The 922,746-nt window shown below is 35.7% G+C and carries 767 protein-coding genes, 4 tRNA genes, 1 other RNA gene and 8 pseudogenes (2 of these 780 only partly in view); 404 read left to right on the top strand and 376 right to left on the bottom strand.

All coding sequences use genetic code 11. The features are described 5' to 3' along the window. Window positions 1–387: the 5' end (the start) of an aldo/keto reductase gene (locus tag ZPR_RS10095; protein WP_013071554.1), read on the bottom strand. The gene continues 582 nt to the left of window position 1, outside the view; only the first 387 of its 969 coding nucleotides appear in the window; it begins with the start codon at window positions 385–387; its stop codon lies beyond the left edge, outside the window. 246 nt (window positions 388–633) lie between these two features. Here ZPR_RS10095 and ZPR_RS10100 point away from each other — a divergent pair, with 246 nt between their 5' ends. Further along, on the top strand, window positions 634–1,080 hold the full coding sequence (locus ZPR_RS10100) for a BRCT domain-containing protein (protein ID WP_013071555.1): 447 nt from the start codon (window positions 634–636) through the stop codon (window positions 1,078–1,080). Window positions 1,081–1,110: 30 nt separating this feature from the next. Next, window positions 1,111–1,680: a DUF481 domain-containing protein gene (locus ZPR_RS10105; protein WP_013071556.1), complete on the top strand. Its 570-nt coding sequence runs from the start codon at window positions 1,111–1,113 to the stop codon at window positions 1,678–1,680. Between the two features lie 509 nt (window positions 1,681–2,189). On the opposite strand, the gene ZPR_RS10110 is transcribed toward ZPR_RS10105, so the two are convergent. The 8 genes from ZPR_RS10110 to ZPR_RS10145 form a co-directional block, all read right to left on the bottom strand. Then, window positions 2,190–4,487: a TonB-dependent receptor gene (locus ZPR_RS10110; RefSeq protein ID WP_041578830.1), complete on the bottom strand. Its 2,298-nt coding sequence runs from the start codon at window positions 4,485–4,487 to the stop codon at window positions 2,190–2,192. A 216-nt stretch (window positions 4,488–4,703) separates the two neighbouring features. After that, entirely contained in the window at window positions 4,704–5,027 is a 324-nt protein-coding gene (locus ZPR_RS22520; RefSeq protein ID WP_013071558.1) for a hypothetical protein, read from the bottom strand. Then, window positions 5,028–5,330 (bottom strand): DUF6787 family protein, encoded by a 303-nt coding sequence (locus ZPR_RS10120; RefSeq protein ID WP_013071559.1) that lies wholly within the window; start codon window positions 5,328–5,330, stop codon window positions 5,028–5,030. A 45-nt stretch (window positions 5,331–5,375) separates the two neighbouring features. Further along, on the bottom strand, window positions 5,376–5,801 hold the full coding sequence (locus ZPR_RS10125) for a DUF6146 family protein (protein ID WP_013071560.1): 426 nt from the start codon (window positions 5,799–5,801) through the stop codon (window positions 5,376–5,378). Window positions 5,802–5,983: 182 nt separating this feature from the next. Beyond that, on the bottom strand, window positions 5,984–6,598 hold the full coding sequence (locus ZPR_RS10130) for a DUF937 domain-containing protein (RefSeq protein ID WP_013071561.1): 615 nt from the start codon (window positions 6,596–6,598) through the stop codon (window positions 5,984–5,986). 273 nt (window positions 6,599–6,871) lie between these two features. Continuing rightward, on the bottom strand, window positions 6,872–7,843 hold the full coding sequence (locus ZPR_RS10135) for an NAD(P)-dependent oxidoreductase (RefSeq protein ID WP_013071562.1): 972 nt from the start codon (window positions 7,841–7,843) through the stop codon (window positions 6,872–6,874). A gap of 19 nt (window positions 7,844–7,862) precedes the next feature. Then, window positions 7,863–8,927, bottom strand: a complete 1,065-nt coding sequence (serC, locus tag ZPR_RS10140) for a 3-phosphoserine/phosphohydroxythreonine transaminase (protein ID WP_013071563.1) — start codon at window positions 8,925–8,927, stop codon at window positions 7,863–7,865. Between the two features lie 100 nt (window positions 8,928–9,027). Continuing rightward, window positions 9,028–10,095, bottom strand: a complete 1,068-nt coding sequence (locus ZPR_RS10145) for an acyl-CoA reductase (RefSeq protein WP_013071564.1) — start codon at window positions 10,093–10,095, stop codon at window positions 9,028–9,030. 142 nt (window positions 10,096–10,237) lie between these two features. On the opposite strand from ZPR_RS10145, the gene ZPR_RS10150 reads away from it, so the two are divergent. Continuing rightward, window positions 10,238–10,585, top strand: a complete 348-nt coding sequence (locus ZPR_RS10150; protein WP_013071565.1) for a 4Fe-4S dicluster domain-containing protein — start codon at window positions 10,238–10,240, stop codon at window positions 10,583–10,585. Between the two features lie 84 nt (window positions 10,586–10,669). Here ZPR_RS10150 and ZPR_RS10155 read toward each other — a convergent pair whose 3' ends face one another. After that, window positions 10,670–11,548, bottom strand: coding sequence for an AraC family transcriptional regulator (locus tag ZPR_RS10155; protein ID WP_013071566.1), 879 nt, complete (start codon window positions 11,546–11,548; stop codon window positions 10,670–10,672). Between the two features lie 218 nt (window positions 11,549–11,766). Between ZPR_RS10155 and ZPR_RS10160 the strand changes: the two genes are divergently transcribed. Next, the gene (locus ZPR_RS10160) at window positions 11,767–12,342 is read left to right on the top strand and encodes a T9SS type A sorting domain-containing protein (RefSeq protein WP_013071567.1); all 576 of its coding nucleotides are present in this window, start codon (window positions 11,767–11,769) and stop codon (window positions 12,340–12,342) included. Between the two features lie 71 nt (window positions 12,343–12,413). Here the strand turns inward: ZPR_RS10160 and ZPR_RS10165 are convergent, their stop codons facing one another. Then, window positions 12,414–13,103 (bottom strand): NUDIX hydrolase, encoded by a 690-nt coding sequence (locus ZPR_RS10165; protein WP_013071568.1) that lies wholly within the window; start codon window positions 13,101–13,103, stop codon window positions 12,414–12,416. 389 nt (window positions 13,104–13,492) lie between these two features. Here ZPR_RS10165 and ZPR_RS10170 point away from each other — a divergent pair, with 389 nt between their 5' ends. From ZPR_RS10170 to ZPR_RS10305, 29 genes are all read left to right on the top strand, one after another. Beyond that, on the top strand, window positions 13,493–15,040 hold the full coding sequence (locus ZPR_RS10170; RefSeq protein ID WP_013071569.1) for an alpha-N-arabinofuranosidase: 1,548 nt from the start codon (window positions 13,493–13,495) through the stop codon (window positions 15,038–15,040). 249 nt (window positions 15,041–15,289) lie between these two features. Then, window positions 15,290–17,674 carry a glycoside hydrolase family 127 protein gene (locus ZPR_RS10175; RefSeq protein WP_013071570.1) on the top strand — a complete coding sequence of 795 codons (2,385 nt, stop codon included), beginning with the start codon at window positions 15,290–15,292 and terminating at the stop codon, window positions 17,672–17,674. Continuing rightward, on the top strand, window positions 17,671–18,633 hold the full coding sequence (locus tag ZPR_RS10180) for a glycoside hydrolase family 43 protein (RefSeq protein ID WP_013071571.1): 963 nt from the start codon (window positions 17,671–17,673) through the stop codon (window positions 18,631–18,633). Before ZPR_RS10175 ends, ZPR_RS10180 begins: the two co-directional genes overlap by 4 nt. Beyond that, entirely contained in the window at window positions 18,633–19,634 is a 1,002-nt protein-coding gene (locus ZPR_RS10185; protein ID WP_013071572.1) for an arabinan endo-1,5-alpha-L-arabinosidase, read from the top strand. The genes ZPR_RS10180 and ZPR_RS10185 overlap by 1 nt, the downstream gene beginning before the upstream one ends. 12 nt (window positions 19,635–19,646) lie before the next feature. Next, on the top strand, window positions 19,647–21,623 hold the full coding sequence (locus ZPR_RS10190) for an alpha-L-arabinofuranosidase C-terminal domain-containing protein (protein ID WP_013071573.1): 1,977 nt from the start codon (window positions 19,647–19,649) through the stop codon (window positions 21,621–21,623). Window positions 21,624–21,695: 72 nt separating this feature from the next. Then, window positions 21,696–23,372 (top strand): ribulokinase, encoded by a 1,677-nt coding sequence (locus ZPR_RS10195; RefSeq protein WP_041578831.1) that lies wholly within the window; start codon window positions 21,696–21,698, stop codon window positions 23,370–23,372. 4 nt (window positions 23,373–23,376) lie between these two features. Then, a complete protein-coding gene (locus ZPR_RS10200; protein WP_013071575.1) occupies window positions 23,377–24,081 on the top strand; it encodes an L-ribulose-5-phosphate 4-epimerase in 705 nt (234 codons plus the stop codon). A 20-nt stretch (window positions 24,082–24,101) separates the two neighbouring features. Then, window positions 24,102–25,610, top strand: coding sequence for an L-arabinose isomerase (gene araA / locus ZPR_RS10205; RefSeq protein ID WP_013071576.1), 1,509 nt, complete (start codon window positions 24,102–24,104; stop codon window positions 25,608–25,610). A 13-nt stretch (window positions 25,611–25,623) separates the two neighbouring features. After that, on the top strand, window positions 25,624–26,808 hold the full coding sequence (locus ZPR_RS10210; protein ID WP_013071577.1) for an aldose epimerase family protein: 1,185 nt from the start codon (window positions 25,624–25,626) through the stop codon (window positions 26,806–26,808). A gap of 4 nt (window positions 26,809–26,812) precedes the next feature. Beyond that, entirely contained in the window at window positions 26,813–28,516 is a 1,704-nt protein-coding gene (locus tag ZPR_RS10215; protein ID WP_013071578.1) for a sodium:solute symporter, read from the top strand. A 484-nt stretch (window positions 28,517–29,000) separates the two neighbouring features. Then, window positions 29,001–30,017: a LacI family DNA-binding transcriptional regulator gene (locus ZPR_RS10220; protein ID WP_013071579.1), complete on the top strand. Its 1,017-nt coding sequence runs from the start codon at window positions 29,001–29,003 to the stop codon at window positions 30,015–30,017. Window positions 30,018–30,053: 36 nt separating this feature from the next. Then, complete coding sequence (locus ZPR_RS10225) at window positions 30,054–31,085, top strand: LacI family DNA-binding transcriptional regulator (RefSeq protein ID WP_013071580.1); 1,032 nt, start codon at window positions 30,054–30,056, stop codon at window positions 31,083–31,085. Window positions 31,086–31,233: 148 nt separating this feature from the next. Further along, complete coding sequence (locus ZPR_RS10230; RefSeq protein ID WP_013071581.1) at window positions 31,234–34,314, top strand: SusC/RagA family TonB-linked outer membrane protein; 3,081 nt, start codon at window positions 31,234–31,236, stop codon at window positions 34,312–34,314. A 7-nt stretch (window positions 34,315–34,321) separates the two neighbouring features. Further along, entirely contained in the window at window positions 34,322–35,953 is a 1,632-nt protein-coding gene (locus tag ZPR_RS10235; protein WP_233421390.1) for a RagB/SusD family nutrient uptake outer membrane protein, read from the top strand. Window positions 35,954–35,963: 10 nt separating this feature from the next. After that, window positions 35,964–36,770: a discoidin domain-containing protein gene (locus tag ZPR_RS10240; RefSeq protein ID WP_148211705.1), complete on the top strand. Its 807-nt coding sequence runs from the start codon at window positions 35,964–35,966 to the stop codon at window positions 36,768–36,770. Between the two features lie 209 nt (window positions 36,771–36,979). Further along, entirely contained in the window at window positions 36,980–39,265 is a 2,286-nt protein-coding gene (locus ZPR_RS10245; RefSeq protein ID WP_013071584.1) for a GH92 family glycosyl hydrolase, read from the top strand. 20 nt (window positions 39,266–39,285) lie between these two features. Then, a complete protein-coding gene (locus ZPR_RS10250; protein WP_013071585.1) occupies window positions 39,286–39,951 on the top strand; it encodes a basic secretory protein-like protein in 666 nt (221 codons plus the stop codon). Window positions 39,952–39,957: 6 nt separating this feature from the next. After that, window positions 39,958–41,379 carry a glycoside hydrolase family 125 protein gene (locus ZPR_RS10255; protein ID WP_013071586.1) on the top strand — a complete coding sequence of 474 codons (1,422 nt, stop codon included), beginning with the start codon at window positions 39,958–39,960 and terminating at the stop codon, window positions 41,377–41,379. 18 nt (window positions 41,380–41,397) lie between these two features. Further along, window positions 41,398–43,590, top strand: a complete 2,193-nt coding sequence (locus ZPR_RS10260; protein WP_041578833.1) for a GH92 family glycosyl hydrolase — start codon at window positions 41,398–41,400, stop codon at window positions 43,588–43,590. A 377-nt stretch (window positions 43,591–43,967) separates the two neighbouring features. After that, entirely contained in the window at window positions 43,968–44,468 is a 501-nt protein-coding gene (locus ZPR_RS10265) for a hypothetical protein (RefSeq protein WP_233421392.1), read from the top strand. Then, the gene (locus ZPR_RS10270; RefSeq protein ID WP_013071589.1) at window positions 44,465–45,325 is read left to right on the top strand and encodes an ABC transporter ATP-binding protein; all 861 of its coding nucleotides are present in this window, start codon (window positions 44,465–44,467) and stop codon (window positions 45,323–45,325) included. The genes ZPR_RS10265 and ZPR_RS10270 overlap by 4 nt, the downstream gene beginning before the upstream one ends. After that, window positions 45,315–46,142: an ABC transporter permease gene (locus ZPR_RS10275; RefSeq protein ID WP_148211706.1), complete on the top strand. Its 828-nt coding sequence runs from the start codon at window positions 45,315–45,317 to the stop codon at window positions 46,140–46,142. The genes ZPR_RS10270 and ZPR_RS10275 overlap by 11 nt, the downstream gene beginning before the upstream one ends. After that, window positions 46,139–46,798 carry a hypothetical protein gene (locus ZPR_RS10280; RefSeq protein WP_148211707.1) on the top strand — a complete coding sequence of 220 codons (660 nt, stop codon included), beginning with the start codon at window positions 46,139–46,141 and terminating at the stop codon, window positions 46,796–46,798. Before ZPR_RS10275 ends, ZPR_RS10280 begins: the two co-directional genes overlap by 4 nt. 19 nt (window positions 46,799–46,817) lie before the next feature. After that, complete coding sequence (locus ZPR_RS10285) at window positions 46,818–47,150, top strand: hypothetical protein (RefSeq protein WP_013071592.1); 333 nt, start codon at window positions 46,818–46,820, stop codon at window positions 47,148–47,150. Between the two features lie 4 nt (window positions 47,151–47,154). Next, a complete protein-coding gene (locus ZPR_RS10290) occupies window positions 47,155–47,553 on the top strand; it encodes a DUF6896 domain-containing protein (RefSeq protein WP_013071593.1) in 399 nt (132 codons plus the stop codon). 37 nt (window positions 47,554–47,590) lie between these two features. Then, entirely contained in the window at window positions 47,591–47,806 is a 216-nt protein-coding gene (locus ZPR_RS22955) for an RHS repeat-associated core domain-containing protein (protein WP_262507689.1), read from the top strand. Window positions 47,807–47,997: 191 nt separating this feature from the next. Beyond that, complete coding sequence (locus ZPR_RS10295; RefSeq protein ID WP_148211708.1) at window positions 47,998–48,429, top strand: hypothetical protein; 432 nt, start codon at window positions 47,998–48,000, stop codon at window positions 48,427–48,429. 117 nt (window positions 48,430–48,546) lie between these two features. Continuing rightward, complete coding sequence (locus ZPR_RS10300; protein WP_083759758.1) at window positions 48,547–49,437, top strand: RHS repeat-associated core domain-containing protein; 891 nt, start codon at window positions 48,547–48,549, stop codon at window positions 49,435–49,437. A gap of 1 nt (window position 49,438) precedes the next feature. Then, a complete protein-coding gene (locus tag ZPR_RS10305) occupies window positions 49,439–50,152 on the top strand; it encodes a hypothetical protein (RefSeq protein ID WP_013071597.1) in 714 nt (237 codons plus the stop codon). A gap of 151 nt (window positions 50,153–50,303) precedes the next feature. Here ZPR_RS10305 and ZPR_RS24025 read toward each other — a convergent pair whose 3' ends face one another. Then, entirely contained in the window at window positions 50,304–50,423 is a 120-nt protein-coding gene (locus ZPR_RS24025; protein ID WP_394329739.1) for a transposase, read from the bottom strand. Between the two features lie 393 nt (window positions 50,424–50,816). Between ZPR_RS24025 and ZPR_RS10315 the strand changes: the two genes are divergently transcribed. The 14 genes from ZPR_RS10315 to ZPR_RS10375 all read left to right on the top strand — a co-directional run bounded on the left by ZPR_RS10315 (window position 50,817) and on the right by ZPR_RS10375 (window position 59,593). Then, window positions 50,817–51,197 carry a hypothetical protein gene (locus tag ZPR_RS10315; RefSeq protein WP_013071599.1) on the top strand — a complete coding sequence of 127 codons (381 nt, stop codon included), beginning with the start codon at window positions 50,817–50,819 and terminating at the stop codon, window positions 51,195–51,197. Between the two features lie 111 nt (window positions 51,198–51,308). Then, entirely contained in the window at window positions 51,309–51,737 is a 429-nt protein-coding gene (locus ZPR_RS10320) for an RHS repeat-associated core domain-containing protein (RefSeq protein WP_013071600.1), read from the top strand. 297 nt (window positions 51,738–52,034) lie between these two features. Next, the gene (locus tag ZPR_RS10325) at window positions 52,035–52,751 is read left to right on the top strand and encodes a hypothetical protein (protein ID WP_013071602.1); all 717 of its coding nucleotides are present in this window, start codon (window positions 52,035–52,037) and stop codon (window positions 52,749–52,751) included. Window positions 52,752–52,957: 206 nt separating this feature from the next. Beyond that, window positions 52,958–53,194, top strand: coding sequence for a ParB N-terminal domain-containing protein (locus ZPR_RS10330; protein WP_041578836.1), 237 nt, complete (start codon window positions 52,958–52,960; stop codon window positions 53,192–53,194). 4 nt (window positions 53,195–53,198) lie between these two features. Further along, on the top strand, window positions 53,199–53,597 hold the full coding sequence (locus ZPR_RS10335) for a DUF6896 domain-containing protein (RefSeq protein ID WP_013071603.1): 399 nt from the start codon (window positions 53,199–53,201) through the stop codon (window positions 53,595–53,597). Beyond that, the gene (locus ZPR_RS23865) at window positions 53,597–53,725 is read left to right on the top strand and encodes a hypothetical protein (protein ID WP_013071604.1); all 129 of its coding nucleotides are present in this window, start codon (window positions 53,597–53,599) and stop codon (window positions 53,723–53,725) included. Before ZPR_RS10335 ends, ZPR_RS23865 begins: the two co-directional genes overlap by 1 nt. Window positions 53,726–54,149: 424 nt before the next feature. After that, window positions 54,150–54,734 carry a hypothetical protein gene (locus ZPR_RS10345; protein WP_187288275.1) on the top strand — a complete coding sequence of 195 codons (585 nt, stop codon included), beginning with the start codon at window positions 54,150–54,152 and terminating at the stop codon, window positions 54,732–54,734. A gap of 472 nt (window positions 54,735–55,206) precedes the next feature. After that, the gene (locus ZPR_RS10350; protein ID WP_013071608.1) at window positions 55,207–55,716 is read left to right on the top strand and encodes a hypothetical protein; all 510 of its coding nucleotides are present in this window, start codon (window positions 55,207–55,209) and stop codon (window positions 55,714–55,716) included. Between the two features lie 520 nt (window positions 55,717–56,236). Then, window positions 56,237–56,407 carry a hypothetical protein gene (locus tag ZPR_RS23390; RefSeq protein ID WP_013071609.1) on the top strand — a complete coding sequence of 57 codons (171 nt, stop codon included), beginning with the start codon at window positions 56,237–56,239 and terminating at the stop codon, window positions 56,405–56,407. 124 nt (window positions 56,408–56,531) lie between these two features. Then, the gene (locus ZPR_RS10355; protein ID WP_013071610.1) at window positions 56,532–56,963 is read left to right on the top strand and encodes a hypothetical protein; all 432 of its coding nucleotides are present in this window, start codon (window positions 56,532–56,534) and stop codon (window positions 56,961–56,963) included. Window positions 56,964–57,108: 145 nt separating this feature from the next. After that, window positions 57,109–57,408: an RHS repeat domain-containing protein gene (locus ZPR_RS10360; protein WP_013071611.1), complete on the top strand. Its 300-nt coding sequence runs from the start codon at window positions 57,109–57,111 to the stop codon at window positions 57,406–57,408. A 72-nt stretch (window positions 57,409–57,480) separates the two neighbouring features. Beyond that, the gene (locus ZPR_RS10365) at window positions 57,481–57,933 is read left to right on the top strand and encodes a DUF4844 domain-containing protein (protein WP_041578838.1); all 453 of its coding nucleotides are present in this window, start codon (window positions 57,481–57,483) and stop codon (window positions 57,931–57,933) included. A gap of 240 nt (window positions 57,934–58,173) precedes the next feature. Then, window positions 58,174–58,923 carry a phytanoyl-CoA dioxygenase family protein gene (locus ZPR_RS10370; RefSeq protein WP_013071613.1) on the top strand — a complete coding sequence of 250 codons (750 nt, stop codon included), beginning with the start codon at window positions 58,174–58,176 and terminating at the stop codon, window positions 58,921–58,923. A gap of 112 nt (window positions 58,924–59,035) precedes the next feature. After that, the gene (locus tag ZPR_RS10375; protein ID WP_041579953.1) at window positions 59,036–59,593 is read left to right on the top strand and encodes a hypothetical protein; all 558 of its coding nucleotides are present in this window, start codon (window positions 59,036–59,038) and stop codon (window positions 59,591–59,593) included. 195 nt (window positions 59,594–59,788) lie between these two features. Here ZPR_RS10375 and ZPR_RS10380 read toward each other — a convergent pair whose 3' ends face one another. Further along, window positions 59,789–60,589 carry a type 1 glutamine amidotransferase domain-containing protein gene (locus tag ZPR_RS10380; RefSeq protein WP_013071615.1) on the bottom strand — a complete coding sequence of 267 codons (801 nt, stop codon included), beginning with the start codon at window positions 60,587–60,589 and terminating at the stop codon, window positions 59,789–59,791. Window positions 60,590–60,664: 75 nt separating this feature from the next. Further along, entirely contained in the window at window positions 60,665–61,207 is a 543-nt protein-coding gene (locus tag ZPR_RS10385; protein ID WP_316928320.1) for a Crp/Fnr family transcriptional regulator, read from the bottom strand. Window positions 61,208–61,576: 369 nt separating this feature from the next. On the opposite strand from ZPR_RS10385, the gene sbnA reads away from it, so the two are divergent. The 3 genes from sbnA to ZPR_RS10400 are packed head-to-tail and all read left to right on the top strand — an operon-like array spanning window position 61,577 to window position 66,239. Then, window positions 61,577–64,387 (top strand): 2,3-diaminopropionate biosynthesis protein SbnA, encoded by a 2,811-nt coding sequence (gene sbnA / locus ZPR_RS23395; protein WP_013071617.1) that lies wholly within the window; start codon window positions 61,577–61,579, stop codon window positions 64,385–64,387. Window positions 64,388–64,393: 6 nt separating this feature from the next. Beyond that, a complete protein-coding gene (locus ZPR_RS10395; protein WP_013071618.1) occupies window positions 64,394–65,857 on the top strand; it encodes a type III PLP-dependent enzyme domain-containing protein in 1,464 nt (487 codons plus the stop codon). 31 nt (window positions 65,858–65,888) lie between these two features. Further along, window positions 65,889–66,239 carry a DUF1622 domain-containing protein gene (locus ZPR_RS10400; RefSeq protein ID WP_041578840.1) on the top strand — a complete coding sequence of 117 codons (351 nt, stop codon included), beginning with the start codon at window positions 65,889–65,891 and terminating at the stop codon, window positions 66,237–66,239. A 165-nt stretch (window positions 66,240–66,404) separates the two neighbouring features. Here the strand turns inward: ZPR_RS10400 and ZPR_RS10405 are convergent, their stop codons facing one another. The 8 genes from ZPR_RS10405 to ZPR_RS10440 form a co-directional block, all read right to left on the bottom strand. Next, window positions 66,405–67,358 (bottom strand): hypothetical protein, encoded by a 954-nt coding sequence (locus ZPR_RS10405; protein WP_148211710.1) that lies wholly within the window; start codon window positions 67,356–67,358, stop codon window positions 66,405–66,407. Window positions 67,359–67,444: 86 nt separating this feature from the next. Beyond that, complete coding sequence (locus tag ZPR_RS10410) at window positions 67,445–68,488, bottom strand: serine hydrolase domain-containing protein (RefSeq protein ID WP_013071621.1); 1,044 nt, start codon at window positions 68,486–68,488, stop codon at window positions 67,445–67,447. Window positions 68,489–68,806: 318 nt separating this feature from the next. Next, window positions 68,807–69,598, bottom strand: a complete 792-nt coding sequence (locus ZPR_RS10415) for an SDR family NAD(P)-dependent oxidoreductase (RefSeq protein ID WP_013071622.1) — start codon at window positions 69,596–69,598, stop codon at window positions 68,807–68,809. Window positions 69,599–69,752: 154 nt separating this feature from the next. After that, window positions 69,753–70,334, bottom strand: coding sequence for a TetR/AcrR family transcriptional regulator (locus tag ZPR_RS10420; RefSeq protein ID WP_013071624.1), 582 nt, complete (start codon window positions 70,332–70,334; stop codon window positions 69,753–69,755). A gap of 225 nt (window positions 70,335–70,559) precedes the next feature. Continuing rightward, window positions 70,560–71,420 carry an alpha/beta fold hydrolase gene (locus tag ZPR_RS10425; RefSeq protein ID WP_013071625.1) on the bottom strand — a complete coding sequence of 287 codons (861 nt, stop codon included), beginning with the start codon at window positions 71,418–71,420 and terminating at the stop codon, window positions 70,560–70,562. 94 nt (window positions 71,421–71,514) lie between these two features. Beyond that, entirely contained in the window at window positions 71,515–72,096 is a 582-nt protein-coding gene (locus tag ZPR_RS10430) for a TetR/AcrR family transcriptional regulator (RefSeq protein WP_013071626.1), read from the bottom strand. Between the two features lie 463 nt (window positions 72,097–72,559). Continuing rightward, on the bottom strand, window positions 72,560–73,465 hold the full coding sequence (locus ZPR_RS10435) for an NAD(P)/FAD-dependent oxidoreductase (RefSeq protein ID WP_013071628.1): 906 nt from the start codon (window positions 73,463–73,465) through the stop codon (window positions 72,560–72,562). Between the two features lie 49 nt (window positions 73,466–73,514). Beyond that, a complete protein-coding gene (locus ZPR_RS10440) occupies window positions 73,515–74,069 on the bottom strand; it encodes a TetR/AcrR family transcriptional regulator (RefSeq protein ID WP_013071629.1) in 555 nt (184 codons plus the stop codon). A gap of 273 nt (window positions 74,070–74,342) precedes the next feature. On the opposite strand from ZPR_RS10440, the gene ZPR_RS10445 reads away from it, so the two are divergent. Continuing rightward, entirely contained in the window at window positions 74,343–75,521 is a 1,179-nt protein-coding gene (locus ZPR_RS10445) for a BamA/TamA family outer membrane protein (protein ID WP_013071630.1), read from the top strand. 305 nt (window positions 75,522–75,826) lie between these two features. On the opposite strand, the gene ZPR_RS10455 is transcribed toward ZPR_RS10445, so the two are convergent. The 8 genes from ZPR_RS10455 to ZPR_RS10490 form a co-directional block, all read right to left on the bottom strand. Continuing rightward, window positions 75,827–76,210, bottom strand: a complete 384-nt coding sequence (locus tag ZPR_RS10455) for a DUF805 domain-containing protein (RefSeq protein ID WP_013071631.1) — start codon at window positions 76,208–76,210, stop codon at window positions 75,827–75,829. 19 nt (window positions 76,211–76,229) lie between these two features. After that, window positions 76,230–76,652 carry a hypothetical protein gene (locus ZPR_RS10460; protein ID WP_013071632.1) on the bottom strand — a complete coding sequence of 141 codons (423 nt, stop codon included), beginning with the start codon at window positions 76,650–76,652 and terminating at the stop codon, window positions 76,230–76,232. Between the two features lie 99 nt (window positions 76,653–76,751). Next, a complete protein-coding gene (locus tag ZPR_RS10465; protein ID WP_013071633.1) occupies window positions 76,752–77,396 on the bottom strand; it encodes a response regulator transcription factor in 645 nt (214 codons plus the stop codon). 124 nt (window positions 77,397–77,520) lie between these two features. Continuing rightward, the gene (locus ZPR_RS10470) at window positions 77,521–79,431 is read right to left on the bottom strand and encodes a sensor histidine kinase (RefSeq protein ID WP_013071634.1); all 1,911 of its coding nucleotides are present in this window, start codon (window positions 79,429–79,431) and stop codon (window positions 77,521–77,523) included. Between the two features lie 400 nt (window positions 79,432–79,831). After that, entirely contained in the window at window positions 79,832–80,272 is a 441-nt protein-coding gene (locus ZPR_RS10475; protein ID WP_148211711.1) for a hypothetical protein, read from the bottom strand. Between the two features lie 120 nt (window positions 80,273–80,392). Continuing rightward, window positions 80,393–81,670 (bottom strand): Glu/Leu/Phe/Val family dehydrogenase, encoded by a 1,278-nt coding sequence (locus tag ZPR_RS10480; RefSeq protein WP_013071636.1) that lies wholly within the window; start codon window positions 81,668–81,670, stop codon window positions 80,393–80,395. A gap of 334 nt (window positions 81,671–82,004) precedes the next feature. After that, entirely contained in the window at window positions 82,005–83,321 is a 1,317-nt protein-coding gene (locus tag ZPR_RS10485) for a sigma-54-dependent transcriptional regulator (protein WP_013071637.1), read from the bottom strand. An 8-nt stretch (window positions 83,322–83,329) separates the two neighbouring features. After that, window positions 83,330–84,421 carry a sensor histidine kinase gene (locus tag ZPR_RS10490; RefSeq protein WP_013071638.1) on the bottom strand — a complete coding sequence of 364 codons (1,092 nt, stop codon included), beginning with the start codon at window positions 84,419–84,421 and terminating at the stop codon, window positions 83,330–83,332. Window positions 84,422–84,714: 293 nt separating this feature from the next. Between ZPR_RS10490 and ZPR_RS10495 the strand changes: the two genes are divergently transcribed. Continuing rightward, window positions 84,715–85,101, top strand: coding sequence for a hypothetical protein (locus tag ZPR_RS10495; RefSeq protein ID WP_013071639.1), 387 nt, complete (start codon window positions 84,715–84,717; stop codon window positions 85,099–85,101). Between the two features lie 146 nt (window positions 85,102–85,247). On the opposite strand, the gene ZPR_RS10500 is transcribed toward ZPR_RS10495, so the two are convergent. Further along, window positions 85,248–85,574, bottom strand: a complete 327-nt coding sequence (locus ZPR_RS10500) for a DMT family transporter (RefSeq protein WP_041579957.1) — start codon at window positions 85,572–85,574, stop codon at window positions 85,248–85,250. A gap of 237 nt (window positions 85,575–85,811) precedes the next feature. Between ZPR_RS10500 and ZPR_RS10505 the strand changes: the two genes are divergently transcribed. The 3 genes from ZPR_RS10505 to ZPR_RS10515 all read left to right on the top strand — a co-directional run bounded on the left by ZPR_RS10505 (window position 85,812) and on the right by ZPR_RS10515 (window position 89,128). Further along, complete coding sequence (locus tag ZPR_RS10505; protein WP_013071641.1) at window positions 85,812–87,434, top strand: tetratricopeptide repeat-containing sensor histidine kinase; 1,623 nt, start codon at window positions 85,812–85,814, stop codon at window positions 87,432–87,434. Window positions 87,435–87,445: 11 nt separating this feature from the next. Continuing rightward, window positions 87,446–88,207, top strand: a complete 762-nt coding sequence (locus tag ZPR_RS10510) for a LytR/AlgR family response regulator transcription factor (RefSeq protein ID WP_013071642.1) — start codon at window positions 87,446–87,448, stop codon at window positions 88,205–88,207. 120 nt (window positions 88,208–88,327) lie between these two features. Further along, on the top strand, window positions 88,328–89,128 hold the full coding sequence (locus ZPR_RS10515; RefSeq protein ID WP_041578843.1) for a hypothetical protein: 801 nt from the start codon (window positions 88,328–88,330) through the stop codon (window positions 89,126–89,128). A 313-nt stretch (window positions 89,129–89,441) separates the two neighbouring features. Here the strand turns inward: ZPR_RS10515 and ZPR_RS10520 are convergent, their stop codons facing one another. After that, window positions 89,442–90,416 (bottom strand): type I phosphomannose isomerase catalytic subunit, encoded by a 975-nt coding sequence (locus ZPR_RS10520; protein ID WP_041578844.1) that lies wholly within the window; start codon window positions 90,414–90,416, stop codon window positions 89,442–89,444. Window positions 90,417–90,633: 217 nt separating this feature from the next. Here ZPR_RS10520 and ZPR_RS10525 point away from each other — a divergent pair. From ZPR_RS10525 to ZPR_RS10535, 3 genes are all read left to right on the top strand, one after another. After that, window positions 90,634–90,707, top strand: a tRNA-Arg gene (locus ZPR_RS10525). Window positions 90,708–90,939: 232 nt separating this feature from the next. Next, the gene (locus ZPR_RS10530) at window positions 90,940–92,172 is read left to right on the top strand and encodes a site-specific integrase (RefSeq protein WP_013071645.1); all 1,233 of its coding nucleotides are present in this window, start codon (window positions 90,940–90,942) and stop codon (window positions 92,170–92,172) included. A gap of 199 nt (window positions 92,173–92,371) precedes the next feature. Further along, on the top strand, window positions 92,372–92,590 hold the full coding sequence (locus ZPR_RS10535) for a hypothetical protein (protein WP_013071646.1): 219 nt from the start codon (window positions 92,372–92,374) through the stop codon (window positions 92,588–92,590). Window positions 92,591–92,832: 242 nt separating this feature from the next. Here ZPR_RS10535 and ZPR_RS24030 read toward each other — a convergent pair. From ZPR_RS24030 to ZPR_RS24100, 3 genes and pseudogenes are all read right to left on the bottom strand, one after another. Further along, window positions 92,833–92,904 (bottom strand): annotated as a pseudogene (locus ZPR_RS24030) (hypothetical protein); the annotation flags it as partial. Window positions 92,905–93,188: 284 nt separating this feature from the next. Further along, window positions 93,189–93,746, bottom strand: a complete 558-nt coding sequence (locus tag ZPR_RS10540; RefSeq protein WP_148211712.1) for a hypothetical protein — start codon at window positions 93,744–93,746, stop codon at window positions 93,189–93,191. 1,141 nt (window positions 93,747–94,887) lie between these two features. Further along, window positions 94,888–95,225: pseudogene (locus ZPR_RS24100) on the bottom strand (DUF4138 domain-containing protein); the annotation flags it as partial. A gap of 87 nt (window positions 95,226–95,312) precedes the next feature. Between ZPR_RS24100 and ZPR_RS10555 the strand changes: the two are divergent. Further along, window positions 95,313–96,593 (top strand): adenylosuccinate synthase, encoded by a 1,281-nt coding sequence (locus tag ZPR_RS10555; RefSeq protein ID WP_013071650.1) that lies wholly within the window; start codon window positions 95,313–95,315, stop codon window positions 96,591–96,593. A gap of 25 nt (window positions 96,594–96,618) precedes the next feature. Continuing rightward, window positions 96,619–97,185 carry a Crp/Fnr family transcriptional regulator gene (locus ZPR_RS10560; RefSeq protein ID WP_013071651.1) on the top strand — a complete coding sequence of 189 codons (567 nt, stop codon included), beginning with the start codon at window positions 96,619–96,621 and terminating at the stop codon, window positions 97,183–97,185. 514 nt (window positions 97,186–97,699) lie between these two features. On the opposite strand, the gene ZPR_RS10565 is transcribed toward ZPR_RS10560, so the two are convergent. The 9 genes from ZPR_RS10565 to ZPR_RS10605 all read right to left on the bottom strand — a co-directional run bounded on the left by ZPR_RS10565 (window position 97,700) and on the right by ZPR_RS10605 (window position 107,033). Next, entirely contained in the window at window positions 97,700–98,224 is a 525-nt protein-coding gene (locus ZPR_RS10565) for a DsrE family protein (protein WP_013071652.1), read from the bottom strand. Between the two features lie 44 nt (window positions 98,225–98,268). Further along, window positions 98,269–99,372, bottom strand: a complete 1,104-nt coding sequence (locus tag ZPR_RS10570; RefSeq protein ID WP_013071653.1) for an efflux RND transporter periplasmic adaptor subunit — start codon at window positions 99,370–99,372, stop codon at window positions 98,269–98,271. 3 nt (window positions 99,373–99,375) lie between these two features. Further along, on the bottom strand, window positions 99,376–99,750 hold the full coding sequence (locus ZPR_RS23700) for an efflux RND transporter permease subunit (RefSeq protein WP_394329740.1): 375 nt from the start codon (window positions 99,748–99,750) through the stop codon (window positions 99,376–99,378). Then, window positions 99,689–102,538: an efflux RND transporter permease subunit gene (locus tag ZPR_RS10575; protein ID WP_233421400.1), complete on the bottom strand. Its 2,850-nt coding sequence runs from the start codon at window positions 102,536–102,538 to the stop codon at window positions 99,689–99,691. The genes ZPR_RS23700 and ZPR_RS10575 overlap by 62 nt, the downstream gene beginning before the upstream one ends. Window positions 102,539–102,553: 15 nt before the next feature. Then, window positions 102,554–103,900, bottom strand: coding sequence for a TolC family protein (locus ZPR_RS10580; RefSeq protein ID WP_041578846.1), 1,347 nt, complete (start codon window positions 103,898–103,900; stop codon window positions 102,554–102,556). Window positions 103,901–104,450: 550 nt separating this feature from the next. Continuing rightward, complete coding sequence (locus ZPR_RS10590) at window positions 104,451–105,119, bottom strand: ATPase (RefSeq protein ID WP_013071658.1); 669 nt, start codon at window positions 105,117–105,119, stop codon at window positions 104,451–104,453. Then, the gene (locus ZPR_RS23935; protein WP_316928314.1) at window positions 105,116–105,448 is read right to left on the bottom strand and encodes a hypothetical protein; all 333 of its coding nucleotides are present in this window, start codon (window positions 105,446–105,448) and stop codon (window positions 105,116–105,118) included. The genes ZPR_RS10590 and ZPR_RS23935 overlap by 4 nt, the downstream gene beginning before the upstream one ends. A gap of 205 nt (window positions 105,449–105,653) precedes the next feature. Then, window positions 105,654–105,932, bottom strand: coding sequence for a helix-turn-helix domain-containing protein (locus ZPR_RS10600; protein ID WP_013071660.1), 279 nt, complete (start codon window positions 105,930–105,932; stop codon window positions 105,654–105,656). Between the two features lie 267 nt (window positions 105,933–106,199). Next, window positions 106,200–107,033 carry an RteC domain-containing protein gene (locus tag ZPR_RS10605; RefSeq protein WP_013071661.1) on the bottom strand — a complete coding sequence of 278 codons (834 nt, stop codon included), beginning with the start codon at window positions 107,031–107,033 and terminating at the stop codon, window positions 106,200–106,202. Between the two features lie 288 nt (window positions 107,034–107,321). Here ZPR_RS10605 and ZPR_RS10610 point away from each other — a divergent pair, with 288 nt between their 5' ends. The 3 genes from ZPR_RS10610 to ZPR_RS10620 all read left to right on the top strand — a co-directional run bounded on the left by ZPR_RS10610 (window position 107,322) and on the right by ZPR_RS10620 (window position 109,167). After that, window positions 107,322–107,690 carry a DUF7793 family protein gene (locus ZPR_RS10610; RefSeq protein ID WP_013071662.1) on the top strand — a complete coding sequence of 123 codons (369 nt, stop codon included), beginning with the start codon at window positions 107,322–107,324 and terminating at the stop codon, window positions 107,688–107,690. Window positions 107,691–107,713: 23 nt separating this feature from the next. Beyond that, window positions 107,714–108,622: a helix-turn-helix domain-containing protein gene (locus ZPR_RS10615; RefSeq protein WP_013071663.1), complete on the top strand. Its 909-nt coding sequence runs from the start codon at window positions 107,714–107,716 to the stop codon at window positions 108,620–108,622. A gap of 260 nt (window positions 108,623–108,882) precedes the next feature. Continuing rightward, window positions 108,883–109,167 (top strand): DUF6520 family protein, encoded by a 285-nt coding sequence (locus tag ZPR_RS10620; protein ID WP_013071664.1) that lies wholly within the window; start codon window positions 108,883–108,885, stop codon window positions 109,165–109,167. Window positions 109,168–109,249: 82 nt separating this feature from the next. Here ZPR_RS10620 and ZPR_RS10625 read toward each other — a convergent pair whose 3' ends face one another. Genes ZPR_RS10625 through ZPR_RS10635 form a run of 3 tightly spaced genes read right to left on the bottom strand, consistent with a single transcriptional unit; the run spans window position 109,250 to window position 116,479 of the window. Continuing rightward, complete coding sequence (locus tag ZPR_RS10625; protein ID WP_041578848.1) at window positions 109,250–112,093, bottom strand: M16 family metallopeptidase; 2,844 nt, start codon at window positions 112,091–112,093, stop codon at window positions 109,250–109,252. Then, window positions 112,080–113,480 carry a RagB/SusD family nutrient uptake outer membrane protein gene (locus ZPR_RS10630; protein WP_041578849.1) on the bottom strand — a complete coding sequence of 467 codons (1,401 nt, stop codon included), beginning with the start codon at window positions 113,478–113,480 and terminating at the stop codon, window positions 112,080–112,082. Before ZPR_RS10630 ends, ZPR_RS10625 begins: the two co-directional genes overlap by 14 nt. A gap of 11 nt (window positions 113,481–113,491) precedes the next feature. After that, the gene (locus tag ZPR_RS10635) at window positions 113,492–116,479 is read right to left on the bottom strand and encodes a SusC/RagA family TonB-linked outer membrane protein (protein WP_041578850.1); all 2,988 of its coding nucleotides are present in this window, start codon (window positions 116,477–116,479) and stop codon (window positions 113,492–113,494) included. A gap of 1,030 nt (window positions 116,480–117,509) precedes the next feature. Here ZPR_RS10635 and ZPR_RS10645 point away from each other — a divergent pair. From ZPR_RS10645 to ZPR_RS10670, 6 genes are all read left to right on the top strand, one after another. Further along, window positions 117,510–117,791, top strand: a complete 282-nt coding sequence (locus tag ZPR_RS10645) for a hypothetical protein (RefSeq protein ID WP_013071668.1) — start codon at window positions 117,510–117,512, stop codon at window positions 117,789–117,791. A gap of 195 nt (window positions 117,792–117,986) precedes the next feature. Next, window positions 117,987–119,255, top strand: coding sequence for an SIR2 family protein (locus tag ZPR_RS10650; RefSeq protein WP_013071669.1), 1,269 nt, complete (start codon window positions 117,987–117,989; stop codon window positions 119,253–119,255). Continuing rightward, window positions 119,248–120,963 carry an ATP-binding protein gene (locus ZPR_RS10655; RefSeq protein ID WP_013071670.1) on the top strand — a complete coding sequence of 572 codons (1,716 nt, stop codon included), beginning with the start codon at window positions 119,248–119,250 and terminating at the stop codon, window positions 120,961–120,963. Before ZPR_RS10650 ends, ZPR_RS10655 begins: the two co-directional genes overlap by 8 nt. Window positions 120,964–121,197: 234 nt before the next feature. Beyond that, complete coding sequence (locus tag ZPR_RS10660; protein WP_013071671.1) at window positions 121,198–121,752, top strand: hypothetical protein; 555 nt, start codon at window positions 121,198–121,200, stop codon at window positions 121,750–121,752. Between the two features lie 345 nt (window positions 121,753–122,097). Further along, window positions 122,098–123,141, top strand: coding sequence for a coiled-coil domain-containing protein (locus ZPR_RS10665; RefSeq protein ID WP_041578852.1), 1,044 nt, complete (start codon window positions 122,098–122,100; stop codon window positions 123,139–123,141). Window positions 123,142–123,529: 388 nt separating this feature from the next. Further along, window positions 123,530–123,814, top strand: a complete 285-nt coding sequence (locus tag ZPR_RS10670) for a hypothetical protein (protein ID WP_013071673.1) — start codon at window positions 123,530–123,532, stop codon at window positions 123,812–123,814. Window positions 123,815–123,818: 4 nt separating this feature from the next. Here the strand turns inward: ZPR_RS10670 and ZPR_RS10675 are convergent. Next, window positions 123,819–125,023 (bottom strand): IS3 family transposase gene (locus ZPR_RS10675; RefSeq protein WP_086026153.1). Its coding sequence is split into 2 segments (ribosomal slippage): window positions 123,819–124,744 and window positions 124,744–125,023, totalling 1,206 coding nucleotides; the frame shifts between segments, so codons are not numbered across the junction. A gap of 58 nt (window positions 125,024–125,081) precedes the next feature. Here ZPR_RS10675 and ZPR_RS10685 point away from each other — a divergent pair. Together ZPR_RS10685 and ZPR_RS10690 are read left to right on the top strand one after the other, a co-directional pair. Next, window positions 125,082–126,503, top strand: a complete 1,422-nt coding sequence (locus ZPR_RS10685) for an outer membrane beta-barrel protein (RefSeq protein WP_262507692.1) — start codon at window positions 125,082–125,084, stop codon at window positions 126,501–126,503. A gap of 123 nt (window positions 126,504–126,626) precedes the next feature. Further along, on the top strand, window positions 126,627–129,401 hold the full coding sequence (locus ZPR_RS10690) for an outer membrane beta-barrel protein (RefSeq protein ID WP_013071675.1): 2,775 nt from the start codon (window positions 126,627–126,629) through the stop codon (window positions 129,399–129,401). Between the two features lie 83 nt (window positions 129,402–129,484). Here the strand turns inward: ZPR_RS10690 and ZPR_RS10695 are convergent, their stop codons facing one another. The 4 genes from ZPR_RS10695 to ZPR_RS23870 form a co-directional block, all read right to left on the bottom strand. Next, a complete protein-coding gene (locus ZPR_RS10695) occupies window positions 129,485–130,381 on the bottom strand; it encodes a mechanosensitive ion channel family protein (protein WP_013071676.1) in 897 nt (298 codons plus the stop codon). A 14-nt stretch (window positions 130,382–130,395) separates the two neighbouring features. Continuing rightward, window positions 130,396–130,896, bottom strand: a complete 501-nt coding sequence (locus ZPR_RS10700) for a Dps family protein (RefSeq protein ID WP_013071677.1) — start codon at window positions 130,894–130,896, stop codon at window positions 130,396–130,398. Between the two features lie 100 nt (window positions 130,897–130,996). Next, window positions 130,997–131,317 carry a hypothetical protein gene (locus tag ZPR_RS10705; RefSeq protein WP_013071678.1) on the bottom strand — a complete coding sequence of 107 codons (321 nt, stop codon included), beginning with the start codon at window positions 131,315–131,317 and terminating at the stop codon, window positions 130,997–130,999. 123 nt (window positions 131,318–131,440) lie between these two features. After that, window positions 131,441–131,575, bottom strand: a complete 135-nt coding sequence (locus ZPR_RS23870) for a hypothetical protein (RefSeq protein ID WP_013071679.1) — start codon at window positions 131,573–131,575, stop codon at window positions 131,441–131,443. Between the two features lie 431 nt (window positions 131,576–132,006). Between ZPR_RS23870 and ZPR_RS10710 the strand changes: the two genes are divergently transcribed. The 6 genes from ZPR_RS10710 to ZPR_RS22525 are packed head-to-tail and all read left to right on the top strand — an operon-like array spanning window position 132,007 to window position 138,447. Further along, window positions 132,007–133,026, top strand: a complete 1,020-nt coding sequence (locus tag ZPR_RS10710; protein WP_013071680.1) for a LacI family DNA-binding transcriptional regulator — start codon at window positions 132,007–132,009, stop codon at window positions 133,024–133,026. 11 nt (window positions 133,027–133,037) lie between these two features. Next, window positions 133,038–134,039, top strand: a complete 1,002-nt coding sequence (locus tag ZPR_RS10715; RefSeq protein ID WP_013071681.1) for an SDR family oxidoreductase — start codon at window positions 133,038–133,040, stop codon at window positions 134,037–134,039. Then, entirely contained in the window at window positions 134,040–135,320 is a 1,281-nt protein-coding gene (locus tag ZPR_RS10720) for a nucleotide sugar dehydrogenase (RefSeq protein WP_013071682.1), read from the top strand. A gap of 54 nt (window positions 135,321–135,374) precedes the next feature. Further along, complete coding sequence (locus ZPR_RS10725; RefSeq protein ID WP_148211713.1) at window positions 135,375–135,971, top strand: sugar transferase; 597 nt, start codon at window positions 135,375–135,377, stop codon at window positions 135,969–135,971. A gap of 27 nt (window positions 135,972–135,998) precedes the next feature. After that, entirely contained in the window at window positions 135,999–137,138 is a 1,140-nt protein-coding gene (locus tag ZPR_RS10730; RefSeq protein WP_013071684.1) for a DegT/DnrJ/EryC1/StrS family aminotransferase, read from the top strand. Continuing rightward, window positions 137,131–138,447 (top strand): polysaccharide biosynthesis protein, encoded by a 1,317-nt coding sequence (locus ZPR_RS22525; RefSeq protein ID WP_013071685.1) that lies wholly within the window; start codon window positions 137,131–137,133, stop codon window positions 138,445–138,447. Before ZPR_RS10730 ends, ZPR_RS22525 begins: the two co-directional genes overlap by 8 nt. On the opposite strand, the gene ZPR_RS10740 is transcribed toward ZPR_RS22525, so the two are convergent. Beyond that, window positions 138,444–139,175 carry a tyrosine-protein phosphatase gene (locus ZPR_RS10740; protein WP_013071686.1) on the bottom strand — a complete coding sequence of 244 codons (732 nt, stop codon included), beginning with the start codon at window positions 139,173–139,175 and terminating at the stop codon, window positions 138,444–138,446. The genes ZPR_RS22525 and ZPR_RS10740 overlap by 4 nt on opposite strands. Window positions 139,176–139,381: 206 nt before the next feature. Between ZPR_RS10740 and ZPR_RS10745 the strand changes: the two genes are divergently transcribed. Next, window positions 139,382–141,133, top strand: coding sequence for a PAS domain S-box protein (locus ZPR_RS10745; protein WP_013071687.1), 1,752 nt, complete (start codon window positions 139,382–139,384; stop codon window positions 141,131–141,133). Between the two features lie 48 nt (window positions 141,134–141,181). Continuing rightward, a complete protein-coding gene (locus ZPR_RS10750; protein ID WP_013071688.1) occupies window positions 141,182–141,586 on the top strand; it encodes a response regulator in 405 nt (134 codons plus the stop codon). Here ZPR_RS10750 and ZPR_RS10755 read toward each other — a convergent pair. After that, the gene (locus ZPR_RS10755) at window positions 141,570–142,667 is read right to left on the bottom strand and encodes an endonuclease/exonuclease/phosphatase family protein (protein ID WP_013071689.1); all 1,098 of its coding nucleotides are present in this window, start codon (window positions 142,665–142,667) and stop codon (window positions 141,570–141,572) included. The genes ZPR_RS10750 and ZPR_RS10755 overlap by 17 nt on opposite strands. 201 nt (window positions 142,668–142,868) lie before the next feature. Here ZPR_RS10755 and ZPR_RS10760 point away from each other — a divergent pair, with 201 nt between their 5' ends. The 5 genes from ZPR_RS10760 to thrC all read left to right on the top strand — a co-directional run bounded on the left by ZPR_RS10760 (window position 142,869) and on the right by thrC (window position 150,526). After that, a complete protein-coding gene (locus ZPR_RS10760; protein ID WP_013071690.1) occupies window positions 142,869–144,017 on the top strand; it encodes a vWA domain-containing protein in 1,149 nt (382 codons plus the stop codon). Window positions 144,018–144,031: 14 nt separating this feature from the next. Then, window positions 144,032–145,495 (top strand): magnesium chelatase, encoded by a 1,464-nt coding sequence (locus ZPR_RS10765; RefSeq protein WP_013071691.1) that lies wholly within the window; start codon window positions 144,032–144,034, stop codon window positions 145,493–145,495. Window positions 145,496–145,842: 347 nt separating this feature from the next. Then, on the top strand, window positions 145,843–148,290 hold the full coding sequence (gene thrA, locus ZPR_RS10770; RefSeq protein WP_013071692.1) for a bifunctional aspartate kinase/homoserine dehydrogenase I: 2,448 nt from the start codon (window positions 145,843–145,845) through the stop codon (window positions 148,288–148,290). Between the two features lie 2 nt (window positions 148,291–148,292). Next, entirely contained in the window at window positions 148,293–149,213 is a 921-nt protein-coding gene (locus ZPR_RS10775; RefSeq protein WP_013071693.1) for a homoserine kinase, read from the top strand. 5 nt (window positions 149,214–149,218) lie between these two features. Further along, window positions 149,219–150,526 carry a threonine synthase gene (thrC, locus tag ZPR_RS10780; protein WP_013071694.1) on the top strand — a complete coding sequence of 436 codons (1,308 nt, stop codon included), beginning with the start codon at window positions 149,219–149,221 and terminating at the stop codon, window positions 150,524–150,526. 74 nt (window positions 150,527–150,600) lie between these two features. Here thrC and ZPR_RS10785 read toward each other — a convergent pair whose 3' ends face one another. The 9 genes from ZPR_RS10785 to proC (ZPR_RS10825) all read right to left on the bottom strand — a co-directional run bounded on the left by ZPR_RS10785 (window position 150,601) and on the right by proC (ZPR_RS10825) (window position 162,773). Continuing rightward, a complete protein-coding gene (locus ZPR_RS10785; RefSeq protein WP_013071695.1) occupies window positions 150,601–152,082 on the bottom strand; it encodes a S10 family peptidase in 1,482 nt (493 codons plus the stop codon). A 255-nt stretch (window positions 152,083–152,337) separates the two neighbouring features. Then, window positions 152,338–153,150 (bottom strand): HAEPLYID family protein, encoded by an 813-nt coding sequence (locus ZPR_RS10790; protein WP_013071697.1) that lies wholly within the window; start codon window positions 153,148–153,150, stop codon window positions 152,338–152,340. A gap of 223 nt (window positions 153,151–153,373) precedes the next feature. Then, window positions 153,374–153,748: a hypothetical protein gene (locus tag ZPR_RS22530; RefSeq protein ID WP_013071698.1), complete on the bottom strand. Its 375-nt coding sequence runs from the start codon at window positions 153,746–153,748 to the stop codon at window positions 153,374–153,376. Between the two features lie 96 nt (window positions 153,749–153,844). Further along, the gene (locus ZPR_RS10800; RefSeq protein ID WP_013071699.1) at window positions 153,845–155,515 is read right to left on the bottom strand and encodes an ABC1 kinase family protein; all 1,671 of its coding nucleotides are present in this window, start codon (window positions 155,513–155,515) and stop codon (window positions 153,845–153,847) included. A gap of 205 nt (window positions 155,516–155,720) precedes the next feature. Continuing rightward, window positions 155,721–157,724 (bottom strand): monovalent cation:proton antiporter family protein, encoded by a 2,004-nt coding sequence (locus tag ZPR_RS10805; protein WP_013071700.1) that lies wholly within the window; start codon window positions 157,722–157,724, stop codon window positions 155,721–155,723. A gap of 156 nt (window positions 157,725–157,880) precedes the next feature. After that, entirely contained in the window at window positions 157,881–159,752 is a 1,872-nt protein-coding gene (locus ZPR_RS10810) for a M61 family metallopeptidase (RefSeq protein ID WP_013071701.1), read from the bottom strand. Between the two features lie 133 nt (window positions 159,753–159,885). After that, the gene (locus tag ZPR_RS10815) at window positions 159,886–161,085 is read right to left on the bottom strand and encodes a glutamate-5-semialdehyde dehydrogenase (protein WP_013071702.1); all 1,200 of its coding nucleotides are present in this window, start codon (window positions 161,083–161,085) and stop codon (window positions 159,886–159,888) included. 75 nt (window positions 161,086–161,160) lie between these two features. Next, window positions 161,161–161,937 (bottom strand): glutamate 5-kinase, encoded by a 777-nt coding sequence (gene proB, locus ZPR_RS10820; protein ID WP_013071703.1) that lies wholly within the window; start codon window positions 161,935–161,937, stop codon window positions 161,161–161,163. A gap of 29 nt (window positions 161,938–161,966) precedes the next feature. Further along, a complete protein-coding gene (proC, locus tag ZPR_RS10825) occupies window positions 161,967–162,773 on the bottom strand; it encodes a pyrroline-5-carboxylate reductase (RefSeq protein ID WP_013071704.1) in 807 nt (268 codons plus the stop codon). A gap of 535 nt (window positions 162,774–163,308) precedes the next feature. On the opposite strand from proC (ZPR_RS10825), the gene ZPR_RS10830 reads away from it, so the two are divergent. The 6 genes from ZPR_RS10830 to ZPR_RS23405 all read left to right on the top strand — a co-directional run bounded on the left by ZPR_RS10830 (window position 163,309) and on the right by ZPR_RS23405 (window position 172,609). After that, window positions 163,309–166,965 carry a CheR family methyltransferase gene (locus ZPR_RS10830; protein WP_013071705.1) on the top strand — a complete coding sequence of 1,219 codons (3,657 nt, stop codon included), beginning with the start codon at window positions 163,309–163,311 and terminating at the stop codon, window positions 166,963–166,965. Further along, entirely contained in the window at window positions 166,966–169,191 is a 2,226-nt protein-coding gene (locus tag ZPR_RS10835) for an ATP-binding protein (protein ID WP_013071706.1), read from the top strand. Window positions 169,192–169,246: 55 nt separating this feature from the next. After that, window positions 169,247–169,813 carry a response regulator gene (locus ZPR_RS10840; protein ID WP_013071707.1) on the top strand — a complete coding sequence of 189 codons (567 nt, stop codon included), beginning with the start codon at window positions 169,247–169,249 and terminating at the stop codon, window positions 169,811–169,813. Beyond that, window positions 169,794–170,360 carry a biliverdin-producing heme oxygenase gene (locus ZPR_RS10845; RefSeq protein ID WP_148211715.1) on the top strand — a complete coding sequence of 189 codons (567 nt, stop codon included), beginning with the start codon at window positions 169,794–169,796 and terminating at the stop codon, window positions 170,358–170,360. The genes ZPR_RS10840 and ZPR_RS10845 overlap by 20 nt, the downstream gene beginning before the upstream one ends. A gap of 179 nt (window positions 170,361–170,539) precedes the next feature. After that, window positions 170,540–172,261, top strand: coding sequence for a gamma-glutamyltransferase (gene ggt / locus ZPR_RS10850; RefSeq protein WP_013071709.1), 1,722 nt, complete (start codon window positions 170,540–170,542; stop codon window positions 172,259–172,261). A 195-nt stretch (window positions 172,262–172,456) separates the two neighbouring features. Continuing rightward, window positions 172,457–172,609 (top strand): hypothetical protein, encoded by a 153-nt coding sequence (locus ZPR_RS23405; protein WP_187288277.1) that lies wholly within the window; start codon window positions 172,457–172,459, stop codon window positions 172,607–172,609. 248 nt (window positions 172,610–172,857) lie between these two features. Here ZPR_RS23405 and ZPR_RS10855 read toward each other — a convergent pair whose 3' ends face one another. The 4 genes from ZPR_RS10855 to ZPR_RS10870 all read right to left on the bottom strand — a co-directional run bounded on the left by ZPR_RS10855 (window position 172,858) and on the right by ZPR_RS10870 (window position 177,160). Then, entirely contained in the window at window positions 172,858–173,430 is a 573-nt protein-coding gene (locus ZPR_RS10855; protein WP_013071710.1) for a pseudouridine synthase, read from the bottom strand. A gap of 83 nt (window positions 173,431–173,513) precedes the next feature. Then, window positions 173,514–173,999, bottom strand: coding sequence for a MarR family winged helix-turn-helix transcriptional regulator (locus tag ZPR_RS10860; RefSeq protein ID WP_013071711.1), 486 nt, complete (start codon window positions 173,997–173,999; stop codon window positions 173,514–173,516). Window positions 174,000–174,195: 196 nt separating this feature from the next. Beyond that, window positions 174,196–174,738, bottom strand: a complete 543-nt coding sequence (locus ZPR_RS10865; RefSeq protein ID WP_013071712.1) for a hypothetical protein — start codon at window positions 174,736–174,738, stop codon at window positions 174,196–174,198. 274 nt (window positions 174,739–175,012) lie between these two features. After that, entirely contained in the window at window positions 175,013–177,160 is a 2,148-nt protein-coding gene (locus ZPR_RS10870) for a M3 family metallopeptidase (RefSeq protein WP_013071713.1), read from the bottom strand. A 141-nt stretch (window positions 177,161–177,301) separates the two neighbouring features. Between ZPR_RS10870 and ZPR_RS10875 the strand changes: the two genes are divergently transcribed. Further along, the gene (locus ZPR_RS10875; protein ID WP_041578854.1) at window positions 177,302–177,958 is read left to right on the top strand and encodes a porin family protein; all 657 of its coding nucleotides are present in this window, start codon (window positions 177,302–177,304) and stop codon (window positions 177,956–177,958) included. A 3-nt stretch (window positions 177,959–177,961) separates the two neighbouring features. Here ZPR_RS10875 and ZPR_RS10880 read toward each other — a convergent pair whose 3' ends face one another. The 3 genes from ZPR_RS10880 to ZPR_RS10890 form a co-directional block, all read right to left on the bottom strand. Continuing rightward, window positions 177,962–178,870 (bottom strand): cation diffusion facilitator family transporter, encoded by a 909-nt coding sequence (locus ZPR_RS10880; protein WP_013071715.1) that lies wholly within the window; start codon window positions 178,868–178,870, stop codon window positions 177,962–177,964. 119 nt (window positions 178,871–178,989) lie between these two features. Beyond that, window positions 178,990–179,850, bottom strand: a complete 861-nt coding sequence (locus ZPR_RS10885; protein ID WP_013071716.1) for an NAD(P)-dependent oxidoreductase — start codon at window positions 179,848–179,850, stop codon at window positions 178,990–178,992. Window positions 179,851–179,864: 14 nt separating this feature from the next. Then, complete coding sequence (locus tag ZPR_RS10890) at window positions 179,865–180,749, bottom strand: formate/nitrite transporter family protein (RefSeq protein WP_013071717.1); 885 nt, start codon at window positions 180,747–180,749, stop codon at window positions 179,865–179,867. Between the two features lie 416 nt (window positions 180,750–181,165). On the opposite strand from ZPR_RS10890, the gene ZPR_RS22535 reads away from it, so the two are divergent. Genes ZPR_RS22535 through ZPR_RS10915 form a run of 5 tightly spaced genes read left to right on the top strand, consistent with a single transcriptional unit; the run spans window position 181,166 to window position 189,606 of the window. Further along, on the top strand, window positions 181,166–185,869 hold the full coding sequence (locus ZPR_RS22535; RefSeq protein ID WP_013071718.1) for a PAS domain S-box protein: 4,704 nt from the start codon (window positions 181,166–181,168) through the stop codon (window positions 185,867–185,869). 56 nt (window positions 185,870–185,925) lie between these two features. Beyond that, the gene (locus ZPR_RS10900; protein WP_013071719.1) at window positions 185,926–186,675 is read left to right on the top strand and encodes an Hpt domain-containing protein; all 750 of its coding nucleotides are present in this window, start codon (window positions 185,926–185,928) and stop codon (window positions 186,673–186,675) included. 2 nt (window positions 186,676–186,677) lie between these two features. After that, a complete protein-coding gene (locus ZPR_RS10905; protein ID WP_013071720.1) occupies window positions 186,678–187,034 on the top strand; it encodes a response regulator transcription factor in 357 nt (118 codons plus the stop codon). Window positions 187,035–187,092: 58 nt separating this feature from the next. Beyond that, the gene (locus ZPR_RS10910) at window positions 187,093–188,178 is read left to right on the top strand and encodes a HEAT repeat domain-containing protein (protein WP_013071721.1); all 1,086 of its coding nucleotides are present in this window, start codon (window positions 187,093–187,095) and stop codon (window positions 188,176–188,178) included. After that, window positions 188,179–189,606 carry a glycosyltransferase family 2 protein gene (locus ZPR_RS10915; RefSeq protein ID WP_013071722.1) on the top strand — a complete coding sequence of 476 codons (1,428 nt, stop codon included), beginning with the start codon at window positions 188,179–188,181 and terminating at the stop codon, window positions 189,604–189,606. A gap of 456 nt (window positions 189,607–190,062) precedes the next feature. On the opposite strand, the gene ZPR_RS10920 is transcribed toward ZPR_RS10915, so the two are convergent. Further along, the gene (locus ZPR_RS10920) at window positions 190,063–190,764 is read right to left on the bottom strand and encodes a Crp/Fnr family transcriptional regulator (protein WP_013071723.1); all 702 of its coding nucleotides are present in this window, start codon (window positions 190,762–190,764) and stop codon (window positions 190,063–190,065) included. Between the two features lie 128 nt (window positions 190,765–190,892). Here ZPR_RS10920 and ZPR_RS10925 point away from each other — a divergent pair, with 128 nt between their 5' ends. From ZPR_RS10925 to rnpB, 9 genes are all read left to right on the top strand, one after another. Then, on the top strand, window positions 190,893–193,319 hold the full coding sequence (locus tag ZPR_RS10925; protein WP_041578856.1) for a heavy metal translocating P-type ATPase: 2,427 nt from the start codon (window positions 190,893–190,895) through the stop codon (window positions 193,317–193,319). Window positions 193,320–193,373: 54 nt separating this feature from the next. Next, window positions 193,374–193,553 carry a cbb3-type cytochrome oxidase assembly protein CcoS gene (ccoS, locus tag ZPR_RS10930; protein WP_041578857.1) on the top strand — a complete coding sequence of 60 codons (180 nt, stop codon included), beginning with the start codon at window positions 193,374–193,376 and terminating at the stop codon, window positions 193,551–193,553. A gap of 15 nt (window positions 193,554–193,568) precedes the next feature. Continuing rightward, on the top strand, window positions 193,569–195,806 hold the full coding sequence (ccoN, locus tag ZPR_RS10935; protein ID WP_013071726.1) for a cytochrome-c oxidase, cbb3-type subunit I: 2,238 nt from the start codon (window positions 193,569–193,571) through the stop codon (window positions 195,804–195,806). 36 nt (window positions 195,807–195,842) lie between these two features. Further along, entirely contained in the window at window positions 195,843–196,028 is a 186-nt protein-coding gene (locus ZPR_RS10940) for a CcoQ/FixQ family Cbb3-type cytochrome c oxidase assembly chaperone (RefSeq protein ID WP_013071727.1), read from the top strand. Further along, window positions 196,025–197,002 (top strand): cbb3-type cytochrome c oxidase N-terminal domain-containing protein, encoded by a 978-nt coding sequence (locus ZPR_RS10945; protein ID WP_013071728.1) that lies wholly within the window; start codon window positions 196,025–196,027, stop codon window positions 197,000–197,002. The genes ZPR_RS10940 and ZPR_RS10945 overlap by 4 nt, the downstream gene beginning before the upstream one ends. A 65-nt stretch (window positions 197,003–197,067) precedes the next feature. Continuing rightward, window positions 197,068–198,489, top strand: coding sequence for a cytochrome c oxidase accessory protein CcoG (gene ccoG / locus ZPR_RS10950; RefSeq protein ID WP_013071729.1), 1,422 nt, complete (start codon window positions 197,068–197,070; stop codon window positions 198,487–198,489). Between the two features lie 11 nt (window positions 198,490–198,500). Further along, a complete protein-coding gene (locus ZPR_RS10955; RefSeq protein WP_013071730.1) occupies window positions 198,501–198,941 on the top strand; it encodes a FixH family protein in 441 nt (146 codons plus the stop codon). Window positions 198,942–198,943: 2 nt separating this feature from the next. After that, window positions 198,944–199,684: a sulfite exporter TauE/SafE family protein gene (locus ZPR_RS10960; protein WP_013071731.1), complete on the top strand. Its 741-nt coding sequence runs from the start codon at window positions 198,944–198,946 to the stop codon at window positions 199,682–199,684. Window positions 199,685–199,829: 145 nt separating this feature from the next. Continuing rightward, window positions 199,830–200,151, top strand: an RNA gene (gene rnpB, locus ZPR_RS22770) — RNase P RNA component class A. A 23-nt stretch (window positions 200,152–200,174) separates the two neighbouring features. On the opposite strand, the pseudogene ZPR_RS10965 reads toward rnpB, so the two are convergent. From ZPR_RS10965 to ZPR_RS10980, 4 genes and pseudogenes are all read right to left on the bottom strand, one after another. Next, window positions 200,175–201,020 (bottom strand): annotated as a pseudogene (locus tag ZPR_RS10965) (glycoside hydrolase family 16 protein); the annotation flags it as partial. After that, complete coding sequence (locus tag ZPR_RS10970) at window positions 200,971–201,522, bottom strand: RsmD family RNA methyltransferase (protein ID WP_013071733.1); 552 nt, start codon at window positions 201,520–201,522, stop codon at window positions 200,971–200,973. The gene ZPR_RS10970 and the pseudogene ZPR_RS10965, both read right to left, overlap by 50 nt. Further along, window positions 201,523–202,335 (bottom strand): DUF3822 family protein, encoded by an 813-nt coding sequence (locus ZPR_RS10975; protein WP_041578858.1) that lies wholly within the window; start codon window positions 202,333–202,335, stop codon window positions 201,523–201,525. Then, window positions 202,322–202,972, bottom strand: a complete 651-nt coding sequence (locus tag ZPR_RS10980) for a hypothetical protein (protein WP_041578859.1) — start codon at window positions 202,970–202,972, stop codon at window positions 202,322–202,324. The genes ZPR_RS10975 and ZPR_RS10980 overlap by 14 nt, the downstream gene beginning before the upstream one ends. A gap of 120 nt (window positions 202,973–203,092) precedes the next feature. On the opposite strand from ZPR_RS10980, the gene ZPR_RS10985 reads away from it, so the two are divergent. Both ZPR_RS10985 and kdsB read left to right on the top strand, forming a co-directional pair. Next, window positions 203,093–204,532, top strand: a complete 1,440-nt coding sequence (locus ZPR_RS10985) for an ATP-dependent DNA helicase (RefSeq protein WP_013071736.1) — start codon at window positions 203,093–203,095, stop codon at window positions 204,530–204,532. A 65-nt stretch (window positions 204,533–204,597) separates the two neighbouring features. Beyond that, complete coding sequence (kdsB, locus tag ZPR_RS10990) at window positions 204,598–205,350, top strand: 3-deoxy-manno-octulosonate cytidylyltransferase (protein ID WP_013071737.1); 753 nt, start codon at window positions 204,598–204,600, stop codon at window positions 205,348–205,350. A 102-nt stretch (window positions 205,351–205,452) separates the two neighbouring features. On the opposite strand, the gene ZPR_RS10995 is transcribed toward kdsB, so the two are convergent. From ZPR_RS10995 to ZPR_RS11005, 3 genes are read right to left on the bottom strand one after another with little or no spacing between them, the layout of a single operon-like run. Next, window positions 205,453–206,766 carry a cryptochrome/photolyase family protein gene (locus ZPR_RS10995; protein WP_013071738.1) on the bottom strand — a complete coding sequence of 438 codons (1,314 nt, stop codon included), beginning with the start codon at window positions 206,764–206,766 and terminating at the stop codon, window positions 205,453–205,455. Further along, window positions 206,767–207,465: an SDR family NAD(P)-dependent oxidoreductase gene (locus tag ZPR_RS11000; protein WP_013071739.1), complete on the bottom strand. Its 699-nt coding sequence runs from the start codon at window positions 207,463–207,465 to the stop codon at window positions 206,767–206,769. A gap of 2 nt (window positions 207,466–207,467) precedes the next feature. After that, complete coding sequence (locus ZPR_RS11005; protein WP_013071740.1) at window positions 207,468–207,974, bottom strand: SRPBCC family protein; 507 nt, start codon at window positions 207,972–207,974, stop codon at window positions 207,468–207,470. Between the two features lie 191 nt (window positions 207,975–208,165). Between ZPR_RS11005 and ZPR_RS11010 the strand changes: the two genes are divergently transcribed. Further along, window positions 208,166–209,005, top strand: a complete 840-nt coding sequence (locus tag ZPR_RS11010) for a DUF2911 domain-containing protein (protein WP_013071741.1) — start codon at window positions 208,166–208,168, stop codon at window positions 209,003–209,005. A 78-nt stretch (window positions 209,006–209,083) separates the two neighbouring features. On the opposite strand, the gene ZPR_RS11015 is transcribed toward ZPR_RS11010, so the two are convergent. The 9 genes from ZPR_RS11015 to ZPR_RS11055 form a co-directional block, all read right to left on the bottom strand. Then, window positions 209,084–210,055, bottom strand: a complete 972-nt coding sequence (locus ZPR_RS11015; RefSeq protein WP_013071742.1) for a Gfo/Idh/MocA family protein — start codon at window positions 210,053–210,055, stop codon at window positions 209,084–209,086. Next, a complete protein-coding gene (locus tag ZPR_RS11020) occupies window positions 210,055–211,749 on the bottom strand; it encodes a sodium:solute symporter family protein (RefSeq protein ID WP_013071743.1) in 1,695 nt (564 codons plus the stop codon). The genes ZPR_RS11015 and ZPR_RS11020 overlap by 1 nt, the downstream gene beginning before the upstream one ends. 111 nt (window positions 211,750–211,860) lie before the next feature. After that, a complete protein-coding gene (locus ZPR_RS11025; RefSeq protein WP_013071745.1) occupies window positions 211,861–214,353 on the bottom strand; it encodes a PIG-L family deacetylase in 2,493 nt (830 codons plus the stop codon). 188 nt (window positions 214,354–214,541) lie between these two features. Beyond that, complete coding sequence (locus ZPR_RS11030) at window positions 214,542–215,081, bottom strand: mechanosensitive ion channel domain-containing protein (protein ID WP_013071746.1); 540 nt, start codon at window positions 215,079–215,081, stop codon at window positions 214,542–214,544. A 1-nt stretch (window position 215,082) separates the two neighbouring features. Continuing rightward, window positions 215,083–215,970: a hypothetical protein gene (locus tag ZPR_RS11035; protein ID WP_013071747.1), complete on the bottom strand. Its 888-nt coding sequence runs from the start codon at window positions 215,968–215,970 to the stop codon at window positions 215,083–215,085. A 109-nt stretch (window positions 215,971–216,079) separates the two neighbouring features. Next, window positions 216,080–216,664, bottom strand: coding sequence for a Maf-like protein (locus tag ZPR_RS11040; protein ID WP_013071748.1), 585 nt, complete (start codon window positions 216,662–216,664; stop codon window positions 216,080–216,082). A gap of 6 nt (window positions 216,665–216,670) precedes the next feature. Further along, window positions 216,671–217,582, bottom strand: a complete 912-nt coding sequence (locus ZPR_RS11045) for a geranylgeranylglycerol-phosphate geranylgeranyltransferase (RefSeq protein WP_013071749.1) — start codon at window positions 217,580–217,582, stop codon at window positions 216,671–216,673. 25 nt (window positions 217,583–217,607) lie between these two features. Continuing rightward, the gene (locus ZPR_RS11050; protein WP_013071750.1) at window positions 217,608–218,117 is read right to left on the bottom strand and encodes a KdsC family phosphatase; all 510 of its coding nucleotides are present in this window, start codon (window positions 218,115–218,117) and stop codon (window positions 217,608–217,610) included. Next, complete coding sequence (locus ZPR_RS11055; protein ID WP_013071751.1) at window positions 218,101–218,862, bottom strand: Rossmann-like and DUF2520 domain-containing protein; 762 nt, start codon at window positions 218,860–218,862, stop codon at window positions 218,101–218,103. The genes ZPR_RS11050 and ZPR_RS11055 overlap by 17 nt, the downstream gene beginning before the upstream one ends. Before the next feature lie 127 nt (window positions 218,863–218,989). Here ZPR_RS11055 and ccsA point away from each other — a divergent pair, with 127 nt between their 5' ends. After that, the gene (gene ccsA / locus ZPR_RS11060; protein ID WP_041578860.1) at window positions 218,990–222,187 is read left to right on the top strand and encodes a cytochrome c biogenesis protein CcsA; all 3,198 of its coding nucleotides are present in this window, start codon (window positions 218,990–218,992) and stop codon (window positions 222,185–222,187) included. Between the two features lie 104 nt (window positions 222,188–222,291). Here ccsA and fumC read toward each other — a convergent pair whose 3' ends face one another. Further along, complete coding sequence (gene fumC, locus ZPR_RS11065; protein WP_013071753.1) at window positions 222,292–223,689, bottom strand: class II fumarate hydratase; 1,398 nt, start codon at window positions 223,687–223,689, stop codon at window positions 222,292–222,294. Between the two features lie 186 nt (window positions 223,690–223,875). Between fumC and ZPR_RS11070 the strand changes: the two genes are divergently transcribed. After that, window positions 223,876–224,055 carry a hypothetical protein gene (locus tag ZPR_RS11070; protein WP_041579968.1) on the top strand — a complete coding sequence of 60 codons (180 nt, stop codon included), beginning with the start codon at window positions 223,876–223,878 and terminating at the stop codon, window positions 224,053–224,055. Between the two features lie 62 nt (window positions 224,056–224,117). Here ZPR_RS11070 and ZPR_RS11075 read toward each other — a convergent pair whose 3' ends face one another. The 7 genes from ZPR_RS11075 to ZPR_RS11105 form a co-directional block, all read right to left on the bottom strand. Beyond that, window positions 224,118–226,640, bottom strand: a complete 2,523-nt coding sequence (locus ZPR_RS11075) for a TonB-dependent receptor (protein WP_013071755.1) — start codon at window positions 226,638–226,640, stop codon at window positions 224,118–224,120. 121 nt (window positions 226,641–226,761) lie between these two features. Further along, entirely contained in the window at window positions 226,762–227,136 is a 375-nt protein-coding gene (locus ZPR_RS11080) for a hypothetical protein (RefSeq protein ID WP_013071756.1), read from the bottom strand. Between the two features lie 31 nt (window positions 227,137–227,167). Continuing rightward, the gene (gene arsC, locus ZPR_RS11085; protein WP_013071757.1) at window positions 227,168–227,509 is read right to left on the bottom strand and encodes an arsenate reductase (glutaredoxin); all 342 of its coding nucleotides are present in this window, start codon (window positions 227,507–227,509) and stop codon (window positions 227,168–227,170) included. Window positions 227,510–227,610: 101 nt separating this feature from the next. Continuing rightward, on the bottom strand, window positions 227,611–228,708 hold the full coding sequence (prfB, locus tag ZPR_RS11090) for a peptide chain release factor 2 (protein WP_013071758.1): 1,098 nt from the start codon (window positions 228,706–228,708) through the stop codon (window positions 227,611–227,613). Between the two features lie 63 nt (window positions 228,709–228,771). Continuing rightward, window positions 228,772–229,623: a transglutaminase-like domain-containing protein gene (locus ZPR_RS11095; RefSeq protein WP_013071759.1), complete on the bottom strand. Its 852-nt coding sequence runs from the start codon at window positions 229,621–229,623 to the stop codon at window positions 228,772–228,774. A gap of 44 nt (window positions 229,624–229,667) precedes the next feature. Continuing rightward, the gene (locus ZPR_RS11100) at window positions 229,668–230,612 is read right to left on the bottom strand and encodes an alpha-E domain-containing protein (RefSeq protein WP_013071760.1); all 945 of its coding nucleotides are present in this window, start codon (window positions 230,610–230,612) and stop codon (window positions 229,668–229,670) included. Between the two features lie 10 nt (window positions 230,613–230,622). Next, a complete protein-coding gene (locus tag ZPR_RS11105; RefSeq protein WP_013071761.1) occupies window positions 230,623–232,089 on the bottom strand; it encodes a circularly permuted type 2 ATP-grasp protein in 1,467 nt (488 codons plus the stop codon). A gap of 200 nt (window positions 232,090–232,289) precedes the next feature. On the opposite strand from ZPR_RS11105, the gene ZPR_RS11110 reads away from it, so the two are divergent. From ZPR_RS11110 to ZPR_RS11120, 3 genes are all read left to right on the top strand, one after another. Beyond that, a complete protein-coding gene (locus tag ZPR_RS11110; protein WP_013071762.1) occupies window positions 232,290–234,689 on the top strand; it encodes a zinc-dependent metalloprotease in 2,400 nt (799 codons plus the stop codon). 19 nt (window positions 234,690–234,708) lie between these two features. After that, window positions 234,709–235,737 carry a threonine aldolase family protein gene (locus tag ZPR_RS11115; protein ID WP_013071763.1) on the top strand — a complete coding sequence of 343 codons (1,029 nt, stop codon included), beginning with the start codon at window positions 234,709–234,711 and terminating at the stop codon, window positions 235,735–235,737. Window positions 235,738–235,829: 92 nt separating this feature from the next. Next, window positions 235,830–236,345 carry a peroxiredoxin-like family protein gene (locus ZPR_RS11120; RefSeq protein ID WP_013071764.1) on the top strand — a complete coding sequence of 172 codons (516 nt, stop codon included), beginning with the start codon at window positions 235,830–235,832 and terminating at the stop codon, window positions 236,343–236,345. 57 nt (window positions 236,346–236,402) lie between these two features. Here the strand turns inward: ZPR_RS11120 and ZPR_RS11125 are convergent, their stop codons facing one another. Then, complete coding sequence (locus tag ZPR_RS11125) at window positions 236,403–237,641, bottom strand: cation:proton antiporter (RefSeq protein ID WP_228249828.1); 1,239 nt, start codon at window positions 237,639–237,641, stop codon at window positions 236,403–236,405. A gap of 174 nt (window positions 237,642–237,815) precedes the next feature. Then, complete coding sequence (locus tag ZPR_RS11130) at window positions 237,816–238,142, bottom strand: YbaB/EbfC family nucleoid-associated protein (RefSeq protein ID WP_013071766.1); 327 nt, start codon at window positions 238,140–238,142, stop codon at window positions 237,816–237,818. A 137-nt stretch (window positions 238,143–238,279) separates the two neighbouring features. Between ZPR_RS11130 and ZPR_RS11135 the strand changes: the two genes are divergently transcribed. From ZPR_RS11135 to ZPR_RS11145, 3 genes are all read left to right on the top strand, one after another. After that, window positions 238,280–240,340: a S9 family peptidase gene (locus tag ZPR_RS11135; RefSeq protein ID WP_013071767.1), complete on the top strand. Its 2,061-nt coding sequence runs from the start codon at window positions 238,280–238,282 to the stop codon at window positions 240,338–240,340. An 89-nt stretch (window positions 240,341–240,429) separates the two neighbouring features. Then, window positions 240,430–241,470 carry a cysteate synthase gene (locus tag ZPR_RS11140; RefSeq protein WP_013071768.1) on the top strand — a complete coding sequence of 347 codons (1,041 nt, stop codon included), beginning with the start codon at window positions 240,430–240,432 and terminating at the stop codon, window positions 241,468–241,470. A 143-nt stretch (window positions 241,471–241,613) separates the two neighbouring features. Beyond that, a complete protein-coding gene (locus ZPR_RS11145) occupies window positions 241,614–242,879 on the top strand; it encodes a cysteate-C-fatty acyltransferase (RefSeq protein WP_013071769.1) in 1,266 nt (421 codons plus the stop codon). Window positions 242,880–242,958: 79 nt separating this feature from the next. On the opposite strand, the gene ZPR_RS11150 is transcribed toward ZPR_RS11145, so the two are convergent. Continuing rightward, entirely contained in the window at window positions 242,959–243,900 is a 942-nt protein-coding gene (locus ZPR_RS11150; protein ID WP_013071770.1) for a transporter, read from the bottom strand. Between the two features lie 202 nt (window positions 243,901–244,102). Between ZPR_RS11150 and ZPR_RS11155 the strand changes: the two genes are divergently transcribed. The 4 genes from ZPR_RS11155 to ZPR_RS11170 all read left to right on the top strand — a co-directional run bounded on the left by ZPR_RS11155 (window position 244,103) and on the right by ZPR_RS11170 (window position 249,776). Beyond that, window positions 244,103–244,399 (top strand): DUF4834 family protein, encoded by a 297-nt coding sequence (locus tag ZPR_RS11155; RefSeq protein ID WP_041578861.1) that lies wholly within the window; start codon window positions 244,103–244,105, stop codon window positions 244,397–244,399. A gap of 58 nt (window positions 244,400–244,457) precedes the next feature. Further along, window positions 244,458–246,872, top strand: a complete 2,415-nt coding sequence (locus tag ZPR_RS11160; RefSeq protein WP_041578862.1) for a membrane protein — start codon at window positions 244,458–244,460, stop codon at window positions 246,870–246,872. A gap of 159 nt (window positions 246,873–247,031) precedes the next feature. Further along, window positions 247,032–248,312, top strand: coding sequence for a glycosyltransferase (locus ZPR_RS11165; protein WP_013071773.1), 1,281 nt, complete (start codon window positions 247,032–247,034; stop codon window positions 248,310–248,312). Between the two features lie 3 nt (window positions 248,313–248,315). Next, window positions 248,316–249,776: an oligosaccharide flippase family protein gene (locus ZPR_RS11170; protein ID WP_013071774.1), complete on the top strand. Its 1,461-nt coding sequence runs from the start codon at window positions 248,316–248,318 to the stop codon at window positions 249,774–249,776. A gap of 195 nt (window positions 249,777–249,971) precedes the next feature. Here the strand turns inward: ZPR_RS11170 and ZPR_RS11175 are convergent, their stop codons facing one another. Together ZPR_RS11175 and uvrA are read right to left on the bottom strand one after the other, a co-directional pair. Further along, on the bottom strand, window positions 249,972–251,213 hold the full coding sequence (locus tag ZPR_RS11175) for a hypothetical protein (RefSeq protein WP_013071775.1): 1,242 nt from the start codon (window positions 251,211–251,213) through the stop codon (window positions 249,972–249,974). Between the two features lie 172 nt (window positions 251,214–251,385). Continuing rightward, entirely contained in the window at window positions 251,386–254,175 is a 2,790-nt protein-coding gene (gene uvrA, locus ZPR_RS11180; protein WP_013071776.1) for an excinuclease ABC subunit UvrA, read from the bottom strand. A 228-nt stretch (window positions 254,176–254,403) separates the two neighbouring features. On the opposite strand from uvrA, the gene ZPR_RS11185 reads away from it, so the two are divergent. The 3 genes from ZPR_RS11185 (at window position 254,404) to wrbA (ending at window position 256,021) form a co-directional block, all read left to right on the top strand. Continuing rightward, on the top strand, window positions 254,404–254,988 hold the full coding sequence (locus ZPR_RS11185; RefSeq protein ID WP_013071777.1) for an RNA polymerase sigma factor: 585 nt from the start codon (window positions 254,404–254,406) through the stop codon (window positions 254,986–254,988). A gap of 60 nt (window positions 254,989–255,048) precedes the next feature. Beyond that, complete coding sequence (locus ZPR_RS23410) at window positions 255,049–255,201, top strand: hypothetical protein (RefSeq protein WP_013071778.1); 153 nt, start codon at window positions 255,049–255,051, stop codon at window positions 255,199–255,201. 220 nt (window positions 255,202–255,421) lie between these two features. Beyond that, window positions 255,422–256,021: an NAD(P)H:quinone oxidoreductase gene (wrbA, locus tag ZPR_RS11190; protein WP_013071779.1), complete on the top strand. Its 600-nt coding sequence runs from the start codon at window positions 255,422–255,424 to the stop codon at window positions 256,019–256,021. Window positions 256,022–256,190: 169 nt separating this feature from the next. Here wrbA and ZPR_RS11195 read toward each other — a convergent pair whose 3' ends face one another. After that, on the bottom strand, window positions 256,191–256,859 hold the full coding sequence (locus ZPR_RS11195; RefSeq protein WP_013071780.1) for an endonuclease III domain-containing protein: 669 nt from the start codon (window positions 256,857–256,859) through the stop codon (window positions 256,191–256,193). A gap of 31 nt (window positions 256,860–256,890) precedes the next feature. Here ZPR_RS11195 and bcp point away from each other — a divergent pair, with 31 nt between their 5' ends. Next, window positions 256,891–257,340: a thioredoxin-dependent thiol peroxidase gene (bcp, locus tag ZPR_RS11200; protein WP_013071781.1), complete on the top strand. Its 450-nt coding sequence runs from the start codon at window positions 256,891–256,893 to the stop codon at window positions 257,338–257,340. Window positions 257,341–257,423: 83 nt separating this feature from the next. On the opposite strand, the gene ZPR_RS11205 is transcribed toward bcp, so the two are convergent. The 6 genes from ZPR_RS11205 to porX form a co-directional block, all read right to left on the bottom strand. After that, window positions 257,424–257,804: a DUF4258 domain-containing protein gene (locus ZPR_RS11205; RefSeq protein ID WP_013071782.1), complete on the bottom strand. Its 381-nt coding sequence runs from the start codon at window positions 257,802–257,804 to the stop codon at window positions 257,424–257,426. Window positions 257,805–257,832: 28 nt separating this feature from the next. After that, a complete protein-coding gene (locus ZPR_RS11210; protein ID WP_013071783.1) occupies window positions 257,833–259,032 on the bottom strand; it encodes an alanine dehydrogenase in 1,200 nt (399 codons plus the stop codon). Window positions 259,033–259,100: 68 nt separating this feature from the next. Next, window positions 259,101–259,490, bottom strand: coding sequence for a hypothetical protein (locus ZPR_RS11215; RefSeq protein ID WP_013071784.1), 390 nt, complete (start codon window positions 259,488–259,490; stop codon window positions 259,101–259,103). A 130-nt stretch (window positions 259,491–259,620) separates the two neighbouring features. After that, window positions 259,621–259,767, bottom strand: a complete 147-nt coding sequence (locus ZPR_RS23415) for a hypothetical protein (protein WP_013071785.1) — start codon at window positions 259,765–259,767, stop codon at window positions 259,621–259,623. Between the two features lie 296 nt (window positions 259,768–260,063). Next, entirely contained in the window at window positions 260,064–260,468 is a 405-nt protein-coding gene (gene tsaE, locus ZPR_RS11220; protein ID WP_013071786.1) for a tRNA (adenosine(37)-N6)-threonylcarbamoyltransferase complex ATPase subunit type 1 TsaE, read from the bottom strand. 113 nt (window positions 260,469–260,581) lie between these two features. After that, a complete protein-coding gene (gene porX / locus ZPR_RS11225; protein ID WP_013071787.1) occupies window positions 260,582–262,132 on the bottom strand; it encodes a T9SS response regulator signal transducer PorX in 1,551 nt (516 codons plus the stop codon). A gap of 124 nt (window positions 262,133–262,256) precedes the next feature. On the opposite strand from porX, the gene ZPR_RS11230 reads away from it, so the two are divergent. The 11 genes and pseudogenes from ZPR_RS11230 (at window position 262,257) to ZPR_RS23705 (ending at window position 270,195) form a co-directional block, all read left to right on the top strand. Further along, window positions 262,257–263,486, top strand: coding sequence for an HD domain-containing protein (locus ZPR_RS11230; protein ID WP_041578864.1), 1,230 nt, complete (start codon window positions 262,257–262,259; stop codon window positions 263,484–263,486). Window positions 263,487–263,510: 24 nt separating this feature from the next. Further along, the gene (gene lpxD / locus ZPR_RS11235) at window positions 263,511–264,539 is read left to right on the top strand and encodes a UDP-3-O-(3-hydroxymyristoyl)glucosamine N-acyltransferase (protein WP_013071789.1); all 1,029 of its coding nucleotides are present in this window, start codon (window positions 263,511–263,513) and stop codon (window positions 264,537–264,539) included. Continuing rightward, window positions 264,532–265,932, top strand: a complete 1,401-nt coding sequence (locus ZPR_RS11240) for a bifunctional UDP-3-O-[3-hydroxymyristoyl] N-acetylglucosamine deacetylase/3-hydroxyacyl-ACP dehydratase (protein WP_013071790.1) — start codon at window positions 264,532–264,534, stop codon at window positions 265,930–265,932. Before lpxD ends, ZPR_RS11240 begins: the two co-directional genes overlap by 8 nt. A 6-nt stretch (window positions 265,933–265,938) precedes the next feature. Then, a complete protein-coding gene (gene lpxA / locus ZPR_RS11245; protein WP_013071791.1) occupies window positions 265,939–266,724 on the top strand; it encodes an acyl-ACP--UDP-N-acetylglucosamine O-acyltransferase in 786 nt (261 codons plus the stop codon). Between the two features lie 12 nt (window positions 266,725–266,736). Next, on the top strand, window positions 266,737–267,303 hold the full coding sequence (efp, locus tag ZPR_RS11250) for an elongation factor P (RefSeq protein ID WP_013071792.1): 567 nt from the start codon (window positions 266,737–266,739) through the stop codon (window positions 267,301–267,303). A 68-nt stretch (window positions 267,304–267,371) separates the two neighbouring features. After that, on the top strand, window positions 267,372–268,307 hold the full coding sequence (locus tag ZPR_RS11255) for a UDP-3-O-(3-hydroxymyristoyl)glucosamine N-acyltransferase (protein WP_013071793.1): 936 nt from the start codon (window positions 267,372–267,374) through the stop codon (window positions 268,305–268,307). Window positions 268,308–268,312: 5 nt separating this feature from the next. After that, window positions 268,313–268,681, top strand: a complete 369-nt coding sequence (locus ZPR_RS11260; protein WP_013071794.1) for a hypothetical protein — start codon at window positions 268,313–268,315, stop codon at window positions 268,679–268,681. Window positions 268,682–268,792: 111 nt separating this feature from the next. Continuing rightward, window positions 268,793–269,158 carry a BlaI/MecI/CopY family transcriptional regulator gene (locus ZPR_RS11265; protein ID WP_013071795.1) on the top strand — a complete coding sequence of 122 codons (366 nt, stop codon included), beginning with the start codon at window positions 268,793–268,795 and terminating at the stop codon, window positions 269,156–269,158. Window positions 269,159–269,161: 3 nt separating this feature from the next. Further along, window positions 269,162–269,644: a hypothetical protein gene (locus tag ZPR_RS11270; RefSeq protein ID WP_148211717.1), complete on the top strand. Its 483-nt coding sequence runs from the start codon at window positions 269,162–269,164 to the stop codon at window positions 269,642–269,644. Between the two features lie 50 nt (window positions 269,645–269,694). After that, window positions 269,695–269,859, top strand: a pseudogene (locus tag ZPR_RS24035) (M56 family metallopeptidase); the annotation flags it as partial. Window positions 269,860–269,913: 54 nt separating this feature from the next. Continuing rightward, the gene (locus ZPR_RS23705) at window positions 269,914–270,195 is read left to right on the top strand and encodes a hypothetical protein (protein WP_013071797.1); all 282 of its coding nucleotides are present in this window, start codon (window positions 269,914–269,916) and stop codon (window positions 270,193–270,195) included. Here the strand turns inward: ZPR_RS23705 and ZPR_RS11280 are convergent. After that, a protein-coding gene (locus ZPR_RS11280; RefSeq protein WP_086026153.1) for an IS3 family transposase occupies window positions 270,196–271,400 on the bottom strand; the annotation gives its coding sequence in 2 pieces (ribosomal slippage) (window positions 270,196–271,121 and window positions 271,121–271,400; 1,206 coding nt in all). It lies immediately after the preceding gene. 67 nt (window positions 271,401–271,467) lie between these two features. Here ZPR_RS11280 and ZPR_RS11290 point away from each other — a divergent pair. The 20 genes and pseudogenes from ZPR_RS11290 (at window position 271,468) to ZPR_RS11385 (ending at window position 292,152) form a co-directional block, all read left to right on the top strand. Then, window positions 271,468–272,112 carry a hypothetical protein gene (locus ZPR_RS11290; RefSeq protein ID WP_013071798.1) on the top strand — a complete coding sequence of 215 codons (645 nt, stop codon included), beginning with the start codon at window positions 271,468–271,470 and terminating at the stop codon, window positions 272,110–272,112. Window positions 272,113–272,252: 140 nt separating this feature from the next. After that, window positions 272,253–273,125, top strand: coding sequence for a succinate--CoA ligase subunit alpha (gene sucD, locus ZPR_RS11295; RefSeq protein ID WP_013071799.1), 873 nt, complete (start codon window positions 272,253–272,255; stop codon window positions 273,123–273,125). Between the two features lie 102 nt (window positions 273,126–273,227). Then, window positions 273,228–276,191, top strand: a complete 2,964-nt coding sequence (locus ZPR_RS11300; protein WP_049771441.1) for a M16 family metallopeptidase — start codon at window positions 273,228–273,230, stop codon at window positions 276,189–276,191. 108 nt (window positions 276,192–276,299) lie between these two features. Further along, on the top strand, window positions 276,300–277,046 hold the full coding sequence (gene fabG, locus ZPR_RS11305) for a 3-oxoacyl-[acyl-carrier-protein] reductase (RefSeq protein WP_013071801.1): 747 nt from the start codon (window positions 276,300–276,302) through the stop codon (window positions 277,044–277,046). Window positions 277,047–277,222: 176 nt separating this feature from the next. Further along, window positions 277,223–279,256: a hypothetical protein gene (locus tag ZPR_RS11310; protein ID WP_013071802.1), complete on the top strand. Its 2,034-nt coding sequence runs from the start codon at window positions 277,223–277,225 to the stop codon at window positions 279,254–279,256. Between the two features lie 10 nt (window positions 279,257–279,266). Next, window positions 279,267–280,082, top strand: coding sequence for a prohibitin family protein (locus ZPR_RS11315; RefSeq protein ID WP_013071803.1), 816 nt, complete (start codon window positions 279,267–279,269; stop codon window positions 280,080–280,082). 247 nt (window positions 280,083–280,329) lie between these two features. Next, on the top strand, window positions 280,330–281,193 hold the full coding sequence (gene hisG, locus ZPR_RS11320) for an ATP phosphoribosyltransferase (RefSeq protein WP_013071804.1): 864 nt from the start codon (window positions 280,330–280,332) through the stop codon (window positions 281,191–281,193). Window positions 281,194–281,771: 578 nt separating this feature from the next. Further along, on the top strand, window positions 281,772–282,017 hold the full coding sequence (locus ZPR_RS11325) for a hypothetical protein (RefSeq protein WP_013071806.1): 246 nt from the start codon (window positions 281,772–281,774) through the stop codon (window positions 282,015–282,017). A 372-nt stretch (window positions 282,018–282,389) separates the two neighbouring features. Then, complete coding sequence (locus ZPR_RS11335; protein WP_013071808.1) at window positions 282,390–282,746, top strand: transposase; 357 nt, start codon at window positions 282,390–282,392, stop codon at window positions 282,744–282,746. An 11-nt stretch (window positions 282,747–282,757) separates the two neighbouring features. Continuing rightward, window positions 282,758–283,627, top strand: a complete 870-nt coding sequence (locus ZPR_RS11340) for an IS3 family transposase (protein ID WP_013073789.1) — start codon at window positions 282,758–282,760, stop codon at window positions 283,625–283,627. A 66-nt stretch (window positions 283,628–283,693) separates the two neighbouring features. Beyond that, window positions 283,694–284,977, top strand: a complete 1,284-nt coding sequence (gene hisD / locus ZPR_RS11345; RefSeq protein ID WP_013071810.1) for a histidinol dehydrogenase — start codon at window positions 283,694–283,696, stop codon at window positions 284,975–284,977. A 217-nt stretch (window positions 284,978–285,194) separates the two neighbouring features. Continuing rightward, window positions 285,195–286,244 carry a histidinol-phosphate transaminase gene (gene hisC, locus ZPR_RS11350; protein WP_013071811.1) on the top strand — a complete coding sequence of 350 codons (1,050 nt, stop codon included), beginning with the start codon at window positions 285,195–285,197 and terminating at the stop codon, window positions 286,242–286,244. 5 nt (window positions 286,245–286,249) lie between these two features. After that, entirely contained in the window at window positions 286,250–287,389 is a 1,140-nt protein-coding gene (hisB, locus tag ZPR_RS11355) for a bifunctional histidinol-phosphatase/imidazoleglycerol-phosphate dehydratase HisB (RefSeq protein WP_013071812.1), read from the top strand. 88 nt (window positions 287,390–287,477) lie between these two features. Further along, complete coding sequence (gene hisH / locus ZPR_RS11360) at window positions 287,478–288,071, top strand: imidazole glycerol phosphate synthase subunit HisH (protein ID WP_013071813.1); 594 nt, start codon at window positions 287,478–287,480, stop codon at window positions 288,069–288,071. Window positions 288,072–288,435: 364 nt separating this feature from the next. Continuing rightward, window positions 288,436–289,167 (top strand): 1-(5-phosphoribosyl)-5-[(5-phosphoribosylamino)methylideneamino]imidazole-4-carboxamide isomerase, encoded by a 732-nt coding sequence (gene hisA / locus ZPR_RS11365; RefSeq protein ID WP_013071815.1) that lies wholly within the window; start codon window positions 288,436–288,438, stop codon window positions 289,165–289,167. A gap of 365 nt (window positions 289,168–289,532) precedes the next feature. Beyond that, window positions 289,533–289,679 (top strand): annotated as a pseudogene (locus ZPR_RS24040) (helix-turn-helix domain-containing protein); the annotation flags it as partial. Continuing rightward, a complete protein-coding gene (locus tag ZPR_RS24045) occupies window positions 289,680–290,087 on the top strand; it encodes a DUF4870 domain-containing protein (protein ID WP_394329744.1) in 408 nt (135 codons plus the stop codon). It begins immediately after the preceding pseudogene. 125 nt (window positions 290,088–290,212) lie between these two features. Then, window positions 290,213–291,115, top strand: a complete 903-nt coding sequence (locus ZPR_RS11375) for a D-isomer specific 2-hydroxyacid dehydrogenase family protein (protein WP_013071817.1) — start codon at window positions 290,213–290,215, stop codon at window positions 291,113–291,115. Window positions 291,116–291,174: 59 nt separating this feature from the next. Then, window positions 291,175–291,735, top strand: coding sequence for a YeeE/YedE family protein (locus ZPR_RS11380; RefSeq protein ID WP_041578869.1), 561 nt, complete (start codon window positions 291,175–291,177; stop codon window positions 291,733–291,735). Between the two features lie 3 nt (window positions 291,736–291,738). Further along, window positions 291,739–292,152 (top strand): YeeE/YedE family protein, encoded by a 414-nt coding sequence (locus tag ZPR_RS11385; RefSeq protein WP_013071819.1) that lies wholly within the window; start codon window positions 291,739–291,741, stop codon window positions 292,150–292,152. A gap of 198 nt (window positions 292,153–292,350) precedes the next feature. On the opposite strand, the gene ZPR_RS11390 is transcribed toward ZPR_RS11385, so the two are convergent. Next, window positions 292,351–292,980 (bottom strand): trimeric intracellular cation channel family protein, encoded by a 630-nt coding sequence (locus ZPR_RS11390; protein ID WP_013071820.1) that lies wholly within the window; start codon window positions 292,978–292,980, stop codon window positions 292,351–292,353. Between the two features lie 184 nt (window positions 292,981–293,164). Here ZPR_RS11390 and trxB point away from each other — a divergent pair, with 184 nt between their 5' ends. Further along, window positions 293,165–294,145: a thioredoxin-disulfide reductase gene (gene trxB / locus ZPR_RS11395; protein WP_013071821.1), complete on the top strand. Its 981-nt coding sequence runs from the start codon at window positions 293,165–293,167 to the stop codon at window positions 294,143–294,145. A 79-nt stretch (window positions 294,146–294,224) separates the two neighbouring features. Here the strand turns inward: trxB and ZPR_RS11400 are convergent, their stop codons facing one another. From ZPR_RS11400 to ZPR_RS11425, 6 genes are all read right to left on the bottom strand, one after another. After that, on the bottom strand, window positions 294,225–295,043 hold the full coding sequence (locus tag ZPR_RS11400; RefSeq protein WP_013071822.1) for a GIN domain-containing protein: 819 nt from the start codon (window positions 295,041–295,043) through the stop codon (window positions 294,225–294,227). Window positions 295,044–295,361: 318 nt separating this feature from the next. Continuing rightward, window positions 295,362–297,125, bottom strand: a complete 1,764-nt coding sequence (locus ZPR_RS11405; RefSeq protein WP_041578870.1) for a PspC domain-containing protein — start codon at window positions 297,123–297,125, stop codon at window positions 295,362–295,364. Then, complete coding sequence (locus ZPR_RS11410) at window positions 297,118–297,462, bottom strand: PadR family transcriptional regulator (protein ID WP_013071826.1); 345 nt, start codon at window positions 297,460–297,462, stop codon at window positions 297,118–297,120. Before ZPR_RS11410 ends, ZPR_RS11405 begins: the two co-directional genes overlap by 8 nt. A 70-nt stretch (window positions 297,463–297,532) precedes the next feature. After that, a complete protein-coding gene (locus ZPR_RS11415; RefSeq protein ID WP_013071827.1) occupies window positions 297,533–298,405 on the bottom strand; it encodes a DUF5694 domain-containing protein in 873 nt (290 codons plus the stop codon). Window positions 298,406–298,422: 17 nt separating this feature from the next. Next, window positions 298,423–298,818: a hypothetical protein gene (locus ZPR_RS11420; protein ID WP_013071828.1), complete on the bottom strand. Its 396-nt coding sequence runs from the start codon at window positions 298,816–298,818 to the stop codon at window positions 298,423–298,425. A 7-nt stretch (window positions 298,819–298,825) separates the two neighbouring features. Next, window positions 298,826–299,320, bottom strand: coding sequence for a DUF4870 domain-containing protein (locus ZPR_RS11425; RefSeq protein ID WP_013071829.1), 495 nt, complete (start codon window positions 299,318–299,320; stop codon window positions 298,826–298,828). A 280-nt stretch (window positions 299,321–299,600) separates the two neighbouring features. Here ZPR_RS11425 and ZPR_RS11430 point away from each other — a divergent pair, with 280 nt between their 5' ends. The 4 genes from ZPR_RS11430 to ZPR_RS11445 all read left to right on the top strand — a co-directional run bounded on the left by ZPR_RS11430 (window position 299,601) and on the right by ZPR_RS11445 (window position 302,680). After that, window positions 299,601–300,062 (top strand): DUF4442 domain-containing protein, encoded by a 462-nt coding sequence (locus ZPR_RS11430; protein ID WP_013071830.1) that lies wholly within the window; start codon window positions 299,601–299,603, stop codon window positions 300,060–300,062. A gap of 69 nt (window positions 300,063–300,131) precedes the next feature. After that, window positions 300,132–300,932, top strand: a complete 801-nt coding sequence (locus ZPR_RS11435; RefSeq protein ID WP_013071831.1) for a TIGR00266 family protein — start codon at window positions 300,132–300,134, stop codon at window positions 300,930–300,932. A 133-nt stretch (window positions 300,933–301,065) separates the two neighbouring features. Further along, window positions 301,066–301,263: a hypothetical protein gene (locus tag ZPR_RS11440; RefSeq protein WP_013071832.1), complete on the top strand. Its 198-nt coding sequence runs from the start codon at window positions 301,066–301,068 to the stop codon at window positions 301,261–301,263. Window positions 301,264–301,456: 193 nt separating this feature from the next. Next, window positions 301,457–302,680: an IS4 family transposase gene (locus tag ZPR_RS11445; protein ID WP_013071833.1), complete on the top strand. Its 1,224-nt coding sequence runs from the start codon at window positions 301,457–301,459 to the stop codon at window positions 302,678–302,680. A gap of 60 nt (window positions 302,681–302,740) precedes the next feature. Here ZPR_RS11445 and ZPR_RS11450 read toward each other — a convergent pair whose 3' ends face one another. The 8 genes from ZPR_RS11450 to ZPR_RS11485 form a co-directional block, all read right to left on the bottom strand. Then, window positions 302,741–303,703: a LysR substrate-binding domain-containing protein gene (locus ZPR_RS11450; protein ID WP_013071834.1), complete on the bottom strand. Its 963-nt coding sequence runs from the start codon at window positions 303,701–303,703 to the stop codon at window positions 302,741–302,743. Between the two features lie 168 nt (window positions 303,704–303,871). Then, on the bottom strand, window positions 303,872–304,300 hold the full coding sequence (locus tag ZPR_RS11455) for a DUF2141 domain-containing protein (RefSeq protein WP_013071835.1): 429 nt from the start codon (window positions 304,298–304,300) through the stop codon (window positions 303,872–303,874). Window positions 304,301–304,578: 278 nt separating this feature from the next. Beyond that, window positions 304,579–305,907, bottom strand: coding sequence for a DUF58 domain-containing protein (locus tag ZPR_RS11460; RefSeq protein ID WP_041579974.1), 1,329 nt, complete (start codon window positions 305,905–305,907; stop codon window positions 304,579–304,581). A gap of 2 nt (window positions 305,908–305,909) precedes the next feature. After that, window positions 305,910–306,923 (bottom strand): AAA family ATPase, encoded by a 1,014-nt coding sequence (locus ZPR_RS11465; protein ID WP_013071837.1) that lies wholly within the window; start codon window positions 306,921–306,923, stop codon window positions 305,910–305,912. Window positions 306,924–306,982: 59 nt separating this feature from the next. Further along, complete coding sequence (locus tag ZPR_RS11470; protein WP_013071838.1) at window positions 306,983–308,215, bottom strand: DUF4350 domain-containing protein; 1,233 nt, start codon at window positions 308,213–308,215, stop codon at window positions 306,983–306,985. Then, window positions 308,208–309,020 carry a hypothetical protein gene (locus ZPR_RS11475; protein WP_013071839.1) on the bottom strand — a complete coding sequence of 271 codons (813 nt, stop codon included), beginning with the start codon at window positions 309,018–309,020 and terminating at the stop codon, window positions 308,208–308,210. Before ZPR_RS11475 ends, ZPR_RS11470 begins: the two co-directional genes overlap by 8 nt. Next, window positions 309,017–309,880, bottom strand: a complete 864-nt coding sequence (locus tag ZPR_RS11480; protein ID WP_013071840.1) for a glycerophosphoryl diester phosphodiesterase membrane domain-containing protein — start codon at window positions 309,878–309,880, stop codon at window positions 309,017–309,019. Before ZPR_RS11480 ends, ZPR_RS11475 begins: the two co-directional genes overlap by 4 nt. Then, complete coding sequence (locus ZPR_RS11485; RefSeq protein WP_013071841.1) at window positions 309,870–310,835, bottom strand: stage II sporulation protein M; 966 nt, start codon at window positions 310,833–310,835, stop codon at window positions 309,870–309,872. Before ZPR_RS11485 ends, ZPR_RS11480 begins: the two co-directional genes overlap by 11 nt. 38 nt (window positions 310,836–310,873) lie before the next feature. Between ZPR_RS11485 and ZPR_RS11490 the strand changes: the two genes are divergently transcribed. Next, entirely contained in the window at window positions 310,874–311,587 is a 714-nt protein-coding gene (locus ZPR_RS11490; RefSeq protein WP_013071842.1) for an RDD family protein, read from the top strand. 181 nt (window positions 311,588–311,768) lie between these two features. On the opposite strand, the gene ZPR_RS11495 is transcribed toward ZPR_RS11490, so the two are convergent. Both ZPR_RS11495 and ZPR_RS11500 read right to left on the bottom strand, forming a co-directional pair. Next, the gene (locus tag ZPR_RS11495; RefSeq protein ID WP_013071843.1) at window positions 311,769–312,050 is read right to left on the bottom strand and encodes a hypothetical protein; all 282 of its coding nucleotides are present in this window, start codon (window positions 312,048–312,050) and stop codon (window positions 311,769–311,771) included. A gap of 111 nt (window positions 312,051–312,161) precedes the next feature. Beyond that, entirely contained in the window at window positions 312,162–312,920 is a 759-nt protein-coding gene (locus tag ZPR_RS11500; RefSeq protein ID WP_013071844.1) for a peptidylprolyl isomerase, read from the bottom strand. Between ZPR_RS11500 and ZPR_RS11505 the strand changes: the two genes are divergently transcribed. Together ZPR_RS11505 and ZPR_RS11510 are read left to right on the top strand one after the other, a co-directional pair. Further along, complete coding sequence (locus ZPR_RS11505; protein ID WP_013071845.1) at window positions 312,919–313,557, top strand: NUDIX hydrolase; 639 nt, start codon at window positions 312,919–312,921, stop codon at window positions 313,555–313,557. The genes ZPR_RS11500 and ZPR_RS11505 overlap by 2 nt on opposite strands. A gap of 187 nt (window positions 313,558–313,744) precedes the next feature. Next, entirely contained in the window at window positions 313,745–314,557 is an 813-nt protein-coding gene (locus ZPR_RS11510) for a lysophospholipid acyltransferase family protein (RefSeq protein ID WP_013071846.1), read from the top strand. 33 nt (window positions 314,558–314,590) lie between these two features. Here ZPR_RS11510 and ZPR_RS11515 read toward each other — a convergent pair whose 3' ends face one another. Continuing rightward, window positions 314,591–315,232: a hypothetical protein gene (locus ZPR_RS11515; protein ID WP_013071847.1), complete on the bottom strand. Its 642-nt coding sequence runs from the start codon at window positions 315,230–315,232 to the stop codon at window positions 314,591–314,593. A 2-nt stretch (window positions 315,233–315,234) separates the two neighbouring features. Then, window positions 315,235–315,729: an RNA polymerase sigma factor gene (locus ZPR_RS11520; protein ID WP_013071848.1), complete on the bottom strand. Its 495-nt coding sequence runs from the start codon at window positions 315,727–315,729 to the stop codon at window positions 315,235–315,237. Window positions 315,730–315,855: 126 nt separating this feature from the next. On the opposite strand from ZPR_RS11520, the gene ZPR_RS11525 reads away from it, so the two are divergent. From ZPR_RS11525 to ZPR_RS11555, 7 genes are all read left to right on the top strand, one after another. Beyond that, window positions 315,856–317,163, top strand: coding sequence for an NAD(P)/FAD-dependent oxidoreductase (locus tag ZPR_RS11525; RefSeq protein WP_013071849.1), 1,308 nt, complete (start codon window positions 315,856–315,858; stop codon window positions 317,161–317,163). A 156-nt stretch (window positions 317,164–317,319) separates the two neighbouring features. Continuing rightward, window positions 317,320–319,482, top strand: coding sequence for a TonB-dependent receptor (locus tag ZPR_RS11530; RefSeq protein ID WP_013071850.1), 2,163 nt, complete (start codon window positions 317,320–317,322; stop codon window positions 319,480–319,482). Between the two features lie 101 nt (window positions 319,483–319,583). Next, entirely contained in the window at window positions 319,584–320,204 is a 621-nt protein-coding gene (locus ZPR_RS11535; RefSeq protein WP_013071851.1) for a hypothetical protein, read from the top strand. Between the two features lie 55 nt (window positions 320,205–320,259). Further along, on the top strand, window positions 320,260–321,591 hold the full coding sequence (locus ZPR_RS11540) for a 2TM domain-containing protein (RefSeq protein ID WP_013071852.1): 1,332 nt from the start codon (window positions 320,260–320,262) through the stop codon (window positions 321,589–321,591). 11 nt (window positions 321,592–321,602) lie between these two features. Further along, window positions 321,603–321,875: a 2TM domain-containing protein gene (locus ZPR_RS11545; protein ID WP_013071853.1), complete on the top strand. Its 273-nt coding sequence runs from the start codon at window positions 321,603–321,605 to the stop codon at window positions 321,873–321,875. 16 nt (window positions 321,876–321,891) lie between these two features. Beyond that, entirely contained in the window at window positions 321,892–322,188 is a 297-nt protein-coding gene (locus ZPR_RS11550; RefSeq protein WP_013071854.1) for a 2TM domain-containing protein, read from the top strand. Between the two features lie 8 nt (window positions 322,189–322,196). After that, a complete protein-coding gene (locus ZPR_RS11555; protein WP_013071855.1) occupies window positions 322,197–322,949 on the top strand; it encodes a LytR/AlgR family response regulator transcription factor in 753 nt (250 codons plus the stop codon). A gap of 310 nt (window positions 322,950–323,259) precedes the next feature. Here ZPR_RS11555 and ZPR_RS11560 read toward each other — a convergent pair whose 3' ends face one another. From ZPR_RS11560 to ZPR_RS11595, 8 genes are all read right to left on the bottom strand, one after another. After that, window positions 323,260–324,066, bottom strand: coding sequence for an anti-sigma factor (locus ZPR_RS11560; protein WP_013071857.1), 807 nt, complete (start codon window positions 324,064–324,066; stop codon window positions 323,260–323,262). After that, window positions 324,066–324,596, bottom strand: coding sequence for an RNA polymerase sigma factor (locus tag ZPR_RS11565; protein WP_013071858.1), 531 nt, complete (start codon window positions 324,594–324,596; stop codon window positions 324,066–324,068). The genes ZPR_RS11560 and ZPR_RS11565 overlap by 1 nt, the downstream gene beginning before the upstream one ends. A gap of 98 nt (window positions 324,597–324,694) precedes the next feature. Next, entirely contained in the window at window positions 324,695–325,303 is a 609-nt protein-coding gene (locus ZPR_RS11570; RefSeq protein ID WP_041579975.1) for a superoxide dismutase family protein, read from the bottom strand. A gap of 267 nt (window positions 325,304–325,570) precedes the next feature. Continuing rightward, complete coding sequence (locus ZPR_RS11575; RefSeq protein ID WP_013071860.1) at window positions 325,571–326,326, bottom strand: 3-keto-disaccharide hydrolase; 756 nt, start codon at window positions 326,324–326,326, stop codon at window positions 325,571–325,573. A 65-nt stretch (window positions 326,327–326,391) separates the two neighbouring features. Next, a complete protein-coding gene (locus tag ZPR_RS11580; RefSeq protein ID WP_013071861.1) occupies window positions 326,392–327,447 on the bottom strand; it encodes a sugar phosphate isomerase/epimerase family protein in 1,056 nt (351 codons plus the stop codon). Between the two features lie 18 nt (window positions 327,448–327,465). Beyond that, complete coding sequence (locus ZPR_RS11585) at window positions 327,466–328,605, bottom strand: Gfo/Idh/MocA family protein (RefSeq protein WP_013071862.1); 1,140 nt, start codon at window positions 328,603–328,605, stop codon at window positions 327,466–327,468. A 14-nt stretch (window positions 328,606–328,619) separates the two neighbouring features. Next, window positions 328,620–329,846, bottom strand: a complete 1,227-nt coding sequence (locus tag ZPR_RS11590; protein ID WP_013071863.1) for a nucleoside permease — start codon at window positions 329,844–329,846, stop codon at window positions 328,620–328,622. Between the two features lie 13 nt (window positions 329,847–329,859). Then, window positions 329,860–330,861, bottom strand: coding sequence for a sugar phosphate isomerase/epimerase family protein (locus ZPR_RS11595; protein ID WP_013071864.1), 1,002 nt, complete (start codon window positions 330,859–330,861; stop codon window positions 329,860–329,862). Window positions 330,862–330,980: 119 nt separating this feature from the next. Between ZPR_RS11595 and ZPR_RS11600 the strand changes: the two genes are divergently transcribed. Both ZPR_RS11600 and ZPR_RS11605 read left to right on the top strand, forming a co-directional pair. After that, a complete protein-coding gene (locus ZPR_RS11600) occupies window positions 330,981–332,717 on the top strand; it encodes a GMC oxidoreductase (RefSeq protein ID WP_013071865.1) in 1,737 nt (578 codons plus the stop codon). A 9-nt stretch (window positions 332,718–332,726) separates the two neighbouring features. Next, on the top strand, window positions 332,727–333,389 hold the full coding sequence (locus ZPR_RS11605) for a gluconate 2-dehydrogenase subunit 3 family protein (RefSeq protein WP_013071866.1): 663 nt from the start codon (window positions 332,727–332,729) through the stop codon (window positions 333,387–333,389). A gap of 586 nt (window positions 333,390–333,975) precedes the next feature. Here the strand turns inward: ZPR_RS11605 and ZPR_RS11610 are convergent. From ZPR_RS11610 to ZPR_RS11640, 8 genes and pseudogenes are all read right to left on the bottom strand, one after another. Next, window positions 333,976–334,875 (bottom strand): GyrI-like domain-containing protein, encoded by a 900-nt coding sequence (locus ZPR_RS11610; RefSeq protein ID WP_013071867.1) that lies wholly within the window; start codon window positions 334,873–334,875, stop codon window positions 333,976–333,978. Between the two features lie 4 nt (window positions 334,876–334,879). Continuing rightward, window positions 334,880–336,220: a vanadium-dependent haloperoxidase gene (locus ZPR_RS11615; protein WP_013071868.1), complete on the bottom strand. Its 1,341-nt coding sequence runs from the start codon at window positions 336,218–336,220 to the stop codon at window positions 334,880–334,882. 2 nt (window positions 336,221–336,222) lie between these two features. Then, window positions 336,223–339,489, bottom strand: coding sequence for a VCBS repeat-containing protein (locus ZPR_RS11620; RefSeq protein ID WP_013071869.1), 3,267 nt, complete (start codon window positions 339,487–339,489; stop codon window positions 336,223–336,225). Further along, window positions 339,489–342,839, bottom strand: a complete 3,351-nt coding sequence (locus ZPR_RS11625; protein WP_013071870.1) for a VCBS repeat-containing protein — start codon at window positions 342,837–342,839, stop codon at window positions 339,489–339,491. Before ZPR_RS11625 ends, ZPR_RS11620 begins: the two co-directional genes overlap by 1 nt. A gap of 107 nt (window positions 342,840–342,946) precedes the next feature. Continuing rightward, a complete protein-coding gene (locus tag ZPR_RS24050) occupies window positions 342,947–343,852 on the bottom strand; it encodes a RagB/SusD family nutrient uptake outer membrane protein (RefSeq protein WP_394329745.1) in 906 nt (301 codons plus the stop codon). After that, a pseudogene (locus tag ZPR_RS24055) lies at window positions 343,847–344,494 on the bottom strand (RagB/SusD family nutrient uptake outer membrane protein); the annotation flags it as partial. The gene ZPR_RS24050 and the pseudogene ZPR_RS24055, both read right to left, overlap by 6 nt. A 9-nt stretch (window positions 344,495–344,503) precedes the next feature. Beyond that, window positions 344,504–347,587, bottom strand: coding sequence for a SusC/RagA family TonB-linked outer membrane protein (locus ZPR_RS11635; RefSeq protein ID WP_013071872.1), 3,084 nt, complete (start codon window positions 347,585–347,587; stop codon window positions 344,504–344,506). A 287-nt stretch (window positions 347,588–347,874) separates the two neighbouring features. Continuing rightward, on the bottom strand, window positions 347,875–348,750 hold the full coding sequence (locus ZPR_RS11640) for a diacylglycerol/lipid kinase family protein (protein ID WP_013071873.1): 876 nt from the start codon (window positions 348,748–348,750) through the stop codon (window positions 347,875–347,877). Window positions 348,751–348,818: 68 nt separating this feature from the next. Between ZPR_RS11640 and ZPR_RS11645 the strand changes: the two genes are divergently transcribed. Then, the gene (locus ZPR_RS11645) at window positions 348,819–349,787 is read left to right on the top strand and encodes an App1 family protein (RefSeq protein WP_013071874.1); all 969 of its coding nucleotides are present in this window, start codon (window positions 348,819–348,821) and stop codon (window positions 349,785–349,787) included. 159 nt (window positions 349,788–349,946) lie between these two features. After that, a complete protein-coding gene (locus tag ZPR_RS11650; protein ID WP_013071875.1) occupies window positions 349,947–352,073 on the top strand; it encodes a Tex family protein in 2,127 nt (708 codons plus the stop codon). Window positions 352,074–352,120: 47 nt separating this feature from the next. Here ZPR_RS11650 and ZPR_RS22545 read toward each other — a convergent pair whose 3' ends face one another. The 6 genes from ZPR_RS22545 to ZPR_RS11680 form a co-directional block, all read right to left on the bottom strand. Next, on the bottom strand, window positions 352,121–352,969 hold the full coding sequence (locus tag ZPR_RS22545) for a PRC-barrel domain-containing protein (protein ID WP_013071876.1): 849 nt from the start codon (window positions 352,967–352,969) through the stop codon (window positions 352,121–352,123). Between the two features lie 29 nt (window positions 352,970–352,998). Further along, entirely contained in the window at window positions 352,999–353,193 is a 195-nt protein-coding gene (locus tag ZPR_RS11660; protein WP_013071877.1) for a hypothetical protein, read from the bottom strand. Between the two features lie 177 nt (window positions 353,194–353,370). Then, complete coding sequence (locus ZPR_RS11665; RefSeq protein WP_013071878.1) at window positions 353,371–354,720, bottom strand: M28 family metallopeptidase; 1,350 nt, start codon at window positions 354,718–354,720, stop codon at window positions 353,371–353,373. 124 nt (window positions 354,721–354,844) lie between these two features. Beyond that, window positions 354,845–355,399 (bottom strand): fasciclin domain-containing protein, encoded by a 555-nt coding sequence (locus ZPR_RS11670; RefSeq protein WP_013071879.1) that lies wholly within the window; start codon window positions 355,397–355,399, stop codon window positions 354,845–354,847. Between the two features lie 323 nt (window positions 355,400–355,722). Then, entirely contained in the window at window positions 355,723–356,013 is a 291-nt protein-coding gene (locus ZPR_RS11675) for a YtxH domain-containing protein (protein WP_013071881.1), read from the bottom strand. Between the two features lie 143 nt (window positions 356,014–356,156). Then, window positions 356,157–358,367: a bifunctional alpha,alpha-trehalose-phosphate synthase (UDP-forming)/trehalose-phosphatase gene (locus ZPR_RS11680; protein WP_013071882.1), complete on the bottom strand. Its 2,211-nt coding sequence runs from the start codon at window positions 358,365–358,367 to the stop codon at window positions 356,157–356,159. Window positions 358,368–358,462: 95 nt separating this feature from the next. Between ZPR_RS11680 and ZPR_RS11685 the strand changes: the two are divergent. After that, window positions 358,463–360,263 (top strand): annotated as a pseudogene (locus ZPR_RS11685) (glycoside hydrolase family 15 protein). A 148-nt stretch (window positions 360,264–360,411) separates the two neighbouring features. On the opposite strand, the gene ZPR_RS11690 reads toward ZPR_RS11685, so the two are convergent. Both ZPR_RS11690 and ZPR_RS11695 read right to left on the bottom strand, forming a co-directional pair. Further along, window positions 360,412–361,518, bottom strand: coding sequence for a mechanosensitive ion channel family protein (locus tag ZPR_RS11690; RefSeq protein WP_013071885.1), 1,107 nt, complete (start codon window positions 361,516–361,518; stop codon window positions 360,412–360,414). A 105-nt stretch (window positions 361,519–361,623) separates the two neighbouring features. Continuing rightward, entirely contained in the window at window positions 361,624–363,390 is a 1,767-nt protein-coding gene (locus tag ZPR_RS11695) for a mechanosensitive ion channel family protein (protein ID WP_049771444.1), read from the bottom strand. A gap of 143 nt (window positions 363,391–363,533) precedes the next feature. Between ZPR_RS11695 and ZPR_RS11700 the strand changes: the two genes are divergently transcribed. The 3 genes from ZPR_RS11700 to ZPR_RS11710 all read left to right on the top strand — a co-directional run bounded on the left by ZPR_RS11700 (window position 363,534) and on the right by ZPR_RS11710 (window position 365,762). Next, complete coding sequence (locus ZPR_RS11700; RefSeq protein ID WP_041579979.1) at window positions 363,534–364,037, top strand: hypothetical protein; 504 nt, start codon at window positions 363,534–363,536, stop codon at window positions 364,035–364,037. 3 nt (window positions 364,038–364,040) lie between these two features. After that, entirely contained in the window at window positions 364,041–364,775 is a 735-nt protein-coding gene (locus tag ZPR_RS11705; protein ID WP_013071888.1) for an LVIVD repeat-containing protein, read from the top strand. Between the two features lie 81 nt (window positions 364,776–364,856). Continuing rightward, window positions 364,857–365,762, top strand: a complete 906-nt coding sequence (locus ZPR_RS11710) for an SMP-30/gluconolactonase/LRE family protein (RefSeq protein ID WP_148211718.1) — start codon at window positions 364,857–364,859, stop codon at window positions 365,760–365,762. A 71-nt stretch (window positions 365,763–365,833) separates the two neighbouring features. On the opposite strand, the gene ZPR_RS11715 is transcribed toward ZPR_RS11710, so the two are convergent. The 5 genes from ZPR_RS11715 to ZPR_RS11735 form a co-directional block, all read right to left on the bottom strand. Continuing rightward, complete coding sequence (locus ZPR_RS11715) at window positions 365,834–367,642, bottom strand: acyl-CoA dehydrogenase family protein (protein ID WP_013071890.1); 1,809 nt, start codon at window positions 367,640–367,642, stop codon at window positions 365,834–365,836. Between the two features lie 121 nt (window positions 367,643–367,763). Further along, the gene (locus ZPR_RS11720) at window positions 367,764–368,951 is read right to left on the bottom strand and encodes an acetyl-CoA C-acyltransferase (RefSeq protein ID WP_013071891.1); all 1,188 of its coding nucleotides are present in this window, start codon (window positions 368,949–368,951) and stop codon (window positions 367,764–367,766) included. Between the two features lie 106 nt (window positions 368,952–369,057). Continuing rightward, window positions 369,058–371,463 (bottom strand): 3-hydroxyacyl-CoA dehydrogenase/enoyl-CoA hydratase family protein, encoded by a 2,406-nt coding sequence (locus ZPR_RS11725; protein WP_041578875.1) that lies wholly within the window; start codon window positions 371,461–371,463, stop codon window positions 369,058–369,060. Window positions 371,464–371,465: 2 nt separating this feature from the next. Then, window positions 371,466–371,918, bottom strand: coding sequence for a MarR family winged helix-turn-helix transcriptional regulator (locus ZPR_RS11730; protein ID WP_013071893.1), 453 nt, complete (start codon window positions 371,916–371,918; stop codon window positions 371,466–371,468). A gap of 217 nt (window positions 371,919–372,135) precedes the next feature. Further along, window positions 372,136–373,917 carry an AMP-dependent synthetase/ligase gene (locus ZPR_RS11735; protein ID WP_013071894.1) on the bottom strand — a complete coding sequence of 594 codons (1,782 nt, stop codon included), beginning with the start codon at window positions 373,915–373,917 and terminating at the stop codon, window positions 372,136–372,138. 227 nt (window positions 373,918–374,144) lie between these two features. On the opposite strand from ZPR_RS11735, the gene ZPR_RS11740 reads away from it, so the two are divergent. Beyond that, window positions 374,145–374,747: a DUF4136 domain-containing protein gene (locus tag ZPR_RS11740; protein WP_013071895.1), complete on the top strand. Its 603-nt coding sequence runs from the start codon at window positions 374,145–374,147 to the stop codon at window positions 374,745–374,747. 112 nt (window positions 374,748–374,859) lie between these two features. Here ZPR_RS11740 and purL read toward each other — a convergent pair whose 3' ends face one another. The 5 genes from purL to ZPR_RS11765 form a co-directional block, all read right to left on the bottom strand. Continuing rightward, window positions 374,860–378,525 carry a phosphoribosylformylglycinamidine synthase gene (gene purL / locus ZPR_RS11745; RefSeq protein ID WP_013071896.1) on the bottom strand — a complete coding sequence of 1,222 codons (3,666 nt, stop codon included), beginning with the start codon at window positions 378,523–378,525 and terminating at the stop codon, window positions 374,860–374,862. A 305-nt stretch (window positions 378,526–378,830) separates the two neighbouring features. Continuing rightward, a complete protein-coding gene (locus ZPR_RS22550) occupies window positions 378,831–380,246 on the bottom strand; it encodes an endonuclease (protein ID WP_013071897.1) in 1,416 nt (471 codons plus the stop codon). Window positions 380,247–380,696: 450 nt separating this feature from the next. Beyond that, window positions 380,697–381,536 carry an SDR family oxidoreductase gene (locus ZPR_RS11755; protein WP_013071898.1) on the bottom strand — a complete coding sequence of 280 codons (840 nt, stop codon included), beginning with the start codon at window positions 381,534–381,536 and terminating at the stop codon, window positions 380,697–380,699. A gap of 76 nt (window positions 381,537–381,612) precedes the next feature. Beyond that, complete coding sequence (locus tag ZPR_RS11760) at window positions 381,613–382,506, bottom strand: AraC family transcriptional regulator (protein WP_013071899.1); 894 nt, start codon at window positions 382,504–382,506, stop codon at window positions 381,613–381,615. A gap of 489 nt (window positions 382,507–382,995) precedes the next feature. After that, on the bottom strand, window positions 382,996–384,093 hold the full coding sequence (locus ZPR_RS11765) for a sensor histidine kinase (protein ID WP_013071900.1): 1,098 nt from the start codon (window positions 384,091–384,093) through the stop codon (window positions 382,996–382,998). 215 nt (window positions 384,094–384,308) lie between these two features. On the opposite strand from ZPR_RS11765, the gene ZPR_RS11770 reads away from it, so the two are divergent. The 13 genes from ZPR_RS11770 (at window position 384,309) to ZPR_RS11840 (ending at window position 407,264) form a co-directional block, all read left to right on the top strand. Continuing rightward, window positions 384,309–386,024: a PAS domain-containing protein gene (locus ZPR_RS11770; protein WP_013071901.1), complete on the top strand. Its 1,716-nt coding sequence runs from the start codon at window positions 384,309–384,311 to the stop codon at window positions 386,022–386,024. After that, the gene (locus ZPR_RS11775) at window positions 386,002–386,382 is read left to right on the top strand and encodes a response regulator (RefSeq protein ID WP_013071902.1); all 381 of its coding nucleotides are present in this window, start codon (window positions 386,002–386,004) and stop codon (window positions 386,380–386,382) included. The genes ZPR_RS11770 and ZPR_RS11775 overlap by 23 nt, the downstream gene beginning before the upstream one ends. 316 nt (window positions 386,383–386,698) lie before the next feature. Then, window positions 386,699–386,941 carry a hypothetical protein gene (locus ZPR_RS11780; RefSeq protein ID WP_013071904.1) on the top strand — a complete coding sequence of 81 codons (243 nt, stop codon included), beginning with the start codon at window positions 386,699–386,701 and terminating at the stop codon, window positions 386,939–386,941. After that, on the top strand, window positions 386,901–387,743 hold the full coding sequence (locus ZPR_RS11785; RefSeq protein ID WP_233421297.1) for a DUF3667 domain-containing protein: 843 nt from the start codon (window positions 386,901–386,903) through the stop codon (window positions 387,741–387,743). Before ZPR_RS11780 ends, ZPR_RS11785 begins: the two co-directional genes overlap by 41 nt. A gap of 956 nt (window positions 387,744–388,699) precedes the next feature. Next, a complete protein-coding gene (locus ZPR_RS11795) occupies window positions 388,700–389,455 on the top strand; it encodes a ligand-binding sensor domain-containing protein (RefSeq protein WP_041578879.1) in 756 nt (251 codons plus the stop codon). Window positions 389,456–389,465: 10 nt separating this feature from the next. Further along, window positions 389,466–390,670 (top strand): IS3 family transposase gene (locus ZPR_RS11805; RefSeq protein ID WP_086026153.1). Its coding sequence is split into 2 segments (ribosomal slippage): window positions 389,466–389,745 and window positions 389,745–390,670, totalling 1,206 coding nucleotides; the frame shifts between segments, so codons are not numbered across the junction. A gap of 24 nt (window positions 390,671–390,694) precedes the next feature. After that, window positions 390,695–394,120 carry a hybrid sensor histidine kinase/response regulator transcription factor gene (locus tag ZPR_RS11810; RefSeq protein ID WP_187288234.1) on the top strand — a complete coding sequence of 1,142 codons (3,426 nt, stop codon included), beginning with the start codon at window positions 390,695–390,697 and terminating at the stop codon, window positions 394,118–394,120. 311 nt (window positions 394,121–394,431) lie between these two features. Further along, on the top strand, window positions 394,432–397,536 hold the full coding sequence (locus ZPR_RS11815) for a SusC/RagA family TonB-linked outer membrane protein (RefSeq protein WP_013071909.1): 3,105 nt from the start codon (window positions 394,432–394,434) through the stop codon (window positions 397,534–397,536). A 10-nt stretch (window positions 397,537–397,546) separates the two neighbouring features. Further along, entirely contained in the window at window positions 397,547–399,124 is a 1,578-nt protein-coding gene (locus tag ZPR_RS11820; RefSeq protein ID WP_013071910.1) for a RagB/SusD family nutrient uptake outer membrane protein, read from the top strand. Window positions 399,125–399,147: 23 nt separating this feature from the next. Then, the gene (locus ZPR_RS11825) at window positions 399,148–399,990 is read left to right on the top strand and encodes a hypothetical protein (RefSeq protein ID WP_013071911.1); all 843 of its coding nucleotides are present in this window, start codon (window positions 399,148–399,150) and stop codon (window positions 399,988–399,990) included. Window positions 399,991–400,038: 48 nt separating this feature from the next. Further along, window positions 400,039–402,540 (top strand): glycoside hydrolase family 2 TIM barrel-domain containing protein, encoded by a 2,502-nt coding sequence (locus ZPR_RS11830; RefSeq protein WP_013071912.1) that lies wholly within the window; start codon window positions 400,039–400,041, stop codon window positions 402,538–402,540. Window positions 402,541–402,776: 236 nt separating this feature from the next. Further along, window positions 402,777–405,176 carry a glycoside hydrolase family 31 protein gene (locus ZPR_RS11835; protein WP_148211719.1) on the top strand — a complete coding sequence of 800 codons (2,400 nt, stop codon included), beginning with the start codon at window positions 402,777–402,779 and terminating at the stop codon, window positions 405,174–405,176. 81 nt (window positions 405,177–405,257) lie between these two features. Further along, window positions 405,258–407,264 (top strand): glycoside hydrolase family 97 protein, encoded by a 2,007-nt coding sequence (locus ZPR_RS11840; protein ID WP_013071914.1) that lies wholly within the window; start codon window positions 405,258–405,260, stop codon window positions 407,262–407,264. A gap of 833 nt (window positions 407,265–408,097) precedes the next feature. Here ZPR_RS11840 and ZPR_RS11850 read toward each other — a convergent pair. The 7 genes from ZPR_RS11850 to ZPR_RS11880 are packed head-to-tail and all read right to left on the bottom strand — an operon-like array spanning window position 408,098 to window position 416,019. Beyond that, complete coding sequence (locus tag ZPR_RS11850; protein ID WP_013071915.1) at window positions 408,098–409,063, bottom strand: ROK family protein; 966 nt, start codon at window positions 409,061–409,063, stop codon at window positions 408,098–408,100. Window positions 409,064–409,067: 4 nt separating this feature from the next. After that, a complete protein-coding gene (locus ZPR_RS11855) occupies window positions 409,068–410,072 on the bottom strand; it encodes a Gfo/Idh/MocA family protein (RefSeq protein WP_013071916.1) in 1,005 nt (334 codons plus the stop codon). A gap of 37 nt (window positions 410,073–410,109) precedes the next feature. Then, window positions 410,110–411,447, bottom strand: a complete 1,338-nt coding sequence (locus ZPR_RS11860) for a DegT/DnrJ/EryC1/StrS family aminotransferase (RefSeq protein ID WP_013071917.1) — start codon at window positions 411,445–411,447, stop codon at window positions 410,110–410,112. Then, window positions 411,428–414,025 carry a glycoside hydrolase family 2 protein gene (locus ZPR_RS11865; RefSeq protein WP_013071918.1) on the bottom strand — a complete coding sequence of 866 codons (2,598 nt, stop codon included), beginning with the start codon at window positions 414,023–414,025 and terminating at the stop codon, window positions 411,428–411,430. Before ZPR_RS11865 ends, ZPR_RS11860 begins: the two co-directional genes overlap by 20 nt. A 7-nt stretch (window positions 414,026–414,032) precedes the next feature. Further along, window positions 414,033–414,275, bottom strand: a complete 243-nt coding sequence (locus tag ZPR_RS11870) for a hypothetical protein (protein ID WP_013071919.1) — start codon at window positions 414,273–414,275, stop codon at window positions 414,033–414,035. An 18-nt stretch (window positions 414,276–414,293) separates the two neighbouring features. Further along, complete coding sequence (locus ZPR_RS11875) at window positions 414,294–414,509, bottom strand: hypothetical protein (RefSeq protein WP_013071920.1); 216 nt, start codon at window positions 414,507–414,509, stop codon at window positions 414,294–414,296. A 1-nt stretch (window position 414,510) separates the two neighbouring features. After that, complete coding sequence (locus ZPR_RS11880; RefSeq protein ID WP_013071921.1) at window positions 414,511–416,019, bottom strand: sodium:solute symporter family protein; 1,509 nt, start codon at window positions 416,017–416,019, stop codon at window positions 414,511–414,513. A 729-nt stretch (window positions 416,020–416,748) separates the two neighbouring features. Between ZPR_RS11880 and ZPR_RS11885 the strand changes: the two genes are divergently transcribed. Together ZPR_RS11885 and ZPR_RS11890 are read left to right on the top strand one after the other, a co-directional pair. After that, the gene (locus ZPR_RS11885; RefSeq protein ID WP_013071923.1) at window positions 416,749–420,108 is read left to right on the top strand and encodes a SusC/RagA family TonB-linked outer membrane protein; all 3,360 of its coding nucleotides are present in this window, start codon (window positions 416,749–416,751) and stop codon (window positions 420,106–420,108) included. 15 nt (window positions 420,109–420,123) lie between these two features. Beyond that, on the top strand, window positions 420,124–421,812 hold the full coding sequence (locus ZPR_RS11890; RefSeq protein WP_013071924.1) for a SusD/RagB family nutrient-binding outer membrane lipoprotein: 1,689 nt from the start codon (window positions 420,124–420,126) through the stop codon (window positions 421,810–421,812). Window positions 421,813–422,681: 869 nt separating this feature from the next. Here the strand turns inward: ZPR_RS11890 and ZPR_RS23590 are convergent. The 3 genes from ZPR_RS23590 to ZPR_RS11900 form a co-directional block, all read right to left on the bottom strand. Further along, on the bottom strand, window positions 422,682–423,215 hold the full coding sequence (locus tag ZPR_RS23590; protein WP_013071926.1) for a hypothetical protein: 534 nt from the start codon (window positions 423,213–423,215) through the stop codon (window positions 422,682–422,684). Then, complete coding sequence (locus ZPR_RS11895; protein WP_013071927.1) at window positions 423,208–424,911, bottom strand: ligand-binding sensor domain-containing protein; 1,704 nt, start codon at window positions 424,909–424,911, stop codon at window positions 423,208–423,210. Before ZPR_RS11895 ends, ZPR_RS23590 begins: the two co-directional genes overlap by 8 nt. A 291-nt stretch (window positions 424,912–425,202) precedes the next feature. Then, a complete protein-coding gene (locus ZPR_RS11900) occupies window positions 425,203–426,051 on the bottom strand; it encodes an AraC family transcriptional regulator (protein ID WP_013071928.1) in 849 nt (282 codons plus the stop codon). A 449-nt stretch (window positions 426,052–426,500) separates the two neighbouring features. Between ZPR_RS11900 and ZPR_RS11905 the strand changes: the two genes are divergently transcribed. Further along, window positions 426,501–427,892: a purple acid phosphatase family protein gene (locus ZPR_RS11905; protein WP_041579984.1), complete on the top strand. Its 1,392-nt coding sequence runs from the start codon at window positions 426,501–426,503 to the stop codon at window positions 427,890–427,892. A gap of 114 nt (window positions 427,893–428,006) precedes the next feature. Continuing rightward, the gene (locus ZPR_RS11910) at window positions 428,007–428,867 is read left to right on the top strand and encodes a glycerophosphodiester phosphodiesterase family protein (RefSeq protein ID WP_013071930.1); all 861 of its coding nucleotides are present in this window, start codon (window positions 428,007–428,009) and stop codon (window positions 428,865–428,867) included. Between the two features lie 858 nt (window positions 428,868–429,725). Here ZPR_RS11910 and ZPR_RS22555 read toward each other — a convergent pair. Both ZPR_RS22555 and ZPR_RS11920 read right to left on the bottom strand, forming a co-directional pair. Beyond that, a complete protein-coding gene (locus ZPR_RS22555) occupies window positions 429,726–430,556 on the bottom strand; it encodes a glycerophosphodiester phosphodiesterase (RefSeq protein WP_013071932.1) in 831 nt (276 codons plus the stop codon). Between the two features lie 50 nt (window positions 430,557–430,606). Further along, window positions 430,607–430,861: a hypothetical protein gene (locus tag ZPR_RS11920; RefSeq protein ID WP_041578883.1), complete on the bottom strand. Its 255-nt coding sequence runs from the start codon at window positions 430,859–430,861 to the stop codon at window positions 430,607–430,609. A 390-nt stretch (window positions 430,862–431,251) separates the two neighbouring features. On the opposite strand from ZPR_RS11920, the gene ZPR_RS11925 reads away from it, so the two are divergent. Beyond that, window positions 431,252–433,075, top strand: a complete 1,824-nt coding sequence (locus ZPR_RS11925; RefSeq protein ID WP_013071934.1) for an FN3 associated domain-containing protein — start codon at window positions 431,252–431,254, stop codon at window positions 433,073–433,075. A 347-nt stretch (window positions 433,076–433,422) separates the two neighbouring features. Here ZPR_RS11925 and ZPR_RS11930 read toward each other — a convergent pair whose 3' ends face one another. The 7 genes from ZPR_RS11930 to ZPR_RS11960 all read right to left on the bottom strand — a co-directional run bounded on the left by ZPR_RS11930 (window position 433,423) and on the right by ZPR_RS11960 (window position 441,832). After that, window positions 433,423–433,809 (bottom strand): hypothetical protein, encoded by a 387-nt coding sequence (locus tag ZPR_RS11930; RefSeq protein WP_013071935.1) that lies wholly within the window; start codon window positions 433,807–433,809, stop codon window positions 433,423–433,425. A gap of 2 nt (window positions 433,810–433,811) precedes the next feature. After that, window positions 433,812–434,873, bottom strand: a complete 1,062-nt coding sequence (locus tag ZPR_RS11935; RefSeq protein ID WP_013071936.1) for an adenylate/guanylate cyclase domain-containing protein — start codon at window positions 434,871–434,873, stop codon at window positions 433,812–433,814. A gap of 59 nt (window positions 434,874–434,932) precedes the next feature. Further along, window positions 434,933–438,064 (bottom strand): efflux RND transporter permease subunit, encoded by a 3,132-nt coding sequence (locus ZPR_RS11940; RefSeq protein WP_013071937.1) that lies wholly within the window; start codon window positions 438,062–438,064, stop codon window positions 434,933–434,935. Between the two features lie 8 nt (window positions 438,065–438,072). Continuing rightward, a complete protein-coding gene (locus ZPR_RS11945; RefSeq protein WP_013071938.1) occupies window positions 438,073–439,137 on the bottom strand; it encodes an efflux RND transporter periplasmic adaptor subunit in 1,065 nt (354 codons plus the stop codon). Between the two features lie 7 nt (window positions 439,138–439,144). Continuing rightward, window positions 439,145–440,494 carry a TolC family protein gene (locus ZPR_RS11950; RefSeq protein ID WP_013071939.1) on the bottom strand — a complete coding sequence of 450 codons (1,350 nt, stop codon included), beginning with the start codon at window positions 440,492–440,494 and terminating at the stop codon, window positions 439,145–439,147. A gap of 119 nt (window positions 440,495–440,613) precedes the next feature. Further along, window positions 440,614–441,219, bottom strand: a complete 606-nt coding sequence (locus tag ZPR_RS11955) for a TetR/AcrR family transcriptional regulator (protein ID WP_013071940.1) — start codon at window positions 441,217–441,219, stop codon at window positions 440,614–440,616. 539 nt (window positions 441,220–441,758) lie between these two features. Next, window positions 441,759–441,832: transfer RNA gene (locus ZPR_RS11960), tRNA-Met, on the bottom strand. A gap of 172 nt (window positions 441,833–442,004) precedes the next feature. On the opposite strand from ZPR_RS11960, the gene ZPR_RS11965 reads away from it, so the two are divergent. Beyond that, entirely contained in the window at window positions 442,005–442,394 is a 390-nt protein-coding gene (locus ZPR_RS11965) for an START-like domain-containing protein (RefSeq protein WP_013071941.1), read from the top strand. 52 nt (window positions 442,395–442,446) lie between these two features. Beyond that, entirely contained in the window at window positions 442,447–443,292 is an 846-nt protein-coding gene (locus tag ZPR_RS11970) for an aminotransferase class IV (RefSeq protein WP_013071942.1), read from the top strand. Window positions 443,293–443,335: 43 nt separating this feature from the next. Here ZPR_RS11970 and ZPR_RS11975 read toward each other — a convergent pair whose 3' ends face one another. The 5 genes from ZPR_RS11975 to ZPR_RS11995 all read right to left on the bottom strand — a co-directional run bounded on the left by ZPR_RS11975 (window position 443,336) and on the right by ZPR_RS11995 (window position 447,871). After that, window positions 443,336–443,896: a YqgE/AlgH family protein gene (locus tag ZPR_RS11975; protein WP_013071943.1), complete on the bottom strand. Its 561-nt coding sequence runs from the start codon at window positions 443,894–443,896 to the stop codon at window positions 443,336–443,338. 125 nt (window positions 443,897–444,021) lie between these two features. After that, complete coding sequence (locus tag ZPR_RS11980; RefSeq protein ID WP_013071944.1) at window positions 444,022–444,294, bottom strand: HU family DNA-binding protein; 273 nt, start codon at window positions 444,292–444,294, stop codon at window positions 444,022–444,024. Window positions 444,295–444,478: 184 nt separating this feature from the next. Next, window positions 444,479–445,423 (bottom strand): methionyl-tRNA formyltransferase, encoded by a 945-nt coding sequence (gene fmt, locus ZPR_RS11985; protein ID WP_041578884.1) that lies wholly within the window; start codon window positions 445,421–445,423, stop codon window positions 444,479–444,481. A gap of 1 nt (window position 445,424) precedes the next feature. Beyond that, on the bottom strand, window positions 445,425–447,326 hold the full coding sequence (locus ZPR_RS11990) for a RecQ family ATP-dependent DNA helicase (protein WP_013071946.1): 1,902 nt from the start codon (window positions 447,324–447,326) through the stop codon (window positions 445,425–445,427). Window positions 447,327–447,328: 2 nt separating this feature from the next. Beyond that, window positions 447,329–447,871 (bottom strand): AAA family ATPase, encoded by a 543-nt coding sequence (locus ZPR_RS11995; protein WP_013071947.1) that lies wholly within the window; start codon window positions 447,869–447,871, stop codon window positions 447,329–447,331. Between the two features lie 87 nt (window positions 447,872–447,958). Between ZPR_RS11995 and ZPR_RS12000 the strand changes: the two genes are divergently transcribed. The 3 genes from ZPR_RS12000 (at window position 447,959) to murA (ending at window position 450,465) form a co-directional block, all read left to right on the top strand. Then, a complete protein-coding gene (locus tag ZPR_RS12000; RefSeq protein WP_013071948.1) occupies window positions 447,959–448,252 on the top strand; it encodes a DUF493 family protein in 294 nt (97 codons plus the stop codon). Window positions 448,253–448,500: 248 nt separating this feature from the next. Next, entirely contained in the window at window positions 448,501–449,136 is a 636-nt protein-coding gene (locus ZPR_RS12005) for a DUF4290 domain-containing protein (protein WP_041579987.1), read from the top strand. A 15-nt stretch (window positions 449,137–449,151) separates the two neighbouring features. Next, window positions 449,152–450,465, top strand: coding sequence for a UDP-N-acetylglucosamine 1-carboxyvinyltransferase (gene murA / locus ZPR_RS12010; RefSeq protein ID WP_013071950.1), 1,314 nt, complete (start codon window positions 449,152–449,154; stop codon window positions 450,463–450,465). A gap of 466 nt (window positions 450,466–450,931) precedes the next feature. Here the strand turns inward: murA and ZPR_RS12015 are convergent, their stop codons facing one another. The 3 genes from ZPR_RS12015 to ZPR_RS12025 form a co-directional block, all read right to left on the bottom strand. After that, complete coding sequence (locus ZPR_RS12015) at window positions 450,932–451,648, bottom strand: DUF4198 domain-containing protein (RefSeq protein WP_013071951.1); 717 nt, start codon at window positions 451,646–451,648, stop codon at window positions 450,932–450,934. A 135-nt stretch (window positions 451,649–451,783) separates the two neighbouring features. Further along, on the bottom strand, window positions 451,784–454,105 hold the full coding sequence (locus ZPR_RS12020; protein WP_013071952.1) for a TonB-dependent receptor: 2,322 nt from the start codon (window positions 454,103–454,105) through the stop codon (window positions 451,784–451,786). 346 nt (window positions 454,106–454,451) lie between these two features. Then, window positions 454,452–455,909, bottom strand: coding sequence for a hypothetical protein (locus ZPR_RS12025; RefSeq protein ID WP_013071953.1), 1,458 nt, complete (start codon window positions 455,907–455,909; stop codon window positions 454,452–454,454). A gap of 103 nt (window positions 455,910–456,012) precedes the next feature. Here ZPR_RS12025 and ZPR_RS12030 point away from each other — a divergent pair, with 103 nt between their 5' ends. Both ZPR_RS12030 and ZPR_RS12035 read left to right on the top strand, forming a co-directional pair. After that, window positions 456,013–456,783 (top strand): MBL fold metallo-hydrolase, encoded by a 771-nt coding sequence (locus ZPR_RS12030; RefSeq protein WP_013071954.1) that lies wholly within the window; start codon window positions 456,013–456,015, stop codon window positions 456,781–456,783. Next, window positions 456,773–457,273, top strand: a complete 501-nt coding sequence (locus tag ZPR_RS12035) for a hypothetical protein (protein WP_041578885.1) — start codon at window positions 456,773–456,775, stop codon at window positions 457,271–457,273. Before ZPR_RS12030 ends, ZPR_RS12035 begins: the two co-directional genes overlap by 11 nt. Before the next feature lie 680 nt (window positions 457,274–457,953). Here the strand turns inward: ZPR_RS12035 and ZPR_RS12040 are convergent. The 9 genes from ZPR_RS12040 to ZPR_RS12080 form a co-directional block, all read right to left on the bottom strand. After that, entirely contained in the window at window positions 457,954–459,147 is a 1,194-nt protein-coding gene (locus tag ZPR_RS12040) for an acetate/propionate family kinase (protein WP_013071957.1), read from the bottom strand. A gap of 1 nt (window position 459,148) precedes the next feature. After that, window positions 459,149–461,242 carry a phosphate acetyltransferase gene (pta, locus tag ZPR_RS12045; protein ID WP_013071958.1) on the bottom strand — a complete coding sequence of 698 codons (2,094 nt, stop codon included), beginning with the start codon at window positions 461,240–461,242 and terminating at the stop codon, window positions 459,149–459,151. 210 nt (window positions 461,243–461,452) lie between these two features. Next, the gene (locus ZPR_RS12050; RefSeq protein WP_041578886.1) at window positions 461,453–462,112 is read right to left on the bottom strand and encodes an alpha/beta hydrolase; all 660 of its coding nucleotides are present in this window, start codon (window positions 462,110–462,112) and stop codon (window positions 461,453–461,455) included. Beyond that, a complete protein-coding gene (locus ZPR_RS12055; RefSeq protein ID WP_013071960.1) occupies window positions 462,112–462,450 on the bottom strand; it encodes a membrane protein in 339 nt (112 codons plus the stop codon). The genes ZPR_RS12050 and ZPR_RS12055 overlap by 1 nt, the downstream gene beginning before the upstream one ends. Window positions 462,451–462,464: 14 nt before the next feature. Further along, window positions 462,465–463,718 carry a dihydroorotase gene (locus ZPR_RS12060; protein WP_013071961.1) on the bottom strand — a complete coding sequence of 418 codons (1,254 nt, stop codon included), beginning with the start codon at window positions 463,716–463,718 and terminating at the stop codon, window positions 462,465–462,467. Continuing rightward, window positions 463,715–465,640 carry a BatA domain-containing protein gene (locus ZPR_RS12065; protein ID WP_013071962.1) on the bottom strand — a complete coding sequence of 642 codons (1,926 nt, stop codon included), beginning with the start codon at window positions 465,638–465,640 and terminating at the stop codon, window positions 463,715–463,717. Before ZPR_RS12065 ends, ZPR_RS12060 begins: the two co-directional genes overlap by 4 nt. A 202-nt stretch (window positions 465,641–465,842) precedes the next feature. Then, entirely contained in the window at window positions 465,843–467,054 is a 1,212-nt protein-coding gene (locus ZPR_RS12070; protein ID WP_013071963.1) for a GAF domain-containing sensor histidine kinase, read from the bottom strand. Between the two features lie 94 nt (window positions 467,055–467,148). After that, window positions 467,149–467,913 (bottom strand): TIGR02757 family protein, encoded by a 765-nt coding sequence (locus ZPR_RS12075; protein ID WP_013071964.1) that lies wholly within the window; start codon window positions 467,911–467,913, stop codon window positions 467,149–467,151. Window positions 467,914–467,962: 49 nt separating this feature from the next. After that, window positions 467,963–468,622, bottom strand: coding sequence for an ABC transporter ATP-binding protein (locus ZPR_RS12080; protein ID WP_013071965.1), 660 nt, complete (start codon window positions 468,620–468,622; stop codon window positions 467,963–467,965). A gap of 178 nt (window positions 468,623–468,800) precedes the next feature. Here ZPR_RS12080 and msrA point away from each other — a divergent pair, with 178 nt between their 5' ends. The 6 genes from msrA (at window position 468,801) to ZPR_RS12110 (ending at window position 476,172) form a co-directional block, all read left to right on the top strand. Next, on the top strand, window positions 468,801–469,340 hold the full coding sequence (gene msrA, locus ZPR_RS12085; protein ID WP_013071966.1) for a peptide-methionine (S)-S-oxide reductase MsrA: 540 nt from the start codon (window positions 468,801–468,803) through the stop codon (window positions 469,338–469,340). Window positions 469,341–469,349: 9 nt separating this feature from the next. Then, window positions 469,350–469,946, top strand: a complete 597-nt coding sequence (folE, locus tag ZPR_RS12090; protein WP_013071967.1) for a GTP cyclohydrolase I FolE — start codon at window positions 469,350–469,352, stop codon at window positions 469,944–469,946. Between the two features lie 48 nt (window positions 469,947–469,994). Then, window positions 469,995–470,294 (top strand): hypothetical protein, encoded by a 300-nt coding sequence (locus ZPR_RS12095; RefSeq protein ID WP_013071968.1) that lies wholly within the window; start codon window positions 469,995–469,997, stop codon window positions 470,292–470,294. A 231-nt stretch (window positions 470,295–470,525) separates the two neighbouring features. Then, window positions 470,526–471,005, top strand: coding sequence for an RNA polymerase sigma factor (locus ZPR_RS12100; protein ID WP_013071969.1), 480 nt, complete (start codon window positions 470,526–470,528; stop codon window positions 471,003–471,005). After that, on the top strand, window positions 470,995–471,588 hold the full coding sequence (locus ZPR_RS12105; RefSeq protein WP_013071970.1) for a hypothetical protein: 594 nt from the start codon (window positions 470,995–470,997) through the stop codon (window positions 471,586–471,588). The genes ZPR_RS12100 and ZPR_RS12105 overlap by 11 nt, the downstream gene beginning before the upstream one ends. Before the next feature lie 93 nt (window positions 471,589–471,681). Next, window positions 471,682–476,172: an excinuclease ABC subunit UvrA gene (locus ZPR_RS12110; RefSeq protein ID WP_013071971.1), complete on the top strand. Its 4,491-nt coding sequence runs from the start codon at window positions 471,682–471,684 to the stop codon at window positions 476,170–476,172. 27 nt (window positions 476,173–476,199) lie between these two features. On the opposite strand, the gene ZPR_RS12115 is transcribed toward ZPR_RS12110, so the two are convergent. From ZPR_RS12115 to ZPR_RS12135, 5 genes are all read right to left on the bottom strand, one after another. Beyond that, window positions 476,200–476,928, bottom strand: coding sequence for a carbon-nitrogen hydrolase family protein (locus ZPR_RS12115; protein ID WP_013071972.1), 729 nt, complete (start codon window positions 476,926–476,928; stop codon window positions 476,200–476,202). Further along, complete coding sequence (locus ZPR_RS12120) at window positions 476,925–477,530, bottom strand: DapH/DapD/GlmU-related protein (RefSeq protein ID WP_013071973.1); 606 nt, start codon at window positions 477,528–477,530, stop codon at window positions 476,925–476,927. The genes ZPR_RS12115 and ZPR_RS12120 overlap by 4 nt, the downstream gene beginning before the upstream one ends. Before the next feature lie 259 nt (window positions 477,531–477,789). Then, window positions 477,790–478,626, bottom strand: coding sequence for a hypothetical protein (locus ZPR_RS12125; protein WP_013071974.1), 837 nt, complete (start codon window positions 478,624–478,626; stop codon window positions 477,790–477,792). 180 nt (window positions 478,627–478,806) lie between these two features. After that, window positions 478,807–480,291: a TlpA family protein disulfide reductase gene (locus tag ZPR_RS12130; protein WP_148211720.1), complete on the bottom strand. Its 1,485-nt coding sequence runs from the start codon at window positions 480,289–480,291 to the stop codon at window positions 478,807–478,809. 561 nt (window positions 480,292–480,852) lie between these two features. Beyond that, on the bottom strand, window positions 480,853–483,174 hold the full coding sequence (locus ZPR_RS12135) for a penicillin-binding protein 1A (RefSeq protein WP_013071976.1): 2,322 nt from the start codon (window positions 483,172–483,174) through the stop codon (window positions 480,853–480,855). A gap of 326 nt (window positions 483,175–483,500) precedes the next feature. Here ZPR_RS12135 and ZPR_RS12140 point away from each other — a divergent pair, with 326 nt between their 5' ends. The 6 genes from ZPR_RS12140 to ZPR_RS12165 all read left to right on the top strand — a co-directional run bounded on the left by ZPR_RS12140 (window position 483,501) and on the right by ZPR_RS12165 (window position 488,278). Continuing rightward, window positions 483,501–484,178, top strand: coding sequence for a response regulator transcription factor (locus ZPR_RS12140; protein ID WP_013071977.1), 678 nt, complete (start codon window positions 483,501–483,503; stop codon window positions 484,176–484,178). Further along, the gene (locus ZPR_RS12145; protein ID WP_013071978.1) at window positions 484,175–485,458 is read left to right on the top strand and encodes a sensor histidine kinase; all 1,284 of its coding nucleotides are present in this window, start codon (window positions 484,175–484,177) and stop codon (window positions 485,456–485,458) included. Before ZPR_RS12140 ends, ZPR_RS12145 begins: the two co-directional genes overlap by 4 nt. Window positions 485,459–485,508: 50 nt before the next feature. Then, complete coding sequence (locus ZPR_RS12150; RefSeq protein WP_013071979.1) at window positions 485,509–486,153, top strand: hypothetical protein; 645 nt, start codon at window positions 485,509–485,511, stop codon at window positions 486,151–486,153. A gap of 75 nt (window positions 486,154–486,228) precedes the next feature. Next, the gene (locus ZPR_RS12155; protein ID WP_041578888.1) at window positions 486,229–486,681 is read left to right on the top strand and encodes a PepSY-like domain-containing protein; all 453 of its coding nucleotides are present in this window, start codon (window positions 486,229–486,231) and stop codon (window positions 486,679–486,681) included. 28 nt (window positions 486,682–486,709) lie between these two features. Next, on the top strand, window positions 486,710–487,564 hold the full coding sequence (locus ZPR_RS12160) for an SdiA-regulated domain-containing protein (RefSeq protein WP_013071981.1): 855 nt from the start codon (window positions 486,710–486,712) through the stop codon (window positions 487,562–487,564). A 3-nt stretch (window positions 487,565–487,567) separates the two neighbouring features. Then, window positions 487,568–488,278, top strand: coding sequence for a TVP38/TMEM64 family protein (locus ZPR_RS12165; protein ID WP_013071982.1), 711 nt, complete (start codon window positions 487,568–487,570; stop codon window positions 488,276–488,278). Window positions 488,279–488,492: 214 nt separating this feature from the next. On the opposite strand, the gene ZPR_RS12170 is transcribed toward ZPR_RS12165, so the two are convergent. Then, window positions 488,493–489,779, bottom strand: coding sequence for a dipeptidase (locus tag ZPR_RS12170; protein ID WP_013071983.1), 1,287 nt, complete (start codon window positions 489,777–489,779; stop codon window positions 488,493–488,495). Window positions 489,780–490,151: 372 nt separating this feature from the next. Between ZPR_RS12170 and ZPR_RS23245 the strand changes: the two genes are divergently transcribed. The 5 genes from ZPR_RS23245 to ZPR_RS12195 all read left to right on the top strand — a co-directional run bounded on the left by ZPR_RS23245 (window position 490,152) and on the right by ZPR_RS12195 (window position 495,003). Beyond that, window positions 490,152–490,364 carry a hypothetical protein gene (locus tag ZPR_RS23245; protein WP_148211721.1) on the top strand — a complete coding sequence of 71 codons (213 nt, stop codon included), beginning with the start codon at window positions 490,152–490,154 and terminating at the stop codon, window positions 490,362–490,364. A 110-nt stretch (window positions 490,365–490,474) separates the two neighbouring features. Continuing rightward, window positions 490,475–491,494, top strand: a complete 1,020-nt coding sequence (locus ZPR_RS12180; protein WP_013071985.1) for a transporter family protein — start codon at window positions 490,475–490,477, stop codon at window positions 491,492–491,494. 134 nt (window positions 491,495–491,628) lie between these two features. Then, window positions 491,629–493,080, top strand: a complete 1,452-nt coding sequence (locus ZPR_RS12185; protein ID WP_013071986.1) for a RimK family alpha-L-glutamate ligase — start codon at window positions 491,629–491,631, stop codon at window positions 493,078–493,080. A gap of 1 nt (window position 493,081) precedes the next feature. Continuing rightward, on the top strand, window positions 493,082–494,299 hold the full coding sequence (locus tag ZPR_RS12190; protein ID WP_013071987.1) for a glutamate-cysteine ligase family protein: 1,218 nt from the start codon (window positions 493,082–493,084) through the stop codon (window positions 494,297–494,299). Next, window positions 494,296–495,003: an N-formylglutamate amidohydrolase gene (locus ZPR_RS12195; protein ID WP_013071988.1), complete on the top strand. Its 708-nt coding sequence runs from the start codon at window positions 494,296–494,298 to the stop codon at window positions 495,001–495,003. Before ZPR_RS12190 ends, ZPR_RS12195 begins: the two co-directional genes overlap by 4 nt. A gap of 143 nt (window positions 495,004–495,146) precedes the next feature. On the opposite strand, the gene ZPR_RS12200 is transcribed toward ZPR_RS12195, so the two are convergent. Together ZPR_RS12200 and ZPR_RS12205 are read right to left on the bottom strand one after the other, a co-directional pair. Further along, a complete protein-coding gene (locus ZPR_RS12200; RefSeq protein ID WP_013071989.1) occupies window positions 495,147–495,560 on the bottom strand; it encodes an OsmC family protein in 414 nt (137 codons plus the stop codon). Window positions 495,561–495,884: 324 nt separating this feature from the next. Further along, window positions 495,885–496,316 (bottom strand): FKBP-type peptidyl-prolyl cis-trans isomerase, encoded by a 432-nt coding sequence (locus tag ZPR_RS12205; RefSeq protein ID WP_013071991.1) that lies wholly within the window; start codon window positions 496,314–496,316, stop codon window positions 495,885–495,887. Window positions 496,317–496,700: 384 nt separating this feature from the next. Here ZPR_RS12205 and ZPR_RS12210 point away from each other — a divergent pair, with 384 nt between their 5' ends. The 4 genes from ZPR_RS12210 to ZPR_RS23420 all read left to right on the top strand — a co-directional run bounded on the left by ZPR_RS12210 (window position 496,701) and on the right by ZPR_RS23420 (window position 500,297). Further along, window positions 496,701–498,173: a Gfo/Idh/MocA family protein gene (locus tag ZPR_RS12210; protein WP_013071992.1), complete on the top strand. Its 1,473-nt coding sequence runs from the start codon at window positions 496,701–496,703 to the stop codon at window positions 498,171–498,173. Window positions 498,174–498,313: 140 nt separating this feature from the next. After that, window positions 498,314–498,745, top strand: coding sequence for a 3D domain-containing protein (locus ZPR_RS12215; protein ID WP_013071993.1), 432 nt, complete (start codon window positions 498,314–498,316; stop codon window positions 498,743–498,745). Between the two features lie 78 nt (window positions 498,746–498,823). After that, window positions 498,824–499,888, top strand: a complete 1,065-nt coding sequence (locus tag ZPR_RS12220) for a transporter substrate-binding domain-containing protein (protein ID WP_013071994.1) — start codon at window positions 498,824–498,826, stop codon at window positions 499,886–499,888. A 256-nt stretch (window positions 499,889–500,144) separates the two neighbouring features. Further along, complete coding sequence (locus tag ZPR_RS23420; protein WP_013071995.1) at window positions 500,145–500,297, top strand: hypothetical protein; 153 nt, start codon at window positions 500,145–500,147, stop codon at window positions 500,295–500,297. 7 nt (window positions 500,298–500,304) lie between these two features. Here ZPR_RS23420 and ZPR_RS12225 read toward each other — a convergent pair whose 3' ends face one another. Then, entirely contained in the window at window positions 500,305–500,952 is a 648-nt protein-coding gene (locus ZPR_RS12225) for a hypothetical protein (RefSeq protein WP_013071996.1), read from the bottom strand. A 100-nt stretch (window positions 500,953–501,052) separates the two neighbouring features. Between ZPR_RS12225 and ZPR_RS12230 the strand changes: the two genes are divergently transcribed. Next, entirely contained in the window at window positions 501,053–502,384 is a 1,332-nt protein-coding gene (locus tag ZPR_RS12230; RefSeq protein WP_013071997.1) for an aspartate kinase, read from the top strand. A 223-nt stretch (window positions 502,385–502,607) separates the two neighbouring features. On the opposite strand, the gene ZPR_RS12235 is transcribed toward ZPR_RS12230, so the two are convergent. Together ZPR_RS12235 and ZPR_RS12240 are read right to left on the bottom strand one after the other, a co-directional pair. After that, window positions 502,608–502,967 (bottom strand): DUF2200 domain-containing protein, encoded by a 360-nt coding sequence (locus tag ZPR_RS12235; RefSeq protein ID WP_013071998.1) that lies wholly within the window; start codon window positions 502,965–502,967, stop codon window positions 502,608–502,610. Beyond that, entirely contained in the window at window positions 502,951–504,204 is a 1,254-nt protein-coding gene (locus ZPR_RS12240) for a glycosyltransferase family 4 protein (RefSeq protein WP_013071999.1), read from the bottom strand. The genes ZPR_RS12235 and ZPR_RS12240 overlap by 17 nt, the downstream gene beginning before the upstream one ends. A 121-nt stretch (window positions 504,205–504,325) precedes the next feature. Here ZPR_RS12240 and ZPR_RS12245 point away from each other — a divergent pair, with 121 nt between their 5' ends. From ZPR_RS12245 to ZPR_RS12260, 4 genes are all read left to right on the top strand, one after another. Then, the gene (locus tag ZPR_RS12245; RefSeq protein ID WP_013072001.1) at window positions 504,326–504,826 is read left to right on the top strand and encodes a GreA/GreB family elongation factor; all 501 of its coding nucleotides are present in this window, start codon (window positions 504,326–504,328) and stop codon (window positions 504,824–504,826) included. A gap of 42 nt (window positions 504,827–504,868) precedes the next feature. After that, complete coding sequence (locus tag ZPR_RS12250; protein WP_013072002.1) at window positions 504,869–505,360, top strand: gluconokinase; 492 nt, start codon at window positions 504,869–504,871, stop codon at window positions 505,358–505,360. Next, window positions 505,361–506,704, top strand: coding sequence for a GntP family permease (locus ZPR_RS12255; protein ID WP_013072003.1), 1,344 nt, complete (start codon window positions 505,361–505,363; stop codon window positions 506,702–506,704). It abuts the gene before it with no gap. A 66-nt stretch (window positions 506,705–506,770) separates the two neighbouring features. Next, window positions 506,771–507,208 (top strand): DoxX family protein, encoded by a 438-nt coding sequence (locus ZPR_RS12260; protein ID WP_013072004.1) that lies wholly within the window; start codon window positions 506,771–506,773, stop codon window positions 507,206–507,208. A 167-nt stretch (window positions 507,209–507,375) separates the two neighbouring features. Here the strand turns inward: ZPR_RS12260 and ZPR_RS12265 are convergent, their stop codons facing one another. The 4 genes from ZPR_RS12265 to gcvT all read right to left on the bottom strand — a co-directional run bounded on the left by ZPR_RS12265 (window position 507,376) and on the right by gcvT (window position 510,480). After that, window positions 507,376–508,101, bottom strand: coding sequence for a YebC/PmpR family DNA-binding transcriptional regulator (locus ZPR_RS12265; RefSeq protein ID WP_013072005.1), 726 nt, complete (start codon window positions 508,099–508,101; stop codon window positions 507,376–507,378). A 102-nt stretch (window positions 508,102–508,203) separates the two neighbouring features. Next, window positions 508,204–508,491, bottom strand: a complete 288-nt coding sequence (locus tag ZPR_RS12270; protein WP_013072006.1) for a 4a-hydroxytetrahydrobiopterin dehydratase — start codon at window positions 508,489–508,491, stop codon at window positions 508,204–508,206. An 85-nt stretch (window positions 508,492–508,576) separates the two neighbouring features. Continuing rightward, complete coding sequence (locus tag ZPR_RS12275; RefSeq protein ID WP_013072007.1) at window positions 508,577–509,392, bottom strand: sugar nucleotide-binding protein; 816 nt, start codon at window positions 509,390–509,392, stop codon at window positions 508,577–508,579. Window positions 509,393–509,397: 5 nt separating this feature from the next. Then, on the bottom strand, window positions 509,398–510,480 hold the full coding sequence (gcvT, locus tag ZPR_RS12280) for a glycine cleavage system aminomethyltransferase GcvT (RefSeq protein WP_013072008.1): 1,083 nt from the start codon (window positions 510,478–510,480) through the stop codon (window positions 509,398–509,400). Between the two features lie 143 nt (window positions 510,481–510,623). On the opposite strand from gcvT, the gene ZPR_RS12285 reads away from it, so the two are divergent. Both ZPR_RS12285 and hutH read left to right on the top strand, forming a co-directional pair. Then, on the top strand, window positions 510,624–512,135 hold the full coding sequence (locus ZPR_RS12285; RefSeq protein WP_013072009.1) for an NAD(P)H-hydrate dehydratase: 1,512 nt from the start codon (window positions 510,624–510,626) through the stop codon (window positions 512,133–512,135). A 208-nt stretch (window positions 512,136–512,343) separates the two neighbouring features. Then, window positions 512,344–513,852 (top strand): histidine ammonia-lyase, encoded by a 1,509-nt coding sequence (hutH, locus tag ZPR_RS12290; RefSeq protein ID WP_013072010.1) that lies wholly within the window; start codon window positions 512,344–512,346, stop codon window positions 513,850–513,852. Here the strand turns inward: hutH and ZPR_RS12295 are convergent. Both ZPR_RS12295 and ZPR_RS12300 read right to left on the bottom strand, forming a co-directional pair. After that, the gene (locus ZPR_RS12295; protein WP_041578890.1) at window positions 513,827–514,084 is read right to left on the bottom strand and encodes a hypothetical protein; all 258 of its coding nucleotides are present in this window, start codon (window positions 514,082–514,084) and stop codon (window positions 513,827–513,829) included. The genes hutH and ZPR_RS12295 overlap by 26 nt on opposite strands. Before the next feature lie 218 nt (window positions 514,085–514,302). Beyond that, window positions 514,303–516,891 (bottom strand): ATP-dependent Clp protease ATP-binding subunit, encoded by a 2,589-nt coding sequence (locus ZPR_RS12300; protein WP_013072012.1) that lies wholly within the window; start codon window positions 516,889–516,891, stop codon window positions 514,303–514,305. A gap of 248 nt (window positions 516,892–517,139) precedes the next feature. Here ZPR_RS12300 and gyrA point away from each other — a divergent pair, with 248 nt between their 5' ends. Next, window positions 517,140–519,680: a DNA gyrase subunit A gene (gene gyrA / locus ZPR_RS12305; RefSeq protein ID WP_013072013.1), complete on the top strand. Its 2,541-nt coding sequence runs from the start codon at window positions 517,140–517,142 to the stop codon at window positions 519,678–519,680. 22 nt (window positions 519,681–519,702) lie between these two features. Beyond that, window positions 519,703–520,944 (top strand): tetratricopeptide repeat protein, encoded by a 1,242-nt coding sequence (locus ZPR_RS12310; protein WP_013072014.1) that lies wholly within the window; start codon window positions 519,703–519,705, stop codon window positions 520,942–520,944. Between the two features lie 89 nt (window positions 520,945–521,033). Here ZPR_RS12310 and ZPR_RS12315 read toward each other — a convergent pair whose 3' ends face one another. Together ZPR_RS12315 and ZPR_RS12320 are read right to left on the bottom strand one after the other, a co-directional pair. Next, window positions 521,034–521,783: a C40 family peptidase gene (locus tag ZPR_RS12315; RefSeq protein WP_013072015.1), complete on the bottom strand. Its 750-nt coding sequence runs from the start codon at window positions 521,781–521,783 to the stop codon at window positions 521,034–521,036. A gap of 27 nt (window positions 521,784–521,810) precedes the next feature. Continuing rightward, window positions 521,811–522,989: an acetyl-CoA C-acyltransferase gene (locus ZPR_RS12320; protein ID WP_013072016.1), complete on the bottom strand. Its 1,179-nt coding sequence runs from the start codon at window positions 522,987–522,989 to the stop codon at window positions 521,811–521,813. Window positions 522,990–523,104: 115 nt separating this feature from the next. Between ZPR_RS12320 and ZPR_RS12325 the strand changes: the two genes are divergently transcribed. Next, window positions 523,105–525,150 carry an HD family phosphohydrolase gene (locus tag ZPR_RS12325; protein ID WP_013072017.1) on the top strand — a complete coding sequence of 682 codons (2,046 nt, stop codon included), beginning with the start codon at window positions 523,105–523,107 and terminating at the stop codon, window positions 525,148–525,150. 4 nt (window positions 525,151–525,154) lie between these two features. On the opposite strand, the gene ZPR_RS12330 is transcribed toward ZPR_RS12325, so the two are convergent. Next, window positions 525,155–525,604: a transcription elongation factor gene (locus ZPR_RS12330; protein WP_013072018.1), complete on the bottom strand. Its 450-nt coding sequence runs from the start codon at window positions 525,602–525,604 to the stop codon at window positions 525,155–525,157. Between the two features lie 194 nt (window positions 525,605–525,798). On the opposite strand from ZPR_RS12330, the gene ZPR_RS12335 reads away from it, so the two are divergent. Both ZPR_RS12335 and ZPR_RS12340 read left to right on the top strand, forming a co-directional pair. Further along, the gene (locus ZPR_RS12335) at window positions 525,799–526,461 is read left to right on the top strand and encodes a SatD family protein (RefSeq protein ID WP_013072019.1); all 663 of its coding nucleotides are present in this window, start codon (window positions 525,799–525,801) and stop codon (window positions 526,459–526,461) included. Beyond that, window positions 526,458–527,177 (top strand): DUF3307 domain-containing protein, encoded by a 720-nt coding sequence (locus tag ZPR_RS12340; protein ID WP_013072020.1) that lies wholly within the window; start codon window positions 526,458–526,460, stop codon window positions 527,175–527,177. Before ZPR_RS12335 ends, ZPR_RS12340 begins: the two co-directional genes overlap by 4 nt. Here ZPR_RS12340 and ZPR_RS12345 read toward each other — a convergent pair. Further along, a complete protein-coding gene (locus tag ZPR_RS12345) occupies window positions 527,154–527,561 on the bottom strand; it encodes a hypothetical protein (protein ID WP_013072021.1) in 408 nt (135 codons plus the stop codon). The genes ZPR_RS12340 and ZPR_RS12345 overlap by 24 nt on opposite strands. A gap of 250 nt (window positions 527,562–527,811) precedes the next feature. Here ZPR_RS12345 and ZPR_RS12350 point away from each other — a divergent pair, with 250 nt between their 5' ends. From ZPR_RS12350 to ZPR_RS12365, 4 genes are all read left to right on the top strand, one after another. Next, entirely contained in the window at window positions 527,812–529,170 is a 1,359-nt protein-coding gene (locus tag ZPR_RS12350; RefSeq protein WP_013072022.1) for an NAD-dependent succinate-semialdehyde dehydrogenase, read from the top strand. A gap of 15 nt (window positions 529,171–529,185) precedes the next feature. After that, entirely contained in the window at window positions 529,186–530,070 is an 885-nt protein-coding gene (locus tag ZPR_RS12355) for a DUF72 domain-containing protein (RefSeq protein WP_013072023.1), read from the top strand. Window position 530,071: 1 nt separating this feature from the next. Then, window positions 530,072–530,482, top strand: coding sequence for an NUDIX domain-containing protein (locus tag ZPR_RS12360; protein ID WP_041578892.1), 411 nt, complete (start codon window positions 530,072–530,074; stop codon window positions 530,480–530,482). Between the two features lie 107 nt (window positions 530,483–530,589). Continuing rightward, entirely contained in the window at window positions 530,590–530,982 is a 393-nt protein-coding gene (locus ZPR_RS12365) for an acyl-CoA thioesterase (protein WP_013072025.1), read from the top strand. 2 nt (window positions 530,983–530,984) lie between these two features. Here ZPR_RS12365 and ZPR_RS12370 read toward each other — a convergent pair whose 3' ends face one another. The 4 genes from ZPR_RS12370 to ZPR_RS12385 are packed head-to-tail and all read right to left on the bottom strand — an operon-like array spanning window position 530,985 to window position 534,600. After that, the gene (locus ZPR_RS12370) at window positions 530,985–531,893 is read right to left on the bottom strand and encodes a mechanosensitive ion channel family protein (protein ID WP_013072026.1); all 909 of its coding nucleotides are present in this window, start codon (window positions 531,891–531,893) and stop codon (window positions 530,985–530,987) included. A 3-nt stretch (window positions 531,894–531,896) separates the two neighbouring features. Then, window positions 531,897–532,979 (bottom strand): endonuclease/exonuclease/phosphatase family protein, encoded by a 1,083-nt coding sequence (locus ZPR_RS12375; RefSeq protein ID WP_041578893.1) that lies wholly within the window; start codon window positions 532,977–532,979, stop codon window positions 531,897–531,899. 47 nt (window positions 532,980–533,026) lie between these two features. Next, complete coding sequence (locus ZPR_RS12380; protein ID WP_013072028.1) at window positions 533,027–534,316, bottom strand: mechanosensitive ion channel family protein; 1,290 nt, start codon at window positions 534,314–534,316, stop codon at window positions 533,027–533,029. Further along, the gene (locus ZPR_RS12385) at window positions 534,316–534,600 is read right to left on the bottom strand and encodes a DUF3817 domain-containing protein (RefSeq protein ID WP_013072029.1); all 285 of its coding nucleotides are present in this window, start codon (window positions 534,598–534,600) and stop codon (window positions 534,316–534,318) included. Before ZPR_RS12385 ends, ZPR_RS12380 begins: the two co-directional genes overlap by 1 nt. Window positions 534,601–534,753: 153 nt before the next feature. On the opposite strand from ZPR_RS12385, the gene galE reads away from it, so the two are divergent. Next, a complete protein-coding gene (gene galE, locus ZPR_RS12390; protein WP_013072030.1) occupies window positions 534,754–535,791 on the top strand; it encodes a UDP-glucose 4-epimerase GalE in 1,038 nt (345 codons plus the stop codon). A gap of 76 nt (window positions 535,792–535,867) precedes the next feature. Here galE and ZPR_RS22970 read toward each other — a convergent pair whose 3' ends face one another. The 4 genes from ZPR_RS22970 to ZPR_RS12405 form a co-directional block, all read right to left on the bottom strand. Beyond that, window positions 535,868–536,026, bottom strand: coding sequence for a YqaE/Pmp3 family membrane protein (locus ZPR_RS22970; protein ID WP_083759765.1), 159 nt, complete (start codon window positions 536,024–536,026; stop codon window positions 535,868–535,870). Between the two features lie 95 nt (window positions 536,027–536,121). Further along, window positions 536,122–536,904 (bottom strand): DUF1206 domain-containing protein, encoded by a 783-nt coding sequence (locus tag ZPR_RS12395; RefSeq protein ID WP_013072032.1) that lies wholly within the window; start codon window positions 536,902–536,904, stop codon window positions 536,122–536,124. 107 nt (window positions 536,905–537,011) lie between these two features. Continuing rightward, window positions 537,012–537,629, bottom strand: a complete 618-nt coding sequence (locus ZPR_RS12400) for a YqaA family protein (protein ID WP_041578895.1) — start codon at window positions 537,627–537,629, stop codon at window positions 537,012–537,014. Window positions 537,630–537,688: 59 nt separating this feature from the next. Continuing rightward, window positions 537,689–538,081: a hypothetical protein gene (locus ZPR_RS12405; RefSeq protein WP_013072034.1), complete on the bottom strand. Its 393-nt coding sequence runs from the start codon at window positions 538,079–538,081 to the stop codon at window positions 537,689–537,691. A gap of 211 nt (window positions 538,082–538,292) precedes the next feature. Between ZPR_RS12405 and ZPR_RS12410 the strand changes: the two genes are divergently transcribed. The 4 genes from ZPR_RS12410 (at window position 538,293) to ZPR_RS12425 (ending at window position 541,490) form a co-directional block, all read left to right on the top strand. Then, window positions 538,293–539,006: an SDR family oxidoreductase gene (locus ZPR_RS12410; RefSeq protein WP_013072036.1), complete on the top strand. Its 714-nt coding sequence runs from the start codon at window positions 538,293–538,295 to the stop codon at window positions 539,004–539,006. Between the two features lie 200 nt (window positions 539,007–539,206). Beyond that, a complete protein-coding gene (locus ZPR_RS12415; RefSeq protein ID WP_013072037.1) occupies window positions 539,207–539,536 on the top strand; it encodes an ArsR/SmtB family transcription factor in 330 nt (109 codons plus the stop codon). Beyond that, window positions 539,537–540,592 carry an ArsO family NAD(P)H-dependent flavin-containing monooxygenase gene (locus ZPR_RS12420; RefSeq protein WP_013072038.1) on the top strand — a complete coding sequence of 352 codons (1,056 nt, stop codon included), beginning with the start codon at window positions 539,537–539,539 and terminating at the stop codon, window positions 540,590–540,592. A gap of 151 nt (window positions 540,593–540,743) precedes the next feature. Then, window positions 540,744–541,490: an SDR family oxidoreductase gene (locus ZPR_RS12425; RefSeq protein ID WP_013072039.1), complete on the top strand. Its 747-nt coding sequence runs from the start codon at window positions 540,744–540,746 to the stop codon at window positions 541,488–541,490. A 148-nt stretch (window positions 541,491–541,638) separates the two neighbouring features. Here ZPR_RS12425 and ZPR_RS12430 read toward each other — a convergent pair whose 3' ends face one another. Continuing rightward, window positions 541,639–542,634 (bottom strand): NADP-dependent oxidoreductase, encoded by a 996-nt coding sequence (locus ZPR_RS12430; protein WP_013072040.1) that lies wholly within the window; start codon window positions 542,632–542,634, stop codon window positions 541,639–541,641. A gap of 201 nt (window positions 542,635–542,835) precedes the next feature. Between ZPR_RS12430 and ZPR_RS12435 the strand changes: the two genes are divergently transcribed. From ZPR_RS12435 to ZPR_RS12445, 3 genes are read left to right on the top strand one after another with little or no spacing between them, the layout of a single operon-like run. Continuing rightward, window positions 542,836–545,082 (top strand): FUSC family protein, encoded by a 2,247-nt coding sequence (locus ZPR_RS12435; protein WP_233421298.1) that lies wholly within the window; start codon window positions 542,836–542,838, stop codon window positions 545,080–545,082. A gap of 3 nt (window positions 545,083–545,085) precedes the next feature. After that, window positions 545,086–545,601, top strand: a complete 516-nt coding sequence (locus tag ZPR_RS12440; protein ID WP_013072043.1) for a DUF6155 family protein — start codon at window positions 545,086–545,088, stop codon at window positions 545,599–545,601. Between the two features lie 41 nt (window positions 545,602–545,642). Further along, window positions 545,643–547,502 (top strand): T9SS type B sorting domain-containing protein, encoded by a 1,860-nt coding sequence (locus ZPR_RS12445; protein ID WP_013072044.1) that lies wholly within the window; start codon window positions 545,643–545,645, stop codon window positions 547,500–547,502. A gap of 255 nt (window positions 547,503–547,757) precedes the next feature. Here the strand turns inward: ZPR_RS12445 and ZPR_RS12450 are convergent, their stop codons facing one another. Beyond that, entirely contained in the window at window positions 547,758–548,888 is a 1,131-nt protein-coding gene (locus tag ZPR_RS12450) for an AEC family transporter (protein WP_013072045.1), read from the bottom strand. A gap of 3 nt (window positions 548,889–548,891) precedes the next feature. Next, a complete protein-coding gene (locus tag ZPR_RS12455) occupies window positions 548,892–550,076 on the bottom strand; it encodes a pyridoxal phosphate-dependent aminotransferase (protein ID WP_013072046.1) in 1,185 nt (394 codons plus the stop codon). Window positions 550,077–550,428: 352 nt separating this feature from the next. On the opposite strand from ZPR_RS12455, the gene ZPR_RS12460 reads away from it, so the two are divergent. The 3 genes from ZPR_RS12460 to ZPR_RS12475 all read left to right on the top strand — a co-directional run bounded on the left by ZPR_RS12460 (window position 550,429) and on the right by ZPR_RS12475 (window position 554,596). After that, on the top strand, window positions 550,429–551,844 hold the full coding sequence (locus ZPR_RS12460; protein WP_013072047.1) for a glycoside hydrolase family 30 protein: 1,416 nt from the start codon (window positions 550,429–550,431) through the stop codon (window positions 551,842–551,844). A 910-nt stretch (window positions 551,845–552,754) separates the two neighbouring features. Beyond that, entirely contained in the window at window positions 552,755–553,327 is a 573-nt protein-coding gene (locus ZPR_RS12470; protein WP_013072048.1) for a Crp/Fnr family transcriptional regulator, read from the top strand. Window positions 553,328–553,495: 168 nt separating this feature from the next. Then, window positions 553,496–554,596: an alkene reductase gene (locus ZPR_RS12475; protein ID WP_013072049.1), complete on the top strand. Its 1,101-nt coding sequence runs from the start codon at window positions 553,496–553,498 to the stop codon at window positions 554,594–554,596. Between the two features lie 76 nt (window positions 554,597–554,672). Here the strand turns inward: ZPR_RS12475 and ZPR_RS12480 are convergent, their stop codons facing one another. The 4 genes from ZPR_RS12480 to ZPR_RS12495 all read right to left on the bottom strand — a co-directional run bounded on the left by ZPR_RS12480 (window position 554,673) and on the right by ZPR_RS12495 (window position 558,851). Further along, a complete protein-coding gene (locus ZPR_RS12480; RefSeq protein WP_013072050.1) occupies window positions 554,673–555,098 on the bottom strand; it encodes a BRCT domain-containing protein in 426 nt (141 codons plus the stop codon). 189 nt (window positions 555,099–555,287) lie between these two features. Then, entirely contained in the window at window positions 555,288–556,307 is a 1,020-nt protein-coding gene (locus ZPR_RS12485) for a zinc-binding alcohol dehydrogenase family protein (RefSeq protein WP_013072051.1), read from the bottom strand. 125 nt (window positions 556,308–556,432) lie between these two features. After that, entirely contained in the window at window positions 556,433–557,347 is a 915-nt protein-coding gene (locus ZPR_RS12490) for an AEC family transporter (RefSeq protein ID WP_013072052.1), read from the bottom strand. Then, complete coding sequence (locus ZPR_RS12495; RefSeq protein WP_013072053.1) at window positions 557,334–558,851, bottom strand: FAD/NAD(P)-binding protein; 1,518 nt, start codon at window positions 558,849–558,851, stop codon at window positions 557,334–557,336. Before ZPR_RS12495 ends, ZPR_RS12490 begins: the two co-directional genes overlap by 14 nt. Before the next feature lie 273 nt (window positions 558,852–559,124). On the opposite strand from ZPR_RS12495, the gene ZPR_RS12500 reads away from it, so the two are divergent. The 17 genes from ZPR_RS12500 to ZPR_RS12580 all read left to right on the top strand — a co-directional run bounded on the left by ZPR_RS12500 (window position 559,125) and on the right by ZPR_RS12580 (window position 578,692). Continuing rightward, window positions 559,125–560,021, top strand: coding sequence for a helix-turn-helix domain-containing protein (locus ZPR_RS12500; protein ID WP_041579992.1), 897 nt, complete (start codon window positions 559,125–559,127; stop codon window positions 560,019–560,021). 65 nt (window positions 560,022–560,086) lie between these two features. Further along, window positions 560,087–560,827 carry an SDR family oxidoreductase gene (locus tag ZPR_RS12505; RefSeq protein ID WP_013072055.1) on the top strand — a complete coding sequence of 247 codons (741 nt, stop codon included), beginning with the start codon at window positions 560,087–560,089 and terminating at the stop codon, window positions 560,825–560,827. Window positions 560,828–560,975: 148 nt separating this feature from the next. Beyond that, a complete protein-coding gene (locus ZPR_RS12510) occupies window positions 560,976–562,850 on the top strand; it encodes a M1 family metallopeptidase (protein WP_013072056.1) in 1,875 nt (624 codons plus the stop codon). A gap of 229 nt (window positions 562,851–563,079) precedes the next feature. Next, a complete protein-coding gene (locus ZPR_RS12515; protein WP_041578899.1) occupies window positions 563,080–564,360 on the top strand; it encodes an MFS transporter in 1,281 nt (426 codons plus the stop codon). Between the two features lie 75 nt (window positions 564,361–564,435). Beyond that, the gene (locus tag ZPR_RS12520) at window positions 564,436–565,329 is read left to right on the top strand and encodes a LysR family transcriptional regulator (protein WP_013072058.1); all 894 of its coding nucleotides are present in this window, start codon (window positions 564,436–564,438) and stop codon (window positions 565,327–565,329) included. Window positions 565,330–565,401: 72 nt separating this feature from the next. Further along, on the top strand, window positions 565,402–566,331 hold the full coding sequence (locus tag ZPR_RS12525) for a YeiH family protein (RefSeq protein WP_041579993.1): 930 nt from the start codon (window positions 565,402–565,404) through the stop codon (window positions 566,329–566,331). 171 nt (window positions 566,332–566,502) lie between these two features. Beyond that, window positions 566,503–566,958 (top strand): RpiB/LacA/LacB family sugar-phosphate isomerase, encoded by a 456-nt coding sequence (locus tag ZPR_RS12530; RefSeq protein ID WP_013072060.1) that lies wholly within the window; start codon window positions 566,503–566,505, stop codon window positions 566,956–566,958. Window positions 566,959–566,988: 30 nt separating this feature from the next. Continuing rightward, complete coding sequence (gene gndA, locus ZPR_RS12535; RefSeq protein ID WP_013072061.1) at window positions 566,989–568,395, top strand: NADP-dependent phosphogluconate dehydrogenase; 1,407 nt, start codon at window positions 566,989–566,991, stop codon at window positions 568,393–568,395. Window positions 568,396–568,418: 23 nt separating this feature from the next. Further along, window positions 568,419–569,945, top strand: a complete 1,527-nt coding sequence (gene zwf / locus ZPR_RS12540) for a glucose-6-phosphate dehydrogenase (protein WP_013072062.1) — start codon at window positions 568,419–568,421, stop codon at window positions 569,943–569,945. Further along, window positions 569,939–570,649, top strand: coding sequence for a 6-phosphogluconolactonase (gene pgl, locus ZPR_RS12545; RefSeq protein ID WP_013072063.1), 711 nt, complete (start codon window positions 569,939–569,941; stop codon window positions 570,647–570,649). The genes zwf and pgl overlap by 7 nt, the downstream gene beginning before the upstream one ends. Window positions 570,650–570,873: 224 nt before the next feature. Beyond that, window positions 570,874–573,204 (top strand): T9SS type B sorting domain-containing protein, encoded by a 2,331-nt coding sequence (locus ZPR_RS12550; protein ID WP_013072064.1) that lies wholly within the window; start codon window positions 570,874–570,876, stop codon window positions 573,202–573,204. Window positions 573,205–573,439: 235 nt separating this feature from the next. Continuing rightward, complete coding sequence (locus ZPR_RS12555) at window positions 573,440–573,982, top strand: helix-turn-helix domain-containing protein (RefSeq protein WP_041578901.1); 543 nt, start codon at window positions 573,440–573,442, stop codon at window positions 573,980–573,982. Between the two features lie 227 nt (window positions 573,983–574,209). Then, window positions 574,210–574,812 carry an FMN-dependent NADH-azoreductase gene (locus ZPR_RS12560; RefSeq protein WP_013072067.1) on the top strand — a complete coding sequence of 201 codons (603 nt, stop codon included), beginning with the start codon at window positions 574,210–574,212 and terminating at the stop codon, window positions 574,810–574,812. Between the two features lie 118 nt (window positions 574,813–574,930). After that, on the top strand, window positions 574,931–575,758 hold the full coding sequence (gene ygiD / locus ZPR_RS12565; RefSeq protein ID WP_013072068.1) for a 4,5-DOPA-extradiol-dioxygenase: 828 nt from the start codon (window positions 574,931–574,933) through the stop codon (window positions 575,756–575,758). A gap of 129 nt (window positions 575,759–575,887) precedes the next feature. Next, window positions 575,888–576,070, top strand: coding sequence for a hypothetical protein (locus tag ZPR_RS12570; RefSeq protein ID WP_013072069.1), 183 nt, complete (start codon window positions 575,888–575,890; stop codon window positions 576,068–576,070). Next, entirely contained in the window at window positions 576,070–577,095 is a 1,026-nt protein-coding gene (locus ZPR_RS12575) for a glycosyltransferase family protein (protein WP_013072070.1), read from the top strand. Before ZPR_RS12570 ends, ZPR_RS12575 begins: the two co-directional genes overlap by 1 nt. A gap of 178 nt (window positions 577,096–577,273) precedes the next feature. Next, window positions 577,274–578,692, top strand: a complete 1,419-nt coding sequence (locus tag ZPR_RS12580) for a GH1 family beta-glucosidase (RefSeq protein WP_013072071.1) — start codon at window positions 577,274–577,276, stop codon at window positions 578,690–578,692. A gap of 121 nt (window positions 578,693–578,813) precedes the next feature. Here ZPR_RS12580 and ZPR_RS12585 read toward each other — a convergent pair whose 3' ends face one another. After that, on the bottom strand, window positions 578,814–580,289 hold the full coding sequence (locus tag ZPR_RS12585; RefSeq protein WP_013072072.1) for a sulfatase family protein: 1,476 nt from the start codon (window positions 580,287–580,289) through the stop codon (window positions 578,814–578,816). A 1,252-nt stretch (window positions 580,290–581,541) separates the two neighbouring features. On the opposite strand from ZPR_RS12585, the gene ZPR_RS12595 reads away from it, so the two are divergent. The 23 genes from ZPR_RS12595 to ZPR_RS12715 all read left to right on the top strand — a co-directional run bounded on the left by ZPR_RS12595 (window position 581,542) and on the right by ZPR_RS12715 (window position 599,293). Then, window positions 581,542–581,733 carry a cold-shock protein gene (locus tag ZPR_RS12595; protein ID WP_013072074.1) on the top strand — a complete coding sequence of 64 codons (192 nt, stop codon included), beginning with the start codon at window positions 581,542–581,544 and terminating at the stop codon, window positions 581,731–581,733. A gap of 126 nt (window positions 581,734–581,859) precedes the next feature. Then, the gene (locus ZPR_RS22565; RefSeq protein WP_049771446.1) at window positions 581,860–582,114 is read left to right on the top strand and encodes a hypothetical protein; all 255 of its coding nucleotides are present in this window, start codon (window positions 581,860–581,862) and stop codon (window positions 582,112–582,114) included. Between the two features lie 349 nt (window positions 582,115–582,463). Then, window positions 582,464–582,868 carry a helix-turn-helix domain-containing protein gene (locus ZPR_RS12605; protein ID WP_013072077.1) on the top strand — a complete coding sequence of 135 codons (405 nt, stop codon included), beginning with the start codon at window positions 582,464–582,466 and terminating at the stop codon, window positions 582,866–582,868. Between the two features lie 392 nt (window positions 582,869–583,260). After that, the gene (locus ZPR_RS12615) at window positions 583,261–584,973 is read left to right on the top strand and encodes a patatin-like phospholipase family protein (protein WP_013072078.1); all 1,713 of its coding nucleotides are present in this window, start codon (window positions 583,261–583,263) and stop codon (window positions 584,971–584,973) included. A gap of 1,155 nt (window positions 584,974–586,128) precedes the next feature. Beyond that, on the top strand, window positions 586,129–588,858 hold the full coding sequence (locus ZPR_RS12625; protein WP_013072079.1) for a hypothetical protein: 2,730 nt from the start codon (window positions 586,129–586,131) through the stop codon (window positions 588,856–588,858). A gap of 382 nt (window positions 588,859–589,240) precedes the next feature. Next, window positions 589,241–589,801, top strand: coding sequence for a hypothetical protein (locus ZPR_RS12630; RefSeq protein WP_013072081.1), 561 nt, complete (start codon window positions 589,241–589,243; stop codon window positions 589,799–589,801). Further along, window positions 589,791–590,135, top strand: coding sequence for an ASCH domain-containing protein (locus tag ZPR_RS12635; protein WP_148211722.1), 345 nt, complete (start codon window positions 589,791–589,793; stop codon window positions 590,133–590,135). Before ZPR_RS12630 ends, ZPR_RS12635 begins: the two co-directional genes overlap by 11 nt. Before the next feature lie 223 nt (window positions 590,136–590,358). Further along, complete coding sequence (locus ZPR_RS12645; RefSeq protein WP_041578908.1) at window positions 590,359–592,392, top strand: hypothetical protein; 2,034 nt, start codon at window positions 590,359–590,361, stop codon at window positions 592,390–592,392. Continuing rightward, entirely contained in the window at window positions 592,346–592,543 is a 198-nt protein-coding gene (locus ZPR_RS23250; RefSeq protein WP_148211723.1) for a hypothetical protein, read from the top strand. The genes ZPR_RS12645 and ZPR_RS23250 overlap by 47 nt, the downstream gene beginning before the upstream one ends. Continuing rightward, complete coding sequence (locus ZPR_RS12650) at window positions 592,540–592,794, top strand: hypothetical protein (protein WP_041578909.1); 255 nt, start codon at window positions 592,540–592,542, stop codon at window positions 592,792–592,794. The genes ZPR_RS23250 and ZPR_RS12650 overlap by 4 nt, the downstream gene beginning before the upstream one ends. Continuing rightward, a complete protein-coding gene (locus tag ZPR_RS12655; protein WP_013072087.1) occupies window positions 592,791–593,102 on the top strand; it encodes a hypothetical protein in 312 nt (103 codons plus the stop codon). The genes ZPR_RS12650 and ZPR_RS12655 overlap by 4 nt, the downstream gene beginning before the upstream one ends. 92 nt (window positions 593,103–593,194) lie before the next feature. After that, window positions 593,195–593,338, top strand: a complete 144-nt coding sequence (locus tag ZPR_RS23425; RefSeq protein WP_013072088.1) for a hypothetical protein — start codon at window positions 593,195–593,197, stop codon at window positions 593,336–593,338. Between the two features lie 11 nt (window positions 593,339–593,349). Continuing rightward, complete coding sequence (locus tag ZPR_RS12660; RefSeq protein ID WP_013072089.1) at window positions 593,350–594,153, top strand: hypothetical protein; 804 nt, start codon at window positions 593,350–593,352, stop codon at window positions 594,151–594,153. 86 nt (window positions 594,154–594,239) lie between these two features. Then, entirely contained in the window at window positions 594,240–594,509 is a 270-nt protein-coding gene (locus ZPR_RS12665; RefSeq protein WP_013072090.1) for a hypothetical protein, read from the top strand. Window positions 594,510–594,521: 12 nt separating this feature from the next. Further along, entirely contained in the window at window positions 594,522–595,334 is an 813-nt protein-coding gene (locus ZPR_RS12670) for a hypothetical protein (protein ID WP_013072091.1), read from the top strand. A gap of 37 nt (window positions 595,335–595,371) precedes the next feature. Beyond that, complete coding sequence (locus ZPR_RS12675; RefSeq protein WP_013072092.1) at window positions 595,372–595,614, top strand: hypothetical protein; 243 nt, start codon at window positions 595,372–595,374, stop codon at window positions 595,612–595,614. A gap of 6 nt (window positions 595,615–595,620) precedes the next feature. After that, window positions 595,621–595,944: a hypothetical protein gene (locus tag ZPR_RS12680; RefSeq protein ID WP_013072093.1), complete on the top strand. Its 324-nt coding sequence runs from the start codon at window positions 595,621–595,623 to the stop codon at window positions 595,942–595,944. Then, window positions 595,928–596,362, top strand: coding sequence for a hypothetical protein (locus ZPR_RS12685; protein ID WP_013072094.1), 435 nt, complete (start codon window positions 595,928–595,930; stop codon window positions 596,360–596,362). Before ZPR_RS12680 ends, ZPR_RS12685 begins: the two co-directional genes overlap by 17 nt. 224 nt (window positions 596,363–596,586) lie before the next feature. Then, complete coding sequence (locus ZPR_RS12695; RefSeq protein ID WP_013072095.1) at window positions 596,587–597,021, top strand: M23 family metallopeptidase; 435 nt, start codon at window positions 596,587–596,589, stop codon at window positions 597,019–597,021. A 185-nt stretch (window positions 597,022–597,206) separates the two neighbouring features. After that, window positions 597,207–597,641 (top strand): hypothetical protein, encoded by a 435-nt coding sequence (locus tag ZPR_RS12700; protein WP_013072096.1) that lies wholly within the window; start codon window positions 597,207–597,209, stop codon window positions 597,639–597,641. Between the two features lie 121 nt (window positions 597,642–597,762). After that, window positions 597,763–598,446 (top strand): hypothetical protein, encoded by a 684-nt coding sequence (locus tag ZPR_RS12705; RefSeq protein WP_013072098.1) that lies wholly within the window; start codon window positions 597,763–597,765, stop codon window positions 598,444–598,446. 9 nt (window positions 598,447–598,455) lie between these two features. After that, window positions 598,456–598,788: a hypothetical protein gene (locus tag ZPR_RS12710; protein ID WP_013072099.1), complete on the top strand. Its 333-nt coding sequence runs from the start codon at window positions 598,456–598,458 to the stop codon at window positions 598,786–598,788. 10 nt (window positions 598,789–598,798) lie between these two features. Continuing rightward, a complete protein-coding gene (locus ZPR_RS12715) occupies window positions 598,799–599,293 on the top strand; it encodes a hypothetical protein (RefSeq protein ID WP_013072100.1) in 495 nt (164 codons plus the stop codon). A 381-nt stretch (window positions 599,294–599,674) separates the two neighbouring features. Here ZPR_RS12715 and ZPR_RS12720 read toward each other — a convergent pair whose 3' ends face one another. From ZPR_RS12720 to ZPR_RS12735, 4 genes are read right to left on the bottom strand one after another with little or no spacing between them, the layout of a single operon-like run. Then, window positions 599,675–599,938, bottom strand: coding sequence for a hypothetical protein (locus ZPR_RS12720; RefSeq protein ID WP_013072101.1), 264 nt, complete (start codon window positions 599,936–599,938; stop codon window positions 599,675–599,677). Between the two features lie 2 nt (window positions 599,939–599,940). Then, a complete protein-coding gene (locus tag ZPR_RS12725; protein WP_148211724.1) occupies window positions 599,941–600,300 on the bottom strand; it encodes a hypothetical protein in 360 nt (119 codons plus the stop codon). A 32-nt stretch (window positions 600,301–600,332) separates the two neighbouring features. After that, window positions 600,333–600,515 carry a hypothetical protein gene (locus ZPR_RS12730; protein ID WP_013072103.1) on the bottom strand — a complete coding sequence of 61 codons (183 nt, stop codon included), beginning with the start codon at window positions 600,513–600,515 and terminating at the stop codon, window positions 600,333–600,335. A gap of 3 nt (window positions 600,516–600,518) precedes the next feature. Next, complete coding sequence (locus tag ZPR_RS12735) at window positions 600,519–600,794, bottom strand: hypothetical protein (RefSeq protein ID WP_013072104.1); 276 nt, start codon at window positions 600,792–600,794, stop codon at window positions 600,519–600,521. An 851-nt stretch (window positions 600,795–601,645) separates the two neighbouring features. Here ZPR_RS12735 and ZPR_RS22570 point away from each other — a divergent pair. Together ZPR_RS22570 and ZPR_RS12745 are read left to right on the top strand one after the other, a co-directional pair. After that, entirely contained in the window at window positions 601,646–602,332 is a 687-nt protein-coding gene (locus ZPR_RS22570) for a phospholipase D family protein (protein WP_013072105.1), read from the top strand. Between the two features lie 127 nt (window positions 602,333–602,459). Continuing rightward, entirely contained in the window at window positions 602,460–602,849 is a 390-nt protein-coding gene (locus ZPR_RS12745; protein ID WP_013072106.1) for a single-stranded DNA-binding protein, read from the top strand. A 386-nt stretch (window positions 602,850–603,235) separates the two neighbouring features. Here the strand turns inward: ZPR_RS12745 and ZPR_RS12750 are convergent, their stop codons facing one another. Continuing rightward, window positions 603,236–603,820 carry a DUF4251 domain-containing protein gene (locus ZPR_RS12750; RefSeq protein WP_041578911.1) on the bottom strand — a complete coding sequence of 195 codons (585 nt, stop codon included), beginning with the start codon at window positions 603,818–603,820 and terminating at the stop codon, window positions 603,236–603,238. A gap of 1,120 nt (window positions 603,821–604,940) precedes the next feature. Here ZPR_RS12750 and hpf point away from each other — a divergent pair. Continuing rightward, window positions 604,941–605,240, top strand: coding sequence for a ribosome hibernation-promoting factor, HPF/YfiA family (hpf, locus tag ZPR_RS12755; protein ID WP_013072109.1), 300 nt, complete (start codon window positions 604,941–604,943; stop codon window positions 605,238–605,240). An 89-nt stretch (window positions 605,241–605,329) separates the two neighbouring features. On the opposite strand, the gene ZPR_RS12760 is transcribed toward hpf, so the two are convergent. The 6 genes from ZPR_RS12760 to ZPR_RS12780 form a co-directional block, all read right to left on the bottom strand. Beyond that, entirely contained in the window at window positions 605,330–607,324 is a 1,995-nt protein-coding gene (locus ZPR_RS12760; RefSeq protein ID WP_013072110.1) for an aconitate hydratase, read from the bottom strand. Window positions 607,325–607,610: 286 nt separating this feature from the next. Continuing rightward, the gene (locus ZPR_RS12765) at window positions 607,611–608,330 is read right to left on the bottom strand and encodes an MBL fold metallo-hydrolase (protein ID WP_013072111.1); all 720 of its coding nucleotides are present in this window, start codon (window positions 608,328–608,330) and stop codon (window positions 607,611–607,613) included. A gap of 281 nt (window positions 608,331–608,611) precedes the next feature. After that, a complete protein-coding gene (locus tag ZPR_RS12770; RefSeq protein ID WP_041579997.1) occupies window positions 608,612–609,307 on the bottom strand; it encodes a YiaD family glycine zipper/OmpA-like lipoprotein in 696 nt (231 codons plus the stop codon). A gap of 36 nt (window positions 609,308–609,343) precedes the next feature. Beyond that, window positions 609,344–609,823, bottom strand: coding sequence for a lipocalin family protein (locus ZPR_RS12775; RefSeq protein WP_013072113.1), 480 nt, complete (start codon window positions 609,821–609,823; stop codon window positions 609,344–609,346). 86 nt (window positions 609,824–609,909) lie between these two features. Then, a complete protein-coding gene (locus tag ZPR_RS22975; protein WP_013072114.1) occupies window positions 609,910–610,071 on the bottom strand; it encodes a DUF1328 domain-containing protein in 162 nt (53 codons plus the stop codon). Between the two features lie 127 nt (window positions 610,072–610,198). Next, window positions 610,199–612,196, bottom strand: coding sequence for an alpha-ketoacid dehydrogenase subunit alpha/beta (locus tag ZPR_RS12780; RefSeq protein WP_013072115.1), 1,998 nt, complete (start codon window positions 612,194–612,196; stop codon window positions 610,199–610,201). Window positions 612,197–612,421: 225 nt separating this feature from the next. Here ZPR_RS12780 and ZPR_RS12785 point away from each other — a divergent pair, with 225 nt between their 5' ends. From ZPR_RS12785 to ZPR_RS12810, 6 genes are all read left to right on the top strand, one after another. Next, complete coding sequence (locus ZPR_RS12785; RefSeq protein ID WP_041579998.1) at window positions 612,422–613,372, top strand: isopenicillin N synthase family dioxygenase; 951 nt, start codon at window positions 612,422–612,424, stop codon at window positions 613,370–613,372. A 3-nt stretch (window positions 613,373–613,375) separates the two neighbouring features. Then, the gene (locus ZPR_RS12790; protein WP_013072117.1) at window positions 613,376–613,732 is read left to right on the top strand and encodes a translation initiation factor; all 357 of its coding nucleotides are present in this window, start codon (window positions 613,376–613,378) and stop codon (window positions 613,730–613,732) included. A gap of 2 nt (window positions 613,733–613,734) precedes the next feature. Next, the gene (locus tag ZPR_RS12795; protein ID WP_013072118.1) at window positions 613,735–614,667 is read left to right on the top strand and encodes a DUF1835 domain-containing protein; all 933 of its coding nucleotides are present in this window, start codon (window positions 613,735–613,737) and stop codon (window positions 614,665–614,667) included. A gap of 1 nt (window position 614,668) precedes the next feature. Beyond that, complete coding sequence (locus ZPR_RS12800) at window positions 614,669–615,538, top strand: nucleoside phosphorylase (protein WP_013072119.1); 870 nt, start codon at window positions 614,669–614,671, stop codon at window positions 615,536–615,538. A gap of 75 nt (window positions 615,539–615,613) precedes the next feature. Continuing rightward, window positions 615,614–617,662 carry a polyphosphate kinase 1 gene (gene ppk1 / locus ZPR_RS12805; RefSeq protein WP_041578912.1) on the top strand — a complete coding sequence of 683 codons (2,049 nt, stop codon included), beginning with the start codon at window positions 615,614–615,616 and terminating at the stop codon, window positions 617,660–617,662. After that, the gene (locus ZPR_RS12810; protein ID WP_013072121.1) at window positions 617,659–618,510 is read left to right on the top strand and encodes a substrate-binding domain-containing protein; all 852 of its coding nucleotides are present in this window, start codon (window positions 617,659–617,661) and stop codon (window positions 618,508–618,510) included. The genes ppk1 and ZPR_RS12810 overlap by 4 nt, the downstream gene beginning before the upstream one ends. A 238-nt stretch (window positions 618,511–618,748) precedes the next feature. Here ZPR_RS12810 and ZPR_RS12815 read toward each other — a convergent pair whose 3' ends face one another. Both ZPR_RS12815 and ZPR_RS12820 read right to left on the bottom strand, forming a co-directional pair. Next, the gene (locus ZPR_RS12815; RefSeq protein ID WP_013072122.1) at window positions 618,749–619,255 is read right to left on the bottom strand and encodes a DDE-type integrase/transposase/recombinase; all 507 of its coding nucleotides are present in this window, start codon (window positions 619,253–619,255) and stop codon (window positions 618,749–618,751) included. Between the two features lie 555 nt (window positions 619,256–619,810). Then, the gene (locus ZPR_RS12820; protein ID WP_013072123.1) at window positions 619,811–620,476 is read right to left on the bottom strand and encodes a uracil-DNA glycosylase; all 666 of its coding nucleotides are present in this window, start codon (window positions 620,474–620,476) and stop codon (window positions 619,811–619,813) included. Between the two features lie 172 nt (window positions 620,477–620,648). On the opposite strand from ZPR_RS12820, the gene ZPR_RS12825 reads away from it, so the two are divergent. Both ZPR_RS12825 and ZPR_RS12830 read left to right on the top strand, forming a co-directional pair. Continuing rightward, window positions 620,649–622,835, top strand: a complete 2,187-nt coding sequence (locus tag ZPR_RS12825) for an endonuclease MutS2 (RefSeq protein ID WP_013072124.1) — start codon at window positions 620,649–620,651, stop codon at window positions 622,833–622,835. After that, on the top strand, window positions 622,835–623,248 hold the full coding sequence (locus ZPR_RS12830) for a thiol-disulfide oxidoreductase DCC family protein (RefSeq protein WP_013072125.1): 414 nt from the start codon (window positions 622,835–622,837) through the stop codon (window positions 623,246–623,248). The genes ZPR_RS12825 and ZPR_RS12830 overlap by 1 nt, the downstream gene beginning before the upstream one ends. 1,109 nt (window positions 623,249–624,357) lie before the next feature. Here the strand turns inward: ZPR_RS12830 and ZPR_RS12845 are convergent. Together ZPR_RS12845 and aroC are read right to left on the bottom strand one after the other, a co-directional pair. Beyond that, a complete protein-coding gene (locus ZPR_RS12845) occupies window positions 624,358–625,668 on the bottom strand; it encodes a dicarboxylate/amino acid:cation symporter (protein ID WP_013072128.1) in 1,311 nt (436 codons plus the stop codon). A 24-nt stretch (window positions 625,669–625,692) separates the two neighbouring features. Then, window positions 625,693–626,757 carry a chorismate synthase gene (gene aroC, locus ZPR_RS12850; protein WP_013072129.1) on the bottom strand — a complete coding sequence of 355 codons (1,065 nt, stop codon included), beginning with the start codon at window positions 626,755–626,757 and terminating at the stop codon, window positions 625,693–625,695. 256 nt (window positions 626,758–627,013) lie between these two features. Between aroC and ZPR_RS12855 the strand changes: the two genes are divergently transcribed. After that, entirely contained in the window at window positions 627,014–627,829 is an 816-nt protein-coding gene (locus ZPR_RS12855) for a UDP-2,3-diacylglucosamine diphosphatase (protein WP_013072130.1), read from the top strand. A gap of 76 nt (window positions 627,830–627,905) precedes the next feature. Here the strand turns inward: ZPR_RS12855 and ZPR_RS12860 are convergent, their stop codons facing one another. Continuing rightward, entirely contained in the window at window positions 627,906–629,117 is a 1,212-nt protein-coding gene (locus tag ZPR_RS12860) for a proline dehydrogenase family protein (protein ID WP_013072131.1), read from the bottom strand. A 96-nt stretch (window positions 629,118–629,213) separates the two neighbouring features. Here ZPR_RS12860 and aroB point away from each other — a divergent pair, with 96 nt between their 5' ends. Next, on the top strand, window positions 629,214–630,278 hold the full coding sequence (gene aroB, locus ZPR_RS12865; RefSeq protein WP_013072132.1) for a 3-dehydroquinate synthase: 1,065 nt from the start codon (window positions 629,214–629,216) through the stop codon (window positions 630,276–630,278). Between the two features lie 93 nt (window positions 630,279–630,371). After that, the gene (locus tag ZPR_RS12870; RefSeq protein WP_041578913.1) at window positions 630,372–630,668 is read left to right on the top strand and encodes a hypothetical protein; all 297 of its coding nucleotides are present in this window, start codon (window positions 630,372–630,374) and stop codon (window positions 630,666–630,668) included. Window positions 630,669–630,829: 161 nt separating this feature from the next. Here ZPR_RS12870 and ZPR_RS12875 read toward each other — a convergent pair whose 3' ends face one another. The 6 genes from ZPR_RS12875 to ZPR_RS12900 all read right to left on the bottom strand — a co-directional run bounded on the left by ZPR_RS12875 (window position 630,830) and on the right by ZPR_RS12900 (window position 637,540). Continuing rightward, window positions 630,830–631,378, bottom strand: coding sequence for a type 1 glutamine amidotransferase domain-containing protein (locus tag ZPR_RS12875; protein WP_041580000.1), 549 nt, complete (start codon window positions 631,376–631,378; stop codon window positions 630,830–630,832). Window positions 631,379–631,601: 223 nt separating this feature from the next. Next, window positions 631,602–632,618 carry a YihY/virulence factor BrkB family protein gene (locus ZPR_RS12880; RefSeq protein WP_013072135.1) on the bottom strand — a complete coding sequence of 339 codons (1,017 nt, stop codon included), beginning with the start codon at window positions 632,616–632,618 and terminating at the stop codon, window positions 631,602–631,604. Continuing rightward, window positions 632,615–633,136, bottom strand: coding sequence for a DinB family protein (locus ZPR_RS12885; protein WP_013072136.1), 522 nt, complete (start codon window positions 633,134–633,136; stop codon window positions 632,615–632,617). The genes ZPR_RS12880 and ZPR_RS12885 overlap by 4 nt, the downstream gene beginning before the upstream one ends. A gap of 11 nt (window positions 633,137–633,147) precedes the next feature. After that, window positions 633,148–635,730 (bottom strand): phosphoenolpyruvate carboxylase, encoded by a 2,583-nt coding sequence (locus tag ZPR_RS12890; RefSeq protein ID WP_013072137.1) that lies wholly within the window; start codon window positions 635,728–635,730, stop codon window positions 633,148–633,150. Between the two features lie 93 nt (window positions 635,731–635,823). After that, a complete protein-coding gene (locus ZPR_RS12895; RefSeq protein ID WP_013072138.1) occupies window positions 635,824–636,303 on the bottom strand; it encodes an Lrp/AsnC family transcriptional regulator in 480 nt (159 codons plus the stop codon). Window positions 636,304–636,379: 76 nt separating this feature from the next. Next, window positions 636,380–637,540: a M14 family zinc carboxypeptidase gene (locus tag ZPR_RS12900; protein WP_013072139.1), complete on the bottom strand. Its 1,161-nt coding sequence runs from the start codon at window positions 637,538–637,540 to the stop codon at window positions 636,380–636,382. Between the two features lie 277 nt (window positions 637,541–637,817). On the opposite strand from ZPR_RS12900, the gene ZPR_RS12905 reads away from it, so the two are divergent. Both ZPR_RS12905 and ZPR_RS12910 read left to right on the top strand, forming a co-directional pair. Then, a complete protein-coding gene (locus tag ZPR_RS12905; RefSeq protein ID WP_013072140.1) occupies window positions 637,818–638,258 on the top strand; it encodes a helix-turn-helix transcriptional regulator in 441 nt (146 codons plus the stop codon). Window positions 638,259–638,289: 31 nt separating this feature from the next. Further along, window positions 638,290–638,664: a hypothetical protein gene (locus ZPR_RS12910; RefSeq protein WP_013072141.1), complete on the top strand. Its 375-nt coding sequence runs from the start codon at window positions 638,290–638,292 to the stop codon at window positions 638,662–638,664. 138 nt (window positions 638,665–638,802) lie between these two features. On the opposite strand, the gene mscL is transcribed toward ZPR_RS12910, so the two are convergent. The 7 genes from mscL to ZPR_RS12945 all read right to left on the bottom strand — a co-directional run bounded on the left by mscL (window position 638,803) and on the right by ZPR_RS12945 (window position 648,107). After that, window positions 638,803–639,258, bottom strand: coding sequence for a large conductance mechanosensitive channel protein MscL (gene mscL, locus ZPR_RS12915; protein ID WP_013072142.1), 456 nt, complete (start codon window positions 639,256–639,258; stop codon window positions 638,803–638,805). Beyond that, on the bottom strand, window positions 639,258–641,879 hold the full coding sequence (locus ZPR_RS12920) for a DNA gyrase/topoisomerase IV subunit A (protein WP_013072143.1): 2,622 nt from the start codon (window positions 641,877–641,879) through the stop codon (window positions 639,258–639,260). Before ZPR_RS12920 ends, mscL begins: the two co-directional genes overlap by 1 nt. A gap of 3 nt (window positions 641,880–641,882) precedes the next feature. Then, window positions 641,883–642,365 carry a hypothetical protein gene (locus ZPR_RS12925; RefSeq protein ID WP_013072144.1) on the bottom strand — a complete coding sequence of 161 codons (483 nt, stop codon included), beginning with the start codon at window positions 642,363–642,365 and terminating at the stop codon, window positions 641,883–641,885. Next, complete coding sequence (locus tag ZPR_RS12930; RefSeq protein WP_013072145.1) at window positions 642,362–644,224, bottom strand: DNA topoisomerase IV subunit B; 1,863 nt, start codon at window positions 644,222–644,224, stop codon at window positions 642,362–642,364. The genes ZPR_RS12925 and ZPR_RS12930 overlap by 4 nt, the downstream gene beginning before the upstream one ends. Window positions 644,225–644,647: 423 nt before the next feature. Continuing rightward, a complete protein-coding gene (ychF, locus tag ZPR_RS12935; protein ID WP_013072146.1) occupies window positions 644,648–645,742 on the bottom strand; it encodes a redox-regulated ATPase YchF in 1,095 nt (364 codons plus the stop codon). Between the two features lie 315 nt (window positions 645,743–646,057). Continuing rightward, window positions 646,058–647,260, bottom strand: coding sequence for a hypothetical protein (locus ZPR_RS12940; RefSeq protein WP_013072147.1), 1,203 nt, complete (start codon window positions 647,258–647,260; stop codon window positions 646,058–646,060). A gap of 115 nt (window positions 647,261–647,375) precedes the next feature. Beyond that, complete coding sequence (locus ZPR_RS12945) at window positions 647,376–648,107, bottom strand: class I SAM-dependent methyltransferase (RefSeq protein ID WP_013072148.1); 732 nt, start codon at window positions 648,105–648,107, stop codon at window positions 647,376–647,378. 311 nt (window positions 648,108–648,418) lie between these two features. Here ZPR_RS12945 and ZPR_RS12950 point away from each other — a divergent pair, with 311 nt between their 5' ends. Genes ZPR_RS12950 through ZPR_RS12960 form a run of 3 tightly spaced genes read left to right on the top strand, consistent with a single transcriptional unit; the run spans window position 648,419 to window position 654,112 of the window. Continuing rightward, on the top strand, window positions 648,419–649,378 hold the full coding sequence (locus ZPR_RS12950) for a glycoside hydrolase family 43 protein (protein WP_013072149.1): 960 nt from the start codon (window positions 648,419–648,421) through the stop codon (window positions 649,376–649,378). A 33-nt stretch (window positions 649,379–649,411) separates the two neighbouring features. Continuing rightward, window positions 649,412–651,706: a GH92 family glycosyl hydrolase gene (locus ZPR_RS12955; protein WP_013072150.1), complete on the top strand. Its 2,295-nt coding sequence runs from the start codon at window positions 649,412–649,414 to the stop codon at window positions 651,704–651,706. Between the two features lie 9 nt (window positions 651,707–651,715). Beyond that, window positions 651,716–654,112 (top strand): GH92 family glycosyl hydrolase, encoded by a 2,397-nt coding sequence (locus ZPR_RS12960; protein WP_013072151.1) that lies wholly within the window; start codon window positions 651,716–651,718, stop codon window positions 654,110–654,112. A gap of 288 nt (window positions 654,113–654,400) precedes the next feature. On the opposite strand, the gene ZPR_RS12965 is transcribed toward ZPR_RS12960, so the two are convergent. After that, window positions 654,401–656,272, bottom strand: coding sequence for a hypothetical protein (locus ZPR_RS12965; RefSeq protein ID WP_013072152.1), 1,872 nt, complete (start codon window positions 656,270–656,272; stop codon window positions 654,401–654,403). A gap of 446 nt (window positions 656,273–656,718) precedes the next feature. Continuing rightward, entirely contained in the window at window positions 656,719–659,646 is a 2,928-nt protein-coding gene (locus ZPR_RS12970; protein WP_013072153.1) for an FAD-binding and (Fe-S)-binding domain-containing protein, read from the bottom strand. 137 nt (window positions 659,647–659,783) lie between these two features. Here ZPR_RS12970 and ZPR_RS12975 point away from each other — a divergent pair, with 137 nt between their 5' ends. After that, window positions 659,784–660,284 carry a hypothetical protein gene (locus tag ZPR_RS12975; RefSeq protein WP_013072154.1) on the top strand — a complete coding sequence of 167 codons (501 nt, stop codon included), beginning with the start codon at window positions 659,784–659,786 and terminating at the stop codon, window positions 660,282–660,284. A 32-nt stretch (window positions 660,285–660,316) separates the two neighbouring features. On the opposite strand, the gene bshA is transcribed toward ZPR_RS12975, so the two are convergent. The 7 genes from bshA to ZPR_RS13010 all read right to left on the bottom strand — a co-directional run bounded on the left by bshA (window position 660,317) and on the right by ZPR_RS13010 (window position 669,361). Further along, a complete protein-coding gene (bshA, locus tag ZPR_RS12980) occupies window positions 660,317–661,465 on the bottom strand; it encodes an N-acetyl-alpha-D-glucosaminyl L-malate synthase BshA (protein ID WP_013072155.1) in 1,149 nt (382 codons plus the stop codon). 60 nt (window positions 661,466–661,525) lie between these two features. Then, the gene (locus ZPR_RS12985; RefSeq protein ID WP_013072156.1) at window positions 661,526–664,462 is read right to left on the bottom strand and encodes a serine hydrolase domain-containing protein; all 2,937 of its coding nucleotides are present in this window, start codon (window positions 664,460–664,462) and stop codon (window positions 661,526–661,528) included. A 2-nt stretch (window positions 664,463–664,464) separates the two neighbouring features. Continuing rightward, window positions 664,465–664,950 carry a hypothetical protein gene (locus ZPR_RS12990; RefSeq protein WP_013072157.1) on the bottom strand — a complete coding sequence of 162 codons (486 nt, stop codon included), beginning with the start codon at window positions 664,948–664,950 and terminating at the stop codon, window positions 664,465–664,467. A 110-nt stretch (window positions 664,951–665,060) separates the two neighbouring features. Further along, window positions 665,061–665,852, bottom strand: a complete 792-nt coding sequence (locus ZPR_RS12995; RefSeq protein WP_013072158.1) for a (Fe-S)-binding protein — start codon at window positions 665,850–665,852, stop codon at window positions 665,061–665,063. A gap of 24 nt (window positions 665,853–665,876) precedes the next feature. Further along, a complete protein-coding gene (locus ZPR_RS13000) occupies window positions 665,877–667,217 on the bottom strand; it encodes a 4Fe-4S dicluster domain-containing protein (protein ID WP_013072159.1) in 1,341 nt (446 codons plus the stop codon). Window positions 667,218–667,224: 7 nt separating this feature from the next. Next, on the bottom strand, window positions 667,225–668,175 hold the full coding sequence (locus ZPR_RS13005) for an MlaD family protein (RefSeq protein ID WP_013072160.1): 951 nt from the start codon (window positions 668,173–668,175) through the stop codon (window positions 667,225–667,227). A 55-nt stretch (window positions 668,176–668,230) separates the two neighbouring features. After that, complete coding sequence (locus ZPR_RS13010; protein ID WP_013072161.1) at window positions 668,231–669,361, bottom strand: N-acetylmuramoyl-L-alanine amidase family protein; 1,131 nt, start codon at window positions 669,359–669,361, stop codon at window positions 668,231–668,233. A gap of 193 nt (window positions 669,362–669,554) precedes the next feature. Here ZPR_RS13010 and ZPR_RS13015 point away from each other — a divergent pair, with 193 nt between their 5' ends. Beyond that, window positions 669,555–672,221 carry a putative LPS assembly protein LptD gene (locus ZPR_RS13015; RefSeq protein ID WP_013072163.1) on the top strand — a complete coding sequence of 889 codons (2,667 nt, stop codon included), beginning with the start codon at window positions 669,555–669,557 and terminating at the stop codon, window positions 672,219–672,221. Between the two features lie 17 nt (window positions 672,222–672,238). After that, the gene (locus ZPR_RS13020; protein ID WP_013072164.1) at window positions 672,239–672,625 is read left to right on the top strand and encodes a RidA family protein; all 387 of its coding nucleotides are present in this window, start codon (window positions 672,239–672,241) and stop codon (window positions 672,623–672,625) included. 217 nt (window positions 672,626–672,842) lie between these two features. Here ZPR_RS13020 and mgrA read toward each other — a convergent pair whose 3' ends face one another. Beyond that, window positions 672,843–673,841 carry an L-glyceraldehyde 3-phosphate reductase gene (gene mgrA, locus ZPR_RS13025; RefSeq protein ID WP_041578915.1) on the bottom strand — a complete coding sequence of 333 codons (999 nt, stop codon included), beginning with the start codon at window positions 673,839–673,841 and terminating at the stop codon, window positions 672,843–672,845. A gap of 192 nt (window positions 673,842–674,033) precedes the next feature. Between mgrA and ZPR_RS13030 the strand changes: the two genes are divergently transcribed. Further along, window positions 674,034–674,921 (top strand): phosphatase PAP2 family protein, encoded by an 888-nt coding sequence (locus ZPR_RS13030; RefSeq protein ID WP_013072166.1) that lies wholly within the window; start codon window positions 674,034–674,036, stop codon window positions 674,919–674,921. Between the two features lie 27 nt (window positions 674,922–674,948). Continuing rightward, window positions 674,949–675,482, top strand: a complete 534-nt coding sequence (locus ZPR_RS13035) for a 5' nucleotidase, NT5C type (protein ID WP_013072167.1) — start codon at window positions 674,949–674,951, stop codon at window positions 675,480–675,482. A 50-nt stretch (window positions 675,483–675,532) separates the two neighbouring features. On the opposite strand, the gene ZPR_RS13040 is transcribed toward ZPR_RS13035, so the two are convergent. From ZPR_RS13040 to ZPR_RS13055, 4 genes are all read right to left on the bottom strand, one after another. Then, window positions 675,533–676,177, bottom strand: coding sequence for an acyloxyacyl hydrolase (locus tag ZPR_RS13040; RefSeq protein WP_013072168.1), 645 nt, complete (start codon window positions 676,175–676,177; stop codon window positions 675,533–675,535). Between the two features lie 18 nt (window positions 676,178–676,195). Continuing rightward, window positions 676,196–676,561, bottom strand: coding sequence for a methylglyoxal synthase (locus ZPR_RS13045; RefSeq protein WP_013072169.1), 366 nt, complete (start codon window positions 676,559–676,561; stop codon window positions 676,196–676,198). After that, on the bottom strand, window positions 676,561–677,547 hold the full coding sequence (pfkA, locus tag ZPR_RS13050) for a 6-phosphofructokinase (RefSeq protein ID WP_013072170.1): 987 nt from the start codon (window positions 677,545–677,547) through the stop codon (window positions 676,561–676,563). The genes ZPR_RS13045 and pfkA (ZPR_RS13050) overlap by 1 nt, the downstream gene beginning before the upstream one ends. Window positions 677,548–677,645: 98 nt before the next feature. Next, a complete protein-coding gene (locus ZPR_RS13055) occupies window positions 677,646–682,064 on the bottom strand; it encodes a translocation/assembly module TamB domain-containing protein (RefSeq protein ID WP_013072171.1) in 4,419 nt (1,472 codons plus the stop codon). A gap of 92 nt (window positions 682,065–682,156) precedes the next feature. Between ZPR_RS13055 and tsaD the strand changes: the two genes are divergently transcribed. The 7 genes from tsaD to ZPR_RS13090 all read left to right on the top strand — a co-directional run bounded on the left by tsaD (window position 682,157) and on the right by ZPR_RS13090 (window position 688,048). Further along, entirely contained in the window at window positions 682,157–683,176 is a 1,020-nt protein-coding gene (gene tsaD / locus ZPR_RS13060) for a tRNA (adenosine(37)-N6)-threonylcarbamoyltransferase complex transferase subunit TsaD (RefSeq protein WP_148211726.1), read from the top strand. Between the two features lie 2 nt (window positions 683,177–683,178). Then, window positions 683,179–683,892, top strand: a complete 714-nt coding sequence (locus ZPR_RS13065) for a 16S rRNA (uracil(1498)-N(3))-methyltransferase (protein ID WP_013072173.1) — start codon at window positions 683,179–683,181, stop codon at window positions 683,890–683,892. A 4-nt stretch (window positions 683,893–683,896) separates the two neighbouring features. Beyond that, a complete protein-coding gene (locus ZPR_RS13070; protein ID WP_013072174.1) occupies window positions 683,897–684,544 on the top strand; it encodes a DUF4159 domain-containing protein in 648 nt (215 codons plus the stop codon). After that, entirely contained in the window at window positions 684,534–685,052 is a 519-nt protein-coding gene (locus ZPR_RS13075) for a TrmH family RNA methyltransferase (protein WP_233421300.1), read from the top strand. The genes ZPR_RS13070 and ZPR_RS13075 overlap by 11 nt, the downstream gene beginning before the upstream one ends. 24 nt (window positions 685,053–685,076) lie before the next feature. Next, the gene (locus ZPR_RS13080; RefSeq protein ID WP_013072176.1) at window positions 685,077–686,165 is read left to right on the top strand and encodes an AI-2E family transporter; all 1,089 of its coding nucleotides are present in this window, start codon (window positions 685,077–685,079) and stop codon (window positions 686,163–686,165) included. Window positions 686,166–686,175: 10 nt separating this feature from the next. After that, entirely contained in the window at window positions 686,176–687,351 is a 1,176-nt protein-coding gene (locus ZPR_RS13085; protein WP_013072177.1) for a THUMP-like domain-containing protein, read from the top strand. Window positions 687,352–687,415: 64 nt separating this feature from the next. Then, on the top strand, window positions 687,416–688,048 hold the full coding sequence (locus ZPR_RS13090; protein ID WP_013072178.1) for a hypothetical protein: 633 nt from the start codon (window positions 687,416–687,418) through the stop codon (window positions 688,046–688,048). On the opposite strand, the gene ZPR_RS13095 is transcribed toward ZPR_RS13090, so the two are convergent. The 17 genes from ZPR_RS13095 to ZPR_RS13175 form a co-directional block, all read right to left on the bottom strand. Further along, window positions 688,045–689,319: a flexirubin biosynthesis putative acyl-CoA ligase FlxY gene (locus tag ZPR_RS13095; protein ID WP_013072179.1), complete on the bottom strand. Its 1,275-nt coding sequence runs from the start codon at window positions 689,317–689,319 to the stop codon at window positions 688,045–688,047. The genes ZPR_RS13090 and ZPR_RS13095 overlap by 4 nt on opposite strands. Then, window positions 689,320–690,975 (bottom strand): acyl-CoA--6-aminopenicillanic acid acyl-transferase, encoded by a 1,656-nt coding sequence (locus ZPR_RS13100; RefSeq protein WP_041578918.1) that lies wholly within the window; start codon window positions 690,973–690,975, stop codon window positions 689,320–689,322. Window position 690,976: 1 nt separating this feature from the next. Further along, the gene (locus ZPR_RS13105) at window positions 690,977–693,958 is read right to left on the bottom strand and encodes an MMPL family transporter (RefSeq protein ID WP_013072181.1); all 2,982 of its coding nucleotides are present in this window, start codon (window positions 693,956–693,958) and stop codon (window positions 690,977–690,979) included. Next, entirely contained in the window at window positions 693,959–695,170 is a 1,212-nt protein-coding gene (locus tag ZPR_RS13110) for a DUF2062 domain-containing protein (protein ID WP_041578919.1), read from the bottom strand. It lies immediately after the preceding gene. Between the two features lie 309 nt (window positions 695,171–695,479). After that, window positions 695,480–695,845, bottom strand: a complete 366-nt coding sequence (locus tag ZPR_RS13115) for an ApeI family dehydratase (RefSeq protein WP_013072183.1) — start codon at window positions 695,843–695,845, stop codon at window positions 695,480–695,482. A gap of 176 nt (window positions 695,846–696,021) precedes the next feature. Then, a complete protein-coding gene (locus ZPR_RS13120; RefSeq protein ID WP_013072184.1) occupies window positions 696,022–696,645 on the bottom strand; it encodes a flexirubin biosynthesis/transport protein LolA2 in 624 nt (207 codons plus the stop codon). Continuing rightward, window positions 696,632–697,402 carry a polysaccharide deacetylase family protein gene (locus tag ZPR_RS13125; RefSeq protein WP_041578920.1) on the bottom strand — a complete coding sequence of 257 codons (771 nt, stop codon included), beginning with the start codon at window positions 697,400–697,402 and terminating at the stop codon, window positions 696,632–696,634. Before ZPR_RS13125 ends, ZPR_RS13120 begins: the two co-directional genes overlap by 14 nt. Next, complete coding sequence (locus ZPR_RS13130; RefSeq protein ID WP_148211727.1) at window positions 697,399–698,463, bottom strand: beta-ketoacyl synthase N-terminal-like domain-containing protein; 1,065 nt, start codon at window positions 698,461–698,463, stop codon at window positions 697,399–697,401. The genes ZPR_RS13125 and ZPR_RS13130 overlap by 4 nt, the downstream gene beginning before the upstream one ends. Beyond that, window positions 698,456–699,637 (bottom strand): beta-ketoacyl-[acyl-carrier-protein] synthase family protein, encoded by a 1,182-nt coding sequence (locus tag ZPR_RS13135; RefSeq protein ID WP_013072187.1) that lies wholly within the window; start codon window positions 699,635–699,637, stop codon window positions 698,456–698,458. Before ZPR_RS13135 ends, ZPR_RS13130 begins: the two co-directional genes overlap by 8 nt. 3 nt (window positions 699,638–699,640) lie before the next feature. Beyond that, window positions 699,641–699,898, bottom strand: a complete 258-nt coding sequence (locus tag ZPR_RS13140) for a phosphopantetheine-binding protein (protein ID WP_013072188.1) — start codon at window positions 699,896–699,898, stop codon at window positions 699,641–699,643. Continuing rightward, entirely contained in the window at window positions 699,891–700,490 is a 600-nt protein-coding gene (locus ZPR_RS13145; RefSeq protein ID WP_013072189.1) for a hypothetical protein, read from the bottom strand. Before ZPR_RS13145 ends, ZPR_RS13140 begins: the two co-directional genes overlap by 8 nt. Further along, window positions 700,483–701,637 (bottom strand): beta-ketoacyl-[acyl-carrier-protein] synthase family protein, encoded by a 1,155-nt coding sequence (locus ZPR_RS13150; RefSeq protein WP_013072190.1) that lies wholly within the window; start codon window positions 701,635–701,637, stop codon window positions 700,483–700,485. The genes ZPR_RS13145 and ZPR_RS13150 overlap by 8 nt, the downstream gene beginning before the upstream one ends. Continuing rightward, on the bottom strand, window positions 701,637–702,053 hold the full coding sequence (locus tag ZPR_RS13155; protein ID WP_013072191.1) for an acyl-CoA thioesterase: 417 nt from the start codon (window positions 702,051–702,053) through the stop codon (window positions 701,637–701,639). Before ZPR_RS13155 ends, ZPR_RS13150 begins: the two co-directional genes overlap by 1 nt. Before the next feature lie 140 nt (window positions 702,054–702,193). Next, entirely contained in the window at window positions 702,194–702,643 is a 450-nt protein-coding gene (locus tag ZPR_RS13160) for a hotdog family protein (protein WP_013072192.1), read from the bottom strand. Window positions 702,644–702,652: 9 nt separating this feature from the next. Further along, window positions 702,653–703,531 (bottom strand): LpxL/LpxP family acyltransferase, encoded by an 879-nt coding sequence (locus ZPR_RS13165; RefSeq protein WP_013072193.1) that lies wholly within the window; start codon window positions 703,529–703,531, stop codon window positions 702,653–702,655. Between the two features lie 3 nt (window positions 703,532–703,534). Further along, on the bottom strand, window positions 703,535–704,266 hold the full coding sequence (gene fabG, locus ZPR_RS13170; RefSeq protein WP_013072194.1) for a flexirubin biosynthesis SDR family reductase FlxB: 732 nt from the start codon (window positions 704,264–704,266) through the stop codon (window positions 703,535–703,537). After that, window positions 704,263–705,801 (bottom strand): flexirubin biosynthesis tyrosine ammonia-lyase FlxA, encoded by a 1,539-nt coding sequence (locus ZPR_RS13175; protein ID WP_013072195.1) that lies wholly within the window; start codon window positions 705,799–705,801, stop codon window positions 704,263–704,265. The genes fabG (ZPR_RS13170) and ZPR_RS13175 overlap by 4 nt, the downstream gene beginning before the upstream one ends. Window positions 705,802–705,983: 182 nt before the next feature. Here ZPR_RS13175 and ZPR_RS13180 point away from each other — a divergent pair, with 182 nt between their 5' ends. The 8 genes from ZPR_RS13180 to ZPR_RS13215 all read left to right on the top strand — a co-directional run bounded on the left by ZPR_RS13180 (window position 705,984) and on the right by ZPR_RS13215 (window position 715,726). Then, a complete protein-coding gene (locus tag ZPR_RS13180) occupies window positions 705,984–707,213 on the top strand; it encodes an NAD(P)/FAD-dependent oxidoreductase (protein WP_041580003.1) in 1,230 nt (409 codons plus the stop codon). A 170-nt stretch (window positions 707,214–707,383) separates the two neighbouring features. Continuing rightward, window positions 707,384–707,466 (top strand) — tRNA-Ser (locus ZPR_RS13185). Between the two features lie 35 nt (window positions 707,467–707,501). Then, a tRNA-Pro gene (locus ZPR_RS13190) sits at window positions 707,502–707,576 on the top strand. 249 nt (window positions 707,577–707,825) lie between these two features. Beyond that, window positions 707,826–709,025 (top strand): site-specific integrase, encoded by a 1,200-nt coding sequence (locus tag ZPR_RS13195; protein WP_041578921.1) that lies wholly within the window; start codon window positions 707,826–707,828, stop codon window positions 709,023–709,025. A 625-nt stretch (window positions 709,026–709,650) separates the two neighbouring features. Next, entirely contained in the window at window positions 709,651–710,712 is a 1,062-nt protein-coding gene (locus ZPR_RS13200) for a ComEC/Rec2 family competence protein (protein ID WP_013072198.1), read from the top strand. Then, window positions 710,709–712,046: an ABC-three component system protein gene (locus tag ZPR_RS13205; RefSeq protein WP_013072199.1), complete on the top strand. Its 1,338-nt coding sequence runs from the start codon at window positions 710,709–710,711 to the stop codon at window positions 712,044–712,046. Before ZPR_RS13200 ends, ZPR_RS13205 begins: the two co-directional genes overlap by 4 nt. Then, window positions 712,024–712,587, top strand: a complete 564-nt coding sequence (locus ZPR_RS22575) for an ABC-three component system middle component 1 (protein ID WP_013072200.1) — start codon at window positions 712,024–712,026, stop codon at window positions 712,585–712,587. The genes ZPR_RS13205 and ZPR_RS22575 overlap by 23 nt, the downstream gene beginning before the upstream one ends. Further along, a complete protein-coding gene (locus ZPR_RS13215) occupies window positions 712,568–715,726 on the top strand; it encodes an AAA family ATPase (RefSeq protein WP_013072201.1) in 3,159 nt (1,052 codons plus the stop codon). Before ZPR_RS22575 ends, ZPR_RS13215 begins: the two co-directional genes overlap by 20 nt. A gap of 1,129 nt (window positions 715,727–716,855) precedes the next feature. Here the strand turns inward: ZPR_RS13215 and ZPR_RS13220 are convergent. Genes ZPR_RS13220 through ZPR_RS13230 form a run of 3 tightly spaced genes read right to left on the bottom strand, consistent with a single transcriptional unit; the run spans window position 716,856 to window position 718,453 of the window. Further along, window positions 716,856–717,209, bottom strand: coding sequence for a hypothetical protein (locus ZPR_RS13220; protein ID WP_041578922.1), 354 nt, complete (start codon window positions 717,207–717,209; stop codon window positions 716,856–716,858). Next, window positions 717,184–717,603, bottom strand: coding sequence for a hypothetical protein (locus ZPR_RS13225; RefSeq protein ID WP_013072204.1), 420 nt, complete (start codon window positions 717,601–717,603; stop codon window positions 717,184–717,186). The genes ZPR_RS13220 and ZPR_RS13225 overlap by 26 nt, the downstream gene beginning before the upstream one ends. Then, window positions 717,584–718,453, bottom strand: a complete 870-nt coding sequence (locus ZPR_RS13230; RefSeq protein WP_013072205.1) for a hypothetical protein — start codon at window positions 718,451–718,453, stop codon at window positions 717,584–717,586. The genes ZPR_RS13225 and ZPR_RS13230 overlap by 20 nt, the downstream gene beginning before the upstream one ends. Window positions 718,454–718,606: 153 nt before the next feature. Between ZPR_RS13230 and ZPR_RS13235 the strand changes: the two genes are divergently transcribed. Continuing rightward, complete coding sequence (locus ZPR_RS13235; protein ID WP_013072206.1) at window positions 718,607–719,041, top strand: helix-turn-helix domain-containing protein; 435 nt, start codon at window positions 718,607–718,609, stop codon at window positions 719,039–719,041. A 122-nt stretch (window positions 719,042–719,163) separates the two neighbouring features. After that, window positions 719,164–720,411: a hypothetical protein gene (locus ZPR_RS13240; protein ID WP_013072207.1), complete on the top strand. Its 1,248-nt coding sequence runs from the start codon at window positions 719,164–719,166 to the stop codon at window positions 720,409–720,411. Window positions 720,412–720,453: 42 nt separating this feature from the next. On the opposite strand, the pseudogene ZPR_RS22980 reads toward ZPR_RS13240, so the two are convergent. The 30 genes and pseudogenes from ZPR_RS22980 to ZPR_RS13395 all read right to left on the bottom strand — a co-directional run. Continuing rightward, window positions 720,454–720,786 (bottom strand): annotated as a pseudogene (locus ZPR_RS22980) (transposase); the annotation flags it as partial. A gap of 1,726 nt (window positions 720,787–722,512) precedes the next feature. After that, window positions 722,513–723,460: an N-acetylornithine carbamoyltransferase gene (locus ZPR_RS13255; RefSeq protein ID WP_013072210.1), complete on the bottom strand. Its 948-nt coding sequence runs from the start codon at window positions 723,458–723,460 to the stop codon at window positions 722,513–722,515. 22 nt (window positions 723,461–723,482) lie between these two features. After that, window positions 723,483–724,619 carry an aspartate aminotransferase family protein gene (locus ZPR_RS13260; protein WP_013072211.1) on the bottom strand — a complete coding sequence of 379 codons (1,137 nt, stop codon included), beginning with the start codon at window positions 724,617–724,619 and terminating at the stop codon, window positions 723,483–723,485. 2 nt (window positions 724,620–724,621) lie between these two features. Then, window positions 724,622–725,416, bottom strand: coding sequence for a pyrroline-5-carboxylate reductase (gene proC, locus ZPR_RS13265; protein WP_013072212.1), 795 nt, complete (start codon window positions 725,414–725,416; stop codon window positions 724,622–724,624). Window positions 725,417–725,440: 24 nt separating this feature from the next. Beyond that, a complete protein-coding gene (argC, locus tag ZPR_RS13270) occupies window positions 725,441–726,403 on the bottom strand; it encodes an N-acetyl-gamma-glutamyl-phosphate reductase (protein ID WP_013072213.1) in 963 nt (320 codons plus the stop codon). A gap of 14 nt (window positions 726,404–726,417) precedes the next feature. Continuing rightward, window positions 726,418–727,599: an argininosuccinate synthase gene (locus ZPR_RS13275; RefSeq protein WP_013072214.1), complete on the bottom strand. Its 1,182-nt coding sequence runs from the start codon at window positions 727,597–727,599 to the stop codon at window positions 726,418–726,420. 15 nt (window positions 727,600–727,614) lie between these two features. Further along, on the bottom strand, window positions 727,615–728,244 hold the full coding sequence (locus tag ZPR_RS13280; RefSeq protein ID WP_013072215.1) for a GNAT family N-acetyltransferase: 630 nt from the start codon (window positions 728,242–728,244) through the stop codon (window positions 727,615–727,617). A 389-nt stretch (window positions 728,245–728,633) separates the two neighbouring features. Continuing rightward, entirely contained in the window at window positions 728,634–729,902 is a 1,269-nt protein-coding gene (gene ilvA, locus ZPR_RS13285; protein WP_013072216.1) for a threonine ammonia-lyase IlvA, read from the bottom strand. A gap of 3 nt (window positions 729,903–729,905) precedes the next feature. Then, a complete protein-coding gene (gene ilvC / locus ZPR_RS13290; RefSeq protein WP_041578924.1) occupies window positions 729,906–731,381 on the bottom strand; it encodes a ketol-acid reductoisomerase in 1,476 nt (491 codons plus the stop codon). Beyond that, window positions 731,378–731,917, bottom strand: coding sequence for an acetolactate synthase small subunit (ilvN, locus tag ZPR_RS13295; RefSeq protein WP_013072218.1), 540 nt, complete (start codon window positions 731,915–731,917; stop codon window positions 731,378–731,380). Before ilvN ends, ilvC begins: the two co-directional genes overlap by 4 nt. After that, the gene (gene ilvB, locus ZPR_RS13300) at window positions 731,917–733,650 is read right to left on the bottom strand and encodes a biosynthetic-type acetolactate synthase large subunit (protein WP_013072219.1); all 1,734 of its coding nucleotides are present in this window, start codon (window positions 733,648–733,650) and stop codon (window positions 731,917–731,919) included. Before ilvB ends, ilvN begins: the two co-directional genes overlap by 1 nt. 11 nt (window positions 733,651–733,661) lie before the next feature. Next, window positions 733,662–735,335 carry a dihydroxy-acid dehydratase gene (ilvD, locus tag ZPR_RS13305; protein ID WP_041578925.1) on the bottom strand — a complete coding sequence of 558 codons (1,674 nt, stop codon included), beginning with the start codon at window positions 735,333–735,335 and terminating at the stop codon, window positions 733,662–733,664. Between the two features lie 535 nt (window positions 735,336–735,870). Beyond that, on the bottom strand, window positions 735,871–737,391 hold the full coding sequence (locus ZPR_RS13310) for a bifunctional GNAT family N-acetyltransferase/carbon-nitrogen hydrolase family protein (protein ID WP_013072221.1): 1,521 nt from the start codon (window positions 737,389–737,391) through the stop codon (window positions 735,871–735,873). An 86-nt stretch (window positions 737,392–737,477) separates the two neighbouring features. Further along, window positions 737,478–738,104: a response regulator transcription factor gene (locus ZPR_RS13315; RefSeq protein WP_013072222.1), complete on the bottom strand. Its 627-nt coding sequence runs from the start codon at window positions 738,102–738,104 to the stop codon at window positions 737,478–737,480. A gap of 970 nt (window positions 738,105–739,074) precedes the next feature. Next, complete coding sequence (locus tag ZPR_RS13320; protein ID WP_013072223.1) at window positions 739,075–739,935, bottom strand: 5-oxoprolinase subunit C family protein; 861 nt, start codon at window positions 739,933–739,935, stop codon at window positions 739,075–739,077. Continuing rightward, window positions 739,928–740,662, bottom strand: a complete 735-nt coding sequence (gene pxpB / locus ZPR_RS13325) for a 5-oxoprolinase subunit PxpB (protein ID WP_013072224.1) — start codon at window positions 740,660–740,662, stop codon at window positions 739,928–739,930. Before pxpB ends, ZPR_RS13320 begins: the two co-directional genes overlap by 8 nt. After that, on the bottom strand, window positions 740,659–741,396 hold the full coding sequence (gene pxpA / locus ZPR_RS13330) for a 5-oxoprolinase subunit PxpA (protein ID WP_013072225.1): 738 nt from the start codon (window positions 741,394–741,396) through the stop codon (window positions 740,659–740,661). The genes pxpB and pxpA overlap by 4 nt, the downstream gene beginning before the upstream one ends. A gap of 106 nt (window positions 741,397–741,502) precedes the next feature. Further along, window positions 741,503–742,714, bottom strand: coding sequence for an Nramp family divalent metal transporter (locus tag ZPR_RS13335; protein ID WP_013072226.1), 1,212 nt, complete (start codon window positions 742,712–742,714; stop codon window positions 741,503–741,505). A 1-nt stretch (window position 742,715) separates the two neighbouring features. After that, window positions 742,716–743,870, bottom strand: a complete 1,155-nt coding sequence (locus ZPR_RS13340) for a DUF2891 domain-containing protein (RefSeq protein WP_013072227.1) — start codon at window positions 743,868–743,870, stop codon at window positions 742,716–742,718. Between the two features lie 85 nt (window positions 743,871–743,955). Further along, window positions 743,956–745,491: a YifB family Mg chelatase-like AAA ATPase gene (locus ZPR_RS13345; protein ID WP_013072228.1), complete on the bottom strand. Its 1,536-nt coding sequence runs from the start codon at window positions 745,489–745,491 to the stop codon at window positions 743,956–743,958. 49 nt (window positions 745,492–745,540) lie between these two features. Further along, entirely contained in the window at window positions 745,541–746,398 is an 858-nt protein-coding gene (locus ZPR_RS13350; RefSeq protein ID WP_041578926.1) for an N-acetylglucosamine kinase, read from the bottom strand. Window positions 746,399–746,493: 95 nt separating this feature from the next. After that, window positions 746,494–747,492 carry a type I glyceraldehyde-3-phosphate dehydrogenase gene (gene gap / locus ZPR_RS13355; protein ID WP_013072230.1) on the bottom strand — a complete coding sequence of 333 codons (999 nt, stop codon included), beginning with the start codon at window positions 747,490–747,492 and terminating at the stop codon, window positions 746,494–746,496. A gap of 17 nt (window positions 747,493–747,509) precedes the next feature. After that, a complete protein-coding gene (pfkA, locus tag ZPR_RS13360; protein WP_041578927.1) occupies window positions 747,510–748,496 on the bottom strand; it encodes a 6-phosphofructokinase in 987 nt (328 codons plus the stop codon). A gap of 123 nt (window positions 748,497–748,619) precedes the next feature. Continuing rightward, entirely contained in the window at window positions 748,620–750,065 is a 1,446-nt protein-coding gene (locus ZPR_RS13365; protein WP_013072232.1) for an alpha-amylase family glycosyl hydrolase, read from the bottom strand. A gap of 4 nt (window positions 750,066–750,069) precedes the next feature. Continuing rightward, on the bottom strand, window positions 750,070–751,917 hold the full coding sequence (locus tag ZPR_RS13370) for a glycoside hydrolase family 13 protein (protein ID WP_013072233.1): 1,848 nt from the start codon (window positions 751,915–751,917) through the stop codon (window positions 750,070–750,072). Window positions 751,918–752,891: 974 nt separating this feature from the next. Beyond that, entirely contained in the window at window positions 752,892–755,003 is a 2,112-nt protein-coding gene (locus ZPR_RS13375; protein ID WP_013072234.1) for a glycoside hydrolase family 97 protein, read from the bottom strand. A 10-nt stretch (window positions 755,004–755,013) separates the two neighbouring features. After that, window positions 755,014–757,314, bottom strand: a complete 2,301-nt coding sequence (locus tag ZPR_RS13380; protein WP_013072235.1) for a glycoside hydrolase family 65 protein — start codon at window positions 757,312–757,314, stop codon at window positions 755,014–755,016. A gap of 12 nt (window positions 757,315–757,326) precedes the next feature. Next, window positions 757,327–757,983 (bottom strand): beta-phosphoglucomutase, encoded by a 657-nt coding sequence (gene pgmB, locus ZPR_RS13385; protein ID WP_013072236.1) that lies wholly within the window; start codon window positions 757,981–757,983, stop codon window positions 757,327–757,329. A 34-nt stretch (window positions 757,984–758,017) separates the two neighbouring features. Beyond that, window positions 758,018–759,373 carry an MFS transporter gene (locus ZPR_RS13390; protein ID WP_041578928.1) on the bottom strand — a complete coding sequence of 452 codons (1,356 nt, stop codon included), beginning with the start codon at window positions 759,371–759,373 and terminating at the stop codon, window positions 758,018–758,020. A gap of 141 nt (window positions 759,374–759,514) precedes the next feature. Next, window positions 759,515–760,534 (bottom strand): LacI family DNA-binding transcriptional regulator, encoded by a 1,020-nt coding sequence (locus tag ZPR_RS13395; protein WP_013072238.1) that lies wholly within the window; start codon window positions 760,532–760,534, stop codon window positions 759,515–759,517. A gap of 239 nt (window positions 760,535–760,773) precedes the next feature. Between ZPR_RS13395 and ZPR_RS13400 the strand changes: the two genes are divergently transcribed. From ZPR_RS13400 to ZPR_RS13435, 8 genes are all read left to right on the top strand, one after another. Beyond that, window positions 760,774–763,701 (top strand): SusC/RagA family TonB-linked outer membrane protein, encoded by a 2,928-nt coding sequence (locus ZPR_RS13400; RefSeq protein WP_041578929.1) that lies wholly within the window; start codon window positions 760,774–760,776, stop codon window positions 763,699–763,701. A gap of 10 nt (window positions 763,702–763,711) precedes the next feature. Continuing rightward, window positions 763,712–765,334, top strand: a complete 1,623-nt coding sequence (locus ZPR_RS13405) for a RagB/SusD family nutrient uptake outer membrane protein (protein ID WP_013072240.1) — start codon at window positions 763,712–763,714, stop codon at window positions 765,332–765,334. 18 nt (window positions 765,335–765,352) lie between these two features. Continuing rightward, the gene (locus tag ZPR_RS13410; RefSeq protein WP_013072241.1) at window positions 765,353–766,498 is read left to right on the top strand and encodes a SusE domain-containing protein; all 1,146 of its coding nucleotides are present in this window, start codon (window positions 765,353–765,355) and stop codon (window positions 766,496–766,498) included. A gap of 52 nt (window positions 766,499–766,550) precedes the next feature. After that, entirely contained in the window at window positions 766,551–767,996 is a 1,446-nt protein-coding gene (locus ZPR_RS13415; RefSeq protein WP_013072242.1) for an alpha-amylase, read from the top strand. A gap of 381 nt (window positions 767,997–768,377) precedes the next feature. Beyond that, window positions 768,378–770,930 carry an adenosylcobalamin-dependent ribonucleoside-diphosphate reductase gene (locus ZPR_RS13420; protein WP_013072243.1) on the top strand — a complete coding sequence of 851 codons (2,553 nt, stop codon included), beginning with the start codon at window positions 768,378–768,380 and terminating at the stop codon, window positions 770,928–770,930. Between the two features lie 347 nt (window positions 770,931–771,277). After that, window positions 771,278–771,667, top strand: a complete 390-nt coding sequence (locus ZPR_RS13425; protein WP_041578930.1) for a hypothetical protein — start codon at window positions 771,278–771,280, stop codon at window positions 771,665–771,667. A 56-nt stretch (window positions 771,668–771,723) separates the two neighbouring features. After that, entirely contained in the window at window positions 771,724–771,933 is a 210-nt protein-coding gene (locus ZPR_RS13430; RefSeq protein WP_041578931.1) for a hypothetical protein, read from the top strand. Between the two features lie 405 nt (window positions 771,934–772,338). After that, entirely contained in the window at window positions 772,339–773,211 is an 873-nt protein-coding gene (locus ZPR_RS13435; protein WP_013072247.1) for a sterol desaturase family protein, read from the top strand. A gap of 56 nt (window positions 773,212–773,267) precedes the next feature. Here ZPR_RS13435 and ZPR_RS13440 read toward each other — a convergent pair whose 3' ends face one another. Together ZPR_RS13440 and ZPR_RS13445 are read right to left on the bottom strand one after the other, a co-directional pair. Continuing rightward, window positions 773,268–774,155 carry a hydroxypyruvate isomerase family protein gene (locus ZPR_RS13440; RefSeq protein ID WP_041578932.1) on the bottom strand — a complete coding sequence of 296 codons (888 nt, stop codon included), beginning with the start codon at window positions 774,153–774,155 and terminating at the stop codon, window positions 773,268–773,270. Between the two features lie 102 nt (window positions 774,156–774,257). Next, window positions 774,258–774,962, bottom strand: coding sequence for an NUDIX hydrolase (locus ZPR_RS13445; protein WP_013072249.1), 705 nt, complete (start codon window positions 774,960–774,962; stop codon window positions 774,258–774,260). A gap of 124 nt (window positions 774,963–775,086) precedes the next feature. Between ZPR_RS13445 and galK the strand changes: the two genes are divergently transcribed. After that, window positions 775,087–776,250 (top strand): galactokinase, encoded by a 1,164-nt coding sequence (gene galK, locus ZPR_RS13450; protein ID WP_013072250.1) that lies wholly within the window; start codon window positions 775,087–775,089, stop codon window positions 776,248–776,250. Window positions 776,251–776,273: 23 nt separating this feature from the next. Beyond that, on the top strand, window positions 776,274–777,314 hold the full coding sequence (locus tag ZPR_RS13455) for a UDP-glucose--hexose-1-phosphate uridylyltransferase (RefSeq protein WP_013072251.1): 1,041 nt from the start codon (window positions 776,274–776,276) through the stop codon (window positions 777,312–777,314). 99 nt (window positions 777,315–777,413) lie between these two features. Here the strand turns inward: ZPR_RS13455 and ZPR_RS13460 are convergent, their stop codons facing one another. The 8 genes from ZPR_RS13460 to ZPR_RS13495 all read right to left on the bottom strand — a co-directional run bounded on the left by ZPR_RS13460 (window position 777,414) and on the right by ZPR_RS13495 (window position 789,281). Then, window positions 777,414–779,078: a sodium:solute symporter family transporter gene (locus ZPR_RS13460; protein WP_013072252.1), complete on the bottom strand. Its 1,665-nt coding sequence runs from the start codon at window positions 779,076–779,078 to the stop codon at window positions 777,414–777,416. Between the two features lie 180 nt (window positions 779,079–779,258). Further along, window positions 779,259–780,245: an aldose epimerase family protein gene (locus ZPR_RS13465; protein ID WP_013072253.1), complete on the bottom strand. Its 987-nt coding sequence runs from the start codon at window positions 780,243–780,245 to the stop codon at window positions 779,259–779,261. A 55-nt stretch (window positions 780,246–780,300) separates the two neighbouring features. Next, the gene (locus ZPR_RS13470) at window positions 780,301–782,121 is read right to left on the bottom strand and encodes a DUF885 domain-containing protein (RefSeq protein WP_013072254.1); all 1,821 of its coding nucleotides are present in this window, start codon (window positions 782,119–782,121) and stop codon (window positions 780,301–780,303) included. A gap of 6 nt (window positions 782,122–782,127) precedes the next feature. Continuing rightward, on the bottom strand, window positions 782,128–783,981 hold the full coding sequence (locus ZPR_RS13475) for a CocE/NonD family hydrolase (RefSeq protein WP_013072255.1): 1,854 nt from the start codon (window positions 783,979–783,981) through the stop codon (window positions 782,128–782,130). Between the two features lie 63 nt (window positions 783,982–784,044). Further along, window positions 784,045–786,066, bottom strand: a complete 2,022-nt coding sequence (locus ZPR_RS13480; RefSeq protein WP_013072256.1) for a protein-disulfide reductase DsbD family protein — start codon at window positions 786,064–786,066, stop codon at window positions 784,045–784,047. Next, a complete protein-coding gene (tilS, locus tag ZPR_RS13485; RefSeq protein ID WP_013072257.1) occupies window positions 786,063–787,376 on the bottom strand; it encodes a tRNA lysidine(34) synthetase TilS in 1,314 nt (437 codons plus the stop codon). The genes ZPR_RS13480 and tilS overlap by 4 nt, the downstream gene beginning before the upstream one ends. Window positions 787,377–787,434: 58 nt before the next feature. Beyond that, a complete protein-coding gene (locus ZPR_RS13490) occupies window positions 787,435–788,742 on the bottom strand; it encodes an anthranilate synthase component I family protein (protein ID WP_013072258.1) in 1,308 nt (435 codons plus the stop codon). 5 nt (window positions 788,743–788,747) lie between these two features. Further along, window positions 788,748–789,281, bottom strand: a complete 534-nt coding sequence (locus tag ZPR_RS13495; protein WP_013072259.1) for an NADPH-dependent FMN reductase — start codon at window positions 789,279–789,281, stop codon at window positions 788,748–788,750. Window positions 789,282–789,561: 280 nt separating this feature from the next. Between ZPR_RS13495 and ZPR_RS13500 the strand changes: the two genes are divergently transcribed. Together ZPR_RS13500 and ZPR_RS13505 are read left to right on the top strand one after the other, a co-directional pair. Then, the gene (locus ZPR_RS13500) at window positions 789,562–790,434 is read left to right on the top strand and encodes an aldose 1-epimerase family protein (RefSeq protein ID WP_013072260.1); all 873 of its coding nucleotides are present in this window, start codon (window positions 789,562–789,564) and stop codon (window positions 790,432–790,434) included. 107 nt (window positions 790,435–790,541) lie between these two features. Further along, complete coding sequence (locus ZPR_RS13505) at window positions 790,542–791,885, top strand: DEAD/DEAH box helicase (protein WP_013072261.1); 1,344 nt, start codon at window positions 790,542–790,544, stop codon at window positions 791,883–791,885. A 241-nt stretch (window positions 791,886–792,126) separates the two neighbouring features. Here ZPR_RS13505 and ZPR_RS13510 read toward each other — a convergent pair whose 3' ends face one another. After that, on the bottom strand, window positions 792,127–793,188 hold the full coding sequence (locus tag ZPR_RS13510; RefSeq protein WP_041578933.1) for a sensor histidine kinase: 1,062 nt from the start codon (window positions 793,186–793,188) through the stop codon (window positions 792,127–792,129). Window positions 793,189–793,400: 212 nt separating this feature from the next. On the opposite strand from ZPR_RS13510, the gene ZPR_RS13515 reads away from it, so the two are divergent. Together ZPR_RS13515 and ZPR_RS13520 are read left to right on the top strand one after the other, a co-directional pair. Beyond that, window positions 793,401–793,799, top strand: coding sequence for a hypothetical protein (locus tag ZPR_RS13515; RefSeq protein ID WP_013072264.1), 399 nt, complete (start codon window positions 793,401–793,403; stop codon window positions 793,797–793,799). 49 nt (window positions 793,800–793,848) lie between these two features. Beyond that, window positions 793,849–794,559: a LytR/AlgR family response regulator transcription factor gene (locus tag ZPR_RS13520; protein ID WP_013072265.1), complete on the top strand. Its 711-nt coding sequence runs from the start codon at window positions 793,849–793,851 to the stop codon at window positions 794,557–794,559. Window positions 794,560–794,787: 228 nt separating this feature from the next. On the opposite strand, the gene ZPR_RS13525 is transcribed toward ZPR_RS13520, so the two are convergent. From ZPR_RS13525 to lpdA, 3 genes are all read right to left on the bottom strand, one after another. Continuing rightward, window positions 794,788–796,095, bottom strand: a complete 1,308-nt coding sequence (locus tag ZPR_RS13525; RefSeq protein ID WP_148211729.1) for a hypothetical protein — start codon at window positions 796,093–796,095, stop codon at window positions 794,788–794,790. A gap of 12 nt (window positions 796,096–796,107) precedes the next feature. Next, the gene (locus ZPR_RS22580; RefSeq protein WP_013072267.1) at window positions 796,108–797,424 is read right to left on the bottom strand and encodes a Hep_Hag family protein; all 1,317 of its coding nucleotides are present in this window, start codon (window positions 797,422–797,424) and stop codon (window positions 796,108–796,110) included. 187 nt (window positions 797,425–797,611) lie between these two features. After that, window positions 797,612–799,018, bottom strand: coding sequence for a dihydrolipoyl dehydrogenase (gene lpdA / locus ZPR_RS13535; protein ID WP_013072268.1), 1,407 nt, complete (start codon window positions 799,016–799,018; stop codon window positions 797,612–797,614). Window positions 799,019–799,342: 324 nt separating this feature from the next. Between lpdA and nhaC the strand changes: the two genes are divergently transcribed. The 10 genes from nhaC to ribB all read left to right on the top strand — a co-directional run bounded on the left by nhaC (window position 799,343) and on the right by ribB (window position 809,262). Then, complete coding sequence (gene nhaC, locus ZPR_RS13540) at window positions 799,343–800,827, top strand: Na+/H+ antiporter NhaC (protein WP_013072270.1); 1,485 nt, start codon at window positions 799,343–799,345, stop codon at window positions 800,825–800,827. A 165-nt stretch (window positions 800,828–800,992) separates the two neighbouring features. Further along, window positions 800,993–801,631 (top strand): peroxiredoxin, encoded by a 639-nt coding sequence (locus ZPR_RS13545; RefSeq protein WP_013072271.1) that lies wholly within the window; start codon window positions 800,993–800,995, stop codon window positions 801,629–801,631. 104 nt (window positions 801,632–801,735) lie between these two features. Continuing rightward, on the top strand, window positions 801,736–802,050 hold the full coding sequence (locus ZPR_RS13550; protein ID WP_013072272.1) for a thioredoxin family protein: 315 nt from the start codon (window positions 801,736–801,738) through the stop codon (window positions 802,048–802,050). Further along, window positions 802,031–802,282, top strand: a complete 252-nt coding sequence (locus ZPR_RS13555) for a DUF6952 family protein (RefSeq protein ID WP_013072273.1) — start codon at window positions 802,031–802,033, stop codon at window positions 802,280–802,282. Before ZPR_RS13550 ends, ZPR_RS13555 begins: the two co-directional genes overlap by 20 nt. Before the next feature lie 139 nt (window positions 802,283–802,421). Further along, entirely contained in the window at window positions 802,422–802,922 is a 501-nt protein-coding gene (gene tpx / locus ZPR_RS13560; protein WP_013072274.1) for a thiol peroxidase, read from the top strand. Window position 802,923: 1 nt separating this feature from the next. Next, window positions 802,924–803,292, top strand: a complete 369-nt coding sequence (locus ZPR_RS13565) for a diacylglycerol kinase family protein (protein ID WP_013072275.1) — start codon at window positions 802,924–802,926, stop codon at window positions 803,290–803,292. A gap of 255 nt (window positions 803,293–803,547) precedes the next feature. Continuing rightward, window positions 803,548–805,965 (top strand): DNA translocase FtsK, encoded by a 2,418-nt coding sequence (locus ZPR_RS13570; RefSeq protein WP_013072277.1) that lies wholly within the window; start codon window positions 803,548–803,550, stop codon window positions 805,963–805,965. Between the two features lie 15 nt (window positions 805,966–805,980). Then, the gene (locus ZPR_RS13575; protein ID WP_013072278.1) at window positions 805,981–806,622 is read left to right on the top strand and encodes an outer membrane lipoprotein periplasmic chaperone LolA1; all 642 of its coding nucleotides are present in this window, start codon (window positions 805,981–805,983) and stop codon (window positions 806,620–806,622) included. Window positions 806,623–806,632: 10 nt separating this feature from the next. After that, a complete protein-coding gene (locus ZPR_RS13580) occupies window positions 806,633–808,078 on the top strand; it encodes an LptF/LptG family permease (RefSeq protein WP_049771449.1) in 1,446 nt (481 codons plus the stop codon). Window positions 808,079–808,113: 35 nt separating this feature from the next. Beyond that, the gene (gene ribB, locus ZPR_RS13585; protein ID WP_013072281.1) at window positions 808,114–809,262 is read left to right on the top strand and encodes a 3,4-dihydroxy-2-butanone-4-phosphate synthase; all 1,149 of its coding nucleotides are present in this window, start codon (window positions 808,114–808,116) and stop codon (window positions 809,260–809,262) included. Window positions 809,263–809,709: 447 nt separating this feature from the next. On the opposite strand, the gene ZPR_RS13590 is transcribed toward ribB, so the two are convergent. Continuing rightward, window positions 809,710–810,342, bottom strand: a complete 633-nt coding sequence (locus ZPR_RS13590) for an NAD(P)H-dependent oxidoreductase (protein WP_013072282.1) — start codon at window positions 810,340–810,342, stop codon at window positions 809,710–809,712. A gap of 126 nt (window positions 810,343–810,468) precedes the next feature. Between ZPR_RS13590 and ZPR_RS13595 the strand changes: the two genes are divergently transcribed. Together ZPR_RS13595 and ZPR_RS13600 are read left to right on the top strand one after the other, a co-directional pair. Further along, window positions 810,469–811,098, top strand: coding sequence for a SanA/YdcF family protein (locus ZPR_RS13595; protein WP_013072283.1), 630 nt, complete (start codon window positions 810,469–810,471; stop codon window positions 811,096–811,098). Between the two features lie 74 nt (window positions 811,099–811,172). After that, the gene (locus ZPR_RS13600; protein WP_013072284.1) at window positions 811,173–811,529 is read left to right on the top strand and encodes a phage holin family protein; all 357 of its coding nucleotides are present in this window, start codon (window positions 811,173–811,175) and stop codon (window positions 811,527–811,529) included. On the opposite strand, the gene ZPR_RS13605 is transcribed toward ZPR_RS13600, so the two are convergent. After that, entirely contained in the window at window positions 811,516–812,655 is a 1,140-nt protein-coding gene (locus tag ZPR_RS13605) for a PepSY-associated TM helix domain-containing protein (RefSeq protein ID WP_013072285.1), read from the bottom strand. The genes ZPR_RS13600 and ZPR_RS13605 overlap by 14 nt on opposite strands. Before the next feature lie 201 nt (window positions 812,656–812,856). Continuing rightward, complete coding sequence (locus ZPR_RS13610) at window positions 812,857–815,319, bottom strand: TonB-dependent receptor (protein ID WP_013072286.1); 2,463 nt, start codon at window positions 815,317–815,319, stop codon at window positions 812,857–812,859. 208 nt (window positions 815,320–815,527) lie between these two features. Here ZPR_RS13610 and ZPR_RS13615 point away from each other — a divergent pair, with 208 nt between their 5' ends. Next, window positions 815,528–816,319, top strand: coding sequence for a Cof-type HAD-IIB family hydrolase (locus ZPR_RS13615; protein ID WP_041578936.1), 792 nt, complete (start codon window positions 815,528–815,530; stop codon window positions 816,317–816,319). A gap of 206 nt (window positions 816,320–816,525) precedes the next feature. Here the strand turns inward: ZPR_RS13615 and ZPR_RS13620 are convergent, their stop codons facing one another. Beyond that, on the bottom strand, window positions 816,526–817,272 hold the full coding sequence (locus tag ZPR_RS13620) for a hypothetical protein (RefSeq protein ID WP_013072289.1): 747 nt from the start codon (window positions 817,270–817,272) through the stop codon (window positions 816,526–816,528). 68 nt (window positions 817,273–817,340) lie between these two features. Beyond that, the gene (locus tag ZPR_RS13625) at window positions 817,341–818,342 is read right to left on the bottom strand and encodes a L,D-transpeptidase (protein WP_013072290.1); all 1,002 of its coding nucleotides are present in this window, start codon (window positions 818,340–818,342) and stop codon (window positions 817,341–817,343) included. Between the two features lie 466 nt (window positions 818,343–818,808). Between ZPR_RS13625 and ZPR_RS13630 the strand changes: the two genes are divergently transcribed. Then, window positions 818,809–819,753, top strand: coding sequence for an oxidoreductase (locus tag ZPR_RS13630; protein ID WP_013072291.1), 945 nt, complete (start codon window positions 818,809–818,811; stop codon window positions 819,751–819,753). Window positions 819,754–819,797: 44 nt separating this feature from the next. Here ZPR_RS13630 and ZPR_RS13635 read toward each other — a convergent pair whose 3' ends face one another. Together ZPR_RS13635 and serA are read right to left on the bottom strand one after the other, a co-directional pair. Continuing rightward, entirely contained in the window at window positions 819,798–821,756 is a 1,959-nt protein-coding gene (locus tag ZPR_RS13635; protein ID WP_013072292.1) for a glycoside hydrolase family 97 protein, read from the bottom strand. 119 nt (window positions 821,757–821,875) lie between these two features. Next, on the bottom strand, window positions 821,876–823,768 hold the full coding sequence (gene serA, locus ZPR_RS13640) for a phosphoglycerate dehydrogenase (RefSeq protein WP_013072293.1): 1,893 nt from the start codon (window positions 823,766–823,768) through the stop codon (window positions 821,876–821,878). A gap of 327 nt (window positions 823,769–824,095) precedes the next feature. Between serA and sbcD the strand changes: the two genes are divergently transcribed. From sbcD to ZPR_RS13655, 3 genes are all read left to right on the top strand, one after another. Continuing rightward, window positions 824,096–825,325, top strand: coding sequence for an exonuclease SbcCD subunit D C-terminal domain-containing protein (gene sbcD, locus ZPR_RS13645; protein ID WP_041578937.1), 1,230 nt, complete (start codon window positions 824,096–824,098; stop codon window positions 825,323–825,325). Next, window positions 825,322–828,342 carry an SbcC/MukB-like Walker B domain-containing protein gene (locus ZPR_RS13650; RefSeq protein WP_013072295.1) on the top strand — a complete coding sequence of 1,007 codons (3,021 nt, stop codon included), beginning with the start codon at window positions 825,322–825,324 and terminating at the stop codon, window positions 828,340–828,342. The genes sbcD and ZPR_RS13650 overlap by 4 nt, the downstream gene beginning before the upstream one ends. A gap of 123 nt (window positions 828,343–828,465) precedes the next feature. After that, window positions 828,466–829,746, top strand: coding sequence for a carboxypeptidase-like regulatory domain-containing protein (locus tag ZPR_RS13655; RefSeq protein ID WP_041578938.1), 1,281 nt, complete (start codon window positions 828,466–828,468; stop codon window positions 829,744–829,746). Between the two features lie 155 nt (window positions 829,747–829,901). Here the strand turns inward: ZPR_RS13655 and trhA are convergent, their stop codons facing one another. After that, window positions 829,902–830,558 (bottom strand): PAQR family membrane homeostasis protein TrhA, encoded by a 657-nt coding sequence (gene trhA / locus ZPR_RS13660; protein WP_013072297.1) that lies wholly within the window; start codon window positions 830,556–830,558, stop codon window positions 829,902–829,904. Between the two features lie 497 nt (window positions 830,559–831,055). Between trhA and ZPR_RS13670 the strand changes: the two genes are divergently transcribed. Then, a complete protein-coding gene (locus ZPR_RS13670) occupies window positions 831,056–831,268 on the top strand; it encodes a hypothetical protein (RefSeq protein WP_013072298.1) in 213 nt (70 codons plus the stop codon). Between the two features lie 90 nt (window positions 831,269–831,358). On the opposite strand, the gene ZPR_RS13675 is transcribed toward ZPR_RS13670, so the two are convergent. Then, window positions 831,359–832,213 carry a CHRD domain-containing protein gene (locus tag ZPR_RS13675; protein ID WP_041578940.1) on the bottom strand — a complete coding sequence of 285 codons (855 nt, stop codon included), beginning with the start codon at window positions 832,211–832,213 and terminating at the stop codon, window positions 831,359–831,361. Window positions 832,214–832,659: 446 nt separating this feature from the next. On the opposite strand from ZPR_RS13675, the gene ZPR_RS13685 reads away from it, so the two are divergent. From ZPR_RS13685 to ZPR_RS13730, 10 genes are all read left to right on the top strand, one after another. Further along, complete coding sequence (locus ZPR_RS13685; protein WP_013072301.1) at window positions 832,660–833,367, top strand: putative quinol monooxygenase; 708 nt, start codon at window positions 832,660–832,662, stop codon at window positions 833,365–833,367. A 295-nt stretch (window positions 833,368–833,662) separates the two neighbouring features. Then, window positions 833,663–834,172 (top strand): hypothetical protein, encoded by a 510-nt coding sequence (locus tag ZPR_RS13690; protein WP_013072302.1) that lies wholly within the window; start codon window positions 833,663–833,665, stop codon window positions 834,170–834,172. Window positions 834,173–834,239: 67 nt separating this feature from the next. Next, the gene (locus ZPR_RS13695; protein ID WP_013072303.1) at window positions 834,240–834,791 is read left to right on the top strand and encodes a hypothetical protein; all 552 of its coding nucleotides are present in this window, start codon (window positions 834,240–834,242) and stop codon (window positions 834,789–834,791) included. Continuing rightward, entirely contained in the window at window positions 834,791–835,960 is a 1,170-nt protein-coding gene (locus ZPR_RS23430; RefSeq protein WP_013072304.1) for a spermidine synthase, read from the top strand. Before ZPR_RS13695 ends, ZPR_RS23430 begins: the two co-directional genes overlap by 1 nt. Before the next feature lie 75 nt (window positions 835,961–836,035). Beyond that, window positions 836,036–836,977: a hypothetical protein gene (locus ZPR_RS13705; RefSeq protein WP_013072305.1), complete on the top strand. Its 942-nt coding sequence runs from the start codon at window positions 836,036–836,038 to the stop codon at window positions 836,975–836,977. A gap of 29 nt (window positions 836,978–837,006) precedes the next feature. Continuing rightward, window positions 837,007–837,552 (top strand): STM3941 family protein, encoded by a 546-nt coding sequence (locus ZPR_RS22590; RefSeq protein WP_013072306.1) that lies wholly within the window; start codon window positions 837,007–837,009, stop codon window positions 837,550–837,552. Between the two features lie 37 nt (window positions 837,553–837,589). Next, window positions 837,590–838,042, top strand: coding sequence for a hypothetical protein (locus tag ZPR_RS13715; RefSeq protein ID WP_013072307.1), 453 nt, complete (start codon window positions 837,590–837,592; stop codon window positions 838,040–838,042). Window positions 838,043–838,860: 818 nt separating this feature from the next. Next, window positions 838,861–839,511, top strand: a complete 651-nt coding sequence (locus ZPR_RS13720; RefSeq protein WP_013072309.1) for a DUF1349 domain-containing protein — start codon at window positions 838,861–838,863, stop codon at window positions 839,509–839,511. Between the two features lie 294 nt (window positions 839,512–839,805). Continuing rightward, on the top strand, window positions 839,806–840,024 hold the full coding sequence (locus ZPR_RS13725) for an SRPBCC family protein (protein ID WP_013072310.1): 219 nt from the start codon (window positions 839,806–839,808) through the stop codon (window positions 840,022–840,024). Window positions 840,025–840,346: 322 nt separating this feature from the next. After that, window positions 840,347–841,375 (top strand): alpha/beta fold hydrolase, encoded by a 1,029-nt coding sequence (locus ZPR_RS13730; protein ID WP_013072311.1) that lies wholly within the window; start codon window positions 840,347–840,349, stop codon window positions 841,373–841,375. Between the two features lie 291 nt (window positions 841,376–841,666). Here the strand turns inward: ZPR_RS13730 and ZPR_RS13735 are convergent, their stop codons facing one another. From ZPR_RS13735 to ZPR_RS13760, 7 genes are all read right to left on the bottom strand, one after another. Beyond that, a complete protein-coding gene (locus ZPR_RS13735; RefSeq protein WP_013072312.1) occupies window positions 841,667–843,031 on the bottom strand; it encodes a Gfo/Idh/MocA family protein in 1,365 nt (454 codons plus the stop codon). 27 nt (window positions 843,032–843,058) lie between these two features. Continuing rightward, complete coding sequence (locus tag ZPR_RS13740) at window positions 843,059–844,348, bottom strand: DUF3472 domain-containing protein (protein WP_013072313.1); 1,290 nt, start codon at window positions 844,346–844,348, stop codon at window positions 843,059–843,061. A 64-nt stretch (window positions 844,349–844,412) separates the two neighbouring features. Continuing rightward, window positions 844,413–846,062, bottom strand: coding sequence for a RagB/SusD family nutrient uptake outer membrane protein (locus ZPR_RS13745; RefSeq protein ID WP_041578943.1), 1,650 nt, complete (start codon window positions 846,060–846,062; stop codon window positions 844,413–844,415). A 17-nt stretch (window positions 846,063–846,079) separates the two neighbouring features. Further along, a complete protein-coding gene (locus tag ZPR_RS13750; RefSeq protein ID WP_013072315.1) occupies window positions 846,080–849,007 on the bottom strand; it encodes a SusC/RagA family TonB-linked outer membrane protein in 2,928 nt (975 codons plus the stop codon). 658 nt (window positions 849,008–849,665) lie between these two features. Beyond that, complete coding sequence (locus ZPR_RS13755; protein ID WP_013072316.1) at window positions 849,666–850,781, bottom strand: phosphotransferase enzyme family protein; 1,116 nt, start codon at window positions 850,779–850,781, stop codon at window positions 849,666–849,668. Then, complete coding sequence (locus ZPR_RS23715; protein WP_013072317.1) at window positions 850,772–850,939, bottom strand: hypothetical protein; 168 nt, start codon at window positions 850,937–850,939, stop codon at window positions 850,772–850,774. Before ZPR_RS23715 ends, ZPR_RS13755 begins: the two co-directional genes overlap by 10 nt. An 8-nt stretch (window positions 850,940–850,947) precedes the next feature. After that, window positions 850,948–851,715 (bottom strand): sugar phosphate nucleotidyltransferase, encoded by a 768-nt coding sequence (locus tag ZPR_RS13760; protein ID WP_013072318.1) that lies wholly within the window; start codon window positions 851,713–851,715, stop codon window positions 850,948–850,950. A 299-nt stretch (window positions 851,716–852,014) separates the two neighbouring features. Here ZPR_RS13760 and ZPR_RS13765 point away from each other — a divergent pair, with 299 nt between their 5' ends. Next, on the top strand, window positions 852,015–853,061 hold the full coding sequence (locus ZPR_RS13765; protein ID WP_041578944.1) for a substrate-binding domain-containing protein: 1,047 nt from the start codon (window positions 852,015–852,017) through the stop codon (window positions 853,059–853,061). A 105-nt stretch (window positions 853,062–853,166) separates the two neighbouring features. Here ZPR_RS13765 and ZPR_RS13770 read toward each other — a convergent pair whose 3' ends face one another. Further along, the gene (locus ZPR_RS13770; RefSeq protein ID WP_013072320.1) at window positions 853,167–854,147 is read right to left on the bottom strand and encodes a DUF6807 domain-containing protein; all 981 of its coding nucleotides are present in this window, start codon (window positions 854,145–854,147) and stop codon (window positions 853,167–853,169) included. 259 nt (window positions 854,148–854,406) lie between these two features. Here ZPR_RS13770 and ZPR_RS13775 point away from each other — a divergent pair, with 259 nt between their 5' ends. From ZPR_RS13775 to yidC, 6 genes are all read left to right on the top strand, one after another. Beyond that, window positions 854,407–854,991: a carboxymuconolactone decarboxylase family protein gene (locus ZPR_RS13775; RefSeq protein ID WP_041578945.1), complete on the top strand. Its 585-nt coding sequence runs from the start codon at window positions 854,407–854,409 to the stop codon at window positions 854,989–854,991. Window positions 854,992–855,010: 19 nt separating this feature from the next. Next, the gene (locus tag ZPR_RS13780) at window positions 855,011–855,901 is read left to right on the top strand and encodes a histidine kinase dimerization/phospho-acceptor domain-containing protein (protein ID WP_013072322.1); all 891 of its coding nucleotides are present in this window, start codon (window positions 855,011–855,013) and stop codon (window positions 855,899–855,901) included. Next, entirely contained in the window at window positions 855,876–856,244 is a 369-nt protein-coding gene (locus tag ZPR_RS13785; RefSeq protein ID WP_013072323.1) for a response regulator, read from the top strand. Before ZPR_RS13780 ends, ZPR_RS13785 begins: the two co-directional genes overlap by 26 nt. A gap of 49 nt (window positions 856,245–856,293) precedes the next feature. After that, window positions 856,294–856,545 carry a DUF3820 family protein gene (locus tag ZPR_RS13790; protein ID WP_013072324.1) on the top strand — a complete coding sequence of 84 codons (252 nt, stop codon included), beginning with the start codon at window positions 856,294–856,296 and terminating at the stop codon, window positions 856,543–856,545. 154 nt (window positions 856,546–856,699) lie between these two features. Continuing rightward, the gene (locus ZPR_RS13795; RefSeq protein WP_013072325.1) at window positions 856,700–858,319 is read left to right on the top strand and encodes a CTP synthase; all 1,620 of its coding nucleotides are present in this window, start codon (window positions 856,700–856,702) and stop codon (window positions 858,317–858,319) included. A gap of 104 nt (window positions 858,320–858,423) precedes the next feature. Beyond that, the gene (gene yidC / locus ZPR_RS13800) at window positions 858,424–860,289 is read left to right on the top strand and encodes a membrane protein insertase YidC (RefSeq protein WP_013072326.1); all 1,866 of its coding nucleotides are present in this window, start codon (window positions 858,424–858,426) and stop codon (window positions 860,287–860,289) included. Between the two features lie 650 nt (window positions 860,290–860,939). Here the strand turns inward: yidC and ZPR_RS13805 are convergent. Further along, window positions 860,940–861,665, bottom strand: a complete 726-nt coding sequence (locus ZPR_RS13805; protein WP_013072327.1) for an SIMPL domain-containing protein — start codon at window positions 861,663–861,665, stop codon at window positions 860,940–860,942. 49 nt (window positions 861,666–861,714) lie between these two features. Then, on the bottom strand, window positions 861,715–861,846 hold the full coding sequence (locus tag ZPR_RS23875) for a hypothetical protein (RefSeq protein ID WP_013072328.1): 132 nt from the start codon (window positions 861,844–861,846) through the stop codon (window positions 861,715–861,717). Between the two features lie 246 nt (window positions 861,847–862,092). On the opposite strand from ZPR_RS23875, the gene guaA reads away from it, so the two are divergent. The 6 genes from guaA to ZPR_RS13835 all read left to right on the top strand — a co-directional run bounded on the left by guaA (window position 862,093) and on the right by ZPR_RS13835 (window position 870,366). Further along, complete coding sequence (gene guaA, locus ZPR_RS13810; RefSeq protein ID WP_013072330.1) at window positions 862,093–863,622, top strand: glutamine-hydrolyzing GMP synthase; 1,530 nt, start codon at window positions 862,093–862,095, stop codon at window positions 863,620–863,622. Window positions 863,623–863,659: 37 nt separating this feature from the next. Continuing rightward, the gene (locus ZPR_RS13815) at window positions 863,660–865,684 is read left to right on the top strand and encodes a LysM peptidoglycan-binding domain-containing protein (RefSeq protein ID WP_049771451.1); all 2,025 of its coding nucleotides are present in this window, start codon (window positions 863,660–863,662) and stop codon (window positions 865,682–865,684) included. Then, entirely contained in the window at window positions 865,644–866,042 is a 399-nt protein-coding gene (locus ZPR_RS13820) for an OsmC family protein (protein ID WP_041578947.1), read from the top strand. Before ZPR_RS13815 ends, ZPR_RS13820 begins: the two co-directional genes overlap by 41 nt. A gap of 262 nt (window positions 866,043–866,304) precedes the next feature. Further along, window positions 866,305–866,850 (top strand): cysteine hydrolase family protein, encoded by a 546-nt coding sequence (locus tag ZPR_RS13825; RefSeq protein ID WP_013072334.1) that lies wholly within the window; start codon window positions 866,305–866,307, stop codon window positions 866,848–866,850. Window positions 866,851–866,946: 96 nt separating this feature from the next. Continuing rightward, window positions 866,947–867,210 carry a hypothetical protein gene (locus ZPR_RS13830; RefSeq protein WP_013072335.1) on the top strand — a complete coding sequence of 88 codons (264 nt, stop codon included), beginning with the start codon at window positions 866,947–866,949 and terminating at the stop codon, window positions 867,208–867,210. A 435-nt stretch (window positions 867,211–867,645) separates the two neighbouring features. Continuing rightward, the gene (locus ZPR_RS13835; RefSeq protein ID WP_148211731.1) at window positions 867,646–870,366 is read left to right on the top strand and encodes a hypothetical protein; all 2,721 of its coding nucleotides are present in this window, start codon (window positions 867,646–867,648) and stop codon (window positions 870,364–870,366) included. Here the strand turns inward: ZPR_RS13835 and ZPR_RS13840 are convergent. From ZPR_RS13840 to ZPR_RS13850, 3 genes are all read right to left on the bottom strand, one after another. Then, window positions 870,363–871,307, bottom strand: a complete 945-nt coding sequence (locus tag ZPR_RS13840) for an NAD(P)H-dependent flavin oxidoreductase (protein WP_013072337.1) — start codon at window positions 871,305–871,307, stop codon at window positions 870,363–870,365. The two genes, ZPR_RS13835 and ZPR_RS13840, sit on opposite strands and share 4 nt — an antisense overlap. A gap of 21 nt (window positions 871,308–871,328) precedes the next feature. Continuing rightward, window positions 871,329–872,516, bottom strand: coding sequence for a tRNA 2-thiouridine(34) synthase MnmA (mnmA, locus tag ZPR_RS13845; RefSeq protein WP_013072338.1), 1,188 nt, complete (start codon window positions 872,514–872,516; stop codon window positions 871,329–871,331). Between the two features lie 170 nt (window positions 872,517–872,686). After that, window positions 872,687–873,304, bottom strand: a complete 618-nt coding sequence (locus ZPR_RS13850; RefSeq protein WP_233421302.1) for a toxin-antitoxin system YwqK family antitoxin — start codon at window positions 873,302–873,304, stop codon at window positions 872,687–872,689. A gap of 274 nt (window positions 873,305–873,578) precedes the next feature. On the opposite strand from ZPR_RS13850, the gene ZPR_RS13855 reads away from it, so the two are divergent. Then, window positions 873,579–874,553, top strand: a complete 975-nt coding sequence (locus ZPR_RS13855; protein ID WP_013072341.1) for a fasciclin domain-containing protein — start codon at window positions 873,579–873,581, stop codon at window positions 874,551–874,553. 177 nt (window positions 874,554–874,730) lie between these two features. Here ZPR_RS13855 and ZPR_RS13860 read toward each other — a convergent pair whose 3' ends face one another. After that, the gene (locus tag ZPR_RS13860) at window positions 874,731–875,024 is read right to left on the bottom strand and encodes a hypothetical protein (RefSeq protein WP_013072342.1); all 294 of its coding nucleotides are present in this window, start codon (window positions 875,022–875,024) and stop codon (window positions 874,731–874,733) included. An 83-nt stretch (window positions 875,025–875,107) separates the two neighbouring features. Here ZPR_RS13860 and ZPR_RS13865 point away from each other — a divergent pair, with 83 nt between their 5' ends. Further along, window positions 875,108–876,031 (top strand): LysR substrate-binding domain-containing protein, encoded by a 924-nt coding sequence (locus tag ZPR_RS13865; protein ID WP_013072343.1) that lies wholly within the window; start codon window positions 875,108–875,110, stop codon window positions 876,029–876,031. 141 nt (window positions 876,032–876,172) lie between these two features. Here the strand turns inward: ZPR_RS13865 and ZPR_RS13870 are convergent, their stop codons facing one another. The 4 genes from ZPR_RS13870 to bshC form a co-directional block, all read right to left on the bottom strand. Beyond that, the gene (locus ZPR_RS13870) at window positions 876,173–878,503 is read right to left on the bottom strand and encodes a DUF2309 domain-containing protein (RefSeq protein WP_013072344.1); all 2,331 of its coding nucleotides are present in this window, start codon (window positions 878,501–878,503) and stop codon (window positions 876,173–876,175) included. Window positions 878,504–878,623: 120 nt separating this feature from the next. Next, window positions 878,624–880,054: a proton-conducting transporter transmembrane domain-containing protein gene (locus ZPR_RS13875; protein WP_233421303.1), complete on the bottom strand. Its 1,431-nt coding sequence runs from the start codon at window positions 880,052–880,054 to the stop codon at window positions 878,624–878,626. Between the two features lie 737 nt (window positions 880,055–880,791). Continuing rightward, window positions 880,792–882,156: a pyridoxal phosphate-dependent decarboxylase family protein gene (locus tag ZPR_RS13880; protein ID WP_041578948.1), complete on the bottom strand. Its 1,365-nt coding sequence runs from the start codon at window positions 882,154–882,156 to the stop codon at window positions 880,792–880,794. A 1-nt stretch (window position 882,157) separates the two neighbouring features. Further along, on the bottom strand, window positions 882,158–883,774 hold the full coding sequence (gene bshC / locus ZPR_RS13885; RefSeq protein ID WP_013072347.1) for a bacillithiol biosynthesis cysteine-adding enzyme BshC: 1,617 nt from the start codon (window positions 883,772–883,774) through the stop codon (window positions 882,158–882,160). 116 nt (window positions 883,775–883,890) lie between these two features. Between bshC and ZPR_RS13890 the strand changes: the two genes are divergently transcribed. The 7 genes from ZPR_RS13890 to ZPR_RS13920 all read left to right on the top strand — a co-directional run bounded on the left by ZPR_RS13890 (window position 883,891) and on the right by ZPR_RS13920 (window position 901,104). Beyond that, the gene (locus tag ZPR_RS13890) at window positions 883,891–886,362 is read left to right on the top strand and encodes a M14 family metallopeptidase (RefSeq protein WP_013072348.1); all 2,472 of its coding nucleotides are present in this window, start codon (window positions 883,891–883,893) and stop codon (window positions 886,360–886,362) included. A gap of 122 nt (window positions 886,363–886,484) precedes the next feature. After that, complete coding sequence (locus ZPR_RS13895) at window positions 886,485–889,301, top strand: M16 family metallopeptidase (protein ID WP_013072349.1); 2,817 nt, start codon at window positions 886,485–886,487, stop codon at window positions 889,299–889,301. Between the two features lie 526 nt (window positions 889,302–889,827). Then, on the top strand, window positions 889,828–891,324 hold the full coding sequence (locus tag ZPR_RS13900; RefSeq protein ID WP_148211734.1) for a ligand-binding sensor domain-containing protein: 1,497 nt from the start codon (window positions 889,828–889,830) through the stop codon (window positions 891,322–891,324). Further along, window positions 891,273–893,609, top strand: a complete 2,337-nt coding sequence (locus tag ZPR_RS13905; protein ID WP_049771452.1) for a hybrid sensor histidine kinase/response regulator transcription factor — start codon at window positions 891,273–891,275, stop codon at window positions 893,607–893,609. Before ZPR_RS13900 ends, ZPR_RS13905 begins: the two co-directional genes overlap by 52 nt. A gap of 101 nt (window positions 893,610–893,710) precedes the next feature. Next, window positions 893,711–896,101 carry a glycoside hydrolase family 31 protein gene (locus ZPR_RS13910; RefSeq protein WP_148211735.1) on the top strand — a complete coding sequence of 797 codons (2,391 nt, stop codon included), beginning with the start codon at window positions 893,711–893,713 and terminating at the stop codon, window positions 896,099–896,101. A gap of 398 nt (window positions 896,102–896,499) precedes the next feature. Further along, a complete protein-coding gene (locus tag ZPR_RS13915) occupies window positions 896,500–899,490 on the top strand; it encodes a SusC/RagA family TonB-linked outer membrane protein (RefSeq protein ID WP_201765792.1) in 2,991 nt (996 codons plus the stop codon). Window positions 899,491–899,508: 18 nt separating this feature from the next. Next, complete coding sequence (locus ZPR_RS13920) at window positions 899,509–901,104, top strand: RagB/SusD family nutrient uptake outer membrane protein (RefSeq protein ID WP_013072354.1); 1,596 nt, start codon at window positions 899,509–899,511, stop codon at window positions 901,102–901,104. Between the two features lie 321 nt (window positions 901,105–901,425). Here the strand turns inward: ZPR_RS13920 and ZPR_RS13925 are convergent, their stop codons facing one another. Both ZPR_RS13925 and ZPR_RS13930 read right to left on the bottom strand, forming a co-directional pair. Next, entirely contained in the window at window positions 901,426–903,279 is a 1,854-nt protein-coding gene (locus ZPR_RS13925; RefSeq protein WP_013072355.1) for a glycoside hydrolase family 2 protein, read from the bottom strand. 367 nt (window positions 903,280–903,646) lie between these two features. After that, window positions 903,647–904,309, bottom strand: coding sequence for an SDR family oxidoreductase (locus ZPR_RS13930; protein ID WP_013072356.1), 663 nt, complete (start codon window positions 904,307–904,309; stop codon window positions 903,647–903,649). 213 nt (window positions 904,310–904,522) lie between these two features. Here ZPR_RS13930 and ZPR_RS13935 point away from each other — a divergent pair, with 213 nt between their 5' ends. Beyond that, window positions 904,523–904,942 carry a hypothetical protein gene (locus ZPR_RS13935; protein ID WP_013072358.1) on the top strand — a complete coding sequence of 140 codons (420 nt, stop codon included), beginning with the start codon at window positions 904,523–904,525 and terminating at the stop codon, window positions 904,940–904,942. A 147-nt stretch (window positions 904,943–905,089) separates the two neighbouring features. Then, window positions 905,090–905,503, top strand: coding sequence for a hypothetical protein (locus ZPR_RS13940; RefSeq protein WP_013072359.1), 414 nt, complete (start codon window positions 905,090–905,092; stop codon window positions 905,501–905,503). A 96-nt stretch (window positions 905,504–905,599) separates the two neighbouring features. On the opposite strand, the gene ZPR_RS13945 is transcribed toward ZPR_RS13940, so the two are convergent. Beyond that, window positions 905,600–907,294: a ribonucleoside-diphosphate reductase subunit alpha gene (locus tag ZPR_RS13945; RefSeq protein ID WP_013072360.1), complete on the bottom strand. Its 1,695-nt coding sequence runs from the start codon at window positions 907,292–907,294 to the stop codon at window positions 905,600–905,602. Window positions 907,295–907,328: 34 nt separating this feature from the next. Then, window positions 907,329–908,303: a ribonucleotide-diphosphate reductase subunit beta gene (locus tag ZPR_RS13950; RefSeq protein ID WP_013072361.1), complete on the bottom strand. Its 975-nt coding sequence runs from the start codon at window positions 908,301–908,303 to the stop codon at window positions 907,329–907,331. A gap of 641 nt (window positions 908,304–908,944) precedes the next feature. Between ZPR_RS13950 and ZPR_RS23435 the strand changes: the two genes are divergently transcribed. The 4 genes from ZPR_RS23435 to ZPR_RS13965 all read left to right on the top strand — a co-directional run bounded on the left by ZPR_RS23435 (window position 908,945) and on the right by ZPR_RS13965 (window position 913,870). Beyond that, window positions 908,945–909,118 carry a hypothetical protein gene (locus tag ZPR_RS23435; RefSeq protein WP_187288235.1) on the top strand — a complete coding sequence of 58 codons (174 nt, stop codon included), beginning with the start codon at window positions 908,945–908,947 and terminating at the stop codon, window positions 909,116–909,118. 344 nt (window positions 909,119–909,462) lie between these two features. Continuing rightward, window positions 909,463–911,067, top strand: a complete 1,605-nt coding sequence (locus ZPR_RS13955; protein WP_013072363.1) for an ABC transporter transmembrane domain-containing protein — start codon at window positions 909,463–909,465, stop codon at window positions 911,065–911,067. A 15-nt stretch (window positions 911,068–911,082) separates the two neighbouring features. Then, window positions 911,083–912,465 (top strand): HlyD family secretion protein, encoded by a 1,383-nt coding sequence (locus tag ZPR_RS13960; RefSeq protein WP_013072364.1) that lies wholly within the window; start codon window positions 911,083–911,085, stop codon window positions 912,463–912,465. 1 nt (window position 912,466) lies between these two features. Next, entirely contained in the window at window positions 912,467–913,870 is a 1,404-nt protein-coding gene (locus ZPR_RS13965) for a TolC family protein (protein ID WP_013072365.1), read from the top strand. Between the two features lie 233 nt (window positions 913,871–914,103). Here ZPR_RS13965 and ZPR_RS13970 read toward each other — a convergent pair whose 3' ends face one another. Together ZPR_RS13970 and ZPR_RS13975 are read right to left on the bottom strand one after the other, a co-directional pair. After that, window positions 914,104–917,499, bottom strand: coding sequence for a VCBS repeat-containing protein (locus ZPR_RS13970; RefSeq protein ID WP_013072366.1), 3,396 nt, complete (start codon window positions 917,497–917,499; stop codon window positions 914,104–914,106). A gap of 530 nt (window positions 917,500–918,029) precedes the next feature. After that, window positions 918,030–918,431 (bottom strand): carboxypeptidase-like regulatory domain-containing protein, encoded by a 402-nt coding sequence (locus ZPR_RS13975; RefSeq protein ID WP_013072367.1) that lies wholly within the window; start codon window positions 918,429–918,431, stop codon window positions 918,030–918,032. Window positions 918,432–918,834: 403 nt separating this feature from the next. Here ZPR_RS13975 and ZPR_RS13980 point away from each other — a divergent pair, with 403 nt between their 5' ends. After that, window positions 918,835–919,854: a LacI family DNA-binding transcriptional regulator gene (locus ZPR_RS13980; protein WP_013072368.1), complete on the top strand. Its 1,020-nt coding sequence runs from the start codon at window positions 918,835–918,837 to the stop codon at window positions 919,852–919,854. On the opposite strand, the gene ZPR_RS13985 is transcribed toward ZPR_RS13980, so the two are convergent. Together ZPR_RS13985 and ZPR_RS13990 are read right to left on the bottom strand one after the other, a co-directional pair. Continuing rightward, window positions 919,849–921,465 carry a UxaA family hydrolase gene (locus ZPR_RS13985; RefSeq protein ID WP_013072369.1) on the bottom strand — a complete coding sequence of 539 codons (1,617 nt, stop codon included), beginning with the start codon at window positions 921,463–921,465 and terminating at the stop codon, window positions 919,849–919,851. The two genes, ZPR_RS13980 and ZPR_RS13985, sit on opposite strands and share 6 nt — an antisense overlap. A gap of 113 nt (window positions 921,466–921,578) precedes the next feature. Continuing rightward, on the bottom strand, window positions 921,579–922,746 hold the 3' portion of the coding sequence (locus tag ZPR_RS13990; RefSeq protein WP_013072370.1) for a tagaturonate reductase. 275 nt of this gene lie beyond the right edge of the window; 1,168 of the gene's 1,443 nt are visible here — the last part of the coding sequence; its start codon lies beyond the right edge, outside the window; the stop codon is at window positions 921,579–921,581.

Below are 922,746 nucleotides of genomic sequence, written 5' to 3' on the forward strand. Positions count from 1 at the left end.
ATCATCCCAATGGGTGTAATATAAATCAATATAATCGGTCTGTAATCTTTTTAAGGATTCCTGGGCTGCTTTCAGGATATAATTTTTAGAAATATTTTTTTGTCCCTGCCCCATATCAGAACCTACCTTAGTGGCAAGGGTTATTTTATCCCTTACTTGGCGCTCTTTCATCCATTTTCCGATAATTTTTTCAGATTCGCCTCCTTCATTACCGTCTGCCCACCGGGAATATACATCTGCAGTATCGATACACGTATAGCCTTTTTCCAGTAGTTCATCGAGTATTTTAAAAGATTCTTTTTCATCTAAAGTCCATCCGAAAACATTACCACCAAAAATAATTGGAGGTGTTTGTAAATCTGTATTACCTAAATTTTTGAAATCCATAGTTTTTTTTAGAAAAATAGAAACTTAATTTGAGTATGAAAAAAATAAAAAAGCTTTTAAGCTTTGATTAACGCTATTTAAAAGGTATCTGGCTTAATAGGATTAACTTATCTTATTTATTTATTAAAAGCGTTAAAACCTGCGAAAAATGAAGAATAGTGAAAAAAAAACTTTTAAGTTTGCTTAAAATTTAATCAAATAAATATTTAGTTATACATTTGATTTCTAACTAACTGCACGCTAACCATGACTTTACAAATTATCATAACCGCCTATATCCTGGTTTTTCTCGGGATTATTTATCTTACCTGGAATCATTTTTTTAATTCTCCTGAAGATATTAGCCATACTATGGAGAAAGACACCAAAGCTGATAGTGAGATTGAGAATGGTTTTGAGGGGAAAAAAGTTGTTTTTGATGGTGAATTAGATGCTTATATAGAAGAGAATATCAAGAATGAACTAAGAAATAAGCATGCTATAGTTGAGGATAAAATGGCAGAAGACACGAATTTTCTTATTACCGGTAAAAATCCCGATTGGTTGGTAGTAGAAGAAGCTAAAGATCTTGGAGTGACCATTTTTAATGAAATGGATTGGCAGAATACAGTCCATAAGATTGAAACTAATTTATCTGCGGAAACTAAACTATTAAGGGAGGGTAATGAAGTAGATTCTGCCGAAATTGTTTAAGTTCCAAATTAAAAATAAATACTTCTAAAATTGAAAATTAAATTTTTACTAATCGTTCTCCTTTTTAGCTTTCAAGCTTTTGCGCAATGTTATGATTTAGGTTCAAAAAGAAAGAATTATGATTCTTACTTCTTTGTTTCTGCCGGGGCAGATCCTATTCCAACTGAAAAATGGATAAATAATGAAGTTGCTGACTTTACAACAAATGGATTAGATTTATTGCTTAAAGCAGGTTATGGTAGTGATGAACTTTTATTTGTTCCTATAGAGTTTTATGCGTATTATGAGCGATTTAATGATGTAGGTTATCAACAGTATGGAGTTGGTGGATATATTTATACTCTATTTTTAAACGATAAAATTCAGGCACTTGCCGGAGGGGATCTTGGTATGGTAAATAGAGAATATAGCAGTGGTACTATTGAATCAGACCAATTTTTAAATTTAGCCATGAATCTGGAACTACGTTATATATTTTTAGAAAAATTTAGACTAGGGCTGCAATTTAATTTTGAAAAAAGAGATGACATTGCACCTGAGATAGAAAATGCAAATTATTACGTAGCAAGTTCATATCTGTCATTATATTATACGTTCTAAATTATATCATTTTATACCAATTTCTTTATCCTTAATACAATACCGAAAAGAAATCAAAGAGATAAATCCAAAGAATATCAATAATTAGATAGTTTTTTGGGTCTTTTTGATATAGTATCTACATTCAGTTTTTGGAATCAAAAGCCATTGATTATCGGAAATGACATTCATAAGAAATCGTCAAACCTTAAGAGCATTTCTTGATTCTATAACTAAAACTATTGATAGGTGGAATCCTAACAATTATTAGATGTAAATTATAGTAATGATTGATTAGTTTTTCAATCTATTTTTCTAAAGAATATTTTTATATGTTATCGGGATATTGATACTATTATAACATCAATATCCCAATAGCCTAAGGTAACAGTAAAATTTATTATTTGTCCTTAAATCAAGGATAGCTGTATATTGTTTCGTAAGACAATTACCAAAAATTATTTACTATTTAAATAGTAAAGATGATATAATAAAATTTCTTTATTGGATGCAACTCAAAAATTCAATGTTTACAAAAACCACTGTAAGGAAACCATGAAGTTTTGGCCAATATTAGCAATTCCATCGGTCTTTAATCTTGATAAATGAGCAATATAATTTTTGTTTAAAAGATTATTTCCGTTTACAGAAATCTGTACTTCAGATTCTGCTAATTGAACGCGACCACCAAATCCTGCGCCAAGGAGAGAGTACCCGCCAGTTCTGGTTTCAAATGCACTGGTATTTTCTTTATCAAAAACATTTTTAAGTCTGATAAAAGCATACTTGTTTTGGATAAATTTTCCTTGATTAAATTCAATTCTAAAAGTGTTGGTGATGCTGTTAGCAGGTATTAATGGCAGATAGGTGTCATCATCTCTTTTTCCAGTAACGGTTTCAAAACTACTTTCAATATGCATCCAATCCCATGGATGTGGGTGAATATGCATTCCGATTTCACCGCCATATAGCTTGGCATCGTCCTGGATATAATCGTAAACAGGATTTTCGTTGATAGTTTCTCCAGTAGGTGTTAAATAAATATAATCATTAATGGTATTATGAAAAGCATTTGCAAAAGCTTCAAAATGCTCATTTCTCCACTCTAATGAGAAATCCACCTGGAAGTTTTGTTCATTATCAAGTTCGGGATTTCCAACTTCGTACCGATTGGCACCATGGTGAGCACCATTACTGGTAAGTTCTGCCAAATTAGGAGCCCTAAATCCACTCGCTAAATTTAACCTGACATTCAAATTCTTAGAAAATTGATATTTAGCCCCAAAAGCTCCATTTATGCTATTAAAAGAACGATCTACGGCTTGCATGTATCCAGATTCTCCTTCTTGACCATGCATTTCGCTATCAATAGTACGGGTGTCGTAACGTAAACCTGCCTGAAAATCCCAAAGGCTTAAGTGCAGATGTGTGGTTGCAAAAACTCCAAAATCCACTGTTTTAGCATCAGGAATCAAAATCTCTTCTCCTGTATTGCGGTTATCCTGCCACATACCTTGTATACCAGCAATAGTTTCAAATTTACCTAATTTTGGTAGATTATACTTGATATTGTAATTGAAGGTTTCCAACTCCATATCTAAAGCAGGATGCAAGTCTTCTCCTTCTTCACTATGTTCACCTTCATGCCCGTGATCATCTTCTTCATCATGATCATGTTCCTCGCCATCTTCTTCCTCATGGTGGTGATGATCTTCAAATTCTTTTCGGTTATTAAACTGATATCCAAATTTGGCATTCAAGCTAGAGTTCGCAAAATAAACCGTATTATCAGCACTTAAAATATGATTATCAATTTGCTGGTAGGGTAAGACCAGTGTCTTAGAAGTGGTTTGAGTACCAATTTCTTCAGGTATACCAAGTTCGCTCCGGTTAAAATTATAACGAAGATCAGATTTAAACTTTTCGTTTTGATAAGCAATTCCTGTTTTTAGATCTTTTTCATTAAATCTTGTGTTTGTTACTCTTTGCCCGTCGCCCGTCTTGTAATCTGAATGTTCAGCCAAACTTCCGCGTGCGATAAATTTTAATTTTTCTCCTGAAGTTTTTGCCATCGCACTGGCCTGATACCCCAAAGTATTACTGAAATAATCTCCATTAAATTCAGCCTTGGTTTCGCCGGCTGAAGCATATTGCTCAGGATTCAGATAAAGAACACCACCAATAGCGTCGCTACCATAGAGTAGGGAAGCGGGACCTTTAATAACTTCTACACTTCCAATTCCTTTAGAGCTGATACCCAATCCATGTTCACCACCAAACTGCTGGTTTTCCATTCGAACGCCCTGGGTATAAGTAAGCACTCGGTTAGAACTTAATCCACGAATTACAGGTTTTCCAATCCCAACACCGGTACTTAAATTTTCTACTCCTGCAATTTGTGAAATTCCATCAGCTAATGTAACAGCTCCTTTTTTGTTTAATTCGGAAACACTTTCCCGTTCCACACGCATTACATTTTCGCTTTGCAACTGGTGAAAAGGAGTTGAAACAATAACTTCTTCCATTTCTACTGCTGAAGGTTTTAATACCAGCTGAATCTCTGATGCGGGAATGCTTACGTCTTTTGAGTATGAGGTAAAGCCTATAGAAGAAACTATTAATTTGTAATTCCCAGCAGGTAAATTTTTGATAGTGAAATGACCATCTATATCTGTTGTACTGCCCTTTTCTAGTTTTGGAAAATAAACACTTGCACTAAAAACAGCTTCTCCGGTTTCCTGATTTTTTACAGTTCCACTAAATTGATTTTGTGCAAATATCACATTGGATACTGCTAGAAGGAGTATGGTAATGAGTATTTTTCTCATTTTTTGGGATTTTAAACGATTAAATGAAATATGGAATATCCGTAAGCACTACTAATATATAGTCGCATTCTATTTTAACTGTTATTTACGGCTATTAAATCCTTAGCCATAAATAGCTCTAAAAGTAGAAAGATTATAAATTTTAAGATATAATACGGACGATCATAAATGAAACTTTCCTTTGCTCTTATCTACAGGAAAGGGGAATTGTATTGATTATGCTACCATTGAGGGGGGACCTCTAAGTTCGAATAACCGAGATTGATAATCACTTAAAAATTCGTAAAAGCTGAAAAGATGTTTAGCCTGTGTATTAAGAACAATAGGCTCAAAATTTAAAATTTCGAGATTTAATGCAGGGCTTTGATGAAATTTATGAAGGTTACAATCTAAATCCGGATGGTGAATATGCTGCTTGGCATAATTATCACAAAGTCCGTGATGGTGACCACTAAAGACATGTGCAAAATTAGCAATTGCAGGAAATACGATGATAAACGCCGCGAAAACAAATAATATATTTTTAAGCGTTTTTTTCATTTAATCTCTAAAGAATTTGCCCAATCCCAGTCGAGTAAGCATTTTTTTTTCAAATGTCCAGAAAAATTGAAATTGCCCAAAAATCCAGCCAATTAATATTAACAATATCTGATATATAGGAAATAAAAATAAAATTCTGGCAGGCCAATAAATATACCATTCATGTTGCGGGGTTATTCCTAGAAAAGTGGTTACCGGAGCTGCTAATTTTGCAGCTGTGGACCCCGTAATAGCGAAAACAAGTAGGATTACAACTAACTGACGATTAGTGGTTAATCCCCAACGTTCTTTTAATTTCTCCATGTTGCAAAGATATTAAAAGGAATGAAGTTTTAAAGCTATAATGCTTTAAATACGTGTTGGTACCGTAAACCGTTGATTATACTGCCTGCTTAGATAGACAAAATAATAATATAATAAATAATTTACTTCGTAGCCATAATCTATCTGTGGATCATAATTTATCTCCTGTACATAAAGATTATTATTATAGCGCATTGGCTGGCGAACGCGGTTATTATAATCATTAACTAAAATACGATTTTTGTTTTCAAGATAGGTTTGGGAATAATACCCTTGAGGTCTCGCTATACTATTAATAAACAAGTTAAAACCTGGTTCAATGATAATGATTTCGTATTCCAGGCTATCATTTGCGATTCTAACCGTATCGTTTTCAGCGCTGGTATTTCTATCACCTCTACCACTATTTTTAGTTAATCCACAGCTGTAAACAAACAGCAACATCAGCAGGATGTAAAGTATATTTTTCACACAAATGAGTTTAGGTTGAAATTTGATTTTTAAATGTTTAAATCCCTGAAAAAATCCTTGGACAGAAAGTTTTTGATGTTCTCATTGTTTCCTGATAGTTATTGGTATTTGGAGGCATTTTCATTTGCAGTCTCAAATTCCTTAATAAGGTATTTATTTTGGCAAATTAAGTAAAAAGTAAATTATTTACCACCGGTATAACCTTTTAAAATACTGTCTTTCTTATTCTTTTTACCAATTACCATTTCTGAAGCTTCGGGAATAAAGTTCGGATCATTTTTTATGTTGAAAATAGTATCAAAAAACGAATTGTTATATTTTGAGGAACTGCCTAAAGCACTATCAATAAGATCTTCTATATCTTTATCTTTATTAATATTTTCTTTTTTCTTTTGGATGCTTAAAATGGCGATAACTAGAGGAATCGAAATGGTTGTTATTTCCTGTACTGCTTCTTTATCTACATTTAAAGAATCACTTATAGTGTTAATTACGCTGCTGAAGTTTTCTCCCAGAATCATTTCACTATAGTCATGACCGCATTGTATAAGCTCTTTGGTTTCCTTTTGAGAAAATACCGTCATGAATTTAAAAGGATTTGGAGCTTCTTCCAACATTTCATTAAGGGCTTCACTATATCCTTCCTGAATTTTATTTTTAAAGTTACCCAAAATTAAAGGAAGTACCATTCCTAAAACCGAAGACACATTATTTGATGAAACCCCTGTTTTATTAGAGGCTTTATTGATAAGTTCTTTGCCTAAATTGGTATTTAGAATGTCTAATATTGATGCCATAATACTAATTTTTTGTAACTAACTATAGATTTAGCATAGTTAGTTTAATGAGAATTTTGTAAAAATCTTTTTGAAGCGATTGGTACAGTATACCGAAGTTAATCAATAAAAGTCGGGCGTATTGTTAAAGCTTTATTATAATCCAAAATAGGACAGGAAGTAAAGTATAGCCTGCAACGAAAGCTTATATTCTTTCTAATCCCAACCCTGACTTATAAAAATAGCTGGGATTGGGATTAGAAAGAAATTTAGGAGTATTAAGGTTTACGGGAATTATTTAAAGAAATCCATACCAGATTTGCCGTGAAATCTAGCTATTATTTCTTTGGCAATGACTTCTCCTGATCGGTCTGTAGCGGCGCCAGTTAGACCACCAATATGTGGAGTTAAAGATATGCGCTCGTTCATCAATAATTTAATAGCCGGTGTAGGCTCATTATCGTATGTATCTAAGCCAGCAAATTTTATTTTTGCATCTTCCAGAGCTTCAATCAGCGCTTCTTCATCGATCGCATTCCCATTAGAGATATTAACGATCCCGGCGTTTGGCTTCATTAAAGCGATCTCTTTAGTATTTATGATCGGTTTTTTCTGTTGCGTAACACTTAAACAAATAATATCAGAATTTTCTAAAACCTCTTCTAAGGATATTGTTTTAAGACCAATTTCTACATTTTGATCCTGAATACTCATCTGAAGATTTGCTCCGGCTACCTTAGGATCTGTGGCAATAACTTTCATACCAAAACCAAGGGCAATTTTTGCTACTTCCTGGCCAATTTTACCAAAACCAATAATACCAAGGGTTTTGCCGTGAAGTTCGATGCCTCCTGAATAGAAGTTTCTTAGATCTTTAAAGTTCATATCACCTTCTAGCGGCATATTTCGGTTGGAATGGTGTAGGAAACGACTACCACCAAGAATATGAGCGAAAACAAGTTCGGCTACAGAACGTGTAGCGGCTAAAGGAGCTGTGATGAATTGAATGCCATTTTTCTCGGCATTGGAAACCGAATTGATTACTTTTTGATCACCGATTATGCCAATGAATTTTAATTGAGGAGCATTCGTAATTACTTCATCTTCGATAAAGGTATTACGGGAAATGATTCCTTCAATGTTTTTGGCGTTGATATATTCTTTTAGCTGAGATTGGGCAACCTTCACAGATAAAACATTAAAGCCGGCCTCGGTTAATTGGGAAACTGCGGCTTGTGAAAGGCCATCGGTAACTAAAATATTCATTGATTTTTATTTTTCTGAATTATGAAATTTTTTCGAAATGTTGCATGACATCCACTAATACCTGTACACTTTCTATAGGCATCGCATTATACATGGAAGCGCGATAACCTCCTACACTTCTATGGCCGTTGATTCCGTTGATATTCGCTTCTTTCCAAAGTTTATCGAAAGTAGTTTTATCAGCTCCTTCAGCAAGATTAAAAGTGGGGTTCATGATCGATCGGTCTTCTTTTTCAGCAAAGCCTTTAAATAGAGGATTGCGATCTATTTCATCATAAAGTAATGCTGCTTTTTTAGTATTCTTGTCTTCGATCCCTGCAATTCCACCTAACTTTTTAAGCCATTGCAAGTTTAGCAAAGAAGTGTAGACAGCAAAAACAGATGGGGTATTAAACATACTATCTTTCTCGATATGCACCTGGTAATTCATCATCGATGGAATTTGTCGTGCTACTTTGCCTAAAATCTCTTCTTTTACCACGACCAGGGTTACCCCTGCAGGCCCCATGTTTTTTTGTGCGCCTGCGTAGATCAAATCAAACTGACTAAAATCCAGGGTTCTTGATAAAATGTCACTACTCATATCACATACCAACGGTACCTGAGTTTTAGGGAAAGATTTCATTTGTGTCCCATAAATGGTATTGTTACTGGTACAATGAAAATAATCAGTATCCGTCGGGATTATATAATCTTTGGGAATATAATTAAAGTTTTTATCTTTAGAAGAAGCAACTTCAACTACTTCGCCAAACAATTTTGCTTCTTTAATCGCTTTACTACTCCATGTACCGGTATTGGTATATGCCGCTTTTTTCTCAAGTAAATTGTAGGCAACCATTAAAAATTGCATACTGGCGCCGCCATGTAAAAATAAGGCCTGATAACCTTTATCCTGAAGACCTAGAAGTTCCAAAACCAGAGCGCGAGCCTCTTCGATTACCGAAACAAAAGCTTCACTACGATGAGAAATCTCAAGAATTGAAAGGCCAGTGTTATTAAAGTCCATTATTGCTGCAGAAGCTTTTTCGAAAACTTCCTGTGGCAAAATACATGGTCCTGCACTAAAATTATGTTTTTTCATATTGTATTTAGGATTGCGCTCTTAAATGGAGCTTTTCTTTGCTGTAGGTCGTAAATTCTGAACTTACATGTCAAAATTTGTTGAAACAGCGAAGAATTTATTAGTTTAAATTGATCAAAAATTCCATCGTATCTACACCATCGGCATAGTCCCAAAGTTTTGGATGCTGAGTTTCGCCAAATTTCACTTCATTTTTTGCCGAAATTTCTTTTCGTACCACACATTGTAATTGCCCTGCTTTTTCTTCTAATTGTTGTTGAAGTTGATCTTTATTTTCATAGAACTCATAGAATAATACAGAAATTGGTGAGCCATAACCTTCATCCTCTTTAAGCATTAAAAAACCGTTATCCAGAATATTGAATTCACTCATAAGATACACGGCTTTGTTGTAATCATAGTTATTGGCGTATTTATTTTGGTTAATAATATCGTTCCAGTGATAAATTCCTTTATAAAAATGATCAAAATCGTAATTTTTAGGTAGAAATAACTTGGATACATTGCGGCAACCAAGTCCGTAATATCTAAAAATATCCTCTGCCAAAGCCTTCAATTCGCTTTCGGTTTCATCTCCACGAATAATAGCCACCGAGTTTCGGTTTTTGCGAATAATATTCGGTTTATTTTTAAAATAATATTCAAAATAACGCGCAGTATTATTGCTTCCCGTAGCAATGACGGCATCAAAATTCTCTAATCTTTCCTGAGTAAAAGAAATTTTAGATTCGAATTCACTATTTAATTCCGCTAAATAATTACATAAAACAGGTAAAAGCTGCTTGTCGTTATCTGAAGGCTTAATTAAAACATTATGCCCAGAGATTAAAACACTCAAAAAATCATGAAAACCTACTAAAGGAATATTTCCAGCCATGATGATGGCAACGGTTTTTGGAGTGATGTCCTCTTTAATCGTGTAGGTTTTTAGCCAGGTTTCCAGATTTTCTTCGGTTAAGGCTTCGCTCCATTGTTTTAAAGCAAATAAGATATTGTTTCTGGTAAACCAACCATTATAATGTACGGCCGAATTGATTTTGTATTCCAATTCGTCGAAATATTTTTTATCGATTTCAGAAAGATTTAGCGCTACATCATTTTCAGTATTAAAATTCTTAAGAAAATCGCCTAATTTTGAAAAATATGAAATACGTTCTTTTATTGTCATTCCTAATTTGGTTATGAAAAGCCTTCACGTTAAATTTGTAACAGCGAAATTAAAACTTCCTGACTGGAAAAACTATAAAATTTCCTAAAACTGGAAGTAAAAGAGAAGAATCGCCTTATTTTTATAAATTAAAAAAACAGCTATGGCAATCATTATAACAGATGAATGTATAAACTGCGGCGCTTGTGAACCAGAATGCCCAAATACAGCAATTTATGAGGGAGCTGATGACTGGCGATATGCAGATGGTACAGAACTTTCTGGCGATATCGTATTACCATCGGGTACAGAGGCTAATGCTGAAGAAGCCCAAGAGCCGGTAAGTGATGAGTATTACTATATTGTACCAGATAAATGTACAGAATGTAAAGGTTTTCATGAAGAACCACAATGTGCGGCAGTATGCCCGGTAGATTGTTGTGTTCCTGATGAAGATCATGTTGAAACTGAAGAAGAGTTACTCGCAAAACAAAAGTTTATGCACGAGTAATCAAAAAGTCAATATCTCATTCTAGGTTTCAACTATACTGAACTTTCAAAAATATATAAGTCCGTTTGCAAAAACGGACTTTTTTTATGAGATATTCACTCGAAGCTCATTGCGGTATTTAGAAGGTGATTTGCCAGTAAACTTTTTAAACTGCTTATTAAAATGACTAAAATTATTAAAGCCGCATTCAAAGCAAATATCGGTAATGCTTATTTGTGCTTCGTGTAAAAGCTTTGCGGCGTGTGTAAGTCGATATTCATTTACAAATTGTGTAAATGTTTTCCCTGTAATTTTTTTAAAGAATCTGCAAAAAGCAGGAACCGTCATGCTGGTAAGTTCAGCAACTTCTTCCAAAGCAATCGATCGTTTAAATTCTTCTTTTACAAAATTAAAGATCTGGTTAATACGATTGTTATCCTGCAACTCGGTTTCCAGGACAAAGCCATGGGCATTAAGTATGGTATAATTCCTGGCCTCTTCCAAATGTTTAAAAATCTCGAGTAGTGCAATTAAACGTCCAAATGGAGATCGGTGTTTAATTTCTTCAATCTTTTCACCAATATATCTTTTATCCTCACCATGAAAAACAATTCCTTTTTTGGCTGTTTCCAAGAGAGTGACAATATTTTTAGTTTCTGGAATATTAAAAAAGGTCTTACCTAAAAAGTCGGGATGAATCTGTATAACAGTTTCTCTTTCGTATCTATTTAATGTACTGGTAAAACCGCAATGGGGTAAATTAGAACCAATAAGTATAAGATCACCCTGGCGATAATAAGAAACATGGCTTCCAATTTGTCTTTTTCCCGAGCCACTACTGATATAAACCAATTCTATTTCTGGGTGATAATGCCAAAAATTGTTGTTTTTATTTGGGGTTGAATGATCAAAAGTCTGATATCTGAACGAACTACCAAATTGAGGTTCAACCTTTTCAAAAACTGCTTTTTGTGATTTTATCATATCGATAACGTTTTAGCCGAAATGGGGTAGCAAATTATGAATGTTTTATTATGTTTAAAATTACCCCAAAAATTTATACAGTACAAAATTAACCTTTTACGATAATATTTTCGGTTAAAATAACACATATTTTAGTTCATTATCTATTAATCTGCGCTTAGGTTTTGCTTTATATTTGTTGACGGATAATCAGTAATTTAACAAAAACACCGAAAATCATGAAAAATCTATTGAAAGTAACAGTTTTGGTTTTGGCATTAGTATTAGGAAATACTGTGAATGCTAAGGATATAGAAGTTAAAGTTAAAAAAGAGCAGTTAGTTGTAAGTTTAGAAAATACTCAGGAAGGATCTAGTTTAATTTTAACTGATATGAGTGGAGAGGTGCTATTTAAAGATACACTTATGGAATCTTCTTATAAAAAAGCTTTAGATCTTCATAGTATTCCAAAAGGAACATATTTCTTAAACTTTGAGAAAGATGATAGTATTGTTACTACGGTAATTAGTAAAGATAATAATGGAGTTACGGTTAATAAGGCCTCTTCAAAAATATTCTTTAAGCCTTTTTATAAGACTTTAGAAGATAAGGTTATGGTTTCTTTTACTAACCCAGGTTACGAGAACGCTACTTTTAGAGTTTATGATGTAGATGGTAATTTAATGACTACTTCTACAAATAATGATCTTGTAGTAAAGAAAACATTCGATTTCTCTGAAGTACCGGCTGGAAAATACATGATCGCTTTAACAGTAGGAGACCGTACGATTACTAAAACAATTACATTAGGATAATAAAAAGATTAATTTTATTAAACGTTTTATAATTAAAAAGCCGACTAAATTTAATTTAGTCGGCTTTTTAATTATAATTTAAACGAAAAGCCATCATCTATTTTACGTTTATATTTTTGCTGATCGAATTTGTAAAGAAAACTTCCTTTGCGGGAAGAACTCATATCTTTTTCATCCAATTTCACTAAAATATCTAAGGAGTTGATCTTATTTATAAAATTACGTTTATCCAGTTTTTCACCTAAAATAGCTTCGTACAACTTTTGTAGTTGTCTCATAGTAAATTTCTCTGGAAGCAATTCAAATCCTATAGGTCCGTTAGATGCGCGGTAACGTAATCTACTAATAGCATGTTTTACCATTTTGCCATGGTCAAAAATTAAGGAAGGTGCTTCAGATAACGTAAACCATTTGGCAGAATAATTTTCGGTTAATTCGGTATTATGTTCTGCACTATTAATTAAAGCAAAATAAGATACCGATAGCGTACGCTCTACAGGATCCCGGTCTACTTTACTAAAATTATAAAGTTGCTCTAAATATACATTGTTGATTCCGGTTAGGTGATGTAAAATTCTATTAGCAGCCTGGTCCAGATTCTCATCCTTTTTTAAAAAACCTCCCATTAGCGACCACTTACCACGTTCTGGTTTAAAGTCTCTTTTAATCAGTAAAATTTTAAGTTCTTCTTCATCGAAACCAAAAATGATACAGTCTACGGCAAGTAGTACTTTATCTTCAGAACTATAACTATGAATCATTGATAAAATTTAAAATGGGCAATTTAGGATAATTTAAAAGTAAATCATAATCGATACGCATGTCGAAAGTAATGGAAAAATTCATAAAAATACTAGGAAACCTACTTAGAGCTCATTTAGACTACTATAGAATTATGAAATTCATTTATTTGATTGTATTTCGTTAAAAATATCTAAAATAATATTTGGTTTTTTCATCAAACTTTAATTAAATTTGGAAATGTGATATTTACACTTATAATGATTAGGGTTTAATTTTAGTAGAGGATTCAAAATTTTGGTAGTAATTCGAAATGGTTTTCGGATGGTGGGAAAAATTGAATGCTATCCCAATAAAACTTTAAGTCTGGTAAATTTCAAATTCAAATAAACAACTTGATTTAGATAATATGAAAAAAATCAACCTATTCCGTTTTCCATTACTTTTTTTAGTGCTCTCTTTTTCTACTTTGCAGGCGCAGACTTCAGTAGTTATTAGTAATGATGTAGATGCTCCTGTAATCAACCGGAACATCTATGGTCATTTTGCTGAGCATTTAGGACGTTGTATTTATGGTGGATTGTACGTTGGTGAAGATAGTGAGATTCCCAATACAGATGGTGTGCGTAACGATTTGATTGAGGCTTTGAAAAACCTTCAAATCCCTATACTTAGGTGGCCTGGCGGTTGCTTTGCAGATACCTATCACTGGAAAGACGGTATAGGGCCTCAAGAAGACCGCCCAACGATTGTAAATCAATGGTGGGGAGGAGTTACAGAAGATAACAGTTTTGGTACACATAATTTCCTAAACCTGTGTGAGGTTCTTGGTGCAGAGCCCTACCTGGCGGCTAATATAGGCAGCGGAACGGTTCAAGAATTTGCAGACTGGATTCAGTATGTAAATCATAGTGGTGAAAGCCCAATGGCCAATCTTCGTAGAGAATATGGAAGAGAAAAGCCATGGGGCGTTAAATATTGGGGTGTTGGTAATGAAATGTGGGGTTGTGGGGGTAATATGACACCGGAATATTATGCAAATCTTTATCGCCAATACGCAACATTTATGACCAATTGGGATAATGAAACCGGATTATACCGAATTGCATCTGGCGCTAATGTAGATGATTACCATTGGACAGAAGTTATAATGCGCGATGTGCCTCATCATTTAATTGAAGGCGTGGCGCTACATTCCTATTCTTTTGTAGAGTGGGGAGACAAAGGAGATGCTGTAGATTTTAATGAAGCGCAATATTTTTCAACGATGCAAACAGCTTTAAAGATGGAAGAGTTGGTGACAAAGCATAGTGAAATTATGGATAAATATGACCCTAAAGGAGAAATCGAACTTATCGTAGACGAGTGGGGTGGATGGTACGATGTTCAGGAAGGTACAAATCCCGGATTTTTATATCAGCAAAATACCATGCGCGATGCTATGATCGCCGGTGTTTCCTTAAATATTTTTAATAATCACAGTAAGCGTGTTAAAATGGCGAATTTGGCTCAGACGGTAAATGTATTACAGGCAGTAGCTTTAACCGATGGAGCTAAGATGATCCTTACACCAACATATCACGTAATGGAAATGTATAAAGTTCATCAGGATGCACAATTATTGCCAGTAGAATTTGATGCTCCAGAGTATACTTTTGAAGGAGAATCTTTACCCGCAGTTTCTATATCAGCCTCTAAAGACAGTATAGGTGTACTACATATTTCAGCTGTAAATATTGATGCTGAAAATGAAAACGAAGTGGAGTTTGATCTTTCAGGATTTGATCTTGATGGTTTTAATGCAGAAATTTTAGTTTCAGAAACACTTCAGGATCATAATACTTTTGATGACCCTGAAAAAATTACGCCATCAGAATTTAAAGATTTTAAATTCAAAAAAGGAAGATTAAAGATGACCTTACCTCCTTTTTCTGTAGTGGTGTTGGAAAGTAAGTAAACAACTTTGGGACAAGCTTGTTATTATTTAATATCATTAAAATATAATGTTTGTCGTGATACAATGTTAATTATCCAGAAAAAGAGTTGAAAAGAAGACATTTTTAATTAGCCCAATTTTATTCATCATTATAGCAAAAATGCCCTAGTGATGATATTTTTTAAAAGATTTTATTGAGCAAATTTTTATCATTCTTCCATATGGTACCTGGGTGATCAAATAAAAAATTAGTCTATTAACTGTTATGATATGAATATTAGAATTCCAAGTTTCAAAAAAACAGTATTAGTTACAGGAATCGCAATTCTTAGTATCCCTTCCTTTGCGCAACAAAATCAATTATCTCTCTTTAATCTTAAGGATGTTAAGCTTCATACAGGTTTATTTGAAGAAGCCATGTATACCGATTTGGATTATATCTTGCAAATGGAACCCGATCGTTTACTTGCCCCTTTTTTAAGAGAAGCTGGTTTACAACCAAAAGCAGAAAGTTACCCTAATTGGGAAAATACAGGCTTAGACGGTCATATTGGAGGGCACTATCTAACGGCGCTTGCCCAAATGTATGCTTCAGCAGGCAGTGATGAGGCTTTACAGCGATTAAATTATATGATTGGCGAACTAAAAAAAGCGCAGGATGCCAATGGAAATGGATATGTAGGCGGAATTCCTGATAGTGAACGAATATGGAAAGAAATTTCAGAAGGGAAAATAAACGCGGGCGGATTTAGCCTTAACGGCGGTTGGGTACCGCTTTATAATATTCATAAAACTTATGCGGGTTTACGGGATGCTTATCTTATTGCTGGTAATGAGGAGGCAAAGCAAATGCTTATCGATTTAACCGATTGGATGATCGATATTACCGCCAACCTTTCTGAAGCGCAAATTCAGGAAATGCTGAAATCAGAACATGGCGGATTAAACGAAACTTTTGCTGATGTTTATAAAATGACCGGTGATAAAAAGTATTTAGATTTAGCCTATGCCTTTACTCAAAAACAAGTCCTTGATCCCTTAGAACATGAAAAAGATATTTTAAACGGGATGCATGCCAATACGCAAATTCCAAAAGTGATTGGTTATGAAACCATTGCCGCTTTAGATCAAAATAAAGACTACCATAATGCAGCTACTTACTTCTGGGAAAATGTAGTGAATAATAGAACCGTTTCTATCGGGGGAAATAGTGTTAGAGAACATTTTCATCCCGCCGATGATTTTTCGAGTATGATAAATAGTGTGCAGGGACCAGAAACCTGTAATACGTATAATATGCTAAAGCTAAGTGAAAAGTTGTTTTTGGCGAATCCAGAAGAAAAATATATAGATTTTTACGAACAGGGCTTATATAATCACATCCTTTCTTCTCAGCATCCTGAAGGCGGATTTGTTTATTTCACACCTATGCGGCCAGGCCATTACCGTGTATATTCACAGCCAGAAACCAGCATGTGGTGTTGTGTAGGCTCTGGTTTAGAAAATCACGGCAAGTACAACGAAATGATCTACGCGCATAGTGATGATGCGTTATATGTAAATCTTTTTATTCCTTCAGAAGTGAACTGGGAGGATAAAAACTTTAAACTAATCCAGGAAACTGATTTTCCGAATGCTGAAACAGCTTCTTTTAAAATTGAAACCCAGAAACCACAAAAATTAACTATAAATTTTCGTTACCCCTCGTGGGCAGGAGAAGGTTTTGATGTTCAGGTAAATGATAAAAAGGTGAAATTCGATAAAAAACCGGGTTCTTATATTTCTATTACTAGAAAATGGGAAGATGATGATCAAATTTCAATGCGATTACCCATGAATATCACTTCGGAGAGATTACCCGATGGATCAGACTATGAATCTTTGAAATATGGACCACTTGTGCTGGCAGCCAAAACTGGAAAAGAGGACTTAAAAGGTTTATTTGCAGATACCAGTAGGGGAGGTCATATTGCCGAGGGTAAAAAGATTCCGCTTTCAGAAACTCCAATTTTTCTTTTAGAGAATCTGGATGATCTGGCTTCTAAGGTTCAGATAGACTCTAAAAAAGACCTTCGTTTTTCAGCAAAATCGGTTTTATACCCTTCAGAATTTAAGGATTTAGAGTTCGAACCTTTTTATAAGGTTCACGATTCCAGATATGTCATTTACCTGCCGGTAGAATCACCGGAAAGTCTTGCAGCTATTCAGCAAAAAAGAAAAGAACAAGAAGTTGCTGAACGTAAGTTGGAAGCAGTAACTATCGATTATGTAAGTCCGGGGGAGCAGCAACCGGAATCTGATCATTTTATCAAGACTGAAAATTCGAATGCTGGCGTAAACCAGGATCGTCATTGGAGAGATGCTACCGGCTGGTTTAGTTATGAGCTGAACAATGAAGAAAACAAAGCTGCCCGTATAAGAATAACGTATTTTGGTTTAGATGGCAACCGTAAATTTAAAATTATGGTAAATGAGATGACGATTGCAAATGAAGAGTTAAAGGGAGATCGCAGCCCTGAATTTTTTACCAAAGACTATGAATTGCCAAAGAAAATAGTAGAACAAAAAAATGAAACTCTAAGCATACGTTTTGAAGCCGAACCAGATTCCAGAACTGCCGGAATCTATGGCGTTAGATTAATGAAAAAGCAATGATAAAAATTATAAAAGTAGTATGTTTTGGCGCTTTATTGGCTATTTCGGGAGTGATAAGAGCACAAGAGGGGCGCTTTAACAATCCGATTATAACCGATAAATATACCGCAGATCCCGCAGCGTTGGTGTATCAGGACTCGGTTTATATCTATGCAGGTCACGATCAGGCTCCAAATGATAGAGATCAATACGAAATGCACGAGTGGCTGGTATACAGCTCTGCCGATATGGTGAATTGGAAAGAACATCCGGTTCCGCTAAAGCCAACCGATTTTGAATGGGCTAAAGGGGCTGCCTGGGCAGCTCAGGTTATTGAAAAAGACGGGAAATTCTATTGGTATGTTACTGTAGAACACGATGATAGTCATCCGGGAAAAGCAATTGGCGTGGCAGTATCTGATTCGCCAACTGGTCCTTTTAAAGATGCGCGTGGTAGTGCGATTATTACTAACGATATGACTACAGAATATACAGATATTTGGTGGGATGACATAGATCCAACTGTTTGGATTACCAAAGATGGGCAGGCTTATTTATATTGGGGAAATACCCAGCTGTATTGGGTGAAATTAAAGGATAATATGGTCGAATTTGAAGGTGAAATTCAAACGATAGATCTACCACATTTTACTGAAGCGCCCTGGATTCATAAAAAAGGCGATTGGTATTACCTTTCATTTGCATATAAATTTCCAGAAAAAATTGCTTATGCCATGAGTAAATCAATCGAAGGCCCATGGGAATATAAAGGAATTTTAAATGAAGTCGCCGGAAATTCTAATACCAATCATCAGTCAATTATCGAATTTAAAGATAAATGGTACTTTATTTATCATAATGGAAGCATTCCAACTCATGGTGGTAGCTATAGAAGATCGGTATGTATCGATCGTTTGTACTATAATGATGATCATACATTAAAGCGCGTGATTATGACTTCAGAAGGAATTCAGGAATAATGAAAGCTTTTAAATATTTAATGGTATTTATTTTTCTGAATGCTTCTATTATCTGTTTAGCACAACAAGAATCAACACCTACCGATGAGGTTATTGTTCATGATCCGGTTGCTATTAAGTCCAATGGAAAATATTATTTATTCTGTACAGGTAGAGGAATAGCGATGTTTTCCTCGGAAGATTTAGAAGAATGGAAGCGTGAGGCGCCCGTTTTTTCTAAAAAACCGGAATGGACAGATAGCGTTGTACCCAATTTCGGAAATCATATATGGGCACCTGATATTACTGAATTTGAAGGTTCATTTTATTTGTACTACTCGGTTTCCGCGTTTGCTAAAAATACCTCGGCGATTGGTCTTGCAATAAATAAAACTTTAGATGTAGATAGTCCTGATTATAAATGGGAAGATCAGGGGATTGTTATTGAATCTATCCCTAACCGTGATTTATGGAATGCTATCGATCCTAATCTTATTTTTGATGAAGAAGGAACACCCTGGTTAAGTTTTGGTTCGTTTTGGGAGGGATTGAAATTGGTGAAATTAAGTTCCGATTTAAAATCTATTGCAGTACCGCAGGAATGGGAAACAATTGCCAGAAGAGAGCGCTCATTCAAAATTCCGGATAAAAATCCCGGAGATGCAGCTTTAGAAGCTCCCTTTATTTTTCGAAAACAGGATTGGTACTACCTGTTCATTTCTTGGGATTTATGTTGTCGCGGAGAAAACAGCACCTATAAAGTTGTGGTTGGTCGCTCTAAATCGGTAAAAGGACCTTTTCTAGATAAAACAGGAAAATCTTTAGTTAATGGCGGTGGAACACTGGTGCTTGAAGGGAATGAAAAATGGTACGGTGCCGGTCATAATAGTGTTTATACTTTTGATGGAAAAGACTATATGTTTTTCCATGCCTATGATGCCGAAGATGGCGCCAAACCTAAACTTAAGATCAAAGAGTTGCATTGGAAAGATAATTGGCCAATAGAATTAATATTAGAATAGAACTCAAACAAAATGAAAAATATGAATAGAATGAAAAATTTAGGTATAGCAGCAGCTTTGGCTCTTGGAGCTAGTGCCTTTGCACAAACGCCTATTAATGTAGATGCTTCTAAGAGTATAGCCGAAATTCAACCCACTATGTACGGGATATTTTTTGAGGATATTAATTTTGCTGCCGATGGCGGATTATATGCCGAGCTTGTAAAAAACCGTTCTTTTGAGTTTGACTCTCCTAAAATGGGATGGCAGGAACCTAATAGTAACCGTCATTCTCTAAATAAAAATTCTGGCATAGCAAAAATCATAAATTATACGGATAGTTCTGGGAATGAAAATTATGCCAGGTTTGAGATTAATGATGCTTCCGGTTACGAAATCATCAATGAAGGCTTTCGAGGAATGGGAATAAAAAAAGGCGAAAATTATCGAATTTCAGTAATGACAGGAAATGTCAACGGAATTTCAGCGATAAAATTTGAGCTTTTAGATGAAAACGGAGCTGTTTTTGGAGAAGCTTCTATTGCTCCCAAAGGAAATGACTGGACCACCTTTGAAACTATAATCTCCCCTTCAAAATCAGCAGAAAAAGCGACATTAAGAATAACTTTTTCTGGTAAAGGAAGTATAGATATGGATATGATTTCTATGTTTCCTGAAGATACCTGGAAAGGCCGAAAAAACGGTTTACGTAAAGATTTAGTACAATTATTAGCCGATCTACAACCAGGATTCTTACGATTTCCAGGAGGATGTATCGTAGAGGGAAGAACATTGGAAAAGCGCTACCAATGGAAAAAAACGGTAGGAGCAGTAGAAGATCGTGAAATGCTGGTAAACCGTTGGAATACCGAATTTTCGCATAAACTTACACCAGATTATTTTCAGAGTTTCGGACTTGGTTTTTTTGAATATTTTCAACTTTCAGAAGATTTAGGAGCCGAACCATTACCTATTCTAAGTTGTGGTATTGCCTGCCAGTATAATACAGGAGAGTTAGCTCCTATGGAAAGCTTAGATCCTTATGTGCAGGATGCTTTAGATTTAATAGAATTTGCGAATGGTGACACTTCTTCTAAATGGGGAAAAGTACGTACAGATATGGGACATCCAGAACCTTTTAATTTAAAATTTATAGGTGTAGGAAACGAGCAATGGGGGCAGGAATATATCGATAGGTATAAAGTCTTCGCTAAGGCGATTAAAGAAAAATATCCAGATATGATCATCGTTTCAGGAAGTGGTCCTTCTCCAGATGGAGAATATTTTGACTATGGATGGGAAGAACTTAAAAAATTAGATGCCGAACTGGTAGATGAGCATTATTATAAATCACCACAGTGGTTTAAAGAAAATGCCGATCGCTATGACGATTACGATCGTAATGGGCCCAAAGTTTTTGCAGGTGAATATGCGGCACATCCAAAAGCTGAAGATGGTCCTAAAGAAAATAATCTGGAAGCCGCAGTTGCTGAAGCCGCGTTTATGACGGGATTAGAACGTAATGCAGATGTAGTTTATCTCACTTCTTATGCGCCACTTATGGCTCATAAAGATGCCTGGCAATGGGCTCCCGATTTAATTTGGTTTGATAACTTGTCGTCACATGGTACGGTAAATTATTACGTGCAAAAGTTATTTGCCAATAACAGAGGAACTGATGTATTGAAGGTAAGTAGTAATGGAAATAAACTTATCGGTCAGGAAGAAATATATGCTACCGCTGCTATAGATTCAGGTAAAGGAGAAATTATTTTAAAATTGGTGAATACCAGTGCGGAAAACAAACAAGTACAACTTAATATCTCTGGAAGTAAATTTAAAAGTAAGGCAGATTGGATTAGCCTTTCTGGTGATGATATCAAAGCTTATAATTCTTTTGAAAATCCGAAAACAATTGTTCCGGTAGAAAATGAAGTAAAAATTAAAAACCATAGAACTGTTGAATTGGCCCCAAATTCAGTAAACATTATAAAATTAAAGAAATCTTAAAATCATAAGTGTTTTCGTTACACTTAATAAAAACTAATTTATATATTTGTTTCATACCAAAAGTGAAAATACATGGAAACATATGTAATAGGACTTGATTATGGGACCGATTCAGTAAGAGCTGTGCTGGTAGATACCAATAATGGAAAGGAGCTTGCTTCAGATACATTTTGGTATCCTCGCTGGAAAAAACAGCTTTACTGTGATGCTACCCTAAATCGATTTCGACAACATCCTCTTGATCATATTGAAGGTTTAGAGAAAACGATAAAAGGAGTCATCGCAAAAAGCGGGGTTAAGGGAGAGGCTGTAAAAGGTATTTGTATAGATACTACCGGTTCTTCACCCGTACCGGTTACCAAAGATGGAACCCCTTTAGCACTGGTAGATGGATTTACCGATAACCCAAATGCCATGATGGTATTATGGAAAGATCATACCGCAATAAAAGAAGCTAACGAAATTAACGAATTAGCTGAAACATGGGGCGGTGAAAATTACACAAAATACGAAGGAGGAATATACTCTTCCGAGTGGTTTTGGGCAAAAATAACTCATATCGTGCGTGAGGATGAAGCGGTGAAAAATGCCGCTTACTCCTGGATGGAACATTGCGATATGATGACCTATCTTCTTATTGAAAATACCGATTTAGCTTCTTTTAAAAGAAGTCGGTGCGGTGCAGGTCATAAAGCTATGTGGCACGAAAGCTGGGGCGGTTTACCCTCAGAAGAATTTCTAGGGAAATTACATCCTTATTGTGCTGATTTGCGATCCAAATTATATACTGAAACCCACACTTCAGATGAAGTTGCCGGTAACATCAGTAAAGAATGGGCTAAAAAATTAGGTCTTTCTGAAGATACAGTTATTGCCGTAGGAACTTTCGATGCGCATTCAGGAGCCGTTGGTGCTAAAGTTGAAGAGCATGCTTTGGTTCGTGTAATGGGAACCTCAACCTGTGATATCATTGTTTCACCTTACAAGGTAGTAGGCGATAAGACGGTTCGAGGAATTTGCGGCCAGGTAGATGGATCGGTTATTCCGGGTATGATTGGTTTAGAAGCAGGACAATCGGCTTTTGGAGATGTATTGGCCTGGTTTAAAAATGTACTTTCCTGGCCATTAAATCACTTGGTTTATAATTCAGAAGTTCTTTCAGTAGATCAAATTGAAGCGCTAAAAGCAGAAGTAGATAAAAAGTTTATTGCTGAATTATCTGCTGAAGCTGAAGCATTAGAGCTTAATGAAAGTATACCTGTGGCTTTGGATTGGATCAACGGGCGACGTACGCCAGATGCTAACCAGGAATTAAAAAGTGCGATAAGTAATCTTTCTTTAGGAAGTAAAGCTCCGCATATTTTTAAAGCCTTGGTGAATGCTATATGTTTTGGTGCTAAAGAAATTGTAGATCGTTTTAAGGAAGAAGGAGTAGAGATTAAAACGATAATAGGTATAGGAGGAGTGGCAAGAAAATCTGCTTATATCATGCAAACCCTGGCCAACACCTTAAATATGCCGATAAAAATTGCGGCATCAGATGAGGCACCCGCTTTAGGTTCAGCGGTATATGCGGCTGTGGCAGCAGGTCTTTACGATGATGTAATTACGGCCAGCAAAACTTTAGGTAGTGATTTTGAGGCTGAATATAATCCACAACCAGAGATGGTAGGCGAATTTGAGAAACAAATGGCAGCTTATAAAGAGTTAAGCCAGTTTGTTGAAGAAAGCATAACTAAAAAATCATAAATAAATGAGCTCTAAATATAAATCTTTAAAACAAGAGTGTTACGAAGCGAATATGCAGCTGGATGCTTTAGATCTTGTTATTTATACCTTCGGGAATGTTAGTGCAGTAGACCGTACAAATAAGGTTTTTGCCATAAAACCAAGCGGAGTTCCTTATGCCGATTTAAAACCTGAAGATATTGTGATTCTGGACTTCGAAAACAATGTGATTGAAGGAGAAATGCGACCATCTTCAGATACAAAAACACATGCTTACTTATATAAAAACTGGGAAAATATTGGGGGAATTGCTCACACCCACGCCACATACTCTGTAGCGTGGGCCCAGTCCCAGTTGGATATTCCGATTTTTGGTACCACCCATGCCGATCATTTAACGGCAGACATTCCTTGTGCACCCCCAATGAAAGATGAGCTTATTGCCGGTAATTACGAGCAAAATACAGGTATCCAGATTTTGGACTGCTTTAAAGATAAGGGATTATCTTACGAAGAGGTGCAAATGGTGTTGTTAGGTAATCATGGGCCTTTTACCTGGGGACCAACAGCAGCTAAAGCGGTTTATAACAGTAAAGTTTTAGAAGAAGTAGCCAGAATGGCTTACCTGACTTTACAAATAAATCCGAATGCACCAAGATTAAAAGATTCTTTAATTAAAAAACATTATGAACGTAAGCATGGTAAAAATGCCTATTACGGTCAGAATTAATAACCTAAACAAAACATTCAATGATTGCCATAGAGAGTAAAGAAATTTGGTTTATAACAGGAAGCCAGCATCTATACGGACCTGAAACTTTAGAACAGGTTGCTAAAAATTCAAAAGAAATTGTAGAAGGATTAGATGCTTCTACAGAAATTCCGGTTAAAGTTGTTTATAAAGACACCGTAAAAACTGAAGATGAAATCGTTGCTGTAATGCGCGACGCCAACAATTCAGAAAAGTGTATTGGTTTAGTGGCCTGGATGCATACCTTTTCACCGGCGAAAATGTGGATTAAAGGTTTAACACTTTTAAGTAAACCTCTTTGTCATTTACACACACAGTTTAATGCTGAGGTGCCATGGAGCGATATCGATATGGATTTTATGAATCTAAATCAATCGGCTCACGGAGATCGTGAATTTGGTTTCATAATGTCCAGAATGCGTAAAAAACGTAAGGTCATCGTAGGCCACTGGAAAACGGAGCGCGTTCAGAAAAAACTTGGTATCTGGTCTCGCGTAGCTTTAGGCTGGAACGAAATGCAAAACCTTAAAGTTGCTCGTATTGGTGACAATATGCGTAATGTGGCCGTAACCGAAGGTGATAAAGTAGAAGCTCAAATGAAATTTGGAGTAGCAGTAAATGCTTTTGATTCTTCAGATATCGTGACGAAGATTAATGAGGTTACTGACGATGAGCTAAACAAATTACTGGATACTTACGCGACGGATTATAATCTAACCGATAGTTTAAAAGAAGGTGGAGAAAAAAGGCAATCTTTAATTGATGCTGCTAAAATTGAATTAGGCCTGCGTAAATTCTTAGAAGAAGGCGGGTTTAAAGCTTTTACAGATACCTTCGAAAATCTGGGAGAATTAAAGCAATTACCAGGTCTTGCCGTACAGCGATTAATGGCCGATGGTTATGGCTTTGGAGGTGAAGGTGACTGGAAAACGGCAGCTTTAACCAGAGTAATGAAGGTAATGGCATATGGATTGGAAGGGGGAACCTCTTTTATGGAAGATTATACGTATCACTTTACACCAGAGAAATCGTTGGTAATGGGATCACATATGCTAGAAATATGTCCAAGTATAGCTGATGCTAAACCGTCTTGTGAAGTTCATCCATTAGGTATAGGAGGAAAGGAAGATCCTGTACGATTAGTGTTTAATTCCCCTGCCGGAGCAGCAATTAATGCTACCTGGGTTGATATGGGTAACCGATTTAGACTTATCGTAAATGAGGTAGAAGCTGTTGCACCAGAGCAGGAGTTGCCTAAATTACCGGTGGCAAGAGTGCTTTGGGATTGTAAACCAGATCTTGAAGTTGCTGCTACCGCTTGGATTTTAGCAGGCGGAGCGCATCATACTGTTTATACGCAAGCGTTAACCACAGAATATATGGAAGATTTTGCCGATATTGCAGGGGTAGAGCTTTTAGTTATCGATGAAGATACCAAATTAAGGGACTTTAAAGATACCATTAATGCCAACGAAGCTTACTATCATCTCTTTCAACATAAAATGTAATAGTATTTAAATTATGAAAAAAATAAAGCATACAGTTTATTTTTTATGTCTTTTCAGTTTTCTGTTTTCCCTTACTAATTGTAAGGGAGACGGAAAGTCTGAAAAAACTAAAGAAAATGTAACTACAAGGGAATCCGAAATCGATTTCTTGACTAAAGAAGATTACGGAACGACTCCTGAAGGTGAAAAGGTAGAACAGTATACCTTAACTAACAAAGCAGGAATGGAAGTAAAAATTATCACCTACGGTGGTCGTATTACTTCACTTAAAGTTCCCGATAAAAATGGCGAATTTGAAAATGTCATTTTAGGTTTCGACTCCATAAGTCAGTACACTTCAGATAATCCTTATTTTGGAGCTCTAATAGGTCGGTACGGAAATAGGATCGCCGGCGGTAAATTCAGTTTGGATGGGGAAGAATATCAACTTCCGCAAAACGATGGTCAAAATTCTTTACATGGTGGTGATAAAGGTTTTGATAAAGTGGTTTGGACTGCTGAAGTGCCTGCTGATAGTACTTCTTTGGTTTTAACTTATAAGAGTAAAGATGGAGAAATGGGATACCCTGGAAATCTTGATGTACAAGTAACCTATACTTTAAATGAAGATAATTCTCTGGACGTTGATTACGAGGCTGAAACAGATAAAAAGACAGTCGTTAACCTTACACAGCATTCCTATTTTAATTTAACCGGAGATTTTGATAATACCATTTTAGATCATGAAGTGGTTATTAATGCCGATCGGTTTTTACCGGTAGATGAAACTTTAATTCCTACGGGGGAAATAAGAGACGTTGAAGGAACTCCTTTTGATTTTACTGAAGCTAAAATAGTAGGTAAAGAAATTGAAGCTGAAAATGAGCAATTAAAGCTTGGATTAGGTTATGATCATTGTTGGGTGCTAGATGATCAATCCGAAGATATGCATTTTGCAGCTTCGGCTTATGATCCTGAAAGTGGCCGATTTATGGAAGTTTCAACTACAGAACCCGGGATTCAATTTTATACAGGAAACTTTCTAGATGGTACTTTACCACAGCAAGGTGGGGATGGAACCTATGCTAAAAGATCTGGTTTCTGTTTAGAAACACAACACTATCCGGATTCTCCTAATCAGGAAAAATTTCCAGCGGTGGTTTTAAACCCGGGAGAGCAATACAGCTCCAAAACAACCTTTAAATTCTCTGTAAAATAATACTATGCAAACATTCGACATTTTAGACTGGATTGTTATAGGGGTATTTTGTCTTTTGCTTATTGGAGTCATTCTTTATGTAGTAAGACAAAAGTCTAACGATTCGGCAGATTATTTTTTAGGAGGTAAAGATGCAGGTTGGATTGCCATTGGAACATCTATATTTGCTTCAAACATTGGGTCTGAACATTTAATAGGTCTTGCTGGTGCCGGTGCTTCTAGCGGTATGGCCATGGCGCACTGGGAAATTCAAGGCTGGATGATCTTAATTTTGGGTTGGGTTTTTGTTCCTTTTTATAGCAGAAGTATGGTATATACCATGCCGGAATTTTTGGAAAGAAGATATAATAAAGAGTCCCGGACAATACTTTCTGTAATTTCCTTAATTAGTTATGTTCTTACCAAGGTAGCTGTTACGGTATATGCCGGTGGACTCGTTTTTCAGGAAGTATTTGGAATCGAGAAACTATGGGGAATTGATTTCTTTTGGATTGCTGCAATAGGATTGGTTTTAATTACGGCCTTATATACCATTTTTGGTGGTATGAAATCAGTTTTATATACCTCTATTTTACAAACGCCAATATTACTTTTAGGTTCGGCTATCATTGTGGTTTTGGGGCTTAAAGAAGTAGGGGGATGGGATCAAATGATGGCCATCACCAGCTCTATAGAAGTGAATGATTATGGGGATTCTATGGCGAATCTTATAAGAAGTAATAAAGATCCAGATTTTCCATGGTTAGGTGCTTTAATTGGATCTTCAATCATTGGTTTTTGGTATTGGTGTACAGATCAATACATCGTTCAGCGTGTCCTTTCTGGGAAGAATTTAAAAGAATCTCGTCGTGGAACTATTTTTGGTGCTTACTTAAAGTTGTTGCCGGTATTTTTATTCTTAATTCCCGGAATGATCGCTTTTTCAATTCATTATCAGAGCATACAATCTGGAGGAGAAGGATTCTTACCATTTTTGGATAATGGTGTAGCCAATGCCGATGCTGCATTTCCTACTTTGGTAGCTAAGCTGTTACCAGCAGGAGTAAAAGGTTTAGTAGTTTGTGGTATTTTAGCAGCATTGATGAGTTCTTTAGCTTCTTTATTTAACTCGTCTGCGATGCTATTTACTATCGATTTTTATAAACGTTTAAAACCAGAGACACCAGAAAAGAAATTGGTGAAAATCGGTCAGTTTGCAACCCTTGTAATTGTGGTATTAGGAATATTATGGATTCCAATTATGAGAAGTGTGGGCGACGTATTATATACCTATCTGCAAGATGTACAGTCCGTATTAGCACCAGGAATTGCTTCGGCCTTTTTATTAGGAATTACCTGGAAGCGAACCAGTGCCAAAGGCGGTATGTGGGGATTAATTTCTGGATTGGTGATAGGTTTAACACGTTTAGGAGCTAAAGTATATTACAGTAATTTGACTGATGCACCAGATTCGCTATTTAAATATCTATTTTATGATCTTAACTGGTTATATTTCTGTGGTTGGATGTTCTTATTCTGTATTCTGGTAGTCATCGGTGTAAGTTTAGCTACAAAAGCACCGGAACCACAGAAAATTAAAGGTTTGGTTTTTGGAACTACCACTAAAGAAGATAATGAAGAGGATCGTAAAAGCTGGAATAAATGGGATGTTGTACATTCAGCTGTTATTTTAGCTTTAACAGGTGCTTTTTACTGGTATTTTTGGTAATATAACATCAGTATAGTATTTAAACTAAAGCCGATAACTTCGTTTTGTCGGCTTTTTTATTTCAATTGTAAGAATGATAAAAGTCTTCATTATATTATGCCACTTTGCATTTGCGATAAACCAATAATGAGCATACTAAAAATAGATCTTATCTAAGATTGCCTTTATCAATTTTAGAGACTCAATTGATAAAATCAAGTGAATTAAAAATGACTATATTGCAGCACGTCTGCAACGAGGTATAAAACAGGGGTTGATATCTTTAAATTAATCTGCTAGCTGTTTTATGTTTTAAACGGACTAAATTTTAGATCTATAATCATATAGCAGTTATATAGTGTATATTTTCAATAAAGGATAGAATGTTTATGGGCTATCTGGTCTAAAGTAGAATTTTGTGTAATGGCTTAAGAATATGTATTTTTAAATGATATGCAGGTATTCTTAAGATCACTGGCGGGGTGAATAATATTTAAAGTATTAAATGAAAAAAAAGCGTTATTCTTTAAAAGATATAGCCAAAGAATTTGGTGTTTCTTCAACAACTATTTCCTTCATCTTAAATGGAAAAGCAAAAGAGAAAAGAATCTCAGAAGAATTAACTAACAAGGTTTTAGCCTTTACCACTAAAATAAATTATCGTCCAAATCAATTAGCGCAAAGCTTAAGAACGGGGAGAAGTAAGATCTTAGTCGTAATGGTTGAAGATATTTATTCCCGGGTAGCCAGGGTTATTGAAGATATAGCCTATAAAAAAGGATATAGGGTATTATTTTGTAGTAATGATAATGAGGATAAGAAATCCAGGGAATTGATTAATCTTTTTAGGAACAGGCAGGTAGATGGCTATATTATAGTGCCCTCTCCCGGTATAGAAAATGATGTAAGAGTGCTGATTAACGATGGAATCCCCGTGGTTTTATTCGACCGTTATTTTCCGGGACTAAACGCAAGTCACGTAGTGGCGGCCAACAAACAGGCAACGTATACGGCTGTAAATAATTTAATCCAGAATGGATTTAAAAAAATTCTATTTGTAACCACAGATATGAAGCAAACCCAGATGCTGGATAGGCGTTTAGGTTATACCAACGCTGTTGAAGAATACGGTTTAACGCCAAATATTCTTGAAATTTCCTTTGCACAGAAAGATCTGGAAAAACGTAAAGGCTTGTTTCGGGAGAAAATAAAAAATACAGATGATTTTGATGCCATATTCTTTGCTACAAATTATCTCGCGGTTAATGCTTTAGAATTCTTACAGGAGGAGTATCCGGATTATCTGCAAACCAAAGGTTTTTTCTCTTTTGATGATGTTATTTTATTCAAACTTTTTAATCCTTCCATTTCTGCAATTTCGCAACCATTACAAAAGATAGGGGAACAACTAATGGAATTGATGTTAAATAAGTTGAAGAAAAAGGATGATGAAGATATCATTAAGAAGATCGAGTTAGACTGTGATATCCAATACAGAAACAGTTCTTTGCCAAGAACCTAAATCATCCTGCTACACTAACTAAATAACCAAATTAACATGAAAAACAAAAGACATTCTATAAAGGACATTGCGGCAGCCCTAAATGTCTCGGTAACTACGGTATCCTTCGTATTAAATGGAAAAGCGAAGGAAAAAAGAATTTCCGAAGAAGTAACAAAGAAAGTTTTGGAATATGCTAAATCCATTAATTATAAACCTAATCAACTTGCCCAGAGTCTCAGAACGGGAAGAAGTAAGATTATCGTGGTAATGGTAGAGGATATTTCCAATTATTTTTTTTCTAAGCTGGCAAGAATAATAGAAGATATTGCTTATGATAAAGGCTATAAAGTATTGTTTTGTAGCAACGAAAATAAAGACGATCGTTCCAGAGAGTTGATTAATCTGTTTAGGGAACGACAGGTAGACGGTTATATTATAGTGCCTTCTCCAGGTATTCAGGAAGATATATCTGATTTAGTTTTAGATGATATCCCTGTAGTATTATTTGACCGATATTTTCCTGAAATCGACACGAACTACGTGATCATAGATAATTCGGAAGCTGTGCATGATGCTAGTCAGCATCTTATTGATAATTCTTATAAAAGAATTGGTTTTATTACTATTGCTTCAAATCAAACCCAGATGGAAGCAAGACAGCGAGGTTATCGCGATGCAATGAAAGAAAATGATTTGGATGAATTTGTTTTGGAAGTTCCTTTTTACGAAAAGAAAACAGGCAGAGTAAAAGAGCTTATAGCAGATTATTTAGCAAATAATGATCTGGATGCAATTTTCTTTGCTACCAACTATCTCACTCAGATGGGTTTAGAAGTAATAAGAGAATCCTTTCCAGAAAAGATTAATGAACTGGGTATTATCACCTTTGATGATAACGATCTTTTCAAAATTTATTTTCCACCAATTACTGCTGTTTCACAGCCTCTGGAAGAAATAGGAAAAGAATTGATGAATACTATACTTAAAATGTTAAAAAGCACTCCGGAAAAACCTTATAGAAATCAAAAAATACTTCCTGCCTCATTAATTAAAAGGAATTCATCTTTTCCAAATAAAAAGTTGTAAGACCATGTAAATCCTGAGTTTTCATTCTGAAATAATGTCTATTTAATAATTATTTCAGAATAAAATAATATTTTTATTTTTTAGCTAAATCGTTTTATTTATATTCGCCTTATAATAAAGTGTGAATTCTAACTAAAAATTAGCATTAATGAAAAAACAAAAACTACATTGTGCTAAATCGATTAACTACAATCGATTTGGTAAATTATCCTTTGTTTTCCAATCTTTACAATTGCTTCTTTTCGTTGTTCTTTTTTCAGCTTTTAGTACAAAAGCTGTGGCTCAGACAACGGTAGAAGGAAATGTAAAGGACAGCGAGGGACTGCCTTTGCCCGGAGTGACCGTGAGGGTTGAAGGTACCGGTATTGGTACACAAACAGATTTCGATGGAAATTACGCCATTGATGTACCTGGAGATGACTCCGTTTTAGTGTTCTCCTTTGTGGGAATGACAACGGTTAAAAAAAACATTAATGGTAATGCAACCATTAATGTAATATTAGAAAACGACCAACAGGCCTTAGATGAAGTTGTGGTAGTTGGATATGGTACACAATCCAGAAAATCGGTTACTACGGCTGTGACGAAAGTATCGGAAGAAGATTTTAATCAGGGAGTAGTGACTTCTCCTTTAGATCTTGTTCAAGGTAAAATTGCCGGGCTTTCTATTACCAGGGTAGGTGGTAATGATCCCAATAGAAGTGCTTCAATCCAACTACGAGGGGTTACTTCTATTACCGGTAATAGAGAACCACTGATTGTGATTGATGGAATACCCGGCGGTAATCTCGATTTAATCCAACAAAATGATATTGAATCTTTCGATGTTTTAAAAGATGGAGCTGCATCTGCAATTTACGGAACTCGTGGTAATAATGGTGTTATTTTGATTACTACCAAGAAAGGTAAAAAAGGGGCGTCCCAGTTTGAATATTCTTCTTATGTTTCTAGAGATTATGTTCGAAATAAGCCTGATTTTCTATCTGCGGCCCAATATAGAGATATTATAGGTCAGGGCATCATTGGGGAAGTCAATGACTATGGATTTACTACGGATATCTACGATGAATTAGTGGATAAAGAAAATTTAAGTCAATATCATAATTTTGTAGCTTCTGGTGGTGGTGAAAGTAGTAATTATCGAGCTTCCTTATATTATCAGAAATTGGATGGTATCGCTTTGGAAAATGAAAGAGAAGAGTATGGTTTTAGAATTAATTTTAATCAATCTGCATTCCAAGATAAATTTAATTTTCAATCGAGTGTTGCGACTAATTTTAATAATGCTAATTTATTGGGAAGTCGTTTAGATAGTAATGGTAATCCGGTTAATCAATTTGGAATAGTTGCCGATTGGAACCCAACGACTCCAATTTATGCCCCACCGGGAGGGGATTTAAACAACCCGGGTGAATATGGTTATTACCAGCCCTCTAATTTATATAATCCGTTTTCTCAATATGCAAATAGATTTGATCTAAGGAAGCAATATACGTTTTCTGGGGATGCCAAAGCTACCTTTGAAATTATTGAAGGGTTAAAGATTGCTGCCTTTGGGTCGTATCAAAGAAATGTATGGAATGACCGATATTTTGAATCCATAAAAGATTGGTCGAATATAAATGGAGATTATAGAGGAACTGGTTATGCTCGTAAAGGCAATCATGTAGATTATACTAAAACTTTTGAACCAACCATTACATTTGAACGTGACTTAGGCGATCATACCTTTGATTTATTAGGAGGTTATAGTTATCAGTATACTACAAAAGAGGAGTATTCGATGAGTAACAGTGGTTTTAATACGGATGCTTTTTTAGACTGGAATATGGGATGGGGTAATGCAATTATAGATACCGATCTTCCAAGACCGGGATTAAGTAGTTTTAAAGAAGATAATACGTTAATCGCATTTTTCTCTAGAATTAACTACTCTTATTTAGATCGCTATTTCCTAACAGCTTCCATAAGACATGAAGGTAGTTCTAAGTTTGGAGCTAATCATAAGTGGGGAGATTTTCCAGCTATATCTGGTGCGTGGGTAATTTCGGACGAAGCATTTATGGATAAGCAAAATGTATTCTCTAATTTGAAATTAAGGGTGGGTTATGGTATAACCGGTAACCAAGGAATACCAAATTACCAATCTTTAGTGACTTTAAGTACGGGTGGAAAATATCCAATTTTTCTGGATGGCGCGACTGATCCAACTTATTACCAAACCTTAGGACCTGCTAAGAACCCAAATGCCGATTTAAGATGGGAGCGTAAAAAGGAATTAAACTTTGGTTTAGATTTTGGTTTCTTATCTAATAGAATAACAGGGAGTATAGATGTTTACGATCGTACTACAGAAGATTTATTATACAACTATGCCGTTCCACAACCACCTTATGTTCGTAGTAATATTTATACTAATGTTGGTACAATAAAAAATAGTGGGGTAGAACTCGCATTAAGTGCTAGTGTTGTTAATACAGGGGATTTTAAATGGAATATAGACCTAACAGGGAATTATCAAAAAAACACTTTAGAAAAACTTTCAAATGATCAATTTATTGTTGCACAAATTGATGGAGGAAATATAGGGAACCCTGGTAATTTAGGCAATGCCATTAGAAATACTGAAGGTGGTCCAATTGGTAATTTTTATGGGAAAAGATTTGCTGGATTTACTCGTGATGGAAAATGGTTATTCTATAAAGCGGATGGATCTATCGGTAATTCTGATGAAATGACTGATGGAGATAAAGCGATAATAGGTAATGGTATGCCAAAATATTATGCATCTTTTACCAATACCTTTAAATATAAAAACTTTGATTTAACCGTGTTCTTTAGAGGAAAGTTTGATTATGATATATTGAATACTGTAGATATGTTTTATGGAACTCAAAATTTATTGCCTGCCAATGTTTTAACATCCGCATTTGGTCAATATAGCCATATAAATGATGCTGCTCAGTATTCAGATTATTACTTAGAGAGTGGAGATTTTATTAAGCTTGATAACCTAACATTAGGGTATAATTTTGAACTTCCCAAAGAGGGGAACTTTAAGCGATTGAGGTTATATGCAAGTGCCAGAAATTTAGCGACCATTACCGGTTATAATGATGGAAACAGGGATCCCGAAGTGCAGGATACGGGATTAAATCCTGGTATAGACGACAGGAATTTTTATCCTAGAACGACCACTGTCTCCTTAGGTTTAAATGTAAACTTTTAAAAAAAATATGATGAAAAGATTAAAATATAATAAATTCTTTTTTTGTCTTTTATGCTTTTTCGGTATAGTTGGTTGTACTGATTTAGATGAAAGTCTATATTCAGAAGTTTCTAAATCAAATTTTTACAATAGTAAATTAGAGATTATCCAAGCAACATTACGTCCCTTTACCCATATGCAGGCGTGGTTGGCTTTTACAGGACAAAATGGTTATTATTATCACAATGAGCTTTCTGCAGATCAGGTTGCATGGCCACAGAAAGGTCGTCATGCCTACGATAATGGAGATCATATAAGGCAACATTATCATACATGGACTACAGAGGAAAGCCGTTTGCTTGAAGCCTGGTCCTTGATGTGGACGGGTTTAGGTTATGTAAATGCAGCGATAGAGGATATTGAACAGGTCGATCCAGAAGCAGCAAATATTACCCAGGAAGAATTGGAGTCATTCATTGCAGAATCTAAAGTACTTAGAGCATATCATTATATGAAAATTATGGATATGTGGGGCAATGTTCCTATCGTTACCGAAATTGCTAAACCAGGTTCCGATCTTAATCCTGCAACTCAAAGTAGAGAAGAGGTTTTTGCTTTTATAGAGCAAGAATTGCTAGATAATGTTGAAAAGCTTCAGCCTTTATCGCCACAATTATTGGGACGTGTTTCAAAAGCGGTTGGCTATGCAATGTTATCTGAATTCTATTTAAATGCTGAAGTGTGGTCCGGAGAAGCCAGATGGGCAGATTGTATTAAATATTCAGATAAAGTAATTAATGGAGAAGGAGGTTCTTTAACTGGTACGATGATGCTAGACCAGGATCCTCTTGGACCATATAATAATACCAATGAAGATTCTCCGGAAAATATTTTTCAATTTCCATTTAGCAGACAAAATGATTTTGGATATAATTGGACGGCTTTTTATGCAGGGTTTGATAATATGAAGGATGCTTTAGATGTGACATATGCTGGATGGAATGCTTTTGTAGTAATACCTAGTGCATTTGATGCTTATAAGGAGAATGATATCCGTAAACAAGAATGGTTCTTATTTGGACCTCAATATGAATATGGAACGACAGAACCAATTCTTGGAACTGAAGAATATAGAAATCAACCATTGATATATGTAAATAATATCCGAAGAAATACAGAGGGTCAAACTGGTCAAGGAAGTATGACTGATGGGGAAGAAAACAGTGGTGCTCGTTTCCATAAATACCGTTCAGGTGTTCAGAAAGATGAAAATTATCTTGAAAATGACTTCGTGATCTATCGTTTAACTGAAATGTACTTTAACAAAGCAGAAGCTTTAATGAGACAAAATGGAGGCGGAGCAACTTCTGAAGCTGTATCACTTATTAACGAAAGTAAAAGCAGGTATTTTACTAAAGAAGATTGGCCAAATGAAATGTATACCACTGCTAATTTTACGTTGAATGAATTATTAGTTGAAAGAGGCCGTGAATTTATTTTTGAAGGAAAACGTAGAACAGATTTGATAAGGTTTGATAGGTTTACAACTGGTTCCTGGTGGGATAAAACCCCGGATGGGGACGATCATACTGAACTTTATCCTATCCCCTACAGGCAGGTACAAACCAATCCTAACATAGAACAAAATCCTGGATATTAATATGAATATTATGGAAATTAGAAAATTTTTAAATATAAAAGCGTTGGTACTGGCCGTAGTGATCATTTCACTAGTGGCTTGTGAGGGGCGTAGAGATTTCGCACCACTTACTGAAAGTGGAGTAGCTATAGATAATGATGTTATACTATTAGTTTCAGGAGAAACCATAGAGGTATCAGCCAGGTTCATTCCAAATATTTATCCAGTGCGGGATTATCTTTGGGAAGTAGAAGATCCAAGTGTTGCAGATTTACAAATGAATGACGATAAATCTGTATCGGTAACAGCAACAGGATCGGGAGAGACTGTTTTAAAAATCACTTCACAGGACTCTGATGAAATTACTGCACAATCAAGATTGAAAGTAATATCTGCGGCGCCTATTGATATAACTAGTCAAGCGGCTATCGCGGTCAACAGAGAGAATAGTAATGGACGAGAGGGGGCAGAAGGATCTCCTAAGCTTATAGACGGAGATTTGAGTACCAAATATTTATCACCTTATCTCCAGCCGTTTTATGTGACATTACAATTCAATGAAGCTAAAATAATCAACATATATCAATTTACTTCGGGGAATGATGCACCTGGTAGAGATCCTTTAAATTGGCAAATTTTAGGATCTAATGATGGAGAAAACTGGGATGTGCTCGACGAGAGATCTGGAGAAACTTTTAGTTCCAGAGGACAAACAAGAGAATTTTATTTTGATAATGATGCTTCTTATACTTATTATAGATTAGACGTTATCAATAATAATGGTGATGGTTTATTTCAAATGAGTGAATGGAGCGTGTATACATTCCCTGAAGATTAGTATATATTTAAAATCTGATCCTAACTAAACCTGTAGTTACAGGTAATTTCTAAAAGGCCCATTTTCCGAAAAAATGGGCCTTTTTTAAAATTAATTTGCTAAAACGATTTAACTTTATTATTTTCATTGAAATTATAACAATTTTAACAAATTGGCAGTCTTAGGCTATTTAAAGCGATAACGATTGCATTTTATTCTTATCCGAAAATATGAATATTAAAAAATTAAGTCTAATCGTTTTATTTTTTACAGGAGTATTAAATGCCACCACAGATCCTGTAAAAGATCTTGTAGAATATGTAAATACTTTACAGGGAACAAATTCGAAATTCGAATTAACCAGAGGGAACACCTATCCTACAATAGCATTACCTTTTGGAATGAACACCTGGTCTCCACAAACCGCCAGAAATGGCGATGGCTGGAAATACCAATATTTTAAAGATACCATAAGGGGTTTTCAGCAGGCGCATCAATGCAGCTCCTGGACCAATGATTACGCGGTATTCTCACTAATGCCAGTTAGCGGACAGTTGAAACTCTCGGATTTAGAACGCGGAGCGAAGTTTAATCACGATAATGAAATAGCTAAACCACATTATTATAAAGTGGATTTTGATAATGGAATCACTACAGAGGTTTCTCCTAGCCTAAGAGGCTCCCATATGCGCTTTAGCTTTCCTAAGAATGAAAAAGCATATATCGTTATTGATGGATATACCGGTGCAAGCGGAATAAAAATTGATAGAAAGAACCGTCAGATTACTGGTTTTGTAAGAAATGGTAGAGGGATGGATCGCGTAAAAGGTTTTAAAAACTATTTTGTGATTCAGTTTGATAAATCTTTTCAGGAGGCTGGAATATGGGAAAATAGAAATGGAAAAACCTGGGAGAACCAGACCTCAAAAGAAGGTGAAGGCATCGGTGCTTATATTCAATTTAAGGATGGCCAAAAAGTTCAGGCAAAAATCGCATCATCATACGTAAGTTTAGACCAGGCTCAACTTAATTTAAAGCGAGAACTGGGAAAAGATCGCAATTTGGAGCAAACAAAGGCCAATGCAAAAGCGGTCTGGAATAAACAACTGAGTAAAATTTTGGTTGAAGGCGGAACTGAAGCGCAAATGAAGACTTTTTATTCCTGTTTTTTTAGAGCTAGTCTTTTTTCGAGAAAGTTCTATGAAATTAACGAAAATGGAGATCCGTTTTATTACAGTCCGTATGATGGAAAAGTTCATAATGGCTATATGTACACCGATACCGGTTTCTGGGATACCTTTAGAGGACAGTTTCCTTTAAATGCAATTTTATATCCAGAGATGCATGGCAATTATGTGTCTGCTTTGGTAGATGCTTATCATCAAAGAGGTTGGTTACCTTCATGGTCTTTCCCTAGTGAATCTGGCGGAATGATTGGTAATCATGCCATATCACTGTTGGCAGACGCCTATGTAAAAGGTTTAAAAACTTTTAATCCCGAAGAAGCATTAGAGGCTTATTACCATGAAGCTACTAACGAAAGTCCAATAGGACCTTCCAGCGGAAGACAAGGCTGGAAAGAATATTTTACTTTAGGATACATAGCTTACCCCGAAGTGCGTGAGGCTACTGCAAAAACTTTAGAATACGCCTATGATGATTTTTGTGGTTATCAGTTAGCCAAAGCATCAGGAAACAAATACTATGAAGAAATTTTTGGTCGCCAGATTTACAATTATAAAAATGTATATGACCCGGAAGTAGGCTTTATGCGTGGCCGAAAGAAAAACGGCGAATGGGTAGAAAACTTTGATCCGTTCGAGTGGGGCGGTCCTTTTACAGAAGGCAATGCATGGCATTATCTATGGTCTGTATTTCAGGATCCTCAAGGCTTAATTAATTTAATAGGAGGTAATGATAATTTTATTTCAAAATTAGATGAAGTTTTTACTTCGCCAAATACCGTGCATGTTGGAACTTATGGCGGTAAAATACATGAAATGACAGAGATGCAAATGGCAAATATGGGACAATATGCCCATGGTAATCAGCCAATCCAACATATGATTTATCTTTATAATTATGCAAAACAACCCTGGAAAGCCCAATATCACGCCAGAAACGTAATGGATAAATTATATGATTATACCGAAAACGGATATCCCGGAGATGAAGATCAGGGACAAACCTCCTCCTGGTATGTTTTAAGCGCGCTAGGATTTTATAGTGTATGCCCGGGAACAGATCAATATGTTTTAGGAAGTCCAGTTTTTAAGAAAACAACCATAACGCTGGAAAACGGAAACAAATTTGTGATTAACGCCCCAAAGAATGATAAGGATCATGTATATATCGAAGCAGCAAGCTTAAATGGACAAAATTATACCAAAAATTTTATCACTTATGATGATATACTAACCGGAGGAACATTTGATTTAAAGATGAGTACCTCTCCTAATAAAGAAAGAGGAACTGGTGAAAGAGATAAACCTTTTTCTCTTTCAGCAAAAAAATAATCTAAACCCCAATAATTAAAATGAAAAAAATTGTAATCGCTGCAGGTTTATTAGTGAGCTCTTTAGCCTTCTGCCAGCAACAAGAAACCTTTGAAAAAAAAGGAAAAGTATTAATTTTTACCAATCATGATCCTAATTTAAATAAAGATACGAAGAAGGGACTGGTAAAAACTTTTTTTAAAGTATATCCAAAATTAGTTAAGGATTTTAATCCCGAATCTATGGATACTATTAGAGTGAAAATTGATACGGAATATGATGGAGTGGCTTATGCGCATAATGGGCGTATAACGATTAGTTCAGACTGGTTAGCCAAAAAACCGGGAGATTTGGATGTGATTACTCATGAGGTAATGCATATCGTTCAGTCCTATCCGCCAAACAGTGGCCCGGGATGGTTAACTGAAGGCATCGCCGATTATGTTCGCTTTAAATACGGAGTAGATAATAAGGGTGCAGGATGGAGCCTCCCTGATTATAAACCAGAAAATTCGTATAAAAATAGTTATAGAATTACCGCAAGATTCCTGTATTGGTTAACTAAAAAATACGATAAAAACATTGTTCAGAAACTAGATAAGAATATGCGCAATAAAACTTATTCTGAAGATTTATGGAATCAATATACCGGTAAGTCTTTAGATGCGCTTTGGGCAGAATATAGTGAATCACCTCAAATAAGTTAATAAACTATGCAAAGAAGAAAATTTATCCAGAATTCGGCTTTATTTGGGTCGTTGGCAATGATCAATCCAAAAGTATCATTAGCATCCAGTCTTGAAAAATATCCGGTGGTTAGAACCCCAAAGGGAGAGCGAAATTTTGAAAGTAAGGCAATAGAAAAAGCCATAAAAGAATTTGGAAAAAAGGTTAATGACGAAGAACTGGCCTGGTTGTTTAATAACTGTTTTCCAAATACGTTAGATACTACCGTAACTTATACAAGCAAAAACGGAAGACCGGATACTTATGTAATTACCGGAGATATCGATGCCATGTGGTTAAGGGATAGTTCTGCACAGGTATGGCCTTATATGGCATTTGCCGATGAGGATAAAGATCTTCAGCATTTAATCGCTGGAGTGATCAATCGCCAAACTCAATACATTTTAAAAGATCCTTACGCCAACGCGTTTTATGATGATCCTAATAAAAAAGGAGAGTGGACTACAGATTTGACAGATATGAAACCTGGCGTACACGAACGCAAGTGGGAAATAGATTCCTTGTGTTATCCAATTCGATTAGGCTATAATTACTGGAAAACAACTGGAGATACAGCACCTTTCGACGAAGACTGGCAAAAAGCGATAAAAGCTATTTTGGGCGTTTTTAAAGATCAGCAAAAAAAGAATGATCGCGGTCCGTATCACTTTCAAAGGGAAACGGCAAAAGCTACAGATACCAGAGCTTTACATGGTTATGGATACCCGGTAAATCCCGTAGGCTTAATCTGCTCGGCTTTTAGACCTTCAGATGATGCCACAGTATTTTCATTTTTAATTCCTTCCAACTTTTTTGCTGTGGTGAGTTTAAAACAAGCCGCTGAGATGATGAAAACCTTAGCCAATGATAGCAACACCGCATCAGAATTATTAAGCCTGGCAAAAGAAGTAGATAATGCCTTAAAGAAACATGCTATCGTACAGCATCCAAAATATGGGAAAATCTATGCCTTCGAGATTGATGGTTTTGGTAATCATTTATTAATGGACGATGCTAATGTACCAAGTTTATTATCCCTTCCTTATTTAGATGCGTTGCCGGTAGACGATGAAATTTATCAAAATACCAGAGCATTTATCTGGTCTACAGATAATCCATTTTTCTTTAAAGGAACTGCGGCTGAGGGTGTAGGAGGACCACACGTTGGTATGGATATGGTTTGGCCAATGTCGATCACCATGAGAGGTTTAACAAGTACCAGCGATGCAGAAATTAAGGAATGTGTCAAAATGCTTAAAAGCACACATGGAGATACAGGTTTTATGCATGAAACTTTTCATAAAGATGATCCAACTAATTTTTCCAGATCATGGTTTGCCTGGGCGAATACGCTTTTTGGTGAATTTATTTGGAAAACGTATAAGGAAAGTCCAGAACTTTTAGGATAATCGTTAAAATAAAATGGAATGAGAGCCTCCCAAAACATATCAGTAAGAATAATAAATTATAGCCTGATAGTATCGATTTTAATCGTGCAATTTGGTTGTAAATCCAGATCAGGCAAAACTGAAGAGAAAGCTAATCTTACCAGTTATGTAAATCCCTTTCTGGGTACAGCGCCCTTAACCGATCCGAGTATTATTGGTTATAATCCACCAGAGGGTTGGCGTGTTTGGGCAGGCTTAACTTATCCCGGTTCTTCTTTACCTAATGCCATGGTGCAGTTAAGTCCGATTACGGAGTTTGGTAGTGGGGCCGGTTATGAGTATGAAGATGATGAAATTTATGGATTTACCCATACTAATAAAGGGCACTGGAATCTTTGCAATTTACCTATTTTACCTGTTTCGGCAGAAGCACAAGTTCCGTTTAAGTCGAAATTTACTCACGATAATGAAGAGGCTTCACCGGGTTTTTATCAGGTATATTTAGATGATTACGGAGTAAATGTAAGGTTAACTTCAACGTTGAGAGGAGCAATTCATGAATATACGTTTAGCAACAAGAATCGAAGTATTGTTTTTAAACTTGGAAAAGCGAATAACGGTGTTTCAGATTGGGATATTAGCACCAGCAACCGAAACGAAATTTCAGGATATCAACGCGTAGGCGGAGACAAAATTCATTTTTTTGCGAAGCTGAGTCATGATATTAAAAATGTACATATTGAGAATCAGGGAAAGCAGGAGGGATACGCAAAAATCGAACTCGAAAACGGCAAAGCTGAAGAGGTAATCCTAAAAGTTGGTATTTCTTATGTGAGTATAGAAAACGCTAAAAACAATCTTGAAAAAGAAATAGGAAATCGAAGCTTTGATGAAGTTCACGAACAGGCTATTGAAACCTGGGAAGCTTTGCTTGGCGCTATAAAGGTAAAAGGGGGAACTAAAAAACAGAAGCAAATTTTTTATTCTTCTTTATATCGTGCATTTCTTTGGCCGGCTTTACGGAGCGATCTTAATGGTGAGTTTAGTGATGTTGAAGGCAAGATTAAGAAAGCTGATTTTCGTTATTATACATTGCCCTCCTTTTGGGATACTTATCGTAATAAACTGGTATTGCTAAACATGCTCCAACCTGATGTGGCAAAAGATGTGATACGTTCGGTAATTGATAGAGGTGAAAATAACGGATTTATACCTACCTTTTTTCACGGAGATCACGCTACTTCATTTATTTCGGCAGCTTATAATATGGGGATTACGGATTTTGAGGTGCAAAAAGCCTACGATTTATTGCTTAATAATGCTTACAAAGAAGGTGGAACACGTCCTTATATTTCAGAATATATTGAAAAAGGATACATCGCTACTCCAAAAATTGAAAATCCACATGTAGAGAGTAAAGCGAAAGCTGGAGTATCCAAGACTTTGGAATATGCGCACGACGATTATTCTTTGGCTTTACTGGCAAAAGCACTTGGTGATTCAGCTCATTACGAAGACCTGATGAAGCGATCTAAAAATTACCGCAATGTGTTTGATAAGAATACTCATTTTATGCGTGGAAAACTGGAAGATGGTACTTGGGTAAGCCCGTTTGATGCAGAATATCCTTACTACGAATATATGTATCGTGAGGCTAATGCATGGCAATTATCGTTTTACGTTCCTCATGATATGCCTGGACTGGTTCATCTTTACGGGAAAGAAAAATTTGAGGAAAAACTGGATTCGCTTTTCTCCACCCCCTGGAATCCTAAACATATCGCCAGAAATGTTTCTGGTTTTATGGGATTGTATAGCCAGGGAAATCAACCTGATCATGAAACACCATTTGCCTATTATTTTATCGATAAGCCCGAAAAATCTCAGGCAGTTTTAGATAAGTTGATGCAAAATTATTTTGGAATTGAAGAAAGTGAAAATGCACTATCTGGTATGGATGATGCCGGAGAAATGTCCTCATGGTATGTTTTTGCAGCCAGTGGTGTTTATCCTTTATCCCCAGCCGATGCCGAATTTTTAGTCAGCGTACCTGTTTTTGATGAAGTAACCTGGACGATGCCTAACGGAAGCATACTAAGTTTTACACATAAGGGTAAAGGACGAAAACTAAAGGAAATTAAAGTGAATTCTGAAAGCGTAGATGGATATTTTATTCCATTTCAGCTATTTAAATCTGGAGGAAAAGTAATTGTCGAAACTGGTAAAGATTAATTTCGAAGAAAATTAGCCTAACCAACCAATCTTCGAAGTAGCAGGGAATGTATTTACATTCCCTGTTTTTTTTAGTACCTCTGAAAGGATATCGTATTCCGATTTTGGAGATTATGGCATGCTTTGCGAGAGTAAAAAGTTTTTACGCTTCATATTCAGTGAGCTTTACAGGTTTCTTGATTTTTTAGAAAATTACCGGGGTGTTTCAATTATTAATTTGCTTTGGTTTTTCATTATTTTTTGTTTTTTGGCAATCAAAATTAAGTTAAAGCCGCCTATTTAAAAGTAATGAAGCAAAGCAATGATTTATATTTGTAACTAAGCCTAGCCATTTTTAAATGAACTTTCATGATTTGCCAAAACAGCCTAGCATTTTTTTGTCTTACTGGAATGTAGGCAAACTTTTGTATGGCGCTTTGCTTTTGTTTATCATAGAAACCTTGTTTTATTATGTGAAGTTTAATGAATCCTTGATAGATGGCAATTGGTATATCATTTTGTTTTGGCTGTGGTGTTTACTGTTTTCTTTTATTCATATGTTTCTGGTGATGGCAGACATATGGTCAAGGTTTCAGAATTATAAAAGGGCAAAAGATCAAATATTTCAGCATGGTTTTAAAACGAAGATAGCGATTAATTATACAGGGAGTAAATGCCAGCGCATGGCTCTAATGGCTGCAGCAAAAGAGTTGGGGATGGATAAAGAAGTACAGCGATTTTATGAAAAACTAGGCATTGGCTGGTATCATTTTATTCCTAAGTTTATGCTTAAAGATCCGTTGTTTTTCTTCCGCAGCTATTTTTGGTCGCGTACCTTTTTAGAACGCTATTATGCACCCAAATTTGATTTTAGAAATCAGCAAAAAGCTCTCTCTTGATTTTAGAAGCCACAAATTTAACCAAAACCTATAAATCGGGTAAAGCCGTAGATGCCATTTCGCTTAAACTTAAAATCGGCCAGATTTATGGTGTACTGGGAAGAAATGGCGCGGGGAAAACTACTTTATTTAAGATATTGTGCAATCTCGTTACTGCAGATCATGGAAGTTTAAAAATTCATTCGACCAAATTAAAACCTATAGGGGCCATTATAGAGAATCCAGGTTTATATACTTATTTAAATGCATACGAGAATCTTAAGGTTTTTGCTGAAATTCAAAATGCTCCACGGGATAAAACAAGGCTTGAACAATATTTAAAAACCGTCGGTCTTCCGTTAGATAGAAAGGATGCAGTGCGCCATTTTTCGATGGGAATGAAACAGCGCCTGGCCATCGCCATTGCTTTATTAAATGATCCTGAAATTGTTATTCTGGATGAGCCATTTTCGGGTCTTGATCCTATGGGGGTTTCAGATTTAATTCGGCTCATAAAATCACTTGCCGCTAAAAATAAATCGGTTTTAATTTCATCACATATGTTGGCCGAATTGCAGAATTGCTGTGATTATTTATACGTAATCGATAGGGGAAAACTGGTTAATCAAGGGGAAACCACAAGGCTATTTAATCATAGCATTTCCCGATACAAGATTAAAGGAAATGGTGTAGAGCAGGTAAAAAACAAACTATTCAAAATTATTTTTGCTGAAAAGAACAGTATCGATATTGAATGTAAAGCTACTGAGATTTCTAAAATCTTAGAAAACCTGATTCAGCAAGGTTATCAGATCACTGCATGCATACCACAGGTTACCTTAAACGAACTTTTAAGTCAGCAACCCAATGATGTATAGGATTTTAAAGGTAGAGCTATTTAAGCTGTTTAGAGAAGCCAAAACCTGGTACGCCATTGTGGCCGTTTTAATTATTGAGTTTATCATCTTTTTTGCGGCTTATTATCAGGGAAAAACCATTTTAGAGCTCTTATTAGATAATTTAAGGCAGTCTTTTTATTTTGAAGGAAACCTACTTAATGGCAATTTACTATTATATATTGTCCTAAATTCCCTTTGGTTTAATCTACCTTTAATTTTAATGATTGTAAGCTCAGCTTTAATTACCGAAGAGTATAAAACGGGAACCCTAAAAACGCTAATGCTGCAAGCGGTGAGTAAAAAGAAACTGATCCTCGCAAAATATATAACCTCCCTGATTTTTACAATATCGATCTTAGCGCTTTTAATGCTTAGTAGTTTTGTACTGGCCTACAGTATTTTTGGAGATGGTGATCTGGTGGTGTATTTGGGAACTTTAAATTTTTTCCCTGCAGAAGATGCCTTTTCCAGAATTTTATTAGCATTTTTTTCAGGAACACTAAGTATGATTTTTTTTACCAGCGTAAGCATTACTTTAGGAATTATACTGAAAGAACCTACCAAAACCTGGATTGCTTCAGCCTTGTTTTTAATTTTAAGTTCGTTATTTATAAAAGCTGATTTTGGAGAAATAGGAGATTATTTTTTTCCGAAATTAACCAATTCCTGGCAGCGCTTTTTTGCTTATGATCTGGATATTTATGGAATCCTTCAGGATAATCTTTTACTAGTAGGATACACTATTTTATTTGCTGTTATAGGGATTTATAAATTCAATAAAACCGATATTGGATGAATTTAAAGATTATTTTTTTGTTGTTGCTGTTAATGTTTATGGGCACACTACAAGCGCAGGATATCGATAAGGATTTATTGCGTATTAAACAGCACATGGATGATGTTTCGTATTTCACCGCAGATATCATAGTAGATGTTACAGCTCCATTTATCAATATGCCCACAAAGACCGCTTCCATAGCATATAATCGTGGTGAGAAAATAAAATTTAAAACCGAAGACTTTTTAATTTTCCCAAAACGCGGATTGGATTTTACTTTTTCTGAGCTTTTTGAGCATCCTTTTATTAGCGTAGATCGGGGTTTTGAATTGATCGATGATAAAAATTTGAAAGTTCTAAGTATCATTCCAAAAGATGATAAAGCTGATATGGCTATGGCTACACTTTATTTGGATATTGAAAATGATCATATAGTGGTATCCAAAATTACTACTAAAAACCAGGGAAGTTATACTTTGAAAATGCAGTATAATGCAGCAGAAATCTTACCATATCATATGGAAGTTTCTTTTGCTATCGAAAATCTAAAAATTCCGCTTAATTTTATGGGAAACGATACCAAAATTGATCGTAAAGCCATAAAAAATACCCAAACCAATACAGGTATTGTAAAAATCCAGATAAAAAATTACGATATAACCATTACAAGGTAAGGCTAATAAAAATTTAACTATGAGGATATTGGCTCTTTTACTACTTTTAATTTTTTCAGTTTCCAAAAATTATGCTCAAAAACCTATAAATTCAACGATTACAAAAGCTGACTTGATCAAATTTATTGAGCAGGCAAAAGAAGAAGGCAAAGTAAATGAAGATCTGATAATTGTCTTAGACGAACAGAGGTTTGTTGGTATTGATTCGATTAAAGCGGATGAAAAATTTTTCGCAGAAATCAGAATAATCAAAAAAGGCAATAAAGAAATGAATCAGATATATGGGGATAAAGCTGAAAATGGAATTATAATGATCCAATCTCCTCCAAGAACTCCTGAAGAGAGGAAATAGAAATATGAATAAGGAAATTATTACATATATAGAATTTATTAAAAAATTTGAAGGAAAACTAAATTCTAAATTTGAGATTTCAGGAAATATATGGGAAAGATCAGGAAAAGATTTTCCCAAATCAGGAAAGGTCGGAGATTACAAATATAGTTTCCACGGGGCTGGTTGTAGAATTGAAAATAATGGAATTATTTGTGAATATGATATTGCGCCGTTAAATGGAAAAAGCATAAAATTTTCTTTATGGAAGTTGGCGAATTTTATAAAAACACATCCTACATTAGAGGAGAAAGAATTTTCTGATTTAGATAAAGAATTATCTTTCTTAGTAAAAGAAAGATTTTTATCAAAATTGAAGATAGACGATATTGAAACATCTACATACCAGGTAGAGCTATGTTGATGACTTTTTATAATCTTAAGCTCATTATTATTTTTGGATATCGAAATCCTTTAGAGAAAAGGATGCTGAAACGGGGATGGAAGCCTTTGAACTTCGATTATGGGATGCAAGAATTGGGCGATGGTTAACTACAGATCCTAAAAAAGAGTTTCCATCTCCTTATCTTGGACTAAGCAATAATCCTTTACGTTTAACTGATTCTGATGGAGGAAGTACTGATGATGTAATATTTAGAGATAGTAATGGAAAATAATTTTTCAAAATAATTACTGGAGATGATAATCATAGATATATAGATGTTGGTTTTGAAGTTGATAATGATCTAGGCTCAATAAATGTTAATTTTAACTAATAATATAAATGAAAATCAGGTTTATAATTTTTACACTAGTTCTATTACTTATAATAATAGCTTATTTTTTTATAAAGTTTATTGCTCCAAAATTGACAGAGCAAGACCGAATGGAATCTGAATTATATTTTAATAGTTGTCACTATAACTTTAAAGCGAGAATTTTAGATCATCACCCACTTAATGCCTATACAGCGGGTGTTTTAAAATTAAAATTAATCAAAGGCGAGATCAATACTTATAATGAATACAGTAAAAATATTACAACAGGTAACTTCAATACTAGGGATAGTGTTATGTATGCTTTTGCCACTTTTTATCCAGAAATAGTAAGAAAAATAGATGAAGGAATTCATCCTGTTATGATTGAAATGAATTGTAAATCAAGAGTAGCTAAAATATTTATTAATCAAGAAGATTTTTTTAAAACCACAATTTACTACTCTGGAGATGACAGCTTTAAAAAAAGAGCTTTTATAGATTTTTTAGACGAAAATAATATTAAAAATGATTTATTTTGGTAAACTAGTTTTCTGCTAACGATCGACTTTGTCGAGTGCTGTAATAGCTTTGGTAATCAGAAGCTATGTTATAAAAGTTTATCTTTTTTTTAGTAGTAGAAAGTATAAGTTTAATAATAAATTTGCGTACTTCAGCACAATGATGCGAACCAATCTAAATACCGATATAAATATCAGGGTAAGGAAAAGGATGCTGAAAAAGGTATGGGAGCATTTGAACTTCGACTATGGGATGCTAGAATTGGGCGATGGTTAACTACAGATCCAGCTGGTCAATATAGTTCTCCATATCTAGGAATGGGAAATAATCCTGTAATAAGAGTTGATCCAGATGGCGGTAGCGATTGTCCCTATCCTCCTTGTAATGGCGGTGCATTTTATGGAGGTTCTTTGGGTGAGGTTTCAATTATTGTGACTAAATCTAAGCCAGCTGATATGCCAAGATGGATTTGGGATACTGATTTTGGGTTTTACTCAACGGATTTCAAAGGAAGTTTGAGTGACTATAATAAAGAGTATGGAACAAACTATATTCAAGGGAAACAGTATAATGAATATTATTATGATAATTTTTATAAACCAGAATATGATGAATTAATAAGTGGTATGCATGCAGCTACTTCTGAAGCTGCTGGCTACTTATTAGGGTTTGGAGGATATTTTGTTCCGGTTGGATGGGTATTTAAAGGTGGTAGGTGGGTATACGGTGGGCTAAAATATATTCGATATGGAGGGAAAACATTTACCCAATATAAAGCTATTTACTGGGCAACAAGAACCAAACCTACACTTAGTGCAATTGAAGGTCCTGCAGGACAGGTTTGGAAGCAATATACAGAATTACATCATAGGTTTATTCCTCAAAGATGGAATTGGGCACCAAATTGGCTGAAAAATAATTCATATAATTTGCAGCCCTTAAGTAGTTATGAATATGCATTGAGAGATCCGTACCGAGCTAGATTTGCTCCACAATGGGCTAAAGAATTGTTCAATTTAAAATGGAAATAGAATGTTTGAATTTTTTAAGAGAAATAAGAGTGAAATTCCAAAACACTCATCTTTGACCGCTCAGGATTTTAATTTTTTGAAAAACCTATTATCTATTCTGCCTGATGATTACGAGTATTTGCGCCATCAAGTCAGTTCGGATTTTCTGATTAAAAAATCACCCATGTTATTGAAAAAAAAGGGTAACATTGGTTTTTCTATGGATGAGAATTTGTTTAATAAATTGAAGAGAACTGATATTGCAGAATCTGCAAAATTAAGTAATATTCTTATTAAGAGTAGAAAGGGCGGATATACAGCAATAACCATTCATCTATTAAACGGAAATCTATGGGGGTATTATCTCGATCCTCATCTTTCTTTTGAAGATTTAGATTTTAGATTTTATGATATGAGCAAATTGCAGCTCAGACAATTTAATTCAAGTGACAAAGAGGAATTAAAAAACATTTTAGGAGATGTACCTAATGAAATACTTAAAAATTTGGATGTTGAATCAACCTTCAAGATCGAATTGAGAGAAGGTGAATTTTACGTTATCAAAGAATTTGGTAATGGAGATTACTTAGCTGTTGATAAGTTTGGTCAAGTATATGGTCTGTTCCATGACCCTTACTTAATAGAGAAAATCTATGATAATAAGGATTCTTTTTATAAAGCGCTTCAAAAAGATGAATTCGATATGAATAAGTACTATGAGTCTAAGTTTGATTAATATACTATTTCAATCCACTATTTCATTAAAATTGGGAGATTTTTAAAATTTAATAAACTCTGCCAATTACGATTAATAAGTTCTTTGTCATACTGAAATTTAGTTTTGCTAAAGAGTTCTTTAAGATTCGTTTTATCGGTTAAGGAGATGCTTAATATTTGGTGCATTTCATATGGTGCTGTTTCAATCCCTTGAAAAATAGTTCTACCTGCCAGCGGTTTTTATAAATTTCGACAACCTGTAGGGCTGAAATATGGGTAACATTATTCAAGAAAAAAACTCAAGTTCTTGCTCCTGATCCCAGTATTTGACCAAGCGAAGCGGTTCGGGATAGTACTGTTTCGGATACAAGACAGTCAATTCAATCATCTTTAATCGTTTCACTCAATGGTTAAAAAGTGATCCTTATGAACAATTTGTCGGGTCTTAACTGAAATAAAGTTGGTAACAGGAGTCGATGTCGTTCAAATTCAATATACTTTAATAAACCAAACACACGCAAAATCATTTACCTACGGATTAGGAACAAGTTGGGACAATAGACCAATGGGTACAATCACACAGGAAATAAAGTTTACGGAGGATATAAATTATAATAAATTATCCCCACAAGGAAAGGGGTAATTAATTTTTATAGGACTAATAATTTTATGAAACCTATTAGATGAAATTAATATCAAGATTTATTATTTGCATTTCAACAATTATTTTTACCTCTTGTAGTCTTAATATTGAAAGAAAGATCTACGGATCTTACTATTTAATTTCTACAGATGTAGATAATGATACTAACATTTCTGTAAGACTATATGATGGAAATTATCTAGGTAAAATCCCAAATCAAGTAGTTGAATATTCATTAACCTCAGATTTTATATTTGCAAAACAGCAAAACTATAGGTACAGAACTTCAAAGTTGGAAAACGAAGTCAATTATTATATTTTAGAATTAAGCACGGGAAATGTTATTAAATATGGTTTTGAAGAGTTTGAAAATTTTGTAAAAGATGAAAATATTAAAAATCTGGAATGGGAACATCCTTAATAGCTATAATACTGATTTATATAAAATCAAAAATATAATGAATAATGTAAATGGTAGCTTTTTAATAAGTAAATTTTTTTCGGTTTTATAACCCTTTTATTCTTGTGCCGGGTGGGAAACCAATCTGAATACCGGTATAAATATCAGGGGCGGGAAAAGGATGCTGAAACGGGGATGGAAGCCTTTGAACTGAGGATTTATGATAATCGTATAGGACGATGGATTAGTACAGACCCTGAAGGAGAGTTTTATGATATAATTGAATATGAAGGAGGATCATTAGATGGAACTACGGATTTTGTTGTAAATCCTTATATAAAAGAGAGTTTTAATTTTTTCGAAGACAATGATTTATTATTAGAAGCTACTATAAAAAGAGTAGGTATAGGAGAATGGAAATACAGTTCAGAAGCAATAATACCAGGTCATTATGAAGAATTATTACCTATTCCTCCTCTATGGAAAGCTTCTAAATACTTTAATTGGGGGGAATATTTGGTAGAGCTCAATCTACTGGTACTAGGGGACATCAATTCGTAAGTAAAGTAATAGGATATAGATATGCACTAGACCCAAGAGTTTCAAAAGTTACTTTTGACTTGGGGTATAAAAGGCTATTAGGAGTTGGAGGTTTTAAATATTGACCTAGACCCGATGTAGGTGTATTATTTAAAAATGGGACTGTTAGAATCTATGAAGTGGCTTCGAAGACAGATATTACAAAAATTTCACTTAAAATAAATAATGATTTTATGCTAAAAAATGGCATTCAAGGAACTACAAAAGTATCAAACATAGCTAAATTTTGGAATAGCATTCGGCCTAAATAAAAAATATATGAAATTATTTTCTAAAAAAGATCAGAAACAATACGATGTTTTGAAATTATTCAAAATTGTTAATAAGGAATTATCTAATTCATTTTTGTTTAAAGAGTGTATGCAAATATGTTTAGATTTTTGTAATCAAAATATATCTGCTTATCCCGATTATTTTGATGTTAATTATGGAGATAAAATTTGGAACAGTTTCGATAAATATAAATCCGAAATTCAGAAAATGAACTTACAGAATATTATAGTTATTACAGCAATGCATAGAGCTTCTGAATCTATAATATCAATCTCCAATAATTTTTTTAATGATTATGATGATAAAAAGGAAATTTCTTTTATAGAATTGTCATTAGCTATAAATATATCTTTTTTAAGTTCAGATAAACTTAATAAATTAATTGAGGAGATTTATACAATTTTTAATTTTGATTATGGTTATGGATTAAATATGTCTAATGACTATGATTTTGAAACTGAGAAAAAACTAAAAAAATCTTTTTTTGGAACTACTGTATCTAGTTCTATAGATCATGAAGATATTAATTGGCAAAAAAAAATTACTCAAATTAATAATGGTTATTTGAAAAAAATATATCCATATAATTTTCTAAATTTTTCACAACTTGATTCGCCAGAAGTTAAAAGTATTATTCATGATAAGAAAGGACTTTTATCAGAAATTAATGAGAAAATATACCTTCTTGAATGTAATTGTTGAATGTGAAATAATAAAGTCTTATTTCATATTTATTGCAAGGAGTTTAGGATGAATTTTCGGATAATACATTAAAAGATCCATATCTATCAATAGCAATAATTGATGATTTTGGATTGCTTTAAGCAGGATCTGGCGCAGCTAAAAATGTCAAATACGCTCCTAAGTTTTTAAGGGGGTTAAAAAGTACTGAAATTGGTGCACAAGCAATGGATAAGGTTGCAGATATATCTAGTCGTATGAAAAATAATGATATCTGGTTAATGAATGAACCAATTCATACATATGTTCATAATGGTAAAACATATATTTTAGATGGACATCATAGAATAGAAGCTGCTAAGCTAATTAACAAATCAATAGACGCTATAGAGATAACTTTTAAGAGAGCTAAGGAACTTTATGGAGATTTAATAAACCAAATACATAGAGGATTTTTTGATTAGAATTATGAATAAGGAAATTATTACATATATAGAATTTATTAAAAAATTTGAAGGAAAACTAAATTCTAAATTTAAGATTTCAGGAAATATATGGGAAAGATCAGGAAAAGATTTTCCCAAATCAGGAAAGGTCGGAGATTACAAATATAGTTTCCACGGGGCTGGTTGTAGAATTGAAAATAATGGAATTATTTGTGAATATGATATTGCGCCGTTAAATGGAAAAAGCATAAAATTTTCTTTATGGAAGTTGGCGAATTTTATAAAAATACATCCTAAATTAGAGGAGAAAGAATTTTCTGATTTAGATAAAGAATTATCTTTCTTAGTACAAGAAAGATTTTTATCAAAATTAAAGATAGACGATATTGAAACATCTACATACCAGGTAGAGCTATGTTGATGACTTTTTATATTCTTAAACTTATTATTCTTTTTGGATATCGAAATCCTTTAGAGAAAAAGATGCTGAAACAGGGATGGAAGCCTTTGAACTTCGACTATGGGATGCAAGAATTGGGCGGTGATTAACTACAGATCCAGCTGTTTAATATAGTTCTCCATATTTAGGAATGGGGAATAATCCTATAAAGTTAGTAGATCTTGATGGTGGAAAGGCAGACGATTACTTTGAAAAAAAACTAGAGAGTACTTAGGTCGTGGAATAGCAGACGATATAAGTTACATATCTAAAGAAGATTGGGATGCCGGAAACTTGGATAATTTTACTACAAATGTGTCTCCTGAAATAGAAGTGAAAGTATTGGAAAATTATGCAATCCTTCAGGTGGCTGGAGTACAGGACCGCCAGTCGAAAGAAATGAAAGGCAAGTACTGGTTATAAAATTTAACAAAGGAGATATAGGAAATCTTGTAAAGAACAGATGGGGTGTTTGTGCAATTATGCGCCACGAAGTGGTTGGCCATGGAAACGATTGGTTAGCTGGAATACCGTATGATTACCATGATTCTAAAACTTTTTGGGCTTGGGGAAAAAGAGCGACTCATAAAGAAATTCATTCAAAATTTTGGCCAAAAATTTCCTCAGGATTTAAGCAATGGCTATATGACGTATACGGTAGCGTTCCTTATGTTTTACCTATTAATCAAAGAATGCAATATTTTGGAAAATATGATGGTTTTAAAATTGACTAGATCAACTTATCTTTTATTAATTGCAACTATACTACTTTTTATTAGTTGTACGAAGGAAATAAATCATTATAAATTAGAAAAAGTCAAGGTTTTAATGAATAGGGAACTTCCCACCCCTGACCAGTTAATTTATTTTGTTAATCCTTATATAGGTAAGATAGATGAAGTAGAATATATCGAAGTAATAGATCATGAGGGTAATGTTCTTGAAAAAAGACGTTCTTTTAAGCCTTATTATGAAGATACTACTGCTATTAAGTTTACTACAACAAAATTTATAGATAGTTACAATAATTCACTCATGCTTGAAAATTTATTAAGTAAAGGAAAACTAAGGGTTGTTTATAAAGATGGGAATGTCCGTCTCTATGAGAGTGAAGAATAATCGGCATATTTTATGGAATGGAAAAGCTTAAGAATCTTAATAGGCTTCTTTTTTAGAATACATATCATGCACCTTTGAATCTCGAATGAGTGCATTTAGGATGGTTAAGAAAGATATTAGCTAATGTTTAATTGTGGGGATAGGTTATAATTTTCACCGTATCGGGGTTAAGTATCATATTGAAAGAAACTAGCCCATTAGCCAATTTTTCAGACATAAATAGTAGGCTTAAGTTCATAAAGCTCATACTACTAAACTCGGGTGCCAATACCGGGTAGAGAGAATGATGCTGAAACAGGGATGGAAGCCTTTGATATTCGCCTATGGGATGCAAGAAATGGGCGATGATTAACTACAGATCCAGCTGTTCAATATAATTCTCTATATTTAGGAATGGGTAATAATCCTGTAATCAGAGTTGATCTAGTTATATGAAGAAAAGTTTATTTGTTTTAGTCTTAGTATTTATTTCATGTCAAAAAAAAATCATCAAAAAAATAGTTGTGATTTCAGAGTTGAAATTTTATTATCCGATGAATTTAAAGATGATTATAAAATTGTATTAACATTTAAGGGTGAGATGAATCTTGTATTTGACTCTGCAAACTTTAATTTTGAAGATAAGCTTGATAAAAGAGTTGTTTTTTCAAGTCTTAAAGAGTTGACAGAGGGTTTAAAAGAAGATGCAATTATAATTGAAAATGAAGCTATGGAATTTAGAAAATTTTCTCAAATGCCTATAGGTGTTGATTTTTTCTCAACCTATCTATTTCAAGATGATGATAGTATATATAATATAAGAATAGAGGAAAATGGAGAGAAGAAAATTTTGCTCAACAAGATATTTTCAAAGGAACATTTTTACATGAGTAAAAATACATTGCCAAAAAAATTAAGGTTGCACTATATTTATTTTGTAAATAATAAAGCAAAACATTTAGCATCAAATTGGTTTCAACTACCCAAGAACTCAGAATTCTAGTACATAGAGAAATGTCGCGTCCGGAATAAGAAATAATATAGTCGGTTCTTCAGAATCGAATCTCAATCTTGTTTCAATAATTTTGGTATCAGCATGCGGTATTCAAACAAAGTTAGAAATGATGAGTCCTAATTAACTCTCAAAATGTTTATGTATCAATTGGAACTATAAAGCAAGATTTAAGGCCTAATGTTAATTGAACCACCCATGTAAATTAGTTGAGGTAGATATCAAAAATTGATAAGATTATGTTTTTTAATATAATTAAGCTTTGGATAGTTTAGAAACTTTGGAAACTTTATTATTAGCATGAATTGAAGAATTAAGTCTATATCTAATTAAACAGAATAAGGATAACCAATGACTTAATAAAAGAATACAAGTATTGGAGGTGCAATAGAAACTGGTAAAACTTTTTTTGTAGCTTATAATTTTAAAAACACCCCTAACTATGATCACTTACTATTTAGAGGAGATTATTATTTTTCTTCATTTGGTGTGGATGCTAATTTAGCTATTTTTGGAGCAGGTTTTGGAATCCATGGCGCTATTGGAGATTGGGCTGTTTTTAGGAGGAAGAGGTTCTGGAGGTTGGGGAATTAGATTTAGTATTATTGAAGGATATTTGGGAGCTGGTTATGCTGTTCATTATTCTCAGTTTTGGAAAAAACCTCTTTCAATATTTGATTAGGAACTCCCAAACTCCCAATTTTAATTTTTTACTAATATAAATGAAAGTCAGGTTTGTAATCTTTACACTATTTCTCTTACTTATAATAATAGCTTATTTTTTTATAAAGTTTATTGCTCCAAAAATGACAGAGCAAGACCGAATGGAACCTGAATTATATTTTAATAGTTGTAATTATAACTTTAAAGCGAGAATTTTAGATCATCACCCACTTAATGCCTATACAGCAGGTGTTTTAAAATTAAAATTAATCAAAGGCGAGATCAATACTCATAATGAGTATATTAAAAATATTACAACTGGTACCTTCAATACTAGGGATAGTATTATGTATGCTTTTGCCACTTTTTATCCAGAAATAGTAAAAAAAATAGATGAAGGAATTCATCCCGTTATGATTGAAATGAATTGTAAATCAAGAGTAGCTAAAATATTTATTAATCAAGAAGATTTTTTTAAAACCACAATTTACTACTATGGAGATCACAGCTTTAAAAAAAGAGCTTTTATAGATTTTTTAGAAGAAAATAATATTAAAAATGATTTATTTTGGTAAACTAGTTTTCTGCTAACGATTGACTTTGTCGAGTGCCGTAATAGCTATAGTAATCATAAGCTATGCTATAAAAGTTTAGCTTTTAGCTTTTTGAAGTAGTAAAGTATAAGTTTAATAATAAATAGGGTTACTTTAATACAATAATGTGAATCAATCTGAATACCGATATAAGTACCAGGGCCAGGAGAAGGATGCTGAAAAAGGTATGGGAGCATTTGAACTTCGACTATGTGATGCAAGAATTGGGCGATGGTTAACTACAGATCCAGCTGGTCAATATAGTTCTCCATATCTAGGAATGGGAAATAGTCCTATTAGCAGTAGGGTTAATCCTAATGGAGGTAAAGCTGACCACATTGAAGTCATAAAAAATAGAGATAAGATCGGCAAAATTACAGATAAACAATGCGACGGAATAGTGATCATTCATTTAAAGGAGGAATGATTTTAATGAGTTGTTGTTTCTCTATATTATAACTGATCTGTTATTGTGGATGATCCGAAACAGGTGAACATTATGACGAAATACTTTAAAATATTAGCTCTTTTTTTAAGCTTAGCTGTTTGTGCTCAAAATGTAACTGAAATGAAAACACCTAAGGAAGCAAGTAAAAAAATTATAGAATTTCTTGAAAAGAAAAAATTTGTTCAACAGGCAAATCCAAATTTCTATCCAGGGATAGCAGATGAAAAAATGCGACCAATTTTAGTTAAAAAAATAAATCTAATCGCTACTGATTTTTTAAACGTTGCAGAATCTAAAAATCCTACTGATATAAAGTATCAAAAGAAAATTGAAGTTGGACTTTCTAGGTTTACAGAAGTTTATATGGAGTTGGATACAGAAGACCGCGAAAAAATTTGTAATTACATCGAAGAATTAATGGATATTGTCCATCTGGAAAGTTCTAATGGTCAATTAAATAAATTCATGTATGGTTTTGATCCTAAAAGCAAAATGATAGATTAAGATAATTACTATTTTTCCTAATTATTGGTATAATATAATTTATATGCGGGTATAATCAAATCTCAAATTGAGGCCCTCATGTACTTACCCTCATTCAGTTAGCCTTTTCCAGACTTTTTTGCACAACTGTTACTTAACTAAGATCCAGATTTCTTTGGCAATCGAAAATTGAAAAATTCCGATATTAGTCGATAGTTAGTGTAAAAACAAATTTAAACATAATATGGTCCATACTATAAAATGAGATACACCAAGGAAAAAATAGAACTTGAAGAAAATGGATATTCCGTTTTATCAAATCTCTATTCAGAAAAAGAAATAAGTAAGATGTTGTCTTGCATAGAAAATGCAGAGCAAGACGAAAGCTCGTTTATGAAAACAAAAGATTTGTTTGCCATTCGACAGTTAATTAAGAATGTTCCTCTATTACCCGATTTGTTGTTTAATGAAAAAATGACCAAATTGATTTCAGAGCTTTATCAATCTCAATGTTTCTTAACAAAAGCCATTTACTTTGATAAACCAAGCAAATCGAATTGGTTTGTTGCGTATCATCAGGATTTGAGTATTTCAGTGGATAAAAAAGCCGATTTGGAACAGTATGTAAATTGGACATTTAAAAAGGGACAGTTTGGGGTGCAACCACCAATAGCGATTTTGCAAGATACAATAACCATAAGAATCCATTTAGATAGAACTGACAGAAATAATGGAGCCTTAAAGGTAATACCAAAATCTCATTTAAATGGAGTAGTTCGCACAGAATCAAAAGACTGGAATATTGATAACGAATTTCTATGTGACGTGGAAAGAGGCGGAGCAATGTTAATGAAACCTTTAACTCTACATGCTTCTAACCGAACAACAAATGGAAAGCAGCGAAGGGTTATTCATTTAGAATTTAATAAGCATAATCTAAAAGAACCTTTAGATTGGTTGGAGTATTATAGAATAGAAAAAATAGTTGATAAAAGTAGGCAAATTAGCTAACTAAAGATAAATATTTTGCGATGCTGGTTAATTTCTAACGTATTTTGTGGTCAATATAATATAGTCTTCCGGGCTAATTTAAATGGTCATATTTCTGAAAAAATTATCGAATATGAGAGGCATCTATAAAAAAATGCTTATTCTTACTGTAATCATTGTTTTAGCTCCTATAATTGGTGGAATCTACGGAATTCTAAATGACCAATTAACTTATTCAATTTCTGCCGAATATTATACAAAATTTAAATTTCATCAATTTGGTCTCGCAGATTCTGGAAAAGAAGCGATTTTTTCCAATCCTAGATTTGAAGTATCAATCGTTGGCATCATGGCGACGTGTTGGATGGGCTTATTGATTGGAGGGATTCTAGGGTTCGTTGGATTAATTCATAAAGGACACAAAAGAATGTTTAGAATTACGATGAAAGCAATACTAATTACCATTGCAGTAACCTTTTTTATTGGATTAATAGGCTTCTTCTATGGGAAATTTTATTTAAACCATGCGAATGTGGATTGGTGGTTACCCAAGAATCTAATTGAAACAGAAGATTTCATTGCGGTGGGTTCAATGCATAATTTTAGTTATATAGGAGGATTTATAGGACTAATTTTTGGAATATTATATAGCATCAATCAAAAGATGATTAGTGAAAAAAGAAAAATGTAATAAAGGATCGAAAAAGGTTGTGCTTTTCTGTAAATACGAGTCTTACTTGTGTAATCTTTTGCCTTTGAAGATTCATCGTATTAGATGTTATTCATTCAGTTTTCTTATTTAAAGATGAAGAATCTTATTATAAAATAAAACAGCAACCCAGATGCTATCCAGGTCGCTATTTTAGTAAATTAGTACTGAAATGTACTAGTTCAATTTTTTAACTAAAAGTTCCGCCACAAGTTCAGAAGATGCCGGATTTTGCCCTGTGATTAGCAAACCATCTTCAACCGCATAAGGAGTCCAATTTTCTTTTTTAGAATATATAGCCCCATTCTTCTTAAGCATATCTTCCACTAAAAAAGGAACAACGTTCATAAGCTGAACTGCTTCTTCCTCTTCATTCGTGAAGCCGGTAACTTTTTTTCCTTTCACTAAATAATTCCCTTCATTATTTTTAGTGTGTTTAAAAACACCGGGAGCGTGACAAACAGCAGCAACAGGTTTGTTATGGTTATAAAAATCTTCAATAAGTGCAATAGAATGTTTATCTTCAGCTAAATCCCATAACGGTCCGTGACCACCAGGGTAAAATATCGCATCAAAATCTTCTTGCTTAACATTTTCCAACTTTACAGTATTAGCCAAAACTTTTTGAGTTTCTTTGTCATTTTCAAAACGTTCTGTCGCCGGAGTTTGAGCATCCTCGGTTTTACTATTAGGGTCTATAGGGGGCTGGCCGCCTTTTGGAGAGGCCAAAGTGATCTCAAAACCTTTATCTTTTAAAAGATAATAAGGAGCTGCAAACTCTTCAATCCAAAAACCTGTTTTTTCTCCGGTTTCGCCTAGATCTTCATGACTTGTTAATACAAATAATACTTTTTTCATTTCAATGTTTTTTTGAGGATTTTCACTATTTGTTGGTTCCGATTGCGCTTCTTTTTTAGCGTTTTGTGCGCAAGAAGAAAATAAAACCACAGTGAAAATCGCTGTTAATACTCTTTTCATTTAAGCAATTTCATTAATTTAGAAATACAAATGTAGCGTGAGAGCAGTGCTTAAAAATTGATGTATGATAAGAAATCACTTTTTGGCATTATCTTTTCTTATTCGGCTTAAACTCTCGGTTGTGATTCCCAGGTAAGAGGCAATATGATAGTTCTTAACACTTTGTTCGATATTTGGATATGTAGTTATAAACGCTAAATGTCTTTCTTTAGCGGGTTGCGCCAGGCCTGCTAAAATCCTTTTCTGAAAACTGGCAAAGGCCCTTTCCATTTTTTTTCTGAAAAAAGTTTCCAATTGTGGTATTTTTAGAAATAACTCCTCCATCCCTTTTTTAGAAATCTTATAAAGACTGGCATCTTGAATACATTCAATATTCATGATCGCCCGGGTACTGCTAAAAAATGCGGTGTAATCGCTAATCCACCAATCATTAATCGCAAATTGTAAAGTATGTTCTTTACCCGATTGATCTATAAAATATGTGCGCATGCACCCCTGGGTTACATAATATTGGTAAAGCACTGTTTCATTAGCTTCTAATAAATTTTCGCCTTTTTTTAATGCTATTTTTTCGAGGTAAGGGGCAATTAAAAGAACTTCTTCAGAAGAAAGCGATATTCCTTTAAAAATTTCAGTGACTATATGATTTTCGATAGGGTATAAGTTTAAAATAGTGAAGAATCTGGTGTATTTATAATTTAAAACTGAAATATGATAAATGTTTGTAAATATAAGGATAAGTAATTTTGTAAATATACCCTATTATCCTAATTGTGTTGGTAGGATAAAGAAAACATAAAGTAGTCTTTCATTATCACATTTACTCAGAAAATGTTCTTTTTTAAGAGTGAAATTTTTTTAATCAGTCTTAAAAAAAGTACTAAAAAGTTATAATTAAACTAAATATGTTATTATTTAATTAATATGGATTTTGTTATGATTAAATGTGCCTACATTTAATCCTTAATCAACCCAATCCTATTGAAGATGAATGTGAGCTTTAGAGATAAACTTCAGGTTTCTAGTTCTATATTAGAAACAATTGGAGATACTCCATTAGTACAATTAAAGCAAATTCCTGGTAATTCTAAAATTGAAGTTTTTGCCAAATTAGAGAGTTTTAATCCCTCTGGAAGTGTAAAAGCCAGAACATCTTACAATATTCTCCAAAAAGCAATAGAATCAGGAGAATTGAAAAAAGGAGATACCGTTATAGAATCTAGTTCAGGCAATATGGCTATTGGCCTTGCTCAGGCTTGTTTGGTATTTGGGTTAAAACTGATTGTTGTTGTAGACCCCAAAATAAATAAAATTACTTCTCAATTATTAGAAACTTATGGAGCCACTATCGAGATGGTTACTGAACCTCTTAAAGAAGGCGGATTTTTAGGTGCGCGTTTGGCAAAAGTGAAGGAGTTACTTAAAATTACTAAAAACAGTTTTTGGAGTAATCAATATGGGAATATAAATAATCCTAAAACACACTATCAAACTACAAAAGAAATTTATGAGGCTCTAGACGGAAGGTTGGATTATTTATTTGTGGCAACAAGTACCTGTGGGACTTTAATGGGATGTGCCGAATATATAAAAGCTAATCACCCTAATACCAAAATAATAGCAGTAGATGCCGTAGGAAGCGTACTTTTTGGGGGTGAACCAGGAACCCGAAAAATTCCCGGTCATGGTGCCGGGGTAGATTCCCAATTTTTAGATGAAGACTATATCCACGACTTTATTAAGGTAAATGATTTAGAATGTGCTCAAGGATGCTGGGAATTGCTTCAAAAAGAAAGCATTCTTGTTGGTGGCTCTTCTGGAGCGATTATAATGGCATATCATAAATTCGAGCATCAAATTGAAGAAGGTTCACGTTGTGCTTTTTTATTGAGTGATGGCGGAAGCCGATATTTAGACACCATTTATAATCAGGAATGGTTACTAAAAAATATACCGGGAGTTTATGATGCTTTAACGCCAATTGGCGGATGGAAAATAAAACCTTCTTTTGAATATAGCCTTGCCATTATTGGTCTTGGGCCTAAAGGTTTGTACGGTTTGGAGCGTTTACTTGCGCAACTGAAAAATGAGAATGTTGAAGAAACAGTTCATATTCATCTTTACAATAAAAACAAATATTTTGGGGCTGGCGATGTTTATAGGACCGATCAGCCAGATTATTTGAAAATGAATTTCACGAATGAAAAAATAGATATTCGTCCTAAAGAAAAGCCTGATTCCATAGTTAAGTTGGAAAATTACACCAAATGGCTTAGTGAATCTATAGGCATAGAAGAAAGCCGGTTAAGCGATAAATTTTCATCCCGTAAAATGGTAGGGAAATATCTTAGTTCCTGTTTTAAAAGTATAATTGCTGGAGCACCCGAAAATATTAAAATTTACTACCATAATGAGGAGGTGGTGAATATTACTCAAAAAGAGGGATTACTACATCTTAAACCCCAGCAAACAGCAAAACCACAAGAGTCTGTTAAGGTGCATAATTTACTTTTAACTACAGGCCATGCCGGAAATCGAACTGAGCTTTTAAATAGTAAAAAAGTGGATTCTTCGATCATTGATTTTGTATATCCGGTGGAAAAAACTTTAGTGTCTATTAATGCTCAGGCTAGTGTAGCGATAAAAGGAATGGGATTAACCTTTATAGATGCTACTTTATCGCTAACAGAAGGAAGGGGAGGTTATTTTGTTGGCGAATGTGAAACGATGCAATACATCCCTTCAGGAAACGAACCTGCGATCATTTATCCATATTCCAGATCTGGTGCTTTGATGATTCCAAGAGTAGGAGAGATGCCTAATGTACCTGTATTACGATTTTTTACTTCAGAAAAGTTACAGGAGATTAGAAAGGATTCTTCTCAAAAGTTTGATTTTTTAGAAGAACTTCTACCCTTAATTAAGAAAGAATTTATTTATCGATACTATAGCTTAGCATTTAAAAATTGTGGTAAAAAATTAAATGGCTCCTTAGAGTTTGCTGAAATGCTAGAAGAAATTAAATCTTTTCATAGCAAATATCCATCTGAAAAGCAGTTTTCATTTGAAGAATTACAGGAACCTTTTATAAATCATGAAGCTTATAATACTTCTATCGTAAAACAATCTTTAGAAGAGATGATAGAACAAGTCTCTTTAAGAACTAAAAGTCCGTTATTGGCGGCGATTAGTGCCTGGCACGACATTAGCCCTATATTTAACGAACTATACAGTTTTGGTGGATTAACAGCCAGGTCACATCAACTTTTTGATAATCACTATGCTCCATTTTTTAACCGAATTAGCTACGGGCCACCACTAGAAAATATGTACAAAATTTTGGCTTTATTTAAAGTCGGTATTTTCGATTTTACCTTTGGTCAATCTCCTACAATACAAAAAGTTCAAAATGGTAAGTGGCAAATGGAAAACATTTCAGTCGAATTAGACAATAGGATAGTTTTGGATTATCATATCGATGCTCGTATTCCTAGAATGAACATCCCTTCACAGTCTTCTATACTTTATAAAAACCTTTTTGAAGAAGGTAAAATAAGAGCTTTCCAAAATACAGATGATACCGGAAGGTATGAAACAGGTGGGATGGATTTAACAAGGGAAGCACACCCAATAGACAAAGCGGGAAACGTGATAAAAAACATGACGGTATATGGAACACCCACTGAAGGTGTTACCTTCGATAATGATACCCTATCCAGAAGCCGAAACGATTTTTCATCCATCTGGGCAAAGCAGGCCGTCAAATCTCTAAAAAATTTTATTTCAACAACTAAGTAGTATTTAATGAATAATAGTCAATATAGTAAAGGAAATCAGGAAAAAGGACTTACGCCAATTACATCACCGTGGATGCATGATATTATGAATCATCCAAAAGTGGTTGATGAACTTTTTAAAAGGTTTGGTTCTCCGCTAAATATTCTTCATCCTGCTTCTTTTGCTAAAAATTGTACAAGGTTTAAAGAAGTTTTTCAAAACCATGACATAAAATTTGGGATATTCTATGCCAGAAAAGCAAATAAAGCAAAGGCGTTTGTGAAACAGGCTTTTATAGAAAATATAGGTGTAGATACAGCAAGTGAGCGAGAACTTTTACAATCACTTCAACTTGGGGGAGACGGTGATCATTTAGTATTAACTTCTGCTATTAAAACTAAAGAGCAAGTTAAAACCGCACTTCAGAATAATGTGCCTATCGTGTTAGATAATGATGATGAATGTGTTCTCGTAAATGATTTAGCAGAAAAAAATAATTGTAAAGCCCGTGTTGCCTTTCGTCTGAGTGGTTTTTATGTAAACAAAAAGAAACTCTATAGCCGTTTTGGTTTTGATATCGATGATATTGAAGAATACTTAATGAAGCATGTAGGTAAAGATAAAAAGTACAACAATTTTAAGGTAGAAGGATTGCATTTTCATTTAGACGGCTATTCTACCCGGCAAAGAAGTGAAGCCTTATTGCATTGTATAAGCTTAATACAAAAGCTTAGAGAAAATGATTTTTCATTTCGATTTATAGATATGGGGGGAGGAATTTTAATCAACTACCTTAAGCATAAAGAAGAATGGTTAAATTTTGATGTAAGGTTAAAAGAAAGTCTAAAAGGCAAAATCTCACCCATTACGTTTAATAATAACGGACTAGGTTACAGGTTTGAAGACGGAATCATAAAAGGGGATAGAAAAACCTATCCTTACTTTAACGAAATTAATTCAGATAAATTTTTAGAGGAGATTTTAAAGTATTCAGATCAAAATGGGAGTTCAGTGGCATCTTTACTTCAAAAGGAAAATATAGAAATACGAATTGAGCCGGGTAGATCTTTAGTAAACCAGTCGGGAATTACCATGGCAAGAGTTGTACATCGAAAAAAAGATGCGAAAGGGCAGTGGTTAATTGGTTTAGAAATGAATATGAGCCAGATGATGAGTTCTAGTGCCGATTTTATGCTCGATCCATTTGTAATGTATGCAAATCTCGATCAAGATAAGACAGAAGAAAAATTAGTAGATGTTTATTTTACTGGAGCCTATTGTTTAGAAAGAGATGTATTACTAAAACGAAAAGTAACATTACCAAAGCTTCCTGAGATTGGTGATGTCGTGGTATTTGTAAATACCGCGGGTTATATGATGCATTTTTTCGAAACGCAGGCGCATCTTTTTGAGCTTGCACCTAATTTGGTTTATACAGAAACTTCAAAACCCTTAAAATTTGCTGATTTTAAGTTGGACACTGATAATTAGAAATAGCATTTGTGTGTAATTAAAAGCAAAAATGGAAAATATCAAAACGTACATAGATTATACTGCAACCATTGTTGAGGCAATAGGAGTTTTAACCATATTTATAGGAACTTTAATGGCATTGTTTAAGTTTATCATAAATCAAAATAATGGCATCTCCAGCACTTATTCTATCCTACGTCAGTCTGTTGGAAAATCAATACTATTAGGTCTAGAAATCCTGATTGCAGCAGATATTATGGCTACCGTTGTAACCGATCCTACTTTAAAATCTGTTTCTATACTAGGTCTAATTGTGTTGATAAGAACATTTTTAAGTTTATCGTTACAAGTTGAGTTAGAGGGAAAGTTTCCTTGGCAAAAAGCTAGAATCGATAAATAGTAAAATAGTTCAATTTAGTTAAGATTTAAAAAAATCAAAGACTGAGTGAAATCTATACAGGACTTTTGTGCAGAAGCTACTATCTCGGCAATATTTCGACATAGATATCTTTTGATAATTCATTGAGATTTCAAATACTTTATAGAATCAAATTCAAAATTTAATTTACTTAATCCCAAATCGATTGTTTACCAAATCAATCATAATCGTATTATTCATAAAAAGATCACTTCCAATAACGCCTTTTATATTTTCAGTTTTTAGCACTTCGCTTACTTTTTTAGCATCGGTAAAAAAAGCTTTTTTATTATTGATGGGTAGGTTAACATTGGCGATGCGAATTTTGGTGGTAATATCGCTTCCGGCAAAGCTAATTTCTTCTCCCCAGGATTTCAGTTGCTTTGTTTCACTATTTTTTGCTTCGGTAATATTTTTAAATAAGTTAGCATCTATGGTAGCTAATGGGAACAAACTCGCCTGAGTACTGTAAACAAACGCATGTTTATTTCCGGCAGCAATAAGGTCTAAGTAAAGCTGATTGTTTTTAAAACTGAGTGGCGTAAAACTAAAAGTGTCTTCCTCCCAATCTTCCAATTTGTTGGTAATGACTAATTGTTGCGATCTAAAGTCTATAAGTAGAATTTTGTTTTTAATTTCATTAGCCCCCAAAGTGCCTATAATATCGAAATCTTTAAGGTTTTCAGATTTACCAAAGTTTTCCCGAACCAGCAAACTATCTTCCTTAGCCAATTGATGGTTACTGAATTGTATTCTATTGTAAAAAACCTCGTAGCCATCGCGATGCTGAATGTTATTTTGTAATTCAGGATAAGCTGAAGTAATTGCCGCCAGCGTATCGCCGTAAATCACATTATGATTAATACCAAGATCCAGCTGCATTTTAAAAGTCTTATCGATTCCTTCTAATGTTACCGGAATAAGGATTGCCCCGTGATTGATGGTAATGCCTCCTTGTTTTAATTTTTGCCACTGAAAATTAATCGTATCAGCCCCTATTTCGTATTTATTTTCGACAATTTTCGTATCATTTTTACAGGCAAAAACCAACGAAATAAGGATACTGTAAACAAAAAATTTAAATGGCACGTGTTTAATCATAACATTAAAGGTTTGATTGATGAGTTTGTCTTTCACGAAATATAAAGCTTTTATAGAAACTAACATTCTTTAAAAAAGGATGAAAATTAAGAATCCATTCTTTTTCGCAAGATTTTAATGATTCGGTTATAGATGATTTCGTGCAAACTCCAATTATAGCCTTCAAAATCTACGGTATTGGTAAACTGAATGACTACCGTATCTATATCTTTGTGATATTTGGCAATCGTTTGATATCCAGGGATTAAACCGGTATGGTCATAACGATAAATTGAAGAATAGATATCCTGTTCTTTTTGGTCTTTAAAAACAGAGCCGTCGTTTAGTGCTCTTATAAATTTACCTAAATCCTCGGCTGTAGCCAACATCACACCAATATTATCGGTTTTTAAATCCCCTTCATAACCCACATAATAACCACTCATTACATCATCTAAATCCACATCATCAATAGAACCATAGGTATTTTTTAGGTCAAGCCTGTCTAAAATAGCTTCCTGGATGTATGTAAAGGTTTTATATCCTAAAACGCGCTTTATAATTTTATCAATTAACAAGTAATTGGTGTTAGAATATTCGTAATCATCGCCAGGTTCAAAATTAGCAGGTAGATCTAAGACTAAAGCAAGATTTTCTTCAGCAGTTTCTTTTGGTGCTGCCCAATACATATAAGTATCGGTATAATTAGGAATTCCGCTTCGATGCTGTACCATCATTCGTAGTGTGATCTCATCCGCATTTTCGATTCTACCTTTTAATTCAGGTAAATAATCTGCAAGGGTTTTATCTAAAGATAGTTGCTCGTCCCTTACTAATTTGGCGATAGCCACAGCATGATATAATTTGGTCACACTGGCTATTTTAAATAGGGAATGTGGATTTGCCGGAATTTTTTGCTCTCGATTTTTATAACCGGCCGCATGGAACTCGGGTGCATTTCCCTTTTTATCTACATAAACAATAATACCATCAAAGCCTAATTTTGTTGCGTAATTTACCTGTTCCTGTATTGTATCGGGTAAGGGCATAAGCCAGGCTTTTAGTATAATCCAGGGAACAAAAAAAAGAGATGCTATTGTTCCAATCGCCAATACTATACGAATAATTGTTTTTGATTTTTTAGAACTCATAATTTCATCCCGAATAAGGGCTTTATTCTTTGATATGGGAAGTATCAAATAGTGTTTAAATAGTAAGATTTTTATGATTCATACCAAGCCGACTTCCTGTGAGGTTAATTATCTGTGTAAAGAGTTTTAGGGGCGGTTAAAGCTTAAAATTCATTATTTTTGCAAAGCTAATTTAGTTAAAAAATGTTTTAGTCGATGATCGAGATGAAATGCTCTTGTCATCTGGATTGCTATGGGGAATTGCATGAGTATATTTTTTAGAATAAGTTAGATATAAGTCTTATAAATTAGCGTACCATCTGCTTTTCTGAATTTTATTTATACCGTCTTCAGGACTCCTGAATCTGCTCTTAAAGATGCGCCATTGGTGGCAATGGCTAAAGGACTGGCCAGATAGGTTACTAAATTGGCGATTTCTTTAGGAGTGATAAAGCGCTGTAATAGAATATGCGGATTAGACTGCTGTAAAATGATTTTCTTCATCTCTTCAATTTCGATATGTTGACTTGCCGCTATATGTTGCACAGCTTCTGCAACTCCATCAGAATAAGTTGGTCCGCCTATAATGGTATTGATAGTAATTTCTGTCCCTTTGGTAAGTTTGGATAGCCCGTTAGCAACTGCTGAAAGTGCCGCTTTGCTCATTCCATAATGAATCATGTTTTCAGGGATATTAATCCCAGATTCACTGCTTATAAATAGCATGCGCCCCCAGTTTTTCTGTTTCATTTTCGCAAATAATTTTCGGGATAATCGCACAGCACTCATAACGTTAATTTCAAAATAATGATACCATTGCTCATCGGTTATATTTTCAAATTCTACCAAATCGAATATTCCTAAATTGTTTATCAATATATCTATGTTCTCAAGTTGATCGAGTAAAGAATACACTTCTTCTTTATTGGAAAAATCTGCGGCTATGCCTGATATTTGAGCATTTGGATATTGTTTTTTTAATTGATTGGTTATTTTTTGAGTCTTTTCCATAGTTCTTCCGTTGATAACTACCGAAGCGCCTTCCTGTGCTAGTTGCTGCGCAATAGCGTAGCCTATTCCCTGCGTTGAACCACTGATAAATGCTTTCTTTCCTTTTAGTTGTAAATCCATTATACTATTATTTATTTTTGTAATGATCGTTAAAAAAATTATTATAAAAGATGTCAAAAATTGCCCGACATTTCCATCAGAAAATCTTTTTTTATTTCGATAGCTCCCAACGACGATTGGGTTTATAAAATTAAACCTGCTATGGGATTAAAAATTAGTTGATTATTTGCAGTTGCAATTCAATCTGCTGTTCAAGAATTTTGCGATTAGGATATATTCTTCTTAAAGAGTTGATGCCACACCAAACACTAATTAGATGCTTTGCCAATACATCAGCTGGTATTTTAGATTGTAAATTTCCGTTTTCCTGCGCTTCTAGGATGGTTGATTTATATAAGTTTTCCGTTTCCCTCAATATTGCGATGGCTTCTTTTTCGAGTTCTTCATCAACAAATGACATTTCGACTAGGGTATTGGCGACAATGCATCCTTTGGAGTGTGATTTTTTAGGTTCTGTAGCAAGACTTAGGAAAAAGTTTTTAATTAGCTGTATGGGGACTTCGCTATTTTCCAGTTTTATTTTGAATGCCTTAAAGTCTTCTCTTCGTTGTGCTAATGCTTTTTTAAAGAGTTCTTTCTTTCCTCCTTTAAAGGTGTTGTATAAACTACCTGCACCGGCTCCCGTAGCTTTACTCAGGTCAGATAGGGAAGTGGCACTATAACCTTTCTCCCAGAATACGTTCTGAGCTTTTAAGATCAAATCCTTATTTTTATAAATATGAGGTCGCCCTTTCATTTTTTTTTGTAATGTTTGTTACAAAAATAGTTTTTTTAATGGAATTTAAAGTAAACATGAAATAAAACTATAGCAAATTTGTAAAGAGCTTTTACCAAACCGGTTAGCTGCTTGCTATTTAAAATATTGCATTTATAATCCATAACGCAAATCTTATATGTGAAAAAGAATACAGGACCTATAGCGATAGCTCCTGTATTTTTGAATGTGTAAATAGCTTAAATTTTAAGCTATTTTGGTCATAAATTTTTCAATTTCATCGATGATTTTATCACCGTATTCCTCCATTGCGAAGTGTCCCGTATCGTAAATATAATATTCGATATTTTTTGAGTCTTTTTTGAAGGCTGCTGCACCGCTTTCTGGGAAGTACTCGTCATTTTTCCCCCATACTACAAGTACCGGCGGTTGGTGTTCTCTTAGGTACGCCTGCCATTGGGGGTATTGTTTTAAATTGTTTTGATAGTCATACCATAAATCAATATTTACTTTTTTAGCGTAAGGCCGTTGCATTCTTAGATAATCTAAATGCCAGCAATCTGGATTAACTGATTCGACATCCTGAGTACCGTGTGTGTAATTCCATTTTAATCCTTCTAAGCTAAACGCATCTAAAAGCGCTTCTTCATTCTCTTTAATACGGTTAGCCCATAGCTTCTTAATAGGTTTCCAGGCCTCACCAATACCTTCTTCATAAGCATTTCCGTTTTGGGTTATAATAGCTGTTACCCTCTCTGGATGCGCAAGCGCAATTCTAAATCCTACAGGCGCACCATAATCTTGTATAACAATAGCATAGTTATCAATTTCCAGTTTTTCTAAGAAGCTATTGATAGTTTTAGAAATGTTATCAAAAGTATAGTCATATTGATCAGGAGCTGGAAAATCGCTATGCCCAAAACCCGGGTAATCTGGAGCGATAAGATGATATTTATCGGCCAGCCGATTAAACACTTTTCGATATTGATGCGAAGAAGAAGGGTAGCCGTGTAAAAGTAGTAAGCTTGGCTTCTTATTATCCCCGGCTTCCCGATAGGCTATATTTATTCCGTCTACATGTTCTGTTTTAAATTTAGTCTTTTCCATTGTTATTATTTTAAGTTTTTTAATTACCGAACGTTCGGTAAAATTTACATATAAAATTTTTTATTTTAGTGTATTGCGATAAGTGCTATCATTATCATTGCATTTCCTGTCGATTATCGTTTAAATATCGATTGGTAATTCTTTTTAATGCATCTTCAAAAATTTCAGGATCATCTAAGGTTGAGGTTAAGATGAGGCTTCCCTGTATATCTATCATCGATTGATACGCATAGTCTTTTGCGGTTTTTGAATCTAACTTAAGTTCTTCTCCAATAGCTTCAAAAGCTTTTAACCACTCATTCATTCCTTTTTCTATTTGGAGGCGAAATAAATTTATACCGGTCTCCATCGAAAGAGCCCGAAAAATACAGGTATTCTTCCCGTTATCGTATAAGACTTTTATTTGATCTATCGCTTTTTGCAATCTGATTTGAGGAGATTCTGCCGTATGATGAAGTACCCGGAAAACATGTTCTTCGACCCACTCCGCCAGATGTCCTAAAACAGCTTCTGCCATTTGTTTTTTTCCACCAGGAAAACGATGGTACAAACTAGCTTTTTTTAGCCCTGTAGCTCTAGCCAGATCCTGCAGACTTGCAGCTTCATATCCTTTGGACTGAAAAACTTCGGTAAGTCCTGCCAGGACATCTTCGTCTAATGTTTTTTGTGGTCTCATAGTACAAATCTATAAAAATTACAGTTTTTTACCAAACGTTCGGAAACTAATATCGCTTAGTACTTATAAAAAGAGGCTTACACAGAATATATTCAGTTTTTTAGGAGCGTTTCTCTCTTGTAGATGATTTAAGATATAAAAAGGTACTTCTTGTTATCGTTTATAGGCATCTGTAAGACAGGTTTTGGCGGAATGAATGGCTGTTCTTGAAATTTCTGTACTTACCTTTAAGTCTGTTTTTCAATAAAGATTTTGATATTTATGGCATAGCCGAAACCGGGCATCAGAATTTTTTCAAGTTTTTCCTGCAACACTTTTTTTGCTTCAAAAGTGATATCAGCAGGATTTTCCACTTAAATCGACTATTTTTTCTAAAAAATAGACTTTTAAAATTCTCCCATAGGCTGATTATCGTTAGCGTTGGAGTATTTTAACTTCGATCATTCATTCAATACTATTAATTTTAAAAAAGTTCTTTGGTTAATGCTGCGTTAGTCATCGCACCGGCCAGGTTACCACTGGCTACGGCGGCAGCGACCGAGCGCATCCTACTTGTATTATCACCACAGGCATACACCCCGTCGATAGTAGTTTGCTGAAATTCATTAACTCTAATATATCCCTGTTCCGTTAGTTCACAGCCTAAGAATAGTGGAATGTCAGAATGCTGTTTAAAAGGAAAACCTGCATATAAGGCATCAAATATTTCTCGATCTCCATTAGTAAATACGATGTTTTTTACTTGGCCTTCCTGATGTTCGAGCGCTGCGATTTCTGTTTCAATAATAGGTATACGATGTGCTTCCAGTTTAGCAAATTGCTCAGGTTTAAAATCGGCTTTACCAGTAGTTAGGATAATTAAGTCGTTGGTAAGGTTACTTACTAGTGAAGCTAAATGAAAAGCACGCTCTCCATTGGCCAGGATTCCTGTTTTTTTGGTTCGGAACTCAAAACCGTGACAATAGGGGCAATGAATTAAAGAGATTCCCCAACATTCTTTAAACCCCGGAACAGGTGGTACTAAATCCTTTATTCCCGTAGCAAAAATGATTTTGCTGGTCACCAGTTTTTCTCCGGATTGTGTATCGACGTTGAATCCATTTTCAGTTTTTTCAGCCTTTATGGCAAGGTCATTTATGAATGCTACACTTTTATACTGAAGCACCTGATTTTTCGCTTTTTCTGAAATTTTAGCAGGCGGCACTCCATCCTGGGTAATAAAATTATGGGAATGTGGTGTTTGCCGGTTACAGGCTGAACCACTATCTATAATTAATACTTTGCGCAAGGATCTTCCCAGTGCCATTGCTGCGGATAGGCCGGCGTAGCTTCCACCGATGATGATAACTTCAAATTTTTTGTTTTCCATTTTTTTAGATTTTAATGTCTCAAAATTGAGACATGTATGTGTAAATTTTTTAAGGGCTTATAGCTTTAAAGTACGACGTCCAGGCCAGTTGTTTTATATCTTCTATATTCTGCTGCGTCTCTCTAGCATTAACGGTACTTTCGATAATTCCGGAGTGTAAAACCTGAATCCATTCCGGAGACATTTTCGGGTTTAATTTCCCGGTTTTCTGTAATTTAAGAATGATCTGTTGAAATGTTGAATAGATGTAATCATAATCAGCACAATTTTTATTTTGCCGGGTATGGATATGATCTGGATTTCGATGCATGCTATAAAACGTTGCATATTTTGCACCACAATCAATGCCGGCGTAAAGCATCTTTTCTAACTGGATAAGCGGCTCATCACTGCTTTGTATCGCCGCAATCATTGCTTTTTTACAGCTTATTTCTATAGCTTGTCTACAAATCTCTACCAGGTCACTACGATCTTTAAAATACCGGTGTAAAGTTCGGCGTGTTACCGCTGCATTATCTGCTACTTTCTGCAAAGGAGCAGATAAGTCTTCATTGAAAACTTGAATAGCAGATTCTATGATTCGTTTTTTGGTAGCCGTCATCATAAGCAAAGATATCTATATTTCTCAAATATGTGACATTTTTATAATTAATTTTACTGGCTAGTCCTGGTGAGCCACTTTGATCATATCCAGATTTCTAAGCTGATTGCTACTATAATTTGAAGTTTATATAGTTTAATTTTGAGTTGGGTAGTGATATTTTCAAAGTTTTGGCGATTGATAATTTTTTAGATTTCTTCCCAATTTATTGTTAGCTAAAAGTGAAATAGGAAGACTTAGTAACTGAAAAGTTTATTTTTGTGATCAAACCCAACTATGATTAGAAATAACTATCTTACTTTATTTATTTTCTGCTTCGTATTTATTTTACAATCGTTCGTTTACGCTCAGCAAACAAAAGATAATAAAGCCAGTAAAAGTTTTATATCCAGGTATATCAATACTGTTTTAAAGGATACGGTTTCTAAGGAACGCTCGCAATTTTTTGTTTTTCCTACCGTTGGCTATCGTCCTGAAACAGGTGTAGAATTCGGTTTAACTCCCTTATACATTTATTACGCTAATGAAGATGTAAACAATCGGCTTAGCGAAATGAAAGCCTATAGTTTTTTTACGCTTAATGGGCAGTATGGTATTAGAATTAGTCATGCCTTATATTCAGATAAAGATACCTGGTTTTTTCTTGGAGATATAGATTTTGAACAGTTTCCGCTTAAATATTATGGTATCGGGAGCGACGTTCCTACAAGTAATATCGCACTGGTGGATGCCACTCAAATTAGAATTAAAGAACGGGTTTTACGTAAGGTACTGGATAATTTTTACATAGGTCTTGAAACCGATTTTAGAAGTTTAAGTAATGTTTCTTTTGAGCCTTCCGAAGATAATGAAGAAATCAATTTTGAATTGCCTTTTGGAGCTGAAGGAACCACCAATTTTGGAGTTGGAGTAGGCTTTGTATATGATGAACGGCATAATGTATTAAATGAAAGAGATGCTTTTTTTAGTGAGTTTGCCTATCTTAATTATAATCCTTTTTGGAAAAGCAATGTAGAATATCAATTGATCACCCTAGATAACCGTCTTTTTAAAAAAGTAGGTGATAATGATGTTTTGGCAGCACAGGTTTATGGGGAGTTTAATTTTGGCGGTGAAGTCCCCTTTAATCAATTATCTTATATGGGAGGAGAAAGTCTTATGCGTGGTTATTTTAAAGGTCGATATCGGGACCGTAACCAGATTGCTGCGCAGGTAGAATATCGATTTTTACCTTTAAAATTAGGCTTTACAGATCGTTTAGGGGCTACCATTTTTACGGGAATAGGAGAGGTGTTTAACCAATGGGATGAATTACAGTTGAATAATGTAAAATGGTCTGCCGGGGCAGGGGCACGATTTTTAATTTTTCAACAAAAAGATGTGTATCTGCGTTTTGATTATGCTTTTACCAGGGATGATAGCAACTTCTATATCAGTATTGGAGAAGCTTTTTAGAAATTATAAGCTGCTATTTTTTATATCATACTATAAATAAACACACCCAGAACGATCCATATTATGCCCCATATGCTTAGGGGCATAAAAAATAGATCATTTTTATTGTTACTTTTTTTCTGGAAGATAACTCCGATTACAGCAGTGAGGATTCCAGAAATTACGAATCCAAACGCAAGTATTGGTTTTGTGGTATTCCCATCAGGACTAAAAAAATAAATTCCTAAAAGTACTACGGCGATGGGCAACAATAGGCCCAACAAGCCCCAACCTCTCGATATAATCATAACTATACTCTACAACTTTTAAATATCTTCTAACAGGAATTCTTCCTTTGGGTTTGGTCCATATTCATTGTTTTGCGCATCACTGTCTGTAATTAATAAAACTAACATCCATATTGGTCCCACCAATGGGATACAGCCTACCAATAACATCCATCCGCTTTTACCAATATCATGCATACGCCTTACCGATACTGCAAGTGATGGGAGTAAAGAAACCAACATATACAAAACGTAAATACTAATAAAGGCCGGAGCTTCTAACCAGTTGCTCAATCCAAAACTTAAGAGCATACAACCAATGGAAAATAGTGCATTGATCACCCCAAACATAAAATACTCTTTTCTTCTTGCTCTACCTTTAAAATCTGAATACTGACGGAAGGCTTTTAAATACCATTTCATAACTTATATTTTATTTTAATTATACTGTAAAAAGAAAGGAAGCTGTAATGATCCATATTCCTGAAATCACTCCTAGAATTCCAAGTTTTCCCTGAAGAGGAACAAGTTTTTCTCTTATTTTTAAACTTTTTTGTTGGTAATCTGGAGCATTTTTAGAAAGTATTTTACTGATCACCGGGAAGCCCAAAAGAAAACCAAGTGTGGCTTCGACGATGCTTCCAGCAAATAATGTAATCCACCAAATGGGAGCGCTACTTAATACTTCTAAGCTAAGCAAACTTGAAATTATTCCCCATATCCCAAAAATTGAAAAAACCAGTCCTATCCATCCCTGGTAAGGTGCTACCTTATCCAGTAATTCCTGGGCATTGGGTTTCTTGGAAAGAATTAAGGATGGCACAGCAATAATGCTGAGTAGAATTAATGAAATTCCATAAATCATAACATGAATATTTAAAGATTAACTGGGAACAAATATCTAATGTAAGCTGCGCCTATATTAGCCTGAAAGCAGTGAAATCTTTATCCCTGAAAACAGGGGTTAAACCATATTATGTTCTATAGCATAGCGTGTTAACCCTGCTAAATTTCGTACTTCTAGTTTGTTAATTAGGTTTTTACGATAACTTTCAATGGTATGTTTACTTAAAAATAGCATATCTGCTATTTCCTGGGTAGTATGTTCTTTAGCGATTAACTGTAACACTTCCTTTTCTCGCTGGGTTAATCTAATTTCAGAAGCTTTTCGGCTATTGGTTAAGGATTGGATTAAAATGGATTGAATATGGGTAGAAAAGTAATTTTCTCCTAAAAGGATTTGCCTGATGGCCTTTAGCAGTTCTTTTTGCTCAGCATTTTTAGAAAGATAGCCATTAACTTCATCTTCGGTTAAGGATTTAATCTTGGCCCCGTCTTCAAGCATACTGATCACCAGGGTTTTAATTCCCGGAAAATCTTTTTTGATATTTTTATTTAGTGCAATACCGTCCATTCCGGGCATATTAAGATCTGTTATAAGCAAATCGATTTGCTCATTTTGATTGATTTTTAGATACTTTAAAACTTCTTCCCCGGTAGATGTTGTATGTAAAATATGTAAATCATCTTCCTGTTCTAAAATGCTCCGTAGCCCGTCCACAAACATTTTATGGTCGTCGGCAATAATGATGTTATAGACTGTTTTCATTTTTTTAGTCGATAATCGAGGTTTAATACTCCAATGCTATACCCATAGCTAGCTGGGATCGGGAGGCCTCGAATTAAAAATTATTTTCTAAAATTACCTCAAAGCCTTGTGTTAAGGTTTTTTATTACTCACTGCGAATAGGAATATGAATGCTAATCACCGTTCCCTTACCAGGATCGCTATCAATGGCTAAATTCCCCTGAAGTTCATCTATTCTCCTTTTTAGGTTTTTTAATCCTATACCTTCTGAATGATTTGGTACAAAACCTATCCCGTCATCTTCGTACATTAGGGAAAGGCTTTTCTCTTCGGGGATATCATTTAATTGAATCATCACCTGATTGGCTTTGGCGTGTTTGTATGCATTGGTGGTTAATTCTTTAATCATATTAAATAAAGCTACCTGAAGTTTTTTAGGCAGTTGATTAATAGCCTCTTCAGGATAGGCATTAAAAAAATAACTTTGATTTTCAGGCTCGTTAAATTGGTCCATATAATTTTGGACGATAGGCGCAAAAGACTGCTCTTTAAATTCTTTGGGTAATAAACTATGGGAAATTTCCCTTACCTGACGATAAGTACTGTCTAGTTGTTTTTTTACATTAAAGGCGTTTTCTGTTGTTAGATCGAGCTTATTCATTTGAAGTTTGATCGCTGCAAGATTTCCGCCAATACTGTCGTGAAGTTCCTGAGCAATACGTTCACGCTCTCTGGTTTGTATTTTCATGGAAGTTCTGGCCATTTTTAATTCCTGTTCCTGTTGCAGGCTTTGCATTTCTTTACGATTTAAATCTTCTTGTTGCCTGTTTAGTTCACTTTGGGCCTGCAATTTTTGGTAGTAAACTACCAGCAATAAGATAATAGGGATTAGAATGATCAAAAAACCAATTAATACTGCGTTTTTAATCGTACGTTGTTTATCAATTTCTATTTGATCTTTTAGCTTGGATTCCTGAAGCTTCATTATTTCTCGCTCCTTCTCTAAACTTTTATATTTTTCTTCTAACTCTCTAACCTGACGTGCATTTTGCTGTGATGCTATTGTTTTATTGACCGCTTCATATTGCGTCATTAAATTAAAAGCATTTTTATAATCTTCTTTAGTCACATAAAGATCCACAAGTGAGCGATTAACTTTCTTTTGCAATTCCAGCCGATTCCAGGATACCGTATTTATATAGGCGGTGCTTAGGGCGATTTCTGCCGCTTCATAATTTTGCTGTTTTAAATAAATATAACCTTCATTTAAAACCGCCTGAATGTAATAGCCATAGTAACCTTTTGCCAGGCATTCTTTTTTTATGTGCTGAAATTGCTCTAGAGACTGTAATGAGGTATAGTTTTTTGATTGAAGTTTAGCAAGGTTTAATCGTATGCGATACGAAAGTTTATCCAGTTTTTTAATGGCCGGTAATTCTAATACTTTAGTGTACGTAGCTATTGCGTGTTCCCATTCTTTATTCCTGTACTGAAAATCGGCAAGAGCAGTAAGTACTAATGCATTTAAATTTTCATTATTATGTGCTAACTTCAAAAGCTCTTCTATTATTTCTTTCGCTTTCTGTAATTCTTCCTTTTGTAAATAAGTTTCAGCTAAGCCTAATCTTAAATATATAGTGATAGGTTTGTATTTAGCTGCGTGTAAACTTTCCAGTCCATTTATATAACTGGCAATAGCTTCATCCAATAACCCCAACTTTCTTTTGGCCAGGGCTTCGTAATAAATTCCGCGGTATTTATAATATTCGTAGTCCGCACTGGTATGAGGTAATGCTGTAATCGTTTTTTGAATACGCTCACCATATACCAGTATCGAGTCGGCTAAATCTGTTTTATCAAAAACCTGAGCGATGGTATCCAGATAGGCCAGGCGTTCTTTTGTGCTTATTGCCTTATCTAAATTTTTATAAAGATAAGTATCTACCTCATTGGGAATTTTAGGAAAGGCTTTAAAATGGGAATACTTATCCTGTGCATGTGCCTGAATGAGTATGAAGAAGAAAAATAAAAAATATACCAGCCTTTGGAAGGACATACAATAGACCTTTTTAGAGCGTTCAAAAATACGACTTATAGAAAATTCAGTATTGTTATTTATTATAAATAATCCTTAAAAAACCTGTAATCATTGAGTTTTTGGAAAGCCTGAAATTGTTTTACAGCAAATTATATCAGTACTGTTTAAATTCAAAATATCAAATAACGTAGATGTCTAAAATCGAAGCCAAAAGGATCGTTTAAGGCGTTATTCCTTTTGCGAGATCTACGATAAGCCTAAAAAATAGCCGAACACCTTGCATTGAAAGTATAAATCCTAAAATCTATAATTTCAGCAGGCGTCCGGCCTCGGAAAAAACATCCAAACAAACAGTTCAGCGTCATTCTTAAAATTCGGTTTCTTCCTGAGAATTCTTGTTCAAGTCTCCGAAAATTGTTTAATCAATTTTTAGTTCGGAATACACTAAAGTTTTAGAAATAATTTGATGCTTCAGCCGCTTTATTTTAATAAAATGATCCTGAAGTCTTTTTTTAAATAGGGAGTGTGCTTCCATATAAATTTGTTCGCATTCCATATCATCACACTCCCTGATCTTCGAGATCCTGTTTTTATAATACAAACAGGTACGAAGATGAAACTTGTTTTGTTCTATATGCCGACAGATATATGATAATAATGAATTTATGGTGCTTTTTTCACATCGCATTTTTCCAGAATAATAATCCTGTAAATATGATTTATAGAGTAAAAGTTCAAAATCGATGATCTCAAGCTTTTGAAACCAATCATGAGCATTCCCTTCAATTACCGATATTGTATTTTTACCAGTATTTGTTTGTTCATATTCCATGAGAAAATTTTGAGTACCGTTTTTCATTAGTTCATTTTTCAGCATTATTATTTTTTCCTGGATAATCGGGATTAAATGCTATCAGGCTCGCCTAGAAATAAAAAATAACTTTCTAAGAAATACCTTATGCGCTTTCCTTCAGTGCGTTTATGGAAAAATACCTCTTTGTTGGTATGCCGTTTCAATTCGGGATATAGCCAGCATATATGCCGCGGTTCTCCAATCGATATTTTTTTCTTCGACTTCACGCTGAATACGTTTAAAGTTTTCAGTAAGTTTTTTCTGAAGTTTTCCCATACTTTCTTCCAAATCCCATAACTCTCCGTTACGGTTTTGTAACCATTCAAAATAACTTGAAATCACTCCGCCTGAATTGCAAAAAATATCTGGAATAATAGTCGCATTGTTTCTTAATAAAATGTCTTCCCCTTCTTTATCCGTTGGACCATTGGCACCTTCTAATATAAGTGGTGCTTTTATTTTTTCAGCGACCACGGCCGTAATTTGATTTCCCAGTGCTGCGGGAATAATGATATCACATTCTAAACCAAAGAAATCTTCAGGAGGAATAGTAACCGCATCCGGATAATCTGCAATCGATCCTTTTCTGGGATTAGAATGTACCGCTAATCCTTCTACATCTATACCTTCTTTTTTGTACAATGTAGCGTGAGCATCCTGAACCGCCAGCAAACGAGCTCCTTCTTTTACCAGAAAGTGAGAAGCCCAATAGCCAACATTTCCAAATCCCTGAACAATAAATGTTTTATCCTCTAAACGTTCTCCTTTATTTTCTAAATAAAGTTTTGCTGATAGAAATACACCATAGCCGGTAGCACGATCCCGACCTTCCAGTCCGCCTACGCCCAATGGTTTACCTGTAACGATATGCCGGTTATGCGAACGCTCTGAAGTTGGGATAGTAGACATATAAGTGTCTGCAATCCATGCCATCGTTTGAGCATTGGTATTAATATCTGGAGCAGGAATATCATGTTCTGGCCCTATATTTTCTCCCAGTGCATAGGTGAATCTACGGGTTATTCGCTCTAGTTCTCCAATAGAATATTTTCTGGGATCTATTTCTATCCCGCCTTTAGCGCCCCCAAATGGCAGTCCTGCAAGAGAAGTTTTCCAGGTCATCCACATCGCCAAAGCTCTGGCAGCATCAATATCTACCGTGTCATGATAACGCAAACCACCTTTGTATGGCCCCAGGGCATTGTTATGCTGTACACGATAACCGGTAAAGACTTCTACACTTCCGTCGTCCATCTTAACCGGAAAGTGAACGATAATTTCACTGTTTGAAATTGAAAGGATCTTTCTTATATTAACATTTAGATCCATACGGTCTGCCGTTTTATTAAACTGGCTCATTACCGTAGCATGCATTGATTGTTTTTTTGTTTTTTCCTTTTTCATGAGTATTATTTAAAATGTTCACAAAACAACTTTCGGTGGTCCTTCCACGTACAGTTTTTTTGATGATCACAATTAAAGCAAAGTCCCTTAAGCATCTCCTGGGGTAAGAGACTGCCTAAAGAACTTTTTAAAGCTGACTTTTTATTGATATGATTTGTTTTCATAATAATGATGTTCGTCTATATCTTAAAAGTCAAAGGCTATACCCAAAAAAGAACGATTTATTTTATTTTGTGTAGTATTATGAAAATCAGATTATTATGTTTTTTAAAATTTTTATTTTATTTCTTTTAAGCGGGCATTATAACCCGGGTGAGGAATAATGTACCACTTGTTAGTTTAGTTTATTACGCAGGGTTTTGCGATCTATTTTGAGAATCTCGGCAGCCTGCGTTTTGTTTTGATCGGTATAGGCCAGAACTTTAAGAATATATTCTTTTTCAATTTCAGCTAAAGATTTAAACGCGGCATCACTAGTATTAATATTGTATTTAAAATGATCTGGAAGCTGAGCAATGCTTATGTCATCATCGCTTAAAATTAATGCACGCTGAATAATATTCTCAAGTTCTCTAACATTTCCTGGCCAGTCGTAATTCTGTAATAATTCTAATGCTTTTTCGCTAAGCTTTGCCCGTTTTCCATATTCCGATCCGTATTTTCTTAAAAAATTATTTGCTAGAAAAGGAATATCACTTTTATGCGAACGCAGGGGAGGAGTACTTATATTCACCACATTTAAACGATAATAAAGATCTTCACGAAATTTACCGTTTTGCACCATTTTAAAAAGATCACTATTGGTAGCCGCAATGATACGAATGTCAATTTTCTTAGCTTCCTGCTCTCCAATACGTTGTATTTCTTTTTCCTGAAGGACTCTTAGCAGTCTGGTTTGTACCTTCATGGGGGCATTTCCTATCTCGTCTAAAAATATAGTGCCTTTATCTGCGGCCTGAAAAAATCCCTGGCGGTTCTCTAAAGCCCCGGTAAATGCACCTTTAGTATATCCAAATAATTCGGCTTCAAGCAGCTCCTCAGGTATTCCACCGCAATTTACAGCAATAAAAGGTTGAGCGGCAAATCTTCCTTTATAATGAATAGCTCTTGCAATAAGTTCTTTTCCGGTGCCACTTTCTCCCTGGATTAGAACCGTTGCTTTGTTGTCTTTAACTCTTTCGATAAGATCGATAAGCTTTTGCATAGGATCAGAGTTTCCAATAATACCAGCATAAGAAATGCTGTTATTAGCGGCAGATTGCTGAGGCGTTTCCTGTAGATTTTGAGGCAAAGCTTTGACTACCGCATTTTTTAATTCCTCTTTGGTAAATGGCTTAATAAGATAATCTATTGCTCCAGATCTCATAGCTTCCAAAGCACCATCGATAGACGGAAATCCTGTGATGACCAGCGTAGGAAGAGCAGGATAATGATCGGAGGCGTATTTTATTAATTCCCTTCCATCGACTTGAGGCATTTGCAAATCTGTAACCAGTAAATCGATACGACTATATTTTAGAATATTTATGGCTTCCAGAACACTGGAAGCTTTATAGGCATGAAAGTTCTGATCTTGTAGTTGTCGCTGAAGCAATTCCAACATATCAAAATCATCATCTACTATTAATATATTTGCTTTTTTATAGGTCATAATTAAAGTTATAGCGGTAATAGAATCTGAAAGTTACTTCCGTTAGGTATATTCTCTTTTATTTTAATTTCTCCCTGATGTGCTTTTACAATGCCGTGCACCACGCTTAATCCTAATCCTGAACCTTCTCCAAGGGGTTTTGTACTATAAAATGGATGGAAGACTTTTTTCCGAAGCGCCTTTGGAACTCCGGGCCCCTGGTCTTTAATTTCCATAAGGAGATGATTTTTAGAATGGCTGACCGAAATTTGAATCTTACTTTTGGGAGGAGATACATAAATAGCATTGATAACCAGGTTAAAAATGATTTGCGTAAATTGTATCATATCCAGCGGAAAAACCAAATTATCTTCATCAATTTCAAAACTACAGGTAACCCCTGCTTTTTTAAGATTGGGTCCCAACAGAGATAAAGCTTGTTCTATAATAGGTTTTATTTGTTGTGGTTGCTTTTGATGTGGCATTTCACAGGCAAAAAACATTAGTTTTTTTACAATTTCTCTGGAATATATACTGGCTTTAATTATTTTATCCAGATCATTTTTAGTCTGCTCATCCTTATTATTTTCCTGTATAAGTTCAGCAAATCCCAGAATGTTCCCTAAAGGAGTATTTAATTCGTGTGCGATACCAGCGGTTATTTCACCTAAAATAGCCAAACGGTCGTTATGTTCAGCTTTTCGGCGTACTAATTCTTCTCGTTCTTTAATGCTTTCTCTTTGAAAAAAGTCACTGATTTCTATCGCTATTTGATTTAATAATTGTTGTTCTTCTTCTAAGAAATCAGTTTTGTCATAGTTTTCAGCATCATAATATACCCTTATTTTTCCAGAATTTTCCTGATGGTCTGATAGTTTACTTTCCTGAAACACATGCTTATTTGGAATAGGGGCGGTGTTAATTTGAAAATCAGTATACTGTAATTCTACAATAGTAGCTTTAGGGTGTCGCCAGGCGTTTTTGGTGATTTCACAAACTTCTTTTAAGGTTTCCTGAATATTGTTGGAATGCTTTCTTAAAACACTCGAGATACTATAAAGGCATGTTAATTCCTTTACCCTTTCTTTTAGACGATCTTCTAATGTAAATTCTTTGTTCATTTTTACAATTTCTCTACAACACAACTACCATAATCGGGCAATACCTGGATTAAAATTCCGAATAAAAACGTAAGGTGTTGATAATCAATGTTATAATTTTTATGGTGTTGTTATTTAAGTGGGGTTTTTTGACCCGGTGATACATTATTACCCAAAAGTATTATTTTTTTCTAAAATATGTTTCTAATTAAACAGCTGTTAATCAGTGATATGTGAAATGCTCGAGAAATATTTGTATAGATCGGTACAGGCTTTGTCTTTATGAATGCGTGTTTAATCTTTGAAAATAGCAATTGGAGATCAATTTTTTTAAACAGGTGTATTCATATCGAGAGCTCTGTATTAAAAAGGATTTAAGAGAAGTAGCGATGTGGGAACTTTTTCTTGAGGATATAAATGAAGATTTAGGGAGCCTTTTAAAACTAGAAAAATTAATGATAAATGATGCCAGGTTAGCTGGTACTTTACATGGAATGCGTAGAGAGGTTATCTTGTGTACGGCAGGATTATGCAAGTTTGAGCAGGAACTAAAGAAAGAGCTAGAATACGGAAAAAGTGAATATGGAGACCAGCATATTAATTTATATGAAAGGCATCGCATGCGCTATCTAAGGATTGTTGAAAAACATCATTTATTAAAAAAGAGCATATATAAGCGATTATCAGAGCGAAAAAATTAAGTATTAAAAATGTATATTTTGTCACGATTAAAATTTCTTTTTATTCTTGCGCTAATTGCCATTTTAAGTATTCTGTTACTGTCCTGGTTAGTTCCGGCACCAATATTTCAGGGTTCATAAATTAGCGATTAGCTTAAAGCTGTTCCTCAATGGGACACTAATTTTAGACCAATGATAGAGCCGATAAGGGTGGTGATAAAAAACAATCTCCAAAAAGTGGCCGGTTCTTTAAAAACAATAATTCCCAATAATACGGTTCCTGCTGCGCCTATACCCGTCCATACTGCATAAGCAGTTCCAATAGGCAAAGCCTTGGTTACTTTTATCAGTAAGCTCATACTAAACACAAGGCATAGTAAAAACCCACCAAACCAAAGTTTTGACGCGATACCTTCAGTTTGATTTGCTTTACCCAGACATATGGCAAAAAGCATTTCAAACAAGCCTGCGATTATTAGGAGAAACCAATTCATAGATTCAAAATTTTCAGTAAAAATAGAAAGAATAATAAATATGCAGACCCCCAATATCAATAATATAATCGGTAGGGTTTTATCCATTTTCTAAAGGTTTGGACTAAAATTTTAATAATTTTGTAAACCGCTTAAAAAATTAGCATGCCAATATATTTAAGGAAGATAGTAGTGCTTTTAAGCATTTTTTTTTCGCTTAATTTTTTCTGTCAGACTCAACATTCAGAAGAATTTTCGATGATAGATTCTTTAATGGCTGTCAAAAAATATGCACAGGCTAAAAGTAAAGCAGCTTGGCTTACCGAAGAGCAAATTCCCGATAGTATAAGTGCAAAAGCTCATTTATACCTTGGGAAAATAGAGTTATTAACTGGAAATCTGGATCTTGCACTTTCTGAATATTTTGAAGCTCGGGAATTTTTAAAATACCTTGATGCTGAAGATAAAGCTAATTTGTTTTCAGGAATAGGAGTAGTATATTCTAAGTCTCAGAATTTTGACGATGCGATTTCTAATTTTAAGCATGCTTTACAATACGCTCAGCAAGATATAAATCGTTTAAAGATTCTTGTGAACCTTGGCGGGGTATCAATGGAAGCCGGTAAGGAACAGGTGCCTTTTATTTATGCTGAAGCACTGGAAATAGCTAAAAAACTAAAAGAAGCTGGCGTCGAAGCAATAATTTATACCAATCTTAGTAATTATTATCTAAAAAAGCATTCCTGGCAAAGCGCAATAGAGAGTGCGAATAGAAGCTTATCTATCAGAGATTCTTTAAAAATGCCGGTTTCTGTAATAACGCTTAATAATCTTGGTTATGCATTAGTCAATAGCGGGACTATTAATGAAGGAATCAAGAATTATAAAAAGGCACTGGAGTATGCTAATCTATCCGAAAAGATCCAGATTTTATACAATTTACGAAGCGCGAATATAGCAGCGGGAGAGTATCAAAAAGCAATACAATATTATGATCGATATGATAGTGTAAAGGATATAGCCGCCAGTAAGAATTATGAACAAAAAATAGCAGATATTCGGACGGCTTACGAGACTGCCGAGAAAGAGAAAAAAATAATCTTACTGGAAGCAGAGAATAAAATTCGGAAAAGAGAGTTATTCTGGGTTGTAGCTGCGGGTGTTTTTCTATTGCTATTGTTAGGGATTGGAGGTTATTTTAGAATGAAGCACTTAAAAGTGCGTCAAAAACTAGAGCAATCCCGATTAAGAAGCAAATTTTTACGATTACAGCTTAATCCACATTTTTTATTTAATGCTTTACAACAAGTCCAGTTTTATATTTATCGCAATGAGCGTGAAACATCTATGCAATATCTGGATCAGTTTGGGAAGCTTATACGATCGGTTTTGGAATATTCAGATAGCGATTTTATTAAACTTAGTGATGAGGTTGCCATGCTAGCACATTATTTAAGTTTACAGGAGAATGCTATTGCAGCCGATTTTTCATTTTCGATTAACTGCGACCCTTTGATTTCGCCAGAGGAAATTAGTATTCCAGTTATGTTATTACAGCCTTTTGTGGAGAATGCGGTGATCCACGGAGCCGGATCAAGACCAGAAAAAGCCCGTGTAGAAGTTGTATTCCAAAGAACTAAGCTTAAGGATAAAATACGTGTTGAAATTATTGATAACGGAACCGGTATTCAACATAAAAAAACAAGATCGCAGCACAATAAATTACATCGCTCTATGGGACAGGATATTTTGCAAGAACGAATGAAGGAATTAAATCGTCTCACTCAGACGCAAATAGATATACATATTGAGAACGCAACAAAAGAGGAGAAGTATCCGGGTACTCGTGTTAGTCTTATTATTCCTTGTATTCCTATATAAATTTAACGTCCATGAATTTTAGAAGTGAACCAACAGATCTACGGGTATTGCTTGTTGAAGATGATTTTGCCTCAGTAAGCATGTTTACTGATATTCTTAAAATGCATTTTGGATTTGAAATATGTAGTGTGAATACCTTAGAAGAAGCCTCTAATAAATTAGAGTCTTTTTCGCCCGAATTATTGATATTAGATATTAATTTACCCGACGGAAATTCGATAAATTTTTTGAAAGAGTTGTATCAAAAAGGATTTCCTGAGTTTAAAGTGATTTTTACAACGGCTTATGCCAATTATGCCGTAGAAGCTTTTCGATTGAGCGCTTTAGATTTCTTACTGAAACCAATAGCACCCCAAAACCTGATAGCATCTGTAAAAAAGGTTTTAAAAAATATATCGTCTGAAAATTATAAAAAACAATTAGAAACCTTATTTCTTAACGATCGCCAACCAAAGGATAAAAAGATTGTTCTAAAAACTCAGGATGATATTCATGTTGTTGCTTTACAAGATATCATTCATGCCCAGGCAGATAATAATTATACCATATTTTATCTTACAAACCTAAAAAAGGTTTTAGTCTCTAAGCCTTTAAAGAAATTCGAAAATGACTTATCAAAATATGGATTTTTAAGAACTCATCAATCCCATTTGATTAATAGCGCTCATATTCTTTCTTATCATCGCAAAAAGCAGTGCGTTGTACTGCATGGGGACATAGAAGTGCCCGTTGCCCAAAATAGAAAGCAGATATTACTTAATTTTTTTAATTAATTCTAGATAAACATGGTTAAATTCTCAATGAAAACAGGTGTACACTAATCCTCTTTAAATAGCAAATATCAGGTATTTTTTCAGAAGTATATTTGAAAGAAAATATAGAACTAATATCTTATGAAAACGAAAGCTTATTTTTTCCTGACCGTCTTTTTTATGATTTCCAATGTACTTCAGGCACAACTATTTGATAAGATAAAAAACAAAATTGAAGATAAAGCAAGTGAGGTAGTAGAAGAGGGGTTAAATTCTGGTAAGAAAGACCGAAAGCAGAAGTCGAAATCGGGCCGAATTCAGTTAGAAAATACCATAAATTTTTATCCTGGTGATTCTATTATTTATGTCTCTAATTTTTCAAGAGGTGAAGTAGGTTCAATGCCCGGAGACTGGAAGACAACAGGCTCTGGATCTGTCGTTCCCGTAAATCAGATAGGAGGAAACTGGTTAAAAATGTCTGAGCGTACTACCTATAAATTAAATCATTCTATTTACTATCCAGATGATTTTACGATAGAGTTTGATCTTTTGGTAGCCGCAGATAAAGTTGATGATCTATCTTCACTATATTTTGGTTTTACCAAGGATAATAGCCTTACAAGGTGGATTTCTTCCAATACTATATGGTCTGCCCAATTACAGTATATGAATAATAATGATATTGTAGTGAGTAGTTCTTCAGCAGATATTTATCAGGCTTCAAATTTCGATTTAGAGACTTATGCCAATCAGGTTATGCATGTTGCGATTGAGGTTCATAAAGATCAGGTGAAAATATTTTTAGATGATGATAAAATAGCAGATACTAAACTATTTAATGGAGAGAAAGCCAAGCATTTCTTTATCAGCAGTCCGCTTCGCCAGGAGCATAAGGCATCAACCTTGTTCAGTAATTTTAATATTAGGGTTTATAAAGACTAAACTCTAATTTGTTTACTGCCCGGGAGATTTTACTGTTTGTTCTTATGGCATATTAATCAATTATAAGCAGTAAAAGCATATACAAATTTAAAGAACCCACCAGGTGTCATAAATCTTGAAATTCAATATTGGAACGGTAGTAGAAGTAGATAAATTCCTTTATTGGCAACGCCAAGAGGATAGCAATTAGATTATGATGGTTATCGAGATGTTTAGAAGTTGTAAATGTTTTTTCTATATAAGAAGATCATAAGAATTTCAATTTTTACCAAAAAAGCCGATTAAATCGGCTTTTTTTGGTCATAAAATTATTTTATCTGCTTACAGAAACTTCCAATAATTCGCAGTTATCTGCACTTATCTGGACTTCTTTATTTTCCGCAGGAATTAATAAAGTTTGTCCCTGTTCTATTTCCTCAGTATTTCCCGCTACACTTATGCTAGCTTTACCACTAACAGCCATATAAATGATAAAACTATCTACAGCTGAATAGTCTTTCGTGATACTACCTTTTACGGGTAAATAATTAGTCGTAAAGTATTGGCAATCTGCAATATTTGAAGATTGGTTAGGAGTTTTATCATACTCCATTTTAAAATCATCTTTCTTTTCAAAGTCGATAGCATCTATGGCTAAAGCCGTATGTAGCTCTCTGGCATTTCCCTGATCATCTACACGATCCCAATCGTAAATTCTATAGGTTATATCTGAAGTTTGTTGAATTTCAGCTAATAATACACCAGCTCCAATAGCATGTACTTTACCGGTATTTATAAAGAAGCTATCTCCTTTTTTAACCGGTTCGAAATTAAGAACCTCTGTGATTTTACCTTCTTCAAGATGTTTAATATAATCTTCCTTGGTAATCGTCTCTTTAAAACCTACATTGATATCTGCATTCTTGTCGGCTTGCATGATAAACCACATTTCGGTTTTTCCAAAACTATTATGGCGTTCTTTAGCAAGATCATCATGAGGATGCAATTGTACAGAAAGTGCGGTTTTCGCGTCGATATACTTTATAAGCAGTGGAAATTCAGCTCCAAAGTCAGCATATATCTTTTCGCCTAAAATTCTTCCTTTATATTCTTCTAAAAGTTCGTTTAAAGTTTTGCCTTTAAGAGCTCCATTTTCTACCACAGAGATATCACCTTTAACACCAGAGATTTCCCAGCTTTCGCCTAAATTTTTTGCGTTTGATTCTTTGTTTAATATGGTCGCTAATTTCTCACCTCCCCAAATTTTTTCTTTTAGGATAGGTGTAAATTTGATTGGATAATTAAGCATTCTTATTTGTGTTAGGATTAAATCGAGTATAAAAATAAGTAAAAACTTTAAGACCATTGTAATCCTATACCCATGGCTTATATAATGATAATTTTTTTTAGACTACTAAAGTGTTGCTTATCAATATTTAAAAGAATGAGTTGAAACAAAAACTAATTTTTATTAAAAAAAGCCTTGCTTTAAAATAAAAAGAGATTATATTTGCAACCGCAAAAATGGTCGCGTAGCTCAGTTGGATAGAGCATCTGCCTTCTAAGCAGACGGTCACAGGTTCGAATCCTGTCGCGATCACTTTTCAAGTATATAATTGACACCAAAACCCTGAAAATCGTATGATTTTCAGGGTTTTATGTTTTTATTGATTATCTTTAAAACCAATGAAAATCATTAAAAACGTTCACAATTCGGTTGACAGTTTTAGTAAGAACAAAAGTGTTAACCGAATAGGTGTTTAAAATACTGATATTGAACCTATTGAATTTGACTTTCGTCTTTAAAAAATGTGTAATTAAAGACGATAAAAATGAAAAATCGGTCAACATTTAGTTTAATTTTCTGGGTTTGCTCTTCTCGAATCAAGAATAATCAAGTTCCTGTTTATGCAAGAATAACGGTAAATGGTAAGAGAGCAAACATTAGTATTCAGAGACGTGTTAATTCTACTGATTGGGATGCAGCTAGAGGTATAATGAGAGGGACACGACAAGAATCTAAACTTTTAAATAAGTATTTAGATCAAGTGCGTTCAAAAATTTATACCGCCTACGAAGATTTGCTAAGCGAAAATAAAATGGTCACTGCTCAGGCGATCAAGAACAGATATTTAGGAGCGGATAAATTTTACCGTTCATTGCAGGAATTATTTGAATACCACAATGAGATTTCTCGTCATTCAATTTCCGCTCATACCTTACGACATTACAAAGTCACGCAAGGGTACTTGCAAAAGTTTTTAAGGGCTAAATTTAATTTAGAAGATTTTAGGTTAATATATTTAAATTTTTCCTTTATTAAGGATTTTGAATTTTTTATAAAATCCTACCAGCCTACTGATCACCAACGAAAAATGGGACACAATACCGCAATGAAGCATCTTCAGCGATTGCGTAAAATGGTTACAATGGCCTATCATCACGAGTGGATACCTAAAGATCCTTTTGTGCGATTTAAATCATCTTATGTAAAAAAGAGAAGGGAGTTTTTAACTAGGGAGGAGTTACAATCCATTGAGGATTTCCAATCGTCCATAAATAGACTTAACATTGTAAAGGATATTTTTCTCTTTAGCTGCTATACGGGACTTTCTTACATTGATATCACTAAACTAACTATGGATAATATTGGGATGGATTTTGATGGGAATCAATGGATAGAAACAGAACGGCAAAAGACAAAAACTGCTTTAAAGATTCCTTTACTTAATCAGGCAAGAGATATTTTAAAACGTTACCAGGATCACCCAAAAACGGTACATTCTAAAACCTTATTACCTCGTTATTCGAACCAAAAATTGAACAGTTATTTAAAAGAAATAGCTGATTTCTGTGGCATCAAAAAACATCTAACCTTTCATATTGCCAGGCATACCTTTGCAACAACCATCACGTTGACCAATGGAGTACCAATAGAGACTGTTTCAAAGCTATTAGGACACACGAAACTAGCTACTACACAAATTTATGCCCGGGTAGTTGATAAAAAGGTGAAAGATGATATGGCGATGCTCAATGCAAAGCTTAATAATAGTTCCGATTAGGTAATTAATACCTATTTATTATAATAGTAAATAATTCTATAAAGTAGCGATTATGATTAATACAGAAAACAATTTGAAGAGTGAAAACCGATACTCTCAGAATTTCATTCCTGTAGGAATAGTCGCATTTTCGAAAAATTGTGAGGCCGTCCATGGATAAATATTAACGAGATATTATTTTCGAGAGAAGGTTTTAATTATGGAAAATCAAATCTCAATCATTACCCATGCTTTAGAAGAGGCTTTTAATTTTCGTTTAACTAATATTTCTAAGACGTATACTGAACTCGGAATTAAACTTGAATTAAAGATAGATAAGGTAGTTGGTGTAATAGAAACAATTTTAAGCTTGACAAATATGTATTTATTACTGGTAGTATGTTTTGGAGAAAATTACTCTGAATTTTGGGGTCTGTAAAATATGCCCAAAATACGCTTTAACTTTTTGAAAATTTTGATTGATAATCTGCTTTAATCATTTTTATATACTGGATACAAGGATACAAAGACAATCATCATACTTTATTTTTATATAATTAATTCATCATAACTCATCTTTATCGATGAACAATCACAAAGTATGATAGAACCTATTTTACATTCAAAAAAGGGTTTGGCATCTTGGGCGATACTTCTTTTCGTGTTTATTAACAATTTTTATTATCCATAAATTTTAGAAACTTCTGTTGAAGCCGTAACCATCGATTTTAATGGCTTTTCTGTTTCTTCCCAATTGCGTGTTTTTAAACCACAATCAGGATCAACCCAAAGTTATTTGGCTGGTAAAAGCTTAAACATCTCTTTCAGGGTACTCTGGGGGAATATATATCATAGAGCCCTGGCGGCAGCTCCGGATTTTCACACGATTCCCTATTAATTTAGCTTAGGTAAAACCCTGTCTGTTAGATGAAGGATGTAAAAGAACTGAGAATATAAAACTATGAATATATTTTATTTATATCGCTCTTTATAATTATACAACGGCAATTAAATAATAGTTATCACTTTTTTTAAAGCTAAGTTCTTGTGTGATTTGCATAAGGAAAGCCAAAAGTTCTGAAATGAATAATGATACCAATAAGAACTAAAATAAATCCCGCAATATTAGTAACTGTTGTAAAGTAGCCTAAAAAAAGTACCAGCATACCTGATAACAACATTTTTTCGGAATAGTGTACCAGTTCCATGGCGGCTAAGCTATCAATATCCCGTGAATACTTATAGAGCTCACGATCGATTTGTAATTGGGCAATAACGATCCAAATGATCGATATTTTAAGAATCATGAGTCCTAGTTCATTGACTAACGGATGGTCAAAATAGGCAACAGGCATAAATATAAAATCATAATCAGGCAGTAACGAATAAATTATAGTCATGAGGATAAATAAGGAAAATATAATCCAGTAATATCCCCCTACACGTTTTAAACGATGATATTTAGTTATTTTTTCAATGTTTGGTCTGGCTTCAACAACCGGTATAATTTGTCTGAAGTTTTTCCATAAAATAATGACCCAACTAGCAATAAGCATTAAAGCGGGTAGGATCATACGTAAATTAGATGATTCCATAGTTTGATAAGTTAATAGTTCAGAAGAATTTTAAAGGTGAATGCGGAAAAATTGAATACGCCTACCAAAAACTATGGAAAGGAAATAACCGTAATAAATTACCAGATCTATAAAAAAGATATTGAGAGTAAATTATTGTAAAATATACAGGTAATAATAACTGGCCGAAAGGAATAGCATTAACCAATCCTTTATTATAGGGAAAATTTTCTTTTGAATCTCTTTTTGCATGTAGGACCAATATGTCGCCATGAGAATAATGATCCGAATTTGAAGATGGAGCCGAAATTTCCCTGTTATGGTCATTTTTTTCAGATAATATTAACCCAGATTTTAAAGAATTAGCAGAGCATTCTGTGTAATGACCAAATACCAGATAAATGGCAAGAAATACAAAGCAACACTTATTTAGGGGAAATTCCATAGGGTAAAACTACATAAATCTAAGCTTTTCAAAAACTTTTAAAGCACTATTTAAACACAAAAATTAGAATATTGCTATCGACTGATTTTTATATTTGAAAATAAAAAATAATAGGTAAAAGGAATGGTTTTGACGATAAAACAAATTGTACAAACAAAGTTTTGTTAATATTCAACCAGCCAAAAATTAAATTTTATAAACTTAATCCAATGGAAGTATATCTTTTATGAAATTGCCTAAAATAAACCGTACTGTTTTATATGCTATTATTGGCTTTTTTATTTTAGTTTATTTATTCTATAAATACTTAGAATATTATATTTAGAATGCAATTCTACATACGTCATTAATATAACATACTACTTTTAATAATTTAATTAATTTAGGTTTTAAAATATTTAGTTGTTTTAAGTCCTATTTAAATACTACAGCTTTCATTATATAAACTTTCCTATTTGTGATTATATCACACCCCTAAACTCCATGGATAGTGTAAATTTTAAGAATATTTTTTTAACTAAAAATTTCTCTAGTCGATAATCAAGATTATATGTTTCGATGTTTAGAAGGTTACACTGAGATAGTTAATTTTATACGTAGCTAGAGAAACTGAGAACTTTTAGCTCCTACTAATTATTTTAGAAATAAGAAGCTCTCGATTAGTAGCTTAAAAGTAGGAATGGAAAAAAAAGCTGTAAATGAATCAATGTTAGAAATCTAAAGTCTCTTTTTCAGCAATACCTTTCTACTTCCATTTAACTCTTGCAATTCCAATTGCAATTTCTCCTTACTTCCCAGTACAAACTTAGGAAGCACATATACTAAGCGTAACGATTGGCTGTTATAGATTTTCGAAGGCATATGGCAAGTATAGATCGGTTTTATTTCCAGTTTTTGAAAGATTTTCTTTTTTTGTTGCCATTAACGCGGTATACTTTCAGAAAATCTATTTCGAAAGTAATTCCCGAAGTATTGGTAAGTTGTATTACCAAATAGCTTTCTGAAGCATTGTAGGCGATTCGTCGTAACTGAAGCTTGATGCCTCTCTTACGTTTGGTCTTGGAATGTTTATTATTTGTCAAATGACAATTTTCTCCTGGAATTGAAAAATTACTTTTGGGCTTTAATCAAATTCTTATCAAATGGATATATTAATAGGTCTTCAATGGGGAGATGAAGGAAAAGGCAAAATTATTGATTTAATCTGCCAGAACTATGATATTGTAGCAAGATTTAATGGTGGAGCAAATGCTGGACATACAATTTATTATAAAGAGAAAAAAGTCACTTTAAACCTAATATCTTCCGGAATATTTTTTCCAGAAACTACAAATATTCTTGGAACCGGAGTTGCTTTAGATCCTATTATTTTGAATGAGGAAATTCTAAAATTAAAGTCGATAGATTCTAAATTGAAACCAGAAGAAAAGATAATAATCTCAGAAAAAGCCCATTTGGTTCTTCCCACTTATAAATACTTTGATCAATATTATGAAGAATCTTCGCACTATCCCACTATTGACACTACTAAAATGGGAATTGCGCATACATATTCTAATAAAATGTTGAGGAGTAATCCTCGCGTGGCAGATATCTTTTCCCCTGATTTTAAAAACGATATAGAGAAAACTTTATTCAGGCAACATAATGAATTATCCAGCTTCGGAAAAGAAATACCTGAATTTAAAGGGATGTTGGAAGAATATTTTAAGGCTCTTGATTTCTTAAAAAAACTAAACATACAAAACACTGAGTTTATAATTAATAAAGCGATAAAGGAAGGAAAAAAAGTTTTAGCAGAAGGGGCACAAGCAACAATGCTTGACATTGATTATGGTACTTATCCATACGTGACTTCTAGTAGTACAATAGCGGCTGGAGCCTGTACTGGTCTAGGGGTCTCACCACGAAATATTAATAAGATTTTTGGTGTAACTAAAGCTTACTGCACCCGTGTAGGTAAAGGTGTTTTTCCGACAGAAATTAATGGTGAAATAGCTGATGAGTTGAGGGAAAAGGGAAATGAATATGGTTCTAATACTAATCGTCCAAGAAGGATAGGATGGTTAGATATACCTGCATTAAAATATGCAATTATGATAAATGGAATTACTAATATAGCGATAACCAAAATGGATATTCTTAACGGAATGGATATGATTCAAGTATGCACAGGCTATGAAATAGATGGTGAAATTAGAGATATTGCATCCTTAGATTTACAGCGTGTAAATAGTAAGCCTGTATTCAAAGATTTTAATGGATGGAATAAAAATTTTTCAGATATTTTAGATGAGACTTCGTTTCCTTTAGAACTAAAACAATTCATTGATTTTTTAGAGAGTCAATTGGGAGTTCCGGTTAAATACATTTCGACGGGACCTAAACGGGAACAAGTAGTTATTTGTTATGACCAACAGTAGAATATTCAGAGTATAGCTGCATTAAATGGACGAACTAATTTTATATATCAAGAAATTCGGAAATCTAACGATTGAAGAAGAAATCTTTATTCAGCGATTATTCAAAAAACTTGAAATAACCAGCGGTCAATATTTTATTGAAAGTGGAAAACCCTGTACGAAAATTGCATTTGTAGAGAAGGGCGTATTTCGTTCCCTTTATTATAATAAAGTTGGGGATGATTTTACCCGTTATTTTATTTATGAAGGGCGTTTTATCGGTGATTTTCAGAATTTTCAAATTAGGGCTCCTTCCAATGATTATATAGAAGCTATAACCGATGCGAGTATCTGGTATATAGATTACAGAGATTTTGAAATTTTGAAGGAGCAGATTTCTATCTGGCCCTTATTAATTAATAAACTTTATGCATTTGTGACTGAAAGTAAACTCAAGACTGCTAACATTATGATGAACCTGGAAGCAAAGGACAGATATTTACTTTTTCTTAACCATTATCCCGGCTTAGCTAATCGAGTCCCATTACATATGTTATCTTCCTATTTAGGAATTACTCCGTCATCCCTGAGCCGAATAAGAAGAAATATTTGATATTATCCACTTATTAAATATAATTTGTCTTTGCATAGTTAGAACAAGCTTGATCAATCATCTACTGCTTATTTATGACTAATATTTACCTATAAAGTTTCCCTATTTGGTTTGAAAATCCATCAAAAGAGGAAATGGAAAGAGTAGCTGAAAACGTCAGATTTGTGGTTTTATTCAGGTAAAATCAATCAATTATATCACATATCACAATACCGTAGGAAACTAAATACTCTTATCTTTTTAATAAGATTATTCTATTTGATCTAACTATTTTTTGATAGCCCATATTAGAGATTTGAAGAAATCTCAAGACAATTTATATAATTCTAATCTGATTGGTTAATACTAAAGAGTTAAAGGTCAGTAAATAATAATTCGGAAGAAAATAATGCATGAATTAGTTTCTATTAATAATTTGAAGAGTTGGACTGTTTTAATTTGCATAGATATCAGTTCCATAAAATGTATATTCCTTCAAATTCTTAATAAGTATATTTACTGACCTCTAAATGAATTAAGGCACCATAAAATAACCCTCACTTTCCAAAATTGGTAGCGTTAGGAGGGCCGATAAGGTTACTTCCCAAGATGGATTTAATTCACTTTCTTCAAAGTTCATTCCTGCCAAAGTTTGTTCGCAGAGGTATAATTTTACCCCAGCGTTATTAAGTGCTTTTACCAAATCTGTATTAGGATTTTTCTTATGATAACGTTTTTTGTAGGCTTTATCCGTCAAACTTATGGCAATGGCTTTTCCGTGAACCACGGCCGCTATTTCTATGTTCTGATCGGGAACCCCTGCGGCTTTTAATAGATTCAGTTCCCGGGCAATTTTCCATAGTCTCATATTTACTCCTTCCTTTTGAGCATCATTGTCTATATTAAAAACTAATTTATAGGTCTTATTTATATCGGGCTGGAAACTTAAATTTTTATCAAAATGAATTTTTCCATAGCTTTCGATTCTGGGAGTACTCCATTTTTGTGCTGTAATTGTTTGTGTTAAAAGGAGTGCGATACCCCAAAAAATATGTTTCATACTATTGATTTTTAAATATGATTATTTTATTAAATATTACTTTTCTAATTTAATTGATTTTGTTCTGTTATAGCGTTTATGGACATTCCGTTTTTAAGGGTGGAATTTCCTTTCAAAATAACCTGGTCCCTACTATCAAGATTTCCGAATATTTCTATCATTTTTCCTTGGGTAATTCCAGTAGTTATGGGAACCAATTGAATTTCTCCAGATTCCACTTTTGCGATCAACGTGCTTGTTGTAGTGGTAATAATACTACTTGCAGGAACTCTGAGAGTAGGCTCGTTCCGCTTTAATTTTAATGTTACTTCTGCATAAGCACCTGCACTTAAAACATCCGATGAATTATCAAAATCAAATTCCACCATCATCGAGCGTAACTTGGGATCAAGTACTTTACTACTACGCGAAAAGTTTACATCAAATTTTTTTCCGGGAGCGGAATTCAGGGTAAAACTAGCTTTACTATTTGGAGAAAGTGCATTTGCGTGTTTGTAAGGAATAGCCACTAGCAGACGCAGTTTATCTTCTCGAGCCAATTTTAAAAGTGGTTCCTTTCCACTTCCTACCAGGGCACCGGGAGAAACCATTCGGCTAGTGATCACTCCGTCAAATGGAGATTTTATATTACGATATCCCGCCAACTGCGCAGCGGCCGCTACTTCTGCTTTTACAGCACTCAAAGCAGCACTGTCACCCATAAAACGCGTTTTGGTCTGTTCAAGTTCTATTGATGATATTGCACCTTCAACTTCAGAAGCTCGGTTCATCCGTTGGTAGTTTTGTGCACTAAAACTTAGCTTTTCAGCTATTTCACGCTGCTTTGCCCGGGCGGCCAATAATTTTTGTTGAATTTCCGGAGCTTCAATATTTAATAAAATTTCTCCTTTTTTTACTAAATCTCCTCGATCTACATTTAGCTTTTCAACAAAACCTTCAATTTTGGCATATAAAGTCACCTCTTCATAGGGTTTTAGTTCACCGGGAAGGGAAAGTTTATATTTTAACGTATCACTTTTTACGTTGGTAACCTGATAGGTAGGTTTTAAAGGTTTATCTTCCTTCTTTGCTTTGTTTTCAGCATTACCACACGCCATTAAAAGAAGGGTAAGTAAGGAAAAAGAAATAGATTTTATGTAAAATTTCATTTGTTATGATTTTAAGTTTTTTTGATAGTATTTACTGTGTAGGTCGTCTGGATCTAACGAAACTTTTTTAGGCTGGGTATTGGCATAAGCAATACTATACATAAATGGCAAAACCAGTAGGGAGGTAAAAGTTGAAAATACCAAACCGCCAATTACGGCCTGTCCCAGCGGGGCGACCTGCGATCCGCCATCACCAAGTCCCAGTGCCATTGGGATCATCCCGGCAATCATTGCCAGGGCGGTCATTAAAATAGGTCGAAAACGGGAGGCTACCGCCAATAGGGAAGATTCGGCCGCATTTTCCAGTTTCTCTTTTCTAAAAAGTTCGCTCTGGTTGATAATAAGTACCGCATTGGATACCGAAACCCCTACGGCCATAATCATACCCATATACGATTGCAGGTTGAGTGTACTCCCCAAAAGTGATAAACTTAAAAGGACTTCCTGCCACCACAGCAGGTATAATCCCCAAAATAACCAAAGAGGTTTTAAAAGATTGATAGTAAGCGGTCAGCATTAAGAAAATTACCACAATGGCGACCAGCAATCCAGATTGCAAGCCCGATAAAGTCTCGCTAAGCACATTTACCTCTCCGGCCATTCTAACGCTATAGCCTCTTGGCGGGGCGTCCAATTCGCTAAGAATTTTACGAACTTTCCGGGAGGCACTTCCCAAATCGGAGTGATTGGTGTTGGCGGTAACGGTTACAAAACGGTTAGGGCCTTTTCGGTTTACCTGTCCCGGTTCGGTCGCCAAACTCAGATCTGCCACATCATCAAGGACGGGGCTCATTGCCCCCGGCTTTAGCGGAAGGTTTTGAAGATCATTCAATGAATTAACCTGATTTTCCGGTAATTGAACCTGAACCTGAAAAACCAGACCGGATTTTGGATCTACCCATACATTTTTACTTACAAAACGGGAAGAAGACGTCGCCGTGGTAAGGGCTGTACTCACCTCACGCATTGTTAGTCCCAGTTGCGCCACACGTTCACGATCTACGTTTATCGAAATACTGGGATAATCAACGGGTTCATTCAAATGCACATCGGTCAGGTAATTTTCATCTTTTAAGGCATCCGTGATCTTATGGGCATACAAAGTAACCTGATCCAGGTTTTTTCCTAATACTTCAATAGCAATAGGTGTGTTGTAGCCTTGACCCATAATTTTTTCCACAAGTTCCATCGGTTCGAAGGTGAATTGAAGTTCAGGAAACTTATTTTTAAGACTGCTACGCAAATTGTCTTTGAGCTCATCTACGGACCCTTCAAAAGATTCCGCTAACGAGAACTGTAAAATCGCCTCCTGAGACCCACTTGTAAATAAAAAGATCGGGTTAATTGGCGTGTTTGGCGAATGCATTCCTACAAATCCTGAAGTAACTTCCAGGTCTTCGGGTGTAATTTGTTTTCGAATGTGGTTTTCTACAGCCAATACGTAATCTTCCGTTTGATCTAAAGCAGAACCCACCGGGGCTTTTATCCGCAACTGTAAATCCTTAGAACCGCTCGGCGGCAGGATATCAGTTCCAATGAAAACGAACAAAATTCCTGATAAAGTGATTACAACAAGTAAATACCCAAAGAAAATAGGTGTTTTAATGCGTTCATTGTGAAGAATAAATTTTAGGTATCGCCCCTTAAACCTATCAAACCGGGATTTCTTTGTATCGGAATGTTTTTGGGGATGCTTTTTCATTATCCAATTGGCCACCACAGGAATAAAAGTCTGTGAGGCCAAAAAAGAAGCAATCATTGCCGAGCCTACCGCAATGGATAAAGGCATAAACATATCCCGGGGAATTCCTACCATCATAAATGACGGAATTAAGACAGCAAGAATACATAGCAAAATTAGAAGTTTTGGTATCGAAATCTCCAATAAAGCATCTAAAATCGCTCGTTGTTTGGTTTTTTCCATTTCAAAATGCTGATGAATATTCTCAATGGTGACTGTAGCCTCATCTACCAAAATACCTATGGACAATGCCAGACCACTTAAGGTCATAATATTGATCGTCTGCCCCAGCAGGTATAACATAATTATAGCGGTGAGTACCGCAATCGGGATGGTGAGCACCACAATTAGAGCCCCTCGTTTATCTCCAAGAAACAGCAGTACCATTAGGCCGGTAAGGACTGCTCCCAAAATTCCTTCGTGCAATAAATTGGAAAGGGCATTTTCAATATAGGTAGACTGGTCGAACACGAATTTGATCGATACGTCCTCCGGCAAGGCGTCCGATAACATCGGCATAGCATCCTTTAGGTTATTTATGGCGGCCAGGGTAGAGGCATCTGCTTTTTTAATGATGGGCAGATAAACGGTACGCTTTCCATTAGCGAGGGCATACGCGGTGGTTTTATCGGCTCCATCGATAACAGTGGCTACATCCCGAACAAATACCGTAGGTCCCGAACCGGTTTTGATGGGGGTATTCATAAAGTCTTCCCTACTAAGTTCCAAAGTATTGACCGGGGCCATATAATTAGTATTCCCTATCTGCACATTCCCGGCAGGGGAGGGGAAATTATTTTTAGCTACCGCCTCTAATATGTTATCAGCGGTAAGCCCATATGCCTGCATTTCTTCAGGCTTTACATTAATCACCATCGTGCGCACATTTCCGCCAAATGGTGCCGGTGCACTAATTCCCGGAATATTTACAAAAGAAGGTCGAATACGGGTAATGGCCAGGTTTTGCAGCTCTCCGGTAGACCGCTGGTCACTCTCAAAAACTATTTGGCCAACCGGTTGTGCACCGGCATCAAAACGCACTACTTGAGGGGGGACTGCTCCAGGAGGTAAAAAAGCCATGGCGCGGGATACCTGGGTGGCCACCTCGGCCTGTGCCTGTGCCATATCGGTACCGGGATAAAAACTTAACTTCATCAAGGTTAATCCTTGCACACTTTTAAATTCCATATTTTTAACACCACCTACAAACACGAGTACCTTTTGAAACTCATTGGACATAAATCCATCCATGTAGGCAGGGGAAAGCCCTCCGTAAGGCATCGCGATATAAATTGCCGGTGCTTCTACTTCCGGAAAAATATCTACTTTAATTTTTTGAATGGCCATTACCGAAAAATAGAGCAGCGCAAGAACTGTCACGATGATGGCTATCGGTTTTCGTAAAGCGAATCTGATTATATTCATTCGTTTTTCTATTTGTTAATTGAATATTGTGGTAAGCATTGAAAAATCGGCTTGTGTATAGGCATAATTGTTCCAATATTGCCAGTAATCGTAGTAAGCCTGAATTCGTGCTTTTTCGGTAAACTGAAGACTTTGCTGGATTTGCAATAAGGTGGTAAGGTTTATCAGTCCGCTTTCATAACGCACCTTAAATAAGCGGTACGATTCGGAAGCTGAACGATAGGCACCTTCCGCTTCCTGAATTTCTTCTTTTGATTTTTCAATATGAAACTGTAGTGAATTTTGCTGTTCAGTTATGAAGCGTTTTACAGCTTCCTTTTCCAGAGAAACTCGTTTTTGTTCCTGTTGTACTTTTCGTGTTTTTAATCCTTTGGAATACCATTGGCTTAAATTCCATGTTAGTCCTACACCCACCAGGTAATTACTGATGGGTAATTCGTAACTGTCCTGAAATGCCCGGCTATTGTCACCATAACCTATTCCTCTTAAAAGTCCACCCGCAAGCAGAAAAATATCGGGTAACACCTGATGGTCCACTATCTTTTCACGCACTTTGAGTGCTTCATCTTGATATTTTTTTTCTGTCAGTAAGGGATGATTACGGGCTGAATCGTTTATTTCAACTTCCCTGATTGAAAAGAAAGATTTTGGTATATTTTCAATATTTACTGCTTTTCCAGTATATTCCAATAGCTGATTTTTAAAACGGTTATTTTGTCCTTCCCATTTTTTCTGTTGCGCTATGGCCTGCTTAAGTCTTGTTGATGCAATTAAGGAATCGGCAGCAGCGGCCAGTCCAGATTGCACCAGGCTGGAAGATAATTTAACTAAGCTTTTATTGCGTTCGGCTTCCCGTTTGGCCCAGTCTTGCATAGCTTTACCATGAATCCAACCAAAATACGCTTTAGTAATCTGATGTCTTAGTTCGAGAACTTTAATATCAAATCCTGTTTGTGCCTGTTCCTGGTTTATCTGGGCTAGATCAATCTGGTCTCTGTATTTGCCAAACCGGAGAAAGTCCCATTTTAAAGTAGCCGAGGCCATAGTGTTTACCGCGGTATTTCCATTAATACCTTCGCCACTGACGTTAAAAAAGCCAGGTAATGGGACAAAAGCTCCGGCGGCGCCTTCAAAAGTTCCAAATGTATGTTGTGCCTGAAGATTGAGCTCTGGTAAGATTTCTTGTTTGGCAAGTCTATAATCGTAATCGGCAGATTTAATGCTTGAGACTTCTGCTTGTAACCCGGGATAGGTCGCAGCCTCCTGATAAAGTTTTGATAACGGAATATTTTCTGAAGTTTGTGCACAAGTAAGTGAATACGAGAGCAGGAAACATCCCATTATCAGCATTCCATATTTCATAATGCTATATTTTTTAAAATGATAAATAAAAATCAAAGGGAGTTCATACCGAAAAACCCGGTATCAACGAAATAAAAAAGAAAAGAATGGAATGCTTAAGCGTAGTACTGTAGACGCTGGAGTTGGATGTAGAGAGGCTCCTTAAAACAGGAACGTATAGCTAATGTGAAATTTCGTTTAAAACGAAATGAAATATGGATTAATCCAATTAAAAAAGCTCCATAAAGTGAAAATAATAAAATTGGAGCATCTTTTAGAACTTTCAGTAAATAGGAAAAGTTATCCGAAAGGGTTTTAATCGCATTTTTAAAACCAATTTTACAGGACGATAAAGTATTAAATGAAAGCTTGGGAAGTGATTTTTCTGAATGCTGGTAAAAATTTTCTACGTGACCGTTGGTTACCAAATTGAGTGCACCCTTTTTTAGGACACACGAATTGGTGAGGATCATCCAGAAGGAAAATAATATGAGAATATATTTATTCATAAAAATCGTAACACAAATTTAAGCGAAAAAATCAATTAAAAAAGTGAATTAGTCTTGTTTTGCTATTTCCTCTTATCCCTACTTTCCTTATCAAAAGCAATTAAGTTAAATAGCTCCCGCATACGGCTACGAACCCGATTACCATAGCGTTCTTCCAGTTCCTGTGCATTAAGATTAGTGGTGGCGTGGGTTTTTATTTTACGTTGGGTATCTAAATAAAGCTCGTAGCGCGATAATAGGACTTCACCCATTACATTGCAATCTTTTCCATAAAAGCGGCCAGGAGGTTCCACGCCCAGATCATCAAAACAGAAAAAACAGGAATTGCCATAATCTTCAATGGTTTTATAGCCTAAATGATTAAAACCGAACACTACATTTCGGCAGGGAATCATTTCATAGGGGCGTTGGTGTGGCACCATATGCCTAAGCAATTTCATCAGGCTTGTTTTTCCGCAGCCCACCGGGCCTGAAATCAGAAGACCTTTTTCAATATCAATTCCAAATTTCTCACAACTATCACGGTCTTTGATGAAATAGGAGCATAGCTTGTATAAAATCCTTTGGTCTTCAGAGTGAATTTTAAACTTTTTCCCAAATAGTAACTTCCCTTTGGCATCCAGATAGATTAGCATTTTTTTAAAATCATACTGAATCTCCTGGTTGCGTAGTTTTCCAAGTTGGTAGGCGACGCCACCTTCGGTAATGATATGTGGAGCTTTATATTTCATAGGGGGTCATCATAATTTTTATCGGTACTGGTCTTAAGGTTGTCCTGATATGGGACACTAAGCTTTTGTTTGTATCCATTTGCACTTTGAAAATTTGAATTTTTAAAATCCCCTTGTTTGTTATTGCTTTTAGTGTTTTGCATAGTTTGTATATGTTTATTTATAGATACCACTGCTTGTCCATTACTTGTCCCGTTATTGGTACTGCTTTGGTTCACTACTTGTCCGGTACTTGTCCCAAAATCGAACATCTTGATTTTACTCCCTTTAAAAGGATTATGTGAGGGATATACAAAATATAGTTCCAATGGCTCAACTCTTTGATGCACCGATGGTAGGTAGATTTAGAACCAATCTTTGCATACTGCATTACTTCTTCGCGGTTGATATAGAATTCCTGCCTAAAAAAATTACTGCTCCATAGTTGAAATAGAGCAATATAAAGGCTGATATGCGTAGGGTTCAATCGGTTGTCTTTAGAAAAGTGTTCAAACACGCCATTGAGATGCTTGATGTAATTGATTTCTTCCAAGATCAGAATTTATGATGTACGCGGTTATTTTCCAGTACTTCCATGATGTCGCCATAGTCATAGTAAAGTACACCTCCCATTTTCGTATACGGAATAGTGCCATTAATACGAAGGTTCTGTAGTGTTCCCGGGGAGATCTTGAGCAGTTCGAGAACATCGGTGGATTTTAGCCATTTCTTGGTTGGCTGTCCATTTTGGCTTTGTAGTAATTCTTTAATGTCTTCCAGTAATTCCATTTTAAATTCCCGAAGATCGTCGGTGGTAACAATAGATGTTGGCATAACAAAATGTGTTTAAAAGAAAGGGCCATCAAGGTTCATAGATTTTAAATGACAGCCCTTTCCATGATTTGACTTTCGTTTTGTAAAATTGCGTGGCTTTGATGGATTTTTTTCGGTAGATGGTTCGTAGTACGAAAAACTTTAACCTTTGGTGATATTTAAATTAATTTGATCGTATTTGGATGGCGGAGGGCGATCATTTGGAGCGGAATGGAAACAGAAATTCTAAGAAAAGAACTTTTCGAAGTAACGATTGACTACGAAAAACTATGTGTGATTTTCTTCATTCATTTTAGCCTCAAGTTTTGCGGCAATAGTGTGGAGGTATTTGGTACGCGGATCTTTACGGGATTTCATTTCTCCGTAGGTTTTATAGAAGTTATCGATCTCGATATTAAAGAAATCTTCGAAGGCAGCGACGATGGTTTTTAAATCTACGGTACCGTGATTGCTATCCCCTTTAAAGTAAAGGGCATAGATAATTTCCACCAGGCTTGTTTTAGTACCCGACCATACCAAAAGGTTGGGTTGTCGCTCCCTGAAGTCTCCACTGCTTCCGGGTTGTATTAATTCTAACTTCTCCCGAATATAATGGATGTAACGGCAAAGAGCTTGAACCTTTGACCAAAGCATATCGTGACTGGTTGAGAATTCTGGATTTTGATAATAGTTAATGGTGGGACTAAACGAAAAATCCCTTCTGCCTTTCCTACTAAAGAATTCGTAGTCCAGGTAGTTATGGTTTTGCTCCATATAATTCACAAAACTATTATTAGCCGAAAAGAACTTATTGATTTTCTTGATCTCTTTCTCTAAGAATCGGATTTTATGAGATTTCCCCGCCTTTGGCAGCATCAATTCACAAGACCTTACCTCGGTGAAATAAATAAGATAGCTCATTGGGAGCGGCTTAATATTTCTGAAAAATTCGATCTCCGATTGTATGTTGTCGAAATCCTTCTGATCGACTTGCTTTTGCAGTTTTGATAAAGTTTTAATGCATAAGCTAATGCCATTCTCCGCCTTAGTCAAATCGGTTTTTCCTGATTGAATTAAGCTATCGACTCTTTCGCTGAATGTAGACATCGCCTTTTGGAACATGCTGGTAGTAAATGAAAATATATAAAATCGTTGTTGGGCTCTTTTCAAGTTTGGTTTTGTTTAAGAAAATTATACCAGGGACTCTTATTTGGAAATAAATTAGCTTAAATTCTATGATTTTAGATCTTATAAGCATTAAAAACGCTAAAAATTAATAAAATTCACAAGTTTACCTCTTGAATGTATAAGTGTTTAGTGAATTTTATCTTTTATATTTGAGATATGATAAACTGGTTCTGCCAGATATTCCTTAAAAAAATACCTACTTAACAAAAATATCCCCAAATTATGTTTGAAGGTAAGTACGGCACATATTGGATTAGTGATGGTATTCTTTTTGTAGATTATAAGCCTGATCTTATAGTCACCCTAAAAGTTGCTAAAAGAATTGCTCGGGACCGGATGGAATTTCAGCAGGACAAGGAATATCCGATTTTCAGTAATTTAGATGGTATTATTGGGTCGCATTCAGAAGCCCGGCACTACCTTGTTCATGAAGGTTCGCTGCTCATAAAAGCCCTCGCACTTTATTCTACATCTCCCATTGCTATTCGGCTTACCGAGTTCTATCTTAGAACTCTTACTCACAAAATACCAACTCAGCTATTTCAATATAAAAACAATGCTTTACGCTTTTTAGAACCCTACACCCAGTAAAATATTAATTAAAACCTACTATTATGGAACGTGAATTTAATAGGGTAAATTTACGTGGAATATACCGTATACTTACCGAAATCGCTAAAGGTAATTTTTCCTTTCAAATTAAACGCACTGATCACAAAGATGAGCTGGAAGGTCTCCATGCTTATGCCAATCAAACTTCAGAAGAACTTTATAGAAAGCGGCATCAATTTTTATGGCTAAATAGAAATACGGAAGCTATGCTTATTCGCACGGCGAACTTTCTACTGGATAAAAGTTTAAAGGTGATTGATTTTAGCTATGAACATCTTGATCATATTGAAGTAGATCCATATACTATTTTAGGTAACACATTTTCTAAGCTACTTGTTAGGAAATTTCAGCCAACCTGGCAGAAAAATATGAAGAAGTTCATGGCCTCCAAAAAACAATCTTTTCACATGCTTCTGGAGTATGATTTTGATGAACTATTACAAATAAATTTGTATACGGTTGTCTCGAGGTTAACCGGGGTAAAGGAGGGAAAATATATCGTAACATCTTATCTTATGGATGCCTCGAAGGATTTCTCAGAATTACCAAGAGATTTCGAAATCAAAACATTTTCAAAATGGGACCAAAAGTTATTTCACGAAATCCATATCTATATTGTACAGCATTTGGATGAACCCCCTAAAACTCTAGATCAATTAGCTATGCTTTTTAATACCAATGAATATAAAATTAAAACCGGTTTTAAAGAGATTTTTGGATGTACACCAATGCAATATTATAATCGGCAGCGCATCCGACAATGCAAAATACTCATTGAAAATACAAGTCTCTCCCTTAAGGAAATTTCGATTAAGATGGGCTTTAGTTCTTACCCCCATTTTTCGAAGAGTTTTAAAAAGGAAACTCATGTAACTCCCAGGTTTTATAAAAAAATCACACGCAATTCATAAAATTTGGATGAATTTATACTGATTTGACATGTTTATCTCCATTTTGACTATGTATTTTTTGTGATATTTACACTGTTGATGATCAATGAATTAAAATATTTTTTAATGGAGTTTTGAAGAATGAAGTTGAGAAACAAAAAGGTATATGTTTTTCTTCATTCCCGGTAACACTCCCAAAATATTATTGCGCGATAATCCAGGTTTGAAGCCGATTACCTGGTTAAACGGCACTATTTATTAACCTAATAAATTATAAAATCATGAAAAAGTTAAAAGTAATTTTACCGCTGTTGGCAATCATTTTTGCCATAGGGGTAGCTTTTGCTACCGTAGGTGATAATTCTAAAACTGAATTGCAAGCCAATGATTATGTACAGTTAAATGGCACGTGGCAAGCCATTCCGGAGCAAAGTTGTGAGAACGGAGAATTTACCTGCCAGGTACAGTTGGGTCAAAACGGACCTGTGCTAGATGTCTATGACGAGCGTGGAGATAATCAGCCCAAAGCTAGTGCCAGTGATATGCCTACCGTAATTATCCCATAAGGGGTAATGGTGACATTGTAGTCCCCGTTGAAATACATTTCGAAGGGGACTATTTTTATATAAATCCAGCGATACAGTTGATCTAATAGTTTTCAGGGAATCCTAAAAATTGCTGATAATGAGAAATTGACATATATTTTTGTGCGGCGGCATTCAACTCCTCTAAAGTGATAAAATATTCGAGAAGCGTTCCATATTCCAGTGCTTCCTGAGCCATATTTTCCTGATGAATTACTTTACGCTCTAAATAGGTGGTCCAGAAATTGAAATAACCAAAATGAGTAAACCCACTTTCATAAGAGGTTAATTGATGCTTTATAGCCGTGTCTAGCCATTCCTGTGTTACTCCATTCTTTTTAAGATCTTGAAATTCTTCAAGGGCTAATTGTACCAAATGTTCTTGATTCCCGAGAGCACTATCAAATTCAATTTCAAAAGCATAAATATTGTTTTTAAAATCCATCCATTTTCCACGAGCAGCAGGAGCATAACAGCCTTCCCTTAGCCGTTTAAATATACGTTCATTAAGTGCCAATGCCAGTAATTCTAGTTGTATATGTGTTTTGAGGTCTTTTTCGGCCTTTACCGGAAAAAAGAGTCGGCCATAAACCTGATTTATATTTTTATAGGTAAGATGGCTATTGATCTTTTTAATCGGAAAGTTAAATTCATTGTTAGGGATGGTTTCATTACTCGTAGGAAAAACGGTAAGTTTCCTGCTTAATGAACAGGCTATTGCAGCGGTATCAAAATCTCCGGTGAGGATAAAGGTGAATCCATCGATGGTAGAAAAGCTTTTTTCCAGTCCTAGAAACAGCTGTTCCATCGTTAGACGAGCAAGATCTTCTCGTTGAATCACCGGTAATTGAGGATACCAAATAGCTTCAACTTTTTTCATTACAAAAGCGGATGATCCTCTTATGCCTTTACCATCCATTTTATCTATCAGTGTATTTTTCCAGGCAGCAAAAGCCGCTTTATCTTTCCGAGGATTGTTCAAATAAAGGTATAGCAGGTCTATAAGCTTCGTGAAATCATTCTTATTGGATTGTCCAGTTATTTTCTGAAACTTTTCATCTGAAGTTAAATTAAGCTGTAAATGATGTTCCTGTTTAAATAGATCAAGAACAAACTTATTGTAAGATCCCGCTCCTAAATATTGAATCACCTCTGGGGCAAGCTGGCCAATGATATAATCCGTTTTGTTTTGTATGGGTACCGGGATGGGACGAAAAGCATTGATAGAAATCCTGTTTTTAAACTGGGCTGTTTTGGGAGCACTTGGTTTAAAAATAAGGGTAACATTATGGGGAAGTTTTACCGTGGAAATTTCAAGGTCATTCTCTTCCATTACCAACGTATCTAAAGCTTTAGTGGTTGGTATACTGATTTCCTGTTTTAAACTGGGAATGGGCGTTTGGGTTAAGGTGAAGGTTTCTGTAGGATCTATCTTTACTTCCTGAATCCATTGTTCTAAACAATCCAAATAAGGAATCCTTGCATCTTTCCCTTTGTACAAGATAAAATGGGTATTCTTTGTGAGGTTGGTATATTCCTTTATAAAATGAAAGAGATCATTCAATTCAATTTCATTAAGGATGTTAGCCACTAACTCACCTTCGGTTTTTTGGTCTGGGGCTGCCTTGCCATTAATAAAATGATCCTGTAAACGTTGGCTGATTACCCCTGAAGTTAATGGTTGAGCTCCACTGAATGCTTCCAAAACCTGTTGTTTGGCTTTTGTCAGATCTTCTGGCTGAATACTTTGATGTAATTGTTTCCAAGCTACAATCCCTTGTTGAATACTCTTTTTTAAGGAGTTGGTATCTATTGGAATACTCATATAGGATGAGTGGATATACAGACTCATTTCACCCGATAAATAATAGTCAGGGTCAAAAGATTCGAAGGGCGGATGATAATCCCGTTTTAATAGTTGTTTTTTGAAACTCAGGATTTTTTTATAAAGCCTTTCTAAAATCTTGTTTTTATAATCGCTAGGGGAGTTCGCCCTAATTTTAAAATTTGGGCGTTTTCGAATGATTTCCAATCTTAACGTATGATCGATGCTATCCATAACCACATCATAATAACTGCTATCGATGGTTTTTGGTTTTACAAAATCGGTTTTTTTAAAGACCGGTTTTGTGGTTGCGACCGGCTTTTTAAGTTTAGAGAATAATTGTTGTATTCGTTTTTCTAGGCTATCCAAATCAATGGCCCCCACAATGATCACCGCTTGCTGCTCCGGTTGATACCATTTTTCGTAGTAATTCATTAATGCGTTATGGTTATAGTGCCGTAAGCTCTTCAAATGATCCTCTTCATTATAAACCCGTATACCCATAGGCTGCGCTAATTTTTTAGCTCTTATTCTTCTAAGCCAAAGCCGGTATGGATCGGTGGTACGCATTTCTCCTTGAACCGCCGCCCGTTCTACTACGATAGATTCCGGAGACCACGTATTTCCCTGCGCCCATTCAAATAGGATTTGAGTAACTTTCTCAATGTTGTTTTTAGAATTTGCGGGAACTGTAGCCTGATAAAGTGTCGCATTAGATCGCGTTTGCGCTTTACTAAAACCTCCTATTTTTCTAAAATAGCCTTTTACATCTGGGAAATTCCGCGTTTGTTTGGCGACCAGATGTTCTAACAAATGGGCATATTCCAGTTGATCTGTAGTTTCATTGGAAGCCCCGGCTTTGACCACCAGGTTAAAACTGATCGTATTTTCCGGGGTATGATTTTCCTTTAAATAATAGGTAAACCCATTTTTCAACTCGCCATAACGAACTGATGGATCTAAGGATAATAGTGTTGATAAACCTACGTCTTCACTTTGAGAAAAACTACTGAATCCCACTAGTAAACCTATAATGATCAGGTTGGTTTTTAGCATTGTACCTATCAATTTAATACCCTTCATTTTGACTCAAATTGGGATTTCTCATTCGTTCTTCAGAAGGGATAGGGTACCAAATAGCAGTAGGCTTCCAAAAGGGATCCTCTGCAAATACCTCATTGGTCGTACCGGTGCGTTTTACATCTAACCATCGATGTCCCCACTCGGTAAATAGCTCGCGTTGGCGTTCTTCAGCAATAGATTGTAGTATTGCAGCTTGATCCAGATTAGGAGTGGTTTGGGAGAGTAGGGGAAGTCCCGCTCGCTCCCGAATTTGATCTAGATCCTCGAGGGCATTCGAAAGATTGCCTAAGTGTGCTTGGGCTTCAGATCGTATTAAATACTGCTCGGCTAAGCGCATTACCATTGAATACTCTTCAATAGGGAATTCGCTGCTACTCCTAATTTTATATTTGTAGGAATAGAAGGCTTCTAAATCAGTATTATAACCTATCCAATGTGTTTTTCGTTGATCTTCTTCGGCGAATAAGTTGGGAAATGTTTCCTGTAATTCCAGTCCCGCTAAAAATGAAAATACAGGATCGATGATCAGTAAGTTTCCTTCATTGGTATGCGAGGTAAAACTGCCTCCTCCACTAGGGGAAATTTGCCAGATGGCTTCATTACTATTCACCAAAAATACCTGGTCAAGATCTTCCAGTAGGCTGTAAATGGGGGCTTCAATCAATTTACTGCTATAATGTGCAGCATTTTGCCAATCTTCCAAATATAAATACACCCTTGCCAATAAAGCACTGGCAACGAAACTGTTTACCTGTGTACGTTCTCCTTCGGTGTAACCTGTTTCAAGGAATTCTTCTGCCAGGGTCAAATCTTCAATAATTTGCTCATAGATATCCGCCATTGGCGTTCTTTCAGCGACTTGGTTTTTATTATAGTCGGTGCTAAGCAGTAAAGGTACCTCTTCGTACAAGTTCACCAGATAGAAATACGTAAATGCCCGAATAAAACTAGCTTCGCCCTGAAGTCGGTGACTTAATTCCGGTGTTAGTCCATTGGAATTTTCTAAACCTTCTAAGAGCGAATTAGCCATATAGATTATATTATAGGCACTAGACCATATATTTAAATTGCCACTGTTGTCGGGTTGGAGGTCGTGCTGTTCAAATTGCAAACGCTCGATGTTGGAGTCGTAAATATTGTGGAGGAGCCCACCCGATAATCCTCCCAGTATGGTCACACTGTTTCGCTGACCATTGGCGAAGGCCGATAGGAATAATTGGTTATAGATTCCCGTCATAGCGCTTTGCGCTGTCTCATCCTTTTCAAAGACAACCTCGCGAACCATTTTATTATTGGGAGCATCTACTGCTACAAAATCTTCGCAGGAGTAACAGATTGCCGTGATCATTACTAGGGATACGACGGATTTTATATGATATCTTTTCATAATGCTATTTTTTAAAGGTTAATTTCTATTCCGCCGGTGATGGTTCTTAAATTACCAAGTCCCAAGCCCGGGCGTTCTGGGTCTAATCCATCATAATCGGTGATGGTGATGAGGTTCTGGCCGTGTAGAAAAAGTTGCATTTGTTTGAGGCCTAGTTTTGTCACCAAGTTTTTAGGGAATTTAAAGGCAAGCGATAAGGTCTTTAAACGGAAGTACGAAGCATCCCTAATAGGAAAGCTGGTATTTAAAACGCGATTATAAGCAGTACTCGCCGCAACGGTTTGGGAGATTTGTTGATAGGGGCTATCATTACCTTCCAGACGTGATAATATCATCCGGTTAGCATTTCTAATAGCCCCTGCACTAAAAGAAGTGATGCGTCCTTCCTGCTTTACAAATTCCCATAAAAATTGCAGGGAAAAACCTTTATATGTGAGTTGATTACTTAATCCCCCGTAAAACGACCGGTTGTTATCTTGAATGCTATTTCGGTCTTGATAATCATAAGAACCGTCCCCATTGCTATCTTCCACGGTATAGAATCCGGTTTCCGGGTCTATACCGGTATAGTTATACAATAGGGAAATATTGAGGGGATGGCCTACCCGATATGTATTGGCGTAGGGAGATTGCTCGATGTCCGGATAGCTAAGCAGTTCATTCTTGGGAAGGCTGATATTAAATGACGTCTGCCAACGGAAATCCCTACCATTAAAATTTTGGCTGGTCCATTCTATTTCCCAACCTCGGTTTTCTACGGTAGCCGGTAAATTGGCCTGAACCGAGGTAAAACCTGTTAGATAAGGTAGAGGATAGCCCACCAACTGATTAGAAGAGCGGTTACGGTAGTAACTTATTCCTAACCGCAGGCGGTCTTTTAAAAAACCTAGCTCCATCCCGCCTTCCAGTTTTTTGTTAATCTCCCAAGAGTAGTTAGGGTTAGCTAGTCCGGTGGGATATAATCCACCGGCAGCAATGGTAGCTTCATAAGCATCCAGATACCCATAATCGCCAATTTGGTCATTTCCCGTTGTTCCATAACTGGCTCTTAATTTTCCGAAACTTAGAAAAGGGAGGGCATTTTCAATTAACTTTTCATCGCTAAAAATCCAGGCGGCACCAATAGCGCCAAAATTGGTAAAGCGGTTATTTGGCCCAAAGCGTGAAGAGCCATCCCGTCTACCGGTAAAATTTAAATAATACTTGCGATCCCAATTCAAGCCTATCCTAGAAAATATAGCCGCATAACGATAGGTGGTATTTTCGCCGCTTGCATTCACGATACTTTCGGCAGCTCCTAAATTTCCGATAAGAGCTTCAGAAGCATAACCAGTTCCCTGAAAGCGTTCTAGCGAGCTGGTATTTTCCTGAAAGGTTCCGCCAAGAATGGCGTTAACTGCTAATTTTTCAACCTTTAAGCTATAATGTAGCTGTGGTTCTATAATCCAGGAATCTCGGTAAGAATTGATATGGGAAGAGCGATGGTTAAGGGCATCGGCTGGATTATAAGAACGTAAGGGGCGTTTAAGGATTTCCCGTGAATTAAGGTGGGTATATCCCAAACTGGTTTTTAGTTCAAGCCCTTCAAATAACTGGTAGGATAGTCCAAGGTTAGTAATAAGGGTATTGGTATTGGTTTCACTGGTATTAAAAAAGCCCGCTAATGGATTATCCAACCCGGCATCGCCCCAATCCTGCCAGTTCAACTGGCCATTGTCCTGAAAGATAGCGGGGGCGTTAGGCGGGAGAAATACATTGGATAAGTTGTAGGAAACCCCGCCGGTAAGCGTATTCACATCGACCCCGTAATTGGTAGATAAATTCAAATTGAACTTTTTGTTTTTAGAATGGTGATTAAGACGAAAGCTTCCTGTGATTTTGTGATAGTTATAATCCCCGGGATATACGGTACCCTGTGAAAAATAACCTCCGCTCAGCCTAAAAGACGTTTGTTCGCTGCCCCCAGAATAATCTAGTTTAGCGTTGGTGGTGCGGGAAGTGCCTCCGTAAATAAAATCCTGCCAGTCGGTATAACGTTTCTGATCCCATAATAGTAGATCGTAAGCATTACGGGCTGTCTTTTCTACACCATCATTTTCAAAAGCCCTATTTCTAACGGCCAAGTATTGCCGAGTGTTTAGAAGATCTAAACGCTCTGAAACTGTAGCTACTCCCGTATAGTAACGGGCAGTTACTCCTGAAGTAGCAGCAGTTCCCTTTTTTGTGGTGATTAAAACTACTCCGTTTGCTCCGCGTGAGCCGTAGATAGCCGTAGCATCGGCATCTTTTAAGATCTCTATACTTTTAATATTGGAAACATCAAGACTGTTTAAAGGATCGATACCGGCGGCAGCCATTAAACTATTACTCTCGATAGGCGTGGAGTTAATCGGTACGCCATCAATAATGTATAGTGGATAATTTCCTTCTTCCCGAAGGCTATTGGTACCGCGAATCTTGATCGTGGAGGCCATCCCAGGATGGCTACCGCCAGAGGTAACTTCTACCCCCGCCATTCTACCTTGCAAGGCCTGTAGGGGGCTTACCACTGGTTGTAGTTCGATTTCCTCGGCCGTGACTCTCGCAATATTCCCGGTGCGTTCCCGTTCGGTCGTGTTGTAATACCCGGCATTGATCACTACTTCAGATAGTGCATCAGCGTTTTGTTGTAATTGGATATCACCCTTAAAATCATTAGTGACCACCAGTATTTTGGTGGTATAACCCATAAAAGAGTAGGAGAGCGTATCGCCAATTGCGGCGGTAATACTATAGCTCCCATCCAGGTTGGTCATTGCTCCCTGGCGGCTGCTTTTAATAAGAATATTCACTCCGGGCAAGGGGAGGCCTTGTTGATCGCTTACCGTACCACTGATAAGTTGTTGAAAGACCTTGTGATTTGTTGTTGTGGTACGGGCTTGTACCTGGAATTGTCCCAAAAAATAGAACAATAGGTATAGGGGCACTGCCCAATGGCAGCACGAATAATTATTTTTCATAATTTTGCTGTGGTTTGTGGTTACTTAATAGTTTAGCAAGCCATAGCCTTCCCCAACGGACTCCAATCGCGCGGGGAAGGTTTTTGACTTTTTAGCCTTAGGCTAACTCAAATGTGTGGTTTTGTTTCTTCTTATAGCTATTGGTTTTAAGGGTTATATTAATAGTTTACATTTTCTAGTTGCGTTGAGGTCACTGAGTGATTTCGTAGAAATCTTATCGAAGTGCCCGGTATTTTGATGCTGTAACTTGTTCGTCATTCCGGGCCCCGACCCGGAATCTCATCCAGCTTGGTGCTTTTCAGTATTCTTTTTTTAATTTACCACTATGGCTTCGATTCATTTTTCTCTTGAAAAATCACTCAGCCGCCGTTATCATTGTAGGTCACTGAGTGATTTCGTAGAAATCGTATCGAAGTGCCGGATTTTTAGCCGTTAGCTTTTCTCGCTTCTAACAGCGTAGTGGTCTATCATCTATTTTCAAATTTCTAACGTTCCTTCATTGGCATTTAATTTTAAAAGTTTCTATACGGCATTTTATTACTACCCAATAGAATTCCCCCTTTTGGGGTTAGGGGGAAATTCCCACCCCTCACCACAGCAAAACGTAGGGTTGGCTGTGGTTTCCCGGACTAGCCGAATGGCATATCCTAACAATTTTTTATTAAAACTTTTCACGGTATTATAACTGTGAAAAATTGCGATTCTAGTTTTAAATAGGAAGCTTGCTAAGAATTTAAGGATAGAGTCTAACAAAAAAGAGACGTGAAGACTCAACTTATTGCCCTCAAGGTACTGGTATACCATACACGCAAATAAGTGAACCCACGTCTCCATAGACGTGAGCATTTGCACTTATCATCTCGCGTGTAAAAATTACCAGTTTTTGAGGACGAGATTCAAAGCGAATGCTTCTAATATTTTATATTAAGAAGTAATCGCAAATATAACAATACGAACCAAATATAATAAAATTTTATAAAGTAGTCCAAATGGCTTACTTATTTTTTGTGACCTTTTTGGAAATTGTGGTATGGCAGAACTTTCACAAGAAAATATAATCCTTGCAAATAAGATAGCGACTAGAATGAAAAATCTTCGCGAGCAGAAAACTGGTCCCAAAAAAATGGATTTTGTAAGAAAATATAATGTAGAAAAACAAACAATTAATCGGTGGGAAAGTCATATAAAGCTAAATGTAAAAACAGGAGAAAAAAAGGGTAGGGGAATAACTATTTATTCAATAGAGGATTTCTGTAAACTAGTGGGAATAACTCTTACAGAATTCTTCGATGACGACTTATTTAGAGAGTAATTAATTGCTTATTTTATGGGAAACCGTAAATGGTTTAGATGGTTTTTTTGTGGTTCAATATTTAAGATATTATACTTCTCTTGTATTTTATACGAGAAAGGATGATTTTTCAAATAATGAATCTGGTTTCTCCCTGACAAGGAAGGTACCAAGGTACTTTTGTTAATATTCTAAACTACAAACAAATAGTCAAAAATGGAAGAAGAAATATGGAAATACATTCTCTTGAATGGAAAAACAAATCAGCTTAAAGTAAAAAATCCAGTTTACGAAAAAGGAGAATTAAAATCCATTGATGACTTAAAGCCTTTCAATAAAAAAGATGATGAAGGTAATCCAGTTAAGCCAACTTTAGCAGATGCCAACAGCGAGAAAAGAAATATTTATAAAGAATTTTTCAAAAAGCCATTTAAAAATTTACTTGTTTTGTCGGGAGCTGGTTCTTCTATGGATGTAGGCGGACTTTCAATGTGGCAACTTTGGAAAGAAACGGAAAAGAAATATAAAATCGATAAAAAGGAAAATAAACCAGAAATTGACGGTTTTAAAATTATAAGAGAAGCTGTAAAGTTTGATTCAGAAGAAAAAAACCTAGAATCATTGCTTTCCCATATTGAAGGCTATAGTAAATTCGTTAAGGACGTAGAAATAGAAATTGGAGGTGTTAAGAAACAACTAACTGTCATTAAAGGTGAAATTTTTAAGTTAATACAAGATAAATGCACTATTCCTGCACCTTCAGATAATTTTCCCCATAAAACATTTTTAGAAAAATTATTACAGCGCAAACAAACTAATCCAAGAATTAAAATATTCACACTTAACTATGACTTATTATTCGAATATGCTGCTACAGAAGTCAATGCTATAGTTGTTGACGGGTTCTCTTTTACATTTCCAAGAACATTTAGTGGCAGATATTTCGACTATGATATTGTTCAAAGAGAAGGAAGTAAATTAAAGGAAGAGGATAACTTTATTCAACGGGTTTTTCACCTTCATAAATTGCACGGTTCATTAAACTGGGAACGTGTTGATTCGGATCAAAAGGTTATAATAAATAATAATGCAAGCAAACCATTAATGGTTTATCCACGAGAAGCGAAATATGAGGATTCTTATGGTCAGCCATTTTTTGAAATGATGGCTAGATTCCAAAAAAATTTAAGAAAGAATAATGACACTTTATTAATATGCATAGGTTATAGTTTTAATGATAAACATATCAATGCAGCTATTGAAGAAGCGTTAAATCAAAACCCAGGATTTAGACTTGCTTCAATTGACCCAGGTTTTGAATCTGATAATATTTCTCCATCATTGAATGAGATTAAAAAAGTAGCTAAAGAATCTGAAAGGATTCTATTAACCTCGGAATCTTTTACTGAATTTGCTAAACACTATCCAGAAATAAAAACCTATGAGAATTTTAATCAACAAGCGATAAATTTAAATAATGGATAGTAAAAAAATTAATCCATTTAGACACGAGTACTTTCTTGGTTACGTAAATCAAGTTCTTCCTCAATATGTAAAAGTTCATTTTCCTTCATCTGTTTTATTAAATGGGTTTACTCATTATGGAAAAGAATTTAATGGTGGTTTAGTTGGTAGTTTTGTTGTAATAGAAGGAAGTAAATATGGATTTTTAGGAAGAATAACTGAATTATTACTTCCGGAATCAGAAAGACTTTCATTAAGTGAAAAAGCATTTCAAACTAGTGATTTTCACCCTTCAGGTAAAATAGAAATACTTTTATCCTTTGATTTATACGAACCATTAACAGTAAAAAAGGGATTAACAACTTATCCAAATATTGGAGCTAAAGTTTTTGTGAGTTCGGGGGATTTAGTTCAAGAATATATGTCGAGATTTGGTCTTAAAAATGGAGAGAAGAATACTCAAACAATCAATTTGGGTCATTTAGTTTCAAGTCCAAGTATTGATGTAAAAGTTAATTTGCAATCAATTTTTGGTAGACATTGCGCTGTTGTAGGAACAACAGGAGGAGGAAAAAGTTTTACTGTAAGTAAACTTATTGAGGCTTTAATTGAAACTGATAATAAAGCAATTTTAATAGATGCAACAGGAGAATATAATGGAAAATATTGTAGTATTAAGAATGTAAATATTGGAGAGGGAGAAAGTGTTTTTCATTATTCTCAGCTAACAATCGACGATTTATTCTTTATGCTAAAACCTTCACCTAGAACTCAGACACCTAAGCTAATGGAGGCAATTAGGTCATTGAAAATCTCAGCATTAAATAAAGGAAAAAAACTAAAGCATTATAATGATGAGATCGTGATCGATGAAGGCATTATAAAAAAAGTTAATTCTCCTAAAAAGCCTTATGAAGTTTTTTACTATCGTAATATTTCTGAAATAGAAAATGGCCTTGCAGATTTTGATTTCACAAAGCTTGCTAAACAAATAACAGAAGAATGCGTTTTTGACAATGGAAATGTTTGGGGGCCAGTTTCAACGAACGATGTTTCATATTGTGTAAGCTTAATTTCAAGAGTTACAAACTTAGGTAATACACCAGAACTTAATCAAGTGTTTGGATTTCAAGAGGATAAAAAGGATAATGATATAACTGATTTAATTGATGAATTTATATCTGATGGTAATAAAGATTGTAAACTTTTAAGATTAAACTTAAAAGACGTTAAGTATGATTTTCAGGTAAGAGAAACATTAGTTAATGCCGTTGGAAAATATTTATTAAATAAAGCAAGAAATAGAGAATTTGAAAATTCACCAGTTGTTGTTTTAATAGACGAAGCACATCAATTTTTGAATAAATCTATCAAAGATGAATACTTTGAATCCAAACCATTAGATGCATTTGATTCTATAGCGAAAGAATGTAGAAAATATGGCTTGTTTTTATGCATTGCCACTCAAATGCCAAGAGATATTCCTAAGGGTACTTTAAGTCAAATGGGAACTTTTATAGTCCATAGATTAATAAATTTTAATGATAAAGAAGCTATTAGTAATGCTTGTAGTACTGCTAATAAGAATACATTGGATTTCTTGCCAATTCTCGGAGAAGGAGAAGCAGTTGTAACTGGTGTAGATTTTCCAATGCCTATCATTATGAAATTTGAAAAACCAATAGAAGAACCAAATTCAGAAACACCAAAATTGAAATTAAATGGATAGTACTACAATTGTATGAATCCAAGTTTGAGTCAAAATTGCTAATAATTTTTAAAAAATATGAGCAAGAGTAGTATACTTTAAAAAAGTGAAGAAATCCAGATCTAAATATACAACTTTGATAGTTTTTACGGAAAACCGTAATGAGGGTGGAGGGTTTTTAGGTAGATTTATAAAATAAATATAACACAACTTGTTGTGTTATCCGTACGTTGTAGGTAATTTAAGCTGACCATTATGAAAAAAGAAATAACAATCTTATTAATGCTATTATCCTTTTTTGGATTTTCTCAAGAAAATCAGAAAGTCGATAGCTTAAAAGCGGAAATAGCAAAGCTGTATGAAAATATTGATGAACTAAAATCGGAAATACAAACGGAAATTCTGACAAATGGCTATTACCTAACTGCCGAAAAAAATTATAGCTTTTCAGTATTAAAACTCAAAGACAAAAAGTATGGAAAAGTACTGGACACAATTCAAGAAGGCGACACAATAAAAATAATTGACAGAGAAATTGGACTTTATAAAGTTGAATACAATGGAATAACTGGAGTAGTCGATGAATCTGACTTAAAAGTTGATTACTCGTCTTCATTAAAGCTTTTGGAATATGAATATGCACGAAAAAAATATAAAAAGTCATCTTATTCAAGTTCATATAATTCCAGCTCAAAGAAAAAGCCACTTGATTATTCAAAACCTATTAAAGTCAAAGGACATTATCGAACAACAAAATCAGGAAAAAGAGTTTATGTTAGACCACATACAAGAAAAAGAAGGAAAAATTAAAAATTAATAACTAAGTCTTCGTGTGGTCGGTACGACCTAACATGAAGATCCTTTTTACTGCCGGTTATGTGGTTTTTAATTTTTGTGGAGCATTTTAATAGTAGCCGTTAGGCTAGGGGAGTGTTGAGAGTAATCCAGGTTGAGTGTTTACGAGCAAACTAATCCCTAAAAATCTACTAGAATTAATGCGTGTGGCAGTATAAATATTTTTAAGACAATTAAGAATACTGTAGATTATTACTTTAATTAAAATTGGGCTAACACAATTTGCTGTGTTATCTGTATTTTATCGCCAATTTAAAGAAAGACCTACAACAATAAATACACAATATATATTCAAAAACAATGAGGAAAATTTATGCTCCCCTATTGACATTAGCTGTTCTAATTACTTCTTGTACATCAGTACTTGACAACAAAATTGAATCATCAACAATTGAGTCTAATGTCCAACAGATAAAGGAAAAAAATCCAGAATTGGATACACTAAAATTAGAGATTTTGGAAAGTTTAGTAACTTTCAACCAAGGAAGAGAGGCTTACATCGCTGAACTTGAAGAAAAAATGGACGACTCAGATTATTCTTTGGAAAAAATGATTGTTTCCGAAGAAACATTTAACGAACAAATAGATAACCTATTTAATTATTTAAAGGCTCAAGAAATATCATTTAATAAACTGTTTTCTGAAATTGACACAGTAAATGCAATAAATAATAGATTTGATATTGAAGCTCAAGATATTCATAAGGAAATTGATGATTTCTGTAATGAAAAACAAAAAGAAATTGATGGAAGAGAGGAAAAAGCCAAAGAAATAAAGGCTGAACTTAACTCAATGGTGGATTTGAAAATCATTAGTATCAGGGAAACGGAACGCGATTATCGAGATATTGTGGAAGTTAAAATAAAGATGACAAACAAAATATCTGAACCTATAGAAGCTATAAGTTTTAATATTGAAATTACAGATAAGCTTGGGAATAAATTGGCAACTTTACGTTGTCGCTCAAATGACAGATTCGTCAAATCTGATATTGGATATTGGACTTATGGAAGATGGGACCAGTCAGACACTTATAAAGCTTTAAAAAACACAAAGCTTTCTCACATCTCAACTAAACAAGAAATAACAAAAATTAACCATGGTGGCAAATTGATTTCTGCATATGATAATATGGACGATTTATTGGTGATAAATTATGAATACAACTCTCCTGAAAAATTATATGGTTATTGTCCTTATTTGGAAGATACAGATGATTTGAAAATTGAACTTGAAAAACTAAAAAAGAAAAAAGAAAAAGAAATTGAGAGATCCACTCCAATAATCAATAAATACCAAACGATTACATCTAAGTTAATTGACTTTTCAAAGATGTTTAATTAAAAAATTTCGATAATAACTAAGTCTTCGTGTGGTCGGTACGACTTTACATGAAGATCCTGTTTACTGCCAGTTATGTGGTAGTTTATTTTTAGCGAGCATTTTAATAGTAGCCGTTAGGGGAGGGGAGATTTGAGAGTAATCCGGAGTGAGTTTTTATTAGCTTACTAATCCTTAAAAATTGCTATAATTTATACGTATATAGCCCGGGTACAGCTTGGAAAAAAGTGTTCTTTAATTGTTTACGGATTTGAAAACCGGAGATTTTTTTCCCTACCAAGCACTCCCAAAACCAATGTTGGAAAAAAACGTTCCCTAACAGGCTATAAAAATAATGTTCTAAAAAAACACTATTTTTATAGCTATCGTTGTGCCCAATTAAAACAAAACAATGCTGATAGATGACCTTTTAAAAAAACTTGAAGTTGGAAGTCCTCGAAGCTACTACACTTTTGAAACTTTTATTCTAAACCTCTTGAAAGTCAACCAAAAGAAAGAAGGGAAGCCATTTATCTCCCAACCAAGACGTTTGGGGTTCGATGCTTTTGCTCCTGAAGGAATTGAAGAAATTGAGGGACCGACCCAAATCGAGATTAAATTCAATTTGGAACGTTATCCTTCAAGCAGGTTTCTTGACAAAGTTGGACTTGCAACAAAAAACTGGACAAATAGTTGAATGACTACGCTGCTAGTTTAAGGTTATACATGTCTAATTCAAATTCTCTTATAGTTCTATTTCCTAAAAAGGAATGTCTTCTTCTATTATTATACCAAGTTTCTATCCATCCAAAGATGGATAACTCCGCTTCAGATCTCAACTTATAATTGTGCCTATAAACCCATTCTACCTTTAATGATTTAAAGAACGATTCAGCAATGGCATTATCCCAGCAATTACCTTTTCTGCTCATAGATTGGTTTACTAAGCCATTGTAACTTTTAATTAATGAGGTAAACTTATGGCTGGCATATTGTATACCTCGGTCGGAATGAAAAATTAAAGACTGGGTTAAAGTAGTTTTCTTTATAGCCATATGCCAAGCCTTAATAATAGTGTCTTCTGTACTTAGATTATCGCTTAGAGCCCATCCAACAACTTTGCGGTTAAACAAATCAATAATGACAGTAAGGTATAACCAGCCCTGTTTGGTTTTGATATAGGTTATATCGCTTACCCAAACTTGATCCTGTCGGCTTACTTCAAAGTTTTGGTTTAATAAATTAGGAGCTATGGGGTAATTATGTTGACTATATGTGGTTGCTTTAAACTTACGTTTTCGTTTTGCAAACAAATAATTAGCACTCATAATACGTGCAACTCTAGGCTTTGATATTTTATAGCCTAATGTCTCTAGTTCTGTTTTTATTCTAGGTGAACCATAGCTTTGAAAGCTATCTTTAAATATAGATTTAATAAGCCCAGTTACCTTTTGATTTTCTAACCATAATTTACTTGGTCCCGATTGTAACCAATGGTAATAGCCACTTTTGCTTACTTTCAATATTTTACACATCGTCTCGACAGGAAATCTCATAAGGTGTTGTTTTATAAACCTGTATTTTTCTTGTCGCTCGCGGAGAAGATGCTGATGGCCTTTTTTAAGATGTCTCGTTCTAACTCGGCTTCTTTTAATGCCTTTTTTAATCGGGCTATCTCTTTTTCTTCATCGGTCATTTTAGGATTACCACGGCCAGGGAAACTGTTGTTACCGTAATCTTTTAACTCTCTACGCCAACGGTAAAGTACAGATGGAAATATATCCAAGTCTTCACATACTTGTTTTACATTGCCTTTAGCATAACTTAACTCGACTGCTTTTTGTTTAAATTCTAAGGTGTAATGTTTAGATTTTCTTCTCATAATTGCTAAGGTAATAACTAGCAAAAATATTCTCTCAACTTAGTGTCCGGTCTAATGTAGTAATTCCAATACTAATTTAAATATTAATAAAAGATTTAAGCAATCATTCATTATGCTGGGAATCAATACTAATATCGATAATTCAGATTTTGAAAGAAGGAATGAATCAGAATATATTTTTTATGATTCAGATCAGGAAGATATCTATCGAAATCAGATAATAAGAGGAGGGGCTAAAAATAATAATTCCAGCGCTTTCGTAAACTTTAGATCTCCAATTATTGAAAAGCTGCTTTTCTACGGAATTTCATACAATTATGCTATCAATTTAGATGACTCAGAGAATCTGGCTTATGATTATGATGAAGAATCCGACCAGTTCCAGAAGCTTAATGAAGACCAGAGTACAAGTTTCGATAATCACACAGCGACCCATAAACCCGCTTTAAATATTAGTTACCAGACTGAAAGCTTTAACTTTTCTATCGATGCCGGTTATTCTTTAGCAGATCTGAAAAGTACAGACAGAATTAGAGATTTTAGTTTTGATAATAACTTTAATGCTTTTGAGGGGAGTGCGAGACTGAATTACTATTTGAGTAAAACTTCAAATTTAGGACTAAACTATAACCTGTCTAATCAAATTCCCTCAATTTATACTTTAACACCTTATAGAAATATTTCGAATCCCCTGTATATTGTAGAAGGAAATCCAAATCTGGACTTAACAAAACGTCACAATCTAAACTTAAGTTACAACACCAATAATATGGATAAGCAGCTTTATTTTAATGGCAGCTTAAGCGGTGATTATACCGTAGATCCTGTGCAATCGCAAACCACGATTAGCAATGATTTGGTGCGATTTACAACTTATAGTAATATGAAGGACGAGTATAGAGTTTCAGCAAACGCATCAATGAATAAGAGTTTTAAATTGGATTCTATTAGTCAGCTTGGCGTGAACTTTTACCTTAATGCAGGCCACAACAAGAATTACAGATTTACTGATGGAACCTTATACAAAGCTACCAGTCAAAATTATAATTTAGGTCCGTCAGTTAATATTTCCAACCAATCTTTAAGATTGAGATTAAGCTACAGTATGAATCTACAAGTCGCCAAATACGATTTAGAAACTATAAAAGATCAGCGTATCTACCGAAATTCTGTGAACTTAAGTGGTTTTGTTAAATTCTTTAAAGACTTTGAATGGAATAATGATTTTAGGTATTCTACCAATCCACAGGTAGATCAGGATCGTTTTGATGCCCATATTTTCTTCTGGAATTCTTCGGTATCTTATAAATTTCTTAAAAATGATTTTGGATTGATCACGCTTAAAGCTTACGATATTTTAAACGAAAACACCAATGTATTTCAGTATTCTGGAGCAGATGCTATTACGTCATCAGAGTCTACCACACTTACCCAATACTTTATGCTGAGTTTTAGCTACAGATTCGATTCTTTTCATAAAAATGGCAAGAGTCATCCCCGCTAGAAAAACCGTTATGCGGGAATATGCGCTTTTAAAAGTTAAATAAATCTTAAAATGTAATGAAGTGTTAAATATTCAACGAGTTTTTTAGTTATTAGTAGATGTCAATCAATAAATCATCATTTTATGTTCAAAAAATTACTGGTACTGGCCACAGTATTCTTTAGTATTTCATTATCTGCACAGAAATTTGAAATTTCCGGAAAATTAATTGATAAAGAAAGTAAGGCGCCTCTGGAAGCAGCCACGGTTTTTGCGGAATCGATTAGGGATAGTACTCTTGTAACCTATACCATTACCGATAAGGATGGAGAATATAGCCTAATAGGCAGAACCTCGCTGGAAGAAGTAAATGTGTTTGTTTCTTTTGTAGGATACATTCCATACGAGCAAAGAGTAAGTTTAAAAAATGACAGGATCATAAAGCTTAATCCTATAGAACTCGAATTTCAGATAGAATCCCTTGGTGATGTTTTGGTGAAAGCCAGGCGAGCTCCGGTTACTATCAAAAAAGATACCTTAGAATTTAATGCCGAATCTTTTGCCACCAAAAAAGATGCAACGGTAGAAGATTTATTAAAAGAACTTCCCGGGGTAGAAGTCGATGCTGAAGGAAATATTACCGTTAACGGAAAGCCGGTAAATAAAATACTGGTAAACGGCAAGTCGTTTTTTGGCGGTGACGATCCTACTATCGCTACCCGAAACCTAACCAAGGAAATGATTAGTAAAATTCAGGTTTCCGATACAAAATCAGATTCTGATGCCTTTACCGGAGAAGCTAGTAGCGGAGAAAATAAAACCATAAACATCACTATAGACGAAGATAAGAATAAGGGTGTTTTTGGTCGGTTATCTGGTGGAGGCGGAACAGATGATCGTTTTGAATATGCTGGCCTGGTAAATTATTTTGATAACGATTTGCAAATAAGTGCACTTGGCGGGGGAAATAATATTAATTCTCCCGGTTTTAGCTTTGGAGAGATCGAAAAAATGTTTGGAGGTGCCAGAAGTATAAGTGTATCGAGCACGGGAGCATTTAGCGTTAACGGGCGTAGTTTTGGATTTGGCAGCGGAATTATAAATTCTAGAACCGGCGGACTTAATTTCGCGGATTCCTGGGGTAAGACTTCAGAAATTTCAGCAGATTATTTTTATTCGGGGTCCAATAATTATGAAGAAACCCAGAGGGAAAGGGAAAATATCTTTCCTGATAGTCGATATTTTACCGAAAGTTACTCTAAAACCGAAGGAAATACAGATCGCCATCAGGCTAATATGAAGTTTACCACCAAGCCGGATACTACCTGGTTTATAGATGCTATGCCCTCTTTTAGCTATACGAAGGCCGAAAATAGTTATGAAAGTAACTCGCAGTCTTTTAATGAAAATGGGGACTTAATTAACCAATCTGAAAGTGATAACCAAACATTTAGAGATGGGAAGACTTTTGGGGGGAATTTTAATGTTAATAAAAAATGGAACAACGGCTCTTCACTTTCATTGCGGGTTAATGGTAATTTAGAAAATAATGACTCAGAGTCTTTTATACTAACTTCCGCAGAAACCTTTGGAGATGATGGGGAATTGACTGATAGAAATCAATATACCGATGGAAAACAGGAAAACAATAACGTAAATTCTACCTTACGCTATAGGTTACCTGTTATAAAAGATAAGTTTTTTCTGAATTCTCAAATGGGATATGGAAATGATTCCAGAGATGATAAGCAATATGTTTATGATCTAAATAACGCTTCTGGAGATTTTGAAGATTTTAATGTCGAGCAAAGCACAGATTTCGAAAATGTAAATGAATTTTACCGTCCCGAGCTTGGAATGGATTGGAATACAGAGAAGATAAATGTAGGCCTTGGAGTAGGGTATGTGCATAGAGAGTTAACCAGTAGCGATAACCTTAGGGACTTCAATTTCTCACAGGATTTTGACGCTCTAGAATATGATTTCAATTTCAGTTATAGGATCAATCAAAAAATGAGTATATATTCCTATGTTTCCAGAAGAAATGATGCACCGGGAGTACGACAACTATCCCCATACATTGATATTTCAGATCCATTAAATATCGTTCAGGGAAATCCCGATCTTAAACCTTCTAATGAAACAAATTTTTATATAAACTTCAATAATTATGATTTTCAAACCCGTAGTGGTCTTTACGCGTATATAAGTTTTTCTAAATTTGATGATCAGGTCGTTTCAAGATCTGAGGTAGATAACAATTTTGTGCGCTATACTACCTATGATAATGTAGACGGAAGTTACAGGGCTTACGGAAATATTAGTTATAGTAAGGATATTGAGCTTGATACTTTATCCAGTTTAAAAGTAGGTTTAGGCCTTTACAGTAATTTACAACGAAGCGTAAATTACAATAACGATCAAATGTACAATCGTGATTCCAGGTTAGTAGGTCCTACTTTAAATTTGACTTATAAGTTGGGGGACTTTTTGGAACTGCGTCCCGGATATAATATGAGGTTCAATACGGTAGAATTTGATATTAATTCTTTCGAAGATTACCGGTTTACCAGACATGAATTTCGTCTTCGAACAATTACCAACTGGCCGGAAAATCTGGAGTGGCAAAACGATCTTACGTATTTTAATAATCCAAACGTAGGGCAGGCTTTTCAACAATCTACAGTACTCTGGAACAGTACACTTACCTATTCCATACTGGATAATAAAGGAAATATAAGTTTAAAAGCTTTTGATTTATTGAATCAAAACACCAATACTCAGCGTCAATCAGAATTGAATTATGTTGAAGATGTTCAAAGTACGGTACTCCAGCAATATTTTATGCTGGGCTTTAGTTATAAGTTTAATACTCTGGGTAAAAAAGGAGAGATTAGAGATAGAAATTTCTTTTTTTAAGCATTTGTTCGTCTGCTAATTTTATAAAAAAAAGGCTTTTGGTATTTTAATTCCAAAAGCCTTTTTTGTTTATAGAAATAATTTTAATCCTTATCAGTTTCTTTGCTTTGATCTAAACTTAAATTATTCGAAAAATCAATAGTTCTTATTGGGAAAGGTATATTAATATCATTGTTATCAAAAGCTTTTTTAATAGCGATAATAGCCCTGCTTTGTGCTGCAAGAATGTCGAAATTTTTCCTGGCATCGGTCCAGAATCGTACCGTGAAATTAATCGAGCTGTCGGCAAATTCATTATAAAGAAATTCCACTTCTTCTTCACCGTTCTGTGGGAATAATTCTGCAATCGTATCTGTGGTTAACTTTTTCACCATTTCCAGATCTGAACTATAGTGTACACCACAGTTTACAAAAATCCGAGAACGTTCCGTCCTGCTGTAATTTTTAAAAGCATCATTTACAATTTTTGAATTTGGGATCACCACAAAGTTGTTATCAGACTGTCTAACTTTTATACTTCTTAAGTTAATTTCAACTACGGTACCGGCATAACCGTTTGTTTCTACCCAATCTCCTATTTGTAATTCGGGTAAAAAACTTAAAATAACGCCAGAAAAACTATTGTTTAGTGGTCCCTGCAATGCTAAACCAACCGCCAGTCCAATCACTCCCGCTCCCGCAAGTATGGAAGTAAGTAACTTATTGAGATTAAGAAGCCCTAATGCGACAAAAAAACCAGTTAGGATAATAATCGCTTTCAGGACCTTAATAGTAATTTCCCGGATAGAGTCTTGCTTAACTTTTCTGATTAAAAGTCGGTTTACAAACTTTCCAATCCATTTTGCGGTAAATATGAAAAGTATAAAAACGAGAACTGCCAAAATAATATTTGGCAGGTTCACGATAAGGCTATTAAGCCATCCACTTAGTTTATCAACCAGGGACTCTAATGATTTTTCAATATCAAAGCTTTTTGCCATGTATGTAAAATAGATTATTTAGCAGGAATAGCTTTATGCGTTTCGGTAGTTTTCATTTTCCATGCATCCAACATCCAGCTGGTTTTTTCAAGTTCCCTGATGTAAGCACCTACCAAATCTATGGTCCCCTCGTCACCGGCAGCATCAGCCGCTTTTATTACTTTTCGCATTTGTGATAAGATAACTCCATGATCTTTTATAAGTTGCTCAATCATTTCGTAGTCGGTAAGTTCAGAAATGGATTCTTCTAAATTCGACATTTTTAAATACTCACTAAAATTACTTGTAGGTTGAAAACGTAAAGTTAACACACGCTCTGCAATCTCATCTACTTTCAGTTTAGCATCATCGTACATTTCTTCAAATTTTTCATGTAAATCGAAGAAATTTTTGCCGATTACATTCCAGTGAAAGTTTCTTAACTTTTGATAGTATAAATGATAATCAGCCAGTAAAATGTTTAACTCATCTACAGTTAAAGCTATCTTTTCCTTGTCTAATCCTAAATAATTCATAGTATTTATTTATAGTTTTTTTATTTTCAATACAAAAATACAATACTTAAATAGTGTAATACAGCGTTTAATAGAAGTTTAACGCTATACCATAATCAACCTATTCTATAGGTCTGTTTTGTTTCATATCAAGTTTCTTGCTCATCTCTTCAGAGACCTGCCCACTGGAAACTCCATATCCATCAACTAAGGTTCCTTTTTTTCCATTTTCTGTAGTAATGGCATATAGGATAGCGTTATCATCAGGATTGCTCATCCCTTCAAAACGTAGTACTTTATCTACATCAAATTCATGAATACCATATTTTTCGTTTTCCGATTTTATTTCCAGGTGCTCGTCCAATAAATTAAAATCATGTTCATAACCTTCTTCTAATTTTAATTTATTTATTGCCTGGGATAGGGTTCCGTAATCTTTCATTCTGTTATAATTTTTCAATTGGTTTCAAATGTTAAATTACGTTGAGATGGCCTTAAATCCAAGTGATTTGAGTGGTTTAGTATAAGTTTAACTCCCTTTGGCTATTCCTTAATATTTGGGTTTTTAACGATCTTTTTTGCTGCTAAAAAGACCTATAGGCAACACCAGTAAAAAGAAAAAATACCAGCCTGTTACCAGTCCGATAATGGTGATTATTGCAGCGATAATATAAAACCAGTAGGAACTAAAAAACTTCATAAAAAATATAGATAATAGCTATTATAAAAAGAATATAGAGTAATTAATATTTGGAATCATGACCTTAAACAATCCACCTAAGGAATTGATATGCAGAGTGCACCTAATTTTTTTCATCTTTAATAATCAGATCCCCGGCTTTTTTGAATTCATTTTTATAAAAAACAATAAAACAGGGGGGTGTTTCTATAAAAAGATGGTATTAATCGGGTGACCCGCTTTATTTTTAAGATTTATTTTTAAAATCCAGATCGTCTATGGGGAATATCCCATGTTATGACAGGGGTATAGGCTTTGTGAGTTGTAAAATTTATCTTTGTAAACATGAAAATAGGTTTGTTCGATTACATATTCGTCGAATTTATTTTTTAGCAACGTCAAAAATGCTTTTCTTTGGCGTAAAAACCACATTTAAACTTTAGGTTGAAGGTATGAAAAATAAAATCACCTTAAAAGAGCTTTCTAAATTGCTTAATGTTTCAGTTTCTACTGTTTCTAAAGCCTTAAACGACAGCCCGGAAATTAGTCAGAAGACTGTAGAGCGAGTTAAAGAATTAGCAACTTTACACAACTATCGTCCTAATCCTGTGGCCGTTAATTTAAAAAGTAGTAGAAGTGGGACTATTGGTGTAATTATACCAAACATAGCCAATGTCTTTTTTGCCAAAGTGTTATCGGGAATAGAAGCGAGGGCACAAGAAGAAGGATTGCAGGTAATTACGTATATTTCTAACGAGTCCTATGATCGTGAAGTTCAGATCATAGATCATTTAACCTCTGGTTTTGTAGATGGTGTTTTATTATCTATTGCTGAAGAAACACAGCGTAAACGCGCTTTTGAACATATCTATAACTTAATCGATTATGATATCCCTGTGGTACTTTATGACCGTATTAATTATGATATGCCGGTAGATAAAGTAGGGGTAGATGATGCTGAAAGTTTTAAAAAGGTGACCACTAAGCTCATCAAAAAAGGAATTAAGAAAATTGGAGTAGTCTCTACCATTCTTCACCTGGTTAACGGTAAAGAAAGAATTAGGGGATATCAGGAAGCTTTGTTGCCTAGTATGAAAGAGCATATTGCAGCTTCAACCAGAAGGGAATTTCTTGAAGAAAAAATTCATGAGATTTTAATTGATGATAAAGTAGAAGCGGTGTTATGCTGTGATACCGAAAGCACCATGAGAGTATACCGCTATGCGTATGAAAATAATATTCGAATTCCGGAAGATTTAAAAGTAGTTGGCTTTTTAAACGAAGAAATTACTTCTTATTTAACGCCTTCAATCAGTTACATAGAGCAAAATCCTCGTAAAATAGGAAAAGGGGCTATGAAGCTTCTTGGAAAACGATTAAAAGGAGAGGCCGAATTAAATAAAACAACAGAAAAGATTATCAAAACCAAATTGGTAAATTTAGAATCGACTACGTTTGATTCTGAACTTTAATAATCCATATTTTGATAGATGCAAATAAACGGGCAAAACTAACCGGCAGTACAGTACTTGTTACCGGAGGAGCCGGTTTTATTGGTTCTAATCTTTGTAAAAGCCTTCTTGATCTTAATGCAAGGGTGATTTGCCTGGATAATTTTTCTACCGGGAAAAAAGCAAATTTAAATTTATTTAAGGATCACCAAAATTTTGCTTTAATCGAAGCCGATATCCGCGATGCTGATGCTTGTCTAAGAGCCTGTAAAAATGTAGATTATATTTTACATCAGGCTGCATTAGGATCGGTACCACGTTCGATTAAGGATCCGCAAACTACAAATGCAGTAAATATAAACGGCTTTTTAAATATGCTGGTTGCCGCGAAGGAAAACCAGGTAAAAAGATTTATATATGCTGCGAGCTCTTCAACTTATGGAGATGCCGCAGCATTGCCTAAAGTAGAAGATCATATAGGGAAACCATTGTCTCCTTATGCTATCACAAAATATGTAAATGAACTTTACGCCGATGTTTTTCAGAAAACCTACGGCTTAAATAGCATAGGCTTACGCTATTTTAATGTATTTGGGCGCCATCAGGATCCCGATGGCGCTTATGCAGCGGTCATCCCAAAGTTTGTTAAAAAACTAATGAATCATCGATCGCCGGTTATTAATGGCGATGGTAGTTTTTCACGAGACTTTACCTATATCGATAATGTGATTCAGGCAAATTTACTGGCCATGCTCACCGAAACCCCGGAAGCCGTAAATCAAATTTATAATATAGCTTGCGGCGAAAGAACAGATCTTAACCAACTTGTTGAAATATTAAAGGCTGAATTATATAAATTTGATCCTGAAATTTTAGATATTTCGGCTAAATACGGTCCTGCACGCCAGGGTGATGTGCCCCATTCCCAGGCATCGATCGAAAAAGCTAAGAAATTACTTGAGTATCAGCCGGAATTTTCAGTTAAAGCAGGTTTAGCTGAAGCCGTGTCCTGGTATTGGAATAATTTAAAGTAAATGATACAAAAGAAAATAGCAGTTATAGGTCTTGGGTACGTAGGTTTACCTTTAGCACGTCTTTTCGCTACTAAATATACAGTGGTTGGATTTGATATTAACAATTCGCGTATAGAGGAATTACAACAGGGCAAAGACAAAACTTTAGAGGTAGCGGATCATGAATTAAAAGCGGTTTTAAAGAAAAGTAATTCCGAAGAAACCGGTCTCTTCTGTACGTCTAATTCTAAAGATTTAGAACAATGTGATTTTTATATTATTACCGTTCCAACCCCGGTAGATAGAAACAATAAACCAGATCTTACACCACTATATAAAAGCAGTGAAACCGTAGGTAAAGTCATAAAACACGGAGATATAGTGGTTTATGAAAGCACTGTTTTTCCCGGCGCTACCGAAGAAGAATGTGTGCCCGTTTTAGAAAAATTTAGCGGACTTCGTTTTAACAACGACTTTTTTGTGGGCTATTCCCCAGAGCGTATAAATCCTGGCGATAAAAAGCATACTGTAGACAAAATTTTAAAAGTCACCTCGGGCTCTACCAAACAAATTGCTGAAGACATAAACGCTGTATACGCCTCGGTGATTACTGCCGGAACCCATCTGGCACCCTCAATAAAAGTAGCCGAAGCGGCTAAAGTAATCGAAAATTCGCAGCGTGATATCAATATTGCTTTTGTAAACGAACTGGCCAAAATCTTTAATATTTTGGATATTGATACCAAAGCGGTACTGCAAGCTGCCGGTACAAAATGGAATTTCATTCCGTTTACTCCCGGTCTTGTTGGCGGACATTGTATTGGTGTAGATCCTTATTATTTAGCCCAAAAAGCGCAGGCGGTAGGCTATCACCCGGAAATTATCCTTGCCGGAAGACGAATGAACGATAGTATGGGGCAATATGTAGCTGCAGAAGTGGTGAAATTAATGCTTCATAAAGATCTTAAGGTTAAAGAATCTAATATTCTTATTTTAGGTTTTACCTTCAAGGAGAATTGCCCGGACGTTCGCAATACCAGAGTAATCGATGTTTATCGAAATTTAAAAGATTACGGGGTGCATGTAACAGTGTATGATCCTTTAGCAAACCCAGAGGAGGTATTGCACGAATACGGCATAAAGACCCTTAATAAAAAGCCAAACGCCACTTTTGATGCTTTAATTTTAGCGGTGGCACATCAGGAATTTCTGGAGATGGATTTGTCTGAACTTAAAAGCAAAGATGCGGTAGTTTATGATGTAAAAGGTGTTTTAGGAGAAAAAGCCGATAAAAAACTGTAAATTTTCGTTAGATTTTAGTCAGATTCCGTACTTAATTTTAAAAAGTATCTCAATATGTACCGCAAGTACGTTAAACGTATGTTCGACTTTGTTTTTGCGCTTTTTACACTATTGTTATTTCTACCGTTTTTTGTACTTATCATTTTACTTATCCTTATTTTCGATGGTTTTTATCCCCTTTTTATTCAGGAGCGGGTAGGGAAAGATGCCGTAAGTTTTAGGATTTATAAGTTTAAAACAATGAATGATAAGAAAGATGCTGAAGGAAGACTTTTAAAGGAAGAACTGCGTGTTACCAGATTTGGCCGAATTCTTAGAAAATCGGGTTTAGATGAAATTCCGCAACTTTTTAATGTTCTTAAGTTCGAAATGAGTTTTATTGGTCCACGGCCGCTACCGGTGTATTATATCAATCTCGAGGATAAATTACAGCGAGATAGGCATCGCGTACTACCGGGAATTACCGGGCTGGCACAAATTACCGGTAGAAATTCGCTAAAATGGCCGCAGAAATTCCGTTTGGATAATTATTATATCGAACATCAGAGTTTTGTTTTTGATCTTAAAATTTTGCTGAAGACTATATACAGCGCTAATGGGTATGATGCCGTAAATTTTGATCATGTAATTCCTAAAAAGAATGCAGAATAACCTATATTTCCTGAAATTCATTAGTTGATGAAGAAAATCTGGCTTTCACCGCCGCACATAAGCGGTAACGAACTACAAAAAATTCAGCAGGTTTTTCAGGAAAACTGGATTGCTCCCGTTGGTCCTCAGATTGGTGAATTTGAAGCTAAAATTTCTTCATTTTTAGGAGGCCAAAATCGGCATGTGGTTGCTTTAAATTCAGGAACTTCAGCTTTACATTTAGCTTTAAAGTTATTGAATATTGGTAGTGGAGATGTGGTGATTTGCCAGAGCTTAAGTTTTGCCGCTTCGGTAAATCCGGTTCTGTACGAAGGTGCAACACCTGTTTTTGTAGATAGCGAAAAAGAAACCTATAATTTATCGCCGGTTTATTTAGAGGAAGCCATCACCTCTCAAATTAAGAAAGGAAAGAAACCTAAAGCAATAATCGCCGTGCATATTTACGGGATGCCTTATAAGGTGGATGAAATTCATCGAATTTCTGCGAAATATGAAATTCCAATTATTGAGGATGCAGCTGAGGCTATGGGAAGTAGATATAGTAACAGAGCTTGCGGTAGTTTTGGCGATTTGGCGTTATTTTCTTTTAACGGAAACAAAATTATTACTACTTCGGCAGGGGGAGCACTAGTTTGCCAGGATGATATTCAGAAAAATAAAGCGATTTTTTGGGCCACACAGTCTAAGGAAAACGAAGATTTTTATTTGCATAAAGAGATAGGCTATAATTATCGAATGAGCAATGTTTTAGCGGCTATTGGACTTTCGCAAATCGATGTTTTGGAAGAGCGAACCAAAAAGAAACGTGATATTCAACAATTTTATGCTTCTTTTTTGAATGATATAGACGGTTTTCAGATGTTTGACGAATGCTCTTCAGAATATAAAAGTAATCACTGGTTGAGTATTGTAGAAATGGATAAGGAAAAATTGCAAATATCAGCACTGGATTTGATGAGGCTATTAGCAAAAAAGAATATCGAAAGTCGGCGTATTTGGAAACCTTTACATACACAACCTGTTTTTGCCGAATTTGATTTCTATGGAAATACTGTTGCCGAAACGATTTTTGAAAATGGCTTATGTTTACCATCGGGAACGGCGATGACTTCAGCAGACCTTAATTTTATTAAAACCGAAATATTAGCGGCAATAAAAAATGATTAAACCAAATTTTAAAGAACAGCTTATCTTATTTGGAGAAGCATCAAAGCTTATAGAAGTTTCAGATTTTCTTCGACAAAATTGGGTGAGGTCAAACGTTCTTATTTTCGATAAAAAAACTATCAACTCTCTAGAATTAGAAAACCTGGAACTGTTAGAAAATCAATCTTCAGTAATTTATATTGAAGAAGAATATAAATCTGATTTTGGGATCAAAGCCGCTTTTTTAGAGAAAATAATAAGTGCAAAAGCTGACGTATTTACTCTTGCGCTTCAGGATTGGAAAAAAAATGATTTCAATTTTAAAGAATTTCAGCTTCAGGATTTATATAAAACGGAACGAATAGCACCGGGTAAATTTCAGCAGAAAAATAAAAAATTACTGATTACCGGCGGTGCAGGATTTATAGGTGCTGCTTTGGTAAAATATTATTCAGATTCCTTTTCAGAAATCATTATTGTAGATCAGGCAGAAACTGCTTTGTTTTATCTAAAAGAAGAACTGGAGGCTTTGTATCCCAATGCAAAAATGCAATGCTTACTTGCCGATGTGACTAACCGGGAAAGGATGACCGCTATTTTTGAGGAATTTAAGCCAGAAATTGTGATTCATGCTGCGGCATATAAGCATGTTGCGTTACTGGAAAATGAGCTTGAGGAAGTGATAAAGAATAATATCGCAGGAACGTATATTATTTTTTATTTAGCGGAAACCTATAAAGTAGAACAGTGTATTTTATTATCTACCGATAAAGCGGTGGAGCCTAAATCGGTGATGGGAAAGAGTAAGCGTTGGGCAGAAAAACTGTGTTTTTGGTTTTCAAATCTTGGCGGCATGACCGATTTTAAAACCATTAGGTTTGGTAATGTTTTAGGAAGTACGGGTTCGGTATTACCAATTTGGAAAAGGCAATTACGATGGAAAAATGCGATTATGATGACTAAGCCCGAAGCTTATCGCTATTTTTTTACACTTCAGGAAGTTTTTGGTCTTACCGATTTTATATTAGCCAATAGAAAATCGGGTAGTGTTTTTACGATATTTAATGAATATCCTGTGGCGTTAAAAACATTGGCGAATTTGTTTTTGTACCATCAATCGGGCAAAATTATGCTCACCGGTTTAAAAGGAGGGGAAAAAGAGTGGGAGCAATTAATTGCTAAAGACGAAACGCCAATCCACCAACAAACATTTTTGATTGTGAATAGCACTAAAATCAAAGATGATTTTCCTGAGCAGTTACATCTATTACTTAGTGATAAAATGCTGATTCAGGATAAACAAAGTATCTTTGATAATTATAAGGTTTAAGCAAAAAGCCCTTTACTTTTTTCTACAACGGGCTTTAACATTTCCATTTCTTTAGATTTCAGTTTGATGTTCTGTAATTTTTCAAGGTGTTCCAACCGGTGGGTATCACTACTTATATAATCAATCATTTGATTTTCCAGTAATTTAAAAGCCATTTTCTGGATTCCTCTACCGTAGTGTTCACTAAGAGAGAGCATGTTTAACTGAAAATAACAGCCACGATTTTTTAGATCGGTATATTTTCTTAGGCTGGGCTCATGGAAAAATCCGTAACGTTCTGGATGCGCCAATATTAAGACATGACCTTTATTTTGAAGGGTAAAAATAATTTCTTTAAGGTTAATTGGCGGTTGTAAAAAAGACATTTCTACCAGACTAAAATTGCCTGAAATTTTTAGCAATTTTTCTTCAGAGAGTTTATCCATTAGGGATTGATCCATCATATATTCTGCCGCGGCCGAATTTTTAATATGGGCTGGTTGTACAGCCTGTAACTCTGCAAGTGCAGCATTAATTGTCTTTGGAGTATTGGGATAATAATCGTTCATGACATGAGGGCTATGCACAAAGTTGGTTACGCCAAACTCTCCAAATTTTTGTATAAGCTGAAGACTGGTCTCCACATCGGGTGCCCCATCATCGATACCGGGTAGGATATGATTATGAAAATCAGTAAACCCTTCTAATAGATCTACAAAAAAATACTTCTTTGAGAAGAATGAAAACATCTAATTTACTTTTTTTGAAAAGTAGTATGTTTTGCTTAAAAGGGCAAAAAATTATCAGTCATTATTCTTAAATATTCAGTCTTGCTAAATAATTTTTCTAAAATTAAATATTTTAATTCTTAAGTTTGGTTTTAAAACCTTAAATTTAAAACGCCCTTTTTTAATTTATACGTAGAACTCAGGGTTTTAACTCTCCATTTTTAATTATGCATAAATCCCTTCCTGTACATATCCTACTTTTTGGTTTTATAGAAGAAAGTGAAACTATTCTACGTGCTTTAAAACAATATCCAAACAATTATATTTCCCAGTGTAGTGGTCTTAACTCCCTTAAGCGAATTCTTTTTGAAAACTGTGATTTTGATATACTAATACTCCAGCTAAGCTATTTAGAAACTGATATTACAGAGATTTTGAATTTTGTTGTGCAACAGCAAGATTTTGCGGTCCTAATTATATCTAACAGCAAAATCAGGGAACATGCTTATGAATCTTTTGCTCTGGGGATCGAGGATTACATTCATGTTTCTGAAATAAACCCTCCATCCTTAAAAAGAAGTATATATTTTGCGATTAAGCGTAAAGAATATAAGCAGCAGATAAGTAAATCTGAAGATAATTATAAAACATTATTTCACTCCTCACCATTACCTATGTGGGTTATTGATCGCTATACTTTAAAATATTTAAGTGTAAATAAGGCGGCAATAGATCATTATGGATATTCTGAACAAGAGTTTCTAAACATGAAAGCCAGTGATTTGTGGGCGCGGGAAGAAAAAGAAAAATTAAAATTATTGATCAAGCAATTTACGGATGATTTTTTGCACGACACGGCCTGTTATGTAAAGAAAGACGGTACTGAAATCAAGGTGAATTTTTATAGTTCACCAATTAACTATGATCAAAAGGAAGCTCGTTTGACCATTGCTGAAGACATTACCGAAAATATTAAAATAAGACAGGCATTAAAAGACAGTGAAGAGCGTTTTAAATCGTTAGTGCAGGAGGGGAGTGATTTGATAGCGATTCTAGATCGTGATTTTAATTATAGTTATATTAGCCCAAGCGTAGAAAATATCTTAAAATTAAAGCCAGAGAAATTAAAAAAACGAAACTTCTTTGATGATATACATCCGGAAGACCAGCAATTTTTAAAGACGGTAGTAAAGTCGATAAAACATGGGGATAATAGCAAAATAGGCCTTCCATTTTACCGGGTGAAAGATGGGATGGGATACTGGCGTTATTTAGAAACAAAGTTATCCAACTTAATAAATTATACGCCCATTGAAGGAATAGTTATCAATAGCCGGGATGTAACAGATTTGGTAGAGCAGAGAAATCGTTTGTCAGAAAGTTTATCCAGGTATGAAATTATTTCTGAAGCGACCAGTGATATTATAACCGATTTTGATGTACTTAATAATTCGGTTCAAATTTCTAAAGGCTTTTATAAAGTTTGTGGTTATGATCCCAGGAAAATAGAAAAACAGGATTTTACAAAATGGTGGTATAAGATGGTTCATGAGAGCGATCGAAAATTTATCAAAAATAAGGTCGAAAAAACCCTGCGCGCAAAGGAAAGATTTTTTAGTTTAGAGTACCGGTTTTTATGTGCTGATGGAAGCTATAAAACTTTTTTAGATCGCAGTTATGTGCTTTATGATAAACAGGATATACCACAAAGAATTATTGGATCTAAACAAGATATTACACAGCAGAAAGAGTATATTAAACAAATCGAACATAGAAACCGCAAGCTAGAGGAAATTGCCTGGGAGCAGTCCCATACGGTTAGAGCGCCTTTGGCAAAAATCATGGGTTTAATTGATTTATTGAAGTATAATGAAAATAGTACTCCAGAAACTAAGGATTTATTAGAAAATATATTAAATTCCGCCGAGGATTTAGATGCTGTGATACGAAACATAGCACAAAAAACATATTATAAATAGATTTATATTGCCCTAAATCTATGTAGAACATTAATATTAACCTACATTATGTTGGAAGTCATATTGGTAGATGATGATGATATTGTTTTAATGATGCAACGAAAAATGATTTCTAGATGCAAAATTTCATCTAAACCAATCATTTTTAAAAGTGCTCTTGAAACTTTAGAATATTTAAATAAGCCAGAAAATCTGGAAAATAAGGAAAAGGTTTATCTTATTTTTCTGGATATTAATATGCCTTTAATGTCGGGGTGGGAATTTTTAGATAAGATTAAAAAACATGTATTGTATGATCAGATTCATGTAATTATGGTCACCTCATCCATAGACCAAAAAGATCGAAGTAGGGCAGAAACCTATCAAAGGGTAATTGATTATATTGAAAAACCCGTAACCGTAAAACATTGTGAAGTTGTAAAACAACTGAAATCTATTAACGAATTTTTTTAGGGATTCTTATGCTTTTTTCTAGAGGATGCGCCTCTTCAATTTTTTCATGAGCCCATAATTCGTCCTCGCGTTCCAATTCTAACTCTTCCTGCACCGCCGCAGCTCTGGGATCATAATTTAATTTTATATACATAGGAAAGTGGTCGCTACCAATACTTTTTTCCCTGGCAATCTCTATTAAGGTAAAGTCTTTAGAATGAAAAACATGATCTAACGGCCAACGAAACAAACGATATCCGGTATGGAAAGTATTAAAAAATCCTCTTCCTATACGTGGATCCATCAATCCGCTCATTTGTTGAAAAAGCTTCGTAGTTCTGGACCACGCTACATCATTAAGGTCGCCAAACACCAAAACCTTACGGTCTTCCGGAGAAAGATCTCTTCCCAGCATTAAAATTTCAGCATCTCGGTTGGTAGAGGTATAACTTTCAGTAGGGCTTGGAGGCATAGGATGTAAACAATGGATCTTTAATTTGGTACCATTTCTAAGTTTTACATAGCCATGAATGGATGGAATGTCTTCCTGTACAAGATAATGAACATCTGCATCTATCAACTCTAGCTTCGAGTATAAGTGCATTCCATAAAGATTATCCAGCGGAACTTTTATAGTATATTTATAATCATCTTCAATCTCTTCTAAAACATTTTCCCAGCGTTTATCTGTTTCTAAAGTTAAAAGGATATCCGGTTGTCTTTTTTTAACCAGTGCAACTAATTTTTCTGGATGCTTATTAGGGGTAAGAACATTGCTTACCAGGATAGAAATAGTGGCGTTATCTTCTTTTCCTTTATATTTAATAACCTGTTTTTTCGCAAGTATGGTATATGGGAATATTTTGACGCACTGATAAATCAAACTTAAGAAAAGTAAAATTGTTCCAACATAATGCCATGTTTTGGAAAAATCATAGACTATAAAGCACAAGATCAGCGTAATTATAATACAAACTGAAATTTGTATTCTGGGAAAATCAAATCCTCTAATCCACCATTGATCAAACCGGGTAATAGAGGCTAAAGTCGGAATTAAAAAAATAAAATTTAGGAAAAGTATGATAATTTCAGCGGTGTCCATGCTGATGTTCGTTTTATGTTGGAAATTTTTCGGTCAATTTCAACTTCAAATCTCTGATTATTCAGGAAATTTTAAAAGTATTTAAGAAAAGAATAACTTAATAAAGCTGATTTCTCACAGGATTGGTGATGAATTGATCCATTTTTTAAACTTATGAAATATTGAATTTTAATTCTATCGAAAAAAGCGTAATTTTAAAGTATGAAGAAGAAAGATAAAATGAAGGAAAAGGGTTTTGTTTTTAAGAAGTACGAGGAACCTAATATCACCCCTTTTGAAAAGCTCTTCGAAATCTTTAAAGAATTGATCACCCATACTTCTGGTGATTTAGATGAAGCGCTAGACTGGTTACGCCAGTTGGACGAAGAATACCAACTTACGACCAGCGAATATACCATTGACGATTTTATTGAAGACCTGAAACAGAAGGGGTATATTAAAGAAGAATTGGATCCTGATGGTGGTGAAGATGGTGATGGATCGGGAAATTTAAAGATTACCGCCAAAACCGAAAGAGCCATACGGCAACAGGCATTAGATCAGATTTTCGGAAAGATGAGAAAAGGAAACTCCGGGAATCACCGTACCAGTCATGTTGGGCGTGGAGATGAGCATACCGGCGATTTTAGGGATTATCAGTTTGGCGATTCTTTAGACCGGATCTCGATGACTGAAAGTTTACGGAATGCCCAGATTAATCATGGTATTGGTGATTTTAATATGACGCATGATGATTTGGTGGTGGAAGAAACGCATTACAAATCTCAAATGAGTACCGTGTTAATGATCGATCTTAGTCATAGTATGATCCTGTATGGTGAAGATCGTATCACTCCGGCAAAAAAAGTTGCGATGGCTTTGGCCGAATTAATTACTACACGTTACCCAAAAGATACGTTGGATATTATTGTTTTTGGAAATGATGCCTGGCCGGTTTCTATTGCAGATTTACCCTATTTAAAAGTAGGGCCGTATCATACCAATACGGTGGATGGGTTAAAGCTCGCTATGGATATTTTGCGTAGAAAGCGAAATACCAATAAGCAAATTTTTATGATTACAGATGGTAAACCAAGCTGTATTAGAGAACGCGATGGCAGTTATTATAAAAACAGTATGGGGTTAGATCCATATATTGTTGATAAATGCTATAACATGGCGCAACAGGCACGTAAACTTCAAATCCCTATTACTACATTTATGATTGCACAAGATCCTTATTTAATGCAGTTTATAAGGGAATTTACACAGGCAAATCAGGGAAAAGCATTTTATACCGGACTTCAAGGACTTGGAGAAATGATTTTTGAAGATTACGAAACCAATAGAAAAAAAAGAATTAGAGGCTAAAAGAAAAAGAAGATATGAATATGGAGAAAGTAAAAACCCTGGGAGAACTCAAATCTTCAGGATATAAAAGTAAAAACATCAAAGATGAGCTTCGTGATAATTTAATTGCAAAAATTAAAAAGAAAGAAGCTTCATTCACCGGAATTCATGGGTACGACGATACTGTCATTCCCGAGTTAGAACGTGCGATATTATCTAAACATAACATTAATTTATTAGGATTACGCGGGCAGGCTAAAACAAGATTAGCGCGTTTAATGCTCAATCTTTTGGACGAATACATCCCGGCGGTTAAAGGTTCAGAAATTAGTGACGATCCTTTAAACCCTATTTCGCGATATGCCAAAGAACTCATCGCAGAAAAAGGAGACCAAACACCTATTATCTGGATCCACAGGAGTGAGCGATTTTTTGAAAAGTTGGCCACCCCAGATGTTACGGTAGCCGATTTAATTGGCGATGTAGATCCGATTAAAGCAGCCAATTTAAAATTGAGTTATGCAGATGATCGTGTGATTCATTTTGGAATGATACCACGTGCTAATCGTAGTATTTTTGTAATTAACGAGCTACCCGATTTACAGGCCAGAATTCAGGTGGCATTGTTCAATATTCTTCAGGAGGGCGATATCCAGATTCGCGGCTTTAAGTTAAGGCTGCCTTTAGATATGCAATTTGTATTTACTGCAAACCCTGAAGATTATACCAATCGCGGTAGTATTGTAACACCACTTAAAGACAGGATTGGCTCGCAGATTTTAACACACTATCCTGAAACTATAGAGATCGCCAAGACCATTACTCAGCAAGAAGCTAAGTTAGATTCCAGACAAACCGATATGGTTTATGTGCCAGAACTGGCGAAAGACCTGCTGGAGCAAATTGGTTTTGAAGCTCGAGAGAGTGAATTTATAGATGAGAAGAGCGGAATTAGTGCCAGAATGAGTATCACAGCGTACGAAAATCTTTTGAGTACGGCAGAGCGCAGAACTTTAAAAAATGGGGAAGATAAAACATTGTTGCGATTCGGTGATTTTATGGGCGTAATTCCTTCAGTAACCGGTAAAGTAGAATTGGTTTACGAAGGGGAGCAGGAAGGAGCTGCCGCCGTGGCGACACAATTACTTGGAGATGCGGTAAAAACCTTATTCCCTAATTATTTCCCTAAGATAGAAAAATTGCAACGACCAGATGAGAAAACACCATATGATGACCTGATAGAATGGTTTTTTGAACAAACCGGCTTTGAGCTGCCAGATGATCTTACGGATGAAGAATATAAGAAAAGGCTAGATGAGGTAGGCCCGTTAAATGAATTGATCAAAAAATATCAGCCAGAAATGGAGAAGACCGATACATATTTTCTAAAGGAATTTTTGCTTTGGGGATTAGTGGAATTTAAAAAACTAAGCAAGCAACGATATACAAAAGGGATTCAGTTTAATGATCTCTATGGAAGTTATATTAGCGGATTGTAATATTTCCATTGAAATAAAAGGAACAAAAGCCCGATTTTGGTAAAAATCGGGCTTTTGTTTTTATGAAATTATGATAATCTCATATTTTTTCGGCAAATGTGTGTTTTTAGTTTTTTATATCTCCTTATTTCTATACTTTTATAACATCTTTTAAGGAAAACAATGAAGAGTATTAAATTAAATAGCAATTCAAACATTACTTCTACAACAGGAGTTGCTATTTCTATTATTATTACTCGTACAATTATTACCCCTTTGGGGTAGTATGTATATAATTTTCCGTCCGCACTCACACACGTTTTACAACGAACTCAAAACTATTTATTTCAAACTATTAAATTATTCTTATGAATATTCTAAAATTCGGAGGATCTTCTTTGGCCTCTCCGGAGCGAATCAAACTTGTAGCCGAAACTGTAAAAAAGCATGTGCAACAAGATAAAACCATTGCTGTGTTTTCAGCCTTTGGTGGGGTAACCAACGATCTATTAAAAATGGCAGAATTAGCGGCTAAAGAAGATTTAGCCTATAAAGAAATTCTGGCTCAGAACGAGAAAAGACACTTGGATGCGGTAAAAGAATTAATTCCCGTTCAAAATCAAAGCGGAGTTTTAAGCAAGGTGAAAACCGAGTTTAATCAACTGGAAACCTTATACGAAGGTGTTTATTTGCTTAATGAGCTATCCAATAAAACCAAACATGTGGTTTCGAGTTTTGGAGAAATTTTATCCTCTTTAATTATAGCTGAATATTTTAAAAGCCTGGCGACAGATGCGCTTTTAATCGATTCCAGGGAATTAATTGTTTGTAAGAATAATAATGAAAAGATTCAGCTTAATTACGAGCAGACCAATAAAAGCATCGTACAGTATTTCAAAGAAAATGATGCTAGTTTATTTGTAGTTCCAGGTTTTGTCGCTAAAAACGAACAGGGCGTTCCCAGTACCTTGGGAAGAGGCGGTAGTGATTTTACCGCAGCCATCTTTGGTGGTGCTTTAGATGTGGCAAAAGTGATTATTTATACCGATGTGAACGGTATGTACACTGCCAATCCAAATGTGGTACACCAGGCTTATCCACTTCAAAATATATCGTATCAGGAAGCGATGGAATTATCACATTTTGGAGCAAAAGTTCTATATCCGCCAACGCTACAGCCATTGTTAGACAAAGGCATTCAAATTCATATAAAAAATACGTTTTCCCCAGAAGATGAGGGGACGCTAATTTCAAAATCCAGTAAAGAAAATTTTAGATGGGTTACCGGCATTACGCATATAGATGATATTAAACTGCTGAATATCGAGGGTAGTGGTATGGTTGGTATTCCTGGTTTTTCAAAACGATTTTTTGAAACTCTATATCAGGAAAATATCAATGTAGTATTGATCACCCAGGCCTCTTCAGAGCATAGTATTTGTGTTGCCGTAAAGGGTGATGAAGCTCAGGCAGCAAAAGAAGCTTTAGATGAAGCTTTTGCCGTAGAGATCGATTATCAGAAAATAAAACCCGTAGAAATAGAAGGAAATGTAGCGATTATCGCTTTAGTGGGCGATCGTATGAAGAGTCACCACGGCTTAAGCGGTAAAATGTTTAGTGCTCTTGGAAATAACAATATTAACATCAGGGCGATTGCCCAGGGATCTTCAGAGCGTAATATATCGGCGGTGATTGCGAAAAAAGATATTAATAAGGCACTAAATACGTTACATGAGCAGTTTTTTGAAGTGCCGTCTAAAGAACTAAACCTGTTCATTACCGGAGTTGGAAATGTGGGGAGTAAACTTTTGTCGCAATTAGAAAAGCAGGAAAAATACCTTCTTGAAAAATTAAGGCTTAAAGTTCGTGTACTGGGATTATCAAATTCCAGAACGATGGTTTTTGATGAAAACGGACTGGATTTAAGCAAATGGCAAGAATTACTTGATGCCGGTGAAAAAGCCAGTAAGCATAATTTCTTTAATAAGGTAAAAGAATTCAATTTGCGTAACAGTATTTTTGTCGATAACACGGCGAGTGCTGAAATTTCCAAGTGGTATAAAGAATATCTTTCAAATTCTATTGCCGTGGTCACCTGTAACAAAATTGCAGCTGCAGATGATTTAGTGAATTATCAACATTTACAGGAACTTTCGAGGGAATACGGAGCGTCTTTCCTTTACGAAACCAATGTTGGTGCAGGATTACCAATTATAGATACCCTTAAAAACTTAATTGCTTCTGGAGATAGAATTCATAAAATTCAGGCAGTACTTTCAGGGAGTTTAAATTTTGTATTTAATACCTATGATGGAACTGCACCATTCTATAAAACGGTAGAACAGGCTATGGAAGAAGGCTATACTGAACCCGATCCTAAGATCGATTTAAGCGGAGTAGACGTAGCACGTAAGATATTGATCCTTGCTCGCGAAAGCGGACTAAAAATGGAGCTTAGCGATATCGAAAATGAAAGCTTCCTTTCTGAAGAAAGCCTGAATACAGAGAATAATGAAGATTTCTTCAGTTTACTTCAGGAAGACGAAAGTAAGTTTAAAGCAATATACGAAGATGCTGCTAAAGATGGAGCTCAGTTAAAATATGTCGCCCAGTTGGAAGATGGAAAAGCTTCTGTAGGCTTACAAAAAGTGGATGCAGCGCATCCTTTTTACAATCTTAGTGGTAGCGATAATATTGTATTGTTTTTTACAGATCGCTACAGTGTGCAACCATTAATCGTAAAAGGAGCAGGTGCCGGAGCGGATGTTACGGCCTCTGGAATCTTTGCCGATGTTATACGAATAGGTAAAAAATAACGATGGAAGAAATTAAAGTTTTTGCTCCGGCTACGGTAGCTAATCTTTCCTGTGGTTTCGATGTATTGGGCTGTTGCCTGGATAACGTTGGGGACGAGATGATCATTAAAAAAAATGATCTCCATAAACTTAGAATCACTAAGCTGGAAGGGCAGGATCTTCCTTTGGAAGTTGATCAAAACGTAGCGGGTGTAGCGGTTAAAGCCATGCTTGAAAAGCTACAATCGAACGAAGGTTTTGATATCGAAATTTATAAAAAAATAAAAGCAGGAAGCGGAATTGGCAGTAGTGCTGCCAGTTCTGCCGGTGCTGTTTTTGCCGTAAATAAGCTTTTAGGTGCTCCATTGAAAAATATTGAATTGTTACCTTTTGCAATGGAAGGCGAACGATTGGCCAGCGGAAATGCCCATGCCGATAATGTAGCCCCCGCTTTACTTGGTGGGTTTACACTGGTAAAAAGTTATGAGCCGTTAGAAGTGTTATCTTTGCCGTCTCCTGAAGAATTGAATGTGGTGATTCTTCACCCTCAAATAGAGGTGAAAACCAAAGACTCCCGTGCCATTATCAAACGTAATATTAGTTTGGATAAGGCCGTGAGCCAATGGGGAAATTTGGGAGCTTTGGTAAGTGCTTTATATACGAACGATTACGAATTATTAGGTAGAAGCCTTAAAGATGAAATTGTAGAACCTATTCGTTCAATTTTAATCCCGTATTTTGATGAAATTAAAACTATTTCTTTAGAAAGCGGAGCACTGGGCTTTGGGATTTCGGGTTCCGGGCCATCGGTTTATGCCATGTGCCGTGGTGAAGAAAATGCTGAAAAGGTAAAATCCAGTATTGCTCAATTTATGGAAAAACAAAGTATCACTTACGATCTTCATTTATCAAAAATTAACCCTGAAGGAGTTAAAATCTTATAGAAAACATGAAATATTTTAGTCTGAATAATCGAACTCATTCTTCTAGTTTCGAGAATGCCGTAATTAGAGGTCTTGCTCCAGATAAAGGATTATATTTTCCAGAACATATCCAAAAATTACCAGATTCTTTTTTTGCGGCACTGCCTAATATGTCACAAACTGAAGTCGCTTATCATGCAATTAAACAATTTGTAGGCGATGAAATTCCAGAAAAGGACCTAAAAGAAATTATCGCTACAACTTTAGATTTTGAATTTCCGGTAGTACATGTGAAGGACAATGTATATACTTTAGAACTTTTTCATGGCCCTACTTTAGCCTTTAAAGATGTAGGCGCTCGTTTTATGGCAGGTAGTTTAGGATATTTTATCACCAAAAACGAGGTAGGAAAAGTAACGGTACTTGTTGCAACTTCGGGAGATACCGGTGGAGCAGTTGCCAATGGATTTTTAGGAGTAGAAGGTATTGATGTAGTCATCCTGTATCCTAAAGGTAAAGTGAGTAAAATTCAGGAGAAACAATTAACCACCCTTGGTGAAAATGTTACGGCTTTAGAAATTGATGGTGCTTTCGACCAGTGTCAGGATATGGTAAAACAGGCCTTTCTAGATGAAGAAATTCAATCCAAGCGACAGTTAACTTCCGCAAACTCGATAAATGTAGCACGTTGGCTTCCGCAGATGTTCTATTATTTTTTAGCTTATCGGCAGTTAGCTTCCGAAGGGAAAGATATTGTGTTTTCTGTGCCGAGTGGTAATTTCGGGAATATTTGTGCGGGGATGGTTGCTAAAGAATTAGGACTTTCCATAAAGCACTTTATTGCTTCTAATAATGCAAACAGAACAGTAACCGATTATTTGGAAACCGGAAATTACGAGCCAAAACCAAGTGTTTCAACCATTTCGAATGCGATGGATATTGGGAATCCCAGCAATTTTGTAAGAATTTTGGAACTTTTTCAAAACGAGTATGGAAATGTAAAAGAAAACCTTACCAGTTTTAGTTACAATGACGAGGAAACTAAACAAGCCATGCAATCGGTTTATAAAGAAACGGGATATGTTATGGATCCTCATGGAGCGGTAGGGTATCTTGGTCTGCAAGAGCATTTTAAGACACATCCAGATGAAGTAGGTGCTTTTTTAGAGACGGCGCATCCCTGTAAATTTAGAGAAACTGTTCAGGAAGCGATTGGTAAAGAAATCGAAATTCCGGATGCTATAAAAGAAGTTTTAAAGAAAGAAAAGAAAGCAATTTCGATTAAGGATTATGCTGATTTAAAATCCTTTCTGTTAAGTGAACAGGGGATTTAATTTATTTCACATTGTGAAATATTAAAAAAGCCTTTCCTAAATCAGGAAAGGCTTTTTTAATGAATAATAGGTATTTAGTACTTTGCTGAAGCACCTGCAGCAGGTAAACTATTTTTAATGAACTCGCGAATATCTTCGTTTGCTGTTTCGAGATCAGCTTTTCTCAGGTACATCATATGCCCGCTTTCATAACCTTTAAAAGAAAGTCGGTCTTTCATTTTTCCGCTAGGGTCTAATTGCCACATAGAGTATTTGGCATTAAAATAAGTACAGGCGCCATCAAAATATCCAGATTGGATCATCACATCCAGATTAGGATTTTGAGCCATGGCCTGTCTTAAATTTTCACCGGAATTATCGCGACTTCGATCCCATGGATGTACCGGTCCAAACATAAAGTATTTAAGATCAGTTTTAAAGTTAAGATCTTCCCGTAAATAGTAATTGATGGCAGGGGTAAAGGAATGTAGCCAGGAGGTTAATTCGGCATTATAATCAGGGTTTTCACCAGCATCCTTACGATCGATTCCTAAGTATCGGGAATCTAAACGCCCCACGGTAAAGCCATCTTCACGTTTCAGTTCTTTCCAGAAAGTTCTTATAGGCAATTCTAAATTATTCTGAAGATATACTTTTTTATCGATACTGGAATAGTATGCCATTTTTTCGGCAACGGTATTTTGAATAGCTTCAGAGGCGTATCCGCCTTTTACCAGTACCGGAAGTAATTCGTTAATACTGTAGGCTTCAACTTCATCCAAAAGATCGGTTAAAGATTTACTTTGTAATTCTTGCGGAAGTAATTGATGATACCATGCGGTAGCTGCGAAATAAGGTAAGCGGTTTGCGATTTCAACAGGACCTTCACGGTCGATTCCCAATTCGGTTGGAGAAACCAAAATAACACCGTTTAAATACATCCACTGGCTGTTCTGAAGTTCTAAAGCCAAACCACTAACTCTGGTCGTTCCATAACTTTCCCCAATTAAATATTTAGGTGAGAGCCATCGATTTTCACGGGTAACAAAAGTATTTAGCCATTCAGCCAAGTAGCTAATGTCTTGATTTACTCCAAAGAATTTGCTTTTATCAACCTTACCATCAGCATCAGGAATTGGTCTGGAATAACCGGTATTTACTGGATTTACATAGACAATATCGGCAACATCTAAAATCGAATATGGATTTTCTTTAATTCCGTAGGGCTGTACAGGATAACCTTCATCATCGATTTTTAAAATTCTTGGTCCGGTGTACGCAATATGCATCCATACTGATGCAGAACCGGGACCTCCATTAAAAGAAATCACCAAAGGCCGGTTTTCGGTATTTTTGATATCACTTCTTTTATAATACGTGTAATACAGGCTGGCTATAGGATTGCCCTGATCGTCCCATACGGGTTGCATCCCGGTCTGAGCCGAATAATTGATGTTTTTTCCTTTGATGGTTACCGAATGATTGGTTACTACGGTAGTATCTACAGGAACTTTTACCTGCTGGGCAAAAGAAGAGAAAGTTATAAGTGCGCAAATGAGGGTAAAAATTTTCTTCATTAGTGATTATGTTGTTTAGGGTTAAAACTGAAAAATACTGCTATTTCTTATTTTCTACAAAAACAGCAGATAAATTATACAAAATTGACTCGATAATCGAGATTAAAAGTTCCGTTTCCATTGGGGATCAGGATGCCTGGAAATAAAAAATAATTTTCTAATAAATGCCTCTTTGATTTGGCCTGAGGTATTTTCTTTAAAATATAAGGAGCCTTTTTTAAGACTCCTTATTATTAAATCTGTGTGTTTAATATATTAAGGTTCGTAAATAAGCCTTAAGAATGAACTAAACCGTTCATTATTTTTATCTATCGGGATTCCGGTCACAATCCCCACTAGTAAATTGTCGCTTAGGTCTACGCGCATTTGTGGCCTAATCGTCATATCGAAGGTGTTATTGTAGATTTCTTTATTAAATTCCACACCAATAAAGTTACGAGTACCCGGAATCATGTAATGAATATTTGAATTGATTTGCCAGATCGTGGCAATATTGTCGTTATTAAAATGATGGTCGAACACTGGCCCGGTATAAATAAGCGAGTGAAAATTACTACCAAGACGTTTTGCAGCGATTAAAAACGGATTATAGACCAAACCTGTAAAAAGTTTTCCACGCCCATAATTATTAAATTGTGTCATGGTAAATTCCTGAATATATCCAATAGCCATAGAGGCCTGATGCTTTTCTGAAACCAGAAAGCTGTATTGCCCGGCCATTTTTATACTGTTTAGATTGCTCCCGGGTGCCGAGTTGTTTCTGCCCGGATAATAAAAGGAGAATGGTAGTTCGATTTCTAATCCTAATCGATCCATAGGAGCCCATTCATACTCTACCAATGCCGTATATTCATCATATTTTTCGTTATCGGTTAGTCCTACACCAATATTCCATTCTTTTTCTCCTTTCCTGGCTCCCAGATCCCGAATTAAATCGATATACAAAGGTTCAGCATGTAAAACTTTAGCAGGAAGACTATCGGTTGGATGCTCTTTATGATGTTGAGCGGTGATCCCTGTACTTACCAGTAAAACAGGAAGTATAAGCTTACTTATAATATTGTTCATTATATGTTTAGATTTTATTCAAATAGGTAATCACTAATCTTTGCTAAGTGCACGATCAGTGTAATTCAATTGTTTAGTAAAAAATTTGTTGGGACTTAAATGCAAGAAGCTTAGCATGCCCTACAGACTATTACTCGGAAAAACTTTTAAAATTTAGGGTATTGATCTACCGATACCGGCATTGGCTGGATCGCCAATGAAACCCTTAATGAAGAATTAAAATCTAAATTTCGGGAGGAGGTGAGGTAGTTTCGGGATAGAAGTCGTAATATTTAAACTTATATTCTGAATTTATTAATTTCTGAAGAGCGACGTCAAAAACAAATTCTGATTTTTTATCTAATACATAAAGATCCACCGAAAAGTGTTTTTTGATGAGATGGCTTTCATTATCACTGTCCTCGTATTCGGGAATAGCATTTTCAAAACCCATAATCTTTTCCAGAACAATTTCTACGATACTTTCCTGGTCGTTTAAGCTAAGATTTTCAGGCCATTTCTTATTGATATCTGGTGAATCAACACTGATATTTAGGATCACCAGGCCTATAAATAAGCTGAAATAATGTAGTATTTTATTATTCCTTACACTATACATTCCTAAAGGTTTGATCGCTAATGGCTAGTACAGATTATTATATAATTCTAAATTTCCGAAAAATACTATTTCAAATTGAACTGGAAAAATGGAGTTTTATTTTTTATTGTTAAGATTATTATCTCTAAAAATAATCACATAGGTTAACCAAATTCCCATAAAAGCGGCAAGGATAAAGAATAAAATGGCGAAGCCAGGATATCCGAAAATCACAAAATCTGTAGGGATTTGCATAAGCATTGACGCGCCAATAATCATTGCGGCAATGATAATCCCTAAAGTGATCCTGTTGGCTATTTTTTGAAACCCATCGGTTAGCCGCTCTTCATCTAATGCCTCTATATTTACTTTAAATTTATTCTCTGCAAGATTATCGGTAATTTTGTTTAGGCGTTCGGGAATATGCTCTATCAGTTTTTTGGACTCCAGAAGCATGGAAAAGAAATTTTCTGGTTTTAGCTCCTCATACATTTTCTTTTGCATGATTTCCTGAGCATGTTTTTTTATTGCGACCCTAAGATCGAATTCCGGATCTAAAACAGCAATGATCTGATCCATATTCAACAATATTTTACCCAGAATATTTACTTCAACAGGCATATGGATTCCGGTTTCTGCAGCCAAACGATTTAACTGAATAAGCAATCTTCCCGTTTGTAATTCTTTTGCCGGGCTATTCTCACTTTCCATAATGATGTCACTAATCATTTTATTGAAGGTGGCCAGATCACTGTCTTCATCGGTCTCACTCATGTTAATGATAATATGAGCTGTCTCCGGGCCATTATTATTACTAATGGCGATTAAAAGCTGAAGCAGGCATTCTTGCATGTGGCTGGTAAAGTTAGCCACCATGCCAAGATCGATAAGCGCAATTTTACTATCTTTTGTAAACTGTATATTCCCGGGATGAGGATCTGCATGTACAAAACCATCGTTAATGATCTGTTGTAAATAAGCTTCTACAAGTTGATCGACCATTGGAGCATAATCTACTTCTAGTTGCTTAAGCGGGGAAAGAGAGGTTATTTTCTTTCCGTCGATAAAATCCATGGTTAACACCCTACTGCCACAATAATCGGGAACCGGTGCCGGTACGATAAGGTAGTTGTATGGGAGTAAGTTTTCTTTAAGCGTAATAAGGTTTTGCTGCTCTTTTGAATAGTCAAGTTCATTTAATAAGATACGTCGTAATTCAGCTAAAACGGTATCTATCGCATATTTTTTAGCGATTTTGGAGTGTTTAACCGCAAGTTCTGCCATTTCCTGGAGCGTATCCATATCATCCAGAAACTTACGTTTAATTCCGGGACGCTGAATTTTAACGGCTACCGGTTTGCCGCTTCTTAAAGTAGCATAATGCACCTGACCAATAGAGGCGCTGGCGATTGGTTTTTCTTCAAAAGTATCAAAGGCTTTAGAAATACGGGTGCCCAGGTCTTCTTCTACAATCTTATGTACCTCTTCATAAGGAATTGGTGTAACATCATCCTGTAAGGTTGCCAGTTTTTTAAGATAAGCATCAGGTAATAAATCTGGTCTTGTAGAAAGTAATTGCCCTAATTTAATATAGGTAGGTCCCATATTTTTTAAATCTTCTACCAATTCTTCGGGAGAACGATCAAAGTTATCCTGATTTTTGTTTTCACTGGTAGCATCATCAAACGCATTCGCTGTAGTTTTCTTAAAAAGATCACTATTAGCATATTTCAGCATAAAACTGAAAAATTTACGATAGCGTGTAAAATTCTCGGGTAGTATAGACATTAACTGCTAGCTTATTTTGCACAGCAAATTACAATTCTTTAGTCTTTTAGCCGTGCATCTTAGCTTAGTTTTAGCACTTTAAATGTAAATTCATAGTTTTCTTTTACACAGCCCTGACTTTCTAAAAAATAAAGCCTAAAATTTGATAAAGTTAAGAATACTTGGCTTTTATAAGTTGGTCTTTTTCAATAAAGCTCATATTGTTTTAAACCGTAAGCAAACTATTTAAATGATTAATATTTGAAGGATTGCCAAATACATATATAAGGTCGCCACGTTTAATCTTGGTTTGTGGTGTGATCTCTGTTAAATATTGGGTATCTCTTTTTATGGCGAGAACCGTAACCCCGTAATTCTTAGCTATACCAGATTCTTCCAGACTCTTCCCTACAATATTTTTGTTTTTGTACTGAACGCTAAGCGTTGCAATTTCTTTGTTTGGGATATTTAAATGATGGAGTGCCGGGTTATGGGGCTTATCTTTTAGGCGTGTAAGCATTTCGTAATCTGCAGATCGAATACTACTGGTAAATTCAACAATTTCGTCATAAGGTACCAGGTATTTTTTAAGCACCCGGGTAAAAATTTCGATAGAAGTTTCAAAGTCGGCCGGAATCACTTCATCAGCACCCACGCGTAAATTTTCTTCAATTTCCTTCACCTGGCGTGTTCTAACAATGATAAATGCCGTTTGTGTAAATAACCGAATGGTACTTATAATTTTTTTAGTCGCTGCAGCATCAGAAATAGCGATAACTACTACACGAGCTTCCTGAATATGAATATGTTTTAGAATTAACGAATTGGTTGCATCTCCAAAAACAACAGGTTCTTTGTTTTTCTTGGCATTCTCAAAAGAATCCGGATCTATATCTACGACTACATAAGGAATATCGGCACTACGGGCGGCTTTAGCGATGTTTTCTCCGTTAGTTCCATAACCAATAATCACGATATGATCACTTAAATTCTCTTCAGAATACTGCTCGTCTGTATTTGTAGTTTTTTTTATATTTGATAAACGATGCCTTACTGCAGAAGGGATAGGAGCTTTAAGAATAGCGTAGGTAAGTTTTGAAGAATTCATTATTAGAAATGGCGTAAGCGCCATACTTAAGATCGATATAGCAAGAAAATACTGGTAAATATTTTCTGGTAATAAACCATTATCCAGGCCTACGCCCGATAGTAATAAGGAAAATTCCCCTACCTGAAATAAACTAAATAGGGTTATAAAAACCGTTCTTGGTTTATATTTTAGGATTAAAACGGTAATTCCTATCACCAGCATTTTAAGTAAGACAACTCCCAGCACCAGTAAAAGTATATAGCCTACATTATCGAAAAAGAAGCCTAAATCTAAAAGTGTACCTACAGAGATAAAAAAGAAACTGATAAAGATCTCACGGAAAGGCAGCACATTTGCGGTGGCCTGATGACTGTAATCAGACTCAGAGATAATAAGACCGGCGAAAAAAGCACCTAATGCTAAAGAAAGGCCAACAGAACTGGTGAGCCAGGCAATAGCAAAGCAAAAAACCACAACTGTAAGAATAAAAAGTTCTTGATTTTTGGTTTTTACGACCCACCCCAACACTTTAGGCACTACATAGCGGGCAAGGAGCAAAATAACAACCAACACCAGGGCAATTTTACCTATCAAGATTCCAATAGTCATTAAAATATTATCGGCTTTTCCTGCTAATATGGGGGTTAGTAGCATCATAGGTACTACAACAATATCCTGAAATATCAGGATCCCAATGCTTATCCTCCCATGCGGCGAGGTAAGTTCACCACGCTGTTGAAAAAGTTTTAGCACAATTGCGGTACTACTTAAAGAAAACAGAAATCCCAGAAATATAGAAGTATTTAGGGGCAAACCTAAAAGTTGTGAAGCCAAAGTAGTAAATAATATGGTTCCTCCCACCTGCAAACCTCCACCAATAAAAATAGTGTTTTTAATAGCTGCGAGGCCTTTTAATGACAGTTCAATCCCAATCACAAAAAGTAGGAAAATGATCCCAATTTCACTTAACAGTTCAACCTCATGACTATTGCTTATAAGGTTAAATGCGTGTGGGCCGGCAATAATCCCCGCTAATAAAAAGCCTAAAATACTCGGGATTTTTATCTTTTGGATAACAAGGATAATTAATACCGACAATCCCAGAATAACCACAATATCCTGTAAGATCGGGATTTCCATAGCATTTTGATTTTGGTTAGTTGGTTGGTAATTTAGTTGAATTATATGGAATAAAAAAGCTGCTTAAATACTTCTTTAAATTATCTCATCGGGATAATTAGGAAGCATTTAAGCAGCTTTTTTTAAAACCTAATTGAGGTTTTTGATTTTGAATGCCTAATTTTTAAGCCATGCTTCTCTTAATTTCACTTTTGGGCTATCAGCGGGTAGCTCCATCTCGGTAATCGAAGTTTCTTCAACTTTGGGTTGTGAAGCTTTAGCGGTTAATGTTATTTCTTCACCGTCACGATCTACTACAATTTCGATATCAGATCCTTCTTCCCATGATTGTGAACTTGTAATTAAGCCATATACATTTTTGATCGTATACTCGGTACCATTAACTGTTTTTATAATGTCGCCACCTTCAACGCCAAGTTTTTCAAGAAATGTATTAAATCCAATTCCTTTTCTAAAGAAAAGTTCTCCTGAAGCAGGATCACCATCAATATAAGGAACCTGGCCGTTTAAGAAATAGCCGGTGTTGATCATACTTGATTTTTCCTCTAAGCCAACCTTCGCGAAAAACTCATTATAAGGGATTGGAGTTTCTCCAGTCACGTACTGGTCGAAAAATGACTGAATTTCAGGATAGGTTAATGCTACGATTTCACCTATAAGATCTTCATCATTAAAGGGTTTATCTTTTCCGTACTTCTTGCTTAATTTTTTCATAAGATCAAGAATTCCCATTTTTCCATCACTTAATTCCCTTAGACGAATATCCAAGGCCATACCGATTAGGGCCCCTTTCTGGTATACATTGTAATAACTGTCTTTATATTCATCTGTAAGTATATTTTCACTCATTACAGTAAATGGAACCGTATCATCAAAATTCATTGAAGATGCGATCTTTTCAGACATACGATCATAGAAGTCCTGATTGGAAATTAATCCCTGATTAATCTGGAAGAGATTCGCAAAGTATTCGGTAACCCCTTCATACATCCAAAGATGTTGAGACATTTTAGGATCGTTATAATCAAAATAATGGATTTCATTAGAATGAACACTAAGTGGTGTTACAATGTGAAAAAATTCATGAGAAACCACATCTTTCATGCTTTCATCCAATTGCGCTTTTTGCATGGTTTCTGGGAGCACAACCGTAGTACTGGTATGATGTTCCAGGGCCCCGAAACCACGTGCATCTTTTTTCTGAAGATCTGATAAATACAATAAGATTGCATACTTTTCGGTATCATTTATATCTCCCAAAAATTTTTTCTGAGCAGAAATCATTTTCTCGATACCCGGTTTGATATCCTGAGCAGAAAATTTTCCGGTTGGCGAATAGACATCTAAAAGCACCTTCATTCCCTGAACGTCAAAACTTGTAGTATCTGGTTTTGCGTACATGATAGGATGGTCGGTCACTTCAAAATAACGACCTACAGTGTAGGTATCTGTGCTAAAGTTATCATCTGGATTTTCATCTTTTGTAGTAGGAGTTAAAGAAGTTCCCGCAATAAGATTATCTGGACGAAGGATTTCTATACGATAGGGCTCTTCCTGAAGTTTGCTAAAATATCCTACGAAACCATGCAAATTCAGCATAAAATTCTTATCAGCATCGATATTGGTTCCTGCAGGTGAGAATACATCATTTTCACCTTCAATATCATAACTGTCATTAACTTCATAACTCACCTTATCCAAAGCTTTGGCATTGCTGATGGTCCAGGTATTATCATCCTGATGTGTAAACGTTAACTCATTACCATCGTAATCGTAGGCTTTAAAGTTTTCAATAAACCTTCCATAATTGTCGGTAGAGTAGGTGCCGGGAACGGTTTTAGGAATAAAAAAGCTAATTTCTTCCGTAGTAATTTTAGCGGGGTCCACACTTACCTTTACTTTGTCATCGGTAACATTAACCAGATCAATCGTGGTGATAATAGGCTGATCTTTAGAGCTTAGGTTTTGTGTTGTTTTACAAGAGTACAAGCTTGCCAGTAAGGCAGCGGCATACACTATTTTCTTCATATTGTTTTTATCTTTCTTATTGGACTATTAAAAACTAAAATAGTTACATTTTAGTTTTTATTTTATCAAATTTAAACATTAAAAAAGGGTGACGATCAAGTCACCCTTTTTTAGTTTTAATATCAATTGAAAATTATGCTCTTATATGCCCGTCTCCCAGCACATAATATTTATTTGTAGTAAGCTGTTTTAAGCCCAGCGGCCCTCTATGGTGTAGCTTATCTGTACTTATGGCAAGCTCGGCGCCTACCCCCATTTGTCCACCATCTGTAAATCTGGTAGAAGCATTATGGTATACGGCTGCACTATCTACTTGCTCCATAAATTGGATAGCTTCATCTTTATCTTTAGTAATTATAGAAGCCGAATGTCCGCCAGAATATTTGTTGATCTTTTCGATAGCCGCATCTAAACCGTCGATACTACCAATAACAATTTTCATAGCTAAGAACTCTTCGTACCAGGTAGATTCAGATGGAACTTCTTCTTCGTCACTAAGTACTTTTTTAACCTCTTCATCTACTAATATGTTCACTTTATTTTCTTTGAACATTTCCTGTAGCTCTTTTAATTTAGTTTCGTAATCTGGTAGATTAACATCTACAAGAACTTTATCTAATGCATTACAACCGGAAATCTTATCAATTTTGGCATTTAGCATTACTTTTTTAGCAGTTTCAAAATCTGCATTTTTTGAAACATAAAGGAAGTTATTTCCTCTACCGCTTACAAGAACGGCGCCTGTGGCATGTTCTTTTACAAAGCCAATAAGCCGTTCCCCACCTCTAGGTACAATTAGATCTAACTGCACTGGTGGATTTTTTAGAAATTCTTGAGTTTCTGGGCGGCTTAAGTGTAATAGTTCGATCCAGTCTGAACTTAGATCATTCTCTTTAAGCGCTTCGTGCCAGCACTCTACCAGAATTTTGTTACTGTTTATCGCTTCTTTACCACCTTTAAGGTATATTTTATTATTTGCTTTAAAAGCAAGTACAGCAGCTTCTATGGTAACATCCGGTCTGGATTCGTAAATAATCATGATATTTCCGAAAGGAGCGGTTTTATTAGTGATGTCCAGCCCGGTATCAAGTTTTCTATGCTCAATAGTCTTACCTACAGGATCTTCCTGCTCCATCACCTCTTTTACAGAATTGATCATACCATCTACTTTTTTATCGTCACAAACAAGACGGTCGTACATGGCCTGATCTCCTTCTCCAAAAGCTTCAAGATCTTTTTTGTTTTCGGTAATAATGGCTTCGCGTTTTTCGTCCAGAATTCGCATCATGGATTTCAAAACATTATTTTTTTTATCTGAATTTAAAAGTATCATTCTTTCTTCTTTAAGTTTTTAATTAGTTAATTTCCCGTTATCGGGTTTAAGTTCTTTGGTTTATTTTAAATGGGATTAGGATGTAAATTTGGTTCCTACAGGTTTACCATTCATAATATCCAGAATCACATTTTGTCGCTTTCCGTTAGCGATGTAAGTGGTGATATTTTTAGCAGCGGTTTCTTTTGCTATTTTAATTTTAGATTCCATGCCGCCACGGCCTTCACCTTCTCCTTTATCAGATTGTTGGACATATTTTTCTACATTCTGATCAACCTGAACTTTATTTAATTTTTCTGAATCGTCATCATCTGGGTGCCCGGTGTATAGTCCGTCAGTATCACTAAGGATAATTAATGAATCTGCACCAATTAATTCGGCCACAAGACTTGCTAATTCGTCATTATCAGAGAACATAGACATGGTTACTGAAACAGCATCATCTTCATTCGCGATTGGAATGATTCCTTCAGAAAGTAAAGACTCATAGCAATTAATCATATTTTCTCTATGAATTCCGGGGCTAAAGTCTCTTTTGGTGGCAAGCACCTGTGCACAACGCATCCCATAATCATGAAAAATGCTGTAATAATGCCTCATCATTCTTGGTTGTCCTACTGAACTATACACCTGTCTTCTTTTAGAAGCATCTGTGATGTTAATTTCACCAAGAATTTCTTTACCGGCGATTGCAGATCCAGAAGAGACCAAAACGGTCATTACATCTTCTTCGTAAAGCTCTGCTATTTGTTCTACTAAATGTTTCAGTACTGGACCTAAAATTCTATTGTCTTTGTTGGTCATTACATTAGTTCCAACTTTTACAACGATTCTCTTTTTCTTATTTTCCATTATTAATTTTGATAGTGTTAGTTCGTAGATTATTTACCTTCTCCAAGTTCTACTGCACGGTCAAATGCGGCGTATGCAGCTTCTTTAATAAGTTCTTTAACGTTATTATCGTCCATAGAATCTAAAGCTGCACGAGTTGTTCCTCCTTTAGAAGCAACACGTTCCATCCAGGTGTCTGGTGATAGATCGTGTTGATTAAATAGTTCAACTGCGCCTTCAAAAGTCTGACTTACCAGTACTCTACTATCATTTTCAGAAAATCCCATTTTTAGTGCAGCCTCCAGCATGGATCCCATAAAATAGAATACATAGGCCGGTCCACTACCACTAATTCCTGTAGAGGCATCTATAAAATTCTCATTTTCTACTTTAATTGACTCACCGGTTGTGTCCAGAAGATTTCTAACCATTAGTAGTTCTACTCTGGAAACTTCTTTTGCAGCGGTATAAGATGTTACCCCTTTTCCTACCTGGGCAGGAAGGTTAGGCATTGAACGAACAACTTTTTTAACTCCTAAACCATCCTGAATTGTTTTTATGGTTACTCCCGCCATTAGGGAAACAAAAATTTGTTCATCGTTCACCATTGGCTTTATTTCTTCAAATAAGCTATCTATATGATAAGGCTTTACAGCTAGAAAAACTATATCTGCCTGAGGCAGGCAATGATCTACTTTATCGAAAACATCAAAATGGTCTACTTTACTTAAGTCGGTAATAACTTCAGCAGATTTATCGAAGATCATAAGATTCCTTCGATTTAAAAGACTGCTTTTTGCCATTCCTTCGGCATAAGTAAGTCCCATATTTCCTGCTCCAATAACTAATACTTTCATTTCTGTGTTTTTCAATTTTGTTGTCGTGGATTCCCACAATTATTTAGTTAAACTTTCTACTTAGTGTTCAAAGACCATGCGAGCCAAAAAAAATATTACTCTTATGATTTTTAAACGCATTTAATATAAGCTGAATTTATTTTAACAAAATCTCAATTACGGTTAAAGAATTGTAAAAATATAGGCTAAGATTAGCTGTCAGCTGGAATGGTATAGGGGCATATAAGTAGGATTATATAGCTATATAGCATGGTTTCCCCCTAAAGTACGAAGAATATCAGTGTGTTAATGTTTCTTAATAAAATAAATAATAATATCGCATTAAAGTTAGGTATTGAATATTCTTATGAGGTATAGTTATTTTCTATACCTGCCTAACTGACAAAAATAAACTGTTAAGCTGGCAGAATTTCATTGGAGTGCTTACTTAAAATCTTGTGGATACCGTGCATTTTAAAAGCATTTGTAGTATTAAATATGTAATTTATCCGATATATTTGGCCTTTACACGTGTTAACTACTTCCCAAAGAATAAATGACTAGAAACAATAAACTAACACCAAAGGAGAAAACTAGAAAACATGAAAATGCACAATCCAGGATTATTGCTGTGGGGGCAAGTGCTGGAGGTTTGGAAGCTTTAAAAGCATTTTTTACTGGTATTCCTGAAGAAGATAATAATACTTATGTGGTGATTCAACACCTTTCTCCAGATTATAAAAGTATGATGGGAGAATTGTTGGCAAAATCAACCAAATTTCCTATCAAACAGATTAAGGAGGGAATGCAAATGGAAGAAAAAACCATTTATCTTATTCCGCCTAAATGCAATCTTCTGGTAGAAGATGGCTGCCTAAAGCTTGTTGAGAAACCAGAGCGGGCACATCTTAATTTACCTATAGATATGTTTTTAGAGTCCCTTTCCAGTTACAAGAAGGAAAAAGCAATTGCAGTAATACTAAGCGGAACTGGTAGTGATGGTACTCGCGGCATAAGAGCCATAAAGGATAGAGACGGTATGGTGATGGTTCAGGATCCTGAACAGGCCAAGTTTGATGGAATGCCAAAAAGCGCTATCCAGACCGGTTTGGTAGACTATATTTTACCCGTTGAGGAAATGGGGGAGGAACTGCGTAAATTTATTAATGCACCAATGGTTTTTGATATCGAAAACCACGATGTGGAATTCGACCAGAAAACGCTATCTAAAATCCTTCATCTTATTGATGAAAAAACAGGTCTTGATTTTAGGGAGTATAAATATTCTACTTTAGCCCGCCGACTGGCAAGAAGGGTAAACGTAGGAGGCTGTAGTAGTTTGGAAGAATATTACGACATGCTGGTACACAATGATGATGAAATCCCTATGCTGTATCGGGAGTTTTTAATTGGGGTAACTAATTTTTTTAGAGATCAAAGAGTTTGGGAAATTATCGCAGATGATATTATCCCAGAACTTATAGAGTCTAAAAAAGATAATGATATTCTTAAAATTTGGGATGTAGCTTGTAGTACGGGAGAAGAAGCGTATTCTCTGGCCATGTTACTGCATGAGGAAATGCAACGACAGGATAAGATGCTCGAAATAAAAATTTTTGCTACAGATATTTCACAAGAGCATTTGGATATAGGTAGTGCTGGTATCTATTCTGAAAGTGTGGTCGCTAACGTAGAAGATAAATTTCTGAAGAAGTTTTTTATCAAAAAACCGGAAGGCTACCAGATTGTAGAGAAAATTAGGCGTATGGTCATTTTCTCTAAACATAATATTATTAAAAATCCGCCTTTTAGTAATATGGATATGGTATTATGCCGTAATCTTCTTATCTATTTTCAATCTACTATCCAGAAGAAAACCATGGACGTTTTACATTACGCCCTTAAAGAATATGGCTTTTTGGTATTAGGAACCAGTGAAACCATAACCTCGCACAGGGATTCTTTTGAAGATATTAGCAGAAAATGGAAAATCTTTAGAAACGTACATCCAAGAGCTAGAATCAGAACCAAAAATTTAAGACCTACAGCCGGCAGGATCAATGATCATGATGAAAAACATCATAAGCCTAGAAATAGCGATAATCGCACCTATAATAGCAGTAAGCAAAAGTTTGTAAATGAGCTTAACGAGGCTATTATGGAGCAGTTTGGTGCTGCAAGTGTATATGTAGATTCAGAATTTAATATCATGGAAGCAGTTGGTGAATTTAGAAAGTACGCTAACCTTCCTGTCTCTGGATTCACTACTAATTTAATAGAAATGCTTAATAAAGATCTTAAGCATGTAGTGCAATCGACCACCAAAAAATCGGCAAAGGAAAAGAAAAGGGTAGTTTATCATGACGCTATTGTTAAAGAAGCTAATGGAGTCGTGATGAAATTAGATATTGTAGTTAAGCCTTTTAAGCCGAAAAACCTGGATAATGAAAGTAATTTTGTACTTACTTTTATTGAAAAAGAAGTAAAGGAAGAAGATACTATAGAGGTTGAACAGATAACAATAAGTGGTAGAACTCAGGAATATATAGTCGAGCTTGAAGAGGAACTGAAAAAAACCAAAGAAGAACTGCAAACTTCTTTGGAAGAGATCGAAACCAGCAATGAAGAACTGCAGGCAGCTAATGAAGAACTCCTGGCTTCTAATGAAGAATTACAAAGTACCAATGAAGAACTGCAAAGCGTCAACGAAGAAATCAATACGGTAAATGCCGAGAATATCCAGAAGATGGATGATTTGGCACAACTTAATGCCGATATGAATAATCTTCTGGAAAGTACAAATATTGGTACGATCTTTTTGGATAGTGACCTGAGAATCCGAAAATTTACTCCAGCTATTAAAAAGCATTTTAGTTTAATAAATAGTGATATTGGTCGACCTATCGATAATTTCACAACTAATTTTGGAGTAAATAGAGGGAAAGGTCTGGTAGATCGCTGCAATAAAGTGATGGAAACCGGTAAAATTTTAGAGCGCAATATTCTTTCTAAAGAAGGAAGAAATTACTTACAGCGAATTTCTCCTTTTAGAAATGGAGAAGATAATACGGAAGGTATTGTAATTACCTTTGTGGATATCGAATCCCTGCAGAAGGCAAAAAATAAATTGTTGGCCAGTGAACGTCGTTTTAAATCTTTTTATGAAGAGGACCCGGTATTGCATTTTAGTGTAGATCCAAAAACTTCAGAAATTGTACAGTGTAACCAGGAAGCGGTAGAAAAATTGGAATATGATTCTAAAGAGGATATTATAGGGAAACCGATATTCGAACTTTACGAAGATGAATCTAAACTAAAAGCTTTACGACTTAATAAGTTATTCCAGGAAAAAGGGGAGCTTAAAAATGTAGAGCAGGAGATGGTGACCAAAAATGGAAAAATTGTTCCGGTAATCATGAACTCTACCGTAGAGCTTGATGAAAATGGTAATGGAATAACCAACAGGTTTACCTGTGTCGATATTTCAGAATTGAAACAGGTACAGGAAGAATTAGAAAGCCAAAAAAAGGATCTGGAAAGAGCGAATCATGATTTAGAACAGTTTGTTTCTATTTGTTCTCATGACCTTCAGGAACCTTTAAGTACCATTAAGTTTGGTAGTGATATCCTGGGTAAAATTTATTCAGATAAGTTAGATCAAAAAGGCAAAGACTATATCCAGTATATCGATGAAGCTTCAGATCGATTATCAGCTCAGATAAAAGCGCTGTTAGAGCATTCCAGAATTGGTAGAAATACCAAGAAGAAAATGGTGGATACGCGCGAGCTTGTAGAAGTTGTAAGATACGACCTTACCAAGCGAATAAAAGATACCAATGCAAAAGTGCATATTGGAAGTCTGCCTAAATTAATGGTCTATGAAGTCGAAATGCGACTTTTATTTCAAAACCTTTTAAGTAATGCCTTAAAATACTGTGCAAAAGATAAGACTCCTGAAGTTCGGATCTCTGCTTATCAGGAAGATGAATACTGGGTGTTTTCTGTAATGGATAACGGTATAGGAATTTCAGAGGAAGATCAGAAAAATATATTTACCATTTTTAACCGGGTACCAACAGAAGAAAAGTATGAAGGAACCGGTGTTGGGTTGGCGCATGTGCATAAGATTGTGATCTTACATGGCGGTTCTATTTGGGTAGATTCGCAACCAGGAGTGGGCAGTACTTTCTATTTTAAAATCAAGGCAAAGTAAATGAGTAAAACTGCTTATAGCGCACAACAGGTAAATATCACAAATTGTGACAGGGAACCTATACATATTATAGGTAAAGCGCAGGAACATGGTGTTATAGTTGTTTGTGATTTAAATTCTTTCCATGTTTCGCAATGCAGTGAAAATATTGAAGACATTCTGGGAATTCCACATGCCAATGTTTTAGGGTTGCCTTTAAAACAGGCTTTATCCAAAAAAGTGGCAAAGTCTTTTAAAAAGAAGTTTAGAAATGATGAATCTCTTTTGCCCGAAAAACTGAAAATAGGAGAGCAAAAATTTTTATGTATTCCGTCTATTTCCGGTGATCATCTTATTATAGATGTGGAACCTTCAGGTAAATCCATAGATCCTATTCGTTTTCAGGAACAGCTTACTAAAATCTTAACTGAATTAGACGAATCTGAATCAGTAAACGAGATGTGCCAACAGGCTGCTTTGCTGGTAAAACATTTGTTCGATTACGATCGGATAATGATCTATAAGTTTGATGAAGAATGGAATGGCGAAGTTGTTGCTGAAGTAAAAGAACCTGAACTGGAAAGCTGGCTTGGATTGCATTATCCCGCAACCGATATTCCTAAACCTGCCAGGGAAATTTTTATGAAACAGGGAGTAAGAATTATTAGTGATGTGCATTATAAAGCATCACCAATAACTCCTGAAATTTCTCCGCTAACCGGACAGCCATTGGATATTTCGAATTCAGAGTTAAGAGCGGTATCCCCGATTCATATTGAATATTTGCAGAATATGAAGGTGGGAGCTTCACTTACGGCCGCGATTGTTTTGAATGGTGAATTGTGGGGACTGGTAGCCTGCCACCATTACTCTCCTAAATTTATTAATTATCATCAGCGGCAATCCTGTTTGTTTTTAACACAGGTTTTTTCTAATAAACTGGCCTTAAAGACCACCAAAACCTTTTTAGAAAACACCGCTAAGTCAGATGAGGTTAGAAAGAAATTGGTGTTGCAAATGACATCAATTAAGAATATCGCAGATGCGCTATATCGTTTTGACCCTAAATTTACTGATATTATCGAATGTAGCGGTGGAGCTTTGGTGATGGATGGTGAGATTTATCTGGCTGGAGTTACACCCACAAGAACTGAAATAAAGCAATTATGCGATGAAATTTTAGCAGAAAAAGAGGTATATTTTTCAACAAAATCACTGTTATCTATATACCCAAAAGCTAAAGATTATAAAAATAAGGCTTCTGGGATTCTTAGTGTACAAATAGGGGAACAGGATGGGAATTACATCATGTGGTTTAGACCTGAAGCTAAAGAGACTGTAAGCTGGGGAGGAAATCCAGAGAAAAAAGCTTACGTAAAAGATGGAGTGGAATATTTAACCCCAAGGAAATCTTTTGAGCGTTGGACAGAAAAAGTAGCAGGGGTTGCTAAAGCCTGGGAGGAATATGATTTTGAGGCAGTAGGCACTTTAAGAGAAAGTATTGTTCATGTTTTAGTCAAGCAACAAAAAGATAAAATAGATAGTCTTAATGAGCAACTATTAGAAGCCAACAAAGAACTTGAAACTTTTAGTTATAGTGTTTCTCATGATCTTCGGGCACCCTTGCGGGGAATCGATGGTTATGCCAGGATTCTTAGGGATCATTATATGGACAGGCTGGATGGTTACAGCCAAAAGGCCGTAAATACCATCGTAAAATCTGCGTCTGAAATGGATACGCTTATTGATGATATTCTATCCTATTCCAGGGTAGGGCAAACACAGCTTTCTAAACAGGTATTATCGATGAAGCAAATTGTGGAAAATGCACTCGATGCTCAAAATGCTGAACGTAATTACCCAAGAACCACTATAAAAATCGCTGAAAAATTACCCAAGATTATGGGCGATCGCAGGATGATTTCACAATTAGTAAACAATCTTATTTCCAATGCTTTAAAGTATAGCGGAAAAAAAGAAAATCCGGTAGTTGAAATAGGCTTTGATCAGCAAGAAGACGAAGTTATTTATTTTATCAAAGATAACGGCGTAGGATTTGATCCCAAACATAAGGACAAAATTTTTGAAGTCTTTTCACGGGTCGCTACCGACGATTTTACAGGCTCTGGAATAGGACTTTCGATTGCTAAAAAAGTGGTAGATAAACATAAGGGGGCGTTATGGGTAGAAACAATTCCTGGCGAAGGCTCTACTTTTTATTTTAGCCTGCCGGACATTGAAGATTAGAGAGAATTAAAAATATATTTTGTATTTTTCGCCGCTAAAAAACCAAAAATTTTAAATGATAAAGACCGCACTGAAAATATTGCTGGTAGAAGATTATGAGGTAGATGCCGATCTTATCACGATGCAGATTCATAAAATTGTAGAAAATCCTGAAATTAAACTTGTAGATAATGTAGAGGATTGTAAGAATAAACTACACAATTTCGTTCCGGATGTTGTATTATCAGATTATAATTTGCCCACCTGTACGGGATTGGATATTCTAAAGCTGGTTAAAGAGTTTGACAGCAGCCTTCCGTTTATATTTGTTACGGGAACCATAGATGACGACGAACTTGCCGCAAATACTATTTTATCTGGTGCCTCTGGTTTTATATTGAAAAAGCATATGAATAACCTGGGAGAAAAATTAAAGCCATTACTTAAAAAAGTAGTGTTTAATATGCTCGAACAGGAAGAACTTCGTGAAAAAATACGTCGTAATAAGATCGCGGTAAATCAAATTTATCAATATCTGGATGAGATTAATGCCGAAAATGAAGAGCAACGCTTAAGCCTTAATAAAATTAGAGCCAATATAGAAAGCATAACCCTCGAGAAAAATGATGCTGCAGACGCTTAGAGATCAAACATCGGTTTTACATAAAGAAATCGAAAAAGATAATACTGCAGGCTTGATCATGGATCACAGTATTACGTTGGAAGAATATAAATTATTATTACTCCAAAACTATTTGGCCTACAAGGTAGTGGAAGACGAAATAAAACGATTTGAGCCTGAATTTAGTACGGATAAAAGCCAGCGTTTGGCGGAAGACTTAAGGATACTTGATATTGATTTTAAATCGCCATTAGCTTATTTTAAGGATGATTTTTATTGCAATGATAGTATTGAAGCTTTAGGAGCTGCTTATGTTTTAGAAGGTTCTGCCATGGGCGGAATGTTGATAGCTAAAGAACTTCAACATTGTAAAAATTTAGCTTCCATTGGTACGCATCACTTCTTTAACGGCGAGCGTAAAAATGTACAGGGCTGGAAAGAGTTTATGAAAAAAGTGAATTCCAGGGAATTTTCAGAAGAAGAAACTCAAAAAGCAACACTAAAAGCAAAGGAAACTTTCCGGTTTTTTGGGAAAACATTTGATTATAGACCGCAATTTACACTTTGATTGAAAGATTTTGAATATCCAGCCATTATGGATTATATAATGAAATGGCGTCACCTGGCTATCGGAGTGGAATAAAGAAAGTAAGCATTGTTACAAATTACTGATATTCAGTAAAAAAAATTCTTTTTAATAATATACAATTTGACTAGGTTTAGGTTTTTAATGATATTCCTAAACCTATGAATAAAATCTTTACTCCATTATTTCTTGTCATTCTATATTTTGCGCCATTGTGTTCAGCTTTTGCACAAAGCGGGCGTATTCCTGTTTCTACAGATAAAGGTATTGTAACCAGCAGTCATAAATTAGCTTCGCAAGCCGGAGCAAAAATACTAAGCAATGGCGGTAATGCAATAGATGCATCTATAGCTACTGCTTTTGCTCTTGCTGTAACTTTACCTTCTGCTGGTAATATTGGTGGTGGCGGATTTCTTGTATATCGGGGAGAAGATGGGACAGAAACCACCTTTAATTTTAGGGAAAAAGCGCCTTTAGCCGCTACAGAAACCATGTACCTTGGTGACGATGGTAAGATAAAAGATAATGCCAATCATGATGGATTACTTGCCGTAGGTGTTCCGGGAACCGTAGCCGGACTTTACCAAGCCCACCAAAAACTTGGACGCTTAGACTGGAAACAGCTACTAAAAACTGCTTTAAAATTAGCGAAATACGGTTATCCTGTTAGTGAGGATATGCAATGGTTTTTCGAGTGGGTGCAAGCGCATAAAGAAGAATATCCAAGTACGGCCAGCATTTTTTTAAAAGAAGACGGGAGTCTTTATAAAAATGGCGAAATTCTGGTTCAGAAAGATTTATTTAAAACTTTAAAAAGAATCCAAAAGAAGGGACCAGATGGTTTTTATAAAGGTAAAACCGCTCAATTACTGGCCGATTTTATGGCTAATAATGGCGGAATAATTACCGAAGAAGATCTTACCAAATATGAGGCCGAAGAAATGCAACCTGTTAAGGGTACATATCGAGGTTATGATATTATAGGAATGCCACCACCAAGTTCGGGTGGGGTAGCCGTTGTAGAAATGCTGAATATTCTTGAAGGCTTTAATATGACCGAATTTGGCCAAAATTCAGCGACTTCCTTACATTTAATGACTGAAGCGATGCGACGTGCTTTTTCAGATCGAGCCATGTATTTAGGTGATTCCAACTTTAATCCTAATATGCCTTTAAAAGAACTTACTTCTAAAAAATATGCAGAAAAACTTCGACAATCGATAAGCATAGATGCTGCATCAGAGAGTGATTCAGCTAATTTCAATAAAGCACATTTAAAATACGAAAGTAAAGAAACCACTCATATATCTGTTGTAGATAAGGACGGAAATGCAGTCTCGCTTACCTATACCTTAGAGCAAAGCTATGGTTCTAAATATATAGTAGAAGGTGCCGGCTTTTTACTAAACAATGAAATGGGTGACTTTAACCCGATTCCCGGGTATACCAATTCCCAAGGATTAATAGGTACGGATCCTAATTTAATTGCACCAGAGAAACGTATGCTTTCCAGTATGAGCCCCGTGATTGTAGCCAAAGACGGGAAAACAGTTTTAGCTATTGGGAGCCCCGGTGGTAGAACGATTATCAATACCGTACTTCAGGTTATTCTTAATACCATCGATTATCATCTCGATATTGCTAAAGCGATAGAATCCCCAAGAATTCATCATCAATGGTTACCCGATATCACGTATTTTGAAGAATGGGGATTTTCACCAGATACCAAAAGAATTTACCAGGAAATGGGACACGAAATAAATACAAGAAGCAGTCAGGGAAGGGCTATGGGAATTTATATTGATCCTGAAACCGGCATGCGTTATGGTGCGGCAGATTCCAGAAGTTATAGCGGGGGAGCAGTAGCAGAAATGGAAGATTAAGCTTTATTGAAAGCAAAATTTACCCGATAATAGAGGTGACCTGCAATTAGTTTATTTGGGAAACAACCATTTTTAGAATTGCGCATCTATAAAGAAACAACTACAATGAAAAATTATTTATTTTCTCTTCTTTCCGTTTTATCCATTTTAGCTTGTTCAACCAATGATACCCTGTAAACCCAGAAACTCAAAAGAGTGACAAAGTTATATTTGGAGGAATATATGGAATGTGCGGAGGAGACTGATCTATATATGATAAATAAAAATGGGGTATATAAAGATTCGGATAGTGAAGCCGATGAATACGGAGAATGGTCAAGTAGGACATTTAGTGAAAAATACTATTGATGAGTTTAATTAATCCTTTGTCGACATAGATCAATTATCACTATAATAAGGAAAGGTAATAAGGATTATTCGCAAATAGCAATTTTTAGATAAAAAAGTGTAATTTTAGAAATCAGGTAATAGGTGATTAAAGCGATAAATCAGTAGCCTTATTTCAGCTATTTATGATAATCAAAATCTTGATTATTTCTGTTTTTTTCTTCGATATGGAAAATAGTTTCTAAAAACAATTTGCAATATTGGTGATGTTAGGCATCAAATTTTTCAAGCTCAATTACCTCGCCGCTATTCATATGCTCTAATTTTTCATTACCTATGCGAACACGAACTAAACGCAATGTAGGAAAACCTACTACAGCAGTCATTTTCTTTACCTGGCGGAATTTGCCTTCAGTAAGTGTAATGGAAATCCAGCTGGTCGGACCATGACGTTCGTCCCTAATTTTTTTGGCTCGTTCTGGAAAAACAGGTCTGGTGTATAGTTTAAAAGCTTTACAGGGCAGGCTTCTATATTTTGTACCATTAATGCTAATTTCTACTCCGTTTTTTAATAATGCGATAGCTTCTTCAGTAATCTCCCCATCTACCTGAACGTAATACTCTTTTTCTACACTGCTTCCGGTAATTCTGGCACTTTCTTTTCCATTGGTAGTTAAAAGTAAAAGTCCTTCAGAGTCCTGATCCAACCTGCCCACGGCCATGGTTTCTTCAGGAAAATTACCAAGCTCTCCCAATAATTTTTTCTTCTTTCTGGGTTTTTCGTTGGTGATAAACTGACTAAGATAGCCGTAAGGTTTGTAGATTTTAAAATAGCGATGCATAGCAAAAATTGTTCAGCAAAAATAAAAAAATGAGAATAGAGGATTGTCGTAAAATCCGTTGTAGAAAAAATACTTCCTCCTTGTTAAAATTTCTTCAGGTTTTTTTCTGAGCGCTCCCTAAAGTCGGCTTCATCCATATTGTTTTCAAGGATAGCAAGATGGTCCAGGATAGCTTTGCTGTGATTCATTATTTCTTTTACCGCTTCGTCGCCTGCTTTCCAGTGACGTTCAATTTCAGGTAATTTATCCTTTGCTTTTTTAGAAAGTCGGAGTAGGTGTTTACGTTTGTCTTTTTGGTCTTTAACCGAATTGATATAGCCCTTTTTCTTCATTTTATCAACCAGTTGTACGATAGCAGGGTGGGAGAGGTGCAGTTTTTCCGCAATTTGCATCACGGTTAACTTTTCATGTTTTTGCAATAACAGAAAAATCATATGCCAGTTGGGTTCAATTTCCAGGCCGTGATCCCTGTAAAATTGCCGGGTAGAATATACAAAGGCATCGCTTAATCTTTTTAATCTTCCTGTTAAGCCTGCATATCCCATTTCCACCAAAAAGTCATTCTCCATAAATTTTATTTAAGAACTAGCAGTAAAAGTAAACACTTAGGCAGTTTTAATAAAGAAAAATTTACTTGATTATCGGAGTTTTTAATTATTCTATAAACTTTAATTGCCCAATCCCGACAAGTTATAGGGATTGAGCAATTATATTTTTATAAGAACAGTCTTTTTGGGCAGCCCTTAAGTGGTTAGTGCCTAAAATTTATAAGATGTAAAATGACTGACTTGCAGTATTTTTTTCTTCACGTAAAATCACATATTCTTTTACAGGATTTTCCAAATGAACCATACCAATAGGATAGTATTCATAAAGTCTTAAAAGATCTTTTTCTGGTTGATTTTCTTTTTTAGTATCGATACTGATAATCGCTCTCTTTAGATCGAATTTTTCGAAAATCTTATCTACTGAAGAAATAATACTATTTTCACTTTCCTCCCTACTTAAATTAGCATGATCAAACACCGTAAATTTGATCCTGGCTTCTTTTCCTTTTCTTATAGCAGTGACACTGGCAAAACCAATTGTTTCCTGTTCACGTGACCACAACAAATGATAGTTTTTGGCCTGGTGATTATCCAGGTTTAGTTCTGCTTTTAAAAAGGTAAGGAATTTACCAATATATGGATCGGTTTTATCGTTACCAATAGTTGTTTTTGGTAAAAAAGTTGATGCAATGTGTTCTAAATTCATCGCATTGAGTTCTCTAATGTCTAATGCTAAATTGTTTGTTCTTTCTAAGATCATAACTCATTTGTTTAGAAAATTGTTTTTCAATTTCAGGTCATATTTAAATTCTATTTAAACTACGTAAGTGCTTACGCAAATGTAGTCAAATAAAAAGGTAAGTGCTTACATTGTTTTTTGAATTTAACATTTATTTAATCTCCTTCTTGGGTATTGATTTCCAGAAATCGTTTTAATTTTCTATACTAATAGAAAAAGCCATTCTGTAACAGAATGGCTTTTATTTTATAATTAAAGTCTCTAAAACTAAGAGCTAAGATGTAGTAAATACATTTTAATTTTTGGGCACTGGGAATCCACGATCACGCATTAAGGCGTCGATATTAGCATTTCTACCTCTAAATTTTTTGTAGGCCTTAGCGGGATCCATAGCATTTCTTGGTGCAAATAAATATTTAACCAGTTTATGCGCTGTTTCCTTATCATAGAAACCATCTGGAGCTTCGGCAAAAGCTTCAGCAGCATCGGCAGTTAAAACATCTGCCCATAAATAACCATAATATCCGGCTGCATAGCCCTCGCCAGAAAAAATATGGCTAAATTGTGTAGACCTGTGACGCATTGGGATTTCTTCAGGTAATCCAAGTTCATCGAGTTGCTGCTTTTCAAACTCCTGTACATCATTAATTTTAGAAGGATCGGTGGTGTGATATTTCATATCCATTAAAGCCGAAGCTAAAAATTCGGTGGTGCCAAATCCCTGATTGAAAGTAGCCGCTTTTTTGATCTTTTTTACTAATGCTTCAGGCATTGGTTCACCGGTTTCATAATGTCTTAAAAATTGATCGATCACTGCATCTGTAGATAACCAACGTTCTAATAATTGTGACTGAAATTCAGTATAATCCCTAACACCGCTATTCAATTTTGGATACTTAATCTTTGCAGAGAGAAAATGCAATGCGTGTCCAAATTCATGGAAAAAAGTTTCAGCATCGTCCCAGCTCACCAGTGTAGGTTCTCCTTTTGCCGGTTTTACAAAATTTGAATTATTAGAAGCCAATACGGGTTTGTTACCACTTAATTCATCTTTACTTCGATATGTAGTAGCCCAGGCTCCAGAACGTTTGCCTGGACGTGCATAAGGATCTAAATACCAAAGCCCAACGACTTCTCCATTTGTTTTATCGTTAACTTCGTAAACACTCACATCTGGATGAAAAACCGGTACAAGGCTGGTATCTACCGGAGTAAAATCGAAATTAAAAAGTTCTCCTGCTACGTAAAATATAGCCTTTTTAAGATTGTCTAATTGTAGGTATTGTTTTATTTCTTCGCTATCCAGGTCGTATTTTTCTTTTCTCACCTTTTCCATATAATAGCGATAATCCCAGGCTTGTATTTTTATATCTTTTCCTTCTTTATTTGCAAGTTCCTGCATGTCTTTAATTTCTTCTTCAACACGGCCAAGGGCCGCAGGCCAAACTGCTTCCATAAGCTCCATGGCTTGTTTTGGTGTTTTTGCCATTCGATCTTGCAAACGCCATTGCGCATAGTTATCATAGCCTAAAAGCGCAACCCGTTCGTCACGAAGTTCTAAGATCTTTTTGATCACCTGGTTGTTATCATGATTATCTCCGTTATTTCCGCGAGAATAGTAAGTTCTCCACACTTTTTCCCGAAGTTCGCGTTCATCAGAATAGGTTAAAAACGGATCCATTGAAGAGCGTGTATTGGTGATTGCAAATTCTCCCTGATGATCTCTTTCGCTTGCGGCACTGGCTGCAGATTTAATATAACTTTCCGGCAAACCGCTAAGTTGAGTGCTATCGATATAGGTCACATAACCTTCTTCATCTGCCAAGACATTATTAGAAAATTGCGTATATAATTCAGATAATTCCTTATTAATTTCAGCATAACGTTTTTTGTCTTCTTCGGAAAGATTAGCACCATCCATTTCAAAATCTTTGTAAATTAAATCGATGGTGCGCTGTTCAGCCGAGTCTAAGGCTTTTTCCTGAGATTGCTCGTAGACTGCTTTGATTCGTTGAAAAAGCTGTTCGTTTTGTGAAATCTTAGAACTATATTCGGATATTTTAGGGGATAATTCTTTTTGAATTTCCCTAAATTCTGGAGAAGAAAGATTGCTGCTAAAAATCCCGTAGTATGTAAAAGCACGGTCTAGTGCCGCCCCAGTTTTTTCAAACGGAATGATCGTATTTTCAAAAGTAGGCGCTTCAGCATTACCTGCAATACTGTCTATTTCTTTTAGGTGCTGCTCCATACCCTTCATAATTGCGGGTTTTAGCATTTCAACTTTCATTTTGTTAAAAGCGGGTACCCCCTGATAAGGGCCGGTCCATTCTGCAAGAATAATATTGTTTTCCATAGCGTCATCTTTATTTTGGGCATCTTTTTTACAGGCAGCAAATAATATAAGGGCTGCCATTCCCAAACTTTTTGTGAATTTCTTTTTCATAGGTAAAGTTGAGTTTTTAAGGCCTGAATATACAAAGACTGTAGATTCTGAAGAATGAAGTCCCCAAAAAGCTCAAAAAATTATCGATTTTGAATTTAAATAAATTTTATATTTAACCGTAAAATAATAGTCGGTCTAAATATGAAAATTAGAAATTTTGTATCAATCGTTTTAATGTTAATAAATTTTATTGCTTCTGGACAAGAGCATCATATTGGTATAAAAGCAGGAGGGAATTTAGCTAAATTCACCGATGCTTCTGGTAATGATTACCGATATAGGAATAGGGGAGACTTTAAATTTAAGCCTGGTTTTTCTGCCGGGGCGTTTTATAATTTAGGATCTGGAAATTACCAATTACAGGCTGAAGCTTTGTTTTCCTTACAAGGTACGCAAGTAAATAAAGACGATCTTTCGTATCCTATTTTTAACAACAATGGAGATCAGGTTTCTTCTTCTAACTATGATTATAAATATGAGGTTCACGAATGGAGTATTTTAGTTCCCTTAATGTCCAGAATATTTGTGACTAAAGGACTGTTTTTGGAAGCGGGACCACAGGCTACTTTTATCTTAGAACGTAATTTAACATCAGATTATCAGGTGCTGGAAGGTGAAAATGATCGTTTTATAATGCGTGATGGAGATTCGTTTGATTTTGGTATTAATTTGGGAATGGGTCATCATATTACACCATCTTTATTAGTAGATTTTAGAGCATACGCAGGATTTTTAAAAAGAGAAAATGAAATAAAATCGATAATTTTAAATTTAAGTTTAGAATATCGAATTTGGTAATATTTAATGCACATGCTTATGCTTTTCATCCAATAATAAATCACAGGTTTCAGAATCTAATTCGGTTTCAATGGTGTAATGATCAAAATGATAGTCTTTTAAAACCGATTTAACCTGTTTTTTTATATTTATTAATTCTTCAAAATCACTGATGTTTTTCAGCTTGATATGAGCACTAAAAACGTGATTTTCACCTTCTAAAGACCATATATGTGTGTGATGAAGCGAAGCCACATTGTTGATTTTTAGAATATCCTTTTTTATTTTTTCTGTTTTTATTTCTTTTGGTACACCCTGTAGAAAAATATAAAGTGTCTCCTTTAATCTTAATACAACATTGTATAAAATATAAAGCGTAATAAGTATAGAAAGCGCAGGATCTAAATATTGATTATCAGTAAAGTTTAATACGATCGCAACGATTAGGACAGCCACCCATCCCAGGACGTCTTCCATTAAATGCCAGGAAACCGTTTTCTCATTAAGACTATTCCCACTACTTAATTTCCAGGCTGCATAACCGTTCACCAAAACACCAATGATGGCAAATACAATCATTCCTTGTGCATCTGAAGGCTGTGGTTCAAAAAGTCTTCCAATAGCTTCTGAAATGACATAAATAGATCCACCAATCAATACTATACTATTAATTAAAGCTCCTAATAATGAAAATCGTTTATAACCAAAACTATATTTATCGTCTGCTTCTTTATGGGATTTTTTGTCGAGATACCAGGCTGTTCCTAAAGAGAGGCTGTCTCCCAGATCGTGAACCGCATCAGACATTATGGCCACACTATTTACATAGATGCCTCCAAAAAATTCTAAAATGGTAAATCCTAGATTTAGAAAAAAAGCAATTTTCAGGTTTTTACCCGACTGGTTATGGTGGTGATGGTGGTGATGTGACATAATGTAAAAGTACACTGGGATTTATGCAATCCCAGTGCATTTTTTGGTATCGGCATAGGTATATAATACCGATTAGAGGTTCTAAATAGTAAATATATCTTTTGCTTCTTACACGGCTACTATGCCCCAAGTTTTTTGATAATAGCGATTACATCTTCTGCACCAAGTTCTTTTTCAGCACTACTAAAACTTTTATAAGTGGCATTTCCTACAGGATGATTAAATCCGCTATTTTGAGCCAGACGCAAATCCTTGGTGAGATGCTCCAAGGTAAAAGCAGCATTATAGTTTTCTTTGATTGCGGCTTCTCCCTTGATTTTACCAAAAGTACTGCCTAGTGCACTATTATTTAGGATTTCCATTAAATCTTCGGTTTCCACATTTTTAGTGCGTGAAAACTGAATGATCTCGGCAAGCCCTTGCGTTAAGATTCCCAAATAGGTGTTAACTGCAAGTTTAGCGGAATTTCCAACGCCGTTTTTGCCCACCAATATGGCTTTTTTAGAATAGGCTTCTAAAAGGGATTCCACTTTTTCGAAAATCTCCTTTTCCCCTCCAACAATGCTTACCAGTGTAGCTTCTTCAGCCTGTTTTACACTTCCCGATACAGGTGCATCCAGATAGTAACTATTTTTCTTTTTTAATTCTTCAGAAAGTTGAATGCTCAAATCGGGAGAAATTGTACTGGCATTAATAAAAATTTTATCCTTTACTTCTGCGGTAAAAATTCCGTTCTCCTGATTGAAAATTTCGGTAACAGCCTCATCATTGGAGATCATTATAAAAATTACATCGGTCTTCTCGACCAATTCCTTAATAGTTTTTGCAGAGGTAGCCCCTTCGGTCTCCAAGGCTTTTATTTTGTTTGAAGAACGATTATAAACCCGTAAGGGAAATCCCGCTTTTAAAATTTGTTTAGACATGGGATTTCCCATTTTTCCTAAACCAATCCAACCTGTTTTAAATTTTTCTGAAGTCATTTTATATATTTCAACTAATAATTTCTACGTTCCATATCGATATTGTACACAAAAGCCCTGTATTTTAATAGCGCTACAAAAACACCACCACCAATAGAGTTTCCTAATAATCCAAAACTTTGAAATTTAAGATAATCCAGAATTTCGATATTTGGCGATACAATCATACCGGCAAAAACTTCTATACTACCTATAATACTGTGGTGAAGCCCGGTAAAGGCCATTGTTGCAGTAATTATAAAAATGATAAAAATACGGCTCATGGTATCACGAGAGGAGGTTATAAGCCATGAAAGTAAGCCCATAAGCCATCCTGCTAAAATGGCGCTTACAAAGATCACAAAACCATTATAATCGGTAACGTGATGCGCAATTTTTTCTATTGTATTATGCTCAAAAAGATTAAGTTTTGGGCCAATCCAAATTAGGATAAACGCAATAATGTAGCCACCAAGAAGATTACCTGCGATTACCGTCCCCCAGATTTTCAACAAACTTTTAATACTTCTTTTGTTGTTTAATACAGGTAGGGTAAGTAGTGAAGTTTGTTCTGTAAATAAAATAGATTGACCAAGTATCACCATAATAAATCCAATAGGATAGACAAAAGCCATGATTTTAAATAGGCTTTCCTCTTGAAGGCTGTCACTAAAAAAATAAAAGACAGAACATAAAAGCAGATAACTGAAGCCAATTTCCAGGCCAGCAGTAATTGAACTTAATAAAATACTTTGCGGTGTACGATCATAGGTTTCCTGCCCTTCAACGATTTGTTGTTTCAGGATCTCTCCATGAGATTTGGTACTGTCTCCAGATAATGAAGTAGAATCTTTAAGTTCTTTATCTATATTTTCCTGTTTTTTCTCCTGTTCCTTTGCTTCGATTTCTTCTTCTTTCATTGCAATGTTATATATGCTAGTCTAATGCAGCCTAAAACTAATTAGGATTTTATCGACTAAATTAAGACTTTCAAACTATAGGATAACATCTTAAAAGGTACTTAAGCATTTATTTAACATACCTCCTCCCAGATTCGTAGAAAATGATTTATAAAGCTAATTTATGTCGCATAGGCTGCAGTAAGGGAAATGTCTTGTATTTTAAATGATTTAAATCTGGGGTAATAAACTGTAAGTAATTACTTAATCCTTTATTAGCAAAGAATTTTTAAAAAACTAGATGATTTTTGCAATATTTGGTATTTTGCAACCTAGTTTAATTTTTGGTATACAAGAAATAGTAATTTTTTAAATTAGATGGTATACAAATTCTACTTTTAAGTTAGGAGTAGAACTATTAGTTACCAAAATTATATATGGTCCTACACTTTAAAGATTTACATACTTCGTTTAATAATCTACTAGCAGAAAATCCGAATCTTATCGATTGGTTTGGAGAACATCTTTTTGAATGCATCTGGTTTGTTGATGTGAAGAAGAAAGCAATTTGGGGAAATTTTCAATCTGTACCAAATCGTAAAAAAACACTTGACTTTAAAAAACTTTGTGAATTAACTAATAAAGAAATTAGTTTTCCGGAGGTTATAAGGAATTTTATAGAATCTGAAAAAAGTGATGAAACTTACGACTGCTATAAGCCTGAAATGGATACCAGTAAATGGCGGTTTTATTTCAAAAAAGTAAAGGTGGAATTAGCAGCGGGAACAGAATATATATTTATCCTACAACGACATATTCCTTTTAAAGAGGAATATTTACATCTTCATGATGAGAATAGTTATCTAAAAAAGCTAAATGAAATATTTGAAAAGACCAATGAAGTTGCCAGAGTAGGTGGCTGGATGGTTGATCTGGTAAATAATCAAATTCATTGGACCAAAGTCACTAAAGACATTCATGAAGTGGATGAGGATTTTGTACCCAGTATGCAAACTGGATTAGACTTTTATTTGGAAGGAGAGAATAGAGACCGAATAACCAGAATTTTTACGGAAGTCGCTGAGAATGGTGGTTCTTATATTGATAATTTTCAAATCTTAACGGCGAAAGGTCATATAAAATGGGTAAAGGTTTTTGGTAATGCCGAACAAGAAGCCGGAAGAACGATTAGGGTATATGGTGCATTTCAGGACATTACCGAGCAAAAATTAAAGGAAAACGAACTTAAATTAACCCAGTCTAGATTTCGAGATATTTTTGATAATTCTCCATTAGGAATTATTCTTATAGATCCTAAGACTAATGAAGTTTACCATGCTAACGAATCGGCTAAAAAAATCTTTGGATTGGAGAGCTTATCAAGCCAAGAAATACAAAAATTTTCTTTTCAAAATCAAATTTTTGAGGAAGATTTTGAGCTAATTTCTGAAAAAAGGAAAAAGTTGCTGCAAGGGAAGTTTGATAATTATAGAATCGAATACCGATTTTATAAGGATCACGGCAGAATAATTTGGTTACAATCGTTTACGTCTTTGCTTAGAGCAGAGGACGGTTCACCAAGATTAATCATCGCTCAGGTAGAGGATATCACCTTAAGAAAGCTGCTTGAGGCCGAGTCGTTTAAAAATGCAAGCCAGTTTAAAAGTGCATTTGATTATTCTCCAAACGGGATGGCATTGGTTTCTTTAGATGGCAAGTGGGTTAATGTAAATAGAAATCTTAGTAAGATGATTGGTTACACCCAGGAAGAGTTACTAGAAATGTCTTTTATGGATGTTACCTATCATGAAGATTTAGATAAAGACCTTAAGCTATTATCTAAATTGATGGCCGGTGAAATCGATACTTATAATATGGAGAAACGCTATATTCATAAGGAAGGACATTTATTATGGGGATTATTAACCGTGTCTTTACAAAAAGACGAAAATGGCAAGCCTTTATATTTTATTTCTCAGATCAACGATATTACCGCGGCAAAAGAAGCTCAGGAAAATATTAATAAAAGTTATCGGGAACTTCAAAATATGATGGATGCCACCACGCAGGTATCGATTATAGAAAGTGACTTGGATGGTGTAATAAAGAAATTTAATAAGGGAGCAGAAAATTTCTTTGGCTATAAAGCTGAAGAAATGATCGAGAAAGAAAAATTTTTTATTTTCCATGATAAGCAGGAAATAAAAGAACGTGAAATAGAGCTATCTAAAAAGTACGGAGAAGAAATAAAAGGTTTTGATGTTTTTACTGCAGGGCCAAAGATAAAAGATTATGAATCGCTGGAATGGACATATATTCGTAAAAACGGAGAACGTTTCCCGGTTCAACTTGTAATTACAGCTATTAAGAATAGCGAAGGTGTAATCACCGGTTATGTAGGTGTAGCGACAGATATAAGCCAGTTAAAAGCAATACAGGAAGAGCTGAAGAAAAGCGAGCAACGTTGGCAATTTGCTTTAGAAGGATCTGGAGATGGTATTTGGGATTGGTTTGTAGATAGCAATACCCAGTTTTTATCGTTAAGAGCAAAAGAAATGCTTGGTTTTGAAGAAACCGATGATCTTACCAGTGTAGAAGAATGGGATAAAAGAATCCACCCGAAAGATCTGGAAAAATCTGAAAAAGCTTTACAGGATTATTTTACGGGAAAGCTACCTATATATCATGTAGAAAAAAGAATTAAGTGTAAAGATGGGGAATACAAATGGATTTTAGACCGTGGTAAAGTTGTAGAGTGGACAGAAGATAAAAAGCCACTGCGTATGATTGGCACTCAAAGTGATATTACCGACCGAAAAATAGCCGAAAGAAAAATTAAAGAAAATGAGGTGAGGTTTAGGTCTTTATATGAGCTTTCTCCAATAGGTATTGGCCTAATTGATGTGGAAAACGGAACTTTTATAGAAGCCAATCAATCACTTATAACTTCCTCGGGATATACTAAAGAAGAATTTACCGGGATTTCCTACCGAAAAATTGTTCCAAAAGAATTTATTCCACTGGTAAGCGATAAGTTTAAAAAAGTGGTTTTAAATGAAAAAGTAGAAGCTTTTGAGAAAAGTTTTATAAAAAAGGACGGGACAACTTTTCCCGCCTTGGTGAATGGAGCTAAAATAAAAGATACGAATGGGAAGGATATCATTTTGGCAACAATACAAGATATCACCAGGCGTAAAGAAATGGAAAATTCTCTAGTAGAAGCCAAATTAAAAGCGGAGGCCGCCAGTAAATCTAAGTCTGAGTTCCTGGCGAATATGAGTCATGAAATTAGAACCCCCTTAAATGGAGTGATAGGTTTTACCGATCTTTTAATGAAGACGGAATTAAATACCAGCCAGAAACAATACATGGAGACGGTATATAATTCGGCAAATACACTATTAGATTTAATAAACGATATTCTTGATTTTTCCAAGATTGAGGCGGGGAAATTAGAACTTAGTGTAGAAAAAATAAATATTATTGAACTATGTGGCCAAACCATAGATGTTGTTAAACATAAAGCGCATGAAAAGGGTTTAGAAGTGTTACTAAATATTAGCCAGAAAGTAGATCGGTATATTTATGGTGATTCCGTTAGAATTCGTCAAATCTTAACCAATTTACTGGGGAATGCAGTTAAATTCACCAACAAGGGAGAAATAGAGCTTAGGATTGAGGCAGGAAATAAGAATACAGAACATCAACGGGAATATACTTTTATAGTAAGAGACACGGGTATAGGCATAGCCCCACAAAATCTGGAACGGATTTTTAAAGCCTTCGATCAGGAAGATTCCAGTACCACCAGAAAATACGGCGGAACCGGTTTAGGGCTTACTATTTCTAACAAGCTGTTATATTTAATGAATAGCAAGCTTGATGTACAAAGTGAACCCGGTATAGGGTCTAGCTTTTCATTTAAGGTGTATTTTGAGTCTGAAGAAGGTGCTTCTTTTTTAGATGAGAATTCTAGCAAGATTACTAATGTGCTTATTATAGACGATAATTATAATAACCAGGTTATCTTGAAAGAAATGTTAGCGATAGAGGATATACAATGCCATGCAGCCTCCAATGCTATCGAGGCCTTAAACCTTTTAGAAAAAGAGAATACATATCAATTGGCTATTGTTGATTATAATATGCCTTATATGACAGGAATCGATTTTATTGCTCACTTAAGAAATGACTTAAAATTAGATGCAGAACAATTACCCTTAATTCTTTTACACAGTTCTGCACAGGAAGAAAAATTAGCGAAAGCCTGCGAAGATCTGGATGTACAGTTTAATATTAATAAACCCATTAAGATCGACCAATTATATAGGATGTTAAATCAAATCCAGGCCCCTTTTAAAGGTGTAGAGGAAAAACCTGTGGATGAATTTAAAGAAAAAACCTTTGATGATAACTTCAGAGTTTTAATTGCAGAGGATAATCCGGTAAATAAATTTCTTGCAAAAACCATTTTAACGAAAGCAGTGCCTAATGCAGAAATAGTTGAAGTTGAAAACGGACAGGATGCCGTTTCTTTTTACAAGGAGCATCCGTTGGATATTATTTTTATGGATATTCAAATGCCCATTATGAGTGGTTTTGAAGCATCAGAAGAAATTAGAAAATATGAGTCTGATCAAAATGAGCAGCAACATGTACCAATTATCGCATTAACGGCTAGAACGGTAAAAGGAGAAAAAGAGCGATGTCTCGATGCAGGAATGGACGATTATATTACTAAGCCAGTTGTTTTTGAGACAATTAAAGCTGTTATTCAGGAATATTTGTTAAATGAAAAAGAAGATTTTGAGGATATAAATATTCTTGAACATTTTGACAAGCAAAAATTGTTGGAAAAATTTGATCATGATCAAAAAACTTACGATCAATTAATGCAAATTGTAAAACAAAGTCTGGATGAATATCCCAAGCAGCTAAGAAGGCGTATAGAGCATAGGGATTTGGAAGGTATAAACAAGTTAGGGCATAAAATAAAAGGCTCAGCACAGAATTGTTGTTTCTATAATTTGGAGTATCTTGCAGTAAGATTAGAAGAATTTAGCCTATTTAAAGAATCAATATTATTAGATTTAGAACAGAAGATCGAAGCAGAAATAAATTTATTGAAAGACAGCATTTAAGACACGCTATTTTTTCATAGAAGTTTTGCAGGTATTAGCCCTAAGTCGCCTACAAAATGCATAAGAAATTTAAAGAATTGGCAACCCGTCATGCTATTTTAATCGTACATAAAGATTACGATAAGGTAGCTAAACTTTCTCTTTTTTTAGAAGAGCATGGCTTTCTTTGCCTTTACGCAAAATCTGGTTTGGAAGCATTTAAAAACTTTGAATCAGCAAAGGATGGCATTAAAACATTGATGATGCAAGAGGATAATCTTCCCATAGATGCCTATAAAACCATTGATTATATTAAAACGGAACTGAATCAAACTCCATATTGTGTGATTTTAAAGGAATTTGCAGGAACTGCAACTAATAATGCTCAACAATTAGAGCTTATAGATCGTTCCTTTATTTTAGGAGAAGAGCTGAGTGATTTACTGCGGGATATTGTTCAACAGGAAAAAACCTTTGATAAACAGGGTAGTTGTGTTTATTCTTTGGATTATCTAAAGGAAATATCAGATAACAGTACAGAATTTATAGAAGAATCCCTTCAACTTTTCTCTTCATCTGTTGCAAAAGAAATAGGAGATTTGTATCTTAAAATACAAAATAATAATTATGAAGAGATTCGTAAAATAGCGCATAAGATTAAACCTTCTTTTGCTATGGTACAAAATCATAAAGGAGTAGAAATTTGTGATCAGATCACCTATAAAGCTAAAGATGGAGAACTTAAAAATATAATAGACGATTTATATGCTGAATTTACTAATATTCAGCATGCTTTAAAAACAGATTACCCCAATCTAAACCTATAAAAATGAAGAAGATTTTAGTGATAGAGGATAACCCAATGGTTATAAAATCTCTTCAATTCAAGCTTACAAAAGATGGCTATGATGTGATTATCGCGCCAGATGGGAGAGAAGCCATGAAGTTATTAAAAGATGCTACCTACGATCTTATTTTAACCGACTTAAATCTGCCTTTTGTAACAGGAAATGAACTTATTGCCTATGTAAAAGAAAATTTACAGGCAATTCCTATTATTGTGTTGTCTACATCCACACAAGAAAGTATCATAATGGATGCTTTTAATATGGGGGTGGAAGATTTTATCACAAAACCATTTAGCCCTAATGAATTATCACTTAGGGTTAAAAGACTGTTATCATAGTTTATTTTAAAGATAGGTTTTTTGTAAGGTAATTGCTCGATGATCCGAAAAGGCATTTATGGCAGTTATTCATTCTATAGATTCGAATTGGTTATTGGGATATATTCCCGATGATCTTCCTTTTGTGATAAAGACCAATATTCTCATGACCATTATCTTTTTTGGTTTTGCCTTTTTCTTTGTAAGCTTTATTATTTTATTAAGGCTCTATAAAATTTTTAGAAATAGGAAAAAAGAAGAACAGCGTTTACTACTGGAAAATATTTTAAACTCTTATCTATTTGATGAAGACTTTGATAAAGAGAAAGAACTCCAGCGTTTTAAGGATGAGTATTTAAATAAAGCTTTAGAAATTAAGATAGCTATTAAAGAAATATTACTTTTTCATAGTAATATAAAAGGAGAGTCGGCTATACAATTAAGAGAACTTTTTCTTCGCTGGGAATTAGATAAATTCTGTAAAAAACAACTCGAGAATAGTGCATGGTATAGTAAATCCAGAGCCTTATTTAGTTTGTCTGAAATGCTTATAAAAGTTGACCTTGATATTATAAAACCACTTTTAAATCATAAGAAGGATGAGGTTAGACAGCAGGCACAATTATACTTTATAAAATTAGCTGAAAATGAGCCCTTGGCATTTTTAGATCATATGGATAAACCTTTAACCTTATGGGAAGAAATTTTTATAGAAGATGCGCTTAAAAATGAATATCATGGTCCTATGCCAGATTACTCTAATTGGCTACACTCTTCACAACATAGTGTGGTAGATTTTGCCATAAGAATGATTGCAAAATTTAACCAATTTGAGAATATATCAGAACTTTTACCTTTGCTAGAACATTCTTCTGAAGAAGTGCGGCGTGAAACTATAAGATCACTATGTGCTTTAGAGCACTTTGAAATTATAGATACACTTATTTCTCAATTTGGAGAGGAAACAACTCTTGTAAAAAAGACTATCTTAGATGCTATAGAACATTTGGGTAGCTATAATGATTTGATGATGCTTAAAGATAAGATTCAGGATGATGAATGGGATCTTAAGATAAAATACTATGGTATCGCTCAACGTTTTTTACCAGAAAAAAAACAAAGTATTTATATTCAGTACGAAAAAGAAAAAGCACTTTTGCTGTAAATGAGCATTACCTTAGACGACATCGCAAATATTGCCAGTTGGCTTTTCTTAGTATATGGGATTCTAATTTGTTTGGGCTATTTATTTTCGGCAATCTTTTCTATTTTCGAAATTAGAGACTACAAACGATCCAATAATTACAAAGACGAAATTGCTTTATTACAGGCTTCAGAGTTACCTCCGGTTTCCATACTAGCTCCTGCGTATAACGAAGGTCTTAATATTGTAGAAAATGTAAGATCGCTTCTAACTATAAATTACCCAAGTTTTGAGATTGTGATTATTAATGATGGGAGTAAGGACGATACCATGCAACGCCTTATTGAGGAATATGATCTGGAGAAGCAGGATTATCTATTTCACTATTTTATAAAGACCAAAACTATTCGCGGTGTTTACAAATCTAAAAATACTGCTTTTAAGAACTTGTTGGTAATTGATAAAGAAAATGGAGGGAAGGCCGATGCATTAAATACTGGAATTAATGTTTGCAGTCACGATATTATTTGCTGTATCGACGTAGATTGTATCTTGGAATACGATGCAATGTTGAAGCTTATAAAACCATTTCTAAATGATAGAAAGAAAGTAATTGCCTCTGGAGGAGTAATTCGGGTAGCTAATAGTTGCGTAATTGAAGATGGTAGAATTATAGAAGTGAGATTACCTGAAAAATTTGTCGCCAGGGTACAGGTTATAGAATATTTCAGGGCATTTTTAATGGGAAGAATGGCATGGTCTCGTATAGATGGTTTACTACTTATTTCTGGAGCCTTTGGGATGTTTGACAAGCAAATAGCCATCGAAGCTGGTGGCTATAACCATAATACCGTGGGTGAGGATATGGAACTGTTGGTACGTATGCGTCGAATGATGCGCGAAAAGAACATCCCTTATAAAGTTGGGTTTGTTCCCGATCCTTTATGTTGGACAGAAGTACCGCAAAGTTGGGAGATTTTAAAACGCCAGCGTAACCGGTGGACAAGGGGCACTGCGGAAACACTTTTACTTCATAAAAAAATGATTTTTAATCCCAAATACGGGGTTTTAGGTGTGCTCTCAACACCATTCTGGCTGTTTTTCGAATGGATGGCACCTCTAATTGAATTTTCAGGTACTATTTTCTTTATTTTTCTACTTTGGTTTGGTCTAATTAGTTGGAAATTCTTTCTTACTTTCCTGTTAGTGGTCTATGCGTTTGCAGTTTTATTTTCAATTACCGCTTTATTTTTTGAGGAGTATAGCTTTCAGCAATATAAAAAGCCCAAGTATATTTTCACGCTGATTGGAACAGCCTTTTTAGAACCTATTGTATATCACCCTTTTGTGATGTGGGCAGCGGTTCGTGGAAACTGGGATTTGATTATAGGAAAAAAAAGCTGGGGAGAAATGACAAGGACAGGATTATCCAAATCAACAAAAAAATGATTCGTTTTCGGCATTACGCATTTTTTCAGTATACCACTTTACTTAATTTCGATTTAGTAAAAAACAAATAGTGATAAATAAAAGTTCGATCTTGCTTTTTACTATTCCATTAATCCTAAAATTCTTAAAATGAATTGATTGCATTTAGGAGAATTCTTTGAATTAAATATAGGGAGAAGCATATAGATAGGCAAATCTCAAATTATTTGTTGATGGTCCTGAATACGAGAAGAATCCCTTATAAATGGAAATTATACGCAAGTCCTTGGCATAGTAGACAGTAGTGTGCAGATAGAATTTGCTAACGACTAAAAAAGAATACTAAGAATTCTATCTGGTCATCACAGGAGGTAAATTTCTTATAGAAATAATTTATAATGCTCCAACCTAAATAGCATTCCATAGGCAAAGTTTTGGAACAAACATGGCAGGTATTTTAGGTTTTAGCGATTAAACTTAAAAACCATTAATCATATCCTCAAGTGCTCTTTTATCCAGAATTTTGGTCTTTTTACCTTTAGCTGAAATAAAACCTTCTTTCTTTAGTTCAGCAATTAATCGAATACAGCTTTCAGTTGCGGTACCAACGACATTGGCAAGGTCTTCCCTGGAAAGATTTACCGCTAAAAAACCTTCATCATCAGTACCAAAATTGGTGTCAAGATATAGTAAGGCCTCGGCAATTCGTTGTTTTACGTTATGCTGAGACATATTCACGATAAAATTGTCTGATTCCCTAAGATCTGATGCCATGATCTTTAAAAGATTTCTGGTAAATTCAGGATTCTCGTTGATTTTATCAATGATAAGCTGTTTTGGAATATAGCACATCGAAGTATCATTAAGTGCAGTTGCACTAAGATTTGTTTGCTCGTCTGCCACTACAGATCTTTGCCCTAAAATCTCTCCCTTTTTAGCGATTTTTACGATTTGATGTTTTCCGTTTTCGCTAAGTTTAGAAAGTTTAGAGGCGCCGTCACGAACACAAAATACCCCATTTAGTTTTTCCCCTTCTTTAAAAATCTGCTCTCCTTTTTTATAGCTTTTGGTAATCTTGTTATCCGATATAACCTTTAATTCTTCCTTACTAAAAGCCTTTAATGCATTAAACTGTCTTATGATACAACTTTCACATCTTGTTTTTTCAGGGGTTTTCATACTAGAGATTCGGGTTCTTGGTTACAATTTTTGTTTCACAAAGGTAAACATTTAACCCAACTGATATTTATCATATTTTATTTTCTATAAGTAGCGAATCTTTGTATAGCGGTTAAGTTGTGCAAAATATGAAATCATGTTACCACTGTGGCGAAGCTTGTAAAAGCGATGCCCTTATGTACGATCAGAAAGATTTTTGTTGTCATGGATGTAAAACAGTTTACGAAATTTTAAGTAGTAATGATCTCGATTATTATTATGCTCTTGATGAGCGTCCTGGAATTTCTCCTAAAACACAATTAGGAAAATTCGATTTTCTAAATAGCGCAGAGATTGTAGAAAAACTACTTGAATTTAAAAGTGCAGAGGTTTGTATCGTAAATCTGCTTATTCCAGAAATTCATTGTAGTTCGTGTATCTGGGTGTTAGAAAACCTTTCTAAACTTCATCCTGGGATTAAAAACTCACAGGTTAATTTTCCTGAAAAAACATTAAGAATCCATTTTTCCGCAGAAAAAATTACATTTCTGCAGTTGGTAGAGCTACTATGCAAATTAGGTTATGAGCCTTACATTTCACTTTCAGATAGCGATAAAAAAGAACGCAATATCGACCGAAGTTTAATCTATAAACTTGGTGTCGCCGGTTTTGCTTTTGGGAATATCATGTTTTTATCGTTTCCAGAATATTTTGAGGTTAAAGAATTTTGGCTGGATCAATTTAAATATGTGTTTCGCTGGTTGATGTTTGCCTTTAGTTTGCCGGTAGTATTTTATTCAGCAAGCACCTATTTTATTTCAGCATTTAAAGGTCTAAAATCAGGAATCTTAAATATCGATGTTCCCATAGCTTTAGGAATTACCGTGTTGTTTTTAAGAAGTAGTTTTGAAGTCGTTTTCGATTTAGGGACTGGATTTTTTGATAGTCTTTCTGGTTTGGTGTTTTTCTTATTGTTGGGAAGGTTCTTTCAGCAAAAAACCTATTCTTACCTGTCTTTTGAACGGGATTATAAATCCTATTTCCCGATTGGAGTGACAAGAATTAATCATCAAAACACCCAAAATCAAAATGAAGAGCAGGTAGAAGTTTATAAGCTTAGAAAAGGTGATAAGATACTCATTAGAAACAACGAATTAATTCCTGTAGATGCAAGATTAATGGAAGGCGAAGCTTTAATAGATTATAGCTTCGTGACCGGAGAAGCTGTGCCGGTTTCGATCCAAAAAGGCGATAAAATCTATGCAGGTGGTAAGCAAACCGCAGGTTTGCTTCAGGTAGAAGTGCTAAAACCCGTAGAGCAATCCTATTTAACGCAGTTATGGAACAACGAGGTTTTCGATAAAAACTTTAAAGGAAGTTTTCAGGATCTTACCAATAAAATAAGCGGGTATTTTACAAAAGCGATTTTAAGCATATCGATTTTAGCAACTATAGTTTGGTATTTTATTGATCCATCGATGATCCCGCAGGTATTTACGGCAGTTCTTATTATTGCCTGTCCTTGTGCACTGGCTTTAGCGGCTCCCTTCACTTTAGGTAATTTACTTAGGATTTTTGGTCAGCATAAATTCTATTTAAAAGAAGCGAACATTATCGAGAAAATGGCCAATATCGATGCAGTGGTTTTTGATAAAACCGGGACACTTACTTCAACCAAAAAAAATAAAATCACTTACGAGGGGGATTTGCTTACGGAAGAAGAAAAATCATTGTTAAACAGTACGTTAAGAGCTTCTAATCATCCATTAAGTCGATCTCTTTATGAAATTTTAGAGCAAAATGATATCAGAACACTTGATTCTTTTACAGAAGAGGTAGGGAAAGGAATGGAAGCTTTTGCAAATCAAAATTCGATAAAAATAGGGGCTTTTACATATGTCACTAAACTTAATAAATGGAAGCAGGCACAATTAAACCAAACCGCGGTTCATATTAGTACCAATGATCACTACAAAGGCCGATATATTTTAAAAAATGAATATAGGGATAATATTGGCCACTTATTTAAAACCTTAGAGAAAAACAAACAATTGTTTGTACTTTCTGGAGATAATGATGGTGAGCGTAAAAGCCTCGAAAAGTTGTTACCATTAACCACCAAAATGAGCTTTAACCAAAAGCCCCAGGATAAACTGCAGTTTATTAAAAAACTTCAGGAAGAAGGTCGATCTGTAATGATGATTGGGGATGGCTTAAACGATGCAGGAGCATTAAAACAAAGTGATGTTGGCGTAGTAATTTCAGAAAATATTAATGTTTTCTCCCCGGCTTGTGATGCCATTTTAGACGCCTCGGTATTCAGCAAAATAAGTCAGTTTTTTAGCCTTGCCAATAGCGGTCACCGTATTATAAAATTCAGTTTTTTGCTATCGCTTTTCTATAATCTTATAGGGCTTGGATTTGCAGTTACAGGACATCTTTCGCCCATCGTAGCTGCTATTTTAATGCCTCTAAGTTCGATAAGTATTGTGGCTTTTACAACCATAAGTTCCCAGTTTTCAGCAAAAAGAATTATGCGACAAACGTCTAAAAGCCAGAATAAATACAAAACCTGATAAATGTCATTTTATGCCTTCTCGATGGGCAATATTTTTACAAAAAATTAAGAAATGAATATCATCTACGTGTTGCTGAGTATTAGTGTGGTCGTAGCGCTTGTCTTTTTTATTGCCTTTATTATATCGGTAAAAAGAGGTCAATACGACGATACCTACACCCCGTCTGTAAGAATACTGTTTGAAGATGAAATTATTGATAGTAAAGAAAAATCTAAAATCACCGATAAATAATTTGTTTATAATCTTATGGAAAAAGAGCAGTTTTATTACGACAACAAGATCGTAAGGAAATTTATCAATGCCACTGTATTTTGGGGTATTGTGGGAATGAGTGTAGGGCTTCTACTTGCTTTTATGTTTTTGTTTCCTAATCTAACCGATGGAATTTCATGGCTTAGTTTTGGGCGTTTACGACCCTTGCATACCAATGCCGTGATTTTTGCCTTCGTAGGAAACGCAATTTTTGCTGGAGTGTATTATTCTACTCAGCGTCTTTTAAAAGCAAGAATGTGGAGTGATGCGCTTAGTAACTTTAACTTTTGGGGCTGGCAGGCGATCATTGTTGCAGCAGCCATAACCTTACCTTTAGGCTATACCACATCTAAAGAATATGCTGAACTTGAATGGCCAATTGATATTAGTATCGCCTTAGTTTGGGTAGCTTTTGGAGCCAACCTAATTGGAACTATCTTAAAACGTAGACAGCGGCATTTATATGTAGCGATTTGGTTTTATCTGGCCACTTTTGTAACCGTAGCTGTATTGCATATTGTTAACAGTATAGAATTGCCGGTAAGTGCTTTAAAAAGTTACTCGGTTTATGCCGGGGTACAGGATGCTTTGGTACAGTGGTGGTACGGGCATAATGCCGTTGCCTTTTTCCTAACGACGCCGTTTCTTGGATTAATGTATTATTTTGTTCCGAAAGCGGCTAACAGACCAGTCTATTCTTACCGATTATCTATTGTTCACTTTTGGTCACTGATTTTTATTTATATCTGGGCTGGGCCGCACCACTTATTATATTCTGCATTACCAGATTGGGCACAAAATTTAGGGGTAGCTTTTTCTGTAATGTTAATTGCTCCATCATGGGGAGGAATGATAAACGGTTTATTAACCCTTCGTGGCGCCTGGGATAAGGTAAGAACAGATCCTGTCCTTAAATTTATGGTAGTGGCTATTACCGGTTATGGTATGGCTACTTTCGAAGGACCAATGCTTTCTCTTAAAAACGTAAATGCGATTGCACACTTTAGTGACTGGATTATTGCACACGTGCATGTGGGAGCTTTAGCATGGAATGGTTTCTTAACCTTTGGTATGATCTACTGGTTGGTACCAAGGTTATTTAAGACTAAACTATGGTCTGTAAAATTAGCAAATGCTCATTTTTGGATTGGAACTCTTGGTATTATAATGTACGCGCTACCAATGTATGTAGCTGGATTTGTACAGGCTTCTATGTGGAAACAATTTAATCCTGATGGTACATTAACTTATGGTAACTTCTTAGAAACACTTACTGAAATTATCCCAATGTACTGGATGAGAGCGATTGGTGGTAGTTTGTATATCGTAGGGGCTTTTATTGCACTTTATAATGTATATAGAACTGCAAAACAAGGGAGTAAAGTTACAGATGAGTTGGCAGAAGCTGCCCCGCTTGCTAAGATTACCAGTAAGAGAACTTCAAAAGAAGGCTATCATACCTGGTTAGAACGAAGACCGGTAAAACTAACCATTTTTGCAACTATCGCAATTTTGATTGGTGGTATGGTTCAGATTATCCCTTCTTTGATGGTAGACGAATATGTTCCGGTAATTTCAAGTGTAAAACCATATACCCCGCTAGAACTAGAAGGTCGTGATTTATATATACGTGAGGGCTGTGTTGGATGTCACTCCCAAATGATTCGTCCTTTCCGTAGTGAAGTAGAGCGTTATGGTGAATACTCTAAATCTGGAGAATATGTGTATGACCATCCATTTTTATGGGGTAGTAAGCGTACTGGTCCCGATTTATTCAGGGTTGGTGGTAAATACTCAGATAACTGGCATTTAAATCACCTTTACGATCCACAAAGTACTTCTTCGGGTTCTATTATGCCATCTTATAAATGGTTGCTAAATAGAGAATTAGACAAGTCGTCTACCGAAGATAAAATGGAAGCTATGGTAAGTCTGGGCGTACCTTATACTCAGGCCGAGATCGACAGAGCGCAACAGTGGATGATCGAGCAGGGAACACAAATTGAGAAAAACCTTTATAGTGATCCAGATTTTGCCAAAACCTACGAGGCAGATAAGATTTATGCTAAGGAAAATGGTGAAGAATTTGTAGAAATGCGTAATCGAGAGATTGTTGCTTTAATCGCTTACCTACAACGCTTAGGTACAGATATTAAGGTGAAGAATGTAGATGAAGCTCAGGAAGCCGATATCCTTGGGGAATCGAGAGGTGGCTTAGGAGTTATCCAATAATGTTCAGCTAAAGTTATAAATAAAATAAACTAAATCATGCTAAAATTTATAAAAGGAAATCTGGAAAGTATCGATGGGGTAGCGGTTTACCCCATGATCTCTCTGCTGATATTCTTCATTTTTTTCGTAGCTCTTTTTGGATGGGTAATCACCGCAAAGAAAGAGCATATAAAACAAGTGAGTAACATTCCTCTAGAGGATGATAATCAGGAGATATTATGAGAAATACGGCATCATATTTAAGAGTTATCACAATTACTGTTCTGGCATTTGTTTTTCTGGAACTTACTATAGAATCTTCAGAAGAATGGGCGTTTATGGAATATCCTATCATCTGGGCCGTTCTGGGGATCTTACTTGTTTTTGGAATCGCAATGGAAGTTGTTTTGGCTAGTATTACTTCGGTTTTATTCAGAAGTTTAACTCCAGAAGCTCAGGAGCGTTACCTTCAGCAACAATCATTAAGAAAAAAGAATCGATTTGCTAAGCTAAAAGCGTTCTGGAAAAAAATGAACGATAGCAAACCTGTTGAAGAAGAAGAAGAAATTATTCTTGATCACAATTATGATGGTATTCAGGAGTTGGATAATAACCTTCCGCCATGGTGGATATATGGTTTTTACGCAACTATGGTATTTGCTGCGGTATATCTGGTAAGACATCACATTTTTAATGCTCCAGATCAAAAAGAAGAATATATCGCAGAGGTCGCATCAGCAAAAAAAGCGATCGAAGAATATAAAAAGACAGCCAAAGATTTAATAGATGTAAACACAGTAGAACTGTTAACTGGTGAGGAAGACATCAAAGCAGGTTCCGCCATTTTTGCAGGTAATTGTGTTGCATGTCATAAGGAAGATGCCGGTGGTGGTATTGGCCCAAACTTAACCGATGACTACTGGATACTGGGTGGTGGTATTAAAAATGTTTTCAATACTATTTCTGAAGGGGGGCGTCCTGGGAAGGGAATGGTATCCTGGAAAACAGATTTAAAACCGGGGGAAATCGCTCAGGTAGCCAGTTATGTCCTTAGCTTGCATGGTACCACACCGGCAGATCCTAAAGAACCCCAGGGCGATCTTTACGTAGATGAAAATGCTCCTATAAAGGAAGCAGATGTTGAAGTTTCAGCTGATTCAACTTCTATCGAAGTAATGATGGAAGATCAAGCGGTAGAGAAGGAATTTGAAAAATAAACAAATCCAGAGTCGAGCTTCTAAAGTCGACTCTGGTTAATCACTCACATTAGTGAGAATATGTTATGAGCACGATCCCCGAAAATAATTTTAGAGATTCTATTGGAACTATAAACCAGGAAGGTAAAAGGGCGTGGATATTTCCTAAAAAGCCTTCTGGTAAATTTTACAAATATCGAAAGCTGGTAAGTTATCTACTGCTGGCTATATTATTTGCTGCTCCATTTATAAAAATTAACGGCAATCAGTTTCTGTTATTCAACGTATTAGAGCGTCGTTTCAATTTTTTTGGATATCCTTTCTGGCCACAGGATTTTTATCTGGTGGTGATCATGATGATTATAGGGGTAGTCTTCGTGATTTTATTTACTGTGGCCTTTGGAAGGATATTTTGTGGTTGGATTTGCCCGCAAACCATCTTTATGGAAATGGTTTTTCGCCGAATCGAATATTGGATAGAGGGTGATCGCGGTAAACAACTACGTTTGGCAAAACAATCCTGGGATGCCGAAAAGATTAGGAAAAAAGGCCTAAAATGGATTATTTTCTTCATTATTTCGTTTTTAATAGCAAACATCTTTCTGGCTTATATCATTAGTAGTGATCAGCTTTTGGAATACATCACTGAAGGGCCTGCAGAAAACATAAGCACTTTTATTTCTCTGCTAATTTTCACGGGGGTTTTCTACTTTATTTTTACATGGTTTAGAGAACAGGTTTGCATCATTGCCTGTCCTTATGGTAGGCTTCAGGGAGTATTGCTAGATAACCGATCGATTATTGTAGCCTACGATCATAAACGTGGAGAAAAAGAAAAGGGAAGAGCTAAGTTCAGAAAAAATGAAGATCGTCAGGCTACCGGGAAAGGTGATTGTATCGACTGTTTACAGTGCGTACAGGTTTGCCCAACGGGGATTGATATTAGAAACGGAACACAACTGGAATGTGTAAATTGTACAGCATGCATCGATGCTTGCGATTCGATGATGGAGGCGGTAAACCTTCCTATAGGTCTTATTCGTTATGCAAGTGAAGAGAACATTGAGAAGAAAGCCAAATTCAAATTTACACCCAGGTTAAAAGGCTACACTACGGTTTTAGTGATTTTAATAGGCGTTTTAACAGGGATGTTATTTCTAAGAAATGATGTTGAAGCCAGGATTTTACGCTTACCGGGACAACTCTACGAGCATCAGCAGGATAACAGGATCAGCAATGTATTTACCTTTAAACTGGTGAATAAAACTACCGAAGATATCGAAAATGTTCAGTTAAAATTAATCTCTCATAAAGGTGAAGTACGATTGGTAAAAAGTGATAGCCTTATTGTACCAAAACAGGGATTTGCTGAAGGAACTTTATTTATCGAGATCCCGGCGGCTTCTTTAAAAGGAGAGAAAGAAAAACTAAAAATAGGGGTATACAGTAATAACAAATTAATAGAAACTACCACAACCAATTTCCTTGGTCCACGTAGTTATCGATAAAATATAGTATTATGAAATTTAATTGGGGAACCGGACTCGCAATTGGCATGTTTTGCTTTATTGGATTTATCATGTTTATGGTGATAAAAATGAGTACCGACGATAAATACGAATACGATCTTGTAGTTGAAGATTACTACGGAAAAGAATTGCGCTTTCAGCAGGAAATAGATGCAGAAAAGAATTTGAAGCTTTTTTCCGAAGAAATTACAGGAAAGAAAACAACAGAAGGTTATGAACTTAGTTTTCCTAAAACCGAAGGTGAAATAAAAGGAACAGTAAACTTATATCGACCTTCCAATAAGAAACTTGATTTTATTATTCCGTTAGAATTATCTGAAGATAAAATTGTCATTCCTGAAGCACAATTAATCGATGGACGCTGGGATATTTCCGTAGAAATGACCTACCAGGGAAAAGACATTTTGTTTAAAAAATCCATTACGTATTAGATATGCTTATCAGCGGGTTTATATTCGGACTTTTAGGTAGTTTTCATTGTATTGGGATGTGCGGTCCCATAGCCTTTCTATTACCTTTAAGCAGGGATAAAAAGCCCTTGATGTTCCTTCAATTATTCCTCTATAATTTTGGACGGATCTTATCGTATGCCATAATCGGATTATTATTTGGTTTGCTTGGAAAAGGATTAAACCTATTTGCGGCACAACAAAAACTGTCGATAGCCGTAGGAGTTTTGATGATTTTGACTGCTGTTTTTTCATTCAGAAGTATGAAATTTAATAAAATGGTAACTCCTTTTTTTAGCATGATTAGTAGGTTAAAATCCAAAATAGGAGCAGGTTTAAAGAAAAAATCTCCAGATACTTTTCTCTCTATAGGCATGCTAAATGGCTTTTTACCATGTGGACTCGTTTATATGGCAATGCTTGGTGCCATTGCTGAGGCAAATGCTGGTTTTGGGGCTTTATATATGGTATTTTTTGGTTTAGGTACCATTCCGCTCATGACAGCAGTAGTGTTTCTAAGCAATACACTTTCAAGCGGTTTAAAAACCAGAGAAAGAATACGAAAACTAATACCAGTATTTATTGTTTTAACGGGTTTTTTATTTATTCTGCGTGGTTCAGGCCTTAATATTCCTTATCTATCTCCGGCAATGGCCAAAGGCAAAGTAGATGCCAAAATCGAATGCCATGAACCAGTAAAAGTTTCGTTTGAGAAAAACACTTAGGAAGTAGACAGCGGGCTATTTGAAAATTTACTAATGAACTGATTTTTCAAGAACCTTTAACTTTCAAACTTTCAAACTTTCGAACTTTCAAACTTTAAAGCTAATAACTCACTAAACATTCAACTTAAATAAATACATTTGCAGCCAAGCAGGTCGGCCCTATCGCTAAGTTCATATTTGTGGCTTAGAGGAAAGTCCGGACACCATAGAGCAGCATAGTGGGTAACGCCCACCGGTCGTGAGGCCAGGACAAGTGCAACAGAAAGAATGTACAGGTAATGCTGTAGTGAAATCAGGTAAACTCTATGCGGTGCAATGCCATGTAAACCAACATTATCAAATTGCTCGTTTGTCGTTGGAGGGTAGGCAGCTAAAGGACTTTGGTAACAAAGTTCTAAGATAAATGACAAGGGCATCCTGATGAATTTCAGGGTGAACAGAATCCGGCTTACAGACCTGCTTTTTTATATATTCTTACATAATCGATCACATATTCCTGCGGGAAAATAGAATCATCGATCTCACCTGCCCATTTACCGCCAAGTGCAAAATTAAGAATTAAGAAAAAAGGTTTTTTAAAAGGATTATTCTCGGTATCGGCTTCATCTATTTTAAAGGTGTAATATACATGATTATCAAAGGAGAACTCAATTTTTTCTGAATCCCAGTTCATTCCATAAATATGAAAAGCCTTGGTAGGAGAGGTCTCTAGCTCTAACTGGCCACCTTCACTTTTAATATTAGCACTTTTTCCTCTTGGATAGTGAACGGTAGCATGGATAGTATAGGGATCTTTACCTACAAATTCCAAGATATCAATTTCACCACTATAAGGCCATTCAATATCATGAAAGTTTGAACCTAACATCCAAATGGCCGGCCATACGCCTTTTCCCTGGGGAAGTTTAGCGCGGACTTCAATTTTACCAAAATTTAGATCAAATTTTTTATGCGTGTGTAAACTAGCGGAAGTATAGTAAGCCTTTTTTGTATTATACCGATAGTTTTGAATATCGGGATCGAATTTACGGTTTCGATATTCTTCTTTTCTGGCAATAATTTTCAGCACATTATCTTTAACAATGGCGTTCTTTTTTCGTTTGGTATAATACTGTTCCTCAAGATTACGAATAAAGCCCGTTTCGTGTGTCCATTTCTCTTTATCGGGCTTGCCTCGATAATCAAACTCGTCGTTCCAAATTAGTTCGTATTCCTGTGCATTTATGGCCATAGGTAAGAAAGCTAAAATTGTAAGGAAAGAATATCGAATATTAGTTTTGGAAAATTTAATTTTCCTCAACATTCTCGTAAAAAAATGAAAAAACAGAACCTCCATAGCCTCGTTTCTCAACAAAATTTGGGCCACTGGATAAATCGGTATGTTTTCCGGATTCTATAATAAGCATTCCACCTTCCTTAAGCAGATTATTTGTAAAAACTAATTCAGCTATTTTTAAAAAATCCTCGGTAGAAAAATCATAAGGTGGATCGGCAAATATGATATCTGCCGCTATGGGAGCTTTTTCCAAATATTTGAAAACATCACTTTTTATGGCGATGATTGCATAATTTAGTTCGGCTGCCGTTTTCTTTATGAATTTTATACATTCAAAATTGCCATCTATTGCCGTAATTTTTTCAGCACCACGTGACGCAAATTCATAGGAGATATTACCTGTTCCAGAGAATAGGTCTAAAACTTGTAAAGCACTAAAATGATAGTGGTTGTTTAAAATATTAAACAAACCTTCTTTTGCCATATCAGTGGTTGGTCTTACGGGTAATTTTTTAGGGGCGATAATTCTTTTTCCCTTGTTACTTCCTGAAATAATGCGCATTTAAAGCGTGTTTAAAAGTATGTATTCTTCAGATTTATTAATATTCCATCCTTCTTCAATTTCATGTTCTGTTTCTGAAGATAAGAAATAGATATTTCGAATATAATCCTGAAGCAATTTATAGATATCGTCTTCTTTATGAATGTCTCCACTTAAGTGAAGTTTAAATTTTTTAGGATCTAAATCTAATTGCTCTGCAACAAAAAGCAGGTAATATAAATAATCTTCTTTACTCGAATAAGTAAAGCTGTTGCATAACAATAGCCTGCCATCTTCTATGATAAACAAATCTAGCCGTTTATGGGTATTATGCGCATAAACTTTAATTCCTTTATGATCATCAAAAGAAAGAAACCTGTATAATAATACTGATAGATGGTGAACATATTCAAATTCACCATATTTTTCAAAAAAGTAGTTGATGATATTGGTGTAAGGAATATATACATTTACCATTTCCTTATTCTCAATTTCGTCTACTGCCACAAAATCGGTTTTAAGGATTTTCGTATTGAATTTTAAATAAGATGCAGCCGCATCTTCTTTAAACCATTTTTTAGGAACCAACGTAAAAAGGCTATTACAAAAGCATAATTTTACTTCGTTGACTGCTGTTTTAAGCCGTGGTTGTGTATTATACTCTTCTTCGATTTTCTGAAGAAGGTTTACCGGGTCCAGTTCTTTTTCAAATGATTTTTTGTGATAATAAACAATAGTATTGTTTGTTGTATTTAAGATACAAAAAGAAAGTCCATTCAGGCTAACCTGAATGGACAGTTTACAAAAAGTATTTTCTTGATTATTGGTCACCATAGGTTTGTGGCCAATTTCCTGTAGTTTTAATTTCCTCCATAGAACCTACACTAATGTAGCGACCATTAACTTCCTCTACAGATTGCGCTTCGTTCTCCTGAAGAATTAATTGTTTGTCCTGATCGTATAGGATTACGCTTTTTGCAACTTTTGCTTCAAAAACAGGAATTTTGCTATCTCCTTTTTTGATGTTACCAGCTTCTAATTCGATTTTAGCATCTGTTCCTTTAATTGGCACATTGATCATATTGGTATAACGATCACGATTCCCTTTGAACAAAGAATCTTTTACCGGTACGAAGTCTAGGGTGTCGATAAGAACTTTTTCGATATATTCGTCTACACCGTAGTTCTTTTTGTATTCTTCATCCAATACTGTAGTATCTCTACGTTGGGTAATAGCAAATTCAGCAGTATCGATAAATTGTACAAGTTTATTAAAATCACCTTCAAAATTACCAACAATCTCCTTATGAGCAAGCTCGGCTGCTCTTATGTCTTTAAGGTTTTCAATTACTTTAGGGTAACGTTGTTCTTTAACCTTGTTAAATTGAATTGGTCGGTATACGGCATCAAAAGTTAACCAAGCCAGGAAAGCTATAACCGCCCACAATAGTAATTGAATTACAAGTCTCATGCTTCTAAGAAATTAATTTAAGTTATTAGAGTTATATGACAAATCTACAATTTTTTTTTATTCGTAAAAGTTTCTTGCCTAAAAATCCATCATTATCTTTGGTTTTTTGAAGATTCAGCTATGGAAAAACCGAATGTTTCAGCATTCTATAAAATTTTGATTCAGGATTTGGGTTTTCAACCCCGTGAAAAACAGGATATTGCCTTGCAGCAACTTGCGAAATTTGCTGTAGAAGGTACAAACGATGATCTTTTTTTGCTTAAAGGCTTTGCCGGTACAGGAAAAACAACAATTATCAGCTCATTTGTTAAAAACTTATGGAAAATTAAGAAATCGGGTGTATTAATGGCGCCAACAGGGCGTGCTGCCAAAGTAATTGCTAATTATTCTAAAAGAGAAGCTTTTACCATTCATAAGAAAATTTATTTTCCGAAGAAGTCGGGGGGAAGCGGAATTCAATTTGTTTTACAGCCCAATAAGCATAAAAATACAATTTTTATAGTAGATGAGGCCTCGATGATCGCAGATCACCCGGGAGATTCTAAAAATTTTGATAATGGCTCTTTGCTAGATGATTTAATGGAATTTGTTTACAGCGGGCATAAATGTCAGTTGATTTTTATAGGAGACACCGCACAGCTTCCACCGGTAAAAATGGATATGAGTCCGGCACTGGATCAGGATAAATTACGAACCGGATTTTTTAAGGAGGTTGGACATATAGAGTTGGATGAAGTAGTGCGGCAGAGTGAAGAAAGCGATATTCTGCACAACGCAACTTTAATTAGGGAAGCTATAAGAGAGGAATTTTATGAGAGTTTTAAATTTGAACTGGGACCTAAAGCAGATGTAGTACGACTGGTAGATGGGTATGAAATTATGGAAGCTATTCAGGACGCTTATCATTCTTTAGGCAACGAGGAAACCAGTATTATCGTTAGGTCTAATAAAAGAGCTAATCAATACAATCAGCAAATAAGATCACGGATTTTATTTCAGGAAGAAGAAATTTCAGCAGGGGATTATCTCATGGTGGTGAAAAATAATTATTTCTGGGTGAAACCCTCTTCAGAGGCCGGTTTTATTGCGAATGGGGATATCGTAAAAGTTTTAGAGATTTTTGCAATAAAAGAACTTTACGGATTCCGTTTTGCAGAAGTTTCTGTCCAAATGGTGGATTATCCAAAAATGAGTCCTTTTGAGACGGTAGTGATGTTAGATACCTTAACAAGCAATTCGCCTTCGCTTACTTTTGAAGAGTCTAATCTTCTTTATCAGGAAGTGATGAAGGATTATGAAGACGAAACAGCCAAGTATAAGAAATTTTTGAAAGTTAAAAACAATAAATATTTTAATGCATTACAGGTTAAATTCTCTTATGCCATCACCTGTCATAAAAGTCAGGGTGGACAGTGGAATACGGTTTTTATAGAACAACCTTATTTACCAAATGGTATTGGTAAAGAATATCTTCGATGGTTGTATACAGCGGTAACAAGGGCTACAGATAAATTATATCTTATAGGATTTAAGGATGATTTTTTTGTTATACAGGATTAACTAAATTTAAACAGCCTGGCAGGGTATAAAAGCTTATTTTAGAAAAAAACTAATCAATATTTTTGATGAAAGAAAAACTTAAGATTGTCGCGATGATTCCGGCCAGATACGAAGCTTCCCGTTTTCCTGGGAAATTGATGCAGGATTTGAATGGAAAACCGGTAATTCAGCGAACCTATGAAGCCGCTAATAATACCGGACTTTTCGACCAGGTTTATATTGTGACCGATAGTGATAAAATTTTTCAGGCCGCAACTGAATTTGGCGGAAAAGTGATACGAAGTAAAGAAGAGCATGATTGCGGAAGTGATCGTCTTGCCGAGGCCGTTCATGATATGGATGTAGATATTGTGGTTAATGTACAGGGAGACGAGCCATTTATAGATAAACCAAGTTTAGAGCGGCTACTAAATGTTTTTCAGGATGATGATGCTTCAAGTATCGATCTGGCTTCGTTAAAAGTGGCTATACAGGATAGCGAAGAAATTACTAATCCTAATAATGTAAAGGTAATTACAGATAATAATGATTATGCCTTATATTTTTCCAGATTCCCGTTGCCTTATCCAAGAAATACAGACATTAAGGTGATTTATTATAAGCATATTGGGATTTATGCTTTTAGAAAACAGGCCCTTTTGGATTTTTATAATTTGCCGATGCTTCAACTGGAAAGTGCTGAAAAAATTGAGTGTATTCGATATTTGGAATACGGTAAAAATATCAAAATGGTAGAAACCGAGATGCAAACTATTGGGATCGATACTCCTGAGGATTTGGAACGTGCAAAGAAATACCTACAATCTTCTGAAATGTAAATTGAAATCAAAAAATATAGAATTCGATATTCAACTAAAACGGCCGGTATTTTAAAGTACCGGCCGTTTTCATCTAGCAATACAGAATCTACTAACTAACAATTAACCATTGCTTACTGCTTCTTTATAGGTTGAAAGTGCACGTTCTCTTGCTTCTTTGTGATCTACCATTTTATCAGGATAATCATCGCTGCCAAATTCTTCAACCCATTCTTTTATATATTTTTTGTCTTTATCGAATTTATCTATTTGAGTAGTTGGATTAAATATCCTAAAATAAGGAACGGCATCTACTCCACTTCCAGCAACCCACTGCCAGTTTCCTACATTCGAAGACATTTCGTAATCCAGTAATTTTTCAGCAAAATAAGCTTCTCCCCAGCGCCAATCGATTAGTAGGTGTTTGCATAAAAAACTTCCTACTAACATTCTAACCCTATTATGCATAAAACCAGATTTATTTAACTGGCGCATACCGGCATCAACAAGAGGGAAGCCTGTTTTACCGTTTTTCCATTTTTCAAACTCCTCTTTATTATTACGCCATTGTATATTATCGTATTTCTTTTTAAAAGCATCAGTTACTGTAGAAGGGTTATGATATAAAACCTGCATAAAAAACTCGCGCCAAACCAGTTCCTGTAAAAAGGTTTTATTTTTTTCGTTATTCGCTTTCTTTACCATTTTCCTAACGCTTACCGTCCCAAACCTAAGATGTGGTCCTAAACGACTGGTGCCTTCTTTGGAAGGTATATTTCTGGTATCCTCGTAGCGCTGAATAAGACTTGGTGTGGTATCAAAATCAGGCACTTTTAAAGATGATTTTTTAAAACCAATATCGCTTAAACTTAAGTTTGGTAACCTGGTATTTTGGACGAGATTATCTAGAAATTGACTGGTATAATGAATCTTTAGATCACTATTTTTAAAATGCTCCATCCAGGTTTTCATGTATGGTGTATAAACCACATAAGGATCACCATCACCTTTTACGACTTCATCTTTTTCAAAGATAACCTGGTCTTTAAAAGTCTCAAATTTAACATTATTTTCATCTAACAATTTCTGAATTTTTTCATCACGATCTTTAGCGTAAGGCTCATAATCTCGATTGGTAAATACTTTACCAAGGCTATAATTCTTTAAGAGTTCTTTAAAAACTTCTTCAGGTTTACCATGATACATGCCGATAGAAGAATGATGATTTTCCTGAAGTTCATTTCTCATATCCTGAAGGGTTTCAAAAATAAAAGTTACACGAGCATCATCCTCTGGTAAATTATCTAAAATTTCAGGATCAAAAATAAAGATAGGCATTACGGGATGCTCTTCTTTTAATGAAGCTAAAAAACCTACATTATCATCTAATCTTAAATCCCTTCGAAACCAAAAGATATTTATTTTGTCTCTACTCATTTATGAAATATTTAGTGTTGAAAGCCCTCCATCTACACCAAGAATTTGTCCTGTAATCCAACTACTTTCTTCACTTAATAAAAATGCGGTCATATTTGCAATATCAGCGGTAGTTCCTACTCTTTTTAATGGGTGCCGTTGATCCATTTTTTCTTTTTTCTTATCATTATTTAAAAGTTTTTCTGCAAGCGGAGTATCGGTTAGTGAAGGGGATACTACGTTAACTCTTAAGCTAGGAGCATATTCTGCGGCCAAAGATTTGGCAAAACCTTCAATAGCACCTTTGGCAGCAGCTACACTTGTGTGAAATGGCATCCCTACTTTAACGGCAACACTACTAAAAAACACTAGACTTGCCTGATTAGATTCTTTTAATTTGGGCATTAATCCATTTACTACCTTAATCAAACCAAAGAAATTAAGTTGCATTTCCTGTTCAAAATCTTTTGGTTTTAGCATTTTAAAAGGTTTCAGATTGATGCTTCCCGGGCAGTAAACCAGTCCGTCTAATTGTTCAGGTAGATCAAGAGAAGAAATATCATTCTTTAATACGTCAAATTCTAAATGAGTCACCTCTAGATTATCATGATCAACCTTGTTTCTTGAAGCGATATAAATATTATGGTTCTTGTATAGTTTTTTAGCGATTTCTAATCCTATACCGGTAGAACCACCAATGAGTAAAATATTCTTTTTCATATTTAGTTTAGTATATCTTGTTTTAGCGTAGCTTCAGTATTTTCTTCAGATGCTTTATACTCACCAAAGAGCTCTACAAGCTTTTTTTTGCGATATTCAAAGATTTCATTTAATTTAGGTTTTACCATGAACGGGTGTACCAGATTACCCAATTTTCCCATGGGTAGCTTATAATCTACAATATCTTCCATTTCTACTCCGCCTTCAATCTCTTTAATAAAATGCTTATGGTGCCATAAGGCGTAAGGACCAAAGCGTTGTTCATCTACGAAATATTCTCCATCTTTAACATGAGTAATTTCAGTTACCCATTTTGTTTTTATACCGGCAATTGGTGTTACGATATACTGAATAATCTGACCTTCGAACATGGGACGATCTCCACCAGACGTGATATCAAAACCCATATAATCTGGAGTAATGATTTTTAGGTTTTTAGGATCAGATAAAAAATCCCATGCCTGTTTTTTAGAAATAGGAAGTTTTTGGAAGGTATGAATCTGGTACATTTCTTAGCAATTTAATATTTTAATAAAATTACAATTAGAAATGTTTAATGAAAAATAATATTAGTTAAACAAAGTTTAAATCGTTATATTTTAGAGTAAATATTAATATTAAGGCAATCATTAAATATTATTTTTTGAATTTAATTAAAAAGGAATATTTATATATTTAACAAAACAAATCGTATGCAATCATGAAAAAACTACTACAACTATTTATTCTTTTTTTAGGGGCGTCAGTATCTGCACAAATACAGGCTCCACAACCAAGCCCTTCTGCTAAAGTAGAGCAGATGGTAGGTTTAACGACAGTAACATTAGATTATTCCAGACCTGCTATGCGAGGCAGAACGATTTTTGGAGACCTTGTGCCTTACGGAGAAATTTGGAGAACCGGGGCCAATGAGAATACAGTGATTAGTTTTTCTGATGATGTAGAAATACAGGGACAAACTTTAAAAGCGGGCAAATACGCGATCTATACGATCCCAAATAAAGATAGTTGGGAGGTGATTTTTTATAAATCTACCAATAACTGGGGAAATCCTCAAAATTGGAATGACAGTATGGTTGCTTTAAAAGCAAAAGCAGAGGTGGTTAAATTGCATATGGAAATGCAAAGCTTCACTATTCTTATCGATGAACTTACAAATGATGGCGCTACTCTAAATTTCTTATGGGAAAATACGGTAGCTTTTTTATCTTTTTCAGTTCCAACAGATAAGAAAACAATGGCAAGTATCGATAGCGTAATGAATGGTCCCGGAGCTGGTGACTATTATGCGGCAGCGGCCTATTACCATGATGCCGGAAAAGATTTAAATAAAGCATGGGATTGGATCAATAAGGCAACTGAAGCTAATCCAAATGCTTACTGGATGCTAAGAAAAAAATCCTTGATCGCTGCTGATTTAGGTAAAAAAGACGAGGCAATTGAAGCTGCTAAAAAGTCTTTGGCTGCTGCTAAAAAAGCGGGTAACCAGGATTATGTGAAAATGAATGAAGATTCTTTAAAAGAATGGGGAGCAAAATAATTGGTCTTTAAAAAGATTTCTAATATTAAAAAAGCTGTTCAATAGAACAGCTTTTTCTTTTTTATAACGTTAATCTTATCAATACTCCAAACCAATTTTTTCCCGAACCTTATCCAGCATTTCTATAAGTTCTAAACTTTTGTCAAAACTCATTTCAGTACTTTCTTTTTTACCTTCTAATAGCATTTGGCCTACATGTTCGGCTTCAAAATTATATCCATTAGCTTTTACTCCAAATTCTTTAGTGAAGCTATCATTTTCAGTAGTGATCACCACCGAGCTTGGTTGATGAAATCGTGGTTTTATATAAATTTCGGCCTTTTCTAATTTTATGGTGGCAGCAACATCAGTATGTTTATCTACAAAACTGTAAAGCTCTGCTTTTACGTTTTCAGGATAAAAAAATGTAGCGTGACACCTGGCATCTACCTCGGTTTTGGTCATTTTAGCGGTTGCTTCTATTTTTTCTGGTTTACCCAGAAAGCTCAAGGCCGCAAAAATTGGATAGATACCAATATCCAGTAAACTCCCGCCACCTAATGCTTTATTGTAGATCCTGCTGTTGGCATTAAAAGGAGCATCAAAACCAAAATCGGCTTCCATCGCTAAAACTTTTCCGTATTTGCCAGATTTTATAACTTCCTTAGTATATTTAAAATGCGGCAGAAAATGCGTCCACATGGCTTCCATTAAAAATGTATCCTGTTTTTGTGCAAAATCGATCATTTCCTTTACCTGATTTTTATTCATGGCAAAAGGCTTTTCACACAAAACAGGCTTTTTATGTTTTAGGCAAAGTAAGGTATGCTCATAGTGAAATACGTGAGGAGTAGCAATGTAAACAGCATCTACCTTAGGATCATTTAACATTTCAGTATAACTGCCATAGGCTTTATCGGCTCCCATTTCTGCAGAAAAATCTTTAGCTTTTTCTAAAGACCGGCTTGCAGCCGCATACAAATTGGCATTGGGAACATAGGATAAACCTAACGCAAATTTTTTAGCAATTTTGCCTGGTCCTAAGATTCCCCAGTTTATTATTTTACTCATTATGATGCATTTTTAGGTTGGGTTGTTGTTTGGAGAAATAAAGCAATACTCATCACTAAAAGGCAGCCAAGAACGTTTAACCATAAGTACGGTAAAATATCTAAAAAATAAACCAAGATTACAATTAATTGGGTGATTATGGCTGCAATAAAAACGGCATTACTTTTAACGAATCTGATAAAAAATGCCAGTAAAAATATGCCTAGTACATTACCATAAAATATCGAACCTATAATATTTACAAGCTGAATAAGGTTATCAAAAAGATCGGCTACACTGGCAAAAATGATGGCTAAAACACCCCACATAAAGGTAAACCATTTTGAAGCATTTAAATAATGTTCTTCACTTTTCTCTTCTTTCAGATTTCTTCGATAAATATCAATCGTGGTCGTGGATGCCAGCGCATTTAGTTCTGAAGCGGTAGAAGACATCGCGGCACACAAAATAACTGCGAGTAAAAGGCCAATAGCTCCCCGTGGTAAATTATTTAGGATAAAATGAATAAATACGTAGTCTTTATCATTACTCTCTGCGTTGGTTTTTGCCGCATCTATAAACATCTTTGCTTTTTCCCGATTTTCGAATTCCTGAGTGTTTAAAGCGGAAAGCTGGGCCTTAAATTGCTGATTTTCGGTTTCAGAAATCTGATCGATTTTCTGGGCGTAATCTAAAGTAAGTTTTTGTTTTTGTTTCTGAAGCTCGCGATGGGTCACCATTAAATCCTCGTACTGCCCGGCATAATCTGAGTTTAAAACCGCTTCGGTTGCTGCTGGATTAAAATTAAGTGGTGTGCTGTTAAACTGATAGAATACAAAAACCATGACGCCCACTAATAATATAAAAAATTGTAAAGGTACTTTTAGAAATCCGTTAAATACCATACCTAACTGACTTTCCCTTACGCTTCTACCAGAGAGATAACGCTGTACCTGGCTTTGGTCGGTTCCAAAGTATGAAAGCGATAGGAAGGTTCCTCCTATAATACCACTCCAAAACGTATATCGGTTATTAAAGTCGAAAGAAAAATCCAACACATCCATTTTTCCTTCGCTTCCGGCAATTTCCAGTGCTTTGGTAAATGTGATATTTTCCGGGAGGTAATATAAAATGATAAAAAATGTTGCGATCATTCCGGTTAGAATTACCGCCATTTGCTGTTTATGAGTTACACTCACCGCTTTAGTACCACCAGAAACGGTATAAATAATTACCAATATCCCGATTAGTAATGTAAGCGTGGTAAGATCCCAGCCCAAAACAGCAGAAAGGATGATAGCAGGTGCAAATATAGTTAGTCCGGCGGCCAACCCACGCTGGATCAAAAACAATAAAGCGGTTAGCACTCTTGTTTTCTGGTCGAATCTGGTTTCTAAATATTCGTAAGCGGTATAAACTTTTAATCGGTGATAAATAGGAATAAAAACGATACAGATAATGACAATAGCGATAGGCAGTCCAAAATAAAACTGCACAAAGCCCATCCCATCGTTAAATGCCTGTCCCGGGGTAGATAAAAAAGTGATCGCACTGGCCTGAGTAGCCATCACTGATAGACCAATCGTCCACCATTGGGCATCGTTACCACCCTTTATAAAGTCCTGAACGTTCTTACTACCACGAGATTTGTAAACGCCATACCAAACAATCGAACTTATGGTAACTATTAAAATTATCCAGTCAATTAATTGCATGTTACGCGAAGGATTTCATTATAATATAAAAGGCAATAATATAGATGGCGTTGGCGACCAGTACAGCGGTGTATCGCATTTTCCATTGATATTTTTCAGGCTTTTCTTCCATTATTTTCCTAGAGAAAGCAAGTTAGCAAAAAGGCGGTACGATCCCGCAACTCCGGCAGGAAATTGTCTAAAGAAGCTTAACCCGGTATAAACATAATAACCTTTACCGTATTTGGCAATTAAGAGGCTGCCTTGCATGGCTTCTTCATTTTTATCATGCATGGATAATACCGTATCGTAATTTTCATCCCAGGTGTTTGGGAAATATAGTCCGCGTTCCTGTACCCAACCATCAAAATCTTTTTTGGTGATTTTGTTAGGTGTATTTAAAACGGGGGAATCGGGATCTATAAAATTAATTTCAGCATCTTCTTCAGTTACACGATCGTATGATAATTTAAACGGAAAAGGGCCAATTTGGTCTACCGTAATGCCACGATCTTTATTGTATTGAGACACCAGTGTGCCACCGTTTTCAACATACTTCATTAATTCCTTATTCTTGTAACGAAGTTCTTCCAAAACATTATATGCTCTAACTCCGGTAACCACCGCATCGTATTTAGCTAAAGCATCTGCGTTTATTGTGGCAGGAGATAGCACGCTTACATGATAACCAATTTGGCGTAAACTTTCAGGCACTACATCACCGGCACCGGCGATATATGCGATATTTTCTCCTCTTTTCTGAATATCGATTTTAGCCAGTTTTAGTTTTGCAGGAACAACAAGCGTTTGTTTTGGGATGTGCGGGTAATTTATGGTAATCACCTCGTCCTTATAGGTTTCTTCTGAAGTTTCAAATTCAGGCTGAATCCAAATTTCATTTTGTGATGAGGGGGGAATAACTTTAAACGTATAGGTGATACTGCTTCCTTTCTGCGGCAGGTTAACCGCTTCAGATTTTGGTGAGATCTGCCATTCCGAGGGGGCATCTAATTTTAATATTCCTCGCGTATTGTCTTTTTCTGCCGTAACCTTTATCCTGATATTTTTACTTTCCTGGTTAGGGAAAAGAATAACATCATCTGCAAAACCGATTGATACTGGTGGGATAATCTCAAAATTCTCGTAATTTTCGCCGCTTACATTGTCGTTGTATTTATAAACAATTTCTTTTTTAAAGGAAATGGAAGTGCCGTTTATATCGATATTAAAAGTTACCGTGCTGGTATGTGGAGTTTCTGGTTTTCCAATAAGCTTGGGATCATCTACACGATACATACCTACCGTTCCTTCTTTATTTAACCAGTAAGGAGAAGTATAAGCCGCGTTTAGAGGAATTTTATAGTCAAAAAATTTTTTCCAGTCTTCGTTATTGGGTAGTAAAGTAGCGGTTTCTTCAACTCTATTTTGTGGATTAAGGACAATAGATTTTAATGTTACGTTGGCTGTACTACGGTTAATAGCTTCAAGATGAAGCCTGATATTATCGCCAGGCGAAGCAAATTCTGAATTTGATACTGCTTCAAGATAAAGTCCCGCACACGCCTGTATAATTCCTTTTATTTCTTCAGTTTTTATGGTTTTCCAGTGTTCGTCTTTTAAATTCTGAATTAAGGAGTAGGCCTTTAAAAGCTTAGGTAAACTGGCTGAAGGATTGGTGAAATCAAAATTTTTCTGAACATCACCCAAAATTTCACCAATTTGAGCGCCACCTTCAACACGTGTCCAACTGGTATTTATTCCCGAGAAAACATCTTCCCTGGAAGTTGGTTGTGAACCTTTAATAAGCTCTAAATATTCCATTTCGCTACCACGGGAACCTGTACTTCCAAAACCTTGCGACTGATGCTGGCTGCGGCTTAGCGAAGCGATTTCTGGATTAGAAAGTCCTTTTAAAGGAAAATAGACCCCCGTATCAAAAGTTAGGTATTTCTCATCTTTTGTGGCTTCTCTAAACGCTTCCTGACTGCCAAAAAACCAGGAGGAGGTATTAAAAAATAAGCGTTCTGGCTGCCATGTTGTGGTATATTCCAACTGTTGTGGGAATATAGACTGGTCTTTGGTGATCTCAAAAGCTTCTACACTTAAAATAGCCGAAGCGGTATGGTGACCGTGGGTTGTTCCTGGCGTACGGTGATCAAAACGGTTAATGATTACGTCGGGTTTAAAATTTCTAATTACCCAAACTACATCACTTAAAACCTCGTTTTTATTCCAGGTTTTTAAAGTTTCTTCTGGATTTTTAGAATAACCAAAATCATTAGCACGACTAAAAAATTGCCGTCCACCATCAATTTTGCGTGCTGCTAACAACTCCTGAGTTCTAATTAAACCCAATTGTTCCCGGATTTGGGGACCAATCAGATTTTGCCCTCCATCGCCACGGGTTAAAGAAAGGTAAGCCGTTCTAGCATGTTTTTCATTTGAGAAATACGAAATTAATCGGGTATTTTCATCATCCGGATGAGCTGCAAGATATAAAACTGAACCTAAAAAATTCAGTTTTTCAATTTTTTCATAAATCGCTGATGCACTTAGCTTTTGGGGAGACTGAGCATCTAATTCAAAAGATAGTATTAAAAATAAAAAGGGTAGGAATTTACGCATTTTTATGCTTGGTTTTAAACAAAATCAAATATAAAGTTTTTACTCGATAATCGAGATTAAATGCTAAAAGGCTTGCCCCGATATAAAAAATAATTTTCTAGCAGAGGCCTCATGGACGTACCTCAGGTAGTTTACTGCCTTAATGTTAGTATTTATATTTAATTAATGCAAAAAATCTTGTTTAAAAATTAAAGCGCATTTTTTCCTTCATCTAAGAAAACATCTTTCTGTATTAAAGAAACCGCTTTTTGCAGGATAAGGTTATTGGGATAGGTTATAAGCTCGCCTTCGTCTGTTCTTAAGTGAAGATGAAAAGCTTTAATGTCTTCTATTAAAGCTTCGATAGGCATGTCTTTGTCATGGATTTTTATTTTATCACCAATTTTATAGGGAAAATTAAAAAACATAATAATTCCTGAAGTGATATTGCTAAGTATAGACCAAATTGCAAACAAGGCCACACCAATAACCGCGAAAACAGAAGAGAATATTAAAGCAAGATCGCGAAGGTTCATCCCCCAAACCACGGCCATTAAAAAAAGCGCAAGAATGACAATTAAAATATTAATGTATCTGAACATTAATCGGATTCTTGTGATATGAATTTCCCCTTTTTCACCAATACGCTGCGCTGTTTTTTTAAGCACAAAATTGATGACTAAAAGGATCACCATCATCAGTACTGTATAAAAAAGCTCGGTAGAATAGGTCAACTCAGGAATGTTCATATTATAATCCTAATTTTTCGCGCAAAGATACATTATTCCCAGCATTTTTATTCCAGTAGTCTATTTTTAAGCGTTTGTTTTTTAACGCCTTTGTCGTGAGCATTTTTGAATTTTCATTATTGTCAGAAGGCATTATTTCCTCCCATTTTTCGATTTCAAAAGGAAATTCACTCTGGTAATAAATCTTTAGCTTCCGTTTAAGGCTGGGATAATTTAATGTATACAATGAAAGGGAGTCCGCTATGGATTTTTTAGCCGAAACTTTATAGGCTTTAATCTCCTTATGTTGTAATTGTAAAGATTCGAAAGAGGGGATCATTTCTAATTCACCTTCAGGTAATTCACTTGGATTAATACGTATTAAATTCCAGATTTCGTTTTCTAAATGGGTTTTTGGAAGATTAAATTGTTTATCAGCTTCACCTTCAAAATACGAATGTGAGTTTATCTCAAAATTCATACGATTATTTAACTGAAGAAATTGTTGTCCACACCATTCCTGTATCGAAGCTGAAATTTTAGTAGCATGACCTTCTTTATGTAGCGGAAAAAAACAACTCTCCATGATAGAATAAGGATAGATACCGGTCATAAATTTTTTGGTGCTGTTCAGCTTTAATATCGGAAATGTTCTTTCTGAAACTTCATTCGCTTTTACCTGTTCTTCTGGAAGAAAATCTTCTTTTACAAAGATCTTTATCGCCGTACCTTCACGCATTTCGCCATATCTGGCCTGGGTTAATGTATACGAGGTAATTTCAGCAGTACCATCAAACCAATATTCTTTAAATTCTGCGGATAATTTTCTGTCTTTTGGCGGATCGGGTATTTTATCGCAGCTTATGCATAAGAGGCAAAATAGCAATGCGATTTTCGATATTTGGTACATCTTTTTTTCTTTTAATAGTCAACTACTTTTAGTAAACTCAACAAGTATTCTAAAAACAAATCGAGGTAGGCTTTGGTAGGATCTCAATAGCCATAATATGTTAAGCAATTTATGTAATCAGCGCTGTCAACGTATTATATACCAAATGTGTAGGAAGACCTACTACATTAAAATAACTACCTTCGATATGGGTGATACCAATAAAACCGATCCATTCCTGAATAGCGTAACCACCCGCTTTATCGAAAGGTTTATAATGGGTTACATAAAAATCGATTTCTTCTTCGGAAAGTTTTTTAAAAGTCACTTTTGTTGAAGAATGAACAACTTTTTGATCTTTAGCAGTAGTAAAACAAACTGATGTTTCCACACTATGGGTCTTTCCGGAAAGCGAGGCTATCATTTGTTTAGCTTCGGAAGTGTTTTTCGGTTTTCCCATCGCAATCCCGTCATTACTAACAATAGTATCGCTGGTAATCAAGATCTGATCATTGGTAAGATCCTTAAAAGCATCCGCTTTAAGTTTAGCCAAATAATCCGTAATTTCTGTACCTTTTAAATGTTTAGGGTACACTTCGGTAACCGGCCTAACATCTATAACAAAAGGAATATGTAAATCTTTAAAAAATTCCTGTCTTCGAGGCGAACCCGAAGCTAAAATGATCTGTTTGTTTTTTAAAATTTCATTCAGCATAAAAACTCAGGATATTAGATATTCTGGAAATCCTAAAGATAGCAGGCCAAAGAATAGCATACATTTTAAAATAAAGCTAAATTTTGAATAATCCTTTTTAGAATTTGCTTTTAAAATTCCGGCAACTAAGGCAAGTAGGGGAGCAATAATAAAGACAAGGGCGTAAACAACGGCTTTAGTGCTATGATAAAGATCTTCTCCTAAAAAAATGATGCTAAAAACTAGTAAAATAAGACAAAAAATAAAAACAAACACATTTGTCCTTTTTTGTCCAATTAACAAAGGTAGCGTATTACTTTGTGTTTTGTAATCTCCATTAATATCTTCCTGGTCTTTAATGACTTCCCGTACAAAATTCAATAAAATCGCATATAGTGAATAATATACCAAGGTATTAAAAAGCATGCGTTGATTTTCAATATTTTCAGAAGTAAGTTCTGGATAGAGGTCAAAAATCACTGGCAATAACACAACCAATCCAACCAGCATACTTATGACGAGATTTCCTGCAATAGCAATATGTTTTAAATAGGTGGCATAAAGGTAAAGTAGGGCAGAGGTAAGGATAAAAATGGCTGAAAATACCGGAGCATCGATCTTGTTGGCGATATAGAATCCTATTCCTACACCAATAATATTAAGAGCAAAGAACAAGTTATAGGCCGATTTTTCACTTATTTTTTCCCTAATTACGAGTCGATTAGGGGCATTAATCCTATCGGCTTCGTAATCTAAAATGTTATTTATGACATAGCCTGATGCTGCAATACAAACCACAGCGATAATCAACAAAAAAAACTGGATGTTGTTAAGCGCGGTGCTAGCATCGAATTGCCTAAAAAAGCCAAACCGAATTAATAGCAAACACAAAGCTATAAATAGCAGATTGCCATATCTAACTAATTTTAAGTATGGCATATAGTTTTTAGTTTTTTAGGTCTTATTACTTTTCTATCCATTTAGCCTGTACTTTCATTACCTGCTCTATAACATCACGAACACAGCCTTCTCCACCATTTTTGTGAGAAATGTACTTAGAAACTCCTTTAACTTCAGGCACAGCATCTTGCGGGCAGGTAGGTAAACCAATTAATTGCATGGGATACATATCTGGAATATCATCACCCATATAAAGCACATTTTCTGCCTTGATATCATAAATATCAAAAAATTCATCTAATTGTTCTACCTTATCATCTATCCCTAAATAGATGTCTGTAATTCCCAAATCTCTTAACCGGGTACGAACCCCCTCGTTTTTACCACCAGATATTATACAAACGGTATATCCTGCCTTAACAGCCTGTTTTAATGCATAACCATCTTTAACACTCATACTTCTTAATAAATCACCATCTGCGGTGACCTGTACAGATCCGTTGGTTAAAACGCCATCAACATCAAAAATAAAAGTTGAGATGTTGTTTAGATATTCTTTATAACTCTTTTCCATAGCTTTTTAGTATTGCTTCAGATATTGTTTTATATAATTTTTGTTGGTCTTGATCTAAATATGCTAAATGTGCTGCCATCGTTTTTTTATCATTACGGCGGGCAGGCCCTGTTTGTGCTTCTTTAGGAGCAACCTTTTTGATTTTCTCAAAGGTTTCCTCGATTAAAGGTTTTAAAATGTCAAACGGAATTTGGTGCTTCTCACAAATTTCAGAAGCTTTTGAGAGCATAAAATTACTGAAGTTATTTGCAAAGACCGCAGCTACATGGGATATTCTGCGTTGTTCAGATGAAATTTCGTAAACCGAAGCTGAAATTTGTAAAGCCAATTCCCTAATCTTTTTTAAATTTTCTTCAGAATTTGCCTCAATACAAATAGGGATTTGCTCAAAATTGACTTCTTTTTCTTTGGAAAAACTCTGTAAAGGGTAAAAAACACCAATGTTAGAATGTCTGGCTAAAATATCCATGCTTACTGCCCCTGAAGTATGTAAAACAATACTGTTATTCGCTTGTAATTGCGAAGAAACTTCAATAATGGCATCATCTTTTACTGAGATTAGATAGAAATCAGCTTCTTTAATTTCAGAAAGTAGGGTAGTGGTAGCAACTTCATTATTAAAACCTGCTAATTTTTCTTTACGATGGTTAAAAATCTGAATGATCTCAACATCTTTACTGGCTTTAAAAACCCTAAAAAGGTGATAAGCAAGGTTTCCGGCGCCAAGAAGTACCACTTTTATCATTGCGCTAAATTATTAAAAAAATAACTGAGGCAAAATTAACATTTGAAACCAGATATTGCTTGGATTTAAGACTTATTAACTAATACAAAATCCTTAAATTTGCAGCCATTTCAAAGATTATCTTTTCATGCAAAATAAAATTGCTTCTGTCATATTTTCCACGCGTATAATGGCAGTATTATTCGTTGTTTTTGCCATTGCGATGGCGCTAGGAACATTCATCGAAAACTGGTATAGTATAGAAACTGCACGTTTAATGATTTATAATACCTGGTGGTTTGAAGCCATAATGGTATTTTTTCTTATCAATTTCTTCGGAAACATTAAACGTTACAATCTCCATAAACGAGAAAAATGGTCTTCACTATTAATTCACCTTTCTTTCATTTTAATTCTAATTGGAGCTTTTGTGACGCGTTATATTAGTTATGAAGGTATCATGCCTATCCGCGAAGGTGAAACCACAAATAAATTTCTTTCAGAAAAAACATTCTTTACCTTTTTTATTGATGGAGAAATTAACGGTGAGCCGCGACGACGAGTGCTCCAGGAGCCGGTTCTTTTTGGTCCGGGGTATGATAATAAATATGTACTGGATACCGATTATAACGGCCAGCCGGTAAAATTTGAACTGACTAACTTTATTTACGGCGCTGAGGAGAAACTGATTGAAAATCCTAAGGGCGATAATTACCTAAAAATAGTTGAAGCGGGTGGAGGTTCACGACACGACCATTACCTTAAAGAAGGAGAAGTTAGTAACATCCATAATGTATTGTTTTCCTTAAATAAACCTACTGAAGGAGCTATAAACATACAGCTTACCCAGGATGGAGAATATTTGATCGAGTCGCCTTTTGAAGCAGATTATATGCGAATGGCCGATCAAAAGAAAGGAAGTTTGGTGGCCGATTCTATTCAGCCATTAATGCTCAGGTCGCTGTATTCCATGGGAAATATGCAATTTGTAATCCCAGATCCCGTCGTGAAAGGAAGTTACGATGTTGTTGCTACTGCGCAGAAGGAAAAAAGTCAACCAGACGCAGTGGGTCTTAAAATAAGCAGTAACGGGGAAACCGAAAATGTGACCTTAATGGGGGCCAAAGGTATTGCAAGTGAACCTCAAAAAATTACAATAGGAGGACTTGATATTTACCTTAACTATGGTTCTAAAGAAATGGAGCTTCCTTTTTCTTTGAAATTGGATGATTTTGTTGCTGAAAAATACCCGGGAACAAAAAATAGCTATTCTTCATTTAAAAGTAAGATCCAAATTATTGAAGATGGCAAGGAGCCAAGACCTTACGAAATCTATATGAATCATGTGTTAGATTTACATGGCTATCGTTTTTTTCAGTCCAGTTTTATGCCGGATGAAAGCGGAACAATATTATCTGTAAACCACGATTTTTGGGGAACCTGGATTACTTACATCGGTTACTTCTTGTTGTACACCGGTTTAATGTGGATCATGTTTGCTAAAGGCTCCCGTTTTGGAAAAGTAAAAGTGATGCTCGATAAAGTAAAAGCAAAACAAAAATCTTTAACAGTAATATTAGCGATTTTTGCGACTGCTTTTGGCAGTTTTGCCCAGGAAACGGCAGATGATCATGCACATATCCAAACCACCGAGCAGCAGCTGGATTCAGTGATTATGGCTAATGCCGTAAGTAAAGAACATGCGGCCAAGTTTGGACGATTAATTATACAGGATGCTGGCGGAAGAATGAAACCGGCCAATACTTTTTCATCGGAATTATTAAGGAAGCTTAGTAAGAAAGACGATTACAATGGACTTAATTCAGATCAGGTATTTTTATCGATGACTGAAAGTCCTTTTTACTGGTACGATATTCCCTTGATTTATGTTAAAAAACATAATGATAGTATTCGTCACATTGCCGGGGTGCCTGAGAGCAAGGAATATTTGAGTCTGCTTGATTTTATGGATGATGAAGGCAATTATAAACTTTCGCCATTTTTAGAGAAAGCTTATAGAGCCCCCGTGCCTAACCAGTTTCAAAAAGATTTTATTGAAGCAGACAAACGTGTAAATCTTTTATGGCAGGCGTTAGATGGTAATATTCTTAGGGTTTTTCCTATACCGGGAGATGAAAATAATAAATGGGTTTCTCATAAAGAAGCTCAGGATGCCGATTTAAAAGGAATGGATTCTGTGTATACTAAGCAAATTATTCCGTTGTACATGAATGCCTTAAAACTGGCTAGACAAACTGGCGATTACGAGCAGGCGAACAAGTATTTGCAAAGTATAAAGGATTATCAGCACAAGTTTGGTGCAGAAGTAATGCCTACAGACAAAAAAGTAGAAGCCGAAATTCTATATAATAGGTATGATATCTTTAGAAACCTGTTTTGGATGTATATGCTAGCAGGTTTAGTAATGCTAGTTCTTGTTATTGTACAAATTTTAAAAGATCGAAAAGCTATTAGAATGGTTATTAATGTTTGTACAGCAATAATTATCGTTTTATTTGTGCTGCATACCGCAGGATTAGGTTTTAGGTGGTATATATCTGGACATGCACCCTGGAGTGATGCTTATGAGTCGATGATTTATGTAGGTTGGGCGACCATGTTCTTTGGATTGGCATTTGGTAGAAAAAGTAACTTAACCATAGCTTCGACAGCATTTGTAGCCTCTATGATCCTTATGGTGGCACACTGGAACTGGATGGATCCAGCAATAGCGAATCTTCAGCCGGTATTGAATTCTTATTGGTTAATGATTCATGTATCGGTTATTGTAGGAAGTTATGGGCCATTTACTTTGGGAATGATTTTGGGAGTGGTCTCGCTACTTTTAATGATTATGACCACCGAAAAAAACAAAAGACGTATAGAATTAAGTATTCGTGAAATTACTATAGTAACCGAAATGGCGCTTACTGTAGGATTAGTGATGCTTACCATTGGAAACTTTTTAGGTGGCCAGTGGGCCAATGAAAGTTGGGGACGCTACTGGGGATGGGATCCCAAAGAGACCTGGGCTTTGATTAGTATCATGATATATGCATTTGTAATTCATATGCGTTTAGTGCCTGGCTTAAGAGGGAGATGGACATTCAATTTTATGGCTGTGGTTGCTTATGCATCGATTATGATGACCTACTTTGGAGTGAATTTTTATCTCACAGGGCTGCATTCTTATGCTAGTGGTGACAAAGTGATTACACCAACATTCGTATATTATTCGGTAGCGGTTGTAGCTATTTTAGGAGGAGTTTCTTATTGGCGATATAGTATTCATTATAAGAAAAAAGGCAAAAAAGAGATTGCGAAGAAAAAAGAAAAGCGAATTTAATGTATTATGAAATTCATTTAGTTTTTCTTTAGTGTGGAATATAAAAAAGGCTGTCTTATTTAGACAGCCTTTTGATTTTGTATGAAACTACTGGAAGCTTCATTTTATTTTAAACTTCCTACCATATCTTTTGGTTGTACCCATTCGTCAAATTCCTCTTCAGTAAGGTATCCAAGGCTTACGGCTTCTTCTTTAAGTGTAGTTCCATTTTTGTGAGCAGTATTCGCAATTTCAGCAGCTTTATAATATCCAATCTTGGTATTTAAAGCAGTTACGAGCATTAAAGAATTATTTAAATGCTCCTGGATTCTTTCATGGTTTGGTTCGATTCCCTGGGCACAATGTTCATCGAAAGAAACACAGGCATCACCAATTAATTCGGCACTCTGTAAGAGGTTTGCCGCCATTACCGGCTTAAAAACGTTAAGCTCAAACTGTCCCTGCATGCCGCCTGCACTAACAGCCAAATCGTTACCAATTACCTGTGCGCAAACCATTGTTAAAGCTTCACATTGCGTAGGATTTACTTTCCCTGGCATAATGGAAGAACCAGGTTCGTTGGCCGGAATATTAATTTCTCCAATTCCACAACGAGGACCACTGGCGATCATTCTAATATCATTACCAATTTTATTTAATGAAACCGCTAACTGTTTTAATGCTCCATGTGTTTCTACTAAAGCATCGTGAGCAGCAAGTGCTTCAAATTTGTTGGCTGCCGTAGTAAATGGTAAGCCTGTAAACTCCGCAATTTTTTCAGCAACTTTTTCAGCATAACCTTCAGGAGTGTTAAGTCCGGTTCCAACCGCAGTTCCTCCTAAGGCCAATTCGCCAAGATGCGGAAGTGTGTTTTCCAACGCTTTAATGCCATAATCTAATTGGGCCGCATAGCCACTAAATTCCTGTCCTAAGGTTAATGGAGTAGCATCCATAAAATGCGTACGTCCAATTTTTACTACTTCTCTAAAATCTTCCGATTTTTTCTTTAAGGTATCCCGAAGCTGTTTAACGCCTGGCAGGGTAACTTCGATCACTTTTTTATAAGCAGCGATGTGCATTCCGGTGGGGAAAGTATCATTAGAGGATTGCGATTTGTTAACATCGTCGTTGGGTTGAAGAGTTTTATCTCCTTCACCAATGGTTTTGCCTGCAATCTGGTGTGCCCGGTTTGCAATAACCTCATTAACATTCATATTTGATTGAGTACCACTACCGGTTTGCCAAATCACCAATGGGAATTGATCGTCGTGCTTACCTTCTAAAATTTCGTCACATACTTTAGCTATTAAATCCCTTTTTTCTTCAGCAAGAACACCTAACTCGCAGTTGGTATAGGCAGCTGCTTTTTTTAGATAAGCAAAACCATAGACAATTTCTAATGGCATACTTCCGGCCGGTCCTATTTTAAAATTATTACGGGAACGCTCGGTTTGTGCGCCCCAAAGTTTGTCTGAAGGAACTTTAACTTCCCCCATGGTATCTTTTTCTATTCTAAATTCCATAATGATAATATTGATTGTTTCACAAATTTAAGGTTTCAGCCACTTTTTAGGTATAAAAAAGCTTTAAAATTGAACCAAATACCTTGATATTCTGGATTGTTAATAGGATTGTTCAAAAATTCGAAATTAAATTGTGATAAGCTTTGTAATGTTTTTATCTTTGTTTTCCAAATACTGTAAATTATGATGTTCGAATTCGATCAATTTCTGGGTTTTTTGGCATTTCTAACAATCCTTACTATGGGATTCTGGCTAATGATTTTCCTTACAGCGGTGATCGTTCCTTATTGGTTAGGAGGTTCTATTATGGATCTTTTAAAAGAGAAGAAAGCTAAAAGGAAAGCTGCCAAAGAACAAAAAGCATAAAAAAAGGGACTTGAAATAGTCCCTTTTTTTATGCTTTATTTTTCCAGGAAAGGAAGAGTTAATTAAAACTCTCCTTCCATATCTTCTTCATTTCTATTTTGTTTTCTTTGCTGATTCTTTTGCTGATTAAATCTATAAATCAAAGAAACATTAATTTGGCGTTGTCTCCACTGGAATTCGCTATACTGTCTAAAGTTATCTGTAATTGTAGTTCCCTGCCTTTTTCTGGAATTAAGTAAGTCACTGGCGTTTAAAGAAAGGGTTGCGTTTTCATTAAAGATATCTTTACTAAGTGCTAAATCTATAGAAAGCATTCCTTTTCTTTCTCCCTGAATTTCATCTGTTGGCCCCATGTAAAAAGCATTTGTTTGCCAATCTATACCTAGCGGCAAACTAACTTTAGAGCTAAATCTACCAAACCAGCTATTATTTTTCTGACTATAATCCCTACCTTCAAACTCTCCTTCAATATTAAACTGGAAGAAGTTAAAACTACCGTTAAGTCTTAGCCAGTCTGTAGGATTATATAACAAACCAAGCTCTCCTCCTAAACGATCGTTAGTACCCAGGTTAATAGGTAATGTTCGGTTTACCTGAACCTGAGATCCATTTGGTCCTGAAATGGTAATTTGATCCTGAACGCGTTGAAAAGCATCGGTTTCTCTTTGAAAGTATACAGAAGAGGTAAAGGTTAGTTTCTCCCATCTTTTTAAGTATCCAAGATCAAAAGCATTTGAAAATGCCGGTTGTAAGTTTGGATTCCCCTGAAAGATATTTGTTCTACTGCTTCTTGAAGGAAATGGATTAATAAACCATCCACGAGGACGATTAATCCTACGGTTATATCCTAAAGTAATATTTTCTTCTTTACCCAATTCGTAAATAATATTTACAGTAGGAAATAACCCAAGGTAATTATTATCAAAATCGGTATTAATTTGGAAACCGAATTCTTCGCGTAATTCCGCTTCTGTTAATTCTGAATCGATACGTCCTTTAAGATTAGTGTTTTCTAATCGTAGACCTAACAGGAAGCTGAAATCTCCAAATTTAGAGCCATACTGTGTATAAAGTGCCTGTACATTTTCAGTATAATCAAAAATGTTGGTTTGATTTTGGTTAATGGCCAGCTCTCCATTTTCATTTTCCTGTCGCAATTCGTAATCTGTAATCGTGTTTTCAAAGTTTCCACGGTATCCTGCTTCAAACTGAGATTCCTCGCCAATAGGTAATACATAATCGGCCTGCACCAAATATTCTTTTTGCTTTTCTAAAGTATTGGTTTCTTCACGGGGAATATTTATATTGTTTTTATCGGTATTATTATAATCCGTAATTTCATTAATAAAAGCTGCTTGCTCTTCTTTGTCTGTATCAAATTGAAAATCGGCCGTTAACTGGTGACCATTATCATCAAATTTATTGATGTAATTTACCGCAAACTGATAACTTTCATCTTCCTCGGTTTCTAGTTCAGTTCTTGTAGTTCCTAATTGTGGTGTACCGTCAAGTAAGTATTCATTCCTATTGGTAGTAAGGTCTTCATCGTCGCCATTTCTATAAAAAATAGAACCGGTAATAGAAGATTGATCGTTAATGTAATATTCCAGTCCTATATTTGTATTAAAGCCTTTATTTTCACGATCCATGTCGCGATCTTCGATATTTCTGTTATAAGGAACACTATCCAGTAATGCGTCCTGTCTTGTCTGGAAATATTCAGTGTCATTATATCCGTAACCAGGGCTTTTTCTATAACGATAGCCGGTGGTATTAAAAAGATTATATTTTTCGGTACGATAATTAATATTTGCTGAAGCTCCTGCATTTGCAGGATCTCCGCCGGTTAAGGTAAGGGACCCATTAAAACCTAAAGTTTTATCTTTTCTAAGAATAATATTAAGGATACCAGCCGTACCCTCAGCATCATATCTTGCAGAAGGAGAGGTGATCACCTCTACACGCTCTATAGCATCTGCAGGAAGTTGACTTAAAACATCAGTAGAACCAAATCCCGCCATAGCAGAAGGTTTACCGTTAATCAGGATTCGTACATTTTCGTTACCTCTTAAGCTAATTCCGCCTTCCACATCTACAGAAACCGATGGTACGTTATTTAAAGCGTCACTAACAGTACCTCCGGCAGTGGTAAGATCTTTACCGATATTGTATATTTTTTTATCCAGTCTTACATCAACCTGAGTAGTTTCAGCTCTTACAACGACCTCATCAAGGCTGGCGGAACTTATTCCCAGCGCAATAGTGCCCAGGTTAAGATCTGCATTTACTGTTCTATTTTTAAAGACTTTGCTTTCGTACGAAATGAATTCTATTTTGATGTTATATGTTCCTTTTGCAACTTCAATAGCAAAGTTACCGTCAATATCGGTAACACCTCCGGTTACTTTGCTGGGATCATTGACATTAGTAATACTTACCGTAGCGTATTCTAACGGAACTTTTAAATCATTATCTATGACTTTACCCGTTACGGTATAATCTGCACCCTGTGCGAAAAGAGAAATGTTTAGGCTTAAAAAAAACAAAAGCACTAAACTGTGTCTAAAATTAAATTTGGCGGTCATTAAAACTTTTTCTTTTATGACCGCCTTTTATCGAAAAGGTTTAAATCCTATTGGTTAAACTTGCGTTAAAGAAGCCCGTAATTGCTGTTAAAAGGGAGCTTTATAGGCTGAACTTCAATTCTTAAGATTTTTTTCGAATTTCTTTATTTATGTTAAGATATTTTTCGAATTGACCTTTGGAAAGCACTTTTCCCAAATTGCGGTGCTCGGCTTTTTGAATACCTTTAAGCTTTCTTACCTGAGCGATAGGATTCATACTACTATTAATAATTTCGTTTTTCTTCAGGGTATATTCGATGATAAGATCTTCCATTTTACTGGTTTGCTCTTCATCTAATAATAATCGCTCTTTCCATAATAAAGCGAGTTCCTGTGCAATTTCTTTTATTTCTTCCCGGCTTTTTTTATTCATGTAAATTTGTGAGACCACAAATCCTGCGACAAGCATTCCTGCCAGGCTTATTAATGATATTCTTTGGTTAAGCGTAAGTTTCATGTTTTTAGTTTTTAGGAAGGAAGCGCTCTTGTTAAACTAGGTTATTTATTTCTTCAGGAGGTCTTCCTACAACAGCTTTGGTTTCATTTTCTACAATTGGTCGTTCTATTAGCTTAGGGTTTTCTACCATAATTCGTACCAATTCGTTTTCACTAAGATCTTTGTCTTTAAAATTCTCTTTCCATATCTTCTCATTTTTTCTAACTAACTGAATAGCCGTCATATTTAGTTTTGTTAGTAAAGCTTTTAGTTCTTTCTCAGATAAGGGCTCTTTTAGATATTCCCTTACGTGAAATTCTTTGCCCGAATTTTCTACAAGTTGTAATCCCTCTCTGGATTTTTTACATCGGGTATTGTGATAAATGGTAATCATTTTTTCTTTTTCTTTAAAATAAACAATTTTAGCTTTTAAGTCTTCTAAGTTCTAAAAAGCTAACATATTTTTATATAAAATACTGTTATTTTCTATAAATATCAATCTTCATTTTTTTGTCCCATCATCATTAGATAGGCTTTTAAAAACTGATCGATATGCCCGTCCATTACGCTGTCTACATTTCCGGTTTCTTCTGCGGTTCTAACATCTTTTACCAGTTTATAAGGGTGCATAACATAATTCCTGATTTGCGATCCCCATTCAATTTTCTTTTTGCTCGCTTCGATATCCTCCCGTTGCTCCCGCTGTTTTTCCAGTTCAATTTCGTACAACTGGGATTTAAGCATTTGCATGGCACGATTCCGGTTGTCGTGTTGCGAACGTGTCTCGGAACATGAAATTTGAATTCCGGTAGGATGGTGAACTAACTGTACTTTTGTTTCTACTTTATTTACATTTTGCCCACCGGCACCACTAGACCTTGCAGTGGTAATTTCGATATCAGCAGGATTGATCTCGATCTCTATCGTATCATCTACTAAAGGATAAACATAAACCGATGCAAAAGAGGTATGCCTTTTGGCATTACTGTCAAATGGCGAAATTCTAACCAATCGATGTACACCATTTTCTCCTTTAAGCCATCCAAAAGCATAATCCCCTTCAATTTCTAAGGTTACCGTTTTTATGCCTGCAACATCTCCTTCCTGATAGTTGAGTTCTTTTATCTTAAAACCTTGCTTTTCTGCCCACATCAGATACATACGCATTAACATTTGGGCCCAATCACAACTCTCAGTTCCACCCGCGCCGGCGGTAATTTGTAACACCGCACTTAAATCATCACCTTCTTCAGAAAGCATATTTTTGAATTCCAGTTCTTCTACGACATCCAGTATTTTTTGATACTGTTTTATAACATCGCTTTCTTCAGCTTCCCCTTCATTATAAAACTCGAGTAACACCTGTAATTCCTCCAAACCACTTTTAGCTACGTTATAATCATTCACCCATTTTTTCTTTCCTTTTAGGGTTTTCATGAATTCTTCGGCTTCTGAAGGATTATCCCAAAAACTGGGATCGAAGGTTTTTTCCTCTTCGTTCTGAATTTCAATTTGTTTCTGCTCAATATTTAAATGAACTTGTAAATTATCTATTCTTGTTGTTATATCTTTTACCTGATCGGTAGTTATCATAAAACTTAATTTAATGCAGTATACTTCTTTTTGGGTAATTAAAATTTGAAGAATTTGTTAATTCTATTGTTGGGCGTTTACTTCTACACTATACTTGGTGTGGTTTGCACCAGATGTGTAAACGATTCCTTTAATTGGTGGGCAATCTGAATAATCTTTGCCGTGTGCTACTTTGATATGATTTTCTGCAGCAATTAAATTATTTGTAGGATCAAAGCCAATCCATCCACATGCAGGGATAAACACTTCTGCCCAGGCGTGCATTTGTGAATCACCAAAATAACCATTTCCCTGGTGTAAATATCCTGAAACATAACGCGCCGGAATGTTATGGGAACGGGCAATGGCACAAAATAAATGGGTGAAATCCTGGCAAACTCCCTGTTTTTCCTCTAAAATGATATCCAGATCGGTATCGACGTCAGTTACATCTGTCTTAAAACTGAAACCATCAAAAATCCAGCTATTAAGATTTTTCATGTTTTCGAAAATGGATATTTGTTCGGAATAAAGAAAATCTATTTCGTGTCTTTTAGGAAGTTTGGTAAGTGTTGTTGATTTTAAATATATAGAATGCTCTACGATGAAGTTTAGTGAGTTAATTTGAGATAACTCATTATCTAAGCTTAGAGCAATCGTTTTTTCAAATGGATTAATATGATCTTTTATTAAATGAAACTCAGCTTCAAAATCAATCGATGTAAAGCTTTTTTTAGGATGGATCCTAAAGGTTTCAAACCCATATCCGTTAATGGATTTTTCTATGGGAATCTGTAGGGAATTCCGAAATTCTGAACTTATTATTTGTTGGGAACCTGAGTTTAATGGCGCAATTAAAAATTGCCATAGTGCTTCACCTACAAGATTTTCGTAGACGTTTGTTGCTGCATATTTTATGACGTAGTGTAGTGCCATGTTATAAAATAAATGCGAATTTAAAGATTCTGAGTTTTAAACATTCATAAAAAATACTCAATTTCTATTTTTTTTGCAATGTCATTTAGAGTCTTTAGAATTTTTTCGATAAAGCCCTGAACATCCTCTTCTATTTCTTCTATCGATTTAAATTCATATTCGGCTCGTACTTTTCCCACCAAAAATTCCGCCGAATTTTTATCGGGATGTTTTGAACGAGAGAGATCGGTAATGTGTCTACTCACCTGGTTTAGACTATTCATGATTGATCTTGGACAATCTGGATTGAGAATTAAAAATTCCAGGGTAGTTAAACTACGTGGTGTTTTTTTGTAATATCGCCGCATCATATCGTAAGATTCAGCACATTTTAGAAGCGTAGTCCATTCATAACTATTTTTTAGCTGATCGCCATAGCTGCCTCCGGCTAAATTTGCATCATTGTATTTTGCATTGATAATCCTTATAATCTGTGTCGCGCGCTCGATATTTATTCCTAACATGATAATGCTATACACATCGTCATGCAGTAAGGTGCCTCTTACTTTCGCTCTTAAAATCGAAGTAGACTCGGCTACATGCACAGTAAATTCATATAAGCCGCTTTTCATGAATTTTTCAGGTGAGTAATTAAGGGTGTAATGATAAAATTTGTTTAGGGATTCATATAATTCCGTAGAAATTAAATCCCTGGCGCTATTTGCATTTTCCCTGGCGTTTTGCAGATAATTAATAATAGAATCCGGCTTTTCCTTATTAAGAGCAATATCAAACAGCACCTGTCCTTCATCTAGTTGCACGTTAGGATCTGTAACGGCATCGCTAGCCATAAACAGCATGGATCTAAGAACAAATTGCCTGGATTGCGAAAGCTCGTTGGGTGCATCCAGTGAGGAAAAGTAGTTTACATTTAAATATCGCGCCACATGTTCAGATCTTTCTATATAGCGCCCCATCCAGAAGAGGTTATTGGCAACTCTTGCTAACATAAATTTTAAATTATTTTTTTAATACCCAGGTATCTTTAGAACCACCTCCTTGTGAGGAATTTACTATAAGATTCCCTTTTTTGAGTGCCACGCGGGTTAGACCGCCTTTTAGCACAAAGCTTTTATCTTTTCCCAGCAGGCAGAAAGTTCTTAGATCTACGTGTCTTGGTTCAAAGCTTTTGCTATCTTCTATGTAGGTTGCATGCACAGAAAGTGACATGATAGGTTGGGCAATGTATTTTCTGGGGTTTTCTTTTATAACCTTTTTTACATTTTCGATTTCTTCTTTGGTAAGTTTATTTCCAATAGAAATTCCATAACCTCCAGCTTCATCTACAGGTTTTATAACCAGATTTTCAATGTTATCCAAAACATATTTAAGTTCATCGGGACGATGGCAATGGTAGGTATGAACATTGCTTAAAATGGGTTCTTCTCCCAGGTAATATTTAATGATTTGCGGCATATAGGTGTAAATGGCCTTATCGTCTGCAACCCCGGTCCCGGGGGCATTTACAAGGCAAACATTTCCTAGTTTATAGGCGGCTAGCAGGCCGGGAACGCCTAGAGTAGAGTCTGGTCTAAATTCCAGCGGATCCATAAAAGTATCGTCGATTCTCCTATAGATCACATCTACTTTTTGCGCACCGTTTATGGTACGCATATAAACAAAATCATTTTCTACAAACAAATCCCGTCCTTCAACAAGTTCAACGCCCATAGCTTTTGCTAAATAAGAATGCTCGTAATAAGCAGAATTATAAATCCCAGGAGTAATGACCACGCAGGTTGGAGCGTCTACACCATGTGGTTTTACCGACTCCATAATTTCTAGAAGATTTTCAGCATAATCGGTCACCGTATGCGTCTGGTAATGATTAAAAACACCAAATAAGGCTCTCTTAAGAGCCGTGCGGTTACAAATAACATAACTTACTCCAGAGGGGCAGCGTATATTATCTTCAAGAACATAATACTTGCCATCAGAATGTTTGATGAGATCGGTGCCGCTTATATGATTATAGATTCCTCCGGGAGGATTTAAGCCCTGCATTTGATCTAAATAATTAGCAGAAGAATTTATAAGGTCTATAGGAACTATTCCTTGTTTTAAGATCTTTTTGTCATGATAAATATCCCAAAGGAAGTGATTCAATGCTTTGCTGCGTTGTAAAACGCCCTTTTCTATATGGCTCCATTCTTTATGATCGATAATTCTAGGAAATAAATCAAACGGAAAAATTTTCTCCTTGGTTTCATGCTCTCCATAAACCTGAAAGGTAATTCCCTGGTTAAAAAATGAGGCTTTCGCTTTTTCATTTAATCTCGCGAAATCCTGAACGGTATGCTCACTATAAAGATTCAACAGCGTTTTATAAACCTCTTTAACTTCGTTGTTTTCTGAAAAAATTTCGTCGTAAAAATGAGTATCCCTTTGGTAAGACGAAAAGCTTGGTTGGCTAGTATTTAGTTTCATTAGCACTTATTTTCTCTTAAAATACAGAAAATCTTTATGTTACCCTATGAATTATCCATATTAATAAGTGTTGAGCTCTACTATTTTCGTAAAAAATCAGCTTTTTTTAAACCGAATTATTAGAAATTAACCTATGGAGCTGAAAATCCTTTTTTATCGATTTGAAAAAATTAAATTTGAAGAACATCTAAACTACCTTTATGAAAAAAATACTACTACTTATCGTACTGTTTTCACAGTATACATTTAGCCAGTTTCTGGAAAAAAAAGAAGATTTGAAGAAATATGAAGGTTACTTCGATTTCTATTACAATCCAAAAGCTGATGAAATTTACCTTGAAGTTGATAAAATAGATAGTCTCTTTTTATATAATCATGCGTTGAGAAGCGGAGTAGGGAGTAACGATATAGGATTAGATCGTGGCCAGTTAGGAGGAGCTTCGGTAGTTAAATTTCAGCGTGCCGGTGATAAGTTATTGCTGGTAGAGCCTAACCAGCGTTATCGTGCAGTGACCGATAATGAACTGGAAAAGCAAAGCATTGAAGAAGCCTTTGCAAAATCGGTAATTTATGGTTTCGAAATAAAGGAGGAGAAGGATGGTAAGTTGATTATCGATCTTACCCCTTTTATTATGGAAGATGCTCATGGCGTGGCTCAGCGTTTAAAACGCGGAAACTACGGAAGTTATAAGGTTAGTCAAAATAAAAGTGCTTTGCAGTTAGATCGAACTAAAGCTTTTCCTAAAAATGTAGAGTTTGAAAGCCTGCTTACTTTTGAAGGATCACCACAGGGAGGTACAGTTAGAAGTGTGGTACCCGATGCGGCTAATATTAGCGTAATTCAGCATTATTCTTTTGTAGAATTGCCAGACGATCATTATAAAAAAAGGATTTTTGATCCTAGAAGCGGCGTAAATTCAATTTCATACTACGATTATGCGACACCAATTTATGAACCCATTTTAAAGCGATACATTGTTCGTCACCGATTGGAAAAGAAAAATCCGGAAGCTGAAGTTAGCGAAGCGGTAGCACCTATTATCTATTATTTGGATCCCGGTACGCCAGAGCCGGTTCGTTCAGCATTATTAGAAGGTGCAAGCTGGTGGAATCAGGCTTATGAAAGTATTGGCTACAAAGATGCATTTCAGGTAAAAATGTTACCAGAAGGTGCAGACCCTTTAGATGTTAGATACAACGTGATCCAGTGGGTACATCGTTCTACGCGCGGTTGGAGTTATGGTGCGAGTGTGGTCGATCCAAGAACCGGTGAAATTATTAAAGGACATGTAAGTTTGGGAAGTTTAAGAATACGCCAGGATTTTATGATCGCCCAGGCATTATTAAATAAACCTTTTGCTCAAAGTGATGAAAATAATGAGAAAATGATGGAAATGGCAATTGCCAGAATTCGTCAACTTTCCGCTCACGAAGTTGGACATACTTTAGGGTTTGCTCATAACTTTGCGGCCAGTGTTAGCGATAGAGCTTCGGTAATGGATTATCCTCATCCGCAATTCAGTATAGAGAATGGAGAAATTACCGCAGCGAATGCCTACGATACCAATATAGGCGAATGGGATAAACTAATTGTGAAATATGCCTATGCAGATATTCCTAAGGATACTTCAGAAAGAAAGTACTTGAATGCCGTAATTCAGGAAGCTTATGATCAGGGTATTCAGTTTATCAGTGATAGTGATGCCCGTGCGCAAGATGGCGCTCATGTAAATGCACATTTATGGGATAATGGTAATGATGTTACTGAAGAATTAGAAAATGTACTCAAAATTCGTGAAAAAGCAATAGAGAATTTTTCTGAGGATAATTTTAGGACCAACGAGCCTTATTCGGTTTTAGAGGATGTTTTTGTTCCTTTATATTTCTTCCACCGGTATCAAACAGAAGCGGTAAGTAAGCTAGTGGGGGGGCTAGATTATAATTTTGCCGTTAAAGGCGGAGCAGAGAAAGTTGTAGAAACGCTCTCGCCAAAACGTCAAAAATCAGCTTTGGATGTATTATTGCAAACTTTAAAAGCGGAGACAATTGCTATTCCAAAGGAAAAATTAGCACTTTTCCCGCCAAGAGCTTTTGGTTATGGCAGATCAAGAGAATCTTTTAAAAGTAATACTGGTGTTGCTTTCGATGCATTAGGAGGACCGGCTACGGCCAGTGATATGACCTTAGGTTTATTATTAAATCCTGAGCGAATGGCACGACTGGCTCAACAAAAATCATTGGATAAAAAGCAATTAGGATTAGGGGATATGCTGGAAAAATTAATTGCTGAGACTATCCAATATCAACCTAAGGATTCTTATTTGCTTGCGGTACAGCAAACTATAAATTATAATGTACTGCAGCATTTATTTAACTTAGCAGCAAGTAAAAAAAGTACGCCATTGGTAAAAGCTGAAGTTTATAAACAGCTAGCCGAATTAGAAGATTGGTTGGAAGAACAGGACGGAGCAATTTATGAGCAAATGCTTGAAGAAATCGAACTGTTTATGGATAAGCCGGAAGAATTTGAACCAATGCTAGCGGCGCCTAAAATTCCGGATGGTTCACCAATTGGAAGTTTTATGTGTACAGGATTTTAGAAAAATTACATTCATTTTTATGAGCGAAATAGATTTAAGAAGTGATACCGTTACCAAACCTACAAAAGGAATGCTAAAGGCCATGATGAATGCCGAAGTGGGTGACGATGTATATAAAGAAGACCCTTCGGTTAATGCTTTAGAAGAAAAATTGGCCAAACTTTTTGGAAAAGATGAAGCTTTATTTTTTCCTACCGGAAGTATGGCCAACCAGGCCGCCATAAAACTCCATACGCAACCTGCAGACCAGTTAATCTGTGATAAATGGGCACATGTTTATAATTATGAGGGTGGTGGCGCAAGTTTTAATAGTGGCGTAAGCTGTAAACTTGTAGATGGTCATCGGGGTATGATCACTGCCAAACAGGTAGAAGAAAATATAAATCCACCAGATTTTTATCATAGTCCGCTTACGACTTTGGTATGCCTGGAAAACACCACAAACAAAGGCGGCGGAGCTTGTTATGACCTGGAAGAAATTAAAAAGATCAGAAAAGTTTGTAATACCCACAATCTTGGACTGCATTTAGATGGCGCCAGGTTATTTAATGCCCTGGTTGCAAAAGGAGAATCACCTAAAGAATACGGAAAGCTTTTCGATACCATTTCGGTATGTCTTTCTAAAGGATTGGGAATACCAATGGGATCTGTTCTTATAGGAAATAAGGAATTAATGAAAGGCGCTATGCGTATTCGTAAAGTTTTAGGAGGTGGCATGCGCCAGGTTGGTTTTATGGCTGCTGCAGGAATTTATGCTTTAGATAATCATATAGAACGTCTAGATGAAGACCATAAAAGAGCCGCAGAAATTGCTGAAACCTTAAGTATGCAGGCTTATATTGGAGCAGTAGAGCCGGTGGAAACCAATATTATTATTTTTAATCTCAAAGATGCTTCTGCCGAAGCCGAATTCAATAAAATTCTTCAGAAAAATAGCATCAGGATTAGTGCTCTGGGGAAAGGGAAATTAAGGATCGTAACCCATTTGGACTATACTGAAGGTATGCACCAAAAATTTCTTTCTGTTTTAAAGAATATAGAACTTTAACTGATTTTGGAAATCTTAACGCAAGCTTACAAGGATATTAATACATTTTTTGTGACCTAATTTTTAAATTTCAAAAAATAAAAGTTATAGAAATGAAAAATGTATTGCCAAGAAAGGATGCGCCACAACTAAGCGTACAAACGACTAAAGGGGTGCGGTGGAATCTTGAAGACGAAAAGCCTGAAAATTTTACAATGCTAGTTTTTTATCGCGGCATCCACTGCCCGGTATGTAAGAAATATTTAACCGAATTAAATTCAAAAATATCTGAATTTGATGAAAGGGGAATAGAAGTGGTTTGCATTAGTGCAAATACAGAAGAATTGGCGAAAAAAACTGTAGAATCCTGGGATATCGATAAGCTAAATATAGCGTATGGTTTGTTAACTGAGGATGCCAGAAAATGGGATTTATATATTTCTGAAGGAATAAACGATAAGGAGCCTGAAGCATTTTTTGAACCGGGTTTGTTCTTAATCAAACCCGATAATACTGTTTACGCGGCAAGTATACAATCCATGCCTTTTGCCAGACCTAATTTTGATGAGGTGTTAAAAGCTATCGATTTTGTTTTAGATAAAAATTATCCGGCACGAGGAGAAGCCTAATATCAAAAAAGAAGCAGTCTGAAAAAGGATTTGACTTTGATTTTTAGACTGTTTTTTTTAGTTATCGCTTAGTTTCTTTCTAAAGAAAAATGGCGCTGAAATTCCGTGTATAATAATCGAACAAAATACTATTAAAGTAACAATAGTGTAAAGTTCGTTGCTACCAGATGTATCGTTTAAATAGACGAATGCCCAGGAGAGGTAAAAAAGTGAACCTATCCCTCTAACACCAAAAAAGCTAATCGTAAATCGTTCTTTTCTGCTCATTCTAGTACCTGTAAGAGCTATTAATCCACACAAGGGACGTAAAATAATTACAATACCAATAGCGATAGCGATCGTTTGCCAGCTTAATCCGGATAAAAAACCACTCATGATCGTCCCGGCAAAAAGTACTACCCATAATACCAGTAATAAGCGTTCGATTTCATCTATAAAACTATGTAGCTTTTTCTTATACTGGTTATCGATACGATAGGAGTTTCTAAGTGTTAGACTGGTGATAAAAACCGCTAAAAATCCGTAACCGTGTATAAGTTCGGTAAGGCTATACGTAGCGATTGCAAGGGAAAATGCCAACAAACCATCCCAGGTCTTTATACCAAAAAGTTCTTTTAAATATTTCTGAAGTTTGATAATAATCCATCCCATTAAAAAACCGGCAACTATTCCTATTACGATTTTTAATAGAAATTTATCGAGAAACCAGTTTAGCCAGTCAAAATTCTCGATACCGTTGTTTTTAATAAGCAGCGCACCAAGATAGGTAAAAGGAAATGCTAAGCCGTCGTTGATCCCGGCTTCAGATGTTAAGGTGAATTCCGGTAAATTTCTGCGGTCTTTATCTTTATCCAGGTAGGTTTCCTTTAGCTGCACTTCAGAGGCCAGCACAGGATCTGTAGGTGCCATTACCGCAGCCAGTAATACTGCAAGAGGTATGGAGAGGGAAAGCAGATTTATTCCTATAAAGAATATACTAATCATCGTTAAAGGCATGGCAATAGCTATAAGCCTAAACGGTACTTTCCAGTTCTTTCTGGCGTAGGAAATATCGATTTTAAGCCCGGCGGTCATTAGAGAAACGACCACTATAATTTCTGATAATAGCATGATTTCGCTATTATGCGAATTATGATCAGGCCATGTGATAGGAATTTCAAGCCAATATAGACCAAACCCCATCAATAGTAAAAAAATAGGATAACTAATCTTAACTTTTTTGGAGATCGAAGGAAGCCAAGCCATGCTTAGGACACAGGTACTTATGGCTGCCAGTATAAGTAATTGTTCTTTCAAAAGGAATTTTTTAGCAATACTAATTTAACCTATCTTTTTAAAAGAGCATGGGCATTAACATTTTTATAAAAAAACTGCAATCTTAAGATTGCAGTTTTCCTGTTACTTTAATAGAAAATGAAAAGTGCTTTACTTTTATCACTTTTCACTTTCTCAGCCTTTCAACTTTCTCAACTACTTAAACATATCACCCAGCCCAGGAATATCAGGCATACCGTCTTTTGCAGCAGCACCAAGCTCTTTTTCGTTAATATCAGAGGCTTTGGAAATGGCTTTATTGAGGGTAAGTACTAAATAATCTTCCAATTGCTCTTTATCCTCTAAAAGTTCGTCGGCAATATCGATACTTTTTACTTCTCGAGCAGCAGTTACAGTTACTTTTAGGAGTCCGTCACTGGACTGCTCATCGATAAGAACGGTTTTAAGGCGTTCTTTTGTTTTTTCTACATTATCCTGGGCTTCTTTGATTTTATTCATCATACCCATCATATCTCCAAACATAGTCTGTTTCTTTTTTAGTTAGAAGTACAAAATTAGTAAAATCTAAGCTGAAGTTGTTCTAAGAAATTGTGAATCTGTGATTACGATTTTAGATTTGAAGCCTTACCTTTGCGCAGGTTAAAAAATTTGATTTGATTTTGAATAAAGAAGTGCAGCCACCAAAGGCAAAAAAGATACCCGCAGAATTAGAAATTCATGGTGATATTAGAATTGACAATTATTACTGGATGAATGATCGTGAAGATCCTGAAGTAATTGCCTATCTAAATGCCGAAAATGATTATAAAGACAAACAAACGGCCCATACCAAAGAATTTCAGATACGTTTATTCGAGGAAATGAAGGCCAGGATCAAGGAAGACGACCAGTCGGTTCCTTATCGTCTAAATGGTTACTGGTACATTACACGTTTCGAAAAAGGAGGAGATTATCCTATTTATTCCAGAAAAAAGGGGACCCAGGAGGCCCCCGAAGAAGTGATGTTTAATGTAAACATTATGGCTGAAGGTTATGATTATTATCGTTTAGGCGGTTTAAATGTTAGCCCCGATAATAAAATGGTCGCTTTTGGAACAGATACCGTAAGTCGTAGAAAATATACCATCCAGGTAAAGAATTTGGAGACCGGAGAATTATATCCTGAAAAAATTGAAAATACTACCGGCGGTTCTACCTGGGCAAACGATAATAAAACCTTGTATTATACAAAGAAGGATGAACAAACTTTGCGAAGCTTTCAGATCTATAAACATATTTTAGGTACAGATCCGGCAGAAGATCAATTGGTTTATCAGGAAGATGATGAAACCTTTAATACCTATGTTTATAAATCGAAATCTAAAAGGTATATCGTTATTGGGTCGCATAGTACCTTAACTACAGAGTATCGTGTCTTAGAAGCAGATAAACCTGAAGGTGATTTTAAGATAATTCAGCCACGGGTACGCGGATTAGAATACAGTATTTCTCATTTTGGTGAGCATTTTTATATTCTTACTAATAAAGATGAAGCCCGTAATTTTAAGCTTATGAAAACCCCGGTTTCAGCAACTGAAAAAGAAAATTGGGAAGATGTGATTGCGCACCGTGAAGATGTACTTATAGAGGATATCGACATTTTTAAAGACTTTCTGGTGATTGGGGAGCGTAAAAACGGACTTAATGAAATAAGGATTATTCGTTGGGACGAAAGTGATGATTATCTTATTCCGTTTGACAATGAAACTTATACGGCGTTTACTTCTATAAACCCTGATTTTGATACCCAAGTGCTTCGATACACTTATAATTCGATGACCACACCAACATCTGTAGTTGATTTTAATATGGTTACCAAAGAAAAAACGGTATTAAAAGAGCAGGAAGTTTTAGGTGGTAAATTCAGAAAGGAGAATTATACTTCAGAGCGTATTTGGGCAACCGCCGAGGATGGCACAAAAGTTCCGGTTTCTTTGGTGTATAGAAAAGGAATTAAGAAGAATGGAAATAATCCTTTGCTGCAGTACGCCTATGGCTCCTATGGTTCAACAATCGATCCTTATTTTTCAACCGTAAGACTAAGTTTACTGGATCGCGGATTTGTATATGCCATTGCACATATACGTGGAGGAGAATATTTAGGCAGAAACTGGTATGAAGATGGCAAGTTGTTTACCAAACGAAATACATTTACCGATTTCATAGATGTTTCGAAGCACCTTATTGCCGAAAAATATACTTCTGAAGAAAAATTATTCCCTATGGGAGGTTCTGCCGGTGGTTTATTGATGGGAGCGGTAATAAATATGGCTCCACATTTATATAAGGGTGTTATTGCAGCGGTTCCATTTGTAGATGTGGTAACAACCATGTTAGATGATAGTATCCCGTTAACAACAGGGGAGTATGATGAATGGGGAAATCCTAATGAAAAAGATTATTATGAGTATATGTTATCGTATTCTCCGTATGATAATGTAGTAGCTCAGGATTATCCTAATATGTTAGTAACTACCGGTTTGCATGATTCACAAGTACAATATTGGGAACCAGCAAAATGGGTCGCTAAACTAAGAGAGTTAAAAACCGATACTAATCTTTTGATATTACACACAAACATGGATGCCGGCCATGGCGGGGCTTCAGGAAGGTTTGAAGCACTTAGGGAAGTTGCCGAAGAATATGCATTTTTGTTCGATTTAGTTGGAATTAAGGAATAATTAAAAAAATTTGCCTTAACTTTGAACGGTTTTGAAACATTTTTCCCGGCTTTAAAAAAGCCAACCTTAAAACGTAAAGAACTTCATTTATGAAAGAAGATTTGCAGGTGTACGATAATGTTCTACAGCTTATAGGAAAGACACCGCTAGTACAGCTTAATAAGATCACTGAAGGTTTCAAAGGAGATTTCTACGCTAAAGTAGAAGCTTTTAATCCGGGGCACTCCTCTAAAGATCGAATTGCTTTATATATTATTGAAGAAGCAGAGCGCAAAGGAATATTAAAGCCCGGAGATACCATTATTGAGACCACTTCTGGTAATACAGGATTCAGTATCGCAATGGTGAGCCAGGTTAAAGGTTATGATTGTATTTTGGCTGTGAGCTCTAAAGCCTCGAAAGACAAAATCGATATGCTAAGAACTATGGGAGCTAAGGTGTATGTTTGCCCGGCACATGTGGCAGCAGACGATCCGCGCTCTTATTACGAAGTGGCTAAAAGGCTTCATCGAGAAATTAAAGGATCTGTGTATATCAATCAATACTTCAACGATTTAAATACCGAAGCGCATTATAAGTCTACCGGTCCAGAAATATGGAGCCAGACGGAAGGTAAAATAACACACCTTATTGCATGTAGTGGTACTGGAGGAACCATTTCTGGAACTGCCAGATATCTTAAAGAGCAAAATCCAAACGTAAATATTATAGGGATCGATGCTTATGGTTCAGTATTAAAAAAATACCATGAAACCAGAGAATTTGATGCTGAAGAAATTTATCCATATAGAATTGAAGGTTTGGGTAAAAACTTAATTCCTACCGCTACGGATTTTGATGCTATTGATCGTTTTGTGAAAGTGACTGATGAAGAAAGTGCCCATACTGCCAGAGAACTTGCAAAAACCGAAGGGATGTTTGTAGGTTATACCAGCGGTGCGGCAACACAGGGTGTAAAGCAATTGGCAGAGGAAGGCGAATTTGATGAAAATTCTAAAGTAGTTATTATGTTCCCAGATCACGGAAGCCGATACATGAGTAAAATTTATAGTGATGACTGGATGGAAGAACAGGGATTTTTTGATACCAAAAATGAAGCTGAGGTTAGAGCTATAGAATTTATCAAGTAATATTTTGCATTTACTATTAAATATATAAAAAAACAAGGCATCCTCTACCTAGAGGATGCTTTGTTTTTTTAAAAGCTATACAAAATACTTTGTAGAATTGAACCGAATTTCAGTATTTTTGCGGTTCGTATAAAAAATATTCAATGAGAGATCTGTTTGACAAAATATACAAGGATAAAGGGCCTTTAGGAAAATGGGCAGAGCAGGCAGAAGGATACTTCGTGTTCCCAAAGCTGGAAGGACCTATTTCTAATAGAATGAAGTTTAGAGGGAGAGATGTGATCACATGGAGTGTAAATGACTATCTAGGTCTTGCCAATCATCCAGAGGTTAGAAAAGTAGATGCCGAGGCTGCGGCCGAGTGGGGTTCTGCTTATCCTATGGGAGCAAGGATGATGAGTGGTCATACAAGTTTGCATGAAAAACTTCAGGACGAGTTGGCTTCTTTTGTACACAAGCAGGCTGCTTATCTTTTAAACTTTGGATACCAGGGAATGGTATCTACTATTGATGCGCTGGTATCTAAACAAGATGTTATTGTTTACGATGTAGATGCTCATGCTTGTATTATAGACGGTGTTCGCCTTCATTTAGGACAACGCTTTACCTACAAGCACAACGATATGGAAAGTATCGAAAAAAATCTGCAGAGAGCTACTAAAATAGCAGAACAAACAGGAGGAGGAATCCTTTTAATTTCTGAAGGTGTTTTTGGTATGCGTGGTGAGCAGGGAAAACTTAAAGAAATTGTAGAGCTTAAGAAAAAATATAAATTCCGTCTTTTTGTAGATGATGCACATGGTTTTGGAACTTTAGGAAAAACCGGAGCAGGAGCAGGAGAAGAGCAGGGAGTGCAGGATGATATCGATGTATATTTTGCCACTTTCGCTAAATCTATGGCAAGTACGGGCGCTTTTATTGCCGGTGATAAGGAAATTATCGATTATTTAAAATATAATCTTAGATCCCAGATGTTTGCTAAATCACTGCAAATGCAATTAGTGGTTGGAGCGCTTAAACGCCTTGAAATGCTTAGAACAAGACCAGAGCTTAAAAATAAGTTATGGGAAAATGTAAATGCACTGCAAAACGGATTAAAAGATCGTGGTTTTGATATTGGTACTACACAAAGTTGTGTGACCCCGGTATACCTGAAAGGAAGTATTCCTGAAGCTATGGCTTTGGTAAAAGACCTTCGTGAAAATTACGGAGTTTTCTGTTCTATTGTAGTTTATCCGGTAATTCCAAAAGGATTAATTTTATTACGAATGATCCCAACCGCTACTCATACATTACAGGATGTAGAAGAAACTTTAGAGGCTTTTTCTTCTATTAGAGAGCGCCTTGAGAACGGAACATATAAAAGATTATCAGCATCTGTAGCTGCGGCAATGGCTAATAAAGCTTAATAAAACAGATCATCACAATAGTATAAAAAAACCGCTAAATTTTCTTTAGCGGTTTTTTTATGCCTATTTTTAATGAATTCTAGAAATCATATTGGTTTTGGGTTCTGGCTTTTCTCTTGTCTCCCTCCTTAGATAGCGATTTAAATTCGGTATCCTTATGGAAATTTAAACGCACCGATAAGCCTGCCTGTATTTGCCATCTGGAAGGTGTATCCTTGGCATTGGTAAGTCCTGCAACATCTAATTGTAAATAATCGGTAATCAGGTACGCACCACCGGCTCTAAAAATATCATCGGCATATATATCACCAATAATCGCCTGGTACTCCCCAAAAACAGCAAATTTCGGACTAAAGGCGTGGGTTAGTGTACCTATAAATTCATAATTGGCGTAGGTCTCAGTAAATTTTTCAGCAGTAAAATTCATGACCCAAACCCAAGGTCCCCAGTTATGTTGCGTAATTAAGGTAACTTTAGGTGTATATTTACTTTCTCCTACAAATCTATAAGGATTTTCATCCTGTAGGGTTACATTAGCGCCACCGTATAAAGAAACAGCCGGGATTAATCTTCTCCAGTCAAGCTTTTGATTGGCATCCCAACTTCTAATATTTATTTCTCTGCGGTTATCACCATTCTTATAAGGATCGTAAAGCAATAATTTTGCTCCTATGGTATTAAATGGAAAATTATTCCTTTCGTAAGTTCGATTTTGTCCTCCCTGAAAAATCCTTGTTTCTTCTACCTGGTACCTTCCCTGAATGTTTAATTCTAAAATATCGGTAAGAAGTCCTGCCCTAAGCATATAGTTAGCGCCGTACAGATCGGTATCTGTTTTTCTAAGTTCGTGGGTATCGTTTCCGTAAAAACCGCCTGCCTCCAGTTGGTAAACTCCTGTCCCGACCGCAAAAGCGCCCTGGGACTGTCCTGGTCGGTTTGAATTAATGGTTTCGGTAAATTGGGCGTTACAAATAGCTGAACTAGCTAGTAGTAATAGTACAAAAGCCTTTAGTTTTTGCATGTTTAGTAGGTTTTACTCGATAATCGAGGTTAAATGTTCAGAGGCTTGCTTCGAGATTGTAAAAACGGTTTTTTGATTCATATCTTGTGGGCTTGCCTGGAGTTTCATGATGTTCAAATATAATTGAATTTATTTTTTATTTAAGACACATAGATTCCGATTCTGAACCTTAATTTTTATTTTTGCTAAAATTTAGAGTTTTATGTTTCAGGCAGATTTTTCCGGAGTTATAAAAACGATACTTATTATTTTGTTAGTATACTTCGGTTTCAAAATAATACTTCGATATTTTGGTCCCATGTTGCTAAAATATGCGATGAAAAAGATGGGTAGGAAGTTTGAGCAGCAGTTCAATCAACAATTTAATGGTAGACAGCAAAATGCACAACAAAGAAATACTACCGGGGAGGGTAATGTGAGTATCAATAAAAAACCAAGAAATCGTAGAAAATCAAACAAAGAGGTTGGTGAGTATATCGATTACGAAGAAATTGATTAATTTCGGGATTCTTAAATATGTGCGTTTCCTTTTTCAGGAAGCAAAAAATAATCTGTAAATGGCTAAGTTAAAACAGTTTCTTCCTCATCTTCTGGTTTTTATGGGATTTGTGGCAATCGCTCTTTTTTATTTTAATCCTGTTTTAAAAGGAAAGGAAATTTTCCAAAGTGATATTGTCCAGTACATAGGAATGGCTAAAGAACAATCAGACTTTAGAGCAGAAACTGGCGAAGAACCCTATTGGACGGATGCTGCCTTTGGCGGAATGCCAACCTATCAGCTTGGTGCTTATTATCCACATAATTACATTAAAAAGTTAGATTCAGTTTTACGATTTTTACCCAGACCTGCAGATTATTTATTTCTATATTTTATTGGGTTTTATATCTTGCTCTTATGCTTAAAATTAGATTATAGGCTCGCATTTTTAGGAGCCATTGCCTTTGGTTTTTCCACTTATTTTATCATTATTCTTGGGGTAGGCCATAATGCTAAGGCCCACGCTATTGCTTATATGCCAATGGTTTTAGGAGGAATTATACTCACCTTTAGACAAAAACTGATAGGGGGATTTAGTTTGCTGGCTATTGCTATGGCTTTAGAGATCCAGGCGAATCACTTCCAAATGACGTATTACTTACTTCTCTTAGTCATTATTTTAGGAATCGTTTATCTGATTGATGCCTTTAAAAAGAAAAAGATCCCGCAATATTTTAAAGCCCTGGGAGTGATGATTGTTGCGGTTATTCTAGCTATAGGAACTAATGCAACAAACCTTATAGCAACACAAGAATATACCAGCCATAGTACTAGAGGTGATACCGGTCTAACAATTACACCAAATGGTGACGATAAACCTGAGGCCGGCTTAACCTATGATTATATTACAACGTACAGCTACGGAATTGCAGAAACTCTAGATCTTTTTGTCCCTGGTTTTATGGGAGGTAGCGGTGCAGAGGATGTTGGTGAAGATTCGGCATTATATTCAGAATTACAAAAAATGGGAGTATCTCCCATTCAGGCCAAGAACTTTACTGAAAACGCCCCAACATATTGGGGACAACAGCCTATCGTTGCAGGCCCCGCATATATTGGTGCTACGGTTTTATTTTTATTTATTTTTGCACTATTCTTAATTCGAGGACGATTAAAATGGTGGGTAGTAGGCGGAACTGTACTTACTCTTTTACTTTCCTGGGGAAAGAATTTTGCATTTTTTACTGAATTCTTTATCGATTACGTACCGTTATACAATAAATTTAGAGCGGTTTCTTCTATTCAGGTGATTGTAGAGCTTTGTGTTCCTTTATTGGCGATTGTAGGATTATCCTGCTTGTTTGCTAACAAACATACTAAGGAAGAGAAAATCGAAGCTTTAAAATGGAGTTCGATTATTACTGCGGGATTAGCCCTTGTTTTAATTCTTTTTAATTCGATTTTATTTGATTTTAGTGGATTACGGGACGCACAATTGCGACAACAATTGGGGATGGATCTAATGAATGCTCTTAAAGAAGATCGCCAGTCGATGTTAGTCGCTGATGCTATTCGTAGTTTTATCTTTGTGGCATTAAGTGTATTTTTAATCTGGTTTTATCTTCAGGAAAAAATCTCTAAAAAACTAATCCTTGTTGGTTTTGCAATATTGTTTTTAGCCGATTTGGTTCCAATAGCGAGACGTTATGTAAACGGAGACGATTTTGTAAATGCTCGTAAAATGGAACAGCCCTATCAACCAAATACGGCCGATCAGCAAATTATGCAAGATAGTTCCAGATATCGCGTATTCGATTTTAGCGCTGATCCATTAACAAGTTCCCGAGCCTCATATTTTCATCATAGTATAGGTGGTTATCACGCTGCAAAACCAGGAAGATTACAGGATTTATATGATTTTTATATTTCACAAAATAACATGAAGATTTTAAATATGTTAAATGTGAAATACTTTATTGTGCCTACAGAAAACGGAGTGCAGGCGCAACAAAATCCTGGTGTATACGGCAATGCATGGTTTGTTCGTGATGTTGACTGGGTAGCGGATGCCAATGCCGAAATTTTAAGCTTGAAGGAGGTAGACCTTAAAGATACTGCTGTGATTGATAATCGATTTAAAGACGATATCAAAATGGATTTTGTTTATGACGAAGTTGGTACTATAGAATTGGTAAGTGAACAACCTAATGAATTGGTTTATAAAACCAAAGCTTCCATTAGGCAGCTGGCCGTTTTTTCCGAAATGTACTATCAACCGGGTTGGCAAGCGTATATCGACGGAGAGAAAGCAGCGCATGTGCGTGCAGATTACGTGCTTAGAGCAATGAACATACCACAGGGAGAGCATACGGTGACTTTTAAATTCGAACCTGAAGTAATTCAAACCGGCGGCACAATAGCTTTAGCCAGTACGCTTATTTTGGTGATTTTAATACTTGGGGGATTGGTATTTGCATATCGCAAAGGCATGTAGTATAATAAAGTATCATTATGGCTCTTTTAAACGATCTACTTAATTCCTATGTATGAAATTATGTATGGAATATGATAGTAGACAGAAGCTATAAATCTAAGAGATCTTTTTTGCGTTTTATTGCATGTTAAATTTAGGTTCCATTATAAAAATATTAGAGTGAAAAAAGTGCTGATTATTACGTATTACTGGCCCCCGGCTGGTGGTCCCGGTGTTCAGCGCTGGTTGAAATTCGTTAAATATCTTAGGGATTTTGAGGTAGAGCCGGTGGTTTATATTCCTGAAAATCCCAATTATCCGTTAATCGATAAATCTTTTATAAACGAAGTTCCTAAAGATATCGAGGTCATTCGTCAGCCGATTTTTGAACCCTATAAACTTGCTGCTGTTTTATCTAAAAAGAATACGAAAACTATAAGTTCTGGAATCATCAAGCAAAAGGAAAAGCAGAATTTTATACAGAAACTTATGCTGTTTATTCGTGGCAACTTTTTTATTCCCGATGCTCGTAAGTTTTGGATACAACCTTCCGTAAAATTTCTAAAATCTTATCTGGAAAAGACCAATATCGATACGATAATTACCACCGGACCACCACATAGTTTGCACCTAATAGGCTTAGGGTTAAAAAGGCAACTTCATTTAAGGTGGATTGCCGATTTTCGAGATCCATGGACGCAAATTGGTTATCAAAAGCAATTAAAACTCACTAAATATTCCGCAAAGAAACACCAAAGTTTAGAAAAGCAGGTCTTAAATACAGCAGATCAAATTATTACTACGAGTTTTACCACTAAAAAAGAATTTGCTTTAAAAACAACAAAACCTATAGAAGTTATTACCAATGGTTTTGATTCTGAACTGAATACCGAGTCGAAATTAGACGAGATCTTTAGTATTTCGCATATAGGCTCATTGCTTTCAGGAAGAAATCCTGAATTGCTTTGGAAGGTTTTAGCTGAAATTTCTAAAGAGAATGAAAATTTCCGTAGGGACTTTAAATTGAAATTATACGGGGCGGTAAGTGACGACGTGGTGCAGAGCATCAAAAATGCTGGTTTGGAAAATGAACTGATTTTTGGAGGCTATATCAGTCACAAGGAAGCCATAGCCGTTCAAAAAAAGAGTCAATTGCTATTGTTAATTGAAATTGATTCCGAAGAAACCAAAGGGATCATCGCCGGGAAATTATTTGAATATCTGGCCTCAAAGCGCCCGATCTTAGCCATTGGTCCCAGAGCGTGGGATGTGGCGAAAATTATTGAAGAAACCCATTCTGGAAAAAGTTTTTTATATAATCAGGAAGTAGCTTTAAAGGAATATATTTTAAATTCTTATCAAAGATATCGCGAAAACAAACTACTTCCGGATAGCAAAAATATTGAGGATTATCATCGTAAAAACCTTACAAAACAATTAGCAAAACTAATCGAAAAGTAGTGTATGGGCGTAATTATTAACCAGTCGGTCAAAAACATGCTGACGACCTATGTAGGTTTTGGACTTGGTGCGTTAAACACGCTTTTCTTATATACCTATTTTTTAGATCAGGAGCATTACGGGTTGGTAAGCTTCTTGCTTTCAGCAGCAAATTTAATGTGGCCTTTTATGGCTTTTGGTGTGCATAGTACGATTGTAAAGTTTTTTACCAGTTATAAAACGAAAGAAGAGAAGGATAAGTTATTGAATCTGGCCTTATATCTTCCCTTGGCTATTTCGCTTATTTTAGGGGGTATTGGACATTTTACCTATGAATTTTTACTGAATTATTTTTCTGACGGAAACGAATTGGTAAAACCCTATGTATGGCTCATTTATTTATTAGCGATTGCCACTGCGTACTTTGAAATATTTTTTGCCTGGGCAAAGATCTATTACAAAAGTACTTTCGGCAATTTTATGAAAGAGGTAGTACATCGATTAGGCACGACCATTCTTTTATTCCTGGTCTACTTTGATCTGTTGGAGGTTAATCATTTTATGTATGGAGTAGGTCTGGTATTTCTTATACGGCTTTTGGTAATGGGCGCTTATGCCTTTAAATTGCACAGTCCTACCTTAAAATTCAGTTTTCCATCCAATTTAATTCGGGTATTAAAATATACCGCACTAATTTTAATTGCTGCCTCTGTGGCTACTGCCTTATTGGATTTAGATAAGGTGATGATCGAGTCGTATTTACCTATAGAAAATGTTGCGATATACGGAATTGGCGTTTATATCGCTACCGTAATATCGGTACCCCAAAAAGCGATGCATCAAATTACAAACCCCATAACTGCGGAATATCTAAATACGCGCAATTTTAAAAAGCTAGAGGATCTGTATAAAAAAAGTTCAATCAATTTATCCATTGTTAGTGCTTTAATTTTTATTTTGATCATAACGAATGTCCATATGCTGTATGAACTTATTCCCAAAGAATATTCATTAAGTATATTAATAGTGCTTTTAATTTCACTTGTTAAGCTTTACGATAATATATTAGCGATTAATAATAGCATTCTTTTTAACTCTGATTATTATAGAATTGTTTTAGCGATAGGAGTGCTTCTGGTGATATTAGCTTTTTTATTGAATTTATTTTTTATTCCGCGTTTTGGAATTGAGGGTGCTGCAATAGCCTCTTTTTTGGCATTTTTTATCTATAATACTTCCAAACTTATTTTGGTAGAGCAAAAATTTAAAATGAATCCTTTTACCAAACAAAGCTGGATGCTTTTTGGACTCACTTCAATCTTTTCTATAGTATTTTATTATTGGGAATTTCCTTTCTATCCTATAGTGAGTATTGCACTAAAGGGAGGGATTACTGCAATTTTATATATTTCTACTGTTTATTTTCTAAATCTTTCTGAAGAGATCAATGTAATGATTAGGTCCATTTTAGCTAAAATCAAATAATATTTCAATAAGTAAGGGTAAGAAAATGAAATAGGTTTGGTGAGCTGTAAGCAAGGCTTTTATGATATTCGATTCCTCGTTAAAATATATAGCGTTAATCCTACAGCTGCATGAACTTATAATTAAAAGAAAACCCCCGGGCTTGCGCCGCTGGGGGTTTTCCAACTAACCAACCAAAAAATTAAATTATGAACTCTAATCTCTACTTCTCACATTTCGTGCCGAAGTTTGTGAACGAGTAGATTTTTTGACATTATTATTTGATCTAGAGCTTCTTGCAGAAGTATTTTGACTTCTACCTGGTGCAGTTCTTTTTATCTGCTTACTTTGCTCCGGGCGCGGAGTGTTTATTGTTCTCTGCGTTCTGGTACTATTTTGAGCTCTAGAAGCTCGTTCTCTTTCTATTACCGCTGATTTTTTTTGATTTGCTGTAGTATTTCTAGAGCCGGCCGATGGTCTGTAGGTACTTGTTCTTTGTGTCCTGTTATTTTCGGTGGCCCGAGCATCACTATGGCGTTCAATTGCATTTCTATTCGAAATTCCAGTATTATTTGAAGAACGGCTATTTCTATTTCTAATAACACCACTGTTATTAGAACTTCTTTCGTTTCTTGCCCCAATAATCACATGATCTCTTTTGCTAGAACTAGTTGATCTATCAACAGATCTTCTGCTATTAGCGTGATTAGCATTTCTTGTTCTGGTTGCAACATTGCTTCTACTGGCACTGTTCCTGTTAGAACGTATCTCTCGTTTTTGAGCAACTCTACTGCCACGATTATAACTTCTCACTTTTTGACCCGGTCTGTAAAAATTTTTATAGGTCTTTTGGTGATGGTGTGTATTATAATAGTTAACGTGGTTTACATAAGTTACTCTTGTTGGTTGATAATACGCTCTGTAAGGTCTGTTATAAACAATGCTGAAACTGGCTCTGGGTCTTCTATAATACCTATGCCATGGGCGGTAAACATATCTGCGATTGTAAGCGTTTATATAACCTCTATACCCGGCAATCCTGTGGTAAGGATCATATTGAACAAATAGGTTTCCCACGTTTACCACATATCCATAACGATCGTAATTAATAACAATGTTTCCGGCCTGGGTGATTCTACCGTAGTAATCATAATAAATGGGTACATCCTCAATCTGAATAACTGCACCATAATCATCGTATTGAATGTATGGATCGTAATTATAACCAGAGTTAAAACTGATGTTTACGTTAGGTACAGATATATTAATACTAGATCTTCTAAATGCGGGGTTATAATAAAAATCGAACTCTCCATTTGGATAAACCGAAAATTCAACGCCTCCTTCAATAAAAATAAAGGAATCATCATAGCCATATCTGCTACTTGTTTCATCGGCTTTGGCAATATTTACCAGGCCTAAAAACAATATTGAAAATATTAAGGAAATTTTTTTCATGGCTTTAGTTTTTAAATTGATACTGAAGTAGTAGCTACCTACACCATAGAAGAAACAAAGCGCATGCCAAAAACGAAAAAGGAGCCATTCATAGGCTCCTTAAGGGATTATTTTAAAGTTTGCTAAAACGAGTTAATATGTTGAATTTTAGGTATTTAAAATTTTAATGATTTTATTTTAATTTTGGAGCTAAATATTTAGCAGTATAGGAATCTTTACTCTTTATGATTTGCTCTGGGGTTCCCTGGGTAACAAGATAACCGCCGTTTTCTCCACCTTCAGCTCCCAGGTCTATAACATAATCTGCACATTTAACCAAATCCATATTATGCTCGATTACGATTACGGTATGCCCCTTGTCGATTAATGCATTAAATGATTTTAATAATTTCTGAATATCATGAAAATGAAGCCCTGTGGTAGGTTCATCAAAAATAAATAACGCCTTATCCCTTGTATTTCCCTTTACTAAAAAGGAAGCCAGTTTAATACGCTGGGCTTCTCCTCCAGAAAGTGTGGAAGAACTTTGTCCTAACTGCACATAACCTAAACCAACATCCTGAAGCGGTTGAAGCTTATTGGCAATTTTATCCTCATTATGTTTATCAAAAAAATCGATAGCATCATCGATAGTCATGTTAAGGATGTTATCTATATTTTTGTCTTTGAATTGTACTTCTAGAATTTCTTTTTTAAACCGTTTACCATCGCAAGCTTCACATTGTAAATGAACATCAGCCATAAACTGCATTTCTATGGTCACTTCTCCTTCACCTTTGCACACCTCGCACCGTCCACCATCAACATTAAATGAGAAGTGTTTAGGCTTATAACCTCTTATTTTGGATAATTTTTGAGAAGAAAATAAATTTCTTATATCGTCGTATGCCTTAATATAGGTAACGGGGTTTGATCTTGAAGAGCGACCAATTGGATTCTGGTCAATAAATTCAACCGAACCTAAATTTTTAAAATCGCCTTTAATATCGCTAAACTGTCCAACTTTTTCTCCGTAGCCCCCTAATTGTTTCTGTACTGCCGGGTAAAGTAGTTTTTTAACAAGCGTACTTTTGCCACTACCAGAAACCCCGGTTATGGCCGTGAATATTCCCAGTGGGAACATGACGTCTATGTTTTTAAGATTATTTTCCCGGGCACCAAGAAGGTTAATTTCCCGTGTCCATTTTCTTCGCTTTTTAGGAACTTCTATGCGTTTTTTATTATTTAGATACTGCGAAGTAAGCGAGTCAGATTTTAAGATTTCTTTTAGAGTTCCCGTTGCCACTACATGACCACCATTGGTGCCTGCTTCTGGTCCTATATCTATAATCTCATCGGCTTCTTTCATAATTTCTTCGTCGTGTTCCACGACAATTACAGTATTGCCCAGGTCACGAAGGTTCTTGAGCACACCAATTAGGCGTTCGCCATCCCTGGGATGCAACCCAATAGAAGGTTCGTCTAGAATATACATGGATCCTACAAGGCTACTGCCTAATGAGGTCGCCAGGTTAATACGCTGGGATTCTCCACCAGAAAGGCTATTAGATTTTCTATTTAGGGTAAGATAATCCAGGCCAACTTCAGATAAAAACTGTAAACGGTTATTAATTTCAGTAAGTAAACGTTTCGCGATTTTAGCTTCGTATTCATCTAATTTTAACTCAGCAAAAAAAGCTCTTACTTTATCCAGAGGCTTAACTACAAGCTCTGTAATACTTGATCCGTTAATTTTTACATATTCAGCTTCTTGGCGAAGTCTTTTTCCCTGACATGCCGAACATTTTGTTTTACCACGATAACGAGAAAGCATAACACGATTCTGAATTTTATAGGCTTTACTTTCTAAAAATTCAAAAAACTGATTTAACCCTTCAAAATATTCATTTCCATTCCAAACCAGTTCTTTTTGCTTTGGAGTCAATTCAAAATAAGGCTTGTGCACCGGGAAATCGAATTTATGTGAATTATTTACAAGTTGATCCCGATACCAGCTCATGCTTTCACCCCGCCAGGGATAAATAGCATTGTCGTAGATAGAAAGGCCGGTGTTAGGAATGACTAAATCTTCATCAATACCAATTACATCGCCGTAGCCTTCACATTTAGGACAGGCGCCGTAAGGATTATTAAAACTGAATAGGTGAACGTTAGGCTCCAGAAAATTCATCCCGTCCAATTCAAATTTATTGCTGAAGTGATGTAACTTATTATCAGCGAGTGTTTCGATATAGAGTTCTCCTTTTCCTTCAAAAAAAGCAGCTTCAATAGCATCGGCTAAGCGATTAAAGAAATCTTCATCATCTTTTTTAATCACACGATCTACGACCAAAGAGGTGTTTTCAGGTTTCACTTTACTTAGGTCGGCTTCATCGATCCTTAAAACTTCATCTTTAACTTTTATTCGGCTATATCCCTGTTGTGCCAGAATTTTAATTTTTTCATCTAAATCTCTTCCTTCTTCAACATAAATAGGGGCGAGTAGGAGGAGTTTGGTACGATCTGGAAATTGTTTCACAAAATGAACCACATCGGTCACAGAATCCTTTTTAACTTCTCTCCCTGAAATTGGAGAAAAAGTCCGCCCAATTCTGGCATATAGTAATTTTAGATAGTCATAAATTTCAGTAGAGGTTCCTACGGTAGATCTTGGATTGGTAGAATTTACCTTTTGTTCTATAGCGATTGCCGGGGCAATACCTTTAATATAGTCTACCTTTGGTTTATTAAGCCTTCCCAAGAATTGTCTGGCGTAAGAGGATAAGCTCTCTACATATCTTCGCTGTCCTTCAGCATAAAGTGTATCAAAAGCTAAACTGGATTTTCCAGAGCCGGAAAGACCTGTAATTACCACCAGTTTATTACGTGGAATAACAACATTAATATCTTTAAGATTGTGCAATTTTGCACCTTTAATGATAATATTTTCTTTGGGGTTTACCTTTTCTAAATCTGTATTCATGTTCACTTTCTAGCAATAAGTATGCAAAGGTACTTAATCTAGACCAGTGCAAAAAGCCATTAAAATCCTATAGTATTGTTAAAATTTTAAGCTTTTATTTGTATATCTCAAATTTAGTTTGCTATATTTGGAACCGAACTCAAAAATAAATCTGCCTATAGTACACAGTTACTTTTATATCTAAATAACCTAATCTAAGACAGGGCCTGGCCCTTTAAAAGTAACTGTATGGAAAAAACTAAGGTAACAGATGCCGTTTTGGTTAAAGACTACATTAACGGAAACGAGCTTGCTCTCTCAGAACTTATTCGTCGTCATCAACACAGAATTTACAGTTTCATTTATTCCAAGGTATTTGACAAAGATATTGCTGAAGACATCTTTCAGGACACATTCATCAAAGTCATCAATACATTAAAACGAGGGAAGTATAACGAAGAAGGGAAATTTTTACCCTGGGTAATGCGTATTGCCCACAACCTGGTGATCGATCATTTTAGAAGAAACAAAAGAATGCCCAAATTTGATAATAGTGGCGATTTTAATATTTTTTCTGTATTAAGTGATTCTGGATTAAATGCCGAAAAACAAATTATCAAAGATCAAATTGAAAGCGATTTGCGCGAAGTTATAAGAGAGCTTCCCGAAGATCAGTTAGAGGTTTTAACAATGCGTATTTATAAAGAGATGAGTTTTAAGGAGATTTCGGAACGCACAGGAGTGAGTATCAATACTGCCTTGGGCCGCATGAGATATGCACTTATAAATCTTAGAAAAATAATAGAGAAACATAATTTAGTTTTAACGAATTAAGTTTACAATATTCTAAATTAAGCTACGTTATGTAATCATAACCATCAAATAGTTTAATTAATGAGGAATATTTACTTTGAAAAACCTTCGAAAGAAGAAAAATTACAAGATTTGAAACCTAAAGAAGAAACCATAAAGTTTCTATTAAATTATTCGAAAGCATTAAAAGTTTTGCCTGGTGAGAACGAGGATTTTGAAATGCTTTTAAACTAAAAATTCTGGCCTGCTACTTAGCAGGCCTTTTTATTTTTCTTAAACTCATTTAAAATTAAGGCTATGATATCTTAGTCTAGCTTCGAAATCATAAAAACGTATCCGGTTCATACCTGTGGTCTTGCCCTGAGACTCTAAATTTAGATAGAATTATAAAAATTTTAAAATTTGTTTTTCTATAGTTTTCTTTTATAATCTTAAATTGAGGAAAAAATAAATTATGAAGGATGTAAAACTTGCTATTATTTATTATAGCTCAACCGGTACCAATTATAAACTTTCCAAAGCGGCAGAAGAAGCAGCAAAAGACCTTGGAGTTAAAGAAATTAAATTTCTAAGGGTAGAAGAGACGGTGCCAGAGGAAATCATGAAAACTAATGAAGACTGGATAAAACATTTTAATGATACAAAAGATGTTCCGGTAGCCTCCATAGACGATTTGGAATGGGCAGATGCCATTATTTTTTCAGCGCCTACAAGATACGGAAATTTGCCATCACAATTTAGTAGTTTAATGGATTCTACTGGTCCGTTATGGCAAAAAGGAAAACTTGTGGATAAAGTAGTAAGCGGGATGACCAGTGCAGGAAACCCTCATGGAGGACAAGAGGGTACTTTACTCGCTTTATACAAATCTATGATGCATTGGGGGGCTGTGATTGCTAACCCTGGTTATAGCGATCCCGTGATTTTTGAAACCGGAGGTAATCCTTATGGCTTTAGTACCGTTGGAGGAAGTGATTTATCAGATAAAGATAAACAGGCTATAAAAGCTCAGGTGAAGCGTACAGTGGGCATCGCTGCCAAAATAAAAGCTTAGAACAGCTGATTTAATATAAATAGTAGATAAAAGCTCCAGGATCGGAGCTTTTATCATTTTACTCAATAATCGCGATTTAATGTTTAGATCCCGATCACTACTGAGATGTTTATACCTGGAAATAAAAAGAATTTTCTAATCAAGCTGCATGCGCTTGCCCTAAGATAGTTTACTTCTTCTTTTTAGATAATTTTGTCTCATATTCTTTAATCACCGATTTGCGGCCAATTGTTTTAGTGATAATATCTTTTTCAAGATTCCATCCTCTGGCCGGAGAGTACTGCCTACCGTACCAGATAATTTGTAAATGAAGCTCATTCCAAAGATCTTTAGGAAACAATCGCTTCGCGTCTTTTTCGGTTTGCGCTACGCTTTTTCCATTAGAGAGATTCCAGCGATACATTAAACGATGAATATGTGTATCTACCGGGAAAGCCGGTACATTAAAAGCCTGTGACATCACAACACTCGCAGTTTTATGACCAACAGCGGGTAAGCTTTCTAAAGCTTCAAAATCTGCAGGTACCTGTCCGTTATATTTTTCTAATAAAATTTCAGAAAGACCATGGATCCCTTTCGATTTCATGGGGGATAACCCACAGGGTTTTATAATTTCTCTGATTTCTTCAATAGTTAATTTCACCATTTTTTGTGGAGTATCGGCAACTTCAAATAAAAGCGGTGTAATTTGATTTACCTTAACATCTGTACTTTGGGCAGAAAGCAAAACAGCAATTAAAAGGGTATAAGGATCTTTATGATCTAATGGAATAGGAATTTCAGGATAAATATGTTGTAAAGTGTCAATTACAAATTGCACTTTTTGTTGTTTGTCCATAAAGCTTTAATTTTAAACAAAAATAAGAATTATGACAACATTAAAAACAGGAGATAAAGCCCCAGATTTTGCCGTAGAAGATCAAGACGGAAATTTGATAAAACTTTCAGATTTTAAAGGAAAGAAACTGGTGCTATTTTTCTATCCAAAAGCCAGCACTCCTGGTTGTACAGCAGAAGCCTGTAACCTTCGTGATAACTGGGAAGTTTTTAAAGAAAAAGGCTACGCTATTTTAGGGGTAAGTGCGGATTCTAAACGTAGGCAAACCAATTTTAAAGCTAAAAATGAACTTCCGTTTCCGTTGTTAGCGGACGAAGAAAAAAAAGTGATTAATGCTTATGGCGTTTGGGGTCCTAAAAAATTTATGGGAAAAGAATATGATGGGATTCATCGCACAACTTTTGTGATCGACGAAGAAGGAAAAATAGAAGAGGTAATAGGAAAGGTAAAAACCAAAGACCACGCTGCCCAGATTTTATAATTTTTGGATAAGAATTTTTATTCTAATTATATCAGTCATTTTAAATAAATGCCTGCTGAGATGTAGAATCTTGGCGGGCATTTTTACTTTTCAGAATAAAAGCCCGCTTCCTGAATGGTCGCGATACTGTCGCAATTCTCAACTTTAAATTGAATTGGTTCTTTATGAGTTTCCCCGGAAATAAGGTAAATATTACAAGAGTCTTTATCTGTTATACTTTGGCTAAAATGAACCTCACCGTTTTCGAGAATAGAAGAAATACTACTGGTATCGATATTATTTTCAGTAAAGAATTTCATCGCGTTTTTATCAAAATGTCGTTCTTTAGTACGAATACTTTTCAAAGTTCGTGCATTTGGAAAATAGGAACAACTGGTTTTTTTTCCGCTTAAAAAAAAGATGAGAATGATTATTCCCATAAAAAGTCCTACTGAAAAATATCCAAGACGCTGAAAAATATTCATAAAAAGTAGCTAAAATCGATAGTTATTGTCAGAAAATCAAGAGGTTAATGTCTCGATAGGTGAGATCAAACCAATCTGCAATAGATTTGTTGGTTAAAACTCCGTGGTAAAAATACAAACCATTTCTTAATCCACGGTCAAAACGAAGCGTGTTTTCTAATCCGCCTTCTTCACCAATATGTAACAGATACGGAGTAAAGATATTACTTAACGAAAGTGAGCTTGATCTGGCATAGCGTGAAGGAATATTAGGTACGCAGTAATGGATTACATTATGTTTTGTGAAAATTGGTTTTTCATGACTGGTAATTTCGCTGGTTTCGATGCAACCGCCAACATCAATGCTTACATCGATTGCAACCGCACCACGTTTCATAGATGTAACCATTTCTTCAGTCACTAAAACTGGCGAACGATTATTGCCTCGAACCGCCCCAATAAGTACATCACAACGTTTTAAAGCCTTACTTAAATTTTTTGGCTGGATAGTACTGGTATAAAAAGTTCGACCTAAAGCCGATTGAAGCTTACGTAATTTGGTAATAGAACTATCAAAAACCTTAATATTAGCGCCAAGACCAATAGCAGATCTGGCGGCAAAATGGCCTACCGTACCTGCTCCCAGAATAACGACTTCTACCGGAGGTACGCCACTAATATTGCCAAATAATAGTCCGTTTCCATCACCGTTATTACTCATGATTTCTGATGCGATAAGTACAGAGGCCGTTCCGGTGATTTCACTTAAAGCCCGAACAATAGGGTAACTACCATCATCATCTTTAATAAATTCAAATCCAAGCGCAGTAATTCTTTTGGAAGCCAGTTTTTGAAAATAAGATTTGCTTTGTGTTTTAATCTGCAGGGCAGAGATCAAAATTGTTTGTGGGTTCATCATCTCCAATTCTGAGATGGATGGTGGTTCTACCTTTAAAATCGTGGGACAGGAAAATACTTTTTGGGTGTCTTTAGTCACCTCTGCACCGGCATCTGAATAATCCTTATCACTAAAATTAGCATAGTTTCCTGCACCCGACTCGATCATTACACGATGACCATGGGCGGTAATGGCTCCTACAGCATCAGGACTTAAACAAATTCGTTTTTCCTGATAAGATGTTTCTTTAGGAATACCTATAAAAAGTTCTCCTTTATTTTTATAAATCTCAAGTTTTTCTTCCTGAGGAATAAGCTCTTCTTTGGTAAAAGGAGAAACCTGTTTGGTCATAATGATCTTTTCAGCTGATTAGAAAAGTTAAATTACAATTATTTTTTGGAAAGGGGTAAAGAGATTTTCTAAAGTTTAGCGTAATAATCTTCTTCGGTGCTTTCAGATTTTTTAAGCTCTTCCATTTCTTCAAGATCTTTTTCAGAAACCGGCGAGAATACCGAAATTTTGGTCTCTTCAATTTCACTTAAATCGATTCCGTAAATTTTATCGAAAATTTTAATTCTAACCAGATAAACAATCGATATTATGATAATAAAAAATGGTGCTAAATATATAAGCTGATTGGTATCCATTGGATCGATGTTTAGATACATATCCTGATAGATCGCAGTAATTAACTGGTAGGCGTACATGATCGTAGGAACTAAAATCACATGATACCACCAATGTTTACAGGTAAAAAACCAGATCAATAGAAGAATTAATGGTGTAATTTTACCAAAGTAAGTCCACATAGCAGTCATAACATTTTCATAGTAGTTACTTTTGTATGTAAACAACGAATTTTCCCAAACAGGTCCGTCTGGGAAAATTTCGTATATATAAAATAAATATGGTGAAAATGCTATAATAATAGCTATTATACTACCCGTTAACAGGAATTTTGATCGTTGATCTATCAACCGCTTGTTTTTTGATTGGGTCTTTTGCATGATCGTTATCTGTTGTTGAAGTTACGAAAAAAGATGCTCCAAAAATTGCTGCTCCGAATAATAATGCTTTTAGTTTCATAATTGTAGGTTTTTTGTTCTTATTATTTTTTAAATCGTATTTCGTTTTGTTTTCTGATACAAACCTACTACGAGATAACCTACTAATGGTAAATACATTAATTGTACTTTTGCAGCTTCTTAGAAAATCTTCTTAATTTTCGTAAATTTTTTACTATTGCTTATTGTTTTAACTCTTATGCTTAAAAAAAATAAATTATTAATTACATAAAGCTTGAAATTATTAGCAAAATTACAAAAAATTAAGGCTCATAAAATCATTTTTATTCCTCAAAATTTAATGATCTTCACATTTTTTTAACTAAAATTTAACAATCTGGTTTCTGCATCTTTTTTCTTTACTTCTAATTTTTGATGATCTGCAGGAATTAAATTTTGAATTTTCTGAGGCCATTCTATAAATTTCCATCCAGATTGTTCTAAATAATCTTCAAAGCCTATATCATAAGCTTCATTTTCATCCTCAATCCGATAAAAATCAAAATGAAAAATCTTATCATCGTCAGTTTCATATTCATTGACTAAAGAAAATGTAGGGCTTACTACCTGATCTTGACTATTCAATTTTTTAACGAGGTTTTTTATAAGGGTTGTTTTTCCGGCACCCATTTCTCCGTAGAAAAGAATTGTTTTACTTTGCGCATGTTCTAAAATGAATGAAATGGCATCATCGATATTCGATAAACGGTACTCAAACTCCATGATTGGCAAAAATTTTAGATTGTAAAGATACCAAAAAAAACCTAATATCTCTATTAGGTTTATTTACAGTGCTTTATATTGTTTTTAATGAAAGAAAATTCTTTCATATATTTTTATTTCGGAGACAGGACGCTAAAAGGAATGATCATTTCTTCTAAGGACACCCCTCCATGTTGGTAGGTGTTTCTATAATAACTAACATAATGGTTATAGTTATTAGGATAAGCAAAGAAAAGATCACCTTTAGCAAATATAAACGAGCTGCTCATATTTATAGTAGGTAGATGCAGTGATTTAGGCTTTGTGGCGGCCAGTACATCTTTCTTTTCGTAGGTTAGGCTTTTTCCCGTTTTATAGCGAAGGTTTAAACTGGTATTTTTATCCCCTATTACTTTACTCGGGTTTTTTACATTTATAGTACCATGATCTGTGGTGATAATCAATTTAAATCCTAATTGCTGCGCCTGTTGAATTATTTCTAATAGCGGCGAGTTTTTAAACCAGCTTTCTGTAAGGGAGCGATATGATTTATCACTAGATGCTAATTCTTTAATCACCTCCATTTCTGTTTTGGAGTGCGAAAGCATATCTACAAAGTTATATACTACGACTGTTAGATCATTATTCTTTTGAGTTTTGAAGTTTTCTACCAGTTTTTTTCCAGCCTTTAGGTTGCTTATCTTATGATATTCGTGTTTAATTTCTTTACCTAATCTTTTTAGTTGTTCCGCTAAAAATTCAGCTTCAAAGTTGTTTTTTCCACCTTCATCCGTATCATTTTTCCAGTATTGTGGATAAAGTTTTTCCATCTCACTTGGCATTAGTCCAGAAAAAATCGCATTACGCGCATATTGCGTGGCTGTTGGCAAAATACTACAAAATGGCTCTTCCTTTTCTTTTTTATAATAATTAGATACAATAGGCTCGAATGCTTTCCACTGATCATAGCGTAAATTGTCTATAACCACTAATAAAGTAGGCTGCTCTTTGCTGATTTCAGGTAAAATTTTTCTTTTAAACAGGGTATGGGACATGGTTGGAGCAGTGGCACCATCCTCAAACCACTCTGGATAGTTTTTATCGATAAACTTACAAAACTGGCTATTGGCCTCTTGCTTTTGGGTTTCCAATATTTCAAACATACTACTGTCCTCTATATTTTCCAGTTGCAGCTCCCAATAGATGAGCCGCTGGTACATTTCGGTCCAGTCTTCATAGGTGCTAACATTCATCAAATCCATAGCGATTTTTCGAAATTCCTGCTGATAATTTGATGTTGTTTTTTCAGAAATCAACCTGGAGTGATCTAAATTCTTTTTAATCGATAGCAGGATCTGATTTGGATTTACAGGTTTAATAAGGTAGTCTGCAATCTTAGAGCCTATGGCTTCTTCCATAATATACTCCTCTTCACTTTTAGTGATCATCACTATAGGAATATTGGCCTGTTTTTCTTTAATTTCAGAAAGGGTTTCCAAACCGGTCAAACCAGGCATATTTTCATCTAAGAAAACAATGTCGAATCGTTCTTCATCTATTTTTTCGATCGCCTCTGTTCCACTTTGGCAGGTAGAGACCTCGTAGTTTTTAGATTCAAGGAATAGAATATGTGGTTTTAAAAGGTCGATCTCATCGTCTACCCATAATATTTTGATTGTATTCATGTTCGGTTAAATTTATAAGCCGGTTAAAAATTTATATTTTTAGTGAAAATTGATTCTTTTGAATAATACATGATTCAAAAGCCAATCAATGTTTACATTTGTTCTATCATTAATTTAATAAAGCTTGGCTTCAAAAAACAAACTCAAGATATTAAACGACCCAATTTACGGATTTATTACCATACCTAGTCAGCGTATCTTTAACATAATCGAACATCCGTACTTTCAAAGATTACGAAGAATTTCACAAATGGGATTATCGTATTTAGTTTATCCGGGTGCTCATCATACAAGATTTCAACATGCCATTGGCTGCGTTCATTTAATGCAAAAAGCAGTGCGAGTACTTCGGTTTAAGGGAGTTGAGATTAGTACAGATGAAGAAGAAGCCCTGCAAATAGCTATATTATTACATGATATAGGGCATGGTCCTTTTTCCCATGCTATGGAACATAGCATTGTAGAAGGCGTGGATCATGAGTCTATTTCACTTCTTTTTATGAAGGAATTGAATGCTGTTTTTAACCAAAGTTTAACGCTGGCTATCCAGATATTTACCGGTGAATATCCTCGAAGGTTCATGCACCAGCTTATCACAAGCCAGCTAGACATGGATAGGCTAGATTATTTAAAGCGAGATAGTTTTTATACCGGTACAACCGAGGGGAATATCAATAGCGATCGATTAATTATCATGCTGAATGTAGTAAATAATGAGCTGGTTATTGAAGAAAAAGCCATTTATTCAGTAGAAAAATTTCTGGTAGCCAGAAGATTAATGTACTGGCAGGTATATTTGCATAAAACCAGTATGGTTGCAGAGCAGCTTTTAATTCGGGTTTTAAAAAGAGCAAAAGAGTTGATTGCTAGTGGTACTAACTTAAATGCAAGTAAGGCTTTAAGTTATTTTCTATATAATAAGGTAACAGAAGAAAGTTTTGATACAAGAACCCTAAGTGTTTTTTCCTGTCTTGATGATTATGATATAGTTTTGGCGATGAAAGAATGGGCTAATCACGACGATTATGTATTAAGCAACTTGTGCAAGATGGTAATTAACCGTGACCTGTTAAAGGTGAAGATAAAAAAGAAAAAACCCGCAAAAGCTAAGATCGAAAAACATATTGAGCAGCTAAAACAAAAACATGGTTTAAGCGATAAAGAAGCCTCATATTTTGTTTTTACAGGAGAAATAGCTAATCTCGCCTATACCCGTGAAAAGAATAATATTAATATTCTTCATAAAAACGGGAAGATAAACGATGTGATAAAGGTTTCAGACCAGTTAAATTTAAAAGCATTATCTAAAACGGTGACTAAATATTATATCTGTTATCCCAAGTCTAAACATTAACGCATTTTTTTTACTTTTGCCAGAATGAAATTTAAAGCATCACAAATAGCCGAAATTCTCGAAGGGACAATCGTAGGTAATCCCGATGCAGAGGTTTCAGAATTGGCTAAGATTGAAGAAGGAAAAGATGGATCGCTTACCTTTTTAAGCAATCCAAAATATACTTCCTATATATATAGTACCAAAGCATCAATCACTATAGTAAACGATAGTTTTGAAGCAGATCAAACTGTAAGTACTACCTTGATTAAAGTAAAAGACGCTTATAAAGCATTTTCTACGTTATTAGAATATTATAATCAGGTAAAACTTCGTAAAAGTGGGATAGAGCAACCAAGCTATATTTCTGCAACAGCAAAGTATGGGGAAGATGTTTATCTTGGCGCTTTTACTTATTTAGGAGAAAATGTAAAAATTGGTAAAAACGTAAAGATTTATCCCTATGCCTACGTTGGTGATAATACGGTAATTGGAGATAACTCTACGCTTTTTGCTGGTGTAAAGGTATATTCTGAAACTGTTATCGGTAAAAATGTGACGCTACATGGAGGTGCTATTGTTGGAGCCGATGGTTTTGGCTTTAGTCCTAACGAAAAAGGAGAATACACAAAAGTACCACAAATAGGAAATGTGATTATTGAAGATGATGTAGATGTAGGAGCAGGTACCACAATAGATAGAGCGACTCTAGGGTCTACCATTATTAGAAAAGGTGTGAAATTAGACAATCATATCCAGATCGCTCATAATGTAGAAATTGGTGATAATACGGTAATAGCTGCTCAAACAGGAGTTGCAGGTTCTACAAAGATTGGAAAAAACTGTATTATAGGTGGCCAGGTAGGGATTGTTGGTCATATTACGATAGGTGACCGGGTAAAAATTCAGGCACAAAGTGGCATCGGAAGAAATGTAAAGGATGATGAAGTATTGCAGGGATCACCCGCTATAGGATATTCAGATTATAATAAATCTTTTATTCATTTTAAGAACTTACCAAAAACTGTTGATTTATTGCATCAGTTAGATAAAAAAGTAAATAAGAATGGCTGAAAAAGTATTGAAGCAGCAAACTATTCAGAATGAAGTTTCCTTAGACGGAGTAGGACTTCATACGGGGAAACAAGTAAAACTTACCTTTAAACCAGCTCCAGAAAATACGGGTTATGTTTTTAAACGTGTAGATCTTGAAGGGGCACCTATTATCGAAGCCGACGTTAGCTATGTTACCGATACCAAAAGAGGTACTAACCTTGAGAAAAACGGAGTTAAGATTCAAACTTCAGAGCACGTTTTAGCCGCATGCGTAGGTTTAGAAATCGATAATATTATTATTGAATTAAATGCATCAGAACCACCAATTATGGATGGTTCTTCAAAGTATTTTGTTGAGGCATTAGAAGAAGCTGGGATTAAGGAGCAGGAAGCAGACAAAGAAGAATATGTGATCAACGAAGTAATTTGCTATCGGGACGAGGATTCTGGTAGCGAGATCGTTGTCATGCCGGCAGATACGTATAAGGTGACCACTATGGTTGATTTTGGCACCAAGGTTTTAGGAACTCAAAATGCTTCCATAGAACATGTTTCAGAATTTAAAGATAATATTGCCAACTCCAGAACGTTTAGTTTTTTACATGAAATAGAAGCACTTTTAGAACACGGACTTATAAAAGGTGGTGATCTAAACAATGCTATTGTTTATGTAGATAAAGAGATTGGGGAGGAAACTTTAAAAAAGTTAAGGGTAGCTTTTAACCGGGATGAGATTTCTGTAAAACCAAACGGAATTTTAGATAACCTTACTTTACATTATCCCAACGAAGCTGCAAGACATAAATTATTAGATGTTTTAGGTGATCTTGCTCTTATAGGAACCCGAATTAGAGGAAAGGTAATTGCCACTAAACCGGGCCACTATGTAAATACTGAATTTGCTAAAAAATTAGCTAAATTCATTAAGGAAGAAAAGCGTAATAAAGTGCCAAAAATCGATTTGAGCGCAAAACCTATAATGGATGTAAATGCTATTATGGAAACACTTCCTCACCGTTCTCCTTTCTTACTGGTAGATAAAATTTATGAGCTTACAGATTCTACCGTCGTAGGAGTTAAGAATGTAACTATGAATGAGCCATTTTTTGTAGGACATTTTCCAGGTAAACCTGTGATGCCTGGGGTACTACAGGTAGAGGCAATGGCGCAAACCGGCGGGATTTTGGCCTTAAAATCTGTACCAGATCCAGAAAACTATCTTACCTATTTTATGAAAATAGATAATGTACGGTTTAAACAACAAGTGGTACCAGGGGATACCTTAATATTTAAATTAGAACTTTTAGCGCCTATTAGAAGGGGGATATGCCAAATGCAGGCTTATGCTTATGTAAACGGAAAATTGGCAACAGAAGCAGTGCTTATGGCACAAATTGTAAAATCAAAATAACAACGAATGAATCAACCTTTAGCATATGTGCATCCAGGAGCGAAAATCGCTAAAAATGTCGTAATCGAGCCGTTTGCAACGATTCATAACAATGTAGTAATTGGTGAAGGCAGCTGGATAGGATCTAATGTGACCATTATGGAAGGTGCACGTATAGGTAAAAATTGTAGTATTTTCCCGGGAGCAGTGATCTCTGCCATTCCACAGGATAAAAAATTTGATGATGAAGATACGGTAACTATTATTGGGGATAATACGACTATTAGAGAGTGCGTAACCATAAATCGAGGAACCACAGATCGTATGAAAACCGTCATCGGCCAAAACTGTTGGATCATGGCCTATTGCCATATTGCACACGATTGTATTGTAGGTGATAATTGTATTTTTTCTAATAACAGTACACTGGCAGGACATATAAATGTGGGGGATCACGTGGTCTTAGCAGGTATGGCAGCAATACAACAATTTTGCAGTATTGGTAAACATGCTTTTGTAACCGGGGGATCATTGGTTAGAAAAGATGTGCCGCCATTTGTAAAAGCGGGACGTGAACCATTATCTTATGTAGGTATCAATTCTATAGGATTGCGTCGTAGAGGATTTACAACCGATAAAATAAGGGAGATCCAGGATATTTACAGGATATTATACCAAAAAAATTATAATAACTCGCAGGCCGTTGCTATTATAGAAGCAGAAATGCAGGCTACGGCCGAGCGTGACGAAATATTGGAATTTATTAAAAACTCTCAAAGAGGTATCATGAAAGGATACTTCAGTTCAAATTAAATAATTAAGCGAATGGCAAATACAAGTGATATTAGAAACGGACTTTGTATACGATACAACCACGATATTTTTAAGATTATTGAATTTCTTCATGTAAAACCAGGAAAAGGACCTGCTTTTGTAAGAACAAAACTTAAAAGTGTTACAACCGGTAAAGTAATTGATAATACATTTTCTGCCGGGCATAAAATTGAAGATGTTCGTGTAGAAACCCATAAATACCAGTTTTTGTATCAGGATGGTGAGTTTTATCACTTTATGCATGTAGAAGATTACACACAGATTCGTCTTTTGGAAAGTGCTTTAGATATGCCACAGTTGCTAAAAGAAGGAGAGGTGCTTACGGTAATTATCAATACAGAAGATAATATGCCGCTTTCTACAGAGATGCCTGCGAGTGTAGTATTAGAAGTGACACATACCGAGCCCGGTGTAAAAGGGAATACGGCAACTAACGCAACAAAACCAGCGACTGTGGAAACTGGAGCTGAAGTTAATGTTCCTCTTTTTATAAATGAAGGTGATAAAATTCGTATCGAAACCGAAAAAGGGACCTATAAAGAACGAATTAAAGAATAAGATTTTTAGAGAATAATTGAAAAAGGAAAGGTAAATTTATCTTTCCTTTTTTTATATTTAATATTGAAATGAAATTTCCACAAATTCATACATTAGAACAAATTGCGACGATTATTACCTGCGGTTTTGTAGGAGATAAAGATTTTCCGGTTAAAGGAATGAATGAAATTCATGTAGTGACCCCGGGAGATATTGTATTTGTAGACCACCCAAAATATTACGATAAGGCATTAAAATCTGCAGCTACCATTATCCTGATCAATAAAGAAGTTGAATGTCCTGAAGGTAAAGCCCTTTTAATTTCAGACGATCCGTTTAGGGATTTTAATAAGCTTTCTAAATATTTTAAACCTTTTCTAAAAGCTGAGAAATCGATATCAGAGTCTGCTCTTATAGGAAAAGGAAGTCATATACAACCAACTGCTTTTATCGGCAATCATGTAAGTATTGGTGAACATTGTATTATTGGTGCGAATGTTACGATTAACGATCATACATTGATTGGTGACCATGTAATTATTCAGGCCGGTACTGTTATTGGAGGAGATGCATTCTATTATAAAAAGAGACCCGAAGGCTTCGATAGATTACTTTCTAGCGGCCGAGTAGTAATAGAAGATTATGTAGAAGTAGGTTGTAACTGTACGATAGATCGTGGAGTGACCGGAGATACTTTAATAAAAAAGGGAACTAAGATCGATAATCTTGTGCAGATAGGTCATGATACCGTGATTGGAGAAAAATGTCTTATAGCCTCCCAGGTTGGTATTGCCGGTTGCGTTATAGTAGAAGATGAAGTGACCCTTTGGGGTCAGGCTGGTGTTAGAAGTGATGTCACTCTGGGGAAAGCGGGAGTGATTATGGCACAAACAGGAGTAAGTAAAAGCACACAACCCGGAATTACCTATTGGGGAACGCCGTTTAAAGAAGTTCGAACTTTTCTTAAAGAACAGGCGAGCCTAAAACATTTGCCAGATTTAATTAAAAATTCCCAAAAGAAATAAGAAAGATGAGTTTACGCGGTAAAAAATTAGTTGAAGAATTTTATAGATTATTCTCTAATGAACCCAAAGAGGCTACAGCCCTATTGCATCCAGAAGTTACACTCGATTGGTATAGCAGTACCGGTTACCGCAAGCTGAATAAGACTAATCTAACAGATCTGATAAAAGAGATGAATGTTTCTTACGAGAGCTTAAGGTTAGAAACTTATAAGACGATAAAGGAAGATCAAAATGTGGTGATTTACTTTTCTTATTATGTGAAAACCATTGAAAATCCGGAAGAGGAATTACCTTTTGGCGATTTTATGGTGATTTGGGAATTAAAAGAAAATCTACTTTATAAGGGCTCACAAATAAGTCAGTTACCCCACTAAGCCATAACCGTTATAGAAATATAGCGGTTTTTTTGTTAAATATTAGTTCTATGTTTGTAGAATTAAAATTAAATTCTACATTTGTAGAGATAATTCTAATAAAGTAGAATAATGAAACTTTCCAATGCTGAAGAAGAGCTAATGCAAATTTTATGGAAGCAGAAAAAAGCTTTTATGAAAGATTTAATTGATGCTTATCCAGAACCTAAACCAGCAAATACCACCGTTGCCACCTTATTAAAAAGAATGCGTGATAAAAAATTTGTTGATTTTGTACAATACGGCCGTTCCAGAGAATATTTTCCTTTGGTGAAAAAGACAGATTATTTCTCTAAACAAATGAACGGACTTATAAAGAATTTCTTCAATAATTCTGCCGCACAGTTCGCTTCTTTCTTTACTGAGGAAACCGATTTATCTGAAGAGGAATTAAAAGAGCTACGAAAAATAATTGACGAAAGAATCAAAAATCAATAGTCTATGATTCTTTATATCCTAAAATTTACCGGTTGTCTTTTGGTGTTGTATCTGTTTTATAGGTTGGTTCTAGAAAACGAAAAGAATCATAGGTTTAAGCGATTTTATTTATTGTTCACTTTGTTCGCCGCTATGACTATTCCCTTAGTTACGATAACTTATCACGTAGAAGCACCAATATCACAGGCAACAATCCTAATGCCAGATACTATGACTAATGTAGAAGAAGTAAACACAACTTCCTGGAAAGAGGTGCTTCCGGTACTCTTATGGGCGATTTATGCTCTTGGTTTTAGTGTTTTTTTGATACGGTTCTTGAAAAATCTTTGGTATTTAAAGAATCTTATCCGTACATATGAAAATGTAAGGGAATCGCTTAGTGTAAAGGTATTACTACCTTTTCAGCAAATACCGTATTCCTATTTCAGGTATATTTTTGTTGAAAGACAGGCCTTTGAAAATAAAACCATTCCGTATGAAATTTAAAACACGAAGAAGCCCATGTACAGCAAAAACACACATTGGATTTATTGGTATTGGAAATTCTACAGATTGTATTTTGGTTTAATCCGCTGTTTATTTTTATCAAAAAGTCAATACGCTTAAATCATGAGTTTCTTGCAGATGAGGCCGTATTGAACCAGAATATAAGTGCCTTGTCATATTCAAAATTATTACTTCATAGCTCGTTCGGCTCACATCAGGCCCCAATGACGAGTTCATTTAAACATTCATTAATCAAAAAACGAATCGTTATGATTTCAAATTCATTTTCAAAAAAGAGAGTAGGGCTAAAAATGGGATTTTTAGTGCCGGTAGTATGTTGTTGTATTTATTTTTTCAACAATAATATTGTGGCTGAAACTATACAGCAGGAACCGCCAATTGTTACTGAAATATTGGAAGCTTTTACCATGAAAATTCATGGAGAACAGATTGAGCTAAACGGAGAGAAAATTAGACTAAACGAATTTGTTTCGAAATTGGATAAAATCACCGTGGACTTGCAACAAAAAACTGGACAAATAGTTGAATGACTACGCTGCTAGTTTAAGGTTATACATGTCTAATTCAAATTCTCTTATAGTTCTATTTCCTAAAAAGGAATGTCTTCTTCTATTATTATACCAAGTTTCTATCCATCCAAAGATGGATAACTCCGCTTCAGATCTCAACTTATAATTGTGCCTATAAACCCATTCTACCTTTAATGATTTAAAGAACGATTCAGCAATGGCATTATCCCAGCAATTACCTTTTCTGCTCATAGATTGGTTTACTAAGCCATTGTAACTTTTAATTAATGAGGTAAACTTATGGCTGGCATATTGTATACCTCGGTCGGAATGAAAAATTAAAGACTGGGTTAAAGTAGTTTTCTTTATAGCCATATGCCAAGCCTTAATAATAGTGTCTTCTGTACTTAGATTATCGCTTAGAGCCCATCCAACAACTTTGCGGTTAAACAAATCAATAATGACAGTAAGGTATAACCAGCCCTGTTTGGTTTTGATATAGGTTATATCGCTTACCCAAACTTGATCCTGTCGGCTTACTTCAAAGTTTTGGTTTAATAAATTAGGAGCTATGGGGTAATTATGTTGACTATATGTGGTTGCTTTAAACTTACGTTTTCGTTTTGCAAACAAATAATTAGCACTCATAATACGTGCAACTCTAGGCTTTGATATTTTATAGCCTAATGTCTCTAGTTCTGTTTTTATTCTAGGTGAACCATAGCTTTGAAAGCTATCTTTAAATATAGATTTAATAAGCCCAGTTACCTTTTGATTTTCTAACCATAATTTACTTGGTCCCGATTGTAACCAATGGTAATAGCCACTTTTGCTTACTTTCAATATTTTACACATCGTCTCGACAGGAAATCTCATAAGGTGTTGTTTTATAAACCTGTATTTTTCTTGTCGCTCGCGGAGAAGATGCTGATGGCCTTTTTTAAGATGTCTCGTTCTAACTCGGCTTCTTTTAATGCCTTTTTTAATCGGGCTATCTCTTTTTCTTCATCGGTCATTTTAGGATTACCACGGCCAGGGAAACTGTTGTTACCGTAATCTTTTAACTCTCTACGCCAACGGTAAAGTACAGATGGAAATATATCCAAGTCTTCACATACTTGTTTTACATTGCCTTTAGCATAACTTAACTCGACTGCTTTTTGTTTAAATTCTAAGGTGTAATGTTTAGATTTTCTTCTCATAATTGCTAAGGTAATAACTAGCAAAAATATTCTCTCAACTTAGTGTCCGGTCTAATGTAGTAATTCCACCGATCAATATTCTGACGAAGATTTGCTAAAAAATAATATACGTTTAGAATTAACGAACGTTTCTGAAGATTTTAAAAAGAAAGTAGAAAAGGAATTTTTAAAAACACATTATTACAAAGTGATGAAGCAACATGCTAAAAAAGTGACCTTATTTCCTGCTTTACCTGCGCCACCACCGCCGCCAATGCAATTTAAAAACAAAGAAAAGAAACCGGTTGCTCCACCTGTTCCCCCAAAAGCACCAAATAAAGATAGTATAGTTGAAGTTATTGAGGTAGTTGAAGATGTGCCTGAGCCACCAAAACCGATGATAATTGAAGTGGTAGAAGACATTCCCGAACCTTCTAAAGTAGAGGAAATTATTGCTGTGGAAGCAATTGATATTCAAAACCCGCAAAGACCAACACACCAGATTTATATAAATAATGAAAAATCTATTAAAGAATTGATCAAAGATTATAATGATCAGCTTAAAAAAGTGAATGCGCTTTTACCTGAAGGATACCCAATGGCTTATCTTAATTTGAAAGAAGAGGAGCAGGATGAAATTAATAATAATATAGGAAAACTTTATAAAATCCATCTTGCTCTTTCCAAAAGAGGAGCGCAAGACAAAGTAAGTTTAATGCCACCGCCACCACCGGCTAGAAATGATAATAAACGTTAATAACTAAATATTTGAAAAGGAGGGTTAAAACAACTTTCCTTTTTTATAATTATACTTTAAAAGCCACAATAATCTTTAAAAAAGCTTTATGTTTTATCTTTAAAAACCTACTTTTGTGTAGCTAATTACAATAAATACTTATGAGCGTTTTAGTAAATAAAGATTCAAAAATAATCGTGCAGGGATTTACCGGTAGCGAAGGTACTTTTCATGCAGAGCAAATGATAGAATATGGTTCCAATGTTGTTGGAGGTGTAACTCCTGGTAAAGGAGGACAAAAGCATTTGGACAGACCGGTATTCAATACAGTTTCAGATGCTGTTAAAGAAACCGGTGCCGATGTTACCATTATTTTTGTGCCGCCAGCATTTGCTGCCGATGCCATTATGGAAGCTGCCGATGCAGGTATTAAAGTAATCATTACTATTACCGAGGGTATTCCTGTTGCAGATATGGTTAAGGCTTCTAATTATATTAAAAACAAAGACTGCCGTCTAATTGGCCCTAACTGCCCTGGTGTTATCACTCCGGGTGAAGCTAAAGTAGGGATCATGCCAGGTTTCGTTTTCAAAAAGGGAACTGTAGGTATTGTTTCTAAATCTGGTACTTTAACTTACGAAGCTGCCGATCAGGTTGTAAAAGAAGGTTTAGGAATTACTACGGCAATTGGTATTGGTGGAGATCCAATTATTGGAACGACTACTAAAGAAGCAGTAGAGCTTTTAATGAATGATGATGAAACCAAGGCTATCGTTATGATCGGTGAAATTGGAGGACAGTTGGAAGCTGATGCTGCTAAATGGATCAAAGAAAACGGTAATAAGAAACCGGTTATCGGGTTTATCGCTGGTGAAACTGCTCCTGCAGGAAGAACTATGGGACATGCTGGTGCAATTGTAGGTGGTAGCGAAGATACCGCACAAGCTAAAAAAGCAATCTTAAAGGAAAACGGAGTTCATGTGGTGGATTCTCCAGCAGAAATTGGTAAAAAAGTTGCCGAAGTTCTGGGATAAAAGTTAAAATTTAAGATAATTTTAAATAATTTTAGTCCGTAAGCGTTATTTGCTTACGGACTTTTTTATTTTTATAAATATTTATCAATCAAAATTTTAACTATGAGGAAATATTATATGCCTCTAATGGCAATGCTTTTTCTTGCTTTTTCATCCTGCAAAAAAGAAAAGGAAGAAAAATCGAACATTCAGACTGACGCCAACGGCTTTTCTTATGAAACTTTTGAAGACGATCCTACCGGTTTGCGTCTGTATACCTTAGACAACGGTTTAAAGGTTTATTTAAGTCAAAATAATGAAGAACCTAAGATTCAAACTTTAATTGCCGTACGTGCCGGGTCTACTTATGATCCTGCAGATAATACCGGTTTAGCCCATTATCTGGAGCATATGGTATTTAAAGGAACCAGTAAAATAGGAACGCAGGATTGGGCGACTGAAAAAGTACTTCTAGATTCGATTTCTGATCTTTACGAAAAGCATAAAGCTACGACCGATCCTGACGAGAAAAAAGAAATCTATCGCCAGATCGATTTGGTATCACAGGAAGCTTCCAAGTATTCCATAGCTAACGAATATGATAAAATGGTAAGTTCTTTGGGAGCTGAGGGTACCAACGCTTTTACCTCTAACGAACAAACGGTTTATGTAAATAAAATTCCTTCTAACGAGTTGGATAAGTGGTTAATGGTAGAGAGCGAAAGGTTTAACGAACTCGTTTTACGTTTGTTTCATACCGAGTTAGAAGCCGTTTACGAAGAGTTTAACCGTGGACAGGACAGTGATTCCAGAAAGCAGTATTATGCCGTTTTAGAAGGTCTTTATCCTACCCATCCTTATGGTACACAATCTACGATAGGAAAATCAGAGCATTTAAAGAATCCTTCAATGCAAGCGATTCATAATTATTATGATCAATATTACGTGCCAAATAATATGGCCGTAATTCTTTCAGGCGATTTAGAATTTGATAGTACCATTCAAAAAGTAAATGAAGCTTTTGGAGGCTACGAATCTAAAGAAGTAACTCACCCTACCTTTCCAGAGGAACAACCTATCACAGCGCCTATCGAGAAAGAAGTATTTGGACCAACTTCAGAATCTGTTTATGTAGCTTTTCGTACCGATGGTGTTGGCAGTAAAGATCAAAAGATCGTTTACTTAATCGATTATATTTTGGCAAATTCTCAGGCCGGTTTAATAGATTTGGACCTTAACCAAAAACAAAAGGTACAACAGGCCTCTTCATATACCAATTTTGATAATGACTATGGTTTCCATTTGTTATACGGGATGCCAAAAGCCGATCAAACTTTGGAAGAAGTGAAAGATTTATTACTCGCGGAAGTTGAGAAGATCAAGAAAGGAGAATTTGATGATTGGTTAATCGATGCGGTGATAAATGATTTAAAACTATCTGAAATTCGGCAGTATGAAGATGCATCTTCGGTAGCTTATGCCCACATGGATGCCTTTATTCATTTCCAGGACTGGCAGGATGTAGTTGATTTTACAAACGATTTAAAATCGATTACCAAAGAAGAACTTGTGAATTACGCTAATGAGCATTATAAAGATAATTATGTTACGGTTTATAAACGAATAGGGGAAGACCCTAATATCGCCAAAGTAGAAAATCCCGGAATTACTCCGGTTCAGTTAAATCGTGACAAGCAATCAGATTTTCTAATTGAATTCAACAAATCTGAGGCTCCGGTATTAACTCCGCAATATGTAGACTACGAGGAGGCGATCAAAGAATCCAAAACTGAAAATGGATTACCGGTTTCTTATATCCTAAATGAAAATAACGATCTTTTTAACCTGTATTTTATTTTTGATATGGGGCAGGATAATGATAAAGAAATCTCTTTAGCTACGGGATACCTTGATTATTTAGGTACCGATAAATACACTCCTGAGGAATTAAAGCAGGAATTTTACAAACTTGGTATTAGTTATTTTGTAAGCGCCGGTTCCGACCAGATTTATGTTGGTATTAGCGGCTTAAAAGAAAATTTACCTAAAGGATTAGAATTACTTGAGCATCTTTGGAAAAATGCAAAACCAGATCAGGAAACTTATGAGAAATATGTGGCTTCTATTATGAAAGGTCGTGATGATGCCAAAACCCAAAAGGGAAATATTTTGTTTAATGGTTTAATGAATTATGGAAAATACGGCGAAGATTCCCGTCTTCGTAATATTTATACCGAAGCCGAATTAAACGCTTTGGATCCGGCAGAGCTGGTAGATAAAGTAAAAGATCTGCGTAATTACAAACAACGAATTCTTTATTATGGAAAAGATCCTGAAGCAGCGGTAACCGCAGTGAGCGAAAAACACGATGTAGCATCAGAACTTAATGAGTATCCAGAGGCACGTAAATATAACGAAAAGGAGACCGGTGGTAATGTGTACTTTGTAGATTACGATATGGTACAAAGCGAAATGATTTTCCTTGCAAAAGGAGATGATTTTGATGCCGAAGAAATGGCAGCCACTCAATTATTCAATACCTATTTTGGTAGTGGGTTATCGTCTATTGTATTTCAGGAAATAAGGGAATCCAAGTCGTTAGCCTACTCTGCATTCTCGAGTTATCAAATGGCTGCAGAAGTTGATAAACCAAATTATACGATGGCCTATATTGGTACTCAGGCCAATAAAATGCCACAGGCGGTGGATGCGATGATGGAATTAATGACTAATATGCCAGAAGCGAAAGAGCAGTTTGAAGCGGCTAAAGAAGCTACATTAAAGAAAATCGCGGCAGATCGTATCACCAAAACCAATATCTTTTGGAGCTACGAGCGATTAAAAGACCGTGGTTTAGATCACGACATGCGCAAAGAAATGTACGAAGCAATTCAAGGGATGAGCTTCGAAGATTTACAAACATTTTTTGATAACAATATTAAAGGACAGGATTACAATGTTTTGGTGATAGGAAATAAAAAAGATGTAGACATGCAAGCACTAAATAAATTAGGTGATGTACAAGAACTCGATATCGATTACCTGTTCAATTACGAGAAAAAGGAAGAGAAAGACTTAAAAATGTAATTCAGCGTCAATAAAAAACAAAGACCTCCTTGAAAAAGGAGGTTTTTTTATACCTAAACAATGCATATTCTTATATTTGGCGAAGATAAATCTAACTTACTATAATATATGAAATTATTAGAAGGTAAAAATGCTATCGTAACCGGTGGAAGCCGTGGTATTGGTAGAGGTATAGCAAAAGTGTTTGCAGCCCATGGTGCAAATGTGGCATTTACGTATAATTCCTCTGAAGAAGCAGCTAAAGAACTGGAACAAGAGCTTTCTGAAAGTGGAGTAAAAGCAAAAGGTTACAAATCGAATGCTGCTGATTTTGAACAGGCGCAGGAACTAATTAAAAATGTAGCAGAAGACTTTGGAGCTATCGATATTCTTGTCAACAATGCCGGTATCACAAAAGATAACCTGCTAATGCGTATGAGTGAGGAGGATTTTGATCGCGTGATCGAAGTAAACCTTAAATCGATTTTTAATATGACCAAAGCGGTACAGCGTACCATGCTTAAACAACGTAAAGGAAGCATTATTAATATGAGCTCTGTTGTTGGAGTAAAAGGAAATGCCGGTCAGGCAAATTATGCCGCCTCTAAAGCCGGGATCATAGGTTTTAGTAAGTCTATGGCTTTAGAGCTAGGTTCACGTAATATACGTACCAATGTAATAGCTCCTGGTTTTATCGAAACTGAAATGACCGAGAAGTTAGACGAAAAAGTGGTACAGGGATGGCGAGATAATATTCCGCTAAAACGTGGCGGCACACCTGAAGATATTGCCAATGCCTGTGTATATTTAGGTAGCGATCTAAGTGCTTATGTTACCGGGCAGGTACTTAACGTAGATGGTGGAATGCTAACTTAATTTCTATCGCAGTGTTAATTTTCCATAGGATCTACCTGAAATTTTAATAGGTTTCGTATCTATAGGGCGCTGGCTTTTTTTGCGATTATTGATCGCTAAAATTATTTATTTCTGTTTTTGGGTTTTAGGTTGGTAAAGCCTTAATATTCTCTTAAATTACAACCCAAAACCGATAAATGGAGATACTCAACATAATATATATAACCCTGGCTGCATGCGTTGCGCTGGGGTTTTCTTATTTTCAATATTATGTAAAATCCAAGCGAAGTGGTAATCAGCGATTAATTCTTTTTATTTTAAGAGCTTTAAGCGTTTTTACACTACTTTTTTTATTAATCAATCCAAAGATTAAATCGGTTGTAATTGAAAGGGAGAAGCCAGATTTAGTCCTCGCTTTAGATAATACTGAATCTATTGCGCATCTTCATCAGGAAAATAATTTAAAAGAAATAGCTTCGTTTTTTAATAAAGATGAAGAGATTAATGAACGCTTTAATGTCCAAAATATTTATTTTGGTAGTGAAATTTCGACAGAAGATTCGGCCAATTTCGGCGCAAAACAAACCGATATTTTTAAAGTTTTAGATGATATTAAATCAAGTTTTAAAAAGAATCAAAATGCGACCATTTTAATAACTGATGGCAACCAGACTTTAGGTAGGGATTTTCAATATTTTAATGCTTCCAAAAACCAAAAAATCTTTCCAATTATCATTGGAGATACTACAAAATTTCCAGATCTAAGTATCGCTAAATTGAATGTAAACCGTTATGCTTTTCTGGATAATAAATTTCCGGTTGAGATTTTTATAAATTATTCAGGGTCAAAAAATGTCGCGTCAAGGTTTTTAATTTCAAAAGGCGGAAACACCGTTTTTTCTAAAGAGCTCAATTTTTCCGCAGAAAATAGGTCGGTAAGATTAGAGGCAAATTTGCAAGCGGTTCAGTTAGGACCCCAAACTTATTCCGCAGCAATCCTACCGATGGAAGACGAAAAAAATACAATCAATAACAAAAATGATTTTGCAGTAGATGTGATTGATGAGCGCACTTCGGTTTTAATTTTAAGCAGTATAGCACATCCAGATTTAGGGATGCTTAAAAAATCCATAGAAGCCAATAAGCAGCGAAAAGCAACTATAAAATATGCTAACGAAAATAATATTAATTTTAATGAATATCAGTTAGTTATATTTTATCAGCCAAACAATAACTTTAACGAATGGTTTGAAGCCATTAATGCCGTCAATTTAAATTATGTAGTCATTACCGGAACCCAAACCAATTGGAACGCTATTCATAAATCGATCCCGTATTTATCAAAAAACACCAGTAATGAGAAGCAGGATTTTTATGCAGCGATAAATCCCAGTTTTAACCAATTTCAGTTTGAAGATATAGGATTTTCAGATTTTCCTCCACTTCAGGCTACGTTTGGGGATTTAAAAATCAATACTGATTTTGATGCACTACTTTACCAAAAAATCGAAGGGGTTAATATCGAAGAACCTTTGTTGATGATGGTAAAAAATAACGATAGAAGTTCAGTGTATTTATTTGGAGAAAACATTTGGCGTTGGCGAACTAAAGTTTTTATAGATCATCAAAGTTTTGAAAAGTTCGATAATTTTATAGGTGCTCTTGTACAAAACCTATCTTCTAAAAAGAAAAAAGAGCGCTTAACGATCGACTATAAATCTTTCTATTATTCCAACGAAATTGTAAAATTTAATGCGCAATTTTTTGATGAAAATTACCAGTTTGATCCTAATGCAAATCTTCAAATTGAACTGGAAAATGATCATCGAAATACAGATTTAAATTCAAGGTTTTTATTACGGAATAATTTTTATGAAGTTAGTTTTAATACGCTTCAACCGGGGGATTATAATTTTACCGTGACTGAAGATGATTCAGAAATAAAAAAGTCAGGTAAATTTTCCGTAATTTCGTTCAATGTAGAAGAGCAATTTTCTTCAGCAAATTTTTCAAAATTAAATAGTCTGGCCCTTAAAAATGATAGTCAGGTTTATTTCCCCAATCAGCTTCAGGATTTAAAAAAACAACTTTTAAAGGATAGTCGTTTTTCTATCATCATAGAAGAAAGTACGAAGTTTCGCCCCATCATTGATTGGTATGTTTTATTATTTGTATTGATCGGATTATTGACAGGAGAATGGTTTTACAGAAAATATAAAGGTTTAATTTAATAGATTATTTATGGATAGATTACCCAAGATTGCAATACCAATTTTTATAGGATTGGTTGTTTTAATAATTTTTGTTTCGAAATCTACAATTACAATCGGTTCTGGTGAAGCGGGTGTGCTGTATAAGACTTTTGGAAACGGGGTGGTTACCGATGAACCACCTTTAAGTGAAGGTTTTCATTTAGTAGCGCCCTGGAACAGAGTTTTTGTATATGAAGTACGACAACAGTCCTTAGACGAAAAGATGACGGTGTTATCTTCAAATGGATTAGAGATTAAACTAGATGCTTCTGTTTGGTTTCAGCCGTCTTATCAAGATTTAGGAAAATTGCATAAAGAGAAAAGTGAAGCTTATATTGAACGTTTGCTAAAGCCTGCCTTACGCTCGGCTACGCGTGCGGTAGTAGGTAGATATAATCCTGAACAATTATATTCCAGCAAGCGTGAAGCCATTCAGGAAGAAATTTTAGAAGAAACACAGATTCTTTTAAGAGAACAATACGTTCAGGTAAACGAAGTTTTAGTAAGAGATGTATCGTTGCCATCAACCATTAAAGATGCCATAGAGCGTAAATTAAGACAGGAACAGGAGTCTTTAGAATATGAATACAGATTAACCAAAGCCGAACAGGAAGCAGAACGTCAGCGAATCGATGCGGAAGGTAAAGCACGAGCAAACCGAATTTTGAGTGAATCTTTAACCGATAAAGTTTTACAGGAAAAAGGGATACAGGCCACTTTAGAACTGGCAAAATCTGGTAATGCTAAAACCGTAATTATTGGCTCGGGTGAGAATGGATTACCATTAATTTTAGGAAATAACTAAAATTTATATTAGAAATTTTAAATTCTGATTTTGAATTTTAAAATTAATACTTAGATTTGCTGTTATAATGAGAACGATACAATTACATCACCATCATCATATTTACTACTGCGCTCAGGCGAGGTAAATTTGATATGTGGTAATGTTAAGCATATTTAGAAACCCGTTTGAGCTAATCAAACGGGTTTTTTATTTGTTCAAATTTTAAAACTTAAATAACTAAGCACTAAAATAAAATGCTTTTTTGATGAAAAAAGAAAAATTAAGAATCGCAATTCAGAAATCTGGTCGTCTAAATGAAGATTCGCTAAAGATCTTAAAAGATGCGGGGGTTTCAATAGATAACGGGAAGGAGCAGTTAAAAGCTTCGGCCCGCAATTTTCCTGTAGATGTATTATACCTAAGGAATGGTGATATCCCCCAGTATTTAAGAGACGGGGTGGTAGATGTTGCTATACTAGGGGAGAATGTTTTGGTAGAAAAAGGGAAAGATATTATTCGCGGGGAGAAACTTGGCTTCTCAAAATGCCGTGTTTCCCTTGCGGTTCCAAAATCGATGAAATATAATGGAATCCAGGATCTGGAAGGAAAGAAAATCGCTACCAGTTACCCAAATACCGTAAAAGAATATTTAACGAAAAAAGGAATCACGGCAGATCTGCATATTATTAACGGTTCTGTTGAAATCGCTCCTAATATAGGTTTAGCTGATGCCATTTGTGATATCGTTTCGAGTGGAAGTACCTTGTTTAAAAACAATTTGAAAGAAGCTGAAGTAATGCTGAAGAGCGAGGCAATATTGGCTATTTCACCAAAGATATCTGAAGAGCGTCAGCAGATCTTGGATCAGTTGCAATTCAGGATTAAATCGGTTTTAAATGCGAGAACATCAAAATATATATTACTAAATGCACCCAATGACAAGCTGGATGATATTATAAGATTGTTACCGGGTATGCGTTCTCCTACCGTATTACCGTTAGCAGAAGAAGGATGGAGTTCTATTCATACGGTGATTAATGAAGAGCGCTTTTGGGAAGTGATCGACGAACTAAAACAACAAGGAGCAGAAGGTTTACTTGTAGTACCTATTGAAAAAATGGTGCTGTAATTAATTTGATGATGTGTTAATGTGGCAATTTGAAAATTAATTTTCATTACTGATTTTGAATTTTAAATGAAAGCTTAGATGCCCCGGCGGCTGAGTGATTGCGAGGAAGGAGTAATCTTATCGAAGCCAGAGGAAGTTAGAAATAAGAAGAGATAAAATAGAAAAGAGATATGGAGAATGATTTATGATCAGATTTTTCGACTTCGTTTTTCTAGGCTCGAAATTACAAATTAAAGCGTAGTGCAGAATTTGAAAGTATTGATTTATAAATTGATAATGGCTGTCACTTCGAGTGATGCTGACGATAGGCAGAATTGTATCGAGAAGTATATTTAAGTCAGAATTTAGATCGTTTTTTTAGAAATTCAAAAATTGAAATTGAATCAATAAAGCTTACAGCTGAAAGCTAAAAGTGAAAAATTGACTAAGACTGAAATAATTTGCCCTTTTTCTTAAACTTTTAAACAATGGAAAAAGGTAAACAACGCCGGGTTTTTAGTGTTGACCTAAAACTTGATTTAGTGAAAAAAATCGAACAGGGTGACCTCCGGGTTTTGGATGTCACCAATGTTTACTGAGTGAGTCGTACCGCCGTTTACAAATGGCTCATAAAATATTCCGATCTTTACCGCAGCGAAACCAGGGTTATAGTGGAACAAAAAAGTATGAGCAAAAAGAACAAAGAACTGCAATATCAGATCAAGAAACTTGAGCAAGCCCTTGGTCAAAAACAGATGCGAATTGATTACCTGGAGAAGGTCGTTGAATTTGCTTCGGAACGTTCTGGGGAGGATATCGAAAAAAAGAACAAACGGCTGTCCTAGAATATTTCCGAATGAACAAGTCAAGTTTTAATGGTTCCATGACAGCATTATATAACATGCTAGGGATAACCAAGCAGGCTCACTATAAGCGGGTTAAACAACAGGCTCACTTGTCAGGGATTGCTCAGGAAGTAATTGCATCTGCTCAAGAAATCCGTAAGAAACATAGGAATATGGGGTGTCGCAAGCTTTATGATCAGATCAAGCCCGAGAGGATAGGCCCAAGTGTACTGCGAGAATACCTCAGGCAACTATCGTTTTTTTAGAAATTCAAAAATTGAAATTGAATCAATAACGCTTACACCTGAAAGCTAAAAGTGAAAAATTGACTAAGACTGAAATAATTCGCCCTTTTTCTTAAACTTTTAAACAATGGAAAAAGGTAAACAACGCCGGGTTTTTAGTGTTGACCTAAAACTTGATTTACTGAAAAAAATCGAACAGGGTGACCTCCGGGTTTTGGATGTCACCAATGTTTACGGAGTGAGTCGTACCGCCGTTTACAAATGGCTCACAAAATATTCCGATCTTTACCGCAGCGAAACCAGGGTTATAGTGGAACAAAAAAGTATGAGCAAAAAGAACAAAGAACTGCAAGATCAGATCAAGAAACTTGAGCAAGCCCTTGGTCAGAAACAGATGCGAATTGATTACCTGGAGAAGGTCGTTGAATATGCTTCGGAACGTTCTGGGGAGGATATCGAAAAAAAGAACAAACGGCTGTCCTAGAATATTTCCGAATGAACAAGTCAAGTTTCAATGGTTCCATGACAGCATTATATAACATGCTAGGGATAACCAAGCAGGCTCACTATAAGCGGGTTAAACAACAGGCTCACTTGTCAGGGATTGCTCAGGAAGTAATTGCATCTGCTCAAGAAATCCGTAAGAAACATAGGAATATGGGGTGTCGCAAGCTTTATGATCAGATCAAGCCCGAGAGGATAGGCAGGGATAGGTTTGAAGCAATCCTTCTCGCCAATGGATTTAGGGTAGCACGTATAAAAAGCCATCACCGTACGACCTATGCAGGTAAGCGGTGGTATCCAAACCTGATAAGTGGCACTACAATAAAGAAAGAAAACAGGCTCTTGGTGAGTGACATAACTTATATATCGGTTTATATAGGATGCCATTACTATCTTACCCTGGTGCTAGATGTTTATAGCCGAATGATTACAGGATGGAGCTTATCGGCCAACATGACCACAGAGGACACCGTTGTTCCAGCCTTTAAGATGGCTGTAGCAGGTCTAGACAATCAAGAACGCAAAAAACTTATTTTTCATTCAGACAGGGGCAGCCAGTATGGTTCAGACAAAATGGAACAACTCCATAAGCACTATTCAACCACCCCTAGCATGGGAGGGAAAGCCTGGGAGAATGCCCATGCAGAGTCTATAAATGGGATACTTAAGAATGAGTATATCAATTTCGAAAATATGAATATATCACTTAAACAAGCTCAAAAGTTGGTAGAAGAGGCCATTTATTTATATAATTTTGAGCGGCCACATGGTTCACTGAAAAATAGGAAACCACAAGAATTTTTAAACTTTGTTCAGCGCTTAGCTACTGAACAAAGACCAGTATTTAAAATAAATTATTAACTTGAAAAAAGGCAACCTTATTCAGGCAAGGTCAAATTGTAAACCGTAAACTGTGAACAATAAATTATGAACAAAATATATAATCCTTCACAATCAGAATGGGAGGTTGTTTTAAAACGGCCAACCAAAACCGTAGATGATATTGAAGATACGGTAAACCAAATTTTTGCCGAAGTAAAAGCCAAAGGAGACACCGCGGTGGCAAAATATACCGATATGTTTGATGGTATTAAGCTTGAAAATACTTTAGTAACATCAGAAGAAATTGCAACTGCTGAGGCTGAAATATCAGAAGAATTAAAATCAGCCATTCTTTTAGCTAAAAAGAATATTGAAAAATTCCATGCTGCTCAAAAAACAACGAAAGTTGAAATAGAAACAACAAGCGGTGTAAAATGCTGGCAGGAAAAGAGACCCATTCAGAAAATCGGATTATATATTCCCGGAGGAAGCGCACCCTTATTTTCGACAATCTTAATGTTAGCAGTACCAGCGGCAATTGCAGGTTGTAAAGAAATCGTGCTTTGTACGCCTCCTAACAAAGAAGGGAAAGTTCATCCTGCAATTTTATACACGGCTAATTTATGCGGAGTCACTAAAATCAATAAGATTGGAGGGATTCAGGCGATTGCTGCATTAACTTTCGGAACCGAGACAGTCCCCAAGGTATATAAAATTTTTGGCCCCGGAAATCAATTTGTAACCGTAGCCAAGCAGTTAGCTACTCGTCATAATGTCTCTATCGATATGCCAGCGGGTCCTTCAGAATTACTGGTAGTGGCAGACGATTCGGCTAATCCGGCTTATGTAGCATCAGATTTACTGAGTCAGGCTGAACATGGTGCCGATAGTCAGGTAATTTTAGTATCTACTTCAAAAACATTCTTGGATGCAGTAGAAGTAGAAGTAGAAAATCAGTTGTCAGCATTGCCAAGAAAAGCCATTGCAGAAAAGGCAATCGAAAATTCGAAATTGATCTATGTAGAGAACGATGAGATCGCCCTGGATTTAATCAATGAATACGGCCCGGAGCATTTTATCATTTCTACGGAAAATAACGATTTTTATACGGAAGGTATTATCAATGCAGGTTCGGTATTCATTGGTAATTATACACCTGAAAGTGCCGGAGATTACGCTTCAGGAACTAATCATACGTTACCGACTAATGGTTATGCCAAACAATATAGTGGTGTAAATCTGGATAGTTTTATGAAGAGTATGACGTTTCAGCAAATTTCAGAAGAAGGAATAAAAAGTATAGGCCCTGCTATCGAATTGATGGCTGAAGCAGAAGGCTTACAAGCGCATAAAAATGCAGTGACCCTGCGATTGAAAGATTTGAATTAATCTGTAATTGGATTAGAGATCGCTACGCTGTTAGAATATAGAATAAAGAAACAAGAATCAGAATTTATTTTGAATGCTAAATGTTGAATTTTGAATGATGCGGATTAAGAATTCTTGATTTCATTTCTCGCTATAGCAATCGGGACGCTCTAAATGACAAAAAAATAAAAAAATAGCTGTAGCCATAAGACTGACAGCTGAAAGCTAAAAGAACAAAATGCCCACCAAGACAAACATACAGACCCTTGTTCGTGAGAACGTAAAGAAATTAAAACCTTATTCTTCAGCTCGCGATGAATACAAATCGATGGGAACCGATATGGTTTTTCTGGATGCGAATGAAAATCCTTATCAAACCGATGTAAATCGCTATCCCGATCCGCATCAACGTAACGTAAAGGATGAACTCGCAAAAATTAAAGGCATTAGACCGGAAGAAATTCTTTTAGGAAATGGCAGTGATGAGGTTTTGGATTTATTGTTTAGGGCGTTTTGTGAGCCCGGGAAAGATAACGTGATTACCCTTCCTCCAACTTATGGAATGTATAAAGTACTTTCAGAAATCAATAATATCGAGAATAGGGAAGTACTCCTTTCTAAGGATTTCGAACCACAGGTTTCTTCGATATTGGATAACGCAGATGCTCATTCTAAATTGCTTTTTCTTTGTTCACCAAACAATCCTACTGGAAATACTTTTTCAGAAGAAAAAGTAGAAGAATTGCTTCAAGAATTTAATGGATTGGTAATTATCGACGAGGCTTATATTGATTTTTCAGGAAAAGAAAGCTGGTTAAGTAGGCTTCAACAATATCCAAATTTGGTCATTACACAAACACTTTCTAAAGCCTACGGCATGGCCGGAATCCGTTTGGGAATTTGTTGTGCTTCCAGGGATATTATCGATATTTTAAAGAAAATCAAACCCCCTTACAATGTCAATCAATTAACGCAACAACGGGCTTTAAACCGAATTCTGGATGTTGAAAATGTAAAGGCTGAAGTTGCTGATATTCTAAAAGGCAGAGATCAATTGTTTAAAGTGTTGATGGAAGTTTCTTATGTTGAGAAAATTTACCCTTCAGATGCTAATTTTATATTATTGCAAGTGGATGATGCTACGGCCAGATACAATCAATTAATCGAAAAAGGAATTGTCATTAGAAATAGAAGCACACAGCCGCTTTGCGAAAATACCCTGCGCTTCACCGTAGGGACCACTCAAGAAAATGAAAAATTAATTGCTGCTTTAAAAAGCTTAACCTAACTAAAATGCAAAAAGTTTTATTTATAGATCGTGATGGAACGATTATCCTGGAGCCTGAGGATTATCAGGTAGATAAATTAGAAAAACTGGAATTTTACCCTGAAGCTTTGTTCTATCTATCGAAGATCGCCAAAGAATTGGATTACGAATTGGTAATGGTGACCAATCAGGATGGTTTGGGAACTGAAGTTTATCCTGAAGATGAATTTTGGCCCATCCAGAACTTTGTGGTGAAAACTTTTGAAAATGAAGGCGTAAAATTTAGCGATATCTTGATCGATCGAACTTTTGCTAAAGATAATCATCCTACACGAAAGCCAAACACAGGACTTTTGGAAAGAAAATACCTGAATTCTCCAGCTTATGATATGGCCGGTTCGATTATGATTGGGGATCGGATGACAGATATCGAATTTGCCTATAATTTTGGCGGAAAAGGGATTTTTATCGATACCCATGAAGATTTAGCGACTGACGAATTAAAAAATGATATTTCCAAACTGAAAGAAACTATTGCACTTAAAACATCGAGCTGGAAAGATATTTATGAGTTTTTAAAACTAAAAGATCGTACCGCTGAGATTGCAAGAAAAACCAACGAAACTGATATTAAGATTAAACTAAATCTTGACGGAACTGGAAAAGCTGAAATTTCTACCGGTATTGCATTTTTCGATCATATGTTAGATCAGATCGCGCGTCACGGACAAATGGATCTTGAAGTAAACGTAGATGGGGATCTTGAGGTAGACGAACATCATACCATAGAAGATACGGCCATTGCTTTAGGCGAAGTCTACGCAAAAGCTTTAGGTAATAAGTTAGGAATTGAAAGATATGGTTTTTGCCTGCCAATGGACGATTGCCTGGCTCAGGTAGCGATCGATTTTGGTGGCCGAAACTGGTTAGTTTGGGAAGCCGATTTTAAGCGTGAAATGGTTGGAAAAATGCCAACAGAAATGTTTTATCATTTCTTCAAGTCTTTTACAGATGGTGCAAAAGCTAATCTGAACGTAAGAGCGGAAGGCACTAACGAGCATCATAAAATCGAAGCAATCTTTAAAGCCTTTGCTAAAGCGATAAAAATGGCTGTAAAAAGAGATACCGAGAAAATGATTTTACCGTCAACTAAAGGAATTCTTTAATAGTATTGAGAATTGAGTATAGAGTTGTTAGTACTAAACTTATTATTCTTTACTCAATACTAACTATTAATTACCAATTACTAAAAAGATGAAAATAGCAATTATAGATTACGGCGCAGGAAACATTCAAAGTATCAAATTTGCCATTAAACGTTTAGGTTACGATGCCGTTTTAACTGATGATGCAGCGGAAATTAAAGCAGCCGATAAAGTAATTTTTCCAGGAGTGGGAGAGGCGAGTAGTGCCATGAAAATGCTAAAGTCAACCGGACTCGACACAGTGATTCCAAAGCTCACACAACCGGTTTTAGGAATTTGCCTTGGAATGCAACTGATGTGCGAGTACTGTGAAGAAGGAGACACCACAGGATTGTCGATTTTTGATGCTAAAGTGGTTAGGTTCGATAATTCGGTGAAAGTGCCACAAATTGGCTGGAATCAGATTTACGATTTGCAATCAGATTTGTTTGAAGGCGTGAACGAAAAAGAATATGTATACCTGGTACATAGTTTTTACGTAAAAGAATGCGAAGAAACAATATGTTCTACGGAATACGGAGTAGAATATACATCAGCTATTAAAAAGAATAACTTTTATGGAGTCCAATTTCACCCGGAAAAAAGTAGCAAGGCTGGGGAAAAGATTTTGGAAAACTTTTTGAAGTTAGAATTACCAAGTTAGAAACAGATCGTTGCTGTTAGAATTTAGACTAGTGAAAATAGAGAATAGAGAATTGAAAATGTGTTAATTTCATGATTTGCTAAGGCGACGATGAGTGTCACTTCGAGTGATTCTGACGTAAGGAAGAATTTTATCGAGAAGTGAATATGACTTAGAATGTAGGACTATTTTTAATTTTAAAATTGCATTCAATATGTTATTATTCTAAAATCTTAATTTTGAATAAATAAAGATTTCTCGACTTCGTTGTACTTCGCTCCAAATGATGAAATAAGCGAAACTGAATGTCAAATAAAAAAGCTGTTAGCTATAAAAGCTCAAAAAAAGGCAAAAACTGTAAACCCTAAACCGTAAATTGAAATAAATGCGTTTAATACCAGCTATAGACATAATAGACGGAAAGTGTGTAAGACTTTCTAAAGGTGATTATAACACCAAAAAAATATACAATGAAAATCCGCTTGAAGTAGCTAAATCATTTGAAGTTCACGGGATCGAATACTTACATCTGGTAGATCTTGATGGTGCAAAATCAAAGCATATCGTAAATCATAAAATCTTAGAAACTATTGCTTCTAAAACTAATCTAAAAATCGATTTCGGTGGCGGACTAAAAACCGATAAAGATTTGGAGATTGCTTTTGAATGCGGAGCAAAACAAATTACCGGGGGCAGTATTGCGGTAAAAGACCCCGAAACTTTTAAAAGCTGGCTGGAAAAATTTGGTGCAGAAAAGATAATCTTGGGCGCCGATGCCAATAACGAGAAGGTTGCCGTAAGTGGCTGGCAGGAAGAATCAGAGAAGGAGTTAATTCCATTTATAGCTGAGTATAAAAAAGAAGGTGTGGTGTATGTAATCTGCACAGATATTTCTAAAGACGGAATGTTGCAGGGGCCAGCTTTCGATTTGTATGATCGTATCTTAGCTGAAAACCCTGAAATTAAATTGATTGCTTCTGGGGGAATATCTAAATTCGATGAATTACTAGAACTTTCTGAATCAGGATGCGAAGGGACTATAATTGGTAAAGCCATTTATGAAGGGCGAATCAGTTTAAAGCAATTAGAGAATTATATTTTGAATGATGGACAGTGATGAGTAATTAGGATTTAGACCGTTTCGTGGTTAGAAATTAGAAACGAAAGAAGAGGTTCGAAGAAGTATGATTCAAAGTATATTATGCTGAATGCTTAAATTTGAATTATCAACTCGGGAAATAAGAGGTAGAAATTAAGAATCAGGATGGAGGTTTAATTTATTTTTTGATTTGTAAACCGTAAATTCTTCAATGATAATTACTTCTAAACTACTAATTTTAGTGGCTTTGACAGATATGACGTAAACATGTCGTATGCATGACGCAAGCATTTTTAACCACTCAATATAGATTTGCTGAAACATTTAAATTTGTAATTATGAAAAACAGCAAACTCTCAGAATGAGTAACCGAGTTACGCAACCGAAAAGGGTTTTCACAGGAAGTTTTAGCCGAAGATTCAGGATTAAGTCTGCGAACAATCCAGCGTATCGAAAACGGTGAAACGACGCCGCGAGGCGATACCTTACAGCGAATAGCAAAAGGACTGGGAGTTACTTCTGAAGAACTTATCGATTGGAAACTTGAAAAAAATGACAGCTATTTAGCACTCCTAAATATCTCTGCTTTAAGTTTTATAATTTTTCCTCTTCTTGGAATTTTAATTCCACTGATGATGTGGATTTCTCAGAAAAATAAAATTGATGGAATTGATAGGAACAGCAGGGAAATTTTGAATTTTCAAATCACCTGGAGCTTATTTTTATTCCTTTCTATAATTGGATATATCGGAGGTAATTTTTATCGAGTGTATCAATCTAGTGTGATTTCTCCTTCTTTATTAATTAACCCCTTATTTTTGTGGATAAGCGTTTTGATACTTTATTTTCTTAATCTATTCTTGGTAATTATGAATTCTGTAAGGTTAAAATCGGGAAAAAATGTAGCTTATTTTTTAGGAATTCCTTTTCTACGATAGTTAACCATTTTAAAAAAAGTGAAACCTAAGAACTCTAAAATTACTTCTTTTCTATTTTTTACTAAAAGCTAACTGCTTATTGCTAAAAATCTCCCACTTTTTCTTATGTTCCCAAAAAATATTAGATGAAATTCAACAAAATAGCCTGTGTCGATTATACTAAAATGAATAAAGAAGCTATTACAGAGCTTCAGGAATATTCTGAAGAAGAAATAATTCATCCTGATGATTTCCCGGAAACCGATGAAGAGATTCTTGAGCGAATTGGTGATGCTGAGGTAATTTTTGTTTCCTGGAAAACTCAAATTACAAAAGAAATAATCCAAAAATGTCCTAATCTTAAGTATATCGGGATGTGTTGTAGCTTGTTTGACGATGCTTCTGCAAATGTAGCCGTTGATTATGCTCGCGAAAATGGAATTACTGTAACCGGAATTTTTGATTACGGGGATCCCGGGGTGGCAGAATTCGTAATTTCAGAATTGATTATGCTTATTCACGGCTATGCCGAAAAACAATGGAAAGATATCCCTCAAGAACTTACCGATCTTAAAATTGGTATTATTGGTCTGGGAGTTACCGGGCAGCTTTTAGCGGATTGTTTACTGCCTTTTGGCGCCGATTTGTATTATTATAGTAAAAGTAGAAAACCCAACTACGAGAAAAAAGGCGTGAAATATCTAAAGCTTAACGAATTGCTGGAAACAGTAGCTGTTATTTCTATTCATCTACCTAAAAACCTTGAGATTCTGCAACAGGAACACTTTGAAAAATTTGGTGTAGGTAAAATTTTGATTAATACTTCTCTAGGAGTTCCATTCGACTTGGATGCTTTTCGAAACTGGATAAAATCGACATCAAATTTTGCAATTTTTGATGGGGATGCAAAAAAAGATGTGCCACAGGAAATGCAGGAAAGAAAAAATGTGGTTATCGGAAAGAAAAGTGCAGGCTGGACAGAGAAAACTCAACAGCGACTTTCAAAAAAGGTTCTGAACAACTTCAAAGAATATCTTCAGGAAAAATAATGTAACTATTGTTACAGGCAGTTTTCTTAATTTCTGGTTTATTTGTACAAAATAAGAATATGAACTGGATTTTAGAACCCTGGCCATGGTATGTTTCGGGGCCATTGATTGCACTTACCATGTTTCTACTCATTTTTATGGGGCGACAGTTTGGGATGTCTTCCAACCTTCGAACCATGTGCAGTATGTGTGGTGCCGATAGGAAGGCAGATTTTTTTGATTTTGATTGGAAAGCCCAACAGTGGAATTTATTAGTAGTACTTGGGGCCGTAATAGGTGGTTTTATCGCTCATTTTTATTTAAGTGATGCTCCTACAACAGTAGCGATTTCTTCAGAAACTATTCAGGATTTAAACAATCTTGGGTTTGAAAGTGCGGGAAATGCTTATCTACCAACCGAATTATTTTCGACTTCTGTTTTTTCAGAACCGCTTACAATAGTATTGCTTTTAATTGGTGGAGTTTTAATTGGTTTTGGAGCGAGATATGCCGGAGGTTGTACTTCAGGACACGCCATTTCAGGATTAAGTAACTTGCAAATACCGTCTTTAATTGCCGTGATCGGTTTCTTTATTGGTGGTTTAGTAATGATACACTTTTTATATCCATTAATATTTTAAAAGATGAGACAGATAGGATTTTTAGTGATAGGAATAGTTTTTGGAATCGTAATGTTTAAATCTGAAGCTGCATCCTGGTTCAGAATTTATGAGATGTTTAAATTCCAGTCATTCCATATGTATGGGATTATAGGGTCGGCGTTATTCTTGGGTGTTATCGGTGTTCAGGTTATCAAAAAAAAGAATTTAAAGTCTTTTTTTGGTCAACCGATAAATTTTGTTCCTAAAGATAAAAGTTTTAGCCGCTATATGTTTGGTGGCATTATTTTTGGCCTTGGTTGGGCATTAGCCGGTGCATGTCCAGGACCAATTTATGTGTTAGCCGGAGCAGGGTACTGGCCAATATTGGTGGTTTTTGCTGGTGCAATGCTGGGAACATTTTTGTACGGATTACTTCGCAATAAATTACCGCATTAAGATTAAATATGAATGTGGTTTTACAGCAATTAGTTCCCTACGGCTAATTGCTGTTTTTATTTAGTGGAAATTTAAAGTTTAATATTACAGCGCTTTGTGGTTGAAACCCTCAACCAAATTCAGGTTTAAAACATTAGTTACAAGTTGTTTAGAATACTAAAGATATTCAGATTTAAATGTTTAAAAATTCAAATAAGCTCATTTTTGCTCCTTTTCGGGATAAAAGTCGGGCAAAGTGATATGATATTTTACCGCAAGTAATCTTAAGATAATTACGGTGAGTGAAGTGACCAGATAAGTAACATCGGTATTAATATCTTGATCGTGCATAATCACGAAAATGAGTCCGCCTACCAGGCATGCCGTTGCATAGATTTCTTCTTTTCTAAAAATCACCGGAATTTCGTTACATAAAATATCCCTAATTACTCCGCCAAAAGCACCGGTCATTCCTCCTAAGGCAATAGAAATTATGGGATCCAGTTCGTTCCTAATTCCAATTTCTACACCGGTGATTGTAAATACACCAAGCCCAATAGTATCGAACAGAAACAGGGATTTCTTAAGATGGTTTAGGTAATTTCTAAATAAAATAGCTAACATGGTAACTACGCTAATCAAATAAATATAAAGCGTATTTTCCATCCAGGTAACCGGAGTGTTTCCAATTAAAACATCGCGTAAAGTTCCACCACCAATGGCAGTCACAAAGGCAATGATAAAAATGCCAAAAAGATCCAGCCTGCGGTTCATCGCAGATAATGCTCCGGAAATTGCGAAAGCTGCTGTACCAAGAATATCAAGTATGTTAAACAGGCTAAATTCCATTATTGGCAAAGGTAAATTTATTGTTTTAAATTTGTCGACATGCCATAAGTAATTCTTTGTGTTTTTAAAGGCTAATATGCTGCAACTATTGGCATATAGTAAATCTATATACGATTTACTGTAAGTTTTTAATTGAAGTTACTATTTTTACAGTTGGAAATTAAGAATAAGATTTAGACAATATATGAGCGAGACTATCGAAAAAATTAAGTGTTTGATTATAGGATCTGGTCCTGCCGGATATACCGCAGCCATTTATGCTGCCAGAGCAGATTTAAAACCCATTATGTATACTGGTATGGAACCTGGCGGGCAGTTAACAACGACTACCGAAGTTGATAACTTTCCTGGCTACCCAGAGGGTATTGATGGTCCGGCTATGATGATGGATTTGCAAAAACAAGCAGAGCGTTTTGGTACTGAAGTTCGTATGGGAATGGTTACCGAAGTTCAATTTAGCAAAGAGGTTGGTGGTATCCATAAAGCGTGTATTGATAATTCTAAATGGGTAGAAGCAGAAACTGTAATTATTTCTACTGGTGCTACCGCTAAATATTTAGGATTGCCGAGTGAACAAAAATTAAGAGGAGGCGGAGTTTCGGCTTGCGCGGTTTGCGACGGATTTTTTTATAAAAACCAGGATGTAGCCATTGTTGGTGGTGGAGATACTGCTGCAGAAGAAGCAACTTATTTAGCCAATATTTGTAAGAAAGTGACTATGTTGGTTAGAAAAGATGAGATGAGAGCGTCTAAAGCGATGCAACACCGTGTAAATAATACCAAAAATCTTGAAGTTAGGTATAATACGGAAGTAGATGAAGTTATTGGCGATCAGGTGGTAGATGGATTAAGAATGGTGAACAACAAAACCGGAGAAAAAGAAGAAATCGCTATTACCGGGCTATTTATCGCTATTGGTCATAAACCGAATACCGATATTTTTAAAGGCCATTTGGATATGGATGATACCGGTTATTTAATTACTAAAGGAAAATCAACAAAAACAAATATCCCAGGAGTATTTGCTTCAGGAGATGTGCAGGATAAAGAATATCGCCAGGCCATTACTGCAGCAGGAACAGGTTGTATGGCTGCTATGGATGCTGAACGTTATTTAGCTGAGATCGAAACCAGTGAAGAAGAAGAAAAAGAAGTTACTGCCTAAGTGTAGTAAGCTTACTCATAATTATCAGAAAGGCCGGATAAAAATCCGGCCTTTCTATTTATATGTTTCAAACTAAATATTAAAATTCAGCTTTCTTTAAAATTGCTTCTCCTGTAAATTTCTCAATTTCAATTTTAGGAGTATTAAATATGGTAGTTTCACTTCGATCTTCTGCAATTATACTAAGATTGTCAGTGACTGAAATTTCGTTTTTAGAACGACCTTCAGCGATTAGCTTAGCATTAGTTGTTGTTAGGTTTTTACCTTTAAAAGTGCTGGTGTGTTCTGTTCTTAATTGAAAATCCGCTACCGTTCCTTCAATTTCAGCATCAGAACGTTCATAGTTGTCTAACTGGAAAACAGGAGCATTAACAAGTGCCTTTATTTTACTACTTCCATTTAACTGAAAATATGCATTTTTGGCTTCAAGGTTCAGTTCAACCTTAGCATCCTCATTATTACGAAGTTTAAAATTAGACACGTTAAGCGTTAAAAAAAGTTTGGATTTACCAGATGTTTCTATCTCAAGATCAGATAAATTAAGACCTTTTGAAGCATCTAATTCGGCATTTTCTCCAAGTTTGATTTTTGTAACGGTTTCAGGAAATTCAATTTTCATTTCCTGTCTTTTAGAGCGTTTAATCTCTTTAGCTGCTTTGATAAATAGTACGCCATCTACAACATCCGTACGGATGAGATCGTGAAGATTTTCATCGGCTTCAACTTCAGCGAAAGCTGAATTTCCCCGGGTTAAGCTTACTTTAAAATCTCCTGTAATATTGATTTCCGTAAAATTATCAAGATTTCTTTTCTTGTTAATTACATTTCGGTTTCCTACGACCTGTGCTTGTGTTACAAATGCGACTAAAAGGAGTAAAAGACTAATACTTTTTTTCATAATTCTTTATTTGATTCAATTTAGCAATATCAAAAAGAACGCCATAAAATTGAATGTATTGGAAACTAAAATACGAAATAATAAGCTGAAAAAAATAAAAGCTCATAAAGCGGCCTAGGGTCATCTATATTTTGTTTAAAAACTCACTTTGTTGATAATTACATTCTATTTTATTGGAAATGTCAATGATTTTTTCTTTTTGTCGTGCAATCTCCAATTGTGGAGAAAGCACGAGCATAAGAAAACTGATGATTACATTTAAAAGACTAATCATGATTGGTTAGTTTTGATTGATGGTTGAGCTTAGTTAATTGTTATTTAAACACCGTTATTGGTCTTAGAAACCGGCGCATCAAAATCGTCTGATGCGTCGGTTGGTTCTTCGGTGGATGTAGTATCTTTTTCTATCCTGTTTTTTTGATCCTCTAAATACTTTTCTTCTTGCGCAGTAGTATTAAAAGTATCTTCATTTGAATCGAAAACATCTTCATCCTCTTCTATGACTTCTATTGGACAGTCCTGACAAACTGCTCGATTTTCTTCAACTTTTAGTAGATGTCCTTCTTGTCCATTTTGTAAGATATCATCTGAAGAGTAACTATTTCTATGATAATAGTAGGTATTTTCATTAGCAATAAAGAAGCTTCCTTCTGGTAGCCATAAGGTCATATCTATTTCCTGATCTCTAGCCAAAAGCTCATCTCTAATCAGAAAATAAGAGTCTAAATAAAGCGTGTTTCCATCTGTTTTAAACTGATAATCTATATTTTCAGCTCTTTTTTTAGCATCCAATACACTTTTACCTTCGGCTGATTTTATAATTTCTAATCTGGCCACAGAATCTTGAGTGGAACGTATGATTAATCCAATATCCTCATTGTACAGAACTTTGTTATCATTTTCGTCGTATTTTAATTTCATATTATAATGTCTGGAGACGTAAGGAGAATAAATACCGTTGTTTCTCATCTCTATATGCAACGTATCCTGTTGTTTTATAGGAATGGAATACGTCTGCATAATTTCTTCGTCGAACGCACGGCTTGTCGCTTCCTTTATTCCAATCACTGCCAATCCTATAACTGATAAAATCCATAAGCCTAATAAAACCAGCTTAGCGGTTGTCCCAATTGATTTAAGATTTTTAACGAGTATTTTTAGTCCCAGTACAAAAAGAAAGAATAGGGGCACTCCTATAGCAAAAAATGAAAATATGGCTCCAATCCAAACAGAGGTACCAGAGATATGCATCATTAAATAATCATTCCATGGCGCATCGATGATTCCAAAGGTTCCAAAGGTGAACAGACTTATAAATAATCCAATTAAACCACTTCCTGCTGTTAACAGGATAACTATACCTACAAAGGCTACAATTATGCGTAAGATTACATTAACGATTCTGCCAAAAGCACTGGCCGCAGATCCTGCACCAGCTTTAGCACGATTGCCATATTTTTGATAATCTACATTTTTTACTTTTTCTGAAACATTATCGAAACCTTCTCTTATTTTTTTTTCGATATTCGAGATGGTCACTTCTTCACCGCGCATCGATAGTTTCTCGGCAGTTGTTTTTGCCTCGGGAGTAAAAATCCAGAAAGCAATATAGATCAACAAAAAGATCCCACTTGAAGCTAGAGTTAATACGACCCATAGTAACCTCACCCAAATAGCATCGATCTCTAAATAATGACCTAAACCACTACTTACACCACCAACATACGAATTTTCTGTATCGCGATATAAGCGCTTAATAGATGCTTTTTTAGCTTTTTTAGTTGAAGCAGCTTCAGGCTCGTCTTCAAAGATATCTTCATCTACCATATAATCCTCAGGTTGGCCCATAATGGCAATGACTTCATCGACATCTTTCATGCTGATTACCTGACTTTTATCAGCTCTTTTTTCCGAAAAAAGCTCAGCAATACGCGCTTCGATATCCAGTATAATTTCGTCACGGCCCTGTTTATCGGTAAATGAACGTTTTATGGCATCCAGGTAGTGCTGTAATTTTTTATAGGCATCCTCGTCTATATGAAAGAACATGCCCGCAAGATTTATATTTATTGTCTTATTCATGATTTTTCTTTTTTTGAGTGGTTACAATGTTTACTGCAGTTTGCAGCTCATCCCAGGTCGAGGAAAGTTCGGTTAAGAACAATCTACCAGTTTCGGTTAATCCATAATATTTTCTTGGTGGTCCACTGGTAGATTCTTCCCATCGGTAGGAGAGGAGTCCGGCATTTTTAAGTCGGGTTAATAAAGGATATATCGTTCCTTCAACTACCAGTAATTTGGCATCTTTAAGGGTGTCTAAGATCTCTGCTACGTAAGCATCTTCATCTTTTAAAACCGAAAGTATACAATACTCCAGTACACCTTTACGCATTTGTGCTTTGGTGTTCTCTATCTTCATAGCGTTTGGTTTTGAATGTTTTTAAAATGTTCATTTTTTGATTGATGATTATTTTGGATGAATTTAATGACTAATCTAAATATGTTAGGGCATCTACAATTTTATAATTTGGGTTATCTTCTAGTAAGTCTTTTAAAATCCCAATATGAGCCTGTCCCATCATTACGTAGATTTTTTTACTTCCTGTTTTTAATTGTGTATTTAAAATGTTTGAATAAATTTTTATATTTCTGTCAAAAAATAAGCTAATATATTCGGCTCCTACGTATTTTTTTTCTTCAGAATTTAAATCTCTATAATCATTTCCTTCTTTATCAAAATCTCCATTTTGAACGTAAGCCGGAAAATTGAAAATTGCTCGATAAGAAAGATCTAGCATTTCGGGTTCATTAATCTTTTTCGTAAAATCATAAAGTGATAATCTATCTTCCATCACCTCTTTTCCCATAGGTCTTGCTTTTGTCTGAAGCTTTTTTAACTGGTCTTGGAAAAATTCAAAATGATCTCCTTCTTTTAGTAAATTTTGAGATGTAGAATTGTAGAAATCAATTCCGTAAATGTGATTTAAATTTAAGTGTTTTGCTAGTCTAAAACCTATCTGATAAATTTCACTGGCACCATATTCGAAATTTTTAAGATCGAATTGATCGTTTTGATAAAGCTTGTATAGACTGTCCGCCCAATGTTGCTCTTCAGGAGTTAATTCAACCATAATAGCATCAGGTTGAAACTTTGCAATTTTTGATGCAATTTTTTCGAGCTCTTTTTGCTTTTTAGGATTGAACATACTGGCTATCTCTGTACCGTTTTGCATCTGGTTAAGATGTGCAAAACCAATAAGCATTATTTCTATTTTTTCATTTGGCTGCGCAATACTAAAATTTGACTGTAAAGCAACTAAAATTGCAATGATGATTTTTGATATTTTGACTGATGGATTCATATTCGCTAAATTGATGTTTATTTTATTTTTTGATACACGATATCTTTTAGTGTGATGAAAGACTCATCGTTTATATTTTCGTAAACGATAGGAACTGCAACTTTTTTACCGTTTTTAAAATATTCGATGGTAGGAATACTTTTGGTAATCGTTTTTGTATAAATAATTACATCTACGGAAGATGAGCTTGTTGTCGTTAAGGTTAATTTCCCATGAATTGTTTTATTTTCTGTTTTTAGGCTTACTTTGTTGTTATCGAAAATGATCTTTTTAATTTTGTTTTCTCCTTCGTATAATTCCCACGTGCCTTCTAATTCGTAAGTTTCTATGTCAGAAAATTCATTCTTAATTTTTACACAAGAAATATTAAGTAAAAAGATAACTATTAGGCTGGTATTTAGTAGTTTTTTCATGATGGATTTATTGAATAGGTTCGTTTTCAGTGCTATCTTTCTTAATAAAACTGATACATAATGGGAATTTAAATTCCTTTCCTTCACTTGCGTTTTTAGCAGCGCTGATCACTGCATAGAGTTCAAAAACAATAAGTCCAAGAAAAAATAGGGCTCCAGTAACAAGAATGACTAAAAACTGTAGAAAATTACGGTCTTCGCCGGGATAAATTTTAATGGAATATTGATCATATTCAAAAAACTCATTAGGAATTCTAGCCCCTAAAATTATGATTGTAGCAATGAGGAAACAGGCAATGATAATGTAATAAAGTAATAAACTTAACTGAAAATTTACAGCATTCCGGCCGTGATGATTTATAAATTCTTTTTCCTTACCAACCAGCCAGATAATTACTGGGAAGATAAAATTTCCAAATGGGATAAATAGTTTAGAGAAGACCGAAAGATGGATGATAGTGGCTAAGGTTTGGTCTTGCTTTTTAATTGCTGATGATTCCATTGTGTTTTCTTTTTAATAAACCGGACTTAAAATGATGGTTTTTGATGTTTTTAAGTCCGGTTTTAATACCCTGATGAAGGATGATTTTGATTGATAAACCCTTTAATTCTTAACTCATTAAATTTAGAAATTACTATACCAGTTAATTTCTAATACAAATATATGGTTAAAAGAAGGTATTTTGCAAAGCATAGTACTTAAATTTAACATTTAATTAAGATTTTTGTTTCTCAAGGGATTTAAAATAAAATAAATATCTTTAAAGGAAATAACTAAAAGAATGGGAATAAGTGCGAAGAAGCTCAATCACTTTGTAATGTTCAAATTACCAAGCGCATGGCTATGCGGTGTAAGAGTCAAAGCGATTTCAAAAACAGATTGTAGTGTAGGAGTAAAACATAAATGGATTAATCAAAATCCATTTAAAAGTATGTATTTTGCGGTACAGGCTATGGCAGCCGAGTTGAGTACCGGAGCCTTGGTGATTTCAAAAATTAGATCCCAAAAACAACCAATATCAATGTTGGTGGCTCAAAATAAATCTGTTTTTTCAAAAAAGGCAACCGGTAAGATTCTTTTTAAATGTACAGATGGGGCCCTAATAGATAAAGCCATTGCAGCAACTTTGGAAACTGGTGAAGGACAAACCTTTTGGATGAAATCTTTAGGAACTAACGAAGAGGGAGTGGAGGTTTCATCATTCGAATTTGAATGGACTGTGAAAGTTAAAGCAAAGAAATAAACTTATAAATCCACTGTAACAATTTAAAGATTTCTACTTCTAATACGTACAATCATTAAAACTGAACTTATGAATTCACACGAGATAGATTACGAAATTTTTGGAGAAGAAATGCAGTATGTTGAGTTAGAGCTCGATCCGCAGGAAGCGGCCATTGCCGAAGCCGGAAATTTTATGATGATGGACAACGGTATTAAAATGGATACTATTTTTGGTGATGGAAGTAAGCAAAATGAAGGTTTTTTAGGCAAAGTACTGGGAGCGGGTAAACGTTTACTTACGGGAGAAAGTCTTTTTATGACCATTTTCTCTAATATAGGACAGGGTAAAAAGAAAATTAGTTTTGCTTCACCATATCCAGGAAAAATAATTCCTGTTGATCTTACCCAGTTTGGCGGGAAATTTATTTGCCAGAAAGATGCGTTTTTATGTGCTGCTAAAGGAGTCTCTATAGGAATTGAATTCAGCCGAAAACTGGGACGCGGATTTTTTGGAGGAGAAGGGTTTATAATGCAAAGTTTAGAAGGCGATGGGATGGCTTTTGTGCATGCTGGTGGTACAATGGCGAAAAAAGAATTAGCGGTTGGCGAAGTCCTAAAAGTAGATACTGGTTGCATTATAGGTTTTACACAAACTGTTAATTATGATATCGAGTTTATAGGCGGAATTCGTAACACGTTTTTTGGTGGCGAAGGACTTTTCTTTGCAACTTTAACTGGACCGGGCGTGGTTTATGTGCAATCACTTCCATTTAGTCGATTAGCGAACAGGGTTTTACAGGCAGCACCGCAAGCAGGAGGAAAAGATAAGGGAGAAGGAAGTATCTTGGGAGGATTAGGAGATATATTAGGCGGTGATAACCGGTTTTAAAATGTTAAACATTTGTTTATATGTAGTTTAAGTGTGAATTTTTTTTATATTTAGGGAACTAAATTCGCACGTTATAGAGAAATTTTTACATTTTTTAACTTAACCCAACTAATAATTAAATAAGTGTCAAATTATGGCGAGAGCGATGTTTGAATACACCAAAATGATCCTTGATAAGGTGAGTTTTGATGCAAATTTATTCTGTAAAGAGGTTAAAAAAGCGATATCCAGGTTACTGCCTCATGAAATTGAGGAACTTAAGATTTGGATTGAGGCTCTTACCAAACAGAATCCGGAACTAAACCAATGCTTAATTTATTTAAATCCTTAACATGATAAGAAATTAAAAAAGCGGCTTAAGCCAGTCATGGTCGGAAGATTATTCTTCCGACTTTTTTGTTATAAAGACTTTTTTCTTAATTATAATACCGAAGGAAATATATGAATAACCTACTGGTTATCAGGTAAATAACTTGCTTTTATTCTTTGTTTTTTGTATCTTTAATATTGATAATCAGTCTTATATGTCAGTTTTTAAAGATCATAAGGTAACTGTAAATGAGTTACTTCAAGTTATACCTGAAGCCCTGTTATCCCAACTAGCTACCCAGACGAAAGTCGATCATTATTCAAAGGTCCTTCATGGTAAAAAAATGTTTTATCTTTTATTGTTCGGGATCCTGGATAATGAAAAATTGAGCCAACGTACGCTAGAGGATACCTTCAATGATTCTGTATTCAAGCAGCTTTTTGATCTGGACGAATCTGAGACCGTACGTAGAAGCTCCATCTCTGAAAGATTATCTAAAATAGACTCGAATTACTTCCGACAAATATTTGAGTGCATTTATGAGCAATTTGCCTCTCATTATGGGCATACCGAAAGCAAAAAATATAACCTGATCCGGGTAGATAGCACTGTTGTGAGCGATACGGCGGGAAAACTCGGGGAAGCAATTGATCAGAACAATGGTAAAAAGCTGATCAAATTCAGTATGTCTTTCGATGGATTGCTTCCTTCATCTGTTGATATTTTCAATGAGCAAAAGTATTCGGCAGAAGATAATGCTTTACCCGTGGGGATTTTAAGACATGTGAAAAAGGAAAAAGGCACATCCAATATCTACATTATAGACAGAGGGGTACAGTCTACCCGAACCATGCATAAGTTCAGTAAAGAAAACATCCCTTTTGTAATACGTTCCAAAGAAAACAGAAAGTATGTAGAGGTTAAATCCTTATTGAGAGATCAAGATACAACTAAAGATATGGGGGGATTTGAACTGGTCAAGGATAGTATAGTCCATCTTTATACCGGAATCCCTATACATAACAAAAAAGGGAACATACATCACAAAGAAACCTTGGTAGAATCGCCTTTCAGGCTTATTATCATCAAAGATAAAACCAGTCCCAATAAAGAATTTTGGTTTATTTCTAATGAATTTGATCTTCCTGCCCAAGAAATAACACGGTTTTACAGGAGAAGATGGGATATTGAAGTGTTTTTCCGGTTCATTAAGCAAGAACTCCATGTAAGCCATTTGGTTTCCATGAATAAAAATGGTATCGAAGTAATGATTTACATGACATTGATTGTCGCCATGCTTATCCTTATCTATAAAAAAGCAAACAATATCGGTTATAAAACAGCCAAGAGAAGATTTAAAATGGAAGTAAGGAATTTAATTATTGCAATGATAGTGACCTTTTCCGGAGGAGATCCCAACAAATTATTTAAAACTTAAAGTGGCCGGAATTTCTTCCGACCACTAGTGGGCTTAAGCCGCTTTTTTAATTATAAGTATTTAAAACTGAAGTTCTTTCTTATTTTTTTGTTGTGTGGGACTTATAATTTCTACATTTTGGAATGCTATAGCTCCCTTTACAACCGATGCTATCACTTTGCGCATTGCATCGATGATTTGCATTTTTAATTCGCTGCGATTATAGATTAAACTCACCTCTCTTGCCGGTACGGGATCTTTAAACATTTTTAAGTTGCTCTTATCGTTTTCAAAAAGATCTAAAGTATGGAGGTATGGTAGTAGCGTCATTCCCAAACCTTCGTTAGAAAGTTTAATCAGGGTTTCAAAACTACCACTTTGTAATCTAAAATGTTCGGCTTCACTAGATTTTACTGTTTTACATAAATTAATGATTCCGTCTTTAAAACAATGACCGTCCTGTAGTAATAAGATATCATCAATATCCAAATCTTTTACATCTATTTTGTATTCATGATGTAAACGATGGCTTGGCGGGATATAGCCCACAAAAGGTTCGTAGTATAGTGCGTTTTCTTTTATGCCTTCAATATTTAAAGGGGTAGCAGCAATAGCAGCATCTAAATGACCCTCTTTTAGTTTTTCGATAATTGCTTCGGTATGCAATTCCTCGATCTGAAGTTTTACCTTTGGATATTTTTTAATGAAATTATTAATAAACATAGGCAGCAGTGTAGGCATTACGGTAGGAATAATCCCAAGTCGAAATGCACCACCAATATATCCTTTTTGTTGATCTACAATATCCTGAATTCGATCGCTTTCATTCACAATATTCCTGGCCTGAGTGACAATTTTTTTCCCTGTTTCAGTAAGCTCGATGGGCTTTTTACCACGGTCAAAAATTAGAACATCTAGTTCTTCTTCTAATTTTTGTATTTGCATACTTAAAGTAGGTTGGGTAACAAATACTTTTTGTGCGGCTCTTGTAAAGTTTTTATGCTCGGCAACAGCTAAAACATAATGCAACTGAGTTATGGTCATAGTCTACTATAATATTTCCTTTATCATCTGGATTTATATTTTTAAAATCCTTACTTACAAATATATTAGTTTTTTCTATTGCAAACGAAAAAATACTAAAGTTTATCTATACTATAAACCCGCAATTAGTTGGTTATAAAAGCGGGTTTCAATCTAAATTGTTAATTGTTAGAGCCGAATGGTAATTACTTTTTCATGACCATCAAAAGTAAATTTTCCATCGTTCCAAACCGGTGGACCAAAAGGATTTAACTTATTGTTTGAAACTCCATAATCTTCTTGTGGCATTCCATTGGTTTCAAAATCCATTTTGTCATTATCATTTTTATCGTGAAAGCATATTACAGCATACTCCCCTTTAGGAACATCAGTAAAAGTGACTACAGATTTCCCATTTTCTATTTTAGCATTCTTTGAAAAAACAGGTTTTTTCATAAAGCTTTCTTGGGTATAAATTCCGTAAACCATCTTTCCATTATCACTGGTCACATTTAAAATTTCTACAGAAATCGTTCCGGTAGTATCTTTTGCAGTTTCCTGTGCGTTAGAAGTAAATCCTGTGATAAAAAGGGCGAAAATAATAGCTAAAGTTCTCATGTTTAATTGGTTTTATTTAGTTTATAATGTAAAAGTAGGAAAGAAGTTGTATTGAATCACAAGTAACTTACTGAACTGTAAATTTTTACTTCTGAATTGTTATTTACAAAATCCAATAAAACTATAAGGTAGGAATTCAATGAATACTTAATTTAGCCTAACCTTAAATGTATTTAGATTTGAGAGAAGAAGAAGGAATTAAGATTTGCAAAGAGAAGACGCTCTAAAAATCAACTACCGAATACTCCAAAATACCAACCGTCGAACAATTACACTCCCTAAATCAATCCCCTGGCTTTAATTTCCAGATATTTATTAATGGTATTAACGCTCAAATCTTTTGGTTTGGTAAGTACGACTTGGATGCCGTTACGTTGTAGCTCTTTGGCCATTTTTACCTTATTCTGGCTAAACTCTTCAGCAACTCCCTGGTGGGCGCTTTCGCTTAAGTTTTCAGGTTGAGTGTGCAGGAGCCTTGTAATTTCAGTATTTTCAAAAAAGATCACGACCAACACGTGTCGTTTATTAATCGCTTTAAAATAGGGGAGTTGTCGTTCTAAAGCCGATGGATGCTCAAAATTGGTATAGAGCATCAATAAACTACGATGCGTAATAAACCGGTTAATACCGGCATATAAACTACCAAAATCAGATTCTTTAAAATCGGTATTAATATTATACAAGCTTTCCATGATACGTTGTAACTGACTCATCCGGGAAGAATCTTTTAGTATTTTTTCGATTTTAGCAGAAAAACTAATCATTCCTGTTTTGTCTTTCTTACGCAGGGCGATATTCGAAAAAGCAAGACTACTATTTATGGCGTAATCCAGCAAACTAAGTCCCTCAAAAGGCATTTTCATCACACGCCCGGTATCGATAACTGAGTATACTGGTTGTGCTTTTTCATCCTGAAATTGATTTACCATCAGGTTTCGGTGTTTTGCGGTCGCCTTCCAGTTAATAGTGCGCACATCGTCACCGGTCACATATTCCTTTATTTGCTCGAATTCCATGGTATGGCCGAGTCGGCGTATTTTTTTAAGTCCGGCTTGTGAAATTCGGTTATCAATAGCCAGGAAATCCAGTTTTTTCATCTGGATAAATGAAGGATATACCTTTACCATTTGCTCAGCATTAAAAACCTTTCTGATTTTGGCCAGCTTTAGGATGCTTTGTGCGTATACATTCAGTTTTCCGAAGATATACTCACCACGTTGCAAGGGAGTAACTTCATATTCAAATTCATAGTTTTCGGAAGAGGTTATTTCCGCAGTATATAAAAAATCCCTTTTTTGAAACTGAATGGGAAGTTCGTCGATAACTTCAGCAAAAACTTTAAAAGAATAGGCATTTTTAATTTGAATTTTAACCGTATTGGAATCTGAATTACTAAACTTTTCAGGTAAAATACGTTGAGCGCTTAAACCTTTACTTTGATATAGCGCAATAATATCGATCACTAAAAGGATGCTTAGTAATACCAATATCACCCAAAGTATGGGATAGATGATTGGAATCCAAAACGAGAATAGGAAAAGCATCGCAATCCCAGCGATAATATAAAAAAAACGCTTGGTTAAATATAAAGACTTAAGAAATGTAATCACTATCGCGGTATTTCTACAGATTGGCTAATCATTTGAATAACGTCCCGAGTTTTCATACCTTCCATTTCGCGGTCTGGGGAAAGGATAATTCTATGGCGTAAAACCGGATTTAGCGATTTTTTAATATCCTCCGGAATTACAAAATCACGCCCATCGATAGCCGCAAAAGCTTTAGCAGCATTCATAATAGCAATGGATGCTCTTGGGGAAGCTCCTAAATAAAGATGCGCGTGTTGGCGGGTTTTACTTACCAGTTCGGCTATATAGTGCAGGAGCTTTTCTTCAATTTTAATATCAAAAATCTGTGTTTTTAATTCCTTTAATTTTTCAGGAGAAAGTATAGGAACTATATTGGCTTCAGGTTGAGCTCCTTTTCTCTCGTTATGACCTTTAAGAATATCAATTTCTTCCTCTAATTTTGGGTAATCTACTTCAATCTTAAATAGAAAACGATCTAATTGTGCTTCAGGTAAGGCATAAGTGCCTTCCTGTTCTACCGGGTTTTGAGTAGCCAAAACCATAAAAGGATCCTGTAATTGATGGCGCTTCCCATCGATAGTAACCTGGCGTTCTTCCATTACTTCAAAAAGAGCAGCCTGAGTTTTTGCGGGTGCACGATTAATTTCGTCTATAAGTACGATGTTGGAGAAAACAGGCCCTGGTTTAAACTCAAAATCTGATGTTTTTATGTTTAAAACCGAAGTTCCCAAAACATCACTCGGCATTAAATCTGGTGTAAACTGAATTCGGCTAAAATCGGTTTTAAGGCATTTGGCAAAAAGCTTTGCTGTTACGGTTTTTGCTACCCCGGGAACACCTTCGATAAGTACATGGCCGTTAGAAAGTAAGCCTACAATCAATAGCTCTACAAAGTCGGTTTGCCCAACGATAATTTTAGATAGCTGAGATTTAAGATCTTCTACTGAAGTTTTTAATGCTTCCAGGGGAATACGGGCATCAAAATTAAGTTCTTTATGCTCTTCGTTTTTGGGGTGTATATTTTGTTCTTCCATTAGTGTTGGTTTTAGCTTCTCATGAAACGATATTTTACGCCGATTTTATCGAACACCGTCTATATTTTTTCTTTTGGGGCATTGGCATATTTAAATTTATATATGCCCCTACTTATATTTTCAAAATCCTGAGCAGTAGCTTTTTTAGTACTCAGTATCTCCATGTTTTTGAATAATTCTTCTACAAATTCAATCGTGTTACCCGTTTTATCTGCCAATATGGTATAAAATTGATCTTGTTTTTTATCAGGTTCAAGTTTAATCTCAGTCCTGATATATTCTTTAAAATACTGAATTCTTTTTTGGGTTAATTCGTCGATCTTTTTTTGTTCCAGATAAAGATCGGCGATAGTTTGGGTGTATTCGTATGACTGATTTTTTAATGGTTCTACGATTGGGATCGCTCGTTGCTTTCGTTTTCCTTCAAAAATAATAAATAACAAAGAGGCCAGAATCATTAAATAATAGGCCCATTTTAAAGGCTTGTTTTGCATGATCACATACAGCAAATTTGTAGGCTGTGCTTTACCGGTCTTATAATAATTATCCCAGTAAATGGGCTGATTCTGGTCGATATATGCCAAAATATTTTCTACATATTTAAAATTATTGTGCTTAAGCATAAAATAATTACCAAAAGCTTCAGGCGTACTATGCATAAAGATCTTCCCTTTACCAAACGGTGTTTCAATAAAATTAATTTGGGGTTCACTTAAGGTATCATCATTGTATTTTACCGTTCCTAAAATAGTTGTTTTGAGAGTATCTATTTTGTTGAAATAAATAGAACTGAATTCATGCGGAACTTCAAACGGTCCTTCCTGCTTGAAATTTTGATTTACCAGATCTAACTCCGTTTTAGGGATAAATGTCACCTTATCCTGAATTTTTTTACTGTAAGGTTTGGTTTCTAAATGCAGGGTATCTAAAAATTGTTCTCCAAAAACATCTGAAGCTATAAAAGCGGTATTCCCTTTTTCTACCCAGGCGAGTAATTTATTCAATTCGTCTTCGTCAAAAATGACGTGATTATTCAGGAAAAAATAAGATCCGTCTTTAATTTTGGAGCTGTCGCTTAAAAACTCGAACGGCGGAACATTAATTTCCTCGAAATATTCTGGATTACTATCCTTCCAATTTTCGTAGAAAACATAGGTGCCAAGCGGAATCTTGTCTTCTTTGGCATAGCTGGGATACCAGTTGATTGGAGTTGGTTCAATCGCTTCCAGATAGGTTAGAAATGCGACCAAAAGGAATAAAACACCAAGCGAAACTTTATAAAATCTACTCATTTTTGGTGTTTTTAATGGTTGAATTTAATTCTGAAAAACCTTTTTCAGCAAGTAAAAAATCTTCTTTAGAAACCTGAAAATCACCATACCAGATAAAATTGTACACTCGAGTGCCCTTTCTGAAAAGTCTGTTTAGCTGTTCATTAGTAATTTCTGAGATATAATCGTTGTTGGTTTTTTGCGCTTCAAATTCAATAAAATTTTTAAGATCTAGTTCCTTTAAAGCCTGAAGATAATAATAACGAACCGCCATGCGATATTGGCCATTTTCTATAGCCGTGTTTATTAAGCTAGGTATGTCGGCATTTTGGATAATTTCTTCTTCATCATCTAAATGTACTTTAGCTGTTTGTGGTTGCTGAAGTATATTTTTACCTGGATTCATGCGGGTAAATAACCAGATGATTAAACAAATCACACCTATTAACAGGATATAGGGTACTAATTTTATAATAAAACCAAAGATGCTTCCAGCGTCGTAATCGCCAAATAACCAACGTAGAAATTGTTGGTATTTCTGGTTAATCCATTCTTTAAACTCCTGCCACCAGGTTTTTTGCTGCTTCTCTTCCAGATAATTAAAATCTTTATCCTGCTTATGTTCTTCAATTCTATGCTCTTTAAATTCTACAGGCGTAAGATTATTGGTCGTATCATAGCGGATTTTATCATGAGGGGATACCGTAGCAGTTTCTTCTGCTTTTCGCTTCATTTCTGTATTAGCGCCGGACTGGACAATAGTATCCTGCTGCGCTAATGCCAGATTAAAATTAATTAATAAAAGAAGGGAAATTAAGATTTTCATTCGCGGTCTTCGCCTAACCTATCGATATTTTCAAAAGTACCGGTAAAGTTTTTTTCTTCGTGTAAATTAAAATAGATAAGACTTATAAAGATTGGAGTAATGATATAAAGTAAGTACTGAGCGATAGAAGCCACAATGGTTAGGATCATCAATATAGGATCTTTACTTTGCATAGATTCTGCCATGGATTCTACACCGGCATCTAACCCGGAAATCATTCCAACAATCATATAAATGATCATGGGCATTTGAAAAACAACATTGATCAAGTACATAATGATACCAAAAACGATAAGTGCACCAAAGGTAAACCACCAGTTATCTTTAATTAACTGGAAGCAAGATGAAATTGTATCACCAACTCCTTTTTGTTCAAAAACCAAAATGGGTAAAGCTAAGGTGAGCACTACACCAAGATAAATACCTGGAATTAATATAAACAAAAGTCCGGTAAAAATTAAAATACCAACAATTAAATTAACGGCTAAGCCGCTTCCCAGATCTTTTTTAAGCCCGTTTTTTATATCATCTTCGCTTACTACACCATTATTGGCGATGTACGATTTTATATAGTTAAAAACACTTAAATATAGAGCTGTGATATAAACAAACACAGCAATTAAATTTATGAATGCAGGGATTAAGAAACCGGTGAAGTTTCCATAACTTTCAAATCCCATTCCTAGTGTTACATATGTATAATAGGCATTAGTTAAAATTAGCGCAATAAAGAAAGGGGCGCAAATTTTAAAATTGATACTAAGAAAGCTTTTCCCGTTTTCTCGTAAAAACTTAAAGGTATCACTTAGTAGTTCTCCAAAATCTCGGGTTTTTCTGAACCTGAATATGTTATTTTCCATCAACAAATTTTTTATGTAAACGATGTGGTAAAAGCACGTAGTACCACAAGATTAGAATTAATGACAAAGTTATAATTAAAATAGCCAGTATATCTGGCATTTCCGTATGCCTGGTGACAAATCCTTCTAAAAATCCGGCAATTATAAAAAACGGAACGGTAGAAATTACGATTTTTAGTCCGTCTTTAATTCCGGTGACAAAGGATTGGAGTCGGCTGTAAGTTTTAGGGAATAATATACTGCGTCCTACAACCAGACCTGCACAGGCTGCAATAATAATCACCGAAATTTCTATCGTACCATGAATCCAGATGGTTCGTGCCGATGCCCACAAAAGTCCTTTGTCATAAAAGAAATACTGAAAAGACCCCAGCATAATCGCATTTTGCATAATTACCACAAGTGTTCCCAGACCTGCCAGTACACCAAATGTAAATGCCATTAAACCTACCCGAATATTATTAATGGTAATCCCCAAAAACATATCGGTTTCCGAGGCCTGTTTATAGACGGCCATCGGATCGTTATTTTCAATATTATTTAAAGTTGAATTCACATAAGCATCCCCAAGAACGGCTCTTACAAAACTATCGTCATTAGCAGCCGAATAGGCTCCAATAATCGCAAATAACGCAAAGACTATAAAACTGAATAATAATTGTTTTTGATACTGGTAGAAGAACAGTGGAAACTCTTTAGTATAAAATAGAATAAATTTATTTTTCGATTCTTTTTTGTTTTTGTAAATCTTACGATGGGCCTGTGATGCCAGGTCATTTAAATATTTCGCCGTATTACTGCCGCGATAAAAAGTGTTGGCATAGCTTAAATGATCTGTGATTTCTACATAAGAAGCAGAAAGCTCATCTGGAGAAATATGAGTATTATTTTTCAGGAGACTTTCAAATTTTAGCCATTTATCTTTATTTTGCTTCACAAAAGCAGCCTCGCGCATATTCAGGATTAAATTAGATCCTCAAAGAAACATATTTAATGGATAATTTTCAAATCGAAACCGCTCAAAATATCGGAATTCAACAAAATTCAGCCTCTATTGGAGATCGAATTTTAGCATTTCTGGTGGATCTCTTTATTATCATCATCTATACCATCTTATCTATGCTTCTATTGGCCGGTCTGGAAGCCGATCGTTTTGGTGAAATGGTATACTATGTGGTGATTGGGCTGCCCGTTTTTTTGTACTATTTATTATTCGAAACGTTTTGGGGAGGAAAAACACCGGGGAAAGCTGCGTTAAAAATTAGAGTGGTAAAATTAGATGGATCCCGTCCTGCTTTTTCAAATTATTTAATACGATGGTTATTGCGAATAATTGATATAAGTATAGGGAGCGGTAGTATTGCAGTGGTAACTATTTTACTAAATGGTAAGGGACAGCGCTTAGGAGATATGGCTGCAAAAACCACGGTAATTTCAGAAAAAAGAAAAGTAAGTTTGGCCAATACACTGGCTGTAGAAATTCCTGAAGGTTATGTCCCTAAATATCCGCAAGTAACGGTTTTAAAAGATCGTGATGTACAGGATATAAAAGAAATTTATAGAACTGCGAGAGTAAAGGGAAGGCACGATGTCGTCATTGCCCTGGCTGAAAAAACAGCTAGTGTCCTAGGAGTAAAATTTGAAGAAAAACCTATGGCGTTTATAAAACAGGTTATAGAAGATTATAATTATTTTACCCAGCAGTAGGGTGGAAGTAAGAAGTAAGAAGTTAAAAGTAAGCAAGATTTTTACTGTTGAGTGGATGTAAGTATCTTAGTAATCGCTTTAAAAGATATAATCATGACATTCTTAAAATATTGCAGCGTAAATATGAATCGAATCTAAATTTTTTTTTCACATTCTAATCCAAAGACATTATTATTTTTGATTATCCGAACCATACATATAATAAGGTGATTACGCTCAGAATCAATTCAAAAATAGAAAGTTTAAGAGGATTTATCCGATTTACCAAAATTCTATCAATAATTAAAAATGGAAGAAAAATAGCAACTCCTAATAGAACTAAAACTCCCCCTAAACTTCCTCCACCATTCAATGTCAATGCATATAAACCAAAAGGAATTCCGATAATTAAAATAATGATGCCAACTATCAGAAATAATGTTGGTTTATACTTCAAATTATAATTAAAATTATTTAATTTCATAACACGTGTAGATTTTTCGCTTATCTTAAATTGCTAACTGTTTGATGCAAGCGCTAATTGATACTGCGCACTGAGACTGCTCACTGCCAACTGAGACTGCCTACTGAAAGACTAATCAATAATCTCAACTTCCATTTCGATATTATCAATAGGCCATTCAGATTGGCCGGTTTTTACTTTAGAAATTTTATCTACAACATCCATTCCTTTAGAAACGTAACCATAAACGGTATGTTCGTCGTCTAAATGATGGGCACCATTAGGATTTAACACCACGAAAAATTCAAACGGACTGGAAGCTTTGCTGGTATTCTGTTCAGCATATTTGGCAGCTGAAAAGGCTCCACGTACGTGGGTGTGCCCAGCATCTAATTCATTTGGAATTAAGTAATCTCCAATGGCATAGCGTTTTTCGTTGGTAGAAGCGTTATCAGAATTACCACCCTGAATAACAAAATTTGGCGCTACACGGTGAAAGTAAGTGTGATCAAAATAATGATTTTTTACCAGCATGATAAAATTAGCGCGGTGTAAAGGCGTATCTTTATATAAGGTTACTTCAAAAGAACCAAAAGAGGTGGTGATACGCACTTTATTTTCAGGGTTTTGTTTTCCATATTCGATTAAAAACGGAATTAATTTTTCCTGAGGGATCGGAAATGCCGTATCTTTTTCGGTTAAGGCTTTTTCTTTCTCTTTTTTAATTTTAGCTGAATCTATTTGAGATTTTGCAGAATCCTCATCGTTTGGACTATTTTTAACTGCTTTTGATGTGTTTTCTGAATTATTTTCATTGGAAGTTTTCTTATCTTCACAACTTGCAAAAATACTAACAACTAAAATTACGAGTACTGATATACGTTTAAACATGGATTTTTTCGAGTTTAAAAATAGAATTTCAAATTTAAAAAAAATAGAACTTCCCGGCGAGGCTGCTCATAATAAATTAGCTCCTTCCATTAGAATTCAGGAGCTTAAAAAGATAGATTTTTCAGAAAAAAGAACAAATCAAGCCGGAGTAATGGCTGTTTTTTATCCTAAGTACGATGAAACTTATTTCGTGTTAATTCTACGTAAAACCTATAAGGGTGTACATTCTAACCAAATTGGCTTTCCCGGTGGAAGGGTAGAAAAAGAGGATCGAGATTTAGCGGAAACAGCACTTAGGGAAACTGAAGAGGAAGTAGGGATCCCAATGGAAAAAATAGAAGTAATTCGCGGATTGTCGAAATTATATATTCCACCCAGTAATTTTTGGGTACATCCTTTTGTAGGTATTTTAGAAGAAACACCAACCCTGGTTCCCCAGGAATCTGAAGTTGAAGATATCTTAGAGGTAAAACTGGAAGATTTTTTAGATGACAATAATTTCGTAACCAGAAACTTAAGTACTTCTTATATGAAAAACATTGATGTTCCTGCGTTTTTACTAAACGATAAGGTAGTTTGGGGAGCAACAGGAATGATGCTAGGGGAGCTTAGAGAAATGTTGCAGGAAATATTATAAAATAAGAATCCCTATATTTGTGAGTTTTCAGAAAATTTTAAACTTAACGTGAGAATTTAGAAATCAAGAATCTAGAGTGAATTTACGAATTATGAACACGGGCATCCTAATATATAGAGGGAATGGGGGAGTAAAGCTTTAGTATTACAACAAAAGGATTGGTGACGATAAATAGAGTAATGAAATTATGGGATTATTTAAAAAGAATCCATTTGGACATATATTATTTTTAAAAAAGTGGCTCATTCGTTTATTCGGTTTGATGACGCACAGGCGCTATCGAGGTTTTAATGAATTAAGTATTGAAGGTTCAGAAATTATAAAAAACCTCCCCGATACCGGAGTGTTATTTGTATCTAACCATCAAACTTATTTTGCTGATGTAGTAGCGATGTTTCATGTTTTTAATGCGAGTCTTAGCGGTAGGGTAGATAGTATAAAAAATATAGGTTATATCTGGCAGCCTAAAATGAATATTTATTATGTGGCGGCCAAAGAAACCATGAGGGCCGGCTTACTGGAAAGAATTATGGCTTATGCCGGTGCTATTAAGGTAGAAAGAACCTGGCGCTCTAAAGGTCAGGATGTAAAACGAAAAGTAAATCCCGACGATTCTAAAAATGTTGGAATTGCTTTAGATGATGGTTGGGTAATTACTTTCCCTCAGGGAACCACAACGCCATTTAAGCCTATCAGAAAAGGAACTGCTTATATAATTAAGCAATACAAACCAATTGTGGTACCTATAGTTATTGATGGTTTTAGACGTTCTTTTGATAAAAAGGGATTGCGAATTAAAAAACGCGGAATTTTACAATCTTTTCAGGTTAAAGAGCCTTTGGAGATTGATTATGACAATGATAGTGTAGAGGAAATTGTAGGAAAAATCGAATATGCCATCGAGCAGCATTCTTCATTCTTAAAAGTAATACCTGCAGAGGAATTAGAGGAAATAGAACATTTAAATGAAAAACGCCGCTATTCTTACAAAGAAGAATAAACGGCGTTTATAAGACAGAATTATTGTAGGTGTTTAATCACAGTCTAAATTCTCTAACTGCGTATAATTTTTCTTTAATCTTCTTAGTAGGATTCCGTATAAGAGTTGGTAAAAAAACCATATTACAGCCAAAAATATACCTATAGCAATGACGGTTATTCCAGTAAATTTTAGCCAGTCTAAGGCATCAAAAACATAAGGAGTGTTATCAGTAACCTGGGTATCTTGAATATGGTGGTAAATTATGATATAAACATAGGCTAATGTTACTATAGCGAGTGAGATTAAAACATACAGAATGTATGATTTAACAGTTTTTCGGGTTCTTATAATATCCCTCATTAATTTTTTGGCTGAACTGGTAGCGTTTATTCTTCTATAGTTCATATAAAACCTAAATACAAAGAATAATGTAATTAAATAATTTATCCCATAAATCCATATGGTTACTTCTTTTAGATCCAGTTGTTCTAAAGAATTCCAGTATTCTTTGTCAGCTAAGCCAACATTCAATAACACACCAATTACAAATTCGAATATACTTATAATAAAGATCCACTTCACAATAGAAGAAGATCGTTTCCAGATCATTTTGTAGATCTCGTCATAGGAAACTTTAGGAAGTGTGGCTTCCTGTTTTTTCCAGTTCTTTTTTAATAATTCTAATCCATCCATAGTTAAGGATTTAAAACACTTTTAAGTTTGGTTTTTATTCTATTCATCTTCACTCTGGCGTTCACCTCACTTATCCCTAAAGTTTCAGATATTTCTTTATAATTCTTGTCTTCCAGATATAGAAAAACAAGTGCTTTTTCGATATCGTTTAATTCTTTTATGGCATTATACATTAGGCCTAATTGTTGCTCGGTCTCATCATCGTACTCTTCAGTTTTAATTTTAAAATGAACAGTATCGAAATCCTGGGTTCTAATTCCTCTTTTCTTTTTTCGGTATAAAGTAATTGCGGTATTTAAAGCTACGCGGTACATCCAGGTACTAAATTTAGCATCTCCCCTGAACTTTGGATAGGCTTTCCAAAGCTGGATGGTAATTTCCTGAAATAGATCGTTATGCGACTCCCTGTCGTGCGTATACAATCTACAGATTTTATGCGCAATATTCTGGTGTCGCTCTAACTTCGAAACAAACTGATGCTCTAATTCTTTATCCACAATTACTGGTTAGCTACTGGTAAGTAGTTATAAAATGTAAAATGTTACAAATTATTTTAAATTCAAGTTAATGCATTCGCTATTTGTACTATATGCCGTAACTTTACGGGAAACCAATCAATAGTTATGAATATACCCAGGACAGATTTACCCAGGGTGGTTATCATTGGTGGAGGTTTTGCCGGGATGTCCCTTGCAAGAAAGTTGTTACACGAAGATGTACAAATGGTCTTATTGGACCGTAACAACTACCACACTTTTCAACCCCTTTTATATCAGGTATCTACTTCAGGTTTAGAGCCAGATTCGATAGCTTACCCATTGCGTAAAATTACCCGAAATTCCGAAAAATGTTTTTTTAGAAATGCAGAAGTAAAGTCTGTAGATGCAGAGAATAATACCGTACACACCAGTATTGGTGAGATAATTTATGATTATCTGGTTATTGCTACAGGTTCTAAAACAAATTTCTTTGGAAATAAAACTGTAGAAGAACATGCCATGTGGATGAAAACAGTCCCGCAGGCATTAAATATTCGAAGTCTTATTCTGGAAAATCTGGAGCAAGCGGTAATTGAAAACGATCCAGAGAAGCGCAAAGCTTTACTGAATTTTGTATTAGTAGGAGCAGGGCCTACCGGGGTAGAGCTTAGTGGTGCAATAGCCGAATTACGGAATAATATTGTTCCCAAAGATTATCCAGATCTTAATCCCGCTGAAATGAATATTCACTTACTAGAAGGTTTGGGCAGAGTATTACCGCCCATGAGTGAAAAATCCTCTAAGAAAGCACAAAAATTTTTAGAAGATCTTGGAGTGAAAATTCATTTAAACACCATGGTACAAAGTTATGATGGGCATTTGGTGACCACAAATACCGATCTCGCTTTAAAAACAGAAACACTAATATGGTCTGCAGGAGTAACTGGAGCCCCTCTAAAAGGTTTAAATGCATCAGCATTGATCGAAAAGGCCAATCGCTATGAAGTGAATGCATTTAATCAGGTAAATGGTTATGAAAATATTTTCGCAATAGGGGATATAGCCATAATGAAAACAGAGGATTATCCTAAAGGTCATCCTATGGTGGCCCAACCGGCTATTCAACAGGGAAAACATCTGGCTAAAAACTTAAAACGAATTTTGAATGATCAGAAATTAGAGCCGTTTGATTATTTTGATAAAGGAAGTATGGCGACCGTAGGTAGAAATAAAGCGGTGGTTGATATCGGTAAATCTGCTTTTGGTGGCTTTTTTGCCTGGTTTATCTGGATGTTTGTGCACCTTTGGTTTTTGATAGGCTTTAGAAACAGATTGGTGACGTTTTGTAATTGGGTATACAATTATATAAATTATGATCGTGCAGCAAGACTTATTATCCGCCCTTTTAAATCGAATAGGGAAAATCTGGAAGCCGATCAGAAAAAGATTTAACATGATATAAAGACAGAAAGAAGAAATTTTTAAAACCCGAATCCTAGGATTCGGGTTTTATTTTTTCAACTGGTCATTAAAAAATCACAGTTCAGTTTTCTTTTTTATAAGTAATTGAATTCCTAAAGCATTTTTGGAGTATAAAATCAATCAAAAATGAACTTCAATTACTTTCTTTTTCTTTTAGCTACAATTTTTAGTGCGCAATCATTGCTTGCGCAACACGAAATTTCTGGGATTATTATAGATAAAAAACAGCAGCCCATAGTAGGAGCCAATATTTATATTAAAGGCACTTATGACGGTGCTGTTTCAGATAAAAATGGACAGTTTGTTTTTACTTCTGAAAAAACCGGAACACAAATCCTTGTAATTTCATTTTTGTCTTTTGAAACTAAAGAAATTTCAGGAGAAATAAATGATTTCAACAATCTACAAATTCAGCTTGTAGAAAAATTTGATGCTTTAAATGCAGTGATTATCAATGCAGGAAATTTTGAAGCAGGAACTGCCTCCGAAGCTTCGGTTTTAAAACCTTTGGATATTGTAACTACAGCCGGAAGTGTTGGGAATATTATCGCGGCATTAGAAACACTGCCTGGTACGCAAAGTGTTGGCGAAGACGGGCGTTTATTTGTAAGGGGTGGTGATGCCAGCGAAACACAAACTTTTATAGACGGATTAAGAGTTGCGCAGCCCTATAATGCTTCTGTAAGAAATATTCCTTCCAGAGGGCGATTTTCTCCCTATTTATTTAAAGGAATGTCTTTCTCTACCGGTGGTTACAGTGCCGAATATGGTAATGCCTTGTCGAGTGTGTTAGTGATGGATACTCAGGAAAAAGCCGAAGAAGATAATACAGAACTTAGCTTTATGAGTTTAGGTTTAGGGATTGGTAAAACTAAAAACTGGGAAAAAAGTTCAATCACGCTAAATGCTAGTTATGTGAATCTTGGACCTTATCAATCTTTAATCGATCAAAATATAAAATTTGATAAACCTTTCCAGTCCATTGCCGGTGAAGCTGTTTTTAGAAATCAGTTTGAAAACGGACTTTTAAAAGTCTACACCGCTTATGATTATTCTTCCTTTACAGTAGAGCAGCCTATCGATGGAGCTTCCCAAACGGTTGATTTAAAAAACAATAATTTTTATATGAATTCTTCTTATCAGCATTCGTTAGGTAACAAATGGCACTTATTTGGCGGAATTAGTTACGGAAATAGCCAAAATGATATCAATTTAGAAAATGAAGAAAATGCTGAAATAGTTGATGATACCGAAAATAGTTTTCATCTAAAAACGAAGCTTAGTAAAAGATTTACAGATAAAATAAAATTGAATTTTGGAGCGGAATATTTTAATACCAATTTTAATCAATATTACCAAACTGACACTGGTGATTTTGAGCCGAATTATACTTCAGGATTATTTTCAGTATTTACTGAAACCGATGTTTATTTTACGCAGAATCTGGCAGCGAAAGTGGGAGTAAGAACCACCCGGGACGCACTGTTGGAAAAAGTTTATGTGAGTCCGCGTTTATCTTTAGCTTATAAATTAGATGAGAGTCAACAAATTTCAACAGCGTATGGAAACTTTAGGCAACAGGTAGGGCAGGATTATTTAAAATTTAATCAGGATTTATTTCAGCAACAAGCAGCACATTATATCCTTAATTATCAATTTTCAAAAGCTTCAACTACATTAAGAGCAGAGGCTTATTTTAAAAAATATCGCGATTTATTAACCTACACAGGAGATGAAATTACGTATGATTCTAATTTTGGCAACAATGGTTCTGGTTATGCCAAAGGGATCGATATTTTTTGGCGTGACGGGCATTTAAAAAATCTTGATTATTGGGTGTCATATTCTTTTATCGATTCTAAAAGGAAATACCAAAATTATCCAGAGCAGGTAACACCAAATTATGTAGCCAATCATAATGTTTCTATTGTCAGTAAATATTGGGTTCAATCTTTACGTAGTCAGGTTGGATTTACCTATAATTTTAATTCAGGTAGGCCTTATAACGATCCTAATACGTTAGATTTTATGAGTGAGAAAACTTCATCTTACCATAGTTTGAATTTCAACTGGGCATATTTACTTAATAAACAGCAAATTCTTTATGTCTCGGTTTCCAATATTCTAGGGACTAAAAATATATTTGGATATGATTATGCTAACACCCCAAATGCTTCAGGAAAATACACTGCAAAGGCAGTTAGACCCACGGCCGACAGGTTTTTCTTTGTGGGGTTCTTTTGGACGATAAGTGATAATAAAAACCGAAATCAGTTGGATCAACTTTAAAATTACAATTCGGCATTGAAATTCGACGATTCAGTAAGCTATTATTTAAAAGCAGCCTTTATTTATCCAATTTTACAATAAGAAATAAAATCAATCAAAAAATGAAAACACTTATTATTCTATTTTTACTTACAATTTCTGAAGCGATATCTGCACAGAGTTACGAAGAAGCCATGCAAAAAGCCATGCAAAACTGGCAGGAAGGTAAAGTTGAAACCGCTAGTGCTATTTTTGAGCGTATTGCGGCGGCAGAAAAGGAAAACTGGTTACCCGATTATTATTTGGGATTGGTAAATACGACGGCAGCCTTTAGTACTAACGATCAAAAAATGTTAGAAAATCAGCTAAAAAAAGCAGAAACAGCTTTACAATCAGCGTTGATGAAAACCGATGAAAATGCCGAACTTTTAGTGCTCGAGGCGCTTATCTATACTGTGAAAATTACACAAAATCCTATGGTCAACGGACAAAAATATATGCCAAAAATCAACGAGATTTATGCAAAAGCTGAAAAGTTGGAGCCCAAAAACCCAAGGGTTAAATTTGAGAAAGCACAATTTGATTTAGGAGGAGCAAAGTTCTTTGGAAAGGATACAACACCAATTTGTAAAGAGATCAAAGCTTCTATCGTTTTATTTGATGAGTTTAAGAACGATACACCGTTTTACCCAAACTGGGGGAGAGAACAGGCTGTCAAAGCTTTAGAAGATTGCAAAAATTAGGGTATAGAGATTTTAATTAAAAATTAAAGTATTTTTAGAACATAATAGCAATCCTATGCAAACCCTAAATAAAATTATCAAGATTAGTTTTATAGTAAGTATTTTGGTTTTTATTATAAACCTAATTTTTAACGACTTTAAAATTGATTATTTTAAAGATTTAGAAAATTGGGGAATAATGGTTTTTTATAGTTTATCCCTAACCATTGTAAATGTTTTGTATGCCGATCTTTTTGAGAAATATGTAGGTTGGGAAAATGCCGGGCCAAAAAGAGTTTTCCTTTCAGCATCAGGATCAATAATAGTAACTCTTATAGCTTATTTTTTGTGTAGGCTTATACAAATTGTTCTCTTGGTACCAACTAAAACGCTTACTGAATTTATAAGTGAAGAGAAATTAAGATATTATTTATTTCCGCTATTGTTCAGTACCGTAATATCCTTGTTTTTTCATCTTGTTTATTTTTTTAGAGCCAGGCAGGAAGAAAAAGTAAAAGAGCAGCAAATCATCGCAGGAACAGCCACTTCAAGATTTGATGCACTTAAAAATCAGCTTGATCCTCATTTTCTTTTTAATAGTCTGAATGTGTTGAGTTCTTTAATTGATGAAGATCCTGATATGGCACAAAAATTTACCGGTTCATTATCTAAAGTATATCGCTATGTTTTAGAGCAAAAAAGCAAAGAACTGGTAACGATAGAAGAAGAACTTAAATTTGCTAAAGTCTATATGAATCTTTTAAAAATGCGCTTCGAAGATTCTATCATATATGATTTTCCTGAACAACTTTCAAATCCCGAAGCGAAGGTGGTACCACTTTCACTACAGTTATTATTAGAAAACACTGTAAAACATAATAAAATAACTCCCGATTCTCCTTTGGTTATTACAATTTACGAGGCGGATAGGGTACTTGTGGTGAAGAATAACCTACAGCCTAAAGAAATTTTAAAAAGTGGAAGTGGGGTAGGCCTGGTAAATATTAAAGAACGCTACAACCTGCTTACTAAAAGGACAATGGAAATTATTAAAACAGAAGACGAGTTTATGGTGCGTCTTCCTTTATTGACGAAACAAACCAACCAGTTAAAACCTTTAAAATCTGAAAAAATGAAAACAATAGATAGCCAAAGATACTTACAGGCAAAAGAACGTGTACATAAAGAGAAAGAATTCTACGGGAATCTTACGTCTTATTGTATAATAATTCCTGTGCTAGCGGTCTTTAATTATCTGACTACAGATTTTATATGGGTTATTTTCCCGGCGCTAGGTTGGGGACTGGGACTACTGTTTCATGGTTTTGCAGCTTTTAACTATAGTCCTTTTCTAGGAAAGGATTGGGAGGAACGTAAGATTAAAGAAATCATCAACAAAGAAGATTAATATACTTAATTATGAAAAATTTAGCAGACAGATATTTTATAGCACAAGAGCAAATAAAGAATATAAAAAAGTTCTACGCCCACCTGGTAACTTTTATCCTCGTTAATCTTGTTTTTTTGAGTATTAACTACCAGATAAAATATATCGAATTTCCATGGGTTTTATGTGGAACTTTTGGATGGGGAATAGGTTTGGCGTTTGATTATTTAAAGGCTTTTAATAAAAATCCTTTTTTAGGAAGGGATTGGGAAGAGCGTAAGATTAAAGAGATATTGAATAAATAAAGGTAAATCATCGATCATGAAAAATTCAGAAGAAAAATATATTGAAGCACGAAGAAAAGTGCAAAAAATTAAAGATTTTTATACGCACTTAATGGTGTTTATCGTAGTAAATCTTTTATTGTTTGGTATTAATTGGTACACCATAGATTTAAGTTATCCCTGGTTTTTATGGGTTTTCTTTGGGTGGGGGATTGGCCTGGCTTTCGATTATTTAAAAGCTTTTGATAAAAATCCCATGTTTAGTAAGGATTGGGAAGAGCGAAAGATAAATGAATATATGAATGAAGAACATGATCAGCATCGCTGGGAATAATATTTTACATGAAAGTAGTAATTATTGAAGACGAAAAGCCTGCCGCAAGGCGATTAAATCGTTTACTAAATAAAAGAGGATTAGATGTAGTGGTAATGCTTCATTCTGTGGCCGAGGGGGTTGCCTGGTTTTCTAAAAATGAGCATCCAGATCTTATATTTCTGGATATTCAACTAAGTGACGGACTCTCTTTTGAAATTTTTGAAACCGTAAAAGTGAAAAGTGCAATTATTTTTACAACGGCCTATGATGAGTATGCATTAAAAGCTTTTAAATTAAATAGCATAGATTATTTATTAAAACCAATTGATGATGAGGAGCTGGATGACGCCATCGAAAAATTTGAAGAAACACATCAGTCAAAGTCGGTACAATTAAATGTAGATGATTTTAGAAATTTACTTCATCTTTCCCCTTCCAGTAATTATAAGTCAAGATTTACCATTCAGATAGGGCAGCATCTTAAAATTATAGACGTAGATGATATTGTTTGTTTTTATTCAGAAAATAAAGCCACGTATATCCAAAATAATGAAGGTAGAGCTTACCTAATGGATGCCTCTTTAGAGCAGCTTGAAAAAGATCTGGATCCTAGCCTGTTTTTTAGAATTAATAGAAAGTGTATTGTAAACTTAAAAGCAATTAAAGATATTATTTCGTATACTAACTCTAGATTAGAGCTTAAACTCATGAATTTTAAAGAATTTCAAATGATTGTGAGTAGAGAACGCGTTAAGGACTTTAAGAGTTGGATTTCTTAGATTTAGGATGTTAGAATAAAATGTTAAAACTCAATATTTTTAAAACCAAATAAAACTTTATTTCGTAAATATAAATGAAGGGCAGTAAAGAAGCCTTTCTACTTGAATCGTTTTTTTTGGTCGAATTTCAGATTTGAGTTTTTGATTTTTTTGGTTGGTTAGGTGAAAGGCTTGTTTTTACAGGCCTTTCGTCTTTACTCCAAGTTAGCAATTTACTACTGGCGCCTATGAAAAAGCCCTGCATTCGCAGGGCTTTTCTTATTCTCAAATATATTGGTTTTACAGGCACCACCAAATAGTTCTAAAAGTATTAAGGAGCTGCTACTGTACCTAGCACGTATAACTGTTCCATGGTAGGAGATTGGCTACCGCCCTCAGGCTCCAGGGTAATACCAAAAGCTTCAGATTCATTAGTATTGGCTAACTTAAATATTTTAGATCCAGCTTCATCAAAATCCTCTAATAAACCAATACTCGTTGGTGTTAATGGTTGCATGGTTAGCGACCATACTTGATAAACCATACCTCTTGGTGGTTCTGGTAAGCCAAGGGCATCAATGTATGCGGTATCATCGTTATTATTCCAGTATACTGTAGCATAGGCGCCAGGAGCTACATCCTGCCCTTGTAATGGTATTCTTGAAATATTTTGATCTCTTAGTGCCGCTAAAATCTGTTTTGTATTTTCAGCATCTGCTCTAATATCCGCAATTTGTTGCTCTATAATGCTATTCTTAGTTTCCGCTTCGGTTAACGATCTTCTAAGCGCACTGTTTTGCTGGAACAAAAAGAATAAGCCTATTAAAAGTACGAGACTTGCAGCCCACCCCATATATGTTACCCATTTAGCGCGACGCGTGCTTTTTGGTGCGATAGACCTAACGGAATTACGCGGAGTAAGTTTAGATTTAAGTGAAGCTAATAATGCTTCAGGATTGTAGGGGGCTACTCCAATTGCAAGTTTCTGAAGGGCAGCCTCGATTTCCTCTACTTCTTTTTCAACTTCGGCATATTCTTTAAGCATAGAGGTCACCTTGCGACTTTCAGCTTCACTAAGAGCGCCGTAAACATAAAGCTCCAAAATACCTGATGATATATAATCTTCTATTTTAGCCATTAGTTTCCTATAATTTCTCTTAATTTATTAATACAGGCTCTGTTTCTGGTTTTTACCGTTCCCAAAGGCATTTCTAATTCATCAGCAGTTTCTTTTTGAGTATAGCCTTTGAAAAATAATAGGTCGATTAATTTTTTACAAACGGGTTTCAGAATTTCGATATATTTTTTCAATCCTATGGCGTCTGCACTAGCACTAAAATTTGAGTTTGATTCTAATATATCTACGAAATTATCTGCAGCGAGGTTTTGTTTTTTGTTTTTAAAACTTTTAGATCTTATCTTATCTATGGAAGCATTCCTGGCAATATTGAGGATCCAGGTAAAAAATCGGCCTTTGCTGGAATCGTAGGATTCCGCATTTTCCCATATTTTCATGAATACATCTTGTAAAACCTCTTCTGCGATATCCTTTTCGCCAATAATGCTAAAAATGATACCGTAGGTACTTTCAGAGTAAAGTTGGTAAATGCGCTCAAAGGCTTTTTGATTTCCTTTTTGTAGCTCTAAAATTAAGCCATCCTGCTGCATAAAATTTAATGGTTAGTTTATTTAAAAATAGATAAAAAAATAAAAGCAGCTAATTAATTAGCTGCTTTTATTTTCAATTTTAGGATTTTATCCCAATTTTATTTCATTTCGATAACTCCACATCCCACACGGGTACCAGCAGCACCTGACGGCTGAGAGGTAAAATCGTCTACACCGTCGTGTACAATAATAGCTTTACCTACGATATCTTTAGTATCGTCGCCACATCCTATACACCACTCGTCGGTAGTTACAGTAATCGTACCTTTTCCTGAAGCATCTACTTCAAAATTTCCTATATCACCTTTATGGTAGCCATCTTCAGATCCCCATTTACCGTGAGGCTCATTGGTAGGATTCCAGTGTCCACCTGCGGATGTACCGTCTGCAGCAGAGCAATCTGCCTTCTGGTGAATGTGAATAGCGTGTTTACCTTCAGAAAGCCCCATAATGGTAGCTTCCATAGTAACCTCACCATTTTTCTGAGTAAAGACTACTTCTCCAGAAAGGTTGCTGTCACTTTTTGGCTCTAAGGTTACCATTATTTTTTTCTCATCAGCATTTTCATCTTCCATTTTGTTGGAATCAGAACTCATTTCGGTTGTTTGCTCTTCTAATTCTGTACTATCACTTTCTTTTTTTTCGTTTTTACAACTGGTTATAAAAAGCGTAGCACAAAAAAGTAGCGGTAAGCTAATACGTTTCATAATTTCCTGATTGGTTTTACAATTAATCATAACGAATGTACCAAGATTAGGAAAGGAATGCAAGTATTTAAGGCAAGCTTAACAGTCAAAACCCCTTTAGAATTCAGTTTTAAACTTATAGTATTAATACTTTTAAATAAAGTTTCATTACTTAAAATTATATACCTGTTTTTGTTAGTATTTAAGTTTTTCAGCCTGTGTATAGTAGGATAGTAAGGCAAAAAAAGAACCGCGCATAGCAGCGCGGTTCTTTATAAAAACTAAAAACTAGTTTAATTCTTTAATCGTAATATTTCGAAACCAAACCTCGTGACCATGATCCTGTAAAGCAATATGACCAGATTTAGATTTTCCAAATCGATCCCAGTCCGCAAATTTTGAGTTCTTAACAAGTTCTTCCCATCCTTCTCCTTCAACAGGAAATTCAACGATTTTTACTCCGTTTTGGGTCACAGAGCCCTCATTAGTTTTATGATCTATTTTTAAAACAACGCTATTCCATTCTCCTACTGGTTTGGTGGCATTTTCAGGAGGAGCAACCATGTCATATAGAGCACCGGCGTGACGATTAGGACCATTTTTACCATCTGGATGTTTTTCATTATCCAATACCTGGATTTCAGGACCGGTTAAATAAGGCTCACCTAGGTCTTTGTCTTCTACTACAGCCCACATAAATCCGCTATTTCCTCCTTCAGAAATTTTCCATTCCATGGAAAGTTCAAAATCGGTATAACTGTTTTTCGTAATTAAATTTTCACTTTGATTTCTTCCTTCTTTCGGGACAAAATGTAAAGTCCCGTCGTTTAGCGTCCATTGTGTAATAGAATCACGGTTATAGCCTTTCCAGTGATCATTTATATCACCTGTAGTAAGATCATTCCAATCACTATTTGAAGCCGGTTTACCGGTAACGACATTTTCTTCGTTTTCATTTGATTTTTCTGAATTCTCAGATTCAGAATTTTTACAGCTAATTGTTGTTACAGCAGCAGCTAATAGTACTAATCCTAATTTTTTCATTTACGGTTAGGTTAAGGTTAAAATTATTTGAGATAATAGTTCTCGGTGGTATTGATTTTGAATATTTATTTTAATCCCAGAATCTTTTTAAGATGGTCTTCGTTAATTTCGGATCCTGCGAAATCATCAAATTTTTTCTGGGTGGCTTCGATAATATGGCTTTGTATAAATGGAGCTCCTTCTTTAGCTCCCTGGTCGGGAGATTTTATGCAACATTCCCATTCCATTACCGCCCAGACATCACATCCATATTGGGTTAATTTAGAGAAAATCGTTTTAAAATCTACCTGACCGTCACCAGGATGGCGGTATCTACCCGCACGGTCTATCCAATCATTATATCCACCAAAGCTTCCTTTTTTACCGGTAGGATTAAACTCGGCATCTTTCACATGAAACATTTTAATGAACTCATGATAATGATCGATATATGTTAAATAATCTAATTGTTGTAGCACAAAATGGCTTGGATCGTAAAGAAGATTAACTCTTTTGTGATTATTTGTTTCCGCTAGAAAGCGCTCAAAAGTATCACCATCGTGAAGATCTTCACCGGGATGAATTTCATAACAAAGGTCGACTCCCTGTTCATCAAAAACATCTAGAATTGGCAGCCATCGATTCGCTAATTCTTTAAAACCAAGTTCAACAAGACCATCTGGTCGTTGCGGCCATGGGTGAGCGGTATGCCATAAAAGAGAGCCACTAAAAGTACCATGTACATCCAGTCCAAAATTCCGACTGGCCTTAGCAGCACTTTTTAGTTGTTCTATAGCCCATTGTGTTCTGGCTTTAGGATTGCCCTTATATTCATCTGGAGCAAAATTATCAAACATGATATCGTAGGCAGGATGTACGGCAACCAGCTGTCCCTGTAGATGTGTACAAAGCTCGGTAATTGCTAATCCGTAAGATTCAACTTTTCCTTTGAGCTCGTCACAATAGGTTTTGCTTTCTCCTGCTTTTTTAAGGTCGATTAGTGCCGACTCCCAGGTTGGGATTTGTATTCCTTTGTATCCTAAATCTGCAGCCCATTGGCAAAGCCCGTCTAAGCTGTTAAATGGAGCTTTAGTATCCATAAACTGAGCTAAATAAACTGCAGGTCCTTTTATCGTTTTCATTGGTTAATTTTTTGCAGATTAATCGTCTATATTTGTCCAAACATTACCTTTCTTATGGCTTTCTACCGCTTTTTCGATAAAGTTCATTCCTCGTAAACCATCAATAATGGTTGGGTATTCGCCATCAAAAGCCTTTTCTCCTAAAATTGCTTTTGCCACCCCATGATAAATATTACCCATAGAGTCAAAAATTCCTTCAGGATGTCCTGGTGGTAGTTTTGTTCCGCTTAGTGAAAAATCACTGTTATAAGCATGTCCTGGTTTTAAGACCTGTAAAGGTTTACCTTCTTCCATTAAATAAAGGTAATTAGGGTTTTCCTGTTCCCATTTTATTCCGGCTTTGTCTCCGTAAACTTTTACGGTAAAATTATTTTCTTCTCCGGTGGCGATCTGGCTAGCTCTAAGCACACCTTTAACCTGATCGTCAAGTCTTAGTAACACGGTGCCATCGATATCCATTGCGTTATCCTCGTAAAGATAATTTAGATCTGCAAGGATCTTTTTAACCTCCATGCCTGTTATATATTCAATCATGTCATAAGCATGAGTACCAATATCACCAATACAGCAACTTATTCCAGATTTTTCAGGATCGAGTCGCCAAATAGTATTTCGTTGTTCTTTATCATGAATAATGGGGTTTATCCAACCCTGATAATACTGAACATCTATTTTCTGAATTTTTCCAAGCTTTCCTGAAGTGATCATGTCCCTCATTTGGCGTACCATTGGATATCCCGTATACGTATAGGTAACCGCAAAGACTTTTCCCGCTTTATCTGAGGTTTTCTTAAGAATTTTAGCTTCTTCTAACGTAGTGGTCATTGGTTTTTCACAAATCACATGAAATCCATTTTCCAATAGTTGTTTAGCCATCGAAAAATGAAGAAAATTTGGAGTAAGTACGGATACTACTTTTATACGTTCTTCTTCAGGTAAGCTTTTCTCTTTTTCAATGAGCTCATCAAGATTAGCATAAATATGATTGGTGTCAATTCCAATTTCTTCAGCAAATCGTATACTTTCATTTTTATCGGTATTAAAAACACCTCCAACAACCTCAAACTTATCGAACATTGAAGAAGCTACACGATGTAAAACACCAATTAATGAATCACCGCCACCTCCAAGGATGCCCAGTTTAATTTTCTTTCCCATTTTATTTTTAATTTTTATTCAGAATATTCGACTTTTTCATTTCGGAAAAAGATAGCAAAAATGATCATTACCACAAAGGCAAATCCAGCTGGTACGATCCAGATATTAGTCCAGTCATGAGTACCATCTGCGTTAAGGTACATATCGCTAATTTGTCCTGCTACCCAGAAGCCTATTAGCATTCCAACACCATAGGTAGCAAGTGTAATTAAACCCTGTGCGGCACTTTTAATTTTTGGACCGGCCTTAGAGTCGGTATAAATTTGTCCGGATACAAAGAAGAAATCATAGCATATCCCATGTAATGCAATACCAATGTATAGCATAAACACTAACTCGTCTGCATTTCCATAGGCAAACAATAAATATCTTATCGTCCATGCCAACATTCCAGCTATTAATGTAATTTTAAAACCGTAGCGTTTAAAGAAAAATGGTATAAGTAAAAGGAATAGTGCTTCGGAAACCTGACCAATTGCCATTTTTACCGTTGGGGCTCCCATACCGACTTCGGCTAAAAACGGATTCGCATTTTGATAATAAAAAGCAAGTGGTATACAAATTAGTATTGAGGATAAGAAGAACATAAAAAAGTTCCTGTTCTTTAGGAGTCCGATAGCTTCTAATCCCAGTATATCTTTAATGGTGATTTTTTCGCCTTTTCCAGATGGTGGTGTTTTTGGTAAGGTAAAACTAAAAAGGCCTAAAAATGCAGATGCAATGGCTACCATTAAAAACGTATATTTTAGCATTCCTTCAGCTCTTGCTTCTGGAGCGTCCCATGCAAATACGGTACTAATTACTACTCCAGAAATAATCCAGCCAATGGTTCCAAAAACTCTAATATTAGAGAATTCTTTTGATGGATCTTTCATTTGTGCAAAAGAAATAGAATTTACTAAGGCTAAAGTGGGCATGTATAATACCATGTAACCAAGAACATAGGGGTAAAAACTACCGAAATCTACAGAGCTGTACATCATATACATTAATATGGCACCTATTAAATGCAGTACCCCTAAAATTCGCTCAGCATTAAAAAATCTATCAGCAATCAGCCCAATAATAAATGGAGCTATAATGGCGCCCCAGGATTGTGTAGAGAAAGCCAAAGCAGTTTCTGCCCCGGTTGCCTGTAAATTATCGGCCAAAAATGTACCTAATGTTACAAACCAACCACCCCAAATGAAAAATTCTAAAAACATCATTAGCGATAGTTGAAATCTTACCAGTTTCTTCATAGTATAGTAATGTTTAAAGCTGCTTTGCTTCTTTTAATAATAGTTCTTTTGTTTTTAGGATTCCTTCTTCTGGCGTTATATCGGTACCTTCGTATTCCACACCAATCCACCCGGTATAACCGGATTCTTTTATCAATTTTAAAATTCGTCTTATATCAAGAGTAGTTTCTTTCCCATTTTCATCGAATTCATAAGTTTTTGCACTAACGGCTTTGGCATAAGGAAGCATTTCTTCGATTCCCTGATAAGTGGGATACTCTTCTATACACTCTGCTCCCCACATTTTACCATCTTTCCTGCGTAAACAGAAATTACCGAAATCAGGAAGGGTACCGCAATTGGGCAGATCTACTTCTTCCATAACTTCAGCAAGTAATTTTCCATTACTGGATAAGCCACCGTGGTTTTCAACCAAAACATTAATTTTTTGGGTAGCAGCATATTTAGATAATTCGGTAAGACCTTTTACGGCGTTAGATTTCCATTCGGCTTCATCATCACTACCAAATAAATTCACACGAATAGCATGACAACCTAAAAATTTGGCGGCATCTACCCAACGTTTATGCTTTTCTACGGCATCTTCTCTGTCCTTATCATCGATAGCGGCTAAATCACCTTCGCCATCAACCATTATCAATACGTTTTTAACATTAAATTGCTCACTTTTTGCTTTTAGCGTATCTAAAAGTTGGGAAAAAGCAGCTTCCGGATCATTAGAATTTCGATATTTATCAAAATAAAGTTGGTTTACATATTCAATACCATTAAATCCTAATTCTTTAGCTTTTTCAGCAAAATCAACAGGATCTAATTCGCCTTCGTGAATAGGTTTTTCTAATGACCATTGAGCCAAGCTCAATTTAAAAAAAAGCTCATTGCTTTCAGTAGAATCAATGGCTGCGGAGCTGTTGTCTTTATTTTCAGTTTCCTTATTTTTACAGGAAAGTAAGGATAAATTAAAGACAATTACCCCCAAAACTAAGATGCGGAATCGGGATAATTTATTATTCATATAATCTGTTAATATGTTTTAAAATAATGTGAGATCAATTTTTTTTGCAGTTATAAATGTATTGTTTTTTTCAAAGATGTGAAATTATACGCAATAATTTATATATTTGAGAAGATTCGATGATCAAATTATTAACCAATAACATTACCGTGAGCAAAAGTTATTACGAAAACGATACCTACGATGCCATTGTGGTAGGAACAGGTATTAGCGGAGGATGGGCCGCGAAAGAATTATGTGAAAAAGGGTTTAAAACCCTTGTATTAGAAAGAGGTCGTATGATAGAACATGTAAAAGACTATCCTACGATGAATGATGATCCCTGGGATTACAAGTTTAAAGGGCAACAAACGCGAGAAGAAGCCGCTCGTCAACAAAAACAGGCACGTACAGGATATACCACAAATAAGGCCAGTGCACACTGGTTTGTTGATGATATAGATCATCCCTATAACGAAACTAAAAGGTTTGACTGGATGCGTGGATATCATGTTGGTGGACGATCAATAATGTGGGGACGCCATAGTTATCGTTTAAGTGATCTTGATTTTAATGCAAATAAAAAAGATGGTGTTGCAGTAGACTGGCCCATTCGTTATAAAGATATCGCACCATGGTACGACTATGTAGAATCTTATATAGGGGTAAGTGGTCGCAAAGAAGGGCTTTCTCAGTTACCTGACGGGAATTTTCTTCCGCCGATGGATCTAAACTGTGTAGAAGAACATATAAGAGAAAAAATTGCTGAAAATTTTGATGGTCGTGTGTTAACGGCAGGTCGGGTAGCGCATATAACCGGAGATAAAAAATTTGAAGGTCGCTCTAATTGTCAGTTTAGAAATCGTTGTATAAGAGGCTGTCCTTATGGAGGTTATTTTAGCAGTCCGTCTTCTACATTACCAGCAGCGAGTAAAACGAATAATATGACACTAAGACCTTATTCTATTGTTAGTGAAGTATTATACGATCCGGACACCAAGGAAGCAACAGGAGTAAAAGTAATTGATACAGAGACGAAAGAAGAAATGGAATTTAAAGCCAATGTTATTTTCCTTTGTGCTTCGGCTATTGCTTCTACCAGTATTTTAATGCAGTCAAAGTCTGATCGATTTCCTGATGGTTTAGGAAACGATAGTGGAGAGCTAGGACATAACGTGATGGATCACCATTTCTTGGTTGGAGCCTCAGGTAAGTTTGACGGATTTGAGGATTCTTACTACAAAGGAAGAAAGCCTAACGGAATTTACCTTCCTCGCTTTAGAAATCTAAAAGATAACGAAGGTTTGGATTTTATTAGAGGTTATGGTTACCAGGGAGGTGCTAGCCGTGGAGACTGGCAGGAGGCGATTGCCGAGCTGGGTTATGGTAAAGAAATGAAAGAAGCTATTGTTAAGCCTGGTGGCTGGACTATGGGTCTTTTAGCTTTTGGAGAATGTCTTCCTTACCATGATAATAAAATGACTTTGGATTATGATAAGTTAGATAAGTGGGGATTACCTACCGTAACTTTTGATGCTGAGTTCAAAGAAAATGAGCTTAAAATGCGTAAGGACATGAAAGAACAGGCTGTAGCTATGCTAGAAAAAGCAGGTTGCCGTGAAATCTCTTCTTACGATAATATTGGCGCTCCTGGTCTTGGAATTCACGAAATGGGAACTGCAAGAATGGGCCGCGATCCAAAAACTTCGGTTCTAAACGGTAATAACCAGCTACACACCGTGAAAAACGTGTATGTTACAGATGGTTCTTTTATGACATCTTCTGGATGCCAGAACCCTTCGTTAACTTATATGGCTATGACTGCCAGAGCAGCAGATCACGCTTCCAAAAACTTTAAAAATTCGTCTAACGCTTAAACCAAAATCATGAATAGAAGACAGGCCTTAAGAAATATAGGATTAGGAGCTGGAGTGATGGTCGTTGGGCCAAGTACTTTAAGTTTACTACAAAGCTGTAAGAATGAACCTACTTACAATTGGCAGCCTACTTATCTCAGCGCATCAAATGGTTTTATTCTGAAAGAAGTTTTGGACATTATTTTGCCTAAAACAGATACTGCGGGAGCAAGTGAATTAAATATACCTGAATTTATAGATTCTTATATGGCTGAAGTAGCTCCCGAGTCGCAGCAAAAAGAATTTAAGAAATCGGCAGATGCTTTTGCCAGTGCTTTTAAAAAGGAATTTGATAAAGATCCGGGTAATGGAACTCCTGAGGAATTTGATAAAATCATCGCAAAATATTTAAAAGCTACTCCGGAAGAAAGGGAAAGCTTTAGACCAAAAAGGAATACCGAAACTCAAGACCCACAAGAACAAACTCCTGATGAAGAAGAATTAGGAGAAGAAATGAATCAAGATTCTGGAGCCCTTGCTTATTTAGAAACGGTAAGGGATTTGGGAATCTGGGCTTGGAAAACTAGTGAACAAATTGGGGAAAATGTACTTTGGTACGATCCTATCCCAGGAGAATACATTCCTTGTGGCCCGGTTGAAGAACTGGGGGGAGGTAAAGCCATGTCGCTTTAAATTTCTCAAAATAGAATACTTTAGTTTTAATATTAAAGCAAATTAAAGTATATTGTTATAGCTTAAATTTAGGTAATCTAAATTACTAATTATCCGAAAAAAGCTGTCTCTTCTAAAAGGGACAGCTTTTTTATTGGTAGCACCATATATTGATAATACCCACTTTCCCATCTAAAGTAGCTGCTATTCAAGATGTCTCGATAAAAAATAAATATACAAGGATGCATTATAGACACGCCCTGAAATAGTTTATTGACGTCGGTTTTCTAAAATTTTATTTAAAAAACGTCATTTAAAAAGTTATTATGACTGATTTGAAAATCTTAGCAAATTAAGCAAATCAATCAGCATTGTCCGGTTAAAGAAGCAAGAACGCTTCACTGAATGAAACAAGAAAAAAGAATGGATTGGAACTATTTGATATACTTATTATATATTCTTTTTGAGTACCAAATTGCACCTGTAAGTTTTTCAAAAAATAAGGCTTAAAACCTGAAAAATCTCTTTATTTCCAATTATTGGTATAATAAAAGTTTTATAGGACGAACAGGTAAATTCATTTATAGTCCAGCATTTTTCTTGGCTGTTAATCTCTTATTAAGGTATAAATATCGGTTGTCCATTCGGTGGAGTTTCCACCCATTTCAGGATTATTATTAAATACCTCAAGAACCTGATCACTAATTTTTAAATGATTTGCTTTGGCATAATCCTGCAATTTATACCAGGCGAAGTGTGTAAAAAGATAGTTCCCATTAAAAATCGTATGCACTGCATTAAACGATGGTAATGTTCTTAATTTAATCTTTTCGGTTTCTGGTAGTCCCTCTTTTTTAACAATCGGAAAACAAAAATCGAACTTAATTTCATTGGTCCCCTTGTCCCAACTTTTTACCAGAACTCTTGGCTTTGCGGGCATTTCAAGATCATGCTCTAAAACATAATCCGATAAATAACCAATATTGGTCATCATAAGCATTGCTTTTTGTTGAAGCTTTCCTTTTAAACCTATGCAGGCGCAATAGTCGGCTTTTGGCGCCTTTGTTTCGCCAATAATCTCAATATTATAATTGTTTTTTTCTTTATCAAGAGACTTTCTGATTATTTCAAGCTCTTTTTTAAGGCTATCCTGTTCTTTATTTTCACCAATTAGTATAGAAAACCGACTGGAAATTAAGCTTTCTGGATGGCTAATAATAGCTTTTACCTTATTTACGGAATCGTTGAGCTGACTAATATTCCAATCGATAATTAGGGGGGTATCCTGAAATTTAACTAGATGTTTAACCTGTTCATCAAAGTTTTCCTCCAAAATTTCGGCTTTATCAAAATGCTCGTATTGCCAATATTCAATTCTTTCATAAATAATTCCACCTGGGGTATTGGTGGTAAATGCGATACTGTAGTCATAGGGCTTAACCGCAAAATACCAGATGGAAAAACCAATGATCCCAACTATTAAAATACCCGATAAAATTTTTCCCATCAGATTATAGCGTTTTTACCTCTAGCGTATTAATCACATGTTTACCCAGAGATATTCCCTGATCTAAACCATTTTCTATAGCCGCCCGGTAATGAATGCCACCATATAGTCTACTTAAAGCCGCTTCTTTGGCTGCATTTCTAAAAGAGGCATATTCCCGTTTTGGTAATCCATAAGGAACTTCAGTATCGTCTAAAAACTGAAATTGGTCTCCAAATAGTTTTGATAAGACCTCTGCCGAAGCTCCACTTACTACAGAGTGACCACTGGTATACTCTGGGAACGGTGGCGTTTGTAAAACCGGTTTCCACTGGTCGTCGATAAATTTATTGATCAATGTTTCAGGGCGTACAAGATTACTACGATACTTTTCATCCCAACAGCTAATAAAAGCATCAGCAATTGCCATACTCGTAGTAGTATACGCATAAACGGTTTTATCGAAGTCTAGATTGGCCTTGTTACAAGCCACTTTCGTGATACCAATCCAATGACCACCCGGTGTAATTTTTTTGGTGGCAAACATTAAATGTCCACGTTGTGTAGAAACATAAGGATTGCAATCCCAAAATTTAGCAATCGCCATTTCTTCAGATTTGTTTCCTGTTTCTTCCATCTGGTTTCTCACATCGTAAACCTCCATCAATTCTTTGTAAAACTGTGAACCTTCTTCCATAGAAAATTCAGGATGGCTTTTTGGTTTAAATTGTGAAGCAGAGTCTAAGGTAAAAGGCCTTATTTTCATCCAGTGCGGTTCTATCCCATCCATATAGGCGGGTGGGGTAGGTTGCCACCTGGAAACATCTTCAGTATACACCGAAAATTTGGGCATTGTTCGCGTTTGTTTGTAATTGTCTTTATCAATCCATTGCTTAAAAACATTCGCTACCAGCATGCCGTAAGCTTCAGAGTTAATAAAGATTTCCTCATTATTTTTTTTCCAGTTTACAAATAAACTATCGCTGTAATCGCTAATTTCAACTTCAGAAAAAATAAGTGTTTTTCCAATTTCCAATTGTGCGATTAAAGCGGCCATTCTATAATCGATAGCTTTCGTTGTATCTAATACAGGGATTTCTATATCTGCATTTATAGTTTTTGTTAATGAATTCATTTCCGGATTATGCTGCGCTACAATTTCGTAAGCAGCAAGATTAGAATAGGAGTAAATTCGGCTTGCTACCGGTGGAGAGAATATATCATGCACCATGATGTTGGTGATCTTATCTAAAGCTTCGTGATAATTATTCGCACTTATCGCAACAGATTCTTTAGATGCGCTTTTTTCATCGGCACATCCTGTGAATAACGATATCGTTAAAAGTAATACTAGAACTTTTTTCATATTTAGTTCAGTTTATAAACTTCTGGTTTATTGTTGTTATAGGTCACTAATAGGTATTCCCTATCTTCCAAATTTAGTATATTGAAACTAATTACTGCTTTTTGCGTAAAATTAATACCAAGATCTTTGGCTTCCATTAAAGTGTCGACAGACTGTAGCATAATGCCGGCGAGCTGATCGAATTTGCCGTGGTATGGTATGGTACCAAAGTAATTACCACCAACAAGTACTTCTGTTTTACCATCTTTATTAAAATCGTGTTCTAAAAATACGGTTATTGGGGCTACTTGCAACGGATTTTTAAACGCTTTAAAACTAAAATTCCCATTTTCATTTAGTAAATATCCAGAAGCCAAGGTTTCTACTTTCAAAATTTCAGCTTTTTCCAGCTGCTCTTTATCAAAAATTTCTTCGATAGTTTTTCCTGCAAAACTTTTATAATCGGTGAATTTTTTCCTTAAATAAGCTAATTGTCCTACCAACATATCTAAACCATTCACAGGATAATAATTTCCGTTTTTTTCCTGAGCGAGAATGGTTTCTGTACTTCCGTTCGCATCAAAATCAAGATAATACATTTTAAGCGGATTGTCCCTGTTTGCTTTTAATTTTGTATTTAATCCCCAATTCCCCAGTAAATAATCTTTATCTCCATCACCATCTATGTCAAATTCAGCAATGCTTTGCCATAAGCCTTTTAAGTGATGGTCGATTTTATAGCTTATAAGTTTTCCTTTTTGATTTTTATAGAACTTGGGTGCCATCCATTCTCCAACTACGATAAGATCGATTTGCCCGTCCTTATCAAAATCAGTCCAGATCGCATCGGTAACCATCCCGATTTTCCCCAGGTTATTTTCTTTATCAATACTGAAACTTCCATTATCATTTTTTAATAAAAAAGACTGTGGAATGTTACCAAAATCATTAGAAACCGCTGCACTACCAATAAAGAGATCCAAGTCACCATCATTATCATAATCGGCTGCTTTTACAACACTACCATTTTCAAAATATTCCGGGAATTCAACTTTACTGAATTTTTTATCCTGTTGAAGATATAATCGGTCTAATAAAGCCTTGTTTTCGCCATAATATTCTCCACCACCGGAAATTACAAGCAGGTCATTTTCCCCATTGTGATCAAAATCTTCAATAATTGCAGAAATATCTTCGGAAGGGGCGTCGTTTTCTAAAGCCGAAATTGATTGTTTTTCAAAGCCATTTTTAGTTTGAAAATATATCGCTGATTTTTCGAATTTCGCACTTCCGAAGAAAATATCTTCTTTTGCATCCCCATTAATATCCTTTACAACAACGGCTGGTCCACGATCTGAAATTTGATAAGGAATTAATTTCTGGCGATCAAAATCCTGATAGCGATTTTCTTTATGTTCGTAATCTAATCCAGGTAAAGAATCGATTTTACTAAACCATGGCCTATTCCTCGGGAATAACTCGGCATAATTCACCTTTTCAAGGTTCTCTTTTGAGGTCATGTAAAGGCTTTTACCCAGCTTAAGATTCGATAATTTTTGAACCGAATTGTCTGGCCATATAATGAAAAGGGAATCGATTTTTGTTGTATCAGGAAAACCAAAGTGCAATATTGCTTCTGAAGCCGATTGAAAGCCGCGAGTGGTGAATAATTGTTTTATTTGTCGGTTTCCATTTTGATAAGCAATTGCTTTACTCCCAATACCCTGAATATTTGGAGCTTTATATTTAAGTTTTATTTTTAGAAAATTCTTATTGTTTTTAGTGATTAAATTTTCATAAATCCTTGCGGGTGCATTGATGTTATTGGTAATAATATCCAGATCACCATCATTATCGAAATCGGCATAAGCCGAGCCGGTACTCATAATACTATCTTTAGAGATCCAGTTGCCAGAACGGTCTTTAAAATTCAGGTTCTTGCTACCTTTAAAGATACGGTTTGCTACTGCCCCGGAAGGCATCATCTGGATTGCTTTTTTATCGATTTTATTCCCTTTAGTGAGTTCTTTTTGAACCTGATTATTGGAGACATATTTTATATAATCATAATCATTTGGGCGTTTTGGAATTCCCGTTGAAATAAAAACATCCTGTATTCCGTCTAAATCATAATCTGCAAAGAGTGCGCTCCAGCTCCAATCGGTAGCGGCAAGACCGCTAATTAAACCTAAATCCTGGAAGTATTGACCACCCTGATTTACTTGGAGCATATTACGGCTAAACTGCTCGTGATAATGTAGCCTTTCGATTTTCATTTTATGAATGTCTGGGGAATCGTCACCCATACTCGCTTTGATAACTTTTTCATCATCAGGTAACATGTCTAAAGTGAGAATATCCAAAAATCCATCATTGTTTACATCAGCAGCATCGCTTCCCATAGAAAACCGGCTGGTGTGCCCAAATTTAGATTTAAGGCTTTCGGTAAACGTTCCATCACCATTATTCAGATAGTAAAAATCATCTTCATGAAAGTCATTACTAATATAAATATCGGTAAATCCATCATTATTAAAATCAGCTGTCGCAATTCCAAGTCCGTAACCATTTGGTCCACCATAAATTCCAGCTTCTTCACTGACATCGGTAAAATGGGTTCCATCGTTTCTCAGTAATTTATCACCGCTTCTTTCATTTCTTTTTTTTCGAATATCAGCAGGGCCATAAGTGTTTACAGTGTGTACAGCATGATTCAATAAGTACATATCCAAATCACCATCATTGTCATAATCGAAAAATGCGACGTTGGTGCTATAATTTTGAAAGTCTAAACCAAAATCGGCTGCTTTTTCGGTAAAAGTTCCGTCACCATTATTGATAAAAAGTTCATTTTTCCCTTTTAGTCCGTTAATGCCTACAACAGCGCAAACATATATATCTAAAAGTCCATCACCGTTGATATCGACAATTGCTGTACCGGTGTTCCAATCTGAATTTCCGGCGACTCCGGCAGTTGCTGTGATGTCTTCAAATTGCAGGTTTCCTTTATTCAAAAATAATTTATTGGCAACCTGATTTCCTGTAAGAAAAATATCCGGCAGGCTATCGTTATTAATATCGCCAATTGCAATGCCCCCGCCATTATAATAATACAGGTAATCTAAAATATTAAGACTATCGGTTGGCGTAAGTGTATTAATGAAATCAAGATTAGTGATTTGAGTGTTTAATTCTTTAAAAAGGGGAGGAGTGGCGGTTTCCTGAACTTTTTCGTTTTTAGAGCAGGCCGCTAAAACAGCAAAAATCAATATGTACCCAAGTTTTTTCATTACTGGAGTTTGTACAGTTTTGGTTTTTCGTTGTTAATTCCTACCAACAGGTACCTTTCACCTTTTTTATTTTGAATAATTTTTAGATCCCGAACCTGTCCTTTAAAAAATAAGCCGGTTTTTTCTGAAGATTCCGCTCTAAAATTACCATTTCCGTCATTGATTAAAACAAGTCCGTAATTAGCATCTAATCTTGAAAACTGAGGTTTTAGATCGTAATCATTACCCGCGATAATTATATCCAAATTACCATCATTATTTACATCAAGGCTTTCGATTGCATGAATAGAACTAAATTGTGCTTTGGCTGGCATTTCCTTAATGTCAAAATTTCCATTCCCCTTGTTGATTGCAATAATACTCTTAAAGCTTCTAATTTCCTTTACTAAAGCTTTGTCCAAAACTTCTTTGGAAAATAACTGATCTATAGATTTTGTGGCATATTCAGAGAATTTTAGGTTTTGCTTTTTTACTGAAGAAATCTGCCCTGATAGCTCTCGGCGTAAATGTATAGGAACATCTTTATCCTCAATTCGTTGTGTAAAAATCTGCTCTACAGTACCGTTATTATCAAAATCATTGATGTACAATTTAACAGGAGCTTCTTTGCTGGCATTATAAAAAGAATTGGTGCCCCGATTCCCCAAAATTAAATCTGCTAGACCATCATTGTTTATATCAGCCACATGTATGCTATTCCATGCCCCTGAATATTCATCAAGATTAGAGTTTAATTTAATTAATTTTCCGTCTTTAAATTTAAAAATAGCCGTTGCCATCCAGTCTCCCGTAATGATCAATTCTGCTTTGCCGTCATTATCAATATCGGTCCATTTGGCATCGGTAATCATTCCTAGATTATCTAAAATGGACGTATCTAAAGTTTTAAAATTACCGTTTCCTTCATTTTTAAGCAATTGATGTTTTGGATTTACACCATAAACTCCGGGTTTACTACGGTACCCAATAAAAAAATCAGTTCTTCCGTTATTATCAAGATCGTTGGCTGCGATAACCGCCGCATTTTGATTATTAATAGGTAGTGCCGAATTGGCCTTACTGAAATTCCCTTTACCGTCGTTTAGATAAATTCGAGTTTCATACTGTTCTTTTTCAGCATAAATATTATTTCCTCCAGAAATTATAATAAGATCTTTAAAATCATCATTATCAACATCAATAAAAATTGCGCCGGTTTCTTCAACAAGTTTTGAATTTTCAGTGTCGTCCAAAATGCTTTGTGAAAATTTACCATCGGCTTGCTGAAGATAAAGCACACCCGACTGGTTTCTGGCGCCAGCAATATAAAAATCATCGTTTCCGTCATTATTGATATCGGCAACGGCGATTGCAGGCCCTTCCCGGGAGAGCATTTTATTAATAAGACCTTCGTAATCATAGTCTACATAATTATCTTCTTGGTGCGGTTTGAAATTGGATACGATTTCTTTAAAATATTGCTCAGATTGCGATTCTGGAAGATTATATTTTTCAGATTCTTCCTGATCGAAAACCACAGGTTTATTACTATCAACACCGGTTTTTAAAGAAGAAGTTTTATCAGGCCAAATTACACGAATGGAATCTATTTTTTTATAAGGTCCCAGGCCAAAAGTGAGGCTGTAATCTGCGGAGGATTGAAATCCACGAGTAGGAATGAGCTGTTGCGTTAACTGTTTTTCTTTGGTATATACGATCACTTTACTACCAATGGCGAAGGTGTTTTTGTTACTGCCTTTTAGCTGGATTTTAGTCCAGTTATGATTTCTCTTTTTATTTGTTTCGTTGCGGTAAACAAATAGATCCATGTTCACATTATTTACGATAATATCCAGATCTCCGTCGTTATCCAAATCTCCGTAAGCTGATCCATTAGAAAAACTAGGTTTACCAAATCCCCAATCTTCTGTAACATTAGAAAAGCTTAAATCACCATTATTTTTAAAGGCATAGTTGGGAATAGGAGTACTTGGCATTTCGCTTAAAATAGAATCAAATTCTTTTTTTTGACCAGTGAGTACCATCTGCTGAAGAATATCATTCGCAAAAAAATCCATAAAGTCTTGATTGGTAAGATCATGGTATATGCCGTTACTCACATAAATATCCTTATAACCATCATTATCCATATCGAAAATTAAAGCGCCCCAGCTCCAATCTGTTTGTGCCACACCACTATAAAAAGCAATCTCAGAAAAGCTGTTATTGCCATTATTTAATTGCAAGCTGTTTTGCATGTACTGGTGAAAAAAATCTCGGTCTTCCTTTAATTTATAGAGATCAAAACGTTCAAATTCACTGGTGTTTTTTAAGCGTTCATCTGCTTCGGGAAGCATATCGGTTACAAAAATTTCAGGTAATCCATCGTTGTTGATATCTGCCATATCTGCTCCCATTGAAGATAGACTTAAATGCGATACCTGATTTTTGATGTCCTCTCGAAAACTTCCGTCCCCATTATTGATATACAGGTAATCACGTTCGTAAAAATCATTAGAAACATAAATATCTGGAAGCATATCATTATTTATATCGCCAATAGTTACTCCAAGGCCAAAACCAATAAGACTCCCATAGATGCCGGCTTCTTCGCTAACATCCGTAAATTTTCCATTATCATTTCGTAATAGTTTATCTCCACCACCTTTAAAAACATCAGGTAAATTCCAATCCTTAGCACGCAGATCCCTTTTGTTGTTATAACCAAGACTGGCAACAGGAATAAAACTATTATTTAGGATATAAACATCTAAATCACCATCCAGATCATAGTCAAAAAAAGCAGCATGGGTAGTGAAACCATTTTCATTCAAGTTGTATTCAGAAGCTTTTTCTGTAAAAGTAAGATCCCCGTTATTGATAAAAAGCTCATTGTTACGGTCTTCACCTTCAATGTTCCCAGCATTACAAACATAAATATCTAGTAAACCATCATTATTGATATCTACCATTGTTACCCCGGTAGACCAGGATCTATCTCCCTGCGAACCTGATGTTTCAGAAATATCTTTAAACTTAAAATTGCCCTGATTAAGATATAGTTTGTTCTTACCCATATTTGAAGTAAGATACACATCGGGAAGACCATCATTATTAATATCTCCTATTCCTACTCCGGCACCGTTATAAAAATTACGGTATCTGAAAATATTGAATTCTTTTTCGTTTTTAACCTGATTGATGAAATAAATGCCGGTAGAATCCGCTGGCATTTCTGTAAATAAAAAATCTATAGGTTTCTCATGTTGAGTATCAGCATCTTTTTTACAGCTATATAAAAAACAAAATAGCACTACGATACCTAAATGTTTGGAGAAGGATAAACCTGTAATCGATAATAATTTATTCATTATTGGACTATACTGATTAAAAACTTCAAGTAAAGAAAAAAATTAAAATAAAAGAGACCTAAGTGACGGATAACCGCCTCTTAAGTCTCTTAAAAGCTTGCCTAAGCCTAATAGCCCGGATTCTGAGCTAAATTTGGGTTTGAAGTTAAAGCTACAGAAGGAATGGGGAACAAAACTCTAAACTCTTCAGTATTGTCTTTAAGCTCCCAGCTAGAGTTAAAAGTTCCAAATCTAATTTGATCCTGTCTTCTACAAAATTCTATATAAAGTTCGCGACCTCTTTCATCCAGCAAATCTTGTTCGCTTAGGCTTGAAAGGGGAGAAGCATCCCTAATCGTTCTTAATTGGTTTACAAGTTCTAATGCAGATTGGTTCGCATTTCCACCACGCATTACAGCTTCAGCTTTCATGAGATGAGCATCGGCATATCGAAATACAATCAGGTTATTTGGGTATGCTCCATCTGAGGGGTGATATTTTAATACGCGAATTCCATTTCTTTCATTATTCCCGATTAAACCCGGTAACTGTTTGGTGAAAACCAATGGATTACCAGCCCTATCAGTTAATTTTGATCCATCCATAGCATATTGCTGGTTAATTAGGAATCCATGTCCGATATTAGTGCCCGGTTCATCACCACTAAGTGGAACAGCGCCTCTACGTTCTTCCTGTCCAGACCCAGGAGTGTTAATTTGTGGATCGCCTTCAAATAGATCATAAAATTCTGCAAGTGTTGAAAAACCGTTCCATCCACCTCCGGTATTATCGGGTGTGGTTTGATTATAATGAAGAGTAGACCACATTCTGGCATCTGCTCCATACTTAACTCTAAATACAATTTCTGTATCAGCTTCGGTTACCTCAGGTTCAAAAATTTCAAAAAAACCATTTTGAAGAGCAAAACCTTCATTCATTACAGCATTTACATGTTCGATAACTGCATTCATATCTTCTGGAGAAGCACTGGTTTCCCCATAATAAATGAATTTATTCAAATACAATTTAGCCATTAAAAAATGTGCTGCCGCTTTACTTGCTCTATCAGTGTTTTCTCCAGGAGCGGTTGAGGGTAAATTTGGCAATGCTTCTTCCAGATCTTTTATGGCAAATTCAAAAGCTTCAGTACGAGACATAATTTGCGGATTAACATCTGGACCCTCAGTAACCTTTCTAAATGGAACCTGCCCATATAAATCGATGATCCAGTACATGCTAAAAGCTCTTAAAAATTTAGCTTCGGCAATTTGTTGAGCATTAGCATTCTCGGTTTCAATAATTTCGGTACTGGAGTAAATACTCGAATTAAAATTATTCCATGTGTTTAAAATAAAACGGTGGGTACCATCCCAGGTGTGTTGGTGCAAAGTTCGCCAAACTCCATTATCTCCCCAATCTGTACCTCGAGTAGGGATTAACAATTCATCAGAAGTTGCTTCCTGTAATGCGTATAAATTTTCCTGAGTTTGTAAATGACCCTGAATGGAATTGTACGCATTGGTAAGAGAACTTTCTACATTTTCAACCCCATTAAATCCATCACCACTTGCATCCCTTGAAATAGAGTCGGTATCATCTAGTTCTAAATTGGTACAAGAGTAAGAAATACTAAGTACTCCTGCCAATATTGTGCTATATAAATATTTTTTTTTCATAATCTTTTTTTAAAATGTAACGTTCAGTCCAAAGGTATAAGTTCTTGGCCTTGGGTAAGAGGTGTAATCGATCCCCGCAGAAGGAACGTTGTTTAAAGCTTTATTGGTATCTACCTCTGGATCCAAACCGGAATAGTTTGTAATTAAAAACAGATTTTGCCCTGTTAAGTATAGTCTAAGGGAATTAAAAATACTGTTTTCATCAAAATTAAAATTATATCCCAATGTTGCATTTTGCATTCTTAAGAAGTCACCGCGCTCTAAAAATCGGGTAGATACATCTGGAGCATTTAAAGGTGATTCTCCATTACCTACAACATCGCGAGTTACATTTCTACCATTGCTAAGTGTACCTGCGGTAAAAAAAGCATTGGCGGTATTGTTATAGACGTAAAATCCATACTGACCGGTAAAGAAAGCTGAAAGATCCCAATTTTTATATTCAAAGCGGGTAGATATTCCTAAGTTGGTTTTAGGTAGCGCACTTTTACCTACAAACGTTTGGTTGTCGATATCTCCACCTTCATAAGTATTAAATCCGTTTTCATCAAAACCGGTGAATTCTCTTAGATAATATGAGAATAAAGGATATCCACCTACTAAACGCTGTGCAAATGCGCCTGTAAGTCCCTGCCCATTAATTTCGCCTGTATCGATAATACCATCAAAGTCTTCCACCATATTGTGATTATAAGCTACATTAAATCCAAAATTCCAGTAAAAATCTTCGGTTTGGAATATGTTATAATCAATGCTAAATTCTACTCCTTTGTTTATAATATTAGCATCCAGATTTTGATACACAAAAGGCTGAGGTGATGGCTGGGCCGAGAATACCTGAATAAGAAGATCTGTAGTATTTTTATAATAGAAGTCTAAAGATCCACTTAGTCTATCTCTCATAAACCCAAAGTCCAATCCCAGGTTAGTTTGGCTTGTTTCTTCCCATTTTAAATCTGGGTTTGCAAAAGAAACTAAAGAAGTACCGGGTACTACAATATTACCTCCGTTGCCAATTCCTATACCGGAATAGCGTTCACGTTGCTCGTACTGATTATATGGAATTTCCTGATTCCCGGTAACTCCGTAACCTATTCTGAATTTCAGGGTAGAAAAGGTATCCGGAATAAAATCTTCTTCAGCCATTTGCCAGGCAAAAGCACCTGAGGGAAAATAACCGTATTTATTATTTCCACCAAATCGAGTAGATCCATCAGCACGTATCGTTCCCGTAAAAATATACTTATCAAATAGCGTATAATTTACACGGGCAAAATATGACTGAAGTTCATCTGTAGTATTAAAAGAATCAAATGCAACTGAATTCACGTTTATTCCTGAAGGAGCTGTTAAATTATCGGTTGCAATTTCAGGAAACAAGCGATTTACGAAAAAACCTTCCGAACTATAACCATATTGCTGATAAGAACCAGAAATATTAGACGCAAGGATATTGCTGGAATATTCTAGGTTATCTGCCATGGTATTAAGGTTAGACGTTCCGAAACCGAACCCACTAATATTAGAACCTTTACGTTCAAAGTCTTGAAAGGAGTATCCTACCAGTGCTTCTATTTTTGAATTTTCGAATTGTTTTTTATAATTAAGAGTGATCTCCATTAAGCGGTTTGTAGCATCGATTTCATTTAAGTTAGCGCGACCGTTCCCTGGTACTCCGGAAATTCCCAGGATGTCTGGAGAAATAGAGGCACGACGATCAGATTCAGATTTGTCATAGCCTAAGTTAACTTTTGCACTTAAATCAGAAAAGATATCATATTCCGCAGAAAAATTTACCAGTAGTCTTTCGGTATCCGTTTTATCCTGATTGTATTTTAATAAAGCCAAAGGATTAATTAATCCTGGTAATTGAAAATCTGGATCTGCAGGATATGTTGGATTTGATTGATAGGCACCTCCCAGTAAATCACCAGAAGCCCCAGCGTTATTAGAGATAGGAGCTCTTTCATCTTTAACCTGAGAAAGTGTCGTTTGTAAATTTAGGCTTAAGCGATCATCAAATAAACGCTGGTTAAAATTAACCCTACCCGAAATTCTTTCCATAGAAGAATTTTTTATAATTCCTTCCTGGTCAGCATAACTTAAAGACGCGCGATAATTTCCTGTTTTATAGGAATTAGAATATGAAAGATTATGGTTTTTAGAAAAAGCAGTTCTTAATACAGCACGTTGCCAATCTGTATCTCCACCAAAATCTATTGCGTCGGGATCGTTCCCAAGATCCTCTACGGCTTCTAAAAATTCATCACGGTTTAGCAGGTCATAGGTATTCGCAGCATTTGCAACACTGGTCGTTGTACTATACTCTACACGACCTTTATTTCCCCGACCGGATTTAGTAGTAATAATAACAACCCCGTTTGCACCACGCGAACCATAGATAGCGGTAGCCGAAGCATCTTTTAAAACACTCATACTCTCAATATCCGAGGGGTTTAGGAAGTTAAGCGGGTTTTTAGCTGAACTCGATCCAAAACCAACATCAGTGCCTCCAGAAGAAGTGTCGCTACCGGCTAAAGGTACACCGTCTACTACAAATAGAGGGTTATTGCCTCCTCTAACAGAGGTGGTACCCCTAATTCTAATATTTACGCCCGCACCAGGTTCACCGCTAGTACTTGTTACCTGTAATCCTGCAGTTTTCCCCTGAATTAATTCTTCAGGTGAAGAGATAACCCCCTGGTTAAAATCTTCGGCAGAAACGGTTGCTACGGCACCTGTTGCATCTTTAACGGTGGTAGAACCATAACCGATCACGACAACTTCACTTAGCGCTGCTGCATCCTCAGACATAGTAATATTGATAGTTGATCTACCATTTACTTTAACTTCTTGCTGAGCAAAACCAACAAAACTAAAAACAAGCGTAGCATCACTGGCTACATCGTTTAGAGTAAAGTTACCGTCAAAATCTGTGGTGGTACCATTAGAAGTACCTTTTACCAGAATGTTTACTCCTGGGATCGGCATAGAGCCATCTGTCACTGTTCCCGAAACCGTTTGCGCTTTTGCAAATGAAAAACTCAGTACGGCTATAAGGAACAAACTGATCCTTAATAATCCTTGTTTCATAAAAATAATTTTACAGTTTGATTAACTAAACCTTATAATTTCCAGATGTAAATTTAATAAAATTTCAAACCAAAAATCAATAATTATGAAGTGCGAAAGGTTATAGGTTATGAATAATTAAAAATTTATAGTGTTTTACTTTGAAAATCATAACTGTGTGTTTTTAACACTTATTTGTATAATCTCAATATTGATGCGGTTTCAGCAGATTTTAACAAAACATAAGCGTAATTATAACGTTTATGTTTAAAATTGTTGAAAACTATCAAAAAAAAATAGAATTAATCTTATTTTACGGCTATTTTTAGACTCTTTTCGGCAATTTTGACCTCAATTTTCTGCGTATTTTCGATAAATTCGCCGTCAATTTGGAAAGCAATAGGCGTTTTACAACTAATTATAGCCTGTTCGGTAGAAATGGTTTCAGCAAAATCTGGATTAAATTTTACATCTTCTCTTAGGGTGCCTAAAATTTCAGTGATATCTAAATTTTTAAAGATCACAATTTCAAATTTTCCATCATCATGTCGTCCTTCAGGGTTAATTTTAGCTCCTGTGCCATATTTTTGACAGTTGGCTATAGCGAGCATTATTCCTTTATGATTATAGACTTTACCATCTATTTCAACTTCGTATTCATATGGATACTTGCTTCTAACTAAAGTTGGGATTGATTGCATTAAATAGCCAAACTTACCCCGAATAGATGCGGATTCGTAATTTTTGATCAACTCGGCATTTAAGCCAATATCGCTTAAATGAAGGCATAACTCGTCGTTCACTTGCAAAACATCCAGATTGGTAAAATGATCACCCATGGCAACTTCAATTTGCTGTTTTCTATTTTCTGGAATTCCAACATTTAGTGCGAGCCCGTTAGCCGAACCTGCAGGAAAAATTGCTATGGGCAAATCCTTATGAAATAAGGCTTCGGCAACAATTTTTACCGTACCATCTCCACCCACTACAAGAACACGTTCTGGTTGAACTTGGTCGATTTCCTCTTTAATTTTTGGGATATCGTTTTCACCGGTAGTTTTAAAAAGATGAAATTTGTAGTTATTTTTTTCTACTGCCTGTCGTACTTCCTTGATAAGATCCTCTTTCTCTTCTCCGCCCGAAATTGGGTTTACGACCATTAAAATATTCCTAAAGTCTGCCATATCTATATAATTGCGATTAAAATTAACTAATTTGGAGTTAGGCTATTCTTTATAAAAAACTAAAAAATTTGAAACTTGACTTAAAACTTTACCGCGGCTATGTAAATGATAAAGAATTGGTGGTGTTTGGGCATCTATTTAAAAGTTGGGCTCCCGATAAATATCGCTTAGACCGTAAAGGAATAAAACATACATCAGCTATTATCCATAAATTTAGAATTAAACCATTATCTAATTACGAGCTTCATTTATATTTTAAAGGAAAAGAATGGAAAACTAAAACCATGGAAGATGGATATTTTAGGTTTACTGTTCCTTTTGAAAAAGATTTAGAAAGCGGGTGGCATGAGTACGAGGTAGTCGCTAAAATGGAAGATCATTTTGGGATTATAGAAAAAGGGGAGTTATTAAAGCCTTATGATAGTCAGCTTGGAATCATCTCTGATATTGATGATACCTTTTTAATTTCCCATAGTAATAGCTTTTTTAAAAAGCTATATGTGATGCTATCAAAAAATGTTAATCGTAGAAAGATCTTTGAAGATGTGGTAGATCATTATAAAGCTTTAAGCAAAGCAGGGCAGGATAGTGAACAGGCTTCAAATTCTTTCTTCTATGTTTCCAGTAGCGAATGGAATTTATATGATTTTATTGTTGAATTTGCTGAAATGCACGATTTGCCAAAGGCTGTGATTAAACTGAAAAAGATAAAAACCGGAATTTCAGATTTTATTAAAACGGGAAGGGGAAATCACGATCACAAATTTCAGAAGGTGAAAGATATTATTTCATTTTATCCAAATTTAGAATATGTTTTACTGGGAGACGATTCGCAGCAAGACGTTCATATTTACGAGCGAATCTGTAAAACTTATCCTGAAAATGTAAAATCGATTTATATTCGACAAACCGGCAAAGAACAGAAAGAAGAGATCAAAGAAGTTTTAAATAATATCGAAAGCTTAAATGTGAGTACCTGCTATTTTAAAAACAGTCAGCAGGCGATAAAACATTCTAAAGAACTGGAAATTATATAAGTTAAAATTCTTCGTGTTAAGTTATTCCTTTTAAGTGCTTATAGGTTCTTACGTAGTTTTAATAATTTTAAGCTCGAAAGTTTACAATCCAGATTCTGCATTTTAAAACACTTTTTTTGAAGCGGAGTCTTATCTTCGCATTCCGCTAAAATTTTTATTGTGAATTTAGATCAATTTGTAATCAAAAAGCTTGGCCTGCCGGCTAAAAGCATTCAAAATACCATCAAATTACTTCAGGAAGATGCGACTGTACCTTTTATTGCACGCTATCGAAAGGAGCAAACCGGTAATTTAGATGAAACTCAAATTCAGCAAATATCAGAAGAGCTTCAATATTTTAATAATCTTGAAAAACGTAAGCAATCTATTCTCGAAGCCATTGAAAGTCAGGATGCACTTACCAATCAATTAAAAGCGAAAATTGAAAATGCTGAAAATCTTACTATTATTGAAGATTTATACCTGCCATTTAAGAAAAAGAGAAAAACCAAAGCCGATACAGCAAGGGAAAACGGATTAGAACCTTTGGCAAAAATAATTATGGCCCAAAACGCGCCAGATATTTATTCTGCAGCCACAAAATTCGTTAAAAATAAGATCAATTCTGTAGATGAGGCGCTGGAAGGAGCAAAGCATATTATTGCTGAGTGGATCAACGAAAATCAATATGTTAGAAAACAAATAAGGAAGTTATATTCCAGGAGAGCTGAAATTTCTTCTAAAGTAGTCAAAGCAAAATCGATTGAAGAAGAAGCACAAAAATTTCAGCAGTATTTCGAGTGGAACGAGTCTTTAAAGCGAATTCCTTCACACCGATTCTTAGCCATTTATCGAGGTGATAAAGAAGGAATTTTAAAACTGAAGATTGAAGTAGATAAAATAGAAGCTTTAAAATTAATTACTGAATCCATTATCAAAAATCGGAATTCAAAGTCTGCAGCTCTTATTGAGGAAGCCGCAACCGATGCATATTCGCGATTATTAAAACCGTCTTTTTTTACCGAATTTTTAAATGAAACTAAACTAAAAGCTGATGAAGAGGCGATAAAAGTTTTTTCACTGAACTTAGAGCAGTTACTTCTCGCACCACCATTGGGCGAAAAACGAATTTTGGCCATTGACCCTGGATTTAAATCCGGTTGCAAGGTGGTATGTTTAGATGAAAATGGAAAGTTAGAGCACAACGAAAATATCTATCCACATCCGCCAAAAAATGAGCGTAGTCTTGCAGCGAAGAAAATAAAATCCTTGGTGAATGCACATAGAATTAAAGCTATTTCTATAGGAAATGGCACAGCAAGCAGGGAAACCGAGCAGTTTATAAAATCGATTCCGTTTGATCGTGATATTGAGGTTTATGTGGTAAATGAAGCCGGAGCTTCAGTTTATTCTGCTTCAAAAGTAGCCAGGGAAGAATTTCCTAATTACGATATTACCGTTCGTGGTGCAGTTTCTATTGGTAGAAGGCTAAGTGATCCTTTAGCAGAATTGGTGAAAATCGATCCAAAATCTATTGGAGTAGGACAGTACCAGCACGAAGTAGATCAAATTTTATTAAAAAAGCGTTTGGATACCACGGTGATGAGCACCGTAAATAAAATAGGAATCAATCTGAACACCGCCAGTAAAGAATTACTTTCTTATGTAAGTGGATTAGGACCCTCCTTAGCTGAAAATATTATAAAAATACGAACGGAAAATGGTGCTTTTCAGTCTAGAAAAGAACTACTAAAAGTTCCACGTTTAGGAGCCAAAGCCTTTGAGCAGTCGGCTGGATTTTTAAGAATTAGGAATTCTAAGAATCCTTTAGATAACTCAGCAGTACATCCTGAAAGTTATCACTTAGTTACGAAAATGGCGGAAGACCTTTCTGTCGATATTTCAGAATTGGTGGGAAACAAGAAGAAACTTCAGGAAATAAAATTAAAGCAATATACCACGGAAAAAACGGGATTACTTACTTTAAAAGATATTCTGGCCGAATTAGAAAAACCCGGCGTAGATCCAAGAGAGAAGATTAGTACGTTTTCGTTTGATGAAAGCATACGCGAAATAACCGATTTAAAACCGGGAATGAGGTTGCCAGGATTGGTGAATAATATTACTAATTTTGGCTGTTTTGTGGATATTGGTTTAAAACAAAGCGGGTTGGTACATATCTCGAAATTATCTAATACTTATGTGAACGATGTCACTCAGATCGTCCGTCTAAATCAGGAAGTTGAGGTTACTGTTTTAGAAGTTGATCTGGATAGAAAAAGAATTCAGCTTTCCATGGTAGATTAATAATAAAAATCCCTGCAATTTGCAGGGATTTTTATTATAAAGGTTTTCTAGTAACGTCTTCGAGGCTTAAACTCTTCCTGATCGTAAAAATCATCATCTTTTCTTATCTGGCCTTTACGTCTTGATTCGATTTCAGCATCAGTTACATACTCTTTTTCTCTAACCCAGTTTCCGTCATCATCATAAGTTCTTGTTGGTTTAAAAGCAGGATCTGGATTTCCGGATGTAGCCCTTAATTTTGCTCGCTCTCTCTCCCTTCGTTCTTCAGTAGTTTCTTCACGGTCATGAAGAACTTCAGATTTATATTTTAAATTCGCTTTTTCCCTATCAATACGCTGCTGCGTTTCATCCTCATTGTAACCTGAAGGCTGAACTGTTTTTCTTGCACTGTATTCTCCATCCACGATTTCGTCTTTACTCAAGCTCTCCTGTTTTCCTTTAATTTCATTTGGACGATAATTTTGTTTATAAGAAGAAAGGATCTGTTTTTCGTAATTTCTTGAAATAGGTTCTCCTGTGCGATAGCGTTTAGTTTCGGCAAACGTATTATAATCCAGTGAATTGGTATGTACGTATTTATCTTCAGGATAGATATCGATTAAACCTATAGGGATAATAATATGATTTTCTCCATCTTTATTGATAAACTCCTTAAACCCAGTATCGTTATTGACTGAAAAAGGATCATGATTTTTATCGATTATCGACTGATTTACTTCGACATCTACATACACTACTTTTCCTAATTCTTTATTCGCAAGAAGGTTGTCTACTTTACCAATACTTTTGGCATCCCGATCTCTCACTTCCCAACCACGAATATCGTGATCATGCTTGGCTATTTTATAATCCCCTAATTCACTTAAACTATATAAATGCTTTTCGTTGGTTTTCATAATTTGTTGATTTTATTGGTTAATTGTGGTTAAATTTCGAATGTTGGTATATTCGATGCTTCCTGATCGCTGTTTAGACCAATTTCTTCCATTGAATTTTCACTGTCATTATCATCGTTTTGTGCACTTCCGTAGAAATACAGAAATGCCAGTACTCCCACAACGATAAGAACAATGATCCATGGCCAAATTTGTTTCTTCTTCTCAATTCTTATTTCTGCCATAACTCTTTAATTTATGATTAATTAGTACTAAAAGTACGCTACTGCACTACTAAATTGATTTAATTAAAAAGCAAACAATTGTTAATTAACTAATTATATAGAGCAGTTGCTAAAAACTCATAAAAAAAGCGAAACCAGATTGCTCTGATTTCGCCTTCATAAAAAGGAATTTAATTTTTATCTAAATGTTCCCGATGGGAATACCACAACACTTTCGTGACCATTTTTTCCTACAGTAGAAACACCAAAGAAAAAATTATCGATTACAATGCCGTCTAAAGTAAATTCTGTAACCTCTTTCACAAATCTCGAATGTTGCCATTGTGGAGCGGTGGTATCACGCCAATAAATTTTGTAACCGGCAGCATCTTTTACAGCTTCCCATCTTAGCTTGGTATCGGCCTCTACAATTCCGCCAATTTCAACTTTTGCCGGAGCTGGTGGAGCCCAGGCTAAACTTGCCAGGTTAATGGCATTTACAGTGGTTAGTTTTTTTGCATAATCAAAATTAACACCTTCGATCACATCGCCGTATTCAATACCGTTTTCAGTTCTTATATCCTGGTGTTGGCGATTGTAATTTTCATGAGCTTCCATAATTCGTACACCGGCAAAACCAAGATCGTTAAATGGTCTATGATGCCCGCCACGACCAAATCTGTCTAAACGATAGATCATCATGGGATTCATTTCTGGCATATAAATTTCAGTGGTTTTATGGATATATCGTGCTAACTGTCTTGAAATCCCATCTACTTCACCGCCGTAAAAACGTCTCATATTTCGTTCGTTTTCTGTTTCGGTAGGAGGAACAGGTTCTGAAAAAATTCTGAAGTCACGATTACTAATCACACCGTCCACCCCTTCAATATTCCCGATCATATCGTTGTTTAAAATACCAATGATATCCCAGTTGTTCTTTTTAGCATATTCAGCTAGGCCTTTACCACCAAAAAGTCCCTGTTCTTCACCGCTTAATCCTACATAAACAATGCTGCTTTCGAATTCGTACTGGGATAAAACACGAGCCGCTTCCATGGTGCCGGCCATTCCGCTTGCGTTATCATTGGCTCCGGGAGCGTCAATTTTAAAGTTCATTGTATTGCTGGCACGAGAATCGATATCACCGCTCATAATAATATAGCGGTTAGGATATTTTGTCCCCTTCTGAATAGCAACAACATTTACAACCCATGCGTCTTTTGGTATTCTGCTGCCATCTTCTTTAGTCACAAAGTCCTTTTGATAAAAAACATCCATACAGCCACATTGTGAAGCTATATTATCGAACTCAGACTTTATCCAACGGCGGGCAGCGCCAATTCCACGTTTATCAGAAACAGTATCACTAAAAGTATTACGTGTTCCAAAACTTACAAGTTTTCGAATATCCGCTTCAATACTATCAGCCGATATTTTTGAAATTATATCATAGATTTTTGTATCGGTTTCTTGTGCTACTATAGTTTCTTTAGAAAATAATAGTGCAGCAAAAATCAATAAATTAAGAGGTAATTTTTTAAACATATATAAGGTTTTTGGATTGGTAATTTACATAAACTTTGGCTGTTCATGCAAATCAGTATGTATGCTAATAAAAAAAGCTGCTCATAATTGCTGAACAGCTTTTAAATAAAATATTAGCCTACTATTACATTTTTGGTAAAAATACGGTGTCGACTACATGAATAACTCCATTAGACTGGTGAACATCTGCAATCGATACGGAAGAAATATTACCACTTGCATCTTTTATTTTTAGTATATCACCATCCATCATTGCGGTAATTGTTTGACCGTTTACAGTTTTAAATGAGGCCATTCCGTTACCTTTTTTTATGGCTTTCATAATTTTAGCTGCATCATATTTTCCTGCAATTACATGATAAGTTAAAATGGCCTGTAATTTAGTTTTGTTTTCTGGCTTAAGTAATGTTTCTACCGTTCCAGCAGGAAGTTTTTCGAAAGCACTGTTTGTAGGAGCGAAAACGGTAAAAGGACCGTCACTGCTTAAAGTACCTACAAGATTTGCTGCTTTTACAGCGGCTACTAAGGTGGTGTGATCCTTAGATTGCGATGCGTTCTCTACAATTGTTTTAGAAGGATACATTTCAGCACCTCCAACCATCTTTGTTTTCTGAGCGCTTAAATTGTTGAAAATAAATAATACAAGAGTAAAACTTAGCAAAAATGATAATTTTTTCATAATAAAAGTATTTTTTAGTTATATCATATAAACGAGAAGCTACTCCTGTTTGGATTTTTAAACTATCATAATAAATACTTAAAATGATAAATATTAAAGATTATTCTATTGGAATGGAGCTTATGTAATTCGATTCGGTTCCTTTCAGCCCAGTACTTGAAAGAAAAATACTTATATAATATGTGTTTATGGAGTAGCCTTCAGGTGGCTTATTTAAACCCCTTCGTAAAAAAAGGAGATGGAGTGGGTAAGAATGTAGGTAAAACTGGATATAAAAAAAGCCCCGAATTATTCTCGGAGCTTTTTCTTAAAAATTATACTATTTAGCTAGCTTTCATTTCATGAATTTCAGCTTTAGCTTCATTTATTTTTTCTTCAGATTTTGAATTAGAAAAATTTGCTTTTGTCTTCGCTTTTAAAGCATCAATTTTATGACCTACAGAATCTGAAAAATCTGTAACTCGGCCTTTAGCTCCTTTATAATAGTTATCACTAGTATCTGCAATTGCTTTTCTGGTATCTTTCCCTTTCTTAGGTGCAAATAAAAGACCTGCAACAACACCCGCAGCAGCTCCTGATAATAATCCTATTAAAATTTTTCCTCCTGATTTCATAGTTAAGTTTTTATAGTTCGTAAATTATTCTATCGTAAAATTATTAATAAACAGGCTTATAGCCTTATTTTTGGAGTTAATCTTGATATAAACTTTTGGAATTTTTCTCAATATTTTTAACAACTATTGTCCGATTAATTTTACTACTTATCTAGAAATGATTTTAAGATTTCCCTAACCCGTTTCGTATCATTTACGTAATAGTTTGCGCTGGTTTTCTTTATACCCACTTTAACCGTATAGGACTTTTTAGGTAATTCCTCAAACATGTATTCATCGGTCCAGTCGTCGCCAATTGCAAAAATGAAATCATAGTTATGGCCAACAAGTTTTTTGGAAGAGGCCTTACCTTTATTTACCCCACTACTTTTTATTTCCAGTACTTTATTACCAGCTAAAACACTTAAACCGCGATTAGAAACAAGACCTTTTAAGGTATTAGATAGTTCATTAGCCCTAATCTCTCCAAGTTCTGGATCGGCCTTGCGATAATGCCATGCTAAAGAATAGTTTTTTTCCTCTAAAAATGTTCCCGGGGTACGGTCTACAAAACTTTCGATCACCGGTCTTACGGCATCCATCCATTCGTTTTTTACATTTTCAGATAACTCCCATTCACAATTTTTTTGACGCATCCATGCCCCATGTTCAGAGATTAACTCTATAGATGTTCCTTTCCACCAATCGCCAAGGGTTTCTTTATCGCGACCACTGATAATGACAACATCTGTATTTTTTTGATCATTAAGCTGGGTTACTAAATCAATAAGTTCCTGGTCTGGGCGAGCATCTTCGGGTTTATCTACAAAATCTACCAGAGTTCCGTCATAGTCAAGAAACAACACTCTTTTTTCTGAACTTTTGTAATCTTCAATTAATTGTTCAGCTACTTTTGGAGATATACGAATAGATTCAAATGAGCGTCTATTATCTTCCGTATTGATTAATGCACTCATAAAGTCCTTTGCCCATTTTTCTACATCGTAGCGTTTTAAACGTTTCTGAAGAATTTTATTTCTTTCGATTTGTTCTTCCTTAGGCATATTGATGGCTTGTTTTAAAGTCAGTGCAATTTGCTCAAAATTATTAGGATTGATAATAAGGGCTTCATTCATCTCATGTGCCGCTCCCGCCATTTCACTTAAGATTAATACCCCGGTATGATCTGTTCTCGTAGCGATATATTCTTTAGCAACAAGGTTCATCCCATCTCGGATAGGGGTTAGTAAAGCAATATCACAAGAGGTATAAAGATCAATAAGATTATCAAAGGGCATCGAGCGATAAAAATACCAGATAGGTGTCCAGCTTACCGTAGAGAATTTACCATTTATACGTCCTACTAATTCGTCGATCTCCCGTTTTAAGCGTTGATATTGCGGCACATTAGAGCGTGATGGCACTGCCAACATAACAAGACGGACTTTCTCAATAAACTCTGGATATTTTTCCAGAAAATATTCAAAGGCCCTGATTCTATTGGCGATACCTTTAGTATAATCCAATCTATCAATACTTAGGATTAATTTTGCATCGGGCGTTGCTTCTAGGTGAAGATCTAATCGTCTTTGTAATTCGGATTGTTCGTCTTCGCTTCCTCGGAAGTGATTTAAAGCGGCTTCCTCAAATTTTTTGTAATCGATCCCCATTGGGAACGAATCTACTTTAACAATCCTTTCAGGTAATGTAATTTCATTGAAATCTACCTGATATCGTAAAATACGACTCACTGAACTTAAGAAGTGACGTTCGTAATCGTAGGTATGAAAACCAATAAGATCTGCGCCTAACATTCCCTCTAAAACAGATTCACGCCAGGGGAGTGTTCTAAAAACTTCGTAAGAGGGAAAGGGAATATGATTAAAAAAGCCGATAATAGCTTCAGGTTCTTCATCCCTAATCAATTTTGGCACTAGTAGTAACTGGTAATCATGTACCCAAACACGGTCCCCTTCTTCATAATATTTAAGGACTTCTTTGGCGTATTTTATATTTACCTGTTTATAGGTTTCCCAAAAATTATATTCGGCTTCAGTATATTCCATAAAATAATGGAATAATGGCCAAATAGTACGATTGCTAAAACCATAATAAAAACCTTCGACCTCTTGTTCGGTGAGATTAACGGCGACGCAATCTTCAGCTTTCGCTTTTTCTTTCACTTCATCTTCAAGATGATCCGGAATTTCTTCTTTGGTTAAGCCACTCCATCCAATCCAAATACTGTCTCCATCTTTATGAAAAGATTTAAGCCCTGTGGCTAATCCACCAACGCTAGGGGTGACTCGAAGTTGATCGTCTTCTAATGAAATTTTAAGGGGTAGACGGTTAGAAATAATAATAGTTTTACTCATAATTATATGCTAATGCTGTTGTTGCCAATTTGAATTTTATTAAATTTCGGGAATTCATTTTAGAATACCATTCTTTTAAAAGAAATTTAAGATATATGGACAATTTAGATTACGGAATAATCGGGAATTGTAAGAGTTGTGCGCTTGTATCCAAGACAGGATCTTTAGACTGGTGTTGTTTACCAGCATTTGATTCGGCTGCTGTATTCGCAAAAATCCTAGACGAACAAAAAGGCGGTAGCTTTGAGTTTAAAGTTAGTGATGATTACAATATTTCGCAAGAATACCTTTGGGAAACTAATATTTTATCTACGGTTTTCGATAATGGTGAAGATGCTTTTCAGCTTATCGATTTTATGCCTAGATACCCAAGAGACGACGGCTCTTATTACTCCCCACCCGATATTATTCGTTTTTTAAGACTTTTAAAGGGGAAACCTAAATTTAAAGTTATTTATAATCCCAGATTAGATTTTGCCAGAGAAGAAACTCATAACGAGAATAAAGGGAATTATATTAAAAGTTATACAGTTGAAGGCAAATACGATTCGCTTTTTTTTCTATTCCAATCTCGATTTGGATGATATTCTTCAACAAAGGGAAATTACACTTACTGGTAATGCTTATTGTTTAATAGGCTATCATGAAAAATTGATTACTCAGTCCCTAGATCGTTCCTATTTAAAATTCCAGCGTACAAAGACTTACTGGATGAACTGGAGTGAGAAGACTACACGGTATTCTCATTACAGTAATGAAATAATGCGTAGTGCCCTGGTTTTAAAATTGCTTAGTTATAAAAAATCAGGTGCTGTACTTGCTGCAGCAACAACTTCGCTACCAGAAACGATAGGGGAGGAACGAAACTGGGATTATCGTTTTTGTTGGATTCGTGATGCTTCAATGGTCATTAAGGTAATGGCAGGGCTTGGACACGTAAAATCTGCTCGTGAATTTTTACAGTTCATTATTGATATCATACCAGATAAGGATGAAAAAATTCAGATTATGTACGGTATTGATGGACAAAAAGAGCTTACCGAACATATTTTGGATCATTTAAGTGGATATAAAGGATCGTATCCGGTTAGAACAGGAAATGCTGCTTACATCCAAAAGCAAAATGATATCTACGGAATTTTGATGGAAGTAATCTATCAACAATTCCTTCAATTTGAAACTTCACTTGAAAATAGTGAAGAACTCTGGACGGTTGTTCGTGGTATCGTTATGATTGTTGAAGAAAACTGGCAAAAACCGGATAAAGGCATTTGGGAGTTACGAACCGAAGATCGCCATTTCGTATTTTCTAAATTATTATGTTGGGTAGCAGTAGATCGTGCTATAAAAATAGGGGAGGTGTTAAGAATGGGAATTAATGATACCCATTGGAAAACCCTTCGCGCCGAGATCTATGATGATATTTATAACAATGGCTGGAATGAAGAGAAGCAGGCCTATACCCAGTCTTATGGTTCACCAGATCTTGATGCCAGTACTTTATTAATGGAATCTTACGGATTTATAGATGCTAAAGATCCTCGCTTTGTAAGTACGGTTAAGGCCACCGAGAAGGAATTATGTAACGATGGTTTAATGTACCGCTATAAAAACAAAGATGATTTTGGATTACCTTCTTCTTCCTTTACCATTTGTACATTTTGGCTAATTAATAGCCTTTATAAAATTGGGGAAGAGGAAAAATCTAAAGCACTTTTTGAACAATTACTATCTTATAGTAATCACCTTGGGTTATTTAGTGAAGATATCGATTTTAAAACCAAACGATTATTAGGGAATTTCCCACAAGCTTATTCGCATTTAGCCTTGATAGAAACGGCTGCAAACTTTAGTAAAGGGCATGCTTCTGAAGAAAATGCATTTAGTGGCTTTTAAATGTAATCTTCTTCGAGAACTAATTATCCAATGCAGGATTAGAAATTGTAAAAATTTATGATTTAAAACTGCTTTCTTTATTAAGTTTGATGATAATAATTGAAACAAAAAATCCCCATAAAATATGGGGATTTTTTGTTTCAATTTTTTATTGCGTAGTGTTTGAAGGATTTTTTTCGGGAAAAATGCTTTCTGAAGGATTTTGATCCTGTTGTGGTAATACCACGCGGGTTTTCGGTAAACTGTGCGGATAGTTTTCGCGAATAAAATCAATAATTTTTTCACGAATATAAACCCTAAGATCCCAGGCAGTAGGGGAATCTTTTGCACTGACCAATATTCTTATTTGCACCGATTTTTCAGTAGCATCAGTTACCTGCAACACATTTACCTGCTTATCCCAAAGTGGTGAACCTTCTAAAAGTCGGGTTAGTTCAGCTCTAATAGCGTCAAAAGAAACATCGTAATCGGTATATAGAAAAACGGTGCCCATGATATCAGCCGATTTTCTTGTCCAGTTCTGAAAGGTATTTTCAATAAAATAGGTTGAGGGCACTACTAACCTTCTTTTATCCCAAATTTTTACAACTACATAAGTTAAGGTAATTTCTTCAATCCAGCCCCATTCACCTTCTACAATAACAGCATCCTGTAAACGAATGGGCTGTGTAATGGCAATCTGTATTCCCGCCAGTAGCGTACCTATAGCTTTTTGGGCTGCTAAACCAAGGATAATCCCGGCAATTCCGGCTGAAGTAAGTAAGCTTAAACCAACTTGCCGAATACTATCAAAACTCATTAAAGAAATACCTATTGCCAATATTATTAGAATAAAGATCACTATGTTTTCAAGAATCGTAAACTGGGTATAGACCTTTCTCGCTTTAAGGTTATCGTCAGTATTTACATCATATTTTTTTAAAAGACGTTCTTTAAAGACCTTTAGAAAAACAATCAAAAACCAGGTAAAGCTTATTATAATTCCAATAGTACTGGAATGTTTTATAAGTCTAATTAATTCCTTATTGGAAAATACATCTTCAAGAAGACAAAGCTTAAGGAATAAAGAGAGCAAAAATATAAGTAAGGGAATTCTGATCCGGCCCGCAAGGTTAACTGGAAGTATATTTTTAGGATCTTTTCCAATTTTTTTAATGATAAAAAAAGCAATAACAAATACAACGACTACTGCTAAAATTCCTACGATTAAATACGAAGTGTTCAATGCTTCGTCGTTTAGTATGTTTTGGGTCATTTTTCTGGATTTTGTTCTTAATTTATATAAAATCCATTTAAATACTTTTATACTTAAAACTATTTTAACTGAAAAGGTTTTCGTATTCCGAAGGCTGTTTTAGAATTATTGCTTAGAGTTATGAGAAGGAAATTCCTGAACTCTTACTCTTGAAGTCGCTAAGAATTGGCCATCTTCTAAACTACTTATATAACTTACCAGTTCTTCCCTAAGTTCACAATGTAGGTCCCAAGCCTCTATAGCATCCTTGGCACTACAAAGAAATCTTATTTGTATAGATTTTTCAGTTGTATCAACTACCTGCACCACCGGTGGTTTTTTCTCATCCCAGCTTTCTTTGGTTTCAAGAATTTCTTTAAATTTTTTTCTAACTTTTTTTACATCGATCCTATAATCAGCGTAAATACTTATAGGGCGTATTTGGTGAGCTGATGTCATAGACCAGTTTTCAAAACTATTCGAGATCACCTGTTTTAAAGGAACGACAATGCGGCGCCAATCCCAGGTTCTTACCACCATATAAGTAAAGCGAATATCTTCTACATAGCCCCAGTTATCATCGATGATAACGGTATCTCCAATCCGGGCAGGTTTTGTAATGGCAATTTGTATTCCGGCAATAATATTTCCTAAGGTACTTTGAGCGGCAATACCAAGAATCACCGTGGCAACCCCAGCTGAAGCCATTAAGGAAATGCCTAATTTTTCAAGAGATCTAAATTGTGATAAGATCACAGAAGCACCAAATATAATCACGATAAAAGTAACTATTCTTCTGGCCACAGATATGTAAGTTAGCATTTTTCTGGCTTCAGAATTTTCTTCCATAGTGGTATCCCCAATCTTATTTTCTGCGACATACAGCATAAAAGAATCAACCATTCTCATAAAAAACCAGGTAACTGAACCAATAACCACAATTAAAAGTATAGCATAGAGGGTAGTTGCAAAGGATCCGGCAAACGAAATTAGATTATTCAATAAGAGATAAAATGATAAAACACCAATCGCTACGCCCGCCGGAGTGGTTAGTTTATCTGAGATATTTTGGATCCATCTTTTTTTAGATTTATTTAGAAATTTTTTAAGGTAAAAGGAAAAAAGTTTTCCAATGTAATAGCAAAGTAATATGAGCAGTAATGCCCCCACAAACTTCCAAACAGGCATGTTCCATAATTTTATTCTGGCCCAACCGGGCATCATTCTATCTAACTTTCTAGGACCATATACCTTATAAAGTGCATCGATATTTTCTACAGTATTGGGGGAGATCAACCAAAATGCACCATAATCTTTATATTTTACCCGTTGCAGTCTGAGCACGTAATCTATGCCATCTAATTCAACTTCACCAAAGACAATACTTCTACGAGGATTTCCTGCTACAGCTTTATTTGTACTGGTTTGTATATCGATCTGTCCATCAGGTCTATCGGGTAGATCATCCCAGTTTAGCTTTACTCGTTGATTGATTACAAAATAAAGTTTCTCTGCTAGAAGCGCCGCATCTTTATGGGATAGATTCGAAGGTAATAGATTTAAGTTTAAAGCATATGCTGCCTTTTTATAATCATTTTCCCTTGAGCTTACGATAAAGTATTCTAATGTTGCCTGAGGTGTCTGGAAATTTACGTTATTGGGAGGTAAACCAATACTTTTATTCACTCGATTTAAAACATAATAGGCTTCATTATATTCTTTAATGGCATTGCTTTTAAAGTCTCCTTTCTTTTTAATCGTTGGAGTTTTACTGGGCAAGCCTGTACCAGATTTTTGCGAGGTAGAATCTTGTGATTGCTGAGCGTTAAGCAATTTACAATTTAGAAAGAAGAATAATAGAAAACAGAACAGCGTTGAATAGTTTTTTCTCATACCTTACAATTTACAGGGTTTTTAGCAAAAAATTATTAGAGCTTTGTTAAAGCTATATGAGTTTAATTTCAATCATAATTTTTAATAACTATAGTGCAACCATTGTTATAGAAGAACATCTACTAATAAACTAATCAATGTATATGATGAAATATTTATTACTATTTATTTGTACAATTTCGCTTCAGTCATGTATCTACTGGGGTAGTGATGACGAAATGATGCATGGTAGCAGATATACCCCAATTACACAAACAAGACAAACTTTTGAGAGCACAATTGAGCGTAAATCAGCTAGACCGGTTAGTAATGCCGGAAAAATTTATGTGAAAGATCAATTTCTATTTATTAATGAAAAGGAGGAAGGTTTTCATATTTACAATAACCAAGATCCCGAAAATCCAGAAGCGATTTCATTTTTAAAAGTTCCCGGAGCGACAGATTTAGCGATACGCGGGAATACTATATTTGTTCATCATTATGTAGATCTACTTTCCATAGAATTGAATTTAAACACGAATGAAATTCTTACTATGACTAGGATTCCCGATGTTTTCCCTCAGCTGAATTCGCCAGACGGTTATGAAGCAGCGTATTTTGATATTCCTGCAGATCAAATAATTGTTGGCTATCAACCTAAAAATTAAACGATGAAAAAAATTGTAATTATTGTATTGGTAGTTTTGCTGAGTGCTTGCAGCTCAGATAGTAGTGATACGGGAAATATTACTGATGGCCAAGGGGGGAGTTTAGCTCGTTTTACTCTTTCCGGAAATTATTTATATACCGTTGGAGATCAATCTTTAAGTGTATTTGATGTTTCAAATACTGAAAATCCTGTTTTTAAAGGTGACACCTATATAGGTTTTGATATTGAAACTTTATTTGGACTTGGTGATAAACTTTTTGTGGGAAGCCGACTAGGAATGTACATTTATGATATTTCTTCTCCCGAAAATCCATTGCGATTGGCAGAAGTAAGCCACATTAGAAGCTGTGATCCTGTAGTTTCTTCAGGTGATTATACCTATGTAACCTTGCATACCAATTCTTCCTGCCAGGGAAACATCAACCAGTTAGAGATTTATAATACTGAAAACCCGCTTTATCCTGAATTATTAACGACCGTACCAATGAATCAGCCTATAGGTTTAGGTTTATATAATCATTACTTACTGGTAACCGATTTAGATATAGTGCGGGTCTTAGATGTATCTGAACCTCAATATCCAAAATTTGTGTCATTTATTCCTGTGAAAGGTTTTGATGTGATTATTAGGGGGGACGAATTATTTGTGATTGGAGACGAAAACCTTACACAATTTGAGCTTTCTATTGGGGAGGATGAATTGATTTATACGGAAACAGGTAGTATTGAATTTTAGTCTTCCACTTTATATTGGTTCTATAAAAACCTTTTTTTTATGAGTAAATTTGAAGCTTAAAATTTTTAAAATTGAATGAAAATGAAAAAATACCTTTTAATTCTTAGCGTATGTAGCCTTCATCTGCTTACGGTGAGTTGTGAAAAACATACATCTCCTGTGAAAGATGGAGCAAAACCGGAACTGATTTCTGATGAGTTTATATTTACCGAAGGCCCGGCTTCTGATAAGGAGGGAAATGTATATTTTACCGATCAGCCTAATAATCAAATTTTAAAGTGGGACGCAAAAAGTAATTCCATTTCAGTTTATATGAAAGATGCAGGTCGTTCTAACGGAATGTATTTTGACGATGATCAAAATTTGTGGACCTGTGCCGATGAAAATTTTCAGCTATGGAAGATAAGTCCAGATAAAGAAGTAAGCGTTGTTTTAGACGGTCACGAAAACAAAGCATTTAATGGTCCTAATGATTTATGGATGGATGAAAAGGGCGGTTTTTACTTTACAGATCCTTACTATCAAAGAGAATATTGGGAAAGAAAATCTCCTGAGATGGAGAAAAGAAAAGTGTATTACCTGAGTCCAGATCATAAAACCGTAACACCCGTAGCAGAAGGTTTTGTACTTCCAAACGGAATTATAGGTTCTTCTAAAGATCAGGTTTTATATGTTTCAGATGTTTCAAAAGAAAAAGTGTATAAGTATCAAATACAGGATAATGGTACACTAACCGATAAAGAGCTTTTTGCTGATATGGGCTCTGATGGAATGACCTTAGATAATGAAGGAAATCTATACGTTACCGGCGATGGAGTTGTTGTTTTTGATAAAGAAGGCAATAAAATAGATCATATTCAAATTGATAAAGATTGGACAGGTAATGTTACTTTTGGTGGAGCCAATGAAGATATTTTGTTTATTACCGCTTCCGATGCGGTTTATAAACTTCCAATGAAAACTCACGGGATTCGATGGAATCATTAATATTAAATAAAAAGAGCTGCCAATTGGCAGCTCTTTTTCAATTTAAAAATCAAACTTAACTAAACCTCAACTTAAAAACAATACTTATTTTCTGCGATTAATTTATCGGCAATTTCAGTTCTTAATTTGACGACGTTCGGGAAATTATCGTATTTCGTGAAACGCTTTAATCCCATTAACATCATTCGTAATTCGTCTCCTTCAGCGAAAGAAATAATTCCTTCTTTGGCTTTGGCGTTGATTTTTTCAACGGCATTATAAAGGTAAAGCTGAGACATTGCTATTTGTTCTTTTTGGGTATCTTCCCCAAAACGTTTCGCGTTCTTTTCGGTTCTTAAAATAGCCGATTCTGCCATATATACTTCAATTAGAATATCTGAAGCAGCCAATAATAATTGCTGATGTTCTTCTAGCTGTGGTCCAAATTTCTGAACAGCACTACCGGCAACCATTAAGAATACTTTTTTCAGCTTTTTGATCATTTCTTTTTCTTCCGCAAATAATTCAGAATAATCAGGTTTATCGAAAGATGGAATTCCCATTAATTCTTCTCCTACCGCTTGTGCAGGTCCTAAAAGATCTACGTGACCTTTCATCGCTTTTTTCACGAGCATTCCTACCGAAAGCATTCGGTTAATTTCATTGGTGCCTTCATAGATTCTTGAAATACGAGCGTCTCTCCAAGCCGCTTCCATAGGGGTGTCGGCAGAGAATCCCATTCCACCAAAAATCTGAATTCCTTCATCGGAGCAATGCTGAATATCTTCAGAACAGGCTACTTTTAAAATAGAACATTCAATTGCATATTCTTCTACTCCTTTTAATTCGGCTTCAGAATGAGAATTTCCACTTTCCATACGAAGGTGAATTCGGTCTTCTATATTTTTAGCCGCTCTGTAGGAAGCTGATTCGCCTACATAAGCAGAAGTTGCCATTTCGGCTAGTTTTTGTTTAATCGCTCCAAATTGTGCAATGGGTGTTTTAAACTGAACTCTTTCATTAGCATACTTGACGGCATTTTCGGTTACCCGACGTTGTGCATCTAAACAAGCCGCTGCCAGTTTAATTCTACCTACGTTTAAGGCATTCATCGCGATTTTAAAACCTTCACCGCGATCCGCTAACATATTTTCTACCGGAACTTTGGTTTCATTAAAGAATACCTGACGGGTAGAGGAGGAGTGAATCCCTAATTTCTTTTCTTCTTCCCCAAAGGAGATTCCGTTTTCTTTATCGTTTTCTACGATAAATCCGGTGATGTTTTTATCATCTTCAATACGTGCAAAAACGATGAACACATTCGCAAAACCGGCATTTGAAATCCACATTTTTTGTCCGCTGATGCTGTAATATTTTTCATCATCAGAAAGCACGGCTTTTGTTTTCCCTGAATTGGCATCACTACCTGCGCCCGGTTCAGTTAAACAATATGCACCAAACCATTCTCCGGTGGCTAATTTTGGGACATATTTTTTCTTTTGCTCTTCGGTACCATACAATGTGATCGGCATTGTACCAATCCCGGTATGTGCTCCAAAAGCGGTAGCGATCGATCCGGTAGCTCCCGAGATATAATCGCAAACCAGCATTGTAGAAACAAATCCCATACCTAATCCATCATATTCTTCGGGTACGGCAACACCAAGAAAACCAAGTTCTCCGGCTTTTTGCATAATTTCTTCCGTAAGTGCGTAATCTTTTTTCTCGAATCTTTCCTTATGTGGAACGATTTCACGATCTACAAATTCTTTTACAGAATCACGCATCATCTTTTGCTCGTCGTTAAAATCTTCAGGAGTAAAAACATCGTCGCAGCTGGTTGCTTTTACTAAGAATTGACCACCGCGTAATATATCTTTTTGTTCAGTTGTATCACTCATTTTAATCCCCCTATCCCCCGAAGGGGGGAACTACCTATTGGAGGTTATAGGTTTTTATATTAAACATTTTGTTAGTTCTCAATTTAAATTCCTCCCCTTAGGGGAGGTTAGGTGTTGGGGATTAGAATACCTCATAAACTCCCGCAGCACCTTGTCCGGTTCCTACGCACATCGTGACCATGGCGTATTTATTGTTAAGCTTGCGTTTACGCATTTCATCAAAAATCTGAACAGATAGTTTAGCTCCGGTACAACCCAGTGGATGACCCATAGAAATCGCACCGCCGTTTACATTCACGATATCTTTGTTTAATCCTAATTCACGGATGACCGCTAGTGACTGAGAAGCAAAGGCTTCGTTCAATTCGATTAATGAAATATCATCTTGTTTTAACCCAGCTTGTTTGATGGCTTTGGGAATTGCTTTAACCGGTCCAACTCCCATAATTCTTGGCTCTACACCAACCGCGGTATAACTCACCATTCGGGCAATGGGTTCAAGGTTGAGTTCTTTTACCATTTCTTCGCTCATCACCATTACAAAAGCAGCGCCATCACTCATTTGTGAAGAGTTTCCGGCAGTTACACTTCCACCTTCTGCAAATACAGGTCGAAGTTTATTCAATACGGCTTCAGAAGTATCTTTACGTGGTCCTTCATCTTTAGTTACGGTATAGCTTTTGGTTTTCTTTTTTCCGTCGCCATCTACATAAGTCTGATCTATGGTAATGGGAACAATTTGATCTTGAAAACGATCTTCTGCCTGTGCTTTTATGGCTTTTTGGTGAGAATTGTAGGCAAACTCATCCTGGTCTTCCCGAGAAACTTTGTACTGATTAGCCACCGCTTCGGCAGTTAATCCCATGCCCCAGTAATAATCTTCGTGCCCTTCTTTTGCCAGTTTATAATCGGGAACCGGTTTGTAACCTCCCATTGGGATGTAGCTCATACTCTCGGCACCACCGGCGATGATACAATCTGCCATTCCACTTTGAATTTTAGCGGAAGCAATAGCGATGGTTTCCAAGCCTGAAGCGCAATAGCGGTTTACCGTCATTCCGGCTACGTCTTCGGTTTTTAATCCCATTAAAGAGATTAACCGACCTACGTTTAAGCCTTGCTCTGCTTCGGGCATTGCATTTCCTACGATCACATCGTCGATACGATTTTTGTCAAATTCCGGAAGTTTGTCCATCATATATTCGATGGTTTCCGCTGCCAGTTCATCTGGTCTTTTAAATCTGAACACACCTCGGGGTGCTTTCCCCACTGCGGTTCTGTATGCTTTTACTATGTATGCTGTTTTCATATATTTTCCCCCTCTAGCTCCCCCAAAGGGGGAGAACAAAAGGTATTTTTTTAGTTAAACAATATTCATCTAAATCCCTCCCCTCTGGGGAGGTTAGGTGGGGATATTAGTTTCTCAACGGTTTTCCCTTCTGTAACATATGCTGAAGGCGTTCTAAAGTTTTTCGTTCTCCGCAAAGGCTTAAGAAAGCTTCACGTTCTAGGTCTAATAAATATTGTTCGCTTACGTAAGAAGCTTCCGATAGGTCTCCACCAGCCATTACATAAGCCAGTTTGTTAGCGATTTTCTTATCGTGGTCGCTAATGTATTTTCCGGCATTCATCTGATCGGTTCCTACATAAAAAGCTCCTAAAGCTTGTTTTCCTAAAACTTTAATGTCTTTGCGCATAATTGGTTTGGTGTAGCCATTCTCTGCCATTAATAGCGCGTGTTTTTTCGCAATGGTTAATTGGTTGTCGCGGTTCACCACCACAATATCTTTTCCTTTTTGCAGAATATTGGTATCGTAAGCTTCGTAAGCTGAGGTGGATACTTTTGCCATTCCGATAGTAAGGAAATTTTCGCGTAATCGGTTCAACTCTACATCATCTTTCTGGTAGGTATCAGCAGCTCTTAAGGTCATTTCTTTAGAACCTCCACCGCCGGGAATTACCCCAACACCAAATTCCACTAAACCAATATAAGTTTCGGCGTGAGCCACCACTTTATCGGCGTGTAATGAAAGTTCGCAACCGCCACCCAACGCCATATTATGCGGAGCAGATACGGTAGGGATAGAGGAGTAGCGCATACGCATCATCGTATCTTGGAAGTATTTAATGGCCATATTCAGCTCATCATATTCCTGCTCTACTGCCATCATAAAGATCATTCCGATATTAGCACCTACCGAGAAGTTTTTTCCGTCGTTAGACACTACCAGTCCGCGGTATTCTTTTTCAGCCAGATCGATTGCTTTGTTGATTCCATCAAGTACATCACCTCCAATAGAATTCATTTTACTGCGGAATTCTAAATTTAGAATGCCATCACCTAAATCTTCAACGACAACGCCACTATTTTGGAATACGGCTTTAGATTCGCGAATATTATCTAAGATGATATAGGAGTCTTGTCCGGGAACTTTTACGTGTTCCTTTTTCGGGATTTCATAATAATAGGTGTTTCCTTCTTTTACGGAATAAAAGGAAGTAATACCGGCATCCACCATTTCTGAAACCCAAGCTGCAGGCTCGTAACCTTCAGCTTTCATCATTTCAATTCCTTTTTCTACACCAAGTGCATCCCAAACCTGAAATGGACCGTGTTCCCATCCAAAACCGGCCTGCATCGCATCATCAATTTTGTAGAGTTCATCAGTAATTTCTGGAATTCTGTTGGAAGCATAAGCAAATAATGCTGAAAAGTTTTTACGGTAAAACTTCCCTGCTTTTCCTTCATCTTTAATTAAAACTTTATAGCGATCGCTAAGTTTATCGATGGTTTTGGTTTGCTCTAGTACACTGAATTTCGCGCTTTTTCGATCACGGAATTCCATTTTATCAAGATCAAGCGATTTGATTTCGCTGGAACCATCTTCTTTCTTTTCTTTTTTATAAAAACCTTGTCCGGTTTTGCTTCCCAACCATTTGTTATCCATCATTGTTTGGATGAAGTCTGGTAGTGCAAAAAGATCGTGGGCTTCATCCTCTGGAACGTTTTCGTACAAACCGTTGGCAACGTGCACCAAAGTATCTAAACCAACAACATCTACAGTACGGAAGGTAGCCGATTTCTGGCGACCAATCACCGGTCCGGTTAACTTGTCGACCTCTTCAATGGTCATATCCATATCTTTTACCATATGGAACAAACTCATAATGCTGAAAATACCAACGCGGTTTCCGATAAAGGCCGGTGTGTCTTTGGCGATCACCGATTTTTTTCCAAGGAATTTTTTTCCGTAGTCATTGAGGAAATCTAATACCTCTCCTGAAGTATTGGGTCCTGGAATAATTTCGAATAAGCGTAAGTATCGTGGCGGATTGAAAAAGTGTGTTCCGCAGAAATGTTTCTGAAAATCTTCACTTCTTCCTTCGTTCATAAATTTAATGGGAATCCCGGAAGTATTGGAAGTGATTAAAGTTCCCGGTTTTCTATGCTTTTCAAGTTTTTCAAAAACCTGTTTTTTAATGTCTAATCGTTCTACTACCACTTCGATAATCCAGTCGGCTTCAGAAACTTTAGCGATATCATCTTCTAAATTTCCAGTGGTTATGCGATTGGCAAAATCTTTATGGTAAATAGGAGAGGGCTTGGATTTTAAAGAATTTTGAAGGGAATCGTTGACGATGCGATTACGCACTTCTTTATCTTCTAAGGTAAGTCCTTTTTTTTGCTCTTTTTCATTGAGTTCTCGCGGAACGATGTCAAGCAGTAATACCTCTACGCCAATATTGGCGAAGTGGCAGGCGATACCGCTACCCATAATTCCTGATCCAATGACAGCAACTTTATTGATTGTTCGCTTCATAATTATTTAGCTGAGGTTTCAGGTTTATAAATTTTTTTATTATTAATTAATTCCATTATCGTATGTGCTACTTCGATGAAGGTTCTAAGATCTTCTTCACTAACATTTTCTTTTACGGCTTCATCAAATCTTAATACCACACCTTTAGAGAAATTACGCATTTCCAGACCAAAATTTGTGAGATTTATAAGAACGCTACGACCATCTTCCGGATTTCTTTTACGAACGATTATACCTTTATCTTCCATGGTTCTTAGAATTCGGCTAAGGCTTGTAGCCTCCATACCCATTTTTGGGCCCAGAGAAGTAGATGGAGTACCTTTTTCTGGATCTATACTAAGTAAAGCAAAACCCGTTGCCATAGTACTACCGGCTTTGCCGGCTTCTTCATTATACATTTTAGAAACAGCCATCCAGGTAGCTCTCAAAACATAATCTATCGTTTTTTCTTTCATATTTTTCCCTTCCGAAGGATTTAATCAGTTAAGATGATAATTTTTGGGTACTTCTGAAGTGCAAGCCTCCCAAATGTAATAAAAATATACTATGCGCGCATAATAAATAAATGTAAATTTTGTTAATACTATATTATTTATACTTTAATTTTTAGACTAAACAAAAAAATCCCCTTGATTGGGGATTTTTATTCAATAAATTAAATGTTATTTTGAATTATTGATGATCGTATATAAGGTTATAAAGATCACTATATTTTTCCTTTACATTCTTTCGCTTCACTTTCATGGTAGGAGTCAGGTGACCATCTTCAACAGTCCATACCTCTGGGGTTAATTTGAAAGTTTTTACCTGTTCCCAGTGACCAAAATTTTTGTTATAAAAATCTATATCCTGCTGAATGCGATCGATCACCAATTGATTATTAGCAATTTCTTTTTCACTTTTATCTCCAAGATCAATGTTTTTACGCGATGCCCATTCACGTACAAAGTCAAAATTGGGTTGAATTAAGGCGGCAGGCATTTTTTCTCCTTCGCCCACGACCATTATTTGCTCAATAAACTGTGATTGCTTCATGATATTCTCCAGAAGTTGCGGTGCTACATATTTACCCCCTGAAGTTTTAAACATTTCTTTTTTTCTATCTGTAATTTTTAAAAAACCATCTGCATCAATTTCCCCGATATCTCCGGTATGAAAATAATGATCCTTTGTAAGTACTAATTTTGTTTTTTCTTCGTCTTTATAATAGCCCATCATCACACTTGGGCCTTTGGCTAAAATTTCTCCGTCTTCTGCAATTTTCACTTCGCAGTTTTTTATAGGTTTTCCAACCGTTCCAATTTTAAAATTATGATCTCTCTCATCGTTCACGGCTATCACAGGTGATGTTTCAGTAAGTCCGTACCCTTCCATTACAGGAATTCCTGCCGCAGCAAAAACTCTGGCCAGGCGGGGTTGTAATGCCGCACTACCAGAAACAATTAGTTCTATATTACCACCTAAACCTTCTTTCCATTTTGAAAATACGATTTTACGTGCGATACCAAGTTTAAATTCATACCATGATCCATTCGCTCCATAAGGTTCATATTGATGCCCTAAGCTTAAGGCCCAATTAAATAAAGCCGTTTTTATACCTCCGGCAGAAGATCCTTTAGCTATAATTTTGTCGTAGACTTTTTCCAGTAACCTGGGTACGGCAGTAATCACGTTTGGTTTTACCTCTTTTAGATTTTCACTAAGCATATCTATCGATTCTGCAAAGTATATCGAAACCGCATAATACTGGTATAAATAAAGAATCATACGTTCAAAAACATGACAAACCGGTAAGAAACTTAAGGCGGTATAGGTCCCGAAATCGAACGGTACACGTGGGGCGCTTCCTATAACGTTACTTACGATATTTTCGTGAGAAAGCATTACCCCTTTAGGCTTTCCTGTTGTTCCTGAGGTATAAATTAGAGTCGCAAGATCTTTAGTAGTTACAGCGTCCATACGCTGTTGAACTTCGTCCTGATTGCTGAGATCTTCACCAAGATCAAGCACTTCTTTCCAGTTTTTACAAGCTTCAATTTCATCGAAACTGTACACTTCTTTAAGATGTGTATTTTCTTTTATGGCATTTACCTTATTCAATACTTCTTTGTCAGAAACAAAACAATAAATCGATTCGCTATGATTTATAACGTATTCGTATTCCTGTTCAGAAATTGTAGGATACACGGGTACATTTTGGGCGCCAATCTGTAATATACCAATATCCATGATATTCCATTCATTCCTGTTATTAGAAGAAATCACTGCGATTTTATCATTGGGTTTTATGCCAAGTCTTAAAAGGCCTCTACTAATTTTATTTGCCTGGTCTAAGTATTGGTTGGTAGACAATTTTACCCATTCGCCATTTACCTTGGTAGCTAGCGCGGTTTCCAGCGGAAAATGTTTCTGCTGATAATATGGAAAATCAAAAAGACGTTTTATCTCGTTCATCAATGTAATCATTAGAGTACCTTGCAAAATAGCAAAATATAAGAGTATTTCAAATGAAATTAATAAAAAAGAAACTAAAATTTAGTGCTGATTTATGATTTTTTTAAAGTATAAGAAGAATAATTTATTTTATGTATCAATAATTTAAGCGATTAGTTAAAATATGTTTAAAAGCAGAAATATGTTTCTTTTCCTGTATGTACTTCATTAGATTGGCTATAAAAACTATGAAAACCAACCAATTTTTAGGGCTTGTTGTTTTTAGCCTTTTATTTGTTTATTGTGGTAGCCAGGTAAAAACCACTAATCCTAAGGAAAAAGATCTGACTAATTATCGAACTTATGCTTATTTGCCGAATACCGGTTTTAATACTGCTAAAATGGAGAGTAATCAAGATATTAATAAAGTAGTACTGGAAACGGTAAATAGGAATATGAAAAATGCAGGGTATGCATTGGATACTGAAAATCCCGACTTACTTGTTCTTATCAATTCGACCACAAGTATTGAACAAAATCAACACACTGATGCAGCGTATGCTTCATACCCTTACGACCCAGGGGTGACCGCCGTAAGTCCGCTATATAGTAATTACTTTTATCCCGGTTTTGCTAACTTCGGGCCAATTACAGGTTACGATGTAAATACATATCAATATCAGGAAGGAGCTGTTGATATTAATTTGGTAGATAGTAAAACCAAAGAGTTAGTGTGGAGTGGGCAAACTTCAGGAGCAATAGTTAACGCAGCAAATCTTAAAGCGCAGGAAGAACTTATAAATCAAATTTTTAGTGAGTTTCCTATATTTCAGGATAAGTCAAATAAATAATAAACTGAGTTGATTTATTTTATCTCAAACTAAGATTTTGCAGTTAGTATTAAATAAAAAGGAGCTGAGAAATCAGCTCCTTTTATATTTACTAACAATTCTAAGTCTAAGATTATTTATTTTCTAACCATTTTCTTGCATTTTCAAATGCGCTAAGCCATGGTGTTACTTTATCATCTTTACGATCTTTTGGGTAATATGCCCAGTTCCATGAGAATGTAGAACGTTCTAAATGCGGCATCATCACCAGGTGTCTGCCAGAATCATCGGTTAACATTGCCGTATTAAAATCTGATCCATTAGGATTAGCCGGATATCCTTCAAACCCATATTTTCCAACGATATTATATTTATCCTCGGGATAAGGAAAGCTAAACTTACCTTCCCCGTGTGCTGCCCAAATTCCTAATTTGCTACCGGCAAGATTTCCCAGCATCACCGAAATATTTTGAGCGATTTCTACAGAAGTAAAATTACATTCAAACTTATGCGAGTCGTTATGTAACATTTTCGGTTTTTCTTCATGATCAGGATTTATTAATCCTAATTCGATAAATAACTGGCAACCGTTACAAACTCCAAGCGACAAGGTATTTTCTCTTCTGAAAAAATTATCTAAAGCTGTTTTAGCTTTTTCGTTATAGAGGAACGCACCGGCCCAACCTTTTGCACTTCCTAAAACATCAGAGTTAGAGAACCCTCCAACTGCAGCAATAAACTGAATGTCTTCTAATGTTTCACGACCGCTAATTAAGTCGGTCATATGCACATCTTTTACATCGAAACCGGCAAGGTGCATCGCACGCGCCATTTCACGTTCAGAATTGGATCCCTTTTCACGAATAATCGCCGCCTTAATTTTTGGCTTATTTTGATCTATTTCAGGAAGCTTTCCACTAAAATTAGTTGGGAATTTATAAGAAAGTGGCTGATTTTTATAGTTGTTGTAACGTTCTGCCGCTTTTTCTTTTCCGCTTTGTTTTTGGTCTAATAAAAACGAAGATTTATACCAGATATCACGTAATTCCGCAATATCAAAATTCAATGTTTCTTCCCTATTTTTAATTGTTAGGATACCATTCTCTGAAACTTCGCCAATTTTGAAGTATTCGATTCCGTTCTCTGCCAAAACTTTTTCAGCAGTATCGTCGAATGCCTGAAAAACAACCGAACTGTTTTCGTTGAATAAAAGTTTTACAAGATCGCTTTCGCCTAAAGTTGAAAGATCGATGTTAGCACCTAACTCCTGATCTGCAAAACACATTTCTAACAAGGTAGTGATCAATCCACCGGAAGCCACATCATGACCGGCAGCAATCATATCCTTCTTTATTAATCCCTGAAGATTGTAAAAAGCCTCTGAGAATTTTTTATCATCTTTAATAGTAGGGACCTCGTCTCCAACTTTATTTAAGATCTGAGCAAAAGAAGAACCTCCTAATTTCAACGAATCCTGTGATAAATTCATATAATAAATCGCGCCGGCATTTTTTTGTAAAACTGGCTCTACGACTTTAGAAATATCATCGCAGTGACCAGCTGCCGAGATAATCACTGTTCCCGGAGATAGGACATCGCCATCTTTATATTTTTGTTTCATCGAGAGCGAATCCTTACCGGTAGGAACGTTGATTCCTAAGCTGATGGCAAAATCCGACACACCCTGTACCGCTTCATAAAGTCTGGCATCTTCCCCTTCGTTGTTACAAGGCCACATCCAGTTAGCGGATAAGGAAACCGATTTTAAGCCTTTTTCAAGCGGAGCCCAAACGATGTTAGTAAGTGCTTCAGCAATAGAATTTTTAGAACCAGCTACAGGATCTACCAAGGCCGATATAGGGGAGTGGCCTATAGAAGTTGCCACTCCATCTTTACCTTTATAATCCAATGCCATTACCCCAACATTGTTTAAAGGTAATTGTAAAGGCCCTGCGGTTTGTTGTTTTGCTACCCTACCTGAAACGCAACGATCTACTTTGTTGGTTAACCAGTCTTTACAAGCAACGGCCTCCAACTGTAAAACTTGCTTTAAATATTCCTGAATATTGGAAGACGAGTATACCAGTTTATCATAGTTTCTGGTAATCGTTTTATCGTTCATAATAGTTTTTGGAGAACTTCCAAACATATCTGAAAGGTCCAAATCCATTGGTTTTTTACCACTCTCTTTACCTTCAAAAGTAAAACGATGAGAACCTGTAACATCACCCACATCATACATTGGTGAACGTTCTCTATCGGCAACACGTCTAAGCGTATCAATATCTTTCTCTCCTATTACCAATCCCATACGTTCCTGGGATTCGTTACCAATAACTTCTTTTGCAGAAAGAGTTGGATCGCCCACAGGTAGCTTATCAAGATCAATATCACCTCCGGTATCCTCAACTAATTCACTTAAACAGTTTAAGTGTCCGCCGGCACCATGATCATGAATAGAAACAATTGGATTATCCTCAGCTTCCACCATTCCACGTACGGCATTAGCCGCACGTTTTTGCATTTCGGGATTCGAACGTTGAATGGCATTTAATTCGATTCCGCTACTGAATTCTCCTGTATCAGCAGAAGAAACAGCGGCACCACCCATCCCGATTCTATAATTTTCACCTCCCAAAATGACGATTTTATCGCCTTTCTTTGGAATATCTTTTTTTGCCTGACTTGCTTTACCGTAACCAACGCCACCGGCTTGCATGATTACTTTATCGTATCCCAATTTTCTGCCGTGCTCTTCATGTTCAAAAGTAAGTACAGATCCAACAATTAGTGGCTGGCCAAACTTGTTTCCAAAATCTGAAGCTCCATTAGAGGCTTTTATCAAAATATCCATTGGGGTTTGATATAACCATTTACGCTCGTCCATCGCTTTTTCCCATGGACGGTCTTCTGCTAAACGGCTATAGGATGTCATATATACCGCAGTTCCGGCTAAAGGCAGCGAACCTTTACCACCGGCCAAACGATCCCTGATTTCGCCACCACTACCGGTAGCCGCTCCATTAAAAGGCTCTACTGTAGTAGGGAAATTATGCGTTTCAGCTTTTAAAGAGATTACAGAATCATATTCTGTATTTTGATAGTAGTCTGGCTTATCGGCAGATTTTGGTGCAAATTGTTCTAATTTTGGACCTTTTATAAAAGCTACATTATCTTTATAAGCTGAAACAATTTCGTTAGGATTTTCTTCGGAAGTTTTTCGGATCATTTTAAATAAGGAAGAAGGTTTTTCTTCTCCATCAATAACAAAAGTTCCGTTAAAGATTTTATGCCTACAGTGTTCAGAATTTACCTGTGAAAAACCAAAAACCTCAGAGTCGGTTAATTTTCGACCTAATTTCTCAGCTAGTCCCTGTAAATAGGCAACTTCTTCAGTATTTAAAGCTAAACCTTCCTGCTGGTTGTAGGCTGCAATATCTTCAATTTCTTTAATAGCTTCAGGCTCAATGTCAATTTTAAAAATATCCTGATTTAATTCAGAATATTTTTGAGACAGCATAGGATCAAAATCGGTAAAAAGCTCATCGATTTTATAGAATTCTTCAATTCTAAAAATACCGTCAATGCCCATATTTTGGGTAATCTCTACCGCGTTGGTACTCCATGGAGTGATCATCGCAGCACGTGGCCCAACAAAAAAATCTGCCAAAGCAGATTCGTTATATTTTTGCGCGCCTCCAAAAAGCCAGTTTAATTTAGAAATATCTTCAGCTAAAAGCTGTTTGTCCGTTTGCACGGCATAAACCTTATTGGTTTGAGTTCCGAAGAATAGGATCATCCTAAAGAAGTTTTGTGTTGTTGTTGAAAGCGCAAATTTACTTTTTTAAACCGAATATTGAAAGTTATTAGCCCTGCCAATGGCGATAATATCGTTTAACTTCCCGCTAAATTATGGAAGGCTTTTCTAGCTTTTTGGTTTAAGAGATTATTGAGGTGTTTTATGTCTTTGATTACTAGTTATTTAAGTGTTTTAGCGTTTAATGTTTAAGGTGAGGGGCTCACTTTTCTTTTTAGTTCGTAATACTATATTTAACGAAAAAGCGTACCATTTAGGTACGCTTATATATTTTAGAAAACTTATAATTAATAGGTTCCTATATTATCAACTGTATTTTTTTCGAATGATTCCCATTCGTCACTATTATACGTTGCTGAAGGAGCAGTAACCGTAGCTTTTCTTCGTAGTGTTACATCCTTTGCAAAATCATCGCCTCCTGAGGTTCCAATCATATCGATAAGCGTTCCGTCTTTAAATAAACCTACCGGATCGTTCCCATTAAAATCGATTGGGGCACCGCCCTGACTAATGTCCGCTTCATCCAATAGTTTTTGTAAATCTGATTGTGAATTGATAATAACTAAAACTTCTCCTGGGGCTAAGGTTCCAGATAACGAAAGCTCATTACTCCATTCTCCGTTACCATTTACCTGTTTTTGAATGCTATACCCGGATAGATTAGCAGTTTCTTGAGAAATGTTTAGTATTTCGAGCGCTTTATTATTTCCGCCACCTTCAACATATTCAGAAAAAAGTAAAACAGCATTCGTACTACCTTCATTATCTCCACCGGTGTTATCTTCTTCCTCTTCACCGTCATTACCATTATCTTCCGCCGGAGTTTCGGTATACTCTTCAGAAATCGGACCACTATATTCGGTTGTCCATGTGTTTACAGCTTCATCATCACCACCCCAAAGCACTGTTGCTAAATATGGATTATCTATAAATGGGTTACGATTTCCCTGAGCTGCAGCAATTACATTATTTTTTTGAACCTCTAAAATAGATACCGGATCTGCTGCATTCCATTCTAGAAATAAATCCAGATTCCCTACGGTCTCGAAGCTTTGGTCATAGCGAATGCTCATATACATTACAATTCTTGCTACATCGCCTCTCCAATCGTCGCCAGGATACCATCCGTTAGTCTTAGAGGAGAATGTTCCTTCTCCAGAAACAAATGGGCTGTTTCCTCTGTTTGAATTGATGCTAATATCTGCAGGATAAAAATTATGAAGATCAGCTTCACCTATTTCAACATTAATTTTAGATTTAGGATAAACATGTTCGGTATTGAATGTTTGATTTTTATTGTCGTTGTTACCCGATTCATATTGATCTTTAGGTCTGCTTTCACCAGAATATACTAAAACTACATGATCGGGATTGTTAGGATCTTCAGTAGCGTCATATAAGTAATCGTGACGTTGCCAGTATTCCAAAACTGTAGTATGCTGCGTTGAAGTGAGGGTAATTAATTCTTCTTTTAATTCTTCTACACTTACCTCAAAAGATACATTACTATAGTAATCTGTGATTTCTTCGGGAATTGTAAAATTAAGGTTTAATACATCGCCGTCTTCTTCGCCAACTTCATCGGGATTATCTGAATTCTCCGTGTCCTCGTCAGGGTTTAGTGTTATATCGTCATCTTCACTACAAGAAATTAGAAAAATAAAAAGAAAACAAAATAAAAAATTACTGAATTTAAACTTCATCGTTAGAATGATTTGTGGTTTTATAGATTAAAATTGATTTAAAATACCGGTATGTTGTAGCATGCGAATTTAAGTTTTAAAGTTTGGAATTGACTTTAAGATATCATTAACTTTGATAATATTGATATATTAATGGTTAAGAACCGCGGTTTAACATAAAAGTATTTAGCAGTTAATTTGTATCATTAAGTGAAATTTAAAAGAAAGTTTTATTAGATCTGAGGTAGTTTATAAATGCCCCCAAAATAAATCTTAGGCCAAAGCATCTTTTACTACGGTTTCATGTAGCACTTAGATTAAAATATGATCAATTTTACTTTAGTTTTTTGGTGATGAAGCCAATATAATATCTGATTTTTTACTCTATTAGTACCATACTTTATTCTATTTTATAGAAAGATAAAAGCGTCATGTCAGGATAATCGTTTTACAATAATAAGGAGAACCTATTTACTCAAAATCTGTTGAAAAGGATACTTCTTTTCGCTTTTTCATCGAATCTGCTAACTCTTCAATTTTAGAAAAAGCCCTATCGTAAGCATCACTGCCTAAAAATAGGTTTATGGGTGGATGGGGTTCATTTACAAGTTTTAATAACACAGCAGCCACCTTATCGGGATTTCCGATTTGATGGCCATCTATTGATTTAAACTTTTGATGCGCTGTTCTAATATGCTCGTAAGCTGAAATTTGGTTTTGGTTTAGCTCGATGGATTCTTCCTTGGCAAAACTTGTTCTAAACCAACCGGGAGAAATTATGGAAACATTTATTCCGAATGGCTTCAACTCTTGGGCTAAAGCTTCAGAAAGTCCGTTCATGGCCGATTTGGCTGCTCCATATACCGACCAACCCGTGCCAGGAGCAAAACCGGCAATTGATGAAATATTGATGATATGACCGGATTGCTCTTTTCGCATATAAGGAAGCGCTTGTTGTATGACTTTAATTACGGCAAAGAAATTAACATCAAAACTCTGTTGAATTTCATCCTCGGTTAGTTCTTCTAAAGCGCCACCGGTACCATAGCCCGCGTTGTTCACTACGACATCAATTTTACCAAAACTGTCAATGGTCGATGCGATGGAGTTTTTGATGGATTGCTCATTGGTGAGCTCTACTTCAAGCGGAAGAAAAGAAGCTGCATATTTACTTCCTACTTTTTTAGATAGTGTTTTTACATTTCTGCTTGTGGCGGCAACTTTTTCGCCTTTTAGTAAAAGTTGTTTTGTTAGTGATAATCCGAGCCCTTTAGAGGCTCCGGTGATGTACCAAATTTTTGAATTTTGCATAACTTTATATTTTCCACAAAATTAAGCTGGACCACTGGCTTTAAATTTACCCTAAAGAAACCATAGTTTGTAACCATCAAACCTTTCTGAAGTCTGATGGAGCATACTGGGTTTGGCTTTTAAAAAATGAGCTAAAATGAGACTGGTCTTTATAACCAAGTGCTTCACTAATTTCAGCAATATTCCAGTTGCTATGCTTAAGTAATGCTTTTGCCTCACTCAATAAGCGTTCGTTAATGAGTTCAGTGGTGGTTTTTCCTGTCGTTTTCTTTAAAACCCGGTTTAAGTAATTGATATGGATGGCCAGTTGGTCTGCGAAATCGGCCGGGGTTCGACAAGTAATCTTTTGGGAGATGCTTTCTATAGAGAATTGCCTATCCAATACCTCCATAAATACAGCCGTAATCCTAGTAGCGGCATTGGTAGATTCAGGCTTTGCAGGACTAACCGAAAGTTTAAGAGCACTAAATATTAATGCTGACACATAACTTTTAATCAGCTCATATTTATAGCTGTAATCCCCTTCCATTTCATTTTTCATTTTGACAAAAAGTGGATGTATTTCTGCAAATAAATCATCTGAAAGTGGATAGATGGGTTTTGAAAAAGGTTTAAATAGTGGTAGGTCAGTGAGATGAATTCTAAGGCTATCCTTAAAAAAATCTTCTTTAAAAACACAAAAATAACCTTTGGTTCCTGGGGCTAATGTTTCGTAAGTATAGGGCGTATTGGGGTTGAAAAATAAAAGTGTCTTCCCTGAAACCGGAATACTTTCATCGCCAAAGTGAAAAATATTTTCGCCCTCAAATAGCAGAATTTTATAAAAATCCCGCCGCACATAAGCGGGGGTCTTCACATTATATTTCATGTTTTCTTCAATAGTAAACATGTCAAACAACCCATTTTTCTGATTTTTGATTTTTGGTGGTGTTTGAAACTTATGCTTATAAAATTCTTCTAAAGATTCCAATTATATAATGAGTTTGGTGATGTATTTAAGCAGTTGGTTTGTTTATCTGGCTGCTAATATCTGTATATGACTATCTGAGTATTTAAATAACTAATTTAGCAAATACAAACCTAATAGAAAATTGGAGTAGAATTATATAATTAAGTTCGAATGAGCAATAAATTATATATGGTTTTATCCAAAATTTTTTCATTTGATTTAATGTTATCTTGAGTTCCAATGTTCCATTAGTCACAGGAGATATAATTAAAATCATTTCATTTTCTTGAATAGTTTATTTATTTGGATGATTCTAAGCGTTTTTTTACAATCTTGCCTTAAAATGATAGAATTGATTATTTATTGATTTGTATTAGTGCGGGTATCTTTATATCCACAAGGATAGAATATTAAGTTGGGAAAGATTAATGTGCTTTATAGAAAGGTTTAACAGGAGGCGTTATTAAGTAAAGGAAGCAGGATTACTGAAAGAGTTATCTTATATTTAGATTATTTGACTTTCGGAAAATAAAGATCTACCTTAATACCATGGCCTGGGCGACTATGTATGGATACTTTTCCTCCAAGTTCATCCATATGACTTTGGAGCAGATAAAGTCCCAATCCTTTACTATCTTTTGTGATATTTTCTGTCACTACTTTTTCCTGAAATGCTTGCTGGTGGGCTTGAAAAATGCGTTCCTTATACTTTTCTGCATCAAAACCAATTCCATTGTCTTTATATTCTAAATGAATAAATGAATTGGTTTGTGAACTTTTCATAGCGATAATTAATTGTGGCTTTGCCGTTGCATATTTTATGGAGTTCGAGATAAGATTTAAAAAAATACTATAGAGGTAGGTTTTACTGAAATAAACCATCTCTGCTTCTGAAAAGTCAATTTTCAGCTTAACATTTATGGCCGTCAGTAGGGTTTTAATATTTTCTAGAACCCGTTGTAATACGGAATAAAGATAAATATTGTCTGCTTTTATTTTTTCTTCTGAATTTCTTTTAAGCTCGTCTATATAATCACTAAGGGTTACTTTTAATTCTTCTGTGGCATCTGCTATAAGATCAACAATCTCTCTGTTTTCAGGATCAATATTTTCTAAATCCAATAATGAATATAAATTCTGCAAGTTACTCACACAAGATCGTAAATCATGCGAAGTCATATAGTTCACTTTTTGCAGAGCTTTGTTGCGTTGATTTAGATTTTGAATCATATCATTACGATGATTTTCCAATAATTTTTTTGCGGTGATATCCTTAGCAATCGCATAAATTAACTGGCGCTCTGGTATAGGAATAGAAGTCCAGGATAACCATATGGTCTCTCCGGATTTTGTTATATATCGATTTTCGAAATCATACAGCGGCCTACTATTCTGCAGGTTCAAACGAGCCTGTTTAGTCTTCTCATAGTCCTCAGGATGCAAAAAATCCAGGATAGGACGATGTTGTAGTTCCATCATGGAATAGCCCAGGCGTTTGCATAAAGCCGGATTAACCTGCCGCAAAAATCCGTCATAGCCCGCGATACAAAGTAAATCTGCAGACCATAGGAAAAAATGTTTAAACTGTATATCGTTTTGAGATGTCATTAGTTAAAATGATTTAATCTATTTTTCTATTAGATTAAGTATTTATTTTCCGAAAATAGGAGAAAATTGACATTTTTTTTAATTTACTGATAAAAAATTATCTTGATTATTAAACCTTAATATAAAACGTATTTTATTGAAATATTGATTTATATTCGACAATTATTAAATAAAAAATTGTTGTTGCGATAAGCATTTAATAAATACCTCTAGTTATGGACAATATGCATTGTCTTTTTTTTAAAATCGATACAACATCTAGCTCACTTTATAAAGATTTGTCCCATATTCTAAAGGAATTGGGGCTTAATAATATGGATGATTTCGGATTGTCTTCAGTAAAATCGAGTAATGTTGACTTTGTATTTGTTCATCACAATTCTATAGATCAGGGCATTCCTAAAAAACCGATAGCAAACAATACAGCCATCCTTATTTTGAATCCTGATGTCGAAGAGAATTTTTCTACGATACAAGATTTAGGATATTCAGACGTATTATATACCGACTGGTTAGATAAAAGACATTTAAAAAACTGTATTCAAAAACGTTTAGAATTTTCTAACAATAAGGTGCAGGAGCTTTCTAATACGATCAGCCTCTTACAATATAATCGTATGATAGGGGAGTGGGAGTATGATGTAAGCTCGAAAAAGATCTCCTGGTCAAAGAATGTCTTTAAGATGTTTAATTCCCCTGAACATATTGCTGAAAATATGATTTGGCAAATGGCTGTTACGGCAAATGATCGTAAATTAATTTTTAATGCCCTTTTTAAAAATCCATATTCAAGTATTCAATCTTTTGAATTTCACGCATTGGTCGGCAAAGGTAGGAACCGTCATTTTAAGGCAATTGCTAAAATTATATTTAAAAACAATCTTCCTTTTAAAATTTCCGGTATTCTTGAAGATATTACACCTGAGCGTGAAAGTAGAAAATACTTGTTAGAAGTGTTGAATGAAAGAAAAGAGATTTTAGATACCATTCATGTAGGTGTTCTTAGACTCAACAATAATGAAGAAATAGTTCAGTATAATACAGCGTTAATTACAATGTTAGGCTTAAATAATGGTCTTTACGGGCAATCAATGCAAGAATTAGCCCAAAATGGCGCTTATGCCAGTTTGGTTTTTAATACAGTAAAGAAAAAACTGGCTAAAAAACGAACGCTTGTAGGCCAGGTTTATGATCGACAGAAAAATAGATGGTATGAATATACCATTATCCATAGCACGACGAATAGCTATGTTTACTTTAGGGATATCTCTAAAGTTAAATTTCAGGAGTTTCAGTTCAAAAAAATTCAACATTTACAGCGCTATGTAATTCAAAGTGCTAGGAATTGTATCTGGGTAGTTGATAGGAAGCATAATTTAATCCTGTCTAATCCGGCGTTTCATGATCATGTTCGTAATTTTTATAAAGTTGTGGAATCAGGGGAAGACCAAAGTGGTTTATTATCTCAAATGACCAGAAAAAATCGTTGGCAATGGCTTATAATGTATAGAAAGGCTTTTCAGGGAGAACAAATAAATTTTCAATATTGTGAAATGGATAAATTAACTCAGCGAATTAGATATTATGAAATTTCTCTTAACCCTATAATCCAGGAAGATAGCGATCAAATAATTGGAGTATCCGGTTTTTCCACAGAAATTACGGAGAAGATGGAAAAAGTAAAAGCTCTTGAGACGCAATACCGTAAGCTTAATGAAATAAAATGGACGCAAGCTCATATTGTCCGTGCCCCCTTAGCAAATATTCTTGGGATAATTCATATTTTGCGTAATCAGAAATTAAACGAGGAGGTGACTCAATTTATTCATTATATGGATACAGAAAGTAAAAAACTAGATATGCTGGTGCGTAAAATTTGTGAAATTTCAGAAACGAAAGAAGAAATTCATGACTATTATACTCTTAGATGATGATCCTATCACCAATATTATCAATCAAAAAGTTGTAAGCAGTTTCTTTCCTGAAGATAGTATTGATGTTTTTACTAATCCCAAACAAGCAATATCTTGTATCGAAAATATGGTTAATGAGAAGATACTATTGTTTTTAGACTTAAACATGCCTGTTTTAAACGGTTGGGAAGTGCTGGCATACCTGGATGCTCATAAAAGATTTGATAACATTAAGGTTATTATCGTAAGTTCGACCCCAACCGAGGGCGATAAAAGGCGTTCCTATAAGCACTCCCGAGTGAAATCATTTATTATAAAACCCTTAACGTATCCTAAAGTGGAAAAATTGAAAAATGATCTGCTACTTCAGAATTGATAAAAAACCAATCAAAAATAGACAGGTTTATAATCTAGTCGACACGATTGTAACAACAACTTATAAGAATACTGAATTGAATTCATATAAAGCGGAAAGTGAAGAATGGGTGTACAAAGCTTTTTGCTGAGCATTTTAATAGTAGCCGTTAGGCGAGGTGGAACTTAAGAAAAACACTGAGTTTTTAAGGGCAAAAGTCCCCAAAACCAAGCATTGGAAAAAAAGTACCCTAAAAGTCTATAAAAATAATGTTCTAAAAAATACTATTTTTAGCTATAGTTAGCAGAATTGTCAACAAGCGTAATTAAGATTAATAATGAATATAAATATACAAGAGCTATCAGATAAAAAATTACTAAAAGATTTAAAACCAAAAAAAATCATTTTAGGCTTTTACGCTATGATGATTATTATTTTAGTGACTTGTGCTATTATAATTACCATAAATAAAGGAGCTAAAGTTTTTATTTTTATGCCATTCGTTTTTACATTTTTCTTATTTCGTTCTTGGCGAGATTATGTTAAAACAAAAATGGAAATTAAGAGAAGAAATCTATAATAAAATGGCTGAATCTTGTTTAAATTGTGGAAAATCCATAGAAGAAAACTACTGTGGAAATTGTGGTCAAAAAAGGTTTAGCAGGATCGATAGAAAATACATATTTTCTGAATTGGAAAATACGGTCTTACAAACAAATAAAGGATTTCTATTCTCTGTAAAAAGCATACTTAAGAATCCAGGAAAGACAGCAAAAGAATTTATCAATGGTAGCAGAATAAATCATTATAAACCAATATTATTAGCTTTTCTTTTGAGTGGTATATCCGCTTTCATCTCTTTTCAAATTGTAGGGCTAAAAGAAATTATGGAATTGTACTATTTAGAACAAAATTTGAATTCTCCATTGATGATTGATATTTTGTCTTTTACCTCAAGCTACAATTCTCTAATTATGTTATCTTTTATTCCATTTTTAGCACTTTTAACCAAAATAGGATTTAGAAAATGTGGACAAAATTATTATGAACATATAGTTATAAATTCCTATATATTATCGGTATATACCATTGTAAATATAATTGTTATTTATCCGATAATGCTTTTTTTAAACGATGATCCAGGTTTAATTATTCAAGTATCAAGTTTGTCAATGTTTACAATACCAGTCATAATGGTTTGGTTTTTTAAAGGTTTCTATGAACAAAAATCATTAAAAAGTATTATAAGTAGAGTTTTAATAGTAATGCTTCTTGGTTTTGTGGCATTTATAATTTTAATGATATTATCTATCATTGCAGGTTTCGTATTTGCCCTACTTAAAGGGGGGCCAGAGGCGTTAGAATATATAAAACCACAATAAAGTTTTGCCAATAACTAAGTCCTCTTGTGGTCGCTTGCGACCCAAAATGAACATCCTGTTGACTGGCGTTAAGTTGGAGTTTATTTTTTTGAGCATTTTAATAGTAGCCGTTAGGCTGGGGGTAGACTTGTGAAAAATACAGGTTGAGTTTTTAAGGGCAAAAGTCCCCAAAACCAAGAATTGGAAAGAAAGTCTCCTAAAAGTCTATAAAAATAATGTTCTAAAAAAATACCATTTTTAGCTATCGTTGTAAACCATGATGAAAAAAAATCAAAACTTTAATATTATTACTTTTGATTTCTTTGATTACGTTTAGTTGTGAGAAGAAAAACAATTTATTGGAAATTGGAATATCAGATGTTTTGCACAAAACATTTTTCCTACATAAAAACTGTAATACTGACTTTTATTACAATGTAATGGTTAAAAATGACTCTATTTTTGTTGATGGAAAAGAATATTTCTGGAAATCATATTGGATGTCCAAAACATTTAAAATGTATTTCGACAAGGACAATCTGATTGAGAAAATGGAAAACTATGTTGAATTGCAAGTCATAAAAAGTTGGGAAGAATACAACAACAAAAAACTTTTTCTAATAACTAAGCAGCCGTGTGGCTAGTATAGACCAACGGAAACGTACAGTTGAATAAATCGATCCCGATAATACTTAATTAAAAGAGGAGTTCGGATTTCTTTTTTAGCCTTAAAAGCAATTACATTTTTTGGATAAAAGATGAATAAATTATAAACTTGTAGTTGTTATGACCATAATTCTTTATTTGAAAATTCGCAAAAGTTTTTATTACCTTTTACTACCATTTGACATTCATATAACTATATTCCGATTTTTAAAATTAGTGTAAGCATCTATTAGATTAAATTTTAAGAATGAAAAGATTATATAATTTATGTTTTCCAAAATTTATTTAAAATAGTAAATTCGGTATTTTGAATGAGATTTGTCTCTTTTTTGTATGTGTATGTTTCTTTCTCACTTTTTGGCTGGTCTCAGACAGACACTACTTTAACACCCATACATAACGAATATCGCTTTGCACATAAAGGGGTCGCGGATGGATTGTCGCCGGGAGCCGTTAATGATTTTTATAAGGAGAAAGATGGGTTTTTATGGATAGCTACCACCTCTGGGCTTAATCGTTATGATGGTTATGAATTTCAGAATTACAGTCCTAAATCTTCAAATCCTTCAGCAATTCAATCCAGAAATTTTAGAAGAATTTTTAAAGGGCCTCTTGGAAATATTTGGTGCGAAACTCCTGAAGGGATCAATATTTTCGATCCTATTGATCAATCTTTTACCAGTGATCAAGATGCTATTCTAAAGTATTTTAATATTTCTGAGCGTAAAGTAAAGGACATCATTTCAATTGGAGACGATTTTCTATTGATTCATACTGATGCTTCGGTAACAAGAGTAAATGCAGAAAAGAATACTAAAGATGAGCTGAAAGATTATAATTCATATTTAAAGCAAGAAAGCATAACACCCACTTCAGTAAATGTTTCAGATAAAAATGAGTTATGGATCATATACACAAATGGATTAATACATAAACTGGATATTAATTCTTTTTCGATCATTTCTGAATATCATCATTTAAAAGAAATCTTTGGAGGTGAACAGCATGATTTTAGGATGGTTATTGATAATAATGGAATTACTACATTAGACCGGACACTAAGTTGAGAGAATATTTTTGCTAGTTATTACCTTAGCAATTATGAGAAGAAAATCTAAACATTACACCTTAGAATTTAAACAAAAAGCAGTCGAGTTAAGTTATGCTAAAGGCAATGTAAAACAAGTATGTGAAGACTTGGATATATTTCCATCTGTACTTTACCGTTGGCGTAGAGAGTTAAAAGATTACGGTAACAACAGTTTCCCTGGCCGTGGTAATCCTAAAATGACCGATGAAGAAAAAGAGATAGCCCGATTAAAAAAGGCATTAAAAGAAGCCGAGTTAGAACGAGACATCTTAAAAAAGGCCATCAGCATCTTCTCCGCGAGCGACAAGAAAAATACAGGTTTATAAAACAACACCTTATGAGATTTCCTGTCGAGACGATGTGTAAAATATTGAAAGTAAGCAAAAGTGGCTATTACCATTGGTTACAATCGGGACCAAGTAAATTATGGTTAGAAAATCAAAAGGTAACTGGGCTTATTAAATCTATATTTAAAGATAGCTTTCAAAGCTATGGTTCACCTAGAATAAAAACAGAACTAGAGACATTAGGCTATAAAATATCAAAGCCTAGAGTTGCACGTATTATGAGTGCTAATTATTTGTTTGCAAAACGAAAACGTAAGTTTAAAGCAACCACATATAGTCAACATAATTACCCCATAGCTCCTAATTTATTAAACCAAAACTTTGAAGTAAGCCGACAGGATCAAGTTTGGGTAAGCGATATAACCTATATCAAAACCAAACAGGGCTGGTTATACCTTACTGTCATTATTGATTTGTTTAACCGCAAAGTTGTTGGATGGGCTCTAAGCGATAATCTAAGTACAGAAGACACTATTATTAAGGCTTGGCATATGGCTATAAAGAAAACTACTTTAACCCAGTCTTTAATTTTTCATTCCGACCGAGGTATACAATATGCCAGCCATAAGTTTACCTCATTAATTAAAAGTTACAATGGCTTAGTAAACCAATCTATGAGCAGAAAAGGTAATTGCTGGGATAATGCCATTGCTGAATCGTTCTTTAAATCATTAAAGGTAGAATGGGTTTATAGGCACAATTATAAGTTGAGATCTGAAGCGGAGTTATCCATCTTTGGATGGATAGAAACTTGGTATAATAATAGAAGAAGACATTCCTTTTTAGGAAATAGAACTATAAGAGAATTTGAATTAGACATGTATAACCTTAAACTAGCAGCGTAGTCATTCAACTATTTGTCCAGTTTTTTGTTGCAAGTCCATAATGGTGATTTGTGGATTCATTTGTTTCAAAATTACGGAGTCTTTAATTATCAAATTGAAAAAAATAAATTAAATCATTACACCAATGAATCAAAAGAGCTTCCATTAAGCAGTAATCTTATAAGTGCTATAGAAAAGGATGGTGATGGAAAAATATGGATAGGATCTGATCTGGGAGGTATTAATGTCATTGATGTAAACGACCTCTTTGTTAGATATATAAAAAATAATACGGAGATAGGGAATACGCTTTCACATAATAGTATTACTTCATTATATGTCGATCAGGATGGTATACTTTGGATAGGGACTTTTAAAAACGGAATTGATTATTATCATCCCAATATTATACGTTTTCCGTTACAAAAAAAGCTGCTTTCCAATCCTGAAAGTTTACCTTTTAATGATGTAAATGTATTCACAGAGGATAACAGAAATTTATATATCGGCACTAACGGCGGAGGACTTCTAAAACTAGATCAAGAAACCGGAAAATATGAGCAGTTTTTACATGATGTAGAAGATTCAAATAGCATTTCGAGCGATGTAATAGTAAGTTTGCTGTTTGATAGTAAAAATCGATTATGGGCAGGAACTTATTTGGGAGGTTTAAATCTATTAACTAAGGATGGTTTTAAGCATTTTAGACATGATCCTAAAGATAGTACAAGTATAGCGGGTGATAATATTTGGGAACTATTCGAGGATTCTAAAGGGCGTCTTTGGATTGGAACTTTAACCGCAGGTGTAGATATTTTTGATGAAAAAAATAGCGGTTTTATACATTCATTTGAAGGTGGTGGCAAATATCCTATTCATGCCAATTATATATCTTCTATAAATGAAGATCAAAATGCTAAGATATGGATAGGAACCTCTAACGGAATAGATGTCATAGATCCTTTAGAGAATGTAGTAGATCATCTTTATCATATACCAGAAGATGACACAAGTTTGAGTGATGACAATATTCTGACGATCTACAAGGATAAAAAACAACATATGTGGATAGGATCTCATAAAGGTTTAAATCTTTATAATGAGAAGAATGGTGTTTTTTATCGCTACAGAAAAGAAGACGGTTTGCCAGGTGAAAAGATTATAGGAATTGTAGAAGATGAGGAAAATGATCTTTGGATTACTTCCTCTTTTGGTATTGCACAATTCAAAAAAGGATCAGTGAAAGAAATTAATGATAGAATTCCTCCAGATTTTAAAATCTATAATGATTTGGATGGCTTACAGGGAAATCTATTCAATGAAAATTCTATTTATAAAAATAGAGACGGAGAGATATTAGTTGGAGGACTGAACGGTTATAATGTATTTAAGCCACAGGAATTTGAATACAATCAGAAGCAACCGAAAATTATTTTTACTGAATTTAGTCTTTTCAACGATGATATTTCTACAGGTGAAAAAATAGGAAATAAGGTATTACTAAAAAAACCGCTCTATGAAACTGAAAAGATCACCCTAAAACATGATCAAAACTTCTTTTCAATTGAATTTGCAGCATTAGATTTTTTCCAGCCTTCAAAAAATAATTATCGATATAAACTTGAAGGCGTAGATAATGGATGGCAAAACCTGAGTAGTTCACAACGAGTTGCTTCCTATACAAATATAGATCCCGGAACATACAATTTTAGCGTACAGGCTTCTAATAACGATCAGGTTTGGAATCGAGAAGGAGCGATGCTAACTATAGAAATTTTGCCGCCATTCTATAAAACAATTTATGCGTATATCGGCTATGTGATATTGATACTTGTATTGCTTTATCTGGGAAGAAAAAGGATTATTCAGAAGCAACGAAAAAACTTTGAAATTCAACAGGAAAAGCGGGAAGCAGCTTATCTACATAAAATGGATTTGATGAAGATTCGTTTTTTTACGAATATAAGTCATGAGTTCAAAACTCCGCTATCTATGATCTTGTCGCCGGTTTCAAGATTAAACCAACAGCATCTTGGTGCGGATGTTAAAGAACAAATCAATATTATTAATGATAATGCCCAACGTTTACTTAATTTAATTAATCAGGTTTTAGATTTGGGCAATGTAAAAAACGATACTCTATTAACCTCTTCCAAGGCAAATATTATTGATTTTATAGCTGACATTGTAAATGGTTTTAGTGACTATGCCGAAACTAAAGGAGTGAAATTATTCTTTGTTAGTGAAGAATCTAAGTTTTATACCATATTCGATATGGATAAACTAGACAAAATTGTATACAATTTACTTTCTAATGCGGTTAAATTTACGCCATTAGGCGGGGAAGTACATATTATTCTAGAAGTTGGAGAAAGCCTTCCCGACCCTGAAGAAAAAACAGAAAAGAAAAATTTTATCATAAAAGTTAAGGATACCGGAATTGGGATTTCAGAAAAAGATCAGCCACATATATTTGATAGATTTTATAAGTCAGATTTAGACACTGACCTAAATAAAACGGGGAGTGGTATTGGCCTCGCTTTAGTGCAAGAATACGTTAAATTATATTCTGGTGAGATAAGTGTTGAAAGCAAAGAAGGTGCTGGCTCTTTATTTACTATAAAATTACCACTTCAAAATATTACAATGAGGGAAATTCCTTCGAATAAAGAAAAGCTTTCTAATAAGATTTTGGGAGAAAATGATGCATTGCCTACAGTTTTAATAATCGATGATTCCAGAGAGTTTTTAAATTATTTAGGAAAAACACTTAGAGAAAGCTATAACCTATTTATCGCTGTAGATGGCGAATCCGGTTGGAAAAAAACACTCTCTATCGTCCCAGACCTTATTATATGTGATTGGGAGATGCCGGGGATGAAAGGTACAGACCTTTGTCTAAAGATTAGAAATGATGCCCGTACCAAACATATTCCTTTTATTTTGCTTTCGGGTAATCAAAGAGAAGAGAATAAACTTGCCGGTTTAAAAGCCGGAGCCAATGATTATATAACAAAGCCTTTTAAGTTAGAAGTCTTAAGGTCTAGAATCGATAATTTAATCGAACAAAGAAAATCGTTCCAGGAAGCTTATCGAAAGAAAATAGAGCTTCCTAAGGTAACGAATCAGGTTACGATCGAGACAGAGGATGAAAAATTGATGAGAAAAGTTTTTCAGACAATTAAAAGCAATTATCAGAATCCAGATTTTGGTGTAGAGCGCTTAGCGTTGGATCTTGGTGTTAGTCGATCTTTCTTATATAATAAAACTTTGAGTTTATTTGAAAAAACACCTTCAGAGTTAATCACTGATATTCGATTAGAAAAAGGGAAAGAATTATTAGCAAAAAGTCAGTTAACGATATCAGAAATTGCATTTAAAACAGGCTTTAATAATCCTAAGTATTTCACTAAAAACTTCAAAAAGAAATACAATATTCTTCCTTCCGCTTATAAAAAGAAGCACTCCTAGTACCTAAAATTTGATAAAAAACTAGCTAAGTTTTTTAATCATACCAAAAATTTGAGAATTTTCCGGATATCAAAATCGTTTTGATGTTAAAATTCTTTGAGACTAGTGTTGTTGGTGCCTCCCAGATTAGACAAAAACATTTTATCCCTTTATAAAACGATTTGATACCCTTACTGAGAAGTGCAATTTGATAATTTCGTTTCTATTACTATAACGTTTGAATTATTTACTGTTCAATTTGAGGGGTGTTTAATTTTTAAATAAAAAAAATTCGAGGATTATATTTTCAAATCCTCATTAAATAAAGGTGTATGAAACAACAAACTATTTTAAAAATTAGGATTAAACCTTATTTATTAACCATGATCTTTTGCGTGTTTGGTATAAACGTTTGGGCACAGCAAAAAGAAATTAGCGGAACCGTGACCTCTACAGATGATGGTTTACCTATTCCGGGAGTTAGCGTCATTGTCGAAGGAACCACCAGAGGGACAACAACAGATTTTGATGGTAACTATATGATTGAAGCGGAGGCTACAGAAAATTTGTCTTTTAGCTATATCGGTTTCGAAACTAAAACTGTTGCTGTAGGCAACCAAAATGAGATCAATATTAGTCTAGAGGTTTCTACGGCAGAACTTGATGAAATTGTGGTTGTTGGATACGGTACTCAGCGTAAAAAAGTATCTACTGCAGCAACCTCGATGGTAGAATCAGATGATTTGATTCAAACAGCCAGTATCGATGCAACAAGTGCCTTACAAGGACAAACTTCTGGGGTAAATATTACCTCGACTTCAGGGCAACCAGGTGCAAATATGACCGTGAACATTCGTGGGGTAGGGACTGCTGGCAATAACTCTCCGCTTTATGTTGTAGACGGCGTTGTAGTTGAAAATGGTATTGGATATTTAGACCCTTCCGTTATCGAACGAGTGGATATATTAAAAGATGCTTCTGCAGCCTCTATTTATGGTGCCAGGGCGGCAAATGGGGTTATATTATTGACTACCAAAAAAGGTAAAAAAGGGGTTACAAGTGTTTCTGTTAACAGCTATATAGGTTTCCAGGAGGTTGCCAGAACCTTAGACCTATTGAATAGTCGTGAATACGGAATCATAATGAATGAAGCTCGGGTAAACTCGGGTTACGCACCTCTTTATTCTCAGCAGGAATTAGAAAATTTACCGAATACCGATTGGCAGGATGAACTTTTTAATAACGGAGCCATTAAACAGAATTATTCGGCCTTAATATCTGGAGGCAGCGATAAAGTAAATTATTCAACCGGATTATCTTATTTTGGACAAGAAGGTATCATTGGTAGCCAAACAGATCAATCTCAATACGATCGTATAACATTTAACACCAATATCACTTATGATATTATCGAAGATCATTTAAAGATCGGTGAAAACTTTTCGTTTGCCAACGAGTACAATAAAGGTGTTTCTGATGCGGGTATCTATAGTAATAATATAAGAGGATTTTTAAATGCTCCGCCAAGTATGCCGGTATATAATGAAGATGGGAGTTACGCAGGTTCAAGTATAAGCTCTGATATTACTAACCCTCTAGGTTCTTTATATTATGGGAATTTTAATGAAAGTAAAACCAATCGTGCCGTAGGAAATATCTTTGCCGAGGCTTCACATAGTGACTTCACCTTTAGAACAAGTTTTGGTGTAGATATTAATGATAATAATTATCGTGCTTTTAACCCGCTTTACGAACTTTCTAATGTAGATTATAACAGTACATCGCAGGTAACACAAAGTTCAAGCAGAACAGTATCCTGGATTTGGGAGAATACGCTTAATTATAAAACTACGATTGCAGATGTACATAATATCGATTTTTTATTAGGTACGTCAGCAAGACAAAACGTATATGAAAATCAGTCTGCCACAGGTAGAGATTTAATATTCAATGATTTTGAGCATGCTTATCTTTCTAACGCAACAGATCCTACACAAAACACGGTAAGTGGCAGTAGAGTAGATTATAGTATTCAATCTTATTTTACCAGGCTTCTTTACGATTACGACAGTAAATATTTATTTACCGCCACCTTAAGAAGAGATGGTTCATCAGAGTTCGGTAGCAATAATAAATATGCCTATTTTCCTGCATTTTCAGTAGGTTGGAATATCGATAGAGAAAACTTCTTTCCAGAAGAATCCTTCATCAACTCCTTAAAATTAAGAGGTAGTTGGGGACAAAATGGAAATGACCAGTTTAGTCAACAATTCGCATATATTTCTACCATCAGTTCTTACAACAAAAACTATCACTTTGGAACGGGAGATAATGAAATGCCTTTGGAAGTTGGATCCAGTCCAGACGATTTATCAAATCCGGATCTAAAATGGGAAACTTCAGAGCAATTTGATATTGGTTTTGATGCCAGAATTTTTTCGGACATAACACTTACGTTCGATTACTATAGAAAAGAAACTAAAGACTGGTTGGTACAAGCTTCGGTTCCTTTAATTGCTGGTGCAAATGCTCCTTTTATCAATGGGGGGGATATTCGTAACGAAGGGGTAGAATTTAATGCTGGTTATAGCATAGATTTTGGCGAAGATTGGAGATTTAATTTAAACGCTAATATATCTTATAATAAGAATGAGGTATTGAGAATTGCCAATTCAGAAGGAATTATTCACGGAGAAAGTAATTTACTTTTCCAGGGATTAGACGAGATGAATAGAGTTGAAATTGGACATCCTATTGGATATTTCTACGGATTAAAAACAAATGGAATTTTCCAAAATCAGTCTGAAATTCAGCAATATTCGCAAAACGGGCAGCTTATTCAACCTAATGCGCAGCCCGGGGATGTAAGATTTGTAGATCTTAATGGCGATGGTCAAATAAATCAGGATGATAAGACAGAGATTGGTAATCCAAATCCAAACTTAAATTTTGGGTTTAATATTCAACTTCAGTATAAAGCATTTGATTTCTCTGTTTACACTTATGGTATGGCAGGCTTCCAAAATGTTTACGGAGTAAGAGATTATTCAAGACCATTTTACAATTATACGACAGAGATCGTTAACAGATGGACCGCTGAAGGTAGTTCTAATAGCTTACCCAGAGCAACATGGGGAACAACCTCGAACGGTAACTATACTCGTTTTTCAGATTTATACGTAGAAGATGCAGATTTCTTAAGAATTAAAACAGTTAATCTTGGGGTAGATCTAACAAAACTTACCGACCAACTAGATGCATTTTCGAGATTTAGAATCTACGTGACCAGCAACAATCTGTACACTTTTACCAATTACAAGGGAATGGATCCAGAAATTGGTTTTGGTAACGTAAATCAATCCTGGGCTAGAGGAATCGATGTTGGATACTATCCACAGCCTAGAACATATATGGTTGGTCTAAATGTAAATTTCTAAAAAAAGAATTATGAAAAAATATATAAAAATACTTGGAATCGCTTCTTTGGGATTGGTGGCATCCTGTACAGATGATTTTATTGAAAATGATCCTTATACAGAAAGAACAGAAGATAACTTCTATCAAACCCCGGAAGATGCTTTTGAAGGTTTGGTAGCTGCTTACGATATATTGCAAAGAGAAGGTTATGGCGGATTTTTAATTACTTCTGAAATTGCCTCAGACAATTGCTTTGGTGGATTTGGAACTGCCGATAATCAGGTTTCTTTAGAATGGGACAGATTTCAATTTGGATCTGATCTTGAAATGAACCGTCCTGTTTGGGAAATTTGTTATACCGGGATCTACAGAGCAAATATATTGTTAGAAAATCTTGAAGGTATCAATTGGCAGGGCAATGAAGATCTTAGAACGCAGTATGAAGCTGAAGCGAAATTTTTAAGAGCTCATTATCATTTTGAATTGGCTAGAATGTTTGGTGATATTGTTCCATTAGATCATACGTTGAGTCCTGAAGAGTTTGAAAGTCCCAGAGCGCCGGCAGAAGAGACCTATGCTTTAATAGCAGAAGACTTCAGATTTGCAGCAGAAAATTTGGGAGACGAAAATTATAGTTTAAATAATAGCCCAGATTATGGTAGAGTGACCAAGTGGGCAGCAGAAGCCTATTTAGCAAAAGCATTTCTGTTCTATACAGATTACTATGAGGCTTCAGATCTCGCCGGGGTTGTTTCAAAACAAGAAGCAACTGCTTATATCAATGATGTAGTAAATAATAGCGGACATCAGTTAATAGACGATTTTTCCAGACTTTGGCTTGCAGCTTCTATGGAGAATTATGTTGGTGAAGGTAATGCCGAGATGGTTTGGGCTATTCGATATAATAGTTCAGGAAACGGAAACTGGGATCTAAATGAAGGGAACCGTTTTCAGGTAAATATAGCAACTCGTGGAAGTAATCTGGGACCATACGCTTATGGATGGGGAGGAGCACCTGTTAACCCAGAGTTGTATAATGCTTATGCAGTAGGCGATACCCGTCGTGATGCTACAATCATTAATTACGCGGAAGAAGGATTAGAGTTTGACAATGATTCCAGAGGACAACGCCAGCATACAGGATTGTCCTGGAAAAAATATGCTCCTATTACCAACGAAGCAGGTGAAGCAGTAGTTGCCGCAAATGGAGGGGATATCCAGATCGATGGTTTTGAAGATTATGCAGTTATCCGTTTTTCTGAAGTCTTATTAATGGCGGCCGAATTGAATATGGATAGCGATCAGGGCTTTGCTCAGGAATGTCTGGATCGTGTAAGAGCAAGAGCATTTCAGGATGATACACATTCCATTGCAGTCACCAAAGAAAATATCATGGAAGAAAGAAGGCTTGAGCTTGCTTTAGAGGGTAAACGTTATTTCGATCTTATTCGTTGGAGTCTGGAACGTGCAAAACAAGCCATTGATAACTCTGGGGACGGTTCACAGTTTGATGTGACTTTTAGAACTGAAACCAACGGGTGGTTTCCAATCCCCCAATCTCAGATATTATTGTCTAATGGTGCTATAGAACAAAATCCAGGTTGGTAATACAAACTTTAAACTTATAACTGATGAAACATATAAATTACATACTTGTAGCTTTGTTTGGCCTGTTGCTAACTTCTTGCCAGGATGAATATAGTTTCCCTGATGTAGAATTGCAGGGCGATCAATTAAACTTTATGGTAACCCAGGCTGATGGAAATGATAATGAGCTAATTCTGCAAAGCATGGAGCCAGATTATATTTCTTACTGGAGTTATACCGATACCAATGGAAGTCAGATAGGGACATCAAATGAAGATAGCCTAAGGGTCACTTTACCTTTTGCGGGCAGTTACAATGTTTATTATACCGCCTATACCAAAGGAGGAGCAGTAGAGGCTGATCCTGTAAGTGTAGAGGTTTCTTCTAATGATGAAGAATATTTTAGTGACGAGGAGTGGGCTATGCTTACTAACGGAGTTAAAGGTAAGACCTGGGTTTTGGATATGATCAGTCCTGTAGGATGGGCCGGTTTAGATTATCCTTATAACGAAAGTGGTTCAGACTACTGGAACTGGTTCCCTGATTATGCAGGAAACGAGTGGGTAATGGACAATAAAGATTGGGGAGAAATTACATTTGATCTTGATGGAGGTTATAATGTTGAGGTAATCCAAACTGCTATAAACTCCAATAGTCAAACAACCTCTATTGGTTCTTTTAACTATAATATCGATAACCATACTATTCGATTTAATGGTGTAGATGTACTTTTTGGAGGTGATTATTATGGAGACGTAAGTAATTGGACATCTGTAAATGTTGTTGAGATTTCAGAAAACTCTTTAAGACTTGCAGTTGTTAGAGATCAATCCAGAACAGGAGAAGGAGTTGCCCAAATAGTTTTTCATTACAAACCTAAGGAATAAGAATACTAGCCGGTAGCCATTTGCTGCCGGCATTTTTATACATCACCCATGATTGCTTATAAACAGTACATTATTAATAAGTTATACCTAGGCACCCTCGCTATAGTTTCTTTTCTTCTTTTTGCCTGCCAGAAAAAAGAAGAAGATCCAGAAGTTTTTAATCGCAAACAATTATTTACAGAGGATTGGAAATTCTATAAAAACGATACGCTTAATAGCCTTACTGAAGTTTTAAATTCTGAGGATTGGCGGCCTATAGACGTGCCTCATGACTGGAGTATACATCAGGAATTTGATAAAAATAGCGCGGCAGGTATTGGCGGAGGAGCGCTTTCGGGTGGTGTAGGCTATTATAAAAAATCATTTAATCTTCCTTTAGAAGATAGTACCAGATTGTATAAAATTCAATTCGATGGCGTGTATCAAAATAGTGAGGTTTGGATAAATGGCAGTTATTTAGGTAAACGTCCCAATGGTTATATAGGGTTTGAATATGATCTAACCCCTTATCTTCATTATGGTTCACAAGATAATACGATCGTAGTCAAAGCAGATAATAGTGATCAGCCTAATTCCAGATGGTATTCAGGAAGCGGAATTTATCGAAATGTCTGGTTAAAAAAACTAAATAAAATTCATATTCCAAATTGGGGTACGTTTATTACAACACCTAGCATTTCTAAAGAAAAAGCGCTGGTAAATATTACTGCTAAAATTAAAAATGAGTTTTTAGAAGATAAAGAAATTGAAGTTCAGATAACTATTTTTCAGGATGATCAGGAAATAGTTAAGTCCGAAACTTCAGCTTTAAATATTACCACTAATTCAGAAATTGGTTTTAATAAAGAGCTTACAATCTATAAGCCTAAGTTATGGTCAATAGATTCTCCTTGGTTGTATAAGGCCCAAATAGATATTATTCAGAATAAAAATCTTATAGATCGTTTCGAAACAAGATTTGGTATTCGAGATTTTAAATTTGATTTCGAAAAAGGATTTAAACTGAATGGGGAATCCCTAAAGATTCGTGGGGTTTGCATGCATCATGATCTTGGTCCTTTAGGAGCAGCGATTAATACAAGGGCAATAGAAAGACAATTAGAGATATTGAAAGAAATGGGCGTAAACGGAATCCGTACAGCTCATAACCCTCCGGCACCAGAATTACTGGATTTATGTGATCAAATGGGATTCATCGTAATGGATGAAGCCTTTGATATTTGGACGACTGCTAAAACAAAACACGATTATAGCCAATATTGGGACAAATGGCATGAGCAGGATATAGCAGATCTGATTAAAAGAGATCGAAACCATCCTAGTGTCTTTCTATGGAGTATTGGAAACGAAATACAGGAACAATGGAGTGAGAAAGGAGAAAAAATTGGTATAGAATTATCGAATATCGTCAAAAGTTTAGATAGCAAGCGGCCGGTAACCGCCGGGATGAATCCGCCAGTTCATGTTTCTGATAAAGAGGTAACTATTCAATTTGAAGAAACTGCAGACAAGCCAAATTCGCTGGCAGGATCTGGTGCTTTAGATGTTATAGGCTATAACTATGCGCATCAAACCTGGGAAAAACATCAACTCAACTTTCCAAATACACCATTTATTGCTACAGAAACTACTTCTGGATTACAAACCAGAGGTTATTATGAGTTTCCATCTGATACCACAAAGATCTGGCCGGTACGCTGGGATAAGCTTTTTACCGGTGGTAATCCAGATCACACAATTTCGGCATTCGATCAGGTTAGAGCCCCCTGGGGATCATTACACGAAACCAGTTGGAAGATCATTAAAAAGAACGACTTTTTATCTGGATTTTTTATCTGGACCGGCTTTGATTATATCGGCGAACCAACACCTTATGAATGGCCTTCCCGTAGTTCATATTTTGGAATTGTAGATCTGGCAGGCTTTCCTAAAGACGTGTATTACATGTACAAAAGTGAATGGACAGATGATGATGTCCTTCATTTATTACCTCATTGGAATTGGGAACAAGGACAAACGGTTGATGTTTGGGCGTATTATAATAATGCAGATGAGGTTGAATTATTTCTTAATGGAGAGAGCAGGGGAACCAGATCTAAAAGAGACGATGAGCTTCATGTGATGTGGCGATTTCCTTTTGAATCAGGAACTTTAAAAGCAATTTCCAGAAAAAACGGCCAAATTGTAAAAGAGACTGAGATTAGAACAGCATCAAAACCTGCTAAATTAGAGTTATTTCCAGATCGAAAGAAAATCAGGGCAGATGGATTAGACCTTTCATTCATTACCGTGACTATTACTGATGCAGAAGGAACAATAGCGCCCAGAGCAAACAACCAAATTGATTTCGAAATCGAAGGACCCGGAGAAATTGTTGGCGTATCCAGCGGTGATCCTACCAATCATGAATCTTTCAAAGGAAAATCACATCGCGCACTTAATGGAAAATGTTTAGTGATTGTTCAATCAACACGGCAGGCTGGAGAAATTAAAATTTCTGCAAATTCAGCAGGATTAGAAAGTAATAGCGCAGTGTTAATATCCCATTAAATAACAACCATAAATATGAAAAAGAAAGCATTCATATTCACAGTACTCGATAGATGTTCCAAAGCAGGGGACTAAAAATTAGGTGAGAAATTAAAGATTTTAAGCAATGCTGAGCCAGAACCTAAAAAACAATATCAATTGATATTATGGGAAAGCATTAGATGAATATTCCTATTCGGAGGAAAGGTTTTTTCTTCTTTGAATGCAGAAAACTATAAATAAAGATGAACAGCTATATGACAAAACTAAAAACACTACAGATTGTTTTCGCTATTTTGGGCATAAGTAGCTTTTGGACTATAAAGGCACAAATTCAAAATAGCCAAACTCTAAATGAACCTATCAATATTAGTAAAGATTTCGAGAATTATGAAAACACATTTTACTTTGCCGATGAACTTGTTTCTTTTAATCCTGAGACAGGTCAGGGCGCACTAAAATACAAGCGTTACGAATATCAAACCCGGCAAGCATTTAACAATATGTTAATGAAACCTGATCGTGTGCCTGCTAATGAATTTCCAGCTACGGAATATGCTGAATCTCCTGAGCTTCCTTTTCAAATTCAGTTTGTTTCGGATAGAACGGTACGCATAAAAATGATATCGGGACCGCAATTCAATCAGCCAAAGGAATCATTAATGCTTGTTGAAGGAACTGCTCCCAATCATCCCGAATTATGGAATTATACGGCTATTGATGGAGGACATCAGTTCAGCAGTGATCATGGTAAGGTAGAGATCATCTCTAATCCATGGCACGTAAATATTTATGACGAAAATGGTAAGCTTCTTACAAGTACTTTACATTATTCCGATGTTCAGAACACCTATACTCCGGTACTTCCATTTTCTTATGTAAGGCGAAATAGTGATTATTCCCGAAGCTTTAGCCCAGTTTTTAGTTTACAACCTGGTGAAAAGATATTTGGTTGTGGAGAATCCTTTACGCAATTCAATAAAAGAGGTCAAAAAGTAGTCTTGTATACAGATGATGCCAATGGCGTTCAAAATGAAACGATGTATAAACCCATTCCTTTTTTTATGAGTAACCGTGGTTATGGTGTATTTATGCATACTTCTTCACCGATTACTGTAGATTTTGGAAAGTATTTTAATGCTGCAAACAAGATGATGCTTGGCGATGATGTTGCCGATCTATTTTTCTTTTTGGGAGACCCCAAAGATATTTTAGATGAATATACCAATTTAACAGGGAAAGCGGCAATGCCACCGCTTTGGTCATTTGGATTTTGGATGAGTAGAATTACCTATTTTTCTGAAAAAGAAGGGCGTGAAATCGCTAAGAATTTACGGGATTATAAGATACCTAGTGATGTTATCCATTTTGATACCGGTTGGTTTGAAGTAGATTGGAGAAACAATTACGAATTTGCAAAAGATCGTTTTGATGATCCCGTAGGAATGATGGCCGATATGAAAGAAGAAGGTTTTCATGTAAGCCTTTGGCAATTGCCTTATTTTACGCCTAAAAACACCCTTTTTAATGAGATCGTTGACAATGGCTATGCCGTAAAAGACCGCAAAGGAAATATTCCTTTTGAAGATGCCGTGCTAGATTTTTCCAATCCAGAAACGGTAGAATGGTATCAGGGGAAACTTAAACACTTATTAGATCAGGGAGTAGGAGTTTTTAAAGTAGATTTTGGCGAAGCAGCACCTTATAACGGAATTTACCATTCTGGAAGAACAGGCTTCTACGAGCATAATTTATTCCCATTGCGTTATAATAAAGCTGTTGCTGAAATTACACAAAAAGAAAAGGGCTACACTTTAATTTGGGCAAGAAGCACCTGGGCGGGTAGCCAGCGTTATCCTTTGCATTGGGGCGGTGATGCAGCAACTACCAATACAGCAATGTCTGCTACATTACGCGGAGGATTATCTTTAGGACTTAGTGGTTTTAGTTTTTGGAGCCATGATGTTGGAGGTTTTGTAACTAAATCTCCAGAAAATATTTATAGAAGATGGACTCCTTTTGGAATGCTTTCCTCTCATGTTAGAAGCCATGGGGAACCACCAACAGAACCCTGGGAATATAGTAAGGAATTCTTAAAAGGCTTTAGAAAAGCCGATAATATGAGGTATGAATTGATGCCCTATATCTACGCACAAGCCAAAGAAAGTTCAGAAAAGGGATTACCAATGATGCGCGCCCTGTTCGTAGAATTCCCTGATGATAAAGGCTCCTGGCTAATCGATGATGAATATCTCTTTGGAGAAAATATGCTTGTAGTCCCGTTATTTGAAGAATCGAATGCACGAGAAGTTTACTTGCCGGAAGGAACGTGGATAGACTATCAAACGCATAAAGTATACGAAAAGGGTTGGCATACCATCGAAGCAGGTGAAATTCCTATTATCGCTTTAATTAAAAACGGTAGTGTGATACCGCATATTAAATTGGCCCAGTCTACTCGAGATATGGATTGGACACAACTGGAACTTCAGGTATTTGCAGACTCCAATGCGAAAACCGCCAGTGGAAAGATTTACCTTCCTGAAGGAGAAAAAATTGAGAATATATCAGTTAAAAAACACGGAAAAGATTTTCAGCTTGATGGCAATCCACTAAAGGGAAAAACGAGTTTTAAAATTGAAACTGCGGGAAGATAAAATTGAACTTCAAATTATGGAATTTCGGAATCCTTTCTTTTGGATTCCGAATCGCTTCGAATTATAAATAAACTTTAAATTATGTATAAGAAAATACCCCTTTTAGTAGCTATGCAACTGCTAATTTTAAGCTGTGCTTCTGAAAAAGAATCTGAATCCTATACCTTAAGCTCCCCTGAAGGAAAAAATAGTATTCAATTTGATATGAACGGAGGTTCCCCACACTATTCCGTAAATCATGGAGCGATCAAAGTCATTTTACCATCGAGTATGGGTTTTGTTTTTAAAGATCAGGATAGTCTTCAAAACGGATTGGAAGTAATTAATGTTGAAGAATCATCTGAAGACACTACCTGGGAGCAGGTTTGGGGAGAAAAAAAAGAGATCAGGAATAACTATAATCAGCTTACAGTTCATTTAAAAGAAAAAGCCAATAAAGAACGAAAGTTGGATATCCAATTTAGAGCTTTCGATGATGGGATCGCTTTTAGGTATGTATTTCCCGAACAGGGGATTAAGGATAGTATTTTTATAATGGACGAGCTTACTACATTTAATCTGGCAGAGGATGGTAAAGCCTGGTGGATACCAGCGTATGATGAGCAACGTTATGAAAATCTTTTCACTGCTTCTCCCGTTAGTACTTTAGATACTGTTCATACTCCTTTAACTGTTGAAAGCAATAATGGTTTAGCGATAAGTTTTCACGAAGCTAATCTAGCAGACTTCGCAAGTACAACTTTAGCGCACACCCAGGGGACCAGTTTAAAAACAGATTTAGTGCCTTGGGCAGATGGTGTAAAAGTTCGAACCGTCGACAATTTTATTACACCCTGGCGAACATTACAAATAGCGGATCACCCTACAGAATTGATCACCTCCTATCTTATATTAAATCTTAATGAGCCAAATACGATCAAAGATACCAGCTGGATCAAGACATTTAAGTATTTAGGTATTTGGTGGGGAATGCATATCGGAAAATACACTTTTTGGGAAGGAGATAAACAAGGAGCAACCACAAAAAATGCTCGAAAATATATTGATTATACTAAGGAATTAGGGATAGATTATTTATTGATCGAAGGTTGGAATAAGGGGTGGACACCCGCATGGTACGAAAATGCTATGCATCAATTCAGCTTTACGGAAGAAGCTGATAATTTTAGTCTAAAAGCGGTTACAGATTATGCTGCTGAAAATGATGTTGAAATCGTAGGATATCATGAAACTGGTTCTAATCTTCATAATTATTTGAAACAAATAGATTCTGCTTTTGCACTTTATAAAGAGCGAGGAATCAATACAGTGAAAATTGGACAAGTAGGTGCCAAATTAAATATGAAAGAATGGCACCATGGCCAATTTGGTGTAAATTATTATAGGTATGTCGTAAAAAAAGCTGCAGAATATGGTTTGGAAATATATTTCCATGAACCCATCAAAGATACTGGTGAGCGTAGAACATATCCTAATATGATGGCCAGAGAAGGAGCAAGAGGCCAGGAGTATAATGCCTGGAGCGAAGGAAATCCTCCAGCTTATACAGCAACTTTACCTTTTACCAGATTACTGGCAGGACCAATGGATTTCACACCAGCGGTATTTGATGTGGAGGTAAAAGAAGGGTATCCTGGTAGAAGAGTTCATAGTACCACGGCGAAACAACTTGCTTTAATGGTAGTACTTTATTCTCCTTTACAAATGCTGGCAGATCTCCCTGAAAATTATATAGACAAACCAGCATTTCAATTTCTAAAAGATGTACCGACGGATTGGGAAGATACCAAGGTACTAAATGGAGAAATAGGAAAATATATTACTACAGTAAGAAAGGATATCGATAGTAACGACTGGTATCTGGGTACCATTACCAATGAGAAAGCGAGAGATCTGAATATTCAGTTAGACTTTTTAGATCGTGATGCAACATATGAAGCTCAAATTTATGCAGATGCTCCAGGAACTGGTCATCAAAATAACCCCACAGCTGTTACTATTTATACAAAAGAAGTTACCGCCGCAGATTCCCTCAGTCTTTTATTAGGAGAAAGCGGAGGAGCTGCCGTGAGATTCAAAAAATTATAAATAAAGTTTATGCAATGGATTAGTATTCAAATATTCTTCCTTGTTTCTGCTGTTCAGCTTAATCATGCGCAGCATACCAATGGGTAATCATTTAAATCTAATGAATTATCTGAAAGAAAACGTATCGATAATTTATTGGAGATAATGACATTGGAAGAAAAGGTAAGAGCCTTGAGTAATAATCCGGAAGTATCTTGTTTTGTCGCCAAGTGAACAGTTCATGTAGAAGGTCTCCATGAGCTTGCTCTTGGGATCCGGCAGAATAGGGAAGAAAGGACAAGCAGCTATTACCTATAACTATACTTCCGCAGGCTTATGGACTTGACTAAACCTGGAATATTAATTTATTAGAGCGAGTAGCAAAAGTAGAGAGGGTAAAGAAGCAAGGTTTGCAAAACAATATTTTAATCGTGGTGCTTTAGTCGTAAGAGCGCCAAATGCCGATCTTGCTAGGGATTCAAGATGGGGAAGCACTGAAGAAAGTTTTGGGGAAGATCCATTTCTAACAGGATCCTTAAATGTGCATTCGCAAAAGGTTTACAGTATGAAAAGAATGGATATTGGCAAACAGCTTCATTCATGAAACATTTTTTGGTGAATTCTAATGAAGATGGAAGAACCTATGTGTCCACGTTTAACCGTTTTATTAGATAATCATAAGTCGGTTTATAAGCTCTTTTTAATAAGATCAAAAAATCAGAAAGACCGCTCCGTAGCAATAAAAGTCGATGTAAGATGGTCTCTAGTTAAAATGAATACAGGGGGACAGAGTCTATGGTCATTGGATTAATGTCTCACATGTTGAATTGAGTTTTTATTTTTTATTAAACAAATTAAAAAATACTAAAACGATGTTTTACATTAGTTTTACTGAATGCTATAGCTGCAGCTCCTAAACTGCCGGCAATATTTCCAAGTTGGGCTCCAACAATTTCTGTATGTTTTCCACAATCGGGCATCATATTTTTGAATGCTGTTTTTTTTATCATTTCTATATAAAACTGGCCTGCATCAGAAATTCCACCGCCAATTATAATTTTTTGAGGAGCAAAAGTATTAATGAAAGAAGCCACACCATGGCCTAAATATTCCGTATGTTCTTCAATGCATTGAATAGCAAAATCATTATTTTGTTTGAATTTTTTTACAACGTAAAAACCATCGATATTATCTTCTTTATCTCCTGATAATTCCATATAACGTTTCACCAGTACCGAGGTAGAAGCATATGCTTCCAGGCAGCCTTTACCTCCACAGTTACAATCAATGCCATTATGTTCTACTACAATATGCCCTAATTCACCCCCTCTACTTTTATAACCATTATATATAGCGCCATTAATAATTATAGCTCCACCAATTCCGGTACCTATGGTTAGACAAATAACATCACTACAACCTCTGGCAGCTCCATAATGTAATTCACCATATCCCATTAAGTTAGCATCATTATCCACACTTACAGGTAGCTTAAAACGTGTATAGAAATATCCAGCCAGATCGATATTCTCCCAGCCTTGAAGGTTATCTGCAGCACCTATCACTACGCCTTGAAAAACGATCCCAGGAGTACCAATTCCAATACCTACTACTTCTAATTTTTTTTCAAAAGCTTCAAAAAGGGTTGTTTGAATAATTTGCTCGATGGTATCTAAAATAATATTCTTTGATGCTTCTGTTCCAATTGGTAGCATATGAGTAAATCGAATGGCCCCTGTTTCGCAAACTAATGCTGATTTAACGAAAGTGCCCCCTAAATCGATTCCAACAGCATACTTAAAATTTTCTATAATACTCATTTGTTTATAAGTTTATTACCGTACTTTTTTTTGCTGATGCATAAGCAGCATCGATGACCTGAAGGCTAACCAAACCTTCTTTTAAACCTGGTGAAGGCTGTTTTCTTTGTTTTATACAATCTATAAAATAATCCATTTGACGATCGTATAGTACTTGATCACAATGTTCCGTTTTGGCGGAGAATTTCGGATGTATTTGTTTAGAGTCTGCTGCATTTTTGAACTTTAAGAATGTAGGAAATAAGTTAGCATAGCCTTTGGTTCCAAAAATTCCACAACTAGCCTCGGGTCCGTCCCGGTGCGGTTGCCACCAACCGCTCTCAATTAGACTGTCAGTGCCATTATCCCAGGTAATTAATACTATGCCGGTGTCATCAACGTCATAATCGCCAAAATTACTTGCTATTTTTGCAAAAACCTGTACGGGATTAGGATCACCTAGTATATATCTTATAGTGTCAATTGCATGAATGCCCATATCAGCTAAAGCACCACCACCAGCAAGGTCTTTTTTCAGGAACCAGCCGGATGGCCCCCAATTTTCATGAATACCATAACCTTTGGTTTTAAATATTCTCCCCAATTTTTCTTCTTTTATAGTTTTCCGAAGAAAGTTAACTTCGTCGTCAAAGCGCCACATATGTCCCACCATTACCAATTGATTTGTTTTTTTTGCGGTTAAGGAAATCTTTTTTGCTTCTTCGGTATTTAAAGCCATGGGTTTTTCTATAAATACATCTTTATTGTTTTTTAGAAGATCAATGGCATATGAAGCATGAAGAAAATTAGGAGTGCTAATAATAACTCCATGAACGTTTACATCTGCAATAATAGGAGAAATAGAAGAATATGCCTTTTCTATATTGTATTTTTTAGCAAACTTTCTGGCATTATTCAACTGCCTGGAAACAACGGCTACAATGTCTACCTCCGGTAATTTTTTTAGTCCGAGGATATGGTAATTGGCTATATATCCAGTACCTATAAGAGCTATTTTTATTTTTTTCATCTTCAGGTTATTGTTGAAATATTCTCAATCCTATTTCCTATAAATTCCCAAGAAAGTGATTATATAAATGGATTTTTTCAGCTTTATTTTCACTATTTAATTCCTTAGAAGAGTAATATATTTTTTTTATTGCTTTGGCGATAGTGTCCATATCTTCTTTGGTTCCCATTAAAACTTTATGATGAATGCATACTGATTGATCTTTAAATATACGTTCACATATAGGTAATGAAAATCTTTTAGGGTCGATAGCTCTCCAATACGATTCGTTTAAATTATATCTTGCTGGCTTTGTGTGCGGAACGTATAAAGAACAATTATTTAGTGGCTCGTAGCTAGCGTCTACAGCAATTCCTAACTCAGCTTCTAAGGCTTTTCGAAATGTTTTGACTGGTAAGCCATTAAAATCATCCTTACTATACTTAAATGCGAAATTAAAGTATGCTTTTTTAGTTTCTCTTTTGTCGCGGGTAATAGGAGCTACTCCAGGTATTTCTTCAAGTAGTGCATTTAAATATTTTCCATTAGCATCTCTATTGGCATTTTGTATTGGTAGCCGTTTTAAGCCTTCAATTAATATAGCAGCCTGGAATTCAGTTATTCTAAGATTACCGGATTGAATGAAATTACCATCGTCATCTCCGTAATCTCCTGCACCTTTATCTACAGCATCTAAGGTGCCAGTTACAGGTCTTCTTCCGCAGTTTCTTAGCGCATCTAATTTTTTGGCCAAGACAGCATTATTAGTCGTTACAGAACCACCTTCGCCAGATGTTAAATGTTTTGATAATTGATAACTAAAACTTCCGATATCACCAATGCTACCTGCTTTTTTTCCATTCCATTCTCCTCCGTGCTTATGCGCACAATCTTCAATTACATATAGTTGATATTTTTTTGCAATAGCCATAATGGCATCCATATCTGCAAAAGCTCCGTAGAGATGAACAGGTATTATGGCTTTAGTCCTAGGTGTTATGGCCTCTTCAATTTTCTTTGGATTAATGCACCAGTTTTCTTCATTTACATCTACTAGTATTGGAGTGGCATTTACATCGATTACCGTTGCTGCGGTAGCTTGCCATGTCAAGCCTGGAATGATAACTTCGTCACCAAGACCAATACCTAAGGCTTCCAGCGAAATTTGCAAAGTGATCGTCCCATTAACGGTGCAAATAGCATGATTTACCCCTATAAATTCCGCAAAAAGTTTATTGAATTCCGTTTCTTTTGGCCCATTATACGACCAAATGCCACTATTTAGAACTTCAATAAGGGCTATCTCTTCTTCTTTTCCCCACACAGGCCATTTGGGCCAAGGTTGCTTGGTGGTATTTCGGCAGGGAGTTCCTCCGTTAATTGCTAATTTCTTCATAATTGACAGTGTTGAAATTCCAAGAATCGATTTTTAGTGCTACAGGTGCATTATGATTGAATTTTCCTTTTAGTATTCTGGATTCGCCTGGAAGTAGACTTATAAAATTATCTTCCCAATAAATTGGAAGAATAGGGGTTCCGTGCTTTTTATCTTGTAATTTAAGATTTATAAGAAAGGCAATTAATCGTTCAGGGTTTATTATCTTCACCATTATTTCTTGATAATTTTCAACTTCTATTATTTGATAATGTACCGTAAGATCTCCCTTTTCTAAACTATTGAGCAGGTAAAAATCTGAATATATTTTGCTAGGGGTATGAAATGCAAACTCTCCTAAATTTGTCTCATAGTCTAATTCTTCTTCTTTAGTAGACAGCCAATAAAAATTTATATCTATTTCTATATCGCGTTCGTCCATGATACGTAAATCCAAGAAATAGGTCGTAGAAATATTTTCCAGATATCCAAGATCATATATGGGAATGGAGGTATCTGCTGTAATTTCAAATTCAATTCTATGATCTAAATATTCTTTCGATGTAATATCATAAATACGGATTCTAGCCTTTAAATTTTTAATGGTATTCAAGTGATCGTTTACTGCATAAATTTTATAATCTCCATAATTGTAAATAAGATGTAGTGGAGCACAGGCCTTTTGGGTGGCGTAGAATGCTGCTGTAGGCATAAGATAATAATCATATAATTGCCAATACATTTTTGGCCATGCCGCATTTAACATCCATTGAATAATTCCGGTTGATTTTTCTTTATTGACTTGAAAAGCTTCAAACATGGGGCGCATTAATTCGTAATTCATGACTTGCGCTTTTTGATTGAATTCATAAAGATTTAGAGGATTTCCATATCTTTCTTTGATTGCGGTTTTAAAACGGTTAAGATTGGCAAACTCATAGCGTCCACAATGGTAATTCCATACTTTACTTATGGGCCAAAGCTGATCTTCCGGAATAAATTTCTTTAAGCTTTCTAATTGTGGTATTTGAGCACCGGTTCCGGTTTCGGTATTAAATCCATAAGAACCACCAAAACGAGTATCAGTAAACCAATAAATGGGAGCCGTGTAATCATAAGGACCTAGCATTTTAACACCGGAAGAACCACTAATTTCGCTAATTATATCTTCTGAACCTATAACATGCTGATCGCTTCCCACTCCTCCGGTTGAATTTAGATAAGGACGGGTTGGATCGTATTTCTTAAAAGTGTCAATATATTTTTGCTCTAATTGATTGATAGGTACTTTGTCACTTGCGACTGTCCAAACAAATATACTAGGATGGTTACGCAACCAAATAACCTGATCTTCCCAAGCTTGTGCTACTTGCTCAATGTCGTGTGGCTTATAAACACCACCAAAACGTTCGTTTACAGGTACACCCATATGAATTTCATGTTCCCAGTGACAACTCCAACCAACCATCATTAAAATTCCAAGTTCATCGCATAGATCATATAACTTTTGATTTTTACCCCAAATTCCCTCTAAACGAATAGTATTCAAATTCATTTGTTTCACATAGTTAAGCTGTGCTTCTATGGTAGAATCAGTATCCATTAGCAAAAGGTCATCAGTCCAGCCAGCCCCTTTAATTAGAACTTTCTTACCATTAATCTTATAACCGCGGTGAATATCGTTTAGCCAAAAGTCTTCAATTTGTCGAACGCCAAATTGAATATTGGTAGAATCGGTTATTTCTTTCTCAACTTCAAAATGAAGATTTAGCGTGTACAGATGTGGATTACCTAAATGAAATGGCCACCAAAGTTTTGGATTTCGTAATTTTAACTGGGGATAAATGGTAGGATCAAATTCAATAGTTATAGAAGAATTGACTGGTATCTTTACTTTTTTATTAAATTCTATATCTCCTATTTGTCCAACTAAGCTACCCGAAATAGTTTTGTTAGTGGTATTTTCTAACTGCGCGGAAACGGTAAGTTCTGCAGAGGTGAAATTATTTAAATCTATAGAGGATTGTACAAAGGGACGATTAATTTTTATGCCTTTATATAAATGTAGTTTAACCGGCCTAAATATCCCCATGTTGCCATCTGGTGGAGCTGGGTTCCAATCCACAAAACCAGTACTAAAATCCCCTGGTTTTGGAGGTATAACTTCTATGGCTAACAGATTCTCACCGGTTTTTACAGCATCACTTATAGTTAATGATGTTATGCGGAATGCACCATTTATCACTTTACTATCGGCAATCAAATTCCCATTTAACCAAACATTTGCTTTATAATTTATACCTTCAAATTCTAAGCAGGCATCTAAGGCAGATTTATCATCGGCAATAGTAAAGCAGGTTGTATACCACCATGGAGCTTTAAACTTTTCCGGAGGAATATTTTTTAAGTTTTCCCCAAAATAAGGATCTTTATAGATCTGATTGAGTACAAGAGTGCCTAGAACAGTAGAAGGAACTTGAGCGGGTATCCAATCGCTTGTAGTATTAGATTTTAACGAAAGCTCATAACCAGTTTGCGAAACTTTTTCAGATGATTGAATTTTCCAATTATCTTTTAATTCAATTTTTAGATGCTTCATCTGTTCGCTATTTGTTATCGTTAGTTTTATTTAGCTTCAACTTATGTATGTTGATTTTAGCTTTCCACATCATACCACCACCAATAGTCATTAGAAGTAATCCTGCCACCATATCTGTCATGTGTTCTATAAAAGTTTCCGTAAAAATCATTGCGAAAAGTATGATGATCCCAAAACTTAGAATGAAAAAACCTAGCGCATTGTTAATTTGTGCTGCTTTGATTTTTGCATTCACTTCATTTTCTTTCATATTTCCTTTATTTTCTAATTAAAAGTGACTGTAGATCATGGACAAAATAAGTAGTACAGCAATCGACCATATTTTTAAGTTATTCCACCAGTGACGATGTTCTTCAGGAACTCCCTGGTAGATATACTCATTAGGTAATAGTAGTACCAAAAATCCTATAACTGCATATAAAGCAAGAAATATAATCTTAGCCGTTTCCTGAGATATGCCCGATAGCCAATCAAAATTGAACATATTATAGTGTTTTATTTTTCAACAAAATTTTAGAACTAAACACTAGACCACGTAGCTCCTTCTCGGAATGTTTTTTGGTTGTCAAACTAACGATTACATTTATAATTGAAGCTAATAGAAACGACCACCATGAAATGTAAAGAAAAGGATCTTCTATAGTGAAATAATTCTCCTTGAAAACATTCAAATAGACAGCGAATCCTATTCCGATTAATAAAGAAGATAGACCACCCCATTGCGTTGTTCTGTTCCAGAATATACCCAAAAGAAGAATAGCAAATAAGGGCCCCTGAAAATAAGACATGAATGTTTGAATCGCCACATAGATGCCGGGAAAATCGCTACTAATTGGTGAAGTAGCTACACCTACAAACAATAAGACAAGCGTGGTAATTTGTCCCACTTTTAAATAATGCTTATCATCTGCTCCCTTTTTAATAAATGGTTCATAGATGTCTTTAGTAAATAATGTAGCTGTAGAATTTAATAAGGAATCTACACTGGACATTAATCCCGCAAAAAATGCAGCGAACATAAGACCAATCAAACCTGGAGGAAGTATAGATTTTATCATCATTGGTAGTGCCTGGTCACCATCCGATAATTCTGGATGAACTACAACAGCCATTAATCCCGGAAATAAAACCAATATTGGAATAAACATTTTAAGTGCAGAGCCAAAAATCATACTCGCCTTTGCATGCCATTCATTTTTAGCAGTCAGGCAACGTTGTACGATAGATTGGTTACCAATCATATATGCATTAGCCATAACAAATGTCAGTCCAAATAAAATCCCTGTCCACGGAAAAGGAGAGTTTGTGTCTTGCGGTTGGATGATATCAAAGTGGCTTTGATATTCTGGTCCCATAGCACCTATTTTTTCAACCATGCTGTCCCAGCCTCCAACTTTATAAAGACTTAAGAATACAAGAGCAAATCCCCCTATGAACATAATAATGAACTGTACAACATCAGTCATTATTACTGCCGTAATTCCGCCAAAATAAGTGTATAGACCAACCACTCCGGCAGTCGAAATAATAGAAATCCAGATTGGCCAACCCATAAGTACATTTAGTAGTACGGCACTTGCCCAAAATAAAACACCTAAATCTAAAGCAAAGAACAAAATCCAGGTGATAGAGGCAATAGTCCGTACCGATTTATTGTATCGTCTACCTAGATATTCTGGTATTGTATACATCCCGCCACGCCAGAAATAAGGTATAAAAATAAAAGCAGCCAATAGCATAGCGGGTACAGATCCTACCCAATCAAAATTTCCAACAGAAATTCCGTATCGATAGGCCTGTCCAGACACTCCCACAAAATCGAGAGCTCCAATATCTGAAACGACAATAGACATGCCAATAGCCCAAAAAGGAAGACTTTTACCTCCAAGAAAATAATCTTCTGAGCTATTAACGAATTTTTTAAAATAGAGTCCTAATAACAGCATTCCTACGATGTAGGCTATGACTATAAAATAGTCTATTCCTAAGAGCATACTAATGATTATAAGATGAATTGCAAATTAAAATTAAATATCCCCTAAAGGGTTATCATATTTTGTTCGATTTACATGATATATCAACCCTATGGTTAATTGACTGCTACTATGATGTTAATATTTGATTACTGATAAGGCTATATCAAGATTAAATACTCCGGTTCCGGTGGTAATCGGGATGGCTCGATATGAAAAATGATTTTCTAATAAATGTTTTTGGGCTTATTCTTAGATGCTTTACTATAAAAGAAGATTTGTTGCATCCAAGCTTCATTAAAATTAATAATCAGCGCGAAAGCACTCCTTGATTTGAATTCACTGCTATCAGAAATTCCAATAGATTATAGGGTTTACCTACATCATTAATTATTGAAGAAAACATTATCTATAAGTCATCACAGCACCAATTTATACTTACTACTATAATTAAAAATGTATTCGATTGTAGATTAAAACACCAGATAATTTCTTTATAAGTGTCTTGTTTTTTTATGAAGAACGCATGTATTTTCTTGTTAAAGTGCCCGTTTAAAGTCCTATCTGTGAAGCCTGTTCATGATATCTTAACTTTTAATTGCATTTAATTTAAAGCACGGCGAAAATGGGGCAAAAAAACATGTATAATTAATAATATACCGTGTGTTTAAAAGATGCCAATAAAATAGATTTGTCAAGAGTTCACTTAAAACAATCTAATATTCAACCTTTTAAAAGCGTAAGTTAATTATGAAAAAAAGAAAAATAAATGTGTTGTTACTTATTATTTTCAGCATGTTTGTTGCCAATATGGTAGCCCAACAAGAGGTTACCGGTACCGTTAAAAGTGATGACGGCCTTTTGTTACCTGGGGTATCTGTGGTATTAAAAGGAACAAAAAAAGGGGTATCTACCGATTTTGATGGAAACTATAGTATTCAAGTACCAACTAGTAATGCTACCCTTGTTTTTTCCTATACGGGAATGATCACACAAGAAATGCTTGTGGGTGATAAAAAGGTCATTGATGTAATTTTAAAGACTTCTTCTGAACAATTAAATGAAGTAGTGGTAACCGCATTGGGTATTTCCAGAGAGAAAAAATCTCTTGGTTATTCAGTAGCCGAGTTCGATGGTGATGATCTAACGACGGTAACGCAAGAGAATGCTTTAAATGGCTTAAATGGAAGAGTGGCAGGAGTACAAATTAATTCAACAGGAGGTACAGGGTCTACGGTTAGTGTGATCCTTCGTGGGGCTTCTTCCTTAACCACAGATAACCAACCCTTATATATTATTGATGGTGTTCCGCTTACTAGTGGACTTACTAATATTGGGAGCACAGGTAGTGGTGTTGCTGTAGACTATGGTGGTGGGATTAGTGATATTAACCCAGATGATATAGCAAATGTATCGGTATTGAAAGGTCCCAGTGCCGCAGCCCTTTATGGATCTAGAGGAGCTAATGGGGTTATTATGATCACCACAAAATCAGGTAAAAAAGCTAAAGGCCTAGGGATTTCATTTACCTCCAGTAATGTCTTCGAAACTCCATATAAATTTTTGGAAAAGAGTATGCGCTTTGCAAATGGTAGTAGACCCGATCCAAGTATTACTCAGATCGATGAAACCTCCTCAGGTTGGGTAGGCCCGGAATTGGATAAAGGTTTAAGTGCTATTCAGTGGCCCTATTCCGAAGAAGAAATTGAAAGTGGCATAGGAGTGGCTAAACCATTAATTTCTAGAGGATCAAATAATGCAAAGAATTTTTTTGAGACTGCATATACCTTAACAAATACTATTGCTGTAGAAAATAATTCTGATAGGATGAATTACCGTATGTCTTATACAAATATGAGAAACGAAGGTTTTATTCCCAATTCAGATTTAAAACGTAATAATTTTGGTATAAACAGTACTTTCGATATCAACGATCAGCTTAAGCTAACCGCAAGCCTGAAGTATTCCATTTCCGAGGCTGATAATAGACCATCAACTACAGATAGAAATGCGAATCCTTTGCAAGCCATTTACGATATTAATCCTCACATTGATATTCGAGATATGAGAGATTATTGGCTAGTAGAAGGTCAAACTCAGAATGCTCCGTATAATTTAGGGAATAGCCCATCTGATTTCGAATACAACAATCCTTATTTCTTGGCTTATGAAATAAATAACGGTTTCAAAAGAAAAAGATTGATAGGGAATATTCAGGCAGATTATCGATTTACAGATAAGATTTCTTTGATGGCTCGATTTACATATAATGACTCTAACGAAGATCGAGAAACAAGAATATCAAGTGGTTTTAATAGAGAAATGAATGGAGCATACGGCATACAAAACCTTACAGGGGTAGAGAGTAATGCTGATTTCTTATTGTCCTACAGTGATAAATTAAGTAAAGATATTGATTTTACACTATCTGGTGGTGGTAATACAAGAAATGTGGATAATAGTTTTGTATCTACCCAAACAAAAAATGGAGGTTCTGGTTTAATTGTTCCCAACTTGTTTTTATTATCAAACATTGCTGCTGATAATATCGATTATACAGAAAGAATATCAAAAGAACGGGTTAATAGTTTGTATGCTTTAGGGAATATAGGATATAAAGATATGATTTACATAGACGCAAGCGTTAGAAATGATTGGTCTAGTACACTACCTGAAAATGACAATAGTTTTTTATATCCATCTGTTTCTACGAGTATCCTAGCCAACAAAATTTTTAATATGGGAACCAACGTGTCTTTATTTAAATTACGTGTAGGTTGGGCACAGGCAGGTAACGATACAAGTCCTTATAATTTATATGCGATACTCAGCAATAATGGGGATTGGGGAGCAGCATCTCAATTGGCAGTAAGTCAAGCTTTAAAAAATGACAAAATTAAGGCAGAGTTAAATACTTCTACAGAGTATGGGATTGATTTATCACTTTTTAGGAATCGTCTTACTATGGATTTTACTTATTATGAGTCGAATAATGAAAATCAAATATTTCAAAAATCATTACCAATTTCATCGGGCGCTACGAGTAAACTCTTTAACGCAGGAAACTTAAATAGTAAAGGTTATGAAGCTAGTTTAGGTGGAACGGTAATAGATGGAGAAAATCTTCGTTGGAATATGAATTTAACCTTTACCACCAATAAAACAATTATAACAAAACTCGCAGAGGGTACCGATTATGTTAATTTCTGGAGTGAGGCCAAGGGAGGTGCCTATACATGGGTAGGGGAAGAAGTTGGCCAGATTGTAGATAGAAAATTGGTTAGAGTAGAAGATGAGAATTCTCCGTATTACGGATGGCCACTTTTGGATGATGAAGGTTGGGAAAATAGTGATCGAACATTATCTGATGAAAATGGCAATAGAGTAGCTCCTGTAATTGGTAATTATAATCCAGATTTTAAAATGGGACTACAAACCTCTATTCAATACAAAAATTGGAATCTATCTATGAACTTTGATTGGAGAAATGGAGGACAATTCGTTTCGCAGACTCATAGATATAGTGAATCAGATCTGCAGACCACACGATGGCTAAATAAGGTTCATAATTTAAGTAATGTAGGAGATATTCCTACCTATATTAAAAACAATGCCGATAAATTTTTATCTCCAAATGGCGAATTTTATCCACTCGTTGGAGGCCCAACTGCGGAAGATGGAGGTTTTCCTATCGATGGCCTAAATGATGGTGTATTTTTACCAGGAGTTATAGGGAAATATGATGAAAACGGAAATTTTATTGCAGAACAAGAAAATATCGGTGGTCCCGGAACTCAATATCATACTTACGGAGACAATTACCCTTGGGATTTTACAAGAGCCTCTACCTTTGATGCCGATTATGTAAAGCTTAGACAAATTTCCATTAGTTATAGTTTCCCTAGAGCAATAGCAGAAAAAGTGTCAATGCGTAATTTATCACTCTCCTTATTTAGCCGAAATATCATTTTATGGACTAAAGCGGGTATTAATATTGACCCTGAATCAGCGTTTCAATATTCTGGAGGAAACCTTTCTCAAGGGGTTGAAAGGTATAATATTCAACCCTGGGCAATTCCAGTTGGTTTTAAATTAAATGCAAGTTTTTAAATAAAAAATAAGAATATGAAATTAATTAAAAATACAGTTATTCTATTTCTTATAGTTCCTTTATTTATAATGGTGTCCTGTGACGATGAACTTATGGAAATTAATGAAAACCCGAACGGGATCGAGGCTAGTGTAGTAGATCCGAATTTATTAATAAGCACGGTAATGACTGGCCTTGCTACCACTACCACCGAAAGAGGGTATGCCGGTGATACAGGAGCTGGAGCTCAATATATACAAAAAGACTCCTGGTCTGATAATCGCTACGATTGGAAAACAGGTAGCATTTGGTCTTCTAATTACAATTTGTTGCGAACTAATAAGGTAGCTCATGAAAGAGCTGTAGCACTTGGATTGCAATTTCATGAAGGGGTTACCTTAATATTAAAATCGATGTTGTTTGGGAATTTAACCGATTTTTATGGGGATATTCCTTACTCTAAAGCATTAAATGGCAGAGATTTAGAGGGAGAAAGACCAGAATATGATAAACAAGAAATGGTTTATAAGGCTATAATTTCAGATTTAGAAAAAGCCTCGGAACTTTTGGAAGGAAATAATTTTGATGAAGTTGTGGAAAGTCAAGATTTGTTTTATAATGGAGATGCCTCCAAATGGCAAAAATTAGCAAACTCTTTAGCATTACGGTACTATATGCGCTTATCAGAAAAATTACCTGTTTTTGCTAGAGAAGGAGTGACTAAAATGCTATCTAAGCCTTTAATAGATAATATTGAGGATGAACTTGTGTTGGATTATATTGGAGGTATTGACAGTCAATCCTGGCCAAATAGCGGTCAGTTTGGTTCAGCATCAGACTTCCACAGAGTGAAACCCTGTACTACCTTAACAGATAAATTAAAAGAATTAGAAGATCCTCGAATTTCTATTTGGTTTGAACCTGTTTTGATTCCAACTAAAGTAGTACCGGCAGCTGAGGTTCCTGGTGAAGCAGATATTGTAGAATCTGATGGTGTTCGTTATATTAATGAAGAAACTTTAGAAGCGAATAACTATGCAATATATGCTCCTGATACTTATAGTGAAGACTTAAAAGCCGGGAAAACGCTTATTGATACCAGTAGTGTGTATGTGGGTTTACCAGTAGCGGTAAGTGGCGTTGATCCCTATCAATATAACTTGAATTCAGAAGGCTCAAGAGGAGGGACCAATGCATATGTCTCTACAATGAACCAAGTTTTCAATCAAAAAGAAGACGGCGGGAATTTTTTAAAAGCCCGGTTGTTTTCTTATGCTGAATTATCATTCTTAAAAGCAGAAGCAGCTTTGAGAGGTTGGGGATCTGGCGCTGAAGAGCATTACTTAGAAGGTATAAAAGCTTCTTTAGAAGCCTGGGGTCTTGTAGATTCTTATGATCGCTATATCAATCATCCTAAAGTTAAGTTTGATGGTACATTAGTACAAATAATGGAACAAAAATGGATTGCAAATATGTTTAATGGAGACGAAGCCTATATAGATTGGAGAAGGACAGGTCTTCCTAATTTGAATCCTGGACCATTTGCAAGAGAAGAAGTGATGCCATTAAGATTCACTTATCCGGATGACGAAATTAATAATAACAGCGTAAATAATGCGGTTGGGGCTGCTTCATTAGAGTCCACTCCTTATAGTACTACAGATCCAAATGATAGCCCATATGCGCGACCGTGGATTGTACAGGGAGTATCGAATCCATGGTGATATGTAAGTTTAATTGTGTGAATTTGTTTGAATAGTTTGTTTGATTTAAATTGCCTGGGTTTTCTCAGGCAATTTTTTTATAGTTCGTTTAGATGCTGTTGATCAGAGAATTTAAAAACGTACAGAAAATAGATTTTCAAAAGCCGTATAACTTTTATAGTTATTACGAATCCCTAGTCTGACTATGCTAAAGGGAATATGATAATTAGATTTTTGGAACCAAGTATATTAATTTCCTGGCCAATTTATAACACAGCAGAGCTATCTTTTATTAAAAAAATGGGAAAGAAGGAAATGGAATTGTTTTAAATGATTTGAATTGAAATAAATTATTACTTTGTTTTTAAGTACGCCCAAATTTCGTCTTTACAAGAAGTCTACAAAAGATGGTGTACTTAAAATTACTTTTTATCCTGGGGTGAGTATAAGATTCGAATAGGTGAAATAGCACTATTAATGGTGTTTTGAAATATTAAAAAGATGAGCTATTTGCAAGCTTCTTTAATGATGAAATGCTATTCCTGATACCTATTTCTTTTTATCTTTTTTGTGAAAAACACTAGCTTAAATATTTAATTGAAATTTTATGCTTCATCGTTCGTTTACAGCCGCTGTTTTAAGAAGTCTTTTTGATTGAGGAATTTCTTTAATTTTATTATCTATTATCGATCGGGTAAGACTTAAAATTGACCTGATTTTTATGATCTAAAAAATACTCATGGTGTTAAAAATTGAATTTGAGTCGCGGAATCAAAATTATATTGATAAGAGAAACTATTTTTAGCTTATGATCTGAAATACCCAATTATTAGATGTGGACAGCGATAAAAAACTTAAAAGAATCTACTGCTATAGCCGAGAGAGCTTTCTTATTGAGGTTCGCTTATTACCCCTATATATCTACCCATCCAGTAGGGAAGAAGCCATATATCTCCTGCGGAATATTCTTCCGCGCCGTCACTTCCTATTTTATCTAACTTAAACATATTGCCATTATGACGTTGTATACGTCTTTCATCTGGGGGAAGAACTTCTTTAATGGTCTGTTCTCTAAAATTAGGTGAAATAAATTCAATATCTTTTCTATGACTGTTTTTGATGTCCCATGTAATTAGATCTAAAGGGTGTTGTTGTAGATACCATATGGCTTCATCTAAATCAAATGTAGAGGTACCGGTTATGGCCGTCATAATATTCCAGGCTCCATCTTTTTCGGGACGTTCCGCTTCCCAATGGTCTATAATCGATTTTTTATATTTTTCTTTAAGCGTATCATTTAAAGCATAATTATATAATCCCCAATAGCCTAGAAAGTACATTTCGTCATCAGAATGGTTCCATGATTCAGAAAGCATTTTACTCCAATCATCGGCATCGCTGGGTGCTGTTGCGATTTCATTCATCGGTCTCATTAGATTCTCTAAATACCCATGCTTGGTCATAAGATACAAAGGTCTTTCTTTTATATTTTTCTTTTCCTGTAAAATGATATGCTGTTTGCAACATGGCAATAATATTAGAAGAGTTGATCTTTCTATCTCCAACCATTTTTGGTCTCTCATTTACATAATCTGGATTCCATTTCCCCCATGTTGTTGGTTTTCCATCAAAATCAACCATATACAAATCGTTGCTAACAATATGGCTCATTAAGGTATCCATAAGGATTATGGCGCGATCCTTTAAATCATTCTCCATTAATTCAGCCATAACACCATAGGTAAACATATGCCCTATGACTTCATCACTACTTGTGGTAGCTTTCCAATCCCATTTCGGGTCGGTTGAGTGCTGCCATCTTTCTGGATCACTTAGTTTTTCAATATAGCCACTACGCTCGAAAGATCGAGAGGGAAAGCCTTGGACAGGATTTATATTAAATAATCGCTCCATTGCTTCCATAGATTCTCTGCAGTTTTGTAGCGCTTCTTCCGATTGAGTTACTGCATATCTAAAAACCTGACCGGCAAGATACATAGATGTCCATAAACCATCGTTGTCGGAATCTGATAGGCGACCAGAGTCAATATTGCCATTGTCCATGTCTACTAAGCTTGCATTTAAGCCCAAACGGATATGACGATCTCGAACTTGTTTTTCATAATATTGAGCTTTATCATAAAGAGTCATGTTTTTAAATACTATTTTACCTAAACCAGCATCTGTAACAATCAAAACAGATCCATCTTTTCCTTGGGAAATATGTTTTATATTGTTACTGGGTAACCAGCGTTTTCCATAATAGTAATCAAATTTACCATCACTGCGTAGTTTAAAAGCACCTTGAGGGGATCCAAACCATAGGCACTCATTAATTATGTTAATAGCGGTAATATTATTTACAGGTAATTGGTTGCGTATGTTTCCTTCTCTTTTTCCTGTTGTTGTATTTATTTTAAAATATCCATTTGATGTCCCAAGAATTAATTTGCCTTTGAAAAGTGTGAAGGCTGTTAATTCTTCCTCTTGTGGTATAGTATTGAATTTATTTTTAGCAGGGTCAAAACTAGAAATGCTTTGCGTTCCTAAAATCCAAAATATTTTATTTTGAGAATCATATAATAGCGCTAATACTTTGTCATTTATTTCTATTGTCCATGGTGATTTATCGTTGGAAATAAACTCTAATGTCTTACCATCGCTTATTAAAAAATCAAAATTCTCCCCGCCGGCTAAATATTTAGCATTTGGAAGCCCATGTGACAAATAAAGGTTACCTGCCCAAGCATTACTTAGTACTGCTTTATCATCTAAATACACAAATTGATCCTTGTACAGCGTAAAGCCATTAATATTTTTATCGGCTAAGGTTCTGTAGGTTTTATCTTCAACGAGTGCTCCTGGATATAAAAATTGTCCATCATTCGTACGTAAAATTCCCTTATCAGACAAAATTTGTATAACACCATTCCTATCCATATAGGCTTTGGAAATTTGTTCATCATTGGTAAGATTATATTTTATACTATAATCTTGTTGATAGGGAATATCTTTATAAATGGGTATGTTAGAAACCTGATCTTCTTTTTTATTAGAATCTTTGCACGAGGCTAAAATTATCGAAATGACTAAAAGATAGTATAGTGTAATTTTTGCCATAACAATGATGAGGTTAGATTATTAACTAAAGATGAAATTCATTTTAAAACAAATTAATCAATTCATGAAGTGATGCGCCACTTATATATTATACAGTTTGCATGGAATCTTGACATATTTGCATATTTTTAGAATTCGATATGAATTGATGTTTGAATAATTGAAGCAAAATGCTTAAGTATTAATCTTTGCTCATAGAAATATAGGATATAGATAGGTTAAGGATTGCCTATGAAATAGAAATGTGGGTGCTTATTGGAAAATGAAAACGTATGGTCCCTAAATATAAAACTATCTGAAGTTTTTTCTGTATTCTGTAGGAGTTACGCCCATGCTTACCTTAAAATAATGATTAAAGTTAGCCAAATTATTATAGCCACTTTCATAACATATTTCGGTGATTTGTTTATCGGTCTCTGCCAGAAGTTTTGCGGCCATTCCTACCCGTACGTTTTTCACATATTCCATAAAGGTAATGCCAGTTTTCTTTTTAAAAAATCTACAAAAAGAACTTGGTGCCATATTTATTACTGAAGAAGCTTCTTCAAGATTAATACCTTCTTGAATATTTAAAAAAACGTATTCATATATTTTATTAATTTTTTCGATGTTATTGGAGAATATAGAAGATTGGTTCAAAGGATTGGATAACTTCTTTTTGTCTTCAATTTTTAGAAGGAGATTAAAAATTTGAAGCAGGCTAATATAATATTCCAGACCTTCACTTTTAGAAAGTCTTAATAGAATATTGAGTATTTCCCTATCATTTTCAACTTTAAATTGAATACCACGACTTGCCTGATTTATTAGAAGAAGAATATTTTGTAATTCTGGCATTTTAAAATACTCATTAAGTAATATTTCTTCAGAAAAATGAGTTACTATACAACGGGGCTTTTCGTTTTTATCTGCATCCAGCAATTCCCAACAATGCGGTAGTTCGGCACCCATTAGGACAAGATCTCCTTTTTCAAAATTTGAAATATTATCGCCCACAATTCTTCTGCCAGTGCCAGAGACAATATAATTGAGTTCTATATTTTTATGAGAATGGATAATTGTATCATCAGTAAGATCTAGTTCTCTTGTAATAAAAGAGTGATTATTTGGGATATATATTTTGTGAAAAATAAATTCCATATGTTATAATATTAACTCTCGGTTCAATATTACATATAAAATTTGTCCATGATGGTTAAGATTCTATGAGATATTTGTAAAATAATTGTACTATTCTTATTTGGTTTTATTTTCTTTTGTTAAGAATATTTTAAGGATTCCTGGGAACTAATTCATTCATCGATCTTAGAGGAATGTCATAGTAAAAATACTAGGATTACTGGTAAATGAGAATGTAAATGAGAAGCCTCAAATTTTTAAACCAATGATTTTTTCTTCATTTTTTATAGGCTTCGAGAGAGAATATTTAAAATTTTATTGGTCAAGCTTAGGAAACATACAATTACAGTAATTAAAAATGATGTAATAGTAATGTAACAGTGAAACACGTTTTTATTTAATAAGGTAATATTAAGGCATCATTGATTTCATCGAAAAATTATAAGTATCAAATTTCAAAAAATAAAAAAATGAAAAGAAGTCTAAAGGTTTTATTCATCATTCTTTTAGTTAGTTATAGATTGCAAGCGCAGCATGAACATACTGATAGTTCACCTCACCATCATTCGCATTATTTGGAGCATTTAGAAACCCCTGCTCACAAATTAATATTTCCTTCGAGTACTCCCGATCGTATAATATCTAATCTAACCGATGATCAAGCACATACTTTTGCCGTAAACTGGCGTACAGATCAGTATGTTTCAAATGGAGTTGTAGAGGTAGCGTTAGCAACTGAAGGGCCGGAATTTTTATTAGGTGATATACGCAGAATTAAAGCGAATTCTCAGAAAATTGAAAATCAAAATAGAAATGAAGCTTTGGTAAAGGCTACCTATCACTCTGCGTTAGTTAACAATTTACAGCCCAATACCACTTATGTATACCGAGTAGGAAATGGCGATAAAAATGATGATTACTGGAGTGAGTGGTTCCAAATTAAAACGGCTAAAACAGATAAGAGCGAACCTTTTAGTTTTATTTATTTTGGAGATGCTCAAAATCACATCAAATCCTTGTGGTCGCGAGTGATAAGAAGCTCGTACCGTAAATTTCCAGAAATTGATTTCATGCTTCATGCTGGCGATTTGGTTAATGACAGAGACTCTAATTTGGAATGGGGAGAATGGTTTTATGCTGGTAGTTTTATTCATGCTACTGTACCTAGCGTGATGACTCCCGGTAACCATGAATATAGGGATGGGGTTTTAACTTCGCTATGGAGACCACAGTTTACACTTCCTGAAAATGGACCTACAGAGGATTTGCAAGAAACCTGTTTTTCTATTGATTATCAGGATATGAAGTTGATTTCCATAGATAGTGAAGCTTTTGATGAAAGTATAGAATCAAGAAATGCTCAAATAGAATGGTTGGAATCTGTATTAAAAGCAAATACAAAAAAGTGGACCACTATTTTTACTCATTACCCTGTCTATTCTACTGCAGAAGGGCGTGATAACTGGGAATTACGAGAAGCAATAAAACCGCTAATTGATAAGTACGGGGTAGATTTAGTGCTACAAGGACACGATCACACCTATGCCAGAGGGTTTCCTGAAAATAAAGGTCAAGGATTAACCGTCGTTAAAGATATTGGGACTGTATATGCAGTATCGGTAAGTGGCCCAAAAATGTATGAATCAAAAGATCAGGAATGGATGGTTAGAAGAGGGGAGTATATACAACTTTTTCAGATCATTACGGTTTCTGAAAATTCTATCAGTTATGGGGCTTACACTCCTATAGGTACACTTTATGATTCCTTTAAAATTATAAAAAAGAATGGAAAAAAGAAATTGATAAATATGATGCCAGATACTCCTACACGATTAAAAGAAGATTTCGTGAAACCCGAATAATATTCTTAGACCGATGAGCATATAATTAGAGTCTAATTTTAAATCTTGAGATATTTTTCAAGATCATACATTTATTTTAAAGTTATTTCTTAGTAATCAATAGTAACATAAACGATGAAGATTTTTAAATTTTTGGGTATTGGAATGCTTTCTTTATTGATGTCTTGTGCAGCATCAAAAATTGCTGGTGATCTAGAAGACACTCTGAAAGTTTTCAATAATTCTAATTCTAAAATGATTTTGGTTGCGGCCCATAGGGGAGCGCATTTAGACAATTTTGAGAATTCATTGGCCTCCACTAAAAATGCAATAGAAATTGGAGTAGATATTATTGAAGTTGATTTACGAACAACGAAAGATGGTCACTTAGTTTTAATGCATGATTCCAAAATAGATCGTACCACTACGGGCAAAGGCAGAGTAGAGGATATGACCTTAGCAGAGATTCGTAAATATCGACTAAAATCACCTTCCGGAAAAATAAGTGAGGAGCCCGTACCTACTTTCGAGGAGTTTTTAAAGATTACCAAAGGAAAGATTATGGTCGACGTAGATATGAAAACCGATAACGTGGAAGGTATTCTTACGACCGTAGAAGAAAATGTCCCTGACAGAGAAGTGTTTTATTTTGATAACGATTATGATCAATTAGATAGTATTAAAGCTTTAAAGAAATCAGCCCAATTAATGCCGCGTGCCTACTCATATCAGATGGCTGATTCAGCTATTGCGAGGTTTAAGCCTATTGTAGTTCATATTGATGACGATTTTTATACAAAAGAAGTGGTAGAATTAATCAATAAAAATAAAGCGAAAGTTTGGATCAATACACTGGGAACATATGACGAACAAATGGGGAAAGGACATATGGAAATTGTTTATGAGGAAATCCTTAAAAAAGGAGCCAATATCATACAAACCGATGAGCCTGAAATTTTATTAAAATTTTTAAGGTCAAAGAATTTACATCCCTAAAAATAGGCTGGAATGATTAATTATTTAAAATTCAGTTAAACATTTTTTTAATTTTTATCTGTTTTTGATTCTTATGTAATAATTAAAGCTATGGTCATTTCAATAGTTGTTTTTAAAAAGCCTTGGGTCCAAGCAACGCTTTTTTTATTCTAACTTTTCTAATGAGATTGAATTACTTTTTGTTCTTTAAAAGGGAAGAGTACCTGGTTTTTAGTCTTTACTTTCAGGTTATGGATAAATAAGATTTTTTTGATTATTTTCTCTGGGTCTGATGTGGGAAGGATCTAACAGCAAACCTTTATTGATACTTACTGCAAGGTAGCTTACGCTAAACTTTATGACCGAAAAAATGCATTGGTATCGGCCGATATGCTTAATGATCCCGTACTGCTATTTTATAAAGAGCAAGAACCATTCTTATTGAGGATATTCACCGATAGGGGTAATAAATTTTCGGTCAAAGAGAACATTATGAATTTTCCGCTATTGCCTTTAGAAAAAATATCTATTCCACTATCAAGAAAATACAAGCAGAGCTTGCCCCATGGTTGCACTATTACAATCACAAAAGGCCCCACTGCGGGAAACACTGTTTTGGTAAGACTCCATGCAGACCTTGATCGTTAGGAAACATTTAGCAGATGAAAAAATGCTGGATTTACAATTTGAAAATATCTTAGCTTTAATAAAGGCAAGTTCACAAGAAACAGGTGTTGGAGTAAATTAGCCTGTCCGATTTAATTATTCAGGGAACCAAATGCCCTAAAAAAACTTAACTGTCAGACCTAATCGAAACTATTACACATTAATTAAAAGTGGAATTTTGGAATCTGCTTAATTTTCTAAATTTATTTAAATTTACTTTTTGCGATTTAAAAAATCAATCAGTTCTTGAGGATGATTGGTTTGTATTCCATCTACGCCCCAATCAATGATTTTTTGCCATTCGTTGGTGTTAGCAGCTGCATCATCAACAAAGACCTTTACCTCTTGCGAATATGCAGTAGTTAAAAAAGTAGGCGTTAGAACTCCCATATCACTGGCAACAAATTTGGGTTTAATCCTATTTAATACTTTTTTTAATCGTCTTTCATTTCCTGGATCCGGCATAACCAAACATTCTGGACAGTATCTGTTTAATTCCTGTATTGCTTCACGCTCTTTAGGGTAAATGTACCATACAATATCTTTTTCCATTTTAAAAGCCTTGATAGTTTGAACCAGTCCTTTGATATCAGCTTCTTTTAAATCAAGGTAAATTCCTATTTTGCCTTTACAAAGCTTTAAGATTTCCTCTAAAGTTGGAATAAAATAATCGTTGGTGTCATTTTCTTTTTTAGCTAATGGCATTTCCCTTAGTTCTGAAAATAAAAAAGAGTTGACCTTCCCTTTCTTTCCTTTAAAATAAGCATCTATATCTTCATTATGGATGCTTACAAATTTACCATCCTTTGTTTTCCTTAAATCTATTTCCACAAAATCACACCCTATCTCTATAGCTTTTTGATAGGCGGCAATGGTGTTTTCGGGAACATCTTGATGTGCTCCACGATGAGCTATTACATAGGTGCCTCCGTTTTTAGGTGGCCGAAGAGCTTCTACACTACCTTGAGCAAAAGAAAAAAAATAAAAAGCGTTAAAAAAAAATGCAAAGAGCGTAATTAGCATCCCAGATTTACTATTTATCATGATATAAGTTGTAATTAATGTGCAATTAAAAATGTTAGGTTCTTGTTTCTTTAGGACGATACAATATTCGATAATAACTGATCAGTTATAAGCTTTACCACTACTTCACGCTGATAATCATCAAAAATATCTGCCGTGCCAGAGTGTTTTAAAATCCCTTCTCGACCCTTGGTATGTAGTCTTTCTAGTTCTTCTTTATCACTGCTAACACCGATGGTTTTGATATGCTTGAATTTTCCCAAGCGCTTCTCAACTATCACCACGCTAGTAGTCCCAGATCGATTTTTCTTTTTACGAAAAAGCATAAGTAAAAATAACAATTTTCACCGCTGCGTCACCCTTTTTTTTGAACTAAAAAATCTAACTGAATGAATTTGTATTAATTACAAAATGAATACGAAAAAAGTGTCAAAGTCAGGAAAAAACACATAGAACTTCCAAATTATTTTATAAGCTTTAGCAACTAAATTAAAATTTTAACAAATAAGAATAGACCTCAATTGTATTATAGTTGTATTGCTATTAGAGAAAAGGTTATAATTAAAGTTCTCATAGATATCATCCTTAGATTATATACTTTTCTTATTGATGGTCATTAGTAAAAATTTTAAAATCGGTCAAAGTGATTCGGTCACTATCATCATTGCTATGATTGAAGTACTAATTATCCTGAGATTTGATCTAACTCCATAACCATGAATGTATACAGAGTTGTTTTTGTTTTTCTTTTTATAAGTTGTTTTTTAAATGCGCAGGAAGCATATTTTAAAGCTGGAATTGAGAATGTTGATGGTAATGTACCATGGACAGCCAAAGCTTTTAATAATGCTACTGGTAATTTTAAATTTGCTATTATTTCGGATCGAACCTTCGGTCATCGCCCCGGGGTTTTCGGAAAGGGCTCTATAGTGAATCCTTTAAAAATGCGTTACTTCTATTTGCCCGGAAACCATGATGTGACCAATCCGGTAATGACTAAAGAATGGGAAAAACGATACGGCCATACGTATTATCATTTTTTATATAAGGATGTTCTATTCCTTGTTTTAAATTCTATGGATACCTTTTCTGAAATTGGAGATGAGCAGTATTCTTATTTTAAGAATGTGCTGGAACAATATTCGCATGTTCGCTGGACATTTGTAATGATGCATCATCCTCTTTGGAATTATAGGAATAGCGGCTTTGAGAGAATTGAAAGTCTTTTGAATGATCGCTACACGGTTGTAGCCGGGCATCGTCATCGATATTCTCAAGAAACCCGAAAAGGAAATAATTATATTGTTTTAGGAACCACGGGAGGAAGTGGGCGTTTAAGAGGTCCTAGAATGGGGGAATTTGATCATATAACCTGGGTAACTATGAAAGATGATGAGCCAAGTTTCACCAATTTAACCTTAGAAGGGGTTTTAAAGCCCGATATCGCAACTAAAGATGATTATAAGAATATAAAAGCACTTTCAAATGCTGCTGCATTCAAAAGTATTTCATTTAGAAATAAAGATCAATCTCGAGGAGAATTGGTTTTTCCGATTTATAATTCTGGTTCTGATACATTATATTTTAACGGACAGTTATTTGATCATTCCGAACTAACTTATGGAAAAAATGCATGGAATCTAACGATACCACCTCAATCCAATAGAAGTATCCAAATTCCATGGGATTATAGAGAATCTGCCCCAAATGATAGTGATAATAAAGTATCTATAGCCCCAATTAAATTATTTTATAAAATTGGCTATAAACCTATGACTGACCTTGAACTTCCTTTGGCTTTAGAAGGAGTTAAAGATTTTGAAATTTTTTCTCCTTCCAATCTCATTTCTTTCTCAGAACGTGCTGTCTTCCTTGATAATATGAAGTTTGAAATGAAAGGCGCTCTGGCTAATGCGAAGTTGCATTATACTTTAGATGGTACAGAGCCTAATATGGATTCAAAAGTCTATAAGGATTCTATTTTTTTAGATCACACCACTACGGTTAAGGCAAAATTAATACTCGCGGATGGTATGGAAACGGAAGTCGTTCAGAAAACATTTAAGAAAACTGCTCTTTTGAAGAGTCTTAATATAAAAGGATTATCAAAAGGATGGGTTCATTATGATTTTTATGAAGGAGCATTTAATAAGGTTGGTGATATGAATGGTCTGGAAGCCATTAGATCAGGTAAGGTTAGAAATTTTAATGTCACAGAAATTCGTGATCCTGTAAAAAATAAATTTGGTGTTATCTATATGGGATTTATTAATGTTCCTAAAAGTGGAATGTATTGTTTTAGAAGTACGTCCAATGACGGTTCGATTCTTTCAATAGATACTATTCAGGTGGTTGATAATGATGGTATTCATGGAAAGGTGACCAAAAAAGGTTTTGTAGCTTTAGAAAAGGGACTACATAGTTTTACTTTAAAGTTTATAGGTAAGAGATTTGAAGAGGTGTTATCATGGGATTTCAAATTATTGAATGATGATCATGAATTTCAGGAAGTAAAATCCGATATAATTTATAGTTATTAATTTATTTGAAAAAGGTGAAATTCTGTACCCATTAAAAAACAAAAGGCTTTCGATTTCTCGAAAGCCTTGTTATTATTATATCGAGACCGAGATTTGAACTCGGAACCTCCGGGTTATGAATTCCTATCATCAAAAGAAAAAATAAAAATTACTATATTTATAAAAATTTAATCCTGACGAAAGTAAATTTTCAAAACGGTTCACAATTGCAAGGTTGCATTGGATAAAGTCAATGAATAAAGGGGTTTTAAGATAGGGTCCAAACTATATAGCTCACAATACCAACAAAGCCTTCAAAGTCATTGATTTTGAAGGCTTTTGATTTGATCTAATTAGATAAAAATTTCTCAGTTTTTTCTTATCAAACGGTGCCCCAAATACATACTGGGAAAAATCCCAAGAATTGAAACAATCCAAAATAGCGTAGGATTCTTTGTGCTATACCATAACCAAATAATAATTAGGGTGATAAAAGCACTTCCCCAAATTATATTTTGGATTTTCTTACTGATAAAAGCGATGACCAACCCGCCTAAAAAACAACTAAAAAGGTTGGCACTTAATTTTAAAAGAAGTAAATACCACTCGTGAATGCTTAAACTTATCTTTCCAAATAATTCAGTGGATTCTGGATATATCTGACTTTCCAGCAATGCGAAGGCAATGGAGAGAAAAACAATTGTAAAAACTCCACAGGCTATGGCCAAACCATTTTTCCATTTTATATGTTTCATTATTAGTTACGATTTACACTATAAATATTTATTTTTTCATCTTTTCCGCTAATAGCTATATTATTGAAGCACTTGAATATGTATACTTTTTCTTCCTTAATATTCTGATAGAAATTTTCTGAAATCAAAAGATCAGTATGGTAATTTTTGCAAAGTGACTGTATTCTAGCCGCGGTATTTAGAACATCACCGTGATATACGATTTCCATTTTTAGTTCCCCCACGGTCGACATTACGATCCTGCCTTCATTAATAGATGCTCTAAAAAAAGGTACAGTATGGTAGGTTTGCGAATAGTAATCTTTCTTTTGTTGTAATCTTTTCTGAAAAGAAAAAAATAAATCTAAACATTGATTCCTATTCGTATGCTTATTGATTTTCCAGGTGATCACAGCTTCATCACCTACATACTGGTATATGCTGGCATTGTTTTTAAGTAGTAATGGCGTAAGTTCTCTAAAGCAGTCCTGTAGTAAGGAACTATAAGCAATATGGCCTATTCTTTCCGCTATTGTAGTGGAAGAAGCTAAATCTAAAAACATAAAGATTCTGTTTTCTTCCCGTGGTCTATGGTATTTCCCCCTTATAAGGTTAAAGAAGTAATCTGGCCCTAAATTTTTTCGCATTAATAAGAAAAAATCAGTTAGAAAATTGATAATTACAGCGTATAGGAATAAACTTCTTAAAATGCTATTTTGGTTGGAATAGCTTAAATGAAAATCATTAAGTCCGTTATACAATAAGCTGATAAGAATATCAGCGGTTTTAAAACACACTAAAAAAGATACGCTCCTCGCAATGATGTTTTTGGTAAAAGAAGGGGTCTGGATAATTCTAGGATAAACATATAAATGTATAATGCTTAAAAGCGATCCCAACAAGAGGCCGTATGCCAAGGCAACACTATAAATATTCTTATTAAAAAATAGTTGTTTATCATACCATTGGATTAAAAAGGCATCATTAACATCCCCAAATTTTAAATAAGCAAAAAGAAGAAGGGCCAGCATCCAACTACATATAATGATAGCTATTTCCGTTGCTTTATAGTTGTTGATATACATCGTTGTACCAGATTATCCTATTCGTTTCGTTTTTTTCTTTAAGCCGTGTGGGCATCCCCTTAATTTTTTGAGGTGACCAAATTATTGATGGCCTCCGCATTGTGGTTTTTTCCTTTGAATTTTAGAGCCAGCTTATCGAAAGCGGAATAAACTACCGGTACCACAATCAAAGTGAGTAGCAGTGAACTGATAAGTCCGGCAATGATTACCCAGGCCAGTCCGTTGTTCAATTCAGCACCGGCACCACTGGCCAGTGCAATAGGAATCATACCAATGACCATTGCTATGGTGGTCATTAGAATAGGGCGTAACCGGGCGTGATTGGCATTTACAAGGGCCGTAAAAGTATCCAACCCTTCGGCTTTCTGATGATTGGTGAAATCGACCAGAAGAATCGCATTTTTCGCCACCAAGCCAATACCCATAATAATTCCCAAAATGGTAAATATGTTCAGGGCATTATTGGTAAGCGCCAAGGCCCAAAGAGCGCCAATAAAGGAAAGCGGAATGGAAAATAGCACTACCAATGGGTAGAGATAACTGTCATATAACACCACCAGAATAAGATAGACCAGAATAATAGCGGCTAATAATGCGATGAGTAAAGTTCTGAAGCTATCCGACTGGTTTTCCATATCGCCACCCCAGATATAACTTACGCCATTTTCTCGTGGAATCTTGGCAAAAGCTTCTTCCCAATTGGCGGCAATATCGCCGGAAGGTCTTCCTGCCGCTTGTGCAGAAATAGTCACTGCGGCACTTTTGTCCCGACGTTCCAGAAAACTAGGCCCAGTACCTTCCGTAATAGTCGAAAATTGTGATAATTTCACCCTTTTGCCTTCAGCATTCACAAAAGAAATATCGCGCACGTCCTGAATAGACAACCGATGCCCTGCATTGTATTTAATATTAATGTCATACTCATAAGCCCCAGCCCGAAATTTTCCATCGGTATTGCCGTTAAAAGCGGTTTGCATAGCCATTCCCACATCCTGTAATCCAATCCCTAAAGCCGCCATTTTATCCCGGTCTATGGAAACCTGTACTTCAGGATTCCCTTTTTCTGCACTGCTTTTTATTTGGGTAGCTCCCGGAACTTTTGCCAAAGAATCCAGCGCTTTTTTAGAAAATTCCAAGGCATCTGTATAATTGGGAGCAGTAATGGTCAGGGATATCGGGGCGTCATCAGCGCCTCCTACAATACTTACCGTAGCGGTTTTAATTTTCACCCCCACCAGGGCTTGTTGTAATTCCCGTTTCACCTGGGCGGCAAATACGGTGGTTTTATCTTTCCGCTTGGCTTTATCGACTAAGGCTACCGTAATTTCAGATTTAAAAGGAGTTTCCTGAGTGCCCACAGTTCCGTCACTACTTTGCCCCACAGTAGTGACTAAGCGGTTAACTTCAGGATGTTGACTCAGTATTTTTTCCGCTTTTTGAGTAGCCAGATTCGTGTTTTCCAAAGAGGCATCTTTGTTGAGTTCCAATTGTACCACAAACTGTCCGCGATCTACCGGAGGAAGGAATTCCCCACCAATAAATCCCATTACCAAAAGCGAACACGAACCTATAAATAATACCATCACAATGAGGGTGGTTTTTCCTTTGTGAACCAACGACCATTTTAATAAACCACTTACAAAATGGGTGAATTTATCCAGTCCTTTTTCAAAGCTTAAAATGATTCTTTCAAAGAAATTTTTACCCGTGATTTTTCCTAGTTTCCCAAACCGGGAAGAAAGCCAGGGAACAATGGTAAAGGAAGAAAGTAAGGAAAATAAGGTTGCCAGGATAACGGTAACACAAAACTGGGAAATTAAATCGGAAACCAACCCGGTACTCATTGCGATAGGAAGAAATACCACCACAATTACCAGGGTAATTGCAGAAACGGTAAATCCGATTTCTATCATCCCGTCATAAGCGGCCTGAACCCGGTTTTTCCCCATTTCCATATGGCGGTAGATATTTTCCAATACTACAATGGCATCATCTACCAGAATACCCACCACCAACGAAAGTCCTAATAAACTCATCAGGTTTAGGGTATATCCCAAGAGGTACATCCCGATAAACGTGGCGATAAGAGATGCGGGAATGGAAACCATTACAATAAAAGCGTTACGTATGGTATGCAGGAAAAACAGCATTACCACGGCGACCAATACCACTGCTAATATTAAATCGTGCATTACAGCATCGGATGCCTGTAAGGTAAATTCACTGCTGTCATCTACAACAGGCAATTTCACCTGATTGCCGGCATATTGCGCTTCCATTTCTTGTAAACTGCGGTAAATGGCTTCACTCACTTCTACAGCATTGGCATCCGACTGTTTCATTACTTGCATTATAATAGCATCTTTGCCATTTACCCGGGCAATTTTAGTGACTTCTTGTTGGGTGTCCCTTACTTCAGCGATATCACGTACCCGTACCTGGATACCATCGGTGGAACTCACCACCAAATTGCGTAGCTCCTCCACATTTTCATACTTACCTGATAAACGGATCAGCACCCGATTGTGCCGGGTCTTTAAATTTCCGGTAGGATAATCAATATTGGAGCTCAAAATAATGCTGACCACCTGCGGCAATGTTAAATTGAAGCCTTTTACTTTTTCAGGATCAATATTTACCTGTATTTCCCTTTCGGAACCTCCAATGACAGTGACCTGGCCTACGCCTTTGGTGCTGGAAAGTACCGGTTTTATTTTTTTATCCAGTAAATCGTAGAATGCGGTTTCTTCCATATTGGCAGTGGCACCAATGGTGATAATGGGTAGATCACTAAGCGAAAATTTGCTGAGTGATGGGGGGTCTACATCGTCTGGTAAGTCTTTTTCAATCGCATTTATTTTACGCTGCGCATCATTTAAGGATTCATTCTCATCGGCATCCGAAGTCAGGGTTAAACTTACGGTTGAAAGTCCTTCGAAAGATTTCGATTCTATTTTTTTGACATTTTCTACCGAAGAGATGGCATCTTCGATTTTCTTCGTTACTGAATTTTCCACTTCACTGGAAGAAGCTCCGGGATATGGAGTGGAAATAGTAATTAAATTAAGGCTGAATTTGGGTAACAATTCATAGCCCAACCTACTGTAGCTATAAAGTCCGCCTAAAATAAGAATGGTAAAAAGAACCACTACAATTGTAGGACGTTTGATAGGTATTGCTGCTAGTTTCATATCTTTTTTTATTGAATAATTTGTATAGCAGATTGATTTTCTAAATTGATCTGTCCGCTGGTCACAACCACGTCTCCAACTTGTAAGCCATCAAGAATTTCTACCTGATTATTAAGGTTTCTACCTGTTCGTACTTTTTGCAGGTGGACTTGGTTGTTTTTTACCACAAAAACATCACTTTCTCCCAAACCTTCGGTAAAGGCATTGCGAGAAATAACTCTTATCGGGTGTATTTCTTCGGAAGAAAAATTGAAAATGGACGTAGCGTACATCCCGGCTTTTATAGGATGGACTTGGCTGTTTTGTAAGGTGATTTCCACCGGAAAATTAAGGGAACCATCTGCTTTTGCGGCCACAAAAGATACGCTGCCGGTAAATGTGGTATCGGGATAAACGTTTAATTGAATCTGCGCTTCCTGACCTGCACGAATATTAGAAACCTGTAGTTCTGGGACGCTTACCCGAAGTTTTAAAGTCGTGATATCTACAATTTCAAAAAGGGATGTACCCGTATTTACAACAGCTCCCGTTTCTACGAATTTTTTATTGATCACACCATTTATCGAAGCTTTAATGCGGGTATCCTCAATATCCAAATTGGCATTTTCCAAACTTGATTTTGCGTTATCCAACTGCAATTTCATTTGTTCTAATTGCTCCTGGGTTACCCCGCCTGTTTTGTATGCCCGTTGATAACGTTCATAATTCTCTAAGGCATTTTCGTAATTGGCATTGGCATTCTGATAGAATACATTGGCCTGATCTTTTTTGAGATAGGCCAGGGTTTGGCCTTTCCGTACCTGATCGCCCTCTTTGACCATAATTTTTAAAATGGTGCCTGAAGTTTCTGGGGTGACGATGAGTTCCTGTTCCGGTTTAAAGGTTCCGTTACTACTATAGCTGAGTTGTGGGGTAATACGTTTTACCGTATCTACCTTAACGCTAATAGCGTCGTTCTTTTGAGTAATCAAAGCGGTTTCCTGCTGATTTTGCTTTTTATTGGAAAGAAGGAGGTAAATAGCCCCACCAAGGACAATGGTGCCAATGAGTATAGTGTATATTATTTTTTTCATTTTTTGCTTATTTTAAGAGGGTTTGTAATTCGCCTTTTGATTTTAAATAGTCGAGTAGTGCCAGACGATAATCGAGTATCGCCTTGTTATAATTATTTTGCGCTTCGATCAGGGAAGTTTCGGCATCCAGTACATCAGTTAGTGGAGCGAGTCCGTTGGTGTAGTTGTTCTGAATATCTTCCACGACTTCTTTGGCCAGTACTACATTTTGCTGCTGATTTTCAATCGTAATTTCACTAGTTCTGATTTGATTTTTCGCGTTTTCGAAATCTGCCCGAAGCGATAGTTTTTTATCTTCTATGTCCAGTTGAAGGGTTTCTACATCTAATTGTGCCTGTCTTATTTTAGCGCGTGTTTTCAATCCTGAAAAAATAGGGATGTGCAGGTTAAGGGTGATACTGGAATAATCCGTCCAGTACACCTGCTGGGTTTCATCCTTTCCAATGGGGAAGGTATCGCCTAACCCCTGATAATGATACTGAGCGCTAAGACTAAGGGTAGGATAATTGGCTGCCTTGCTTTCCTGTAACGCATAGTTGCGTAACTCTTTCTCTTTCGTTAGCGATTGATAAGCGTTGAGTGAACTGAAGTCAAAAGCTTCTTTTTCATTTTGAGGTAAGCGGGGAGAGGACTCTTCCGTTACAGTAATCATCATCTCCATAGGTAAACCGGTTAAAAACTTGAGGGTGTTTTTACTGATTTGAATGGAATTCTGAAGTTCTTGTTGCTGCGCCTGAAGGTTAGCCACTTTTACCTGAATACGCTTGACATCTATTCCTTTAGCCAGTCCGTTTTCAAATTGACTTATAATGATTTGCTGAATCTTTACGGTATTTTGATAGGTAGTATCTACCGTAGTCAGATTGGCTTGTAAAATAAGGGTGTGGTAATATTGTGAAGCTACTTTTTCGATTACATTTTCCTTGGTAAGTTGCTGATTGATTTGGTAGAACTCCCGGCTAGATTTTGCCGCTTTCAATCCGATAAACACCGATTGATCAAATAGTTTCTGTGTTAAATTAATTCCCCCATCGGCATTCCATTTTTGACCTAAAGGAGCCATTACTACGGTGCCGGGTTCTCCAAGAATTTCACCGGGTAAGGCGGTTTCCTGAAGAATAGGATTATTAATCAGGTTGCCATCCAATGTGACGGTAGGCAATATTTCCGCCCTTTTTTCCTGAATATGATATTCGCTTTTGGAGATATCCAACGCTGCCTTTTTAGCATCCGCTTTATGTTCAAGTGCATAATTCAATGCCTCTTTTAAAGATAGCTCCTTGGATTTCTGCGCATTCGCTTGTAGAAAAGTAAGGAGTACTCCGAAAAGGAGTAAAAGTTTTCTGTATTTTATCATTTTATTTATATTTAATCCGACTGTTCGGTATGTTTACAACTAAAAAAAAGTCATTCTTATAAAAAGTCATTATTTCATTGATTGAACCGACCATTCGGTATGTATTAGTATAAAATTTTTTAAGCTTTTACACTTTCGTAAAGACTGTCCCAGATTTCCTTTACCTCCTTAAAAAGTTTTTCAGAACTACTTATCATTATCATATGCATTGCAATTCCATCACTACTATATACAAATTGCTTTGCCAAATTTTGAGGTGAAAACGTAGTTTTGATTTCTCCGTTAGTCAGTGCATTGGTGATGACTTTTTCCCAGGCCTTCAATTCTTCCTGAATCCTCTTGGTCTGTTGTTCTTTAACTTCCGGTAATAGGCGAAGGGCATCAAATAGAATGTAATACATATTATTGGGGAAATCTCCCTCGAAAGTTTCCCTATACCAACTTTGCAATATATTATCCCGCTCTTGAAGAATTTCCAGATTAGCCTGATAAAATGATTGTAAAGAATTGGAGGGTAAATTATTGTAATTGAGATGAAGCATTTGACTGAAATAAACGTCTATCACTTCTTTAAAGACCTCTTCTTTACTACTGAAATAATGATAAAAAGCTCCTTTTGAAAACCCTGAACTTTTTACAATTTCTTTCATCGTCACTTCTTTAAATCCTTTTTGTAAAAAAAGAAGTAATGAGGTTTTTAATATTTGTCCTTTAGAGTCCTTCATAAAACCGAACGTTTGGTATGCAAATGTAGGAATATTTTTTTAATATCAACCAAAAGAAGTCATTTTAATATTTTATAGAGGTAGTTCTGTTGACCTATAAAGTATAAAAGCATAAGAAAACGTGTTCTATAATGGTAAATTCATTTTAGCTTTAATGATAATTTGAGGACTTAAAAGGATTTTTAAGAAAGATTCGAATCCTGTCGCACTATGTTCTCTATTTATGCGGTTAATGTGATTAAACCCATAAAAGAAAAGTAAAACTTTAAAATTTGGTAGAAATTTAGAAATCTGCCACTTAGTAATGGAATAATTAAAAAAGATATTAGGTACTAAACTTAGAATATGACGTAAGAGTTATTATTTTCTCGATTAAATTTTAGGAAAAAAACTTAAAATTTCATCTCAATTGCTAATAAATAAGATTATTCTAAACTACTCTTTTTAATTTATTTGAAAAAGCTGAAATTCTGTACTTATTCTGTACTAGGTGTAAAAAGAAAAAGCTTCACATTTCTGTGAAGCCTTGATTTTCTTAGTAGCGAGACCGAGATTTGAACTCGGGACCTCCGGGTTATGAATCCGACGCTCTAACCAACTGAGCTATCTCGCCGTATAGTGCAGTATTACTGCTATCACAAAACATTTACACTGTGTTGCAAATGCGGGTGCAAATATAACAACAATTTAAAATGCCGCAAATAATTTTTTCAAAAATATTTAAAATCTTTTCTTTTAATGTTACCAATTAATATATATATTGCTCGAAACTAATAAATCGAAAAATGGAAGATAAGATAAAGTACGAAATGGAATTTCCAATTCACGCTTCTCCTTCATTACTATATCAATACATATCAACACCCTCTGGATTAAGCGAGTGGTATGCTGATAATGTGAATTCACGCGGAGAATTATTTACTTTTATCTGGGAAGGTAGCGAAGAGCAGGCTAAGCTTGTGAGCAAAAAAAGTGATGAGCGTGTAAAGTTTAGATGGGCTGAAGAAGAAGGCACGCCATATTATTTTGAAATTCGTATTCAGGTAGACGATATCACTAAAGATGTTTCTATAATGATTACCGATTTCGCTGAGGATGAAGATGAGGTAGAAGAAGGTAAAATGCTTTGGGAAAATATGATTTCAGATCTAAAACAGGTATTAGGATCGGTTTAATATTCGATATTTAAAACTTACCTTTGCCCCGCTTATTAATCGGGGCTTTTTTATGATCAATTTTAACGGAGAATTACTACAAGAAAACGAAGCGAGTTTATCGATTACAAACCGTGGTTATGCCTATGGGGATTCAGTATTTGAAACCATACGGGTGATCAACGGAAAAGTAATGTTTTGGGAAGATCATTATTTTAGATTGATGGCTTCTATGCGTATTATGCGAATGGAAATTCCCAATGAGTTTTCTCCAGAATTTTTAGAAGAACAAATTATTAATCTTATTAAAGAAAATAACCTTCAGGACAAACCTGTACGGGTTAAATTTTCTGTATTCAGAAAAGAGGGTGGTTTATATACTCCTGAGGTAAGAGATATCGAATATTTTATTCTTACCTCAGAAATTGAGCATTCTTTTTATACGCTTAATGAAGATTTTTATGAAGTTGAACTTTTTAAAGATCATTATATCAACGCTGGTTTGCTTTCAACAATAAAAACCAATAATAAAGCTGTAAATGTGCTTGGCGGTATTTTTGCCAGAGAGAATAATTATAACAACTGTTTACTGGTTAATGAAAAAAAATCTGTTGTAGAAGCACTAAATGGTAACCTGTTTTTGGTAAAAGGGGATCGTATTAAAACGCCACCACTTACCGATGGTGCTTTAAACGGCATTACACGAAAGCAGTTGGTAAATATGATCAAAAAGTTGCAGGAATATAATTTTGAAGAAGTATCGATTTCACCATTCGAATTACAAAAAGCAGATGAGCTATTTATCACAAATGTAATCGTAGGGATACAGCCGATATCCAAATATCGTAAAAAAGAGTATACTAATACCGTGGCAAAAGATTTGTTAGCCAAACTAAATGCAAAGGCAAGATTGGGTTAGAGTAGTGGTTAGGCCAGGTAGAATAAGAATCTTATCTAATTATTTAATTATAACTAGGATTCTCTGGAGCATTAGACCATAAAACATATTCGCCACCTAGCTGCATCATCTGATCTTTCCAGAATGAATCATAAGGGCGTTCAATAATGCTTTTTTGATCTTCGTTAGTGACTACGATCCAGGAATTTGAATCTAATTCATTATTCAATTGTTCCGCATCCCAGCCAGAATATCCCAGAAAAAATCTTATTTGATTTTCATCGATCATATTTTGGGAAATAAGAGTGGTTACAGCATCAAAATTTCCTCCCCAGTAGATGCCATCTGCAATTTCTACACTATCGGGAATCAAATCTGGGACTCGATGAATAAAATAAAGATTATCCTGCTCTACGGGACCTCCATTATAAATCTGGAAATCTACATTTAAGCCTGGAATTAAATCTTTTAGGGTGAAATCCAACACCTTATTAAGAATAAATCCAACAGACCCACGCTCAGAATGCTCGGCCAAAAGCACTACAGATCTATTAAAGGATATGTCCCCAATAATGGAAGGTTCTGCGATTAAAAGGTGGCCTTTAGAGGGTTTAAGTGCAATCATAGGCATACTTTTTAACTAATCTAACTAATTATTCCTAACCTTACAATAAATATTAAAAAAATATGTATAAAAAAAGCTTTCCTAAGAGGAAAGCTTTAATACTTTAACTAAAATAGTGATAATTATTAGTTTACAGCTTTTTGTAAATCTGCACCAGCTTTAAATTTCACTACATTTTTAGCAGCGATTTTAATAGTTTTTCCTGTTTGTGGGTTTCTACCTTCACGTGCTGCTCTTTTAGACACAGACCAAGATCCAAATCCTACAAGAGAAACTCTGTCTCCTTTTTTAAGAGATGTTTCGATTCCTCCTAAAAATGATTCTAATGCTTTTTTAGCTGCAGCTTTTGAAATACCTGCATCTTCAGCCATTGCGTCGATTAAATCTGTTTTGTTCATAATTTGAATTTAAATAATTGTTGGTTAAACATTCTGTTTAATTGCTCTTACAAATTTATATGGATTTATCGCCTATGCAAGTAATGGCAAGGGAAAACGGAAACTTTGTTGATAACTTTGGCAAAATGTTAATAATTGTAGGCCAAATTTATTGATTTTTTATGATTTCAGTATTCGTAAGGGCTCAGAGCATGTAAGCCTCATTTTCTACCGTTAAGCCGTTTAGCAAATCTTTTACATTCATTTTACGTTTACCTGGTAGTTGAATTTCATTAATCAAGATATAACCATCTTTGGTAGCTACTTTAATTTGGTGCTTCTCAACACTTAGCTTTCCCACTTTTTCTTTATGATCTTTTAATGCGATTTCACAATCAAAAATCTTTACATTCAATTTTTCATCATTCTGAAAATAGCACCAGGCAGCAGGGTAGGGATTTAAGCCTCGTATTAGGTTATAAATAGTGATAGTATCTTTACTCCAGTCGATCTTGGTGTTTTCGCGGGTTAATTTTGGGGCCGGTTTTGGATCTTCTTCTTTATTTTGAGGAATGGTTCTTACTTCGCCAATTTCTATGAGTTTAAGGGTATCTACAATTAATTCTCCACCAAGTTTCATTAAGCGATCGTGAACAGATCCTACATTTTCTGTAGCCTCGATTTCAATTTCTTTGGACTGGATGATATTGCCAGTATCTATCTTGTCATCGATGAAAAAAGTAGTGACTCCTGTCGTCTTCTCACCATTGATCACCGCCCAGTTTATAGGCGCCGCTCCACGGTATTCCGGTAAAATTGAAGCATGTAAATTAAATGTTCCGTATGCTGGAAACTTCCAAACTTTTGTAGGTAACATTCTAAATGCAACCACCACCTGAAGGTTGGGCTTTAATGATTTAAGCTGAGTTTCAAAATCATCAGACTTTAAATTAGTTGGCTGTAAAACAGGCAGGTCTTTTGTTAATGCGAATTTTTTTACCGCGCTTTGGTTTAACTTTCTTCCACGACCGGCTGGTTTATCAGGAGCCGTAACTACACCCACAACATTGTAGCCGGCTTCAATAATTTTGGCAAGACCCTCTACGGCAAAGTCTGGCGTTCCCATAAATAGTATGCGTAAGTCTTTCATTTTAATTTATTTTATAGCTGTTTGTAGGTGTTCGTTTTATTTTGTTTTTTTCTAGTAAAAGTCGTAAAACTTCCAGTATATGTTCTTCCGAAAAAGGTAGTTGGGTGACCAGGTCTCTTGAAGATTTTTCAGTATTTCTTAACATCTTTATAATTTCAAAATAGATGATATTCATCAATTCCCGGGTTAGTTTTCCGGTTTTTTTTCTTGTGCAAACCGAGCAAAGTCCGCAGTCTTCAATTTCCTGTTCTCCAAAATACGTTAAAAGCTGTTTGCTGCGGCAACTTTCCTTATTGGCGATATAGTCCAGAACCTGTGCTATTTTTTCTTTTTTGTGCTGAAGGTATTGCTCGATAAACCTGAGATGCGGGATTAGAGTACGTTCATCTTCCCGGGGTACTAAAAAAGTAACAGAGGCATCATGTTGCGCATATTCAAACTCAATAATCTCATCTTTTTCCAGTTTCTGGAGCAGATGTAAAGCTTCGGTTTCAGAAATATTTGATTTTTCAGCTAAAGAAGCCAGGTTTATAGCTGTGAGATTTTCAAAGACACCACCATAGGTTCTTAAAATGGTTTTGGTAAATTCAGAAACCTCAGGTTGATTGGTTAGATAGCTATTTAATGTACCCGGAAAAACTTCAAACTTCACTACAGTACGTTTCTGAAATTCTTCACTTAATTTAAGGATGGCACAACGTTCTAAAATTTGTAAAGCAGCATAAGTTTTATGAATATTAAAATGGTATTGTTTGCAAAACAGGTTAAAGTTGAAATTAAAAACTTCCTGTTCACCTTCTCCATAAGCAATTCTAAAATAGGCGAGCACTTTTTTATACACCTCTTTAATTTCCGGAATGGAAGGCAGCCTTGCTAAAAATTGATTCTCTAAAACCGGAATATCGCTTTTATTGGTGATTACTGTTGCTTCAGCATACTTATCATCACGACCGGCACGGCCCGCTTCCTGAAAATAACTCTCTAAATTTTCTGGCAAGTTAAGATGGATTACATGCCTAACATCTGGTTTATCGATCCCCATCCCAAAAGCGGTAGTGGCGACCATAATTCTAAATTTATTTTGAAGCCAGTCCTCCAGTTTTTTCTTTTTGGCAACCTGTTTCATTCCGCCATGAAAGGCCTCGGCTTTGTAGCCTTGTGATTGCAGATAACCGGCAATTTCAGTGGTAGCATTTCTACTTCTTACATAAATAATAGCTGTTTCTTCTGCAGATTTTAAAAGTTTAGCTACTTCATAAAATTTATCTTCAGCATAAACTACGTTATAGGCGATATTAGGTCTGTAAAAAGATTTTTTATGTAGCTTAAGATCTGGTAATTGTAATTGCTCTTTGATGTCTTCAATAACTTGGGGAGTTGCGGTTGCAGTTAAAGCAATTAAAGGTACTTCTGGTTTTAGTTCATTAAAGATATTGATATTGCGATAGGCAGGTCTAAAATCATGTCCCCATTGCGAAATGCAATGAGCTTCATCTACAGCAATCAAATTTACATTCATTAATCTGATGCGTTCCTGTACCAGCTCCATTTGAAGTCTTTCGGGCGATAGGTATAGAAATTTATAATCTCCATAAATGCAATTATCTAATTTTTTATCCAGATCGTTAAAAGAAATACCACCGGTAAGACTCATGGCCTTTATCCCTTTTGCCTGCAAATTGCTTACCTGGTCTTCCATTAAGGCGATAAGCGGAGAAACCACAATACAAATACCGCTTCGCAGTAAAGCCGGAACCTGAAAACATATAGATTTACCGCCGCCAGTAGGAAGCAAAGCCAATACATTTTCACCCTCTAAAACCGAGGCGATGATGGGCCATTGTAAAGGTCTAAACGCTTTGTGTCCCCAGTATTTATTTAGTATTTGTACAGCTTCCAGCAATATTATACCTCACTAGTGTTGTTTAAAATAAAATCGGTTCTTTCTTCGACAGTTCCGGTAGGCACAATTATAGGTTTGTAGCCGTAAGCTATATAAGTTTTAGAGAGGTAGTCTGATATTTTTTCGGCTTCAGCAAAACTCTCGTAGCGTTCGTTATCACTCTTATATATTTCTTCCCAGGGTGGTAATAAAAAAACCTGTTCGTATATTCGGTTTTTACAGGTAGAAATAAACGGCTCATCGTATTTCGTATTAAAATAATCCATATAGGCAATCACGTCATGTACGCCACGATCGATAAAGATCATAGTACCCTCAGATTCTTCAGCTTCGATAAATTGAGCATCCCTGCCTTCTAAAAGTTTTTTACTAAATAGTAGCGGTTGTTCTAAAAATAGCTGATCGATTCCTTCTTTTTGCGCTTCAAGGGTTACCTGTCTTGAAATTTCGTGTAGGCAGGTATAGCCACGTTTTTCCAGTTCGAAAATTATCGAAGATTTTCCTGTTCCCGGTCCACCGGTAATTACAATTTTTTGTGCTTTCACCCTGCAAATTTCGACATTTGATTTTGATTATAAAAATGGTATAAACCTTGTATCTTTGTAATCTTTAAATTAGAAGAAGAATATAATATGAGTCTATCGAATAATCCGGATGAATTTTACGCAAAACTGAAATCACAGCTTCAGGATACTGCCATGTGGCCTTCAGAATATTTATATAAGTTTATAGTGCCATCTGAAGAAGATAAAATAAAAGGTGTAGAAGATATTTTTGATAATATGGGAGCGGTGATTACCACCAAAAAGTCTAAAAAAGGAACTTACACCAGCGTTTCTGTAAATGTAAGGATGAAAAATCCAGATGCAGTGATTGCAAAATATAAAGAAGTAGGAGAAAAGATAGAGGGAGTAATTTCGCTATAAATTTTATTTTGAGTTTTTTATTTGATAATTCCTAAATGCCTTATTGCGTCAATATCCCTATGGATAGTTAGTGGTTAACTGATGATCTTTTGAGTATATACCTGGGAATTAAAACATCAGTGCATAACTAATTTTTTAATTATTGATTAAAAACCGACGATCTTTTACCCAACTTGGTTAATATTTCTTATTTTGCAGGCAGAATAAACTTCTGCAATTTAATATTACCGAATTTAAATCTAATTTTTTTGACAAACGCATTAGAATATAACTCTGAAAGGAGTACGTTGATAATTCCTGAATATGGTAGACATCTGCAAAAAATGGTAGAGCATGCCGTAAGTATTAAGGATGATGAAGAGCGAAACCGTGTAGCCAAATCTATAATTGCGGTTATGGGAAACATGAATCCGCATTTACGTGATGTACCGGATTTTCAGCATAAACTGTGGGATCAATTATTTATAATCAGTGATTTTAAACTGGACGTAGATTCACCTTTCCCAAAGCCAAGCCGAGAAATACTAGAAGAACATCCTGATCCTTTGGATTACCCTCAAAACTTTCCAAAATATCGTTTCTACGGGAATAATATTAAACGAATGATCGATGAGGCTAAGAAATATGATGAAGGTGAGTTTAAAGATGCTTTAGTATTAGCCATTGCGAATCACATGAAAAAATCTTTCTTAAACTGGAACCGTGACACCGTAGATGATAACGTTATTTTTGAGCATTTAAAAGAATTAAGTGAAGGTGATCTAAATCTTAAAAACTCTGATGAGGACTTAAGCGATTCATCTAATCTTATGCGCGGGAAGAAAAAATACACAAAACCCAATAGTCCAAAAAGAACAGGTCGAAAAAGCCGTAAACGCTACTAAAATTTAACCAATTTCATGGGAACTTTTCAGATTGAAGGAGGGCATCAGCTTCAGGGGAAAATTCAGCCTCAGGGAGCCAAAAACGAAGCCCTGCAAATTCTTTGTGCCGTATTATTAACTTCTGAAGAAGTAAGAATTAATAATATTCCAGACATTATAGATGTAAATAAGCTTATTGGTTTATTAGAGAATCTGGGTGTTAAAATCCAGAAATTAGGAAAAGGAAGTTATATATTTAAAAGTGACGCCCTAAATTTAGATTATCTGCAAAGTGAGCAGTTTAAAAAAGATGGTAGTGGTCTACGTGGATCTATAATGATTGTGGGACCGTTATTATCTAGATTTGGTAAAGGATACATTCCAAAGCCTGGTGGAGATAAAATTGGCCGTCGTCGTTTGGATACGCATTTTGAAGGTTTCATTAATCTTGGCGCTAGTTTTAGATATAATAAGGAGGAACGTTTTTATGGAGTAGAAGCGCCTAACGGATTAAAGGGAAAATACATGCTTTTAGAAGAAGCATCGGTTACCGGAACAGCCAATATCGTTATGGCTGCCGTTATGGCAGAAGGAACAACTACCATCTACAATGCTGCCTGTGAGCCTTATCTACAGCAACTTTGTAAGATGCTTAACTCGATGGGAGCAAAGATAGGCGGTGTAGGATCTAACTTACTGGTGATCGAAGGCGTTACAGAACTAGGGGGGTGCGAGCATACAATTTTACCGGATATGATTGAAATAGGATCCTGGATAGGCCTTGCTGCGATGACCAAGAGTGAAATTACCATAACTAATGTGCGTTGGGAAATGCTTGGGTTAATTCCTACTACTTTTAAAAAGCTGGGCATTACTATAGAGCGTAGGGGGGACGATATATTTATACCGGCTCATAATGATGGTTACGAAGTGCAAAGTTTTATAGACGGTTCTATAATGAATATTAGCGATGCACCGTGGCCGGGTTTTACGCCAGATTTACTAAGCATTATTTTAGTAGTGGCAACGCAGGCCAGGGGTAGTGTGCTAATTCATCAAAAGATGTTTGAAAGTCGATTGTTCTTTGTAGATAAACTTATTGATATGGGAGCAAAGATTATACTTTGTGACCCGCACAGGGCCACGGTAATCGGTCATGATTTCCATTCGTCTTTAAAGGCTACTACAATGACTTCTCCAGATATTAGAGCTGGGATTTCTCTATTAATTGCAGCACTTTCTGCAAAAGGAACATCTACGATTCACAATATAGAGCAGATCGATAGAGGTTATGAAGATATTGAGGCACGTTTAAAAAGTATAGGGGCCAAGATCGAAAGAATTGCTTAAAGCGGGAATCCTTATAGATTATCATAAAATAAAAACCTCGAGAATATATTCTCGAGGTTTTTTCTTAAAAATAGGCTGCCCATGAAAAAGAAGAAGGATAGGTATGAGATTCTTTGTGAGCAAATGATATTGAATCCCAATCTGATGTTTTTTACATCTTTTTTCTTAGAATAGGGGCAGCCATTTTTGTCCAATAATCGAGATTAAATGTTCTAATATATCCAGAGCTATCGGGATGCCTTGGTTAAAAAATAATTTTTTTATACATCCTATCGGTATTCCTAGGATTTACTGAATGCATTTTAAGTAAATGAGTTATTTACCCTGGCCTTGATTATTATTGGCATTATAACAAATTGAATGAATTTTATTAAAAATTTGTTTCGTAACGCAACAAAATAGAAGGTTGGGTACGAAAGATTTTGTAAGGATTTCATTCAAATTCAGGTTCGGGATTCTTCCAGTGTTATTCCTGCGGAAAACAATAGGTGGCACAATGCCAGATAAATTCATAATCTTCACCATTATAAGTACCGGGGACATTTTCATTTTTAGTAGTTTCTACGGTATATTTTGTGTTCCAGGGAAGTTTAAATGAAATTTTACCTTCATCATCAGTGTTTAAGGTTTTAGACCAAAGATCTGAAACATATATTTTTACTTCCTGTTCGCTAATCGGTTCTCCCTCATAATATATCTGCAATGTTTTTTCTTCATTTTCAGAAGGAATTTCCTTAATGCTTAAACCCTTCATCGTAATTGTTGAAGCTGTAGGTGCATCGGCCACGTTTATTTTCGCAAAAGACTGGTAATGGGTTTTAAAAATCCCAAAGTCATATTCGCTATAATCGATCACATCAATATTATCATTTTTCAGCTGAATGGTAAAAGTACCTTCTTCAGTAGGGGTGAAATACCCTAAATAGTGGTCTTCTTTTTTATCCAAATTCAGTTTCGTAGATGTGCCATCAGGATTGATAACCCAAACTTCAAAACTGGAAACACTTTTAAAAGCATCGCCATCGGTTTTTTCGATAACACCATAGGTGTATTCTCCATAATGAACTTTTACTTCTTGTTTTTTGTTCAGTTCACCATTAGGCCTTGTTTCTATCCATAAATAATGTGCAAAGGATGTGCTGTAGCAAAGCAAGAATAGGATAATTAGGCTTAGTTTTTTCATATAAATAAATTTAGTTAAACTGTTTATTCTCAGCTTTTCTTTAAATGCTGAAAAAAAATCACTTGTTAGAGTTTTAGATGTTATGATTATATCCTCCCTATAATAATGCTATAGGGAGTTGGAGTAATTTGAAGCTTAAAATTTATAATTAAGGCTTAATCTAAAGTTTCTTCCGGGTTCACTTTGCCAGTATACGTAAGTACCATAATCTGCACCAGAGTATAGATATTCGTTAAGAAGGTTATTAAGGTTAAGAGCTACACGAAAGTTATCGTTCTCCCAGCTTAGGGCTCCATCCATTCTAAAATAATCTGGTAAATCTGTTTGGCCATCGGCACCCCAAACCCAGGATGAACGGTCTACCTGATACTGGTAGCCCAGTGAAATCCCGAATCCTTTTAAATTTTGGTTCTGGAATGTATAATCTAACCATCCGTTGGTGATATGTTTTGAAAAACCAGCAATAGGGTTTCCATCGGCGTCTTCTACATTAGTATACGCGTAATTTAGAATTAAGTTTAAACCTTTGGTAATTTCTCCACGGGTATCAAATTCAAAACCACGGGAAGTAATATCGGTATCTACCTGTAAAGAGTAGTTGGCATCTTCAGGGTCGGCTACCAGGAATTTATCTTTATGAATATCGAAGTAGGTGGCGGTAGCATTCCATTTTCCGTTCAGGAATTCAAACTTTAAACCTCCTTCAATGTCCTCAGCGGTTACCGGATCAAAAGCGTCGCCAAATCTGTTCGTTCCCTGTTCTGGTAAAAAAGACTGGTCGTACATTCCGTAGATGACTAAATTATCCAAAATCGAATAAGATACCGCTACACGTGGTGTAAATACTTTATCGTCTGATGTTACGCCGTAAGCACTACTTTTAAACTCTGTATATCTACCGGCAAGAGTAAGACGCAGTGCATCATCAAAAAACCCCAATTGATCCTGAAGGTAATAGGAAAGATAGTTAGAAGTTATAATTCCGCTTGCCCGTTGTTGTAAATTTTTACTCCTGTCAAATTCAGGTAATAGGGCTGCTGGCTGTGGATTATAAATATTAAAAGGATTATCTTGAGTATCTATGCTAAGGCTTTGCGACCAATCCGCTATGTAATTTTTATTTCCGTAATCTAATCCTCCTAAAATTTTATGTGAGATATCACCAGTTAGCTCTTTACCATTAATAAAAACTTGTCCTAGCTTTTGTTCTTCTTTGGCGTCCCAAATACTAATATTACGTAATAAATCACCGTTTTCCTGAACTCCGAATGCGCTATTGATCCATAAACTGGAACCTTCATGCTGATAATTAAGATAACTAAGTTGTGCGGTTAAATTCCAATTCTGATTAAGTTGATGTTTAAAATTTATAAATCCATAGTGTTCTTTCATCACCGAAGGACCAAGCCTTGGATCTGATAATGTAAAATCACGGTCTACATCAGCGTATTCATTAGGAGCAAAAACATAAGCAGATCCTATAAGTTTTGTTTTGTAATATTGATAGGTATACTGTGCTGTTACCGAGGTTTTATCATTAAAATTATATTTGATACTCGGCGCAAGGGTATAGCGATTTTCTGGCTCGAAATCTCTATGAGCTTCCTTGGTAGATGCCGCACCTACAAATCGATATTGCAGTTTTTTATTTTCAGATAAGTTCCCTTCGATGTCTGCTGTAGCTCTTAAAGTATTGTAACTACCGGTAAGTATGCTAATCTCTCCACCGGTTTTACCTGTTGGTTTTTTGGTCACTACATTATAAAGTCCACCGGGTTCTCCACTGGATAACATAAAGGCAGATGGGCCTTTTACTACTTCTATACGGTCAACCAAAGCAAGATCCTCGGCCATCGGACCCCAGGTAGATAATACATTCATTCCATTTCTAAAGGGAGGGATTCTAAAGCCGCGCATATTAATTCTAGCAAAATTTCCCCAATGCTCTATCATTTGTGCACCACTAACATTTCTGGTGACATTTTCCATGATAGAGATCGCCGCCTGGTCTTTTAGGACATCGTTGGTAATAATCTGGATATTTTGAGGAATATTGATGATTTCTTCATCTAGTCTAAGGGAAGAAGAAACCTTGCGAGTCGTGTAAGCCTCTTTTTCTCCAGAGATCCAAACATCCGAGAGGGAGGTAATCTCTTTTTGAATGATGACCTCTATAGTTTTATTCGATTGAATATTAACTGTTAGCTCTTTTCTTATAAAGCCGATTTCGGAAATCACAAGAGTATATTCTCCTTTTGGTATGTTTGCGATGCTAAAGAAACCATTCTGATTGGTGTATGCTCCATAATTGGAATCTTTTAAGTATATATGGGCATTGCTAACCAGGTTTTGTTGCTCATCAAAAACAAATCCACTAAGTTCTGCAGACTGATTTTGGGCAGAAGCCCCATAAAATCTACTTAAGATTAGAAATAATAAAAGTAAATTTTTCTTCATTTTGTTTTTATTTAGATTTATTATAAACAATAAAAGCAAATGTATTAAAGTGATGTAAAACAATTATAAAAAATTTAATATAATTTTTAATCAATCCAGATAAAATTTAAATATTTGGTTGGGAGTAGATGTTAAGTATTTGTTTTTTAGATATTTATTAATTATTTGGACCGTCTATTTATGTGACTGAATTTCATAAGATTAATGGTTACTCGGAAAGATTAACCATTTGTTCAAAAGAAAAAGTCCTAAAAAAAAAAAAGCGATCATTTTAATGATCGCTTTTTTTTTTTAGGACTTCAATAAGAAGCTATTTTATTAGAAATGTGATTTTAAATTACAAAAATCAGACTTTTTGAGCTCGCTCTTTATTTTCTTTATAATGAAACAAGTTTTGTTCTTTGATCATTTGTGTGGTTTTTTCAGGAAGCATTTCTTCCCATCCTTCTTTTCCGTCTGAGATCATTTGTAAGACTTCCCTTGAATATATATCCAGAATATCAGGATTATAATTTTCAATGTCTTCTACGCGACCATTATATTTAAAGAATTTGTATAATTCCTTCATACGTGGATGTACCTTTAAGTTTTCACTTGTGGTAATTTCGCCGGTTTCAGGATCCTTAAGTGGATAAAGGTAAACCTTAAGATCTTTAAAAAACAATTTACCAAAAGCTTCTAAAATACCACCGCTTAGGTGTCTATAATACTTTTCGTCAAAAACATCTACGAGGTTATTTACACCCATGGCGAGCCCCATTCTCATTTTAGAATACTTACTAAAATATTCCACTACCTTATAATATTCCTGGAAGTTTGAGATCATTACCGTTTGCCCTAGTGAGCATAGTAATTCTGCCCGATCCATAAAATCACGCTCATCTATTTCACCTTCAGCTCTAAGGTTAGACAGGGTAATTTCAAAAATCACTTCGGTATTTTCTTCAGAAACCCGGTTTTCGTTAAAGAACAATTCACGAGATTTCTGGAACATATCCATGTTCACCTTCGTAACCGGTCTAAAACTACCACGAAGTGCAAGGATATTCTTTTTATATAGAATTTTTGCAGGAAGTACATTATTTCCGTCCGGACTAAACATTACCGCATCGGTCATGCCGTTTTTAACGAGTTGTAAACTCATAAGACGGTTATCTACCTTTTTAAATCTTGGGCCAGAAAAATTGATGGTATCGATCTCTAACTGATCTTTATCGATATGATCATATAAATAGCGCAGTAATTTTTTAGGATTGTCATATTTATAGTATGCCCCATAAATGAGGTTAACTCCTAAAATTCCTAACGTATTTTGTTGGTGCCGGGCATCATTTTCTTTAAATCGAATATGAAGGCTAATTTCGTTATAGTCTTCATCTGGGCTTACCTGGTAACGAATTCCAACCCAGCCGTGTCCCTTATACTTTTTAGCGAAGTCTATGGTGGCCACGGTATTGGCGTAACTAAAGAAAAGTTTATTGGGGTGCTTTTCTCTTGAAATCCTTTCTTCAATCAATTTAATTTCATGAGAAAGCATTTTTTTAAGTCGGGCTTCAGTAACGTATCTTCTGTCATCTTCCACACCGTAGATAGCATCACTAAAATCTTTATCGTAAGCACTCATCGCCTTGGCAATGGTACCCGAAGCACCACCAGCTCTAAAAAAGTTTCTTACAGTTTCCTGTCCTGCGCCAATTTCAGAAAAGGTACCATAAATATTCTCATTTAGATTGATACGAAGAGCTTTACTCTTTATAGAAGGAACATTCTCAAATTCCTTGTCGCCCATTATGGTGATTGGCATATTTTTCCTTTTAGATGAATTTTCCTTTTTTACGCTTCCAAAGGTACTAAAACACTAAGGTAAACAAAAAATAATACCTAACTTTGTCACAAATATAACATTCTTGAAAGTTACATTTTTAGGTACAGGAACATCACAGGGAATCCCCATTATTGGTAGTACTCATCCCGTTTGCTTAAGTAAAAACCCTAAAGATAAACGTCTAAGGGTTTCAGTAATGGTAGAGTGGGAGGGACTAAACATTTTAATAGATTGCGGTCCCGATTTTAGAATGCAAATGTTAGCCAATAATTTTGCCAGATTAGATGCTATACTTTTTACGCACGAGCATAATGATCATGTAGCTGGTTTAGACGATATTAGACCCTTTTTCTTTAGACAGGGCAATATCCCGATTTACGCACATGAAAGGGTTTTAAATGCGCTCAAAAAACGTTTTGATTATATTTTTGTTACTGAAAATAAATATCCCGGTGCCCCAGGTGTCAACGAACATATCGTTACTGATAATGATTTTGAGATCCAAGGTAAACACATCACCCCGGTAAGCTACCTGCATAACCAGTTACAGGTATATGGATATCGAATGGGTGGTTTTGCCTATTTAACCGATATAAAGTCTATTTCTGAAACTGAAGCTGAAAAACTTAAAAATTTGGAAGTGGTGGTGGTCAGCGCTTTAAGAGTAGAACCACATCATTCTCATTTTAATCTGGCGGAAGCATTGGAATTTATCGAGAAAATTAAGCCAAATAAAACATATTTGACTCATATTAGTCATTTATTGGGATTTCATGATGAGGTAGAACAATCACTACCTGAAAACGTACATCTTGCCTACGACAATTTGAAAATCAGTATTGATGAAAAATAAGATCCTACTATACTTATTCATATTCGCTGCATTGTTCGCGATTTTTATTTATGTAAATGATAAGAAAATCCTGGATGATCAAACAAACAGAATCATTAGCTTACAAAAGCGATTAGATGAATTAGAGACGGAAGACGACCATATAAATATAGTAGCATCTGATGGGTTTTACGATTTTAGTTTGAAAAGAAATGAGCCCGCTATGACCTATTTTGAAAATAGTGGTTTTGACGCTGCCGAAATTGAACGAAAAGTGCAGGATGTTTTAATCGATATGAATAGAAGTAGTGAGGATAATAAAATGGTACCGTTTGAAGGAATGAATGGTCCAATGCGCATTAATAAAGTAAAGCTACTGAATCATAAATGGCTAATCGCCAATTTCACGGATGGAGAACACTGGGGAGAAATTTTATTGAATTATTATATTACTAATGATGGTAATGTTGAATTTGAACCTCTAAATGCTTTCCTTTATCCTACGGAATAAAAGCTACAGCGAAGTATGAAAGAAATAGTTATTTATTGATTTCCATAATCTGTACTAACTGTTTGTTGTCGTCATTCCATATATTCAATTTCATAATAAAAATTACTTTTGATTTTAGTAGCTTCATCTTTATTCTTGAAATCCAAATTATAAGTATCGTAAACTAATTTTTTCCTTAAACAAATCTTTCCCTGGTTCGTTTTTAAAGAAAGAAAGACATCAATCATAAAAAGATTATCATCAGTTATTTTAGTTTCTATATTATTTTCAATCTAATTTTGCTCAGAATGAGTAGTTTGTGATACAGATATATTCTATTTTGGAAACCGATCAGGATAGAATTAATTAAACTTCAGCAGCGGGAAAAACAAACACCACCGAGTTTAGAGAGCTTATTGCTAAAATGAAATCTCAGGATTCAATCAATTGGCAAAAAGTATTTTCAACCTATTGAAAATCCAGACAAAGTAGACAGTTACGGGCAGAAGTTGGTCTTACCGATATGTAAACCGTTCTTCAGCTGGCTTTTCAGATGGATTGGAGTCTGGAACAGTATAAGGATTTACCAGAATTAAAAGCATTGGTATCAATGAAGAATTAATCGAAGTGCTGTTTATTTAAAAAATAAGCTCAGATTCTTTAAAAATCTGAGCTTATTCAACTTACAACAACTAACTAACTTAGCTCACCAAAGAATAAGACTGTTTGGCAATCTCTAATTCTTCATTAGTGGGAACAATTAAAATTTGTTTCTCAGCTTCCGGCAAATTGATAGAACGAATGCTTTTACCACGCACATCGTTTTTTCGATGATCCAGATACAGCCCTAAATATTCCATATCTTCTAGAGCAATCTTTCTAATAACACTACTATTTTCACCAATTCCTGCGGTAAAAATAACGGCATCCACACCATTCATCGCTGCGATATAGGAACCAATATATTTTTTGATCTTATAACCATTCATGTAAAGTGCGAGTCTACAATTTTCATTACCTTCAGCAGCTTGTTCTTCAATATCTCGCATATCGCTATAGCCGGTAAGCCCTAGCATTCCACTTTCTTTTAATAAAATATTCTTAACCTCTTCTGGAGAATAGCCAAGTTTATCGATAAGATAAAAGATAACAGACTGGTCGATGTCCCCGGCACGGGTTCCCATAATTAGTCCGTTTGCAGGTCCCATTCCTAAGGAGTGATCAATAGCTTTTCCATCTTTTATAGCCGTGACACTACAACCATTACCAAGATGTACACTGATAATTTTTTCTGAAGGTAGTCCCTTTTCGCTTAAGTATTCGATCGCTTTTTCAGAAACGTATTTATGGCTGGTGCCGTGAAAGCCATAAGCCCTAACATCGTGATCATTTAAAAATTTTTTCGGAATGGCATATTGATAGGCTTTCTTTGGCATTGTTTGAAAATAAGCCGTATCAAAAACTACCACTTGTTTTGCTTCAGGAAATACACTTTCGGCAACTTCGATTCCAAGTAGATTATGCGGATTATGTAAGGGTGCTAAAGGAAAAAGATTTCTAATTTTTTCTTTTACATCTTCAGTAACTTCGACAGTTTTGGAAAAACTTTTTCCACCATGAACCACTCGATGTCCAACCACCTCAATATGGTTTTTATCTTCAACCACTCCTACTTCTTTATCCATTAAGAAAGAGGTGATTTTATTTAATCCTGTTTCGTGATCTGGGATATCAATTTCTTTGGTCATTTTGTCTTCCCCGGTTTTGTAGTGTATTAAAGACCCTTGTAAACCAATACGCTCCACGAGTCCGCTTGCTGCCACCGTTTCCTCCGGCATTTTTATAAGTTGGTATTTTATGGAAGAACTACCTGAGTTGATTATTAAAATATTCATATTAAATTCCTTGTGCCTGGATTGCGGTTATTATTACGGTATTAAAAACATCGTCTACGGTACAACCTCTACTAAGATCGTTAACAGGTTTATTAAGTCCTTGTAGCATAGGGCCAATGGCTAAAGCTCCGGTTTCACGTTGTACGGCTTTATAAGTATTATTCCCGGTATTAAGATCTGGGAAAATAAGTACGCTGGCCTGTCCTGCAACCTCAGAACCTGGGAGTTTACTGTTTCCTATCGTAGCATCTACTGCTGCATCGTACTGGATAGGTCCTTCAATTTTAAGATCGGGACGTTTATTTCTTACAATTTCTGTAGCTTCACGAACGCGATCTACATCTTCTCCTTTTCCAGAAGTCCCCGATGAGTAGGACAGCATCGCAATTTTTGGTTCTATCCCAAAAGCTTTACTACTTTCTGCGGAAGAAATGGCAATTTCAGCAAGTTCGTCAGCATTAGGGTTTGGATTGATTGCACAGTCCCCAAAGACGGAAACACGATCTTCCAGGCACATAAAAAATACTGAAGATACAACAGAGACGCCAGGTTTTGTCTTGATAAATTGAAGGGCAGGTCTAATAGTATGCTGGGTGGTATGTGCCGCTCCTGAAACCATCCCGTCTGCATCACCTTTATGAATCATCATGGTTCCGTAGTAGGAAACATCAGCCATCATATCCCGAGCCATATCCATATTTACATTCTTATGTTTTCTAAGCTCGTAAAAAGTTTCGGCATAATCTTCATAATTATATGAATGCACAGGATCGATCACAGCGATTTTATTTAGATCTATGTTTAAGCCAAGATCTGCAATTTTATTTTTAATCTTATCAATATTACCAAGAAGCGTAATATCTACAATATCCAAAGCGATTAAACGCATCGTGGCAATAAGGATACGCTCGTCTGTTCCTTCAGGAAGGACAATACGTTTTCTGGATTGTTGTGCACGTTTATACAGGCTATACTGAAACATCTTTGGAGTAAGTGCTTTTGGCTGAAAATTGAATAGTTTTTCAGTCAGGCTATCGAGATTTAGGTATTTTTCAGACACCGCCAAAGACGTCATAATTTTTTGTTTACTGTCTTTATAAATCTGAGACTTAATACTTCCAATCTGATTAGTCACCCCAAAAGTGCCGCCTTGTACAGAAACAATCGGAACAATTTGAGAAAGTCCTTCGATGAGTTTTAAAATACTTTCTTCAGGTATGAGTCCACCGGTAAGTATAATTCCCGAAATTGGAGGATAATTGGCAGAAATATGAGCCTGTAAGGCTCCAAGAATAATATCGGCACGATCCCCTGGAGTGATTACCAGGCTATTCTCTTTAAGCTTGGTGATATAATTTCTAAGCTGCATAGCACCAACACCAAAACTTCCGGTTTGATTATTTAAATGCGTTTCTCCAAAAAGAACTTTACCATTTAACTCCTCCACGATTTCTTTAATGGTGGGATGAAGTAGCGTGTTGATCATGGGAACGATAGAAACTTCAACCTCTTTAGGGAAAAACTTATCAAGATCTACTTTGATCTTTTCAATATTTTCTTCCTGTATTTTATTGGCAACTACACCAATAACTTTTACATCGCGGTTATTGAAAGAACTGTAAGCAAAGTTTAGGGCATCCACAAGCTCCTGTTGAGTTTTACCTTTTCCGCTAGAAATAATTATTGTTGGCAATCCCAGGTTTTTAGCAATAGTGACGTTAGTGTCGAATTCAAATACATTTCCTTTTACAGAAAAATCGGTGCCCTCAACCAAAACGAAATTAAACTGCTCTTCCAGATACTTATATTTCTGGATGATGACATCGATAATTTCTCCTGCTTTACCAGCATTTCTTTTGTCTACCAATTCCTTACGGGTAACACCATAAGCTTTTTCGTAAGGGATTTCGATATCAAACTGAGAAAGTATGGTTTCAATGTGATTGTCTTTTTGATCCTTTGGAAAATCGTCGATAATGGGTCTAAAATATCCTACTTTATCGGTTTTTCCTAAAAGTGTTTGCATTAAGCCCAGGGAGATTAAAGACTTTCCACTGTCTTCTTCCATGGTAGCAATGTAGATACCTTTATTCATAGTGTTTATTTTTTCTCACCTTAATGAGATCTTGATGCTAATTCCCTAGTTGTATGGGGATATTTAACAGTTAAAATTAGTTTCAAAATACTTCTCTCTTTTAAAGAAGTGGTACAAATTTACCAGTAATTTGAGGCATGAAACCTAATAAATGTCATATTATAAAGTTAAAATAACTTTAATAGGGAAGAAATAATATTGGGAAAACAGCTATCCATTTTTCTCCAACCATTCTTTAAGCTCGTAGAAGTTTTGTGGAGCAACTCCGTGTCCTACCGGAAATTCAGAATAGGTATTTTTTATATTCAAATTGTCAAGGAAGGGTTTTGTTTTTCGCGCCCATTCGATGGGGATTACCTGGTCTACTGTTCCGTGAGAACAATAGAAATTTAAATGTTCAAAATTATTATTTTCAAAGCCAGATTTGATGATGTCTTTATTGACATATCCACTTAGCGCAACGATATTTTTTACTTTTTCTGGATAAGAGAGTGCAACGGCATAACTTAAAATGCTTCCCTGGCTAAAGCCTAATAGTGTTACTTTATTTTTGTTTATTGGATAAGCTGTGATCGCTTCATCAATAAATTTTGCAATTAGATTCCGGGATTCAACAGCTTGCTCATCATCGCTAAATTTCCCGTTGGCATCATCAAAATAGATAGCATACCAGGCATTTCCGCTAGGTTGCATGGGATAAGGTGCTTTTACTGAGATTACAAAAAACTCTTCAGGTAATTCGCTGGCAAAGCTAAAAAGATCCTGTTCGTTACTTCCGTAGCCATGAAACATGAAAACTACGGGAGCTTTTTCAGTTTGACCTTTTGGTTGTTTTATAACGTGATCTAGAGATAAATTTGCTGTGTGCATTACGTAATTGATTTAAACCATTTTTGAAAATAGACTCCAATGTAAGGGATCATTTTAAATTCCCCCTGTACTGCAGCAATTAGTCCATAAATCCAAATAATTACAGAGACCAGATAAAAAGCCGTAGGAATAAATAAATCACTAAACATGGAAGCTATGGCTCCAAGCAAGTAAAAAATGAGATGAGTTCCAAAAGCCTGGCGAATATGGAAACTAGCCAATTTATGTTTATCATCCATATTCATAAAAATAGCAATTATAAAGCCAAATATGGTTATATAGGCCGTAATCGCAGCAGTTTTGCCGTTATTCGAGCTGTTTTGGGGTTGTGGACTCATGCTTCTGTAATTATTTATTCTGCGATAATTAATTGATTATTATTAAAAATACCAATTGCTTTTCCTTTTAACTGTTGCCCTAAAAAGATACTATTTTGTGAAGTAGAAAGAATATCTGATTTTTCAAAAGTGTATTTTACTTCGGGTAAAAAGAAGCTTAATTTTGCCGTTTCTTTTTCGGCTATTTTTATATTTTCAGCTTTAAAGCGGGATCTTCCGCGAGTTAAAATCTCAATAGTTTCTTCCGTAGAAAAAATAGTGTGTAGAGCACCAAAGGCACTTTCTAATCCAATGCTTCCGTAGCTGGCATTATCAAATTCTACTTTTTTGTTCTCTATATCAATAGGATCATGATCACTGGTCACAAAATCGATCGTACCTTCTTTTAATCCTTTAATTAAGGCTTTTGTGTCTTTCTTTGTCCTTAGCGGAGGCAGTACTTTTGCCCGGGTATCAAATTCGCTAAGTAAATCGTCTGTTAAAATCAGGTTATGGATGGCCACACTGCAGGTTACGTCCAGTCCTTTTTTCTTGGCTTCTTTAATAAGTGCAACCGATTTTTCTGTAGAAATAGTTGGAATATGCAGTTTCCCACCTGTATATTCTAAAAGATACAAATCGCGGGCAATTTGTAAATCTTCAGCAAGATTTGGAATTCCTTTTAAGCCTAAAAGAGTACTATTATGGTGTTCGTTGACAATTCCCTTACCTGCAATTTTCTTTTCTAAAGGGAATGATTGTACCAGTCCGTCAAAATTTTGAGCGTATTGCAATGCAATTTTTAGAAGATTAGGATTGCTTACTGGTTTTTTATAATCTGCAAAACTTACCGCACCGGCATTACCCATATCGTAAAGTTCGGCTAAATCTACACTTTCGGTTTTAACCGTTAAAGCGCCGGTAGGTAATAAATTTACTGCATTTCCCTGTGCTTTAGCTTTAATAGAATGAATGGCAGAACTGTTATCGATCGTAGGATTGCTATGTGCATTAAGTACCACATCGGTAAAACCGCTAAATGCCGCTGTTTTTAATCCGTTTTCGATGGTTTCACGCTCTTCGTAACCTGGTTCTCCAAAACTTACGCTCGTATCAAACCAGCCTTGAGAAACGTGTAATCCTTGGATATTAATTTCTTTATCGGCCTTTTCTTTAATAGAACTTCCGATTTTTATAATGATGCCGTCTTTTATAAAAATATCGGCTTGTTTTAAATGATAATCGCTTTGCTGGTCTACGATTGTGGCAGATTTTATAAGTAGCTTCATTTAAAGAATTTTAAGAGGAGCATTTCTATGGTTAAAAAGATCAATGCAAAAATAACAAACCATTTCCAAAGCACATCGATTTGTTGGGCAGCTTTTGCGCTTTCAAAAAAAGTATTTAGACTGGGTTGCTGTTCCACATCTTTAAAGTCATTAATATCCAGATAATTAAGATCGCTTTCGCCTCTGGGATAATTATAACTAACCGGTAAAATTTTATTTTCCTGATATGTGAGCATAAAATTTCCCGCTTTTGCAGGTAAGTCGGTAGTCGTTATAGTGATCTTACTGGAGGTATTTTGTTGAAGTGGAATAAAACTCTCTGCTGAATTTTGCTGAATTTCAACCACCTGATCACTATTTCCTGCCATGTTTACGTCGAATGTATTTTCCTGACCGACTTCGAAGTATAAGTCGGGCATTTTTAAGGCTGAAATTCCCAAATTATAGAAAACGGGTACGATTAATGGCGAATTTTGAAAGTTTGAATTTTGCTGATTAATGGGTGCCGAAAATAAATAGTTATGATCAGAATTCATCAAAAAAGCTTTGTTATTTTGATAACCCAAAGCCGCTGATATATCTGAACTAAAATTATAAAAACTACGTACTTCGGGATATTGGAAATTACTGATTTCTTTTTCGAAAGTAGCCTCGAATAATGGATGTTGAAAGGCAATTTCAGTAATCAATAATTCTCGATTTTGTTTATTCTGAATAGTCGGTAAACCGAGATTTGATAAAAACGGATTGTAATTTTGGATCTGAAGATTGGAAGCCGGAATGATGCATATGGGCATTCCTTGTTTTGATTTTTCTAAAATCTGATTTTGTAAAGCTGTATTTATCTGTTCTACTTCATTTAGAATAATTAAGTCTGCACCGCTAAAAGCACTAAAATCAACTTCACTTTCTTCAAAATTGCTGTAATTGAATTGATCCTGAGTAAAAATTCGTTTAAGGAAATCGCTATCACTTCCTGAAATGCTTACAACAGTTATTTTTGGCGTTTCCGCGTAGCTAAAAAATAATTCATTATCGTAAAAAAGTCCGTTATCTTCAATTGCGATGACGCCATTTTCTACTTCTTCCGCCTGTACACGAAATTCTATTTCCTGCTGTTTACTGTCTTTAAAATTAATACTTTTTTTAGCCAATATTTGCTCACCGTTTCTTAGACTAATAGGAATATCTCGATCTAGCTTTTCATTATTACTAAAAATCACCTTTAACGTAGCCTGATTTAATTTCTTATCGATAACGTAAGCCGAATCAATGCTCATATTAGCGATATTTTGTGCTTTATTTTTTATAAAATGATATTCGACATTTTCAAGCTGATGTAAGTCACCCAAATTTTGCTGAAAATCAGACACCAAAACCAATCGCTGTACATCAGCAGGATGTTGCTTAAAAAACTGGCGGGCTTTTAAATTAATCTGGTTGAAGTTCAACGAATTTTGACTATAATCTATCTCCTGGATTTCGGTTTGATTTTCAACAGGTGAAATAATTCCGAAGTCGTTATTATTAGTAAATAGTCCAAAGGTCTGTTTTTCCTCGCTGTTTTCTATAACTTGCTGAATATTATATGGCAACATTGGGCCATGTTCACCACGCAATTGCATGCTGAACGAATTATCCAGATAGAGCAGGGTGGTTGTACTTTGTTGGGAGGTTTTGCCCGAAGGGATAAAGGGTTGTGCAAATGCCAGAATCAAAAAAGCCAGTGCTAAAGTTCTGGCGATTAGAATAAGCCATTTTTTTAGTTGATTGCTTTTACGGTTTTCCTGAACTACTTTTTTAAGAAATTTTACATTCGTAAAAGCCTCTTTCTGAAATTTACGAAGTTTAAATAAGTGAACAATAAAGGGAATAACCAGTAAAATTAATGCATAAAGGAGTTCTGGATGTTTAAACTGCATACCGGTTTTTAAGATTTATCAAATATAAAGAAATTGTGGTGCAGGAAAACTCGATAATCGAGATTAAATGTTGGACTCCCGTCCCGAGAGTTATCTGGATGCTTCGAAATTAATGAATTCCATCAAATGTCTTCTCGGCTAGTCTTACAATGAGTTTGATGTAAAAACGTGACGTAAATCTTTTTTTTGAAATAAGGGTAGTTTAAGCGCGTTTGATATCAAATTTAAAGCTGGTACTTTCACCAAGTACCGAGGAGACACTGATGTTACCGTGGAGTGATTCTACCAGTTTTTTGACGGTAGAAAGACCAATTCCATTTCCCTGATTTCCCTGACGATCGGTAATATAAAGCGTTTTAAACAATTTGAAAACATTAGAGAGCTGATCTTCTGGAATACCAATTCCGTTATCGGTTACGGTAAAATAATAATGATTTTCGTCTATAGCGCTTTCAATATCAATAATAATTTTTTCCTTGTTATTGTATTTAATGCTATTATTAATCAGGTTGATAAAAATTTGTTCTAGGGCTGCCCGGTTACATTTCAGAAATATATTTTCCGCAGGGAAATTAATTTCACATCTGTCATTGATATTGAGCAAATCTATGATATCCTCTAAAAGATGATGAAGATCAAACTCTACTTCTTTTGAAGCTACAATGCGATCACTTTCGTAATGGTTTAAAATCCCGTTTATATAATCACTTAATTTTAGAGCAGATTTTTTAAGATTTAGCAGTAATTCCTGGCCTTTTTCATCCACATTATGTTTATAACGCGCTTTTATAAGGTCTGCTGTAATAATCATATTGGCAAGTGGCATTTTCATATCGTGAGAAACCACACCTGCAAAATCTTTTAATAAGGTATTGTGATCATCTAATTCTTGTTTTATTTTTTCTAGATAACGATTTTTACGTCGCAGTTCAAATAGTTTTTCAACCTGTTTTGCGAGATTTTTTAAGGCTTTTTTCTGTGCATCGTTAAGCTTATTCTTTTTAGTATCTAAAACGCATAAGGTGCCCAGAGCAAAACCATCGTTGTCTAATAATGGCATCCCCGCATAAAAAAGTATGGGAGACTCTGGAAGGGTAGTAAAGGGGTTATTGTAAAACCTTAAATCTTTACGCATATCTTCTACCTCCATTAAAATACCAGGCTCTAAAATCGCATGGCCACAATGCGAGTATTTTCTTTCAACCTCTGTAATGGGTGGGCCACCGTGATTCGATTTTAACCAGTTTTTTTCATCTTCTACAATGGTAATTACAGATATTGGTGTTTTACAAATATAGGAGGCCAGCTGGGTAATATTATCAAACTCCTCTTCAGGAATATCTTTTATAAGTTCAATGGAGCTTAAAGCATTTAAGCGTTCTTTTTCATTGATAGGTTGAGCAGGCTGAATCATATAGATTTATCAATTTTTGATAGGCAGAACTAAAACAATTTTTAATTGTTAAAGTAAATTAACAAATATTTTAGAAAATAGTTTAATGTTTAGATCAATATTTTTCGAATGCACCTAAACCAAATAAGGCAAAATCATATTTCACAGGATCCTGATGATCCAGTTTTCGCAATACCACATCTAACTCGGCCAAAGCTTTAGCGTCGTTTTGCTTACGCTTTAATAACTTTAATTTCCTGGCAATGTTACCTGAATGGACATCGAGTGGGCAGGAGAGTTTTGATGGGGAAATAGATTTCCAAATGCCAAAATCGACGCCGCAGTGATCTCTTCTTACCATCCAGCGTAAGTACATATTTATACGCTTTGCTGCAGAATTTTTTAGGGGATCGCTTACATGTTTTTGGGTACGTCTTTCATGTGGGAGTTCAAAAAAGATTTTCTTGAATTCATGAATTGCCGGTTGGAGGGAGTTCGCCGAAGCATGTTTGCTAAAAACAGCTTCCAGGCCATCGTGATTATTATAAATATGCTGAAGTGCCAGCATAAAATAACAAAGATCAATGCTGTTAAAGGTTCTATGTACAAAACCTTCCATGGATTCGAGGTCTTTCTCGCCAAAATTAAGGATAAAATCATGGGGAGCATGTTCCATACGCTCCATAAGATTATTGGCATTTTTCAGGATACTTTTACGATTGCCCCAGGCAATAGTTGCAGCCAAAAAACCTGCAATTTCAATATCTTCTTTTTTACTGAATTGATGCGGAATCTGGATGGGATCAGTGCCTATAAATTGCGGATTGTTGTATTGATTGACCTTAAAATCCAGAAATTCTTTTAATTCGCTTTTCTTCAAAAACCTAATCTTTATATACTATTGCTTCAGTCGAAAATTAATTGAGAAATTACACAATTTCACCGTCTACCATAGTAAGCTTTCTATCAGCCATATCGGCTAATTCTTCATTATGCGTAACAATAACGAAAGTTTGGCCAAACTCGTCCCTTAACTTAAAAAATAACTGATGTAGATTTTCGGCAGATTCACTGTCTAAATTTCCTGAAGGTTCGTCAGCAAAGATAACGGCAGGATTATTCATAAGTGCTCTGGCTACGGCAATACGTTGTTGCTCACCGCCACTTAAAGCCGATGGTTTATGATGTGCTCTTTTTTTTAGGCCTAAAAACCCTAACAATTCCATCGCTCTTTTTTCGGCTTCAACTTTTGGAGTGTTTTTAATATAAGCAGGGATACAAATATTTTCTATAGCAGTAAATTCTGGCAATAACTGGTGGAATTGAAAAATAAAACCTATGTGATCGTTTCTAAACTTTGCCAAGTTCTTGGGGCTTAGACCATAAATATCAGTTTCGTTGATAACCAGTTTTGAATTTTTATTTTTTTCAGGCAGGTCTAAAGTACCTAAAATTTGAAGTAACGTGGTTTTTCCGGCACCCGAAGCTCCTACGATCGAGACAATTTCGCCTTTTTCAATATGAAGATCTACACCTTTTAAGACATGTAAATCACCATAGTATTTATGAATATTTTCAATTGTTATCATGTGCTCTGTAAAGTGCTCGAAAATTAGCCAAATTAATAACACCCCCCAAGTTTAAAATAGGATTAATTATGCGGGACCTATTTTGATAACAAATATTTATACCTGTATATGCTAAAATAAGTCAAATAGCCTATGTGATCTTTGTAGTAAATCTTACATTTGAACAAATCATTAGTTTATGAAGAAGGAAGAAACAGCAACCCTGGCAGCGGGTTGTTTTTGGTGTACCGAAGCTGTTTTTCAGCGATTGGAAGGGGTAAGTAACGTGATTTCTGGATTTACCGGAGGTGAGATTAAAAATCCGCCATATCGAGAGGTAGTGACCGGTAGAACAGGGCATGCAGAAGGAATTCAGTTTAATTACGATCCTAAAGTTATTAGCTTTCAGGAACTGTTATTAATTTTCTTTTCTACCCACGATCCTACCACTCTAAACCGCCAACAAAACGATGTAGGGACACAATATCGTAGTGCTATTTTTTACCATTCTGATGCGCAGAAGCAAATTGCAGAACAGGTTATTAAAGAACTGGAAGCACAGGAAGTTTTTAAAGATCCTATTGTTACTGAAGTTACCGAAGCCTCTGCTTTTTATAAAGCTGAAGAAGAGCATCATAATTTTTACAATCAACATTCCAGTCAGCCCTACTGCCAATATATTATCGATCCAAAAATCCATAAATTGCGATCACTTTTTGCCGATAAATTAAAGAAATAAAATTCCGATATGGCTTATCAAAGTTTCGAAGAATACTCTATAGAAGTTACCGATTCCTTAAAAGATAATTATAAAAAAATAATTACAGAACTGGGCGAAAATCCAGATAGGGAAGGTGTTTTAAAAACACCCGAAAGAGCAGCAAAAGCCATGCAGTTCCTTACACAGGGATATGAATTGGATGCTGAAAAGATTTTGAAGAAAGCCATGTTTAAGGAAGACTATGATGAAATGGTGGTCGTAAAGAATATTGAATTATATTCACTTTGCGAGCATCATATGCTACCGTTTTTTGGCAAAGCTCATATTGCTTATATCCCTAATGGACATATTGTAGGTTTAAGTAAATTGCCAAGAGTAGTTGATGTTTTTGCGAGAAGGTTACAGGTGCAGGAGCGATTAACGCACGATATCTTAGAATGTTTAAATAAAACGCTTCAGCCGCAGGGCGTTGCTGTAGTAATTGAAGCACAACACATGTGTATGATGATGCGCGGTGTACAAAAGCAAAACAGCACCACAACCACATCAGGTTTTAGAGGTCAGTTTGAAAAGATAGAAACCAGAAACGAATTTTTAAAACTCATCAGCTCAGACCTTTCCTAAAAACTGGCATCTTATTTGCTCTTATAAATGGAATAAACACTAAAAAAGATGCTAAAAGATAAATTATTTTTGAAGGGATTAATGCTGGATGCTATTGGTATGTTAACTATCGGTATTCCTGTTATTGGTCCTTTTTTAGATATTTTATGGGCGCCGTTTGCAGCTCGTAAAATGAGAGAAATGTACCCAGGTAAAAATGGTAAACTGGCTTCAATTATAGTATTTATTGAGGAAATTTTACCTTTTACAGACATTATACCAACATTTACATTAATGTATGTATATACCTTCGTTTTCAAAAAGGAACCTAGAAAACAGGTTAGAACCATAGAAGTGGAAAGCTGGTAAATAGAAAATTAATCTAATGAAGAAAAAGCCTGTTTGATGTGTTCAGACAGGCTTTTTTGTTTTTATTTTTTACGAAATGGGGTAATAGAACCGTTATTCCAACATACTGAAATGAACCATAGATGCATATTACTGCGTAATGCTTATTGAAAATTATTTAGATTGAATTTAAATAAATAGAGATTGGTAATAAACTTCATTTTGTGATTACCTATAAGATAAACAACAATTTTGAGTGAAGATTTTTATATAAAGTTTATCCTGCCGCACAAAGGGATGATTATTAAACTTTGTAGGGCTTATACCGATAACGAATTTGATTTTGAGGATTACTTTCAGGAGGTCTGCCTGCAAATCTGGAGGAGTAAGGACAATTTTCGAGAACAATCAAAATGGTCTACCTGGATCTATAGAATAACACTGAATGTTTGCATGACAATGCTGAAAAAGCAAAAGAAGCATGGAGCAATCAACGGGTTTGTTCATAATGATTTAATTACAGAATCTGAAGCTTTTACGGATGAGGAACTGCAAATGCTTTATATGGCGATCCGAAAATTGCCGGAAGTAGATAAAGGGATCATCGTTTTATATTTAGAAGACAAGTCTTATAAAGAGATAGCCGAAGTAAGTGGATTAAATATAACTACTATCGGCGCAAGAATTAATCGCATTAAAACAAAACTTAAAGCAATAATTTATGGAAAATAGTATCGAGAATATCTGGAAAAATGGAGATCACGGAAATGTTAAGCATATCGATTTTTATAATAGGGAATCTAAACTCTGGTTTCAGAAAATTATAAAATATTTAAAAAAAGATAATTTTAGTTTAATCCCAATAGGCGTAATGATGGCCGGGTTATTGATTTTTTATAAAGAATACGTAGGTGCCCTTTTAGCTTTTGGATTTATCTTTTTTCTATATCTGTTAAACCGAAATACGATCGCGAAACTAAAAAATATAAATCCATCAGAAGATGTAGGGCATTATATGAAAACCAATCAACTTTTTATTAAAAATCAGAAGCGGTTCTATACTATTTTCACAAGCATGGTTATTCCATTATTTATAGTGGTCGAATTGTGGGTTATTTTTCACGATGCTGAAATTTATTTAAATACGATAACTGAGATTTCCGTTATTAAAAAAGTGATTTTAGCCGGCCTAATTTATACAAGTATAGCCGGAATAAGTTTATTCTCTTATTTAACTTCCACCAAAGTTATTTATGGACAGCTCTTAAAGAAACTGGATCAAATTGTAGAGGATTTAGAAAGCGAAGAAAAATAGAATTATAAATTGTGCCGGAAAGCTTTAGCATTTGATCTTGCAGGTGTTTATATTCTCATATCTTTGAAAGTTAAAAGCAAAAGAAAGTTCTACATGCGCATTCAAAACGCCTACCATAATAATCTCAAAAATATATCTTTAAATCTTCCTGAAAATCAATTGATTGTGGTTACTGGTCTTTCCGGTTCAGGAAAATCTTCATTAGCAATGGGGGTGATTGGTAATGAAGGCTATCGGTATTTTTTAGAGAGCCTGCCGGCCTATAATCAACAAAATGCTACGGCCATTCCAACGGCTTTAGTAGATGATATTACCGCGTTGCCACCGGTAATCAAAGTAGAACAATCAAAGCGTTTTCAATCAATCAACGCTACTTTTGGTACGTTAGCTGAGCTAACACCCATTTTCCGGATCTTATTCGCTCGCTATTCTACGACTGAAAATATGAGTAAGTCGCTATTTTCATTCAATCATCCAAAAGGAGCCTGCGAAACGTGTAGAGGAATAGGGGAAGCAGAATATATTGATATAGCAAAATTAGTAGGAGACGAAAATAAAACGTTGCGTGAGGGTGCTATTGTAACCACTTTACCAAATGGCTATATCGTATATTCTCAGGTTACGGTAGAGGAGTTAAATAAAGTTTGTGAAGCGCATGGATTTACCGTAGATATTCCCTGGAAAGATTTAACGCAGGAGCAGAAAAATGTGATTTGGAACGGTAGTGATCGCCTTCAGGTGTATTACGGAAAACATAGTTTAGAATCACGACTGCGTTGGGAAGGTTTTAAAGCCAAGCCTCGGGAAATCGGGTATTACAAAGGCATTTTACCTATCATGAGCGATATTCTTAGGTTGGATAGGAATCCCAGTATTCTACGATTTGCCAGTTCTAAAACCTGTCCCAGCTGTCATGGTGCACGAATCAAGGCAGCGCATTTAAAGTATCGCTGGAAAGGGTTGAATTTTAAGGAATGGATGGAATTGCCATTAGATGAACTGTATCAGAAGTTGCAGTCTAAAGAATATGAGGCTGGTGAACAAGTGCTTGTGGATAAACTGTGTACGCAATTGGATGATTTGATTCGTTTAGGGATGGACCATTATCGATTGAGCACTTCCAGTATGGATATTTCCAGTGGAGATGGGCAACGTATAAAACTTATCAAACAGGTGAATAGTAGTCTGCAGGGCATTTTATATGTTTTTGATGAACCTTCTATTGGTTTGTCCCCGGCCTATCAGCAGCATCTATATCATATTTTGAGACGTTTGATAAGCCGTGGTAATACAGTAATGGTTGTAGAACATGATTTAAATTTGATTCGGAAAGCAGATTGGATTGTTGAATTGGGGCCTAAAGCCGGAATTAATGGAGGTGAAATCATCTTTAATGGGAAACGAACCGAATTCCTGCAGACGGAAGCTATAGACAGTCCCACATTATCGGCTTTACATTCTCCTGAGCCGGAAATTAATAAAAAACAAAAGAAGGTTTCAGAAACCGATTTTCAACCAGCTAAAAATAAATTAGCGGTAGTTAGTAGAAAAACAGCCACGGTTTTAGATGCGATTAAAAGTTATAGCGAACAGCAAGATTTACAAATGCTTACGGTGTCAGATCAACCTATAGGAAAAACACCTCGTAGCAATCCCGCAACTTATACCGGAATTGCCGATAAAATCAGGGATCTATTTGCGAAGACCGATGCAGCCAAAGCACTTCAGTTAAAGAAAAGTGCCTTTTCTTTTAACAACAAAGTCGGTCGTTGTCCCCGTTGTGAAGGTGCAGGTGTAATCAGCCTTTCCATGAGTGTGATGGGAACGATCAATCAAACCTGCCCTGCATGTAATGGGAAACGCTTTAAGCCAGAAGTATTACAGGTACATTGGAATAAGAAGAATATTTCAGAAATTTATAACCTTAGTATTTCCGAAGCTTACGAGTTCTTTAAGGCAGAAAAGAAACTATGTGGCGTACTGGCTTTATTACAGCGTTTGGGAATAGGGTATTTAAAATTAGGGCAACCTTCAAATACGTTAAGTGGAGGAGAAGCACAACGCATAAAATTGACCAAACACTTTGCAAAACCCACCAGACAAACTATTTTGTTACTTGAGGAACCCAGCATTGGCTTACATCAGCAAAATGTAGCACAATTACTAAAAGCTTTGCAGCAATTAAAAGAACAAACCTCTGGAATTGTATGTTTTGAAAATCATGCATTGTTTCAAGCGCAATGTGATGTTTGGATAAATAATTCGGAGGCCATAAACACTTCTGATGAAGTAATTGCTAAGCCATCTGCTACCAATTTTATTGAGATAAAAGGAGCGCGCACCCATGCGTTAAAAGATCTGGATGTTAGTTTTCCAAAACAAAAATTATCTGTGGTTACAGGGATTTCCGGATCCGGGAAATCTTCTTTGGTCATCGATACGCTTCACGGTTATGGATTGCAGGAAATGAGTAAACAATTCTCCAGCTATCAACAAAACAGGGTTGGGATTGATTATCAGTTTGAAGTAGATCATATCACCGGCTTAACCCCTAGCATTTGTATTACGCGTAAAAATCACCAATTTTCACAACGTTCTGATGTAGCTAAGCAGACCGATATCGATAAAAGTTTACGTTTTTCTTTTTCGCGTAAAGCGCAGTATGAAGGTAAGGAATGGTCGGCAAGTCATTTTTCAAATGCTCATGAACTTGGAAAGTGCAGCGTTTGTGATGGGGTAGGAGAAGAAATGTTGCCAGATATATCTAAAATCGTGTTAGATGAAGAACGGAGTATTGCAGACGGACTTTTTGAGCACAACAAGGCCTTGAGTTACTACGGACAGGCAGGCGGGCAGTATATGGCCATTGTTAGTGAAATAGGGAAGGCTTATGGTTTTAATTTAAATACTCCTTTTAAACAATGGAATAAGGAACAGAAAGATCTGTTATTTTATGGTATACCTGATAAAACCTGGGAAGCCACCTGGGCGTTTAAAACCAAATCCCGGGAAGGAAAACAGCAAATTAAAATGGTTTGGAAAGGTTTGTTTACCTATTTGATGGATGAATATTTTCTGGTAAGAAAAAACAAACACAATCAACATATGCTTGCGCTACTGAGCCCTGAAACTTGCAGTCATTGCAAAGGGAGCGGATTGCAGCCTGAACGCTTGGAGATCAAAATAGCCCAGCATTCCATGCTAGATTTAAAATCCAAAAGTTTATATGAATTTGAAAACTGGTTACGTAATGCAAAACCAACCGATGAGATTGATACCGAATTAATTTCAAAACTACATACACATTTAAAGGCTACTTTGAAACGAGCAAAACAGTTACACATTGATCACTTGCATTTAAATCGAAAATCAGACACTCTGAGTGGCGGAGAGCAGCAAAGGGTATCACTTATTAAACAACTGAATAGTCCTTTACAGGGAGTTACGTATTTACTGGATGAGCCTTCGGCTGGATTGTCACAAAATAATATTGCCGATTTGATTAGCTTGTTGAAAGCGCTAGTGACCAAAGGCAATACGGTGATTGTCATCGAGCATCATAAAGACATTATGCTGGCGGCAGATCATTTAGTACAAATAGGTCCTAAAGCTGGAAGTTTGGGAGGAGCTATTACTTTTCAGGGAAGTGCAGCTGATTATCTTCGTTCTGATATATGCCATCCGTATGTAAAAGCAAAAAGTAAAAAGCTGCAATTAAAGAAGGGAAAAGAAGCCATTAAAATTGAAGGAATAGCAAGACATGGGCTACAGAAGGAACAGCTGGAAATTCCGGTAGGAGGTATTTCAGCTATTACTGGAAAATCAGGCATAGGAAAAACTACATTGGTGAAAGAAATAGTGATACCAAGTTTACAACAACAGGAAGCTTTTTATTGTAGAAACATTCATTTTCCAAAAGAATATGCAGGAGCCGATTATTTTGAACCTACAAAACTACGGGCGTACAATAGTACCTTATTGGTTGATTATTTAGCTATTTTAAAAGTGATTACCAGGGTTTTTGCTAAAGAAACCGGGGGGAAGGCCAAAGACTTTTCTTATAAGAATAAAACAAGTCAGTGTCCTAATTGTCTGGGGACAGGTGTAGTAACGACTAGTCTCGATGTTGCCGCCAAGCATGTTGAAACCTGTGATGTTTGCGAAGGCAAACGTTACCGTGATGAAATTTTACAATATAAGATAGCCGGAAAGCATGTAGCTGCTATTCTATCGATGAAGCTCTCGGAATTGCAGGATTGGTTTGCTGACTTTGCAGGTACGGCAAAGGCTATTCAGCAATTTACTGCTCTTAGTAAAATTGGTCTTTCCCATGTAAGACTTGATCAAACCGTAAAATCGCTTTCCTCGGGTGAAAAACAGCGTTTGTTGTTAAATAACTGGTTAGAGGCCAAAACCAAGAATCAATTGTTGATACTGGACGAACCCAGCATAGGGTTACATTACGCAGATATTGATTTGTTATACCACTCATTAAAGCAATTGAGTGAGCATAATGATCTTTTAGTAATCGATCATAATCCTTATTTATTAGAGAAAATAGGCGTTGGTGCAGTGTTGAGGTAAGATAAGAGCAAATGATTAGGTCAATTTTTATAATTGAATTTTAGTGGTTTCCTGGGTGTTAAGGTCTATTATTGCAATTCCTTCATTTACAGGGTTTAATTGCTCTAATAGCTTACCTTGGTTATTCCAGATTGAAGTTTTACCGGCACATCGGTAACCTCCAGAGGTTCCCACAAAATTTGACATAAATGAAGTCATCTGATATTTTTCTGCAATAGCTGAAATTCGGCGAATATCGTTATCCACACTGTTTATAGAATTGAGTATACTGGCTATATAAACATTGGCTCCCTGGTCATATATCTTTTTGGAATGCTCAGGAATAGAGTTTTCATAACAGATGGCAAATCCAAGTTTATTATTTTTATAGTTAAAGGGAAGTAGATTTTCTCCTGGCACGAAAAATTTTTCTTCACCCGGATGTAAGTACTTTTTGGAATAGATTTTTATCGGACTATTAGGCTGAAAAATAAGCATACTAATACATGTGCCATTTCCAATTTTGGTAGGTAGACCAACACCTATTAATATTTGATTATCATCGCTAATCTTTTGAAATACATCAAGTCTTTGGTCATTGATATCGGTTGCCAAATTTTTAGCAAGTTCAGGTTCGTAACCTGTCAGGTAAAGTTCAGGAAAAATAATAGCATCTGCTTTGCTTTTAATGGCGCGCTCAATAAATTGAAGATGCTTTTCAATATTTCTATTGATATCCCCTTTGATAGGTTCAGTTTGAGTAATGCAAATTTTCATTTTATTTGTTCAATCAGTTCAAGTCGTTTTACGATACTGTTTTTTTCTAAAATTGTTCCCGGTGATAACACGGCATTGGCACCAATTTTAGAGTGATCTCCAACTAAGGCACCAAATTTTTCAGTTTTTGTATCGATAATCACATGTTCATGCTTTACATAAATTTGCTTGTCTTGTCTCTCATTGTAATGATTGGCACATATAGAACCTGCTTCAAAATTTATGTTTTGTCCTAGAATACTATTGCCAATGTAATTGAAATGAGCAATAGCTGTACGGTCCAGGATTATTGACTGCTTTATTTCAGAACCCGGGCCAATTTTTACCGAGTTGCCTAAAAAAATAGGTCCTCGAAGATAGGCGTGAGCACCAATAAAGCTATTTTTGCCTATAACTAATGGTCCTTTTAGCGTTACACCAGGCTCAATAGTAGCCGTCTTGTGAATAGCAATCCTGTCTTTTACTTTATAGTCGCTCCCAATCGTTTTTAAATATTGCAATACTATATTTTCTAAATTGTCTATTATTTCCCAGGGTTGCCAATAATTGGCTTGCCATATTGCCACTTTAGGATTTTCGATGTATTGGTTTAGGTCGATCATAGTTTAGAATTCTCAATTAGTAATTTATAAAGATCAAAAAAGAATGGTCTGGTCTGTGTTTAAAAAAATTACCAGCCTTACACCAATTGAGTATCGAAATAAATATTATTTTTTGAAGGGGAAGTGTCTCGGTAATAATCGCTAACGGCAGTTAGTCACGACCCAATCCAAAACAATAATTTAATTTTAAGCAGGCTGCTATTCTAAATCACATTTTTCTGGAAAAACTTGTAATGTGTTATTCCTGATATTGTCACAGCTATTTTTCAGGGATTAATTTAAACACGGTTCTTTTATTTCCACTCATTCCCATAAGTGAAAAGTTTGTTTCAATATCCATAATTCCATCATATACAACCCAGTAGCCTTTATCTAAATCAAATTCGGCTGTTGCTTTATAAGACATTTTCATAAACGTTTTTTTATCAGATTGATCTTTTGAGAACATAGCCATCATTACGTTTCCTAAATCTCCAGAAACGTATTCTTCGAGATCATACTCTATTACCGCAATTTTATTGCCGTTTCTTATTTCTACATCTTTAAGTCTTACAATATTGTTCTTGTAAAGAGTGTCTGCTTTAAAGTTTTGTTTTAGGGAAATCATATTAACTTTCAACTCCCATTCATCACCAATAGCAACAGGTTCAGTGGGAAGTTCAAATAACATTGAAATCAGGTTTTTTTGATCCTCTTCATAATAGAAACTCAATAATTCTCCTTCAGGACTCACTTTGCCCCTTAAAACTACATTTTCATTCATTTTAGCTAATCCTGAAAATACATTTTCGGTGGTATCTGCTTGTTCTTTTTTAAACATCATAATAATGTCCACATTGCCGTTTTTGGAAGGGAAAAGTTTTGTTTCGTATTTTAAATTGGAGAATTGCTTTTGCATCGCCTTAAACATATCGCTCATTTTAACCGAAATCGAATCACTTTTAGTTTTTTCAGTACTTTCGTCAGAAATAGTATCTTGCATTAATGTTTTGTAAGTAAGTGTATCTGCTATTGTCCATTTCAAATCCACAGTTTCTTTCTGCTGCGCATTTAATGAAAATGTGATCAGGGATAATAATAGGAATAGTCTTTTCATGATTGATATTAACTGGTGATACTCATATAAAAATACATATTTATCTGTTTATCTTCCCTGTGATCAGTAGTTTTTCTTCGCTATATGTATTATTGGTGTTCTTCCACATACAATGTACAGCGCTTGTAAGTTGTCGAAGGAGACAAAAATCATCTAACTGATTGGGCTATTATTAATAAATTAATTCCCTTGCAACTGTTTTTTTAAGGTATTAATTTCAGAAGGGCCACTCATGTATTTTTGGATTATATTTCCCTCCCCATCCATTAGAAAATGCCAGGGAATACCAAAACGATCCTCGCCTCGTAAACGCTTTATATCTTCGTAAAGTTTTTCATTTGCTCTTATATGATAGCCTTCCAATTGATAATATTTTATCATTTCCATCCACTTTTCAGCCCTATCATCCTTATCAACAGAAATATAAAGCATAGCCGTATCTTCATTTTCTAAGAGTTGATATAACCTGCTGTTGTACTCAAATTCTTTTTTGCACGGTGCACACCAGGTAGCCCATATATCTACATACACTCTTTGTGCATTCAATTTATGCACAGCATCTTTAAGAGAGTTTATATCCTTGGGGTTTTCCAGAATATAGGTGTGCTCATTTAATTCTTCATCTTGTTTTCTGTGAAAAGCAATGATTGGTATAATTTCAGACGCTATAAATTGGGTATACTCGCTGGAAGGATAAGCTTCTTTAAATAGCTCAAATAGTCTAACCAATTCTTTTTCATAATTTTGACTTATAGCCTCCATGTACAGATATGCAGCATAATAATATTCAAGTTGCTTGCCGGCTAGATATGTTTTAGCCAGCTCAATATGATACGTATGAGGAAGCTCCTGTTTTTTAATTTTCAGTAAGGCTTCCGGTTTTATATTGTCTTCAACAAGATCTTTATACCACAAATATGATTTTACATAATAAAAGAACCAGGGAGAACGCATCAATGCTGGATTGGAAACGGGATTTGACTGAAAGGCTTCTTCCCATAAATCGGTATATTCCTCTTCAGTTAAAAAATTCATTTTACGTTCACTTAAAAGATAATTTAATAAAGCAATACTGGTTTGAGCACCAGCATAAAAATAATGTTGATCTATGCTCACCAATTCATAAAATTCTTTAGAAATTAAATTATCGCTTAATAAGTCGTTATATGTTTTTAATGTATGTTCTCTACTTTCTTCAAGATTTTGTTTTATTCTTTTAGGGATAGAATCTTTGCTGTACTTCGTTGCTTCTACCTCAAAATGCCCAGTTAACAAACTTCGATTGGGATTCTGATTGTATAAATCCTGTCCTTTTTGGTTAGGCCCTTTAATAGTAAATTTGTTTTTTTTCTCCTCGACCGCAATGCTAACATCATAATTCATTTCGGGTTCAGCTATGATGGTTCCGTAAGCCTTATGACCGTCTGATAATTCAATAAAACTTGCTTTATCAATGACCAGTGAAATTGTAAAGTTTCCTAAAGAGTCAGGTTGAACAGCATTTTCAAATCCAACGTATGAGATTCCATTTATAGGAATAGTGTATTCAATACGCTCAGGAATTTTTCCAGTGATCTTTCCTTGTATAGTCATTTCTTGAAAATTCTCTTTTTCAGGTACGCAGCCTAACAGCAGAATAATTAAAATATATAGCAGTTTTTTCATGATTTTTTCCAATTCAGAATACCATTAAATTAGTTAAGAAATTAAGTTTGGTAAAAGCTCCTAAATCTAACTGTTGAATTTACAATTTAATAATATTTTTTTTAGGCGCTTTACGGAATTCAATTTGCGATTCAAGCACTTTGTCGTCGAATTGCGGCAAGCATTTACCTAATCATTCATTAAAATCAAAGAGCCTAAATGAATAAAAATTTTATGTGTGTATTTTACTTCAAAATAAATAGTTCTAATTTTTAGAAACTATAAATAAGTTGAAATAATTTTTAATGAATAATCGTTTTTTTAGTTAAAGCTATATTTTATACTTTTTCAATTAAAGATTTAATCATAACTGTTAAATCTCTAATTATGAATAAATAGAACACCCGAATAGACAAGATCGTGCATTCGGGAGTTATAGCATTGATGTGCTTACCATACAGGTAGAGTAGGAACTAGTTTATTGGCACCGCCAAAAGAGTATAATATCCCTAAGCTTGCCTTGAAATTGTAAAAAGATATCCGGATTTATAGCGTATGGGCTTGCCCGAAGGTTCTTGATTTTTAATTTTCCTTCTTCTTTCCGCCAAATAGTCGTTTAAAAAAGCCTTTTTTCTTTTTCTCTTTTTCTTCCTTAACCGGTTCATCCATATCGATTTCCTTAGGCTCGTCTTTTTTACTGCCAAAAAGCTTTTTCAGGAAACTATCTTCTTTGGTGGGTTCGCAATCCAAAAGTGCTGCAACTTCGCTAGAGGGGCGCTTAAATCGTGCATTTGTGATTTCATTAAAATAAGCATCAGCATTCATCTTTTGCATCATTTTCCCAAAAATGGGTAAAGCCGAATTCGCTCCCTGGCCAATTCGGGTATTTCTAAAGCCAATACGGTGATCATCACTTCCCACCCAGGTAACGGTCACCAGGTTTGGCGTAAGACCAACAAACCATCCATCTTTATTATTTTGGGTCGTCCCGGTTTTCCCGGCAATATCGTTGTTTAATCCGTAGGTATATCGCAGTCGGGTAGCGGTGCCTTCATTTACGGTGGCCTGCATCATATTCACCATGATTTCTCTGGTTTCCTCAGAAAATGCAGCTTCTTGTTTTTCTGAAGCTTTAAACTCGGCCAGCAAGTTTCCAGAGCCATCTTCAATTTTGGTAATATAATAAGGGGTGGAAGGCTTGCTTGAGTTTACAAAACTGGTATAAGCTGTGGCCAATTCTTCCATATTGATTTCCGCAGTTCCCAAAGCAATAGAAGGAACAGCCGGAAGCTCTGAAGAGATTCCCATTTTATGGGCTTTTTCGATCACATTTGGAATGCCGGCATCGAGCAGTACTTTAACCGCAATGGTATTCATAGAATGGCTAAGGGCATATTTCATGCTGTAATTCATGTCTTCATCTTCCTCCTCAGTAGAAGCATTCGTAGGCTTCCAGCCATCTTTATAGGTCACGGCCCGGCCTGAATAATAGGTACAGGGAGCAATACCTTTATCAATAGCAGTCGTATATACAATAGGTTTAAAGGTAGAACCTACCTGACGCTTACTTTGTGATACGTGATCGTATTGAAAATATCTGAAATCTACGCCTCCAACCCAGGCTTTTACAGCACCGTCTTTTGGATCTATAGAAAGCAAGCCCGCATTTAAGAATTTTAAATAGTGTTTTATACTGTCAATAGTACTGGCCTGGCGGGTAACTGTACCATCATATTCAAACAATTCCATTTGTTTTTTCTTCTGAAGCTCCTGCATGATCCCTTCTTCAGAAAAACCATCTTCTTTTAAATTTTGGTAGGCTTTGGAACGATGAATGGCGTCTTTTAAAATAGCATCATTAGTAAGCCAGGGCGCTCTGCTGCCATAAGAATCTTCGTGCGTTTTTTGCAAAACAGCCATGTGCTCTTTCATTGCAGCTTCTGCAATACTTTGCAGTTTATAATCTAATGTGGTATGAACAATGAGTCCGTCTCTATAAATATTATACTTATCCCCATCTTTGTTTTTAATCGTATCCAGAACTTGACTAAGATCTTTACGAATTTGCTCCCTAAAGTAGGGGGCAAGACCTTTTTTATTGCTGTAATTTTTATAATCCAGGATCAGATCTTTTTTGATATACTTGTCTTTTTCGGCTTCGGTTAGATAACCATATTTTTCCATCTGGGTAAGAACAACATCACGGCGTAACCTGCTTCTTTCTGGAAAAATTCTGGGGTTGTACCGATGCGAAGCTTTCAGCATACCTACTAAAACAGCGGCTTCTTCAACATTTAAATTTTTTACATGCTTCCCAAAAAATTTCATGGAAGCACTTTCAATTCCGTAGGTGTTATCACTAAAAGGAACGGTATTAAAATATAAAGTAATAATATCGTCTTTGCTATATATTTTTTCAATGCGTTTAGCCATGATGGCTTCCTGAAATTTATTGATAACAATTCCAAGGGCGCCATAATCTTTTCTTCCGTAGATGTTTTTAGCAAGCTGGAGCGTAATGGTACTCCCACCCCCGGCACTTTCGTCCTGTAAAAGAATGGATTTAAAAAACACCCGCCCCAAACTACGATTATCGATACCGTTATGCTCATAAAACCGGGCATCTTCAGTAGCGATTAAAGCTTCAATTAAGTGCTTTGGGAGATCTTCAAATGTTATAGGTTGGCGATCAAAAATGTAAAATTTGCCAATTAATTGTCCGTCGCTAGATAAAACCTGTGTCGCTTTATTTTGCTGCAAAGCACTAAGCTCTTCCCGTGATGGGATTTTACCCCACATTCCAAAGTAAATGCTGGCAAAAAATAAAATAAACAAAGCGATTAGTCCGAGAATAATCCGTACAGCCCACTTTAATTTGGGCGATTTTTTAAGTTTTGACAGCATAACATTGAATAATTGCGTACAAATAAACAAAGACTTATAAAATTAAGATTTGTTTTTAAGGTAATTTTAAAAATTAGAATTGGATGTAACATCCCTCAAAGATCCAAATAAGCAGCCCAAAATCAATAATCTTTCAATTAATGATTATAGGCTTATCCTTTGTATTTTACTCGATGATCGAGATTAAATGCTCCTGTCGATAGCCTAAATAAATAATATTTTGCTAATGCATGTCTTTTGGTGTTCTCTAAGGTGATTTATTGTAGAAAAAAATTATCCAGATTTATTCCCAATTTCATCTATAATTTTGCTGAAATTTGCCTACGATGAAGATTTTAGTGATAGAAGACGAGCTGCAAATGTTAGAAAACATTCAGCAAAATCTGGAAAAAGAAAAATATTTGGTGGAAACGGCCCAAACCTGTGAGGAAGCACAGCAAAAAATTGGGGTCTATAATTACGATTGTATCTTACTGGATATTGGTTTGCCCGATGGTAACGGATTAGAACTTTTACAATATCTAAAATCGCAAAACCTGATGGATGCAGTTATTATCGTCTCTGCGAAAGACTCCTTAGATGATAAATTAAAAGGCTTAGAGCTGGGGGCAGATGATTATTTGCCCAAACCTTTTTATATGGCCGAATTAAATGCGCGAATAAAAGCGGTGCTAAGACGCAAAAATTTTGAGGGGAATAATACCATCAAACTCGCCAATACAGAAATTTTCCCAGAGCAGCGTCGCGTAAAAATTAAAAATAAAGAAGTAGAACTTAATCGCAAAGAGTTTGATATCTTGATGTACCTGGTGGCAAATAAAGAACGCCTGGTAAGAAAGCCGTCCCTGGCAGAACATGTTTGGGGGGATAATATCGATCAGGCAGATAGTTTTGAATTCATTTATTCCCAAATTAAAAACCTGCGTAAGAAATTAAAAACCCATCATTCGGCATTAAACATCAAAGCCGTTTACGGCATAGGCTATAAATTAGTGGTTGAATGAAATTACTTAATTACACGACAACATACTTTGCTTTCTTACTGTTGCTAATCATTACGGTTTGGGCGCTTATTTTTTACTGGCAAATGCTGGATGAAATTTATGATAGCATGGACGACGGACTCGAAAATCAGAAAATGCTGGTGATCCAGAAAGCTATTAAAGATCCCTCGATCTTACAAAAGACTAATTTTGATGATGGTTATTATACCTTTAGAAAGGTTACAAAATCAGATAAAATACTAAGCCATAGAGATCAGTACCGCGATACCACTATGTATATGCTAAATGAAGATGATTTTGAACCGGTACGACTATTGGAAAGCATTTTTAGACACGAGGATGAGTACTATAAAGTAAAGGTGATCACCTCGATGGTGGAAGAAGATGACCTTATCGAGGATTTGTTTTATAGTATTTTATGGCTTTATATTGGAATGGTGGTTTCTATTTTGTTGCTGAACAACTTTTTATTGAAAAAGGTATGGCATCCGTTTTATGATTTACTCAGAAAATTGAAGAATTTTAATATCGAGAGTGATCAGGAAATACATTATGCTGAAACCAATATTGAAGAATTCAAACTACTGAATAAAAATGTAGATCGACTACTTAAAAAGTCCCGGGAATCCTATGTAAATCAAAAACAGTTTATAGAAAATGCTTCACACGAGTTGCAAACGCCACTCGCGATAAGTATAAATAAGTTAGAGTTGTTGTTAGAAAGTGAGCATTTAAATGAAAAAGATATCAGCCTTTTAGCTGATGGTATTCAGAATCTGGAACGCCTGTCAAAATTCAATAAATCTCTGTTGCTGCTTAGCAAAATTGAAAACAGACAATTCGAGAATATAGAAACGCTTGATATTAATCAGGTGCTACAGGAAATTATAGATAGCCTGGAAGATTTAGCTGATTTGCGGAAAATAAACATTGAATTTGAACAGCAGCAACAGCTTTTTTTTGAGGGCAATAAGGAATTGATTTTCATTTTATATGTAAACCTTATCAAAAATGCGATTATTCATTCCTCAAAAAATAACAGGATATACATTAATGTAGCACAAAATGAGGTGGTGATTCAAAATGAAGGCGAACATCCACTAAATACGGCGGTGATTTTTCAACGATTTTATAAAAAATCAGGAGTAAAATCTTCCACCGGGATTGGTTTGGCCCTGGCAAAAGCCATAGCCGATAAATATGAGCTGGGTTTACACTATCATTTCCGCGAAGGACATCTGTTCATTACAGAATTCCCTGTAAACCTAAAGAATAGTTAAGATGAGGCGTTTTCCCATTAAATTTTAGTAGGTTCTAAAAAAAGCAATTAATGAGAAATTTTGAGCGTGTTTGGTATGCCTGTTATGGTTCTAATTTAATGGAAGACCGATTTTTATGCTATATCACCGGTGGTACACCAAAAGGAGCAAAACGAACCTATATAGGGTGTAGAGATAAAGCCTTGCCCAAAGCAAAAGACAGTTTTTTAATTCCTCATCAACTTTATTTTGCAAAAAGCACTAAAACCTGGAGTGGGGGCGCGGCGGCTTTTGTGAAGCCAAAACAAAATAAGGAGGTTAAAACATTTGGCAAAATCTATAGTATTTCCAAAAATCAGTTTATCGACCTTGTAAAACAGGAGATTGATACAGAAAAGGAACTTGAGATCAATTTAGAAAAAACAATTGAAAAGGGATATCTAGACCTTAAGAGCAATGCATGGTACAATCGTATTTTGTTTTTAGGCTATCACAAAGAAATGCCCGTTTTTAGTTTTACAAACGCCGAGTTTCTTAAAAATGAGATTAATACCCCACATCCTGATTATCTGGAAAAGATTATTGCGGGATTGCGAGAAACCTATCAACTCACTCCCGTAGAGATTATGACCTACCTTAAAGATAAAGCAGGGATTTTGGAAAGGCCAATCACCAAAGATTTAAAAAAACTAATTAATGATACACTTTCTGAATAAAATATACCGGATTGTTAGTATTCCCATTTCTTTACAGTTTTCGTTTTCATCTTTGTTTTATAAAATTTTTAAAATATGAAAACGACACTTTATCTATTTAGCTTAGTATCTTTGTTAATAGGCGCTGGTTGTGAATCAGACGACGAAGATGATTTTAGGGCAGATGTTCCCTCTGTGGTTTTAAATGCTTTTCAATCAAATTATCCCAAGGCCAGTGATGTAGAATGGGAGATGCTAGGTGATGATTACCAGGTGGATTTTGAAATAGAAAGGGTAGATTATGAAGCCATTTTTAGTGCAGAAGGAGATATGCTTAAGTATAAATACGAGATATCATCTACAGAGCTTCCAGAAGCCGTTAAAAAAGCAATTACTACTAATTATGGAAATTATCAGATCGATGATACTGATATTCTGGTTATCAATAAAGACTTGTATTATCAGGTGGAATTAGATGGCAAACCAGATAAACATTTGGTATTAAACGAGGATGGAAGCGAAAATGCATCCATAACATATTGGGATTAGTAATTAGAGAATAAGATTAATTTTAGAGATGAATAAAATTGTAGCAGCCATAACAATAGGTATTTTAGCCATTGTTGCTTTTGTATATTTTACAATGGATTTCCCTTTTAGTCTGGATAGAAAGGATTTTGAAGAAGAATATACCATTCAGCAAAAATGGGATTTACCTAAGCGATTAGAAGAAATCTCAGGAATGGATTTTATAGATGATGAGCGTATGGCTGCCATCCAGGATGAAGAAGGTATTATTTTCATTTACAATCTAACTTCAAAAAAGATCGAACGGGAGATTAAGTTTGGTAAATCCGGAGATTATGAAGGTTTTGCAATTGTAAGAAATGATGCTTTTGTATTGCGAAGTGATGGTGTTCTTTTTGAAGTTAAAGATTATTTAGGTAAAAATCCAAAAGTTACCGAGCATAAAACCTTTATTAAGGCAAAACATAATGCCGAGGGATTATGCGCAGATCTAAAAAATAATCGTTTATTGCTAGCGGTGAAAGACCGTGATCCTTTAAGTAATAATACAAAAGGGATTTATGCTTTCGATTTAAAATCTAAAAAGCTCCTTAAAACGCCGGCATTCGCAATAGACCTGAAAGATCCTATATTCGAAGAGGTAAAAACTAAGAATAAACTAACGGTAATGATGCCTTCTGAAGTAAAAATTCATCCTAAAACAGGAGATGTGTATATTACCGATGCTAGAAATCCTAAATTATTAATCTTGTCTCCAGACGGGCGTTCCAAAAAGTTATATTTATTAAAAAGAGAAAAATTTTATCAACCTGAGGGAATTGCTTTTCGTAAAAACGGAGCGCTGTTTATCTCGAATGAAGGACACAGCGATCCTGCCAATATTCTTGAAGTTGAGTTACAATAATGTATGGAGAAAGATATAAAAACTGCCTCGGTAAGTAAAAGTAAAGCGCCATTGTATATTTCATTGGCGCTTGTCGCATCTATAGTAGCCTGTTATTTTTTAATTCCGTCTGTACAGGAATTTTTAGATAAAGCCTGGGCCGTGCTTACTAGTGGCGACGAGAAGAGAATTACCCAGTGGGTAGATGGTTTTGGATGGTTTGGTCCCGTTGTTTTAATTCTTGCCATGATCATCCAAATGTTTTTAATCGTTATTCCCTCTGTAGCCTTAATGGTAGTATCGATCATTGCCTACGGACCAATATGGGGAAGTTTGATTGTTTTTGCCGCAGTTTTTTCGGCCAGTACCATTGGCTATATTATCGGGCGTTATTTTGGTCCTGTTATCGTAGAGCGTTTAATAGGGGAGAAGAATGAACAAAAAATAGCCCATTTTATAGACGATTACGGCTTTTGGGCGGTCATAGTGACCCGGGTAAATCCGTTTTTATCAAATGACGCTATAAGTTTTGTTGGCGGAATTTTAAAAATGACCTACTGGAAGTTTATTGGGGCTACCTTGGTAGGAATCGCACCCTTAACCATTTTTATCGCCATCCTGGGTAGAAGTACAGATCAGTTAAAATCTGGTTTGTTATGGGGATCTTTGGTAAGTTTAGTGCTTTTTGGAGCCTATGTCTTTTGGGACAAAAATAAGCGTAAAAACAAAAAATAAACTAGAAGGAATAATTTCAAGATTCTAGAATTTAGACAAATTAAAATCGTCATCTATGTCAAGGTTGCTTGAATTTAGATGACGATTCTTTTTCTGATACCAGAAGTATCCCGGCCAAAGATGTAGCTCGCTAGTGAATTTAAAGTTCGAAAACCTGTCCTTACACAATCCTCCACGGGCCTTTCCAGGCGTATCATTACACTAATTTAATGATTTAGGCTTTCTGAATTTTTTTGGCAACCGCTTCCACTTCGTCTAAAACGCGAAGCAAATTCTCTCCCCATAGTTTAGCGATTTCTTTTTCGGTATAGCCACGTTTAACTAATTCCAGTGTTACGTTAAAAGATTCTGATGCGTCATTCCATCCATCAATTCCGCCGCCGCCGTCAAAATCTGAACTGATCCCTACCTGGTCAATCCCCACTTTTTCAACTAAATAATCAATATGATCTACAAAATCTGAAACATCAACCGGACTAATGGTTTCTTTTATCGCGTCTACCTCGTTTTCAGCATCAGCAACTAGTTTTTTGTAATTTGCGATATAAGCTTCTCTTTCATCTTCTTCAAGCTCACGTACTTCTCCCCAGGAGAGGATTTCAAAACCCAGTTCCTTTGCTTTAGCTTCATAAACTTTGGTTTTTGCAGCATTAAAAGCTTCGTGCTTCTCTGTATTCACATACGAGCTAAATGCTACGGTTTGGATCACACCGCCATGTTTATCGAAAAGGGCCAGTAATTCGTCATCTAAATTTCTACTATGATCACATAAGGCCCTGGCTGAAGAATGCGAAGCAATAAGTGGTGCTTCAGAAAGTTCGAACATTTGTTTGATCGCCTCTTTAGAAGGATGCGAAACATCGATCATGATCCCTAAGCGATTCATTTCTTTGATCACTTCTTTACCAAGATCGCTTAAGCCGTTATTTAGCCATTCACCGTCGGCCTCTCCGGTATTTGAGTCGCTTAACTGGCTATGACCGTTATGCGCTAAAGACATATAACGAGCACCCATATCATAAAACTTCTCTACATTTTTAATATCGGTACCAATAGGATAGCCGTTTTCTACCCCAATCATCGCTACTTTTTTGCCCTGCTTAACCAGTTTTCTAACTTCTTTAGAAGTGGTGGCGAGACCAATTTTATCCGGGGCTATTTCTTCGGTTAAACGATGTATGGCTTCAAATTTCGAGATGGCATTTTCGTATGCTTTTTTATAAGCTTCGTCATCTAAATCTCCCTGTCCTGTGTAAACAATAAGCCAGGAAACATCTAAATCTCCTTTGTCCATTTTAGGAAGGTTTACCTGGGTATCCAGGTCTTGGGTATAATTATGATCGTGAGTGAAATTGTTTACATTAATATCGTTATGGGTATCGATAGTGATCACTCTTTCGTGAATCTTTTTTGCTTTCGCAACTAATTTTTCATCGGTGGTTTGTGCCAAACCTGCCTGTGCAAAGAGCAATGCAAAAAGGCCAAGTTGTTTTATTTTCATAGTAAGTACGTGGTTTAAAATGGTAAAATAGGGATAAAATTTCAAATAGAATATACTATTAAGACATTGAGAATTTAAGCCATATTTTTTGAGATAATTGAAAAATTATAGGAGTATAATTCTATTATTTAAAGAATACTTTAACATGACTCTATCTGCTAATATAACTATGTGCTTTACTTTTGTATGGATAATTTCCTAGTCATGCCAAGGCAGATTTTAGCTATTCTACTCTTACTTTCTTTTGCGTACCGCCCGGTGTTCCAAATAGGTGAAATAAGCTATTATCAGTTCAATTTGGATTATATCATTAAAAGTTATTGCATCAATAAAAATAAGCCAGCACTTCATTGCAATGGAAAATGTTATTTAATGCAACAACTTGAAAAATCAAATAATTTAGGAAATTCTAAAGCTAGCGTGAATATTGCCGCTTCCTTTTTACCTGCTTATTTTCACATTCCGCCAGATTATCAATTGATCCATACCTTTTTTTATGTTGAAATAGGGGAATGTTGCTTCCGTAAGCATTTTAAAGACAATCCCTTCTTCCCTGAAATCGAACATCCGCCCAGTTATAGTTGAATTTAAATCTGAGACTCGATTCTTCTGAAGAAGTTATTGAAGTTTCAGTGAGGTGTATATTTTAAATTCAACATAAAATACCGGCCTAAAAGGTCATAATTACAATTTACATGAAAAAAATAATGATAGTGATAAGCTTATGCTTTATCGCAACCAGCCTTATGGCACAAACAGAAAATGATAATATAAAATGGACGGCAGGCAGACCAGATGGGCATGCACCAATTGGAGTAATGGGGGATCACGTACATCATAAAGGAGAGTGGATGTTTTCTTACCGATTTATGACAATGGATATGGAAGGACTCAACAGGGGTAATGATGCTGTTTCACAACAAGCGGTTTTAGATAATTATATGGTTTCACCGGTAGCTATGACAATGAACATGCATATGCTGGGAGCGATGTATGCCCCATCAGATCGGTTTACTTTAATGCTTATGGGTAATATTGTAGGGAATGATATGCAATTGGTAAACCGAATGGGAAACCATTTTAAAACCAGTTCTTCGGGTTTTGGCGATATTAAACTCTCCGGAATGTTTAAAGTATTAGATATGAATCGGCAAAGTCTGCATTTTACCGCAGGGGTTAGTATTCCTACCGGGAGTATAGAACAAAAAGATGTGACGCCAATGAGTGCGCCTAAGGAAATGCCTTTGCCCTATCCTATGCAAAACGGTAGCGGCACCTGGGATCCTAATTTGGGCGTTACTTACTTGCTACAGGGAAGTTTGCTGTCTTTTGGATCACAACTAAACGGGACCTTACGATTAGGGAAGAATGATAATGATTATCGCTTCGGAAATCAGTTGGTCTGGAATAACTGGGTGGCTACTAAAATAGCTCGTTTTTTAAGTCTTTCTGCACGGATTGAAGGAAAAGCAGTAGGGAAGATCGATGGTGCCTATGGCCAATTAAACCCGATGATGGTGACGACGGCGAATACCCAAAACCAGGGTGGGGAATATGTAAATGCTGCATTTGGGACTAATTTTTATATTCCCGATGGAACTTTTAAGAATATCAGATTAGGTATAGAATATCTATTCCCATTGTATCAGGATGTAAACGGAATTCAATTAAAAAATGATGGAAGCTGGACTTTCGGGCTTCAATATTCATTGTAATAAGATTACTAATCCTTTAATAAAAGCCATGTTATTCTTATCAGAATACGTGGCTTTTTATGTTTTAATTTTTAAAACTTTATGATTTCCCAATTTAATTTTCTAGTACATTTGTGTGATATTTTATATTATAAATGAACAAATTTTTAGTGGTGAATCAGCCTGAAAAATGGCCGGTTCAGCTTGAAAATATAAGTATTATCGCTGCGCAGGATTATTTAACCAACCCTTTGTATGCGAAAATAAAAAATGCTCGTATTTTCAATTTATCCAAAAACTATAGTTACCAGTCCAAAGGATATTACGTTTCCTTGTTAGCAGAAGCTCGTGGACATTTGGCGATACCTACCGTTAAAAACCTCGTAGATTTACGAGAACCCAAATTGGTTAAAGTAATTTCTGAAGAGTTTGATGATGTTATTCAGAAATCCCTGAAATCGATAAAATCAACCGAGTTTGTGCTCAGTATTTACTTTGGACAAAATGTAGCCCAGAAGTACCGGGAACTGAGCTCCCTTTTTTTTAGGCATTTCCAGATTCCCTTTTTGCAGGTAAAGTTTAGTTTTAGCAATAAATGGACTATAAAAAGCATCAAAGCCTTATCTGAATCTGAAATTCCGAAGGATCATCTAGAGAGCATGCATATTTTTGCGAGTGATTATTTTTCTAAAAAAAGATATGACACCGTTAAGCCACAGTCTTATGATTATGATTTGGCTATCCTCGTACAAAAAGAAGATGTAGCACCGCCAAGTAACCTAAAAGCCTTAAAGAAATTCACCGAAGTTGCCGAAAAAATGAATTTTTATGTGGAAATTATTTCACCAAAAGATTTATCGCGATTATCGGCTTTCGACGCGCTTTTTATTCGCCAAAGTACAGAGGTGCATAACGAGGCCTATGCATTTGCAAGAAAAGCACAGCAGGAAGGGATCGCTATTATTGACTATCCGGATGCGATCTTAAAATGTTGTAATAAGGTTTTTATGGCTGAAGCATTGCAAAATGCCGGTATTCCTACTCCAAAAACCATGATTATTCACAAAGAGAATAAGGATTTGGTCATAGATGAAATTGGATTACCGGTGGTTTTAAAATCTCCTGATTCTACCTTTAGTTTTGGGGTAAAAAAAGCGAAAACCCAGGAAGAATATAAGGAACTGGTCACCAAGATGCTAAAAGAATCAGAGTTGATAATTGCCCAGCAGTTTACCCCTTCAGATTATGATTGGCGTATTGGCGTTTTAGATGGAAAAGCTTTTTATGCCTGTAGATACTACATGGCTAAAGGCCACTGGCAAATATATAACTGGAGTGCTAAAAAGAAAGACGATCAGGATGGGAATGCCGATGCAATGGCCTTAGAAAAAGTTCCGGAAAAAGTATTGGATTTAGCATTACGCTCGGCCAAATTAATGGGCGATGGACTTTACGGTATAGATGTTAAGCAAATTAACGGTGAAGCCCTGGTTATTGAAATAAATGACAACCCAAATATTGATTTTGGGGTTGAAGATGCTTTTTATGGAGAAGAGGTATATAAATCTATTATTACAGCCCTAAAAAACAGGCTGGAAAAAAAGTAGCATGAGTTATCATATTTTCGAAGTTTACGGGATAGAGTTAGAGTATATGCTGGTGAATAAAGACCTGCAGGTAAATCCTGTTACTGACAAGCTTTTTATTGAAAAAACCGGGAAGATTACTTCAGATGTTGAAAATGGTAAGATCGAATGGAGCAATGAGCTGGTAGGACATGTAGTGGAATTAAAAACGGCTTGTCCCACTTCAGAAATTGAACATCTGGATGAGCTTTTTGCAGAAAACATCACTGAAATTAATAGCTTATTAAAGCCGTTAGAATCTCAACTTTTGCCAACCGCGGCACACCCATTAATGGATCCACTTAAGGAGACAAAACTTTGGGAACACGATTATAACGAGATTTATGAGCTTTATAATCAAATTTTTGATTGTAACGGGCATGGCTGGAGCAACGTACAGAGTATGCACATCAATTTGCCATTTGCCAATGATAACGAGTTTGAAAAGTTACATGCAGCCATAAGGATTTTATTACCTATTATCCCTGGCCTAAGTGCATCTTCACCAATTTTCGAAGGGCAGCTTACCGGATTTATGGATAGTCGTATGGAAATGTATAAAACCAATCAAAAAGAAGTTCCTCAAATTGCTGGAAAAGTCATCCCGGAATGCCTTTACACCAAGGAAGAATATCATCGTGGTATTTTTGCGCCTATCAAAGAAGCGATAAAGCCTTATGATAAAAAAGGGATTCTGGAACATCATTTTTTAAATTCCAGGGGTGCTATTGCACGTTTTGATCGTGGCGCAATAGAAATACGGGTCATTGACTTACAGGAGTGTCCTAAAGCTGATATGGCAATTGCCATTTTGGTAATCGAAACTTTAAAATCGATAGTAAATGAGGAATTTATCCCTTTGGAGGAACAAAAACCCTGGAAGGAAGATGATTTACTTGATATTCTGAATATAGCTATTAAAGATGCGGAAGTGGGTAAAGTAAAAAACGAGGCCTATTTAGCTATTTTCGGCTTAAAAAAAGAAGCCGAAATTCAAGAAATCTGGCAGGTAATATTCCAGAAAATTAAAAATAATATTTCTGAAAAACATGCCCAAACAATTGAATTTTTATTGAAAGAAGGGTCATTAGCCACCAGGATTATAAAAGCTTTAAACAAAAATTATTCCGACGAAAAAATTAAAAGTGTTTATTTAAAAATAGCTGATTGTTTGTCTAAAAATCAATTATTTACGATTTGAAATTAGTTTTAAGTTGTGAGCATGCTGGGAATGCATTGCCACAACAATTTAAATTTATAAAAGATGCAAAAGATCCGGTTTGGAAAACGCATCGTGCTTATGATCCCGGGGCTTTTAAATTGTTTCAGGAATTATCAAAAATAGCGGATTTTAGTTTTGATTATAAATTTAGCCGATTGTTAATTGAACCCAATCGTTCTTTACATCATCGTAATTTATTTTCAGAATATTCTAAATCGCTGACTGCGGAGCAAAAAAAAATATTGATTGACTCCTTTTACCTGAAGTACAGGAATGAGGTAGAGCATTGTATTGCTGCCTGTAGGGAAGCAGGAGAAGAAGTGGTACATATTTCTGTGCATAGCTTTACGCCGGTTTTAGACGCTGTGGAACGCCAAACGGATATCGGACTTTTATACGATCCTACAAGGGAAGGGGAAAAAAACTTTTCCAGGCATTTAAAGCACGAACTTATAAAAGAATTAGATGTGAGGGTTAGGTCTAATTATCCTTATTTTGGAACGGCAGATGGTTTTACCACCTATCTTAGAACCAAGTTTACCACTAATTATATTGGGATTGAACTGGAAGTAAATCAAAAATTCGCCAAAAACAACCGTTTTTCTAACGATTTTATGCAGCATATTAAGCAAGGCCTTTTTAAGACCATGCAGCGTCATTACATAAATATGCCCAGTATATAGTAAATTTTAATTTTTTATGGGTTCGTACTATTAACAGATCTCCTGAAATTTTATTTTTAACAAGCAACCAAAAAAGAAACGTCCTGCATATAAATGTACAGGACGTTTTCAATTTAAGTTGCTATGTAAAATGTAAAGTATTCTTACTTTACCAGCTTGGCATCTAAGGTAATTTCTGTATCCAATAATTTAGATAATGGGCAGTTTTCCTTTGCTTTTTTAGCGATTTCCAGGAATTTCTCTTCACTGATATTAGGAACTTTTCCTTCAAGAATTAGATGTGATTTAGAAACCACTCCATCTTTAAAGGTAATTTCACTTTTTGTATTTAGTGTTTCCGCAGGAAAATCTTCTTCCGCTAAAAAGGCAGATAACTGCATGGTAAAACACCCAGAATGAGCCGCACCAATTAATTCTTCAGGATTGGTACCTTTCCCATCTTCAAATCGGGTTTTATAAGAATACTGAGTCTCATTTAAAACACCACTTTCAGTAGAAAGTTTTCCGTGTCCTTCTTTTAGTGTTCCATTCCAAACTGCGCTTGCTTTTCTAATCATAATTTATTTTTAGTTTTGGTTTGGAATAAAGATACTGTCTAAAAATAAGGTGCGAAAACATTTTATAAAAAGCTTAAGTCTAAAGGCTGTAGAATTAATAGTATTTTTGGAAATGTAGTAGCGCGCTTAAAAAATGGGAACATTCTTAAGTCCTGTAAATTACTGGGAAGCTCTAATTCGTTTTATTTTTGTCCGGCAGGTAAATTTAGAGGAACAGTATTTCAAAGATATTCAATAATTAAAAATCCCTTTTTGGAGACTCCAAAAAAGGATTTTTAGTATTACAATCATGGCTTTTTCAAAAGCAATGATTTTATGTGATCGTTACTTAATCTCTACCACTTCAAGATCAAATACCAAATCTTTACCAGCTAATGGGTGGTTACCATCTACCACGATAGATTGATCTTTAACTTCTTTCACTACCAGATTCATCTCACGACCATCTGGAGTTTTAGAAACCAATCCCATTCCAACCTTAGGCTCAAGATCTTCTGGAAGCTGACTTTTCTCCACTTCCTGTACAAGCTCTTCTCTAGGCTCACCGTAAGCTTCTTCTTTTGGTATATTTATGGTTTTTTTCTCGTTAACTTCCATATCTAAAAGTCCTTTTTCGAATCCAGGAATTAATTGTCCCTGTCCCATAGTAAATTCGATTGGCTCTCCGCGTTTCACAGAGCTATCGAATACCTGGCCATCGGTTAATTTTCCTGTGTAATGAACTTTTACAGTGTCATTTTGCTTTACTTGACTCATAAATTTGTTTTTCAAAGATTAATTAAGGCCGATTTCTTGTTTTCAGCCAATTAAGTGTGCAAAGGTACAGCTCTCAAATGCACTCACAAGGATATAGGGATTTAATTCGGTTGCTTTCTATTTTTCTTAACATTAAAAAAGGAGTTTAACTGAAATTTTAGGTTTTTAGCGTTCAAAATCGCCTATTTCGTAAGTTTTTTATAGGCATGACATAAAGATTAAATCTTATATAAAATCAGAAAGTTGGATTTTTAAAAATTAAAAGATATCTTTAGAAAATGTTAATATGCAAATTCAAAGCTTATCTTTTTATTATTAATGATGGCTTTTTAATCATATAATACGAATAATCAACTAAATCGATTTATCTTTTAAACCCTAACTATGGAAAAAAACAAGAAAATTTTAGGTTCCTCACGAAGAGATTTTATAAAAAGTACTGCGCTAGCCACGGCGGGTATCAGTATAATTCCGCGTCATGTGTTGGGCGGTCCCGGTTTTACTGCGCCAAGTGATAAACTGGTAGTCGCTGGAATAGGTGTTGGAGGAAAAGGACAAAGTGATATCTGGAGCTTTCATCAAACAGGAAAAGCCGATATCGCATTTTTATGCGACGTGGATGATCGTCGCGCTAAAACTTCGCGAGAACGTTTTCCTAAAGCAAAATATTATAAAGATTGGAGAGAACTGTTAGATAAAGAATCAAAGAATTTTGATGCGGTTTCGGTATCTACGCCAGATCATAATCACGCCATTCAAACCTTGGCAGCCATGCAGTTAGGGAAACATGTATACGTGCAAAAGCCATTAACGCATGATATTTACGAAGCAAGAGCGCTAACCAATGCCGCTAAAAAATATGATGTGGTTACCCAAATGGGAAATCAGGGGTCATCTGGTGACGGGGTGCGTAAAATGCGCGAGTGGTTTAATGCAGGATTAATAGGAAAAGCAAAAGAAGTCTATTGTTTTACAGATAGACCGGTTTGGCCACAGGGTATTCCATGGCCTGCAGAGAAAAAAGCGAGTGTTCCGGCCGAGTTAGATTGGGATCTTTGGTTAGGAACTGCTCCTTATAAAGAGTATGTTAATGGTCTTGTTCCTTTTAACTGGCGAGGCTGGTGGGATTATGGTACTGGAGCGCTTGGCGATATGGGCTGTCACTTAATTGAAGCGCCTTATCGCGTACTGGATTTAAAATATCCTAAAAACGTAGAATGTAGCGTTGGTAGTGTTTATGTAGATGAATTTAAACGTGGTTATTTTCCTGAAAGTTGCCCGCCGTCCAGCCACGTGACCATGACATTTGATGGTAATGAAAATACAGATGGTGATATTAAACTACACTGGATGGATGGTGGTATTCAACCTACCAGACCGGAAGAATTAGGCCCAAATGAAGTGTTTGGAGATGGTGGAAACGGAGTTTTAATCATTGGTACTAAAGGAAAAATGATGTGTGGTACGTATGGAGAGAACCCTCAATTATTGCCAACTTCCAGAACCAATGAGGTAAATGTACCAAAACAGTTTGATCGTGTGCCCGGTGGTGCCAATGGGCATTATGGACAGTGGGTAGAAGCCGCGATAGCCGGACCCGGTAAAAAAGAACTTAGTTCACCTTTCGAAATAGCAGGACCTTTAACCGAAATTTTATTGATTGCTAACCTGGCCATAAGAGGTACAGATATTCGAAGAGAGAAAACAAATGCCAATGGAAATATAGAATTTGAATATCCAGGACGTTATATTCAAATGATTTGGGATAGTGATAATATGCGCGTAGAAAATCTTGAAGAAGCAAATAAATTTGTGAAACGAGATTATCGTGATGGCTGGAAGTTAGGAGAAGTTTAGTGGAATGCCCATATCATCCTTTGGACTTGTTTTGAAAAAAAACTTTGTCTATATTAGCTTTTAGCAATAATACTACAGGCTGAAAAACTTTACAATGATCAGAAAATACTTTTTAGGAATACTTTCCTTTTGTTTATTTTTTGGTTGCTGTAGGTTTTTCAGCCTGTAATTTTTCTGATACCAAGGTAGATGACCATCCTATTGAAGAAGATTGGGATACTTTAAAGGTTACGGTTTCTGCATTTAATTCGGTTGGATATCAAACCGCCGGTAACAATCCAAACCTGGCGGCGTGGGGAGATACCTTAAAACCAGGGATGAATGCAGTTGCGATATCACGGGATCTTATAGACTTAGGTCTTGATCATGATGATGAAATTAGAATTCAGGGATTCGATTCGGTTTTTCTAATTAAAGATAAAATGCATTATCGCTGGAAAAAACGAGTAGATATTTATATGGGAAAGGACATTGCAAAGGCCAGAAACTTTGGGCGAAAAAAATTAGAAATTTACTATCGAAAAAAGGATACGACTTCAACCAATGCTGCTGCAGAAGTGACGTCAGAATAAACTGGATTTTGAAAATATTTCAGTATTAAGTACTTTTCGGAACTTATGTAACGAAAAATTTCCCTTCAGCTGAAAATTATGAAGTATATATTATCCTTTTTATTTATATTTTTTTCTTTCCTTATCAATGCCCAGGATTCTTTAAAATCTGCTCCTAAAACTTATAAAATCGGGATACAGCATACACCGCCATTCGTAACGCAAAATCCGGACGGGACTTACGATGGCTTAAGTATTAAAAGCTGGAATTTGGTGAATGAAAGTTTAGATTACAATTTTAAATATCAGGAGTATAAAACACTCAAGGCTCTTCTAAATGCCGTTGAAAGCGGTGAAGTAGACTTTAGTATCAATCCTATTACCGTGACCGATAGCCGGATGGAGCGATTGGATTTTTCCCAACCTTATTTTATTTCTCATACCGGTATAGCAAAAAGAAAAGAATCCCAGGTAATTAATATTCTTAAAAATTTATGGAGCTGGGAATTTATTTCGGCGATACTGGCACTGTTAGGAGTCATTTTTATTTTCGGTTTTCTGGTATGGCTATTTGAGCGAAAGAAAAATGCCGAAGAATTTGGTGGGAGCAAAGGAAAAGGATTAATGGAAGGGTTTTGGTGGAGTGCAGTGACCATGACAACTGTTGGTTATGGTGATAAATCCCCCAGAACTACAGGAGGACGTATTATTGGTTTGATCTGGATGTTTATGGCTATTATTATTATCTCCAGTCTTACGGCAAGTATTGCTTCATCACTTACCGTGAAAAGTATTAGTGGCGAAATTAAAGGAATAACAGACCTTAGCCGTTTTAAAGTGGCAACGGTAAATAGCAGTAGTGCGGCAGAGCTTTTAGATCAATACGGAATTGATTCTGAAAAATTAGTAACAGAGGAAGAGGGGATCGCATTACTAAATAATAAGGAAATCGATGTTTTGGTGTATGACGAACCGATATTGCGCTATGAAATCGACAAACTAAACCTGGGAAATAGTATTGAAGTTTTAGAAAAAACACTCAAAAAGGACTATTACAGTTATTCGTTCCCTAAAAACTCGGATTTGGTAGATCAAATAGATCCTGCCTTAGTACGCATGCTTAAAAGAATGGAATGGGAAAACCTCATTAAGGAATATAAATAAGCATTCTGATAATTAAATATAGTGCTGTATTTAATTTCCTTTATTTTAGACTAGAGAGTGAACGATAGCTAAATGGATAAAGTGAGGTTACTGCTGCATATTTTACAAAAATTTAGCATGTTTTTATCAATTCGAACAAAATAGAATTGAAAACTTTTATTTAATTTTATTTTATTCAAAAAGTTTGATAGATAGTTGAAAAGGATATTGCGATTCCCAATGATAGGTTTTTCAGCTGCAATAAAGCCTCACAATAATGCAAATAAGAGACAAAGAAGACAATGAATCTGAAGACTATATTCTTCAGAAAAACAAGAAAACGAAGTTTGGCGCTACTTTTATAGCAATAATTGTAGTCATAATTATAGCAGTAATTGCCATGACAGGGGTATACTTCGATTACTGGTAAAGACTGCTTAATTAGTCTTTATTTCATTTAACAGTAAAAAAGCTTTATTTACATATTCCCGCTCTAAAAACAGGGCAAAATAATTTGAGGTAGAGATCATCTCGAAAACCGGTATCCCTTCATAAGCGAGTAGTTTAAAGATATAAAAATACAATCCAACAGATTGGCTGCTATTTTTAGGAAGGGCGATAGTAATAGAAGATAAATCTTCTTTAATCGTTACTCGTACTTCATTTTTAAAATAATCTTCTACCAGGTTGGTTAAAGAAGACGACACCAATATATTACTTTCCTGATAATTGCTCGAATAATTAAGATAAACACCTGTTTGATCTTTTACCGCATCTAATAGCCTGGATTTATTTGCGATAATGGTTTTCGAATTCAAAAATGTGTATTCCGTAATACCGGATCTAACGATAATATCACCTAATTCGCGTAAACTGTTCATGTTGATTTTTGTGCGCTTGGGTGCATAACGGCGTAAAGCCATAATTATACTACCCACCTTTACCGGTTTTCGCATCTCTTTTTCAACTTCAGGACGCAAATCTTCCGCCAATCCGCTAAAGTTTACAATATCGCGCGCAATGGCGTCATCCAGAAAAGGTTGGTGCCTTATAATATCATGAACACAGGTAGTTATCGTCTTCATTGTTAAATATTACACATTTTGTACAAATGTATATAAAATGAATCATTTTTTTTAATCTCATCACGCTTCATTTTAATTATGCAACATCAAAAGAATGAAGATGAAAGTTTTAAAATTTGGAGGAACATCTGTAGGAACTCCTGAAAGTATCGAAAATGTAAAAAATATTACCTTAGGACAGGAGGGTATAAAACTATTGGTATTATCTGCAATGAGCGGAGTTACTAATGAGCTGGTCGCCATTTCCAATTTATCGAAAACACAAAATTATACGGAAATTGAAGTGATTATCGAAAAGCTTCGAGATCGTCACTTTTTGGCCATAGATCGCCTTATTCAGGAAGAAATTTTAAATCAGGAAACAAAATCTTTTGTAGGGAAATGCCTGCAGGATTTATCGGTTGCCGGGCATAAAGCATATACCGATGTGGTGTATGCCGAAATTGTCACTTACGGGGAGACCATGCTTACTTTTATGGTTTCTCAGTATTTTAAAGCTCAGGGTATCGAAAATATCTGGCTGGATGCCAAGGAATTTATGGAAGTACATAATCTTGAAAATCCGGATACCGATAGAGTTGGCAAACTTTTAGACGCCCATTTACAAGGGAAACGATCAGATTTATATATCACCCAGGGGTTTGTATGTATCAACAGGCATAATGAAATTAGCACGTTAAAACGTGGTGGCAGCGATTATACCGCAACTATTCTTGGTGCTGCGGCACAGGCTTCAGAAGTACAGATATGGACAGATATAGACGGTTTCCATAACAACGATCCACGTCATGTAGAGGGAACCCATCCAATTTCAGAATTAACTTTTGAAGAAGCAGCCGAGCTTGCTTATTTTGGCGCTAAAATTTTGCATCCGCAAACGGTATCTCCGGTAATCAATAAAGGAATTCCTATTTTCCTGAAAAACACCTTTACTCCAGAGAAAACCGGAACTAAAATCTCTTCTGAAGTGCATAGTAAAGGACTTAAGGCAATTGCAGCGAAAGATGATATTACCGCTATTAAAATCAAATCAAACCGAATGTTAATGGCGCATGGTTTCCTTCGAAAAATATTTGATGTGTTTGACCATTACGAAACCTCTATCGATATGATTACGACCTCGGAAATTGCAATTTCCCTAACCATCGATGATACCCGAAATCTGGATAAAATTCTAGAAGAATTAAATGCTTATGGTGAAATTACCGTAGATCGCAATCAAAGTATTGTGTGCATTGTGGGAGAATCTGTTATCGAGGATCAGTCAACTTACAAGTTATTCGAACTATTGAATGATATTCCTGTAAGGATGATAAGCTACGGGGGCAGTAGCAATAATATTTCTATACTGGTAGATACGCAAGATAAAATTAAAACCCTTAGAACCTTAAATCAAAAACTGTTTAGTGAAGGTTTAAGTCAGTTGGTTTAAAATTCATTTAATCAGGTACTTTAATCGTTTTTGTGGTATAATAAAAAACCTCGAGGGAGCCCGTTAGACCGGATCCCTTTTTTACAATTTCGAGGGAAGCCTCAGGGTATCATATCGTTTTGAAGATTCCAGTAAAAACCGACGTTTTTTACTGGAATTCGACGTTTTTAATAATCATTCATGCTCGGGATAATAATATCCTGCTTTTTGTAAGTTGTTACATTTAACGTAAGATCTTTTCCATTTTCCTGGCTTTCGCCAATTCGTCTACCAGCTTATCCAGGTATCGAACTTTTTTGGTAAGTGGTGTTTCAATGTCTTCAATTCGGTAGCCACAAATAGTTCCTTTAATAAGTGATGCATTGGGATGTAAATCTGCCTGATCAAAAAACTCCTTAAAATTCACCTTATTAGCGATTAGCAGTTGTAATTTTTCATTGGTAAAACCCGTTAACCATTGTATTACCTGGTGTAGTTCTTCTTTTGTTCTGCCTTTCTTTTCAATTTTAGCGAGGTAATGAGGATAAACCGAAGCAAAACTCATTTCGGCTACCTTACGGTCATGATCAGGTGTGGTACTCATTTCTTTTATTTTTTTCCTTCTCTTCTATAAATTTAGACATAAAATAGGTACTGCGATTATTGTGGAATTTTAGCATGGTACCGATAAAATTTTTAGAACGATGTTCCGTAAGATTCTTTTTTAAAGCTATTAATTTTTCCTGAAATGCAGCAGTGAAATTTAATGCGGAAAATTTATCTTTTAGGATAGCTTTCCCCAGTTTTTGTCTTGAAATCCACTCCTCTTCGTCATGATAAATCTGAATCGCTTTATCAATAATTTCATCATCAGATGTACAAATAAAACCGTTCCAGCGATGGTTTTCAGAAATGCCTTCGGCTCCTATGGGTGTTGTGACGGAAACGAGTCCGTTTTGCATCGCATCGACCATTTTGCCTTTAAGTCCGGCACCAAATTGAATGGGTGCTAGCAAAATTCGGTGGTTTTGCATTACTTCATCAACAGTATCAGCACGACCGTGCACTACAAAGCCTTCTTTTTTATTTTGAAGTTGATATACTTTATCACTGGCATAAGCTCCGTAAATATGAAGTTTTGCTTCGGGGAGCTTTTGTTTAATTTCAGGCCATATTTTCTGTTTTAAATGTAAGGTTGTCTGCCAGTTAGGTTCGTGTAGAAAGTTACCGATAAACATAAAATCCTGGCGTTCTTGAAATGAAGGCGAATGCGCTACTTTTTCGATTTCTTCAGTATCCAGTAAGTAAGGGAGGTATTCAATAACTTCAGCAGGAATTTTAAAAATCGATGTTAACAAATCCATTTCTATTTTAGAGATAATCAGGCTCAAATCACAACGGTAGATAGAAGCGATTTCTCTTTTCGCTACATCGGAGTTTAACATGAGTTTGTTGAGATCAGTCTTTGTACGCAATGCCTTTTTTCTGGCATTCCTAAGAAAATGTAAATCTTCGGTATCTAAAATTTTAATCGCTTCGGGGCAGATTACATCTACACGCCAACCATATTGTTCCTCGATCATAAAACGATCAAAAAGCACAATTTCAGGCTGTATTTTTTTTAGGAAATTATCGAAACTGGTATTATTCAGTTCGATTTTAGTCGTTTCAATACCTAATGTCTTTAGATCAAAAGCATGCTGGGATTGAGTTGCCGTGGTGGCAAAAGTGATGTTGTAATTTTCAGCAAGAAAAAAATGTAATAATTGCAACATTCGGCTTCCGGCGGCAGAAGAGGTAGGTTCCGGCCAAACATATCCAATAACCAGTAAATTTTTCATGGAAAATAGTTCTATCGACTTAGCAAAATTAAACTTCTTTTTTAAAAAGGATTTAAAAACATCGGTGCTTTATCTAGAATCTTATAATTTTTTGTATATTCTATACTTCGAAAAATAGGATATGAGCAGAGGATTTGTAAAAGAAGAAGATCAGGAAGAAGCACCGGTAATACCGCCAAGAGCTGCATTGCCAAATGGGGTAACAAACTACGTCACTCCGTTTGGTTATGAGGCCTTAGAAAAAGAACAACGGGATTTGGAAAGTGAAAGGGCAAATACAACCAGCGAGAACGAAACAGAAAGTCGAAGAGCAAAAGCAGTGATTGATGGGAAATTGAAATTGTTAGCTGAGAGACGGGCATCTGCCAGAATAATCCACCCAAACCAACAACCCGATGATGAAGTTCGTTTTGGAGCACATGTGAAATTAAAAAATCATACCGCAAACAGTATTCAGCAATTTCAGATTGTAGGCGTAGATGAAGCGAATGTAAAGCAACAGAAAATCGCATTTGTAGCTCCAATAGCAAAGGCGGTTACCGGATTAAAAGTTGGAGAAAAAGCGGAATTTAAACTGGGTACCGAAACCCGAATTCTGGAAATCCTGGATATCACATATTAAAGAGCAATACAAGTTTTAAATAAAAACCAATAAATTACCTGAATGAAAGTTTACGTAGTGATGGGCGTTTCTGGAATAGGAAAAACAACTATAGGGAAAAGCCTGGCCGATAAATTAGAAATTCCATTTTACGATGCCGACGATTATCATCCTGATGCTAATGTCGAAAAAATGAGCAAAGGAATGGCGCTAAATGATGAAGACCGTAAAGGGTGGTTACAAATTTTAGCCAAAAATATTGAAGCCTGGAGTACTGAAAAAGGTGCGGTGTTAGCTTGTTCTGCGTTGAAAGAATGCTATAGGGAAACGCTAACGGAAGGTTTGAAAAAGCAGGTGGTTTTTGTGTACTTACATGCGGAATATGATTTGGTGTATAAGCGAATGAAAGCCAGAAAAGGACATTATTTTAAAGCAGAGTTGCTGAAATCTCAATTTGATATTCTGGAAGAACCAAAAGATGCGATTAAGGTAAATGCTAATCAGGGTATACCAGAAATGGTTCATGAGGTATTGGCAAAAATAAATCCCTCTTAGATGGAAATACAATTACTATTGGCGGTTGGCCTGGGAATAGCTTTATTACTATTTTTAATACTGAAACTTAAAATTCAGGCATTTTTAGCCCTGCTGATCGTATGTATTTTCGTTGGAATACTTGCCGGAATGCCTGCAGGTGATATTATGGAAACCATGAAAGAGGGCATGGGCAGCACGTTGGGATTTGTGGCAACCGTAGTGGGATTAGGAGCTTTATTTGGCGGGATTTTAGAACAATCCGGAGGAGCAAAAGCCCTGGCTTCTTTTATTCTTAAGAAAACCGGAGAAAAAAATGCTCCCTGGGCTATGATGATTACCGGTTTTATAGTTGCCATACCTGTATTTTTTGATGTCGCTTTTATCATTTTAGTACCCATTACTTATGCCTTAAGTAAGAAAACCGGAAAGTCGTTAATCCTTTATGCTATCCCGCTTTTAGCCGGACTGGCAATTACCCATTGTTTTATTCCGCCCACCCCGGGGCCCATTGCGGTAGCCGATATTTTAGGAGCCGATTTAGGATGGGTAATTTTATTTGGTTTTGCTGCCGGAATTCCTGCGGCTATTTTAAGCGGACCGCTTTTTGCAAGATTATTAACGAAAAGCCTGTATGTAGCGCCCAAAAGTTTTACCGAAGATTCAGCACCGGAAGATCAGATGCCCTCTGCTAAAATGATCACTGCCATCATTTTTGTTCCTATTTTTTTGATTGTTTTAAATACACTGATGGCCAGTCCTTTGGTAGACGCTTCTGATTTCCCAAATTGGATAAATTACATGGTCAATTTATTAGGTCATCCATTTACCGCCTTGATTATTGCTAACCTTTTAGCCTGGTATTTCTTAGGAGTAAAGCGCGGAGTCACCAAAGACAAATTATTAAAAATAGCCGCAAAGAGTTTTGAATCTGCCGGGATTATTATTTTACTTACTGGTGCGGGGGGTGCTTTTAAACAAATCCTTATCAATACCGGAGCAGGAGAAATGATTACAAATAATTTGAATGAAAGCTTTATAAATCCGCTGCTGTTTGGGTTTATAGTGGCGGCATTAATCAGGGTATTACAGGGATCTTCAACAGTAGCTATGATTACCGCTGCCGGAATTACCGCACCGCTTTTAGAAGGAGCGAATTATGCTGAAAGCCAAATTAGTTTAATAGTAATCGCAGTAGCCTCTGGCGCTTTGATCCTATCTCATGTAAATGATAGCGGATTTTGGCTGGTAGGGCAATATATTGGCCTAAACGAAAAACAAACATTTAAAAGCTGGACGGTGATGACTACCATTATCTCTCTTGTAGGTCTTGGGGTTTCCTCCCTGCTTTGGTATTTATTATAAAACTAAATATTAATTTTTAAAATTGCCTATCTTGTATAAATTCAACCACCAAATTTTATCATTTTAATGAAAAATACGTATACTACCAGTTTAAACCTACCCAAGTTAGATTTTATTCTATTGATTTTTAGAATCGGGATTTCGATCCTAATGCTGTTTCATGGCGTTCCCAAATTGATAAACTTTTTTTCTTCTGAAGAGATACAATTTGCAGATCCTTTGGGTGTTGGACAAACCATGACGCTAGCTGTTGCTGTTTTAGCTGAATTTGTTTGTTCTATAATGCTTATTTTAGGTATTGGAACCCGAATTGCAACAATTCCACTTATCGTGACTATGGCCGTAGCTGCTATTATTGTACATGCGCCAGATGGTCTGGAAAGGCAAGAATTGCCTTTTATGTATTTACTTTCTTATGTTTTATTGTTTTATACCGGGGCAGGAAAATATTCGCTGGATCATTATTTGATGTTTAAAGCGGAAAAAAAAGAAATAAAGCCATAAACTAAAAAAAGTCTTGTTACTTATTGAATAACAAGACTTTTTTAAATTCCTTATCGAATCCAATTAAAACGATCAAAGATTAAATACTCCTATAGCTTCCGGATGGGACCCTGGAAGGAAATAATTACTACTAAAGGCCTCATCGCCATTAAGTAATTTACACTAATTTATTCTTCTGAAGAAGATTCTTCCATCGTATGATATACATTTTGTACATCATCATCTTCTTCTAATTTTTCCAGTAATTTTTCTACATCGGCAGACTGTTCTGGAGTAAGCTGTTTGGTAACCTGAGGTATTCTTTCGAATCCAGAAGAAATAATTTCAATATTTTTACTTTCCAGTTCTTTTTGGATGCTTCCAAAATACTCAAAAGGAGCGTAGATGTGAATTCCGTCTTCATCTTCAAAAACTTCTTCAGCTCCATAATCAATAAATTCAAGTTCTAATTCTTCCACGTCTAAGCCTTTTGCATTAATCCTGAAGTTACAGGTATGATCGAACATAAACTCTACAGACCCCGAAGTTCCTAAGTTTCCGTCACATTTATTGAAGTAGGATCGTACATTGGCTACGGTACGGTTGTTATTATCGGTAGCGGTTTCAACTAAAACAGCGATACCGTGTGGCGCGTATCCTTCAAAAAGGACAATTTTATAATCACCCTGACTTTTATCTGAAGCTCTTTTAATCGCACGTTCGATATTGTCTTTTGGCATGTTAACACTCTTGGCGTTCTGGATCACCGCTCTAAGCTTAGAGTTAGCGTCTGGATCTGGTCCACCTTCTTTAACGGCCATTACAATGTCTTTTCCTATACGAGTAAAGGCTTTGGCCATTGCAGACCAACGCTTCATCTTACGTGCTTTTCTAAATTCAAATGCTCTTCCCATGATAATAAAAATGAAATCCGGGCAAAAATATAAAAAAAGCTCCTAAAATGATTTCAAATTAGGAGCTTTCTGGAATATTGAATTTTTATACTGATTCCGGCCTTATTTGGCTTCAACAATATCTTCTATAGCTTTGGCCATTTTAAAGTCTTTATCAGTGACTCCGCCTGCATCATGCGTGGATAAAGAAATTTCTAATTCGTTGAAAGAATTTGCCCAGTTAGGATGATGTTGCATGGCTTCGGCTTCAAAAGCGATTCGGGTCATTACCGTAAAAGCATCTTTAAAGTTTTCGAATTTAAAAGACGTGTGGATAGCTTCTTTTGCATATGTCCATCCTTCAAGACTTTCTAGTTTTTTGCTGATTTGTTCTTCGGTTAGTTTTTCCATAATTGAAACAATTTTTTCTATAATTCAATTTAGGAATACTTTACTGGAAATAATATAAACAGAAGTGCTTTAATATAAGATTAACCTATTTTTTAAGGCTGGCTTCAACAACTTCCTGTACGCTTATCTGGAGATTAGTGGGTAGTAAGTTATCTTTGGGTAAAACGGCTAAATAGCGATCGTTATTGCTATCATATACGTTTTTAAAAAGCGGATTTTCATATCCCAAAATCTCACAAATATCTTCAACAAAATCTTTTTGATGCACCAAATCTGAACTTCCTAAATGAAAAACACCTTGTAACTTTCGATTTACGATATAATGAATCTGCTGGGTTATTTTACTAATTTCAGTAACATTAATCACCACATTAGGGAATACCTCTATAGCTTCGCCCAAATCGATTAGTGTTTTAATCTCATTTAGTCTGGGAGAACCCTGGCCAAAAACCATGGGTAATCTTAAAATATTGTATTTATCATTAGGAAGTCTTAAAAGAGCGTTCTCTATTTTAATTTTAAATCGGCCGTAGATACTTTGTGATAATGTTTTATCATACTCGTAGCTTGGATAGTTGGTAAACGCATCAAAAACGTTTGCAGAACTTAAAAAGATAAGTTTGCAGGGATGCGTTAAAATATAGCTTATTACCGAATAATGCAGTGCTATTTGTGCTTCGAAACTTCCTCGCACCGCAGATATGATAATGCTCGGTTTTAAATTGTAGAGCAAAAGATCCAAGCTATCGGTCTCCATATCATATTGATGGAACTGGTGGTTTTTTTCTAATGCGCGACTGTCTGTACAGTAGGTACCGTGCGTATCAAAATAGGAGCATAGCTCTTTATAGATGGCATTGCCAATAAAGCCGCTAGCTCCTAATATTAATATACGTTCCAAATAATTTATCCTTTATAAAAGGGCAATTTCACCTGAGTGGCAGAAACAGCTTTTTTACGGATCTGAATATTGATTTTCTTTCCAAAACCTGTATATTCCGATTTTACATATCCTAAGCCAATTCCTTTCTCTAATGAAGGTGACATGGTACCCGATGTAACATTTCCTATAACTTCTCCTTCGTCATTTACGATATCATATCCTTGTCTTGGAATACCGCGCTCATCAAGTTCAAATGCAACAAGTTTACGTTTAGGGCCTTCTTCTTTTTCTTGTTTTAAAGCTTCAGCGTTGATAAAATCTTTTGTGAATTTAGTGATCCATCCTAATTTGGCTTCGATAGGCGATGTGGTATCATCAATATCATTTCCGTAAAGACAAAACCCCATTTCTAAACGTAGCGTATCTCGAGCGGCAAGACCAATTGGCTGAATACCATAGTCCTTACCGGCTTCCATCACTTTGTCCCAAATTTCTTGAGCACATTCATTTTTAAAATAAATCTCGAAGCCGCCACTACCGGTATATCCGGTTGCCGAAATAATCACCTTTTCCATACCGGCAAAAGTTCCGATTTCAAAAGTGTAGAATTTCATTGCGCTAAGATCAACATCCGTAAGTGATTGCATAGCCTCGGCAGCTTTTGGTCCCTGTATGGCTAGAAGAGACAGCTCTTCGCTAAGATCGGTTAAATTAGCATCCATCGTATTATGTTTGCTAATCCAGTTCCAGTCTTTTTCTATATTGGCCGCATTGACTACTAACAAATACTTTTCAGCATTCATCCTATAGATAATCATATCGTCTACAATACCGCCCTTTTCATTTGGCATACAGGTATATTGTGCCTGCCCATCCACTAGCTTGGAAGCATCGTTAGAAGAAATTAACTGTATGAGCGCTAAGGCGTTTTCTCCCGTTACTAAAAATTCTCCCATGTGAGAAACATCAAAAACACCAAGTTTTTCACGAACATTATGATGCTCTGCATTTACACCCTCGTAAGAAACCGGCATATTATAACCCGCAAAAGGAACCATTTTGGCTCCCAACTCTTTATGTTTATTCGCTAATGCTACTTCTTTCATTTTGATTATTTAGTTTGCGCAAATTTATAGAATTAAGCCTGAACTGCCCATAGTTTCCCTAAAATTGTGAAGGAAATGTCAAAGCTTCGCCTAAGCTTTGCGTATACCGTATATTTGAATAAAACCATAAAAACCGAGGATTTATGAAGATTTTTTCTGCAGCGCAATTAAAGAAAGCAGATGAGCTTAGCATCAAAAATCAAAATATTACTTCAACACAATTAATGGAGCGGGCGGCAAGCCATGTTTCTGCTGAGATACATAAACGCCTGCAAAATTCAGATATTGCCATTAAAATATTTTGTGGTGTGGGTAATAATGGTGGGGACGGATTGGTAATTGCCCGTCAATTGATTGAAAAAGGCTATAATGTCAAGGTTTTTGTGGTGAATTATACCGATAATCGATCTGATGATTTTTTGATTAATTATGACCGACTAAAAGAAACTACAAATGATTGGCCGGAATATATTAAATCGGCCAGTGATTTTCCAGAAATCGATCAAAATGAATTTGTGATCGATGCCATTTTTGGTATTGGTTTAAACCGACCTTTAGAGGGTTGGATAGCGAAACTTGTAGATCATATCAATTATTCGAATGCTTTTATTTTATCCATCGATATGCCTTCGGGATTATTTTCAGATCGTATCCCCGGTGAAGAAGATCGTGTTATTTCTGCAAATTTCACCATTAGTTTTCAAACTCCGAAATTGGTGTTCTTTTTACCGCAAACCATGGATTTTGTAGGAGATCTTCAAATACTCGATATAGGTCTGGACCGCGAGTTTCTATCTTCGGAAAAAGGGCAGGCCGAACTGATCAGTAAACCTGAAGCGCGTTTACTTTATCAACCCAGAAAATCGAATTCCCACAAGGGAAATTATGGTCACACGCTGGTAGTGGGCGGTAGTTACGGGAAAATAGGTAGTGTACTTTTATCGTCAAAAGCAGCTTTACGAACAGGTGCTGGGCTGGTGAGCACTTTTATACCTAAATGTGGTTATACCATTTTACAAACCGCACTGCCTGAAGCCATGGTAATTGTAGATAAAAACGATGAAAAATTAACCCATATCGATCACGGTATGGATCCTTCAGTTATTTGTTTTGGAATGGGAGCAGGAAAAGATCCGGAAACGCTTGAAGCTTTTAAACAATTACTGGAGCAAACCAAAAATCCAATGCTCATTGATGCCGATGGCTTAAATATGATTTCTGAACATAAAGAATTATTAAAATTTCTACCCAAACAATCTGTTTTGACACCGCACCCAAAAGAATTACAGCGTTTAATTGGAGATTGGAAAGATGATTTTGATAAGTTGAAAAAAGTAGAGGAATTTACCCGAAATCACGATGTTATTTTGGTTTTAAAAGGATCACATACCTTTATTTTTGGTGAAGGGAATATTTATATAAATAATTCGGGTAACCCGGGTATGGCCACTGCGGGCAGCGGGGATGTATTATCCGGAATTATAAGCGGATTGATTTCGCAACAATACCAACCTTTGGCCGCTGCGATTCTTGGGGTATATTTGCATGGTTTATCTGGGGATATCGTTGCCGAAAATCGATCTTATCAAGCATTAATTTCAGGAGATATTGCGGAAAATATGGGGGCAGCTTTTCAGTCTTTATTTGCAGATTAAAGGATCGGCGAAATTCTTATTTTAAATATAGGTCTTCTATTTTGAAATTGTGGATACAAGCTCGCGTTTCTAATTGAGAAAGATCTCAAAAATCTGCAATTTTAAGGTATTGATAATAAAATTGTAATAATTTGGATACTATTTTTTGAAATTGGATTTTTGCTGTGTTGTTTTTAGAAATCGATTTCGAAAATTTTAAAACGGAGTAATGGAACCTATACATTATATCACCTCGGCAATTTTAGATTTAGATATTATCAGGGATATTATTGATAATAATATGAAACTGGCTTTAAGTGAGGAAGCTCGTTTAAATATCACAAAATCCCGGAAATATTTAGACCAAAAAATAAAAGAAAGTGATGTACCCATTTACGGTATTAATACTGGTTTTGGTGCATTATGTAATGTGAAAATTACTTCAGAAAAATTAACCATTTTACAGGAGAATCTTGTAAAATCCCATGCCTGTGGTACGGGTGAAAGAGTGAGCAAGCCTATTATACGCCTTATGCTCTTACTGAAAATACAGTCGTTGAGCTATGGAAATTCGGGAGTTGCTTTAGAAACTACTGAACGCCTAATTGATTTTTTTAATGAAGATATTTTACCGGTCGTCTATGAACAGGGATCTTTAGGCGCTTCTGGAGATTTAGCTCCATTAGCACACCTGGCATTACCGCTAATAGGCGAAGGGGAAGTATATTATAATAATGAAATAATCTCTGGAGCCTCAATATTGGAAAAAAAGAACTGGAAGCCCGTAAAATTACAATCAAAAGAAGGGTTAGCGCTTCTAAACGGTACGCAGTTTATGAGTGCTCATGCCGTACATGGCTTAATTAAAGCCTATAAATTATCATATTGTGCAGATTTTGTAAGTGCGGTTTCTATGGATGCATTTGATTGTAATTTATCTCCTTTTGATGAACTGGTACATCTGGTAAGACCACATCGCGGACAGATAAAAACGGCGGAGCGAATTAGACAGTTTTTAGAAGGAAGCGAGTTAGCGCAACAAGAAAAAGAAAATGTGCAGGATCCTTATTCGTTTAGATGTGTTCCTCAGGTTCATGGAGCCACCAAAGATACATTGGCATTTGTACACAAAACAGTAAAAACCGAGATCAATTCGGTTACCGATAATCCAAATATTTTTGTCAAAGCCGATAAAATAATTTCCGGTGGAAATTTTCATGGTCAGCCGTTAGCTTTGGCGATGGATTATTTAGCCATAGCTATGGCCGAGTTGGCTAATATTTCGGAAAGAAGGACCTATCAATTAGTATCAGGATTGCGAGGATTACCTAACTTTTTGGTAGAAAATCCAGGCTTGAATAGCGGATTTATGATTCCGCAATATACTGCCGCGAGTATTGTAAGCCAGAATAAACAATTATGTATGCCGGCATCTGTGGACTCTATTGTTTCTTCAAATGGGCAGGAAGACCATGTGAGTATGGGGGCTAATGCCGCCACAAAATTAATCAGAGTGATGGAGAACGTGGATTCGGTTTTAGCAATCGAATTGTTTAATTCGTCCCAGGCCTTACATTTTAGATCACCGGCAAAATCTTCAGAAAAAATAGAGCATGTGTTATCTGATTTTAGAAAAAAGGTGCCGATTGTTACAGAAGATGTGATGATGGCGCCATTAATTCAGCAATCAAAAATATTTTTAGAAGGATTTATTATCCGGGAAGACTACCTGAATTAATAATTTGTAGTGCTTCATTGTATTCTAAAAAATGCAGACAATATAAGCTGGTTAAAATCTTTACAAACTTAAGATTTAAGGCATCAACATAGCGATCTGAAACCAAAATAACCCAGTTTGCATGTGCTTCAATAGATTTTTTTCCAGAGATTAGTAACATTGGATCGAAGGAATATTTATCCTCAGGGTTTATTCTTTTAACAAGGATTCCGATTTTTTTTTTTTTCACCATAAGCCTCTAATTTCATCTGAAGGCATTCTTCATAATCTTTTACACCGAAATGACCTTCATGAAAAATTTCCATTTGAATATATGAGGGGGTGAAGATTAATTGAAAATCTTTAAACTTTATAAGATTCATATTTGGGGATAATTACTTTTTGGGAGCAGTAAAAATAAGTAAAGCCCCACAAAATTGTGAGGCTTTAAAAAAAATATAATGATGAAAATTATTTTTTGGATTCAGATTCTTCTTCGGTATTTTTTCCTTTTTTAACTTTTATAACCAATTCGTCTTCACCTTTCTTATAATCCATTTCAATCTTATCACCTTCAGCGATCTTAGAATTAATGATCTCTTCCGCCAGCGCATCTTCAATATATTTCTGAATAGCACGGTTTAAAGGTCTAGCTCCGTATTGTTTATCAAAACCTTTTTCAGCAATGAAATCCTTGGCTTTATCACTTAATTCTAAATGATATCCAAGACCACCAATTCGGCCATATAATTTAGAAAGTTCGATATCAATGATTTTATGAATATCTTCTCTTTCTAAAGCGTTGAACACTATTACATCGTCAATCCGATTCAGGAACTCTGGAGCGAATGCTTTTTTAAGGGCATTTTGAATGACTCCTCGAGTATTTTCATCGGCCTGTGCTCTTTGGGATTGTGTACCAAAACCAATACCCTGACCAAAGTCCTTAAGTTTTCTAGCTCCAATATTAGAAGTCATGATAATAATCGTATTCCTAAAGTCGATTTTGCGACCAAGACTATCGGTTAAATATCCGTCATCTAATACCTGTAACAGCATATTGAAAACATCTGGATGTGCTTTCTCTACCTCGTCTAAGAGAATAACAGCGTAAGGCTTTCTTCTTACTTTTTCGGTAAGCTGGCCACCTTCTTCATAGCCTACATACCCCGGAGGTGCACCAATTAATCTGGATACAGCGAATTTTTCCATATACTCGCTCATATCGATTCTTATTAATGTATCCTCATTATCAAAAAGCTGACGAGCCAGTACTTTAGCCAATTGCGTTTTACCTACACCGGTTTGACCTAAGAAAATAAAAGAACCAATTGGTTTATTGGGATCTTTTAATCCTGCACGGTTACGCTGAATGGCTTTTACCACCTTGGCTACGGCATCATCCTGGCCAATAACTTTTCCTTTTATCTTATTAGGAAGTTCTACCAGTTTATTCGATTCAGTCTGGGCTATACGATTTACCGGAACGCCAGTCATCATAGAAACAACATCAGCAACGCTATCTTCGCTTACGATTTCTTTATGTTTTTTTGATTCTTCTTCCCAACGTTCCTGAGCGATTGCTAATTCTTTTTCAAGATTTTTTTCATCATCCCTTAATTTAGCAGCTTCTTCGTATTTCTGCTTTTTAACGACCGTATTTTTTTTCTCGCGAACTTCTTCTAATTTACGCTCCAGATCAAGAATTTGCTTAGGAACATCAATATTGGTAATATGTACACGGGATCCGGCTTCATCTAACGCATCAATAGCCTTATCAGGAAGGAATCGATCGGTCATATAACGATTAGTTAACTTCACACAAGCTTCGATAGCCTCAGGAGTATATTCCACGTTATGATGATCTTCGTACTTATCTTTAATATTATTAAGGATCTCGATGGTTTCTTCAACTGAAGTCGGCTCGACAATAACCTTTTGAAAACGTCGCTCTAAAGCTCCATCTTTTTCGATATACTGGCGATATTCATCTAAAGTTGTAGCACCAATACATTGAATTTCACCCCGCGCCAATGCAGGCTTAAACATGTTACTGGCATCTAAACTTCCGGTAGCACCACCTGCACCTACAATAGTATGAATTTCATCAATAAAAAGAATAATATCATCATTCTTTTCAAGCTCGTTCATCACCGCCTTCATGCGCTCTTCAAATTGCCCACGATATTTTGTACCGGCCACTAAACTTGCCAAATCTAAGGTAACAACACGTTTATCAAATAAAATTCTTGAAACTTTGCGTTTTACGATCCTTAAAGCAAGACCTTCTGCGATTGCAGATTTACCAACTCCCGGTTCTCCTATTAATAAAGGGTTGTTTTTCTTACGCCTACTAAGAATTTGAGACACACGTTCGATTTCCTTTTCTCTGCCTACTACAGGATCAAGTTTATCGGCTTCTGCCATTGCGGTTAAATCACGACCGAAATTATCTAAAACCGGCGTTTTGGATTTCTTATTTGATTTACCTGCGGCTGCGCCACTACCAGTAGCACCTGATCCACTAAAAGGATTATCTTTAGTGGCATCATCTGTACCATCTTCATCAGAAAATGAATCTGCTGAAGGACCCTGAGTATAATCTGTATCGTCGTTTGCGATCATAAATTTAAATTGATCTTTTACCCCATCATAATCAATCTTAAGCTTGTTAAGCAATTTTGTGGTGGGATCGTTTTCATTCCTTAAAATACACAATAACAGGTGCGCCGTATTGATATTTGGACTCTGAAATAACTTAGCTTCCAAAAACGTGGTCTTAAGGGCACGTTCCGCCTGTCTTGTTAAATGCAGGTTCTTTTTCTCATTCGAAACCGCTGTCATATTTGGATTAGCAGGACTTAAAATCTCTACTTTTCTTCTTAAATGGCTTAAATCGATATCCAGAGCGTTTAGGATGTCTATGGCTTTCCCGTCACCGTCTCTTAATAATCCAAGCATCAAATGTTCCGTACCGATAAAGTCATGACCTAATCTTAAAGCCTCTTCTTTACTATACGCTATTACATCCTTTACCCTAGGTGAAAAATTATCATCCATGTTTTTTCCTTTCTCTACTATGTTAATTTTTATTCTGAATTAAGTCAAAAACTATACCTAAGCCCGAATATATAGCTAATTGACAAAAATACTTCCAAAAATCAAAATATAGGAGTGTTAACTTATCAACTTTGTCACAATAAAATTTTGTTAATAAAAACTGTGAAAACTCTTTCTGAAGTGCCATTATACATACATAAAATATGTAAATTAGCCGGTTAGATTTGTGAACTAAACAATTTTGTAATATGGCTGAAGGAGAAAAGCTTATTCCTATCAACATTGAAGAAGAGATGAAATCGGCCTACATTGATTATTCAATGTCGGTCATTGTGTCACGTGCGTTACCGGATGTTCGTGATGGTCTTAAGCCGGTGCATCGTAGAGTATTATATGGAATGTACGAATTAGGTGTACTTTCTAATAGATCATATAAAAAGTCAGCAAGAATTGTAGGAGAGGTATTAGGTAAGTATCACCCACACGGTGACTCATCTGTATACGACACCATGGTTAGGATGGCGCAGGAATGGAGTATGCGCTATATGCTTGTGGATGGACAGGGTAACTTTGGATCTGTTGACGGTGATAGTCCAGCTGCAATGCGTTATACCGAGGCTAGAATGCGAAAAATCAGTGAGGATATGCTTGCTGATATCGATAAAGAAACGGTAGACACTCAGTTAAACTTCGACGACTCTTTAAATGAGCCCGTCGTGATGCCAACCCGAATCCCAAACTTATTGGTTAATGGAGCCAGTGGTATTGCAGTGGGGATGGCGACAAATATGGCACCTCATAATTTATCCGAAGTAATTGATGGTACAGTAGCCTATATCGATGACCATGATATTGAGATTGATGAGTTAATGCAACACATCAAAGCACCGGATTTTCCAACAGGAGGTATTATATATGGTTACGATGGCGTTCGTGAAGCTTTTAAGACCGGAAGAGGGCGCGTTGTAATGCGTGCCAAAAGCTCTTTAGAAGAGGTAAACGGCAAAGAGTGTATTATAGTTACTGAAATTCCATATCAGGTTAATAAAGCTGATATGATAAAAAAGACGGCAGACCTTATTAACGATAAAAAGATCGAAGGGATTAGTCTTATTAGGGATGAATCAGACCGTCATGGTATGCGTATCGTTTATCAATTAAAGCGTGATGCTATCCCAAATATCGTTTTAAATACCCTGTTTAAGCATACGGCATTACAATCTTCTTTTAGTGTAAATAATATTGCACTGGTAAAAGGAAGACCTGAAATGCTGAATCTTAAAGATATTATCTATCATTTTGTTGAGCACAGGCATGAAGTAGTTGTTCGTCGAACAGAATTCGAATTAAAGAAAGCTGAGGACCGAGCGCACATCCTGGAAGGATTAATCATTGCATCAGATAATATTGATGAAGTAATCGCGCTTATCCGTTCTTCCAATAATGCTGAAGAAGCCCGACAAAAGTTAATTGATAGGTTTGAACTATCCGAACTACAGGCTAGAGCTATCGTAGAAATGCGATTACGACAACTTACAGGACTGGAGCAGGATAAATTAAGAGCTGAATACGACGAAATAATAGAGACCATTAAGGACCTTAAAGACATTTTGGCACGTAAAGAGCGTAGAATGCAGGTGATTAAGGACGAATTGCTCGAAGTAAAAGAAAAGTACGGTGACGGTAGACGTTCTACCATCGAATATGCAGGAGGCGATCTTAGTATCGAAGATATGATTCCTGATGAGAGAGTAATTATCACTATTTCTCATGCGGGATACATTAAAAGAACCTCACTAAACGAATACAAAAGACAAAATAGAGGGGGAGTAGGACAAAAAGGATCAAATACCCGAAATGAAGATTTCCTTGAATATTTATTCTCTGGTACCAATCACCAGTATATGCTATTCTTCACTCAAAAAGGAAAATGTTTCTGGATGAGGGTTTACGAAATTCCTGAAGGTAGCAAATCATCTAAAGGAAGAGCGATCCAAAACCTTATTAATATAGAGCAAGACGACCGGGTTAAAGCCTTTATATGCACACAAGACCTCAAAGATGAGGAATATGTCAACAATCACTTTGTGATCATGGCCACTAAGAAAGGTCAGGTTAAAAAAACTTCGTTAGAACAATATTCCCGTCCAAGAACTAATGGTATTAATGCAATTACCATTAAAGAAGACGACGAATTACTGGAAGCGAAACTTACTACCGGTGACAGTCAGGTAATGTTAGCCGTAAAAAGTGGTAAAGCTATTCGTTTTGAAGAAGGTAAGACAAGACCTATGGGTAGAAATGCTTCAGGGGTTCGTGGTATTACTTTAGCAGATGATAATGACGAAGTAGTAGGAATGATTTCTGTAGACGATATGGAGTCTAATATTCTGGTAGTTTCTGAAAACGGTTACGGAAAACGCTCTAGTTTAGAGGATTACCGTATTACTAACCGGGGTGGTAAAGGAGTAAAAACGATTTCTATTACCGAGAAAACAGGGAACCTTGTAGCGATTAAAAATGTGACAGATGATGATGATTTAATGATTATCAATAAATCCGGTATTGCTATACGGCTAGAAGTAAGTGACCTGCGGGTAATGGGAAGAGCCACACAGGGGGTACGATTAATTAATTTGAAGGGAAAAGATTCTATCGCCGCGGTGGCCAAAGTGTTGCATGAGGAAGACGAGATAGAAGTAGAGGATATTGAAGATGTAGAAAACCCTGATAATGCAGGAGAAGCCTTAGATGGCACAGATATTGTTCAAGATGACTCAGAAGAATAAACTAAATTAATAAACCAAAACAATGAAAAAGAATATTTTGACATTGTCGCTATTGTCTTTCATAGGTCTCTCGGCAATAGCACAAAAAGATGAAATTAAAAATGCTGAAGATCTTATCGAGGATGGTAATTTCGCTCAGGCCAAAACAGAATTGGCGACTGCTGAAGGAAAACTTTCTGAAGCTAATGACAAATGGACTGAAAGATTTTACCTGTACAAAGCAAAGGCTTATTTAGGAGATGGTAAATCAACCTCTGTTGATGACTTTAAAACTGCCGGAGAAGCCTATAAAAAGGCTGTAGAGATGGGAAGCGAAGAAGCTCAGGAAGGATTAGCAGCTCTTAGAAATCAGCTGGTTCAAAGTGCTATCGATGATCAAAATACCGAAAATTATACGAGTGCAGCAGACAAACTGGTAGCGAGTTATGAGTTAAATAAACAAGATACAATCTATCTTTATTATGCGGCCGCAAACTCTTTAAACGCTCAGGATTATAACGCTGCGTTAAAGTATTATGAGCAATTGAAGGATCTAAACTACGATGGATCTTCAATTAGTTATACAGCGGTAAACAGTGAATCTGGAGAAACTGAATCTTTTGGTTCTAAAGAACAAAGAGATATGATGGCAAAGTCTGATCAGTACACTGATCCAAAAGATGAAAAGCAGCCGTCTAAAAGAGGGGAGATTGCTAAGAATATTGCTTTAATCCATATCCAGGAAGGTAATAATGATAAAGCCATTTCTGCAATGGACGATGCTAAAGCCAATAATCCAGATGATTTAGGTCTTTTACAGGCAGAAGCCAATATGTATTATCAAATGGGAGACAAAGCAAAATATAACCAGCTTATGAACGAGCTTGTTAAGAAGAACCCTAATGATGCCAACCTTTATTATAATTTAGGGGTAAGTACGGCAGAGCTTGGAGATCAGGAAAAAGCAGTTGAATATTATAAAAAAGCATTGGAAATTGATCCTGATATGGATAATGCCCGTATGAATATTGCTGCCGTTATCTTGAGTAAAGAACGTGAAATCATCGATGAGATGAACGGACTTGGAATGAGTAAAAAAGATAACGAGCGTTACGAAGAATTATCGGAAGAACGTAAAGAGATTTATAAAGAAGCCATTCCTTATTTAGAGGCTATCGTAAAGAAAAATCCGGACAATAAAGATGCTGTTAAAACGGCGATGAATATTTACACACAGATTGGTGAGAACGAAAAAGCTGCTGAAATGAAAGCATTGCTTGAGTAATCACGAAATAGAGATAAAAATCAAATCAAAAAAGCCCCAATTTTGGGGCTTTTTTAATTTTACAACTATTCGATAGGCATTGAAATAACTTAAACGATCTTTTTTATAACCCTTAATTTATGGGTATGCCTGCGTAGTTCTGTATTAAAAATCCCAGAGTGATCGATGCGATCTATTCTAACTTTTTCATCAACATGAATAATATAATTATCCTGCATCATAATGCCAACATGGTTAATTATACCTTCATTATCGTCAAAAAAAGCTAAATCACCAGCTTCACTTTCCTCAATAAAGCTCAATGCTTCCCCCTGTTTTGCCTGTTCGGCGGCATTTCTTTTCAGTCTATACCCATTTAGTTTATAGACCATCTGGGTAAAACCACTGCAGTCGACACCTAAAGGAGACCTTCCACCCCATAAATGCGGACTATTCTGATAAAATAAAGCAGATTGAATGATATGTGCTTTTGGCAGTACACCGCTTACGCTATGACCGTCGAATTTATGATTTAAATAAGCATTTGCATTTAAAGATGCCCCCATGGGAACAGGGGTGAGTTGCTGATTTGTATCAATGATAAATTCAATTAAATCAGCCGATAATTCTGGAGCCTGAGTGCCCAAATCTTCATAAACAATCTCTTCTATTTTTTTGATTTGTTTATTCTGAACCCAGGCTTCAAAAGCATCAAAAGCAACACGAATTTTACTCCATTTTGCACGTTCTTCAAGTATTTTAAAGTGTTCTCCATAAAGAAGTTGTGAAATCATTTCGCTTTCATTAGATGGGGCAAAGCGAAGTGGCACAATGCTTAGAGGGCAAATACCGTATTGCATTAAAGACGTATATTTCTAATTTAAGGATTAATTTCTTTCAATTATCATGGCAGATGCACCGCCTCCGCCATTGCAAATGGCAGCGGCACCCAATTTAGCATTGTTTTGTTTAAGAACATTAATTAAAGTAATTAAAATTCTAACACCACTACATCCCAGAGGATGTCCTAAAGAAACAGCACCACCGTTAACATTGGTTTTTTTATCAGATAACCCTAATATTTTCATATTAGCCAGTCCAACTACAGAGAATGCTTCATTAAATTCAAAATAATCTATTTCATCCTGTGACACCCCAGCTTTTGCTAAAGCTTTGGGAAGTGCTTTTGCGGGTGCGGTAGTGAACCATTTTGGTTCTTGTGCAGCATCGGCAAAACCCTTTATGGTACAAATAATTTCTAATCCTAATTCCTGGGCTTTTGATTTACTCATTAAAACTACCGCTCCCGCACCATCATTAATAGTAGAAGCATTAGCTGCAGTTACGGTTCCATCTTTAGAAAAAGCAGGTCTTAGGCTTCTTATTTTGTCCATGCGTACATTTTTGTACTCTTCATCCTCTTTAAAAATAACTGGCTCACCTCTTCGTTGTGGAACTTCAACCGGAACGATCTCCTGGTCAAACTTTCCGGCAGCCCAGGCTGCGGCCGAACGTTCATAGGACTTTATCGCAAAATTATCTTGATCTTCTCTTGAAAATTCATACTCATTGGCACAAAGATCAGCACAAACTCCCATCGCATTTTTATCGTATGCATCTACAAGACCATCTTTTTGCATACCGTCTTCCATACTTGCAGGTCCAAATTTTTGTCCTTTGCGAAGATGAAGATAGTGGGGAATCATACTCATATTTTCCATTCCTCCAGCCACCACAATACTCGAATCTCCGAGCATAATAGATTGGGCGGCTTGCATCACAGACTTCATTCCGCTGGCACAAACTTTATTAATGGTAGTACAGGGTACACTGCTTGGTATTCCTGCACCTAAAGCGGCCTGCCTGGCTGGAGCCTGGCCATTACCTGCCTGCACTACATTCCCCATGAGTACTTCCTCTACTAATTCAGGTTTTAGGTTTATTTTATCCAAGGCCCCTTTTATGGCAATAGACCCTAATTTAGTGGCTGGTATATCTGATAGGCTACCTAAAAAACTCCCTATTGGTGTTCTTGCAGCACTTACAATTACTACTTCATTATTCATAATTATGTAATTTAGCTATTCCTGTTTTGCGAATTTAGTGATTTTATAAGGAACTTGGCAAGACCTATTTAATGACCACTATTTTTTAGTACATTTGACCAATACTTCGACTTATATGGTGGATTTCGTAAACAAGCTATACAAAAATCAGGCGCTTTTTTACAAAGTTTTCTTATTCATACTAACGGCAGTTTTAATTGTTTATTTACTGCCCAAGGGAGGAAAATTCAAATATGAAATTCCGAAGGGAAAACCTTGGCAGCATGAAAGTTTATACGCCCCATTCGATTTTGCTATTTTAAAATCTGATGAGGAGCTAAAGCTGGAACGCGAAGAAATCGCCGCTCATAATATTCCTTATTATGAATACGATAAGACCATAGCCGATCGTGTAAAGAACCGTGCATTAGAGGAAATTAATGAAGTCTTTAGCGATAGTATCCTGGGGAATTACAGAAGTATTATAACCAATTTTGTTACTTCCAGGCTCGACGAAATTTATCGCTACGGCTTAGCTCAGGAAAATGACCGCATGGAACCGGGGGATCTTATATACCTGAGAAAGGGAAATGAAGCCTTTGAAATTCCATATAAAAATGTTTTTAAACAAGGGGAGATTAGAGATTATATTAACCAAAAAATCTATGATGCTAATCTGGATAGGTTTAGCAACGAGCTTCTGGAAATATTCTTTAACAGTGTCTCGCCAAATATGTTTTATGATAATGAGTTTACCGAACGTGTACTGCAGAGTAAGCTCGACAATATTTCTTATACTCGCGGCAATATAGAACAGGGGAGCAGGGTAATCGCCAAAGGTGAAGTTGTAGAAGGCAATAAGTATGATATCTTACGTTCACTAAAGGCTGAATATGAGTCACAGGTATGGAGTAAATCGAACTACAGCTGGATTATCGTGGGCTATAGTGCACTGGTGGCTATGGCCTTATTAATGCTGCTTCTTTTTATTCAGAAATACCGACCGGCCATTTTCGAAAATAATGTGAAAGTCACATTTATTTTCTTTAACATTATCTTTATGGTGATGTTAACTACGCTAGTGGTGAATTTTGATGTAAATTATGTATATGTAGTACCACTATGTATTCTCCCGCTAAGTTTAAAAGCATTTTTTGATGCACGTTTAGGCATGTTTACGCATGTGATTACCGTATTGCTTTTAGGTTTTATAGTGCCTAATAGTTATGAGTATATGTTTCTTCAGATCATCGCAGGGATTGTAACAATCCTTACGATATCCGAATTATATAAAAGAGCAAATCTATTCATTTCTGTAGGACAGATCACACTGGTTTATATTATTTCGTATTTTGCCTTTACCATTATTCAGGAAGGAACTATCGAAGATATAAAATCCGAAGTTTTCTTGACGTTTTTATTAGGAGGGCTGGCCACATTGTTTGTGCAGCCGCTTATCTATATTTATGAGAAAATTTTCGGAATGGTTTCAGATATGTCGCTTTTAGAACTTTCTGATACCAACAGTTCTTTACTTAAAGAATTGTCAGAAAAAGCGCCGGGCACGTTTCATCACTCTTTAAACGTAGCTAATCTCGCTGAAGCCGCAGCTAACGAAATTAATGCAAATGCCATGTTGGTTAGGGTAGGAGCTTTATATCATGATATCGGGAAAATGGAAAATCCTACGTATTTTACAGAAAACCAGGTTTCATCGGTGAATTCTCATGACGATCTAGCTCCGGAGGAAAGTGCTGAAATTATCATTGATCATGTGATTAGAGGGATAGAAATTGCTCGTAAAAATAACTTGCCAGACCGGGTGATCGACTTTATTCGTACCCACCATGGTACAAGTACAGTCTATTATTTCTATATGAAGGCTAAGGAGGACGATGATAATGTAAATCCAGATGATTTTAAATATCCCGGACCTATTCCTTTTAGTAAAGAAACAGCTATTCTAATGATGTGTGATAGTGTAGAAGCGGCAAGCAAAAGTTTAAAAGAGCCTACTTCCATACTTATTGATGGTTTTGTTGAGAAGATCATCAATAAACAGATGGAAGAAGGCCAGTTTTTAAATGCTAATATTACATTTAAAGAAATCCAGATGATAAAGAAAATTCTTAAGCGAAAACTTAAGAATATCTATCATTTAAGAGTTGAATACCCGGAATAAAATTTTATGCTATCCCGGTGATTTCATGTTCCTCGCCGTTAAATGTAAAGGTGTCTCCTTTCTTTTTGCCTTCTAGCGCTTTATAAATTGGAGCCTTTGTGGAAATTGCAAAGATTTTGCTTCCATTTTCCATACTTATTTCTCCAAGTGCTATGGAAACGAAGTAGTACTTCTTATTGGTTTCCACTACACTACCAAAACCAATTCTTTCATTTTTATACTCAGGGTCAATTTTACTAAGATCTTCTTTTTGCTCTTGAGCTTCACTTAAATAACCTGCGTTTTTCTCAAAATTACTTAGCATTTCCCCCTTGTTATCTTCATCGTAATCCGTCTTAATATCATTGTTTTCCATGGATTCTTTGATTTGATCCATTCGGCTTTGGTATTGATCGATTTTGTCGTTAATCGCGTCCAGAGATTTTAGAAATAGCTCTTTCTTATTCGTTTTCATATTTGTTTTTTTAGTTATTACTTAAAAATAGGTATCTGTTTTTCCCTTTGATAAGAATTAGTAAAAATTTAGTATGCAATTATGTTTGTATTTACAATATATAAGCTTAAATACTTATAATTATTAATTATAAGTTATTAGACTTATTTTTATTTAACATTAGATATTTGGCTTATATTTTCTATATTTGAAGTATGATTGCAGTATTAACCGCCGACTTAATCGATTCGTCCTCCTATAAGACTAAATTTTTGGAGCAGGTTATCGAAATGCTACAAATGCAATTTGAATATTTTGAAGAAAAATTAGAGGAGAAGAAAAGTAATTTTCGTATTTATCGTGGTGATAGCCTTCAGGGGATTGTTAATAGGCCTGAAAAAGCTTTGCTATGCTCTTTTTTACTGAAATCAGCGCTAAATAAACTTGAATTCAATCAGAACTCGCACATTATTAAAGCAGATTTGAAACTAGCCATAGGAATTGGTAGTTTTGATTTAAAACGGGACGAAATTTCTGAAAGTAATGGAGAAGCTTTTCAACTTTCCGGTAGGACTTTAGATCATATGAAAGCGGGTTCCAGAAAAATGATGTTAAAAACACCGATCCTGGATATCAATGCTGAATTTGATACCAGTTTAGCCCTTTTTGATTTTATTGCAGATCGTTGGAGTACTGCTTCAGCCGAAGTGATTTACTATCTTCTTCAGGGCTACAAAGAAAAAAAAATAGCACAGATTTTAGGGATAAGTCAAAGTGCCGTTAATCAAAGAAAAAAAGCAGCAGGATGGGATCCTATTTTAGGATTGTTAAAGCGTTTTGAAGAAAAAATTTCAGCAACTTTTAAGGGAAATGTATGATATTTCTACAACTTTTTTTAGCGCATATTCTTACTGATTTTGTATTTCAAACCTCAAAAGGGGTAAAACAAAAGCAAAAGAAAAAAGCGAAATCTATTTTCCTTTATCTTCATGCATTTTTAGCCGGTTTTCTGTCCTATTTACTTTTAAGGGACTGGGATCAAATTTTTGTTCCAATTGTTATAAGTGTTACCCATTATGTCATCGATCTTTGGAAGCTGAATCAAAAAAAGGACAATCTTAAATACTTCTTATTAGATCAATTACTACACATTATAATAATTATAATCGTCTGGTTATACCTTAGTTCCAGTTTCGAGCAAATTGGGCCCGGGTTTATTCAGTTATTAGATTCCAATCCTTTTTTATCTGTCCTTATTGCGTACTTACTTATTATTTTTCCGGTTGGATTTATTATAGGAAAAGCTACTGAGAAATGGCATGATGAAATTTTAAACAATACAAAAGAACCTCTTAGCTTAAAAGCAGCAGGACGCTATATAGGTATTTTTGAACGTATTTTAGTACTAACTTTTATCTTAACCGATAACTTCTCGGCAATAGGGTTTTTAATCGCTGCCAAATCAATTTTGCGGTTTGCCGATAAAAACGAAGCAAGTGCCCGTAAACAAACAGAATATGTGCTTATCGGGACACTTATGAGTTTTTCTATTACTATCATTATAGGACTATTAGTACGCCATATCGCGTTCTAAAAGTTGTATATTGTCTTGTATTCTTTGCTTTACCAAATTCATCATTCGCTTATTTAAAGCAGAAGAATTTTCAATATATGTACGGTATTCTTCAATGGTAAACTGGCCTATAACCATTCCCTTTAAACTATTTCGAAATTTGATATCACGCTGAATAGTATTTTCAATATAACTAATACGCTTTTGAAGGCCAAGTTCATAAAACGCATTTTTATGCTTGGTAATATAGTTCCTGAATGCTTCTACAAATAAATCATTTTGAAGTTTAACAATGGGCCTAAGCGTTCCGTTTTGGAACTTTTCTTCTGAACTCATGTTCTTTGAAATCTTTGCTGATGGGATTTCTGGCCTTAATTGGAGTAATTGGTAATCGCGTGGATTCATAATAAAGGCGTTTGTTCTAAATTAACAATAAATAAGACGCTTTATCATGTCGGTAAAATTAATTGTAAACCAGTTATAAACAATTAACAAATTTTCTACTATTCCGTTATGTTTAGCGTTTGGGTAATATAAGTCCTCTGTTTTAGAGAAAATGACTTTTAAAAAGTGATAAAGTCAGTTAAAATCCTCTTAATCGTTCTATTCACCATGCGCTTCTTATTACCTTTAATAAGAACAAAAAAATGATGTTATGATCACTTCAAAAAATCCTTATACAGGAGAAGTCATAGAAGAATTTAAAGAATACACTAAAGAGGAAATAAATAATGCCATAAAGAAGGCAGATGATCGCTATAAAACCTGGCGAAAAGTAAGTTTTTCAGAAAAAAGTAAACTTTTGAAAAATGCAGCAAAAGAATTGCGCGATAATAAACAATCCTATGCTGAAGATATTACTCAGGAGATGGGAAAACCTATAACTCAGGCTTTAGCCGAAATAGAAAAATGTGCCTGGGTTTGTGAATATTATGCTGAAAACGCTGAAAATCATCTGGCAAGGGAAATCATTGAAACCGATGCTCAAAAAAGTTATGTAAGTTACGAACCCATTGGTATTGTTTTAGCTATTATGCCCTGGAATTATCCTTTCTGGCAGGTATTTAGATTTGCCGCTCCTGCACTTATGGCCGGTAATATAGGCTTATTAAAACATGCCAGTAATGTGATGCGTTCTGCAAATAATATCCAAAAGGTGTTTGAAAGAGCTGGTTTTCCCGATGGTTGTTTTCAAAATTTGGTGATATCCAGCAGTAAAATAGAGGATATTCTAAAAGATAAACGCGTTAAAGCCGTAACCTTAACCGGAAGTAAACCGGCAGGTAGTGCCGTTGCCGCAACTGCAGGAAGTGAAATTAAGAAATCTGTTTTAGAACTTGGGGGGAGTAATGCACTGGTCGTTTTTAAAGATGCTAATATTGCAGAAGCCGTTAAAACATGTGTACAGGCAAGATTTCAAAATACTGGTCAAAGCTGTATTGCCGGAAAACGCCTGTTACTTCATGAGCGTATAGCAGAAGAATTTATGGAGGAATTTGTGAAGCAGGTAAAAGAGTTAAAAAGTGGGGATACTATGGATGAAGATACCTTTATAGGAACACTCGCCCGTGAAGATCTCGCTGAAGATCTAGAAAAACAAATTCAGGATTCTGTAAAACAGGGGGCAAAAATAGTGCTAGGAGGAAAAAGAGATAAAGCTTATTTTGAGCCAACCATTATTACAAATGTCAAAAAAGGAATGCCTGTTTTCGACCAGGAAACTTTTGGACCAGCCATGGCGGTAACTACTTTTAAAGAAGATCAGGAAGCAATAGATCTGGTCAATTATTCTGACTTTGGCTTGGGAGTTTCTATTTTTACCGAAGATTTTACATTTGCAGAGAAGATCGTACCGGCCTTTGAGGATGGAGCTGTATTTGTAAACGAGCTGGTGAAAAGTGATCCCAGGTTACCTTTTGGTGGTACCAAGATCTCTGGATATGGCAGAGAACTTTCTTCGCATGGTATTCAGGAATTTATAAATAGAAAGACCGTATATTTTAATAAATATTAATTTAAAAACATATCCATGAAATTTGGAAAGGTTGACGATCCGGGGAACGTAGATTTTACGCTTCCTCCGGATCACCCTCAAACAAAAGAGGTATTAAACAGGTATGAAGAGGGCAAATTTGAAAATGTAAGAATTGGTTGTGCTAAATGGAACAGGCAGGATCTTAAAAATTTTTACCCAAGAGGAACGAAAGATGAACTCTCGTACTATGCAACACAGTTTAATGCGATCGAATTAAATGCTTCTTTTTACCGAATTTTTCCGGATGCTCAATTTGAGACCTGGTATGGGAAAGCTACTGAAGATTTTCAGTTTTCTCCTAAAATTCCAAGGATCATTAGTCATATTAAGCGCCTCAATGATACTGAAAGGCTTGTGGACGACGTAGTTTCCAATATGATGCCTTTAAAAGAGAAATTAGGCTGTTGTTTTTTACAAATGCCAGACAATTTTATGCCTAAGTGGATGGAACGATTGGAACCATTTTTTAAGCACTGGCCAAAAGAAATCCCACTGGCCGTAGAACTACGTCATACCGATTGGTATAATGATCGAGATATAGCGAATCAATTAAATGATTTATTAGTAAAATATAATTTAGCCAGCGTCATTGTAGATGCTGCCGGAAGAAGAGATTTGCTTCACATGCGTTTATCCAATGCCACGGCATTTATTCGCTATAATGGCGCTAACCACCCCTCCGATTATACACGATTAGATGATTGGCTGGAAAGAATAGGAGAGTGGTACGAGCAAGGATTAAAGCAGCTATATTTTTATGTACACCAAAACCTGGAGGAAGCTTCGCCTTTACTTTCCGCTTATTTTATTGAAAAGTTCAATAAAAAATTTGGGACAGATATTATGATCCCACAAACATTAGCTTCAAAAAATAAATGAGATGAGAGCAGAGATAGCAGTAACAGTTGATAATGTAATATTGTGCCAAGTAGAGGAAAAATTTAAGCTTGTGCTGGTAAAACGGAAGAATGAGCCTTTTAAAGACAAATGGGCGTTACCTGGTGGATTTGTAGAGCAGGAGGAAGAACTATCCGAAGCTGCGAAAAGAGAACTACAGGAAGAAACCGGTTTAGTCGTTGAAAAAAATGAACAAATAGGCACCTTTGGAAAACCGGGAAGGGATCCTAGGGGGCGCACTATTTCTATAGTGTATCTAAGCTTGATTCATTGCCAAGAGCAACTCCATGGCAACGATGATGCTGCCCAAGCGGAATGGTTTGAAATTGACAATCTGCCAGAATTAGCTTTCGATCATTCTGAAATTGTAAAAACTGCTTATCAATATTTATAATGTCATAAATGCCATGTGTTCCTATATATTAATTCTATTTCACCATTTTATTTCAGAATTGAGTATGACGCTGCAATGGCTATTTTCTTTTTAACTTTAAAATAAAAATGAATTTTCATACAAGAAAGTGGATTAAACCACAAGATTTAAACCCAAACCAAACCCTTTTTGGCGGTCGTTTATTAGAATGGATCGATGAAGAATGTGCACTTTATAGTATCATTCAATTAGAAAACCCTAAAACGGTTACCAAGTATATGAGTGAGATCGATTTTAGAAGTTCGGCCAGAGAGGGAGATATTATTGAGATAGGTATTGAGGTCGTAAAATTCGGATCGGCATCTTTAACGCTAAAATGTGAAGTGAGAAATAAGATGACTCGTGAAACGATTATTATGGTAGATAAAATTGTTATGGTGGCACTGGATGAAAACGGTAAACCAAAACCTCATGGAAAAACACGAGTAGAATTTGTAAAAGATCGTTTGGCCGATAAATAAATTTAATCACTGTGGGTTTCTTTTGCCAGTCGTACGGGAAATTCTTTCTGGCCACCATAAAGTTTGATTTCCTGGATATCGGCAGGCATATAAAAACCATGCTCTTCTAAAGCTTCTTTAATGGTTCTAACCACATTCCCTTTGGTAATAAGTGCCATTTTTCTAAAATCGGTAGTATCTACCCAAAAGAAAACTTTTAAGTTCACGGTACTTGTTGCTAATTGGTCTTCTATCACAAAATTTTCGTGCAAATCATCTTCGATTACAGTAGGCTCTTTCGCAAGAGTTTCCATAACTACTTTTTTGGCGGCATCAATATTATCTTCATAGGCGATACCAATTATAAAATCCCATCTAAAAAATCCGTCTTCGGTATAATTGGTAACAGGCTTGGTAAGAACATCGCTGTTTGGAATATATACATCTTTACCATCAAAAGTTTTTAATTTGGTATACCTAAACTCTAATGCTTTGACTTTTCCAAAATTAGCACCTATTTCTACGGTATCATTAATATTGAAAGGTCGATTAAAGGCTAGTATTATACCTGATATAAAATTTTCTCCTATATCTTTAAATGCAAACCCCAAAATTAATGCACTTGCACCAGCAGCCGTAAAAATCCCAGTGGCTATGGCCCCAAGACCGGCTGCTTTTAATCCCAGAATAATGGCAACTACGATAATAATAAATTTAATCGCTTTTCCAAGAAAACGGCTCATCAACGGATCATGGGTTCGTTTGGCAATTTTTTTGGTTAGGAAATTACCTATTGCTGAACCTATTAAAACACCTAGAATGATCAATAAAAGTCCGAATCCTATCCCGGGCAACTGTTTTATGAAAGTAGTATAATAGGTATTTGTTGCCTCGGTGATGTCCTCTATCTGGTTTGGTTCTTGAAAAATCATTTATTACATATTTTTTTCAGCTTTTTCCTGGTCTTCTTCCTGTTCAGCCTTAATTTGCTTTCTGGCATTTTTTAGCTGATTTTCAGTGGGTGGTTCAGGTATTTGTTCCTGTGCCCTTTCCGGTTCATAAGTGATTTCGGCAAAGGCGGGAAAATGATCAGAGCCAATATCATGTCCGACTTCAATGCGTTTAACCCTAAATTCTTCCGTAGTAAAAACATGGTCTAATGGCCACCGCATAATAAAGTTATTAGCACTGAAAGTATTAAAGAAGCCCCTGCCAATACGTAAATCCAGTAAGCCGCCAACCTTTCTAAAAATCCTGGTCGTTTGGGACCAGGCCACATCGTTAAAATCCCCCATAACAATCACCGGATAGTGGGCATCATAAGTTCTAAGTGCGATTTTCATCATTTCAGCATCGCGATCTGAGGAACTCGGGTTATGCTGAGGCATGGGCGGGGTTGGATGTATACTATAGAACTGTAGGGTGTCTCCCCCAAAAAGCAGTTTTGTATCTATGGAAGGGATACTGTCTTCTACCATAAAATGAACTTTAGGATCTAGGAGTTTAAATTTGGAATAAAATAATTTTCCGTAAGTATTGTCTAAAGGCACCTCTTTCTTATAGGGATATACTTTAGAAAGATAGGGTGAAATGTCCTTAACCCACTTTAAATTGGCTTCATCCAGGATCAAAAGATCTGGATCTAAACGATCTACTTCTTTTAATATGGACTGGTGATCTTTGTTTTTTTGTAGAACATTTGCGGTGAGCAATTTGATACTTTTCTTATGGTTACCACTATCTCCAATTTCGGTTGGACTAAGCGGGGTATAAGGATAAATTTTACCCATTTGTACCACGATGCATATTAGAAGGACGATAACCAATATATAGTCTTCTATCCATCGAAAATTAAATTTGATAAAATACAGTAATAAGGCTACAATAGTTAGGACTGTTAATTGAACATGTGGAAAATCAAAAACACGAATCCACCAGTAATCGGCGGCAACAAATGGAAAAATAGTTAGCACGATGGTAAGAATACCAAAGATCTGAAAAAAGCGGCGTAGTTTCATATCCAGCAATTTATGCTAAAAAGCTAAGCCGCTATGTTTAAGTTAGGTTAATTCTCTTGTTGAAATCCGTATAATTTTGTGATATCGTCTCCAGAGGGGGATTCAAATAACTGCAATCCAAAATAAGGAATGGCGGCGATCACATGATCAAAAATATCTGCAGTGATATATTCAAAGTTTTCCCACCTTTTATCACGGCTAAAACACAGAATTTCGATCGGAATCCCTTTATCTGTAGGGGCCTGATGTCTTACGATGATATAAAGTTCTTTATGAATGGCAGAATGTTCATTTAAATAAGAATCAACATATTTTCTAAAAATCCCTAAATTGGTTTGATTTCTCCCGTTTAGAGGAAGCGATTTATCAATATTATTGTCGGTGTTAAATTTATTGATTTCCTCCTGTCTTGACGTTATATATTTTTTAATGAGAGCCACCTTTTTAAGTTCTTCCAAATTTTCAGAAGTCATAAATTTCACGGAATTCTGCTTAATATAAACCGCTCTTTTTATTCGACGACCGGGAGATTCCTGCATACCTCGCCAGTTCTGAAAAGATTCTGAAATTAAGCTGTAGGTCGGAATCGTAGTAAAGGTGTTATCCCAGTTTTGAACTCTTACGGTGGCAAGACTTATTTCGGTCACATTACCGTCGGCACCATATTTATCAAAAGTAATCCAATCACCAATTCTAACAATATCGTTAACGGCAACCTGAATTGAGGCGACAAATCCAAGAATGGTATCTTTAAATACTAAAATTAGAACTGCCGAAGCCGCACCTAAAGAAATAATGAAACTGCGAACAGATTCTCCGGTAATTTCAGCAAAAATAAACATGAGCCCAATGACCCAAACCAAAATCATGACTACCTGAATATAGCTATCTACCGGTTTATCATTAAACTGACGTAAGGTTTTTAGGTAGTGCTTGGATGTTCTTAGTATACTTCTACATATCCAGACAACCAGGATAATTACATAAAGATCGAAGAGTTTATCGAAAATAGCTAGTATTGCCGAATAATCCACGAAAATGATAGGCATCAGATAATAAAGCGCCATTAAAGGTAAGATCTGACCTACATACCGCGGAAAGTTACTTTGAATCAAAAAATCATCAAAAGTTGTTTTTGTTTTATCTGTAAAAGTCTTAAATGTTTGTATTACAAAGCGCTTAATAAGATAATTAATTCCAAGAATAATTAGGATTAATACAAGAATATTAAGCAATAGATTGGCGTAATGAGCAATATTATAATTAACACCATTTTTCAGTAAAAAATCTTCAAGCAAACAGGATAGTTGCTTTATATCTTCATTTAATTGAATCATTATAAATATTTTCTTTCAGCATAAAATGGTCCCAAGGGTAAAACTGAACACAGTACTACAATAAAAAGCTGCTTTAGTTTCCAATTTAAAATTTCATATAAATAATAGGCGCCCAGGATATATAGAATAAATAATACCCCATGTGCCATTCCTACCATACGCACCATTTCTGGCATTTCCCAAATATATTTGAGCGGCATGGCAACCAGTAATAAGACTAAAAATGATATGGCCTCTAAGGTGCTAATGATCTTAAATAAACGAATAACTTTTTCTTTATCCATGTCCACAATTTTGACTACAAATATAAGTCTTTGTAAATGAATTTTGTTTAAGATCATCGATAATTGCCCTGTATTATATTACAATTAAGATGCCCAAGCAGCTTCTTTATTTCCTATAGTTTCATTAAATTGCAGGTTAATCAACCATAAATTATGAGTGGAAAAATATTAGTGACCGGAGGCCTTGGTTTTATTGGTTCACATACCGTGGTCGCACTTCAACAAAAAGGTTATGATGTTGTCATTATAGACAATTTGTCTAACTCTTCTATCGACGTATTAGCCGGAATAACCAGGATTACGGAAAAAACACCTGAATTTGAAAAACTTGATCTTAGAGAGAAAAGTGCTGTAAGGGATTTTTTTGAAAAATATACTGATATTGAAGGCGTGATTCATTTTGCAGCTTCTAAAGCAGTAGGTGAGAGTGTGCAAAACCCGTTATTATATTACGAAAACAATCTTGCCTCATTAATCTATCTACTTCAGGAATTAAGTAAAAAAGACAAAGCGAATTTTATTTTTAGCAGCTCCTGCACAGTGTATGGACAAGCTGATGAGTTACCGATAAAAGAAGAATCTCCTGTAAAGAAAGCAGAATCTCCCTACGGAAATACCAAACAAATAGGTGAAGAAATTATTATAGATAGCTGCAAAGTTGCTGAGGGATTAAAAGCAATTTCTCTGCGATATTTTAACCCTATTGGAGCGCATCATTCGGCTGAAATAGGAGAGCTACCTCTCGGAACTCCTCAAAATTTAGTTCCGTTTATTACACAAACGGCCATTGGCAAACGCAAAGAGTTATCCATTTTTGGAGATGATTATCCAACTGAAGATGGTACCTGTATTAGAGATTATATTCATGTAATGGATTTAGCAGAAGCTCATGTAGCTGCGTTAACCAGACTTTTGGAAAATGAAGAAGCGCCAAAATACGAGGTCTTTAACCTGGGAACAGGAAAGGGCAGTTCGGTTTTAGAAGTAGTCCATTCTTTTGAAAACGCTACAGATGAAAAATTGAATTACAAAATAGCGCCGCGTAGGGAAGGAGACGTAATAGCGGCTTATGCCGATACTACTAAAGCTAATAAAATTTTAGGCTGGAAAGCCGATACCGATCTTGATACCGCTTTAGCAAGTGCATGGAAATGGGAGAAGAGAGTTAAAGAAAAAGAAGATCTAGATTAATGAGAATCTTTTATATATAAAAAAACCGGCTTTAAGCGCTTTAAGCCGGTTTTTTGTTTATAATTATTTTCAATAATTATCTCGTACCATTCACTAAAAAGGCATGAATTACACCAGGTATCCAACCAATAATAGTTAAAACAATACTGATAAGTAAAGTAGTGCCCACACCGTGTTTCATATACACTGCAAGAGGTGGTAAAAGAATATTCAGAATGATTGTTAAAATAGACATCGTTTAATTTTTTGGTTAGTTATTAATTTTCGACTAATGTAATGCTATGTGATTAAGTTATTGAAACAATTAGTTTTAGTTTAACTCACTTTAACTTAAGCTTTAAATTTACGATACTTAGCCATCATAAACATATAAATACCATAACACACCAATCCGGCTGCCACCGCTCCTAATAAGTATTGACCATAGGAAGAGTCCTGAAGAAAGGAAAAAGCATCAGTAGTACTTTTAATTTCCGAAGTATTGGATTCGATGGCTGCCCTTATAAAAAAGTAACCTAAAATAAAGAAAATCACCCCACGGGCAATAAGCCCCATTAAACCGGTATTTTTAATGGTTTTCCTTCTCTTTTCTTCTGAAATTGACTTGTAATCAAATTTGGAAAGAAAGCTTTTCGTATAAGCTTTTTTAATCTGGTTGATTCCGGCTCCAATAACTGCAATCCCGATAGCTGCAAATATAAAGACTCCAACTTGGCCGGTCATAAAACCAGGACTTTGGCTGCCACTTCCGGAACTTCCTCCGGCATTTATTACTTTCATAAATGCAGAAACGGCCAAAGCCAGATAAATCAAAGCACTTACCCCAAAGGCCGCTCTCTTCACTTTTCCTTTTTTATCGCTGCCGATATTTTCAGGATCTTGAAATACCTGTATGGCCCTCCATATAACATAACATAAAAGACCAATACCCATTACGATTAATATCGCGTTTCCAAAAGATTGTTTTTCCAGAAATTCTAAAGCCTGAAATTTTCCGGCTTTTTGTCCGCCCATATTAAAAGCGGCTAAGAAAGTAAGTATACCTGTTATAGCATAAACCGATCCTTTTGCCACATATCCCGTACGTGCAATTTTCTTTAATTTTGAGTTCATTTAGATTGTTTTTTTAGTTGGTAATTCTAAATGTACTCTAATAAAAAATGTTGTTCCAAATTTTTAGCACAAGTTTACCTCCTTATGCTTCAAAATGTTATAAAGCGTTAAACCATTTCGAAAATTACAAGGGCATATAGATAAAAACGAACAAATCGTAGCAAGCCAAACATTAAGTAACTGCTAAATGGAAAGTTAATAATCCCTGCAGCAATACTTGTGATAGAAAAAGGAATAGGCAATAAAGCCCCCACGATAATCAAAAATCCACCCCATTTTCGGGTGTTTTTAATATGCTGTGCTAATTTTAATTCCATGGCCTCGTGAACGCTTGGTATTTTAGTAATACCCCGGCCGATATAATAAGAAACAATTCCTCCAACATAAGAAGCAACTGCTAAAAAAGATAAATATAAAATGGGGCTAACAGATTTGCCTGCCCAGGCGATAAACAATTCAGGCGGAATTAATCCTAATAGTGATTCGCTGGCAAAAAAGATGCTTAGGATGACGATAGGTGAGTAGGTTTGGGTTACCATCACCAAAGTATCTTCTATATCAATGACAAAACGGTCTAAAGCAAATAAAGCACCAACAAATAATATAATGGGTAAAATAGCTTTTTTGATACTTTTCCAAACAAAACTATAAAAACCGGTATACTTGTAGTATTGGTGCATTAAGCGCAGTCTTGATTTTTTCCTAGACTTCGCATCTTTCTTCATCAGCTATCTTTTAAGAAATTGATCTGGTTAATACAGATGTAAACAGGCAAAGAAGTTTTTTAATTCTCTTCAGCGTATTCTGTAAATGCCTGTATATAGTCGCGCAACTCAATCTCATTTACCCTATTGGTATGATCTTCCATCAAAGATAAAAGGTAAGCAAGGCTTTCCTGCCCAGTTACTTCATCTTCCACGCGAACTTCCTGATTTTCCTCATCATCTTCGATAGGATCGTCTTCAGGAATGGCAATGTTAAATGACTGATACTCTTCTACATGCTCGAAAGTTAATCGAATCACTTTGGCAAGTAGTGGCTGTCCTTCTTCAACCACATAATTTCTAAGTTCTTTTAAGTCGTCGATCAGCGTATTGGTAATAATTCCGTTTCGCATCAAATCTCGCTGAATCTTATTAAGCAGCTTCTGAGCTTTTATGTTTTCTAAAGGTTTCAAATTATCAGTGTATTTATTTGTAGTAGTAAGAAATCAAGTTTTTGCAAAAATACTTTTTTATGCTAGTTCTGAAACTATTTAACACCAAAATTAATAAAGGTTTTAGATTTAAAATTAACAATTAATTACCAATTATAATTTTAAACGCCATAGCTTCTTTATTAGCTTTAGTTCTAAAGCAAATTTCAAATAAAAAATCAAGAAATTAGTTATGAATAATTTAAAAGGAAAAGTGGCATTTATTACTGGCGGGAGTAAAGGTATTGGCTATGGAGTTGCAGAAGCACTGTTAAACCAGGGCTTTAAGGTAGCAATTACCAGCCGTTCTTTGGAAGCCGCCCGTGAAGCTGCAAAAGAATTAGAAAGTAAAGGAGAAATTATTGGTTTAGAAGCTGATGTTAGAAATTATGAAAGTCAGCAAAAAGCAGTACAGTCTGCCGTTGATAAATTCGGAAAAATAGATCTTTTAGTGGCTAATGCCGGAGTAGGAAAATTTAATTCTATAGAAGATATGACTCCTGAAGAATGGAATGCTACGATCGAAACCAATCTTACCGGGGTATTCTATAGCGTGAAATCTACTTTAAGCGAATTAGTAAAAACCGAAGGTTATATCGTTACGATTTCAAGTCTGGCAGGAACCAATTACTTTGCTGGTGGTGCAGCATATAACGCCAGTAAATTTGGTTTAACCGGTTTTTCTCAGGCAGTAATGTTAGATTTAAGACAAAAAGGGGTAAAAGTGAGTACGATTATGCCGGGATCTGTGGCCACGCATTTTAACGGACACACGCCAAGTGATGAAGACGCCTGGAAAATACAGAAAGAAGATATTGGCGAACTGGTAGTGGATTTAATGAAAATGAATCCCCGAACTTTACCAAGTAAAATTGAGGTAAGACCATCTCAACCACCAAAAAAATAATCGTCAGATTTAAATTTTGTAAAAAAAGCTGCTTTTTAGAGCAGCTTTTTTTACTGCCAATATTATCGTAATATTGCAATTAATAATTTTTAGGGCACCTCTGGTAGGTACCTAAAGATCTTTTCAGAATTTTAAAGTATCACTAAGAGCATCTCGATCGATATCATATCTTTTGGTGTTAATAAAAACAGGCTTAGGCTATGGGAGTTACAAAATCAGAAATTTTTAGTGAAAGTCAGAATCAAATTGCCACGATTGCCAAAGTCTTGGGGCATCCGGCTAGAATTGCTATACTGCAGCAAATCATCAAATCCAAAAGTTGTATTTGTGGGGATCTGGTGATGGAGATTGGCCTGGCCCAGCCCACTATTTCACAGCACCTTCGGGAATTAAAGAATATTGGTGTTATCAAAGGAGATATTGAAGGAACTCGTGTTTGTTATTGCATAAACGAAAAAAAATGGGGTGAAATTCGTGATGTACTTGTTAGCTTTTTTCAGCAGGATATCATCGGAAAGGAGTGTTGTTAGATGATTTATGATGTTGTTATTGTTGGTGGAGGGCAAAGTGCACTTGCCTGCGCCTATTATTTAAGACGAACTTCGCTGGACTATATCATTTTAGATGCTAATAAAAATTGTGGTGGTTCCTGGGGACAAAACTGGGAGCATTTAGACTTGTTCTCTGCGGCTCAGCATAGTTCTTTACCGGGTTGGCTTATGCCAAAGACCAAAAACGAATATCCTACTAAAGAAGAAACAATAGCGTATTTATGCCAATATGAAAAGCGTTATGATTTACCGATAAAAAGAGGTGTTAAAATCACTAATATTGAAAAAGAAAACGGATTATACCTTCTGAAAAGTACCGGGGAAAACTTCAAATCTAAAGTTATCATTGCAGCTACCGGTACACAATCCAAACCACTAATTCCTGAAGTCACCGGAATAAAAAAATTTAAGGGAAAACAACTCCATTCTTCGAAGTATCGTAAAGCAGAAGATTTTATCAATAAAAAAGTTTTGGTCGTAGGTGAGGGGAATAGCGGAGCTCAGATACTGGCACAACTTTCAAAAGAGACTGAAACGAAATGGGCGGTTAAAAATACTCCCGAATTTTTACCTGATGATGTAGATGGTAAAGATTTATTTGACCAGGCTTCAGCAAAATATAAATCCAAAAAGGAGGGCAAAGAGTTTAAGCCACAAAACTACAACATCGGTAGTATTGTTATGGTTCCACAGGTGAAAGAGGCAAGAGATCGCGGAGTTTATAAAGATTTCAAAAATATTGAAAAGCTTACCGAAACTGGCGTACAATGGCAAAATGGAGAATGGGAAGATTTTGATATCATATTATGGTGTACAGGTTTTGGCTATGCTACAGATTATCTGAAAAATATTACTGAAATTCAGCAAAACGGAAAAATAGCTACGAAAGGCACAGCAGCTTTATATGGCGATGGCTTGTGGCTTGTAGGTTTTGGACAATGGACGGGGTTCGCCTCGGCAACTTTAATTGGTGTTGGCCGCTCGGCCAGAAAAACAGTGACCGAAATTAAAGCATATCTGGAGGTTTCTAAATAGTTTTACCCTGTAGTAAAGCGCAACATCTTCAACAACATTTAAATTCTTAACAAGAATAGTGAGGCAGCGTTAAATGTGCGCTAAATCTAAAACACAATTTTGGGCTAAAGTATAGTTGTGCTTATATTCAGCATGAACAAAAAAAATTATTATGAAAATTGAAGGAAAAACAGTGATCATTACCGGAGCTTCCAGTGGAATAGGGGAAGCTACTGCAAAAAAATTAGCAAAAGAAGGTGCTAATGTGGTGATTTCAGCCAGAAGGGAAGATCGATTAAAATCATTAAAAGAAGCGATCGAAAAAGAGGGTGGTAAAGCACTGGTGGTAACTGCAGATGTTACTAAAAAAGAAGATTTTGAAAAAATAGTAAGTGAAACCAAAAGTAAATTCGGGAGTATTGATGCGCTTGTCAATAATGCAGGACTAATGCCGCTTTCTTACGTTAAGAATTTACATACCGATGAGTGGAATACCATGGTAGATGTAAATATTAAAGGCGTACTAAACGGTGTAGCCGCTGTTTTACCGACGATGAAAGAACAAAAATCCGGACATATTATAAATATTTCATCTTCTGCCGGAAATAAAATATATCCCGGTGGTGCTGTTTATTGTGCAACAAAAGCAGCAGTAAAAATGTTTACGGAAGGCCTAAGAATGGAATTAGCACCAAACTTTGGCATTAAAGCAACTTCTATTGAACCTGGCGCAGTGGATACCGAATTAACTGATACCATTACCGATGAAGAAATTAAAAAAGATTTTGTTTCCAGTTTACAGGAATTAACGCCTTTAGAATCGGAAGATATCGCTGAAGCTATTTATTACGCACTTTCACAACCGGGCAGGGCTAATATCAATGAAGTGTATGTGATGCCAACGCAGCAGCAACAATAACGATAGTAAAAGACCTCACAAGCCCAAGAGGTCTCAACTTACTTTTTATATTGAAGTAAGTTTTTGAATATTTAATCTCGATTATAGAGAAAAGCAAAAAGGCTCCGATAACATATCGGAGCCTTTTTTATGTTGATATCAGATTATTTTAAACTTCTACCAGCATTTTACCGGTATTTTTTCCCTCAAAAATTTCGATAAAAGCTTTTGGTACATTTTCAAACCCTTCTCGCCTGGTTTCATCAAACTTCAGCTTGTCATCTGCCAACCAGCTTCCTAATTGTTTAATGGCTTCCTGAAATTCATCAGCATGATCCCTTACAATGAATCCCTGCATTAATGCACGTTTTTTTACCATAATACCTTCTAAACGCATTCCTTTTGGAACTTCCTCTTTATTGTATATAGAAATGGCTCCGCAATTAATGATTCTGGCAAAATCATTAATGTTTTGCATCGCTGCATCTAAGATTTCTCCTCCAACATTATCAAAATAAACATCTACACCATCGGGACAATGTTCTTTAATAGCTTTAGCCATATCTTCAGTAGTTTTGTAATTGATACCCGCATCAAAACCAAAATCAGATTTTATATGGTCTATTTTTTCATCGGTGCCCGCGATTCCCACCACGCGGCAACCTTTAATTTTTCCAATCTGTCCCACAACACTGCCAACGGCACCTGCCGCTCCAGAAACCAGTAAAGTTTCCCCTTCTTTTAATTTCCCAATATTTTTTAAGGCCAGGTAAGCCGTTAAACCGGTAAGTCCAAGAATACCTAGATAGGCCGAAAGTGGCACTTTTTTGTTCGTAATTTTATTTAAATCTTCGCCGGTATGTTTCTGAAATTGTTTCCATTGTAGCATACCGCTTACATGATCTCCTTCCTGAAATTCATCATTTTTAGATTCCACTATTTTAGCAACCACCATAGAAGACAATGGCTCGTTTAACTTAAATGGCGTTATGTATGAATCTTCATCGCGCATTCTACCCCTTAGATAAGGATCTACAGAGATATATTTAGATTCTAATAAAATTTCCCCGTCTTCAAGTGCTGGTTTTTCCTCTTTTTTTAACTCAAAATTTTTCTCATCCGGTTTGCCGGAAGGACGTTCTTTTAATGTGATAACCTTATTCATAATATCAATTTTTTTTGAAATTAAAGCAATCTCAAACGACCACCAAAAACCAAGTCATAATTTATCCTTAATGCTTAAATGCAACGAAGATTGAAGAAACCCAGTATTGAAAACATGCAGGCTTTAGTTTCTATTTAACATTTAGAAAAGTTAATTTGGTAACTTTGTATTTTTACAAACTAATCACCTAAAACAGGCGCATTGATAAAACAACTTTCTGAGTTATTGGATTCCATTTTAAAGTTTTTACGCAGCACAGATTTTACTAAAGCTTTAATCTTAACGATTAGTATTGGATCTGCAATCGGAATTTTTAATGCCCTTGGATTATCGAAAATAGGGGTCCCATTAGCCGTGGGATGTTTGCTTACTGCACCAAGTGATACTATTGGCACATTAAAGCATAAAATTGTAGGGGTCATTAGCGCAGCTTTTCTGGCGGGGTTAACTTCACTTATAATAGGATACGCTTCCAGCAATATTTATTTTACGATACCAGTAGTAGGAATTATGGTTTTTGCGATTTCCTACCTTGCAGTATACGGGTTTAGAGCCTCAATGGTTGCTTTTGCCGGACTAATGGCGGTTGTGCTTAGTTTTGCCAATGTAGATACCTCAATGCCGCTTTGGCAACATTCCCTATTAATTTCTGCTGGAGGTCTGTGGTATTTATCACTAAGTTTATTATGGCATTTTATAAATCCCAAACATGAAACCGAACAACTACTGGCACAGTGTCTAGCACTTACTGGGGAGTATTTACAGGTACGTTCTCAGCTGATTCTTAATATTGAAAAAAGACATGATTTACAACAAGAACTTTTTGATCTGCAAAACGAACTTAACCAAAAACATGAGAGTTTACGGGAGGTCTTAATAAGTTCAAGAAAACTATCAGGAACTTCTAATTATGCACGAAAGCGTTTATTGGTTTTTATAGAACTTGTAGACATTCTTGAATTGGGAATGGCAAATCCAGTGAATTACAAGCGGATGGATTTTCTGTTTAAAGAGGATAGGGAATTTTTAAAGATTTTTAGTGATGTTACTCATTACCTGGGACTTCAGCTTATAGCGGTAGCAAAATCTATTGAAAGTAAAAAAGCAGTGCCTGAAAATAAAATTTCGGAATATATTGAAAAATCTCGCCTGGCCGTAAAGCGCTATCGAGATCAAATTGATCTTACCCAAAAAAGAGAGCATGTTTTAATGTTACATAACCTCTTTGATTATCAGGAAAGACAATCCCATAAGATTAATACTATTTTTGGAGTGGTTAATGATCTTAAGCAGGGAAATGCCATTTTTATGAAGCATAAAGAAGTGGTTAAGTTTATAACACCGCAAGAATACTCCTTTAAAACCCTACAGGAAAATTTCAATTTCGGTTCTCCTATTTTTAGACACGCTTTACGACTGGCCATGGTGGTTTTAGTAGGCTTTTCTATAGGTGCATTCTTTTCTATACAAAATGCGTACTGGATACTATTGACCATTGTAGTGATTATGCGACCCAATTACGGACTCACAAAATCACGTACCAAAGAACGGATTATTGGAACCTTGATAGGCGGAGTGATTGCAATTATCATTGTTTTTATTACTCAAAATACGTATATATACGGTGCTTTAGGTTTATTATCTTTAACTATGGCATTCTCACTCATTCAAAGAAATTACAGGACTGCTGCAGTTTTTATTACCTTGAGTATCATTTTTATCTACGCACTGCTAAAACCAGATGTCATTAAGGTGATAGAATTTAGGATCATAGACACTTTTGTGGGAGCTGCATTAGCAGGTTTGGGGAATCTTTTTTTATGGCCGGCCTGGGAAGCTGAAAATATTAAGAATGTTATCGCGACCAGTATTGCTGCCAATCGCGAATATTTTTTGGAAATCGATAGGTTTTATCATAAAAAAGGGGAGCTGCCTACAAGTTATAAGCTCTCGAGAAAAAAAGCTTTTCTCGAGATGGGAAATCTTAGTGCAGCTTTTCAACGGATGACGCAGGAACCTAAATCCAAACAAAAAGATCTTGGCTTAATTTATCGCTTGGTAAGTTTAAATCAAACCTTCTTATCTGCCTTGGCATCGATGGGAACGTATATACGAAACCATAATACAACAGAGGCTTCTAAAGATTTTGAAGTATTCGTAAAGCAGATTTTACATAGTTTAAATAATGCAGAACAAGGTCTAATTGCTCAGGCCGAGCAAAAGAAAACCAATGTAGAATTGCTGAAAGAAGCAAAATCGCGTTTGGATGAGAAATATGAAGAATTAGTGAAAATTAGAAACCAGGAAATTGCTGACGGGAAAGCACTTGCAGATCATGATATGCGTCTTCAACTTCAGGAGGCACAATTAATTACTAATCAATTACAGTGGTTACTGGATATTTCTAAAAACATCAGAAAAACGGTTTTTAAAACCACTTCAATCTAAACAATGAGTAAACGAGCCCTTAAAAAATACCTGAAAGAACTTGATAAAGAAGACCTGGAAGAGCAAATTATCGATCTATACGAACGCTTAGATGAAGTAAAAGTATTCTATAATTTTGTTTTTAATCCTAATGAAAGAAAACTTATTGAAAACGCGAAGGTGAAGATCAGTAAGGAATATTTTCCCGAAAATAGGAGAAAGCGCCCCAAAGCCAGACGTTCTGTAGCGCAAAAGTTTATTAAACATTTTAAAAAACTAGGTGTAGACCCTATAAAGACGGCAGATTTGATGTTGTATAATATCGAAATTGCCCAGACCTTTTCCGAAGATCGTTCCAATATCAAAGAGGCCTTCTACAAATCGATGTATAAATCTTATGAAGAAGCGGTGAAATATATTTTACAAAATGGGATCATAAATGAGTTTGAAGACCGGATAGTAAAAATAGCCTTACACTCTGAAAGTCAGGATTGGCCAAATTCATATTTATTTTTAAAATTATCTTCACAATTCGATTAACTTTAAAAACTAAATACTACTTTTAGCTTTATCGATTTAGTATGAGGCTATTCATCATTTTTTTGTTTTTAAGTTTTGCTATTCCCGCTAAGGCCCAATTAGGGTTTTGCGGAGGAAGTAAAGGAGATCCTATATTTCAGTTTGATTTTTCCAATTCAGGAGCTTCATTTCAGCAATACACCACTTATAATTTGGTAGCGCAAAGTCCGCAGGACGGTTCTTATACCGTATCTTCAAATTTAGATATACAAAGCGATTCCTGGCATAACTATTTTCCGCAAACAACGGTATCTAATGGAAATGCGATGATTGTAAATGCCAGCTACGAAGCAGGATTGTTTTTTGAAATCGACATTCCGAATTTATGTGAGAATACGACCTACGAATTTTCTGCATTCTTAATGAATGTTTACGATCGCGCCAGCAATATTTGTGAAAACGGAGGTATACCTATTAATGTACGATTTGAAATTTGGGATGAAACCAATACAGAACTAATTAATAGCGGTGATACAGGAAACATTCCTTCAACTACCAGTCCGCAATGGGATCTATATGGCCTGACTTTTCAAACAGAACCCGGACAGGAAAAGGTGATCCTTAAGATTTATAATAATGGAGAAGGGGGATGTGGGAATGATTTGGCTATAGATGATATTGTCTTTAGGTCTTGTGGAGATTTAACAATTATTGAAGGTCCGGATACCGAAACTACAGCAATTGGACTTTGTGAAGAAAACTCTCCCGGCAACTATACCTTAACCGCAACTCCCGATAACTCGGTGTACCAGGATCATTTTTACCAGTGGCAATCACGCTTAGAAGGTGAAGAATTTGCAGATATTCCAGGAGCAACAAATCGCCTATACAGCGCTTCCAATATAACCAAAACGACATACTACCGGGTAAAAGTAGCTGAAGATCCGGTAAATTTGTCTAATGTGTACTGTAGCTCGGCTTCAGAGGAATTTAGTATTCTGTTTATAGAAAGTCCTACAGCACCGGTCTCTGCTGGTGATGTAGACTGGTGCGATAATCTGGGGGCGGCCACGTTATCGGTTCGCGCAACCGGCGAACAGCAAATCGCATGGTATGATGCCGAAACAGGTGGAAATAGAATAGCGGAAGGAACCTCATTTCAATCCGAAAGGGAAGGTACTTATTATGCGGAAGCTTTTTATAAAGACTATGATTGCGAAGTGAGTCAACGTACGGCAGTAAGGTTAACGATTAACGAGTCTCCGGTTGTAGCAGATGAAATGTTGCAAATTTGTCCCGAGGGTACTTTAATTTTAGAGGCTAAACTTCCTAATCTTGCGTATAATTGGAGTACTGGCGAAACAACCGCTCAGATAGTTATTGATGCCCCTGGAATATATAGTGTTGAAGTGATTTCTCCTGAATCCTGTTCCAGTATCAAAACTTTTGAAGTACGCCTGGTTGATGATGCCCAGATCGCCGAAGTAACTTCAGATGATCGGTCGGTTAGGATCATGCCGCAAAATGAAGGGGAATTTGAATATAGTCTAGACGGGATCAATTACCAGCGATCCAATATATTTCAAAATATTGATGGAGGCATTTATACAGCATTTATGCGGGATTTAGCTAATTGTAAAATTGTAAATTTAGAATTTCCGCATATTGTAATACCAAAAGTGATCACTCCAAATGGGGATGGCTATAATGACAATTTTAATTTAAATGGCGTTGACTATTTTTCGGCCTCTGTAATTGCTATTTTTGATAGGTACGGAACCTTAATCACTACGGGCAGTGGTGCAGGGTTTAAATGGGATGGAAGTTTTAACGGCCAGCAATTACCAGAAGGTGAATACTGGTACAGGATTAGAATAGCCGAATTTAAAGAAATAAAAGGCCATTTTTCTTTACTTAGATAACATATATTATCGTCTTATCTAAAATTTATTTTAATCCTTTGTTTTCGAATGATTACTGAAATGAGATGTATTTATACTTATTTCTAAAAATTGAATTCCATTCCGATAGGTATGTATAAGCTTATTTTTTAAGGCAACTGATAAGTTCAGCTAACCAAAGTAATCTTTAGTAACCTTCTTGGAAAAGTGAAATATCAAAAAAGACAGCCTAAAATAGGACTGTCTTTTTCTTCATATAGATTGGTTGGTTAAATTTTACGAGGTTTCCCCAGTTGAAATCTCCATATTTTTATTGATAATTTCTTCTTTTTCTGCTGTCTTCGATTTCTTGTAAAAAAAGAATGGTAAACCGAAACCGACTATACTTAAAACTCCTCCTAACATAAAAATGCTTGTAGGTTGAGTAAAGATATTTCCACTGGATAAAATCCCAAGAATTAGTATAGTGGATAATGGAAATGACAAAGCCAAAATGCTTATAGCATAATTGGGATTAAAGGTTTTTTTCGTTTCATCAGCTTCGGCCGCATCTACTGCCGAGATATGGGCGAAAGGCCAAAAACTGCAGGCACTTAAGCTAAAAGCCAACATCAATAGAATGTCTTTTTGCAGGGAAATCCCGGTAACCAATAATAGTAAACCAGTGATTATAATAACAAAGCCTGCTCTAAGCATTAATATCCCTAAGATCTGCACTAACTGATTTTTTTTAATATTTACCGCTAAACCTATATATAAAAGTACTAATGGCGTCATTAATAAGCTTAATCTACTTAAAGTTTCACTAGCGAAAAATGGAAGTGATTCCATATTAATCCCGAAGCCAACAAGTATTAAAGCAGCAGCTATAAAAACATTTACCGGTTCAGAAATCATTGCGATCCCTAAAGATTTAAGCTTTGCTTTGCCTGATTGGGCTTTTTTCTGCTGTATCTTATAATGCCAGTTCATAGCGATAACATACAGGATCATTAATACAAAAACTTTGTTTCCAAGATCGGCCATTGCTGCTTTCGCTAAATATGAATCTCCCAGATATTCCAGCACAAATGGAAAACAGGAAAGTCCGGGTGCCAAAGAGGGGATAAGCATTTTAGCGGTACGGTAATTAGAACTGTTTTTTTTTATTCCTAATATGGGCAATACTAAAGGGAACACAAAGAATAATAGTGCATTTAGTAATAAAGCCAATAGTGGCAGCAATAGCAAATCGGCCTCTACTTTTATTCCTAATAATGCGATAAAAATAGTTGCCGGTAATGCGAGATTAAGGATTATTTTTTTAATCCCAACAACCTCAGCTTTAGTACTAAACTTAATTTTTAAAAGTAATCCTATCCCAATAAAAAGAATAAAAGTTATCGTTTTTTGTAGGCTTACATCCATAGATTAGACCAGAATTTCGTCAATTGCATCAGTAAAATACTTCATTTCTTTCATCGTGCCCATACTAACACGGCACCAGTCCTGATCCCAAAATTTAAAAGCGCGAACTACGACTTTCTTTTCATATATTTTTTCCAGGAATTTATCTCCATCCATGTCTATTGGAAAAATCACAAAGTTGGTATTCGAGGGCATAAAATCCATTCCGCGGCTTTCAAGATAGCTGGTGGTATAGTTTCTGGCTTCTTCAATCTTTGCTTTACAATCTTTTAAATAAGCTTCATCTTTCATGCTTGCAGAAGCCGCTGCAATACTAGGTCCTGTAATTCCCATTCCGCCACGCGTAATATCGTTGATTTCTTCAAGTGATTTTTTATTCCCTAACATGTATCCTACTCTTAAACCGGCCATTCCATGAATTTTAGAAAATGTTCTGGCAACGTAAATATCATAACCTTCAGCAACAAGAGGAGCCATACTGGCATTCATTCCTTCTGGTGAAAGTTCGATATAAGCTTCATCAATAAATACAGGCACTTTTTTAGAAACACGCTTACAAAAATCTTGAAGATTCTCAGTATCGGTCATCGTAGCCGTAGGATTGTTAGGGTTGGTAATGTAAACCAGCTTAGTGTCTTTGTCTATGGCTTCTTCCATCGCTTTTAAATCATGCTGGTAATCATCGGTTAATTTTACAGCTTTCCAATTTCCGCCGGCAGCTTTTGCCACGCTTACTAAAGACATGTAGCTTGGATCACCGCTAATAACATTTCCGCCATGCTGAAATTTTACCAGTGCCGTTTTTTCGAGTAAATCAGAGGATCCTGGTCCCATCATAATATTATAAGGTTCCACGCCCTCGTATTCCGAAATTCGACTCACTAATTCTCCCAGAGAACCCCAGGAATAGTGATTCCCCTCCATAACCGCTTTTTGAAAAGCTTCTGCAGCCATTTTTGAAGGACCATGAGGATTTTCATTCCAAACCAATCTTGCCTTCACTGTTTTTAAATCAGGAAATTTAGGAGGAGTATATTCATCAAATGAATTACTGTAATTAAATAAAAACTTATTGTTTTTTGACTGTGCTTCAGCAACCGATTTTGCCCATAAATCTGAGGGGGCTACCGCAACAGCTCCCATCGCCAAGGCTCCCCTTTTTAGCCACTCTCTTCTATTTAAACTCATAATAATATTTGGTGTTTGCGTTATGATTTAAAAATAAAGATTAACAAAATATTAAGCAATCGTAAAATATTAAAAATGAGGGTGATGAAATTATAATTCTCTAAATTTTTAATCTTTTTTTAAGATAACTCCAATTACTGTATAATTACGACTTCTGACTATCTGTATAAGTTCAAGAGTTTTTAGCAATTCTACCGATTAAACTACTAGGAAAGAAATCTGGGAAATGTTCAATTAAATATGATTACAGATTTGTTAAAAAATGGCATAATTTTAAAAATTTATAATTGTATTATTTACGTTTATAAATTAATTTTTATTTTTAGCTTTTCATCCCAGCATATAGAAATAAATGTCATATAAATCTATTTTTAGTCTTTTATTAATCGCTTTTAGTGCAGTAACTTTTGCACAAACTCCAATAGAAGTCAATATTAACACCCAAAACAAGTATCAGACTATAGAAGGCTGGGGGAGTTCGTTATGCTGGTGGGCTAGTGAAGTAGGATCATGGAATGAAAAAAAGATAGACAGTATTGTAAGTATTATAACTTCTCCAGAGATGTTGAATATGAATATTTTCAGATTTAATATTGGTGGGGGAGATGATCCTGCACATGCAGGGGGGCACATGGCCGAAGGAAAAGGTACGAGGGCAGAAATGGAAGGTTATAAAAAAGGACCCAATGAAGACTATGATTGGGATGCCGATGAAGGTCAGCGTAAAATTCTGCTTAAAATAAAAGCATCCCGCCCAGACGCGGTATTTGAAGCTTTTTCCAATTCGCCACCGTACTGGATGACAAAAAGTAAATGTTCGGCAGGATTTTTTAAAGCAAATAAAGATAACCTTGCGGCATCACAATATGATGCTTTTACAGATTATCTGTTAGAAGTTGTGCAACATTATAAGTCTGTATATGATGTAGATTTTAAAACGCTGGAACCTTTTAACGAATCTACCTCGTCTTACTGGTATTATAAGGGAAGTCAGGAAGGATGTCATTTTGATGCGGAGAGTCAGATCGAACTGCTAAAAATATTATATCCGAAATTAAGTAAAACCGGACTTAAAACAATAATTGCCGCGCCAGATGAAACCAATTTGGAAGCCACTTTAAAAGTTTTAAATACCTATAGAGATTACGGAGAAGTGTTTGACTGGATTGGCCAGATAAACACTCATACCTATTCGGGAAATAATGAGCAACGCTTAGCGGTAAGGAAATGGATGGATAGTTTACAAAAGCCATTTTGGCAATCTGAAACCGGACCGTCTGGTGGTAATTATAAAAGCGCGCTCGAAAATAACCTTAATCTGGTACAGAAAATGTTTTACGACCTTAAGCTAATGAAACCGGACGCCTGGCTCGACTGGCAACTTATGGAGGAAAATAATGCAACCTGGTGCCAGATGAAAGCCGATTTTGATACTGAAGAATTTGAAATTGTAAAAAATCTATATGTACGAATGCAGGTTACCAGGTTTATAAAGCAGGGTTACCGGATTATTGAAACTAATCATGATCATGTGCTCGCTGCCATAAGCCCTAATGGGGATGAAGTAGTAAGTATCCTGTTAAATACAACGACCTCTAAGAATAAAAACTTTAAACTTAAATTTGACAATATAGGGACCTATTCTTTAGCGGAAGTGTTTAGAACCAGTAAAAATGAAGATTGTAAAGCCTTAGATAGTTCAGATTTTTCTATAGCCGGTATTAATGCTCCTGCCTTATCTTTAACCACTTTAATTTTTAGAAAATAGGCGGTATACAGTATAAAGTATAAAGTCGTTCAAAGTTTAAAAGTTCAAGGTTCAAAAGTTGTTGTACATGAACATTCATTCAAAATTCAACATTCAAAATTCAGAATTAATAGTCCTGCTTCCTGACTCTTGCTTCTCTTTTCTATATTCTAAACACAAATAACTCCGCTGTCATTTCGAGCGCAATGAAATGAAGCCGAGAAATCTCAATCAACAATTTAAGTTAGAGAATTAGAAAGTTGAAGGTTTAAAAGTTGTTTTATAGAGAAGTCCATTTTCATTATCCAGTTTACCAGTATGGCTTCGATACGATTGCTCCTTCGTTGCAATCACTCAGCCGCCGCTAAATACTTCGAGGTTCAAAAGTTATTGTACGGTGAAAAGTCATTCCAAATTCAACATTTAAAATTCAAAAAAGTTCAATAATGGTCACTTCGAGTATCAAATTTTGGAAAGCAATGGAAAAAATTGAAGTATCGAGAAGTCTGTTTTTGAGTAAAAAGTTTGAAAGTTCAAAAGCTGTTGTACATGAACAGTCATTCAAAATTCAGCATTCAAAAGTCAAAATTAATAGTCCAGCTTCCTGGATCTTGATTCTCTTCTCTTTTCTATATTCTAAATACAAATAACTCCGCTGTCATTTCGAGCGCAATGAAATGAAGCCGAGAAATCTCAATCAAATAAAGGGTTTCTCCAGTTTAACAGTATGGCTTCGATACGATTGCTCCTTCGTTGCAATCACTCAGCCGTCGCTAAATGCTTCAAGGTTCAAAAGTTGTTGTACGGTGAAAAGTCATTCCAAATTCAACATTCAACATTCAAAATTAATAATCGAACTGCTTATTATTTATAACGTAAGATTTAAAATTTTTAAACGACTATTTATTGCATTTTAAAACTTCCGTATTTCATGCATCAAAAAATTCTAGACCACGTTTCTCATATCATCGATCTCAACGAATCGGAAAAAGCTGAATTTCAAAGCATTTTGAGTCCGTTGAAATTATCTAAAAAAGAATATTTAATTAAAAGTGGAGAGTTTGTGCATCATAATTTTTTTGTGGTAAAAGGTTGTTTACGTGCTTTTTATCGTGATGATCAGGAAAACGAAGCTAATTTACAATTTGCTATGGAAGATTGGTGGATTAGTGATTACGAAGCTTTAAAAGATGGTATTCCAGCCCGGTTGAATGTAGAATGTCTTGAAGATTGTGAGCTCCTGGCCATTCATCGTGATGCGCAGGAGGAATTATACCGAAGAATTCCAAAGTTTGAGCGTTTTTTCAGAATTAAGGTGATGAATTCTTTTATTGCATTGCGCAGCAGGATTATGTCTAATTTGCAAAAAAGTGGTAAGGAGCGTTACCTTGAATTTTATGATCATTTTCCTGAACTCGAAAATAGAATAGCCAATTATCACATCGCAAACTATTTAGGAATTAAGCCAGAGAGTTTAAGTAGAATACGCAAAGAGCTCATCTAACTTAACAATTTTTAACAGCGCAAGCTAACATACATCAAGGCTTTATTACGGTATTATACATTAATTTTGTTCCTAGGGAAAAAAATTGCTATATAAAAATTGGAGAGGCTTTATAAAACTGAACATCGTTTTATTAAGGCCTCTTCACCCTAAAAAAAGTAAATGACTATGACTAAACAACCGCTATTAACAGAGTATAATTTAAATGGTCTTAAACTACCTAATCGTGTAGTGATGGCACCAATGACCCGTAGCCGTGCAGATAATCCTGAAAATGCCCCACGTGAGGATTTTGAAGCAGCCTATTACGCCTTAAGAGCCTCAGCAGGATTAATCATTACTGAGGGGTCTCCTATTAGTGATGATGCCATTGGTTATGTAAATGTTCCCGGAATCTATAAGCAGGCGCAAGTTGAAGGATGGAAGAAGGTGACTAAAAAGGTGCATGACGAGAATGGCCGAATTTTTATTCAGCTTTGGCATGTAGGGCGGATGTCCCACCCCGATTTCCATAACGGAGAAAAGCCGTTGGCACCTTCAGCAATAAATCCAAACGCACAATCTTACACTCCAGAGGGGTTTAAAGATACCGTGACTCCGCAAGAAATGACTATTGAAGACATTAAAAAGACTATAGAAGATTTTAAAAATGGTGCTAAAAATGCGATGGAAGCCGGTTTTGATGGTATAGAAATACATTCTTCTAATGGGTATTTGTTACACCAGTTTTTTAACGCAACTTCCAATACCAGAAGTGATGAATATGGTGGGAGTATAGAAAATCGTGCTAAAATTCTTTTTGAAGTGATTGATGCGATTAAGGAAGTAATGCCAGAACATAAAATAGGACTACGATTAAATCCTTCTTTAGATGGGCCATTTGGGATGACCATGGATGAAGAAACCATCCCAACATTCGATTACATCGTAAACAAATTAAACGAGTACCATTTAGCTTATGTTCATTTATCAGAGCCTTTTACCGATGTGTCTGATAATAAATTTGCTGTTGCTGAAATCGCAAAACATTATCGCCCATTATACAAAGGCACTTTAATCATCAACGCAGGCTTTGATCAGGAAAAAGGAAATAAAGTGATTGAAGAAGGTAATGCCGATTTAGTTGCTTACGGAAAACTTTATATTTCTAATCCAGATCTTGTAGAGCGATTTGAAAAAGATATCGCACTTACAGATTGGGATGAAGATACTTTTTATGTTCCCGGTAAAAAAGGATATTTGGATTATCCGGTGAAAGCAAGAGATTAAGAAAAATAATAACTATTCAATAAAAAATCCCTGCAAAAATAAATTGCAGGGATTTTTTTGTTAAGTATAACGTACTTTAATTTCTTACTTTTACTGTGGCCCGTTTCTTTAATGGTCTGGTATTTTTATGAAGTACATAATGTGGCGCTTTATTTAAGGCCAGAAAGGATTCTTCAGAATAGATTTTAGTACCAAAAGCTTTAGCTTCTTCAATCACCAGTTCATCAGCATTTTTTCCTGTGATTAAAATCCCCGTTTCTGTAGACATTTTAGGTTCGACTTCTACATTCCAGGCTTTTAATTGTTCTTTTATTTCAGTTTTATTATCCTTATTCAAATGACCGTCTATAAGGACTTTCTGACCTTTAAACTCTTCTGCTATGGTTCTTTTCTTATTGGATTTTATAGTTTTTTGCTTATCAGCCAGGTGATTAAATATTAAAAATGAGATGAATAGGAAGATTAGAATGTAAGTGGCAATAATTAAGGTTTGGGGCGTCATGGCAATTATTTTTTATAATGGTTTTTTAGTTTGTTGTTAAGCTCAATTTTTCGTCACGAAAATATATATTCAAGCTTCCAATTTCATGCAAAAAACAGGGTTTAAGGAATATTTAACCCAAATCTTAAAATGTATAAAAAAAAGGATTCCAGTCTTGAAATCCTTTTTTATCCCATATACTAATTAAGCTTAGCTTATAAATTTAATAACGTTTTTTCCAATAGATTTACCGCTCTCCTGTAATTCGTGAACTTCTCTAAATACCTGAGTATCTAAGCCTTCAAAGGTATTGTTTAAAGTAGATGTTAATGAGCCTTCTTCAAAAAGTAAGCGCAATTCTTCCAGGATTTTGTGTTGTTGGATCATGTCTTTGGTTTTAAAAAGAGAACGTGTAAACATGAATTCCCAATGAAAAGCTGCACTTTTATTTTTTAATTTATTTAAGTCTAATGGATTCTTATTTTCTACAATCGAGCAAATCTGCCCCTGTGGTTTGATAAGGTTTGCCATGGCTTGCCAATGCATATCGGTATCAAAAAAGTTAAGGATATAATCTACATTTTCGATATTCGCCTTTTTCATCTCTTTTTCCAAATCATGATGATTCACAATCATATCGGCTCCCATTTTTTTACACCACTCACTGGTTTCTTCTCTAGAGGCCGTAGCAATTACCTGAATGTTGGTTAATTTTTTAGCCAACTGGATCCCGATAGAACCAACACCCCCAGCACCACCAATAATCAATAGCTTTCTATCACTTTCACCATTTTTTTGCAGTCGCAAACGATCAAAAATTGCTTCCCAGGCGGTAATGGCGGTTAAAGGCATAGCGGCAGCTTCTTCAAAAGAAAAATTAGAAGGTTTGTGCCCGGCTATTCTGGAGTCTATTAACTGAAATTCTGCATTACATCCCGGTCTTTCATATTCACCGGAATAATAAACTTCATCACCTACCTTAAAATTCGATACTTCGTTTCCTACTGCTTCCACAATGCCGGCGGCATCCCAACCTAATATTTTTGGTTCATCGAGTTCTTTATCTTTTGCCGCATTTTTTCTGACTTTATAATCTACTGGATTTACAGAAACCGCATGGATTTTTACCAGAAGGTCTTTGGATTCTGGCATTGGTTTTTCGGTTTCAAAAGAGATAAAACAATTTTTATCGTCTACCGGTAGAGACTTTGTTATTCCTATAGCTTTCATAATTAATTTTTTGTTGAAATTAATGTTTGAATTTGCTTCGACAAAAACTTTGACATTTATTTAAATTCATAAAGCATTTTCCCGGCATAACAATCTTATGTGCTCTATAAGTTACTTCTTAGATTTTAGGCAAAAATGAGAGCACCCAGTGGTACTAGAATCAAAGAAAGAACCATAGAAAACACGATGAGTAAAGCAGCCTCTTTTTCCTGAGACTTTAAAAAAGAAGAAAAAACGGCCAGGTTTGCGGCGATAGGAAAAAGCGGAATTAAGGCCATAACCTGCCGTTGCTCTTTGTCTAAACCATCGATAAGCCAATATTCTAAGGCCATTAAGGCCGCAGTAATTATAACTGCTGAAATTGCCCGTACGCCCAGCACTTTGCCATAATATCCCCAGTTTAAGGATTTAAACCGGATATTTGTTAAATTCATACCTATAATAAGCATCCCCATTACAGAGACTATAGTTCCCAACACACTTACTATCGGTTTTACAGCCTCGGGAGTTTCTACTTTAAAAGCTTTTAAAATCAGGGCAAGTATAATAATATAGATAAAAGGCACTTTCAGGACTTCGATGATTGCCTTTTTTGTACTGTATTTAGATTTAGCCACCTGAATATAACCTATTATATTCCCATAGAGCGCGGTTCCCACATAAATACAAATAAGTGTGGTTACCGCATCTTCTCCAAATAAAGATTTTACCGTTGGTATACCAAAAAAAGCGACATTAAAATAGGAAAAACCGCTTTTCAAAATATTGATATCACCAGAATCGTCGATAGATCTATTCACAAGTATCGCAGGGAAAATCATTAAAAATGCCAACAAAAATGAAATGACCGCTAAAATGACCAGGTTTGAAAATCCTGCATTTAACACATGATCAATCACCAGTATAGGTAGCAATACAAATAAAAGCGGTTTATGTATCCACGATTTAGGGATCCAGTCTCTTTTGCTAATTAAATAGCCAATGGGGATACAGCATAAATAAGGAAGCAAACTTAGATAAAGGGATTTAAACGTGTCCATTAGCAGTGGTTTTAAAAATTATTTCAGAGGCTAGTCTTGCGATTGTTTTTACATTAAACCAAACGGCATTAACATCCATCAACATGCCATTTACTAAATGTCCTACCGCATAGATATGCTCGCCTCCTTTTTCTGAAATACATTGCATGGTATGTGGATTTATCACCGTGCCCCCGATAGGATGTGGTTTTAGGTAGTCCTTTTTTAATAAGTTTTCTACCAGGATATTTTGCATCTCTTCTAATTTCGCAGCACTTCCTGTAGCATTAATGAGTTTTTTTACTTCAAAAATTCCATCTTTCCCGGTAGTAATTTTAAAATGATTTTTCTCCTGAATAAAACTTACCTCGTTATTTTGCGGTATGATTTCCAGTTGTCCCTCTTTTATTAATTTCGCCAGTCTTTTCGCATTATGAAGCGGAATAGCATGCCTGGTAATCGTCCAATGCCTACCTAACCATTTTGTGAAAATAATTTGTTCATGCAAACTCATCCAACTCCATATCCTCGAGGTATCATAACGCATGGAATAGGCCATATTCAATAACGAATCACCGCCTTTTTCAGCTACCTTAATGTCGTATTCCAATAAAGGTAACTGATCTTTAGAATCCCGGTTAAACGACTTCCAGTTAAGGGGTTTTCCTTCCGTTTCTTCTACGTCTTTTATAAATAATCGAAATAATTCTTTAGCCCTGGGAGGATGACCTTTTTCACGCTTTAGCTTATGTAAATTAGAAAGCGTGAGATATTTGCGTTCAAAATCTTTGTTTTCGTCAGGTTGCACCCTGGGTAACATTCCGTCTGGTGAAAACATGGTGATTTTTCCGGTATGGCCATTATCTACTAAACTCATGACCGTATCGATAGCACTCAAACTAGTTCCTAAAATGCCTACATGATCTTTTTTCCCGGTTCGTTCTAATAAGTTTTTGGTAGGCCAGGGAAAATCAATGTAATTCAAATTATCTTTAAAATGCTTAAAGGTATTAGGTTTGGGGGTACCGGGCGCTAGTAATACTTCATCTACTTCAGTCGTAGAATCATTGGTTAAATAAATAAGCAGTCTTTCATTTTCCAATCGATCTATATCATAAGCTTCCGCCTCAATAACTTCGATATTAATTTGGTTCGCTTTAGCCTTTTTGATGCTTTCCTCTAATTGCTCTGCCACGTAATGGCCGTAGAGCAACCTGCTGGTATAGGCGTTTTCCTCATCGCTTTCGCTTTTTACATCACTTCGGTATTTTCCGCCATGCGCTTTTAGCCATTCGGCAAAATCATCCGGTTCGTTGGCATAAATACCCATAATATCGGCCTGGGTATTTAAAATATGCGAAGGTTGTTTGGATCCAAATGCTAATCCATAGCCCACTTTTTTTTGACGCTCGATAAGTACAAACGAAATTTGATTTTGTAAACTGGCACTAATACTTTGAATAATGAGCTCAATTAAAGCAGCAGATCCACAGGCCCCACCACCAATAATGGCAATTTTTTTCATTTCTTTTTCTGGCTTTTTGGTAATTTAATGAATAGGGAAGGAGCAGTAAAATTATTAACTTAATTTAAAGAGAATCCTCTTTTTAGGTGGGTCTCTCCTAAATGCGACGACCAATATGCAAATCAGTGGCTTGAAAAATCATTGAAATCCGATGGTGCTAGATAATCGGAATGCTTTCAATAAAGAATAATCTCCTTAAAGATGCTTCATGTAAATGCCCTAATGTGGTTTAGTGATTTTTGGTTACTTTTATTTTTTAAACCCAAATCTTTAATGGAATCTGAATTAGCAAATAAGATTGTGACCTATCCTTTGGATATAGATCCGCACACCGGAAATTCACAATTTCAGATCAAAAAAGTGGATCGTAAGGAATCAGATATTCCGCCAGAATTTTTAATTCCCCATCGTAAAGATTATTTCTTTTTTGCGTTGGTAATCGATGCCAAAGAGGGCGGAAGACACTGGATTGATATGAAACCTTATGATATTCTTCCTAAAACATTATATTTTACGCATCCCTCACAGGTGCAATTAAAGGAGGAAAGCTGCGCTATCATCTCCTATGCGCTATCCGTTTCTAAAGAGTTTCTGTCATTAGATCCACAAAATGGAGCAAAGGAATTACCTATTATTCAAAATGCACATAAAGCGCATCAGTTACATTTAGCTGCAGAGGATTTTCAATTCATCGAAAATATTTTATCCAGTATTTTTAAGGAATATCATCAAACCAAAGACTGGCAACACAGTATGCTACAATCTTATGTAAATATCCTGCTGGTTTATTGCAGCCGACTATATACCCAACAATTTAAGTCGATTGACGCTCAACCTGAATCCCTAATACTGGAAAACTTCCTGGAGCTGATAGAAAAGCATTATAAAACCCAGCACGAAGTTTCGCAATACGCTGATCTGCTCCATATTTCTGCTGGATATCTAGGAGAAATGATTAAACAACAAAGTGGTAAATCTGCGATCAAACACATACAGGATCGGATTATTTTGGAAGCGAAAAGGCTTATTTATTTTTCAGAAAACTCGATGAAGGAAATAGCCTTTAATCTTGGTTTTGAAGACGCTTCCTATTTCAATCGCTTTTTTAAAAGGCATACGGGCTTTACCCCTTTAGCTTATAAAACTCATATCAGGAAAATGTACCATTAATTCCTGAAAGTCTGCTATCGAATACCTAAAATCTCAGGCTAGTTTTACATTACTTAAAAAATGAAATGATGAGAAGTGTTTTAATTACCGGAGCGAATAAAAGCATAGGTTTCGAACTCGCTAAAATGATGCTCCAAAACGATTACTTTGTTTTTTTAGGTAGCCGAAATAAAGAAAGAGGAGAAGATGCGGTTGCCATATTAAAAGAAAGCGGTTTAGACCAGGTACAGTTAGTGCAACTTGATGTAACCAATCAGGATTCTATTAACGCCGCCGTAGCCACAGTGAAGCAACGCTTTGGTAAACTTGACATTTTAGTGAACAATGCCGGAATTTTAGGAGGATGGGATCAAAAAGCAGTAAGCGTAAAAACCCAGGTTATTCGTGAGGTTTTTGATACCAACTTTTTTGGAGTGATTAATGTTACTCAGGCTTTTTTAGACTTGCTAAGAAAATCAGAGCGTCCAAGAATTAATAATATTACCTCTGGTTTAGGCTCCCTTACATTACACACCAATCCAGATTGGGATCATTACGATGTTAAAACCGGAGCTTACGGTCCTTCAAAAACAGCTTTAAATGCCTATAGCGTAGTATTGGCGTACGAATTGAAAGATGACAATTTTAAGGTAAATGTTATCGATCCCGGGTACACTGCCACAGATTTTAATGATCATCAGGGAGGCTTAAGCGTAAAAGATTCTGCCAGGTTTTTATACGATCATATCGATTTACCGGAAGACGGTAGGAATTCAGCCTATTTTTCACACGAGATCAATGAGGCCCCACATGTAAGTCCGTGGTAAAAAATAATATTTATTTTGAATTATTTGCATAAATAAAGTTGCTAAATCGATAATTCAGCAGAATAATCATGAAATACTGAAAAGGACGCAAAGTTTAAGGCTATGTAGTTTCTATAACTTATTTTAGGCAAAAAATACATTTAATTTAATGAGAAAATCCATCATAGCAGTATGCCTGGCTTCTCTTGGGATGGGAAGTTTTTCTTTTGGCCAGGAGCTATATGTGCCCAGGGATGTAAAAAAGGCCTACGAAAACGAAACTAGAAGTAAAACCGGAAAACCGGGTAAAAATTACTGGCAAAATTCGGCGAAATATAAGATAAATCTTCAGCTGGATCCCCCCAATCGTAAGGTTACCGGTTCTGAAGAAATTACCTATACCAATAACAGTCCGGAGACCTTACACTCCCTAAATTTCAAATTAATACTGAATAACCACAAACCTGGTGCTGCACGTTTGGGAATGGTTTCAGAAGATTATATGACCAACGGGATACAAATAGACTCCTATACACAAAACGGTACTAAAAAGGAATGGAATTCAGAAAATGATGGTACCAATAAAATGATGAGCCTGGATACACCACTTCAACCCGGTGAAAGTATTAACCTGAGTATTAATTGGCATTTTGAGGTTTCTAAACAAAGTGGGCGAGAAGGTGCTATTTTAGAGAATACCTTTTTCCTTGCTTATTTTTACCCTCGCGTAGCCGTTTATGACGATTATATGGGTTGGGATACCATGACGTTCTTCGGGATGCAGGAGTTTTATAATGATTTTAATGATTATGAAATTAACGTAAGTGTTCCTGAAGATTTTTTGGTATGGTCGACTGGAGATTTGCTCAATCCGGAGGAAGTATTGCAGAAAAAATATGCGAAAAAGCTGGAGAAGTCAATGCAAAGCGATGAAGTAATTCGTATTGTTACTCCCGATGATTTGGCGAAAAAAGAAATCACCAAAGAGGGCATCAATACCTGGAAATGGAAAGCGTCCAATATTACCGATGTCGCTATTGCGGTTAGTAACGAGTACAACTGGGATGCCGCCAGTGTAGTGGTGGATTCTACCGCCAATCGTCGTGTGAGCGTACAGGCGGCTTACGACAATGTTTCTAAAGATTTTCATGAAATGGTGAATTACGGCCATCATGCTTTAAACTGGTTTTCAAATCATTACCCTGGTATTCCTTACCCATACTCAAAATCTACGCTGGTAAGAGGCCATGGTGATATGGAATACCCAATGATGGTAAACGATAATTCACATGAAGATCCTAATCTGGCGCGTTTTGTGGCAGAACATGAAATTGCCCATACCTATTTTCCTTTTTATATGGGTACCAACGAGACACGATTTGGCTTTATGGACGAGGGCTGGGCAACCACTCTGGAACATTTAATAGGAATTGAAGATTTAGGTAAAGAAAAGGCTGTTGAAGATTTTAAAAACTTTAGGGTCGAACGATGGATTCGCGATGATAATATGGAGCAGGAGGTGCCCATTATCACACCGTCCAACATTTTAAGCGGCCCGGTGTATCGAAATAACTCTTACGGAAAAGCTGCTCTGGGATATTTGGCGCTAAAAGATATGCTAGGTGATAAAGATTTTAAAAAAGCATTACAAGGCTATATGGAGCGTTGGCACGGCAAACATCCGATTCCCTGGGATTTCTTTTACAGCATTAATGATATTAGCGGAAAAGACCTGAACTGGTTTTGGGATCGCTGGTATTTTCAACCAAATTATATAGATTTTAAGATTGAAAGCGTAAAACAGGAGGACAGTTCGGCTGAAATCATGGTAGAAAATATAGGAGGAATGCCGGCTCCTTTTGATGTCCTACTTACTTTTACTGATGGAACTACAAAAAATATTCATCAAAAATCTAGCATTTGGGAAACAACTAAAGATCAGGTTTCTATAACTGTTGAAACTGAAAAGGCACTAAAATCGGTTAGCCTTGAAGGCGGAATTTGGATGGATGCCACACCAGAGAATAATACCTGGTCTAAATAACTTTAATAGCACTGGATAATCGATATGGAATGCTCCCGACTCGATAGCTATTATGAAGAAGGGAGGGCTGCAAATAAAAATATCTAATAACTACCTCATGGGGTTGCCTTGAGATAGTTTACACCAAAAAATTCGAACCTCTAAGAATAAAACCATGTTGAGGAGAGAAATTAAAAAGCTCATGATCCCTTAGGGAGCAGGGGCTTTTTTTAAATGCTAATAAAAAGTTATGGCATCAATATCTGGCAAAGACCCATACGCCGCGTTGCGTTACAAGGAATTTAATATCTTTTTATGTATGCGTTTTGCATTTGTTTTTGCCAGAACCATGCAATTTATTGTTATTGAATGGGAAGTATATAAGCTTACTAAAGATCCGCTTTCATTAGGAGTAATCGGCTTAATGGAAGTGATTCCTGCCGTTACGCTATCCCTGTATGCCGGGCATGTGGTCGATCAAAAAGAGAAGAAAAGCCTTTTAATGAAATGTATACTGGGTTTCTCTTTTATAAGTGCGGGGTTATTTTTACTTACCTGGCCAAAATTTGTTAGTGATCTTCCGCAACAATGGATTTTATACGGAATTTATTCCTTAGTATTTTTCGGAGGGATTGTCCGTGCGTTTTTAGGCCCTTCTTTATTTTCTATGTTTTCCCTTATTGTTCCTAAAAAAATATATCCAAACGCCGCCACCTGGAACAGTTCGATATATCAGCTGGCTGCCGTTTTAGGACCGGCGCTGGCTGGTTTTAGTATCCATTGGATCGGGGTGCACTGGTCGATGTTATTGATTTTTGGGTTCTCGTTAATTGCTGTCATCGCATTAACACGTATTCCTAAAAAACCAATTTTAAATCCCAAACTGGGTGAGCCTGTTTTAAAAAGTTTAAAAGAAGGTGTAAAATTTGTGATCAATACAAAAATTATTCTTGGGGTGATAAGTTTAGATATGATCGCTGTTTTATTTGGTGGAGCGGTGGCACTTTTACCTGTTTTTGCCCAGGATATTTTAAAAGTGGGGCCTGAAGGTTTTGGCGTATTAAGAGCAGCACCTGCCATAGGCTCAGTCCTTATCATGTTCACATCGGCCTATTTTCCTTTAAATAAAAAAGCTGGTATTAAATTATTGGCTGCCATTTTTGGTTTTGGGCTTTCCATCATCATTTTTGGCCTTTCTACCTATTTTTTGGTATCGGTTTTTGCTCTTTTTTTAAGCGGTATGACAGATGGGGTTTCCATGATTATAAGACAAACCATCTTACAACTTAAAACACCAGATCATATGCGTGGTCGTGTATCTTCTGTAAACTCGATGTTTATTAGTTCTTCTAATGAGCTTGGTGCTTTTGAAAGCGGTTTAACGGCTAAAATTATGGGGACAGTAACAGCGGTTGTCTTTGGCGGAAGTATGACTGTACTTACCGTTTTGGTTACCGGCTTTATATCACCTACCTTCAGAAGATTAGATTTACAAAAAGATATAGATGCACATGAAGCAAATGATCAATAATTTTTAAGATGATAACTTGTATTTCAATTGCGAATAAGTTGTACGTAACATACATCTTTATTACTTTTGATTATAATGTTCGATTTTAAATTACAGGTTTTTCAAAGTGTGGCATCCAGGCTTAGTTTTTCTAAAGCAGCTGAAGACCTTCATATTACACAGCCAGCGGTGACCCGGCATATCAGGCAAATTGAAGCCCATTTCAATCAAAAGCTTTTTAAGCGAAAGGGAAACAGCATCGCACTTACCGAAGCCGGTAAATTATTGCTTTCGCATAGTAAACTTATTTTTCAGCAATATGAGAAAGCAGCGTTCGACATGAATTCGCTGATCGATAAAAGCGAAGGAAGCCTTAGAATTGCCGCCAGTACCACTATCGCCCAGTATATTTTACCTGAAGTACTGGCAAAGTTTCACCAGAAATTCCCGAAAATTAAGATCCATTTACTGAATATGAATACCGAGGAAGTAGAAAAATCAGTGATGAATAATTCGGTAGAATTAGGCTTTATAGAAGGGCAGTCAAAAAATCGGGAGCTTGCCTACGAAGCTTTTTTAGAAGACGAAATTGTACTGGTGGTCGACAAATTACATCCACTGGCCAAGAGCAACCAGATTTCGGTGTCGGCATTAAAGGATATCCCGCTTGTTTTAAGAGAAAAGGGATCGGGAACCCGTGAAGTGATCCTAAAAGCTTTTGAGCATCTAAATGTAAAAGCAGAAGCACTAAATATTGAATTAGAGCTGGGAAGTTCAGAAAGTATAAAGTCATATCTATCTAATGGGCATATTGCCAGCTTTTTAAGTATTAATACTGTGCTAAAAGAATTAAAATATGGTGATTTTTATATTCTTGATATCGAAAATTTACAAATTAAGCGTGATTTCTTTTTTATCCAGCAACAGGGACATCACTCCAAATTAAATTCGGTATTTTTAAAATTCCTACAACATCATTATAACTTTTAGTTATATAGTATAACTATTTATCATTTGATTTCAGGCAAAACAGGGGGTACTTTTGGAGTATATATTCGGTTTATGAAATCTATAGCTACTTCCGCTTTATTCGTTATACTTTGCCTGGCTTGTATGCTTCCGGTGGTAAATCCGCCTATCGCATTAGCTGCCGGGATTGTATTTGCACAATTTTTTCAGCATCCCTTTCAGCAGAAAACACAGTTAGGTATTAACTGGTTATTGAAAATTTCGGTGATTGGCCTGGGCTTCGGTATGAATATCGATAAAGCGCTAGCCGCCGGAAAAGACGGATTTGTTTTTACGCTGCTATCAATTACTTTAACCATTGGATTGGGGATTGCAATAGGTAAGCTTTTTAAGATCGATCAAAAAATTGCCAAATTAATAAGTTCGGGTACCGCAATTTGTGGGGGTAGTGCCATTGCTGCGATTTCTCCCATTATAAAAGCAGATGCTAAGCAAATCTCTATTGCTATTGGCAGTGTTTTTCTATTAAATAGTATTGCTTTATTCTTATTCCCGGTTTTAGGCCACTATTTTAATATGAGTCAACATCAATTTGGGATCTGGAGTGCTATTGCCATCCATGATACCAGCTCTGTTGTAGGTGCAGCGCAGGTGTATGGCAACGAAGCTTTAGAGATTGCTACCACGGTTAAATTAGCCCGGGCGTTATGGATTCTGCCGGTGTCTGTACTATTTGCCTTAAGTAGTCATACCGAACTTAAAAAGATTAAAGTTCCTTACTTTATCGGTCTTTTTATTTTGGCAGTCCTGGCCAATACCTATATTCCTAATATAGAAGTTGTAGCTCCAAACATTGTTTGGATTTCCAAAATGGGCCTAACACTCGTATTATTTTTAATTGGGAGTACGTTAAACTATAAAAGCTTTATGAAGGTGGGAATTAAACCGGTGATTTTAGCCATTTTTATATGGATTTTTATCAGTATTGTTTCTTTAATCGGAGTGTTGCAATTAATAAATTGAAGCCAAAATCATCAAAACCTGGTTTATTGAGTAGGACATTTTTCTAAAATACTGGTATAACTTCACCATTTCAAAGGTTTTAGTATTTTTATAAGGTTTAGTCTTACCGTGAAACAGATTTAATTAGTTAATTTTAGCATTCGAAATGATTAAAACCAAAAGATTCACTTCATGAAAATCGGAATTGCTGCAGATCATGCCGGCTTAGAACAAAAAGGAAAGTTACTGGAACTTTTAAAAGAGAAAAATTTCGATATAGAGGATTTTGGTGCATTCGAATATGAAAGTGACGACGACTATCCAGATGTGGTTGCTCCTTTAGCAAAGGCTTTAAGCGATCATAAAATAGATCGGGCTATCGCTGTTTGTGGCAGTGGGGTAGGCGTGTCTATCGCGGCAAACAAGTTTCCGGGTGTTCGGGCAGCATTAATTTCAGAAACTTATTCTGCACACCAGGGAGTGGAACATGATGATATGAATATGATTTGTGTGGGCGGAAGAGTGCTGGGCACTTCACTTATTCTGGAGCTCATTCTGGCTTTTTTAAAAGCTGAATTTCAGCACAAAGAGCGTTTTGTGAGACGTCTGGATAAAGTCTTGGATATAGAAAAAAAGAATTTTAAATAAATAGAATAGTTAAGAACCTAAAACTGAATCATGAAAGAATTCGATTTTGGAATTGTTGGTCTTGGAGTAATGGGTAGAAACCTTTTACTGAATATGGCCGACCATAAATTTTCTGTAGCCGGGCTGGACCTGGATCCGGAAAAAGCGGCGTCGCTGGAAAAAGAAGCTTCAGAAAAGCACACGATAAAAGGAACCACCTCGCCAGAAGAGTTTTGCGGGTTAATTCGTAAGCCCAGAGCGATCATGCTTCTGGTTCCTGCGGGAAAACCTGTAGATGCTGCGATTGCTTCGTTATTACCTTACTTAGAAGAAGGTGATGTTTTGGTAGATGGAGGAAATTCTTATTTTCCCGATACCAACCGCCGGGTGGATGAGCTTGCTGCAAAAGGAATTCACTTCTTTGGCATGGGAATTTCTGGTGGCGAAAAAGGAGCCCGTTTTGGCCCAAGTATGATGCCAGGAGGGAATGCCGAAGCTTACGAAAGACTTCGCCCTATTTTTGAAGCCGTAGCAGCCAAAGTAAACGGGGAGCCCTGTGTTACTTATCTTGGAAAAGGATCTGCTGGAAACTATGTAAAAATGGTTCATAATGGGATTGAATATGCAATTATGCAACTTATTGCAGAGGTGTATGATCTTTTGAAAAGAGGATACGGAGTAGAAGATGCTAAAATTCAGCAATTATTCGAGAAATGGAATAATTCAGAATTAGCTTCTTTTCTGGTAGAAATTACCGCCGGGATTCTTAAAAAAGAAGACGAGGTTACCGGAAAAGGAATTTTACTGAATTATATCTCTGATGCTGCAAAAGCCAAAGGAACCGGTAAATGGACCTCGCAAAACGCGATGGATATCCAGGCGCCTATCCCTTCTATTAATGCGGCGGTAGAGATGCGTGATATTTCTAAGTATAAAGAAGAACGTGTAGAAGCTTCAAAGCAATTAAAATGGGATGATGTTTCAGAAACTTCAGAAGAAGAAATTTTTGCGGCATTAACCGATGCGTTCTACTTTGGGATGATTACTATTTATGCCCAGGGATTAGCCCAGTTAACCATTGCTTCTAAGGAGTATGATTATGGTCTAAATCTGGAAGAAGTGGCTAAGATCTGGAGGGGCGGATGTATTATCAGAGCCGCCTGTTTAGAAGATTTTAGACAGGCCTACAGCAAATCCCCAGAGCTTCCTAATCTTTTGTTAGATGAAACTATAGGAAAGACTTTAGTAGAAAAACAAGCTGCAGCACGTAATGTGGTAAAGGCTTTTATCGACAAAGGAATTCCCTCATCGGTATTTAGTTCTACCGTGTCTTATTTTGACTCGTACAGAAGTGAAATTTTACCCACCAACCTTATCCAGGCACAGCGGGATTTCTTTGGTGCGCACAAGTATGAGCGTAATGACCAGGAGGGTATTTTTCATACTGAGTGGAATTAAGCCTCAATTAATTTAAAACTAAAATGAAGACAGAAAAGAAAGCGGCCCCAACGATCATTGTTATATTTGGAGGAACAGGAGATCTTGCCAGTCGCAAATTAATCCCTGCATTTTATAATCTTTATCTCGATGATCGAATGGCAGATAATTTTGCCATTTTTGGATTGGGAAGATCAGATTTTGATGATACCTCGTACCGAAAAGATCTTTATAAAAAATTAAAAGAATTTTCTCGTCGCGATCCCGATTCAAAAATCTGGAAGAAGTTCGAAGAGTCGATTTATTATTTTAAATCAGATATCACCAACGAAAAATCCTATCAGGATTTACATTCCAAATTAGATAATCTTGATAAAGAATGGGGAGAACGAGCCAATAGATTATTTTACCTATCGGTATCTCCCAAATTTATCGATGATATTACCGCAAACCTTAAAAACCAGAAACTGGTAGAAGAGCTGGAAAAAGACCGTTTGGTGATCGAAAAGCCATTTGGTTATGATCTGGAGTCTTCTATAGAACTAAATCAATTGCTTCGTCGGACTTTTGACGAAAAGCAAATTTTTAGAATTGATCATTATCTGGGTAAAGAAACGGTACAGAATATTTTGGCATTCCGTTTTGGGAATGCTTTATTCGAGCCGCTTTGGAACCGAAACTATATCGACTATGTACAAATTACCGTTGCAGAGAAGGTAGGTGTGGGGTCACGTGGTGGTTATTATGAAGGTTCGGGAGCGCTTCGTGATATGATCCAGAATCACCTGTTACAGATTCTTTGTATGGTAGCGATGGAAGCACCGATTTCTGCCGATGCTGAAGAGATTCGGAATCGTAAGGTAGAAGTTTTACGTGCCATTCGCAGAATAAAACCCGACGAGGTAAGCAAAAATGCCGTTCGTGGCCAGTACAGCGCAGGTTGGGTAGAAGGAGAAAAAGTACCAGGTTACCGCGAAGAAGAGGGCGTAAGCGAAACTTCGAATACCGAAACTTATGCGGCAATTAAATTCTTTATCGATAACTGGCGTTGGCAAAACGTACCTTTTTATTTAAGGACCGGTAAACGTATGCAGGAGAAAAGTTCTTCGATTACTATTCAGTTTAGACCCGTACCGCACGCGGCCTTTCCCGGTGAGCAGTCCAATAACATTATGCCCAATAAGCTAACGATTAACTTACAACCGCAAATGGATATCAGGTTACGTTTTATGACCAAAAAGCCCGGTTTGGAAATGAACCTTAATCCTTCTGAGATGGTTTTTGATTATGATAGCTGTTCTACTCATACACCAGAAGCTTACGAAACCTTATTGCTGGATGCGATGTTGGGTGATACCACCTTATTTATGCGATCAGATCAGGTAGAAGAAGCCTGGGACGTGATAAAAACCGTTCAGGAAGCCTGGGATAGCAGGGAGTCGATTAATTTTCCTAATTATCAGGCAGGAAGTTACGGACCAGAAAACGCAGAAGCCCTTATTGCGCAACAGGGACATGTATGGTCGATTAACGTACCCGGAAAAAAAGAAAAGAAACAAGAAGAATGCTAAACATATATCAAACTAAAGAAGAAGCCAGTCGTGCTGCTGCCCGTCATTTTGTAGAATGTGCAGGTCTTGCCATAGAAAAACATGGCAAGTTTACTGTTGCCTTAACCGGTGGATCTTCACCCGGAGGCATGTACGATTTGCTAACTAGAGAATTTATAGATCAGGTAGACTGGGGTAAAATTTTTGTTTTTTGGGGAGACGAACGATGGGTTCCTTTAGAAGACGAGCGTAGTAATGCGGGAAATGCTTTTAAGGATTTTCTTGATAAGGTGAGTATTCCAAAAGAACAAATCTTCCCGATGTATAAGGACGGAATTTCGGCCGAAGAGTATGCAAAAGAGTATTCGGCGATTTTGGATCAGGTATTAGAAGATGGTAAAACCTTCGATCTCATCTTTTTGGGCATGGGAGACGATGGGCATACCGCTTCCTTATTCCCGGGAGAAAAAGTAATTCACGAAAAAGAAAAGAAAGTCGCGGCTTATTTTCTGGAACCTCAGGATATGTACAGAATTACATTAACCGCACCATTAATCAATTCGGCTAAAAGTGTAGCATTTATTGCCTTTGGTGCAAAGAAAGCAAATGCACTTTACGAGGTGATTAAAGGAGAGAAGAACATAGAGAAATATCCTTCTCAGATCATCGCACCTGCGGGAGAACTTATGTGGTATGTGGATAAAGAAGCCGCCGCTAAAATATAGTAGAACGGTATTAATACATACGAGCTTTTAAAAAAACCGGACTGTTTTCGCAGTCCGGTTTTTTTTATAACACTTCACTAAATAATTATAAAGTATTGAAGATTAGTAAATTGTAATGAATCTAAGGAGATAGTAAGATTAATTTTAAAATTAAAAAGTTAATAAAAACATAAATTTGTATACAATAGCTTATTATTGCCGATCAATTAACAAGGTTAACCGTTTTGAAATTATATACATTACTTCTTATTTTTTTTCTCAGTATATCCATTTATGCCCAGTGTCCATCAGGAAATATTACTATCAGTTCTCAAGCGGAATTTGATAAATTTGCCAGAAATTATTCAAACTGTAAAACTATAGACGGAAATTTTACAATTACCGGAACTGTGACCAGTTTGGCACCTCTTCAAAATATAGAAGAAATTAAAGGGAATTTGACGATTAGAAATACCAATATTGTTGATTTTACCATAAATCTTGCGATTTCAAAAATTGATGGTAATCTTCGTATACTGGAAAATAGCAGTCTAAAAGACCTTAATTCCTTCAACGAACTAGTAGAGGTAAATGATATTTATATAGAAGATATAAAAGGGTATTTAAAGGGCTTTGATAAATTAGAGAAGGTAAATACTATAGACCTGAAAAGGCTTGGAATGTCGCTGGATGCATTTCAAAACCTAAAATTTATCGAAAAGAATCTACAAATGGATAAGGCAGGTTTGGTCTTAAGTATATTTCCTGCCTTTAATAAAGTAGTATATATTAAGGGTTCTCTTATAATGGAAGATTATGCACATGGGGTAGGATTATTTTCTGAACTAAAATATGTTGGAAATAACTTGTACATTAGAAGAACGGGTATCAATGAAATAGAAGGATTTAATAAGCTAGAATCCATAGGTAGCTTGGGAGGGGGAAATTTTGAAATTAGTGAATCCATGGAACTAACAGTATTTACAGGATTTAATAATTTAGAAAGAGTCTATGGTCATATGATTATAAAAGATAACCCTGAATTACCAAGCATTAGCGGATTTCGCAACCTTCACAAAATTGACAAAACCTTAAGTATTCAGAATAATAACGCGTTACCAGCCTTAACGGGACTGGAAAGGCTAACTTCAGTTAGTGGTAATTTAGGGGTTATCGGTCTTACTGTTTCCAACAATGAAAGTTTAATCGACTGCTCCGCAATTTGTAATCTTTTAGCTAATGGCGGAGTTTACGACGAGGTAAGAATTGTAAACAATCCTTCTAAATGCAGTAGCAGGCAGGAAATAGAGGAACAATGTCTGCCAGATTTTGATAATGATGGAATTCCCGACGATATTGATTTGGATGATGATAACGACGGAATTCCAGATATCATTGAAGATAAAGGTATTCCAGGTCGGGATACAGATCATGATGGTTATCCGGATAAAAGAGATTTAGATAGTGACAATGATGGTTGTTTTGATGTTATTGAAGCGGGATTTAACGATCCAGATCATAATGGAACCTTAGGGAGTTTACCGGATACCGTAGATGAAAACGGGTTAATTATTAACGAGTCATCAGGGTATGAAGAACCGTTAGATGCAGATAATAATGGTATTGCTGATTTTCAGGAAGCATTTTTACTTCATCCTGGGGATGATGCAAGTCTTCATCTATGCCAAAATGGAAGCATAGTAGATCTATTTACTTATTTGGGTGCCAATGCTCAGGCAGGCGGGATCTGGAGTCCCAAATTAAGTTCTAATTCTTCGATTTTTGATCCTTCTTTAGATCCCGAAGGACTTTATAGTTATACAGTGAATAATTATTGTGTATCAAAAACTGCTATAATTGAAGTAACTTTTACAGACCAGCCTGACCCTGGATTAGGCTCAAGTATTGCTGTATGTAAATATGAGAAACCATTTGATTTAATTGATTATTTAGGAGGAACCCCAGATTCAAATGGCTATTGGGAACCTGCTTTACCAGGTGGTAAGTTCGATCCTCAATTAAATAAGCCGGGAAAATATATATACAATGTTTCAAATGCTAATTGTGAAGTGCTATCGGCCGCCATTGAGATTACACTTTTGACCAGGAATGAAGCTGTAAATTATCAATTAGCTAAGAAGGCTAATAATAATGGCTCTTACGACATTAATATTGAAACTGAATATGAATCAGATTACATATTTACATTGGATAATCATATTAACAATACTACAGGAAATTTTTATCGCGTAGCACCAGGGACTCATAAAATTGATATCACAGAAGTCAATGGATGTTCTTATATCAGCGAACAAATTCATCTGATTGGATTCCCTAATTATTTTACACCAAACAACGACGGGGCTAATGATACCTGGAAGCCTGTTGGAATTGGGGATAAGGAGGTAGAAGTCTCCATTTTTGATAGGTATGGGAATTTAATAGCTATCCTAAATAAAGAAGAGGAGTGGGATGGTACTTTTAATGGCAAACCACTTCCTGAAGACGATTATTGGTTTCATGCTATTATTGATTTAGAACTGGAAGAAAAAGGCCATTTTAGCCTAATTCGTTAAATAAGGACTTATAGTGTTTTTTACTACAATCTTATCGACAAACTACCGTTATAAAAGTTGAAATACCTTTTGTGTTCATAAAATTTCATGAAAGACTAAACAAAACGAAGAAATGGCATTACAATTGCATTATCTATTTACAAATATTTAGTTTAAAAATACAGTATTAATTTTTAGCCGTAGCGTTTTTACACCCTACTATTAACGAAGGCTCTTAGATAAAACAATCACATCGATGAGTTTGTTCGTATCTTACATTGTTGGCTTTTTGTTGCTGGTTAGTTTGGGGATATTTGCTATTTCTGGCTCAACCCTTGTTTTATTCATCTTATTTCCTCTTTTTCTAATTATGATCTGCAATAGCGGAGTACTGGAAGAAAATGAGGAGGAGCAATCTTCACACCATCTTTATATCGATCATAGTGCCGCCCTGGAATATGTAAGGCTTCTCGATAAAATCATGCAAAGGGAAAAATTTTATTTAATTCAGAATTTAAAAATAGATGAAATCAGCAGGCATCTTATGCTCACCTCAAAAGAGCTGGATTATATTCTTAAAAAATCGAAGCAGTGCACTTTTAATCAATATCTGGACGATTTAAGGGTGTTGGAGGTAAGGGAAATGATCAATATCCCCGAGTATGAAGAATGCGATTTAGCATGCCTTGCCGAAGCTTGTGGTTTTAGCAACTTTGCCGATTTTGAAACTGCCCTATGCAGGGTTTTCAATACCAATCCGCAAGAATTTCGTGAACGTTTTATAGAGCAGGATGTTTAAACTACTAAACTAAATGTTAGTAGTAACATCTATGGAAGTACCGTTTATCGCAGGAGTATTGTTTATATATTTGTATATACAAATGTTGATGGAAAATCAGGATCATGTTTTCCGATCTTGATAAGTTTTAATATTAGGACAGAATATAGAACACTCGAAATAAATAAACAATTTCTTATAAATGTCTCACGGATTTATCCTGAGAAAGTTTACTTAAAATACCTATTATGAAAAAGATACTTCATGTGATTTCTAGCTTAAACGGACAGAACTCTTATAGTATGGCTTTAGGAAATAAAATTTTAGAGCAGCTAAAAAAAGAAAATCCTGATAGTGAAGTTGTAGAAAGAAACCTCGTTGCAGAAGATTTTCCACATATCACTGCAGATAAATGGCAGGCCATCATTACTCCCGAAGAAAACAGAACCGAAGCACAAAGAGAAACTATAGCTTTTCAGGACGAAGTTATCCAGGAATTACTTGATGCCGATATTTTGGTTATTGGTGCACCTTTATACAATTTCGGAATTCCATCACAACTAAAAGCATGGATCGATCACCTGGCTAAATCGGGAGTTACTTTTAAATACACTGAAGAAGGTCCACAAGGATTAGTTAGTGGTAAAAAAGTATATATCGCGATGAGTTCAGGAGGAGTGTATTCTGAAAATCCTGCTTACGATTTCGTATCCGATTATCTGATCAAAGTATTGGGCTTCCTTGGCATGACAGACGTAGAATTGATAAGAGTAGAAGGTATTGCCATTCCAGAATTAAGAGATGAAGCGCTGAATAAAGCTGAAAAGCAATTAGCAACATCGCTGGCTTAATGCGCTGAAAGAAGAAAAAGAAAAATGACCATCAGCCTTTCGGTATACTATCCGAAAGGCTTTTTTTATAGTTGGTGTTGCCTGGGATAAATAAAAGAATAACCTAATTCGATGAATAATGAATTTAGCAGACATATATAAGATTTCAACAGATTTTAAAACCACCCCAAAAATGCCCGTATTATTTTTTGGGCATGGAAGCCCGATGAATGCTATTGAAGAAAATGAATTTGTGGCTAATTGGCGAAAAGTTGCTGCAAGCTTACCAAAACCAAAGACTATTTTATGTATTTCGGCACACTGGATTACGGGAGGAACAGCCGTTACGGCCATGAGTAATCCAAGAACTATTCATGATTTTGGAGGTTTTCCACAGGCATTATTTGATGTTGAGTATCCGGCCAGGGGAAATTCCAAACTGGCGGAAGTAACAGCTGGTTTACTCACCGGCGAAAATATTCATTTAGATCATCAGTGGGGATTAGATCACGGTGCCTGGAGTGTGCTTAAACATCTGTATCCTGAAGCAAACATCCCAATCGTTCAGCTAAGTTTAGATGCTTATAAAAGTCCGCAGCAACATTACAGGCTGGCTAAAGAACTAGCGATACTTAGGAGAAAAGGAATTTTAATTTTAGGCAGCGGCAATATAGTGCATAACTTACATCTTATCGACTGGCCTCATATGAATAAGATAGATCATGCCTTCGATTGGGCGAGGGATGCCGATACTAAAATTAAAAATTTAATACTTTCCAAAGACCATAACGCACTTCAGGACTACGCGAATTTAGGAACAGCGGTAAAGCTTGCGGTCCCCACATCAGATCATTATTTGCCATTACTATACATTCTGGCCCTACAGGAGGATAATGATAAGCTGGAATTTTTTAATGACAAAGCGGTAGGCGGTTCGCTAACGATGACCTCTTTAAAACTCAGTTAGCAAACAAGCTTGTCACTTTACACAGCGGGCTGCAAGATAGTTTTTAACCTTAAACATACACTTATTTAAAATACACGTAACACCTTTTAATTCATAAGCTTATAAATTTATGAGTAATAAATTATTGTTATGGATAAGCGTATGATGCTGAAAGGGAACGCCAAGCTTAAGCCCACTAAAAATTATTTCTTAAAGGATAATTTTCAGGAAATACTGGTGGCGATTTTTGTGCAACGTAGATTAAGTGCGATGATCTCACCATTTATTCTGAAGAAAAAAAATCATATCCATTTTTTTAGAATATCGCATTAATGAAAATACTTTATGCGATCCAGGGCACCGGCAATGGGCATCTTAGTCGGGCGTTGGAAATTATCCCTATTTTACAAAAAAAAGGAGCGGTTGATCTTTTGGTCAGCGGTATTCAGGGCGATTTAAAATTACCTTACGACGTTAAATATCAGCTGAAAGGCCTTAGTTTTATCTTCGGAAAAAAAGGTGGTGTGGATATTTGGAACACCTATCGCAAAAACCGACTGAAACGCCTGTACAAAGAAATAAAAAGTGTGCCGGTACAGGAATATGATCTCGTTATAAACGATTTTGAGCCGGTAACGGCCTGGGCATGTACGATGGCTCATAAAAACTGTTTTGGATTAAGTCATCAATCGGCCGTATTACATCCTTTAGCGCCAAAACCTTTAAAGGAAGACTGGTTAGGATTAAAAATTTTAAAGCAGTATGCACCCTGCAGCTTTAGTTTTGGGTTTCATTTTAGGGCTTTTGATGATCGTATTTTTACACCGGTGATACGGTCTGAGATAAGACAGATTCAGCCGGAAAAATTAGCCCATTACACCGTATACCTTCCTTCGTATTCCGATAAAAAATTGCTTAAACTGTTTAGTAGTTTTCCAGCATTCAGGTTCGAGATATTTTCAAAACATTTTAAAAAGGCTTCCACAATCGATAATATTATCATTCGCCCGGTAAACAACCAGGATTTTGTAAAGAGCCTAAGCACATGTAGTGGCGTAATTTGCGGAGCGGGCTTTGAAACCCCGGCCGAGGCCTTATTTCTAAAGAAAAAATTGTTGGTGGTACCCATGAAAGGTCAGTTTGAACAGCAATGCAACGCCGCGATGCTGAAAACAATGGGGGTTACCGTACTTAAAAATCTAAAAAAGAAGTCTTGTCATGCCATTGAACCATGGCTTTTAAAAGATGAGATTATCGAGGTGGATTTTCCTGATGAAACCGAAAAAATTATTGATCGGTTAATCGCCACCGCTCAAAAAGACCTGAAGTCTCCTGTACCTCCTAAGCAAATTGTATAAATAAAGCCTTTGTTTGATAAACAAACCAATGGTGATTTTTGTACGATGCATCAGTGATGTATCAGCTGCGTATAAGCAAAAGCGGTGAAGAAATGGTAAAACTAAAGATCAAAGCGCTACAGATGATTTCTTAGGGCTTTAAAAAACTAAAATCAAATAATCAATATAGATTTATCTTGTGAAACAAGCACATTTTTCAGCATTAAAGCGTAGTGATTTCGGGAATGATTTTATTTGGGGAACTTCTACCGCAGCTTTTCAAATTGAAGGAAGTCCCTATAGCGATGGTAAAAAGGCATCAATATGGGACGAATTTTCCCATAAGAAAGGAAAAATCTACGAGGGACAAAATGCTGATGTTGCCTGTGATTTCTATCATCGATTCCGTGAAGACTTACAGTTAATGAAATCGATGAATATTTCAAATTTCCGATTTTCGATTTCCTGGTCCCGGATTTTACCTGATGGTACCGGAGCGGTTAATTCAGCCGGTCTTGATTTTTATGATCGGCTTATTGATGAATGTTTAAAAATAGGGATTACACCCTGGGTGACACTCTATCACTGGGATTTACCGCAGGCCCTGGAACGTAAAGGGGGCTGGACCAATCGAGACATCATTAACTGGTTTAGTGAATACGTGAAAATTTGTGTAACACGATTTGGTGATCGTGTAAACAACTGGATGGTTTTAAACGAACCTTTGGTATTTTTAGGAGCAGGGCATTTTTTGGGAATTCATGCGCCGGGTAGGAGAGGGGTTAAAAATTTTATACCCGCCATGCATCATGCTTCCCTGTGCCAGGCAATTGGGGGGAGTATCTTGCGAGATCATAATCCAAACCTGAATATTGGTACCACATTTTCCTGTTCGTATATTGAAGCCTACCGGGATCGTGAAAAAGATCATAAAGCCGCTAAGCGGGTAGATTGCCTGGTCAACCGATTGTTTTTGGAACTCAGCCTGGGCTACGGGTATCCTTTCGAGGAATTGCCATTTTTAAAGCGGGTGGATAAATTTTATAAGCCTGAAGATGATCAATTGTTAGCCTTTGAATTCGACTTTATCGGTATCCAGAATTATACCCGTGAACTTGTAAAAAATGCCTGGTGGATTCCGTATCTACAGGCCACCAATATCAAGGCAGAAAAGCGAAACCTGCCAACAACTGAAATGGGCTGGGAAATATATCCCGAAGGACTTTTCCAACTGCTAAAAAAATATGACGCATATCCCGGAGTAAAAAATATACTGGTGACCGAAAATGGCGCTGCCTTTCCGGATCATCTAATCAACGGCCAGGTAAAAGATGAAAAGAGACAACAGTATCTTCAGCAATATATGGGAGCGGTCTTAAAAGCCAGGAATCAAGGCATTAATGTAAACGGCTATTTTGTATGGAGCTTTACCGATAATTTTGAGTGGGCCGAGGGCTACCATCCCAGATTCGGACTCGTATACATCGATTACAAAACCCAACAACGTATTATTAAAAATTCGGGGCTATGGTATCGTGATTTTTTACAAACTCCGGAAACGCCTAAAAAAGCCATGCAGCGTTCCTCCGTTCAGCATTCTAATTTTTTTAAACCCTAGGAACCCTCTTTTCAGATCATGAATATCATCAACCTTAACTGCCAGCCGGTTTCATCGGCTGGCAGTTAAGGCTTATAAAATGGCTATTTTAAAAAGATTTTGTTTTTCTGGCACCTGTTCGTTACTCCTCTTTTTCCAATTCCGGCATTTTTTGATACCAATGGGTAACTTGAGTCGTCATTTTTTTTACTTTTCCGGGATACTCTGTGGCAATATTGTTGGTTTCCGCCGGATCTTTTACAAGATTATACAATGCCGGCCTGCCGCCATCATAGTCACAAACCAGTTTAAAATCACCCGCTCTCATCGCTAAATCGGGGAGAGCTTGCTCAAAATCCTCATATGTTTTACGATCTGGTGGTCTGCTCCAAAAAATAGGTGCTTTACGGGAATGACTGTTTTTTCCCAGCATAGTTTTAAGCATATTTTCCCCGTCGGTTAGTTCCTCTTTTTCGGTACCAATACCGGTAAATTGTAATAAGGAAGGTTTTAGATCGATGGCCGAAAAGTAATTTTGAGAATTTCGGGTACCCCGGGCATTTTCCGCAACAAAATTCGGTCCCCACACAATTAAAGACGATCGGATGCCGCCTTCATATAAATGACCTTTAAATCCGCGTAGTTCTCCAGATTTTCCGGCACCGGGTTCGGGACCATTATCAGAGCAAAAAACAATCAGTGTATTTTCGCTTAAAGCTTTATTGTTTTTTACATAGTTAAAAAATTTTCCAAACTGTTTATCCATTTCTTTTAGCACCGCTAAATATAACGCACGTTTTCCGTCTTCTTTGGTAAGGTTATAATCTTCAAATGGCGGCCAAAACGGACTATGAACGTCATCCGGCCAGATATTTACATAAAATGGGGTATCTTCAGCGCTGGCCTTATCCATAAAATCAATGGCGGCGTCGATAAAGCCGGTAGTGATTTCAGATCGCTGCATCCAGGTCACTTCGCCACCTAAACGTTCGGCATCTTCCCAAATCCGGCCTACGTTGCCTTCCGCATCTTTGGTAAGTGGTAGTAATTTAGGACCAATCCCTTCAAAATTGGTAAGTGATTCATCAAAACCATAGGTCGTGATTTTGGGAGCTTCTACCACATTCCTTTGGCCGCCCATATGCCATTTTCCAAAATGACCGGTGGCATACCCATTCGCCTTTAGATCTTTAGCCAGCATTGGTGCTTCGGGAGCTAACCAGTTGGCCAAACCTCTACGATTATTATGCTGCCTGTCTGAAAGGTAGGAGGTGATATTCCATCGTTGCGGATAAGTTCCAGTAGATATGGCTACACGAGATGGCGAACAGATCGGCGCGTTTACGTAAAACTGATCAAAACTAATACCTTCAGCTGCCAGCTGATCTACATTGGGTGTTTTAGCCTCTTGATTTCCAAAGCTGGATAAATCCTGCCACCCCATATCGTCAATAAACACCAGAATGATATTCGGTTTTTTCTGCTTGTTTTCTTTAGAATCAATCTTCGTTTTGCAACCCCAGCACATACTTATTAGGGCTAGGGTACCTGCTGTAAAAAGCAGGTGACGTATAGGTTTGGTAAAATAGGAGGTCACAATGGGTCGTTTTCCGAACATATTTTTTAGTATAAATGACTTGAGCCAATAAAGTTATAAAATTATTTTCAGTAAATAAATCGATTTAGCTGTAACTGTCAAAGTTTAAAAGTTAGAAAGTTCAAAGTTAGAATGTTCAAGGTTTAAAAAGTTGTTGTACGGTGAACAATCATTCAACATTTAAAATAATAGTTTATTGTCTCTTTTCTATATTCTAAATACAAATACCTCAGCTGTCATTTCGAGCGCAATGAAATGAAGCCGAGAAATCTCAATCAACAATTTAAGTTAGAAAGTTTGAAAGTTCAAGGTTCAAAAGTTGTTGTACATGAACAATCATTCAAAATCCAAAATTCAAAAAAGTTCCATAATGGTCACTTCGAGTATCAAATTTTGGAAAGCAATGGAAAAATTTGATGTATCGAGAAGTCTGTTTTTTAGTAAAAAGTTTGAAAGTTCAAAGTTAGAATGTTCAAGGTTTAAAAGTTGTTGTACATGAACAATCATTCAACATTTAAAATAATAGTTTATTGTCTCTTTTCTATATTCTAAATACAAACACCTCCGCTGTCATTTCGAGCGCAATGAAATGAAGCCGAGAAATTTCAATCAACAATTTAAGTTAGAAAGTTTAAAAGTTGAAGGTTTAAAGTTGTTGTATATGAACAGTCATTTCAAATTCAACATTCAACATTCAAAAAAGTTCCATAATGGTCACTTCGAGTATCAAATTTTGGAAAGCAATGGAAAAATTTGATGTATCGAGAAGTCTGTTTTGAGTAAAAAGTTTGAAAGTTGAAAGTTCAAAAGTTCAAGGTTCAAGGTTCAAAAGTTATTGTACATGAACAGTCATTCAACATTCAAAACTCATCATCCTGTTTCCTGACTCTTGCGTCTCTTATGTATTTTCTCTTTTCTATATTCTAAATACAAAAACTCCGCTGTCATTTCGAGCGTAATGAAATGAAGCCGAGAAATCTCAATCAACAATTTAAGTTAGAAAGTTTAAAAGTTGAAAGTTCAAAAGTTATTGTACAGGAACAGTCATTCCAAATTCAACATTCAACATTTAAAATAATAGTTTATCGTCTCCTCCTACAGAATGATTTTAGAAGGAAAAATAGCTGCGTAAACCCAGCAATTATAGGGTTTGAAATAAAATTAAAATTATTTTACTGAAAATCAAAGTGTTAAATCTGAAAATAAATCAAACATATAGTGATTTATCCAAATATTAGTTCCATCTTTGTCACTTATTAATTAATACATTAACATGAGTAAAGGAACAGTAAAATTCTTTAACGATAGTAAAGGATTTGGATTTATCACTGAAGAAGGAGTAGACAAAGACCACTTTGTACACGTAACAGGTTTAATTGACGAGATTCGCGAAGGCGACGAAGTTAAATTTGATCTTCAGGAAGGTAAGAGAGGATTAAACGCAGTAAACGTAGAAGTTATATAATATATAGTTTTTTAAGGTTTATTAGAAAGCTCACCAGAAATGGTGAGCTTTTTTGTTTTTAAGTAGTTTTGGTTTTATATTTTACTGTTGATTTTTCTAAGTCATCAATGATTTAAAACATCAAAGATGAAGGTCTACGGAACATGTAAAAACTGCGAAGGAGAAATTAGTATTACTACAGATGCTCATACACGTGTCGAGTTCGTCATGTATAAAGGTGAAACTATAAACATACAATGTAAATCTTGTGGCCAGCACAATGATTTTCATGTAGATAGACTATATGCAAAACCGTCTAAGATTGCACAAATTATAAGCGGACTTGTTTTTCTTATCGGTACGCCATTAACATTTTATCTCGTAAACCCCGTTTTTAAATGAAGCCGCGATCATTATGTGATTTATATCGTAGGCGGTTTTGTACTTGTTCCTGTGGTGGTGTTTGCCATTATTAACCGGCAGGATCAAACCAGGGTATCCAGCTTTAATAAACGGAAATTAAAAGGGATAGTGCATAATATTAGATAGTTGACCATCATATCTGAAAGCACTCTGTAAAGGGATAAAAGAGCTGACTTGCAAATAATATTTTTTTGATTCCGTTTTACCAAACCGGCTAACGAAGCAGAATCGTTTAGAAGACTTGCAGATCTAAAGTCAATAAAAATGATCAGGCTGTTATCCCATTTTTTAAAATTTAGTATCTTTAATTTTTCTAAGACTTTATCGCATGAATAGTACAGCCACACCACATATCGGGAGAAAAATAAGTCGGATCCGGGAACTTCGCGGCATGAAACAGGAAACACTGGCCGAAGAATTGGGCATCAGCCAACAAAGCGTTTCTCAAATGGAACAAAACGAAAACCTTGAAGATGAAAAACTGGACAAAGTAGCCAAAGCCTTAGGGGTGAGTAAAGAAGCGATTAAGAATTTTAGTGAAGAGGCTATTTTAAATATTATAGGGAATACATATCATGTAGATAATTCATCTGCCGTAAATTATGGTTGTACATTTAACCCAATCGATAAAATAATCGAACAATCTGATAAAATTGAGGAGCTTTATAAAAAGCTTTTAGAAGCTGAAAAAGAAAAAGTGGCTTATTTAGAGCGGTTGTTGGATAAAAAATAAGGTACTTTAATAGTGCGGTTTTCAGTTATTATCTTTCATTAAACCGGTATTGTTATTTGCCGGTAAAACACTGCTTTAAATTTTTTTTCCATTAGGCTTGCGAGATGGTATATCCCAGATGATCTTCGCAATTTTCGATCTAAATTTACCTAACATTAGTATCATTAGGCCTATATAATGTTACTTGATAACCGAGATGAAATACTCCGATCCTGATCTCGAGAGCTATCTGAATCGCGATGCCAAAAAATGATGAATGCTTCATGGGCTTGCCCCAAGATAGTGTAGTTTCCCAGTAAACACTTCGAAAATACCCAGTATCAGGTATTTTATTATCCATTGTTTCTATTGAATTTTATACTATTTGATTTCAACTGAATAATAAATCAACTATGCCTGTAAAATTTAAACCTTTCGATAAAATCGGACTTTGCTTTAGTGGAGGAGGCTACAGAGCAACTTTTTATGGCTTGGGGGTACTTTCTGTGCTTCATAAAATACAATTCCAGGAAAAAAGCTTACTTGAGGCTGTTAAATCCATAAGTTCTGTGAGTGGGGGAACGCTACTTGCAGCGGCATACACCAGATCTGTTCAAAAGAATCAGCATTTCAACGATTTTTACCAAAAGCTATATACCACCTTTGAACCAGCTAATGATCAGCTTCTTGAAAATGCTACCAGGAAACTCAAGGACGATCAGGTTTGGAAAAATAATGCCTATAACAGGCGCTCGGTGATCAATGCCTTTGCCTTGTGTTATCAAGAGATGGAAGTCTTTGAAGGAACCTTTGAGATGTTTCACAAAAATCATATCAAGCAATTTGATACCGTTTGCTTTAACGCTACTGATTTTACCTACGGGTTAACCTATAGATTCCAGAACAGAGGTGATTTTGGAAATGGTCCCTTATACAAAAGCTACAGGAGTCAAATCAACGCATTGAAAGATCAGATTGAAATAGGAGATATCGTTGCCAGTTCGTCTTGTTTTCCCATAGGCTTTGCGCCCCTTGTTTTTCCTGACGATTATATAAAGGATCATAACAATTCCAGTTACCAACAACTCAAAAGCTATGAGGTTTTTAAAGATGGAGTCGGTTTGATGGATGGAGGCATCGCAGACAATCAGGGCATAGGTAGTATGGTTCTTGCGGATAAAAGAAAAGGCGGCAGGTTGGATCTTATTTTGATTAATGATGTAGGAGGGAACCAGATGCCGGCCTGGGAGCCCTCCCATGAATCTGAGTCAGTCGCCGGTATCAGCCTGACCGATGCTGTTTCAAAAGTTTTAGATTATTTAAAAGTCCGTGCCCTCTATTGGATTCCGGGGGTAATCGCCGTGTTGATGCTCATACTAAATGATATGCAAGTGTTTGGAGACCGATCCTATGCTTCCATTTATATCGTTTTTGGGGTGCTATTGGGAGCAAGTATATTGGCGACGACTATAGGCTTGATCGCCTCAGTAGTTAAAAACACTTATCTAAAAAAAATTGCCGAGCTCTTTGAAAAGAATGTGCCCAAAACTATTGAAGATGATATACTAAGACTTAAAAACCTTAAGGTTTCCCTGATCAAACGTATATTAGCCGAGCGCATGTCCAGTGCCTTCACGATGATTAATTATGTATTCATGAACCAGATACGCCGCCTTAACTATGACCTGTTGTATTCTTCAAGTAAGCTCAAAAATCGTAGAGCAACCGCGATGATTTACGAACTGGACGGGCAGCGTAATTCGTACACGCGTAACGATGAGGATAAAGTAGCGATAGACCCACCGTCTAAATTATTGCAAGATGTAGCACTAACGGCCACACAAATGCCTACGACCTTGTGGTGGAGTGAAGAAGATATTAAGCTTAACCGTATGAACAAATTAATTGCCTGTGGTCAATTTACCGTTTGTTATAAGCTTTTAAAATACATTATCGAATTGCAAGATGGCACAGAAGATCGTAGCGAAATTGATGAAATGTTCGGGAAAATGGCCATTGAAAGCCTGGAAGAACTCCCGTTTCCAGAACTGATCCCGCTAGAGCAGCAGCTGCGGGAACTTTGGCGCAAATTTAACGAGAACCCGTTATGGATGGTGGAGGAGTGAGGTTATTATGGAATTCCTAGAAGAGAGAAGTATGCTTTAAATAAGTGAGCATTTTACTCATTGAACTTCAATCCCGTCACTTCGAGTAAAAATCGGTTTATATTTTTGTATCGTGAATAGGGATTGAAGTTAAAATGAAGTTCACGATACAATTTAGCTATGTTTCATTTTGTATAAAATCATTTGGCCAAATAATTTTTAGTGTATACAGATTAATCTATACTATTATGTAAAATAGAGCATACTTGCCATTGGATGAGATCCTGAATCAAGTTCAGGATGACTAAAATCTCATTTCGAAAGACCTCTTTCTGTGACTGAAAAATCGCGTCAGTTGGTCAGACAAGTATTTTTAAGATAGCATGAATGAAGTTAGAGCAATACAAAACCGGACTTTGAGTTGAATAATGCGTAGTGCTAACGAAGCATTATTCAACTCAAAGTCATGCTAGCATCTTATAGTTAAGATTCATGTTAAGGAACAACCTATAAATACCAATCGCTGAGAATAGCGTATTTAAAATTTTCTGGGCCGTTTGAGGAATACTAGAATTATAAGAATTGATTTTAAATGAACTTTGATTGAATGATGCATAATGTTAGTAAAAGATCCATGGGACCTAAAGAAAGGCACTACCCCTGATCTATATAAAAAAGTATAAAAACAGGACTATTCCTAATAAAGTACTATATTCCTTCTTTTTAACTATAATGTTCTTCGTTATGTAACTTGAGCTTTGGTTAAAAGCGAAATTTGCAGCTAAAGTTTCTCTAAAAAATTTATTCTAAAAGTTTCTTCTACGATGTCAATGAAACACTTTTTATGCGACGACGTAGAAGGGAAGCGTAATATATGTGGAATTTTTTTGCATAATAATTGATATATTATTTGTGAGCATATGGTGAAATTGGTATACACACTTAATTGTCAATCAGGCGCTTTAAAAAGATTTGGGGTTCGAATCCTCTTATGAATTTTCATCCCTTTGGGATTCTAAATAAAAAAAGCAGGAGAAGTTTCTCCTACTTTTTTTATTTAGCTTAATTATGTCTTAATGGCAAAATAATTATTAAATTTTAATTAATATGTTATATTGTCTTTCAAGTAATTAAGGGTCAGATTTGTGACACATAAGATTATTGACAAAAATAATTATGATAGTAAAATCAATTCATCTTAATCAATGGGCAAGTACTTTAGATAGTAAGGGAATATTACCATTATTAGTAAGGAAGCTAATATTTGCAAGCCTAAATTTCGAAAATATAAAATCAGCTGATTTTCCGGCAGAGGAAGATACCTATATAGGTGGTTATGATGGAATTTTGAAAACATCTATTGGAAATAAATTTATTCCAGAAGGTGATTCGGTATGGGAATTTGGTACCAATTCAGATACTAAAACAAAGGCTAATAAAGATTATGCGAAGAGAACTAAAGATTCGCTGGGTATTAATAAATCAGAAACAACATTTGTTTTTTTAACACCTAGAGTGTGGGTTGGTAAAACTGAATGGGCAGAAGAAAAAACAAAAGAAGGAATTTGGAAAGAAGTAAAATGTTATGATGCAAGTGATTTAGAACAATGGTTGGATATTGCTAGAGGTGTAGATTATTGGATGGCTAACCACTTACGCTTAACAACTGAAGGAGTTTATATTGGAGAAGATTTTTGGAGTAGCTGGTCTAAAACTGATAAGTATGAATTCCCTCCTGAAATAGTATTAGGCGGTAGAGAAGAAGCAGTATCATCATTGAAAGAACTCTTACTTGATTCAAGTGGAGTATCAACTTATATGAAGGCACCAACTACCGATGAGGCCTTGGCATTTGTTTTAGCTACTATTGTTTCGATGGATGAAAAATTGAAAGAATCTATTTTATCTAAAACACTTATTCCAACTGATATAAATAGTTTACATAGACTAATTAATGAGAAAAGGCAGTTAATAATTATTCCTAAATGTCAAATCGAAGAAATTGATATTTCAAAAGCTAAGTCAAATAATCATATAATTATTGTACCTGCCACGATAAATAGTTCCAAAAAAAACTATGAAATTGTTTTACCAATTATTGAATTTGCCCCCTTTATTGAATCTTTAAAAAAGATGGGGATTGGAAATGAAAAATCTAGGCAATTATCAAAAAACACAGCTAGAAATATTAGTGTTTTACGAAGAACTTTAAAAGTTAGTGACACGGAACCTAATTGGTATTCAGCAACTAAAAAAAGTAGCTTAATACCAATGCTCTTATTATCTAGATTTAAAAGTACTAATCAATATGATAAGGAAGTTGTAGAGAAGCTTAGCGAAAAAAAATATGATGAATATGAAAAATCGCTTAGAGAGCTTTTATCATTAGAAGAAACAAATATACTTTTCGTTAATGATACTTGGCGATTAATTTCTCATACTGATAGTTGGCTGTTTATGGCTAAGCATATTACCGCCAAGGATTTAGAAGGATTTAAAGAATTAGCAATAAAAGTATTGAGTGAACATAATCCAGCACTAGATTTAAAACCAGAAGAACGTTATATGGCTGCTATTCACAAAGCCGTGCCTAAATATAGCCCTGAATTAAAACAAGGAATTGCTGAAACACTTATTATATTATCTGTTTATGGAGAAGAGTTTGGTGTACATTGTGGATTTTCTACCGAGTTGTATGTAAACAGTATTGTGCGTGAAATACTTAGAAATGGCAATGCTAATACTTGGAGGTCATTATCTAGTAATTTAATGAGGCTTGGTGAGGCAGCACCTTCAATTATGTTAGAGGAGATTGATTCGTTGGTTGCTTCTGATAATCTTCTTTCTTTCTTTGAGGTTGAAGATACTATGCTGAGCAAGAATAGCTATCTACCATATTTATTATGGACTTTAGAACAAATAGCTTGGATGCCAGAAAACTTATCTAAAGTTTCATTAATTATTTGTCAGCTAATTGAAAAAGGGCCGAAAGATTATCCAAATGCAAATACACCATTAGCAACTTTAAAATCAATTTATCGAAGCTGGTATCCACAGACATTAGCTCCTTTAAGAATTAGAATTAAAGCATTAGAATTAATTCGCAAGCGTTTTCCAGAAATTGCTTATGTTTTGTTTAATAATTTAATAGGAAATCAGCACGATGTAGCTTTTCACAGTAGTCGAATGGAATGGAGGCTATTTAATAATATTGAGGATGTTTCAGTTACAAATAGGGAGAGATTTGAAATGGAAGATTTTGCTATTTCAAATATTATTGAGCTTACTGGTAATTGTTCTAAAAAAATATCATCATTGATTGATAAATTAGATGTTTTTACTAATGCCAAAATAAATGATGCTTTAGAGCATATCAGTAATAATATTCCAACTAAAGAAGATGATAAATCTATAGTTTTTCACGCATTTAGAAATTTAATTGGTAAACATAGAAGCTTTCAACAAGCAAGATGGGCTCTTCCGCTTGATATTCTAAACGAGTTTGAAACAGTCGCGCTTAAATTTGAGCCATCAGACATCATTTTAAGGGATATTTATTTATTTGAAGATAGTTATCCAGAATTCTTTGAAGGTAAGGATGAGTTAGATATAGATAAAAACAATAAAATTATTGTTTCCAAAAGAGTTGATTTTTTATTAGAGTTCCTTAAAAATAATTCAATTGATGATGTCATAGAACTCTCTTTAAAATTAGAATACCCAATATTTGTAGGAGAGGGGTTGGCAAAAATCACATTAGATGAAAAGATAGAAACCAAAATACTCAATCTATTAGGAAATAAAATAGAAAAAAATGAACAACTAGCCTCGCAATACGTAAGAACAAAAGAATCACAAATTGGTCTGGATAATTGTATTAAAATGTTCAAGAAATTAAAAGCTTAGCTTTTTTTGGTGTGGCCAAGCGGTGGCAAATTGAGTTTAAAAATAAATGCCATAAAGCATTTAAATTTTTAAAAAGCAATCGAGCCTTTGGGCGCGGCAATTTTACATAGCGGCTATTATAGTACAAACTGTAGAATGTTCAATTTTAATTCAAAATCCAAAAACGAAAATATGATGACCCCAGTTCCGGATATTGTTTTAAAACACTTGATACAGTGGGATATTTTACATAATAGAGAATTATAGCTATCAAAGTATTTGCACTATAATTTATAGTATGCAAATACTTATTTTATTCGTTTTCAAACGATTTTAATCTATATTTATAATCTTTCCTAAAATTTCCCTTTTTTGGCATTTAAATTGAAATGTTAGGGCTAAAATGAAACAACTTTATTTAGAAATCACGAAATATAGAAAGAAGTATAGGGTTCATTTAGGCAATGGCAATTGGCTAACATTCAATAACAAGACCGAAGCAAATAATTTTCTACGTAAATATAAACGTGTTATCAGGGATAATGTTAGTATTTTAAATATTACTCAACCTACAATAAATCAAGTTTTTAGAAATTCTTATTTTCAATTTTCTGAAAGAGATATAAATTACTATCATGGTTTATTTCATTCTTATGACGATAGGTTTAAGTATATATTTAAACGCTTTTCTCCCGGTAATTCCAATGCTTTCATTTTTCAGAATATTAATACTTGTTATCATATTTTGATTGAGATCGTAGAAAGTTTACATTCTTTTGGTCAACGTGGTAAAAATTACGGTATAACAAATATTACAAAACCGTTATTATTACAACTTAATCAGCAATTGCAATCGCTTGAAGCTGATAAGCGCAGTATGTATTTAAATGGTTCTCGTAGTGTAAAAACTCTTAATACTACGTCAAATGAATCGACAAATACAAAACAATCTGTTGGGAACTAAAGCCCCTTTAAGGCTGATAACTTCCAATCAGACAGATAAACACGATCAACAAACATTTATAGAGGTTCTCCGGTACGAAAAACAAGTCGTGCCGGGTCAAGCCTATTCATTTATAGAATGGAGCAATAAAAACCATTTTGGCACATGGTTTTGTGTTTCTGTTCGCTATTTATACTTAGAAGATTTAACGGAAGAAATCGCTTTTTTGGATAAAAATTGCGATTTGGCAACCTACAAACAAATCATGCAAGAAATAAGGCATTTTAACCAATTTGACCGCCTTATGCTTTGCACCTTCACCCAAATGTTTAACGTTAAATCTATGCCATGCTAATTCACAATTTTATAATAGACACTTTCTTTTTTAATGTAGCCTTATTGCTCGATCTACCCGACGTTAATATAAAAACCGATAAGGATTTAGAACCGGAACAAAGAGCAAAGGAAGCTTTCGAAAATATGTATAAAGACTATAAAAACAATAGTCTAGAACCATCAAGGTTTAACCCTCGGGTTTTTCAAGCTTTTAAATTCTACATCAAAAACAGGGAATTGTTATGCTTGACACGATAAGGCTAAGGCTTTATGGTGCAAACGATATCAAAACAGGTACATTATCAGAAATACAAGCGCAAAACGGTTTACCCCGTTTTGCTGTACCTGAACATAATGAACTGTACCGTAAAATCTTGACAAAGCAAGGTAAAAATTTCACAATGCACTTAACGTACAACCGTGAAATTGACGATTATGAGCCGATTGCGGAGGATGAATGGTTGTTAAATAAAAATTCAAATACCGTAACAAAACACTATCAGGTTAGGGATAGGATGAAATTTTATGAAGAGGGCAAAGTAAAGGACAAAAATAAAGCCATTAATGGCTCTTATTCTGTTCCCTCGTCTTTTTCAGATGTAACCTTTAGGATAAACGAAAATGGCGGTTTTATAGATTTTCAGGTATCAATACCTAAATATTTATACGGTCATTCTCTAGCCGAATTTATCCCACAAACTGAAAGTGATTTAAAATTTGAGCATGGTATAAATTTCAATAGCTATGATTTCCAAGCTAAATTTATTTATGACCGATTGTTTAAATTCATCGACAAATTTTTTACTGATCTATGTATTTTCTTTGGCTGCGAAAGCATTCCCAATAATGATTATATTGAAATATGCCGTTTGGATTTATGCTATAACATGTACTTTAAGAGTAAAGAAGAAGCTTTGCGAGTACTCCAAGAACAACGCAAAATCCAAATGAAGCTAAAGCGGTCCAGTATGGCAATTGAAAAATCTTTCGATACTTCAATTTGGTATAAAAACGAACACGGAACGGCATATAAAATTTACCATAAAGGTTCGGAATATTCAAGCTCCAAATTTGGAGATTTAAGAAAACACTTAAACATAAATAAAGAATTTATAGAACATTATATCAATAAAAATTGTTCTCCTGATACTAAAAAATTTTACCGTGAAAATCAGGGCGAAATCTGGAATTATTTTTTAGCGAAGGGCAAAGACAATCATTTTGCACTTACACCAAAAGACGAAAAACGGCTAAGGGCTGTTATCGCTGATATAGACGAAAAAACACCCTATAAAATCCCATTCCTTAAAAAGGAAATGGATAAGGTTTTAAGGTTTGAAATATCAATGTCAAATAGGTATTTCATGTACTTGTATAAAAGGCATTGTTTTAGAAGAAATGATAAGATACATCAGGAATCCGTAAAACGCTATAAACAAGCTGCAAGCGTTTACGCCAATTCAAATAAAAAGTTTTCGGACGTAACCCGTAGAGATCGTAAAAACTATAAAATGATGCACGGTTTTTTAAATAGGGGGATAGCTTTGATTTTAGGAGATAATAAGACCTTAAAACGCTATTGTACTAAGGCTGGAAATGATTACAACCACGTTACCGGAGAATATAATATAAGCCGTTTTGAGTACCGTTATACGGTACTTGGTAAACATGATACTGTACATTTCTCAGAATATTTTTTAATGCAATGTATTAAGCGATTTAAAGCTTTTGTAAAACATTACACTATTCAGGAAATAGAACCTTTTGATTCGATAATGGATAAGATTAAGGAGTATAATAACAATGTTCAGGCTAACGTAGATTCTTACAACGAAATAAACCGTTTTAAAATTGTTAATCCGGGTACAGGCGAATTTATACGTAAAAAGAACGGGCAAAAATATACAAGAGCAACGCAGTTGCTCACCCGTAAAGAACTTATGAAGCAGGGCTTAAAAACTGTAAACGCTACAATTCTAGGCTCTGTACTTACGCAAATGTATCACCACAAGAAAAGCTTAACACAGGTTTTTGAGGATTTGGGAACAAATAAAAGTACCAAAAGCCGTATTAAATCGGACTTAGAGTTTTTTGAAGTTTATGACAACTCTTTAAGCGTTGCCGAACCTGTGAACATGAAAATGACTTTTGAAAAATATTATTGGAATACCTCAGGCTTACAATACGCCAAAAACTTTTATAGAAACATTAAATTAAAAGCTGAAGATTATGGCAAGAATCCATTTGACACCCAAAGCGACTACGCTATTGCATGAGCTTAAAGAAGAATTAGGCGAACATAAACAAACAACCGCTTTAGAAAGGATTTTAAGCGAATTTAAGGAAATGAAAACCCAATTTAACGCTTTGTATTGGGTTAACGAACTAAACAAAGCTAATAACACTAATAACGCTTTAGAATTATGAGTTATATAACTTTACCTAAAAAGGTTGAAATAGATCAAAACACCAAGGAGTATATGAGATATCATGCAATGATTCAATATAGAATATTGTTTAAGGATTTATATTCTCAAAAATCTAAAAATCATCCGGAATATAATTTTGGCGGAATGTCTTCTTTATATTTTTTAGGTCAATTTTTTGGAATGACTGATTTAGATTGTGATGAAATAAAAAAAGAAGTTGAGCAAGAATTAAAAGCTGAAGAATTATGAGACCAGAAATATTTTTTCCTTTTATAGGTGTATTTATATTACTCCTTGGTTTGGTGTGTAATGTCATTGATATTAAAAATTATATCAAAAGTTATCAAAACAAATCGATATCAAAAGAAGATCCACCGGAACCGGATCGAAGATTGATTGAAAATGATATCAAATTTAAATATTTGAAGGATGAATTGGTTAATCGTGTTCTTAGAAATAATTCAATTTATATGGCTACTGAATCCAAAACAGCTTATTCAGACCAACTTTTAAATGAAATCTTCTTCTTAAATCAATTATTAAAAAAGTATAAATAGCCCAAAAAAGACTAAAACGGGCTTATTTCGAAATAGGGGCAAATCTGCCCCTATTTTTGTTTCAACAATTCGAATAAGTAAAAGTTTAAGTAATGGCTTATAAAAGAAAAAAAGTATTTGGTGCTAATATGTTTACAGCTGCCATCGTAGGTGCTGCAATATTCATAGGCACAAAATTCTCTGACGAGATCAAGCAACAATTGTCTAACGTTCCGGTATTAAAAGATTACCTATAAAACCATAGCAAATGATTAAAGATTTAAATTTTAATACGGCTTATGATTTTGAGGTAAAAAAAGAAACTGTAGGCGGTTTGTTATTCCGTTTAGATGCTAAGGCATCGGACGGAAACGGCGGTTTAAAATCTGCTACTGTTTCCGATTTGAATAAAATTTCAATTGATGTAATACTCAAAAAATCAAACCGTAAAGAAGTTGTTATGATGCGCGGTTATCTTATGGATAACATTTTAGGTATGTACGCCCAAACTACAAAGTACGCACTCGTAACAAAACAAACAAGCGAGGGAATTTTAGTTTTCTTTGACTTTAATCCCGCTGCAATTGCTTTACATGGTGAGGATGTATTACAGATTAAATTTAACGCTCCTCGTGATGCTTGGGCTGATATTCGTACAACTGATTCTATCATAGAATTTCAAACTGTGACGAAAAAAATAGGGACAAACTGGGTGCCTGTTGTTAAATCCTTTCCAATTGGTTTAAGTAAAGAATCCATTGACATGGATTTAGGTAACAGAGTTGTAAAAATCGTTTGTATAACAGATTTTACAACCGATTATTTAAAATCCACAAAAGCAAAAATTAGAGACGGTTCTTTAAAAGCTTCCGGTAATTTCGAAAAAGTCTTTAATGCAACCCAATTGCTAACGGAAAACATGCACATGTTTGACAACAACCCGGAATCAGATGTTGAAGATTTGGTAATTTATCAGGGCGAACCGTTAGACGATGTAAAATTGAGAGCCAACCTTGACAAGGCAGCCGAAGAAAAGGCAAAAGTTGTCGTTGTAGCTTTAGAAAATATATAGTAGCTGCCAATTACTGTATTTAGTTAAATCTCCATTTCAAAGCCCCAAAAACTTGGGGCTTTGTTTTACAAAATCTCTCTAAAATTATGCGTTTATTCGACGTTTTTTTAAAAATAATCAAAGCCTTTCACCTAGTTAGTTCTGATGAATTTCAAGAATTAAAAGCCGATGTTAAAACATGGGAAGAGGACGCCAAAGAAGGCAGTGAAGATAAAATAAAGCATTTGTACGGAAAGATGCATAAAGGCGTTTTTACCCGTCTGTTAATGCCTATTTTCTACTTCTTTATGTTGAGACAAGTTACCTCTATTATGAACCCGGAAACGGGCGAAGAGGGCGAAAGGGGATTATATTAATATCATTAGGATATGAGTTTTTTATCAAATTTAAATTTAGGAGGTACTTCTAATTCGTATCAGCCTCAAATTACCTCTTTTCTTGGAAATGCTGCCAGTCAATCACAAAATAAAGGTTTTGATTCCGGGGATGCCGCCAACATGGCTCTGGATGCTGCTGCTAGTGCTATTCCTTTCGGTGCAATGGCTAAAAAGCTTTTAGATAATCTTGGCTTGCAAAAAAATATAGATAATGTCTTAAAGCATGGTCTTAGTTCGTGGGGTGCTTCTACAAGTCCAGAAGAAGCGGAGCAAGAAATGGCAAAAAATGTCGCTCCTTGGATAATCCAGAAAACCGAGAACATTAACGCCCAAAATGCCGAGCAGACATTAAATGAGTTGGAAATAACGCTTGGGATGCACAAATATTTCTTTGAAAAATTGTTAAGGCATCACTCCAAAGCGAAATCCACAAGAAAAGCCAATCAATGGTGGGTAAAGCAATTTACCCAACTTAGAAAAGATGTTATTGGTAAAATGGTAACCCAATTACGAGGTGCTGGCGTAGTGGTTAAAACTACAGCGATAACGGGTAAACCATCCGATTATAACATACCGGATATGACCGACGGTGACGGAATAATAAGTGATCATGACGTTAATTCTTTGCCCCTTTCATTTATCCGTTATTCTTTGGATTTTTCAAAGATCAAGCAAATTGAAGTGGATAAGGAAACCGGGGAAATTACCGCTAAAAAATCAGGCTTTGGAAGCCTTATAGGTTTAGCCGGTTTAGGTTACGCAGCAAAAGAGTTTTTACCACAAATTGTAAAGGCAATTAAATAGTAAATGTTAAAGAAATAAAACTTAGCAATTTAATATCATGGCATATTCAAGACGAAAAAGAACGCCAAGAAGGCGAAGAACTTATAAACGAAGTCAAAGTAATAGTACTAGTTCCAAACGAATCGTTAATTCTGCTTTAAGAGCAAAGGGTAAAGGTTCGGTAACTCGAGTTTGGCGTCAATCAAGAAGCGCAGCCAGAGCCGGGAAAATAGGTTTAGCGGTTTCTTTGGGTAACATAGCCAAAAGAAAGGCTGCTTACGCTTCACGAATGAAACGCTAAAAGCTTATGAAGTATCAAAACAATCAAAATCAAGGCGGTTTAATCGCTTTGATTTTATTGCTTTTAGTCTTGCTTTTCAGGGATAATTTACCGCAGGAAATAAAGAATTATTTCAAAAAGGATTGCTCTTGCGAAGATCAAAACGATATCATTTTTGATGTTCCTGATAATCCGGATTTAAAAGCGCATAATAAAGAAGTAGTTGTAAATCGGGAATTATACGAACGTGCTAACGATAAGGACGTTTTTAATGTTCCCGATTCTGTTATTAACCGTCAATTAATTGACGGTGGACTAGTAAAATTTAGTAAAAATGCAATTCTTAGTTAAAAATATTGGCGTTGTTCTGGTGGTCGTTGTAGTCCTTTTTAGAGATACAATATTCGGAACTAAAGATTATGGAAGCCGTGGAGATTTGGACAAAGAAAAATCTGACTACGGGTCGACTATTTCAGACTTGCAAGCCGAAGCCATAGCCGAGCAATTATTTAATATAATGGTTTCTTGGTTTAGGTCAGATTATGACGACTTATTACCAATATGGAAGCGAATTAAAAATGATGCGGATTACAATAAGGTTTATAACGCTTTCAAAAAGCGCCAATATTCGGTAACATGGAAAAACGGGGGCGACCCTTTGACTTCTGATAAATATGATTTAACCAGTTGGTTAAATTATGAAACAAGCGAAGAGACAAGGGTTAAGCTAACATCTGCTAACCCTAATGTAACCATCTGGAAAAAGTAAAATGAAAGGAGCATTTAAACTAATTGGTATAATCCTGCTATTGCCTATTGCATTGGGTGTAATTGTGTTGCTATTGGCTTTTATAGTCGCACTCAGCCCGGCAATAACGATTTGTTTTGTATCCTATCAAATCAAAGAATATTTGATTTATCGAAAAAGTTGCAATTCAAAATTAAATGAAAAAAAAGCATTGAAACGAACATCAATTTTCGACCACTTAAGAAATGAGAATACTTGATATACATGAATTTAGAGAGTGTGACCGTCACGGATGCGGTTACTTCGGTGCGCCCCGTGGCAATCATAAACACGAAGGCGTTGATTTAGTTGCCAATCCGGGTGATTATGTTTACAGCCCTTTCTCCGGTACGATAACAAAACATGGTTATTGCTACGGGGATACTACAAAATATAGGTATATAGAAATTACGGGTTCAAAGGAAATTGTACGTATTCTTTATGCTGAATTGGATGACGCTTTTGACATTGGCGACAAAATCCCGCAAGGGCAATTTGTTGGTATTGCTCAGGATATTGCAGCCCGTTATCCGGGTATCACTCCACACGTACACGTTGAAAAATATAAGGTTTCAGACACGTATAGAAAGAATCCAATAGACCCAACCGAAGATTTAAAAAAAAAGGAATTAGAGGTTTAACTTACGTTTTGCCCTTTTTGCTTTTAGCCCTAATCCCATTATTAAAAAGAAAATGGCGGACTTAAAATATTACGCCCTTAGTGCTTTTACACTATGGCAAGAACAAATTATTGGCACTAAGCCCTTATTAAATGTTATCATTTCACTACTTACGATAGTGCTATTGATTTTAAAAATAACAGCAAATGTTCGACATAATAAAAACGGCTTTAGGTTCGGTCTTTGGCGGAAAAACTCCACAGGGAGAAAGCCAGATATTAAATAGTTTAACCGAGCTTTTAAAAGGGCAGAAACAAAAACAACGTGATTTTGAATTAGCCTTAGAAAAAGAGTTTCAAAAAAGACTAGATAAAGAAATAGAGGATAGGCAGAGTGCTAGAGAAATGCAAAGCGAAGCTTTAAGGCAAAGTGATCTGTTTTCAAAAAGATTTCTCTATTACTTAAGTGCCGGAATAATGCTAGGTGCTTTAATTGCCAATTTAGCCCCCTTATTTGTTGTTATCCCCGAAGAAAGCCAAGTGATAGTAAATAAGTCTATGGACTTCTTCAATTATGTTGTTGCCGGGGGTATAATCAGCTTTTTTTATGGAACAAAAGTAAATAATAGAAAGAATGCTTAAGAGCGATTTACAAAAGCCCAAAGAAATACAATACATCGATTTGGGCGGTGCAATATTAAGTTTAATCGTCGCCATATGGACGATTTACCAAGTTTGGAAAAACTCAAAAGAAGATTAGAACATGAGTTATTTAGGATATAATTCGAGGCCTAAAGTAAAGCCTCCTAAAATTAGTATAAAGTTAAATGATAATTTAACTATTGATACTACTACCGATAGACTTGTTTTACATGGGGACGGTTTTAACTTTCAAGCGGCTCAAAATCAATTGGAAGGTTTGCCTGTTCTCGACAATATAGTTTTAAAAGGTTATAATTTTAAAACTATAGATGAAGCGCAACTTAGACTGGATGAAATTAGGTTTGGACAAAGTCATGATAATTTAATAGTCAATAACTTGACTGATCTTGCCAATGGATATCAATTATTGTCTGTTCATAATTGGAGTACGCTTGATAATTCTTTTTTTCGCTCTGATAAAAGCATAATTGAATTTTATGATTTAATAGGCTCTATAACAACTCTTGAAAATTATTGCTTTCATAATTCTGATAATCTAGAGGTTTTATCGACTCCTTCTTTGACTTCTGTTCAACCCGTTCCTTTTGTTGGCGATAAAGCTAATTTTAGATTGTGGGAATGTCCTAAGCTTCTTAACTGGCCTGACAATTTTTATTGGCAATATTTTCCCGTAGGGTTTAATTTAAAGGTTAATAGAAAACTCGAGAACTGGAATGGTTTAGGTTTTCATCCTGAAATACAAAGGGCAATGGATGAAAGAAACGCAAACGTAGAATTTGTTTAAACATAAAATATGCATTATACATTAGATAGCGAAGAACATGTAAAGGCATGTTTAACAGAACAATATCCCCATTATCAAGTCACTTCAAAACCCGTTATTTTTGCGGGTCAGGATTTACACAAGTTACAACAAGAAAACAATCAATATTTTTTTGGTGTTCTTACTGTTTCTGAAGCTGTTATAGCTGAATTAACTTATAATGGACAGCCCGTTATAACTATTGAGTCTGGCAGTCAGGCTATAATTGATTTTACACAAGCTGTCTTTAAGGATTCCTCAGGAAGTGAAATTGATCCCAAAGGATTGTTCAGAGGTTTTCAAATCACATTACAAACACCATAAATCAAATAAAATGAAAAAATTAATAACTGTTTTCATGTTGCTTGCCAGCATCACCTTTTCTTACAGTCAGGACTATTCCGAAGTAAAAAAAATAGACGAAAAAGCAGTAATAACCAATCATAAGGAAATACCTAAGATTGTAAATAATTTTATAGATGCTTGCAGGTATTACGGTGTCGACTATCAGGAGAAAGTTAGAAACCTTAAAGCTATTCGCCTCGTTACTTCTGACCGGAACTTTTTAGCCGGAGAATCTAACGGGGTAATAAGTATAAATAGCGAATTAGCGAACTTTCCGAACCTTTTAAAAATAATCGTCAATAGGCGATTAGGTATATATTTTGGTTTAAAGGATTCCGATAAGTTCCCGGACGTTATGAGTACCAAATGGAATATAAATCCCAAAAGTGAATATTACGCCTATAACAATTTAGAACGGGGTTTTATGCTCAAACACTTCTATAAGGCACTAGCCGAAAAGAACCCCTTAGAAAAACAGATATAAGAAAAGCCCCAAATTAGGGGCTTTTTTTTATGGATATAATCAAAAGAATGACAGCTATAAAAATCATTACACTAAGTACAATTTGTTCTAAATTCATAGTCTACTGGAGTTGACTTTTTTAATTATATAATTTAATTGTCTGACCTGGTCGGACAATCTTTCTATATATTTTTCTTTGCATTCCTCTCTGCAAACGAAATGTTTTTCTGGAAAATCATAATAAGCATGAGTTTTTAAAACATCTACTTTTAATAAAAACTTATGTAATCTCTTTTTTCTACATATAATACAAGTTGATCTTTTCATTTTGTTATCATTTTAAAGTTTTTACAGCTCCGGAACCGGAGAGATCCGCACTTTATCCGGAAAAAAATGTTATCATTAATAAAACTCGCTGTCATCTTCATCATCTCCCAAAACATCTAAATTCCATTTAATTTGCTTGTAGGTTTCTTTATGCTGTTTTAGTTGTCTGCGAAGCTCTACATTCTCTTTTAATCGCTTTTCTGCTGTCTCCATCATTTCGGCAAAACCTTCAATCATTCTAATAACCGTTTTGCTGTCGGTTTTCTCATTAAATAAAGTTTTAGCCTTTTCTAGTTCTTCCTCTTGGTTTTCCGTTAGTTTCCGAATAAGTATAGCCATAACTAAAGGATTTGCATTTTTATATCTCCTTCAACATTGGATATTTTAGCCTTTTTGTTCCGATTTTGTATCACGTATAAATCAGCCCCATTAACTCCCATGATTAAGCTTTTTGCATCCTTAACGGCTTCCTGTATAGTATCATACTTTTTATCAAAAAAAAGCGCCTTACATTGGATTTTAAAATAATTCCCGTGTTGCTCTTTTAAGTAAATCCGGGGAAATTCACCTTTGTAATGCTCAACGAAAATCTTTTCTTGCGATTGTGGATTTAACCAAATTTCATCTATCCTAAAAGGATGCTTTCTTTGAGAGAAACAAATAAAATTCTCTCGACCATTTAATTTATTTTCCCGCTTCAATAGTTTAAGGCTTTCAGCATACCAAGCCGAATTTACCCCAATGTTGTAATTTTCCATAAGTTTTGATTGTGTTGGTTTTGTTGATGCGCTGTAATTATAGCCGTTTGGGCTTTAATTTCCTCGTTTAGCTTCTTAATGGTGTTCGGTTGCTTTGCAAACTTTTTCCGAAGCTTACGAAGCCTTAAAACCTCTTTCTTTCTTTTATTAATTCTCATAATTTAAAATCTTGGGTTTTCTCTAGCGTATTTTCCTGCTTTAATTATGCTTTCAACTGCTTTGATGTATTTTTCATTAAATATTTCATCAAATGTTAATCCGGTGTATAAATGAATTTTCGCAATAGTTGAGCCTGAATAGTCTTTTTGCTTCTGGGCGACTATATCGTCAATTACTGATTTTGATATATCACTATCCAGAGCAATTTGTCTAATGCTTTTTCCCTGTCCTTTTTTAAGGACAGCATGCGCAACTTTAGTAATGTTCAATAGTTTCATAATCTGTTATCATTTAGGTTAAAATTCCCAGGGAAATTCCAGGAAAAAAGATTGTTTTTGTTATCATTTTTGAAATTCCGGGCTTACTTGGCAATCCGGTTTAAGCCTTATTTCATTTCTTTTTGTTGGCTGCAACCAGAAAAAGGAAAACCCTAAATTTTCCTTTTTGCTGTTTCAAAATGTAAAGAACTCTTACTTACTCGTGTAAACTCGGAATCGCCTATTTCTACAACCGTTAAAAATTATTATCTCGATAAGTAGCGTATAACTATGCGGGCTTAGAAAAATAGCGGTAGCGTTAATTTTTCTTTGCCTGCGGAGTTTATGCCGCGTACGTTTCGAGATAATAATTTAGGTTTGTGAAAGAAATAGACGATTGCAAGAGAGTTTGCACGGGTATGTGCTAGAGTTCTCAGTTTGAAAAAAGCAAAAGAACATGCCCCGGATTTTTCCTTTTCTGGTTGTAGCTTCCCGAAGGGCAACAAAAAATAAATACTTCCATCATTGGTGGCCGTGAAGTATGAACGGCTAGCAATGCCCCCCGAAAGGGATAAATATAGGGTCGAGTAGGGTAGCAGCGTTCCCTTAATAACATACGCTGCTAAGTTTCACTTGTGCAACCTTTTTAATACTTAATGACTGAAAACCAACCAACTAGCAAAAAACCATTATTTCGGAAAATCAAACGCATTAACTTATTGATAATCAATATATTAGCGAAATACCTAAACAAAAGGTTAAACAAAGTGCATATAACTAACTGTATTACAATATTTTAAACACTTTTTAAAAGATTTTCTTTCGTTTAAGTCTAAAAAATTTATTTTTGATATTTAAAATTACATTTTTCTATGTCTCAATTTTTAGATACACATGATATTACCAATAAAATTAATAAGCTTATTAAAAATGCTTCTAACAATATTTATATAGTTTCTCCTTACTTAAAAATTTCTAATACATTATATGAGCGACTTAACGACGCTTCAAAAAGAGGTGTTTACATTACAATTATATATGGAAAAGATAAACTTAATTCAAAAGATTTTAAGCGTTTAGGTGATCTCATAAATATTAATATTTATTATTATCATAATTTACACGCTAAGTGTTATTTTAATGATTCTGAAATGGTAATAACTTCAATGAACATGTATGAATTTTCAGAAAAGAATAATCGAGAAATGGGTATTTATATAAATAAATCCAATGATAATAGTACTTTTTTAGATGCATTTCAAGAAACAAAATCTATTATTGATAATTCTGAATTAAAAAAATCGAATCTAAATCTTCATTCCTCAAAAGAAAAACACAAAAAGCAAAATATTGATTCAGGTTATTGCATCAGATGTTCTAAATCTATAAAACATAATTCAGATAAACCTCTTTGTCCTAACTGTTATAAAAAATGGGTAGTTTATATGGATGTAGATTATACAGAGAATTATTGCCATACTTGTAAAAAGGAAAAAGCTACAAGTGTTTTTAAACCCGAATGTTATTCTTGCTTTAAAAAGAAGAAAAAAGCTTCTTAAAAAAAACTTATTATTCTTAATTTATCTCAAAAAACTTATTAAGTTTGCATTATACGAGTTCATTGACATACTGTGACTATAATTTTTGCTGTTAAGGGAAATTTTAGGTTTCTAAAATTTTTCACACATGGAGAGTATTTTTATTTCAGGAAATATCGGTAGTGATGCCGATGTAAAACAAAAATCACAAGATCAGTTTTTAATCCGTTTTAGCTTGGCAGCTACTAAAAAATGGATTGACCCCGAAACTGGTGAACAAGATTCGCGTACTAATTGGTATACGGTTTTTAAAAGAACAAAAAAACACCCTCAAAAATTAATAGATTTATTAAAAAAAGGACATAAGGTCTTAGTAGTTGGTGAGCCTTCATATAACGTCAATACTTACGGTAGTGGAGTTAAAGTTGAAGTACTGGTTAACGCTAAGAATATTGAACTTCAAACCTTTGATAAATCTGATAATTCAGTTTCTAATAATCAAAATTCAGGTACGGACGATGATGACCTACCTTTTTAGAAATTGGCAAAAACTCCTTAATTATTTGATTTATGTAATTTGCTTATTCTTGGCAGGATATTTTACAGAGCAAATTATTACTTTAATCTATCAATTAGGGTTTTAATCGAACGGTCAAAAATTTAGTCCTAAATAATATTTAAAACACTAAGTTGAGATGTGATTATTCTTAACTTTGTATTTCCTGAGATATGAAAATATCCACTGTACAGCGATTAATTTTAATCGTAGTATGTTTTTACACAAAAGACGGTCTGCCAAACCGTCTTTTTTAGGACTGATTTTTGACCTATAATTTATATTATGTAAAATAGAGTATTTCAAATCCTCGCCCTATTTGGATAATTGTACAGAAAGTTTTTAAATACGCGCTTAATTTCGCACTACTATTCATCTTCTTTTTCGGGTAACGCCTCAAATTTACCGGTATATGATATATTATCACGTTGCGAACTATTTACCGATGTACTGGCGTTTCCATTCGAATATAGCGTAATAAAGAATTGATAGTTTTCAGAATCATCATTAGCGCTAAATTCATAGCGAACATAATCTTTATCTTTATTTTCGGTAAAGGATAATTCTTCCGGAATACCCTTAAATTTAATCGCCCCGCGATCATTATAACCGCCGCCCATTTGCCGAACTCCAAAATACGGAAGAAAAACATCCACAGAATCTCCCTTGAACTTTATATGATTTGGATTGCCGATCAAATTGATATTACCACTATTAAAATTTGGATTGCTGATAAAAGTCACCGTATTGGCCCGTAACGGATTGGCCCATTGGTTTTCGATTTCAAATTCTTTTTGTTGAGCGAATTGGCTAAGCTCCTCGAAATTATGAATATCCTTCATGGTATAGTTCGCCGCACCACAGCCAAAAAGTGCTACCGCAATCAGCAAGACCAGAAAATATCTTCTGTATAGTACTAAATTTACCTTATATTGTTGGTTATCCTTCTTCATGACTATCCTGTTTTATATCAGTGCATAAGATACGAAATAGACTTTATTTTTAGACTTAAACGTTATTTATTAATTAGACATGGACTATTATTTAAAATTTTAAATGACTGTTCATGTACAATAACTTTCATGTACAATAACTTTTGAACTTTCTAACTTTTTACTCAAAACAGACTTCTCGATACATCAAATTTTTCCATTACTTTCCAAAATTTGATACTCGAAGTGACCATTATTGAACTTTTTTGGAGGTTGAATGTTGAATTTGGAATTACTGTTCATGTACAATAACTTTTAAACCTTGAACTTTCTAATTTTCTAACTTAAATTGTTGATTGAGATTTCTCGGCTTCATTTCATTGCGCTCGAAATGACAGCGGAATTATTTGTATTTAGAACATAGAAAAGAGAAAATAGATAAGAGACGCAAGAGTCAGGAAGCAGGATGATGAGTTTTGAATGTTGAATGACTGTTCATGTACAATAACTTTTGAACCTTGAACTTTTAAACTTTCTAACTTTTTACTCAAAACAGACTTCTCGATACATCAAATTTTTCCATTGCTTTCCAAAATTTGATACTCGAAGTGACCATTATGGAACTTTTTTGAATTTTAAATGTTGAATGTTGAGTGACTGTTCATGCACAATAACTTTTGAACCTTGAACCTTGAACCTTGAACTTTTGAACTTTCTAACTTTTTACTCAAAACAGCCTTCTCGATACATCAAATTTTTCCATTGCTTTCCAAAATTTGATACTCGAAGTGACCATTATGGAACTTTTTTGAATTTTGAATGACCGTTCACAATACAACAACTTTTAAACTTTGAACTTTTCTACTTTCTACTTTCTTAAATGGTCTTAACAGCGGTTTTCTAGTATAAATTAATTGTTTTAAAGCTTTACACCCTATAATTTTAGGGGTTATAGCTATAAATTAAGCGTAAATTTATTTTTAAACCCTTAATTTTACAGCTTAACGTAACAAAAATATTATGTAATCAATAAACAAGCCTATCGTTTTTTAAATCTATCTTAATTGTTTCTAAAAGAAGCCATAAAAACTTGTCTAAATACCGATTATTAGCGTTCTTAGGCTCATAAAAAAAAACTTTTATGGAAACGATTTATCAATTTGTTGCTTTAAGTAAAAGCGAGCGTTTACAGAGTTTCGTTAATGAAAAACTCGAGAAAATAGAGCGTAAATATGACTTTATTACCCGTGCAGAAGTTCACTTTAAAAGAAATCATGCCGATGATGAAAATGGATTTATATGTAACATCAAAGTGAGTGTACCTGGACCACAGCTTTTTGCGGAATCCAATTCAAATTCTTTTGAAGCTGCGGCTGCCCAAACGATAAAAGATCTGGACAAACAATTAGATAAGAAAAAAGGACAAATGCAAACGCATTAATTTTATTTCCCAAACACACACAAGCTAATACTAAGAAACCCTTTCAAAATATTTTGAAAGGGTTTTTTTGGGACTATATTCAAGTTCTATTAGGCTTCTTCCTGAACTTGTTCATCTTTAAGACGCTGCTTAAATTCATTGATAATACCGCCTTTTAGCAATATATTTATTTGTCGATCACTTAAGGTATGCTTGGTTTCAAATGTTACACTGTCTCCATTTTCTTTCTTCACATGTACCTTAATGTTATTTCGTTTTTCGACATCTTCTCTTAGATTTTTAAAACTAACACGGTCTCCCTGTTCAATTTTATCATAATCTGATTCGTCGATAAACTCTAAAGGTAAGATCCCGAAGTTTACCAGGTTCTGCCAGGCAATCCTTGCATAACTATTAGCGATTACGGCATGTTGTCCTAAATATTTAGGCGCAATGGCAGCATGTTCACGGCTGGAACCCTGCGCATAGTTATCTTTGGCAACAACAATATGGCCTCCCTCCTTTTCCTTTGCATCCATAGCACGATCATAAAAACTTTCATCGATCACGGTATAGGAGAATTTGCTGATTTCCGGTAGGTTACTTCTAAAAGGTAAAACTTCTGCCCCTGCTTTTAAAATCTCATCGGTAGAAATATTATCGCCCATTTTTAATAATACGGGAACATTGATTTCATCAGCCAAAGGCTCGATAGTAGGTAGGGATTTGATGTTAGGACCTTTTTCTAATTTTACTTCCTCTCCGTCTTCAGCCGGTGGGACTAACATATCTTCATTAATAATTTCTATTTCGGGAGCTTCATATTTAGGATATTCCATATCAAAAATTTTCGCCAGATCCCGAGGGTCGGTTATTTCTCCGGTTAGTGCTGAAGCTGCTGCGGTTTCGGGGCTTACTAAATGTACCTGATCATCTTTGGTACCACTACGATCTGGAAAGTTTCTAGGCATGGTTCTTAAACTAATGGTTCCGGAGGCCGGAGCCTGTCCCATTCCTATACATCCCATACATCCTGATTGGTGAAAACGAGCTCCTGCTTTAATCAAATTGGCAAAAGCACGGTTATCGATCATATTCTGAATAATTTGCCTGGAGGTTGGATTGATGTCTAATGACACATCGGAATTCACCGATTTATCCTTTACAATAGCTCCGGCGATCCAAAAATCACGAAGTCCCGGATTTGCTGAGGATCCGATAACTACCTGACTGATTTTTTTTCCGGCAACTTCTTTAATTGGTACGACATTCCCCGGACTTGTTGGTAATGCGATTAACGGAATTAATTCGCTTAAGTTAATCTCGTCATGTAAATCGTATTCACAACCTTCATCGGGTAATAATTCTGTCCAATCTTCTTCTCTTTGTTGTGCCTTTAAGAATTTCTTAGTTTCCTGATCACTAGGGAAAACAGTGGTTGTTGCTCCAAGTTCTGCTCCCATATTAGCAATAACGTGACGATCCATCGCACTAAGGCTATCCAGGCCAGGGCCATAATATTCTATAATTTTTCCTACTCCTCCTTTTACATCATAACGGCGAAGCATCTCTAAAATCACATCTTTAGCACTTACCCAATCTGGTAAAGTACCGGTAAGTTTTACGCCCATTACTTGCGGCATTTTTACATAATACGGTTGTCCTGCAATGGCCGCTGCAACATCCAGTCCGCCGGTACCAATGGCTAACATTCCTAACGAGCCTGCTGCCGGAGTGTGACTATCTGAACCTACCAGGGTTTTACCCGGCTTACCAAATCGTTCCATATGAACGGGGTGGCTTACTCCGTTTCCCGGCCGACTAAACCAAAGTCCAAATTTTCTTGCGGCAGAAAGTAAGAATTTGTGATCGTCTGCGTTTTTAAAATCGGTTTGTAAAAGGTTATGATCTACATACTGCACCGCAACTTCGGTCTGGGCTTTTTTAAGTCCCATAGCCTCAAGTTCTAATTGTACCAGCGTACCGGTGGCATCCTGTAGTAAGGCCTGATCGATCTTAATACCAATTTCTTTTCCCGGGGTCATCATATCTCCTTCAAGAAGATGATCTTTAATAAGTTTTTGAGTGACGTTTAATTTTGACATAGTTGGTTTCTTTTATCCATCAAATTAAGAATTACAGGGCTAATAAAAGAGCTCTTTAACAATAAGTTATATCCAAATACCTCAATTTTCGCATAGTTTTTAGAAATTCTGTTACTTCCTAAATTTGCTGACGGATGATTTCTTAAATTTCATAACACAATGAAGACTGTTTGATTATTTACTGGTGTCTTCTCCCTGCTTTACCGGGATCCAAAAAAATACCCTGTAATGTTCGAAATTGAACTATTACAGGGTACTACTCTCCTATATGTCGGAGCGATTTATATTATTTGGTTCGGCTTAAGTCATTCAGGATATCGATTTGCTGTCCTTCATCTATATTAAAGGCCGGTTTTCCTTTTCTGGGGAAGAAATATGTGAATTCTTCTGCAAACGCGTTCCAGCTTTCGGCCAGTCCAAAATCGTCATTTTCCCGTTTCATTTCTGGACGCTTAAAGGTATTTAAATCAGAATCATAATTAGAGCCTACCGCATCGTCTCCTGGAAATACCATACCGTCATTAATTTCAGAATATACTAAAACAGAGGCTCCTCCATTACCCGGAAGATCGATCACTTTAATCGCAAAATGTTTTAGATCGTTAGCCTGGGTGGTGATGTCTTTTGTTTTAAAGTCGTCTTTAAAATTATTTCTTGGATGCGCGTAAATCGGTGCGCCGTTGGCATCTTCAGAAATTGTTTTTAAATCAGCATAAGCATCCTCTAATATACCATCGCAGGTAATCAGGATTCCTTTAATCTGGTAACCGTCATTTACCAGTTTTTTTACGGCAGCTTTGGTTTCTTCTTCAACTACATCAATAAGGATAATATCTCTACGGTTAATATGTCTGATGGCATAGCCCTGATTAAAGACTCCATCTTTTTCTTTTCCTTTAATCAAAAAAGTATCCGGAATTAATTTTAGAAATTTTCCGGTTTCTCCTTGTTGAATATACTCTGCCGATTGGCTTTGCAATACCTCCACTTTATCTACAGTCTTCATATAAATTGATTTTTTTATTAGCTTGTTTGAAGGTACAAAGGCATTTATCTTTTTACAAGGCTGTTTAGAGGGGTTTAACTCGTATTTAGGAATCTGTTAACGCCCGCTCTACTTCATCTCTACTACATGTTCTATTTTTATAAATCAACAAAGCCACTCTTATCTGTTATTAAGAGTGGCTTTGCTTATAGTTACTATCTGGCAATGTTCGATCTACACTTTTTCAACACCTTCTTCTATAGAGCATTGAAAAGGTAGCAGCGAACTTCACTTCATTGATCTTAATTTTCAGAAGTTTTTTGCTCTGCTTCTTGTTTTAAATCTTCGTTGGCAACAATAGCAATTTCTACTCTTCTGTTTTTAGAACGCCCTTCAGCAGTAGAGTTATCATACTTTGGTTGAGCTTCACCATACCATTTGGTATCAAACCTGCTGGCAGCAATACCATGATCGGTTAAAAAGTTAGTCACCGCCTGAGCTCTGTTTTTAGAAAGGGTAAGGTTATAACTTTCACTACCAGTATTATCGGTATGCCCTTCAACTAAAATATTAGTATCTGGATATTCTTTAAAGATATTAGCCAGTTTATTTAAGGTCTCTTCAGATTTTGCATTGATATTATATTTTTCAGTAGCAAAATAAACACCACTATTTTCATCGAAAGTCACATTAATTCCTTCCCCTACACGTTCAACTTCAGCTCCGGGAACTTCAGTCTCTATTTTTTTGGCTTGCTTATCCATTCTATTCCCGATGTACGCACCGGCAGCACCACCAACAACACCTCCAATAATTGCTCCTAAAGCAGAGTTTCCATCACCGGTATTATTACCAATTACCCCGCCAATAGCTGCACCACCTGCAGATCCTATAACGGCTCCTTTTTGTTTATTATTTGCGTTTTGGATCGCATCACAGCTTACCAGTACACTAGCAGCAAAAAATACGGCTACGATTTTATTTATTGTCTTTTTCATCATTTTAATTATTTAATATTCAATTTTTTTTAAATCTTATTTAGTAAACATCATTCTAATTACAAATGGTGATCCTTCTAAGGTCACGGTTTGCTCCCATACCATAGAAGTGCCGGTAAGGCTTACCAGATTTAACCGGAATCCCTGGTTACCATTGGTAGATTTGTATTTTTCGTTTACGGGTTTTAGCAGAAAGTCATACATTCCCTGCGGTGTATTTTCCTCGTCGATAGACCATATGTAATAACGGGGACCTCCTACACAGTTGGGACCAGAAATTTCGTAAGTCCCTCTATTATTATTGGATACAAAATCCCAGGTACTTCCTTCAAAACAACTGGCAGAAGCATCATTAAATAGCGTTACATCAAACGTCCCAGTGTTGTTAGGATAAGTAATGTTGGTAAGCGTCCATGTTCCATCAAACGTCTTTCTTGCTTCTTTGGCTACTTTACTTGGCCCGCCACAAGACACTAATAAAATAAGTAGTGCTGTAATTGAAATTACTTTCTTCATAGTAGTAGTTTTTATAAAAAAAAAACCAAATGCAGCGCAACATGTTTTTGAGGTCTACATTGGATAAATTTTCGTTGCTGCTTCGATTATCGTCTAAACAGTCTGCTTAATAATGAAATAACCAGTAAAACGATAAAGATGTAGAAAATGATCTTAGCGATCTCTGTTGCTCCGGAAGCGATCCCTCCAAATCCAAAAATTGCGGCTACAATAGCAATGATTAGGAAAATTACAATTAAACGTATCATAATAGATTTTTTTGATTAGCTATGCCTAAATTAGCGCAGGGATTCAGTGCAGACAAAAGATTATTAATACTTTAACAGAGGTGTTGTTAACAATTCTTAATTACATGACTCGAAAAAGCAATAGTTATTAATATTCTATTAATTCTTTTAGTTTTTGTTGAAATTTTTGGTAGGGTAAATAACCGCTTTCCAAGGCAGGAGAAAAAGGAATTGGTGTTTCCAGACTGCCCAGTCTCATTACAGGAGCATCTAAAAACTCGAAACAATTTTCACTAATTTGGGCGGCAATTTCTGAAGCCATACTGCCAAACAACGAATCTTCTATTACGATAATTACTCTTCCCGTCTTTTTTACGGAAGTGAAAATGGTCTCCTTATCTAAAGGCTGAAGGCTTCTTAGATCAATAACTTCAGTATCTTCTATATTTTCTTTTTCTATAATTTTCAATATTTCCTGTAAGGCAGCACCATAACTGATAATCGTTAATCTTGTTCCTGGTCTTACGATAGCTGCCTTCCCTATTTCAACTTCATATTCCCCCATAGCAACAGGTTCTTTCTGCGTTCGGTACAACGCTTTATGCTCAAAATATAACACAGGATTAGGATCGTTAATGGCAGCTAGCAATAAACCTTTAGCATCACTGGCATTTGAGGGATAAACTACTTTTAATCCCGGTACCTTTGTAAACCAGGCTTCGTTAGACTGACTATGAAACGGCCCTGCTCCTACACCGGCCCCACAGGGCATTCTAATCACCACATCGGCATTTTGTCCCCATCGATAATACTGCTTGGCTATATAATTTACGATAGGATTAAAGCCTGAACTTACAAAATCGGCAAACTGCATTTCTACGACCGCTTTCATTCCCACAATTGAGAGCCCCGCAGCTACTTCTATAATCCCGCTTTCACAAATAGGAGTATTTCTTACGCGATGTTTACCAAACTCCTCTAAGAATCCAGATGTTATTTTAAAAACACCACCATACTCGGCAATATCCTGTCCCATTAAAACCAGGTTGGGATGTTGGCGCATGCCTATTTTTAAAGCATCACTTACCGCATCTATAAATCGTATTTCTTGTTTTTCTGATGAAATTTCAAGTGCCTGATTATGTGATTTTTGAAATACCTCATTTAACTCGGTACTTTCAGTAAAAACAGGAGGGTTATCATTCGCTGCAATACTCAGGTGCTCTTCTATTTCCTGTTTAATTTCCCATTTCATATGTGCTGCCCATTCGTTGTTTAAAATTCCGTGTTCCAGTAAATGCTGTTCATAGCGTAACACGGGATCTTTTTCTCCCCAATGCGCTAAAAGGCTGTCTGGAACATAAGCAGTACCGCTGGCTTCCTCGTGCCCACGCATTCTAAAGGTTTTAAACTCGATCAATACAGGACGCGGGTTTTCACGAATATCACTGGCGATATCAGATATTTTCGAGTAGACTTCCAACAGGTTATTTCCGTCGATTATATGGGATTCCATACCATAGCCTTTGGCGCGATCGGCCAAATGTTCACAGTGATATTGCTCATTTGTAGGAGTTGATAAACCGTAGCCGTTATTTTCGATGCAAAACAAAACCGGTAAGGCCCAGACGGATGCAATGTTTAGTGCTTCATGAAAATCACCTTCACTGGTTCCCCCTTCTCCGGTGAACACCGCTGTTAGTCTTTTTTCGTTTCTTAATTTATGGGCAAGGGCAATACCGTCTGCAACACCTAGTTGCGGCCCTAAATGGGAGATCATCCCGATAATTTTGTATTCTTGCGTTCCAAAATGGAAACTGCGATCCCTGCCTTTTGTAAAACCATTCATTTTTCCCTGCCACTGCGAGAACAGGCGATGTAATGGGATATTTCTGGTTGTAAAAACTCCCAGATTGCGGTGCATGGGCAGGATATATTCTTCTTCCTGCAAAGCAGCTGTTAATCCAACCGAAATGGCTTCCTGTCCTATACCGGCAAACCATTTGCTTATTTTCCCCTGCCGTAGTAGAATAAGCATCTTTTCTTCTACCAGACGAGGTTTTAAAAGCTTTTTGTATAAGTCGATTAAAAATTCTTGAGAATAGGCTTCTGAGGCAAAAAACATTTCTGTTGAAGGATGATCCATAGCTACAAGTCTAGTTATATTCAAATGTAAAGAAATAGAAAATGAAGCGTCTATGGATTTTAGAAAAAACACGAATTTTTTACCTGTTTATTCCGTTTAAAATATGTAATTTTAAGACTGCCATCTACGGCTGCATTTGTTAGCTAAGTATTAAATCCTGTTGAAATTGGCCTTTTTTTCATTAAGTTTGTGTGCTTTATCAATAAAAAAAGAGATTAAATGGCAATGACGAATATACCTAGTGTTGATCTTGCAGATTTTGTATCTGATGATCCTGCAAGAAAGCAAAAGTTTGTTGATGAAATAGGGAAAGCTTACGAAGAAATAGGGTTTGTAGCGCTTAAAAATCATTTTTTAAGTGATGATCTGGTGGAAGAATTATACAAAGAGGTTAAAGCTTTTTTTAACTTACCGGTAGAAACCAAACAGCAATACGAAATAGAAGGCCTGGCCGGACAACGCGGTTATATTTCCTTTGGGAAGGAACATGCCAAAGGAAAAAAAGAAGGGGATTTAAAAGAATTCTGGCATTTTGGGCAGGAACCCGCTGAAGATGCTAATCTAAAAGAAGAATACCCGGAAAATGTACAGGTAAAAGAGCTTAAGGATTTTAATCATGTGGGTATGGAAGCCTATCGCATGCTTGAAAAAACCGGGATTTACGTATTACGTGCGTTAGCCTTGTATATTGGTCTGGAAGAAACTTATTTTGACCACTGGGCCAGTAACGGGAACTCTATTTTAAGACCTATCCACTACCCTCCTATTACAGAGGAGCCTAAAGGAGCCGTACGTGCCGGTGCCCATGGTGATATTAATTTAATCACTTTGTTAATGGGAGCGTCAACCGGAGGTTTACAGGTGCTTAGGAAAGATGGTGAATGGATCGATGCGGTACCCGGTGAAGACGAACTTGTGATTAATGTTGGAGATATGCTGGAACGACATACCAATAATAAATTGCGCTCTACGATTCACCGCGTGATTAACCCACCTAAGGAGCAATGGAGTGAACCTCGTTATTCTATTCCTTTCTTTATGCATCCTCGTAGTGAAATGCCTTTAGATTGTTTAGAAGAATGTATAGATGAAGAACATCCAAAACATTACGAAGATATTACTGCAGGTGAATTTTTACACCAGCGACTTGTGGAAATTGGATTATTGAAAAAGTAATTTATGGCTAAAAAGAAATTAGGACTAGAGGACTTAGGCGGATTTGTTTTTTCTACGAATAATGATTTTGATGAAAGTGAGTATGTAGAAAACGAACAGGAAGAAAACCTAAAACCAAAAGACCAACGACTGGAAGCTCATTTTAGTAATAAAGGCCGCGGTGGTAAAACCGTGACCATAGTAAAAGGATTTGTTGGCCCCGATGAAGATTTGATCGCATTGGGGAAACTTTTAAAGAAAAAATGCGGTGTTGGCGGCTCTACCAAAGATGGTGAAATCATCATACAGGGGGACGATCGCGAAAAAGTGATGCAAATCCTGCAAAAAGAAGGATATAACATAAAACGCGTTGGCGGATAATTTTGGAAAAAAAACCTTTACATATAATTAATGGCGATAGCCTCGCAGAAAGCGTGGCAGAGCTGGATTTACCGGGCCAACAGATCGTTTGGCGTGAAATGCTTTGTGAAGGTCCTGCAGTACAGGAAGTCGGATCGGCCGAATTTATAAAAATAAGAAAGAAATTTCTTCAAAATTTTTATGGAATTTCTGCGGAAGACTACCAGCATGAATTTGTTTCAGAATTAAAAAAACTCAAAAAGATCGAAGACTATGATCATATCATTTTATGGTTTGAATTCGATCTTTTTTGCCATATAAACGTATTGGCTACGATTAGCTATCTTACCGAGCATAAAAAAGAGGTACCGTTTTACCTTGTTTGCAGCAAGAAATTAAAAGGTGACGAAAAACTCACCCCTCTTTCTCAATTATCAGGAAAGCAACTTTTAAATCATTATAACAATAAAATTTTACTGGTAGAGAACGATTTGGAAGTAGCGAATCTTATGTGGGAACTGTATTGTAGTAACAACCCAATACTGTTAAAACGCCAGATAAAAACCAATACCAATTTCGAGTATCTTTCCAGTTGTATCAGGGCGCATATCGAGCGCTTTCCTAACAGTATCACTGGCATCAATTCTTTAGAACGAAATATCCTTCGTTTAATTAGGGAACGAAACATCAATAATTATACGCAACTTATGGGATATGCCCTGGAGTATCAGGGGTATTATGGCTATAGCGATGTACAGATGAGACGTATACTGGAGAAGCTGTCTATTTTTTATGCCGCTGAAGGACAAAAAGTAAAACTTACCGAAAAAGGTCATTTAGTGCTGGACGGTAAGAAAAATTTTTATCGGGAATTAAAGAATGATGATGTTTTTGGAGGAGCCAAAATGTATGATTTTCTTTATGATCCTGAAGTACATCAATTATTAAAATTATAACATGCCCTTAAAAGCTTCTGAATTTATTCTGAACGAAGATGGTAGCATCTATCATTTAAATTTGCGCCCAGAACATTTAGCCGATACGATTATTACCGTTGGTGATCCCGATCGTGTAGCTAAGGTTACCGAACATTTTGACGATATAGAATTCAGCATTAAAAAAAGGGAGTTTCATACTCAAACCGGGAGCTATCGCGGTAAACGTATTAGTGTAATTTCTACCGGAATTGGAACTGATAATATCGATATTGTTTTTAATGAGCTTGATGCCTTAGTGAATATTGATTTTGAAAAAAAAGAGGTCAAAAAACAAATAAAATCGCTAGATATTATAAGAATTGGAACAACCGGTAGCATCCAGGCCGAAATTCCGATAGATACTTTCCTTTTAAGCGAAAAAGCTATTGGCTTTGATGGATTACTTCACTTTTATCAAAGTGAGGAGATAATAGATAATCATTTTTCCGAAGCCTTTATAAAACATATGGATTGGTTCCCAAAAAAAGCACATCCGTATGTTGTTGACAATAGTAAAAAATTACAGAAGCTATTAGATGCTGAAGATATTTTTAAAGGGATTACGGCGACAAATATCGGTTTTTATGGCCCGCAGGGACGCTCACTGCGTCTTGGTTTACAGGATGATCAAATGAATGCTAAACTGGCGACCTTCAATTATCATGATCAAAAAATCACGAATCTTGAAATGGAAACCTCTGGTATTTACGGTATGTCTAAACTGTTGGGACATAATGCTGTTTCTATGAATGTGATTCTGGCCAATCGTGCCACAGGAGAATTTAGCACAACGCCACAAAAAACCATGGAGAAACTTATTGGCCACTGCCTGGATAAACTAACTTCCTGAGCCTTATTTAACAGAAAATTAGAATACGAACAAAAGTCAACTTTGTATTTTTGGTTAAATACAAGCGAACTAGAAATGCAACAACCCACCGAAGATCGATTTAGACATCGGGACCTTAATTGGCTATATTTTAATGAAAGAGTTCTACAGGAAGCAGAAGATAAATTAAACCCACTTTTTGAACGTATAAAGTTTCTCGCCATATTTTCCTCAAATCTGGATGAGTATTTTAGAGTGCGGGTATCTCAGCTTCGCCAAATGAAGCGTGTAGAAAAAAGTATTCGTAAAAAGCTGGCTTTAAAGCCAAACCGACTTACCAAACAAATTTTAAAGGAAGTAAAAGAACAGCAGGATCGTTTTGGTGCTATCTATACCATGCAAATTCTACCCGAACTTGCTGCAAATAATATTCATATCGTAGATTCCGAACATTTTACGAAAGAACAACAGGATTTTACCAATACCTATTTTACAGATCATGTAAAAAAACATCTGGAAATTAAAAAAGTAGATCTTTCTAAAGAAAATGATCTTTTTCTAGATAACGCCATGATTTATTTTTTAATCACTTTCGATAATGAAAACGAATTGGGTGTGGTGAATATTCCGGTAGATCAGTGTGGTCGTTTTGTTTATTTTGAGCATGGTAAAAATATGCTTACCTATTTAGATGAAATCGTGCGGAGTGAGCTTCCCTGTTTATTTCCCAAAGATAATATTACCGGCATCTACGAAATAAAGTTAAGTCGGGATGCTGAGCTTTATATCGAAGATCAATACGAAGGCGTGCTGGCCGAGAAGATCTATGAAAGTTTAAAACAGCGTACAGATGGCCAGCCTACCCGTCTGCTCTATGATGCCGCTATGCCCAAAGCGGTACAGAAGAAACTAAGACACCTGCTGCATTTAGGAAAAATAGATATGATGCCGGGAGGTAAATATCATAACTTCAAAGATTTTTTATCGCTAAAAGATCCCACCAATAACCCAGAACTTCATTTTGGTGAACATCCTCCCATAGCGCATAAAATTTTAGAAAATTCGACTGATTATTTTAAGAGTATAAAAGAAAAAGATCAGTTAGTTCATTTTCCTTATATGTCATTTCAATACGTTGAGCGCTTTTTGGATCAGGCGGTAAAGGATGATCATGTGACCCACATTAAAATATCACTTTACAGGGTAGCTGATAATTCTCCCTTAACCAGCAGTTTGCTGGAAGCCCTGGAAAAAGGAAAAGAGGTCACTGTATTTGTAGAAGCAAAAGCCCGTTTTGATGAAGAAAATAATATCATCTGGGGAAGAAAATTTGAAGAAAAAGGAGCGAATGTCATTTACAGCTTTCCAAAAATTAAGGTACATTCCAAGATCATGATGATTTCTAGACAGGAAGGTAAAGAAAGCGTAAACTATTCGTATATCGGTACCGGTAATTTTAACAGCGATACTTCAAAAATTTATTGTGACCATGCCCTTTTTACCGCTAACCCCAAACTAACCAAAGAAATGGCCAGGCTTTTTATGGTATTAGAGGGCGAACTTATCGTACCAAGAGAAAAGCATCTTTTAATATCCCCATTTTCAACTCGGCAAAAATTTACCACCTTGATCTATAATGAGATCGAAAATGCGCGAATGGGGAAAAAAGCAAAAATCACTGCTAAAATGAATAGCCTGGAAGATTACGAAATTATAGATCTTCTTTATAAAGCCAGCAAAGCGGGGGTAGAAATACGACTTTTAGTACGCGGATTCACATGTTTGATTCCCGGAGTTGAAGGTTTAAGCGAAAATATTTATATTACGAGTGTTGTTGACCGTTATTTAGAGCACGGCAGAATTTATCTTTTTGAAAATGATGGCGATGAATTGATGTTTTTTGGAAGTGCCGACTGGATGAACCGAAATCTCGATCGCCGGATTGAGGTAGTAACCCCGATTTATGACAGGGACATTTTTGAAGAATTAAAAGATATTCTCACCATTCAGTTAAGTGATAATGTAAAAGCCAGAATTCAGGATGCCGGAGAAACCAACCAGTATGTAAAACCTGGAAAAGATGAGCATAAGAACAGGTCGCAATATGCAATCTATGATTACCTCAAACAAAAACATAATATATGAAAACTCTAAAAGTAGGCGGAGTCCCAGAACATTTTAACCTTCCGTGGCATTTGTGCATTGAAAATGATGAATTTAAAAATCAGGATATCAATGTGATCTGGAAAGATTTCCCGGATGGTACCGGAGCAATGACAAGGGCACTGCGAAATGGAGAGATAGATGTGGCCGTACTACTTACCGAGGGTGCCGTAAAAGATATTATTTCTGGAAACGAAGCTAGAATTGTACAGTCTTATATTGCATCTTCGCTTATTTGGGGAATCCATGTAGATGCCGGATCTGATTATCAAAGTATCGAAGATTTAGCTGGTAAAAAAGTAGCGATTAGCCGGGTTGGCTCGGGTTCACAGTTAATGGCTTATGTCAATGCGCAAAATCAGGCTTGGGATCCTTCCAAGCTGGAATTCGAAATTGTCGGAGATATTAACGGAGCCGTTAAAGCTTTAAAAGAAGGTCGTGCCGATTATTTTATGTGGGAGCATTTCACGACCAAACCTCTTGTAGATAATGGCACTTTTAGAAGGGTTGTAGACTGCCCTACTCCATGGCCTTGTTTTGTGATTGCCGTAAAAAATGAAATTTTAAAAATTGATTATGCTGATGTGCGCAAAATGATCGATATCGTAAATCAAAAATCTTCTGAAATTTTAAACATTCCGGGAATCGATAAAGTTTTTGCCGAGCGTTACGGACAAAAAATTGAAGATATTAGAAAGTGGATGGAAATTACAAGCTGGAGTCAGCAACAAATTAGCGAAGCAGACCTGGAAGAAGTGCAGCAACAATTATTAAGACTTGATCTTATTTCTAATACTATCGATAGTTCCTGTATTTTGTATAATCTGTAAGAATCTAGAGTTTATGGCAAATAGTTTTTTGTTTATCGATAATTGAATATTGAAAAGACTTCTCGATACAATTTCTCATTCTTCGAAATCACTCGAAGTGACAGTAGAGTTTAAAGTTTTTAGTTGCAAGGTTCAAAATTTAAAGTACGCTAAGGATTCTTATTTTTAATACAGTATACGATATACAGTTTTCTGTTTACCAACTGACCTTGCCTGAATAAGGTTGCCTTTTTTCAAGTTAATAATTTATTTTAAATACTGGTCTTTGTTCAGTAGCTAAGCGCTGAACAAAGTTTAAAAATTCTTGTGGTTTCCTATTTTTCAGTGAACCATGTGGCCGCTCAAAATTATATAAATAAATGGCCTCTTCTACCAACTTTTGAGCTTGTTTAAGTGATATATTCATATTTTCGAAATTGATATACTCATTCTTAAGTATCCCATTTATAGACTCTGCATGGGCATTCTCCCAGGCTTTCCCTCCCATGCTAGGGGTGGTTGAATAGTGCTTATGGAGTTGTTCCATTTTGTCTGAACCATACTGGCTGCCCCTGTCTGAATGAAAAATAAGTTTTTTGCGTTCTTGATTGTCTAGAACTGCTACAGCCATCTTAAAGGCTGGAACAACGGTGTCCTCTGTGGTCATGTTGGCCGATAAGCTCCATCCTGTAATCATTCGGCTATAAACATCTAGCACCAGGGTAAGATAGTAATGGCATCCTATATTAAACGATATATAAGTCATGTGGAAAGACTTTTCACCGTACAACAACTTTTAAAGCTTGAAGTATTTAGCGACGGCTGAGTGATTGCAACGAAGGAGCAATCGTATCGAAGCCATAGTGGTAAACTGGAGAAACCTTTTATTTGATTGAGATTTCTCCATTTCGCTGCGCTTCAGTCGAAATGACATTGGAATTCGTTTGGATTTAGAAAAGAGAATATAGAGAAGAGATGCAAGAATCAGGAATCAGGATTATTATTTTAGATTTTGAATGTTGAATTTTGAAGGACTTTATACTGTAAACTGTATAATGTACTGAAGAAAACTTCGAGATACAACATCTTTGAACTTTCAAACTTTTTACTCAAAACAGACTTCTCGATACATCAAATTTTTCCATTGCTTTCCAAAATTTGATACTCGAAGTGACCATTATCGAACTTTTTTGAATTTTAAATGTTGAATTTGGAATTTGGAATGACTTTTCACCGTACAACAACTTTGAACCTTGAACTTTTTAAACTTTAAACTTTTAAACTTTAAACTTTAAACTTATTTAAACTTACATTGTAAAAACTACCATTCAATTGGCTTTTTACCATTGGCAATAAGATACTCGTTTGCTTTAGTAAAATGCTTGTTACCAAACCAATAACCGCGGTTTGCACTTAAAGGTGAAGGATGCCCACTGGTTAAAATTAAATGTTTAGAGCTATCGATTTTTGAGGCTTTCTTTTTCGCATAACCACCCCAAAGCATAAAAACGACATTTTCTTTTTCTGCCGAAACAATTTCAATTACACGATCGGTAAACTGCTCCCAGCCTTTACCTTGATGCGACCCTGCCTGGTGTGCTCTTACCGTTAGTGTAGCATTGAGTAGCAATACGCCCTGATATGCCCATCGTTCCAGGTTCCCGGATTGCGGTATGCTACTACCCGTATCATTGTGGATTTCTTTAAAAATGTTCACCAGAGACGGTGGTTGCGGGATACCATCATTCACCGAAAAACAAAGTCCGTTTGCCTGTCCCGGTCCGTGATAGGGATCCTGACCTAAAATAACAACCCGTGTATCTTCAAATTTAGAATGATCGAAAGCAGCAAAAATATGCTTCCCTTTAGGATACACATTAAAGTTTGAATATTCATTTTTAACAAATTCAACCAGATTTTTAAAATAATCTTTCTCAAATTCGGTTTCTAAATGCGTTTTCCAGCCTTCGTTGATATTTACGTTCATTATAATTTTAAGTAAATTTGCAGTGTTCCCAAAAATAGGAAAAATAAAACAACCTTTTGGGATAGCACAAAAGTGATACAAGCGATAGAATTTTAAAATGGCTATGCATACCGATTGCTGTAAAAAAGATCGGATGAATAATGAAAATTAAACCCTCGATGAGGGAATGTCTATGATAAAGATTACAGAGAAAAGCCTTGCAGATTTAGAGTTTCCGGTAGTAAGAGAGCAAATAAGCGAGTTATGTGTGACGGATCCCGGAAAAGCGAAAGCTTTAGAGATTACACCTTATAAAAACTATAAAAAAACCTATTTCGGATTACATCAAACCAACGAATATGTAAGTTCTAAAATGCAGGAAAGCCCCATTCCCAATCATGGTTTCGACCAGATTAATAATGAGCTTAAACTGCTGAATATAGAGGAGACTATTTTAGAGGTTTCGGGTTTTAGAAAAATCGCAGGTTTATCGGAAACGGTAAATACCCAAATTCGTTATTTTAATAAATTCCAGCAAATATATCCAAACTTGCATCAAACGGTTTCAGAAATCGAATATACAACGGTGCTTATCGATCAAATCAATAAAATTGTAGATCGTTTTGGTGAAATTAAGGATGATGCTTCTCCCCTTTTACAAAGCCTAAGGCGTAAAATAAATTCGGTTAAAGGGCAAATTAATGGTAGTTTCAACAGTGCTTTAAGCACCTATTCTTCTTATGGTTACCTTGATGATATCAGGGAGAGTGTGGTAGAAAATGTTAGGGTACTTGCTGTAAAGGCGATGTATCGCCGTAAGGTGAAAGGTGGAATTATGGGAAGTTCTAAAACCGGAAGCATTGTTTTTATTCAGCCGGAATCCACTTTTCAGTATACCCGTGAGCTCAATAATCTTCAGTATGAAGAAAAAGAGGAAGTCAACCGGATTTTAAAAGAGCTCACCGAATTTGTGCGTCCCTTTAGATCCCTTTTAATAGCCTATCAAAAATTATTGACGAAGATCGATGTAATTGCGGCCAAAGCCAAGTACGCAGAAAAGATCAACGGAATATTACCTACAATCACGGCAGATCAGGAAATTCAGCTTAAAGAAGCCTATCATCCTCTATTACTGATCAGTAACAATAAAAAAGGAACAAAAACTTATCCGCAGGATATCGACTTAAGTAAGAATAACCGTATTGTGGTCATTTCGGGACCAAACGCCGGTGGTAAAAGTATTACACTTAAAACGGTTGGTTTACTGCAATTAATGTTGCAAAGCGGGATCTTAATTCCGGTTCACGAATTTAGCAGAGTTTCCTTTTTTAATAGGATTTTAACCGATATTGGAGATAATCAGTCGATAGAAAATCATCTAAGTACCTATTCGTACCGGTTAAAGAATATGAATTATTTTCTTCGGAAATGTGATGATAAAACGCTGTTCTTAATCGACGAATTTGGAACCGGTAGTGATCCTGAACTGGGTGGTGCTTTAGCAGAAACCTTTCTGGAAGTTTTTTACGAAAAAGAGAGTTTTGGAATTTTAACCACGCATTACGCTAACCTAAAAAAATTAGCGAACGAATTGCCCGATATGAGCAATGCAAACATGCTTTTTGATTCCAAGAGTTTAGAACCTATGTTTAAACTTCGTGTGGGAGAAGCCGGAAGTTCATTTACTTTTGAGGTCGCTCAGAAAAACGGCATTCCTTATAGTTTGATCAATCGCTCCAAGAAAAAAGTAGAGCGTGGTAAAATTCGTTTTGATCGCAGTATTGCGAAATTGCAGCAGGAACGCAGTAAGCTTCAGAAAACCACCGATTCTTTAAAACAAAAAGAGCAAAAAGCGGCGGTACAAAAAGATAAATTAGAGGAAACCAATGCCCGCATTCAGCAGAAATTAGAAGACTATCAGGAGCTTTTTGACACGAATCAGCGTATGATTTATTTAGGTCAAAAAGTAAACGATATCAGCGAAAAGTTCTTTACCAACAATAACAAAAAGGAACTTATTGGTGAATTCCTTAAAATGGTAGCGATAGAAAATTCGAAGCGTAAAAAACAAAATGCCAAACAGCGAAAAGCCGAAAAGGCAAGAGAAGAAAAAATAAAAGCTGAAGCCGAAAAGAAAGTTGAAGTAATTCGACAAAAGAAAAAAGAGGAGAAAAAACAAGAAGAAATTGCTGCTAAAAAAGAAGCAAACAAACCAAAGGCTAAAGTAAAACTTGGTGATCGGGTACGTTTAGAAGATAGCCGAAGTGTAGGAACCCTTGACAAAATCGAAAAAGGTAAGGCCACAGTAAATTACGGTATGTTCACTACCCAGGTAGATATTGAAAAACTAGAACTGGTACAAGCCATGAAAAAATCATAATGAATATTCCCGAAGATAAAAAAATCATACTTTTTGATGGCGTATGCAATCTTTGCAACGATGCCGTGATATTCATTATAAAACATGATAAAAACGATCAATTTCGCTTTGCCTCTTTGCAAAGTGAAATTGGTCGTAAGCTTTTAGAAGAACGCAATATAGATCCTAATTATTTGGATTCGATTATTCTTATTGAACCCGGTGTTGCATGGTACGAAAAATCTGATGCTGCATTAGAAATTTCTAGTGATTTAAGCGGCATATGTCAAAGTCTAAAAATTTTCAAATTTTTACCAAAAGGACTTCGAGATGCAGTATATAAAGGTATTGCTAACAATCGGTACAAATGGTTTGGAAAAAAAGAAAGCTGCATGATCCCCACCCCCGAACTTAAAACTAAGTTTTTGGATTAAATTTTCACCTTTTCCGTTCTAAAAAATATACCCATGGAACCTCATTGGCATTGCGAACTTTGCGAACATCAAGATGTAAATTTAAAAAAAGGAAATATTTGCGGATTAACTCGAAATAAACCGAGTTTTACAGATACTTGCAATAAAATAGAATTTGGAGAAAAAAGAAAACGAAAAATCGTCGAGACCAATGCAGAATTTCAGAAAATACTGAAAAATAAATGGTGGGTATATAGCTATTTTTTTCTGTTTAATATTTTTGCAATTACACTATTCTATTTAGATTATTTATTTCTTGACTATTTTAAATACTTCTCCGTTATGACTTATGTAGTCCCTATTATATTATAATCGCGGCAATTGCAATAACATTATTGGGAATGGGATGGGGTGCTTTGAATAATTATCGAAATAATCTAAGTATTGCTGAAGCTAATAAATCTAAAGTTGACGCCACACTTTCAATCTACAATATTGATTATGAACTTAAGTTAGATTTTATAAAATCTTTTCATGAAGCACTAAAGGTAAAAAGTGATTTGAGATTTAAAATAAGAGAAGATTGATGCAAAACTTCTTATCGTAAACTTGTAATTGCTAATCCATCCTTTACAAAGAATGAGTATGACAAATTTCATTTGGCCCGAGTTTAATGGAATGAAAAAATCTGTTTACAATTAACAATGAGCCATGAAAAATGAGCAACTCTTATCAACTGTTTTTATTGAACTTTAAATTTTAAACCTGGAATTTGAAAGCCTAAATACTTTAAGCTTTTAGACTTTGTACTCTGATAGAATATAGAATCAAGATCCAGAAAGCTGGACTATTGATTTTGAATGCTGAATTAGGGTTCTTATAACAACTTTTGAACCTTGAAGTATTTAGCGACGGCTGAGTGATTGCAACGAAGGAGCAATCGTATCGAAGCCATAGTGGTAAACTGGAGAAACCTTTTATTTGATTGAGATTTCTCGGCTTCATTTCATTGCGCTCGAAATGACAGCTTAGTTATTTGTATTTAGAATATAGAATCAAGATCCAGGAAGCAGGACTAAATTTTGAACCTTAAAAACTTTAAACTTGCTAACTTTCCACTTTCAACCTGTTTACCGCTTTTTTTTCGCGTATTCTTCATCCCATTCTTTAACGTTTGGTGGGCCCATCATACCTACTGATTTTGCAACCATTACAGAAACGGCGGCATCTCCGGTAACATTTACCGTAGTTCTGCACATATCTAGTGGTCGGTCTATGGCAAAGATAAGAGCTAAACCGGCTTCTGGGATTCCGGCTTGCGCTAAAACAATAACAAGCATTACCATTCCTGCTCCCGGTACGGCAGCCGAACCTATAGAAGCAAGCGTTGCTGTGGCTATAATCCCTAATTGCGCACCTATAGTTAAATCGATTCCAAAAGCCTGCGCGATAAAAACTGCCGCTACTGCCTGATATAAACTTGTCCCATCCATATTGATGGTGGCGCCAATGGGTAATACAAAACTGGTTACCTCTTTATGAACGCCCATATGTTCTTCAACACGCTCCATCGTTACCGGTAAGGTTGCGGCACTAGAACTTGTTGAAAATGCTAAAAGCTGTGCCGGAGCAATACCATTGATAAAAAAGGATGGTTTATTTTTGGTAAAAACCCAAACCAGAAGAATATAAACCCCTATCATTAATGCCAAACCAATTAGCACGGTTAAAGCATACATGGCCAGGGCAGCGAAAAGATCTGTACTTGGGGATTCTACAACTAATGCTGCCAACAAAGCAAAAACTCCGTATGGCGCAAAAAGCATGATCAAATCGATTAATTTAAGGATGACCTCATTAAAGCCATCAAAGAAATCTTTTACCGGTTTGGCGGTTTTCTCGTCGATAAGGATCAAACCAATCCCAAAGAAAATAGCAAAGAAAATCACCTGCAGCATATTCCCGTTATCACTTGCGGCAGCAAAAATATTACTGGGCACTAAATCTTCTAAAGCCTGTAAGGGTCCCGCTTCTTTTTGTTTGGCGGCATTAGCCTGTACACCTACGGCGTCACCTTCATAACTGCTTATTAGCTCCTGGCGCGTATCTTCCTCAATAGTGCCACCGGGATTAATAAGGTTAACCATCACCAGACCGATACTCACCGCAATAATGGTGGTGGTAATATAAATCCCAATGGTACGAAGGCCCATTTTGGACAATTTAGAGATATCTTTTAGATCAGAAATACCTTTAATTAGCGAAGCTAAAATTAGCGGAACTGCAATAAGCTTTAAGGCATTAATAAAAATGTTTCCAAATGGTTTTATCCAATCACTTACAAATTCGGCTCCCCAGCTAAAATTGGTCATGATCAGGGCAAAAACAACTCCGGTAAACATTCCCAGTAAAATCTGCCAATGCAGTGCTAATTTCTTCATAGTGTGGTTTTCTGTATTGTTCTTTTAAAGTTTTGAAGATTTATCCTGAAGGAAAAAATCTGCAATGGTTAGTGCGGCCATAGCTTCTACAATAGGTACCGCTCTTGGTACCACACATGGATCGTGGCGACCTTTTCCCTGCATTTCGATTACATCTCCGTCTTTATTAATGGTATCCTGCTTTTGCATGATGGTCGCAACAGGCTTAAAAGCTACATTAAAATAAATATCCATTCCGTTTGAAATGCCGCCCTGTATACCACCACTTAAGTTAGTTTTTGTAGTACCGTCTTCATTAAAAAGGTCGTTGTGTTCACTTCCTTTCATTGCAGTGCCTTCAAAACCGCTGCCATATTCAAAACCTTTTACGGCATTAATAGAAAGCATAGCTTTCCCTAATTCCGCATGCAATTTGTCAAAAACCGGTTCGCCCAATCCTTTAGGAACACCACTAATCACACAACGAACGGTACCTCCAACGGTATCACCTTCAGATCTGATTTGCTTGATATAAGCCTCCATTTCTTCCGCTTTCGCTTTATCCGGACAACGTACCGGATTGGTTTCAATTAACGAAAAATCTACTTCATAATGAGGTTTATCCAGGGAAATCTTGCCTACAGAGTCTACATAGGCTGTAATTTTAACCGATTTAAGCATCTGTTTCGCGATAGCTCCTGCCACTACCCTACTTGCCGTTTCTCGTGCCGAACTACGACCGCCACCGCGATAATCCCTTACGCCATATTTTTCATCATATGTATAATCTGCATGACTGGGGCGATAGGTATCTTTTATATGAGAATAATCTTTAGATTTTTGATTCGCGTTATGAATAACAAAACCAATAGGAGTGCCTGTGGTTTGTCCTTCAAAAGTACCCGAGTAGAATTCTACCGTGTCTGGTTCTTTGCGCTGCGTTACAATGGCAGACTGGCCAGGTTTTCTTCGGTTTAACTCATCCTGAATTGCTTCAAAATCTAGTTTTAACCCTGCTGGGCATCCATCGATGATACCACCAATTGCCGGCCCGTGTGATTCACCAAAAGTGGTGAGCTTAAAAATTTTTCCGAAGGAATTTCCTGCCATTTGATCGATTTTGAACAAATGTAATTTTTTAGGCTATAATTTAAAAATTGATTTTAGTAAAACATTCGTATTTCTGGGAGAAAATGCCCAATATCAATCTAAACTTTAATTTTGATTCCAGGATTTCAGTTAAAACGTTCTGTATTTTATAGTTTTAAGATAGCCAGGCTGAATAACAATTAATTGAAGATTGCTTAAGATCAGCTTAATATCATTTTCCTAAAAACAACTTTCCTTTGCAAAAAAGAAGACTATATTGGTAAAAAAGCGAAAAATCGATTTGTTGGTAATTTCAGATGTTCATTTAGGAACTTTTGGATGCCACGCGAAAGAATTATTGCTATATCTTGATAGCGTAGCACCTGAAAAAATAATCCTAAACGGTGATTTTATTGATATCTGGCAATTTAGGAAACGCTACTTTCCTAAATCACATCTTGAAGTTATCAAGAAAATAATCGACTTAAGCACCAGCGGAACCGAAATAATTTATATTACTGGTAATCACGATGAAATGCTTAGAAAGTTTAGTGAAACTTTTATGGGTTCTTTTTCTATTGTAGATAAACTGGTTTTAGAACTTGACGGAAAGAAAGCCTGGTTTTTTCACGGCGATGTTTTTGACGTCTCTATACAAAATGCCAAATGGATCGCAAAGCTTGGAGGCTGGGGTTATGATTTTTTAATTTTGATTAATCGCTTTTTAAACTGGTGTTTGGTAAGAATAGGTCGAAAAAAATATTCCCTTTCCAAAAAGATTAAAAATAAGGTAAAAGGGGCTATTAAATTTATAGATGATTTTGAGAAGACGGCGACCGATCTTGCTATAGAAAATGGATATAAATATGTAGTATGCGGACATATTCATCAACCCAGAATTGTGAGAAAAACCAATAAAAAAGGAACCTGTTTATATTTAAATTCCGGAGATTGGATTGAAAATCTAACCGCTCTGGAATATAATGATAAACGATGGGAACTTATCAGATTTCCTGAATTAAACATGAAACAAATTAAAGAACCCCAGTTGCTCACAGCCATTACCGTCTTAAAACGAAGTAAATCTCGATAAAAAACAGACCAGAGACCTATTTAAATTAATATCGTCTGATCACTGTAAAAATCGGCAATAGGACCTTTCAAAAGAATTAAAAACTTTCTTTTTCCTGGCGATCGTGTCTTGTTTCGTGACCTTTTCTGCGCTTACGTTCTTCAAGCAATAAGGAAAGCTCCCTACCGGTTTGCCCTTTCACTGATGAGTTCTCCTGTGCCCTACGCATTAAATAAGGGACTACATCTCTAACTGGGCCAAAAGGAACCAATTTGGCCGAATTATAGCCCTTTTTTGCTAAATTATAACTTAAATGGTCACTCATCCCAAATAACTGACTAAACCAGATATGTGGATGATTTATATCATATCCCTTATCCTCGATGATCTGTAGCGCCAGATAATTGCTTACCTCGTTGTGTGTACCTATATACACTGAAATATCCTCCAGATTAGCTAAACAATAAGACATTACACTATTAAAGTTCACATCTGTAGCTTCTTTGCTTTCACAAATAGGAGAAGGATAACCTAAACGTTTGGCGCGTTCATTTTCTTTTTCCATATAGGCGCCACGAACAATTTTAGCACCGATTTTAAAACCTTCAGCTTTTCCTTTTTCATGCAGATCTTTAAGGTACTCTATTCTATCCCAACGATAACATTGTAACGTATTAAAAATGAGCGCTTCCTCTTTGTTATATTTACGCATCATTTCTTCCATTAGATCATCTGCAGCTGTTTGCATCCAGGTTTCTTCTCCATCGGCATATAACCTTACTTTTAAATCATAAGCCGTCTTACACAGTTTTTCTACCCGTTCTTTGATGTTTTCCCACTCTTTTTTTTCTTCATCAGATAAACTGACTTTAGCGGTCATTTTTTCCCAAATTTCAAATCTACCCACTCCGGTGGGTTTAAAAACAGCAAAAGGGACTTCTTTTTCTTCATTTGCGAACTTGATAAGTTCTATTTTTTTAGCTACTGCGGCATCAAATTCCTCTTCGGTTTCTTTCCCTTCTACCGAATAGTCTAGAATACTGTGCAATTTGGCCTGGTACATGGTTTTAATGGTAGGTTTACAGTCTTCCATGGTCTCCCCTCCGGCAAATTGCTCAAATATGGTTTTTTTAATCAGGCCTTCTACAGGCAATTTCAATTTTAAAGACATTTTGGTAAGCGCAATACCAGATTTAACTAAAGTTGGCCTTCCCATCATACTGAATAAAAAAATCGCTCTATCCAGCTCTGTATCCGATTTTAATTTAAAAGCCGTTTTGGTATCGTTAAATATCTTTTTTCTAATCATGGGATCTCTTTAATTGTCGCAAATATAATTATTGAATATTGATTTTGGTTTAATAATTTCTCCTTATTTTCGAAACCGATTTAAAGATTCAAAATCATGGAAAACACGGCAAAAGGAACCGTTTTTTATAAAGAAGAAGCATATCAAAAAATTAATGACTATCTAGTACAACACACCCCTTCTAAGATATTTATTTTAGTAGATACTAATACACACGAACATTGTTTACCTGGATTTTTACCTAAAATTTCAACAGCAACAACTATAGAAATTATAGAGATTGAAGCAGGCGAGCCTTTTAAAAATCTAGATACCTGTTTGGGAGTATGGCAAACCATGTCTGATCTTGAAGGCGATCGTAAAAGTTTAATGATCAATCTTGGTGGTGGTGTGGTAACGGATCTTGGCGGTTTTGTTGCTTCAACTTTTAAACGCGGAATCAATTATATTAATGTTCCCACTACCCTACTTGCTATGGTAGATGCTTCGGTTGGTGGTAAAACCGGGGTGGACCTGGGAAATCTTAAAAATCAAATTGGGATTATCTCGAATGCTGAAATGGTAATTGTAGATTCAGATTACCTGGCCACACTGCCTTCTGAAGAAATGAGAAGCGGTTTAGCTGAAATCTTAAAACATGGCTTGATAGCAGATGAGGCTTATTGGGAAAAAGTAGGAAATCTTAGTGAACTTACGCTAAATGATCTGGATGATATCATAAGGGTTTCAGTAGGGATTAAAGCAAAAGTGGTTGCTGAAGATCCTTATGAGAACGGATTGCGAAAAACATTAAATTACGGCCATACGCTAGGACACGCTATAGAATCTTATTGTTTAACCCATACCCAAAAGAAAACATTATTACACGGTGAAGCAGTTGCTTTGGGGATTATTCTCGCAACATATATTTCTAAGGAGTTAAAAGATTTCCCTTCAGAAAAACTTGATAGTATCACCAAACGTATTGTTGAACTTTATGGTAAGGTAGAATTTTCTAAAAATGATATTGATGCTATTATCGATTTAATGAAGTACGACAAGAAAAATGAAGCCGGAAAAATAAATTTTGTGCTCCTTAAAGATATAGGAGAAACCGAGATTGACTGCCAGGTACCAAATAATATAATATTTGATGCCTTTGAATTTTATAAAAACGCCTGATTATTATAAATTTATTATTCTATTAAAAATTTACCCTAAGCCTTTGAGGTTTTATATTTTTATTTATAATTGCAAAAAAATCAACCCTATAAAATGAAAAGAGTAATTGTTGACTTTAAAAAACTAACTCCGGAGATATTAAGCCTTCTTGTAGAGAAGTACCCTGATGGCTATGATGATGATCACATCATTTCCTTTAAAAATGCAAAGGGAGAAACGATTGATGCGGTTGAAGTACGAACTGAAGACGCCATTTACCTGGTGAAGGTAAGTACACGTTTAGAAAACACTATGGCTAATTTTGATGAGGAAGATTATGATGACGACGACTTTAACGAGCCAATCGTAGACATCCCAGAGAAGGATAACGACGAAGAGGAAGATGATTAAGACCTTGATAAAGGTTTAAATTCCCCGAGTCTTTCTTTTATATAATACAATTTAGATGCCTGCGGTCTGTACATGTGGATGGCAAGTATATTTAAACATATATAAAAAAGGGAGTTTAAAATCTAAACTCCCTTTTTAATTTGTATTGAATGATTTAAAGATTAGGCATGCTGATAATCATGCTTTCCTTCTTTAATTTCTTCAATCAATTTATCATTAAATGCTGGTAGATCATCTGGTGTTCTACTAGTCACAAAACCTTCGTCTACTACCACTTCTTTATCTACCCAAAGCGCTCCTGCGTTCTCTAAATCTTTTTTAATAGATGGATAAGAAGTCATTGTTCTACCTTCTACAACTTCAGCATTGATCAAGGACTGAGGACCGTGACAAATAGCGGCTACGATTTTACTTTGCTTAAAGAAATCTCTAATAAATACCAATGCATCTTCATTGGTACGCAAATTATCTGGGTTTATTACTCCTCCTGGAAGTACTAAAGCGTTATAATCTTTAGCGCTTACTTTACTAACTTCCTTATCTACAGTAAAATCTTTACCCCATTTATCTACATCCCAACTTTTAATAGATCCAGATTTTATACTTACAATTTCTGCTGTAAAACCTGCTTTTTCTATCGCTTCCTTTGGCGATGTTAATTCACTTTCTTCAAATCCGTCTGTTGCTAAAATAGCTACTCTCTTTTCCATAATTTTTGTTTTTTTAAGCATTTATCCAAATGTAAAAACTATAAAAGAGAACCTGTATTAAAGGCATTTTAAATTAAAGTGTGACGAAGTTAATAAGCGTTAAAAGTGAATTATCTGCAATTTAGGATATCAATTTCAAATTTCAGTTATTGATTATCATTAGTTACACAGCATTTTTTATTTGCTAACCAAATTTTAAATCTCCAATAGAATTGAACTTTAATCAGTTCTCATTTTTATTCTTTTTAGAAATTCCCAGGTTCGATTTAAGTTTATCTATAATTCTTTTTTCCTCCTTTATCTGTACTTTTTTCTTCTCCAGCTTTTCCATTTCCTGATAAATTGCAGGTTCCCCATTTTTCCCCATCTCTATTTTTTCATTTTTTACAAGCGCATACTGCACGGTAAACTCGGCTCCGTAAAACATAATCATACAGGCATAATATACCCAAAGTAAAATCAAAACCACGCTGGATGCTCCGCCGTATACAGAAGTTGGATCACTGGTGCCAAAATAAAAGCTGATAAGATAATATCCTATTAAAAACAAAATGGTTGTAAGACTTGCACCCCAAAAAGTAGTTCTCCACTTAATCTTAATATCGGGAAGTATTTTAAAAATTGCCATAAATAAAGAAGTGATGACAAGAAAGGATATGATAAAGTTTGCGATACTCAACACGGCACCAGTAATATGAGGAGCACTTAATTGAATACTATCTTTAATAAGGTTTAATAATGCCGAAATTACCAGAGATACTAATAACAAAAGACCAACAACCAGGATCATCCCAAAAGAAATCGCCCGGTCTAAAAGTAATCCCCAAAAATTGTTACGTTTTTCCGCAACATTCCAAATATTATTCATGGCCAGTTTAAGCTGAACAAAAACTCCGGTAGCACCAAATAACAACATGCCTACGCCAAAAATGATAGCAAAAGTCGAGTCTTCTGAAAGCCATGCACTGGAGATCATCCCCTCTACGGCATTTGCGGTATCCCCACCAATAAACCTACTAATTTCTGAAGTAATTCTATCCTGTACAGTTGTTCTACTACCCAAAAAATATCCCGCTATGGTCACAACTATGATCAATAAAGAGGGTAACGAAAATAGCGCATAATAGGCAATAGTAGCACTACGCGAGTAAGGCTCGTTTTTATTCCAGCTGGTAAAAGCTCTGGCCATAAGCTTAAAGAATGACTTAATGGCTTTTAAGAATTTTGGAGGATTTTTCAAATGCCGTAACGTTCTTGTAAAATTTTTAAATGATGCATGGTATGTCCTACAATGATAAAGCCTATAGCCCTAGGAGTAGCTGAAGAACCATTCATTTGTCCTACTTGTTTTAACATGTCGTTTGTAAAAGAATCAAATAAAATTGAAGTCGATTTTCGTACCATTTCGAATTCTGTTTTAAAACTTTCCAAAGTCCGATTTTCAGCCCCAGAGCAAACTACATAGGCATCATGATCAAAACCAGATAGTGGTTGTGTTTCCCTTCTAGCGAGGCAAAGTGCTCTATACTGAAAAATACGTTCAACATCTATTAAATGTTGAAATACTTCAGCAACGGTCCACTTTCCTTCTTCATATTTAAAAGATAATTGTGCTTCTTCGATTCTCGCTAATCGTTCTGACACCTCTTTTAGGTTCTCTAAAAATAATATCCCCAAAGAAGTTTCTTTGGGGACACTTTTAATATAATTTTCATAGAACGAATTGTATTCCGAAGCATTTAACTGCTCTACTGTCATATATTACTTTGTTAAGCTGAATTTCTACTTGCATTAATATTACCGTATAAGGATCTGGTAACCATTTTTTCGAATTCATCCAATCGTTCGGTATCACCACTGTCCTGGAGCTTTTGTACCATTCTTAATGCATGTTGCTGAATAGTAAGCAATGGAAGAACGATACGCTCCCTGGCCTGAATCGAAGCCCTCATCGCAGGCTCATTTTCCATAAGCTCTTTGTAACCGGTCACTTTTAATAGCATTTCTTTGGAACGTATATACTCATCGTGAATAATTTGCCAGAATTCACCAAATTCTTCATCTTCCTTCATGTAGGCAGTCAATTCGAAAAAAGATTTGGTTAAACTCATCATACTATTTTCAAGCAAGGTTTTAAAGAAAATCGAATTATTATACAGTTGTTTTACTTTATCAAATTCTCCGTTTTCTTCGTATTTCTTTAATGCTGTACCTACACCAAAGAATCCAGGTACGTTTTGTTTTAACTGGCTCCAGCTACCTACAAAAGGAATTGCACGTAAATTATCAAGATTTAATGCATTATTATTTCTCTTTGATGGTCGGCTACCAATATTTGTTTTGGCATAATATTTAAGCGTACTCATCTTCTCTAAATAAGGAATAAATCTTGGGTGCGCTTTAAAGTCCATATAGGTATTATAGCTGGTCTCGGCCAGATTTACCATTGTTTTACGATCTTCATCAGACAAATTGTTTTTACCATGATTAAAAATCTCGTTAGACACTCCTGCACTTATTAATTGCTCCAGGTTATACTGGCAACTATCTTTAGTTCCAAAATTACTACTAATGGTTTGTCCCTGTACGGTTAACTGGATTTCTTCATTTTCGATAGCTGAACCTAGAGAAGCATAGAATTGGTGTGTTTTACCGCCTCCACGTGCTGGTGGTCCTCCACGCCCATCAAAGAAAGTGACTTTAATGTCATATTCTCTAGATATTTCGGTAAGTTCCTGTTTAGCTTTATAGATACTCCAGTTCGCCATAAGGTATCCCCCATCTTTAGTACCATCACTAAAACCAAGCATTATAGTTTGTTTGTTACCTCTACGCTCTAAATGCTCACGATATACAGGATTGCTATATAAAGTTTTCATTACCTCTGGTGAAGCTTTTAAATCTGGTACCGTTTCGAATAACGGAATTATATCGACACTTGGTTGATCCCATCCACAAAGTCTTAAAAATGCAAAAGGCTCTAAAACACTCTGCGGCACTTCACTATGACTAATAATATAACGGTTGGCTCCTTTTTCTCCATTAGTTTTCTGGATTTGTTTCATCGCATGGATGGAAGAAATAGTTGCTTTCCCCATTCCATCTTCACTATCAAACTCGTCTGCAGAGAGATTTCCGGTTACATTTGAGAGAATTTCAATTTGTTCTTTATCTGAAAGCTCTTTATAATTTTTAGGGATTAGGTTATCCCCTCTTTTTTCGCAAACGGCAATAATTTCTGAAAGTACCTCCTCATGAACCCCGCTATCCTGACGGATATCTAAGGTAGCCAGATGGTATCCAAATAAATTAACTTTATTTAAAAGATCATCTACTTCATCCAGGAATAACGATTGATGTTTGTTTATCAATACTTCTCTGATAGCATGTAACTTAACCTTTAGTTCTTTAAGTGGTAATTTAATGGTAGCGCTTTCCGAAACGGCACCATCATAAAGTGCTCTTTCAATTTCTTCAATGGTTTCATTTACCCCTTCAAAAGTCAATCTCCTTTTAAGTTTTCTGGCATCACGATAGTAACAAAACAATATAGTACTTTTAAGCCTTTTGGCCACCTGTAAGGTGATATCTGTAGTTACAAAAGGATTTCCATCACGGTCACCACCAGGCCAGAACCCTAATTCTATAATTTCATTGCCAATGCTATCACCATCAAACATATTTTGCTGGATATAGCTATATATTTTACTTACACTTTGATAAAATACATTTTCAAAATACCATATAAGACTTATGGCCTCATCAAGTGGCGTTGGTTTTTCTTTTTTAAAGAACGGTGTCTTACCAAGCTGAGATAAAAGTTGTTTTATCTTTACAAGATCATCGTTTTGAATGGCCTTATCAAGATCGGTAATGATTCCTAATACAGCGCCAGGATAAAATTGTGTTGGGTGAGCCGTTAAAGTTGGTCTAACCTTAAACCGGGTTAAAAACTCCCGTAGTTTTTCATTCTGATTTCGGGATTCAGACTCTTCTTTTATATTTCGAAGTGTCCCAATACCATCCATATTGTTAACGATAGGAAAAGCAGCATCTTCAATGGCGTCAAATAATACTACCTGTCTTTCGATATATTGTATGAACCTAAACAAAAGATCATTCATATCTTTTTCTGAAGGATCATCCAGATATTTCTTAAAAAATGCCTCTACGATTTCAGAGGGATTTTTATTCTCTTTAAATCCTTTTTCGCAAACTTCCTGAAAAAGTGGTAATAAAGATCCGGTTTTACGAATGTCATTAAATGGCAGGGTTAGAAAAAGACTGTTATAAATTTGATACTTAGAAAGAACATTTTCATTGAAACGTTCTAACTTAGGTTCTCTATGCATAATTTTTGGTATTTAGTTGTCTTAAAATTATAAAAAAACCCCTTCAAACAAAAGAGCTTAAAGGGTTTTTAATAAAAGTTTAGTATTCTCTCCTTACAGCTCTTTAAAAATAGAGTGCATTAAACGTTTTTTATCGTTAATACTTTCTTCTAAAGAGATCATGGTTTCGGTACGATATACTCCTTCAATATCATCTAATTGAAAGATAATTTCTTTAGCATGCTGTGTATTACGGGCTCTAACTTTACAGAAAACATTAAATTTTCCGGTAGTAACGTGAGCAACGGTTACAAAAGGAATTTCATTAATTCTTTCTAAAACAAATTTTGTTTGTGAGGTGTTTTTAAGAAACACACCTACATAAGCGATAAACGCATACCCAAGTTTTTGGTAATCCAGCGTTAACGAAGAACCTATTATGATTCCCGCTTCTTCCATTTTCTTTACACGAACGTGAACCGTACCGGCAGAAATTAAAAGCTTTTTAGCGATATCGGTAAACGGAGTTCTAGTATTCTCGATAAGCATGTCGAGAATCTGATGATCTGTTTCGTCTAATTTAAATTTGGCCATTTTCTTAACTTCTTTTTATTATATGAAGTTCAAAAATAATACAAAAACTTTGAAGTATTTATAATTTTTTGAAGAATTAATCACATTTAACCATTAATATTTCTCTATTTAAGAATATTTTATCAACTATAACGTTTTCGACTGGTGTTTTCCGCCCTTCTAATTCCAGTATTTTGCCTTCTCCATCAACCTCTTTATGACCATATTTGTCAATTTTATCCTCGATTTTTTCAATTTTCGGTATAAATTCAATCTTATTGCCGACCAATTTTTCTGAATATTGAATACTTACATCCTTAATACTATCTAATATCCTGACGTTTTTAATCAAAATATCATTGAAATTCTTAGCATTTTCAGGAATAGCAAAATAATCTTCTACGCTAAAATCCAAATAAGTACCTATTGCTATACTTCTTAATGAAGAAATTATACTTGCCACTACAAATTCTCTGGTCGCTTCACGCGTATAATCGTTGGGAAAATGACCTTCTTCAAATAAAACAGTCGGCACCCCTTCGCTTTGAAATGTATCTCCCGTACAATTAAGGTTAAATCCATCATCATAGCGTCCAATCTGCCCTGGTAACACCTCCTGCAAATCTGAAGCAATTTGCGCAATTATTTTCATGCTTTCGCTTCGCTTCGCGCTAAGATGACGTTCCTCATCTTCAGCAGGTGTTAAAAAAGACATTACTGCCGACTTATCCGTTAAACCGGCACTAAAGATGGTTCTTTGGCCATGCAGGTTTAAACAAAACTGCGGCTTCACCTCTTCAAATACTTTTCTAAGTAAACGGCTTTCTGGTTGCGTTAGATTTTGAGCATCCCTGTTAAGATCTACGTTGTTGTAATTAAACCGGGTATACTTTCTTGCTCCATCAGGGTTTAACATTGGAATACAATATAAACTGATATTATTTAAAATATCGCGGGTTTCTACAGTATCTAAATATATAAGCGCATTAATAACATCCAGAACGGCCCTGGTCGTTGTGGATTCGTTACCGTGCATTTGAGACCAGGCCAGAACTTTTATTTTTCCATTACCAATTCTAATAAGATGAATAGGCTCCTTATTTACAGAATAGCCAATTTTAGATAGTTCAACATCTTTTTCAAAATTATTCAGGATCGGTTGAATATGAGACTGATTGATATAACGGTCTTTTATTTGATTCAATTTAAAATCTGGATAACGATCCATGATTTCTTTAATAGGAGCTGCGTATTTCATGTTGACAAAAGTAAAAAACCTTTATTTTACAATTGTAAACAAGGTTCTATATCTTAGTTGTTTACAATTGTAATTTAGCCCTAGTGTGAAAAAGAAAACAATCTTGGATATACTCCAAGAATACAGTTTAAAACCCTTAATTTATTGTTTTTTAGTAAATTAAGTGCCTTTACTTAACCTTTAGCTTTATCAATACGAGCCAATTTACATTTGTAATTAGGAATTCATTATTAAATAATTTACATTTGTAAATGCAGGAAAATTAATACTTTTTACAATGGTAAACACTAAAGAGTTTACAAATAGATTACAGGAAATTATCGAATATTATGATTTAACGGCTTCTTCTTTTGCTGATAAAATTGAAGTTGGCAGGTCTTCGATTAGTCATCTATTGTCAGGGCGGAATAAACCCAGCCTGGAATTTGTTATGAAAATTGTGAAGACTTTTCCTGAAGTAGAACTCTACTGGTTACTTAATGGGAAAGGAAGCTTTCCTAAAGTTGAAAATGATACCTCTCCCGAAAAAACTAGTATCGTCTCATCAAAAAAAGAATCGGTTCCTGCACAAAAATTCGAAAATGATTTATTTTCTGAAACTAACCCGGCAGATCCAGTAAACAAGGTTGTATCTTCTTTTCCTTCTAAAACCGATAAAAAAATCTCGAGAGTGATTATATTTTATGAAGATGGTACTTTTGATGCCTTTGAAAATTGAATATTCAGGCCATTTGGATTAATTTTGCAGTATGAAAAAATTAATCTTCTTTATTGCTCCCCTCGCATTTTTAAGTTGTTTTGAACCAGAAAAAAATTGCCAGGATTTTCGTACCGGAACGTTTGAATTTCAATCCTATTTAAACGGGGAAATGGTGACTTCCAGATTTGTACGTACTGATAGTTTAGAGATTGATACCTTTCAGGGGAAAACCGACACTTCTTCTGTTCGCTGGATTAATGACTGTGAATTCGTACTTAAAAATCTTCATCCTAAAAACATGCAGGAACGGCAGGCAATCCATATGCGTATCATTAAAACGGATAAAGATGGCTACACCTTTGAATATGGAAAAGTAGGCGATCCCCGTAAGGAACGAGGATCGGTGTATCGAGTAAAAGAATAATCTACAAAGAGTTTTACTCCATAATCGAGATTAAATACTAAGGCCCTATCAGAATAACTATTAGGATCTGGAGGTCTTCTCGAGAAATAAAATCTAATTTTTTAATTACTATCTAATCACCTTTTTAACTGAGGGTACTTACTTTCTATTGTTTTGTTTTAAAAGTTCATTTTGCTCTTTTATTAGCAAATTCAAGCTGGAAAGTAATTCGATATCTTTTGGTGTATCTACTTCTTTATTATCGGGATCCTGGGCTTTTGCCCTAAACCGGTTCATCAGTTTTACCACTATGAAGATGGTGAAGCCTATAATCAGAAAATCAATTAAGGCTTCTAATAAAGCTCCGTAAGCAATAGCTACTTCTTCAACAGCTTTTCCGGTAGTGCTTGCTGTCGCATCAATGGCCTCTCTTAAAACAATCTTTTTATCTGAAAGTTGAATTCCATCGGTCATTAAACTCAAAGGTGGCGTAATGATCTCTTTTACCAAAACATCGATCACTTTATTAAAGGCCGCACCAATAATTACCCCAATGGCGATGTCGACCATATTACCCTTAATGGCAAACTCTTTAAACTCTTTAAGTATTCCCATTATTCGTCATCAAATAATTTGGTTTGATTCTCCTCTGAAGAGTCCTCTTTAAAACTGGTCCCGATTTGGTTAAAATCTACCTCTTCTTTTTCTTCATTTTCTTCTTCTGGATCGGGTTCATCGGGAAGTGGATCAAGTAAGTTTATTGTTTTTACCTTATCTGTAGTTAACTGGTTTCCAAGTGCCTTAATCCCTTTTACCGAAATAAACTCTTCAATACTCACTTCTTCGTTTGGTCGGCGATCTTTTCCTTTTAATTTGGTAAATTCAATCTCTATCATCGGAAAGTAATCTGTAGATACTACTTCCAAATAGGCATTGTCGTGATCGCTAATAAACTTCTCTTCTTTATCGGGATGTTCGATTAAGAAACGTTTTACATAATAACGTTCTTTTTCAGGCTCCCAGTAAATCGCTGAAACCGGCTTTTTAGGATTCCATTTTTCCAGGATGACCATTTCCTCATCAAAACGCTTTGTTAGTTCGGGTTTAATGGTTTTTGCTATACCGTCCTGGGTGATAATGAGCAGACGGTCTTCTCCTTTAAATTCCCCCAGCAATTCGCCACGTTCATCTACATTCAGGCGTTTTACCACATCATCAAACCAGATCTTTCTGGGTTTTAAAGTAGAAACACCTTCTTCTTTTAGTTCTATTCGTTTTACAGAGTATTTAGTAACGATATTTCCTTTTACGTTTCTTCCTTTTATTAGGATTTCGCTAAAATCCAATTCAAATTTTAGTTTTTTAATACTCCCTACCTGTCTTAAGAAAACAGTTATCACTTCGGCTTCCCCATTAGGATTAGCTGAGAAATAAAGAACTTTAGAATCTTTTTTGCCCTGAGTAAGATCGTATTCCCGATCTCTGGTTACCGATGTTACCGCGAAACGTTTTACATAAGTAGTGCCACCTTTCCCATCGCGATAAATCATATTATAAATGGTGCGCTTATCTTTTTTCTTAAAAACAGCAACATGAATGATATCTTTACCAATAAAGGTTTTGGTGTCTACTTTGGTGACCATCATTTTACCATCGGCCGTAAAACAAATAATATCGTCGATGTCTGAACAATCAGTTACATACTCATCCCTTTTTAGAGCGGTGCCAATAAATCCTTCTTTACGGTTTACATAAAGTTTAGTGTTTCTTATGACTACTTTAGAGGCTTCGATATCTTCAAACAATCGTAGCTCGGTCTTTCGATCTTTATCCTGCCCGTATTTTTCTTTTAGCTTTGTAAAATAATCAATCGCATAATCTATTAGATGATCAAGATGATGCTTGATCCTGGCGATTTCATCTTCTAAAGCATCTATTTTTTGTTGCGCCTTATCAATGTCAAATTTAGAGATCCTTTTAATTCGGATTTCTGTAAGTCGCACGATATCTTCTTCGGTTACCGCTCGTTTTAAATGAGTGATATGTGGTTTTAAACCTTCATCTATAGCACTAATGACTCCTTCCCAGGTCTCTTCTTCTTCAATCTCGCGATAGATCCTGTTTTCAATAAAAATTCTTTCTAAAGATGCAAAATGCCATTGCTCTTCCAGTTCATCCAGTGTGATTTCCAGCTCACGTTTTAAAAGATGAAGCGTATGGTCTGTAGAAGACCTTAAAATATCCGAAACTCCTAAAAATTCAGGTTTATTATCTACAATAACACATCCCAGTGGGGATAATGAGTTTTCACACTGCGTGAATGCATAAAGGGCATCGATAGTACGATCAGGAGATATATTATTGGGGAGATGGATTTGTATTTCCACTTCCGCAGCGGTATTATCTTCGATCTTTTTGATCTTGATTTTTCCTTTCTCGTTAGCTTTTAATACCGAATCGATCAAGCTTGTGGTGGTGGTACCAAAAGGAATTTCGGTAATCACCAGCGTATTTTTATCTAACTGACTAATTTTAGCGCGAACTCTCACACGACCACCGCGTTTACCATCATTATAATGTGAAATATCTGCGATCCCACCGGTAGGAAAATCAGGAAATAATTTAAAACGTTTCCCCTGTAGATGTTTTATAGACGCATCGATAAGTTCATTAAAGTTATGCGGTAATAGACGAGTACTCAAACCTACAGCAATTCCCTCGCCACCTTGCGCAAGTAACATAGGAAATTTTACGGGAAGGTTTACCGGTTCTTTTTTACGGCCATCATAGGATAACTGCCACTCGGTAAGCTTTGGATTATATAATACTTCCAGAGCGAATTTCGATAATCTCGCCTCGATATATCGTGGTGCTGCTGCACGGTCACCGGTTAAAATATTACCCCAGTTTCCCTGTGTATCGATTAAAAGATCTTTTTGGCCAATTTGAACCATGGCATCACCTATACTCGCATCCCCGTGAGGGTGATATTGCATGGTATGCCCAACGATATTCGCTACTTTATTATAACGACCATCATCAAGATCTTTCATAGAATGCATAATTCGGCGTTGTACGGGTTTAAAACCGTCTTCCATAGCCGGTACGGCACGCTCTAAAATCACATAAGAAGCATAATCAAGAAACCAGTCCTTATACATACCGGTTACTCGCATTAATTCTTCCTTAGGCTTATTTAATTGTTCGTCTTTAGATTCTTCGGGATTCTCTTCCATATGTTAAGCCACAGCTTTAGGTTTGTCCAAAACATTTCGCAAAGAAGCGACCAGGCCGCTTTTCTTTTTTCTGCTTAAAAATGTGGTGTTAAATGTATATTTTTTAAAACCTTTTCTTCGTCTGGATTTAATATAAATAGTTATGCTTGAATATATTCCGTAATTGTTAAACTTATATTTTGCTAATTTTCTTTTTGGAAACTCTGCTTTCTTTACCCGGTATTCCATAAATTTTGAAAAGAAAACTCCGTTATTCTTAAAAATAAGAGTTTCACCATCGCTATCAAAATCGAAACTTACTCCAATTTTATGTACAAAAAAGAAGATAAGAAGCGTAATGATATTCGGTAAAAAATGGCTGAATTTTATAGGCTCATCACGGCCTATTAATTCTACATTTACAAAAATGTTGGTTAAAAAAACCGCCACCAACACGATATAAATGGGTGGGATTATTTTTATTTCATTTTTGTTATTTAACCTCATATTCCTAATTCTTCAATAAGATCAAGCTCTACTTTTAAGTTGTCTATGATAAACTCCTGTCGATCTGGTGTGTTTTTACCCATATAGAAACTTAGCATTTCTTCAATAGATTTATCCTTGTCCAGCATTACAGGATCCAGCCTGATATCATCACCGATAAAATATTTAAATTCGTCCGGAGAGATCTCTCCTAAACCTTTAAATCGGGTGATTTCAACCTTTCCTTTAAGTTTTTGCACGGCCTGTTTTCTTTCATATTCTGAATAGCAATAGATCGTCTCCTTTTTATTACGCACTCTAAAAAGCGGTGTTTGTAAGATATATAAATGATTTTCTTTAATCAGTTCAGGAAAAAACTGAAGAAAAAAAGTAATTAATAATAATCGAATGTGCATCCCATCAACATCGGCATCTGTGGCGATTACGATATTATTATAACGAAGATCTTCTAAGGACTCCTCAATATTTAATGCAGCCTGTAACAGGTTAAATTCTTCGTTTTCGTAAACAATTTTTTTGCTTAACCCGTAGCTGTTTAAAGGCTTTCCTTTTAAGCTGAAAACCGCCTGAGTATTTACATCTCTGGATTTAGTGATGGATCCACTTGCAGAATCCCCCTCGGTAATAAATAGTGTGGTTTCTAAATAGCGTTCCTTCTTATTGTCTCCAAGATGAATTCTGCAATCTCTTAGTTTTTTATTGTGTAAGCTGGCTTTTTTAGCACGTTCTTTAGCCAGTTTTCTAATTCCTGAAAGATCTTTTCGCTCGCGCTCGGCCTGAAGAATTTTCCGTTGAAGTTTTTCAGCAGTTTCCTGATTTTTATGCAGGTAATTATCAAAATTACGCTTTACAAAATCATTAATATACGTCCGCACAGTCGGAAAATCTCCGCCCATATCAGTGGATCCAAGTTTTGTTTTGGTCTGACTCTCAAAAACAGGCTCCATCACTTTTATGGAAATAGCCGCTACGATCGATTTTCGGATATCTGAAGCATCGTAGTTTTTCCCGTAGAATTCCCTTACGGTTTTTACGATAGCCTCTCTAAAGGCAGCCAGATGCGTCCCCCCCTGCGAGGTATTTTGACCATTTACAAAAGAATGATATTCTTCACTGTATTGCGCCTTGCTATGTGTTACGGCGATTTCGATATCATCTCCCCGCAAATGAATGATAGGATATAAACGATCTTCTTTATTTAAGGTATCGTTTAATAGATCTTTTAATCCATTTTCTGAATAAAACTTCTCTCCGTTAAAAATAATGCTTAACCCGGGATTCAGGTATACATAATTTTTAATCATTTTCTCGATGTACTCATTTCTAAATTTAAAATTTTTAAAAATAAGCTCATCAGGAACAAAGGTTACTTTTGTACCACGACGGCGTGAAGTTTCCTCCAAAGATTCTTCATCTTTTAAATTTCCCTGCTCAAATTCAGCCGCATGGGATTTTCCATCCCTATTGGATTCCACTCTAAAATAAGAAGAAAGTGCATTTACGGCTTTTGTACCAACACCGTTTAATCCAACCGATTTTTTAAAAGCCCTGGAGTCGTATTTACCACCGGTATTCATCTTGGAAACTACATCCACTACTTTTCCAAGTGGAATACCACGGCCATAATCACGAACGATAACACGTTGATTTTGGACAGATACCTCGATAGTCTTACCGGAACCCATCACAAATTCATCGATACAGTTATCTAAAACTTCTTTAAGCAATATATAAATCCCGTCGTCTGCACTAGAACCATCCCCCAATTTCCCGATATACATTCCCGGGCGCATTCGAATATGTTCTTTCCAGTCCAGCGACCGAATATTATCTTCGGTGTACTTTGTTTCCTGACTCATGTTTGTAAATAGTGGAGTTTCCCGGCTAATATAAGATATACCGGCAAAAGTTAAAACCCTGCAGCTACAAAGTAATTAACAAAGGCTTTAGGAAAATTGTTAATTGCTAAATTTAAGGTATTCCCTTAAAAAGAAATACCTGTTCGCATATTTTGAATACAATAATCGACATTGCAACTTAACTACCGATTATTGCCAAAGGAATGATCCTAAATCGTATTGAATAATGAAAGTTACAGACAGAAGAGGAGCACCAAGTTAGTTCTAAAACTACAACTTTTAAAACATGAAATAAAAAACATGTTTGTCCCGATCATTGTATGAGATAAAGCTATTATTTTCTGGTTGAAAAATGTTAACATTACAGTTTCCAACTTTAAAACTTTGTAAACTTTCAGACTTTACAAACTTTCAACCCAAATCTTATACGTTGAATCTAAAATGCATAACATCGCCATCCTGAACCACATACTCCTTCCCTTCTACCCGCATTTTTCCGGCTTCTTTAACTTTGGCTTCAGAGCCTAATTCAGAAAAATCGTTATAAGAAATCACTTCCGCACGAATAAATCCTTTTTCAAAATCGGTATGAATTACCCCTGCTGCCTGCGGAGCTGTAGCTCCAATAGGAATCGTCCAGGCTCTTACTTCCTTAACCCCGGCAGTGAAATACGTTTGTAGGTTTAACAGATTATAAGCACCACGAATTAATTTGGCAGATCCCGGCTCTTCCAGCCCAATATCCTGAAGAAACATTTGGCGTTCTTCATAATCATCTAATTCGGTTATATCTGCTTCTGTACCTACAGCAAGTACCAGAACTTCCGCATTTTCATCTTTTACAGCTTCTCGAACGCGATCTACATGCGCATTACCACTTACCGCTGCTTCTTCATTTACATTACAAACATACATTACCGGTTTATCGGTAATAAACTGTAATGGTTTAATGAATTCTTTATGTTCATCTTCAGTGAATTCTACCGCTCTTATCGATTTTCCAGCTTCTAATCCTACTTTTGCTTTTAATAGTGCAGCTTCTTCTTTTTGAGCTTCTTTATTGCCCGTTTTTGCTGCGCGCTTTACTTTTTCCAGTTTTTTCTCTACCGTTTCCAGGTCTTTAAGCTGGAGTTCCATATCAATGGTTTCTTTATCACGAATAGGATCAATAGATCCGTCTACATGTACGATATTATCGTTATCAAAACATCTTAGTACATGAAGAATCGCATCGGTCTCTCTAATATTGGCCAGAAACTGGTTCCCTAAACCTTCTCCTTTACTTGCACCTTTTACCAGTCCTGCAATGTCCACAATCTCTACGGTTGCCGGTTGTACTCTCTCTGGATTCACCAATTCCTCTAATTTTTTGATACGAGGATCTGGTACGTTTACCACTCCTATATTAGGCTCTATCGTACAAAAAGGGAAATTCGCGCTTTGTGCTTTTGCATTAGATAAGCAATTAAACAAAGTTGATTTTCCTACGTTTGGTAATCCAACAATTCCGGCTTTCATATATTAATTTTTGATGCTGTTTATTTTGCGGCTGCAAAGATAGGAATTAGATACGAATTTCTCCTACCCCTAATTCTTTATAATTTATTTTAAAATCATGCTTAAAACCCATAATCCTAAAACAAAAAAGGAGAGCAACTGCCCTCCTCTCTATTATTTATTCTCTTTTTAATCGATAATCAAGATTAAAATCCTCCGATACTTGTCTCGTTTTAAAAATTTCTTGTTCAATTTAAATGCTTCTTGGGCTTGCCCCGAAAATAGTTACTTTAAAAACTTTCAACTTTTGAACTTTCAACTTTTAAACCTGTAAACTCACTCCACAATATACATTTCGTTAGATGCTTTAATATATTCCTGTGGGTTAAATGTACTCTCGAAACTGTTTTTAACGATATCCAATTTTAATTCCAAATCGCTCATCTTGTCTTTTAAGTAGGGATCTTTCTTATACTTTTCGATTAATCCTTCATATTTGTTCAGGTTTTCTAAAATTCTAAAGGTGATATCACCAAAGCGGATTTTTAGATTTTGAACGGCCAGCATTTGGTCATGATAATTTTGTTTCCAGTTTTCCGGATTGCTTTCGCGCTCTTCTACAATTTTGTTTTCAGCAATTTTTGAAATATCCAGGATATACTGTGTTCTTTTTTTCGCGTCGGTTTCATTAGTGAACTTACGTCCAAACGTCTTAAGGTCGATTCCCAGCATTTGCTCAAAATTTTCAACCATGGCCTTATCCTGGATGTTTTTTAGCTCATCCAGACTTTTATTGATCGCATCCCATTCGGTTTCAATTAAATCTTTATCGTGGGTAAATTGTGATACCGAGGTGGTTAACTTTAGCATTTGTACACTTTGTTCACGTAATTCTTTTTCCCTTCTATTTAACGAATTAATGAAAGTTCCTATACCGTCAAAAAGACTACCGGCAAACATCCCTACAAACGGAGTGCCCTGGCTTAAATCTCCAGTTACTTGAATAATATGATTTAAGGCTGCCAATCTCGCATTATCTTCCTGGTTTTCTTTCACAAAGCCCTGGAATTTACCAAACCATTCCTGGTAACCTTCATAGTGCATGGGATTACTTACTTTATCTAAAGTAGAATAGAATTCTCGAGAGCTGTTAAACAAATTAAGCGGTTTTATTTCACGCTCCATACTGGCAAGATTGAGAACAGCTGAACTATAGTTGTATTTGTATACACTAATGGTATTTTTATCGATTTCAGACTGGCGTTCTTCTAAAAATTTTACCCGCTCCAGAAGCTTTTCTACTTTATCTGAAGCATTTCTGGAATTTTTAATGCTTTCATCAAGATTGTTGATTTTTGAATCAATTTCCTTAATTCTAAAGTCAAGATTCTGACTCAAAAGGGCTCTTTCGCGACTTAATTCTTTTAAAACCTGATCGGTTACCCGTTCGTTTGAAGCGGTGGATGAAAGGCTCTGCGCTACTGCGCTGCCGCTTAGCGCTACAAAAAGGCTTAAGCTTAAGGTTAAATTTTTCATCATTTGGTTTACTTAATTGGTATTTAGATTTTCAGCATTTTTTATGCCAGGCTAAAATATTAAAATTTCATCGATCATTGAACCCAGCTTTAATATCCCTGCCAAATCTCTAAATTATTCAAGAAAGTTTTCCTATTTTAAATATTATTGGGAATTCAATAATATTCTTATCTCCGAAGCTCTCTTTAAGCTGTCGATATATATCATCTACCGGATTAAACCCATTTTTATCTGAGAAATGTTTAACCGCAGACCAGGTTTTTAAATACCCTATTAACCTTTCGAATTCCCATTCTTCTTTAAAATTCACTTTTGGCGTCTTTATTTCCTGAAACGGAAAAGGAATATTGCTATACTCCTTATCCAGATACTTACGCTCTTCATCCCAGTATGAGCCTATAATATCGTTATAAAAATGATCAATAACCTTATTCGTTTCGGCATTACTACGGAAAAGTCCATAGCCTAAGACCACGAAAATCCCGTCATCTTTTAAAGTACGCTTTACTTCCGCATAAAATTGATCAAAATTAAACCAGTGAATGGCTTGCGCCACCGTAATTAAATCAAAAGAATTATCAGGGAAACTCACCTTTTCAGCTTGCTGAATACTATAACTAATATTACTTAATTTAGGAGCTTCTTTTAATTGATTTTCACTTATATCAGTCGCTTCTACCCTATCAAAGAATGTAGAAAGCTCCCTGGCTACCTGGCCATTACCTGTGGCACAATCCCAGGCATTGCGATGATATTTTAAATGCCTTTTTATTTCATCAAATATTACTTTCGGATACTGCGGCCTGTAATTAGCGTAGTTAGCGGACTGGTGGGAAAAATTGTCTTTCATAATAACGAATATCTGGTGAAAGATATAAAATGAATGTTTAAGATGGAATTCTAAATAAGAAAATGAATATTTTTTTAATTTCAAGAGATCAATAAACATTTTAAGATGGTAAATTTATGGGTATCGAATCGGAGTTATTTTTTAGTAATGGAATCCCTCTTCATCACCATTTTATTCGTATCGAAGGAAAATTTCACCTTAAATAAGTGTAAAAAAATCATAGAATCGTTAAAATTTTAGCTAAATCGATTTACTTATTAACTTTTATTTTCGTATCATAGCAAACTGAAATACACCTGAAATCTTTTATAATGAAAAATTTAACCATAATTCTAGGAATGTTATGCTTTTCGGGGATCTTTGCCCAGAATAACAACCCTGTATTCCCGGGTTGGTACGCAGATCCTGAAGGAATTGTTTTCGATGATCAGTATTGGATCTATCCCACGTATTCCGCTCCATATGATAAACAAGTCTTTTTCGACGCTTTTTCTTCTCCAGATCTTGTAAACTGGACAAAACACGAAAAAGTAATCGATACGGCGGCTATAAAATGGGCCAAACGTGCTGTTTGGGCGCCTTCAATTATCAAAAAAGAGAATAAATATTATTTGTTTTTTGGCGCCAATGATATTCAAAGTGACGATGAGTTAGGAGGAATTGGAGTTGCGGTAGCAGAAGATCCAGAAGGACCCTATAAAGATCACCTGGGGAAACCGCTTATTGGTAAATTTCATAATGGAGCCCAACCTATAGACCAGTTTTGCTTTAGAGATAAGGATGGGCAGTATTATCTTTATTACGGTGGTTGGGGGCATTGTAATGTCGCTAAATTGAACGAGGATTTTACTGGTTTTATCCCCTTTGAAGATGGAACTATTTTTAAAGAAGTAACCCCTGAAGGTTACGTAGAAGGACCTTTTATGTTTATTAAAGATGGGAAATATTATTTTATGTGGTCTGAAGGTGGCTGGACGGGACCTGATTATTCGGTGGCCTATGCTATAGCCGATTCTCCACTGGGACCTTTTAAAAGAATAGACAAAATTCTTCAACAGGATAAAGACATCGCCACCGGTGCCGGTCACCACTCGGTAATAAAGCATCCTAAAGACAATGATTATTATATTGTTTACCATCGCAGACCACTTACGGAAACCGACGGAAATTCCAGAGAAACCTGTATCGATGTGATGGAGTTTGATAGCAACGGACATATAAAGCCGGTTAAAATTACTAAGGAAGGTGTGGCGGCACATCCTTTAAAATAAATTATGTACAATCTAAATTATTCAACATACACTATGAAAAAAAAGTTCTTAACGGTACTGGCTTTCCTTGCCGTATTTAATTATGCGGAAGCCCAGAACCATCTTATAGAATCTGTTGAAAATCCTGTAGATTTTGTAAACCCTTTAATGGGAACAGATTCTAGTCCCGGATTATCCAACGGAAATACCTACCCTGCCGTTGCGGTGCCGTGGGGAATGAATTTATGGACGCCACAAACAGGACCAATGGGTCATGGATGGGCATATACCTATGATGCCGATAAAATACGCGGATTTAAACAAACGCATCAACCTTCTCCATGGATGAACGATTACGGCCAGTTTTCGTTAATGCCGGTTACCAGAGGAATGAAATTTAATCAGGATGATCGCGCAAGCTGGTTCTCTCATAAAGCTGAAGTTTCTACTCCTTATTATTATAAGGTATATCTGGCAGATCACGATGTGACAGTAGAACTTACACCAACCGAGCGTGCCGCGCAGTTTAAAATAAGCTTTCCAAAATCTGATAGCTCATACGTAGTTATCGATCCTTTTGATAAAGGTTCTTATGTAAAGGTTATTCCTGAAGAAAATAAAATTATTGGGTACACCACAAAATATGCCCGTGGAAAATTAACCAATTTTAAAAACTATTTTGTTATTCAGTTTGATAAACCATTTAGCGATGTAAACACCTGGGAAGGTGATCAATTAGCGAAAGGGCAAGCTGAAATGAAAGCCGATCATGCCGGTGCTATCGTTGGTTTTGACACTAAAGATGGTGCTGTAGTTCATGCAAAGGTAGCCTCTTCTTTTATTAGTTTCGATCAGGCTCAATTAAATCTGGATCGTGAAATTGCGAAGGATGATTTTGAAACTACAAAGCAAAATGCACGTGATCTTTGGAATGAAAAATTAGGCAGATTAGAAGTTTCCGGTGGAACTATCGATCAGGTTAGAACTTTCTATTCTTGTCTTTACAGGACTTTATTTTTCCCTAATAAATTATACGAGATCAATGAAAATGATGAGATCGTACACTGGAGTCCTTACAACGGTGAAATTCTTCCTGGCTATATGTTTGCAGGTACAGGATTTTGGGATACGTTTAGAGCCCTTTATCCTTTCTTGAATTTAGCTTACCCTTCTATTAACGAAGAGATGCAGGCCGGTCTTGCTAACGATTATAAAGAAGGTGGATGGTTACCAGAATGGTCAAGCCCGGGTTACGCCAATATTATGGTAGGGAACAACTCCGCTTCTGTAGTGGCCGATGCTTATATTAAGGGATTAAGAGGATACGATACTGAAACTTTATGGAAAGCTTTAGTAAATGGTGCTAACAACGAAGGGCCAATGACGGCCGTAGGACGTGCCGGTGCACCTTATTACAACAAACTTGGTTATGTTCCTTACGACGTTGGAGTAAACGAAAGTGCAGCAAGAACTTTGGAGTATGCCTATGATGATTTTGCCATTTACCAGTTTGGTAAAGCCATAGGAAAGCCTAAGAAAGAGATTGAAATTTATGCTGAGAGAAGTATGAATTACAAAAACCTTTTTGATCCTGGTTACGGGTTAATGAGAGGAAAAAATGAAGACGGCAGCTGGCAGAAGGATTTTAATCCTTTTAAATGGGGTAACCCTTTTACTGAAGGAAACAGCTGGCACTACAGCTGGTCTGTATTCCATGATGTAGAAGGTCTAATCGGACTTATGGGTGGTAAAGAAGACTTTGTTAAAAAATTAGATTCAGTTTTCTCTATGCCTCCTATTTTCGACGAAAGTGTATATGGTGGTGTGATCCACGAAATTCGTGAGATGCAAATTGCAGATATGGGCCAATACGCACACGGTAATCAGCCTATTCAGCATATGATCTATTTATACAATTATGCAGGAGAACCCTGGAAAACCCAGAAATGGGCAAGGGAAACTATGGATAGAATGTATAAAGCTACTCCAGATGGATATTGCGGTGATGAAGATAATGGGCAAACCTCTGCATGGTATGTATTTTCGGCCTTAGGTTTTTATCCGGTAACCCCTGCTGTAGACCAATATGTTATGGGAGCTCCATTATTCAAAAAAGTAACGGTAAACCTTGAAAATGGAAATAAAATTGTAATTAACGCCCCTAAAAACAGCGATGATAATAAATACATCGAAAGCATGAAGGTGAATGGAAAATCGTATGATAAAAACTATTTGAAACATTCAGAATTAATTAAAGGAGCGAAGATTAATATAGAAATGAGCGATTCTCCAAACAAAAATCGCGGTACCAAAAAAGATGCTTTCCCTTATTCATTTTCTAACGAATAGCATTCATTTATGACAATACATTCATTAAAGAAGAAATCTTCAATTCAAAAAGGAGTACGATTACTGGGAGCTGGTATTTTACTGGGATCTTTGGGAATCTACACCTCTTGTGATAAAGCAGAAGCCGATACATCATCGGCTTCTGCTTCTAAAATTGAAAATGCAAAAGACTTTGCCCAGTATGTAGACCCCATGATTGGGACGGCTAAGATGGGACACACCTATCCTGGGGCTACCGTACCATTTGGTAGTGTACAATTAAGCCCTGATACCGATACGATTCCTTATGCCGTAGATGGTCACTATAATCCCGATGTGTATAAGTATTGTGCAGGCTATCAATACGACGACAATACCATTGTTGGTTTTAGTCATACCCATTTTAGCGGAACAGGACATTCGGATCTGGGTGATTTTTTAATTATGCCAACTACGGGTGATCTTAAGTTAAATCCGGGAACTGCTTCTAATCCGGAAAGTGGTTACCGCTCCAGGTTCTCTCATGATAAGGAAACTGCAGAAGCTGGTTATTACAGTGTAATGCTGGATGATTATGATATCAAAGCTGAAATGACCGCTACCACTCGTGTAGGAATGCATCAATATTCCTTTCCAAAAGATAAAGAGGCACATATTGTTTTTGATTTAATGCACGGTATATACAACTATGACGATAAAAATGTCTGGACATTTGTTCGCGTAGAGAATGATACCCTGGTTACCGGATATCGTCAAACCAATGGTTGGGCCAGAACACGCCGTGTGTATTTCGCAATGTCTTTTAGTAAGCCTATTAAAGACTACGGAAGAGCAAGATATGATCGCCAGCCCTATGGTGGTTTTTGGGGGAAATTCGATCAGGCTAAAAACTTTCCTGAAATCGCCGGAGAAAAAATTAGAATGTATTTTAATTTCGACTTAGAGCCTCAGGAAAAACTGAAGGTGAAAATGGCGATCTCTCCGGTAAGTTCTGAAGGAGCTTTAAATAACATGAAAAAAGAAGTACCCAACTGGGATTTCGAGCAGGTTAAGGAAGAAGCAAGAGCAAATTGGAACCGAGAATTAAATAAGGTACAACTATCTTCTGAAGATGAAGACGAGTTAACCAATTTCTATACTGCCATGTACCATGCTTTTTTAGGACCAACAGTATATATGGACACCGACGGAAAATATATGGGCTTAGACATGAATGTACACCAGGCTGAAGGTTTTACCAATTACACAAGTTTTTCTCTTTGGGATACTTATAGAGCTTTGCACCCATTGTTTAATATTTTACAGCCAAAGCGAAATGCGGATATGGCCGAATCGATGATGGCACATTACGACCAGAGTGTTCATACCATGCTACCTGTTTGGTCTCATTATGCCAATGAAAACTGGTGTATGATTGGTTATCACAGCGCCTCGGTTTTAGCGGATGCGATTGTAAAGGGCAATGCAAATTTCGATCAGGATCATGCCCTTGAAGCCATGGTAAATACAGCGCGAACCAGATATTACGATGGTCTAGGTTATTATATGGATATGGGCTATGTACCGGAAGATAAGAATGGTTCTTCTGTTTCTAAGACCTTAGAATATGCTTATGATGACTGGGCTATTGCTCAGGCAGCGAAGAAACTGGGTAAAGACGAGATCTACGAAGAATTCATTAAAAGAGCAGAAAACTATAAAAATGTTTATGACGCAAAAACGGGCTTTATGCGTCCTAAATTAAGCGATGGAACTTTTAAAAAGGATTTCGATGAACTCAACACGCACGGTCAGGGCTTTATTGAAGGTAATAGCTGGAACTACAGTTTATACGTTCCTCATGAGCCTGCTAAAATGATTGAGATGATGGGTGGTAAAGAGCAGTTTTCACGACATTTGGACTCCCTATTTACTATGGAACTTCCTGACAAATATTTTGAAAATACTGAAGATATTTCTCGTGAAGGCATTATTGGTAACTACGTTCATGGTAATGAGCCATCACATCATGTAGCTTATCTTTATAACTGGACAAATACACCCTGGAAGTCTCAGGATAAAATTAGAATGATCCTGGATATGAAGTATCAAACAGGAGCCGACGGACTTAGTGGTAACGATGATTTTGGACAAATGAGTGCCTGGTATATTTTTAGCAGCCTTGGCTTCTACCCTGTTGCCCCGGGATCTGTAGATTACGCGTTAGGAAGTCCTGCGGTAAAGGATGCCAGTTTACATCTTGAAAATGGTAATACCTTTAGAGTTATTGCCGAAAACCAAAGTAAGAAAAATGTATACGTGGATAAAGTGGAATTGAATGGAGAGGAATTAACCGAACCCTTTATTTCTCACGAGTCCATAATGAGCGGTGGCGAACTTAAATTCTACATGACCGCCAAACCAAACAAAACCTTGTTTATTAATTAGTTTAGTTTGTATAGTTTATTGTTTTGAGTGTAAAAGCGGGCTTTGTAGCCCGCTTTTTTTCTTTAATAGTGTACTAATTATTAAAAACTAAAAGGATTTTAATAATAAAAACTTCCTCCGGATAAAAAAAGAATGCTTTGTTGCTAATCTCTTGCCTAGCTCGAGCACAAGTATATTCTTTAGTTTAATCCTTAAAAAAAAGCTCAAATCTTGAAGAAATGAGCTTTTTTTTGTTTCAATTTTAATCAATCCTGAACCATAAAATGTTCAACGTAATAATTAAGATATTTAATTAATTTCATCTATTTTTTCTATATTGAATGAACAGGCTTCGTTAACTAACGAAATATTATTTTTATCCTTATTACCATGTTTCGCTTCCGCGATTTTTCTTACGTAAATAGCCACTTGTTCATTTTCCTCTAATTTCATCAATTTATTTAATGCAACAGTATGTTTTTCACCTACTTTCGTGTACTTCGGAAAAGTCATATAAACCGCCGATCCCACTATTTTTTGCCCTTGTTTTGCAAAATAAAATTCATATACTTCATATCTCGCATGATGGTCATCAATATTAACTGAAACCGTAGCATTTGCTTTAAAGATACCACTTTTTTTTACTTGTATTCCATTGTCTTTCTGCTGAATATTCTTGGAAAGAGTAGTTTTATCAAATATTAAGGTATAAGCATCACCGCTATTACTAATTTTTTGTGATTCACCATTGTATAGATCGGCATATACATTACCTGAATTTCCACTTCCTCCATTCAAATCTTTCCAGCTGGCATTACCATTAGCATCCGAAGTTAATACTTTATTAGCTCCTTGGTTTCCATCAACAATTCGTAATGAGCCATTAACATGCAGCTTAGCTGTTGGGTTACTGGTACCAATACCTATTTTTGAACCGTTCCAGTTTGATGCCGCAGTATTGTTTCCTAAAACTATAGCATAGGCTGTACTGGCAGTTGATTCATAACCAATGGCCGTAGCATTTTGAGCATTTGCTTTGGCATTTGAACCTAAGGCTGTAGCATTTTGTTGGGTCGCCTCACTATTGTAACCAATCGCTGCCGCATATTGGCCGGATACATTTGAAGAATGGCCTATCGCCATACTGTTATTACCTGAAGCTTCAGAATTAACACCAATAGCAAGGGCATTTTGTTGATTTTTAGTTGTGGCGCCCACACCAATGGCCATCCCCTGGTCACTCGACGAACTTGCGTTGGTACCAATGGCAAAGGCCTCATTTGAGGTTGCCCTCGCTCCATCCCCTATGGCAAAAGCTACGTTTTGGGTAGCTTGAGCATTAGAACCAATAGCAAACGAACTGCTACCACTTGCCGATGCCAACTGTCCAACCGCTACAGATTGATTTGCTGATGCTTTTGCAGAATGTCCAATCGCAGTTGCTTTACTACCAGAGCTATTGGCATTAAATCCAAGACCAATGGCTTCATCGCTTGTCGCCAAAGCCCCATTTCCCAGAGAAATAGATCGGCTTCCAGATTTGGCACTTTTCCCAATGGCCACCGCTTCATCGGCAGTGATACTTGCAGAATTCCCGATCGCAACTCCTGCCCAGTCTGCTTTGGTATTAAAACCTAAAGCAATACCTCCATGAGGATCAAACTCAGCGATTTGTTTATCGTCTGCTCTTAAAAATAACGAATGCCAGGTGGTAGTTCCCAAAAACTTAGCATTGGCATTATTTACATTATCAAAATTATTCCCATCTAAAGACCATCCGGCGCCAGAACCAGAACCATCTTCTAATTCTTTTAAACGCTCATCAATGCCATCCATGACTTCATCTATGTCAGACTGATTTTCTACTTTATCCCATTTTTCATTGTCCCAGATATAAAAGCCCTTCCTTAAATTATTTGCACTATTGACCGTTTTGTTATAAACCAACAACCCTTCAGTAGGACCTTTAACCGTATTCCTGTCTCTGAGGTTTTTTAGATCAACTTTAGGTAATAACACTCCTTTATTGTTACTTTCAATGTGCAAAATGGATGATGGGTCCGGATTTGAAGTTCCTATCCCTACCTGAGCAGATAAACCAGTTATACTGAAAAAGAATACAACTAGCATTGAAAAAACGCTTAGGCTGTAGTTTTTTGGAAAAGGATAATTTTTCTTCATATCATTCTAATTTTAAGCAATCTATAATGACTAAAACAACAAGCTTCAGATTGAAGCATAGCACAATATTACTGCATAAAATGTTCTCTAAAAAAAATTCACGATTACCTACCCAAATAATCGTTTAATTACAAAATCAGACTATTATTCAGTGGATTAAGTCAATTAATAGGAAGAAAATATTCAAAAACATACATTAAAATTCGAGCTGATAGATAGTCCAGTGTATAATTCAAAATAAGGGAATGCCATTGTGAATAACAACCGCATATTGAAGGAATAAATGGATCTATTATCTAAAAAATACCAATTACTAGCGGTTAATAGAGTCTGGTATTTTGCATCCAAAACTCGTTCTTTTAAGTTTTGAAGAATAAAAAGAAGGAATACTAAAAAAGAAGCAGGGATGAAAATATTTTTTTGACATCCATCCCTGCTTCTACTTCTTAATTATTAGCTTTAAGCGCTTTCCTTAATATACTTACGGGATGCTCCGCAATACGCTTCGTGCCATCATAAATTTGATGCCTGCAACTGGTGCCGTTTGCTGAGATAATTGTTTCCTGAGTGGCTTTCCTTACCGCAGGAAATAAGGTTTGTTCACCAACGGCCATACTTACCTCATAATGTTCTTTTTCATATCCGAAACTTCCTGCCATTCCGCAGCAGCCCGAAGGAATGATCGTAACCTTATAATTCACTGGTAAATTTAGAATATCAAAGGTAACCGCTGTATTAGATAAGGCTTTCTGATGACAGTGGCCATGAATTTTTATGTTTTTCTCTTCGGAAGTGAATTGTTCTTTTTTAATATTCCCCAAAGCAATTTCTTTTTTTAGAAATTCTTCAATAAGAAAACTATTAGCAGCTAATTCCTGAGCTTTTTTTCGATCGTTTGCCAATCGTAAATACTCATCCCTAAAGGATAATACAGCTGAAGGTTCTAGGCCAATTAAAGGGGTTTCTTCGGAAACAAGATCACTAAAGATTGAGATATTTTTATTGGCCATTGTTTTTGCTTCTTCTAAAAAGCCTTTAGAAATATGTGCCCTACCACTTTCTTCATGATCTACAAATAATACTTTATAATTCAGTGTACTTAGCAATTCTAATGCATCGATTCCAATTTCAGCATCCAGATAATTGGTAAATTCATCATTAAAAAAATACACCGACTTTATGGGGTTATTCGGAACCAGGCGTGTTTTATTTTTTTTATAATAGGCTTCTAAAGTAATTTTAGCCAACTTTGGCAGACTTCTTTGTGGAGCTAACCCCATCACTTTTTTCGCCAGGCCAGCGGTAATACTATTGGTAAACATAAAATTGGCCAGTCCGGGAATTTTAGACGCCATTTTATTCATCTTACCATTATTAGCAAAAGCCTTGCTTCTATTCGAAAAACCGTATTCCTTTTGGTACTGATATTGAAATTCAGCCTTTAATGCAGCCACATCTACACTACTGGGGCATTCACTTTTACAGCCTTTACAACTTAAACAAAGATCATAAGCTTCTTTGATCTCCTGGTGGCTAAATTTATTCTCTTTATCTGAGTTGGTTAAGAATTCCCGTAAGGTATTAGCCCGTGCCCTGGTGGTATCTTTTTCGTCTTTGGTAGCACGATAGCTTGGACACATTGTTCCGCCACTATCAGCAGATTTTCTGCAATCTCCACTACCATTACACTGCTCGGCCAGACGTAATATTCCCTGATTTTCATCAAAATTCATCAGGGTTTTTATTTCAGGTTCTATTCGATCGGGCTGATACCTTAGCGATGTGTCCATCGCCGGCGCATCAATAATTTTTCCGGGATTTAAGATGTTTTGAGGATCAAACGTAGCCTTTATCTGTTTTAAAAGGGCATAATTTTTTGCGCCTATCATCATTTCTACGAACTCAGCACGAACACGACCATCACCGTGCTCCCCACTCATAGAACCATTGTATTTTTTTACCAGTTTCGCCACATCTGTAGTGATTTTTCTAAAAAGCACTACATCTTCTTTTTTCTTAAGATCCAGAATCGGGCGTAAATGAAGTTCTCCGGCGCCGGCATGTGCATAATACACGGCATTTTGTCCATAGGCCTTCATGATTTGACTAAATTCATTTATATAATCTGCCAGTACCGGTAAGGCCACGGCTGTGTCCTCGATACAGGCTACGGCTTTTTTATCACCAACGATATTTGCTAATAAGCCTAATCCTGCCTTTCTTAATTCTGAAGCCATGTTTATTTGTTCCCCATGTAAAATTGGGTTTGCATAGCTTAATCCATTTTCTTCCAGCGTTTCCAGTAAACCTTGCGTCTTCTCCTGTAATTCATCAGCCGTATTCGCCCTTACCTCTAACATCAAAATAGCTTCAGGATCATCTTCAATAAAAAATCGATTCTCACGATATTTTATGTTTTGTTTGGTACAATCCAGAATGGTTTTATCCATCATTTCGCAAGTAAATAAGGAATGCTCCATGGTCGAAGCTACGTCTTGCAAGCAATCTTCGATACTACGATAATGCGAAGCGATCATCGCCGCCTCTGGAGGTTGTAAATCATCTAATTGCAAGGTAATCTCTGTTGTAAAGGCTAAAGTTCCTTCACTTCCGGCAAGAAGATGACAAATATTTATTGGCTCAGCAGAATCTTCAGAAAAGACCTCAGAATAAATCAATTCGTCTAGCGCATATCCAGTATTCCGACGATGTAATTCCCTTGGGGGAAATTCTTCGATGATCTCTTTTTTATTTTCTTCTGAAGAAAGAATATCAAAAATAGTTCTGTAAATATTGCCCTCTAAATTATCTAATTTCAGCTTTTGCTGAAATTCTTGTTTAGAGATCGCCTTAAACTCAGCCTCACTACCATCACTAAGGATCGTCTTTAAAGCCACTGTTTTTTCTCGGGTTGTACCGTATTTAATTGAGGTAGTTCCACTACTGTTATTACCTACCATCCCGCCAACCATGCAACGATTAGAGGTAGAAGTATTGGGACCAAAGAAAAGTCCGTGTTCCTTTAGCATTCGATTTAGATCGTCCCTAATTACACCAGGTTGAAGGCTTACCGTTTTATTTATGGTATCGAGACTTAAAATTTTTGTGAAATGTTTAGAGACATCTACGACGATCCCTTTCCCTACACATTGTCCCGCCAGGGAAGTACCTGCCGTTCTTGGTATTAACGAGGTATTATTTTCTTTGGCAAAAAGAATAAGCTCCTTTAAATCCTGCTTATTTTTTGGATAACAAACTGCTAAGGGTAATTCTCGGTAAACCGATGCATCTGTGGCATAAATAGAACGCCATAATTTATCATCGTATAACTGGCCGTCTAAACGTGCTGCTAATTGCTGAAGATTCTTTTCCATACAGCCTTTAAAAGTAAGCAAAATAGGTTAAACAACTTAACAGATTTTTAAAGATAATTAACAATAGATTGGCGACGGGAAGCTTTTAAAAATAAGTTCAAAAACTAAATTTGCCCTTAAATCAATAAAATTAAAATATGAAGAAGTTTTTAGTAATTGCAATGGTCGCTTTAGGATCTGCTTTATTTACGAATGTAAATGCACAGGAAATTGCTGATAATGCTTTAGGGCTACGAATTGGTGGTAATGATGGTTTTGGACCTGAAATTTCTTATCAAAGAGCTGTAGGAAGCAATAACAATCGCTTAGAATTCGACTTAGGATGGAGAAACCATAAACACTATGATATTGTAAAACTTGTTGGTTTGTATCAGTGGGTATGGAATATAGAAGGAGGATTTAACTGGTTTGTTGGTGCCGGTGCAGGTATCGCAAATTTAGATGATGACCGTTTTGAGCCTTACTACAATGATGGTGCTTACCTTTTATTGGCAGGAGATATAGGTATTGAGTATAATTTTGATATCCCTTTGGTATTGTCTCTAGATCTTAGACCTGAATTAGGCTTTCATGATGATTACGGAGCTATCGATGATTTTTCACCAGATTTTGCAATTGGATTAAGATACCAGTTTTAAATCTAAAGAATATTTAAATAAAAAAGTGGAAATTAATTTTCCACTTTTTTAATGCTCTCTTCTAAAAGTTCTGTGTATAAATCTTCGTACATCGGGACAATTTGGTTAATATCGAACCTCGCCGCCACCTTATAGGCATTTTGTTTAAAGGTTCGTAACGTGTTATGATCACTTAAAATTGAAATTGCTTTTTTAGCCATCTCTTTAACGTCCCCCACATCACATAAATATCCCGAAACGCCCTGTTCATTTACCTCGGGTAATCCACCGGTATTTGTAGAGATTACCGGTACACTATTGATCATCGCCTCCAATGCAGCCAGTCCAAAACTCTCTCTTTTTGAAGTCAGTAAAAATAAGTCAGAAAAACAGAGAATCTTATCAATTTCATGACTTTGTCCTAAAAACATTACTTTATCCTGAATACCAAGCTCTTCTGCCAGCGCTTCTGCTTTTTCTTTTTCTGGTCCTTCCCCTACCATCATTAATCGGGATTTTATTTTCTTCTGGATCTCATAGAAAACCTTAACCGTATCCTGTATCCTTTTTACTTTCCTGAAATTGCTGATGTGTGTAATAATTTTTTCATCACCTTCGGCCATCATTTCACGTTGGCAATCCGTAAAGGCTTTCTGCTGATACTTAGATACATCTATAAAATTGGGAATCACCTTAATGTCTTTTTTAATTTCAAAAAGATCCAGAGTATCCTGTTTTAAACTTTCAGAGACCGAGGTTACCATATCGCTTGCATTTATACTAAAGGTAACTGCAGGCTTATAAAAAGGATGATTTCCTACCAAAGTGATATCTGTACCATGTAACGTAGTTACCATGGGGATATTTATCCCTTGTTCTTCCAGCATCTTTTTAGCCATATAACCAGCGTAGGCATGTGGAATTGCATAGTGCACATGTAGCACTTCTATATCATGTAATTTAACCATATTTACCAGTTTACTGCTTAAGGCAAGCTCGTATGGCTGATAATGAAAAAGTGGATATTTTGGTACATGAACTTCATGAAATTTAACACTGCTGGAAAGTTGATCTAGTCTTACCGGCTGTTTATAAGTTATAAAATGAACTTCATGACCTCTTCTGGAAAGTGCTAAACCAAGCTCTGTAGCTACTACTCCACTACCACCAAAGGTGGGATAACAAACAATTGCTATTCTCATTAATGCGTTTTTAAAACCGGTGATATCCGATTCAATTTAATCAATTTTGGGCAGTTTTCCTTAATAATCGATAGCATCATAAATAACCTGCTGAATTTTGGTTCGAATATCTTCATAAATCAGTTTTCTGTTTGTAGAATCGGGGTAAACCCTATTCGATAAAAATATATAAACCAATTCTTCTTCGGGATCTGCCCACGCAAATGTTCCGGTAAATCCACTATGCCCAAAGCTACTTTTTGAAACACAGGAACAGGCAGGGCCACCGCCTCTAATTTGTGGTTTGTCGAAACCTACCCCACGCCTTACATTTTCTTTGCAATAATAACAAGTATTAAATTTTTCAATGGTACCAGGTTTTAGATACTTTTCACCACCGTAGGATCCCCCCTGTAAATAGGTTTGCATAATTTTAGCAACATCATTGGCATTACTAAATAACCCTGCATGACCGCCAATACCACCCTGCATAGCCGCACCCTGATCATGAACATAGCCGTGTACCAGTTGGCCGCGCCATAATTTATCATTTTCGGTAGGGATTATTTCATCCAAAGGAAACCTGGTAAGCGGTAAATATCCCGTGTAATTAGCTCCTAAAGAGTTATAAAACCTGTCTTGGGTTAAATTGTTAAGATTGGTTTTATAATAGCCCTCTAAATAATATTTAAGGATATAAAAAGGTAAATCACTATACTTATATTCCTGTTTTCGGTTTAAATCACTTTTGGCAATAATATCGACAATGGTATCCTGCATGTCTTCCCTTATAAACATGTGATCAGCTACCTGAGTATTAAAACGATCGTCTGCAGTTTCATGATAATATAATGTAGACGGTCTTTTGGTTACGGCATCTATCGTTGGTACGTAAAATGGAATCCATGCTTTTAAGCGCGCATAATGCATTAGCATATCCTGCAATCTTATGTTTTCCTTATTGGTGCCTCTAAAAATAGGCATCATCTCGCCCAGGGTCGTATCGAAATCAATGATTCCTTTTTCCACCTGTTCCATAACCAATGGAAGCGTTGCTAAAATCTTAGTTAATGATGCCAAATCATAAACAGAAGTGTCTGATACCGGTTTGATATGCTCGTAAGTATAAAATCCGAAATTTTTACTATAAATAACCTTACCTTTCCTAGCTACTAAAACCTGCGCGCCAGGAGTCATTTTTTTGGCGATAGCATAATTAACGATAGAATCAATCTTTTTTAATTTAAAAGAATTCATTCCTACCGTTTCGGGAACACCGTAGCTTAAACGTTCAATCGCTCTTGTATCATAACCGGTACCTTCCGGGAATTCAATTCCGGTGCTTACCGGTAATTTTCCTTTGGCTCCTATAGCTCCAAAAATTACCTGTGCTGCTTTTTCCTGAGCTACTTCACTATTTTGATAGGCCACCAAAATACTTTGCAGATTCGTCGTACTGTGAATGTCCAGAAGAGAATATGGACTTGTGAAAACTGACAATAATGTATTGTTTTCTCTCGCAATTTCATGCAACCACAACAAATCTTTACTACTAAATCGATATGATTTCCACGGATTCTCATTACTCTTATGGAAACCAACAATTACATAGTTATAATCCTTAAGCTTGTATAAAAGATCGGGTAATTTTTCTGCAGAAATATGATCTACTTTCGTGTATTTTTTTAATTGCTGAAGAAAAGCCGTACCGTCGTCATCTCCTAATTGAACATAAGCTATTTTCTGCTTATCCAGATGTTTAATAGGAACCATTCCTTTATTATTTCTAATTAAAGTCATGGCATTTTCCATTAATTTCTCATATAAAGCATCATCCCGAACGCTATTGAGTTCTTCATAAAGGAAATGTTCATCAACCGACTTATAATGGTTTAAGCCAGCTTTATATTTAGCCTTTAAGATTTTTTTTACGGAATGCGCCAAACGATCTTCGGTTATTTCACCTGAGAGATAAGCCGATTTCAGTTTTTCTATAGATTTAGGAACATTTTCAGAAATTAATAAAATATCGTTGCCAGCCTTAAAAGCAGCTAAATCAATTTCTCCCGGTTCATCATAGTTGGAAGCACCACGCATATTCAAAGCATCGGTAAAAATCAAACCTTTAAATTGTAGATTTTCGCGAAGCATTTCGGTTACTACTTTTTTGGAAAGCGAAGTAGGCCTTCCTTCCTGAGTACCCAATGCTGGCACATTTAAATGGGCTACCATCACACTGCTAAGACTGTCCTTAATCAACTCTCGATAAGGATATAATTCTATCCCTTCAATGCGTTCTTTGGGAAAATTTACCGATGGTAAGGTTTTATGGGAATCCTGATCGGTATCACCGTGACCTGGAAAATGTTTTGCGCTTGATAATATACCTTCCCGATGCATCCCGCGCATAAATGCCAGCGCTTTTTCTGTAACGTTTATTTTGTTTTCCCCAAAGGAACGATTGCCGATGATGGGATTAAGCGGATTGGTATTAATATCGACTACCGGAGCAAAATTAATATGAATACCAAGTCTTTTGGTGTGCCTGGAAATGGCTGCACCGGCTTCTTCAATTAATTTATTATTCTGAATAGCGCCTAAAGTCATATTCCAGGGAAGGGCAAAAGTGGAATCCAGGCGCATGGCCAGTCCCCATTCAGCATCCATACCTACCAGGAGAGGCGTTTTACTTATTTCCTGAAATTCATTAGTTATCCTGGCCTCTCTACCAGGGCCTCCTTTTGAGAAAATCACTCCACCAATATGATTTTGCTTAATGAGATCCCGTACTTTTTGAATACCGGCTTCACTTCCATTCGAAAAAACATCTACCATAAATAATTGCCCTAATTTTTCTTCAAGAGAAAAACCGGAATAGACACTTTCTACCCATCTTTTTTGCGCTAAACTATCTTTAGTCAATAACGGATCAGGAGTGTTTCCGTTTTGCGCAGATACTCTAAAAACAAAGAGAAATAAAAATGTTGGTAAGAATAACCTGAAAATGGTTCTTAACATCATTAGCTCATAAATCGCTTATGCCAACTATCTGATGCAGGAACTTCCCAATCTGAAAGATACTCAGCTTTATTATTTACGAGATTATTAAAGACAATGGTATTAGGGGAAACCGACTTATTTTTTGCCATTTTCCTAAAGTCGGTTAGTGTTTTGTAGGCCACAAATTCACCCTGTTTAAAAGACACGTTCATCTTGTCTAATAAATCAACATTATATTGTTGCTCAAGGCTTTGAATAAATCTAACTGAAGCATCAATTGAACATCCTGAAGCTGCATTAACTTCCTGATCCAAAGCAATGGTAATAAATCGTTTATATTTAATATCGTAACCGGCCTTAAGGTTGGAACCGTGTACCGTCCATTGCGTTAAAAATTCATCTAATTTTTGTTTGATCTCCACTAGCTCTTCATCTGTAAAAGAGCGATTGGACTGATAAATCCAAACACGGGAATCTTCTGGTAAGGACTCAAAGGGTACTAACATAATGTGGTGGTAATTTTATTTTTTTAGCTAAATCTTTTAAGAATAGTCGCAAAAAAGCTGCCAGATTTCAAAAAAATAGCTTTAAAGGAATTTATTTTTAAGTATTTCAATTACAGGTCTTTGGCGGTTGCAATCATTTCGGCAACATCCATAACCGCTACACTGTCTTCTTTTTCTTTACTTTTAACTCCATCTGTCATCATCGTATTGCAAAAAGGACAACCTGCAGCGATTACTTCAGGCTTGGTTTCCATCGCCTGCTCGGTTCGGGCAACATTAACGTCTTTATCGCCAGGTTCCGGCTCTTTAAACATTTGTGCACCCCCTGCACCACAACATAATCCGTTGCTTTTGCACTTACGCATTTCGATGAGTTCAACTTCCAGTTTTTTAAGAAGATCACGAGGAGCTTCATACTCTCCATTCGCCCTTCCTAAATAACAGGGATCATGAAAAGTAATACGTTTCCCTTTAAATTTACCGCCTTCAACCTTTAATCGCCCTTCGTTAAGCAAGGATTTAAGGAATTGCGTATGGTGCATTACCTGGTAATTGCCACCCAGGGAAGGATATTCGTTTTTAATGGTATTAAAGCAGTGAGGGCATGCGGTAACTACTTTTTCAATTTCATAGCCATTTAAGACCTCGATATTCGTCGCTGCCTGCATCTGGAATAAAAACTCGTTCCCGGCACGTTTTGCAGGATCACCGGTACAGCTTTCTTCTGTCCCCAATACTGCAAAATCAACCCCTGCCTCGTGCAAAAGTTTTACAAAGGCTTTAGTTATTTTTTTGGCACGATCGTCAAAACTTCCTGCACAGCCAACCCAAAACAGTACTTCAGGTTTTTTACCTTCAGCCATATATTCTGCCATGGTTGGCACTTTAATCGCTTCTGCCATAGTCCTAAAATTCTATAATTTCAATTAATTTTCTTTAGCCCAATTTAATCGATCCATTTGATTATAAGGCCAGGGAGCGCCATTGTTTTCAATATTGGTTAACGATGTAGCTAACTCGTTAGGAGCGGCACTTTGCTCCATTACCAGGTATCTACGCATATCTAAAATAATAGAAAGCGGATCGATACCTACTGGGCAGGCTTCTACACAGGCATTACATGTTGTACATGCCCAAAGCTCTTCCCTTAAGATATAATCATCCAGCAATTGCTTGCCATCATCTTCAAATTTGCCGTTTTTATTAATAATCTCTCCAACTTCTTCCAAACGGTCTCTGGTATCCATCATGATCTTTCGTGGAGACAATTTTTTACCGGTTTGATTAGCAGGACATTCTGCGGTACAGCGCCCACACTCGGTACAGGTATACGAATTTAGTAGTTGTACCTGATTTAGATCCATTACATCTGAAGCTCCGAATTTCTCCGGTTCCCCTTCTTCCTCACCTTCCGCAGGCGCCGCAAAAGGATCTGCATTGGGATCCATCATCAGAGCAACTTCTTTTTTAACAGCTTCCAGATTATCCATTTCTCCTTTTGGTTTTAGTTTAGAGAAATACACATTAGGAAAGGCTAAAAGAATATGAAGATGTTTTGAATAATATAAGTAATTCAGAAAAAATAAAATTCCCAGTATGTGTAACCACCAAGCCGCTCTTTCAATAATAATTAAAGTACTGTTGGATAAACTTTCGAACAATGGAGCGATAAACTGACTTATAGGAAAACCTCCAATAATTCCGCTTTCATGCGCGTAATGGGCCGCTCCATTTATCTGAAGCTGATAGTCAGTCGCATTCATGATCAAAAAAAGGCTCATCAGTACCATTTCAAAATAAAGAATGTAATTAGCATCATTTTTAGGCCAGCCTTTTAGTTCCCTACTCAAAAACCGATAAATATTAAGAACATTTCTTCGAATCCAGAAAATTATCACCCCTACAAGTACTAGCAATGCTAAAACCTCAAAAATCCCTATGAGAACGTTATAGAAACTTCCCATAAAAGAAAGTATACGGTGAGTACCAAAAAGACCATCAATAATAATCTCTAAAACTTCTATATTGATTATAATAAAGCCCAGATAAACAATTACATGTAAAAAACCGGAAACTGGTTTTTTAACCATTTTGCTCTGTCCAAAAGCAATTCTTAAAGTTTTGGACCAACGCTCTGAAGAGTGATCTGACCGGTCGATGGTCTTGCCCAGTTTTATATTTCTGAGCATTCTTTTAATATTCCTTGCAAAAAAGGCTATACCAAAGACTAGAGCTATTAAAAATAAAATCTGTGCTACGATTTGCATACCGCGGTTATTTTAAAGAATCCTTAGGCTCGTCGTAAGGCCCGGGATTTTTCCCAAAAACAGAAAAATGAACATAACGTTTTGGGTTTAGTTTTATATCCTGAAGTAATTCTTCCAGTTGTTTGGTAGCGCGATCTAAATTATTGTACACTTTATCATCATTAAGCAGCTTTCCTGCTGTTCCTTCACCATTATTCAAATTATCCGCAATTCCTCTAAAGTCGGCTACTACAGTTTCTAAATCATCAGTAATTTGACCAAGATTTATAGCTTTTAAAGAATCTGAAACTGTTTTAAAGTTACCAGACATTGTATTAAGGTTATCAAAAGTCTGATTTAAATTTTCAGCATTTCCCTGTACTATACCTTCTAAAGCTCCACTTGTACTCTTTAAAGAGCGCATGGTTTGATTCAGGTTTTTAAATGTATTATTGATATTATAGGTCGTACTATCATTTAAAAGGTCATTGATCGACGTTAACAGGGAATCTGCACTTACTACGGTACGCTCTAATTTCTGCTGAAGTGGCGTAAGTCTTTCATTCACCAGTTCCATAATGCCTTCTTCAACATTACTCTGAAGGGTATCTCCCGATTTTGCTATACTCCCCGATTCATATTCCGGTACAATGGCTAAAGATTTTCCACCAATAATTCCTCCTCCATAAACCTGGGCCGTACTGTTTTTAGAAAAATTGAAATCTTTTTCCACCGTAAACGTCACTAATAGTTGTCCTTGTTTATTTAGGAAATTAATATCTGTAACCTGACCTACTTTTAAACCATTTATGGTAACCGCAGATGATGGTGATAATCCTTCAACCTCGTCGTAAACAGCGTAAAATGTTCGACTGGAATCAAGTAAGTTCTTACCTTTTAGAAAGCTATATCCAAAAATTAATAGTACAATAGCGACTATAGCAAGGATAGCGGTTTTAACCTCATTAGAAATTTTCAAAAGCTAGTAATTTTATTTATGCAAACAAATTTAGGGATAAATATAGGAAAGTCCTCTAATTGAGATTAGTTTTTAACGCCTCATTAACTGTAATCTTCTCTCCATTTTTAAAGGCTACGATATAACTATTGCGGTAGCCCTTATTTATTGCTTTTTGATGAACTTTCTGAATATCCAAATAACTGGAAGTCTCACCAAGATAATATTTATAGAGTTTTCCTTCTTTTTTTCTAAAAACGTCATTAAGTCCCTTAAAATTATAGGATTTCGTTTCTAGTTTTTTAGCGCCTGCCGCGAGCTGAACACTAAATATTATTCCTTCGTAATAATCTGCTGGTTTACCGTCTATACTTACGCCTGAAGCCGATTTTGGTACTTTTGGATGAGACTGGTTTATACTTTCTATCGCAGATAAATTAATTTGGTTACCATAACCTAAAATTCCATCTACAATAGCATTTGCCATTTTATTTTGTCCGGCAACACTATTTAAAAACGCTCCTTCACTATCATTGGTTAAGAAACCAACTTCAACCAAAACGCTGGGCATATACGTTTGGTGCAATACAATTAGGGCACCTTCTTTTACCCCTCTGTTTTTACGCTGAAGATCGTTAGTAAATTTTTTCTGAATCAAATCGGCTAAGAGAATACTCTGGTTAAGATATTCCTCCTGCATTAAAGTCATCCCTATAAAAGATTCGGGAGAATTAGGATCAAAACCATTATAGGTTACTTTATAATCCTCTTCCATATAGATTACCGAATTTTCCCGTTTGGCAACCTCAAAATTGGTTTCATTTCTATTAAGACCCAATACAAAAGTTTCGGTCCCAGAAGCCTGAGAACTATGCGAATTACAATGTACAGAAACAAACAAATCGGCTTCGGCATCATTTGCGATCTGGCCACGTTCCATTAAAGGAATAAAAACATCTGTATTTCTGGTATAGACTACTTTTATACCTCTACGCTCCAGTTCTTTTCCTACTTTTAAAACTATACTTAAGGCAATGTCTTTTTCCCGGTATCCGTTTCCAACATTCCCGGGATCCTTACCGCCATGCCCCGCGTCTAATACAACTACAAATGGATCTGTAGGCACAGGTTTTTCTGCAGCAAAAAGTTGCTGATTAAAAACTAAAAAAAAAGATAATACTAAAAGATAAAGTACATTCGTTCTCATAAATAAGTAACGCTAATTCTTGGGTGAATATTTTAATTACTATTTTCGCGCAATCACAAAAGTTAGCTAAAAAAATATATGTAATTTTGGAAACTCAAAAAGTAAGCCATTCTTTACAAAAATAGTACTTAAAGCATTGCGAACAAATATACCTAATATACTTTTTTGCTGTATTTTTCTATTGTTCTCTGGTATGTTTTTACAGGCTCAGGAACTAGAACAAAATCAAAGTATTAGAATAGATCTTAAAAAAGATTCACTCGTAATGGTGAGTAATTTACCATTGGCCGAGATGGTTAGAACCCAGGATAGTATTCTTGGCCTTTTTGAAAGAGATACTTTAAAGCAGCCCCGCCAAAATCGCATGATTACCGATGTTGTTACCTATAAGGCAACAGATTATATGCGTCTTAGCAATCGCGAGAAAAAAATGTACCTGTATAACGAAGCTCAGGTTATTTATCAGGATATGACCATTGATGCCGGTTATATAATAATCGACAATGAAAGAAATGAAGTCTATGCTTATGGTATCACCGATTCTACCGGCACGTATACCCAAACTCCCGTTTTTACACAAGGTGGTAAAACAGTAGAACCCGATTCTATCCGCTTTAATTTTGATACAGAACGGGCACTGGTATATAACTCCAGGACACAGGAAGCTTCTTTTAATGTGAAGGGACAGGTAACGAAGCGGGAAAACGACTCGGTTTATTTTATGAAGAATGTGCGTTTTACAACTTCAGAAAATGTAGATGATCCTGAATATTACTTTTATGCCAGGAAGATTAAATTTGTTCCGGATAAGAAGATTGTCTCTGGACTGGTAAATATGTATATCGCAGATATTCCTACACCTCTTGGTTTGCCTTTTGGATATTTTCCGCTTACTGAGGAACGTACTTCCGGTTTTATCATACCGTCTTTTGGGGATAGCCAACAGGGTTATTTTTTACAAAACGGTGGATATTATTTTGCATTAAGCGATTATGCAGATCTTTTGGCTGTGGGGGATTACTACACTAATGGTAGTTATGCCATGCGTTTAGAATCCAGTTATACCAAAAGATATAAGTTTAGAGGAAATTTTAGCTTTAGATACGAAAGGCAATATAACAGCGAAAGGGGTTTTCCAGATTTTTCAGAAAGTTCGGTATACAATATTAGATGGTCCCATAGCCAGGATTCAAAGGCCAGCCCATCTTCAAGATTTTCGGCTTCAGTAAACCTGGGAAGTAGTAATTACTATCAACAGTCTGTAAACCAGAGCAACACCGCAAACTTTTTAAATAATACGCTTAGTTCTTCAGTATCATATAGCAAAACATTTGAGACTACTCCAGGCATAAACTTTAGTCTTACCGCCACCCATAGCCAGAATACCAACACCGGCGAAATCAATATGACGCTGCCTACATTACAGGCCAGTATAGACAGGATTTATCCATTTGCTCCAGCAGGAGGTTCTAAGAGAGGGATCATTCAAAATATCAACCTTCAGTATAATTTGCGGGCAGAAAACAGGTTTAAAACTACAGATGAACTTTTCTTTCAGCCCGAAATGTTTCAAGATGCCATACTGGGCGCACAGCATAGCATCCCGCTTGCCACAAACTTTAAGATCCTGAAATATTTCAGTGTAAGCGCAAGTACTAATTTTGAAGAAAACTGGGTATTTAAAACCTATGAAAAATCTTTTGATCAGGCAACTAATGCGGTTGTCACAGACACTATAAGTGGTTTTGATGCTTACCGTACTTACAACTTTAATACGAGCATAGGTACTACGCTATATGGTCGTAAAGATTTTAGCAAAGACAGTAAAATACAGGCTATTCGCCATGTAATGCGACCTTCCATAAGTTATGGAATTAATCCCGCATTCGATCAGTATTACGATACCTACGAGCGTACTTCCTTAACAGACGGCGTTACTGAACTAGTAGAATATTCGCGCTTTACAGGAACGCTATATGGCGCGCCAAATCAAAATTATTCCAGCTCTATAGGTTTAAGTATAAGCAACACTTTAGAGGCTAAAGTAAGGGATAAAGACAGTACCGCTACCGAGCCGAAAAAAATTAAACTATTAAACAATTTTAGCTTAAGTACCTCTTATAATCTCGCAGCCGATTCGGTTAAGCTGGCCCCTATTTCGGTTCGTGGTGGTATCCCAATTATTCAAAACAAACTGGATATCAATTTTACCGGTAACCTGGATCCTTATGCTCTTAATAACAGTAACCAGCGTATCGATAAACTAAATATCGCTAATGGAGGTAGTTTATTTAGACTTACAAATGCGAACGTGAGTTTTGGATATTCATTTTCCAGCAAGGATTTTTCGGATAAGGATAATGAAAATGAAGATGAGATTGAAAATGAATCGTACCGAAATGGTGGACGTAAAGATGATCTTTTCGGAAAAAACACCGACTTAGATGGCAATCTTTATGAGGATGAAGATCCTTTTGAAGGTAAGGAGGATAAAAAAAATAAGGAATGGTATAACTACAAAATACCCTGGGACATACGTCTGTCCTATACCATGACCTACAGCAACCAAAGAAGGCAAAGCGAAATCACTTCGCATTCCATTATGTTTTCAGGAGATGTTGAATTATCTCCAAAATGGGCCGTTGGAGCTTCTTCAGGATTCGATATCAGGGAGCGCGGCTTTACCTATACGCAATTTAGGTTTCAGAGAGATTTAGATAGTTGGCGAATGAGTTTTAGCTGGGTACCATTTAGTGCACGTAGATCATGGAATTTCTTTATTGGTATAAAAGCTTCTATGCTTAGTGATATTAAATATGACAAACGTAGACAACCAACAAGAGCCATAGGAAGAAACTAAACCAAATACATTTTATCATGAAAAAAGAAGTAATTAAAACCGATAAAGCCCCTGCTCCTATTGGACCCTATAATCAGGCGGTAAAAACCGGAAATATGGTATTTATTTCGGGTCAAATTGCTATCAATCCGTCTAGCGGCGAATTAGAAACCGGCGATTTGGAAACTGAAACCAAACTTGTTATGGAAAATTTAAAAGCCATACTTGCCGAAGCTAATTGCACTTTTGAAAACGTGATAAAAACATCGATTTTTATAAGTGATATGAATAATTTTGGAAAGATCAATGAGATCTACGGAACTTACTTTCGGGCAGACACTGCTCCAGCAAGAGAGACAGTTGAAGTTGCTAATCTTCCAAAATTTGTAAATGTAGAGATTAGTGCGATTGCGGTGATCGACTAATTATCGAACCGGAGATTAAAAAAGTCATTTTTATATATCGGCTCTAAGTGATTCCTAATTTAGTGATTACTTAAAGCCGATTTTCGCTATTCTCAAACCTCTTTTTTAAAAGTCTCTTTTAGCTTATTAAAACCATTCTTCAACTAAAAAATAAGTTTGAGATAAGTGACAATCAAATAAAAAACCTCGAATACCAATTCGAGGTTTTTAATCTTAATTATTTTCGAAGTATACTTTCGATCTTTTCTAATTCTGCCGAAGAAAATTCCAGATGATCTAAAGCCGCTATATTATCTTCCAGTTGTTTTACTTTACTTACGCCTACCAAAACCGAAGTCACTCTTTCGTCTTTTAACAACCAGGCTACCGCCATTTGTGCTAAACTTTGATTCCGGTCCCTGGCAATTTTGTTTAACTCCTGTACCTGCTTCACTACTTCAGGGGTAATTTGATTTTTCTGTAGATGTCCGCTATCTAGTGCTGCTCGAGAATTTTCAGGTATACCATCAAGGTATTTATCGGTTAAGATCCCCTGTTGCAATGGAGAAAAAACAATGCTTCCAACACCAATTTGTTCAAGCGTATCTAAAAGTCCGTCTTTTTCCACCCAACGATCCATCATATTATAACGTGGCTGATGAATAAGAAACGGAGTTCCCATTTCTTTTAAAATAGCTGCAGCTTTCGCTGTTCTTTCGGCAGGATAATTAGATACCCCAACATATAAGGCTTTACCGCTGCGCACAATTTGATCTAAAGCACCCATTGTTTCTTCTAAAGGTGTTTCGGGATCCGGACGATGATGATAAAAAACATCTACATAATCCAATCCCATTCGTTGCAGGGACTGATCTAAACTTGCTATTAAATATTTCCTGGAACCAAAATTACCATAAGGGCCAGGCCACATATCATAGCCCGCTTTAGACGAAATGATAAGCTCATCCCTGTATTTTTTAAAATCTTCGGCAAAAATTTTCCCGAAGTTTTTTTCAGCAGTCCCATATGGAGGTCCGTAATTATTTGCCAGATCAAAATGGGTAATTCCGTTATCAAAGGCTGTTCTTAAAATAGCCCTCGATTTTTCAAAATCGTCTACATCCCCAAAGTTATGCCATAACCCCAACGAGATCATGGGTAGGTTAATCCCGCTTTTACCACAGCGGCGATATTTCATTTTGTCATATCGATTTTCCTTCGCGTTGTAATTTGTCATTTAATTCTTCATTTGCTTAGCAAGCTAATAATTTTTCTCAATTTAAAGAGAACAGTATAAGGAATTTAATCGATTTAACTCTGTCAATATTCGAATACGGAGGTAATAAAGTAAATTTTTCAGTGTAAATTTTTAGTTAATCCTAAGTTTATTTTAGGTAAAACCTATTTCTTTGCATAAAAATTTAAACGCATGAAGTTGAAAAACTTTATCTCAAAGTTTGTTGTTTGCAGCTTACCATTTATTTTAACTACTATTACCATACAAGCGCAGGAAGGAGATCCTGTTTTTAATACTGAATTTAATAATCCTGAGGCGAGCACCTGGGAAACCTTAAAAGGTGACGCCAAACTGATGTATGGCGGCTTAAAATATACTTATTCAAGACCTTTCCAATGGCAGGATGACGATATAGGATTGTTTTTGGGTGTTGCTATTGGTGCTACTGGTTTAAATTTAATGGATGAAGAAGCCTATCGTTTTTTTAGTCGGCAGGAAGAACATGTACCCGGAGTAATACAGGAATTTGGTTGGTACTTCGGTAGTCCCCAAAACAATTACGGTGTAACCGGAGCGATTTATCTAACCGGACTTCTCACAAAAAATCCAAAAATTAGACGAACAGGGATATTGATGATTTCAGCAGCCAGTGCTGCAGGATTAATACAAACCGTTTCTAAAAATATCGCTGGAAGAGCGCGGCCAGGTGATGGCAGGAGCCGACTATCTTTTAAACCATTTTCCAAAGAGGGAACTTATCATTCTTTTCCTTCCGGGCATACAATTTTATCGTTTACTACTTTTTATGCTTTAAGTAAACAGTTTGAAAATCCCTGGGTAAAAGCTGGCTTATATCTGGGAGGTATTGTTTCTCCCGTTTCCAGATTATGGCGTGGTGCCCACTGGTTAACCGATGTGGCCCTAAGCATGGCACTTACCATTGCAGTGGTCGATTCTGTTGATAAATACCTTGATCAGCAAACCTTAATGCGAAATAATCCAGAATTAAGGGAACAAACAAAAATAAGTTGGCATCTACAGATGGGTGCAGGTACAATAGGTGTTGTAGGAAGATTTTAGCTTTCGTACATTACTAAAAAATTTTAAATGAAAAAAGACTCCATTGCCATCGATATGGATGGCGTTATGGCTGATGTAGAAGCACATTTTCTTAGCTGGTTTAACAAAGAATATTTAACATCTTTAACTCACGAAGATTTAAAAGGTAAATCTGAATCTAAGGCTTTTCCGGTAAAAGGGATCATAAAAAAATACGCGAATACGCCCGGTTTTTTTGAAACCGTACCGGTGATGGAAGGCGCAGTTGAAGCGGTTAAAAAATTACAACAAACATATGATGTTTACGTAGTATCGGCCGCGATGGAATTTCCAAACAGTTTAATTGAAAAAAGGAACTGGCTTAAAAAACATTTTCCATTTATAGACTGGCGCAATATAATTTTATGCGGAAGTAAGCATATCATCAATACCGATTATATGATTGATGATCATCCTAAAAATTTAGATCCCTTTAAAGGAGAAACATTGTTATTTGAAGCTTTTCATAATATCAAAATCAAAAATCATTCAAGAGCTAAAAACTGGAATGATGTTTTAAACTATTTTGATGTTAATAGCTAATATCTCGTTATAAAATAGGTAAAATATACAATTTAAATTAAAATCTTACTTTATAAATAGAAACCAATACCTAAATCAATAACCATAGCATCATACCCATCATTGACTGCATTAATATCTCCATTTGATACATGTCGATATCCTAATCTGGTATCTATAAAAAATCGCTTTATATCATAGCTGAAACCAAAAGCCAAATTATCAGAAAAACCGATTCCTTCTTCCATTCTTTCTGTAGTTCTTTCAAAATACCCAGGACCAATACTGGCTAAAAGATAAAGGCTTGATTTCAGTCCTATATTCTTTCGAATAATCACTCCAAAGTTCATTATATATTCATTGAAAGTTTTAAAGGATTGCATTTCTTCAACTCTTTCAATTAAAGGGTGATGCCTGGATACAATATATCTATCACTGGTAAGTTGATGTTTAACCGTGTTTACTTCGGGTTGAAATATAAATTCGTAATCAAAAATATTACCTTCTTTTATTTTATAATAAATTTGAAATTTTCTTAATTGAAACTCATAAAAGTAATCGCCATCAGAAAATATAGGGTTGTCCACACTTCCAAAGCCATAATTAAAACCAATTTTATAAAACGTACCTTGATATTTTTCAGGCGGTTCCTGCCCAAATGAATGAATACGAAATAATAAAATTAGACCTGTAAAAAATATTTTAGGAATGTTCAAGAATAAATTTAAGATCAATTAAAAAGCTTCAATTAAAAGTTTTGCCGTAGCCGGGTTTGTTGCCAAAGGAATATTATGGACATCGCACAGTCTCATTAACATAAAAATGTCTGGTTCATGTGGATGTTTATCCATTGGATCTCTAAAAAATATAACCATATCCACTTTTCCTTCTGCAAGCCGACTTGCAATCTGGGCATCTCCTCCAAGTGGTCCAGACAATAGTTTTTCAACTTCAAAACCTGCGGTTTCAGCCTTGCTACCGGTTGTACCGGTAGAGATTAGCCGTATTTCTTTGGACTCTAAAACGTTACGATATTCATTAAGAAATTGTACCATTTCAGCCTTCTTTCCATTGTGGGCGATAATTGCTATTGTCTTCATTAAGTAGAAAGAATTTCTGAGATTCTAAGTAAATCTTTATTGATTTTTGGTTTTTCGTGAATTACATCATCTAAAGGACAGGTAATGATATCATCATCTTTTAAGCCCACCATTACGTTTTTCTGCCCATCCAATAAAAGCTCTACTGCTTTTACAGACATTCTGCTTGCCAGAACACGGTCAAAACAAGAAGGTATTCCTCCACGCTGAATATGTCCTAAAACCGTTACTTTTGCATCATAATAAGGCAGGTTTTCTTTTACATAATCTGCTAGTTGAAATACGTTTTTTCCAATTTTATCTCCTTCAGAAACTATTACAATACTAGAATTTTTTCCCGATCTTCTACTCTTTTCCAAAGAGTCTAACAATCGATCTAAACCTAAGTTTTCTTCAGGAATTAAAATTTCTTCCGCTCCTGCACCAATACCAGTATTTAATGCGATAAAACCTGCGTCGCGGCCCATAACTTCGATAAAGAATAAACGATCATGAGAGCTCGCTGTATCCCTAATTTTATCGATAGCTTCTACTACAGTATTTAGAGCGGTATCGTAACCAATGGTATGCGAAGTTCCGTAGATATCATTATCTATAGTTCCGGGAACTCCAATAACAGGAATATCATACTCGCGACTAAAAATCTGCCCCCCTGTAAAGGTTCCATCACCTCCAATAAGGATCAGGCCGTCTACTTGCTCTTTTTTTAGCACCTTATAAGCCTTCTCCCGTCCTTCTTTAGTTCTAAATTCTTTAGAGCGTGCACTCTTAAGAAAAGTACCTCCCAGATTAATTATATTTCGTACACTACGAGCATCAAGTTCTTCAAAATTTCCGTTTATAAGTCCGTTATATCCATTATAAAATCCATAACAGCTTATGTGATAATAGGAACACGCCCTAACAACAGCTCGAATAGCAGCATTCATACCCGGGGCATCTCCCCCGGAAGTAATCACTCCAATTCGTTTAATTTTCTTACTCATAGATGTTCAGTATTTAAAGCGTAAAATTACAAAGTATAGCTGAAAATAGTAAGCTAAACCACGATTAAATTAGGAATAATTGTTCATTTTTTACCACATTATTGTTCCCCGTCTTCTTTCGGGAAATTAATATAATCGGGAGCTAAAGATTTTTTTGACTCTATTTTCTCTTCTTTAGGCTTTTGCACATTTGCAGACTGTAACTCTTTATTGGTTATTTTTCGGATTAGTTCTTTAAACGTATCAAAATCTACCGAATAAGAAAGCCCTACACCCTGGGTAAATCCTATTTGCTCTCCTATAAACTGAATATTATTCTCTCGGTTAAACACCGTAGCTCTTAAGGAACCATCTTCGTTTAAGAGAAAATCAATCTCTAAATCCCCTACAATTACAGATTCTGTAGTGCCCCCTATTGGCACACCAACCTGACCATTAATTAAAACACGCTCACTAATTTGAGTGCTTAAGGTCAAGCCAAAACGATCTACCGTTTGTTGATCTGGTGTACGATCTCCCTGTACATAATTTACCCCTACCTGAAATTTACCGTCTTCATCGGCAAAAATATCATTAACGATACTTGAGGCTCGTTCTGCTAATGTTCCTGTAATTGCTGTTTGCCTTAAACCAAATTCACTATAAAATGCATTCTGAGTAACCAGGAATAACGCCTGAAGCTCTCTACTTGCCCTGTCATCCATACGATATTCTAACTCCGATCGTACCACCGAGCTGGCGGTGGGAAACTGAATATCAAAGTTAATCTCTGGCTGAATAACCTGTCCCTGTAAATTGATCACCACATCAACCGGGATTTTACGGTTTATCGATGGATTTTCAAGTAAAACAGCTGGATTGGCATTTAAAGAGTATATAGCGCTAACATCTAATTGCGCCCGTAGCGGATTTCCATCCCAGTTAATGCTCCCTCCAGATTTTACATTAAATACTTTTTGAACCAGTCCCGCATATTTAAAATTATAAACCCCTTCATAAACAATAAAGTCTCCCCACATATTAAATTTGCCATTGGTATTTATTTCCAATAACAGGTTTCCTGCACCACGCCCTCTTAAGGTACTTCCACTGGTTTGATCGATCACTACTTCTACTTCCGCATCTCTGGTCACATCTAAATCAAAAACCAACTCTATACCTTTTACCTCAGGAATTTCTATTTCCTGTCCAGCCGCACGAGCTGCTTTTTCTTCTGGTGTTAAAAAATGGATATAAGAATTATCACCCACCGATTCTTCATCACTAAGCGGAATTTTGAAAATGGTACCTTCCTCTGTAGTGGCATTAACTTCAATCTTCAACTGGTCTGTAGGTCCTTTAATACCGGCATCTCCGCTAATGAAAGCAGTTCCGTAATAAAGGGCATCTTCATCAGCTTCCGTATCCAGTACCAGTAATCGATCTGTAGTAATTCCCAAATCTAAAAACCATTCTGAAAAGTTTTTATGTGAAATCGTTCCATCCAGGACGCCCCTGGTTTTATATTTTGTATCCTGAATATCAATATTATCAAAGACAAATCTTTGCTGGGTAAGATTTATCTGAGCCTGATTTAGAAAATCTATATCTACATTTAGATAAGGGATGCTTAAACCGGCATTGTTCAGGATTAGACTACCGCCAAAATCGGGATTTTTATAATTTCCAGTCACCGTAGCCGATCCCGATGCAAAACCTCTAATATTACTTAACACATCCCCACCCAGCGGACTAAAAGCAGCCATGTTAAGTTTTTGAAGATCGATATCTAAATCAATCGTAGGTTGCCCGCCTTTAACATTAATATCTCCGGTAGCCGATAATGATTCTATTTCATCCTTTAGAAGACTTGCATTAACCGTATAGTTGGTTAAATTTTCATTCCCTGAAACATCTAATTGCATATTGCCCAAAAGAATGTTGTTAATCGCCAAAGAATCAATTACCATGGAGGTGTTAGGGTAATAAGCCCCTTTTTCCTGTAATACATCTAATTTTCCGTTCAATCGCCCTCCTATATCCAAACTATCAATTTCAGGGGTGATTTTATAAAGATCTACATTACTAAATTCCATTTGAAGATTTTTATAAGTCGAATCTCTAACCGCGCCACTTAACCTAATTTCCTCATTCCCGTGATTCATCACCAGCGAGTCGATTGTAATATCCCTAAAACTATTTTCGAAAACGAATTTGTTGTTTTTATTTCGGTCTTGATTAATATACCAGGTATTATTTTTAAAAGTAAGGTCACTGCGCTGAATCCCTACAACCGACTGGTTTTCTTTATTAATGGTATGAAATAAATTCAGGTTAAAAACGTCACGATCGAATTTGCCACCTTTAAATTCAGATCGAATAAATAAGGTGTCCCTTTGAGTTACGTTGATAAAACTGAACTCTGAAAAGTTATATGTCCCGGTGGCTACACTATCAGCCTCAAAATAAGTATTGTAGATTGGATTGGTGTTGTCTACCTGAAGATTTACTTCCTGGAACATATTATTAAACAAATCGATCCTTGGCGATCTGAAATTCAGTTTAAATTCAGATTCATCAGATTCAACACGGCCTCTTAAAAAGGTATTTGGAGATAGCGTTAGATCCGGATAAAAGACTTCGACGATCTTATTATAAATATCAAAATCAAATTCCATGTATTGATTATTGGTAATCACATTTGGCTCATAATTAGTATAAATAGAACCTATGGAATTTTGGAATAGCGCCTGTAATTCAGACAGCTTAAACCTCCCCTTCATTTGACCGCTAATCACATCGGGACTTTTCACTTCAATAGTCCGTACATCACCGGTAAAGCTCGATTTTATGCTAAAATCATCAAATCGATATAAATCCATTGGATTTTCGTAAGATGTATTCAATAATAAGATCTCCCCTACCGCATCATCGATACTGGTACCTTCCATATTCATAATCACATCCCCCTTAAAAATAGAGATGGTATCACGATTAATAATATTCATTTTATAAAGATCAGCATAGCCTACAGAAGCTTCAAAGTCATAATTATTAATTTCGGTAGAAAGATCGGCCAAACCATTAAACTCCATTCTAAGGTTGGGATCGTTAATGGCCAGGTTCCCATTAAAAACAGGTGCTCGCATGTTACCAATCACGCGAATATTGGTGTATTTATATCCTTTAAAGCCCAGTTTTGAAATCTGCCCCCTTAATTGCGTATTTAGATTTTCAGCGGTAAAACCGGTTCCTTTAATGTCTAAATTGAAAGAAGTTTTGCCCACCTGTTTATTTTCGATCAGGCGGCCAATATTAAAATCCTTAACCTTTAGGTTCCCTGAGTAGCCAGCATTATCGCCATCATTTAAATTACTGAAGGTAAGGGCCGCCTTGGCACTTCCAAGCTGTGAATTAATATCTACATTCATAGCCACAGAAGAACTGGTGATCGTGGTATTTCCTATCACCCTAACGCTGCCAAAGGTGCTTAATTGCTGCGGAAGTTTACCCTGTAAAATTCCCGGTAAGAAGTTCACAAGATCATAATAGTTGGATGAAAAATTACGTAATGTACCGCTTAACTGAAAATCCTGAGGTTCCCCGGTAAACGCGCCTTTAAGCTTAAGGTCCCCATAAAGAGCACTGCGATCCAGACCAAAAAGCTGAACATCGTTTAATTGAAGATCATTTAAAGTTCCGCTTAATTCACTACTTAAATTGAGTTTTTCATCTTTTCCGAAGGCATCATAAAACACCCCCAGATCTGTAGAAGAAATCTGTGATTCTTTAAATGCAGCATTAATTTGTACCTTATTGAAGAAATCGCCAAAATCGCCTTCCTGGTAGTTTAAATGAATATCAGCATAAATTTCTGAATTATTTGTAATAATCTCCAGACTATCCAACCGCATATCGGTAGGATTATAAAGAAAATCTGTGCTTAAACGGTTAATTTGCATTCCCCGCTTATCATGGGCCCTAATCAACTTAATAGCTGCTCTTATCTCTGGTCCTTCCACGATAAAATCATCCGCATTAATCCCTAATTCGTCAAATTTGATAATTTCGGGATATTTATTGTTTTCATCGATAAAGCTGTATTTCCCATCTAAAACCTGGAGATTGGAAACACTTAAAGTAAAAGGCTTACTGCTGGCAGTGGAATCTGAGCTTAATTTACTTATAAAAATGCCCATATTATCTAAATCTTCCCCTTCGTAGCGATGCATACGCATTTTAAATTGCTGTAAGGTAGTTTTCCCAAGATTGGGAGAGTTATTGATAATATTTCCCAGACTTAAAATAGAGGTTCTTAGCTCTTTGGTGTAAATTAAAGTGTCCTGATGATGGTCTTCAATAAAGATCTCATTGATCTTCACATCTCCAAAATAGCTTAAGGATACGCGGCCAATTTCTATATTCACATCGTTGTTTTCCCTTAAGGTTCTGGTAAGTTTCCCGGCCAAGGAAGTCTGTACGGCAGGGATAGAAAAAACAATAAGTAGCAGGATAAACAACAAAAGCAATCCTACCAATGTTCTAGTTAATATTTTCCAGAATTTTTTGATATGCTTTTATGTTTTAACTTTGTATCCTATTAACAAATTTTATGCCCAATAAACCGCAAATGGCTGAAGATATCTATATTCTAGGAATAGAATCCTCTTGTGACGACACTGCTGCTGCTGTACTTTGCAACGGCAAAATACAATCTAATATTGTAGCTACCCAACAAGTACACCAACAATATGGCGGTGTAGTTCCCGAGCTTGCCTCCAGAGCGCATCAACAAAACATTGTTCCTGTAATTCATCAGGCCATTGCGAAAGCAAATATCGGTAAAAAAGATATATCTGCAATCGCTTTTACCAGAGGACCCGGACTAATGGGTTCTTTACTGGTAGGAACATCATTTGCAAAAAGTCTGGCAATGGGTTTAGGAGTGCCCCTTATTGAGGTTAATCACATGCAGGCGCATATCTTAGCTCATTTTATAGAAGAAGAAGGATTTAAAAAACCGGCATTTCCATTCTTAGCTATGACGATTAGTGGTGGTCATACCCAGATTGTTAAGGTAAATGATTATTTTTCGATGGAAGTTATTGGTGAAACTACAGATGATGCTGTGGGCGAAGCCTTTGATAAAAGTGCAAAAATTTTGGGACTCCCTTACCCCGGCGGGCCGTTAGTGGATAAATATGCTAACGAAGGAGATCCTAAAGCTTTTAAATTTCCAAAACCAAAAGTTAGCGGACTAAATTTTAGCTTTAGCGGATTTAAAACAGCGGTGCTTTATTTTATCGAAAAGCAAACTCGGGAAGATCCTGATTTTATTGAAAAAAACCTTAAAGATATTTGTGCGTCTATTCAATATACTATCGTTGAAATACTAATGGACAAGCTTAAAAAAGCGGTGAAAGAAACCGGAATCAGCCGGGTAGCCATTGGTGGTGGAGTTTCAGCGAATAGCGGAATTAGAAACGCACTTTATGATGCTGAGAAACGCTATAAGTGGCAATGTTTTATTCCTAAATTTGAGTATACTACAGATAACGCCGCCATGATTGCAATCGCAGGACATTATAAATACCTTAAAAAGGAGTTTTCAGATTTTTCCACAACCGCACAGGCACGATATAAAATATAAACATGCAATTATTTTTTCAGCCAGATATCGAGGAATCTGCTCAGCAAATTGTTTTTAGCAGAGAAGAAAGTAAGCATATCATAAAAGTATTACGACGTAGCGAGGGAGCTTTATTAAAAGTCACTAATGGTAAAGGTCTACTTTTTACAGCACAGATCATTAATGCAGATATAAAGCAATGCGTTGCTAAAATTATTGATACCGAAAAACAGGCAAAACCAAACTACTGGCTTCATCTGGCCGTCGCCCCAACTAAAATGAACGACCGGTACGAATGGTTTTTAGAAAAAGCTACTGAAATTGGTGTAGACGAAATTACGCCGGTTATCTGCGAGCATTCTGAACGTAAGGTGGTAAAACTGGATCGCTACGAGCGCGTTTTACAAAGTGCAATGAAGCAATCCCTACATTTTAGGATGCCTAAATTAAACGAACCTGTCGATTTTACAGCCTTTATAGAAAAACAGTTTGAAGCTGAAAAATTTATCGCTCACTGCGAAGACGATCAGCCAAGAGTCTTACTACAACACGCAGCCACAGCAGTAGCCGACACCTTAATTTTAATCGGACCGGAAGGAGACTTTTCTCCTGAAGAAATTAGACTGGCACTAACTAATAAATTTTCGCCCGTAAGCCTTGGCAGCAACCGTTTGCGTACCGAAACAGCAGCCATTGTAGCCTGTCACACAATAAATTTACTAAACGAAACTAAATAAACTTATGCTAAAAAAGTGCATTTTAATCTTCATTTTTATCTTTGGAATTCATGGGATGAATGCCCAAAAAATTGCACTTTTAAAATATAATGGTGGTGGCGATTGGTATGCTAATCCTACCGCCCTGCCCAATCTTATCGATTTTTGTAATACACATATCGCTACCAGCCTGGATCAAAAACCGGTCACGGTAACTCCCGGCGGTCCCGAAATTTTTATGTATCCTTTTGTTCATATGACGGGACATGGTAATGTTGTATTTTCTGAAAGTGAAGCGGAAAACCTTAGAAATTACCTTTTAGGCGGTGGATTTTTGCATATCGATGATAATTATGGGATGCGGCAATATTTGACTACAGCCCTTAAAACAGTTTTTCCTGAAAAAGAATTACAGGAACTGCCCGCTTCACATCCCATCTTCCATTCCCAATTCGAATTTAGTAAGGGCTTACCCAAAATACATGAGCACGACGGGAAACGACCCCAGGCGTTTGGTATTTTTGACAATGGTAGATTGGTGTTGCTTTTTACATTTGAAAGTGATCTTGGGGATGGCTGGGAAAATGAGGAAGTACATCATGACCCCGAAGAAGTCCGCCTAAAAGCATTACAAATGGGTGCTAATATTATAAAATATGCCTTTGAAAACTAAAATGCAGCTTACTCATTCCCAAAATAAATTCAGTAATAAAAAGTTTCCGGTAACCCTGGTACTGGACCACATTTCAGGAGAAGCGAACATAGGCAGTATCTTTAGGTTAAGTGATGCTTTTCATGTTGAAGAAATTATTTTCTGTGGTACCGAGCCCAATTTAAATAGCAATCGGTTAAAAAAGACTTCCAGAAGTACGCACGAATATGTGAAATTTCAGTTTTCGGAAAATCCTACCGCAATTATCAAGGGTAAAAAAGCCGAAGCTTATAGCATCATTGCACTCGAAATTACCCAAAATAGTGTGCCAATTCAGCAGTTAGAATTAAAACCTTCAGAAAAGGTAGTACTTATTGCCGGTCATGAAAATTTTGGAATTTCAGAAGACTTGTTAAGGCTATGCGACAGCATTGTGCATATTCCTATGTTTGGGAATAATAGCAGCATGAATGTTGCCCAGGCTATAGGAATTTCTCTTTATGAAATCACAAAATGCTTGATTCCTTAATTAAGAAAATCCTATATTTAGCCTGTGAATGCTAAAGAACTTTCTTACGGAATTTTAAGAGCCGCAGGTATCGCACTGGGAATCATGTTAATGCTGTTTTTCCTTTACGAAATCCAGTCGGTTATTGTTTATATTGCAGTTGCTGCAATTATCTCGCTAATCGGGCGACCGGTAGTTATTTTTCTACGCCAACGTCTCAAAATACCTAACCAGATAGCGGTAATTATCGTTTTATTACTGGTTTTGGCAATTTTTGTAGGCATTATTTTGGTATTTGTTCCCATTGTCATTGAACAGAGCCAATATTTGGGGCGTATTGATATCGAAGCTTTTAAAAGTGATCTTAATGACCTAAATGGGCAGATTAATGATTACCTGGGAGTAGAAGAAATCAATATTATAGAAAGCTTAAAAGAAAGTCAGTTTATTCGTAGTCTGGATGTGAGCCTTATTCCAAAGTTTTTAAATAATGTATTCGGAATTTTAGGGGCTACCATTGTTGCTTTGTTTTCAGTGATTTTCATCTCCTTTTTTCTATTAAAGGACAGTAAATTAATGCTAAACAGTATTCTGGTTTTTGCCAACCGTGGAAAAGAGCAAAAATTTGTGCGTGTATTTAACAAAATTAAGATACTGCTTTCCAGATACTTTGTGGGATTAACCATGCAGATTACGGTATTGTTTATTTTATATATGATTTTGCTGACCTTGTTTGAAGTAAATAATCCGGTAGCCATCGCATTTATTTGTGCCTTTTTAAATCTTGTTCCCTATTTAGGGCCGGTTTTCGCCGGAATTTTAATGGCATTGTTTGTGATTTCCAGTAATCTGGGAGCCGATTTCCAGGCTATTATTCTTCCAAAGCTAATCTATGTCATGTTAGGATATGCCATTTGCCAGGTGATCGACAATTTAATTTCACAACCTATGATTTTTGGTGCCAGTGTGAAGTCACATCCGTTAGAAATTTTCCTAATTATTTTAATTGCCGGACTGGTTTTTGGAATTGTGGGAATGGTCGTTGCCGTACCGGTATATACCGCGATAAAAGTAATAGCAAAAGAATCGTTAAGCGATTATAAAATCGTAAAAAGACTAACAAGAGATTTATAATTCCGGTATTATGAATATCGAACTTTTAACTCCAGAAGTTCAACAGTTTGTTACTGAAAATTTAAGGGCAGATGTTTCCGCATTGGTGCTAAAAGGAAGTCCTTTTGAAAACATATCTTCTGCGGAATTGGCCACACAACTGGCAGGAAGAAAAACCGCCGAAAGAAAGCTCCCTCTTTGGTTCAATAACGAACATATTTTATATCCACCAAAATTAAACCTGGAACAAACCTCCTCTCAAATAACTGCGGAATACAAAGCTTCCCTGGTTTCTGGCAAACGTTTAGCCGACCTAACCGGTGGTTTTGGTATCGATAGCTATTTTTTTTCAAAAAAGACAGGAGAAGTCTTCTATAACGAATTAAATAAAGACCTGGCTGCAATCGCAAGACATAATTTTAAAGCTTTAGAAGCGAACAATATCAACGTAAATAGTGATGATGGTTTAGACTTTTTAAAATCTACTGAAATTGAATTGGACTGGATTTACCTGGATCCCGCCAGAAGGGACGATTATGGTGGTAAAGTTTTTCGCCTGACTGATTGTACCCCAGATGTTACTCAAAACCTTCCACTACTTTTTGAGAAATCCGAGCATATTTTAATAAAAACTTCGCCTTTACTCGATCTAAAATTAGGTATTTCTGATCTCGATTTTGTAGCTGAAATTCATATCGTGGCGATAGAAAATGAAGTTAAAGAATTGCTTTGGTTTTTAAAGAAAGGCAATACTTCAGCTTTAAAAATTATCACTAAAAACTTCACAAAAAAAGAAGAGCAGACGTTTACTACTTCGTTTGATGAAAGTGAACGTGCGAATATTGGTCCTCCTGAGGCTTATCTCTATGAACCCAACGCTGCCATAATGAAAAGTCAGTTATTTGGTAAGCTTGCTATGGAATTTCAACTAAAAAAACTTCATCAAAATTCACATCTTTTTACTTCAAAAGAAAACATGAGTTTTCCAGGGAGAAAATTTAAAATTACTGATATACTAGCTTTTGGGTCTAAAGATTTAAAGAAAAGATTTAAGTCCAAAAAAGCGAATATCAGCACCCGTAATTTCCCTCTAGATGTAGAAAGTATTCGAAAGAAATATAAGATCAGGGATGGTGGAATTGATTATTTGTTTTTCACTACAAACCTTAAAGAAGAAAAGATTGTACTGGTTTGTGAAAAAGTATAAATAAGAAGTAAAAAATTTAACGCAACCTTTTTCTTTCTTTTTCATCTAACTTAAAACCAATTAAATGAAGGTAAAATTACTATTTCTGTTTTTGGCCCTAACAGTTTCTACTTACGCCCAAAAACCAGCCGTTAGAATTTTTTATGGATTTTCTGATACAGAAATTAGCGACAATGAGGATCCCAATTATATTTACAAAGATGAAATTGAAAACTTTTATGAATTGGGTGCTGAAATCACATTGCCTTTAAGCTCCAAATTCAACTTGACCTCTGGATTCACCTACTTTTATACAGATATTATAAATGGCGAAAGATTATATTCTGAACGACTATCCAGGGAAATACCTGGAGATAGGTATTCTGATAATGTAATTATTAACTTTGCATATCCTCTTCCAGATAAACAGCTCGAAATTTTATCAATTCCTATCCTTCTGGAATTTAAATTTTGGAACTATTTCTTCCTAAATGCAGGCCCAGTTTTAAGTTTTGAACTAAACGATCCAGATATTGAATACTCTCAAAACGGAATTGGCTATCATTTAGGTTTTGGTGGTCAATATCATTTTGGAAACTTCTTTGTATTTGCAAATCCGTATTTCAAACAATTTGGCACTATAGACTTTAAAGATGAAACGAGAGATCACAATTTAAATCAGTTTGGAGCACATATAGGGATAGGATATCAGTTCTAAATCGATCTTAAGTCGTGAAAAATAACTGGCTTTCGGCTTTCTTTTGGAAATTTTTTCTGAAGTAATATTGAAGCCGATAATTGCTGAATCTCAAGCTTAATTTGTAATTGGTCTCGTAGCTTATTTTGAACCTGTACCAAATTTAAGCCAATGCCTTCTGAAATTTTTATACAAACCTGATCGTTCCCAAATTCATCATTTTTAGCTTCGATAATATAATCTGAAATTCCCAGGGTATTCATCGCTTCCTGAATATGTTGAGGATAAAGCGAAGTTCCCTTAATCTTCAACATTTGCTTTTTACGCCCAAGGACGGGTCCAATTCTACCAGAAGTTCGTCCGCAGATGCATTTCTCTTCAATTCTCATCACCATATCTCCCGTCGCATATCTAATTAAAGGCATACTTTCTACCTGTAACGGGGTCACCACCAACTCCCCTGCTTCACCATTTTCAACAGGATTCCCGTTTTCATCAAGAATTTCAGTATAGATAAGGTTGGGCAAAATATGATTCCCTTTATGTAATTCACATTCAGTAAAAGCTGTAGCCATTTCGGTGGAAGCATACGTTGAAAACAGCTCCACATCCCACAAATCCTTAATTCTTTTTCGTAAAGCCGAATCTTCCAGTTTTTCATTTAGTAAGGATTCACCTATACAAATCACGCCTTTAACTGACGAACTTCGATAATCAATAGCATTTTGCTGAGCAAAATCGATAAGTTTTAGCAAAAAGGAAGGCACCGCTACCAAATATTTAGACTTAAAACGTTGAATACTGTCCCATTGTAACCCCGGTAATCCACTTCCTGTTCTCACTATTCCGGCACCTAATTTCCGCAAGCCTAAATAATAAGCCATTCCGGCCATAAACCGGCGATCTAAAGTGGTCGTGATTTGTACCACATCATTTTTAGTCACTCCGGCAATCATAAAAGACTCATACTCATTATAGGTTAATCGCTGTAAATCGGCTTCGTTCAGCATGAAATTTACAGGATTTCCCAATGTACCAGAAGTTGTTACATGATCAATTATTTCAGTATAATCTACCGCTAAAAAATCTAAATTTTGCCGTTGTAGATGTTCTTTGGTAGTGATCGGAATTCGACGAAAATCGGCTTCAGTTTTTATCGTGCTAACCTGGATATTCTTTGCTTTAAAAAGCCTTTGATAAAATGGCGATTTTCTAGAAGCATATTCTAAATGCTGTTTTACCAGTTGCCATTGCTGTTGATTCGATAATTCTGGAGAAAGAAAGTCTTTCATTTAAAGTTTCCTGTAAGATTTTTTCAGTAATTTTTCAAGATGCTCTTTATCCGGGAGGGTGGTCACCTCTCTAACTAAGGCCTGCTTAAAATCGATAATCGCCTGCTTATAATTCCCTTCGCGGTAATAGTATTGCCCGCTTAAATAATAAGCCTGCCAAAAATAAGGGTTTAAGTGCTTTAAGGCTTCAGCATCTTTGGTATCGATTGGGTTTTCATCTTCTAAAGCCTGAATAAATTGCTCCCTTAATTTTCGATATGCTTCGTAATTTTTATAATTTCTAGTCTGTAAAAAGTCAGATGCCGGAATTACTTCTTCTGCATTCATTACACTTCCGGAAACGTTTCCTTTTTCAAATTCCGTAAAAACATGATCCAGGTCGTAAGAAATAAAGGCACCCATTTGATACGGATTTGCAGAAAGCCAGACCTTTTTTTCTTCAGGTTTAAAAACAATACCATGGTGCGCCAGTAATTGATTAATTGCTTTTTCGTTGCCGTAACCAATTTTTTTATCATCCACCCCTTTTCTATTCCGAAGGATCTCAACTGCATTTTGGGGTGTTAATTGATCATTTTCATTAACTAATTGCATCATACGCTCAAAGCGATATTGCGAATGACTTTCTTTAATGGTTTTCTTATTCCTTTTATCCTCATGATAAGCGGAACTCTGAAAATGATTGCTACAAATTAACTGATTAGAATTTTCGACTTCGTAAATTCCAAAGTTTTTAGGACTCACTTCTATTAAAATTGCTTTATGATCTTTGGCGCTACCTACCATAATGGACTCTGAAACAAAAACTTCTCGCTTTTTAGCGATTGCAATTGCTTCTTCCAAATTAGAAGCATGTTGAAGAATTTCTCTGGATACCAGTGTAATGGGATCTTTTGCCAGCATAGGTATTTTGGACTTTCCGGCGTTTATGGTGACCGTGATACCTTCAGCATTCATTCCGCTTACCGCACCTATCATTCCTCCCCAGGTATACATCATGAATTTATGACCATCATCCGGATTTACAAAGGCGACCATTTTCTGATTCGAAAATTCGTCTCCGGCATAAAAGTCAAAATTACGTCCCAAAAGCAATTTTCCATCGCTTGTTTTTTCATCCCAGGCGGCAAAACTGGTACAGCCAACCAACATTAAATCCTGTAAGGCATGACCAATATCGTGCGCCCCGTGGAAGTACAACATACGAAGATAAGCCGGTGCGAATTCATCGTATTTTTTGAGTCCGAATCTCGATACGCCATAAATTTCCTGTTTATACGCTTCTGGAACATATAAATACATTTTACGGTTAAACCAGGAAACAAGCTTTTTAAGGAAATTGCGATAGCCTTCAGAAGGAATCATTTCATTGATTTTTCCCATAAACGCATTTTCCTGATGATGGATAAGATCTTGCGTTAATGCTCCATTAGCGAGTCCTAACTCTAAAGCATCTCCTTCAATGTACAGTTCCCAAACACCATATTTATTCTTAAAAAGATTGTTTTTTCCTAATGTATAATGAGTATCGCTAATTTTGGTTCTAATCGTATCGACCGATGAAATCCCGGAAATATCCGGCTGATCCTGATAGGATTTTTTGATTCCGCAGGAAAAAAGCAAAAGCACAACCAATAATGTAAAAAAATTCTTCATTTTATTCACGCTCAAACACTAAAATTCCGCTTTGTCTATAGGTGATTTCAAAATTCGCATCTAATAACCACTGGGTATTCAGATCATGATGTAGCACAATTACTTTTTTCCCAAATTGATTAATAATTTTCTTCATTTCTTCAAGATCTATTAATTCATGATCCGGAATAATAAAAGTCGAACAGGTTTTGGCCTCTGCAATGGCAGTGGTAAATTTTAAAAACTCATGCGTGCTTCTAAAACAATTTCTGGCAATTGTTATCGCTTCTTCTGAGATTTCGTAACCCGTTACCTTAGAATTTGGATTTATATAACTTAGATAAATAGGAAAAACACCAATCCCTGAATAGAAAAAGAAAACGCACTCCCCTTTTTCTATAAAATTAGACACTCTTAAATAGGATTCTTTTTTTTCGGTAAATTCAGCTTTCGCCTGGGTATAAACAGGTTTATACCGATAATTATCCAGTACGGCATCCTGATAATACAGATCCTGCTTATAATAAATTTTACTACGGATGAAACTTCGAATCTTGCTAAACCGAAATGGCGGCAAACCTTTCTTACGCCGATTAATAAAAAGAATATTAAACAACCATACCTGGATCACGAAAGCTACTAAAACAGCTGAAAGAACACCGATAATCGAAACGTTGGAAACCGACCGTAAAGCAGGGTGTTTGGCAAAAATCAAAGCTCCAATCCCCAGCAATGTGGTAATTACCGAGATTAAAATAGAGGTTTGATAGGTGGTAAGCTCACTCTTACCGGTTTGATATTCCTTTAAACAGGCGTTGGTAATAAAGATACTGTAATCAAGCCCCAGACCAAAAACAAAAGTAGAAATGATAATATTTAAAATATTAAATTCTATTCCAAAAGCGCCCATAATCCCAAGGGCAATAATCCAGGTAATCCCGATGGGGAATAGTGTTAAAAGACTAATTTCAAGATTTTGGTAAGCAATTAAAAGGATCATAAAAACTGCCAAAATCGAAAATCCGATCAATTGATTAAAGTCGTTCTTCAAATTCCCTAAAAATCCTTCATTGATCCGCTCCCGGTCGATAATCAACATATGATCCAGATGATCAAATTGTGCAGTAAATTCCTGAGAAGGCACATCTCCCAAATTTACCGTTGTAGTTACCGTGGCAAAATCTTCACTAATCGAAATAAAATCGTTTAAATAAAGATTGGTAGTGTTTTGATAATCATTTAATTGCAGGTTTTTAAAATCTTTATTCAATAAGTGATAAAAATCCTTAAAACTTGCCGGTTTAAAGCCATATTTAGCAGACTCTGACAGGATTTTATTTTTAAGCGCTGAAGTATCCCTGGAATCCCAAAAATCCTTCCACTCCTGTATTTTTTTATTTTGAGTTTGCGTGGATAAGACTACCCCGCCAATACTACTATAGCTATTTAACCGGTGCTCTGTATTAAATTTTTTAAGCCTTTGGTAAACTTTAGAATTTTCCTGTAAGGCTTCATCGATCGTATTCCCGTAGCTTACCAAATACAAAGTTTTACCATTACTATTCGCAATATTCTGTATTTTTTGTTCGGCTTTTTTAATGGTTTCAGGCTGAAAGTTAATTTTACTCAGATCATTATTAAACTTCACTTTTGTGAAAAAAAACAATCCCAGCACAAACAATAACACGACACTAAAAAATAAAGGTTTAATTCTAAAAAACTGTATTGCAGCCAGTTTATCTAAAAAGGTATTTTTAGGTGTTTCGGTAATGCGTTTTCCGTAGAGCAAAGGAATTAAAAGTAAGGCCAAAAAAGCAGCAATGATCACGCTTATTGCCGCAAACATCCCAAGATCATTAAGCGCATCGCTGTTTACGAAAAGAAGACAGAGAAAGGCGGTAGCGGTTGTAAGACTACTCATTAAAACGGGCGTGGTTACTTCCCGGTAAAGCTGTGAAACATCGCGATTATTTCGGTAATGTGTTAAAATATGAAGTCCGTAATCCAGTGTTATTCCCAGTAAGATCGAACCAATCCCTATGGAAATCGCCGAGATACTGCCTTTAAAAATATATAAAATCGCTATTGCGGTGAGCGCAGCGATAATACCCGGAATAAAAAGAATTAATGGCACATAAATTTTACGGTAAAAAAAGATGAGTAAAATCAACAATATCGAGATAGCGATACTTATGGTGATTTGTACGTCTTTTTTAATCTGATTAGCATTAGCAAGGGAATACAACACCCCACCAAAAAAATCACCTTTTACATTCTTGAATTCTAAATTTAACTGCTGCTGAATTTCTTTTAATTCGGCTATAAATTCATTGTTCTTATTGGTTTCTGAAGCCGGTAAGGTTGGCGTTATAAACAATAAAAGGTGCTTTTTATCCTTTGTAAGTAAGTAATTATTATACAACAGATAATTATCTCCTATTTGAAGCTCACGTAATTTTTCCAGGCCAATAGGTCCTAAGCTCAAAGGATCCTGAAATATAAAATTTTTGGTAACAATCCCGGTTGGGGAAATAATGCTGCGATAATCTTCTTTTATCTGCTTGGCAATTGCAGTATCTGATAGCTTTTCTTCAATCTCCCTATAATCCTTTTCATTTAGAAAGAAAGGTAAATTCTGATAGACAAAATTATAAATTTCACGAACGCCTTCATCAGGAACTTTTCCCTGTATATTTTCAATAAAACCGGGTAATTTGGTATGTACCGAATCTATAAATCTTTCCGCATAGGCTGTTAAATCCTGTGGTTGTTCTTCTTCTGAAGATATGGTAATGATTATTTTATCCGAAAATTCGGTTTCGTTTAATATGCGTTTTAAAACATCCTGGTCTTTCCCTGCTGGAATCAAACCGGTCACATCTTCTTCTAATGCTACTTTTGAAGCCAGAAATCCCACTCCCGCCACAAAAGCCAGTAGTAGTAAAATTCCCGGCAATTTATTTTGCTGAAAAAAACGATAGGATTTTAGAAAAAACTGATGCATTTAAGATTTTATGATCTGCTTTTGATTTAAAACCGAAAATAGCAAATAAAACACAATCCAAACCAGTATTGAAGCAGTAATTGCCAATACTAAACTTCCTAAAACATATTGCCCAAGGCCTAGAAAAACATCGGTGGTAGAGCTAATGTGCTGCAGTTTTAAGCTCCAGTCCCAACCTTTTCCCATAACCAATGAGCCTGTTTGAAAACTTACATAAACAATAATCGGAATAAAAGGCGGTATACTTATATTGGAGAATAAGAAGGCGGTAACCTTATTTACTTTTAAAAATGCGGCTAATACAAAAACCAAAAAAGTATGTACGCCCCAAAATGGTGATAAGCCCACAAAAATACCCAAAGCTATGGCCGTTGCTTTTTTTGCCGGACTTTCATTACTTTTTACAATATCTTCTTTCCAGAATTTTTTAAAGCCTTTTTGTTTAAAATCACGGTATTTATTTCGGGGATGGATCCAGAAAAAACTCACCAGCACAAACCACATATAGAGCAAAACGATCCTTACGATATCCCAGAAAGGCCGGAAATGACTTACACGGTTTTTCTGATCGTAAAGTACTTTTATCGGTACATTTTTAACATCGATTTTTCGCCAGGTGGCTTTTACGATAGTTTCGATTTCAAACTCAAATTTCCAGGTATAAAAAGTAATGGAATTCATCACCTTTACAGGATATAGGCGGTAACCACTTTGGGTATCGTGAAGCTGAAAACCGGTAACCACCAGGTACCAGTAACTGGAGAAATCATTTCCGGTAGCACTTACCCCGGGCACCCCATCGCTTCCCATGTTACGATCTCCAATTAGAAGAATCTCTTTGTCTCCAGGATTTCTTTTTTCTAATTCCGATAAAAACACATCAAGATCGTCCGGGTAATGCTGCCCGTCAGAATCTATAGTAATTGCATAGTCGTAACCTAGCTCTTCGGCAATCTTAAATCCTTTTTTAAGCACCTTACCTTTACCCCTGTTCTTTTGAAAATTACGTACTTCGATTTGGGTAAAATGCTGTAATATTTCTCTGGTGTTATCAGTACTTCCGTCGTTTAAAACAATAATCTGGTTGGTATAAACCATCAATCCCTCTACTACTGAAGCCAAGGTGCGTTCATTATTGTAAGTAGGAACTAAAACACAGCAATTTAAAGCCTTAAATCGGTTTTGATAGACGCCGGAAGTATTCAAATTCATTTTTTTGCTTGCTGCAAAAGTATTAATTTAAACTACCTAAACATAAGAGTTTTATTAATAATCGAGATTAAAGGCTCCGGTAGTTCTATAGCTTAGTTTCGTTTCATAAACTAAGGAGACTGCGTAAAATCTTTGTAAAGACGTTATACCTAAATTTTCATATTGATAGCACTTCGATACAAATTTTCTTGAAAAATTTACGCAATGATCTTAAACACCTAATGATCAAAATCAATGTATTAGAAATTAAAAAATTATAATCAATAATTATTTCTTGATCCTTAGGTTGCTTATCTGGTCAATAAACTCTTAAACAGCCTTATAAACGGCGCTGAATTTTAAGGCTAAAGCTTCATTCTGCCGTGCAATTCCGCGTACTTTTATGATTCCATCTTCCTCAGTGATATGAGATTCCAATATCAAATGATCACAGGTATTGGGATCGACCACCGCCATAAATTTCACATTATTCGCATGTTGTAATGCTAATGATTTACCGGTACGCCGTTCAGCTTCCTCCTTAAAAAGCTGCATTAAAATTACACCGGGAGTAACCGGCCGTTCGGGAAAATGTCCTGCGTATAAGGGATGTGTTTTCTCAATGGAAAGTTTAGTAATAAATGTATCTTCTTGTTGTGAAGATTCTAAGACTGTATAAAAATCTTTAAGCAGCATAAAGGGAATTTAATGCCGACTAAAATACTGAAATACTTTAATAAAGTGTCAGGAATTACTTGATATACGAAGAATCGAAGCTTATTTTAAATGATTCCAAAAAACCTTGCTAAGAAATTCGGTATAAAAAGTGTAATTTGAAAGGAATGCTAAGGTCTAAACCCCACATCAACACCTTATGGCTGAAAAACAGCGGCTTTTATAGGTTTGTTGATATACCAGTTCTTAAATGTGATTAAGGTATAATCTCCGGTATCTTCCTGAAGTTTCACAGATTGTAGCATTTGATCTTCAGAAAAACTCATAATCACTTTCTCGAACATATCAGCCATACTTTTATTTTTAGGCGTAATTACAGCTTCAACCACGTTCTTTTTTTTACGATATTCCACATCAAAATTGGCATCGTCCTGTAATAGTTTTCCGTTAAGGCTTCCCGTGATAAGATCACCAAGTTTCGCAAAGAGTTTGTTGGCACTCATATCCTGCTTGCTTTTTTGACCATCATCATCGATATACAAAAAATCATTTTTAAAAAGTAAAGAATATGGGAAAGGTTTGGTATACTGCCATTTTATGATATCAGGCGACTTATAATAGATTTTGCCATGAGAAGAGGCTTCTGCATCCATCATTTTCATCACTTTGGTCTGCTCAAACTCTCCATAAAGGCTTTTGGCCGATTCCATTTTTTCAGTAAGCTGTGATGGTGATGATTTTAAGTTTACACTGGTAAAATTTTGCTGCTGAGCAAAAACTCCAAAACTCCAGAAAAACAGGATAAAACTAAATATACGCATGGATTTTAAATAATTGATCTGGCCGTATTGCCTGATATTCATTTGATTCAAAGTGTATCAACAATTGTTCCAAGATAGTTACGGTTTGTTCCTTATTATCATGCAATAAAATTACATCTCCCGGTTGTAGTTTACGCTTTACGCGATCTACAATTTTGGTTTCATTATTTAAAATCGCATCATAAGTACGAAGGTTCCAACCAATTACCCGGTGCCCTGTTTTTTGTATAGCCCGTTTGGTTTTTGGATTGATGATCCCAAAAGGCGGTCTGAAAAATTGAAGGTTTAAACCGGTGATATTGTTTGCCACAATATTACAGGCATCAATTTCTCTCGCTATACTCTTGGAAGAAAGAAACCCCATTTTTCGGGTATGTGAATAGGTATGATTTCCTATGGTATGACCTCTTTTTATAATTTCCTGAACAATTTCAGGATGCTTTTCCATTTGCTTACCAATACAAAAAAAGCAGGCTTTTGCATCATATTTATCCAATAGCTCCAGGATGTGTGGGGTAACTTGGGTTGGACCATCATCAAAAGTTAAGCACACTTCTTTTTTCGGATGTTTTTTTTGATGATGATATCCTTTTACAAACACATTCCATCGAATATTGGTAGAAATAGTGATTAAAAACACAGGATACAAGATCGCCAATATCGCTATGGGCCAAAGTGGTAAGCCGTTAATACCGGTATACATCGCCACAGCGATCAATAAGATCCAAATAAAGAAATTTATAATACGGAATTTCAAAGACTTCGGAGCAAAGTTAGACTATGATTTTTCCCAAGATACTGATTATAAACTAAAATCGAGGTTGGTTGTTTAAGCGATAGATTATTCAATTTTAATTGCTGCGGAATTTCTTTTCTTTTTAGGATTTCAGCACCAAGCCAGCAGGCATAAGCGGTAACGGTATTATAATCACCTACCCAATTTTTATAGCCTAACTGAAGCGTATTTTTAAATAGATCTTCCTGAAGTTGTTTATAATAATGATCGTACCTTGTATCCCCATTATTGCCTAAAATCACTACATCAAGCTCTTCGATTTTCAAATCATTTTTCTTTAAAAACCAGCTAATTTCTTCCTGAAGCTTTTCTTCTGAAATATTCCTGTAAATCATACAATCAGAAATTTCAGCAAAAGAATCCTGTGTTCTTATTTCTGAAAGTAAAAAGAATGCAGCGCCTTCAGAAGTTATGGTCCCTTCCGACGAAGATTGTAGAATTTTAGCTGTATTTATTTCGCCAGCTTTTAACTGTCCGTCTAAATTATAAAAAGGGGTGCTTATTCTTGCAATTTCATCTACACCTCCTACCAAAACACAACGTGTACCCATCTCTTCCGTAAATTGAAGTTTTGCGTCGATTAAGGCCGATTCGAAAGATGCGCTATTCTGCGTATACGTCATATTATAACCGGTACATTTTAAATCGAGTGCAATTTGCCCGCCCACGGTGTTGTGCGTACTCTGGATAAAAGCTGTTGGCGTTAAAAAACTTTCATTTTCATCTAAGATATTCTCCAAAAACTTTTCGGTATCCTGTTTGCAGCCTTCTCCGGTTCCTACAATAATGCTATCGGGAACATCTACTCCTGCTTCATTTAAAGCTCGCTTAGCGGTTACCAGCCCCATTTTTATGGCCTTCGACATTCGGCGAAGCATCATGGGTTTAATATATTCTTTATAATTTACTGAAGTTGCCGGAAATATATTTTCGCTGAACGATTGCAGGTTTTCAGCAAACAGATCCTCTTCCGTTTGGGCTGCGATGCTAGCCATTCCGTTAATGTACATTTTTCTACTCATCTTTACTGAATATTAAAGATGTACAGTTGCCGCCAAAACCAAAAGAATTAGATAACACATGCTGAATTTTAGTCGATTTTAACTCGGTGAACGGTCGTAATCTGGTATCACTAATAGCCGAGTTAAAATTAAGATTGGGGTAAATTTGCTGATGTTTTATCGCCAGCAAACTAAACACAGCCTCGATCGCACCGGCTGCTGCCAGCGTATGGCCGGTAAAAGATTTTGTACTGCTAAAAGCCGGCATTTCTTTAAAAATACGAATTAAAGCCCGGCTTTCTGAGAGATCGTTATTTTGTGTAGCCGTACCATGTGCATTGACATAATCGATATGGTGCGGGTTTAAGTTGGCTGTTTCCAGAGCTTTTTGCATGGCAAGATAAGCACCTTCCCCATTTTCTGAAGAGGCGGTTTGATGAAAAGCATCATTGGCATTTCCATAACCGGAAACATAGCCTAAAACTTCTTTATTCTTAGCAAAGTCTGCCGATTCCAATACCAGATATGCTGCGGCTTCTCCCAGGTTTAGTCCTTTTCGTTCGCTATCAAAAGGTTTCGGAAAATCTTCCGAATAAATCATTAAGGAATTAAAACCATTTAGTGTAAATCTTGAAAGACAATCGGTTCCCCCCACAATAACCTGATCCAGGCGACCAGATTGTATAAGCCTGGCACCCAACATAACGGCATTTGCAGCAGATGAGCATGCCGTGCTAATCGTGGTAACATAATTATCAATCCCAAAATAACCGGCGATCTGTTCTGTGGTAAATCCCGGATGCTGTGCCTGTATAAACCTTCGATTAGCCGGATTGCTTTCATATTCCCGATAAAACCGCTCGGTCATATCCATACCACCAACACTGTTTCCGTTTACAAATCCAATATTTGTAAAATCTTCTATTTTAGCATTTTGAAGCGCTTCTTTTAAAGCTATAGTTCCTAATAATGCCGCACGGGTAAACGCATGATTTTTATCCAAATTCAATGCATCAGCAAGATCACTATTAGTAGATTTAATCTCCCCAATAGGTAAATTTTGATGAACTGTTTCCAGGATTTCAGGATGTGAAAGTCCGTGTTTTCCATGAATTAGCGAGCGGTGATTTTCCTCAAGATTTTTTCCTATAGCAGAAAAAATACCCATTCCGGTTACGGCAACGCTCCTACTCATATTTTATTTTGTACGGTTCGCTTCAATAAAATCTGCCATTTTATTGATACTTTCAAAAATTTCCCGGCCTTTTTTAGGATCGGTAAGTTTGATACCGTAATCTTTTTCCAGTAAAACGATAAGTTCTAAAGCATCAATGGAATCTAAGCCAAGCCCGTCACCAAATAGCGGTTCGTCATTTTCTATATCGCTCACCTCCATATCTTCCAGGTTTAGCTGTTCTATGATACTGGCTTTTAACTCGGTATGCAAATCAGTCATAATCGGCATCGTATATTTTGCGTATTTGTTCTTCAGTAATTTCTTTTTTTTGAGATTCTGAACTTAGCCACAAAAATACATCATATTCAACATTGTGCAAGTTTAACCAGGCACAAAGCACTTTATTTGCTTTTGCAGATTCGATTAACTGCACAGAATAATCGATCAATAATTTTGCATTAAACTCATCTTCAATAAAAAAGACATTTTCGCTTTTTAATCCAAACCGAATACTAATTTCTCCCAAAACAATATTGGGCAGGGTATAGACAAAAAGTGAAGGGGAAGGAAAATTTTTTATAGATTCCTGGTAATTTTGGTCACTGGCTAAACTTGAGCTGTTATTACTAAAAACAAGAGCGGTATCTTCAGAAATTTCAGCCTCTTCTTTCATTACGATTTCTGAAGCGATAAACCCCAACTTCGAAAGTCGGTCCATTTTATGGAATTTGGGATATTTTATATTTAAAAACTTAAAAGCAGCTTTTAAAAAGCTCGCAATATCTGCTTCCGAAGCAAATATCACTTCACCATCAGCAATGATTTTTCCATCTTTAATTCGTACCCAATGATCTATACTTAGATTAGCCATTTTGTCTTTCTTTTTTAAAAACCATCGCCAAATTACAGCCCCCAAACCCTGAAGCTGTTTTTAAAACATAATCCAGGTTTATCGAATTTTGATAAGCGGTAACCACATTTATTTGTTTTGAAACACCTAGTTTATTAAAATGAAGACTAGGATAAATTTCGTTATTCAGCATCATGTGTTTACATAAAATAGATTCGATTAAAGCCGATGCTCCTAAGGTATGTCCATAATAAGCTTTTACGCTATGTAGCGGAGTGGCTCCCAAACCGCTTCGTGCAATGGCAATCGCTTCCATCTCATCATTATATAGCGTTGCGGTACCATGCGTAGCGACCGCTTTAATAGCTTCACAAGAAATCCCGGCTTCTTTAAGCGAATTCTGAATACTTTTAAATAAACCTTCACCGGTTCTTGACGGGCCAGAGATATGATTGGCATCATTGGCCGAAGCATCACCTGCTAAACTGATAGTAATCGAATCTTTTTTTGGGGTGTTACTCACCAGCATGGCAGCGGCAGCTTCACCAAGGTTAATGCCGTTTCGATCTTTGGAAAAAGGTTTACAGGCGGTTTCACTAAGCGCCTGAAAAGAATTAAAACCGGTAACGATAAACTTTGATAGCATATCACCCCCTACCACAACAGCCTTATTAAATTTCCCGGCATTGATCATTTTCTTGGCAACTGCAAGGGCCAAACCTCCAGAAATACAGGCATTAGACACCACAATAGGTTTTAGATTAAACCCAAAAAAGTCTTTAATAATTTCGCCCAAATTGGATAATAACAAGCGCTCTTTTTTAAAAACACCCAAGTCTTCTAAAAGATGAACATTCCCTTTGGTGGTTGACACGATAAGTCCGGTTTCCATCCGGTTCAAGTCCGGATTTTTAATCAGAATTTGGTGAACCGCCAACAGCATCATTTGCTCCAGTTTTGTATAGGCTTTGGAATCACCAATGGCAGAAAAAGCTTGCGCCAATACTTCTGAATTTAACACTCCGGCACAAATTGGAGTATCCAGAAACTCACTTTTATCAAATTTCTGTAAACCGGTAGTGCCGCTTCTTAGATGTTCCAGATTTTCTGAAGTGGTATAACCAATCGGCGAAATTATGCAATCTTCATGTAAGTAAAGGTTCTTCATCAAATCAGCCCCATTTTCTTTTTCCAATCTAGAAAAAATGAAGGATTATTCCATACTAACGCTCCATTTTCATCTACAAAAACCTGAACCGTTTCCCCGGTACAGATCAATTGACTGTCTTTAAAAATCCGGTATTGATAAATGATTTTAGCTGATGCAGTAGGAACAAATGTCGTTTCGACCATAAATTCGTCACCGTATTTTAAAGGTAGCTTATGCTCACAGGAAGATTTTACGATAGGCGTTGCAAAGCCATTGGCTTTCGCGTCTAAATACGAAATATGGTGTCTGCGGGCAAAATCTTCGCGACCTTCTTCAAAATATTTCAGATAGTTGCCATGCCAGACAATTTGTAAAGAATCACACTCGCTAAAACGCACCTTTAATTGAGTTTGTATGTTTAATTCTTTATTCATTTAAGTAACATTGATCATAAACTTCCGGGCAAGCCTAAAAAGGAGGATTCTGAAAAGAATTTTATAGCTTCGAAGCCTCGCGGTAATGAAAGCAACGGGTAATGATAACAACGGGATCATCTGATTACCCCCTTAAAGCCTTAATCTACCGTTACGGTTTTCATTTCTGAAGTAGCGATCACCTGCTCGTTTTTATCTAAGGTTTTTGCCGTTACCAGGGTCACCTTCATTACTTCATGCAAAATTTCGACATGTGTGGTCAGTTCTTCCCCAGCTTTTGGTAATCTAAAGATTTCAACCGATTTGATCGCACCTATAAATCCGGTTTGGGGTTTTTCCAGTCCGCTGATATAGCCCTGATAGCCGCGGTGCAGCGACATACTTTGTGCCATGTGCTCTATAAGGCCTGGTTCAGAAAAAATACCGTTATCCACCAGGATATTATCGGCCGGCACGAGGAAGCCCGTGATTCCGGTAAGTTTTGTATAATCATGCAACTTATCCACCATAACAAATGGTGGTTTCTGCGGAATTAATTTTATAATCTCCTGTGGATCTAAAATAGGAGCCTGAAGTAATTTTTCTGCCATAAAAATTGATTAGCTAAAATCGTTCCAATAGTCGTAAAAATTATACCACTGATGTGGATAGGTTTTGACCATTTTTTCAAGATTTTCAAGATACGCTTTTAAAACTTCTTTTGGCGTATTTTTTTCGGGAATATAAGGCCTGGCATAAAAATGATAATGAAAATTTCGTTCGCGCATGATATGTACAAACAATACCGGAATATCATTTCTTACGGCTAATTTAAAGGGGCCTTGTGGAAATTTAGCTTTAGCACCCAGAAAATCAGCTTCCCAGGTTTTGGCTTCCTCCATATACCGATCTGCCGCAAATACCAAGAGCTCATTATTTTTTAGCGCCTGGTTCATTTTAAAAATATGGGATAAATCTTTTTGAAGCACGATAATTTTCACCGCCGATTTGCCGGTAACCGACTCCATATAATTTTTGATGTTTTCGTGTTCAAAATCGCTAATCACCAGATTGATCACAGCGCTGGTATGCTGCTCGTCAAAAAAATGCTTTGCCAAATTAAAATTACCGATATGTGCAGTAAGCAGGATACCACCGCTATTTAATTTTCGAAGATTTTCAATATGTTCTATCCCATCAAAATCGAAGCTATAGCGTTCTTTCATTCCGGCCGTAATCAATACCCGATCTAATTGAACTTTCCCGTATTTGAAATAACTTTTGTATACATTTATAAAAGCACTGAACCCGGCAAATCCTAATCTTCTGCGGAAATAGTAATAGATGCTTCGGGTAGAGCTTGGTGCAAAGATGAAGAAATACAACGTGATAAAAATCAATAAAAAATAGGCCGGATATACCCCAAACGTCCGAATAATAAATACATATATTCGAATGCTTAAAAGCGTTCCGCGTGATTTTCCACTCCAACCTGCCATGGGTTATGAATATAATCCACCGTTGATATTAATGACTTCGCCCGTAATATACGAGGCTTTTTTTGAGGCCAGAAAACTTACCAGCTCCGCAACTTCTTCAGCTTCTCCGAAACGTTGTAACGGAATCATTTTCTTTAATTCTTTTTCATCGAAATCGGCCGTCATATCTGAAGTTATAAATCCCGGTGCCACGGCATTTACCGTAACTTTACGTTTGCCGATTTCCTGAGCTAAAGCTTTTGTTGCAGCGATTACCGCGCCTTTTGCGGCTGAATAGTTTACCTGTCCCGGATTTCCTTTTACTCCCGATAAAGACACGATATTGATAATCCTGCCGTATCGTTTTTGCAGCATACTTTTTACAAACTGCTGGGTAACATTGTAAAATCCATTTAAAGAGGTGTTGATCACCGAATGCCAATCGTCTTCTCCCATCCACATAAACAGCCCGTCTTTAGTGATTCCGGCATTATTTACAATAACTTCAACGACTGCTTCAGGATTCGATTTTTGCCAGTTTCCAAGGACATTTTTAGTCGCTTTGGCATCCGCAACATCAAAAGCTAAAAGTTCGCATTTTACATGGTTTTCTTCAATACTTTTAGCGGTAACTTTAGCCGCCTGGGTATTGGAATGATAATTCAGTAAAATATGATAGCCTAAATCCTGCGCCAGCTTTATGGCGATTGCTTTTCCTATGCCGCGGGAACCTCCTGTAACTAAAGCGTATTTCATTTATAAACGTCGTTTTCTTTTAAAGACTTGGTAACATCTTTTATCGTTGCATATAACGGAAAATCATGTTGTTTTTCCAAAGCTATTCTATCCTGAAATTGCTTAAAAACAGCCTTCGATCGTTCACTAAAGTCCTCTAAATCATCAATATATTTTATACCCTGTATAATCGCTATCATTTCTATCGCCAGTACCTGATAGGCATTATCGATCACCGTTTTAGTCATTGTTGCAGCATTAGTGCCCATACTTACGATATCCTGATTGTCATTATTATTCGGGATGCTATGCACATACATGCTATTAGAAAGCGTTTGATTTTCTGCTGTGGTGGAGACTGCGGTAAATTGTGCGCCTTGCAGACCAAAATTAAGTCCCAGGGTACCCAAATTCACAAATGGCGGGAATATTTCGTTGAGTTTGCTATTTAGCAGGTAATTTAATTGCCGCTCGGCCAACATCGATAATCGTGTAATGACCAGTTTCAATTTATCCATTTCCAGCGAGATAAAATCGCCGTGAAAATTTCCGCCGTGATAGACCATTTGCTTTTCTACGGAAACAATGGGGTTATCGTTAGCTGAATTTACTTCGTCCATCAAAATTTTTTCCGCAGCATTAATCGTGTTTAAAACCGGCCCCAGGATCTGTGGGATACAACGTAAACTATAATATTCCTGAACTTTCTCTGAAAAAATAGCTTCCGTATTCGACGAATCTCGATAGAGATGATCCTGTCGATTTTTAATGCGTTTACTATCCTTTAGGTGCTTCCGCATCATTTCAGCAATGGCATGCTGACTTTCATGTACTTTCGAAGCATTTAATTCTGCCGAAAAATGATCTGAATAGGCCGCCACTAATTCATTCAGCATTGAAGAACAACAAACCGACCATTCCAGTAATCGTCTGGCGTGAATTATATTTACAATTCCAATCCCCGTCATTACAGAAGTTCCGTTGATCAAGGCCAGGCCTTCACGTAATTTAATTTGGATAGGTTTAATATGTAACTTTTCAAAAACCGATATTGTTGATTTTCGCTCACCTTTATAAAAAACCTCGCCTTCACCGATAAGTACCAGGGCCAGGTGTGCCAGTTGCACTAAATCTCCCGAAGCCCCTACTCCACCATGTTCAAATATAAGTGGGGTAATATCATGATTGATAAGCTGCTGCATGGTTTCTAAAACCGAGGTATGAACCCCGGAATATCCTAGTGAAAGCGTATGTAAACGCGCCAGCATCGAGGCTTTAACATATAATGGGGCTATAGGTTTTCCGGTCCCTGAAGCATGACTTCTAATTAAATTATACTGTAATTGCAGGCGATCTTCGTCTTTTATTCGATACTGGGCCATCGGGCCAAAACCGGTATTTACTCCGTAAATCACTTTATCTTTCGCGAATTCCTGAAGAAAATGAAATGAATTTTCCGCTTTTTGGCGAATTTCGTTGGAAATTTCAAGTTTTTGGTTTTCAAACAAAACCTTTTGAAAATCAACTAATTTTAATGGAGCTTTGATGCTAAGCATAATATTTAGAATAGATGTCACCGTATTGGTTAATCCGCAAATGTACTATATTTACTCGATAATCGAGATGAAATGCGCTGCGGCTTGCCTCGAATTAAAAACAATTTTATAATAAATGCTTCATGAATTTATGCTGAGCAGTTTATTACGAACGCTAATAAATTGAGTCTATTTCGAAAATGATGAAAAGAGAATTTACTGATATCCTAATCATTGGTGCCGGGCCATCGGGAATGGTTTCTGCCGGTTATCTTCAGCAACATAATGTTCAACTCAAAGTGGTAGAAAAACAACAATTCCCAAGGTTTAGCATTGGCGAAAGTTTGATTCCGCGTTGTATGGATAATTTTGCTGAAGCTGGCTTACTGGAAATCATCGAAAAACATGGATTTCAGAAAAAATTTGGGGCTCGTTTTATCAAAGATGATAAAGTGGGAGAATTTGACTTTAGTCAGAAATTCGGTGAAGGTTGGGATTGGACCTGGCAGGTGCCCAGAGCCGATTTTGATCATGTCTTAGCAAAAGAAATACAGTCTCGTGGCGTTGATATAGCTTTTGAAACCGAAGTTACTGCCGCAGATTTTAGTAACGAAAATCCCGTAGTCACCATCCAGCATAAAGACGGAAAACAATCTGAAATCGAAGCAAAATTTGTGATCGACAGTAGTGGTTTTGGCCGTGTATTGCCAAAGTTATTGGATTTAGAACAGGCTTCTACGCTAGAATCTCACTCGTCTGTGTTCACTCATATCGAAGAAACGATTCGGCCCCAAGGGAAAGAAGGTGAATTGATCACTTTTGAGGTTTTAGAAACCCAAGTTTGGTTTTGGTATATCCCCTTCTCTAACGGAAAAACAAGTTTAGGTTTTGTGGCGCCAACTGAATGGTTTGATCAATTTGATAAAGATCCCGAAGTTAGCTTTATGCAAATGATCTCAAAATTAAACTATTATAAAGGCAGATTTGATAATTATCCGTTGGAGTTTATTCCGAAGAACATCAAACACATCGCTAAAAGCGTTAAATGTCTTTACGGAGATAAATTTGCTTTGACGGGTAATAGTGCCGAATTTTTAGATCCTGTATTTTCCTCTGGCGTTAGTTTTGCGACCGAATCCGGGCTTAGAGCCGCTAAACTTGCCTTAAAAGAGCTAAATGGCGAGCAACCAGACTGGCAAGCTGATTATGCCGATTATATGAAGGAAGGTATTGCTGTTTTTTCCAGTTATGTAAGAGACTGGTATAATGGTGATTTACAGGATATTTTCTTTCATAAGTCTCCTAATCCCGAGTTTAAGCGACAAATTTGTGCGGTTTTAGCGGGTTATGTTTGGAATATGGACAATCCATTTGTCAAAAAACACGAGCGCATTATCGGTGCGGTGGCAAAATTTATACAACTGGAAAATTGATAAATTTTTATTGAATTTTAACTTACTGATAAAAAGAATCTTAAGGCCAAAATGAACGGAAGTGCCGAAAAATAAAGAGAAAAAAGCGACAAAAGGTTTGCAGGCTTCGTAAGTTTGATATACATTTGCAACCGCAAAAATGCTTGCGAAACGTTCTTTTTAAGACTAACGGAGAGGTGGCAGAGTGGTAATGCAGCAGCCTGCTAAGCTGTCATCCTTTTTGGATGCCTGGGTTCGAATCCCAGTCTCTCCGCTTCATCGCGTCCAAGTCGCGATTCATAAATAACTCGGGGTGTAGCGTAGCCCGGTCATCGCGCCTGCTTTGGGAGCAGGAGGTCGCAGGTTCGAATCCTGCCACCCCGACTTTTTAAACTACCAAATTTTGGTTAATTAAGGGTAATTATATGGTTTTCATGTAGTTACCCTTTTTTAATGCGTTAAATTCTATCAAACTTCACCAGCTATAATGTGAGTTATTCGTGAGTTTTGGTCTTTTTCGTGAGTTAATCGTGAGCTTATTTTTTGTATCTTGATTAGCCCCGTGACCCTTAGTACATATTGATCGTTTTGGCTTTCAACCCTTAATTATTGTTTCATTAAAAAAACAAAACGATGCGTACCACTCAAACATTTATGATTTCTTTTTTCATCCGCAAGAAAAAAAACAAGCCGGAAGAAGCCCTCCTTTATGCCCGAATATCAGTTAACGGCATTTATATTGAAATGAGCCTTAAACGTAGCTTGGAAGTAAGCCGTTGGAACCAGTCAGCCTGCAAGCTTAATGGTAGCAGTATGGAAAGCCAACAACTCAATAAAAAGATAGACGAAACCAAGGCACTTTTGTATAAGGCTTATGATAGCCTGCAAAAGGAAGATCAGGTGATTACCGCCAGTGCGGTAAAGTCGCGATATCTGGGCATTGATAAAAAACACTACACCTTAACCCAATTACTGGACTACCACTCCACCAAGATGAAAGGTGTGTTAAAATATGGAACATTAAAGAATTATACGACAACAGAAACCTATCTAAAGAATTACCTAAAAGAAAAACGTACCATATCGGACATTTATCTCAAACAGATTGATTACCAATTTACGTTAGGTTTCGAGCGATTTCTGCGCGATTTACCATCCTTAAGTAACAATGGCGTCATGAAACATATGGAACGCTTTAAAAAGCTTATGCACCTTTCTGAAGATCTGGATTGGATTGAAAAGAACCCGACCAAACGTTTTAAACTTCGGTTTCATCATGTTGATATGGTGTATTTATCAAAAGCAGAATTACAAAAGATCAAGGAAAAGAAGTTCAAACGATCTACCCTTAGCATTAACCGTGATATTTTTGTGTTTTGCTGCTATACCGGATTGCCTTATGGTGATGTATTGGAACTAAAGAAAAAGCATATTCAAATTGGGATCGATGGTAAAAAATGGATTTATACAAGGCGAATGAAAACCAACACGCTACTTAGAATACCACTTCTGGAAGAAGCTGAACGGATCCTAGAAAAATATAAAGAGCATCCAAGAGTGAGTAATAGTGATATCTTGCTTCCGGTGTATTCCAACCAAAAAACAAATCAATATTTAAGAGAGATTACCAAAGCTGTCAAGATAAATAAAGAACTTAGTTTTCATGCAGCAAGGCATACTTTTGCTACAACGGTAACCCTAGCCAATGGTGTACCTATAGAAACAGTTTCCAAACTTTTAGGACATACCAAACTATCAACTACCCAAATTTATGCACGAGTGATTGATTCAAAGATTTCAAATGATATGGATAAGTTGAGGGGAAAGTTGTGAGGTAGGTGGCAGAAAGCACACCCATTTCAATTTACCCTACTATCAGTGGGTTTCAAAGTTTTAGTTTCAGAAGGTCACCAATTCGGACTCAATAATTTCATTTCTATTGATTTAATATATTTTCAAATCACGCTATCTAAATATACAAATTTCACATATAATTTTTTGAATTATATCAAACCAACTTTAGTTGTATTTTCTAAAGTTCTATTATTGCTTCTAGTCCTCTATTTAATTCTCATAAGTAAAATTTTCTACAATATTTCAATATTTTCTTTTAATTCTTTTAAATTCTTGAAATTCGGTATCTTCAATTGGCTCTTCCATTCCAATACACAATATTTAAACCTGAAGGTCATAGGCTTAAAGTAGTTTCCGCTATTAGTGAAGACTGGGCTTTGCAAAAATATAAAGCCTTAATATTCTTCCTCTGGTGGTAAGAGACAAAAACATTTTTGAATTTCCAATTTTACCAAATTTTAATTAATATGACTTCAAAATATAATTTTCGAAATCCCATAAGAAATGTTAATACGAAAAATTTTTTATATTTATCGAATTCGATATAAAATTTAATTTCACAGATTTATAGTATGCTCTTGAGGATACCGGATTTTAAAGCATTATGGATATAACAATTTTACAAGCTTTCAATGGGGATTCTATATTGTTGTCATTTAAAGATAAAGTAGGAATAAGTAAAAATATACTTATTGATGGCGGACCAGGTAAAACCTACCAGTTCAAGAATAAGAAAGGTAAACAGGAGGCTGGCGATCTTCAAAAACTAATAGAAGGATTGAGAGTTCAGGATCAGTTCATCGACCTACTTATATTGACTCATGTGGATGATGATCACATAGGTGGCTTACTGAAATGGTTTCAAAAGGATAAAGAGGCCAAGGATATTATCAAAAAAGTATGGTTTAACTCTGGGCAACTTATCTCTGAATACTTTGGAGATGAGAACTCTGAAGATAATGCTCTTTCCCTAGGTGACGCTACTGGACTAGATACTAGCATAAAACAAGGGGTCAAGTTTGAGAAGTTTCTAACAGAAAATGGCCTATGGGAGAGACGGTTGATCCATTCATCCGATGAGTTGGAGTTATTTGGATTCAAACTCACTTTTCTTTCTCCCAGTATTGATAAACTGAATGCCCTTCTAGGAAAGTGGGACAAAGAAGCCCCAGTCACGGATACATCCGGTAAAAATGATTACGGTTGGTCTTTAGAGAAACACATTCAAAAGGATGTTTTCAAAGAAGATACATCCATTCATAATGGAAGTTCAATAGGTTTTATAATCGAATATAATGACAAGCGGGTGGTATTTCTGGCAGATGCTCATCCTATACAGGTAACTGAGCGCCTTCGCTCTTTAGGATATAGTGAAAGAAAACCACTTGAGGCAGAATTTCTCAAAGTATCGCATCATGGAAGTAAGGCCAATACGAACTATGAATTATTGGAACTGATTAATACGGATAATTACATCATATCCTCTAATGGAGACAAACACGAATTGCCTGATAAGCAATGTCTCGCACGCATTATTAATCACAATAATAAAGCAAAGATATACTTCAATTATCCTGAGAAAATACCTCTGATTTTCAAGGATGAGGACTACGATGTATTCCCCGATTTTCAAGCCTTGAGTACCAAAAATGGCTTTAAAATATGACAATAGATGATGCCAGGGAATATACAGTAATCGTAAATGGAGGAAGTGGTTGTTTCTTTCAACCGGCTGATCTGGAAGCCACTTACATCCTTACGGCAAAACATAATATTACAAATGCAGGTAACAGGATTACTAATTTAATGCATTTTCAGTACCAAAATGGTCAGTGGGAAATATTAACTATTCCTTTCCAGAACTTGAATTTAGGCGCTAACTATTTTCCGCACCCCAATAAAGACATCGCCATAATAAAGGTTCCTAGAATGGAAGGCTTGGATGCCCTTTATAAACTAACCGATTTGGACGGTAATCCTGAGGGATTTTGGCTATTAGGTTATCCCGAAACCAGGCGAAATGGATCTCCCACTAATAAAATAAAGTGGTTTCGCCCCGATATAGGAGTTGGGATCCTAGGAACTACAGAGAATGCACGCAGGGAGGCACACATTCCCGGAAACCCTGATTTAGGTGAAGTACGAGGTCATTCTGGCGGGTGTATTTTAAAGGATGCTGGTAATAAACTGTATTTGGCAGGGATACAAAACAGTATGGCTCAGGCGGTAGGTGAGCAGTTAGGTAGAATAGAGTTTACGCCAGTCGAAATTTTCAATGAAATAATCGAGGAACATCCTAATGAGCTTTCTCTTTTATTCCCTTCCTATTTATCCAGTTTCGATTTTCTAAGAGGAGAAGCGTTCGATTTAAAGGCAGGTCTTTCGCAAGACAATATAAACTTCACCAGAGGTTATCTCCGGCATAAATGTAAAGAGGTAATCGACAATGAATTTACACCTATTGGTATAAGGAATTTTTTTCAGACCCGATTACTCATAGACCAAGATAAAGGGGAGGAATTGGAAACCAAGAATATTTGGATACTCTGGCTTGAGTTTCTAACCATACTAAATATTGTTAAGGGGCAAGCGCATACCACGGATAACTTGTCTAACATTTTTGATCAGTATCGTTTATTGTTTTCTGATACCAATGGAGATTGGTGCCATGAGATACCTAAGCTTATATATTCAGATTACAAGGGGCTAAAGAAAGGAGGCCTTGTGATCGTAGGGGTTGAAAAACCACCAGAAGATGAAACCTATATTATTGATGGATCTATACCTATCATATCACAAGTTCGAAATAGCCAAGATCGCAATCTATTAAAGATCGATGATGGGTATGGATTTCCTTTTGATGAATTCAAATTTATTCACATCGATTTCTTTAAAAGAGAAAGCATAATCAAACGGCACCACGAGTATGCGGCAATCGATAATGACCAAACATTGTTAAATAAACTAAAACAGATATATGCAGAAGTCTTTACCGATTAAAGAGCATTTTGAAAGTGTGATGAAAAAGTCTTTTCCTGAATTGATCTTTTACCATCATATCGAAGAGATGAAGGGGCAGATTAATATTTTTTTCATAGAACTTTCTGATGAAGAAAAGCTGGGAGAGCTTTGGGAGAAAATACGTAATGTTATTGCAGTTTATTACCAGAATCATTTAAAAACTGATTTCGAGCTTTGGAACATCTATATTATATTTATCTTGCCTGTAGGCGTCTCTAATGAATTGAAGTACAAAATTGAAAATGATCAGTTATCCAGTCGAAAAATTGTGGTCGACAAATTTGAGCAAAAGCTGGATGACAAAACCAGGGTAGCGTTGTTGTCCAATTATATCAATATCGATTTTTCACTACCTCAAACCAGTAATGAGCAGCAAGGAAGGTCTACAGAATACGATTCTGACTCTTATGTCTTTTCAGTTATTAATGCACCAGATAGGAGCAAAAAAGGAAAGGATCAAATTGAATCCCTTTACAAAAACCTCTTAAATAAATTGAAAAATGAAGATTCAAAAGGTTGAAATACAGGCGTTCCGTGCCTATGGTAAAGTTGAAAATGGAACTTTTGATTTTTCAACGAAGTCCAATGCGATTGCGGATTTTATTTCCATTTATGCACCAAACGGTTTTGGTAAAACTTCATTTTATGATGCCGTAGAGTGGGCTTATACTAACCGCATCAGTCGGTTCGACCGAAAGGAGAAATTTAATAAAGCGCTTGCCAAATCAGAAAGAGAGATTCAAACCCGTAGTTCTGGAAGACCCAGACAATGGATTATCAGAAATAAGTTTTCTGAACTTGAAGAGGGATTTGTAAGAGTCTATACCACTTCAAGGGATAAACCATTTGTGAATACTGTACCGGTTGTAGGAAAGGGCAGCTCTGATTACAAATTTGGAGCTCAGAAGCAAAAAGGGAAGAAAGAATACTTCCATGACGTGCTTTTATCACAAGAATTTATTAATGCCTTTTTGAAGGAAGATGATCCTCATTTGCGCTACAAAAAGTTCATTCAATCGTTTGGAGACGTTGACTTGGATAAGAAATATGGGACTGTAATTGATCTAATAAAAATCAACCAGAACGAAATTAAAGACATCAATAGTAAATTAAAGGGGCTTCAATCAGAACTGAAACTGGATTTCGATAATGAACTACTGTCTCTAATCAATATGGCCATTGAAGAGTTCAATGCCAACGGTGAAAATTTACCCAAAGTAGATGCTTATTTCGGCGAAAAAGAGGTACTTCGGCTAGCGAATCTCATAGCTGAAAGGAAAAATGACTTAAAAGCGAAAATTGAAAGCTTAAAACAGAAAAAGCAGAAAGTTGACCAAGCTGTTAGCGGTAAAGCAGATGAGCAGCTTAGCACGGAAGATTTTTTTGAGACGAAAGAACAATTGGCCCATCTGAACTCCAAATTAGAGAAATTACGAGGGCAAAAAGATTTACTAAAGAAACAAGAACAATCTCGAAGTCAACTCTCGGACCTTGAAAAAGAATTAGCAGAGCGATTGGAAGAGGATAAATACCTAGCCAAATTAATTACGGCTTTTCCTTCTTTCGCTATGATGAGAAATGAGATAGCTGACGAAGAACGACAAATAGATGCGAACAAACAGGAGACAACCAAATCAAAGACAGCTTTAAATGATACTTTCAAAAGTATAGATGCTCTAAATGTGACTAAAGCCACCAAACAAGCAGATTATCAAAAGCTATCTGAACGACTGAAACAATTACCTGAGTTATTGCAAAAGCTATCGGATTTAAAAAACGAACTGAAATCCACAGTGGACTTGAAGGAGAAGCAAGTGGAAGACCTTGAGAAGATCAAAGATTCTATAAGTAAGCAAGAATCCAATACACTTGCCTTTTCAGCCTTCAAAAAGAATATTGAAGACGACATTCTTCCAACAAAGGAACATGAATACTATAAACAATATGTAGTGTTTATTGAGGCTCTAAGTGCAGCAAAGGACGAGCTGAAGGAGGTGCGAGCAAAACTTGAGAAGACTCAGGGTAATTTATCCGAAACTGATTCTATGAACCGGGAAATCAAAGAGTTAATTGAACAAGGTGCCACTATTATCAATCTCAATCAATCTTCCTCTTGCCCTTTGTGTCAACATCAATACGAAAGTTTCGCGGTTTTAGCCGAGAGAATTTCCAACAATCCATTGCTTGGACAACAGATTAACACACTACTGGAGGAAAAAGGAAAATGGGAGCTGGAACAAAGCCGCTTACTGAAGCTAATTGAGGAAAGAAGGAATAAGCTGAGCAATGAGCTTGATAATGAATTAGAAAAGCAAAGTGTTTCTCTAAAGGCTCTGATTGAACAACGCGATTTATTCAGCCGCTCCATAAGTAAGTTAGATGACAAACAAAATTCATTGAATGAGCAAATAAGAGAAAAGTTAAAGACGCTGAATCTGTCAGATCAACCTTCAGAAGAATTTGAAACCAAGCTTAGGCAGGAAATAAAAGAAACCAAATCTGCCCTGGATATAGTGCTCGAATCTTTGGAAAAATCCTCTAAGGAAAGGGAAAAGTTTGAAGAAAAAATTCAAATATTACAGGATCAGATAAAGCGTTCTGAAGAAAAAATCCAGGATTTTAAAAATGAGCCAACCTACCGGCAGTTGGTTTTATTTCAAAAAGAACGTTTGATGGATGATCATCCCACGAAACAAGACTTGGATGAAGATAAGGAGAAATTGAGGCTAAAGATCGAAAAGATAAGGAAGGAAATAGCAGAGTTAAAGGCTACTCTTAAAAGTCTCAATGAAAAGTTGAAAAGTATCTTTAAGGATGAAATTGACAAGTCCTTAGCAGAGTCGGAATCGAAAAAGCATGTGCTGAGAACTAAGATTCTCATCTTCGAAAACCTGTTGAAGTCGTTAGATATTTCATCATCAGATTTGTCCATTGAAGAGTTGCTGAAAGCACTCGAAAATGAAAAGAAGGAGATTTTAGAGACTATCAAACTTTCAGAAGAGAAAATAACCAACCTGAGAAAAATTGATGATTATCGGGCGAATGTAATCCCATTTCTCGAATATCAGGAAAGTCAGACTAAGAAGTCAGAGCTTGAGGCCAAGAAGAAATTTTTGACCAAAGTTGTAGGTGAACAGTTAGAAAAAGAACGCAAGCGGATATCCGAATTCATCCATCAGCAGGTAGAATCCTTCTTTTATCAAGGCTTGATCAATACAATCTACCGTAAAATTGATCCACACCCATCCTACAAGGAGATTTCTTTTAAATGTGACTTCTCTACCACAAGACCAATGCTCAATATTTTTGTGAGCGATGATACGCAAAATACCATCGTTCCAACACTTTACTTTAGTACCGCACAATTGAATATATTGAGCTTGAGCATTTTCTTGGCCAAAGCTATGAATGTCAAGGATGACAACGGAGAACCTGTCGATTGCATTTTCATCGATGACCCCATTCAATCCATGGACAGTATTAACATTCTTTCTACAATTGATCTTTTCCGGAGCATTGTAGTGAACTTGGGAAAGCAAATTATTCTATCCACACATGACCAGAATTTTCAAAATCTTTTAAAGAAGAAAATTCCAGATGATCTATTTCCAGCTAAATTTTTAGAGTTGCAAACTTTTGGAAAGGTAGGAGGAAATTAAAATATAATTAGATGATTATTTAGTTTTATAATTTGAAGTAAAATAAAACTGTTATTGTTAACCATCAAATATTTTAGGTAGTTCTAAGTTTACATCTATGATAATGATAGAACATCTGCTGGCTTATTCCAAAAATAAGTAAATCTATAACTTTAAAGTATTGCAATTATTTGTGCTTCTGTAAACCTTATTTTCTTTATGCTAAGCTTAATTAATACTAAGATTATTGTAATTGCCAATTGGGGTATGACTTTTACTAGAAAAAACTATAATGTAAAAAGTAAATAATAATGTTTTATTGTATCATCTGGAAACAAAGATTATCCTAGGTTGGAAATTGAATAGCAAGAGGATAACACGCAGAGCGATGTTATAGTTATTCATTTTGCTGATTTTCAATACTTTGTAATTTGTTCGTAAAACGTTTTTTACTAAAATTTGCAGCAAAACCTTTGGGAAGCCCTATAAACAGGCAATTATTTACAGCAAAAATTAGTAAAAAATGAAATTGAAGGTATAAATCTAGCAATCCTCACCATATTTCCTTTCACTATGTTGCAGTCAAAACGGTTCGTCGAAATGGTCTTGAACATAAGCCAAAAGCAAACAAATATACAGATGAATTGAAGCTGAAAATTTGCTTTTGGCTCACGTTCGCTTTAGCAACATTCTGGAAAGTTGACCGATCAATATTTCATAGCTATAAGCTTACTTTGAAATTTACAGCCTTACCTTTTTGATCTCAAAAGAACAGGATTTAGCATTAGCGGGCGCATAAACCGGTCAGCTCTGCTTTCCTATTTATAGCCCTTTTCCTAATCCTAAATCCTGTAGAAGAACCAATATCAAAAAGGTAATGTGACGGCTCTAAAAGAAGTAAATGAAATAATCCTAAAGCCTATTTCATTCGATCTTTAGTAGTACTTCAATGGAGCTAAAAAGGCAAATGCTCTGGATAAAAAAAGTAAATGGAATTAATAGCGTTTTCCCCTTAAACATCTCTTTTTGTTATTGCGACCGTGGGGAGCAATCAAGATTGTGTCCACAGACACACATCTTGAATTAGCACGCAATTTGATAAAAAGTACCTATTACAAATTCGTGTACACCTCATAAGTGACAGGAAATTTTAGGAATTTTCAGTAGGTACTTTCTTTTCTAGTTCTATATTTTCCAATAGTTCCGAAAACTTATCTATTAAAGCGAATTCTTCCGATGGTATAAGCTGGGTTACAAAACGAAGTACTTCCATAACATTATATTTAGGGTTGGGTACTTCCAGATCACATAATTGTTCATTCTCTTCTAAGGCTACAACACATACCTTAATTAGGTTTGTGATCAAAAACATGAGATCCAAGTGGCTATCAACTCTATAAGTACCCTTATAACATTTTCCTTTTCTACTGGTGTCAGGTGTTAAATGTAACATATGATCTTGCTTAAATTCCTGAAGCCTATTGATGAGTTTTTCCTTTTTCATAACGTTCTTGGTTTTTAAGGATTTGCTTTTTAAGTTTCTTGGGGAAATGAATATAGTCTGTGTCATTTTCAAGTATGGCTATAATTTGTTCCAATTGAAACATATCACCATCTGGCATCAGTTCAATGACCATTTCTATAACTAATTGAACACTGGAGTTTTTACTTTGGTGGCTTAAGTTTTTAGAATGAAAATTACCTTCACCATCTAAAGCTAAAACACAGACTTCCAGTAATGATGTAATGCGCATGATATAATCAGTATAATCTTCAAAGCGAATGGCGGCATTTCTAAAGGTATGACGCTTGGTTTCTTCCTTTTTTAAACCATAGGCTGTCGTTCCGATTTCTTTTAGCTGTTTCAATTTTAGTTGATCAAGTTTTCTCGTTTTCATGGGATGCTGTTTTTAAAGTTTGTAATTGGTGATTAACAATTGGTAAGAGATAATCTAAAAGACATTGGCAATAAGAATGCGCCATGTTAAGGTCTGTTACTGAAAATAAAGAGCTACTTCGGTAGCGAAGTTCAGTATGATGAAAGCAAAAGATGTTCTTTAGTGGCGACTGTTCAAATAGTTGTTCTGAAAAAATATTGGGAGGTATATCATGGCAGAATTGAACTAGTTTAAAAAGATATAATGAATGATGATGTTGCGGACGGTAATGCAGAAATGCATAAATAGTACCTAAGCAAAGTTGCTCAAAAGACAACCGTATTACATGTGCGCTTAAAATGCCTGCGTTTTCTTCCTGAGTACCTAAGTTTAAACAATGTTTTGCTATTGCTATTCGATCTTGTGTGTAGTTGGTTATGCCCTTAATATCCAATTCAGGGACTTGGCTGAGTTGTAGAGGAGCTAATTCAAAAGGAGAACCCTCAACCAAACCACCTGATTGGAGTATTTTAGAAAAGAAGTATTTATTATGATTAGAAGCAGCTATAAGCTGTTTTGGCATATAGAGTAACAAGCTGATGGTATATTTTCCGCCGGAATCTTGACGGATAATATCTGAAAGGTTGGCAACGGCATTTGTGCTAATATGCTTGCTTAATAGCAGCAAATAAAAATGATAGTGTTGCTGTTGCTTAGAAGCATCATTATTCAGGGGATTATGAGTTCCCAGTGCTGATGATTGCATATCAAAATAGTATAAACTTGTAATTTCGATATGTTTTTTGAGGATTTCTGTAATTTGGGCTAATGCAAATTCGATAACTTTGGGAGGATGCAAGTTGGTAAGCATAGATCAAAAGGTGTTAAAGTGAAACTTTAGTGATGGTCAATGAGCCTTCAAGTTTTAAAAAGAACCGACCGTAGCGAACCAAAATGACCGGTAAAAAACAATAGAGAACTTGTTTTTTACTGCAAAGGGTGATGAGCGAAACTTTTAAAAAGAATGTTTATCTTTGAGATTATGAGCACAGCAACAAAAACCAGTCATATCGGTAGAAAGATTAGCCGAATCAGAGAACTTCGAGGAATGAAGCAGGAAGCCCTTGCCGCAGAATTAGGTATCAGTCAACAAAGTGTATCCAGTTTAGAACAAAGTGAGCATATTGAAGATGAAAAGCTTGAAAAAGTGGCTAAGGTGTTAGGGGTGAGTAAGGAAGCTATTGAGAATTTTTCGGAGGAAGCTATATTTAATAATATCCAAAACAATTACGAAGGTTCTACTATTAATGCAGGTCCTACAGTTCATCATCAATGTACATTTAATCCTTTGGATAGGTTAGTTCAAGCTTATGAAGAAAAAGAAAAACTTTACGAAAGATTGTTGAAAGCTGAAAAGGAGAAAGTAGCTTACTTAGAGAAACTTTTGGATAAGAAATAGTGAAAAAGAAAATATTTAAGATTTGAAAGAAGTGTCGATAACCGGTATAATATTCGGTAAATCGACACTTTTTTTATTTATATAACAAGTTAGCTGTAATACCCTAACAAAAAAATCTTTCAATGTATAGAAACGGAAAAATTGAACTTTATAGAGAAGGAGATCTAGGTGCTGTCTTTCAAAATATATATCAACAAATATTAAATGGGATTCAATTAAAAGATGATAACTACATTCTTAATGTAAGTGAAAACGAATTTGCCGAATATCTTATACAAAACAAAAAGATCGAATTTCCAAAATTACATTTTGAAGATATTTACATAGATAAATATGAAAAGGAAATCCCTGCTGAATGGTTTCCAGGTTCTTTTGATGTTTATTCCGGAAAAAAATATAAAAGAGATGTAATTATTTATCATATTCCTTTTTCAGGTGATATTTATATATTAGCCAATAGAGCCGTAAGTGGATTTTCAATATCAGGAAGTACAACCGTAGGAGTTGATAAGGAAAGTATTACTGTTGAGATAGTAAACTTTTATAATGATCCAGAAAGAATCAAATCTTCGTTTGCAGACCAAAAAAGATATATCTTATCTGATTACGATTTCGTTCAAAAAGATTGCAACAGCTTCAATGATGGATTGCTAGATTTCACTGTTAAACATATCCAAGAAAGAAAAAATAAAATTCTACAAACCAATGATCTAATGGCTTCGTTAGGTGTTCCTCTAAAGAAGAAAAAAGATGTTTCGACCACCTTTTCGGTTCCAAAACCGGAATTGAGAAAGAAGATTAAAATAGAACCAAAAGTCTATGAAGATAAATTTAATCCTGAACCAACTCTAAGTTTTAAGGATTATCAAGAAATTTTAAGAATAATAAATGATGTTGGAAAAAACTTTGAAAGAATGCCTTCAACATATAGTAATAAAGGAGAAGAAGATCTAAGAGACCACATTTTACTCACTTTAGATCCTAACTTCGAGTATGGAAGTGCTAGCGGAGAAACTTTTAATAAAAAAGGTAAAACTGATATTCTATTAAAATATAAAAGTGATGTAGTATTTATCGCAGAATGCAAATTCTGGGGAGGAAAATCTCAATATTTTAAAACATTCGACCAACTTATTAGCTACTTAACTTATCGAGATTCAAAAACTGCTTTAGTTTTATTTTCAAGAAATAAAGAAATTTCCAACGTCTTCTCAACCATTGAAAAAGAAACGAAAAACCATCCAAATTTCGTCAGGGAAGAAAGACAAACCGCTGCTAATTGGAGAAATTTTATTTTTCACTTGGATGAAGACTCAAATAGAGAAATCAATATTGCAGTATTGACGTATCATCTACCAAATTTGAACTAAGGTACTACAGCTAACAAAGAACTAAGCTAACTTCCAAGCATTTTATTTTAATCTTGACGCATAATTTTCATCGTATGGTAAACCTGATGTAGCCACAGCAAATGCCTGTTTTAGTAGTTTATTACATACAGCAATAAGTGCAAGCTTCTTACTTTTGCCCTTGGCTATTATGCGTTCATAGATATCCCTACAGGCTTTATTGTGTTTGCAGGCTGTAAAACTGCACATGAAAAGCAGATTTCTAAGTTTTGGATTTCCCATTTTACTGATCCTACTCTTACCTCGTACACTAGATCCAGAGGCACGGATGGTTGGAGTAATGCCAGCATAGCAACATAATTGACCTGCGCCCTCAAAACTGGTAAAACCATTGGTTTAATTAATAATTACTATTTTTAACTAAATTACGTATTGTTATCTAACATACGAACCGAGACCGTTACCACACATTTAGAAAAATAGTGGGTTATGACCTAAGTGATAGCCTGGAACTAGGAGGTTGTGTAAGAGCGTTAAATAAGGCGCTATATCAAACAAAGAGCACTGATGGACTGATACACCACTCAGACAGAGGCATACAATATTGCGGCAATGTATAAACCCAAATTCTTAAAAGAAAAGATATTGGTATAAGTAAAACCGAAGAGAACCATTTCTACGAAAACGCTATGGGTGAACGTGTAAATGGCATTTTAAAAGAAAAATTTTATCTGGATCAAACCTTTATGAATAAGGCTCACGCTAAGAGGGCTACAAAAACGCAATTAAATTATACAACGAAATAAGATTACACTTATCTTTAGAGTATAAAACACCAAATATGGCATACAAATTAACTGCCTAAAATCAAGTTTAACCTGTAGCCATATTTCAGGACGAGACATTTAAGAAAAAATAAATATGAAAGTACTTGAGGGAAAGAAAATACCATTTTTGATAATTCTTTTTTCTGTTCTAATGATATTTTTTTGGTATTGTAACTAAATATTATAATGGAACGAGATATAACAAAAGAATATACAAAAAACCGACTTTGGAATTGTATGATGTAAATCTTTTTGGGTTGGAAATTCCATATACTTACTTCCTGCTTTTTTTCATAATCACGCTCGGAATAGGAATTTTCCTTTTCGTATTTAAGACAAATAGGAATGATTTACAAACCTGATATCCGAATAAATAATTCAATTTATCTATTAAAACAAGTTTAACCTGTAGCTATATTTTAGGACTAGACATTTGGTTTCAAGCTAAACTTTAAACAATTTTTTTACCATTCTAAATAAGTTAGTATTATGGCTATGGCTCCAACAAAATCACTCGAAGTGACAGGTGAGTTCAAAGTTCCAAAGTTTAAGGTGTAAAGTTTCTTGCTATTCTCATCTTCAAATTAAAAATATATACATCAACACTTAGCTTTAAACCTTTCACCATTTACTGATCACAGCATCTATCCTCTCTTGTCTTTATTCTATATTCTTGATTCCTGGTTGTCGTTTCTAATTAACACATTTTCAAATCACCATATCAACATTAATTGATAACTAAAACTTATTGATACAATTTTATCTTCGCTATGGCTCCAACAAAATCACTCGAAGTGACAGTTGAGTTCAAAGTTCCAAAGTTTAAGGTTTAAGGTTTCTTGCAGTTCTCATCTTTAAATTAAAAATATATACATCAACATTTAGCTTTAAACCTTTCAAAATTTACTGATCACAGCGTCTATACCTTCTTGTCTTTATTCTATATTCTTGATTCCTGGTTCTCGTTTCTAATTAACACATTTTCAAATCACCATATCAACATTAATTGATAAATAAAACTTCTTGATACAATTTTATCTGCGCTATGGCTCCAACAAAATCACTCGAAGTGACAGTTGAGTTCAAAGTTCCAAAGTTTAAGGTTTAAGGTTTCTTGCAGTTCTCATCTTCAAATTAAAAATATATACATCAACACTTAGCTTTAAACCTTTCAAAATTTGCTGATCACAGCATATATACTTGCTTGTCTCTATTCTATATTCTTGATTCCTGATTCTTAAATCTTGTTTCAAATTCGCACATTATCAAATCAACGCATCACCCAATCACCGCATTTAATCCAGCTTTTCCAAAATTCGTTTTAAAACTGCTTGTGCGGCATAAGTTCTATTATTTGCCTGATGAATTACAGCTGAATTTTCACTATCCAAAACCTCGTCTGAAATTACCACATTTCGTCTAACTGGCAAACAATGCATCACTTTAGCATCGTTGGTAAGCGCTAATTTCTCTTTAGAAAATGTCCAATTTGAATCGGTAGATAATACTTCACCGTACTTCTCATAACTACTCCAATTCTTGACATATACAAAATCGGCATCTTTTAAGGCCTCATCCTGATTATGATATACTTTGGTATCATTTAAAACCCGGTTGCTTAGATCGTAACCCTCAGGGTTTGCTACACAAAAATCAACGTCCATTTTCTGCATCATTTCAGCAAAAGAATTAGGTACCGATTGTGGCAAAGCTTTGGGATGTGGAGCCCAGGTCAATACTACTTTTAGCTTATCTTTCTTCTTTAGTTCGGTGATCGATATCGCGTCTGTCAATGCCTGTAGCGGATGCCCGGTAGAACTTTCTAAATTTACCACAGGTACACTTGCATACTTTTTAAACGCATTAATTACCTGCTCTTCTTCATCTTTCACCTTGTCTTTTAACCCAGGAAAAGCACGCACACCAATTACATCACAATATTGCGACAATACGGCAGCGGCTTCCTTAATATGTTCTGCTTTATCCGAATTCATAACCGCTCCATCTTCAAATTCCAAGGCCCATCCATCTGCACCAACATTCATCGTAAGCACTTCCATTCCTAAAAGTCGGCCAGCTTTTTCTGTACTTAAACGCGTACGTAAACTGGAATTAAAAAACAACAAGCCAAGGGTTTTTCCTTTTCCTAAAGTGGCAGCTGAGTTTTCTTTTTTAAGCTGAATCGCTTCTTGTATTAATTCATCAAGGTTTTCGATATCGTGAACGCTTGTGTAATGTTTCATTGAAATTGGTTAATTTTAGGGGTTATTTTTGGTTCGCTAAACTGATCTTTAAAGCTTTAAAAAAGGTATCAAAATGTTTCTTTTCGATATTTAGCGGCGGTAAAATTCTAAGCAGATTCTTGTTGGCGGCAGATCCCGTAAAGATTTGATGCACATACAACATATCTTTTCTAAGACTGGCGACTTCAAAATCGAATTCTAAACCAATCATTAATCCGCGTCCTTTAATATTTTTTATCTGCGGAATTTCTTTTGCCTGCTCTTTTACGTAATCGAACATGGCTGAAGCATTCTGCAGCAATTCTTCTTTTTCAAGAATATTCAATACCGCTAATCCTGCAGCACAAGCCAGATGATTTCCGCCAAAGGTAGTTCCCAACATTCCATATTTTGGAGCGATATTTTTATCGATCAAAACCCCACCAATTGGGAAACCATTTCCCATTCCTTTCGCTATTGAAATAATATCAGGATGAATATTATGCTTCTGAAAAGCGAAAAAGTCACCTGTTCTTCCATAACCAGCCTGAACTTCGTCTGCAATGATCATCGCTCCGTTTTCTTTGGCTAATTTTTCAATTTGCTGATAGAATTCCGTGGTTGCTTCATCTAAACCTCCAACACCCTGAATCACTTCAAAAATTACTGCAGCCACATCTCCTTTTTGCAATTCTGAGGCTAAAGTTTCTGCATCATTAAAGGCGATTTTAGTTATTTTATGACCTTTATTAAACGGCGCTTTAATACTTTCATTATCGGTAACGGCTACTACTCCAGAGGTTCTTCCATGAAACGCATTTTCAAAATAAATTATGCGCTCTTTACCTGTAGCAAAGGAGGCTAACTTTAAAGCATTCTCGTTAGCTTCGGCACCAGAATTACATAAAAACAACTGATACTCCTCACAACCCGACAACTTGCCTAATTTTTCGGCCAGTTCGACTTGCAACGGATTTTTAATCGAATTTGAATAAAAACCAAGCTGACGTACCTGTTTAGAAATTGCATTCACATAAGCAGGATGCGAATGTCCTATAGAAATTACGGCATGCCCGCCGTAAAGATCAAGATATTTTTTACCATCCTTATCGAAAACATACGTGCCTTCGCCTTTTACAGGAGTGATATCGAATAATGGATAAACATCAAAAAGCTCCATATTTATTGTTCTGAAATGTTATTTATTTTTTTGAAAGATGCTTGTAAGCCTTTAATTAAAGAAGAACTTAACCCATTGTGTTCCATCTCGTTTAATCCTTCGATAGTGCAACCCTTTGGTGTGGTTACTTTATCAATTTCTTCCTCGGGATGCTTTCCAGATTCCACCAATAAACTCGCGGCCCCCAAACAGGTATTCATCGCCAGTTGCTGTGCATCCTTGGCGTCAAAACCAAGTTGTACGGCTCCCTGTGTGGTTGCACGAATTAAGCGCATCCAAAAAGCAATACCACTGGCACAAATTACCGTTGCGGCCTGCATTTTATTTTCCTTGATAATGATACTTGTTCCTAAGCGATTAAAAATAGCCTCGGCGATAGCGATACGTTTTTCTCCTTTTTCGTTAGAACACATACATGTCATCGATTTTCCAACAGCTATCGCTGTATTAGGCATGGCACGTATAATAAACTGATCTTTACCAACTATGGCTTCAATTCTATCGATTTTGAACCCGGTTATTGTTGAAATAAGCACATGCTTATCAGTAAGCAAATCTTTTATTTCTTCTAAAATTCGTTCTAATTGCTGAGGCTGTACCGCAAAAATCAGAATATCTGAATTTTTAACTGCTTCCTGATTGTCTGAAGTTACCGTAACCTTAGAGTATTCTTCATAAGATTTAATCGCTTCAGTATTTCTTTTGGTGAGGTAAAGCGTGGTAAACGCATTATTTACGATAAGTCCCTTGGCAATAGACTTTCCTAAATTTCCCGCACCGATAATCGCTATTTTCATGGTTTAAGTTTTTAGAAATTGGTTCTAGAAATAACTAGCTTTAAGATGCAATCCTGAACTTTCCGGTAAACCGAACATTAAATTCATATTCTGTACGGCCTGTCCTGATGCTCCTTTTAATAAATTATCGATTACACTGGTGATTAACAATTTATCCCCAAATTTCTCTAATTTCAACAAACATTTATTGGTGTTTACCACTTGTTTTAAATGGATATTTTCTTCAGTCACAAAGGTGAAAGCAGCATCTTTATATTGCTCTTCATAGATTGCTTTTGCTTCTTCCAGGCTACCGGCGAACTTCGTATAAGCAGTGGCATGAATTCCGCGAGAGAAATTTCCTCTATTCGGAATAAAGTTTACGGTCATGTCTAATTCAGGTTGCAGCCATTGTAAACTTTGCCCAATTTCATTTAAATGTTGATGCTCAAAAGTTTTATAGGCTGAAAAGTTGTTATCCCTCCAGGTAAAATGTGTTGTGGCTGAAAGCGAAACTCCGGCACCGGTTGCCCCGGTAACTGCATTTACATGCCACTCGCCTTCAACTTTCTTTGCTTTTGCCAGTGGAAGAATCGCAAGGCTTATCGCCGTTGCAAAACACCCCGGGTTTGCGATAAAATTCGCTTTTTTGATCGCATCTTTTTTAAATTCAGGTAAACCGTAAACAAAATCATGGTTACCATCCATTCTATAATCAGTACTCAGATCTACAATTTTTGTGTTCGCTGAAAATGTATTTTCTGCTAAAAACTTTATCGAATTCCCATGCCCAAGACATAAAAACACTACATCTACTTCTGTATTGATTTCTCCTGAAAATAATAGATCGATTTCTCCAATTAAATCCTGGTGCACTCCTGCAACCGGTGTTCCCGGTCTTGAAGTACTAAATACAAAATCGAGTTCAACATCTGGATGATAGGTTAAAATTCTAACCAGTTCCCCTGCCGTATATCCTGCTCCGCCGATTATTCCTGCTTTGATCATGATATCCTTAATATTTAGTTATTTTCTACCGACTGGTATATCTTACCGGCATTGGATAGAATTTTAATAAATCCTTTAGCATCATTTGCGGTCCAAGCTTTATTTTCTTCTCCATAATTTCCAAAATTGCTATTCATCAGATCGTAAGCTGAAGAAATTCCGTCTAAAACAAATCGGTACGGATGTAGGCTAACAAACACTTTACCGGTTACCCTTTCCTGAGAACTTTGCAATAAAGCTTCAAAATCACGCATTACAGGATCTAAATACTGACCTTCATGTAAATGTGTCCCATACCAGTTCGCTACATAATCTTTATGTTGTAACTGCCATTTACTAAGCGTATGTTTTTCTAACAAATGATGTGATTTTATAATAATGCTTGCAGCAGCAGCTTCAAAACCTACCCTACCTTTAATCCCGATGATGGTATCTCCAACGTGGATATCCCGACCAATCGCATATTTTTTAGCGATTTCTTCAAGAATCTGGATATTATTTTCAGGAGAATTCTCTTTATCATTAATAGCGGTAAGCTCTCCTTTGGTAAAACTTAAGCTAATTTTACCTATCTCTTTTTCTGAAAGTTGGGATGGAAATGCCGATTCTGGTAATGGCTCGTTAGAAGTTAAAGTTTCGGCTCCTCCTACACTGGTGCCCCAAAGTCCTTTATTCACTGAATATTTAGATTTCTCCCAGTTCATTTCTACTCCGTTTTCCTTTAGGTAATCAATTTCTTCCTGTCGGCTTAACTGTTTATCACGAATCGGAGTAATAATTTCAATTTCAGGAGCAATAATCTGGAAGATCATATCGAATCTAACCTGGTCGTTACCTGCACCGGTACTACCATGAGCGATATATTTTGCACCAATTTCTTTGGCGTAATTTATAATCTCAATAGCCTGTACGATACGTTCTGCACTTACAGAAAGCGGATAGGTGTTATTTTTTAAAACATTACCAAAAATAAGATACTTCACTACCTTAGTATAAAATGAAGAAACCGCATCGATATTTTTATAGGTGGTTGCTCCTATTTTCTTGGCATTGTCTCCTATTTTTTGAACTTCTTCTTTAGAGAATCCTCCGGTATTCACGCTTACTGCATGCACTTCGAAACCTTCATTAGACAATGATTTTGCACAATATGAAGTATCTAATCCGCCGCTGTAGGCAATAACTACTTTTTTCATTTTTATTGGTAAGTTTTAATCTAGGTTATTTTTTTCCTTTTTATAGAAAAGGCTTTGTTTTATATTTTTTAATCGGGTAAAAGTTTTGTCATTCAGCTCATGCTTTTTTCTATCCTTTTTCTTTTTTTCAGGATCGTAAAGCATTCCTGTACACAAACACATTTTACGTTCTGTACGGGTTAGAATATCGTAGTTTTTACAGGTTTGGCAACCTTTCCAAAAAGCTTCATCATCGGTAAGTTCAGAAAAAGTAACGGGCTGGTAACCTAGCTCGTAATTTATTTTCATTACGGCTAAGCCTGTAGTAATCCCAAAAATCTTTGCGTCTGGATATCTTTTTCTGGAATAATCGAAAACTGCTTTTTTAATATCTTTTGCCAGCCCCTGATTTCTGTAATCGGGATGTACAATTAATCCTGAATTGGCCACATATTTTTCATGACTCCAGGTTTCGATATAACAAAAACCGGCAAATTTATCACCATCCAGCGCTATAATGGCATTACCGTTCTCCATTTTGGTAATTACGTATTCTGGTGTACGGCGCGCTATACCCGTACCACGAATTTTGGCAGATTCTTCTATAGTTGTACAAATAACCTCAGCAAATTTTGCATGAGATTTATTAGCAATGACAATCTTCATTTGCTAAACGATTATTAGGATTGAAAAAAATAAATTGAAAGTTCTAACCGAAAGGGGAACCGGACTCACCTAAGTTCCATAAAATTAAACACGCACTTACGTGCGGGGGTTACGACGGCGGCGTACGGGAACAAGTACAACAGCAGGAGTTGATGGCCTGTTAAAAAGAGCGATCCAATCCTGTAAACCTTGTATAAGGCTTTCTAATATTTGTTGTATGTTCAGTGATTTTTTCAAAATAAAAGTTTCAAATAATATTAATAAGAAGATTATATAAGCATTACCTTATGCAGCGCACAGGGTATCGATTATTAGTTAATATTATTTGACTTTGTGTATTCACAATGTAAATATAGATTTTATAAACGGATTTACAAAGACTTTTTTGATCAAATAATGAATTGAAATAAATCTGGCGTATCATTAAGGTATCTACCATAAAAATTGCGCTCTTTCATCCTGTTTATCAGGGGCTCAAAGTCAGATTTATCTTTAAGTTCTATCCCTACCACTGCAGGACCGTTTTCCCTTTCGTGCTTTTTGGAATATTCAAAATGGGTAATATCGTCTGTAGGGCCTAATACTTTATCCAAAAATTCCCGCAAAGCACCGGCACGTTGTGGAAATGTAACTACAAAATAATGTTTTAAACCAGCATATAGTAGTGCCCGTTCTTTGATTTCTGCAGTACGGGTAATATCGTTATTACTCCCGCTTACAATACAAACTACATTTTTGCCCTTTATTTCCTCAGCAAAAAAATCTAAAACCGAAATAGACATAGCCCCGGCAGGTTCTACCACAATAGCGTCCTGATTGTAAAGATCCAGAATAGTCTGGCAAATTTTACCTTCAGGAATCGTGACCATTTGATCTAAATTTTGTTTACAAATTTCAAAATTCCGACTGCCTACTTTTTGTACTGCTGCTCCATCTACAAAACGTTCGATCTGCTCTAGCTCTACCAGCTTTCCTTCTTTGAGGGAAGCCGACATTGATGGAGCTCCTTTCGGCTCTACACCAATAATCTTTGTTTTTGGAGATAATTCTTTAAAAACCGAAGAAACTCCGGCCAATAATCCTCCGCCTCCAAGAGGTGCAAATACATAATCTATAGGTTCCCTGGCTTGCTCTAAAATCTCTAGACCAATAGTTGCCTGGCCTTCAATCACCTTTTCATCATCAAAAGGATGGATAAAAACAAGATCCTCCTCACCTGCCCTAATCATGGCGCTTTTAAAGGAATCATCAAAAGTATCCCCTTCTAAAGCAACTTCTACCCATTCACCCCCAAACATTTTAGTTTGCGCTACTTTTTGACTGGGTGTGGTGCTTGGCATATAAATCACACCTTTGGCTTTTAGTTTGTTGCAGGCAAAAGCCACCCCTTGCGCATGGTTACCCGCACTGGCACAAATCACCCCTTTCTCTAGCTGGTCTTTGGGCAAACTGGAAATCTTATTGTACGCTCCACGAATTTTATAAGAACGTACTTGTTGTAAATCTTCCCTTTTAAGCATAATATTTGCTCCAAATCGATTGCTGTACGTAAACGATTCAGCTAAAGGCGTGTATACAACAACTTTAGATATTCTTTCAGAGGCCTGTTTAACAGCTTCTATACTCGGTTTATATATTTGTGCCAATGCAGTATCCATCAATTATTCATGTATTCTTTTCATTGCAGTCATGGCTTTTCTAAGCTTTGCTCCTACTATTTCTACAGGATGCTGTCTTAGTGCGTCATTTACAGCAATCAATTCAAGATTATCAACTCCGGTTTCCTCAGTTCCATAAGCATGACCTATAAAATCTTTATCCAAGCCATTCACGTAATCTTTGATAAGTGGCTTACAAGAATGATCAAAAAGGTAGCAACCATATTCTGCCGTATCCGAAATAATTCTGTTCATTTCAAATAATTTCTTTCTGGCAATGGTATTGGCGATAAGCGGAGTTTCGTGCAATGATTCATAATACGCAGATTCTGCAATAATACCTGCTTCTACCATGGTTTCAAAGGCCAGTTCTACACCAGATTTTACCATAGCAACCATTAGCACACCTTTATCGAAATATTCCTGTTCTGAAATTTCTTCTTCTGAAGCTTCGGTTTTTTCAAAAGCAGTTTCTCCGGTAGCGGCTCTCCACTCTAATAATTCTTTATCGTCATTCGACCAGTCTCTCATCATTCTGGAGCTAAACTCCCCAGAAATAATATCGTCCATATGTTTCTGGAAAAGCGGACGCATAATCTCTTTTAATTCTTCTGAAATTTCAAAAGCTTTGATCTTTGCAGGATTAGAAAGACGATCCATCATATTAGTGATACCACCGTGCTTAAGTGCTTCAGTAATCGTTTCCCATCCATACTGAATAAGCTTGGCCGCATAATCAGGTGAAACACCATCAGCCACCATTTTATCAAAGCTTAAGATCGATCCTGTTTGAAGCAATCCACAAAGAATGGTTTGTTCTCCCATTAAATCAGATTTAACTTCAGCTACAAAAGAAGATTGAAGTACTCCCGCTTTATGACCACCGGTACCATAAGCATAAGCTTTAGCCCACTCCAGGCCAATACCTAAATGATCATTTTCTGGATGCACAGCAATTAGTGTTGGTACACCAAAACCTCTTTTATATTCCTCTCTTACCTCACTACCGGGACACTTAGGAGCTACCATAATTACAGTAATATCCTCTCTAATTTGCATTCCTTCTTCAACAATATTAAAACCATGAGAATACGAAAGCACCCCGTCTTTTTTAATATGTGGCATAATAGCTTTAATTACGCCGGTATGTTGCTTATCTGGAGTAAGATTAATCACCAAATCTGCTGATGGAATTAACTCTTCGTAAGTACCAACTGTAAAATTGTTTTCAGTTGCATTTTTGTAAGACTGCCTTTTTTCTTTAATCGCTCCATCGCGTAGCGCGTAAGAAATATCAAGACCGCTATCTCTCATGTTTAATCCCTGATTAAGACCTTGAGATCCACATCCTACAATAACTATTTTTTTATCTTTTAATGCAGCCACTCCATCACTAAACTCATCTAGCTCCATGAACCTGCAAGTCCCCAGTTGGGCTAATTTTTCTCGTAAAGAAAGGCTGTTAAAATAGTTTGTCATGATATTGAATTTGTTGTATTAAATTTTTCTAAGATTCCTGTTATTGGCATTTCATTTTTGGTTACCGCAATGGTGCCCGAACGTACAAACTGCATTAAACCGTAAGGTTTTAAAGTTTCGTAAAGTTCATCTACCTCACTGCGTTTACCGGTTTTTTCAATCACAAAGAATTTTGGGGTAACGGTAACTATACGCGCATTGGTTGCCTTAATAAAAGCCTGCACATTTAAATCGTCCAAGAATTCTGAAGATTTGATTTTGTATAAAGCTGTTTCCTGATAGATCATTTCTTCTGCGGTATGATAAAAAGCTTTAATCACTTCAATTTGCTTTTCGATCTGTCCTACAATTTTCTTGATCTGCTCTTCAGTAACTTCAACTACAATTATAAACCGCATTACCTCCGGCACCTCACTTGGCGAAGCGGTAATACTTTCTATATTAATATGTCTCTTTAGGAAGATGGCCGCAATTCGGCTTAACAGTCCTAAATTATTTTCAGTATATATCGAAACTGTGAAATTTTTCTTTTCCATTACTCTAAAATTATATCTGAAACTGATGCCCCTGTTGGTACCATAGGGAAAACATTTTCTTCCTGTTCTACCTTCACTTCAAGGAAATATGGGCCATCGTGATCAATCATTGTTTTTACGGCATCCTTAAGTTGCGAACGATCTGTAACCCGGTTTGCTTCTATATGGTATCCTTTGGCTATGGTAACAAAATCTGGGTTTGTCATTTCTGTAGAAGCATATCTTCTATCAAAGAATAATTGTTGCCATTGTCGTACCATTCCTAAAAATCCATTATTTAAAACCACGATTTTAACCGGAACTTTAGTTTGAAAAATGGTACCTAATTCCTGAATGGTCATTTGATACCCACCATCACCAATAATAGCTACGACTTCGCGCTTAGGACTTCCCATCTTTGCTCCAATAGCGGCTGGCAATGCAAACCCCATAGTTCCTAAACCACCACTGGTTACGTTACTTCTGGTTTGCGTAAAATCTGAATATCTACAGGCTGCCATTTGATGCTGACCAACATCTGAAACGATAACCGCATTGCCTTTAGTATTTATATTGATTTCCTGAATAACCTCAGCCATTCCTAAATCTGGCTTATTAACATCCAGATTTCCGCTGATTACTTTCTCATATTCAGTTTTATATAATTCTTTAAACCTGTTATGCCATTCTTTATGAGATTTGGGCTGTACAAGTTCCATTAATATTTTAAGCGTTTCCTTTACGTTTCCTAAAACTGGAAAATCGGCATAAACATTCTTATTGATCTCTGCAGGATCAATTTCTAAATGCACCACTTTAGCCTGCTTTGCATAATGATCTAAATTACCGGTCACACGATCATCAAAACGCATCCCTATGGCGATTAAAACATCACATTCGTTGGTAAGGACATTTGGTCCGTAATTACCGTGCATACCTACCATACCAACATTTAAAGGATGTTTTGTAGGCAAAGCCGAAAGGCCTAAGATCGTCCATGCTGCAGGAATACCGGTTTTCTCTACAAATTCTTTAAATAGCTCCTCTGCACCACCAAGGATTACCCCCTGACCAAAAACGATCATTGGTTTTTTAGCTGAATTAATTGCCTCGGCTGCTTTTTCAACCTGAAGCAAATTCACCTCTGGGTTGGGTTTATAACTGCGAATTCCGCTACATTTTTTATAATTGAACTCCAGGGAAGCAAATTGCGCATCTTTAGTAATATCTACTAAAACAGGGCCAGGACGTCCCGATTTTGCAATATAAAATGCTTTCGCGATCACCTCAGGAATTTCTTCGGCTTTGGTTACCTGATAGTTCCATTTTGTAATAGGGGTAGAAATCCCTACAATATCGGTTTCCTGAAAAGCATCACTACCTAACAAATGAGAACCTACCTGCCCCGTAATACACACTAAGGGTGTAGAATCTATTTGAGCATCTGCAATTCCTGTAACTAAATTAGTCGCACCAGGACCAGAGGTTGCTACCGCAACTCCTACTTTACCACTTACGCGGGCATAGCCTTGTGCAGCGTGAGTAGCTCCCTGCTCATGTCTGGTAAGGACGTGGTGAATTTTATCCTGGTATTTGTATAATTCATCATACACCGGCATAATAGCCCCACCCGGGTAACCATAAATCGTTTCTACGCCTTCCTCTAACAAACACTTAATTACTGCTTCTGCTCCAGAAACAGTCATTGAAGTATCTGCCGATGTCTTTTCGAAACTAGCTGTTTTTACTTCCATAATTCACCATTTTAAAACTCATCGGTCACACATCCTTTAGATGCCGATGAAACTGTTCGCGCATATTTATATAAAACACCTTTACTGAATTTTAAAGCAGGTGCTTTCCAGTTTTTTCTTCTTTCTTCAATCTCCGCATCAGTAAGATCTACATGTATAGAATCGTCTTCTGCACTAATGGTAATTTTATCACCATCTTTTAATAAAGCGATCATTCCGCCTTCCTGGGCTTCAGGAGTAATATGCCCCACTACAAAACCATGCGTCCCTCCAGAAAATCTCCCATCTGTAATTAGAGCTACCTCTTTACCTAATTTTGCCCCCATAATTGCTGAAGTAGGCTTAAGCATTTCTGGCATTCCAGGACCTCCTTTTGGCCCTTCGTAACGAATTACCACGACATCACCTTTCCTCACTTTTCCTTGAGAGATACCATCGTTAGCCTCATATTCACTTTCAAAAACCTTTGCAGTTCCTGTAAAGCTCAAGCCTTCTTTTCCGGTAATTTTTGCAACAGAACCTTCTTCTGCTAAATTGCCGTGAAGAATCCTGATGTGCCCTGTTTTTTTAATTGGTTGATCAATTGGATAAATAACATCCTGGCCTTCTTCTAAATCTGGAACATCAGCTAGGTTTTCTGCCAAGGTTTTTCCGGTAATGGTCATACAGTCACCATGAAGCAGACCATGTTTCAACATGAATTTCTGAACGGCAGGAATTCCACCAATTCTATGAATATCTTCCATAGCATATTTACCGCTTGGCTTTAGATTGGCCAGGAACGGTGTACTATCTACAATTTTTCCAAACTCTTCTATACCCAATTCGATTTCTGCTGAACGGGCAATCGCCAAAAAGTGTAGTACTGCATTGGTAGAACCACCAAGAAGCGTAAGTAACCTTATCGCATTCTCCAGCGATTTTTTGGTTACAATATCTCTTGGTTTTAAATCTTTTTCTATAAGCAGTTTCATCACCTCACCGGCTTTTACACTTTCTGCTTTTTTCTCTTCGCCTACGGCGGGATTAGAGCTATTATACGGTAAAGACATTCCCAGCGTCTCTATAGCTGAAGCCATTGTATTTGCAGTATACATACCTCCACAGGCTCCCGCACCAGGACAGGCTTTCTCGATCACATTGTCATATTCGTCCTGATCGATATCGCCACTTACTTTAGCTCCCCAGGCCTCAAAAGCCGAAACTACATCCAGTTTTTTTCCATTATGACAACCTGAAGCGATTGTACCGCCATACACTAAAACTGAAGGTCTGTTTAAACGCAGCATCGCCATTAATGCACCTGGCATATTTTTATCACAACCTACCACAGTTACCAAACCGTCATAAGACATGGCATTTACAACAGTTTCCATAGAATCTGCTATAATATCACGTGAAGGAAGGGAAAAACGCATCCCTGGAGTTCCCATAGAAATACCGTCACTTACCCCGATAGTATTGAAAATTAATCCCACAAGATCTGCAGAAAGCGTTCCTTCTTTTACCAGTTTTGCAAGATCGTTTAGATGCATGTTGCAAGGGTTACCCTCGTATCCTGTACTTGCAATTCCAACAAATGGTTTTTTAAAATCTTCTTTAGTTAAGCCAATGGCGTGAAGCATGGCCTGTGATCCCGGTTGAGAATCACTCTGAGTTAAAATACTACTATACTTGTTATTCATTACTAATTTTTCTCTTCTCGTTAAATAAAATTACCGCCTTCAAAATGCCTCTGTTTTTTAGCTAAGATTCCTTAATTGTTTTCAACGACATATTTAAGAGTGCAAAACATTGATTTACAGAAAATTAAACTCTTCTTTTTTACGACTGCTGAAACTATCAAAAAACATTTAATTTTTTACTGATTTAACATTAACCTCATTATTATCCTTAAAATACCTTCATTTTTAAAAGGAATACGGCAGCTTTTCAAAGATCCTTATTTCCTGAATTTAGCTACAAGGCATAAAAAAAGCCATCCCTAAAGATGGCTTATACGTTATATATCATACATATCCTCTCTAGGGCCAGGTTTTCCAAATGAAAATGACCTTAATAATTGAAGAGATAATGTATTGTTTTCCTAAATTCATAAGTAAACGACTTCCCTTAGGGCAAACCTATGAGACATTTATTAGAACCTTATTTATATTCGAGATTTTAATCTCGATTATCACGTAAACTTAATAATAATTTTCTGATTACATAAAATTTAGGTTATTTTTTTAGCTTTATAGAATATAAATCTTTTCTGCGATCTTTTAAATTTCGTACACTCCCAAAATTATGCAACTCTTTCAGTAAGTCCAGATCTACATCAGCGAGTAGCGTACTTTCAGTATTTGGTGTAGCTTCTGCTTTTACTCCATTAACAGGAAAAGCAAAATCAGACGGAGTGAGCACGGCACTTTGCGAATACTGAATATCCATATTATTTACTTTTGGCAGATTTCCTACTGATCCCGCAATGGCCACATAGCACTCATTTTCTACCGCCCTGGATTGTGCACAAATCCGCACTCTGGAATACCCATTTTGCGTATCGGTCATAAAAGGCACAAACAAGATGTTCATTCCTTCTTCTGCTAATAACCTTGGAAGCTCTGGAAATTCCACATCATAGCAAATTAAAACACCTATTTTACCACAATCAGTATCAAAGGTTTGCAACTTCGTACCGCCTTTCATGCCCCATGCAGATTCTTCAGCAGGAGTTATATGTAATTTTTCGTACCGCTCATAACTTCCATCACGACGACATAAAAAACCTACATTATACATATGCTCTCCAATCACCTGTGGCATACTTCCGGTGATGATGTTAATATTATAATTAATGGCGAAATCGATAAACGTTTCCAATAATTTATCGGTATAGGTGGAAAGCCCTCTAATGGCTTCAGCTTCATTTAAATGATTAAACTCTGCCATAAGCGGAGCATTGAACAGTTCAGGAAAAAGAATAAAATCACTTTGATAATCACTAACCGCATCTACAAAAAACTCGATTTGCGATACCAAAGCATCAAAATTCTTAAATAAACGCATCTGCCATTGCACCAAACCTAAGCGTACAACGGTTTTAGTACTTTCTATTAATTTTTGAGGTTTGGTATAATAAATATTGTTCCATTCCATCAAAACTGCGTATTCTTTACTTTCATGATCGCCAGAAAGGTATCCTTTAATTACCTTTTTAACGTGGAAATCATTAGAAAGCTGAAATGATAGCACAGGATCATGAATTTCCTGCAACTTAACTTTATCGATATACTTTTTAGGAGTAAGTTCATTTGCATATTTGGCAAAATTGGGGATTCTACCGCCAAATATTATAGATTTCAAATTTAGCTGTTCACATAATTCTTTACGCGCTTCATAAAGCCGCCGCCCTAAACGTTTCCCTCTATACTCCGGATGGATAAAGACATCTATACCATAAAGAACATCACCATTTTTAGTATGGGTGGAAAAGTTTTCTCCACCAATAATATCATCATAAGTATGATTATCATCAAATTTATCATAGTCTACAATGATAGAAAGGGCACAACCGGCAATTTTATTATCGATCACAATGCAAAACTGCCCGTCTGGAAATTTTTTGACCAGGGTTTTTATTTCAGCAGCGCTCCAATAATCATCGGGCATACCACTATAACTTTTTATCATCGAAACCTTAAGTTCCTTATAATCCTGAACTTTTAAATTTCTAAGTTCTATTGTAGGTGTCTCCATCTTCTATAAACCGTGTTTAATTCTGAAAACGAAGATACTATCTAAAAAATTAGATTTTCAAAAAAAGAAGCTAAAAACAGGCAATATTAGATGGTGCAATAATTATTTTTAATGGCGTAAACAGCAAGACCTACTCTACTTCTAATTTGGAGTTTAGTAAAAAGATTCTCCCTGTAACCATCAATTGTTTTTGGACTAAGACTCATTTTTGCAGCTATCTCTTTATACGTCATCTCTGTACAGACATATTGTAAAAATTCAATTTCCCGCTCTGAAAATTGTTCCTTGGCTGATGTTTTTTTGCCTAGTTCCTGTATTAATTCCTTCTCAAAGCAGTAACCGGTTTCTATAACACTATCCAAAGCTGCTTTAAATCGATCTGGGTCAATATCTTTAAGTAAGTACCCCCTGCATCCAAAGCTTATCATTTTTAAAAGGGTTTCTTCGTCATTTTCCATGGTTAATGCCACAGCCTTCTGTTTGGGAAACTCCTGTTTAAGCCACTGCATGGTTTGTAATCCATCCATTAACGGCATACGTACATCTAATAAAATAAGATCTGGACGTAAATCCATTTTTTTTAAATTACCCTGAAGTTCCTTTCCATTTCCATATACTGCTTTAACCCGATAGCCATCAAAAGAATCGACTAATCCTTTTAAAGATTGCGAAAAAAGTACATGGTCATCGACTATTATTATCGATTTCGTCATTTGATTGATTAGATTATTTTGGATATAGCAAAGATAGAGAAGTTCCTGGAGCAGGAAAAAATTCTATATTAAATTGCCTCTTCAATCATCCTATTTTCCTTTTAAAATAATAATTCACTATTCATGGTTTATATTCAAAACACCCTTAAAATTCATTCAAACAACTAACTTTCAATACACTGAACCTAAAAATTATTTTATAATACAGCTTACCGCTAATTAAGGAATTGCCATAAATCTAAAGGCTTATTAGACTAGAATTTTTAATATCTCACACACATATTCGTTACTATCTATCAAAATTGGTTTTAATAAGATTACCGATTTTTTTACTCATTGATAGCATATAACGTTACTGTTTAAAGATTTAAAAGAACACTACCCCGTTATAATAAAATGGTTTTCAATTATTAATTTCTGTTCAGTAAAAAAATATAGCATATATAATTGCTGTAAGTCTTCACACTATGAATCAATATGAATCAAAATAATTTCTTGAGGCTTACGTATAAAGATTACTTGAAGAATTTCCTGTATCCCAAATACCTTTCGTTCTGTATACAAACAATTTACAATAGTTGAAACTATTCTATTTCTGGCTGTTTTCCTGTCAAGAATTTTGTTACGATAAATTAATTTTAAGATAAAATTACAAGTATATTTTAGGTAAATTAAAAAATATTATACAAAAAAGGGGTGTTTTTCCCCTTTGCTAAACAAATCTTTTAAATTACTTTTGAATTATCATTTTAGTTAGCTAAGGTGTTTTGGGGCAAAAAAGTGTCGATAGAATGTGAAGTAATTCTGAGTAGGGTCTTTATTACTTCGTTCAACGTCTAGTCGGCACTTTTTTATTTCAAAGCGCTAAAAGGATTTAATACTGTCGATAGCTTATCGGAATCAAAATGTATAGAAAATGTAAATAGATTTTATGCCTCAATCTAATTGGACATCAACACCTTTCCTGACTTTATAAGGATTGCTGAAAAGAAAAATTTATATTTTCATTTGTTAATTTTTGAGCAATAGTCCTTATTCCTTTGTCGGATAATTGTAAAATCCTGGGATAACCACCTGTTGTTTGGCAATCTCTCATTAAAACAATCAATTTCCCTGAAGGTGTTAACTGAACTGTTCCAGGAACCACCGGCCCCGTAATGATTGGCTTTAAATCATTTTGTAATTGTTCTTGTAACTGTATGGCCATTCTATTGTTATTTTGATCGATGCTAAAAGTCGAATTTCTAAGATGTTCCTTTTGCGTTTCAGAAAGAAACTTAAATTCCGGGCCTTCATAAACTTCGATTTCGGATGTTTTAAGATAATCTTCATTAAACTTTAATCCGGCATTAGTTTCTATTCTTCCGGCCAAGTCTTCCTTGTAGGATAACACTAAATCTTTCTCTAATTTTTGATATTTGCTGATTCCTTCGTACCAACTTTTACTTCCCAAAACCTTTTCTGTAGTAAAACCTCCAGTAATAGCAAGATAAGCCCGGCAGCCATATGCTCTTCTTCCAAAACTTAGAATATCACCTTTGGCTATTTCCAGGATAGTATTGTTTTTTACTTCCTCCGCATTCAATTTTGGTGAAAGATAGGCCCCCGAAATCACAATTTTTGTTGCCGCCGTAAATTCTAATTTTGGTCCCATCATCGTTATTTCAAGTACTGCATCATTAGCATTATTTCGTAACATTAGATTGGCTGTTCTCGCCGCGTATCTATCCATTACGCCACTGGCGGGAACACCAAATTTCATATTTCCGAATCTTCCATAATCCTGAATACTACTAAAAAGTCCTGGTTGTAACACCTTCACTTCACCCATTTCGATCTTGCTTTTTTAATTGAAAATTACCTTGCTCCACCTGCTGTTTTATACGATCATATTCTTCACGATCCACACTTTTAAATTTGATGTAATCCCCGGCTGAAATTAAACTTGGATATTCCCTCTTATTATCAAAAAAATTAAGCGGACAATTACCAATAATTTGCCAGCCACCGGGGCTTACCTTTGGATAAATTCCGGTTTGATTTTCACCTATTCCAACCGCCCCCTTTTCGATCTTCATTCGGGGTTGTGATTTTCTTGAAATATGAAGCTTTTCATCCAACCCTCCCAGGTATAAAAATCCGGGTAAAAATCCCATAAAATAAACTCGATATTCCGGCTGTATATGCAGTGAAATTATTTCTGAAATTTCCAGATTTTTCTCTTTGGCGATAAACTCTAAATCGACACCAAAATTAAGATCATAACACACCGGGATTTCGAATATACTACTTTCAATATTTTTCGTATCATTGTATTGATCAAATACCTTTTTTATCGCTTCAACATCGCTATAAACATCCTCTATAGTCACAAAGTAATTAATTAATATCGAGTTATATGTATTAATTACTTCAACCTTTTGTTCAATATAAATTTGCTGAATTAAATTTCGATAATACAAGACTTTATTCAACAATTCTTCGCTAATTATCTGCTCAAACTGAACTAAAATAGCATTATCTCCTAAGGGTGAGATTTGTGGTAAGTCCCTACTCATGTGTTCTTGATCTTTATATTTTTTTCGGAAAATCGTTCATGTAAAAATTGCAAAATTTCAACTGAATTTTTAGTGTCGCTATGCAAGCAAAAAGTACTGGCATTGCAAGGCAGAATTTGGCCACTTTTAGTGATGATTTTTTTATCCTGAAACATGCTAAGAACATGTTTAAAAACCGCTTCCTGATCTTCAATAACGGCATTTGTTTTCGACCTGCTTACCAACGAATAATCGACCTCATAATTTCGGTCTGCAAAGCCTTCAAAAATGATATTTATTTTATCTTTAGCAACCTCAGAAATCACAGAATTTAATGGTACAAAAAGACTAAAATCATCCTCGATTTCAAGCAAACTTTCTACAATAATCTGGGCTATTTTTTCATCTTTTGCAGCATCGTTATAAAGGGCTCCATGTGGTTTTACATGATGCAATCTTACTCCTTTCGCTTTTGCTATTTCCTGTAGAGATATTACTTGATCCCGAATACTTTTTTTAAGATCTTTGGCAGCAATCTGCATCGATCTTCTTCCAAAATTTTCTCTGTCGGGATATGAAGGATGCGCTCCAATATTCGTGTTGTTTTCAAAAGCTAAATTCAATGTTTTACGCATCGTTTTAATATCACCGGCATGCCCTCCACAGGCAATATTACAACTGGAAATTAAAGGCATTAATAAATGATCGTAATCCCCGCCTTCACCAAGATCGCAGTTAATATCTATCTCTTTCATGATTTCTTTTTACTAGAAATTTTAAGGTAAAGTTTTTTCAGCAAAAAATTGCAAAATAAATGATAAGCCTTCCTTATTGATAGGTTTTTACCTATACGGCAGTAGTTTAGAGTACTGTATAAATTGACTTGCCCCCCAAAAAGATTGCTATTGCAATTACAACAGCTCCTAATATATTTTGAAGTAGGGAATTTTTATAATTGCCTAAAACCGAGGCTCTATTCACCACCCAAAACAGGAAGACAGCAATTACTGGCAGCAAAATTCCGTTTGCGATCTGCGCGAATTGTATTAATTGAATAGGTTGAATTTTTAAAGAGGAGCAAAAAACACCCAAAATCAATACAAAAGCCCAGACCGCTTTAAATTTAACCGATTTTAAACTGGCGTTCCATCCCATGCATCCTTTAACTACATATGCGGCTGCCAATGGAGCAGTGATCGACGAAGTAATCCCAGCTGCTAAGAGGCCGATAGCCATAAACCAAGATGCAAATTCACCAAAAACAGGTTTTAAAGCTTCGGCAAGATCTACCGCATTATTTACGTTATCCAATCCAGCGGCGGCGGCGCAAATCAAGATGGCCATAGAAACTACTCCCCCTAAAACAATAGCAATAACCAATTCGATTTTAGCTGTTTTAAGAAACTTTTTTTCCTTCCATTTCTCACTAACCAGCGAAGCATGTAAAAACAAATTATAGGGTACTACCGTGGTTCCTACCAAAGCGATTACTCCTAGAATTCCGGTAGAAAGATGATTTGGGATAAATCCGTTTAAAATTTTGCTAATATCAGGTTTTACAACAATCGCGGTGACGATAAAGGCCAGACTCATTACCATGACCAGTGCAATAAACACTTTCTCCAAAACTTTATAATTTCCTATCCAGAGAATTGCAAAAGCAATGGCACCAACAGTAATACTCCAGATATTTACTTCAAATTGGAATACACGAAGCTGTTGTTCTCCAAAAACGGCTTGTAAACCCAAAACTGCGCCGGTAATATTACCAGCTTCATAAGCAGCATTTCCAACAACTATTGCCGAAAAAATAAGAGCAAGTGCTAAAAATCTCCAGACTGGCTTTTTAAGCTCATCCCGAATATTATCACTTAATCCTTTTTGGGAAATAATACCAAGTCTGGCAGCCATTTCTTGTAAAACAATACAGGAAAAAACGGAAAGTAATAGAGCCCAAAGCAGGGAATATCCAAAATTAACACCTGCCAAAGTGCAGGAGGTAACCGTTCCAGGGCCTATAAAAGCCGCAGAAACCAATATCCCGGGTCCTAATTCTTTTAAATAATTTTTCAAATTACCTCTTATCCTGGCTTAAAGCATAAATTGCAAAAGTGCCCAGCCAGTGTCCGCCTTCGTAAGAGTCACCTACTAAATTAGGAAATGAATATGCTAAATGACTATCTGCAAGTGACCGTAAATGTCCAAATTGCTCTGGATAATCGTTTGCCAAACCATAAAAAACCCAGGCACGACTAAAGTTTAAGCCATCTAAATGAACCAATTTACCATCGCTTCTATCAGATACTTCACCTACTTCTATTGAAAAATCCCGATTGGTAAGCGCCGGCATAAAATCATCTATCCAAAGAAAAAATGCATTTTTAGGCATAATTCTTCGCATAATATCAACTTCTTCTAAACAGGGAGATAAAAAATCATAGCCACCGGGTTCCCAGGAAATAGGACAATCATCATCCTTTAAGTAAAAATCCTTTGCCCGCTTAGAGATTAATTCCTTAAGTTCTACATGCTCTGTTGTTACTGCATAGTCATAAGCAAAACCTAAACCAAATGCCGTGTTGGTATGTTCTCCTACCCTGATTGGATACTTAAGTTTAGGAAGAAATTCCAAGTATCTGGAAACGATCAAATCTGTAAGTGGTTGTAGATTTTCATCTAATTTTTTAGCCAAAGGATCATTCCAGGTTTTAAGTTCTTCCGCAAGTTTTAAAAGCCAGGCCCAACCATAAGTTCTTTCATAACTATTTTCCTGCGGACGCTTAAAATAAGCTACTTCAGCTTTAATATTTTCGGCTGATAAAGATTGTTCTAATTTTTGACGAATCTCATCCGCTTTTTCAAGATTCGGAAATTTTTTAAGCAAAGCTACCATCGACCAATGTCCATGCACCGAACTATGCCAGTCAAAACAGCCATAAAACGCAGGGTGTAACTCTTTTGGTTCTCCTATAGCTTCGGCATTATCCAGCGTCTGACTTAGTTTATTGGGATATTGCGTACCCACACAGGCCAAAGGAAGTTCAGCGAGTTTATTAGCCTCTTCAAGTGTAAAATTTATAGTTTCATCAGGACTTATCGTCTCGGTTATCGCATCTATATCTATCAGGGAATCAGATGACGTTTCATCTGGTTTAGAAGGGTCGTTTGCGGTTTCATTCTTACAGGCAAAAAGGCTAAAAGCTGTAAAAACAAGCACTAATTTTTTCATGTATTGGGATGGATTGAAAATTCAGGAACAATTTATCAAAAAATAATTACAAAAATTTAAAGGTCTTCCTAAAAAGAGAAAACATTTATCCCAACCAACCATCTCTATCTAAACTGCGATACTGGATCGCTTCACTGATGTGGGCCGATTTTATTTCTTCGGAAGTTTCTAAATCGGCAATGCTTCTGGAAACCTTTAGAATACGATCGTAAGCCCTGGCTGAAAGATTGAGCCGCTCCATCGCTGTTTTAAGCAATTTTTTAGAGATGTCGTCTAATTTGCAGAATTTTGAGATCTGTTTAGTTCCCATCTGGGCATTGTAATGAATATTTTCGTATTCCTGAAATCGTTGTGTTTGCAATTCCCGGGCTTTCATTACCCGTTTTCTAATATCAATACTTTTTTCTCCTTTTCTTTCTTCACTAAGCTTATCAAAAGGAACCGGAGTAACTTCGATATGAATATCGATTCGATCCAGAAGCGGACCGCTAATCTTACTTAAATAACGCTGCATTTCTGCCGGCGAAGAGGTAACAGGAGCATCGGGATCATTAAAATATCCGCCGGGACTTGGATTCATACTGGCAACCAACATAAAACTGGAAGGATAAGTAACCGTAAATTTAGCTCTGGAAATTGTTACTTCCCGATCCTCTAAAGGTTGTCGCATTACTTCTAAAACACTCCGCTTAAATTCTGGTAATTCATCCAGGAATAAAACGCCGTTGTGGGAAAGTGAAATTTCTCCCGGCTGTGGATAGGCACCACCTCCAACAAGTGCCACGTCGGAAATTGTATGATGCGGACTACGAAAAGGGCGCTGTGCCATAAGTCCGTGATCCTTAATTTTTCCAACTACACTATGTATTTTGGTAGTTTCTAGCGCCTCATGCAGTGTCATTGGTGGTAAAATACTGGGTAGTCTTTTAGCCAGCATAGTTTTACCGGCGCCTGGCGGACCTATTAAAATAATATTATGACCACCCGCTGCGGCAATTTCCATACAGCGCTTTATGGATTCCTGGCCTTTTACATCAGCAAAATCATGTTCTGGATGATCCAGATGATTATAAAACTCTTCCCGGGTGTTGACTATGGTTTCTGGAAGCTCCAGTCCCTTATCAAAATGATCACAGACTTCTTTTATATTATGAACCCCATACACCTTTAAACCTGAGACTATTGCAGCTTCTTTAGCATTCTGTTGAGGTAAAATAAAATACTTAAAACCTTCCTGTTGTGCTTTTATGGCAATAGGAAGTGCTCCCTTGATGGGCTGTAAACTTCCATCAAGGGATAATTCTCCCATAATAATATATTCTGAAATATTTTTGGCTTTAATCTGGCCAGAAGCGGCCAAAATACCGATTGCAAAAGTAAGATCATAAGCCGATCCTTCTTTTCGAAGATCGGCCGGAGCCATATTTACAATAATTTTTTTTCCCGGAAATTTAAATCCGTTATTCTGAAGTGCTGCCGCAATTCTAAAACTACTTTCCTTTACCGCATTATCCGGCAGACCTACTAAATGATAGCCGATTCCTTTATCAATATTAACCTCAACCGCAATAGTTGTGGCCTCGACACCAAAAACAGCACTACCATAAACTTTTACCAGCATTTAAAGAGAATTTACTTAAATGTAGTAAAAAAATTTTATTCCCTGTAATTTAAGCAGTTAGTACATTTTTACGATAATGCTCCACCAACGCATCTATTGGACGTCTTACTATATTTCCTACCTCGATTCCATAAGGCTGTAATACTGCCCTGATAATATCTTCACTAAAATAAGCAATAGTTCCTATAAAATGCACAGGAACAGTACGACACTCGGGATAACAAAGTACACGAGAATGCACAAAATCTGTTAAACCTTCATGAACTAACTTATAGAAATACCCATTACGTTCGTTAGCGAAAATAAATTCAGCAAACGATGCTAGATACGTATTTGGATTTTCTTTTTGGTAAATATTCTTTTTGATTTCATCACTGCTCAAATCAAATTTTTCTTCAAATTTAACAGCGAGTTCTGGGGGCATTCTTTTATAATAGTAATCGCGTATAAGCCTTTTACCAAAATAATTCCCACTAGCTTCGTCCATTAAAATATACCCTAAAGAGGCTACCGCCTGATGTATATTTTCTCCATCAAAATAGCATGAATTAGATCCTGTACCCAGAATACATACAATACCTGGCTCGGTAGTGGCAGCATAAACCGCCGCAACCATATCTTCTTTAACCATTACGTCATCTGCATTGGTAAAGAAATTAGCAATGATGCCCGCTAAAAGTTTACTAGGCTTTTCTGTTCCACAACCAGCTCCAAAAAAGTGAACTCTTTCTACCTTATCCTTTACTTCTCTAAGATCTGGATTTTCTTCTATACGTTGTTCTAATACTATCTCTGGAAACACGGCAGGATTTAATCCCTTAGTTCTTGTTTTAAAAATCTTTTCTCCGGTGGAATCCATTAATATCCAGTCGCACTTTGTAGAGCCACCATCTGCTATTAGTATCATTTGCTATTTAGTATTGATTAGAGATAAAAAAGCCTGAAAAACTGTGTAAATCCAATATCTGAATTTCTGCACAATCTTTCAGGCTGATAATTAATTTATAAAGAAGCTACGTGTGCAGCTAAATCTACAAGTTTAGATGAATAACCATATTCGTTATCATACCAAGCGATTAATTTGAAGAAATTATCGTTAAGCGCGATACCAGCTTCAGCATCAAAATTACAAGTATGAGCATCAGATACGTAATCCTGACTCACTACAGCTTCATCTGTATAAGAAATCACTCCTTTGTAATCTCCATCAGCAGCTTTTTTGAATGCAGCTTTGATATCATCGTAAGAAGCAGCTTTTTCAGTTTTTACAGTTAAATCTACAACAGAAACATCTGTAGTAGGAACTCTAAATGCCATACCGGTAAGTTTTCCTTTTAAAGAAGGAATTACCTTTGTTACGGCAACTGCAGCTCCTGTAGAACTTGGGATAATGTTAGCCATAGCACTACGACCTAATCTAAAGTTCTTCTTAGATGGTGAATCTACAGTAAACTGAGTAGAAGTAGATGCATGAACAGTTGTCATTAAACCTTCCACAAGACCAAACTCATCATCAATAACTTTTGCAAGCGGTGCAAGACAGTTTGTAGTACAAGAAGCGTTAGAAACGATATCCTGATCTGCAGTTACTTCATGATGATTCACTCCCATCACAAACATCGGTGCTGTTTTAGATGGTGCAGAGATCACCACTTTTCTCGCTCCGGCTTCAAGGTGAGCTTTTGCATTATCAAGATCGGTAAAGATTCCTGTACAATCCAATACAACTTCTGCTCCTGCATCATCCCATTTTAGGTCTGCTGGATTTTTTTCTGCGCTTACTCTAATGGTTTTACCGTCCACAACAAGATTCCCGTCTTTAACCTCTACAGAACCTTTAAATTTCCCGTGAACAGAATCATATTTTAAAAGGTAAGCCAAGTGATCTACATCAAGTAAATCATTAATAGCTACTACCTCTACTTTTTCGCTTTGTGCTGCTATTCTAAAGGCTATACGCCCAATTCGGCCAAAACCGTTAATTCCAATTTTTGTACTCATTTTTCTATTTTTAAAGTTTAAACTGAAGTGATGTCTGCCACCCTTCTTAATTCTTTATCATATTTTGCCTCACCATTAATGGCTACGGTAAGCGGTACGCGAACTACCTTTTGATGGCTTAAGCCAATCATTACTTTAGAGTCCCCGTCCAGTAGAGCTTCTACAGCCCCTACTCCTAATTTACTTGCCAGAACGCGATCAAAACAACTTGGTCGCCCTCCTCTTTGAATATGTCCCAAAACAGATACCCTAATATCGTATCCTTCTAAATGCTCTTCTACATATTCTGCAAGCTGAAAAATATTTTTCCCGCTTTTTTCTCCTTCGGCTACTACTATGATGCTGGAAAGCTTGCCGGACATTTTACTCTTTCTTAATGATTCCAACATACGTTCTACTCCTTCTTCTTCTTCCGGAATCAAAATCTCTTCGGCTCCTGCTCCTATTCCACTATTAAGAGCAATGTCTCCCGCATCTCTTCCCATAACTTCAATAAAGAATAATCTATTATGAGAACTGGCAGTATCTCTAATTTTATCTATGGCATCCACAACTGTATTTAACGCAGTATCATATCCCAATGTAAAATCTGTACCGCTAATATCATTGTCGATTGTAGCCGGAATCCCAACTATTGGAAGATCAAACTCCTGACTAAAATAAACGCCACCCGTAAAAGTACCATCTCCGCCGATAACCACCAAAGCGTCAATGTTATTTTTTGTTAATTGCTCATAAGCTTTTTTTCTTCCTTCTATGGTCTTAAACTCCATAGAGCGAGCAGATTTAAGGAAAGTCCCCCCTTTATTGATAATGTTTCGTACAGATCTGGCATTAAGTTCTTCAAAGTCTCCTTCCATTAAACCCTGATAACCTCTGTAGATCCCTACACACTCCACATTATAAAAAGAACAAGCTCTAACGACCGCTCGGATTGCGGCGTTCATTCCGGGTGCATCTCCCCCAGATGTTAAGACACAAATTTTTCTTATTGTATTTGCCATCACCTCAAATCTATTTTAAATCTTAAATATAACCTAATTTGCATTTAAACTAAATCGATTTCGGTTGATAACTAATAAAAACAGCCCTAAATAAGGGCTGTTTTTATCATTTTGTGAATTTTACTACTGAATTATTAAAATTTTATATTCCCAGGGAGAAAATTGAAATTTTTGATTTTTTTCAATCACGAAAACTTTTTCGTTATTCATATAATCAATAAACTGGCCTTCCAGGTCAATATTGAACTCTTTTTTACGATCAGAAAGATTTCCTATAAAGATTACCTCATCATCATTTTGTTGCCTTTTGAAACTAAAAATCACATCCTCGTCTGAATTTTTAATGGTTGAATAACCAGCTTCGGTTTTCGAGCCGTCTAGAGCCGGACTTTCATTTTTTAATGTTCCAAGTTTCGATAAAATTGGCCAGAATTTATTTTGCTGATGTGGAATAGTATCTTTTTCGAAAAAGCGTAAGCGTTTTTGCATATCGTATTCCTGTCCGCTATAAATCAAAGGCATTCCCGGCAATGTAAAGCTTAAAGCCGTCATCACCTCTGCCGCATTACCCATTCGTTCATTTACCGTTCCATTCCAGCTATTTTCATCATGATTGGTAACAAAATTCATCAGGTAATCATCCTCCTGGTAGGTCGTGTCAATTTTCTTCATATAATCACTCAGATCCTTCGCATTTTGCTTTCCCTGTGCAATGGCATTTAGAATATGATGACCTTCCCAGTTATATCCCATATCAAAAGCTTTTTCAAAAAGATCTTTATCTTCAGATTCTGCCAACATAAAAATCGGTTTAACCTGCTTCATTTCTTCTACCGCAGATTCCCAAAATTCTGTTGGTACTTCCCCGGCAACATCACATCGAAAACCATCAATATTTTGCTCTTCTACCCAATAACGCATATCCTTACGCATTTCAGTCCACAATTCTTTATTGTCGTAATTAAGATCAGCTACATCTGTCCAACCCCAGCTCTCGCCAGTATCAGGATTTATAGGGTCTATAATCTCTCCGTTTTCGTTTTTAGTATAAAATTCGGGATGTTCTTCAATCCAAACATGATCCCAGCCGGTATGATTTGCTACCCAATCCAGGATCACATACATGCCGTTTCCATGAGCTGTTTTTACCAATTCCTGAAAATCCTCTAGAGTTCCAAATTCGGGATTAATTCCCGTATAATCTGAAATGGCGTAATAACTGCCTAAAATCTTTTCACGCTCTTTAGGGTCTTCAATTTCTTCTGCAAACCGGCCATCTGCGGCTTTTCTTTTCACAGAGGATATTGGATACACTGGCATTAACCAGATCACTTTTACACCAAGCTCTTTTAACTGCGGAATATCCTTTGTAAACTCATTAAAAGTACCTTCAGGAGAATATTGCCGAATATTAGCTTCATAAATTACCGATTGTCCTAAAATGCTATCGTTTATAGGGGATAATGTTTTCCCTTTTTCGTCCTCTTTTTTAACCGACTTTTCAGAAGTTTCGTTTTTACAGGCAGTAAGCATCGTAACTGCCAGCGCCGCTATTATAAATCGTTTCATTTTTTTATTGAAGTTGAATTAACATGGCATCCTGTGCAGGAATGCTCAAAGTTTCATTTAGCTGAATGTCTTTTCCTGAAATAATTTCTTTTCCAGAGGTGGAACCTTGAATTCCCTCAGCATATTTCTTTAAATCTAAAGTCTGTTCTTCAGCATTATTATTGATAATAACCATTACCCGGTTTTTATCATTATACCTAAAATATACATACACATTATTTTCTGGTAAAAACTGAAGCATTTTACCAAACTGCAATACTTCATTTTCTTTTCTGAAATTCAATAATTTTGAAGTCAGATCAAAGTATTTCATTTGGTTTTCAGTCCTGTCTTCCGCATTAAAGGCAGATTGTTCATCACCTTCCCAACCACCTGGAAAATCCTGTCTAATCGCGCCGTCGCCTTTTCCTTTATCGCCTCGCATTCCTATTTCATCTCCGTAATAGATTTGAGGCGTACCACGTACCGTAGCGATCATGGTCATCGCCATTTTATATTTTTTAAAATCACCATCGTAAATCTCATTAAATCTACCCGTATCATGATTACCCATAAACACCATCAAATTATCGGTATCGGCATATAAGAAATCGTTCACAAAATTCTCATAGGCTTTAATCATTCCTCGATCCCAACTGGCATCCTGCTCATGAAACATCGATGTCATCGCATCATGTAAAGTGAAATCCATCACCGATGGTAAATTAGAATTGTAATCCTGAATTGCGCCTATGGGGCTATCTTTTTGCCAGTAGCTAATTTGCGCCTGGTCGTGCATCCAAACTTCCCCAACGATATTAAAATATGGATATTCGTCCATGATCGCTTTCGTCCATTTCGCAATCCCTTCTTTATCATTATAAGAATAGGTATCAACACGAAATCCGTCTAAACCAGAATATTCGATCCACCAGATCGCATTCTGAATCAAATAGTTTAACACTAAAGGATTACTCTGATTTAAATCGGGCATCGTACCGGTAAACCAGCCGTCAACACAGTATTTAAAATCACGTGCTGATTTGTGCGGATCATATTGCGTAGTCATTCTATAATTAGAATTCTCATAACCCGGGAATTGATGTACCCAATCATACGTAGGTAGATCTTTAATCATCCAATGCTCACTACCCCAGTGATTGGTCACATAATCCATTATTAACTTCATATCTTTTTGATGCAACTCATTGGCCAGACGCTTATAATCTTCGTTACTACCGTAACGTGGATCGATTTTATATACATCGCTTTGCGCATAAGTGTGATAGGAATAACCGGCATCATCATCGGCTAGTAAAGGTGTGCTCCAAAGCGCTGTAATCCCAAGATTTTTTAGATAATCTAAATGATCGATCACCCCCTGAATATCACCACCGTGACGACCGCCCTGTTTAGAACGATCGGCTTTTTCCTGCATTTCTGTAGAAGAATCATTATCCGGATTTCCATTAGCAAAACGATCGGGCATAATTAAATAAATCGCATCACTCGCATCAAAACCTTCTCTTAACGCCGAACCTTCTTCTCGTTGCTTTAATTCGAAAGTTTTGGTGATATTTCTTTTACCTTTTTTACTGAAGTTAAACTCATAATTTCCCGCAGGAAGTGCTGAAGAATTTATTGTTACAAATACATAATTTGGATTCTCGGTTTTTCGAATATTATTGATGATTACCTCATCTTCTGAAGAAACTTCGTACGTGCCGATATTTTTTCCGTAGAACATGATCTGAAGTTCTTCCAGATTCATATCGCTCCACCAAAAAGGCGGCTCCATTTTATCGATTTGTGCCTGCGCTACTCCTGAAATTAATAACAGGAGCAACACAAGATTATATAATTTAGTTTTCATTTTTTTGTTTTCAGTTTTCAGCTTACAGGTTTTAGCGATCAGCTATAAGCCATTAGTTTTGGGTTAAATAAGATTTCTGGACACTAATTTTCATTCGTGGAAAGATTTCTCCGCTTCACTTTGTTTCGGTCGAAATGACAACTCATTTCAAGAATAATTCAAAATTTAAGATTCAATATTAATTTTCAAATTTTCGCATTAACAAATTTTCAAATTAACTGATCTCAGTTCTATTTTTTTCGAATCCTCTTCAATAAAACCACTCGAAGTAACATTCTTTCGTGAAAAAATTTCTCGACTCCACTTTGTTCGGTCGAAATGACAACGAATTTTAGATGTAATTCAAAGTTTAAGATTCAATATTAATTTTCGAATTTTCGCATTAACACATTTTCAAATTAACTGATCTCACTTCTAATTTTTTTTGAATCCTCTTCAATATCAAAACTCGAAGTAAAATTCTTTCGTGAAAAGATTTCTCGACTCCACTTTGTGTCGGTCAAAATGACAACGAATTTTAGATGTAATTCAAAGTTTAAGATTCAATATTAATTTTCAAATTAACGCATCTTCACATTTCCAAATTAACTGATCTCACCTCTATTTTCTTCGAATTCTCTTCAATATCAACAATCGAAGTAACATTCTTTCGTGAAAAGATTTCTCGACTCCACTTTGTTTCGGTCGAAATGACAACTCATTTCAAGAATAATTCAAAGTTTAAGATTCAATATTAATTTTCAAATTTTCGCATTAACACATTTTCAAATTAACTGATCTCAGTTCTATTTTCTTCGAATTCTCTTCAATATCAACACTCGAAGTAACATTCTTTCGTGAAAAGATTTCTCGACTCCACTTTGTTTCGGTCGAAGTGACAACTCATTTCAAGAATAATTCAAAATTTAAGATCCGACATTAATTTTCAAATTTTCGCATTAACACATTTTCAAATTAACTGATCTCAGTTCTAGTTACTCCTTCTCAAAAATGCTTATCGCATAACCACCACCTGGCGCTGAAGTCAGTTTTAAAGTTGACTTGCTGATTACGCTTTTCTTAGTGATTTTATAAGCTTGCGGATTGGTTTTATAATCAGCGTCTTTAGCATCTGCATAAATAGTAGCTTCATACTTTTTACCATCTTCTAAGAAATCAAGCTTAATTTTTGATGTTCTTGGTGTGGTGCCATTTACGTTTCCTACAAACCAGTTTTCAGTTCCTTTGGCTTTACGGGCTACAGTGATGTATTCTCCCGGCTCTGCTTCTATGTACTTGCTTTCATCCCAATCTAACGCTACATCCTTTATAAACTGAAAAGCATCTGGAAAACGCTTGTAATTTTCAGGAAGATCTGCTGCCATTTGCAACGGACTATACATAGTTACATAAAGTGCCAACTGATTGGCCAAGGTAGAATTTACATGGGAGTTATTATCAGGATTGATCTTACTAATGTCCATTTCAAAAATTCCCGGTGTGTAATCCATAGGTCCGCCAATTAAACGGGTAAAAGGTAAAATGGTTACGTGATTTGGCTTAGACCCCCCAAAGGCCTGGAATTCTGTTCCTCTGGCCGATTCGTTACCAATTAAATTGGGCCATGTTCTGCGTAAACCTGTTGGTCTTACCGCTTCGTGCGCATTTACCATAATATGATAATCGGCTGCTTTTTTTACGGCATACAGAAAGTGATTGATTGCCCACTGCCCGTAGTGATGCTCGCCACGTGGAATAATATCCCCAACATATCCGCTTTTAACCGCAGGATAATCATATGTATTCATAAACTGGTACGCGGTATCTAAGTGACGCTCGTAGTTACGAATGGCACCAGAAGTTTCATGATGCATGATCATTTGCACCCCTTTAGATTCAGCATACTTTTGGATTCCTTCTACATCAAAATCCGGATACGGAGTTACGAAGTCAAAAACATAATCTTTGGAATGTCCAAACCAGTCTTCCCAGCCTACATTCCATCCTTCAACCAATACGCCATCAAAACCATTTTCGGCAGCAAAATCTATATACTCTTTTACGTGCGCTGTATTAGCACCATGTTTTCCGTTAGGTTCGGCATTTTCAAAATCGGTCTCACCCAATTTTACTGATGGAAACTCATCGGTATAATTCCACGTACTTTTACCGGTAATCATTTCCCACCAAACACCAACATACTTCATTGGTTTGATCCACGAAGTATCTTCAATTTTATTAGGTTCATTAAGATTCAAGGTAATGTTGGATGCTAAAATATCAGTGGCATCATCGCTTACCATGATCGTTCTCCAGGGAGAAACTGCAGGTGCCTGAATATATCCTTTATTCCCTATAGCATCGGGCGTTAACCAGGATTCAAAAACAAGACTATTTTCATCCAAATTCAGGTTCATTAATGAATATTCTTTTAAAGCTGCTTCGTGCAGATTGATATACAATCCATCTTCCGTTTTCATCATTAAAGCAGTTTGTACTGCCGACTTTGAAAACTGGGTTTGAGAGGCATTTCCAACCCAAGCTTCGTCGAATTTGCTACTAATTTCTGAAAGTTTAGACGTCGTGTAATCATATTCCTGAGAGTCGTAATCTCCCGGAAGCCAATACGCCGTATGATCGCCCGTCATTGCAAATTGCGTATGCTCTTCTTTAATTATGAAATACACCAGGTTTTCTTGCTGCGGGAATTCATATCGAAACCCTAAACCATCGTTGAACATGCGGAAACGAATGATCATTTTTCGATCTGTTGACGGCTGATCTAAGGTAACCGCCAACTCGTTATAATGATTTCTGATTTTGGCCTGTTCTCCCCAAACCGGAGTCCATATTTTATCAAAACTCGATGTTTTTGTATCAGAAATTTCAAATTCGTTCATCAAAGAGGTTGAATCATCCTGTAGTTCTAAACCAAGTGTACTGGTTTTTATCACTTCTTCTCCTTTATAAAATAATTGATATGCGGGAGTTCCGTTTTCTTTTAAACTGAATTTCATCTCAAGATTACCATTAGGAGATGTTAATTCCTGTGCCTGTAATCCAAAAACAGAAATACAAATTGTAATTACTGTAATAAACTTTTTCATATCTAAAATTTTAGCTTTTTATGGTATTTTGTACCTCAATCGCTTCTCCGTTTAATAACACGGTCATTGGCTCGTTTCCATCTACAGAAAAGGTAGTTTCGTTTTTACCAATATTGATCTTTAAAATCTGATTTCTAAAATTGATTTTAAAACTGAAACTATTCCATTGTTCCGGTAATTGCGGCGTAAAAGATAATTTCCCTTCTACTACGCGCATCCCACCAAAACCTTCTACAATACTCATCCAGGTTCCCGCCATACTTGTAATGTGACAACCTTCTTTCACTTCATGATTATAATCATCCAAGTCTAATCGCGAAGTCCTTAAATAGAAGGTATATGCCTGTTCCATTCTACCCAATTTCGCAGCCTGAATACTATGTACGCAAGGAGACAAAGATGATTCATGTACAGTAATGGGTTCGTAGAAATCAAAATGTTTTTTCAGGTTTTCTTCGGAAAAATGATCTTCAAAGAAATAAAACCCCTGAAGCACATCAGCCTGTTTTATATAGCAGCTTCTTAAAATACGGTCCCAACTCCAATTTTGGTTAATTGGGCGCTGTTTTTTAGTAAGGGTACTAACCGGCTTGATCTCTTTATCCAGGAAACCATCCTGCTGTAGATACACCCCGAATTCTTCAGAATATGGAAAATACATATTTTCAGCAACCTCTCCCCATTTCGCTATTTCTTCAGATTCTAAATTGGTTTTATCCATAATTCGAGCATAATCTTCAGCATAGTTTGCCTTAATTTTCTCGATATTTTCTATGCAATATTCGATACACCATTTCGCTAAATAATTGGTGTACCAGTTATTATTCACATTATTTTCATATTCGTTTGGTCCTGTAACTCCAAGAATTACATACTTATTCTTGTCTTTACTAAAGTTTGCTCTTTGTTGCCAGAATCTAGCGATCGCGATCATTACTTCCAGTCCCATTTCTGGCACGTAACTATAATCATCAGTAAAACGAACATAATTGTAAATGGCAAAAACCATCGCGCCGTTTCGATGAATTTCTTCAAACGTGATTTCCCATTCGTTATGGCTCTCCTCGCCATTCATCGTTACCATTGGGTAAAGCGCCGCACCATTAGTAAACCCTAATTTTTGCGCATTTTCTTTCGCCTTTTCTAAATGATTATAACGATAAGTCAGTAAATTCCGAGCTACCTGCTGATCTTTAGTCGCCATGTAAAACGGAATACAATACGCCTCGGTATCCCAATAGGTACTTCCACCATATTTCTCGCCTGTAAATCCTTTTGGACCTATATTTAATCGCTCGTCTTTTCCTAAATAGGTTTGATTTAGTTGAAAAATATTAAAACGAATCCCCTGTTGTGCCTTCACATCACCATCGATGGTAATATCGGCCATTTCCCAGATCTGCGCCCAGGCCTCTTTTTGTTCCTGCAGTAATTTCGCAAAACCTGATGTTGTGGCTTTATCAAGCACATTTTTTGCTGCTTCAACTAAAGAATCCTTACTATGGTTCATATCCGTTACATAACCGGCATATTTTTGAAGCGCAATTCTCTCTCCTCTATTCACTTTTACTGCATACGAAATACTTACCTGATCTTCAGTTTTCTCTACTTCTCCTTCTACCTGAAGTTTTTCATCATCTAGGCTAATTTGAGATTGCATATAGGTACCTACATGATATTCTGTTTTTAAAGTTTTAGAAACCACAAAAGCCTGATCGTTTTCAGTGTTCACTTCTAAAGTCTGCCAAAAACGCTCTTCCCAGTTTGCATCGCGGTTAGTGATCCCTCCATCAAGATATGGTGTGAATTTTACTACTGCATCGGCATTTAATACCTCAACTTCATAATTTATGACTCCTAATTCATCATTTACAATAGATAAAAAACGAGTAGCTGTAACTCTTACTTCAAGGTCATTGGGCATCACCGCTACAAAGCTTCTTCGGTGAAAGCCTTCTTTCATATTCAGTTCACGCACAAAATCTTTTACCTCTTTACAGGTATTTAGATCCAGGGCCTCTTCGTTAATAGCGACATTAATTCCTATCCAGTTGGGTGCATTTAATACTTTAGCGAAATATTCCGGATATCCATTTTTCCACCAACCTACTTTTGTTTTATCGGGGTAAAAAACACCGGCGATATAGCTCCCCTGAAAGGTGTCGCCAGAGTATTGCTCTTCAAAATTGGCCCGTTGCCCCATAGCGCCGTTACCAATACTGAATAAACTTTCAGAAGATTCTACACGCTTGGCATCAAAACCTTCTTCTATAATGGACCATGCATCTGGTTTAATATAATCCTGATTCATTGTTGATATTATTTATTTTTGGAGTAGATTTTTTAAAAATTCGATCGAGATTTCAGTAAAATCACTGAAGATATAATCGGCTTCATGTAGTGTTTTTTTATCACCAATCCCGATACTGGTCATTTGTCCCTTATTTGCCGCCTGAATCCCGGCTACAGAATCTTCGAATACAATACAATCTTGCGGAGCAACATTCAGCTTTTCAGCAGCGATAAGAAAAACTTCTGGATCTGGTTTCGCTTTGCTTACATCCGTACCATCCACGATGGCATTAAAACCATCTTTCAAATCGATTTTTTCTAAAATATGACGAGCATTTTTACTGGCCGATCCTAATGCGTAGGGAGTGTTATTTTCATTTAAATAATCGAGTACTTTTTGAACTCCTGGAAGCACTTCACCTTTATCCATCTTATTTACATAAGATAGATAGTTTTCATTTTTAAGTTGCATTTGTCGATTAAACTCATCTTCGGTAAGCTCTCTATTTCCCCAGTTCAGTATTTTTTTAAGCGAATCTACCCTGCTTACTCCTTTTAATTCTTCATTCTGTTCTTTGGTAAAATCGAAACCTAAATCATTTGCCAGTTTTTTCCAGGCCAGAAAATGAAATTTTGCTGTATCTACGATTACACCATCAAGATCGAATATGATAGCTTTTTGATTCATTTTAGTAGTATGTTTCTTAAATTTTCAGTTAGTCTCACTTCGCAACTTCTTCGTCTACGTCGTCTATTCTTAAGGTAAGGACTGCGGCAATCATAAAGGCTACACCACTCATCATTAATGCATAAATAGGATCTCCACCGTAAAGATATTTTACCATTGGGCCACCAATAATAGCATTCACGATTTGAGGAATTACAATAAAGAAGTTAAAGATTCCCATATACACCCCCATTTTTCGAGGCGGAATTGCTCCGGCTAAAATGGCATAAGGCATCGCAAGAATACTTGCCCAGGCAATACCAACACCCACCATACTTAAAATCACCCAGTTTTCATTAGGCATGATATAAATAGAGAGCAAACCTGCCCCACCAATAATCAATGAAATGATATGTGTGTTTTTTCGGCCTACTTTTTTGGCAATTACCGGTAAGAAAAACGCAAAAACTGCAGACACAGCATTATAAACTCCAAACAGGATTCCCACCCAATCACCGGCATCCTGGTAGGCTTCACTACTGGAATCCGAAAGTGGTAATCCATAGATGTGATGCGCAATGGCCGGGGTAGCAAATACCCACATACCGAACAAACCAAACCATGAGAAAAACTGCACCCAACTAAGCTGACGCATCGTATGAGGCATTTTTACAAAATCGGTAAAAATATCGGTGATTTTAGATTTTTCTTCATCAGGAACTAGGACTCCTGGCTTATCCTCCTGTGCGTGAAAGTGTTCCAGTTCTTCCGGGCTGTACTCTTTGGTCGTAAAAACAGTAATTAAAATACTTACCACCAAAATAACCGCACCAATGATAAAAGATAATAGAAGATTTAAAGGAATTTCACCTTCCGCGGCTCTATTGGTAAAACCAAACCAGTTAGTTAATACGTAAGGCAACCATGATCCAACAACAGCACCAATACCAATCAATACCGTTTGTATACTAAAGCCTAAGGTTCGTTGATCGCTGGGAAGATTATCGGCAACAAGTGCTCTAAAAGGTTCCATGGCTACGTTAAAAGACGCATCCATGATCATAAGCATCCCTGCTCCCACCCATAAAGACGGCATAATGGCGATAAACAAGTCGGCATTTGGCATTAGCACCAAACCAATGGCGGCTAAAATTCCCCCGGTTAGGAAAAATGGGCGACGTCTCCCCAATTTGGTCCAGGTACGATCACTATAATAACCAATAATAGGCTGAACAATCAAACCTGTAACAGGAGCGACAATCCAAAACCAAGAGAGATGCTCGACCTCTGCACCAAAAACCTGAAGGATACGGCTGGCATTTGCATTTTGTAATGCGAATCCCATTTGAATCCCGAGAAATCCGAATGTCATATTCCAGATTTCCCAGAAACTTAATCTGCGTTTCTGCATATCGTAATATTAGAAGGTTACGATAAGCACTAAGACTTATCAAAACTTATTTTAGTTAGGAAGTAAAAATATAAGTTCTGATAAATTAACTAATTTGGCGATAAATATAGCTAATAATTTAAAGATTATGGTATTAAATAATTATTTTGTTGATTCTCGTTCAATTAAACCGGTATCTACGATAATGGTTTTATAGCTTTCTTCCTCTTCAGGAGACTTTTCTAATTTTTCGATTAATAATCGTGCTGCTTCCTCTCCCATGCGGCTTCCATGCTGACTAATAGTGGTCAAACTGGGAATAAAACGTTTGGATAATTCGCCATCGGTAAAGCCTATCACCTGTACATCTTCGGGCACTTTTTGACCCTTTTCCTGAACGGCTCGCACTGCTGCTGCGGCAAAATGTTCGTTAACTGCAAAAAGCGCATCAAAATCGGATTCTTTTACAAAGGCTGAAATTTCATGTTCTACCTTATCCATATGCTCGATTTTAAGGATGCTTTTCTGATTTACCTTAAAGCCATTTTCTTGGAGAGCCTGGGTATACCCTAAGGTTCTTAATTTCCCCACGCTTATATAATCAACTGTGGAAATAATTCCTATGTTTTTAGCTCCTTTATCGATTAAGCATTGCACTGCTTTTTTTGCACCTTTTACATCATCTATAATTACTTTATCTGAAGGAACCTCCTCTACAGATCGATCAAAAAGCACCAGAGGCATTCCTTGATTAACCACTTCGGTTAAATGGTGATAATCGCCCTTTTGCATGGTTTCTTTCGCTACCGACAAAATGAAACCATCGATACTACCGTTAGCCAACATCTCCATATTCAGCACTTCCTTATCAAAACTATTATCTGAAAGACAAACAATTACGCTATACCCTTTTTCATTAGCAATATGCTCTATTCCACTAATAACCGTAGTAAAAAAATGGTGTACAATTTCAGGAATAACAACCCCAATAGTTTTTGTCTTTCGATTTTTAAGACTAAGTGCAATGTTATTGGGTTTATAGTTATATAATTTAGCAAAAGCCTGCACTTTTTGCCTCGTATCTTCTCCTATTTCCGGGCTGTCCCGAAGTGATTTTGAAACCGTTGAAATCGATACATCTAATTCTTTAGCAATTTGTTTTAACGTAAGTTTTGGCCTCATAAAATTCAGTCTTCACTATTATCTGTGCTCTTCCCTTCAAAAATACTACAAAAACATGGTTTAAATTAGGGTTTTGACATTTAAAAGCCCTAAAAAACGAAAAGTTGTCAACACTACAACGTTGTAGTGAGGGTTCATTAAAATATCCTCAAAAAAAGAACTTAAAATTTATATAATTTTAACCTCAGGAAGTAAAAATATAAAGTTTATAATCTAAGTAAAATTCAATAGGGAAATTTATGAAAACATTTATTAAAAGCACATTGTTTTTGCTGTTTATGCTACCGATGAGCTTTTTTGCCCAGAATTCTGTTTCCGGAACGGTGACAGAAACCGCAACCGGAATGCCGGTGCCGGGAGCAAACGTAATTGTGAAAGGAACCAGCAATGGAACCATTACAGATTTTGATGGTTTATACACTATCGAAAACCTTGTAGCTGGAGATACTATCGCTTTTTCATTTTTAGGGTTTTCTACTAAAGAAATCGCATTCACAGGACAAGAAACTATTAATGTGCAATTAGACGAAGACCAGGCTACACTAGATGAAGTGGTGGTGGTTGGATATGGTACCGTTCGTAAAAAAGATGCAACAGGTGCCGTAAACCAGGTTTCTACTGAAGATTTTAACCAGGGACAGGTAAATACTGCAGGACAGTTAATCACCGGTAAAATTGCCGGGGTTACCGTAACTTCTGGTGGTGGAGCACCTGGCGAGGGCCAGAATATTAATATTCGTGGAATTGGATCTATTTCTTTAAATAGCTCTCCGCTATACGTTGTAGATGGTATTCCTTTGGATAATAGTAATGTAGGTGGATCTAGAAATCCGCTAGATTTTATCAATCCAAACGATATCGAGAGTATGACCGTCTTAAAAGATGCGTCTTCTACGGCGATCTATGGTTCTCGTGCTGCCAATGGTGTGGTTTTAATTACCACTAAAAAAGGTAAAGGGCAGGAATTTAAGTTCAACTATGCTGGAAACACTACCGTATCCAGACCTACAAACTATGTAGATGTCATGGATGCCGATGAATTTAGAAATTTGGTGAACCAGGTTGGAAACGAAGCGGCTATTGCTCGCCTAGGCAATGCTAATATGAACTGGCAAAAAGAAATCTATTCTGAGGCAATTGGTTTTGATCATAATTTAAGTACTACCGGAAATATTGGCGGATTTATGCCTACCCGGGCTTCGGTTGGATATACCGATCAGGATGGTATTTTATCAGGAGATAACTTTTCAAGAACTACAGGGTCTGTAAGCTTACGACCAAGTTTTATGGATGGTCATTTAAAATTTGAGATTAATGGACGTGGAATGTACACAGAAAATACATTTGCCAACCGTGATGCCATCGGCACCTCTGTAGATTATGATCCTACACAGCCCATCTATGATGCTAATTCACCTTTTAGCAACTATAATTCATGGTTGGTATATAGTGAAGACGCTGATAGATATGTACTAAATAACCTGGCTCCGGTGAATCCGATTGCGTTGATTAACGAAAAAGACGATTCTGCTGAAGTACGTCGCTTTATAGGAAATGCTAAAGTAGACTATAAGCTCCATTTCTTTCCAGATGTAACAGCTACGGTAAATATTGGTCTTGACAAAACAAATAGTCACGGAAGAACGATAGTTTCTGAAAACATGCCATCTTCCCAATTAGACTGGAACGGTTCTTATTCTAATTACACCAACAACTCTACCAATAAACTTTTTGATGCTTATTTAACCTATGATAAGGATTTTAAGGACCATAGTTTAAATGCTGTATTAGGATATTCTTATCAAAGTTTCGAAAACGATAACTACAGTTTTGACAGTGAAGCTGCAGAAGAAGGAAACGATTCAGAATTCATTGATAAATGGAGAAGTACTTTACTATCTTATTTTGGTAGAGCAAACTATAATTATGCTGATCGTTATTTACTTACTGCTACTTTAAGAGCGGATGCCTCTTCTAAATTGAATCCAAAAGACCGTTGGGGATATTTTCCTTCTTTTGCCGTAGCATGGAATATTAATAACGAAGATTTTTTCAATTCTAATTCGGTTGATCAATTAAAGCTTCGTGTAGGTTATGGTGAAATTGCCAATGTTAACGGATTAGGTGATTATCTGTTCTTAACGAAGTATACCGGTTCAAGATCTAATGCATACTACCAGTTTGGACAATCATATTACCAAACTTACCGCCCAGAAGCTTACAATGAAGATCTAAGATGGGAGGTTGGTAAAACTATCAATGCCGGTATCGACTACTCATTTTTTAACAGTAGAATCTCAGGGTCTGTTAATGCATACCTTAAGAAAACTGAAGACATGATTAGTTACGTAACCATAGACCCGTTTACTAATTTCTCCAATGGTATCGATAAAAACATCGGGGACATGGAAAACCGGGGTATCGAATTTGAAATTAACGTAGTTCCTGTACAAACCGATAATTTCAAATGGAGTATTGGATACAACATCGCTTACAATGATAACGAGATCACTAATTTACCCGATCAGGTAGAAGCTGGAGGTATTAACGGAGGTACTGGTAATAATATCCAGTTACAAAAAGAAGGATATTCTCCTTTTAGCTACTGGGTTTATAAACAGATTTATGACGAAGCAGGAAGACCAATTGAAGGGGCTTATGTAGATCGTAACGGTGACAACCAGATCAACGATGATGACAAATATCTTTATAAGGATCCTTTTGCTGATATTACTATGGGGCTTAATACCAATGTTAGTTTTAAAAACTGGGATCTAGCCGTTGTATCAAGAGCTAGTTTAGGAAACTATGCTTACAATAACATGGCTTCTGCCAAATCTTATGAGATTAGAGCTACCGAGAATAGCATTCTAACTAATCTACATAGAGATTACTTTAATACCGGTTTCCAGAGTTTAACAGAAACTAACTTACAAAGTGATTACTATGTGCAGGATGCTTCGTTCTTCAAACTAGACAATATTACTTTAGGTTATACCTTCGACCAGATCTTTAAAGAATCTACACTGCGACTTTATGGTACTGCACAAAATGTACTTATCGTTACAGATTACGAGGGTCTTGATCCAGAAATTAATGGAGGTATCGATAACAATTTCTACCCTAGGCCAAGAACTTTTACTGTTGGGGTAAATCTAAATTTCTAAAAAAAGAAGTATGAAAATGAATTATATAAAGAAATTAGCGCTCATCATCCCTACACTTATTTTAGTGTCTTGTCATGATGACCTGGATCAAACACCTATCGATCCAGATAGTTTTACAGAAAACGATGTATTCGCCAATGCAGATGAAGCCAGAGGCGCTTTGGCAAAGCTTTATGCGAGTTTAGCTTTAACAGGACAAGAAGGACCTGCCGGGCAACCTGATATTTCTGGGATAGATGAAGGTACTTCACAGTATTCCAGAATGCTATTTAGTCTAAATGAGCTAACTACGGATAATGCTGTGGTAGGATGGGGTGACCCGGGACTTCCAAATTTACACGCTATGAGCTGGGGAGCTGGTAACGACTTTACTACTGCGATGTATTATCGTCTTGCTCAGGAAGTTTCATTTTGTAACTCGTTTATCTCGAATGCCTCCTCTTTAGAGGATCCGGCGATAGAATCTTTTATTGCCGAAGCACGGTTCTTAAGAGCTTTTGCCTATTATAACCTTATTGACTTTTATGGAAATGTTCCTTTAGTAACACAAATTTCTACAGAGTTACCAGCGCAAAACTCCAGGGAAGAGATTTTTAGTTTTATCGAAACTGAATTAACCGAAATTCAGGATATATTAATGGAAAGCGGTGCTAATGAATATGGTCGTGTAGACCGCGTTGCGGCATGGGCTTTACTGTCTAAACTTTATTTAAATGCTGAAGTATGGATTGGAGAAGATCATTATACTGATGCTATTACCTATGCAAATCAGGTTATTAATTCTTCTTACCGAATTAATACCGTAGATGCTAATGGTAATGGTTCGGCATACGACGAACTTTTCCTAGCCGATAACGATAGTAATGGTGCTCAGGATGAATTTATATTCGCTTTAAACTTTGACGGTAACAGTTCCAGAACTTATGGAGGAACAACCTTCCTTGTACATGCTGCGATTGGTGGAGATATGGATGCTTCTAAATTCGGTGTAAATGGTGGATGGTCTGGATTAAGGACCACAAAAGCCTTGGTTAACAAATTCGATTATGCAGTAACCGCTTCAGATGAAGATGGTAACCCAACTGAATGGGCGGATAAAAGAGCTATGTTTTTTACAGAAGGACAAAATCTTGAGATCAACACAATCGCCAATACGTTTACCGATGGTTATGCGGTAACAAAATTCAAAAATATTGATTCTGAAGGAAATGCCGGTAGTGATGCTGGTGGTGATTTTGTAGATACCGATCTTCCCGTAATTAGAATGGCAGAAATATATCTTACTTATGCCGAAGCGGTTACTCGTGGAGGATCCGGCGGAAATATTCAACAAGCTGTAGGTTACATCAACGAGCTAAGGGAAAGAGCTTTTGGAAATGCTGATGGTAATATTTCTTCCAGCGATCTAAATATAGATTTCGTTTTGGATGAAAGAGCACGCGAATTGTACTGGGAAGGTCAACGAAGAACAGATCTTATTCGCTATAATGATTTTACAACGGGTAGCTATCTATGGCCATTTAAGGGAGGTTCAAAATCTGGGACATCGGTAAGCGATTACAGAGTTTTGTTCCCACTACCTAGTAACATCATCCTAATCAATCCTAATTTAACACAAAATACAGGCTATTAATAAATATAACAAGACACAATGAAAAAGTTAACACTATTATTCATCGCGTTTATCGCAATATTGAGCTTTACAGCTTGTACAGAAGATGATGATTTCACTTTTACTGCAAAGCCAGATCCAGATGGGATTGCGTTTATGAATCAAACCGCAAACACCTATACATTAAGAGCTCCAAACACTGATAACCTAGCGGAACGTTTTGTTTGGAACGAAGTAGATTTTGGCGTACAAACACCGGTAAATTATGAATTGCAGGGAGCCGGTAAAGAAGCTTTTAGTAACTATTCTGTTTTAGGTGATGTTACAGAAAATAATCTTGCGGTTACTGTTGGTGATATGCTGGAATTAGCAAATGAAGCTGGTTTAGACAATGACCCTGAAACCGATGCTCCAAATAGCGGCAACATCTATTTTAGAGTTAGAGCTTATGTTGGTACAGATGCTGCTAATGTAGTAGAGCAAACTTCAGACATTTTAAGCGTTTCTGTTACCCTCCCAGAATCTTCTGAAGGTATCGAGCTTAAAAGAGAACTTTATTTAGTAGGTGATGCTACCGCAGCGGGATGGAACAATAACAATAACAACACACCAATCTTTAGAGATGGAGAAAACGATGATATCTATTATTTTGACGGTAGATTTGCAGGTGGCGATGGTGTTGAAGGATTTAAACTATTAGAAAGTTTAGGAAACTGGCAGCCACAATGGGGTATTAACGATGGTATTGCTACTAGTAGTGCCATTTTAGATGATGATCCCCAGGCGTTCCCAGTTGCTGATGATGCTTACTACAGTTTCACCATCGATGTTGCTGATGGTACGTATTCGTTTGAAAGTATAAATGTTACCGATGCTCCTACCTATATGAGTATTGGTATTATTGGTGACGCAACACCAGGTGCCTGGGATGCTGATACTGATATGACGCAATCTACCTTTAATCCTCATATCTGGTATGCTACAAATTTTGTATTAACTGATGGTGAATTTAAATTTAGAGCTAACGATGCCTGGGATAATAACTGGGGTAACGCTTCTGAAGCTCTTAGCGGTAAAGCAGGACTTGGTAGCTCAGATAATATGCCGGCTATTCCTGGGACTTACAATATCTGGTTTAATGATCTTGATGGACGTTATATCTTGATCCCACAGATCTCAGAATAATCAATTAATATAAAAAGGCTGCTGCGGCAGCCTTTTTTAACTTCACTATTTTATGAAAAAAACATTTAAAAATAAGCCAATTTTCTATTTACTGATTTTGGTTATTTTCTTTAGTTGTTCTTCAGATGATGATACTACAACAGTAGATCCGGATGATGATAGTAGTATAGGACAACCAGAACCTGTTTCCGCATTAAACCTGGCAGAATATGATAATGGTAGCGGGGTAATGATGCAGGCTTTTTACTGGGATGTAGAACCACGATTTGAATGGTGGAATACCATATCTGATAAATTAGGCTCCTGGGCCGATGCGGGGGTAAACCGTATCTGGATTCCACCTGCCAGCAAGGGGCAATCTGGTGGTTATTCTATGGGTTACGATCCTTCAGACTATTATGACTTTGGAGAATACGATCAGCATGGCACCATCCCTACTCGATTTGGAACTCGCGAAGACCTGGAACAAATGATTAGCGTAGCACACGATAATGATATTGAAGTAATCGCCGATATGGTATTAAATCATAACTCTGGCGGCGGTCTGGAATACAATCCCTATCGCGAAAAAGAAACTTATACCCTATTCGACGAAACTCATGGGAATGCCTCAGGAATGTTTAACAGAAATTACGAGGATTTTTATCCTAACAGTGTAAGCAATTACGATCCGGGAAGTTTATTTTACCAGGAAACCAATTTAGATCATCATAGGGAGCGCGTTCAAAACTGGTTATGGAAAGATGAAAATTCTGTTGCCAAATATTATAAAAATGTTATGGGCTTTGATGGCTGGCGTTTTGATTATGTACTGGGCTTTGAAGATTTTGTAATTAAAGACTGGTTGGAAGAAGTTGGCGGATTCTCTGTAAGTGAACTTTGGGACGGCAATCCTGGCGTATTAAGAAATCATATTGAAGCTACCGGAAGTGGGGTGTTTGATTTTGCTGCTTTCTACGTTATGGAACAGGCTTTTGATAGAAACCATGATCTAAAAGGTCTTACCAATGATCAGGTTTGGCAAACAAACCCAGAAAAGGCAGTAACTTTTACAGCCAATCATGATACTGAAAAAGATGCTAACGAGGATAATATCATAGCTCCCGAAAATAAGCTTAAAGCATATGCTTTTATTATGACGCATCCTGGTTATCCTACCGTATTTTACCTGGATTATGAAAATCCTGAATTCCAGGAGCAGTTAAACAAATTAATACGTATTCATAATAGTTTAGCCACCGGCTCTTTAGAGATAATCTATGCCGATAATGACGAATACATCATGCAAAGAAGTGGAAACTCAGAAAATCCTGGTCTTATTCTTTATATGAACATTTCAGCAAGTGCAAAAAGAAGAACAATAACCACAAGTTGGGATTCTTACATTTTAATGGACTATTCTGAAAATTCAAATTACCATCCAAAAGTAAGTGAAGATGGGGAAGTGACTATTGAAGCTCCTGCAAATTCTTATGCGATCTGGTCGATCACAGAATAACTTCATTTTACCAATTTCATAGAAAACGGGATAAATAGATTTTTATCCCGTTTTTTGATTTTTTTATGATATAAAAACATGTTTATTAAAAAGTAAATTCTATTTTTAGATTTCTATTCAGATGGTATAAAAGATACTTCCGCTTTTATTTTTTTCCTTATCCGTTAGCAGTCAGCATCTAAAACTTTTCCAAATCACATGTATTGAAAGTTTTCTTTTTTTGTCAACTTCACAGTGTTGATAAATTTTCAATTCACTGAAAACTAATTTATTAACAAGGTTTTATTGATAACTTTTGAATTATTAAGTAAATACGCTCGTAAATATTTAGTTACTTTTACTCTACCAAATATTACTTTTCTAATTTAATCGACGTGATTTATGCCTGTACAAACAACACCTAAAGCTTCTAAAACATACACTCAAGACGAAGCCTTTAAAGCTTCTTTAGCGTATTTTAAAGGTGATGATCTTGCCGCCCGTGTTTGGGTTAACAAGTATGCCTTAAAGGATTCAGACGGCAACATCTACGAGCAAACCCCTAACGATATGCACCGTAGAATTGCCAAAGAGATTGCCCGTGTAGAACAGCGATATCCAAACCCAATGACCGAGGATGAAGTTTTTGATCTTATTAAAGACTTTAAATACATCGTACCACAGGGAAGCCCGATGGCAGGAATAGGAAATCCTTACCAGATCGCTTCGTTATCTAACTGTTTTGTGATTGGCAATGAGGGGAGCTCAGATTCTTATGGTGGGGTAATGAAAATCGATCAGGAGCAGGTACAATTAATGAAACGTCGTGGTGGTGTTGGTCACGATCTTTCCCATATAAGACCTAAAGGCTCCCCGGTTAAAAACTCCGCTTTAACCTCAACGGGAATTGTTCCTTTTATGGAGCGTTATTCCAACTCTACCAGAGAAGTGGCCCAGGATGGTCGTCGTGGCGCCTTAATGCTTTCCGTATCAATCAATCATCCCGATTCAGAAGATTTTATTGATGCAAAAATGGAGCAGGGTAAAGTTACGGGGGCAAACGTTTCTGTACGAATTGACGATGATTTTATGAAAGCGGTAAAAAATAAAACTGCTTATACACAAAAATATCCTGTTTTTAGTGATGCGCCTAAATTCAGTAAAGAGATTGAAGCCGAAAAGCTTTGGAAAAAAATCGTTCATAACGCCTGGAAATCAGCAGAGCCTGGGATTCTATTTTGGGACACGGTAATTAACGAATCCGTACCAGATTGCTATGCGGATCTTGGCTATAAAACGGTTTCTACCAACCCATGTGGTGAAATCCCACTTTGTCCTTATGATTCTTGTCGTTTACTGGCTATTAACTTGTTCTCTTATGTTGAAGATCCTTTTACTACAAAAGCTAAATTCAACTACACACTTTTTAAAAAACACATAAGCGCAGCACAAAGAATTATGGACGATATCATCGATCTGGAGTTAGAAAAAATCGATGCTATCTTACAAAAAATAGATGCTGATCCTGAAAATGAAGATGTAAAAGGTGTTGAAAGAAATCTGTGGTTAAACATCAAAAAGAAGGCTGAGGAAGGCCGTAGAACCGGGATTGGTATTACTGCAGAAGGTGACATGCTTGCCGGACTTGGTATTAAATACGGAAGCGAAGAAGGGGTAGCGTTTTCTACTGAAATCCATAAAAATATTGCCCTTGCAGCTTATCGTGCTTCAGTAGAAACGGCAAAAGAGAGAGGTGCATTCGGTATTTTTGATTCAGATCGTGAAAAGGAAAATCCTTTTATCCTTCGCTTGAAGGAAGCCGATGAAAAATTATACTATGATATGTTAGAATACGGTCGTAGGAATATTGCACTTTTAACCATCGCGCCTACCGGAACTACCAGTTTAATGACACAAACCACTTCTGGGATCGAGCCTGTTTTCTTACCGGTTTATAAACGTAGAAGAAAAGTAAATCCCAACGATAAAGATGTTAGGGTTGATTTTGTAGATGAAGTTGGCGATAGCTGGGAAGAATATGTAGTTTTCCATCACCGTTTTAAAGAATGGATGAAGATAAACGGTCACGATATTGATAAAAACTATTCGAATACTGATCTGGACGAACTTGTAAAAGCATCTCCCTATTACCAGGCCACCAGTAATGATGTAGACTGGTTAAGTAAAGTAAGAATGCAGGGCGCTGTGCAAAAATGGGTAGATCATTCTATTAGTGTGACGATCAATTTGCCTAATGATGTTAGTGAAGATCTGGTAGGCAGGTTATATCTTGAAGCATGGCAGGCAGGCTGCAAAGGAGTTACCGTTTATCGTGACGGATCACGTTCTGGCGTTTTGATTTCTAATGACGAGAAAAAAGAAGAAGAAAAAGAAGGAAACGGTATTTTTCCTACAAAGCGCCCACAGGTTTTAGAGGCTGATGTAGTTCGTTTCCAAAACAGCAAAGATAAATGGATCGCCTTTATAGGACTAATTGATGGTCGTCCTTACGAGATTTTCACAGGATTTTCAGACGATGAAGATGGCATCCTAATCCCTAGATGGGTAAATGAAGGCTTGATTATAAAAAACCGAAATGAAGACGGGACGTCCCGCTACGATTTTCAGTATAAAAATAAAAGAGGTTACAAAACCACTATTGAAGGTTTATCTCACAAATTTAATCCTGAATTCTGGAATTATGCCAAATTAATTTCCAGTACACTAAGACATGGTATGCCAATAGACAATGTGGTGAACCTGGTAAACAGTCTTCAATTAGATTCAGAATCCATCAATACCTGGAAAAATGGAGTTGCAAGAGCTTTAAAACGCTTCATAGCAGATGGTACCGTAGCCAAAAAAGAGAAATGTACTAATTGTAATTCCTCTAACCTTATCTATCAGGAAGGTTGTTTAACCTGTAAAGATTGTGGGTCATCTAAATGTGGATAGCAGAAAAAGATTCACAAAAAATACATATTTTTAAGTGTTAACTAAAGGCTGCCTATTGGCGGCCTTTTTTAATTGAACATCTAAGCCCACTTCTGGAAATTTATAGTTTAATGCCTACTTTTTTTATAAAAGATATTCCGGAATTATATATTTTTAGCACGCTTTTCCCAGCATAATATTATTCACTTTCAAATTTTGATTTTTACCATCAAAATGACTTTTGGAATCTTAAGATTCTGTAGCGGTAATGAATATCAACTATTTTTGTGTGCTCTTCTATTTCGTAATTATAGGAGTATACAGTCAGGAATCCAGAAAAAACTGGAATGAAGGAAATATAACCTGGGATGACGGACTTCCGGGAACGCGAAATTTCTTTTGAGAATACTACTTCAGAATTAAAATACTTAATTGGCTACAAAACGCGAAAAGAAAAAATAAACGATACCGTAGTATTTAGATTGCAAAGTTTTTGCTACACCGATACGCAACTTTCGTGGATAAAACCGGGATTTAAAGCGCCTCAAAATCTGCAATACAATCAGGTAATTTTTAATATTGCAGAATTATACCGAAGAAAATTACAATACGATCTGGATCGCCTTGGTTCTTGTTTTTCAGTGGAAACTGCTTTTAAACATCAATATGAGGCCCTAAATAATGAAGTAGAAATTTTCCAAAGTCAAAGCCTTAGTGGAAGGGGTTTAAAATTGTATAGGAATGGACCGCCAATATAGACGACCGTCTAGCGATCTACAAAAATAATGCGATCCAAAAAAAAACTAATTTTGGATTGGGATTAAATGTGGGTGCTGCTTACAGTTTTAGAAAAAATACTGTGAACGAACATTTTGGCAATTCTATTGGTTTTAATTTTGGCTTCGATTTTTCCTATAAAAATTCAATGCTTTATATCAACACTGTTTTATCTGGAGGTGATGTAGATAGAACAAATGCTGGCAGACCCCATTGGGAAGAAGGTCTGGATTTTACATTTGCTTGATAGATGTTTCATACGGTTATGTAATCATAAGCTGCCAATTCAGCTTTAAAAATTGCACCATTTGCCGGACTCGCAATAACCGAATTCTCTGAAAATGATTATGACAATAAAGAAAGTGATCTTCGAATGCATACGATTCCAAGTGTATTTTTAAGCAAAAGAGAGAGTATTGGATCTTCTTCCATAAGATCGAGATGGTTGGCTTGGCTACTCGAAATAAATTTTAGGAGGATATAAATGGTTATTCTATAAATCTGGCAATTGGTATATCATGGTATTTTAGACTTATCAAATAAGAACTTGACCAAAGCGTACAAAACCGTTTTCTGTTAAAATTTAAAATCTTAATATTTTAGATTTGTTTATGGAGCTCAAAACTTTTATAATCTAAAAAAAAAGAACCCCATGAAAAAGGAAATCACATTAGAAAAAGTAATTTCCAGTGCTCCCGATTTAATTCTTTACGCCGCTCCGATCATGATTGGACTGGCGCTTTTAGAATTCTATTTTAGCTGGAAAACCAAAAGAGACCTTTATGAGAAAAAAGATTTCTTGACCTCACTAACCATTGGTCTCGTTTATATTTTACAAGGCCTGGTAACCAAATCTATCATGTTTGGACTTGTACTATGGGTTTATAATTCGGTTTCATGGAGTATTCCGGTAAACTGGTTCACCTCTATTTTATGCTTTGTTGTTCTGGATTTTTGCAGATATTGGGCTCATCGATACGGGCATGAAGTTAATTTTTTGTGGGCCACACATGTTACCCATCATAATTCAGAAAAATATAACCTCTCTACCTCCTTTAGATTATCCTGGACCCAACAGATAAAAGTGATTTTTTTTATTCCTATCAGTTTTTTAGGATTTCATCCCGTCGTCTTTTTTATCTGTCACCAGATTGCCGTGTTATACCAGTTTTGGATTCATACAGAACTAATTGACAGAATGCCAAAATGGTTTAGTTTCATCTTTGTTACTCCATCACATCATCGCGTTCACCATGGTAGAAATGAAAATTACCTCGATAAAAATTACGGCTCAACTTTTATAATATGGGATCGTATGTTTGGCACTTTCGAACCTGAAACAGAAAAATCGATCTATGGGATTATTGATCAGCCAAAACATTTTAACCCTGTAAAACATGTTTTCCATGTTTGGGTAGATATTTTTAAAAATATGCGTCGTGCCGGCAGCCTAAAAAAAGCTTTATGGATTTTTGTGGCACCACCCAGTTCACTAGAAAAAAATCCCGGTAAAAAAAACGCTTAAAAACAAAGAAGCTCGCCTGGTAAGCGAGCTTCTTTGTTTTTATTTAAATTCTTACCCTAGACATCACAAATTGTAATTCCTTCTTTTAAAGCTTCCAGTTTATCATCGTAGGTAGGAATAAATTCTTGTGCCAAATAACCGTCAAAGCCAGTTTCGATTATGGCTTTCACAATAGCGGGATAATATAGTTCCTGTGAATCATTAATCTCATTACGACCGGGAACACCTCCAGTATGATAATGATTTATATAATCATGATGTTTTTTAATAGTAGCAATTACATCCCCTTCCATTATTTGCATATGATACACATCATAGAGTAATTTAAAGTTCGGCATTTCAGTACGTTTTGCCAGCTCTACCCCCCATTCGGTATGATCGCACATATAATCATGATGATCTACTTTACTGTTTAAAAGCTCCATTACAAGGTTTACATTGCGCTCCTGCGCATATTCCAATAATGGTTTTAGCCCGTTAACACAGTTTTTAAATCCGGTTTCATCGTCCATTCCACGGCGATTCCCCGAAAAAACGATCACATTTTTAATTCCGTGTTTCGAAGCTTTTTCGATTAAAGGCCTATAAGATTCCTGTAAATGTTTATGGTTTTTTACTTCGTTAAAACCATTTTCGATATTTGCAAACGAATCTGTCGCCATCGAGCATTCTAAACCATATTTCTCTACCGTATCCCACTCTTCGGGTGTTAAGAGATCGATACCTTTTAATCCAATTTCCGCAGCATTTTTGGCAAATTCTTCCAAAGGAATATTTTGATAACACCAGCGGCAGGCCGAATGTTTAATATTATTTTTTAAGCGTTTCATATTTAGGTTGATTGGTTTTGCTTCAGCTTCCAATGCAATCATCGGGCTTATCCCTAAAACACCAGCACCTACGGCCATTGCTTTAATCGCAGATCTTCGATTTGTTCTACTCATCCTTTTCAGAAATTATTAATAAGCGTAAAATATACATTATAAATTAAAAAACTGTAGTAAATCTTATTATTTTAATGATATACTAAATATGACAGTATAAACTTAAGCAATTTCAAAGTTATACCCAGATTTTACCAGCTTTTGATAATTATCATAATCAAATTTATAAAGAAAGGCACCTCTTCTGGATGTGGTTTTATCTTTCTCGTTAAGCTTGATTAATAATCCCAGTGTCATTAGTTTTTTCCTGAAATTTCTATCATCCAGCTTCTTTTGATAAATCGCTTCATATAGTGACTGTAATTGGGGAATTGTGAATTTTTCTGGTAAAAGCTCAAAACCTATAGGCTGGTACCTGGCTTTTCGTTTTAGCCTTGCCATGGCATCTTCTACCATCTGCCCGTGATCTAACACCAGTTCTGGTAACTCGTTTAATTCGAACCAATGGGCACCATGTGTTTCTGTAAGTTCTTTATCGTAATCATCGATTCTAATCAACGCAAATTGTGCGATAGAAACACAGCGATAACCAGGATCCCGATTAGCCAAGCCGTAGGCTTTCAACTGCTCCATAAAAACATTATCCAAACCGGTAATCTCTGTAAGTACACGTTTGGCTGCCTCGCTAACATCTTCTTCCATTCGTACAAAGCTTCCAATTAAGGACCAGGCTCCTAAAAATGGCTCTACTCTTCTTTTAAAAACAAGTAATTTTAACTTTCCTGCATCAAAACCAAAAATAATACAATCGGTTGCTACGTACATTTTATCTTTTTGTACGTAGAGATCTTTTAAAGCTGGGGTCATAGGCGTATTTTATACAGTTTGCTGTTAAATATAGGGAAATACTTAAAAAATATTCTCTTAAAAAGATGAATGTAATTTTTACGTTTATTATATTTGATCTATAAATTTACTAAAAATTAGCATATTGAGTACTTCAACCAACGCGCAAAACATACCAGAAGTTTTTTCTGATTTTAAGCCAATTGTTAAGGTTGCCTCCCCCGGAAGGATAAACCTTATTGGTGAACATACCGATTACAACAACGGTTTTGTAATGCCTACTGCTATCGATAAGAAAATATATTTCGAATTTAAAGAAAACGAAACCGATAGCACATGTCGGGTTTATAGCGCCACGTATAATGCCTATTTAGAATTCGACCTGCATCATTTATCCATAAGTGATAAATCCTGGGAAAATTATATTTTAGGAGTGGCTAACGAGATAAATCTTTTAGGCAAAAAACTAAAAGGATTTGATTGTATCATAAAAAGCGATCTTTCTACCGGCGCCGGGATAAGTTCTTCTGCAGCATTGGAATGTGGGTTTGCCGCGGGGCTAAATGCGCTTTTCGATCTTGGATTAAGTAAACTGGAAATCACGCAGCTCTCGCAAAGAGCCGAACATAATTTTGTAGGTAACAAATGCGGAATTATGGACCAATATGCCTCTGTAATGAGTAAACAGGATCATATTATCCTTTTAGATTGTGAAAGTTTACATGCTGAATATATTCCGGCAGATTTTAAATCCTGTAAACTATTATTACTAAACACTAATGTTTCGCATAACCTGGCCGATAGTGAGTACAATACCCGTAGGCAAGAATGTGAAGCTGCCGTAGATATTATTCAAAAACAATATCCAGAAGTAAAAAGTCTTCGCGATGTAAATCTTGATATGCTTGAAGAGTTTAAAGAGCAACTACAAGGAAAACAATACCAACGGTCACGCTACGTAATCGAAGAAAACAATCGCGTAATGAAGGCTACAACAGCTATAAAAGCTGGTGAACTTAGCGAGTTTGGTGATTTGATGTACGGTTCTCACGACGGCCTTCAGCATAATTATGAAGTTAGTTGCCCAGAGCTTGATTTCCTGGTAGAATTCTCCAGGCCTAAAGAGTATATCTACGGTTCCCGAATGATGGGTGGTGGTTTTGGAGGTTGTACTATCAATTTAATCGAAGCCGATAAAATCGAAGAATATATTGCTGAAGCTGCTGAAGCTTATTTTAAGAAGTTCGATATAAAATTAGACACAATTGCTGTTTCACCTAGTGAAGGTACGATCGTAGAAAAGCTTTAATTATTAATTAGAAAAAGATAACAATGAGTCACGACATTAATTCGATCCCTCATAGAAGATATAATATTTTAACCGGCGAATGGATTCTTTGTTCTCCACATCGTACCAAACGACCATGGCAGGGAAAAACCGAAAAGGATACTACGCCTAAAAAGGAAACCTACGATCCCAGTTGCTATCTATGCCCGGGAAATACCAGAAGCACCGGCGATAAAAATCCAGATTATAAAGAACCATATACTTTTATAAATGACTTCTCTGCCCTTCTAATCGATAGTCCTGTGGCTACTCAGGAAAATGGGCTGATGAAGGCTGAAACAGAAATTGGAATCTGTAAAGTGGTTTGCTTTTCACCAGATCACTCCCTTACCCTTCCTTTAATGGAAGAAGAAGACATTACTAAAGTGGTAAAAACCTGGAAAAAGGAATATGACGAGTTAGGAAGTCAGGAAAATATTAATTATGTGCAGATCTTTGAAAACAAAGGTGCCATTATGGGCTGTAGTAATCCGCATCCACATGGGCAAATCTGGTCACAAATGTCTATTCCAACCGAAATTGAAAAAAAATCAAAGCATTTTAAAGAATACTGGGATAAGAATCAAAGCAGTTTACTTGGTGATTATTTAAAACAGGAACTGGAAGCTAAAGAGCGAATTATTGTAGAAAATGAGCATTTTGTTGCGCTTGTTCCTTATTGGGCGGTTTGGCCATATGAGATTATGATTGCGCCAAAGAAACATCAGCAGCATATTGGGCAGTTAAGTGAGGACGAAGAAAAAGCCTTTGCTGAAATTCTTAAAAAACTGACTATAAAATATGACAACCTTTTTGAAACATCGTTCCCCTATTCAAGCGGAATTCATCAAATACCAACCGATGGCGCTGAATATCCCGAATGGCATTGGCACATGAGTTTTTACCCGCCGCTATTACGTTCAGCTACAGTGAAAAAATTTATGGTAGGTTACGAAATGTTTGCCGGCCCACAACGGGACATCACTGCAGAGCAGGCTGCAAAAACATTACAAAATCTAAGTGACATTCATTATTTAAAGCAATAATTTTTCTAACTAACCAACCAATAAAAAAATCCCGAAGTCTAATGCTTCGGGATTTTTTTATTGGGTATTAAAACGTTATTTCTACCAGAACATGGCATATCACATGGCAACGATCAAAATGATCACAAAACTACCGATATTAAAAATAGGTCCTGTTTTAAATAAATTTCTACTAAGCGTAATTGATTTCTCCTGAATTTTGCCTCCGGTTTCAAGATAACTGATAATTATCATGATAAGCATGGTTAAAATCCAGGTGGCCATCATCTGGTGCATAAATGGCCAGGTAATAAAGAAGGGAGAATCGCTCCATCCGTTTGGCCCTACTTTAAAGTACAATGCAATCGGAATCGAAACCAGTACTCCCCAGATCGCTGCATTATTGGTTGTTTTTCTCCAGAATAAACCTAGCATAAATACCGCTAAGATCCCCGGGCTAACAACCCCGGTATATTCCTGAATATATTGGAAAACCTGTCCTAAACTTTTTAGTTGAGGTGCTAAAATAATGGCAATAACCAAAGCGATAGAAGCAGTAACCCTACCTACATTTACCAGTCCTTTTTCTGAAGTTCCCGCTTTTTCCTGGAAGAATGGCTTATAGATATCCATGGTAAAGATCGTAGCGGTAGAGTTAAGCATAGAAGCTAATGACGATACAATCGCTGCCGCAAGTGCTGCTAAAACAAGTCCTTTAAGACCCGCAGGCACAAATTCCTTAATTAACCATGGCGCAGCATTATCATTGATAATTCTGCCGTTTTCTCCAAAGAAAGAAGCACTGGTTACCCCTTCGTTAATCATACCACTGGCATCACTATTCATCACAAAAGCGATAATACCCGGAATTACGGTAATAAGTGGAATTAATATCTTTAAAAATCCTGCAAGTACGATCCCGCGTTGAGATTCTTTTAAACTTTTAGCTGCAAGGGTTCTTTGAATAATATATTGGTTAAAGCCCCAGTAATAAAGGTTTGCTACCCAAAGACCACCAACTAAAACAGCGATTCCCGGTAAATCCCACCATGCATCCTTACCATTTGGTGTAATGATTTCTCCTTTATCAAGGATCATAGAGAATTTCTCTGGTACCTGCTCGTAAACTTCAGCCATACCGGTAAAGATATTTCCATCACTAGAAACGTGTTCTAAAGCGATATATGTGGTGATTAGCCCCCCAATAACCAAAAGTACCACCTGTACCACATCTGTCCATGCCACTGCCGATAAACCTCCATACAAAGAGTAAGCTGCAGCAAACAAAGCAAGCCCAATAATACATTCCATAAAAATTGCGCCATCACCGCTACCAATAATCGTATCTAGCGCCGTAGCTCCTAAGTAAAGTACAGAAGTAAGATTAACGAAAATAAATAAACAGATCCAGAAAATAGCCAAGATCGTTTTCAGGTTTTTACTGTAACGAACCTCAATAAATTCTGGAATGGTATAAAGTTTCTTTTCAATAAAAATCGGTAAGAAAAATTTACCTACTACAATTAAAGTAATGGCAGCCATCCATTCGTAAGAGGCGATAGCCAAACCTAGCGCAAAACCAGAACCAGACATCCCGATAAATTGCTCTGCAGAAATATTTGCTGCAATTAGTGAAGCACCTATCGCCCACCATGGCAAAGATTTACTGGCCAGGAAATAATCCTCTGAAGTATCTCCTTTCCCACGAGAAACCCATAATCCTACCCCGATTATAAGCAACGCATAGGCAACGAATACTATCACGTCTAATAATTCAAATTCCATATAAAAAAGTTTAGAGTGTATTTTTTAGAAAATCTCAGTATTTGAAAATAAATCGATGTAGCTTCTAATAATTAGAAAAACGCATCGAATCCCAAATGAAATAAAATTTTCACAATATTTTGCTAAAGATATTACTTTTTTAAATTATAAGCGTAAAAAATACGCTTATAGTCAAAATTACTATTTTTTTACACTAAATTTAAAACTCATCCTATTGTAATAAGTGTTCCCAGGTTCCAACACACTGTTGGGAAAATTCCTGAAATTTGGCGCATCCGGGAAGTTTTGCCCTTCAAAACAAATCGAAGGAAATTCAGATATTCTGGTTTGGTAGTTTAAATCATCCGGTAAAGCTTCTGGAGCATATACCACTACCGCAGGTTGATTGGTAGACATATCTAATTTTATTCCTGTTAACGGAGCAAAAAGTTGTGCAGCTAACTCATCACCGTCACTATTAAGTACGAAAGTGTCATCAAGATTTCTATTTCCTATTAAACGATTACTTGCAAAGTCTTTAGCATGTCCCTGCAAATTATTTAAATTTCCGGTAGGTAATTGCTTATCGTTAATTTCTAAAATCTTATCTGCATTAATTTTTAAAAAGTGATCGCTTACGCTACCTTCTCCGTTAAGATTAAAATACGCATGATTGGTTAAGTTAATTACTGTTTTTTTATCGGTTTTTGCTTCATATTCGATAATCAAGTCGTTTTCCTCATTTAGAGTATACGTAACAAAAACTTCTAAATTACCGGGATAACCTTCTTCATTATGTTTACTAAAGTACCTTAATTTAACAGTAGGGTTTTCTTCATGCTTTTCTTCTACGATCTCCCAGTATTTATACTGGAATCCATGTTCCCCACCGTGCAAATGCACACCATTTTCTTGATAAAGACTAAATTCTTTGCCTTCCAGTTCAAATTTCCCTTCAGAAATCCTTCCGGCATATCTACCTATAGAAGCTCCAAAGCACTGGTTATGGGTTTTATTTAAGGGGCTTGGTAAATCCTGTATTCTTGGTGATACAATTACATTTACCATTTTCTGATTTTTATCGTAAAGTTTAATACTCCCAATAGCTGCACCAAAATTTACGATACTAACCTCTGTACTGGCTTTATTTACCAGCTTCACGGTTTTTAATTCTTTATTATTTTCCAATTTTATATAGTTTATAATAATAAAAAAATCGTCCTAATACAGGACGACTTTAAATCTATTTCTTCTCTTCAATCCAGCGATCAACTTTGGATTCTAAAACATCTAAAGGTAATGCTCCATCCAAAAGAATAACGTCATGAAATTCTTTAATGTCAAAATCTTCTCCTAAAGCAGCTTTAGATTTTTCTCTTAAATCCAGTATTTTCTTCATTCCTATTTTATAAGCGGTGGCCTGGCCTGGCATCACAATATGTCGTTCTACCATCTTAATACAATCACTTTCGGCATTTGGTGTGTTCTTTTTATAAAATTCTATACCTTCTTCCCTGCTCCATTTTTTATGATGAATGCCGGTATCGACGACTAAACGACAGGCTCTCCACAATTCCATCGCCAGACGACCAAAATCAGCATAAGGATCTTTGTAAAAACCTATTTCCTTTGGTAAATATTCACTGTACAATCCCCAACCTTCAATATAAGCACCGTACCCCCAAAATTTTCTGAATTGCGGAATACCTTTTAATTCCTGAGCAATGGCAATTTGCATATGATGTCCCGGGATACCTTCGTGATAAGCCAAAGCCTCTAATTGATAGGTTGGCATGGCTTTCATATCATAAAGATTTACGTAAAATATACCAGGACGAGAACCATCAGGTGCGGGTTGTTGGTAAAATGCCTTTCCTGCACTTTTCTCGCGAAAAGCTTCTACCGCTTTTACTTTAATTTTGGCCTTTGGTTTGGTTAAAAACAGATCGTCAAGTTTGCCCCGCATTTTATCTATAATCGATCTTGCATCAGCTAAATACTTCTTTTTAGCTTCTGGCGTATTCTCGTAATAAAATTGTTCATCATTTCGCATAAAGTCGAAAAAATCCTGTAGCGAACCTTCAAAATTCACTTCCTTTATGATCTTTTCCATTTCTCCCTGAATCCTGGTTACTTCACTAAGACCGTATTCATGGATTTCTTCCGCAGTCATATCTGTGGTTGTGGTGCGCTTAAGGGCAAGACTATAAAATTTATCACCTTTCGGGAATTTCCAGGCTCCATCGTCACTATTAGCTCTTTTTTGTTGACTTTCCAGTATTTCTATCAACGAAAGATACGCCGGTTGCACGTGTTCTACCAAAGCCAACTCTGCCTCTCTTATTAACTTTACTTTCTGATCTTCATCAATTTCAACTTTATCAACTTTTCCTTTAAAATCCTCTAAAAGCGTACTTGCATTTTCAGACTTTTCAAAAGGTTTTCCTTTAATGATATTACGACAATCATCAAGTACCTTTTCAAAAACAAATCGCGGTGGAATAATTCCATTTTGCTCTCTAATCTTAATTCCGCCAATCACTTGTTTAAAAGCTTTTGTGAAACCTTTTAATCTTGAGATATATGCCTTCGCATCTGCGATAGAATCGATTCTGTGATTATTGATTAAAAAAGCCGGTAAACGGGTATGATATCCAAACATTTGATTTACCGGATAATCATAAAATCGATAATCATAATCTTCAATTTCATTATAGACCTGTCTTTTATACAATCGGTAACTCAGGTTGGTCTCTTCATTTAATGAATTTGGATCAATCTTATCCAGATAATCTTTTCGCTTTCTTGCCTCTTTCAGCTCGTCTGCGTAACGTAAATGAGAAAAATCGTCCCATTTTCCATAGTTCGTTTTTCTACCCAGCTGGGTTTGCATCATAGGCGATTCCTGAACTTCTATTTCGAACTGTTCTTCAAAATATTGATTCAGTTTTTCAGAAGCCTCAGAAATTTCAGCTTCAGAATAGTTTTGTTTCTTCTGGTTTGTGCAGGCGGCAAAAGCCAATACGATCAGAAAAAAGCTTACTTTTCTTAAATTCCTCAGCATTACTTTTTATTTTTTCAGTACCGAAAATTTAATGGCAGAATCTCCAAATACGGTATGTGTTTGTTTCTGAAAATCGTCTTTTTCAGCTTTAAAAATGTTGTCTACATAAATTTGTGGGTTAAGATCGATTAAAGGAAACCAGGTACTTTGAATCTGGATTTGCATCTTATGGCCCTTTTTAAAGGTATGGTTTACCCCTTGTAATGTAATATTTACATCAGTCTTTTTGTTAGGCTCAAACGGCTCTGGTTTTGAGAAATCATTTCTAAAACGGCCCCGCATCACTTCACTACGAACCATCATGTGATAATTGCTCATCTTTAAATGATCCATCGTTTCAGGATAGTTCTCGGCATCTGGAGGGTATACATCGATCACTTTGACTACCCAATCTGCGGCGCTTCCCGTAGTTGCAACTTTTAGCATTGCTTCAATTTCTCCAACCACACTTAGATCTTCGTCTAAAACTTCGGTTTCATACACCAGTACATCCGGTCTTCTTGCTGCAAACCGCTGGTCGCCGGTCATGTATTCCCGTGGCGTAAATACCGTCTTGATTTCATCGTTATACGATACCGGTTTTGCAGGGTCACTTACAAACTCTTGTTTTGTATCTGTGGGCTGGGTTGTAAGTTCCTGATCATCCCCTAAATAAAAAGTTTTTGTTACGGTGTTTTTTGGAGGCCACTGCCCATAATCTGTCCATTCCCTTTTACCAGTATCATAAATATGTGCCTCAGCCAAGTCTAAGGAGCCTTTACCGTTTTGTTTTAAGAAATGGTTAAAGAACTTTGTTTCGTAATCCTGTTGAAATCTTGTAGAAAGGCTATCCCCAAAATACACATTGCCAACAGACTGCCTCCCGCTTTCCCGAGCCCAGTCACCGTGGCTCCAGGGGCCATACACCAAAATATTATAGGTATTGCTGGATTTTTCAATTTTCCTGTACTCATTAAATGGTCCATATAAATCTTCAGCATCAAATAATCCACCAACAATCATCACCGCAGGTTTTACATCATCTAAATGTTGGATAATCCCTCTGGATTGCCAAAATTCGTCATAATTAGGATGGTCTTTTAACTGTTGCCAGAATTCGTTATCTTCTTTATAATATTCATCTAAAGTACTTAGTGGTGTATGATCTAAGAAGAATTGATACTGATCCTGAGTGCCAAGTTCTGGTAACTCATACCAACTCTCTGTTGTAGGGGCATCCTTTTGATATCCAAAAAGTGCAGTTGCCCTCCAGTAGCTTAAGAGATAAGCACCATTATGATGAAAATCATCGAAAAAGAAATCTGAAATTCCCGCTTGTGGTGAAACCGCTTTTAGAGCTTCGTGAGAATCTATTAAAGAATAAACTGAATAGAATCCTGGGTAAGAAATTCCCCACATTCCAACGTTTCCATTATTGTTATCTACATTTTTTACCAACCAATCGATAGTATCATAAGTATCGCTGGCTTCATCAAATTGTTCTCCTTTTTTATTGGGAATATAGGCACGCATGTTATCATACGTTCCTTCACTCATCCAACGCCCGCGTACATCCTGATACACGATAATATTTCCCTGTTGCATCAGGTACTGGTTAGGACCAATCATAGAACGCATTTGTCCTTCTCCATAAGGTCTGGAGCTATAAGGCGTTCTTTGCATAATAATTGGATACTTTTTTGAGGTATCCTTAGGAGTATAAATTGTAGTGTGCAGTTTAGTACCATCCCGCATGGGAATATCCACTTCAGTTTTGGTGTAATGATCTTTTACGTTGTAATCATTGCCCGATTGAGCAGCAACCTGAAATACTACAAAGAGTAATAACGTATAAAGTAATGATCGCTGGTGTAATTTCATTATTCAGGAATTGTATTTTTAATCCCTAAAGATAGAAATTACACCGCGAATGGTAAAGGATTTTTATTTTTTAGCTAATTCCTCTGTTTTCTGAAGTCCATTTTCCAACCAGGATATGTATTCTGAAACTTTTGGCGTATAACCAGTTGGCTTGTTTAACAGATTAAAATTACTATCTAAAAGCACGTAAAAAGGTTGCGAATTATTTTTAAAGTTTAAGGTCTGGAAAGTCGCCCATTTGTCGCCCACTGTCTTTATTTTCTTAATACTACCGTCCGGGCGTTCGTAATTAAACTGTTTATCTTCTGGTAGCTCTTCTTTATCATCTACATAAAGTGATATTAAAATATAGTCGTTTTTAAGAATATCGTATACTTCGGGGTCGGTCCATACCTGCTCTTCCATTTTACGACAGTTCACACAAGCCCAACCTGTAAAATCAATTATAATTGGTTTTCCCTGCTCTTTGGCTGCTTTTACGCCCTCTTCAAAATCATGATAACTTTCCAGCCCCATGGGACCACCGGTATCTTTATCGTAAAGGCTATAAAACATTGGCGGGGGGAAACCACTTAATAATTTTAAATTAGAATAAGAAGTATTGGTAAGGCCGGGGATTAAATACAACACAAATAGCAAACTTAAAATACCAAGACCAAATCTTGCTTTGCTTATTTTTTGTTTTGGCCCATCATGCGGAAAACGAATTACACCAAAAAGATATAGTGTAAGACCAATGCCTAAAATAATCCATATTCCTAAAAATACTTCTCTTTTTAAAATCCCCCAGTGATCTACTAGATCTGCATTCGATAAAAATTTAAAAGCTAATGCCAGTTCTATAAAACCTAAAACCACTTTTACTGAATTTAACCAGCCACCACTTTTTGGTAAGGAATTTAACCAGTTTGGAAATAAGGCAAATAAAGCGAATGGTAAGGCTAAAGCCAGCCCAAAACCGCCCATTCCTATAGAAAGCAACGTTGCACCACCATCGCTACTTAATGAACCTCCAAGAAGCGATCCTAAAATTGGCCCAGTACAGGAAAAAGAAACTATCGCAAGTGTTACCGCCATAAAGAAAATACCGATAATCCCACCTATACTGCTGGCTTTATCATCAAGTTTATTTCCCCATGAACTGGGTAAAGTGATTTCGTAATACCCGAAGAAAGAAAACGCAAAAACAATAAATATCACAAAGAATATGACATTTAGGGTAACATTGGTTGAGATATTATTTAGCAATTCGGGGTTTACACTATCCAGTAAATGAAAAGGCAAACTTAAAAGCACATATATTAAAAAGATAAAGAAACCGTACAATATGGCATTGGTAACTCCTTTAGAGCGTGTTTGAGCCCCTTTAGTAAAGAAAGATACGGTTAACGGAATCATAGGAAACACACATGGTGTTAACAATGCGATTAAACCACCTACAAAGCCTAAAAAGAAAATACTCAAATAAGAAGATTCCTCTTTTTCTGTTTCGTAGCCTTCCCAGCCCTGTACTTTAATATCTAATTGTTGGGCTAAACTTTGGTCTTCATCTTCAATAGTTAAATCTGTAAATCCCTGAGTTACTTTGTTACTGCCCAGGGAAAGGGTGAAACGTTCGGTTTCTGGCGGTAAACATTGTTTATCATCACAAACCGAATAATACACTTCAACAACAACCTGAGTATCTTCAGGATTAACCACCTTTATTTTCTGAGTAAATTCTGCTTCTTCTTCAAAATACGTAATATTAGCTTCAAAAACCTCATCGTAAACCGGTTCTACTTCCGGTTCTAAGGTTTCCCCAATAAGCTCGTACTCCTCTTCTTCAACATTAAAAGTGAATTGAGTAGGAATTGGAGCGATATCCATTTCTACTTCTTTTTGCGAGTACAAATGCCAGTTACCTTCCAATTCGGCTTTAATTTTGATGATATAAATACTATCATTTTCTTTTTCGAAAGAAGCTTCCCAGTTAACCGGGTTTTCAAATTGACCGCCACCACCAGCCATCGACGGATCGAAAACCTGCGCTTTTAGTGGTAAAATAGCAAAAAGTAATACTGCTAAGGCTATAAATTTATTCATTGATGAAAGGTAATTTTTAATATGGGTTGATTTTCGGATGTTATCGCAAATCGATTATCTGCACGCCAGTTTACAATCCAAACGATTTTATCACCAGAAGTTAATAACCAGGTATTTTCCTTTTGCGGCAAAGATAATTTATTGTCCTTAAAAAAGTCGCTTACTTTCTTACGACCTTTCATCCCAAATGGATGAAAGCTATCGCCTTTCTGCCAACGACGAAGTCTTAAAGGATATTGTAGTTTATTGGCATTTACATAAATAATATTCCGGTTAGTTTCCTGGATGGCTGAAACCTGATGGAAGCTAAACACGGCATTGGGTAGCATAAAATTCTCCTCATTTTCTGCAATATCATAGGTTTCTTTTATGTGAGACTGATCGATTTTAGTTAAATACAGCTCATCCCGGTCTTTTACGAGTCGATGTGTATTAGAAAATACCATTTTGCCAGATTGCGCCTCCAGTAAATTATAGACATCATTCCATTCGGTAAATCCAAATGTTTTTAGAAGTTGATATAAAACGGCCTTGGCATGTGGCAAACGCTGAAGAAAAAGCACATCGAAAGAATAGCCAAAATCTACCTTTTTAACCGCTTTTTTATAAATCAGCTCGGTATAATCCTCAACAAGATCTAATTGCTGGCGTAAGTATTCTTGGGTGTTTTTAAAACCTTCTAAAAATTGAGGATTCATTTCTTCCAATATTGGAATAACCTGATGCCTTATTTTATTCCGAAGATATTTTGTAGAAGCATTACTGCTATCTTCCCGCCATAAAATCTGATGATCACGGGCATAATTCTCAATTTCCTGCCGGCTAAATTTTAGTAATGGACGTAAAATCTTATCATTCTCAGCTTTGATACCCGCTAATCCTTCAGGTCCTGTACTTCTCACAAAATTAATCAGAAAAGTCTCTAAAGAATCATTAGCATGATGTGCTACCAGAATATAATCGGCATTTTCAGCGATTCGTAATTCTTCAAACCAGTGATACCGCAATTCTCTCGCTGCCATTTGTATAGAAAGCTTATGCTCCTCAGCAAAAGAAATGGTATTAAAATGTTGAATATGAACTTTTAACTCTAGATTTTGTGCCGCTCGCACTACAAACTCTTCATCACCATCGCTTTCATTGTCTCTTAGATTAAAGTTACAATGCGCTATAGCAAAATCTAGTTTTACCTTTTTACAAAGACGCATTAAAACCATACTATCTACACCACCACTTACTGCAAGGATCAATTTGGCATTCACCAAATTTGGGAAGTCCGATTTTATATGATCTTTAAATGCTTTTTCCATAAAAACCAAAGATACAAAATTCGATAAGCTGAATTTTTAAAGTTTCCTGTTTTTAAACTTAAAATTGGCTTAGAGATTCCAACACCTGTCTCATCGCTTTGGCTTTTACCATACATTCTTCATATTCCTTTTCTGGTTTAGATTGTGCGGTAATGGCTCCCCCAACCGAAAAGGAGGCATAGTTATTTTCTGAATTATAGAGTATGCTTCGAATAACCACGTTAAAGTCAAAATCGGCTTCTGGAGTAAAATAACCAATTGCTCCGCTATAAAGTCCGCGTTTGCTTTCCTCTAGTTCCTCAATAATTTTCATTGCTGAAATTTTTGGAGCACCCGTCATGCTGCCCATCGGAAAAGTACTTTGTAGTACATCGACTGCTGATACCTCCTCCTGAAGTTCTGCCGAAATTGTTGAAATCAACTGATGGACCTGCTTAAAAGAATAGACTTCGCATAATTCTTCTACTCTTACGCTTCCTTTTTTTGCCGTGCGCGAAAGATCGTTTCGAACCAAATCGGCGATCATGATATTTTCTGATCGTTCCTTTAAATCTTCGGTAAGCTTTTGGGCATTTTCAACATCTATTTGTGGATCACTATGCCGGGCTGCAGTTCCCTTAATAGGCTGAGAAATAAGCCTATTTCCATTCTTCTGCATATAACGCTCTGGTGAAGCACACATAGCATGGTAGTTTTCCATCTTTAAAAAACTGGCAAAAGGTGGGTTGGAAATGCTGTTGAGTTGATTAAACGCCTGTATAGGGTCTAGCGCTACATTTTCAATATAGAATTCCTGGCAAAAGTTGGCTTCATAAATATCTCCGCGATAAATGTGCCTTATCATATTTTCAACTTTCCTCAAATATTCTTCTTTGGAAAGTCTTGAATATATAGCAGACTTTTGAGGTCTTTCAGGTGTTTTTTCAGGAAATATAATATCACTTATTTCAGTAAAATCTAAATCAATTTCATCATCAACCACTCTAAGGTATTGTACTTCAAGTTGATTTCCTTTAAGCAAAAACAATTTTTGAGGCTGAAAAAAATAAAGCTCTGGAAATAAAAGTCCGTCATGATTTTTACTTTTTAAATTTTCAGTATCATTTTTCAGGTCATAGGATAAATACCCAAAAATCCAATCGGCCGTAGTCTGCTGATATTCCTTTAATTTTTTAAATGCTTCTACAGTATCGGTTTTGATGGCCGTAAAAGCTTCTATCGCTAGAATTGCATCGTATTGACGATATTTATCTGGATAATCATTGCTATCCAGCCAAACCACTTCTCTAAATCCAGAAGCCCAGCTTAGCAATTTTTGCTTAAATAAATCGACATCAGAAAGTTCAAAAATCTTGGTACTGCGCACGCTAATTAAATTTGTTGCGCAAAAGTATTTATTTTTGACTGAACTTCTTCTTCAAGTTGTGTATTGATAATTTCTCCATTTTCAAAATTATCATAAAAATTAGGAAAGCTAATAGTAGCTACCACTTCGCCACCAAATATACCAAAAGCTGTTTTTGCGTAAGCCATCGCACTTGCTGCTCCACTACCTCCTGGCGAAGCTGCTACCAAAATGATTTTTTTTCCGGTTAAAAAACCACGATGGTGTCGAGAAACCCAATCAATTAAGTTTTTAAATACGGCAGATAAACTACCGTTATGCTCGTTAATCGCAATAATTAAAGCATCTCTCTTTTCGATTTCATTAGCAAAATCCTTGGCGCGCTGCGGTATTCCCTGTTCCTTTTCTAAATCTTCACCATAAAATGGCAACTCAAAATCGCGAATATCGATCTGCGTTGTTTCAAAATCTGTTGAAAATCTATCTAATATATTACGAACAAGTTGCGAATTGATAGATTTACTACTGTTGGAACCTGCGAAGCCTAAAATACGTTTCATTATATTGTAATTTTTAATGATGCCTCAAAGGTAGCATTAAAAACAGGCTTTTTGTATTACTTCAAAAAGAAACAATATACACCTAACATAAGAATTTTTTATGTTCTTAAATATAGTTTAAACAAAAAGAGGCTTTATATTTACTCGATAATCGAGATTAAACATTTCGCCGTCACTATAGCTATCGTGATCAGGATGCCTCGGATAAAAAATAATTTCCTGATAAACGACTCGTGGATTGCCATACAGTAGTTTATCTGTAAAAACTAACCATAAAATCATGTATATACTCAAAAACGATCACTTACAAATCGGGATTCAACATAATGGAGCCGAATTATGTAGTATTAAAAACATGCAAAACAATAAAGAATACATGTGGCAGGCTGACTCTGAAATTTGGGGCAGCCATGCTCCAAACTTATTCCCTGTTATCGGAGCCTTAAAAGGCGGAAAGATCAAATATGAAGGGCAATATTACGATATGCCCAGACATGGGTTTATTAGGCATAACGAAAATCTAGAAGTGAAAGATCAAACGGAAACCTCAATTACCTTCAGCATAAAAAGCAATGAGGAGTTACGTAAAATCTATCCTTTTGAGTTTGAATTTAATCTTTGTTTCACTTTAAAAGACAAATCGATACAAGTGAATCATCTGGTTAAAAATCTGGATGCGAAACCTATTTATTTTCAGATTGGCGGGCATCCGGCATTTAATGCACCGCTTTTTGATGGAGAGAAATATGAAGATTACTATTTGGAATTCGATCAAAACCTGAATTTAGAAACTTTTCTTTTAGGAGAAAGCGGACTGGTAAGCGAGAATACTAAAATGGTGATTGAAAACAGTGATAAAATTCAGCTTACCAAAGACCTTTTTAATAATGATGCTTTAATTTTTAAAAATATTGTTTCAAAACACGTTAGCTTAAAAAGTAAAAAACATGGATCTATTTTAAGTGTTTCGTACAAGGATTTTAAAAACCTTGGCATTTGGGCCAAGCCCGGTGCACCTTATGTTTGCATTGAACCATGGTTGGGGATTGCAGATGTAGAAAGCACCGATCAAAACTTTAAAACCAAAGAAGGTATTATTGCTTTAGAAAAAGAAAAAGAGTATAGCGCAACTTATACTATAACTATCGAATAGTTTTCAAATTAGGTATCCCTGGGTTTTGATTATCAAACAAATTCCTGATTTCAGAGTAATTCTTTGAGCATCATAGCCTACCTTTGCAAAAAATTAAACTGCCTGTTGTGAGTTTTCAAGATCTTAATTTAAATACACCTTTACGCAATGCCCTGGAAGAAATGGGCATCCAAAAACCAACTCCAATCCAGGAGCAGGCATTTGCACCGGTTATGTCTGGGAGAGATGTTGTTGGAATAGCGCAAACCGGTACCGGTAAAACTTATGCTTATTTACTACCATTGCTTAGAATGCTTAAATTTTCTAAGCAAAAAAATCCACGAATTTTAATCATGGTACCCACTCGTGAACTGGTGGTACAGGTTGTTGAAGAAATCGACAAACTAGCAAAATATATTAATTTACGTGTTGCAGGGATTTATGGTGGTGTAAATATTAATACACAGCAACAGGAGTTACAACGTGGTTTAGATATCGTAGTTGCCACCCCACGGCGACTTTATGATCTTGTCTTACGACGAGCAGTTCAGCTAAAATCGATTCAGAAATTCGTGATCGATGAAGTAGATGTAATGCTGGATCTTGGTTTTAAATTTCAGGTGAATAATATCATAGAACTGCTGCCACCCAACAGGCAAAGCATTATGTTCTCTGCCACGATGACTGAAACGGTAGAGGAAATGATCAATGAAAATTTTAATGCTCCAGAGAAAATTTCGATCGCGGTTAGTGGTACTCCACTAGATAATATCCAACAACAAGGGTATATTTTGCCCAATTTCAATACAAAAGCTAATCTTTTAAAGCATCTCTTTAGTGATAAAGAAACCTTTAAAAAGATACTTATTTTCATTTCTGACAAACGAATTGCCGATCGATTGTTTGATAGTCTAGGACAAAAATTCCCTGGAGAAGTTAGTTTGGTACACACGGGAAAAAGCCAGAACTACCGATTAAAAAATGTAGAAGATTTTGATGAAGGCCTAACCCGAATAATGATCGCTACTGATGTAATGGCGCGTGGTTTGGATCTTGATGCCGTTTCTCACGTGATCAATTTCGATACGCCTAATTATCCTGAAAATTATATGCACAGGATAGGACGAACGGGACGTGCCGAGAAAAAAGGAAATTCGATACTTTTTACTACGGAAAAAGAGCTGGAATACTTAAAGGCGATCGAAGAATTAATGAAAATGGAGGTTCCTAAAATAGAGATTCCTGCGGCAGTAAAAATTTCTAATGAATTAATTCCTGAAGAACGCCCAAGAGCCATCGAAATTAATAATCCTAGCAAAGCATCCGATGAAGCTGGTCCTGCTTTTCACGAGAAAAAAGAAAAGAACAAAAAAGTAAATCTTGGAGGTTCTTATCGGAGAGAAATTGCCAAAAAATACAAAAAACCAAAAACGCGAGGGGATAAAAATGCTAATCGCCGGCGTAAAAAATGATAATCAAAAAGGAGCAAATTTGCTCCTTTTTTTATACCATCTTAAGTTTAAACTTTAGCTTCTGTTCGTTTTCTTTGCCGCTTTCGCTGCTCTCTTTTCCTTTAAGCTTAAAACCGGTTCTTTTTTAGCCGAATTTTTAGCTGGTGACTTTGCTTTTGCCATAGTTAATAAGAATTAGGATTAACCTATTAAAGATAGTAAATCTTCGAATACAAAAAACAAATTTACAAGATTCGAAATGCTAAAAATTGATAGGAATTTTTAGTAAAACTGAGTAAGACTTTTTTGTTGTGATAACTTCTAAACCATACGCCTCTCCATAAATATACTTTAGGCGTTTTTGGATATTTTCAAGACCAATTCCAGAATTTTGGTCTAAAATTTCCTTGCGTGCTGGTACCGAATTCTTCAGTAAAAATAGCAATTGATCTTCGATAATTTCGAGCTTCCATTTTATATTCAGAATTCCTTCAGCAGATTTTCCATGTTTAAATGAATTTTCCAGGAATGGTAGAAAAAGCATAGGTGGAATTTCAATATCAGTTGAAAAATCAGCAATACTTATTTCAGCAATTAACCGGTTACCAAAACGAAGATTCTCTAACTCAATATAGTCTTTTAGGTGTTGTATCTCTCGATGTAATGGCACCTTATTTTTATTGGTTTCATATAAAATATAATCCAGTAAATCGGCCAGTTTTAAGATCATTCCCGGTGCCGAATCTTTTTTGGTGAGCGCCAAACCATAAATCGTATTTAGGGTATTGAATAGGAAATGAGGATGAATTTGCATTTTTAAATACTGTAATTCCTGAATTTTAAGCTGTAATTCATTCTCTAATAAAGTATTTTTTAATTCTTCATTTTTGTTCAAGGTTTTAAAATAAGATTTGGTTAGGCTTAAACTACAGCCAAAAGCAATGACCAAATACACCGCAAAAAATATAAAGGTTAATCCTTTAGAAACAGGGTAACTTCCCTCCCACTCCAAGCCTACACTAAGTAGATAGCCATAAAATGCTGAAAAAATGATTAATGAAGCCGAAATAACAAGAGCATAAAATGAATAAAGACCAAATAAAAAATATTTTCTCCTGTAAAGGTAATTAGGCATTAAAGTATACGAAAAAGTATAGGTAGTGCCGATAGTTACCGGCATTAACGCAAGAGAAAATTGTGCAGATAACCACAAATCTGAATCCTCTATCGCAAAAAAGAACATATAAAAGAAAAGTACGGCATTCCAATACAGGCTATGGAATATGATCTTCTTTAAAATATTTAAAATCAAGCGTAGTGACATAAAATTACAAATATGCTAAGCCTATTTATGTTTTTTGAACTTTTGCGACGAACAACAAATAATGAGCAGTTTTCTACAAGTTTAGTGATAATTCCTCCTTAACCTCTATCTTTAATGTAGAAAACCAGTATAATCGTGTCATTTATCGCAAAGTGAGTTTTTGAAGCTAAAAGGCTGCTAAGTTTGCTGCATCAATTCTTAAATTTAATATTATGAACTTTGTATTACTTTATCAAAACCCTGGATTTTTTAGTCAATTAGCCGATAGAATTAACGAAGGCGGTCCTTTTGCCATGTGGACCATCCTAATTTGCTTTTTAACTACTATTGGTTTAATCATCTTTGCATCTTTAAAATTATCACAGGATCATCTTTTCAAAAAAACGCTCAGTTTGATTCATCATGTAGGTTTATTTGCTTTGGTAAGCGGATTACTTTTTCAATTTGTTGGTTTAATACAAATGTTTGACGCGATCGAATCCTGGGGAAATGTATCTACTGAGTTATTAGCAGGAGGACTAAAAGTTACCTTACTCACCATCATTTTTGGTACCTTTACATTTCTTATTGGGAGATTGGGGATCATTATTTTAACTGCTATAAAAAAGTAAAAGTCCGTTGCTGAGAATCGTTAATTTAAACAATATTAATTCTGAATAAATGCCCGCACCCATTAATTGTATTCTTGTAGATGATGAGCCCGTTGCGCTGGATATTATGGAAAATCATCTTTCTAAAATTGAAGGCATTCATGTCTTAGAAAGATGTAGCAATGCAACTGAAGCATTTAATATAATTAGTAAAGAAAATGTTCACCTTATCTTTTTGGATATCAACATGCCGGGAATTTCAGGGATTTCTTTTGCGAAATCGATCAATAAGAACCTTCAGATTATATTCGTCACCGCTTACCGGGAATATGCTATAGATGGTTTTGATTTGCATGCAACCGACTATTTATTAAAACCTGTTTCTTTTGATCGTTTGTTAGATGCGATTAATAATTACCGGAAAAATCATTCAGAAAAGGAAATTACCAAAATCGCTGAAAAGGAAGCGGAATTTATTTTTGTAAAAATAGATCGTCAAATGGTGAAAATCGACTTTAAGGAGTTGCTTTATATCGAGAGTTATGCTGATTATTTAAAAATCCATCTACTCACTGATACGAAGATCACCAGAGAAACCATTAGTGCTATTGAAGAGAAATTACCAAAATCTAAATTTCTAAGAACACATAGATCGTTTATCGTTTCGATCACTAAAATTGAATCGTATACGAATGAACAGGTAGTACTAAGACAAAAATCGATCCCCATAAGCCGAAGTTTTAAAGAACAGGTCCTGGAAAAATTAGCTGAATTTCATTAAAAAATCACTCTTTAAAACCTCCAAAACTTTATTCTAATACATCCCAAATTCCCTTTTGAATTTTACTCAGTTTCACAGGCTTTTAATTTACTTCCTAAATCAATTTAAAAACCTGGGTGGTTTAAGCCCTCAATGAGAGATTAAAAAACCGAAATCTTATAATTTCTGAGTTAGTTTAGAATGAAAAAGACAGCCAAATGGCTGTCTTTTAGGTGATATCTTTATGAATTATAAGTGTGTTCTAACATGCCTGTTAACAGGTATACTTTTTGGCATTTCAGGTTTATTTACATTTATAGGCCAGGTACCGTCTGCATTTGCACATTGATCGTATTCTGTGATAACGGTACAGTCGTTACAATTACCATATTTAACTGAACCATTATCACTTACTACCGAGTTATTTCCAAACATCCCTTCTCTTGAAGATTTTCCGTTAGTATTTACAAGGTTGAGATTTCCTTTTACAAGTGCATTACCGTTGGAAACTCCTGGCCATTTAAAGCGTCCATAATTTGTAGATGTAGAGTGATCTGGCTGTTGGTTTGATCCAGGACCATAAAATTTCACATTATAAACCTGGTTAGTCTCAAATGTAACTTCTCCTTCATTATAAAAAACCGCTCCATCTGGCGCCATGGTAACCCCACGAAGACTCATTATACTATAATTATCTATTCTACCTGTAGAATTAAAGGCCACTGAACTTACTGTTACCGTCATATTACCGGTATTAATAATTCTACCCTGTAAATTAGTCCAATTCTGGCTCATGTGCAAAGTGCCACAGTTAGAAAAATTACTACCTACCGTATCATCATAATTACCTCGGGTGGTCATATCTCCATCATTTTTCAAGTGTAAGGTAGGATCTGTAGAGTGAATACCGTTACAATCAAAAGTTCCGTAGTTTTCGAAAAGGTTAAGCCCTCCCTGTGTAAAATTTAAATTTCCAGTTAAACTGGCCACATTATAGTTAAAAAATTGTAAAGACGCGCGTTCATTTCTCATGGCGATTTCTCCCGTAATGCTAAAGTCCCCAGCGTTATTAATAGTATTTGACTGTGTATTATGAAAGTTAAGGTTTCCCATGATATAACTTCCTCCTGAATCGATATCCAGATTAAAATAATTTCCATAAACATTCAAATCTTGTCTAATGCCATTATATAATCCTGAAACCTTTCCTCCTTCTAAAATATTCATGTTGAAACTTGAATAGAATTCATTTGGTATAATTAGATTACCCGATATATTCCAATTCACAATATTCGAGCGAGGATAAGAAGAAGAACTAGGCATTTGGTTATTTATAGTTAATTTTGATCCTGAAGGAACACAAATTGTAACATTATTTTCGAAATAGACTTTCTCACCTACAGAAATATTTCCTTGGATACAGTAAGTTGTATTTTCTTTGAAGACATAGCCGCTGCTTGTAACATTACTACTTGAAATAGTTTGATCACAAGAACATTGTGCTATAGTAGAGTGGATAGCAAAAAACATCAGTATTAAACTGAAAAGATTTTTCATTTTTTTCTGAAATTATTTTACAACTAACACTACGTTTATAAAAGAACAGGGGGTAGCACTACCTATCACATCATAGGTAAGAACACCATTACTATTGATGGAAAGATTCGATAAAACTGAAGTATCATAGGCGGTTACATAATACTCCAAATCTGAAGCAGATTTAAAATAAGGAATTCCTGAAGCCCCCGGGCTTGATACTACTGGAGAAGAAAATTGATCTTTATAAGATTGGTAAAGGTTTACCGTTCTTCCGGTACCTTTAGTAGAAGTATCAATATTTAAACTTGGTAAATAAAAGAACCGCACAACGTTTCCAGAAATACAAACCCAATCTGGAGAAGATGGTGTTCCTACTTGTTGACTTAGGCATTTTCTCGTAGTATCGTAAACCAATAAACCAGTAGCAGGGTTTGTAATTGCTGTTCTTTGTGCAGCAGTCATCCGGGGAATCAAAGCTCCCTTAGACGTACTGTTCACATCTAATATCGAAGTTTGATTTGGCGTATTGGTACCAATTCCCACTCTATTTGATGAACTACTAGAATTGCCTAAAATTATTGAGTTATCCTGGGTAGCATTAGCCTGATAACCAATGGCTGTAGCATTACTCCCGCTGCTCTTTGCTCCTACTCCTAAAGATATCCCGTTAGCGCCATTTGCATTAGCATCGCGGCCAATAGCTACAGTATTCGAATTTTCAGAACGAGAACTACGACCTATTGCATAAGCATCCTTCCCTGAAGCGATGGCATCCCATCCTATGGAAACTGCGTTATCTCCCGTTGAATTCGAGACATATCCAAATGCAATACTATTTGAAGTCGCCGCATTGGCTTGATCTCCAATAGCAATAGCATTACGGTTTGCTGCAGTAGCATTCAATCCAAAACTTATGTTATTGCTGGTTCCAAAAGAGGCAATTTTATTATCTGCCACTCTAAAATTTAGAGGTCTGCTATCTGTAGTACCCAAAAAGTTATCGTCTGTCGTGTTCTTGTTACCACTCGTATTCCAGGCATTTACTGTTTCTGAAATCCGATTCCATTTATCGTTTGCCCAGAAATAAAATCCCGGGGTTACATCATTCTGCGTGTTTATATTGTAAACAAGCAATCCATTTGCAGGTTTCGATACCGGAGTACTATAATTTATTCCTTTTAATTCTAGACGAGGAATTAATAATCCTGCATTTTTACTCTTTATATCTAAAATAGAAGAGGCATCTGGAGAATCTGTTCCTATACCCACCTGGGCAATACCGGAAGTAAAATTGATTAAAATGAAAAATAGGGCAGAAAAGACCCTATTAGGTGTAATTATTTTCATTGAAGTAGGTTAAATCTGACGCAAGAGTACTTCAAAGAAATTTAATGAAAAAATAAAACCGACAAGTGTCACCATAAAGTCGTTAAACGATTAAGCTTACTTTTTTTTAGTGATTTTTTTAACTATTGTTCAACAAAAAAGCCCTGTTAAGAGTTTAACAGGGCTTTTTTGTTGAACAATTATAATACTACACGTGTATTGCACGATTATCTGTCGCGGCCAATGCAGCTTCTTTTACAGCTTCAGCGTAAGTTGGATGCGCGTGGCTCATCCGTGCGATATCCTCTGCAGAGGCTCTAAATTCCATCGCGGTGACGGCTTCAGCAATAAGATCTGCCGTACGGGCGCCAATCATATGAACACCAAGTACTTCATCCGTTTTTTCATCCGCAAGGATTTTGATCATTCCATCAATATCTCCACTTGCTCTTGAACGACCTAAAGCCCGCATTGGGAATTTGCCTTCTTTATATTTTACTCCATCTTCTTTTAATTGCTCTTCAGTTTTACCTACAGAGGCTACTTCTGGCCAGGTATACACCACTCCAGGAATAAGATTGTAATTTATATGCGGTTTTTGCCCGGCAATAACTTCAGCTACGAAGCTACCTTCTTCTTCAGCTTTATGTGCCAGCATTACGCCTTTTACCACATCACCAATAGCATAAATATTTTCGACATTTGTTTGTAAATGCTCATTTACTGCAATACGACCTTTATCATCAATCTCTACTCCGGCGGCATCGGCATTCAAACCATCTGTATAAGGACGTCTTCCTACTGAAACCAAACAGTAGTCTCCTTTAAGTTCTACTTCTTTATCTTTTTTATCATCTGCTTTTACAACAATTTCATCTCCGTTACGCTCAACAGATTTTACTTTGGTGCTCGTATAGAACTTTACTCCTTGTTTTTTTAAAACCTTAGTAAGTTCCTTAGAAAGGGCACTATCCATCGTTGGTATAATTCTATCCATATACTCCACTACAGAAACATCTGCACCAAGTCGCTTATACACCTGGCCTAACTCAAGACCAATTACACCACCACCGATAATAATTAAATGCTTCGGAATTTCTTTTAACTTTAAGGCTTCAGTTGAGGTGATTACCCGCTCTTTATCTAACTCTATAAACGGAAGATTTGCCGGTTTACTTCCCGTAGCTATAATGGTTTTTTTAGCTTCTATGGTTTCGGTTTCACCGTCATTTTTCTCAATATTGATATGAGTTTTATCTTTAAAGGAACCAATTCCTTCAAAAACATCAATTTTATTCTTATCCATTAAGAATTTAACCCCATCACAGGTTTGACTAACCACAGAGGCTTTACGATCCATCATCTTTTCAAGATTCACTTTCACTTCTCCTGAGATTTCGATTCCGTGATCCTCAAAATGCTTTACCGCATCGTGATAATGATGTGAAGAATCCAAAAGGGCTTTACTAGGAATACAACCTACGTTTAAACAAGTCCCACCAAGAGTGGAATATTTTTCTATGATTGCAGTTTTCATTCCCAGTTGTGCGCAGCGTATGGCTGCCACGTATCCACCTGGGCCAGAACCTATAACTGCAACATCATATGTACTCATAACAATAAGTTTTTTATGTTGATTTAATAACAATACTTACAAAAGTACGACTATTCTCTAAACCACCAATGCCTCCTAATCGCCTTTCTAAACTTTTAAGAAAACTGAAACTTCAATCGATATTGTTCGTAATTTTTTGGTATTATTTAGATTTTACCATGCTATTCGATTTAAAATCACAGCCAGAAAGCTAAACCTTGCATACTTTTATCTAAAATCGTAACATTACAATCGAAAATTTAATCTAAGCTAAACTTTTATAATTTCTAAAAACATCTTCGGACTACCGAATCATAGCTTTTAGATATAAACCGCTAAAACTGAATGGAAAACCATACTCCCCACGCTGAAGAAAACGTCACCAAAAAAGAGCTAAGTATTTGGGCTGCATTAATACCCGTATTTGCGCTTATCATCATGCTTGGATTTAATGTTCTCGTGGTATATGGAGATGAGGCTTTAAGTGGTTCTAATCAATTTATTTTGCTTTTGGGGGGCGCTGTAGCGGCGATTGTAGGGTACTTTAATAAGGTAAAGTTTGATAGCATGATCGACGAAGTAGCTAAAAACATCCAAAGTACGGCAGGAGCAATTTTAATCTTATTAATGGTTGGGGCTTTAGCAGGTACCTGGCTTATCAGCGGAATTATTCCGACTATGATTTACTACGGGTTGCAAATTCTAAATCCTACTATATTCCTTGCTGCTACGGTAATTATCTGTTCTGTGATTTCTGTAGCTACAGGCAGTAGCTGGACCACTTCAGCAACCGTAGGTATTGCTCTTGTAGGAATTGCTGATGCTCTGGGTATTCCGTTAGGAATGACGGCCGGTGCCATTCTCTCCGGAGCTTATTTTGGTGATAAAATGTCTCCATTGAGTGATACCACCAATCTTGCACCTGCGATGGCAGGAACAGATCTTTTTACTCATATTAGATATATGGCAATTACCACTGTACCGACAATCGTTGTCACATTGATCATCTTTGTGATTATTGGTCTTAATTTAGATACCACTGGTTCTACAGATACTTCCGCCATTTTAAATGCCATAGATGCATCATTCAATATCACACCATGGTTGTTTGTAGTGCCTGCCCTGGTAATTTTTCTAATTGTTAGAAAAACCTCACCATTAATCGCTTTATTAGTTGGCACTCTTTTAGGAGCTGTAGCCGCTTTAATTTTTCAACCAAACATCGTACTCGAAATTAGCGGAAGCGATGAACTTACCTTTGTTAGCGCTTACCGCGGAATTATGGATGCCATAACAGTAGACACTGCTATAGAAACACAGTCTGCCGCTTTAAACGATCTTTTTGCTTCTAGCGGAATGGCAGGAATGCTGGGAACTATCTGGTTAATTATATGTGCTATGGTTTTTGGCGGGATCATGGATGCCATTGGGGCTTTAGCCAGAATAAGCAAAGCACTGCTAAACCTCTTTGATAGTGTATTTGGACTTTTTGCCAGTACAGTGATAAGCTGTCTTGCTCTTAACGTTACAGCATCAGACCAATACCTGGCCATAGTGGTTCCCGGAAAAATGTTTGCCAAAGCCTATAAAGATAAGGGCCTTGCTCCAGAAAACCTGAGTAGAACCTTAGAAGATTCAGGTACGGTTACTTCAGTACTCATCCCATGGAATACTTGTGGTGCTTATCATAGCGGAGTGCTGGGCGTTCCGGTACTTTCTTATGTTGGCTATTGCTTTTTCAATTATTTGAGTCCGTTTATGACTTTATTATTTGCTGCTTTCCGAATAAAAATTAAGGAACTGGGGTCTCCCGAGACACGTACCGCATAGTTTTCAAAAGAAAATAGAAGAACCCTATAGCGTTATTCTTTCGTAATAGTCAAATTCTATCACAGTATAAAAATTAAGAATTTAATTCCTGTGGTGACTCTGCTCTCTTGGGTTATATTTGCACTAGAATTAAGAAAAGAAAGTAGAACCCAAAAACAACAACATATGTCTATTGTAGGTAAAAAATTTCCAAATCTAAGTGTTAACGCAATGAACGATTTAGGAGATACATTCAAATTAAATGTATTAGAAGAAGCTCAAAAAAACAATAAGAAAGTATTATTATTTTGGTACCCAAAAGATTTTACTTTTGTTTGCCCAACAGAATTACACGCTTTCCAAGCTGCATTAGAAGAGTTTGAAAAAAGAAATGTAATGGTAATTGGTGCATCTTGTGACACTCCTGAAGTTCACTTTGCATGGCTAAATACTCCGAAAGATGATGGAGGTATCGAAGGAGTTACGTACCCAATATTAGCAGATTCTAACCGTAATTTAAGTTCTCGTTTAGGAATTCTTGATATTACTGGAGAATCTTACGATGAAGAAACCGGAGATATCACTCTAGAAGGTGACAATGTTACTTATAGGGCAACTTACCTTATCGACGAAGAAGGAACTGTATTCCACGAAGGCGTGAATCATATGCCATTAGGCCGTAATGTACAGGAATTCTTAAGATTGATTGACGCTTATACACATGTACAAAAAAACGGTGAGGTTTGTCCTGCAAACTGGGAAGAAGGTAAAGATGCAATGAAAGCCGATAGAAAAGGCGTTGCTGATTACCTTAGCTTAAACTAAAAAGTTTTAAAGCCTAGTAAGCTCAAGTTTTTGAGATGAGCTGATAAATTATCCTCGGGATTTTATCCCGAGGAATTCATACCCTAACAGGGAAAAAAATTGCTATGATGAAGACATTAGATCAAGATAATTTAAATGAAATTGTTTCCAGTAACGAAACTGTAGTGGTACAGTATATGGCTGGCTGGTGTGGTAACTGCCGACTTATGAAACCTAAATTTAAAAAATTGTCGGGTGAAAATGAGAACGTAGAATTTATTTTAGTCGATGCGGAGAAGTATCCGGAGAGTAGAAAACTGGCTAATGTAAATAACCTACCAACCTTTGCCACGTTTAAAAATGGAGAATTTGTAAATCAGGTTCAAACAAATAAGTTTGACGTTCTAAAAGACTTAGTAAATGAAGTTACCAGTAATTAAACACCTGCAAAAAAATAACGAAGCAGATAAGCTTCAGGCAACTGTAGATGTTCTGGAAAGCTTTACCGAGCACAGATCGGTTTCTGAGGAAGAAATGGACGTTATTGGTGAATTAATCACTAATATTTGTGGTGCTATAGAAGTTCATAGAATGGTAAGCGAAGAAGGAATGAAAAATACAGATGCCGCCAATGCTTTTGTGAAAAAAGTTTTAGGATCAATAGATCAGTAAAATTTTACTATAGAAAAGATGAAAATCGGGTTAATTGTTAATTCAATGAACCCGATTTTTGTTTTAAGATAATTTTAGTATCACTCCATCCCAAATAGTCTAAATTTAGCTGGACTAATTCTTAACCAAATTTATTGCTATGTCTGAAATATCGTTTAAAGGCGAAAGAGTGATTACTTACGGAGATCTGCCTGCGATTGGTGAAAAAGCACCACATTTTGATCTTATAAAAACCGACCTGTCTAAAGCCAAACTAGAAGATTTTAAAGGAAAAAGAGTTATCCTTAATATTTTCCCGAGTATTGATACCGGAGTTTGTGCAACATCCGTACGAAATTTTAACGAGAGGGCTACCGAATTAGATAATACGGTAGTACTTTGCATCTCGAGAGATTTACCATTCGCACAAAAAAGGTTCGTAAATGATGAAGGTTTAAAAAATGTTATTAACTTGTCTGACTTTAAAGAACGTGAGTTTGGGAAAGACTACGGTGTTGAAATGATCACCGGTCCCCTTGAAGGTTTACTTTCACGGGTAGTAATCGTTCTGGATGAAAATTTAAATGTTATCCATACTCAGCAAGTGCCGGATATCGCTGAAGAACCAAATTATCTTGCTGCGTTAAAAACGCTTTTATAAAATGAAAGATAGTTTCCTTGGGAAACGTATTCGTGGTGGTGGCTATGCCTTAAAAGGCGCTTGGCTGCTTATAAAAAATGAACCCAGCATACAGGTACAATTTGCCATTTCTTTGGTTGTCACTGTTGCCGGGTTTTACTTTAATATTACAAAAACCGAATGGATGTTTCAGTGCATCGCTGTTGGAATGGTGATGAGTGCCGAAGGACTAAATACAGCTATAGAAGCCATTGCTGATTTTGTCCATCCAGATTTTCATCAAAAAATAGGTCATATAAAAGATGTTGCCGCAGGTGCCGTATGTATTGCGGCTTTTATAGCCATTATTATCGGATGCATTATTTACATCCCATATATTCAGGCTTTATAAAATTTTCAGGTTAAAATTATGGTATTCTAAAACAATCTTAACACTGGCAAATTTTAAAAAATCCTTCAATTCAGGAATTTTTCTATAAAAAAGCTTGCGATAAATTTAATCACCCAGCATCTTAACTATCGGGAAAATAAAGCCTCCTTTTCAGCGTTTTTCTTAAAAAAAGACCCGTTTTAAAATTGAATTTTATTTTCTTTATTTTAGAAGGGGCTAATTTGTATTTTTGCCGAAAATTCCGAAAAACCACGCATGGCCAAAAAGAAAACCAGAACTAAGAAAACCGCTAAAAATTCAAAGAAATTTTCGTTAAGACTTAACCGGCACCAAAAAGTGGTCCTGGGTAGTTTTCTTATGCTTTTTGGATTGGCCCTAATCGTGGCTTTTGTCTCCTTTTTGTTTAACTGGCAAGCCGATCAAAGTACCCTACAAGAATTTAGCGATCGCAGTGTAGAGGCCAAAAACTGGTTAAGTAAATTTGGTGCTTTAATTAGCGATTTCTTTATTTACCAGGGATTTGGGGTAGCTTCGTTTTCTATTGCCGTGTTAATCACCCTTTCTGGTATTTATTTATTCTTTGGGATGCCCTCTAAAAAACTAACATCATTTTGGTTTTGGGGAATTTTGGTGATGATATGGCTATCTATAGTACTTGGCTTTTTTACCAAACATTCTATTTTGGGAGGCACCATAGGTTTTGAGATGAACGATTTTCTTCAGGATTACCTGGGATTTTTTGGTACGGTGCTACTGCTTTTTTTCCTTTTCATCGCTTACGTCGCATTGCGATTAAAAATTACGCCGGAAATGATAGGTACATTTGTACAAACGAAAAAGGAAGATATCAATGCTGAATTTAAAGCAGCCAAAGAAGCTTCTGCCCAAAAAATGACCGCTAATACCACAGACGAAGAGCAGGATTGGAAAAAACAGAGTATTACAAAAGAAGAAAAAACTTTATCGACCGACGATACGGCTCCTGAAATTGATTTTGAAAATAATCTTTCTGAAGTTGGCAGCATTTCAGCAAAAACAAATACTACTTCATCTACTTTGGAAGAAAAAGAACAGGAAACTGAAGAGCTTGCCATGGAAGTAGAAACCGCCCCTGAAGAAGAAGAGGTAGATGAAGATAAGCTCAGTAAAAAATTAGTAAGTGATTTTGGTGAATTCGATCCGACCTTAGAACTTGGAAATTATAAATTCCCTACACTCGAATTATTACAGGATTATGGAGGTGGTATTACCATTAACCAAAAAGAGCTTGAGGAAAATAAGAACAGAATTGTAGATACGCTTAAAAACTACAAGATCGAAATTGCTCAAATTAAAGCTACAGTTGGCCCAACGGTAACTTTATATGAAATTGTTCCAGAAGCGGGAATCAGGATTTCAAAAATTAAAAATCTTGAAGACGATATTGCACTTTCATTAGCAGCTCTAGGAATACGAATCATCGCACCTATTCCCGGAAAAGGTACCATAGGTATCGAAGTCCCTAATAAAAATTCGACGATCGTATCGATGCGTTCTGTGATTGCTTCGCCTAAATTTCAAAATGCCGAGATGGAACTACCCATGGCACTGGGAAAAACCATTAGCAACGAAACTTTTGTGGTAGATCTTGCCAAAATGCCACACATGCTTATGGCAGGTGCAACAGGACAAGGTAAATCTGTCGGACTTAATGCGATTCTTACCTCCCTACTCTATTCTAAACATCCGGCAGAAGTAAAATTTGTACTGGTTGATCCGAAAAAAGTAGAATTAACGCTTTTTAATAAAATTGAGCGTCATTACTTAGCAAAATTACCCGATACCGAAGATGCTATTATAACCGACAACAACAAGGTTATCAACACACTGAACTCGCTTTGTATCGAAATGGATGATCGTTACGAACTACTTAAAGATGCGATGGTTCGTAATATCAAGGAATACAACGTAAAGTTTAAAAACCGAAAGTTAAATCCTGAAAACGGACATAAATTTTTACCATATATCATCCTGGTCGTAGATGAGTTTGCCGATTTGATTATGACCGCCGGTAAGGAAGTCGAAACCCCTATAGCCCGTTTAGCCCAGCTTGCACGTGCCGTAGGAATTCATTTAATTATTGCTACTCAACGACCCTCGGTAAACGTTATTACGGGGATTATCAAAGCAAACTTCCCGGCACGAATTGCCTTTAGGGTAACCTCTAAAATCGATTCGAGAACAATTTTAGATGGTCCCGGAGCCGACCAGTTAATTGGTCGTGGGGATATGCTTTTTACCCAGGGAAGCTCGATGAAGCGTTTACAATGTGCCTTTGTAGATACGCCTGAAGTAGATAAGATCACCGAATTTATTGGATCACAAAAAGCCTACCCAGATGCGCACATGCTGCCAGCTTACGAAGGTGAGGAAAGTGGCACAGGACTTGATATAGATGTGAGCGACAGAGATAAGCTATTTAGAGAAGCTGCTGAAGTTATTGTTACCGCCCAACAGGGCTCGGCATCATTACTACAGCGAAAACTAAAATTGGGGTACAACAGGGCCGGTAGAATTATAGATCAACTGGAAGCCGCCGGTATTGTCGGACCTTTTGAAGGCAGTAAAGCCAGACAGGTTTTAGTTACCGATCTTGTAGCTTTAGATCAATTACTTAATGAAGAACCTAAATAAAGAATCAAAAGCAAAATGAAAAAAATAGTATTTCTAATATTTGCATGTTTTAGCCTTGGAATGAACGCTCAGAACGCCCAAAAAGCCGAGCAACTTTTAAATGAAGTTTCCAAAAAGGTAAGCAGTTATGATAATATGGTGATCGATTTTAAATATGCTTTGGAGAATACTTCAGAAAATATTCATCAGGAAACACGTGGGGATGCCAGCATAAAAGGTGATAAATACGTGCTGAATTTTATGGGTACCACACAACTTTTTGATGGTAAAAAAGTATACACCATCATACCGGAAGACGAAGAGATCAATATCTCTAATTATGTTGCCGAAGATGAAAATAATATCACCCCTTCCAAAATGTTTACCTTCTATCAGGATGGATATAATTTTGATTGGGACATCACTCAAAATGTAAATGGGAGAACGATACAGTACGTAAAGCTAACCCCGAAAGACAGTGAGGCTGAAGTAAAAAATATTCTACTGGGAATCGATAAAGAGACTAAGAATATTTACAATCTTATCCAAACGCAGCCAAACGGAACAAAAATTACGATTACAGTAAAAAGTTTTAAAACCAATCAGTCTCTTGCGCAAAATCTATTTACTTTTGACGAAAGCAGATACAGCAATTATTATATTAATCGATTAGATTAATCATACATCCTTGAAAATATTAGACAGGTACATACTGGTAAGTTATCTACAAACATTCTTTACCGTTTTTATCATTTTGATGTTTATTTTTGTACTCCAGGCAATCTGGTTATACATTGGTGAACTTGCGGGTAAAGATTTAGATGTCTCTATCATTCTAAAATTTCTTTTGTATACTACTCCAAAGTTAGTACCTATGGTATTGCCACTAACCATATTGCTAACTTCAATTATGGTTTTTGGTAGTTTTGCCGAAAATTACGAGTTTGCCGCCATGAAATCTTCGGGGATTTCTTTACAGCGCGCAATGCGCGGTCTTACTCTTTTTATTGTACTGGTAAGTATTACCGCCTTTGTTTTTGCTAATAATGTGATTCCCGCCGCTGAGTTCAAAATTATTAACCTGCGAAAAAACATTGCTAAAATGAAACCGGCAATGGCCATTACCGCAGGTGTTTTTAACGAAGTTGGAAATATCAATATTAAAGTTGACAAAAAGAGCGGGGATAACGATCAATACCTCCACGATGTAATCATTCATACCGGAACTGAACGTGGTGGTGATTATACTGTAATCAAATCCAAAGAAGGAGAATTAGTAAGTAGCGAAGGTTCTAACGTATTGTCTTTAGTTCTAACCGATGGAAATTACTACCGAGAAGTACAACCCAGTGACTATTCTAAACGAGATCATAAACCTTTTATGAAAAGTTATTTTGAGGAGTACACTAAAAATATCGACCTCTCCGAATTAAACCAGGTAGACATGGACGATGAGAGTTATACGACACAAAGTATGCTTAGAATTGGTGAACTTACCAAAAGTATAGATAGCTTTTCGGTTTCCTTAAACGAGCGTAAAGAAGCTTTTGCAACTTCTATGTATAGTAGAACCGGAGTTAAGTCTTTAGATATTAATTTCAATCCGGAAGAATCTGATAAGTATAAAAGCTTTAAACATTCTATATTAGATAACTACAACAGCAATCAGTCACAACGCATTGTAGATGATGCGATTAGAACTACCAATGCTGCAATTTCTCACCTTTCTATAAAAAAACAGGAATTTAAGCAAAGTAGTAGACGCTTAAATAAATATGAAATTGCCCTACACGAAAAATATGTACTTGCGGTAGCCTGTATTGTACTCTTTTTTGTTGGAGCTCCCTTAGGCGCCATTATCCGTAAGGGGGGCATGGGACTCCCAATGGTTATTGCAATTATCATTTTTCTTAGTTATCATTTTATAGGGATTTTTGCTAAAAACAGTGCAGAGGATGGCAGTATTAGTCCGTTTATAGCTACATGGCTTAGTACCCTAATTATGCTACCGTTGGGGATTTATTTTACCTATAGGGCTACTACAGACCAGGGATTATTTTCTTTTGATATAATAACAGAACCGATCTCGAAATTCTTTAAAAAGATAGGACTGGTAAAGCCCAAAGATAAATAGATTAAATACCTTTGCTAAACTAAAAAAGCTGCAAAATGTCAGGAATTAATGAGGGACATAAATCCTTTAAGTTAAATACAATTAAAGAGGCTATTGAAGATATCAAAGCTGGTAAAGTAGTTATTGTAGTAGATGATGAAGATCGCGAAAATGAAGGTGATTTTGTTGCTGCTGCTGAAAAAGTAACTCCACAGATGATTAACTTTATGGCTACTCACGGCCGCGGATTAATATGTGCCCCGATTACCGAGGATCGATCTAAAGAATTGGGGTTAAACCTGATGGTAGATGATAATACCGTTTTGCATAATACGCAATTTACAGTTTCTGTAGATCTAATTGGTCATGGATGTACCACAGGAATTTCAACCCACGATCGTGCAAAAACCATAAAAGCCTTAACCGAAAAAGAAACCAAACCTGAAGATTTAGGAAGGCCTGGACATATATTCCCACTAAGGGCTAAAAATGGCGGTGTTTTAAGAAGAACAGGGCATACTGAGGCATCTATAGATCTTGCTCGTCTGGCTGGACTGCAATCAGCCGGAATTTTGGTAGAGATCCTAAATGAAGATGGTAGCATGGCAAGACTTCCCCAACTTATGGAAGTTGCCAAAAAATTTAATCTTAAAATTATTTCTATCGAAGATCTGGTGGCATATCGTATGCAACATGATTCTCTTATTGTAAAAGAAGAAGATTTTGATATTAAGACCAGATTCGGTGAGTTTAGATTGAGGGCCTTTAAGCAAACCACCAATAATCAAATCCACATTGCGCTTACTAAAGGTGCGTGGACTAAAGAAGAAGAAGTTTTGGTTCGTATGAATTCTACTTTGGTCAATAATGATATTCTAGACACCTTAATGAATGATGCCGATAAAAAATTAGATAGCATGTTTAAGGCATTGGATAAAGATGGTAAAGGTGCTGTTGTATTTATTAATCCTGCAACTAAACCGCTAAGCCTTTTAAGCCGATTGGCAGAATTAAAAGAAAATCAGAAAGAAGGTACACTAAAAGCACCCCAACCTTCTATGGATAATAAAGATTTTGGGATAGGAGCACAAATATTACATGATCTCGGTATCCATAAAATAAAACTGCTTTCTAATTCCAAACAGACAAAGCGTGTAGGAATGATTGGTTATGGCCTGGAAATCGTAGATTACGTAAATTACTAATTCTTTATATAGAAGAGCCTATCTAGTCTATTTTCTTTAACCGATTCTGATCGCTATCTAAGTTGTTTCAGGTTCTTATAAATATTTATTAATCCGTAGATGAGATTCTAACAGGAACCTTTGTACCTATAAAAGATTCTATGAGGTTTTTATATACTTTTCATAAAAGTATTTACATCTAGTTTTTTTAGATAAAAGAAAACCATAATCAAAAACTTCTGGTAAAGTCCACGAGGTATTAATCGGAAAACCTTTTTTACAATTTCGAGACAAGCCTCGAGAAATAACCCCTCAACGAGAGATTATTTAAATCACTGCTTTGATGATGAGGCATACCTAAACTGATAGAGTTTTCATAATAAAGTAAGGGGCATTAGTCACGATAATGAAGGCCTTTAATCAAGTGAAAGGTGAAAGCTTCAAGCAAAAATCAAAATCAGGAATAATCTAGTAGATATTTATAATCGCATCTTCCTCTGCGCGTCTTACTTTTTTAAAGCTGGAGAAGATATCATCTTTAGCCCTGTAACCTACGGGCAATACCAAAACCGACTTTAAATTTTTTTCCTTCAGATTTAAAAGTTCATCATAGGCTTCCGGTAAAAAACCTTCCATAGGACAGGCATCGATTTCTTCCGTAGCACATACGGTAAGTAAAGTTCCTAATACCAAATACGCCTGATTTTTAGCCCAAATGGCAAGTTCCTCATTCGATTTATTGCCGAAGTCTTCTAGCAGAAAATTCTTAAACGGATCTAAGATCTCATCGGGAGTTTCACGAATTTGCTTTACGCGCTCAAAATAATTCAGAATAAATTCTTTATCTACATTATCTTCAATACATATCACCAGTACATGCGAAGCCGTAGAAAGCTGCACCTGGTTCATTGCTTTTTCCTTTAAAGATTCCTGTAACTCTTTATTTTTCACCACAACAAGTCTTATAGGCTGCAATCCATAAGAAGTGGCGGTTAGATTAAAAGCCTGCTTTAAGATATCCACCTTAGACTCTGGTAAAATCTTTTTTTCATCAAATTTTTTCACAGCATAACGCCATTGCAAAGCTTTTATATTACTCATTTTTCTTCTAATTTTTTGCTAATTTAAGCAATGTAGTAAGTAATTGTAACGTTAATGCATAGAAATAACTAATCCATCAAAATTTATTGGTTATCTTCGAAATTAAAATAAAAAAGAAAAAGATGCATGCGGTTTCTTAAAAAATCTATTCTTTATACCGTAATTTTAATTGTACTCGGGATCTTCATTACTCTTGGATTAGAAGCTTTTATTAAACAGGATATAGCTAGCCGAATGTATGCCGAAATCAATGAGGTTCCCTCCGCAAAAACCGCGATTGTATTAGGCGCCAGTGTTCATTCAGACGGGAAACTCTCCCCTATTTTACAAGATCGGGTAGACACTGCTATCGATCTTTTAAAGCACCATAAAGTAGAAGAAATTTTAATTAGCGGTGATCACGGCAGCGATGATTACAACGAAGTTGATGCCATCGCCAATTATCTTACAGAAAATGGCATACCATCAGATATACTAATTTTAGATCACGCCGGTTTCGACACCTATGATAGCATGTACAGAGCCTCTAAAGTTTTTAATATTAAAGATGCGATCGTAATTACACAACAATTTCATTTACCCCGGGCCTTGTTTATCGCCAAACATTTGGGGTTAGATTATTATGGTTTTGAAGCTAAAGAACGGGAATTTAAAATTGAAACCAAGATAATGAAACGTGAAAAACTAGCCAATTACAAAGCCGTATTCGAAGTTATTTTTCAAACCAAACCACGCGTTTTAAACAAAAAAATTTAGTTAAGCTTTTTTTAAATACATAAGCCTTAAGACTTGTTTTTGTATTTTTCAGATAACAACTACAAAAGTACATTATGTTATCTGCTATTATTCATATTCTTATCGATGCGCTAATCTTAATGGTCGCCGCTAAATTCCTTAATAAAGTTCATCTTAAAAGTTTTAAAACTGCTGTTTTAGTCGCTTTGCTTATTGGTGTATTAAGCTTCTTTTTAAGCTGGCTATTCACCGCTGTTTTAAATATCGCCACCTTAGGAATGTTTTATTTTCTGGGATTAGGCTTTGTGACTCGAATCGTTGCTTATGCCATCATTATTGAAATTGCCGATCAGTTAAGCAGTGGCTTTAAAACCGAAGGATTTTTACCTTCGCTTTGGCTAGCGGTAATATTGGCATTTTTTGGAAGTATAATCGATGCTATGCTTTTTTAGAAATTTTTGGGTTTCTCTTTGGTGATTTAAATTTTCTTCCATACCAGATATAAAAGCCTGTAATAGGTAAAACTGCTATAAAAAGACTAGCTAGAAAAGTAATAATTTTCCCGGGCAATCTAAAATACTGGCCACTATGCAACCCGTATGTCATTTCCTGAAGTTTTAAGCCCGTACTTTTGGTGTGATAATTAGATTGATATAAAAGCTCTCCCGTTTTTGGATGAAATTGATAATTAGATTGATGATCAAAGTGAAGGGATTTAGGATAAGCTCCGGAAATGATAGGAGAAGTTCCATCCTGCTTCCATACAAAATACATTCCGCTCTCAGGTTTTAAGGCTATGGTTTGCTGGAAAGCCAAGTCCATTGCATGTTGCTGATATTCTTCATTACCAGCAGGGTCTTTTATCGCTGGTATAAAAAAGTCAGACTCATGTCGTTCCCCAAAATTCGCTACCGAATAAAAAGAATCATGTACCGGTTCATAAATAAATGCCAGGCCGGTAATGGCTAGAATCAAAGCAATTATTGCGGTATAAAAACCGGTAACATTATGCCAGTCGTAATTAATTCGTCGCCAGCGTGCACTCCATTTTACCGATAATCGCTGTTTTAAGTATTTTACCTTTTTTGGCCACCAAAGAATAATACCACTTAATACTAAGATCACAAAAATGACCGTCGCCATGCCCACTATTTGCTTTCCTATTTCTTGTGGAAGTAATAAGTACATGTGCAATTCTTCAATAATGGTAAAGAATTCAGTGTCCAGGTTTACTTTTTTAATCAATTCACCAGTATACGGATTAAAATTCAGTAAAAAATCACTCCCATCTTTAGTCATACTTACTGTAGCGGGGCGGGAACCACCATTGTAAACCACCATTGATGCTTCAAAATCTGGCTGAAAATCATTGGCTTTTTTCAGTAAAAAAGAAGGGGCTATAAATGCCGAATCCTGCTGGGGTACAAATCGGTAATCGTAAAAAACATCTTTTAATTCATCATGAAAAGTGAAAATACAGCCGGTAATTGCTACAATAAAAATAACAATCCCAGAGGTTAATCCTAACCACAAATGGAGTTGATGAATTATTGTTTTAAAAGCGTTTTTACCTGCCATTTCAAAATTTTGAACAAATGTAATAAAAAGGAAAGCCGGACACTTTTAAAGTATCCGACTAAACACAAACTAACTAGAATAAATTTTAAATAAACCCCGGAGCGCGGCCACGAGATATAAATCGGAAATTCTTTTACTATTTTGATGTACCCCTATCCCATTCTAATAGTTGAGATTGGACTGGAGTAATTCCTTATTAATTTAGAATTTATAAGTAAAATTAGCCGACAAATTTCTCCCAATTTGTGGGTTAATGGTCGACCAACCATTATAATATTCTTCATCATTAAGGTTATTCAGTTTTAACGTAATTCCGAATTTTTCAGTTTGGTAAAATAAAGAGGCGTTTAATACCGTATAATCATCCAGTGTAAAAATACCTGCAGTATTTCTATTAAAAATCATATTTTCACTTCCATAATTTCCTCCAAAACCAACTCCAAAACCATCCAATGCGTTGTTAGAAAATTGATAAGTGGCCCAAAGATTTGCTAGATTTTGTGGTCCCGCACTTTCTGGACGGCGGCCTAAGAAATCATCTCCCTCAGTTCCTTTGGTAAGTTCACTTTCGTTATAACTGTAATTCGCATTTATATTTAAACCTTTTAGGGGCGCGGCAGTTATACTGGCCTCAAATCCACGGCTATACAATTCACCTCCCTGGGTATATACTTGAGGAGCTATGGTCATCACCGTGTTGGTTACCTGAATATCATAGTAAGACAATGTTGTGGCTATCTTATTATTAAGAAGATTTAATTTTATACCACCTTCAAGCTGTCTTGCATGTTCAGGATCGAATTCATAATTTTTATTATTGCCATTCAGATCCATTCCGGTTTGTGGGGCTACATTGCTAAAACCATCCTGGTAATTAGCAAATAAAGACAGCTTATCCAAAACAGGTTGGTATACCACACCAAATTTAGGAGACCATGCCGTTTGGCTATTGTTTTTGCTCTCAAAACGATCTACACGTAAACTTGCCATAATCGATAATGCCTCGATAGGATTAAAAATATCAGATACATAAGCACTATAAATCTCTTGTCTGGAATTGGAGGGATTGATGTCTGAACTTTCAAAAAGTGCATCTACGCCCGACTTCGATAAAATACCGCTATCGTAATCTGTGATGTAAGCATTAGGATCTGTAATACCGTATACACTTGCATTTACATTTTCTGCTTTGGCACTACCAATATAAATTAACCCGTTTCTTAGATATCCGGTACCATTATTTCGAACCTCGCGATTATAGTAATCTAAACCGGCCACTATACGGTTTCTGGTTTTACCGATGTTGAAATCACCAATGAAATTTTGCTGAATATCGGTCGTTAGCGTGGTTGAGTTTTGGTGATTCATTTGTCTGGCAAAAACTACTCCACTATCCAAAGTCGTTCCGAATAAAGCATCTTCTCCCATAAAACTTGACGTTCCTTCATATAAATATGAATAATAGCCTCTTGCTTTTGCTGAACTTTGAGAAACTGCTGTTTGAGATGTCCAGCTCTCAGATAACTTATAGTTCATCTGCGCCTGAATACTGTACATTGGATTTTCGATCCCTAAATCATCTGAAGTATAAGAGCGATTATTATCGTAACCTAATTCATCAAGATTATTTACAACCAGTTTACTACCTCTGTCCAAAAATAACATGGTTTGATTGGTTGTTTCTACCTGATAGATTTCAGTATTCACTAAGAAAGAAAGACGATCATCTACCTGGTAAGATAAAGAAGGTGCGAAGAAAAATGATTTTCTAAAACCTGCATCCTGAAAACTTTCCTGGGTATGGTATGCCGAGTTCACCCTTAAATTTAGCCCTTGTTTTAAAGGTAAATTCACATCTGCCGTTAGTCTATTTAAACCATAACTTCCTGAAGTGTATGAAATATTCCCACCAAAATCGTTATATGGGCGTTTTGTTACTACGTTAATTAATCCTCCATAAGAAACCACTGAACTTCCATATAAAGTTCCGGAAGGTCCTTTAATAACTTCGATGGTCTCAATATTTTGTGGATCAGGACTACCGTTAGTTAAAGCAGGTAAACCATTTGTTAAATTGGGCTGAACGGCAAATCCTCTTAAAGAGTAATAACCTGCCCCATCAGAACCCCTACCGGTAGATTCCCATAATTTGGTAATACCAGCTGCATTTTTTAAAGCATCATCAAAATTGGTAACTACCTGACTTTGTAATAAGTCTGCCGTAATTGAATTATATACCTGGGAGTTTTCCATTCTGGATAGCGGTAATTTAGAGACATAAACACTGGAACTTTTGGTAAACTCATTAGTCTTATTTTCAGCATTAAGCAGCACTTCTCCTAATTGCTCTTCACTGCCTATTAAAACTACAGGAGCAATATCGGTAATTACTCCACCTTCAACCGAAACATTTACTTCAGTAGCCTTATAGCCAACGTAAGAAAATTTTATCGTATAGGTACCGGGGCGTACATTTCGCAATTCATAAAATCCATTTCGATTGGTTTCCGTTCCTTTTGAAGTACCTTGTAAAGCAACATTCACATTAAAAATAGGTTGATTAGCACTATTTATCACCTGCCCTTTAAGCGTTCCTGAATTTTGGGCAAATCCCAGCGAAGAAAGAAATAATGATAAAAATAGGAGTAATTGTTTTTGTGACATTTTTTTCGATCTATTTATTTAGACTATTTTTAAATAATTTCGCAAATGTAAAAACCTACAATCATTTTAAAAAGCTAATTCAGATTTATTTTAAATAAAAATAACATAGCTTCCTACATAGACTGCTTCTTAAGGAAACACTAAATTAATCTTCTATACGCTCAGTTTTCCATAGAAACCGCTATATTTAAGCTTTTAAAAAAATGCTATGATCAAATTAATAATCACAGATATGGATGGTACTTTGCTGGACGACCAGCATAATATTCATCCAGAATTCTGGGAAGTAGAAAAAAAGTTACGTGATAAAGGAATTATGTTTTCTGTAGCCAGTGGAAGGCAGTATTATAACCTGGTTTCTAATTTTGAGCAACTTAAAGGCCATATGATGTTTTTTGCCGAAAACGGTAGCTATGTGGTACATAAGGATAAAGAATTATATACCAACACAATGGATCGCGAACAGGCTAACGAGTTTATAAAACTTGGACGAGAAGCCGAGAATTGTAATTTGGTTTTATGCGGTATCAATTCGGCTTATGCTGAAAATGATGATGAAGAATTTATCAATGAAGTGGGTAAATATTACAAGCGCCTGGAACTTGTAGATGACCTTACCAGTGTTAAAGATAAAGTTTTAAAGGTTACCCTTTGTAATTTTGAAGGAGTCGAAGAAAATACATTCCCTAAATTTGAGAAATTTCAGGATGATTTTAAAGTAGCGATCGCTTCAAGAATTTTTATCGATATTATGTCTAATACCGCCAATAAAGGAAATGCAATTAAAGGCGTACAGGAAGAATTAAATATTTCGCCTGAAGAAACCATGGTTTTTGGCGACTATTTAAATGATCTTGAAATGATGCAGAATGCCAAATACAGCTATGCGATGAAAAATGCCCATCCTGAAATCATTAAAGTCAGTAATTTTGTAACGAAATACGATAATAATGAAAACGGCGTGGTAAGAACGATCCGTGAATTAGGATTGGTAGATTAAGTGTTGCTAAAAAGACTAACAAAAATAGGATAAGTTAAACGACAACGAGGCTGTCTAAACGTATTCAAAAGTGTCATTTAAAACTACCTGTCTGCCTACAGGTTCATTTCAGAATTTCACCATACTGATTAAACAATGTTTATGCCACCTTAAAATAGGCTGCTGGCTGGTTCAGGTTGAAAAAAATTGACTTTTTTGGACAGCCCTTAATTGATAATAATATTGGTTTTGTCTACACCGCTATTTCCTGTTTTGGGATCAAAAGCATAGACGGTAATGGTATAATTACCTTTACTTAAATCGATATTCCCCGAAAACGTACTGGATTTTTCAGTTTGTTGAAGCGCTACTTCTTTAAAAAAACCTTCGGCTTCTACTACGGCTTTAATTTGGAAATTACTAGCATTCCATAAGCCACCTTCTTCAACGGGACATCCACACATCATCACAATATTTGCTTTAATTTCTGTAGAAACACCACCAGGTATACGCTCATGGGTTTGCGGACTCAAAATATCGATGATAAAACCTGGAATTTCAAGGACCACTCCGTCTCCCATAATATCTTTACCCGGGATGACCCAGAGCTGGGTTGTTGATTTGACAATGGCCTGCCTTTTATGTATAGGAGCATAGGCTTCTACTTCTATAAAAGTAGGTGATTTTATATCTAATTTGGCTAAGTAGCCTGCAGTATTATTCTCTGAAAGATCCTGATAACGTGCTTTAGGCTCCTTCATGATTTTTTCCGTATTTCCCGTACTTCCAGAAGTAACTCCTTCTGCAAGTAGTTCTTTCGTTAAAGCATCCCTAACCAAAATTTTTGCACCACCTACAGAGGTACCTATAAACTTGGCATCTTTAGCTTTAGCTCTTATCATCACATTGGTTTGAGCCATACTATGAAAACTGATAAGTACAATAATTAAAGTGAAAAAGCCGGAAAGTTTCATAAAATTTCTTTTACCGAAATATAATAAAAGATAAGAAAATTCAACAGCTATTTATATTTTATATTAATTTATGTCAATGGCTTTTCCGGTTCTTCTTCAACGACAAAATTTTTAGCATCATCTTTATACGATTGAATATGGGTTCTTAACATCTCCAATTCATCTTCTTTAAAATCATTACTTTCCAGGCTATCTGCCAATTGCAGCCAGGGTTTCTTTTTATTATAATCATACTCGCCATATACTATAAATGGGGTTCCATTCTTTTTTATGCTAGTTCCATTCAGTTTCCACATACTCGCCCAATCATAGATAAATTGAGCATCGTCCATATACAATCTAACACAGGCATGACTTGCCGGATAACCCGGCAGCGAATATTGATGTGTACCTACCCCTTCAAAATTCATAAAATTGAAATAGTAAGGCAGTATCCAGTCTTTATTTACAGAACTCACCTTTCGCTTAGCTTTATAATTTCCGTAATGCAATCCATTTGGTGTAGGAGTCGATTTCTTACCACTACTTACCGGTCCCCATTTTATAAGTTTACCGGCTTCATATAAACCAAAAGCCTGGATACGTTGCGAAATTAAAACCAGTTTAGGAATAGTATCTACCATACCCAATTGTTTAGGAAAAGGACTATAGTCCATTAGATCTGTACTTATTGTATCTGGAACCACCAATTCTTTACCCGTCCAAACCTTACGTTGGTCTATCCTATTTAGAGCGTAGATAATTTTACGCTGTTCCTCGCTGTACCGTGAATTAAAACTGTCTAAAGCCGTTCTGTTTTTTATAGAATCCACATGATATACAACAGCCAGTCTTTCTAATGGCGGATCTACAGTAATGGTGTCTAAAACTTTAACAGGAACTTCTACCGGCCTGGTACTCTCTTCATTTTTATTACAGGAACTTAAACAGTAAATAACAAAAAGTGAGCAGCCTATACTACAGCTTCTTAGGCTATTATTGAAAAATAAATCTGTTGGAAATAAGGATTTAAGGGTATTAAAAAATGAGCTCATATTTAAAGCTAAATTACTTTTATAGATTTTCTTCATGGTAATAAATTAATCCTATGCTTAGGGATCAATGTAGCAATCAACAAAATTAGCAGATAACACCTCTGGAATCTGCTAATACCGAGTTAATTATTTGTTGAATTCTTATTAATATGAAAAAATGAAAAGTAATGGATGTTTTAAACTTGACAGTTCATTTAATGTAACGATAATGCTAATTTAAAACCATTTATATCACATTATTTTTAATTTGAAAGCTGAAAAATTTCTGAATTCGGAATTATGTCCTATTTAACAAAATAAACCGAATTTGCGTTTTACATTTAGGGCAAAATGAAGCTTAAAACAGGGCTAAATGTTTTAAAGCTTTGCATTTGCAAACTACAATTGAACTAAAAATTTGACCAGGATATAATCCACTAACCTCCATTATCAAAATAAAAAGTGTTCTATTAAGAATACATGATCCAAAAATCCAAATCAAAATCTCAAACAATAGTACTATATGAACTTTTGGTCTCTAAGTAAAGCAAAAAAAAAGGAAGGTAAAATTGCCATTGTAACCGGAGCAAATGCAGGTATTGGTTACGAAACTACCAAAGGACTTGCCAGCGTAGGAGTTGAAGTGATTATGGCCTGCCGTGATCTACAAAAAGCTGAAACTGCCAAACAAAAAATATTAAAATCACTACCTGAGGCTAAATTAACGCTTATGGAAATTGATCTTGCCAGTCTTGCTTCTGTACGTGCTTTTGCTAAAAGTTTTAAATCCCAATATAACAAACTTGATATGTTGGTAAATAATGCCGGAGTAATGATGACACCTTTTCAGAAAACCGAAGATGGTTTAGAATTACAAATGGAAGTGAATTATTTTGGTCATTTTTTACTTACCGGATTATTGATTCCTGTTTTAGAAAAATCTTTTAGATCACGGGTAGTTAGCCTAAGTAGTCTTGCCCACCGCTGGGGAGACATTCATTTTGATAATTTAAATGCTGAAAAATCCTACGATAAGCGTCAATTTTATGCCCAAAGCAAATTGGCATGCCTTATTTTTGCTTATCATCTGGATAAAAAACTGGTAAAAAAAGGTTTCGATATGCATTCTTATGCAGCACATCCCGGGATTTCTAATACTAACCTAATGAGAAACCTGCCCGGATGGTTAAGATTCTTATCCCCCTTACTAATGCCCATATTTTCTCAATCTGCTGAAAAAGGTGCGCTTCCTATCTTACGTGCCTGCTTAGATGATACCTTGAATGGTGGAGAATATATTGGTCCTTCAGGAACCAAACAATATAAAGGACATCCCGTAATTGTAGATTCAGATTATAATTCTAAGGATAAATATAAAGCCAAAAAGCTTTGGAAAGAATCTGAAAAAATAGTCGATTTTGAATATTTTAAAGATAGAGAATTAAAAAAAGAAGCTCAGGCCTCATAGCCCGAGCTCTTTATGTTGATTGATCACCTAATCCAGTAATCTGTTTATTCTATTTTTGCAGCCCAGCCACCATTTTTAACGATGGTAATTTCTAAAACATCATCCTTTTTAACCGTTTTTGTCCTTTTTACATAATCCATGGCCTGTCTTTTGGCATTCACCCCATCTTCAAAAGAAGTAAGTTGCAAGGTTTCCCCTTCTGGTAAAAAATCTAACTTAATTTTAAACGTACGCTCGTCTTCTTTACTATTAGCAATGCCACCTAAATACCATTGTTTACCTTTTCTTTTAGCTACAATAGCATATTGGCCCACTTCAGCTTCCAGAGCAATTGTTTGATCCCAGGTAACCGGTACATCGGTGATAAATTGGGTGCACTCTTCATTTTTAAAATAATTGGTTGGATTATCGGCTAGCATTTGCAAACCACTCTCAAAAATCACAAAAAAAGCCATTTGTTGAGCTCTTGTACCTATTGCGGCAGAATTTGGTCTTCTGCTGTAATAAAATTCGGGTTGCATGCTTATCATTGCTCCTGGGGTATAATCCATAGCTCCAACTGCATTTCTCATAAATGGTAAAAACAAACTATTATCCGGTGTGGCTCGTCCCATTTGTTCCATTCCCAAAACGCCTTCGTACGATAATATATTAGGATATTTGTATTCTAATCCAGCAGGCTTAAAAGAGCCATGAAAATCTACAAAAAGTTCATGTTTAGCTGCCTCTTTAGCAACACGTTCGTAAAAATGTACCATCCACTGGTCACTACGATCCATAAAATCAATTTTTATACCTGCAATTCCCCACTCTGCAAATTTTTCAAATAAATCAAAATGGTGTTCTACGGTAAGCCAGGTTAACCATAAAACAATTTTTACATTGCGTTTCTTCCCATATTCTATTAGTTCAAAAAGGTCGATATCTGGATTTGGAGTATAAGGATCTGTAGTGCTTGCCGCCCAGCCCTCGTCCATAATAATGTAAGGAATTCCAAATTCAGATGCGAAATCGATAAAATATTTGTAGGTCTCTTCATTAAAGCCAGCAACAAAATCTACATTGTAGGGTGAGGCTCCATTCCACCATTCCCAACTTACCTGGCCCGGCTTAATCCATTCAACATCTTTTAAAACATTGGGTGTTGCCAGGTTAGCACTCATCGTATTTTCTAAAATCTCTGTGTCTTTATCGCTAATCACGAAATAACGCCACGGCAGCGTTCTGTTACCATCGATTTTAGCTACATAATCGGCTCTTTTTAAAATCTTCATACTTCGATCTCCTTCATCTTCAAAATCAATTGGATTTTTCGGAAATACCGACTTCAACCCATTTCCCGTTCCTTTTACAAACATTGCCGGATAATTTAAAAGATCTGATTCTGAAATTAAGATTTTATGATTCCCGGTCGTTTCGATTAAAACAGGAAGAACCGACATGCTTTCTTCAGCAGTGAAATCCGAGCTTTTTAAATGCGTATAAGGGTATTCGTAAGAAGTTTTAAAAGAAGGTGTTTGTTGCAGGTGTAAGGTATATTCTGCAGGAAAAACGATATCAAAATTTTCTTGAATCACCTCTAAACTGCCTTTTTTACCTAATTTAAACCTATAGGCAATACCTTCATTATATGCTTTAAACTCTATAGAATAGTTTCCTTTAAACTCTATTTCAATAGCTTTAAAGTCCTTTTTTATATTTGAAAATTTTAAAGGTACTATGGGCGAACGTTCCTCTGTTCCACTTGTATTTTTAACCTTTTTAATTTTTGGTTTTACCCCAAGCACTTCATTTTTCAACTGTAAACTTAAGGTGTTATTGCCGAGCAACAACTCTCCCTGAGCATACACCGAATAGTAAATACTATCCGAAATTTCAATGTTTATTTTTAAATCCTTATCAGGAGAGTCTAACTGATACTGCTGTTGGGCGTTACTTTGATAAATAAAACACGAGTACAATAAGATCCAGATTAGACCAGCTTTAAATTTAGATAAATACATTTTTGCGATTTAAGTTAATGATTGCTAAATCGATTAAATATACACAAAAAATTAATTAAAATTAAAAAGCAGTATCAAATTGATACTGCTTTTTACTCACATATAATAAAAAGAAAAGTCTAGTAAAGAACTCTAAAACGTATTGTCCCTTCTATTCCTTTTAATTCTTTGATCACATCGTTATCATATTTTTTATTAATATCGGTGATCACATAACCAATGGTTTCGTTGGTTTTAAGATGTTGACCAACCACATTGATATCGTTTGCCGCCAAAATTCTGTTCATATGGGCAATAATACCGGGTTTATTATGATGAATATGAATTAAGCGGTGTGCATTTTCTAATCTAGGCAATTGTAAATTAGGGAAGTTTACACTATTTGTAGTTCCTCCCGTATTTATATATTCTATAATCTTACCGGGTACAAAATTTCCGATATTCTCCTGGGCTTCTTCAGTACTTCCGCCAATATGCGGTGTAAGAATTACGTTTGGTAGACCTTTTAATTTAGAAACAAATTCTTCCTGATTGGTTTTTGGTTCTTTAGGAAATACATCTACCCCTGCCCCTTTTATTCTTCCAGAAGAAATATGTTTATGCAAGGCTTCAATATCGATTACAGATCCGCGGCTAAGATTCAATAAATAAGAACCTTCTTTCATTAATGAAAGTTCGCGATCTCCTATAATATTTTTGTTTTCCTTTCTGCCGTCTACATGAAAGGTGACGATATCCACAGTTTGCAATAATTCATCTAAAGAACTGCATTTTGTAGCGTTTCCTAAAGCTAAACGCTCTACAAGATCGTAGTAATATACATCAAAGCCTATACTCTCTGCCATGACAGAAAGCTGTGCTCCTATATTGCCATAACCTACAATTCCCAGTTTCTTTCCCCTTACCTCAAAACTTCCCGTAGCCGATTTATTCCAGATCCCCTGGTGCATCTCAGCAATACGATCTGGTAAATTGCGCATCAAGAAAATAATTTCTCCAATAGCCAACTCTACTACAGATCGGGTATTACTATAAGGTGCATTAAATACCGCTACTCCTTTATCAAGACAGGCTTCGAGATCGATTTGATTGGTACCAATACAAAAAGCGCCCACAGCCATTAATCGATTGGCGTTTTCTAATACTTTTTTGGTTAATTGCGTTTTAGAACGAATACCTAAAACATGAACATCTTTTATTTGTTCGCTTAATTCTTCTTCGTCCAAAGCACCAGCTATCGTTTGAACATTATAGCCTTCTTCTTTCATGATTTTTACAGCATCTGCATGAACATTTTCAAGAAGTAAAACTTTAATTCGGTTTTTTGGATACGAAATCGCTTTATTCATTTTATGTAGATATAAAAATTCATCGAAACTTGGAGTGATATGATCGGCTTTTTCAGTAACCTGATCCCGCTCCACATTTTCGGTAAAGGCATAAAATTTATTAGCAAGGCCGGCTGCCTTAATTTCATAATCGGTATAGCCGTCACCTATCACATAAACATCGCCTTGTAGATCCAGTGATTGTAATTGTTTTACTTTACCATTATTGCTGCTAAGTACATTTTCAGTATTAAAGCCTACAATTTTACGATTTTCATCAAATACAAAATCATTCGCAAAAACATGTTCTGCTTTAATACCCAATTCAGCAACAATGGGAATTATAAATTCTTTAAAGCCATTCGACATGATATAAATATGGTCGCGGTTTTCTCTAAAGAACTCTTCGTTACGTCTAAAGGATTTAGAAATACGTGTTTTAAGATTTTCTATAAGAGGTTCAAGATGTTTTTCTTCGGCTTCCAAAATATCAAGGCGTTCCCTAAGCGAATCCCTAAAAGCTAGTTTACCTTCCATACCGCGGTCGGTAAGGGATTTAAGTTCGGCTAATTTTGCCTCTTTATCTTTTGCATTTGCAAGGGATATCTCTCCCAACACATCTAAAGCTTCTACCTGGGTAAAAGTACTATCGAAATCAATTACGTAATTCCTTTTGGTTTCCATTAGTTAGTATCGTTACTCTTTTAAAATTGAGTTCATCAAAACTACTATTTTTACCACAGTTATGACGCCTTAATTTATTAAAAAAGCGGCTTAGGTTACAAGGTATCAAAGCTTTTTAAAAAGTCTTTATTTTTTATTCTGCCAATAGATTTTTTGTAGATAAAAAGCAAGTTTTTCCCTCTTTTGTTCAAAATCCGATAATTTAATTGAAGAAATTATTTTGAGTTAATTTCAGCTAAATCGAATTAGTATAATTTAAAAAGGATTTTTATTTGAATACCTTTGCCATTGTTCATCCATTTTTCTTCTTTAAAACAAAATTTCAGCATGAAAATTCTTCATACCGCCGATTGGCATATTGGTAAAAAACTGCATAAACACGATCTTTTTGCCGATTTTGATTTGTTTATAGACTGGCTTTGTAAGATTATTCAGGATGAAAATATTGAACTGTTATTGATCTCGGGGGACGTCTTCGATTTAGCGAACCCATCATCAGATGCCCGTAAACAATATTACCAGTCTCTTATAAAATTACAAAAACTGGACTGTAAAATTATCGCCACAGGTGGTAATCACGACTCGCCAGCCATGTTGGATGCCCCCAAAGAAATTTTACGCGAACTCGATATCAGCATTATTGGCGGATTACCTGAAAAACTAGAAGAAAGCATTATCCCCATATTTAATGCAGAACAACAAGTCGAACTGGTAATTGCCGCTATACCTTTTTTAAGGGATGCCGATTTACGTAGTGCCAATGAAGGCATAACCTATGAGGATAGGATTGAAGCAATTAGAAACGGTATTCAACATACGTTTGAAAAAGCAGCCGAAATTTGCCAAAATCAGTTTCCGGGCATTCCGGCTGTGGCCATGGGACATTTATTTGCTGCCGGAATCGAAACTTCAGAGAGCGAAAGGGATATCCAGATTGGGAACCAGGCAGCTTTTAATGCTTCTCAGTTTGGTCAATTTTTCAATTACGTTGCTTTAGGACATATCCATAAACCGCAGCGTGTTTCAGCAGAAGTTCCGGTTTTTTATAGCGGCTCCCCTATTCCCCTTTCTTTTAGCGAACGGAAGGACGATAAAAGAATCCTGGTTCTAGATACGGCAATCTCGTGGGAACCTAAAAGTATAACAGTACCAAACTTTAGGAAATTATTAAAAATTAGTGGTGATCTTAACGAGATTGAATTCAAACTAAATACATTGGAAAATCATGATCACCTGGATTATTTGATTGAAGTTGACCTAATTGAAGAACAATATGACGCACAAAAAATTTACGCCCTTGATGTTTTGATCAACGGATTTAAAAAACCGGGCTATGAAATTGTAAAACAGCGTGCACAATTTAAAAATAAGTTGAAAGGAACGGCCGAATTATATGCGGAATCCCAACAACTGGAAGACCTAAAACCTACTGATGTTTTTGCTGAATTGGTAAGCTCTCACGATTACGAGGAAACCACGAAAAATGAAATCTGGAGCGCTTTCAATGAAATTTTAGAAGAAATTCACCAATCTGAAAATCTTGACCAACAAGCATGAAAATATTAAAAATTGAATTCGAAAATATCAATTCGCTTCGCGGACCGCAGCAAATCGATTTTACCGATAAACCCTTTTCTGCCAGTTCGCTTTTTGCTATTACCGGCCCTACCGGAAGTGGAAAAAGTACGATTTTAGATGTGATTTGCCTGGCGCTTTTTAATCACGTACCACGTCTGGGGAAAATCACGAAAAACGAAATTATTGCCAAAGGCGCGATCCTTACCCGTAATCAAAAAGAAGCTTTTGCCAGGGTAACCTACGATTGCAAGCGTGGCGTGTATGCTTCTAAATGGTCTATTTCCACTAATCGTAATGATAATCTTAGAGATTATGAAATGGAAATTGCAGATTTAGCCTCTGGTAAATTAATCGATCTAAAAAAGTCCGATGTTCCGGCGAAAAACGAAGCCCTGATCGGTTTAAATTATAACCAGTTTATCAAAGCAGTTTTATTGGCCCAGGGTGAATTTGCGCAGTTTTTAAAGGTAAATAAAGCAGAACGAGGCGAACTTCTAGAAAAAATCACCGGTACCGGTATCTATCGCGAACTTGGGAAAAAAGCCTATGAAAAGAATAAGGAAGCCAGTAAAGAAATCTTACAACAACAACAGGAAATCGAAATCATACAAAAATCATTGCTGAATGACGAAGATCATGCTGAAATTTCAAAAGACTACGCTTCACAGCAAGCTGCCTGCGAACCTCTGGAAAAAGAGATTCAGCGATTATCGAAATTTGTTGAATTAAAAGAAGAAATTAAAAATCAGCAGTCCAATATTGCGAAGATTGCTGCTGAAAAAACACAGGCTGAAGAATACCTGAATCAGTTTAACGAGAATAACGGTAAGTCCCTTACCGAACACGAAAATTTACAGGAACACGCCGGCGATTTACGAAATTGGAAACAAGGCAAAGAAAACGAAGCAGAAATCTCTAAAGAAATTACTGAAATAGAAGCCAAGATTGGTGAAAATAAGCAGGCATTTTCAGGATTATTATCTGAAGTTTCCCAATTGTTAAAAACTGAGGTTTCAGCAAACGATTTTGAAGGAAAGCTGAATGAATTTACAGGTAAAATTCAGCAATTGGAAGAAGAACGCAAGGAAAAAGGTCGTGAATACAGCAAATTGATGGATGAGCTTAAGCTGAAAACAGGCGATTTATCGATTAATTTTAGTAAAAATCCAGATGAGAATATTCAGCAACTACAGGCAATTAGTAATTCGGCTGCAAATCGTATCGAAAATTATGAAGCTGAATTATCGAATTTTGATAGCGATGCAGAAGCCTTAAAGCTTCAGCTTAAAGAACAAACTGAAAAAACACGAGCGGCACAAAAAGCGAATTCGAAAATCGATGAAAGCGACAGAGAATTAAAAAAAATCGCTTCAGAAAAAACAACTATTAAAAAGCAAAGTGAAGCACTACCGCAGCAAATCAAAGACTTAGACACCAAAGTTCAGTTTCAGCAAAAAGACCTCGAAAACTTACAGTTACAGCAAAAAAATAAGTTACTAGAGGCGAGATTAGAAGATTTACGTCATAATTTAATTGACAATGAGCCCTGCCCGCTTTGCGGCGCCAAACATCATCCTTTTGCAGATCATGCCCCAGAAAAAGATAATCTTTTAGAAGAAAAAATTACACAACTTCAAAAAGAATTGCAGTTGAATTCATCGCAATTAGCTAAAATTCAGGCGAATTTTGAAAATTTTCAGCAGCGATTAAAAACACTGGAGATTGAGGAGCAGCAATGGAAAGCAACTTCCGAAGAAAAAAGAATAGCGTTTAAAACCCAATTTAAAGATTTTGATCTTGCCACAGATGAGGTTTGGGAAAGTAGCATTGCCAGGTTAAGTGAGCAATTAGAGCTGATTGAAAAATGGGAAAAAGAGCAAAAACAATGGCAAATTGCTAAAAATGCGATTCCGTTACTGGAACAAACCAAAGAAATTATAAAACAGGGTCGGGACATTGCAGGGAAGCTTAAAGCTTTATATGATGGTGACGATATTGTGGAAAAAAATCGCTTATATCATCGCAGTTTTACCACTTTAACTCAGCAGAAAAAGTCGTTGCAGGAACAGCTGGAAAATTTAAAAAGCAGGTTTCAAAAATTAACTTCAGAATTATTGATTTTGGAACAGCAGCTTAGTGTGGTTTTAAAAGAAAAAGGCTACGAAAGTTTGCAGCAGGCACTTAAAAATTTGTTACCAGAAAAAGAGTATTCGCAACTTAGGCAAGAACGCGAAAAACTTCAGGAAAAATTATCGCAATTAAGCACTTCGCACAACTTACTGCAACAACAATTAGAAGAAAAACAAAAGCTGGATATCGAAGAAACCTCAGCAGAATTACAGGATCAGCTTACCCAAAAACGCCAGAAATTAAACGACATAAATGAATCCAGTAAGGCACTCTACAGGCAGTTGGAAAACCAGAAAGAGAATCTAAATCAACTCAATAATATTAGAGCAGGAATTGCAGAAAAAGAGCAAAAAATAAAGCGTTGGCGATTACTAAATGAATTAATTGGCGATGCGACCGGCAGAAAATTTAACGAATTTGCACAGGATCTTACCTTAACCCAACTCATTGCTTTAGCCAATAAACGACTGGCCGATCTTAGTGATCGCTATGTAATCGACAAACCGATGGACGAAGAAGATGACGGATTAGTAGCAATCGATGAGCACATGGGAGGGCAACGACGATCTGTTAAAACACTTTCTGGCGGAGAGACCTTTATCTTAAGTTTATCGATGGCCCTGGCTTTATCTGATCTTGCATCTAAAAATGTAGAAATCAACAGCCTGTTTATAGACGAGGGCTTTGGCACTCTGGATCCTGAAACTTTAGATCAGACTCTGGACACTTTAGAAAAATTACAGGCAGAATCGTCGAAAACCATCGGTATCATTAGTCATGTGGATTCTTTAAAGGAGCGAATAGCAACACAGGTGATACTTAGCAGAAACGGACAGGGCTATAGCAGTATAAGCATAAAAGGCTAAAATTAAAAATTCATCACTAAAAAAGGTTTTTAATTATTAATTTAACATTACAAAATGTCTTAATTAAGCATTTATTAATATATTTAGTTAACTTATATTAGTTATAATTAAAACCTTACAGCAATGAAAGCAAGAACAACTACTCTACTAAGTTTTTGTTTTTCTGTTTGGTTACTGACTTTCCTAATGGTGAGTCCGGTTACGGCGAAAAGCCTTCCAGCAGAAAATATTGGAGATCCTTACCAGTCTTTTAAAGGCCGGGTAATAAACTCGGTGACCGAAAAGCCAATCCAATCGGCACATATAAATGTAAAAGGAACAACGATTTCTACCATATCGAATGTAGATGGTGAATTTTCTTTAAAACTACCGGCAGATATGGAAGATGCGTTGATAAGTATATCAGCACTTGGTTATCAAACCAAAGAACTTCAGCTGGATTATTTTAAAAGGGAAAATGTAATTATTACGATGCAGGAAAGCGTACAGGAACTAGCCGAAGTAAATATTTATACCAAAGGTGACGCAACAGATCTGGTAAGAAAAATGATGCATAATCGTGATGAAAATTATGTGAGCGATGAAGCTTTAATGACTGCTTTTTATCGGGAAACCATAAAAAAAGGAAACCGTAACATTTCTTTATCTGAAGCGGTGACCGAGCTTCACAAGCAACCCTATCTTTCTAATAAAGACGACGATATTGCAATTTTAAAAGCCAGAAAGAGCACCGATTATAAGCGTCTTGATACAGTTGCCTTAAAATTAAGGGGCGGACCTTTTAATACCCTGTATATCGATGTGATGAAATATCCTCAATTTTTATTTGATATGGATAAATTAAACCTGTATAGCTTTAAATATGCTGAGCCTACAAAAATTGGCGAGCGATCATTGTATGTAGTCGATTTTCAAGAAATAGAACGTGAGAAACCCTGGTATTATGGCAAATTATTTATCGACAGCAAAAGTTACACGTTGGTTAAAGCTGTTTATAGTTTAAATACAGATAACCGCCAGGTGGCCAGTAGAATGTTTACCAGTAAAAAACCTAATGGGGTAAAAGTATATCCCGATAATGTACAATATCAAGTAGACTATCGAGAAAACAATGGAAAATGGTTTTATGGCTACGGAAAAGCAGACCTCGAGTTTGTGGTAAACTGGAAGCATAAGATCTTTAATTCCCGTTACAAAATACATAGCGAAATGGCAATTACTGAATGGGAAGTTGCCAATATTATTGTACCTCATCATGAAGAATTTATAAAACCTGCTATCGTTATGGTAGACGATATTGATGGCTTTGCTGATGTCGACTTTTGGGGAAGCAATAATATTATTGAACCAGACAAAAGTATTCAAAACGCTATTGAAAAAATTCAGAAAAAAATAGCAGATTAAAAATATAGCTCTTTTGGGAAATGACCAAAAGACTAACGAGGGTTTAAGTGTTTGGGTTGAAACACCGGGATAGGGCTTTGTTCTTTTAAAGTTCTATGCCGGTATTTTTTTTAAATTAAATGCTTCTTGGAGTTAGTGCAAGATGGTTTGCTATTTTATTCATTGGGGATTACATAATAATAGATGGCCAGAAAATGGCAAAAAGTACCAAATAATACAAATACATGAAAAATGGCATGGTTGTATTTTAGCCTGTCAATACTAAAAATAACCGCTCCTATGGTATAAGAAATTCCGCCGGTAAAAAGCCATATTAAGCCGTCTTGAGATAAATTATCAATCAATGGTTTTACTGCAAAAACAATAATCCATCCCATTGCCACGTACATGATAGTACTTAAGGTTTCAAACCTGCCGGTAAAAAACAATTTTAAAATCACACCTATAATCGCTAAAGCCCAAACAACACCGAATATTATCCAGCCTACGCTTCCCTGTAAGGTAACCAGAGAAAACGGAGTATACGTACCAGCGATAAGAATATAAATTGAGGCATGATCCAGAATATTTAATCGGTACCGCAATTTACGCTCCCTTACGCTATGATAAAGTGTAGAGGCTGCATAAAGAAGGATAATACTGCTACCAAAAATCCAGTAACTTACTTTTAGCGCCATAAGGCTTAACTGACCCGCTTTGACAATTAGTAGTATTAAGCCAATTACACTTAAGAATAAGCCTATTGCATGTGAGATCACATTAAGACGTTCTTCAGATTTGGTATAATATTTTATCCTATCGCGATCTCTCATTATATTGGATAATAGGCACATTGCCTCGCTTAAAATTAAGCTGTAAATTTATATATTGATCTGGATAACTGTTCGATTTTCCTTTCCAAAAATAGGTAATTATATAAATAAACTCTCCAAAAAAAGCTTGTAAATATAGCATGAAATTTAATTGCTTATCCATCTATTTAAGCGCTCACTTTATAATCTTTTATATAAGACGATAAAAATACTCTTCGATTATACCGTTCGACTTCAACCTGGTTTCTTATTTTCTCAAAGGGATTTTATTATTAAATTACTTAGGAAAAACTACAAGATAGGTATTAAAAATTATTTGGTTGTTTAAAGGCATACAGATAACTATAGTTATAGAAACGGGAACGTAAATTTAATTTCGATTACTGAGAGAGAACGGATCATCAAAAAGTTTAATCTTCAATTAATCATTAGCCGTCTCATTTAAAACTTAAATAACATTTAATCGTACTGGGCAGGTAATTTTGTCAAAAAAACAAATGAGCTTACCAGAACAAACCAAAACTTTATTGGAAACTTTAAGTTTCCCAGTATCCTACGATAAAAAAGGGCAGAGTATAAAAGATGCAAACGGACTTTTCGTTTGTGATGTAAGAGGCTGGAGTAAAATACAATTTATGGACAAAGCTGAAGAAAGACATAATGCTATAGGTTTTGTGATTGCCGATTTATTGAATAGTTTACGAAAATAAAAGCTTTAAGGCAGCCCTAAAGTAGCAAGCAAAAAAGAAAAAAGCCCGACTTTCGCCGGGCTTCTTATCACTCTAAAATTTTAAAGTCTACTATTCTTCAGTAGCATTTGCTCCAATATTGCCTTGTGCTGCAAGAGTCGCAAGATTATCGGCGCTGGCATGAACATTAATGTAACCATCGTACGCAATTAAATCTTCGTAAGAAACGGCTGTTCCTTCTTCATCATCAGTACCGTCTGTCATAGCCACGTTGGTGAAGCTCATTCCACTTGCTCCATCCACAGATGTTAAGGTAATGGCAATATCCCCAGGGGCATCCTCAACAGATCCCATGTGAATATGTGCTGGATGAGAATTACCTTCAGTAGTACCTTCTAAGTCTAATTCTACCAGCGTTTCTCCATTTTCTCTTTCGTAAAAAGTAGCAGTACCACTTACACCTTCTACATCAACTTCAGCAAGATCATAAGATACTGACTCACCGGTTAATGCATTTCCACCGATATCGGTTTGTGCAACAAGTGTTTCTAAATCATCTGCGCTAGCATGCACGTTAATGTATCCGTCAAAATCCATTAAATCTTCAAAACTAATTTCAGTCTCTTTATCATCTAACATTTCAACAGTAGTTTCGCTTATACCGGTATCGCCATCTACTGGCTCTAAACTTAAAGCGATTTCTCCACCCTCTGCGGCCGAGTTAAAATGAATATGCGCAGGATGCATAACTCCTTCGCTAGTTCCATCAAGATCTAAAGTGATGGTAACAGATCCATCTTCGTTTTCATCAAAAGTTGCAGTTCCAGATACCCCAGATTCTCCTACTTCTGTTAGATCATAAGATTTTGATTGCCCCTCAAAAGGCGGATCTACATTTGCATCATCATCGTCGCTACATGATACAAGGCCTAAAAAGGCAAACAATAAAACACCAAATTTCTTCATTTTAATTTTCAATTTTTAGATTAACAAATTGGTTTTTGGTTTCGTAGTATAGATGGATAACGGGCAAATGAGTTGCGTAATTTTATTGTTAAAAACGAGAATAAAACCTAACAAACTGAGGTTCAAATCTTAATTTTAAAACTTTAACTTAAGTTTAAGTTTTATTATAAATAGGCGATGAAATTCATATTTTTACCGATAAAATGAATTTTGAGGCCTAAAAAATTTAAAACCAATAGTTTAAATTTTATTCCTACAGAATCGCGAACATTGAGTTCTATTTTCAAAAAATTGGAATACTCTTTAGTTTCATCTTTTAAACTTTTCTTTTTCAAAAATTGAAAATTGTACCTCTTTACATGGTGTTTTTCCTTTATTAACATAGCTTTAAAAGCTTTTTTCTTTTTAATGTTATCTTAGAAGAAAAGATTTTTAATACCTGGAATATGAAAAAACCACTTATCAAAACTTTAGTATGTATAGGGTTACTTATTGGTTCTCATCATTTTATAAACGCACAGGAACAGGAAAGTTTTCAGAAACTGGTAAAATTACCTGTAAGGGAAGCTGCTTACGATAGTTATTTAGCTTTAATGCGTATTAATATTGAACAATCCAGAAAAGAAGATGGCAATATCTCTTTTACATTATTTGGTAAAGATGGTGATTATACGGTATACCTTCTCGAACGTTTTAAAAATAAAGCGGCCTGGGAAGAGCATAAAAAAAGCGTATATGCCAGGTCTACAGATGCCATTTCGCCTGCAGCAACCATGCATTTATCAGAAGAAACCATACTTAAGGAAATTCCTGAAATTCCTGCTGCGGATACTGAAATCGTTATTCCTGAGGAAAACACGAAAAATATTATAACCTGGTTTACAGTACAACCTACTGCCACAACCGCATTTATTGAAGCCATGAGCAAAGCCATCCCAAAAGCACGAGAGACGGAAGAAAATTTAGGATACAATATTTATCAGAATGCTGAAGATCCCAATAAATTTATCGTAATTGAACGATGGAGAAATCCTGAAGTTTATCAAAACTATTTACAAAGTGAGTATAGTAAAAAACTCAATCAAGACGTAGAAGGCTTACTTACCAAAGAGGCTAAATTAAAAAGGGAGGTTTTAAAAAATATTTCAGAATAATATTCTTAGTAACTAATAACAAAATTACGCTTTTAATACTATGGATCTTCTAGAGCTTTGGTTATGCCTAGGCATTACTTTTATAGAAAAACTCATAAAAAACTAAAAATTGAAAGATAAAAATTAACACTTACGACTGTAATTTTTACGGAAAACCGTATAGAATTATCAAGCCACACTACTAAATTTGCAATAGGAATGCTGACGGGGACGTTTATCGAGTAGGGCGATAAACAAGAGCTGTCGGCATTTTCTTCTTTAATTTAGATCATAAAAGACAATCAATTATCAAACTATGTCATCTATACAATGTCCTGCCTGTAAAAAGCCTCAGGAAGCAAATCTTTCAAATTGTAAAAATTGCATGTTCCCTTTTACAGGCAGCGAGCAGGAAAAATCTAAACATATTGGACTATTTATCAATAAAAAAAGTATCGTGCATGATGCCGAAAATGCTATAACCCGTAGTCGGAAAATCTTATTTCTTATTGCTGCTTATAATTTTTTGTTTATCACTGTTCCTTTTATTTCTCCAGATATGGAAATCGATATTTTTGCGATTTCCATAAATGTGATTCTTGCTTTAGGCTTTATCATGTGCGCATTATTACTAAAAAGAAGTCCTATGTTCTTTACTATTTTTCCGCTATGCGCTATTCTAGGATTATATGCCGCCAATTTTCTATATGATCCAGATCTGGCAATGCGTGGCATTATTTTTAAACTTGTTATCATTGGGAGTTTAATTTATAGTATCTACCTGCTTCAGGAAGCCAAAAAGTTTAATAATAAATTTGCGGCTTAAGCCCTATTAAATGCATCTGGTTTTATGCCATTAGTACGGAGGTCTTATCTTTGCCAAAAACTTAGTTTTGATCAGATTTTTTAGAGTAATTGCCTTCTTTTTGTTTATTGGATGTCACCTGGCTTTTCTATTATCCATATTATTTGAAAAAATAAACAATGTATGGCTCATAGCAGGGATCATGATATCTACCGCGTTAATCACCTATGCGTACTATCATAAAAACACACAGGAAGAAGCACATTTTTTAGATGATCTTCAAGATATTATTTATGTGAGCCTGGGTGCCTTACTTACCTATTTTATAAGCGTAGATCTTAAATTTGGTGCTGTAATCGCCGCTGGTTTTACCGGTACACTGGCTTCCTACTTACCTGCTATATTTAAAAAAGCGGCATGGATTAAAAGAGTACCCGTTCCTGCTTATTGTGGTGCTTTTGTGGGAATGACGGCGCCTGCGGTATCTTCTGGTTATACTTTTATAATTTTTAGTGCATTTTTAACGGGCGCATTATTCATTACTGCAAAAAATGTATTTAACGGTTTTGGTGGAAAGTTAGGGACTATCGCCTTTGGCGGTGTGGCCTTATCTTCACTGATCGTATATCTTTTATTGTAATGGAAGCAAGTATTCTAACTTTTACCGGGATTATGGGCGCCTTACTCACCTGGTTTATTAATAACCATAAAGCTAAAGGAGCGGTTAGGGCCTCTGCCCTGCCCTCGTTACTGGTGGGATTGTTTTTTTATTGCTTTCCACATGTGCTTCCGGCATATCTTAGCAGGCAAATTCCGTTAGTATTTATTGGATCTTCTTTTGTAGGAATGGTATCTATCAACATTATTTCCAAATGGATCTATGTGGCGATTTCAGGATTGATTTTTAGCCTTATTTACTTAAATACAGGTGAATTCTTTAAGGGTTTTGGCGGTGCTTTGGGAACTACCGCATGTATCGCAGTATTAGTGGCCATTGGTCTTGCCAAATTAATTGAACACGGTGGTGTTAAAAAGAAAAATAATTTGGAATCAACTAGGCCGGGGCAAGACTCTGATATACTAAATAAAAAATTGAGCTTATTTAAAAGCAAAGCAAAGAGCATTGCATTTGGATTATCCGCTAAACCCAAAAAAATCTTAAGCTACCTGTGGCCCATCACCAAAAAAGTAGATTCGGATTTCAGTGGAAAACTGGAAATTACATGGATAGACGGCAAAAAAGTATTAGATACCAAAAACGCAAACTATTCGTACGGCACGCTTCAACATGTACTGGAAAACGGACTGAAGCGTATTGATTTTTCCCAAATCGATTCTGTTTTAATTTTAGGTCTTGGCGGCGGGAGCGTTGTAAAATCACTTCAGGAAAAATTTAATTTCTACGGCAGCATACAAGCGGTAGAAATCGATCAAAAGATCATTGATATAGCCAAAACCGAATTTGATCTTTCAGCTATAAAAAATTTAAAAATCCATCAGGAAGATGCTTTCCATTTCGTTGAACATAGTAAGCAACAGTACGATCTTATCATTATAGATTTATTTATTGATACAGAAATACCTAGTATTTTTCTTTCTGAAAAATTTTGTTTACAGCTCAGCAACATTTGCCAAAATAGCCTCTTATTTAATTTAGGTTTTCGTAGCGATGCCGCGGATAGAACAAAAAAAGTTACTGACTTTTTTGAAAACAACCCGAATTTCGAAGTCTTCAATCTTCAAAAAGTAGAAGGCATTAATCGTTTATTGATCGCTTTTCAACGCACAGTCAAGCCTTTTAAATACTAAGGTTTCCTGTAACATTTTCGGTTAAATTGCTACTTATCATTAAAAAGAAGCTCTTTTTTCTAAAAATTTTAATCTATGCCATTTCCAAAAGAGGAAGAATTTCAAAAACAACAATTATTACTCTCGAAATTATATAAATTACAGTCCCAATATAGAGAAGCTAATTCACGATTAAAAAGTAAAGAAGAGCGTAGTGTCCAATTAAAACAAGTATTGGAAAAAGAATATCACGATGTAGAACAACTCGATAAGCTCAACCTTACTGCTCTTTTTTATAGCATTTTAGCGAATAAAGACAAGAAACAGGAAAAAGAACGGCAGGAATACCTAAAAGCAAAACTACAGTACGAAGAAGCGATCAAAGAAATTAAATTGATTAAAAGGACTGTTGAACAACTTCGCATTCAAATTAACCTGCTAAAAAATTCCGAAGAAAAATACCAGCTCTTACTCCGGGAAAAAGAAGAATTTCTGCTTTCATTGGAAGATGAGAGTTCCAAAAACTTACAAGATGTAATCGATGATATTAACGCTGCAGCCTTACACATCCAGGAAATTGAAGAAGTCTTGCAAGAAGCCGAGCCTGCACTGCATTATTTAAATGAAACCTTTAATCAACTACAATCGGCGGAAAGCTGGGGAACTTTTGATATGATTGGTGGCGGTTTACTCGTGACCTCTATAAAACATGGGAAGATCGATGAGGCGAGATTAGGTATTTCTAAAGCGCAATTTTATCTTGATAACCTTTCCCGCGAATTACGGGATGTTGTCCTACCCACGCAACTTAATGAAAGTATTGATATTGGTGATTTCAACAGCTTTGGTGATTATATTTTTGACGGACTTATTTTCGATTTTATCGTTCAGGAAAAAATTTCAAAATCCAGATCCCATGTTCAAAGCGTTTATCTACAGGTTTCAACAATCGAACATATGCTAAAAAACCAGTTACAGGAGTTACAAAATGCCATTAAAGCCAAGATGCAACAAAAATTGCAGTTGCTTAAAAATTAGATTAAATTTATAGTATAACATTAGTTTTTATGATACCTATAGAACCCATTTCCATATCACCGGATAAAAAAAAACAAAATAACCTAATTATCATAGGATTGTTTTTTGTTATTACTTCGATTCTTATTTTTATCAATGCCGATCTTTATGCAAAAGCGGCAAATTCTTTAGTTCCCACGTTTGTTCGCGCTGCGACTATTTTTAGCTTGCTATTTTTCGGTGGAATTACCGGCTATTTATTTTCTCTGCGGAATAGAAAACAAGCCGCACTTACTATAAATCGTAAAGGAATTGTGGATCACACCAATGCAAGCAGTGTTGGATTGATAATGTGGGATGATATTACCGCTATTGAATCCAAAACCGTACTTTCTAGTAAGTCTTTATTGATTTATGTAAAACGACCAGAGAAATATCTGGAAAATACCAGGATCTGGAAAAAGATCATTTTAAAACTGAATGACCGTATTTGCAAAACCCCTTTTAGTATTAGCCTAAACCATCTTGAGTTTGATGCTGGAACTACTACCGCTTTAGTAAAAGAAAATTACCGAAAATTTAAGTATATCAAATAATTGATTTATTTTTCCAGAATATTACTATTTCTCTCTAATGGAATTAAAAAGCATACATCCCAGGTCTGATATTGGGCAAAATAAAAAGGCTTATAGGAGTTTTTCTCAATTTATGGGATTTCTTGAGGTACTAAAGCAGCAGGATCTTACCGAGATAGTAATTGAAAAATTAAATATTGAAATTGACAAAATTAACGCCGCATCGCTTAAAAAACTCAATTCTCAAATTAGGAAAAGTCAATTTAAAATGATTCAGGTTCTTGAAAAAGAGCAAAAATTAGTTCCTAAAAATTACTATAGAAAGATCTGGCTAATACTGGGCATGTCGGCTTTTGGACTTCCTTTAGGGGTTGTTTTCGGTTTTGCTTTAGATAATATGGCCTTTTTAGGAATTGGACTTCCCATAGGCATGGTCATCGGAATGGCCTTTGGCGCACAAATGGATAAAAAAGCTGAAAAAGAGGGGCGACAGATCAATATGGAAATGTAATTTTCCAATTGCACATTATTCTTTGCTTTAGCGCGTATAGATTATAAAACTAATCATTTTGCTTAGGAGTGAATAGTCAGAGATATATTGCTCTAATCCTTTGATTATGGGAATAAATGAAAAATCCATGATGATAAAAAAGCTTCAGGTAAAAAACCGTCTATAGAAGAGCATTCTTTTTATCGGCATGGTTAGCTTGAATATTTGTAACAACATGAAAAACAGCATCCTGTGCCATATCACAAAGATCATTCAGTTTACTGCCTTTTCTCGGGAAGATCAACTGAAGATTTGATTTACAAGAGAGCTAATCAAATTCAGATACAACATAACAGGCACTTTCAATGTGGGACTATTTTTAAAACTTACAATGAATTAATTACACAATACCAAAAGGAGTGAATACTGATTTAGAACTCTTCCGGCTACTTTTATTTAGTTCAACAACGAATTAAGCTAGCTTCCAAACATTTTATCCTAAATTCGATATATAATTTTCATCGTATGGAAAACCTGATTTAGCCCTATATGATCTTTAGAAATTAGTACAAGCTTTTTACTTTTTCTCTATTGGTCTTTTTAAGCTTAGAGGCGACAAAGTTGCACAAAAAGTAGATTGATATATTAATTTTATTATTGGATCGCTTCACCTTTACCCATCGCACTGGCTTATAATTTATAAAGACTAATCTATAGCAAATCAACCGGAATACGGAAATCAATATAAATTTTTTTTGGAATCCTAATTTCAACTATTTTTAAGATATCATCAGGTAGTTTTGAGACAAACTACCCTTAACAATTATTAAGAGCATAAAATGAAAAAGAGTATTGTTTTACCCTTACTACTTATGATAGCAACAATTGCTTCTTCTCAAAATTTAAAAACTATGAACTGGCTTAATGAACCAGCTTCGTGGCAAGTATCAGAGGATAAATTAGAAATGTTTGTGACCCCCCAATCGGACTATTGGCGTGAAACGCACTATGGTTTTACAGTCGATGATGGACCATTTTATTACACAACAAGAGGTGGAGAGTTTGAGGCAAACCTAAAAATAACAGGAGAGTATACAACTCGCTTTGACCAAATGGGTATGATGCTAAGAGTTGACGAAGAACATTGGATAAAGACGGGAATTGAATATGTTGACGGCCAATATAACTTCAGCACCGTCGTTACCGATACTAAAAGTAGTTGGAGTGTCATTCAGTTGTCAGAACAACCAGCTTCGGTATGGATTAAAGTTATCCGGCGATTAGATGCTGTTGAAATATTCTATTCCCTCGATGGAAAAAATTATACGATGAGTAACCTGAGCTACCTAAAAAATAATGTTCCTGTTAAGGTTGGTATGATGGCCGCAAGCCCGGATGGAGAGGGATTCAAAGCTATATTTGAAGATTTTAGTATAAAGCATTTGCCCGACATGAAAAGATTAGAATGGTTAGAAAGAAATAAAGAATAAAACTTACCAAAAAAGGCAATCATCAAAGCTTAAAGCGCATCGATCTTTATGAATAACCGAAAGGTTATAGGTTATTTTTCATAACAATATAAGCATCCACCCTAAAACTAAATGCCGAGAATTCTATTAAGAACTGAAATTAAAGCTAATAGGGAAATAGTTTTCGACCTTTCTCGTAGCATTTATCTGCATAGAATATCGACTCAACACACTAATGAAACTGCAATTGCAGGCAAGCGAAACTGATTAATCAGACTGAAGGAAAGCGTCACGTGGCGAGCAAAACATTTTGGAGTGTACCAAAAACTAACTTCTAAAATAACCGAATTTGAACGACCAAATTACTTTGCTGACCAAATGGTGGAGGGAGCATTTTCGGAAGATAAACACGAACATCATTTTGCAAATTTCAATGGTGGAACCTTGATGACTGATTTTTTTGACTATAAATCACCACTCTGTTTTTTAGGCCATTTAGCCGATAATTTTACAAACATTTATCAGAACCAATAAAACTCGTTGTACCTACAAAATTTGTAGACTTGACCGAAAGAGCGAATAATGCATTTGAAAGTGAAAGTGAAAAAATCTTCAATCATCCAAATGATTATCTTAAAGTGTTTAGTACTTATAATTAGAACCCATTAAACAAATTTGACACAGATTTTTATGAGCTTTATAAAACATAAAAATTAAAAAGGAATTTACAAATCATTAAAATTTTGTATTCTTTGTGGTTTTTGAGAATATTACGGTACAATTAAACGGTAACAGAAAAATCGCAATATAGACTACTTATCATTAGATATTTTTGTACTTAGAATTTTAAAAATTTATGAAAACTACACTACGATTCATTCTTAAAATTTTCAAATGGATTGGTAAAATTTTGGCCGGTTTTATTCTTCTTCTATTAATATGCGGTTTATGCTTTCGATTATTTGGTTCAAAACCAGTCCCACCGGGAGAGTTAGTTGACATTAATGGAACTAAACTGCATATAAGAGCGGAAGGCCAAAAAAATGATTTACCAAGTCTTATTCTTGAAGCAGGTGCAGGCAGTAATACCGATATGTTGCATTGGATTGCGGAAGGATTAAATAAAAATATGAGAGTCATTCGTTATGATCGAGAAGGAAAATGGTTTAGTGAATCAAGTAAAGACAGTATTACTCCAGAATTTTATGCCAAGCAATTGCATCGATTACTTGAAAAAAGTGGCGAAAAACCACCCTATATATTAGCAGGTCATTCTATGGGTGGTCCTTATAATCTAATATTCCAAGACCTGTATCCTAATGAAGTAAAGGGAATGGTTTTCTTGGATTCGAGTCACCCTGAACAATGGAAGCGATTGGCGCAGAACGAGTTGTGTAGTGATAGTCAAGTAATCATTGTAAAAACCATGGCTATACTTACGGATATGGGAATTGTTGGAGCTTTTAATACATTATTTAAATCGGAACCTAATAATGATGGTTTACCAAAGGAACTCCATACACGTTCGCATAATCTTACGGCGTATTCCGGGAAAGTATTCCATAGGTATATCAAAGAAAATAATATTAATAATATGATTCTTAAGAGAGCTGGTCAAACCAAAAGTTTAGATTCTTTACCGATATTGGTTTTTACTGCAACTGAACAATATGAGGAATCTCAAAAGGAAAAATATAGAAACCAAGGCATAGACCCAGATAAACAAATTGAATTATGGTTCAAAATGCAAAAAGAATTGAAAGAACTTTCCAAAAATGGGAAACAATTTATTATTAATGCTAATCACGGTTCCATAATTACCAAGAAGAAAAATGCAGACATGATCAATAAACAAATACTCCTAATGGCTGAAACAATTAAGTAAAAAGTTCAAAAAACTACGTAACAATAAAAACTAAGATAGTATATAAAATCTTAAAATAGAAATTCGCTTGAATTTAAATCGCTCTCTCCATCAAGGTAATATTTTTATAATAAACCATTTATAAATTTTTAGCAAATTATTTATTTGTAATCATTAAAATATAGTGCTGTTACGATTGCGATTAACGATCAAATTCAGCCTAATGCTCCTGATTCTTCCCAGACATTCCTATAACTTAGAAATCTGATAAAAAAATTCCCAACCGATTTATCTCAATTGGGAAAAGTTCTATTATTTACCATATTCATCTTTCATCCAGTCGTAAGGTGCTCTGGCGACCCATTGACCACGCGTAAAATCCGGGAATTCCTGAGGTTCTCCATTATTCTCTATAGACGCCTCTGATAGCGGGGTTATGGCACTCCAGGCCGCAGCATCATAAGCATCGATAGGAGGAGCCACATTTGCTAATGCCGACTCAACAAAGGATTTCATCACAAAATAATCCATCCCTCCGTGACCGGCGCCGGTAGCTTCTTCTCCATACTTTTGCCATATTGGATGATCATACTTTTTAAGCCATTCGGCAGAATTATCCCACTGGTGTGGTTCCGATTGTCCTTCCACATAGATACGGTCACCGTCTTTTTCCCAAAGTCCGTTTGCTCCCTGCACTCTAAAGCCCAATGAATATGGACGTGGTAGATTGGTATCGTGTGTAACTATTATTGTCTCCCCATTGGCACATTCAATCATAGAGGTTATCACATCTCCCTGTTTAAATTTGATTTTAGCATTGGGATGATCTTCCCCGCCATGATCCACCACATATTTATGCAATCCTACGGCTTTTGTAGCATTTGCGGTCATGCTGGTAAAGCGGTTTCCCCTGTTAATATCGGCCATTGCAGCGATGGGGCCAACCCCATGCGTAGGATAGGTATCTCCATTTCGTAAAACAGAATGTTTTGTTCTCCAACGTGCTTCTGAAAGCCCTTTTTCACCAAATTCAACACCACCGCCATAGGGTTGCTCGCCATTATTAAATTTTACTTCTCTTAAATCGTGTTGATATCCACAACGATAATGAAGCATTTCACCAAATACATTTTGCTTAACCATATGGAGTACTGCCATCACATCTCTTCTAAAATTTACATTCTCCAAAAACATCATATGGGTACCAGTAGCCTCGTGTGTATTTACTAAATCCCAACATTCTTCTATAGTTTGAGAAGCCGAAACTTCAAGTCCGGCATAAACCCCTGCTTTCATTGCGGCTACAGCCATTTTGGTATGCCATAACCAGGGTGTCGCAATTATGACTGCGTCTACATCGGGAGCATCCAAAAGGTTAAGATAATCATTCTCGTCTTTACCAAAAATCATCGGTTTTTTACGCCCGTCTTTTTTAAGTAGTTCCAGAGCAATATCGATACGTTTAGGATCGATATCACAAATTGCGGTAATCTCAGTATCCTTACGGTGAACTGCATTGTTAAGATGATTGGTTCCTCTTAGCCCAACACCTATAAACGCTATTTTTAAACGATCTGTTGCCGGTTTAGGATTAAAAGGAAATACCAGGTTTGGTGCAAGGCTAATCCCTGCCCCTATTACTGCCGATCTCTTGATAAAATTTCTTCTTGACTTCATTCCTTAATATTTTAAAAAAATAGATGTTTAGTTGTTTATGATTTCATCAAATTGATTTAAATCAATACTTGGTTCCTTATAACTTGGGACTCTTTTAAAAACAGTTCCAGGTGTAACTTCAGAATTAAAAAAACCACAATTCTTTAGATAGAAGCCATAGTCTTCACTCCCACCTCCATAATCCAATCTTCTACCTGCTTTTGCAGTAGCATCTACCGTAAAGGTGGCTTCAGTGATCTCTGTCCAGGCCCCATTAGTATCATAAACCCATTGGTTTTTATAAAAAGCTTTACGTTCCTGATTACCTGTATTAGGGTTGAAGTTTTCTAAGAAAGAATAAAAACCTTTTAAATAACTACTGGTCTGCGGCCTTCTAAAAGAAGCGATAAGCTGCCATTCTCCTAATTCTGGTGCATAAAAATATGCGGTATAGTCTGAAGACCCCTTTACCGAAGGTTCTCCTTTAAGCAAGAATTTATAGGTACTTCCTGTACGCCAGTCGTATACCAAATGGCTATGGCCACCAGAACCTTCATTTCCAAACTCCCCGGCATTTACAGCTTCTCCCTTTTTTAAAAGAATTATACGCTGATCTTCGGGAATTTGTGAAGGATCATCGGTTACATAAGGGCTCCATACCGAAAAAATTACTCTACGCTCTTTTTCGCTGTTTACCTGAATGCCAAAATATCCATAATTAAAACCATCGGCCGTAAAATAAGAACCTATTTTATCCTGCCCTTGCGGAACTTCTATTTCACTATAGAAATAAAGTAACTCCTTGTCTTCTGGAATGGTAAAATTTAAATGATCCGAAGGACCACGACGTCCAAAATAAAAGTTTTCGCTCTCTTTTATAAAAGTTACCTCAGAGGAAGCAACACTTCCTCCCAATAAAATTTCCTGTACGTCTGCAACATAATTACCTGTTTTGTGCTTTGCCTTTAGTTCTAAAGTGTGATAACCCGAAGCTACCTCTTCAAACTCAGCAACCCCAATATCTTTATAGGTAGCGTTGGATAATTTTAATTCCCGCACATTCCCATCTAAAAGCACCTGAATATCTGTTAGACCTTCGGGAACTTTAACAGATAAGCCTATCTGTAAATTTCCACTTTGCGAGGTAGCGAAATAAGTTTGGAGAATATCATCTGTAGATGTCCAATTATGAATTCCGGTATCAAAAACCAGAGCCTTCGTTTTCTCAGGACTATTTTTTATCCAGGAATTCCCTCCGGCAGGAATACGGGTGGTAAAATTATATACAATTTCTTCATAATCTTTATTTTCCTTATCGCTTTGATTACAGCTAAACACAAGAAAACTAAGGATTAAACAATAAAGGCTGTTAAATGAAAAAATCTGTTTATGCCTATAAAAATCAGTCATTTTGTATCAAACTTGGTTGAACATTTATTTGCGCTTCCGGGATATACTCAATAACCCGATTAGCGCTGGCCGGAATTTCAAAACGAGGATTGTTTCCATTTAAATGTGTACCGGGGTAGCGTCTGTTCATTGTTCGTCCATTACGAAAAACATCAAATTTACGATGGCCTTCATAAGCAAGTTCCATCCTGCGCTCTTGTAAAACCACATCCAGAATATTCATCCCGTCAGGAAAGTTAGATACATCATCATAGGCTGCTATGCCTGCCCGGGTACGTATCACATTTACATCATCCAGTGCATTCCCAACCTGATTCAATTTCGCATATGCTTCAGCTCGGTTTAAGTACATCTCTGCTAAACGCGATACTACCGGAGACCATAATTGAGGTACGTCATCCTGCAATGAACATTTCAGAATAAAAAATTTAGGATACCCATTACGTTTTACCATGTCGTAATCCTTAATTACATATTGCTTACTACCAGATGTTGTGGTATAAAAATAAAGTGTTTGCGACCCGTTTTCTTCATCAGAAACTAAATAATCTGTTCCATTGTCTGAAAAATAAGTCTTACCTCCCTGCTCAAAAGTTCTTTTAAATACATATTGATAATTTTCATTTATCCAATACACTACTGGAATTCGATCTCCATTATCATCAGTAAGATATTGCGGATCAATAAATTCTAATCTTTTATCTGAAGGATTTTTTCGTAACAGGTTAAGAAAATCACTTGATGCATACATTTCTCCCCATCCGCTGCCAAGTATATTTGCATAAAGTGACCCCACTGTATAATATCCATGATTATAATCTGATTCTTCTAAGAATTTGAAACAAAAAATAGTTTCGGGATTATCATCTGGATTGAGCCTGGTATAATCAGGAAGTTGATCTGTAGAAAGCAAATTATATCTACCCGAAGAAATCACTTTATTGGCGTATTCAATAGATTTTTGATTTTCTTCCATATACAAATACACTCTGGACAACAGCGCCTGAGCTGCTTCCTTTGTGGCATAGCTATTAGATTTATTTACACTCATTAAAGATTCAGCCTTTAACAGATCGGCCAACACCTGATCGTATACCTCCCCTACGGTGTTTCGATCTGGTAGATCATCTATTTGCGAGCTCAATTTTAAAGGTACCCCTAAATTATCCCGTCCCTGGTTATAAGGTCTTCCAAAAACATTTACCAGTTCAAAATAGGCATAAGCTCTTAAATAATAATTTTCTCCAATGAGCTGATCTGTTTCTTCAGACTCTCCTTCAGTAGTCAGCGCTATCATTTTATTACATCCCACAATAGCCTGATATCCTGAGGTCCAAAAATTATTTACACGACCGCTAGTTGCTAAATTATTGTAATTATACGTAAAAAATAATGCATCTGTTGTAGTACCACTCAAGGCAACGTTATCCCCCGGGTATTCTGCTATTCGATGAAATTGAGAAGCAAAGCCATTTCCGTCGGCATCACCTTTTAAAATGGCATAATTTCCCAGCGTTGCTGCGGCTATTCCTCCCTCTCCGGATAATAATTCTTCTGAGGCAATTGAATCGTAGGGAAATCTTTCAACCTCACAACTCATAAGAGTCAGACTGATGAATAGAAGTATTAGTATATTTTTCATTTTATTGGTTTTTTAGATTAAAATGACACGTTTAGTCCAAAGGCTAAACGTTTTGAAACTGGATACTGGGAACTAGCATAGCCATCGATCCCTACTTCAGGATCTGTACCTGAAAAATCTGTAAGGGTAAGCAAATTATCTCCGGTGATATACAGCTCAAAACTGCCCAGTTTGAGATTGTTTAACCATACTTTTGGAAAGCTATATCCCAAACGGATGTTTCGCATTCTTAAGTAACTTGCGTCCTCAAGATATCTCGAAGAGGTTTTGTTAGAAAGGTTATTCCCTCCATAAAGTGCCTGAGGATGAGTAGCCATATCGCCAGGCTCTTCCCATCTGCTCCAGCCGTCTTGTAACACTTGTTGGTTATAGGTTGGGTAGGCACCATCTGCATCATACAATTCCCTACTCGAGTGATAAATGTAGCCTCCTTTTGAGAAATTGAAGTTGGCGCTAAGGGAAAAACCTTTATAATGCATCATTGAACTAAAACCGCCATAAAAATCGGGAGTAGATGTTCCTACGATCTGTTTGGTTGCTGCATTATAGTCTGTAGTTTCGCTGCGCTCGCCGTTCTCTGGGTCTACTACCTCCCAAAGTGGGCTACCCGTATCTGGATCTACTCCCAGCCATTTACGCATAAACCAGGTATTATAGTCCTCTCCTACTCTAGATAACTTAGTGCCCCGATCTATATCTGCATCTTCAAATAACTCGGTTACCTCATTGCTGTTTGTTCCAATATTCCCGGTAAGTGTCCAACCAAATCCATTTTGAGTATGGGGAAAAATAGTTACTGAAAGATTGGCTTCAAAACCTTTATTCTCCACCCCTCCAATATTTTCATAATAGCCATTATACCCGCTGGTTGATGGCAGACTCACATAGTATAGTAAATCTGAGGTATCTTTATTATAATACTCCAACGACAAAGCTATCCGGTCATAGAATCGCGTATCTATACCAATATTGGTTTGATAAGATATTTCCCAGGCTAAGTCATCATTACCATATTGATATGGTGAAGGAGCAGCAAGACCGTTATAGGTACTCTGCAGACTGTATAAATCGTATTGAGGATATAATGCTGCAGGCCTGTTACCTACCGCACCATAACTGGCTCTAAGTTTTAATTGATCGATAGTTTCGACATTAAAAAAGCTTTCATTATGAATATTCCATCCCAGGCTTCCAGAATAAAAGGTTCCATATTGATTATCCTTACCAAAATTTGAAGCTCCGTCTCTACGTACAGAAAATTGGGCTAAGTATCGATTGTCATACCCGTAGTCTGCATTAAATAATACCGATTGAAGAGCTGAATCATTGGTTGTTCCGGATACCGCTCCTGGAGTTGCGGCATTGTCAAGAATACTGGTACCCGAGACGATTCCATAACCGGTTGCACCATTAGACGCGTATTTATAATCCTGATATTCATAAGCCAGAAGCGTGTTAAGTCGATGAGCCCCAAAGTCCTTTGAATACTTGAGCATTTGATTGGTGAAGTTGGTAATACGTTTGTTACTATATTTATACAACTGACCATTATTAGCAAGACCGGCCGTAGATTTTGGATCTGTATAACTCATACCATCGGCATAGTAAAATGTCACACTATTTGTTGAAATGAACTTGAGATCAGGCAGGATCTGGTATTCCAAATCCATATTTGAAAACAGGTTAAATTCTCTACTATTACTATAGTCAAATTGTAGATTGTACAGATAGTTAGCATTATCCCGGCCATACCAAACCTGTGCGTTTTGCAAATTCTGTGGATTGATAATCTCGCCTTCCTCATCTGTAGGAAGATCCCATGGCATATAGGTATATAAGGCGTATAGCGAATGTTGTCTATTGTTGCGTTTATTGTAATTTACCGCTACTTTTGGTTTTAAGGTAAGTTTATCTCCCACCTTATAGTCATGATTAAGACGTGCACTTACCCGATCATATTTATAGCCCTTTAGTGTGCCGGTTTCATTATAATATCCTAATGATAAAAATGTTTTTGATTTGTCATTTCCTCCCGTAAAACTTAGATTGTGATCCTGAATCACACCGGTTTGTGTCCCATTTTCAAACCAGTCGTAGTCATTCGTTAGCACGCCCTCGTCTACTCCTTCGGGAATGCTGTTAGGATTACCAAAAGACTGGTAGTAATCATACAACTGCCTGGAATTCATCGTTTCAAAATTGCCATTATTGAAATAACTATACCCTAGCCTTGAAGAAACTCTAAGCGTATTTTGATCAAGCCTGGCTTGTTTTGTAGTAACCACCACTACCCCATTTGCTCCTCGAGAACCATACAATGCTGTCGCTGAAGCATCTTTTAATACCGAAATACTTTCTACCTCATTTGGGTTTAGGTTGGGCGTGCCGTGAACAATTACGCCATCAACCACCCATAATGGATTAGTACCTCCATTTATAGAAGTAAGTCCCCGAATACGTAATGAAGGCAAGGATCCTGGTTGCCCTGACCCCTGAACCACCTGAACTCCGGCAGCTTTACCCTGTAACATGGTTGAAACATCTGAAGTAGTGACATCCGTAAGTTCATCTGATGTCACTTCAGAAACAGCCGAAGTTATACTTGATTTCTTTTGCTCGGTATATCCTACTACAAGGATCTCATCAAGTTCTGAAGTAGATGGCTGCAGACTTACATTAATAATACGATCATTAGAAATAGTAACTTCTTTGGGAGAAAAGCCGAGATAACTGAACACCAGTACCTCACCAACATCTCCCATTATGTTATAATTTCCATCAAAATCGGTCACCGCCCCTATAGAAGTGCCCTTAACTTGGACAGTAACTCCGGGAATTGGTGATCCTGAATCTGAATCGGTCACCACACCCGTTATTTCGTTTTGCGAGAAGGCAGCACCTACTAGAAACAAAGCGAAAAACAAATTGCTTAAAAGTTTAATCATAATTTACGCTGTTTAATTGATTGAGTGATTTTGTACATCATGTTATCTGAGGCTTATAGTTGTTTTAATTCTTAAATTTCATTAGCTGGGTGTAGATATCTAGACAAAAGTTTTTCCATATGAGCTTATAAAAACGGGAAAGGCCAATAGTTTGATTTTTCTCTGCCTATATCCGTATAAGAAATTTAGAAATCACTTTAGGAGCAAGACAATTAAAAGTGTTCTCGAGCACACTTTTAATTAAAAAATTTTATTTAGATCTAAAGCATCAATAGTATTTGTATTTATACCATAAGAATATCATTTTGATTGTGGATTTGGCGATTTGTTCCGCTCTATTTTTAAAACTTAAATCGGAGTCCGTCCATAACAGATAAACTTATTCTCCAATTTAAAAAAGCTATGCTAGCTTCTTTTATTTGTTAATATTTTACTAATCTAATAAATTAATATTAATTATGTGTTCGAGCACATAATTAATTTATGTTAAAGTTTAATTTTTTAATAGGTTCGAATACAAAGCATTTTTCGTCATGTTTGAAAACATAATTTTTCTACATATATCTATACATGAAAAATCGTAAAAAATGTTAATACTATTTTTTTCAAAAAGATTTTTAAACTATAATTACCCATCATTAGGCTTAATTACAGAGTTCTATAATCGTTTTGATTTCAATATAGATTTGCTAAGTTTTAGGATATCTGGGTATTGATCTTCAAAGCTTTCGATAAGTTTAAACTGGTTTTTTGCACGATCGAGATTGTGCTCAGCATAAGAAGTTTTGTAGTACACATCACCTGCCAGATAATCAGTCAAAAATCGTAATCCCATGATAAAGATTATCGTTTTTGCCCCTAATGGTAAAAATTCGATTTCTAAATCTGATAATGAGTGCTGTAATTCCTCTAAAAAGCCCTTAAGGTAGGCCTCATAATATTTCACATTGAATTTGACCAGGCTCAAATCCTTCTCATCTTCTTCCGCGGTATTACAGATCGTTCTAATGGCATCACCAAAATCATTATGAACGATACCGGGCATTACTGTATCGGTATCAATAACACACAAACCTTTATTATTTCTATCGAAAAGGGCATTAGAAATTTTGGTATCATTATGTGTTACCCTAGTAGGTATTTTACCTTCATCTTTTAATTGCTGTAAAATTACCATTTCTGTCTGCAATGAATGCACACATTCGATTTGCGAAACTGCCTTTTCTAAGCGTTCCGTACAAGCCTTATCTCTTGCTTTTTCAAATTGTATTAATCTTTTAGGAACATCGTGAAAGCCAGGAATAATTTCTACTAGCTGGCCGGCATCAAAATCGCTGGTCTGACTAATAAATTTACCGAATAACTTTCCTCCCTCGTAGGCAATTTCTTTATCGGTAACGGTATCGTAAGAAATACTGTCTTTGATGTAATATGTTAAATTCCAATAATTATCAAAAGCATCCTGATAAAAATAAGCCCCTTTCCGTGTTGGCAGAAAAGTAAGCACATGTCTATATTTTTCTTTGGCAGTGAGTTTTGGAAATTGACTAGCCAGGTGTTTACTAATTTTTACTTTGTTATTGACCAGTGCCGGAACATTATGAAATACTTCATCATTAATACGCTGCAATACAAAATTGTGAGCTCCAGAAGTACCGATAAAGTACGTATCATTAATATGACCACTAGAAAATTCCTGTATTTCTTCAATGGTACAGTTGTGGTTAAAAGCATTAAAAACCGAAGCTATTAACTCCTTTTTATTTAATCCCATAATTGTACCGGATAAATTTCTTTTTCTTTTAATTTTTTAATTTCTTTTAATTTTTTAATTTCTTTCTCTGCGATGATTTTATCCTCTTTGTAAGTCACTCCAAACCACTTCTCAGAAGTGCTTAATACTTCTACCTTTACATTATCAGATTGTAACATTTCGTTGACTACGGTAGGAATAAAAATTCAGCTTTTATATTGCCACTACTTCGTTCAAGAAAGTTATAAAAAAGCTCCCATCCAAATTCAAAGCATTTTGGTGTGAAACCCCAAAAATTCATAGACACGAAAGTATTTGGATCAATTGGCTCTAGCAAGCCTTCTTCAGTTTTTACAAGAATGCCTTCTCCACTCTTTTCAATGTGTGTACGTTCGGTGACCTCTTCCAGATACCCCGATTTCGAAACTTTACACTCCCCCCTAGAAACATATCCATGATCTGAAACCGTATTTTTAAGCTGAAAAGCAACCATCTTAAAATTATAAGAATCGCTACTTTCCTTATTAAGTGCATTTGCCATCGTGATAAACGATTGGCGCCCATAAAAATCATCTGCATTAATAATTGCAAAGTTTTCTTTGACCACATCTTTTGCTAAAAGTAATGCGTGTCCCGTACCCCAGGGTTTGGTGCGGTTTGGGTCTACGTATTCATCGGGCACGCGATCTAATTCCTGAAAGACATAATCTACTGCTGCTTTACCTCGTAATTTAGGCTCAAAAACCTCTTTAAACTCGGCTAATAAATTTTCCCGAATAATAAACACGACCTTCTTAAATCCCGCCTGGATAGCATCGTAAATAGAAAAATCAATGATGGTATCCCCCTGCGGAGAAAAAGTATCTAATTGTTTTAAACCTCCATATCGACTACCTATTCCGGCAGCGAGTATAACTAATGTAGGTCCTTTTGCTTCTTGTATTTCAGTTGACATAGACATGTTTTTTCAGAGATTTGTGTAGTGTATGAATGGTTTTTCCATCTGCAAGATCCCAATAATTTATTCTTTCTTATAATCTCAGTTAATCGACTACTATTAATAAATTGAAAATCAATATTTTGTAATCTACAACAATTATTTCCGGAAGATATTTTTGTTAATATCCGGTACAATTTATCTAAAATCAATGTAAAAAGAAAGGATTTTTAAAAAAAATGTGCTCGAACACACACGTTAACATCATCCAGCATGATTCAGATAGTTAATTCATATAGATTAGTATATTTGTGTTAATGAAAAAAAATTACACCATTAAAGATATTGCAGAGTTAGCTGGCGTATCTAAAGGCACTGTAGATCGTGTAATTCATAAACGCGGAAAAGTATCTTCTAAAGCATTAGAGCAGGTTAATAAAGTTCTTGATCAAATTGAGTATAAACCTAACCCTATTGCGAAAAGCCTAAAAAACAATAAAGTTTATAATATTGCTATATTGTTACCAGATGCGGATAACGATCCCTATTGGCTCCCCTGCTATGATGCGATAAAGCAGATCGAAAATGAATTTAGTCATTTTGGAATTAAAATAAAAAAAGGAATATTTAATCCCCAATCAACTGAATCATTTACTAAATCGGCAGAAATTATCCTTGCAGAAAAGCCGGATGCTATATTAATGGTGCCTTTATTCTATAAAGAAGCAAAGGATTTCGCTAAAAATTGTGTGGATGCCAATATTAAGATGGCAACATTTAATAATTATATAAAAGATCAGAAAATTGATCTGCAAATTGGTCAGGATTTATTTCAAAGTGGACGCGTAGCTGCTAAGCTTTTTAATATGCTATTAGGTACAAAAGCTTCTTTAGCTATTCTACATATTGATGAAGCTTTTCAAAATGCATCCCACATGCAGGAAAAAGAACTTGGTTTTAAAACCTATTATTTACAAAAAGAATTAGATTACGATATTAGCGTATATAATTTAAAAAAAGAGGCTAAAATTCCTTTTAAAAAAACCATTGATCATTTTCTAAAATCTATAACTCCCGTTGATGGGTTGTTTGTCACTACATCAAAGGCTTACCTTTTAGCTAATTGTATGACGGAAAGCTTTTCTAAACCGTTAATCATAGGTTATGATCTTGTAGCAGAAAATATCGATCATTTAGCACATGATAAAATTGCATTTTTAATTCACCAGGACCCCAAGAAACAGGTATACCTAAGCTTAACTAAGCTCATTGAATATTTTTTATTTGGCAAACCCCTGCAGGAATCCTTAAGTCTTCCTATCGATATCATAAATAGTGAAAATTACCCACAGTACTTAAAGTAATATTAAATAAATATACCGGAATGGATCAAACAGATGCAAAACTTCTTTGCTGATCCCAGAAGTATGAACACCTATTTCAATTATGAAGATTATCCGAAGGAATGATTAAAACTTTTTATTCGCTATATCCTTGATCATTTGCTCTGATGGAGTTTGGGTAGCAGTGATAATTCTATATCTGGTTTTAAACGTTTCAGATGGCTTTAGATCAAAGCCTTTTTTAACCACAGGTGTAAAACAAAAATAAGGAAAATCGGGATGCACTCTAAGATAATCAGGATATTCAGGATTAGTAGACAATGGAATAACTATAAGATTCATAGCTGTTTTGCCAATTCGGCCGTACATAAGCACCCAGTCTGGAATGCTATGATTGGCATCTAAACGAGATTGATGAAAATTGGTTGTGACCTTAAAATCGACATCTGTATCCTCAGTTTGTAATGTGTTTTCTTCCCTGTACCACTCATCTCTTCCTCGAAAAGCCAAACCACCATAGTGATATTTCAATATTTGTAAATTTGAGGAAGAAATATTCTTTTGTTCTATTGTAATATCCCATATAAATGGAGCTGTAGAATTGTATACTTTTAGTGTCCAAATCTCTTCTAATACAGGGATTGTATCGCCAGCTATAAAGGCTAAATGTTGTTGCTTTGTTTTTAATTGTCCATATTTCCTTTCAGACAAAACTTCTAAAATTTCTTTAAAAACTACAGTCCCTGTTTTCTCCTGTTGATTCCAGAAATCTATTTTCTCATTTCTAAATTTTGTATTCACCCAGGCACTAAACATGCCATGATGATGTGTATGCTTTTCGGGAAATCCTTCTGTTATCACTGCCCCATCTGGAGAATATAGCGGATGAATAAAACCGCTCCTTTTATAATACTCCATAGTATTATCCGGCATCTGAGTTTTGTAGTTATATTGAAAAACAGGTTTGTTTTTGATTTTGGCAATAATAGCACTTCCATCATCTTCAAATACTACAGCACTATGATCAAATTCCCCCTCTTGTGCATATACACCTACCTGCAAAAAAAATATAGAAATAAGGATATAATAGACTTTATACAATTCCATTGTTGAAACCTCTTTTTTAGATCTTAAATCTATTGATTATATGCTTCAAATGCTAAACCTCACAATACATATCGGTCTATTATCTTAATAATACAATCCCACTATGAAAATTGCTACCAATAAGCTCCTTTCTTTTACTGAATCATAAATAAATGTCAATCTTTAATCGGTTACTAGAATTTTAATATTTTTTTTGCTTATTTTGTCGATATTATCCTAGCCTCAAAATTTAACTTATTTATTTAGATCTCTACACTTTATGAATACAACTGTGCAAAAGCCTTCGAGATACCCTATGATCTCTTATGAAGAAGCTTCGGAAGATGTTAAAGCTATTTATGATGATACAAAGAAAACATTACAACTTCCCTTCGTACTAAACTGGTTTAAATGTCAGGGCAGTAATGCTATATTACTGGAAGGAAACTGGAATAAATTAAAAAACACCCTGATAAAAGGTAATGTGCCAAACGTATTAAAACAATTAATTATTTATAACGTATCAAAGTCGAGAGGTTGTAATTATTGTTCGCATGCGCACGGAATATTTGCGGATAGCATGAGCTCTATGATTTCTGAAGAAGAAGGCTTTAAAGCAACAGAGCATATTGATTCTCCATCTATGCCAGCCAGCTATAGAAAAGCCGTTAACGTTGTAACTAAAGCCGCATTACAGCACAGCGAAATTTCGGATGAAGATTTTGCTGAACTTGAAGCAGTGGGTTTCTCCAATGCAGAAATTCAGGAACTGATGGCTCAGGCCGATTTAGTAAACATGCTAAATACGATTGCAGATGTTTCTGGTATTAAAATAGACAACGAACTTTTAGAGACTCCCGAGTAAACAAAGAGTCTATCTTAAAATGTCACCAATTCAAAATAACGCATCTCAATTATATAGAATAACTTACGAAGCTTATTCTAAATTTGCGAATGGTATTAATAGATGTAGTAATTTTCAGGAAATTGGAAAAGTTGCAGAAAAGCATTTAAAATATATTTTTAATTTCCATGTCATCAAACTAATTATCGAAAAGGATAATAAGTTTATGGAGTATTCTTTATGCGGCAATAATATTTGGTTTGGGCAGAAAAGTCTGGCAGACTTAAACAATGAGGAACTCAATTTATTTAAAACTGGTATTCCTATAAGAACAGCTCACATCCCAGAAAATATAGCTCAGGGAAAATTGGATATTTCTAAACTTAAAAATCCCTATTTATGGTCGTGGTTATTTAATAAGGACGACCATAAAATGATAGTATCCCTGGTGGCAGATGAAGAAAGAGTTTTTAACAGTAGGGATATAGAAATTTTAAAACTTGCCGCAGACTGTTTTGATGCTAAATTTAAAGAGTTAAACCTAAAACGGGAAATAGCGAAAAAAAACAGGATTTTACAAGGAGCGCTTACGACGATTCAGAATAAAAATGAGGAAATTTATAAAATTAATAGAAATCAAAAAGAGACCATTAAAAAGAGAACAGAAGAAATTGTAAAGAAAAATGAAAAACTTTTAAAAATTTCAGTTCTTAACGCCCATAACATAAAAGAGCCCTTATCCCGTATCCAGGGGATTATTGAATTGTTTGACCTTATGGATGATGAAAGTTGCCGGCAAGAGCTATTACCACGATTAAAATCATCGGTCAATGAAATGGATGAAATTGTAAGAGAAGTTATCGATATGGCTTCCCGGGAATTAATTGAACTAAAAGTTAAAATAGATGACCCCAATCATTTTAGTAGATGATCAACCTATCGCTAATTTTATTACCAAAAAATTATTGGAAATAGAAGGCTATAAGGATAATGTTAAAGATTATACCGATGCCCTAATTGCTCTGGAACTTGCAAAATCTGAATCGGAAGCTATTATTTTTTTAGACCTAAATATGCCTGTTATGTCGGGATGGGATTTTTTAGAAGAAATGAAAAAATTGGGACTATCACATAAAACGATTATCCTATCCTCCAGTACTAGCAAACTTGATATAGAAAAAGCAAAACAATATCCCTGCGTTGTCGAATATATTGTAAAGCCACTAAATAAGATTAAATTATCTAAAATATCCCCTTATCTAAAGACTGGATAAATTTTTTTAAAAATAAATACCAAAGCCACAAAGTTAAGATGATACCTTTGTGGCTTTTATTTTTTATATGAATAACAATCAGGAAGAATTACTTAAACTGGCTTATACCAAAATGCCCTTTGGTAAATATAAAGACTGGTATTTATCAGATATTCCGGAGCCCTATTATGTTTGGTTTAATAAGAAAGGATTTCCGGCAGGGAAACTAGGTGCACAATTAAGACAGGTTCACGAACTTAAAATCAACGGAATGGAAATATTACTGAAAGAAATAAGAAAAAGATATCCTAAGCCTTATTAAGTATTCTATTTACTTCTAAGGCTAACTTACCGCTTAGCTTTTAACATACTTAAAGAAACCTTAAATATTAGCATTTAAAATTAGCTGCTTTTTCTATTCTTCTTCGTAATTTAGCGCCCTGAATAATTGGAACGCTTCAAACACTATTAAAAAAATGGCCGAAACCAAGTATATATTTGTTACCGGTGGCGTTTCCTCTTCTTTAGGAAAAGGGATAATCGCCGCCTCATTAGCAAAATTATTACAAGCCCGTGGCTTTAGAACCACTATTCAGAAATTAGATCCTTACATTAATGTAGATCCAGGAACTTTAAATCCATATGAGCATGGCGAATGTTATGTGACCGAAGATGGCGCTGAAACAGATCTGGATCTAGGTCATTATGAGCGTTTTCTTAATGTAAATACTTCTCAGGCAAACAATGTGACTACTGGTAGGATTTACCAGAGCGTCATTGAAAAAGAACGCCGTGGTGAATTCCTTGGAAAAACAGTACAGGTAGTACCGCATATTACGAACGAGATCAAAGAACGTATTCAGATTCTTGGAAAGAAAAAAGAATACGACATCGTAATTACAGAAATTGGTGGTACGGTAGGAGATATTGAGTCTTTACCTTATATCGAAGCCGTTCGTCAACTTAAATGGGAATTGGGAGACGAAAATGCTTTGGTCATTCACCTTACCTTGGTACCCTTTCTATCTGCTGCCGGTGAACTTAAAACCAAGCCAACCCAACATAGCGTAAAAACCTTGATGGAAAGCGGACTAAAAGCTGATATCCTGGTGTGTAGAACAGAACATGAATTATCAGACGATATTCGAAGAAAACTAGCTATTTTTTGTAATGTTAGGCAGGAGGCTGTAATCCAGTCTATAGACGCTCCTACTATTTACGATGTCCCCAATTTAATGCTTAAGGAAGGTTTAGATACGGTAACCCTGAAGAAGTTAGACTTACCCGATGAAACCACACCAAATTTAGAGCAGTGGAATAAATTCTTAGATCGCCATAAAAACCCGAAAGCCGAAATTAGAATTGGCCTTATTGGAAAATACGTAGAACTTCAGGATTCTTATAAATCTATCTTAGAAGCCTTTATACATGCAGGCGCAGAGAATGAAGTAAAAGTAATCGTTGAGAGTATCCACTCAGAGTTTATAAATGAGAATACCATCAAAAATAAAATTTCTCACCTAGATGGAGTTTTAGTAGCACCGGGATTTGGGGAGCGTGGAATCGAAGGTAAAATTGATGCCGTTCAGTTTGCGAGAGAAAATAAATTACCATTCCTTGGGATTTGCCTGGGAATGCAAATGGCAGTTATTGAATTTGCCAGAAATGTACTTCAGTTAAAGGGTGCCAATTCTACAGAGATGGATGAGGCTACCAAACATCCCGTAATCGATATTATGGAAGCACAAAAAAACATTACCCATATGGGGGGAACAATGCGACTTGGTGCCTGGGATTGTCATTTAAAAGAAGGATCTACTATTTTCAATGTGTATGGCAAAGCCGATATAAAAGAAAGACATAGACATCGCTACGAGTATAACAATAAATACAAGGAACAACTCGAAAAAGCAGGAATGCTAAGTACAGGAATTAATCCTGAAACTGGTCTTGTTGAAGTGGTAGAGCTTAAAGACCATCCCTGGTTTGTAGGTGTACAATATCACCCGGAATATAAGAGTACCGTAGCCAGTCCTCATCCATTATTTGTGGCTTTTGTAAAGGCTGCTTACGAACACTCAAAAAATAAAGCATAATGCCAGTTTGGCATTAAATGAAATATTGGTCATTTTTTTGACTGAAAAATAGGACATCAAATAGAATCCCTATGTAGGGATTTAAGACTTTAGTAAATTTTAGAATGGAAGAAAAGAAGATTGATATTCAATCCATCATTGGATTTATTTTAATTGGCGGAATTTTAATCTGGATGTTGTATACCAATAGCCTGGAACAACCAAAGGAAGAAACCGGTACTCCCGCCACGACAGAACAGGTTACTACTCCTGCAAATGCTGATCAACAACTCGCAAATCAAAATAATACTACTGCTCCCGCAACCGACTCGGCAGCAATAGCCCAGGCGCAAAGTAGACTTGGTGCTTTTGGTTATTCCGCGACATTACCTTCGGCAGAAGATAAAACCACAGTACTAGAAAACGATGTGTTACGATTAGAAGTAGCAAATAAAGGAGGATATATCGAAGAAGCTGTTTTAAAAAATTATAAAACATACGATTCTATCCCTGTTTATTTAGTAAAAGATGGCAACGCAAAATTCAATCTTAATTTCACGACTACAGATGGAAGAACCTTAGATACTGAAAATCTATATTTTGAGCCAAGTATTTCTAAAAATGGTGAAGATCAGGTATTATCGATGAAGTTAAAGATTTCTGATAATGAATTCTTAGAATATCGTTATGCTATAAAACCTGGAGATTATATGATGGATTTCAATATCCGTTCCCAGGGACTTGCCAATACCTTTAACGCATCCCAACCTATTAATCTGGATTGGCAACTTAAAGGATACCGTCATTCCAAGAGTATTTCTTATGAAAATAAATACACCGTTTTAGGGTACGAATACGAAGGAGATAAGTATGATGACCTTGGACATGGGGAAGATGAAGAAACAGAAAAAGACGTGTCTTATATTGCCTATAAGCAACATTTCTTTAGTTCCATACTTTTAACAGATACACCGTTTAAAACCTCCAAACTTACTTCCCAAAATCTTGTGGAAGACGAAGAAATAGATACTGTATACACCAAAGCTTTTACCGCAAATATTCCTTTAGAGTTACAGGCGGGCGAGCTAAATTATAATATGAATTGGTATTACGGCCCTACAGATTACAAAATCCTGAAAGATTACGATCGCAATCTGGATGAGATTGTACCTCTAGGCTGGGGTATATTCGGATGGATCAATAAATATGTCTTTATCCCATTCTTTGCATTCTTAAGCAGTGTCCTACCAAGCTACGGGATCGCCATCATTGTAATGACCATTGTGGTTAGGATTGTGCTTTCACCGGTAACTTATAAGTCTTATTTATCTCAGGCCAAAATGAAAGTTTTACGTCCTGAAATTAATGAGATAAATGAGAAGTATAAGGATAATGCGATGAAAAAGCAACAGGAAACAATGAAGCTTTATAGCAAAGCCGGAGCTAGCCCCATGAGTGGTTGTTTACCAGCGCTAATGCAAATTCCTATATTCTATGCGCTTTTCCAATTCTTCCCAAGCGCATTTCAACTAAGACAAAAAAGTTTCCTTTGGGCAGACGATCTATCCAGTTATGATGTTATAGCAGAATTACCTTTCCATATCCCATTTTATGGAGAACATGTTAGTTTATTCCCAATATTGGCTTCTGTCGCAATATTTATTTACATGCAAATGACTACGGGACAAAGCATGCAGGCCAATCAACAACCGGGAATGCCTAACATGAAATTTTTAATGTACCTATCCCCTATCATGATGTTATTTTTCTTTAATAACTATGCCAGTGGATTATCTTTATACTACTTTACCTCTAACTTAATTACGATAGGAATAATGTTGGTAATTAAACATGTGATTGTTGATGAGGATAAAATCCATGCTAAAATTCAGGCTAATAAAGCAAAACCTAAAAAACAAAACAGGTTTACCAGAAAAATGCAGGAAATGATGGAGCAGGCTGAAGAGCAACAAAAACGTAACAAGAAATAATTTATACTGAACTTTTAAAAAAGGCTGTCTAAATGTAATTTTAGACAGCCTTTTTTTATGATTAAAGAACCCTATGAGTTATTAACCGTAACCTTTTTACGATTTCTAGACAAGCCGCTGGGGATTACATCTTTTTGGCGGCGCCAATAAAGCTGTGGTGATAAAATGATATTTCTTCTCTATTATAAAATTACCTTTCTCATCAAAATTTCTTTCTAGGCTCTATTGAATTTGCTTAAGATAAGCCACGGCTCACTGCCAGTAGTTACTTTATTCATACCGGCTAATATATTGCTCACCACTATTCTACATAATTTTACCAAGGGCTGATTTACGCAATATCATTGTCTACGATATAGCTCCTCGATACTATTCAAAGATTTATGATGGTGCTTTATAGGTTTGATGGTACCGAAAACTAGCTAAGGGCAAGTTTATGATATACAAATTAGGAAATTATTTTATTATTTGTAGGCATCACGATCTCTATTATCGAGTGAAAATAGGAGATAAATAAGCGGGAAATCCTACAGGGAAATCCAGCTCTTAAAATCTTAATCGAATACTATTGGATGTTATTTAAATCCTTAGTTTGAATGGCTTTTAAAGCCGTTCTTTTTAAGAATATTTTTTACTTAATATTTAAAAAATCATTTAATCTCATATTCCAAACGCATGGTAATACTTGCTGTTTTGCGCTTATCGGCGGTATTGTATGCACCACTCCAACTATAATCTTCACCACTGTTCTGGCCTGTAATCTGGAATACTCCCATATTTGCGCTTTTTAGCTCACCTAAAGTTCCTCCAGAGTTTTCTGCAATTTTTTCAGCTCTTACACGAGCATCCTCAGTGGCTTTAGAGATCATTTCAATCTTAAGATCGGCTAACTTGGTATAATAGTATCTGGGTGGTGTAGAATTAAACTGTACCCCTTTATTCAGTAATTCGGTAATTTCCCGTGATACACTCTCGATCAATTCAACATCGTTAGATTCTATCTTTACGCTTTGTGTAAGTTGATACCCTTTAAAAATACTCCCAACGTAATTTCCGTTTTGATATTTCTGTTCACGCTGTTCATCGGTTTGAACAGAATTAAAGACTATATTTTCTTCTTTAATCCCCTTCTCGATTAAATAGCTTTTAACCGTGTTTTTATCCCGGTTAAGCTGATTATAAGCGGTCTCAAGATTTTCGCTCATTTGGCTAAAACGACCTTCCCAAACAATAAGATCTGATGTGAAATTTTCGCTACCTGCACCGGTTACAGAAATAGTACCATCAGGATTCGCCCTATCTACATAAGAATTACCCAGAAACCAGGCCGCAATAACGATAGCAATGGAGAAAATAATTGCGCTTAAGTATTTCATAGTATCAATAAGTTATACTATAAAAATAATCATTTAAGTTCTAAGTTTTTTATAAAAGCTGAAAAATTATAGCCACAATTCCTATAACACAAATCACGGTCATTATATAATAAATAAGCTCTAAAACCGATCGGGACGGATGCAAGGAGTTCATATACTCCTCTTCTTGTTGGTGGTTCATGGATTGGGATTTTCGGATAAGTTAAATTCGGTTAAAACAAATAAAATGATAATTAAGCTAAAAACCAAGCGCTTTAGTAGTCATAATGCTAATTTAGCATAAAAAGTTTTAGTTAAACTTTAATTATAGTTTATGAAAAGCTTTGTTTATAAATTTGCTAAAACCTTATATTTTGCAAGAAAATTAGTATTGATAAAATAATTGTGGTTTGTATTTTATTTTTAGCTCAAATTCTTAATTTTGCGCATGCAAAATAACGTACTCATCTTAGACTTCGGTTCGCAGTATACGCAATTGATTGCAAGACGCGTAAGAGAATTAAACATTTACTGCGAAATTCATCCATTTCACAAAGTTCCACAAGATCTTTCAGGCTTTAAAGCGGTTATCCTTTCAGGAAGTCCGTTTTCAGTTAGAGCAGAAGATGCTCCACATCCTGATTTATCTCAAATTAGAGGGAAATTACCTATGCTGGCCGTTTGCTACGGGGCGCAATATTTAGCCCATTTTCATGGCGGTAAGGTAGAGCCTTCCGAAACCAGGGAATATGGTCGGGCAAACCTATCGGTTATTAAAGATAGCGAGCCACTTTTTGATAATATCAAAGAGAACTCTCAGGTTTGGATGAGCCACAGTGATACTATAAAAGAATTACCGGAAAATGCGGTTCGCTTAGCCAGTACAACAGATGTACTAAATGCAGCCTATCGTATAGAAGGTGAAGAGACTTTTGCAATTCAGTTTCATCCCGAAGTATATCACTCGACCGATGGAAAGCAATTATTAGAAAACTTTTTAGTAAATATCGCTGGGGTAGCACAAAGCTGGACACCTGGTGCATTTGTAGATCTTACAGTAGCAGAGCTCAAAGAGAAGATTGGCGACGACAAAGTTGTCTTAGGACTTAGTGGCGGAGTAGATTCTACGGTAGCGGCGATGCTTTTACATAAAGCTATTGGTAAGAACCTGTACTGTATTTTTGTAAATAACGGTTTACTTCGCAAAAACGAGTTCGAAGACGTGCTTCACCAGTATAAAGATATGGGCCTAAATGTAAAAGGAGTTGATTCTTCTGCCCGTTTTCTGGATGCTCTAGCAGGAATTAGTGATCCAGAATTAAAAAGAAAAGCAATAGGGAATACTTTTATTGAGGTTTTTGATGATGAGGCGCACGAAATCAAAGATGTTACCTATTTGGCACAAGGAACGATATACCCTGATGTGATTGAATCGATCTCGGTTAATGGCCCTTCGGTAACTATTAAATCGCATCATAATGTAGGGGGATTACCAGACTTTATGAAACTTAAAGTAGTAGAGCCGCTTCGAATGTTATTTAAAGATGAAGTACGACGAGTTGGTGCAGAATTGGGTATCGCAAAAACACTTTTAGGTCGTCATCCGTTTCCAGGACCAGGCTTAGCCATTAGAATTTTAGGCGATATTACCGCCGAAAAAGTAAGAATACTACAGGAAGTCGATCACATTTTTATTCAGGGACTTAGAGACTGGGATCTTTATGATCATGTTTGGCAGGCTGGTGCAATTTTATTGCCGGTACAATCTGTAGGAGTCATGGGAGATGAACGTACTTACGAGCAAGTGGTGGCATTAAGAGCGGTAGAGTCTACCGATGGAATGACGGCTGACTGGGTAAATTTACCTTACGAATTTTTACAAAAAACTTCGAATACAATAATAAATAGAGTAAAAGGCGTTAATAGGGTAGTATACGATATAAGTTCTAAACCACCAGCGACTATAGAATGGGAATAGAATTTGTATAAACCTATTAAGTCTAAAAATCAATAAAATGAGATACCTTTTTTTAATTTGCTTTTTATGTATGATGAATATTTCTGCTTTTGCGCAGGAATTTAAATATCATACCGTAAAGAAAGGAGAGACTGTTTACAGTATTTCTAAGGATTATAATGTTTCTGAAGAAGACATTTATAAATATAATCCTGACTCTAAAAATGGTATCGAAGAATCTTCTAAGCTGGTTATCCCTTTAGCCACGAAGGATAAAGGGATGCCTGCTAAAACAGGCTCTTCAAGTTTGGATCCCGTAAATTTTAAAGAACATACCGTTAAAAAGAAAGAAACTCTCTTTAGTTTATCTCAGCAATATAATGTAGAAATAGATGATATTAAACGGTATAATAAACAATTATACTCTAAAGAACTTCAAAAAGGAGAAACTATTCGTATTCCTGTTTTCAGAACTTTAGATCGGGTGGTTGCCAAGCCTAACAATATCTCTAAAGAAGAGATTCGCCAGAAATTTGATAAAAATGAAGTGAGAGAGCATGTTGTTTTACCCAAAGAAACCAAATTTGGTATAGCCAGAAAATATGGTTTAACGGTAAAAGAACTGGAAGCCTTAAATCCCACTGTAGATGTTTTGCAGCCCGGTATTATGCTTAGGGTTGGTACAAATGTCTCCCCAGATCCCGTGGTACTTTTAGATAAGAACTTTAAGTTTTACGAAGTAAAACCTCAAGAAACTTTATTTGGTTTAGCTCAGCGTTTTCATGTAACACAAGATTCTATATTAGCACTTAACCCAATTATAGAACAAGAAGGATTAGAATGGGGCATGGTTTTAAAAGTTCCAAATCCAGAAGAACAAGACCCCGAAAACTGGGTGACCCCCACCCTAACCAGTGAAGCTGAAAAATTGCAAGGTGATAAAGTAAACCTTAAAGATTCTCTTTCCAATTTCAGTCCTAAAAACCTGGTATTTATGCTTCCTTATAGCCTTGATAAGGTTCAGGTAGATTCGGCAGGTACTGCTGCTTATAAAGACGCCATTTTAGACGATCGTGTTTTAAGAATAAGCCTGGATTTTTACAGCGGTGCTGCAATGGCCATTGAAGATGCAAAAGAATTAGGGATTTCTAGTCAGGTTAAAATTTATGATACCAAAAGAAGTGCTTCTGAGGTGATTAATCTTATCAATACCAAAAATTTTAATAATGTTGATGCAGTCATTGGGCCTTTTTTACAATCGACTACAGAAGCCGCTGCAGAACGCTTAAGAATCAAAAATATTCCGGTATTCACACCACTTTCTGATAAAGAAATGAGCGGAGGTAATAATTTGTTCATCGCGCGTCCCGATCAACAAACGATGAGCAATACTATGCTCGATTACCTTCAGAAATTTGGAAAAGAGAAAAATGTGATCATTGTCTCAGATGCTAAATCTTTTGAAATTAAAAATAAATTATCTCAGATTTTTCCTGCAGCAAGATCTGTAAATGCTGTTGATGGTTATGTTTCAGAAACAAGCTTAAAAAGAGTATTATTGCCAGCCACACCAAACTGGATAATTTTAGAATCCAGCAGTGTGGGTGTGATAAGTAGTACCGTATCTGCATTAAATAGGTTATTAAGGGACGATCTTGATATTACATTATTCACTACAAATAAAAATGATAGCTACGATAACGAAAGCATCAGTAACGAAGATTTAGGCAAATTATATTTCCACTACCCATCGGTAGATAAAGAGTATAATCTAGAGTTTTCTGAGAATTTTATTAAAAAGTACCAAGAAGAGTATGGTGTTACTCCAAATCAATATGCCGTGCGGGGCTATGACCTAACCATGGATGTATTACTCCGTTTAGCTGCATCAAAAGATATTTACAGTTCTTTTAGCGATTATAAAGGCTTTACCGAATACAACGAGAACAAATTTTTATATGAGCCGCAACCCGGAGGTGGTTTCAGAAATAAAGCAGTTTATATTCTTCAAATTAATCCGGATTTAACTTTACAAATAGCCGATGACAGCCAAAGTAACATATTTAGGGAATTTAAGGACTGAAGCAGAACACCTGCAAAGCGGAACTAAAATCATAACAGATGCCCCTGTAGACAACCACGGAAAAGGGGAATCATTTTCTCCTACAGACACCGTAGCCACTGCTTTGGCGACCTGTATGCTTACAATAATGGGTATAAAAGCTGAAGCATTAGAAATCGCTATCGAAGGTACAACAGCCCAGGTGACCAAGACAATGGCTGCCAACCCACGACGAATTTCCAAGATTGAAGTAGTATTTAGCTTTCCCAAAAAATACGATGATAAGGTGATGAAAGTTTTAGAAAATGCTGCAAGAACCTGCCCTGTTTTTTATAGTTTGCACCCAGATATGGAAAAAGAGATTCGTTTTATCTGGTAAAAATTTTGTTTAAGTAATTGCCATATATATTCTCTGTTTTTAGGACGAGGTGTATAGGAAAAAGAGCTCACACCAGCAGGTATTTGTTAGAAAGCTAAATTTTTATGCCAAGGTAATACCGTTTCCATATAGAGCCTTTAATTCCCTATATCAAAAGAAAAGTTAGCGAATATATTAAAGATGTCTAAGTTTTACCCTTTTTCCAGTCTTGCTAAAATAAATTTAAAAGAGATAATCCAACTAAAGCCTAAAACTTCAAAATATGAAAGCAGCACTAATTTTAATTGATGTTCAAAATGATTATTTTGAAAATGGCAAAATGGAACTTTTTAAACCGGTAGAAGCAAGTTTAAAAGCAAAAAAAGTTTTGCAGCAATTTAGAGCTGAAGATTGGCCCGTAATCCACGTACAACATATGTCAACTCGTGAAGATGCTACTTTTTTTATTCCAAAAACAAATGGAGTGGAAATTCACGAAAATGTAAGCCCGCTAAAAAAAGAAAAAGTGGTTGTAAAACATTTCCCGAATAGTTTTCGAGAGACCGATTTACTAAAAGCACTTCAAGAACAAAATATTAAGAGATTAGTAATTTGTGGCATGATGACACATATGTGTGTTGATGCAACCACAAGGGCAGCTAAAGATTTTGGATTCGATTGTATTGTAATAGGCGATGCCTGTGCAACAAAAAATCTAGAAATAAACGGTGAGACAGTAGATGCTGCTGAAGTACAAAAATCTTTTCTTGCTGCCTTAAATTATTTTTATTCCCGGGTGATGAATGCGGAAGAATATCTTCAGAATTAAAAGCAGAATTTCTAGAAATTTCGATTATTGATGTTACCTTCAATATAGTTTTTTGATTAGCTTGCATTTTTATTTAACTAACCTAATCAAAAAATCATGGAAGTTTATCATCAAAACGAACAACCTAACCTAATTACACCACAAAAATGGGCCTTATACATTTTTGTTGCCGGCTTACCTTTTATAGGCATCATCATGCTACTGGTATGGGCTTTTGGCAGTGATCCCAATTATACACGCAAAAATTGGGCAAAAGGTATGCTATTGCTATATGTAATACTATTCATATTATCTATTATTTTCTTTGTATTCCTGGGAGGAATGGCATTCTTAACAAGCTTTGCGTCTCAGAATTACTAACCGAAGTTTAACCTCATACTTTCTGGAAATTGAGTAAAAACATTTTAAAAGATTTTGTTTTGAATTTTCAATGTTAGCTCTATCTCTATAATTTTTTACTAAAAAATATTTTTTTAAATTTTAAAACCTCAAAAATATAAATCGGATTTTATGAATTTCGAATTATAATTTTGAGGTTATTTTTTATTGTAATAAATTGTAAATGAAGCAAATCTATTTTTATCTTTTATGTTCTACCCCAAACATGAAATGAAGTAAGTAAACTTGAAGGGAAAGCTTGTGAGTATTTATTAGAAAATAATTTGTAAGTCGAGGCTCCCCGATCCAAAAATAACTATCGGAACAGGGCCAGAACATTTAATCTCGACTATCGAGTAAATTAATTTTATGCGGTTCTTGTTTCAGGTGCTTCCTATATCCTAATTTCCATTCATCATGTCATCAAAAAGCTACTCATTGTTCCTAATTTTCTTCACTTTGTGGAATATAGCTTTTGCACAGGAAGAAAAAATCCTATCTAAAGCTGCCTATGCAGAAAAAATATATTTACAGTTTGATCGTGAGAATTATCCGGCAGGAAGCACCATATGGTTTAAATCAATGGTACTTAATTCTGTAGACCATAAGCCATCGCAGCGTTCAGGAGTACTTCATGTAGATCTTATAGGGCCCGAGAAACAATTGATCAACCAGAAACTTGTAAAAATTGTAGACGGAAGCGGTCATAATCATTTCGATATTCCCAAAAAAATGCCGCCTGGTATCTATAAAATACGGGCATATACCAGATGGAACCGTAATTTTGGGGAAGACTTTATTTTTTCAAAATATTTTAGAATTTTCCCTAAGATTCCCAAAACTGAGAAAGCCATTGAACATATCAATATTGTCGATAAAAAAGAGGGTGCTTTTCTGGAAGCGACTTTTAACCCTAATAAGCTAGATAGCCTTCAGAAACGTAAAATTTTAGTTGGATTATATTTAAATAATTCGAAACAGGATTCCTTAGAAATTAAAGCGAATAATGGTGTTTATAAACTGTCCTATAAATTAAATGAAAAAACCGATTATATAAGCATCAATATGCTTACAGAAAACGGATTTACCGCAAGTAGGTCTATTAGTTTAGATGAAAATAAGGTAGACTTACAGCTATTGCCGGAAAGCGGAAGTTTATTAGACGGAACTGTAAATTTATTAGGAATAAAAGCCCTGGATTTTAAAGGTGATGGCCTGTATACTGAAGGTCTTATTCTAAATAAAAATAAAGATACTATCACCACATTTAAAACTAATAAATTTGGGATGGGAGTAACGGTAATAAGGCCTGAGGCTACGGAAGAATATATAGCTAAAATTACAAATATTGACAATGAAACTGAATATCCACTACCGGAAGTTTTAAAAAACGGAAACATTCTTTCTGTTAGGAGAACTGGGGACAGAGTTAGTTTAATCGCTTCGACAACTAATAAATCTGATTCGTTAATGATACGCATTAGTTTTAGAGGGATTAAGTTATTTGATATCAAAGGACCGGTAAAGGCTGGTCATTTTAATACCGCATTACCAGTACATGTTTTTCCCTATGGAATTCTTTGCTTTACCTTATTAAATGAAAATTATCAACCCGTAGCCGAGCGGTTATACTTTAATGATGTTGGAAAAAAGCAAGTTACCATTGCAGTAAAAACCAATAAAAATGAATATAGTTCACGTGAAAAAACAAGCCTTAGTATTCATGTTAAAGATAGCACAGGTAAGAATATAGCTGCCCAAATATCAGTGCTCGCATTGGCTAAGGAACCTTTAGGAGCAGAACAGCAAAAGGGAAACTCCATTCTCCCCTATTTTTACCTCACCTCTGAACTTCGGGGAAAAATAGAGCATCCAGGTTTATATTTTAATAGGGATGATATTTACCGTTTGCGGGATATTGATGCGTTATTGCTCACACAGGGATGGCGAAAATACAAATATGACACTACTAGCATTGTTTTCGATTATCCTGAAGAACCAGTCCTGGCTATTGACGGAAAGGTAAGCGGGAACATTTTTAATAAGCCTAAGGAAGATGTAGAATTATCCTTTATAGCTTTAGGAGAGCAACCTGTAGTACAAACCTATAATACCGATAGTTTGGGTAGATTTTATTTTAATGTTGATTTTTTAAATGAAGAAAACCGGGAAATTGTCATACAAAGCAAAAAAGATGGAAATAAAAGAAATTTTGATATAGCAATTAATGATCCTGAAAGCTTGCCGATAATCTTTGAAAACCGACAAAAAATCGAGAAGCCTGATAGTACTTTTTCTGAAATTGTAAACTATGAACAACGTCTGCAACAAAAGCAACTTTCTTATGAATTAGCCGAAGGGGTGACGCAATTAGATGAAGTGGTTTTAGAAGCTTACAATATGACTGAAGAACGTAAGAAAACAGCAGATCTAGCCGGAAAGCCGGATATAGTAATCGATGGTAAGGATATTCAGGAAAAAGAAAAAAACTGGTCTTATGGACTTTACAGCGTTTTACTTTTCAATTTCCCAGAGGATATAAGAATTCAAAGAGATATCGAAGAACCGGGCGGCGCTTTACAGGCTAAAGTTATAGGTGGTGCCGGCACCACTATTTTAATGATGGACGGTATGGTAATAAACAATCTTAATTATTCGTTAGTTCCCAATATTCCGCCTAGCGAAGTAAAAAGTGTAGAGGTTATACGATTTGCCAAGCATTTTAGTCGATTATACATGCAAGCCTATCCATTCGCAAGCCCTATGGAAGTCCCGCCAACCGGTGATGTGATTGCCATCTATACGCATGGGAAGCAAGGAATTTTTGGAGCACAAAAACCAAAGGGTATTCTTAGAACTTCCATTAAAGGATACTCTCCCACTAAAGAATTTTATCAGCCCGATTATACGAACCAAGAACGTTTTAAAAGTAATGAACCAGATTTAAGAAGCGTGGTGTACTGGCAACCGCAGATAAATATTGAAAATGGGGAACCTGCACAGGTTTCCTATTTTAATCCGGATAATACGGAACAAATAATAGTGATCATCGAAGCAATCACGCCTGACGGAGGAATTGGGTATCATGAATTCACCTATCCGGTAATACAAAAGGATATAAAAGATATTCCTAATTAATATTGATGTAATTGAGATTGTACACTTTCGAACTCGTCAACGATTTCTTTTACAATCTCTGCGGCGGGTTTGATCGTTTTAATTAAGCCTGAAATTTGACCAATTTCGAGTTCTCCTTCTATCAGATCACCTTCAAACATGCCTTTTTTGGCACGGGCGCGACCCAAGAGCTGTTGTAATTCTTCTTTAGAAGGACTTTTTTGATAAAGTGTTTCAATATCTTCGAAGAATTTATTTTTAAGTAAACGAACGGGAGCCAATTCTTTTAGTGTTAATTTAGTATCACCTTCCTGAGCGTTCACCACCATTTCCTTAAATTTAATGTGAGAAGAGGCTTCTTCAGAAGCGACAAAGCGGCTGCCAATTTGTACGGCATCGGCTCCTAAAACCATCGCTGCAAGCATACCACGCCCGGTAGCAATTCCACCGGCTGCGATAAGTGGAATTTCCAACTTTTCCCTAACCATAGGAATTAAGGTAAAGGTCGTGGTTTCATCACGCCCATTATGCCCACCAGCTTCAAATCCCTCGGCAACCACAGCGTCTACTCCAGCCTCCTGAGATTTTAAAGCAAATTTTACACTACTTACTACATGAACAACAATAATCCCATGTTCTTGCAAATGAGAAGTCCAGGTTGTTGGATTCCCAGCTGATGTAAAAACGATTGGAACTTTCTCTGCAACAATAATTTTTATAATCTCTTCCACATTGGGATAGAGCATAGGAACATTTACAGCAAAAGGCTTGTTGGTCGCTTTTTTACATTTTATAAGATGTTCTTTAAGCACTTCAGGATACATAGATCCGGCGCCAATGATTCCAAGTCCACCAGCATTGCTAACAGCGCTTGCCAGTTTCCAGCCACTTGCCCAGACCATACCGGCCTGGATAAGTGGATATTTTATATTTAAAAGTTTGGTTATTCTATTTGTAGCCATTGCAGGTTTGTTTCCCGCAATTTAAGAAATTACACCAGATCCTAATAATTCTTCGCCATCATACCAGGCCACAAACTGGCCTTCGGTAATAGAAGCCTGTGGTGTTTTAAAAACTACATACATACCTTGTTCGGTTTGATATAAAGTTGCCTCCTGTAAAGGTTGCCGGTATCTTATCCTTGCCTTTAGCTCTAAGCTTTCGCCCGGTTTTAAACTTAAGTCTTTTCTTACCCAGTGTACTTCATCTTCATTAATAAAAAGTCCTTTTCGATAAATTCCGGGATGTTTTTTTCCCTGCCCGGTATAAATAACATTGTCTTCAACATCTGTATCGATTACAAAAAGTGGTTCTGGAGTACCTCCTACAGCTAAACCTTTACGTTGTCCCTTAGTAAAATAATGAGCACCCTGATGCTTTCCTACAACTTTACCATCCTGAGGCTGATATTGGTATTTTTGAGATAGAAATTTTAATTCTTCAATTTTAGATTCAAATTCGGGAATACCAGTTTGGTAGGTTTCGCTATCCGGTTTTATCTCGACAATATTCCCTTCTTTCGGCTTTAATTTTTGCTGAAGAAAATCTGGCAAGCGTACTTTTCCTATAAAACAAAGTCCCTGCGAATCTTTTTTATCGGCAGTTACCAGTTCCTGTTCGGCAGCAATCCTACGAACCTCTGATTTTTGAAGTTCCCCAATAGGAAATAAGGTTTTTGAAAGTTGCTCCTGGGTAAGCTGACATAAAAAATAAGACTGATCTTTGTTATTATCTTTTCCTGATAATAGCTGATATATTTTTTCTCCGTTTTTTTCAATTTCTCCTTTACGGCAGTAATGACCGGTGGCCACATAGTCTGCTCCCAGAGAAAGTGCTATTTTCATAAATACATCAAACTTGATCTCACGATTACATAACACGTCTGGATTTGGTGTTCGACCACGTTCGTATTCATTAAACATATAGTCGACGATACGTTCTTTATATTGTTCGCTTAAGTCTACCGTTTGGAATGGGATTCCTAATTTCTCAGCAACGATCATCGCATCATTACTGTCTTCTAACCATGGACATTCGTCTGAAATCGTCACCGAATCGTCATGCCAGTTTTTCATAAACAATCCTATAACCTCATAACCCTGTTCTTTTAAAAGATAGGCTGAAACACTACTATCTACACCTCCTGAGAGTCCTACTACAACTTTTTTCATAGAATTTAAGCTTGATCGATCAATTCTTTTGTGATTAATCGTATATAAAGTCGAAATAAAGTGTGTAAAATTACGAAATAAAAAAAGGTGACGAAAGCCACCTTTTGATTTGTATCTAATTTTACTCGATAATCATGATCACTGGATTTAGTTAGGCCTGAATGATATTATTATTTTCTTTGTTGATCTTCAATTCGTCTCCCGTTTTTATAATCACCTTCTGCCACTAAACTACCTTCAGGATTATAATAAGTTTGATGACCGTCTAATTCTCCATTTTTATAATTAAGATCTTGTAAAAGCTGTCCATTATCTGCATAAATCTGACTGCTCCCATTTTTAATTCCGTTAAGGTAATTTGTCTTTTCTCCTACTTTTCCATTTTTAAAATAAGTGATTTGTAAACCATTTAACTCATCATTTTTGTAATATTCCGTCATCATTATTTGGTCACTTTTATGATGGTACGTGATCCATTTGCCCGCTCTTTTTTTATTCAGCATCATTCCCTCACTAATTACCTCTCCCTGCTGGGTGTAATACTTTACCGCAATAGAATCGCTACCAGTATCAAAATCCATAATTGCACTTGGATGCTTTTCGTAACCTTTTTTATAGAATTTGAACTTTCCCGTTTCCTTTCCATGATTAAAGGTTCCTTCGAATTTAGTTTGATTGCTTCCAGGAAAATTTACTTTCCATTCGCCGTGCCTTTTGCCCTGCGCATCATTCAAATTTGGTCCCTCCTGAGCATTTAAGTTTTGCAGGGTCAAAAAAAGCAAGCTCAAAATTGCGATTTTAGATATTAGCCTTTTTGAAGTTAAATGAAATAAGCTCATTATTTTGTTGATTTTTAAGCGAATAAATTTAGTTTAAACATTGGGTTTTGAAAAATTGAATCTTTCAATATAGCTTTAACTCTTCGAAACCAATATTTTATCAAGATGGGTATAATTGGTTTTCCAATTTTAAAAGCCTCAATCAGGTTTTTCATATTAACAGAGATTACACAAATATTAATTATTCTCTGCTTATTTTAGTCTTTATTTAAAACTAAAATTGATGAAATTTATTCTGAAATTAGCAAAGATCATACTAATTTTTATTTTTTGCAGCATAATAATCTCCTGCGGTACATCAGATGATCCCGGCGATGTCATTATTCCTGATAATACGATAAACAATTTTATTCTTAATAATTCTAATTATTCGGTTTTAGCCACTGCTTTAAATCGCACGAGCCTGGATTCAGTTTTAAATAGTACGATGCAACAGTACACAATTTTCGCCCCAAATAATTCGGCATTCAATAGTTTCCTTTCTGAAAATGATTATACCAATATCAATGACGTTCCTCTAAAGGAATTAGAAAATTATCTTCGTTATCATATACAGCCGGGAGCGAGTAAGTTAAGTGAATTTCCAGATGGGTATATACGAAGTCTGGGGACTGGGAATGTTTCAGATAGATTGCTTAGCATGTATACTTCAACTTTAGATGATAGCTTTTATATCAATAATGAAGCTGAAGTAGTCGTATCTCAGGGTAATATTTTACTGGATAATGGATATCTGAACCCTATCAGTACTTTTTTGTCCTTACCCAGTATAACTGATTTTTTATTGGTTAGCCAGCAAAGTTCAGATGATAGTTTTGCCAGTATTTTATCTGAATCCACTTCTGAAAATTATTTGGCCCGATTGGAAGATGAAGATGCGGTGTTCACTATTCTTCAGGCCTCAGAAGAAGCTATCGCAAATTACCTATCAGAAAACAATTATGCTGCTATTAACGATATTCCACAGGCTAACCTGCAAAAAATTATTGATAATCATATCATTCCGCAAGAAAATGTACGGACCGAAGCTATTGAAGATTCACTACAGGTTACTGCAAATAGTGGTGCACTACTGAACTTTTACGAAGATAACGGTCCAAAAATCAAATTGGAAAATAATGAGATCATAAATATTATTACGCCAAATATTCAGGCTGTAAATGGAGTAATTCAGATCGTTGATCGTGTAATTGAATAATTGTTATACAAAAGAATATGCTGTTATTATTTAGCTTTTGTATGCGCGATTATCAACAGCTTTGGTTTATCAGATCTGATAGAAGATGTTTTCAATAAAGACTTGCTACTAAATTTTGAAGTATTTTGGTAGTAAAACTCCATGGATTAGATGTTGAAAAAACATTTTTATAATATTTTAGTTATCTGTAATTTCCGGCTTCTCTTTAATAACAATAGAACTTTCTATACTTAAGATTTTATTTTCCGCTTTGCTACGATTAATAATAGCTGCGATTTTGTCTTTAGACTGCTGTAGTTCCTCTATCCTCTTGTTATAGCGTTCTGCTCCGTCGATCCCACGTTCTTCATAACTAAATATTTGCCTGCTGTTAAAGCGTATCTTATCTTCAATAATGCTAAATAAAATTTCTTCGGCTTCGCCGGGCTTAAATTCCCCGGTGATTAACTTAACTTCATTAAAGTCGTCCATATCTGCTTTTTTAAGAAGTAAATATAATGATGAAATTCATAAGTTATTATTTATATTTACTATACGATACATTAATTAATTTTATGAACTATACTTTAAATCAACTAAAGATATTTTTAAAAATAACGGAGTTAAAAAGTATTACAAAAGCTTCAGAATCGCTGCATCTTACGCAGCCCGCAGTTTCCATTCAGCTAAAAAATTTTCAGGATCAGTTTGACATCCCACTAACCGAAGTTATTGGCAGACAATTATACGTTACCCCTTATGGTGAAGAAATTGCCAAAGCCGCTGAAAAAATTTTATTGGAGGTTGAAAATATGAAGTATAAATCTTTGGCTTTTAAAGGTAAACTGGCTGGACAACTTACTATAGCCGTAGTTTCTACAGGCAAATATGTGATGCCTTTTTATTTAGCTCCCTTTTTAAGCAAACATAATGGTGTCAACCTGTTTATGGATGTAACCAACCGTTATCAGGTATTGGAAGCTTTAGAAAGAAATGAAGTAGATTTTGCTTTGGTTTCTGTACTACCGGAAAATTTACAGGTCGAAAAAAGAACCTTTATAGACAATAAACTTTTCTTGTTTGGTAGTCCTTCTTTAATAAAATCGGTACCGATTAAAGGCCAAATAATTCCTGAAAACTTACCTCTGATTTATAGGGAAGAAGGTTCTGCTACCCGACAGGCTATGGAAAAATTTATAAGTCAGAATAAAATTCCAGTAACCAAAAAAATTCAGCTTACTTCGAACGAAGCGGTAAAACAAGCGGTATTGGCGGGACTGGGCTATAGCATTATGCCTATAATTGGTTTAGAAAATGAAATAAAGAACAACCAGATACAAATTGTACCTATCCAAAAATTACCCATTGTAACCTCATGGAATTTAATCTGGTTAAAAGGCAAAAAATTTTCACCTGCGGCTGTCGCATATTTAGATTTTCTTACCAAACATATTGAAAGTATTAATGAAGCAAATTTTTCCTGGTTATCTAGTTATTAAATAACCAGGAAAATTGATAACAAACTGCATTAGAATATTACAGGCATTTTAGATCAAAAATGGAAGCTTCTATATAAAATCTTTTACACAGATTTCACTCTGTCTCTGGTGCTTCTTAAATCCAACTCAGGTTTATACGATTTAAACAGCAAGTTTTACATCGTCAGTTGTCGAATTGTTATCCAGGTTTTCCCAGTTTAAACCAGGAGCATAACGCTTTATTTCACGGTTTTCTTCAGGATTGATTACCAGTAAGTAAATCCATTCGTTATCCAGTAAGTTTTTTAAGTGAGGTTGTTCTTCTAAAATCTTTTCTACCCTATTCGTAGGTGTTTCAATTACGACCGATAATCGTAAAGGCTGATGATACATCTCTGAATCACTACGCTTTAAAGATTGCAAGGGTAAACCTTTGGTTAAATCACTTCCATTCCCCTGCATCACCCCAAACTTGCCGGTTATATTATGGGTAATTTTAGAGCCTGCACCAAATTTTTCATTGTCTACTGTGCTAAAGTAATAGTGATTATTAATCCATTGGGTAACCACCATAGGTCCTTGCATGATTGCAGATAAAGCAGTTCCGTCTTTATCGGTTTTCCAATCGTAAGATTGCAGAAAACATCTCCCGTTTAAATTGAGCCCTTTGGTAAGTCCCCTTGGGCCAATGATAAAACTAGCATTTTTGGCCAAGCCCCATTCAGGTCTGGTTTCCGACCAGTTATGTGATTTTTTGTGAGCTAACTTTAAACTCTCTTTTTCGCTTCCCAGTCGTTCGCGGCTCGCTTCTAATTGTGCCTGCTTCAGATTTTCAGTTATTTTCAAAAGTGCTTCTTTATGATTTGGAGCAAATTCGGTATCAAAAATCTCTATTTCATCGGTAACCGTATTATGCTCGGCTCCCAGAAATATTGTGTTTTCCGGTATATCGATTCCAAAATTATTTTTTAATGCTAACCTTACTTCTTTTTCATTAGCAATAGAGGCTAAAGTCCGTGCATTGTGCCTTCCAGGGTTTCCTGCACAGGCACCGCAATCTAAACTGGAAGCAAATGGATTATTAGAAGTGTGACTACCGTGACCGGTAAAAATGATAACGGGAGCAAAGATTTTCCAACCGGTTAAATCAAAAGTGGCTTTTACAAGGCTTACTTTTTCTTCTAAAGAAATATCGTGTTTATGCTCCTTTTTTGCCAGTTTAGGCTCGTAGCTTTTTTCTGAAGCTATCTTATCACCGTTCATTAGTTTATGGTATTTGGCAGGTAGCAAGGTTCTACCAAGCAAAGACAAACCATAAAGAATTCCTGTCCCCTCTACATACCCAAAGGCAGAAGGCAGCATATTTTTCAATCTTTTAAAGAAATAGTTTTTAAACTTGATTTTTTTGAGTTGCTTTTTATAAGCTTTTGCCTGAGTCTCTTTTCCTGGTTTTACATCATAAGAAACCTTGTAAGCAGAATTCAGAATTGGAGGGCAGGATTTTCTTGTTAAACCATCTTCAGTGCTTTTATAATCCATTGCGATGCCAAAGAAACCTGCATATCCAAATGTTTCATAATTGTCTGTTTCTTCAATTTTTCTTCTTATCAGTTCAGACCGTGTATCGATACAAAACACCATTTGTGCATCTGGTATGTTATTGTTTGTTTCAGGCACTCGATTATGGATATATTTTTCAGTAAGCTCTTTTTGCCAGCTTATTTCCCAGGCTTTTAGAAACAAATAAGACAGTTCCTGTTGTTCATTGGCAGTTTCAAAAGCAGGTGCTACATCTATAAGTAAGTTTAATTTTTCTGCAATCGTAAGCCTAACCGCCAAGTACTCCAAAATAGTAATGGGCGCTTTTTTTCTCCATCCCGAGTCTGAAGTTTGGCGTTGTTTGATATACCCCACCCATCCCGGCAGACTGGTTAAATGAAACTCAATGCTATTTTGTACCTCTTCTTTAGAAAAATTCTGAAATAATTGGTCTAAAGCTGCAGTAGCTGTTTGTGGCGTATCTTTATATATTTGATAGTCCTTGTCGTATTTGGCTAAACCTAACCAGGCTTTATAAAAACCCTTTTCCCTGTTGGGCATAGGCCATTCTGCCACGCCTTCATCCATAAAAATAGAAAGCCACTTGAGCATTAATCTATTTAGTTTTAAGTTATCCGGCTGTTCTTTTATTGCTGAAACCTGACCAAGAATCTTTAGATAAGCTTCTATAGAATCCTGATAGCCATTTTCTATTAATAAATTCTCTAATTCAGCACTATAAAGTTCTCTGCTATCCAGTGCTTCCCTGAATACTTCGGCATTAGGATATCCATGCGCATTATAAAATGTGGAAGCTCTGCTTACGGCTTCCTTAAAATGATATTCCTCAAAACCTGAAAGTTGATTGGAGGTTATATAAGCATATAATGGCGAAGTTTTATCTACGATTTTAGAGATTTCTTCCAGGGATTTTTTCCATTCAGTTGTTTTCACGAGAATACATTTAGATTAAACATTGGATGCTAAACTTTTAAAGCGATCAATAGATATTAATTGGCTTATTGCTTTTCACTAGTTTCAGATAATCATCGGGATATGAATAAGGTTCGCATCCTAATTATTTTTTGAATTGAAAATAGTTTTATGATAGGGTTGCGAATCATTGATTAATCTTAGATAAAGCCAGGGATATTTTTGGTAAGCCCCTAGTTTCATTAAGAAAAAGCCAATTAAAAATACAATTCCAAAAACGATATGGACCCAAGAAATATCTACAGGATTATCGGTTAGTGGTAATGGATGCATTAAGTAGGTAACCGCATTATAAAGCCCTGCATACAAAACGATACCCAACACAAACATGAGTGTGGGATAAAATACTTTTTGATAGGTTGTCAAACTCTTCTCTTTAAAAATGTTATAAGCTACTTGACCAACCGTTATGGCCACAACCAGTGTTAAAATAATTCCGCTATCTGCACTTTTACCTTTACCTGTTAACAAAGAAAACAGAATGGCACCCAAACTTCCAAAAATTAGTACCGCAAACGCCTCTGCTGCTTTTATTTTTATTTTTAATCTTGAAGAAGGTTCACTTTTTTTAATTTCTTCACCTGCTGAAAGAAATAGATAAGCCTTGTAAAAGCCATGTAAAATAAGATGCGCCACGGCAGCATTAAAAAATCCCAAACCGCATTGCATAATCATAAATCCCATTTGCGCGATGGTAGAACAAGCTAATTTTTGTTTCACATTCACCTGAAGTAACTTGGTAAACTGCGCCGTAACTGCGGTAATACCGCCTACCACAAAAAGGATCGTTAAGGTGTTAGAAGCAAAAAGCAAGCTTGAAAAGAAGGCCAGTAAAATTCCGCCTCCATTCACAAAGCCGGCGTGCATTAAAGCTGAAGCCGGCGTAGGTGAAGTCATCACCGACATTAACCAACGCTGAAACGGAAATATGGCTGATTGAATAATGGCTGCTAATATTAAGGCTAAGGCTGCACCAATTTTGGCAAATAAAGGTAAATCTTCTACCTGCTCGCTTATTTTTACGACGGTATATTGCTTCGTGTACCACGACAATATAAGTAATCCAACCCCAAGGCAAAAAGAACCTAAAAGAAAAAATTTCTGCGCGTAACTTGCAGCCGCTTTGGCCTCTGGCCAATCTTTATTAACACCTATTAAATTGGCCATAAAAACTCCCATAAACACCCAACAGCCTAAAAACAGGAGGATATGATTAGCCATAACCAGACTTATAACTGAAAGTGTAAAGCCCAAACAATTTAAAATAAAACTTCTCCTAAATTTAAATCCTACCAGGTAATTTTTGGAATAGCTAGTGATAAGTGCCGCAAAGAATAATACAACTGTCCAGATTAGAAAACTAAAACTATTGATATAAATAATCCCTCCAAATTTCCATTCCGGTAAGTTAGAGTAAGAAATAATTATAAATAACAGATTAGCCGCAAAAAGTGCCCAAAGCACCAGGTTTGCTAATGAAAAAAGGCCCGTAGATTTTTTGTTTGCGTTCACTTGTTGAGCTTTCACGAATATTTTCAGATTTAAATTATTTATCGTTGCAAATGTCTAAAACATAATTTATATATTTTTATTTATATATTCTATATAAATCATTAATTAAATTTATGCTTTTATTTTTACGGATTTTAAGTTAAAACATTTCTGAAGAAAACTATGCTTTTTTAAAAATTAAGAAGACATAAAATAGTATCATAAATCATGTACTATATAAAAAATAGTCATTATTAACCGCTAGCTACTTTAATAGTTCCCGGGTATAAACCGAAAAATATTAAAACTTTCGAAGTGATGTCGATATTCATCGGTATCGGAATATTCTAACTTTTATCGATATTCATAAAACAAAAGCTATCTAAGAAAGATGATCATCTTTTATTATATACACAATTGTATTTATATCTAATGATCTATAAATAAATCTGGTTATATTTCTCATGTTATGGATTAACACAACGCAATGATTATGAATCGGACTTTCTGAGCAACGATGTAAAAGAAAAAATTAAAAAATCTCTCCATTTAGGTCGTTTTATGGATAAGGCAGGATATATTATAATTGTAAAAGCTCTAACGTGAAGGAACCAAGAAGCCTTCAACAAGGACTTTACTTTTAAATGAACAAAAACATCAAAATCTTTATTATGCACAAAAAATTGATCGCAACCTCAAGAAAGATCAAGGTTGGAGCTGAGCTTATTAGTTAAATGCTTTATTGCTTCAACCGAATCCTATTTCATCGATGCTAGGATCTTATCGATATCGTCTTCCGTTGTATCTGGATTGATAAAGCAGAAACGCGCTACTGTTTCTTTTTTCCAGGTGGTTGGCGTAACCAATGCGAAACCAGAATTGTGATTTTTATAGGTCCAGTCTTTATATTGATCTGGCGTCCAGTCTTTTCTTCTAAATAAAACCACTGATAAGCTGGAAGGTCGCACCACCTCAACATGCTCGCTTTCATTTATTTTGTTCTCAGCAATTTTAGCAAGCTCAATACCTCGTTCAATGGCCTGCTTATATTTATCTGTTCCGTGCATGGCCAAAGAAAACCACAAAGGCATACCGCGTACACGACGTGTTAATTGAATTTGATAATCTGCTGGATTAAAGCCCTGTGCCCCTTCATCTTTAAAAATTTCTAAATACGCTCCTTTTTGAGAATGGGCATTTTTGGCATGTTTTAAATCCTTATAAATTACCGCCCCACAATCATAGGGAGAAAAAAGCCATTTATGAGGATCTATCGTAATGCTATCGGCTTTTTCGATACCGTTAAATAAATTTCGAACTGAATTTGCTGCTAAAGCACCACCACCGTAAGCACAGTCTACATGAAACCAAACATTTTCCTGTTCGCAAACACTAGCTATAGAATCCAGTTCATCTATTATTCCGGCATTGGTTGTTCCTCCGGTAGCCACAACCGCAAATAAACGTTTTCTATCTTTTTCTTCAAGCTCTTCAATCGCTCTACGAAGTTCTGCGCCAGTGATCCTTTCATCGTGATTATCGATCATCACTACATCGGCATCAATAACCTTAGCCATAGCCTGTACCGAACTATGTGCCCCATCTGAAGTTAATAGCAATCCGCGTACACTTACATTATCTGAAGATCTTCTTCGCCATTCTTCCCTTGCCGCAACCATAGCCGAGAGATTTGCTGCCGTACCGCCACTGGTAAAAACCCCAAATGCGGTTTCCGGCAAACCGGTAAGAGAAACCAGCCATTTCATCGCCTGGTTTTCACAAAAAATTCCACCGGCACCTTCCATCCAATATGCGCCATGAATACTGGAAGCCGAGGTTACCAAATCGAACATAATAGCTGCCCGGGTTGGTGCTGCAGGAACAAAAGCTAAATGCCTTGGATGATCAATAGGCACACAGGCCTTTACCAGAACATCTTTAAAAAGTTTAAAGGCATTCTCCCCACCAATTCCATTGGGTGTGATGGTCTCCCCTACAATTCGTAATAATTCTTCTTCCTTTTTAGGAGCGCCAAGCTCTGGTGTTATATTCGAGATACGATCTATGGTATATTTCATAACGTCTAGCGTCATTTCTACCAGATCCATATCTATCGTATGCATCTTATTTTGTTCCAAAAGTGAGAATTTTAAAATGTTGTTCTAAAGGATTTAAATGCTCAAAAAGTGTATCTAAAAGCTCCTGACCGTACATGGCATAAACTTCAGAAAAATTGGTTTGTCGCTCTTGTAAACTCTTATTGGGGAAAAGTTGATTTTGTAAAGCTGCGATTCGGCTTACCTCATCTTTTAATTTTCGTTTTTGCGCTTTCAGCAATCGTTTTTCCAGATGATCTAATCCTTTTAATTGTTTTACTTCCTGGGCCTTCACTGCACCAAGAAAAGATTTATCGGTTTTTTGAGCTAAATCGTACATTTCTTGAAACTGATTTACCAAATATTCCTTTTGTTTGCTGAAATCAATATCGATATTCGATATTTTACGAACTTTTCTGTTGATTAATTCGTGCTGCTTTAAAAAAAGTTCTTTATTAGAAATATCTAATTTCTTCCGCTTTTCTTTTTGCTTTTCGGTTTGTAGTAAGGCTGAATTTCGCAGCAGTAGCATCGGGAAAGGCACGTTTTCAGCTTCAAAATAATCTTTTAATTCCAGCCAGTAAGCCAATTCGCCGCCACCACCGATATAACATAAGTTAGGCAAAATAACTTCCTGAAAAAGTGGTCGCATCATCACGTTTGGGCTAAAATGCTGCGGTTGCTCATGCAATTCAGCAATAATCTCCTCTTTAGTCCATTCTATTTGCTTCTCGTGTACATAAAATCTTCCGTCTCGTTTTATAATACGTTCACGATACCCATTATTTAAATAGAAAAGGTTGATTTCACGCGGATTCACCTGTACATTATAGCCTAGATTGGATAATTTTTCGGTGTTTTCTTTAGTTGTTTTAAAAGAGCGTTGCTCAAGCAATTCATTTTCAGCAAAAGGTATAAACAATTTTTTAAGCTCGGGTTGTTGTGCGCCCATAATGACTAGCCCATATTCTTTAAAAAGCTCATTGGCCAGATAACGTGTTGCCTCAGTTAAATTGCTGTGTTTTAAATAGGCATTTTTAAACAAGAATTTCAAATATTCAGCATCCTTACCACCCCCAATTTCTGAGGAAAACAGTTCAAAAACCTCCTTCAGGCCTTCCGTTGATAAATAACCTACCGCATCGATACCCGCACCTTTTTCTGTAGAATTCCATTGAAATTTCTTCCCGTTTAAATTAAAATAATTAATTTCAGCAAAATCATGATCTTCAGTAGCCATCCAGTAAATCGGGACAAAATCATATTCCGGATGCTTCTTTTTAAGGATTTTAGTAAGATTGATTACTGAAATGATCTTATATAAAAAATACAGCGGCCCGGTAAACAAATTTAGTTGATGTCCGGTGGTGATGGTAAATGTAGTGTCTTTAGAAAGTGCTTCAATATGGTCCAAGGTAGCATCAGAAATTTCAACTCCGTTGTATTGTTTCTTAAGGCTTTCTACCAAAACCTTTCTATTTTCCGAAGAAAAACTTTGTTGCTTTTCTTTAATTTGAGCTTCAAAATTTCCAATTTCAGGAAATCGATGATAAAATGGCGATAATTCTTCCTTCTTTTCCAGGTAATCCAAAATAAGTTTGGAAAAATAATTGGTTTCGGAATACGAAATACAATCAGTAGGCATACACTTTTTTTGAGTTTGCTAAGATACCGAAGATATAACTTTTATCCACTAAATTTTAGTTAATTCCCCTGTCTACCCTATCTTTACTACAATTAATTAAACCCCTCACTCATTTTATGAAGAATAAATTACTCCTAATTACCTTTACGATCCTGAGTTTTGTAAATGTAAAAGCACAGGTAAAATCACCCTCAGATTTTTTAGGATATGAACTTGGAAGCCAATTTTCAAGACATGCCGATGTTGTAGATTATTTTAAATATATCGCAGAAAAATCTCCTTTAGTTACTTATCACACTTACGGTAAAACCAATGAAAGACGACCACTTACCTGTGCCGTGATTTCTACAAAAGAAAATCTTGGAAACATCGAGGAAATCAGAAAAAATCACTTGCGCCAAACCGGCATCTTAGACGGCACTCCCACAACCGATAAAGCCATCGTTTGGTTAAGTTATAACGTGCATGGTAATGAAGCATCTAGTACGGAAGCTTCGATGAAAACCCTTTATAATCTAATTACTGAAAAGCAGGACTGGTTAAAAAACACCATCGTTATTATCGATCCTTGTGTGAATCCCGATGGACGTGATCGTTATGCCAACTGGTATAATCAGGTAAAGCAAACGCCATTTAGTACTTCACAAGATGCTGCTGAACATTACGAGCCATGGCCCGGTGGCAGGCCTAACCATTATTTATACGACCTAAACCGTGATTGGGTTTGGGCCACACAGGTTGAAACACAAAGCCGTTTAAAAATCTATAATCAGTGGATGCCGCATATTCATGTCGATTTTCATGAACAGGGAATTAACAACCCCTATTATTTTGCTCCCGCAGCCGAGCCATTCCATGATATTATTACGCCTTTTCAAAGAGATTTCCAGACAAGAATTGGTAAAAACAACGCTAAATATTTTGATAAAGAAGGATGGTTATTTTTCACTAAAGAAAGTTTTGATTTGCTTTATCCAAGTTATGGTGACACCTATCCAACATATATGGGAGCTATTGGGATGACCTACGAACAGGCAGGTCATGGCCGTGGCGGATTAGGAATCAAAACCGACCAGGGTTATATTTTAACCTTAAAAGACCGAATTGAACACCATTTTACTACAGGAATATCGACCATAGAAATGGCGTCAAAAAATGCAGAAGAACTTTCACAAGAATTCAGTAATTATTTTAGCGATCTTGATAGAAAATATCAAACTTTTGCACTTAATGGCGATAAAGACAAAATTGATGCTTTAAAAGAATTATTAGATCGTCATGAAATTAAATATTCTAACGCCAGATCTGGCGAAAAAATATCAGGGTACAGCTTTACTGAAAACAAAGATGGAAATTTAATCACCACACATCAAACCTTACTGGTGAGCACCCAACAACCAAAAGGACATATGGTTGAAGTACTTTTTGAACCTAAAACAAAATTAAACGACTCGATCACCTATGACATCACGGCATGGAGCTTAGCTTATGCCTATGGTTTAAATGCTGTTGCAAGTACTAAAGCTTATTCCGGAAAAAGTACTACGGAAACATCGAATATAAATAATACAGTAAATGCTGAAGGTGCAGGATATATCGCCAAATGGAATAGCATGAAAGATGCCGAATTTTTAGCGGCTTTATTAAAGCAGAATGTAAAAGTTAGGTTTAGCGAACTTCCTTTTTCTTCGGAAGGGAAAAAATTTAGTGCTGGTAGTTTAATTATTACAAAAAGTGATAATAAAAATCTCGAAGATTTTAATGAAATTGTGATTGCAACCGCAAATGAATTAAAAAGAGAACTGACCATAGCCAATACAAGTTTTGTAACCAGCGGACCCGATTTTGGATCTCCAGATGTAAAATTAATCGGTAATCCTAAAATTGCCATTCTTCGCGGTGAAGGGACTTCTTCCCTTAATTACGGGGAGATCTGGTATTTCTTTGAGCAGGAATTAGATTATCCTGTAACCGCTATCGGTACCGATTATTTTAACCGAATCGATCTTGATTCTTACGATATTTTAATAATTCCGGAAGGTTATTACGCAAGCGTGTTAGGTGACAATTCTATAAAAAAGATACAAGACTTTGTTCGCGCTGGTGGAAAAATGATCACCATTGGAAGAGCTGTTGGTTATTTTGCGGGTAAAGATGGTTTTAATATCAAACAAAATCATGATGAGGAAAATAAAGATGATGCTGATAAGCCGAATCTTACGCCTTACAGCATGAGACAACGAGAAAGCATTAAAAATAATAGTCCAGGAAGTATTGTTAAAACCACAGTTGATAATACGCATCCACTGGCTTTTGGATATGATAAAACGTATTTCAGTCTTAAACTGGGCAGTAGTAATTATGGAATACTTAGCAAAGGTTATAATGTTGCTTATATGCAGGAACCTCAGGTAGTTTCTGGATTTGTAGGAAGCGAAGCCTATAAAACACTTGAGAATTCTGTTGTTTTTGCTGAAGAAAATATGGGGCGCGGTAGCGTAATCTACATGGTAGATAATCCATTATTCAGATCGTTCTGGCAGAATGGTAAATTGTTTTTTGCTAATGCCTTATTTATGGTAAAGTAGAAGTTTAGATGCTAGAGATGAAATTTAAGATATTAGAGCTTAGATTCTAGAAGTCAATGCTGAATGCTGAATGCTGAATGCTGAATGCTGAATGCTGAATGCTGAAAATTAAATTGTAAACAATGACATTAAAAAAAATACTTATACTTTTTTATGTGCTATTCGTTTATACGCTAAATGCGCAGGAAGATAGTTCGCTAAAAGTAAACTTTGAAAGTTTTACATTGCCTAATGGCCTTACCGTTATTATGCATACCGATCATTCAGATCCTGTAGTTGCAGTGGCGCTAACTGCACACGTAGGATCGGCGAGAGAGAAAGAGAATCGTACCGGTTTTGCTCATTTATTCGAGCATTTATTATTTCTGGAATCTGAGAACTTGGGTAAAGGCGGACTCGATAAAATGAGTGCAAGAATTGGTGGTTCTGGTGCCAATGGATCGACTAGTCGCGATCGCACCAACTTTTTTCAAACAGTACCTAAAGATGCTCTTGAAAAAATGATCTGGGCAGAAGCCGATAAATTAGGCTTCTTTATCAATACGGTAACCAAACCGGTCTTGGCCAAAGAAAAGCAGGTGGTTAAAAACGAAAAAAGACAGAGTTATGATAACCGGCCTTATGGACATACAATGTATGTTATCGACAAAAATCTTTATCCTAAAGATCATCCATACAACTGGCAGGTCATTGGTAGTTTAGAGGATCTTCAAAATGCTACACTTCAGGATGTAAAAGATTTCTATAATCAATGGTATGTCCCTAATAATGTGATTTTAACGATTGCCGGTGATTTTGATAAAGAAAAGGCAAAACAATGGGTGCATAAATATTTTGATGAAATCCCATCTGGAGAAGAAATTAAAAGACAGGAAAAGCAATTAGTAGATCTCGAGGAGACCAAAAAATTGTATTACGAGGACAACTTTGCGCGTCTGCCCGAATTAACTATGGCTTGGCCTAGCGTTTATTCGTATCATGAAGATTCTTATGCCTTCTCTATTCTGGCTGAATATTTAAGTAGCGGAAAAAATGCGCCTTTGTACAAAAAACTGGTAGAAGAAAAAGAATTCACGGGATCGGTTAACATGTACAATTATAGCTCTGAACTTGCCGGGGAACTATTGCTTCAGGTTAGAGCTTACGAGGGAAAAGATTTAGATAGCGTAGCTGCGGCAATCGAAGAAACTTTTGCTGAATTTTCCAAAAACGGAATTTCAGATAAAGATCTTAAACGTATAAAAGCCGGACAGGAAACCAGTTTTTATAATAGTATTAGTAGCGTCCTGGGAAAAGGCTTTCAGCTAGCCCAATATCAGATTTTTGCCAACGATCCTAACTTTATCAATAAAGAAATGAACAAGCTCCTGGCGGTAAGCAAGGAAGACGTGATGCAAGTTTTTAATAAATACATCAAAGATCAGAATTATGTGGCTACAAGTTTTGTACCTAAAGGGCAAAAAACATTAGCACTGGAAAATTCTAAACCCGCAGAAATTGATGAAGAGAAAATCGTTGAAGGGGCTGAAGAGGATTTTGATGCCTCCCAACAAGCCGATTACGAAAAAACTCCATCCAGCTTTGATAGAAGTCTTGAGCCTCCCTATGCTGCCACACCACAGCTTACTACTCCTGCAGTTTGGAAAGATTTTATGCCTTCAGGAATGCAGGTTTATGGAATCACTAATAGCGAGGTTCCCCTAGTGAAATTTGAATTTCAGTTGGAGGGCGGATTACTCTTGGAAAACCCAAACAAAACTGGAGTCTCTAATTTACTGGCAGAAATTTTAGGGGAAGGAACAGCGAATAAAACCCCGGAAGAATTAGAAGAAGCCATCGCTTTGTTAGGTGCCCATATCAGGATTAATTCGAGCAAAACTCAAATTAGTGTTTCCGGTAGTACTTTGGCTAAAAACTTTACAGAAACTATCGCTCTGGTTGAAGAAATATTATTGCACCCAAGATGGGACGAAGAAGAATTTAAACTGGCAAAACAGCAGGTGCTTAACCAGCTTGAAGAAGAAAAAGCAAATCCAGACGTTATCGCCAATCTGGAATTTCAAAAACTGATCTATGGCGAAAGAAATATACTATCTAAAAATATACTTGGAACTAAGTCTAGTATTGAGGATATTAACATTAAGGATCTAAAGGATTATTACCAGGAGAATTTGACACCACAGCGCACCAAATTTTTAGTGGTGGGTGCGGTGGATAAAAGTCAGGCCACCGATGCTTTAAAATCAATTTCGGCAAACTGGCCGGCAAAAAATGTACAGTTGCCCAGGATTACCAAACCTGAACTTCCAAAAAAATCGAAGGTATATTTCTATGATATTCCGGGAGCGAAACAATCTGTTTTTAGGTTTGGCTCACCGGCGATGGCAGCTACCAGTAAAGATTTCTATCCGGCAGAAGTAATGAATTACCGGTTGGGCGGTGGTAGTTTTGCTTCCCAGCTTACCCAGCAATTACGGGAAGGTAAAGGCTATACATATGGCATTAGATCGGGATTTTTTGGAGATAAATATGCAGGTTGGTTTATGATTTCTACCGGTGTAAGAACCAATATTACAGATGATGCTGCTAAACTTGTAAAGAACATATTGCAAAATTATCCAGAGAATTTTAATCAGTATGACCTGGAGGTTACTAAAAGCTATATGATAAAGAGTAACATGCGTAAATTTGAAACTTTAGATGCTAAACTTAATATGCTTAGTGAAATTAGTAATTACGATCGTGATTACGATTATATTAAGCAAAGAGAAGAACTGGTTAATAAGTTGGATATTCTTAATATTCAGGATTTAGCAAAAAAATATATCAATCCAAACCGGATGTATTATTTAATTGTTGGTGATGCCAAGACTCAACTAGATAAACTAGGGCAACTGGGCTTTGGAAACCCCATACTTTTAAACCCTGAACAGGAATAAGTTTAATCAAAATTCGTACAATATGCCCCATTCTTTAATTATTAAGAATGGGGCTTTTTATTAAAAAAATAATATATTAAAAGCTTATTCATTGAGATAACATCATATTTTATATTTTGTAATACCAATCTTCCTCTTTTGTACTGATTTGAAGAAGAGAAAAACAGCATTCAATGTTTAGACTTCCTAAAGACTGTTCTATAATAACACTTTAAACATTCGAAAAAATAAATGTTTAAATAACATTTGTATATTTAACCTAAGCATCTGAAGCATTTTAAGGATCTTAAAATAAAACGCCGCAAAAAATCGCTATCTAATTTTAATACATTTTTGCGCACACCTAATAGAAAAATTTAAAGTGTATATTTCTAACCCTACATCATCATATCTCCTTAAGGAACGATTTCGGCCGACTTTAAAATTTTTCATTTTTTTATTTCTTTCTGTTGAATTTTTATACCCACAATCCCCGCAATATGTCTTTTCAGAAATAAATGCGAGTGACGGCTTATCGGGAAATAAGGTGCGTAGCATCGGTCAGTTAAGTGATGGCAGGATGGTTATTGTTACAGAGGGTCTGGTAGACATTTATAACGGGAGCTCTTTTACTTATATGCACTATAATGAAGATAAAGATTATGAACTATCCGATTATTCCGGTTATCACCGCCTTTATATAGGTCCTAACGACGGTATCTGGCTGAAGAATACATACTCGCTTAAGTATATCGACATGAAAAAAGAAAAATTGATTACCGATGTGGATCAAATTTTTCAAAAAATGGGAATAAATGAAAAAGTGACTGATTTTTTTATTGATCCTAATAAAGACTTTTGGTATAAAGGGGAAAGCGGAAAGTTATTTTTTAAACCTAAGGATAAAGAAAAGGCTTCGGTTTTTATAGATAAGTTGCCTAAAAACGATCCGCTTTATGACCTTACGGTAGCTAAAAATCAGGTTTTTCTATTTTATCGCTCAGGACAGGTAGAAGCTCACCATCTCACTTCAAAAAAAATTAGGCATTTTAAAAATTCCATTCAAAATAAACCTTATCACAATACTTTATTGGTGGTTCCAGATAAACATTACATCTATCAATTAAGAAATGGGGATAGCTTGGGAATTGCACATCGGTTGGATATGAACAGTGGAGAATGGGAGATGCTTCTTAAAACCGATTATTTTCTAAATACATTGAGCATCGATTGGAATCGCAATATTTGGATTACCAATCCTAAAGGAATTATGCAAATAGATACTTCACTATTCCACAAAAGAACCATAGAAAAACTTAAACTGCTAAATGGAGATGTCATTAATTCTGAAATAAGTACTATTTTCTTTGACAAGAATAAAGGGGTATGGATCGGTACATTAAACAGAGGGCTTTTATATTATCACCGGGACCGTTTTAAATTTAAAAATATCGGACATAAGTTCTTTCCTCATACCTCAGAAAAAGATATCGTAATAAATGGGTTTTCTGAATTTGACGATAAAGTTTTAGTAGCTACTGATAACGGAGTTTTTTTATATTATCCAAAGAACCAAAAAATAGAGCGATTTTCAAGATTTACAACTCCATTAAAATGCAGGTTTATTTTTACCGAGGATGATGATTGCTGGATTGGCACATCCAATGGTCTCTATATTTCCAATAAAAAGACTTTCCAAAAACTAAAAACCCCATTCTCACAAGTTTACCAGTATCTTGGCGCTTCAATTCATCAATATTTGTTGGCTACAGATCAGGGTTTGTTTTTATTGAACTCTAAAAATAATGCTATAACACAGGTAACAGAAAAATCAGCTCCAATTTTTAATATTTCAAGGATTGATTCTAATAAGTATGCCGGAGTTTCCAGGGAAGGCCTGTTTTTTATAATCTTAAAGAAGATTGTCTCCAAACAGCAAAAACCAATACTGAAATTCGCTTTTTTCATCAAAAGAACCAGGCCATCAATGATTTGTATACGGATAGTCGTGGATGGTTATGGACCGCTTCTCAGGATGGATTAAGTGTTTGGTTTCCTAAAAAAAATAAACTTAAACATTTCTATGCAAAAGATGGCTTGGTAAACAACAGTATCCAATCGATTATAGAAGATGATAAACAACAAATTTGGGTAGCTACTTCTAACGGGTTGTCTTGTGTACATATATCTGAAGAAAAAAAGGACCCGGCCTTCTTTTTTACAAATTATAACCAATATGATGGTGTTGTAGATTATGAATTTGTAAAAAATTCAGTACTAAAAATGAACAATGGTAGTTTGTTATGGGGCGGCTTGGATGGTTTTAATATTTTTAATCCTGCCAATAATCTTTTAGAAAAAACAAAATTAGAAGTACCAATTTTCACGCAGTTCGAATTATTTGGGAAGCCTATATCACCAGGGCAGGAATTTAACGGTAAAACCATTTTAGATAAAGCCATACAATACACCTCAGCAATTACACTGAAGCACCGACAAAATTTCTTTTCTTTAAGTTTTTCTGGATTAAATTACACCAATGTATCGAAAACAAAATACAAATATAGGCTTGAGGGAATCGACGAAAACTGGCAGGAAATAGCACCGGATAATGGATTAGGAAAAGCTTCTTATACCGATTTAAGCCCGGGAGACTATACCTTAAAAGTGACCTCTTCTGCTAACGGAACAATATGGAGTGATATGGCCACTCTACATATTATCATTTTACCCCCATGGTGGAAAACCTGGCCGGCCTACCTGGGTTACATAGTACTGATTTTGTTCATTATATATCTATGTTTCCACTTACTTTTAAAATATCAAAAGGAAAAACTTAAAGCAAAACAGTCGGAAGAATTACGGACTTTAAAAGATCAGTTTTTCACCAATGTAAGTCATGAACTAAAAACGCCACTTAGCCTTATCATTACTCCTTTAGCCTCTATTCTAAAAACCGAAAATAGTTCGAATCGCTCTAAATTGACTAAAATTCATCAAAGTGCTATAGAGTTGTTACAATTGGTAAATCAATTACTGGACGTTCGCAAAATCGAAACTACCGGGAAACTATCTGTAAATTCTGATTGCTGCCAGCTTAATCAGCTTTTAAATAACGTTACTCAGCCTTTTGATGAATTAGCACAGCATAAGGGAATACGTTTTAAAAGAGAAATTTCTAAAGAAGAAACCTTAATATTTATAGATAATGAAAAGTTTAAAAAAATAGTAAGCAACCTGTTATCTAACGCATTTAAATTTACACCGCAAGAGGGCAAAGTGAGCTTTATCGGGGAACTAGATGGAGAAATCCTTAAAATACAGGTTACGGATAATGGTAAGGGGATTGCAAAGGAAGAAGTACCAAAAATTTTTGAACGCTATTATCGATCTAATCCTGAAGGTGAGAATACCGGTACCGGTATTGGCTTACATCTGGTTAAATCTTACCTGGAATTATTAGGGGGAACGGTAAATGTAACCAGTGCACCAGCTAAGGGAAGCACGTTTACCGTAAGGATTCCGGTAAGGATAAATATTCCTGCCCAACCTAAAATCCTAACTTCTTATAAAGATACCAATGAGGGCTTTTCCATTTTAATTGTAGAGGATCATCCAGATTTTCAGGATTTCTTGTTTTCTGAACTTAAAGAGGATTTTAATATTTATACGGCAAAGAATGGGTTAGAAGGTTTAGAACAAGTAAAAAAACATCATCCCGATCTTGTGATTAGTGATATAATGATGCCCGTAATGACGGGAATAACTTTATGCCATAATATTAAAAGTGATATTGAAATCTCTCATATCCCGGTGATTTTACTTAGCGCACGATCTTCAGAAGAATCTAAATTAAAAGGTTTTGAAGCTAAGGCCGATGCTTATATGGATAAACCTTTTAATCTGGAAATCCTTAAACAACGTATTGAAAATCTGGTACAGGAACAACAATCCCGAAAAGAAGTTTTTAAAAATTCAGCTGAAATTAAGCCAGACGAAATAACGATCGGTAAAACCGATAGCTTATTCATGGAAAAAGCGCTACAGAAGGTTCACGAAAATATGGAAAACACAGCTTATTCTGTTAAGCAATTAAGTAGTGATCTTAACATGGATCGTACCGGACTTTTCAGAAAAATAAAGGCTATTACTGGCCTATCTCCTACTGCCTTTATTCGCTCCATAAAATTAAAACATGCTCGCCAACTTTTGGATGAAGGAAAATCAGTTTCCGAGGTATCTGTTAAAGTAGGTTTTTCCAGCCTTAGCTATTTTGGAAAATGTTTCCAGCAGGAATATGGAAAAAAACCATCAGATTATAAAAACTGAGAAATTACAACGAAAATTCAACCAATATGATAATTGTTGCAACATTTGCACTACTCATTTTATGTATTTAAAAATAAATTTGATTCATAAAATTATTCTAAATGACTCATATTAAATACTTTTTAATGGGAATAGCATGTATTGCTTTTACCTTTACTTCTCTTGCTTTTAACAACGATCCTAATTATGAGAAAACCAAATTAGGCATAAAATTAAGTCTGGAAAATGCTAATCTTGAGATTCAGTTCTATACATCTTCCATGGTTAGGGTTATAAAAACCCCAAAGAATTCTTCTTTTGAAAAGAAAAGTCTTTCAGTTGTTTTAGAGCCTAAAAAAACATCATTTAAAATTGAAGAAAAAAAGAATGAACTCCTATTGAAAAGTGAAAAACTGGAGATCGCTATTAATACCAAAACAGGTAATATACGTTATAATTCTCCAGATCACTCGCTTCTTTTAAAAGAGAAAACAGGCGATCCTTTATTTACTCCATTTAAAGATGTAGATCAGGACACCTATACGGTAAGCCAAAGCTTTAATTTAGATCCCAAGGAGACTATTTATGGCCTTGGGATTTTACAAAATGGCAAAATGTCACAACGCAACCTGGAAGTTAAAATGATCCAGGCAAACCGCGAAGATTATATTCCGTTTTTCCAATCGGTTAAAGGATATGGTTTATTTTGGGACAATTACTCTCCTACTACGTTTAGCGACGATACAAGCGCCACTTCTTTTACCTCAGAAGTTGGTGATGGAATAGATTATTACTTTATGTATGGCGGTAATGCCGATAGTGTGATTGCTCACATGCGACAATTAACGGGACAGGCGCCTATGTTCCCACTTTGGACATACGGCTACTGGCAAAGTAAAGAGCGCTATAAAAGTCAGGAAGAAACCGTTGGTGTTGTGAAAAAATATCGTGATTTAGGAGTTCCATTAGATGGTATAATCCAGGATTGGCAGTATTGGGGAGATAATTACCATTGGAATGCCATGGAATTTTTAAATGAAGAATTCCCGAATCCTCAAAAAATGGTAGACGATATCCATGCATTGAATGCACATATTATTATTTCAATATGGTCTTCTTTTGGACCAAAAACCCAACCTTATAAAGAATTGGAAAAAGATAACATGTTGTTCAACTTTTCTACATGGCCACAATCTGGTAAAAGTGACTGGCCACCAAACATGGATTATCCTTCAGGCGTAAGGGTTTATGATCCTTATAATCCAAAAGCACGAGATATCTATTGGAAATATCTAAAAAAAGGTTTATTCTCCCTGGGCATCGATGGCTGGTGGATGGACTCTACAGAACCAGATCATTTAGATATCAAACCTGAAGATTTTGATGAAAAAACCTATTTAGGCTCTTTTAGAAAAGTACGTAATGCTTTCCCATTAATGACGGTAGGCGGTGTATATAAGCATATGCGTGAAGCTACCTCAGATAAGCGGGTATTTATTTTAACGCGTTCGGCTTTTGCCGGCCAGCAACGCTATGCTGCCAATACCTGGTCTGGCGATACCGAAGCTTCCTGGAAAACACTAAAAGACCAGATATCCTCAGGACTTAATTTTTCACTTACGGGCATCCCATATTGGAATAGCGATATTGGAGGTTTCTTTATATGGGAGTTTAAGGATAAATTAGACGATCCTGAATATAGGGAACTCTATGCAAGATGGCTTCAGTTCGCAACCTTCACACCAATGATGCGATCCCATGGAGCCGATGCTCCACGCGAAATTTACCAATTTGGTAAAAAAGGAGAACCCGTATATGATGCCCTGGAAAAATATATCAATTTACGCTACAGCCTACTTCCGTATATCTATTCTGAGGCATGGCAGATTACAAATCAACAATCAAGCTTAATGCGTGCTTTGGTAATGGATTTCCCTAAAGATGAAAAGGTCTTAGATCTTAATGATCAATATATGTTTGGACATTCCTTTTTAGTCGCTCCGGTTTTGAAATCGATGTATACCGAAGATAAAAAAGAAAACTTTCAACAAGATGGATATCGTCAAGTATACCTACCAAAAGGAACAGAATGGTTTGATTACTGGACCGGAGAACGTTTTTCTGGCGGACAAACTATCGATAAAAAAGCGCCAATAGATATTCTTCCTTTATATGTGAAAGCAGGGAGTATCGTTCCCGTAGGCCCTAAAGTTGATTATGCTGAACAAAAAGACTGGTCTAACTTACAAATAAATATATATCCCGGTGCTGATGCTGAATTTACACTATATGAAGATGAGAACGATAATTATAATTACGAAAAGGGAGCCTATAGCGAAATAAAATTCGTTTGGGATAATAACAAACAACAATTAACGATCGAAAAGCGTCAAGGAAAGTTTGAGGGAATGCTTAAAGATAGATCATTCCAACTACATATAGAAACTGCTGAAACAACCAAAACTACAAAGAAAATCACTTACAAGGGTGATAAGATGGTTATAGCATTCTAAAAGAAAAAAGAACCTCGCGGAATTCCCCCCTCTAATAGGGATTGAAAAATACACTTAAAATCATCCCCTCTATTTTAAGTTAAAATTTATAACCCGATCCGGCTTTGCGTGTTTGCTTAAAAATTAAGCGGCCCGAAGCCGGGGTTATAATAAGTTTCTAAAATAAGCGCCTACAACGTCAATTTTAGTAGTCCCAAATAAGCTAGCATATACTTTTTTAAGTCATCTGGCAGAACATGATACCTACAATACAAAAAAAGCATGAAAAACGAAAAGGTTTTCGTTTCGATCATTGATATAATAACATAATCAAAACGTAAAACTTAAAGATTAAACAATAGACTATTAATTTAAATCAATTTTTTATGTGTAAATTTTATTTTTTTACTCATTACGTTATGTCAAGGTATACTCTCGCCTTGCTTGTCGTAATGCTTGTATGTTTCAACCATGAAGCCCAGGCAAAAATAGTAGATTTCTCCCATCAGAATGTTCAGGAACCAATAACGGGTAAGGTGACTTCAGAAAATGATGGTATGCCATTGGCCGGTGCTAATATTGTAGTTAAAGGAACACAAATAGCAACTTCTACAGATTTTGACGGCAACTATACCCTGGACGCTCCTGAAGGATCTATTTTGGTAGTGACTTATGTGGGTTTTGCTACTCAGGAAATCGCTGTAGGAAAGGATAGAGTAGTTAATATCTCCCTGCAAGAAGATACCAATGCCCTGGAAGAAATCGTACTTATAGGATATGGAAAACAAAAAGCAGGAGATGTGACCAGTGCTGTAGCTAATGTTAAAGCCGAGGATTTTAATAAAGGGCAACTAACCGATGCCGGACAATTGATACAGGGAAAAGTTGCTGGGCTGGCGGTTACCAATGCTAATGGAGATCCTACAGCAACAAGCTCAATCAAATTAAGAGGAAACAATACGCTATCTGGTGCATATTCAGACCCTCTGGTACTTATCGACGGTATACCAGGAGCTTTAAACACGGTTGCTCCAGAAGACATCGAAACCATAGATGTTTTAAAAGATGGATCTGCCGCAGCAATATATGGTGTTAGGGGAACGAATGGCGTCGTTTTAATTACTACAAAAAGAGCGAAAGGTGCGAAGATAAATACGGTAGAATATTCTGGATATGTAAGCACTGCCAAGATTGCCAGAGAACTCGATTTTTTAAGTGCAGGACAGTTTCGGGAATTATATCCGGAATCAGATTTAGGGGCCAGTACCAACTGGCTGGACGAAATCACCAGAACCCCTATAACCCATGTGCATAATATTACGCTTAGAGGAGGCAGTTCACAAACCAATTATATTGCAAACATTAATTATAATTCACAGCAAGGCATCTTTTTAAAGTCAGATAACCAAACCTTTAGAGGACGCTTAGAAGTAAATCACAAGATGTTTGACGATAAATTGCATCTGCGATTTTCTTTATTAGGAAGAGAGAATAAATATACCTCTACCGGAGCAGGAAGTAGCTTTAGGCCCTGGATCTACTATCAGGCTATGCGTTATAATCCCACAGCACCTATTAAAAACGAAGATGGAAGTTGGTATCAGAACATCAGTAAATTAGGATACGAAAACCCGCTTTCCCTAATTAAAGAATCTGACGGAAATGTAAAAACTTCTGAAATGCGTTACGTTGGAACAGTAACCTATAATCCTATAGAAGCGCTTACGCTAAATGGTAACTTCTCGTTGACAAGGGAGCCAAGCACCAACGGTTATTCTGAAACTTTAAATCACGTTTCCAATATAAGGGATGGTTTTGCGGGCTACTCCAACATAGGAGGCTATACTGATACCGATAGGCAAATAGAGTTAACCGCAACCTATGATAAAGATTTGGAAAATCATGAGTTCTCAGTGCTTTTAGGGTACAGCTACTTAAGTAATGAAAGCGAATGGTATGGTATGAATAATTTTGGATTTCAGGACGATTATTTTGGTGGATGGCATAATATAGGCGTTGGAAATGCGCTTCAGGAAGGTTTTGCAGGAATGAGTTCTGGAAAATTCAAAAAAAATCTGATTAGTTTCTTTTCTCGTGTCACCTATTCCTATAAAGATAGATACCTGCTTATGGCCAGTATCAGACATGAAGGTGCAAGTCAGCTCTGGGGAACCAACAATGCCTGGGGAACTTTCCCTGCAGCTTCTATTGGTTGGAAAATCACAAATGAAGAATTTATGAGTAACCAGAATCTTTTTAATGAAATTAAATTGAGAGCAGGCTATGGGGTGACCGGTTCCCAACCAGCAGATTCTTTTTTAGGTATAGGAATGCTTAAATATGGAGATTATGCCTATGTAAATGGTCAATGGTTAAGAACTGTTGTTCCTGCCTCTAACCCTAATCCCGATTTAAAATGGGAAGAAAAAAGAGAAACCAACCTTGGGGTGGATTTCTCACTTAAAAACGGTCGGCTTTCGGGTTCAATAGATGCTTACGAACGCAATGTGGTAGGCCTTTTATATTCTTACAACGTTTCTATGCCTCCTTACCTATATCCTACGATAATGGCCAACGGTGGGAATATGGTAAATCGCGGAATTGAAGTTTTGATTAATACTACACCTGTAGAAACCGAAGATTTTAGTTGGAATAGTACCATTACCTATTCTGTTAACGAAAATAAATTGAAAAGCCTAAATGGCAGTGTATTCAAAACCGATTACGACTTTTTTGATACAGGAGATGTTTATTACGAAGGACAAACGACAAGGTCCCATCGTGTCCAGGTAGGACAATCTATAGGAAATTTCTATGGATTCAGAGTAACAGATGTAGATCAGGATGGAAAATGGATATATGAAGATGCCAATGGGAATCCCGTAGCTTACGATGATTTTAGCCATGCTCCGGAAGACCGCCATTATATAGGTAATGGTATCCCTAAATGGTACGCCGGTTTCAATAACACTTTCCGTTATAAAAACCTGGATTTAACGGTAAATATGAGAGGGGCGTTTAATTTCCAGATTATAAATGAAGCTAGAATGAACTTTGAAGGTACTCAAAACGGATATAGGGACAATCGTCTTTCTTCGGTTACTGATAAAGTATTCGGAAAAACAACGCTTAGCCCAGAAGTACAGGCAGAATATAATAGTTACTATGTTGAAGATGGAGATTACTGGAAAATCGATAATATCGCTTTAGGGTATACTATAGATAAATTTAATACTGAAATTATCAAATCTCTAAGGGTATATGGATCGGTGAATAATGCATTTACGATAACCGGCTATAATGGTATCGATCCAGAAGTAAATACTTCAGGATTAAACCCGGGAATAGATCGAAGGGAGAAATTCCCCACCGTAACCACTTTTACTTTAGGTCTTAGTGCCAGATTTTAAAATTAAAAAGCAATTCTAATGAAAACTAAAAAAATAAGTATAGCCATTGGTATTTTACTGATAATGTTTAACATATCCTGTACCGAACTTTATGATGATAGCTATGGCAGTGTAGTAAGCGAAAATTTTAATCCTGAATCAGAAGATGATATTAGCGCATTGGTAAATGCTGCCTATGTTCCCTGGCGTAAAACAATGCTCTTATGGAATGGCGTGGTTAGAGCTCAGGAATTAAGTGCAGATCAGGATGTAATTCCTGCACGTATTGGAATAGGATGGATCGATGGATATATTTATAAAAGATGGCATCAACATACCTGGACCACCAACGATGATAGTGTTTACCAATCCTGGAGCAGGACTTTTGAAGGGATAAATACCGTAAACCGATTATTATATCAAATTGATCAGGGCGTTATCGTTTTACCTGATGGAGATACCCAAAATGCCTTAATATCTGAGTTAAAAGTACTAAGGGCGTCATATTACTATATTTTAGTAGATCTTTATGGCAATGTTCCTATTGTAACCGATTACAGCGACACAAGTTTACCACAACAGTCCAAGCGTTCTGAAGTTTTTGATTTTATCATTGAAGAAATTACAAATAATATCGACAATTTATCTGAAGAAGCCAGAGGCTATTATTATGGACGAATGAATAAATGGGTTGCCCACACCCTACTTGCTAAAATGTACCTTAATGCAGAGGTTTGGAAAGGAGAGGCAATGTGGCAAAAATGTATCGAAGAATGTAATGCGGTAATGGCCTCCGGAAACTATAATCTAGAAGCTAATCAAAAAAATGTATTCATTACCGAAAATCAAGATTCCAGAGAAATAATTTTTGCGCTACCCATGGACGAAAAATATGTAACTGACTGGAATGCCTTCGATTTCCATATGTACACATTAGCGCAAGAAAATCAACAAACCTACGATATGGCATACGCGCCCTGGGGTGGTGTTTGTGCAACCCCTCAGTTTATAGATTCTTTTAATCCTAATGATAAAAGGTTAAAAGAAAATTATATAAAAGGGCAACAATATGCTTTATCGGGAGAGGAATTATCTATAAACTACACCAACTCGGTGCCTTCTATCGACGAATCTGATAAAGACGATGGCTATCGCTGGGGTAAATTTGAATATAAAATAGGTAGTACCAACCGACTTGGTAATGATTTTCCTGTATTTAGATACGCAGATATTTTACTAATGAAAGCTGAAGCTTTAATGCGTTCAGGGCAGTCTGGCGCAGGAGAACTAGTTAGCGAAGTTAGGATGAGAGATTTTGATTCAGCTCAGGAAGCCACAGTTACCGATGCGGAACTTAACATGGGAAGTAACTACGATTACGGACGTAGAGATAGCTATTCCCAGACCTTTGAAGGCGGTTCAAATATTACTTATGGTCGGTTTTTAGATGAACTTGGATGGGAGTTTTGCCAGGAAGGAAGACGCCGACAGGATTTGATAAGATTCGGAGTTTTTACTACAAAATCCTGGTTTTCTCATGATGCCTCAGATATCAATAAGCAATTATATCCTATCCCATACGATGTTATGCTTACCAATAGTAATCTGAAACAAAATCCTGGGTATAGCGAATAATCCAAAAAATAAAACTAATCTAAAGCATCTGTTTTTAAAAAAATGGATGCTTTTTGAGATTATATTTTTTTAAAAATCTATAGGAATCATGGTTTTTAAAACCACATATTCTTTCTAAAAAACCAGACCTTCAAAGCTTTTAAATTGAGCGGCCTGTTAGTAAGTATGGGAATGTGAAGAATCTCCCTCTATTTAAAGATTAAAAATTAAGCTAAAGTAAATCCTACTATTTTATATCCTGAAAACGAAAGCAGGCTTCCAAAATTAAAAGCCCGATTTTCAAGTTGAAAATCGGGCTTTAACTATTCATAAATAGTACTATTATCTCTTCTTATATTCCTCTTCTTTTTTCTCATAGTACTTTTTTAGCGTAAAAAAGGCCTTCTTTTTATTTCCTTTATCGTCTATTAAACCTTTGCGGTTCCAGCCCTCCTGATATTTAGGATTGTTACGCTTTGGGGATCTAAAATCTACCAGAATCCATGGAGACAAGCCCGTAAAATTCTCTGGCATATTTTCCATCATTTTAAGGGTTTCTTCAAAATACCATTCCTGAAACTCTTCACTCCATCTGGTTTCTTTATCAGCATGAAATCCTCCTTTTGCACCTGCTCCTGTTTCACTAAAAAACAGGGGTTTATCATAAGCTGTTTCCCATTTTGATTTTACTTTAGCGTGAGGTAAATCACCATACCAACCTAAATATTCATTTACAGAAACAATATCTGTATATTCCCCAAGAGGATCATCGATATAATTTCTACCACGATTATAACCAACTTCTAATGCCGCTGAAATCAATCGTGTATCATCCTTTTCTTTAGCATGCATCACCAAACTTTTCATGAATTTAGTTCTGGCTTCACTAACCGGAGTTTCGTTACCAACAGACCAGATTATTACAGAGGCTTTATTTTGATCTCTGATAATCATTTCATCCAATTGTTTTTTAGCTTTTTCTAAAACCTCATCATTCTTAAAATCAATGGTCCAGTACACCGGAATTTCGCTCCAAACCAAAAGCCCCAAAGAATCTGCCGCACGTGTCATATATTCGTTATGCGGATAATGTGCCAGGCGAACCATATTAACGTTTAAATCTTTAGCCCAACCAAAAAGCTTATCTGCATCTGCACTATTTTTAGCTCTACGAATTTCAGGAGCTATTTCTTCGTGAATACTAATTCCGCGCATAAAGATTTCCTTACCGTTAAGCAACACATCTTTACCAGAAACTTCCACCTTTCTAAATCCGATTTTATCGGTTAAAGTATGTTCTCCCAACGTAAACATTACTTTGTAAAGCTTTGGATTTTCTGGTGACCATAACTCTAATTTTTTCGCTTCCAAATCAAAAGAGCCTTCAGAATCACGAATATCCACATTCTCTTTAAATCCAATTTCTGGAATTTCTATCGTTATTTTTTCTTCAGCAGCAGTAGTATTTAATTTGAAGTAACCCGAAATATTAAATCTCTTACGCTTTAAAGATTTTTCTATATCCTGTGACTGTTTTAAGTGTATCGCGTATTGCTGAATGAAATTTTGTGGCGTAATTATTAGTTTGACATCACGGGTTATTCCGCCGTAATTCCACCAATCAGTATTTAATGTAGGAACTTCGTCTGCATAGCGTTTATTATCTACTTTAACCACCAAAAAATTACCTTTATCTTTCAGCATTCCTGGTGATATTTCAAAATTAAACGGTGTAAATCCGCCTTTATGCATTCCCAGCTTTTTGCCATTTAAATATACATGAGCCTCATAATTTACCGCACCGAAGTATAAAAAAATGCGTTCATTTTCATCTAGTTTCGGCTTATCAAATTCTCTTTGATACCAAACGGTACCTTCATAATACTTAAACACATCGTCCTGCGAATTCCAATCTCCGGGAACCTGAATGCTGTAATCATTATTGTAACCATGCTCTTTTCGATCGGTTTTTCCATGGGGTTCCGGATTGTTCCAATAAGCTTCAGCATCTTTTTCACCTTTCTCCTTATATCTATAATCATAAAAACCGGTTTCATAAGGATCGATAATGTAATGCCAGGTGCCGTTTAAAGAAACCTGTTTACGATTCTGGGTATTAACAATCAAATTTTCCTGAGCAAATGCAGTAACAGCGCATAATACTAAAAATGTAACAAAAATTTTTTTAAATATCATTTAAAACAGAATTTGGTTATAATACTTTTTAGGTCTAAAAAATAAAAAAACTAAAAAGATAAATGTAAATTTTACATTTACTAATATAATAAAATTATTGAATTCGCAATCGATATATTTTTTAGAGATTACGTATTGATTATGTAGAGAAGTAGTAGGAAAAATCAAGAATCTCGGGACAAGCCTTTTGAGGTGTAAAAAGAATAACCTTTTCTACAATTTCGAGGCAAGCAACGGTGTCTTATACACTTTTAGCGGTACCAATAAAGATTTGAAGGTCATTTGTTTAATTTCCTGGAAGGGTAATAATCAAAAAACTCCTGCCAAATTATCAGCAGGAGTTCCCGGTAGACTTTACAACTAGGAGCTATGACAAAAATTTTGCTAAAGCTTCAGCTATCTCATCGTCTCCTTTACTCATTTCGATTACTTTGCCATAGGTTTTCGAATCTTTTAGCACCTCTAAAACTGTTTCTGCTACAGCTTGCCTTGGAATTTTAGAATTTACTTTATCCGGATTACTGGTCATTATTACTTTCCCGGCTTCATCATCATCAGTTAAAGTTACCGGACGTAAAATGGTGTAATCCAACGTACTTCTTTTCAGCTCTAAATCGGCATAATGTTTTGCCGTATAATAAGGCTTCATTCCATCTACTTTTCCCCAATACGAGCGATCGTCACTATGTGAAGCGCTTACCATTACAAAACGTTTAACGCCATGTTTATCGGCTTGATTAATGGACTTAATTGCACCATCCAAATCTATCTCTATGGTTTTATCATCACCGGTTTTCCCGCCAGAACCTGCGCTAAATACCACAGCATCATAATTTTTAATCACTTCGCCAATGGCTTCAGGAGTATTTTCTAAACTTTCTACAACTGTATTTACGCTCATTTCTTCAAAAATCGGTTGTTGCTCTTCTTTTCTAATAAAGGCGGTAGGTTCAAAATCTTCAGAAGCACTCATCGCTTTTGCTATGCGTTGTCCAACTTTTCCGTGTGCTCCAATAATTAAAACTTTCATATCAATTTTTCTTTTTCGTTTATTCTCAAGTTAGGTCTTCCTGAAAGATATTAGACTTAAAATTCTATTAAAACTAAGTTTAACTAATTATAGGTTGAGTTTACCATGCAAATCACCTTCCAGTGATAAAACAAATGAAGATAAAATACATTACAGCGAATACTATTTTATACGGTAGCGCTAAATATTATTTTTTATTATATTTAAAGGCCTATGAAGCGAATACTATTTGACAGACTAGATAATTGGTTCAACACTACCATAGTATTTATTTCTATAGCGCTATTATTTACTTCTGCTATTTTTGGAGAACGTCTTGGGGTTTATGAAATTATTATTGATAAAGCTTTCTTTATTTTCCAGCTGATATTTTTTGGGAAATATTTTATTCATAAACGCACGGTAAATTGGAACAAAGCCGGAATAAACATTCGGCTAAAATGGTTTAAAGATGCAAACATTCCATTTTCAAAGGTAGCATCCTGTACCTACCATAACGAAACCCTGGAAGTTATAAAAACAAATGCTAAAAGATATCAATTTGATTTATCTCAAGTTCATCCTGATGATAAAGAAAAATTAGTTGAAATTTTTAAGCGGTATACACCGAATCATAAATTCAAATTTGTTTAAAATCTAAATCATTTTAAAATTATCAGAATATGTTGGTCTTTACAGAATTGCTTATATTAACTCTATAAATAACTTTAACAAGTTATTTTTTCAATCCGATTTAAATACTCAAAAAAGTATTATAAAGATTTATTTTAAAATTAGATTTTGAAAAAAAATTTAGCTACCCTCATTATAGTTTGCCTTGTCTTAAGTTCATGTAAAGAAGAAAAAAAGTATTCAGACTATAAAAAAGATGATTTTTACGAAGTTCAAGGTATTGTTACTCATGCGCCACCTACAGATGATCCTTTTGACCTTTCTGTTGCAAAAGATGTGCATTATGAATATTTCATTAATCGCGAGAAACCGCTTAAAGGAATTGAAGAAAATTTAGAAATTCTAGAAAACGTAAATGGCTATCCTGTCGTAATACTTGTACATAAAGATAATGAAACGATAAATTTTTATAGCCGAATTGGTCTTACTGAAAATTTAACAATGGATGAAAAAAAGGTTTTGGAAAAACATTTTCAAGAACAAATGGATATAGAAAAGAAGAAAATAAATAAGGGGATTTAAAATTGCCCTTTAGCAGTACAAATAAATAAACCTATTCTTTTAAAATAAAAAAGCCATCTGAATCAGATGGCTTTGTATTGTTATTTTGACTTAAAATCAAGCTTCACAGCTTGAACAATTTACAATGTTAGATACAAATTCTTTCGAAACGCTCTGGCTTCTTTGATAATATAAAGTTTTCACCCCTAATTTCCAGGCTTCGATCATTAGCTGGTTTACATCTCTTACCGGAACTCCTGCTGGAATATTAAGATTTAAACTTTGCGCCTGATCGATAAATTTTTGCCTAACCGATGCCTGTTGAATAATCTCTAACTGGCTAATTTCTTTAAAGGTTTTAAAAATATCTTTTTCTTCCTGTGTTAAGGTTTCTAAGTGCTGAACACTACCATGATGTAGCATGATACTTCTCCAGGTATCTTCGTTATCCAGTCCTTTTTCTTCCAATAATTGCTTCAGGTATTTATTCTTACGCATAAAGTTTCCTTTAGCAAGACCGGCCTTATAATAATTACTACTAAAAGGCTCTATCCCTGGTGAAGTTTGTCCTAAAATTGCCGAAGACGAAGTGGTAGGTGCAATCGCCATTAAAGTGGTATTTCTTAGACCATAACCTTTAAGCATTTCTGGTTCTCCATAAATAGTTGCCAGTTCTTTACTCGCTTTGGTTGCCTTAGCACTAATATCTTCAAATATTTGATGTGTTAAACCTTTAGCGCGCATTCCTTCAAACGGAATTCTGTTTTTCTGCAAATAAGAGTGCCATCCCATAGCTCCTAAACCAAGTGCTCTGTGATTTTTGGCAAACCTATTGGCTGAAGCTAAGTAATGATTTCCTTCGGTTTTAGCGATAAATTCCTGAAGAACTCCGTCTAAGAAATAGATTGCTAATTTCACCGCTTCAGTATCTTTCCATTCATCGTAAAGCTCCAGGTTCATGGAAGACAAACAACAGATAAAAGATTCATCTTCAGTAGAAGGTAATGCAATTTCAGAACATAGATTACTGGAGTGAATAGTTCTGTTTTTATCTTTATAAACCTGAGGTTTAAAGCGGTTGATATTGTCTTTAAATAAAATATAGGGTAACCCTTTTTGCTGGCGACTTTCTAAAACCTTAGCCCAGATTTCACGTTTTTCCATATCACCTTCAATCATCTCCTGCATCCAGTAATCTGGTACACAAACCCCATAAAATAAATTCTGAATGGGGTTACCGATATTTTTAATTTCCAGAAATTCTTTAATATCCGGATGATCGATATCTAAATAAGCAGCAAAAGCTCCACGACGTACACCACCTTGAGAGATTGTATCCATTGCCGTATCGAAAAGCTTCATAAAACTGGTTGCTCCACTACTCTTTCCATTATCGGTAACGGCACTACCACGACCACGTAATTCTCCAAAATATCCAGACGTTCCTCCACCAATTTTTGTTTGCATAATAACCTCACCAAGCTTGTGGGTAATTCCTTCAATATTATCTGGTACATAGACATTGAAACATGAGATGGGTAAACCACGCTCGGTCCCCATATTTGCCCAAATTGGTGAACTTAAACTCATCCAACCACGCTCGATCATTTCGATAAAAGCTTCTGCTAATTCAGGCTTATACAATCTTTTAGCCGAGGCATTTGCTATACGTTCGATAGCCGATTTCACGGTTTCTCCTTTTAGTAAATATCCACGGTTAAGGATTTGCTGACTTTCATCATTAAGCCACCAAAGTCTTTTATTTTTTGGTTCGTCTGCGATTAAAGGCTGAGTTTCTACGTTCGTTGTCATGAGAGTTTCGGGTATTTAGTGTTTGGCGATTATTTTAAAAAAGGTCTGATGCAGTAATACTTTTATCGTGTTTGGTGTAATCTACAGGACGTCTGGCAAAGAAATCATCTAAACTATTGGCAAAAACTTCTTCTTCAAACCAAAGCATTGGCTGATATTCAGCTGCAGTAATATTGTATTGCTTCGGGAGTCCTATGCTTTTTAAACTATCATCTAATCTAAATTTCATAAAATCCATTAGATTCTTTTTATTGATATTTTCTAACTGACCGTTTTCAAAGATCCAGTCCAGAATTTCTTCTTCTACTTCAATAGATCTGGTTACCACATCTGTTAATTTACGGGTCATTTCTTCATTAAAATAATCCGGATATTCCTCGCGAATCTGATTAATAATATAAATTCCGGCATTAGCATGAATCTGCTCGTCTACTGAAGTCCAAGCGATAATATTGCTCACATTCTTCATTACTCCCTTAAAACGGTTAAAGGATAACACAATGGCAAACTGACTAAACAGGGATACATTTTCAATCAAAATTGAAAATAAAATCAAAGAAGACACATAATCCTTGGGATCCTCAGCTTTGGTATGCTCCAAAGCTTCGGTTAAATAAGCAATACGTTTTTTAATAGCAGGAACTTCTACCACTTTGGCAAATTCATTATTATACCCCAACACTTCTAAAAGTCTTGAATAGGCTTGTGAATGTCTAAATTCACATTCGGCAAAAGTACTTCCTAATCCATTAAATTCCGGTTTTGGTAAATGTTTATATAAATCACCCCAAAACGATTTTACAGCAACTTCAATTTGTGCAATTGCCAGTAAACTTTTCTTTACCACATCTTTCTCTCCTGTGGTTAAATGCGAATGAAAATCCTGTACATCTGCGGTAAAATCCACCTCAGAATGTACCCAAAACGATTGATTAATAGCATCTGTAAAATCTAAAACTCCCGGATACTCAAAAGGCTTATAATTTAGCCGCTTGTCAAAAATACTCATACTGCTGTTGTGTTGTTAATGAAACAAAAAACCAAGGGCATAAAATAAAATGGAAGGATGCTATTCGATAAAATTTTGTTCTAAAAAACTCGAATCTTAATATCCACGACCATCACTTTTTATGCGAAAGCAAAAGTCATTGAAACGAAAAACAAGGTATTCTGGCTTATCAGCAACGCTAATTTACAGTTGCGCAACAGCTCATGATTTGCACATGATTCCCCTAAATTTTCAATGAAATTTCGTTCAATAATTTCAAATCAAAATTACAATCTAAGAGCACACTTTTTTCAAAAATCTTATCATACTTATTCACAATTTTGTAAACAATTTAGAACCTTCTGATTTTTAAAGTTTTACGTTTTATTTTATAAAAAACTAGAAATAAGCATTTTACAAACGAAGCAATAACAAATTGTTTACAAAAAATGTAAACTTTTTGTAATGTAAATATTTTATAACTTAAAATAATGGATATTTAATTATCTGGAAAGAAATACGCAAGCGCAGTACAAATATAGAAAATCCTATACTTGAAATTCGTTATTATAAAGCTAAAATTTTATAAAAAATAGAGCGCAAAATACACTTGTCTAATTCTAAACATTTTATAGCACTTACAAATTAAAAATTAGTTTAAAATGAAGAGCGTCTTTTTTGTAAACCATGCAGCCGAATACAAAAATATGGCCAATGCCAATGCGGTTAAAAAGTTTAGAATTTTTTTAGACACCTTTCAACCAGAAATGTTTTTTTCAACGGCATCATTTATAATAATCAAAAACCTATTTTACCATTTAAGAGCACAGGGATAATTTCGGTACTAAGGCATCATCTAACTTTTAGGATGCCAATAAAAGAAATAGTATACGCTCGCTACTATGTTAATAAATCGTAAGTTTACCTTATTTAGATGTTATACCAAAAAACCCAGATAAAAACAGGGAGTAAACAAAAAATTTAATGCTTATTAAGAAATTCTAATGGTATTTTAATCTCGATATAAAGAATTTTTAATAATCCCATTCTATTTTCGCACACGGCTAAGGAATGTTATAAAATTCTGAAGCTTTAGACAAGGACGCAACTTTTAATTACATTTACAGATTCGAAATCTATATCGATCATTTTTAAATAGTTACAAATCACTTAATAATATATGGCCAAAAGTTCAATTTCACCCTGGACTAAACTATGGAATCTGCTAAAACTCGAAAAACGGGATATTTTACACGTTTTATACTATGCGATTTTTGCAGGTCTTATTAGCTTAACCCTTCCCTTAGGAATACAGGCAATTATTAATCTTATTCAGGGTGCTGAAGTTTCTACTTCCTGGATTTTATTAACCTGTCTGGTAACTCTTGGAGTTGGATTTAACGGCGCTTTACAGGTGCTACAGCTCGATCTTGTAGAGAATATTCAGGAAAAAGTATTTACCCGTGCTTCTTTCGAATTTATCTACCGGTTCCCAAAAATGCGAGTGAGGGAATTAGAAAATTACTATCCTCCTGAATTATCCAATCGGTTTTTTGATGTGCTCACGCTTCAAAAAGGATTGCAGAAATTACTATTGGATTTTCCGGCAGCGGTAATCCAAATTATTTTTGGCCTTCTATTACTGTCGTTTTATCACCCGTTTTTTATTGCTTTTGCTATCCTATTGATAGTGCTTATTTATATTATCTTTAAATTCAGTCTTTCAAAAGCTTTAGAAACAAGCATTCTGGAATCCAAAAAGAAATACCATATCGCTTTTTGGATTCAGCAGGTCGCTGCAAATTTTAGAACTTTTAAAATTTTTCCAGACGAATACGAACAAAATAAAAATAACCATCTTGTACAGAAATACTTAGAGAACAGACAATCGCATTTTGGCACGGTTAAAAATCAGTACAAACAAATGGTCGTTTTTAAAGTTATCGTGACTTTAGGATTACTTTTAATAGGTGGTTTGCTGGTGATTAATCAACAAATGAATATTGGCCAATTTGTCGCCGCTGAAATTATTATCGTCCTCGTCATAAATTCTGTAGAAAAAATAGGGCTTAGTCTTGAAACTATTTACGACGTTGTAACCGCTGTTGAAAAAATTAGCGAAGTAACTTCAAAAAAATTAGATCGTAAAACAGGTGTTCATGAAAACGATGTGCATCTTTTCCCTATTAAGATAGAAAATCTTCATATTGAAGAAAGCGTGGTACCAGATATTGTGGTCAACAAAGGTGATCTTATCAATATCGTGGGCGCAGAAGTTGTTATAAATGACTTTTTCCATTACCTCTCTGGAATGAAGAAAACCAAGAATGGAAGAATTTATTTTAACCGTGAAGAGATTGCAAATGTTAACCTGGACAGCTATCGCAATAAAATCGCGTTACTTTTAAATACCGATAGTATTTTTGAAGGCACCATCTGGGAGAACTTAACCCTTAGTAATCCTAATATGAGCTCAGACCGGGTATACCAAATGCTGGAAGATTTTAATGTCTTAGACCATATTAATAAACTCCCAGAATCTTTAAACACTTATATCTTTTCTGGGAATAAAAAAATAGGCGCTAAAACAGCTAAAAAGATTTGTTTGATAAGAGCTTTACTTAAGGACCCTAAACTTCTGATGATAGAGAAAGGCTATATTATTTCAGAAAATGATAAGAAAGCACTAATGAAACATGTAAACAGGGAAGACACCTGTATTTTCCTTGCAGATGATGCGCATCGATTAGACGAATTTGAACCGCTTTACCTAGAACACAAATAAAAAATTAAACAATAAATGCTTAATCTTTCTAATACAAAATTGGGCGAAAAGATAAAACTCGAAGAGTTTAGTGCTTTTTCGCTGATCGTGAAGAGAAGTCATCACAAGCTTCTTTCCAGGATTTTATTAGGAACTTTTGTGTTTTTACTAATTCTACTGTTTTTCCCATGGACGCAAACCATAAGCGGTAGAGGTTACGTAACTACCCTAAAACCTGATCAAAGACCCCAAACACTGCAATCACCCATCCCGGGACAAATCCAAAAATGGTATGTTCAGGAAGGTGATTATGTAGAAAAAGGGGATACTATCTTACATATTGCTGAAGTAAAAAACGAATATTTTGACCCCCTTTTGGTGGAAAGGACAGGAGATCAATTAGCTTCAAAAAGTAATTCCTTCGCATCTTATGGACAAAAGATTGATGCCTTACAACGACAGTTGGCGGCTATACAACGTGAAAGAGAATTAAAATTAGAACAAACCAGGAATAAAAGAAAACAGGCCGAACTTAAAATTAATAGTGACAGTATTTCTTTAGAAGCTGCCAGGGTAAACTTAAGTATTGCCGATAGGCAATATACCCGTACTACCGAATTATACGAAGAGGGCTTAAAATCAAGACTGGATTTAGAAACCAAACAATCAAAATTTCAGGAATCCCAGGCCAAAGTTATCGACCTGGAAAATAAATTATTAAGCAGTAGAAACGAGTTGCTTAATGCGATTATGGAGGTTAATCGTATAGAAGCCAATTATATCGATAAAATCAATAAGATCGAGGGAGAGATCTCTACGGCTAATTCATCGAGGTTTGATGCCCAGGCACAGGTCTCTAAATTAGAAAATTCGCTATCCAATTATCAAATCCGAAAAAATCTGCTTTATATCCGTGCGCCGCAAAATGGATACATTAACCGCGCCTTAATTAAAGGTTTGGGAGAAACCTTTAAAGAAGGTGAAAAACTGGTGACTATTATGCCATCAGACATTGATATTGCCGTGGAAACTTATGTAAAACCTATCGATTTACCATTAATAAGTATCGGTGATCATGTAAGGGTTCAGTTTGACGGATGGCCAGCAATCGTATTTAGTGGATGGCCTAATGCTTCTTACGGTACATATGGAGCAAAAGTCGTGGCGATAGAAAATTTTATAAGCGATAATGGTAAATATCGAATTCTACTTGCCCCAGATCTAAAAGAACGAGAAAAACACGCATGGCCGGAGGCTTTACGTGTAGGCTCTGGTGCAAGAACCCTGGCTTTACTGGAAGATGTTCCTATTTGGTATGAGCTTTGGAGAAATTTAAATGGATTCCCGCCAAACTATTATACCAGCGCGGAAAAAGAAAAAGACGGAAAGAAAAGCGATTCGAAAGATGCTAAGAAGTAATATGCGAAAATTTATTTGTTTATTTTACTTTTCTGTTTTTTGTATTTTCTTCGGAAATGCGCAAGAACAAGAATCGGAAATCTTTACGCTGGAAGAGTTCCTTGCTATGGTAAAACGCTACCACCCGATCGTAGCACAAGCTAATCTTGAACTCTCAGGTGCCGAAGCAAAATTATTAAAATCGAGAGGGGCTTTTGATCCCAAGCTTGAAGGCGGAATGAAAGAAAAAAACTTTCATGGAACTGAATATTACTCACTATGGCACGGAACTTTTAAAATTCCTACCTGGTATGGTATTGATCTTAAAGCAGGCTACGAACAGAATGAAGGATATTATCTAAACCCGGAAAATAACACGCCCGACGATGGTTTGTGGAGTGCCGGAGTAAATATTAGGCTTGCGCAGGGATTGCTTTATAACGAAAGAATGAACAATCTTAAACAGGCAAAAATCTTTCAGCAACAATCACAATTAGAGCGGAACATCCAGGTAAACCAGGTGCTGGCCGATGCTACAAAAGCTTATGCAGATTGGGTTTACTATTTTCAAAACACATCGGTTTACGAAGAGTTTTTAGAAAATGCCCTAATTCGGTTTGAAGGTATTGCTACATCCAGCCGACTTGGGGAAACCCCAGCTATAGATACCGTAGAAACCATGATTACGGTGCGAAGCAGGAAACTAGATCTTAAGCAGGCAGAACTAAAACTTCAAAAAGCCAAACTTGCCTTAAGTAACTATCTCTGGATAGAAGATATCCCGTTGGAACTGGAAGATCGAATGAAACCGTCTCCCGAGACCGTAGATTTTACTTCAGTTTTAGGAATCGAACAGCTATTAGGCAATGCCACAACTATAGAAGACCACCCAAAATTACAGTCTTTAAATTATGATTTAGAAGCTTATGATCTTGATATTAGGCTCAAAAGAAATAAACTTCTTCCAAAAATCGATGTAGAGTATAACTTTCTTTCCGAAGAGATAAACGAGCCGGACTATATAAATACAAATAATTATAAAGCCGGAGTTAAAGTGAGCTTTCCATTATTTCTACGGAAAGAACGTGGAGATTTAAGGCTTTCTAAAGTTAAAAGAGAACAGGCAGAATTTAAGTTATCTGAGAGTGCCTGGAAATTGAGCAACAAAATAAAAGCTACAGAGAGGGAGATTCTTAGTTTACAAGAACAAATGGCCATAGTAAGCAATATCGTAAACGAAAGCGAAATTATGGTAGAAGCTGAAAAACGCTTATTCGAAATGGGCGAAAGTTCTATATTCTACATCAACACAAGGGAAAATAAGCTTATAGATTCTATTCTTAAAATGAACAAAATCAACAACGAACTAAATATTGCGATCGCAAAATTATTTGAAACATTGCGAATTGAATATGAGAATGACTAATTCTTTTTATTGAAAATAAAGACTGAGGCGCATTTTTAGAATATTAAAATTCTAAATTTCATTTTTAGAAATCCAATACCGCTATAGTTCTAAAACGATTTTTATATCAATTAAAATTGATTTCGTCAATTTGAATATAGAACATAGATATTTTCGCATAGCGTATCATCCTGCAAAATCTAAAAAACTTTTTTTCAATTCCAATAAATGAAAACCATTCTCATATATCCGGTTTAATAAGTATACAGGCTAGGACGGTCATTATTTCGCGAAACCAGCAATTGTTTTTTACCTGATTTATGCTTTAAAATATGGAGGGACTTAATATCACCATCTAACCAAAGCTTATCTGATTGGGACATAAGGCCGAAATTATTCTTATTGAATTTTAAAAATGCTCCGAAAGAGGCATCAAGTGCCCCCTGGCTTACTCTAAATGGGAATAAATTGCCAGCGGTAAGGATCTCAGCATTACCATCTCCATCAAAATCAGAATACACAAAATCCTGAATAGCAGAATCCTGAATAGGTTTTGGCAGGGATTTTACACTAAAAGTCCCATCGCCATTGTTCTCTATAAAAGAAGAGGCCAGTGTATAAATTTCTAAAGTAAAACGAGGCTCTATATTATTGGTTTTTAAAAATTGATCGGTATTGGTTTTTGCATAACTATCGTAAGAAACGTATTGCTTTTTTAGGGATGAAACCTGCGCCATTAATTCATCACGTGTAGGCCATGGATAGCTCACTCCATCAATATAATAGGTTAAAATGGGATCAATACGTCCATTATTATCAATATCCTGAATATAATAACGCATAGGCTCTGTAACCGAAGCTCTAAACTGAGTATTTTCTCCAAGATTACCTGCCAAAAAATCAATATCACCATCGTTATCAAAATCACCCGCTTCCAAACTAAACCACCATCCATTTGAGTTTTGGAGACCTGCTTCCGCAGTTTGATTTTTTAAAACACCTCGATTATTTTTAAAGATGCTTACAGGCATCCATTCTCCGGTTAAAACCAAATCGGGCCAGGTATCACCATCCAGATCTACCCATTCTGCATCGGTCACCATCCCCACCTGCTCGAGATCATAGCTTCGGTTGACACTAAATTTTACTGTAGTTTCTGTACTTTCATTTTTAAGCAAGGTACTTCTAGGCGGCATTGGATAATTTCCACCGGAAATTCTTCCCCCCACAAACAAATCCAGGTCACCATCTTTATCATAGTCTGCTGCTTTAACAACACCTCCGCTAAACTTCATATCAGGTAAGGCATTTTCATTTTTGCTGAATATTCCATTACCCTTATTAAGGTATAAGCGATCCTGATAATAGTTATCGCCATTAAACTCTTCATTTCCTCCGCTTACCACATACAAATCCAGATCACCATCGCCATCAGCATCAAAAAACAGAGCATCGTAATCCTCATGCACAATATCTTCAGCACTACCCCATGGTTGATTGGCATTAAAATCTTTGAACTTTCCATTCTCAAGCCCTAAATATAACTTAGAAGCCTGTCCCCTTGCTCCCAGGAAAAAGATATCATCATTACCGTCATTGTTGACGTCACCTACAGCTACCTTCCCACCGGTTTTAGATACCTGATACGGAATAAGACTTTCATAATTAAAATCGACATACGCATTTTCCTTATGTGCAAAATCTATATTAGAAGTTACCGTAATGTCTTTAAAAAATCCATCTGAAGAAATGGTATCGTATTGATAAATATCGGTTGCATCTGCTTCATTTAATGAAAGCAGTTGATTGATCTGCACATTTTCAATATGGCTAAGCTTTTTAGAAGGCCAGATCACATCGAGACTTTCCAGACTTCTGCTCCTACCCAAGCCAATGTTCATTTTAGGTTCTACCGAAGATTGAAAACCTCTTATATAATAGGCCTCCTGATAGATATGGCTTCCGTCTGCAAAATTAAGAATCACCTTAGTACCTAAAGCTTGTGTATTTTTACCTTCGCCTCTCAAGGTTAGCGAAAGAAAGTTATTTGAAAACTGCTCATTTTCGAGGTTTTCATAAAACAAAATCGGATCATTAAGATTATTGATAATTAGATCAAGATCACCATCATTATCAAAATCGGCATAAGCCATAGCATTAGAAACCGTCTTAAGCTTAAGCCCCCAGTCTTCAGTTTTATCTTCAAAAAGTAACCCGTCAACATTTTTATAGATATAATTGGAAACCTTAGTAGAGGGAATTTTACTGATCAACAGTCCTAAATCGAGCTTTTCCCCGGTAGACTGAGCACGTGCATAGGCTTCATGGACCGTATAATTGTTGAAATCGAGGTTGCTATAATCTCTAAGATATCCATTACTAATAATAACATCTTTAAATCCGTCATTATCATAATCAGCAAACAAAGGTGCCCAACTCCAATCGGTATTAGAAATCCCTGCAAGTTGTCCTACCTCTGTAAAACGCAAGTTTCCCTCGGGATCCAGACCTTTGTTCAAATGTAGGTTATTCCGCATATACTGCTTGTGATAACCACTATCTATAAGACGTTGCGTTTTATTATATTCATCTGGTCCTTTCAGCACTTTTTGTCGGTAATTATCTTCGGGAAGCATATCTACCACAAACAAATCCGGATTTAAATCATTATTAATATCGGCTACGTCAGATCCCATGGAGTATTTCGAGAAATGTGCAAAAGAGGCTTTTGAGGTTTCGGTAAAAGTACCGTCACCATTATTCAAATAACAAAAGTCCTGTTCAGAATAATCATTTGTTACAAAAATATCAGGGTATCCATCTTTATTTAAATCACTGATTGCCGCACTCAGACCAAAGTTGATTCCTGTACCATCAATTCCCGCTTTTTCAGACACTTCTACAAATTTATCACCCTGATTTTCATAAAGTTGATTACCATAATAAGGATGTCGCTTGCTCCGCAACATAGTCACATTAAAAAATATATTGTAAAATTTATTAGCGTGATTGAGCAAAAATAAATCAAGATCTCCATCCAGGTCATAATCCAAAAAATAAGCCTGTGTGCTAAAAGTGCCTATAGCATCAACACCATACTCATTGGCCTGCTCTTTAAAAGTAGGTAAACCATTTTTATCGAGTCCCTGATTTATAAATAACTGATTTGATCTGGGCTTATAATCATTAATCAGGGGGGCTGTCATCCCTTCCTGTGGAGCATTGCCGGAATAACATAAATAAATGTCAATAAGGCCGTCACCATTAATATCTGCCATTGCTGCACCAGTTTTCCAGCCTTCTTTTTCTTCTAATTGAATTTTTGTGGTAATGTCTTCAAATTTCAAACCCCCTTTATTTAAGAAAAGCTTATTTTTCACTTGATTCCCAGACAAGTATATATCAGGAAAACCATCATTATTCACATCTCCTATGGCCACTCCACCACCGTTATAAATGTATTCGTAAGTAATGATATTATTTTTTTCGGTTTCCGTGAGCGTATTTTCGAAATCAATACCGGTTAGAGAAGGACTTAGAAGATTAAATAAAGGAGATTTTTCGGTTGATACTAATTCTTTATCCTCAGTACGACAAGCCGTAAAAACCAATAAAAACAATAAGTAAATTCTCGAAGTTTGAGTATTCATAAAAGATTATTTAAATATCTGCCACAAACTGCAATGCACAAATAAAAAATTTTAGAAGGCATTGACACTGCAAATATTCAAACATAATAATTTTAATAAAATTTTAACATATAAAACATTTAAATTATAATAAAAATATTAAAAATTAAACGGTATCCTTATCGTATTTTACCCATCATATTCAAGCCATCCATAATAATCCGGTTTAGGGAAATAAAGCGAAACTAGCCTTAAAAATTAAAGCTAAGTAAATAGATAAGAAAAACTATTAAAATCCTTTTTTAGAGATTACACATATATTAATAGCAATTAAAATACTTAAGGGAAAGCTAATAAATCAAATTATGTTTTATTTCTGGACGTCCAGATCCCGATAGAAGTTTTCGAAACCAGATCGGATCATTAATCTCGATTATTAAGTCAAAGAGAAGCATGTACATACAGGCTTCTCTTTGACTTAATAATTCAACTTAAAAAATCTAAACATCAACCTAACTATTGATAAATTGTGCTGTTGTTTAAAATCTTATTTATTCTATTTTTAGAATCCGAGATTTTGGTTTTCCTACATCCTTATTATAACTCACAATAATAGTATCTTCCTGCATACTTTTTTCTTTTTCCAATTTCAACTGAAAATCAGTTGTTTTTGACACATCAATCGTTTTCGTTTCAAAACCAATATAGGTAAGAACAACTTTTGAATCTTCCGGAATTTGCAATTCAAAATTTCCTTCAGCATCGGTAACACTACCAAAACTGGTATTAGGAACAAAGATATTTACTCCTTTTAGGGCTACTCCTTCTTCTGAAGTAACACTACCCGCTATAGTTTTAAAATCCTGTGCATTAATTTTATTAAGCATGCCCATTCCCAACATTAAGGCAAAAGCAATTAGAAATGTGCTGTAATCTTTATTTACCTTTCGCATTATTCTTTTATATTAATAATTAGTAATTCAGTTTTCCATAGCTTTTATAAAACCATTATCCCTATCTATCTACGATAACGTTCTAGTAATTCAAAAGAATATCAATATCAGTTTTTCAAAAGTTCCTTTTCTTATAAAACTTATATTCTTTAGCTTGAGATTTTTAGAGCTGAATATTTATAAGTTTTCCGATCTCCCTGTAATCGATTACACTAATTTATAGTTTAATTATCAATATGCCAAAAAAATCCATTTTAAAAATATCTCTGAAATAAATTACTGTTGAAAAATAATGATTCTTCAATACTAAGAATAACTGAGTCGCAACAAAGCTTATTAAATCGAATTCTTATATTGTGGCATATTTTATTTAAAATTAAATTTAATCCTGGATTAAAAATACATGGCTGAAAAGGTTACCATATATGATATTTCTAAAAAGCTTAATATAAGTGCGGCTACAGTTTCAAGAGCCTTAAACAACAATCCAAAGATTAGCCAAAAAACTCGTGAGCTTGTTTTAAAAACCGCTGCCAAAATGAACTATAAGCAAAACAGATTGGCACAAGCTTTAAAAAGTGGACGCACCAATAATGTTGGTGTGATCGTACCTTTTATAAATCGAAGTTTTTTTTCTAGTGTAATCCGTGGTATCGAGGAAGAACTTTCTCCACATGGATATCATGTTATTATCTGCCAGAGTCATGAAGATGTAGATAATGAAATTAAGCAAATCGATACGCTTTTAAATACTCAGGTAGATGGTATCTTTATGTCGGTTGCTAAAACCACACAGGATACCTCCCATATTCAAAAAGCACTTGCTGAAAATACGCCTTTGGTGTTTTTTGATCGGAAAAAAGATGTGCCCGGTTTAAGCTCAGTAATCATCGACGATTTTAAAGGTGGCTATCTTGCCACACAACATTTAATCAAGCAGGGATGTAAAAAGATCGCTCATTTTTCAGGTGATCTTAGTGTTGAGATATACAAAAACAGGCATCAGGGATATTTAAAAGCATTAAAAGATCATGGTATAACTCCTCTAAGTCGCTTTAGTTTACAGGTAAATAGTAAACTCGAATCAGGAATTTCTGCCGTAAAAGAATTATGGGAATTTGAAGAAAAACCCGATGCAATCTTTTCTGCTAGTGATTACGCAGCTTTGGGAGCGATTCAGGAATTAAGAAAAATAGGCATCAAAATCCCCAAAGAAGTTTGCGTAGTAGGCTTTAGTAATGAACCCTTTACAAAATATATGGAATTACCGATTACCTCGGTAGATCAGACCCCTTTTGAAATGGGAAAGATTGCAGCTCAGGTATTTTTAGAACAAATCGAAAGCCAAATACTCACTGCCGAAAAAAAGGTGGTACTTGCTCCCGAACTTTATATTAGAGATTCTTCTAATCGAAATTTATAGAGAAACTCCTCTTTTCCATGGAATAAAATCGTTTTGATCATTCTGATCGGCTTTAGCGTTGGTTTCTCCACTGGCTACGTCGATGATATATTCCAAGATTTCTTCGCCCATTTCCTCGATTGTTTTTTCGCCTTTGATAACGGCTCCACTATCAATATCAATAATGTCTGGCATTCTTCCTGCTAAAATGGAATTCGAAGCTACCTTAATTACCGGTGCAATTGGATTTCCCGTGGGTGTTCCCAATCCGGTGGTGAATACGACCACATTAGCGCCCGAACCTACCATTGCGGTAGTACTTTCTACATCGTTACCTGGGGTACACAATAAATTTAATCCGGGTTTGGTTACGTATTCGCCGTAATCTAAAATATCCTGAATAGGTGAAGTTCCTCCTTTTTTAGCTGCTCCGGCAGATTTCATCGCATCGGTAATTAAACCATCTTTGATGTTTCCGGGAGATGGATTCATATCAAAACCTGAACCGGAAGCTTCAGCGGCATCTTCATAGGCACGCATTAGTTTTAGAAAACGTTTTGCTTTTTCTTCATCCACACATCTATTGACTAACTCCTGCTCTACTCCACATAACTCGGGGAATTCTGATAGAATTGGTGAACCGCCTAATGCTGCAAGTAAATCGGATGCATAACCTAAGGAAGGATTTGCTGAAATTCCCGAAAAACCATCAGATCCTCCACATTCTAAACCTAATTTCAGTTTAGATAAGGGAGCGGGTTGACGCTGAATTTCATTAGCTTTTTTAATACCATCAAAAGAATCCCGAATAATCTTATTCAACATTTCATCAATCGTACCTTCTTGCTGCTGTTCATAAATTAAAACAGGTTTATCTAACTTTGGATTGATAGCATCTAAAGCATTTTGAAAAATATCGATCTGAAGGTTCTGACAACCTAAACTCAATACTGTTGCTCCGGCCACATTGGGATTATTTACATAACCGGCCAGTAATTTTGATAAAGAAACCGAATCCTGTCGAATACCGCCGCAGCCTCCTTGATGCGTTATAAAGCGTACTTCTACATTATCAAAAATAGGCTCTTCGTCTGGCGTTTTATCTTCACTTAATTCAATATTCTCCCCGCTAATTAAATTGCGAAGTAATTTTCGTTGTTTACTGGATTTATGAAAAGAGAGTTCTTTTTCGAAAACGTCTTTCAGCAATTCTACATTTCTGTTTTCACAAAAAACCAACGGAAAAAACAACCATACATTTTGTGTTCCTACCTGTCCGTCATTACGATGGTAGCCCATAAACGTACGCTCTTTCCACTTTGAAATATCAGGCGCTGTGTACGCAACAGTTGCTGTTTTTTCGGTAGTTGTACTGGCTTGGTGTTTTACATTATCTACGGTGAGCACATCACCGCGTTTAATACTTGAAGTCGCTTTACCCACTAAAACGCCATACATATAAATCTTACTTTCTGGTTCAAGATCGACCATCGTGATTTTATGCTTAGCTTTTACATCAGACAAAACGATTACTTCTTCACCTTCAAAATCTAACTTATCACCTTGCCATAAATCGGTTAACGCAATCGCAACATTATCTTCGGGATGTACTTTTATTAATTTATTCTTCATCTTCTTCAATTTTTAGCCCTTCAAAATTTTTGGCCTTCGTAGGGTTTTTATCGTCTTCCAGACCTCAAAGGTTGGTCCTGTATAGCTATCCGGACTGTGATAAAATTGCAGGTTTACTTCCCTGCAAACTTTTTATAACCTTCTTCTATGCCTTTGGTTTCAATCAATTCCAACGCCATTGCTACCTGATCTTTTAATCCCGGAACTTGCGTTAAATCCTGATCCCAGAATTTTTCTTTTTTCAGTGCTTGCTCACTTATTTCCTGATAACTATGCAACTCCCAAATCCGTTTTAATTCGGTCACGATACTTTCATCATCGTTGATGGGAAGGTTTTGATTGTTCCATTCTCCTTTGTAAAACCGAATTAAACAAGCAAAAGCAAAGCTTAAATGTAAAGGTAATCGATTACATTTCGTTTGGAAAGCTAACAAACTTGGTAACACCCTGACCTTAAATTTTGAAACGGAATTTAAAGCGATACTCGCCAATTGATGTTTGATAAACGGATTTCTAAATCGATCTAAGACCTCTTCAGCGAATGTTTTTAATTCTTCTTCAGGTAAGGAAAGTGTGGGAATAATTTCATTGAAAATAGCTTCTCTTACAAAAGCTCCGGTAAATTCGTGATCTACCGTTTCTTTAACGGTTTCATTTCCGAAGAGTAAAGAAAAAGGAACCATCGTGGTATGTGCACCATTTAAAATTCGAACTTTTCGGGTTCGGTAAGGCTGCATATCTTCTACCACTAAAATGTTTTCATCGATTTGATCGAACGGAATTTTTGCTTTTAATTCTTCCCCGCCTTCAATCACCCACAGTAAAAATACTTCTGCGGAAACAATCAATTTATCTTCTAATTCTAATTTGCTTTGGTAACTTTCGATATCATCTTTTGGATAACCGGGAACAATACGATCTACCAGCGTGTTATGAAAGCTGTTGCTGTTATTGATCCAATTTACAAAATCGGATTCCAACTCCCATAACTCGGCATATTGAAGGATAATTTTCTTTAAAGTATCGGCATTGTAATTAATTAATTCACACGGAATGATCGTTAATCCTTTTGCTTTATCTCCTTTAAAATGTTGAAATCTTTTATACAATAATACAGTTAATTTGGCCGGAAAACTGTTGTGCGGCGTTCCCTCTAAAGTGTCTGACTCGTCATAAGCGATTCCGGCTTCTGTAGTATTCGAAATAATAAATTCTAAGCTTTCTTCTTCGGCTAATTTTAAATATTCATCGTAATCCTTATAGGGATTTATTCCTTTCTGA

The sequence above is a fragment of the Zunongwangia profunda SM-A87 genome (assembly GCF_000023465.1).
GTDB lineage: Bacteria > Bacteroidota > Bacteroidia > Flavobacteriales > Flavobacteriaceae > Zunongwangia > Zunongwangia profunda.

Excerpts from the sequence above, each read along its gene's own strand:
- ZPR_RS12320 (WP_013072016.1), bottom strand. The coding sequence starts at position 522,989 with ATGAATAATGAAGTAGTAATTGTAAGTGCTGCAAGAACACCAATAGGG.
- tpx (WP_013072274.1), top strand. The coding sequence starts at position 802,422 with ATGTCTGAAATATCGTTTAAAGGCGAAAGAGTGATTACTTACGGAGAT.
- ZPR_RS11150 (WP_013071770.1), bottom strand. The coding sequence starts at position 243,900 with ATGCAAAAACTAAAGGCTTTTGTACTATTACTACTAGCTAGTTCAGCT.
- uvrA (WP_013071776.1), bottom strand. The coding sequence starts at position 254,175 with ATGAATACAGATTTAGAAAAGGTAAACCCCAAAGAAAATATTATCATT.
- ZPR_RS11575 (WP_013071860.1), bottom strand. The coding sequence starts at position 326,326 with ATGAAAAAATTAGGATTAGTACTATTAGCTGCTGCTGTAACAACAATT.
- ZPR_RS22530 (WP_013071698.1), bottom strand. The coding sequence starts at position 153,748 with ATGTATAGTGTAAGGAATAATAAAATACTACATTATTTCAGCTTATTT.
- ZPR_RS10975 (WP_041578858.1), bottom strand. The coding sequence starts at position 202,335 with ATGGTGACCAATAATCAAGAAAATACTTTTTGTAAACTGTCCATTCAG.
- ZPR_RS11390 (WP_013071820.1), bottom strand. The coding sequence starts at position 292,980 with ATGGAATTTAGCCTGTTTAACATACTTGATATTCTTGGTACAGCAGCT.
- ccoN (WP_013071726.1), top strand. The coding sequence starts at position 193,569 with ATGGAAAAAGAGCAGTTTTATTACGACAACAAGATCGTAAGGAAATTT.
- ZPR_RS12920 (WP_013072143.1), bottom strand. The coding sequence starts at position 641,879 with ATGGAAGAGAATCCCGAAGAATCTAAAGACGAACAATTAAATAAGCCT.
- ZPR_RS10815 (WP_013071702.1), bottom strand. The coding sequence starts at position 161,085 with ATGATACTTTTAAATTCAGATAAAAAAAATAATGTTTTGAAATCCATG.
- ZPR_RS12715 (WP_013072100.1), top strand. The coding sequence starts at position 598,799 with ATGAAAAAATTAATAACTGTTTTCATGTTGCTTGCCAGCATCACCTTT.
- ychF (WP_013072146.1), bottom strand. The coding sequence starts at position 645,742 with ATGAAAGCCGGAATTGTTGGATTACCAAACGTAGGAAAATCAACTTTG.
- purL (WP_013071896.1), bottom strand. The coding sequence starts at position 378,525 with ATGATCCTATTCTTCGGAACTCAAACCAATAAGGTTTATGCCGTGCAA.
- ZPR_RS11780 (WP_013071904.1), top strand. The coding sequence starts at position 386,699 with ATGAATATAAATATACAAGAGCTATCAGATAAAAAATTACTAAAAGAT.
- ZPR_RS11465 (WP_013071837.1), bottom strand. The coding sequence starts at position 306,923 with ATGGAAGAACAAAATATACACCCCAAAAACGAAGAGCATAAAGAACTT.
- ZPR_RS23705 (WP_013071797.1), top strand. The coding sequence starts at position 269,914 with ATGATTTCAAATTCATTTTCAAAAAAGAGAGTAGGGCTAAAAATGGGA.
- ZPR_RS12845 (WP_013072128.1), bottom strand. The coding sequence starts at position 625,668 with ATGAAGAAATTAGCACTGCATTGGCAGATTTTACTGGGAATGTTTACC.
- ZPR_RS12460 (WP_013072047.1), top strand. The coding sequence starts at position 550,429 with ATGTCATATAAATCTATTTTTAGTCTTTTATTAATCGCTTTTAGTGCA.
- ZPR_RS13605 (WP_013072285.1), bottom strand. The coding sequence starts at position 812,655 with ATGGCAGGTAAAAACGCTTTTAAAACAATAATTCATCAACTCCATTTG.
- ZPR_RS10400 (WP_041578840.1), top strand. The coding sequence starts at position 65,889 with ATGGAAAATATCAAAACGTACATAGATTATACTGCAACCATTGTTGAG.
- ZPR_RS12970 (WP_013072153.1), bottom strand. The coding sequence starts at position 659,646 with ATGGAAAAGAATCTTCAGCAATTAGCAGCACGTTTAGACGGCCAGTTA.
- ZPR_RS12370 (WP_013072026.1), bottom strand. The coding sequence starts at position 531,893 with ATGATTTTTCAAGAACCAAACCAGATAGAGGACATCACCGAGGCAACA.
- ZPR_RS10590 (WP_013071658.1), bottom strand. The coding sequence starts at position 105,119 with ATGAAATATAAAGCTCCACATATCATTACCGAAGGTGGCGTCGCCTAC.
- ZPR_RS12525 (WP_041579993.1), top strand. The coding sequence starts at position 565,402 with ATGAAATCTATAGCTACTTCCGCTTTATTCGTTATACTTTGCCTGGCT.
- ZPR_RS11725 (WP_041578875.1), bottom strand. The coding sequence starts at position 371,463 with ATGAAGCGAACAATCAATAAAGTTGCTGTCATTGGATCAGGAATTATG.
- ZPR_RS12455 (WP_013072046.1), bottom strand. The coding sequence starts at position 550,076 with ATGAGTTTAAATAGAAGAGAGTGGCTAAAAAGGGGAGCCTTGGCGATG.
- ZPR_RS11005 (WP_013071740.1), bottom strand. The coding sequence starts at position 207,974 with ATGTACCAGATTCATACCTTCCAAAAACTTCCTATTTCTAAAAAACAG.
- ZPR_RS12530 (WP_013072060.1), top strand. The coding sequence starts at position 566,503 with ATGAAAATCGGAATTGCTGCAGATCATGCCGGCTTAGAACAAAAAGGA.
- ZPR_RS23410 (WP_013071778.1), top strand. The coding sequence starts at position 255,049 with ATGAGGAATATTTACTTTGAAAAACCTTCGAAAGAAGAAAAATTACAA.
- ZPR_RS12260 (WP_013072004.1), top strand. The coding sequence starts at position 506,771 with ATGAAAAATACGTATACTACCAGTTTAAACCTACCCAAGTTAGATTTT.
- ZPR_RS13120 (WP_013072184.1), bottom strand. The coding sequence starts at position 696,645 with ATGCGTATATTTAGTTTTATCCTGTTTTTCTGGAGTTTTGGAGTTTTT.
- ZPR_RS12750 (WP_041578911.1), bottom strand. The coding sequence starts at position 603,820 with ATGAAGAAGGATAACCAACAATATAAGGTAAATTTAGTACTATACAGA.
- araA (WP_013071576.1), top strand. The coding sequence starts at position 24,102 with ATGATTGCCATAGAGAGTAAAGAAATTTGGTTTATAACAGGAAGCCAG.
- ZPR_RS11795 (WP_041578879.1), top strand. The coding sequence starts at position 388,700 with ATGAGATTTGTCTCTTTTTTGTATGTGTATGTTTCTTTCTCACTTTTT.
- ZPR_RS10290 (WP_013071593.1), top strand. The coding sequence starts at position 47,155 with ATGAATAAGGAAATTATTACATATATAGAATTTATTAAAAAATTTGAA.
- ZPR_RS13395 (WP_013072238.1), bottom strand. The coding sequence starts at position 760,534 with ATGAGGCCAAAACTTACGTTAAAACAAATTGCTAAAGAATTAGATGTA.
- ZPR_RS12675 (WP_013072092.1), top strand. The coding sequence starts at position 595,372 with ATGGCATATTCAAGACGAAAAAGAACGCCAAGAAGGCGAAGAACTTAT.
- ZPR_RS10285 (WP_013071592.1), top strand. The coding sequence starts at position 46,818 with ATGAGGATATTGGCTCTTTTACTACTTTTAATTTTTTCAGTTTCCAAA.
- murA (WP_013071950.1), top strand. The coding sequence starts at position 449,152 with ATGGGAACTTTTCAGATTGAAGGAGGGCATCAGCTTCAGGGGAAAATT.
- ZPR_RS13615 (WP_041578936.1), top strand. The coding sequence starts at position 815,528 with ATGATCAAATTAATAATCACAGATATGGATGGTACTTTGCTGGACGAC.
- ZPR_RS11605 (WP_013071866.1), top strand. The coding sequence starts at position 332,727 with ATGAATAGAAGACAGGCCTTAAGAAATATAGGATTAGGAGCTGGAGTG.
- ZPR_RS12765 (WP_013072111.1), bottom strand. The coding sequence starts at position 608,330 with ATGAAGACTGTAGATAAAGTGGAGGTATTGCAAAGCCAATCGGCAGAG.
- ZPR_RS22550 (WP_013071897.1), bottom strand. The coding sequence starts at position 380,246 with ATGAAGTTTAAATTCAGTAATTTTTTATTTTGTTTTCTTTTTATTTTT.
- pfkA (WP_013072170.1), bottom strand. The coding sequence starts at position 677,547 with ATGAGTAAGAAAATTAAACGAATTGGAGTGATTACTTCCGGGGGAGAT.
- ZPR_RS11730 (WP_013071893.1), bottom strand. The coding sequence starts at position 371,918 with ATGAAAGAAAAAACGATAGATTATGTTTTGAGAGCTACCTGGATGGCT.
- ZPR_RS11555 (WP_013071855.1), top strand. The coding sequence starts at position 322,197 with ATGAAAGTAGTAATTATTGAAGACGAAAAGCCTGCCGCAAGGCGATTA.
- ZPR_RS11660 (WP_013071877.1), bottom strand. The coding sequence starts at position 353,193 with ATGGCAGAAATAAGAATTGAGAAGAAGAAACAAATTTGGCCATGGATC.
- ZPR_RS13275 (WP_013072214.1), bottom strand. The coding sequence starts at position 727,599 with ATGAAAAAAGTAGTTATTGCCTACAGCGGCGGATTAGATACTTCATAT.
- ZPR_RS10835 (WP_013071706.1), top strand. The coding sequence starts at position 166,966 with ATGAGTAAAACTGCTTATAGCGCACAACAGGTAAATATCACAAATTGT.
- hisC (WP_013071811.1), top strand. The coding sequence starts at position 285,195 with ATGCCCACCAAGACAAACATACAGACCCTTGTTCGTGAGAACGTAAAG.
- ZPR_RS12190 (WP_013071987.1), top strand. The coding sequence starts at position 493,082 with ATGAGTTATCATATTTTCGAAGTTTACGGGATAGAGTTAGAGTATATG.
- ZPR_RS10800 (WP_013071699.1), bottom strand. The coding sequence starts at position 155,515 with ATGTCTATACTACCCGAGAATTTTACACGCTATCGTAAATTTTTCAGT.
- ZPR_RS13205 (WP_013072199.1), top strand. The coding sequence starts at position 710,709 with ATGACAATAGATGATGCCAGGGAATATACAGTAATCGTAAATGGAGGA.
- ZPR_RS10325 (WP_013071602.1), top strand. The coding sequence starts at position 52,035 with ATGAAATTATTTTCTAAAAAAGATCAGAAACAATACGATGTTTTGAAA.
- gcvT (WP_013072008.1), bottom strand. The coding sequence starts at position 510,480 with ATGAAAGAAGTAGCATTAGCGAATAAACATAAAGAGTTGGGAGCCAAA.
- ZPR_RS13590 (WP_013072282.1), bottom strand. The coding sequence starts at position 810,342 with ATGAGTAATATAAAAGCTTTGCAATGGCGTTATGCTGTGAAAAAATTT.
- ZPR_RS11965 (WP_013071941.1), top strand. The coding sequence starts at position 442,005 with ATGGAAGATAAGATAAAGTACGAAATGGAATTTCCAATTCACGCTTCT.
- ZPR_RS11925 (WP_013071934.1), top strand. The coding sequence starts at position 431,252 with ATGAATGTATACAGAGTTGTTTTTGTTTTTCTTTTTATAAGTTGTTTT.
- ZPR_RS23420 (WP_013071995.1), top strand. The coding sequence starts at position 500,145 with ATGCAAATAAGAGACAAAGAAGACAATGAATCTGAAGACTATATTCTT.
- mscL (WP_013072142.1), bottom strand. The coding sequence starts at position 639,258 with ATGGGAATACTTAAAGAGTTTAAAGAGTTTGCCATTAAGGGTAATATG.
- ZPR_RS12995 (WP_013072158.1), bottom strand. The coding sequence starts at position 665,852 with ATGGCAGAAGCGATTAAAGTGCCAACCATGGCAGAATATATGGCTGAA.
- ZPR_RS10865 (WP_013071712.1), bottom strand. The coding sequence starts at position 174,738 with ATGATCTTAGAAAGAACAAACAATTTAGCATTAGACATTAGAGAACTC.
- ZPR_RS11675 (WP_013071881.1), bottom strand. The coding sequence starts at position 356,013 with ATGAAATCAGGAGGAAAAATTTTAATAGGATTATTATCAGGAGCTGCT.
- ZPR_RS10600 (WP_013071660.1), bottom strand. The coding sequence starts at position 105,932 with ATGCCAACATCTATTGTTACCACCGACGATCTTCGGGAATTTAAAATG.
- ZPR_RS13420 (WP_013072243.1), top strand. The coding sequence starts at position 768,378 with ATGCCTGTACAAACAACACCTAAAGCTTCTAAAACATACACTCAAGAC.
- gap (WP_013072230.1), bottom strand. The coding sequence starts at position 747,492 with ATGAGTACAAAAATTGGAATTAACGGTTTTGGCCGAATTGGGCGTATA.
- ZPR_RS11930 (WP_013071935.1), bottom strand. The coding sequence starts at position 433,809 with ATGAAACATATAAAATGGAAAAATGGTTTGGCCATAGCCTGTGGAGTT.
- ZPR_RS12695 (WP_013072095.1), top strand. The coding sequence starts at position 596,587 with ATGAGAATACTTGATATACATGAATTTAGAGAGTGTGACCGTCACGGA.
- proC (WP_013072212.1), bottom strand. The coding sequence starts at position 725,416 with ATGAAAATAGCGATTATCGGTGCGGGAAATTTAGGAAAGTCTATTGCC.
- ZPR_RS12380 (WP_013072028.1), bottom strand. The coding sequence starts at position 534,316 with ATGATTCAATTAAATGAAGATATAAAGCAACTATCCTGTTTGCTTGAA.
- ZPR_RS11270 (WP_148211717.1), top strand. The coding sequence starts at position 269,162 with ATGATTCTTTATATCCTAAAATTTACCGGTTGTCTTTTGGTGTTGTAT.
- ZPR_RS13165 (WP_013072193.1), bottom strand. The coding sequence starts at position 703,531 with ATGGCAGGTTGGAGTGGAAAATCACGCGGAACGCTTTTAAGCATTCGA.
- ZPR_RS13765 (WP_041578944.1), top strand. The coding sequence starts at position 852,015 with ATGAAAAAAAATTACACCATTAAAGATATTGCAGAGTTAGCTGGCGTA.
- ZPR_RS10665 (WP_041578852.1), top strand. The coding sequence starts at position 122,098 with ATGAGGAAAATTTATGCTCCCCTATTGACATTAGCTGTTCTAATTACT.
- ZPR_RS10375 (WP_041579953.1), top strand. The coding sequence starts at position 59,036 with ATGAGAGGCATCTATAAAAAAATGCTTATTCTTACTGTAATCATTGTT.
- ZPR_RS12745 (WP_013072106.1), top strand. The coding sequence starts at position 602,460 with ATGGAGAGTATTTTTATTTCAGGAAATATCGGTAGTGATGCCGATGTA.
- ZPR_RS10530 (WP_013071645.1), top strand. The coding sequence starts at position 90,940 with ATGAAAAATCGGTCAACATTTAGTTTAATTTTCTGGGTTTGCTCTTCT.
- ZPR_RS11140 (WP_013071768.1), top strand. The coding sequence starts at position 240,430 with ATGAAAGAAGATTTGCAGGTGTACGATAATGTTCTACAGCTTATAGGA.
- ZPR_RS13220 (WP_041578922.1), bottom strand. The coding sequence starts at position 717,209 with ATGAAAAAGGAAAAACTCATCAATAGGCTTCAGGAATTTAAGCAAGAT.
- ilvB (WP_013072219.1), bottom strand. The coding sequence starts at position 733,650 with ATGGAAGTAAAAACAGCTAGTTTCGAAAAGACATCGGCAGATACTTCA.
- ZPR_RS13095 (WP_013072179.1), bottom strand. The coding sequence starts at position 689,319 with ATGAAAGACTTTCTTTCTCCAGAATTATCGAATCAACAGCAATGGCAA.
- ZPR_RS11265 (WP_013071795.1), top strand. The coding sequence starts at position 268,793 with ATGAAACTTTCCAATGCTGAAGAAGAGCTAATGCAAATTTTATGGAAG.
- ZPR_RS11590 (WP_013071863.1), bottom strand. The coding sequence starts at position 329,846 with ATGAAGAAACTGGTAAGATTTCAACTATCGCTAATGATGTTTTTAGAA.
- ZPR_RS11475 (WP_013071839.1), bottom strand. The coding sequence starts at position 309,020 with ATGAAAATCTTAATTTCCCTTCTTTTATTAATTAATTTTAATCTGGCA.
- ZPR_RS10750 (WP_013071688.1), top strand. The coding sequence starts at position 141,182 with ATGTTGGAAGTCATATTGGTAGATGATGATGATATTGTTTTAATGATG.
- ZPR_RS12925 (WP_013072144.1), bottom strand. The coding sequence starts at position 642,365 with ATGAGGTTAAATAACAAAAATGAAATAAAAATAATCCCACCCATTTAT.
- bshA (WP_013072155.1), bottom strand. The coding sequence starts at position 661,465 with ATGAGAATAGCAATTGTTTGTTATCCCACCTTTGGTGGTAGTGGAGTA.
- hutH (WP_013072010.1), top strand. The coding sequence starts at position 512,344 with ATGGAACCTATACATTATATCACCTCGGCAATTTTAGATTTAGATATT.
- ZPR_RS10515 (WP_041578843.1), top strand. The coding sequence starts at position 88,328 with ATGAAAACGAAAGCTTATTTTTTCCTGACCGTCTTTTTTATGATTTCC.
- ZPR_RS13495 (WP_013072259.1), bottom strand. The coding sequence starts at position 789,281 with ATGAAACGTATTTTAGGCTTCGCAGGTTCCAACAGTAGTAAATCTATC.
- ZPR_RS10980 (WP_041578859.1), bottom strand. The coding sequence starts at position 202,972 with ATGAGACTTGTAATTCAATTACTATTGTGGGCGGTTATAGCTTTCCTG.
- ZPR_RS12335 (WP_013072019.1), top strand. The coding sequence starts at position 525,799 with ATGATTGCAGTATTAACCGCCGACTTAATCGATTCGTCCTCCTATAAG.
- ZPR_RS11785 (WP_233421297.1), top strand. The coding sequence starts at position 386,901 with ATGTTAAAACAAAAATGGAAATTAAGAGAAGAAATCTATAATAAAATG.
- ZPR_RS10810 (WP_013071701.1), bottom strand. The coding sequence starts at position 159,752 with ATGAAGAAAATAGTGTATGCCGCTGCCTTACTGGCAAGCTTGTACTCT.
- ZPR_RS13650 (WP_013072295.1), top strand. The coding sequence starts at position 825,322 with ATGAAAATATTAAAAATTGAATTCGAAAATATCAATTCGCTTCGCGGA.
- ZPR_RS10860 (WP_013071711.1), bottom strand. The coding sequence starts at position 173,999 with ATGGAGAATGACTTTTTGGTGGAAATGGGATATGCAGGCTTAACAGGA.
- ZPR_RS13925 (WP_013072355.1), bottom strand. The coding sequence starts at position 903,279 with ATGATATTTAAAAAAATTTTTGTTACATTTTTAGTATTATGCGCTGTT.
- ZPR_RS12325 (WP_013072017.1), top strand. The coding sequence starts at position 523,105 with ATGGTGGATTTCGTAAACAAGCTATACAAAAATCAGGCGCTTTTTTAC.
- sbcD (WP_041578937.1), top strand. The coding sequence starts at position 824,096 with ATGAAAATTCTTCATACCGCCGATTGGCATATTGGTAAAAAACTGCAT.
- ZPR_RS13400 (WP_041578929.1), top strand. The coding sequence starts at position 760,774 with ATGAAAACATTTATTAAAAGCACATTGTTTTTGCTGTTTATGCTACCG.
- ZPR_RS10355 (WP_013071610.1), top strand. The coding sequence starts at position 56,532 with ATGACAGAGCAAGACCGAATGGAACCTGAATTATATTTTAATAGTTGT.
- ZPR_RS10430 (WP_013071626.1), bottom strand. The coding sequence starts at position 72,096 with ATGAGACCACAAAAAACATTAGACGAAGATGTCCTGGCAGGACTTACC.
- ZPR_RS12900 (WP_013072139.1), bottom strand. The coding sequence starts at position 637,540 with ATGAAATACGCAGCTCCTATTAAAGAAATCATGGATCGTTATCCAGAT.
- ZPR_RS10380 (WP_013071615.1), bottom strand. The coding sequence starts at position 60,589 with ATGAAAAGAGTATTAACAGCGATTTTCACTGTGGTTTTATTTTCTTCT.
- ZPR_RS13595 (WP_013072283.1), top strand. The coding sequence starts at position 810,469 with ATGCGGTTTCTTAAAAAATCTATTCTTTATACCGTAATTTTAATTGTA.
- ZPR_RS12570 (WP_013072069.1), top strand. The coding sequence starts at position 575,888 with ATGGATAAGCGTATGATGCTGAAAGGGAACGCCAAGCTTAAGCCCACT.
- ZPR_RS11100 (WP_013071760.1), bottom strand. The coding sequence starts at position 230,612 with ATGTTAGCAAGAGTTGCCAATAACCTCTTCTGGATGGGGCGCTATATA.
- ZPR_RS13730 (WP_013072311.1), top strand. The coding sequence starts at position 840,347 with ATGAAAACTACACTACGATTCATTCTTAAAATTTTCAAATGGATTGGT.
- ZPR_RS13620 (WP_013072289.1), bottom strand. The coding sequence starts at position 817,272 with ATGAAACTTTCCGGCTTTTTCACTTTAATTATTGTACTTATCAGTTTT.
- pxpA (WP_013072225.1), bottom strand. The coding sequence starts at position 741,396 with ATGAAAGAGATAGATATTAACTGCGATCTTGGTGAAGGCGGGGATTAC.
- nhaC (WP_013072270.1), top strand. The coding sequence starts at position 799,343 with ATGGAAAACCATACTCCCCACGCTGAAGAAAACGTCACCAAAAAAGAG.
- ZPR_RS12060 (WP_013071961.1), bottom strand. The coding sequence starts at position 463,718 with ATGAAGCTACTTATAAAATCTGCCACAATCGTAGACCAGCAAAGCGAT.
- ccsA (WP_041578860.1), top strand. The coding sequence starts at position 218,990 with ATGCAAAATAAAATTGCTTCTGTCATATTTTCCACGCGTATAATGGCA.
- ZPR_RS12110 (WP_013071971.1), top strand. The coding sequence starts at position 471,682 with ATGCGCATTCAAAACGCCTACCATAATAATCTCAAAAATATATCTTTA.
- ZPR_RS12040 (WP_013071957.1), bottom strand. The coding sequence starts at position 459,147 with ATGAATATTTTAATAATCAACTCAGGTAGTTCTTCCATAAAATACCAA.
- ZPR_RS13500 (WP_013072260.1), top strand. The coding sequence starts at position 789,562 with ATGTATATACTCAAAAACGATCACTTACAAATCGGGATTCAACATAAT.
- ZPR_RS11450 (WP_013071834.1), bottom strand. The coding sequence starts at position 303,703 with ATGACCATAACTCAGTTGCATTATGTTTTAGCTGTTGCCGAGCATAAA.
- ZPR_RS10200 (WP_013071575.1), top strand. The coding sequence starts at position 23,377 with ATGAGCTCTAAATATAAATCTTTAAAACAAGAGTGTTACGAAGCGAAT.
- ZPR_RS10350 (WP_013071608.1), top strand. The coding sequence starts at position 55,207 with ATGTCAAAAAAAAATCATCAAAAAAATAGTTGTGATTTCAGAGTTGAA.
- ZPR_RS11680 (WP_013071882.1), bottom strand. The coding sequence starts at position 358,367 with ATGAGTAAAACTATTATTATTTCTAACCGTCTACCCCTTAAAATTTCA.
- ZPR_RS11900 (WP_013071928.1), bottom strand. The coding sequence starts at position 426,051 with ATGGAATTTATTTTTCACAAAATATATATCCCAAATAATCACTCTTTT.
- ZPR_RS10165 (WP_013071568.1), bottom strand. The coding sequence starts at position 13,103 with ATGATTCATAGTTATAGTTCTGAAGATAAAGTACTACTTGCCGTAGAC.
- ZPR_RS10840 (WP_013071707.1), top strand. The coding sequence starts at position 169,247 with ATGATAAAGACCGCACTGAAAATATTGCTGGTAGAAGATTATGAGGTA.
- ZPR_RS11145 (WP_013071769.1), top strand. The coding sequence starts at position 241,614 with ATGAGAGATCTGTTTGACAAAATATACAAGGATAAAGGGCCTTTAGGA.
- ZPR_RS11525 (WP_013071849.1), top strand. The coding sequence starts at position 315,856 with ATGAATATACCCAGGACAGATTTACCCAGGGTGGTTATCATTGGTGGA.
- ZPR_RS10425 (WP_013071625.1), bottom strand. The coding sequence starts at position 71,420 with ATGGAAAAGACTAAATTTAAAACAGAACATGTAGACGGAATAAATATA.
- ZPR_RS13350 (WP_041578926.1), bottom strand. The coding sequence starts at position 746,398 with ATGATACTAATAGCAGATGGTGGCTCTACAAAGTGCGACTGGATATTA.
- ZPR_RS10345 (WP_187288275.1), top strand. The coding sequence starts at position 54,150 with ATGATTACCATGATTCTAAAACTTTTTGGGCTTGGGGAAAAAGAGCGA.
- ZPR_RS13020 (WP_013072164.1), top strand. The coding sequence starts at position 672,239 with ATGAAAAAAGAAGTAATTAAAACCGATAAAGCCCCTGCTCCTATTGGA.
- ZPR_RS13575 (WP_013072278.1), top strand. The coding sequence starts at position 805,981 with ATGAAAAAAATAGTATTTCTAATATTTGCATGTTTTAGCCTTGGAATG.
- ZPR_RS10705 (WP_013071678.1), bottom strand. The coding sequence starts at position 131,317 with ATGAAAGATTACGGAACCCTATCCCAGGCAATAAATAAATTAAAATTA.
- ZPR_RS12485 (WP_013072051.1), bottom strand. The coding sequence starts at position 556,307 with ATGAAAGCTATAGGAATAACAAAGTCTCTACCGGTAGACGATAAAAAT.
- ZPR_RS10995 (WP_013071738.1), bottom strand. The coding sequence starts at position 206,766 with ATGAGTAGAGACAAAATAAATATCTTTTGGTTTCGAAGGGATTTAAGA.
- ZPR_RS12510 (WP_013072056.1), top strand. The coding sequence starts at position 560,976 with ATGAGAAAATCCATCATAGCAGTATGCCTGGCTTCTCTTGGGATGGGA.
- ZPR_RS12050 (WP_041578886.1), bottom strand. The coding sequence starts at position 462,112 with ATGCACACAGCAAATTTATCTCTAGATCACGTTATAAAACAACCAAAA.
- ZPR_RS12345 (WP_013072021.1), bottom strand. The coding sequence starts at position 527,561 with ATGAATCCACGCGATTACCAATTACTCCAATTAAGGCCAGAAATCCCA.
- ZPR_RS11670 (WP_013071879.1), bottom strand. The coding sequence starts at position 355,399 with ATGAAAAAATTATCATTTTTGCTAAGTTTTACTCTTGTATTATTTATT.
- ZPR_RS11130 (WP_013071766.1), bottom strand. The coding sequence starts at position 238,142 with ATGTTTGGAGATATGATGGGTATGATGAATAAAATCAAAGAAGCCCAG.
- ZPR_RS10405 (WP_148211710.1), bottom strand. The coding sequence starts at position 67,358 with ATGATTAAACACGTGCCATTTAAATTTTTTGTTTACAGTATCCTTATT.
- ZPR_RS12150 (WP_013071979.1), top strand. The coding sequence starts at position 485,509 with ATGAGAAATTTTGAGCGTGTTTGGTATGCCTGTTATGGTTCTAATTTA.
- ZPR_RS13830 (WP_013072335.1), top strand. The coding sequence starts at position 866,947 with ATGGAAGTTTATCATCAAAACGAACAACCTAACCTAATTACACCACAA.
- ZPR_RS10985 (WP_013071736.1), top strand. The coding sequence starts at position 203,093 with ATGGAAAAACCGAATGTTTCAGCATTCTATAAAATTTTGATTCAGGAT.
- ZPR_RS12285 (WP_013072009.1), top strand. The coding sequence starts at position 510,624 with ATGAAGATTTTTTCTGCAGCGCAATTAAAGAAAGCAGATGAGCTTAGC.
- tsaE (WP_013071786.1), bottom strand. The coding sequence starts at position 260,468 with ATGGAGTTTGAGTACCGTTTATCGAATATCGATGATGCCATTTCATTC.
- ZPR_RS12400 (WP_041578895.1), bottom strand. The coding sequence starts at position 537,629 with ATGAAGAAAGATGCGAAGTCTAGGAAAAAATCAAGACTGCGCTTAATG.
- ZPR_RS12240 (WP_013071999.1), bottom strand. The coding sequence starts at position 504,204 with ATGAAAAATTTACTGGTTATTGGATATGTTTGGCCGGAACCTACCTCT.
- ZPR_RS12430 (WP_013072040.1), bottom strand. The coding sequence starts at position 542,634 with ATGAATAAGGTTATCACATTAAAAGAACGTCCTTCCGGCAAACCGGAT.
- ZPR_RS11815 (WP_013071909.1), top strand. The coding sequence starts at position 394,432 with ATGAAACAACAAACTATTTTAAAAATTAGGATTAAACCTTATTTATTA.
- bcp (WP_013071781.1), top strand. The coding sequence starts at position 256,891 with ATGACAACATTAAAAACAGGAGATAAAGCCCCAGATTTTGCCGTAGAA.
- ZPR_RS23590 (WP_013071926.1), bottom strand. The coding sequence starts at position 423,215 with ATGAATGAAATCGCAACAGCACCCAGCGATGCCGATGATTGGAGTAAA.
- ZPR_RS11510 (WP_013071846.1), top strand. The coding sequence starts at position 313,745 with ATGGGATTATTTAAAAAGAATCCATTTGGACATATATTATTTTTAAAA.
- ZPR_RS13525 (WP_148211729.1), bottom strand. The coding sequence starts at position 796,095 with ATGAAAAATCTTTTCAGTTTAATACTGATGTTTTTTGCTATCCACTCT.
- ZPR_RS12035 (WP_041578885.1), top strand. The coding sequence starts at position 456,773 with ATGAAAAATAAGATCCTACTATACTTATTCATATTCGCTGCATTGTTC.
- ZPR_RS12255 (WP_013072003.1), top strand. The coding sequence starts at position 505,361 with ATGGAAATACAATTACTATTGGCGGTTGGCCTGGGAATAGCTTTATTA.
- ZPR_RS12500 (WP_041579992.1), top strand. The coding sequence starts at position 559,125 with ATGGAATCTGAATTAGCAAATAAGATTGTGACCTATCCTTTGGATATA.
- proC (WP_013071704.1), bottom strand. The coding sequence starts at position 162,773 with ATGAAAGTATTAGTTATTGGAGCAGGAAATATGGGACTTACTTATGCC.
- ZPR_RS12815 (WP_013072122.1), bottom strand. The coding sequence starts at position 619,255 with ATGACTTATATATCGTTTAATATAGGATGCCATTACTATCTTACCCTG.
- ZPR_RS11695 (WP_049771444.1), bottom strand. The coding sequence starts at position 363,390 with ATGAGAAAAAACTATTCAACGCTGTTCTGTTTTCTATTATTCTTCTTT.
- ZPR_RS13370 (WP_013072233.1), bottom strand. The coding sequence starts at position 751,917 with ATGAAAACTAAATTATATAATCTTGTGTTGCTCCTGTTATTAATTTCA.
- msrA (WP_013071966.1), top strand. The coding sequence starts at position 468,801 with ATGAAGAAGGAAGAAACAGCAACCCTGGCAGCGGGTTGTTTTTGGTGT.
- ZPR_RS11570 (WP_041579975.1), bottom strand. The coding sequence starts at position 325,303 with ATGAAACGTATTAGCTTACCGCTACTTTTTTGTGCTACGCTTTTTATA.
- ZPR_RS11205 (WP_013071782.1), bottom strand. The coding sequence starts at position 257,804 with ATGAATATTTTTCAGCGTCTTGGATATTTTTCAGTAGGACTTTTTATG.
- ZPR_RS10655 (WP_013071670.1), top strand. The coding sequence starts at position 119,248 with ATGGATAGTAAAAAAATTAATCCATTTAGACACGAGTACTTTCTTGGT.
- ZPR_RS10910 (WP_013071721.1), top strand. The coding sequence starts at position 187,093 with ATGGCAGTTATTCATTCTATAGATTCGAATTGGTTATTGGGATATATT.
- ZPR_RS12385 (WP_013072029.1), bottom strand. The coding sequence starts at position 534,600 with ATGGATAAAGAAAAAGTTATTCGTTTATTTAAGATCATTAGCACCTTA.
- ZPR_RS13795 (WP_013072325.1), top strand. The coding sequence starts at position 856,700 with ATGGCCGAAACCAAGTATATATTTGTTACCGGTGGCGTTTCCTCTTCT.
- ZPR_RS12315 (WP_013072015.1), bottom strand. The coding sequence starts at position 521,783 with ATGCAATACGGTATTTGCCCTCTAAGCATTGTGCCACTTCGCTTTGCC.
- ZPR_RS12985 (WP_013072156.1), bottom strand. The coding sequence starts at position 664,462 with ATGTTAAGAACCATTTTCAGGTTATTCTTACCAACATTTTTATTTCTC.
- ZPR_RS11615 (WP_013071868.1), bottom strand. The coding sequence starts at position 336,220 with ATGAAAAAAGTTCTAGTATTACTTTTAACGATATCGTTATTCACAGGA.
- ZPR_RS12760 (WP_013072110.1), bottom strand. The coding sequence starts at position 607,324 with ATGTCAAAATTAAACGTCACTCAAAAACTTATTAAAGATCATCTTCTT.
- ZPR_RS11565 (WP_013071858.1), bottom strand. The coding sequence starts at position 324,596 with ATGCAGCAGGATGGCTTAATTTTAGAGCTACAAAAAGGAAATCAAAAA.
- ZPR_RS10110 (WP_041578830.1), bottom strand. The coding sequence starts at position 4,487 with ATGAGAAAAATACTCATTACCATACTCCTTCTAGCAGTATCCAATGTG.
- ZPR_RS11600 (WP_013071865.1), top strand. The coding sequence starts at position 330,981 with ATGATCAAATTATTAACCAATAACATTACCGTGAGCAAAAGTTATTAC.
- ZPR_RS13440 (WP_041578932.1), bottom strand. The coding sequence starts at position 774,155 with ATGAGTAGAACAAATCGAAGATCTGCGATTAAAGCAATGGCCGTAGGT.
- ZPR_RS22520 (WP_013071558.1), bottom strand. The coding sequence starts at position 5,027 with ATGAAAAAAACGCTTAAAAATATATTATTTGTTTTCGCGGCGTTTATC.
- ZPR_RS10730 (WP_013071684.1), top strand. The coding sequence starts at position 135,999 with ATGAAGAAAATCTGGCTTTCACCGCCGCACATAAGCGGTAACGAACTA.
- ZPR_RS12825 (WP_013072124.1), top strand. The coding sequence starts at position 620,649 with ATGATAAAGATTACAGAGAAAAGCCTTGCAGATTTAGAGTTTCCGGTA.
- ZPR_RS12125 (WP_013071974.1), bottom strand. The coding sequence starts at position 478,626 with ATGAAAAGACTATTCCTATTATTATCCCTGATCACATTTTCATTAAAT.
- ZPR_RS13435 (WP_013072247.1), top strand. The coding sequence starts at position 772,339 with ATGAAAAAGGAAATCACATTAGAAAAAGTAATTTCCAGTGCTCCCGAT.
- ZPR_RS11950 (WP_013071939.1), bottom strand. The coding sequence starts at position 440,494 with ATGATAAAATACAGAAAACTTTTACTCCTTTTCGGAGTACTCCTTACT.
- ZPR_RS12445 (WP_013072044.1), top strand. The coding sequence starts at position 545,643 with ATGAGGCTATTCATCATTTTTTTGTTTTTAAGTTTTGCTATTCCCGCT.
- ZPR_RS12685 (WP_013072094.1), top strand. The coding sequence starts at position 595,928 with ATGCAATTCTTAGTTAAAAATATTGGCGTTGTTCTGGTGGTCGTTGTA.
- ZPR_RS11865 (WP_013071918.1), bottom strand. The coding sequence starts at position 414,025 with ATGAAGCATCTAAAAATTGAATTAAAAGATAATTGGAAAATTCAATCA.
- ZPR_RS11875 (WP_013071920.1), bottom strand. The coding sequence starts at position 414,509 with ATGTTCAATTTTGATTGGCTATCGGGCATATCTCAGGAAACGGCTAAG.
- ZPR_RS13130 (WP_148211727.1), bottom strand. The coding sequence starts at position 698,463 with ATGAGTAGAAAAATGTACATTAACGGAATGGCTAGCATCGCAGCCCAA.
- ZPR_RS23435 (WP_187288235.1), top strand. The coding sequence starts at position 908,945 with ATGAAGAGCGTCTTTTTTGTAAACCATGCAGCCGAATACAAAAATATG.
- ZPR_RS10190 (WP_013071573.1), top strand. The coding sequence starts at position 19,647 with ATGAAAAATATGAATAGAATGAAAAATTTAGGTATAGCAGCAGCTTTG.
- ZPR_RS11405 (WP_041578870.1), bottom strand. The coding sequence starts at position 297,125 with ATGAATAAGACAATAAATATAAATCTTGCGGGCATGTTCTTTCATATA.
- ZPR_RS22975 (WP_013072114.1), bottom strand. The coding sequence starts at position 610,071 with ATGATACGTTTAATTGTAATTTTCCTAATCATTGCTATTGTAGCCGCA.
- yidC (WP_013072326.1), top strand. The coding sequence starts at position 858,424 with ATGGAAGAAAAGAAGATTGATATTCAATCCATCATTGGATTTATTTTA.
- ZPR_RS11030 (WP_013071746.1), bottom strand. The coding sequence starts at position 215,081 with ATGAACATTCCTGAGTTGACCTATTCTACCGAGCTTTTTTATACAGTA.
- ZPR_RS12735 (WP_013072104.1), bottom strand. The coding sequence starts at position 600,794 with ATGAAACTATTGAACATTACTAAAGTTGCGCATGCTGTCCTTAAAAAA.
- ZPR_RS10960 (WP_013071731.1), top strand. The coding sequence starts at position 198,944 with ATGCTTATCAGCGGGTTTATATTCGGACTTTTAGGTAGTTTTCATTGT.
- ZPR_RS10900 (WP_013071719.1), top strand. The coding sequence starts at position 185,926 with ATGCATAAGAAATTTAAAGAATTGGCAACCCGTCATGCTATTTTAATC.
- ZPR_RS11410 (WP_013071826.1), bottom strand. The coding sequence starts at position 297,462 with ATGAAGATAGAGAACACCAAAGCACAAATGCGTAAAGGTGTACTGGAG.
- ZPR_RS12025 (WP_013071953.1), bottom strand. The coding sequence starts at position 455,909 with ATGCCAATCACCATAATGGGCGACAAGGAATTTGAGAATGTTCCTTCT.
- hisH (WP_013071813.1), top strand. The coding sequence starts at position 287,478 with ATGAAAATAGCAATTATAGATTACGGCGCAGGAAACATTCAAAGTATC.
- ZPR_RS13240 (WP_013072207.1), top strand. The coding sequence starts at position 719,164 with ATGTATAGAAACGGAAAAATTGAACTTTATAGAGAAGGAGATCTAGGT.
- ZPR_RS13380 (WP_013072235.1), bottom strand. The coding sequence starts at position 757,314 with ATGAATCAGGATTATATTAAACCAGATGCATGGTCCATTATAGAAGAA.
- ZPR_RS23250 (WP_148211723.1), top strand. The coding sequence starts at position 592,346 with ATGGCAAGAATCCATTTGACACCCAAAGCGACTACGCTATTGCATGAG.
- ZPR_RS12420 (WP_013072038.1), top strand. The coding sequence starts at position 539,537 with ATGATTTATGATGTTGTTATTGTTGGTGGAGGGCAAAGTGCACTTGCC.
- ZPR_RS13140 (WP_013072188.1), bottom strand. The coding sequence starts at position 699,898 with ATGACTGATTTGCATACCGAGTTAAAAGCCAGTATCATAGAACAGCTA.
- ZPR_RS11820 (WP_013071910.1), top strand. The coding sequence starts at position 397,547 with ATGAAAAAATATATAAAAATACTTGGAATCGCTTCTTTGGGATTGGTG.
- ZPR_RS13635 (WP_013072292.1), bottom strand. The coding sequence starts at position 821,756 with ATGTATTTATCTAAATTTAAAGCTGGTCTAATCTGGATCTTATTGTAC.
- ZPR_RS10620 (WP_013071664.1), top strand. The coding sequence starts at position 108,883 with ATGAAAAAGTTAAAAGTAATTTTACCGCTGTTGGCAATCATTTTTGCC.
- ZPR_RS13110 (WP_041578919.1), bottom strand. The coding sequence starts at position 695,170 with ATGAATTTGAATACTTCCGGCGTCTATCAAAACCGATTTAAGGCTTTA.
- ZPR_RS10875 (WP_041578854.1), top strand. The coding sequence starts at position 177,302 with ATGAAAATTAGAAATTTTGTATCAATCGTTTTAATGTTAATAAATTTT.
- ZPR_RS10645 (WP_013071668.1), top strand. The coding sequence starts at position 117,510 with ATGGCAGAACTTTCACAAGAAAATATAATCCTTGCAAATAAGATAGCG.
- ZPR_RS10610 (WP_013071662.1), top strand. The coding sequence starts at position 107,322 with ATGTTTGAAGGTAAGTACGGCACATATTGGATTAGTGATGGTATTCTT.
- ZPR_RS12885 (WP_013072136.1), bottom strand. The coding sequence starts at position 633,136 with ATGACAGTAGAGCAGTTAAATGCTTCGGAATACAATTCGTTCTATGAA.
- ZPR_RS13085 (WP_013072177.1), top strand. The coding sequence starts at position 686,176 with ATGAATATCGAACTTTTAACTCCAGAAGTTCAACAGTTTGTTACTGAA.
- ZPR_RS12250 (WP_013072002.1), top strand. The coding sequence starts at position 504,869 with ATGAAAGTTTACGTAGTGATGGGCGTTTCTGGAATAGGAAAAACAACT.
- ZPR_RS11240 (WP_013071790.1), top strand. The coding sequence starts at position 264,532 with ATGGCTGAAAAAGTATTGAAGCAGCAAACTATTCAGAATGAAGTTTCC.
- ZPR_RS10535 (WP_013071646.1), top strand. The coding sequence starts at position 92,372 with ATGGAAAATCAAATCTCAATCATTACCCATGCTTTAGAAGAGGCTTTT.
- ZPR_RS13150 (WP_013072190.1), bottom strand. The coding sequence starts at position 701,637 with ATGAAGAACCTTTACTTACATGAAGATTGCATAATTTCGCCGATTGGT.
- ZPR_RS22565 (WP_049771446.1), top strand. The coding sequence starts at position 581,860 with ATGAAGGTCTACGGAACATGTAAAAACTGCGAAGGAGAAATTAGTATT.
- ZPR_RS11385 (WP_013071819.1), top strand. The coding sequence starts at position 291,739 with ATGAGACAGATAGGATTTTTAGTGATAGGAATAGTTTTTGGAATCGTA.
- ZPR_RS12945 (WP_013072148.1), bottom strand. The coding sequence starts at position 648,107 with ATGAAAGACAATTTTTCCCACCAGTCCGCTAACTACGCTAATTACAGG.
- ZPR_RS10855 (WP_013071710.1), bottom strand. The coding sequence starts at position 173,430 with ATGCATCGCTATTTTAAAATCTACAAACCTTACGGCTATCTTAGTCAG.
- ZPR_RS11535 (WP_013071851.1), top strand. The coding sequence starts at position 319,584 with ATGAAAACACTTATTATTCTATTTTTACTTACAATTTCTGAAGCGATA.
- ZPR_RS10235 (WP_233421390.1), top strand. The coding sequence starts at position 34,322 with ATGATGAAAAGATTAAAATATAATAAATTCTTTTTTTGTCTTTTATGC.
- ZPR_RS12055 (WP_013071960.1), bottom strand. The coding sequence starts at position 462,450 with ATGAGTCCACAACCCCAAAACAGCTCGAATAACGGCAAAACTGCTGCG.
- ZPR_RS12425 (WP_013072039.1), top strand. The coding sequence starts at position 540,744 with ATGAAAATTGAAGGAAAAACAGTGATCATTACCGGAGCTTCCAGTGGA.
- ZPR_RS11075 (WP_013071755.1), bottom strand. The coding sequence starts at position 226,640 with ATGACCGCCAAATTTAATTTTAGACACAGTTTAGTGCTTTTGTTTTTT.
- ZPR_RS13070 (WP_013072174.1), top strand. The coding sequence starts at position 683,897 with ATGCTAAAAAAGTGCATTTTAATCTTCATTTTTATCTTTGGAATTCAT.
- hisB (WP_013071812.1), top strand. The coding sequence starts at position 286,250 with ATGCAAAAAGTTTTATTTATAGATCGTGATGGAACGATTATCCTGGAG.
- trhA (WP_013072297.1), bottom strand. The coding sequence starts at position 830,558 with ATGAGAGATCGCGATAGGATAAAATATTATACCAAATCTGAAGAACGT.
- ZPR_RS10630 (WP_041578849.1), bottom strand. The coding sequence starts at position 113,480 with ATGAAAAGATATCATATAAAATCCGTCGTATCCCTAGTAATGATCACG.
- ZPR_RS12575 (WP_013072070.1), top strand. The coding sequence starts at position 576,070 with ATGAAAATACTTTATGCGATCCAGGGCACCGGCAATGGGCATCTTAGT.
- ZPR_RS11665 (WP_013071878.1), bottom strand. The coding sequence starts at position 354,720 with ATGTTTAAAAAATTACCTCTTAATTTATTGATTTTTGCTGCACTATTA.
- ZPR_RS13200 (WP_013072198.1), top strand. The coding sequence starts at position 709,651 with ATGGATATAACAATTTTACAAGCTTTCAATGGGGATTCTATATTGTTG.
- ZPR_RS11935 (WP_013071936.1), bottom strand. The coding sequence starts at position 434,873 with ATGTATATCAACAACTATAAAGCAACGGAAATAGCTATCATTATATGT.
- ZPR_RS11485 (WP_013071841.1), bottom strand. The coding sequence starts at position 310,835 with ATGCGCGAGGCTGCTTTTGTGAAGCAAAATAAAGATAAATGGCTAAAA.
- ZPR_RS13715 (WP_013072307.1), top strand. The coding sequence starts at position 837,590 with ATGGAATTAAAAAGCATACATCCCAGGTCTGATATTGGGCAAAATAAA.
- ZPR_RS13460 (WP_013072252.1), bottom strand. The coding sequence starts at position 779,078 with ATGGAATTTGAATTATTAGACGTGATAGTATTCGTTGCCTATGCGTTG.
- ZPR_RS13310 (WP_013072221.1), bottom strand. The coding sequence starts at position 737,391 with ATGGAGACACCTACAATAGAACTTAGAAATTTAAAAGTTCAGGATTAT.
- ZPR_RS11835 (WP_148211719.1), top strand. The coding sequence starts at position 402,777 with ATGACAAAACTAAAAACACTACAGATTGTTTTCGCTATTTTGGGCATA.
- ZPR_RS10315 (WP_013071599.1), top strand. The coding sequence starts at position 50,817 with ATGAAATTAATATCAAGATTTATTATTTGCATTTCAACAATTATTTTT.
- ppk1 (WP_041578912.1), top strand. The coding sequence starts at position 615,614 with ATGCAACAACCCACCGAAGATCGATTTAGACATCGGGACCTTAATTGG.
- ZPR_RS12930 (WP_013072145.1), bottom strand. The coding sequence starts at position 644,224 with ATGAGTCAGGAAACAAAGTACACCGAAGATAATATTCGGTCGCTGGAC.
- ZPR_RS12270 (WP_013072006.1), bottom strand. The coding sequence starts at position 508,491 with ATGGAAAAACTAACCGAAGAACAAATCAGCAAAAAACTAGAAAGTCTT.
- ZPR_RS11170 (WP_013071774.1), top strand. The coding sequence starts at position 248,316 with ATGGGCGTAATTATTAACCAGTCGGTCAAAAACATGCTGACGACCTAT.
- ZPR_RS11860 (WP_013071917.1), bottom strand. The coding sequence starts at position 411,447 with ATGAAGAAATTAGCAATTAACGGAGGAACTCCCTGCCGAAATACCACC.
- ZPR_RS13600 (WP_013072284.1), top strand. The coding sequence starts at position 811,173 with ATGTTATCTGCTATTATTCATATTCTTATCGATGCGCTAATCTTAATG.
- ZPR_RS13255 (WP_013072210.1), bottom strand. The coding sequence starts at position 723,460 with ATGAAACATTACACAAGCGTTCACGATATCGAAAACCTTGATGAATTA.
- ZPR_RS11840 (WP_013071914.1), top strand. The coding sequence starts at position 405,258 with ATGTATAAGAAAATACCCCTTTTAGTAGCTATGCAACTGCTAATTTTA.
- ZPR_RS11595 (WP_013071864.1), bottom strand. The coding sequence starts at position 330,861 with ATGAATAATAAATTATCCCGATTCCGCATCTTAGTTTTGGGGGTAATT.
- ZPR_RS11515 (WP_013071847.1), bottom strand. The coding sequence starts at position 315,232 with ATGGATGGATTAGAATTATTAAAAAAGAACTGGAAAAAACAGGAAGCC.
- ZPR_RS12415 (WP_013072037.1), top strand. The coding sequence starts at position 539,207 with ATGGGAGTTACAAAATCAGAAATTTTTAGTGAAAGTCAGAATCAAATT.
- ZPR_RS10135 (WP_013071562.1), bottom strand. The coding sequence starts at position 7,843 with ATGAATATTTTAGTTACCGATGGCCTTTCACAAGCCGCAGTTTCCCAA.
- ZPR_RS13390 (WP_041578928.1), bottom strand. The coding sequence starts at position 759,373 with ATGCAGAAACGCAGATTAAGTTTCTGGGAAATCTGGAATATGACATTC.
- ZPR_RS12505 (WP_013072055.1), top strand. The coding sequence starts at position 560,087 with ATGATGAGAAGTGTTTTAATTACCGGAGCGAATAAAAGCATAGGTTTC.
- ZPR_RS10225 (WP_013071580.1), top strand. The coding sequence starts at position 30,054 with ATGAAAAACAAAAGACATTCTATAAAGGACATTGCGGCAGCCCTAAAT.
- ilvC (WP_041578924.1), bottom strand. The coding sequence starts at position 731,381 with ATGACAAACTATTTTAACAGCCTTTCTTTACGAGAAAAATTAGCCCAA.
- ZPR_RS23430 (WP_013072304.1), top strand. The coding sequence starts at position 834,791 with ATGGAAGCAAGTATTCTAACTTTTACCGGGATTATGGGCGCCTTACTC.
- ZPR_RS13045 (WP_013072169.1), bottom strand. The coding sequence starts at position 676,561 with ATGAAGACAATAGCAATTATCGCCCACAATGGAAAGAAGGCTGAAATG.
- ZPR_RS12470 (WP_013072048.1), top strand. The coding sequence starts at position 552,755 with ATGCATCAAAAAATTCTAGACCACGTTTCTCATATCATCGATCTCAAC.
- ZPR_RS12820 (WP_013072123.1), bottom strand. The coding sequence starts at position 620,476 with ATGAACGTAAATATCAACGAAGGCTGGAAAACGCATTTAGAAACCGAA.
- ZPR_RS22575 (WP_013072200.1), top strand. The coding sequence starts at position 712,024 with ATGCAGAAGTCTTTACCGATTAAAGAGCATTTTGAAAGTGTGATGAAA.
- ZPR_RS12295 (WP_041578890.1), bottom strand. The coding sequence starts at position 514,084 with ATGGTGAAAAAAAAAAAAATCGGAATCCTTGTTAAAAGAATAAACCCT.
- ZPR_RS13030 (WP_013072166.1), top strand. The coding sequence starts at position 674,034 with ATGAAGTTGAAAAACTTTATCTCAAAGTTTGTTGTTTGCAGCTTACCA.
- ZPR_RS13840 (WP_013072337.1), bottom strand. The coding sequence starts at position 871,307 with ATGGCTACAAATAGAATAACCAAACTTTTAAATATAAAATATCCACTT.
- ZPR_RS12220 (WP_013071994.1), top strand. The coding sequence starts at position 498,824 with ATGAAGTATATATTATCCTTTTTATTTATATTTTTTTCTTTCCTTATC.
- ZPR_RS23425 (WP_013072088.1), top strand. The coding sequence starts at position 593,195 with ATGGCTTATAAAAGAAAAAAAGTATTTGGTGCTAATATGTTTACAGCT.
- ZPR_RS10185 (WP_013071572.1), top strand. The coding sequence starts at position 18,633 with ATGAAAGCTTTTAAATATTTAATGGTATTTATTTTTCTGAATGCTTCT.
- ZPR_RS13630 (WP_013072291.1), top strand. The coding sequence starts at position 818,809 with ATGAACTTTTGGTCTCTAAGTAAAGCAAAAAAAAAGGAAGGTAAAATT.
- ZPR_RS10245 (WP_013071584.1), top strand. The coding sequence starts at position 36,980 with ATGAATATTAAAAAATTAAGTCTAATCGTTTTATTTTTTACAGGAGTA.
- ZPR_RS10250 (WP_013071585.1), top strand. The coding sequence starts at position 39,286 with ATGAAAAAAATTGTAATCGCTGCAGGTTTATTAGTGAGCTCTTTAGCC.
- ZPR_RS10150 (WP_013071565.1), top strand. The coding sequence starts at position 10,238 with ATGGCAATCATTATAACAGATGAATGTATAAACTGCGGCGCTTGTGAA.
- ZPR_RS10255 (WP_013071586.1), top strand. The coding sequence starts at position 39,958 with ATGCAAAGAAGAAAATTTATCCAGAATTCGGCTTTATTTGGGTCGTTG.
- ZPR_RS12655 (WP_013072087.1), top strand. The coding sequence starts at position 592,791 with ATGAGACCAGAAATATTTTTTCCTTTTATAGGTGTATTTATATTACTC.
- ZPR_RS13655 (WP_041578938.1), top strand. The coding sequence starts at position 828,466 with ATGAAAGCAAGAACAACTACTCTACTAAGTTTTTGTTTTTCTGTTTGG.
- galE (WP_013072030.1), top strand. The coding sequence starts at position 534,754 with ATGAGTGGAAAAATATTAGTGACCGGAGGCCTTGGTTTTATTGGTTCA.
- ZPR_RS10700 (WP_013071677.1), bottom strand. The coding sequence starts at position 130,896 with ATGAATTATTTAGGATTAGACAAGGAAAAGATAGCTTTAACTGTAGAT.
- ZPR_RS13340 (WP_013072227.1), bottom strand. The coding sequence starts at position 743,870 with ATGAAAAAATTAGTGCTTGTTTTTACAGCTTTTAGCCTTTTTGCCTGT.
- ZPR_RS13550 (WP_013072272.1), top strand. The coding sequence starts at position 801,736 with ATGATGAAGACATTAGATCAAGATAATTTAAATGAAATTGTTTCCAGT.
- ZPR_RS10970 (WP_013071733.1), bottom strand. The coding sequence starts at position 201,522 with ATGCGCATTATTTCAGGAAGTAACAAGGGAAAAAGAATTATCGCCCCT.
- ZPR_RS12165 (WP_013071982.1), top strand. The coding sequence starts at position 487,568 with ATGGAGAAAGATATAAAAACTGCCTCGGTAAGTAAAAGTAAAGCGCCA.
- ZPR_RS11980 (WP_013071944.1), bottom strand. The coding sequence starts at position 444,294 with ATGAACAAAACAGATTTAATCGACGCAATGGCTGAAGATGCAGGTATT.
- ZPR_RS10555 (WP_013071650.1), top strand. The coding sequence starts at position 95,313 with ATGGATATATTAATAGGTCTTCAATGGGGAGATGAAGGAAAAGGCAAA.
- ZPR_RS10670 (WP_013071673.1), top strand. The coding sequence starts at position 123,530 with ATGCTGATAGATGACCTTTTAAAAAAACTTGAAGTTGGAAGTCCTCGA.
- ZPR_RS11830 (WP_013071912.1), top strand. The coding sequence starts at position 400,039 with ATGATTGCTTATAAACAGTACATTATTAATAAGTTATACCTAGGCACC.
- ZPR_RS10720 (WP_013071682.1), top strand. The coding sequence starts at position 134,040 with ATGATACAAAAGAAAATAGCAGTTATAGGTCTTGGGTACGTAGGTTTA.
- ZPR_RS13425 (WP_041578930.1), top strand. The coding sequence starts at position 771,278 with ATGACGGACTTCCGGGAACGCGAAATTTCTTTTGAGAATACTACTTCA.
- ZPR_RS13065 (WP_013072173.1), top strand. The coding sequence starts at position 683,179 with ATGCAATTATTTTTTCAGCCAGATATCGAGGAATCTGCTCAGCAAATT.
- bshC (WP_013072347.1), bottom strand. The coding sequence starts at position 883,774 with ATGCCTACTGATTGTATTTCGTATTCCGAAACCAATTATTTTTCCAAA.
- ZPR_RS13545 (WP_013072271.1), top strand. The coding sequence starts at position 800,993 with ATGTCTATTGTAGGTAAAAAATTTCCAAATCTAAGTGTTAACGCAATG.
- ZPR_RS10785 (WP_013071695.1), bottom strand. The coding sequence starts at position 152,082 with ATGAAGAAAATTTTTACCCTCATTTGCGCACTTATAACTTTCTCTTCT.
- ZPR_RS10570 (WP_013071653.1), bottom strand. The coding sequence starts at position 99,372 with ATGAAATTTTACATAAAATCTATTTCTTTTTCCTTACTTACCCTTCTT.
- hpf (WP_013072109.1), top strand. The coding sequence starts at position 604,941 with ATGGAAACGATTTATCAATTTGTTGCTTTAAGTAAAAGCGAGCGTTTA.
- ZPR_RS12230 (WP_013071997.1), top strand. The coding sequence starts at position 501,053 with ATGAAAGTTTTAAAATTTGGAGGAACATCTGTAGGAACTCCTGAAAGT.
- ZPR_RS13815 (WP_049771451.1), top strand. The coding sequence starts at position 863,660 with ATGAGATACCTTTTTTTAATTTGCTTTTTATGTATGATGAATATTTCT.
- ZPR_RS10830 (WP_013071705.1), top strand. The coding sequence starts at position 163,309 with ATGACTAGAAACAATAAACTAACACCAAAGGAGAAAACTAGAAAACAT.
- ZPR_RS13145 (WP_013072189.1), bottom strand. The coding sequence starts at position 700,490 with ATGGCTAATCTAAGTATAGATCATTGGGTACGAATTAAAGATGGAAAA.
- ZPR_RS13015 (WP_013072163.1), top strand. The coding sequence starts at position 669,555 with ATGTTTTTACAGGCTCAGGAACTAGAACAAAATCAAAGTATTAGAATA.
- ZPR_RS11705 (WP_013071888.1), top strand. The coding sequence starts at position 364,041 with ATGAAAAAAATTGTAATTATTGTATTGGTAGTTTTGCTGAGTGCTTGC.
- ZPR_RS11015 (WP_013071742.1), bottom strand. The coding sequence starts at position 210,055 with ATGAGTAAAATAATAAACTGGGGAATCTTAGGACCAGGCAAAATTGCT.
- ZPR_RS10160 (WP_013071567.1), top strand. The coding sequence starts at position 11,767 with ATGAAAAATCTATTGAAAGTAACAGTTTTGGTTTTGGCATTAGTATTA.
- fmt (WP_041578884.1), bottom strand. The coding sequence starts at position 445,423 with ATGAAAGACTTACGCATACTATTTATGGGAACGCCAGACTTTGCCGTA.
- ZPR_RS22590 (WP_013072306.1), top strand. The coding sequence starts at position 837,007 with ATGATACCTATAGAACCCATTTCCATATCACCGGATAAAAAAAAACAA.
- ZPR_RS12645 (WP_041578908.1), top strand. The coding sequence starts at position 590,359 with ATGCTTGACACGATAAGGCTAAGGCTTTATGGTGCAAACGATATCAAA.
- ZPR_RS12020 (WP_013071952.1), bottom strand. The coding sequence starts at position 454,105 with ATGAAGAAAAATTTACTTTTATTATTTCTAATCTTAAGTAGATTTTAT.
- ZPR_RS12095 (WP_013071968.1), top strand. The coding sequence starts at position 469,995 with ATGCTAAAAGATAAATTATTTTTGAAGGGATTAATGCTGGATGCTATT.
- ZPR_RS12105 (WP_013071970.1), top strand. The coding sequence starts at position 470,995 with ATGGAAAATAGTATCGAGAATATCTGGAAAAATGGAGATCACGGAAAT.
- ZPR_RS12015 (WP_013071951.1), bottom strand. The coding sequence starts at position 451,648 with ATGAAAAAACTAAGCCTAATTATCCTATTCTTGCTTTGCTACAGCACA.
- ZPR_RS22580 (WP_013072267.1), bottom strand. The coding sequence starts at position 797,424 with ATGAAAATAATTACACCTAATAGGGTCTTTTCTGCCCTATTTTTCATT.
- gndA (WP_013072061.1), top strand. The coding sequence starts at position 566,989 with ATGAAAGAATTCGATTTTGGAATTGTTGGTCTTGGAGTAATGGGTAGA.
- ZPR_RS13785 (WP_013072323.1), top strand. The coding sequence starts at position 855,876 with ATGACCCCAATCATTTTAGTAGATGATCAACCTATCGCTAATTTTATT.
- ZPR_RS11755 (WP_013071898.1), bottom strand. The coding sequence starts at position 381,536 with ATGCAAAATTCAAAAATTTGGTACATCACCGGAGCCTCTAAAGGGCTC.
- ZPR_RS11415 (WP_013071827.1), bottom strand. The coding sequence starts at position 298,405 with ATGAATCCATCAGTCAAAATATCAAAAATCATCATTGCAATTTTAGTT.
- ZPR_RS11715 (WP_013071890.1), bottom strand. The coding sequence starts at position 367,642 with ATGAGTGATACAACTGAACAAAAAGATATATTACGCGGTGGTCAATTC.
- ZPR_RS10435 (WP_013071628.1), bottom strand. The coding sequence starts at position 73,465 with ATGGAAAACAAAAAATTTGAAGTTATCATCATCGGTGGAAGCTACGCC.
- ZPR_RS11045 (WP_013071749.1), bottom strand. The coding sequence starts at position 217,582 with ATGCCATACTTAAAATTAGTTAGATATGGCAATCTGCTATTTATAGCT.
- ZPR_RS11300 (WP_049771441.1), top strand. The coding sequence starts at position 273,228 with ATGAGGAAATATTATATGCCTCTAATGGCAATGCTTTTTCTTGCTTTT.
- ZPR_RS12155 (WP_041578888.1), top strand. The coding sequence starts at position 486,229 with ATGAAAACGACACTTTATCTATTTAGCTTAGTATCTTTGTTAATAGGC.
- sucD (WP_013071799.1), top strand. The coding sequence starts at position 272,253 with ATGAGCGTTTTAGTAAATAAAGATTCAAAAATAATCGTGCAGGGATTT.
- ZPR_RS12225 (WP_013071996.1), bottom strand. The coding sequence starts at position 500,952 with ATGAAGACGATAACTACCTGTGTTCATGATATTATAAGGCACCAACCT.
- ZPR_RS12650 (WP_041578909.1), top strand. The coding sequence starts at position 592,540 with ATGAGTTATATAACTTTACCTAAAAAGGTTGAAATAGATCAAAACACC.
- ZPR_RS11215 (WP_013071784.1), bottom strand. The coding sequence starts at position 259,490 with ATGTGGACTTACTTTGGTAAAATTACACCATTAATTCTTCTATTGATC.
- pfkA (WP_041578927.1), bottom strand. The coding sequence starts at position 748,496 with ATGGCAAATACAATAAGAAAAATTTGTGTCTTAACATCTGGGGGAGAT.
- ZPR_RS11000 (WP_013071739.1), bottom strand. The coding sequence starts at position 207,465 with ATGAAAAAGAATATTTTACTCATTGGTGGTTCTACCGGTATAGGATTA.
- lpxD (WP_013071789.1), top strand. The coding sequence starts at position 263,511 with ATGAAATTTAAAGCATCACAAATAGCCGAAATTCTCGAAGGGACAATC.
- ZPR_RS11160 (WP_041578862.1), top strand. The coding sequence starts at position 244,458 with ATGGCTAAGTTAAAACAGTTTCTTCCTCATCTTCTGGTTTTTATGGGA.
- ZPR_RS11890 (WP_013071924.1), top strand. The coding sequence starts at position 420,124 with ATGAAATTAATTAAAAATACAGTTATTCTATTTCTTATAGTTCCTTTA.
- ZPR_RS12180 (WP_013071985.1), top strand. The coding sequence starts at position 490,475 with ATGAAAAAAATAATGATAGTGATAAGCTTATGCTTTATCGCAACCAGC.
- ZPR_RS10605 (WP_013071661.1), bottom strand. The coding sequence starts at position 107,033 with ATGTTCCAAAAGGCGATGTCTACATTCAGCGAAAGAGTCGATAGCTTA.
- ZPR_RS12785 (WP_041579998.1), top strand. The coding sequence starts at position 612,422 with ATGACGAATATACCTAGTGTTGATCTTGCAGATTTTGTATCTGATGAT.
- ZPR_RS22535 (WP_013071718.1), top strand. The coding sequence starts at position 181,166 with ATGGTCCTACACTTTAAAGATTTACATACTTCGTTTAATAATCTACTA.
- ZPR_RS11710 (WP_148211718.1), top strand. The coding sequence starts at position 364,857 with ATGAAAAAATACCTTTTAATTCTTAGCGTATGTAGCCTTCATCTGCTT.
- ZPR_RS11970 (WP_013071942.1), top strand. The coding sequence starts at position 442,447 with ATGATCAATTTTAACGGAGAATTACTACAAGAAAACGAAGCGAGTTTA.
- ZPR_RS10560 (WP_013071651.1), top strand. The coding sequence starts at position 96,619 with ATGGACGAACTAATTTTATATATCAAGAAATTCGGAAATCTAACGATT.
- ygiD (WP_013072068.1), top strand. The coding sequence starts at position 574,931 with ATGAATTTAGCAGACATATATAAGATTTCAACAGATTTTAAAACCACC.
- ZPR_RS10510 (WP_013071642.1), top strand. The coding sequence starts at position 87,446 with ATGAATTTTAGAAGTGAACCAACAGATCTACGGGTATTGCTTGTTGAA.
- ggt (WP_013071709.1), top strand. The coding sequence starts at position 170,540 with ATGAATAAAATCTTTACTCCATTATTTCTTGTCATTCTATATTTTGCG.
- ZPR_RS12975 (WP_013072154.1), top strand. The coding sequence starts at position 659,784 with ATGAAGAAGTTTTTAGTAATTGCAATGGTCGCTTTAGGATCTGCTTTA.
- ZPR_RS12720 (WP_013072101.1), bottom strand. The coding sequence starts at position 599,938 with ATGGCTATACTTATTCGGAAACTAACGGAAAACCAAGAGGAAGAACTA.
- ZPR_RS13570 (WP_013072277.1), top strand. The coding sequence starts at position 803,548 with ATGGCCAAAAAGAAAACCAGAACTAAGAAAACCGCTAAAAATTCAAAG.
- ZPR_RS11910 (WP_013071930.1), top strand. The coding sequence starts at position 428,007 with ATGAAGATTTTTAAATTTTTGGGTATTGGAATGCTTTCTTTATTGATG.
- ZPR_RS11620 (WP_013071869.1), bottom strand. The coding sequence starts at position 339,489 with ATGAAAAAACTTGGGTACATATTGATTTTTGCTGTTTTAGCGGCCTGC.
- ZPR_RS10755 (WP_013071689.1), bottom strand. The coding sequence starts at position 142,667 with ATGGACACCGCTGAAATTATCATACTTTTCCTAAATTTTATTTTTTTA.
- ZPR_RS12475 (WP_013072049.1), top strand. The coding sequence starts at position 553,496 with ATGACTAAACAACCGCTATTAACAGAGTATAATTTAAATGGTCTTAAA.
- ZPR_RS12160 (WP_013071981.1), top strand. The coding sequence starts at position 486,710 with ATGAATAAAATTGTAGCAGCCATAACAATAGGTATTTTAGCCATTGTT.
- ZPR_RS11260 (WP_013071794.1), top strand. The coding sequence starts at position 268,313 with ATGAGTTTACGCGGTAAAAAATTAGTTGAAGAATTTTATAGATTATTC.
- ZPR_RS13160 (WP_013072192.1), bottom strand. The coding sequence starts at position 702,643 with ATGGCAGAAAAATTACTTCAGGCTCCTATTTTAGATCCACAGGAGATT.
- ZPR_RS11435 (WP_013071831.1), top strand. The coding sequence starts at position 300,132 with ATGAATTCACACGAGATAGATTACGAAATTTTTGGAGAAGAAATGCAG.
- ZPR_RS11025 (WP_013071745.1), bottom strand. The coding sequence starts at position 214,353 with ATGCGTAAATTCCTACCCTTTTTATTTTTAATACTATCTTTTGAATTA.
- ZPR_RS10580 (WP_041578846.1), bottom strand. The coding sequence starts at position 103,900 with ATGAAATATGGAATGCTGATAATGGGATGTTTCCTGCTCTCGTATTCA.
- ZPR_RS13675 (WP_041578940.1), bottom strand. The coding sequence starts at position 832,213 with ATGAAGAAATTTGGTGTTTTATTGTTTGCCTTTTTAGGCCTTGTATCA.
- ZPR_RS13000 (WP_013072159.1), bottom strand. The coding sequence starts at position 667,217 with ATGCAAATCGTAGCACAGATTTTATTTTTAATAGCTCTAGTCTTTGGT.
- ZPR_RS12520 (WP_013072058.1), top strand. The coding sequence starts at position 564,436 with ATGTTCGATTTTAAATTACAGGTTTTTCAAAGTGTGGCATCCAGGCTT.
- ZPR_RS12360 (WP_041578892.1), top strand. The coding sequence starts at position 530,072 with ATGAGAGCAGAGATAGCAGTAACAGTTGATAATGTAATATTGTGCCAA.
- ZPR_RS13780 (WP_013072322.1), top strand. The coding sequence starts at position 855,011 with ATGTCACCAATTCAAAATAACGCATCTCAATTATATAGAATAACTTAC.
- ZPR_RS12665 (WP_013072090.1), top strand. The coding sequence starts at position 594,240 with ATGCGTTTATTCGACGTTTTTTTAAAAATAATCAAAGCCTTTCACCTA.
- ZPR_RS13910 (WP_148211735.1), top strand. The coding sequence starts at position 893,711 with ATGACTCATATTAAATACTTTTTAATGGGAATAGCATGTATTGCTTTT.
- ZPR_RS12145 (WP_013071978.1), top strand. The coding sequence starts at position 484,175 with ATGAAATTACTTAATTACACGACAACATACTTTGCTTTCTTACTGTTG.
- ZPR_RS23700 (WP_394329740.1), bottom strand. The coding sequence starts at position 99,750 with ATGGCCGTAGGGGTTTCGGTATCCAATGCGGTACTTATTATCAACCAG.
- ZPR_RS13960 (WP_013072364.1), top strand. The coding sequence starts at position 911,083 with ATGCTTAATCTTTCTAATACAAAATTGGGCGAAAAGATAAAACTCGAA.
- ZPR_RS13735 (WP_013072312.1), bottom strand. The coding sequence starts at position 843,031 with ATGAAGTCAAGAAGAAATTTTATCAAGAGATCGGCAGTAATAGGGGCA.
- prfB (WP_013071758.1), bottom strand. The coding sequence starts at position 228,708 with ATGATAACTACCGATCAGGTAAAAGATATAACAACAAGAATAGATAAT.
- ZPR_RS13935 (WP_013072358.1), top strand. The coding sequence starts at position 904,523 with ATGAAGCGAATACTATTTGACAGACTAGATAATTGGTTCAACACTACC.
- ZPR_RS12515 (WP_041578899.1), top strand. The coding sequence starts at position 563,080 with ATGGCATCAATATCTGGCAAAGACCCATACGCCGCGTTGCGTTACAAG.
- ZPR_RS10465 (WP_013071633.1), bottom strand. The coding sequence starts at position 77,396 with ATGAAAACAGTCTATAACATCATTATTGCCGACGACCATAAAATGTTT.
- ZPR_RS12875 (WP_041580000.1), bottom strand. The coding sequence starts at position 631,378 with ATGGAAAAGAGAGTAGCTATTTTAGCAACAGACGGATTTGAAGAAAGT.
- sbnA (WP_013071617.1), top strand. The coding sequence starts at position 61,577 with ATGAATGTGAGCTTTAGAGATAAACTTCAGGTTTCTAGTTCTATATTA.
- ZPR_RS10365 (WP_041578838.1), top strand. The coding sequence starts at position 57,481 with ATGACGAAATACTTTAAAATATTAGCTCTTTTTTTAAGCTTAGCTGTT.
- ZPR_RS10765 (WP_013071691.1), top strand. The coding sequence starts at position 144,032 with ATGAATATGGAGAAAGTAAAAACCCTGGGAGAACTCAAATCTTCAGGA.
- trxB (WP_013071821.1), top strand. The coding sequence starts at position 293,165 with ATGAGCGAGACTATCGAAAAAATTAAGTGTTTGATTATAGGATCTGGT.
- ZPR_RS10955 (WP_013071730.1), top strand. The coding sequence starts at position 198,501 with ATGAAATTTAATTGGGGAACCGGACTCGCAATTGGCATGTTTTGCTTT.
- ZPR_RS13965 (WP_013072365.1), top strand. The coding sequence starts at position 912,467 with ATGCGAAAATTTATTTGTTTATTTTACTTTTCTGTTTTTTGTATTTTC.
- ZPR_RS10230 (WP_013071581.1), top strand. The coding sequence starts at position 31,234 with ATGAAAAAACAAAAACTACATTGTGCTAAATCGATTAACTACAATCGA.
- ZPR_RS12560 (WP_013072067.1), top strand. The coding sequence starts at position 574,210 with ATGAAAAAGATACTTCATGTGATTTCTAGCTTAAACGGACAGAACTCT.
- ZPR_RS10615 (WP_013071663.1), top strand. The coding sequence starts at position 107,714 with ATGGAACGTGAATTTAATAGGGTAAATTTACGTGGAATATACCGTATA.
- ZPR_RS12210 (WP_013071992.1), top strand. The coding sequence starts at position 496,701 with ATGGAAAAAAACAAGAAAATTTTAGGTTCCTCACGAAGAGATTTTATA.
- ZPR_RS12895 (WP_013072138.1), bottom strand. The coding sequence starts at position 636,303 with ATGGCCAAATTTAAATTAGACGAAACAGATCATCAGATTCTCGACATG.
- lpdA (WP_013072268.1), bottom strand. The coding sequence starts at position 799,018 with ATGAGTACATATGATGTTGCAGTTATAGGTTCTGGCCCAGGTGGATAC.
- ZPR_RS10505 (WP_013071641.1), top strand. The coding sequence starts at position 85,812 with ATGATAGATTCTTTAATGGCTGTCAAAAAATATGCACAGGCTAAAAGT.
- ZPR_RS11490 (WP_013071842.1), top strand. The coding sequence starts at position 310,874 with ATGGATAATTTTCAAATCGAAACCGCTCAAAATATCGGAATTCAACAA.
- ZPR_RS12495 (WP_013072053.1), bottom strand. The coding sequence starts at position 558,851 with ATGAAAAAAATTGCCATTATTGGTGGTGGGGCCTGTGGATCTGCTGCT.
- tilS (WP_013072257.1), bottom strand. The coding sequence starts at position 787,376 with ATGGAAAAAGCATTTAAAGATCATATAAAATCGGACTTCCCAAATTTG.
- ZPR_RS10180 (WP_013071571.1), top strand. The coding sequence starts at position 17,671 with ATGATAAAAATTATAAAAGTAGTATGTTTTGGCGCTTTATTGGCTATT.
- ZPR_RS10130 (WP_013071561.1), bottom strand. The coding sequence starts at position 6,598 with ATGGCATCAATATTAGACATTCTAAATACCAATTTAGGCAAAGAACTT.
- ZPR_RS11105 (WP_013071761.1), bottom strand. The coding sequence starts at position 232,089 with ATGAAACTAAATACTAGCCAACCAAGCTTTTCGTCTTACCAAAGGGAT.
- kdsB (WP_013071737.1), top strand. The coding sequence starts at position 204,598 with ATGAAAGAAAAACTTAAGATTGTCGCGATGATTCCGGCCAGATACGAA.
- ZPR_RS13690 (WP_013072302.1), top strand. The coding sequence starts at position 833,663 with ATGTCATCTATACAATGTCCTGCCTGTAAAAAGCCTCAGGAAGCAAAT.
- ZPR_RS10410 (WP_013071621.1), bottom strand. The coding sequence starts at position 68,488 with ATGAGTTCTAAAAAATCAAAAACAATTATTCGTATAGTATTGGCGATT.
- ZPR_RS13235 (WP_013072206.1), top strand. The coding sequence starts at position 718,607 with ATGTTTATCTTTGAGATTATGAGCACAGCAACAAAAACCAGTCATATC.
- ZPR_RS11470 (WP_013071838.1), bottom strand. The coding sequence starts at position 308,215 with ATGAGTAGATTTTATAAAGTTTCGCTTGGTGTTTTATTCCTTTTGGTC.
- ZPR_RS13365 (WP_013072232.1), bottom strand. The coding sequence starts at position 750,065 with ATGAAACGATTTATAATAGCGGCGCTGGCAGTTACGATGCTTACTGCC.
- ZPR_RS12410 (WP_013072036.1), top strand. The coding sequence starts at position 538,293 with ATGAATAATTTAAAAGGAAAAGTGGCATTTATTACTGGCGGGAGTAAA.
- mgrA (WP_041578915.1), bottom strand. The coding sequence starts at position 673,841 with ATGACAAATTACAACGCGAAGGAAAATCGATATGACAAAATGAAATAT.
- folE (WP_013071967.1), top strand. The coding sequence starts at position 469,350 with ATGGCTTATCAAAGTTTCGAAGAATACTCTATAGAAGTTACCGATTCC.
- ZPR_RS11175 (WP_013071775.1), bottom strand. The coding sequence starts at position 251,213 with ATGAAAAAAATTTCCTTAATATTTTCAATATTGTTTTTAGGCCTGGTA.
- ZPR_RS13825 (WP_013072334.1), top strand. The coding sequence starts at position 866,305 with ATGAAAGCAGCACTAATTTTAATTGATGTTCAAAATGATTATTTTGAA.
- ZPR_RS11310 (WP_013071802.1), top strand. The coding sequence starts at position 277,223 with ATGGAGATACTCAACATAATATATATAACCCTGGCTGCATGCGTTGCG.
- ZPR_RS11850 (WP_013071915.1), bottom strand. The coding sequence starts at position 409,063 with ATGAGTATTATAGAAAATTTTAAGTATGCTGTTGGAATCGATTTAGGG.
- ZPR_RS13805 (WP_013072327.1), bottom strand. The coding sequence starts at position 861,665 with ATGAAATACTTAAGCGCAATTATTTTCTCCATTGCTATCGTTATTGCG.
- ZPR_RS10490 (WP_013071638.1), bottom strand. The coding sequence starts at position 84,421 with ATGAACAAAGAATTTACATTAGAAGATCGTCTAAAAGAAAGGGTAAAG.
- ZPR_RS13515 (WP_013072264.1), top strand. The coding sequence starts at position 793,401 with ATGAACTTTGTATTACTTTATCAAAACCCTGGATTTTTTAGTCAATTA.
- ZPR_RS10210 (WP_013071577.1), top strand. The coding sequence starts at position 25,624 with ATGAAAAAAATAAAGCATACAGTTTATTTTTTATGTCTTTTCAGTTTT.
- ilvD (WP_041578925.1), bottom strand. The coding sequence starts at position 735,335 with ATGAATAACAAGTATAGTAGTATTTTAACTCAGAGTGATTCTCAACCG.
- ZPR_RS12170 (WP_013071983.1), bottom strand. The coding sequence starts at position 489,779 with ATGAAAATAAAACAACTTGGCCTTTTTGCATTGCTCTTTGCACAGGCA.
- ZPR_RS12355 (WP_013072023.1), top strand. The coding sequence starts at position 529,186 with ATGAAATTTGGAAAGGTTGACGATCCGGGGAACGTAGATTTTACGCTT.
- ZPR_RS11940 (WP_013071937.1), bottom strand. The coding sequence starts at position 438,064 with ATGAAACTAGCAGCAATACCTATCAAACGTCCTACAATTGTAGTGGTT.
- ZPR_RS10240 (WP_148211705.1), top strand. The coding sequence starts at position 35,964 with ATGGAAATTAGAAAATTTTTAAATATAAAAGCGTTGGTACTGGCCGTA.
- ZPR_RS11825 (WP_013071911.1), top strand. The coding sequence starts at position 399,148 with ATGAAACATATAAATTACATACTTGTAGCTTTGTTTGGCCTGTTGCTA.
- pta (WP_013071958.1), bottom strand. The coding sequence starts at position 461,242 with ATGAATAAAGGTATCTACATTGCTACCATGGAAGAAGACAGTGGAAAG.
- ZPR_RS12605 (WP_013072077.1), top strand. The coding sequence starts at position 582,464 with ATGAATAGTACAGCCACACCACATATCGGGAGAAAAATAAGTCGGATC.
- ZPR_RS10695 (WP_013071676.1), bottom strand. The coding sequence starts at position 130,381 with ATGGCAAAAAGCTTTGATATTGAAAAATCATTAGAGTCCCTGGTTGAT.
- ZPR_RS12705 (WP_013072098.1), top strand. The coding sequence starts at position 597,763 with ATGAGTTATTTAGGATATAATTCGAGGCCTAAAGTAAAGCCTCCTAAA.
- ZPR_RS13480 (WP_013072256.1), bottom strand. The coding sequence starts at position 786,066 with ATGAATAAATTTATAGCCTTAGCAGTATTACTTTTTGCTATTTTACCA.
- ZPR_RS12065 (WP_013071962.1), bottom strand. The coding sequence starts at position 465,640 with ATGCAGTTTAAACATCCAGAACTCCTTTATGCATTAATTTTACTGGTT.
- ZPR_RS13930 (WP_013072356.1), bottom strand. The coding sequence starts at position 904,309 with ATGAAAGTTTTAATTATTGGAGCACACGGAAAAGTTGGACAACGCATA.
- ZPR_RS10945 (WP_013071728.1), top strand. The coding sequence starts at position 196,025 with ATGAGAAATACGGCATCATATTTAAGAGTTATCACAATTACTGTTCTG.
- ZPR_RS11445 (WP_013071833.1), top strand. The coding sequence starts at position 301,457 with ATGTCAGTTTTTAAAGATCATAAGGTAACTGTAAATGAGTTACTTCAA.
- ZPR_RS24050 (WP_394329745.1), bottom strand. The coding sequence starts at position 343,852 with ATGGCTAAATTGTATTTGAATAAATTCATTTATTATGGGGAAACCAGT.
- ZPR_RS12555 (WP_041578901.1), top strand. The coding sequence starts at position 573,440 with ATGAGTTTGTTCGTATCTTACATTGTTGGCTTTTTGTTGCTGGTTAGT.
- ZPR_RS11905 (WP_041579984.1), top strand. The coding sequence starts at position 426,501 with ATGAAAAGAAGTCTAAAGGTTTTATTCATCATTCTTTTAGTTAGTTAT.
- aroC (WP_013072129.1), bottom strand. The coding sequence starts at position 626,757 with ATGGCAGGAAATTCCTTCGGAAAAATTTTTAAGCTCACCACTTTTGGT.
- ZPR_RS13755 (WP_013072316.1), bottom strand. The coding sequence starts at position 850,781 with ATGGGATTAAATAAAAAGGAGTTAATAGCTTCGGTTTTTAATGCTTTT.
- ZPR_RS13195 (WP_041578921.1), top strand. The coding sequence starts at position 707,826 with ATGCGTACCACTCAAACATTTATGATTTCTTTTTTCATCCGCAAGAAA.
- ZPR_RS12955 (WP_013072150.1), top strand. The coding sequence starts at position 649,412 with ATGAAAAAAAAGTTCTTAACGGTACTGGCTTTCCTTGCCGTATTTAAT.
- ZPR_RS23715 (WP_013072317.1), bottom strand. The coding sequence starts at position 850,939 with ATGTTACAATCTGATAATGTAAAGGTAGAAGTATTAAGCACTTCTGAG.
- ZPR_RS23865 (WP_013071604.1), top strand. The coding sequence starts at position 53,597 with ATGACTTTTTATATTCTTAAACTTATTATTCTTTTTGGATATCGAAAT.
- ZPR_RS11735 (WP_013071894.1), bottom strand. The coding sequence starts at position 373,917 with ATGAACGAGATAAAACGTCTTTTTGATTTTCCATATTATCAGCAGAAA.
- ZPR_RS13225 (WP_013072204.1), bottom strand. The coding sequence starts at position 717,603 with ATGAAAACGAGAAAACTTGATCAACTAAAATTGAAACAGCTAAAAGAA.
- ZPR_RS10660 (WP_013071671.1), top strand. The coding sequence starts at position 121,198 with ATGAAAAAAGAAATAACAATCTTATTAATGCTATTATCCTTTTTTGGA.
- guaA (WP_013072330.1), top strand. The coding sequence starts at position 862,093 with ATGCAAAATAACGTACTCATCTTAGACTTCGGTTCGCAGTATACGCAA.
- ZPR_RS11580 (WP_013071861.1), bottom strand. The coding sequence starts at position 327,447 with ATGAAAACGATAAAAGGACCTGCAGTTTATTTAGCTCAGTTTATGGAT.
- ZPR_RS11425 (WP_013071829.1), bottom strand. The coding sequence starts at position 299,320 with ATGGAATCATCAGCAATTAAAAAGCAAGACCAAACCTTAGCCACTATC.
- ZPR_RS12860 (WP_013072131.1), bottom strand. The coding sequence starts at position 629,117 with ATGATTAGAAAAAAGATATTTAACGATACCAAAACGGCTTTTAAATTA.
- tsaD (WP_148211726.1), top strand. The coding sequence starts at position 682,157 with ATGGCTGAAGATATCTATATTCTAGGAATAGAATCCTCTTGTGACGAC.
- hisG (WP_013071804.1), top strand. The coding sequence starts at position 280,330 with ATGAAAAAAGAAAAATTAAGAATCGCAATTCAGAAATCTGGTCGTCTA.
- ZPR_RS12950 (WP_013072149.1), top strand. The coding sequence starts at position 648,419 with ATGAAAAATTTAACCATAATTCTAGGAATGTTATGCTTTTCGGGGATC.
- efp (WP_013071792.1), top strand. The coding sequence starts at position 266,737 with ATGGCAAATACAAGTGATATTAGAAACGGACTTTGTATACGATACAAC.
- ZPR_RS13155 (WP_013072191.1), bottom strand. The coding sequence starts at position 702,053 with ATGAATAAAGAATTAAACATACAAACTCAATTAAAGGTGCGTTTTAGC.
- ZPR_RS12680 (WP_013072093.1), top strand. The coding sequence starts at position 595,621 with ATGAAGTATCAAAACAATCAAAATCAAGGCGGTTTAATCGCTTTGATT.
- ZPR_RS12810 (WP_013072121.1), top strand. The coding sequence starts at position 617,659 with ATGAAAACTCTAAAAGTAGGCGGAGTCCCAGAACATTTTAACCTTCCG.
- ZPR_RS10170 (WP_013071569.1), top strand. The coding sequence starts at position 13,493 with ATGAAAAAAATCAACCTATTCCGTTTTCCATTACTTTTTTTAGTGCTC.
- ZPR_RS11610 (WP_013071867.1), bottom strand. The coding sequence starts at position 334,875 with ATGGGAAAAATTTTATCGGGTATTTTAATAGTTGGGATCATTGGTTTT.
- ZPR_RS11035 (WP_013071747.1), bottom strand. The coding sequence starts at position 215,970 with ATGTACCAAATATCGAAAATCGCATTGCTATTTTGCCTCTTATGCATA.
- ZPR_RS11455 (WP_013071835.1), bottom strand. The coding sequence starts at position 304,300 with ATGAGAACTTTAGCTATTATTTTCGCCCTTTTTATCACAGGATTTACT.
- ZPR_RS13260 (WP_013072211.1), bottom strand. The coding sequence starts at position 724,619 with ATGGAGCTTTTTGATGTTTATCCATTATTCGATATCACTCCTGTAAAA.
- ZPR_RS23875 (WP_013072328.1), bottom strand. The coding sequence starts at position 861,846 with ATGAACCACCAACAAGAAGAGGAGTATATGAACTCCTTGCATCCGTCC.
- ZPR_RS10635 (WP_041578850.1), bottom strand. The coding sequence starts at position 116,479 with ATGAAAAATAATTATTCGTGCTGCCATTGGGCAGTGCCCCTATACCTA.
- ZPR_RS13685 (WP_013072301.1), top strand. The coding sequence starts at position 832,660 with ATGAAAAAACCACTTATCAAAACTTTAGTATGTATAGGGTTACTTATT.
- ZPR_RS10760 (WP_013071690.1), top strand. The coding sequence starts at position 142,869 with ATGAAGAAGAAAGATAAAATGAAGGAAAAGGGTTTTGTTTTTAAGAAG.
- ccoS (WP_041578857.1), top strand. The coding sequence starts at position 193,374 with ATGAATATCATCTACGTGTTGCTGAGTATTAGTGTGGTCGTAGCGCTT.
- ZPR_RS12375 (WP_041578893.1), bottom strand. The coding sequence starts at position 532,979 with ATGAAACTACGCCGCTTTTTTCAGATCTTTGGTATTCTTACCATCGTG.
- pgl (WP_013072063.1), top strand. The coding sequence starts at position 569,939 with ATGCTAAACATATATCAAACTAAAGAAGAAGCCAGTCGTGCTGCTGCC.
- ZPR_RS13670 (WP_013072298.1), top strand. The coding sequence starts at position 831,056 with ATGAGCTTACCAGAACAAACCAAAACTTTATTGGAAACTTTAAGTTTC.
- mnmA (WP_013072338.1), bottom strand. The coding sequence starts at position 872,516 with ATGAAAAAAGTTGTAGTAGGACTCTCAGGAGGTGTAGATAGTAGTGTT.
- ZPR_RS10120 (WP_013071559.1), bottom strand. The coding sequence starts at position 5,330 with ATGGAGAAATTAAAAGAACGTTGGGGATTAACCACTAATCGTCAGTTA.
- ZPR_RS12830 (WP_013072125.1), top strand. The coding sequence starts at position 622,835 with ATGAATATTCCCGAAGATAAAAAAATCATACTTTTTGATGGCGTATGC.
- ZPR_RS13705 (WP_013072305.1), top strand. The coding sequence starts at position 836,036 with ATGCCATTTCCAAAAGAGGAAGAATTTCAAAAACAACAATTATTACTC.
- ZPR_RS11440 (WP_013071832.1), top strand. The coding sequence starts at position 301,066 with ATGGCGAGAGCGATGTTTGAATACACCAAAATGATCCTTGATAAGGTG.
- ZPR_RS10480 (WP_013071636.1), bottom strand. The coding sequence starts at position 81,670 with ATGAAAAAGGAAAAAACAAAAAAACAATCAATGCATGCTACGGTAATG.
- ZPR_RS13135 (WP_013072187.1), bottom strand. The coding sequence starts at position 699,637 with ATGAGTAGGAGCGTTGCCGTAACCGGAATGGGTATTTTTTCTGCTATA.
- ZPR_RS10920 (WP_013071723.1), bottom strand. The coding sequence starts at position 190,764 with ATGAAAACCCCTGAAAAAACAAGATGTGAAAGTTGTATCATAAGACAG.
- ZPR_RS13345 (WP_013072228.1), bottom strand. The coding sequence starts at position 745,491 with ATGCTGGTAAAAGTTTATGGTAGTGCTGTTTTTGGTGTCGAGGCCACA.
- gyrA (WP_013072013.1), top strand. The coding sequence starts at position 517,140 with ATGGCTGAAGGAGAAAAGCTTATTCCTATCAACATTGAAGAAGAGATG.
- ZPR_RS13945 (WP_013072360.1), bottom strand. The coding sequence starts at position 907,294 with ATGACAACGAACGTAGAAACTCAGCCTTTAATCGCAGACGAACCAAAA.
- argC (WP_013072213.1), bottom strand. The coding sequence starts at position 726,403 with ATGATCAAAGCAGGAATAATCGGCGGAGCAGGATATACGGCAGGGGAA.
- ZPR_RS12070 (WP_013071963.1), bottom strand. The coding sequence starts at position 467,054 with ATGATTCAGCCTGCTCAACCTATCAATGAAAAAGAACGCTTAAATGCT.
- ZPR_RS13890 (WP_013072348.1), top strand. The coding sequence starts at position 883,891 with ATGAAGAATAAATTACTCCTAATTACCTTTACGATCCTGAGTTTTGTA.
- ZPR_RS11560 (WP_013071857.1), bottom strand. The coding sequence starts at position 324,066 with ATGGCTAAAATAGAAGATTATATATCATCAGGTATTTTGGAGCTTTAT.
- ZPR_RS13405 (WP_013072240.1), top strand. The coding sequence starts at position 763,712 with ATGAAAATGAATTATATAAAGAAATTAGCGCTCATCATCCCTACACTT.
- ilvN (WP_013072218.1), bottom strand. The coding sequence starts at position 731,917 with ATGGAAAAGAAAAATTTCACAGTTTCGATATATACTGAAAATAATTTA.
- ZPR_RS13950 (WP_013072361.1), bottom strand. The coding sequence starts at position 908,303 with ATGAGTATTTTTGACAAGCGGCTAAATTATAAGCCTTTTGAGTATCCG.
- ZPR_RS13770 (WP_013072320.1), bottom strand. The coding sequence starts at position 854,147 with ATGGAATTGTATAAAGTCTATTATATCCTTATTTCTATATTTTTTTTG.
- ZPR_RS10915 (WP_013071722.1), top strand. The coding sequence starts at position 188,179 with ATGAGCATTACCTTAGACGACATCGCAAATATTGCCAGTTGGCTTTTC.
- ZPR_RS13470 (WP_013072254.1), bottom strand. The coding sequence starts at position 782,121 with ATGCTGAGGAATTTAAGAAAAGTAAGCTTTTTTCTGATCGTATTGGCT.
- ZPR_RS11585 (WP_013071862.1), bottom strand. The coding sequence starts at position 328,605 with ATGGGAAAGAAAATTAAACTGGGCATCCTTGGAGGTGGCGGTGATTCA.
- ZPR_RS13880 (WP_041578948.1), bottom strand. The coding sequence starts at position 882,156 with ATGCATACGATAGATATGGATCTGGTAGAAATGACGCTAGACGTTATG.
- ZPR_RS11480 (WP_013071840.1), bottom strand. The coding sequence starts at position 309,880 with ATGGAAAATAACATATTCAGGTTCAGAAAAACCCGAGATTTTGGAGAA.
- ZPR_RS10145 (WP_013071564.1), bottom strand. The coding sequence starts at position 10,095 with ATGACAATAAAAGAACGTATTTCATATTTTTCAAAATTAGGCGATTTT.
- ZPR_RS10100 (WP_013071555.1), top strand. The coding sequence starts at position 634 with ATGACTTTACAAATTATCATAACCGCCTATATCCTGGTTTTTCTCGGG.
- ZPR_RS12310 (WP_013072014.1), top strand. The coding sequence starts at position 519,703 with ATGAAAAAGAATATTTTGACATTGTCGCTATTGTCTTTCATAGGTCTC.
- ZPR_RS13555 (WP_013072273.1), top strand. The coding sequence starts at position 802,031 with ATGAAGTTACCAGTAATTAAACACCTGCAAAAAAATAACGAAGCAGAT.
- ZPR_RS12660 (WP_013072089.1), top strand. The coding sequence starts at position 593,350 with ATGATTAAAGATTTAAATTTTAATACGGCTTATGATTTTGAGGTAAAA.
- ZPR_RS12245 (WP_013072001.1), top strand. The coding sequence starts at position 504,326 with ATGAGCAGAGGATTTGTAAAAGAAGAAGATCAGGAAGAAGCACCGGTA.
- fabG (WP_013072194.1), bottom strand. The coding sequence starts at position 704,266 with ATGAAATACGCTTTAGTTACAGGAGGTTCCCGCGGCATAGGAAAAGCA.
- ZPR_RS10520 (WP_041578844.1), bottom strand. The coding sequence starts at position 90,416 with ATGCTTAATTATCCAATCAAATTTACACCTATCCTAAAAGAAAAAATT.
- ZPR_RS10870 (WP_013071713.1), bottom strand. The coding sequence starts at position 177,160 with ATGAAAAAGAAATTCACAAAAAGTTTGGGAATGGCAGCCCTTATATTA.
- thrA (WP_013071692.1), top strand. The coding sequence starts at position 145,843 with ATGAATATTCTAAAATTCGGAGGATCTTCTTTGGCCTCTCCGGAGCGA.
- ZPR_RS13445 (WP_013072249.1), bottom strand. The coding sequence starts at position 774,962 with ATGACCCCAGCTTTAAAAGATCTCTACGTACAAAAAGATAAAATGTAC.
- lpxA (WP_013071791.1), top strand. The coding sequence starts at position 265,939 with ATGAATCAACCTTTAGCATATGTGCATCCAGGAGCGAAAATCGCTAAA.
- ZPR_RS12625 (WP_013072079.1), top strand. The coding sequence starts at position 586,129 with ATGATAGTAAAATCAATTCATCTTAATCAATGGGCAAGTACTTTAGAT.
- ZPR_RS12595 (WP_013072074.1), top strand. The coding sequence starts at position 581,542 with ATGAGTAAAGGAACAGTAAAATTCTTTAACGATAGTAAAGGATTTGGA.
- ZPR_RS13520 (WP_013072265.1), top strand. The coding sequence starts at position 793,849 with ATGCCCGCACCCATTAATTGTATTCTTGTAGATGATGAGCCCGTTGCG.
- ZPR_RS12905 (WP_013072140.1), top strand. The coding sequence starts at position 637,818 with ATGGTAAACACTAAAGAGTTTACAAATAGATTACAGGAAATTATCGAA.
- ZPR_RS10440 (WP_013071629.1), bottom strand. The coding sequence starts at position 74,069 with ATGATGACGGCTACCAAAAAACGAATCATAGAATCTGCTATTCAAGTT.
- ilvA (WP_013072216.1), bottom strand. The coding sequence starts at position 729,902 with ATGGATACTGCATTGGCACAAATATATAAACCGAGTATAGAAGCTGTT.
- ZPR_RS11720 (WP_013071891.1), bottom strand. The coding sequence starts at position 368,951 with ATGAAAACAGCATACATAGTAAAAGCATACAGAACCGCAGTGGGGAAA.
- ZPR_RS11155 (WP_041578861.1), top strand. The coding sequence starts at position 244,103 with ATGTTTCAGGCAGATTTTTCCGGAGTTATAAAAACGATACTTATTATT.
- ZPR_RS11110 (WP_013071762.1), top strand. The coding sequence starts at position 232,290 with ATGAAAAAAATACTACTACTTATCGTACTGTTTTCACAGTATACATTT.
- ZPR_RS13865 (WP_013072343.1), top strand. The coding sequence starts at position 875,108 with ATGAACTATACTTTAAATCAACTAAAGATATTTTTAAAAATAACGGAG.
- ZPR_RS12130 (WP_148211720.1), bottom strand. The coding sequence starts at position 480,291 with ATGAAAAAACTGCTATATATTTTAATTATTCTGCTGTTAGGCTGCGTA.
- ZPR_RS13410 (WP_013072241.1), top strand. The coding sequence starts at position 765,353 with ATGAAAAAGTTAACACTATTATTCATCGCGTTTATCGCAATATTGAGC.
- porX (WP_013071787.1), bottom strand. The coding sequence starts at position 262,132 with ATGAATACAATCAAAATATTATGGGTAGACGATGAGATCGACCTTTTA.
- ZPR_RS12700 (WP_013072096.1), top strand. The coding sequence starts at position 597,207 with ATGTTCGACATAATAAAAACGGCTTTAGGTTCGGTCTTTGGCGGAAAA.
- ZPR_RS13475 (WP_013072255.1), bottom strand. The coding sequence starts at position 783,981 with ATGAAATTACACCAGCGATCATTACTTTATACGTTATTACTCTTTGTA.
- ZPR_RS13625 (WP_013072290.1), bottom strand. The coding sequence starts at position 818,342 with ATGAAGAAAATCTATAAAAGTAATTTAGCTTTAAATATGAGCTCATTT.
- ZPR_RS10575 (WP_233421400.1), bottom strand. The coding sequence starts at position 102,538 with ATGAATATAATCAGATTCGCTTTACGAAAACCGATAGCCATCATCGTG.
- ZPR_RS12205 (WP_013071991.1), bottom strand. The coding sequence starts at position 496,316 with ATGAGTCAAGTAAAGCAAAATGACACTGTAAAAGTTCATTACACAGGA.
- ZPR_RS11855 (WP_013071916.1), bottom strand. The coding sequence starts at position 410,072 with ATGAAAAAAATAAAAATAGCTCTTATAGGTACTGGATATATAGCCAAT.
- ZPR_RS13760 (WP_013072318.1), bottom strand. The coding sequence starts at position 851,715 with ATGTCAACTGAAATACAAGAAGCAAAAGGACCTACATTAGTTATACTC.
- ZPR_RS11945 (WP_013071938.1), bottom strand. The coding sequence starts at position 439,137 with ATGAAAAAAATAATATACACTATACTCATTGGCACCATTGTCCTTGGT.
- ZPR_RS22555 (WP_013071932.1), bottom strand. The coding sequence starts at position 430,556 with ATGATAAATAGTAAATCTGGGATGCTAATTACGCTCTTTGCATTTTTT.
- ZPR_RS10475 (WP_148211711.1), bottom strand. The coding sequence starts at position 80,272 with ATGAAAAACGGTACTCAAAATTTTCTCATGGAATATGAACAAACAAAT.
- ZPR_RS13315 (WP_013072222.1), bottom strand. The coding sequence starts at position 738,104 with ATGACGAAATCGATAATAATAGTCGATGACCATGTACTTTTTTCGCAA.
- ZPR_RS11870 (WP_013071919.1), bottom strand. The coding sequence starts at position 414,275 with ATGAAAGAAAATGAAGTGAATGCAAAAATCAAAGCAGCACAAATTAAC.
- ZPR_RS10455 (WP_013071631.1), bottom strand. The coding sequence starts at position 76,210 with ATGAAATGGTATTTAAAAGCCTTCCGTCAGTATTCAGATTTTAAAGGT.
- ZPR_RS22525 (WP_013071685.1), top strand. The coding sequence starts at position 137,131 with ATGATTAAACCAAATTTTAAAGAACAGCTTATCTTATTTGGAGAAGCA.
- ZPR_RS11690 (WP_013071885.1), bottom strand. The coding sequence starts at position 361,518 with ATGACCCAAAACATACTAAACGACGAAGCATTGAACACTTCGTATTTA.
- ZPR_RS10305 (WP_013071597.1), top strand. The coding sequence starts at position 49,439 with ATGTTTGAATTTTTTAAGAGAAATAAGAGTGAAATTCCAAAACACTCA.
- ZPR_RS12790 (WP_013072117.1), top strand. The coding sequence starts at position 613,376 with ATGGCTAAAAAGAAATTAGGACTAGAGGACTTAGGCGGATTTGTTTTT.
- ZPR_RS10625 (WP_041578848.1), bottom strand. The coding sequence starts at position 112,093 with ATGAAGGGTATTAAATTGATAGGTACAATGCTAAAAACCAACCTGATC.
- ZPR_RS10485 (WP_013071637.1), bottom strand. The coding sequence starts at position 83,321 with ATGACCTATAAAAAAGCAAATATATTAATAGTAGATGATGATTTTGAT.
- ZPR_RS13105 (WP_013072181.1), bottom strand. The coding sequence starts at position 693,958 with ATGCATCAGTTTTTTCTAAAATCCTATCGTTTTTTTCAGCAAAATAAA.
- ZPR_RS11505 (WP_013071845.1), top strand. The coding sequence starts at position 312,919 with ATGGATTTTTTCGAGTTTAAAAATAGAATTTCAAATTTAAAAAAAATA.
- ZPR_RS11095 (WP_013071759.1), bottom strand. The coding sequence starts at position 229,623 with ATGGCACTACACTACGTCATAAAATATGCAGCAACAAACGTCTACGAA.
- ZPR_RS13955 (WP_013072363.1), top strand. The coding sequence starts at position 909,463 with ATGGCCAAAAGTTCAATTTCACCCTGGACTAAACTATGGAATCTGCTA.
- ZPR_RS12780 (WP_013072115.1), bottom strand. The coding sequence starts at position 612,196 with ATGGATCATCCTTCAACAGAAATGTTTTTTGCCTCAGAAGCCTATTCT.
- serC (WP_013071563.1), bottom strand. The coding sequence starts at position 8,927 with ATGAAAAAACATAATTTTAGTGCAGGACCATGTATTTTGCCACAGGAA.
- ZPR_RS13835 (WP_148211731.1), top strand. The coding sequence starts at position 867,646 with ATGTCATCAAAAAGCTACTCATTGTTCCTAATTTTCTTCACTTTGTGG.
- ZPR_RS12330 (WP_013072018.1), bottom strand. The coding sequence starts at position 525,604 with ATGAAAACGAATAAGAAAGAGCTATTTCTAAAATCTCTGGACGCGATT.
- ZPR_RS10335 (WP_013071603.1), top strand. The coding sequence starts at position 53,199 with ATGAATAAGGAAATTATTACATATATAGAATTTATTAAAAAATTTGAA.
- ZPR_RS13970 (WP_013072366.1), bottom strand. The coding sequence starts at position 917,499 with ATGAATACTCAAACTTCGAGAATTTACTTATTGTTTTTATTGGTTTTT.
- arsC (WP_013071757.1), bottom strand. The coding sequence starts at position 227,509 with ATGATTACCATTTATCACAATACCCGATGTAAAAAATCCAGAGAGGGA.
- ZPR_RS12200 (WP_013071989.1), bottom strand. The coding sequence starts at position 495,560 with ATGATTAGAAAAGCAAGCGCAGTTTGGAATGGAACACTAAAAGAAGGA.
- ZPR_RS11770 (WP_013071901.1), top strand. The coding sequence starts at position 384,309 with ATGGACAATATGCATTGTCTTTTTTTTAAAATCGATACAACATCTAGC.
- ZPR_RS12890 (WP_013072137.1), bottom strand. The coding sequence starts at position 635,730 with ATGCATAGAGAACCTAAGTTAGAACGTTTCAATGAAAATGTTCTTTCT.
- wrbA (WP_013071779.1), top strand. The coding sequence starts at position 255,422 with ATGAAGGATGTAAAACTTGCTATTATTTATTATAGCTCAACCGGTACC.
- ZPR_RS13820 (WP_041578947.1), top strand. The coding sequence starts at position 865,644 with ATGACAGCCAAAGTAACATATTTAGGGAATTTAAGGACTGAAGCAGAA.
- zwf (WP_013072062.1), top strand. The coding sequence starts at position 568,419 with ATGAAGACAGAAAAGAAAGCGGCCCCAACGATCATTGTTATATTTGGA.
- ZPR_RS12395 (WP_013072032.1), bottom strand. The coding sequence starts at position 536,904 with ATGAACTCAAAATTAAAGAAAATTGCACGTACGGGATATGTGGCAAAA.
- ZPR_RS11550 (WP_013071854.1), top strand. The coding sequence starts at position 321,892 with ATGAAAAATTCAGAAGAAAAATATATTGAAGCACGAAGAAAAGTGCAA.
- ZPR_RS11185 (WP_013071777.1), top strand. The coding sequence starts at position 254,404 with ATGGAAAAAACTAAGGTAACAGATGCCGTTTTGGTTAAAGACTACATT.
- ZPR_RS12135 (WP_013071976.1), bottom strand. The coding sequence starts at position 483,174 with ATGCTGTCAAAACTTAAAAAATCGCCCAAATTAAAGTGGGCTGTACGG.
- ZPR_RS12670 (WP_013072091.1), top strand. The coding sequence starts at position 594,522 with ATGAGTTTTTTATCAAATTTAAATTTAGGAGGTACTTCTAATTCGTAT.
- ZPR_RS11080 (WP_013071756.1), bottom strand. The coding sequence starts at position 227,136 with ATGAAACTTACGCTTAACCAAAGAATATCATTAATAAGCCTGGCAGGA.
- ZPR_RS11055 (WP_013071751.1), bottom strand. The coding sequence starts at position 218,862 with ATGATAAAAGTGGTACTTCTTGGCGCCGGAAACCTTGCTTATCACCTT.
- ZPR_RS10725 (WP_148211713.1), top strand. The coding sequence starts at position 135,375 with ATGTACCGCAAGTACGTTAAACGTATGTTCGACTTTGTTTTTGCGCTT.
- ZPR_RS11115 (WP_013071763.1), top strand. The coding sequence starts at position 234,709 with ATGAGCGAAATAGATTTAAGAAGTGATACCGTTACCAAACCTACAAAA.
- ZPR_RS12965 (WP_013072152.1), bottom strand. The coding sequence starts at position 656,272 with ATGAAGAAAAATTATCCTTTTCCAAAAAACTACAGCCTAAGCGTTTTT.
- ZPR_RS13180 (WP_041580003.1), top strand. The coding sequence starts at position 705,984 with ATGAAAAGAGAATTTACTGATATCCTAATCATTGGTGCCGGGCCATCG.
- ZPR_RS11120 (WP_013071764.1), top strand. The coding sequence starts at position 235,830 with ATGAAAAATGTATTGCCAAGAAAGGATGCGCCACAACTAAGCGTACAA.
- ZPR_RS13230 (WP_013072205.1), bottom strand. The coding sequence starts at position 718,453 with ATGCTTACCAACTTGCATCCTCCCAAAGTTATCGAATTTGCATTAGCC.
- ZPR_RS12480 (WP_013072050.1), bottom strand. The coding sequence starts at position 555,098 with ATGACGCCCCAAACCTTAATTATTGCCACTTACATTCTAATCTTCCTA.
- ZPR_RS10710 (WP_013071680.1), top strand. The coding sequence starts at position 132,007 with ATGAAAAATAAAATCACCTTAAAAGAGCTTTCTAAATTGCTTAATGTT.
- ZPR_RS10415 (WP_013071622.1), bottom strand. The coding sequence starts at position 69,598 with ATGGATTTACAACTAAAAGGAAAGAAAGCATTTATCAGTGGTTCAACG.
- ZPR_RS13895 (WP_013072349.1), top strand. The coding sequence starts at position 886,485 with ATGACATTAAAAAAAATACTTATACTTTTTTATGTGCTATTCGTTTAT.
- ZPR_RS11765 (WP_013071900.1), bottom strand. The coding sequence starts at position 384,093 with ATGACATCTCAAAACGATATACAGTTTAAACATTTTTTCCTATGGTCT.
- ZPR_RS11195 (WP_013071780.1), bottom strand. The coding sequence starts at position 256,859 with ATGGACAAACAACAAAAAGTGCAATTTGTAATTGACACTTTACAACAT.
- ZPR_RS12730 (WP_013072103.1), bottom strand. The coding sequence starts at position 600,515 with ATGAGAATTAATAAAAGAAAGAAAGAGGTTTTAAGGCTTCGTAAGCTT.
- ZPR_RS11495 (WP_013071843.1), bottom strand. The coding sequence starts at position 312,050 with ATGAAATTAAATAATTTTAATTATAATTTGAAGTATAAACCAACATTA.
- ZPR_RS11540 (WP_013071852.1), top strand. The coding sequence starts at position 320,260 with ATGCAAACCCTAAATAAAATTATCAAGATTAGTTTTATAGTAAGTATT.
- pgmB (WP_013072236.1), bottom strand. The coding sequence starts at position 757,983 with ATGAATCAAAAAGCTATCATATTCGATCTTGATGGTGTAATCGTAGAT.
- ZPR_RS10940 (WP_013071727.1), top strand. The coding sequence starts at position 195,843 with ATGCTAAAATTTATAAAAGGAAATCTGGAAAGTATCGATGGGGTAGCG.
- ZPR_RS13010 (WP_013072161.1), bottom strand. The coding sequence starts at position 669,361 with ATGAGAACGAATGTACTTTATCTTTTAGTATTATCTTTTTTTTTAGTT.
- ZPR_RS12300 (WP_013072012.1), bottom strand. The coding sequence starts at position 516,891 with ATGGATGATAATTTTTCACCTAGGGTAAAGGATGTAATAGCGTATAGT.
- ZPR_RS10775 (WP_013071693.1), top strand. The coding sequence starts at position 148,293 with ATGGAAGAAATTAAAGTTTTTGCTCCGGCTACGGTAGCTAATCTTTCC.
- serA (WP_013072293.1), bottom strand. The coding sequence starts at position 823,768 with ATGGAAACCAAAAGGAATTACGTAATTGATTTCGATAGTACTTTTACC.
- ZPR_RS11955 (WP_013071940.1), bottom strand. The coding sequence starts at position 441,219 with ATGAAGGACTCTAAAGGACAAATATTAAAAACCTCATTACTTCTTTTT.
- ribB (WP_013072281.1), top strand. The coding sequence starts at position 808,114 with ATGTCAGGAATTAATGAGGGACATAAATCCTTTAAGTTAAATACAATT.
- ZPR_RS11210 (WP_013071783.1), bottom strand. The coding sequence starts at position 259,032 with ATGACCAAACAGGTTTCTCCTTTTACCAAAGAAGAGCTTATTCCTCAG.
- ZPR_RS12630 (WP_013072081.1), top strand. The coding sequence starts at position 589,241 with ATGAAACAACTTTATTTAGAAATCACGAAATATAGAAAGAAGTATAGG.
- ZPR_RS10500 (WP_041579957.1), bottom strand. The coding sequence starts at position 85,574 with ATGAATTGGTTTCTCCTAATAATCGCAGGCTTGTTTGAAATGCTTTTT.
- ZPR_RS12000 (WP_013071948.1), top strand. The coding sequence starts at position 447,959 with ATGAGTCTATCGAATAATCCGGATGAATTTTACGCAAAACTGAAATCA.
- ZPR_RS12710 (WP_013072099.1), top strand. The coding sequence starts at position 598,456 with ATGCATTATACATTAGATAGCGAAGAACATGTAAAGGCATGTTTAACA.
- ZPR_RS11040 (WP_013071748.1), bottom strand. The coding sequence starts at position 216,664 with ATGCTGAATGAAATTTTAAAAAACAAACAGATCATTTTAGCTTCGGGT.
- ZPR_RS12080 (WP_013071965.1), bottom strand. The coding sequence starts at position 468,622 with ATGATAACAATTGAAAATATTCATAAATACTATGGTGATTTACATGTC.
- ZPR_RS12585 (WP_013072072.1), bottom strand. The coding sequence starts at position 580,289 with ATGTTCGGAAAACGACCCATTGTGACCTCCTATTTTACCAAACCTATA.
- ZPR_RS10195 (WP_041578831.1), top strand. The coding sequence starts at position 21,696 with ATGGAAACATATGTAATAGGACTTGATTATGGGACCGATTCAGTAAGA.
- ZPR_RS10890 (WP_013071717.1), bottom strand. The coding sequence starts at position 180,749 with ATGAAAGAAGAAGAAATCGAAGCAAAGGAACAGGAGAAAAAACAGGAA.
- ZPR_RS13745 (WP_041578943.1), bottom strand. The coding sequence starts at position 846,062 with ATGAAAAATATACTAATACTTCTATTCATCAGTCTGACTCTTATGAGT.
- ZPR_RS12140 (WP_013071977.1), top strand. The coding sequence starts at position 483,501 with ATGAAGATTTTAGTGATAGAAGACGAGCTGCAAATGTTAGAAAACATT.
- ZPR_RS12365 (WP_013072025.1), top strand. The coding sequence starts at position 530,590 with ATGAATTTTCATACAAGAAAGTGGATTAAACCACAAGATTTAAACCCA.
- ZPR_RS10690 (WP_013071675.1), top strand. The coding sequence starts at position 126,627 with ATGTTCAAAAAATTACTGGTACTGGCCACAGTATTCTTTAGTATTTCA.
- ZPR_RS10880 (WP_013071715.1), bottom strand. The coding sequence starts at position 178,870 with ATGTCACATCACCACCATCACCACCATAACCAGTCGGGTAAAAACCTG.
- ZPR_RS11545 (WP_013071853.1), top strand. The coding sequence starts at position 321,603 with ATGAAAAATTTAGCAGACAGATATTTTATAGCACAAGAGCAAATAAAG.
- ZPR_RS10565 (WP_013071652.1), bottom strand. The coding sequence starts at position 98,224 with ATGAAACATATTTTTTGGGGTATCGCACTCCTTTTAACACAAACAATT.
- ZPR_RS10740 (WP_013071686.1), bottom strand. The coding sequence starts at position 139,175 with ATGTTTTCATTCTTCTCAAAGAAGTATTTTTTTGTAGATCTATTAGAA.
- ZPR_RS12115 (WP_013071972.1), bottom strand. The coding sequence starts at position 476,928 with ATGAAAATTTGCATTACTCAAACTGAACCTATCAAAGGGGATATCAAT.
- ZPR_RS10905 (WP_013071720.1), top strand. The coding sequence starts at position 186,678 with ATGAAGAAGATTTTAGTGATAGAGGATAACCCAATGGTTATAAAATCT.
- ZPR_RS11430 (WP_013071830.1), top strand. The coding sequence starts at position 299,601 with ATGGGAATAAGTGCGAAGAAGCTCAATCACTTTGTAATGTTCAAATTA.
- ZPR_RS22970 (WP_083759765.1), bottom strand. The coding sequence starts at position 536,026 with ATGTCTATTTTAACAATCATTCTGAATATTCTTTTACCACCTCTTGCA.
- ZPR_RS13035 (WP_013072167.1), top strand. The coding sequence starts at position 674,949 with ATGAAAAAAGACTCCATTGCCATCGATATGGATGGCGTTATGGCTGAT.
- ZPR_RS11010 (WP_013071741.1), top strand. The coding sequence starts at position 208,166 with ATGAAAAAACTACTACAACTATTTATTCTTTTTTTAGGGGCGTCAGTA.
- hisA (WP_013071815.1), top strand. The coding sequence starts at position 288,436 with ATGCGTTTAATACCAGCTATAGACATAATAGACGGAAAGTGTGTAAGA.
- ZPR_RS11070 (WP_041579968.1), top strand. The coding sequence starts at position 223,876 with ATGTTCGAATTCGATCAATTTCTGGGTTTTTTGGCATTTCTAACAATC.
- ZPR_RS11500 (WP_013071844.1), bottom strand. The coding sequence starts at position 312,920 with ATGTTTAAACGTATATCAGTACTCGTAATTTTAGTTGTTAGTATTTTT.
- ZPR_RS13455 (WP_013072251.1), top strand. The coding sequence starts at position 776,274 with ATGAGTCACGACATTAATTCGATCCCTCATAGAAGATATAATATTTTA.
- ZPR_RS11400 (WP_013071822.1), bottom strand. The coding sequence starts at position 295,043 with ATGAAAAAAAGTATTAGTCTTTTACTCCTTTTAGTCGCATTTGTAACA.
- ZPR_RS12770 (WP_041579997.1), bottom strand. The coding sequence starts at position 609,307 with ATGAAAAAGACAATAAATAAAATCGTAGCCGTATTTTTTGCTGCTAGT.
- ZPR_RS10220 (WP_013071579.1), top strand. The coding sequence starts at position 29,001 with ATGAAAAAAAAGCGTTATTCTTTAAAAGATATAGCCAAAGAATTTGGT.
- ZPR_RS11895 (WP_013071927.1), bottom strand. The coding sequence starts at position 424,911 with ATGGCAAAAATTACACTATACTATCTTTTAGTCATTTCGATAATTTTA.
- ZPR_RS12440 (WP_013072043.1), top strand. The coding sequence starts at position 545,086 with ATGAGTAAACGAGCCCTTAAAAAATACCTGAAAGAACTTGATAAAGAA.
- ZPR_RS10330 (WP_041578836.1), top strand. The coding sequence starts at position 52,958 with ATGGATAAGGTTGCAGATATATCTAGTCGTATGAAAAATAATGATATC.
- ZPR_RS10845 (WP_148211715.1), top strand. The coding sequence starts at position 169,794 with ATGATGCTGCAGACGCTTAGAGATCAAACATCGGTTTTACATAAAGAA.
- ZPR_RS11420 (WP_013071828.1), bottom strand. The coding sequence starts at position 298,818 with ATGAAAAAACTACTAAATACCAGCCTAATAGTTATCTTTTTACTTAAT.
- ZPR_RS13860 (WP_013072342.1), bottom strand. The coding sequence starts at position 875,024 with ATGGACGACTTTAATGAAGTTAAGTTAATCACCGGGGAATTTAAGCCC.
- ZPR_RS13975 (WP_013072367.1), bottom strand. The coding sequence starts at position 918,431 with ATGCGAAAGGTAAATAAAGATTACAGCACATTTCTAATTGCTTTTGCC.
- ZPR_RS13980 (WP_013072368.1), top strand. The coding sequence starts at position 918,835 with ATGGCTGAAAAGGTTACCATATATGATATTTCTAAAAAGCTTAATATA.
- ZPR_RS12350 (WP_013072022.1), top strand. The coding sequence starts at position 527,812 with ATGATCACTTCAAAAAATCCTTATACAGGAGAAGTCATAGAAGAATTT.
- ZPR_RS11335 (WP_013071808.1), top strand. The coding sequence starts at position 282,390 with ATGGAAAAAGGTAAACAACGCCGGGTTTTTAGTGTTGACCTAAAACTT.
- ZPR_RS11700 (WP_041579979.1), top strand. The coding sequence starts at position 363,534 with ATGATGAAATATTTATTACTATTTATTTGTACAATTTCGCTTCAGTCA.
- fabG (WP_013071801.1), top strand. The coding sequence starts at position 276,300 with ATGAAATTATTAGAAGGTAAAAATGCTATCGTAACCGGTGGAAGCCGT.
- ZPR_RS13610 (WP_013072286.1), bottom strand. The coding sequence starts at position 815,319 with ATGTCACAAAAACAATTACTCCTATTTTTATCATTATTTCTTTCTTCG.
- ZPR_RS10395 (WP_013071618.1), top strand. The coding sequence starts at position 64,394 with ATGAATAATAGTCAATATAGTAAAGGAAATCAGGAAAAAGGACTTACG.
- ZPR_RS13375 (WP_013072234.1), bottom strand. The coding sequence starts at position 755,003 with ATGAAAAAGTTTATTACAGTAATTACAATTTGTATTTCTGTTTTTGGA.
- ZPR_RS11640 (WP_013071873.1), bottom strand. The coding sequence starts at position 348,750 with ATGGCAGACTTTAGGAATATTTTAATGGTCGTAAACCCAATTTCGGGC.
- ZPR_RS10805 (WP_013071700.1), bottom strand. The coding sequence starts at position 157,724 with ATGGAAATCCCGATCTTACAGGATATTGTGGTTATTCTGGGATTGTCG.
- ZPR_RS10885 (WP_013071716.1), bottom strand. The coding sequence starts at position 179,850 with ATGACTTCAGAAAAATTTAAAACAGGTTGGATTGGTTTAGGAAAAATG.
- ZPR_RS10790 (WP_013071697.1), bottom strand. The coding sequence starts at position 153,150 with ATGAACAATATTATAAGTAAGCTTATACTTCCTGTTTTACTGGTAAGT.
- ZPR_RS10275 (WP_148211706.1), top strand. The coding sequence starts at position 45,315 with ATGATGTATAGGATTTTAAAGGTAGAGCTATTTAAGCTGTTTAGAGAA.
- ZPR_RS23415 (WP_013071785.1), bottom strand. The coding sequence starts at position 259,767 with ATGAAACTAAAAGCATTATTATTCGGAGCAGCAATTTTTGGAGCATCT.
- ZPR_RS13855 (WP_013072341.1), top strand. The coding sequence starts at position 873,579 with ATGAAATTTATTCTGAAATTAGCAAAGATCATACTAATTTTTATTTTT.
- ZPR_RS10650 (WP_013071669.1), top strand. The coding sequence starts at position 117,987 with ATGGAAGAAGAAATATGGAAATACATTCTCTTGAATGGAAAAACAAAT.
- ZPR_RS13115 (WP_013072183.1), bottom strand. The coding sequence starts at position 695,845 with ATGCTGCTTAAAGATTTTTATACAGTCTTAGAATCTTCACAACAAGAA.
- ZPR_RS13565 (WP_013072275.1), top strand. The coding sequence starts at position 802,924 with ATGAAAGATAGTTTCCTTGGGAAACGTATTCGTGGTGGTGGCTATGCC.
- ZPR_RS22570 (WP_013072105.1), top strand. The coding sequence starts at position 601,646 with ATGTCTCAATTTTTAGATACACATGATATTACCAATAAAATTAATAAG.
- ZPR_RS13415 (WP_013072242.1), top strand. The coding sequence starts at position 766,551 with ATGAAAAAAACATTTAAAAATAAGCCAATTTTCTATTTACTGATTTTG.
- ZPR_RS12990 (WP_013072157.1), bottom strand. The coding sequence starts at position 664,950 with ATGTTAGTACCCTTTGAGTCCTTACCAGAAGATTCCCGTGTTTGGATT.
- ZPR_RS12120 (WP_013071973.1), bottom strand. The coding sequence starts at position 477,530 with ATGATCGACCTAAACCAATACATCGAAAATCCTAAAGTGGCAATATGG.
- ZPR_RS11255 (WP_013071793.1), top strand. The coding sequence starts at position 267,372 with ATGAAATTTCCACAAATTCATACATTAGAACAAATTGCGACGATTATT.
- ZPR_RS11635 (WP_013071872.1), bottom strand. The coding sequence starts at position 347,587 with ATGAAACAAGGATTATTAAGGATCAGTTTGTTCCTTATAGCCGTACTG.
- ZPR_RS12960 (WP_013072151.1), top strand. The coding sequence starts at position 651,716 with ATGACAATACATTCATTAAAGAAGAAATCTTCAATTCAAAAAGGAGTA.
- ccoG (WP_013071729.1), top strand. The coding sequence starts at position 197,068 with ATGAGCACGATCCCCGAAAATAATTTTAGAGATTCTATTGGAACTATA.
- ZPR_RS12450 (WP_013072045.1), bottom strand. The coding sequence starts at position 548,888 with ATGGATGTAAGCCTACAAAAAACGATAACTTTTATTCTTTTTATTGGG.
- ZPR_RS13750 (WP_013072315.1), bottom strand. The coding sequence starts at position 849,007 with ATGATTAAACTTTTAAGCAATTTGTTTTTCGCTTTGTTTCTAGTAGGT.
- aroB (WP_013072132.1), top strand. The coding sequence starts at position 629,214 with ATGGAAAACACGGCAAAAGGAACCGTTTTTTATAAAGAAGAAGCATAT.
- ZPR_RS11920 (WP_041578883.1), bottom strand. The coding sequence starts at position 430,861 with ATGCTTTTTCGTAAAAAGAAAAATCGATCTGGGACTACTAGCGTGGTG.
- ZPR_RS11625 (WP_013071870.1), bottom strand. The coding sequence starts at position 342,839 with ATGAATAAATTATTATCGATTACAGGTTTATCCTTCTCCAAACATTTA.
- ZPR_RS13720 (WP_013072309.1), top strand. The coding sequence starts at position 838,861 with ATGAAAAAGAGTATTGTTTTACCCTTACTACTTATGATAGCAACAATT.
- ZPR_RS10175 (WP_013071570.1), top strand. The coding sequence starts at position 15,290 with ATGAATATTAGAATTCCAAGTTTCAAAAAAACAGTATTAGTTACAGGA.
- ZPR_RS10745 (WP_013071687.1), top strand. The coding sequence starts at position 139,382 with ATGCATAAATCCCTTCCTGTACATATCCTACTTTTTGGTTTTATAGAA.
- ZPR_RS12490 (WP_013072052.1), bottom strand. The coding sequence starts at position 557,347 with ATGGACACGTTTAAATCCCTTTATCTAAGTTTGCTTCCTTATTTATGC.
- ZPR_RS12340 (WP_013072020.1), top strand. The coding sequence starts at position 526,458 with ATGATATTTCTACAACTTTTTTTAGCGCATATTCTTACTGATTTTGTA.
- ZPR_RS10155 (WP_013071566.1), bottom strand. The coding sequence starts at position 11,548 with ATGATAAAATCACAAAAAGCAGTTTTTGAAAAGGTTGAACCTCAATTT.
- ZPR_RS12235 (WP_013071998.1), bottom strand. The coding sequence starts at position 502,967 with ATGAGTACCACACCTGATCATGACCGTAAGGTAGCCGAAATGAGTTTT.
- ZPR_RS12870 (WP_041578913.1), top strand. The coding sequence starts at position 630,372 with ATGAAAAGAGTAATTGTTGACTTTAAAAAACTAACTCCGGAGATATTA.
- ZPR_RS11530 (WP_013071850.1), top strand. The coding sequence starts at position 317,320 with ATGAACTTCAATTACTTTCTTTTTCTTTTAGCTACAATTTTTAGTGCG.
- ZPR_RS10445 (WP_013071630.1), top strand. The coding sequence starts at position 74,343 with ATGATTAGAAATAACTATCTTACTTTATTTATTTTCTGCTTCGTATTT.
- ZPR_RS13775 (WP_041578945.1), top strand. The coding sequence starts at position 854,407 with ATGAATACAACTGTGCAAAAGCCTTCGAGATACCCTATGATCTCTTAT.
- ZPR_RS10215 (WP_013071578.1), top strand. The coding sequence starts at position 26,813 with ATGCAAACATTCGACATTTTAGACTGGATTGTTATAGGGGTATTTTGT.
- ZPR_RS13915 (WP_201765792.1), top strand. The coding sequence starts at position 896,500 with ATGTCAAGGTATACTCTCGCCTTGCTTGTCGTAATGCTTGTATGTTTC.
- ZPR_RS10260 (WP_041578833.1), top strand. The coding sequence starts at position 41,398 with ATGAGAGCCTCCCAAAACATATCAGTAAGAATAATAAATTATAGCCTG.
- ZPR_RS10470 (WP_013071634.1), bottom strand. The coding sequence starts at position 79,431 with ATGTCCTTCCAAAGGCTGGTATATTTTTTATTTTTCTTCTTCATACTC.
- proB (WP_013071703.1), bottom strand. The coding sequence starts at position 161,937 with ATGGAAAATAAGAAAAAGAGAATCGTTGTAAAAGTTGGAACTAATGTA.
- ZPR_RS13175 (WP_013072195.1), bottom strand. The coding sequence starts at position 705,801 with ATGCTTAGCATCAAAGCTCCATTAAAATTAGTTGATTTTCAAAAGGTT.
- ZPR_RS23870 (WP_013071679.1), bottom strand. The coding sequence starts at position 131,575 with ATGAAGTTTTTTAGTTCCTACTGGTTTTATATTATCGCTGCAATAATC.
- ZPR_RS11975 (WP_013071943.1), bottom strand. The coding sequence starts at position 443,896 with ATGATTGCACTTAAACCCTCTAAAGGCCACCTTTTAATCGCAGAACCT.
- ZPR_RS11315 (WP_013071803.1), top strand. The coding sequence starts at position 279,267 with ATGGATAGATTACCCAAGATTGCAATACCAATTTTTATAGGATTGGTT.
- ZPR_RS10420 (WP_013071624.1), bottom strand. The coding sequence starts at position 70,334 with ATGAAAGGGCGACCTCATATTTATAAAAATAAGGATTTGATCTTAAAA.
- ZPR_RS11775 (WP_013071902.1), top strand. The coding sequence starts at position 386,002 with ATGACTATTATACTCTTAGATGATGATCCTATCACCAATATTATCAAT.
- ZPR_RS12800 (WP_013072119.1), top strand. The coding sequence starts at position 614,669 with ATGCCCTTAAAAGCTTCTGAATTTATTCTGAACGAAGATGGTAGCATC.
- ZPR_RS10370 (WP_013071613.1), top strand. The coding sequence starts at position 58,174 with ATGAGATACACCAAGGAAAAAATAGAACTTGAAGAAAATGGATATTCC.
- ZPR_RS13320 (WP_013072223.1), bottom strand. The coding sequence starts at position 739,935 with ATGGGTGAAGTGAAGGTGTTACAACCAGGACTTTTTAGTAGTATTCAG.
- ZPR_RS11020 (WP_013071743.1), bottom strand. The coding sequence starts at position 211,749 with ATGCAATTAATTGACTGGATAATTTTAATAGTTACCATAAGTTCGATT.
- ZPR_RS10540 (WP_148211712.1), bottom strand. The coding sequence starts at position 93,746 with ATGGAATCATCTAATTTACGTATGATCCTACCCGCTTTAATGCTTATT.
- ZPR_RS13510 (WP_041578933.1), bottom strand. The coding sequence starts at position 793,188 with ATGTCACTACGCTTGATTTTAAATATTTTAAAGAAGATCATATTCCAT.
- ZPR_RS12775 (WP_013072113.1), bottom strand. The coding sequence starts at position 609,823 with ATGAAGAAAGTAATTTCAATTACAGCACTACTTATTTTATTAGTGTCT.
- ZPR_RS22545 (WP_013071876.1), bottom strand. The coding sequence starts at position 352,969 with ATGAAAACCAACGAAAAGCATTTATATAGTTTAAGTGAATTAGGGGAT.
- ZPR_RS11880 (WP_013071921.1), bottom strand. The coding sequence starts at position 416,019 with ATGCTCTTAGGAATAGACTATTTTATAGTCATAGCCTACATCGTAGGA.
- ZPR_RS12910 (WP_013072141.1), top strand. The coding sequence starts at position 638,290 with ATGAAAAAATTAATCTTCTTTATTGCTCCCCTCGCATTTTTAAGTTGT.
- ZPR_RS23245 (WP_148211721.1), top strand. The coding sequence starts at position 490,152 with ATGCAACAACTTGAAAAATCAAATAATTTAGGAAATTCTAAAGCTAGC.
- ZPR_RS12615 (WP_013072078.1), top strand. The coding sequence starts at position 583,261 with ATGCCTGTAAAATTTAAACCTTTCGATAAAATCGGACTTTGCTTTAGT.
- ZPR_RS12185 (WP_013071986.1), top strand. The coding sequence starts at position 491,629 with ATGAACAAATTTTTAGTGGTGAATCAGCCTGAAAAATGGCCGGTTCAG.
- ZPR_RS11375 (WP_013071817.1), top strand. The coding sequence starts at position 290,213 with ATGAAATTCAACAAAATAGCCTGTGTCGATTATACTAAAATGAATAAA.
- hisD (WP_013071810.1), top strand. The coding sequence starts at position 283,694 with ATGAACAAAATATATAATCCTTCACAATCAGAATGGGAGGTTGTTTTA.
- ZPR_RS12265 (WP_013072005.1), bottom strand. The coding sequence starts at position 508,101 with ATGGGAAGAGCATTTGAATTTAGAAAAGCACGTAAGATGAAGCGTTGG.
- ZPR_RS13280 (WP_013072215.1), bottom strand. The coding sequence starts at position 728,244 with ATGAAGATTGTCATTGCTAATAAATCTCATGCAAAATTTGCTGAGGTT.
- ZPR_RS11380 (WP_041578869.1), top strand. The coding sequence starts at position 291,175 with ATGAACTGGATTTTAGAACCCTGGCCATGGTATGTTTCGGGGCCATTG.
- ZPR_RS10460 (WP_013071632.1), bottom strand. The coding sequence starts at position 76,652 with ATGATTTATGGAATTTCATTAATTCTACTCAGCATTATTGCTGTGCCA.
- ZPR_RS11740 (WP_013071895.1), top strand. The coding sequence starts at position 374,145 with ATGAAAACCAACCAATTTTTAGGGCTTGTTGTTTTTAGCCTTTTATTT.
- pxpB (WP_013072224.1), bottom strand. The coding sequence starts at position 740,662 with ATGAGTAGGGACTTACCACAAATCTCACCCTTAGGAGATAATGCTATT.
- ZPR_RS10925 (WP_041578856.1), top strand. The coding sequence starts at position 190,893 with ATGAAATCATGTTACCACTGTGGCGAAGCTTGTAAAAGCGATGCCCTT.
- ZPR_RS13215 (WP_013072201.1), top strand. The coding sequence starts at position 712,568 with ATGAAGATTCAAAAGGTTGAAATACAGGCGTTCCGTGCCTATGGTAAA.
- fumC (WP_013071753.1), bottom strand. The coding sequence starts at position 223,689 with ATGGAATTTAGAATAGAAAAAGATACCATGGGGGAAGTTAAAGTTCCT.
- ZPR_RS13090 (WP_013072178.1), top strand. The coding sequence starts at position 687,416 with ATGAAGGTAAAATTACTATTTCTGTTTTTGGCCCTAACAGTTTCTACT.
- ZPR_RS13985 (WP_013072369.1), bottom strand. The coding sequence starts at position 921,465 with ATGAAGAATAAATTAATAAAAGTACATCCCGAAGATAATGTTGCGATT.
- ZPR_RS12940 (WP_013072147.1), bottom strand. The coding sequence starts at position 647,260 with ATGATGAAAAATTTAACCTTAAGCTTAAGCCTTTTTGTAGCGCTAAGC.
- thrC (WP_013071694.1), top strand. The coding sequence starts at position 149,219 with ATGAAATATTTTAGTCTGAATAATCGAACTCATTCTTCTAGTTTCGAG.
- ZPR_RS11885 (WP_013071923.1), top strand. The coding sequence starts at position 416,749 with ATGAAAAAAAGAAAAATAAATGTGTTGTTACTTATTATTTTCAGCATG.
- ZPR_RS13100 (WP_041578918.1), bottom strand. The coding sequence starts at position 690,975 with ATGAAGAATTTTTTTACATTATTGGTTGTGCTTTTGCTTTTTTCCTGC.
- ZPR_RS10280 (WP_148211707.1), top strand. The coding sequence starts at position 46,139 with ATGAATTTAAAGATTATTTTTTTGTTGTTGCTGTTAATGTTTATGGGC.
- ZPR_RS13920 (WP_013072354.1), top strand. The coding sequence starts at position 899,509 with ATGAAAACTAAAAAAATAAGTATAGCCATTGGTATTTTACTGATAATG.
- ZPR_RS11050 (WP_013071750.1), bottom strand. The coding sequence starts at position 218,117 with ATGGAAAAGAGTTATAAAGAATATCTAAACAACATCTCAACTTTTATT.
- ZPR_RS11340 (WP_013073789.1), top strand. The coding sequence starts at position 282,758 with ATGAACAAGTCAAGTTTCAATGGTTCCATGACAGCATTATATAACATG.